At 32.8% G+C, this 922746-nt stretch carries 809 protein-coding genes, 3 tRNA genes and 1 pseudogene (2 of these 813 cut by a window edge); 442 read left to right on the plus strand and 371 right to left on the minus strand.

Annotated features, from left to right (window positions below; translation table 11 throughout):
- The 3 genes from ccoN to ACUUYC_RS05655 form a co-directional block, all read right to left on the minus strand.
- Nucleotides 1-1325 carry the 5' portion of a cytochrome-c oxidase, cbb3-type subunit I gene (gene ccoN / locus ACUUYC_RS05645; RefSeq protein ID WP_474264501.1) on the minus strand. Its footprint begins 874 nt before the window's first position, so the window shows 1325 of its 2199 coding nt (coding positions 1-1325); it begins with the start codon at nt 1323-1325; the stop codon falls past the left edge of the window.
- 8 nt (nt 1326-1333) lie between these two features.
- Nucleotides 1334-1519 carry a cbb3-type cytochrome oxidase assembly protein CcoS gene (ccoS, locus tag ACUUYC_RS05650; protein ID WP_474264502.1) on the minus strand — a complete coding sequence of 62 codons (186 nt, stop codon included), beginning with the start codon at nt 1517-1519 and terminating at the stop codon, nt 1334-1336.
- Nucleotides 1520-1881: 362 nt separating this feature from the next.
- Nucleotides 1882-4257 (minus strand): heavy metal translocating P-type ATPase, encoded by a 2376-nt coding sequence (locus ACUUYC_RS05655; RefSeq protein WP_474264503.1) that lies wholly within the window; start codon nt 4255-4257, stop codon nt 1882-1884.
- 103 nt (nt 4258-4360) lie between these two features.
- Here ACUUYC_RS05655 and ACUUYC_RS05660 point away from each other — a divergent pair, with 103 nt between their 5' ends.
- The 4 genes from ACUUYC_RS05660 to ACUUYC_RS05675 all read left to right on the plus strand — a co-directional run bounded on the left by ACUUYC_RS05660 (nt 4361) and on the right by ACUUYC_RS05675 (nt 6670).
- Nucleotides 4361-5038: a Crp/Fnr family transcriptional regulator gene (locus tag ACUUYC_RS05660; RefSeq protein WP_474264504.1), complete on the plus strand. Its 678-nt coding sequence runs from the start codon at nt 4361-4363 to the stop codon at nt 5036-5038.
- 161 nt (nt 5039-5199) lie between these two features.
- Nucleotides 5200-5451: a hypothetical protein gene (locus ACUUYC_RS05665; protein ID WP_474264505.1), complete on the plus strand. Its 252-nt coding sequence runs from the start codon at nt 5200-5202 to the stop codon at nt 5449-5451.
- Nucleotides 5452-5570: 119 nt separating this feature from the next.
- Complete coding sequence (locus tag ACUUYC_RS05670) at nt 5571-6311, plus strand: hypothetical protein (RefSeq protein ID WP_474264506.1); 741 nt, start codon at nt 5571-5573, stop codon at nt 6309-6311.
- Nucleotides 6312-6451: 140 nt separating this feature from the next.
- Complete coding sequence (locus tag ACUUYC_RS05675; protein WP_474264507.1) at nt 6452-6670, plus strand: hypothetical protein; 219 nt, start codon at nt 6452-6454, stop codon at nt 6668-6670.
- A 65-nt stretch (nt 6671-6735) separates the two neighbouring features.
- Here ACUUYC_RS05675 and ACUUYC_RS05680 read toward each other — a convergent pair whose 3' ends face one another.
- Entirely contained in the window at nt 6736-7068 is a 333-nt protein-coding gene (locus tag ACUUYC_RS05680; RefSeq protein WP_474264508.1) for a single-stranded DNA-binding protein, read from the minus strand.
- Between the two features lie 252 nt (nt 7069-7320).
- Here ACUUYC_RS05680 and ACUUYC_RS05685 point away from each other — a divergent pair, with 252 nt between their 5' ends.
- Genes ACUUYC_RS05685 through ACUUYC_RS05700 form a run of 4 tightly spaced genes read left to right on the plus strand, consistent with a single transcriptional unit; the run spans nt 7321 to nt 9199 of the window.
- Nucleotides 7321-7854, plus strand: a complete 534-nt coding sequence (locus ACUUYC_RS05685) for a GNAT family N-acetyltransferase (protein ID WP_474264509.1) — start codon at nt 7321-7323, stop codon at nt 7852-7854.
- Nucleotides 7855-7856: 2 nt separating this feature from the next.
- On the plus strand, nt 7857-8207 hold the full coding sequence (locus ACUUYC_RS05690) for a hypothetical protein (protein WP_474264510.1): 351 nt from the start codon (nt 7857-7859) through the stop codon (nt 8205-8207).
- A 1-nt stretch (nt 8208) separates the two neighbouring features.
- Complete coding sequence (locus tag ACUUYC_RS05695; protein WP_474264511.1) at nt 8209-8502, plus strand: hypothetical protein; 294 nt, start codon at nt 8209-8211, stop codon at nt 8500-8502.
- Between the two features lie 7 nt (nt 8503-8509).
- A complete protein-coding gene (locus ACUUYC_RS05700) occupies nt 8510-9199 on the plus strand; it encodes a hypothetical protein (RefSeq protein WP_474264512.1) in 690 nt (229 codons plus the stop codon).
- A gap of 1 nt (nt 9200) precedes the next feature.
- On the opposite strand, the gene ACUUYC_RS05705 is transcribed toward ACUUYC_RS05700, so the two are convergent.
- Nucleotides 9201-9671: a CBS domain-containing protein gene (locus ACUUYC_RS05705; RefSeq protein ID WP_474264513.1), complete on the minus strand. Its 471-nt coding sequence runs from the start codon at nt 9669-9671 to the stop codon at nt 9201-9203.
- Nucleotides 9672-9791: 120 nt separating this feature from the next.
- On the opposite strand from ACUUYC_RS05705, the gene ACUUYC_RS05710 reads away from it, so the two are divergent.
- The gene (locus ACUUYC_RS05710; protein ID WP_474264514.1) at nt 9792-12080 is read left to right on the plus strand and encodes a M28 family peptidase; all 2289 of its coding nucleotides are present in this window, start codon (nt 9792-9794) and stop codon (nt 12078-12080) included.
- A gap of 27 nt (nt 12081-12107) precedes the next feature.
- Here the strand turns inward: ACUUYC_RS05710 and ACUUYC_RS05715 are convergent, their stop codons facing one another.
- The 4 genes from ACUUYC_RS05715 to ACUUYC_RS05730 all read right to left on the minus strand — a co-directional run bounded on the left by ACUUYC_RS05715 (nt 12108) and on the right by ACUUYC_RS05730 (nt 16235).
- On the minus strand, nt 12108-12650 hold the full coding sequence (locus ACUUYC_RS05715; RefSeq protein ID WP_474264516.1) for a toxin-antitoxin system YwqK family antitoxin: 543 nt from the start codon (nt 12648-12650) through the stop codon (nt 12108-12110).
- 167 nt (nt 12651-12817) lie between these two features.
- On the minus strand, nt 12818-14884 hold the full coding sequence (locus ACUUYC_RS05720; RefSeq protein WP_474264517.1) for a M13 family metallopeptidase: 2067 nt from the start codon (nt 14882-14884) through the stop codon (nt 12818-12820).
- A 93-nt stretch (nt 14885-14977) separates the two neighbouring features.
- Nucleotides 14978-15499, minus strand: a complete 522-nt coding sequence (locus ACUUYC_RS05725) for a nuclear transport factor 2 family protein (protein ID WP_474264518.1) — start codon at nt 15497-15499, stop codon at nt 14978-14980.
- Nucleotides 15500-15587: 88 nt separating this feature from the next.
- Nucleotides 15588-16235 carry a hypothetical protein gene (locus tag ACUUYC_RS05730; protein WP_474264519.1) on the minus strand — a complete coding sequence of 216 codons (648 nt, stop codon included), beginning with the start codon at nt 16233-16235 and terminating at the stop codon, nt 15588-15590.
- A 201-nt stretch (nt 16236-16436) separates the two neighbouring features.
- On the opposite strand from ACUUYC_RS05730, the gene ACUUYC_RS05735 reads away from it, so the two are divergent.
- Nucleotides 16437-17375, plus strand: a complete 939-nt coding sequence (locus ACUUYC_RS05735; protein ID WP_474264520.1) for an NAD-dependent epimerase/dehydratase family protein — start codon at nt 16437-16439, stop codon at nt 17373-17375.
- A 14-nt stretch (nt 17376-17389) separates the two neighbouring features.
- On the opposite strand, the gene ACUUYC_RS05740 is transcribed toward ACUUYC_RS05735, so the two are convergent.
- Together ACUUYC_RS05740 and ACUUYC_RS05745 are read right to left on the minus strand one after the other, a co-directional pair.
- A complete protein-coding gene (locus tag ACUUYC_RS05740) occupies nt 17390-20143 on the minus strand; it encodes a CHAT domain-containing protein (protein ID WP_474264521.1) in 2754 nt (917 codons plus the stop codon).
- 299 nt (nt 20144-20442) lie between these two features.
- Nucleotides 20443-21768 carry a S8 family peptidase gene (locus ACUUYC_RS05745; protein WP_474264523.1) on the minus strand — a complete coding sequence of 442 codons (1326 nt, stop codon included), beginning with the start codon at nt 21766-21768 and terminating at the stop codon, nt 20443-20445.
- A gap of 451 nt (nt 21769-22219) precedes the next feature.
- Between ACUUYC_RS05745 and ACUUYC_RS05750 the strand changes: the two genes are divergently transcribed.
- From ACUUYC_RS05750 to ACUUYC_RS05790, 9 genes are all read left to right on the plus strand, one after another.
- Nucleotides 22220-22777: an RNA polymerase sigma factor gene (locus ACUUYC_RS05750; RefSeq protein WP_474264525.1), complete on the plus strand. Its 558-nt coding sequence runs from the start codon at nt 22220-22222 to the stop codon at nt 22775-22777.
- Nucleotides 22774-23589, plus strand: a complete 816-nt coding sequence (locus ACUUYC_RS05755) for a tetratricopeptide repeat protein (RefSeq protein ID WP_474264527.1) — start codon at nt 22774-22776, stop codon at nt 23587-23589. The genes ACUUYC_RS05750 and ACUUYC_RS05755 overlap by 4 nt, the downstream gene beginning before the upstream one ends.
- 137 nt (nt 23590-23726) lie before the next feature.
- On the plus strand, nt 23727-24944 hold the full coding sequence (locus tag ACUUYC_RS05760; protein WP_474264529.1) for a lanthionine synthetase C family protein: 1218 nt from the start codon (nt 23727-23729) through the stop codon (nt 24942-24944).
- A 7-nt stretch (nt 24945-24951) separates the two neighbouring features.
- Nucleotides 24952-27207, plus strand: coding sequence for a lantibiotic dehydratase family protein (locus ACUUYC_RS05765; RefSeq protein ID WP_474264531.1), 2256 nt, complete (start codon nt 24952-24954; stop codon nt 27205-27207).
- Nucleotides 27200-28120 carry a thiopeptide-type bacteriocin biosynthesis protein gene (locus ACUUYC_RS05770; protein WP_474264533.1) on the plus strand — a complete coding sequence of 307 codons (921 nt, stop codon included), beginning with the start codon at nt 27200-27202 and terminating at the stop codon, nt 28118-28120. Before ACUUYC_RS05765 ends, ACUUYC_RS05770 begins: the two co-directional genes overlap by 8 nt.
- A gap of 154 nt (nt 28121-28274) precedes the next feature.
- Nucleotides 28275-30002, plus strand: coding sequence for a helix-turn-helix domain-containing protein (locus tag ACUUYC_RS05775; protein ID WP_474264536.1), 1728 nt, complete (start codon nt 28275-28277; stop codon nt 30000-30002).
- Nucleotides 30003-30091: 89 nt separating this feature from the next.
- The gene (locus ACUUYC_RS05780) at nt 30092-30328 is read left to right on the plus strand and encodes a hypothetical protein (protein ID WP_474264538.1); all 237 of its coding nucleotides are present in this window, start codon (nt 30092-30094) and stop codon (nt 30326-30328) included.
- 175 nt (nt 30329-30503) lie between these two features.
- On the plus strand, nt 30504-30776 hold the full coding sequence (locus ACUUYC_RS05785) for a class I lanthipeptide (RefSeq protein WP_474264540.1): 273 nt from the start codon (nt 30504-30506) through the stop codon (nt 30774-30776).
- A gap of 66 nt (nt 30777-30842) precedes the next feature.
- Nucleotides 30843-31088 carry a hypothetical protein gene (locus ACUUYC_RS05790; protein ID WP_474264541.1) on the plus strand — a complete coding sequence of 82 codons (246 nt, stop codon included), beginning with the start codon at nt 30843-30845 and terminating at the stop codon, nt 31086-31088.
- Nucleotides 31089-31181: 93 nt separating this feature from the next.
- Here the strand turns inward: ACUUYC_RS05790 and ACUUYC_RS05795 are convergent, their stop codons facing one another.
- Together ACUUYC_RS05795 and ACUUYC_RS05800 are read right to left on the minus strand one after the other, a co-directional pair.
- The gene (locus ACUUYC_RS05795; protein WP_474264544.1) at nt 31182-32540 is read right to left on the minus strand and encodes an HlyD family secretion protein; all 1359 of its coding nucleotides are present in this window, start codon (nt 32538-32540) and stop codon (nt 31182-31184) included.
- 1 nt (nt 32541) lies between these two features.
- Nucleotides 32542-34749 (minus strand): peptidase domain-containing ABC transporter, encoded by a 2208-nt coding sequence (locus ACUUYC_RS05800; RefSeq protein ID WP_474264545.1) that lies wholly within the window; start codon nt 34747-34749, stop codon nt 32542-32544.
- Between the two features lie 339 nt (nt 34750-35088).
- Here ACUUYC_RS05800 and ACUUYC_RS05805 point away from each other — a divergent pair, with 339 nt between their 5' ends.
- On the plus strand, nt 35089-36375 hold the full coding sequence (locus tag ACUUYC_RS05805) for an AAA family ATPase (protein ID WP_474264546.1): 1287 nt from the start codon (nt 35089-35091) through the stop codon (nt 36373-36375).
- Nucleotides 36376-36613: 238 nt separating this feature from the next.
- On the opposite strand, the gene ACUUYC_RS05810 is transcribed toward ACUUYC_RS05805, so the two are convergent.
- From ACUUYC_RS05810 to ACUUYC_RS05825, 4 genes are all read right to left on the minus strand, one after another.
- The gene (locus ACUUYC_RS05810; protein WP_474264548.1) at nt 36614-39490 is read right to left on the minus strand and encodes an alpha-amylase family glycosyl hydrolase; all 2877 of its coding nucleotides are present in this window, start codon (nt 39488-39490) and stop codon (nt 36614-36616) included.
- Between the two features lie 160 nt (nt 39491-39650).
- Nucleotides 39651-40709 (minus strand): SusE domain-containing protein, encoded by a 1059-nt coding sequence (locus ACUUYC_RS05815; protein WP_474264550.1) that lies wholly within the window; start codon nt 40707-40709, stop codon nt 39651-39653.
- Between the two features lie 100 nt (nt 40710-40809).
- Nucleotides 40810-42390, minus strand: coding sequence for a RagB/SusD family nutrient uptake outer membrane protein (locus ACUUYC_RS05820; protein ID WP_474266354.1), 1581 nt, complete (start codon nt 42388-42390; stop codon nt 40810-40812).
- A 25-nt stretch (nt 42391-42415) separates the two neighbouring features.
- Nucleotides 42416-45334 carry a SusC/RagA family TonB-linked outer membrane protein gene (locus ACUUYC_RS05825; RefSeq protein WP_474264552.1) on the minus strand — a complete coding sequence of 973 codons (2919 nt, stop codon included), beginning with the start codon at nt 45332-45334 and terminating at the stop codon, nt 42416-42418.
- Nucleotides 45335-45647: 313 nt separating this feature from the next.
- Between ACUUYC_RS05825 and ACUUYC_RS05830 the strand changes: the two genes are divergently transcribed.
- From ACUUYC_RS05830 to msrA, 9 genes are all read left to right on the plus strand, one after another.
- A complete protein-coding gene (locus ACUUYC_RS05830) occupies nt 45648-46688 on the plus strand; it encodes a LacI family DNA-binding transcriptional regulator (RefSeq protein WP_474264554.1) in 1041 nt (346 codons plus the stop codon).
- 201 nt (nt 46689-46889) lie between these two features.
- Entirely contained in the window at nt 46890-48464 is a 1575-nt protein-coding gene (locus tag ACUUYC_RS05835) for an MFS transporter (RefSeq protein WP_474264555.1), read from the plus strand.
- 8 nt (nt 48465-48472) lie between these two features.
- Nucleotides 48473-49129, plus strand: a complete 657-nt coding sequence (gene pgmB, locus ACUUYC_RS05840) for a beta-phosphoglucomutase (protein ID WP_474264556.1) — start codon at nt 48473-48475, stop codon at nt 49127-49129.
- Between the two features lie 77 nt (nt 49130-49206).
- Nucleotides 49207-51516: a glycoside hydrolase family 65 protein gene (locus ACUUYC_RS05845; RefSeq protein ID WP_474264557.1), complete on the plus strand. Its 2310-nt coding sequence runs from the start codon at nt 49207-49209 to the stop codon at nt 51514-51516.
- A gap of 406 nt (nt 51517-51922) precedes the next feature.
- Entirely contained in the window at nt 51923-53851 is a 1929-nt protein-coding gene (locus ACUUYC_RS05850; protein ID WP_474264558.1) for a glycoside hydrolase family 13 protein, read from the plus strand.
- Nucleotides 53852-54044: 193 nt separating this feature from the next.
- Nucleotides 54045-56111 carry an alpha/beta hydrolase gene (locus ACUUYC_RS05855; protein WP_474264560.1) on the plus strand — a complete coding sequence of 689 codons (2067 nt, stop codon included), beginning with the start codon at nt 54045-54047 and terminating at the stop codon, nt 56109-56111.
- 3 nt (nt 56112-56114) lie between these two features.
- Nucleotides 56115-58502: a TIM-barrel domain-containing protein gene (locus ACUUYC_RS05860; RefSeq protein ID WP_474264561.1), complete on the plus strand. Its 2388-nt coding sequence runs from the start codon at nt 56115-56117 to the stop codon at nt 58500-58502.
- A 39-nt stretch (nt 58503-58541) separates the two neighbouring features.
- A complete protein-coding gene (locus ACUUYC_RS05865; protein ID WP_474264563.1) occupies nt 58542-59981 on the plus strand; it encodes an alpha-amylase family glycosyl hydrolase in 1440 nt (479 codons plus the stop codon).
- A gap of 692 nt (nt 59982-60673) precedes the next feature.
- Complete coding sequence (msrA, locus tag ACUUYC_RS05870; protein ID WP_474264565.1) at nt 60674-61213, plus strand: peptide-methionine (S)-S-oxide reductase MsrA; 540 nt, start codon at nt 60674-60676, stop codon at nt 61211-61213.
- A gap of 168 nt (nt 61214-61381) precedes the next feature.
- On the opposite strand, the gene ACUUYC_RS05875 is transcribed toward msrA, so the two are convergent.
- The 11 genes from ACUUYC_RS05875 to ACUUYC_RS05925 all read right to left on the minus strand — a co-directional run bounded on the left by ACUUYC_RS05875 (nt 61382) and on the right by ACUUYC_RS05925 (nt 70975).
- On the minus strand, nt 61382-61807 hold the full coding sequence (locus ACUUYC_RS05875) for a thiol-disulfide oxidoreductase DCC family protein (protein ID WP_474264566.1): 426 nt from the start codon (nt 61805-61807) through the stop codon (nt 61382-61384).
- On the minus strand, nt 61797-63338 hold the full coding sequence (locus ACUUYC_RS05880) for a hypothetical protein (protein WP_474264569.1): 1542 nt from the start codon (nt 63336-63338) through the stop codon (nt 61797-61799). Before ACUUYC_RS05880 ends, ACUUYC_RS05875 begins: the two co-directional genes overlap by 11 nt.
- Nucleotides 63339-63351: 13 nt before the next feature.
- Entirely contained in the window at nt 63352-64212 is an 861-nt protein-coding gene (locus ACUUYC_RS05885) for an ABC transporter ATP-binding protein (protein ID WP_474264570.1), read from the minus strand.
- 47 nt (nt 64213-64259) lie between these two features.
- Complete coding sequence (locus tag ACUUYC_RS05890; protein ID WP_474264572.1) at nt 64260-64988, minus strand: GLPGLI family protein; 729 nt, start codon at nt 64986-64988, stop codon at nt 64260-64262.
- 26 nt (nt 64989-65014) lie between these two features.
- A complete protein-coding gene (locus tag ACUUYC_RS05895; protein WP_474264573.1) occupies nt 65015-67633 on the minus strand; it encodes a carboxypeptidase-like regulatory domain-containing protein in 2619 nt (872 codons plus the stop codon).
- Nucleotides 67634-67717: 84 nt separating this feature from the next.
- The gene (locus ACUUYC_RS05900) at nt 67718-68302 is read right to left on the minus strand and encodes an HAAS signaling domain-containing protein (protein ID WP_474264575.1); all 585 of its coding nucleotides are present in this window, start codon (nt 68300-68302) and stop codon (nt 67718-67720) included.
- Between the two features lie 55 nt (nt 68303-68357).
- On the minus strand, nt 68358-68693 hold the full coding sequence (locus ACUUYC_RS05905) for a PadR family transcriptional regulator (protein WP_474264576.1): 336 nt from the start codon (nt 68691-68693) through the stop codon (nt 68358-68360).
- A 52-nt stretch (nt 68694-68745) separates the two neighbouring features.
- Nucleotides 68746-69651: a hypothetical protein gene (locus ACUUYC_RS05910; RefSeq protein ID WP_474264577.1), complete on the minus strand. Its 906-nt coding sequence runs from the start codon at nt 69649-69651 to the stop codon at nt 68746-68748.
- Nucleotides 69648-70232 carry a hypothetical protein gene (locus ACUUYC_RS05915; protein ID WP_474264578.1) on the minus strand — a complete coding sequence of 195 codons (585 nt, stop codon included), beginning with the start codon at nt 70230-70232 and terminating at the stop codon, nt 69648-69650. The genes ACUUYC_RS05910 and ACUUYC_RS05915 overlap by 4 nt, the downstream gene beginning before the upstream one ends.
- A gap of 187 nt (nt 70233-70419) precedes the next feature.
- Nucleotides 70420-70659, minus strand: coding sequence for a hypothetical protein (locus ACUUYC_RS05920; protein ID WP_474264579.1), 240 nt, complete (start codon nt 70657-70659; stop codon nt 70420-70422).
- Nucleotides 70660-70735: 76 nt separating this feature from the next.
- Entirely contained in the window at nt 70736-70975 is a 240-nt protein-coding gene (locus ACUUYC_RS05925) for a hypothetical protein (RefSeq protein ID WP_474264580.1), read from the minus strand.
- Between the two features lie 399 nt (nt 70976-71374).
- Here ACUUYC_RS05925 and ACUUYC_RS05930 point away from each other — a divergent pair, with 399 nt between their 5' ends.
- The 5 genes from ACUUYC_RS05930 (at nt 71375) to ACUUYC_RS05950 (ending at nt 77073) form a co-directional block, all read left to right on the plus strand.
- Nucleotides 71375-73153 (plus strand): helix-turn-helix domain-containing protein, encoded by a 1779-nt coding sequence (locus tag ACUUYC_RS05930; protein ID WP_474264581.1) that lies wholly within the window; start codon nt 71375-71377, stop codon nt 73151-73153.
- Nucleotides 73154-73309: 156 nt separating this feature from the next.
- Nucleotides 73310-73774 (plus strand): hypothetical protein, encoded by a 465-nt coding sequence (locus ACUUYC_RS05935; protein ID WP_474264582.1) that lies wholly within the window; start codon nt 73310-73312, stop codon nt 73772-73774.
- Nucleotides 73775-73777: 3 nt separating this feature from the next.
- Nucleotides 73778-74275: a hypothetical protein gene (locus ACUUYC_RS05940; protein ID WP_474264583.1), complete on the plus strand. Its 498-nt coding sequence runs from the start codon at nt 73778-73780 to the stop codon at nt 74273-74275.
- A 335-nt stretch (nt 74276-74610) separates the two neighbouring features.
- On the plus strand, nt 74611-74796 hold the full coding sequence (locus ACUUYC_RS05945) for a hypothetical protein (protein WP_474264585.1): 186 nt from the start codon (nt 74611-74613) through the stop codon (nt 74794-74796).
- 99 nt (nt 74797-74895) lie between these two features.
- Nucleotides 74896-77073: a prolyl oligopeptidase family serine peptidase gene (locus ACUUYC_RS05950; RefSeq protein WP_474264586.1), complete on the plus strand. Its 2178-nt coding sequence runs from the start codon at nt 74896-74898 to the stop codon at nt 77071-77073.
- A gap of 100 nt (nt 77074-77173) precedes the next feature.
- Here the strand turns inward: ACUUYC_RS05950 and ACUUYC_RS05955 are convergent, their stop codons facing one another.
- Together ACUUYC_RS05955 and ACUUYC_RS05960 are read right to left on the minus strand one after the other, a co-directional pair.
- Complete coding sequence (locus ACUUYC_RS05955) at nt 77174-78583, minus strand: DUF5689 domain-containing protein (protein ID WP_474264587.1); 1410 nt, start codon at nt 78581-78583, stop codon at nt 77174-77176.
- A 59-nt stretch (nt 78584-78642) separates the two neighbouring features.
- Nucleotides 78643-81420, minus strand: coding sequence for a carboxypeptidase-like regulatory domain-containing protein (locus ACUUYC_RS05960; protein ID WP_474264588.1), 2778 nt, complete (start codon nt 81418-81420; stop codon nt 78643-78645).
- 138 nt (nt 81421-81558) lie between these two features.
- Between ACUUYC_RS05960 and ACUUYC_RS05965 the strand changes: the two genes are divergently transcribed.
- Nucleotides 81559-82605 (plus strand): endonuclease/exonuclease/phosphatase family protein, encoded by a 1047-nt coding sequence (locus ACUUYC_RS05965; protein ID WP_474264589.1) that lies wholly within the window; start codon nt 81559-81561, stop codon nt 82603-82605.
- A 442-nt stretch (nt 82606-83047) separates the two neighbouring features.
- Here ACUUYC_RS05965 and ACUUYC_RS05970 read toward each other — a convergent pair whose 3' ends face one another.
- The 6 genes from ACUUYC_RS05970 to ACUUYC_RS05995 all read right to left on the minus strand — a co-directional run bounded on the left by ACUUYC_RS05970 (nt 83048) and on the right by ACUUYC_RS05995 (nt 91167).
- Complete coding sequence (locus tag ACUUYC_RS05970; protein ID WP_474264590.1) at nt 83048-83485, minus strand: hypothetical protein; 438 nt, start codon at nt 83483-83485, stop codon at nt 83048-83050.
- 99 nt (nt 83486-83584) lie between these two features.
- Nucleotides 83585-86323: a TonB-dependent receptor gene (locus ACUUYC_RS05975; RefSeq protein WP_474264591.1), complete on the minus strand. Its 2739-nt coding sequence runs from the start codon at nt 86321-86323 to the stop codon at nt 83585-83587.
- Nucleotides 86324-86479: 156 nt separating this feature from the next.
- Complete coding sequence (pgi, locus tag ACUUYC_RS05980) at nt 86480-88123, minus strand: glucose-6-phosphate isomerase (RefSeq protein WP_474264592.1); 1644 nt, start codon at nt 88121-88123, stop codon at nt 86480-86482.
- Nucleotides 88124-88128: 5 nt separating this feature from the next.
- Nucleotides 88129-89421: a peptidoglycan DD-metalloendopeptidase family protein gene (locus ACUUYC_RS05985; protein WP_474264593.1), complete on the minus strand. Its 1293-nt coding sequence runs from the start codon at nt 89419-89421 to the stop codon at nt 88129-88131.
- Complete coding sequence (locus ACUUYC_RS05990) at nt 89421-90383, minus strand: tryptophan 2,3-dioxygenase family protein (RefSeq protein WP_474264594.1); 963 nt, start codon at nt 90381-90383, stop codon at nt 89421-89423. Before ACUUYC_RS05990 ends, ACUUYC_RS05985 begins: the two co-directional genes overlap by 1 nt.
- A gap of 7 nt (nt 90384-90390) precedes the next feature.
- Nucleotides 90391-91167: a DUF3108 domain-containing protein gene (locus tag ACUUYC_RS05995; protein ID WP_474264595.1), complete on the minus strand. Its 777-nt coding sequence runs from the start codon at nt 91165-91167 to the stop codon at nt 90391-90393.
- A gap of 287 nt (nt 91168-91454) precedes the next feature.
- Here ACUUYC_RS05995 and ACUUYC_RS06000 point away from each other — a divergent pair, with 287 nt between their 5' ends.
- The 6 genes from ACUUYC_RS06000 (at nt 91455) to ACUUYC_RS06025 (ending at nt 96665) form a co-directional block, all read left to right on the plus strand.
- Complete coding sequence (locus ACUUYC_RS06000) at nt 91455-93230, plus strand: tetratricopeptide repeat protein (protein ID WP_474264597.1); 1776 nt, start codon at nt 91455-91457, stop codon at nt 93228-93230.
- 146 nt (nt 93231-93376) lie between these two features.
- Nucleotides 93377-94165, plus strand: a complete 789-nt coding sequence (locus ACUUYC_RS06005) for a T9SS type A sorting domain-containing protein (protein WP_474266356.1) — start codon at nt 93377-93379, stop codon at nt 94163-94165.
- A gap of 75 nt (nt 94166-94240) precedes the next feature.
- The gene (locus ACUUYC_RS06010; protein ID WP_474264598.1) at nt 94241-95083 is read left to right on the plus strand and encodes a T9SS type A sorting domain-containing protein; all 843 of its coding nucleotides are present in this window, start codon (nt 94241-94243) and stop codon (nt 95081-95083) included.
- Nucleotides 95084-95295: 212 nt separating this feature from the next.
- Nucleotides 95296-95910 (plus strand): hypothetical protein, encoded by a 615-nt coding sequence (locus ACUUYC_RS06015; RefSeq protein ID WP_474264599.1) that lies wholly within the window; start codon nt 95296-95298, stop codon nt 95908-95910.
- 173 nt (nt 95911-96083) lie between these two features.
- A complete protein-coding gene (locus ACUUYC_RS06020) occupies nt 96084-96308 on the plus strand; it encodes a hypothetical protein (protein ID WP_474264600.1) in 225 nt (74 codons plus the stop codon).
- Nucleotides 96309-96419: 111 nt separating this feature from the next.
- Nucleotides 96420-96665 carry a hypothetical protein gene (locus ACUUYC_RS06025; protein ID WP_474264601.1) on the plus strand — a complete coding sequence of 82 codons (246 nt, stop codon included), beginning with the start codon at nt 96420-96422 and terminating at the stop codon, nt 96663-96665.
- Nucleotides 96666-97319: 654 nt separating this feature from the next.
- Here the strand turns inward: ACUUYC_RS06025 and ACUUYC_RS06030 are convergent.
- The 5 genes from ACUUYC_RS06030 to uvrC all read right to left on the minus strand — a co-directional run bounded on the left by ACUUYC_RS06030 (nt 97320) and on the right by uvrC (nt 105084).
- The gene (locus ACUUYC_RS06030) at nt 97320-98264 is read right to left on the minus strand and encodes a tryptophan 2,3-dioxygenase family protein (RefSeq protein ID WP_474264602.1); all 945 of its coding nucleotides are present in this window, start codon (nt 98262-98264) and stop codon (nt 97320-97322) included.
- An 80-nt stretch (nt 98265-98344) separates the two neighbouring features.
- A complete protein-coding gene (hppD, locus tag ACUUYC_RS06035) occupies nt 98345-99508 on the minus strand; it encodes a 4-hydroxyphenylpyruvate dioxygenase (RefSeq protein ID WP_474264603.1) in 1164 nt (387 codons plus the stop codon).
- A 110-nt stretch (nt 99509-99618) separates the two neighbouring features.
- A complete protein-coding gene (locus tag ACUUYC_RS06040; RefSeq protein WP_474264605.1) occupies nt 99619-100788 on the minus strand; it encodes a homogentisate 1,2-dioxygenase in 1170 nt (389 codons plus the stop codon).
- 272 nt (nt 100789-101060) lie between these two features.
- A complete protein-coding gene (locus ACUUYC_RS06045) occupies nt 101061-103283 on the minus strand; it encodes a patatin-like phospholipase family protein (protein ID WP_474264606.1) in 2223 nt (740 codons plus the stop codon).
- Nucleotides 103284-103293: 10 nt separating this feature from the next.
- The gene (gene uvrC, locus ACUUYC_RS06050) at nt 103294-105084 is read right to left on the minus strand and encodes an excinuclease ABC subunit UvrC (protein WP_474264608.1); all 1791 of its coding nucleotides are present in this window, start codon (nt 105082-105084) and stop codon (nt 103294-103296) included.
- A 158-nt stretch (nt 105085-105242) separates the two neighbouring features.
- Between uvrC and ACUUYC_RS06055 the strand changes: the two genes are divergently transcribed.
- Nucleotides 105243-105818, plus strand: a complete 576-nt coding sequence (locus ACUUYC_RS06055) for a 5-formyltetrahydrofolate cyclo-ligase (RefSeq protein WP_474264609.1) — start codon at nt 105243-105245, stop codon at nt 105816-105818.
- A gap of 558 nt (nt 105819-106376) precedes the next feature.
- Nucleotides 106377-106562, plus strand: coding sequence for a hypothetical protein (locus tag ACUUYC_RS06060; RefSeq protein ID WP_474264611.1), 186 nt, complete (start codon nt 106377-106379; stop codon nt 106560-106562).
- 8 nt (nt 106563-106570) lie between these two features.
- On the opposite strand, the gene ACUUYC_RS06065 is transcribed toward ACUUYC_RS06060, so the two are convergent.
- From ACUUYC_RS06065 to gdhA, 9 genes are all read right to left on the minus strand, one after another.
- Nucleotides 106571-107197: a lipoprotein signal peptidase gene (locus tag ACUUYC_RS06065; protein ID WP_474264613.1), complete on the minus strand. Its 627-nt coding sequence runs from the start codon at nt 107195-107197 to the stop codon at nt 106571-106573.
- Between the two features lie 59 nt (nt 107198-107256).
- A complete protein-coding gene (locus ACUUYC_RS06070; protein ID WP_474264615.1) occupies nt 107257-107871 on the minus strand; it encodes a hypothetical protein in 615 nt (204 codons plus the stop codon).
- A gap of 355 nt (nt 107872-108226) precedes the next feature.
- Nucleotides 108227-108607: a TraR/DksA family transcriptional regulator gene (locus tag ACUUYC_RS06075; protein ID WP_474264617.1), complete on the minus strand. Its 381-nt coding sequence runs from the start codon at nt 108605-108607 to the stop codon at nt 108227-108229.
- Nucleotides 108608-108613: 6 nt separating this feature from the next.
- Nucleotides 108614-112024, minus strand: coding sequence for an isoleucine--tRNA ligase (ileS, locus tag ACUUYC_RS06080; RefSeq protein WP_474264619.1), 3411 nt, complete (start codon nt 112022-112024; stop codon nt 108614-108616).
- 117 nt (nt 112025-112141) lie between these two features.
- Nucleotides 112142-117079: a DUF8202 domain-containing protein gene (locus tag ACUUYC_RS06085; RefSeq protein ID WP_474264621.1), complete on the minus strand. Its 4938-nt coding sequence runs from the start codon at nt 117077-117079 to the stop codon at nt 112142-112144.
- A 169-nt stretch (nt 117080-117248) separates the two neighbouring features.
- Nucleotides 117249-119669: a TonB-dependent receptor plug domain-containing protein gene (locus ACUUYC_RS06090; RefSeq protein ID WP_474264623.1), complete on the minus strand. Its 2421-nt coding sequence runs from the start codon at nt 119667-119669 to the stop codon at nt 117249-117251.
- Nucleotides 119653-120372: a DNA repair protein RecO gene (gene recO / locus ACUUYC_RS06095; RefSeq protein WP_474264625.1), complete on the minus strand. Its 720-nt coding sequence runs from the start codon at nt 120370-120372 to the stop codon at nt 119653-119655. Before recO ends, ACUUYC_RS06090 begins: the two co-directional genes overlap by 17 nt.
- 5 nt (nt 120373-120377) lie before the next feature.
- Entirely contained in the window at nt 120378-122684 is a 2307-nt protein-coding gene (porZ, locus tag ACUUYC_RS06100) for a type IX secretion system anionic LPS delivery protein PorZ (protein ID WP_474264627.1), read from the minus strand.
- A 193-nt stretch (nt 122685-122877) separates the two neighbouring features.
- Nucleotides 122878-124221, minus strand: coding sequence for an NADP-specific glutamate dehydrogenase (gene gdhA / locus ACUUYC_RS06105; RefSeq protein ID WP_474264629.1), 1344 nt, complete (start codon nt 124219-124221; stop codon nt 122878-122880).
- Between the two features lie 248 nt (nt 124222-124469).
- Here gdhA and ACUUYC_RS06110 point away from each other — a divergent pair, with 248 nt between their 5' ends.
- A complete protein-coding gene (locus tag ACUUYC_RS06110) occupies nt 124470-125258 on the plus strand; it encodes a THC0290_0291 family protein (RefSeq protein WP_474264631.1) in 789 nt (262 codons plus the stop codon).
- A gap of 170 nt (nt 125259-125428) precedes the next feature.
- Here the strand turns inward: ACUUYC_RS06110 and ACUUYC_RS06115 are convergent, their stop codons facing one another.
- Nucleotides 125429-126571, minus strand: a complete 1143-nt coding sequence (locus ACUUYC_RS06115) for a cystathionine gamma-synthase (RefSeq protein WP_474264633.1) — start codon at nt 126569-126571, stop codon at nt 125429-125431.
- A gap of 95 nt (nt 126572-126666) precedes the next feature.
- Between ACUUYC_RS06115 and ACUUYC_RS06120 the strand changes: the two genes are divergently transcribed.
- Nucleotides 126667-128310 carry a M1 family metallopeptidase gene (locus ACUUYC_RS06120; RefSeq protein WP_474264635.1) on the plus strand — a complete coding sequence of 548 codons (1644 nt, stop codon included), beginning with the start codon at nt 126667-126669 and terminating at the stop codon, nt 128308-128310.
- A 336-nt stretch (nt 128311-128646) separates the two neighbouring features.
- On the opposite strand, the gene ACUUYC_RS06125 is transcribed toward ACUUYC_RS06120, so the two are convergent.
- The 6 genes from ACUUYC_RS06125 to ACUUYC_RS06150 all read right to left on the minus strand — a co-directional run bounded on the left by ACUUYC_RS06125 (nt 128647) and on the right by ACUUYC_RS06150 (nt 134227).
- The gene (locus ACUUYC_RS06125; protein WP_474264637.1) at nt 128647-130491 is read right to left on the minus strand and encodes a PLP-dependent aminotransferase family protein; all 1845 of its coding nucleotides are present in this window, start codon (nt 130489-130491) and stop codon (nt 128647-128649) included.
- 141 nt (nt 130492-130632) lie between these two features.
- The gene (locus tag ACUUYC_RS06130; RefSeq protein ID WP_474264639.1) at nt 130633-131163 is read right to left on the minus strand and encodes a DUF5655 domain-containing protein; all 531 of its coding nucleotides are present in this window, start codon (nt 131161-131163) and stop codon (nt 130633-130635) included.
- A gap of 11 nt (nt 131164-131174) precedes the next feature.
- Nucleotides 131175-131585: a DUF1761 domain-containing protein gene (locus tag ACUUYC_RS06135; protein ID WP_474264641.1), complete on the minus strand. Its 411-nt coding sequence runs from the start codon at nt 131583-131585 to the stop codon at nt 131175-131177.
- 64 nt (nt 131586-131649) lie between these two features.
- Nucleotides 131650-132480 (minus strand): DUF6597 domain-containing transcriptional factor, encoded by an 831-nt coding sequence (locus ACUUYC_RS06140; protein WP_474264642.1) that lies wholly within the window; start codon nt 132478-132480, stop codon nt 131650-131652.
- Nucleotides 132481-132525: 45 nt separating this feature from the next.
- Nucleotides 132526-133767: a cation:proton antiporter gene (locus ACUUYC_RS06145; RefSeq protein ID WP_474264644.1), complete on the minus strand. Its 1242-nt coding sequence runs from the start codon at nt 133765-133767 to the stop codon at nt 132526-132528.
- A gap of 4 nt (nt 133768-133771) precedes the next feature.
- On the minus strand, nt 133772-134227 hold the full coding sequence (locus ACUUYC_RS06150; protein ID WP_474264646.1) for a DinB family protein: 456 nt from the start codon (nt 134225-134227) through the stop codon (nt 133772-133774).
- Nucleotides 134228-134332: 105 nt separating this feature from the next.
- Here ACUUYC_RS06150 and ACUUYC_RS06155 point away from each other — a divergent pair, with 105 nt between their 5' ends.
- From ACUUYC_RS06155 to ACUUYC_RS06170, 4 genes are all read left to right on the plus strand, one after another.
- Nucleotides 134333-134683, plus strand: coding sequence for an arsenate reductase family protein (locus ACUUYC_RS06155; RefSeq protein ID WP_474264648.1), 351 nt, complete (start codon nt 134333-134335; stop codon nt 134681-134683).
- 2 nt (nt 134684-134685) lie between these two features.
- Entirely contained in the window at nt 134686-135582 is an 897-nt protein-coding gene (locus ACUUYC_RS06160) for a DMT family transporter (RefSeq protein ID WP_474264650.1), read from the plus strand.
- Entirely contained in the window at nt 135579-136721 is a 1143-nt protein-coding gene (locus ACUUYC_RS06165) for a hypothetical protein (RefSeq protein ID WP_474264653.1), read from the plus strand. The genes ACUUYC_RS06160 and ACUUYC_RS06165 overlap by 4 nt, the downstream gene beginning before the upstream one ends.
- Nucleotides 136722-137168: 447 nt before the next feature.
- Nucleotides 137169-137624 (plus strand): hypothetical protein, encoded by a 456-nt coding sequence (locus tag ACUUYC_RS06170; protein ID WP_474264655.1) that lies wholly within the window; start codon nt 137169-137171, stop codon nt 137622-137624.
- An 84-nt stretch (nt 137625-137708) separates the two neighbouring features.
- Here the strand turns inward: ACUUYC_RS06170 and ACUUYC_RS06175 are convergent, their stop codons facing one another.
- The 16 genes from ACUUYC_RS06175 to gltB form a co-directional block, all read right to left on the minus strand.
- Nucleotides 137709-139286 carry an NADP-dependent glyceraldehyde-3-phosphate dehydrogenase gene (locus tag ACUUYC_RS06175; protein ID WP_474264657.1) on the minus strand — a complete coding sequence of 526 codons (1578 nt, stop codon included), beginning with the start codon at nt 139284-139286 and terminating at the stop codon, nt 137709-137711.
- A gap of 12 nt (nt 139287-139298) precedes the next feature.
- On the minus strand, nt 139299-140564 hold the full coding sequence (gene ilvA / locus ACUUYC_RS06180) for a threonine ammonia-lyase IlvA (RefSeq protein WP_474264659.1): 1266 nt from the start codon (nt 140562-140564) through the stop codon (nt 139299-139301).
- A gap of 193 nt (nt 140565-140757) precedes the next feature.
- The gene (ilvC, locus tag ACUUYC_RS06185) at nt 140758-142260 is read right to left on the minus strand and encodes a ketol-acid reductoisomerase (protein ID WP_474264661.1); all 1503 of its coding nucleotides are present in this window, start codon (nt 142258-142260) and stop codon (nt 140758-140760) included.
- 11 nt (nt 142261-142271) lie between these two features.
- Nucleotides 142272-142802, minus strand: a complete 531-nt coding sequence (gene ilvN, locus ACUUYC_RS06190; RefSeq protein WP_474264663.1) for an acetolactate synthase small subunit — start codon at nt 142800-142802, stop codon at nt 142272-142274.
- Nucleotides 142803-142986: 184 nt separating this feature from the next.
- Nucleotides 142987-144720, minus strand: coding sequence for a biosynthetic-type acetolactate synthase large subunit (gene ilvB, locus ACUUYC_RS06195; protein WP_474264665.1), 1734 nt, complete (start codon nt 144718-144720; stop codon nt 142987-142989).
- A gap of 85 nt (nt 144721-144805) precedes the next feature.
- The gene (ilvD, locus tag ACUUYC_RS06200; protein ID WP_474264667.1) at nt 144806-146485 is read right to left on the minus strand and encodes a dihydroxy-acid dehydratase; all 1680 of its coding nucleotides are present in this window, start codon (nt 146483-146485) and stop codon (nt 144806-144808) included.
- A complete protein-coding gene (locus ACUUYC_RS06205; protein WP_474264669.1) occupies nt 146482-147375 on the minus strand; it encodes a branched-chain amino acid transaminase in 894 nt (297 codons plus the stop codon). The genes ilvD and ACUUYC_RS06205 overlap by 4 nt, the downstream gene beginning before the upstream one ends.
- Before the next feature lie 848 nt (nt 147376-148223).
- Nucleotides 148224-148607, minus strand: coding sequence for a hypothetical protein (locus ACUUYC_RS06210; RefSeq protein ID WP_474264671.1), 384 nt, complete (start codon nt 148605-148607; stop codon nt 148224-148226).
- A 79-nt stretch (nt 148608-148686) separates the two neighbouring features.
- Nucleotides 148687-149367, minus strand: coding sequence for a hypothetical protein (locus ACUUYC_RS06215; protein WP_474264673.1), 681 nt, complete (start codon nt 149365-149367; stop codon nt 148687-148689).
- A 155-nt stretch (nt 149368-149522) separates the two neighbouring features.
- A complete protein-coding gene (locus ACUUYC_RS06220) occupies nt 149523-149888 on the minus strand; it encodes a hypothetical protein (protein ID WP_474264675.1) in 366 nt (121 codons plus the stop codon).
- Between the two features lie 12 nt (nt 149889-149900).
- Entirely contained in the window at nt 149901-150239 is a 339-nt protein-coding gene (locus ACUUYC_RS06225; RefSeq protein ID WP_474264677.1) for a hypothetical protein, read from the minus strand.
- A gap of 204 nt (nt 150240-150443) precedes the next feature.
- Nucleotides 150444-151397, minus strand: coding sequence for a hypothetical protein (locus ACUUYC_RS06230; protein WP_474264679.1), 954 nt, complete (start codon nt 151395-151397; stop codon nt 150444-150446).
- A gap of 70 nt (nt 151398-151467) precedes the next feature.
- Entirely contained in the window at nt 151468-152142 is a 675-nt protein-coding gene (locus ACUUYC_RS06235) for a hypothetical protein (RefSeq protein ID WP_474264681.1), read from the minus strand.
- Nucleotides 152143-152299: 157 nt separating this feature from the next.
- Nucleotides 152300-153247 carry a hypothetical protein gene (locus ACUUYC_RS06240; protein WP_474264683.1) on the minus strand — a complete coding sequence of 316 codons (948 nt, stop codon included), beginning with the start codon at nt 153245-153247 and terminating at the stop codon, nt 152300-152302.
- 232 nt (nt 153248-153479) lie between these two features.
- Nucleotides 153480-154946, minus strand: coding sequence for a glutamate synthase subunit beta (locus ACUUYC_RS06245; RefSeq protein WP_474264685.1), 1467 nt, complete (start codon nt 154944-154946; stop codon nt 153480-153482).
- Between the two features lie 3 nt (nt 154947-154949).
- Complete coding sequence (gltB, locus tag ACUUYC_RS06250) at nt 154950-159452, minus strand: glutamate synthase large subunit (RefSeq protein WP_474264687.1); 4503 nt, start codon at nt 159450-159452, stop codon at nt 154950-154952.
- Between the two features lie 437 nt (nt 159453-159889).
- Between gltB and ACUUYC_RS06255 the strand changes: the two genes are divergently transcribed.
- From ACUUYC_RS06255 to ACUUYC_RS06270, 4 genes are all read left to right on the plus strand, one after another.
- A complete protein-coding gene (locus tag ACUUYC_RS06255) occupies nt 159890-160876 on the plus strand; it encodes an outer membrane beta-barrel protein (RefSeq protein WP_474264689.1) in 987 nt (328 codons plus the stop codon).
- A 27-nt stretch (nt 160877-160903) separates the two neighbouring features.
- Nucleotides 160904-161242, plus strand: a complete 339-nt coding sequence (locus ACUUYC_RS06260; RefSeq protein ID WP_474264691.1) for a P-II family nitrogen regulator — start codon at nt 160904-160906, stop codon at nt 161240-161242.
- A 17-nt stretch (nt 161243-161259) separates the two neighbouring features.
- Nucleotides 161260-162492 carry an ammonium transporter gene (locus ACUUYC_RS06265; RefSeq protein WP_474264693.1) on the plus strand — a complete coding sequence of 411 codons (1233 nt, stop codon included), beginning with the start codon at nt 161260-161262 and terminating at the stop codon, nt 162490-162492.
- Nucleotides 162493-162639: 147 nt separating this feature from the next.
- Complete coding sequence (locus ACUUYC_RS06270; RefSeq protein WP_474264695.1) at nt 162640-163347, plus strand: hypothetical protein; 708 nt, start codon at nt 162640-162642, stop codon at nt 163345-163347.
- 52 nt (nt 163348-163399) lie between these two features.
- Here the strand turns inward: ACUUYC_RS06270 and ACUUYC_RS06275 are convergent, their stop codons facing one another.
- Both ACUUYC_RS06275 and ACUUYC_RS06280 read right to left on the minus strand, forming a co-directional pair.
- Nucleotides 163400-163843, minus strand: a complete 444-nt coding sequence (locus ACUUYC_RS06275; RefSeq protein ID WP_474264697.1) for a DUF1761 domain-containing protein — start codon at nt 163841-163843, stop codon at nt 163400-163402.
- Nucleotides 163844-163907: 64 nt separating this feature from the next.
- A complete protein-coding gene (locus ACUUYC_RS06280; protein ID WP_474264699.1) occupies nt 163908-164384 on the minus strand; it encodes an acyl-CoA thioesterase in 477 nt (158 codons plus the stop codon).
- A 33-nt stretch (nt 164385-164417) separates the two neighbouring features.
- Here ACUUYC_RS06280 and ACUUYC_RS06285 point away from each other — a divergent pair, with 33 nt between their 5' ends.
- Nucleotides 164418-165380: a YheT family hydrolase gene (locus ACUUYC_RS06285; protein ID WP_474264701.1), complete on the plus strand. Its 963-nt coding sequence runs from the start codon at nt 164418-164420 to the stop codon at nt 165378-165380.
- Here the strand turns inward: ACUUYC_RS06285 and ACUUYC_RS06290 are convergent.
- The gene (locus ACUUYC_RS06290) at nt 165367-166044 is read right to left on the minus strand and encodes a PrsW family intramembrane metalloprotease (RefSeq protein WP_474264703.1); all 678 of its coding nucleotides are present in this window, start codon (nt 166042-166044) and stop codon (nt 165367-165369) included. The two genes, ACUUYC_RS06285 and ACUUYC_RS06290, sit on opposite strands and share 14 nt — an antisense overlap.
- Nucleotides 166045-166229: 185 nt before the next feature.
- Here ACUUYC_RS06290 and ACUUYC_RS06295 point away from each other — a divergent pair, with 185 nt between their 5' ends.
- Genes ACUUYC_RS06295 through nadD form a run of 3 tightly spaced genes read left to right on the plus strand, consistent with a single transcriptional unit; the run spans nt 166230 to nt 168258 of the window.
- Entirely contained in the window at nt 166230-167090 is an 861-nt protein-coding gene (locus ACUUYC_RS06295) for a YicC/YloC family endoribonuclease (RefSeq protein ID WP_474264705.1), read from the plus strand.
- Entirely contained in the window at nt 167091-167672 is a 582-nt protein-coding gene (gmk, locus tag ACUUYC_RS06300) for a guanylate kinase (RefSeq protein ID WP_474264707.1), read from the plus strand.
- Between the two features lie 4 nt (nt 167673-167676).
- Nucleotides 167677-168258: a nicotinate (nicotinamide) nucleotide adenylyltransferase gene (gene nadD, locus ACUUYC_RS06305; RefSeq protein ID WP_474264709.1), complete on the plus strand. Its 582-nt coding sequence runs from the start codon at nt 167677-167679 to the stop codon at nt 168256-168258.
- Between the two features lie 10 nt (nt 168259-168268).
- Here nadD and ACUUYC_RS06310 read toward each other — a convergent pair whose 3' ends face one another.
- The 3 genes from ACUUYC_RS06310 to ACUUYC_RS06320 all read right to left on the minus strand — a co-directional run bounded on the left by ACUUYC_RS06310 (nt 168269) and on the right by ACUUYC_RS06320 (nt 170699).
- A complete protein-coding gene (locus tag ACUUYC_RS06310) occupies nt 168269-168655 on the minus strand; it encodes a hypothetical protein (RefSeq protein WP_474264711.1) in 387 nt (128 codons plus the stop codon).
- Between the two features lie 138 nt (nt 168656-168793).
- Nucleotides 168794-169300 carry a peptidoglycan-binding protein LysM gene (lysM, locus tag ACUUYC_RS06315; RefSeq protein WP_474264713.1) on the minus strand — a complete coding sequence of 169 codons (507 nt, stop codon included), beginning with the start codon at nt 169298-169300 and terminating at the stop codon, nt 168794-168796.
- 436 nt (nt 169301-169736) lie between these two features.
- Nucleotides 169737-170699 carry a nicotinic acid mononucleotide adenyltransferase gene (locus ACUUYC_RS06320; RefSeq protein WP_474264715.1) on the minus strand — a complete coding sequence of 321 codons (963 nt, stop codon included), beginning with the start codon at nt 170697-170699 and terminating at the stop codon, nt 169737-169739.
- A gap of 127 nt (nt 170700-170826) precedes the next feature.
- On the opposite strand from ACUUYC_RS06320, the gene ACUUYC_RS06325 reads away from it, so the two are divergent.
- The gene (locus ACUUYC_RS06325) at nt 170827-171828 is read left to right on the plus strand and encodes an NAD(P)H-dependent glycerol-3-phosphate dehydrogenase (protein ID WP_474264717.1); all 1002 of its coding nucleotides are present in this window, start codon (nt 170827-170829) and stop codon (nt 171826-171828) included.
- A gap of 199 nt (nt 171829-172027) precedes the next feature.
- On the opposite strand, the gene ACUUYC_RS06330 is transcribed toward ACUUYC_RS06325, so the two are convergent.
- The 3 genes from ACUUYC_RS06330 to ACUUYC_RS06340 form a co-directional block, all read right to left on the minus strand.
- Nucleotides 172028-172423, minus strand: coding sequence for a hypothetical protein (locus ACUUYC_RS06330; RefSeq protein WP_474264719.1), 396 nt, complete (start codon nt 172421-172423; stop codon nt 172028-172030).
- A 281-nt stretch (nt 172424-172704) separates the two neighbouring features.
- Nucleotides 172705-173724: a phenylalanine--tRNA ligase subunit alpha gene (gene pheS, locus ACUUYC_RS06335; RefSeq protein WP_474264721.1), complete on the minus strand. Its 1020-nt coding sequence runs from the start codon at nt 173722-173724 to the stop codon at nt 172705-172707.
- Nucleotides 173725-174061: 337 nt separating this feature from the next.
- Complete coding sequence (locus ACUUYC_RS06340; protein WP_474264723.1) at nt 174062-174418, minus strand: hypothetical protein; 357 nt, start codon at nt 174416-174418, stop codon at nt 174062-174064.
- Between the two features lie 193 nt (nt 174419-174611).
- Between ACUUYC_RS06340 and ACUUYC_RS06345 the strand changes: the two genes are divergently transcribed.
- Both ACUUYC_RS06345 and ACUUYC_RS06350 read left to right on the plus strand, forming a co-directional pair.
- Nucleotides 174612-175145: a CvpA family protein gene (locus ACUUYC_RS06345; RefSeq protein ID WP_474264726.1), complete on the plus strand. Its 534-nt coding sequence runs from the start codon at nt 174612-174614 to the stop codon at nt 175143-175145.
- Between the two features lie 140 nt (nt 175146-175285).
- Nucleotides 175286-175714 (plus strand): hypothetical protein, encoded by a 429-nt coding sequence (locus ACUUYC_RS06350; RefSeq protein WP_474264727.1) that lies wholly within the window; start codon nt 175286-175288, stop codon nt 175712-175714.
- 61 nt (nt 175715-175775) lie between these two features.
- Here ACUUYC_RS06350 and ACUUYC_RS06355 read toward each other — a convergent pair whose 3' ends face one another.
- The 12 genes from ACUUYC_RS06355 to ACUUYC_RS06410 all read right to left on the minus strand — a co-directional run bounded on the left by ACUUYC_RS06355 (nt 175776) and on the right by ACUUYC_RS06410 (nt 187989).
- Nucleotides 175776-175898: a hypothetical protein gene (locus ACUUYC_RS06355; RefSeq protein WP_474264728.1), complete on the minus strand. Its 123-nt coding sequence runs from the start codon at nt 175896-175898 to the stop codon at nt 175776-175778.
- 69 nt (nt 175899-175967) lie between these two features.
- Nucleotides 175968-177923 (minus strand): SulP family inorganic anion transporter, encoded by a 1956-nt coding sequence (locus ACUUYC_RS06360; RefSeq protein ID WP_474264729.1) that lies wholly within the window; start codon nt 177921-177923, stop codon nt 175968-175970.
- Between the two features lie 76 nt (nt 177924-177999).
- Nucleotides 178000-178323 carry a hypothetical protein gene (locus tag ACUUYC_RS06365; protein WP_474264730.1) on the minus strand — a complete coding sequence of 108 codons (324 nt, stop codon included), beginning with the start codon at nt 178321-178323 and terminating at the stop codon, nt 178000-178002.
- Nucleotides 178324-178332: 9 nt separating this feature from the next.
- Complete coding sequence (locus ACUUYC_RS06370) at nt 178333-179094, minus strand: tetratricopeptide repeat protein (RefSeq protein ID WP_474264731.1); 762 nt, start codon at nt 179092-179094, stop codon at nt 178333-178335.
- Between the two features lie 10 nt (nt 179095-179104).
- Nucleotides 179105-180874 (minus strand): BatD family protein, encoded by a 1770-nt coding sequence (locus ACUUYC_RS06375; RefSeq protein ID WP_474264732.1) that lies wholly within the window; start codon nt 180872-180874, stop codon nt 179105-179107.
- Nucleotides 180875-180918: 44 nt separating this feature from the next.
- Nucleotides 180919-181773: a tetratricopeptide repeat protein gene (locus ACUUYC_RS06380; protein WP_474264734.1), complete on the minus strand. Its 855-nt coding sequence runs from the start codon at nt 181771-181773 to the stop codon at nt 180919-180921.
- Nucleotides 181770-182804 carry a vWA domain-containing protein gene (locus ACUUYC_RS06385; protein ID WP_474264735.1) on the minus strand — a complete coding sequence of 345 codons (1035 nt, stop codon included), beginning with the start codon at nt 182802-182804 and terminating at the stop codon, nt 181770-181772. The genes ACUUYC_RS06380 and ACUUYC_RS06385 overlap by 4 nt, the downstream gene beginning before the upstream one ends.
- 1 nt (nt 182805) lies before the next feature.
- A complete protein-coding gene (locus ACUUYC_RS06390) occupies nt 182806-183318 on the minus strand; it encodes a flavodoxin family protein (protein WP_474264736.1) in 513 nt (170 codons plus the stop codon).
- A gap of 3 nt (nt 183319-183321) precedes the next feature.
- Nucleotides 183322-184329 (minus strand): vWA domain-containing protein, encoded by a 1008-nt coding sequence (locus ACUUYC_RS06395; RefSeq protein ID WP_474266357.1) that lies wholly within the window; start codon nt 184327-184329, stop codon nt 183322-183324.
- A complete protein-coding gene (locus ACUUYC_RS06400; RefSeq protein WP_474264738.1) occupies nt 184329-186002 on the minus strand; it encodes a BTB/POZ domain-containing protein in 1674 nt (557 codons plus the stop codon). The genes ACUUYC_RS06395 and ACUUYC_RS06400 overlap by 1 nt, the downstream gene beginning before the upstream one ends.
- A gap of 10 nt (nt 186003-186012) precedes the next feature.
- A complete protein-coding gene (locus tag ACUUYC_RS06405) occupies nt 186013-186879 on the minus strand; it encodes a DUF58 domain-containing protein (protein ID WP_474264739.1) in 867 nt (288 codons plus the stop codon).
- A gap of 114 nt (nt 186880-186993) precedes the next feature.
- The gene (locus ACUUYC_RS06410; RefSeq protein ID WP_474264740.1) at nt 186994-187989 is read right to left on the minus strand and encodes an AAA family ATPase; all 996 of its coding nucleotides are present in this window, start codon (nt 187987-187989) and stop codon (nt 186994-186996) included.
- A 236-nt stretch (nt 187990-188225) separates the two neighbouring features.
- On the opposite strand from ACUUYC_RS06410, the gene ACUUYC_RS06415 reads away from it, so the two are divergent.
- The gene (locus ACUUYC_RS06415) at nt 188226-190058 is read left to right on the plus strand and encodes a sodium:solute symporter family protein (protein WP_474264741.1); all 1833 of its coding nucleotides are present in this window, start codon (nt 188226-188228) and stop codon (nt 190056-190058) included.
- Nucleotides 190059-190060: 2 nt separating this feature from the next.
- Here the strand turns inward: ACUUYC_RS06415 and ACUUYC_RS06420 are convergent, their stop codons facing one another.
- Nucleotides 190061-190894, minus strand: a complete 834-nt coding sequence (locus ACUUYC_RS06420) for a hypothetical protein (RefSeq protein WP_474264742.1) — start codon at nt 190892-190894, stop codon at nt 190061-190063.
- A gap of 326 nt (nt 190895-191220) precedes the next feature.
- Here ACUUYC_RS06420 and ACUUYC_RS06425 point away from each other — a divergent pair, with 326 nt between their 5' ends.
- The 9 genes from ACUUYC_RS06425 (at nt 191221) to ACUUYC_RS06465 (ending at nt 198847) form a co-directional block, all read left to right on the plus strand.
- Complete coding sequence (locus ACUUYC_RS06425; RefSeq protein ID WP_474264743.1) at nt 191221-192090, plus strand: aldo/keto reductase; 870 nt, start codon at nt 191221-191223, stop codon at nt 192088-192090.
- Nucleotides 192091-192275: 185 nt separating this feature from the next.
- Nucleotides 192276-193031, plus strand: coding sequence for an SDR family NAD(P)-dependent oxidoreductase (locus tag ACUUYC_RS06430; RefSeq protein ID WP_474264744.1), 756 nt, complete (start codon nt 192276-192278; stop codon nt 193029-193031).
- On the plus strand, nt 193031-193660 hold the full coding sequence (locus ACUUYC_RS06435) for an HD domain-containing protein (protein ID WP_474264745.1): 630 nt from the start codon (nt 193031-193033) through the stop codon (nt 193658-193660). Before ACUUYC_RS06430 ends, ACUUYC_RS06435 begins: the two co-directional genes overlap by 1 nt.
- Nucleotides 193657-194793 (plus strand): DUF5929 domain-containing protein, encoded by a 1137-nt coding sequence (locus ACUUYC_RS06440; protein ID WP_474264746.1) that lies wholly within the window; start codon nt 193657-193659, stop codon nt 194791-194793. The genes ACUUYC_RS06435 and ACUUYC_RS06440 overlap by 4 nt, the downstream gene beginning before the upstream one ends.
- Before the next feature lie 83 nt (nt 194794-194876).
- Nucleotides 194877-195743 carry an MBL fold metallo-hydrolase gene (locus ACUUYC_RS06445; protein ID WP_474264747.1) on the plus strand — a complete coding sequence of 289 codons (867 nt, stop codon included), beginning with the start codon at nt 194877-194879 and terminating at the stop codon, nt 195741-195743.
- Between the two features lies 1 nt (nt 195744).
- Nucleotides 195745-196374 (plus strand): DUF4291 domain-containing protein, encoded by a 630-nt coding sequence (locus ACUUYC_RS06450; RefSeq protein WP_474264749.1) that lies wholly within the window; start codon nt 195745-195747, stop codon nt 196372-196374.
- Nucleotides 196371-196922 carry an RNA 2'-phosphotransferase gene (locus ACUUYC_RS06455; protein WP_474264750.1) on the plus strand — a complete coding sequence of 184 codons (552 nt, stop codon included), beginning with the start codon at nt 196371-196373 and terminating at the stop codon, nt 196920-196922. Before ACUUYC_RS06450 ends, ACUUYC_RS06455 begins: the two co-directional genes overlap by 4 nt.
- Before the next feature lie 74 nt (nt 196923-196996).
- A complete protein-coding gene (locus tag ACUUYC_RS06460; protein WP_474264752.1) occupies nt 196997-197731 on the plus strand; it encodes a metallophosphoesterase in 735 nt (244 codons plus the stop codon).
- Between the two features lie 114 nt (nt 197732-197845).
- Entirely contained in the window at nt 197846-198847 is a 1002-nt protein-coding gene (locus ACUUYC_RS06465) for an acyl-ACP desaturase (protein ID WP_474264753.1), read from the plus strand.
- Between the two features lie 323 nt (nt 198848-199170).
- Here ACUUYC_RS06465 and ACUUYC_RS06470 read toward each other — a convergent pair whose 3' ends face one another.
- From ACUUYC_RS06470 to ACUUYC_RS06485, 4 genes are all read right to left on the minus strand, one after another.
- Entirely contained in the window at nt 199171-199413 is a 243-nt protein-coding gene (locus ACUUYC_RS06470) for a hypothetical protein (protein ID WP_474264754.1), read from the minus strand.
- Between the two features lie 178 nt (nt 199414-199591).
- On the minus strand, nt 199592-201145 hold the full coding sequence (gene amaB, locus ACUUYC_RS06475) for an L-piperidine-6-carboxylate dehydrogenase (RefSeq protein WP_474266358.1): 1554 nt from the start codon (nt 201143-201145) through the stop codon (nt 199592-199594).
- An 87-nt stretch (nt 201146-201232) separates the two neighbouring features.
- A complete protein-coding gene (locus tag ACUUYC_RS06480; RefSeq protein WP_474264756.1) occupies nt 201233-201955 on the minus strand; it encodes a hypothetical protein in 723 nt (240 codons plus the stop codon).
- Nucleotides 201945-202487, minus strand: a complete 543-nt coding sequence (locus ACUUYC_RS06485; protein ID WP_474264757.1) for a 3-hydroxyanthranilate 3,4-dioxygenase — start codon at nt 202485-202487, stop codon at nt 201945-201947. The genes ACUUYC_RS06480 and ACUUYC_RS06485 overlap by 11 nt, the downstream gene beginning before the upstream one ends.
- 171 nt (nt 202488-202658) lie before the next feature.
- On the opposite strand from ACUUYC_RS06485, the gene ACUUYC_RS06490 reads away from it, so the two are divergent.
- The 11 genes from ACUUYC_RS06490 to ACUUYC_RS06540 all read left to right on the plus strand — a co-directional run bounded on the left by ACUUYC_RS06490 (nt 202659) and on the right by ACUUYC_RS06540 (nt 216192).
- Complete coding sequence (locus ACUUYC_RS06490) at nt 202659-202904, plus strand: hypothetical protein (RefSeq protein ID WP_474264758.1); 246 nt, start codon at nt 202659-202661, stop codon at nt 202902-202904.
- 20 nt (nt 202905-202924) lie between these two features.
- Nucleotides 202925-203188, plus strand: a complete 264-nt coding sequence (locus ACUUYC_RS06495; protein WP_474264759.1) for a hypothetical protein — start codon at nt 202925-202927, stop codon at nt 203186-203188.
- A 26-nt stretch (nt 203189-203214) separates the two neighbouring features.
- Nucleotides 203215-203487, plus strand: a complete 273-nt coding sequence (locus ACUUYC_RS06500; RefSeq protein WP_474264760.1) for a hypothetical protein — start codon at nt 203215-203217, stop codon at nt 203485-203487.
- 19 nt (nt 203488-203506) lie between these two features.
- Entirely contained in the window at nt 203507-203788 is a 282-nt protein-coding gene (locus ACUUYC_RS06505) for a hypothetical protein (protein WP_474264761.1), read from the plus strand.
- A gap of 136 nt (nt 203789-203924) precedes the next feature.
- Nucleotides 203925-204968 carry an isoaspartyl peptidase/L-asparaginase family protein gene (locus ACUUYC_RS06510; protein WP_474264762.1) on the plus strand — a complete coding sequence of 348 codons (1044 nt, stop codon included), beginning with the start codon at nt 203925-203927 and terminating at the stop codon, nt 204966-204968.
- 165 nt (nt 204969-205133) lie between these two features.
- Nucleotides 205134-210671: an alpha-2-macroglobulin family protein gene (locus ACUUYC_RS06515; protein WP_474264763.1), complete on the plus strand. Its 5538-nt coding sequence runs from the start codon at nt 205134-205136 to the stop codon at nt 210669-210671.
- Nucleotides 210672-210678: 7 nt separating this feature from the next.
- Entirely contained in the window at nt 210679-211296 is a 618-nt protein-coding gene (locus tag ACUUYC_RS06520; RefSeq protein WP_474264764.1) for a hypothetical protein, read from the plus strand.
- Nucleotides 211297-211397: 101 nt separating this feature from the next.
- Nucleotides 211398-211718 (plus strand): antibiotic biosynthesis monooxygenase family protein, encoded by a 321-nt coding sequence (locus ACUUYC_RS06525; RefSeq protein ID WP_474264765.1) that lies wholly within the window; start codon nt 211398-211400, stop codon nt 211716-211718.
- A gap of 19 nt (nt 211719-211737) precedes the next feature.
- The gene (gene pbpC / locus ACUUYC_RS06530; protein ID WP_474264766.1) at nt 211738-214089 is read left to right on the plus strand and encodes a penicillin-binding protein 1C; all 2352 of its coding nucleotides are present in this window, start codon (nt 211738-211740) and stop codon (nt 214087-214089) included.
- Between the two features lie 77 nt (nt 214090-214166).
- A complete protein-coding gene (locus ACUUYC_RS06535; protein ID WP_474264767.1) occupies nt 214167-215873 on the plus strand; it encodes a helix-turn-helix domain-containing protein in 1707 nt (568 codons plus the stop codon).
- Nucleotides 215874-215949: 76 nt separating this feature from the next.
- Nucleotides 215950-216192 (plus strand): hypothetical protein, encoded by a 243-nt coding sequence (locus tag ACUUYC_RS06540; RefSeq protein ID WP_474264768.1) that lies wholly within the window; start codon nt 215950-215952, stop codon nt 216190-216192.
- Nucleotides 216193-216327: 135 nt separating this feature from the next.
- On the opposite strand, the gene ACUUYC_RS06545 is transcribed toward ACUUYC_RS06540, so the two are convergent.
- Nucleotides 216328-216474, minus strand: a complete 147-nt coding sequence (locus ACUUYC_RS06545; RefSeq protein ID WP_474264769.1) for a hypothetical protein — start codon at nt 216472-216474, stop codon at nt 216328-216330.
- A 251-nt stretch (nt 216475-216725) separates the two neighbouring features.
- Between ACUUYC_RS06545 and ACUUYC_RS06550 the strand changes: the two genes are divergently transcribed.
- Both ACUUYC_RS06550 and ACUUYC_RS06555 read left to right on the plus strand, forming a co-directional pair.
- Nucleotides 216726-218432 (plus strand): helix-turn-helix domain-containing protein, encoded by a 1707-nt coding sequence (locus tag ACUUYC_RS06550; RefSeq protein WP_474264770.1) that lies wholly within the window; start codon nt 216726-216728, stop codon nt 218430-218432.
- 80 nt (nt 218433-218512) lie between these two features.
- Nucleotides 218513-218728 carry a hypothetical protein gene (locus ACUUYC_RS06555; RefSeq protein WP_474264772.1) on the plus strand — a complete coding sequence of 72 codons (216 nt, stop codon included), beginning with the start codon at nt 218513-218515 and terminating at the stop codon, nt 218726-218728.
- Between the two features lie 95 nt (nt 218729-218823).
- On the opposite strand, the gene ACUUYC_RS06560 is transcribed toward ACUUYC_RS06555, so the two are convergent.
- The 3 genes from ACUUYC_RS06560 to ACUUYC_RS06570 form a co-directional block, all read right to left on the minus strand.
- Entirely contained in the window at nt 218824-218958 is a 135-nt protein-coding gene (locus tag ACUUYC_RS06560; protein WP_474264773.1) for a hypothetical protein, read from the minus strand.
- A gap of 142 nt (nt 218959-219100) precedes the next feature.
- Nucleotides 219101-219238, minus strand: a complete 138-nt coding sequence (locus ACUUYC_RS06565) for a hypothetical protein (protein ID WP_474264774.1) — start codon at nt 219236-219238, stop codon at nt 219101-219103.
- A gap of 112 nt (nt 219239-219350) precedes the next feature.
- Nucleotides 219351-220607 (minus strand): M20/M25/M40 family metallo-hydrolase, encoded by a 1257-nt coding sequence (locus ACUUYC_RS06570; RefSeq protein WP_474264775.1) that lies wholly within the window; start codon nt 220605-220607, stop codon nt 219351-219353.
- Between the two features lie 44 nt (nt 220608-220651).
- Here ACUUYC_RS06570 and ACUUYC_RS06575 point away from each other — a divergent pair, with 44 nt between their 5' ends.
- Nucleotides 220652-221767, plus strand: coding sequence for a TolB family protein (locus tag ACUUYC_RS06575; protein WP_474264777.1), 1116 nt, complete (start codon nt 220652-220654; stop codon nt 221765-221767).
- A gap of 115 nt (nt 221768-221882) precedes the next feature.
- Complete coding sequence (locus ACUUYC_RS06580) at nt 221883-222050, plus strand: hypothetical protein (RefSeq protein WP_474264778.1); 168 nt, start codon at nt 221883-221885, stop codon at nt 222048-222050.
- A 98-nt stretch (nt 222051-222148) separates the two neighbouring features.
- On the opposite strand, the gene ACUUYC_RS06585 is transcribed toward ACUUYC_RS06580, so the two are convergent.
- From ACUUYC_RS06585 to ACUUYC_RS06620, 8 genes are all read right to left on the minus strand, one after another.
- Complete coding sequence (locus ACUUYC_RS06585) at nt 222149-222697, minus strand: hypothetical protein (RefSeq protein ID WP_474264779.1); 549 nt, start codon at nt 222695-222697, stop codon at nt 222149-222151.
- Nucleotides 222698-222710: 13 nt separating this feature from the next.
- Nucleotides 222711-223307, minus strand: coding sequence for a peptide chain release factor H (gene prfH / locus ACUUYC_RS06590; protein ID WP_474264780.1), 597 nt, complete (start codon nt 223305-223307; stop codon nt 222711-222713).
- A gap of 12 nt (nt 223308-223319) precedes the next feature.
- Nucleotides 223320-223874 carry a tetratricopeptide repeat protein gene (locus ACUUYC_RS06595; protein WP_474264781.1) on the minus strand — a complete coding sequence of 185 codons (555 nt, stop codon included), beginning with the start codon at nt 223872-223874 and terminating at the stop codon, nt 223320-223322.
- A 146-nt stretch (nt 223875-224020) separates the two neighbouring features.
- On the minus strand, nt 224021-225418 hold the full coding sequence (locus ACUUYC_RS06600; RefSeq protein WP_474264783.1) for an RtcB family protein: 1398 nt from the start codon (nt 225416-225418) through the stop codon (nt 224021-224023).
- A 182-nt stretch (nt 225419-225600) separates the two neighbouring features.
- On the minus strand, nt 225601-226908 hold the full coding sequence (locus tag ACUUYC_RS06605) for a PcfJ domain-containing protein (protein ID WP_474264784.1): 1308 nt from the start codon (nt 226906-226908) through the stop codon (nt 225601-225603).
- Nucleotides 226909-227526: 618 nt separating this feature from the next.
- Nucleotides 227527-228405 (minus strand): endonuclease/exonuclease/phosphatase family protein, encoded by an 879-nt coding sequence (locus ACUUYC_RS06610; RefSeq protein ID WP_474264785.1) that lies wholly within the window; start codon nt 228403-228405, stop codon nt 227527-227529.
- 31 nt (nt 228406-228436) lie between these two features.
- Entirely contained in the window at nt 228437-228928 is a 492-nt protein-coding gene (locus ACUUYC_RS06615; protein ID WP_474264786.1) for a YciI family protein, read from the minus strand.
- Nucleotides 228921-229397, minus strand: coding sequence for a CYTH domain-containing protein (locus ACUUYC_RS06620; RefSeq protein ID WP_474264787.1), 477 nt, complete (start codon nt 229395-229397; stop codon nt 228921-228923). The genes ACUUYC_RS06615 and ACUUYC_RS06620 overlap by 8 nt, the downstream gene beginning before the upstream one ends.
- 280 nt (nt 229398-229677) lie before the next feature.
- On the opposite strand from ACUUYC_RS06620, the gene dinB reads away from it, so the two are divergent.
- Nucleotides 229678-230790: a DNA polymerase IV gene (gene dinB, locus ACUUYC_RS06625; RefSeq protein ID WP_474264788.1), complete on the plus strand. Its 1113-nt coding sequence runs from the start codon at nt 229678-229680 to the stop codon at nt 230788-230790.
- A 47-nt stretch (nt 230791-230837) separates the two neighbouring features.
- Here dinB and ACUUYC_RS06630 read toward each other — a convergent pair whose 3' ends face one another.
- The 7 genes from ACUUYC_RS06630 to ACUUYC_RS06660 form a co-directional block, all read right to left on the minus strand.
- Nucleotides 230838-231461, minus strand: a complete 624-nt coding sequence (locus tag ACUUYC_RS06630; protein ID WP_474264789.1) for a low molecular weight phosphatase family protein — start codon at nt 231459-231461, stop codon at nt 230838-230840.
- A gap of 16 nt (nt 231462-231477) precedes the next feature.
- Nucleotides 231478-232134: a hypothetical protein gene (locus tag ACUUYC_RS06635; protein WP_474264791.1), complete on the minus strand. Its 657-nt coding sequence runs from the start codon at nt 232132-232134 to the stop codon at nt 231478-231480.
- A gap of 90 nt (nt 232135-232224) precedes the next feature.
- Entirely contained in the window at nt 232225-233655 is a 1431-nt protein-coding gene (gene pyk / locus ACUUYC_RS06640) for a pyruvate kinase (RefSeq protein WP_474264793.1), read from the minus strand.
- Nucleotides 233655-234140 carry an IPExxxVDY family protein gene (locus ACUUYC_RS06645; protein WP_474264795.1) on the minus strand — a complete coding sequence of 162 codons (486 nt, stop codon included), beginning with the start codon at nt 234138-234140 and terminating at the stop codon, nt 233655-233657. Before ACUUYC_RS06645 ends, pyk begins: the two co-directional genes overlap by 1 nt.
- A 183-nt stretch (nt 234141-234323) precedes the next feature.
- Nucleotides 234324-235058, minus strand: a complete 735-nt coding sequence (rnc, locus tag ACUUYC_RS06650; protein ID WP_474264796.1) for a ribonuclease III — start codon at nt 235056-235058, stop codon at nt 234324-234326.
- Nucleotides 235059-235068: 10 nt separating this feature from the next.
- Nucleotides 235069-236319 (minus strand): beta-ketoacyl-ACP synthase II, encoded by a 1251-nt coding sequence (gene fabF, locus ACUUYC_RS06655; RefSeq protein WP_474264797.1) that lies wholly within the window; start codon nt 236317-236319, stop codon nt 235069-235071.
- 106 nt (nt 236320-236425) lie between these two features.
- Nucleotides 236426-236662, minus strand: coding sequence for an acyl carrier protein (locus tag ACUUYC_RS06660; RefSeq protein WP_474264798.1), 237 nt, complete (start codon nt 236660-236662; stop codon nt 236426-236428).
- 188 nt (nt 236663-236850) lie between these two features.
- Here ACUUYC_RS06660 and purN point away from each other — a divergent pair, with 188 nt between their 5' ends.
- The 5 genes from purN to ACUUYC_RS06685 all read left to right on the plus strand — a co-directional run bounded on the left by purN (nt 236851) and on the right by ACUUYC_RS06685 (nt 241565).
- Nucleotides 236851-237432 carry a phosphoribosylglycinamide formyltransferase gene (gene purN / locus ACUUYC_RS06665; protein WP_474264800.1) on the plus strand — a complete coding sequence of 194 codons (582 nt, stop codon included), beginning with the start codon at nt 236851-236853 and terminating at the stop codon, nt 237430-237432.
- Nucleotides 237432-237908 (plus strand): ribonuclease HI, encoded by a 477-nt coding sequence (rnhA, locus tag ACUUYC_RS06670; RefSeq protein ID WP_474264801.1) that lies wholly within the window; start codon nt 237432-237434, stop codon nt 237906-237908. Before purN ends, rnhA begins: the two co-directional genes overlap by 1 nt.
- 58 nt (nt 237909-237966) lie before the next feature.
- Nucleotides 237967-238557: an START domain-containing protein gene (locus ACUUYC_RS06675; RefSeq protein ID WP_474264802.1), complete on the plus strand. Its 591-nt coding sequence runs from the start codon at nt 237967-237969 to the stop codon at nt 238555-238557.
- Between the two features lie 113 nt (nt 238558-238670).
- Complete coding sequence (locus ACUUYC_RS06680; protein ID WP_474264803.1) at nt 238671-239597, plus strand: PfkB family carbohydrate kinase; 927 nt, start codon at nt 238671-238673, stop codon at nt 239595-239597.
- Between the two features lie 69 nt (nt 239598-239666).
- Entirely contained in the window at nt 239667-241565 is a 1899-nt protein-coding gene (locus tag ACUUYC_RS06685; RefSeq protein ID WP_474266359.1) for a class II glutamine amidotransferase, read from the plus strand.
- Nucleotides 241566-242038: 473 nt separating this feature from the next.
- Here the strand turns inward: ACUUYC_RS06685 and ACUUYC_RS06690 are convergent, their stop codons facing one another.
- Nucleotides 242039-242647 (minus strand): superoxide dismutase, encoded by a 609-nt coding sequence (locus ACUUYC_RS06690; RefSeq protein WP_474264804.1) that lies wholly within the window; start codon nt 242645-242647, stop codon nt 242039-242041.
- A 327-nt stretch (nt 242648-242974) separates the two neighbouring features.
- Between ACUUYC_RS06690 and ACUUYC_RS06695 the strand changes: the two genes are divergently transcribed.
- The 10 genes from ACUUYC_RS06695 to ACUUYC_RS06740 all read left to right on the plus strand — a co-directional run bounded on the left by ACUUYC_RS06695 (nt 242975) and on the right by ACUUYC_RS06740 (nt 256062).
- Nucleotides 242975-244282, plus strand: coding sequence for a T9SS type A sorting domain-containing protein (locus tag ACUUYC_RS06695; RefSeq protein WP_474264806.1), 1308 nt, complete (start codon nt 242975-242977; stop codon nt 244280-244282).
- A 150-nt stretch (nt 244283-244432) separates the two neighbouring features.
- On the plus strand, nt 244433-244744 hold the full coding sequence (locus tag ACUUYC_RS06700; RefSeq protein ID WP_474264807.1) for a hypothetical protein: 312 nt from the start codon (nt 244433-244435) through the stop codon (nt 244742-244744).
- A 209-nt stretch (nt 244745-244953) separates the two neighbouring features.
- On the plus strand, nt 244954-245265 hold the full coding sequence (locus ACUUYC_RS06705; protein ID WP_474264808.1) for a hypothetical protein: 312 nt from the start codon (nt 244954-244956) through the stop codon (nt 245263-245265).
- A gap of 250 nt (nt 245266-245515) precedes the next feature.
- Entirely contained in the window at nt 245516-245818 is a 303-nt protein-coding gene (locus ACUUYC_RS06710; protein ID WP_474264809.1) for a hypothetical protein, read from the plus strand.
- A gap of 251 nt (nt 245819-246069) precedes the next feature.
- A complete protein-coding gene (locus tag ACUUYC_RS06715) occupies nt 246070-246297 on the plus strand; it encodes a class I lanthipeptide (protein WP_474264810.1) in 228 nt (75 codons plus the stop codon).
- Nucleotides 246298-246420: 123 nt separating this feature from the next.
- Nucleotides 246421-249567 carry a UvrD-helicase domain-containing protein gene (locus ACUUYC_RS06720; protein ID WP_474264811.1) on the plus strand — a complete coding sequence of 1049 codons (3147 nt, stop codon included), beginning with the start codon at nt 246421-246423 and terminating at the stop codon, nt 249565-249567.
- A gap of 125 nt (nt 249568-249692) precedes the next feature.
- Nucleotides 249693-250886: a glycine C-acetyltransferase gene (gene kbl / locus ACUUYC_RS06725; protein WP_474264812.1), complete on the plus strand. Its 1194-nt coding sequence runs from the start codon at nt 249693-249695 to the stop codon at nt 250884-250886.
- A gap of 121 nt (nt 250887-251007) precedes the next feature.
- Nucleotides 251008-252375: an OmpA family protein gene (locus ACUUYC_RS06730; RefSeq protein WP_474264814.1), complete on the plus strand. Its 1368-nt coding sequence runs from the start codon at nt 251008-251010 to the stop codon at nt 252373-252375.
- Nucleotides 252376-252442: 67 nt separating this feature from the next.
- Nucleotides 252443-255208 (plus strand): PD-(D/E)XK nuclease family protein, encoded by a 2766-nt coding sequence (locus ACUUYC_RS06735; RefSeq protein ID WP_474264815.1) that lies wholly within the window; start codon nt 252443-252445, stop codon nt 255206-255208.
- Between the two features lie 2 nt (nt 255209-255210).
- Nucleotides 255211-256062 (plus strand): alpha/beta hydrolase family protein, encoded by an 852-nt coding sequence (locus ACUUYC_RS06740; RefSeq protein WP_474264817.1) that lies wholly within the window; start codon nt 255211-255213, stop codon nt 256060-256062.
- Between the two features lie 122 nt (nt 256063-256184).
- On the opposite strand, the gene ACUUYC_RS06745 is transcribed toward ACUUYC_RS06740, so the two are convergent.
- Together ACUUYC_RS06745 and ACUUYC_RS06750 are read right to left on the minus strand one after the other, a co-directional pair.
- Nucleotides 256185-256370, minus strand: a complete 186-nt coding sequence (locus ACUUYC_RS06745) for a hypothetical protein (protein ID WP_474264819.1) — start codon at nt 256368-256370, stop codon at nt 256185-256187.
- 118 nt (nt 256371-256488) lie between these two features.
- Nucleotides 256489-257283, minus strand: coding sequence for a universal stress protein (locus ACUUYC_RS06750; protein WP_474264820.1), 795 nt, complete (start codon nt 257281-257283; stop codon nt 256489-256491).
- Between the two features lie 191 nt (nt 257284-257474).
- Between ACUUYC_RS06750 and ACUUYC_RS06755 the strand changes: the two genes are divergently transcribed.
- From ACUUYC_RS06755 to ACUUYC_RS06780, 6 genes are all read left to right on the plus strand, one after another.
- Nucleotides 257475-258860 carry a glycoside hydrolase family 113 gene (locus tag ACUUYC_RS06755; protein ID WP_474264822.1) on the plus strand — a complete coding sequence of 462 codons (1386 nt, stop codon included), beginning with the start codon at nt 257475-257477 and terminating at the stop codon, nt 258858-258860.
- 28 nt (nt 258861-258888) lie between these two features.
- Nucleotides 258889-259389, plus strand: a complete 501-nt coding sequence (locus ACUUYC_RS06760; protein WP_474264823.1) for a GNAT family N-acetyltransferase — start codon at nt 258889-258891, stop codon at nt 259387-259389.
- Nucleotides 259386-260720: an MATE family efflux transporter gene (locus ACUUYC_RS06765; protein WP_474264824.1), complete on the plus strand. Its 1335-nt coding sequence runs from the start codon at nt 259386-259388 to the stop codon at nt 260718-260720. Before ACUUYC_RS06760 ends, ACUUYC_RS06765 begins: the two co-directional genes overlap by 4 nt.
- Nucleotides 260721-260923: 203 nt before the next feature.
- Entirely contained in the window at nt 260924-261691 is a 768-nt protein-coding gene (locus tag ACUUYC_RS06770; RefSeq protein ID WP_474264825.1) for an enoyl-CoA hydratase/isomerase family protein, read from the plus strand.
- Between the two features lie 399 nt (nt 261692-262090).
- Complete coding sequence (locus ACUUYC_RS06775; protein ID WP_474264826.1) at nt 262091-263269, plus strand: hypothetical protein; 1179 nt, start codon at nt 262091-262093, stop codon at nt 263267-263269.
- A gap of 183 nt (nt 263270-263452) precedes the next feature.
- Nucleotides 263453-263908 carry a 6-pyruvoyl trahydropterin synthase family protein gene (locus ACUUYC_RS06780; RefSeq protein ID WP_474264828.1) on the plus strand — a complete coding sequence of 152 codons (456 nt, stop codon included), beginning with the start codon at nt 263453-263455 and terminating at the stop codon, nt 263906-263908.
- Nucleotides 263909-263984: 76 nt separating this feature from the next.
- On the opposite strand, the gene ACUUYC_RS06785 is transcribed toward ACUUYC_RS06780, so the two are convergent.
- Nucleotides 263985-264173: a hypothetical protein gene (locus ACUUYC_RS06785; RefSeq protein WP_474264829.1), complete on the minus strand. Its 189-nt coding sequence runs from the start codon at nt 264171-264173 to the stop codon at nt 263985-263987.
- 172 nt (nt 264174-264345) lie between these two features.
- On the opposite strand from ACUUYC_RS06785, the gene ACUUYC_RS06790 reads away from it, so the two are divergent.
- Both ACUUYC_RS06790 and ACUUYC_RS06795 read left to right on the plus strand, forming a co-directional pair.
- Nucleotides 264346-265104: a UDP-2,3-diacylglucosamine diphosphatase gene (locus ACUUYC_RS06790; RefSeq protein ID WP_474264830.1), complete on the plus strand. Its 759-nt coding sequence runs from the start codon at nt 264346-264348 to the stop codon at nt 265102-265104.
- 41 nt (nt 265105-265145) lie between these two features.
- The gene (locus ACUUYC_RS06795; protein WP_474264831.1) at nt 265146-265988 is read left to right on the plus strand and encodes an alpha/beta fold hydrolase; all 843 of its coding nucleotides are present in this window, start codon (nt 265146-265148) and stop codon (nt 265986-265988) included.
- On the opposite strand, the gene ACUUYC_RS06800 is transcribed toward ACUUYC_RS06795, so the two are convergent.
- A complete protein-coding gene (locus ACUUYC_RS06800) occupies nt 265985-266338 on the minus strand; it encodes a DUF6686 family protein (RefSeq protein ID WP_474264833.1) in 354 nt (117 codons plus the stop codon). The two genes, ACUUYC_RS06795 and ACUUYC_RS06800, sit on opposite strands and share 4 nt — an antisense overlap.
- A 122-nt stretch (nt 266339-266460) precedes the next feature.
- On the opposite strand from ACUUYC_RS06800, the gene ACUUYC_RS06805 reads away from it, so the two are divergent.
- Complete coding sequence (locus ACUUYC_RS06805) at nt 266461-267783, plus strand: sulfatase-like hydrolase/transferase (protein ID WP_474264834.1); 1323 nt, start codon at nt 266461-266463, stop codon at nt 267781-267783.
- Between the two features lie 289 nt (nt 267784-268072).
- On the opposite strand, the gene ACUUYC_RS06810 is transcribed toward ACUUYC_RS06805, so the two are convergent.
- From ACUUYC_RS06810 to ACUUYC_RS06835, 6 genes are all read right to left on the minus strand, one after another.
- Nucleotides 268073-269347 (minus strand): MFS transporter, encoded by a 1275-nt coding sequence (locus tag ACUUYC_RS06810; protein WP_474264835.1) that lies wholly within the window; start codon nt 269345-269347, stop codon nt 268073-268075.
- Nucleotides 269348-269354: 7 nt separating this feature from the next.
- Nucleotides 269355-270461: an OmpA family protein gene (locus tag ACUUYC_RS06815; protein ID WP_474264837.1), complete on the minus strand. Its 1107-nt coding sequence runs from the start codon at nt 270459-270461 to the stop codon at nt 269355-269357.
- Nucleotides 270462-270547: 86 nt separating this feature from the next.
- A complete protein-coding gene (locus ACUUYC_RS06820; protein WP_474264838.1) occupies nt 270548-272623 on the minus strand; it encodes a glycoside hydrolase family 97 protein in 2076 nt (691 codons plus the stop codon).
- A 338-nt stretch (nt 272624-272961) separates the two neighbouring features.
- Nucleotides 272962-274650 carry a single-stranded-DNA-specific exonuclease RecJ gene (gene recJ, locus ACUUYC_RS06825; protein WP_474264839.1) on the minus strand — a complete coding sequence of 563 codons (1689 nt, stop codon included), beginning with the start codon at nt 274648-274650 and terminating at the stop codon, nt 272962-272964.
- Nucleotides 274651-274908: 258 nt separating this feature from the next.
- Nucleotides 274909-275208 (minus strand): GIY-YIG nuclease family protein, encoded by a 300-nt coding sequence (locus ACUUYC_RS06830; RefSeq protein WP_474264840.1) that lies wholly within the window; start codon nt 275206-275208, stop codon nt 274909-274911.
- A 334-nt stretch (nt 275209-275542) separates the two neighbouring features.
- Nucleotides 275543-275965: an OsmC family protein gene (locus ACUUYC_RS06835; protein ID WP_474264841.1), complete on the minus strand. Its 423-nt coding sequence runs from the start codon at nt 275963-275965 to the stop codon at nt 275543-275545.
- A gap of 66 nt (nt 275966-276031) precedes the next feature.
- On the opposite strand from ACUUYC_RS06835, the gene ACUUYC_RS06840 reads away from it, so the two are divergent.
- The 12 genes from ACUUYC_RS06840 (at nt 276032) to ACUUYC_RS06895 (ending at nt 289091) form a co-directional block, all read left to right on the plus strand.
- Complete coding sequence (locus ACUUYC_RS06840) at nt 276032-276622, plus strand: carboxymuconolactone decarboxylase family protein (protein ID WP_474264842.1); 591 nt, start codon at nt 276032-276034, stop codon at nt 276620-276622.
- Nucleotides 276623-276639: 17 nt separating this feature from the next.
- Nucleotides 276640-277140, plus strand: coding sequence for a hypothetical protein (locus ACUUYC_RS06845; protein WP_474264843.1), 501 nt, complete (start codon nt 276640-276642; stop codon nt 277138-277140).
- Between the two features lie 195 nt (nt 277141-277335).
- The gene (locus ACUUYC_RS06850; protein WP_474264845.1) at nt 277336-277749 is read left to right on the plus strand and encodes a response regulator; all 414 of its coding nucleotides are present in this window, start codon (nt 277336-277338) and stop codon (nt 277747-277749) included.
- Nucleotides 277750-277829: 80 nt separating this feature from the next.
- A complete protein-coding gene (locus ACUUYC_RS06855; RefSeq protein ID WP_474264847.1) occupies nt 277830-278372 on the plus strand; it encodes a heme NO-binding domain-containing protein in 543 nt (180 codons plus the stop codon).
- Entirely contained in the window at nt 278369-279583 is a 1215-nt protein-coding gene (locus ACUUYC_RS06860) for a sensor histidine kinase (protein WP_474264849.1), read from the plus strand. The genes ACUUYC_RS06855 and ACUUYC_RS06860 overlap by 4 nt, the downstream gene beginning before the upstream one ends.
- A gap of 2 nt (nt 279584-279585) precedes the next feature.
- Nucleotides 279586-280725, plus strand: coding sequence for an FIST signal transduction protein (locus tag ACUUYC_RS06865; RefSeq protein ID WP_474264850.1), 1140 nt, complete (start codon nt 279586-279588; stop codon nt 280723-280725).
- Complete coding sequence (locus tag ACUUYC_RS06870; protein ID WP_474264851.1) at nt 280726-281775, plus strand: sensor histidine kinase; 1050 nt, start codon at nt 280726-280728, stop codon at nt 281773-281775. It abuts the gene before it with no gap.
- A gap of 2 nt (nt 281776-281777) precedes the next feature.
- The gene (locus ACUUYC_RS06875; RefSeq protein WP_474264852.1) at nt 281778-282095 is read left to right on the plus strand and encodes an Hpt domain-containing protein; all 318 of its coding nucleotides are present in this window, start codon (nt 281778-281780) and stop codon (nt 282093-282095) included.
- A gap of 4 nt (nt 282096-282099) precedes the next feature.
- The gene (locus ACUUYC_RS06880; RefSeq protein WP_474264854.1) at nt 282100-282807 is read left to right on the plus strand and encodes a LytR/AlgR family response regulator transcription factor; all 708 of its coding nucleotides are present in this window, start codon (nt 282100-282102) and stop codon (nt 282805-282807) included.
- A 319-nt stretch (nt 282808-283126) separates the two neighbouring features.
- Entirely contained in the window at nt 283127-285703 is a 2577-nt protein-coding gene (locus tag ACUUYC_RS06885; protein WP_474264855.1) for a DUF6923 family protein, read from the plus strand.
- A gap of 258 nt (nt 285704-285961) precedes the next feature.
- Nucleotides 285962-288415: a DUF4114 domain-containing protein gene (locus ACUUYC_RS06890; RefSeq protein ID WP_474264856.1), complete on the plus strand. Its 2454-nt coding sequence runs from the start codon at nt 285962-285964 to the stop codon at nt 288413-288415.
- A gap of 163 nt (nt 288416-288578) precedes the next feature.
- Complete coding sequence (locus tag ACUUYC_RS06895) at nt 288579-289091, plus strand: hypothetical protein (protein WP_474264857.1); 513 nt, start codon at nt 288579-288581, stop codon at nt 289089-289091.
- A gap of 25 nt (nt 289092-289116) precedes the next feature.
- Here the strand turns inward: ACUUYC_RS06895 and ACUUYC_RS06900 are convergent, their stop codons facing one another.
- Nucleotides 289117-291186, minus strand: coding sequence for a tetratricopeptide repeat protein (locus tag ACUUYC_RS06900; RefSeq protein WP_474264860.1), 2070 nt, complete (start codon nt 291184-291186; stop codon nt 289117-289119).
- A gap of 142 nt (nt 291187-291328) precedes the next feature.
- Between ACUUYC_RS06900 and ACUUYC_RS06905 the strand changes: the two genes are divergently transcribed.
- The 3 genes from ACUUYC_RS06905 to ACUUYC_RS06915 all read left to right on the plus strand — a co-directional run bounded on the left by ACUUYC_RS06905 (nt 291329) and on the right by ACUUYC_RS06915 (nt 294535).
- Nucleotides 291329-291607: a hypothetical protein gene (locus ACUUYC_RS06905; protein ID WP_474264861.1), complete on the plus strand. Its 279-nt coding sequence runs from the start codon at nt 291329-291331 to the stop codon at nt 291605-291607.
- 73 nt (nt 291608-291680) lie between these two features.
- Nucleotides 291681-292934, plus strand: coding sequence for an oligosaccharide flippase family protein (locus ACUUYC_RS06910; RefSeq protein WP_474264862.1), 1254 nt, complete (start codon nt 291681-291683; stop codon nt 292932-292934).
- A gap of 395 nt (nt 292935-293329) precedes the next feature.
- Nucleotides 293330-294535, plus strand: coding sequence for a glycosyltransferase (locus ACUUYC_RS06915; protein ID WP_474264863.1), 1206 nt, complete (start codon nt 293330-293332; stop codon nt 294533-294535).
- A 331-nt stretch (nt 294536-294866) separates the two neighbouring features.
- On the opposite strand, the gene ACUUYC_RS06920 is transcribed toward ACUUYC_RS06915, so the two are convergent.
- Both ACUUYC_RS06920 and ACUUYC_RS06925 read right to left on the minus strand, forming a co-directional pair.
- Nucleotides 294867-296096: a hypothetical protein gene (locus tag ACUUYC_RS06920; RefSeq protein WP_474264864.1), complete on the minus strand. Its 1230-nt coding sequence runs from the start codon at nt 296094-296096 to the stop codon at nt 294867-294869.
- A 229-nt stretch (nt 296097-296325) separates the two neighbouring features.
- Nucleotides 296326-296508, minus strand: a complete 183-nt coding sequence (locus ACUUYC_RS06925) for a SymE family type I addiction module toxin (RefSeq protein ID WP_474264866.1) — start codon at nt 296506-296508, stop codon at nt 296326-296328.
- Between the two features lie 100 nt (nt 296509-296608).
- Here ACUUYC_RS06925 and ACUUYC_RS06930 point away from each other — a divergent pair, with 100 nt between their 5' ends.
- Entirely contained in the window at nt 296609-296824 is a 216-nt protein-coding gene (locus ACUUYC_RS06930; protein ID WP_474264868.1) for a helix-turn-helix domain-containing protein, read from the plus strand.
- Nucleotides 296825-296838: 14 nt separating this feature from the next.
- On the opposite strand, the gene ACUUYC_RS06935 is transcribed toward ACUUYC_RS06930, so the two are convergent.
- The 4 genes from ACUUYC_RS06935 to ACUUYC_RS06950 all read right to left on the minus strand — a co-directional run bounded on the left by ACUUYC_RS06935 (nt 296839) and on the right by ACUUYC_RS06950 (nt 303441).
- Complete coding sequence (locus ACUUYC_RS06935) at nt 296839-297552, minus strand: hypothetical protein (RefSeq protein WP_474264870.1); 714 nt, start codon at nt 297550-297552, stop codon at nt 296839-296841.
- Between the two features lie 86 nt (nt 297553-297638).
- Nucleotides 297639-299159: a glycoside hydrolase family 2 TIM barrel-domain containing protein gene (locus ACUUYC_RS06940; protein ID WP_474264871.1), complete on the minus strand. Its 1521-nt coding sequence runs from the start codon at nt 299157-299159 to the stop codon at nt 297639-297641.
- A complete protein-coding gene (locus ACUUYC_RS06945) occupies nt 299153-300364 on the minus strand; it encodes an Ig-like domain-containing protein (RefSeq protein ID WP_474264872.1) in 1212 nt (403 codons plus the stop codon). The genes ACUUYC_RS06940 and ACUUYC_RS06945 overlap by 7 nt, the downstream gene beginning before the upstream one ends.
- Nucleotides 300361-303441: a hypothetical protein gene (locus ACUUYC_RS06950; protein WP_474264873.1), complete on the minus strand. Its 3081-nt coding sequence runs from the start codon at nt 303439-303441 to the stop codon at nt 300361-300363. The genes ACUUYC_RS06945 and ACUUYC_RS06950 overlap by 4 nt, the downstream gene beginning before the upstream one ends.
- A 222-nt stretch (nt 303442-303663) precedes the next feature.
- On the opposite strand from ACUUYC_RS06950, the gene ACUUYC_RS06955 reads away from it, so the two are divergent.
- Nucleotides 303664-304848: a response regulator gene (locus ACUUYC_RS06955; protein WP_474264875.1), complete on the plus strand. Its 1185-nt coding sequence runs from the start codon at nt 303664-303666 to the stop codon at nt 304846-304848.
- 61 nt (nt 304849-304909) lie between these two features.
- A complete protein-coding gene (locus ACUUYC_RS06960) occupies nt 304910-305344 on the plus strand; it encodes a glycosyltransferase (protein ID WP_474264876.1) in 435 nt (144 codons plus the stop codon).
- Nucleotides 305345-305852: 508 nt separating this feature from the next.
- On the opposite strand, the gene rsmI is transcribed toward ACUUYC_RS06960, so the two are convergent.
- Entirely contained in the window at nt 305853-306524 is a 672-nt protein-coding gene (gene rsmI, locus ACUUYC_RS06965) for a 16S rRNA (cytidine(1402)-2'-O)-methyltransferase (RefSeq protein ID WP_474264877.1), read from the minus strand.
- A gap of 138 nt (nt 306525-306662) precedes the next feature.
- On the opposite strand from rsmI, the gene ACUUYC_RS06970 reads away from it, so the two are divergent.
- Nucleotides 306663-310736, plus strand: a complete 4074-nt coding sequence (locus ACUUYC_RS06970) for a T9SS type B sorting domain-containing protein (RefSeq protein WP_474264878.1) — start codon at nt 306663-306665, stop codon at nt 310734-310736.
- A 455-nt stretch (nt 310737-311191) separates the two neighbouring features.
- On the opposite strand, the gene ACUUYC_RS06975 is transcribed toward ACUUYC_RS06970, so the two are convergent.
- Nucleotides 311192-311956 (minus strand): hypothetical protein, encoded by a 765-nt coding sequence (locus ACUUYC_RS06975; RefSeq protein ID WP_474264879.1) that lies wholly within the window; start codon nt 311954-311956, stop codon nt 311192-311194.
- 104 nt (nt 311957-312060) lie between these two features.
- Between ACUUYC_RS06975 and ACUUYC_RS06980 the strand changes: the two genes are divergently transcribed.
- The 7 genes from ACUUYC_RS06980 (at nt 312061) to ACUUYC_RS07010 (ending at nt 319611) form a co-directional block, all read left to right on the plus strand.
- Nucleotides 312061-312705 (plus strand): thymidine kinase, encoded by a 645-nt coding sequence (locus ACUUYC_RS06980; RefSeq protein ID WP_474264881.1) that lies wholly within the window; start codon nt 312061-312063, stop codon nt 312703-312705.
- A gap of 8 nt (nt 312706-312713) precedes the next feature.
- The gene (gene alr / locus ACUUYC_RS06985) at nt 312714-313823 is read left to right on the plus strand and encodes an alanine racemase (RefSeq protein ID WP_474264883.1); all 1110 of its coding nucleotides are present in this window, start codon (nt 312714-312716) and stop codon (nt 313821-313823) included.
- Between the two features lie 87 nt (nt 313824-313910).
- Nucleotides 313911-314318: a large conductance mechanosensitive channel protein MscL gene (gene mscL, locus ACUUYC_RS06990; protein WP_474264885.1), complete on the plus strand. Its 408-nt coding sequence runs from the start codon at nt 313911-313913 to the stop codon at nt 314316-314318.
- 165 nt (nt 314319-314483) lie between these two features.
- Nucleotides 314484-315473 (plus strand): aspartate-semialdehyde dehydrogenase, encoded by a 990-nt coding sequence (locus tag ACUUYC_RS06995; RefSeq protein ID WP_474264887.1) that lies wholly within the window; start codon nt 314484-314486, stop codon nt 315471-315473.
- Nucleotides 315474-315647: 174 nt separating this feature from the next.
- Nucleotides 315648-316043 carry a DoxX family membrane protein gene (locus ACUUYC_RS07000; RefSeq protein ID WP_474264890.1) on the plus strand — a complete coding sequence of 132 codons (396 nt, stop codon included), beginning with the start codon at nt 315648-315650 and terminating at the stop codon, nt 316041-316043.
- A gap of 190 nt (nt 316044-316233) precedes the next feature.
- Entirely contained in the window at nt 316234-318393 is a 2160-nt protein-coding gene (locus ACUUYC_RS07005) for a prolyl oligopeptidase family serine peptidase (protein WP_474264892.1), read from the plus strand.
- Nucleotides 318394-318663: 270 nt separating this feature from the next.
- Entirely contained in the window at nt 318664-319611 is a 948-nt protein-coding gene (locus ACUUYC_RS07010) for an ABC transporter ATP-binding protein (RefSeq protein WP_474264894.1), read from the plus strand.
- An 11-nt stretch (nt 319612-319622) separates the two neighbouring features.
- On the opposite strand, the gene ACUUYC_RS07015 is transcribed toward ACUUYC_RS07010, so the two are convergent.
- Nucleotides 319623-321248 (minus strand): pentapeptide repeat-containing protein, encoded by a 1626-nt coding sequence (locus ACUUYC_RS07015; RefSeq protein ID WP_474264896.1) that lies wholly within the window; start codon nt 321246-321248, stop codon nt 319623-319625.
- Nucleotides 321249-321469: 221 nt separating this feature from the next.
- On the opposite strand from ACUUYC_RS07015, the gene ACUUYC_RS07020 reads away from it, so the two are divergent.
- Nucleotides 321470-322591 (plus strand): hypothetical protein, encoded by a 1122-nt coding sequence (locus ACUUYC_RS07020; RefSeq protein ID WP_474264898.1) that lies wholly within the window; start codon nt 321470-321472, stop codon nt 322589-322591.
- Between the two features lie 56 nt (nt 322592-322647).
- A complete protein-coding gene (locus ACUUYC_RS07025) occupies nt 322648-325695 on the plus strand; it encodes an FG-GAP-like repeat-containing protein (RefSeq protein ID WP_474264900.1) in 3048 nt (1015 codons plus the stop codon).
- Between the two features lie 311 nt (nt 325696-326006).
- Here ACUUYC_RS07025 and ACUUYC_RS07030 read toward each other — a convergent pair whose 3' ends face one another.
- Nucleotides 326007-326456, minus strand: a complete 450-nt coding sequence (locus tag ACUUYC_RS07030; RefSeq protein ID WP_474264902.1) for a 3-oxoacyl-ACP synthase — start codon at nt 326454-326456, stop codon at nt 326007-326009.
- Entirely contained in the window at nt 326453-327565 is a 1113-nt protein-coding gene (locus ACUUYC_RS07035; protein WP_474264904.1) for an NAD(P)/FAD-dependent oxidoreductase, read from the minus strand. The genes ACUUYC_RS07030 and ACUUYC_RS07035 overlap by 4 nt, the downstream gene beginning before the upstream one ends.
- A gap of 158 nt (nt 327566-327723) precedes the next feature.
- On the opposite strand from ACUUYC_RS07035, the gene ACUUYC_RS07040 reads away from it, so the two are divergent.
- The 3 genes from ACUUYC_RS07040 (at nt 327724) to ACUUYC_RS07050 (ending at nt 329831) form a co-directional block, all read left to right on the plus strand.
- Nucleotides 327724-328308, plus strand: coding sequence for an XAC2610-related protein (locus ACUUYC_RS07040; RefSeq protein ID WP_474264906.1), 585 nt, complete (start codon nt 327724-327726; stop codon nt 328306-328308).
- A 36-nt stretch (nt 328309-328344) separates the two neighbouring features.
- A complete protein-coding gene (locus tag ACUUYC_RS07045) occupies nt 328345-329187 on the plus strand; it encodes a helix-turn-helix transcriptional regulator (RefSeq protein WP_474264908.1) in 843 nt (280 codons plus the stop codon).
- A gap of 86 nt (nt 329188-329273) precedes the next feature.
- Entirely contained in the window at nt 329274-329831 is a 558-nt protein-coding gene (locus ACUUYC_RS07050; protein ID WP_474264910.1) for a YbhB/YbcL family Raf kinase inhibitor-like protein, read from the plus strand.
- A gap of 101 nt (nt 329832-329932) precedes the next feature.
- On the opposite strand, the gene accC is transcribed toward ACUUYC_RS07050, so the two are convergent.
- From accC to pdxA, 6 genes are all read right to left on the minus strand, one after another.
- Entirely contained in the window at nt 329933-331282 is a 1350-nt protein-coding gene (accC, locus tag ACUUYC_RS07055) for an acetyl-CoA carboxylase biotin carboxylase subunit (RefSeq protein WP_474264913.1), read from the minus strand.
- Between the two features lie 89 nt (nt 331283-331371).
- Nucleotides 331372-331866, minus strand: coding sequence for an acetyl-CoA carboxylase biotin carboxyl carrier protein (gene accB / locus ACUUYC_RS07060; protein WP_474264916.1), 495 nt, complete (start codon nt 331864-331866; stop codon nt 331372-331374).
- Between the two features lie 22 nt (nt 331867-331888).
- Nucleotides 331889-332893, minus strand: a complete 1005-nt coding sequence (locus ACUUYC_RS07065) for a beta-ketoacyl-ACP synthase III (RefSeq protein WP_474264918.1) — start codon at nt 332891-332893, stop codon at nt 331889-331891.
- Between the two features lie 175 nt (nt 332894-333068).
- Nucleotides 333069-333269 (minus strand): 50S ribosomal protein L32, encoded by a 201-nt coding sequence (rpmF, locus tag ACUUYC_RS07070; RefSeq protein WP_474264921.1) that lies wholly within the window; start codon nt 333267-333269, stop codon nt 333069-333071.
- 9 nt (nt 333270-333278) lie between these two features.
- Nucleotides 333279-333818 carry a YceD family protein gene (locus ACUUYC_RS07075; RefSeq protein WP_474264923.1) on the minus strand — a complete coding sequence of 180 codons (540 nt, stop codon included), beginning with the start codon at nt 333816-333818 and terminating at the stop codon, nt 333279-333281.
- Between the two features lie 74 nt (nt 333819-333892).
- Nucleotides 333893-334939: a 4-hydroxythreonine-4-phosphate dehydrogenase PdxA gene (pdxA, locus tag ACUUYC_RS07080; RefSeq protein WP_474264926.1), complete on the minus strand. Its 1047-nt coding sequence runs from the start codon at nt 334937-334939 to the stop codon at nt 333893-333895.
- A gap of 57 nt (nt 334940-334996) precedes the next feature.
- On the opposite strand from pdxA, the gene ACUUYC_RS07085 reads away from it, so the two are divergent.
- Nucleotides 334997-335587: a riboflavin synthase gene (locus tag ACUUYC_RS07085; protein ID WP_474264928.1), complete on the plus strand. Its 591-nt coding sequence runs from the start codon at nt 334997-334999 to the stop codon at nt 335585-335587.
- A 3-nt stretch (nt 335588-335590) separates the two neighbouring features.
- Here ACUUYC_RS07085 and ACUUYC_RS07090 read toward each other — a convergent pair whose 3' ends face one another.
- On the minus strand, nt 335591-335791 hold the full coding sequence (locus tag ACUUYC_RS07090) for a hypothetical protein (protein ID WP_474264930.1): 201 nt from the start codon (nt 335789-335791) through the stop codon (nt 335591-335593).
- A 369-nt stretch (nt 335792-336160) separates the two neighbouring features.
- Here ACUUYC_RS07090 and ACUUYC_RS07095 point away from each other — a divergent pair, with 369 nt between their 5' ends.
- From ACUUYC_RS07095 to ACUUYC_RS07110, 4 genes are all read left to right on the plus strand, one after another.
- Entirely contained in the window at nt 336161-337282 is a 1122-nt protein-coding gene (locus tag ACUUYC_RS07095) for an efflux RND transporter periplasmic adaptor subunit (RefSeq protein WP_474264932.1), read from the plus strand.
- A 3-nt stretch (nt 337283-337285) separates the two neighbouring features.
- The gene (locus tag ACUUYC_RS07100) at nt 337286-340573 is read left to right on the plus strand and encodes an efflux RND transporter permease subunit (protein ID WP_474264934.1); all 3288 of its coding nucleotides are present in this window, start codon (nt 337286-337288) and stop codon (nt 340571-340573) included.
- Nucleotides 340563-341879, plus strand: coding sequence for a TolC family protein (locus ACUUYC_RS07105; RefSeq protein ID WP_474264936.1), 1317 nt, complete (start codon nt 340563-340565; stop codon nt 341877-341879). Before ACUUYC_RS07100 ends, ACUUYC_RS07105 begins: the two co-directional genes overlap by 11 nt.
- A 239-nt stretch (nt 341880-342118) precedes the next feature.
- Complete coding sequence (locus ACUUYC_RS07110) at nt 342119-345040, plus strand: GEVED domain-containing protein (protein ID WP_474264938.1); 2922 nt, start codon at nt 342119-342121, stop codon at nt 345038-345040.
- A 70-nt stretch (nt 345041-345110) separates the two neighbouring features.
- Here ACUUYC_RS07110 and ACUUYC_RS07115 read toward each other — a convergent pair whose 3' ends face one another.
- A complete protein-coding gene (locus tag ACUUYC_RS07115) occupies nt 345111-346085 on the minus strand; it encodes an alpha/beta fold hydrolase (RefSeq protein ID WP_474264940.1) in 975 nt (324 codons plus the stop codon).
- Nucleotides 346086-346293: 208 nt separating this feature from the next.
- Here ACUUYC_RS07115 and ACUUYC_RS07120 point away from each other — a divergent pair, with 208 nt between their 5' ends.
- Both ACUUYC_RS07120 and ACUUYC_RS07125 read left to right on the plus strand, forming a co-directional pair.
- The gene (locus ACUUYC_RS07120) at nt 346294-347406 is read left to right on the plus strand and encodes a sensor histidine kinase (RefSeq protein WP_474264942.1); all 1113 of its coding nucleotides are present in this window, start codon (nt 346294-346296) and stop codon (nt 347404-347406) included.
- Nucleotides 347403-348095, plus strand: a complete 693-nt coding sequence (locus ACUUYC_RS07125) for a LytR/AlgR family response regulator transcription factor (RefSeq protein WP_474264944.1) — start codon at nt 347403-347405, stop codon at nt 348093-348095. The genes ACUUYC_RS07120 and ACUUYC_RS07125 overlap by 4 nt, the downstream gene beginning before the upstream one ends.
- A 1-nt stretch (nt 348096) precedes the next feature.
- Here the strand turns inward: ACUUYC_RS07125 and ACUUYC_RS07130 are convergent, their stop codons facing one another.
- Nucleotides 348097-348975, minus strand: a complete 879-nt coding sequence (locus tag ACUUYC_RS07130; protein WP_474264946.1) for a winged helix-turn-helix domain-containing protein — start codon at nt 348973-348975, stop codon at nt 348097-348099.
- A gap of 106 nt (nt 348976-349081) precedes the next feature.
- Between ACUUYC_RS07130 and ACUUYC_RS07135 the strand changes: the two genes are divergently transcribed.
- The 6 genes from ACUUYC_RS07135 to ACUUYC_RS07160 all read left to right on the plus strand — a co-directional run bounded on the left by ACUUYC_RS07135 (nt 349082) and on the right by ACUUYC_RS07160 (nt 353022).
- The gene (locus ACUUYC_RS07135) at nt 349082-349615 is read left to right on the plus strand and encodes a hypothetical protein (RefSeq protein ID WP_474264948.1); all 534 of its coding nucleotides are present in this window, start codon (nt 349082-349084) and stop codon (nt 349613-349615) included.
- An 18-nt stretch (nt 349616-349633) separates the two neighbouring features.
- A complete protein-coding gene (locus ACUUYC_RS07140; RefSeq protein ID WP_474264950.1) occupies nt 349634-350212 on the plus strand; it encodes a YceI family protein in 579 nt (192 codons plus the stop codon).
- Between the two features lie 9 nt (nt 350213-350221).
- Nucleotides 350222-350806, plus strand: coding sequence for a hypothetical protein (locus tag ACUUYC_RS07145; protein WP_474264952.1), 585 nt, complete (start codon nt 350222-350224; stop codon nt 350804-350806).
- A 153-nt stretch (nt 350807-350959) separates the two neighbouring features.
- Nucleotides 350960-351520, plus strand: a complete 561-nt coding sequence (locus ACUUYC_RS07150; protein ID WP_474264954.1) for a TetR/AcrR family transcriptional regulator — start codon at nt 350960-350962, stop codon at nt 351518-351520.
- A gap of 68 nt (nt 351521-351588) precedes the next feature.
- Nucleotides 351589-351999, plus strand: coding sequence for a nuclear transport factor 2 family protein (locus tag ACUUYC_RS07155; RefSeq protein ID WP_474264955.1), 411 nt, complete (start codon nt 351589-351591; stop codon nt 351997-351999).
- Nucleotides 352000-352035: 36 nt separating this feature from the next.
- Nucleotides 352036-353022, plus strand: coding sequence for an alpha/beta fold hydrolase (locus ACUUYC_RS07160; RefSeq protein ID WP_474264956.1), 987 nt, complete (start codon nt 352036-352038; stop codon nt 353020-353022).
- Between the two features lie 64 nt (nt 353023-353086).
- Here ACUUYC_RS07160 and ACUUYC_RS07165 read toward each other — a convergent pair.
- Both ACUUYC_RS07165 and mce read right to left on the minus strand, forming a co-directional pair.
- Nucleotides 353087-353160: transfer RNA gene (locus ACUUYC_RS07165), tRNA-Ile, on the minus strand.
- A gap of 52 nt (nt 353161-353212) precedes the next feature.
- Nucleotides 353213-353614: a methylmalonyl-CoA epimerase gene (gene mce / locus ACUUYC_RS07170; protein ID WP_474264957.1), complete on the minus strand. Its 402-nt coding sequence runs from the start codon at nt 353612-353614 to the stop codon at nt 353213-353215.
- A 192-nt stretch (nt 353615-353806) separates the two neighbouring features.
- On the opposite strand from mce, the gene rbfA reads away from it, so the two are divergent.
- Together rbfA and ACUUYC_RS07180 are read left to right on the plus strand one after the other, a co-directional pair.
- A complete protein-coding gene (gene rbfA / locus ACUUYC_RS07175) occupies nt 353807-354199 on the plus strand; it encodes a 30S ribosome-binding factor RbfA (RefSeq protein WP_474266360.1) in 393 nt (130 codons plus the stop codon).
- Nucleotides 354200-355411, plus strand: a complete 1212-nt coding sequence (locus ACUUYC_RS07180) for an ABC transporter permease (RefSeq protein WP_474264959.1) — start codon at nt 354200-354202, stop codon at nt 355409-355411.
- A gap of 61 nt (nt 355412-355472) precedes the next feature.
- Here the strand turns inward: ACUUYC_RS07180 and dusB are convergent, their stop codons facing one another.
- Complete coding sequence (gene dusB / locus ACUUYC_RS07185; RefSeq protein ID WP_474264960.1) at nt 355473-356465, minus strand: tRNA dihydrouridine synthase DusB; 993 nt, start codon at nt 356463-356465, stop codon at nt 355473-355475.
- A gap of 60 nt (nt 356466-356525) precedes the next feature.
- Entirely contained in the window at nt 356526-358955 is a 2430-nt protein-coding gene (locus ACUUYC_RS07190) for a TonB-dependent receptor domain-containing protein (protein ID WP_474264961.1), read from the minus strand.
- A 131-nt stretch (nt 358956-359086) separates the two neighbouring features.
- Here ACUUYC_RS07190 and lepA point away from each other — a divergent pair, with 131 nt between their 5' ends.
- Complete coding sequence (gene lepA / locus ACUUYC_RS07195; protein ID WP_474264962.1) at nt 359087-360883, plus strand: translation elongation factor 4; 1797 nt, start codon at nt 359087-359089, stop codon at nt 360881-360883.
- 99 nt (nt 360884-360982) lie between these two features.
- On the opposite strand, the gene ACUUYC_RS07200 is transcribed toward lepA, so the two are convergent.
- The 3 genes from ACUUYC_RS07200 to ACUUYC_RS07210 form a co-directional block, all read right to left on the minus strand.
- Nucleotides 360983-361423, minus strand: coding sequence for a hypothetical protein (locus ACUUYC_RS07200; RefSeq protein WP_474264963.1), 441 nt, complete (start codon nt 361421-361423; stop codon nt 360983-360985).
- Nucleotides 361424-361434: 11 nt separating this feature from the next.
- Nucleotides 361435-363279, minus strand: coding sequence for a cation:proton antiporter (locus ACUUYC_RS07205; protein WP_474264964.1), 1845 nt, complete (start codon nt 363277-363279; stop codon nt 361435-361437).
- Nucleotides 363280-363371: 92 nt separating this feature from the next.
- Nucleotides 363372-365801 (minus strand): helix-turn-helix domain-containing protein, encoded by a 2430-nt coding sequence (locus ACUUYC_RS07210; RefSeq protein ID WP_474264965.1) that lies wholly within the window; start codon nt 365799-365801, stop codon nt 363372-363374.
- Nucleotides 365802-365970: 169 nt separating this feature from the next.
- Here ACUUYC_RS07210 and ACUUYC_RS07215 point away from each other — a divergent pair, with 169 nt between their 5' ends.
- From ACUUYC_RS07215 to ACUUYC_RS07235, 5 genes are all read left to right on the plus strand, one after another.
- On the plus strand, nt 365971-366819 hold the full coding sequence (locus ACUUYC_RS07215) for a universal stress protein (protein ID WP_474264967.1): 849 nt from the start codon (nt 365971-365973) through the stop codon (nt 366817-366819).
- Nucleotides 366816-369119: a SulP family inorganic anion transporter gene (locus tag ACUUYC_RS07220; RefSeq protein ID WP_474264968.1), complete on the plus strand. Its 2304-nt coding sequence runs from the start codon at nt 366816-366818 to the stop codon at nt 369117-369119. Before ACUUYC_RS07215 ends, ACUUYC_RS07220 begins: the two co-directional genes overlap by 4 nt.
- Before the next feature lie 145 nt (nt 369120-369264).
- Nucleotides 369265-370122, plus strand: coding sequence for an MBL fold metallo-hydrolase (locus tag ACUUYC_RS07225; protein ID WP_474264969.1), 858 nt, complete (start codon nt 369265-369267; stop codon nt 370120-370122).
- A gap of 37 nt (nt 370123-370159) precedes the next feature.
- Nucleotides 370160-371782, plus strand: coding sequence for a S8 family peptidase (locus tag ACUUYC_RS07230; RefSeq protein WP_474264970.1), 1623 nt, complete (start codon nt 370160-370162; stop codon nt 371780-371782).
- A gap of 52 nt (nt 371783-371834) precedes the next feature.
- On the plus strand, nt 371835-373670 hold the full coding sequence (locus tag ACUUYC_RS07235; RefSeq protein ID WP_474264971.1) for a M1 family metallopeptidase: 1836 nt from the start codon (nt 371835-371837) through the stop codon (nt 373668-373670).
- 62 nt (nt 373671-373732) lie between these two features.
- Here ACUUYC_RS07235 and ACUUYC_RS07240 read toward each other — a convergent pair whose 3' ends face one another.
- Entirely contained in the window at nt 373733-374536 is an 804-nt protein-coding gene (locus ACUUYC_RS07240) for a S24 family peptidase (protein ID WP_474264972.1), read from the minus strand.
- A gap of 360 nt (nt 374537-374896) precedes the next feature.
- On the opposite strand from ACUUYC_RS07240, the gene ACUUYC_RS07245 reads away from it, so the two are divergent.
- The 6 genes from ACUUYC_RS07245 (at nt 374897) to ACUUYC_RS07270 (ending at nt 379277) form a co-directional block, all read left to right on the plus strand.
- Nucleotides 374897-375052: a hypothetical protein gene (locus tag ACUUYC_RS07245; protein ID WP_474264973.1), complete on the plus strand. Its 156-nt coding sequence runs from the start codon at nt 374897-374899 to the stop codon at nt 375050-375052.
- 195 nt (nt 375053-375247) lie between these two features.
- Complete coding sequence (locus ACUUYC_RS07250) at nt 375248-375922, plus strand: phage tail protein (protein ID WP_474264974.1); 675 nt, start codon at nt 375248-375250, stop codon at nt 375920-375922.
- A gap of 471 nt (nt 375923-376393) precedes the next feature.
- A complete protein-coding gene (locus tag ACUUYC_RS07255) occupies nt 376394-376828 on the plus strand; it encodes a TIGR02594 family protein (RefSeq protein ID WP_474264975.1) in 435 nt (144 codons plus the stop codon).
- The gene (locus ACUUYC_RS07260; RefSeq protein ID WP_474264976.1) at nt 376815-377255 is read left to right on the plus strand and encodes a phage holin family protein; all 441 of its coding nucleotides are present in this window, start codon (nt 376815-376817) and stop codon (nt 377253-377255) included. Before ACUUYC_RS07255 ends, ACUUYC_RS07260 begins: the two co-directional genes overlap by 14 nt.
- Nucleotides 377252-378598 carry a hypothetical protein gene (locus ACUUYC_RS07265; RefSeq protein WP_474264978.1) on the plus strand — a complete coding sequence of 449 codons (1347 nt, stop codon included), beginning with the start codon at nt 377252-377254 and terminating at the stop codon, nt 378596-378598. Before ACUUYC_RS07260 ends, ACUUYC_RS07265 begins: the two co-directional genes overlap by 4 nt.
- A 67-nt stretch (nt 378599-378665) precedes the next feature.
- Entirely contained in the window at nt 378666-379277 is a 612-nt protein-coding gene (locus ACUUYC_RS07270; protein WP_474264979.1) for a hypothetical protein, read from the plus strand.
- 15 nt (nt 379278-379292) lie between these two features.
- Here ACUUYC_RS07270 and ACUUYC_RS07275 read toward each other — a convergent pair whose 3' ends face one another.
- A complete protein-coding gene (locus tag ACUUYC_RS07275; protein WP_474264980.1) occupies nt 379293-379607 on the minus strand; it encodes a hypothetical protein in 315 nt (104 codons plus the stop codon).
- Nucleotides 379608-379680: 73 nt separating this feature from the next.
- On the opposite strand from ACUUYC_RS07275, the gene rnpA reads away from it, so the two are divergent.
- Together rnpA and ACUUYC_RS07285 are read left to right on the plus strand one after the other, a co-directional pair.
- Nucleotides 379681-380073, plus strand: coding sequence for a ribonuclease P protein component (rnpA, locus tag ACUUYC_RS07280; protein ID WP_474264981.1), 393 nt, complete (start codon nt 379681-379683; stop codon nt 380071-380073).
- 42 nt (nt 380074-380115) lie between these two features.
- Nucleotides 380116-381753 (plus strand): S41 family peptidase, encoded by a 1638-nt coding sequence (locus ACUUYC_RS07285; RefSeq protein ID WP_474264982.1) that lies wholly within the window; start codon nt 380116-380118, stop codon nt 381751-381753.
- Here ACUUYC_RS07285 and ACUUYC_RS07290 read toward each other — a convergent pair.
- Entirely contained in the window at nt 381750-382040 is a 291-nt protein-coding gene (locus ACUUYC_RS07290) for a hypothetical protein (RefSeq protein WP_474264983.1), read from the minus strand. The two genes, ACUUYC_RS07285 and ACUUYC_RS07290, sit on opposite strands and share 4 nt — an antisense overlap.
- A gap of 3 nt (nt 382041-382043) precedes the next feature.
- Complete coding sequence (locus ACUUYC_RS07295) at nt 382044-382490, minus strand: GNAT family N-acetyltransferase (RefSeq protein WP_474264984.1); 447 nt, start codon at nt 382488-382490, stop codon at nt 382044-382046.
- Between the two features lie 289 nt (nt 382491-382779).
- Here ACUUYC_RS07295 and ACUUYC_RS07300 point away from each other — a divergent pair, with 289 nt between their 5' ends.
- The 8 genes from ACUUYC_RS07300 (at nt 382780) to ACUUYC_RS07335 (ending at nt 391268) form a co-directional block, all read left to right on the plus strand.
- A complete protein-coding gene (locus ACUUYC_RS07300; protein WP_474264985.1) occupies nt 382780-386163 on the plus strand; it encodes a hypothetical protein in 3384 nt (1127 codons plus the stop codon).
- Between the two features lie 210 nt (nt 386164-386373).
- Nucleotides 386374-388569, plus strand: coding sequence for a hypothetical protein (locus tag ACUUYC_RS07305; RefSeq protein WP_474264987.1), 2196 nt, complete (start codon nt 386374-386376; stop codon nt 388567-388569).
- Nucleotides 388570-388575: 6 nt separating this feature from the next.
- A complete protein-coding gene (locus ACUUYC_RS07310) occupies nt 388576-389388 on the plus strand; it encodes a YwqJ-related putative deaminase (protein ID WP_474264988.1) in 813 nt (270 codons plus the stop codon).
- 2 nt (nt 389389-389390) lie between these two features.
- Nucleotides 389391-389924 carry an SUKH-3 domain-containing protein gene (locus ACUUYC_RS07315; RefSeq protein WP_474264989.1) on the plus strand — a complete coding sequence of 178 codons (534 nt, stop codon included), beginning with the start codon at nt 389391-389393 and terminating at the stop codon, nt 389922-389924.
- A 115-nt stretch (nt 389925-390039) separates the two neighbouring features.
- Entirely contained in the window at nt 390040-390246 is a 207-nt protein-coding gene (locus ACUUYC_RS07320; protein ID WP_474264990.1) for a hypothetical protein, read from the plus strand.
- Nucleotides 390200-390463 (plus strand): hypothetical protein, encoded by a 264-nt coding sequence (locus tag ACUUYC_RS07325; protein ID WP_474264991.1) that lies wholly within the window; start codon nt 390200-390202, stop codon nt 390461-390463. The genes ACUUYC_RS07320 and ACUUYC_RS07325 overlap by 47 nt, the downstream gene beginning before the upstream one ends.
- 3 nt (nt 390464-390466) lie before the next feature.
- Nucleotides 390467-390820, plus strand: coding sequence for a hypothetical protein (locus ACUUYC_RS07330; protein WP_474264992.1), 354 nt, complete (start codon nt 390467-390469; stop codon nt 390818-390820).
- Between the two features lie 19 nt (nt 390821-390839).
- Nucleotides 390840-391268, plus strand: coding sequence for a hypothetical protein (locus ACUUYC_RS07335; protein WP_474264993.1), 429 nt, complete (start codon nt 390840-390842; stop codon nt 391266-391268).
- A gap of 70 nt (nt 391269-391338) precedes the next feature.
- Here the strand turns inward: ACUUYC_RS07335 and rpiB are convergent, their stop codons facing one another.
- The 4 genes from rpiB to ACUUYC_RS07355 all read right to left on the minus strand — a co-directional run bounded on the left by rpiB (nt 391339) and on the right by ACUUYC_RS07355 (nt 394122).
- A complete protein-coding gene (gene rpiB, locus ACUUYC_RS07340; protein ID WP_474264995.1) occupies nt 391339-391773 on the minus strand; it encodes a ribose 5-phosphate isomerase B in 435 nt (144 codons plus the stop codon).
- 751 nt (nt 391774-392524) lie between these two features.
- On the minus strand, nt 392525-392767 hold the full coding sequence (locus ACUUYC_RS07345) for a DUF2007 domain-containing protein (RefSeq protein ID WP_474264996.1): 243 nt from the start codon (nt 392765-392767) through the stop codon (nt 392525-392527).
- A 117-nt stretch (nt 392768-392884) separates the two neighbouring features.
- Nucleotides 392885-393058: a hypothetical protein gene (locus tag ACUUYC_RS07350; protein WP_474264997.1), complete on the minus strand. Its 174-nt coding sequence runs from the start codon at nt 393056-393058 to the stop codon at nt 392885-392887.
- A gap of 137 nt (nt 393059-393195) precedes the next feature.
- On the minus strand, nt 393196-394122 hold the full coding sequence (locus tag ACUUYC_RS07355) for a diacylglycerol/lipid kinase family protein (RefSeq protein ID WP_474264999.1): 927 nt from the start codon (nt 394120-394122) through the stop codon (nt 393196-393198).
- 280 nt (nt 394123-394402) lie between these two features.
- Between ACUUYC_RS07355 and rnr the strand changes: the two genes are divergently transcribed.
- From rnr to ACUUYC_RS07375, 4 genes are all read left to right on the plus strand, one after another.
- Complete coding sequence (gene rnr, locus ACUUYC_RS07360; RefSeq protein WP_474265001.1) at nt 394403-396598, plus strand: ribonuclease R; 2196 nt, start codon at nt 394403-394405, stop codon at nt 396596-396598.
- Nucleotides 396599-397118: 520 nt separating this feature from the next.
- Nucleotides 397119-397433: a YbjQ family protein gene (locus ACUUYC_RS07365; RefSeq protein ID WP_474265002.1), complete on the plus strand. Its 315-nt coding sequence runs from the start codon at nt 397119-397121 to the stop codon at nt 397431-397433.
- 439 nt (nt 397434-397872) lie between these two features.
- On the plus strand, nt 397873-398544 hold the full coding sequence (locus ACUUYC_RS07370; RefSeq protein ID WP_474265003.1) for a head GIN domain-containing protein: 672 nt from the start codon (nt 397873-397875) through the stop codon (nt 398542-398544).
- A 129-nt stretch (nt 398545-398673) separates the two neighbouring features.
- Nucleotides 398674-399345, plus strand: coding sequence for a LysE family translocator (locus ACUUYC_RS07375; protein ID WP_474265004.1), 672 nt, complete (start codon nt 398674-398676; stop codon nt 399343-399345).
- 49 nt (nt 399346-399394) lie between these two features.
- On the opposite strand, the gene ACUUYC_RS07380 is transcribed toward ACUUYC_RS07375, so the two are convergent.
- The 3 genes from ACUUYC_RS07380 to ACUUYC_RS07390 all read right to left on the minus strand — a co-directional run bounded on the left by ACUUYC_RS07380 (nt 399395) and on the right by ACUUYC_RS07390 (nt 400286).
- Nucleotides 399395-399465 (minus strand) — tRNA-Cys (locus tag ACUUYC_RS07380).
- A gap of 131 nt (nt 399466-399596) precedes the next feature.
- Entirely contained in the window at nt 399597-399953 is a 357-nt protein-coding gene (gene folB / locus ACUUYC_RS07385; RefSeq protein WP_474265006.1) for a dihydroneopterin aldolase, read from the minus strand.
- A 123-nt stretch (nt 399954-400076) separates the two neighbouring features.
- Nucleotides 400077-400286 carry a zinc ribbon domain-containing protein gene (locus ACUUYC_RS07390; protein ID WP_474265007.1) on the minus strand — a complete coding sequence of 70 codons (210 nt, stop codon included), beginning with the start codon at nt 400284-400286 and terminating at the stop codon, nt 400077-400079.
- 101 nt (nt 400287-400387) lie between these two features.
- Between ACUUYC_RS07390 and ACUUYC_RS07395 the strand changes: the two genes are divergently transcribed.
- The 6 genes from ACUUYC_RS07395 to ACUUYC_RS07420 all read left to right on the plus strand — a co-directional run bounded on the left by ACUUYC_RS07395 (nt 400388) and on the right by ACUUYC_RS07420 (nt 411562).
- Nucleotides 400388-401491, plus strand: a complete 1104-nt coding sequence (locus tag ACUUYC_RS07395; protein WP_474265008.1) for a helix-turn-helix domain-containing protein — start codon at nt 400388-400390, stop codon at nt 401489-401491.
- A 91-nt stretch (nt 401492-401582) separates the two neighbouring features.
- Nucleotides 401583-402467, plus strand: a complete 885-nt coding sequence (locus ACUUYC_RS07400; RefSeq protein ID WP_474265009.1) for a hypothetical protein — start codon at nt 401583-401585, stop codon at nt 402465-402467.
- Between the two features lie 136 nt (nt 402468-402603).
- On the plus strand, nt 402604-403770 hold the full coding sequence (locus ACUUYC_RS07405) for a S41 family peptidase (RefSeq protein WP_474265010.1): 1167 nt from the start codon (nt 402604-402606) through the stop codon (nt 403768-403770).
- A 163-nt stretch (nt 403771-403933) separates the two neighbouring features.
- Nucleotides 403934-405970 (plus strand): glutamine--tRNA ligase/YqeY domain fusion protein, encoded by a 2037-nt coding sequence (locus ACUUYC_RS07410; protein ID WP_474265011.1) that lies wholly within the window; start codon nt 403934-403936, stop codon nt 405968-405970.
- Between the two features lie 459 nt (nt 405971-406429).
- A complete protein-coding gene (locus tag ACUUYC_RS07415; protein ID WP_474265012.1) occupies nt 406430-407731 on the plus strand; it encodes a tetratricopeptide repeat protein in 1302 nt (433 codons plus the stop codon).
- A gap of 219 nt (nt 407732-407950) precedes the next feature.
- Nucleotides 407951-411562, plus strand: coding sequence for a S8 family serine peptidase (locus ACUUYC_RS07420; protein WP_474265013.1), 3612 nt, complete (start codon nt 407951-407953; stop codon nt 411560-411562).
- Between the two features lie 388 nt (nt 411563-411950).
- On the opposite strand, the gene ACUUYC_RS07425 is transcribed toward ACUUYC_RS07420, so the two are convergent.
- Both ACUUYC_RS07425 and ACUUYC_RS07430 read right to left on the minus strand, forming a co-directional pair.
- Nucleotides 411951-412478, minus strand: a complete 528-nt coding sequence (locus tag ACUUYC_RS07425; RefSeq protein ID WP_474265014.1) for a hypothetical protein — start codon at nt 412476-412478, stop codon at nt 411951-411953.
- Between the two features lie 84 nt (nt 412479-412562).
- On the minus strand, nt 412563-413498 hold the full coding sequence (locus tag ACUUYC_RS07430; RefSeq protein WP_474265015.1) for an SPFH domain-containing protein: 936 nt from the start codon (nt 413496-413498) through the stop codon (nt 412563-412565).
- 96 nt (nt 413499-413594) lie between these two features.
- On the opposite strand from ACUUYC_RS07430, the gene ACUUYC_RS07435 reads away from it, so the two are divergent.
- Nucleotides 413595-414245: an outer membrane beta-barrel protein gene (locus ACUUYC_RS07435; protein ID WP_474265016.1), complete on the plus strand. Its 651-nt coding sequence runs from the start codon at nt 413595-413597 to the stop codon at nt 414243-414245.
- Nucleotides 414246-414286: 41 nt separating this feature from the next.
- Here ACUUYC_RS07435 and ACUUYC_RS07440 read toward each other — a convergent pair whose 3' ends face one another.
- The 4 genes from ACUUYC_RS07440 to ACUUYC_RS07455 form a co-directional block, all read right to left on the minus strand.
- A complete protein-coding gene (locus ACUUYC_RS07440; protein ID WP_474265018.1) occupies nt 414287-414730 on the minus strand; it encodes an OmpA family protein in 444 nt (147 codons plus the stop codon).
- 1 nt (nt 414731) lies between these two features.
- Complete coding sequence (gene gltX / locus ACUUYC_RS07445) at nt 414732-416243, minus strand: glutamate--tRNA ligase (RefSeq protein WP_474265019.1); 1512 nt, start codon at nt 416241-416243, stop codon at nt 414732-414734.
- 242 nt (nt 416244-416485) lie between these two features.
- Nucleotides 416486-418438, minus strand: a complete 1953-nt coding sequence (locus ACUUYC_RS07450) for a T9SS type A sorting domain-containing protein (RefSeq protein WP_474265020.1) — start codon at nt 418436-418438, stop codon at nt 416486-416488.
- Nucleotides 418439-418589: 151 nt separating this feature from the next.
- Nucleotides 418590-419630: an alkane 1-monooxygenase gene (locus ACUUYC_RS07455; RefSeq protein WP_474265021.1), complete on the minus strand. Its 1041-nt coding sequence runs from the start codon at nt 419628-419630 to the stop codon at nt 418590-418592.
- Between the two features lie 223 nt (nt 419631-419853).
- On the opposite strand from ACUUYC_RS07455, the gene ACUUYC_RS07460 reads away from it, so the two are divergent.
- Nucleotides 419854-420594, plus strand: coding sequence for a class I SAM-dependent methyltransferase (locus ACUUYC_RS07460; protein WP_474265022.1), 741 nt, complete (start codon nt 419854-419856; stop codon nt 420592-420594).
- Here ACUUYC_RS07460 and ACUUYC_RS07465 read toward each other — a convergent pair.
- Nucleotides 420591-421418, minus strand: a complete 828-nt coding sequence (locus ACUUYC_RS07465) for a transporter (RefSeq protein WP_474265024.1) — start codon at nt 421416-421418, stop codon at nt 420591-420593. The two genes, ACUUYC_RS07460 and ACUUYC_RS07465, sit on opposite strands and share 4 nt — an antisense overlap.
- Nucleotides 421419-421528: 110 nt before the next feature.
- Here ACUUYC_RS07465 and ACUUYC_RS07470 point away from each other — a divergent pair, with 110 nt between their 5' ends.
- The 7 genes from ACUUYC_RS07470 (at nt 421529) to ACUUYC_RS07500 (ending at nt 430497) form a co-directional block, all read left to right on the plus strand.
- Nucleotides 421529-424954 (plus strand): hypothetical protein, encoded by a 3426-nt coding sequence (locus tag ACUUYC_RS07470; protein WP_474265025.1) that lies wholly within the window; start codon nt 421529-421531, stop codon nt 424952-424954.
- On the plus strand, nt 424947-425369 hold the full coding sequence (gene ybeY / locus ACUUYC_RS07475; RefSeq protein ID WP_474265026.1) for an rRNA maturation RNase YbeY: 423 nt from the start codon (nt 424947-424949) through the stop codon (nt 425367-425369). The genes ACUUYC_RS07470 and ybeY overlap by 8 nt, the downstream gene beginning before the upstream one ends.
- A 60-nt stretch (nt 425370-425429) precedes the next feature.
- Entirely contained in the window at nt 425430-427301 is a 1872-nt protein-coding gene (gene mnmG, locus ACUUYC_RS07480) for a tRNA uridine-5-carboxymethylaminomethyl(34) synthesis enzyme MnmG (RefSeq protein WP_474265027.1), read from the plus strand.
- A 34-nt stretch (nt 427302-427335) separates the two neighbouring features.
- Entirely contained in the window at nt 427336-428163 is an 828-nt protein-coding gene (locus ACUUYC_RS07485; protein ID WP_474265028.1) for a GNAT family N-acetyltransferase, read from the plus strand.
- 42 nt (nt 428164-428205) lie between these two features.
- A complete protein-coding gene (locus tag ACUUYC_RS07490; RefSeq protein ID WP_474265029.1) occupies nt 428206-428769 on the plus strand; it encodes a hypothetical protein in 564 nt (187 codons plus the stop codon).
- A 47-nt stretch (nt 428770-428816) separates the two neighbouring features.
- Nucleotides 428817-429659 carry a class I SAM-dependent methyltransferase gene (locus ACUUYC_RS07495; RefSeq protein ID WP_474265030.1) on the plus strand — a complete coding sequence of 281 codons (843 nt, stop codon included), beginning with the start codon at nt 428817-428819 and terminating at the stop codon, nt 429657-429659.
- Nucleotides 429660-429972: 313 nt separating this feature from the next.
- Nucleotides 429973-430497, plus strand: a complete 525-nt coding sequence (locus ACUUYC_RS07500; RefSeq protein WP_474265031.1) for an OmpH/Skp family outer membrane protein — start codon at nt 429973-429975, stop codon at nt 430495-430497.
- A 232-nt stretch (nt 430498-430729) separates the two neighbouring features.
- Here the strand turns inward: ACUUYC_RS07500 and ACUUYC_RS07505 are convergent, their stop codons facing one another.
- From ACUUYC_RS07505 to ACUUYC_RS07525, 5 genes are all read right to left on the minus strand, one after another.
- Entirely contained in the window at nt 430730-431476 is a 747-nt protein-coding gene (locus ACUUYC_RS07505) for a LytR/AlgR family response regulator transcription factor (protein ID WP_474265033.1), read from the minus strand.
- A 1-nt stretch (nt 431477) separates the two neighbouring features.
- Nucleotides 431478-432290 (minus strand): sensor histidine kinase, encoded by an 813-nt coding sequence (locus tag ACUUYC_RS07510; RefSeq protein WP_474265034.1) that lies wholly within the window; start codon nt 432288-432290, stop codon nt 431478-431480.
- Entirely contained in the window at nt 432269-432886 is a 618-nt protein-coding gene (locus ACUUYC_RS07515; protein WP_474265035.1) for a hypothetical protein, read from the minus strand. The genes ACUUYC_RS07510 and ACUUYC_RS07515 overlap by 22 nt, the downstream gene beginning before the upstream one ends.
- 22 nt (nt 432887-432908) lie before the next feature.
- The gene (locus ACUUYC_RS07520) at nt 432909-433301 is read right to left on the minus strand and encodes a hypothetical protein (protein WP_474265037.1); all 393 of its coding nucleotides are present in this window, start codon (nt 433299-433301) and stop codon (nt 432909-432911) included.
- Between the two features lie 99 nt (nt 433302-433400).
- Complete coding sequence (locus ACUUYC_RS07525) at nt 433401-434024, minus strand: hypothetical protein (protein WP_474265038.1); 624 nt, start codon at nt 434022-434024, stop codon at nt 433401-433403.
- A 317-nt stretch (nt 434025-434341) separates the two neighbouring features.
- Between ACUUYC_RS07525 and ACUUYC_RS07530 the strand changes: the two genes are divergently transcribed.
- A complete protein-coding gene (locus tag ACUUYC_RS07530) occupies nt 434342-436720 on the plus strand; it encodes a TonB-dependent receptor (protein ID WP_474265039.1) in 2379 nt (792 codons plus the stop codon).
- Between the two features lie 4 nt (nt 436721-436724).
- Entirely contained in the window at nt 436725-437573 is an 849-nt protein-coding gene (locus ACUUYC_RS07535) for a DUF4249 domain-containing protein (protein ID WP_474265041.1), read from the plus strand.
- 176 nt (nt 437574-437749) lie between these two features.
- Here the strand turns inward: ACUUYC_RS07535 and ACUUYC_RS07540 are convergent, their stop codons facing one another.
- Nucleotides 437750-438409 (minus strand): hypothetical protein, encoded by a 660-nt coding sequence (locus ACUUYC_RS07540; RefSeq protein WP_474265042.1) that lies wholly within the window; start codon nt 438407-438409, stop codon nt 437750-437752.
- Nucleotides 438410-438420: 11 nt separating this feature from the next.
- Nucleotides 438421-438687, minus strand: a complete 267-nt coding sequence (locus tag ACUUYC_RS07545) for a hypothetical protein (RefSeq protein WP_474265043.1) — start codon at nt 438685-438687, stop codon at nt 438421-438423.
- 416 nt (nt 438688-439103) lie between these two features.
- Here ACUUYC_RS07545 and ACUUYC_RS07550 point away from each other — a divergent pair, with 416 nt between their 5' ends.
- The 8 genes from ACUUYC_RS07550 (at nt 439104) to ACUUYC_RS07585 (ending at nt 447384) form a co-directional block, all read left to right on the plus strand.
- Nucleotides 439104-439640, plus strand: coding sequence for an RNA polymerase sigma factor (locus tag ACUUYC_RS07550; RefSeq protein ID WP_474265044.1), 537 nt, complete (start codon nt 439104-439106; stop codon nt 439638-439640).
- A gap of 2 nt (nt 439641-439642) precedes the next feature.
- A complete protein-coding gene (locus ACUUYC_RS07555; protein WP_474265046.1) occupies nt 439643-440188 on the plus strand; it encodes a hypothetical protein in 546 nt (181 codons plus the stop codon).
- Nucleotides 440169-441254, plus strand: a complete 1086-nt coding sequence (locus ACUUYC_RS07560; protein WP_474265047.1) for a hypothetical protein — start codon at nt 440169-440171, stop codon at nt 441252-441254. The genes ACUUYC_RS07555 and ACUUYC_RS07560 overlap by 20 nt, the downstream gene beginning before the upstream one ends.
- Before the next feature lie 29 nt (nt 441255-441283).
- Nucleotides 441284-441955 (plus strand): hypothetical protein, encoded by a 672-nt coding sequence (locus ACUUYC_RS07565; RefSeq protein ID WP_474265049.1) that lies wholly within the window; start codon nt 441284-441286, stop codon nt 441953-441955.
- A 652-nt stretch (nt 441956-442607) separates the two neighbouring features.
- On the plus strand, nt 442608-443126 hold the full coding sequence (locus ACUUYC_RS07570) for an RNA polymerase sigma factor (RefSeq protein WP_474265050.1): 519 nt from the start codon (nt 442608-442610) through the stop codon (nt 443124-443126).
- Nucleotides 443127-443178: 52 nt separating this feature from the next.
- Complete coding sequence (locus ACUUYC_RS07575) at nt 443179-444087, plus strand: FecR family protein (protein WP_474265051.1); 909 nt, start codon at nt 443179-443181, stop codon at nt 444085-444087.
- A gap of 58 nt (nt 444088-444145) precedes the next feature.
- The gene (locus tag ACUUYC_RS07580; RefSeq protein ID WP_474265052.1) at nt 444146-446746 is read left to right on the plus strand and encodes a carboxypeptidase-like regulatory domain-containing protein; all 2601 of its coding nucleotides are present in this window, start codon (nt 444146-444148) and stop codon (nt 446744-446746) included.
- 86 nt (nt 446747-446832) lie between these two features.
- On the plus strand, nt 446833-447384 hold the full coding sequence (locus ACUUYC_RS07585; protein WP_474265053.1) for a GNAT family N-acetyltransferase: 552 nt from the start codon (nt 446833-446835) through the stop codon (nt 447382-447384).
- Nucleotides 447385-447410: 26 nt separating this feature from the next.
- Here ACUUYC_RS07585 and ACUUYC_RS07590 read toward each other — a convergent pair whose 3' ends face one another.
- Entirely contained in the window at nt 447411-448571 is a 1161-nt protein-coding gene (locus tag ACUUYC_RS07590; RefSeq protein WP_474265054.1) for a DNA polymerase III subunit, read from the minus strand.
- A 52-nt stretch (nt 448572-448623) separates the two neighbouring features.
- Entirely contained in the window at nt 448624-448977 is a 354-nt protein-coding gene (locus ACUUYC_RS07595; RefSeq protein ID WP_474265055.1) for a dihydroorotase, read from the minus strand.
- 421 nt (nt 448978-449398) lie between these two features.
- On the opposite strand from ACUUYC_RS07595, the gene ACUUYC_RS07600 reads away from it, so the two are divergent.
- The 6 genes from ACUUYC_RS07600 to ACUUYC_RS07625 all read left to right on the plus strand — a co-directional run bounded on the left by ACUUYC_RS07600 (nt 449399) and on the right by ACUUYC_RS07625 (nt 457624).
- Entirely contained in the window at nt 449399-449968 is a 570-nt protein-coding gene (locus ACUUYC_RS07600) for a hypothetical protein (protein WP_474265056.1), read from the plus strand.
- 224 nt (nt 449969-450192) lie between these two features.
- A complete protein-coding gene (locus tag ACUUYC_RS07605; protein WP_474265057.1) occupies nt 450193-451260 on the plus strand; it encodes a DUF2652 domain-containing protein in 1068 nt (355 codons plus the stop codon).
- Nucleotides 451261-451267: 7 nt separating this feature from the next.
- Entirely contained in the window at nt 451268-452455 is a 1188-nt protein-coding gene (locus tag ACUUYC_RS07610; protein ID WP_474265058.1) for a phosphoglycerate kinase, read from the plus strand.
- Between the two features lie 152 nt (nt 452456-452607).
- Nucleotides 452608-454263, plus strand: coding sequence for a LysM peptidoglycan-binding domain-containing protein (locus ACUUYC_RS07615; RefSeq protein ID WP_474265059.1), 1656 nt, complete (start codon nt 452608-452610; stop codon nt 454261-454263).
- A 25-nt stretch (nt 454264-454288) separates the two neighbouring features.
- The gene (locus tag ACUUYC_RS07620; protein ID WP_474265061.1) at nt 454289-455275 is read left to right on the plus strand and encodes a DUF4837 family protein; all 987 of its coding nucleotides are present in this window, start codon (nt 454289-454291) and stop codon (nt 455273-455275) included.
- Nucleotides 455276-455497: 222 nt separating this feature from the next.
- Nucleotides 455498-457624 (plus strand): Tex family protein, encoded by a 2127-nt coding sequence (locus ACUUYC_RS07625; protein ID WP_474265062.1) that lies wholly within the window; start codon nt 455498-455500, stop codon nt 457622-457624.
- Nucleotides 457625-457638: 14 nt separating this feature from the next.
- On the opposite strand, the gene ACUUYC_RS07630 is transcribed toward ACUUYC_RS07625, so the two are convergent.
- The 9 genes from ACUUYC_RS07630 to tatA form a co-directional block, all read right to left on the minus strand.
- Nucleotides 457639-458787: an alpha/beta fold hydrolase gene (locus ACUUYC_RS07630; protein ID WP_474265064.1), complete on the minus strand. Its 1149-nt coding sequence runs from the start codon at nt 458785-458787 to the stop codon at nt 457639-457641.
- A gap of 88 nt (nt 458788-458875) precedes the next feature.
- Nucleotides 458876-459634, minus strand: a complete 759-nt coding sequence (locus ACUUYC_RS07635; RefSeq protein ID WP_474265065.1) for a LytTR family DNA-binding domain-containing protein — start codon at nt 459632-459634, stop codon at nt 458876-458878.
- Between the two features lie 254 nt (nt 459635-459888).
- Entirely contained in the window at nt 459889-460743 is an 855-nt protein-coding gene (locus tag ACUUYC_RS07640) for an acyl-CoA thioester hydrolase/BAAT C-terminal domain-containing protein (RefSeq protein WP_474265066.1), read from the minus strand.
- A 66-nt stretch (nt 460744-460809) separates the two neighbouring features.
- Entirely contained in the window at nt 460810-461322 is a 513-nt protein-coding gene (locus tag ACUUYC_RS07645) for a Crp/Fnr family transcriptional regulator (RefSeq protein ID WP_474265067.1), read from the minus strand.
- 56 nt (nt 461323-461378) lie between these two features.
- Nucleotides 461379-462839, minus strand: coding sequence for a TlpA family protein disulfide reductase (locus ACUUYC_RS07650; RefSeq protein ID WP_474265068.1), 1461 nt, complete (start codon nt 462837-462839; stop codon nt 461379-461381).
- A 19-nt stretch (nt 462840-462858) separates the two neighbouring features.
- Nucleotides 462859-463320, minus strand: a complete 462-nt coding sequence (locus ACUUYC_RS07655; RefSeq protein ID WP_474265069.1) for a hypothetical protein — start codon at nt 463318-463320, stop codon at nt 462859-462861.
- A gap of 141 nt (nt 463321-463461) precedes the next feature.
- A complete protein-coding gene (locus tag ACUUYC_RS07660) occupies nt 463462-464211 on the minus strand; it encodes an LVIVD repeat-containing protein (RefSeq protein WP_474265071.1) in 750 nt (249 codons plus the stop codon).
- 4 nt (nt 464212-464215) lie between these two features.
- Nucleotides 464216-464707: a hypothetical protein gene (locus ACUUYC_RS07665; RefSeq protein ID WP_474265072.1), complete on the minus strand. Its 492-nt coding sequence runs from the start codon at nt 464705-464707 to the stop codon at nt 464216-464218.
- Between the two features lie 109 nt (nt 464708-464816).
- A complete protein-coding gene (gene tatA / locus ACUUYC_RS07670) occupies nt 464817-465002 on the minus strand; it encodes a twin-arginine translocase TatA/TatE family subunit (RefSeq protein ID WP_474265073.1) in 186 nt (61 codons plus the stop codon).
- A gap of 127 nt (nt 465003-465129) precedes the next feature.
- On the opposite strand from tatA, the gene ACUUYC_RS07675 reads away from it, so the two are divergent.
- From ACUUYC_RS07675 to purD, 38 genes are all read left to right on the plus strand, one after another.
- Nucleotides 465130-466002, plus strand: coding sequence for a M23 family metallopeptidase (locus ACUUYC_RS07675; RefSeq protein ID WP_474265074.1), 873 nt, complete (start codon nt 465130-465132; stop codon nt 466000-466002).
- A 40-nt stretch (nt 466003-466042) separates the two neighbouring features.
- Complete coding sequence (locus ACUUYC_RS07680; RefSeq protein WP_474265075.1) at nt 466043-467542, plus strand: GH3 auxin-responsive promoter family protein; 1500 nt, start codon at nt 466043-466045, stop codon at nt 467540-467542.
- A 42-nt stretch (nt 467543-467584) separates the two neighbouring features.
- Entirely contained in the window at nt 467585-469282 is a 1698-nt protein-coding gene (locus ACUUYC_RS07685) for a DUF6909 family protein (RefSeq protein ID WP_474265076.1), read from the plus strand.
- A 7-nt stretch (nt 469283-469289) separates the two neighbouring features.
- The gene (locus ACUUYC_RS07690) at nt 469290-470375 is read left to right on the plus strand and encodes a hypothetical protein (RefSeq protein ID WP_474265077.1); all 1086 of its coding nucleotides are present in this window, start codon (nt 469290-469292) and stop codon (nt 470373-470375) included.
- Nucleotides 470368-471387, plus strand: a complete 1020-nt coding sequence (rfbB, locus tag ACUUYC_RS07695; protein WP_474265078.1) for a dTDP-glucose 4,6-dehydratase — start codon at nt 470368-470370, stop codon at nt 471385-471387. Before ACUUYC_RS07690 ends, rfbB begins: the two co-directional genes overlap by 8 nt.
- 10 nt (nt 471388-471397) lie before the next feature.
- Entirely contained in the window at nt 471398-472255 is an 858-nt protein-coding gene (gene rfbA / locus ACUUYC_RS07700; RefSeq protein ID WP_474265079.1) for a glucose-1-phosphate thymidylyltransferase RfbA, read from the plus strand.
- Between the two features lie 9 nt (nt 472256-472264).
- Entirely contained in the window at nt 472265-472798 is a 534-nt protein-coding gene (gene rfbC, locus ACUUYC_RS07705; RefSeq protein ID WP_474265080.1) for a dTDP-4-dehydrorhamnose 3,5-epimerase, read from the plus strand.
- Nucleotides 472795-473640 carry a dTDP-4-dehydrorhamnose reductase gene (rfbD, locus tag ACUUYC_RS07710; protein WP_474265081.1) on the plus strand — a complete coding sequence of 282 codons (846 nt, stop codon included), beginning with the start codon at nt 472795-472797 and terminating at the stop codon, nt 473638-473640. The genes rfbC and rfbD overlap by 4 nt, the downstream gene beginning before the upstream one ends.
- Nucleotides 473641-473927: 287 nt before the next feature.
- The gene (cysQ, locus tag ACUUYC_RS07715) at nt 473928-474746 is read left to right on the plus strand and encodes a 3'(2'),5'-bisphosphate nucleotidase CysQ (protein ID WP_474265082.1); all 819 of its coding nucleotides are present in this window, start codon (nt 473928-473930) and stop codon (nt 474744-474746) included.
- A 105-nt stretch (nt 474747-474851) separates the two neighbouring features.
- Entirely contained in the window at nt 474852-475847 is a 996-nt protein-coding gene (locus ACUUYC_RS07720) for an SDR family oxidoreductase (protein ID WP_474266361.1), read from the plus strand.
- Entirely contained in the window at nt 475837-477096 is a 1260-nt protein-coding gene (locus tag ACUUYC_RS07725; RefSeq protein WP_474265083.1) for a nucleotide sugar dehydrogenase, read from the plus strand. Before ACUUYC_RS07720 ends, ACUUYC_RS07725 begins: the two co-directional genes overlap by 11 nt.
- 32 nt (nt 477097-477128) lie before the next feature.
- The gene (gene wecB / locus ACUUYC_RS07730; RefSeq protein ID WP_474265084.1) at nt 477129-478253 is read left to right on the plus strand and encodes a non-hydrolyzing UDP-N-acetylglucosamine 2-epimerase; all 1125 of its coding nucleotides are present in this window, start codon (nt 477129-477131) and stop codon (nt 478251-478253) included.
- A gap of 6 nt (nt 478254-478259) precedes the next feature.
- On the plus strand, nt 478260-479462 hold the full coding sequence (gene wecC, locus ACUUYC_RS07735) for a UDP-N-acetyl-D-mannosamine dehydrogenase (RefSeq protein WP_474265085.1): 1203 nt from the start codon (nt 478260-478262) through the stop codon (nt 479460-479462).
- Between the two features lie 15 nt (nt 479463-479477).
- Nucleotides 479478-480053 carry a hypothetical protein gene (locus ACUUYC_RS07740; RefSeq protein WP_474265086.1) on the plus strand — a complete coding sequence of 192 codons (576 nt, stop codon included), beginning with the start codon at nt 479478-479480 and terminating at the stop codon, nt 480051-480053.
- 10 nt (nt 480054-480063) lie between these two features.
- A complete protein-coding gene (locus tag ACUUYC_RS07745; protein WP_474265087.1) occupies nt 480064-481248 on the plus strand; it encodes a hypothetical protein in 1185 nt (394 codons plus the stop codon).
- A 344-nt stretch (nt 481249-481592) separates the two neighbouring features.
- A complete protein-coding gene (locus tag ACUUYC_RS07750) occupies nt 481593-482600 on the plus strand; it encodes an O-antigen ligase family protein (RefSeq protein WP_474265088.1) in 1008 nt (335 codons plus the stop codon).
- Nucleotides 482572-483090 (plus strand): acyltransferase, encoded by a 519-nt coding sequence (locus ACUUYC_RS07755; protein ID WP_474265089.1) that lies wholly within the window; start codon nt 482572-482574, stop codon nt 483088-483090. Before ACUUYC_RS07750 ends, ACUUYC_RS07755 begins: the two co-directional genes overlap by 29 nt.
- Nucleotides 483090-484274 carry a polysaccharide biosynthesis protein gene (locus tag ACUUYC_RS07760; RefSeq protein ID WP_474265090.1) on the plus strand — a complete coding sequence of 395 codons (1185 nt, stop codon included), beginning with the start codon at nt 483090-483092 and terminating at the stop codon, nt 484272-484274. The genes ACUUYC_RS07755 and ACUUYC_RS07760 overlap by 1 nt, the downstream gene beginning before the upstream one ends.
- A complete protein-coding gene (locus ACUUYC_RS07765) occupies nt 484271-485635 on the plus strand; it encodes an O-antigen polymerase (RefSeq protein WP_474265091.1) in 1365 nt (454 codons plus the stop codon). Before ACUUYC_RS07760 ends, ACUUYC_RS07765 begins: the two co-directional genes overlap by 4 nt.
- On the plus strand, nt 485632-486714 hold the full coding sequence (locus ACUUYC_RS07770) for a glycosyltransferase family protein (RefSeq protein ID WP_474265092.1): 1083 nt from the start codon (nt 485632-485634) through the stop codon (nt 486712-486714). The genes ACUUYC_RS07765 and ACUUYC_RS07770 overlap by 4 nt, the downstream gene beginning before the upstream one ends.
- The gene (locus ACUUYC_RS07775; protein ID WP_474265093.1) at nt 486701-487705 is read left to right on the plus strand and encodes a polysaccharide biosynthesis protein; all 1005 of its coding nucleotides are present in this window, start codon (nt 486701-486703) and stop codon (nt 487703-487705) included. The genes ACUUYC_RS07770 and ACUUYC_RS07775 overlap by 14 nt, the downstream gene beginning before the upstream one ends.
- An 8-nt stretch (nt 487706-487713) precedes the next feature.
- Complete coding sequence (locus ACUUYC_RS07780) at nt 487714-488151, plus strand: dTDP-4-dehydrorhamnose 3,5-epimerase family protein (protein WP_474265094.1); 438 nt, start codon at nt 487714-487716, stop codon at nt 488149-488151.
- A complete protein-coding gene (locus ACUUYC_RS07785; protein ID WP_474265095.1) occupies nt 488139-489272 on the plus strand; it encodes a polysaccharide biosynthesis C-terminal domain-containing protein in 1134 nt (377 codons plus the stop codon). Before ACUUYC_RS07780 ends, ACUUYC_RS07785 begins: the two co-directional genes overlap by 13 nt.
- Nucleotides 489273-489282: 10 nt before the next feature.
- Nucleotides 489283-490419, plus strand: coding sequence for a non-hydrolyzing UDP-N-acetylglucosamine 2-epimerase (gene wecB, locus ACUUYC_RS07790; RefSeq protein ID WP_064965589.1), 1137 nt, complete (start codon nt 489283-489285; stop codon nt 490417-490419).
- Nucleotides 490409-491596: a glycosyltransferase family 4 protein gene (locus ACUUYC_RS07795; RefSeq protein WP_474265096.1), complete on the plus strand. Its 1188-nt coding sequence runs from the start codon at nt 490409-490411 to the stop codon at nt 491594-491596. The genes wecB (ACUUYC_RS07790) and ACUUYC_RS07795 overlap by 11 nt, the downstream gene beginning before the upstream one ends.
- Entirely contained in the window at nt 491593-492192 is a 600-nt protein-coding gene (locus tag ACUUYC_RS07800) for a GNAT family N-acetyltransferase (protein WP_474265097.1), read from the plus strand. Before ACUUYC_RS07795 ends, ACUUYC_RS07800 begins: the two co-directional genes overlap by 4 nt.
- Nucleotides 492192-493124, plus strand: a complete 933-nt coding sequence (locus ACUUYC_RS07805) for a methionyl-tRNA formyltransferase (RefSeq protein ID WP_474265099.1) — start codon at nt 492192-492194, stop codon at nt 493122-493124. Before ACUUYC_RS07800 ends, ACUUYC_RS07805 begins: the two co-directional genes overlap by 1 nt.
- On the plus strand, nt 493121-493792 hold the full coding sequence (locus ACUUYC_RS07810) for a PIG-L deacetylase family protein (protein WP_474265101.1): 672 nt from the start codon (nt 493121-493123) through the stop codon (nt 493790-493792). Before ACUUYC_RS07805 ends, ACUUYC_RS07810 begins: the two co-directional genes overlap by 4 nt.
- On the plus strand, nt 493776-494423 hold the full coding sequence (locus ACUUYC_RS07815; RefSeq protein ID WP_474265102.1) for a sugar transferase: 648 nt from the start codon (nt 493776-493778) through the stop codon (nt 494421-494423). Before ACUUYC_RS07810 ends, ACUUYC_RS07815 begins: the two co-directional genes overlap by 17 nt.
- Nucleotides 494424-494429: 6 nt before the next feature.
- On the plus strand, nt 494430-495590 hold the full coding sequence (locus tag ACUUYC_RS07820) for a DegT/DnrJ/EryC1/StrS family aminotransferase (protein WP_474265103.1): 1161 nt from the start codon (nt 494430-494432) through the stop codon (nt 495588-495590).
- 129 nt (nt 495591-495719) lie between these two features.
- The gene (locus tag ACUUYC_RS07825; RefSeq protein ID WP_474265104.1) at nt 495720-496298 is read left to right on the plus strand and encodes a sugar transferase; all 579 of its coding nucleotides are present in this window, start codon (nt 495720-495722) and stop codon (nt 496296-496298) included.
- A gap of 2 nt (nt 496299-496300) precedes the next feature.
- Nucleotides 496301-497431: a DegT/DnrJ/EryC1/StrS family aminotransferase gene (locus tag ACUUYC_RS07830; RefSeq protein ID WP_474265105.1), complete on the plus strand. Its 1131-nt coding sequence runs from the start codon at nt 496301-496303 to the stop codon at nt 497429-497431.
- 56 nt (nt 497432-497487) lie between these two features.
- Nucleotides 497488-499524, plus strand: a complete 2037-nt coding sequence (locus tag ACUUYC_RS07835; protein WP_474265106.1) for a polysaccharide biosynthesis protein — start codon at nt 497488-497490, stop codon at nt 499522-499524.
- A 38-nt stretch (nt 499525-499562) separates the two neighbouring features.
- Nucleotides 499563-500873 (plus strand): UDP-glucose dehydrogenase family protein, encoded by a 1311-nt coding sequence (locus ACUUYC_RS07840; protein ID WP_474265107.1) that lies wholly within the window; start codon nt 499563-499565, stop codon nt 500871-500873.
- Nucleotides 500874-500895: 22 nt separating this feature from the next.
- Complete coding sequence (locus tag ACUUYC_RS07845; RefSeq protein ID WP_474265108.1) at nt 500896-501882, plus strand: UDP-glucuronic acid decarboxylase family protein; 987 nt, start codon at nt 500896-500898, stop codon at nt 501880-501882.
- Between the two features lie 3 nt (nt 501883-501885).
- Nucleotides 501886-503292, plus strand: a complete 1407-nt coding sequence (locus tag ACUUYC_RS07850) for an exopolysaccharide biosynthesis polyprenyl glycosylphosphotransferase (RefSeq protein ID WP_474265109.1) — start codon at nt 501886-501888, stop codon at nt 503290-503292.
- A 3-nt stretch (nt 503293-503295) separates the two neighbouring features.
- On the plus strand, nt 503296-504066 hold the full coding sequence (locus tag ACUUYC_RS07855; protein WP_474265111.1) for a glycosyltransferase family 2 protein: 771 nt from the start codon (nt 503296-503298) through the stop codon (nt 504064-504066).
- Nucleotides 504063-505334 carry a phosphoribosylamine--glycine ligase gene (gene purD, locus ACUUYC_RS07860; protein ID WP_474265112.1) on the plus strand — a complete coding sequence of 424 codons (1272 nt, stop codon included), beginning with the start codon at nt 504063-504065 and terminating at the stop codon, nt 505332-505334. The genes ACUUYC_RS07855 and purD overlap by 4 nt, the downstream gene beginning before the upstream one ends.
- Here purD and ACUUYC_RS07865 read toward each other — a convergent pair.
- Complete coding sequence (locus ACUUYC_RS07865) at nt 505329-505556, minus strand: DUF6341 family protein (RefSeq protein WP_474265113.1); 228 nt, start codon at nt 505554-505556, stop codon at nt 505329-505331. The genes purD and ACUUYC_RS07865 overlap by 6 nt on opposite strands.
- Before the next feature lie 46 nt (nt 505557-505602).
- Between ACUUYC_RS07865 and ACUUYC_RS07870 the strand changes: the two genes are divergently transcribed.
- The 4 genes from ACUUYC_RS07870 (at nt 505603) to ACUUYC_RS07885 (ending at nt 514424) form a co-directional block, all read left to right on the plus strand.
- On the plus strand, nt 505603-506526 hold the full coding sequence (locus tag ACUUYC_RS07870) for a DUF6427 family protein (protein ID WP_474265115.1): 924 nt from the start codon (nt 505603-505605) through the stop codon (nt 506524-506526).
- A 242-nt stretch (nt 506527-506768) separates the two neighbouring features.
- A complete protein-coding gene (locus tag ACUUYC_RS07875; protein WP_474265116.1) occupies nt 506769-512579 on the plus strand; it encodes an SdrD B-like domain-containing protein in 5811 nt (1936 codons plus the stop codon).
- 164 nt (nt 512580-512743) lie between these two features.
- Nucleotides 512744-513349, plus strand: a complete 606-nt coding sequence (locus ACUUYC_RS07880; RefSeq protein ID WP_474265118.1) for a DUF4254 domain-containing protein — start codon at nt 512744-512746, stop codon at nt 513347-513349.
- Between the two features lie 31 nt (nt 513350-513380).
- On the plus strand, nt 513381-514424 hold the full coding sequence (locus ACUUYC_RS07885) for a glycosyltransferase family 9 protein (RefSeq protein WP_474266362.1): 1044 nt from the start codon (nt 513381-513383) through the stop codon (nt 514422-514424).
- Nucleotides 514425-514579: 155 nt separating this feature from the next.
- Here the strand turns inward: ACUUYC_RS07885 and ACUUYC_RS07890 are convergent, their stop codons facing one another.
- A complete protein-coding gene (locus tag ACUUYC_RS07890; RefSeq protein WP_474266363.1) occupies nt 514580-515620 on the minus strand; it encodes a 2Fe-2S iron-sulfur cluster-binding protein in 1041 nt (346 codons plus the stop codon).
- Between the two features lie 157 nt (nt 515621-515777).
- On the opposite strand from ACUUYC_RS07890, the gene ACUUYC_RS07895 reads away from it, so the two are divergent.
- From ACUUYC_RS07895 to ACUUYC_RS07985, 19 genes and pseudogenes are all read left to right on the plus strand, one after another.
- Nucleotides 515778-516116, plus strand: coding sequence for a PadR family transcriptional regulator (locus ACUUYC_RS07895; RefSeq protein ID WP_474265120.1), 339 nt, complete (start codon nt 515778-515780; stop codon nt 516114-516116).
- A 172-nt stretch (nt 516117-516288) separates the two neighbouring features.
- Nucleotides 516289-517014, plus strand: a complete 726-nt coding sequence (locus tag ACUUYC_RS07900; RefSeq protein ID WP_474265121.1) for a hypothetical protein — start codon at nt 516289-516291, stop codon at nt 517012-517014.
- 57 nt (nt 517015-517071) lie between these two features.
- Nucleotides 517072-517794, plus strand: a complete 723-nt coding sequence (locus tag ACUUYC_RS07905; protein ID WP_474265122.1) for a hypothetical protein — start codon at nt 517072-517074, stop codon at nt 517792-517794.
- 134 nt (nt 517795-517928) lie between these two features.
- On the plus strand, nt 517929-518624 hold the full coding sequence (locus tag ACUUYC_RS07910) for a hypothetical protein (protein WP_474265123.1): 696 nt from the start codon (nt 517929-517931) through the stop codon (nt 518622-518624).
- 61 nt (nt 518625-518685) lie between these two features.
- Nucleotides 518686-520158 carry a DUF5687 family protein gene (locus tag ACUUYC_RS07915; protein WP_474265125.1) on the plus strand — a complete coding sequence of 491 codons (1473 nt, stop codon included), beginning with the start codon at nt 518686-518688 and terminating at the stop codon, nt 520156-520158.
- A gap of 18 nt (nt 520159-520176) precedes the next feature.
- The gene (locus tag ACUUYC_RS07920; RefSeq protein ID WP_474265127.1) at nt 520177-520890 is read left to right on the plus strand and encodes an ABC transporter ATP-binding protein; all 714 of its coding nucleotides are present in this window, start codon (nt 520177-520179) and stop codon (nt 520888-520890) included.
- 439 nt (nt 520891-521329) lie between these two features.
- Nucleotides 521330-522277: a polysaccharide lyase family 7 protein gene (locus ACUUYC_RS07925; protein ID WP_474265129.1), complete on the plus strand. Its 948-nt coding sequence runs from the start codon at nt 521330-521332 to the stop codon at nt 522275-522277.
- Nucleotides 522278-522287: 10 nt separating this feature from the next.
- The gene (locus tag ACUUYC_RS07930; protein ID WP_474265130.1) at nt 522288-524120 is read left to right on the plus strand and encodes a T9SS type A sorting domain-containing protein; all 1833 of its coding nucleotides are present in this window, start codon (nt 522288-522290) and stop codon (nt 524118-524120) included.
- A gap of 96 nt (nt 524121-524216) precedes the next feature.
- Nucleotides 524217-524636, plus strand: a pseudogene (locus ACUUYC_RS07935) (polysaccharide lyase family 7 protein); the annotation flags it as partial.
- A 645-nt stretch (nt 524637-525281) separates the two neighbouring features.
- Nucleotides 525282-526271: a polysaccharide lyase family 7 protein gene (locus ACUUYC_RS07940; RefSeq protein WP_474266364.1), complete on the plus strand. Its 990-nt coding sequence runs from the start codon at nt 525282-525284 to the stop codon at nt 526269-526271.
- Between the two features lie 96 nt (nt 526272-526367).
- Entirely contained in the window at nt 526368-528584 is a 2217-nt protein-coding gene (locus ACUUYC_RS07945; RefSeq protein ID WP_474265131.1) for an alginate lyase family protein, read from the plus strand.
- Nucleotides 528585-528607: 23 nt separating this feature from the next.
- Nucleotides 528608-528982, plus strand: a complete 375-nt coding sequence (locus ACUUYC_RS07950) for a cupin domain-containing protein (RefSeq protein WP_474265132.1) — start codon at nt 528608-528610, stop codon at nt 528980-528982.
- 411 nt (nt 528983-529393) lie between these two features.
- Nucleotides 529394-532471 carry a SusC/RagA family TonB-linked outer membrane protein gene (locus ACUUYC_RS07955; protein WP_474265133.1) on the plus strand — a complete coding sequence of 1026 codons (3078 nt, stop codon included), beginning with the start codon at nt 529394-529396 and terminating at the stop codon, nt 532469-532471.
- Nucleotides 532472-532500: 29 nt separating this feature from the next.
- On the plus strand, nt 532501-533937 hold the full coding sequence (locus ACUUYC_RS07960) for a RagB/SusD family nutrient uptake outer membrane protein (protein ID WP_474265134.1): 1437 nt from the start codon (nt 532501-532503) through the stop codon (nt 533935-533937).
- A gap of 16 nt (nt 533938-533953) precedes the next feature.
- Complete coding sequence (locus ACUUYC_RS07965) at nt 533954-534958, plus strand: PKD domain-containing protein (RefSeq protein WP_474265135.1); 1005 nt, start codon at nt 533954-533956, stop codon at nt 534956-534958.
- A gap of 7 nt (nt 534959-534965) precedes the next feature.
- A complete protein-coding gene (locus ACUUYC_RS07970; RefSeq protein ID WP_474265136.1) occupies nt 534966-535874 on the plus strand; it encodes a polysaccharide lyase family 7 protein in 909 nt (302 codons plus the stop codon).
- A gap of 164 nt (nt 535875-536038) precedes the next feature.
- Complete coding sequence (locus ACUUYC_RS07975) at nt 536039-536740, plus strand: FadR/GntR family transcriptional regulator (protein ID WP_474265137.1); 702 nt, start codon at nt 536039-536041, stop codon at nt 536738-536740.
- A gap of 205 nt (nt 536741-536945) precedes the next feature.
- Nucleotides 536946-538238: an MFS transporter gene (locus ACUUYC_RS07980; protein WP_474265138.1), complete on the plus strand. Its 1293-nt coding sequence runs from the start codon at nt 536946-536948 to the stop codon at nt 538236-538238.
- Nucleotides 538239-538278: 40 nt separating this feature from the next.
- Nucleotides 538279-539043 carry an SDR family NAD(P)-dependent oxidoreductase gene (locus ACUUYC_RS07985; RefSeq protein ID WP_474265139.1) on the plus strand — a complete coding sequence of 255 codons (765 nt, stop codon included), beginning with the start codon at nt 538279-538281 and terminating at the stop codon, nt 539041-539043.
- 62 nt (nt 539044-539105) lie between these two features.
- Here ACUUYC_RS07985 and ACUUYC_RS07990 read toward each other — a convergent pair whose 3' ends face one another.
- A complete protein-coding gene (locus ACUUYC_RS07990) occupies nt 539106-540128 on the minus strand; it encodes a LacI family DNA-binding transcriptional regulator (protein ID WP_474265140.1) in 1023 nt (340 codons plus the stop codon).
- Between the two features lie 148 nt (nt 540129-540276).
- On the opposite strand from ACUUYC_RS07990, the gene ACUUYC_RS07995 reads away from it, so the two are divergent.
- From ACUUYC_RS07995 to ACUUYC_RS08075, 17 genes are all read left to right on the plus strand, one after another.
- Nucleotides 540277-541317, plus strand: coding sequence for a PfkB family carbohydrate kinase (locus ACUUYC_RS07995; protein ID WP_474265141.1), 1041 nt, complete (start codon nt 540277-540279; stop codon nt 541315-541317).
- A 25-nt stretch (nt 541318-541342) separates the two neighbouring features.
- On the plus strand, nt 541343-542011 hold the full coding sequence (locus tag ACUUYC_RS08000; protein WP_474265142.1) for a bifunctional 4-hydroxy-2-oxoglutarate aldolase/2-dehydro-3-deoxy-phosphogluconate aldolase: 669 nt from the start codon (nt 541343-541345) through the stop codon (nt 542009-542011).
- On the plus strand, nt 542008-542541 hold the full coding sequence (locus tag ACUUYC_RS08005; RefSeq protein ID WP_474265143.1) for a LacI family DNA-binding transcriptional regulator: 534 nt from the start codon (nt 542008-542010) through the stop codon (nt 542539-542541). The genes ACUUYC_RS08000 and ACUUYC_RS08005 overlap by 4 nt, the downstream gene beginning before the upstream one ends.
- Before the next feature lie 352 nt (nt 542542-542893).
- Complete coding sequence (locus tag ACUUYC_RS08010; protein ID WP_474265144.1) at nt 542894-543412, plus strand: hypothetical protein; 519 nt, start codon at nt 542894-542896, stop codon at nt 543410-543412.
- 211 nt (nt 543413-543623) lie between these two features.
- A complete protein-coding gene (gene porW, locus ACUUYC_RS08015) occupies nt 543624-546149 on the plus strand; it encodes a type IX secretion system periplasmic lipoprotein PorW/SprE (RefSeq protein ID WP_474265146.1) in 2526 nt (841 codons plus the stop codon).
- A 44-nt stretch (nt 546150-546193) separates the two neighbouring features.
- Nucleotides 546194-546604, plus strand: a complete 411-nt coding sequence (locus ACUUYC_RS08020; protein WP_474265148.1) for a bactofilin family protein — start codon at nt 546194-546196, stop codon at nt 546602-546604.
- A 22-nt stretch (nt 546605-546626) separates the two neighbouring features.
- Nucleotides 546627-546803 carry an AtpZ/AtpI family protein gene (locus ACUUYC_RS08025; RefSeq protein WP_474265151.1) on the plus strand — a complete coding sequence of 59 codons (177 nt, stop codon included), beginning with the start codon at nt 546627-546629 and terminating at the stop codon, nt 546801-546803.
- Between the two features lie 98 nt (nt 546804-546901).
- On the plus strand, nt 546902-547123 hold the full coding sequence (locus ACUUYC_RS08030; protein WP_474265152.1) for an AtpZ/AtpI family protein: 222 nt from the start codon (nt 546902-546904) through the stop codon (nt 547121-547123).
- The gene (locus ACUUYC_RS08035) at nt 547116-547514 is read left to right on the plus strand and encodes a DUF6168 family protein (RefSeq protein ID WP_474265153.1); all 399 of its coding nucleotides are present in this window, start codon (nt 547116-547118) and stop codon (nt 547512-547514) included. The genes ACUUYC_RS08030 and ACUUYC_RS08035 overlap by 8 nt, the downstream gene beginning before the upstream one ends.
- Nucleotides 547515-547596: 82 nt before the next feature.
- The gene (atpB, locus tag ACUUYC_RS08040) at nt 547597-548721 is read left to right on the plus strand and encodes a F0F1 ATP synthase subunit A (RefSeq protein ID WP_474265154.1); all 1125 of its coding nucleotides are present in this window, start codon (nt 547597-547599) and stop codon (nt 548719-548721) included.
- Nucleotides 548722-548757: 36 nt separating this feature from the next.
- Nucleotides 548758-548946: an ATP synthase F0 subunit C gene (atpE, locus tag ACUUYC_RS08045; RefSeq protein ID WP_013993139.1), complete on the plus strand. Its 189-nt coding sequence runs from the start codon at nt 548758-548760 to the stop codon at nt 548944-548946.
- A 97-nt stretch (nt 548947-549043) separates the two neighbouring features.
- Nucleotides 549044-549544 carry a F0F1 ATP synthase subunit B gene (locus ACUUYC_RS08050; RefSeq protein ID WP_474265156.1) on the plus strand — a complete coding sequence of 167 codons (501 nt, stop codon included), beginning with the start codon at nt 549044-549046 and terminating at the stop codon, nt 549542-549544.
- Between the two features lie 10 nt (nt 549545-549554).
- Nucleotides 549555-550091: an ATP synthase F1 subunit delta gene (atpH, locus tag ACUUYC_RS08055; protein WP_474265157.1), complete on the plus strand. Its 537-nt coding sequence runs from the start codon at nt 549555-549557 to the stop codon at nt 550089-550091.
- 12 nt (nt 550092-550103) lie between these two features.
- Nucleotides 550104-551681, plus strand: a complete 1578-nt coding sequence (gene atpA / locus ACUUYC_RS08060; RefSeq protein WP_474265159.1) for a F0F1 ATP synthase subunit alpha — start codon at nt 550104-550106, stop codon at nt 551679-551681.
- Between the two features lie 115 nt (nt 551682-551796).
- Nucleotides 551797-552657 (plus strand): ATP synthase F1 subunit gamma, encoded by an 861-nt coding sequence (gene atpG / locus ACUUYC_RS08065; RefSeq protein WP_474265160.1) that lies wholly within the window; start codon nt 551797-551799, stop codon nt 552655-552657.
- 367 nt (nt 552658-553024) lie between these two features.
- On the plus strand, nt 553025-554746 hold the full coding sequence (locus tag ACUUYC_RS08070; protein WP_474265162.1) for a helix-turn-helix domain-containing protein: 1722 nt from the start codon (nt 553025-553027) through the stop codon (nt 554744-554746).
- Nucleotides 554747-555149: 403 nt separating this feature from the next.
- On the plus strand, nt 555150-556865 hold the full coding sequence (locus tag ACUUYC_RS08075; protein ID WP_474265163.1) for a helix-turn-helix domain-containing protein: 1716 nt from the start codon (nt 555150-555152) through the stop codon (nt 556863-556865).
- Nucleotides 556866-557217: 352 nt separating this feature from the next.
- Here ACUUYC_RS08075 and ACUUYC_RS08080 read toward each other — a convergent pair whose 3' ends face one another.
- Entirely contained in the window at nt 557218-557541 is a 324-nt protein-coding gene (locus tag ACUUYC_RS08080; protein WP_474265164.1) for a hypothetical protein, read from the minus strand.
- 243 nt (nt 557542-557784) lie between these two features.
- Between ACUUYC_RS08080 and ACUUYC_RS08085 the strand changes: the two genes are divergently transcribed.
- From ACUUYC_RS08085 to ACUUYC_RS08130, 10 genes are all read left to right on the plus strand, one after another.
- Complete coding sequence (locus ACUUYC_RS08085; protein ID WP_474265165.1) at nt 557785-558627, plus strand: alpha/beta fold hydrolase; 843 nt, start codon at nt 557785-557787, stop codon at nt 558625-558627.
- A gap of 328 nt (nt 558628-558955) precedes the next feature.
- A complete protein-coding gene (locus tag ACUUYC_RS08090; RefSeq protein WP_474265166.1) occupies nt 558956-559432 on the plus strand; it encodes an RNA polymerase sigma factor in 477 nt (158 codons plus the stop codon).
- Entirely contained in the window at nt 559432-559992 is a 561-nt protein-coding gene (locus ACUUYC_RS08095; RefSeq protein WP_474265167.1) for a hypothetical protein, read from the plus strand. The genes ACUUYC_RS08090 and ACUUYC_RS08095 overlap by 1 nt, the downstream gene beginning before the upstream one ends.
- A gap of 179 nt (nt 559993-560171) precedes the next feature.
- Nucleotides 560172-560684, plus strand: coding sequence for a hypothetical protein (locus tag ACUUYC_RS08100; protein ID WP_474265168.1), 513 nt, complete (start codon nt 560172-560174; stop codon nt 560682-560684).
- A gap of 202 nt (nt 560685-560886) precedes the next feature.
- Entirely contained in the window at nt 560887-562350 is a 1464-nt protein-coding gene (locus tag ACUUYC_RS08105; protein ID WP_474265169.1) for an MATE family efflux transporter, read from the plus strand.
- 56 nt (nt 562351-562406) lie between these two features.
- Nucleotides 562407-562841, plus strand: coding sequence for a dUTP diphosphatase (gene dut, locus ACUUYC_RS08110; protein ID WP_474265170.1), 435 nt, complete (start codon nt 562407-562409; stop codon nt 562839-562841).
- A 92-nt stretch (nt 562842-562933) separates the two neighbouring features.
- Nucleotides 562934-563953, plus strand: a complete 1020-nt coding sequence (locus ACUUYC_RS08115; protein WP_474265171.1) for a sugar phosphate nucleotidyltransferase — start codon at nt 562934-562936, stop codon at nt 563951-563953.
- A gap of 33 nt (nt 563954-563986) precedes the next feature.
- Nucleotides 563987-564901, plus strand: a complete 915-nt coding sequence (locus ACUUYC_RS08120; protein WP_474265173.1) for a tetratricopeptide repeat protein — start codon at nt 563987-563989, stop codon at nt 564899-564901.
- Between the two features lie 28 nt (nt 564902-564929).
- The gene (lolB1, locus tag ACUUYC_RS08125; RefSeq protein WP_474265175.1) at nt 564930-565700 is read left to right on the plus strand and encodes a lipoprotein insertase outer membrane protein LolB1; all 771 of its coding nucleotides are present in this window, start codon (nt 564930-564932) and stop codon (nt 565698-565700) included.
- A complete protein-coding gene (locus ACUUYC_RS08130) occupies nt 565700-566932 on the plus strand; it encodes a murein hydrolase activator EnvC family protein (protein WP_474265176.1) in 1233 nt (410 codons plus the stop codon). Before lolB1 ends, ACUUYC_RS08130 begins: the two co-directional genes overlap by 1 nt.
- A 123-nt stretch (nt 566933-567055) precedes the next feature.
- On the opposite strand, the gene ACUUYC_RS08135 is transcribed toward ACUUYC_RS08130, so the two are convergent.
- From ACUUYC_RS08135 to ACUUYC_RS08155, 5 genes are read right to left on the minus strand one after another with little or no spacing between them, the layout of a single operon-like run.
- The gene (locus tag ACUUYC_RS08135; RefSeq protein ID WP_474265177.1) at nt 567056-567409 is read right to left on the minus strand and encodes a DUF6686 family protein; all 354 of its coding nucleotides are present in this window, start codon (nt 567407-567409) and stop codon (nt 567056-567058) included.
- A gap of 17 nt (nt 567410-567426) precedes the next feature.
- Nucleotides 567427-569628, minus strand: coding sequence for a PepSY domain-containing protein (locus ACUUYC_RS08140; protein ID WP_474265178.1), 2202 nt, complete (start codon nt 569626-569628; stop codon nt 567427-567429).
- Nucleotides 569629-569641: 13 nt separating this feature from the next.
- A complete protein-coding gene (locus ACUUYC_RS08145; RefSeq protein WP_474265179.1) occupies nt 569642-570136 on the minus strand; it encodes a DUF2271 domain-containing protein in 495 nt (164 codons plus the stop codon).
- A 2-nt stretch (nt 570137-570138) separates the two neighbouring features.
- Nucleotides 570139-571638 carry an ankyrin repeat domain-containing protein gene (locus tag ACUUYC_RS08150; protein ID WP_474265181.1) on the minus strand — a complete coding sequence of 500 codons (1500 nt, stop codon included), beginning with the start codon at nt 571636-571638 and terminating at the stop codon, nt 570139-570141.
- A 3-nt stretch (nt 571639-571641) separates the two neighbouring features.
- Nucleotides 571642-572547 carry a DUF6607 family protein gene (locus ACUUYC_RS08155; RefSeq protein ID WP_474265182.1) on the minus strand — a complete coding sequence of 302 codons (906 nt, stop codon included), beginning with the start codon at nt 572545-572547 and terminating at the stop codon, nt 571642-571644.
- Nucleotides 572548-572650: 103 nt separating this feature from the next.
- Here ACUUYC_RS08155 and ACUUYC_RS08160 point away from each other — a divergent pair, with 103 nt between their 5' ends.
- From ACUUYC_RS08160 to ACUUYC_RS08170, 3 genes are read left to right on the plus strand one after another with little or no spacing between them, the layout of a single operon-like run.
- Entirely contained in the window at nt 572651-574798 is a 2148-nt protein-coding gene (locus ACUUYC_RS08160) for a TonB-dependent receptor plug domain-containing protein (protein WP_474265183.1), read from the plus strand.
- A gap of 3 nt (nt 574799-574801) precedes the next feature.
- Nucleotides 574802-576196: an HmuY family protein gene (locus ACUUYC_RS08165; protein WP_474265184.1), complete on the plus strand. Its 1395-nt coding sequence runs from the start codon at nt 574802-574804 to the stop codon at nt 576194-576196.
- A 35-nt stretch (nt 576197-576231) separates the two neighbouring features.
- Entirely contained in the window at nt 576232-577488 is a 1257-nt protein-coding gene (locus ACUUYC_RS08170) for a T9SS type A sorting domain-containing protein (RefSeq protein WP_474265185.1), read from the plus strand.
- A 73-nt stretch (nt 577489-577561) separates the two neighbouring features.
- On the opposite strand, the gene ACUUYC_RS08175 is transcribed toward ACUUYC_RS08170, so the two are convergent.
- From ACUUYC_RS08175 to ACUUYC_RS08195, 5 genes are all read right to left on the minus strand, one after another.
- Nucleotides 577562-578071: an acyl-CoA thioesterase gene (locus tag ACUUYC_RS08175; protein WP_474266365.1), complete on the minus strand. Its 510-nt coding sequence runs from the start codon at nt 578069-578071 to the stop codon at nt 577562-577564.
- Nucleotides 578072-578169: 98 nt separating this feature from the next.
- Nucleotides 578170-578586 (minus strand): hypothetical protein, encoded by a 417-nt coding sequence (locus tag ACUUYC_RS08180; RefSeq protein ID WP_474266381.1) that lies wholly within the window; start codon nt 578584-578586, stop codon nt 578170-578172.
- Nucleotides 578583-579020 carry a hypothetical protein gene (locus tag ACUUYC_RS08185; protein ID WP_474265186.1) on the minus strand — a complete coding sequence of 146 codons (438 nt, stop codon included), beginning with the start codon at nt 579018-579020 and terminating at the stop codon, nt 578583-578585. Before ACUUYC_RS08185 ends, ACUUYC_RS08180 begins: the two co-directional genes overlap by 4 nt.
- A 2-nt stretch (nt 579021-579022) precedes the next feature.
- A complete protein-coding gene (locus ACUUYC_RS08190) occupies nt 579023-579829 on the minus strand; it encodes an RNA polymerase sigma factor (RefSeq protein ID WP_474265187.1) in 807 nt (268 codons plus the stop codon).
- Nucleotides 579830-579951: 122 nt separating this feature from the next.
- Entirely contained in the window at nt 579952-580899 is a 948-nt protein-coding gene (locus tag ACUUYC_RS08195; RefSeq protein WP_474265188.1) for an HU domain-containing protein, read from the minus strand.
- A gap of 101 nt (nt 580900-581000) precedes the next feature.
- Between ACUUYC_RS08195 and dprA the strand changes: the two genes are divergently transcribed.
- The 4 genes from dprA to ACUUYC_RS08215 all read left to right on the plus strand — a co-directional run bounded on the left by dprA (nt 581001) and on the right by ACUUYC_RS08215 (nt 584316).
- Nucleotides 581001-582107, plus strand: a complete 1107-nt coding sequence (gene dprA / locus ACUUYC_RS08200; protein ID WP_474265189.1) for a DNA-processing protein DprA — start codon at nt 581001-581003, stop codon at nt 582105-582107.
- Nucleotides 582108-582117: 10 nt separating this feature from the next.
- Nucleotides 582118-582654, plus strand: a complete 537-nt coding sequence (locus ACUUYC_RS08205) for a Crp/Fnr family transcriptional regulator (protein ID WP_474265190.1) — start codon at nt 582118-582120, stop codon at nt 582652-582654.
- Nucleotides 582655-582707: 53 nt separating this feature from the next.
- Nucleotides 582708-583277: a DinB family protein gene (locus ACUUYC_RS08210; protein ID WP_474265191.1), complete on the plus strand. Its 570-nt coding sequence runs from the start codon at nt 582708-582710 to the stop codon at nt 583275-583277.
- A 97-nt stretch (nt 583278-583374) separates the two neighbouring features.
- Entirely contained in the window at nt 583375-584316 is a 942-nt protein-coding gene (locus ACUUYC_RS08215; RefSeq protein WP_474265192.1) for a C1 family peptidase, read from the plus strand.
- A gap of 35 nt (nt 584317-584351) precedes the next feature.
- On the opposite strand, the gene ACUUYC_RS08220 is transcribed toward ACUUYC_RS08215, so the two are convergent.
- On the minus strand, nt 584352-585026 hold the full coding sequence (locus tag ACUUYC_RS08220; protein WP_474265193.1) for a LytR/AlgR family response regulator transcription factor: 675 nt from the start codon (nt 585024-585026) through the stop codon (nt 584352-584354).
- Nucleotides 585027-585035: 9 nt separating this feature from the next.
- A complete protein-coding gene (locus tag ACUUYC_RS08225; protein WP_474265194.1) occupies nt 585036-586055 on the minus strand; it encodes a sensor histidine kinase in 1020 nt (339 codons plus the stop codon).
- A gap of 234 nt (nt 586056-586289) precedes the next feature.
- On the opposite strand from ACUUYC_RS08225, the gene ACUUYC_RS08230 reads away from it, so the two are divergent.
- The 4 genes from ACUUYC_RS08230 to ACUUYC_RS08245 all read left to right on the plus strand — a co-directional run bounded on the left by ACUUYC_RS08230 (nt 586290) and on the right by ACUUYC_RS08245 (nt 589388).
- Nucleotides 586290-587009, plus strand: coding sequence for a hypothetical protein (locus ACUUYC_RS08230; RefSeq protein WP_474265195.1), 720 nt, complete (start codon nt 586290-586292; stop codon nt 587007-587009).
- A gap of 5 nt (nt 587010-587014) precedes the next feature.
- A complete protein-coding gene (locus ACUUYC_RS08235) occupies nt 587015-587746 on the plus strand; it encodes a M23 family metallopeptidase (RefSeq protein WP_474265196.1) in 732 nt (243 codons plus the stop codon).
- Between the two features lie 66 nt (nt 587747-587812).
- Nucleotides 587813-588478: a hypothetical protein gene (locus ACUUYC_RS08240; RefSeq protein ID WP_474265197.1), complete on the plus strand. Its 666-nt coding sequence runs from the start codon at nt 587813-587815 to the stop codon at nt 588476-588478.
- Nucleotides 588479-588491: 13 nt separating this feature from the next.
- Nucleotides 588492-589388, plus strand: coding sequence for an alpha/beta hydrolase (locus tag ACUUYC_RS08245; protein WP_474265199.1), 897 nt, complete (start codon nt 588492-588494; stop codon nt 589386-589388).
- Nucleotides 589389-589416: 28 nt separating this feature from the next.
- On the opposite strand, the gene trpS is transcribed toward ACUUYC_RS08245, so the two are convergent.
- Nucleotides 589417-590385 carry a tryptophan--tRNA ligase gene (trpS, locus tag ACUUYC_RS08250; RefSeq protein ID WP_474265200.1) on the minus strand — a complete coding sequence of 323 codons (969 nt, stop codon included), beginning with the start codon at nt 590383-590385 and terminating at the stop codon, nt 589417-589419.
- Nucleotides 590386-590501: 116 nt separating this feature from the next.
- Here trpS and ACUUYC_RS08255 point away from each other — a divergent pair, with 116 nt between their 5' ends.
- Nucleotides 590502-591260, plus strand: a complete 759-nt coding sequence (locus ACUUYC_RS08255; protein WP_474265201.1) for a lysophospholipid acyltransferase family protein — start codon at nt 590502-590504, stop codon at nt 591258-591260.
- 70 nt (nt 591261-591330) lie between these two features.
- On the opposite strand, the gene ACUUYC_RS08260 is transcribed toward ACUUYC_RS08255, so the two are convergent.
- From ACUUYC_RS08260 to recA, 4 genes are all read right to left on the minus strand, one after another.
- A complete protein-coding gene (locus ACUUYC_RS08260) occupies nt 591331-593307 on the minus strand; it encodes a hypothetical protein (RefSeq protein ID WP_474265202.1) in 1977 nt (658 codons plus the stop codon).
- A complete protein-coding gene (locus ACUUYC_RS08265; protein ID WP_474265203.1) occupies nt 593300-593839 on the minus strand; it encodes an RNA polymerase sigma factor in 540 nt (179 codons plus the stop codon). The genes ACUUYC_RS08260 and ACUUYC_RS08265 overlap by 8 nt, the downstream gene beginning before the upstream one ends.
- 30 nt (nt 593840-593869) lie before the next feature.
- Nucleotides 593870-594289: a hypothetical protein gene (locus tag ACUUYC_RS08270; RefSeq protein ID WP_474265204.1), complete on the minus strand. Its 420-nt coding sequence runs from the start codon at nt 594287-594289 to the stop codon at nt 593870-593872.
- Nucleotides 594290-594382: 93 nt separating this feature from the next.
- On the minus strand, nt 594383-595384 hold the full coding sequence (gene recA, locus ACUUYC_RS08275) for a recombinase RecA (protein WP_474265205.1): 1002 nt from the start codon (nt 595382-595384) through the stop codon (nt 594383-594385).
- Nucleotides 595385-596034: 650 nt separating this feature from the next.
- Between recA and trhO the strand changes: the two genes are divergently transcribed.
- The 6 genes from trhO to ACUUYC_RS08305 all read left to right on the plus strand — a co-directional run bounded on the left by trhO (nt 596035) and on the right by ACUUYC_RS08305 (nt 602774).
- Entirely contained in the window at nt 596035-597066 is a 1032-nt protein-coding gene (gene trhO / locus ACUUYC_RS08280; protein ID WP_474265206.1) for an oxygen-dependent tRNA uridine(34) hydroxylase TrhO, read from the plus strand.
- Nucleotides 597067-597168: 102 nt separating this feature from the next.
- Nucleotides 597169-598506, plus strand: coding sequence for a PSP1 domain-containing protein (locus tag ACUUYC_RS08285; protein ID WP_474265207.1), 1338 nt, complete (start codon nt 597169-597171; stop codon nt 598504-598506).
- A complete protein-coding gene (locus tag ACUUYC_RS08290) occupies nt 598490-598981 on the plus strand; it encodes a gliding motility lipoprotein GldH (protein ID WP_474265208.1) in 492 nt (163 codons plus the stop codon). The genes ACUUYC_RS08285 and ACUUYC_RS08290 overlap by 17 nt, the downstream gene beginning before the upstream one ends.
- Before the next feature lie 18 nt (nt 598982-598999).
- Nucleotides 599000-601339 carry a penicillin-binding protein 1A gene (locus tag ACUUYC_RS08295; protein WP_474265209.1) on the plus strand — a complete coding sequence of 780 codons (2340 nt, stop codon included), beginning with the start codon at nt 599000-599002 and terminating at the stop codon, nt 601337-601339.
- A 74-nt stretch (nt 601340-601413) separates the two neighbouring features.
- Nucleotides 601414-602115, plus strand: coding sequence for a CoA transferase subunit A (locus ACUUYC_RS08300; protein ID WP_474265210.1), 702 nt, complete (start codon nt 601414-601416; stop codon nt 602113-602115).
- A 2-nt stretch (nt 602116-602117) separates the two neighbouring features.
- Complete coding sequence (locus ACUUYC_RS08305) at nt 602118-602774, plus strand: CoA transferase subunit B (RefSeq protein ID WP_474265211.1); 657 nt, start codon at nt 602118-602120, stop codon at nt 602772-602774.
- Nucleotides 602775-602894: 120 nt separating this feature from the next.
- Here the strand turns inward: ACUUYC_RS08305 and ACUUYC_RS08310 are convergent, their stop codons facing one another.
- Entirely contained in the window at nt 602895-603137 is a 243-nt protein-coding gene (locus ACUUYC_RS08310) for a hypothetical protein (RefSeq protein WP_474265212.1), read from the minus strand.
- Nucleotides 603138-603621: 484 nt separating this feature from the next.
- Here ACUUYC_RS08310 and ACUUYC_RS08315 point away from each other — a divergent pair, with 484 nt between their 5' ends.
- From ACUUYC_RS08315 to ACUUYC_RS08345, 7 genes are all read left to right on the plus strand, one after another.
- A complete protein-coding gene (locus tag ACUUYC_RS08315) occupies nt 603622-605919 on the plus strand; it encodes a M43 family zinc metalloprotease (RefSeq protein ID WP_474265213.1) in 2298 nt (765 codons plus the stop codon).
- A gap of 246 nt (nt 605920-606165) precedes the next feature.
- A complete protein-coding gene (locus ACUUYC_RS08320) occupies nt 606166-607839 on the plus strand; it encodes a S8 family serine peptidase (RefSeq protein WP_474265214.1) in 1674 nt (557 codons plus the stop codon).
- 3 nt (nt 607840-607842) lie between these two features.
- Complete coding sequence (locus tag ACUUYC_RS08325) at nt 607843-609516, plus strand: S8 family serine peptidase (RefSeq protein WP_474265215.1); 1674 nt, start codon at nt 607843-607845, stop codon at nt 609514-609516.
- Between the two features lies 1 nt (nt 609517).
- The gene (locus ACUUYC_RS08330) at nt 609518-609664 is read left to right on the plus strand and encodes a hypothetical protein (RefSeq protein WP_474265216.1); all 147 of its coding nucleotides are present in this window, start codon (nt 609518-609520) and stop codon (nt 609662-609664) included.
- A 93-nt stretch (nt 609665-609757) separates the two neighbouring features.
- Nucleotides 609758-611416: a S8 family serine peptidase gene (locus ACUUYC_RS08335; protein WP_474265217.1), complete on the plus strand. Its 1659-nt coding sequence runs from the start codon at nt 609758-609760 to the stop codon at nt 611414-611416.
- A 3-nt stretch (nt 611417-611419) separates the two neighbouring features.
- A complete protein-coding gene (locus ACUUYC_RS08340) occupies nt 611420-613093 on the plus strand; it encodes a S8 family serine peptidase (protein WP_474265218.1) in 1674 nt (557 codons plus the stop codon).
- A gap of 130 nt (nt 613094-613223) precedes the next feature.
- Nucleotides 613224-614945, plus strand: coding sequence for a helix-turn-helix domain-containing protein (locus tag ACUUYC_RS08345; protein WP_474265219.1), 1722 nt, complete (start codon nt 613224-613226; stop codon nt 614943-614945).
- 174 nt (nt 614946-615119) lie between these two features.
- Here ACUUYC_RS08345 and ACUUYC_RS08350 read toward each other — a convergent pair whose 3' ends face one another.
- Nucleotides 615120-615293 carry a hypothetical protein gene (locus ACUUYC_RS08350; protein WP_474265220.1) on the minus strand — a complete coding sequence of 58 codons (174 nt, stop codon included), beginning with the start codon at nt 615291-615293 and terminating at the stop codon, nt 615120-615122.
- Between the two features lie 361 nt (nt 615294-615654).
- Between ACUUYC_RS08350 and ACUUYC_RS08355 the strand changes: the two genes are divergently transcribed.
- Nucleotides 615655-619173, plus strand: coding sequence for a reprolysin-like metallopeptidase (locus tag ACUUYC_RS08355; protein ID WP_474265222.1), 3519 nt, complete (start codon nt 615655-615657; stop codon nt 619171-619173).
- A 97-nt stretch (nt 619174-619270) separates the two neighbouring features.
- Here ACUUYC_RS08355 and ACUUYC_RS08360 read toward each other — a convergent pair whose 3' ends face one another.
- The 4 genes from ACUUYC_RS08360 to ACUUYC_RS08375 all read right to left on the minus strand — a co-directional run bounded on the left by ACUUYC_RS08360 (nt 619271) and on the right by ACUUYC_RS08375 (nt 623598).
- Nucleotides 619271-620830, minus strand: a complete 1560-nt coding sequence (locus ACUUYC_RS08360) for a class I SAM-dependent methyltransferase (protein WP_474265223.1) — start codon at nt 620828-620830, stop codon at nt 619271-619273.
- Between the two features lie 113 nt (nt 620831-620943).
- Nucleotides 620944-621156 carry a hypothetical protein gene (locus tag ACUUYC_RS08365; protein ID WP_474265224.1) on the minus strand — a complete coding sequence of 71 codons (213 nt, stop codon included), beginning with the start codon at nt 621154-621156 and terminating at the stop codon, nt 620944-620946.
- Nucleotides 621157-621532: 376 nt separating this feature from the next.
- Entirely contained in the window at nt 621533-621763 is a 231-nt protein-coding gene (locus tag ACUUYC_RS08370; protein WP_474265225.1) for a hypothetical protein, read from the minus strand.
- A gap of 164 nt (nt 621764-621927) precedes the next feature.
- Nucleotides 621928-623598 carry an ABC transporter ATP-binding protein gene (locus tag ACUUYC_RS08375; protein WP_474265226.1) on the minus strand — a complete coding sequence of 557 codons (1671 nt, stop codon included), beginning with the start codon at nt 623596-623598 and terminating at the stop codon, nt 621928-621930.
- 548 nt (nt 623599-624146) lie between these two features.
- On the opposite strand from ACUUYC_RS08375, the gene ACUUYC_RS08380 reads away from it, so the two are divergent.
- The 5 genes from ACUUYC_RS08380 to ACUUYC_RS08400 all read left to right on the plus strand — a co-directional run bounded on the left by ACUUYC_RS08380 (nt 624147) and on the right by ACUUYC_RS08400 (nt 632203).
- The gene (locus ACUUYC_RS08380; protein ID WP_474265227.1) at nt 624147-627983 is read left to right on the plus strand and encodes a S8 family serine peptidase; all 3837 of its coding nucleotides are present in this window, start codon (nt 624147-624149) and stop codon (nt 627981-627983) included.
- Between the two features lie 195 nt (nt 627984-628178).
- Nucleotides 628179-628454, plus strand: a complete 276-nt coding sequence (locus ACUUYC_RS08385) for a hypothetical protein (RefSeq protein WP_474265228.1) — start codon at nt 628179-628181, stop codon at nt 628452-628454.
- A 203-nt stretch (nt 628455-628657) separates the two neighbouring features.
- On the plus strand, nt 628658-629368 hold the full coding sequence (locus ACUUYC_RS08390) for an ABC transporter ATP-binding protein (RefSeq protein WP_474265229.1): 711 nt from the start codon (nt 628658-628660) through the stop codon (nt 629366-629368).
- A 2-nt stretch (nt 629369-629370) separates the two neighbouring features.
- A complete protein-coding gene (locus ACUUYC_RS08395) occupies nt 629371-630777 on the plus strand; it encodes an ABC transporter permease (protein WP_474265230.1) in 1407 nt (468 codons plus the stop codon).
- A 1-nt stretch (nt 630778) separates the two neighbouring features.
- On the plus strand, nt 630779-632203 hold the full coding sequence (locus ACUUYC_RS08400; RefSeq protein ID WP_474265232.1) for a DUF3526 domain-containing protein: 1425 nt from the start codon (nt 630779-630781) through the stop codon (nt 632201-632203).
- Nucleotides 632204-632424: 221 nt separating this feature from the next.
- On the opposite strand, the gene ACUUYC_RS08405 is transcribed toward ACUUYC_RS08400, so the two are convergent.
- From ACUUYC_RS08405 to ACUUYC_RS08425, 5 genes are all read right to left on the minus strand, one after another.
- Entirely contained in the window at nt 632425-633138 is a 714-nt protein-coding gene (locus ACUUYC_RS08405) for a 3'-5' exonuclease (protein WP_474265233.1), read from the minus strand.
- Nucleotides 633139-633186: 48 nt separating this feature from the next.
- On the minus strand, nt 633187-633705 hold the full coding sequence (locus tag ACUUYC_RS08410; RefSeq protein ID WP_474265234.1) for a DUF4442 domain-containing protein: 519 nt from the start codon (nt 633703-633705) through the stop codon (nt 633187-633189).
- A gap of 22 nt (nt 633706-633727) precedes the next feature.
- On the minus strand, nt 633728-634558 hold the full coding sequence (locus ACUUYC_RS08415) for a cyclase family protein (RefSeq protein WP_474265235.1): 831 nt from the start codon (nt 634556-634558) through the stop codon (nt 633728-633730).
- A gap of 91 nt (nt 634559-634649) precedes the next feature.
- The gene (locus ACUUYC_RS08420) at nt 634650-635135 is read right to left on the minus strand and encodes a methylated-DNA--[protein]-cysteine S-methyltransferase (RefSeq protein WP_474265236.1); all 486 of its coding nucleotides are present in this window, start codon (nt 635133-635135) and stop codon (nt 634650-634652) included.
- A gap of 213 nt (nt 635136-635348) precedes the next feature.
- Entirely contained in the window at nt 635349-636428 is a 1080-nt protein-coding gene (locus ACUUYC_RS08425) for a CNNM domain-containing protein (protein ID WP_474265237.1), read from the minus strand.
- Between the two features lie 154 nt (nt 636429-636582).
- On the opposite strand from ACUUYC_RS08425, the gene ACUUYC_RS08430 reads away from it, so the two are divergent.
- The 3 genes from ACUUYC_RS08430 (at nt 636583) to ACUUYC_RS08440 (ending at nt 638388) form a co-directional block, all read left to right on the plus strand.
- Nucleotides 636583-636927 (plus strand): hypothetical protein, encoded by a 345-nt coding sequence (locus ACUUYC_RS08430; protein WP_474265238.1) that lies wholly within the window; start codon nt 636583-636585, stop codon nt 636925-636927.
- A gap of 13 nt (nt 636928-636940) precedes the next feature.
- The gene (locus ACUUYC_RS08435) at nt 636941-638101 is read left to right on the plus strand and encodes a hypothetical protein (protein ID WP_474265239.1); all 1161 of its coding nucleotides are present in this window, start codon (nt 636941-636943) and stop codon (nt 638099-638101) included.
- Nucleotides 638102-638223: 122 nt separating this feature from the next.
- Nucleotides 638224-638388, plus strand: coding sequence for a hypothetical protein (locus tag ACUUYC_RS08440; RefSeq protein ID WP_474265240.1), 165 nt, complete (start codon nt 638224-638226; stop codon nt 638386-638388).
- Between the two features lie 73 nt (nt 638389-638461).
- Here ACUUYC_RS08440 and ACUUYC_RS08445 read toward each other — a convergent pair whose 3' ends face one another.
- The 4 genes from ACUUYC_RS08445 to hemB are packed head-to-tail and all read right to left on the minus strand — an operon-like array spanning nt 638462 to nt 641202.
- Nucleotides 638462-638974 carry a DinB family protein gene (locus tag ACUUYC_RS08445; protein WP_474265241.1) on the minus strand — a complete coding sequence of 171 codons (513 nt, stop codon included), beginning with the start codon at nt 638972-638974 and terminating at the stop codon, nt 638462-638464.
- 5 nt (nt 638975-638979) lie between these two features.
- Nucleotides 638980-639807, minus strand: coding sequence for a hypothetical protein (locus ACUUYC_RS08450; protein WP_474265242.1), 828 nt, complete (start codon nt 639805-639807; stop codon nt 638980-638982).
- A gap of 6 nt (nt 639808-639813) precedes the next feature.
- Nucleotides 639814-640221 (minus strand): c-type cytochrome, encoded by a 408-nt coding sequence (locus ACUUYC_RS08455; RefSeq protein WP_474265243.1) that lies wholly within the window; start codon nt 640219-640221, stop codon nt 639814-639816.
- Between the two features lie 6 nt (nt 640222-640227).
- Complete coding sequence (gene hemB / locus ACUUYC_RS08460) at nt 640228-641202, minus strand: porphobilinogen synthase (RefSeq protein WP_474265244.1); 975 nt, start codon at nt 641200-641202, stop codon at nt 640228-640230.
- 221 nt (nt 641203-641423) lie between these two features.
- Between hemB and ACUUYC_RS08465 the strand changes: the two genes are divergently transcribed.
- The 3 genes from ACUUYC_RS08465 (at nt 641424) to ACUUYC_RS08475 (ending at nt 646022) form a co-directional block, all read left to right on the plus strand.
- Entirely contained in the window at nt 641424-644087 is a 2664-nt protein-coding gene (locus tag ACUUYC_RS08465; protein ID WP_474265245.1) for a DEAD/DEAH box helicase family protein, read from the plus strand.
- Nucleotides 644088-644186: 99 nt separating this feature from the next.
- Entirely contained in the window at nt 644187-645128 is a 942-nt protein-coding gene (locus ACUUYC_RS08470; protein ID WP_474265246.1) for a hypothetical protein, read from the plus strand.
- A 117-nt stretch (nt 645129-645245) separates the two neighbouring features.
- A complete protein-coding gene (locus tag ACUUYC_RS08475; RefSeq protein WP_474265247.1) occupies nt 645246-646022 on the plus strand; it encodes a hypothetical protein in 777 nt (258 codons plus the stop codon).
- A gap of 10 nt (nt 646023-646032) precedes the next feature.
- Here ACUUYC_RS08475 and ACUUYC_RS08480 read toward each other — a convergent pair whose 3' ends face one another.
- The 5 genes from ACUUYC_RS08480 to ACUUYC_RS08500 all read right to left on the minus strand — a co-directional run bounded on the left by ACUUYC_RS08480 (nt 646033) and on the right by ACUUYC_RS08500 (nt 651562).
- Entirely contained in the window at nt 646033-647259 is a 1227-nt protein-coding gene (locus ACUUYC_RS08480) for a tetratricopeptide repeat protein (protein ID WP_474265248.1), read from the minus strand.
- On the minus strand, nt 647259-648551 hold the full coding sequence (locus tag ACUUYC_RS08485; protein WP_474265249.1) for an AAA family ATPase: 1293 nt from the start codon (nt 648549-648551) through the stop codon (nt 647259-647261). Before ACUUYC_RS08485 ends, ACUUYC_RS08480 begins: the two co-directional genes overlap by 1 nt.
- Nucleotides 648552-648613: 62 nt before the next feature.
- Complete coding sequence (locus tag ACUUYC_RS08490; protein WP_474265250.1) at nt 648614-649348, minus strand: LytR/AlgR family response regulator transcription factor; 735 nt, start codon at nt 649346-649348, stop codon at nt 648614-648616.
- Nucleotides 649338-651077, minus strand: coding sequence for a tetratricopeptide repeat-containing sensor histidine kinase (locus tag ACUUYC_RS08495; RefSeq protein ID WP_474265251.1), 1740 nt, complete (start codon nt 651075-651077; stop codon nt 649338-649340). The genes ACUUYC_RS08490 and ACUUYC_RS08495 overlap by 11 nt, the downstream gene beginning before the upstream one ends.
- Nucleotides 651078-651085: 8 nt before the next feature.
- The gene (locus ACUUYC_RS08500; RefSeq protein ID WP_474265252.1) at nt 651086-651562 is read right to left on the minus strand and encodes a hypothetical protein; all 477 of its coding nucleotides are present in this window, start codon (nt 651560-651562) and stop codon (nt 651086-651088) included.
- A 234-nt stretch (nt 651563-651796) separates the two neighbouring features.
- Here ACUUYC_RS08500 and ACUUYC_RS08505 point away from each other — a divergent pair, with 234 nt between their 5' ends.
- Nucleotides 651797-652060, plus strand: coding sequence for a hypothetical protein (locus tag ACUUYC_RS08505; RefSeq protein WP_474265253.1), 264 nt, complete (start codon nt 651797-651799; stop codon nt 652058-652060).
- A 61-nt stretch (nt 652061-652121) separates the two neighbouring features.
- Here the strand turns inward: ACUUYC_RS08505 and ACUUYC_RS08510 are convergent, their stop codons facing one another.
- The 7 genes from ACUUYC_RS08510 to ACUUYC_RS08540 form a co-directional block, all read right to left on the minus strand.
- Nucleotides 652122-652244 (minus strand): hypothetical protein, encoded by a 123-nt coding sequence (locus ACUUYC_RS08510; protein ID WP_474265254.1) that lies wholly within the window; start codon nt 652242-652244, stop codon nt 652122-652124.
- 31 nt (nt 652245-652275) lie between these two features.
- Nucleotides 652276-652707, minus strand: coding sequence for a PaaI family thioesterase (locus ACUUYC_RS08515; RefSeq protein WP_474265255.1), 432 nt, complete (start codon nt 652705-652707; stop codon nt 652276-652278).
- A 47-nt stretch (nt 652708-652754) separates the two neighbouring features.
- Nucleotides 652755-653753, minus strand: coding sequence for a DUF4421 family protein (locus ACUUYC_RS08520; protein ID WP_474265256.1), 999 nt, complete (start codon nt 653751-653753; stop codon nt 652755-652757).
- Between the two features lie 54 nt (nt 653754-653807).
- A complete protein-coding gene (locus ACUUYC_RS08525; RefSeq protein WP_474265257.1) occupies nt 653808-654602 on the minus strand; it encodes a site-2 protease family protein in 795 nt (264 codons plus the stop codon).
- A complete protein-coding gene (hemF, locus tag ACUUYC_RS08530; RefSeq protein ID WP_474265258.1) occupies nt 654593-655495 on the minus strand; it encodes an oxygen-dependent coproporphyrinogen oxidase in 903 nt (300 codons plus the stop codon). Before hemF ends, ACUUYC_RS08525 begins: the two co-directional genes overlap by 10 nt.
- A gap of 73 nt (nt 655496-655568) precedes the next feature.
- Nucleotides 655569-656336: an EI24 domain-containing protein gene (locus ACUUYC_RS08535; protein ID WP_474265259.1), complete on the minus strand. Its 768-nt coding sequence runs from the start codon at nt 656334-656336 to the stop codon at nt 655569-655571.
- A complete protein-coding gene (locus ACUUYC_RS08540; RefSeq protein WP_474265260.1) occupies nt 656333-656857 on the minus strand; it encodes a GNAT family N-acetyltransferase in 525 nt (174 codons plus the stop codon). The genes ACUUYC_RS08535 and ACUUYC_RS08540 overlap by 4 nt, the downstream gene beginning before the upstream one ends.
- A gap of 142 nt (nt 656858-656999) precedes the next feature.
- Here ACUUYC_RS08540 and ACUUYC_RS08545 point away from each other — a divergent pair, with 142 nt between their 5' ends.
- The gene (locus ACUUYC_RS08545; protein WP_474265261.1) at nt 657000-657299 is read left to right on the plus strand and encodes a hypothetical protein; all 300 of its coding nucleotides are present in this window, start codon (nt 657000-657002) and stop codon (nt 657297-657299) included.
- A 61-nt stretch (nt 657300-657360) separates the two neighbouring features.
- On the opposite strand, the gene hemE is transcribed toward ACUUYC_RS08545, so the two are convergent.
- The 4 genes from hemE to hemA form a co-directional block, all read right to left on the minus strand.
- Nucleotides 657361-658386 carry a uroporphyrinogen decarboxylase gene (hemE, locus tag ACUUYC_RS08550; protein WP_474265263.1) on the minus strand — a complete coding sequence of 342 codons (1026 nt, stop codon included), beginning with the start codon at nt 658384-658386 and terminating at the stop codon, nt 657361-657363.
- Between the two features lie 60 nt (nt 658387-658446).
- Nucleotides 658447-658959, minus strand: a complete 513-nt coding sequence (locus tag ACUUYC_RS08555) for an alpha-ketoglutarate-dependent dioxygenase AlkB (protein ID WP_474265266.1) — start codon at nt 658957-658959, stop codon at nt 658447-658449.
- Nucleotides 658960-659161: 202 nt separating this feature from the next.
- Complete coding sequence (hemC, locus tag ACUUYC_RS08560) at nt 659162-660739, minus strand: hydroxymethylbilane synthase (RefSeq protein ID WP_474265267.1); 1578 nt, start codon at nt 660737-660739, stop codon at nt 659162-659164.
- Entirely contained in the window at nt 660736-661995 is a 1260-nt protein-coding gene (gene hemA / locus ACUUYC_RS08565; RefSeq protein ID WP_474265268.1) for a glutamyl-tRNA reductase, read from the minus strand. Before hemA ends, hemC begins: the two co-directional genes overlap by 4 nt.
- A gap of 204 nt (nt 661996-662199) precedes the next feature.
- Between hemA and ACUUYC_RS08570 the strand changes: the two genes are divergently transcribed.
- Nucleotides 662200-663090 (plus strand): helix-turn-helix transcriptional regulator, encoded by an 891-nt coding sequence (locus ACUUYC_RS08570; RefSeq protein ID WP_474265269.1) that lies wholly within the window; start codon nt 662200-662202, stop codon nt 663088-663090.
- Nucleotides 663091-663400: 310 nt separating this feature from the next.
- Nucleotides 663401-664885 carry an aminotransferase class V-fold PLP-dependent enzyme gene (locus tag ACUUYC_RS08575; RefSeq protein ID WP_474265270.1) on the plus strand — a complete coding sequence of 495 codons (1485 nt, stop codon included), beginning with the start codon at nt 663401-663403 and terminating at the stop codon, nt 664883-664885.
- Nucleotides 664886-665128: 243 nt separating this feature from the next.
- On the opposite strand, the gene ACUUYC_RS08580 is transcribed toward ACUUYC_RS08575, so the two are convergent.
- Nucleotides 665129-668581, minus strand: coding sequence for a TraB/GumN family protein (locus ACUUYC_RS08580; RefSeq protein ID WP_474265271.1), 3453 nt, complete (start codon nt 668579-668581; stop codon nt 665129-665131).
- Nucleotides 668582-668863: 282 nt separating this feature from the next.
- Here ACUUYC_RS08580 and hemH point away from each other — a divergent pair, with 282 nt between their 5' ends.
- The 9 genes from hemH to ACUUYC_RS08625 all read left to right on the plus strand — a co-directional run bounded on the left by hemH (nt 668864) and on the right by ACUUYC_RS08625 (nt 680318).
- Nucleotides 668864-669901, plus strand: a complete 1038-nt coding sequence (gene hemH, locus ACUUYC_RS08585; protein WP_474265272.1) for a ferrochelatase — start codon at nt 668864-668866, stop codon at nt 669899-669901.
- On the plus strand, nt 669901-671253 hold the full coding sequence (locus ACUUYC_RS08590) for an MATE family efflux transporter (protein ID WP_474266366.1): 1353 nt from the start codon (nt 669901-669903) through the stop codon (nt 671251-671253). The genes hemH and ACUUYC_RS08590 overlap by 1 nt, the downstream gene beginning before the upstream one ends.
- A 144-nt stretch (nt 671254-671397) precedes the next feature.
- Nucleotides 671398-674505 (plus strand): VPS10 domain-containing protein, encoded by a 3108-nt coding sequence (locus ACUUYC_RS08595; protein WP_474265273.1) that lies wholly within the window; start codon nt 671398-671400, stop codon nt 674503-674505.
- On the plus strand, nt 674506-675051 hold the full coding sequence (locus ACUUYC_RS08600; protein WP_474265274.1) for a CopD family protein: 546 nt from the start codon (nt 674506-674508) through the stop codon (nt 675049-675051).
- Nucleotides 675052-675097: 46 nt separating this feature from the next.
- Nucleotides 675098-676549, plus strand: a complete 1452-nt coding sequence (locus ACUUYC_RS08605) for a sensor histidine kinase (protein ID WP_474265276.1) — start codon at nt 675098-675100, stop codon at nt 676547-676549.
- A gap of 5 nt (nt 676550-676554) precedes the next feature.
- Entirely contained in the window at nt 676555-677337 is a 783-nt protein-coding gene (locus tag ACUUYC_RS08610; RefSeq protein WP_474265277.1) for an enoyl-CoA hydratase/isomerase family protein, read from the plus strand.
- A 161-nt stretch (nt 677338-677498) separates the two neighbouring features.
- On the plus strand, nt 677499-678551 hold the full coding sequence (locus ACUUYC_RS08615) for a T9SS type A sorting domain-containing protein (protein ID WP_474265278.1): 1053 nt from the start codon (nt 677499-677501) through the stop codon (nt 678549-678551).
- Between the two features lie 134 nt (nt 678552-678685).
- Nucleotides 678686-679759 (plus strand): PA0069 family radical SAM protein, encoded by a 1074-nt coding sequence (locus tag ACUUYC_RS08620; protein ID WP_474266367.1) that lies wholly within the window; start codon nt 678686-678688, stop codon nt 679757-679759.
- 127 nt (nt 679760-679886) lie between these two features.
- Nucleotides 679887-680318, plus strand: coding sequence for a hypothetical protein (locus ACUUYC_RS08625; protein ID WP_474265280.1), 432 nt, complete (start codon nt 679887-679889; stop codon nt 680316-680318).
- Nucleotides 680319-680387: 69 nt separating this feature from the next.
- Here the strand turns inward: ACUUYC_RS08625 and ACUUYC_RS08630 are convergent, their stop codons facing one another.
- Nucleotides 680388-680984, minus strand: coding sequence for a hypothetical protein (locus tag ACUUYC_RS08630; protein ID WP_474265281.1), 597 nt, complete (start codon nt 680982-680984; stop codon nt 680388-680390).
- Between the two features lie 204 nt (nt 680985-681188).
- Between ACUUYC_RS08630 and ACUUYC_RS08635 the strand changes: the two genes are divergently transcribed.
- Entirely contained in the window at nt 681189-682058 is an 870-nt protein-coding gene (locus ACUUYC_RS08635; protein ID WP_474265282.1) for an AraC family transcriptional regulator, read from the plus strand.
- 39 nt (nt 682059-682097) lie between these two features.
- Here the strand turns inward: ACUUYC_RS08635 and ACUUYC_RS08640 are convergent, their stop codons facing one another.
- The 4 genes from ACUUYC_RS08640 to ACUUYC_RS08655 form a co-directional block, all read right to left on the minus strand.
- Complete coding sequence (locus ACUUYC_RS08640; protein WP_474265283.1) at nt 682098-682751, minus strand: HD domain-containing protein; 654 nt, start codon at nt 682749-682751, stop codon at nt 682098-682100.
- A gap of 2 nt (nt 682752-682753) precedes the next feature.
- Complete coding sequence (locus tag ACUUYC_RS08645) at nt 682754-683458, minus strand: lysophospholipid acyltransferase family protein (protein ID WP_474265284.1); 705 nt, start codon at nt 683456-683458, stop codon at nt 682754-682756.
- Between the two features lie 126 nt (nt 683459-683584).
- Nucleotides 683585-683995: a BrxA/BrxB family bacilliredoxin gene (locus tag ACUUYC_RS08650; RefSeq protein WP_474265286.1), complete on the minus strand. Its 411-nt coding sequence runs from the start codon at nt 683993-683995 to the stop codon at nt 683585-683587.
- A gap of 188 nt (nt 683996-684183) precedes the next feature.
- A complete protein-coding gene (locus tag ACUUYC_RS08655; RefSeq protein WP_474265287.1) occupies nt 684184-684522 on the minus strand; it encodes a hypothetical protein in 339 nt (112 codons plus the stop codon).
- A 131-nt stretch (nt 684523-684653) separates the two neighbouring features.
- Here ACUUYC_RS08655 and ACUUYC_RS08660 point away from each other — a divergent pair, with 131 nt between their 5' ends.
- The 6 genes from ACUUYC_RS08660 (at nt 684654) to ACUUYC_RS08685 (ending at nt 689355) form a co-directional block, all read left to right on the plus strand.
- The gene (locus tag ACUUYC_RS08660; protein ID WP_474265288.1) at nt 684654-684884 is read left to right on the plus strand and encodes a helix-turn-helix domain-containing protein; all 231 of its coding nucleotides are present in this window, start codon (nt 684654-684656) and stop codon (nt 684882-684884) included.
- Nucleotides 684885-685099: 215 nt separating this feature from the next.
- Nucleotides 685100-685906, plus strand: a complete 807-nt coding sequence (locus ACUUYC_RS08665) for a TerB family tellurite resistance protein (protein ID WP_474265289.1) — start codon at nt 685100-685102, stop codon at nt 685904-685906.
- Nucleotides 685907-685966: 60 nt separating this feature from the next.
- Entirely contained in the window at nt 685967-686548 is a 582-nt protein-coding gene (locus ACUUYC_RS08670; RefSeq protein ID WP_474266369.1) for a HupE/UreJ family protein, read from the plus strand.
- Nucleotides 686549-686686: 138 nt separating this feature from the next.
- The gene (locus ACUUYC_RS08675) at nt 686687-687121 is read left to right on the plus strand and encodes a deoxycytidylate deaminase (RefSeq protein WP_474265290.1); all 435 of its coding nucleotides are present in this window, start codon (nt 686687-686689) and stop codon (nt 687119-687121) included.
- A 12-nt stretch (nt 687122-687133) separates the two neighbouring features.
- Nucleotides 687134-688732: a S41 family peptidase gene (locus tag ACUUYC_RS08680; protein ID WP_474265292.1), complete on the plus strand. Its 1599-nt coding sequence runs from the start codon at nt 687134-687136 to the stop codon at nt 688730-688732.
- Nucleotides 688732-689355, plus strand: coding sequence for a hypothetical protein (locus tag ACUUYC_RS08685; RefSeq protein WP_474265293.1), 624 nt, complete (start codon nt 688732-688734; stop codon nt 689353-689355). Before ACUUYC_RS08680 ends, ACUUYC_RS08685 begins: the two co-directional genes overlap by 1 nt.
- Here the strand turns inward: ACUUYC_RS08685 and ACUUYC_RS08690 are convergent.
- The 3 genes from ACUUYC_RS08690 to ACUUYC_RS08700 all read right to left on the minus strand — a co-directional run bounded on the left by ACUUYC_RS08690 (nt 689352) and on the right by ACUUYC_RS08700 (nt 691135).
- Nucleotides 689352-689963, minus strand: a complete 612-nt coding sequence (locus tag ACUUYC_RS08690) for an FAD-dependent oxidoreductase (RefSeq protein WP_474265295.1) — start codon at nt 689961-689963, stop codon at nt 689352-689354. The two genes, ACUUYC_RS08685 and ACUUYC_RS08690, sit on opposite strands and share 4 nt — an antisense overlap.
- Nucleotides 689964-690268: 305 nt before the next feature.
- Nucleotides 690269-690472 carry a hypothetical protein gene (locus ACUUYC_RS08695; protein ID WP_474265297.1) on the minus strand — a complete coding sequence of 68 codons (204 nt, stop codon included), beginning with the start codon at nt 690470-690472 and terminating at the stop codon, nt 690269-690271.
- Nucleotides 690473-690550: 78 nt separating this feature from the next.
- On the minus strand, nt 690551-691135 hold the full coding sequence (locus ACUUYC_RS08700; RefSeq protein WP_474265299.1) for a MarC family protein: 585 nt from the start codon (nt 691133-691135) through the stop codon (nt 690551-690553).
- 269 nt (nt 691136-691404) lie between these two features.
- Between ACUUYC_RS08700 and ACUUYC_RS08705 the strand changes: the two genes are divergently transcribed.
- The 3 genes from ACUUYC_RS08705 to ACUUYC_RS08715 all read left to right on the plus strand — a co-directional run bounded on the left by ACUUYC_RS08705 (nt 691405) and on the right by ACUUYC_RS08715 (nt 695820).
- Entirely contained in the window at nt 691405-691974 is a 570-nt protein-coding gene (locus ACUUYC_RS08705) for a DUF3109 family protein (protein WP_474265301.1), read from the plus strand.
- 272 nt (nt 691975-692246) lie between these two features.
- Nucleotides 692247-693227: a ribonucleotide-diphosphate reductase subunit beta gene (locus ACUUYC_RS08710; protein ID WP_474265302.1), complete on the plus strand. Its 981-nt coding sequence runs from the start codon at nt 692247-692249 to the stop codon at nt 693225-693227.
- 151 nt (nt 693228-693378) lie between these two features.
- Nucleotides 693379-695820 carry a ribonucleoside-diphosphate reductase subunit alpha gene (locus tag ACUUYC_RS08715; protein WP_474265304.1) on the plus strand — a complete coding sequence of 814 codons (2442 nt, stop codon included), beginning with the start codon at nt 693379-693381 and terminating at the stop codon, nt 695818-695820.
- 314 nt (nt 695821-696134) lie between these two features.
- Here ACUUYC_RS08715 and ACUUYC_RS08720 read toward each other — a convergent pair whose 3' ends face one another.
- The 3 genes from ACUUYC_RS08720 to ACUUYC_RS08730 all read right to left on the minus strand — a co-directional run bounded on the left by ACUUYC_RS08720 (nt 696135) and on the right by ACUUYC_RS08730 (nt 700953).
- A complete protein-coding gene (locus tag ACUUYC_RS08720; protein ID WP_474265306.1) occupies nt 696135-696848 on the minus strand; it encodes a DUF6503 family protein in 714 nt (237 codons plus the stop codon).
- Nucleotides 696849-696990: 142 nt separating this feature from the next.
- Complete coding sequence (locus tag ACUUYC_RS08725) at nt 696991-699672, minus strand: inorganic phosphate transporter (protein WP_474265308.1); 2682 nt, start codon at nt 699670-699672, stop codon at nt 696991-696993.
- A 75-nt stretch (nt 699673-699747) separates the two neighbouring features.
- Nucleotides 699748-700953, minus strand: a complete 1206-nt coding sequence (locus ACUUYC_RS08730) for a porin (RefSeq protein WP_474265310.1) — start codon at nt 700951-700953, stop codon at nt 699748-699750.
- A gap of 402 nt (nt 700954-701355) precedes the next feature.
- Between ACUUYC_RS08730 and ACUUYC_RS08735 the strand changes: the two genes are divergently transcribed.
- From ACUUYC_RS08735 to ACUUYC_RS08745, 3 genes are all read left to right on the plus strand, one after another.
- The gene (locus tag ACUUYC_RS08735) at nt 701356-702699 is read left to right on the plus strand and encodes a deoxyguanosinetriphosphate triphosphohydrolase (RefSeq protein ID WP_474265313.1); all 1344 of its coding nucleotides are present in this window, start codon (nt 701356-701358) and stop codon (nt 702697-702699) included.
- Nucleotides 702700-702734: 35 nt separating this feature from the next.
- Nucleotides 702735-705641, plus strand: coding sequence for a M4 family metallopeptidase (locus ACUUYC_RS08740; protein ID WP_474265314.1), 2907 nt, complete (start codon nt 702735-702737; stop codon nt 705639-705641).
- A 63-nt stretch (nt 705642-705704) separates the two neighbouring features.
- Nucleotides 705705-708518 carry a T9SS type A sorting domain-containing protein gene (locus tag ACUUYC_RS08745; RefSeq protein WP_474265316.1) on the plus strand — a complete coding sequence of 938 codons (2814 nt, stop codon included), beginning with the start codon at nt 705705-705707 and terminating at the stop codon, nt 708516-708518.
- A 283-nt stretch (nt 708519-708801) separates the two neighbouring features.
- Here ACUUYC_RS08745 and ACUUYC_RS08750 read toward each other — a convergent pair whose 3' ends face one another.
- On the minus strand, nt 708802-710574 hold the full coding sequence (locus ACUUYC_RS08750) for a 1-deoxy-D-xylulose-5-phosphate synthase (RefSeq protein ID WP_474265318.1): 1773 nt from the start codon (nt 710572-710574) through the stop codon (nt 708802-708804).
- Between the two features lie 277 nt (nt 710575-710851).
- On the opposite strand from ACUUYC_RS08750, the gene ACUUYC_RS08755 reads away from it, so the two are divergent.
- Nucleotides 710852-711310 (plus strand): nucleoside deaminase, encoded by a 459-nt coding sequence (locus ACUUYC_RS08755; RefSeq protein WP_474265320.1) that lies wholly within the window; start codon nt 710852-710854, stop codon nt 711308-711310.
- A gap of 54 nt (nt 711311-711364) precedes the next feature.
- Here ACUUYC_RS08755 and ACUUYC_RS08760 read toward each other — a convergent pair whose 3' ends face one another.
- The 5 genes from ACUUYC_RS08760 to ACUUYC_RS08780 all read right to left on the minus strand — a co-directional run bounded on the left by ACUUYC_RS08760 (nt 711365) and on the right by ACUUYC_RS08780 (nt 715144).
- Nucleotides 711365-711559, minus strand: a complete 195-nt coding sequence (locus ACUUYC_RS08760; RefSeq protein WP_474265322.1) for a cold-shock protein — start codon at nt 711557-711559, stop codon at nt 711365-711367.
- Between the two features lie 82 nt (nt 711560-711641).
- Nucleotides 711642-711881 carry a hypothetical protein gene (locus tag ACUUYC_RS08765; protein ID WP_474265324.1) on the minus strand — a complete coding sequence of 80 codons (240 nt, stop codon included), beginning with the start codon at nt 711879-711881 and terminating at the stop codon, nt 711642-711644.
- Between the two features lie 24 nt (nt 711882-711905).
- Nucleotides 711906-713684 carry a chloride channel protein gene (locus tag ACUUYC_RS08770; RefSeq protein ID WP_474265326.1) on the minus strand — a complete coding sequence of 593 codons (1779 nt, stop codon included), beginning with the start codon at nt 713682-713684 and terminating at the stop codon, nt 711906-711908.
- A 31-nt stretch (nt 713685-713715) separates the two neighbouring features.
- Complete coding sequence (locus ACUUYC_RS08775; protein ID WP_474265328.1) at nt 713716-714627, minus strand: tetratricopeptide repeat protein; 912 nt, start codon at nt 714625-714627, stop codon at nt 713716-713718.
- Nucleotides 714599-715144, minus strand: a complete 546-nt coding sequence (locus ACUUYC_RS08780) for a hypothetical protein (RefSeq protein ID WP_474265330.1) — start codon at nt 715142-715144, stop codon at nt 714599-714601. The genes ACUUYC_RS08775 and ACUUYC_RS08780 overlap by 29 nt, the downstream gene beginning before the upstream one ends.
- A gap of 166 nt (nt 715145-715310) precedes the next feature.
- On the opposite strand from ACUUYC_RS08780, the gene ACUUYC_RS08785 reads away from it, so the two are divergent.
- Nucleotides 715311-715547, plus strand: a complete 237-nt coding sequence (locus ACUUYC_RS08785; protein ID WP_474265332.1) for a hypothetical protein — start codon at nt 715311-715313, stop codon at nt 715545-715547.
- A gap of 112 nt (nt 715548-715659) precedes the next feature.
- Here the strand turns inward: ACUUYC_RS08785 and aspS are convergent, their stop codons facing one another.
- Complete coding sequence (gene aspS / locus ACUUYC_RS08790) at nt 715660-717414, minus strand: aspartate--tRNA ligase (RefSeq protein ID WP_474265334.1); 1755 nt, start codon at nt 717412-717414, stop codon at nt 715660-715662.
- Between the two features lie 452 nt (nt 717415-717866).
- Here aspS and ACUUYC_RS08795 point away from each other — a divergent pair, with 452 nt between their 5' ends.
- A complete protein-coding gene (locus tag ACUUYC_RS08795) occupies nt 717867-718112 on the plus strand; it encodes a carboxypeptidase-like regulatory domain-containing protein (RefSeq protein ID WP_474265336.1) in 246 nt (81 codons plus the stop codon).
- 136 nt (nt 718113-718248) lie between these two features.
- On the opposite strand, the gene ACUUYC_RS08800 is transcribed toward ACUUYC_RS08795, so the two are convergent.
- Both ACUUYC_RS08800 and ACUUYC_RS08805 read right to left on the minus strand, forming a co-directional pair.
- Nucleotides 718249-719148: a two-component system regulatory protein YycI gene (locus tag ACUUYC_RS08800; RefSeq protein WP_474265337.1), complete on the minus strand. Its 900-nt coding sequence runs from the start codon at nt 719146-719148 to the stop codon at nt 718249-718251.
- A 26-nt stretch (nt 719149-719174) separates the two neighbouring features.
- Nucleotides 719175-719852: a DUF6345 domain-containing protein gene (locus tag ACUUYC_RS08805; RefSeq protein ID WP_474265338.1), complete on the minus strand. Its 678-nt coding sequence runs from the start codon at nt 719850-719852 to the stop codon at nt 719175-719177.
- Nucleotides 719853-720120: 268 nt separating this feature from the next.
- Between ACUUYC_RS08805 and ACUUYC_RS08810 the strand changes: the two genes are divergently transcribed.
- Nucleotides 720121-720477 carry a toxin-antitoxin system YwqK family antitoxin gene (locus ACUUYC_RS08810; protein WP_474265339.1) on the plus strand — a complete coding sequence of 119 codons (357 nt, stop codon included), beginning with the start codon at nt 720121-720123 and terminating at the stop codon, nt 720475-720477.
- A 94-nt stretch (nt 720478-720571) separates the two neighbouring features.
- On the opposite strand, the gene ACUUYC_RS08815 is transcribed toward ACUUYC_RS08810, so the two are convergent.
- The 5 genes from ACUUYC_RS08815 to ACUUYC_RS08835 form a co-directional block, all read right to left on the minus strand.
- Entirely contained in the window at nt 720572-721033 is a 462-nt protein-coding gene (locus tag ACUUYC_RS08815; RefSeq protein ID WP_474265340.1) for a VOC family protein, read from the minus strand.
- A gap of 81 nt (nt 721034-721114) precedes the next feature.
- Nucleotides 721115-724630 (minus strand): efflux RND transporter permease subunit, encoded by a 3516-nt coding sequence (locus tag ACUUYC_RS08820; protein ID WP_474265342.1) that lies wholly within the window; start codon nt 724628-724630, stop codon nt 721115-721117.
- A 10-nt stretch (nt 724631-724640) separates the two neighbouring features.
- Nucleotides 724641-725810, minus strand: a complete 1170-nt coding sequence (locus ACUUYC_RS08825; protein WP_474265344.1) for an efflux RND transporter periplasmic adaptor subunit — start codon at nt 725808-725810, stop codon at nt 724641-724643.
- A 35-nt stretch (nt 725811-725845) separates the two neighbouring features.
- The gene (locus ACUUYC_RS08830; protein WP_474265345.1) at nt 725846-727273 is read right to left on the minus strand and encodes a TolC family protein; all 1428 of its coding nucleotides are present in this window, start codon (nt 727271-727273) and stop codon (nt 725846-725848) included.
- 3 nt (nt 727274-727276) lie between these two features.
- Complete coding sequence (locus tag ACUUYC_RS08835; protein ID WP_474265346.1) at nt 727277-727882, minus strand: TetR/AcrR family transcriptional regulator; 606 nt, start codon at nt 727880-727882, stop codon at nt 727277-727279.
- Nucleotides 727883-728012: 130 nt separating this feature from the next.
- On the opposite strand from ACUUYC_RS08835, the gene ACUUYC_RS08840 reads away from it, so the two are divergent.
- Entirely contained in the window at nt 728013-728987 is a 975-nt protein-coding gene (locus ACUUYC_RS08840; protein ID WP_474265347.1) for a polyprenyl synthetase family protein, read from the plus strand.
- 173 nt (nt 728988-729160) lie between these two features.
- Here ACUUYC_RS08840 and ACUUYC_RS08845 read toward each other — a convergent pair whose 3' ends face one another.
- Nucleotides 729161-731434 (minus strand): TonB-dependent receptor, encoded by a 2274-nt coding sequence (locus ACUUYC_RS08845; RefSeq protein ID WP_474265348.1) that lies wholly within the window; start codon nt 731432-731434, stop codon nt 729161-729163.
- Nucleotides 731435-731542: 108 nt separating this feature from the next.
- Here ACUUYC_RS08845 and ACUUYC_RS08850 point away from each other — a divergent pair, with 108 nt between their 5' ends.
- The 8 genes from ACUUYC_RS08850 (at nt 731543) to ACUUYC_RS08885 (ending at nt 738139) form a co-directional block, all read left to right on the plus strand.
- Entirely contained in the window at nt 731543-732199 is a 657-nt protein-coding gene (locus tag ACUUYC_RS08850; protein ID WP_474266370.1) for a metal-dependent transcriptional regulator, read from the plus strand.
- Nucleotides 732192-733106 (plus strand): metal ABC transporter solute-binding protein, Zn/Mn family, encoded by a 915-nt coding sequence (locus ACUUYC_RS08855; RefSeq protein ID WP_474265349.1) that lies wholly within the window; start codon nt 732192-732194, stop codon nt 733104-733106. The genes ACUUYC_RS08850 and ACUUYC_RS08855 overlap by 8 nt, the downstream gene beginning before the upstream one ends.
- A gap of 225 nt (nt 733107-733331) precedes the next feature.
- Nucleotides 733332-733493, plus strand: a complete 162-nt coding sequence (locus tag ACUUYC_RS08860; RefSeq protein ID WP_474265350.1) for a hypothetical protein — start codon at nt 733332-733334, stop codon at nt 733491-733493.
- A gap of 23 nt (nt 733494-733516) precedes the next feature.
- Nucleotides 733517-734254, plus strand: coding sequence for a metal ABC transporter ATP-binding protein (locus tag ACUUYC_RS08865; protein ID WP_474265351.1), 738 nt, complete (start codon nt 733517-733519; stop codon nt 734252-734254).
- Nucleotides 734255-734263: 9 nt separating this feature from the next.
- The gene (locus ACUUYC_RS08870; protein ID WP_474265352.1) at nt 734264-735025 is read left to right on the plus strand and encodes a hypothetical protein; all 762 of its coding nucleotides are present in this window, start codon (nt 734264-734266) and stop codon (nt 735023-735025) included.
- Nucleotides 735022-736152, plus strand: a complete 1131-nt coding sequence (locus tag ACUUYC_RS08875) for a metal ABC transporter permease (RefSeq protein ID WP_474266371.1) — start codon at nt 735022-735024, stop codon at nt 736150-736152. The genes ACUUYC_RS08870 and ACUUYC_RS08875 overlap by 4 nt, the downstream gene beginning before the upstream one ends.
- The gene (locus ACUUYC_RS08880; protein ID WP_474265353.1) at nt 736145-737536 is read left to right on the plus strand and encodes a metal ABC transporter permease; all 1392 of its coding nucleotides are present in this window, start codon (nt 736145-736147) and stop codon (nt 737534-737536) included. The genes ACUUYC_RS08875 and ACUUYC_RS08880 overlap by 8 nt, the downstream gene beginning before the upstream one ends.
- A gap of 9 nt (nt 737537-737545) precedes the next feature.
- Complete coding sequence (locus ACUUYC_RS08885; protein WP_474265354.1) at nt 737546-738139, plus strand: cysteine peptidase family C39 domain-containing protein; 594 nt, start codon at nt 737546-737548, stop codon at nt 738137-738139.
- 327 nt (nt 738140-738466) lie between these two features.
- On the opposite strand, the gene ACUUYC_RS08890 is transcribed toward ACUUYC_RS08885, so the two are convergent.
- Nucleotides 738467-738724 carry a hypothetical protein gene (locus ACUUYC_RS08890; RefSeq protein ID WP_474265355.1) on the minus strand — a complete coding sequence of 86 codons (258 nt, stop codon included), beginning with the start codon at nt 738722-738724 and terminating at the stop codon, nt 738467-738469.
- Between the two features lie 128 nt (nt 738725-738852).
- Here ACUUYC_RS08890 and ACUUYC_RS08895 point away from each other — a divergent pair, with 128 nt between their 5' ends.
- From ACUUYC_RS08895 to ACUUYC_RS08905, 3 genes are all read left to right on the plus strand, one after another.
- Nucleotides 738853-739509 (plus strand): autotransporter outer membrane beta-barrel domain-containing protein, encoded by a 657-nt coding sequence (locus tag ACUUYC_RS08895; protein WP_474265356.1) that lies wholly within the window; start codon nt 738853-738855, stop codon nt 739507-739509.
- Nucleotides 739510-739659: 150 nt separating this feature from the next.
- Nucleotides 739660-740310: an outer membrane beta-barrel protein gene (locus ACUUYC_RS08900; protein WP_474265357.1), complete on the plus strand. Its 651-nt coding sequence runs from the start codon at nt 739660-739662 to the stop codon at nt 740308-740310.
- Nucleotides 740311-740316: 6 nt separating this feature from the next.
- Complete coding sequence (locus tag ACUUYC_RS08905) at nt 740317-740970, plus strand: outer membrane beta-barrel protein (protein ID WP_474265358.1); 654 nt, start codon at nt 740317-740319, stop codon at nt 740968-740970.
- 15 nt (nt 740971-740985) lie between these two features.
- Here ACUUYC_RS08905 and ACUUYC_RS08910 read toward each other — a convergent pair whose 3' ends face one another.
- The 4 genes from ACUUYC_RS08910 to ACUUYC_RS08925 form a co-directional block, all read right to left on the minus strand.
- A complete protein-coding gene (locus ACUUYC_RS08910) occupies nt 740986-741108 on the minus strand; it encodes a FeoB-associated Cys-rich membrane protein (protein ID WP_474265359.1) in 123 nt (40 codons plus the stop codon).
- An 11-nt stretch (nt 741109-741119) separates the two neighbouring features.
- Nucleotides 741120-743276 carry a ferrous iron transport protein B gene (gene feoB / locus ACUUYC_RS08915; RefSeq protein WP_474265360.1) on the minus strand — a complete coding sequence of 719 codons (2157 nt, stop codon included), beginning with the start codon at nt 743274-743276 and terminating at the stop codon, nt 741120-741122.
- Nucleotides 743277-743287: 11 nt separating this feature from the next.
- Entirely contained in the window at nt 743288-743512 is a 225-nt protein-coding gene (locus ACUUYC_RS08920; RefSeq protein WP_474265361.1) for a FeoA family protein, read from the minus strand.
- Nucleotides 743513-743589: 77 nt separating this feature from the next.
- Complete coding sequence (locus ACUUYC_RS08925; RefSeq protein ID WP_474265362.1) at nt 743590-744258, minus strand: SCO family protein; 669 nt, start codon at nt 744256-744258, stop codon at nt 743590-743592.
- 142 nt (nt 744259-744400) lie between these two features.
- Here ACUUYC_RS08925 and ACUUYC_RS08930 point away from each other — a divergent pair, with 142 nt between their 5' ends.
- The 3 genes from ACUUYC_RS08930 (at nt 744401) to ACUUYC_RS08940 (ending at nt 747776) form a co-directional block, all read left to right on the plus strand.
- On the plus strand, nt 744401-746155 hold the full coding sequence (locus ACUUYC_RS08930) for a M1 family metallopeptidase (protein ID WP_474265363.1): 1755 nt from the start codon (nt 744401-744403) through the stop codon (nt 746153-746155).
- Nucleotides 746156-746277: 122 nt separating this feature from the next.
- Entirely contained in the window at nt 746278-747603 is a 1326-nt protein-coding gene (rseP, locus tag ACUUYC_RS08935) for an RIP metalloprotease RseP (RefSeq protein WP_474265364.1), read from the plus strand.
- A 99-nt stretch (nt 747604-747702) separates the two neighbouring features.
- Nucleotides 747703-747776: transfer RNA gene (locus ACUUYC_RS08940), tRNA-Asn, on the plus strand.
- 81 nt (nt 747777-747857) lie between these two features.
- On the opposite strand, the gene ACUUYC_RS08945 is transcribed toward ACUUYC_RS08940, so the two are convergent.
- A complete protein-coding gene (locus ACUUYC_RS08945; protein WP_474265365.1) occupies nt 747858-748949 on the minus strand; it encodes a sensor histidine kinase in 1092 nt (363 codons plus the stop codon).
- Nucleotides 748950-748956: 7 nt separating this feature from the next.
- Nucleotides 748957-749733: a LytR/AlgR family response regulator transcription factor gene (locus tag ACUUYC_RS08950; RefSeq protein WP_474265366.1), complete on the minus strand. Its 777-nt coding sequence runs from the start codon at nt 749731-749733 to the stop codon at nt 748957-748959.
- Nucleotides 749734-750115: 382 nt separating this feature from the next.
- Between ACUUYC_RS08950 and ACUUYC_RS08955 the strand changes: the two genes are divergently transcribed.
- Nucleotides 750116-750319: a class I lanthipeptide gene (locus ACUUYC_RS08955; RefSeq protein ID WP_474265367.1), complete on the plus strand. Its 204-nt coding sequence runs from the start codon at nt 750116-750118 to the stop codon at nt 750317-750319.
- Between the two features lie 180 nt (nt 750320-750499).
- Here the strand turns inward: ACUUYC_RS08955 and ACUUYC_RS08960 are convergent, their stop codons facing one another.
- From ACUUYC_RS08960 to ACUUYC_RS08985, 6 genes are all read right to left on the minus strand, one after another.
- Nucleotides 750500-751558 carry a M57 family metalloprotease gene (locus tag ACUUYC_RS08960; protein WP_474265368.1) on the minus strand — a complete coding sequence of 353 codons (1059 nt, stop codon included), beginning with the start codon at nt 751556-751558 and terminating at the stop codon, nt 750500-750502.
- 151 nt (nt 751559-751709) lie between these two features.
- The gene (locus ACUUYC_RS08965) at nt 751710-754727 is read right to left on the minus strand and encodes an efflux RND transporter permease subunit (protein ID WP_474265369.1); all 3018 of its coding nucleotides are present in this window, start codon (nt 754725-754727) and stop codon (nt 751710-751712) included.
- Nucleotides 754727-755818, minus strand: coding sequence for an efflux RND transporter periplasmic adaptor subunit (locus ACUUYC_RS08970; protein ID WP_474265370.1), 1092 nt, complete (start codon nt 755816-755818; stop codon nt 754727-754729). Before ACUUYC_RS08970 ends, ACUUYC_RS08965 begins: the two co-directional genes overlap by 1 nt.
- Nucleotides 755811-756278, minus strand: coding sequence for a hypothetical protein (locus ACUUYC_RS08975; protein WP_474265371.1), 468 nt, complete (start codon nt 756276-756278; stop codon nt 755811-755813). Before ACUUYC_RS08975 ends, ACUUYC_RS08970 begins: the two co-directional genes overlap by 8 nt.
- Nucleotides 756275-757420: a hypothetical protein gene (locus tag ACUUYC_RS08980; RefSeq protein WP_474265372.1), complete on the minus strand. Its 1146-nt coding sequence runs from the start codon at nt 757418-757420 to the stop codon at nt 756275-756277. The genes ACUUYC_RS08975 and ACUUYC_RS08980 overlap by 4 nt, the downstream gene beginning before the upstream one ends.
- A gap of 139 nt (nt 757421-757559) precedes the next feature.
- Entirely contained in the window at nt 757560-757820 is a 261-nt protein-coding gene (locus tag ACUUYC_RS08985; protein WP_474265373.1) for a hypothetical protein, read from the minus strand.
- Nucleotides 757821-758087: 267 nt separating this feature from the next.
- Here ACUUYC_RS08985 and ACUUYC_RS08990 point away from each other — a divergent pair, with 267 nt between their 5' ends.
- Both ACUUYC_RS08990 and ACUUYC_RS08995 read left to right on the plus strand, forming a co-directional pair.
- Nucleotides 758088-761198 (plus strand): efflux RND transporter permease subunit, encoded by a 3111-nt coding sequence (locus tag ACUUYC_RS08990; RefSeq protein WP_474265374.1) that lies wholly within the window; start codon nt 758088-758090, stop codon nt 761196-761198.
- Between the two features lie 59 nt (nt 761199-761257).
- A complete protein-coding gene (locus tag ACUUYC_RS08995; RefSeq protein WP_474265375.1) occupies nt 761258-761773 on the plus strand; it encodes a hypothetical protein in 516 nt (171 codons plus the stop codon).
- A 10-nt stretch (nt 761774-761783) separates the two neighbouring features.
- On the opposite strand, the gene lepB is transcribed toward ACUUYC_RS08995, so the two are convergent.
- From lepB to ACUUYC_RS09010, 3 genes are all read right to left on the minus strand, one after another.
- Nucleotides 761784-762767 carry a signal peptidase I gene (lepB, locus tag ACUUYC_RS09000; RefSeq protein ID WP_474265376.1) on the minus strand — a complete coding sequence of 328 codons (984 nt, stop codon included), beginning with the start codon at nt 762765-762767 and terminating at the stop codon, nt 761784-761786.
- A gap of 66 nt (nt 762768-762833) precedes the next feature.
- Nucleotides 762834-763838, minus strand: coding sequence for a PorP/SprF family type IX secretion system membrane protein (locus ACUUYC_RS09005; protein ID WP_474265377.1), 1005 nt, complete (start codon nt 763836-763838; stop codon nt 762834-762836).
- A 7-nt stretch (nt 763839-763845) separates the two neighbouring features.
- Nucleotides 763846-769683, minus strand: coding sequence for a PKD domain-containing protein (locus tag ACUUYC_RS09010; protein ID WP_474265378.1), 5838 nt, complete (start codon nt 769681-769683; stop codon nt 763846-763848).
- Nucleotides 769684-770095: 412 nt separating this feature from the next.
- Between ACUUYC_RS09010 and ACUUYC_RS09015 the strand changes: the two genes are divergently transcribed.
- From ACUUYC_RS09015 to ACUUYC_RS09065, 11 genes are all read left to right on the plus strand, one after another.
- Nucleotides 770096-770518 (plus strand): ABA4-like family protein, encoded by a 423-nt coding sequence (locus ACUUYC_RS09015; protein ID WP_474265379.1) that lies wholly within the window; start codon nt 770096-770098, stop codon nt 770516-770518.
- A gap of 2 nt (nt 770519-770520) precedes the next feature.
- Nucleotides 770521-771324 (plus strand): hypothetical protein, encoded by an 804-nt coding sequence (locus tag ACUUYC_RS09020; protein ID WP_474265380.1) that lies wholly within the window; start codon nt 770521-770523, stop codon nt 771322-771324.
- A 70-nt stretch (nt 771325-771394) separates the two neighbouring features.
- Nucleotides 771395-772456 (plus strand): sensor histidine kinase, encoded by a 1062-nt coding sequence (locus tag ACUUYC_RS09025; RefSeq protein ID WP_474265381.1) that lies wholly within the window; start codon nt 771395-771397, stop codon nt 772454-772456.
- Between the two features lie 2 nt (nt 772457-772458).
- On the plus strand, nt 772459-773229 hold the full coding sequence (locus ACUUYC_RS09030) for a LytR/AlgR family response regulator transcription factor (protein WP_474265382.1): 771 nt from the start codon (nt 772459-772461) through the stop codon (nt 773227-773229).
- A gap of 198 nt (nt 773230-773427) precedes the next feature.
- Nucleotides 773428-774711 (plus strand): glycosyltransferase family protein, encoded by a 1284-nt coding sequence (locus tag ACUUYC_RS09035; protein WP_474265383.1) that lies wholly within the window; start codon nt 773428-773430, stop codon nt 774709-774711.
- Nucleotides 774701-775864: a glycosyltransferase family 2 protein gene (locus ACUUYC_RS09040; protein ID WP_474265384.1), complete on the plus strand. Its 1164-nt coding sequence runs from the start codon at nt 774701-774703 to the stop codon at nt 775862-775864. Before ACUUYC_RS09035 ends, ACUUYC_RS09040 begins: the two co-directional genes overlap by 11 nt.
- 603 nt (nt 775865-776467) lie before the next feature.
- A complete protein-coding gene (locus ACUUYC_RS09045) occupies nt 776468-777601 on the plus strand; it encodes a hypothetical protein (protein WP_474265385.1) in 1134 nt (377 codons plus the stop codon).
- A 107-nt stretch (nt 777602-777708) separates the two neighbouring features.
- Nucleotides 777709-777891, plus strand: a complete 183-nt coding sequence (locus ACUUYC_RS09050; RefSeq protein WP_474265386.1) for a hypothetical protein — start codon at nt 777709-777711, stop codon at nt 777889-777891.
- Between the two features lie 122 nt (nt 777892-778013).
- Nucleotides 778014-779156, plus strand: coding sequence for a hypothetical protein (locus ACUUYC_RS09055; protein ID WP_474265387.1), 1143 nt, complete (start codon nt 778014-778016; stop codon nt 779154-779156).
- A gap of 30 nt (nt 779157-779186) precedes the next feature.
- Nucleotides 779187-779705, plus strand: a complete 519-nt coding sequence (locus ACUUYC_RS09060) for a hypothetical protein (RefSeq protein WP_474265388.1) — start codon at nt 779187-779189, stop codon at nt 779703-779705.
- Nucleotides 779702-780526: a tetratricopeptide repeat protein gene (locus ACUUYC_RS09065; protein WP_474265389.1), complete on the plus strand. Its 825-nt coding sequence runs from the start codon at nt 779702-779704 to the stop codon at nt 780524-780526. The genes ACUUYC_RS09060 and ACUUYC_RS09065 overlap by 4 nt, the downstream gene beginning before the upstream one ends.
- 9 nt (nt 780527-780535) lie before the next feature.
- Here ACUUYC_RS09065 and ACUUYC_RS09070 read toward each other — a convergent pair whose 3' ends face one another.
- Genes ACUUYC_RS09070 through ACUUYC_RS09080 form a run of 3 tightly spaced genes read right to left on the minus strand, consistent with a single transcriptional unit; the run spans nt 780536 to nt 784370 of the window.
- Complete coding sequence (locus ACUUYC_RS09070; RefSeq protein WP_474265391.1) at nt 780536-782899, minus strand: TonB-dependent receptor plug domain-containing protein; 2364 nt, start codon at nt 782897-782899, stop codon at nt 780536-780538.
- Nucleotides 782900-783811, minus strand: a complete 912-nt coding sequence (locus ACUUYC_RS09075) for a FecR family protein (protein ID WP_474265392.1) — start codon at nt 783809-783811, stop codon at nt 782900-782902.
- Nucleotides 783812-783860: 49 nt separating this feature from the next.
- Nucleotides 783861-784370, minus strand: a complete 510-nt coding sequence (locus tag ACUUYC_RS09080; RefSeq protein WP_474265393.1) for an RNA polymerase sigma factor — start codon at nt 784368-784370, stop codon at nt 783861-783863.
- 188 nt (nt 784371-784558) lie between these two features.
- On the opposite strand from ACUUYC_RS09080, the gene ACUUYC_RS09085 reads away from it, so the two are divergent.
- The 4 genes from ACUUYC_RS09085 (at nt 784559) to ACUUYC_RS09100 (ending at nt 787726) form a co-directional block, all read left to right on the plus strand.
- On the plus strand, nt 784559-785467 hold the full coding sequence (locus ACUUYC_RS09085; RefSeq protein WP_474265394.1) for a hypothetical protein: 909 nt from the start codon (nt 784559-784561) through the stop codon (nt 785465-785467).
- A 197-nt stretch (nt 785468-785664) separates the two neighbouring features.
- On the plus strand, nt 785665-786264 hold the full coding sequence (locus tag ACUUYC_RS09090) for a class I SAM-dependent methyltransferase (RefSeq protein WP_474265395.1): 600 nt from the start codon (nt 785665-785667) through the stop codon (nt 786262-786264).
- Nucleotides 786265-786341: 77 nt separating this feature from the next.
- Entirely contained in the window at nt 786342-787148 is an 807-nt protein-coding gene (locus ACUUYC_RS09095; RefSeq protein ID WP_474265396.1) for a DUF6503 family protein, read from the plus strand.
- A gap of 2 nt (nt 787149-787150) precedes the next feature.
- Nucleotides 787151-787726, plus strand: a complete 576-nt coding sequence (locus tag ACUUYC_RS09100; RefSeq protein ID WP_474265397.1) for a DUF2911 domain-containing protein — start codon at nt 787151-787153, stop codon at nt 787724-787726.
- Between the two features lie 79 nt (nt 787727-787805).
- Here the strand turns inward: ACUUYC_RS09100 and ACUUYC_RS09105 are convergent, their stop codons facing one another.
- The 30 genes from ACUUYC_RS09105 to ACUUYC_RS09250 form a co-directional block, all read right to left on the minus strand.
- Nucleotides 787806-788642 (minus strand): DMT family transporter, encoded by an 837-nt coding sequence (locus ACUUYC_RS09105; protein WP_474265398.1) that lies wholly within the window; start codon nt 788640-788642, stop codon nt 787806-787808.
- 34 nt (nt 788643-788676) lie between these two features.
- A complete protein-coding gene (locus ACUUYC_RS09110; protein ID WP_474265399.1) occupies nt 788677-788844 on the minus strand; it encodes a hypothetical protein in 168 nt (55 codons plus the stop codon).
- A gap of 122 nt (nt 788845-788966) precedes the next feature.
- The gene (locus ACUUYC_RS09115) at nt 788967-789401 is read right to left on the minus strand and encodes a hypothetical protein (protein ID WP_474265400.1); all 435 of its coding nucleotides are present in this window, start codon (nt 789399-789401) and stop codon (nt 788967-788969) included.
- Between the two features lie 26 nt (nt 789402-789427).
- Nucleotides 789428-790150, minus strand: coding sequence for an eCIS core domain-containing protein (locus tag ACUUYC_RS09120; RefSeq protein ID WP_474265401.1), 723 nt, complete (start codon nt 790148-790150; stop codon nt 789428-789430).
- 17 nt (nt 790151-790167) lie between these two features.
- Nucleotides 790168-790695, minus strand: a complete 528-nt coding sequence (locus ACUUYC_RS09125) for a hypothetical protein (RefSeq protein WP_474265402.1) — start codon at nt 790693-790695, stop codon at nt 790168-790170.
- A gap of 4 nt (nt 790696-790699) precedes the next feature.
- Nucleotides 790700-792052 (minus strand): ATP-binding protein, encoded by a 1353-nt coding sequence (locus ACUUYC_RS09130; RefSeq protein ID WP_474265403.1) that lies wholly within the window; start codon nt 792050-792052, stop codon nt 790700-790702.
- A complete protein-coding gene (locus tag ACUUYC_RS09135) occupies nt 792042-792965 on the minus strand; it encodes a hypothetical protein (protein WP_474265404.1) in 924 nt (307 codons plus the stop codon). Before ACUUYC_RS09135 ends, ACUUYC_RS09130 begins: the two co-directional genes overlap by 11 nt.
- A 45-nt stretch (nt 792966-793010) precedes the next feature.
- Nucleotides 793011-793847 (minus strand): hypothetical protein, encoded by an 837-nt coding sequence (locus ACUUYC_RS09140; protein WP_474265405.1) that lies wholly within the window; start codon nt 793845-793847, stop codon nt 793011-793013.
- A gap of 5 nt (nt 793848-793852) precedes the next feature.
- Nucleotides 793853-796366 (minus strand): hypothetical protein, encoded by a 2514-nt coding sequence (locus ACUUYC_RS09145; RefSeq protein WP_474265406.1) that lies wholly within the window; start codon nt 796364-796366, stop codon nt 793853-793855.
- A 137-nt stretch (nt 796367-796503) separates the two neighbouring features.
- Nucleotides 796504-801108, minus strand: coding sequence for a contractile injection system tape measure protein (locus tag ACUUYC_RS09150; protein ID WP_474265407.1), 4605 nt, complete (start codon nt 801106-801108; stop codon nt 796504-796506).
- On the minus strand, nt 801101-803905 hold the full coding sequence (locus tag ACUUYC_RS09155) for a hypothetical protein (protein ID WP_474265408.1): 2805 nt from the start codon (nt 803903-803905) through the stop codon (nt 801101-801103). The genes ACUUYC_RS09150 and ACUUYC_RS09155 overlap by 8 nt, the downstream gene beginning before the upstream one ends.
- On the minus strand, nt 803902-808110 hold the full coding sequence (locus ACUUYC_RS09160; protein WP_474265409.1) for a hypothetical protein: 4209 nt from the start codon (nt 808108-808110) through the stop codon (nt 803902-803904). Before ACUUYC_RS09160 ends, ACUUYC_RS09155 begins: the two co-directional genes overlap by 4 nt.
- An 8-nt stretch (nt 808111-808118) precedes the next feature.
- Nucleotides 808119-808541, minus strand: a complete 423-nt coding sequence (locus ACUUYC_RS09165) for a GPW/gp25 family protein (protein WP_474265410.1) — start codon at nt 808539-808541, stop codon at nt 808119-808121.
- Entirely contained in the window at nt 808534-808836 is a 303-nt protein-coding gene (locus ACUUYC_RS09170; protein ID WP_474265411.1) for a PAAR domain-containing protein, read from the minus strand. Before ACUUYC_RS09170 ends, ACUUYC_RS09165 begins: the two co-directional genes overlap by 8 nt.
- Before the next feature lie 262 nt (nt 808837-809098).
- Nucleotides 809099-810898 carry a type VI secretion system tip protein VgrG gene (gene vgrG, locus ACUUYC_RS09175; protein WP_474265412.1) on the minus strand — a complete coding sequence of 600 codons (1800 nt, stop codon included), beginning with the start codon at nt 810896-810898 and terminating at the stop codon, nt 809099-809101.
- Complete coding sequence (locus tag ACUUYC_RS09180; protein WP_474265413.1) at nt 810899-811570, minus strand: CIS tube protein; 672 nt, start codon at nt 811568-811570, stop codon at nt 810899-810901.
- 9 nt (nt 811571-811579) lie between these two features.
- Nucleotides 811580-811750, minus strand: a complete 171-nt coding sequence (locus ACUUYC_RS09185) for a DUF5908 family protein (protein WP_474265414.1) — start codon at nt 811748-811750, stop codon at nt 811580-811582.
- 23 nt (nt 811751-811773) lie between these two features.
- A complete protein-coding gene (locus ACUUYC_RS09190) occupies nt 811774-812220 on the minus strand; it encodes a phage tail protein (RefSeq protein WP_474265415.1) in 447 nt (148 codons plus the stop codon).
- Nucleotides 812213-812674 carry a phage tail protein gene (locus ACUUYC_RS09195; RefSeq protein WP_474265416.1) on the minus strand — a complete coding sequence of 154 codons (462 nt, stop codon included), beginning with the start codon at nt 812672-812674 and terminating at the stop codon, nt 812213-812215. The genes ACUUYC_RS09190 and ACUUYC_RS09195 overlap by 8 nt, the downstream gene beginning before the upstream one ends.
- Nucleotides 812675-812735: 61 nt before the next feature.
- The gene (locus tag ACUUYC_RS09200) at nt 812736-814316 is read right to left on the minus strand and encodes a phage tail sheath family protein (RefSeq protein WP_474265417.1); all 1581 of its coding nucleotides are present in this window, start codon (nt 814314-814316) and stop codon (nt 812736-812738) included.
- 38 nt (nt 814317-814354) lie between these two features.
- Nucleotides 814355-815170, minus strand: coding sequence for a hypothetical protein (locus ACUUYC_RS09205; protein ID WP_474265418.1), 816 nt, complete (start codon nt 815168-815170; stop codon nt 814355-814357).
- Nucleotides 815167-815745, minus strand: a complete 579-nt coding sequence (locus ACUUYC_RS09210) for a Pvc16 family protein (protein ID WP_474265419.1) — start codon at nt 815743-815745, stop codon at nt 815167-815169. The genes ACUUYC_RS09205 and ACUUYC_RS09210 overlap by 4 nt, the downstream gene beginning before the upstream one ends.
- Nucleotides 815746-816128: 383 nt before the next feature.
- Nucleotides 816129-817997, minus strand: a complete 1869-nt coding sequence (locus ACUUYC_RS09215; protein WP_474265420.1) for a zinc-dependent metalloprotease — start codon at nt 817995-817997, stop codon at nt 816129-816131.
- Nucleotides 817998-818001: 4 nt separating this feature from the next.
- Complete coding sequence (locus ACUUYC_RS09220) at nt 818002-818745, minus strand: hypothetical protein (RefSeq protein WP_474265422.1); 744 nt, start codon at nt 818743-818745, stop codon at nt 818002-818004.
- A 263-nt stretch (nt 818746-819008) separates the two neighbouring features.
- The gene (locus tag ACUUYC_RS09225; protein ID WP_474265423.1) at nt 819009-819851 is read right to left on the minus strand and encodes a helix-turn-helix transcriptional regulator; all 843 of its coding nucleotides are present in this window, start codon (nt 819849-819851) and stop codon (nt 819009-819011) included.
- Between the two features lie 202 nt (nt 819852-820053).
- Entirely contained in the window at nt 820054-820485 is a 432-nt protein-coding gene (locus ACUUYC_RS09230) for a hypothetical protein (protein WP_474265424.1), read from the minus strand.
- A gap of 109 nt (nt 820486-820594) precedes the next feature.
- Complete coding sequence (locus ACUUYC_RS09235) at nt 820595-822472, minus strand: OmpA family protein (protein ID WP_474265426.1); 1878 nt, start codon at nt 822470-822472, stop codon at nt 820595-820597.
- 17 nt (nt 822473-822489) lie between these two features.
- Nucleotides 822490-823407, minus strand: a complete 918-nt coding sequence (locus tag ACUUYC_RS09240; protein WP_474265428.1) for a PorP/SprF family type IX secretion system membrane protein — start codon at nt 823405-823407, stop codon at nt 822490-822492.
- 49 nt (nt 823408-823456) lie between these two features.
- On the minus strand, nt 823457-828925 hold the full coding sequence (locus tag ACUUYC_RS09245; RefSeq protein ID WP_474265429.1) for a T9SS type B sorting domain-containing protein: 5469 nt from the start codon (nt 828923-828925) through the stop codon (nt 823457-823459).
- Nucleotides 828926-829016: 91 nt separating this feature from the next.
- Nucleotides 829017-829979 (minus strand): endonuclease/exonuclease/phosphatase family protein, encoded by a 963-nt coding sequence (locus tag ACUUYC_RS09250; RefSeq protein ID WP_474265430.1) that lies wholly within the window; start codon nt 829977-829979, stop codon nt 829017-829019.
- Nucleotides 829980-830063: 84 nt separating this feature from the next.
- Here ACUUYC_RS09250 and hflX point away from each other — a divergent pair, with 84 nt between their 5' ends.
- From hflX to ACUUYC_RS09270, 4 genes are all read left to right on the plus strand, one after another.
- On the plus strand, nt 830064-831275 hold the full coding sequence (gene hflX / locus ACUUYC_RS09255) for a GTPase HflX (RefSeq protein ID WP_474265431.1): 1212 nt from the start codon (nt 830064-830066) through the stop codon (nt 831273-831275).
- A 225-nt stretch (nt 831276-831500) separates the two neighbouring features.
- Nucleotides 831501-831656: a hypothetical protein gene (locus ACUUYC_RS09260; RefSeq protein WP_474265432.1), complete on the plus strand. Its 156-nt coding sequence runs from the start codon at nt 831501-831503 to the stop codon at nt 831654-831656.
- 26 nt (nt 831657-831682) lie between these two features.
- Entirely contained in the window at nt 831683-831853 is a 171-nt protein-coding gene (locus ACUUYC_RS09265) for a hypothetical protein (protein WP_474265433.1), read from the plus strand.
- A 63-nt stretch (nt 831854-831916) separates the two neighbouring features.
- The gene (locus ACUUYC_RS09270; protein ID WP_474265434.1) at nt 831917-832084 is read left to right on the plus strand and encodes a hypothetical protein; all 168 of its coding nucleotides are present in this window, start codon (nt 831917-831919) and stop codon (nt 832082-832084) included.
- A 468-nt stretch (nt 832085-832552) separates the two neighbouring features.
- Here the strand turns inward: ACUUYC_RS09270 and ACUUYC_RS09275 are convergent, their stop codons facing one another.
- From ACUUYC_RS09275 to ACUUYC_RS09310, 8 genes are all read right to left on the minus strand, one after another.
- Nucleotides 832553-832744 carry a hypothetical protein gene (locus ACUUYC_RS09275; RefSeq protein ID WP_474265435.1) on the minus strand — a complete coding sequence of 64 codons (192 nt, stop codon included), beginning with the start codon at nt 832742-832744 and terminating at the stop codon, nt 832553-832555.
- Between the two features lie 194 nt (nt 832745-832938).
- Nucleotides 832939-833145, minus strand: a complete 207-nt coding sequence (locus ACUUYC_RS09280; RefSeq protein ID WP_474265437.1) for a hypothetical protein — start codon at nt 833143-833145, stop codon at nt 832939-832941.
- A gap of 272 nt (nt 833146-833417) precedes the next feature.
- On the minus strand, nt 833418-834011 hold the full coding sequence (locus tag ACUUYC_RS09285) for a hypothetical protein (RefSeq protein ID WP_474265438.1): 594 nt from the start codon (nt 834009-834011) through the stop codon (nt 833418-833420).
- A 14-nt stretch (nt 834012-834025) separates the two neighbouring features.
- Nucleotides 834026-834700: a helix-turn-helix domain-containing protein gene (locus ACUUYC_RS09290; protein WP_474265439.1), complete on the minus strand. Its 675-nt coding sequence runs from the start codon at nt 834698-834700 to the stop codon at nt 834026-834028.
- A 608-nt stretch (nt 834701-835308) separates the two neighbouring features.
- Nucleotides 835309-835497, minus strand: coding sequence for a hypothetical protein (locus ACUUYC_RS09295; protein ID WP_474265440.1), 189 nt, complete (start codon nt 835495-835497; stop codon nt 835309-835311).
- A gap of 2 nt (nt 835498-835499) precedes the next feature.
- Entirely contained in the window at nt 835500-835976 is a 477-nt protein-coding gene (locus tag ACUUYC_RS09300; RefSeq protein WP_474265441.1) for a hypothetical protein, read from the minus strand.
- A 19-nt stretch (nt 835977-835995) separates the two neighbouring features.
- The gene (locus tag ACUUYC_RS09305; protein ID WP_474265442.1) at nt 835996-837429 is read right to left on the minus strand and encodes a hypothetical protein; all 1434 of its coding nucleotides are present in this window, start codon (nt 837427-837429) and stop codon (nt 835996-835998) included.
- Nucleotides 837430-837957: 528 nt separating this feature from the next.
- Nucleotides 837958-838452, minus strand: coding sequence for a hypothetical protein (locus ACUUYC_RS09310; protein WP_474265443.1), 495 nt, complete (start codon nt 838450-838452; stop codon nt 837958-837960).
- 256 nt (nt 838453-838708) lie between these two features.
- Between ACUUYC_RS09310 and ACUUYC_RS09315 the strand changes: the two genes are divergently transcribed.
- From ACUUYC_RS09315 to ACUUYC_RS09335, 5 genes are all read left to right on the plus strand, one after another.
- Nucleotides 838709-840430, plus strand: coding sequence for a helix-turn-helix domain-containing protein (locus ACUUYC_RS09315; RefSeq protein WP_474265444.1), 1722 nt, complete (start codon nt 838709-838711; stop codon nt 840428-840430).
- Nucleotides 840431-840544: 114 nt separating this feature from the next.
- Nucleotides 840545-840706, plus strand: coding sequence for a hypothetical protein (locus ACUUYC_RS09320; RefSeq protein ID WP_474265445.1), 162 nt, complete (start codon nt 840545-840547; stop codon nt 840704-840706).
- A gap of 4 nt (nt 840707-840710) precedes the next feature.
- Nucleotides 840711-842924: a prolyl oligopeptidase family serine peptidase gene (locus ACUUYC_RS09325; RefSeq protein ID WP_474265446.1), complete on the plus strand. Its 2214-nt coding sequence runs from the start codon at nt 840711-840713 to the stop codon at nt 842922-842924.
- 3 nt (nt 842925-842927) lie between these two features.
- The gene (locus ACUUYC_RS09330; RefSeq protein WP_474265447.1) at nt 842928-843440 is read left to right on the plus strand and encodes a hypothetical protein; all 513 of its coding nucleotides are present in this window, start codon (nt 842928-842930) and stop codon (nt 843438-843440) included.
- 38 nt (nt 843441-843478) lie between these two features.
- On the plus strand, nt 843479-845161 hold the full coding sequence (locus ACUUYC_RS09335) for a S8 family serine peptidase (protein ID WP_474265448.1): 1683 nt from the start codon (nt 843479-843481) through the stop codon (nt 845159-845161).
- 88 nt (nt 845162-845249) lie between these two features.
- Here the strand turns inward: ACUUYC_RS09335 and ACUUYC_RS09340 are convergent, their stop codons facing one another.
- From ACUUYC_RS09340 to ACUUYC_RS09350, 3 genes are all read right to left on the minus strand, one after another.
- Complete coding sequence (locus ACUUYC_RS09340; protein WP_474265449.1) at nt 845250-846545, minus strand: hypothetical protein; 1296 nt, start codon at nt 846543-846545, stop codon at nt 845250-845252.
- A gap of 408 nt (nt 846546-846953) precedes the next feature.
- Nucleotides 846954-847670 (minus strand): response regulator transcription factor, encoded by a 717-nt coding sequence (locus ACUUYC_RS09345; RefSeq protein ID WP_474265450.1) that lies wholly within the window; start codon nt 847668-847670, stop codon nt 846954-846956.
- Complete coding sequence (locus ACUUYC_RS09350) at nt 847670-849064, minus strand: sensor histidine kinase (RefSeq protein WP_474265451.1); 1395 nt, start codon at nt 849062-849064, stop codon at nt 847670-847672. The genes ACUUYC_RS09345 and ACUUYC_RS09350 overlap by 1 nt, the downstream gene beginning before the upstream one ends.
- 365 nt (nt 849065-849429) lie before the next feature.
- Between ACUUYC_RS09350 and ACUUYC_RS09355 the strand changes: the two genes are divergently transcribed.
- Entirely contained in the window at nt 849430-851847 is a 2418-nt protein-coding gene (locus tag ACUUYC_RS09355) for a DUF5916 domain-containing protein (protein WP_474265453.1), read from the plus strand.
- 33 nt (nt 851848-851880) lie between these two features.
- Here ACUUYC_RS09355 and ACUUYC_RS09360 read toward each other — a convergent pair whose 3' ends face one another.
- The 11 genes from ACUUYC_RS09360 to ACUUYC_RS09410 form a co-directional block, all read right to left on the minus strand.
- Nucleotides 851881-852084 carry a hypothetical protein gene (locus tag ACUUYC_RS09360; protein WP_474265454.1) on the minus strand — a complete coding sequence of 68 codons (204 nt, stop codon included), beginning with the start codon at nt 852082-852084 and terminating at the stop codon, nt 851881-851883.
- Nucleotides 852085-852160: 76 nt separating this feature from the next.
- Nucleotides 852161-852382 carry a hypothetical protein gene (locus ACUUYC_RS09365; RefSeq protein ID WP_474265455.1) on the minus strand — a complete coding sequence of 74 codons (222 nt, stop codon included), beginning with the start codon at nt 852380-852382 and terminating at the stop codon, nt 852161-852163.
- A 210-nt stretch (nt 852383-852592) separates the two neighbouring features.
- On the minus strand, nt 852593-852946 hold the full coding sequence (locus tag ACUUYC_RS09370) for a hypothetical protein (RefSeq protein ID WP_474265456.1): 354 nt from the start codon (nt 852944-852946) through the stop codon (nt 852593-852595).
- A 156-nt stretch (nt 852947-853102) separates the two neighbouring features.
- Nucleotides 853103-854023: a DUF3078 domain-containing protein gene (locus tag ACUUYC_RS09375; RefSeq protein WP_474265457.1), complete on the minus strand. Its 921-nt coding sequence runs from the start codon at nt 854021-854023 to the stop codon at nt 853103-853105.
- 112 nt (nt 854024-854135) lie between these two features.
- On the minus strand, nt 854136-855059 hold the full coding sequence (locus ACUUYC_RS09380; RefSeq protein ID WP_474265458.1) for a DUF3078 domain-containing protein: 924 nt from the start codon (nt 855057-855059) through the stop codon (nt 854136-854138).
- Between the two features lie 117 nt (nt 855060-855176).
- On the minus strand, nt 855177-855683 hold the full coding sequence (locus ACUUYC_RS09385) for a DUF2480 family protein (protein ID WP_474265459.1): 507 nt from the start codon (nt 855681-855683) through the stop codon (nt 855177-855179).
- Between the two features lie 3 nt (nt 855684-855686).
- A complete protein-coding gene (locus tag ACUUYC_RS09390; RefSeq protein WP_474265460.1) occupies nt 855687-856013 on the minus strand; it encodes an iron-sulfur cluster assembly protein in 327 nt (108 codons plus the stop codon).
- A 5-nt stretch (nt 856014-856018) separates the two neighbouring features.
- Complete coding sequence (locus tag ACUUYC_RS09395) at nt 856019-856441, minus strand: SufE family protein (protein ID WP_474265461.1); 423 nt, start codon at nt 856439-856441, stop codon at nt 856019-856021.
- A gap of 51 nt (nt 856442-856492) precedes the next feature.
- Nucleotides 856493-856948 carry a hypothetical protein gene (locus tag ACUUYC_RS09400; protein WP_474265463.1) on the minus strand — a complete coding sequence of 152 codons (456 nt, stop codon included), beginning with the start codon at nt 856946-856948 and terminating at the stop codon, nt 856493-856495.
- Nucleotides 856949-857040: 92 nt separating this feature from the next.
- A complete protein-coding gene (locus ACUUYC_RS09405; RefSeq protein ID WP_474265465.1) occupies nt 857041-858084 on the minus strand; it encodes a zinc metalloprotease in 1044 nt (347 codons plus the stop codon).
- Nucleotides 858085-858346: 262 nt separating this feature from the next.
- Nucleotides 858347-859558 carry an aminotransferase class V-fold PLP-dependent enzyme gene (locus ACUUYC_RS09410; protein WP_474265466.1) on the minus strand — a complete coding sequence of 404 codons (1212 nt, stop codon included), beginning with the start codon at nt 859556-859558 and terminating at the stop codon, nt 858347-858349.
- 262 nt (nt 859559-859820) lie between these two features.
- Between ACUUYC_RS09410 and ACUUYC_RS09415 the strand changes: the two genes are divergently transcribed.
- Nucleotides 859821-862292, plus strand: a complete 2472-nt coding sequence (locus ACUUYC_RS09415; RefSeq protein ID WP_474265467.1) for an O-antigen ligase family protein — start codon at nt 859821-859823, stop codon at nt 862290-862292.
- A 53-nt stretch (nt 862293-862345) separates the two neighbouring features.
- On the opposite strand, the gene ACUUYC_RS09420 is transcribed toward ACUUYC_RS09415, so the two are convergent.
- Together ACUUYC_RS09420 and ACUUYC_RS09425 are read right to left on the minus strand one after the other, a co-directional pair.
- Nucleotides 862346-862594: a class I lanthipeptide gene (locus ACUUYC_RS09420; RefSeq protein ID WP_474265468.1), complete on the minus strand. Its 249-nt coding sequence runs from the start codon at nt 862592-862594 to the stop codon at nt 862346-862348.
- A gap of 73 nt (nt 862595-862667) precedes the next feature.
- Nucleotides 862668-862931, minus strand: a complete 264-nt coding sequence (locus tag ACUUYC_RS09425) for a class I lanthipeptide (protein WP_474265469.1) — start codon at nt 862929-862931, stop codon at nt 862668-862670.
- Nucleotides 862932-863130: 199 nt separating this feature from the next.
- Between ACUUYC_RS09425 and ACUUYC_RS09430 the strand changes: the two genes are divergently transcribed.
- The 6 genes from ACUUYC_RS09430 to ACUUYC_RS09455 all read left to right on the plus strand — a co-directional run bounded on the left by ACUUYC_RS09430 (nt 863131) and on the right by ACUUYC_RS09455 (nt 867712).
- Nucleotides 863131-864477: a serine hydrolase domain-containing protein gene (locus ACUUYC_RS09430; RefSeq protein ID WP_474265470.1), complete on the plus strand. Its 1347-nt coding sequence runs from the start codon at nt 863131-863133 to the stop codon at nt 864475-864477.
- Between the two features lie 379 nt (nt 864478-864856).
- On the plus strand, nt 864857-865393 hold the full coding sequence (locus tag ACUUYC_RS09435) for a DUF2589 domain-containing protein (protein ID WP_474265471.1): 537 nt from the start codon (nt 864857-864859) through the stop codon (nt 865391-865393).
- Between the two features lie 68 nt (nt 865394-865461).
- Nucleotides 865462-866247: a hypothetical protein gene (locus tag ACUUYC_RS09440; RefSeq protein WP_474265472.1), complete on the plus strand. Its 786-nt coding sequence runs from the start codon at nt 865462-865464 to the stop codon at nt 866245-866247.
- Nucleotides 866248-866422: 175 nt separating this feature from the next.
- Complete coding sequence (locus ACUUYC_RS09445; RefSeq protein ID WP_474265473.1) at nt 866423-866959, plus strand: hypothetical protein; 537 nt, start codon at nt 866423-866425, stop codon at nt 866957-866959.
- A 149-nt stretch (nt 866960-867108) separates the two neighbouring features.
- Nucleotides 867109-867345 carry a hypothetical protein gene (locus ACUUYC_RS09450; protein WP_474265474.1) on the plus strand — a complete coding sequence of 79 codons (237 nt, stop codon included), beginning with the start codon at nt 867109-867111 and terminating at the stop codon, nt 867343-867345.
- 154 nt (nt 867346-867499) lie between these two features.
- A complete protein-coding gene (locus ACUUYC_RS09455) occupies nt 867500-867712 on the plus strand; it encodes a hypothetical protein (RefSeq protein WP_474265475.1) in 213 nt (70 codons plus the stop codon).
- Between the two features lie 74 nt (nt 867713-867786).
- On the opposite strand, the gene sufD is transcribed toward ACUUYC_RS09455, so the two are convergent.
- The 8 genes from sufD to ACUUYC_RS09495 all read right to left on the minus strand — a co-directional run bounded on the left by sufD (nt 867787) and on the right by ACUUYC_RS09495 (nt 874871).
- Nucleotides 867787-869106, minus strand: coding sequence for a Fe-S cluster assembly protein SufD (sufD, locus tag ACUUYC_RS09460; RefSeq protein WP_474265476.1), 1320 nt, complete (start codon nt 869104-869106; stop codon nt 867787-867789).
- 23 nt (nt 869107-869129) lie between these two features.
- On the minus strand, nt 869130-869882 hold the full coding sequence (gene sufC, locus ACUUYC_RS09465) for a Fe-S cluster assembly ATPase SufC (protein ID WP_474265477.1): 753 nt from the start codon (nt 869880-869882) through the stop codon (nt 869130-869132).
- Nucleotides 869883-869911: 29 nt separating this feature from the next.
- Nucleotides 869912-870355, minus strand: coding sequence for a hypothetical protein (locus tag ACUUYC_RS09470; RefSeq protein ID WP_474265478.1), 444 nt, complete (start codon nt 870353-870355; stop codon nt 869912-869914).
- Between the two features lie 26 nt (nt 870356-870381).
- Nucleotides 870382-871830 (minus strand): Fe-S cluster assembly protein SufB, encoded by a 1449-nt coding sequence (gene sufB / locus ACUUYC_RS09475; RefSeq protein ID WP_474265479.1) that lies wholly within the window; start codon nt 871828-871830, stop codon nt 870382-870384.
- Nucleotides 871831-871942: 112 nt separating this feature from the next.
- The gene (locus ACUUYC_RS09480) at nt 871943-872272 is read right to left on the minus strand and encodes a HesB/IscA family protein (RefSeq protein WP_474265480.1); all 330 of its coding nucleotides are present in this window, start codon (nt 872270-872272) and stop codon (nt 871943-871945) included.
- Nucleotides 872273-872520: 248 nt separating this feature from the next.
- Nucleotides 872521-872898, minus strand: a complete 378-nt coding sequence (locus tag ACUUYC_RS09485; RefSeq protein ID WP_474265481.1) for a DUF6678 family protein — start codon at nt 872896-872898, stop codon at nt 872521-872523.
- 7 nt (nt 872899-872905) lie between these two features.
- Nucleotides 872906-873505: a hypothetical protein gene (locus ACUUYC_RS09490; protein WP_474265482.1), complete on the minus strand. Its 600-nt coding sequence runs from the start codon at nt 873503-873505 to the stop codon at nt 872906-872908.
- A gap of 295 nt (nt 873506-873800) precedes the next feature.
- Entirely contained in the window at nt 873801-874871 is a 1071-nt protein-coding gene (locus tag ACUUYC_RS09495) for a cytochrome-c peroxidase (protein ID WP_474266372.1), read from the minus strand.
- A gap of 163 nt (nt 874872-875034) precedes the next feature.
- Between ACUUYC_RS09495 and ACUUYC_RS09500 the strand changes: the two genes are divergently transcribed.
- On the plus strand, nt 875035-875229 hold the full coding sequence (locus tag ACUUYC_RS09500) for a hypothetical protein (RefSeq protein WP_474265483.1): 195 nt from the start codon (nt 875035-875037) through the stop codon (nt 875227-875229).
- A gap of 83 nt (nt 875230-875312) precedes the next feature.
- Here the strand turns inward: ACUUYC_RS09500 and ACUUYC_RS09505 are convergent, their stop codons facing one another.
- The 6 genes from ACUUYC_RS09505 to ACUUYC_RS09530 all read right to left on the minus strand — a co-directional run bounded on the left by ACUUYC_RS09505 (nt 875313) and on the right by ACUUYC_RS09530 (nt 883691).
- Nucleotides 875313-875942: a response regulator transcription factor gene (locus ACUUYC_RS09505; protein WP_474265484.1), complete on the minus strand. Its 630-nt coding sequence runs from the start codon at nt 875940-875942 to the stop codon at nt 875313-875315.
- A 4-nt stretch (nt 875943-875946) separates the two neighbouring features.
- On the minus strand, nt 875947-878733 hold the full coding sequence (locus ACUUYC_RS09510) for a sensor histidine kinase (RefSeq protein ID WP_474265485.1): 2787 nt from the start codon (nt 878731-878733) through the stop codon (nt 875947-875949).
- Nucleotides 878734-878801: 68 nt separating this feature from the next.
- Nucleotides 878802-879560 carry an MbnP family protein gene (locus ACUUYC_RS09515; RefSeq protein ID WP_474265486.1) on the minus strand — a complete coding sequence of 253 codons (759 nt, stop codon included), beginning with the start codon at nt 879558-879560 and terminating at the stop codon, nt 878802-878804.
- A gap of 10 nt (nt 879561-879570) precedes the next feature.
- Entirely contained in the window at nt 879571-880962 is a 1392-nt protein-coding gene (locus ACUUYC_RS09520) for a hypothetical protein (RefSeq protein WP_474265487.1), read from the minus strand.
- Between the two features lie 3 nt (nt 880963-880965).
- On the minus strand, nt 880966-882222 hold the full coding sequence (locus ACUUYC_RS09525; protein WP_474265488.1) for a choice-of-anchor B family protein: 1257 nt from the start codon (nt 882220-882222) through the stop codon (nt 880966-880968).
- A 38-nt stretch (nt 882223-882260) separates the two neighbouring features.
- Entirely contained in the window at nt 882261-883691 is a 1431-nt protein-coding gene (locus ACUUYC_RS09530; protein WP_474265489.1) for a choice-of-anchor B family protein, read from the minus strand.
- 89 nt (nt 883692-883780) lie between these two features.
- Here ACUUYC_RS09530 and thiL point away from each other — a divergent pair, with 89 nt between their 5' ends.
- Complete coding sequence (gene thiL, locus ACUUYC_RS09535) at nt 883781-884833, plus strand: thiamine-phosphate kinase (protein WP_474265490.1); 1053 nt, start codon at nt 883781-883783, stop codon at nt 884831-884833.
- Between the two features lie 33 nt (nt 884834-884866).
- Here thiL and ACUUYC_RS09540 read toward each other — a convergent pair whose 3' ends face one another.
- Complete coding sequence (locus tag ACUUYC_RS09540; protein WP_474265491.1) at nt 884867-885097, minus strand: hypothetical protein; 231 nt, start codon at nt 885095-885097, stop codon at nt 884867-884869.
- Nucleotides 885098-885325: 228 nt separating this feature from the next.
- Nucleotides 885326-886108 carry an alpha/beta fold hydrolase gene (locus ACUUYC_RS09545; protein ID WP_474265492.1) on the minus strand — a complete coding sequence of 261 codons (783 nt, stop codon included), beginning with the start codon at nt 886106-886108 and terminating at the stop codon, nt 885326-885328.
- A gap of 48 nt (nt 886109-886156) precedes the next feature.
- Here ACUUYC_RS09545 and ACUUYC_RS09550 point away from each other — a divergent pair, with 48 nt between their 5' ends.
- From ACUUYC_RS09550 to ACUUYC_RS09580, 7 genes are all read left to right on the plus strand, one after another.
- Nucleotides 886157-886729, plus strand: a complete 573-nt coding sequence (locus ACUUYC_RS09550) for a hypothetical protein (RefSeq protein WP_474265493.1) — start codon at nt 886157-886159, stop codon at nt 886727-886729.
- Nucleotides 886716-888008, plus strand: a complete 1293-nt coding sequence (gene brnQ, locus ACUUYC_RS09555; RefSeq protein ID WP_474265494.1) for a branched-chain amino acid transport system II carrier protein — start codon at nt 886716-886718, stop codon at nt 888006-888008. Before ACUUYC_RS09550 ends, brnQ begins: the two co-directional genes overlap by 14 nt.
- Before the next feature lie 446 nt (nt 888009-888454).
- On the plus strand, nt 888455-889720 hold the full coding sequence (locus ACUUYC_RS09560) for an AbiH family protein (RefSeq protein WP_474265495.1): 1266 nt from the start codon (nt 888455-888457) through the stop codon (nt 889718-889720).
- A 270-nt stretch (nt 889721-889990) separates the two neighbouring features.
- Nucleotides 889991-890836 carry a helix-turn-helix domain-containing protein gene (locus ACUUYC_RS09565; protein WP_474265497.1) on the plus strand — a complete coding sequence of 282 codons (846 nt, stop codon included), beginning with the start codon at nt 889991-889993 and terminating at the stop codon, nt 890834-890836.
- A gap of 574 nt (nt 890837-891410) precedes the next feature.
- Nucleotides 891411-891968 carry a carboxymuconolactone decarboxylase family protein gene (locus tag ACUUYC_RS09570; protein WP_474265498.1) on the plus strand — a complete coding sequence of 186 codons (558 nt, stop codon included), beginning with the start codon at nt 891411-891413 and terminating at the stop codon, nt 891966-891968.
- Between the two features lie 100 nt (nt 891969-892068).
- On the plus strand, nt 892069-892425 hold the full coding sequence (locus ACUUYC_RS09575; RefSeq protein WP_474265499.1) for a hypothetical protein: 357 nt from the start codon (nt 892069-892071) through the stop codon (nt 892423-892425).
- 71 nt (nt 892426-892496) lie between these two features.
- Complete coding sequence (locus tag ACUUYC_RS09580; RefSeq protein WP_474265500.1) at nt 892497-892877, plus strand: plastocyanin/azurin family copper-binding protein; 381 nt, start codon at nt 892497-892499, stop codon at nt 892875-892877.
- An 83-nt stretch (nt 892878-892960) separates the two neighbouring features.
- Here the strand turns inward: ACUUYC_RS09580 and ACUUYC_RS09585 are convergent, their stop codons facing one another.
- From ACUUYC_RS09585 to ACUUYC_RS09615, 7 genes are all read right to left on the minus strand, one after another.
- A complete protein-coding gene (locus ACUUYC_RS09585) occupies nt 892961-894982 on the minus strand; it encodes a M43 family zinc metalloprotease (protein ID WP_474265501.1) in 2022 nt (673 codons plus the stop codon).
- A gap of 93 nt (nt 894983-895075) precedes the next feature.
- The gene (locus ACUUYC_RS09590) at nt 895076-895663 is read right to left on the minus strand and encodes an ATP-binding protein (RefSeq protein WP_474265502.1); all 588 of its coding nucleotides are present in this window, start codon (nt 895661-895663) and stop codon (nt 895076-895078) included.
- Nucleotides 895664-895795: 132 nt separating this feature from the next.
- Entirely contained in the window at nt 895796-897088 is a 1293-nt protein-coding gene (locus ACUUYC_RS09595) for an aminopeptidase P family protein (RefSeq protein ID WP_474265503.1), read from the minus strand.
- An 84-nt stretch (nt 897089-897172) separates the two neighbouring features.
- Nucleotides 897173-897667: a hypothetical protein gene (locus ACUUYC_RS09600; RefSeq protein WP_474265504.1), complete on the minus strand. Its 495-nt coding sequence runs from the start codon at nt 897665-897667 to the stop codon at nt 897173-897175.
- A 13-nt stretch (nt 897668-897680) separates the two neighbouring features.
- Complete coding sequence (locus tag ACUUYC_RS09605) at nt 897681-901139, minus strand: T9SS type A sorting domain-containing protein (protein ID WP_474265505.1); 3459 nt, start codon at nt 901137-901139, stop codon at nt 897681-897683.
- A gap of 222 nt (nt 901140-901361) precedes the next feature.
- Entirely contained in the window at nt 901362-901946 is a 585-nt protein-coding gene (locus ACUUYC_RS09610; RefSeq protein ID WP_474265506.1) for a Crp/Fnr family transcriptional regulator, read from the minus strand.
- Between the two features lie 103 nt (nt 901947-902049).
- Nucleotides 902050-902292: a GlsB/YeaQ/YmgE family stress response membrane protein gene (locus ACUUYC_RS09615; RefSeq protein WP_474265507.1), complete on the minus strand. Its 243-nt coding sequence runs from the start codon at nt 902290-902292 to the stop codon at nt 902050-902052.
- 307 nt (nt 902293-902599) lie between these two features.
- Here ACUUYC_RS09615 and ACUUYC_RS09620 point away from each other — a divergent pair, with 307 nt between their 5' ends.
- The 5 genes from ACUUYC_RS09620 (at nt 902600) to ACUUYC_RS09640 (ending at nt 909384) form a co-directional block, all read left to right on the plus strand.
- Nucleotides 902600-905458, plus strand: coding sequence for a WD40/YVTN/BNR-like repeat-containing protein (locus ACUUYC_RS09620; RefSeq protein ID WP_474265508.1), 2859 nt, complete (start codon nt 902600-902602; stop codon nt 905456-905458).
- Nucleotides 905459-905641: 183 nt separating this feature from the next.
- A complete protein-coding gene (locus tag ACUUYC_RS09625; protein WP_474265509.1) occupies nt 905642-906334 on the plus strand; it encodes an alpha/beta fold hydrolase in 693 nt (230 codons plus the stop codon).
- An 8-nt stretch (nt 906335-906342) separates the two neighbouring features.
- Nucleotides 906343-906876, plus strand: coding sequence for a GNAT family N-acetyltransferase (locus ACUUYC_RS09630; protein WP_474265510.1), 534 nt, complete (start codon nt 906343-906345; stop codon nt 906874-906876).
- A complete protein-coding gene (locus ACUUYC_RS09635; protein ID WP_474265511.1) occupies nt 906873-907706 on the plus strand; it encodes a hypothetical protein in 834 nt (277 codons plus the stop codon). The genes ACUUYC_RS09630 and ACUUYC_RS09635 overlap by 4 nt, the downstream gene beginning before the upstream one ends.
- Before the next feature lie 226 nt (nt 907707-907932).
- Nucleotides 907933-909384, plus strand: coding sequence for a hypothetical protein (locus ACUUYC_RS09640; protein WP_474265512.1), 1452 nt, complete (start codon nt 907933-907935; stop codon nt 909382-909384).
- A gap of 5 nt (nt 909385-909389) precedes the next feature.
- Here ACUUYC_RS09640 and ACUUYC_RS09645 read toward each other — a convergent pair whose 3' ends face one another.
- Both ACUUYC_RS09645 and ACUUYC_RS09650 read right to left on the minus strand, forming a co-directional pair.
- Nucleotides 909390-910103, minus strand: a complete 714-nt coding sequence (locus ACUUYC_RS09645) for a LytR/AlgR family response regulator transcription factor (protein ID WP_474265513.1) — start codon at nt 910101-910103, stop codon at nt 909390-909392.
- The gene (locus ACUUYC_RS09650) at nt 910093-911157 is read right to left on the minus strand and encodes a sensor histidine kinase (RefSeq protein ID WP_474265514.1); all 1065 of its coding nucleotides are present in this window, start codon (nt 911155-911157) and stop codon (nt 910093-910095) included. The genes ACUUYC_RS09645 and ACUUYC_RS09650 overlap by 11 nt, the downstream gene beginning before the upstream one ends.
- A 232-nt stretch (nt 911158-911389) precedes the next feature.
- On the opposite strand from ACUUYC_RS09650, the gene ACUUYC_RS09655 reads away from it, so the two are divergent.
- A complete protein-coding gene (locus tag ACUUYC_RS09655; protein ID WP_474265515.1) occupies nt 911390-913744 on the plus strand; it encodes a TonB-dependent receptor in 2355 nt (784 codons plus the stop codon).
- A 309-nt stretch (nt 913745-914053) separates the two neighbouring features.
- Nucleotides 914054-915136: a toxin-antitoxin system YwqK family antitoxin gene (locus ACUUYC_RS09660; RefSeq protein WP_474265517.1), complete on the plus strand. Its 1083-nt coding sequence runs from the start codon at nt 914054-914056 to the stop codon at nt 915134-915136.
- Nucleotides 915137-915216: 80 nt separating this feature from the next.
- Here ACUUYC_RS09660 and ACUUYC_RS09665 read toward each other — a convergent pair whose 3' ends face one another.
- Complete coding sequence (locus ACUUYC_RS09665; RefSeq protein ID WP_474265518.1) at nt 915217-916656, minus strand: aminotransferase-like domain-containing protein; 1440 nt, start codon at nt 916654-916656, stop codon at nt 915217-915219.
- A gap of 88 nt (nt 916657-916744) precedes the next feature.
- Between ACUUYC_RS09665 and ACUUYC_RS09670 the strand changes: the two genes are divergently transcribed.
- The 8 genes from ACUUYC_RS09670 to ACUUYC_RS09705 all read left to right on the plus strand — a co-directional run.
- Complete coding sequence (locus ACUUYC_RS09670) at nt 916745-917194, plus strand: GNAT family N-acetyltransferase (RefSeq protein ID WP_474265519.1); 450 nt, start codon at nt 916745-916747, stop codon at nt 917192-917194.
- Nucleotides 917187-918596 carry a pyridoxal phosphate-dependent decarboxylase family protein gene (locus tag ACUUYC_RS09675; RefSeq protein WP_474265520.1) on the plus strand — a complete coding sequence of 470 codons (1410 nt, stop codon included), beginning with the start codon at nt 917187-917189 and terminating at the stop codon, nt 918594-918596. The genes ACUUYC_RS09670 and ACUUYC_RS09675 overlap by 8 nt, the downstream gene beginning before the upstream one ends.
- Nucleotides 918597-918677: 81 nt before the next feature.
- On the plus strand, nt 918678-919175 hold the full coding sequence (locus ACUUYC_RS09680) for a nuclear transport factor 2 family protein (RefSeq protein ID WP_474265521.1): 498 nt from the start codon (nt 918678-918680) through the stop codon (nt 919173-919175).
- Between the two features lie 63 nt (nt 919176-919238).
- On the plus strand, nt 919239-919847 hold the full coding sequence (locus ACUUYC_RS09685) for a hypothetical protein (RefSeq protein WP_474265522.1): 609 nt from the start codon (nt 919239-919241) through the stop codon (nt 919845-919847).
- A 60-nt stretch (nt 919848-919907) separates the two neighbouring features.
- Nucleotides 919908-921239 carry a tetratricopeptide repeat protein gene (locus ACUUYC_RS09690; RefSeq protein WP_474265523.1) on the plus strand — a complete coding sequence of 444 codons (1332 nt, stop codon included), beginning with the start codon at nt 919908-919910 and terminating at the stop codon, nt 921237-921239.
- A gap of 18 nt (nt 921240-921257) precedes the next feature.
- Nucleotides 921258-921632 carry a hypothetical protein gene (locus tag ACUUYC_RS09695; protein ID WP_474265524.1) on the plus strand — a complete coding sequence of 125 codons (375 nt, stop codon included), beginning with the start codon at nt 921258-921260 and terminating at the stop codon, nt 921630-921632.
- Nucleotides 921632-922153, plus strand: a complete 522-nt coding sequence (locus ACUUYC_RS09700; protein WP_474265525.1) for a hypothetical protein — start codon at nt 921632-921634, stop codon at nt 922151-922153. The genes ACUUYC_RS09695 and ACUUYC_RS09700 overlap by 1 nt, the downstream gene beginning before the upstream one ends.
- An 8-nt stretch (nt 922154-922161) precedes the next feature.
- A protein-coding gene (locus ACUUYC_RS09705; protein ID WP_474265526.1) for a hypothetical protein crosses the window boundary here: on the plus strand, nt 922162-922746 show its 5' portion. It continues 108 nt past the right edge of the window; 585 of the gene's 693 nt are visible here — the first part of the coding sequence; its start codon is at nt 922162-922164; the stop codon falls past the right edge of the window.

A 922746-nucleotide genomic window follows, 5' to 3' on the forward strand; every position in this document is an offset into this window, starting at 1 on the left:
AATGAACCTCCAATGGCACGCATCCAATACATTGGCATAATCTCAGTTACCGTTTCTAAGAAGTTTCCATATACTAATCGTCCATCTGGTCCAAATTGTTTCCACATAAATGCTTGTGTAAATCCAGCCACATACATTGGCAATGCATACATAATGATTCCCAACGTTCCAATCCAGAAGTGTGCATTTGCCAATCCTTTAGAGAATAGTTTCGTTTTAAATAATCTTGGTACTAACCAATAAATCATACCGAAAGCTAAGAATCCATTCCAAGCCAACGCGCCAACGTGTACGTGTGCAATAATCCAATCCGTAAAATGCGCAATTGCGTTTACATTTTTTAAGGATAATAATGGACCTTCAAAAGTTGCCATACCATACCCTGTAATTGCAACTACCATGAATTTCAATACAGGATCTGTTCGTACTTTATCCCATGCTCCACGAAGTGTTAGTAATCCGTTAATCATTCCTCCCCAAGAAGGCATTAGTAACATTACTGAAAAGGCAACTCCTAAGTTCTGTGCCCATTCTGGCAATGCCGTATATAGTAAGTGATGTGGTCCTGCCCAAATGTATATGAAAATCAACGACCAGAAATGCACAATAGATAACCTGTACGAGTAAATTGGTCGGTTTGCTGCTTTTGGAATGAAGTAATACATCAATCCTAAAAATGGTGTTGTTAAGAAGAATGCTACCGCATTGTGTCCATACCACCATTGTACCAACGCATCTTGAACTCCTGCATATACTGAATAACTTTTCATAGCACTTACAGGTAATTCTAAACTGTTGAATATGTGTAATACTGCAACCGTAACAAAGGTTGCTAAGTAAAACCAAACTGCAACATATAAGTGACGCTGTCTTCTTTTTAAGATTGTCCAAATCATATTCGCTCCAAACGCAACCCAAATAATTGCAATTGCAATATCAAAAGGCCATTCGAGTTCCGCATATTCTTTGGAAGTTGTGTATCCTAGCGGAAGCGTAATTGCGGCTCCAACAATGATTAACTGCCATCCCCAAAAATTGATCTTACTCAATAAGTCACTTGCCATTCGGGCTTTTAGCAATCGTTGCAGCGAGTAGTACACACCTGCAAAAATGGCGTTCCCTACAAAGGCGAAAATTACCGCGTTGGTATGCAATGGACGTAAACGTCCAAAACTTAACCAAGAAATACCTTCTCCTATGGTTGGAAACAGAAATAAGAGTGCTAATAGTAATCCTATTAACATTCCTACAATTCCCCAAACAATGGTGGCGTAGATGAATTTTTTAACGATTTTATTATCGTAATAAAACTGTTGGAGTTCCATAATTATACCTATTTATTAGTGTAGTTAGTTGTTTCTGTTGTTTTCTCTTTTACCAATTCGTCTTCAAATAACATACGAACTGATGGTGTATAACTGTCGTCAAATTGTCCGCTTCGAACCGCTATGATAAAAGCGACGAAGAAGAATATTGCGACGGCAATACTTATGGTTAGTAAAACATATATAACACTCATACCTATTGAAGTTATGGCTCAAAAGTACGTGCGTATCATTTCCTAAAAAATGACATTTATCATGTTTTGGATTTAATTATAAATTCGATTTAGTTTAGGATGATTCTTGATAAGGAGAGTTGATATAACACTTAATTAACTACCTTGTTAAACAACTAATTTTTACAATTTAACTTTCGTTTTCTTTGCTTTCCCAAAGAAAAGAAACAAAAGAAAGGGAATTTTTCCAGAGGTGTTTTTAGCTGAAAAAGCTAAAACCGCATTCATTTTTCTAAATTTTCTCCAAGGCTTCAAAAATTCTTAACGAAAAATGATTGCTACACTTCGGAAAAAGGCAACATCAAGCACGTAAAAAATTTATATTATCTAAGTTTTCTTCCTAAAAAGGATGTGCAAATTGTAGTGAATACAACAATACTTATAGAACTCAACGGCATTAGAATTGCAGCAATTACAGGCGCTAATTGTCCTGTAATGGCAAAATACAATCCAATACTATTGTAGATAAATGACAAAACAAAACTCCATTTAATAATCTTAATCGCAGCTTTGGAAGCATTCACATAAGTATCTAACTGCTTGAATTTGGAAGCATCCAAAATAGCGTCGCATGCAGGAGAAAATACATTTACATTTTCCGACAAGGCAATTCCGACATCACTTTGTGCCAACGCGCCAGCATCATTTAAACCATCGCCGACCATCAATACTTTTGCTCCTTCATTTTGATGGTATTTTATATATTCAAGTTTGTCATCAGGTTTTTGATTAAAGATGAGTTTTGTTTTTGACGGTAATAGCTTTTTTAAGTTTTCGAGTTCACCTTCGTTATCTCCCGAAAGGATTGCCAAATCATAAGTTTTCTTTAAATTATTAAACAGTTTTGATAAGCCTTTTCGATACGAATTGTAAAATGTATATTTTCCTTTATAATTATCATTCGTACTAATGTGAACTGTTGTATTTAATATTCCCGATTCTTCTGTATAACCTACAAACTTTGCTGCACCAACTTTGATGTTTGTATCGTGATAACTCGCTGTCATTCCTTTTCCAAGGTGTTCTTCAAAATGATCTAACGTTACAATATTGTGTTCATCTAAAATGCTATACAACGTTCTACTTAATGGATGATTGGAACCGCGCAACGTGTTTTTCAATAAGGTTGATTCGACTGTAGTCAATTGTTCACCATCGTAACTTGCCGTACTTTTTTGATTGGAAGTTATCGTTCCCGTTTTGTCAAAAATAATTGTATTAACTGCCGCTAATTGTTCTATAACACTTGCGTTTTTTACATAGAATTTCAACTTTCCAAAGATTCGTAATAAGTTTCCAAATGTAAATGGTGCAGCTAATGCAATGGCGCACGGGCATGCAATAATTAACACTGCTGTAAATACATTCATTGCTTTGCTCGGATCGTAAAACAACCAAAAAGCAGTTGCTATAAAAGCTATGGAAAGTACCGTAAGTGTAAAGTGTTTACTTATTGCGTTGGTTAATGTTGTAAATCCTTCTTCTTTATTTTTGTCAAATACCGCATTACTCCACAATTGTGTGAGATAACTTTGCTCTACTGATTTGATAGCTTCCATTTCAATTACACCTGACGTTTGTTTTCCACCTGCAAATATTTTGTCGCCTGATTGCTTTTGAACCGTTTCCGATTCACCTGTGACAAAACTGTAATCAATTTGAGCATTTCCGTTAATCAAAATTCCGTCTACAGGAATGAGTTCTTCATTTCTAATGACTAAACGATCTCCTTTTTTGATATCATAGACTTGTATAGGTGTTTCTATTGTGTTTTCAATCTTCGTAACTGCAATTGGAAAGTATGATTTGTAATCGCGTTCAAACGATAAAAATGTGTATGTTTTTTGTTGGAAGAATTTCCCAAGTAATAAGAAAAAGACCAATCCTGTAAGGCTATCAAAGAATCCTGAACCGAAATCGAACATTATTTCTATAGAACTTCTTATAAATAATACTAAAATACCTAATGCAATTGGTACATCAATGTTGAGTAATTTGGCTCGTAAACCTTTATAAGCAGAGATAAAATAATCTTGTGCAGCATAAAAAACTACAGGAATTGAAAAGGCAAACATGAGCCAACGAAACACAGGTTTGTATTGTTCTATCCAAAATCCATTTACTTGAAAGTATTCTGGAAATGATAAAAACATCACGTTTCCAAAGGCAAATCCTGCAATTCCAAGTTTGTAAATTAAGGTTCGATTGATTTTGTTTTTCCCTGTGGAATAATCTTCTAAACTAATGTATGGTTCATATCCAATTTGACTTAATAACAACACTACTTCTTTGAGTGAAAATGTTGTAACGTTATAAGTGATTCGAACTGTTTTTTTACCAAAATTAACTTGTGAAGCTGTAATTTCTGGCTTGAGTTTGTGTAAATTTTCCAGTATCCAAATACAAGAACTACAATGAATATGTGGAATATACAACGTAACTACTTGTGTAGTATCATCATTGAATTCCAGTAATTTATCAATAATGTTTTGTTCAGATAAGAAATCATATTTTCCTTTTATTTCTGTTGGAATTGCTCCTGGAGACGCTTGTAAATCGTAGTAGCACGACAAGTCGTTTTCAGAAAATAATTCAAATACTGTTTTACAACCATAACAACAGAATGATTTTTCTTCAAGTTGTATGACCTCTTCTAAACACGCATCTCCACAGTGAAAACATGTAGTTTCGTTGTTCATAATTTTGCTCATTTATACCTGTAACAAAGGTTACAAATGAATCCATTTTAAAATATGATATTTGTCATGCTTTAATTATTTAATAATCCTTTATTTAGTGGCTATGAGCAAGTGTGAACAATGTATTATTAGACAGTTTAATTCTTTGAAATCGTTAACCAAAGAAGAATTGATGCGTATTTCTGGTTGTAAAACATCGAAAGTTATAAAAAAAGGACATTTAATTTTTAATGAAGGTGATACGATAAATGGTATTTTTTGTGTGCGTGATGGAATTTGCAAATTGACAAAGTTGAGCGCCAATGGAAAAGATCAGATTGTAAAACTAGTCGTAAAAGGTGATTTGTTAGGACAACGCTCATTGGTTAGTGAGGAATCGACTAATTTGAGTGCGACAGCTTTGAATGATATGCAAGTTTGTTTTATTCCGAAGCACGAAATTATGCGTGATTTATATGAAAATACCAACTTTTCTATGGATGTTTTAAAAACTATGGCAAAAGATTTGAGAGAAGCTGATAATGTAATTGTAAACATGGCGCAAAAATCTGTAAAGCAAAGACTCGCAGAAACCTTATTATACATTTATACTGCTTTTGGAACTACTGACGAAGGTATGTTAACAATTATTCTTTCGCGAGAAGATTATGCAAATATTGTGGGTACAGCGACAGAATCTGCTATTCGAATTTTATCACAGTTTAAAAAAGATGGTTTTATTTCTACCAAAGGAAAACAAATCAAAATTGAAAACATGGATGGTTTGAAGCGTGTTTCTTAATTTCTACCATACTTAGCAAGTATTTCTATTTTACTTTTTTTATAAAAATAAAAAGTTTCTATTTTTTTCGTAACAAAAATTTAAAAATGACTCTTCATGGAAAAGCGTCTATATTCCTAATACGTATTTAAAAATTTAGGAAGTTATTTAAACTATATGTAATGAAAAAAAAGAACCTAAAATCATTAAAGCTTAACAAAAATTCTATTTCAAATTTATCTTCAACAGAAGTAACAGGAAAAGGACCTCTTACTATTAATCAGAATTGTGATAATGTTTCTAGAGATTGTGTTCCTACTGTTATGCATACAAATACAACATGTGGTTTTACTTTCGACTATGTTTGTAATCATTTTACTAAAAATAATGATTGCTTCGGAGTTACGCGAGAAAGATCAATATGCCTTTGTTAAGAAATATTTTAATACAAAGCGAATTTTGGTTCGCTTTGTATTTTGTTGTAGAATATCATGTATCAAACACTTTCCAATCTTTTTCCTACCTTTAATAACAAGAAACTAACACCAACCACATGGAAACTGATGCACAAACCTTAAAAAAGAAACAACTTAAAGAAGCCGTATTATTAATTATTGCTATTTTGATTTTGACTTCTGTCGGACTTTTCTTTTTAAGGAACCATGCTGAAAAAGAAGGGAAGGAACTCATGAAACCTATGGATGAAGTGAGTCGTCTTCATACAGAGGAAGGCATTAAAGACTGCGTTAACATAAGTGAAAACCAAACAAAGAGTTTAGTTAAATTAAATAATGCATTACAAAAGTATAAAGAGCAACACGAAATTACTTTTTTGAAGTTGTATAAATATCATTTTACATCTTCAACCTTGTTTTTAATCTTTTCAATTTTATCAGCATTGGCATTGTTTTTAATTACACAAGAAGGTTGGAAAAACACTTCACATTTTATTAGAACATTATTCCTTTCGTGTACAGCTATGGCTTCTTTCTTTGGATTGTCATTGAGCACTTTTGAACAGAAAATAAGTATAGATCAAAATGCAAATGCTTTTATTGATTATGATAATTTACAAAAAAGATTGCGAAACTTTTGTGCAACATCAATGACTATAGAAGGAGATTCTATCTCTTTTGAAAAAATGCATTCTGCAATTATGAAAGAAACTGAAAATTTGCATGGTTTCTACTTAGAGTTTGATGCTGAAAATATTAATACTGCTACTATTTTTAGTTTAGATCCTAATAAGAAAGAAACGGAAACAGAGAAAAATAATGATGAAAGCAAAGAATAATTCAATAAAAAAACATTCAGAAGCCTAAATTGACATTTCAGCAAATAACATGTTTCTCAAAAAGTAAGTTCCTGTATACTTGTAATAGCGAATGTCGAAAAGCTATTATAGAGTAGACAAAATTTAAAACATAATTCACGATGAAAACATCTTCCTTAAAAGCATTCAAGGAAAAAAGAAATCATGTAATTCCACAAGAGTTATTACATGCTATTTCGGGAGGAACTGAAACTTCTTCAAGTGCTGACGGAGAACCAACAGATCCAATTCCACCAGCGACAACTCATACAGATCCGCCACCACCGCCACCACCAAAAACAACTATTTATAGAATAGACGAAGATTTCGTTTATAGCTGATATAAAAAAAGCGGTTGGTTTTAAGAAGTCAACCGCTTTACAAACCCACATTAGATCTCCCAAATCTATTTCCCCAACATTAATAACTCATTGACTACAACTTCCGTTACATAGCGTTTTTCACCTTCTTTTGTTTCGTAAGAACGATTTGTAAGTTTTCCTTCAATCGCAATTTCTTTTCCCTTGACTAAATATTGTTCGGCAATTTCTGCGACTTTGTTCCAGGCAATTAAGCTATGCCAGAATACGTTTTCAACCTTTTCTCCTTGTGCGTTTTTATATGTTTCATTTGTAGCTATTGAAAATTTTGCCAATTTCTTTCCATCGTCTAAGGTGATGATTTCTGGGTCGTTTCCTAGATTTCCAATTAACTGTACTTTGTTTCTAAGCGTATTCATAATTTCTATTTTTTAATGTTAATAGTATTTTTAGTAATCGAATCGTTTTATTGTTCGACTCTGCAAATATGAACCGACTCATAAGTTTTATTCGGTTGACACTCATTTACTTTCGTTTACAAACATTTGTAAGCGTTTGTAAACGGAAAATTCAACGTTTGTTGTGATTTTTAAACACTTATACATTTCTTTTCATCAAGTCATACTTATTTAATATTTTGTGCTAATAATCAACTGTATTTTTTTAAACTCATGAATATACTTATAGAAACTAATCGACTTATTATTCGCGCTTTAACAGAAGATGATTTGGACGGTATGTTCGCGCTCGATTCTGATCCGGAAGTACATACATATTTAGGCAATAAACCTATTACACAAAAAGAACAAGCACTTGACTATATTAAAGATGTGAATAAGCAATACAAGGAACGTAATATAGGTCGTTGGGCAGTTGAACTTAAAGAAACTGGCGAATTTATTGGTTGGTGTGGTTTGCGTTTTTATACTGATTATACATTTAATAACCTTACAAATTTTCATGATATCGGTTATCGATTACGTCCTGAATTTTGGAGAAAAGGATTTGCTACTGAAGCTTCAAAAGCTTGTTTGGAATACGCTTGGAATGTTTTGAAACTTGATAAAGTATATGGAATTACTGAAAAAGAGAATGAAGGTTCGCACAAAGTATTATTAAAGATTGGTTTAACCTATTTAGAAGATTTCTATTATGAACCTGAAGATATGATGTTACGTTGGTATTCAATTTCTAAACCCAAATAATCATGGAACAAAAATGCTTGGAATGTAGTGATAACTTTAAAGGTAGAATTGACAAAAAATTTTGTAATGATTATTGCAGAAACGCCTATAATAATCGATTGAATAAAGACGGGAAAAATCTAATCAGAAATATTAATAATCGTCTCAGAAAAAATTGGCGCGTCTTAGAGAATTTGAACGTACACAAAAAAACAAAAACGATCAAAGCAAAACTTTTGGAAAAAGGATTTGATTTTAGTTACTTTACTTCTATCTATATCACAAAAGCTGGCGCCACATATTATTATGTGTATGATCAAGGATATTTGTTATTAGAAAATGATTATTATTTATTAGTAAAAAAAGATGCTTAGTATGAAAAAAGGTCGTGGTATTATTGGTATTCTATTGGTTTTAGTATTGGTCGGAATTCGATTGTATAGAAACTATGATAGGGAGGAGCAAAATAAAGAAACCATGGAAGAGAATGCTAAATTTATCATGGAAGCTCAAAAACGACAGCAAGAATCAGCATACAAAGCACAGCAAGAACTAGCTCAAAAACAACGTGATTCTGCTTTTGAAGCACGAAAAAAAGAGCAAGACGAACAAATAAAGCAAATGCGTGAAGCTGTAAAAAAGCTAGAAGCAGAAGAAAAAAAACAATAACTATCATATGGACATTTCAGAATATCTAATTCCTATACTTTTCATCGGTGGTGTTGCCATTCTTATTATTGTTGGTATCTTTTTCAGTGATAAGTACCGCATTTTACGTGAACTAAAAAAAGTGCGCAGAAAACAGATTCATAGCGTACGCGAAAACGAATATGTAAAGATTGTTGGAAAAGCAAAACATGCTGGTGAACCATTAATTGCGCCACTTAGCAAACGAAAGTGTGTGTATTATGATGTGAAAATAGAAGAGAAAAGAGGGAAACATTGGAAAACTATGATTGATGATGTCCTATTTCAAGATTTCTTTATCAGCACTGGAACCGAAAATGCTATTTTAAGTTTGCACGTGCAACACAAAGACACAAAAAGAATTCACTTAGTTACAGATCATTCATTAAATTCTGGAACTTTTAAAAATACAAACCCTGAAGTAGAACAGTATTTAAAACAAAAAGGAAATAAAAGCACTGGTTTTTTAGGCATGAACAAAACACTTCGTTATAAAGAAAGTATTATTGAACTTGATGAAGAAATTGCCGTAATGGGCATTGGAAAATGGAAAACGATTGACACACCAATTGATGGTTATTCTGATTCAAGAGTATTAACTTTAACAGGTTCTAAAGAACAAAAATTACTTGTAACTGATGAGCCAAAAGCTATGAAACGCGTTCAAAGGCGTTTGTAAATTATTTCCAATTTTGTCCTTTCAATTTCATTGCAGCTTTTAAAATATCTTTCTGACTAATTTGCCCAACTAGTTTTCCGTTTTCAACAATTGGAAAACGTCTTCTTTTAGATTGAATAAATTTATTTGCTGCATCAAAAATATCTAAGTTACCATCAATAGTTTCCACATTTTTTGCCATATGTGTTTCTATTGTATTTTGCTCAAAAGGCATGTTATAGTAGCGACTATCCGAAATTTGCTTGATACAATCTCCTTCCGAAATAATTCCGACTAGTTCATTTTTTTCATTTACAACTGGCCCGCCAGAAATTTTATGTTGTATCAATTTTTGAATCACTTCTTCCACAGTTTGTTTTGGTGTAAAAGTGATCAAATTTGTAGTCATATAATCACTCACTTTAAATGCTTCTGCTTTGTTTGTACTATTGGCTTGTACTTTTCGCGCGCCTTGAAAACTTTTGATACCCATAATTTCTAAGATTTAGTCAATACTAAAGTTACTCATTTTTAATTAGTTAACCTAAAACTGTAATTCCTTACGATTTACTGTTTAGTTTTTCTTATTTTTAGAAAACTTAATTAGCCACCAATGAACGCCTTAAAACCACGCTATACATTTTTATCTTTTTTGTTAATTTCTTTAGCTGTATACTATAGTTTTTTATTGACAATGCCGCAGCAAACATCCGAAGGAAAAGTTCCTAAGACTGAATTTTCTACGGTTCGTGCTTTTGCACATGTTAACGAACTTGCCAAAGAGCCACATTATGTAGGCTCAAAAGCACATGCGACGGTTCGGAACTATATTGTAACTGAGCTTACAAAATTAGGGTTACAACCAGAAGTTCAAGAAGGTTTTACGCTAGATAATTGGGGAAATATTTCGAAACCAAAAAATGTACTCGCCAGAATTAAAGGTAAAAACAGCTCAAAAGCACTTTTATTATTGTCACATTACGATAGTGATCCTCATTCAGCTGTTGGAGCAAGTGACGCTGCAAGTGGTGTTGCAACTATCTTAGAAGGAACTAGAGCATTTTTAGCCAAAAATGAACAACCTGAAAACGATATTATTTTATTACTTTCCGATGGAGAAGAATTAGGTTTAAATGGTGCCGAATTATTTGTAAATACACATCCGTGGGCAAAAGATGTAGGTTTGGTTTTAAATTTTGAAGCGCGTGGAAGTGGCGGACCAAGTATTATGTTATTAGAAACAAATGACGGAAATGCTAAACTTATTAAAGCATTTAAAGATGCTGGAACAAAATATCCTGTCGGGAATTCGCTTGCATACAGTATTTATAAGATGCTTCCAAATGATACAGATTTGACGGTTTTTAGAGAAGACGGAAACATTCAAGGGTTCAATTTTGCTTTTATTGACGATCATTACGATTATCACACCGCAAATGATACTGTTGAAAATTTAGATTTTAATACGTTATCACATCAAGGAAGTTATTTAATGCCATTGCTTGATTATTTTTCCAAGCTAGATTTAACACAGATGACAACTTCTGAAGATTTAATTTACTTCAATTCACCTTTCGGATTTCACACCTATCCTTTTTCTTGGATTTTTCCTATGTTGATTCTTATTGTAATCATTTTTATAGGTCTAATTATTTATGGTTTACAGAAAAAAATAGTGTCTTTAAAAGGAATTATGTATGGGTTTATTCCTTTTTCAGCAACACTTGTCATTAGTTGTGTTGCTACAGTTTTGGGTTGGATGTTTATCAGTTGGTTGTATCCGCATTATGCAGAAATTCAACAAGGATTTACGTATAATGGTTATACATATATTTTTATGTTTGCGTTTCTTTCTTTAGGAATTGCTTTTTATTGTTATCATAAATTAGGGAAAGATAATACAGCTGCTAACTTAACAATAGCACCGCTTTTCTTTTGGATTATTATTACGCTACTTGCAGCGTTGTATTTAGATGGCGCAAGTTTTATTAGTATTCCTGTATTGTTGAGTTTGGCTTCTTTAGCATATTTAATTTTCAAAGAAAAGCAACAATCACTTACACTTACGTTGATACTGACACTTTTAGGAATTCCTGCTATATTTATATTAGTTCCTTTTATTAAGTTATTTCCTGTCGGACTGGGCTTAGGTATTATTGCTGTAGTTGCTTTACTCGTTACATTGATTATTGGGTTATTAATGCCAATTTTCGGATTGTACAAACGCAAAAAATGGACTGCATATGTATTCTTTTTGGCTACGTTTATTACATTTTTTGTAGCGCATTCACAATCAGGATTTACAGAAACACAACAGAAACCTAATAGTTTGGTTTATATTTTAGATGCTGATAAAAATGAAGCTACTTGGAATACATATGACTTAAAATTAGACGATTGGACGAAGAATTACATCAAAGATGAAGCAACTGTTTCCAAATCAAAAGATGTAATGGATAGTAAGTACAATGCTGAATTTACATTTACACAAAAAGCACCCGTAAAACAAGTTTCCATGCCAATCGTAGAAACGCTGAAAGATACTATATACAACAATTTAAGACATATCAATATAAAGATCAGTCCGCAACGAAATGTACACAGAATTGAAGTTTTTGGAGTTAAAACACAATTGGCTTCATTAACTATTAATGGACTCACTACTGATGAAAAATATAATACGAGAAGACGTTTAGTGAGTTATTATGTGTCTGATAACGAACCGTTAGAATTATCGTTTACAACTGCTCCAAACGCTAAACCTGAGTTTGTTATTTATGAAGCTTCTTTTGATTTGATGACAAATTCGTTGTTTTCTATTCCTGAGCGATCAAAAGATATGATGCCAAGACCTTTTGTATTGAATGATGCTGTTTTAGTGAAGAAAACAATTCGGTTTTAATGTTGTTATAGAAGATTAGGTATCAGATTATTTTATCCTTTTACCATCTAAATCATAGTATTTTGTTTTTCTATACAGTCCTTTTTTACTGTAAACATCTATTTGTTTAATATTTCCATTTGGATGATATTGTATAACATTTCCAACTGGTTTTCCATTTTTAAATTCTCCTTTAATTCGTAATGTTCCATTAGTATAATAATCTTTTTGAATTCCGTTACATTTCTCATCACAGCAACAATAACCAAAAAAACTAGGATGAGAAACTGGCTCATAACATTTAAATATCTTTTCAGTCACTAATGTATCAATATTAAAACCTTCTTTAACTTTTACAGTTTGAGATATTCCATATTCTATTGCGGAAAGTTGATATTTCCCTAATTCATCTAAATATATAGTTCCTGTAGAATCATTTATATGAAAAACCTTTCCTGATTTTTCTAAATGATAGAAAACCCTATTACTTACTTTACTACTACAAGGATTTTTTAGCATTAACTTATATTGTATTTTCTGTCCAAATACACTTGTTGAAACTAGTAATAGAAAGATACTAATTATCTTCACGAAATAATTTGTTTTGGTAACATTCATTATAATTCTTACTTAAAGTAACTATATAAATATACAAAACCCATGTAAAAGAATTCTAATCATAATTTAAAGCTCTTTTATTAAACAAAAAAAGCCTGAACATACATTCAGGCTTTCGTTTATTTTATGTTGATTTTGGCTTACCAAATTCGAACTCTATTTTCAGGAGCTAAGTACATTTTGTCTCCTTCTTTAATATCAAATGCTTCGTAGAAAGCGTCAATATTTTGTAACGGAATATATGCTCTATATTGTCCTGGCGAGTGTGTATCTGTTTTGATACGCGTACGCAATGCTTCTTCTCTCATTTTTGTTCTCCAAACGGTTGCCCAAGAAAGGAAGAAACGTTGTTCTGCTGTAAATCCATCAATTTTATCTGGTCGTCCATTTTCTTTGATATGACGTTGTAATCCATCATATGCACCTAAAACTCCACCTAAATCTCCAATGTTTTCACCTAATGTAAATTTACCATTGATGTATAAACTATCTAATACTTCAATTGCACTGTATTGTGCAGCTAATGCATCTCCTCTTTTAGTAAATTGCTCTAAATCTGCATCTGACCACCAGTTTTTAAGGTTTCCATCCGCGTCAAAACGCGCTCCAGAATCATCAAAAGCATGCGAAATTTCATGTCCAATTACTGCTCCAATTCCACCATAGTTTACAGCGTCATCAGCTTGATAATTGTAGAAAGGTGGTTGTAAGATAGCCGCTGGGAAAACGATTTCATTGTTTAATGGATTGAAATATGCATTTACCGTTTGTGGCGACATTCCCCATTGCGATTTGTCAACTGGCTCATTGATATCAGCAAAGTTCTTTTTTAAGTTCCAGTTTCCAACAGCAACCATGTTTTGGTAATAAGAGTTTCCTTCTTTTACTGCCATTGTTGAATAGTCTTCCCATTTATCAGGGTATCCAATTTTCACTGTGAATTTATCTAATTTTTCAATTGCTTTTAGTTTTGTATCAGCACTCATCCAATCTAAATTTTGGATACGTCCTTTGTATGCTTCAATTACATTTGCAATCATTTTTTCAGCTTTCGCTTTTGCTTCTGGCGGAAATTTAGCATCTACATATAATTGTCCAATTGCTTCTCCAACTGTTCCGTTTACTGTTGCTAAAGCTCTTTCTTTTGCATCACGTTGCTTTACAGCTCCGTTTAATTCTTTTGCATAAAACTCCCAGTTTGCTGTGTTAATTTCAGTTGTTAACTGACCAGTAGCACTGTTTAATGTAGACCAACGCATTAATGTTTTGATATCTTCAATATCTGTATTTACTAAAACATCTTGTAAAGCTGCGATATATTTTGGATCTGTTACAATAACTGATTCAAACTTTTTTGTTCCTAAGTCTGTAAACATTTTATCCCAATTGATTGCTGGTATCATTTCAGCCAACTCAGCAATTGATTTTGGATTGTTTAAGTTACGCATATCTCTACTTTGAATCTTATCTAACCTTGGTTCAGCTAATTTCGTTTCTAGCGCTAAGATTACTTCTGCATCTTTTTGAGCTTTTGCAGCATCATCACCTAAGAATTGTAACATACGTGAAACGTGTGCTACATATTTTGCTCTAATTTCTTTTGCTTTATCATCTTGCTCTAAGTAGTAATCTCTTTCAGGTAATCCTAATCCACCAGGCGTAATATACGGAGCATTCATGCTACTATCTGATAGGTTTGGAAATACAGATAATCCCAAAAAAGGAGCTGAAACCTCTATTGGCATCGTTGCCAATATTGTTTGCATATCTGTAACATTTTTAATTCCTGCAATGGCATCAAGTGCTGGTTTTAATGGTGCAATTCCTACTTTATCTCTTGCTACTGTATCTAGCATAGTATTGTAGATCATTAATGCTTTCGCTTGATCTGTATCTGATGCATATTTTCCACTTTTTCCTGCTTCATCAAGAATCACTAATACATCATCATCTGTACTTTTACGTAAAACTCCAAATCCTCCCCAAGAAGTTCTGTCTGCAGGAATTTCAGTAGTTTCCATCCATTTCCCATTTACATAGGTATAGAAATCGTCTTTTGGACTTACCGATGTGTCCATATATTCTAAGTTGATTCCGGGAACTTTTGCAACTTCGGCTGTTTTAGTTTCTTTCTTATCTCCTTCACAAGAGAATAGAAAAGCACTTGCGGTGAAACATAGTGCTAACTTTAGGCTATTTGTCTTCATTTTTTTGATTGTATTTATAGTTCTATTCAATTTAGACTAAAAAGTATCTATTATGTTACTACTTTTTAGCACATTAACATTTATTTAAGATATTTAATAGGCTGATTTTAAGATAGAATCGTTCTCTTTTTTGAGTTTTATGACTTCAGGAACATTGTCATTTGGAATTGCAATTGAGAGTACATAGTGTGAAATTTTCCAAGTATCACCTACTTTTTTGAGAACTCCAGAACCTCTACATAATTCCATTTGTGTGTCTAGAAGTTCATCAAACCAAGCAATATCATCATATTCGGAGATAAATACGTTTCGTTCTAACGCTGTAAAACTCCATGCTTTTCCTTTGTCGAAATATGGTTTTGAGAATGTCTTGAATGCTGAGTTTTCCCAGTTTTCGGTAGCATCAGTTCCAATAAAGATAGCATCATCTGTCATTTTTGAAAAATACGCATCAAAGTTAGCATCTGCTGCTGCTTTATGCCAAGCATCTAAAACTTCATTTATAGTTTTCTCACTTTTGGCTTTGCGAAAACTATCAACTTGCTTTCTCGCTTTTTCAGTATTACATGAAACTGTAACGGCGAGAACGATGAGCAATACTAGTAATTTTTTCATCTGTATTTCTTATTTAGGTTAGGTCAGATAGAATTTGCCAATATTATATAACTTTATATTAACTATTTACTATAGCTAATTTTATAGGTTAGTTATCTGGATCTTGTTCTATTTGTTGTTGTAATACTTTTTTAGGTTTTGGTTTTTCACTTATGGTAGATTTAAATACTTCCTTTACTGGTTTTTCAACCTTTGTGGAATCTTTTCCAAGTGAGTTTCCAAGTATTTCTTTAGGATCAATATCTTGTTGTGAAGCTCGTTGTATTTGATAACATATAGCTTTAAAAACACGATTCATCTGAACAATTTCTTTCGCAATAGAATCGTTTGTTACAGCTTCATCTCCCGCATCGTCTTGAAGTTTTAGTGCTTTTGTTCTTAGTACTAAGAAACGGCTACGAATTTGCATTACATCCAAATCATCTGGATATTGCTCTTCTTCAATTTCTTCAATGTTTGTTGCCAATTGTCCTAAATCTTCAACGATAGCATAACGCGAACTCGTATTCACAATCTTCATACTTTCGTTAATGGCATTAAATTCTATCCAATCTTGTACTAATTTCTTTTGTATAGCATTTAGTTCTTGAAGTTTTCCTTTTTTAGGAATCGTCAATTTATTTTTTGCTAAAAACTCTTCTTTGCTTTGTGTAGCTTCTTTTTGCGTTTTTTGCTGTGCATCATTACAGGCAAAAAAGGTACATATAACTAGTATGTATGTGATGATTTTCTTCATTAATTCTTTACGATCTGATCTGTTTACGAACCAAAAACAAATATAGCTAGTTTTTTAAGTTTGAGTATGTTTTTAACAAAGTTTACCAACCTAAGGCATTGTATTTTATGAATTTATCAAAAAAATGCGGATTTAATTTAATTTTTCACATTAACGAGAAATAGATTTATATATATTTGTAATCATATTTTACTGTTTTTGATGAGTACAAAAGTTTTAATTATTGGCGCCTGCGGACAGATAGGTACAGAATTAACAGCTGCGTTACAAACTACCTACGGCGCTGCGAATGTTATTGCTTCGGATATCCGAAAAAGTGATGATAAAGTATTTACGGAAGGTATATTTGAAATACTTGATGCAACAGACAAACTGAGCATTAAAGCCTGTGTTGAAAAGCATCAGATTACAGATGTATATTTGATGGCTGCTTTACTTTCTGCAACAGCTGAAAAAAATCCAGAGTTTGCATGGAATTTGAATATGAATTCTTTGTTGCATGTTCTTAATTTAGCTAAAGATAAGCTTATTAAAAAAGTATTTTGGCCAAGTTCAATTGCTGTTTTTGGTAAAAATTCTCCAAAAAAACAGACACCTCAACATACCATTATGGATCCTTCTACCGTGTATGGAATCAGTAAACTTTCGGGCGAACGTTGGTGTGAATATTATTATACTAATTATGGTGTAGATGTACGAAGTATTCGCTATCCTGGCATTATTAGTTGGAAAACGCAACCTGGCGGTGGAACTACAGATTATGCTATAGAAATTTTTCATGAAGCTATTAAAAACGGTTCTTATACCTGCTTTTTACAAGAGAACACTTCGCTTCCAATGATGTTTATGGATGATGCTGTACGTGCCACAATTGATATTATGAATGCTGAATCGACAGCAGTGAAAGTACGATCATCTTATAATATTGCGGCGACAAGTTTTACTCCAAAACAATTGACTCAAGAAATTCAGGAATTACTGCCTAATTTCACGATTAGTTATGAACCTGATTTTAGGCAAAAAATTGCCGATAGTTGGCCAGAAAGCATTGACGATTCAATTGCAAGAAACGACTGGAATTGGTCTGCAAATTTTGATATTAAAACGATTGTTTCTGAAATGATTACGAATTTGAAGTAACTAATACTTACATTTTACGCTGCTTTCTTTTTTTGACGCCTTTTCCTGATCGAAACTCCTATTAGTATTAGAAATATACTCGCAAAACTATAATATACATAGTTGTGCTTTTGTATGTTTTTTATTGGGCTCACATCGCCTGTAATAGTTAATCCACTCCAGTAATATGGAGATGCTTCACTTGTGTTTTCATTTTGTTGAATGTACGTTATTTTGGCTTTCTGCATTGCTTCCGATTTCGTATCACCATTTATAATATTTTTATAAAATTCTTGTATAATATTGTTGCTCGCTTTTTCATTAATATCCCAGAGTGAGGAAACCACACTTTTTGCGCCAGCGTTGAAAAACCCTCTTGCCAAACTCATTACGCCTTCTCCTTTTTTGAGTTCACCATCTGAAGTTTTACAAGCGCTTAAAACGACTAATTCCGATTGGTTTTTGGTAAAATAGAGCTCATCAAGTGTCATTTTTTCGTCATAAAAAGCCATCCAAGGAATTGTATTGTTAATTCCTCCATGTGTGGATAAATGGACTATTTTATAGTTTCCGTATGCTTCTGTAAAGCGTTTTTTTGTCGCTTTTTCATATTGAAAATGATTTGCGCCAAATATATTTGTCAATCGTTTTAATTCGTCTTCGCTTGTTGCCAATGCGCCAAACTGATCATTTTTGAATTTAGTGGGTGCTATTGCTATAAAATTTTCGGGAATACTTGTGGTGTTTTGCTGTGATTGTGCTGCTGAAGAAAGTGAATAGTTGTAATTGATTTCGGCACTTTTAATTAAATATTCGCCTTTGGAAGTCAATAAAGCTTCAAAGGGTATGTATTGTAATATTCCGTCTGCAATGATTGTGATCCTTTTTTGCTTCAATCGCAGCTCCGAATTGTCAAACGGAATTAATTGTTGATAGAGTTTTTTAGCAATTGTTGTATAGGTGTTTTTATCTTGCTCACTTACAAAAGGTTTGGAAACCGCTTCTTTGTATGCGTTAGCTGTTTTGATGAGTTCTGATGTGATTGGTAATTCTTTTAATTGAATGCTTTTAGCTGCTATAAGTGCAACAAATCCTTTTTCTTTTCCAACAATGTATTGTAATATCAATTCGTCATTTTTGAGTTGTTTTTGAACATCTTTAAGCTTGACAGTATTGATGTTTTTTTTGTAATTGTAATATTTTGGATAGTTCGTTTCTAGAGAATCTATAAAAGCAGTGTATTCTTTTTTGTATTTGAATACATTGTTTTTGAGTGAGTCTACAAGTACATCTTCTTTGTTTGCGTATGACTGAATTTCAGACTCTATTGTTTTTATTTCTTTGATCAGATCTTGTTCACGTTCTAAGATGTTTTCAGGAAGTTTTGACAAGCGTTTTGCCGTTGCATTTGTCATATTTTCCAGCAGTAGCATGGCTTTGTTTTTTTCCATGAAAAAGAATGCCTTTTCAGGTTGTTGTAAACGATAACAAACTTCAACTGCTTTTGGGTAGAATGTTGCGCCTTTTTTTCGCCAAAATAGTTTGGATAAATCTTCTCTACTTTCTACATAAATAATATCAATTAACTGATCGGCAAGTGTGAAGGTTTCTAGTGCATTTTCAAGATATTCGGGCTTTCCTTCTGCTTCATAATAAGCAATCCAACCATTTGCTTTGTCTATTAAGTATCCTAGGAGATAAATTTTATTTGGTATAAGTTTAAAATTTTCTATCGTAGGTAATTCATTATAGTTATTTTCTTTTAATTGTAAAGCTTGATATATTGCTTTTTGATAATATATTAGTGCTTCTTTATGATTATTTTCTTTCTGGAAAATATCTGCTAAATTATTTGAAATTAAAGAGTGATCAGAAGTATTATGTTTTGCAGCTTCTTCAAGCAGTTTTTTAGCTTTTTCTATATTATCCTCTTTTTTATTGAGAACTGCTAAGTTTATGTAACTTTTTGTAATATCGATAGAATCTTGCTCTTCTATTGAACGTTTTAAAACATTTGAATAATTCTTATTTGCATTTAAAAAATCTTTTAAAAAATCATAATAAGATCCTAAATTTAAATCTATTGCATTCTTATTTAAATAACTCATCTTATGTTTTTGTTTCAATACAAACAAATGATCTTTAATGTCAAAGATTTCATCGGATAAGCTTGTGTCATAAAGGCTCACTAAAGTTTCTAGTTTACAAATTAATGTTCTTGCCAAATCTTTGTGCTCATCTAAAGGCTTTAATATAGAAATGGATCTGTCATAATTATCTAAAGCCTTTTGAAAATCTCCCAATTCACTGTAAATATTGCCTATAGTTCTATACAGCTTACCCAGTCTTAAATTTTCTTTAGGATATCGCTTTAAATATATTTTACTAGATTTCAAAGCCTTAAAAAATTGTTCTGTTCTATATAAAAAAAAAGCATTATTATATTTCGCTTTACTGAAAATTCCTCCTTCAAAATCATTTATTTTATATGCGATATCTTCAACTTTTTTTGTGTAAATAATTGCTTTTTTTGAATTTGAAGAATTCCAATAATCTCTAGAAATATCATAATAAATTTCTGCTAGCATTTTTTGGTTCACCATTACATTTGTTTGAAGTAATAAACTATCTATTAAAATTTCTTTTTCAGCCAAGGTAAATTCTTTTGATTCAACTTGTTGATTATAATACGTGTGTAATTTAATGTCTTGTGCTTGAATCAAACTCGCTAATAATAGAAAAAAAATGAGTAGGGAAAACTTATGAATTCTTGTATATAAAGTAGTCATAAAGGCCAGAATATTAGTTTAGTATGTGATAATTATAAATCTATAAAATATTTAGTCGCTTACTTACGTTGTTAATATACAAAACTTTACAATATGAAAAATCAACAAAATATTTCGCAATTAAAACAATTTAAAATTTCTTCTTTATTAATTACTAAAATTAATGGTGGTGATAAAAAAGCTACTGCAAAATTAGATACAGATTTAGAGTAAATTATTAGGAGTAAAAGAGGAGTTTTTACACTCCTCTTTTGAATAGTCTAAATGCAAGATTACCTAAACCTAATTTAAACTATATATTATTGAGGAATATGCTTCGCATATTGTATCTCATCTAAATTTTGATTGTATATACAGTTTGATAATAATGTTGCTTTTAGTGTAGCAGTAGACATATCAACTTGATATAACGAACCTGAATATCCCGAAGTTAATGCTGATGAGAAAGAGGTTCCACTCACATAAATTACTTCATTGTTATAGGTGAACGGAATATTTTCACCTGGAGCTGCAATATCAACTGATAGTTGTCCTCTATTAGAAAAGTCTGCCAATAATGAATTACTATTCCCATTTGGTATGTTAACTACATCTAAAAAAGATGTATTGGAATTATTAGATCCTGAATTTGTATTTCCACCTCGCAATCCTGCAACAGCAATAATATTTTCTGCGTCATATGAGGAAGGGTAATGTGCAACTTGATCTGTATTTATACCACTATTTCCTGCCGAACTTACCACTAAAATAGTATCTTCTACATCGTTAATAAATTTTTGCAATAGTTCACGTTCTTGGTTATACCATCCAAAACTCATATTAATAATTTTCACATCTGGTTTGTTTGCCGCATATTGAAATCCACAAAGTGCATCAAAATAGCTAATATTACCATTACGATTGGCAACTTTTACAGGCAGTATTTGATAGTTTACATTAGCAGCGTCCATTTTAGACATTATTAAACTTGTCACTATTGTACCGTGACGTCCATAATGATCATCATATGGGTTGTTATTGTCATCTACAAAATTCCAACCAAATAATTCAGTCTGCCCATTATTGTAACAAGCATCTTGATCGCTATTGTATAAAAATGGTGTTGTAAACCCTGGGTAATCATACATAATTCCGGTATCTAATACTGCTACTGTAACTCCTTGATTGGTTGCAACACGTTTCACTATTCCATCAGCACTACTCGCTATACCGGCATAATCTATAAAGATGTCTTCTGGTATTCTAATATTTGGATTATATTCTGCTCCTTCAATTTCTTCATCGGATTTTGCAGTTGCTTTTCTTTCTTCTAAACCACCATTATGAGCTTCTTGTTTTCCAACAATCCAAAGCTCTAAGTTAGGGGTTGCACATTCACATTTTTTAAAACCTTCAATATCGTATTCTTGTCTTTTTATTATTTTTTCTGCTTCGGTTGTTCCTTCCGGATATAATATAATAAGTTCATTTCCTTGTTGTCCTGAAGCGTAGTTTCCGCCTCCTTTTTGTACTGTTTCTATGTCTTTTGTTGTTTTTGCTGTTTCATCAGTATGTAGTGTTTCTGTTTGACAACTGTACATAATGATGCATAATAGGGCAATACAGCATGCTAATACTTTTTTCATAATTCTTTTACGTTTAAATTAATACTAAGTGTGTAATAATGGTTTAGGTATGATAAAATTCCAGTCAATCGAAATTGACCGGAATTCTCTTGCATTATTTTACTTTTATTCTATGATAACTTTCTTAGTAATAGTTTCCTATTCCAAGAGATGGTAGTAATTTTATTTTCAATACGGTTATTATATGTGTCATGTAGTTTTATCGAACCAGAACAAGTTACAAAATTGTATTTGGTTGTTTATGACAACTCCGAAGAGCATCAAAAACACAAAACACCTTTCTTCATAATTAAATATGTTTGGTTTGGTTATTCCTACTCTGTTTTGGTTCTAGGTTTTTCGGATTTCACCTAGTAAATAAGTCAACTTATGAGATAGTTCAGCATAAGAAATTTTGTTACCCGATTTATTTCACTAATTTTAGAACAGCATTTTAGTGAACCCTATTTCTATGTTAAATGATACTTATTTTATTGAAGGACTTCGTTCTGGAAACGAGGCAATATTAAAAGAAATTTATAATCAGTTTTTTTCAAAAGTCAAAACCTTTGTGATGCAAAATAAAGGCAATGCCACTGACGCAGAAGATATTTTTCATAATGCGTTGATTCAATTGTTTGTTCGACTCAAAAACAGACAGTTAGTAATTAAATCTTCGTTTGAAGCGTATCTTTTTACTACCTGCAAAAACCTTTGGAGAAGAGAATTAAATAAAAAACGGGTAACAAAAGCAAAGGTTACTGAACTGAAGAATGAAGAAACAGAAAATGCGTATGCATTGCTTGAACAAGAAAAGTGGGAGCTATACATTGAAAAATTTCAATTGCTTTCAGAAAATTGTAGAAAAGTACTAACACTGTTGTTTAATGGTACTCCATATGAAGAAATTGTAAAAACATTTTCATATGCATCAAAAGTAGTTGCCAGACAACGCGTTTTTAAATGCAAAGCAAAATTAACCAAGCTAATTAAGGAAGACACAAAGTTTTCCAAAATAAAGAAATTATGAGTTTTGACGATCAAACTTATGCCCAGATTGCATCCTATTTGAACAATCAAATGGATGACGCAGAAAAAACAACCTTTGAAGCATTGCTTGAAAGCGATGCAGAATTAGCCTCTTTTTTGGAGACTTATAAAACGCTAGAAGGTGTTTATAATGAAGAAAAATGGACTGTAAAAACGACAGCTTCTGTAGAAGAAGTTAAAGAACTTGCACATCAGTTTAGAACGGATGATGTACTTGATTTATCAAAAAAAATACGCGCTATTCAACAAGAAAATCATGTACAAAAGTCCCCTAAAAGAAAAACATATTTCTATTACATTTCATCAGCCGTTGCAGTTGCTGCCATATTCACATTATTTTACTTTTCTTTTATGCAATCGCTTTCACCGAATGAAGCATTTGAGCAGTATCATAATTGGAATACATTACCTTCGTTTCAAGACAAAGGTATTGCTGGTAATACCAAAGATAATTTAGTAAAAGCAGAAACTTTATTTGAAGAAGGAAAATACAAAGAAGCATTAACGCTTTTCTCTTCAACGACCAAAAACATAGACTACAATCCTAACGCAGCCTTGTATATTGGTATCTCACAATTAGAACTTCAACAATATTCTGAAGCGCTAAAAACGTTTGATATTTTAAAAAATAGTAATGCTATTGACAAACACAAAGCGCATTGGTATACGGCACTTATATACTTAAAACAAGGTGATGCCAAAAAAGCAAAAAACACACTTGAAGTTCTAGTTCAAAATCCTACGTATTATAATTACGAAAAGGCGCAAAAATTGCTAAAAAAGTTAAAATAAATCTAAAATCTTCTCCATTTTTATAAATTTCGAGGACTTATTTACGTTTTTGGGGTTTATAGTGCCTCATACACTTGTAATACAGCAAAAAAAGCCTTTAATTTGAAGTAGACCAAAACTCGAATTACTTAAAAATTATGAATAAAGAGCTATTAGAAAAAAAGTTAAAAGAAATTGACCAAATTATCAAATCAAAACATGCTGAAGAAACACAAATAGGAGTGCTTGCTGGACTTTCTGGAGTCTCTTTATTTCAGTTTTATTATTCAAAATACCTTGATATTGACGATCACGCTGATATCGGCGTAGAAATGCTTACTGATTGTATTGACAAAATCAACGAAGGGTACAGTTATCCTACATTCTGTACTGGTATTGCTGGAGCAGGTTGGGTTTTAGATCATTTAGAGCAAGAAGAATTTATGGATGCTGATAATGATGATTTACTTCCAGAATTAGACCAATATATACACACATTCATGGTAACTGATATGAAAAATGGAAATTACGATTTCCTTCATGGTGCCATTGGATATGCTTTTTACTTCTTAAATCGTTACCGAAATACAAAATCGGACGAATTAAAAGATAAATACAAGACTACACTAAATGAATTCATGGATTTATTAGATGAGTTATCTGAAAAAGAAGGTGATGACATGCTAAAGTGGGAATCTGAATTGAGTATAGAAACTAAAGAAAGAGGATATAACTTAAGTTTATCACATGGAATGTCGAGCATTGTAGGAATCTTAACGAAACTACACGTATATGACGATTTCAAAGCGAAATCAGAACCAATGCTAAAAGGAGCAGTTAATTACATAATGTTTCATAAAACAAAAGAAGAAAATCCATTCTCTGTATTTCCAAGTTGGATAACTGGTAAAGAAGAAGACAATACAGGACAAAGCCGATTGGCTTGGTGCTATGGCGACTTAGGTGTAGCAATGCGTTTTTGGTACGCTTCAAAAACTTTAAACGATGCAAAACTTGGTGAAACAGCTTTAGAAGTATTAAAACACTCAGCTGCACGTACTGCACAAGAAGATAGCATGGTAAGAGATGCTGGTTTATGTCACGGTTCTTACGGAAATGCACAGATGTTTTTAAGAATGTATAAAGAAACTGGCGATCAAGTATTTAAAGATGCTTTTGAATTTTGGATTCAAGATGGAATCGACAGAGGAACTCATGAAGATGGATACGCTGGATACAAACAATGGAAAGGTGTTGATAAAAGCTGGGAACCAGAAACTTCTCTATTAGAAGGAATTGCAGGAATTGGACTTTCAATCCTTGATTACCTGGCAGACTACGATACAAATTGGGATGAATGTTTAATGATAAGCTAAAAAACAGATGAGTAAAAATCCATACAAGAATTTTTCAAAATATATACTACGAACACCGCTTTTCTCATTCTCTTCTTATCAAGAATTGACCGCTAATACTGAAATCTCAGAAGAAGACTTCAGAGCAGTTTGTGAAAATCCAGTAGTAAGAGAAGCCCTATTCTTAGCTTCACCATCATTATTCGAAGAAATGAATAGATGGCTTGGAGGTGAAAAAGAAGATCCAAAGAAAGAAGAAAAACTACGTCTTTCTATCTTAAAATATATCTCCAGAATGTCGTCAAGATGTACGCCTTTTGGATTATTTGCAGGATGTTCCGTAGGAGAATTTGGCGAAGAAACAGATATTCAATTAAAAGGTTCTGACAAAAACAAACGTCATACCCGATTGGATATGAACTATTTGGTAGCGCTTTCGCAAGATTTGGTAACGAATAAAAAAATTAGAGAACAACTTTTATTCTTTCCAAACTCAAGTATTTACAAAGCCGGACCACAATTACGTTATATAGAATATAAATACTTCAACAGTAGAAGACATCACCACATTGTTGCTGTTGATGATACAGAATACTTAGCTATTGTACTAGAAAAAGCTTCGCATGGAGCTTCCTTATCTCAACTTGCCGCTTTATTAGTTGATGATGAAATTACAATGGAAGAAGCTACGGAATTCATTGAAGAGTTAGTATCAAGTCAGTTACTAATTAGTGAATTAGAACCTTCGGTTTCTGGACCTGAATTCTTAGATCAAATTTGTTCTGTACTAGAACGCTTACAAGGTGTCGAAGATATATTAAAAGCATTGAAAGAAGCTGATAAAAAGATCAACAAAATTGATCAATCTATCGGAAACAATCCAAGTGTATATTTAGAACTAAGTGAATTTTTACAGCAATTAGATACAGATTTTGAATTAAAATTCATGTTCCAAACGGATATGGTTTTACAAAATGCTAAAAATACACTAAGTCAATCTGTTGTTGATGACATTCAAAAAGGATATGCATTACTAAACAGACTTACCTTTCCACAAAGTACAACGACACTTACGAAGTTTAGAGACGCTTTTCACGAACGATTTGAAGAACGTGAAGTACCTCTTTCTACTGCGTTAGATGTTGAAATTGGAATTGGATATAAGCAAGATCAAGGTGCAGGAGATGTAAATCCGTTAGTAGATAACATAATGATTCCTGGAAGGCAAGCTAAAAATCCAATGATGGAAGTTCGCTGGTCTTCAATCAATGGTTTCATGCAAAAGAAAATGATCGAAGCATTTAAGAATGGTGATTATGTCATTACGCTAGACGAAAAAGATTTTAAAGATTACGATTTAAATTGGGACGATCTTCCAGATACCATGTCGTGCATGATTGAAGTTTTGGACGGTGAAGATGGCGGACACAAAATCAAATTTAGCGGTGGTGGCGGATCTAGTGCAGCAAACTTACTAGGTCGTTTTTGTCATGGAGATCAAGATCTTTTCGATTATACGCAGGAAATGGCAGACATGGAAGCTGAGATGAATAAAGAAAAAATCTTAGCAGAAATTGTGCATTTACCAGAATCGCGTGTTGGAAACATTTTAATGCGTCCTGATTTACGTAAATATGAAATTCCATACTTAGCAAAATCAATCAAAGACGAAGAAGATCAATTACCGATTGATGATTTAATGGTTTCTGTAAAAAATCATAGTAGAGTATTACTACGTTCCAAAAAATACAACAAAGAAGTGGTGCCACATTTAACAAATGCACACAACTACTCAGCAAATTCATTGCCAATTTATCATTTCTTAGCTGATATGCAAACGCAAGGAATTAGAAGTGGAGTTGGTTTCGGATTGGGACCATTTTCAGGTGATTTTGATTTCTTACCACGTGTAGAATTCAACAATCTTATCTTACATGATGCAACTTGGAATTTAAAAAAGAGTCACATTGAACCATTACTGAAAAGTAAAAACGATAATGATAAATTGACTGCCGAAATAAAAACATTGAGAGATAGTCTTAAAATTCCTCAATATGTAATGTTGGCAGATGGAGATAACGAATTGCTTGTAAACTTTGGAAATCTTACTTCTGTACGCATGTTATTGAATACTGTAAGCAAACGAGGTTCATTTAAACTAACCGAATTCCTATTCAGCGAAAGCGGTGTCGTAAAAGAAGGTAAAGAATACTACACGAATCAAGTAGTAGTTTCATTTTATAACGAAAAAAAATTAACTCAAAGCAAGCAGAGCAATGAATAACGAAATACAAAGAAATTTTATTTTAGGAGACAGTTGGCTGTATTACAAAATTTATACAGGACCAAAAACTTCTGATGCTGTGCTAACGGAGATTATAAAGCCAATAGCAGAACAGCTAATTGAACACGGAATTATAGACAAATGGTTTTTCATACGATATGCCGATCCAAAACATCACGTTAGAGTTCGTTTTCACTATACAAAACCAGAACATGTTGGAATGATCATTAACGGATTGTATCCAAAGTTTAAAGAATTTATAGATCAAGATTTAATTTATAAAGTTCAGATTGATACATATCAACGAGAAATAGAACGTTACGGATTGAACACCATGGTGCTTGGAGAAGAAATGTTTTATCATGATAGTAAAATGATTGTGGACTTTGTAGACATGATTGAAGGTGACGAAGGTGAAGAACTACGTTGGTTATTTTCTATCCGAGCAATGGATTCACATTTAACAAGTTATGGTTATAATGATGATGAAAAGCTAGAACTTATGGATCGTTTAAAAACTGGATTCGGAAACGAATTTGGTATGGGAAGACCATTAAAAAAGCAATTGGATGATAAATTCCGTGCAGAACGTAAAAAGATTGAGGAATTTATGGTTTTTACAGCGGAAGAAAATCCTGATTATGAACCAATCTTAGACGTTTTAAGAATAAAAGAAGAAGGTATCAAAGATATTGCTGCTGGTATTTTAAAGCACAAAGAAGACGAAACATTAATGATGCCACTTAACGACCTTATGGGAAGTTATTTGCACATGTTAATGAATCGTTTATTTAAGTCTAAAAACCGAATTCATGAAATGGTTTGTTATGATTTCTTATATCGTTACTACAAATCAATGATTGCGCGTAAAAAGCACATGAATAAAAACAAGAATAAAGATCAGAAAAAATAATATTTCTGACACATAGTACTAAAAAAAGTCTAGCAATATGCTAGACTTTTTTTATGACAAACCATTAATACCCAAGCTTTCGTATTTTACCCTTCTTATTTTTTTTCTACACATAAAACTGTTATACTTGTATAGACTGACCAACATAAACAACATGCAACCTAAAAAATCATTTTTTTCGTCATTCCCCTTTGTATTCAGTATTATTATTTTTTTATGTTCTTTTTCGCTTTATGCACAAACGGATTCTTTACAGGGAAAGTCGTATGATGAATTGGAACAATTATATAAACTAGAGCGTCACAACAACCCTATACTAGCAAAAGTATATGCAGAAACCATATATCAACGATCAAAACAAAAAAAAGATACTAAAAAAATTGCGCAGTCATTATATAAAAAAGCTATACTTTCTTTTAATTTAGGCATGTACGACAGTGCTTTTTATTATACTGATGCTTCCTTAACAATCGGAAAACAACTTTCTAATGATTCTTTAATTTTACAAAATTATTGTTTAAAAGGAAACATTGCATCTATTAGCGGAGATTATAAAGTCGCTATCGATAATTATTTATCAGCTAAAAACGTAGCGGATGAAATGGGTAATTTGAATGATATTTTACAGATTTCGCACAACATTGGTTTTATAAAAAAGCAAACCAAAGATTTAGTTGAAGCTTCAGTAATTTTTAAGGAGAATTTAAATATAATTCGAGAAAATGACTTAAAGGACCTTTCTCGATTAGAAGTCTCAAGTTTTGCATTTTTATCAGATACGTATCTTAGGATGAAAGATTACAATACTGCCGAAACTTATACTGAAGAAGGTCTACAACTAGCAAAGAAAAACGAATACAATGATTTAAGTCTTTATTTGAACACGAATAAAATCATCATACAATTTCAACAACAACAGTATACTAAAAGTATTTCTTCTTCAAAAGCTACCATTGCATCTATTATTAATTTTGGAAATGATCAATCACTTACAACACCTTATCTATATATTGGAAAAAGTTATTTAAAACTCAAACAATACGATAGTGCTATAGTTTATTTTAAAAAGTTTGAGGATATCGTTACTATTAAAAAAGTAAATACTCCAGAAACGGAGGAAGTGTATCAACTTCTTGCTATTTGCTATGCTAATATTGGAGATCAAGAAAACAATATCTACTACTTAAACAAATATGCTGATTTGGATAAGCATAATGATAGTATAAATGTTAGTATAAATAATAATATTCATAAAAAATATGATATTGTTCCGCTGCAAGAAGAAATTGATTCATTAGATACAACAAATCAGAAACAGAAAAAACGCACCTCCTATTTATATGGAATTTTAGGAGTATTGATAATTGCTTTAACAGGATTTTTCATCTGGTTTAAACAGAAACAGAAACAAAACAAAAATCGTTTTCAACAATTATTATTAACTATTGAAAAACTAGAGCAACCCAAAGAAAAAGTTGTTTCAAAAACTATTGTTAAGGAAAGTACCAATCCTGTAACCGATGAAAATGCTATTCAAATTCTAACAGCCTTAGAAATTTTTGAAGAAAAAGAATTGTACTTACGACAAGATTGTACGCTGGGTTATGTTGCCAAAAAAGTAAAAACAAATACGTCTTATTTGTCAAATGTAATTAATACGTATAAAGAAAAATCGTTTAAATCATACCTTTCTGAATTGCGAATCAATTCGGCTTTAATCAAGCTGAAAAATGACGACAAATTACGTTCCTATACCATTAAAGCCATTGCAGAAGAATTTGGCTTCAAACGCTCGGAAACCTTTTCTAGAGCCTTTAAAGCACAAACAGGCATGTATCCATCGTATTACATAAAAAGTCTTCAAAACCAGAAAGATACATAGGTGACGTTTTATAAAACATCACTACTAAGTTGTAATATATCAATATTTTTTTTGCATATTTATAATGTTAACTAAACAATATTTAAATCATGAGAAAGCCTTTAAAACTCAAAAAAATAAAGATCTCCAAAGTAGATAACCTTCATACAATTTTAGCCGGAGCGCTGCCTGCACAAGGTGCACAACAGCACAGAATTACTGACTACGATTTGTGTGGAGATACAAAGTTAGATGGAGATTGTACACCAGGAACAAATGGCAATACAACAACACTTGGAAATGTTACTGGAATTGTTTCAAGAAATATTAGCGACATACAAAATTAAATAGTAAACTAACTTACACATATATAAATTGTTGAAGCCTTCGCACGCACCGTGAGGGCTTTTTTGTTATTTAACATTTGTTTCATATGTTTTTTTTAGTTTGTTCGTTATCTTTATGAACATGTGTTCCCCAAAATACCTAATGATGTATTTTTATTAACTAAAATCTTAGATTATGAAAAAACAGAAATTAGGACTGAACAAACTAAGCTTGACAAAATCAAGAATTGCCGAGTTAAACACACAAAATGCAAAAGGTGGTTGGAACACCGCTTCTACAAATCCATTTTGCATTGCTACAGGTTATTATGATGATGGTTGTAATGTAACTGAAAACTGTAATACAGCTAATCATTGTGGCGGCACTAATAATTGTGGAACAAACAATTGCGGAACGAACAATTGTCCAACACGACTAGAATTTATTTCTTGTTATGAAGATTGTTAAAAAATTATAGTCTTCCCCAAAAGTCTTTCTAATTGTATTTTTTATTAACTAAAAATATTTTAGACCATGAAAAAACAAAAATTAGGATTGAACAAATTAAGCTTAACAAAGTCAAGAATTGCTGAATTAAACAGAAACAATGTAAAAGGTGGTGGCGCATCTACAGCTCCACATTGCATCTTTACTGGTCCATTAACTGGATGCGTAATCTCAGAAAATTGCCCAGGAGGAGGAACTGATACTAACAACTGTGGCACTAATGATCCAACATGTAATACACAAGCAATTTTATCTTGCTTATTCGCTTGTTAAGCAATCTGTAATAAAAGCAAAAGCCTCGAATAATTTTCGAGGCTTTTATCATCATTGCTGATTGTTGTTAAACTAAAACTATATTCATGATTTTTACTTTCTACTAAATACTTCTCGCAATTGATAAAAGATTCGTTGCATTACGGTTAATTCTTCCACTACAATTTCTGCAGTTCCTTCCATTTCTTGTTTAAAATCAATTGGCTTTTCAAAAGAACTCAATAACGATGCTACTTTTAAATACGCAACATACGTAGCTGGTCCACCTTGCTGACTAAGTTGTGGAACACCAGAAATACTGATAATTTCACCTGACAAACTTCCACTTTCTTGATACGGATAACTATCAAGCTTAATAATTACACTCTGTCCAATTTTTACTTTTCCAGAATTTTGAACAGGAAGCGTTACGCGTCCAATAATTCCATCAATATTATCTGGAATTACGGTAAATAAATCTTGTCCAATATTTACATTTTGGTATTTTGACCAAATATCAAAAACGGTTACTTCTCCTTTAATAGGCGATTTTAATACAAATAGTTGTTCCCATTGTAATATTTGGTTTTCTAAATCTTGCTTGGCTTGTTCTAAATTTTGATCTGTAGATAAAAATGAAGTTTTATCACCAATACTCGCTTGTCTCAAATTGCTACGTAATGCCAATAATGAACTTTCTTCACTTTTGATAGACGATTGCAAACCTTCATAATTTCGTTTTGCGCCTGCATATTTATTTTGCTCCTGCTGAAATCGTTGTCGTGTAATTACATCTTTGTTATATAATCGTTCTTGCGATTCAAAATCAATTCTAGCATTCTCTAATTCTGTTTCGTAAATAAATAATTCTGTTCTTCTATTATTTAAACGGTTTTGAGCTGTAATAATTTGAGAACGTAAGTTTATTACTTGACTTTTTTCAGGTGTTTGAATATTGTAATTCAAATACGAGAGATATTCTCTTCTAAATGCATTATAAGCTACTTGTATTTGACCCAACTTCAATTTTGAAGGAAATGTATACTTCAACGAATCAAAGTCGCTTAAATCAGGTATAAAGTCTTCAATTTTATTTTTAATAAATGTTACATCTTTATAATCAGCCGTATTTTCAATCACTGCTAATACTTGATCTACTTCTACCTTTTGACCAGCTTCTACAAAAATACTTGTCAGTTTCCCAGAAGCTTTTGCCGTCAAATGCGCTGGTGGATTTTCCGAAGTAATCGTCACTCGAGCACCAATAATATCATTATAACTTATTAATGACGATCCTACTAAAAACATAATCACAATAAGAAATACTACAGATATTCCCCATTGGATTACCCAATTAGGTGCCTGACCCAATATTTCCTTAACCTGATCTGAGCGTTCATCCAGGTCATTGATTTTTTTGCGTCTTACTTCTTTCTTTTCTTCCTCTTTATTTTCTCCTTTTTTCTTAGCCATATTAGTTTCCTAGCTCTAATTGATTCTTTACTAATGTATAATATGCTCCACGTTTTGCGGTTAACTCTTCATGATTTCCGAGTTCAATGATCTTTCCTTTGTCTAATACAATAATTTGATCTGCATTTTTTACCGTACTCAAACGGTGTGCTACTACAACTACTGTTTTTCCTTTGTAAAATTCTTGAAGGTTTTCCATAATAACCTTCTCGTTATTCGCATCTAAAGCACTTGTTGCTTCATCAAAGAAAATATACTTTGGATCTTTATAAACAGAACGTGCAATTAAAATACGTTGCTTTTGTCCTCCAGAAACATTCACACCACTTGAACCAATTTTTGTGTTATATCCTGATGGCAATTCTTCAATAAATTCTTCAATGTTTGCCACTTTTACAGCATGAATCAGTCGTTGTTTGTCAATAATTCCTTCCGAATCAGACTCTGTAATATTTCTTGCAATCGTATCTCCAAATAGGAAACCATCTTGCATTACTGACCCACAGGATTTACGCCAAACTTTTGTGCTTATATCACCTACTTTATGCGGTCCAACATTCAATGAACCTTCATTAAATTCATAGAATTTCAATAATAGTTTTATTAACGTTGTTTTTCCACTTCCACTCGCTCCAACAATTGCCGTTACTTTTCCTTCTGGAATTTCAACATTTAATTTGTCAAGAATTAACGGTGAGCTTTTTCCTCCATAACGGAAACTAGCATCTTTTAACGTAATTGTTTTATCTGCCGGAAGTTGTTTTATATTCTCCTCAAAACGATCTTCTTCATCATCTTTATTATGAATTTCAGATAAACGCTCTAAACTAATTTTTGCATCTTGTCCAGATTGTATGAACGTAATAAAGTTATTAATTGGTAAGTTTAATTGTCCAATGATATACTGAACCGAAAGCATCATACCTAATGTAAATAACGGATCGTCAATTACAGCGGTTGCCGCAATAAATGTAATTAAGATGTTTTTTAATTCGTTAATGAATCGTCCACCTGTATTTTGTGTTTGTGAAAGTGTCAATCCTTTGATCGATATTTTGAATAATCGAACTTGAATAGCTTCCCATTCCCAACGTCTTCTACGTTCTGAACCGTTTAATTTTATTTCCTGCATTCCAGAAATCAATTGATACAAACTACTTTGATTGTCCGAAGATTGATCAAATCGTTTATAATCTAGTTCGGCTCTCTTTTTCATAAAAAGTAATGTCCAACCAATATACAATGCCGAACCGATAAAGAATACGGTAAATATTTGCATGTTATAATAGGCTAATACAGCTCCGAAAATAATCATGTTAAAAGCAGAAAACAATGTGTTTAATGTTGTTGAAGACAAGAAACTCTGAATTCTGTTATGATCGTAAATACGTTGAATAATATCTCCCGTATTTTTGGAATCGAAAAAGGCAATTGGCAATCGCATCAACTTAATTAAGAAATCGGAAATCAGGTTAATGTTAATCCGACTCGTCATATGGAGTAATATCCAACCTCGAATTAATTCTACGGTAGTTTGCGAAATAAATAACGTTAACTGCGCAATTAATATCAGAAATACAAAGTTTTTATTCTGATAGTTAATACCGTAATCGACGACGGATTGTGTCAAAAACGGAAATATTAATTGCAGCAAACTCCCGACCAGTAATCCTAAAATTAACTGAGCGATATATTTTTTATACGGTTTAAAGTACCAGAATAAGAACTTGAACCCGTATTCTTTCTTTTCTTCTTTTTCTAATTCATAAAACTCAGGTGTTGGTTCTAATAACAACAAATATCCTTCTGCTGTTTCTTGATCCACATTGCTTCCCATCCAACCTTTAATAAAGTCTTCTTTTGAATACTTTACCAAACCGTGTGCAGGATCTGCAACGTATACTGTGTTTCTTCTTATTTTGTAAACAACAACAAAATGACGTTGTCTCCAATGCGCAATACAAGGATAAGGAACTTCGTCAATTAACGTTTTATAATCAACGCTAACCGCCAATGTGTGCAATCCTATTTCTTCAGCAGCTTCAGCAATTCCACCTAAAGAAACTCCTTCTCTAGTAATATTTGCTTTCTTCCTTAGAAAGTCAATTGTATATGCGCGACCAAAATGCTTCGCCACCATGCGCAAACATGTTGGTCCACAATCCATTTGATCTAACTGTCTATAAAAAGGAAATTCTCTTTTTACCATTAACTTTTTTTCTAGTGTAACTTATTCGTTTAAATAACTTTTTTTTAATCTGTCAATCTATTTGAAAAAGTAGCGTTACAATATGTCCTTCTATTCTTGTTTTTCAGTGATTTATATCTTGGTTTAAGAGACTTTATCACCAATTCATCTACTTTATACGATAATTACGAATTATCTTCAAATATTTATGTCATATCTCAAAAAAATGAATGCTTTATGAGAAAAACACGTACAAATATAGATTTTTATTTTACACAACCAAAATAAATTTACCTTTTTACACGAAAATATCGTACAAATTTATATATTTGTCATGTTAAACAATAAATTTTAACCTAAATGCTCGTAAAATTCACAGTAGAAAATTATTTGTCGTTCAAAAATAGATCCACTATTGATTTGACAGCAACTTCTTTGACTGAACTGCGAAATACCAATCTTTTTGATACACCGTTAAAAAACTTAACGCTTTTAAAAAGTATGGTTATTTACGGAGCAAACGCGAATGGAAAAAGTAATTTGTTTAAGGCGATTAATTTTGCTCGAAAGCTTATTTTGAGTTCGTCAAAGGATTCACAAGCAGACGAAGCCATTGAAGTACAACCTTTTTGTTTGTCTACAGAATCTATTGAAGAACCAAGTTTATTTGAACTTGTCTTTATTCATGATGAATCAAAATATAGATATGGTTTTAAAGTAGACGAAGAACAAATACATAGTGAATGGCTGTACATTACTACTAAAAATAAAGAGCAATTACTATTTGAACGCGAGTTTCAAGATATAAAAACTACCAAAAAATTTGATGCTGCAAGTTCTAACTTAACATCTATTACACGTAAAAATGCATTATTTCTTTCTGTGTGTGCTCAATTTAATATTCCAACCGGAATTGGCATTTTAAAAGCCATGAATAATGTGCAATACATTTCTGGAATGCAAGATCGTTTCACTGTGAACTACACAATTGATATGATGGATAATCCTGCAAAGAAAAAATTCATTGATAATTTTATTGCTGGCGCTAATTTAGGTTTTACAGAAACGAAAGTGGAACGTTTTAAACTTACAGAGGAAATTTTGGAAAAAGGAAACGTTCCGAAAGAAATCAGAAAAATGATTTTAGAATCTGATGAGGAAAACGTAGTGGTTAGTACAAAACATACTGTGTACGATGAAAATAATGAAGAAGTAGACAATATTTACTTCAACCTTTTTGCCAATGAATCGTTGGGAACTTGTAAATATGTAGCACTTTCAGGACCAATTATTGATACATTATTACACGGAAAAACACTTATTATTGATGAGTTTGACGCACAGTTGCATCCACATTTAAGCAAGGCAATTATTGAGTTGTTTAATTCAGAGCAAAATAATCCACATGGCGCACAATTAATTTTTGCTTCGCACAATTCGTCATTAATCAATTCCAAACGGAAGCTTTTTAGAAGAGATCAAATTATGATTGCAGAAAAAGACGCTTACGGAATTACGAAGTTGGAATCGTTATATGACAAAAAAGTTCGTAAAGATGCTTCTTTTGAAAAAGATTATTTAGAAGGTAAATACGACGGATTGCCTGATCTACAAATTAACAAAGAACTTCATTTGTTTAAAGCGTAAGTATTCTCAAAAAACACATTTTTCTTACTAACAATAAAATCGTCAACTATGACGTAATTCCTTGTATCCTTATTTCTTTAAATTCATTTTCTTAAACATCAAAAGTCGCTATTTTCATAGCGACTTTTTTAAATATTTCTCTCGTAATTTTTGATTGTAACACTAGCTAGTTACGAACAAGTTTAGTCAAATAATGATAGTATAGCCGATTCTTTATTAGAGAAAAATACTATTCAAATTAATCAATAAGTAATCGTTTTGTTGCAGTTCCTTCGTTAGAAATAATTTTAACAACATATAACGCTCTTGATAATTCATTTACATCAAACGTATGTCCAGCAGTAAATCCACCTTCAAATGCTTTGATTTGCTTTCCTGTGATATCATAAATTAATACTTCTTCTACATTTTTGTTTAATTTAAAACTGTCCGAAGCAGGATTTGGATATAATGAGATTGTATTCGTTGTATTTTGAAATTCATCAGTACTTAACACAGTTTGTTGATTTCCAAAGATTCTAAACTGTCCAGCAGGAATTGCTATTGGATCAGCCGTATTGGTTACATTGATAGTTGTAGCGCCAGTTTCGTCCATTAAATCATACCAAGTTCCGGTGTATGGAAAATCGGGAACAATCGATAAATCTGCCACAGAGAAATTACATATAACCACTACGTTTTTCAATGCTGATGCAGGAATAGTATCATCCCAAATATAAATACGTTGTCTGATATCGTTGATATACGGACTAATTGAATAGTTTCCTTCAAAAACTGGTTCTTCTGTTTTCAACTTAATAATGCGCGCCCAATCATTATATATTTTTGCTCTGTTTGCATCCGCTAACCAGTTGTCTGTCCATTGTGGTTGTGGTTTTGTATCTAATTTACAATCGCCTGGTGTTCCATCACTTGGTAAGTTTACACTTCCATTATTACAAGTAAAGATTGAGTTTTCCATTCCTAATGCGCCAAAGTGCCAAATCATTTTTGGACCAGGAATCGTAAGTGAAGCCGCACCTAATGCAGACATTCTTGATAATGCAGTATTTAAATCTTGTACGTTGTGTGATGATAAAGCAGTATTTCCAAATTGCAAGTTTTTATACATTAATCGTTCTTCATCATGACTTTCCGCATATCCCATTAATCTTGGTCCATTGAAACCTCTACTAGTATGCCCCATTCTTGAAATATCAGCGTTGGAAGCAAATCCCATAGTTAATTGGTTATATTGATCTGTCATTTTTCCCCACATCATTATTCCTTTTCCTTCACCTAATCGGTAATCTGCCCATTCTTTTTCTTCATTGTCTTGACCTAAGTGTTCAAATATTACATAATGATCCGCATCTAAGCTCCAAGAATAGTCAGCATATTGCTTTAAGATTGCAACACGATCATTTCTGTATCCGTTTGTACAACCATCATCTCCAGCGGTACATTCTTGCGTGAATCCTTTTGTTAAATCCCAACGAAAACCATCAATATTGTATTCTTCAATCCAGTGTTTTACAACGCGTTCTGTATAATATTGTGTTCTTGCTTGTTGATGATTGAAATCAGAACCAACACTATAACTATGTGTTGCAACTTCGTTGAAATACGGGTTTTCTGAACTTGGTTCTCCCCAACCGTCATTGTCCGGATCGTTCATCCACATACGTACCATTGGGTTTCTTCCAAATGCATGATTTAATGCTACATCTAAAATTACTGCAATTCCATTTTGATGACATAAGTCTACAAATTCCTTGAACTTCTCTGGAGTTCCGTAATATTTGTCTAATGCTAAGTGGAATGAAGTATTGTATCCCCAACTTTCATTGCCTTCAAATTCCATGATTGGCATTAATTGAATTGCATTTACGTTTAAATTTTTAAAGTAATCAATACGATCTATTAGGTTTTGATAATTTCTATCTGCATCAAAATCGCGAATTAATACTTCGTATACGATTAAATCTTCCTTTTTAGGTTTTGCAAAATTTGTTACTTGCCAAGCATATGGTGTTTGTCCTGTTTGTAATACCGTTACTTCACGTTCTTGTCCTGCAGGATAAGTTGGAAGGTTTGGATAGGTTGTTGCAGGAATAGAAGGATCATCAAAAGGCGATAACACTAATGTTGAGTATGGATCAGCTGTTTTTACTAATGATGGTGAGTTTGCAATTGGTGTTTCATCTATCACCCAATATTGATACGTATAGTTTTGCCCTGATGTTAATCCAGAGATTTCCAACCAAAATTTACCTGTTGTTCCATCTTTTTTCATGGCATATGAAGTATCAGGTTGCCAGTTATTGAAACTTCCTGCTACATATACAAAGTCTTTGTTTGGTGCATCTAACACCAACGTTGCTTTTGACGTGTCTGCATTGTAATTGATACCATCTTCCATTCCTGCTGGCATTGCTTGTGTTGCAGTTCCTGGATTGATGATAACGCTAAAGTTTTTTGTAATTGTTGTTCCACTTAATGTAACATCCAATTCGTAATTTTTATTTGAAGTGATGTTCATATCCGTATATGAATATGAAGAACCACTAGTGGAGTTTATCGTTGCTCCATTTGCTTTTAATACATATGTAGCAGTTCCGCCTGTATTATTTGCAGTAATTGCTAAGTTTGATCCTGAAGCTAATATTGTTGTACTTCCATCATTTGGAGTTACTAATGTTGACTGAAATGCTCCAACATCAAAGAAGAAATCACTACATCCTGTTGCTTTTAATTCTTGGCTTCCTGTTTCGTTTCTGAAAACCATTCCCATTTTAGTAATGGTTGCTGCTTGTGCAGTGGTTAGTCCGTAGTATGTTTCAGGAATTATTTGAATTTGCCATAATCCGCCGCCCATATCAGTCATTTCTCCAACGCCATCATCTTGTCCCCAGTTTCCAACAACATATGTCCAAGGGTTACTATTGGTTCCAGCACCTGAGTGCATGTATACTTTATTTGGGTTGTTGATTCCGTCACAATCTGTTGCTGAACTATTAATATCAACAGTAATTGTAATTGTTTGATTCACCTCAAAAGGTGTTGGTGTTATGGTTACTTGCGCGTAAGCAAAACTTGTAAGTAATAGGAATAGTATGTGTAATTTTTTTTTCATCTGTTTTTGTTTTAGTCAGATGGAACTTGTCATGAATTCACCTTATATGATTATAAGCTTGTCATAACGCATTTCATATCGATTACGTGGTGTACTCTTTGATAGTGTAAGATAAAAAAGGCTGTAATAAGTATTACAGCCTTTTTGAGTGATCATTGAATTAATTAAGTGTCAATGTATATGTGTATTCTCTCGGATTGCTTAAGTCTAATACTATTGTATAGTTTCCAGCTGCTGGTACTGCAATATTATCTCCTCCATTTTCCAATGAACCGTCAGCTCCAGTATCTCCATAGTTCCAATCCCAACCGTCGTTTGCTCTGAATTTAATTTCTTCAGCAGTTAAATCTAAGGTTACTGACCAAGTTCCTGATGCAGCGTCATAGACCATATCAGTATCACTGTCCCAACCTGTTGGTGTTCCTGATCCGATAAGTCCCCAACTATATTGTGCAGCACTATATGTTAAGTCTCCTGTATCTACTTTTAATAAGTAGTATCCTGATGAAGCTTGCACATTTGATTCTCCATCTTCTACTAAAACTCCTGAGAAACTTCCATCATCTCCCCAATCTGTATTTCCCCAAGCAAAGTTTCCTGCGGCATCTGGCGCCACAAATTTGTATTCAGTTTCTAACCAAACATATCCTTCATAGTCAGTAGCTCCAAATTCAGAAGAAGCTAATCTTGGTGCTGTAGCTGGATCCCATCCTTGGTGATCTCCTGGTACTGCAATTTTAGGTAACGAAGTAGTGTATGGTGTAATGTTTAGCGTAATTACATCTGAAATTTGTTGTTGTGCATCTTGTGCTCCAATCGAAGAAATTACACGTACATCTAAGTCTCCTGCTACAAATGGATTTAATCCTGCAGCGATAGATACATCATTTAATTGCTGATTTGTCCAAGAGATAAAACGCTCATTAGTTGATCCACCTGCAATTGGTGTAGCGAAGTCTGTTCCTGCTAAAGCAATCTCTACACTATAATTAATAGCGGTTTGCGCATTGTAATCCGCGTCATTCCATACTAACGTAGTAGCTACGTTTTGTTCGTTTGCTGCACTCAAAACAATTGCTGTTCCTGATGCTGGTGTAACTAATTGTGGTCCGCCTTCTGGACTAGCAATGATTAAATTATCATCATCACTACACGCGTTGAATCCAACAAAGGCAACTACTGCTAAAAAGCCTGCTGATATTTTATTTAAGTTTTTCATTTGTATATACTTTTTTTATAATTCGGTCAAATGGAATTCGCTAATAACCTTATTGGTTAACAACAACTAGTATTGTTGCTCATTTCATTTGTATATTTTTTTAGTAACCTGGGTTTTGAGTTAAGTTAGGGTTTGCGGTAATATCTGTAGATGGAATTGGAAATAAGTCTCTGAATGCTTCCGTTGTTGTTCCTGTTTCTACATTTCCTTTCCACGGCCAAATCCCTTGATCAGAGAATTGTCCGAAACGAATTAAATCTGTTCTTCTGTGTGCTTCCCAGTGTAATTCTTTTGAACGTTCTGCTAATAAGAATTCATCTGTGATATCTGAAAATCCACCAATTGGGTTTGCGTTTGAGCGCTGTCTTACTAAGTTTACATATTGTACTGCTAATCCTTGGTCGCCTGTTCCACTTCTTTTTACAGCTTCAGCATACATTAAGTACGCATCAGCTAATCTGAATACAGGAAAATCCGTATCGATAAAGTCTCCTGAACTATCTGATCCTTGAACGCCAGTGCTTGTTACGTTTTTGAACTTTTCTACTGCATATCCGTCATTAAAATTGAATACATCTGCAATTTCTAATTCTTGACCATCAGTAAAGAAGTTTGCTCTGTTATCTGTAACTAATTCTGAAGCTGAGAATTTGTTTACAAAAGCACTCGTAGTTCTAATTCCGCCCCAACCTCCGTTGATACCGAAAGCCGCTGCACTCATGTTTCCACCAACTGGCGCATGTACTAAGAATGTCATGGCTCCAAATCCTTGTGTGTTTAATCCATCAGAATTAAAAGTGAAAATGAATTCGTTTTGAGCTCCATTCGTATCGTTGTCTGCTAAGAATAATTCATCATAGTTATCATGAAGTACATAACCTGCTCCAATAATATTTTCTAGGTATGGAATTGCTTGTGCACTTTGATCAGTTCCTGTATATACCTCAGCATTTAAGTGAAGTTTTGCTAATAACATCCAAACAGCAGCTTTGTCTGCTCTTCCATATACATTTTGACGTGCACCAATCATTGTTGATTCAATTGAAGTCAATTCAGAAATAATAAAATCAAACACTTCTTGTCTGCTTCCTTGTGTTGGTAAAAATGCTCCAATAGGATCTTGTTCTGTTACAAAAGGAATATCTCCAAACATATCAATGGCATGCCAGTAACTTAATGCTCTTAAGAATCGCACCTCAGCTTTGTAAGCTGCTGGTAAAAATTCTGATTCAGGAACATCTGCTGTTGCTCTTAAGAATTCGTTAGAAATAGAGATTTGAAAATAGATTCTGTTATACATTGCTGTAATAAACTCGTTTGCTGGTGTCCATACTTGCCAGTTAAGGTCATGAATGGTTCCATCATTCCAAGCAATTAACGCTTCATCAGTGGTTAATTGTTGGTGTTTCCAGTATTGTCTTAAGTAGTTTGAGAATCCTTCGTCAATTCCTGTAATATCAGGATTACCTGCTGGACCTTGTTGTCCACTTACTACAAAACCTGCATAGATTCTGGCAAGAAATTGCTCATATGCCGCAGGATCATCGAATACATCTGCTGCTGACTGCTCTACTATTGGCTCTAAATCGAGTTCGCTTTCACAAGAAGTAAATCCTATGCTCGCTATTAGCAATAGCAGTACAATACCTATACGATTTGATTGTTTTTTAATTGTTTTCATCATTGTGTGTATTTGGTATTACTTTTTATAAGTTCAAATTAAGTCCCATCAATATGTTTCTTGATCTTGGATAGAAATTGTTGTCAATTCCACCACTAATTTCAGGATCTAATCCATCGTAATCTGTTATTACAAATAAGTTTTGTCCTGTTGCGTATACTCTCATACGTACATCTTTGAAGATGTTGTCTAAGTTATATCCTATCGTTAAGTTATCTAATTTTAAGAAAGAAGCATCTTGTACGTAGTAATCAGAGAATAATTGTTGATTTTGAAATCCTGTATCTAAGATTGATGCGTTTACATTGTTGATAGAATTCGCTCCAAATAAAGCTGCAACATTTCCTGTGTTAGACGCTACGTTATTGTAAGCATAGTTTCCTATACTAGCTCTCATAGTAAACCCGAAATCAAATTTTCCGTACTGCATGTTTGATGTGAAACCAAGTACAGCATCTGGATTTGGACTCTTGTATCTGTATCTATCATTTGTATCAATAACACCATCAGCGTTAATATCTACATATGCTCCTTCAATCGGCGCTCCTTGTGCATCGTATATTTGTTTGAATACATAAAAAGAGTTTGCTTCATACCCAACAGAGTTAATTTGAATTGTGTTACCAACTCCACCTGCAATTCCTCCTGTTGGAGAACCTGGAGATGTTGGATCGTCTGTTAAGAATAGTTTCGTGATTTTGTTCTCGAAGAAAGAAACATTGAAGTTTGTGTTCCATGAAAATTTATCATTTTCTATAATTGTAGCATTTAAATTTACTTCTAAACCTCTATTTTCTAAGTTACCAACGTTTGTAAATAAAGCGTTTGATAAGTTTGTTCCTGCTGGTACTGGAATAAAGTTGATTAAATCTTCTACTTTACGCTCATATACTTCTACCGAACCTGTTAAGCGATCGTTGAAGAATCCGAAATCCAAACCAATGTTAAAGGTTTTAGAACGTTCCCAACGTAAGTTTTCATCATATTCTTCAGGACGAAGTGTTGTTACAAAACGTGGTGTTCCATCAGAATTGTATCCAAATTGGTACTGTACTTGTCCATCACCTGTTGTATAACGTGGAATGTATCCGTAATCTTGACCAAATTCTTGCTGTCCAGTTTCTCCGTATCCAGCTCTTAATTTTAATTGAGAGAATACTTTTGAACCTTTCATGAAATTTTCATCGATAATATTCCATCCTAATGAAAGTCCGCCAAAAAAGTCTGAACGATCATCTGGATTTAAACGAGATGAGCTATCATTTCTTAAGTTGAACGTTAGTAAGTATTTATCGTCATACGAAAAGTTTACTCTACCAAAGTAAGATTCTAAAGCGTTTTCTGTCTTAAATACATTTCCAGTTACCTGACCAATTCCAGTTGTATTTTGGAATCTGTTTGATCTGTAAAAGTTTTGGAAAGAGTGACCAACTGTTACATCAACTGTACTTTTTATACTTTCAATATCTTTCTTGTAGTTTGCATACAAGTCTAACAATTTACTTCTGTTAAGTGTGCTATATGTTCCTACTAGTCCTTGATCGTTGAAGTTTGAAGCTGCAGTTGCTGGAATATTTAAGTTTCCATCTACTTCAAAATAATCATATCCACCTTTTGCAGTCACTTTAATATCTCTAAAAAATGGTAGTGTATAATCCAATTTTAAACTTCCTGTACTTCTTTTTGTATCTGCTGTATTACTGTTTAGTTCTAATAAACCAACTGGGTTACGAACCGCAATTGTGTTGATAGTACCATCATTGTTTACATTTTCAGTATATCCACCAAAAGGACTTGTTGCGTCAAATACAGATTGCGTTGGATCAAAAGAAACTGCTGCTCCAATTGCGCCAGTATTTCCAAAAGTGTCATCTAATAAAGCACCTAATACATTTGCTTCAATTTTAAGATCATCATTTAATAATCGTTGAATAAACTTCACAGAACCTGTCCAACGTTGTACTTTAGAATTACGTAAAGTTCCTCTTTGATTAACATATCCAATAGAAGCTCTATAATTAGAATTATCAAAACCACCAGAAATTGTTACGTTTGTATCTGATGTTAATGAACCTCTATAAATTTGATCTTGCCAATCAGTACTTGTATCTCCTAATTGCGCAATTTGATTTGCATTTCCATTAGTCGACACTAAATCTCTAAATTGAGTTGATGATAAAACATCTACTTCATTTACGTTGCTTCCAACAGAAGTATAATGATTTACATTAATGTTTATTGGTTGACCCGATTTTCCTGTTTTCGTAGTAATTAAGATAACTCCACCAGTTGCTCTCGATCCGTAGATAGAAGCAGCAGAAGCATCTTTTAATACCGTAAATGATTCAATATCATTTGCATTGATATAATTAAGTCCGCTATTTCCTTGGTCTAACGGAACTCCATCAACTACAATCAATGGACTTGAACTTGCCGATAACGAAGAAACTCCACCTCTAATCTTAATAGCAGAACCAGAACCTGGCGCTCCACTTGGTGGTGTTACTTGTACTCCGGCTGTTTTACCAGAAATTAATTGTTCTGGAGAAACAATCGCTCCACCATTAAAATCATCAGATGTTACTGATTCTACAGCTCCAGTTACATCTTTCTTTACTGCCGAACCATACCCAACTACAATAACCTCATCTAGTTTGGATGCATCTTCTTCAAGTGCAACATTTACGCTAGTTTGTCCTGTATATAGTACTTCCTGACTTTTAAATCCTACATAGGAAAATACGATGGTTTGTCCGTCACTAACATTGACTTGGTATTTACCATCAAAGTCAGTTGTGGTTCCGTTTGTTGTTCCTTTTACGATTACATTCACTCCTAATAATGGAGTTTCAGTACCTTTTTCAGTAACAACACCCGTCACTTTTGTTTGGGCAAACATTCCTAGTGGAATAAAAAAAGCCAAAAACAAAATAAATTTTTGCATTTTCTTCATTTGTTTAGTTTTTTATTTTCAAAATTGTCGAAAAACAATCACGTATTTTAGTAAACATTTCTGAACAAATTGTTCGTCATTTACGTAATCTTTTAAGTTTAAATACTCTATATTTTTACCTCTCGCTGTTAAAACTATGTAAATTTTGAGTAAATAAAAATGCAGGCATAAATTTTAGGGTTACGCAATCGTTTTCGTGTTGACAACTTTTGTAATCATTGAGTTTAATCTAATCAAAACAGCGTATTTTTAACAAAAAAATAGAAAATCACAGCTTTAATTATTGATCTTATAATAAACCATCATGAAACGAAAAGTAACCCTCAAACAAATAGCCAGAGAATTAGACGTTTCTGTATCAACTGTTTCGAAAGCATTAAGAAATAGTAAAGAGATAAGTTTAGACACTAGAAGCAAAGTTCAGGCATTTGCAAAACTATATAATTACCGTCCAAATAATATCGCGTTAAGCCTAAAAAATAAGCGAACAAAAACGATTGGTGTTATTATTCCTGAAATTGTCCACCACTTTTTTTCTAAAGTAATTAGTGGAATTGAAAAAGAAGCGAATAGTAGAGGTTATAATGTTATTATTGGATTGTCGAATGAATCATTTGATAAAGAAGTGATTAATATTGAAATGCTTGCCAATGGAAGTATTGACGGTTTTATACTATCCGTAGCCAAAGAAACGCTGCTTTTACAAGATTATCACCACTTTTCTGAAACCATCAATCAAGGAATGCCTATTGTCATGTTTGATAGAGTTGTAAATGAAATTGCTTGTGATAAGGTAATTGTTGATGATAAAATGGGTTCTAAAAAAGCGGTGGCTAAATTAATAGAAAGTGGTTGTGAAAACATTGCACTCATCACTACAAAAGATTATGTAAATGTTGGAAAACTCCGAACACAAGGCTATTTACAAGCATTAGAAGAACATAAAGTAGAGCCAAAATCTTCGCTTATTATTAAAGTTGAAGAAAACAAGGATAAAGAAATTGAGATTGAAACCTTAGAAAAAGAGATTTCAGCATTGTTAGACAAAGAAAAGTCAATTGATGGTATTTTTGCAGTAAACGAATTATATGCAATTACTGCTATGAAAGTTGCCATAAACAAAGGATATAAAATTCCTGAAGATCTTTCTATCATTGCATTTACTGATGGTGTATTGTCCAAATATGCAATTCCATCATTAAGTACTATAAGTCAACATGCCGTTGAAATGGGCGAAAGATCAGCAACCATGTTAATTGATAAATTAGAAGAAATTGTAGAAGAAGAAAAATACAATACAGAAGTCATCAACACAACATTAATAGAACGTGACACCACACGATAATTAGGTGATTTTCAGCGCTTAAATTATTAAAATTTGAAAGTAAAATTGGTCAGATTCTAAATTTAATCATGGCTATTTCAAAAAAACAACTATATTTACAGCGTAAAAAATCAGAACTTATATTTTTATCTCTCAAATAAAAGTAAGTTTTGATAAGTCATAGCGCTTATCGTACTTAGTACTAACTAATACATTACGATAATGGAAAAGCGTAAGTTAAGTTTCTGGGAAATTTGGAACATGAGTTTCGGTTTCTTAGGAATACAATTTGGGTTTGCCTTGCAAGGTGGATTCATGTCTAGAATATTTCAAACTCTCGGTGCCGCTAAAGATGACATTCCTATGTTATGGATTGCTGCTCCACTGACGGGTTTAATAGTACAACCAATTATTGGATACCTTAGTGATCGAACTTGGCATTCCCGATTAGGAAGAAGAAGACCTTATTTCCTTATTGGAGCTATTCTAAGTTCACTCGCATTATTCTTTGTACCACATTCGCCAACATTATGGATGGCAGCAGGTTTCCTTTGGATTCTTGATGCTTCTATCAATGTTTCTATGGAACCATTTAGAGCATTAGTAGCTGATAAATTACCAGAATCGCAACGATCATATGGTTTTGTTGTACAAACACTAATTATTGGTATTGGAACTTGGGTTGCTAGTAACTTACCTTGGATGATTTCTAAGCTTGGCGTTAGTGATGCTGCTGCTTCCGGAGTTGTTCCTATGTCTGTAAAAGTAGCATTTGCCATCGGAGCTTTTATCTTTATGGTAAGTATTCTATATACTGTTTTTACAACGACAGAATATCCTCCTGAGGATATGGAGGAATTCGAAAGAGAGAAAAAGCAAAAAAGCAGTTTCATTACAAACATTCTAGAAAATATTGGTAGCATGCCTACCACAATGAAACGTTTAGGTATCATTCAATTTTTTAGCTGGTTTGCATTTTTCACCATGTGGAGTATGGCAAATCCTGCTTTGACAGAACATGTATTCAAAAACCCTAATCCGACGGAAGAAATATATGCGAAAGCAGAAAAAAATGATAGTTTCAAAAAGCAAAATACACTTGATTTCTTAGCAATTGCTGCAAAAGATAGTGTATTTGTAAAAAATGCAATCAAAGACACATTAATTGCTAATGCAGCTGCCTCCAAGGAAATCTTAGCAACATATTCATCTTTAAAAAGTGAATCAGAAAAACTGACGTATTTAGAAAGTAAAACAAATTCTTTTCAAGATAAAAAAGTATGGTATTGGGCTAGTAATGATAAATTTCAAAAATCATCCAACTTAGTTGGTTCATACATGGGAACGTATGGATTATCATCTATGGTTTTTGCATTAGTTCTTGTGTTATACACATCGAGACGAAGAATCAATAGAAAATTTGTACACATGGCTTCATTAATTCTTGGTGGAATCGGATTCATAATGATGTATTTTGTTCCTTCTCCAGATTATCTAATCGTAAGTTTCACACTTATAGGTTTTGCTTGGGGAAGTATTCTATCCATGCCATATGCGATGTTGTCAAGCTCTGTAGATCCAAAGAAAATGGGCGTTATCATGGGAATCTTCAATATGTTTATTGTAATTCCTCAAATTATTGCCGCTTTGGGCGGAATTAACTTTATCTCAGGACTTTTTGGTGAAGGCGCTATCAACGCAATGATCCTAGCTGGAGTCAGTTTAATAATCGCTGGATTGTGTAATTTCCTAATTACCAACAAAAACGCTATTAGTTACCAAACAGAAGAATCATAAACATACCAATGAATACAAAAGGATTTATATTTGATTTAGATGGTGTCATTGTTGATACTGCAAAGTATCACTACCTATCGTGGAAACAATTAGCAAACGAGTTAGGTTTTGACATTACGCTAGCACAAAACGAACAGCTCAAAGGAGTAAGTAGAGTACGTTCCCTAGAAATAATTTTAGGTTGGGGAAACAAAACACTCTCTGAAGAACAGTTCATGAAATACATGGCAGAGAAAAACGATAACTACTTATCGCACATTGCACAAATGGACGCCGGAGAAATTCTTCCTGATGTCCCAAAAACACTAAACTATTTACAAAAAACACAGCAAAGAATTGCATTAGGTTCGGCAAGTAAAAATGCTCGTAAAATTCTACAAAAAGTAGGATTATTCGAAAGCTTTGAAGCTATTGTTGACGGAAACGACGTCAGCAAAGCAAAACCTGATCCAGAAGTATTCTTAATTGCTGCACAACAACTAAACAAAATACCAACGGATTGTATTGTATTTGAAGATTCTGTAGCTGGCGTCACTGCCGCAAATACTGCAGGAATGATTTCTATCGGAATAGGTTCCGAAGAAACATTGGGTCATGCAGATTATGTCTTCAAAGATTTTACCAAAATACAAACCAGTTTTATAAACGAATTAATAAATAGATAGCTCGGAATCAGATCGTTTCTAGCTTAATACCTAAAAGCGAAGCGACCTAATTCCTAAAAGCTAATACCAAAAAAATAATGAATCAGAATTATATACAACCAGATAACTGGTCAATCATCGAAGAAGGATTTGATACCGAAAGTGTCAAATCTTCCGAAAGTCTCTTTAGCATCGGAAACGGAGCTATGGGACAACGAGCTAATTTTGAAGAACACTACTCAGGAGCAACGTTTCAAGGAAGTTATATAGCAGGCGTATACTATCCAGACAAAACTAAAGTTGGATGGTGGAAAAACGGCTATCCAGAATATTTTGCCAAAGTACTCAACGCTCCAAATTGGATTGGAATCAACGTAACAATCAACGATGAAATACTAGACTTAAACACGTGCAAAAAAGTAGCAAACTTTCGTCGTGAACTCAACATGAAAGAAGGTTGGTATGAACGTTCATTCACAGCAACTTTACAAAATGACATTCAAATTGAAGTAGCTTCAAAACGATTTCTAAGTTTAGATATTGACGAAGTTGGAGCCATTTCATACAGTATCAAACCATTAAACAACGACACAACTATAAAATATACTCCATACTTGGATGCTGGAATTGAAAATGAAGATACCAACTGGGAAGAAAAATTCTGGGAAACCATTCAAGTAAAAGCAGCAAACAATCAAGCATTTATTGTTGCCAAAACACTAAAAACTGATTTCCATGCATGTACATTCATGCAAACAGAACTCAAACTAGATGGAAAATCATTAGAGGTACCAACGAATGTTTCTGAAAAATCAACAGACATTTCGTTTCACTATTCGCAAGACGTAAAAGCAAATCAAACCTTTACTATACACAAATATGGAGGTTATACAGTTTCTACAAATCATGATAAAAGCGAACTCATTTCTGCCGCTAAAAAAGCGTTGAACCAAGCAACTTCTCTAGGTTTTGATATTTTGTTAGAAAACCAAAAAGAAGCCTGGGCAAAAATCTGGGAAATGGCAGACATTACCATTGAAGGTGATGTAAAAGCACAACAAGGAATTCGTTTCAATATCTTTCAACTCAACCAAACGTATCTTGGAAAAGATTCGCGTCTCAACATTGGTCCAAAAGGATTCACCGGTGAAAAATATGGCGGAAGTACCTATTGGGACACGGAAGCCTATTGCATTCCATTCTACATGACAACGAAAGATCAGCAAGTAGCGCGTAACCTATTACAATATCGTTACAATCACTTAGAAAAAGCAATTGAAAACGCTCAAAAACTTGGGTTTAACAATGGTGCTGCATTATATCCAATGGTAACCATGAATGGTGAAGAATGTCATAACGAGTGGGAAATCACTTTTGAAGAAATTCACCGAAATGGTGCAATTTCGTTTGCCATATATAACTACATTCGATACACAGGCGATTACAGCTACATTCCTGAAATGGGCTTAGAAGTCATGATCGGAATTGCACGTTTTTGGCATCAAAGAGCAACATTCTCAACGGCAAAAGACAAATATGTAATTCTTGGTGTTACTGGTCCAAACGAATACGAAAACAACGTCAATAATAATTGGTACACAAACTACATTGCACAATGGTGTATCAAATTTGCACAAGAACACCTTGCAAAAGTAAAACAAGAATACATCGCTGATTACGATCGTATCATGCAAAAAGCACGCTTATCAGAGCAAGAAATCTCTTCTTGGATGGAAGTTGCAGAAAATATGTACTTTCCATACAGTGAGCAATACGACGTATATTTACAACAAGACGGTTTCCTAGATAAAGACTTGGTTAGCGTTGCCGATTTGGACCAAGCACAACGACCAATTAACCAAAAATGGAGTTGGGACCGCATCTTACGTTCACCATATATCAAGCAAGCAGATACCTTACAAGGTTTCTACTTCTTTGAGGATCATTTCACCAAACAAGAACTCGAAAAACACTTCGATTTCTACGAACCATTCACAGTGCACGAATCGTCACTTTCGCCTTGTGTTCACAGTATTCAAGCTGCGAAACTAGACAAAATGGACATGGCGTATACGTTTTACTTACGAACGTCACGCTTAGATTTGGATGATTATAATAAAGAAGTGGAAGAAGGTTTGCACATCACATCCATGGCAGGAACTTGGATGAGTATTGTTGAAGGTTTTGGCGGCATGCGAATGAAAAACGACACACTTTCGTTTGAACCACGAATTCCATGGCAATGGAAAGGCTATTCATTCAAAGTAAACTACCGAAATCACATTCTCAAAATAAACGTTACACATGAAGGTACTTCATTTGAGCTAGAAAAAGGAGACGATTTAGTGATCTTGGTTGATGGAAAAAAAGTAGCCGTTTCACCAAACGATTTGGTCACTGTAATATAATAAGGAGTTATTCCCTGCTTTCCGCTGTATCTCCCGAGAAAATCGGGAGGATGCCGCTGCAATCAGGACTAGAAATAGTAATGAGTAGTGAGATTTTAGTATTGAAAATCTTTCAAATGTCATTCTTGCAAAGGCAGGAATTCATCAGAATTCAATACTCAAAACGTCACTTCGAATGATTTTCGGTTGAATGTATTGAGTTACAGAATAGATCTCGATACAAAAAATGTGATCACATTTTCCACTCGATCTGACGATAACAGTTTTATAAACAAGCAGAAACGTCACTTCGAGTGAAATTTTGGAAAAATTTAGTATCGAGAAGTACTATGAAATTATAAAGTTCAAACAAACACGTCTCAATTCTCAATACTAACAACTCAATACTAGATAAAAACAAAATCAGATGAAAAAAACAATCTTAGTTATACTACTAGCTTTCTTCTTCTCTTGCAACAACAAAGAAGACAAAACGAATCTTGACACAACTACGAATATTTCATCTTCTGAAGCTATCGAAATCGTCAATGATATCGAACGTATAGAACCTCCACATTGGTGGACAGGTTTTAAAAACACCAAGCTACAATTACTAGTAAAACATCCAAACATCGCGAAAGCAACACCAACAATTTCATCCACAGGAATCAAAATAGAAACTATAAAAAAAGGAGAAAGCTCTAACTATTTATTCATTGATTTAGACATTTCAAAAAACGTAAAAGCTGGAAAATTCAACATTATTTTCGAATTTAAAAATGGCGACAAACTCACACAAACCTACGAACTTAAAAAGCGAATAAAAGCAGCGAAAGACTATGTTGGTTTTGACAGTTCGGACGTTTTATATCTCATCACACCAGATCGATTTGCGAATGCGAAACCTGAAAATGATCGGTTTGAGAACATGAACGAAACAACCATCAATCGTAAAGATGATTATGCGCGTCATGGTGGTGATATCAAAGGAATTACAAATCATTTAAACTATATAGACGATTTAGGGTTTACAGCAATTTGGTCATGTCCGCTACTCACAAACGATATGAAACGCGGTTCATATCACGGTTATGCTATTACAGATTATTATCAAGTTGATCCACGTTTTGGAACATTTGCAGAATACAAAGAATTGGCAGACAAAGCCAACAATCGTGGAATGAAACTCATTATGGATCAAATAGCAAATCATTGCGGTTTGGAACATTGGTGGATGAAAGATTTACCATTTAATGACTGGGTAAACTATCAAAAAGAATTTGAAAACGGTGAGAAAACTACCTACTCAAATCATAGAAGAACGTCTAATCAGGATATGTACGCTTCCAAAAGCGACAAAAAAGGCATGACAAACGGTTGGTTTGTAGAAACCATGCCCGATCTCAATCAGCGCAATCCATACATGGCAAACTATATCATTCAAAATAGTATTTGGTGGATAGAATCTTTGGGATTAAGCGGAATTCGTCAAGATACCTATCCATATCCTGACAAAGAATTTATGAGTAAATGGGCAGGCGCAATCATGACTGAATATCCTAATTTTTCTATTGTTGGTGAAGAATGGAGTTACAATCCTTTACTTATTGGATATTGGCAAAAAGGCGCTAACAATAAAGATGGTTACGAAAGTAACCTTACATCTACGATGGATTTTGCAATGCAACGTAAAACAGTTGAAGCCTTGACAGAAAAAGAATCTTGGGACAAAGGTTTAGTCAAAATATATGAAGGTTTGGCAAACGACTTTCAGTACGCCAACCCGAAAGACATTATGATTTTCCCAGACAATCATGATATGAGTCGCATCTTTACACAACTTAATGGAGATATTACAAATACAAAAATGGCATTAAGTTATCAGTTGATTTTACCAAGAATTCCGCAAATTTATTACGGAACGGAAATTCTAATGAACGACTTTGCAAAACCTGGAGATCACGGGTTAATCAGAACAGATTTTTCAGGTGGTTGGCAAGGTGATACAACAAATGCTTTTACTGGTGAAGGATTGACTACTGAACAAAAGGATATGCAATCGTATCTTAAAAAGATATTAAACTTTCGCAAAACGAGCAAAGCGATTCACGAAGGAGAAACAACCCATTTTGCACCATTTATGGGAACTTATTTCTTATTTAGAACTTTGGGTGATGAAACTGTTGTGCATATCATCAATAAAAATGAGCAACCAATTACAATTGATTTGAAACGATATGCAGAAATGAATTTGACAGGGAAAACATTGAGAAATGTAGTTACAGGCAAGAAATTCATTTGGAATGATGCCATTGAATTAACAGAAAAAGGAAGTATTATTTTGACAACAAAGTAAATAGTATTGAGAATTGAGAGCGTTTCAAAATGTCAATAGTAAAAGTAGAAAACACTTTTAAAACTATAAAAGCTAAATAAACTTGTCTAAATTCTCAATACTAATACCTAAATACTAAAAAAACAAAACGTCACTTCGAGTGATTTTTCAAAGAAAAATAGTATCGAGAAGTACTTTGAAACGAAAACATATTATGAAATATAAAATCACAATTATACTAGTCTCTTTGCTTTTTCTTTCCTGTAAAGGGCAACAAAAAAATGACAATACTGATGGTAAGAAATCGGTAACTATAGTTGTGAACAATTTACCAAACGATCACGATTACACAAAAGACATCTATATTTCTGGTGATTTTGAAGGTTGGTCAGGCGGAAGACCTGAATTAAAACTAGAACTCAACGATAAAATGTACAGTATTACATTGCCTAATCATAGAGAAAAAATACTTTACAAATTCACGCTTGGAACTTGGGAAACTGTCGAACTTGACAAGCAACATCAAAATGTTGAAAATAGAACCTATTCTTTCAAAGAAATTGCCGAAACAATCAATATTTCTATCGGTGCTTGGTCAGATGGAAGCGCAAACAAAACTACTACTACCAAACAACCAAACGTAGAAATATTTGCAGAAGCATTTGAAATTCCACAACTCAATCGTACACGAAATATCCTAGTGTATTTGCCTCCAAACTATGCAAATTCAAGCAAATCATATCCTGTATTGTATATGCATGATGGACAAAATATATTTGACAAAGCAACATCCTATTCAGGTGAATGGGAAGCTGATGAAACTATGAACAGGTTACATCAAATAAATGGTTTAGATGTCATTGTCGTTGCTATTGACAATAGTGAAAAGCGCATGCAAGAATACACACCTTGGAAACATGAAAAATATGGTGAACCTGAAGGAAAACAATATGTAGACTTCATTGCAAAAACGCTAAAACCAGCTATTGATGCAAAGTATAGAACAAAATCAGATGCCAAAAATACAGGAATCATGGGAAGTTCTATGGGCGGACTCATCTCACATTATGCCGTTTTTGAATATCCAAACGTATTTGGAAAAGCAGGTATCTTTTCACCTTCATTTTGGTTTTCGGACAAAATTATTCCGTTTACAAAGAACAATCTGACGAAAGCCAAAAATTCTAAACTCTATTACTTAATGGGCGGGAAAGAAGGCGAAAATATGATGGAAAATTTAGAAAACGTTGTAAGCACGATAAAAACAAACAATTTTCCAAAAGACAATTTTTATGTGCAAATTACGCCAAGTGGAACGCATAGTGAAGCATTTTGGCGAAGCGAATTCAAAAAAGCAATGCTTTGGTTATTCGCCGAACATGTAACGATTAAAACAAATGATAAAAATCCAGTTTCTAAAGAAGTGAAAACTGTAAAATTAGCAAGTGGAAAACTGATGCGTGTTTTAGACTTTCCATCAAATTATATTCGCCCACGAAATGTAGATGTTTGGTTGCCTGAAAACTATTCGGCAGACAAAAAATATAGCGTGTTATACATGCACGATGGACAAATGTTATACGATGCTTCTACCACTTGGAACAAGCAAGAATGGCAAGTTGACGAAGTTGCTTCTAAGTTAATGAAGGAAGGAAAAGTGAAGGATTTTATTGTAGTTTCTCCTTGGAATATTTCTGAAATTCGTTGGCAAGATTATTTTCCTGAAAAAGCATTTGGCTATTTAAATGATGACACAAAAAAGGCACTTTTGACACAAGCAAAAAAGAACAATTTTGAGTTTGTATTTAGCGCTGATAATTATTTAAAATTCCTTACGAAAGAATTGAAACCGTATATTGATAAAACCTATTCCGTTAAAACCGATCGCGAACATACACATGTGGCAGGATCTAGCATGGGCGGATTGATTTCGATGTACGCTATGTGCGAATATCCAGAAATATTTGGTGCTGCGGCTTGTATTTCAACACATTGGGTTGGTATTATGCCAACGGAAGACAATCCGATTCCTGATGCTTTTTTTGCATATATGGGCGAGCATGTTCCATCACCAAAAACACATAAATTCTATTTTGATTATGGAACTGAAACCTTAGATCAATATTATCCGAAATACGCCAAAACTGTAGATTATATCTTTAAACAAAAAGGATATACAGACGAAAATTATAAAAACTTAAAGTTTGAAGGTGCAGATCATTCTGAGAATTCTTGGCAAAAACGATTGCATATTCCCTTTACATTTTTATTAAAAAATTAATAGATGAAATTATTTAAAATACTACTTATATCATGTTTGTGTTGGCAATTTTCGCTGGCGCAGAATGATAATCGAAAGTTTGAAAAAGCTTCTTTCGACGGGAAATCTATATTGATAATTGATGTAAGTGACGGAACATATTTGCTACAAGTATATAACACGGAAATCATAGAAACAACCTTTATTCCAACAGGAGAAAAAGCGAAAAATGATTCACATGCCGTTGTAATGAAATCCAAGTTTCCTACTATTAGTTTTTGGGAAGGAAAACAAGAAGTTTTACTCGAAACTGAGGGAATTTCGGCAACAATTACATTAAATCCATTCCAAATTTTATATAGTTACAAAGGAAAACCGATCATTTCTGAGAAAAACGGCTATCAAAAAGTTGAAGATGGCGAAGCAATTCAGTTCAATCTTACACAAGATGAAACTCTTATGGGCGGCGGCGCGAGAGCTTTGGGAATGAATCGCCGTGGAAATCGCTTGAAACTTTATAATAGAGCACATTACGGATATGAAACGCGTTCGGAATTGATGAACTTTACTTTACCAATTGTGCTGTCTTCTAATAAATACATGATTCATTTTGACAATGCGCCAATTGGTTATTTGGATTTAGATAGTAAAAAAGATAATACACTTACCTACGAAACTATTTCTGGACGTAAAGTGTATCAAGTCATTGCTGGTGATTCTTGGGTTGATATTATTAATAACTATACAGATTTGACAGGCAAACAACCGCTGCCACCACGTTGGGCATTTGGAAACTTTTCAAGTCGATTTGGTTATCACTCACAAGCAGAAACTGAAGCAACTATCAAAGCATTTAAAGATGAAAATATTCCGGTTGATGCTGTCATTTTAGATTTGTATTGGTTTGGAAAAGATATCAAAGGAACGATGGGGAATTTGAAAGTATACAAAGACTCATTTCCTGATGCGAAGCAGATGATCAAAGATTTTAATGATCAAGGTGTGAAAACTGTTTTTATTACAGAACCGTTTGTATTGACAACTTCTAAACGTTGGTATGAAGCTTCAAACTTAGGAATCTTAGCAAAAGATTCTGTGGGAAATCCGTTTAAATTCGATTTCTATTTTGGTAATACTGGTTTGATTGATATTTACAATCCGAAAGGAGAAAAGTGGTTTTGGGGAATTTATAAAGAACTCGCTGAAATGGGCGTTGCAGGCGTTTGGGGCGATTTGGGAGAACCAGAAGTGCATCCAGAAAAACTACTGCATCACACAGGAACTGCAAACGAAAAACATAATATTTACGGACACGATTGGGCACGATTGATTTATGAAGGGTACACTAAAGATTTCCCAAATACACGACCTTTTATTTTGATGCGAGCAGGTTATTCGGGTTCGCAACGTTTTGGATTGATTCCTTGGTCTGGTGACGTGAATAGAACTTGGGGTGGATTGCAATCGCAAACAGAAATTGCTTTACAAATGGGAATGCAAGGTTTGGGTTATATGCACTCTGATTTAGGTGGTTTTGCTGGCGCGAATTTAAACGACAATTTATATATCCGCTGGTTACAATACGGTGTTTTTCAACCAATTTACAGACCACATGCGCAAGAAGAAGTTGCTAGTGAACCTGTATTTAGATCGCCAAGAGCGAAAAAACTAGCCAAACAAGCAATTGAATTACGTTATAAATTATTGCCTTATAATTATACTATTGCCTTTGAAAATAACCAAAAAGGAACGCCATTAATGCGTCCATTATTTTTTGAAGAAACTGACAATAAAGATTTATATACAAACTCAGAAACCTATTTATGGGGAAATGATTTCTTAGTGACTCCAATTGTAAAAGATAGCGTGAATACAAAAGAAATATACTTTCCAAAAGGCACAAATTGGTATAATTTTTATACAGATGAAAAAGTTGCTGGCGGACAAACCAACGTAGTTTCAACGAAAGAAAATTCAATTCCTACGTATGTTCGTAGCGGTGCATTTATTCCGATGGCAAAGCCGATGCAAACGACTGCAAATTACAATCAGAATGCATTTGATGTGCATTATTATCATGATGTAAACATCAGTAAAAGTAAACGAATGCTTTATACTGATAATGGATTACTTTCAAATGCTTATGAAAAAAAGCAGTATGAATTATTAGAATTTGAAAGTGAATTTAAGAAGAGTCGATTAGAGATTGATTTAGAAGCAGAAACTGGTTCTAATTTTTCAACAAGCATAAAAGAAATTACATTCACGATACATAGCATTGATAAAAAACCGCGGAAAGTAAAATTTTGCGGAAAGCGTGTACAATTTGACTGGAATCAACAACAACAGATAGTTACATTCTCCATTATATGGAACACCAAAAAAGAACGAAAAATTAGTATTAAACTATAAATTGAATCAATTTAAACATCATTTATAAACATATATAAAATGAAAAAATTAACTATATTTTTAATCACGATGCTTTTATTTTTCTCGTGTAAAACAGAAAAAAAGGAAGTTGAAAAAGCACCAAAAACGGAAAGAAAGGCAATTGCAGCAGTTTCCGATGACATGATGGAAAATGCTGTTATTTATGAAGCAAATATTCGTCAATATTCAAAAGAAGGTTCTTTTGATGCTTTCACAAAAGATATTCCTCAGTTAAAGAAATTAGGTGTAAAAGTCATTTGGTTAATGCCTGTTTTTCCAATTTCTGAAACCAAACGTAAAGCAACAGGTGGCGATTTTGCAAGTAAAATTAAAGATCCTGAAGAGCGTAAAAAGCATTTAGGAAGTTATTACGCAGTTTCAGATTTTACAAAGATTAACCCTGAGTTTGGAACGATTGAAGATTTTAGAGAATTAGTTAAAGTTGCGCATGACAATGATATATATGTGATTTTGGATTGGGTTCCAAATCATACAGGTTGGGATCATACTTGGTTGAAAACAAATCCGGAATTCTACACAAAAAATGCTAAAGGCGAAATTACAGATCCATTAAACGAAGACGGAATCCCGGTTGGTTGGGCAGATGTTGCTGATTTAAATTATGATAATAAAGAACTTCGCAAAGCAATGGTGAAAGACATGAACTATTGGTTAGAAAAAGAAGGCGTTGATGGTTTCCGTTGTGATGTTGCAGGTTCAGTTCCAACTGATTTTTGGCAAGAAGCTATTCCACAGTTACGTGCTACAAAAGATATTTTTATGCTAGCAGAAGCTTGGGAACCTGAACTATTAAAAGGCAACTTATTTGACATGGCATATGGATGGGATACACATCACCGTATGAATCATATTGCACAAGGAAAAGAAACCGTTGCAGATTGGGACAAACGCATGCAGCAAATTGATTCGTTATATGAAAATGATGATATTTTGATGAATTTTGTGACCAATCATGATGAGAATTCTTGGAATGGAACTATTGAAGAACGCATGGGCAAAGGCGGAGAAGCATTTACCGCATTAATTTATACAGCGCCAGGAATGCCATTGATTTATTCTGGGCAAGAGTATGATATGAAGCATCGTTTGAAGTTTTTTGAAAAAGATGAAATTCCAAAAACGAAAGGAAATATGTGGCTTGTTTTAGAAAAACTTGGAGACTTAAAGAATAAACATATTGCGTTACACGGCGGAAAAAATGCAGCTTCGTACACAAAACTTACCACAAGTAAAGCAGACAACGTTTTAGCATTTAAGCGTGAGAAAGATGGAAAAGCAGTTTATTATATCGGAAACCTTTCCAAAGATGCTGTAATTACTAAAATTGATCTTGCAGGAAGTTTTACAAACTATATGAATTATGACATTGTGATGTTTAGAGAAGGTCAAGATGTAGCGTTACAACCTTGGCAGTATTTGATTTTGATTGGTGAGTAATGTTTATTTGATATGAGTTTTTAAGTATTCAAAAAACAATTCTCGATACATTTTTCATCAAAAATACTCGAATTGACGTTTTCTGAATGTTTGATGCTCTAGTGAAACAAAGTTTCTAAAATAATTTAGCAGATTAAACGACACTTTTGAAGGCGCTTTAGTAAGCTTTTCAAAAGCTAATTTCATTAATCAAAAAGAGCCTCCTTGCGGAAGCTCTTTTTTTTTACCAAAATTGGTTATTATTATTTGGGGTCTTAGGGTAATAAGGGAAATAATTTATAACCAATAAATTACTTTAACCATGAAAAAAAGTTAAGTCCAAATATACTATTCTCAACGATATAAAACCCTATATATTAGACAACAACTATCAATCCTTCGACGAATGAATACTTTTTGTAGATGAATGCCTTATAAATTGACGAAGTTATGTCAAGCCTCTTTGTTTTGTTAGTCTTAGACTACAAAAAACAACATTATTTTGTGACATTTTTGACAGTGTTTTTTGCGTTAATTTGCTTTTTTATGAAAAATAAAACCGAATTTCATACTACTAAACGGTTGTTTATCTAGGGTATATTGCATGAAATAATGCTTGAATAAGGTGTTATGAAAGCATACATGAAGGTATAAAATGATCCATTTTATGAGTATCTTTGTACTGCCTATACTAGGAATAGAATTATACGTTTATGGAAGATAAAAATATACAAATAGCAACAATTGGTGGCGGATGTTTTTGGTGCACAGAGGCCGTTTTTCAAGAAGTGAAAGGTATAGAAACTGTAGTTTCTGGTTATACAGGTGGAACAGCGCCTGGAAGACCAACATATCGTGAAATTTGTTCTGGTCTTACGGGACATGCCGAAGTGATTCAATTGATGTTTGATGCAGATATTGTTTCGTTTGAAGAAATTCTGATTATGTTTATGGCAACACACGATCCTACAACCTTAAATCGTCAAGGAGCTGATGTAGGAACACAATATCGATCTTCTATATTTTATCATACCGAACAACAACGTGCATCAGCAGAAACTGTCCTAAAGCAAATGGCTGATTATTACGATGAGCCTATTGTTACTGAAGTTACGGCGTTGGAAATTTTTTATGAAGCTGAAGCGGAACACCAAGATTATTATAGATCAAATCCACGACAAGGCTATTGTAGTTATGTAATTACACCTAAATTAACGAAGTTGAGAAAGTTGTTTGCTGATAAATTGAAGTGATTGTTTAGTGCTTCTTGTTTAGATTATGCGTAAAAAGTAAATTTTATACTTCTAATTTTCATTTTCTTTGCTTTCCCAAAGAATACTGTTTTAATTAAAGAAATACCTTTTCATTCATTATTTCTTATGACCGCCGCACTGATAAGCATTTAACATTTTAGAATTCCATTACTCCAAAAAGAAAGCTCTTTCCATTGGTGTTAACAATCGACATTGATCTACTTTTCCCATAATTTTATATCTATATTTTGCGATGATGTCATAAAAAATATTACTTATAAATGATGGAATTATAGTAAAATAACTTCCAAATCGATACGAACTTTCTACATGTTTTAGAATATTTAAGAAAGCTTTTGCTTTTTGGTAAACGATTCCTTTTTCTATTAGAATGATGGTATCTAAATTAATTTTGAGTCCAAATTTAGCCATGGTTTGTTGTCCTGTTTCTGATTGAAACGATACAAATCGTAGTCTTTTTGATGGTTTTTGATCTAAGATAAATTGAATCGAAGCATCACAAAATCCACAAACACCATCGTAAATTACAATGTGGTGATCTTCGATTAATTCATCTATTTTTTTAGTAGTCATAACTTAATTTTTTTAAGAAATATGACCCTGAGAATAATCCTATGGTTACTACTGCCATGATTCCGGTGTAACTGAATGATGTATGAACTGCACCAAAGTAATCTGTTACTGAAACCAAGTTGATGTTACTGTAGATGAGGAAGAAAAACACAATTTCAAATAGTTTTTTCGACTTTGTTAGTGTTCCAAAAAATACAGATAGTAAGATGATAAATATCGCGCCAAGTATAATATTTAGTAAAGTATGAAAATCTAATTCTACCATGTATCTAACCAATAATGGCGTTGCAATAAATAATGCAATACATACACCTGCAATGATTCTTGAGATAAATAATCGTTGTACAGGTTGGTACGATGATGCTGTAAAATAGTGTGTTCTAAATGCGATGTCTTTTGTTACTAAATCTGACCATACACCTACTTGTAAAAACCATAGTAATGGCAATATGTAGTGATGCGCAAATGATAGTGGCACAAAGACCATTACTAACATGAGACAGGATGATATTCCCCAAAGCCATTTTGGACTTTTGCGAACTAACATTAGTATTTCGGCACCAATTAATGGTGATAATTGCGATGAAAATTCAGGAATTGAAGTGATGTTTCCTAATTGAAAATTAGCACTTCGATTATTGAGTTTTTCTTCAGGATTTGTGTGTGTTGTTAATTTTTCTTTGATGTTGAATCTATGAAAGAAAAATGAAGCTATATATGCTAATACAAATGCAAATGCTATCCAAAATAAACGACTGTATATGTATGATTGTGTATATGAGATACTTTCTATAGTTACAATTTTATCTATATTTCTACCGCCAGATATAAATCCGATTGTTAATTTTGTTTCTTGTCCAATATGTGTTGCCTGAATTTGATTACTTACTATTGATGTAGGATATTGAATTCCAAAAACATCTCTCATGTTACTTCCTTCTGAAGAAGAGGCAAACAATATAAAAAAGAAGCTTGCTAAAAATATTCCATATTGCAGCAATACTTTTTTAGGCAATATAATTTCAAGTAGTAATGAAATACTAGAAACTACAAATAACGAAGGAATTGTGATGATTGCATACGGAAGTATATAATCTAAAAGTTGAAAATTGTGTCCATTCCCATACAGAAAAAATAATGCAACACTTACCAGAAAGACAACAATTAATATTGAAAATAATATTAAAAAATTGCTTACTAGCTTTGTAAAAATGTAAGTTGCATTTGACACTTGTGTAGTTCCAATAATATGTCCAATTCGGGTTTCAATATCTCTTCGAATGCTTCCATTAATAAGAAAAAAACCAACGAGTGATAGCATTGCACTTGACATGATTGCCGTTACAAAGCCAATCCAAGCACTGTTGTAATCTCCTGTAAATGAACCCAAACGAACGGTTGTGTATGCTGCTTCTGGTGAAGGCACAATGCTAAATGCAATGTATACACTTAATGCTACAGTAATTAGAAACGAATAACTTCGTATGTACTGTAAATAATTTCCTTTGATGATATTTTTGAATTGAAACATGATAGTAATGGTATTAATTTTTAGTTAAATAGATATACGCATCTTCTAAAGTTGCTGTCACATTTTCTGCACCAACATTAGGGTTTTCAGAGATATAACGCACTCTAAAATTATCTTTCGCTCTATATGAACTTACGACTGTGTGATAGTTTTTAAAGTTGTTGATGTTTGATTTGCTCACTGTCGTTTCATACACTTTTCCTTCGGCTAGTTGTATGATGTCTTCTTGCGAATCTTTTACAATTAATTCTCCTTGTTTCATGATGGCAACCTCATCAGCAATTGTTTCAATGTCTGATACAATATGTGATGATAAGATGATGATTCTGTCATTTGCCAAGTCTGAAATTAAATCTCTAAATCGCAAACGTTCTTCAGGATCGAGTCCAACTGTTGGTTCATCAAAAATGATCACTTTTGGATCGTTTAGTAATGCTTGCGCAATTCCGATTCGCTGAATCATTCCTCCTGAATACGTCCCTAGTTGATTGTTTGCTGATTCTATGAGATTTACTTCCATTAATAATTTTTCTATTCTTTCATACAATCCTTTCCCACCAACACCTTTCATTGCTGCCATATACGACAGAAATTCAAAGGCATTTAGGTTAGGATACACGCCAAAATCTTGTGGAAGATATCCTAACATCTTACGAATGTAGTTTGGTGATTTTAGGATATCATTTCCATTAAGAGTAATACTTCCTTTGGTTGGTTTACTGATGGAAGAAATCATTTTGATAAGTGTTGATTTCCCAGCTCCATTTGGGCCTAATAAACCTAAGATTCCAGAAGATACATTGATTGAATAGTCACTCAATCCTAACTTTTTTGAGCCGTACTTTTTTGTTAAATTACTGATAGCTAATTCCATGTTGTTTGTATTAAAGTGAGTATTCTATTTTTTTGATCGACTATTTTTTATTTTCCTTTTAAAATCATTCGTTGAAAGTTTTCCTTTTTAGCAAATACTTCTGCTAATGAAATTGCTTTCTTTGAGCTGATTTTCTTTTTTACTTCTGTTAGTTTCTTTTCAAAAGCTTCTTTACTTTCATAAGCAATTGTTGTTGCGCTTACTGACTCAAAGTAGTTATCAGATTCTAATACCAACCCTGGTAATCCGTAAAACACATATGGACCAGCACTTACAGGAATCTCTGGAGAGAACCAAACATATACTTTTGGATTTCCTTCTAAGTGTGCTTTTTTACACTGATATCCGTTAATTTGTTTTTGCTCATCTGTGATGTTCCATTTTAATTCACTTACTTTTCCTTTGAAATTGATCTTTTTTCCCATAAAGATTTCTTTTCCGTGTAAATTTCCTTCTGCATTTTTATACGTGTAATATGTATATCCTGTAGTTCCTAAGCTTTCTACTTCGCTAATTGAATCTACTACAAATACAGATTCTTTTGTTTTTAAGTTTAAGTAGAAACTACTGTGAATTTTATATGCTTCCATTTTTTCTAAGATTGATGAAAATTCACCAGGATCTTGCACTTGCTTTTTTAACATTCCTATTAGGAAATCAGATACGCATCCTGTTGTATAGTTTACTTTTAAGATATTTTTGTCTTTCGTTTGTGCGTTAACATTCATTGTGATACTTACGAAAAAGATTGCTACTAAAATTTTAATTGTTTTCATGATATTGAGTTTTTATATGGTTTTTGTTATAATTTGAATTTAATTCCGAAAATGATATAATTTAATGATTGGTTATTTACGATAGTATTAGTTATACCGTTGCTTATGATAAATTGAGAATTGTATGCATCGTTCTCAAAGAATGATAATAATTCTCCAATATGTCTGGCTTCAACACTGAAGACCATTTTATTTTTTGTATACGAAAGTCCTAGGTTTAAGTTCTTTCTTGAATAGGTGACATCGTTAATATGGTTGTTGTCATATAAAAATGTAATGTTCCCTTTCCATTGTTTATTTTTTAGTAATACGGCGAAACTATTTCTGTTGTAAACAGCATCGTATGTTGTATTTTGAATTTCATCACTGCTAAAAGATACTTTTGATGACAAGCTAAAGTTTACAAAGTTGTCTGTAATGGTTTCTACACGAAGTTCAGGTGTAATTGTTTTTGTAACAACATCTACTTCTTGTTGTGCAATAACTACTGGGTAATCTACTTGGTTATACGTTGCAGAAATATCTACTTTTGTTGGATACTTTAGCGGAAACATTGTTTTAGAATAAAATGCGCTTAGTCTTATATCTGTTGCTTTCTCTGCGATAAAGAAGTCAAACTCAGAAATTCCATTCTGCTGTGCTACAAAGTTTCTTCTTACCACATCTTTTTGATTTTTGTATGTAGCAGATATTGAGAATATTTCTCCATCAAACAAGTTGTTATAATCATAACTTGCGCTGAAGTTGTTTGCTGTATTAAATCCTAAGGCAAATAGGTTTGTTCCGTTCCAAATACTATTATATGGTTGAATACTGTTGATTCCGAAAACAATGTCATTAAATGTTCTTGTTCTTGAATAACTAACCGCATAACGATTTAATCTGTCTTCATAGTTAACCCAAAGATTTGCAGGAATAAATACTGTTGATTTTTCAATGTTGGTTACTGTTAAGTTATTTGTGAATGAATTTGCTCCGACTGCAACTTCATATTCAAGTCCTTTTACGAGACCTTCACCAGTTATTTCTAAGTTTACTAAGTAATTGTCTTGTGTTCTTTTGATCAACATTGTATTGTTCAAGTTTCTGTCTTTGATCTCTTCATTTTCTTTGTAATATGACGCTGTCAATAACGAGATGAATGATTTTGAAGCTTTATATTTTAAGCCAACACTTCCCATTGCTTGATTTTTATCAAATCTGTAACGTTGTGTTGCATCTGTGAAAATGCTATTGTTTTCTGTAATTGTGTAATCGTTCAATAACTTTGTTCCTTCATGATAGTAAGAAGCTTTCGTTTCTAAAATCAGGTTCTTTTGTAATTTGCTTTTTACTGATAGCAAGTGAAACGAAGAAAAGATGTTATTTCTGTTGTTTGAAAACGTAGTGTTTATTCCGTTTGGAGTTCCATTGTCAAACAATTCATTTTGAATGCTACTATTGTTTTTATTGTTTGTATAGTTTGTATTGATGTTATAGGTAGCAATTGTTTTGTTCGATATTTTATAAGCAATAGACAAAGCTCCTAGAAATGATTGTGTTTTTGCTTGTGATTCATCAAGTGTATTTAATAAGGATATATTGTTTAATGTACTTGTATTTTGAACAACGCTTCCTATTCTATTTGGTGCAATGAAATAAAACAAACCTGATGTTTTTAAACGTTGTGTTTGATTGCGTAATGTTAAATTTGTGCTTGTAAAAAAATCTTTCTGTAAATTTTCATTCGTAGCAAATAATCCGCTTAGTACTTGTCCTTGGTATCTTGAAAAAGGTTGTCCTTTACTAAACAACTTCTTTACTTCATTAGAAGTGATGGTTGTTTTTCCAATATTATTTGTGTTATTGGTTAAGAATGCATTTAAGTTCCTGGAGAATAAAAACCCTTTTGCTTTAAATTCATATTTATCTTGATATCCTGCTTTTAATTCAAGTGAACCGTTTAAAATGTTTTGCGATTCATTTTTTGTATCAATATTTAAAACACTTTCTTCTTTTTCATCAAAATCTAAAGAAAAATCATTGTTATAATTATTGATTACACTAATTCCATCAATAATACTCTTCTCAATACTTTCTAAAGCAATGCTGTTTTGATTTTCAAATGAAGGTTTTTTATTCACTAAGATTTTATCAATGTTTTTTCCTTTGTAAATAATTGTTCCGTCCTCACTTAATCTGAAGTTTGGAATTTTCTTTAAGATATCTTTTAAATTATCATCTTCATATAATTTAAGTTTATCCAAGTCTAATCGAACAGTATCTTTTAGTTGATTACTTGAAATAATAATAACTTCATCTAAAGAAGCCGTATTTTCTTCTAAAACCACATCAATAATGATTGGAGATTTTGTTAAGTCATTTGCTGTAATCGTTCTTTTTTGTTTTAAGTACGATATATGAGTTATTTCTAATACGTAGTTTTCTTTAACATCTCCTTCTAATGTGTATGCTCCAAATTCATTCGTTACAGTATATGTTACAATGCTTTTAGCAGTATCATAGAGCACAACAGCAACACCATCTATTGGCAAGTTTTGCGTATCCGTCACTTTTCCTTGGATACTCTTGGATTGTGCTAGGCACAATCCTGAGAGCATCGTGAGAAATAAGAGGGCAATATTTTTGATTTTTATTGGTAACATTTTTGTTTTACTTTTTATTGTGATTAACAATGTTATGTTCTATACTACTTACATTGCATTACTATGTATATGGGTAAAAAAAAGCTAATCTTCTTTTTTCTTTCGCGTCAATTTTAAGACTAATGTGATGATAATATAAAAGGTCAATGCGCTAAAAAACATTACTGGAATAAACCAGTTTCCTAATACTTCAGTAACCGTTTCTGTTGTTTGAAATCTTCCTAAGGCCATAAATTTTCCATCTTGTAGAAACAATCCTGTATCTTCTGGATGTAGAATTTTAAAAACCATTAAGATTCCAAAACTAAATAGACATATATATAAGAATGCAAAAACTGAGTATACAATTCCACTCTTAATGTTCAGGAATATTGCCTGAAAAATATGCATTGGGTTAAATGTTTGTGTAGCTTGTTTTAATTTTTTCTCTGCTACTAAAGGTTTTAGTACTTCTTCTGGATCTCCTAAACCTTGTGTTATTCTAAGTAGTTTTTCTACTTCTCCATCTTCTGTTCCATTTTGTAAGCCTTCGTATATGTGGCTATTGAATTCCATCAACACATCTTCTTTATCACTTTTAGCCAATACAGAAATTGTTCTACGAATTCTTCTGAAGTAACTATCGTATATTTTTTGTGCTGATTTATCTGTGAATTCAATGTTTTTCATCTGTTTATTTTTTTTGCTTGATGAATTTGAAAATAATGAAAAATTATTATTCGTTTCATTTTAGTAATTTTTGAATTGATGTTTCCAAATTTTGCCAGTATACACGCATTTCTGTTAATGTTGCTTCACCTATTTCAGTGAGCTGATAATATTTTCTTGGAATTCCTGATTCTTGTTCCACCCATTTTGAAGTTACCAATCCTTCTTTCTTTAAACGATTCATTAAAGGATATAAAGTGCCTTCTGCTATTTCTATGGTAGTGAACTTTCGAACTTGTTCCATTAATTCATATCCGTAAAACTCATTGCCTTTTAAGATATTTAATAAAATAAATGCTAAGGTTCCTTTTTTAACCTGTGACTGCCATTTTTGAACAAATTCAGAATTCATGCTTCAAAGATAAACAAAATACATAGCTATACAATGTACTTTGTTAATTATTTTAAACTTTTTGAGTTTTCAATATAAATCTTGACGTTTTTACACTGTTAATCAGTGATTTAAAATCAAAATAATGTCCGAAAGCAATAATATTAAGAATAATCATTATTCCTGCAAAAGTGAATAATCCCATAAGTACTGCAATTGATAAGTGTAAAGAAATAATAAGTAATACAGTTAATTTTCTAACTTTAGGAATAAATACAATTACTGGATGTAATAATTCTACAAGAATTGACACTGACAATATTTTATAAACAATAGGATAATCTACAAGTGGTAAAATTGAATTTATAGCTTCTGGTGCATATGAATTTAATACGAGCCATATTGCGTTTCCATCAAACCAATCTGTTCCTAAAATTTTACCAAATCCAGCAAAGAAGTATACAACACACAAGTGAAATTGTACAAAACGAATGATGAATGAATAGAATACCTTAATTTCTCCTTTTTCAAATAATTTAGAAATACTTATACATACATTAATAAATAAAGCAAATGAAATAAAGTAATCTGCTCCGTATGAAAACATATAACTAGAGTTTACCATCATAAGGTGTATAATCCACACTAAAATACTAAACAAGAGTCTACTGTAGTTTAGTATTACAGCAAATAGTGATACCAAGTACATTGCAAAAACAATTAGTAATGAAAAATCTTGAGAAATTCCTATACTATTTAATGGTTTTGTAAACCATTCTAAAACTGGCTGATACCATGATAAAAAACTATTGTTTATATCTGCTTGTATAAGTCCATTCTGTCCATATATTTCATACATGTCTGGCGCAATAATTAGAAGATTTACAATACAGAAAATCGCAATAATTTTAATAACTGCATCTCTATTTACAAAACCTGTCTGTTGAAATAAAAATTTATCTATAGCTGAATGTATCATGAGTTTGCGGTATTAGGTTCTTTTCTTTCTACTGTGAAACCAAAGAAGATATCTTCTTGTACGTGTTGTTCTTTTACTGTTTCTGATTCTAAATTTTCAAAATGAGATAATTTCAGATATACTTTTATACTTGTGACATCTGGATTGTATGTAAATAGCCATTTAGTTATAGATTTCAAAATACGATCTCTTAGTTCATCGTTTCCTATGAGATACGACTCAAAAAGTGAATCGGCAGTAGTAAATTTTAATTTTGATTCTATCGAGTTGAATGGAATTACTAATTCCTTACCATTATTATCTACAAATTGTAATTCAATAGATGATCTTGATACATTAGGAGAGAAAAAAGAATATCCTCTGTCTGCTCCTACATATGTTGAATATGCTCGGACAAAATTTACTACATTATCTGATGGAGATACTTTTTCAATATTATTTGCTACTTGTTTTCCAAATCCATTTAACCTTTCTACATAATCAGGATGAGAAAAAACTTTATATCCCGAAAAATTTATTACTAGAAGTGTAAATATATGTAGAACCAAAAATGAAAATAATACTATTTTTAAAGCTTTCATATCGTAACATTTATAAGTAAGTTCGTTTTCTTCTGATATACTTTTATTAATTGAATAAAAGTAATGAGTGACATTTTATAGCTCTGAATCAATATTTCTTATAATCCTTACTATAAATAATTGCTTCTATGCTTTTCTTTTTTTCGAAAAAAGGGATTTATTATCCCTTTTTTCAAAAAAAGCATTCTTAGTTGCTTGTTGCTGGTGAAGCTGGAGATGGAGATGCATCGCTGCTTGTTCCGTATACAAAGAAATCTCTTGTTACGATTGCCCAGTCAGCTTTTACTGCTACTTCTTCTAAGTTACCTACTTCAGTAATCTGTAAATCATCTACTGATACTGTTTGTGCATTTGAAGTTGAAATTGCAGATCCTGCAAATAATGCCATTACTGCTAATGCTCCTGTTAATTTTACTAATTTTTTCATAATATTAAAGTTTTAAAAGTTTTGGTTTCCTACTCTATTTAGGCTTTTCGGATTCCGCCTATGGATTAAAAAAATATTAATTGTTTGTTGCTGGTGAAGCTGGAGATGGAGATGCATCGCTGCTTGTTCCGTATACAAAGAAATCTCTTGTTACAATTGCCCAGTCAGCTTTTAATGCTACTTCTTCTAAGTTACCTACTTCAGTAATCTGTAAATCATCTACTGATACTGTTTGTGCATTTGAAGTTGAAATTGCAGATCCTGCGAAAAATGCTACTAATGCTAATGCTCCTGTTAATTTTACTAATTTTTTCATAATATTAAAGTTTTAAAAAGTTTTGATTTCCTACTCTGTTTATGGCTTTTCGGATTCCGCCTTTAATGATTGTTGCAACAAATCAACAGTGCTAAATAATGGCGTAATTTTCAGATTTTCAAATGGTTAGTTTTGGTATTTATAAATTCAAGCATGAGATTTATAAATATCATCTCGTTCATTTTTTTCTGAAGTCTTATGATTACTTGAATGACAGAAAAATGTTATTATTCCTTCAAAATTTGATATATTTATACAGTAATTAAGAGATAAAAGCTTATTTTTATCTTTAAACTATCAAAATTGCATTAATTAACCTACTTTTTAAGACGTATTGTACTGCAATAAAAGCACTTAAGGGTCTGTGTTTTGTCTCTAAAGAAATTTATTTGAAAAAAAGTGAAGATTATTTACCAAAATAAACCACATTTTGCAGGCTTCTTACTGTCTTTTTATAAGAATGCTTCAATTACACAACTAGTATGTCTAGTTATTTTTGGTGTTTTTGGTGTTTCAAATGGTTTTTCTCAGGAAAATGACTTCGATAAATTAAAATCTGACTACATTCCTTTGCCCAAAAATTCGGAACAAAAGCTAGAAGCTGCCAAATTGTTTCTTTCAACTGCAAAAAAAGACAATGATTTACTGAAAATTGTAGAAGGTTATGAACTATTCATCACACATTACAGTCATACTAAAACTGCTATTTCCTATTCGGATAGCATTATTTTACTAACTAAAAACGCAAAACTTGAGGGTTATCCAGCAAAAGGATACCTATTAAAAGGGACACAATTATATTATAATTCAAAGTATCGTGAAGCATTAGATAATTTTGCTATTGCAAATGACTTAGCTATTAACGCTAAGAATATTGCACAACAAATTTCTATCAAACATTATATCGGTTTATTAAAAAATGTAAGTGATGAGAAAAAAGAAGCACTGGCCATTTTTCAAGATAATTTAGATTTTATCACCAAAAACGATTACCAAAAGAAAGATCAACAACAATATTTAAAATCACTTTTCGCGCTAGCAGATTCGTATAATAAAAATAGAATTTTAGATTCTGCAGAAGTAGTACACCAACGTGGAATTACTGCCAGTTTAGATCATCCTGATAAATACTTGTATCCTTGGTTTTTGTTATCACACGGAATTACATCATTCTTTAAAGAAGACTATACAAAAGGAAAAGATAGCTTACTAAAAGCAGCTACTTTTTTCAAAACGAACGAAAAAGCATTGTCAACTACATACCTATATATATATAAGTGTTTAGAAAAACAGCATAAGAATAACGAATCGTTACAGTATTTATATAAGGTTGATTCTATTTATCAGCAACATCCTAAGGTTGTTTTCCAGGCGAGAGAAGCATACGAACTTTTAAATACTGCACATAAAATATCTAAAAATGATGCGGCACGTTTATCTGCCATTGAAAAATTATTAGCCGTTGATGATATTATTTCTACTGATTATCAAAATCTAGGAAAAGAGATTGTGACCAAGTATGAGACGCCTTTACTCATTTCTGAGAAAGAAGCATTATTGAGTAAAAAAGAGGAATTGATTACCAAACTGGAAGATTCTAATTTCTTATCTCAGAAAACAATTTTGGTACTTATTATTCTTTCGGTATTACTTTCTGGAGCCATTTTTTACTTTTTCCGTAGAAATGTGGTCTACAAAAAACGATTTGATACGCTCATGTTAGAATATGAGCAGAAGGAGAAAAACAAAAAAGAAGAAGTCATTAAAAAAGTTCCGACAATATCAAAAGCTGCTGTAGGCATTCCGCAAGAAATTATTGATGCTGTTTTAATAAAGCTTGATAAGTTTGAAAAGAATCATAAGTTTGCTAAGAAAAGTTATACACTTACCAAACTCGCAAAAGAGTTAGATACCAATAGTACTTACCTTTCAAAAATAATTAATATGACAAAAGGTATGAACTTCGCTAATTATATGAATGAAATCAGAATTGATTATGCTATTATACAATTAAAAGAAAATAAATTGTTTAGATCATACACTATTAAAGCTATTGCAATTGATGTTGGATTTAATAATGCACAATCATTTTCGGTTGCTTTTCATAAAAAAACAGGTATTCATCCGTCGTATTTCCTAAAACAACTTGAAAATCAAGGGTTGAAAGAAACAGCATAGTATTTCTATATTTATATAAATACATTTTAAAATTGTGTACTTTAGACTAAACAAAAGGTCATTACACCTTATCCTAAAAAAAACAATCTGAAAACAATAAAACTACTTCTTCTAATTATATTATTTTCCTTGACTGGTTGTAACTCAACAAAAAAGTTGATTTCACAAAGTGAAGTAAAACCTGCTGAGTTTTCTATAAAAAAACTCAATGGAACCTACAAAATAAAAGTTAAAGATTCAGAGAATATTAATCTTTGGGAAATTTTATACAGAAGTGAATCCTTTAAAAAAGAAACTGCTTATATCATAAACACAAAAGTTCGATTGAGTCTACTAAACGACAATCAGATGAAAGTTGAACTATTGGAAAATAACCAAACAATAAAAGAAATAGTCCTAAATGGTAAAATTAGGGACAACTACTTTGAAGTTGATAAAAATAAGTTTCTAATACCTATACCGTTTTTATATTTTTATGATTTTGCAAAAACGCTGATAGGAAATGATGATTTTGGAAACTTATTGGTTGTTCAAAATTATAAACGCAATGCCTGGATTTTATTTTTCGCTGCAAGTCATGGTGGAGTATCTAATTATACATCTGAGAAAATAAAAAAATAGAAAATGTCAAACGGTGCATTAAAATTCTTTTTTGAAGTTGAAAAAGATGAAATCCAACTTGTTGAAAAAAAGATAATTCATAACAAAAACTCTCGGAAAAATAAAATTAAGCTAAGTAGAGAAGCATATCATGAAACACTTCTTAAATGGTGCTTATTTGAATATTTACACCCGAAAACAAACAATCCTCTACATTCAACGTTTTTTCCGCTGCCTTCTTCTGAATCATTAAACAATGGTTTGTCTGGAGATTTAATATGCACATATCTCAATTCAAATGTAGTTTTTGATTTTCATCAACCTAAGAAAAATGATAAACTAAATATTTGGATGGAATACAAACATCCAAAAACAAATAGAGGAAGTAGGCCACATATTGGCAATTTTATTTCATTGATATTTATTAAAGAATGGAAAATGAATAGAAATTTTGATCATATTCATAATTCGTATAAAGAAATAAAACAAGGAAAACTTATGCTGATCGAAAACAAATTATGATAAAACATACGTAACCATATTTTCTTTTTTCACATCTGAACTTTCTAAAATTAGAAAAAGAAAACTATTTCAATTTTAAGTCAAAAAAACACTTAAAATCGACTTTTTACTTCGCATCAAAATCTTCTTTTTTGATCGTTTTTTACAAAAAAACAGCCATTTATCGCTCACAAGCCTCCAAACAACTCGAAAATCAATAGTTAAAAATAATCGATTGATATTCAATTAGTTGCAAGCGAATTTTTAAGATGATATTTATAAATACCACGAAAAGGTGTTAAAATAGGGTAGTTTTTTCATATACATTTACTTCATAATCGCAAAACAAAAATACTATGAAATCTTTTAAAAACTTTACTCAAAAACTAAACTTAAATAGTTCTAAAATAGCAAACCTTACACATACTATATTAGGAGGAGTTGCTTCTCCTGAATCTGGTGCATGTGCACAAGCACAAAGTAGACCAACGAATACGTATTCAATGTTATGTGGAAATGATACTGTAGATACTCAAAAATAAAATACAATTCTTTTTTTTCAATTATAAAATGCTATTTCGGAAACTGTGTAAAATTTCGACTTAGCATTTTATGTTTTAACTATCAAACCCAAAAACTCAATGAAGCTGAAGTTTCTCTTCCTACTTACAATTTGTATATGTTTTATTCAATGTGTTGGCACAAACACACAAAAGCCTTCACTTGCACTTGAAAAGGCAACAACAAACACCTATTTTTCTGAAAAAATTACAGATCCGTATCAGTACATGGAAAATCTTACAGATACTATGGTACTCAACTGGTTATCTGAACAAAATGAGCATACCAATACTACACTTCAAAAAATTTCAGGACGCGCCAAATTGCTTCAAAAAATAGAATCCTATGACAAATTGCGCTCAGAAACGATTTATGATTTAAAAATAACAGCTCCAAATGCTTATTATTACCTAAAAACATCACCTGATCATGTGGCAAACATTTTATGTTTTAGAGCAGGAATAACAGGACAAGAAGTAGAAATTTTCAATTCTAAAAATTACAAATCCAATACAAATCATAAGTATATCATCAACTATTTTCAGTCGAGCTGGAATGGTCAAAAAATGGCCATTAGCTTTACTAAGAATGATGAAGAAATTTCAGAAGTTGCCATATTGGATCTTGAAACACAAAAATTACACGATGAAATTATTGATCATTGTTGGCCATCCGAGTTAGGCGGAATTAATTGGCTTCCAGACGATTTAGGCTTTATATACACACATATTCCTGAGATTGACACCAAATCACCTAATTATATTTTAAATACATCAGCGGTATTGTATCGTTTAGGAACTGATCCAAAAAAGACCAAAACATTATTTTCAAAAGAATCGCATCCACAATTGGGTTTGCAAGCTGCTGATTTTCCTATGATTCATATTTTTAGCAAAGATCAAAAATACATATTTGGTCGTGTTGGCGGTATCGGATTTAAAGATTATTACTATGCTTCTATTGAAGATTTAGAAAAAGAAACTGTGAATTGGATCCCATTTTTTAAGAAAAAACACAAAGTAGAAAAGTTTGTTCCTGTGAATGATGAAGTTTATTTTTTAACAGCGCATTCTGCTGCTAATTTTCGTATTTGCAAAACCAATTTAAAACACATCAATTTTGACAATCCAATAGAAATTGTTTCAGAAGATAGTGTTCAAACACTCAACGATTTTGCAATTACCAATCAAGGATTATTTTATACAAAGACAAAAAATGGTGTACTTTCTAGCTTATATCAAGTAAAAAATGAAGAAACAAAACAGATTTCATTGCCACTAGCTGCTGGAAGTATTCGTATTTCATCTATCAATCCAACATATGCTGATATTTGGATTGAATCTGAAAGCTGGATTACACACAGGAATAGATATCGCTACAATCATGAAATAAGCGCTTTTAAGGAAGAAAACCTAACACCTGTTATCAATTATAAAGAATTAGATGATATCGTTATAGAAGAGATTGAAATCACTTCCCACGATGGCACACAAGTTCCTTTATCGATCATTTATAAAAAAGGTATGCAAAAAGATGGAGAAAATAGGATGTTATTGAATGGATATGGTTCATATAACTGGATTAACGCACCAAAATTGTATCCGTATTTATTGTATTGGCTTGCAGAAGGTGGCGTATATGCAGTTGCACATGTTCGTGGTGGTGGTGAAAAAGGCGCAACCTGGCACAAAGCAGGTTTTAAAGCTACAAAGTCGAATACTTGGAAAGATTTTATTGCATGTACAGAATACTTGATTACTGAAAAGTATACATCTCCTGAGCGATTTGCCGTTTGGGGCGGAAGCGCTGGCGGAATTAATATTGGTAGAGCAGTTACTGAACGACCAGATTTGTATGCAGCTGCTGTGATTAGAGTTGGTTTGCTGAATACAGTACGCTCAGAAATTGCGCCAAATGGTCAAAATAATGTAAAAGAGTTTGGAACCGTTAAAAATGCTGCTGAGTTTAAAGCTTTATTAGAAATGGACGCATACCAACATGTACAAAAAGGAACGGCATATCCTGCAATGTTCCTTACTGCTGGTTTGCGAGATTCTAGAGTTGCCGCTTGGCAACCTGCAAAGTTTGCTGCGCGTGTACAAGCCGCAACTATTAGTGATAATCCTGTATTATTAGCTGTAAACTTTACAGAAGGACATGGTTTTGATCGTACTGGTCAAAGCAAACGCAACGAACTTGCTGATATTATTTCATTTGCTTTGTGGCAAACTGGTCATGAGAAGTATCAGGTGAAATAGAGTTTTGAAACCTCTCAATACTCAATTCTTACATCTTAATACTAACAAAAAAAGAGCGCTATTCCTAGCGCTCTTTTTTTTATGATATATATTTGAAATCTTACATTCCTGTAATTTTCACGTCGTCAATGTGGTATCTTGTTTCAGCTCCACCATCAGCACCTAAGTATTTGAATGCTACATGAACATCTCCATCTAAACAAGAAATGTTAAGGTTTGATCCTACAAAGCTACCAAATCCTCCACCACCAACTGGAATGTTAGCGTCTACTAATGTCCAATCTGTTGTAGTTGGATCACCTGTAAAGTTGTTTGTTACGAATACCTCTAAGATTGTTCCTGTTTCGAAGTTTGCAGAGATCTCAAAAGATAATTCTTCTTGCGTAGTTCCGTCAAGGTTGATTGCTGGTGTTACTAACCAAGCTTCTAATGGGCTTTCTCCTGTTCCGAAAGCAGATATTTTCATGTATCTGTCTCCACTAAATGAACTGTCTTCATAACGCTCAGAACCTCCTGAAACATTTACGTTTGTCCATCCTAAAGCATCTAATTGTGCTTCATTTGTAATAGCTTGGAAGTCTTCTTCAAAAATTGTTGTTGCAGTAGAAACTGGTCCTGTACAATCTAATACATCTGGATCACAACGTACAGTTTCTGTAAAGTTGATATCAGCTAACGTATTGATTACTAAAACATTTGCGTCATCTCCGAAGTCTCTTGTGAAAATTCCTTGAATTGTTCCTTTGTTTTCGTCAACTGTTAACGATTTGAAGTCAGCAAATGTACTTGATTGTAATGAGATGATTCCACCTTCTACACATTCTTCAAGACTTCTGAATCCATCAAAACTATCAGATGCTTCACCTGCGTATGTTAATCCAACATCATTTCTACTAAACTGTACTCCATTTAATTGGATTAGTGTGTTTTCATCAGCTTCAGTTAATTCACCAACTGTTGTTGATTTTGGTGTAATATTTTCAACTTCTGATCCACGAATTACGAAATCTTGTAATTCGAATGATTCGATTTGATCGATATCGTTTCCGTTTGGTTTTCCGATAGCATATACTCCATTTTCTAATCCGATCGCTAAACCGTTCATTTTGATATATACTTTTCTACCGAATCCGTAACTACTAAATAATCCAGATTGGTTGATATCTACACGAAAACCTAATCTAGGATCTGCATCAGAAGTAGATCCGTCAGTTTTGTTTTGAATTACTAATTCTTCAAAGAAGTTTCCAGCTTGATCACTAGATACTACATATCCTTCAATAATGATTTCATCTTCGTCAAGTCTTATTTCAGCAATGTCATCACCACTTGCAACAGCTTGTTGGTATCTTGCTACCATATTACCAAAAGTAGCGTTTGCAGTTAGTCCTGGATCAACAACTGTTGTTCCTGTAGGAATTGCAAATTCATCGTCTTGAACACAAGAAGTAATAACTAATCCCATAATTCCTAAGGTAGCTATTAAACTAAATATTTTATTTGCTTTCATTTGTTCGATTTTATGTTTTTTCTGCGCAACTTAAAGTTACACAATATTTTTTGTTTTTTTTAGAATCTAAAATATAAGTTTACGAAGTAAGTTCTTCCTCTACCTTGCCAGTATCTGTTTCCAAATACTCTTGTTTCTAGTGCAGAATCATCTCTTAATTCTCTGAAGTTAGCATTTCTTCCTTGCTCAAAACCACCAGTTTTGTATTCTTTGTCTAATACGTTACTGATACTTGCGAAGAAACCAACATAGTAATCTCCTAATTTCCATGATTTTCCACCTACAAGGTTTACAAGCATGTAATCATCAAATTGTTCTTGTCTTAATAATTCACGTGCCAATTCAGGATCGTAATCATTAAAAACTTGTCCGTCAAAATCTGTGTAGAAGTTACTACTTCTTTGTAATGGACTTACATCAATGTATGCATTAGAAAAGAAATTTGTTGTTGCTCCAAACCACCAGTAGTCAGGATCTCTATATTCAAATCCTAAAGACATTGCTCTTTGTGGTCCACCAGCAATTTTATAATCTTTTAGTGTTGACTGTCCTAAGTAACGTGTTCCATCTTCGAAATCTTCAGAAGATAAGTATAAGTCAGGATTGTTGTCATATGTAAACTGTCCTAGAGACGCTACACCTTTTAATTTTATAGTAGATGTTGCTTGTACTTCAATTCCAAGTTCTCCACCTAAGTGTTTTTTATCAACACCTTGTAAAATTTCTTGAACAAATGCTTGGTTGTCTCCACCAATACCATCTGCAAAGAAGAAAGAAATTTCATTTGCGTCTTGCATTTTTGTATAGTAACCAGTTAATCTAGCTTTTACAATTGGAGATCTGTAAATATAACTTGCATCAAACGAAGTGATTTTTTCTTCACTGATGTTTGGTACTACGTTATGATTTTCTCTTGAGTTAGAGAATGTATTACGAATTGATGGTGCTTTTGTAATGTATGCTCCATTAAAATCAAATACATGACGACCTGTTAATTTGTATGTCAATCCACCTTTTGCTCCAATACCAGTAAATGTTTGTTTTTCACCTTCTCCAAAAGAGTTATTAGCGAAACCTCCATTTTGATATAATCCTGTACGTTGGTAGCTTGTATTTTCAACACTAGCAGCTACAAAGAAATCAACTTTTCTGTATTTGAATTGTGCTTGTGCAAATCCACCAACTGTATTTGATTGAATTTCGAAGTTGTAACGAAAACGATCTCCTTCTGTTACTAATCTGTTTGGATTTCTAACATCGTTTTGTACACTGTTAGGATTTCCTATTAAATCATCTGCAAAATTATCAACATCTAAATATGCTCTTCCACCAAGTAAATCTGTTACTTCTGCGAAGTTTTCAGATGTTAATGAAGTAAAAGTAGCTCCTGCATTTACAGTAATGTTATCATTGATTGCAGTGTTAAAGATTGTATTTGCCGTCAGTTGTCTGTCGTCAGTTCTATCTTCATATACAATATTGATTGCATTTCCACCAGCAACTAAGTTATTTTGGTTTGCTGCATATAAAGCTGCCCAGTTAAGTTGTCCATTATTTACAAACTCTTGTTGTGCTCCAAATTCTAATGCTGGATTGTCTGGATTGTTTCTAGCGAAGAAACTTGGTAATTTTTGGTAATACGTTGGACTTGGGTTTACACTACTTCCAATTGGAAATCCGCTAGCATCTAAGTCAGTTCCTCCAAAGTCTAAACGACTTCTACCTTGCTCACCAAATTGGTAGGCAACATTTGTATTTAATGTAGTGTTTTCAGCAATATCCCAATAATGGTTTAACATTAATATTGGCTCTATAACTTTACGCACTCTTGAATTACGTTTTTCACCATCTTGGTATCCCCAATAGTCATTGTATTGAACACCTTTAAGGTCAAATACTTCTTGTGTATTTGCAGAAGATTGTCCTCTTCTGTTTGGTGCATAGATTCCTGTAAAGTTTAAGCTATGCTTATCGTTTAATTTCTTTTCAACTGAAACGAATAAAGAATTTGCGTCGTAGAAAGTACCGTCGTTAAAACCTTCATCTCCCCATCTTCTTCCTGCAGAAACTGTATACGCCCATCCACTTTCAAGTAAACCAGAAGAATATGATACCATAAGTCTGTTGGTATAACTTCTGTCTGAAGACGAATACGTTACTCTACCACCTTCTCTGTATTGAGAAGCTCTTGTATTAATGTTTGTTGTTCCTAAGATTCCTCCAAAAGTATAGTCTGAAGCGCTTAGTCCATTTGTAAGTTCTTGATTTCTTACAACATCATTTAATCCTCCCCAGTTACTCCATTGTGGTCTTCCGTTGAACTGTTTGTTCATTTTAATACCATTAATAAGTACTGTTCCATTTTCAGAATCTAATCCTCTTACTCTAAAGAAAGTAGATCCAAATTCGAACGCGGCAGTTCTTAAAAAGATATCTCTTGACGATTGTAGTAGTCCTGAGATGTTGTCTGCTGCTGTAGAATCATCATTTAATTCATCATCAGTTAATGAAATAAGGGTAACATCTTCCTGAATGAATCTTTTTAACAAGATTGTTCCTAAGTCAAGTCCTTGACCATCTATAACGGTTACTGGCATTCTCAAAACTGAGTATCCATCTTTAGTGAATATAATATCCACTTCGCCCGCAGCAACATCTGTTAATTTAAAGACTCCAGATGCATCAGTAACAACTTCTTTGTTGTTGCCTGCAACTGAAACCAAAACATTTTGAACGGCATCATCCGTGTTGGCATCAATTACCTTACCTGTAATTGTGTTTTGTCCATTGACAAGCCAAACTGATAGCAATCCAAATAAAAAAATAAGTTTTTTCATACTGTAATTTGCAATTAATTATTATTTAAGTTTAAAAAATCTTTAATAACGACGGGCAAATGTACATTATTTATAATTAATAACTACTTTTGGTCTATCTTTTGCATAGATTGTTTAAGTTAACATAACATTTATTAAATGAAAATCCTTAAATCCCTAGTTATACTAGCTTTTTTATTGGCATTTACCCATGGTTGGGCACAAAAAAAGAAGCAGTTTAAAGTACAGACAATTGCATTTTATAATGTAGAAAACTTGTTTGATACAATTAATGACCCATTGAAAGACGATGAGAAGAGCCCAATGATGGAAATTCAAAGAGATCGTTCGAAGATTTATGAAGATAAACTTTCAAAACTTGCCAGAGTTATTTCTGATATCGGATATGATGTTGCAAAGACATCACCAGCTATTTTAGGTGTAGCCGAAATTGAAAATAAACAAGTATTGGAAGATTTGGTAAATCATCCTAAGTTGAAAGATTCCGATTATGGAATTATACATTTCGATTCTCCCGATAAACGTGGAATTGACGTAGGCTTGTTATATAAGCAAGGTGTTTTTCAACCACATAGTTTTTCTAAACATCCTTTATTTATATATAATGGTGAAGATAGAGTGTATACCAGAGATCAATTATTGGTTTCAGGAGTTTTAGATGGTGATGAGATACATATTATTGTAAACCACTGGCCATCGCGAAGTGGTGGAGAAGCACGAAGTAGACCAAAACGTGTTAAAGCTGCACAATTAAATAAGCGTATTATTGACTCATTGCAAAATGTTGATAAGCATGCGAAGATTTTTACGATTGGCGATCTAAACGATGATCCTTTTAATACGAGTATGAAAGAAGTATTAAAGACAAAAGATAAGCGTGAAGACGTTAAAGGAAAAGATTTGTTTAACCCAATGGAAGCAATGGCGAAAAGCGGAAACGGAACATTAGCGTATAGAGATGGTTGGAATTTGTTTGACCAAATTGTAATGTCTGCTCCATTATTAAAGAAAGATTTTTCAGAGTATAGATATTATAAAGCAGGAATTTATAATAAAACTTATTTATCAAATAAACGTGGACGCTATAAAGGATATCCTTTTAGAAGTTTTTCTAGCGGAAGCTATACAGGTGGTTATAGTGACCATTTTCCTGTGTATGTACATTTGATTAAAGAGGTGAAGTAATTTAAAAAGACGTTAGATCGCTTTGCTATTAGAGGCTTCTGAATAACAGAACACAGATATAAAAAAATCCTTATCGTAACCGATAAGGATTTTTTTATATGAAGTATTGAAATGTTAGTATTGAGAATTGAGACAAGTGAATAACTCACTTCTCATGTTACTAGTCAACACTATTTTTAGTCCTGATTGTAGTGGCATCCTTTTTTTGCTTTGCTATATGGCAAAAAAAGATATAACGTAAAGCAGGAAGTAACTCAAAAAAGATATTAGATCGCTTCGCTGATAGAAGTTAGATGTGAGACTAGTTTATAGTTTATCTAATACGCGAAGTCTACTTTAAAAAATAGAGTCCTGCTTTTGCAGAAATGACAATAAAAACAACAATCCTTGCCATAATTGACAAGGATTGTTGTTTTTATATATAGTGATATGTTTTATTTTTCTAACCTAACCACTGACTCCAAGGTAATCTTGAAAGGATAAGTAATAATCCTAAACCATAGAAGAATGCAATTTTTCCGAAAGCTCTTTTCGCTGTTTCTTGCTTTTTATGTTTAGACCAACCTATGGTAATGAATACAATAGCTAAGATTCCAACAAAAGGATGTTCTAACGCTAGTAAACGTTCTGCTGAAGTCATTCCGCCCATTCCACGATTGGAAATCATACTCATTCCAAATGGTGATGCGAAATATAGTATTAGACCAATTAATAGTTGTAAATGTGTAAAGATTAGTGCAAATAACGAGATACGTAAATCTTTGGAAGTGAATTTTTTACCAGAAGCAAATCCTATAATTGCGTTGGCTACAGCTACAATTAAGATTAAAAGGACAAAATATGCCCAGTATGAATGCAGCATTTTTACAGTATTATACATAAGTTTATTTTTAGTTGATACACAAAGGTACTTATTTTTATGATACAAAAAAGCCTCGCAATGCGAGGCTTTTATAGTATTTATTTTTGTGACTACTTCTTAGAATGTGTAACGTACACTAAAGTTCCACGTTCTTCCAAATCCGAAGAATGCTTTGTTTCTTGTGTTAATTCCGTCATATGTATCATCTCCTGCGTCAGCAAATATGTTTGTTTGCGATTCAGCTAAATAAGTAGTGTTGAATAAGTTGTTTACGTTTACTCTGAAAAAGATGCTATTGCTCTTTTCTTTTCCAACTAACCACTTGTATGACATACCTCCGTCAAATAAGCTGTATGCTGGTAATTGTAAAGAACCTTGGTGATCTTCCTCATCAAAATCTTCAGCGTTGATGTCTGCATATAAATCATCAGCTCTAAACCAAGCGATATCGAATTTTAAACGCTCTACTGGCTCTAAAATTGCAGCTAAACGCATTGTAGTTTGTGCAGCATTTCCAACTTTTACGTCGTCTAAGAATAATTGATTTTCTCCAATTACTGTTTGGTTCTGATCAAATGCAGGTCCAGAAACATCTCCACCATATTGCCAATCTCCAACAGATAACATTCCTCTTAACGTTAACATGTCTATTGGGCGGTATGAAGCTTCTAATTCAACTCCCATGTGAACTTGTTCTACTCCTTGTAAGTTTGTAGTTCCTTGCTCATCATCAGATGTATCAGTTGGCGTATTGTTTACATCAAATCTACTTGAAATTCTGATAAATCTATCTTTCCAAGAAGTTCTATATAAGTTTACGTTTACGTTTAATTTTTCAGATTTGAATCCATATCCTAATTCAACTCCAAATACTTTTTCGTTTACTAGGTCTTCGTTGATATCGTTTCCAAAGTTTAAGAATACTGAATCAAATAAAGGTTGCTTAGAGTAATACCCAGCATTACCGAATACGTTGTGGTTTTCGTCAATGTTGTAGTTCAATCCACCTTTTACAGTTCCTCCAATGATGTTTTCCCAATCAGAACGTTGTCCGTCAGCTACTGCTACTGAAAAGAAATCTTCTCTACTAAATGCTTGGTTAGATCCTGAGAATTGTACGAAAGCAGAAATTTTATCTTTCTTATATTCTAACTGACCAAAGATTCCTAACCAACGTACATAACCAATGTTATAGTAGTCAATTTTGTCTTCATCATCAATGTCTTTAAATACATTTACGATAGAACCAAAGTCTGAAGAGTATGTGCTTGTTAATACTCTATCAGGATTGTTTACATCATCATTATCTCTGTATGCATCAGCTCCTAATAAGTTATCAAGTCTTCTATAATGGAAACCTTTGTAAGTTCTTGCATCAAATCCAACATCTAACGTTAAGTTTTCGTTGATTCTTGTATTTAAGTTTGCTAATAAACCAAACCAGTTATGAGAGTTTACAGAAGCTCTTCTTGTAAGACCATTATCTCTACTATCATTAATGAATAAACCATTTTCTTGGTCAGTTCTTTGGTATACGTTTCCATCAGAGAACGTTACAGCGTTACCTTTGTTGTATTCTACAATTTTATCCCATTGTACTTCACCATTTTGTTGGTTTCTGAAGATATCACTAGAAGCAAAGTTGAATCCTGGTAATCTTCCGATGTCTCCAGTTCCACCACCACGTCCAAAAGAAGCGTATCCTACTGTTGATAACTTAGTGTCGTCAGAAATGTTCCAATCCCAGTTTAAAGATAATACTGGTTTGTGGTAAAAGTTTCTTCTCCAGTTAAATTCTTCACCATTTAATGTACCATGGTTAAAGTTATATTTGTCACCGTACTGTAAGTACTGTCCAATTGTTGCAGCGTTAAAGAAACTTGTTGTTCTTTGGTTGTGAACTTGTGGCGCACCAGTTGCAGAAAATTGAATGTCGTGTTTTCTGTCTTCGTCAGTCCATCCAAATCCTAAGAAATAGTTGTATCCTTCAAAAGCAGTTCCATTAATGTATCCGTCTCCAGCTGTTCTACTGAATAATCCAGTAAATGCGAATCCGTTTTCCATTCTTCCTGTCGAGTAAGAAGCAATTGTTTTAAGATAGTTATCGTTACCTAACGTAGTTCCAACAAATCCACCTTCATTTCTTTCTGTTGTTTTAGTTACAATGTTTAATGTACCACCAACAGATGAAATTGCTAATTTAGAAGAACCTAAACCTCTTTGTACTTGAATTGCAGAAGCAACTTCAGCCAAACCAGTCCAGTTACTCCAGAAAACAGCTCCGTTTTCCATATCGTTTACTGGAACACCGTTTATTAATACCGCAGTGTTTCTTTGATCAAACCCACGAATGTTAATTCTTGAATCTCCAAATCCACCACCAGATTTTGTAGCATATACAGAAGGTGTAGCGTTTAATAATTCAGGAAGTTCTTGGTTACCTAATCTTTCAACAATTTCTTCAGCTTTGATTGTAGATACTGCTACAGGAGTTTCACGCTCTTTCGCGATATCAACAACCCCAACTATTACTACCTCATCTAATGAATTGTCAGAAACTAATGTAATAGTTCCTATATCCTTTTTTCCTCCAGTTACACTGAATGTAACAGTTTTTGTTCCAAATCCTACATAAGACACTTCAAGTGTACCAGTAGCATTTTTTACATTTAAAGCAAATTTCCCATCAAAGTCGGTTGATGTTCCATTTTTTGTCCCCTTTACAATTACACTTGCACCTGGTAATGGACCTGAATCTCCGTCTACTACTGTACCTGTAATTGTTCCTTGAGAAAAAGCAGTTGATGTTGCAAAGAACATCGCTACTACTAGAAACAAATTGTAAATTGTTTTCATAAGTTTTATTAGTTTATTTAATGCCGCAAAAATCGCATTTATTGTGCATGCATATATTAAGCGAATGTTAAATGTTTTAACATTTTCTCAAATTTACACTTTTAACTTATTTGATTGTTTTGTAGCGAATTAAGATATAAACTAAATTATTAACACTTATTTCCTGCTTTCTTTAAAGAATTTTAAAAGATTTACTGTAGAACTGTCATGTTCCGCAATTTCAGTACTTTTAATGTCCGTTAAAATTTTAGTTGCAAGTTGTTTTCCAAGCTCAACTCCCCATTGATCGTAGCTAAAAATATTCCAAATGACACCTTGTACAAATATTTTGTGTTCGTATAATGCAATTAATGCTCCTAAACTTTCAGGTGTAAGTTTGTCTATTAATATAGTGTTGGTTGGCTTGTTTCCTTCAAATATTTTATAAGGAAGTAGTTTTTCTATTTCAGAAGCTTCCATTCCTTTTGCTGTTAATTCAGCAATGACTTCTTCTTTTGTTTTTCCATTTAGCAATGCTTCTGTTTGTGCAAAGAAGTTTGCCATCAGTTTTTCATGATGATCTTCATTGTTTTTTAATGAATGTACATATCCAATAAAATCTGCAGGAATTAGTTTTGTTCCTTGATGAATTAATTGAAAGAACGCATGTTGTGAATTCGTCCCAGGTTCTCCCCAAATTAATGTTCCCGTTTCATAGTTGACACGATTTCCTTTTCTATCCACACTTTTACCGTTACTTTCCATGATTCCTTGTTGCAAGTATGCAGCAAAACGATGTAAGTATTGTGTATAAGGAATAATCGCTTCGCTTTCCGCACCATGGAAATTGTTATACCATATACTAAGTAAAGCTAATACTACTGGAATATTTTGATCAAACGAAGCTGTTTTGAAATGTTCGTCCATATCGTGCGCACCAGTTAATAGTTTGTCAAAATTGTCATAACCAGTTGCCAAGCTTATGGATAAACCAACGGCACTCCAAAGTGAGAAACGACCACCAACCCAATTCCACATAGGAAATACGTTTTCAGAAGCAATTCCGAATTCGTTTATTTTTTCAAGATTTGTAGAAACCGCTACAAAGTGTTTTGCGACTGCTTCCTCAGCTTCATGCGATAAAAACCATTTGCGAATTGTCATCGCATTGGTTAAGGTTTCTTGTGTTGTAAATGTTTTAGAAACAATGACAAATAATGTTGTTTCTGGGTTTAAGTTTTTGATTACTTCCTGTACATGATCACCATCAACATTAGATACAAAGTGTACATTTAAATGATTTTTGTAATGTAGTAATGCTTCCGTTACCATTGCCGGACCCAAATCCGATCCACCAATTCCAATATTTACAACATCTGTAAAAGCTTTTTCAGTGTGTCCTTTTTTGCTTCCAGAAATGATTGCGTCTGAGAATTGTTTTATTTTTTCTTTTACTTGATATATTTCCGGAATGATATTTTTTCCATCAATATGTACTTCGGCGTTTTCTTTTTCGCGCAAAGCGGTATGCAATACAGCTCTACCTTCTGTTTCATTGATGGTATCACCTTCAAAGTATTTTTGAATGTTTTCTTTTAACTGTAATTCCTCTGCTAATTCCAACAATAAATCCATCGTTTCTTGAGAGATCCTGTTTTTTGAATAGTCTACATAAAAGTCTTTCCATTGAATGGAGAAACGATTAGCTCTGTCTGCGTCTGTTTTGAAATATTCTTTTAACGCAAACGATTTCGTTGCATAGAAATGCTCCTGAAGTCTTTTCCAAACTTCAGTTTCTGTAGGGTTTATGTTTGTTAACATGAGTTTTAGTTTATAGCAGTTATTGGTGCTTGTTCTATGGTTTCTTCCTGTGGAAGCGGCACTTCTTCAATTCCGTCGATTTGAATTTTTAACGGTTTGATGTACTCTAAATACGACGCTTTGAGAGTTGCGTCTATTGGATCAGCGTCTGGTAGTTTTTGTTTGAAAGGATCTACTTGTCTTCCATTTTTCCAGAAACGGTAGCATACATGCGGACCGGATGTATTTCCTGTCATTCCAACCCAACCAATTACGTCTCCTTGTTTTACAAAGTCGCCCACTTTTACTTTACGCTTTTTCATGTGTAAGTATTGTGTGGTATACGTACTGTTGTGTTTTACTTTTACATAGTTTCCGTTTCCACCTCTACGGGCAGATTCAACCACAACTCCATTAGCCGTTGAGATAATTGGTGTTCCTCTTGGTGCAGCAAAATCCGTTCCTTTGTGTGCTCGGATACGGTTTCCGTATAGTTTTATGCGTCTTCTAAGATTGTATCGCGATGTGATGCGTATATTTTTAAAAATCAAAGGTGCTTTTAGGAATGCTCTACGTAAGTTTTTAGCGTTTTCATCATAGTAATCTACAATTTGCTTTACGCTATCAGTTTCAAATTCAAACGCATAGAATGGTTCATCATTGTGTTTGAAATATGCTGCTTTTATTTTTTCAATTCCCACGAAAGTGGTGTCATTTATATACTTTTCAGTAAAAATAAGCTTGTATTGATCGCCTTTTTGTAAACGAAAGAAGTCAATAGTCCATGCATACATATCTGACATGTCACCTACTAATCTTTGACTTAATCCAGCTTCATCGATAGCGCCAGATAATGAACTTGTAATAACGCCCGATGTTTCTTTTTCTACAATTTTTACAGGTTTGCTTTCCGTGTACGCATTGATAGAATCTTTGAATTTGATTACTACATAGTCAATACTATTTGGCTGATAAATAAAACATTCAGGACGATTTAAGGAATCACCTTTTGTACATAATAGTGTGTATGGTTTTCCAGCAGTAATTTTACTGATATCAAATGTATCTTTTGTTTTTTCTACAATATTGAACACCGTACCGTATCCAATGTTATTTTTTTCGAGGATTTTTCCAAAACTGTCTCCACTTCTTACGGTATCTTTTACAACAACAAAGTCATTTAAATGAAACCCAAACTCCATTGGGTCAGGAGCAGGCATTTCTATTTGCACAGTTTCTTTTTCTTCTTCTTTGGTTTCTTTACATGCGTTGAAACCCATTAACAAAACTGTAAGTAGTAAAATTTTCCCTATTCTCATTATTTTCTTTCTGTATTGAAGATATGATCTACCCATTCTTTTCCCCAGTCATTTTTTTCATTTTCGCTCCAAATTTCAGGAAAAAAGATCACTTTCTGAAAACTTGGAGGCAAATATTTTCTCCAATTTGTTCCACCAGTAGCTTCAACCGTCTTTTTTTCGCGTCGTAAATAGCGATATGCTGATCCCATATGCATTAATGGCCAATTGACATTTGCATTCAAATCTAAGCTTTTTAATGCCGAAATTAAATTTTTGTTTTGTTTTATGTCTTCAGGCAACGCTAAATAGCGGTGATATATTGTACTTACTTTGACTTCATTGGCAATTCGCATGAAACGCGGCGTATAACGATACTCAAATTGTTTGAGTGTGAGTGTCTTTTCACCTGTTTTACTATCTGTCGCACCTTTTTTCCAATAAATGTTTTCGTATAAATCGTCTAGAGTGTTTTCTACTGAAAATTGATCACGTACTGTATGATGCACTAAGTTTTCCAGTGGTGTAGAGTAGAGTTCAATCATTCTGTATTGTGCAGATTGAAATCCACTTGCAGGCAACAACGACATTCTATAGTTTAGAAATTGTTCTTTTTCCATACCATTGATCATGATTTCGAAAGAAGATATTAATGCCTTTAGGTAATTGTTGATTCTGTGCACACGTTTTGTAAAGAATTCTGCCGTTTGCCCTTTGTCATCAATGATTTGCTTTTGCTCATGAATGATGAGTTTAAAGTACAATTCTGTGATTTGATGATACATGATGAAGATTTCTTCATCAGGGAAAAACGTACGCGGTATTTGTAAACTGAGTAAAGTGTCTAAATGAATGTAATCCCAATAGGTAAGGTATCTTTGGTGTAATAAACCGTCAAGATAAGAACCTAAGTCTTGCCCAGAATTTGTGTATTTCTTGTCTAATTTTTCAATTCGTTCCGCAATTTCTGGTGGAATTTCCATACTTTTTTTAGTCTACTATTATTTTGAAAGGATGTTTTAACCCTTTGAATGCATCTAAATCTGCTTTTAATGAACCTACTGCCAAGCTCGCTTTGATACGAATTGGAATTTTGTTTTCGTCATTAGAAACCCATAGCGTTAAACTTTCGTTTTCTTTAAAAACACGTCCAGCTTGCACATATGGTCTAAATTTTAGACAAGCAACTTTTCCAAATTTGGTGCGCATTACTTCTTCGCCTAAATATTTTAACTTGAATTTGAAGTTTTCTTTGTCAAAAAACATGTTTAACACGATTTCTTGACCAACTTTTATATCTGAGATATCGTAATTGTTACGCAAGTAATAGAAAGCCGATACCATGTCTTGTACATTTTTTTCTATGCTGTACTCTTTTTGGGTATTGTGCTTCTTATTGTTTACTAATGCTTTTTCCTTTTTGTAGTCAAAGTTTATTTCAATGTCTTTTGTGTGTCCACCTTCGTCAATTTTACGAATAAACTTGTATGGTTTTCCAGTTTCTTTATCAAAATAGCTTTCGTAGTTGTCATTTACTTTGAAAAACCAACTTGCAAATCCTGTAGTTTTTCCTTTTCCAACAACGTGATATACGCTTTTTCCGTTAAGAAATTCGTCTTTGACTTCTAGCGTTGCATAGCTTGCGTTTATAATTCCGTAATGGATTCTAAACTTGAACCATTCGCCAGATTTGAAGGCAGTATCTTTTTGTTGTGCTTGTAATGCAATGCATGACAGCAAGAATAGTATAGTAAGTGTACGTTTCATGTTTAATGTAAAGGTTTGTAAAAATAATAAAATCCTCATTACTTTTTGTTAATTTATTGTTGGAATACAATTACTATTCCAAAAAAAAGCGTCTTGACTTGTTTTGGCTTAAAAATAAACTGAATTTTTGACTATTTTTACGTTAGTATGTAGCCTCTAAATTTTACAGCCTGTATGTATGAGTTATAATTTTTAACTGTAAAAATAATAGTTGACAAATATATCATTCAAGAATATATTGTATATTTCTGATGACTTTACGAGCCGACTTCTTACAAACATATATTATGATTACACATATTCATTGGATACTATCAACCATTAGAGTTCAGGCATTATTTTATATTTTTTTGTGTGCTTTTATATTTCTCCCTACTAAAACAAAGGCACAAGAATCAAGTATCAAACTTGACACGTTAATTACTGAAAAGGTACGAGATTTTATTTCAGAATCTGATTCTATTGATAAGATTGAGGAAATGATTCAAGATACTTTTGATGAAAAAAAGGATACAATTTTGGGGTTAGCCTATTGCAATATTTTTCTCGAAAGAGGAAAAAAACAAGAGGATTATAAAATTCAATATTTTTCCAGTTTTCAAATGGCATATATATATTATTTTATACCTGATTATAATCAAACTATACGATATGGAAATTTATCTGTAAAATTGGCTGCTAAATTACAGGATACACTTCAAGGTATTTCTAGTAATACGTTATTAGGAAATTCCTTGTATGTAATAGGAGATTATGATGAATCATTAAAATCTTATTTGGCAGCAAAGGAATTGTCAAACCTTATGGAAGATTCGCCCTATGAGATTTTATGTTTGACAAATATTGCAAATACACGCTTAAAATTACGTCAGTTTGAAGATGCGCTGAAAAGTTTTAATGCTATTTTAACTATTGTAAAAGAGAAAGATAGTGCTACTTTTCCTCAATATAATGAAACGTACTTAAGCGCAACTTTAGGCAAAGGTCTAACGCTTTCCGAACTAGGTAGAGTTGAAGAGGCTGAACAAACGAACAATAAAGGAATTCAATTTAGCAGAGCTATAAAAGATAAAAAACACGAAGGTTTTTTCAATATTAATTTAGGTCATATTTATTATAGGAAAGGACGTTACCATAAATCACTCGGTTTTTTGAAAGATGGAAAAGATATGTTGCGTGATTTTAGTGATTTGGAGAATAATAAATTCATTGCTGATTTTTTTATCGCGAAAAACTATTTTAAACAAGAAAAATATGAGGAAGCTATTGCGCTCTTAAATACAATTTTTGAACGTATTGGTGATAAAACAAATACCGATAAGACTGTAGAAATGTATCAACTTGCTATTGATATTTCCATAATTCAAAAGAATACAGAAAAGGAAGCATTTTACTTAAGCAAGCAAAAAGAGATTATTAAAGAGAAAAGCGAGAAAAAGTCATTAGCCAAAGATTTATTACATGCAGATGATTTAAAAGACATCACTATTAAAAATGAAAAACTCACAGATGAAAAAGCCAAGGCTCAAGTTGATAAAAGCATCATTTTAACGGTCTCTATTATTTTACTTTCAATTATTTTATTGATTTTTTTATCGTATCACAGAAAAACCAAACAGAAAGAACAAAAATTTCTAGCCATTATTGAAGATATTTCAAAAAATAAAGTTGCTGCAAAAACACAGAAAGTTTCTCAGGTTTCCAATATAAAAGATGAAAAAGCAAAAGCGATTTTAGAACAGCTTCATGAATTGGAAAATACAAATTTTTATCTTTCTCAGGATGTTACTTTGCACACCACAGCAAAATTACTCAATACAAATACAACCTATTTATCAAAAGCATTAAATGCGGTCGAAAAACAATCCTTTAATCAATACTTAAATAAACTCAGAATTGACTATGTTTTGGTAAGATTAAAAGAAGATGCTGTGTTTCGATCATATACAATTCATGCAATTTCTACAGAAATAGGTTATAAAAGTGCCACAACCTTTATTAAAGAGTTTAAAAACAAAACGGGACTGAATCCATCGTACTATGTTAAAAAAATTAAGAATTGATAGGTGTATTTTGTTTAAATTTATAAATCTGAACAGTTACCTTTTGTAGTGAACATTTAAATATTCATACTTTACTGAGTATAAATTAAAACTCTATTGTTATGAAATTAAAAATTTACACACTCACCACATTATGTTTGTTTTTCATGTTAAAAATAAACGCACAGTCTACCTACAGTACTGCGAGCATCAATAACCAAATTGATTTAACGCTCTTGGTCACAGATGGTCCTTCAGGGCAAGAATTCAGCTTACTCGCTGAAAATTATCATGATGTTTTTCATCAAGTTGATTTTATTACTTATAACATCAGTCTGGATTATCAGTCAGAACTGCATACTACAAGTTATTTCAGGCTAAGATGTCAATTTCTAAGGATACCATCTTCTACTGATCCTGTAAGTTTTGCTGATTACCCAATGCTAGGTGCAACAGCTCCTGTTATTATTCCTCCTGTGAAGAAGAAGAAAAGAGAAGCTAGACCTTTAGGAAGTTATCCGTATCTAGCAAAAGTCTCATATCCTATACGTCCAACAAATTATGAGGTTACCATTGAATTATTAATGTATAAATCTTATGAAGATTACATTGCAGCAAGTGATGATTTCATTGTTAAATCAATGAAAGTTATATATATAAATGCAGCGCATAATTTGCCAAGTAACAGAAATGCTTCAATGGTTACATATCCCAACCCAAGTATAGATCATCTCATTATAGAGCACACAAATACTACAAACGGAAATGCCCCTTTAGAAGTAGTTATTTTTAATAATAAAGGAGTTCAAGTGAGCCAGCATACATTGGTTAATTCTAGCACGGAAGCAAATAGCTCCTTATATAATTTAGATACTTCACATTTACAAAACGGAACCTACTACGTTCAACTTTCGTATGAAGGGAAAACGCAGGTCAAAACTATCATAAAAGAATAATTCTTTTTAATCTCTAATAGAAAGCTATCTACATGATTTTTTATATAGATGGCTTTTTTTTAAAACTCAATTGTTATGAATTTAAAAATTTTCACACTTACAACATTGTTCCTATTTTTCATAGGAAACACAAGCGCACAAACTGTTATTCAAACTCCAGCAGATGATATTTCAAATATGACTTTGCTAGTTGAAGACATTTCAAATAGACAAACATTTACCTTAAATACAGAGGCTATTCATCATTTCACACCTGGTAATAACTATGGTTTTAGAGTTCTTCTTGATTTTCGGTCGGAGACTCGTAATGTAACTTATTTCAGATTGCGATACACTTTTGCTGTATTAAATTCGGATGGAACTATTGATCATTCTGAGCCATTTATGGGAGTAACGGCTCCAGTAATTATTCCTCCAGTTAAAAGAAACATAATTAATAATTACAGACCTATAGGATTGTATCCATATTTTATTCATAATACAGTTCCTTTGTTCCCACAAAATTATAGAGTTACCATTACTTTATATCGCTATCAAAATCTCCAAGATTATCTTGATGGAAACGAAAATTATACTGAAGGACCTTCTGTAAAGTATACATTAAAACCATTTAGCGGCTCTACATCTGCTGGAAGAAACGCTAACGTAACAACGTATCCAAATCCTAGCGTGAATCAAGTATTTATTGAATATACTAATATAGCTTCAAGTACTATTTCTTCAAAGCAAAATCCTATACAGGTTAATGTTTTTAATAAACAAGGAATAAAAGTGAAAAGCTATAATGCAATTAATTCTAATGCAAAAAACGGTAATGTTTTGTACACTATAGATACTTCACAACTATCTAAAGGAATGTATTTTTTTGAAATTATAAACGGAAAACACACACAAATCAAAACTGTTATAAAAGAATAATACTAATTTATCTTAAAAGAAAACCATCTACATGTAATGTGTAGGTGGTTTTTTTATACTTCTCACGCTAGATATGCACAAATTTATAAATCTGAAAATACTTCGTTTGTTTTGAGAAATAGTGCTACATAACTTTGAATTGTCTTGATCGAGATAGGTCGCATCCGAAAAACCTGAATAGAGTAGGAATCAATTCAAAAAAATTTAATGTTATGAAGAAACTATTTTTAAAATCGCGCTATTTCGTGCTTGTCTTCTCAATGATTGTAGTATCAGTATATATTACAGGTTGTCAAACAGAAGAAGTTACAGCTGAACCAGAAGATACAATTACAAACAGTAAAAGTATTCAAGGTGGAATTCCCTTTAATCCTGATTTTAGACCGCCAAATATTCCCAATCCACCATCTATTGATGCGCATTGTGTTGTAAGACTTGCGTATTTATCATACTTAGAGCGCTGTCCTGAAAATGCAGGTGTTGTAGGTTACTGGATTAATATTTTGAATACTCAACAATTTGGAGGATTAGCAAAAGGATTCATTACATCGTCTGAAGCAAGCCAGAAATGGAACTCTCGATACCTTAATTTTTTAAGCAGAAATAATATTACGAGTCATCAAATTAACAAGAAAGTGTATATCGCTTACAGAGGTTTATTATTAAGAGAACCTGATGTATCTGGAGGAATATACTGGACAAACATTTTGAATACTAGAGGAATTTTAGCTGTCGCAAATGGTATTGGAAATTCTCCAGAATTTGGAAGACGCAGAAATGGATTTCCAACAGAATGTAGCAATGCAGCAAATCAATGTACTTTTTAAAATTAAGCGTCACCATCAATTAAATCAAAAAAACAGCAACTGAACTATCTAAACATCAATTAGATAACATTTATAATTTTTTTCTCATCAATCAAAATTACGAACAGTTGCTTTTTTACATAGCGGAATCCGAAAAGCTTATAGAGTAGGAATTATTTTAATATTCATTAATCATGAAAAAACAAAAATTTCAAAAATTAGGAATTAGAAAATCAACTATTTCTCAATTAAGACAAAACCAACTTAACGGTGGAGGAACATTTACCTGTCATGGTAATTCGTGTTGTCCAACAGAAGCTGCTACCTGCGCTAATACTTGTGCCAATACATGTCATCCTTTATGTGGAACAATATCTCCAACAGACATCTGTCCAGAATCTAGATATTGTCCAGCTTAATGTTTAGGTAATTTATTTCAATCAAATACATCAAATTACGAACAGTTGCCTTTTTACATAGCGGAATCCGAAAAGCTTATAGAGTAGGAATCATTTTAATATTCATCAATCATGAAAAAACAAAAATTTCAAAAATTGGGAATTAGAAAATCAACTATTTCTCAATTAAGACAAGACCAACTTAACGGTGGAGGAACATTTACGTGTCACGGACACTCTTGTTGCCCTACAGAAGTTGCAACATGTGCAAATACATGTGCGAATACATGTCCTGTTAACTGTGGAGTAACAGTAACATGTACAGGTACTGGGACAGGAACTAGAGATACTAGATTTTGTCCAACAATTCAAATATAATTTCTAACAATTGAATGATGAAAAAGGCTGTCTAATAATATGTTAGACAGCCTTTTGTACGTAGCATTGCTTCAAATAAAAAATTAAGTAAAAAAAAACTCGATCCGTAGATCGAGCTCTTTTTTTATTAACCAACCAAAACTTTATTATGAAAAATTTCTTTTCTTAAAGTCGCAAAAGGAAACCACTCGCTTTTGCACTGCAAATATATGACGAGAATTATATTATGCAAGCATAGTATTTTACTTTAACAGTATTTTTATGCTCACAATGGTAGTTTGTCTATGTTTTTTAGTGAATTCGCAATAAAATGGTTTTTTTACTACACAATACTCAATATTTTCCCATATTTACTTTAAAAGAAGACATAAAAAAAGCCCGATCATAGGATCGAGCTTTTCTTTATTTATTAACCAACCAAAACTTTAAATTATGAAAAATTTCTTTTCTTAAAGTCGCAAAAGGAAACCACTCGCTTTTGCACTGCAAATATATGACGAGATTTATACTATGCAAGCACAGTATTTGACTTTAACAGTATTTTTATATTCACAACTGTATTTCGTCGATGTTTTTTAATGAATATTCAATAAATTTTTCATTTTACTGAGAAATATTCAACATTTTGACAGTTTTTAGTTTTGTGTTTTTTGGTTATTCTATCGTTTTATAGCCTTCCAAATTGGTAATTCCCCAATTTTTCAGCTCTTCTTCACTCCATAATTGAGGAAAAAAGATTCTTTTTTGATATTTAGGATGCATATATTTTTGCCAATCGCTTCCGCCTGTAGCTTCTGCATTTCCTTTTTCAGAGTTTATATATTTTCCAGCCGCATGATAATGATGCATTACCCAACTTATATTTACCGTATGATCATAATGACGCATTGCATTAATTAAACTTTTATTGTTTTGGTAGTCTCTAGGCAATTGCTTGAATTTTGTCCAAAGATTGATTGTATTGTATTCTTTCATCCATCCGATAAGTTCTTTTTTATACTTATCATCAAAGTTGACCATCAATTTACTGCGTTTCCCAGTTTTATGATCATTCCCTGCAACTTGCCAATACATATTGTTATATGCGTGTAAATATGGCGTTTCACGATCAATTGTAGTTCTAAATCTGTAATCTATTAGATTTATTAATTCTGTGGAAGCAATTTCAATTTTACGGTATTGCGCTGACTGAAAACCACTTGCAGGCGTTAATGTGTCACGGAATTTCATGTATTGTTCTACTTCCATTCCGTCGCCCATAATGTCAAATGAGTTGGAAAGCATATCAAAATAACGACTGATACGCATCAAATGCATCACAAATTTATCTGGTTCAATGTTTTCCGTATGTGATATTTGTTGCATTTCCCACAAAATCATCTTAAAAACCAATTCATTGATTTGATGATACATGATGAAAACCATTTCATCTGGTAATTGTGTACGTTGCGTTTGTAATCCTAAGAGTGCATCTAATTGAATGAAATCCCAATATTTCATAGGTTCTGCGTGTAATAACCCTGAAAGATGCACATCAGGATCTTGTCCCATATCCAAATATTTTTTGTCTATGGCAGCTAGTAATTCTTCTCTAGTCATGTTGTATTTTTTTGGAGAGAAATTTATATAAAAACGTACACTTCGACATTGCTCAGTGTACGTTTTTGATAATTTTTATTTTATAATGTTCCGCGCGCTTCTTGTTCTCTTTCAATCGCTTCAAATAGTGCTTTGAAGTTTCCTACTCCGAATGATTGTGCTCCTTTACGCTGAATTACTTCAAAGAACATTGTTGGTCTGTCTACAATTGTTTTTGTAAAGATTTGTAATAGATAACCTTCTTCATCTCTATCAATTAAGATTCCGTGTTTTCTTAATTCATTAATATCTTCATCAATGTCACCAACTCTTTCTAATAAGTCATCATAATACGTTTCAGGAACGTATAAGAACTCTACGCCTCTTTCGCGCATTTGTGAAACCGTTTCAATGATATTATCCGTAGCAACTGCAATGTGTTGTACACCAGCACCATTATAAAAATCTAGGTACTCTTCTATTTGTGATTTCTTTTTTCCTTCTGCTGGTTCGTTGATTGGAAATTTGATTCTACCATTTCCGTTACTCATCACTTTACTCATTAATGCGGTGAATTCTGTAGAAATATCATCATCTGTAAACGAGATAATTTGCGCAAAGCCCATTATTTTCGCATAGAAATCGCACCATTCTTTCATTTTCCCCCAACCTACATTACCTACCATGTGATCGATAAATTTTAGTCCAACTGGCTCAGGATTGTAGTGAGACTCCCATTTTTTATAACCTGGTAAAAAGATTCCGTTGTAGTTTTTACGTTCTACAAAGATGTGAACTGTTTCTCCATATGTATAAATTCCTGAACGTACTACATACCCATTTTCATCTTCTTCTCTAGTTGGTTCCATGTATGGTTTTGCGCCTCTTTTGGTCGTTTCCTCAAATGCTTTAGTAGCATCTTCTACCCAAAGTGCAACAACTTTTACGCCGTCACCATGCAAATCAATGTGCTCGTTAATTTCTCCACCTTTTCCAAGTGGCGTTGTTAAGACTAATCGAATTTTATCTTGCTTTAATACATATGAAACTCTGTCTTTCATTCCTGTTTCTAATCCAGCATAAGCTTCAGATTGAAAACCGAAAGCTGTTTTATAGAAGTGCGCTGATTGTTTTGCATTTCCAACATATAATTCTACATAGTCTGTTCCAAGTAATGGAAGAAAATCTTGTGCGTCTTCAAATAATTTTTTGAGTCCGTATTCTGTATTTTGTAAATCTTTTAAGTTTTTTATTTCTGCTGCCATCTTTTTGTTTTTTTAGTGCATTCGCAATTTGTTTGAGTTTTCTGTGTAAATAATCAATTGTATTTACCACATTGCTCGTATGTGCGTTGCAATTTTAGTTTTGTGTGTCATCAGTGTTCACTATTTTCTAACCAAGATTTGTAATAATCTTCATCCGCAATTTTCATTGCTTCTTCTGTCACTTGCAATGGCTTGAATGTATCTACCATTACAGCTAATTCTTCTGTTTCTGTTTTTCCAATACTTCGTTCTGCAGCTCCTGGGTGCGGTCCGTGTGGAATTCCTGCCGGATGCAACGAAATATGTCCTGCTTCAATGTCGTTTCTACTCATGAAATCTCCATCAACATAGTATAAAACCTCATCACTGTCAATGTTACTGTGATTATATGGTGCTGGAATACTTTCTGGATGATAATCGTATAATCTCGGTACAAACGAACATATTACAAACGCATCCGTTTCAAATGTTTGATGTACTGGTGGTGGTTGGTGAATTCGCCCTGTGATTGGTTCAAAATCATGAATTGAAAACGCATACGGATAGTTGTAACCATCGTATCCAATAACATCAAAAGGATGTGTTGCATAGACCATTTCAAAAATATCGCCTTGTTTTTTTACTTTGATGAGGAAATCACCTTTTTCGTTATAGGTTTCTAATTCTTCTGGTCTTCTAAGATCGCGTTCACAGAATGGTGAGTGTTCTAAGAGTTGACCAAACCAGTTTCTGTAACGTTTTGGCGTGTATATTGGTCGATACGATTCTACAATGAATAATCTGTTATCATCTGTATCGAAGTCTATTTTGTATATGATTCCGCGTGGAACTAATAAGTAATCTCCATATTTGAAATCAAGATTTCCAAGCATTGTGCGGAGTTTCCCTGTTCCTTTGTGAATGAAGATGAGCTCATCAGCATCTGTATTTTTATAGAAATATTCGCGAGTTGATTCTTTCGGCGCAGCCAAAATGATATTGCAATCACTGTTTGTCAACACTATTTTTCTACTGTCTAAGTAATCTTGTTCAGGTGCTACTTGAAATCCGCGTAAGCGATACGATTGAATGTTGTTTGCTTTCGCAATTTTTGGCGCAACGCTGTATTGTTTGCGTATTTCTTTTACTTGTGTTGGTCTGTGTTCGTGATAACTGTTTGTGGACATTCCGTCGAAACCAATAGTTCCAAAAAGTTGTTCGTAGTATAAATCACCGTTTGGTTTTCTAAATATCGTGTGTCTTTTAGGTGGAATATTTCCTAGTTTATGATAAAAAGGCATATTGTTATTTTTTTGTAATCGTAAAAATGATGTGATAAGATATAGAAAAATGTGAAGAATTTAGTTCACATTTAGCAAAAAAACAACGCTCTCTTATTCAGGGTTTCGTTTGATAAGATAGTGTAAGTGTGCTAGTAAGTCGTTCCAAAAAGGCTTCATGTACTCTTTTTAGTTTGAATTTAACGGATCATTTTTTCGTCCGTACACAAATATCGGAATTATTTAGAGATTTCAAAGGTTTCTAGCTCTCGAATTATTTACTATTGAAGTATTTAGAACCAAAATCCAAAACTAAAGAATAGTTGATCTTTTTTGACATCTGGTGTCCAAGAGTATTTTATTTGTACTGGTCCAAAGAAAGTTTCTAAACCATATCCTACACCATATCCATTAAAATCTGGTTTACTAAACCATTCTCCTGAATCAAATATATTGTCACCTACATTTGCGTAGTTAGCCGTAATATTAAAGTGATGTTTTTCAAAAAATTTATAATCTAACGTCACACTACCTTTTACAAAGCTATCTCCTTCAAAACCTAGAAAATCGTATCCTAAGAATGGAATGTAATTGTTGATATAGTTGTTTCCAAAACCTCCTAAAACATAGTCTAATGAAGATACAGATGTATCTCCAATTTTAAATCCTCCTTCAGAAGTAATGTTAACAGATAAATCGCCAACTATTGGTGTTGCATATCCTATTTTAGCTTTTGCTAACGAGAATAAGTCAAAATCATTGGTGAAGTCTGACGAATAGAGATACCAATGAAAATCTCCTGAAAAGAACAATCCATCTGATGGAAAGTATTTGTTATTATACGTATCTAGTTTTAAGAATCCGAATGTACTTAGGAAGTCACTTTTTTCAAATATCGTTTTGTCTTGACCAGATGGACTTATCGTTTCAGAAGTAACTTTTAAACGTTTGTGTTCTGCTCCAATTCCAAATACAAATTCTTCTCGTAAAACCGTTTGTATGTAAAGTTGATTCGTAAAATCGGATACTTCAATGTCAATCCTGTTTAATTCTGGATTTGTAGTATCATCACTTATTAAATCATAATTTACGCCTTTTTCAAACTTATTGAATCGAGATTTTACTCCAATACTCCAATAGTATCCTTTATCAATATAGTACTCAAAATTGTATCGAATGTTGTCACCAATGATAAAATCGAGCGAAGCTACATCATTATTGAAGAGTATGTTTTTCTTAGTTACATTGATTAACCCTGCCGTTTTGTAGACATCGTCATAGTGTGCTGCTAATCGTAAAAAAGTAGTACTTGGCGCTTCACGTAAGTTGAGAATTATATCTTCCGTTCCATCTTCATTTTTCCATGTTTTGTAACGAATTCCCGTAAAGTTTCCAGTGGCTGCTAGGTTACTGATTCCTTCTGTAAATTTTTTGAACGAGATTTTACTTGGTGTTCTGAAACGCAGTTTTCCACGCACATACGATCGTGTGTATTTATCATTTCCACGCAAGTGAACATAGTTAATATTGATAGAATCTTGTATAGAAACTCGTGCTCTTTTTGGCTTTCGCTGTTGTTTTGCGGCAATTTCTTGTAATGCTTTTTGGTTTGCTCTTCCTGCTTCTTCTCCACTTTTAATGAGTTCGCTTCCTTTGTCAAAAGATATGACTGTAAAACCTTCAATGTTTGGACGAATGTAAACATCTGTTTTTTTGCTTTTCGTCTTCATGTCATTAATTGTACGAAAGTTGTTTATTTGAGATAGAATACCTGTCGCAGATTTTAATTTTTCGCGTCCTGCCAAACCAGCTTGCACATCAACACCAATAATGATATCTGGATTTTTTGCTTTAATCTCGTCAATCGGATAGTTATTTGTGACGCCACCATCAATTAGCAATCGATTACCCATTCTGATAGGTTCAAATAGTGATGGAAACGCACCACTTGCCGTAATTGCATCTGGCAAATATCCTTCGTCTAAAATAACTTGTTCTCCTTTTTCAATGTCTGAAGCAATACACAGAAACGGAATTGGCAGCTTATTGAAATCATTGATATCTTTTACATGTAATAATAGTTGTGCTAGCTTGTTGTATACATTTTGTCCTTTGGAAATAGACGACGGAAAAGAAACCTTAAATTTATCAAACGGCAATGTAATCGCATATCGTTCGGCATCTTCTTTTTCGTAGAATGTTTTTACAGATCTCGGTAATTCATCCTGAATTAAAACATCAAAGTTTGTATTTCGGAAGATAGAATCAATTTGATTTCCAGAATATCCTGAAGCATATAACGAGCCTATGATTGCGCCCATACTTGTTCCTCCAATGTAATCAACACGAATTCCTAAACTGTCAATGATTTTAAGCGTTCCAATATGTGCCAAGCCTTTTGCACCACCGCCACTTAAGACCAAACCTACAGTATAGTCTTGCTTCTTTTTTTCAGTCTGTGCTGAAACAAAAGAGATACTTATTAATAATATGCAGATATAGATCCACTTGTTCATTAGTAGCAACTTATTTTTTATGAAAGTTATCGTATATTTTTTTTGCTCTACTATCGCCAATTACTGCAGCAATTTCTTCACGAGAAGCAGCTGCAATTCGTTTGACAGATTTAAATTTCTTTAGTAATTCTAGTATTGTTTTTTCGCCAATTCCAGCAATGGTTTCCAACTCTGAATTTAACGCAGTATTACTTCTTTTATTTCTATGAAACGTAATTCCAAATCGATGCGCTTCATTTCGTAAGTGTTGTATGATTTTGAGTGATTCGCTTTTTTTATCTAAATATAGTGGAATTGAATCACCTGGGTAATAAATTTCTTCTAAACGCTTTGCAATTCCGATGATTGCTATTTTTCCGCGTAAACCTAACGCATCTAAACTTTTTAACGAGGAAGATAGTTGTCCCTTTCCACCATCAATGACAATTAATTGTGGCAAAGGTTGCTTCTCGTCTAATAATCTTTTGTATCTGCGATACACTACTTCTTCCATAGAAGCAAAATCATCTGGACCAACAACCGTTTTTATATTGAAATGTCTGTATTCTTTTTTACTAGGTTTTCCGTTTTTGAAAACCACACAAGCCGCCACTGGATGTGTCCCTTGAATGTTAGAGTTATCAAAACATTCAATATGTCGTGGTTCTGAAGATAAACGTAAATCTTTTTGCATTTGCATCATTATTCGATTTACATGCTTGTCCGGATCCGTTAGTTTGATTTGCTTGAAACGCTCCATTCTGTGATATTTCGCATTTCGCAGCGATAAGTCTAAGATGTGTTTTTTGTCGCCAAGTTTCGGAATCGTGATTTTAAATTTTTCTCCTAATTCCACTTCAAAAGGAACGTACAATTCTTTAGAGTTCGTTTTGAAACGTTGATGAATTTCCGTGATTGCTAATTCTAGTAAGTCTTTGTCTGTTTCGTCTAGTTTCTTTTTAATTTCCATGGTATGCGAACGCACAATAGAACCTAATGAAAGTTGTAAGTAGTTGATGTAACCAAAACTTTCATCAGTTACAATAGAAAACACATCTACATTGCTGATTTTTGGATTTACAATTGTTGATTTCGCTTGATAGTTTTCTAGAATTTCTATTTTTTCTTTGACTTTTTGTGCATCTTCAAATTCCATAGCAATTGCATGCGCTTTCATTTGTTCTTTGAATTGCTGCAATGAATCTTTGAAGTTTCCTTTTAGAATTTCGCGAATCGCCTTGATTTCTTCATCATAACTGTGAATTGTTTGAAAACCTTCACACGGACCTTTGCAGTTTCCTAAGTGATATTCTAAACAAACTTTGTATTTGCCTGCGTTTATTTTTTCTTGTGATAAATCGTAATTACATGTTCGTAACGGATATAATCCTTTAATTAAATCTAATAGAATGCGAACCGTTTTTACACTTGTATATGGACCAAAGTATTCCGAACCATCTTTGATCATTCTACGGGTTTGAAATACTCTTGGAAAACGTTCATTTTTGATACAAATCCACGGATACGATTTGTCATCTTTTAGTAATACATTATATCGTGGCTGGTATTTTTTGATGAGATTATTTTCTAGCAATAATGCATCAGTTTCTGTTGCCACAACAATATGCTTGATGGAAACAATTTTTTTGACCAACACTTTTGTCTTTCCATAATCATGATTTTTATTGAAATAAGAAGACACTCTTTTTTTTAGATTCTTTGCTTTCCCGACATACAGAATTTTTCCGTCTTTATCATAGTATTGATAAACGCCAGGATTGGTTGGAATCGTTTTGAGTTGTAGTTGGAGTTCTTCGGTCATTAGTTAGTAATGAGTACTGAGGTTTTAGTATTGAGATTGTGTTTTACTGTTTATTTGTTCTTTTCAATAGAATGCTGTTAACAAAGTTAATTGCAATTATTCCAAAAACAAAAGTATATACAAGTTACAATCTTTATTTTTGTGTTAAAATTGTTATTATGTCTAAATCTGCCATACGAAAGAAGTATAAAGCATTGCGAAATGCACTAACTCCACAACAGTTAGATGATTTTAGCTTGGCAATTGCCAATCGATTGTTGCAACTTCCTATTTGGGAGAAACGCTATTATCATTTGTTTCTCACAATTGCCGAACATAAAGAGATTGACACCGAATTTATTTTAAATATCCTTGCGGGAAAAGACAAAGATATTATCCTGTCTCAAAGTAATTTTGAAGATAATTCGTTGACACATTTTCTACTTACAGATAACACCGTTATTAAAAAGAATGCTTACAATATTCCTGAACCTATTGATGGTATTGAAGTTCCTTCTAGTAAGATTGATGTGGTTTTTGTGCCTTTACTAGCATATGATACGAAAGGAAATAGAATTGGTTATGGAAAAGGGTTTTACGATCGTTTTTTAGCCGATTGTAAACCCGATGTTATTAAGGTTGGTTTGTCATTTTTCCCTCCTGAAGAAACTTTGTTTGACGTTGATGCAACTGATATTGGTTTGGATTTTTGTGTAACACCTGAAGAGACTTTTACTTTTGACTCAGTTCAATGACATTATTCTGTCATTCCTGCGTAGGCAGGAATCTATTAGGTTAGTTGTTCTTTCTATCCATAATAAAACAGTTCCATAAGAATCTTTTTAGTAACGTTCATTTTTGTCTTAACACAAAAACGAACCAAAAAAGTCAAGACGATCTATAGGAAATTGCTACGCATCATTCGCTCATTCGCTCATGCTTGAAGCTATACTTCGCAGTTCCACTTTTCGGTTATTTTTTCTTCCCATTTTCGTTTTCTTTGCTTTCCCAAAGAAAAGAAACAAAAGAAAAGGAATTTTTCTGGCAGGTATTTTTAGTTTTCTCGTTGGAAAACTAAAACCGAAAAGTTTCTCCTAAATTTTCTCCAAGGCTTCAAAAATTTTTAACGCAAAAACTTTTCTATACTTCAGAAAAAGGAAAGTTAATTGAGAATCATTTAGATATTAATTAAAAAAAGGCATGTTGATCTAACATTTGATCAATGTATAGGACAAATATTAACACTTGACAACTTTTGTGTTTTTAAAAAAAGACCTAACAGTGAAGATAATTTTAATAAAAAAGCAGATTACGTGGCTTTTGAAATTAGTAGTGAAAATGATTATCACCTTCCATTACAATTACTACTAACTTCTATTTTAAGTGCTTATTATCACAAATCAAGAAGTATAATTAGTAGACCTGGGTTTACCAGTTTTCCAACAAAAAAGAAGCACAAAATAAAGCTTGGTCAAATAGATATAAGAAGACTTAGATAATAAAAAACCTAACTCACCTCAATCGCTTTCTCCTTCTTAGGAAATGCTCTTTTGTTAAAAATAAGCAACAATAAAACTCCAATAGTAATTGCAGAGTCTGCAACGTTAAATACAGGGTCAAAGAAGGTAAATTTATCGCCACCAATCCACGGTAACCATTCTGGCCATGTGGTATTGATCATTGGAAAGTAGAACATATCTACTACATGTCCGTGAAATACAGGTGCATATCCGCCAGCTTCAGGTAAATATGTTGCTACACCGCCACCTTGAGGACTTGCACTGAATATGATTCCATAGAATACAGAATCAATAATGTTTCCGAAAGCGCCAGCAAAGATGAGTGCTATTGCAATGATAAGCACACGTGAAGCCTTTTTCTTTACTTCGTTATGTAACCAATAACCAATTGCAGAAATTGCAAATAATCGAAATAAGGTTAGAAATAGTTTTCCATGACTTCCAGGCAGTTCTACGCCCCAAGCCATTCCTCTGTTTTCTACAAAGAGGATTTTAAACCATCCAAAAACGTCTACGTATTCACCTAAGGCAAAGTTTGTTTTGATGTATATTTTACTGATTTGATCGATAAGTAAGACCAAAACAATGATTCCAATAGCTTTTTTTAATGACATGTGTCGTAAATTTCCGTTTGGTTTTGAAAATTCTAATAATTGGCTAAAATAAGAATATTTTACGCTTTATCAACAGAATATGTAATCTTTCCATTGTCAGATTTTAATTCTATTTTTTTTCCTTTTTCGTAGAAGATTGCATGCTGATTTGTATTTGTTTCTAAGGAAGGCATTTTTTGATTTATGTAATGAATGTTTCCCTTTTTGGTTTGAATTTTAGCTTCACTAATAAAATCAGTTAGTGTAAAGTTTCCAGAGATAAGAATTGCCAAGAATCGCTTATAGCTTCCTTTTACATGAACTTGCGTTCCATCACCTTCTAGCTGTACTTTTAGTTTTTCTGGAATGTAGATGTCCATGGTAACTGAAAAGACTTTGTGCGCGCTTAGTTTGTCGTTTGGAATTTCAAAATCTTCTGCTAATTCACACGAGAGTAGTATTTGTTTATGCTTAGTTGAAGTTATGATATTTAAATCTCGATAATATTCACCTTCCATTTTTGTTTCAATCTTGATGACTTTATCGTTTGTACTGATAATATTGAGTTGAAATATTTTGTCCGTATTGATTCGGATTTCATCTATTTCATGGATAGAAACCGTTTGTTGTGTTACTTTTTGGGCAATACAACATGTTGTTATGAATAAAGTTAATATATATAATGTTTTTTGCATCTAAATAATTACACATTAATAAAAGTGAACTTAATAATCAACTATAGTACTTCTAATTTTCATTTTAGTTCATGTAATTTCTACTTTCTTAAATAAGAATTCATGAATCTTCGATTTCTTTGCTCGCACAAAGAAAACAGAAACAAAAGAAAATGCGTTTTTCCAGAGGTGTTTTTAGTTTTTCTATCGAAAACTAAAACCGCATCTATTTTTCTAATTTTTTTCCAAGGCTTCAAAAATTCTTAACGAAAAATACCTACTATACTTTGGAAAAAGAGAAACTAATCGATAAACAATTTAAAAAGGTATAAACTAAAAAAGCGCTCAATGAGCGCTTTTTTATGATGTAATGCGTTTATTTTTGCATGTTTTTTGCTTCAATACTTAGTGTAGCATGTGGAACTAGTTTAAGACGCTCAGGATTGATTAGCTTACCAGTAACTCTGCAAATTCCGTATGTTTTATTCTCAATACGAATGATTGCATTTTTTAGGTCACGAATAAATTTTTCTTGTCGAATAGCCAATTGCATATTCTTTTCCTTTGACATCGTTACAGAACCTTCTTCAAAAGCTTTGAATGTTGGAGAAGTATCTTCTGTACCATTGTTGTGATCGTTCATATATGAACTTTTTAACAATCCTAAATCTTTATTAGCTTGATCTATTTTTTCTTGAATAATTACTTTGAATTCTTCAAGATGATTGTCTGAGTATCTTATTTTAGTTTCTTCCATGATGTGTTACATTTTTTTAATAAATAATATGGTATTTATGTCATCGAAAGCAATTTCTATTCCATTTTCTAATTGATCTACAAATTCTAATTTTTCTGTAAGCGTTTCTACTTTTATATACGCCAAATTAGCTTCTATAGCATTTACTAAATGTTCATCTTTTTGTAGTGATACATGTATTTTATCTGTGACTTCAAACCCTGAATCTTTACGTAAGTTTTGGATTCTGTTTACAAGTTCTCTTGCAATTCCTTCTTTACGTAATTCTTCATTGATTGTTACATCTAACGCTACAGTTATTCCTCCCGAATTGGCAACTAACCAACCTTCGATATCTTGAGAAGTGATTTCCACTTCTGTTATGTCTAATGTACTGTTTTTTCCGTTAATTATTACGGGGATTTTCCCTGTTTTTTCAATTTCGGCTATTTCTTCTTGTCCAAATTGCATGATTACAGCTGCAGCTGCTTTCATATCTTTCCCAAATTTAGGCCCTAAAACTTTAAAGTTTGGCTTTATTTGCTTTACTAATATTCCTGAAGCATCATCTAGTAATTCAATTTCTTTGACGTTTACTTCAGATTTTATTAATTCGGCTACAGCCAAAATTTCCTCTTTTGTTTGCGCATCCAACACAGGAATCATGATTCGTTGTAATGGTTGACGCACTTTTATCTTTTCTTTAGCTCTTAACGATAATACTAAGGAAGATATTGTTTGCGCATTTTCCATTTTACGTTCTAACGATTTGTCAATGAATGCTTCATCGTATGTTGGAAACTTAGCCAAATGTACACTTTCAAAGTTTTCTGTATTTGTTGCTTTCGTTAAGTCTTTGTAAAGTCTGTCCATATAGAAAGGCGCAATTGGCGCTCCTAATTTGGCAACATTTAGCATACATGTATATAATGTTTGGTATGCAGATATTTTATCAAATTCATAATCACCTTTCCAGAATCTTCTTCTGCTTAGTCGAACAAACCAGTTACTTAAGAGTTCTTGTACAAATTCAGAGATTGCTCTGGCAGCACGCGTTGGTTCGTACTCAGCATAGAATTGATCTACATTTTTGATGAGTGTATGCAATTCTGAAAGTATCCAACGATCGATTTCTGGACGTTCTGTTAGTGGAATCTCTTTTTCGCTGTAGCAGAAATTGTCAATGTTTGCGTATAAACAGAAGAACGAATACGTGTTGTACAACGTTCCAAAGAATTTACGGCGAACTTCTGCAATTCCTTCTAAGTCAAATTTTAAATTGTCCCAAGGATTTGCATTTGATATCATATACCAACGTGTTGCATCAGCTCCATATGTGTCTAATGTTGTAAATGGATCGACTGCATTCCCTAGACGTTTAGACATTTTTTGCCCGTTTTTGTCTAGTACTAAACCATTTGATACTACATTTTTATAGGCTACCGAATCAAATACGATGGAACCTATCGCGTGAAGCGTATAGAACCAACCACGTGTTTGATCTACTCCTTCGGCAATGAAGTTTGCAGGATAGCTTTCGTTGTTGTCTATTTTTTCTTTGTTTTCAAACGGATAATGCCATTGTGCATACGGCATTGAACCAGAATCGAACCAAACATCAATTAAGTCACTTTCGCGCTTCATTGGTTGTCCAGAAGGTGAAACTAACGTGATTTTATCAACAATATGTTTGTGTAAGTCTACTTTATCATAGTTTTCCTCAGACATGTTTCCAGCTTCAAACGAAGCATATACATCTTCTGTTTCCACGCCAGCATCAATTGCTTTTTGGATTTCAGATTTTAATTCGGCTAACGAACCAATCATTAATTCTTCTTTTCCGTCTTCCGTACGCCATATTGGTAAAGGAATTCCCCAGAATCGAGAACGAGATAAGTTCCAATCATTTGCACCAGCAATCCAGTTTCCAAAACGTCCTTCTCCCGTTGATTTTGGTTTCCAGTTGATCGTTTGATTTAAGTCGTACATTCTATCTTTTACATCCGTAATTTTTATAAACCATGAGTCTAATGGATAGTATAGTATTGGTTTGTCCGTACGCCAGCAGTTTGGATAACTATGGACATACTTTTCTACTTTGAATGCTTTGTTTTCTGTTTTTAGCTTGATGGCTAATTCGACATCAACTGATTTTTCAGGCGCTTCACCATCTGCATAGTACTCATTTTTGACATATTTACCTCCAAATTCGCCTAATTCTGGTCTAAATTTCCCTTGTAAATCTACTAAAGGTACAGGATTGTCATTTTCATCTAAGACTAATAATGGCGGAACTTCTGGTATTGCTTCTTTGGCTACTAATGCATCATCTTGTCCGAAAGTAGGCGCCGTGTGTACAATTCCTGTTCCGTCTTCCGTAGTTACGAAATCACCCGAGATAACTCTAAATGCATGTTCAGCATTTTCATATGGCAATGCATACTCTAATAGTTGCTCATATTTGATTCCTACTAAGTCTTTTCCTTTGTGCTCGGTAGTTACTAAGTATGGTATTTTTTTATCGTTTTGTTTGTATGAAGTTAATTCTTCTTCTGTTTCTACGTTTTTGAATTTTTTACCTGCAAATTGCTTTCCAACTAAGTTTTTAGCCAATACTACATTGATTGGTTCAAATGTGTATTGATTGAACGTTTTTACAACTACATAGTCAATTTTTGGTCCAACCGTTAATGCTGTGTTAGATGGTAATGTCCAAGGTGTTGTTGTCCATGCTAAGAAATGTACATCTCCTGCTACGCTTTGTAACGCTTCTGGCAATGTTTCTTTGATCGTTTTAAATTGTGCAACAACTGTTGTATCCGTTACATCTTGATACGTTCCAGGTTGGTTTAATTCATGCGAACTTAATCCTGTCCCTGCTTTTGGCGAGTATGGCTGGATTGTGTATCCTTTGTACATTAATTCTTTGGCATAGATTTGCTTTAGCAACCACCAAACGCTTTCCATATACTTGGATTTGTATGTGATGTATGGCGTTTCCATATCAACCCAGTATCCAGTTCTGCGCGTCATGTTGTTCCAGATATCTGTGTAACGCATTACTGCTTTTTTACACGCTTCATTGTATTCTTCAATGGTGATTTTTTTTCCAATATCTTCTTTCGTGATTTGGAGTTCTTTTTCCACACCAAGTTCTATTGGAAGTCCGTGTGTATCCCAACCTGCCTTACGTTTTACTTGATATCCTTTTTGTGTTTTGTAACGACAGAAAATATCTTTAATCGCTCTGGCTAATACGTGATGAATTCCTGGTAATCCGTTTGCTGATGGTGGTCCTTCGAAAAACACGAACGATTCAGCGCCTTCTCGTGAACTTATACTTTTTTCAAAGATGTTGTTTTCTTCCCAATAGTTAAGTATTTCGTCTGCAACTACCGGTAAGTCTAATCCTTTGTATTCTCTAAATTTATTAGCCATTTTTTCTGCTGTATATTGGATTTGCGAAATTAATGAATTTCATTGAATTGTAATGTGTTAAACAAAAAAAGACCACTTGGTTTTCAAGTGGTCTTTTTTTATGAGTTCGTTTCTGTGTTATTGGACGACTAGTTTTTTACTAATTTTTCCTTTTTCAGAATAGATACTTATAATGTATATACCACTTGCTTTGTCTTTAATTGGAATTCGAATTGTATTTGTATTCATTCCTTCTTTTAACGAAAGTATTCGTTGTCCTAGAATTGAATGCATATCAATACCTTCTAACTGAATATCCGTATTGTTTGTAATTACAACTTCCTTCGTTTCAGTATCTGTATACATTGTGATTCCATTTTGAAGAATTTCATCATTGATACTTAATGTATTTTCTGGCTCAAATACTAATGCATAGCGATCATTTGTTTCACCTGCAGGAAGCGTTACACTAAAGTCACTTGCTCTTAAATCGTGCGTTGTTCCTGTCTGTAGATCTTTTATATAAATTTCTAATTCACTGTCTATGTTTTCTAAGTGATCAATATTGATTGTACCAACACCACCATTTAATGATGTGAATCCTAAAGCAACTTCTCTATCATCATGGAATTTATATATCGATTGAATTACATATTTGTCATTTTCTAAGAACCAATACATATCATCACTTGTAACTCCAATTGATTTTCCTTCTTCACCTCTTCCTACTGCATCACTGGCTCTTTTATCAGATGTGATTAGTAATTGTCTGTGAAATCCTGCTGGATTTGTATATCCAAGACGTATTTTTTGTCTATTATCTTTTGCAAGACCGTATTGTTCATAGATTTCATCCAATGTTGTTGGATCATCTTCTGAAGTATCAGTATTTGTAGTTGTATCTCCATTTTCATTTTCTCCATTTTCTGGATTTGTAAATGCTCCTGGATTTGAAGAATCATCTGTACTTCCGGGTCTCATGAACGTTGAGAATTCAAATGTTGCGATATACTCAGGTAAGAATAAACGTTGTGAGTTTTTAAACTCTACCGTTGTTGTCAATCCATTACCTGCATTACTATCTCCTTGTACAAAGAATCCTTGTCCCACAGGAATAAATCGTTTCGGTGTTTTTGTAGCTGATCCTGCTGCACTAACTGTTGGATGTGACATTCCTGGCACTCCACCACCTATTAAAGCATATGTTCCATATCCACCTTGATAACTTAATAAATCATGTGTTCCTCCGCCCCAATGTTCCCAGAAATATATTGTTCCTTCCATATTAGGGTTATCATTTAAAAATTCATTTGCGTCTAAAGCACTTGGATATGGATTTCCTACTAAGTATAAGTTTGTATCTCCTAAAGGACTTACTGAAATATCTCCATTGTTTGGTTTTCCTCTAAATATATAATTTTGCTCGTCTCTTTCATGTGCCGTATCAGATATACCTTTCATTGTATATCCTTCTCCTGGTGATATCATTCCTGTATTCCTAACAAATTGCCAAGCATCGTAATCTTCATCAGCTCCATTAACATATTTGTATATCCATCGTGTACTTAATGTGATTGGTGGGCCAACTGCTCCGTTTTCATCAGCTGTCCATGTGATTGTAGCTGGAGCGGTAGTTACTGTTCCGTCTAAGAATACATCACCTAATGTATAGTCTTGATTATTTGCTGTTGTATTGATATCACTTACTGGAGATGACCAATAGTTATATGTAAACCTGTTAGCGCTTCCTTGTTGATCTCTTTCGAGATAACCTCCACTAGTAACATCTAATATACTTTTGTCTTGTTGTATAAATTGACTTTCTCCATTTAAATCTATATTACCATTTAATCCTGTATACCAATTATTGTATTGCCCAAATCCTGATCCTGCAGTAAATGCAAAAGGTGAAGGATTTGTTATAGTTGGGTTTGCACCCGCAACAGTTAGTGTTCTTCCTGCATCAACAAGTAATCCTTGTGTATAATACGTTGCATTAGCAGATACATTATGACTTATTCTTACAATAGCCCAATTTTCTCTAACTCCTAAACTTAGAACACCTTGTCCTGGAATATCCCATACGCTTGCATGTTCCCAAGTACTATCGTCTTCCCAGTTTCCGTCTGCTGTTGTAATATATGGCATTGGAGCTGTTTGTGGTTCTACTGAAGCTATGTTTTTCATGAATGCATAGTTGTCATTTGTAGTTTGATCTTCCAAACGATTTCCTTTGATATCAGACATGTTGTAGTAAGCTACTAATGATGACCAAGGGACATTTGCAGATGTCGTTAAGTCTTCTATATCTCTAGGAACAACAAGTCCTCGAATGTTAGCACCATTTTGCATCACTTCTTGATGTATCATTTGTCGCATTTGATCTACGGTAAGCGCTACATCAAATATTTTTACTTCATCTATAGATCCTGCGAAAAAGTTTGAGTTTCCTTCTACACCCATTCGGAAAGGATTAGGGTTTGGCGTTAATGGATCAACACTTCCAAGTCCTAAAAATAATCCATCTAAGTAAAAGTTAGCAAATCCTGTTGATGCATCTACAATTACTGCAAAGTGAACCCAATCTGTTGTCGTATCTGAACCAATTAAAGGGAAACCAATAGTTTGTCCTTCTGTAATTGCTAAAAGATCATTGTCTAAGAAAAATTCAAATTGATCCGTTACTCCTAAAATTCTTCTTTCTGCAACTGTAGATGATTGTCCTGGGTTTCTTACCCATGCCATTACAGTATAATCCGTTAAACCATCTGTAGTAGGTGTTTTGTCTTCTACATAATCATCAATACCATCAAATATTAATGCATTTGAACCTGTTACTTGTTGTGGCTCTGCTAATGTAAAGTATTGACCGTCTGCAAGATTTACTCCTGTAAATGTTAATACACCTCCAACATTGGTTCCTGTAAAGTTTTCGTAGTTGCTGAAACTTGCAGCATCGGCAATATAAAGTTCTAAATCGTCAAGGTTTGCAATTCCACTTCCGCTCATGTCAAATTCCAATTGCACTGTACCAACATCTGATACACTTTCGCGAGCTAGCCATATTTTGTTTAATATTCCTAGCGTTCTTACTGGCAATGTTGTTGTTTGTATTGCTTCTGTAAGCCCGTTGTTACCTGCTATTAAGTAACTTTGGTTAGAAGTAAAACTTCCGCTTTCAACTTCCATTGTTAATACATCTGAAGGACTTACATTTACACTACTTGATCTTGTTTGCATTAGTGCAGAGTTATCATCTCGTGCTACACCGAATACATTGTATCCATATCCTGCATTTACACTTCCATCCCATATTATATTACCACTTGAATCTAAATAATCTTCACTTGTACCTGCATATCCATAAGGAGAAGATGTATTTGTGTTACTATCCCAATTTTCATCGTTAGAACCTAATGTAGTTCCGTATTTTATTGCTAAGTATGATTCTATTTTTTGAATTTCAGTCGCTGTTAATGGTCTGTCATACATGATAACCTCAGCAATGTCTCCATTAAATAGATATCCTGAATCTGTATTATAACCAACATTTCCGAAAGTATCTTCGTTTCTACGTGCTCCAATTAAAACATCTACATTATTGCTTCCGTTGTTTACTCCATTGTTTGCAAATGCAGGATCATTTACACCATTTACGTTAGTTGTTAATCGTAAAAGTGGGTCTGCATTATTCGTTACAACTCCTGTAGTTATTTTAGGTTCATTTAATGCGTAAATCGTTCCAAATCGTTCCGAAGTAAGTGTATTATCTGGTCTTCCTAATGTGTAATGCACTACCCTATCCGTTGTCCCAAGCCAAACTTGGTAGTTTCGCATACTGTTAGTTCCTTTACATATTACCGTTCCGGTACTTCCTCCTCCTGATACAATTACCGTAATAATTGTCATTTCTTCAGTAAGTGGATCTATATCTAATGCCGCAGGGTTTCCTAAACTTAAATATTGAGCTCCTGCAAATCTTAGTATTGGATTAAAGTTTAATCCATCAGTAATTAGTTGTGCATCAGTTACTCCTCCAGAAGTTGCCGTAAAAGCATTTGTAGATTGATCTGTCCAAGTATCAACATCAGTTCCTGTTAATGAAGTTCCTGCATCTGCTTTTAGCCATAATTCCATATCAAGAGATACACTTCCAGGACTTACAAAAGGCAAGGCTCCGTTTCCTTCAACATCAAAAGTAAATGATTGCTCAGCTACATCCGGATCGTTATTTGCAATAATTATTTCAGCCGTGGCAGCTCCTACTACTGTAGGTGAAAAAGTTATTTGAAAGGTTGTTGTTTCTCCAGCTGATAATATTAAATCTGCTGGTTGTGATGCAATTGTAAATGCCGCATTACTTCCAACACCAAAACTTACTGCTGGGTTTGATAGTGTTAAATCAGTCGCCGATGTACCTGTATTTTCAATAGTAAATGTTTTGGTAATCATATCAGAACTAATCGTTCCACTACCAAAATCTGTATCATCAGCAACGGAAGTCGTTGTTGAACCATCTGTAATTTCTGTACCATTTCCACTTACAAAAATATCTGGTGGTGTTACTGGTATAATAATATTTACTGTATAATCTTCTACTTCTCCAAAATTAAATGTTCCACAAGGACCACCTGGTAGCGTACCAGCTGTACCAGAATATTCCATACGTACACGCATGCGGGTATTACCAGCTCCTGCTGTTAGTGGAATTGTAAAATTTCCAGAAACTGTGGCAGTTGTACTGGCTCCATCTACAAATACACGTTCACTAGCTTCAAATGTATTGCTTTGATCATAATCAATCCAAACGGCAATTCCTTCATCGTAAATAGTTCCTGTCCAAAATTTTGTAACAGCAATTGAATTTGATACACCAGCTGTTATATCGAAAGGACCTAATCCAGTTAAATCTGTATATCCAACACCTGGTGAAGAAGTATCAAAATTTAATGATGACCCGTTTAATACAACTTCGCTTATGTATTCATCGGCAACACTATCCCCAGAAGAGGTACACTGTGCTTTTACAAATGCGAAGCATAGCATGAAAGCTATTAATAAGTATGATTTTTTCATGTGATAAGTAATTAAGGCGCAATAAATTTACTTTTTTTACCCTAGATTAACTAATATTTGCTTGAATACAATGAGTCAATTTAGACAAAAACACTTAAATAGTCGATAAATGTATCATTATATTACATTAGTAGTTTTATTTAACAATCCTTTTCTTTAGTGTTTTTTTTTAAAAAGAGCAGTTTAAGCCTAAGATTAAATTCCGACCAGGTGCTGTAATACCCGAAGAATATGATCTGTAGCGCTGATCTGTAATGTTTTCTAGCGAAGCTGTTAGATTAATTTTTTTAGTGATTTCTATGCTTGATCTTGCGTTTAGTGTAAGCCATGAAGGCGCATATGGATTTCCGTTTTCATCTGCTGCATATAAGTACGCTTTACTTCGTTCAGAAGGCGCTAAATTTTCAAATGTTATGGAGCCATTGTAGTTGGTAAATACATCAAATTTTAATTTGTCGCTTTTGTATATGAGATGAAAGTTTCCAAATATTGGAGAAACATGTCGTAATGGAACTTTTGTGCCATCTGACTGCTCTTCTTCACCTCTTGGAATGGTTAGATCGGCAGTTAATTTGATGTTTTTTGTCATTTTAGCTTTGATTCCAAACTCAAATCCATATGAAAATACTTTTGAGGCATTTTGAATGGCTTGCACGTTACTCAATTCTCCATTGTAAACAATTTCTGTTTCACCATTTAAATTGAAATCTTTACGAATTAATGCATCATCCAACAATATGTAAAAAGCGGTAAAACTGAAATCAAATTTATCGCCAACACGTTTTTGAATTCCTATTTCGGCATTGTATGCATATTCGGGCATTAGATTAGGATTTGGTACTACTACAGAACCAGGTTCAGAGTCGAATACTTTCCCTATATCATCAATGTTTGGCGCTCTAAATGCAGTTCCTAAATTTCCTGTTATTTGCCAATTATTTGGCACCCAACTAAATCCTATACTTCCTGTAAAAGCGCCTGTATTTGTAGTTCCTTCCGTAAATGGAAATGGAAAAAATGTAGTGTCAAAATCTGTATCAATAAGTATGTGATTGTATCGCAATCCTGATTGAATTGTAAATTTTGGATTTAATTTGTATTCTGCACTCATGTATGCTGCCATTGATTGCCACGTTGCTCCATCAGGATAACGAGATGGTGCAGCTGTAATTTCGCCAGTCTCTATGTTTCTATCATGTCCATCAGAATGTACTTTGTTGTATACATATTCTAATCCATAGAATACTTTTATCTGAGGATTGAACCGTTTTTCAAAGTCTAAATTTGATGAAATTGCATGTACTGTTTCTTCTGTTGTGTTTAGAATTGCATCTTGAAATAAACGATTGTTTCTACTTTCCTGAAATTGTTGGTACGCATTGGTAAACTTCACATTGTCATAGAATGTATTGTTCCCTTTTTTCTGCGTTTGTAAATTCCCCATAAACCATCTTTGTGGTCCGTAAAACCAATCACCATATCGCAATGTTCCATTTCTGTATTGAATGAGTCTATCGTATCGTGGATAGTCTGATGTTTCTGAGTAATGCAATCCAAGATCAAATTCCCAAATATCATCAGGTACTAGTTTTACTTTTTGTGAAACATTTATTTGATCGTATCCTGTAAATCGCTGAACTAAAGGATCTTCATTTGGAATAACTGTATCTTGTCCGTCAATCTGTGTAACCAATTCAGGTCTTAGATAGACATCTTTTCCGTTTCGTCCCATGCGCAAATCATCAAAGTCAGAATAACTGACACTTGTATGAAATCCCCATTTTTTTATTCCTATATTAAAATCTACATGACCTGTTTTTTCTTTGTTTGCAGATGCATATCGCACGCCTGCATTTCCTGAGAAGATTGTTTTTTCATTCCATGATAATTGTGGTGATTTTGTATAGAAATTCATCACACCACCAATAGCATCACTTCCGTAGATTACTGAACCTGGACCCAAAATCACTTCTGTATTACTAACATTGAAAGGATCAATTGCAATTACATTTTGAATGTTTCCGCCTCTAAATATTGCATTGTTCATTCGTACACCATCAACCGAAAGTAATAATCGATTTGTAGAAAACCCTCTAATCATTGGACTTCCACCACCAAGTTGGCTTTTTTGCACATATATTTTACCACTTTTTTCGAGTAAGTCTGCCGCTGTTTGTGGCGCTGTGTATGCAATATCATTGCTGCTGATACTCACAATTTTTTGAGGCACTTCTTCTTTGTCTTGTTCCCACTTAAATACAGAGATGACAATTTTAGATAATTCTTCAGTGTTTTTTGAAAGATATACCTTGTTTTTGTTTTGAAGAATTTGTGCTTTTGTATAGGTAATTGATTCGTAGGTGATATGTTGAAAAATAATTTTTTCATCCATTCCAAAAGGAGATATATCTATTTTCCCTCTAGCATTGGTAATTCCACCTTTAGATTGGTCTGCATTGTATACACTAACATTAGAAACATTTCTATCATTAGCAATATCTTTTACTTGAATTTCTTGACCAAAAAGAGCTGTAGAAAAAATAAAAGAAATTAGAAACGCAATACCTTTTATTTTATTTGAATACTTCATGTAACACTTCCATTGATTTTGGTTGCCTAAATCCTTGCAAATGTAATTTAAAATATTGAATGAATATCGCAAGAATTTCATTTCTTCTGTAAGAAGACAACATTATAGTGTGTTGTGCATCAAATTTTGTGCCCAACAGCTGTTTGAAGCATGTTAAAGTTTCGCCTGTAACGCATTCATTTAGGGTAATTTCATCAAAGAATTGCCCTTCTAGTAAGTCAAAGTAGTTTTTATGAATGTTTTCTGTTTCTGGATAGAAACCAAAGTACTTGGTTAGCTGCACTAAGAATAACAGGTGAAAGTTGGCTATTTCATCATGAATATCTAACCATTGTAGCGCATTTTCTATGAACTTAAATAGCGCATCATTTTTTTCTTCTTCTTGTATCGAATAGTTTAAAATTTCTGATAGAAATAATACAATTGCACTTTTGTAGATGTTGGTATGAATGGAAGTATATGGATAGACTGATTTTACATCTTTAATATATTCTAAACTCCCTTTGTTTTTATGGTTTGCAACAATTTCCAATTGCATTAACGGTTGAAAGTACGCTATTTTTAGTTTCCCTTTTTTTGATTTGAGAATTCCACGAAGCAAGTAACTTTTTATTCCGTCAGAAGCCGTAAAACATTTTACAATAACACCTGCATCACCATATTTTATGGTTGATATTACAATTGCTTTTGTAGTGACTAGCATAACATTTATCGAACAACCATCACTTTGGTTACTTTACTTTCCGTACCATCTTCACTTGCAATTAACACTAAATATACACCTGAAGCAACTTTGTGTCGCCCAAAAGCTTTTAAATCCCACAGTAATGTACCGCCTTCAGCAGTAGCTTCATACACTAAATTCCCTTCAATATCAGTAATTTTCACAACTGCATTGTTGGTCAAACCAGCAATAGATAAGTTTCCATTAAATCCAGGTCGCACAGGGTTTGGAAATACATATACATTTTCTAAAGTTTCTTTTGGCGCTGTCGCTGTTCCCTGAAACGAAACAATTCCTTTTGTAGTTCCCATATATACACGTCCTGATTCTGAATCTATTTCAATATCAGTTACGTTATTGCTAGGTAATGGCGAGTTGTCTTTTGTAAAATGCGCTAATGTTTCTGTAGCATCTGGCGACATGTAGAATACTCCTGATGCCGAAGTTCCAATCCATTTATTGTTAGATCCATCTACCTCAACATCAGTTATTTGTTGCTGAAACAATAATTCTTTTGGCACACCATCTTCTTCTACAATAATGATTTCGTTTGTTTGTGGATTACTATCATTAAAAATATTATCTGCACCAAAATAGACACGAATTCCATTGGCGGTTCCAATCCATAAATTTCCTGTTTTATCTACTGCTAACGCTGTTACAGATGTAGATGGCAAATTACCGGCATCTTCTTCAGCCATTGAAATAAAACGTGAACCTTGACTACGTGTTTCATCAAAAGCTAACACTCCATGTGACTGTGTCGCAATAAATTTTATTCCGTTATCTGTAATTTCTAATTTAGATAACCCTAGTTCATCATTCAGTGCATTTCCAATAATCTCAGAGACAGAAAAAGATTCCCATTGACCACTACTTCTAAATACTTTAACACCATTTTCAATTCTAGACGTTAAAACCCATAAGTCACCATTGTTATCATATTTAGTATCTCCAACTCGAATATCAATGTATGTCGGCACTCCAATATCTAATGATTCTAAACCACTATTTGTTGTGTTTAAAATATTTACAGGTACATTATCTTCAATTTGAAGAATTCCTGAGAAAAATGAACTTATGAATACTTGACTCGTATTGGAAGGATTCACTGTTACATTCACTAAACTTTTAGCATCAAACTCTTCCGTATATGGAATATTTGTCCATGACATATCTTGTAAATGACTCACACCTCTACTGTCTAGTGGATATGGGTTGAAACTTGTATCATAATCTCCATAAACAACCCATAACTCATTTGGTATTGCTTTTAATGCAAATGTGTTGTTTAGTAAAGGACCATCAGGTAATATTTGATTTACAGTCATCGACACTGGAAAATTAGTTTCTAACATTCCCTCCATTTCTGTACCTAAGTATATATTGTTGTTAAGAATTAACGAAGAATTGAATTCAATACCTGGATAATCTTCTAAACTATCCACTTCTAATACTTCTACAAGCTGATTGTCATATACATGAACCTTTGTATCATTTACAACTGTCATATACGAGTCATTCACTTTTAAATCTTCTAATGCTGTTTCGTATTGTGATATTTGTGTTTCTATGGCAAAGTTAGTTCCATTGTATTTGTAGAGTCTTTTATTTAGACTTACCGCATATAAATCTTGTCCAAAAACAGTAATTCCCATCCAATTAGAGCCTATTACTAATTCCCATTGTTCAAAATCAATTAAGTTATCAGCACTAACCATTGCTCTATAAATACCTGAATCTGTTGCCGCATAGATATATTCATCAAGGATTGTGGTTTGCCTTACTTCTATCTGGCTACCATTTGGCCCTATAAAATACGTATCTCCAAATTCTAATGCATTTAAATCGTAAAGTGAGATACCAAAATTTGTAGAAATGTAAAGAATATTATTGTATTCAAGAATATGATTTAATTTCTTTCTATTTGGCGGAATTGTTGGTTTGTTTACAATATCCACCACTTTTCGTACTTGTTTTGTATCTTCAAAATATACTTCAATCAGTCCATTTTCATATCCAAGAATATATTTTTGAGCAACTTCACTAAAGTATGCTGTACTAATTGTTTCTCCTGAGAGTCCATTTATCGTTGATACTTTTCCAATTTCATTGGATTGCAAATCATACGTAAAGAATGCATTTTCAGAAGCTGCATATATTTTTTCGGAACTAAATGATATGTCAATTACATTGTTATATGAATAGTGTCCTTGCCAAGAATTTTCAAAAGATTGTCCATTTACTGAGATGTAACAAAGCAGTAATAACAAATACAAACTTCTTTTCATTATTGTTTATTTTATTGATTCTGGTTGATGAAACATACTTTTTTGCAGGTGATATGTTTCATGTATTTAGAATATTTCACCAAATATATTTAATAATAACGTAAATGAATTGCTTATCATATATTATTGTAACAAAAAAAAGCTTCCTATAGACAGGAAGCTTTTTTATTTTATTAAGTTTTAATGATTGTAATTACACAACTCCTTGTGCAATCATGGCATCAGCTACTTTTACAAAACCTGCAATATTTGCACCTTTTACGTAGTCAATATATCCGTTTTCATCAGTACCGTATTCTTCACACGCTTGGTGAATATCGATCATAATTTGTTTCAATTTAGCATCAACTTCTTCACGTGTCCAGTTATAACGCAATGAATTTTGAGTCATTTCTAAACCTGAAGTTGCTACTCCACCAGCATTTGATGCTTTTCCTGGCGCAAATAATATTTTTGCTTCATGGAATGCTTCAATAGCTTCTGGTGTTGAAGGCATGTTTGCTCCTTCACTTACACAAACACATCCGTTTGCGATAAGTACTTTAGCTTCATCTCCGTTTAATTCGTTTTGCGTAGCACATGGTAATGCAATATCACATTTTACATTCCAAGGTCTTTCACCTTTGTGGAATGTTGCAGAAGGATATTGATTTACATATTCATGAATTCTACCTCTTTTTACATTCTTTAATTCCATAATGAATGCTAATTTATCGGCATCAATTCCGTCAGCATCATGAATGTGTCCAGAAGAATCGGACATTGTTACTACTTTCCCTCCTAATTCAGTTGCTTTCTCTGCTGCATATTGCGCAACATTTCCAGAACCAGAAATTACGACTGTTTTTCCTTTAAAAGAAGTATTTTGTGTTCCTAACATACTTTGTGCAAAGTATACGTTTCCATATCCTGTTGCTTCTGGGCGAATTAATGATCCTCCCCAAGTGATTCCTTTTCCTGTCAATACTCCTGTGAATTCATTTCTCAGTTTCTTGTACATTCCAAACATGTATCCAATTTCACGTCCACCAACTCCGATATCTCCCGCAGGAACATCAGTGTTTGCTCCAATATGTCTGAATAATTCCGACATAAAAGCTTGACAGAAACGCATAATTTCTATATCAGACTTTCCTTTTGGATTAAAATCTGATCCTCCTTTTCCACCACCCATAGGTAATGTTGTTAGACTATTTTTAAATACTTGCTCAAAAGCTAAGAATTTAAGGATACTTAAATTTACACTTGGGTGAAAGCGTAATCCACCTTTATAAGGTCCGATAGCAGAATTCATTTCAATTCTGTATCCACGGTTTACTTGTGTTTCTCCACTATCATCTACCCAAGGAACTCTGAACATTAAAACACGCTCAGGCTCTACCATTCTTTCAAGTATTTTTGTTCCGTTATATTTATCTTTTCCTTCAATATAAGGGATTACAGCTTCGGCAACTTCCTGAACTGCTTGTAGAAATTCAGCTTCATGACCGTTTGTCTGCTTTACCAAGTCTAAAAAGTCTTTTATTTTTGCTTCCATAAACGAAGTTTAATTAACATATTATTATTAATATCATTATTTGACCGTACAAATATACATTTTATTAAAAAATAACACTCTTTTTTTTATAATTTGATAATACGAATACGTTTTCGCATTATATGACGTTATTTACGTAAATACCTTACATCTATTATTAATAAAGAATAGTTAATACACTTTTTATTTTTTTGTTTTAAGGGTTTTTATATATTTGCTGAGAAGCCTCAAAAAATCTTGGTTAGACCATGCTTAAAAAAATCTATCCTGTTTTCCTATTGTTAGTGTTGACTTTTGTCAGCACGGCCAATGCCCAATTCGGATTTTCTCACGAAATAGGGTTTGTTGTAGGACCCAATGCGTTCCAGTCTGATTACGGGGAACGTAGTGATTTTGAGACGAATATAGGTAACGTCGGTCTCGAATTCGGAATTGTACACTACCTTAACTTCTCGTATCGCGCCGAATGTAACTGTTTTACTAGATACACTTATTTTAATGATCATTTTAAAGTTAGGAATGAATTAACGTATACAACTGTAAAACTAGAACACTTTGGAAGGTATGTCGGTGATGACAAAGTTTCTTTAGTTGCTGACCAATTACGAGCAATGCACGGAAGTACACGTGTATTAAATTTAGGAACACAATTGGAATATTTTCCAAGAAGTATTCGTGAATTTGAAAGTGGTGGTTATTTATTAGCTCCATATGTAGCTTTAGGTGTTCAGTATAATTATTTTACACCTTCAGTAGAATCAGACTTAGGACGACTTACTGATCCTGGAGTTTTACCCGTAAAGTATCAAGATGCATTTTTAAATGAATCTGGATCAACTTGGTCTGTTGTTGCAAGTTTTGGAACACGTTATAAATTTACAGAAACATCAGATTTATTATTAGATTTCCGTTGGAGGTATTATTTCTCTAACTGGGTTGATGGATTAAATCCTGATGAAAACTTATATCCTGAGAATAAAGCAAACGATTGGGGATTCATTATTAATGTTGGATACATTTATTATTTGAATTTCTAAACGAAACTATATAAATTAAAAAAAGGCATTCTGTACAGAATGCCTTTTTTTATAGCTACCGTTCTTGAAGTTTTTACTTCTTGTCTTTTTTCTTGATAAAAAAGAAACAAAAAATTAAACTTCTATTTATATACTGAAAAATTTCTCAATACTCACCTCTAAATACTAATTTACTTTTCTAACGCTTGTGCTAAATCCGCAATTAAATCTTCAATATCCTCAATACCAACACTTAATCTAATTAAAGAATCTACAACACCCGTTTTTTCTCTTTCGACTTTCGGAATACTTGCATGCGTCATACTTGCTGGATGTCCGGCTAACGATTCTACACCACCAAGTGATTCTGCCAATGTAAATATCTTTAAATTTTCTACAATTTTAACCGCTTGTTCATACTTATTTCCTTTGGCTACAAACGAAATCATTCCTCCAAAGTCGTCCATTTGTTTTTTTGCAATGTCATGATTTGGATGTGATGAAAAACCTGGCCAATATACTTTTTCGACTTTTGGATGTTGTGCTAAATATTCTGCAACAGCTTTTCCATTTTCACAATGACGCTGCATACGAACATGTAATGTTTTTATTCCTCTTAATGCTAAGAAACTATCCATTGGTCCACAAATGGCGCCACTTGCATTTTGAATAAAATATAGTTTATCTGCAATTTCTTTGTCTTTCACAATCAAAGCGCCCATTACTAAATCACTATGTCCACCAATATATTTAGTTACCGAATGCATTACAATGTCTGCTCCTAAATCTAAAGGTCTTTGCAAATATGGTGTTGCAAACGTATTATCAACTGCTAACATGACATTGTGCTTTTTTGCTACGATGGCTGTTGCTTCAATATCAATAATATTCATCATTGGATTCGTTGGTGTTTCTACCCAAATTAGCTTTGTGTTTTCATTTATATACGATTCAATATTTGATGCATTTTGCATTCCTATAAAGTGAAACTTGATTCCAAATCCTTCAAATATCTTTGTAAATAGTCGGTATGTTCCTCCGTATAAATCACTTGTAGAAATTACTTCATCTCCTGGTTGCAAAAGTTTCATAATTGCGTCAATTGCCGCCAAACCTGATCCAAATGCCAAACCATACGTTCCGTTTTCAATACTTGCCAATCCATTTTCTAACGCAGTACGTGTAGGATTGTGCGTTCGTGAATATTCATAACCTTTATGTCCGCCAGGCGTACTTTGCGCATAGGTTGACGTTTGATATATTGGCGGCATTACAGCTCCATACGCTTTGTCGGGCTTTTGCCCACCATGTATCGTTTTTGTATTAAACTTCATGTATTTTCTTCTTTTAACTGATACAAATTTAACGTTGAATTTATTGAATTCTAGATTATAAATGTACCTTTATGAATACTTAATTTTTAGTCGAAATGATTCATAAAAATAACAATTCTATCATATATCTTCTTAGTTTATTCATACTAATTAGCACACAAGTTTTTGCTCAAAATTTTACAAAGCAAGATACGTTACGTGGATCAATTACACCTGAACGCGCTTGGTGGGATTTGACACATTACCATTTAGATATTGAAGTAAAACCAACAGATGAAACAATTTCGGGAAGTAACACAATTCAATATAAAGTAATTTCTTCCAATAAAAAGACGCTTCAGGTTGATTTACAAAAACCTTTAAAAATAACCAAAGCAGTTCAGAATGGTGCTGAATTAGAAGTTACACATGATGGAAATGCGCACTATATTCATCTCGCGGAAGCGCAACAATTAGGAAAAATATATAGTGTAAAAGTTTTTTACGAAGGGAAACCTAAAGTTGCAAAACGTCCACCTTGGGATGGCGGCATTACGTGGAAGAAAGATGAAAATGGATTGCCTTTTATTGCTTCTTCTTGCCAAGGACTCGGCGCAAGCGTTTGGTGGCCATGTAAAGATCATATGTATGATGAAGTTGATAGCATGAAGATTAGCGTAACCGTTCCGAAGAATTTAATGAATGTATCTAATGGACGCTTAGTTAAGGTTGAAGAACGAGATGATAAAACCAAAACATATCATTGGAATGTACTAAATCCGATTAATAATTATGGTGTAAATATTAATATTGGCGATTATGTTCACTTTGGCGAAAAACACAAAGGTGAAAATGGTGTTTTAGATATGGATTATTATGTATTGCGCGATAATTTAGCGAAAGCAAAAGAACAGTTTAAAGATGCCAAACGTACGCTAGAAGCTTTTGAGCATTGGTTTGGACCGTATCCGTTTTATGAAGATAGTTATAAACTAGTGGAAGCGCCATATTTGGGTATGGAACATCAAAGTTCAGTAACATATGGAAATGGTTATAAAAACGGTTATAGAGGTTTTGATTTGAGTAGGACAGGCTGGGGAATGAAGTTTGACTTTATTATTGTGCACGAATCTGGGCATGAATGGTTTGCGAATAATATTACCAATATTGACATTGCTGACATGTGGATTCATGAGAGTTTCACAGCCTATTCAGAGAATTTGTTTTTAGACTATTTTTATGGAACAGCAGCAAGTGCCGAATATGTAATTGGTACGCGTAGAAGCATTCAAAATGACAAACCTATTATTGGAATTTATAATGTAAATCATGAAGGTTCGGGCGATATGTATTATAAAGGCGCAAATATGCTGCATATGATTCGTCAACTCATCAATGATGATGTGAAATGGCGCAGTATTTTACGTGGATTGAACAAGGATTTTTATCATCAAACGGTAACTACTGAACAGATTGAAAACTACATGAGTGAAAAGTCAGGCATTGATTTGTCTGCTGTATTTGACCAATATTTACGAGCGACAGACATTCCTATTTTATCATATACAATTGAAGGTGATGTTTTAAAATATCGCTGGCGAAATTGCATTGATCATTTTAACATGAAGGTGAAAATAATCATTAATGAAAAAGAAGTATGGTTATTTCCAACAACTTCTTGGAATACAAAAGCAATAGCTAACGAAGCTACTTCTATAGAAATTGACAAGAATTTTTATGTGAAAATTGAACGCAATTAATTTAGATTATTGGACTCCTTAGATTGTTAGATATACTTTGCTTTTGGAATGTTAGTGTTTTTCACAACGCAAATTTAGAACTAACCCAGACATATATCTTCTTTTCGTTTTCTTTGCTTTCCCAAAGAAAAGAAACAAAAGAAAGGGAATTTTTCCAGAGGTATTTCTAGTTTTTTCTGAAAAACTAGAACCACAATAGTTTTCCTAAATTTTTTCCAAGGCTTCAAAAATTTTTAACGGAAAACAATTGTTATACTACGGAAAAACTAAAATGAGCTTTTCAATTCAACATTTATAATAATAATTTAACTCATTTCAACTAATTACATATTAGAATTAAATGTTGCTAACAAAGTCTGCAAATACTTTTTTATGTAGTTCTAAGTCCATGTTTGGAGAAAGTGCTACACGCGCAATATAATCTTTGTCACCTTCTTTCGTCGTTCCTTGTGTTGACGTTGCAGGAATTGTCCAATAACAACCTTTTAGCTGTCCGTAACTCACACAATACTTGCTTTCATTCGGAATTTCGGTAATCATTAAATTAATTAATTTATGATTTAATGCTCTTTTATACGCTTCTCTTTCTTCGTCTGTATTTCCTTTCGTAGGAAGATCTAATGAAAAAACAGAAGGCGTAAATCCTTGTGCTGCTAATTCTTCAGAAACAAAATTGATTTTCGCTGCTGGCAATGTTTCCTTAATGAAGTTTACAAATTTGCGTGTGTTTTGATACGCGTCAATAACTCGTTGCTTCATAGAAGGCAATTGCTTTGCTAATATTTCATATTGAAGCGCTGTTGCTTCATTATCACAAAGTTTTAGATGCATTTCTATTTTTTCCATCAAAGCTGCCGATTTTTCGTTTCCAACACAGTATCCAGCAGTACATAAACCACCACTTGGAAATTTTGATCCGCTTGAAAATGAAATTGCACGAACCGTAGAAAGTATTTCGTTTTCACCTAAGAAATATACATTAGGACAAAATGTTTGATCTAAAATAAAAACGGGATCAATTGCTTTTTTACCATTTTTCGTAGTACGTTCTTTCGTTAACACATTTTTTAATTGTATCAAATCTGGAACCTCAACTCTTGGGTTTGTTGGAATTTCAGCAATAATGTAAGGAACAGCATCTTCTGCTGCAATTTTTTCTAAAACGACATCAATACTTTGAACCATATCATTTCCGCCATCAACTGCTAAATCTACAACCTCAACATTATCAATACATGCAGCAACACGTCTTGATTGGTCATTTGTTCCACCATAACAATTTGGAGGCACAATAAGTTTGATATCTTTTCCTTTATGATTTTCTACAGCATCATGAATGAATCCCATTAAAATAGCATATTGGATAGATAATCCGCTAGAAGCAACTAACCCTTTTGTGTTTGTTCCAGTGATTTGATTGACTAAATCCAACACACGTTTTTTGTTAGTTTCTACAGTACTTTCATCTGTATTTTCAGATGGTTTTCCCGTGAGAATGTGTAACGCTGCAAAACAATTTGCTGGTGTCATTGCAATAGACTCTCTTCTTCTTACATGCTGTATTTCAGAAATATAACTTTCATCTTGATTTTTATTTGCAAGTAAAACACTTCCCAATTGCGAATGCACATTTAAAGAAAAGTCAATCGTTGAAGTATGTGAAAAATTGCAAATATCATCTTGTTGTGAAATGAAGATTGTACTACCATCAAAAGCTGAAACAGCTGAAGCATTTTCAACCTTTTTTAATTCAAATTTATATCCATACACATTCTTTAATGTATCAGCATCAAAGAAATCTGGCAATGAATCTGTATAAATGATTTGTGTATTTTTATTGTCAAATAAGTTTTTTCTTAAGACAGCTAAAATAGGAGTTGTACTCGATGAAAAACTTATTATATTTTCTGGTTTCAGGTTATATAATTTTGCAATTCCCCATTCTAACACGCAAGATAAAGGATGTCCTAATCGAATATAATCAAAAGCAGTCGGTAATTCATTGAGTACTGATGCTTCATAATTATTGTTCGTATATAAAACTTCAAACTGTTCTAAAAATTCAGTTTTAGCCAATTTTTCATTGTAAATATCTAATCTATGCGTTGTTAGATTTAACCAACTCGCTGGTGTATTTTGTAATACATCCTTTATATAGTTTACTACTTTATTGTCTAGCATAATTTCTCCTTTAAAAAGCACGGCAAGATACAGTATTTAGATTTTTTTTTGAATTTTATAAGACGTTTTGTTAGCAGATTCCTAACATATATTACACTGGTTTTTAAACAAGCGGATTCTGTAAGTGCATACTACTTCTATTTATTCTGCCTTTTCATAGGCTTCTTTTATCCACTCAAGGAGTTCGGAGTTTACTTCTTCTATTGAACTTAGCCTGACTCTATGTGTACACATTGCTCCAAATGGTCCAGAATTTTCAAGTCGCTCTGTCAATTCTTTCCCTTTTAGTTTTAGTCCTAAATCAATACGTGTTTTTGTTGCAGGTTTTATTAACACAAATTGTTTTTTTCTAATAAAGCTCACACTACTTTTTTTAGGTGTAACCGTAATATCATTCCCTAAAACACTAATTTTTGAAAGAAGCATGTCATAGATTGGTTTCAACTGTTCTTTTCCTTTGTATTGAGTTGTTAATAGTTCAGCATCATCTATGGAACCTGCATCAGATTCTCTTGCTTTATGCGATACAAAATTTGCAAAACCATACGTAAAGTTGTGCTCAGATTTTAAAAAATCAATGATGGCTTTGTGTTTTTCAATCTTGGATTCTTTTACAATTTTTATCCAATGTTCAAGTGATTTTCCTGTTTTTTCTAGTAGTCCTTTTTCCATTTGTATATATTTTACCAAGCACCTAATATAGCGCCCATTGTTGTTAATGCTATTGTACAATATCCTGCATTTATTAAAAATGCTTTTAATGATCTCATCTCAAATAAGTACAAAATTCCTAACATGGTACTTACCCAACCAATTCCGGCCATAAAACCTGCCATTGTTCCAAATATTAAATCCGCAGTTGCTCCAATAAACAACTCTAACACTAATGCGGCAATAAATGATAAAAGTAAGGAAAGTCCAAAAACTTTGAACATACTTCTTTTTTGTAAAGTTTCTTCTGTAAAACCAAATTCAGTCATCCAACTTTTTCCGAAAATCGGACCATACCAAATTCCACCTATTAAAAATGCTGAAATTGAGCTCACAATTACTGATAACCAATTAATGTTTTGAAATGCTGTTTCTAAATCCATATGTAATTATTTTATGATTAGATTACAATACTACTTCAATATGAATTTTTAGGATAGTAAAAAATTAACCTTCCCGATCTAGAGGAAAGAAATTTGATTCGTCATTATGAAAACCTTGTTGGATAAATTTTTGCGGATTGATTCCTGAAAAGTGTTTAAATTCTTTTATAAAGTGCGATTGGTCAGCATATTCACATTGATACGCAACTTGTGACCATTCTATTTTTTCAGATTTATGAATTTGTTGTAGAATTTCATTAAATCGTAAAATTCTTTGATAATATTTAGGCGTTAAACCAATATATTTTTTGAATTGATCTATTAGATGTTTTTGTGTTTTAGAATAGTTTTCAATAATCTTACTGTAGTTAGAAACAGATGTTGTTTGCAATTTTTCTAAAACATTTAATAATTCTGTAGAAGGAACCTTCTCTTGATCAAATTTATTTGTGAGCCATTTTTCAGCAACTTGAAACTTTTCTATTGATGCTTCTTTTGCTAAAATGTCTGTTCTTAATTCGAGTATTTCATTTCCAAATATTTTTTCTGCAGGAAGTATTTTTTCATTCAATTCGTGAATTGGAAAGTGAAAAAATGGATATCCGCCAAATGGTTTGAACTGAATGACAAACATTTCTGATTTTTTATGTGCAGAAATTGAAATGTGATTTTTATGCATTCCCGAAATCCAAACCTTCGTAAATGTATTGTTTGGTTTTAGTGTACTATTGTCAAAAGTGTTTCGTGTAAAACCATCTAATTCAAAAATTATGAAGATATGACCTGTTGGAACAACTCGCTCAATGGAATGATCAGGAACGAAGTCTTTAAAATGAAATATAGACTCAATATATGTACCTAACGTTCCTTTTAGTTCGTGCGTTTCAAATATCATTGGTTTTCTTTTTTAGCTACAAGCTATGCTTGCCTTTCATATAATTTAATCCTTTTTCAATTTTTTTACCAATTTCCCAACTGTTAACCCTTGAATAAGAATTGAAAATATCACAACAACGTACGTTATTACTAAGAATAAATCACGGTGCATTTCGGCTGTTAATCCTAATGCAAGTGCAATGGAAATTCCTCCACGCAATCCGCCCCAAGTCATAATTAAGTTGGTATTTGGCACAAAATCGAGTTTCTTTTTAAAGAAATTAATTGGCAATAATAACGACATGTATCTGCATAATAATACAATCGGAATTGCTAATAATCCTGCAACTATATATTTCATTTCAAACGCAATCACTAACATTTCCATTCCAATCAACACAAACAAAATAGTGTTTAGCAGAATATCAATCAATTCCCAAAACTTGTCTACATAGGTTTCTGTAACTCTTGACATTGCTGTTCCGCGTACGGTATCGTTTCCTACAATTAATCCGGCAGTAACGACGGCTAATGGTGCAGAAACATGAATTTCATGAGCAATAGCGGTTCCGCCCATAACTGCAGCCAATGTAATAATGACTTCAATATCGTAATCGTCAATTGATTTTAATAATCTGTAGGTGATCCAACCGAGTAAAGCTCCTAAGGCAATTCCTCCAAAAACTTCCAAACCAAATAACTTTACAACATCTAGTACTTCTACATTTCCCGAACCAGAAGATGCAATTTGAAATATCGTCAAGAAAATAACAACACCAACACCATCATTAAATAGTGATTCGCCCACAATTTTGACTTCTAATTTTTTGGGAACACCAGCTTTTTTCAAGATTCCTAAAACGGCTATTGGATCTGTTGGCGAAATCAATGCTCCAAATAACAAACAATAGATAAAGTTTACTTCTAAACCTGTAAGTATTAATACATAATACATCACAATTCCGACCAAAAATGTAGAAACCAAGACACCTAAAGTTGCAAAAACTAATACAGGCCAACGTTGTACTTTGAGCTGTTCAAAATTGGTATGCAATGCACCTGCAAAGAGCAGAAAACTCAGCATAATATCGAGCAATACGGTTCTAAAATCTATTTGTGTAATGATGTATTTTTCAGCATTTAGTAATGTAGCATCAAAATAACTCAATCCAAATACGGCAAGCGTAAATACAATGGTAATCAGCATTAAACCAATTGTATTAGGAAGTTTTAAAAAGCGAACATTGATATATCCAAAAGCTGCCGCTAAAAAAACAAGTATTGTAATAATTAAAAAATAGTCCATAAGTTTAGATTGCTTTTCTGAGTGCTAATATATACCCTAAATGTATACCTTCGTGAAAATTATTGAATTCTGTTGCTTCTTGTAAATTTGTCAAAGTTACTCCTAAACTTACAGTATATTCATTGTAGACTTTAAAAATTCCTGCTGCTATATCTTTTTCTGTTTGAATTAGTAAACTTTCCAGCAAACCACTGAATTCATCAACTTCTGCCTGCGTTACATTTCCTTCCGGTTTTGTTTTGTTTCTATACTTTGACACCATTTCTTCCGAAACATGAATTGGCAAACCTGATAATTTGTAAATTAATAATTGTTGCGTCACAATAATATGTGCAATATTCCAAATGATATTATTGGAAAATCCTTCTGGAATTTTGTTTAAATCATCTAAAGATATTTCTGTTAAAAATCGTTTTAAGATGATTCTATTTTTATATGCAATGCTATTCGTAAAATTCATTTGGTATATTTTGCTTAAAAGTATCAATTTTTAGGCGAAAAGAATTTTCTTTGTATAAGTTTTACGACTAAATGTAGATGAACCTCTTTTTTTAAATTTGAACCTGTGAAGAAAATATATCATTTAAAGACATGTAACACGTGTCAACGAATCATTAAAGACATTCAACCAACTTCTGATTTTGTATTACAAGGAATTAAAGAAGAAGGAATTACCGTGAAACAACTCGAAGAAATGCATGCACTTTCGGGAAGTTATGAAGCGTTGTTTAGCAAACGTGCTCAGTTGTACAAAAAAATGGATTTGAAAAATCAGGAATTAAGCGAAAAAGACTACAAACAATATATTTTAGAACATTATACCTTTTTAAAACGTCCTGTTATTATTGTTGAAGATCAAATTTTCATTGGAAATTCCGCCAAAACCGTAGCTGCTGCTAAAGAAGCGATTTCGTAATCATGTCTAAAAAAACCTTTGCTTTTGTTGCTGCCTTTATGGTTCAAGTGTTTTATGGCATTACATTTACATTTGCTTCTGATGTAATAAAAGGTGGCTACGTAAAACCCTTTGGATTTATATTGTTGCGTGTTGCTGGCGCTGGTGTATTATTTTGGATATTTAGTCTGTTTGCACCAAAAGAAAAGATTGATCGGAAAGATTACTTCACTTTCTTTTTAGCTTCAGTTTTCGGAATTGCAGTCAACATGCTATGCTTTTTCAAAGGATTTGAATATACAACACCAATTCATGCTTCTGTGATTATGGTTGTTGTCCCAATTATTGTATTGATATTATCTGCTATTTTTTTAAAAGAAAAAGTAATTCCCACCAAAATTATTGGAATTGTTTTAGGACTCTCAGGCGCAGTTGTACTTAGCCTTTACGGGAAACCTACTGAAAACTCCGCAAACATTCCTTTGGGGAATTTACTCGTATTTATCAATGCAGTATCCTATAGTATCTACATCATTATTATTAAAAAGTTAACAGCTAAATATCATCCTTTTACATTTATAAAATGGTTGTTTTTGTTTGGAACAATCCTTGTTTTCCCATTTGGCTTCTCTCAATTAGAAGCTGTTGATTGGTCTATTTTTACACCTTATGTCTTTTTTGAAGTTGCATTTGTAATAATTGGTGCCACTTTTGCGACGTATTTATTAAATCCGTTGGCATTGCGCGAATTAAAAGCTTCTACAGTAACAACTTTTTTATACCTTCAACCTGTTATTGCAGGAATTTTTGCAGTTCTTGTAGGTAGTGATTCCCTAGATTTTATTAAAATTGTAGCGGCTACGTTGATTTTCGCAGGAGTATACCTCGTTACATTGAACAAAGCCAAAGTTAAATCATGAGTAAAACAAAGCCTCTTTTTTATAATGGTGTAAACGATATTCCCAAAGAGTATTGGGAACAACTAGACTGTTTATCCAATACATATTATACACCCGAATTTTTACGAGCATACGAAGTTGCAAATGACGATATCGTGTTTCGGTATATTGTAATTGTAAACGACAAAAAAGAAGCTGTTGCTTTTGCATCTACACAAGTAGTGACAATTCCGATAAAAACGATCACGAAAAACATCAAAATTTCAGAACGACTTAAAAAAGGTATCAATAGTTTATTTTGCAATAACATGCCAAAAATCATGTTTTGTGGAAATGTGTTTTTGAGTGGTGAATACGGTACTTTTATCAAAAAAGGTGAAGATACAAACGCCTTGTTTCACGAATTAGTTTCAGCGTTAAAAACGTTGATGAAACAAACAAAGAAGTTGCATGCTGTGTTTGTAAAAGATTTTAAAGAAACGTCACTTCCATTAACCGATCAATTAAAGGATTATCATTATTCACCGATGAAGGTTGAGCCAAATATGATTATCACTCTAAAACCTGAATGGAAATCGTTTGATGATTATAAAAGTGCTCTCAAATCTAAATATCGTGTAAAAGCCAATAAAGCTGATAGTAAGAGTGAAAATCTTATCGCAAAAGAGTTTACCTATAAACAGATTGAGCAATATAAAGGTGAGCTACAAGCCTTGTATGAGAATACTATTGCCAATGCGAATTTCAATGCGCAAATTCTCGATTTGAACACCTATATGGTACTCAAAAAAACGCATGGCGATCAGTTTATTGTAAAAGGTTATTTTTTAGAAGATAAATTGGTTGGATTCTTATCTGCCATGGTAAATCGGAAAAATTTAGACGCGCATTTTATTGGTCTAGACTATTCACTGAATAAAGATTGTGCTATTTATCCCCGTATTTTAAATGATTATGTCCGTTTGGGAATTCAGCATCAAGCAACACGTATCAATTTAGGAAGAACTGCTTCTGAAATTAAGAGCACGCTTGGCGCGAAACCACAGGATTTGACTTGCTACATTCGTCACAAAAGACCTTTCATAAACAGTTTAATGAAACCTTTTATCAAAAATATTAAGATTAAAGATTTTAAAGAGCATAAGCCTTTTAAGAAGTAATTTAGACTTGACTAGATCATTAAATTTCTAGACTGATTTAGATTGTGTCACATTGAGTGCTGTCGAAATGTTAGATCATTTTTATCAAATTGAACTTTATTCAATAAGGTGGAAAATTTTCAAAGTTTCAATTGTCATTTCTGCGAATGCAGGAATCCACTAGGAATAAAAGTAGATTACGCAACAAGTGCGGAATGACAACAAGCAATCATTTAAACTTGTTTAGGTTTCTGATTTTCATTTCGTTCTATTAAAAACTTTTCTTATTCCTAAATATTCACACCTTATGGTGTTTTCTCAAAATTCACTTTATTACTTTATCATCTTTGACCTGAAAGCGAAAACAAGCATATTCGATTTAGTAGCTACAAAATTGTTTTTCTTTATTAAGGCGTCATCCGAAAAGCCACAAAAAATAGAGTAGGAGATAATTTAAATATATATATCATGGCACACGCAACAGCAACACATTCAAACGGGATTTGTACTATAACTCTACCATCAAATTCGTCTAATATGGTTTTAATGCCTAAAACAAGTGGTAACGCTCAATGGATAAATTATTGCTTATGGCAAGATGTTGATAGCACTAAATCTCTTGGTGAGTGGTCTGCTCAGAGAGAAAATATGGACGTCGTTTCTAATCCATATGATTTGATTAATAGCACAACCAAGCATGGAACTATAACTAAAAACACCAACCCTTCGATCACTGGAATTAAAACAACCAGTTTAACTTTTACTCATAAAACAGATTCAGAAGCTTCTGCAAAACCAGATAAATTAAAAGTTAATGTAATACCTGCAGGTGACAACATAACTGTAATTACAATTTTTGCAGAAGATACAGGAGATAATAATTATTTAGATTTTCAGATGATAATAACTATCACAGATAAGTAAAATTATAGTACTACTTGGTAGTTAGATGTAAAGTTTCCTTCGTAAACTATTAATTTGAAGGAAACTTTACATTATAAAAATTCTTTAAAGAATATAATCTGTACTAACGAAGTTTGAAGCTCTAGTTTTTAGTAATTCGTTTAAAATTTCATTGTTATACTCGTTGTCTTTTGAAGCAACAAATGTTCTAATTGAAAATGAACGCAATGCATCATGAACACTTAAAGTTGCTACCGCAGAATCTTTTCGTCCCGTAAACGGATATACATCTGGTCCACGTTGACATGAACTGTTTAAGTTTACACGACAAACCAAGTTTACCAACGTATCAATTAACGGCGCTAAGGTGTTGATATCTTTTCCAAACAAACTCACTTGTTGTCCATAATTTGAAGCTGCCATATCATCCAAAGGTTCCTCAATATCTGAAAACGGAATCACCGGAATTACTGGTCCAAATTGTTCTTCTTCATATACACGCATATTTTTGGTCACAGGATATAAAACTGCTGGGAAAATATAATTATCAGTAGTTTCTCCACCTTTTGCATTTAAGATTTTTGCTCCTTTTTCTGCGGCATCATCAATCAATTCTTGAATATATGCAGGTTTATCTGGCTCAGGCAAAGGCGTTAATTTTGCACCATCTTCCCAAGGATTTCCAAATTGTAACCCATCTACTTTTTCAGAAAAACGCTTGTTAAATTCATCAACAATATCCTCATGAACATACAATACTTTTAGTGCCGTACAACGTTGACCATTAAAAGAAGTTGTTCCAGCAATACATTCGCTAATCGCCAAATCTAAATCGGCATCTTTCAATACAATAGCTGGATTTTTAGCTTCCAAACCTAATACCATTCGCAAACGATTACTTTTTGGATGTACACTTTGTAATGCATTTGCAGATTTACTGTTTCCAATCAAAGCCAACACATCAACGCGTCCATCTTTCATAATTGGTGTAGCAATTGTTCTTCCACGTCCGTAGATAATATTTACAACACCTTTTGGGAAACTATTTTGAAATGCTTCTAGTAATGGTGATAATAGTAAAACACCAAACTTTGCAGGTTTAAAAATTGCCGTATTTCCCATGATTAACGCAGGAATTAACAAAGCAAATGTTTCGTTTAATGGATAATTATAAGGTCCAAGACATAGAATTACTCCAAGCGGTCCACGACGAATGTGCGCATTGACACCTGCATTTTTTTCGAACTTTGCAGAATCTCTGTCCATTTGCGTATAATCTTCAATAGTATCATAGATATAATCTACAGTTCTATCGAATTCTTTTTCAGAATCTGCTAGGTTTTTACCTATTTCCCACATTAACAATTTTACAACTTCAGCACGCTTGGTTTTCATTTGTGTCACAAATTTTTCCATGCAAGCAATTCTGTCAACAACTTTCATTGTTGGCCATAAACCTTGTCCTTTGTTATACGCAGCTACGGCAGAATCCAAAGCTTCTAACGCTTCTGTTTCTCCTAAAGTCGGAATGGTTCCAAGTAATGTTGGTTGATAGTTTTCTGTGGAAGAAATGGTAGAATATACTTCAGATGTTTGTCCTTTCCATTCTTTTAATTTACCATCTACTAAATATGTATTTTGAGTTATTGTCTCTTTAATTTGATACTGTTCGGGAATTTTCATAATGTGTTTAATTTAAACTAAAAATTGAAATAAATCGGGTTTATCATTTAGGTAGTCGCCATAAAAGTTCCTTAATTTCATTTTAGTAATCAATGCTTCTAATTCATCAGCATTTTTTAATTGCAATCCTACGACTGCAGCACCGTTTTCACGATTGGTTTTTTTTGTATATTCAAAATGTGTAATATCGTCTGTTGGACCTAAAATCTCTGCTACAAATTCGCGCAAAGCTCCAGCACGTTGTGGAAATTTGATAATGAAATAATGCTTTAAATTTGCATGTAACAATGCACGTTCTTTGATTTCGGCAGTTCGTGTAATATCATTATTACTTCCACTTACAACACACACTACATTTTTATCTTTAATTTCATCTTTATATTGCGATAATGCACTTATACTTAATGCTCCAGCAGGCTCAACTACAATTGCTTGTCTGTTGTATAAATCTAGAATCGTTTGACAAACACTGCCTTCATCAACCGTAATCATATCGTGTAAATTTTCTTTACAGATTGCAAAATTTAGATCTCCAACGCGCTTTACAGCTGCACCATCAACAAAGTTTTCAATGTTTTTTAAAGTTGTATTTCTCTCTTTTTGAATTGATGTTGACATAGAAGGTGCCCCTTTTGGTTCTACACCAATAATTTTTGTGTTAGGAGATAACATTTTAAAGACAGAAGATAATCCTGCCGATAATCCACCGCCGCCAACAGGTACAAAAACATAGTCTATCAGGTTTTCAAATTGATTTAGAATTTCCAATCCAATGGTAGCTTGTCCTTCAATGACTTTTTCATCATTAAATGGATGAATAAACGTTTTGTTTAAACGTTCTGATTCTTTCATTGCAGCATGATATGCATCATCAAAAGTATCACCAATTAATACAACCTCAACATATTCTTCGCCAAACATTTTCACTTGTTCAATCTTTTGATTTGGCGTTGGAGTCGGCATAAATATTGTGCCTTTTATTTGTAATAATTTACAGGACAAAGCCACACCTTGCGCATGATTTCCAGCACTTGCACAAACGATTTCATTTTCTATTTGTCTGGCTGTCAACGAAGCAATTTTATTGTACGCACCACGAATTTTGTACGAACGTACTTGTTGCAAATCTTCTCGTTTTAAGTATAGATTACAATTCCACTGTTTTGAATAGTAATCATTATAACTCAAAGGCGTTACTGAAGCAATGCCTTTGAGTGTTTTTGCAGCTGTTTTAATTGCTGCTAACGTTGGAGCGTATGTAGTTGTGGTTGTTTGCAAAATGTTTTAATTAAGTTTTCAAAACTATTCTCGATACAATTTTTATCTTCTTGACGTTGTCAATCTTATAAAAACCACTCGAATTGACGTTTGCACTATTATTATTTATCTTTAAATATCAAAGTCTCACTTCGAGTGAAATTCTGGAAGAATTTAGTATCGAGAAGTCCTTTGATACTGATATTTTTTTGATTTATGCCGTGACTGGTTTTTCATTTTTAACAATCGTTTTAATCGTTTTCATTGCCGTCATTGCTGCTCTAAGTCGTTTTCCAACTGCTTCAATTGGATGATTTCTTATCGAATCATTCACAGCAATTAAATCTAGATTGTCAACTCCATTTGAATTCGAAAATGATTTTCCTATCACTTCCGTAGAAACGGTTTTCATAAAATCTACTAGTAACGGTTTGCAAGCATGATCAAATAAGTAACAACCGTATTCTGCTGTATCAGAAATTACTCGATTCATTTCAAATAATTTTTTTCGTGCAATTGTATTTGCAATTAATGGCAATTCGTGCAACGATTCGTAATACGCAGAATCTTCAATGATTCCCGCACTTACCATCGTTTCAAATGCTAACTCAACACCCGATTTTACAAAAGCAACCAATAACACACCATGATCAAAATATTCTTGTTCTGAGATGTGATCTGACGTTAATGCTGTTTTTTCAAAAGCAGTTTCGCCTGTTGCTGCACGCCATTTTAATAAGTTTTTATCATCATTTGCCCAATCTTCCATCATAGTTTTAGAGAAATGTCCTGAAATAATATCGTCCATGTGTTTCTCAAATAATGGTTTCATGATCGTTTTTAATTCTTCAGAAAGTTCAAAAGCTTTCAATTTTGCAGGATTTGACAAACGATCCATCATATTGGTAATTCCACCATGTTTCAAGGCTTCTGTAATTGTTTCCCAACCTAATTGAATGAGTTTAGCAGCATAGTTTGCATCAATTCCGTCAGCGACCATTTTATCAAAAGCCAAAATAGAACCTGTTTGTAACACACCACACAAAATAGTTTGTTCGCCCATTAAATCACTTTTCACTTCCGCAATAAAAGAAGATTCCAAAACACCTGCTTTGTGTCCGCCAGTTGCAACAGCATACGCTTTAGCTTGCGCCCAACCTTTGTTTTCTGGATCATTTTCTGGATGCACTGCAATTAGCGTTGGTACACCAAAACCACGTTTGTATTCTTCACGAACTTCCGTTCCTGGACATTTTGGCGCCACCATAATTACGGTAATATCTTCACGAATTTGTGTACCTTCTTCTACAATATTGAAACCATGCGAATAGCTTAAAGTTGCTCCTTTTTTCATTAAAGGCATTACAGCTTTTACAACGTTTGTATGCTGCTTGTCTGGTGTAAGATTTAATACTAAATCTGCCGTTGGAATTAAGTTATTATAGGTTCCAACTTTGAAACCATGTGACGTTGCATTTAGGTATGAATTGCGTTCTTCATCAATGGCAGCTTGACGCAATGCGTACGAGATATCCAATCCTGAATCGCGCATATTTAATCCTTGATTCAAACCTTGAGCTCCACAACCAACAATTACAATTTTCTTTCCTTTTAATGTGCTTACACCATCTTCAAATTCTGAAGCATTCATAAATCTACATTGTGCTAATTGTGCTAGTTGTTCTCTTAACGATAGTGTATTAAAGTAATTTGACATGATTTCTTTTTTTAGTTGTTGAATGCTTTAAGCATTTTTGATATTTTCATTTCTTCTTTAGAAACTGCAATACGTCCTGAACGTGTAAATTGCATAATTCCAAAGACGTTTAATTCTCGGTGTAGTAGCTCGATTTCTTCCTTTCGTCCTGATTTTTCTATAACGAAGAATTGTTTGTTTACCGTAACAATTCGCGCATTGCTATCTTTGATAATATTTTGAATTTGACGTTCATCAAACAATAAATCCGATTTCATTTTAAAAATGCAAGATTCTTGATAGATGATTTCTTCTTCTGTGTGATAATACGCTTTGATGACTTCAACCTGTTTTTCAATTTGACCAATGATTTTTTTGACTTTTTCTTCGGTCATAATTACCACAATGGTAAATCTAGAAACACCTTCAATTTCTGAAACAGAGATGTTCATGCTTTCAATATTGATGTGTCTTCGTTGGAATATTGCTGAAATTCTATTCAACAATCCGATGTTATTTTCGGTATAAACCGAAACCGTAAATTGCTTGCTTTCTTGTTCCATATTTTTAAAAGATTATAGAATCTAGATACTAGAATATAGACTTGTTTTGAGTACTAAGAATCCTCTTTTTTCAAAACGTCAATTCGAGTGATTTTTTCATATTTTTTTAAATGAAAAAATTGTATCGAGAATAACTTGTATAGTATTCTTTTTCTAGATGCTTTCCTTTTATTTTTAAATTATACTAACTCAATCTTATATCAGAAACCGATGCTCCTGTTGGAATCATTGGAAATACGTTATCTTCTTTTTCTACACAAACTTCCAAGAAATATGCTTCTTTGCTCGCCATCATTTCGGCAACAGCTTCCGCTAATTCTTCTCGTTTGGTTACACGTCGTGCATTTATATAATATCCTTTTGCAATCGCTACAAAATCTGGATTTGTCATCTCGGTAGATGCATATCTTTTGTCAAAAAATAGTTGTTGCCATTGACGTACCATTCCCAGAAAATCATTGTTGAGTACCACAATTTTCACGGCTGCTTTTTGTTGAAATATGGTTCCTAATTCTTGAATTGTCATTTGGTAACCACCATCACCAGAAATTGAAACAACTTCACGTTCTGGCGCTGCCATTTTTGCACCAATTGCAGCTGGCAATCCAAATCCCATTGTTCCTAATCCACCAGAAGTAATGTTACTTTTTGTTTGATTGAATTTTGCATAACGACAAGCAATCATTTGGTGTTGACCAACATCAGAAACAATTGCTGCTTCACCTTTACTTTCTATGTTTATTTGATGTAATACTTCTCCCATTGTCAATCCTTCTTTCGTTGGATGCAAATCATGTTTGATGACTTTTTCATATTCAATAGCATATAAATCTTTGAATTTCTGATGCCATTCTGAATGTGAGTTTTTGTTGATTAATGGTAAAATTGCTTCTAAACTTGCTTTTGCATCACCAAGAACGGCTACATCTGTTTTTACATTTTTATCAATTTCTGCAGGGTCAATTTCAAAGTGAATCACTTTCGCTTGTTTAGCATATGTTGCTAAGTTTCCTGTTACTCGATCGTCAAAACGCATTCCGATAGCAATCAACAGATCGCATTCATTCGTTAATACATTTGGCGCATAGTTTCCGTGCATTCCAACCATTCCAACATTTAACGGATGTTCCGTAGGAATTGCAGAAGCACCTAAAATTGTCCATGCAGAAGGAATTCCTGCTTTTTCAATAAAGGCTTTAAATTCAGCTTCAGCTTCACCTAAAATGATACCTTGTCCCCAAACTACGAATGGTTTTTTGGCAGTATTAATTAGTTCAGCCGCAGCTTTTAAAGAATTTTTATCCGTTTCAGGCACTGCTTTGTAACTACGAACGCCTGTACATTTTTCATATGAAAAATCAAATTCTTCAAATTGCGCATCTTTCGTTATATCAATCAAAACTGGACCTGGACGACCACTTTTAGCAATGTAAAATGCTTTCGCCATGACTTCTGGTATTTCAGAAGCTTTTGTAATTTGATGATTCCATTTGGTTACTGGCGTAGAGATTCCAACAATGTCAGTTTCTTGAAAAGCATCACTTCCCAATAAGTGTGAAGCTACTTGTCCCGTAATACAAACCATTGGTGTAGAATCGATTTGCGCATCTGCTATTCCTGTAACTAAATTCGTTGCGCCTGGACCTGATGTTGCAATAGCAACACCAACTTTCCCAGAGATTCTTGCATATCCTTGTGCTGAATGTGTCGCGCCTTGTTCATGACGTGTCAATACATGATGAATTTGATCTTGATATTTGTATAATTCGTCATATACAGGCATAATTGCACCACCTGGATATCCGTAAAGTATATCTACGCCTTCTGCAAGTAAGCAACGTACAATTGCTTCGCTTCCAGAGATACGCGTTGTTGTTTGAACTGTATTTTGAGTCTTTTGTATGGTTTTTGTTTCCATAATGTTATTGTTTTTTTTGCCGATTCACTTTCTGTATATCGATGTTTGGATTCCTGCCTGCGCAGGAATGACAAAAGAGTTCTAACTAGAACTCGTCAGTAACGCAACCTTTGGATGCGGATGAAACTGTTTTTGCATATTTGTATAATACACCACGTTCAAATTTGAGTTCTGGTGCTTTCCATTGTTTTCTACGTTCTTGTAGTTCTTCTTCAAATACTTCTAATTGAATTGAGTTCGTTTCAGCATCAATTGTAATGATATCTCCATCTTTTACTAAGGCAAGTGTTCCGCCTTCTTGTGCTTCTGGTGTAATGTGTCCGACGACAAAACCATGTGTTCCTCCAGAAAAACGTCCATCTGTGATTAATGCGACATCTTTTCCTAAACCTGCGCCCATAATTGCAGCAGTTGGTTTTAGCATTTCTGGCATTCCTGGACCGCCTTTTGGTCCTTCATAGCGAATGACGACTACATCGCCTTTTTCTACTTTTCCATCACGGATTCCGTCATTTGCTTCGTATTCACCTTCGAATACTTTTGCTTTTCCTGAGAATGTTAGTCCTTCTTTTCCTGTGATTTTTGCCACACTTCCGTCACTTGCTAAGTTTCCGTATAGCATACGTAAGTGTCCAGATATTTTGATTGGGTTTTCAATTGGTTTTATTACATCTTGACCAGCTGTTAGATCGTCAACATCTAATAAGTTTTCAGCAATCGTTTTTCCTGTTACAGTCATACAATCGCCATGAATTAATCCTTTTTTTAGTAGATATTTTAATACTGCAGGAATTCCGCCAACAGCATGTACATCTTCCATTAAGTATTTTCCACTTGGTTTTAAGTCTGCTAGGAATGGAGTTGTGTCACTTATTTCTTGAAAGTCTTTGAGTGTGAAATCGATTTGTGCAGCTCTCGCAATTGCCAAGAAGTGTAGTACCGCATTTGTTGATCCACCAAGAATCGTTACCAAACGAACTGCATTTTCTAATGATTTTCGCGTGATAATGTCTGATGGTTTGATGTCTTTTTCAAGTAAAACACGCATTGCTTCACCAGCTGCAATTGATTCTTGTTGTTTTGCATCACTCAACGCAGGATTTGATGAGTTGAATGGCAGTGTCATTCCCAACGCTTCTATTGCAGAAGCCATTGTGTTTGCAGTGTACATTCCGCCACAAGCGCCAGCTCCAGGACATGCTTTTTCAACAATGTTTTGGTATTCTGTTTCGCCCATGGTTCCAGCAACTTTGCTTCCCCAAGCTTCAAACGCAGAAACCACATCGAGTTTTTTTCCATTGTGACAACCAGAATCAATTGTTCCGCCATACACTAAAATACTTGGGCGATTTAAACGAATCATTGCCATTAATGCACCAGGCATATTTTTGTCACAACCAACAACCGTTATTAACCCATCATAACTCATGGCTTGCACAACCGTTTCCATAGAATCGGCAATGATATCTCGTGAAGGCAACGAGTAACGCATTCCAGGTGTTCCCATGGAGATTCCGTCACTTACACCAATCGTATTGAATATAAGTCCAATAACGTCTTCATTTTTTGTTCCTTGTTTTGCCAGTTTTGCTAAATCATTTAGGTGCATGTTACACGGATTTCCTTCGTAACCTGTACTTGCAATTCCAATGATTGGTTTAAAAAAGTCTTCTTTTGTCAATCCAATAGCATGCAACATAGCTTGTGCTGCAGGTTGTGTAGGATCTTGTGTGACTGTTTTGCTGTATTTATTTAAATTGTTCATCCTGCTTTTGATAAATTTTTTGTGCGTTCACAAAGCACTTCTTGCTTGTATAGTTTCATTAGTTTGTAACCAAGAGATGATTCCCACGAAAGTGGAAATTTATATGCATCTAATGATTGTAAACCAACAACTTCAGCGGCAGTTCCTGTAAAGAATGCGCTGTCTGCTTGTTTTAATTCTTGTAATGTGAATTCTTTTTCTTCTATTGAGAAACCTTCTTCTTTACATATTTCTATAATGGTTGAACGTGTAATTCCTGCCATGATATGTCCGCGTTTTGGCGTGTAGAGTTTTCCATCTTTTTCCATGAATATATTTGCGCCAGAACATTCTGCTACATTTCCATTCATGTCTAATAATAAAGCTTCATCATATCCTGCATTTTTAGCTTCATTTGTTGATAAAATAGAGTTTATGTAATGACCTGTTACTTTTGCTTCTACAAAACATGATTTTGGATTTGGGCGTTCAAAACGAGATGTTTTTACTTTTAGTAATTTATCTCCCATATATTTTCCCCATTCCCAACATTGAATCGTTAGAAACGATTCTTCAGCGGTTTGTAAACTCATGTTCGCTCCAGTTGTCAAAATTGGTCGAATGTAAGCGTCTTGCAAGTTGTTTTTTTCTAATAGCTTGTATGTGATGTCAACGAATTCTTCAATGGAATAGTTACATGGAATTCCCATGACCTCAGCGCCATATTGTAAGCGTTTGTAATGTTCTTCTGCTTTAAAGACTTTTGCTCCAAATTTAGTTTTGTATGCTCTTATGCCTTCAAAAACACCATTACCGTAGTGTAATGCCTGACTGTATAAGTCTCCAGTTGCTTTTTCTGGATGTATGTAAGTACCATTGTGATAGATGATACTTTCGTCTGTGTAATACATGCTCATAATTGTTAATAGTTCGAAATTAATTTATTGTGTTTCTTTTTTGAATTCGTTTTTAGTTATTTCCCTAAAACCAATTGTTAATATTTTATTTTAATTATTTGATTATCAAGTATTTAATTGACACCAAATACAATACTCAACAGCTGTTTTTTTTCATAAAAAAAGCCTGTATCTCGGTTGATACAGGCTTATATTTTTTATATAGCAAATCGTATCAACTCAGGAGGAGTTCATAATTATAATGACGATGACGATAATGCTGTTATTTATTTTGTTCATTGTTTTGTTTTTAAAACGTCATTCTGAACTTGATTCAGAATCACGTAAGCTAATTTTTGATTTTATCTTCTCAAAATACGAACTCATTTTTCATTATTCGAAAGACTATTCTCAATATATTTTTTGTCTATTTCGACTGCGCTCAATGTGACAAAAAACACTCGAATTGACGTTTTTCGAGAATTTCACTAAATAAAAAAGCCTTCCCGATTAAGGAAGGCTTTGTAAATTTTATAGTGAAATTATTTATAGCATTCCTTATCGTTGTGAGCGAATCACAATGACATTGATAGAAATGATATTTATAATTTGTTTGTTCATTTGTTATACCAAAGATTGAAAAAGTTTTTTTGGATTCCTAATTTTTGTTTGAGAAAGATGGTTTTTGTTTGTGTGTATGATTTGTTGCGTGCAAATATAATAAAGCTTGTAAAGCGCTTTTTTTGATAGTTAAAAACAGAATCGCATACGATACTAACTTTAGAAGTGCTTTGGTGAAAAATAATTAGAATTTATTTGTTTTTTACCTCAGTTCTTTGTTGTAAAACAGTTTTATTATTCCGTTATTTTTTCCGATTCATAAATTTAGTCAGCTTTTGTTTTATCAGCTTTGACTCTTCATAACTAACTCTCAATTTATTTAAAGGAAATGAAAATTGTTGATTTTGGTCAGTTACTTCGAGAGTGGATTTAATTCCATTGTAATTCAGAGATTCAATTCCGATAAAAACCCGTTCAATATATACTTTATTCCGCACGATTAGAGTTATTCTTTTTTCAGTCAAAATTAGAGTATCCAATTTTTTTCTTGTTAAAAAAAATATGGCAGAAAGAATAGAAACCCAATTACTTAAAATCGCTTCAAAAAAAGAATGTTCAGATTCCTTTTCCAATAGGATAATTCCAGATTCAGTTTTCAGAATATTGTTGATTTCTTTTTTCGTCATTTTGGGTTTCCACAATTGTTTACAACGGTTTGGCTATGCGCAGTGTCCCGTAGGGCATTGCGTATAGGTTTTGTTGTGCCTAGTTTTTTATTGTTTTAAATTCTTTCTTCTCAATTAGTTTGCCTTTAGAGTTGTACGTTTTTCGTATTCGCTTTTTTCTCTTATAAGTATTAATAAAATATTTAGTCAGATTTCCATTCTCGTCATAATATTCCCATTTTGTCCATCTGTCTAAATTGTCATAGAAGAATTTTATATATGAACCATCTCTTTGAAATTCAGAATTCCAAATAGGTTTTCCGTTTTTAAATTCTCCTTCAAATCTAATTTTTACATTTTTGAAGTAATCTACTTCATAATTCTCGCAAACGTTTTGGCAATTGTAATATTTTGGTTCAGTTTCATTTTTATATTCAAAGTCATCATTTAATTTTTCAGACACATACAATATCCTCGGAATATTTATAGTGTCATTTACAGTAGAAGAGTTTGTAAATACAATTATTTCCTCGAAACTCTTTTCTGTTTTTCCATTGTTAATTGTAACAAACAACTCATACTTTCCACTATTTGGAATCTTAACCTTTAAGTTATCAGAATAATAAGATTCCATTGTTTTTAAGTTCTGTAATTCAAATGAAATACTGTCTTTACTTATGGGCGATTCACATTGATTTTCAAAGTAGTATTCCACTTCTATTTCATTCTGTGAAATCAGTAAGTTTGAATAAAGTAATATGATTATTAATAAGTATTTCATCAAATTAGGCACAACGTTGTTGTGTATGATTAGTTGCGTGTTTAAGCAACTAATTTAGTAAACAAAAACGAACGCGAGAAAATTCCGAAGGAATTTTCCAAATAAGCACTTGCCAAAGCAATTAATTATACATGTTGTTGTGTGTAGTTTTTTTATTAATGAACTCTATCTTGCGCTACTACTTGGAATACATCTTCATATAATATCATTCCAGGTTTTTCAATTTTCAGTATTCTTACGCTAATGTCATTTTGTTCTAAAATTGCTTTTAAATCCCACATCTTATTAATAAATACAGAAGCCGAATCTTTGAACCAAGATATAGCATTAATTGACCAATTTGTCTCTGAATAAGGTGGGCAAGGAAGGTTCTTGTTAAAATATCCGAATATATCATTCACCATATTTTCTTGATAATCTAACAAAAGCCCTTCTTTTCTTAAATATTCTACTTCTGTGAATAATCCTGTTAATTCTCTTGGTGATTGAGAATCTGTACCAACTACAAATCTTAAAAACATTAGTTCTTTATTTTAGTCATATTCAGTTTTATGGAATTCCAATAATTTGTCTGTAAAAAGATTGATTTCTTTTTTCTCTTTTAGCTTAAAATCCGCAAACATAATCAGTCCAAAAACAACAAACACAATCGGCAAAATCCAATTTCCTCTAATCAGTGAAATTATTGAAATCAGAATTCCAAGTCCGAGTAAAACTTTCGCTAAAATATTCATTGGTGACTTAAAGTCAAATTTCAAATCGTAATTCCCTGTGTCATTTGCAATTCCGATTAGTCTGTGATTATTCGGGAAGCGATTCCGCATTAATTCAAACTTTTCAGTTCCGATATATCCATTATAGAATCCGTTCATAATTAACTTATTCAGAATCCTTAAATTTTTATCATTTTTGGTTATCGTTTGTCTCATTCCTCAAATTACACACAACGGTTAGTATATGAAAAGTAGGCGATTTCGAAGTGCAAAACTTTCGGTTAAGCACGATTTTTGAAACAAGACATAAGCCTTGAATTTATTACTATTTCGCCTATTTTTTATATACATTGTTACCACCTGTTATTTTTTTATTTCACATCTATTCTCAATCACATTTAATAGTCTGTCTTGGAAGTCAGATAGTATTATGTCACCCCAAAATTTACCATAAAAATTGATTGTTGAAGTCAGCTGATAGCTTGAAGAAAGCGTTAGTTCTACTTTTCCGCTTTTTAATTCAGTCAGTTCGTATGTTGCGTCAACAAAGTTGAAATAGTTACCATTCAAAACGTGTTGGTCAAATACTTTTTGTCGAACCGTTTCAGGGTCAATTTTTATGTCGAAAGAAACTATCTTGTTCTCTTCATATTTCGTGATTGTCTCGATAAATTTTAAACCACCTTCAAAATTCCCTGTTCTTTGTCCTCCAAGGTCTTTTTTGTCTACAGTTGCACTTATTGGTCGAGGGATACCAATTGAATTGAAAAACCCTGAATTATATTCTTTCGGGTCTATTGTCTGAACTTCAACAATGTTACTCCAAATTGTTTCAGGAGTTGCATCAATGATAACTTCACTTTTCACATTAAAAGTGTCAGAAGGGCTTTTTATGTATTCTTCGATTGGAGCAAATAGAAAAGGTAACAAAACCAAGGTCAGAAGTTTTCCTTTACTTTTTTGTCTGTTAATCTGAAATATCCTATAAATCAATGCTCCAACTGTTCCTAAAATAAAAAATGGTGCTGCAAGAACTAACAAACAAATGAAGTCTTCAATACCAAATAAGAACATTGTCAGAAAGAAAGTCACAATTGTCAGCCAAGGAATAAAAATTATATTTCTGTATGATTTGAGCTTATCATTGTCGGCAAACATTAAGGGAATAATTCCCAAAATGGTCGGAATACTAAACAAGTATGTCACAGAAGCCAAAGTTGCCTTTTGTCCGAATACCAACCTTGTCACAAGTCCGTATGCAATGCCGAGTACAATCCCGATAATTAAAAGTCCATATTTCTGTTTAAGTTTCGTCATTCTCTAATAGGTGGTAACGTTAAATGTAAAATGCGTTTTAATGCATTTTTACATATTGTTATGTGTTTTTTTATTCTGTTATAGAGTTATAGTACTTATTTTCCAATTCTATTACTTTTTCGATATTGTCTCCAAAAATATTTTCAGTTAACATACATTCAAAAGAATCTTCTTTCCAAAGTCCTCCACCAGCTAAGATGAGTTTGTCAATCAAATTTAAAAGGTCATTTTCAGTATTAACTGAGAAAGGAGCACTAGCAAGTACATATCTTTCAGATTCAATATTTTTCACCAATTTTAATAGGTTGTTTTCATATCCTTTAAACACAATCCCTTCATTTTGAATACTTTCTAATAATTGAGCAAATTCATTCCCAATACTATGCCTGATATTAATAAAAACAGTTAAAGGCCAATGATTTTCGTTAAGTTCAAAAATAACTGCTGATACTTTTTTAACTTTCGGGTTTCTACGGGTAACTCTTGAAGCACCAATCACTTCCCAAGATTCTTCAATAGATAAAGATGTATTTAATAATTCTTCTTCTTTTTTAAAATCTAGAAAGTCATTAATATCCTCATAATCGTTTTCAATGACAGGAGTTTTAAAAGGTATTTTCATTAATGGATAACAAAAAATCCCAGAACTTTCTTGATTTATGTTTCTATGATTCGGCTTAAGAGAAAGTCCATCTCTCAAAACCATTTCCTTAGAATCCGCATCTATAAAGTGTATGAATTTCATTTTTCTCGAATTACACATAACGTGATTGTATAAGATTAGTTGCGTGGTTTAAGCACTTAAGTTAGCAAATAAAACACAAATAGAAAGTCCGCGAGGACTTTCGTAAGTAGACTAGAACTAGCAATTAATTTTATACGTTGTTGTGGGTAGTTGTTATTTAATTAAATATTCCTTTTATTTTATTCCAAAATGATTTTTTCGGTTTAATGTTTTGAAAAAAATGTTCATTAAATTGAACATCTTCTCCCATTTCTTCTGTCATTTTTTTAGCTAATGAATTTGGATCAAATGTATCTTTTTGGTTTAAAAAATCTGAAACTATTTTTTTTGATTCATCATTGGTTAATTCCAATTCTGACGTTTTAATTCCAATTTCTTTAAGTAATTTGATATAGCCAAAATTACCAACATTGACAGACCAATTTTTCCATCTTTTTTTTAATTCCGATTTTAATCCTGTAATAGATTGATTAATCCAAAGCGTTCTGTTGTCGTTGTCAATTATAAAAAAACTAAAAAAATCATCACTATTTTCCTTTTTTAATTCCCTTTCTTTCATTGACATTAGTTTGTCAATTATAGAATCTCCAATTAATGAAATACTTTCCTCTTGTCCGCCATTAATATATCTAACAAAATACTTTCCATTTTTAATAAGAATAATTAAACAAGAAAAATACTCATCGTCTTCTGGGAAATCAGTTAAACTTTCTAATGAACCAAATTCTAAATCTATCTTTTGGCTTGAAGTGTATTCTATTTGCATCTGTTGCTCTATATCATACATTTCATTTTCCACAAATTGAATTTCCCAATTTCCCCAAATTTCTCGTAATTGTTTAAGATATTCTTCCCGAACAGAAGTTTCAAATAACATTTCAGTTTCCCAAAAAGTGAGCTTTTTTTGAGGAAAATCAACTAAAACACAGGCTTCAATCCAAGGCTCATCAAGTAGTTTTTCTTCTTTATCGAATTCCTGAATTAGTTTTATGAATTCCTTTTGTCCTAAAGCTAAATCTTGAGCTACATTTATTGCTCTCCAATGAGTGTAATAAATATTAAATTCATTGTCTTTTTTTAGTATGTAATTTGCTCGATTTCCCATTGGTTTTAATTACCCACAACGTGTGTATAATGAACATATGTTCATTATATCGCATATGTTTTTCACAAATCTAACCGATTTTAAATTACTATGAAAGTAAGTAACTACATTAACAAGCGTTAACCAGGTCAAAACTATCATCTAAATACTTTCCAAACAATATAAAATTCTTAACAAAAAAAAGAATCCAACAAGCATAATTTTCACATTAAACTAAAGTTATTTTATAAAATTATACACGTGGCAAATCACTATCATCTTTTAACGGAAGGTTTGATCTCCCCATTAAAAATGTATCTACATGATGTGCCGCTTGGCGACCTTCTGAGATTGCCCAAACAATTAACGATTGTCCTCTACGCATGTCGCCAGCCGTAAAAATTCCTGATTGATTTGTAGCATAGTTTTTCGTTGTTGCTTTGATATTGCTTCTGAAATCCATTTCGAGTTCAAACGCTTCTGCCAAGGTTTTTTCTGCACCTGTAAAACCTAATGCAAGTAATACTAAATCGCATTCCCAATGTTTTTCTGTGTTCGGAATTTCTTTGAGTTGTGGTCGTTCTCCTTTTTTGAAAATCCATTCCACTTCTACCGTCTTTAAACCTGTTAGGTTTCCGTTTTTATCTTTTATGAATTCTTTTGTAGAAACACTAAAAAAGCGTTCTACACCTTCTTGGTGCGAGGAAGTTTCTTTGAGTTTCATAGGCCAATACGGCCATGGTTGATGCGCAGGACGACCAACAGTTGGTTTGCTCAATATTTCAAAGTTTGTGACTGAAGTTGCACCATGACGATTACTAGTTCCGATACAATCTGAACCTGTATCACCACCACCAATAACGATTACTTTTTTGTCTTTCGCCGAAATGATTTGATCAAAATTCACCAAACCATCTACATATTGATTGTTTTGTTTTAAGAAATCCATTGCTTGGTGTACACCTTTCGCATCTGCACTATCAATAGGAATTGTTCTCCTGATAGTTGCGCCTCCACAAAGTAATATGGCGTCAAAGTCTTCTTTTAGTTGACTTGCTTCAACATTTACACCAACATGCGCATTTGTTTTGAAATTGATTCCTTCTTCTTCTAAAACTTGTACACGTCTGTCAATGATTTGTTTTTCCATTTTAAAATCTGGAATTCCATAGCGTAATAAACCACCAACTTTTCCATCACGTTCAAAAACAGTTACAGTATGACCTGCACGATTGAGTTGTTGTGCCGCCGCCAAACCAGCTGGACCAGAACCTATAATTGCAACCGTTTTTTCAATGCGTACTTTTGGTGGTTTTGCAACAATCCATCCTTCCGCGAAAGCGGTTTCTACAATGTTTTTTTCAATGTTTTCAATACTTACTGGATCTTCATTGATTCCTAATACACAAGCTTCTTCGCACGGAGCAGGACATAAACGACCTGTGAATTCTGGAAAGTTATTGGTGGAATGTAAAATTTCTGCCGCTTCTTTCCACTTTCCTTTGTAGACTTTGTCATTAAAATCTGGAATTAAGTTCCCGAGCGGACAACCACTATGGCAGAATGGAATTCCGCAATCCATACAACGCGCACCTTGATCTTGAAGTTTCTCAGTTTCAAGCGCTATTGTAAATTCTTTATAATTTTTGATACGTTCAGCTGGAACTTGATATGCTTCATCTTGACGTTTGTGTTCTAAAAATCCTGTTATCTTTCCCATGTCTTAAGCTGTTTCAAGTTGTTCTTTTTCTAATCGCACTAATGCTTTTCTATATTCTTCTGGCAACACTTTTATAAATTTTGGAAGATACATTCCCCAGTTTTCTAAGATTCGTTTTCCTAATGGACTTGAAGTCGTTTGGTAGTGATTTTCAATTAACTGTTTTAATTCAATTTCATCTTCTTTTAAGGTAATTTCCCCAATATTTAAACCTTCCGAATTACAATTTTTAAAAAATGTATTTTCCATAACTAAAACATAAGCAATTCCACCACTCATACCTGCGCCAAAATTACGTCCAACATCTCCGAGAATTACGGCAACTCCTCCAGTCATGTATTCACATCCGTGATCTCCAATTCCTTCCACAACCGCTTTTGCGCCTGAGTTTCGCACACAGAAACGTTCGCCTGCTTTTCCATTGATATATACTTCTCCAGAAGTTGCTCCATATAAGGTTACATTTCCTGTAATGATGTTATCTTCAGGAATAATCGTTGATGCTTCAGGCACTTTGATAATTAGTTTTGCGCCAGATAATCCTTTCCCTAAATAATCGTTGGTATTTCCATGAACCGTCATGCTGATTCCTTTGGTAGCAAATGCACCAAAACTTTGTCCGGCAGAACCATCAAAGTCTATATTGATTGTATCTTCTGGCAATCCTTCTGCACCATATATTTTGGAGATTTCATTACTTACAATCGCGCCAACAGCTCTGTCAATGTTTGTGATTTTTAGTTTTAAATCTGTTTTTTGCCTTCTGAATAATGCTTGATGTGCTTGCTTGATGATTTTGAAATCTAAATGTGTTTCTAAATTATGATCTTGCTTTTCAGTATTATACAGTTTTACATCATCTGCAACTTCTACTTTGTGTAGAATTGGCGTTAAGTCTATTCCAGCTATTTTGTAATGCTCAATAGCTTTGTTTCTGTTGAGTTTTTGTACTTGCCCAACCATTTCATTGACCGTTTTAAACCCAAGTTTTGCCATGATTTCTCGTAGCTCTTGCGCCACGAAATACATGTAATTCACCACATGTTCTGGTTTCCCTTTGAATTTTTTACGTAATTCTGGGTTTTGAGTTGCAATACCAACTGGACAAGTATTTAAGTGACAAACACGCATCATGATACAACCTGAAGCTACCAATGGAGCCGTTGCAAAACCAAATTCTTCCGCGCCAAGCAAACATGCAATGGCAACATCACGTCCTGTTTTTAATTGTCCATCACATTCTAAGACAATTCGATTACGTAAATCGTTCATGACTAAGGTTTGTTGCGCTTCTGCAATTCCTAATTCCCAAGGCAAGCCTGCATGTTTTTGTGAGGTTAGAGGTGTTGCTCCTGTTCCGCCATCAAAACCAGAAATTAGTACAACATCTGCTTTTGCTTTTGCAACTCCTGCTGCGACTGTTCCTACACCAATTTCAGATACTAGTTTTACATTGATTCGCGCTTCACGATTTGCAGATTTTACATCATATATAAGTTGCGATAAATCTTCAATGGAATAGATATCATGATGTGGCGGCGGCGATATTAATCCAACATATGGTGTTGAATTTCGTGTTTTTGCAATTTGCGGATTTACTTTTGGTCCAGGTAATTGTCCGCCTTCTCCTGGTTTTGCGCCTTGTGCTATTTTTATTTGAATTTCATTTGCACTTGTTAGATAGTTTGAAGTTACACCAAAACGTCCAGAAGCTACTTGTTTGATCGCTGAATTTTTCCAATCTCCTTGTGAGCTTTTATAGAAACGTTCTTGATCTTCTCCACCTTCACCAGAGTTTGATTTTCCTCCAATTCTGTTCATGGCTATTGCCAGATTTTCGTGTGCTTCTTTACTGATAGATCCGTATGACATTGCGCCCGTTTTGAAACGTTTTACAATTTCTGTCCAAGGTTCTACCTCATCTAATGGAATTGGGTCATATTGGTCAAATTCAAATAAACCTCTTATCGTCATTAAACTTTTAGACTGATTGTTTACTAATGCCGAATATTCTTTAAATGTTGATGCTTTGTTTGTTCTGACTGATTCTTGCAGTTTTGCCACCGTTAACGGATTGAACATGTGTTTTTCTTGTCCGCGTCTCCACCTGTATTCACCACCAATTTCAATATCTGCATTGACTTCATTTACTTGAAATGCTTTTTTGTGACGTTTTACAATTTCTTGTTCTATTTCGCGTAAGCCAATTCCTTGAATACGTGTTGGTGTGTTTGGAAAGTATTTTTTGACTGTTGTTGTATTGATTCCGATACATTCAAATAGTTGTGATCCACGATATGAGTTTAAGGTAGAGATTCCTATTTTGTTCATCACCTTCAAAATTCCTTTTCCAACTGCTTTGTTGTAGTTTTTGATAGCCGCTAAGTATTCTAACTCTGTAATATCACCATTTAGCACTTGCTTTTCTACAATTTCATTTACGATATACGGGTTTACAGCACTTGCTCCAAAACCAAATAGCAACGCAAAATGATGTACTTCTCTTGGTTCTGCCGATTCAATAATTAGGCTAATTTTTGAACGTTTTTTTAGTTTATGCAACGAATGATTTACATACGAACATGCTAATAATGCTGGAATTGGCGCATGTTTTTCATCTACATACCTATCTGATAAGATAATAATGTTAGCGCCATTATCAATTGCTTTTGATGCTTTTGACATTAGATTTTCTAACGCAACTTCGAGTTCATTTAAACCTCTATTTACTTCATATAACATAGATATAGATTCTACTTTGAAATTAGGATTCGTATCGTAGTTTCTAATTTTATCTAAATCATGTTTTGAGATTACTGGATTTTGAATTTTTAGCTTTTTACAATGTTCTGCATTGATGTCGAAAAGATTTACATCACTTCCTAAAGTAAGACTGATATCTGTGATTAATTCTTCTCGCACACCATCTAAAGGCGGATTTGTTACTTGTGCAAATAACTGTTTGAAGTAGTTATATATTAATTGAGGTTTTTCCGAAAGAATTGCAATTGGCGTATCACTTCCCATAGATCCGATTGGTTCTTTGGCTAATTGTGCCATTGGGCGAATAATTGTGTTTAAGTCTTCTTGCGTATATCCAAAAACAACTTCACGTTTTTTTAGTTCAATTTCATCATACTTTATTGGTCCTTTTTTGGCTGAAATATCTCGCAGATGCACTAAGTTTTCCGTAAGCCATTTTCTGTATGGATATTTTGAAGCAATTTCTTCTTTGAGTTCTTCGTCATTTACAATTCTACCTTCATTCATATTCACCAAAAACATTTTTCCAGGTTCTAAACGACCGTGAAATTCAACATTTTCAGGCTTGATATCTACAACTCCAGTTTCGGAAGACATTATTACGTTACCATTTTTAGTCACTGTGTAACGCGAAGGACGCAATCCGTTTCTATCTAAAACGGCTCCAATAAAATTACCATCTGTAAATGGAATTGAAGCTGGTCCGTCCCAAGGTTCCATCAAACAAGAGTTGTACTCATAAAATGCTTTTTTAGCATCAGACATGTTTGGATTTTTCTCCCAAGCTTCTGGCACTAACATCATCATTGCTTCTGGTAATGAACGACCTGTCATTAGTAATAATTCCACCACCATATCTAAGGTTGCGGAATCTGATTTCCCTCTTAAGATTGTTGGAATTATTTTCTTTATATCGTCACCAAACAATGGACTTTTCATTATTTCTTCACGCGAAAACATACGTGAAACGTTTCCTCGTAATGTATTTATTTCTCCATTATGACAGATATATCTGAATGGTTGTGCTAAATCCCACGTTGGAAATGTATTCGTTGAAAAACGCTGATGTACTAATGCTAAGCGTGTATCTAAAACTGAATCGAATAAATCGAGGTAGTATTCATTAATATGTTCTGGTTTTAGTAAACCTTTAAAAATGATAATTTTGGTTGATAGACTTGGTACATAAAAGAACTTTGATTCCGATAATTTAGAATCATATATAATATGTTCTGCTATTTTACGAGTCGCAAATAATTTTAGGTTAAAATCTTTATCTGATTGTTTTTTATCTGTTTTCCCTATAAATATTTGTTTTACAAAAGGCTCTGTCACTTTCGCAATTTCACCTAATATTTCACTATTTACTGGCACATCTCTCCAACCTAAAAGTTCAAGTCCTTGATTTTTGATTTCTTTTTCGAAGATATCAATACAAAACTCTCGTTGATTCTGCTTTCTTGGAAGAAATACATTACTGACTGCATATTCGCCAATACTTGGTAATTCAAAATCACAGAACTTTTCAAAAAAGGTATGTGGAATGTCAATTAAAATACCTGCGCCATCACCAGTTACACCATCAGAACTTACGGCACCGCGATGTTCTAGTTTCACTAAAATTTCAAGTGCTTTGTGAATGATATCATTAGATCGTTTTCCTGTTAGACTACATATAAATCCTGCGCCGCAATTATCGTGTTCAAATTCTGGTAAATAGAGTCCTTGTTTCTTTAGCATCATCAAATAATTTGAAGGTTTTTTTACACCTTATTTATGCTCTAATATAGAATCAAGAATCTTATAATAAAAAAAGGTGAAACACTTTTCTCAAATCGATAATTAAAGTCTTTCTAATTGAAAAATTAGCAATTTTAAGTACATATATTGCTAAAAACACAATTAAAATAATTACCTGATTAAATGTCAATTATTACGAAAACGTTTGCGAAAAAATCATTTTTCTAAACATTCATCATTGATTTTCATAAAAAAGTAATAATTCTTCAAAATACTAATTGCTGATTTATTAAAAAAGTTAACTCAAAAACATATACCCCTAAAAAATTAGGGTATAAATTAAAATATTCATAAAAAAATACAATTGAGCCCTATTTTTTACATGGTTAAAGTAAAGTTTACATAGATTTGAAAGCAAACAATCAACAATTTTAAACTTTATGAAACATTTTTTTACACTAACATTACTTTTAACAACTTTCGTTATGAGTTCACAAGAAAGTTCTGATACTCCTAAGAAAAAATTCTCTTTTGAAGGAAGCGTCGATGCGTATTACAGAACAAATTTTACAGCGCCAAATGACGACAATCAAATTGCTCCTTCAACTTCTTTTGCAGATACCGCAGGTTTTTCATTAGGGATGGCTAATATCATTGCCTCTTATGAAAAAGGTAAAGTCGGTGCTGTTGCGGATTTAGTTTTTGGACCAAGAGGTGATGCTGCAAGCGCTACTGTTTTAAATCAGCTATATGCATATTATAATATAAGTGAAAACACAAAACTTACTATTGGTAAATTCAACACCTTTTTAGGCTATGAAGTTATCTCACCTACTGGAAACTTTAATTATAGTACATCTTATCTGTTTTCAAACGGTCCATTTTCACATACAGGACTGAAAGCTGACTTCACACTTTCCGAAGACTTCAGTTTAATGCTAGGTGTATTCAACCAAACAGATGTTACAGAGTTTAATCCTGATGGAAGTTATGCCATAGGATCGCAATTGGGTTACAAAGATCAATTTTTAAACTTACTGTATGATAAAGCCGGTTTAGGTTTTGAAATAGACTATACCGGAGGTTTTGATGCCACAGAAGATTTCTTTGTTGGAATAAATGCTGCGTATGCAGATAATGAAGGCGAAGGATTCTACGGAGTAAATATCTATCCTCAATATGCTACAACTGAATCTTTAACAATTGGTTTACGTGGCGAATATTTTCAAACACAGAGTGATGCTGTAAGCGATGACCCTAGTGTTTTTGCAATCACACTTACAGGAAGTTACGTTGTTGATGAAGACTTAATCATCAAGCCTGAATTTAGACTTGATAGCGGATCTGAAGACATCTTTATTGATACAGATTTAATGGCAACTAAGAGCTTAGGTTCTTTTGTATTGGCCGCTATTTATAAATTTTAACTTAAGTAATAACTAATCATAAATACAATGAAAAAAATTGAAGCTATTATTAGAAAATCTAAATTTTCTAATGTTAAAAAAGCACTGCACGAAGTAGGTGTAAATTTCTTTACCTATTGGGATGTTACTGGTTTAGGAAATGAAAAAGAAGGTCATGTATACAGAGGTGTTTCTTATAGCACTAGCGATATACAAAGACGCTACCTATCCATCGTTGTAAATGACGATTTTGAAGACATTACTATAAAAGTCTTATTAGAATCGGGCTCTACAGGCGAAGTTGGAGACGGTAAAATATTCGTTTCAAACATCGAAGAAGTTTATAGAATACGAACAGGAGAAAAGGGTGGAAACACACTAAAATAAATTACAAAATTAGAATTATGGAATTATTAACTATCAATAATGTATGGATGATGATCTGTACAGCACTTGTTTTCTTTATGCATTTAGGATTTGGATTTTTAGAGATCGGGTTGACAAGACAAAAGAATACAATAAACATTCTGTTTAAAAATATATTTATCATTACGGTTGGATTATTACTTTACTGCTTAGTAGGGTTTAATTTAATGTACCCTGGAGAATTTAATGGAGTTATAGGTTTTGCTGGTTTTGGATTAGATGTTCCACTTACAACCGAAGGCACTTTAGACCTTGCTTATAATACAGGCTATACATATTGGACTGACTTTTTGTTTCAAGGAATGTTTGCAGCCACAGCAGCTACTATTGTTTCTGGTGCGGTTGCTGAGCGAATGAAAATTGGCCCTTTTATGATTTTTACAATTTTATATGTAGGGCTTATTTATCCAATTGCTGGTTCATGGAAATGGGGTGGCGGTTTTTTACAAACTTTAGATACTCCATTTTATGATTTTGCTGGCTCAACCTTAGTACATTCTGTTGGTGGCTGGGCAGCTTTAGTAGCAGTTTGCTTATTAGGAGCTAGAATTGGAAAATTTAAAGAAGGAAAAATACAAGCTATTCCTGGACACAATATTCCATTAGCCACTGCTGGAGTTCTAATTCTTTGGTTAGGTTGGTTTGGATTTAATGGTGGTTCTGTTTTATCAGCTGACCCTGCAGCAACATCTTTAACCTTAACAACAACTTGTTTAGCAGCTGCAGCTGGTGGTGTTGTAGCAGCTTTAGTATCTACTTTGAGGTATAAAAACTTAGATTTAACCATGTTTTTAAATGGTATTTTAGGAGGATTGGTAGGAATCACTGCTGGTGCTGATCAAATGAGTCCAACAGACGCTATTATTATTGGAGCTGTAGCTGGTGCAATTATTGTGTTTGCAGTATCTCTGATTGATCGATTAAAATTAGATGATCCCGTAGGGGCTATTGCTGTACATTTGGTTTGTGGAATATGGGGAACTTTAGCTGTTGGTATTTTTGGAAATCTAGCAGGTGGTGCACAATTTTTAAGCCAATTAATTGGTGTAGCATCGTACGCTGGAATATGTTTAGTTTCCTCCTTTTTAATCATATTTGTTTTGAAGAAAACAGTTGGCATTCGAGTTTCGGAAAAAGAAGAATTAGAAGGTCTTGATGCACACGAACATAGAATGGATGCTTATCCAGATTTTAGATTGAATGAACATTAAGAATCGTTACTCAATTTTTATTATAACGAATACAAAAAAGGCTTTGAAATAATTATTTCAAAGCCTTTTTTCACACTGTAATTCATCAATCATTTCTGAATGGCATTAAATTTGTACTTTTAAACATTATACTATAATAATTATATTATGAAAAAAATTACATACGCCTTCATCTTATTACTTTTTTGTGTTGCATTTGGAAATGCACAAACATGGAAACAATTGCGCGGTGGCGGACAAGGAACAGCTATTTATAATGACAATGGAACTACTTGGGTGATTGGGCTACACAATAGTATTTTTTCATATAATGGTAGTAAATGGCAAGAATACCCTGGACGTGGAAAAGCCATTGATATTGCTGTACATAATGGAACACCTTACATTATTGGGTTGAATAACGGAATTTGGAAAGGAACTGGTTCTGGCTGGGTTCCCATGCCTGGGAATGGACTCGGAAAGAAAATTTATAGTGACAACGGACAGTTATGGATCATAGGCGTTAATAATAATGTCTTTTCATTTGATGGGCGTAATTGGAATTTATATCCAGGTCAAGGAAAAGCAATTGATATTGCTGCACATCGAGGAGTTCCTTATATTATTGCAGAAGATGGAAGTATTTGGCGCGGAAACGGAATGGGCTGGATACAACTTCGCGGAAGAGGAATTGGACAAAAGATAGCTTGCGATCGTGATGGAACCGTTTGGGTTATTGGAGTTAATAATAGTATTTTTCGTCATCGATTCAATCGTTGGATTGAATATGGCGGCGGCGGAAAAGCATTAGATATTGCAGTAGACAGAGGAAAACCTTTTGTGATTGGACTCCGAAATTATATTTGGAAAGGATAAACATAAAAAAGAGGCTTTAAAAGCCTCTTTTTTAGTATATATATAAATTCTTTTACACCCAAGCGTTTACAATTCCCCCCATAATAGCAAAGGTAACAACCCAATAGCCAACATTGATTAGCATGTATTTGAATGATTTCTGTTCAAATAAAGCATTGGTAACCATCGCTGGCATTACAAAAACGAATGCAGCAAGTGCTCCATGCAATGCTCCGTGTCCAAAAGTTAAAAAATTCCCGCTACTATGTAATTCATCTGGTTCTATTCCTCCTGAAACTACCGAAGTCATGTAGATAAAAAATACTGCTATAAAAGCCAATACAACACTTAAACCAAATCGTAATGGCATACTTCCTTGTTTTGCTTTTTCTTCAGTCATGCCAGTTTCTTTCATCCAAGCTTTTCCAAATAAAGGTCCGTACCATAAAAATCCAATAACGAGCGTAGATAGTGCAGCTACAACAAGTGCAATCCAATTGATAGTAATGTTTTCCATAATTTTGATGTTAGTTAATAAAGGTTGTTTTAAAAGTACTTCTTTTTAACTAACAATCAAACAGTTACTCTAAATTTTCAGGCTTTTTACCAAAGCGACGTGTATCTTCTTTAGTAAGTATTTTAAAGGTTTTTGCACGTGGCACATTGCGCAAAGCTTCATTAAACCCTTCTGGCAAGCCAATTAATTGACGTGTTTTTAGATCAATCCATGCGCCCATCATTTCACAGCTTGCAAAGTTTTTTCCGTTTGCATCATAAAAGTTATGAAGGAATTCAAAAAACATTCCGTCTTCACTTAAGCCAGCTACTTCTAGAGAAACTTTTACTGGTTTTCCTGCAAAGGCTTCTTTGAAATAGTACATATGCTCATAAAATACAACTGGTCCAATGTTGTTTTTAGCCAATTCTCTTTGTGTAAAACCGTTTTCAATCAGAAATCCCATGCGTGTGTGACTCATAAAATTTATGTACGCTGAGTTCGCTAAATGACGATTTGCATCTAAATCACTCCAACGGATGTCAAATTCTTTAAAATACATTGTATATTTATTTTTTATTTTATCAAAAGTAACATGCCAATATTAAATACGTATTACGATCCACCACTTATTTTTAAAAATGGTCATATTTCAACTGTGTATTCAGGTTTGTTCCGATCTGGCGCAAAAATTGAGCAAAAAAGAGAACGTATTAGCCTAAGTGATAGTGATTTTATAGATTTAGATTGGAGTTTTACTAAGAAAAAAACCAACAAGCTTATTATTTTACTTCATGGCTTAGAAGGAAATGCACAACGTGCTTATATTACTCGATCCGCGAAGTTGTTTAACGAAAACAACTATGACGCAATTGCAATGAATCTTAGAGGTTGTAGCGGTGAACAAAACCGCTTGTATCGTTCGTATAATGCTGGCGCAACTGAAGATTTACGTGAAGTTGTTACACATGTTTTAACCAATCATTCTAAATACGATCATATTATTATTAAAGGATTTAGCTTAGGCGGAAATCTGTTGTTAAAGTATTTAGGTGAACCTATTCGTGTACCTAAAGAAGTAAAAGCTGGAATTGCGATTTCTGCTCCGTGTTCTTTATACGGTTCATTACAACAAATGAGTCGAATCGAAAATCGTTTATACACAAAGCGATTTGTAAAACATTTACATGGAAAACTCATGGAAAAACACAAAGCATTTCCATCATTATTGCGTGTAGAAGATATTAAGAAAGCTGATACTTTGTTTAAAATTGACAACTTATACTCTTCTAAAGCGCATGGATATAATGACGCAATGGATTATTATACCAAGTGTTCTTCGTTACAGTTTTTAAAGTATATTAAAACACCAACTTTAATTATTAATGCTTTGAATGATTCTTTTTTGTCCAAAGATTGTTTTCCTATTAAGGAAGCTGAAGCAAATGACGATTTGTATTTAGAAATGCCAAAGTATGGCGGACATGTTGGTTTTTTTGAATTTGGTCAAATTTATCACACAGAAGCACAAGCTTTGAGTTTTGCTACTTCGGTTTAAAGTGTGAATTCTGTTGATGAATCCGAATGGCTTTTTGCGATAATAATATTCCAACAGCTAATGATACAAATGCTCCAATAGAAATCCCTGGAATGTAATTGATAAATAGGAAGAAATCATAAATTCCGTGAAAACAGGTTGCCAACGCAAGTCCCATCAAATTTAATTTGATTCTGTTTCGAGAAAATTTAGCTTTTCCCATATAATATCCCATAATGATTCCAAAAGTTGCATGTGCAGGAACTGCCGTAAATGCTCTGTATATAGCAATTTCAATTCCACCTTGAAACGCATATGCTAAGTTTTCTGTGACCGCAAAACCCATGGAAACCATCACAGCGTACATAATACCATCATACGGTTCGTCAAATTCTTTGTGTCGTTGGGCAAAATATCGAACAAATATATATTTGCTAAACTCTTCTACCAATGCAACTACAATAAAAGCTTTGCAAAATTGAATCCAAATAACTTGTTTATCTATACCTGGATAGTACTGAGAAACAAATAGATGAGAAACGGAAGCAATTAAAATACTACCAATAGCGCCCAACAAAAAACAGATAAATAATAGGTGTTTTGGTTCCTTATCATATTTATCACTGTAATAAATATAAATTATAATCAAGAGCGCTGGTGCAATGGATAATAATACTAAAGGCATTAGGTAGTTTTGTCAAAAATAAAAAAACCAAAGATAAAATGAAGGATTTCTATAGGTTTATCATCATAATCCTTTGTAAAAGTTTCGGCAAACGATAAAAAAGAGTTTTTGCAAAAGTCTTGAAAACATATAGAATAGCCACTGAGAAACAGAAGCTTTGTCACTAATTTTATTATTTTTGCCGTATGATAAAGTCTATGACCGGTTTCGGAAAGTCTGTAGAACAACTTCCGTCAAAAAAAATAACAATTGAATTAAAGTCACTTAACAGCAAGAGCTTGGATTTGAATGCTCGAATTCCTTCTTATTATAGAGAAAAAGAGTTGTCAATGCGAAAATTAATTGCGTCTTCTTTGCTAAGAGGAAAGGTTGATTTTTCATTGTATATAGAAGTGACTGCGGAAGAAACAACAACCGTAATTAACAAAGCTGTTGTTTCAGAATACATGAATCAGTTACGTCAATTAGATGAACATGCTAATCCAGTTGAGTTATTAAAAATGGCAGTTAGAATGCCAGATTCTTTAAAAACAGAACGCGATGAGATTGATGAAAGTGAATATCAAGTGATTCTTACCGCATTAAAACATGCTATTAAAGAATTGAATGAATATAGACTTGCAGAAGGAAAAGTGTTAGAAGAAGATTTTCTATTTCGTGTAAAAAATATTTCTAGCTTACTAAATGACGTTATCGGAATTGATGATGAGCGCATGGCTACCGTAAAAGATCGTCTTCGCAAAGCTTTGGATGATTTAAAAGAACAAGTAGACGAAAATCGTTTTGAACAAGAATTGATTTATTACTTAGAGAAATTTGACATTACGGAAGAAAAAGTTCGTTTGGCAAATCACTTAGATTACTTTTCAAAATCATTGAATTCAAAAGATTCTAACGGGAAAAAATTAGGTTTCATTACACAAGAAATTGGTCGTGAAATCAACACAATTGGTTCTAAATCAAACTATGCACCAATGCAACAATTGGTTGTACAGATGAAGGATGAGTTGGAAAAGATTAAAGAACAACTTTTAAATGTTCTATAAATGAAAAGAGGTAAGTTAATTGTATTTGCAGCACCTTCTGGCGCAGGAAAAACCACTATTGTACATCATTTATTAGGCATTCCTAAATTAAATTTAGAATTTTCTATTTCGGCGGCTTCACGCGAAAAACGCGGAAATGAGGTTGAAGGAAAAGACTATTATTTTTTATCTCCTGAAGATTTTAGACAGAAAATTAAAAATAAAGAGTTTTTAGAGTGGGAAGAAGTATATCCCGAAAATTATTACGGAACATTACAGACTGAAGTAGATCGTATTTGTGATGCTGGGAAAAACGTTATTTTTGATATTGATGTAGTTGGTGCTTTGCGTATTAAACGAAAGTTTCCTGAAGAAACCATTACTGTTTTTGTAGAACCACCAAGTATTAATGAATTGATTATACGCTTGAAAGGCAGAAAAACTGAAAGTGAAGAGAAGATAAAAATGCGTGTTTCTAAAGCTGCTGTAGAAATGGCTACCGCACCACAGTTTGACGTTATTGTTATGAATGACGATTTAGAAAAAGCCAAAGCGGAAGCTGAAAAAATCGTTGCGGAGTTTATCGGAATCGAAAAAAAGTAAATAGATGAAAGTAGGCTTGTATTTTGGTACGTTTAACCCTATTCATATTGGACATTTGGCAATTGCCAATCACATGGCAGAATACAGTGATTTAGATGCTATTTGGATGGTTGTAACGCCACATAATCCATTTAAAAAGAAAAGCACCTTACTTGACAATAATCATCGTTATGAAATGGTGAATATTGCTACTGAAGAGTATTCAAAGATTCAACCAAGCAATATTGAGTTTAATCTACCACAACCAAATTATACTGTAAACACTTTAGTACATTTAAAAGAAAAATATCCAATATATGAGTTTTGCCTTATTATGGGCGAAGACAATTTGAAAGGATTACACAAGTGGAAAAACTATGAAGTGATTTTAGAAAATCATGATGTATATGTATATCCAAGAATTTCAGAAGGTGTTGTAGAACATCTATTTACAGATCATCCAAAAATACATAAAGTGAATGCTCCTATTATGGAGATTTCTTCCACGTTTATTAGAAAAGCAATTAAAGAAAAGAAAAATATAAGGCCTTTGTTACCTGAAAATGTTTGGAATTATATTGACGTAATGAACTTTTATAAGAAGTAAAAGAACTCATTTAATATACTTTATCATACAGATGTTGTTCGTCTTTTTCCATATCACCCAAAACTAAAACATTATCGGTATTTTCGTCAATCTCTTTTAATTCATAGTAATCTAAAGTATCTCCGTTTTCATCAGACATTTCCAGAAATAAAGAACGGTTTTCACTATTTTTATCATACGTAGCAGAAATGTGATATTCACATTTTTTATATTCTTTACCTACATAGTAATATTTACAAATACCATTTTTTGAAAATTCTAATTTATAATCAGGGTTTGTTTGTGAAACCCATGTCCCTACAATTTCCTTTTTGGGAGTTGTAAAAGAGGTAATTCCCATCAATATTAAAAGCAGTACGGAAAGCGGTAATATAATTAATGCGCGTTTACTTCTCATGACATTGGCTTGTTTAGACAGCAATATTATGGGATTTTAGGGGTACTAAACAAGGGGACTTTTCCCCTTTTTTGTAGGTTTTTAACTTTAAATAACAAAAAACTCCTCAAATCTGAGGAGTTTTTCTTGCTTTTTTACTTAGTCTAACGCTGGAATTCGTAAAACTTGTCCTGGATATATAAGGTTTGGATCTTTCAACATTGGCTTGTTTGCTTCAAAAATCACTGGATATTTCATTGCATTTCCATAATATTGTTTAGCAATTTTTCCAAGTGTATCACCTTTTGCTACTGTATGAAATTGCGCTTCAGGCTCTTCATGTTCAACATCCATTCTGTCATCAACCATTGCGATACCATGTGTATTTCCAACAACTAAAACTACTTTTTCTTTCGTTGCTTGGTCGTATGCTTTTCCAGTTATAATTGCTGTATCACCTTCTAATGAAACTGCTAAATTTTCTACTTGCAATTCCAAATCACCAATTGTTTCTACAATTGAAGCTTCTGCTGATGCTTTCTCTGCGGCAACTTTTTCTGCATATTCGGCTGCTTTTTCTGCTGCAACTTCGGCAGCTTCTTCTGCAGTTGTTTTTCCACCAAATAATTTAGCGCCAGCATCTTTGATAAATGAAAATAATCCCATAATTCTTTTTGTTTTTTTATTATTAATTGAGGTTCTTTATTGAGTTGTTAAAGTACGAAAAATCAATCAGAACTCAAAAGCACAATTGTTTTTCTACAACTATACGATGTATTGCAAAAAAGTCCTTTAAACGTACTTTTTATGTGTCCTTGAAATGATTTTTCTAAATGGCTTTAATGATTTTAATTTCTAAAAAAAGCTAGTTTGTTTGAGAAGATTCTGTTCTGTATCGAAGTTCGTTTAACTTATAGTTTTGAATACTCCTTTACAGGCTTTTCAAAAGACTTGGTTATGCAACGGAGTTAGTTCAACTTACAGTTTTGTATGCGTCTTTCAGACTTTTCAAAACTGAGTTTCACTAAAAAAGAAACAGTTTTTACACTCGTGTAAAAACTGTTTCTAAACTAAATAACCAACCAAAGTTTTTATGTCTTTATTACTTTTTAAAGTCGTTCTTGTTGAACACTTTATTTTTTATCTTTTTACGTTTTTTTCCTGTTTTACTTTCAGTCCCTTTTTGTTTAGACTCAATTAAACCGCTACCTGTTGATGGACGTAAATATTGTATGTATCCTCTTCCTTCAAACTCGTATGTTGTTCCTGAATCAGGATGAAACAATTGTATTGTTCCGTCATCTATAACGGTCAATTCAAAGTATTCATTGTCTAGGTAATCATAATCTAATGTTAAAACTTTTAAATATGGATCACCATCTACATCATAGATTGTATACACTCCTTCATAATCATATACTAAGTTATCAATTGGTGTATCAGGCAAATCTCTAGATGATAAAAATGTATCATCATTTCCTCCTGATAAGAATGTCATGAAGTTTTCTTCATCAAAAGCATTCAACATTCCAGCTTGACTGGTATATACTTTTTTCCAAGCTGTAAATTCTTGCAAGAAATAATGAATATTATCATAGAATACAAAGTCGTAATCAAAATTTGAACGTTGATATCCTGTTAAGTAATAACTTGTATTCGTAGATGTATCAACCATACGAATTCTATTAGCACCTATTTGATCAACTCGTAACGGATAAAACCCGTCAATATCATGATCAATATCTACATATGTAATATCTGTTCCGTAGATTCCAACATCAATCCCAAAACCATTTCCATTGCTTCCAATTCCTGAAATGTTATTATTTGCATACAGCGTTCCGTTTCTAAATGAAACTGTAAAAGCACGTTGTAAAAAAGGAACTTCACCGTTTCCAGTAGTTTCATTAATATTTACATACCAAAGTTCATATGAACCTAAAAGTTGTGCCAAGCTAATGCCTGGTTCGTCAATGATAGGATCTTCTACCAATACTTCTGTGTAACATGAACTCAATAATGTACTAAATAATGTAATCGATAAGAGTAGTTTTAGCGTCTTCATAAGCCAATCGTTTTAATGTTGATATAAAAGTACTTTCAAAACATATGCCAAAAACGTAAAACCCTGATTTTTAAGTGCGGTAAAAGAGTAATATTTTACGTATTTTTGAATATAGAATATCTGTTTTATGGACAAAGAGTTAAAATATGCTGTTTTTGGCGCAGGAAGTTGGGCCACTGCCATTGTGAAAATGCTGTGTGAGAATTTAAATGAAGTTGGTTGGTACATGCGAAGTGTGTATACCAAAGAGCATTTATTGAAAGAACAACACAATCCTAGTTATTTGAGTTCGGTTGAATTTAATCCAGATAAACTAAAAATTAGCAATGACATTAATGAAATTGCGGATTATGCTGATGTTTTAATTTTTGTAATTCCATCTGCTTTTATTTATGGAGAATTAAAAAAGTTAACAACTGATATTTCAGGTAAAACGTTAGTTTCTGCTGTAAAAGGTATTATTCCAGAATCTGGATTATTGGTTGGAGAACATTTTCATGATGTGTATAAAACTCCGTTTGAAAATATTGCTGTTATTGCCGGACCTTGTCATGCTGAAGAAGTTGCACTCGAACGCTTATCGTATTTAACAATTTCATGTGCTGATGCTGAAAAAGCGCAAAAAATTGCAGATCAATTATCAAGTAGTTACATCAAAACAAAAATTAGCGATGATGTTATTGGAACTGAATATGCAGTAATGTTGAAAAATATTTATGCAATTGCTGCAGGAATTGCGCATGGATTGGGTTATGGAGATAATTTCCAAAGCGTATTGATGAGTAATGCTATTCGCGAAATGAAACGTTTTATTAAGAAGGTTCATAAGATGAAACGTAACATTAATAACTCGGCTTATTTAGGTGATTTACTCGTAACTGGATATTCCGTATTCTCTCGAAATCGTATGTTTGGAAATATGGTTGGAAAAGGATACACTGTAAAGTCTGCACAAATGGAAATGAATATGGTTGCAGAAGGTTATTATGCTACTAATAGTGCTTATTTGCTAAATCAGAAGAACGATAAGAAGACCAATATGCCAATTATTAATGCGGTGTACGCAATTTTATATCAAAATAAAGATCCTAAAAAAGTATTTAAGAAGTTAACGGATAAGTTGGATTAGTTTGTCAATGTGTTAATCTGAAGATGTAGCAATTTGAAAATTCCACTTGCTGTTTCTTGTAAGTTTGCGTGAAGCATAGAGACAATTGTTGAAGCTCTTTTGTAAGATGGATTCCTGCCTTCGCAGGAATGACAAGATATTTAGAACCAAAGCGAAGCGATCCAAAAGATTCCCGCCTACGCGGGAACAAGTCCAAAACCTATTTCACTAAAATTCCTTTTGTGTTCATTAATGGAATGTCGCGAAATGCATTCTTATTGATGGTGTTTTTTCTGAAAAGATACTTTTTATCATACATCTTTCCTCCTTGAAAAAAGGTAACTCTAAACTCGTTGTTCAACACAAAAACATCTTCTTGCAACCACTCAGCTTTTGCGTATGATTTTGCAGGCAACTTGTCTAATTTGTGTCGCATTAATGAAGTTTCTCTTTTTTCATCGTACCCGCGAGCAACAATTAGTATCATTTCCAATTCAAAATCATTTTCATTGATGATATACGCATTCCAATCGTCCGTTTTATAGATTTCGTTGTATTCTTGCACAACTGCAAAGTAAACGCCTTCTATTTTTGGGATTTCAATATCTTTTTTCATATTTAATAATACATTTTATTTTCGTTTTCTTTGCTTTCCCAAAGAAAAGAAACAAAAGAAAGGGAATTTTTCCAGAGGTATTTTTAGTTTTTCTATCGAAAACTAAAATCGCAATTATTTTTCTAAATTTTCTCCAAGGTTTCAAAAATTTTCACGAAAAACAATTACTATACTTCGGAAAAAATCAAGTCAGATGAAAATCTATAATATTTTTAATAAAGTTCTTATTAATTGTATTTAAATAAAAATAACACTTTGTTTTCACTAGAAGTGATCTTGAATTATAACGCAGATTTAAATTGCGATAAGAAACGCACATCGTTTTCACTTAACAAACGAATGTCTGAAATTTGATGTAATAACATCGCAATTCGATCGATTCCGACACCAAATGCAAATCCTGAATATTCCGCTGGATCAATTCCACAGTTTGTCAAAACATTCGGATCAACCATTCCACAACCACCGATTTCTAACCAACCAGTTCCTTTGGTGATTTTATGATCAGTTTCTGTTTCCAATCCCCAATACACATCAATTTCTGCACTTGGTTCTGTAAACGGGAAATATGAAGGACGTAATCTAATTTTAGATTTTCCGAACATTTCTTTTGTAAAATATTGTAGTGTTTGCTTTAAGTCAGCAAAACTTACTTCTTTGTCAATATACAATCCTTCTATTTGATGAAAAAAGCAGTGAGAACGTGCTGAGATCGCCTCATTACGATATACTCTTCCCGGAGAGATTGTACGAATTGGCGGTTGATTGTTTTCCATGTATCGAACTTGTACAGAACTTGTATGTGTTCGTAATAAAATATCTGGATCTGTTTGAATGAAAAATGTATCCTGCATGTCTCGTGCTGGATGATATTCAGGAAGATTTAAGGCTGTAAAATTGTGCCAATCGTCTTCAATTTCTGGTCCTTCTGACACATTAAATCCAATACGCGCAAAGATATCCGTAATTTGATTCTTTACTAATGAAATCGGATGACGCGCACCAATTTCAATCGGTTCAGCCGGACGTGTTAAATCACCATACACACCTTTTTCTTCTGCATTGTTTTCTAATGCTTCTTTTAAGGCATTTACTTTATCTTGTGCAACCGTTTTTAATTTATTAATCGTTTGCCCAAATTCCTTCTTTTGTTCATTCGGAACATTCTTAAACTCAGCAAAAAAATCATTCAACAATCCTTTTTTACCTAAGTATTTAATTCTGAAGTTTTCAATATCTTCTTTGGCTTGCGTCGTATACTTTTCTATCTCCGCAATATGTTCCTTGATCTTATCTATCATGACGATATTCTTGATTTAGCTTGCAAATTTAAACAAAACTAGCACATACTAATAATCATTTAAAATAAACTAATGTAAGTTTTAAATATTTTTTTAATTATTTAGCAAAATGTAACATAAACTACTGGTGTTCAGTTTTTATTATTTTCGTTTTCTTTGCTTTCCCAAAGAAAAGAAACAAAATAAAGGGAATTTTTCCAGAGGTATTTTTAGTTTTTCTACCGAAAACTAAAACCGCAATCATTTTCCTAAATTTTTTCCAAGGTTTCAAAAATTCTTAACGGAAAACAATCGCTATACTGCGGAAAAAAAAGCTACTTATGAGAAATTTTGATGTTTATTGAATATATTCCTTTTCTAAAAAGTAGTTTACAATCGCTTCTTTCATTAAAACTGTTTGTTCACCAGCTTTTAATACAGGCAATTCTTCCTTGAACTTATAATGTGGCCAACCATCATCATCAAAATAATCAAATTCGTAGTATCCGTATGGTTCTAATAAACGACAAATAGCAATATGCATGAGGTTTACTTTTTCGTCTTTTTTAAACGTTTTATGTAGTTGACCAAGTTCTTGAACACCAATTAAATAGATAATTGCGTCCAAATCTAAAACATCACCTTCTGCAAATTGAAGCGTCAATTTTTCCACTACCGAGTTCCATCGTTCCTTTAATTGCTCATCTCTTGCCATAGTTTCCTTCTTTTTCAGCTGCAAAGGTAATTAACGTTAGTAGATATGTTTATATTTCTACTAAAACTTTTAAATGAGTTTGTTTTTGAGTGTTTAGCATTTCAACTTCTCTCCATGTTTCATAAACTTTACAATTCGTACAACAATAAAACACTATAAATAAAAGTTCTATATTTGTTAAAACTCGATATACATGAACTTTATTGACATCATTTTAGGCGGAATGATCGTAGCTGGCCTTGTACGTGGATTTATGAAAGGGCTTTTTGTAGAAGTAGCTTCGTTAGTTGCCTTGATTGCTGGAATTTACGGCGCAATTCACTTTTCGTATTATGCAGGTGACTTTTTAAGCGAGCGTTTTGATTGGGATGAAAAGTATATCAATTTGGCAGCATTTGCCATTACGTTTATCGTGATTTTAGTCCTCATTACCTTAGCAGGAAAGCTTTTGACAAAGATTGCCGATTTTGCTTCGTTAGGAATTTTAAATAAGCTTCTTGGTGGTGCTTTTGGTGGTTTAAAAATGGCCGTCATTGCAGGCGCTGTGTTAGTTTTCTTTGATAAGACAAATAATACAATGGAGTTTGTTTCCAAAGAAAAAATTGATGAATCTATTTTGTATGAACCTGTAAAAGAGATTGGCGGATTTGTATTTGCCTATGTTTTAAAAGAAACGGGAGAACAAGACGAAGATGAACAAGAAACAACACCTACTTCTGAAAATTAATTATTAGTATTATGTGTGAAAAATGTGCAAACCCGAAACTAGAACATCATGAACATGTAGATGTGAAACCTTTTCAAAAGAAATTGAACACTACTTCTTTGAAAGGAAAAATAAAGACTAAAAAGATTGCTTCGAATTAAATGCTTCCTACCACTACTACTTCATCTCCATGTCAACATTGTTCACCTTTTAAAAGACAAGGATTTTCTTCAGAACAAGAATTTATAACCTTTCAAGATACGCTTGACGAGGAATGCAGAAATGGCTCATTTATAAGAATTGTAGAAACCAATACTTCAAATGAAGTTGAATCCTTTTATCAATGTGCTTTTTGTAATGAAGATTGGGAATTATCAACTCCTGACTATTCTTGGCGCGGTTATTTTTTACCTAAAAAAAGGAATGTTTCAAAACATCAAAGTAACGAAAGTAATAGCCGTTTTAAAACGTTTCAAGGAAAAGGAAAAAATGGTTGCGGTTGTTGTTTAGGAATGATTTTTTTAATTGTTCTGTTGATTTTATATGCGCTTTATAACTTTTTTGATTTTTTACTTGATGCAGTATTTTAACAAAAAAAGTGCTAAGTAAAACACCTAGCACCTTTATATAATTATAAATTTTCACTGATTTTTATTCTACAACTTCCGTTTCAGAAGTCATTCCGGCCATACTTCCGCCTTTTATCAATTTTGTTTGACTGATAACTTGAATACGGTTTTCATTTTTGATTTCTTCAATACTACGCTTTTTCATAATTAAAAATTTTTAAAGTTTACACTAAATTCTTATTTCTTTAAATATAAGCATAATAAGCGTATTTTTTTAATGAATCGTATCTTCTACATTAGCTTTAATCCACTGTAAGCAGTCTTCAAAATTATCGAAGCAGTCTTCTAATGGAATTAAATCTGGGATAATATCAATACGCTCCATCATGTATTTTGGTTGTGTCGGAATGTTTACAAACAATACTTTTCGTTCGTCACTTTTCAAATCAACTAAAATATCTTCCAATGCATATAATCCAGATTGATCAATGTATTCCATTCTTCCCATACGAATGATTACTGTACGTGCAGTATCGGGTAATTGTTTGGCCAATGCTTGTATTTCACTTGTAGAACCAAAGAATAATGGTCCTTTAATATGTTTGATAAATACTTCTTCTTTTAAGTTTTCCGGGAAATCAATTTCATCATCCCATGCTTCTTCACGTAAGGTTTTAATATCTGAACCATTAGCGGTAATATCTCCAATCTTCTTCATAAACATCAACGAAGCAATTACCAATCCAATTCCAACTGCATAAATTAAATCCCAGAAAGTAGAAAGTCCAAGAACAATCAACATAATTAATACTTCTGAGCTTAATTTTAAATGGTATCGTCCTATTCCAAATTTGATATCTTTTGGTAAACTTGGAATCGCTTTTAGCCCTTTATAATCCATTACTCCAATACCAACTGTAATTAATATTCCTGCTAATACAGCAGCTGGAATTTGCGAAGCAACTGGTCCTAATGCTAAAAGAATAACCAATAATAAAATACCTGCAATCATTCCTGATAAACGTGTTTTTCCACCAGAATTGATATTTACAACCGTACGAATCGTTGCACCAGCACCTGGAATTCCTCCAAATATTGCGGCAATAGAATTTCCAATTCCTTGTCCAATCAATTCTTTATTCGGTTTATGTTTTGTTTTGGTCATGTTATCCGCCACAACACTCGTCAATAACGAGTCAATCGCTCCTAACAATGCCAACGTTAATGCCGTAAATATGTATGGCGTAATGCTTCCTATACTAAAACTTGTAAATATTTCCATTTTGGGCATCGGAAAATCTCCTGTAATCTGATCAATTGGTTTATAATCTAATCCAAATGCAAATGCAATTCCCGACATAACAATAAGTGCAACCAATGTACTTGGGACAACTTTTGTAATCCGCTTGAAACCATAAATAATAAAGATAGTTCCCAATGCTAAGATAACTTCTAGCAATAGCGACTTTTTCTTTTTCTCGGGAGATCCTTCAGGAACTTTCACAAAGCTATATTCAGAAGAATTTTTTACTTCGTCAAGTAATTTTTCAAAAGCTCTCGGTAATACTTTCAATGCACCAACAACACCTGAAGCATTATTATTAGCTAATGTTTTCGATTCTTTAAGAATATCTGCTTGTGTAATTTCTTTTCCACGACTGATGGTTTCTTCAAAGTTTTCTAATACTAAAATCCCTTCTTCTTGTTCTTCTTTAAGGATATTTTCTAAAATTACCTCTTCTGCTTGTGGTTTAAATTTATTCACATAATCCATATCCTCTTTCGGATAATAACCAATTGCTGGTAAAATTTGCGTGATTAAAATAATGACCCCAATGGCCGTCATAAACCCTGAAACTACCGGATACGGAATGTATTTTATATATTTTCCTAAACCTAAAGCTCCTAATCCAACTTGGAATAGTCCTGCCAATAAGAAAACCGTTAAAATTGCGGGTAATGCTTTGTTTACATCACCTTCATTTGCTGCGATGATTCCTGCAATTACCACCATACTTACAGCCGTCATTGGTGCAGTTGGTCCAGAAATTTGTGTGTTGGTTCCACCAAATAAAGCGGCAAAGAAGCCAATGAAGATAGCACCGTACAGTCCTGCACTTGGTCCTAATCCTGAGGAAACTCCAAAAGCTAATGCTAATGGTAACGCAACTATTCCGGCAGTAATTCCACCAAAAGCATCACCTTTGATATTGGAAAATAAATTTTTCATTCGTTTGGTTGTATTTTGTTGAACAGTATACAGATGTATACCTTAAATGTATTTAAATTTTATTTGCTTGTGAGAATTAACAAGCTATTTTAGGAGGTGGCGTATCATATTCCAAATAAGAAGATATGGAGTATTGACGTACATTTTTATAGCATCTATACCTTTTATCCGTATTTATAAATACCTCTGCCGCTTGCATTTTCAGCACTTTAAGCTGATTTTCAAAATCAATTTCTTCTTCCGTACATTCTTCTGCATCAAATTCTATTTGTTCTGCAAATACGATATTGTTTGTATCTATAGTCGTTTGAATTTTATTATATACAGAAAAAGACATACATGCTAATAAACCCACAAGAAGTGAATATTTAAGAATTGTATGTGTTTTTATTTTATTCAAACCTATTAGTTATAATTCATTTACATCTTCGGCAACAATCCAACCGATTTTACCATCAATAAGGCGTATTTTTTTCCAATCAGCTACTGTTTCAAGCACTTGTACTTTTGTTCCTTCATGCAATGTAAAAACAGCATCGCTACGTAAATTTGGTTCTGCTTTTACTGTCGTTTCTGTTACAAATACTATTGCAGGACGATCTTGTTGTGCTTTTTCATATTGTTGATATGCAATCGCTACTGTTGACAAGATAAAAACTAATGCAATAAAACTGATTAAAAAATAGATTCTTTTTTTCAAACTTTTATATGCAAATTGATATAACAAGAATGATATAACACAAATAAACCCAAGTATTACCGAAATCCAAGCCCATTGATTGTACGAGAATTTTCCTGTAATGTTTCCGATAAATTTTGACAATTGCGTCTTTGGTAATGGTTCAATAGCGTCAATCGTCATATTTCTGGCAAACGCCAAATTATTTAAAATATCGTCATCATTTGGCGAAAGCTGTAACGCTTTTTCAAAGTAGTAAACACTAGGACCTATACTATTTGTTTTATAGTATGAGTTTGCCAAGTTGTAATACACCGAAACCGAATATTCACCTGAATCTATGATTGATTTGTACTGTGTAATAGCTTCTTGATAGTTTCCTTCGTTGTATGCTTTGTTTGCAGAATCAAAAAGTGCCGTATTTTCTTGTCCAAATGCTAGTGTTAAACTAGAAATGAACACGAGAAGTATGTATGTGAGCTTGGTTTTCATTTCTTTCTAGTTACCTTATTTGTTTGTCAATTTGCGAAATTGTTTGCACAGATTTTTCGTAATCTTTATTGATCGTTACGTCTGAAGCTGGTGTATAACGTGCAAATTCACAACTTTCTAATAGCGTTATAAAATCACTTACCGTTTCTTCTTTTACGCTTCGTTTTGTCAATAATTGATTAATTTTTTCTTTGCTAAATTCAGACGTTTCTATGCTAAGTTTTGCACGTAAATAATTATGCAATGCACGTTCAAGCGCTTCATAAAATGCTTCTTTTTGTCCAAGTTGTTTTTTTGCTTCTGACAAGTATCTTTTCGCTAAGCGATTTGCCGTTCGTGTTTTACTTCCTTGAATATCATTATCAAATGCTCTCTTTTTTCTTCGTACAATAAGAATGATAGGAATGAATAAGAAAGGTCCAAACAACAATCCATAGAATAACTTCGATTTAAAGAAATCTGCAGGTTTTCCAGAAACTAAATTCGCGTCTTTTTTTAAGAATCTAAACTGTGCACCATTTGTGGTAATTAGCTGTTTTTGCGTTGCGTTTTGTGTCGTGTTATTTTCAGCTGTAGCTGTATTTACAGGACCTTCAATAACATCAATGACAATTTCGCCAGAATTTAATGTTTTGTATTTTTTTGCTTTTGGATCAAAGTAGGAGAATGATATACTCGGAATTGGATATTTTCCTTTGTATTGTGGCACAACTGTGTAACTATCCGAAATTCTCCCTTGCATTCCACTAATTCTTGTGGAAACTTTTTCTGTAAATTCAGGATCGTATACTTCTAACGAACTTGGTAAGTTTAGTTTTGGTAATTCAAATAGTTTTAAATTTCCTTTTCCTGAAACTTCAACAACTGCTTGAAGTGATTCTGTTGCGTTTAAGGAGCTTTTACTCGTCGTTACATCAAATTCAAAGTTACCAACTGCGCCACCAAAATCTGCTGGCTTCCCGGCTTCTGGCAATGCTTTTACATTTATAGTTCGGCGTGAAGATGAAATTGTTTTATGAACTGTTTCATATTGTCTTCCAAATACACTTCTTCGGCGTGTTCGCACAGAAACTTGTACATCAATAGAAAAAGGCTCTATAATCTGTTTTCCTGTTTTTTGCGGGTATAATACAAAGCGTTTGAGTATTACATAAGAATAAGGTTCACCTTTGTACGTTCCGCTTTCTGCTTTGATTCGTGTTTCAATATTTTGACTCCAAAAGTTATTGAATGTTGGTTTTCCAAGTTCTCTATAATCACTTACATTGATGCCTGGTTTTACATATAATTTATAGGAAACCGTTACAGGTTCGTTTAAATATGGATTCCCATTAGAGATTTCCGTAACTAAATGCAATCCTTCTGAAATTACATAATCAGAGTTGTTTCCATCTTTTGGTTTTGCAACCGCTTTGGTAACTTGAACCGTTACAGGTTGTGTTTTGTAGGTTTGTCCGTCAATTTCAACCTTAGCTTGTTTAATGGTAAATCTCCCTTCCGCAGTTGGCTGCAAAAAGTAGGTATATGTTTTTGAAAACGATCGCTCTCCATTGTTCCATACATGATTCATAGACTGTATGGGACCAGCAGTAATACGAAATCCATTGAATTTTGGTGCCGTAAAATTGTCACCATCTCTGTCCATTTCAAAGTCTACACGTAAACGCTCGTTAACGCCTAATTTCTTTTTGCTCACTTTGGTTTCAAATGTAACCTGAGCCGATAAGAAACTTGCGAATAGCAAGAATGTAAATGTTAATATGTGGGCTTTTATTTTCATGAATAGGAACGAATTTTTCTTCGTTTTTTATATTATTTAAATGATTACCAATCTTTTTCAGCTTTCACTTTTATGGCTTTTCCTTTTTTCTCATTGAGTTTGTCCTGCGTTTTCTTTTCCGCATTATTCATTGCTTGCAGTAAACTCTTTATTTGTTGTGGCGACAATTGATTTGGCTTTGGCTGCTGTTGCTGTTTTTTATCATCTTTCTGATCAGCTTTGTTATCGCCTTCTTTTGGGTCCTTTTTTTCTTTTTCCTTTTCTTTATCGCCTTCGCCGTCTTTGTTTTTGTCGTCTTTTCCGCCTTTATCTTTCTCTTTGTCTCCTTCGTCTTTATTTTTGTCTTTGTTATCTTTTTTATCGTCCTGATCTTTCTTGTTCTCGTCTTCTTTTTTCTGATCCTTTTTGTCCTTGTCCTCTTTGTCTTTATCGTCCTTTGGCGGATTTTTCTCTAACATATCTTTGGCTAATGCCAGATTGTACCGAGTTTCATCGTCTGTAGGATTGTTTCGAAGTGCACTTTTATAAGCCGCAACCGCTTTTTCGTATTCTTTATTTTTCATGAAAATATTTCCCATGTTGTGATACGCGCTATGCTTTTCAGCTTTTGTCAAGGCAACTTCAGAAGCTTGCTTATACCGATTGAATGCTTCCGTATAGCTTTCATTTGTATAATATGCATTTCCTAAGTTGTACTTAGCTGTTGCGTTTTCAGCATCTTTAGAAATTGCTTTTCTATATTCCGCTTCAGCATCAGAAAAACTATTTTCTTTTAATGCTTGATTCGCTTTGTATGTAAATCGATTCGATTCTTGCTTTATTTCCTCAGCTTCTTTGTTTTGTGCAAACGCAATCGAAACTGTAAATAGTAAAATAAATATGTTTTTTATTTTGCTCATGATTCTTTCTCATTAAATAAATTCAACTTTTGTAACCACGCTGTTTTTCTTTCTAATAGAAATACATCTAACAGTAATAAAAAGATTCCCAATCCAAGAAACCATTGAAATTGGTCTTGATATTCAGAAAACTTTTTTGCCTCAAATTCAGTTTTGTCCATTGCATTCAATCTGCTTGTAATGAACTCAACTGTTGCTTCCGTATTAGCTCCGTCGATATATTCGCCGTTTCCTTCCAAAGCAATTTCTTTTAATGTTTTTTCGTTCAGTTTGGTAATCACAACTTCGCCTTGTAAATCGCGTTTGTACGATTCTGTGATGCCTCTTCGTTTTATTGGAATTGTTCCTCCTCTTGTTGTTCCAACACCAATTGTATAGGTTTTGATACCTTCTTTTGTGGCTTCTTCTGCAATTTTTCCTGCGCCGCCAGTATGATCTTCTCCATCTGAAATAATGACCAATACACGATTGGTTTGTTCTACATCATCATAATATGTTTTTGCCAAACGAATGGCATCATCAATTGCTGTTCCTTGCGATGACAACATATCAGTATTTAGATTTGACAAGAACATTTTTGCCGCTGAAAAATCAGTCGTTATTGGTAGCTGTGGCACAGCTCTTCCTGCATATGCAATAATTCCGATACGATCACTTCCGAGTTTGTTGATGATTTCAGAAACGATACGCTTTGACTTGTCTAATCGACTTGGCGAAATGTCTTCAGCTAACATACTTTTTGACACATCTACTGCAAATACAATATCAACTCCTTCACGTTTTACTGTTTCGAGCTTTGTTCCAATTTTCGGATTGACCAATGCAACCGTTAATGAAGCAATTGCCAAACACCAAATTGCCAGTTTTAAAATTGGCTTAAAAATAGACTTTTCTGGACTTAATCTGTCTAACAATTGTTTATCAGCAAATTTACGCTGTGCACTTCGTTTCCAAAGTTGCAAGAGTATAAATACCAATACCGCAATTGGTATGATGATAAGTAAATACAGATATTTTTTTTCTTCTAGCATGTTATTTTTCCATCAATTGATTCGCAAAGTTTGTAATGCTTTGCTGCACTTCTTGCGTTATTTTTTCACTTTCAATCCACGTATGAATGTGTCCTTTATATTCCATTCCAAGATATGTTGCACTTTCTACAAAAGGCATTTCAAAACCTTGTTTTATTTCACTGTCCGATCCGCAACTTATAACGCCCATTCTTTTTTGTCGTAAACGTCTTCCGATTTCTTTTTCTTCAAATAAGAAATCTGATATTCTATCAAAAAATACTTTCATAATCCCACTCATGGTATACCAATATATTGGCGTTGCAAACACAAATGTTTCATAGGTTGCTGTCAACTTTTTGAACAATGCATTGAAATCATCTTCATTTTTCAGATCGTACTCAAAATGATTGATCTTGTATTTTTTTAAATCAATTATATCAAAACCTGTTTTTTGTTGAAGTTCAGAACTTACAGTATATGTATTTCCGTTACTTCTGGCACTTCCTATGATAATGACTCCTTTTGTTTTCATGATTTAGATAAAACTTCTGAATAGTGTTTTTCTTAAAATAATTTCTAACAATAATAAGAGTCCTGCAAACAGTACAAAAATTCTGAATTTTTCGTCATAGTTTGTGTATCTAAATTCTTCTATTTCTGTTTTTTCAAGCTTATTAATTTCGTCATAAATCGCTGCCAATTTTTTACTATTGGTTGCTCTAAAGTATTTTCCACCTGTAGTGGAAGCAATTTCCTTTAATAGCTTTTCATCAATGGTTACTTGCATGTTTCTATACATTAGGCTTCCATCTGGATTAATTCTTATAGGCGTTGATGCCATTCCGTTCGTTCCAATTCCAATAGTATATACTTTTATGCCATATTCTACAGCTAATTCGGAAGCAATTTGCGGTTCTATAAATCCAGCATTGTTCACTCCATCTGTTAATAGAATGATGACTTTACTTTTAGTTTCACTATCTTTTAATCGATTTACTGCTGTAGCCAATCCCATACCTATGGCAGTTCCACCAACCAATTCACCATGCTTATATTTAATTCCTTTGAGCGCGGTTTGAATGATGTTTTTATCTGTTGTAATTGGTGTTTTGGTAAAACTTTCTCCTGCATATATAACCAATCCAATACGATCACTTGGTCGCCCATCAATAAATTCCGCAGCTACTTTTTTTAATGCTGTCAATCGATTTGGCTTTAAATCTTTTGATAACATACTTGCCGAAACATCAATTGCCATGACAATATCAATTCCGTTATTTGTTTTCACACGTGTGGACACTTCCTTTATTTGTGGACGCGCAATTGCAACAATTAATGCAATTACTGCCAATAAACGCAATGCAAATAGTACTGGTTTTAATTTTGGCAAGATACTAGGTGTTGCTTTGAAACCTTGCAAACTTGACATTTTCACAGATGCTAATTGCTTTGGTCGTTTCCAAATGTACCAAGCGATTGCTATAGGCAATGCCAATAACAACCAAAAGAATTGTGGATGTGCAAAACTATAATTTTCTAACATCATTTTTGTTCTTCTATTTGTGTTATTGAGCCTAATATTCTATTCGATATCTTTTTCCCTTCATCATCATCAACTGCATACATCAAACGCAGAATTTGCACGCCAATTCCTTCTTCAAAAATGTATACTTCGTATGCCCTTTTTTGTGAAGTTCCTAATGGATTTTCTACATCATTAAAGTTAGCACTTCCATACATTTTAACACCTTTTACACCACGTGGCGATTCGTATTCGTCATATTTTACCACAATTTCTGTGGTTCCTGCTTGTTCGTATTGTTTTAGAATTTGCTCCGTAATTTGATCCGCTGTAATTTCTATTTTTTCTGTAAATGTCAATGTTTCTAAGTTGATTGCATATGGTGCCAAATAACTTTGATACTGAAACATTTCTGAGTTTACAGGTGATTGAATAGTATCTGATTTTTTAATAGCGCCTGCACGTTTTAATACTTGTGGTGTAGCAATTGTAAAACCTGATGCGCCATATTCACTTGTAATCCATTCGCCATCTATTAAATCATCTATTGAATGACCGATGTATGTATTTTCTTTTACATAGGATAATGTTGCATACCCAATTAATCCACCAAAAGTGATAATCATAGCGACAATTCCGATAACTGCATTTCTAAAACGTCGTTTTTTACGTTGTTCTTCTAGCAATCTACGCTTGTATTCTTCGTCTTTTTTGAGTTCTTCTTCTGATATTTCAGGAACAGCTTCTTTGGTTTCTACAACAATATGTTCCACCAAATTACGATCTGCTTGAATGATAGAATCGTCTGGTTTTGATTTCGCAAATTTTACCAAATCGGCAGTTTGCAATACATTTTTCAGATTTTTAATCGTTTCCTCTTTTAAATCTAAATATCCAGCTTGCTTTTGTGCTTCTATTTTTCGGATGAGTTCTGCAGTTGTACTTTCTAATGCATCAATCCGAACTTCTTCTTCTATATATTGACGTACAATATTTGTCAATTCAGAATAGTAATCTTTGTATTCTGATTTTAATAGTAATGTAGAGTTATCCAATTCATTCAATTGTAATAATGCTCTATCATATGGTGGAATTTCTTTTTTCTTCTTTTTCTTCTTTTTCGCTTTTAGCTGAAATACAAAGTAGTAAAAGTACAGTCCGAATATTGCCAAAAGCACTAGAATTCCTAAAAACCACTTCCACCAATTGCTACTTCCTTTTTCTACAGAAACTATTGATTTTATTTCATACATTTTCTGCTTAAGCGTATCTACTGCAACATCTGCCACAGCAATTCGAATAGAATCTGTAAAGAATGGTTTTTCGTTGATAAGAATTTTTTGCTTTGGAATGAAATATTTACCAGAGTCGAACTGTGTAAGTCCGTATTTTCTTGTCAGATTGTATTTAGCGTCTTTTTTTAGCGTATCAACTTCATAAGCTTCCAATAATTCTAACGGAAGAAATAGATTTGCTTCTTGTGGAAATACCACACTTGCCGTAGAATCTGCTTCTACCAAAATAGAGAGCTTTATTTCTTCTCCAATTTTGATTTGTGTAGAATCTACAACTGCTACGACTTTTTGTGCCTGAGCAGCGAGCGAAAAAAGAATTGCGCACATAAAGAAGTATGTTTTCAATTTTTCAACCGAAAACAATACACTCGTACGTCTTTGTAATTTAGTATTCTTCATTCGTTATTTTTTATCCTCTTCGTTTAAAATATCCTAATAGTTTTTTCACGTAACTTTCATCAACACGTGTATTGATAACACCTGCACCACTTTTTGAAAATAATTCTTTGAAGTTGTTTACTTTTTCTTGATAGAACTTAGCATAGTTTCTACGAACCGTTTTTGATCCCGTATTGACCAACATGTTTTCGCCTGTTTCACTATCTTGCATTTGCACAATTCCTAAGTTTGGAATTTCTTCTTCACGTTTGTCAAAAATTCTAATTCCTGTAAGATCATGTTTCTTTGCCGAAATTTTCAACGTTTGTTCATAATCGTCAGCAATGAAATCTGACAACATAAAAACAATTGCTTTTTTCTTCATGACACTCGATAAGAATCGTAATGCTTGAGAAATATCCGTTTTTGTACTTTTTGGTGTAAACTCTAACAATTCACGAATAATGCGCAATACATGCGATTTTCCTTTTTTAGGTGGAATAAACAATTCAATTCCGTCTGAAAATAAAATCAAACCTACTTTATCATTGTTTTGCATTGCAGAAAAAGCCAAGGTTGCCGAAATTTCCGTAATAGTTGCATTTTTAAATTGTGTATTTGTTCCAAATAACTCCGAACCTGAAACATCAACCATAAGCATCATTGTCAATTCGCGCTCTTCTTCAAAAACTTTAATGTATGGTTCGTTGTAACGCGCGGTTACATTCCAATCAATATTTCGAACATCATCACCAAATTGATACTGACGCACTTCACTAAACGTCATACCTCTTCCTTTGAACGTAGAATGATATTCTCCTCCAAAGATATGATCGCTCAAACGGCGCGTTTTAATTTCTATTTTTCGTACTTTTTTAAGTAACTCTTTTGTATCCATTGTTTCTGTATGCAGTGTTCAGTTTTCAGTGAACAGTTTTCAGTCAGTTTGTCAAATTACCAGATTGTATTCGAGAAACGTCTCAATACTCACTACTAATAACTCATGACTCATTTACGGTACTTCAATTTCGTTTACAATATCATTGATAATTCCTTCAGAAGTAATGTTTTCTGCTTCCGCTTCGTACGTAATTCCAATTCTGTGACGCAATACATCATGAACTACAGCACGTACATCTTCAGGAATTACATAACCTCTTCGTTTAATGAATGCATAACATTTTGCAGCGTTTGCCAAGTTGATACTTCCACGAGGAGAAGCACCAAAACTAATTAAAGGTTTTAAATTTCCTAGTTTGTATTTCTCTGGATAACGTGTTGCAAAAATGATATCTAAAATATATTTTTCAATCTTTTCATCCATGTATACTTCACGTACAGCTGCTTGTGCTTTTAGAATTTGTTCTACTGAAACAACCGGATTTACTTTTTCAAAGCTTCCTTTTAGGTTTGCACGCATAATCAATTGTTCTTCATCCATTTTTGGATAATCGATTACCGTTTTTAACATAAAACGATCCACTTGCGCTTCAGGTAACGGATACGTTCCTTCTTGCTCAACAGGGTTTTGTGTTGCCATTACTAAGAAAGGTTTATCCAAAATAAACGTTTCATCACCAATAGTAACTTGCTTTTCCTGCATGGCTTCTAACAATGCCGATTGTACTTTAGCTGGCGCACGATTAATCTCATCTGCAAGTACAAAATTTGCAAAAATTGGTCCTTTCTTAATAGAGAAATCGTTGTCTTTCATATTATAGATCAACGTTCCTACTACATCTGCAGGAAGCAAATCGGGCGTAAACTGTATTCTACTAAAACTTCCTTGAACAGCTTTACTTAGTGTATTGATGGCTAATGTTTTTGCCAAACCAGGAACACCTTCAAGTAGTATATGTCCTTGTCCTAATAAGCCTATTAACAAGCGCTCTACCATGTGTCTTTGTCCTACAATTACTTTGTTCATTTCTAACATAAGTAAATCGACAAATGCACTTTCTCTTTCTATCTTTTCGTTAATAGCTCTAATATCAATTGTTTCTTCCATTTGGGTACTTTTTTGTGGCGTGAATTTACTAATCACATTTTAACGATGCAAATTGTTAAAATAATTCCTTTATTGCTGTTAATAATTGGTTAAAATATTTAGGATAATTTATATATTGAAGCCTTTAAAACTCAAAACTTAAAATGAAATCCATAGATCTCATTTTTTTGTTGATAACTCAAAAGTGTTCGATTCGCAATTTAAGGAATTGCAGCGCCTCTTTTTAAACTTTTTTTATGGAATTATCAGGATTAGATTATAGCCTCATTATTGGATTCTTTGCTATTGTTTTAGGAATTGGAATTTATGTGTCTAAAACTTCTGGGAAAAATACATCTGAATATTTTTTATCAGGTAGAAATATGCCTTGGTGGATTTTAGGAGTTTCTATGGTTGCAACTACTTTTTCAACAGATACACCAAACTTTGTAACAGATATTGTTCGTAAAGACGGAGTTTCGTCCAATTGGATGTGGTGGGCTTTTTTAATTACAGGTTTATTAACTGTTTTTGTCTATGCAAAACTATGGCGAAAATCGAATGTAGCTACTGATATTGAGTTTTATGAATTGCGCTATGGCGGAAAACCTGCAAAGTTTTTAAGAGGATTTAGAGCAGTATATTTAGGTGTCATTTTTAATGTATTTGCTATGGCTGGAGTTACGCTTGCTGCAATAAAAATTGGTGGAGTTATGCTTGGACTATCACCAATAGAAACAATTGTATATGCAGGAACAATTACCGTGGTTTTTAGCGCTATTGGCGGATTTAAAGGTGTTGTATATACTGATTTTTTACTATTTTTTGTTGCAATGGCTGGTGCTATTGGAGCTGCATATTACTGTGTAACACTTCCAGAAGTTGGCGGAATTGAAAACCTAATCACACATGAAAATGTAGCGGATAAGATTAATATTTTTCCAGATTTTAATAATAAAGAAATTCTAATCACTTTAATTGTAATTCCACTGGCTGTACAATGGTGGAGCTCTTGGTTTCCAGGTGCAGAACCTGGCGGTGGCGGTTATATTGCACAACGAATGTTAGCGGCAAAAGATGAAAATCATGCCATTGGCGCAACGTTTTTCTTTAACATTATGCATTATGCATTGCGTCCTTGGCCGTGGATTTTAGTTGCCTTAGCTTCCTTGGTGGTTTTCCCAGATGTTGCAAGCATTCAACAAGCATTTCCAAACATTCCTGCTGATAAATTAGGACACGATTTAGCCTATTCGGCAATGTTGACAAAGTTACCAAGTGGATTATTAGGTTTAGTACTAGCTTCATTAGTTGCAGCATATATGTCTACAATTTCTACACACTTAAATTGGGGATCATCCTATGTAGTAAACGATTTCTACAAACAAACAATAAACAAAAATGCTTCTGAAAAAGAACTCGTAAATGTTGGGCGAATTTCAACAGTTGTTTTGATGGTTTTTAGTGCTATTTTCGCATTATTCTTACAAAATGCAAGTCAACTTTTTGACATTATTATCATGTTTGGTGCAGGAACTGGATTGATTTTTATCTTACGATGGTTTTGGTGGCGAATTAATGCATGGAGTGAAATTTCGGCAATGATTGCTTCTGGTATCATTTCTTTTCTGTTTAAATTAACTGTCGTTGGAGAAATTCTATTTACACATAAAGATATTAGTGGAAATATAGTTATAGGTGAAATGCCTGCGTATATGCAATTTCCAATGGTTGTATTAATTACCTCTATTATTTGGGTAACCGTAACTTTCTTAACACAACCTGAAACCAAAGAAACCTTGTTCAATTTTTACAAAAAAACACAACCTGGTGGACCTGGATGGAAAAAAACAATTACTGATGCAGAAGAAGCAAATGTAGAAATTGTAACTGATAGACAACCTTGGAATGTTCCTTTTGGAATTTTAGCCATGCTTGTTGCCATGATTTTTATTTATAGCATCATGTTTGCAACAGGTTATTGGATTTACGGTGATTATAATTATGCAATTACATTAACAATTGTGGTGATTACTTCTGGGTTTATTCTCACAAGGCTTTGGAAAAAGATCAGAGCAACGGTTTTTTAAATTTATTTATGAAAGCTTTCTATATATTTATGAAATGGCTCTAATTCAGTAAATTCTTGTAATTTTATGAATTCAGATACATTTATTTCTCTTCTGTTGAATCTTTCTACAGCTGCATTAGTGTCTCCTCCAATAAATATTTGATCATGCTCATTAAAATACTTTCCAGAAAGTGTGATGTATTTTAAGAAAGGAAAGAATTTTTTTGCATATTTAATAATAATTTGCGCCTCTTTCAATCGAATATCTTTACCTAACCATATAGACATGTTGTCTTTAGCGTTAGGATAACTATTATTAATTGATCCAGGAGAACGATATATTTCAAAGCTAATACCTTTTCTTCTCAACAATGAAATATAAGATGGGGCATTTGAAAAATCAGAAACAAAATATTCATAGTAATCATCATTTATCGTAGTATAATCTTCAATGATTTCACTATTTGTTTGAATAGATTTTTTATAATTGAGTATTTGACTATTGAGTTTGGTGATTTTTTCTTCTAATTCAACTATCCTTTGATTTTGAGAATCTTCGTTCGTAACTTTTATTTCAACTGTTTCCTGTTTAGCAATATCATATTTATTAATTTTCAAATAATGGGTTTCATCTTTATAATCTGATGGCGCATAGAGAACTTTATTATTGAAATTTAAAGTAATGAAAAACAATAAGATTAATACTGATGGAAAAAAAATTAAAAAATAAATAAATGTCGCCTGATTTAATTCATTAATAAACGGTAAAACAAGTGTGCCACTAACTTCAGCTATTCCAGCAAATATTGCAATAATAGTTAGAGGGTTTTTAATAAGTCCTACTTTATCGGTCATAGTTATATTTTAACTTATGTATAACAGAAATTTCCGTTATTTCTACTTTAACCAAACCTATTTTTTTAAGAATTTAGTTAGTTTTAAAGCTACAATTTTCTTACACAAGATCAAAATCGTACAAAAGGTTTTTAATTTTAGTAGTTTTTTAGACGCGCTTCATTTTTAGATTGTAAGTTCGTCAAGCTGAACTTGATTCGGAATGACAACGAAATATTCAAAAAAAAACACAATAAAAAATTATTCGTGACGATTTTCTAAAACTCCAAAAATCTAAGAAGTCTAACAAATCTAATTTGTATTTTTACAGTAAATAATAAAAGACTGTGCATACAAATTATTCAAGAATTATTGCTGGCACCATGACTTGGGGAAGTTGGGGAAAACAACTTTCAACTTCGCAAATGGTTGACCTGATGCATCATTGTAAGGATGCAGGAATTACCACGTTTGATCATGCTGATATTTATGGTAGTTATACTACTGAAGCTGATTTTGGCAACGCATTCGCGCAAAGCAACATCAATCGCGAAAGCATCGAAATTATTTCAAAATGTGGGATTCAATTGCAAGCAGAAAGTCGTCAAAATACAATTAATCATTATGAATATTCTGCAGCTTATATTATTTGGTCAGCAGAAACTTCGCTAAAGCAGTTGCAAACAGATTATTTAGATCTTTTATTGTTGCACAGACCTAGTCCGTTAATGCATCCTGACGAAATTGCTAAAGCAATCGATCAATTAAAAATACAAGGGAAAATCAAAGAATTTGGTGTTTCCAACTTTACACCATCGCAGATGACAATGGTGAATACTAAAAATACAATTACGGCAAATCAGATTCAGTTTTCATTGACAGATTTTGATGCAATGCATGATGGAACACTCGATCATATGATTACAAATTCCATCATTCCAATGGCTTGGCAACCTTTAGGAAACGTTTTTCGTGATTCAACTGAGCAAACTTTCAGGATTGACAAAGTTTTGGAGCGTTTGACAGAAAAATATAATGCCCAAAAAGATCAATTGGTCTTAGCTTGGATTTTAAAACATCCAGCAAATGTGCATCCTGTGATTGGTACAACAACGCCCAAACGTATTACAAATGCTGCAAAAGCAACAGAAATTGACTTGTCGTTGGAAGATTGGTTTAGCTTATTAGTGGAAAGTCAAGGACATGAAGTTCCTTAGTTTCATAGTAGTGAGGTTTTAGTATTGAGTATTTAGAATAGATTCAAAATTCGAACTCAAAAAACGTCAATTCGAGTGTTTTTTTGTATTGAAAAATCAAAAAAATGTATCGAGAATAGATTTTTGAGATTTAAAATAGTATTTGTTTAATTAAAAATAGATTCCCACTTTCGTGGGAAATAAATATGACAAAAAAAACAGCTTTTATTACAGGTGCCACAAGTGGAATTGGACGCGAAATTGCACGTGAATTTGCAACACACAACATCCGTTTAATTCTTTGTGGACGAAGACAAGAACGTTTGGACGCATTGAAAGATGAATTAAGTTCATATACCGAAATTCACACCTTAAATTTTGACGTACGTGATAAAGAAAATGTTGCAAAAGCAGTAGATTCTTTACCTGAAAACTTCAAAACGATTGATATTTTGATCAATAATGCAGGAAATGCACACGGTATGGATTCGATTCAAAATGGAAGTTTGGACGATTGGGACGCCATGTTAGATATTAATGTGAAAGGATTGTTATATGTGAGTAAGGCAATTATTCCGGAAATGGTAGCACGAAATGCGGGTCATATTTTAAATATTGGTTCTACAGCAGGAAAAGAAGTGTATCCAAACGGAAATGTGTATTGCGCTAGCAAACATGCTGTTGACGCACTGAATCAAGGAATGCGATTAGATTTGAATGCACATGGAATTCGCGTTGGCGCGATTAATCCTGGATTGGTAGAAACGGAGTTTAGCGATGTTCGTTTTAAAGGTGATGAAGATAGAGCTGAGAAAGTATATCAAGGTTATGAACCGTTGAAACCACAAGATATTGCTGAGATTGCATACTTTATTGTATCGCGACCTGCGCATGTAAATGTTGCTGATTTAATGGTCATGTGTACGGCACAGGCTTCGAATACGATTGTAAAGAAATTATAATGCATAACAGACTTTATACACTTTGGAAAGATCTTACATCTAAATATAATGATGATAATTTATTTTTAGATTATCACTGGGAAGAAGTAAAAGGGTTTTATAATGAAGGTAAACGACATTATCACAACTTAAATCATATCAGTCATATGTTGCATTTTGCAGAGAATGATCAAGCTGATTTAAATGATTATGATATGTTACAATTTGCTATTTGGTACCATGATATTGTATATAAAGCAACCAAAAGTAATAATGAGTTGAAAAGTGCAAAATTTGCCAAAAAACAATTAAAAACTCTCAAAATTGACTCAAAAAGAGTGGAAATCTGCGAAAAATTGATCATTTCTACAAAAAAACATGAAATCCTAAACACTCAAAATCAAGATAATGCCTATCTTTTGGACTGGGATTTGGCTATTTTGGGAACTACTTGGGAAACGTATGAATCATACACCAAAAAAATTCGTAAAGAATATTCCATGTATCCAGATTTTATGTACAAAAGAGGAAGAAAGAAAGTATTGCAGCATTTTCTAGAACGTCCACGAATTTATTACACCAAAAAATACCACGATTTGTGGGAAACAAACGCTAGAGAAAACATCCAAAAAGAACTTACCTTATTATGATTAATAAACGCCTTTTGATTAAAAATTTACTCGCACACAACGACGAGAATAGTTTTTATGATAAAAAGCGAAAATTAAATATTGCCGAAAAAGAAGGAAAAGCAAAGTTTCTGAAACATATTTGCGCACTTTCTAACAGCAACCCAAAAAATAATTCTTTTATCGTAATTGGCGTCGAAGATGAAGACAATAAAATTGTTGGTGTTGATTTTTTTGACGATAGTAAAATTCAAAACTTAGTCAATGCATATTTAGCAAATCCGCCAATTGTACAATATGAAAACATTTACTTTTCACATTTGCCTAAAGGAAAAGTAGTTGGTTTGGTCACCATTCGGTCAAATGATCAAATCACATCACTTAAAAAGAATATTTGGAAATATTATGGTGGTTCTGTTTTTCTGCGAGATGGGAGCATTTCTATGCCAAAAGTATTTGATATTGAGATTAAAGATGTGAATTCAGAAATTGTACAAACCATTGAGAGAAATGCGCAAAACAATATCAAATTAACATTGGATAGCGTAATTAATTTTATTAATAATGAACATGAAAATTTAGACTCACATTACCAAGTATTTAAAGAGCAATTTGTGGTTTGTTGGGCAGGAATTAAACAAAAAAAAAGAGATCAAATTTTTTATTCCAGAGTTGATATTGAAATGATTAACGAACAAGTAAAATTGTTTTATTCTGCGTTAGATGAAGTTGAAATTACCTATACTGAAGACGAATTTACGATTATAGAATATGTTCCGTTAGGATTGCAAAATAAGTACGAATATTATCCTTTAGAGAAAAAGACCATTAAATTTCAACCGAATGGAATGTATACTATAGATAGCAACCTAATTTTTAAAGCACCACAATTTGACAAAAAAACGTTGCATCATATTTATAATAGCAATAATGCAATTCTTGAAAAACTCATCAAAAAAATTCCGATTAACGAAAACGAAGATCACGATTTACGCAACCTTCCAGCAACGTATATGATTTGCTATTTGAATGGTTTTCACGATGCGCGAGAAAAATTAGACATCGCAAAACCATATCTAAAAAGCTATGATAAAGATATTTACGAATTGTACAAAGCCACGATTCGAATTTTACGAAAAATAAAATATAGTTAGGAACCTATTTTAATAATTAAAAAAAGGATTCTATATTTACACAAGAATACACATCTTCTCCAAAGTAATTAGTAGCAAAAAACATGAAACTCACCATACACGGATACTCTACGGCATTATATGCTACGTGGTATTTTATAGAAGAATTAGGAATTTTATTTGATGCAGGCGATGGCGTTTGTGCAAGTTTACTTGGGAAAGCAGGAAAAGTAAAACATGTTTTTGTTTCACATGCTGATAGAGATCATTTAACTGGTTTACTACAGTTTAATCAATTATTTGCAGGTTTAAAACCAACCATTTATTATCCTAAAGATTCAGGTTCATTTCCTTTTTTAAATGATTTTTTCACCAAGTTTGATCCACATAATACAGGTACAAATTGGCAAGCTATAGAAAACAAATCAATAATTTCTACAAAAAACACAATACAAGTAGAAGCGGTTGAAAATGGTCATGTAGTTCAACCCAACTTGTTAAAGAGTTTAAGTTATAAAGTATTTGAAACCAAACGAAAGTTGAAACCTGAGTTTATAAATTTACACAAAGATGAGCTCATTCAAATTAAGAAACTACACGGAGATGACTTTCTAACAAATGAGGTTAAAAGAAATATTCTATCATATTCAGGAGATACACCAATTGAAGATTATGAACGCTATCACAATAGTGAAGTTTTGATACATGAAGCAACATTTTTAACTAAAGAAGAAACGAATACCAAAGCGGGCAAAAATAAACATAGTTCGTTGGATGAAGTCTTTGAAATGGTTGCAAATATTACGGTTGACAAACTTGTTTTAGGACATTTCTCATCACGGTATGATCAGCATGAAATAGATGCAGCAATTAAAAAACACATACAGCATTACAACATAAAGATTCCTGTGTACCGAATTCCTGTTGGAAAAGCTGTTAAAAATATTTTGGCGCAAGAGTCAATCAATTAACATGGAAATACAAAATTATATAACACAACATAATGAATGGCCACAAAACGGTCATCATATTATGGCACAATATGACGATAAAAAAATAATCGTATATCAATCTTATAGACCAGCAATTGGACATTTTGCTGCAAAAAATCAATTTTTTGGCGGACCATTTAGCTTGGAACGCATGACGTGGATTAAACCAAATTTCCTGTGGATGATGTACAGAAATGGTTGGGGAACGAAAGTTGGACAAGAAGTTGTTTTAGCAATTCACTTAAAACGTAAAGCTTTTCAGAAATACTTGGAAAACGCAGTACATTCTTCTTTCAAGCCTGAGTTATACGAATCCCAAGAAACGTGGAAGAAAGCTGTGCAAATTTCAAATGTGCGCTTGCAATGGGATCCAGACCATGATCCTTATGGCGCAAAACTAGATAGACGTGCAATTCAGATTGGAGTCAGAAATGAATTTATCCGTTCTTTCGCAAAAGAAGATATTTTAAAAATAGAAGATATCTCTGCGTTTGTGACAAAACAATATGAATTTGTAAAATCGAATCAACTCGATAAATTAATGATTCCAGCAGAACGTCCTTTTATACCAGAAGGTGAAGAATTGCTGCGAAAATTACAATTAACATGAATAAAAAAAGAAGTAAAAATATAAGTAAATTTCTAAGTTATGTACTTAGACACAATCCTGATGAACTCAAAATTATACTTGATGAAAACGGTTGGACTTCTGTTGAAATTTTACTTAAAAAGATAAACGTTGAATCTTATTCTCTTTCAATGGAAGAGCTTGAATATGTAGTAGATACGAATGAGAAAAAACGTTTTGCTTTTAATGACGATAAAACAATGATTAGAGCCAATCAAGGTCATTCTATCAAAGTAGATTTAGCCTTAAATGAAAAACAACCACCAACCTATTTATATCATGGAACGGTTGAAAAGTTCATGGAATCTATCCAAGCAACTGGTTTACAAAAAGGAAGCAGACATCACGTACACTTGAGTGAAGACAAAGAAACTGCAACTAATGTAGGAAGCAGACGAGGAAAACCTGTAATTCTTATTGTAAAAAGTGGTGAAATGCATACAGAAAACTATACATTTTATCAATCAGAAAACGGCGTTTGGCTTACGGATGAAGTTCCTGTAAAGTTCATTAAATTTCACAAAGAATAAAGTATAATGTTATGTTTTTGTAAACAACATTTATACATAAATTTTTATATTATTTTAGAAGAAATTTTAATTGCATGAGAACATTAGTTATTGGAGATATTCACGGAGGATTTAAAGCATTGTTGCAAGTACTAAAACGTGCTAATGTTACTACTTCTGATACACTTATTTTTATGGGTGATTATGTAGATGGTTGGAGTGAATCTGCTGAACTTGTGGAGTTTTTAATCAACTTAAACACAAAACAAAAATGTGTTTTTATTCGTGGAAATCATGATGTTTGGTGTCATGAATGGTTATTGGATGGACATGTAAACGATGTTTGGTATCGTCATGGAGGAAAAGAAACTATTGAAAGTTACGAGCGTATTTCATTTGATAAGGAACAACATATAGAATTCTACGATAATTTAGAAAATTACATATTGGATGACAAAAATCGATTGTTTTTGCATGCAGGTTTTACATCTATGTTAGGTGTAGAAAAAGAATTTTATCCTAAGAATTTTTATTTTGATAGAACGCTGATAGAAACGGCTGTTTTAGTAGAAGAAATCGGCATTGAAAATATTAAAAGAGCACAATACGGACCGCGCAGATTATCATTATATTCTGAAATTTATGTAGGTCATACACCAACAACTCGATACGGAACTGACAAACCTATGAAAGCTCATAATTTATGGGATATTGATACAGGTGCAGCCTTTACAGGAAAGCTCTCTGTTTTGGATGTAGACACAAAAGAATTTTGGCAAAGTGATCCACTTCCTGAATTATATCCTCATGAAAAAGGGCGCAACAAATAGCACTAATTTTTACTACATTATAAGAAGCCTCTTGAAAGTAAAGGTGTTAATTGTTAAAAATGCGTGGTAAATGTTGATATTTAGTGGTATTTTTGCAAAATCAAACAACCATCAATGTCTACAAAAAATATACGTCTAGAAGTCATGCAAACTATCGAGAAAGAAATCGATAGCTACATGGATAAATACTTAATTCCGCCAGAAAAAATATGGCAACCTACAGATTTTCTACCTAATTCACAAAAGGATACTTTTTTTGATGAAGTACATCAAATTAGAGAAGAAGCCAAAGAAATAGGATACGATTTATGGGTTGTATTGGTCGGTGATACTATTACTGAAGAAGCATTACCAACGTACGAATCGTGGTTAATGGATGTAGAAGGAATAGATCAACATGGGAATAATGGTAGAGATAATGGTTGGGCAAAATGGATTCGCCATTGGACAGGAGAAGAAAATCGTCATGGAGATGTTTTAAATAAATATCTATACTTATCAGGTCGTGTAAATATGCGCGAAATTGAAATTACAACGCAGCATATTATTAATGATGGCTTTGATATTGGAACTGCAAATGATCCATATAGAAACTTTGTATATACAAGTTTTCAAGAGTTAGCCACTAATGTCTCTCACAAAAGAGTTGGACAGTTGGCAAAGAAAACAGGAAATACATTACTTGGAAAAATGTGTAATATTATTGCAGGTGACGAAATGAGACACCATTTGGCATATAGAGAGTTTGTAAAAACAATTTTAGAATACGATCCAAGTGAAATGATGTTGGCTTTTGAAGATATGATGCGTAAGAAGATTGTAATGCCAGCTCAATTTGTAAGAGAATCTGGAGAAGCAGTTGGAACAGCGTTTGAAAATTTCTCAAATGCAGCACAACGTTTAGGTGTTTATACAACACATGATTATATCGACATCATGCGAAAGTTAAATTCATATTGGGAAATTGATAAATTAACTGGGTTAACGGATGCAGCAGAGAAAGCTAGAAATTACGTAATGAAATTACCAGATCGTATGGCGCGTATTGCTGATCGCGTAGTAGTTCCAGAAGACATTACAAAATTCAAATGGGTTGAAGCAAACGGAATGATGTAATTTTTAGATCAGCTTTGCCTGTTAGATGTTAGAACGCTACGCTTTTAGATTGCTTACTCAAACTTAAAATGTTTTGATCGAATAACTAAAACGTCACTTCGAGTAATTTTCTAGAGAAAATTGTATCGAGAAGTATTTTGAAAGCATGAACCTAACGTCAAGCTGAACTTGATTCAGCTTTTCATAACAGTAATCTTTCATTTTTAAATTGAAAAATCATAAAAAAAATCCGCTTCAAACGAAGCGGATTTTTTTAATACTATTTAATCGCTAACTTTCAATTATAAAATACAAAGCTCGCCAAAATTCTTTTTAAATTAGGATTAACTTGGACAATAACAAACAGATAATACTTGTGTTTCTCTCACATCACATTGATCTATACTACCAACACAAAGAAAACGATAATCTATAGTACAATAACAATGTCCAACTGTATCCTTAATTGTAGGTTCACAATTTCTTGAAGGAGTAGTGTCAACATCAGCTCCTGCTATTACAGAATAAGAGAAGTTAGAAATAGAATTTTTGTTAAGCTTTAATGATTTAAAATTCTTTTTTTTCATAATATAAAATTTAAATAAACTCCTAAGTTTTTAAAATACGTATTAGGAATATAGACGCTTTTTTTATGAAGAGTCTTTTTTTATAATTCGTTACGAAAAAACCTTTATTTCATTTAATAAAACAAAAAATCCGCTTCGTTTGAAGCGGATTTTTTATTCTATATAAATTCTATTTCTACTACAAGTCAAACTTAATTCCTTGCGCTAATGGCAATTCTGTTGTGTAGTTGATTGTATTTGTTTGTCTTCGCATGTATACTTTCCAAGCATCAGATCCAGACTCACGTCCACCACCTGTATCTTTTTCTCCACCGAAAGCTCCACCGATTTCTGCTCCTGACGTTCCAATGTTTACGTTTGCAATTCCACAATCAGATCCTTGTACAGATAAGAAATGTTCTGCTTCACGTAAGTTATTTGTCATAATTGCAGAAGATAACCCTTGTGCAACTCCGTTTTGAGCATCTAAAGCGTTTGTTACATCTCCAGAATATTTTAGTAAGTATAATACTGGCGCAAATGTTTCATGCTGAACGATTTCAAATGAATTGTCAGCTTCTGCAATTGCAGGTTTTACATAACATCCACTTTCGTAACCTTCTCCAGATAAAACTCCACCTTCTACAACAATATTTCCACCTTCTTCAACAACTTTAGTTAAAGCTGCTTCATATCCTTTTACAGCATCTTTGTCAATAACTGGTCCAACATGATTGTTTTCATCTAATGGGTTTCCAATACGTAACTGTCCGTAAGCGGCAACTACTGCATCTTTTACTTTATCATAAATTGAATCGTGAATAATTAATCTACGAGTAGAAGTACAACGTTGTCCTGCTGTTCCAACTGCTCCAAAAACTGCTCCAATTACGGTCATTTTTATATCTGCATCAGGTGTAACGATGATTGCATTGTTTCCTCCTAATTCTAATAAAGATTTCCCTAAACGTCCTGCTACTTCTTTCGCTACGATTTTACCCATACGCGTTGATCCTGTTGCAGATACTAATGGAATACGAGTGTCTTTTGAAAGATATTCTCCTACTTTATAATCTCCGTTTACTAAACAGCAAATTCCTTCTGGTAAGTTGTTTTCAGCAAAAACCTCAGCTGCTATATTTTGACAAGCTACACCACACATTGGTGTTTTTTCAGATGGTTTCCAAACACAAACATCTCCACAAATCCAAGCTAAAGCTGTATTCCAAGCCCAAACTGCTACTGGAAAGTTAAATGCAGAAATGATTCCAACAACTCCTAATGGGTGGTATTGTTCGTACATTCTGTGTCCTGGACGCTCAGAGTGCATTGTAAGTCCGTGAAGCTGACGCGATAATCCAACCGCAAAGTCACAGATATCAATCATTTCCTGAACTTCTCCTAAACCTTCTTGGTATGATTTCCCCATTTCATAAGAAACCAATTTTCCTAAAGCTTCTTTTTTCTCTCTCAGTTTTTCTCCAAACTGACGTACAATCTCACCGCGTTGTGGCGCTGGCAATGTTCTCCAAGTTTTAAAAGCTGAAGTAGCAGCTTCCATCACTTTTTCATAATCTTCTTTTGTTGAAGATTTTACTTTTCCGATCAATTTTCCATCTACTGGAGAATATGATTCAATAAGTTCTCCATTAGAGAAATTGTTTGAACCTGTTGATGTTCCTTCGTTGATATCTTTTAAGCCTAGCGCTGCTAAAGCTTCTTTGATTCCAAAATCAGTAGTCACTGCTCCCATGTATTTATAACTTTTTTTAATTCTTTTGTTAAATTTTTGCGAAGATAGCACAATTCTAGCAATCTTCATTCTTCCGTAATTTGTTTATTATCGCAATTCTGTAATGTTGTATTGATAGCTTGCGCGAAGGTACTTTTGATTCCGAATACTATCAATAGTATAACTTTCACGCCTTTTATGAAATTGAAATCCTGTGTAACCTTCGTGTGCTATATTTTTTATTTGACTGTACGTTGCTCCGTGTTTTACCAAGTTTTCTTTCAACAAATATGTTTCAACATCAAAATAATACCACCAAATGGTTTCACTATTCGGATACACCGCTTTTATTTTATAAGCTTCACTTTTATCTTCTAAAAATACTTTTCCTTCTAACGTAAGTTCAACATCGTCTGTTAACAATTTATACGGTTGCCAAAGTACAAAATGTGCCGCTATCATTTCTTTGTGTGCAGTTTTTAACTGTTCAGTATCATCTTGCGGAACGTTATTAATTGTGAGAAGAATTTTCCCTTCTTTTAACTGAATATGTTTTTGAATGCTACCCTGATATGAAAACATTTCCGAAGAAAACTCAGGTTGTACTACCGTTTCAATTTCTTGGAACTTATCACTCTCTATAGTTCCTAAACTATCATATAGTATTGTTATCTTTTCGTAAGATACATGACTTAACTTTTCCCAATTGGCAATACCGCCGTGTGCTTCTTCAAGTGATTTTTCAATTATCATTTCAGCAGTAAGAGTACGTTCGCATGACAATGCAAAAATGCCTAAACTTATATATAAAAGAAAAACCTTAGTCTTCATCTGCAGTAAATCGCTTGTCAACTGGCATTACATGTCCGCAATTATCGCAGGTTAGCAAATCTTGCGAAGCATAAAAATCTTTAAAATGTCCTAAGAAATCTTTTTCAACATCTAATAAAGGAAACTTTACCTCGTGCAATTGATGATTACAGTTGTCACAATACCATTGCAAACCATCCATAAAATTGGTTCCTTTTCGCTTTCGCTCGATAACAAGACCGATAGAATTATCAAATCGAACTGGAGAATGCGGCACATTTGCAGGATGTAAATACATATCACCTGGCCCTAATTTCATGGTTTTCTTCTCACCATCTTCTTGAATATGCACTTCTATATTCCCTTCTAACTGATAAAACAATTCTTCTGTTTCATTGAAATGATAATCTTTTCGAGCATTTGGTCCACCCACAATCATTACAATATAATCACCTGCTTCTTTGTAAAGGTTTTTATTGGCTACAGGTGGTTTTAATAAGTCTCTATTTTCTTCAATCCATTGATTGAGATTAAACGGTTTTTGTATTCCCATTATCCTTTAGAATTTTAGATTTTAAAATTACGGATTTTTTGGTGATCCTTTATCATTTTTATCCAGATACTACAGTAATTTACTGACGTACAAGTGTTAAGTAAGGTAAAACCGTATAGTATTCATTGCATTATTATATATCTTTTTTTATTAATTAAAATACTCAAAATCATGAAAAAAAAGAAACTTAGTAAAAAGCTAGCACTAGGGAAAAAGCAAATTTCTAACCTAAGAAATGTAAAAGGTGGTTTGGCACAATCGCATCATACTTGTTTTTGCGAAACAGAAAATATATTCAACTGTACTTGGATAAGTGAATTACGCACTGCTTGCGAATGCGTTCCTACACAAAATATTAACTGTCCTTCTTGGGGAATTATTTGTCCTATTCCATCGAAAGATGTGTGTGATTCTTAATTTTTAAAATCTGAACTATTATGAAAAAAAAGAAATTAAAAGCATTATCGCTCAAAAAAGCTTCTGTCTCTAAACTTAATGGTGGCGCAGCTGCTCCATCTCCAGGAACTGGACCAATTTTGTTAACCGTTAATATTAGAGATTGTCTATTTACACATGATTTACACCAATGTACTTGGGTAAGTGAATTGTATACAGCATGTAATTGTGAACCAACATGGAATGGATGTGGATCACAATTCAATAGATGTGAAATATCAATTAATATTCCTTGTGAAGCATAAATTTTAACCAAACTAAATATATTATCATGAAAAAAAAGAATTTAAAAAATCTGTCATTAAAGAAATCATCTGTTTCTAAACTTAACGGAGGTGCAGCATCAATTCCTGTTCCAATATCTTTTAATTTTCCATGTGGACCAACACAAGATTTATTTAATTGTACTTGGGTAAGTGAATTGTATACAGCATGTCATTGTGAACCATCTTGGAATGGCGGTTGTGAATCTATTAATATTCCATGTCCAGGGACAATTGACTTAGCTTGTGGAGTAGAATCAATACGTATTTGCGTTGCTTAAATTAATTAAAAAGAAACTTATGAAAAAAAAGAATTTATCTCAAAAATTAAGCATTCAGAAATCTAAAATTGCTTCATTTAATCAATCGAATTCACTAAAAGGTGGAACTGCAAGGTCAAATCCTTGTGACTCTTTTGAATCAATGCAATGTACTGCTGGATGTGGAACAGCAAATTGTCCACCAGCAACAAATGGTTGTAATACGGCAAACTGCCCACCACCTAGTGCGGACTGTCCTTCAGCCAACACTAACTGCTTCTGTGATTCATTCATCACAATGGCAGGAATTACTGGCTGCTAATTTTTGAAAAATTATCAAGTAAAAGCTTCAAAAGTGTATTCTTTTGAAGCTTTTTTTGTTTCTATAATTATTTGAAAAACCACCGTTTTTCCGTTTGAAATTATGTAATTTTAAGGCACTAATCAATTTTTTATCGATGAAAAAATCAGTTCTTGTTTTAATCCTACTTGCCTTTTTACTAAATAGTTGCACAGATACTACTTCTCAAAAAGAAACACCTAAAGCAGATGAACCACCTAAAAATAGTTTTGGCTTGGTCATTCATGGTGGTGCAGGAACTATTTTAAAAAAGAATCTATCTCCTGAACTCGAAGCTCAATTTAAAGAAGCATTAGAAAAGGCTGCTACAAAAGGATATGAAATCCTTAAAAATGGCGGAACAAGTTTAGATGCCGTAGAACAAACCATTCATATTTTAGAAAACTCACCACTTTTTAACGCTGGAAAAGGAGCTGTATTTGCTAATAATGGGAAAAATGAATTAGACGCTTCTATCATGGATGGAAAAACGTTAAACGCTGGAGCAGTTGCAGGTGTAACAAATTTAAAAAATCCAATTTCGGCAGCACGGAAAGTGATGGAAAACTCAGATCATGTATTATTAGCCAGAAAAGGCGCAGAACAATTTGCAGCTTCACAAGGATTGGAAGTCGTAGACACCAATTATTTTTATACAGAAAGAAGATATAAATCGCTTGAAAAAGCAAAAAATCGCGATACAAAAAACAACGCTGCTTCACTTGATCCGTTTATCAAAGATTACAAATATGGAACCGTTGGTTGTGTTGCCTTAGACAAAAACGGAAACTTAGCCGCAGGAACTTCTACAGGCGGAATGACCAATAAGAAATGGAGTCGTATTGGCGATTCACCAATTATTGGCGCAGGTACATATGCTAACAATAAAACCTGTGCTGTTTCAGGAACTGGTCATGGAGAATACTTTATCAGAGCAGCTGTAGCACACGATATTTCTGCATTAATGGAATACAAAGGTTTGTCATTGCAAGAAGCTTCAAAAGAGGTCATTCAAAATAAATTAAAAAACATGGGCGGCGATGGCGGAATTATTGCTATTGATGCCAAAGGAAACTTAGTTGCAGAATTTAATACTGCTGGAATGTACAGAGCAATGGTTGACGAAAACGGAACGGTAACTGTCGGAATTTATAAAGAGTAAAATTACTTTGTACTTATTGAAGTAGACTATAGAATACTTAAATCTCGATTATCGAGTAAAAACACAAATCGTTTATTCTTTTACGAATACTAGTTATATACCAACGAATACTAATTAAGCACTATTCTTATGAAAAAGTCTGTTTATTTTACAAAAAAATTCACCATGCGCAACACTACTATTTTCATTTTTCTGCTAGTATTTATTGGACTATTTTCGTGTAAAAAAGTAGCTCCTGAAACTGATAACATTTTTGAATTTAAAGACTATGTTTATCAAGCTACGGCAGGAACCGTTTCTACAAAAGAACCTATTATTATTGGACTTCAGAAAGAAGTAACCGATTGGCAGGCAAATCAAGAAGTTCCAAGTAACTTAGTTACAATTACGCCAAAAATAAAAGGAAAATTATCGGTTGAAAATAACAAAACATTGCGCTTTACTCCTGAAACTTCATTAAAGCCCGATACAGAATATACAGTACAAGTTCATTTAGACAAAATTTATGATGATGTACCAGCAGCATTCAAAAAATATACGTTCGCTTTTAAAACAATTACGCCTAATTTCCTTATTGTCACTAATGATTTACAATCATATTCTAAAGAATGGCAATATTTAAATGGTGAATTGAAATCTGCTGATGTGATTCCTGAAGAAAAACTCTCAAAATTAGTTTCGGCAACGCAAAACGGAAAAAAACTAGCTGTAAAATGGGGTGAATCTATTTTTAATAATAACGTATACGAATTTACAATTGATAGCATCAACAGACCTATTGACGATTCTGAAATCGTTATTTCATGGACAGGAACGCCAATTATAGCAAAATCTTCAGGAAAAAGAAATTATAAAATCCCAGGACAAAACAATTTTTCTATTGTTGAAATTGATATTTCTCAAAGTCCTGAACAAAAAATTAGCATTAACTTTTCTGATCCTTTATTAAAAAATCAAAATTTTGACGGATTGGTTACCATGCAAAATCAATCAAAACTCACCTATGCCGTTGATGGAAATATTTTGAATGTATATCCTGAAAATAGAGTCACAGGAAATGTGCAACTCGAAATCTTTACAGGAATTAAAAACAAAGAAGGTTTCAAACTGAAAAAAACACATTCAAGACGCGTTTCTTTTGAGCAGCAAAAACCAGAATTGCGCGCTGTTAGTACAGGCGTTATTTTGCCAAATTCACAAAATTTAACGTATAACTTTCAAGCAATCAACCTAAAATCAGTTGATGTACGCGTCATTAAAATATATCAAGACAATGTATTGCAATTTTTACAAAGCAATGAAATTAGCAATGTAGATCGATATAGCATTCGTACTGTTGGACGACGTGTTGCCAAAAAGACAATCAATTTAATTGAAAATGAAAACGATAATAACGGACAATGGAAAACCTACGGAATTGATTTATCTAAATTATTTAAAGCTGAGCCAGGCGCTATTTATCAAATAGAAATAGGTTTCAAACGCTCATATGCATTGTATACTTGTGACAACAATACTACTGAAAACGAAGAAGTTGCAGACAATGATTATTACCAAAATCGAAAAGAGGAAGATGAGAATGAAGAGGAATATTGGGATAATCGCATGTATAATTTCCGAAATTATCGCTATAACTGGAGTGAACGCGAAAATCCATGCACAGATTCATACTATTTAGAAAGACGTTTTTTAACGGCAAATGTATTGGCGTCTGATTTGGGCGTTATTGTAAAAAGAGGAGAAAACAAATCATACTATTTTGCTGTAAGCGATATCATTTCTACAGATCCTATCGGAAATGCAAAAGTTACCTTATACAACTACCAACAACAGGAAATTACTTCAAAACGTACTGATTCAGATGGGCTAACCATTATTGATGCTGATAAAAATGCCTTCTTCGCTACGGTTTCAAAAAACAATCAAGTTACGTATGTAAAACTCAGCGATGGAAATTCACTTTCTATGAGTAAGTTTGATGTTTCTGGAAAAGAAATCAATAAAGGACTCAAAGGATATATCTATGGTGAACGCGGCGTTTGGCGACCTGGCGATTCATTGCATTTAGCATTTGTATTAAATGACACAGGAAATCCGCTTCCAAAAAATCATCCTGTAAAAATGGAAGTTACAGATGCCCAAGGCAAATTGGTCTATAAAAATATCGCTACTCAAGGTGTAAACCAGTTTTATAAATTTACCGTTCCGACAGCTACTGAAGCACCAACTGGAAACTGGAATGCTACCGTGGTAGTTGGTGGCGCTCGATTTACAAAAAATCTAAAAGTAGAAACTGTAAAACCAAATCGCTTAAAAATTAATATTGATTTTGACGATGAAATACTTGCCAATTCACGTCCAATTGAAGGAGAATTAAAAGCAGCTTGGCTACATGGCGCACCTGCTAAAAACCTACGAGCAGAAGTCAATATAAAACTAAGTAGTACTAAAACTTCGTTTAAAAAGTTTCCAAACTACGAATTCAATGATCCAACACGAGAATTCAACACAGAAGAATTCATCATGTTTGAAGGTTCATTAAATGAAGACGGAATTACCAATATTTCCAAAAAAATTAACGTTACCAATAAAGCGCCTGGCATGTTGCGTGCATCGTTCTTAACACGTGTATTTGAAAATGGTGGCGATTATTCTATAGATGCGTTTTCTAAAGACTTTGCTCCTTATATTTCTTTTGTTGGAATGCGCTCACCTGAACCCAAACGATATGGTTCATACTTTACCGATGACGAACAAACGTTTGAAATTGCTACAGTTGATGACAAAGGAAATCCTATCAAACGAAACGGATTGGAAGTAAAAATATATAAAATCAATTGGCGTTGGTGGTGGAGTTCTTCTTATGAAGATCTTTCTTCCTATGTTGGAAGCAATCATCACTCACACTACAAAAGCTTTAAAATCAATTCCGATAGTAACGGGAAAACAACTTTTAAACTAAACATTCCTGATGAAGATCGCGGACGTTATTTAATTCGTGTATACGATCCAAAAAGTGGTCATGCAACTGGGAAAACAATGTATTTCTATAAAGATTGGTGGCGTACAAATAGTAATGGAAATTCAGAAATGGCAAAAATGCTGATCTTTTCAGCAGATAAAGAAACTTATAATGTTGGTGAAACAGCAACGATTACTTTCCCATCAGGAAAAGGCGGAAGAGCGTTGGTAAGTATTGAAAACGGTACAGAAGTATTAAGTACTAAGTGGGTAAAAACTGAAAAAGAGCAAACAACAACCACTATTCCGATTACGTCAGAAATGGCGCCAAATGTGTTTGTGAATATTTCTTTGGTACAAAAGCATGATAACGTAACGAATGATTTACCAATTCGCTTGTACGGAGTTATTCCATTACTTGTAGAAAATCCTGCTACAATTTTAAAACCTAAACTTTCGGTTCCTGAAACCTTACGTCCAGAGCAGTCATTCACTGTAAAAGTGAGTGAAACTGATAAAAAAGCAATGACATATACTTTAGCAATTGTTGATGAAGGCTTACTAGATTTAACACGATTTAAAACACCAAATCCTTGGGAAACATTCTACCAACGTCAAGCACTTGGTGTACGCACTTGGGATATTTATGATGATGTCATTGGTGCATTTAGCGGAAGCATTGATCAGGTATTTGCTATTGGTGGTGGCGATGGCGGAAATGGTGCTAAAAACAAAAAAGCAAACCGTTTTCAACCAGTGGTGAAATACTTAGGACCTTTTAGTCTAAAAGCTGGTGAAACAAAATCGCACAACATAAAAATGCCAAATTACATTGGTGCCGTTCGTACAATGGTTGTTGCTGGAAACCCAAAAACAGAAGCCTATGGAAGTGCCGAACAATCATCACAGGTGAAAAAGCCATTAATGGTATTGGCAACGGCTCCAAGAAAACTAAGTCCTGGCGAAAAAGTAACACTTCCTGTGACCGTTTTTGCAATGGAAAATAAAGTGAAGAATGTTTCACTACAGCTAAAATTACAAAACGGAATCTCTGTCATTGGAAACTCTAAACAATCACTTACATTTGATAGACCTGACGAAAAAATGGTGTATTTTGATTTAGATGTGAGTCAGGCAAAAGGTATTCAAACCATTGAAGTTGTTGCCACAGGAAATGGTGAAAAAGCATCATATAAAGTAGAAATTGATGTGGAAAATCCTAATCCGATTAGCACTAAAATTCATGAACTTACACTCAGCGGAAAAACTACAGAAACACTGAGCTTTGATACGTTTGGAGTTGTTGGAACCAATGCTGCTACGGTAGAATTTTCTACTATTCCGCCAATGGATTTTACGGCGCGAATGCAATATTTAATTCAATATCCACATGGTTGTGTAGAACAAACTACTTCAAGTGTATTTCCTCAATTATACTTAGCTGATATTTTTGATTTGCCAACTTCGAAACAAAAAGAAATTCAAAGTAATATTGAAAACGGAATCAAGCGTTTATCACATTTTCAACGTCCAAATGGTGGCATGAGTTATTGGATTGGAGAAAATACTTCCAATGATTGGGGAACAAGTTATTCTGGTCATTTTATGATTGAGGCTGAAAAGAAAGGATACACGTTACCACTTACGTTTATGAGTCAATGGATTACCTATCAGAAAAAAGCAGCACGTTCATGGCGTGTGAAAGATAATAGTCATTACTACAACTCAGACTTGGCGCAAGCATATAGATTGTATACATTGGCATTAGCGGGCCATCCCGATTTGGCTTCTATGAACCGTTTGCGTGAATCGAAAGGATTATCAAACAATGCAAAATGGCGATTGGCAGCAGCATATGCGTTAGCTTCACAAAAAGAAGCGGCAAAACGTATTATTGCAACTGCTAACATAGGATTTACAGCATCTACAGAAGAATACAGGTTTAACTATGGTTCTACAGATAGAAATAGAGCAATGGCGCTAGAAACGATGTTAATCTTGGATGATACAAGAACCATAAACTTTGCAAAATTTATTGCCAAAGAATTATCATCAAGTCGTTGGATGAGTACGCAAACAACAGCATATTGTTTACTTTCAATAGGTAAAATGGTCACGAAAAATGGTGGGAAAGATATTGATATGTCGTTCAGTTTGAATGGAAAAAACAATCAGAATATTAAAACATCTAAAGCAATTGCACAACGTGGTTTAAAAATTACAAAAGGCGCAAATACAGTACAGATTGAAAACAAACAAGACAACACGCTCTTTGTTCGTGTATTGAGTACTGGAAAATTGCCATTAGGTGAAGAACTTGCTGAAAAACGAAACTTTACAATTCGTGTTGCATACAAGGACAAAAATGGAAATACAATTGATGTATCAAAACTAACACAAGGAACTGATTTTATGGCTTCTGTTACAATTACAAACGATCAATCGAGTAATCTAAGTGATATTGCATTAACCGAAATATTTCCGTCTGGTTGGGAAATCGTGAATACACGTTTTACAGATTATGGAAATGTATCTTCAAGTGAAGTACGACATACAGATATTAGAGATGATCGCGTAAATTTCTACTTTGATTTAGGCAGAAGAAGATCGAAAACATTTAATGTATTACTAAACGCATCCTATTTAGGAAGATACTATTTACCAGGCATTCAAGCGGAAGCAATGTACGACAATGATTATTTTATTAGAACGAAAGGCCAATGGATTGAAGTTGTAAAATAAGAAAATTATGAAAAAAAAAGGATTTACTTTCAAGCTTTCAATGTTTATAGTTATACTTAGTATTATCTCAGTATGCTTTTCCTTTATTTTTTTAAAAGATTCTAAGCTCGAAGAAATAATATCTTTTTCATCAATTTTAATAAGGTTAATATTTACGATTTCAACATTTGTCATTGCTGTTCTTCTGTATGATAGATTTAATTTTCGAAAAAATATTTTCGAGCGAAAATTAGATTTAGTTTTTGATTTATTAATCAAGCTAAAGAAGTTAAGAATTGTAATACATCCAGTAAACAAACAAAAAATTATCTTAGGCAGTATTGATGTGAAAAAAAACATGCTTGATCAACATATTTTAAAAGACATTAACCTTTTTTCTTATGTGGTATTTGATGCTGTAGATTTATACAATAATAAAAGTATACATGAAATAAAGAATATAAAAGACAATCCTTTCTTACCTAAAGAAATTTCGGATTCTTTGAATTTTCTATTCCCAATTCTACTGACCATGGCAGAATCTAATGAAGATTATAAAGATAAATTTGTTCAAATAGATTTTAATAATGAAAGTAAGTTAAAACCTTTTGATATTAAAGATTGGATGTATCCTGATGAAGAATGACATTTAAATCTTTTATAATTAATTTCGAAAATACTTTAAAAATCATTGAAAATTGGTTGGATAATCATTCTAATTTTAAGAATGATTTGAATATATAAAATATGAAAAAGACTTTTACACCATATTACGCGGTAATCTTTACATCTACTCAAACAGAAACTACAGAAGGTTATGCAGAAATGGCGGAACAAATGGAAACCTTAGCCAAACAACAAAAAGGATTCATCGGAATTGACAGCTCTCGAAATGCAATTGGAATTACAGTAAGTTATTGGAAAAGTTTAGAAGCCATAAAACAATGGAAACAACATACTGATCATCTGATTGCGCAACAAAAAGGCATTAAAAATTGGTATTCGTATTACAACGTAAAAATCTGTAAAGTAGAACGTGAATATGATTTTCAAAAACGTTCTTTATAATAATTAACACATACGCTTTTTGCACTTTATCATTTCTAAAATAAAAAATAACAAGTATAAAACGACTATCATTCTAATTCTTTTGATTGCGTACTATTTTTGTTTGCCAAAAACACTATTCAAAGTACCTACCTCAACGGTAATTGAAAGCCGTGAAGGTGTGTTGCTTGGCGCGAAAATTGCCGATGATGGACAATGGCGTTTTCCACAACTTGATTCCGTTCCCGAGAAATTTAAAATCTGCATTGTTCAGTTTGAAGATGAATACTTTTACAATCATCCTGGATTCAATCCAATATCCATCGCGAAAGCATTATGGCAAAATATAGAATCGGGTGAAGTAAAACGTGGTGGAAGTACTCTAACACAACAAGTCATTCGACTCGCTAGAAAAGGACAACGACGTACCTATTTTGAAAAATTAAAAGAACTCGTATTAGCAACACGATTAGAGTTTAGATATTCCAAAGAAGATATTCTAACATTCTATGCTTCGCATGCGCCTTTTGGCGGAAATGTAGTAGGATTAGACGCTGCTTCATGGCGTTATTTTGGTAGAAGACCACAAGAACTTTCTTGGGCAGAAAATGCTACGTTAGCCGTTTTACCAAATGCACCAAGTTTAATATTCCCTGGGAAAAATCAAGCGCGATTAAAAGTAAAACGAAATCGATTACTCAAAAAATTATACGATCAAGAAATTATAGACAAGCTTACCTATGAATTGGCAATTGAAGAACCACTTCCACAGAAACCATATGCGTTGCCACAAACAGCAAAACATTTGCTCAACAAAGTATCCGAAATGCACAAAGGAAAACGTGTACAAACTTCGGTAACGTCGTACATACAACAAGAAACCAATGCTATTGTTGCCAAGCATTACAAAGAACTCAAGCAAAATCAAGTTTACAATGCTTCCGTGTTAATTTTAGATGTAAAAACACGAAAAGTGTTGGCTTATGTTGGAAATACACCAACCGATAATGCGCATCAAAAAGACGTAAATGTCATTCACAAGCCAAGAAGTACCGGAAGCATTATGAAACCGTTTTTATATACCGCAATCTTAGATGCTGGTGATTTGCTACCAAACACTTTAGTGATTGATGTTCCAACGAAAATCGGGAATTACAATCCAAAAAACTTCAATGAATCTTATGATGGTGCAGTTACTGCAAAACGTGCTTTGGCGCGTTCATTAAATGTTCCTGCGGTGCGAATGTTACAACAATTTGGTTTGGATAGATTTCATTATTATCTCAAAGAACTACAATTAAAAGATATATCGTATAATGCCGATCATTATGGACTTTCACTAATACTTGGTGGCGCTGAAAGCAATCTATGGGACTTATGTAAAACTTACGCAGCTTTCTCTTCTACCTTAAATCACTTTGGTGAAAATTCTAGTCAATATTATACCAATGAATTTTGCGAACCTTCATTTTTATTAGATGAAAAAATAGATTTTGGAAAGCTTACGCCAGAAAAAACAATTTTTGATGCAGGTTCTATTTACTTAACGTATGAATCTTTAAAAGAAGTAAATCGACCAGAAGGTGAAGAAAACTGGGAATTTTTTGATTCGAGCAAAGAAATTGCTTGGAAAACAGGAACTAGTTTTGGTTTTAGAGATGCATGGGCAATTGGTTCTACCAAAGATTATATTGTGGGTGTTTGGGTTGGAAATGCAGATGGCGAAGGTCGTCCAGGATTAATTGGAACAACAGCCGCTGCACCAATTTTATTTGATGTATTTAATATGTTACCAAAAAGTGATTGGTTTGATGTTCCTTATGATGAATTGGAAAAAGTTTCTATTTGCTCCAAAAGTGGTTATAGAGCTTCAGAGTTGTGCGAAGGAGCAACACTTCAATTTATACCACGAAGCGGATTAAAAACAAAACCGTGTCCATATCATATTTGGGTTCATGTTGATAAAGACGAGCGTTTTCAAGTTAATTCTTCTTGTCAACCATTAAATGAAATGACGCATAAAAGTTGGTTTGTGTTGCCACCATTGATGGAATATTACTATCAGAATAGAAATCCATTGTATAAAACCTTACCGCCATTTAGAAGTGATTGTACTGCTGAAGGGCAAAAAAGCATGGATTTTATTTATCCAGCGAAAGCTGTAAAAGTATTTTTACCGAAAGATTTTGATGGTGAAAAAAATTCGTTGGTATTACGTTTAGCACATTCAATTCCTGAAACTAAAGTATTTTGGTATTTGAACGAAGCTTTTATTGGAAGCACACAAACCATTCATGAAATGGAAATAATGCCGCAAAAAGGAGTTCATAAAATCACCGTTGTAGATGAATTTGGCAATGAAGCCAAACGAACTGTTGAAATTCAGGAGTAGTTTCTTTCGTATTGGGTATAGAATTTAGTATTTTCATACTTACGTATAATTCCCCCTAAATTAATACCTTATCACGTATGAAATTTTCTTTTTTCATTACATGTTTATTATTCTTTAGTGTTAATTACGCATTAGCACAAACTGATTCTTTGACGACAAAGTCATTTGAAGCGTTGGAGAAACAATATTTATCTACATATACAAATCCTGCAGAAGCAAAAAAGTATGTTGATGCACTTTATATCGTTGCCAATAAAGGAACGGATAAACAACGTATTGCAAAAGCATTGTATCGTAAAGGTTCTATATATTCTAAACTTGGAAACATTGAAGATGCTTTTAGTTTTGCGGAAAATTCAAGCATTATGGCACAGGAGTTAGGTAATAAAACATTAGTGTTTCAAAATTATATTCTAAAGGGAAATATATACTTAACAAAAGGCGATTATACAAAAACTATTGACTTTTATTTAAAAGCAAAATCACTTGCTGAAGAACGTGAGAATTTAAGAGACATCTTAGCAATGTCATATAATATTGGACTTGTCAAAAAACAGATTGGAGATTACAAAGGCGCACTTGAAGAATTTAAGCAAAACCTTCAAAAAACAAAATTATTAGCTACCACAAATCAAGATAGAACAGAAGTGATTAATTGTTTGGGAATATCGGACACGTATTTACGAATGCAACAACCAGATTCTGCTTATATGTATATAAAGCAAGGTTTGAAAAAAACATCGCTGGAAAAATATCCGTCGGTTCATACATATTTGTTATTGAATGAAGTCATTGTATATTTTCAGAAAAAGCAATATCAACAAAGTCTTGAGATGGGAACTTTATTAGATCCTATTATTGAAAAAGCAGGGCAACCAGCAAAAAGTTTAACTTCTTATTTATACCAAGCAAGAAATTATAACGCTATAGAAGCATATGATAAAGCAATTTTTAAATATGAAAAAATAAAAGAGTTAGCTACAAAAGAAGCGCTCTCGTTTCCTGAATTGTCAGATGTATATTTTCAATTAGCAAAACTATATTTACAACAAAAAGATACAAAAAATGCTATACATAATTTTGACTTGCTTGAAACATTCGACCAACAAAAAGATAGTACTAATACAACCATTCATCACACCATAAAAGATTATGATATTGCCAAGTTGAAAGAAGAAATTCTAATCATAAATAATAAAAGCATTGTACAAGGGAAAACAGTACGCTATTTATATCTAGTTTCAAGTATTTTAGTTGCTTGTGCCATTTTCTTTTGGGTATTATATAAGCGTAACAAAAAACGTACTAAAGAACGGTTTAATGAATTGATGATTCGCATAAAAGAATTAGAATCACCAAAGAAAAAACTTAAGACAACTACACACCAAACAGATTTGGCAATTAATGATGATGGTGTTGAACAAATATTGAAAGATTTATCAACCTTTGAAGCAAAACAATACTTCTTGCATGTAGATTGTACACTAGCATATACAGCCAAAAAACTGAAAACAAATACGGCATATTTATCACATGTAATTAATGCCTATAAAGGGAAAAAGTTTACTGCTTATTTGAATGAACTACGAATGAATGCTGCTTTGATTACCTTAAAAAATAACAAGAAGATTAGATTGTATTCTATGAAAGCAATTGCCAATGAGTTTGGTTATAAGCGTAGAGAAACTTTTTCAAAGGTATTTAAAAACACTACAGGAATAGACCCTACTTCATACATTAAAGAACTACAATTAAAGGATAAAAATAGTGGTGATAATTCATAAATTATCTCCACTACTACATTTGTTTCCAGCAAAAAAGTATAATCTTTGATATCTATATTAATAAAACCCAGAAACTATGAAACGTTTTGCATTAAATAAAATTAACATCGCTAAAGTAGCCAATCTACAAATTATTAAAGGTGGCATAGATACTCCTACGAGAACTTCAGTACTTGTTGGAGAATGTCCCAATCCAACTGACGATGGTTGTGTAACTGATGGTTGTCAAACTGGAGGCACAATGCCATGTACTAGTATTTCTATTGATGGTGAACTTACTTCAGATCCAGTAGGAACAAATAATACAAATCCACTTTAAAAATACACTTATAAAAGTATTCCTAAAGAGCTTCAAGACTATATTGAAGCTCTTTTTTTTGCATTGTTTTAGCATCTAAGTTGCTATAAAATCACGATGGAATAATTAAAGAAATCCATCTGAACATTTTATATATTACAAACAGATGCACCAGCTTTGTGTTCCTGCAGTTGATGGCGCAACTCCTCCTCCTTTAATTTCTAATTTACTAAAACTAGAGACTGTAACTTGTTTGAAATTTAACTTGTTAAATTTACTGTGGCTTACTTTTTTACTTTTCATAATTATTAAGGTTTAAGATTAATTATGAAACTAAATAACTACTTATTTATAGCTAAAAAAAGAAAGGTACGTTGCCATTTATAAATTATCACGAGTCGATTTATAAGTGAAATTTTACTCTTTATATTTGAAAAATCGTTTACATTAAAGAATAATTTTCCGCATAACAACTATTCATACTGTATAATTTAGTACTTTAAATCTTCAATACAATTTTCCCCAAGAAATCAATATCTCATTAATATTAACACATGAAGTTATCTTTTTTTATAGCGGGTTTTTTATTGTTTAGTTTTAATTATACGCTAGCGCAAACCGATTCTTTAGCCACCAAATCGTTTAAAGAGTTAGAAGATTTATACATTGAATCTATCTATACTTCACACAAAAAAGCAAAAGTATATGCAGATGCTTTATACATTATTACACAAAAAGGAACGGATAGAAAACGTATTTCTAAAGCTTTGTATCGCAAAGGATACATTAATTTAAAATTAGGAAATACAAAAGAAGCACAAGAATATACCGAAGCATCTTTAAAAATAGCAATTGCAATTAATGATCTTGAATTATTATTGCAAAATTACACGCAAAAAGGAAACATTTTCTTGGTACTTGGAGATTATCCAAAAGCAACTGAAGGGTATTTAAAAGCAAAAGAAATTGCCAAGCAAACAGGTAATTTTAGAGATTTAATTACTCTATCGTATAATATTGGACTTATAAAAAAGCAAATTGAAGATTTCTTTGGTGCATTAGACGATTTTAAAAACAACCTTGTTGAAATTGAAGCATTACAATCTTCCAGTTACGATCGTTTGGAAGCATTAAATTGTTTGGCTTTAGCAGATACTTATTTGCGATTAGAAAATACTGATTTGGCAGATTTATATACAACTAGAGGTTTGCAAAAAGCTTCTCGAGAAAAATATGCTGAACTTCATACTGATTTATCATTAAGCAAGGTTATTATTCTTTTTCAGCAAAAAAAATATCAGCAGAGTATTGATTTAATGCTTTCGCTCAAAAAAACAATGCAAGACATAAATTCTATGCAGAAGTTTTCAGCATCCTATTTGTATTTAGGAAAAAACCATTTGGCACTTCAAAATACAGATAGCGCTATTGTTTATTTTGAAAAATTAAAATCTTTAACCATAACAGAAAAATACTCTTTTACAGATTTAAAAGAAGTGTATTATCATTTGGCGAAATTGTACTTCCTCAAAGAAAATACTCAGAAGGCAAATGAAAACTTTAAGCTATTTGAAGATTTCTCTAAAGAAAATGAGCTTACTAATAAGAAAACATATCATACAATTAAAGATTATGACATTTTAACTTTAAAAAAACAAATTGAAGATTTAAACACACATAGCTTGCAACAAGAAAGAACCGTATTTTATTTATATTTCATTGCTGGTGTTTTACTTATTTTCATTGTTGTTTTTATTCTAATCTACAAACAAAAACAACGCAATAACAAAAAACGTTTTGAAGCTCTTTTAAAGCATATCGAAGCAATTGAAACATCAAAAGCAACTTTAATATCTAGTAAACAAAAAACAGATTTAGCAATTAATGATGAAGGTGTTATAGAAATTTTGGAAGCTTTAGAGAAGTTTGAGAAAAAAGAACAGTTCTTACATGTAGATTGCAATCTGAGTTATACGGCAAAAAAATTAAAAACAAATACCGCATATCTTTCTCATGTTATTAATACTTATAAAGGAAAATCGTTTACAGTATATCTTACGGAGTTAAGAGTTAATGCCGCTCTTATTGGATTAAAGAACAATAAAAAATTACAATTGTATTCAATGGAAGCTATTGCGCATGAATTTGGTTTTAAAAGACGAGAAACCTTTTCAAAAATCTTTAAAAGTGTAACTGGAATGCAGCCATCTAGTTATATAAAACAACTACAAGAAAACCATAAAAAAAGTTGTGACGATTAATAAATCATCACAAATATGGCGTAAAGTTTCCTTAAAAAAGAACAACCTTTGAAACTCTAATCACAAATACATGTATAATTATGAAACTGTTTAACTTAAATAAAACAAGCATCGCAAATCTTAAAACCGCTGCCACAATTTTGGGCGGTGCTGCAGATACAAATAATATAGTTTATACAGACAATCCAAAAGAATGTAAGACAGAATCTTGCTTTTCTATTGATGCTTTTGTGTGTACTAATCCTACTATAGCAGGCGAACCAACTACTAGACCTGTTGATACAGAACCAAAATAATTTTTTATGCCTTAAGGTGATATGAAAAGCTGTCTTTTTCAAGACAGCTTCTGTTTTTTGATTGCATCTTTAACATTAGAAATGTTACCCCTTTTTTAATGACAAAAAACATATGACCAATAATCTTCCCATCCGCCTCCAGTAAGCTCGGCCTGAGTTACTTTTGAAATTTTCACGTTTTTAAGCTCAAGCTTTTTCACTTCTCTTTTCTTTTCTACTTTGTTTTTCATAATTTATAGTTTTAAAATTAATTATGAGACCAAATAAGAGCTTTATAGCGTCGAAAAAAAGGATGTACTGTAACAGTTTATAAATTATCACAAGAAAAAAAGCTATCTCTTTAAAGACAGCTTTTTTGATTTTAAAATGCTTTTAACAAGCTGCAACAATTGTAAATTCCCAAGGAATGTCTTTTCCCCCAAGAAGCATAGCTTGCTCCATATTTGAAATTTTCACTGCCTTAAACTTTAACTTTTTTACTGTTCGTTTTTTGTCTGCTTTGTTTCTCATAATTTATAGTTTTAAAATTAATTATGAGGCTAAATAAGAGCATTATAGCATCGAAAAAAATAATGTGTTGTAACAGTTTATAAATTATCACAGGTTAGTTGTATATAAGAAGTTATTTCTTTTTCTTCTTTTCAAAAAACGTAATCTCAGCTTCAATAACTTCTCCGTTTCTGTCAACTTTTACAGTTGTTTTATTTCCGTTTTCAAACTTTGATAATGCACGCATGTAGGTTTTCATGTCTGTTACTTCATGTTCACCTAACTGAATAACAATATCGCCTTTTTGTAAACCTGCTTTTTGTGCAGGACGATTTTCACTAATGCCGTCAATACGCATGCCTTTTCCATCAAATAAATAATCAGGAATAACGCCTAAAGTCACTTTAAATCGTGGTGTATCATCTGATTCATTTACCGTTTTTGTAAAAGCTATTTTTCCTTGCAGATTTACATCAGATATAATTCTGAATATATAATTAGAAATTTGAAGCATTCCTTCGTAATTCAACTTTTCAAAATCGTCCGAAGGTTTATGGTAATCTACATGCTGTCCTGTAAAGAGATGTAACACAGGAATATCTTGTAAATAAAAAGACGTATGATCTGAAGGTCCAACTCCAGAAGTATTCGTTTTCAAATCAAACGTATGTTCACTATTTGCTTTCTCTATAGTTTTTTGCCAAATTGGAGATGTTCCAACTCCATAGATCGCTAATGCTTTGTTTTTCTTCAAACGACCAACCATATCCATATTGATCATGTAATTCACTTTTGTAATATCAATCGTTGGGTTTTTCACAAAATAGTTAGAACCTAATAAACCCATTTCTTCACCTGAAAAAGCCATAAATAGGTAATTGTTATTCGTATGCACATCTTTCAATTTGTCAGCTAAATGCAACATTACAGCAACTCCGCTTGCATTATCATCTGCTCCATTATGAACCATTGGCTCGCCTCTATGCAATGAACCTTCATTACCCATTCCTAAATGATCGTAATGTGCGCCAATAACAATTGTATTTTCAGCATTATTATCTATAAAACCAAGTACGTTTCTTCCTGTAATAGTTCCGTCTTTTTTGTCGGTTACATATTCGGTATCAGCATGCGGATCTGTTTTTGGTGTAAATGTAAATGCTTGTAGATAACCTTCTGTTCCTTTTGGTGCAATTCCCATAGCTTTAAAACGCTCTCTAATGTACACAGCAGCTGCCATTTCACCTTTTGTGCCTGTAGCTCTTCCTTCAAGTTTATCATCTGCTAAGACTTCTATATCTTGCTTGATACGATTTTCTACAGTACGCTCTGTCTTACAAGAACAGAGCAACACTAAAAAAAGAATTCCAAATAATGGTTTGTTGAACATAAGAAAGTTATTTTTGTGTAAAATTATCAAAATATTACCACTCCATGACACGTATTTTTGTTTTAATCTTACTTTGTACTGTTTTTTCATGTAAAGAAAATCCAAAAGAAAAAACGCCTACAACTTCAACTGAACCAACGGAAAAAGTAAAAACAACTTCAAATAATCCTCTAATTTATCCTGAAGAAAAATATTTCAAAGACATACGCCAAGTTACGTTTGGTGGCGATAATGCAGAAGCATATTGGAGTTTTGATGATACACAATTGATTTTCCAATCAAATAATACAAAATGGAATGTTTCCTGTGATCAAATGTTTTTAATGAATATTGATGAAACATTTAAAGACAATATACCGCCAATGGTAAGTACAGGAAAAGGAAGAACAACTTGTTCCTATTTTTTACCTGATAATAAGCATATTATTTATTCGTCTACACATTTAGTAGATGACAATTGCCCAGAAGTTCCATTGCGCAAAAACGGAAAGTACATTTGGCCTGTATATGATTCATTTGACATTTTTGTGGCAGATTTGGAAGGAAATATTGTAAAACAATTGACCAACGAAAAAGGGTATGATGCAGAACCAACAGTATCTCCAAAAGGTGATAAAATTGTATTTACCTCAACAAGAAGTGGCGATTTAGAACTATATACTATGAATATTGACGGTTCGGATGTAAAACAAATTACAGATGAATTAGGATATGATGGTGGTGCATTTTTCTCGCCCGACGGCACAAAAATTATTTTCCGTTCGTCACGTCCAAGAACCAAAGCAGCAATTAAAGAATATAAAGACTTATTGGCGGAAGGTTTGGTACAACCAACCGAAATGGAATTATACATTTGTAATGCTGACGGAAGCGATTTACGTCAATTAACAGACTTAGGAAACGCCAATTGGAGTCCGTTTTTTCATCCTTCTGGAGAAAAAGTTATCTTCTCATCCAATCATGAAAGCAAACGTGGTTTTCCATTCAATTTATATATGATTAATATTGACGGAACAGGTTTAGAACGCATAACACATAGTGAAACTTTTGATGCTTTTCCTGTATTTTCAAATGATGGAAAAAAGTTAGCATTTTCATCGAACCGAAATAATGGTGGCGGAAGAGACACTAATCTTTTCATTGTGGAATGGCAAGAGTAATTATGTAAATCGTACAGGATTTATAAATCCAGCGAAACACTCTTTTGATTTCTGATACTTTTCCTATTCCTTTGAGTATAAATATTTTTAACCATAACTTTAAAATTATATACTCATGAAGAAAAGTGTGAAAAAAATGCAATTAAAAAAACGTTCAATTTCTGTATTAAACGCGAATGCAGTAAAAGGTGGATTGCCTGGAACATCTACATTGATTTCTGCAATATGTCCAACTAAAATTTATATTGGAGAGGACATTTGTTTTACACAACCACAACGTTAAAAAAACAAAAATAACTATCCGGAAAATAGTGCTTGTGTTATGCTGAGCTTAATTCAACATCTCACAAATAACTAAGTTATTTTCCAGATAGTTTTTTATTAATTTTTTGGAATTGCAACCAATTCTTCTCTATCTACCGGATCAATTCCTTTCGCTAATAACTTTTGAGTAGCTTGAACCGCCCAACATTTATCACTTGAGTGAATATTACCATACAACCCTAATAAAAACTCAGGAACTACTACGTTCCATCCTTTTACCGTTTTATATGGAACTTCAGCTTTTACAAAGAAATCAATCGTAATTCGAATTGGTTTTCCTGTTACACTAAACACCTTTTTTTCATAGCGTCTAAAATTTTCATCGCTTGGCAAATGATCATAACGTGTCCATACTTTTTCAAAATCTCGTTCTAATAATATGAACATTAAATCAGGAACATTTTTTGGCGCTACAAAAATGTCAATGTCTTTATGATCATGCGCATGTTTATACTCTTCATGATTTGTTGGTGACAAAAAATGCCAAGCCCAACCACCAGATAGGATGATAAATTCTTTTATAAATTGTAATTCCTTTAATGAGAGATCAATGCGGTCTTGTGACCACAATTCTCCATATCTTTTTTTGTTGTGTGGTGCTCCCATAATTTCGTTTTTTTTATTGTTTAAATACTTGAATTGGATTTCCAAGTTCCAATTGTCTGTGTTGCATCCACTTTTGTCGTTGTATCGCGTTTTGCTGTTTTTGATTTTGTGCGCTTATCGCGATATCCAACCGTGCAAATGCTAGTTTTTTGTTTAAAAATTGCGAGCGTTCTTCGCTTGCTTGTACCATAATTCCTGTTGGAATATGTGTAATACTTACTGCCGTTTCTACTTTATTTACATGCTGTCCGCCAGCACCAGAACTTCTCATTGTCTTTACTTGAACTTCTTTCGGAGACCAAGAAACTTGTTTAGGTTCTGCGTAAACGCGAACATTTACAAACCAGTTTTTACGCTGATGATGTGCACGATACGGGCTTTTAAAGACAAACTGTATGCTGCCTTGCCAATCATTTTTAAATGCTGTTACATCGCCTGTTACTCGTAACCAAACTGATTTATAGTTTTGGTATTTTGTCGCAACAAGTTCAATAACATTGAATGTAAAATTTGGCAATCGCATTAGTTTTTCTACTAAGTATTTTACGGAGAGGCAACATTCCTCTGGTCCTGAACCAGAGGAAATTTGCACCCAAAATTGATTGTCCATAATTGTTATTTTTTAATCTAACATTGTATTGAATGTTAGATTCTTTCTAATTTTCTTTTCTCTTTTATTTTTCGCTGATTTCTTCATTACTTTTAATTTCTCATTAATACGATCTAATTGATTATCAACAAAATATCTATGTTCACCATTTAAAGCCAAATGTTTTGATCTCTTCAAGCACTTTTTGGCTGCTTTATATTGTTCCTGCTTTTCTAAAAGAATTGCTTTCACATAGTGTAAACGTGCTTTGTCTGTCTGCGGTAATGAAAACCCAACTTCAAGTACGTGTGCAGCTTCTTCGTAATCACAGATATCAATCAATAAGAACGGATAATAGTAATAGGTTTCTACATATTCATGATCAATACATAATGCACGATGGTAATATTCACGGGCACTTTTATAATCGTGTAATTGTTCGTGATAAATTCTTCCCATTAAATTATTGGCTCCTGCATGATCATTCCCACCCAAAACATATTGTAATTTTTCTACACATTGTTCCAAGTCATATGAATAACTATCTAGCGCTTGAATAAATAATATATCGTTTGTATATGTTGCCATTTTTATTTTTTTACTGTTTAAATTTTCTCTTTTTACGTCTTTATTTTAAATACTAGAGAAACCTTGAGAACCTCAGTTTCCCTAGTATTCTTGAGAAGACGCAACTCTACTTGGATTCCTGCTTTCACAGGAATGACAAATAAACTCTATCGATCCATGCGAACAATTTTTGGTGTAAAACTTCCAACAACTTCTACCAATTCGGTTTGGTTTGCCATGACATGATGAATGTTTTTGTATGCCATTGGCGCTTCGTCAATTCCGCCACCAATCAAGGTTACTCCATGATCTTTTAATTGTTTTTTAATATCACTTTGCGTGATGTTTTGCTTTGCCTTTCGTCTCGACAATAAACGTCCTGCTCCATGTGAAGCCGATTGTAACGAATGTACATTTCCTGTTCCGCGAACAATAAATCCTGGCGCTGTCATAGATCCTGGAATAATTCCCAAAACTCCTTTTTGCGCTGGTGTTGCTCCTTTTCGATGCACAATTAACTCTTCTCCATTTACGATTTCTTTCCAAGCAAAATTGTGATGATTCTCCACCATTGCTAACGGTCTTGAACCTAATGCTTTTCCTAAACGCTTGTGAATATCATGATGACACGCCGAAGCGTAATCACCTGCTAAATTCATTGCCAGCCAATATTCTTGTCCATCGTGCGTATTCAAATCGAGCCACGCTAAGTTTTTTGCTTCTCCTGGCAATGGTGTTTGCTGTATTGCTAACTTGGTATAATGTTTTGCAATATTTGCTCCCAAACCACGCGATCCGCTATGTGACAGAATTCCTAAGTATTTCCCGATAGGAACGTTAAATTCGTTTTTTACATCCGAAATAGTTACAATTCCAAATTCTACAAAATGATTTCCACCACCTGATGAACCTAATTGCTGATATGCCTTTTTGAATAATTTTTTCACCGTTGGAATGTCTTTAAATTCCGATCGTTCAAAAATTTCATGATCATTAGTTCTTTTGTGCGTCTCATAACCGCCAAACTTAGTATGTTCATGTAGCATATTTACATATTTATCTTTGTGACCTTCCAAATATGAAACTGGAATATCATAAATAGACAAACACATTCTACAACCAATATCAACACCAACTCCATACGGAATTACCGCATCTTTTGCTGCTAATACACCGCCAATTGGCAACCCATATCCTGCGTGTCCGTCGGGCATTAATGCGCCTGCTTTTGCGATTGGCAATTTCAGTGCTGTGTATAATTGGTGTTTCGCTTCTTCTTGAATTCCGTTTTCACCAAATATGGTAAACGGCGCTCGTTTCGTTTCTAATTGTTTTGCTTCAATATGTACAGGAGTTGTCAATCCTTCAGCAATTTTGCCTAGAATTCCATCTCCTAAATATTTTTCAGGATTTTTTAAAACTGTTTTTAAACGCTGCAACACTTTGTCTTTGCGTTCACGTTTATAATGCCTCAACATTACATCAATTGCAATGCTGATTACTTTTCCCTTTTGCGGGTATCCTATTTCTATGAGGTCTTTCCCTCGTAATTTTAATTTTGCCATAACTTAAATTTTAAAGCCGTATTCTGTATTAGAACTTCGTAATGAAGCTTTGAATTACAATAAATACCTGTGTTTTCTTGATTTCAACATAGCATCGCTATGATTACATTAAAAAACACAACTTAGTGTTGGTATTTGCCGTAATTCAGATATGTAATAGATTTTCTAATACATAATACGGGTTAAAGCCATTTCCCGATTTTCAAATCGTGATGCGCTGCCCAATCTTTCATGATTTTTTTGGCTGCAGCCGAAATTGGCTTGTTAAATCGTGCTTTTGCTTGCACTATTGTTTGTGATCGTAAGTCCACTTCTATGGTTGCTAATGTTTCTTGTCCTTTTAAAAAGCTTGAACTTCGCAACGAGAAAATACTTGTTACTTTTACACGACATGAACGTGCATATGAAGCCACACAATGATTCATTTTTCTCCCTTCTGCAATCAATTCTTTTGATGAACAGAGTTCGAACAAACGATACTTTTTAGTGTCTTTTTCTTGCTTTTTTCTAACAATTAATGAACTGCTTAATGAAGGATTCCAAGTATATAATTCTCTTGTATTTACTTCATAAATTGCTTGCTGCACATGCCATTCGTCTGATTGTCGCGTGAGCGAAGTAATTGTTCTTCCTTTGATAGAATATTCAGCATCATTTCTGATACAATCGCTTAAATAATCGAAGATTTCGCCCATTTTATTGAAGTCAAACATTGTTTGATTCATAAAAAACTGTATCACAGTTTCCCAAAAAGCTTCATATGCAAAGTTGTTTCGACTTAAGCTTGAATGTGCTATTCGCTCAGCAACTAAATTATCTGCACCAAATGATAAAGCTTGCGCTCTACGCAATGCCATTTCAATAGTATAACTTGCTGGCGCTTGTAAAAAATAGTGTGCACCTTTTTTAGTTAAACGAATTGGCATTTTTGAAAGATTTTTAACGCTTAATCCGCATCCTAAATCTATAAACCACAACATGTATTTACGATTATTATCTATCCAAGCTTCGTACATAAATGTTGGAACTTCGTATTCTGCAAAGCAATGTTTCACCAAATCCTTTAGTTGTTTTTCAGGATTATGGCTGTTGCGTTTCCAACTTTTTACATCTCTCACGTACAATAAGTTAAACCAAGCAATGTGAAAAATTGAGTTTAAATACTCTTCACTTCTTAATAATTTTGTGCAGCGTTGTTTAAATAAATGATCGAGTATTTCTTTAAACGCATCACGTCTTCTAGATTGCTTTTTTTTACTTATTGAACTAAATAAATTGTCCAACGTATACGCTAACGTATTGTACTCATAGTGAAGGTGTTTTTTGCCTTCATAAATCGTTTCTACCATTGCTGGGAACAATACTTTTTTTGCTTTACTATGCTCTTTTAAACTTTTTTGTATTGCCGCTTCTTTAGCTTTTGTTTCAAGTTTTTCCTTTAATCTTTTGGATTTCGATTTGTGTTTTCGATGTATTTGTGATGTTTCCATAACTGTCTCTTTTGAATGTTGTTTTCAGTAAAATTTTTCAATACTTGTGTTTGTTGTTGCATTTCTGTTTTTTTTAATGCGTTAAAAAATTCTTTTTTGGTACTGAAAACACACTCCCGAGTTTACAGTCGTTCCATTTGTTTGATTAAATTCATCTTTCTTCTTTTTGTGTCGCTACACGATTTCTAAGTTTTTGTTGTGTTGTTGTTTTATAAACTTGTTTAAAACATAAAAGCCCGATTCTATAGTAGAACCGAGCTTTTATACTGTTGTATATCATTCCTTTATTCCAAAGAATAGTTTGGTTCTAATGCGAACAAAAGCTGAGTGTTATCAACTGTTTCCGCGATATATGTATGTCCTGTTTTGATCATATTTTAAAATGTATGCATAAAAAAACCCGAGCCTTTTATGGACTCGGGTTTGTTTTGTGTGATATCTATGTTATTTAAAGATACAACTGGTAAAACCCAAGTCGTATGTCGGAATATTTCCGGCATCATTTCGATATGTGAATTTTACGTTTTGCACTTTATAGTTTTTTATTAATATTTGTTTGTTTTTTTGTCACGTTTTGATGTTTGCAAATATAGAAGATCATTTTTCAATTTTCCAAATTTATTTTTTCAAAGCATCATTTTTGAGGTACATTTTTAACATAGAATGATCTGATTTCCAAGTAGAGATTTTTTCAACTTTTTGAATTTCTAAATCTGAGGAAACCCATATATGATCTAATGAGAGCAGTGGAATATTCCAAAACCAAGTTTCCCGAAATCCGCTTCCTTTTTTTGTAAAAGCATGCTGATAATTTTTTTTGTAATTTTTAAAAAATAACGACGAATATGGTGCATTAAAGTCACCTAAAATGATTGTTTTGTCATTGGTTTTTATTCTGGAAAGGATATTTTTTAGCATTGGTTTTCTAAAAAATTTCATGTTTGCATACACATCAACTGCGTAAAAATCGATGTCATTTGTGCTAAAATGAACCATTGTTACATGTTCTTTTGTAGCACTCGAATAAATTTTTAGTGGCGTTTTTGAGAAGATTCCAATAGCATGATCATTAAAATAAAAATGATAGTTTGGGAGCGCTTTTTTAGCTTTTTCTAATTTATCAATATCACTTTCAATCAATACTGCTACATCCGGAATGGAACCGTTTTCATGAAATGCTTCTTCAAAATTTTGTATTCTATAGGCATTCCACAATACAATTTCCAGTCCATCAGATACTTTTACTTCTGAAGTAGATACATAGCTGTCTTTTATCCAAATAATTGCTATCACTAGTGTTAGAATTATATAGTACTTTCTGGCGGAAGCCTTTAGTAACAATAGTAAAAACAATAATCCAAGTACAATTAGCGGAAGCGGCGTTGCATAAAACAATAAAGATGAAATATAGAATGTATCTTTAATCGTAAAATGAACTATAATTGCTACAAACAAGAAGGTTTGCAGTAATTTTTTGAGATAGAATTTTAGCTTCATAGTGGATTCTTTCCTGCGTAGGAATGACATGTTAACGTAACGGATATCCTTTTGCTGCCCACCAAGGATGCATTTCAATTTCCAAACGACCTGCTTTTACCATTGGATCAGAGTTCGCCAAACTGTCTGCCATTTCAATCGTTGGTACATTATAAATTGTAACACCTCGAATTTCTCCAAGATCACCAAAAGGTCCTGAAATATCTGCATATCCTAAGTCATACATTTTACCTAAATGGTCTAAATGTAAGCGTTGTAAGCTGTCTGCCGTTTTTTTATTTTGCGTTCGGTTTTTCCCTTTTTTTAAGAATGCCATGAAGTATTCTTGCATTAACACAGTGTCTTTTGTTTTTTGATCTACATAGTCAATGATTTTGAAACCTTTACTCAAAAGTTCTTGTTTTAATGCTGCAGTAGATTTTTTTTCTACTTTGTGTTCTTTTTCTTGTTCGTGTTTTTCTTGTTTATTATTACATGCAAAACAAAAAATTATAATGAAAAATATGAAGATATATTTATTCATGATGCCAGGTTTTATAAGGTTTTTTACTTAGTTGAGAATTATAATATTGTATTTGACCTGTAACTTCCTCAGCAAGCCAAATTGGTTTTTCAAACGTTTCATTTTCATGCTGTAATTCTACTTCAGCAACAATTAATCCTTCATTTTCACCAAAAAATTCATCTACTTCAAAGACATGGTTTCCTTTTGGAATATTGTACCTAATTTTTTCAATGATTCCTTCTTCGCAAAGCACTAATAATTGTTTGGCTTCTGCGCTTGGAATTGCGGTTTCCCATTCAAAACGACTTGTTCCGCTTTCGCTAGATTTTCCTTTGACTGTTAAAAAACCTTCATCTCCTTTTACGCGAACACGTACCGTGCGTTCGGCATGTGTATTGAGAAAACCTTGTGCTATTTCGAAAGAATTTACCGCTTCTTCTTTAAATTGTAAACTGTTAACGAGAAATTTTCGTTCTATTTCTTGCATGAATACTAATAGATTAACGTATTGTTGAATATAACTTCTTTCAGTTTGTTATTTTCGTTTTCTTTGCTTTCCCAAAGAAAAGAAACAAAAGAAAGGGAATTTTTCCAGAGGTGTTTTTAGCTGAAAAAGCTAAAATCACAATTATTTTTCTAAATTTTTTCCAAGGCTTCAAAAATTTTCAACGAAAAATAGTTACTACACTTCGGAAAAAGAACGCTGAACATTTTATTTTTATATTAAACTCGCATTATATTACGCTAAAGATATTATAATTTTGAATATGGACTTCGATTTCCCTTTACGAAAAATTATTCATGTGGATATGGATGCGTTTTACGCGTCTGTAGAACAGTTGGATAATCCCGAATTGAAAGGAAAACCGCTTGCTGTTGGTGGTGGCGGAAAACGTGGTGTTGTAAGTGCGGCAAGTTATGAAGCACGAAAGTTTGGTGTACGAAGTGCCATTAGTGGTTTTTTAGCTCGTAAACGCTGTCCTGATTTAATTTTTGTGAAACCAAGATATGCACGTTATCAAGAAATTTCAAAACAAGTACGTGCCATCTTTTATGAGTTTACGGATTTGGTAGAACCACTGTCACTTGATGAAGCATATTTGGATGTGACTCAGAATAAAAAAGGAAACCCGAGTGCATCCATGATTGCTGAAGAAATTAGAGCTAAGATTTTAAAAGATGTTGGTTTAACAGCTTCCGCTGGAATTTCCATTAATAAGTTTATTGCCAAAGTTGCCAGTGATTATAATAAGCCAAACGGACAAAAAACCGTTCCACCAGAAGAAGTATTAGACTTTTTAGAAGCGTTGGATATTCGTAAGTTTTATGGTGTTGGAAAGGTAACTGCCGAACGCATGTATCAACTTGGGATTTTTACTGGAAAAGATTTAAAAACGAAAGACGTTGAATTCTTAACAGCGCATTTTGGCAAATCGGGAAGCTTCTATTATAATGTTGTGAGAGGAATTCACTTAAGTGAAGTAAAACCGAATAGAATTGCAAAATCGGTTGCAGCCGAACGAACATTTTCAGACAATTTGACAAGTGAAATTTTTATGTTGGAAAAGCTTGAAAATATTGCAAATGAACTTGAAAGGCGTTTAAAAAAGTATACGATTTCAGGAAAAACAATCACACTAAAAATAAAGTATAGCGATTTTACCACGCAAACTCGAAGTAAAACAATTCCCTATTTTATTTCAGATAAAAGCTTGATTTTAGAAACCGTAAAAGATTTATTATATCAAGAGAAATTAAAAAATTCCGTACGTTTATTGGGAATTTCTTTAAGCAATTTAAACACTGATAAAAAAGACAAGAAAAAAGAAAAACCTGAACAGAAAAAGAGTATTTCTGTCCAGTTAAAGTTTGAATTTTAATGTTTTTATTTCCCCTGTCATTCCGTACTTGATGTGGAATCTACTATTTAATTCACAGAAACGTTCGATAATATATACAGCATTTCCGTTCCTATTTGTTTGCATCGTTCATCATATTTTGCTGCTTCTTGCGATGTTCCATCAAATGCTTTTGGATCATTGAAAGGCAGTGGAATTCTAAAATCCGTTCCAGGTACAAACGGACAACCTTCATCTGCTTCCGTACATACCATGATTGCCGCAAATGCTTCTGTAGGATTTGGATTGTCTTCAAATCGTTTTGAAAACGCTTGATACGCTTCTTGGTCTGCTTGCCAATGAATATTATATATTGGATTCTTTGCTTCTGCTTCTTTTTCTACTTTAAAACCAATTCTTTTTACTGCTGCAATAGCATTTGGATGAAAAGCCGTTGCTTCCGTTCCTCCTGAAAATGTTTCCAATTTTGGCAAATCATAATAATCTCCTGCAAGTGCCAACCACAATTGTCCTAAATGACTTCTTCGTGAGTTGTGCGTACAAATCACAATAAGTTTAGGAGTTTGTTTATCAGCATACTTTTTTTGGATGTATCCTGATAGTTTTTCTAATTGTAGTTTTCTGTCTCCTGAAATTGTGTCAAACTGTTGTACTAGTTTTTCAATATTTTGTTGTAATTCTTGAAAAATCATAATTTATTTTTTTCGATTATTCTAAACTTGGCAAGCTGTCTTTTACGTATTCATTATAAAAAGGTAATAACAGTTTATTATCTGCAAATCGTCCGCCTAAATCAGATTTTTTTGGAGTTTTTACTAATAATGTATTCCACTTTCCTTCTACACAAATATAGTATTCCGTAATGCCACTATCATCTTGTATGTATTCTAAACATTCTTCAATTACATCTACAATTATACGGCGAGAAGAAGCTTCAATTCCTTTTAAATCTCTAACTTCTAACAACACTAATAGTTTGTTTTCATTACGACGTGTAAAGTATTTTATGTTATCCATGTTTACTTCTCCGTCCGATTCAACACCTGTATCAACACATTCTTTTATAAGGATTGCATAGGCATCCAAGCGATCTGTGTTGTCTGTAAGAGCTTTTATGTCTTGTTTTAAGTATGTATATCTCAAATCTTTACTACTTTCCTCTTCCATGGAAGAACCTATCCATAATGAAATTCCGAAAAAAAGTAGAATCAACACTAAACAACCGCAACCACATCCTTTTAGATATTTTTTATTTTGCGAAGGTTTTTTACCATCATTTTCTGGTGGTGGCGTTTGTTTTGGCGTTTCTTCCGAATTGCTTTGTCTATTTTCTTTGCCAATTTCTATTAAAAAATCTTCAGCCATGTGTTGTTAACTTTAAGTATTTGTTATAAAAAAAATATGCTTCAAAATTTATTGAAGCATATTGTGTACAATGTATAAAATTTTCAAGTATTATTCAATTAACGAAACACGCAAAGTATTTACCATTCCTTTATCAGTAATTGGCATTGCTGCTAAGTTGATTAGCATATCGTTTTTCTTTACAAATCCTTTTGCTTTTGCAATTCTGTTAACATCTTCAACAGTATCATCTGTACTTACAAATTTGTCATAGAAGAATGCTTTTACGCCCCAAAGTAGGTTTAATTGTGAAAGTATTCTATAGTTTGATGTAAATACTAAGATATGTGAATCTGGTCGCCAAGCTGAAATCTGAAATGCTGTATATCCACTATTTGTTAGTGTACAAATAGCTTTTGCTTTGATTTCGTTTGCCATATGCGAAGCGTGGTAACATACCGATTTTGTGATGTAACGCTTCGTACGAATATGTGGTGGCGAATGCGGAACATTAATTAATGGCGAATCTTCAACACTTTTGATGATTTTCGTCATTTGCTGGATTACTTGTACTGGATATTTTCCAACGGAAGTTTCTCCTGATAACATTACAGCATCAGCTCCATCCATTACAGAATTTGCAACATCATTTACCTCAGCTCTTGTTGGCGTAAGACTTGTAATCATTGTTTCCATCATTTGTGTAGCAATAATTACAGGAATTCTCGCTTTTTTAGCGCGTAACACCAATTGTTTTTGAATTAGTGGTACTTCTTCAGCAGGAACTTCTACTCCTAAATCACCACGAGCAACCATTAAACCATCACAGTATGCAACAATTTTATCTATATTTTCAACAGCTTCAGGTTTTTCAATTTTAGCAATAATTGGAATTTTATGTTCCGAATGCTCATTGATTATTGATTGTAAGTCTATTAAATCCTGACTATGACGAACAAATGAAAGTGCTAACCAATCGACTTCTTGCCCAATAGCAAAAATGGCATCTTTAACATCTTTCTCTGTCAATGCAGGTAATGAAATAGCTGTATTTGGAAGGTTGACACCTTTTTTTGATTTTAAAGGTCCACCTTGAATAACTTTGGTTGTAACTTCTTGTTTTCCATCCGTAGCGACAACTTCAAACATGAGTTTTCCATCATCTAATAAGATGCGTTCACCAGCTTTTACATCTCTTGGAAAGTTTTGATAATTCATGTACACCTTTTTTGATGTTCCTTTGAATTCTTTTCCTGTACAGAATATAATTTCGTCTCCTGGCTCTACAATTACATCTTCTGACATTACTCCAACTCTTAGTTTTGGACCTTGTAAATCAGCTAGTATCGAAGTATTATATCCATATTCTTCGCTTAATTCGCGAATCATTGCAATACGTTCTTTTACGTCATCATAATTGGCATGCGAAAAGTTGATGCGAAATACATCTACTCCTTGCTCAATCATTTTTTTAAGGATTTCCTTAGAACTTGTTGCTGGTCCTAATGTAGCTACTATTTTCGTCTTTTTTCTTTTTGGCATTACTCAAAAATTAAATTGTTTTTAGATTTTAGTTGATTGGGGTTTATGGTATATGCAGTAATTACTTCTGCAATAGCATTTACTTTTGACACGATGAGTTTGGAAGATTTTAAGTAGTTATCACTTTCTATTTTTATGAAATAATCTACTCTTTTTCGTTCGGGAATCAAGTATTTAGAAATTAGTTGTTTTCCATGTTGCTCTGAAAATAACGATCCTGCGCTTGCTACACGCTCAACTTCTTTTTTACTTGTATTTGCGACCAAACTCCATTTGATAAAATTTTCTTCATCATTCCACTCATAAATCGAAAAAGAAGCTTCCATGTAATTGTAATCTAAATCTTCCGATTTTCGCGCTAATTTTAAATTGAGATTTGTATTCAAAAGATAGGCAAGTCGGTAATCTTCTGTTGAGCAATGAATTGCTATCAGGGTATAATTATCTTCTTCAAAATCATCTTCAAAGAGTTTATGAATTGCCATAAATCTTACAATTAGCATTGTAAATATATAATTTAATGACTACATAAATGTTATTTTTTTATAATGTTTCTAAAGAATTCACAACGAAAACGTTATCGTTGGAGGTTTCTTTTTTTGAAATCGTAAAATTTGAATGAAATTATTGTAAAATCTATGAATTAGGAGTAGATTTTACAATACTTTTTAAGTAGATATTTGTGTTTGAAATGCAAAATAAGCTCGTTTTGATGCTTTTTCTTCTGCTTTCTTTTTGGAAGTTGCACGTGCTTTTCCTGCTACTCTATTGTCAATAAATAGCTTTACTGCAAAATGTTTTAATTCGTCATTTCCAGTATCTTCATAAACGTCAAATTTGAAGGTTTTCTTCTCTTTTTGACACCATTCAATGAGTAAACTTTTATAACTAATTACTTTTCCCTCCAAGCGTTCAATATCAACATATGGAGAGATCACGCGATAATGAATAAATCGTTCGCAATATTTATAACCTTTGTCTAAAAATATTGCACCAACTAGTGCTTCAAATAGATTTCCATGAATATTTTCGCCAAAGTTATCTTTTGGAATACGCGATTGTACAAGTTCAATTAATTTTAAATCGCGTCCAAGCTCATTTAAATGCTCACGACTCACAATTTTAGAACGCATTTTGGTTAAATATCCTTCATTTCCAGACGGAACTTCTGTGAATAGATAAGCAGAAATAACACTACTCAACATTGCGTCACCTAAAAATTCTAAGCGTTCATAATTTACAGAATTTCCTTTGGCATCTTTCTGATTCATAGAACGATGAGTAAAGGCTTTCTTGTAAAATTTCTTTCTGCGAGTTTTAAATCCTAAAATATCTTCGAGTTCGGCAAAAAAACTCCCGTCTTCATCGGATCGGGAATTTAATATTTTTCGAACAAAATTCATTGAATTTGAATTAATCTAACTTTTTAAACAACACACAAGCGTTATGTCCTCCAAATCCAAATGTGTTGCTCATAGCAACTTTTACATCTCGTTTTTGAGGTTCGTTTAATGTTAAGTTAAGACTCGAATCTATATTTTCATCTACGGTAGTATGATTTATGGTTGGTGGAACAATTCCATGTTCCATAGCAAGTATAGAAGCAATAGCTTCAATAGCACCTGCTGCACCCAATAAATGTCCTGTCATGGACTTCGTAGAGTTAATATTTATGTTTTTAGCATGAGTTCCAAAAACTTCTGTAATTGCTTTTAGCTCTGCTACATCTCCTAACGGAGTTGATGTTCCGTGTGTATTGATATGATCAACATCTTCTGGCTGCATTCCTGCATTTTCAAGACAGTTTTTCATAACGGCTACAACACCGATTCCATCTGGATGCGGCGCTGTCATGTGGTAAGCATCTGACGACAAACCTCCACCAACAACTTCTGCATATATTTTTGCACCTCTTGCTATTGCATGTTCATATTCTTCAAGAACTATTGCTCCAGCTCCTTCACCAAGTACGAAACCATCTCTGGTTGCATCAAATGGTCGTGAGGCACTTTGTGGATCATCATTGCGAGTTGACATGGCATGCATGGCGTTAAATCCACCCATTCCAGCAATCGTAACTGCGGCTTCACTTCCACCAGTTACAATAACATCACAATGTCCTAATCTAATATTGTTTAAAGCATCAATCATAGCATTTGCTGATGATGCACAGGCAGATACTGTCGTATAATTTGGCCCCATAAATCCATATTTTATAGAAATATTTCCAGGAGCAATATCTGCAATCATTTTGGGAATAAAGAAAGGGTTGAATTTTGGAGTTCCATCACCATTGGCAAAATTGATAACTTCTTCTTGGAAGGTTTCTAAACCACCAATTCCAGCTCCCCAAATAACACCTACTCTTAATTTGTTAATGCTTTCCAAATCTAGTTTTGCATCTGCAATTGCTTCATCGGAAGCGACCATTGCATATTGCGAAAACTTATCCATCTTTCTAGCATTCTTTCTGTGGATAAAATCTGTGACCGTAAAATTCTTTACTTCACAAGCGAATTTTGTTTTAAACTTTTCTGCATCAAAATGTGTCACTGGAGCAGCTCCGCTTTTTCCAGCCATAAGTGCATTCCAATATTCTTCTACTGTATTTCCGATTGGGGTCAATGCTCCCAAACCTGTAACTACAACTCGCTTTAATTCCATCTTTGATAAATTCGTTTAAAAATTAAGAAGAAATCTCTTTAACAAAACATTAGAATGCAAAATTGCATTCTAATGTCTTTTTAAAATATGAAATTTTATTCTTTCCTTACTTTTTTGCTTCTTCAATGTAAGAGATAGCTTGACCTACAGTCGCAATGTTCTCTGCTTGATCGTCTGGAATTTGAATATCGAATTCTTTTTCGAATTCCATAATTAATTCTACCGTGTCTAGTGAGTCTGCTCCTAAGTCGTTAGTGAAGCTTCCTTCAGCTACAACTTCGTTTTCATCTACACCTAATTTGTCTACGATAATCGCTTTTACTCTTGATGCAATGTCTGACATAATCTTATAGTTTTTAAAATTTAATTGTTGGCAAAAATAAAAAACTTTAATTTAAAACAACATTTTGTTTGAAAAATGTGATCTAATTTACTAAAATTTTAGAATAAGTAATTTGCTTTTACCTTCATTTTGTTAATAATTATTCTTTTTTTTGTCGAAACAACAGTCACTTAAATTTCATTCTTTTTATGAAGCGTATTGCAATTTTTGCTTCAGGTTCCGGAACAAATGCTGAAAATATTATTCGATATTTTCAAGAACGAAATAACGCTTCCGTTGTTCAAGTTTTGACTAACAATCAGCATGCCAAAGTTTTAGACCGAGCTAAATCATTGAAAATCAGTGCAATTAGCTTTAACAGAATTGCACTATATCATAGCGATGATGTTCTAAATCTATTACAAAGCGCACATATTGACTTAATTGTCCTTGCTGGCTTTCTATGGAAATTTCCTGAACATATTCTCGCGGCATTCCCAAATAAAGTCGTCAACATTCATCCAGCCTTACTTCCAAAATATGGAGGAAAAGGCATGTACGGATCACATGTGCATGATGCTGTCGTTGCAAATAAAGAAAAAGAAAGTGGCATTACCATACATTTTGTCAATGAAAATTATGATGAAGGCGCTATTATTTTTCAAGCGAAGACTAATTTGACAGAATTAGATACACCAGAAACCGTTGCACAAAAGATTCATAAATTAGAATATAAACACTTTCCTGAAGTTATTGAACAGGTACTAACTTCAAATTTGGATACTAAATAATGGCAGACGTACATATATATACAGACGGTTCTTCCAGAGGAAATCCAGGACCTGGTGGTTATGGAATTGTAATGGAATGGGTTGGAAAGCCGTATCGTAAAGAATTTTCAGAAGGATATCGAAAAACAACCAATAATCGCATGGAATTACTAGCTGTTATTGTTGCATTAGAGAAACTAAAGTTTATGCATACAGAAGCAAAAGTTTTTACGGATTCTAAGTATGTAGTAGACTCTGTAGAGAAAAAATGGGTGTTTGGCTGGGAAAAAAAAGGATTCTCTGGAAAGAAAAACAGTGATCTATGGATGCGCTTCTTAAAAATTTACCGAAGACATATTGTGCGTTTTCAATGGATTAAAGGACATAACAATCATGCTCAGAATGAACGTTGTGATTTTTTAGCCGTAGAAGCTTCAAAAAAAGAGAAATTAAAAATAGATGCTTTCCACGAGAACGAAAGCAGTAAATTACTATAAATAGCTTTTCTGGTATCATATTTGTATTTTCACGCTTATAATTCCCTCAAAATCAAACATGAAAATCTACATTGCTCTTTTTTGCCTTTTCTTTTTTACATCACTTTCTGCTCAGAAAGAATGGAAACTAAAGAAGGATAAAAATGATATTCAGGTTTACACTAAATCTATTGACTCTAGCAAACTAAAGGCATATAAAGCTGAAATGACTGTTGAAAGCTCTTTAGATAAGGTAAAGAATATAATTATTGATGGCGATCAATTACATCTTTGGAACTACAGAGCTATTGATAGTAAACTCCTTGAAAAAACTTCGGAAAGCGAATATCTTATTTGGATGGCACTCGATTTACCTTGGCCACTACGTAATAGAGATTTTGTAAGTTGGTTAAATCTCCAAAGAATTTCAAAAGATGTGATTCGAATTAATCTCACGCCTGCTTCCGACAAGTATGAAATTCAAGAAGATTATTTGCGAATGACTAATTTTGAAGGATATTGGTTATTAGAACAAAAAGGCACTATGGTAAAGATAACACATCAAATGCATGGCGATCCTAGCGGAAACTTACCCAGTTGGTTTGTAAATAGTATGATTGCAAAAGCTCCATATAACAACTTTATCGCTTTGCGCGAACGTGTTCAGTAGTCTTCTATTGTAATGCTTTTACTCAAAAAAAACCTGAAAACATACATCTATCTCATCTAGCTATTTTCTTGGGAAAATTTTATGTAAGTTTGCAAAAATTTTTAATTAGAAAAATGAGCAAATTATTAATTGTTGGGACGGTTGCTTTTGATGCTATTGAAACACCATTTGGAAAAACAGATAAAATCTTAGGTGGCGCAGCTACATATATTGGATTATCTGCTTCAAATTTTAATGTAGATTCTGCTATTGTATCTGTTGTTGGAGAAGATTTTCCACAAGAATACTTAGACATGTTAGCAGCTAGAAATATTGATATTTCAGGAATAGAAATTGTAAAAGGAGGAAAAACATTCTTTTGGAGTGGAAAATATCATAATGATATGAACTCAAGAGATACGTTAGCTACAGAACTAAACGTATTGGCAGATTTCAACCCAGTTGTTCCAGAAAATTATAAAGATGCTGAAATAGTAATGTTAGGAAATTTGCATCCTGGTGTTCAAATGAGCGTAATTAATCAAATGAGCAAAAAACCAAAGCTAATTGTATTGGATACAATGAATTTTTGGATGGATTGTGCTTGGGACGATTTATTAGACGTTATCAAAAAAGTAGACGTAATTACAATTAATGACGAAGAAGCTCGTCAATTATCAAAAGAATACTCCTTAGTAAAAGCTGCACAAAAGATTCATGAAATGGGTCCTAAATATGTAGTTATTAAAAAAGGAGAACATGGCGCATTGATTTTTAATGATGGAAATATTTTCTTTGCACCTGCATTACCTTTAGAAGAAGTATTTGATCCAACAGGAGCTGGAGATACATTTGCAGGAGGTTTTTCTGGATATTTAGCAAAGCACGAAGACATTTCGTTTGAAAGTATGAAAAACGCCATTATATACGGTTCTAACTTAGCTTCCTTTTGTGTCGAAAAATTTGGAACAGAACGAATGGAATCGCTCACAAGTGATGAAATAACAGAACGCCTGAAGCAGTTTAAACAACTGACTCAGTTTGAAATAGAAGTAAACTAAAAAAAAGCGCTCAAAACTGAGCGCTTTTTTTTGTCACAATACATAACAACAACACAACAAACTACAACAATGAGTGACGCTTTGAAACACGAGTGCGGTATTGCACTTTTAAGGCTTTTAAAACCATTAGAATACTATAAAGAAAAATATGGTACTGCATTTTATGGCATTAATAAAATGTACTTACTAATGGAAAAGCAGCACAATAGAGGACAAGATGGTGCTGGTTTAGCAACCATTAAACTCGATATGAATCCGGGAGAACGATATATTAGTAGAGTTCGTTCTAACAAACAACAACCTATACAAGATATTTTTGCGCAAGTAAACGAACGCATCAACAATATTTTGGAAGAAACTCCTAGTTTACAAAATGATGTAGCACGTCAAAAGAAAGAATTGCCATATGTTGGCGAATTGTTTTTAGGACACGTACGTTATGGAACTTTTGGTAAAAATAGTATTGAAAGTGTACATCCGTTTTTAAGACAGAATAACTGGATGCATCGTAATTTAATTGTTGCCGGAAACTTCAACATGACCAATGTTAATGAGCTTTTTGATAACCTCATTAAAATAGGGCAACATCCAAAAGAAAAAACAGACACGGTGACTATCATGGAAAAAATCGGTCACTTTTTAGATGATGCTGTTGCCAAATTATATAAAAAGCTTAAAGCTGAAGGTTACAATAAAGAAGAAGCATCTCCATTAATCGCAGAACGATTAAATTTAGCTAAGATTTTACGTAAATCTGCTAAAAATTGGGATGGTGGTTACGCAATGGCTGGATTATTAGGTCATGGAGATTCTTTTGTATTGAGAGATCCAGCAGGAATTCGTCCAGCGTATTACTATAAAGATGATGAAATTGTTGTTGTTGCGTCTGAACGACCAGTGATTCAAACAGTATTTAATGTAGATTTTGATAATGTACAGGAAATTGATCCTGGAAATGCATTAATTATCAAAAAAGATGGAACGGTTCAAACCAAAGAAATTTTAGAGCCAATAGAGCGCAAAGCATGTTCTTTTGAACGTATTTATTTTTCTCGCGGAAGTGATGCAGAAATTTATCAAGAGCGAAAAACACTAGGAAAGCTATTGCTTCCAAAAGTATTAAAAGCTATTGATGATGATATTAGAAATACTGTATTTTCATTTATTCCAAATACCGCAGAAACGTCCTTTTTTGGGCTTACCGAAGCTGTAGAAGAATATTTAAATGAACGTAAAACCAAAGAAATTTTAGAAGGACAACGCTCATTGTCTGCTGAAAAAGTACGTGAAATCCTTTCTGAAAGACCTAGAGTTGAAAAAATTGCTATTAAAGATGTAAAACTTCGAACATTTATAACGGAAGATAGTAGTCGTGATGATTTAGTAGCACACGTTTATGATGTTACCTATGGAGTTATACAACCTGAAGATAATTTAGTCATTATTGATGATAGTATTGTTCGTGGAACGACGCTCAAGAAAAGTATCATTAAAATGATGGATCGTTTGCATCCAAAGAAAATTGTTGTGGTGTCTTCTGCGCCACAAATACGCTATCCAGACTGTTATGGTATTGATATGGCTCGTATGGAGGATTTAATTGCCTTTAGAGCAGCTTTATCTTTATTAAAAGATCAAAACAATTATGGTTTAGTAGAGGAAATATATAAAAAGTGTAAAGCACAAGAAAATTTAAAAGATATTGATGTGCAAAATTTTGTAAAAGAAATATATGATCCTTTTACAGATGAAGAAATATCAGAAAAAATAAGTGAACTTATCAAGACAGATGTTGTGAATGCTGAAGTCAACGTAATTTTCCAAAAAGTCGCTAATCTCAATAAAGCATGCCCAAATAATTTAGGAGATTGGTACTTTACAGGAAACTATCCAACTAACGGAGGAAATCGTGTTGTAAATCGTGCTTTTATTAACTTTTTTGAAGGAAATAAAGAGCGCGCGTACTAGGCTATAAAAAAAGAGATTTTTAGTGTAAGAAATTTTATCTCATTGATATTGAAATCCTAAAGAAAAGTTAAAATACACACTTAGTCTAAAAAAGAGGTATTTGGTCTGATTTATTAGGTGAGATTTAACTACTCTACTTACATTAGCAATGCCATAGCATAAGTAGGTTAAGTTCATGGTAAGATTTGGGGCAAAAAAAGGTGGTTTATTCCACCTTTTTTTATGCGCAAAAGTGAAATATCTTTCTTAAATCGCTTCGCTTTTTGACCGCTGACGCTCCTAGATATAGACGTTTCCTCTTAATTCATATAGAAAATAAGGCTTCAAACTTTACAAAAACAGCATCAAAAAACATCTTGATTCCTGATTATAAAAGTCTTAACTATTTAAATCAAAGCATTTTTAAATTATATAAACAAAAAAGACGAACATTTCTGTTCGCCTTTTATATATGTATAAGAGTTTATTATTTCTTATTTGCTCTCTGCATAACGTCTTTCAACTTCGTTCCAGTTAATTACATTAAAGAATGCATTAATATAATCAGGACGTCTGTTTTGGTAGTTTAAGTAATATGCGTGTTCCCAAACATCCAATCCTAAAATTGGTGTTCCTCCACAACCAACTCCTGGCATTAATGAATTGTCTTGGTTTGGTGTTGAACAAACTTCTACTTTTCCTCCTTTATGAACACAAAGCCAAGCCCATCCTGAACCAAACTGTGTTGCTGCTGCTTTACTAAAAGCATCTTTAAAAGCATCTACAGATCCGTAAGCTGCTTCAATAGCATCTTTTAATTCTCCAGATAATCTTCCTTTTCCTTCTGGATTCATTACTTCCCAAAAAAGACTATGGTTGTAAAATCCTCCACCATTATTACGAACAGCTCCATTACTCATGTCTAGATTTCCAAGAATATCTTCAATTGACTTTCCTTCTAAATCTGTTCCAGCAACAGCTGCGTTTAATTTTGTAGTATATCCGTTATGATGTTTAGAATGGTGAATCTCCATTGTTCTTGCGTCAATATTTGGTTCTAAAGCATCGTATGCGTATGATAATTTTGGTAATTCAAAAGCCATTATATCTATATTTATTAATTAAACATTCATTTTTAATACTTCAAAAATAATCATCTATCGTCACATAATAAAACGATTAGAACAGATTCTGATAATCTTCATATAAAGTTAATCTATTTAATAACACTATTTTTAAAGTACACTAACGAAGCTACTACAACTTCACTAAATTATTTTTGTCATTATATCTATTGACAAATACTTCCTTTTTTAAAGGCTACTTCTTTTAATAGCTTTAGCATATGATTGTTGAAAATATATTCTCAAAATTAACACAATCACTTCTAAAATAAACAATTGTACTAATCTTTAAAAATTTATTAACTCATGAAAAAACAGCTATTTTCTCTAATACTATTTTTGACAATCAGTTTTGTCGGAAAGGCTATAAACACAAATAATTCGACGCAAGTAAATGAACCCGAATTTGACATTGTAAATTACTCTTGTGCAGGTTCTAATTATGGTATAACCGCTATATCTCATATTGCAGATAATGGACCTCAAGACTACAAATGGTTCTTATTTGAAACGTCTGTGCAAGGCTCTACATCTCTGGATGATGTTATTAGCTCTAGTCAATTTCAAGGAGGAAATTCAAATGCTATATTCTTGGTAAATCCTCATAAATATTATTTTATAAGTCATAGTGTAAAAAAAGAAGCCAATGGAGAGTTTGAAGAAACAAGAATGGTAGTTCCACAATATTTTCAAGGAATAACCACATTTATACTAGAAGATTATTTCGGAATGGAAAGAACTGTATTTTGTGATAAGGATGAAATATTTTTAAACCCTTTTGGATCACAAGGAGAAGGATTTTATAAAATAAGCATTGAAAGACGCTTTATTGGTGTTGGAATTGTTGGTGTTTTCACAGATTATCAAGAGATTGATTGGCTTCCTCCGTATACAACAAAAGTACTTTTAAGCGATGAATTTATAAATGCTCAGTTTCCCAATTATTTTGCACCTAATTATGAATACAGAATTACTTTTTCGCTTACTGATGGAACTTCCTGCGGGAACACATCATTACAAAAAGAATTTAAAGTAATAGGAGATTGCGGCACTTGTGAAGAATTCTCGCCACCAAAAAACTTACAGGTTAATGGCAATGTTCTTTCTTGGGATCCAGTTATTGGAGCTACAAGTTATGTTGTGTTTTCACCATCTCAATCGGAAATTAGTTGCGCATGTAAAGGAATTACAATGCATGCGCCTGTACAAGTATTTACAAATAGCTACACCGTTGTTCCTTCGTTGGTAAATAAATGCTTTTTATGGAAAGTACAAGCCATTTGTAATAAAGGAACATTTGCAACTACATCAGAAGAAACGCTTTGTTATGGAGCACCTGAACTCGAAAAAGAAAAACTCAGTTCAGTTTCTATTTTTCCGAATCCGACTAAAGGAATTATGAATTTCAAAGTAGCTGCTTCAGAAACTACAGAAGTTGAAATTACAATTTATAACTTTTCTGGTCGTAAAATTAAATCATTTACACAATCAATATTTCCTAAAAAACAAAACCGTTTTACTTGGAATGAAACCAACAAATTAGTCAAAGGAATATACTTTGTCCATTTCAAAACAGGTTCGCAAACTATAATTAAAAAGGTGATTATTGACTAATTATTGTTTAATATCCTACATCAGGAAAAATAAATATACTACAAATTGATGCGTTCATCTTTAAAATACTTTTCGCTTCTTCACAAAAGGGTAACAAACTAACCTATTGATACTCTTAATAATACAATGTTTAATCAAAATTTTTAAATTATGAAAAAAAAGAATTTAATTAAGAGATTACAGTTAAAGAAAACACAAGTGTCCAATTTTTCTCAAGACAAAATTGTTGGAGGATCAAGAATACAATGTGGACCTATTGATTTATCAGCGTTAGAAACCTGTTATGCAGGTTGTGGACTTACAGAAAACTGCACACAATTTAGAACGTGTAATAATGCATCATTTTTAAATTGTACCGTTTTTAATTGTGCTTCGGATAACTGTGGAACAAACAACTGTCAGACGAATGGTTGTCCACCTAGTGGATCGAACGAGCCATCTTGTCCAAACTTTAGCTGCTAAAAGCTTTTAGAAAGTCAATCGAAAGATTGGCTTTCATTTTTCAATGACAAAACCTACTTATATTATTGATAATAAGTGCCTTCCTCAAAAAAATACTACAAATAAATTTATACGTTTTCAAAATACTTTTCGTTTCTTTATAAAAAGAGTAGCGAATTAACCTATTGATACTCTTATTAATACAATGTTTAACCAAAAAATTTTAAATCATGAAAAAAAAGAATTTAATCAAAAAATTACAATTGAAAAGAACACAAGTTTCTAACTTCTCTAAAGATGGAGTTGTTGGAGGATTCGGAAGCTTTAGAGCTTTTTGCGGACCAATTGACTTATCTGTAGCTGAGACATGTATAGATGGTTGCGGACTTACAGTAAACTGTACTAATTATACAGATTGTAACAATTACACATTTGCAAACTGCTCAGTAAATTGTCCTACAAATGGTTGTGGAACAAATAACTGCGGAACAAATGACTGCAATCCTTCTGGCGGAATTTCTTGCCCAGGATACGTGTGTTAATCAGTAACATAAGAAATTAAAAAAATCCAGCTTTCTCATAAAGCTGGATTTTTGTTTTTATACGTATTCTATTCTTGCAATAATCTTTTAAAAAATATGTAAACCACTCAACATCAGTGAAAACACACAATATCAAAAACATTAAGAATTTACCTACATATTTAAAATATTTTTCGTTTCTTTATAAAAGTAACAGCTTAACCACCTGATACTCTTAATCATATATTAACAAACCAAAAACTTTTAAATCATGAAAAAAAAGAACTTAATCAAAAAGTTACAACTCAAAAAAACACAAGTATCTAATCTAGAAAAACAGCAGCTACAAGGAGGAGATTGGCTTAGTTATAGAGCTACTTGCGAACCTATTGACATATCATTATTAGAAACATGTTATGCAGGTTGTGGTCTAACAGACACTTGTACGCAATTCAACACCTGTAACAATATTACTTTTCTAAATTGTACAGTATACAATTGTGGAACTGGCGGTGGAGGAACTACTGGAGGTGATCCTTCTGGCGGATTTTCTTGCCCAGGATACGTATGTTAATCCGTAACATAAGAAATTAAAAAAATCCAGCTTTCTCATAAAGCTGGATTTTTGTTTTTATACGTATTCCATTCTTTCAATGATCTTTTAAAAACCCTGTAAACTGTTCAAAGTCAGCAAAAACACATAATATTAAAATATTAAGAATTTACTTATACGTTTTAAAATACTTTTCGTTTCTTTATAAAAAGTAACAGCTTAACCACCTGATACTCTTAATTATATATTAACAAACCAAAATTTTTTAAATCATGAAAAAAAAGAACCTAATCAAAAAGTTACAATTCAAAAAAACACAAGTGTCAAATCTTTCTGAAACCAAAATCATTGGTGGATTAGCTGATACTCCACAACCAATACTAACAGCAAGATGTACAGAATTCAACACATGTCCTTGTATAACAATTGCAACGTGTCTTACTGACGAATGTCATACCGCACGCTGCACAAACTTATGTACAAATTGGTGTACTATATAAAGTAGTCTCTTGAATTTTACACATAAAAATACTCCATTCCAGCTTTGTCATAAAGCTGGGTTTTTGCTTTACACCAACTTCATTTTTTAAACTATCTTTGTAAACACCTATAAACCTCTTTTTGTGTCTACACCTTTTATTATTTACAATGCTTCCGCAGGATCGGGAAAAACGTATACACTCGTAAAAGATTATTTGCGCATCTTACTTTCTTCAGTTCAAAAAGATACGTACAAACAAATTTTAGCTGTTACATTTACAAATAAGGCTGTTGCCGAAATGAAAGCGCGAATCATTGAAAACTTAAATGCATTTGCATTTGATGAAGAAAGTGTAAATGCACCAATGTTTGTTGAATTAACTGAAGATTTAAAATTACATCCAGCGCAATTACAGCAAAAAGCGAAAGAAGTTCTCAAAAGTATTTTGCATAATTATGCCTTCTTTGAAGTAGCTACGATTGATAAATTTACACATAATGTGATCCGAACGTTTGCGTATGATTTAAAACTTCCGTTAAACTTTGAAGTAGAACTCGATACGGATGCATTGCTAAACGAAGCCGTTGATCAATTGATTTCAAAAGCTGGTGAAGACAAACTAATTTCAGAGGTTTTGATAGCATTTGCGCTAGAAAAAGCGGATGATGATAAAAGTTGGGACATTGCATTCGATTTAAATAAAATTGCAAAGCTATTGCTGAATGAAAATGAAAAGCCGCACCTTCATAACCTAAAAGATAAAACACTTGAAGATTTTAGCGAACTAAAAAAACTGCTCAAAACTAAGATCAATACAACAAGTGAAGAATTATCCAACGCAGGAAACGCTGTATTGGAATTAATTCAAAGTGCAGGATTAGAATTTGATGATTTCTTACGTAAAACCTTACCAAATCATTTCAAAAAAATTGCAGACAAAGACTTTGACGAAAAACGATTGTACGGAAATAAACTTGCCGAAAGTTTAGAAAACGGAAACGTTTACAAGAAATCTTTAGACGCTTCCAAAGCTAGCACAATCGATTCCTTACTACCACAACTAAACGAAGTATATCATAGCTGTAAAGCAAACATATATGAATTGAGTTTTTTGAGGAATTTCTACAAAAATGCAACGCCACTTTCGGTGCTTAACGCAATTCAACATGAATTGGAAATTATTAAAGAAGAGCAAAATTTATTACTAATTTCTGAATTCAATACGTTGATTAGTGAAACGATAAAAGACGAACCTGCTCCTTTTATATATGAACGCTTGGGCGAGAAATACAAACACTATTTCATTGATGAATTTCAAGATACGTCAGAAATGCAATGGGAAAATTTGATTCCGTTAATTTCAAACAAGCTTCAAACAGAAACTTCGGATGCAAAAAGCGGTTCGTTAACCATTGTTGGTGACGCAAAACAATCAATTTATCGTTGGCGTGGCGGAAAAGCAGAACAATTTATCGGACTCTGTAAAGATGAAAATCCTTTTCATGTTCCTAAGAAAGCAGAAAATTTACCACGAAACTATCGTAGTTATGACGAAATCATCAACTTTAATAATGGTTTCTTTCAACATATTTCAAAATTCTTTCATCAGGAAAAATATGCTTCAATATATGAAGATGGAAGTACACAATTGACCAATAGTAAAAAAGGTGGTTTTGTATTGTTTGATTTTATAGAAGCCAAAACGGTTGAAGAAGAATTTGAGATTATTCCTGAAAAGATCATTGAAAAAATTCACGATTTAAAAACGAAAAACTTCGAATACAGAGATATTTGTGTGCTTACACGAAGAAAGTCGGAAGGAATTGCCATTGCTGATATTTTATCAACACACCAAATTCCGATCATTTCATCAGAAACATTATTGATTAAACGCTCGCGGGAAGTTCAATTCATCATTGATGTGCTTTGTTTGGCAATTCAACCTAAAAACAATGAAGTCAAACTGCATTTATTAAATTATCTGGCAACAGAAAAACTTGAGATTGAAAAAACACATGAATTTCTAAAGAAACATGTCGCGCTTGACGCGGAAATCCTTTTTTCAGATTTAACTACTTTTAATTTTGACTTTACCTATTTCTTGCAATTATCGTTATACGAAGCTGTAGAATATTGCATTAGAGCTTTTGGTTTAACAGATGAATCAGATGCATATTTGCAATTTTTCTTAGATTTTGTATTGGATTATACACAAAAAAAACAACTTGGTTTCGCAGGCTTTTTGGAACATTGGGAGAAGAAAAAAAACCATTTAAGCATTGTTGCTTCAGGCGCTGAAAATGCGGTTCAAATTATGACAATTCATAAGTCAAAAGGATTGGAATTTCCTGTTGTTTTATTTCCGTTCGCAAACACCGATATTTACAAAGAAATAGAGCCAAAACTCTGGTTTCCGATTGCAAAAGATGATTTTAATGGTTTTGAAGAAGCGTATCTCAACTTTAATAGTACGATTCAAGAATACGGTGAACTTGGCGAACAATTATACCAAAAACGACAATCGCAACTGGAATTGGACAATTTTAACATCTTATACGTAGCATTTACGCGTGCTGTGCAACAATTGCATGTAATTACAAAAAAAGATGTAGATAGAAGCGGAAATGAGCGTTTACAAACGTTTTCAGGCTTATTTATCAATTACTTGAAAGAAAACAATCATTGGAGTGATGAGCTGTTAAGTTACTCATTTGGCGAATCTGAGGAAAATCTAGCGAAAGCGAACAATTCAGAAGAAATTCATACCATTTTACAACAGCAATTTATAAGTACAGCCAAAGAAGATCACAACTTGCATTTAATGACGAAGCAAGGTTTATTGTGGGATACAACGCAGGAACAAGCAATTGAAAAAGGAAACTTAATCCATGATGTATTGGCACAAATAAAATATCCGTCTGATATAGAATTTGTGTTAGACGAATATATTTCTAAAGGAATAATTGATGCGCAACAGCGCGAAAAACTATCGGAAAGTATCCATAAAGTAGTAAATCATCCAGAAATATCAACATACTTTGATCAAGATAATACGGTGTATAACGAAAAAGATATTATTTCAAAATCGGGAAAAATTTTGCGTCCTGATAGAATTGTTGTAAACCCTAACAATGAAGCGTCTATAATTGATTACAAAACAGGAATGCATTCCCCATTTTATACTGAGCAAGTATATGAATATGCTGACACATTGATAGAAATGGATTTTAATGTTACTAATAAAATTTTATTATACATAAATGAAGAAATCATTGTAAAATATATATAATACTGACCATTATTTTGAATTTATTATAAAAATGAAAGGTTAAAAAGGTGTTTTATTGCGATAAATTCAAACGATAAATGGTATAACTCAAAAATCGTAGCTATTTTTACCAAAAAATAAACAACATGTACGGAAGTATACAACAACATTTAGAAAAAGAACTTCAAGAAATTAAAGACGCAGGACTTTATAAAAAAGAACGTGTTATTACTTCAGCTCAAGGCGCTGAAATCACTATAAATACTGGTGAAACAGTTGTCAACTTTTGTGCAAACAACTACTTAGGATTGTCTTCACATCCTGATGTAATTCAGGCAGCAAAAGACACCATGGATACTCATGGGTTTGGAATGTCGTCAGTACGTTTTATTTGCGGAACACAAGACATTCACAAAACCTTAGAACAAAAAATAGCAGACTATTACGGAACAGAAGATACCATTTTATATGCCGCAGCTTTTGATGCAAATGGTGGTGTTTTTGAACCGTTACTCACAAAAGAAGATGCAATTATATCAGATTCATTAAATCATGCTTCTATTATTGATGGTGTACGTTTGTGCAAAGCTGCTAGATATCGTTACCAAAACAACGATATGGCAGATTTAGAAAAGCAATTACAGCAAGCGAATGCAGATGGTGCGCGCTTTAAAATTGTGGTAACAGACGGAGTTTTCTCTATGGATGGTTTGGTTGCTCCTTTGGATGAAATTGTAGTATTAGCTGAAAAATATGACGCTATGATTATGATTGATGAGTGTCATGCTACTGGTTTTATTGGTGAAACTGGTCGTGGAACGCTTGAAGAAAAAAATGTAATGGGCAAAATTGATATCATTACAGGAACACTTGGAAAAGCAATGGGCGGCGCTATGGGTGGATACACAACTGGTAAAAAAGAGATCATTGAAATATTACGTCAACGTTCAAGACCTTATTTATTTTCAAACTCATTAGCACCTGCAATTGTTGGTGCATCTATTAAAGTGTTTGAAATGCTTTCAACAGATACAACTTTACGAGACAAACTAGCTGACAACACTACTTATTTCAAAAAAGGGATCAAAAGTGCTGGTTTTGATATTGTCGATGGTGATTCTGCAATTGTACCAGTAATGCTATACGACGCAAAATTATCACAAGTAATGGCAGATAAATTATTAGAAAAAGGAATATATGTAATTGGGTTCTTTTATCCGGTAGTTCCAAAGGGAAAAGCACGCATAAGAGTCCAGTTATCAGCGGCACACACAAAGGAGCATTTAGACAAGGCAATCACTGCTTTTACAGAAATTGGAAAAGAATTAGAAGTAATTTAAATATTTAAAATCAATTTAAATGTTAACGATTTTAAAAAAATTAATATATTTGTCTTTGTTAATAAGTATTAACAACTTACATTTGTCCTTTAATTAACACTTAAAATTAAATAATTAAAACATGAAACATCTTAGCAGATTTTTAGTTGCTTTGTTGCTTGTAGTAGGATTCAGCAACGTAAAAGCGCAAGACAGTAATAACCCTTGGCAGATCAATGTCGGTATTAATGCTGTAGATTTCTTTCCTACAAACGATATGGAAGCTGCAGGGCTTACAGGGAAATGGTTCGACGAATATTTTAATGTAAATCATTATAATATTTTACCAACTCTTTCTACAGTTAGCGTATCTAAATACGTAGGTGACGGATTCTCAGTAGGAGTTAGAGGGTCAGTTAACAAGATCAAAAAATATGGAGATCAGTCGAGAGATGATTTAACATACTACGGATTCGACGGAAACATTAAGTACAACTTAAACGAACTTTACAACATGGGTAAATTTGATCCTTATGTAGAAGTTGGTGGAGGTTACACTTGGATTGACGATATCGGAGCTGGAACATTAAATGGTGGACTTGGTTTCAACTATTGGTTCAGCGAAAACGTAGCTTTAAATGTACAAACTACATATAAGCATGCTTTTGAAGATTACTTAGCTCCTCACTTCCAACATGTAGTAGGAGTTGCTATCAAGTTTGGTGGAAAAGACACTGACGAAGATGGAATTTTTGACAAAGACGATGCTTGTCCAGACGTAAAAGGTTTACCAGAATTTAATGGTTGTCCTGATACTGACGGTGACGGAATCGAAGATAGTAAAGATGACTGTCCTGATACTGCAGGTTTAGCTGCATTAAACGGATGTCCTGATACTGACGGTGACGGAATCACAGATGGAAAGGATGATTGTCCAAATGTTGCAGGTACTGCAGCAATGAATGGATGTCCTGATACTGATGGTGACGGAATCACTGACGCTAAAGATAACTGTCCTAATGAAGCTGGACCATCTGCAAACAAAGGATGCCCATGGACTGATAAAGACGGTGACGGGGTATTAGACAAGGATGACAGATGTCCAGAAGTTGCTGGTGTTGCTGACAACCAAGGATGTCCTCCAATCGCAAGAATGACTGAAAAAGAAATTACAGTATTAGATAACTTAGCTAGAACTGTATACTTCAACTCAGGAAAAGATTCTTTCAAAGCTGAAACTTATGCTATCTTAGATAGAATTGCTGAATTAATTAAAGGTTTCCCAAAAGAGTCTTTTACTATCGCAGGTCATACTGATAGTGTTGGTTCTGATGCTTTAAACCAAAAATTATCTGAAAAGAGAGCTAACGCAGTTATGTCTTACTTAAAAACTAAAGTAAGCAACTCTTTCACAGCTAAAGGATACGGAGAAACTACTCCAATCGCTTCTAACAAGAACAGAAAAGGTAGAGCTCAAAACAGAAGAGTAGAAATTAAATTAGTAAAATAATTTAAACTCAAAAATAACTTCATAAGAAACGCCTCGAAATATCGAGGCGTTTTTTTATTTTTACAACATGAAGTCATTCCTTTCCCATGTTGTAAACTATATTCTAGAAAATAATACCAGCATTAGTAATCTTACCTTGGTATTACCTAGCAAAAGAGCAGGTGTCTTCTTAAAACACGAACTCTCACAACAAATTCAAAAAACATCTTTTGCTCCTACTATTCTCAGTATTGAAGAATTGGTAGAAGAAATATCAGGATATACTTCCGTTAGCAATACAGAATTACTTTTTGAATTTTACACCGTATACAAAGAATTAACGCCAAAAGATTCGCAAGAATCATTTGATTCTTTCTCAAAATGGGCGCAAATACTATTACAAGATTTCAACGAAATTGATCGATACCTAATTCCTCAAAAGGATATTTTTAATTATTTAGGAGCAATTCAAGAAATTAATCATTGGTCATTAGAGAAAGAACCAACAACATTGGTAAAAAACTATCTGACTTTCTGGAATAAGCTTGAAGAATACTATACTGCATTAACCGAAAAAATTACACAAAAAGGAATTGCTTATCAAGGTTTAGTGTACAGAGAAGCAGTTGATAGTTTAGAATTTTATCTCCAAAAAAACGAAGATAAAAAGCATTACTTTATCGGTTTCAATGCATTGAATACTGCCGAAGAAAAAATCATTCAAGAATTCTTAGAAGTTGGTTTAGCTGAAATTCTGTGGGATACTGATCATATCTTTTTTGAAGATCCTGAACATGATGCAAGCTTGTTTTTACGCCGTCATCGATATGATTGGAATTACTTCAAAGACAATGCATTCTCCTGGATTGCCGATAATTTTTCTAGCGCTAAAAATATTGAAGTCATTGGCGCACCAAAAAATGTAACCCAAGCAAAGCACATTGGCGAAATTCTTCAAAAAATACAACAACAAGACGAAAACTTACAAGATGTTGCAGTAGTTTTAGGTGATGAACAATTACTAATTCCTTGTTTAAACTCATTACCCAAAGAAATAGAAAAACTCAATATTACAATGGGTTTTCCGCTAAAAGATATTCCATTAGCGACTACATTTAACAACTTATACTTATTACAAGAACATCACCGAAATGATGCATTTTACTATAAAAGTGTCATAAACGTATTGTCGGACACCAACTTACGTCCATTATTTCAGCAAAAAGATAAAAACCTTGCTACAGACATTATTCATTACATTCAATCGAATAATATCATTTATGTATCAACGGAAACAATTGTAGAACGCTTTCCAAAAGAGTTACAAGATATCGCTTCTATGTTGTTTGCATATTGGAATAACAAACCAAAAATTGCCATTCAAAACTGTATTACGCTTATTCGAAGACTCAAAACAAGTCTCATTGACGAACGTGAACAACATTTATTGGCATTAGAATATTTATATCGTTTCAACGAAGTATTTAATCAATTGCAATTACTGACCAAGCAACACAATTATATAACGGACATCAAATCGTTATTAACGTTGTATAAAGAAATTATAAGCACAGAAACACTCGATTTTAAAGGTGAACCGCTTCAAGGTTTACAATTAATGGGAATGTTAGAAACACGTGTGCTCGATTTCAAAACGGTTATTCTTTCATCTGTAAACGAAGGAATATTGCCTTCTGGAAAAAGCAATAATTCGTTTATTCCATTCGATCTAAAAAAACAATTCAATCTGCCAACATACAAAGAAAAAGATGCAATTTATACGTATCACTTCTATCGCTTATTACACAGAGCAGAAAATATATATTTGTTATACAACACTGAAGCTGATGGTTTAAATGGTGGTGAAAAAAGTCGTTTCTTAATGCAATTGGAAACCTACACGATGCCGAATCATACAATTTCGCAACATGTAGTGATTCCGAAAGTGCCAAAAATTACACCGCAATTACAAATTGTCAAAAAAGATGCTACGATTCTAAAACGTATCAAAGATATTGCAAACAAAGGGTTTTCACCTTCTGCCTTAACATCCTATATTAGAAATCCGATTGACTTTTATTATCAAAAGATTCTCGGAATTCAAGAATATGAAGCTGTGGAAGAAACGGTTGCTGCAAACACATTAGGAACTGTTGTGCATGATACTTTAGAACTTTTATACAAACCATTTGAAGGAAAAACATTAGTTGTTGAAGACATCAAAGCGATGTTTAAAAGTGTAGATCAATTGGTAACTGATAATTTTAAAAAAACCTATGGTGAAGGAAATATTCATCGTGGAAAAAACCTCATCATTTTCAATGTTGCCAAACGCTATGTAACTAACTTTTTACAACAAGAATTACAATTACTAAAAAAAGGAAAAACGCTACGAATTCTTCAAATTGAGCAAACATTGCAAGCCAAAGTTGAGATTCCTGAACTTGATTTCCCTGTGTATATCGGTGGAAAAGTGGATCGTGTGGATGAACTCGATGGTGTCATGCGAATTATTGACTACAAAACTGGGAAAGTGTCGCAAGGTGATGTAGAAATTGTCGATTGGGATTTGCTTACGCAAGATTATAAGTTCAGCAAAAGCTTTCAAGTATTGGCATATGCATACATGATTTATCAAAAGCAGCCATTTCAACAAGAAACTGAAGCAGGAATTATTTCGTTTAAAAACTTACAAAGCGGGTTTTTAAAATTTGGAACGAAAGACAAACCTGGAAGTCGCACCAAAAAACAAGTTATCACTTCTGATACTTTAGATGATTTCCTGGTAGAACTGAAACGACTTATTCTTGAAATTTGCAACACAACTATTCCATTCACCGAAAAAGAAGTCTAAACATGAGGCAGAAGCTCAAAAACAGCGTTTTAAAGCGTAAAAATGATAAAAACATACTGATTGATTACTTTTTTAAAAAGAACGGTCAGGAGAAACCTATTGTCATCTTTTGTCATGGTTATAAAGGTTTTAAAGATTGGGGCGCATGGGATTTGGTTGCGGAAGCGTTCGCGAAAGCAGATTGTTTCTTTGTAAAATTTAACTTTTCGCATAATGGTGGAACTGTGGAACAACCAATTGATTTTCCAGACTTAGAAGCTTTTGGCGAGAACAATTATACCAAAGAACTAAACGATTTACAATTTGTAATCAATCATTTGACAAACGATTCTTTTGAGTTTTCTGCGGAAGCAAACATAGAAAACATATCATTAATTGGGCATTCTCGCGGCGGCGGAATTGTAAACATTAAGGCAGCAGAAGAAAGCAAGATTACAAAAGTAATTTCGTGGGCTGGCGTTTCTGATTACGCGTCACGCTTTCCACAAGGAGAAGCATTGGAAGATTGGAGAAATTCAGGTGTATATTATGTAATTAATGGTAGAACGAAACAAGAAATGCCACATTTCTATCAGTTTTTAGAAGATTTTCAGGCAAATGCAAATCGTTTAGACATTCATAGCGCAACAAAAAACTTAAAAATCCCGTACTTAATTATTCATGGAACAACAGATCCGGCAGTTCCAGTAGCAGAAGCGAAACTTTTACACACATGGAATTCTAAAAGTAAATTACATGTAATTGAAAATGCTGATCATGTATTTGGCGCGCGTCATCCGTGGAACGAATTGCAATTGCCAAAGCACTTAGAAGAAGTGACACAAACTACAATCAATTTTATTAAAAAAGCATAAAAAAAGCGAACCGAAGTTCGCTTTAGTTTTTTATAAAATAATAATATACTCTACCGTTGTGAGTCCGCCACTAATCTCATTAGCATGCAGAACTTCGTATTGTGTTAAGTTTTCTAACATAATTATCTGTCTTGTTCTTGTGGTTGTCCATTACATGTTTCTGGATGACATGAATATACCATTGCTGTATCACCGCTACAATCGGGATTGTCTGAACCTCTTCTCAATTGTCCTTTTAGAGCTTCAACCTTTAAATTGCTGATTACCTTTTTGTTTAAGTTTAAACTTTTTAAATTCCTTTTTTTCATACTAAAATATTTTGGTTAATACCTAAAAGTACAAAATATTAAATTATTCATGGGCATAAAAAAAAGCCATTCAAACTATTTTGAATGGCTTTTAATTATATCGAATAGAAATCGTTTCCTAATTTGTTCCTTTTAAAACTAACAATGGCAAACGACTTTCAAAGTCTATTTTCTTTATAGTGTTTTGTTCCCAAAGCTTTTTGAAAAATCCACGTTTACGTCTAAACACGCAAATCATATCTGGATTATTTTCATTTAAATGTTCTAAAACTCCTTGAAATAAGGTTGAATTTTCAGAACTCTTATATCCAGAAGTAATAGCAGCTAATTCAGAATAAAACTCTAAATCTTCAGGTAAAAAATCTGGTGTTTTCACTTGTAACAAACGCATTTTTGCTCCAAAAGCTGTTAAAATAGCTTCTAACGGATTTAAAACTCCTTCTCTTGTAATAACTCCTGACTTTATTGCTGTCAATACTTTATTAATTGGCTTAAAAGCATATCCTTCAGGAACTACCAATACAGAAATATCTGTTTGTTTTACAATACTTCCCGATGTATTTCCTAAAAACATTTCTTCTTTAATTGAATTGCTTCTTGGACCAACAATAATTAAATCAATTCCTAATTCCTTATCAATAGAATTAATACTATCAAGTACATTTCCTTTGGCAGAAATAATAGAAACATCTACTTTTTTCAAATCAACACTTCCAATAACTTCCTTTACATTACTTGCCGTTTCACGTCCGACAATCTCATCAACATTTAAAATCGTTCCTGCTTTTGAAAGCACTTTAAAAGCTCTAAACACAAATACTTTTGCATCAATAGCTGCTGCAAAATCAATGGCATATTGCAATGTATTCTTTGCATTTCCAGAATCTCCAATAGGAACCAATATATTTTTCATTGTCTTAAATTTCTGCAAAAATAATCATTTTTTAATTCTAAGATCACTTTTCAGTTTTTTAAACTTCAAAAAATAAATATCTTGTAGACTACAAAACACCGTTTAATAGAAACAAAAAGGAACTGGGAAGATCAATTCCTTTTTTTATAATTTTAAGATTATTTCATTGATTATAAAAATTTAAAAACTGCATGACTAGTAAAATAAAGATAAAAGCATCTATACTAAAGCGTTTTCTCTGGTTTTACAGCATAACTCTATTTGCGATCCTGGCATTGATATTTCTATTAATACTGTACAGAGCCAACTATGATGTAGCCAATACAGTTGCGTTTTTTGGAGACATTTTAGAAAATATAGTAACTAGTCCATTATTCTACATAATAGGGCTAATTCCTTATCTCCTTTTCTTATTGATAAAAAGTATCGTGCACAACTACAAGCAAAATAAAATTAAAGGCTTAGTAAAAGGTGTTTTCTATAAAGTAGTGATTCCTGTTATGGTAATTTTTATCGGAAACAAAGCATTGCAAAGCTATCGATCATCTGAAACCATAAATTATACTTGGGATACGAACATAGAAAACAATCTTACCAAAATAAACAATTACTATACGATTGATAATAAACAGCGAGGCATTCATGTATTCAATATCAGTGGAAATTTAGAAGACATTGAACAACTTAAAACTAACAATTTTGAATGGATCACCATTACGCCATTTATAGGTCAAAACCATTACAACAAACCATCAATAAGGTTAATTTCTGATGATAATTACAATAGAAGGCTAAAACGCTACAAAAAGATAAAAGCAGCATGCGACAAATTTGAGATAAAAATAATGCTAAAACCTCATATTTGGTTATCCAAAATGGAAGACGGCAAATGGCGATCTGACATTGAAATGGAAACGGAACACGACTGGAAGACTTGGTTTGAAAATTATAGTCAGGTTATGTTAAAATATGCAGAACTTGCGGAGGAATTACAACTAGAACAATTTTGTATCGGTACAGAATTAGAAACAACTGTCTATAAAAAGCCCGAACAATGGAACATCTTAATTCAACAAATTAAATCAATTTACACAGGAAAACTAACCTATGCGGCCAATTGGTACAATGAATATGAGGCAGTTCCTTTCTGGGACAAATTAGATTACATAGGAATTCAAGCGTATTTTCCATTAAGCACAACAGACAATCCAACGTTGGAAGAATTAGAAAGCAATTGGAAAAAGCATACAAAAGATATAGCAGCTGTTAGTGAAAAATATAACAAACCTGTTCTCTTTACCGAAATAGGTTATAAATCTATTCAAGGAACTTCAGAAAAACCATGGGAATGGAATAGTGCTAAAAGTATCTATTCAAAAATTTCTAAAAAAGAGCAGTTACTATGTTATCAGTCCTTTTTTAATACCGTGTGGCAAGAACCTTGGTTTCACGGTATTCATATTTGGGAATGGCAAGGTCGTGGCAAATCTGATGGTGCTAATACCAATTTCACTATTGAAGGTAAACCTGCACTAAATCTTATTGCAAAATATTTTAAAATAGGGAACAAACACTAAAAGTGGTTTTAAACTAAATATCTATACTATGATTCGTCTCGCTACTTCAGTAGACATTACTGCACTTCTGGAAATCACCAAAGCGTGTGCAAAACACATGACTAACAACAATATATTCCAATGGAATGAAAACTATCCAAATCGTTCAGCTTTTGAAGCTGATGTTGCTAGAAATGAATTATATGTTTTGCTTGACGCAGCTGAAATTGTAGGTTGTATTGTGGTTTCTAGTCTAATGGATGAAGAATACAAAGTTGTTAAATGGCTTTCGCCAGATGATACAAATCTCTACATTCATCGATTGGCAGTACATCCAAAAAAGCAAGGAAAAGGATACGCGCAATGCTTGATGGACTTTGCAGAAACGTACGCTATAGAAAATAATTATCGCTCCATAAGATTAGATACGTTTAGTAAGAACACAAGAAACCAAAAGTTTTACGAACTTCGTGGCTATAAAAAATTAGGAAGCATATACTTTCCAAAACAAAGTGTATATCCTTTTTACTGTTACGAACGCGTACTTTGAAAACAAAAATAACCAACTCACACATCAACAAACTTGCAATTCCTGCTTTAATTGCCGGAATTGCCGAACCATTATTATCCATCACTGATACAGCTGTTGTTGGAAACGTTCAAGTAAATGCTACAGAAGCCTTAGCCGCTGTCGGAATTGCTGGTGCATTTATATCTATGTTAGTTTGGGTTTTTGGACAAACACGAAGTGCTATTTCTGCCTTAGTATCACAATATTTGGGCGCTAACAAGCTAGATGAAATCAAAACGCTTCCAGCACAAGCTATCGGAATCATTTTAGCAATTAGTTTTGTATTAATCCTAATTACCTATCCGTTTGCAGAACACATTCTCAACTTTTACAATGCAAAAGGCATCATTTTAGACTACAGTAGTTCGTATTATCGAATTCGCATCTTTGGCTTGCCATTTACACTATTAACATTTTCCATATTTGGTGTATTCAGAGGTTTGCAAAACACGTTAATTCCAATGATAATTGCCATTATTGGCGCATCACTAAACGTTATACTCGATTTTGCTTTTGTGTATGGTGTTGGCGATTATATTCCTGCTATGCATGTTGATGGCGCTGCGTATGCAAGTCTAATTTCACAAATATGTATGGCGTTATTAGCGGTTATATATATGTTGAAAAAGACGCAAATTCCGTTAAAAATTCAACTACCAATACACAAAGAATTGCCCAAAATGGCAATCATGATTCTAAATCTAATTATCAGAACAATTGCCTTAAATGTCGCTTTATACTTTGGAACTTCGTTTGCAGCCGCATATGGCCCAAAATATAGCGCTGCGTATACCGTATTATTAAACATTTGGTTCTTTGGAGCGTTCTTTATTGATGGATATTCAAGTGCTGGAAACATCTTATCAGGAAAACTCTATGGTGAAGAAAACTATGAAGAATTGGTAAAACTCAGCGTCCGACTAACCAAATATGCTATCATTCTTGGAATTGCAATGCTCATTGTTGGTGGAATATTATACTATCCAATTGGAAGAATATTTACAAAAGAACAAATTGTATTAGGTGAATTTTATAACACTTTTTGGATAATTCTTGTGATGCAACCGCTATGTGCAGTCACATTTGTATTTGATGGAATATTTAAAGGATTAGGGAAAATGGCAGCGCTCCGAAACGTATTACTCTTTTCCACATTTGGTGTATTTGTTCCTACTATCTTCGTACTAGATTTTCTCGATTTAAAACTCTACGCTGTCTGGATTGCCTTTACACTTTGGATTGCAGCACGTGGAATTCCACTCATATTCGTTTTCCGAAAAGAATTCATTCCGAAGATTAGAAAATCTTAGATTATCAGACTACTTAGATTGTTAGACCAGTTTCTCTTTTACATTCTAAGCGTCAGTTCGAGTGAATTTGCATAGCAAATTTGTATCGAGAACTAATTCAAAACAGTTTAGATTCTTATCTTAGCAGATATAGTATTTAAAAAAAGTCCTGATTCTTGATTCTAAAAACCTTGACTCTTTTTGAAACACGAAATCACAACCTTATGACTACAACAAGATCCAACGGAAGTTTATATACAAGTATTCAAAACAACATTGCAACTGTCGAATTTGGACATCCTGCAAGTAATTCATTTCCTGGCGAACTCTTAGATCGATTAACGAAAGAATTAAATTCTTTAGCAGAAAATGATACTGTAAGCGTAATTATTCTCAAAAGTGAAGGTGATCGTGCATTTTGTGCTGGCGCTTCTTTTGACGAGTTGGTTGCGATTGATAACTTAGAAGATGGAAAAACATTCTTCAGTGGTTTTGCCAATGTCATCAATGCAATGCGAACCTGTGGAAAATTAATTGTTGGTCGTGTACAAGGAAAAGCTGTCGGTGGCGGCGTTGGATTAATTTCTGCTTGTGATTACGCATTAGCAACTGAAGCGGCTTCTGTAAAACTCTCCGAATTAACCATCGGAATTGGTCCTTTTGTAATTGCACCAGCAGTTCAAAACAGAATTGGAAAAGCTGGTTTCTCTGAGTTAAGTCTCGCGCCAAGCGAATGGAAAACAGCGTATTGGGCAAAAGAAAAAGGCTTGTTTGCCAAAGTATTTGAAACCCAACAAGAACTCGACAAAGAACTTGAAATCTTCACAGCAAAACTCGCTTCATACAATTCGGATGCATTAGCTGGAATGAAAAAAATATTGTGGGAAGACACCGAAAACTGGGACACACTTTTAGCCGAACGCGCTGAACTTTCTGGAACGCTTGTTTTATCTGACTTTACAAAAAATGCGTTGGCGAAGTTTAAGAAGTAGATTTCTAGACTTGCTTAGATTATTGGATTTGTTAGGGTATTTTTTTCGTCATGCTGAACTTTTACATTGAGCGCACTCGAAATGCAGTATCTCATTCATTGGACTTCTTAAGTATATCCTTGTCATTCCGCACTTGATGCGGAATCCACGTCATACCGAACCATGTGCTGAACTTGATTCAGTATTGATTCAGCATCTCATCACGCTATTATAATTCCCAAACGTCAGTTCGAGTAATTTTCTGTCATATCGAGCATTATTGAAATAAAAATATATTTTGATAGAAAATACTTAACGAAGTTATCGAGATAGATAGAAAATTGTATCGAGAACTACTCACATAACCAAAAAGTAAGGCATAAAGTTTGATACACTTCTAGTGATCAATTCTATATCCTTATGAAGAAAGTTATTTTAAGTTTTACGGTTTTAATGCTACTTTTTTCATGTTCTAAAAAGGAACAGTATTATGGTACTTGGGCTAAAGATTATCAATATGATGCTACACCAACTTTTATGAAAATATATACTGATAGTATTTCTTTAAGTAATGACGGAAACCTATGGAATACATATCCAGTTACAATTAAAAACAATAGCCTTACTTTTTTAGATTATACATTTAAAACTTCCATTTCAAAAGATTCTTTAGTTTTTCAAAATTTCACTTATAAGAAAGATACTGTAATTCCTTTGCTTGAAATAGAGTTACCCAAATTCAAAAACTATAATTTTTATAAACCAAATCCTGAAGAAGAATTAATTTATATACAATACGGAAAAGTGCCAAATTCAAATAAATACAAACTGCAACTCAATGATAAATACGCTGAATTTGAAGAACTTATTCATTTTTTCTTTAACCATTATAATAGTGAAATATCTCATCACGCATTAAGAAGGTTTGCATTACTATGTGACAAAAGAGCAAAAATGAAAGATATAGAACTTCTATTCCATGAAATGATCAAAATAAACGCATATACTTTTTATATAGTTAATGATATAAAACATAAAATTATTGAAAATGAGATCGAAAGTATCTATTTGTCTCAAAAACAACAAATTACTCCTATTTTTAATATAAAATATGAAACAAAAACAGATAATAATTCCGTAACAGGATATAACTTTTTAAACCATAGTATTCTTGATCATTTAAAAACTGAAAACCAGCAATATCTATTTCTGATCAATAATGAATTTTATATCGGAAAAGAAAAATATAGCTTGGAAGACTTCACAAAAAGAGTTGATTCTATTGTGGCAAAAAAAACGCAATTAGTCATACTTTTCGATTTAGATTCTGATTTCAAGCATTACACAATATTTAATGCTGGTATAAACGATGCATACAGTAAATTATATGATTCTACTGCAATACAAAAATTCAATACAACTTATAAACTACTAAATGACGACGAAAAGCATGTCATAAGAACATTATATCCTCAAAGAAATATTCAAAACATTTCCATTCCTCACTTTTTATCTTTTGAAGAAGATCCTATTGAAGATGTTGAATTTCCATTTAAAAATGTAAAAGAACAGATTCCAACTGAATATTTTGAGCAGTAAGATCATTTCTAAAAGCAAGAAATAAACGACCAATTTGATAATAGAAATTAGATTCCCGTCTCCACGGGAATGAAAATAGATACTGAATCAAGTTCAGCATTATCTCCAATAGTAACTATTTAACAAACTCTTTTTCAACAAATCCAATAATAAACTATCTTTGCGCATTAATTGAAAATGAAAATGAGCAAAATTCGCATTACAAAGCAATTTAATTTTGAAACCGGTCATGCTTTATACGGCTATGACGGGAAATGTAAAAACGTACACGGACATAGTTATAAGCTTTCGGTAACCGTAATTGGAACACCGATTACAGACAATAACAATGTAAAATGGGGAATGGTGATTGACTTTAGCGATCTTAAAAAAATCGTGAAAGAAGAAGTTGTAGATGTATTTGATCATGCCATTGTATTCAACCAAAATACACCTCACAAATCGTTAGCGTTAGTAATGCGTAGTGAAGGACACAATGTAATATTAGCAGATTACCAACCAACAAGTGAAAATATGGTGATTGATTTTGCGGCGAAAATCAAAAGTAGACTTCCAGGAAATATTCAACTGTTTTCTTTACGCTTACAAGAAACCGATTCCTCTTGCGCGGAATGGTTTGCAAGTGATAACGAAGCGTAACGAAGTGCTGATCTTAGTTTAGCACGTATCGATATAATAATAAACAGCGAACCTAGGTTCGCTGTTTTACTATAATTTATAGTTCAGGTCCGCATACTAAAGGATATGTAGGACAAGCCCAAAGGTTTGAATGACACCAATATTCGTGAGTTTGACAAGGAACTCCAAATGTAACATACGGAAGTCCACCTTTTAAATTTGCTGTAGACAAGTCTGAAACTGACTTTTTGTTAAGTTTCAATGATTTTAAATTTCTTTTTTTCATGATATATAGTATTAATTAGAGGAAAAATTATAAAAACAAATCAGAATTCACTTACGGTAAGACCATACTTAACATTTAAACTCTAAAAACAAATTCATTCTTTAATTTCGTTAATTACACTATATATTTTCAATGTGATACGCAGAAATGTTAGAATTCTTATATTTACACCATGAACATTCCCGAAGGAAAAAAAATATACTTCTCTTCTGATAATCACTTAGGCGCTCCAACGGCGGAAGCTAGTTTCCCTAGAGAAAAAAAGTTTGTAGCTTGGTTAAACGAAATTGAACATGATGCAGCCGCTATTTTCCTTCTTGGAGATTTGTTCGATTTCTGGTTTGAATACAAAACCGTTGTTCCAAAAGGTTTTGTGCGAACGCTCGGAAAGTTAGCAGAACTTCGCGATAAAGGCATTCCAATTTATTTCTTTGTGGGGAATCATGATTTATGGATGGATGATTATTTTGAGAAAGAACTCAACATTCCTGTATATCACAAACCGCAAGAATTCACTTTTAATGATACTACTTTTTTCATTGGTCACGGTGACGGATTGGGTCCTGGAGACAAAGGTTATAAACGCATGAAAAAAGTATTTACCAATCCTTTCTTTAAATGGTGTTTTCGTTGGTTGCATCCAGATATTGGTATGCGAATTGCGCAGTATTTATCTGTCAAAAACAAGCTAATTTCTGGCGATGATGATGCTACGTTTTTAGGAGAAGACAACGAATGGTTGGCACAATATGCAAAACGGAAGCTTGAAACTAAACACTACGATTATTTTGTGTTTGGTCATCGTCATTTGCCTTTAGAAATTGACCTCAATGAAAAAAGTAAATATATAAATCTTGGCGATTGGATTCAATACTATACCTATGGTGAATTTGATGGAACCAAAATGACGCTCAAAAAATATGAAAAGTAGGTTCTGTTAGGGTTTTTCGACCAAGTATAAAACCAACTAACATGAATTACGCTAAATTTAGATCACAACAACAGTTTTTTACCTCATCTAATGGCAAGCTAGCTTATATAGATAAAGGAAAAGGAACACCTTTAGTACTTTTACATGGCATTCCAACTTCTTCTTGGTTATATCGAAAAATGATTGATGAATTGGCAACATCATTTCGTGTGATTGCTCCTGATATGTTAGGTTTTGGAAATAGTGATTCACCAAAAGGATACGACATATACAATCCTGATCAGCATGCAAAACGTTTCTTGGAATTGATGAATCATCTAAAAATTGATCATTGGAATCATGTTTTACATGATGCTGGCGGACTTTGGACATGGGAATTGTTTAAAATAGCTCCGAATAGAATTCAGAAACTAGTTGTTTTAAATACAATTCTATTCAAAGAAGGATTTCATCCACCAATGCGCTTCAAAAAAGGTTGGATTACGAAATGTATTATGGCAATGTATGCTAATGGAATTACAACTAATTTGATGTTAAAAGGCTTATTCAATTCAGGTTTAGTGAACAATGAATTAACTAAAAATGAAATAGAAGGTTATAAAAAACCATTGCTTGAAGGAAAAACAAAAGCGATGTATAATTTTTTCTCTAGAACATGTTTTGACTTGCCTGATTACACTGCTGTATTTGAAAACATAACAATTCCTAAGCTTATTATTTGGGGAAAACACGATTCATTCTTAATATTTGATGACATGAAAGAGCGCGTGTACGAACATATAAGTTCAGAAGAAAATGTTCATCTGTTGGACGCAAAGCATTTCATTCAAGAAGAAAAACCAACAGAAATCAATCAACTTATTATTCCTTTTTTAACTGCTTAATTATTACAAACATCTTTCAAATAATTATCTAAATTAATTTGAAACAACGTTCCTTCAAGCAAATCAGCAATAGAAGTTAACTCTTGTTCTGAAACTGCTAAATCTACAGTAGTTGCTGGTGTTTTTAATAGAATAGAACGACATGTTTGCTTAGCTTGGCAATCTTTGCAACAACCTCTTTCAACAGCTTGCTTTACAAACTTGGAAAAGTTTTCTACCTCTTTAATTGTTAAGTAAAAACCTGTATCTCTAAAAATAATTTGAAACTTCGAGTTATTTTTTTCTAAATCTTGTTTCCACTGAAAAGAAATTCCAATATTGTTGTAATAGATTCTATGTATATCGCTCATGATTTTTCAATTTGAGAATTCAAATATACAATTATTTATAATTAGTCTAAATTAAATTAGTTAAATTATATTCGATTTAAACCATTGACAATAATAGAAGTCTTATTGACAAACCCATCTTCATGAATACTCCTAAAATAGTCGCTTTAATCCTTGTTTCATTTTTACTTCTTTCTTGCGGGAATGATGATACTGTTGTTTCAAATACACCTGAAGAAACACCAACGACAACTTCAGATAGTCCAAATATTCTATTAATTATAGCTGACGATATGGGATTAGACGCAACTCCAGGTTATGATACTGGAACGATAAAACCCAACATGCCAAATTTGCAAAACATGCTAAATTCGGGTGTTAAGTTTACAAACTTATGGTCCAATCCAACCTGTACACCAACTCGGTCAAGTATTATAACGGGGAAATACGGTTTCCGCACCAATATGCTAAATGTAGGTGATGTGCTATCAACTTCAGAAACATCATTGCAGCAATATATGACTACAAATAGTCCTGAATATACACATGCCGTAATTGGAAAATGGCATTTATCAACAAATGCATCGCATCCAACAACTATGGGAATTGATTATTATGCTGGTTTATTATCTGGCGGCGTACAATCATATTGGAATTGGAATCTTACAGAAAACCAACAAACAACAAATTCTACGGAATATACAACGACAAAGTTTACAGATTTAGCAATTGACTGGGTTTCAAACCAAACAGATCCTTGGTTTTTATGGTTAGCGTACAATGCACCACATACACCTTTTCATTTGCCGCCGACGGAATTACATTCACAAGGAAGTTTACCAACAGACGATGCAAGTATTGACGCAAATCCTATTCCATATTACATGGCAATGTTAGAAGCAATGGATTCAGAAATTGGTCGTTTATTGAGTTCGATGTCAACAGAAGAAAGAGAAAATACAGTCATCATTTTCATAGGAGATAATGGAACGCCAAATGAAGTTGTACAAGTATATCCTTCAGTACGTGCCAAAGGAAGTGTATATCAAGGTGGCGTAAATGTTCCAATGATTGTTTCTGGTAAAAATGTCGGTCGATTCAGTGCAACTGAAGAAGCTTTGATAAACACAACCGATTTGTTTGCGACCATTGCAGATATTGCTGGCACAGGAGCTTCTGAAATTAATGATAGTCAGAGTTTTAAAGAATTATTATCTACTACAAATACTGATACACGCGAGTATACGTATACTGAAATTAGTAGAGATAATGGATCAGATTATACAATAAGAAACGCCACACATAAGTATATTATATTTTCTGATGGAGATGAAGCTTTCTTTGATTTAAGTATAAATCCTTTTGAAAACCCTAATTTATTAAACGCAAATCAATTACCATTGAGTGCTGCGAATAGTACTATAAAAGATGAATTGACAAATAGATTGAATGAAATACGTCAATAACTAACGTCTGTTCGAAATAAAAATCAAGAGTAGTTTTCTTCTTTTCCGCAGTATAGCAGGAGTTTTTCGTTAAAAATTTTTGAAGCCTTGGAGAAAATTTAGAAAAGCTCATGCGGTTCTAGTTTTTCAATAAAAAGAAAAAGTAGAAATACCTCTGGAAAAGCGCCGTTTCTTTTGTTTCTTTTCTTTGGGCGAACAAAGAAAACGAAAATAAAAAACTGAATTTCAGAATTTTACAAACAACACATTAAGTGTTATCAAATTTTTATTTGAATAGAATTTATACTAACTACGATTCATCTTCTCCTTGATGCGCTTCAACATCTTTCGTTAGATCTAAGTTTCGGAATGTTGGAGAAACCAATCCTGTGGTAATAACGGTAATTAAGGTCATGGTTCCACCAAAAACTACTGCCGTAACTGTTCCCATTAATTTTGCTGTTAAACCACTTTCAAAAGCACCTAATTCATTTGATGAACCTACAAACATAGAATTCACAGAAGCAACACGTCCACGCATTTCATCAGGTGTTTTTAATTGTAGAATCGTTTGACGAATAACCATAGAAACTCCATCGGTAACACCACTAAAGAATAGCGCAACTAGTGAAATCCAATATACTGTAGATAATCCAAAGACAATTATACAAATACCAAATCCGAAAATAGCTGCTAACAATTTGAGTCCAGCATTTTTACTTATTGGAATGTATGCAGTAATAAGCATTGTCAATACAGCTCCAACAGCTGGTGCGGCTCGTAACATTCCAAATCCTTCAGGACCAACTTTTAAGATATCTTGTGCAAATATTGGTAATAACGCAACTGCGCCACCAAATAAAACCGCAATCATATCTAGCGTAAGCGCACCCAAAACTGCTTTTTCATTTCGGACAAAATCAATTCCTTCTCCTAAACTTTTCCAAACATTTTCTCCAATTTTCGGGTTCAATATTGGTTTTTTAGGAATTAAGAAAAGAATCATAAACGATAAAGTCACCAACGCAAAAATGATACATAATGACCAATGAACTCCAATCCAATTAATGGTAAATCCGGCGAAAGCTGGACCTAAAATCGTAGCCGTTTGCCATGTAGAACTACTCCAAGTTGCTGCATTTGGGTATATTTTCTTGGGAACAATCAATGCAATTAATGAAAAGATCGTTGGACCAAAAAATGATCGTAGAAAACCACCAAAAAAGACCAAAGCGTAAATACTATATAGTACAGAGTTTTGCGACCATTCGGCCGTAATTTCAGGTGATGTTAGTAGAAATAATGCAAAACTAATTATCGAGAATAACGCAATACAGGTTGAAAGTAACGTGCGTTTTTCACGTTGATCTACAATATGTCCGGCAAATAATGCCATCGAAACTGCCGGAATTACTTCCATTAATCCAATTAAACCAAGTGACCAAGGATCTTTGGTGATGGAATATACTTCCCATTCAATTACAATAAATTGCATGGACCACGCAAATACTAAAAAGAATCGAACCAATAGAAATATATTGAATTCTTTGAATCGTAAAGCTGCGTACGGATCTTGTTTTTGCATGAAGTGTTTATTGCGAATTCAATTTGAATTCTACGCGTCTATTTTTCTTTCGTTGCGCTTCTGTATCATTTGGAACTATTGGTTTTGAGCTTCCAAATCCAAACCAATTGATTCTTATATCTTTTAATCCTTTTGAGATTAGATAATCTGATACTGCTTTTGCACGTTCCAAAGATAATTCTTTATTTCTTCTTGACGTTCCAATATTGTCAGTATGTCCATAGATTTCAATGGTAATTTTAGGTTGCTTTTCTAAATACGCATACAAATCATCCAATTCTTTTATGGACGTTGCTACTAAGATTGCTTTGTCAAATTCGAAGAGGACATTCTTAAAAGTGTAGATTTCATCTTCTTTTATCAGTTCTTCAACTTCTACAATTTCCTCTTTTTTAATTTCTTCCTGAATGATTTCTTTTTTTAAAGGTGCTACAGATACGTCGTCTATATAGTAATATGCAAATTCATATTCTTTCGCAGGTTGCATCTGTATTTTATTTGTTTTCCAATTCCGATTAAAATTCCCAATAGAAAAATAATTTTCAAATCCTTGCGCTTCGTATGTAAATGTAATTTTAGTCCAACCTAATTTTTCTTGGTAAAAACGATCGCGACTTATTTCAACTTTATGGAACTTTTTATCAGTTGCTTTTTTAGGTCGAATGTTTTTCTCACAATAATTTGCATGGGAACATTTTTTCAACTTTTCTTCTGTGAATAAAATGTCTAAGTCTGTTGTTGCTTTTGTAGATTTTTCAGCTAAACTTACATAAAAAGTAACTGTATATTTTTTACCTTTTTCAAGTGTTTGTGCTAATGTTCCTTGAACGTATTCTCTATAGTTTTTTTCTGTAAATACATAAATTCCTGCATGTGCAATTCCTGTTCTCGACTTTTGATAACCGTTGTAATGATTGTAACTTTTTTTGCCTTTATAATTGAAATAATCTGTAGTTCCCATACTTGGCGTACTCCAATCAGTTGCATTTTTATCAAAATGTCCCATAGAACGTTCGCAATGCGAACAGTCTTCAAAACTTGGATTCAAGACTAAGTTTTGAGCAAAAAAGGTGGTTGTTATAAAAAATATTAGAAGTTGGAAGGTCGTTTTCATTTCAACTAAACGATTTTACGATCAATTTATTACCTAAGATATATACTGAAAACAACCTATTACAAAAACTTAAAATGTTGTAAGATTTACTTCTTTATAAAACTAATTGCAGTTCCGCCACCTGAGGCCAATTGTAAGTTTAACTTTGTTTCCGACGTAACTTCTATTGTTTCAATGTCAATTGCTGTTGGATTGTCATTCCAATGTGCATCTGCTGCATCTTTATAAATTGTTGCAGTATACGTAGTATTTGACGCTAAAAAGTCTAAAGAAACGGCTAATTCACGAGCATTTTCATCTGTAATACTTCCCAAAAACCAGTTTCCAGTCTTGCGTTCTTCACGAGCAATCGTAACGAAATCACCTATTTCTCCATTGAGAACTTTTGTTTGTTTCCAATCAACACCAACATCTCTAATAAATTGCAACGCTGGATTTCCTTCATAATTTTCTATTAAATCTGCCGCCATTTGAATTGGACTGTAAATCACAACATACAAAGCTAATTGTTGTGCAATAGTTGTATTGACTTGATTGTTTTCCTTGTAAGGAGAAAGTTTAATGTTGAATATTCCAGGTGTATAATCTATTGGACCAGCCAACATTCGTGTAAAAGCTACAATTGGCAAATGTTCAGGAGGATTTCCGCCATCGGCTGCCCAAGCATTAAATTCTTGTCCGCGTAAACCTTCTCGCGAAATAATATTTGGATACGTTCTACGTAAACCTGTTGCTTTGATAGGTTCATGCGCATTTACCGCAACTTCATATTTTGCTCCTTTAATTGCCGCATTATTGTAATGATTTACCATCCATTGTCCGTGATGATATTCTCCTTTCGGGATAATTTTCCCAACATATCCTGATTTTACAGAGTGAATATCTAAGTCCTGCATGAGTTTGTAGGCTTTGTCCATTTGCTTGTTGTATGTACCTATTGCAGCAGAAGTTTCATGATGCATAATAATTTCAACGCCTTTTTCTTTCGCATAACGCACTACTTCTTGCAAATCGTAATCGTCATATGGCGTAATAAAATCAAAAACTCCTTCACGATCTTCAAAACCAATCCAATGTTCCCAACCAGTATTCCAGCCTTCTACCAACACACCTTTGATATTGTTTTTTGCAGAAAAATCAATAAATGCTTTTGCGTTTTCGGTTGTTGCACCATGTTTCCCTGCGGCTTTATCCCAAGATGATTTTCCTAAGTGCATTTCCCACCAAATTCCTGTGTATTTCATTGGCGTAAACCATGAAACATCTTCAATTTTTGAAGGTTCATTTAAGTTTACAATCAGTTTTGAATCAATTAATTCGGTTGCTTTTTCTGCAATTTGAATTGTTCGCCAAGGCGTTACAAATGGTGTTGTTCTTTTTACTTTATAATTGGTACGTTCAGAACCAACCAATTCACTTTGAAGCGACAAGTTTTCTGTGTCTACTTTCAATGTCATTCCTGAATAGTCAACCAAAGCAGCTTCATGAATACTAATGTGTAAACCAGCTGCTGTTCGCATAGTAACAGGTGTATTTACTGCATTTTCTGGAATGTATGTTTGTGCTAAACTTCCATGATTTACTTTGCTCAACGCATCAATTTCAGAAACTTTTGACGTTGTATATAAGTGTTCATAAATATCCCAATCACCAGGAATCCACCATGTTTTGTGATCTCCAGTAAGTTGAAATTGTGTGTTTTCATCCGTAATGATGACTTCTGTTAAATGCTCTTGCTCAGGGAATTCATATCGAAAACCAATTCCATCATCATATACTTTAAAGACCAAGTTTAGTTTTCGTTGCAATGCATCTTTTTCTTGAAGTTCTACAGTCAGTTCATTGTACTGATTAAGGACGGTTTCTTGTTCGCCCCAAGGCATATTCCAAGTTTCATCAACCGAATTTGTAGTTGTTTTAAGTATTTTGAAATTTCTATCTAAAGGAGATACATCTTTCAATTCGAAACCTAAACTAGAAGTATCGATTACTGTTTTTGTATTGTAATGTACTTTATAACATACGGTTCCGTCATGCAACAAAAAAACAGCTACATTTAATTTTTCATTTGGTGAAGAAATAGTAACATTTTTCACTTCTTTGGCACAAGAAATAAAGCAGCAAACTCCTAGTAAAAAAAGCACTTTGAAGAAGGTTTTCATGATAAATTCAATTGATTTCTTTTTAAAAGTACTGTTTTAAATAGAAAAAAAATTACGACAACGTTTTCGTGTTAATAAGTTAAGTTTATAATAGACATTTAGTAACGCTCATTTTTGTCTTGACACAAAAACGAGCCAAAAAAGTCAAGACAATCTATAGGAAATTGCTATGCAACATTCGTTCAGACGCTACATGCTTGAAGCTACGCTTCGCAGTTCCACTTTTCACTCATTATTTCTTAAGATTGTCAAATATCACTTTTCGAGCACCTTTGTTCTTCATAAAAAAAGAAATTATATTCAAAAAACATACTAGAGAGAATCTTCAAATTGACAAATCACTTGATGTCTCGCAAGCGCATTTGTAATGTTACATTACCATTCCAAACATTTTCGTCCACAGAATAGACAGCATCAAATCGTTTTTTATCTTGAACCTGTGGAAGTTTGTCTCCTAAGTTGAATCCGATTCCTGAAATTGGTTTCGATCTTCGTTGTACAGCGCTTATTTTTAAATGATCTTTTTCCGCTCCAACACATTTTGCCCAACCTGTATCTTTCAATTCTGTACTCATAAATATTGGACTCATATTTTGTGGTCCAAATGGTGAAAATTGTTTTAGAATGCGATAGAATTTTGGTGTAATTTCTTTGAGTGTGATTTCTTTGTCGATGAGAATTTCTGGTGTGAGCAGATTTTTATCAATTGTATTTTTTACGACTTCCTCAAAAGCATCTTTAAATGCTTGATAATTTTCTTCTTTCAGGGTTAATCCTGCAGCGTATTTATGACCACCAAATTGAATAAGATGTTCTTTGCATTGTTCTATGGCATTATAGACATCAAATCCTTTTACTGAACGTGCAGAAGCTGCTAATTTTTCGCCACTTTTTGTAAATACTAACGTTGGACGATAATAGGTTTCAATCAAGCGAGAAGCTACAATTCCAATCACGCCTTTATGCCAATTTTCATCATACACAACCGTTGTAGAACGTTCTTGTTCCTCTAAATTTTCTATTTGTTTAAATGCTTCTTTAGTTATCTCTTGATCCAATTCACGGCGTTCCATATTGAATGTTTCAATAGAAGCAGCATATTGTGTGGCAATTTCTATATCAGGTTCCGTAAGCAATTCTACAGCATGCAATCCATGACTAATTCTTCCTGCTGCATTAATTCGTGGTGCGATGACAAAAACAACATCTGTGATTGTTAGTATATCTTTTTTAAGTTGATTGATAATTGCTTTAAAACCTGCTCTTGGAGCCGAATTGATGACTTGCATTCCAAAATGCGCAAGTGTTCTATTTTCTCCAGTAACCGGAACAATATCTGCTGCAATTGCTGTAGCAACTAAATCTAGATATGGAAATAAATCTTCAACTGTTTCACCTCTTTTTGAACCCAATGCTTGAATCAGTTTGAAACCAACACCACAACCACACAATTCGTCATATGGATAGTTACAATCGTCTCGTTTTGGGTCTAAAACGGCAACTGCTTTTGGCAATTCGCTTCCTGGTCTGTGATGATCACAAATAACAATATCAATCTTTTTTTCAGAAGCATACGCTACTTTGTCGATGGCTTTTATACCGCAATCGAGTGTTATAATTAATGAAATATCGTTGTCTTCTGCATAATCAATTCCTAAAAAAGAAAGTCCATAACCTTCTTCATAACGATCTGGAATATATGTAGCTATATTTGGGTAAATCGTTTTTAAATACGAAGAAACTAGTGCAACTGAAGTCGTTCCATCTACATCATAATCGCCATATACCATTATATTTTCACCATCGACAATTGCTTTGTCAATTCGCGCGACAGCGACATCCATATCTTTCATTAAAAACGGATCGTGAATCTGTTCTAATGATGGACGAAAGAAGTTTTTTGCAGCTTCATATGTTTCAATATTTCTTTGTAATAAAAGTGTCGCAACAACTTCATCAACTTGCAGCACTTCCATAAGATGCTTGAGTTTATGTGCTTCTGGTTTTGGTTTTAATGTCCAACGCATGTTTATTCTTGTTTAGATTTCTAATGTTCTTTTTCGTTTCAGAGTACTTCTCGATACGATTTTTCCAAAATCACTCGAAGTGACGTTTGGTTTAGTTTCAAAATCTAATTGTATTATTTGGTTACTTATTATTCTACTAATAGTTTGCTTCAAAGCGCTTCTCGATACAATTCGCTTTGGCTAATCACTCAAAGTGACGTTTAGAATTACACGAGCGTCAGATCGAGTGAAAATTCGATAGAATTTTTGTGTCGAGATCTACTTAGTAGTTCTAAATTTCTTTTTTGCTAAATTAGGTAATGCCTCATAATCATTGTTAATTAAAGCTTCCTTTTTTGCACGTGACCATTTTTTAATTTGTTTCTCTTTCTCAATTGCAATATTAATATTCGTGAAAGATGCATAAAAAACTAACGCTAAAGGTCTTCTTAAATATGTATAACAGTTTTTATAAAATCCTCTTTTATGTTGTTCAAGACGTTTTTCAAGATTTGAAGTCACACCTGTGTACAGCGAATTGTCTTTACATTTTAAGATGTATATATATGATAATTTCATTTTCCTTATTTAAATTATCGTTTCCGAGTACTTCTCGATACTATTTTTCTAAGAAAAATCACTCGAAGTGACGTTCAGATTATAAAAGCGTCAGATCAAATTTGACAACTTCATTATTCTTTTATTACTTCAAATTACTCGAAATGACCTTTGGAACTATCTAGGCGTCAGATCGAGTGGAAAACGTGCTAACGTTTTTTGTATCGAGATCTACTCGTTTACTCCAAAGTATGTAATGAGGAAAATTATACTACAGTATTAAAAACCTTTTTCTCGATACAATTTCTTTCAGAAACCACTCGAAATGACGATTTTTAATAGCTAAGCAAGTTTGTTAGCTATTGTGAAAATACGTATTGGTTTCCACTTTTGCAAAACGACGGAACATTTCCATGACACCGCAATATTTCTCCACAGATAAATCAACTGCTTTTTGGATCTTTTTTTCTTCTAATTCTTTACCATAAAAGTGATAATCAACCGTTACTGTATGGTAGTATTTTGGATGTTCGTCTGTGAGTTCGCCAGCGACTTCCATTTTGAAATCATCAACACTTACTTTCATCTTATTCATGATAGAAACTACGTCTAAACCTGAACAACCAGCCAATGATGATAACATCATTGCTTTTGGACCTAATCCTTCATTGTTTCCACCATTTTCTGGCGAAGTATCCATCAATATATTGTGTCCACTTGGATTGTCCGATTCAAACAACATGTTTCCTTTCCATTGTGTCGTAATTTTATGTGCCATATCTGAAGTTTTTTTCGTTTCTTGTTGGTTCAAAAATACAAGTAATAAATTTAAAAATATACAATTATGCCATTAGTAACGCCATTGACTCCTGATCATGATTTGGAAACCAGAGAATTAGCAGAATTTTTTAACGAAACACTTGGGTTTTGTCCAAATTCTGTCTTAACCATGCAACGCAGACCAGCCATTTCAAAAGCATTTATCAACTTGAATAAAGCCGTAATGGCAAATGAAGGTCGTGTAACCTCAGCATTGAAACGAATGATTGCTTGGGTAAGTAGTAATGCAACAGGTTGTCGTTATTGTCAAGCACACGCTATTAGAGCCGCTGAACGTTATGGAGCTGAGCAAGAACAATTAGATAATATTTGGGAATATAAAACACATGCTGCATTTTCAGATGCAGAACGTGCAGCCTTAGACTTTTCGTTAGCTGCTTCTATTATTCCAAATGCAGTAAATGAAGACATTAAAGCAGAATTATACAAACACTGGAACGAAGGTGAAATTGTAGAAATGTTAGGTGTAATTTCATTATTCGGATACTTAAACCGTTGGAACGATAGTATGGGAACTTCTATTGAAGAAGGTGCTGTAGAAAGTGGAGATCAGTACTTAGGAAAACACGGTTGGGAAAAAGGAAAGCACGTTTAGTAATTTAACTACATAGAATGGAAGAACATATATGTTCGTATTGTAAATCGGAAGTTTCTCCCGTAGAAGTTCATTGTGAAAGTTGTGGATTTCCGCTAAGCGGAACTGAAAAAGAGAAAGCAATTTTTATTGGACAACAGACTTTGCGAAAATCAAAAGTAGCTGGTTCAGAGAAAATGGTTGGAAAAACACGAATTATTCTATATGTTGTTGCGGCATTTCTAGCACTTAATGGATTGCTAGCATATTTTATGTTCAATAGTTTTATTGATCTTGTTTTACACTTTATTATTGGCGGAATGTTAGCGGTGTTTAGCTATTTATCTCCTAAAAAACCAATTCTATTTGTATCACTTTCATTATGCGTAATTCTCTCCTATTATCTGTTATTATATATAGCAAATCCATTATTTTTATTTCAAGGAATTATCTGGAAAATTGCTATTATAATGGCATTGTTATACACCTTATATGACGCTATAGAAAGTCATAATCTTAAAAAGAAATACAAGCTTTAAATACACAAAACCCTTATTTTGATAAGGGTTTTGTTTTTTTCAATAGTCTTTATCTACGGAAAAATGTAAAATTAGTAAAATACCTCGTCTACACTTTTTTGCATTTCGTCTACACTTACTCTTCGTTAAACTGCATTCAAGTTTTAATGGTTTTTTATGGAGTAAAATTGCACTATAATTGCTGAAACTAAGAAAATGAAAAAATCGCTAAAAGTATTATTAATCGAAGACAACATGATTGAGATCATGAAAATGAATCGAACAGTTTCATTGTTAAAAACAAAACATGAAATTACAGAAGCAAAAAATGCGGAAGAAGCATTGGCGATCTTAGAAACCAGAACAAATCTTCCTGATATCATTTTGCTCGATTTAAACATGCCAAAGATTAATGGTATTGAATTTTTATCTATCTTAAAGAATGATCCAGAATTACGTCACATTCCCACCATCATTTTAACAACATCTGACAACAGAAAAGACATTTTAGAGTGTTATCGAATTGGAATTTCTGGCTATATTTTAAAACCATTAAAATATGATGATTATGTAGCTAAAATTGAAATTACACTTACGTATTGGTCAATTAATGAATTAAAAAGTGCTTAACCTATTTTTATACTCTCAAGTATACTTGTGATTTTTTTAGAATCCCAAACTACAAAAGAGAACTTAACCTAACTGTGCTTATGAAAGGAATTGTTTTTACAGAATTTTTAGACTTAGTAGAAGATAAGTTTGGATTGGAAATGGTTGATAAAATCATTGACCAATCAGAATTGGAATCTGAAGGCGCATATACTGCAATAGGAACCTATCGATTTTCTGAAATGTTACAACTACTTCAAAACTTGAGTACAAATACGGGAGTTTCTACAGATGATTTACTTTTAGTCTATGCAGAGCACTTTTTTAGTGTTTTAGAAGATAGTTACCCTGGTTTGTTAGCCACATACAAAGATCCTATTGAAATGCTGGCTTCCATTGAAAATCATATTCATGTTGAAGTTCAAAAAATATACCCTGATGCAGAATTACCTACCTTTATTGTTGTAGAAAAGACAGAAAATTCGTTAATTATGATCTATAAATCAAGTAGAGCTATGCATCATTTTGGATTGGGTCTAATGAATAAAACTTTTGAACATTTTAATAGCTCAGCTAAGATTGTGTTGGAAAAGATAAAAGAAGACGGAACTGAAGTGAAGTTCATCATTAATAAAATTGAATGAATCAAGAACAGGTAAACATATTACAGCGTGCGCTTAAAAGGGAGAAAGCCGCAAGAAAAGCTGCAGAAAAAATTCTTGAAGATAAATCTAAAGAGTTATATGTATTATCTGAAGAGCTCAAGGTATCGAATGCCAAACTAGAAGCTTCTGTCAATGAAAAATCATCACAATTAGAAGGCGTTTTTAAAAACATCAATGATGCTTATGTTGTAATCGACATTAAAGGAGATGTTTTAAAAATGAACAATGTTGCCATTGATTTTTTTGGATATGATATTGCAAAAGAAAAGCTAAATATTGTTAAACTCATCTATTTAGAAGATGCTACGTATGCGTTTTCCTCATTTAATACACTATTAAAAGAAGGTTCTTTTTCCAATTACACCGCACGTATTATTACTAAGCAAAAAGAAGTGAAGTGGGTTCAAATAAACGCCACAATTATTTATGATTCGAAACAAAACCCTATTGCTGCTCAAGGTATTGCAAGAGATATTACTGAACTCAAAAATCTTGAAGAACAAAAAGAAAAAATCTTAAAAGAGCTTGAAAAAAGCAATAGTGAATTATATGAATATGCTCATATAGTTTCACACGATTTAAAAACTCCATTACGCAGTATTGACGCATTAGTTTCTTGGATAAAAATGGACAATGAAGGAACTTTAAACGATGTTACTTTGCAAAATCTTACATTAATTGAAGAAACGTTGGAAACAATGGAGAGTCTCATTTCCAACATCTTAGAGTATTCTAGTGCAGGTTCTGAGCCACTCAACTCTAAAGAAGTCGATTTAAACGAAACAATGGACGATTTACATAAATTATTGTTTGTTCCTGAACATATTTCCATTAATATTGTAAAAAAGCTGCCTATTATAAAAGGTGATCCTACCAAGTTTCAGCAATTATTCCAAAATTTAATGAGCAACGCTATTAAATTTAGTAATAAAGAACAAGGAGTTGTAGAAATAGACTTTGTGGAAAAACCTTCTTTCTATCAATTTTCTGTAAAAGATAACGGTATTGGTATTGAAAAAAAGTTTCATGACCGCATTTTCAAAATATTCCAATCGTTGAATAAAAGCAAAGAATCTACAGGAATTGGATTATCTATTGTAAAGAAAATCGTTGATCTGTATGAAGGTACAATTTGGCTGGAAAGCGAACTTGGAAAAGGCACAATATTCTTCTTCACAATAAAAAAATAAGTATGAAAACAGTGCAACTTAAAAGAACTGCGAATTCCGATTGGGAATATCTCAGTAAAAATATTCCGCTTCAAAAACCATTAGTTTTCGTTTTTGGAAATAGATATTTGCTGGAAAGTAAGACTATCCTTGAAGAAGTAAAAGCACTTTTTAATGATGGTGAATTTGTATTTGGATCTACTTCTGGAGATATTACATCACAATATGTAGATGATGAAAGTATTACGATAACCGCAATTGAATTTGAAAGAAGTACGTTTGAAATTAAAACCGCAAATGTATTAGCGAATACTGTCGAAATTGATAGTTATGAAACAGGGAAAAAACTCATTGAGCAATTTTCTTCGGAAGGTTTACAACATGTTTTCATTGTTTCAGAAGGAAGTTTTATCAATGGAAGTCAGTTGACTCTTGGAATGAATTCGGCAACGAAAGACAATGTATTAATTACTGGAGCTTTGTGTGGTGATGCTGCACGATTTGAAAAAACAATTGCTTCGCATAACGAATTGCCAAAAACAGGCGAAATTGTCGCCATTGGTTTATATGGAGAAACTTTAGACATTAGTTTTTCTATAAACGGCGGTTGGACACCTTTTGGTCCTGAACGCATTGTGACAAAATCGAAAGAAAATATATTATACGAATTGGACAATTTGCCTGCGTTGGATTTATACAAAAAATACTTAGGCGATAAATCGAAAGAATTGCCAGGCGCGGCTTTATTGTATCCGTTAAAAGTAAAATCGACTGATGAAAAACATTCTATTGTTCGCACTATTTTAAATATTAATGAAGAAGAAAACTCTATGATTTTGGCTGGTGATATTCTTGAAAATTCACGTGTACAGTTAATGATGACTAATGTGGACAATATCGTAGAAGCTTCTGAACAAGCTGCAATACAAGCATTACAATTACGAAAAAAGGAACCCGAATTAGCAATTTTGGTCAGTTGCATTGGACGAAAATTAGTGTTAGATCAGCGCGTAGAGGAAGAAATTGAAGAAGTCATTGAAATTGTTGGTAAAAACACAACTATTTGCGGACTGTATTCATATGGAGAAATTGCGCCTTTTAGTGGCGAAAAAACCTGCCAATTACACAATCAAACAATGACAATCACGCTAATTAGCGAATAGATGAATCCATTACTAAAAAGACAACTACGAAAATATCTGCCTCAGGAGTTGCAACAAAATCCTGAGTTAGAACGCTTTTTAGATGCCGTAAATCGTTCGTATACTACTTCCGATGAACAGTTTGCCATGTTACAACGCGCAACAGCAATCAGTTCTGAGGAATTGTTTGAAGCAAATGGAAAACTCAAAAAAGAATCAGATTCACAAAAGGAAATTATTGAAAAACTCAAAAGCGTAATTGACACACTAAATTCATATAATCTTACGAATGATGAAAATCAAGAAAACTTAGAGTTAGATTCATTACGATTGGTTGACTTAATTGACAATCAAACTAAAGAAATTTTAAAAATAAACCAACAACGTGATAAACTAGTATCGAATTTAGAACGTCAAAATCAAGAGCTAAACAATTATACACATTTGGTTTCGCACGATTTAAAATCGCCATTACAAAGCATTAATGCGTTAACGACATGGTTAGAGAACGATTATGCAGCACTTTTGGACGAAAATGGAAAGGAAACGATCAATTTGATTCGTACTAATGTTGAAAAAATGGACACCTTAGTAAAAGGAATTTTGAGATATTCTACCATTGGAAGTGTTGAAAAAGAATTTTATCAAGTTGATACAGATCAAGTTGCACAAAAAGTAATTGATTTTATGGAAATTCCAACGCACATTACGGTTTCAATTCCTGAGAAATTGCCAATCGTTACTGGCGATCATTTTCGATTGGAAGAATTGTTTCGAAACCTACTCAGAAACGCTATTAATTTTAATGACAAATCTAAAGGTCAAATTACGATTGGTTATACAGATAGTAATGATTTTTGGGAGTTTTATGTACAAGATAATGGAAAAGGAATTGAAGAAAAATACTTTAAAAAAATATTTGTAGCTTTTCAAAAGTTAGAAAATAATTATAAATCTACAGGTATTGGGCTTTCTATCGTCAAGAAAATTATAGATCTTTATGAAGGTAAGATTTGGATAAAATCTATACCGACAAAAGGATCAACCTTTTATTTTACTTTAAAAAAATAAAAATGGAGCAGCCAAACTTAACCTATATAGAACAATTAGCACGTGGTGATGAAGCTATACACAAGACACTTATTGATGTAATCAAAACTGAATTTCCTGATGAAAAACAGGATTATTATGATAGTTTAGAAAAAAAAGATTACAAAAAAATAGAGGAAAATGTGCACAGAATTAAACACAAAATTAGTATTTTGGGTCTTGAAAAAAGTTATGAATTAGCAAATACGTACGAGCATAATCTTAGGGAGAAAAAGATGGATGGCGTTGAAGATTTTGAGCAAATTTTAACCACAATTACGGCGTATATAAAAACTATTTAAACAGATGAATTGTATTATTATTGATGATGAAAAGCTGGCAAGGACAATTATCAGAACACTATGTGATGAAATTGATTATCTTGATGTTGTAGAAGAATTTCCAAATGCAATGCAAGCTATTAAATACTTAAATGAAAATGAAGTAGACCTTATCTTTTTAGACATTCATATGCCTGATTTTACAGGGTTTGACTTTGTAAAAACGTTGAAAAATCCACCAAGCATTGTATTGACAACTTCGGATCCAAAGTTTGCAATTGAAGCTTTTCAGTACGAATGCATTGTAGATTATCTATTAAAACCTGTTGCTTCAAGTCGTTTTAAAATGGCAATTGATAAAGCCAAAAAACATCAAGCAATGGAAAGTAAAACTTCTGAAACCACAAATGATGATTTGCTTGAAAATGATTTCTACATCAATATTGATCGTCGCTTAATAAAAATTGATATTCCTAGTATTTATTTGGTGGAAGCGAAAGGTGATTACATTCACATTAAAACAGAAGACAAAAACTACACAGTTCATTCTACGTTAAAGAAAATTGAAGAAAAACTGCCTGATACGTTATTCTTAAAAATTCATCGTTCATACATTATCAATCTAAAGAAAATCATTGACATTGAAGACAATAGTGTCTTAATCAAAAAAGACGTAATTCCTGTAAGTCGCTCTAAACGACCTGAATTGATGAAGCGTTTGGATTTGCTCTAAAACTATCATTTTATCATTCCTGCGAGGGCAAGAGTTTATTTTTCACATGTCAATTCTCTCTTCTAACAAAACGTCAAATCGAGTGGTTTTTCGTAATGAAATGAAGAAAAATTGTATCGAGATTAGCTTGACGTATAAAGCTTCTAAAAAATCAAATATTCTGAAAGCAAAGCGCATCCAAAAGTCTAACATTCTGCTTTAGCATAAAAAGGTTAATCTTAAGTAAATTGCATTTCGTCTACACTTAAAATGATCGCGCCGACAATCAGGTTTTTACCATTTCCAACAAGTTAGATTTGTGATATAAATAATTAATATCATGAAGAAACTACTACTAGTTTTAAGCATATGTACCACTATTATTGCTAACGCTCAAAACGATCCATTTAATTGTGTATACGACGCATACTTATTTCAGTATAATGATGTATACTCTATAGATTTAGCATCTGGAAACTCTTATTTAGTTGCCGAAGACGTAACACCAGGAAACATCAATGCAGCAGCATACAATCCTGCAGATGGTTTTATTTGGGGATCGTTAAGTTCGCCTGCAAAAACAATTGTCCGTATTGGACAAGATTTCCAAACAACTTCTTTCTATATAGATGAATTACCATCTTCAAACAGATATGTTGGTGATGTAAGTGCTACTGGAGTATATCACTTAAAAGGTGGTGGAACAACGTACTACAAAATAGACCTAGATCCAAACTCTCCTACATATACACAACATTTAGGAACAGAAACTCTATCTCAAAATATAAACATACACGATTGGGCTTTTAACGCTGTTGATAATATGTTATACACGGTTGAAAAAAGTTCTAATAGATTATATCGAATTGATCCAGTAACAAATAATGTACAATCATTAGGTGTTGTGCCAATCTTAGCTGACTTAAACTACACATACGGAGCTGTATATTTTGATGCTTCAGGGCGTTTTTATGTATCAGCGAATCAAACAGGAACTATTTATGTAATACAAGCTGTTCAAGATTTAAACGGTAGTAATGGAATGGTTTCTAACTTATTTGCATTTGGTCCTTCAAGTGCTAGTAATGACGGAGCACGTTGTCCTACAGCGCCAGTTTTACAAGAAATTTGTGATAATGGAATTGATGATGATGGAGATGGTTTAATTGACTGTCAAGATCCTTCATGTTCAGGTTATGGTGAATGTGATGTAATAGAACCTGAAACTTCAGGAGGAAATGAAGGTGGATTGGAAAGTAATGGAAGATTATCAGATGCGATCAACAAACGTAATTACAATCGTGCTAAAACAAGTTTTACATTCGATAAAAATAATGCACCACGTGTAACAAGATCTCAATTTTACGCAGAAACTAGTGAAAACGGTTTTACATTACCAGATTTTGTTCCGTTAGCTATTATCAACGAAGATCAAGCTATAGAATCAACTCCAACTGATTTGGTTGCTATTACAAACGCTACAGAAATTTATTCAGTTGATTATATAAGAAACAATGCTTCTGTGGCTTCTATCATCGCTTTAAAAACTGAAAATGGAGTATATGAACACACAAAATATATTTGTGATCGTTTGCTTGGCGCTGAATTAATCTCTGTATCAACAATTGACATTAACGGACAACAATTTATAAAATCACTCATCAGAAATACAGATAATACGGTAGAATTTGTATTAAGTCTTTCAGCAAAAGTTGTAAATAACGATGCTAATTTTGCAGTGGAAAGTCACTGGAATCTAGATACGTATGAAAGTGATGTTACATTCTACAACTTTCAAATTTGGTCAAACTCATTAGATGATTTATATCTTTTAGGAGAAGAAGTATTGAACTTATTAAATGTTCAAAAACCAATCTCAGCATATGATTTATCAACGCCACCAACAGTTTTTGTGAGAAAAGGAAAATATGAAAATGGCGCCTTAGATTTACAAATCATAAACACAAACGCAACAAATAATGTAGCTTTTGATGCAGGTTTTAGAACGACAGAAACAAGTGATTTTGAAAATACAACATCATCATTAGATTTAAGCGGAAACTACATTACCAACTTACAAGTACCTACAGGGAATTTATTTGATATCGGATTCAGAATTGGAGACGGAATTGCAACACCAGACGATTTATTTATGTCTGATGGACCTTGGGGAGTTGACGATTCGGAAGCAAGTACAACTGTAGTAGATTATACAGTTTCGGCCAACGACTACTATTTTGATGCGGACACATTTCCAATAGAAAGAAACGTTTCTGTAAATGCAACTACAAGTACATACTTTGCAGCATACAGAGCATTAACACCACGATTCAAGCCAGTTGATGTTTCAGATTATGATACATTCAATTTGACAGCTAGTGGAACTGGAAACTTAGAAATAACATTTGTAAAAGCAAGTATTTCTGATTGGGGAGCACAATACAAAACCAACATTGCATTGACTGGTACAGAGCAGCAATTCAACATTCCGCTTTCTAGCTTTAGCGCTTCAACGGGTCAAGAAATTGAATTAAATGATGTTGTTACCATCGTATTTACAATGGCTTCCGAAAACGGACAAGTAGTAACAAAAACGATGAATTTATCACAAGTATATTTCTCAACGGAAAGCACACTAAGTATCACAAATTTTGAAGAAGAAATACAACAAACGTCGGCCATTCCAAATCCGATGAATACTCAAACAACTATTTACTTTACAACAAAGCAATCCGAGGACGTACAGTTATCTGTTTATGACCAAGTAGGCAAGGTAGTTTATATAGCTAGGGTTAAAACTGAAAACGGTCAGAACAAAATCCCCCTAAACCGAAATAACCTGCGTTCCGGATTGTATTTCTGTAAAATTCAAAGCAAAACACAAACATATAAAACAGTAAAACTCATGATAAAGTAGGTAATTTTTCATAGTAATTTTAATTGGTTAATGATGAAAGGCAAAAGAAGTGATTCTTTTGCCTTTTTGCTTGGAAAACACTCTCTTTAATTTCATTAAAATTACACTAACCACTTGTATTCAATAACTTTAGCAAACATATGAAAAATGATTAATCAGAAGGAAGTTGCATCTCGTCTACAGGTAAACTGATCATACCGACAATTGCACTTTTAGCAATTTTCAGTCCATAGCTTTGTGATATAAACAACAAATATTATGAAGAAACTACTACTACTTTTAAGCATATTTGCAGCGGCAACAATTAACGCGCAAAACTATCAATATTTAGGTGATTATACTTCTAATGGAACACCTCTATACTTAGAAATCCCAGGAGATAATGTTTCTATCGAAACTTTAGAAATGATTAGTAATTCTATTCCAGAAAGTTATCCAGTTCCTGATTATAATCCACATTATATTTCATCTGGTTACGATACTAACTTAGAAATCAATCAAACTGCAGATGTTTGGGTAACTTTTGTTAGTGAAGGAGCTGGTTATAGAAATGTTTTAGGCTTTTACACATATGATATTAATAATCCATCTCCAACTCCACCAAACAATGAAGATATTACAATCATCTTTCCAAATGCTTCTGCTTTAGGAAGCGGTGGCGGATTGCAAGTTGGCGATAAAGTAAAAATAGGAACATTTCCAGCAGGTACAGGAATCGGTTGGGTTTTACTAGCAAATGCATGGAGTTCTAGTGCAAGTACTGTTGGTTATGGTTTATGGAAATTATATTCCAATCCAGATTACAATCCAGAAGCACAAGAAGAATTACGCTATCATAATGTATTACTAAATGATGATGCCAATGAACGTATCATTCTCGGTTTTGAAGATATCCGTCGCGATTATGGTTCTTGTGATAATGATTTTAACGATGCAATTTTTTATGTTACTGCAAACCCATATATAGCACTAAAAACAACCAATTATGCTGATGTAGAAAGTTCATCAAATGTAACTTCGGCATATGATGGAGGTTTAGAAAGTAACGGAAAACTGGCAAATTTAATTGCGCAAAGAAATTTTAAGCGTAAGCAAACTGGTGCTACGCTTAATGAAAGAGAATTTCAAACCGTTTATAACAAACAAACGTATGCAGCAGAAAACCCAGAAGATGGAACAAATTTAGAAACGTATTTACCAGATACAGGAATGTACGGAACAGAAACTGCGTACTTATCAAGTCCAGATGACTTATTAGCAATTACAAATGCTTTGGAAATATTTTCTGTAGATATTTACAAAAGTAATACACGAGTTTCAGCAGTATTAGCAACTGCTACAGAAGGTTTGGTTTATGATCATACTAAAGTGATTTGTGACCGATTGAACAATTCTGCTTTAGAAGATGTACGAACAGTAACTGTTCGAGGTCATCAAATCATAAGTTCTAAACTAAAAAGGGCAACTGGCGAAACAGAATATACGTTAAGCTTTTCGATTAAGTTAGGTGAAACGGCTAATGAATTGTATAGTTTTTGGAACATTGCACAATATCCTGAAGGGAATTATTACAATTTTCAAATATGGGGAAGTTCATTTTCTCAAGTATTTGCTATTAGTAATCATATTATTGATACGCTTACGCTGGAAAAACCTCTGAATAGTCTAACCGTAGACGATGTAGTTCCGCCAGTATTTGTAAGTTCTGGTTACTATTTAAATGGAAATGTGCACTTAAATATTATTAATAGAATCAATGCAACCACAGCTACGTTTAATGCAAGCATAGCCGCTACAGAAGTTTCAGAACGTACTACGATGACACAAAATGTTACATTGACTGGTTCTTGGACGGATAACATAATTATTACAACTGGACAGTTATTTGATGTTGGAGTATCACTAAGTACAAATGCTTCTTCACAACAAGATGCTTTGTATTTGGCTGATGGTCCTTGGGGAATTGATTATCTAGAAGAAAACGTAACTGTAGATGCATTCACTGTTGAAAATAACGATCTTGATTATACTGAAGATACCTATCAAATAGAAAGGCAACCTAGCGTAAGCGGACAAGCAAAAGGAACTATTAATTTATTCAGACATGTACTTCCTGGAGACCAAACTTTAGACGTATCAAATTATGAAGCGCTTCAATTTACTATTCTAAATACACAACCTATTGAGGTTATATTAATGCAAGAAGGATTAACAGATTGGAACAATCGCTTGCGAACTACAATTCCAGCAAATACAACAGAAACGGAATATACACTTTCGTTTAATGATTTTGTTGATAGTAGTGGAAACCCTGGCACAATTCCAGACGTAAAAACCATTGTATTTTCTTTAGAAGGAGATTATCACAGTTATGTTCCATTTAGTACACAAGTAAACAATGTTGCTTTTGGTATGGAAAGTACATTAAGTGTGGAACCCTTCGAAATTACACCAGAAGCTAGCAAGTTATTAGCAGTTCCAAACCCAATGACATCACAAACAAATATTCACTTTACAGCAAAACAATCTGAGGACGTACAATTGCAAGTGTATGATCAAGTCGGAAAGGTAGTATATAAGACAAAGATTACTACTAAAAATGGTTCAAACGTATTTCCCCTAAACCGCCAAAACTGGCGTTCCGGATTGTATTTCTGTAAAATCATAGGTTCCAAACAAACTTATAAAACGATAAAACTCATAGTACAGTAGGTTGTTTCATCTGGTCGTTTTTATTCTATTAATTATGTCAGATATAATTTAATTGGTTAATGGTGAAAGGCAAAAGAAGTGATTCTTTTGCCTTTTTTAGTTTGCACTTATTTGATTACGAAATCGTACATTTAACAACCTAAAAGGTTATAATAATAAATTTATGAGCAAAATTAACTTTCAATTTTTCCCAAGGTCTAAAGGAATGACAAATTCTCTAATTGAAGTGATTGAAATTTTTGAGAAAAACTCATCAAAGTTTACTTCCGAAAATCACACATTTCCAAGTAATGAAGTTCTCGAATTTGTTAGAAAAGATTTAGAATTATCTGATTTTACAGTTGAGAAAGGAAAAAAGGATCAAGATAAAATTAAAGTACCTGTCTTATATGGTTTAAATAATAGCATTGACAAGTTTTTTAATGCTGATGCTGTTTCTAATAATGGAAAAATTGTAATTGAAGTAGAAGCAGGAAGAGCCGTTGTTAATAATCAGTTCCTAAAAGACATTTTCCAGGCTTCAATGATGTATGAAGTTGAATATCTCGTAATTGTTGTTAGAAATAATTATAGAAATAATAAAGATTTTGATAAAATAAGAATCTTTTTAGAAACAATGTACACAAGCAATAGGATTAAACTTCCTCTTAGCGGAATACTTTTAATTGGTTATTAAAATAGCCTATTATAAGTCATGTAAATTACTTCCCAATCCTAGCTTTCCCATCAAAATACCACTTCAACCTAAAACCAACTTCCGTAAACGTAAATCCGGCAGCAGTTGCAGAAGCAATATTACTACGTGTTCCAAAAATATTTACCAAACAACGATCGGAGAATTTATAGCCTAATTTCCCCTGAAAACGATACGTACTCTGACTTTCCTGGTCTTCAATATACTGTAAACCTGTGGCAGCTGTAAGTTCATAAAACCATTCTTTTGGTTTAGTAACATTTTCATCTTTAATCAAGTTTAAGAAAACTTCGCCAGCGTTAAATTTCTCTGGACTGAAATAAATACTAGGAACTTGCTTTTCAAACGTAATGTATTGATAGTTTACGCCTACTTTTAAAGATGGTTTACTCAAAATATTATAATACAAAGATGTAAACAATAAATGTCTGGAGTTGTTATCATTTTGCGAAGTGTAATAGTATTGCGTAAACCAACCAAGATTAAAATTTGTACTCACATTATAATTCGCATAAAAGTTGTTTTGTACAATTTCACGATCTAATAAATCAGCATTGAAACTCTGAATTTCACGGGTATACCCAATATCTAAGGTTTGTAATTTAAATGGTTTTATGTTCAATGAAACATCTGCCAACAACTGTGTAAAATTGTTCGTTTCTGCTTTTGCAGTCGTAAACCCAAAAGTTCCTTTAAAAGTCATATTTGACAACAATTGATATTCCAAGCCTGCCGAAAGCGCATGTGAAGTTGCTTTGTTATTGGTTATGGTATTATTTGTAGTTCTGTAGGTATAGTTTCCGAGTAGTTTCAAACGTGTCGAAAACGGATATTCCACCGTATTTTGTACCAAAAACGCTTTGTTATCACCATTATCAAATGTATACGAGGTTTTTCCTTCGTAGAAAGGCATAAATTTTCTTTTTAACTCATTTATGAAGTTTAGCGCATCTTTCTGATTATTATAAAATGTCAGCGTCTTTTCTGCGGCAGCGATTGCTTCATCATAACGACCTAATGCTTTTAACACATTAGCCTTTCCTAAGTTTCCATCAAACGAAATAGAATCATTTACCAAAATATGATTGTAATCTGTCAAACTCCTTTTAAAATTACTTTTGTACACATTTAAGGTTGCGCGCAATGCTAAAACCCAGTTTTCGCTTGGTTGTGTTGAAATCAACTCATCAATCAAACGTGTAGCTTTTCTATACTTTTTATTCCAAATTAATGCCTGAATGTAACGCTCTTTTGTCTGTCGAATTACACTAGCATCTATATTTTCTCCCAAACTATCATACGCCAATTGACTTGTTTTTAGTGCCAAACTTTCTTTTCCTTTTAAATGTTCAATCAAAGCCCAACCATTTAACACAGTTACTTTATCTGAAACATTTTTTGAACTATCAAGCAATACATTATAAGTTGCTTTCGCTTTATCAAGTTCATCCATAATCAAATACAAATTCGCCAAGTTCAACAATGCGTCTTTATCATTCACAAAAAGAAACAAACATTCATTCAATATATTTTCTGCTTCTGTATACTGCTGCGCTTGCTGCTTTTTATACGCGTATCCTAAATACATGTATTTCTTGGAAGTCAACGCGTTTGGGTTTCCTGGAGAAACTTCCAATGCTTTATTCACATAGTTCAGAGCTTCTTTGTATTCTTGTAAGTTGGACAACGTATTTGCAAAACCTAACAATGCTGGAAAACTTTTAGCGTCTTCTTTCACTAATTTTTGGTAATACGCTTTCGCGAGATTAAACTCGTTGTTCCATAATAAAGATTCGCCATAATTCAACTTCACTTCAAAATCAGTTGGATAGTCTTTTACTAAGCTTGAAAAGATTTTTTTCGCTTCCGCAGAATTGCCATTCAGTCCAACAGCGCGTCCATAACACAAACGTGCAGTTTTATTTGTTGGATATTCTTCCAAAATTGTTTTAAAGAAGGTTTGGGCTTGCGGATACTTTCCGGTTTCTAAATAGGTAAATCCTTCTTTCATATTCTGAGAGAAGCAAAAAACGCTTAGTAATAGGAACGAAAAAAGTGTTATATATTTTGTGTTCATGTTCTTAATTTTAGACAATTGTAAGGTAAGCATAAGCTACCGATCATTCATCGCAACAAAATTGAATCTCACCGACAATGCGCCTAATTTCGTGGTATTTCGAGGATATTTGTGTCAGTATTAATCACAAAAACTCAACAAAATGGCTTTACAAATCACACAACAAAACGGAACTTTTTTAGTAAATGGACAATTAAATTCTTCTACCACAAGATCATTTATCATTCACTTCGAATACATCATTGAACAACACCAAAATGTAGTTATAAATATAGATGGTGTTAACGAAATTGATCACGAAGGTTTAGAAGGAATCAAAACAATAACAGCAATTGCATTACGAAGTCACAAAATGTTTTCTGTCATCGGAAATGGTTGCAAAGATGTATATCAAGATTTCAATTGCTCGCAAGTTGCTTAAATAGTAGTGAGTATTTAGAAATGAGAAGTGAGATATCTTCTAACTACCTTTTTTAAAAAAATTAAATAATAACATGATCGCAATCGCAAAAAAAATAAAAAGTAACCTTACTACAGCACATTTATTTATGCTCAGTGGCATCATAGTAAATGGTGGAAACTATGTCTACAATTTACTATTAGGTCGAATTTTAGGACCCGAAAAATTCGCAGATGCTGCCGTATTGGTTACTTTTTTATTAGTATTATCATTTGTTGCGATGACATTTCAATTGGTTACCGCTAAATTTTCTGTACTATTTGAAGCAACCGTTTTCAAAGCATTTGTTTCCAATATGTACAAGAAATCAGTAGGTACAGGAATTGTTTTAGGTTGTTTGATTATCTTTTTTGCTGGCGAATTACAATTGTTTTTCAAAACCTCATCATCAAGCATGTTTCTTGCCTTCGGAATAGGAATTCCGTTGTATTTCATCATGAGTGTAAACAGAGGAGTTTTTCAAGGAAAACAACAATTAGTATCACTTTCTGTAACCTATCAGGCAGAAATGATAAGCCGATTACTGATCACATTAGCATTGTTATATTTTTTACAAATAGAATCTTCTTTGATCATCTCTATTGGAATTTTAGCTTCTTTTGTATGCGGATTGATTCCATTTAAATTCAAAAATATTTCCTTCAAAACTAAAAACGTATTAAACGCAACACAAAGTAAATTGGTACGCAACTTTTTTATCATTACCGCTTTTTATGAGCTTACACAAATCATTATAAACAACAGTGACATCTTACTCGTAAAACACTATTTTGAATCGTATGACGCAGGATTATATGCTTCTTTGGCATTAATTGGGCGCGTTGTCTATTTCATCGCTTGGATGTTTGTAATGTTATTATTACCAACCGTTGTAAAATTGCAAAAAGAAGGAAAATCTACAGTTCCAATTTTACTAAAATATGTAAGCTATATTGGTGGAATTGCAACTATAATTATTATTGGTTGCGTACTATTTCCAACACAAATTGTAACCTTATTATTTGGTAAAAGTTACCTTGCTATTACACCATTATTATGGAAATATGCTTTGGCGACAGGAATTTTCGCAATCTCAAATATCTTCGCATATTACTATTTATCCTTAGACAAATACATTCCTGTAGTACTTTCTGGAATCTTCGGAATGCTTCAAATTGTATTAGTTGTTTTCTTCCATGAAAGTTTAGCACAAGTAGTACATGTGCAGATCATTGCGATGGTTTTATTATTGATTGTTCAATTGTCTTTTTTCTTCTTTGAGAATAAAAATGGATCGCTTCGCTCTTAGACCACTTTGCTTTTAGACTTGTTCCCGCACAGGCGGGAATCTCTTAGACCGCTGCGCTTTTAGATTTTTTCTCACTCTTATGTGATACTGAATCAAGTTCAGTATGATGGATACTATCTAATTCCTAAATCGTCAGATCGAGAGGAATTTCAGTATGAAATTTTGTGTCATTCCGCACTTGATGCGGAATCCACTTTGAAGCACCATAGATTCCTGTCTTCACAGGAATGGCATCAGAAAAGTCTTGACTCTTGATTCTATATTCTTGAATCATTAAAAAAAGAAATCTAAACCTATTTACCTTTCATCTAAACATACTCGCATTTCGGCACAACTCGTCTATTTTTCAGAGGTTTAAAATGCACATTTGTACTATAACTAAAAAACTAGATCTCATGAAGTTAGCAATCGTAACAGCATATCCACCAAGTAAAGTAACCTTAAACGAATACGCATATCACCTAGTGAAAAGCTTTCGCCAGAAGGAAAATATTACGGAAATCGTTTTGTTGACAGATGCGACACCTGAAGCTAAAGATTTGAACTTTTCAGAAGCTGGTTGTAAAATTACGGTGAAGGAATGCTGGAAGTTTAATAGTTATACAAATCTATTTTCGGTAACCAAAGCAATCAGCCAAACAAAACCAGATGCTGTTTTATTCAACTTGCAGTTTATGAAGTTTGGTGACAAAAAAGTAGCCGCAGCCTTAGGTTTGATGCTTCCGCTAGTTTGCAAAATCAAAGGAATTCCTAACATTGTTTTATTACACAATATCTTGGAAGAAGTTGATTTGAAAAGCGCAGGATTTACCTCAAATAAACTATTACAAAAAACATATAGTTATATTGGAGCAAACTTAACAAGATTGCTTTTAAAAGCAGATACTGTTGCTGTAACCATGCAGAAATATGTAGATGTACTGGAAGCCAAATACTTAGCAGATAACGTAACCATGATTCCACATGGAACGTTTGAAATTGCACAAGAACCATCTTTTGATTTACCAGATGGACCATTAAAAGTAATGGCTTTTGGAAAATTTGGAACCTACAAAAAAGTAGAAGCTATGATTGAAGCTGTGGAAAAAGTTCGCAGAACTTCAGGACTCGATTTAGAAATAGTTATTGCAGGAACCGACAACCCAAATGTACCAGGATATTTGGCAAACGCACAAGAGCAATACAAACACGTTCCGCAATTAACATTTACAGGTTATGTTAAAGAAGAAGACGTTGCAACAATATTCAACGAAAGTGCGGTTGTTGTATTTCCGTATACAGCTACTACTGGAAGTTCTGGGGTTTTACATCAGGCTGGAAGTTACGGAAAAGCGGTTGTTATGCCAGACTTGGGCGATTTAGCTTTGCTAGTAAAAGATGAAGGTTATAGAGGAGAATTTTTTGAACCTACAAGCGTAGATAGCTTGGCAACTGCCATTGAAGCAATTGTAACCAACGATGCATATAGAATTTCCCTTGGTAAAACCAATTACAAAGCCGCTACTGCATTTCCTATGGAACGTATAACTGATATGTATCTGGAACAATTTGAAGCGATTATGGCGGGAAAGCTTTTGGATAATTCCGTTCTTAGATGTTAGACTTTTTGTTATGCTAAATTCTAAATGTTGAATTTTAAATTGTTTCTCACTGTTATGTGATACTGAATCAAGTTCAGTATAACGTAACTAGGTTTTTCTTCTCTTTTTACGCTTTGTCATTCCGCACTTGTTGCGGAATCTACTCTGAAACACCTTGGATTCCTGTCTACGCAGGAATGACATCAGAAAAGTCTTGAGTCTATACTCTTGAATCTTTTTCCAAACCGTCAGATCAAGTGGAATTTCAGTATGAAATTTTGTATCGAGATCTTACTTAGAAACACTTTTGTCATTCCGCATTTATTGCGGAATCTACTTTGTAACAACAAAACTACTTTACTTCTTTCAAAAACTTCACAGATTCTTTTCCGTTAGTAACCACAATTTCATAGTTTCCTTTTTTCAAACCTAACGTACAAACCGAAGATTTTGTTTCAACTTCTGTGATATCAACAGGAACAGCAATTTTAATATCTTCTCCTTTTTTATACGCTAAAACCATCACAGGAAACTCTATTTCAATAGCTTTTAAATCAACGACAACTTTTTGATTTCCATTGGTAAAAAGCCAATTTGGTCTGTTGTCTTCATATATTGTCGTTGGATGAAAAACAGCAATATCTGACCACGTTTCTCTTCGTGTATATGTATACGGTTTCTCTTTTTTATCAAGTAAAACTGAAGGTGTTTTGATCTCGAATGCTTTCAACATTGGATGATTATATTTCAAATTCCCTCTTTCGCTATACATAACTTGATTGATTGTTAGCGGATCAATTCCTGTATATTCTTTAAGTCTTCCTGCCATTGCTTTTTCCCAAGAACGATGTGTTCCTTCCAACGCATGATCAAATCCGCAATGAATTAGAAACTTTGCTTTTGGATCATTTTCAATGACTTTTTGAATGTTTTTTGCTTGCGCGATTTCACGCTGTTTTCCATTTGCATTACTTGTTTGTTCATACGGGAATACTGTAAAACCAAGTTCCAAAGCAGTTCGAATCAAATCGCCAAATTGTGGGTCTTTAATATAATTTCCTGTTTTCTGAATAGGATATTTTCTTTTATTTAAATCTGGATCTAAATAAACTCCATTACCCAAAGCTTCCAATCCTACATATCTGTATCCAACATCATATAAATCTTTTAATAAGGATTTTGTAAAAGCACGATGCATAGAATTGTGATGTGCTTCATTGATAATCACTACTTGATTTTTCGCAGCTTCCGAAACAATAAAATCCTTTGCATTTATCATAGAATAAATCGCTTGTAATGAATCTATCTGTTGTTTTGTATAGTTTCGTTCGCGTCCACGCATTGCCAAATCCCATTGTAACAAAGCGTTTTTATAATCTCCTTTTGTTGCATAGGCTGAAGCTGAAATTTGATGTTTCCAAGCTAACGTATCTTTTTCTAGCTTTTCTTGAATTTGTGAATTGAATTTATACTCTGTGGAAAACTCTATCGTTTCTATGGTTTTTGGAGCTTCCGAACAACTCCAAAACCCTATAAATACAATACATGCTAAACATAATTTGACAAACACTTTTGAATACATTCTAATTTATTTTTTTGATTGCACTCAAATATAACTAAATATTTAGTTTAAACTAACTTCTTAGTTTTAAATATTTTATATCAGACCGCTTCGCTTTTAGATTTTACGTATTTTGTCATTCCGCACTTGATGCGGAATCCATATAGAAGTGCTTTAAATTCTTGAATCTTTCCCAAATCGTCAGATCGAGTGGTTTTTCGAAGAGAAACGAAGAAAAATTGTATCGAGATCACTTTTGTAACGTAATTACTAATTTATTCTGTTGCTGTTCAATGACAACTTTATTTCCCGATTTAAAACCTAATTCTTCCAACCATTTTCCTTCCAATCTAATTTCTGGCACAATCGTAGTCGTATTCCAAGCTCTTAACTGAAACTTGTTGTGTATTTTTAAAATTCTATGCTTCTTCATATTTTTGTCGTATTATTATATGACGAATATAATTAGAATTATTGAGTTGTCAAACTTTTGTATGACAAAATTGTCGTATAATTAGTTGACATTTGTTTTTGTGAATAAAGAAGAACTTAAAAAGAAAATCGGTCAACGTATTGTTGAATTAAGAAGTCAGAAAGGTTGGAATCAGTCTGATTTGGCGCGCGCTTGCAATAAAGACAGACAAGCCATGGAAAAACTAGAAAACGGAAGAGTTAATCCAACATTGTATTCTTTGTTAGAGATTGCCAGGGCTTTGGAGGTTTCTTTGAAGGAATTGGTGGATTTTTAGAGTAATACGATGAACTACTTTCCTGCTAACTTTTTTTGTTTCTGTTCTGCTAACATCTTTGCTTTTTCCATTCTGTTTATCAAATCAAAAGGCTTATGCATCAAAGATGGGTTATCTTTTACTATTTTCAATTGTTCTTGTGTGAGTGTTTGAGCAAATACTATTGGCTGTCCATTAGCTAAAGTAGCTTTTGCAAATAATAAGCTACCTACAAGCGTTGAGAAATTTGGAATATCTTTAGTGGATGATAAAAGGTTTGAAATTGCTTGCGAAATGTTAAGATCCACTTCTGATTGTACTTTGTCAATATGTTTTAATTCTATTCCTCTTTCTATTTTTTCTAATCTATCAACAATCTGTTGCCCCGTTAAAACCTCTCTAGTTTTTATCCAAAATTTTTTTATCCAAGAACCTTTTATGGGATCTTTTTCACGTGAAATTTCAAAATCTAAAAGCTCAATTACTGTTTTCAACTTTTCAAAATATGCTTCTGATAATTTTACATTATCAGTATCCAAATAAATATAACTATATAGTTCATTTCCATTAGCTAAAGCATTATTCAATTGAATAACTTGAACATCTTTTTTATATTTTTTGATCGATGATTTTTTTAATAGTTTACTTCTAATTCTCTTTACCTTTGAATAAAAAAGATTATCAAAGAAGTTGCTAAACTTATATGTAGCAACTTTATATCGTTTTCTTCTGTGTTTTTCTAATCCCATTTTTTATTCTTATTTCTTATATACTCTTGCTGTATCTAATTTAATAAAAAAAACAATAAGAATATTCTTAATTGAATGGATTTCATTTAATTAGGGTTAATCACAAACTCAAAAGCCGCTTTCTTTTTCCCATCCTTATCAATAAACCCAAACTTTTTCTGTGGATTTGTGCGCCACGGACGATTCCCGACAACCAAGCTCGGAATGTCTTCAAAATCATATAATGTCCAGGACATAAATGAAATGTTTTGCGCTTTTAAAACTTGCTGCATTTCTTTGAAATAGGTTGCTTGTTTGGTTTCAGAACCTGCAAATGGTTTCCAAAACCCACCGTAGGAAGATTGTCCAAATTCACCTAAAATGATTTGTTTGTTAGGTATTTTTGCTTTTAAATCTACATATACTTTTTCAAAATTAGCTTTGTCTTCATAGTAATGAAATGATACAAAATCTACTTCGTCTTGTAGCAAATGTGCACTTTCTGTGTTTGACCAACCAATCGTTACTAAATGATTGTCATCTATTGATTTTACTAAGAATATCATATTCTCTAACCAAGCTAGTACGTTTTCTTTTCCACGTGATTCAAAGTCTAAATTTGGTTCGTTTTTAATATCCCAAGCCAAGATTGCATTGTGATTTTTAAACGTGGAAACAATCGTTTCTGCATGTCGCTGCGTCAATGTCCAATCTAATACATCGTAGTTTCCGTAAAAGTCGAAAAGTGTCAATACAACTTTGAGTTTTTTAGTTTCTGCAGCATCTAAAACTTCTTGTAGTTTTTGAAGCTTTTCTTCAAATACATTCGCTTTCCCAAAATCTTCATATTGTACAAATACTCTGATCGTATTTAAACCAGCTTCTTTTATAATATCAAAGTCATTCTTGATAATTTCAATACCAAATTGATCACCAAACATGTCCCAAGGTGTTGCTTGCGGATAGTAATTGACACCTTTTATATTCAAGTTGGAAACTTCTTTTGTTTCCGATGATGTATCAATAGTTTTCACCGTTTCTTTTACCAAATGACGCACACGCCAAAAACCATCTTCCAATAATAAAACAGCTTTGTAATTCGCCATTTCTGTAGTTTCCATCAAAAACTTTCCATCTTTGTACAATTGCTTGTATTCTACTACATTTTCATCTTTCAATACAATGAGTTGTCCATCTTCACTAAAGAATTCTATATTCGGTTGATGCGAAAGTGTCGTTGCATTTACAGTAACTTTCTCTTGTTTATTTTGTGCTATGAACGCAAAAACATTTTTGCGTGCGCTGTCCGTGTAAAAATCATCAATTCCAGTAGTTTGGTTGGTTTTATAGGCTACATTTTTTACATACCAAGCATCTAAGTAATCGTTTTCAATCTTCGCAAGTGTTTGTTCATCTAGTTTTCTGCCTTCGTTTCCATCTTCAGTCCAAACCATTTTTGGTAGATAGACTTCTGCTTTTTTAACTTCCGTATGGAACATTTTACTTCTGTCTGCGCCCGTATTTAGGTAACTAAATGAACTGCTGATTAAGAAAATCAATACCGAAATGATGAACATATATGAAAACACTAAGAATCCACGGATGATATTTTTGTCTGCTTTTACCATAGTTTTTTCCCCTTTACTGTTTTCGTAATTCCTGCTGTTGTAATTTCTAAATCATAGTTTCCATTGCTAAAAATGTTCGGATTCAATTCAAAATTCACAAAGCCATCACGCGATTCTTTTATATATTCCTTAATTGTTTTTCCCTGTTGAGAAACAGTCATTTTGACTTGTAAACCATCTGGGATTAGTTGATTCATAAAACTTTTTAACGGTCCAACTTCTATATTTCTATTATTTTCTGAGAATGCAATCGTGAAATCTTCAATGACTTTTTTGTAGGTAAGCGAAATCGTATTGCTTTCCGAAATTCCTGTTACGGATGCTTTTACATTCCAAGTTTCTTCATGATCTGGATGCAACATTTTTGCCGTTGCAACGCCATCAATAGTCATTCCCGAGGTTTTCAAAATATTTCCGCTTGCGTTTGTAATGTAAAACGTTACATAACTTCCATCACTTACAATATTGTTGTGTTCATCTTTTAAGACTGAAGTTGTAAACGTCGTAATTTGATTTCCATCAGCATATTCATGTGAACGTTTGGCAAAAATCTCAAAATCTGTGGAAATTGCAGGCATAACATGTACTGTATATTCTTTAGAATTCAGTTCCAAACATTCGGTTGCTAGTAACATTCTACCACTTTCTATTGGCGAATAGATGTTTTTATACGCAATTAAATTCTTTGTCAGAATCGTTTCTTGCTGTTCGTTTGCTAAAAATTGACGTTGCAAATTAACTTCCGTATTTTCCTTTACAGGATTGTCCAATGCATCTGTTGGAATTACAACTAACATCGTATAATCGTTTCCGCCTGCCGCAATACTTGGCGGACCAACATAGGTTTCCATTGAAACTGGTTTTGCTTGTGAATTGATTGTAAATGTTCCTGAAAGTGATGTTTTCTGATCTAGCAATTTCCAATTTACTACGCCGATTTTATTACAAAGCTGCGTTGGAATTGTGTATTGCAATTGATTGTTCTCCACTTTTGGACTCACTAAAGTTGTTCCGTAACTATTGGCGCAATACAATTGAATGGAAGCATCTTGCGTTCCCGAGAATTTCAATACAATGGTTTCGCCAGCCGTAAATGCTTGTTCGGAAGTTTCTAATTGAATTCCTTCGTTTGTATTCGCACTGAGTCCATTCGCGCTTGACGCAAATAAGAAAAAGCTATATAGTATATATTTTAAGTTCATCATTTTGGATTTCCGATATACGCGTTCGTTTCAATTTTTACATAACTGTACACCGAATGCGTTATTTTTTGTACTACTTGTTGTTGTTTTCTATTTGATAGTATTTTGGCAGAAATGTCTTCGTTTGGTAAACCATTTACGTAACAGTTTTCCATATCCGAACTGATAATTTTTATACTATCATTTCCTGATATTTTATAACTAAAAGGTTGCTTGCGTTGCTGTCTGATTCCTTTATCTAAGAATAGATGATCAACCCACAAAAGTTGTTTGTTTTCGTCATAGTATGTCACCAATAATTGTGGAACCGTAATTTCTTGCAATCCACTATTGAACAGATTTCCTTTGATTGTTTTTTGATCAATATTCAAATCGCTCAACACTATGTTTTTATATAAATCAGAACCTGAAACATTTCCAGCAGCTTGCAAGTTGAATTTTGTTGGTGTATCTGCTAATTCCACAGGCGTAAATTCATCTGGATTAAAGGTTTCTGGAATGGAATCTTTTGTTTTAGACCATGCAATTCCCTCAAAATTAATACGAAACGAAGTCACTTCTTTTGGCATGAGTTTATGCTTCATATGATATTTTGCATTGTAGGTTGCCAATTCCACATTTGCATCATTGTACAACGTTCCTTTTAACACAACATCGGCTGGCACATTGTCTATATTTTGTACTTCACCTACAATGGCGTAATGCCCATTATGATTGACTAGTTTTGCAGAAATGATTTCTAAAACTGGTTGTTTTAATACATCTTCATGATAAGTTTGCTCCGTAGTAATGCGTCGTCTTCCATGATTGAAATAGGCCGTTTTATTGGTAGAGAATAACTGATCTGGCGGCAAATCGGCTTCTATTGTTTCTGCTTCTAAAAACCATTTCCCGTTGTGTTTTACAATCGTTTTATAGTCTGTTTTTTCAATTTTTTCTAATGGTGTAATCCATTTTGTATTGACTTTCATCGTAGCCAAACTATCGGTTTCTTTTGTGATTTCCGTTTCTATCGCATCTAGTTTTGCATATGAACTCAACAATCCGTCTGTAGATGAAATTTCTAACATGTATTGCGCAATAGTCAAGTTATTTTCTGGATTGATAAAACTGTGTGCTTTTTCAAATTCTTTAAAATCGAGTGCATCATAATAGGCTTTCACTACATTTTCAGGCGAACGTTGTCCATCATTTTTTATGTAGAATTGATACGTTCCAAATCCTAAAATTCCAATTAAAATAATTGCCCAAATATGACTTGTTTTCACAACCTTTATTGAAAACTTACTATAGCTTTTATTGAATTGTAAATATTCTTGCGAATCTGTTCGCTTTCGCTGAATATACCTCAGAAAGATGGGTTGAATGTTTAATACAAATGCCAATATCAATGTGAGAAATGGCACAATTCCCCATAAGAGTTTTTGCCAGGTTGAAATGTCATCTTTTGGCAGAATCGAAGATAAAGGCGGAACATTCAATTTTTCCCAAACCATCACACCGTTTTCTAATTGTGGCAATCGTTGCCAACCACAGAAATAGAGAATTGGATCGTAAAATTTATCGTTTGAGAAGATGTATTTTAGATTGTATTTTTCGGGTGTTGTTAAAAATTGTTGCAATGAACCAATCCCAGCAACTCCTTTGAATTTTGAGTTTTCTAAACGTTCTATTGGTCGCGTTGTCAATTCTGGCAAACGACGCGCCGAATGATAGTTTCCATCAACAGTCATTGCATTTGTTTGTGCAGATAACCAAGCCATTTGATCGCCAAAACCAAGCGTTAAATAACGCCATTGATCATGATCATCTTGATTGAGGAAGTTTACAATAGGTAACATCTTTATTTTTTGTGGTTGTGAAGGTCTGAAATACCCTAAACTCATCGTAAAAACCGTCATGAATACAAACAAAGTTGCCAATCCGCTGCCAATAATTCTATGGTATATTGTACCAAATTTTCCCTGTAATAATCCTTTTAGATCTGTTTCTACAAAACGATATACAAACTCACCAAAAAGCGGCAACGACATAATAGAAGCCCACAATGTGAATCTATCTAAGGTTAAGATATTGAAAGCTGTTTCACCCAATAACATACGTGGAATTGATGTTGTTCCGCCAGTTCCTAATATAAATAGCAACGTGATTGATAAACCAAAAAACAAGTACCGTTTGCTGTAATATCTGTAAAAGATGTATGGTAACAGAAAGAGTAAAATTCCCCAAGGAATTAAAAAGAATACCAATCCTGATGATGTAATTTCTAGAAAGTTATCACGTGAACCATGTGGAATTGGCACTTGCGTAATTGGATTGTTTTTTGAGTTGATCCAATATGGAAGAATACATCCGACAATGGTTACTAATGACAGCATTCCGAAACCAACAATACGTTTGAAAAGCTTCCAGAAGTTTCTCCAGAATATTATAAATGTAATTTCTTTAAAGGAATTTACTTCTTCTCGAGAAGCATCCATAATGACCATTCCTATTAATGGAAATATGAAAAATATCATTCCGAAGATTGGCGTTACATGATGTGATGTTACCGTAACCGCAATTAGCGAAAGCGACGTAAAAAGGTATTTATATTTTCCTGTTTTTAACCATAAATATATTTCTGGCAATGCGTGCATTAATATAGCAATTCCAACAATACTTGGTAATTGTCCAAATATGTGCAAAGTTTCTAAAAACGATGATGAGAAAACTGCTAGAATTGCCGCGTAACCAGCAACTCTTTTATTTCCAGTCATGAGTAATGAGAAACGATATACACCAGTAATAAATAATATTACTGCAATAATGGCAACCGTAAAGAGTCCAAATTTTAATCCGCCAAGAAGTGATAACGCACCAATAGATTGATGCACTAACGGCGGATAACTCATTACAGAGAATCCTGTATACCATTTATAACTCCAAGGTTCAAACCAACTGTTTGCGTAATGATCGGCAAAGAATAAATGGATTAATGCATCATACGTAGTTTCCAACGTAAAAAAGATAGCCGTACCATGAAACACAACTCCGAGAAGTAGTGCCAATAGTAATAGTTTGTTTGTAGTCTCTTTCATGTTTAAACGTAATGCTTTTTCGATATTGTAAATATAAAGCACTGTTTTTTTAATTGGACTGTAGTAAACTTCCTTTCGTCTAAAGAAAATCTCACTTTGGGCATTCTGGCGACTTTTTCAGTTGAATCTGAGCTACTTTTGACCTGTAAGTCATTCGGAAAACAAGACAAATACAAACGAATATTACTCAAATTATAATAATCTAACTAAATATATAACACTATGAAAATTTTAGCTATTGACGACCAGAAATTAGTTTTGATTCCTTTAGAAAGCAGATTGGCTGAATTAGGATATGAAGTGTTAACAGAAACAAACGCGCTGAAAGGAATGGAATTGTACGATACGTTTCAACCCGATTTAGTGATTGTAGATATGAACATGCCAACTGTTTCTGGAATGGAAATCGTAAAACATATTCGAAAAGATAAGAAAGATACAACTCCAGTAATGGTTTTGTCGGGAAATACAGATGATGAAATGATTACAGAAGGTTTCGATTTAGGAATTAACGATTATATGAAAAAACCGCTGAGCTTGAATGAAGTTTGCGCTCGTGTAAAACGATTGATTGGTGTACCTCAACATGCTACTATTACAAATACCAATAATGTAATGATTCAACAACGATGTGTTGGTGTTGTGATTCCTTGTTATAATGAAGCAGAACGTTTATTGAGTACAGAGTTTACCGATTTCGTAGATCGTAATTCAGGATATCGTTTGTGTTTTGTAAATGATGGAAGTAAAGATGCAACCTTAGAAGTTTTACACAATTTGCAGAAAGGTAGAGAGGATTTTATTACTGTGTATGATTGTGAGAAGAATGGCGGAAAAGCAGAAGCAGTTCGTCTGGGAATGTTGCATATGGCACAACAAGAAGACTTAGATTATATCGGGTTTTTAGATGCGGATTTGTCTACTGATTTGTCAGATTTTGATGATTTAGTTTCTACGATTGAAGATTCAGAATTTAAAATTGTAAGTGGTTCTAGAATTAGTAGAATGGGCGCAAATATTACGAAAGAATCTGCGCGTAAAATTATCAGTTTAACAATAAACCTCATCATTAGAAATATTTTATCAATGAACTTTAAAGACACACAATGTGGAGCGAAGATTTTTCATAAAGACATAATTAATCTTGCATTCGATAAGAAGTTTATAACGAAATGGTTGTTTGATGTAGAAATATTTATGCGTATGCGTAGACATTTCGGATTGGACAAAGCGCGTGCTATGATGTGTGAGAAGCCTTTGAAACGTTGGATTCATGCAGATGGTTCTAAATTATCAATGAAAGATTCTATCAAGATTATTGGTCAATTGGGTCAGATTGCTTGGTCGTACAGAAGTAAAAAAAAAGCTTCAGCTAAAGAAGTGAATACAGGTTTTGAGATTGCTTAAATTTCTAAATAATAATAACACGTTTCCCCTATTTCCCCTAAACCTTAAAATAATTTACAAAATGAAGATTGGAATTTTAATAATATTCCGTAATGACGAAATGGCAATTGATATACAGAAGTTTACCGAATTATTGTCTAAGAAAAATAAGTTTCATGTTTGTTTTGTAAATAACGGAAGTACTGACAAAACACTCGAATTATTGAAAGAGATTAAGGAAGAAGTTACGGTTCCGATTTCAATTATTGATGTGAAAAAAAATCGTGGTCAACATGTAGCAATTAAAGCTGGCGTTCGGTATTTGACGAGTGAAAATGAGTTGCCTTATATTTTGTGTTTGAAAGACTATACATCACGCGATTTTGAAATGCTTGAGAAGGTTTTTCATATCATACAACAAGGTAAAGGCATTGTAAAAAGCTTGTTTAAAAAAACCAAGCGTATGATTCATAAGAATGTGTTTTCGTTGCGTGGAATTTTGGATATGGCTTGTTAAGCTTTTTTTAGGTATTTGGTTTTTGGTCGCTTTGCTTTTGGGTGTTGGGTTCTTTAAAACTTCAAACGTCATTCCGAACTTGATTCGGAATCTCACTTGTTTTGCCACGAATTCACGAATGTGTTTTTAACTCACACTTACTAACTTTCTGTATTTTAAGTAGTTATGTTTTTACTTTTTTTATGTCCTATTTTTTTAAAAGCCTAGGTTTTAGTTTTGAATCTATTAAACGAAGAATCATGAATTTCAATCTAAATTTAAAAGGAAAGTATTTATATAAATCAATTAAGTTCGTAGTCAAATACATAGCATTAATTATCATACCTATAATAGTTATATTACTATTCTTAGTGGTTTCTGATTTTGAGAAATTTACATCAATTATCACCTTATTTCAAAAATAAGTATTTGGATTCCTGCCTACGCAGGAATGACAGAATGGTTAAACAATCTAAAAGCGAAACGGTCTTACTTCTAATAGCGTTAGCGATCTAAAAATCTGAGAAATCTACTTTCTTCCTTCAACCACCACAACAATTTCACCTTTTGGTGCTTTGTTTTGATAATGTGCTAACACTTCTTTTGCGGTTCCGCGAATGTTTTCTTCGTAGAGTTTTGTGAGTTCGCGGGAAACTGAAACCTGTCGATCTTCGCCAAAATATTCACAGAAATGTCCCAAGGTTTTGACTAGTTTGTGTGGCGATTCATAGAAAATCATGGTGCGTGTTTCTTCTGCTAAGATTTTAAATCGCGTTTGTCTTCCCTTTTTTACAGGCAAAAATCCTTCAAATACAAACTTATCATTTGGCAATCCACTATTCACTAATGCAGGCACAAAAGCCGTTGCGCCAGGCAAACATTCTACAGGAATATTATTCGCAATACATTCACGTGTAAGCAAAAATCCAGGATCAGAAATTGCAGGTGTTCCGGCATCGCTAATTAATGCAAAGGTTTCACCAGCTTGCATACGTTTTATCAACGTTTCTGTCGTTTTATGCTCATTATGCATATGATGACTTTGCATGTGTGTACTAATTTCAAAATGCTTTAAGAGTTTTCCGCTAGTGCGAGTATCTTCTGCCAAAATTACATCCACAGTCTTTAAAACAGTAACGGCTCTAAAGGTCATATCTTGTAAATTTCCGATTGGAGTAGGAACGATGTACAGTTTCATCAATGCTAAATTTAGAAATTGAAGTTATCATTAAATTTCAATTCAAAAGTAACTATTAAAAAAAGTATAAGTCGTATTTCCCCTATATTTATTGTTATATATACGCAACCTTTTAACATTTTGCGTATCTTTAAAATACATATGAACCGACTTTTTTACCTATTTTTCTTATTGATAACTACAACGTTATGGAGTCAATCTACTGACTTATCTGTAAGTATTGAAGTCGTTGATAATACTGGAAGCACTATTCCGAATGTATCTTTATTTCAAGAATTTAGTTATGTAACTACCATTAGTAATTCAGGAAACTCGGTTACGAACGCTACATTTTCGCAACAATTACATCCAAATGTTATGTTTGTATCTGTAGAAAGTATCAATTCAATAGGTGGCGCAGATTTGGCTACGAATTTAACTTTTGATAATGGAACAGATACTGTTACAGGATTGCTGCCTAATATGCCTACGAGTTCGAGCGTACAGATACGGATTAACTTACGCGCGCCTACAGAATTAGGAGGAATTTCAACAACTGCAGAAGTATTGCCACCTTCAGGAACAACAGATACAATGCCCGATAGTAATATTGCAATTGTATCTATGGATGTAAATGATATTCCAATTGATTTTGCGATTGATTATGAGCAAGTTTCGCCAGCATCTGGTACTGGAATTACAGCTTGGGGCGATCAGGTTACTTTTGAAGTTACAATTACAAATAATAGTACTATTGAATATCCTATTAGTGGATTTAATTTATTACAATCTATACAATCAAGTTCTGTAAATGGAACAGCGCTTGTACAATTGATTTCTGTTTCTTGTATTGGAACGACAAATGGTGCAGCATGTCCAACAGACTTAGGTGTTACTAGTGGAAGTCCAACGGTCATTGTTCCTACACAAATATTGTATAGTTATGAGAATGAAATTGTATTTCCATCACAATCTAGTATCACCTTTAGTGTTACCTATGCATATTTTGAAGGTAATTGTGGAGAAGTTTCAGATTTAATTATTGGAAGAAGCTTTGCTAGTGTAGATTTTCAAAATGATACTGTTGCAAGTATTACTTCTAATTTTGAATTCACAGATTTACTTTTCTCTACGCTTTGTCCTTGTACAGATGTTAGTATTTCTACAATTTTGACAGATCCTTCATCTGGCGTAATTATCTCTGATTATAATCAACTGGTAACTTTTGAAACAACAGTAACAAATAATGGTCCTTTGGATACGTTCATTTTAGCATTTTTTCAAAATATTGGTGTGACTTGGGAAATTATATCTGTAGAATGTATTGGCGCTTTTGGTGGAATCAGTTGTGCAGATGTTACTTATGAAATTGGTGCTTCTGGACAATTTTGGGAAGTACAAAACTTTATGATTCCTTCTGATGCATATTTTATAACAAGAACTGTTGTTCGCTTCATAGAACCCATTTGTCCAACGGATGCTATTATTTCTTCTCCATATAGAAGTACAATTAATATGCTACAACATTTAGATTGTTTTCCAAATGATAACAATCAATTTGGAAGTGTTTTTGCTCCACAATCTATGGGAACTGATGAATGTATTGTTGCTACAGATATTATTCTTACCAAAACACAAGTAGATCCTGCACCTCCATTAGGTAGTTCTGAAGATCAGCCTATTCCTTGGGGCGATATTACATATCATATTACATTAACTAATGAAAACTTGATTTCCGTTCCATTCACAATAACTGATTTGTATGGAATGCCTCCACAAATGCAAACTACAACAATAACTGCCGTTTTGCAATCTGTAAACTGTATTGAAACTACAGGAACTGCCGATTGTATCAATATTACAAATGCTAATATAGGTATGGAGTTTACAGAAGCTGACGACGTTTTTTGGGAAATTACCGCTGATGAAAACTGGGTATTAGCACCCGAAAGTTCTATTACATTCGAAGTTGTCGTGAATTGGACACCAGAATGTTCAAGTGAAGTTACCCAAGTTGTGAATACAGTAATGGCTTCAGTAGTAGATGGCAATATTGACAGAATGGCTTCTGAAGCAAGTTATTTAACACCTTGCGTCGATTTAATTATTCAAACATTTCCTTCAGTACCAACAGTACCAATTAATACTAATTTTGAATGGGTTATTGATATTACCAATAGTGTAGTGAGTTCCACAGCTACCAATCCCACATTTAGTAGTACAATCAATAATGCGTTTACTATTACAGGAACACCAACATGTACTGTAACAAGTGGAAATGCAACCTGCGTAAGTACATTTAATGTAAATGGAAATGTCATTGACGGTATTATACCAATATTAGATCCTGATGCTACCATACAATTACGAATTCCTGTAACTGCACCAAATTATGGAGGATCTTTTAATAATGTAGCTGAAGTACAACCCGATCCTTCAAATAATGGTGAATTTGATCCGAGTACAAATATTTCTATTTCAAGTATTCAAGTTATTTCTCCACAAGTAATAAAAAGCTTTGTACCAGATGAAATCTTAGCTTCACAAACATCATTACTCACGTTTACAGTGACTAATATTCCTGGAAATACAGCACAATCTGGCATTTCGTTTACTGATAATTTACCAGCTGGTGTTGTCTTAGCTGGCGATCCGTATTGGGTAAATAGTAATGGTTGTACAGCTGATTTTGTTGGCTTAACTACTGATGATTTTGTCGGAATTGCCAATTTAGTATTTCCGAATGGCGTTGCCGAATGTACCTTTGCTGTCTTAGTAACTTCTGCTACAAGTGATTTGTATACGAATGAATTTTTAAACTTTTCAAACTTAAACAATATTGATGCTACCAATGTATTTGCAACCTTAAATGTATTACCGCTTCCACCAAGTGCCGATTTAGAAATTTCGTTAGTAGCGGATCAAATAGATTATTGTGAAGGTGATGAAATTACATTCACGTTAACTGTTACAAATAATGGTCCGGATGCTGCCACTTCTGTTTCTATAGAACATTTTTTAAATCCTTTAGGCTTTACCTATAGTTCAGATAATGCAGGCGGAACATATACAAATGCAACAGGAATTTGGGAGCTTTCCAATATGTCCATTTCAGCTACAGCTGGAAATAATACATTTACAGCAGAAATCATTGCCACTATTTTACCTATTGATACATCTTTGACGAATCAATATGAAAATACCACAGAAATTACTTCCACAAGTCTACAAGATTTAGACAGTGATGTTACGACAAGTTTTGATATAGATGATTTAAGTGATGGACTTGCCGATGATGATGAAACAACATTACAAATTACCGTTTTTGACATTCATACTGATGTAAATGTACTTATTGATGCTGCCGAAATTTGTACGGGAAATGCAACAATACTTACCATCAACAATCCAAACGATTTATATACATATAATTGGTACGAATCTTCAAATCCTAGTCAAATTATCCATACAGGAACTTCGTATGAAACACCAGTTCTCACCACAAATACTTCGTATGAAATTGAAGTCATTAACGAAAATAATTGCTCTGGAATAAGTAGAGCAATAGTAACTGTTACTACTGTAACCTGTATCGATCTAAGCATTGAAAAAACAGTTGATACTGAAATGCCATCTATTGGAGAAACGATCGAATTTGCAATTACAATCACCAATACTAGTACAGACGATGCAACAAATATTGTTATTGAAGAGTTGCTTCCAAATGGTTACCAATATGTTTCGCATAGCACAACATTAGGTATATATGATGTTCCGACACAATTATGGACAATTACAACGCTTCCAGCAGGAAATTCGGCAACATTAACTATAACGGTTACCGTTGTTGATGGTGATGATTATATGAATACTGTTCAAATTATCAGTCAAGCTGAAATTGACTTAGATGCGGCAAATAACACAGCACAAGCAATTACATTACCTGATTGTTTAGAAATTCCGAATGGTTTTTCACCAAATAATGACAACGTGAATGATGTTTGGGAAATAGCTTGTTTGGAGAATTTCGCAGACAATGAATTGATCATTTTTAATCGTTGGGGAACAATTATTTACAAGACTCGAAACTATGAAAACGATTGGAATGGAACATCAAATCAAGGAACTGTACTCTTCAAGAAAAACCAGCAATTGCCTGTAGGAACCTATTTTTACATCCTAAAACTACAAGAAAATACCATCGAAAAAACTGGATGGGTTTATTTGAATTATTAGAAAATAGATCGCTAGTACTACTAGAAATTAGATTTTTTGAGAATATTTCGTCATGCTGAACTTGATTCAGCATCTCATCACTTTGAGTATTATTCTTATAAGAATATAGAATCAAGATCGCTTTGCTTTTAGAATATAGACTGCTTCAACTTCATTTAAAATAATAAAGCATGTTCAAAAGTTAAAAGTGGCAATCTTCAGAAATAATGAGTGAAAAGCGGAATTGCGAAGCAGCGCTTCAAGCATGAAGCGCATGAACGAATGTTGCACAGCAATTTCCTATAGATTGTCTTGACTTTTTTGGTTCGTTTTTGTGTCAAGACAAAAATGAACGTTGTTAACAATGCTATTGTTTAATACTAAAGTTTCTGAATCAAGAATTTACAATAGTAGAAAATCACTCCGTTTATATGAATAAGATGCTGAATCAAGTTCAGCATTCGCATAGCTTTCTGCTACGCGAACTTACGCTCAATAATTTCCATAAGGCGAGTTTCGTATTCCTCTTTTCCTTCCCAATTATTATAATCAGGTTTAATCATATTGTAAATAAAGTCTTTGGCTTCCGATTCAGATGCTGTTGTATTCAATTGCGAAATGACTCTGTTGTAATCTTCTTGATTATCACCAAATAAATGTTTCGTAAATGCAATACGATCATTCAATCCTATAGAAATTCCTGTATTCAAACGATCATTTAACGACTTTGGCTTGTCGTCCGTTTTTGGAGCTTCTACAACGACCTCAACTTTTGGAGCAACGGCTTTTGCTACCACTTCCTGAGCTACCTCTTTTGCAACTTCTTCACTTTTTACAAATGTTGGTTGTGGCAATACATCAGCTAGAATGTCTTCCAGCGTTTCTTGTTCTTTTTCTTCTGGCATTTCGGCAACCATATTTTTGATAGTTTCCATTAATGGTTCTATCAAATCATCTTGCTCTGGATCTTCAGCTACCAAATGATGACGAATAATATCATCTTCTTCAGCATTCTTCTCTACCTTCTCATGATTGTATACATTTTCCAATGTTTGGAAAAAAGAAGAATCGGCATAGTCAGGTACTGTATGTTTAAATTGTTCTTCAAAAAACAGCATTACTGACAATTTTTCAAAAACTTCCTTCGCTTCTTTATGTAATGCAACTACATCTTCTTTTCCCTTTAACTTTAGGATTCGATGCGCAATACTTATTAAATCTCCTTCTAATTTTTTCTTCATAACTTTTAAACTAAATGTCGTTGTATAACCTTTGGTTTTTTAGTAAATTTGTTCCACCTTTACAAAAACGAGTATAAATTCGTTTTCGACTTGAAAATTACAAAATGTTTCTCGAAAATACAGTAAATCATAAAGAACAATTTGGTTGGATTGAAGTTATTTGTGGTTCAATGTTCTCTGGAAAAACCGAAGAACTGATCCGCAGACTCAAAAGAGCCCAGTTTGCAAAGCAAAAAGTAGAAATTTTTAAACCTGCTGTTGACATTCGATATGATGATGAAAAAGTAGTATCGCACGATGCGAATGAAATCCGTTCTACACCAGTTCCTGCAGCCGCAAATATTCGCTTACTTGCTGATAATTGTGATGTTGTCGGAATTGATGAAGCGCAGTTTTTTGATGACGGAATTATAGCCGTGTGCAATGATCTTGCTAATAAAGGAATTCGTGTTATTGTTGCCGGACTTGATATGGACTTTAAAGGAAATCCTTTTGGACCTATGCCAGCATTAATGGCAACTGCCGAATATGTCACCAAAGTACATGCTGTATGTACGCGTACGGGAAACTTAGCACAATACAGTTATAGAAAATCCAAAAGTGATGACCTTGTATTACTTGGAGAAACTGACGAATACGAACCACTGAGTCGCGCTGCTTACTACAAAGCAATGCTAAAAGAATCTGTGAAAGAGATTGAAGTTGATGATGCTCATGAAATCATTTCCAATGAACAATCAGACAATTAACTACCATAATGTTACAAATTCAAGAATCTGTCTTAGAGATCAATTTTAAGGCATTAGCCCACAACTACAAGTTTATAAAATCCAACACAAAAGAAGGAACAAAAATTTTAGCCGTCGTCAAAGCATTCGGATACGGAAGCGATGCTGTAGAAGTAGCCAAGTATCTTCAAGATGAGCTTCAAGTAGATTATTTTGCTGTTGCATATATCCGAGAAGGCGCATATTTAAGAGCTGCCGGAATTACCACACCAATTTTAGTATTACATCCGCAAATTGTTAATCTAAAACATGCCATTTCATATAATTTAGAACCGAGTTTATATAATGACCGTATTTTTACCGCTTTCGCGAAAGAAGCTGCAAAACAAGGAAAAAAAGAATATCCCGTTCATATAAAATTCAACACAGGTCTCAACAGACTTGGCTTTTTTGAATCTGATACAGATCATATTATAAAAAAGCTAAAAACACTAAAACAACTAAAGGTAATTTCATTACTTTCTCATATGGCAGCTTCAGAAGATCATAATGAGAACGATTTTACAAAAACTCAAATACAGACTTTCAAAGAAATCTGTGTGACTTTTGAAAAAGAAATGAAGTACAAACCGATGTTACATATGGTAAATACTTCTGGAATTTTTAATTATCCTGAAGCACATTTTGACATGGTTCGGACTGGAATTGGTTTATATGGTTTTGGAAACGATCCAAAATTTGACAAACAATTACAACCAGTTGCTTCCTTAAAATCAATTATTTCACAAATTCATCGTATTGAAAAAGGTGAAAGTGTTGGATATAATCGCGCTTTTGTTGCTGACGATTACACAACCACAGCAACTATTCCTTTAGGACATGCAGACGGAATTAGCAGACAATTTGGTAATGGTGTTGGAAGTGTTGTAATTAATGGAAAACTAGCTCCTATCATAGGAAATGTATGTATGGATATGATTATGATTGATATCACAAACATTCGTTGTAATGAAGGTGATGAAGTCATCATTTTTGGAGAAGGACAAACCGCTGAAGAACTTGCTGCAAAAATAAATACAATATCTTACGAATTACTTACAGCAGTTTCTCAACGAGTAAAACGTGTGTTTCTTCGATAAAAACGAAGTCCTTCATCTAAACAAATGTTAAAGTTCTCTTATTTTTCACTAAATTTAGATTCAATTAATAACTAACAATCAAATATTATGTTGAAAGAATTTAAAGAATTTATCACTGGTGGTAATGTCATCGAGTTTGCTGTTGCAGTAATCATGGCAGGTGCTATTGGCGGTGTTGTAAAAGGATTTGTAAGCAATATTGTAATGCCAGTTGTAGGGTACTTTACAGGCGACACAGACTTTTCTCAAAGAAGAATCGTTTTAACGGAAGCAGTTGTAGATGCAGCAGGAAAGGTAACAACGCCTGAAAATGCTATTATGTGGGGAAGCTGGGTAAACACTATTGTGAACTTATTAATTGTAGGTTTAGTAATGTTTATGATTGTAAAAGCTTACAACAAAACAAAAAAGAAGGAAGAGCCAGCTCCAGAAGCTCCAGCAGGACCAACACAAGAAGAATTATTAGCAGAAATCAGAGACTTATTGAAAAAATAATTTTTTTTAAATATCAATATAAAAAGCCACTCTTTACGGAGTGGCTTTTGTTTTATATATAACTTTTTGTGAAACTTTTGATAATTCCCAATTTTTATACAAACCGCACTATAATTATTCCTAATTTTGCTTAATAGTATTTTAAAAAAAGATAAAAACAAACACATGAAAGTAGCAGTCGTTGGCGCAACAGGAATGGTAGGAACTGTAATGCTTAAAGTATTAGCAGAACAAAAGTTTCCCATTTCAACATTAATTCCAGTAGCATCTGAAAGATCTATCGGAAAAGAAATTACATATCAAGGAAACACATATCCTATTGTAAGTATGCAAGATGCTATTGACGCAAAACCAGCTATTGCTTTATTTTCTGCCGGTGGAAACACTTCTTTAGAATGGGCTCCAAAGTTTGAAGCAGTTGGTACAACAGTCATAGATAATTCTTCTGCATGGCGAATGGATCACACAAAAAAATTAGTCGTTCCAGAAATTAACGCAAATGAATTGGCAGTAACGGATAAAATTATTGCAAATCCGAACTGTTCTACAATTCAAATGGTTGTTGCATTAGCACCATTACACACAAAATATAAAATAAAACGTATTGTAGTTTCAACCTATCAATCAATCTCAGGAACTGGTGTAAAAGCGGTTCGACAGTTAGAAAGCGAATATGCTGGCGAAAAAGCCGAAATGGCATATCCATATCCAATTCATAAAAATGCATTACCACATTGTGATGTCTTTGAAGAAAACGGATATACGAAAGAAGAGATGAAATTAGTACGTGAAACACAGAAAATTTTAAACGATAAAACTATTGCAATTACAGCAACTGCTATTCGTATTCCTGTAGTTGGTGGACATTCAGAAAGTGTAAATATTGAATTCGAGAATGATTTTGATGTAACTGAAGTTCGCAAACTATTGCATGAATCACCAGGGATTATAGTACAAGATAATCCGGATGTAAATGTATATCCAATGCCAATCTATGCTGAAGGAAAAGATGAAGTATTTGTTGGTAGAATTCGTCGCGATGGTTCACAACCAAACACATTAAATATGTGGATTGTTGCAGATAACTTACGCAAAGGAGCAGCTACAAATGCGGTTCAAATTGCACAACATTTAGTAGACAATAACTTAGTCTAACAAAAATTCATATCAAAGGACGCTACGCTAGTCGTAGTGTCTTTTTTTATTCCCAAATTACTACAAATCAACTTCTTATTACAAAGTCGTTATCATTCATGTCATCGAAATAGTTAGCAAACCTTCAATCTTTTTCATACCTTATTGAAGTTAACTAACTTAAAAACCTCGTGTATGAATTCGAATTTTACTAAAATTATCCGTTTTGTATTAGGATTAATTCTCATCGTATTTGGTGCAAATAAGCTCGTCATGATTTTCAACGAAGTTGGTTTTATGCCAATGCCCAATTTACCAGAAAATGCAAGCGACTTTATGACCTCATTAGGTGCTACAGGATACATCTTACCTTTAGTTGGTGCTTTAGAAGTCTATGTTGGAATATTGCTACTATTAAAAAAGTGGGTTCCTTTTGCACTTATCTTATTAGCTCCAATTTCGGTAAACATTTTACTATTTCACTTTTTCCTCGATTTATCAGGTGGAATGATTGGTGCTGTTATTGTAGCCTTACTAAACGGAATATTAATTTACAAACATTGGCCACAATTTAAACCACTATTTTATTGATAAAAAATCTTAGCATTTTGTTAAAACCACTTTCATTTTTCAGAAGTGGTTTTTTTTAGACTAAATTTGAAGTATAACCATCCTAATAGTATCCATATGAAATGAGCAGAATTAATAGTTTTAATACCTATTATGATTATTATATTGCGAATTCCATCTGACAAATAAAAAAACTAAAAAACATTACCAGATGAAACAATTGTTAAAAATTAGTTGTCTCGCAGTACTTTTCTTCTCTTGCGAACAAGAACCTGAAAAAACAGAAATTATAGTGACTTATCCTGACACACAACAAAAAGAAGTTGTAGATACATATTTTGATACAGACGTAAAAGATCCATATCGCTGGCTCGAAGATGATCGTTCTAAAGAAACAGAAAACTGGGTAAAAGGTCAAAATAAAACAACCTATAGTTATTTAGATCAAATTCCATTTCGTGATGCAATCAAAAAACGCTACACACAATTGGTAAATTATGAAAAAATTGGTGCTCCTTTTAAAGAAGGTGAATTCACGTATTTCTATAAAAATGATGGATTGCAAAATCAATATGTTATTTACAGACAAAAAGGTGAAGGCGAACCAGAAGTGTTTTTAGACCCAAACAAATTCTCAGAAGACGGAACTGTTTCTTTGGGAGGTGGATTAAGTTTTTCTAAAGATAAAAAAACAGTTGCCTATCCTATCTCTGAAGGAGGAAGCGATTGGCGAAAAGTAATCATTATGGATGTTGCTTCAAAACAAGTAGTTGGAGATACATTAGTAGACATTAAATTCTCTGGAATTTCTTGGAAAGGAAATGACGGATTCTACTACTCTAGTTATGACAAACCAAAAGGAAGTGAGCTTTCTGCAAAGACAGATCAACACAAATTATACTATCATAAACTAGGAACACCGCAAAAAGATGATGCTATAGTTTACGGTGGAACGGAAGCTGAAAAACATCGTTATGTAAGTGGTGGCGTAACTGAAGATGGTAATTACTTATTTATTTATCCAAGAGTTTCTACTTCTGGAACTAAAATGTTAATGAAAGATTTATCAAAACCAAATAGTGGTATTATAACTATTTTAGATCATACAAATACAGATTCATATGTCATAGAAAATGTTGGTTCTAAATTGTATATCATGACAAATATGAACGCACCAAACCAAAAAATTGTAACGGTTGATGCGTCAAATCCTGCCCCAGAAAACTGGGTAGATTTCATTCCAGAAACAGAAAACGTATTAAGCCCAGGAACAGGTTCTGGTTATTTCTTCACAACATATATGGTAGATGCTGTTTCTAAAGTATTACAATATGATTATGACGGGAATTTGGTTCGCGAAGTAAAACTACCAGGTGTTGGAACTGCTGGCGGATTTGGTGGAGACAAAGAAGATGAAATACTATACTATTCATTCTCAAACTATAAAACACCAGGTACAACATACACATACAATCCAAAAGACGGAACATCTAAAGTGTACAGAAAACCAGGAATTGACTTCAATCCGGACGAATACGAAAGCAATCAGGTATTTTATACTTCAAAGGATGGAACAAAAGTTCCGATGATAATTACACACAAAAAAGGAATCAAAATGAACGGAAAAAATCCAACAATCTTATATGGTTATGGAGGATTCAACATTTCATTACGACCTTCTTTTAGTGTTGCCAATGTTGTTTGGATGGAACAAGGCGGAATTTACGCAGTACCAAACCTTCGTGGTGGTGGAGAATACGGTAAAAAATGGCACAATGCTGGGACAAAAATGCAAAAGCAAAATGTATTTGATGATTTTATCGCTGCGGCGGAATATCTAATCGAAGAAAAATATACATCAAGTGATTTCTTAGCCATTCGTGGTGGATCAAATGGTGGATTGTTAGTTGGTGCAACCATGACACAACGTCCAGACTTGATGAAAGTTGCATTGCCAGCCGTTGGAGTTTTAGACATGTTACGTTACCACACATTTACAGCTGGCGCAGGTTGGGCATATGATTACGGAACTGCGGAAGACAGCAAAGAAATGTTTGATTATTTAAAAGGATATTCACCGGTACACAATGTAAAAGAAGGTGTCGAATATCCTGCTACAATGGTTACTACTGGAGATCATGATGATAGAGTTGTACCAGCACACAGTTTCAAATTTGCTGCTGAGTTACAAGCAAAACAATCAGGAAGCAATCCTACATTAATTCGTATCGAAACAGATGCAGGACACGGAGCAGGAACGCCAATTTCAAAAACGATTGAGCAAATATCTGATATTTATGGCTTTACGTTATACAATATGGGCTTCAAAGAATTGCCAAACAAAGCAATTTTAGAAAAGTTTAAGGACTAATTTCGAATACGTCTAGCAGAATTTTCAAAATGGCAACACGTCATTTCGAGTGAAATTCTGAAAGAATTTAGTATCGAGAAATATATACAAACCGTCAAATTGATTTCCAATTTGACGGTTTTTTAGTGAAACTTGGTTTTGCCATTCCTGCGCAGGCAGGAATCTAAACGTCAAATCGAGTAGTTTTTCGAAATGAAATGAAGAAAAATTGTATCGAGATTACCTTTTTACTCCGTATTTTTGCATTGAACTCGTTTCTAAACAATCAATATGCTTACCGTTCAAAATGTTTCCTTTTCTTATCTTAAAAACACTCCTATTTTAGAAGATATTTCTTTTAAGATTCCGCAAGGAACACATGTATCAATCATTGGCGAAAGTGGTTGTGGAAAAAGTACCTTACTCAAACTTATCTATGGTTTGCATGATTTGAATGCAGGTGAAATCTTCTGGAAAGACGAACAAGTTTTAGGACCAGCATACAATTTAGTGCCTGGTCATGATAGTATGAAATACGTAGCGCAAGATTTTGGCTTAATGCCTTATATTACCGTTGCCGAAAACATTGGAAGCTATTTGTCTAATTTCTATCCTGAAGAAAAGCAACAACGCATTTCGGAATTATTAGCAATGGTTGAAATGTCTGCGTTCGCGAATGTAAAAGCAAAATTATTGAGTGGCGGACAACAGCAACGTGTAGCATTAGCAAAGGCAATTGCACGCGAACCTGAAGTGTTATTGTTGGATGAACCGTTTAGTCAAATTGACAACTTCCGAAAAAACAAGCTTCGTAGAAACCTCTTTGCACATCTCAAAAAGGAAAACATCACTTGTATTGTGGCTACACACGACAAAACAGACGCACTTTCGTTTGCAGATACGACGATTGTATTACAACAAGGAAAAATGATCGCGCAAAGCAATTCTGAAGAAATCTATAAAAATCCACCAAACAAATATGTAGCATCACTTTTTGGTGAAGTCAATGAGTTGCCTGCGAGTTTATTTCCTGAAGTTGAAACTTCACAAAAAACTATATTGGTGTATCCGCATCAATTAAAAGTTTCTGAAAACTCAGCGTTTAAAGTTGTAGTACAACAAAGTTATTTTAAAGGAAATAAGTACCTGATCGTAGCAAAATATGGAGAAACTGAGGTGTTTTTTGAGAGTTTTAAAACATTAGAAAATGGTGCATTAATTAGATTGGAATTGTGGTAATTTTTTGATCGTTATAGATTGTAGTATTTACTGTATTTGAAGGTGTTGTATTTTTTTCGAGTCCCTGAATTTTTACTGTAATTTTCAAAATATACTCTTTTTTTATATGAATCACCCTTTGTTAGGTATAACTCTGTAAATTCATATTTTCGTTTCATTTTTAAAAACTCTGGATCCGTTTCTTTATCTATATCATCATAATCTTCTAATCCTTCTTCATAATCTATCTTATTGATTTCCAAAATATTTTCTCTAGTAATTTCCTCATTTGTATTTGTATAGGTAATTTGTAAACTATCTTTTGTACGCTTGATAAGTTCATCTGTAAATAAAGCATCATAGATTGTTACATCTTCTTGCAAATCAATCCGCACTGTCTTAAAATTAGTAGTAAAGAACGAATCTATTTTTTTCATCGTATAATCCGAAAAATAACTATCATAGAAAAATGGTTCAAAAAATGTTCCTGTTGTAAATTCAACATCTCCATCTATAGTATGATACGATTTTAATGATTCCCACGAAATATACTTTTCAGGGTGTAAATATTCAAAATATGATTTTAATTTTCCATTATTAAGCACAAGCTGAAAATTATCAACATATACGGAATCCGCATCAAAATAGGTTACATATGACTCGTAGAATGACAAATAATATACGAATGATTGTGATAGTTGAAAATTGTATACAAAAGCTAGATCTAACTTTAAAAAACGTGCTGTAAAATTATCAAACGATACATTATAAATAAAAGATTCTGAAAAATCCATATCGTATGTAAAACAATCATCAAAACGTAAACTTTCTATTAAACTTTGTGAAAAATCAGGCGCACCAAAATCACAATTAGAGAATTTCACCTTATCAAAAATAGAGTTTGATAAGTTGATATGCCCAAAAGGAATATCTTCAAAAGTGATATTTTTAAGTTCAGAAAAAGAAAAATCGGCTGACTCAAATATTTTTTCATACGTAGTTCTTCCTAAGTTAGATTGCACTAAATTTATCAGCAACTGACCTCTTTCTGGGCTCATGGTAAAAGAAAGAGAATCTTTTTCTAAATATTTATAAGGTTTTAAACTTCTAGAAAGTGAAACAATACGTCCAATTAATTGATCTGATAAATTTCTATCTTTATTTAATGTATCTTTTAATTCTTCATACATCTGATCCAATACATTACTCGATAAAAAAACCAACGAACTTCTTCGTCCAGCTTCCTGCAAATACGTTTGTTGTTCTAAGCGTATATTTTGGTTAGTAATGAGCTCATTTTGCTTATCAATCTTCTGGTTTTGGTTTCCTAAATAAACCGTCTGAATGATTAAAAATAAAGTTGGAAGTATCGCTATAATTACTGCAAAAATTCCAATACGTGTAATCCGCCAAATAATATGTGCACCTAAGTTGGAAGCTGTATCAGTAGAGACTTTCTTTTCTGTATTAAATTCCGTTAAGGTTTGTTTAATTGCATCTTTTAAACCTTTTCCTAAGAAAACGCCAAATCCTTTACGTAGCGTCCATTTTGCAGCTTTCTTTTGGGACTTTTTAGAACTTTCGATGTTCTCTAACTGTTCTTTGAGTTGCTGATTTTCTTGTTCAAGTTGTTCGTAACTTGCTTTGTTTTCTTCCATGAAATTAATTTTCAATCTCTTAAAGATAGAAAATGAAAAATGTAGTTCAAAATTTATTGATACCTAATAAAATTACTACAAAACAAATCATGTCTTAAAAATATTTCAACCCAAAAGGTAGGATAAAAGCAAATTGAGTTGTCTTATTATAAGAGTAACTCGCTAATTATCAAATACTACATCAATAATTTTGTTATATTAGTGCATTAACTAAACTAAACATGATTAAAAAACTACTAAAAATTGCTAGTATAGCATTGGTTTCTGCTATGCTTTTTTCTTGCGCTGATGATGATAATGATACTCCAGATCCTGTGGATCCTGTAGTGATTGACGACGACTATGTCCCAATTCCAACATCGCCAGTAGTATTAGATATGGACAACTTCCCATTTAATACATTATCAGAATACAACTTCTTTGATGGAGAAATGAAAAATCAAACACCAGTTCTTGGTGTCATTCCATATAAGCCAATTTCGACACTATTTACAGATTACGCAAAAAAGAAACGTTTTGTTTGGATGCCAAGTGATGTACAAGCAACGTATGCTTCTGATAGTGATATAATAGATTTTCCAGTAGGAACATTTCTTATAAAAACATTTTATTATGAAAACGTGCAACCAGAAAATAATGCACGTATTATAGAAACACGTTTGATGTTAAAAAAAGCAGACGATTGGTATTTTGCTGATTACGTTTGGAATGACGATCAAACTGAAGCTACATTTAGCTTAGACGGTTCATTTACTAATGTAGATTTCATGGAAGGTAGTGTGGCAAAAAGCACCAACTATAGAATTCCTTCAGAAGTAGAATGTTTTACTTGTCATAAAAGTCAAACGAATTCAGTTCCTATTGGTGTAAAGCCACAAAACTTAAATAGTTTATATACATATGCAGATGGTTCTGAAAATCAATTGCAAAAACTTATTAATGAAGGGTATTTAGAAGACAACTTACCTGCAACAATTAATACTGTTGTAGACTGGAGTGATGAAACACAACCAATAGACTTACGTGTACGTTCATATATTGATATTAACTGTGCACATTGTCATCAAGAATTATCGCATTGTGATTACAGACCTGTGCGTTTTGCTTTTGACGAATCTGCTATCGATGCAAACTTAGGTATTTGTGTAGATCCAGATACTGAAATTCCAGGAATGGTTAAAATTGTATCGCCTTCCTTAAAAGAACGCTCTGTAATGTATTATAGATTAAATACAGAAGCAGAAGAATTTAGAATGCCTTTACTCGGTAGAAGTATTATCCACGAAGAAGCTGTTGAAATGATTGGACAGTGGATTGATGGATTGACAACCGAATGTGAATAAACAACCATTAACTAAACTAATACTATAAATTAATTTATAGTATAAAAAAACAGCCTATGAAAAAAATTACTTTACTAATCTGTTTGATTGCTTCCTGCTTTTTTGCAGTTGCACAAACAACAGTCGACTGTTCCGCAGGACCTGTAAACACAACCTATTGCTATACTAATAATGACACAACAAGTTTCGTCTTTGTAAGTTCTGATGGTTCAAATTTACAAGTAGCCTTCAATGCTGGTCAAGTAGAAAATACTTGGGATGAATTAATTGTTCTCGATACAGACGGAACCCAATTGTACAATGGCTACGGAAATAACGGAGACTTAACAGGTCTTACTTTTATCTCTAATGGAGATACAATTACGATCTCTATAAATGCTGACAGTGCAATTAATTGTAGTGGTAATGGTTATATACCGTGGGACTTTAACGTAAACTGTGCAACATGCATCAATCCGACAACAACATATGCTATTGTAGATGATTGTGCAACAAGTGGTGGTTTCTTTGTAGATGTTAACGTTTCTGATCTTGGCTCGGCAACTTCACTAACAATTTCAGACAATCAAGGAAGTGCAGCACAACCTTTAGCTGCTGCAGGAACGGTTCAATTTGGACCATTTGCCAATGCTACAGATATTGTTATCAATATTCTAAATGATCAAGATGCAAACTGTTCTGTAAATAGCGGTATATTAACACAAAGTAACTGTCCACCACCAGCACCAGTCGGTGTAACTTGTGGTTCAGGATCTTCAACTTATATCTTTACAGAAGAATTTGTATCTGGTTCAGGTTGGACAGGAACAAGTTTTAGTGGATCTAATGGAAATTGGGATATTACTGGAGGTAATGCGAACTCACTAGGTACAGGTCCTTTAGCTACTTATAGCGGAGGAACACACTTAGAATATGAAGCATCTGGAAATTCAACTGCAACTGCTTCCGCAGTGAGCCCAGCAATAGATTTAACTACAGCAACAGATGGTGCAGAATTATCTTTCTACCTACATGCCTATGGAGAGGATATGGGATCGTTAGATGTAAAAGTAGGGACTTCAGCTTCAGGACCTTTTACAACGGTGCTTACACAAACAGGAGAACTACAAACAAGTGATTCAGAAGCTTGGGTTCCTGTTGGAGTTAATTTGGATGCATACTTAGGACAGGTAATTTACATAGAATTCAGTCATACAGGAACAGGAACAGGTTTTGAAGGAGATATGTCAATCGATTTTGTACGTGTAGAAACATGCGGATCATTCTGTATTGCACCTTCAAGTATCGTAGCTTCTGCAATTACACAAACCTCAGCAACAGTTTCTTGGACACCAAATAATGGAGAAACGAATTGGGAATACGTAGTACAAACTGCAGGAACAGGAATTCCAACTGGTACTGGTACAGCTACGAGTACTGCAAGTATAGATTTAACTACACTAAACGCAGGCGCAAGTTATGAAGTATATGTACGCGCTGTGTGTGGAGTAGACTTCAGTGTTTGGGGTGGACCATTAACATTCGCAACACTAGCTCCACCACCACCAGCTGACTTTACAACATCAACTGTTGCTACTGGCGGAACTCAAAGAGCTGCTGTAGATATGAATGGTGACTTTTTAGACGATGTTGTTTCAATTGGAACAACAAATGTTAATATCTTTTACCAACAAACAACTGGCGGATTAAGCGCTACAGGAACAAATATTACAACAACAAGTGCTGATAATTCTCCTTCATGGAGTTTAGCAGCAGCAGATTTTGATAGAAACGGATTTACCGATTTATTATACGGTGGAGGAAATGGAGTTACCTTTATGAGAGCAAATGCTACTGGAACAGGATTTACAGAAATTTCTGGTGGTGAATATGTATTCTCACAACGTTCAAACTTTGTTGATTTAAATCAAGATGGACACTTAGATGCTTTTGTTTGTCATGATGTTGATCCAAATGTATATTATATGAATGATGGAAGTGGAAACCTAACATTTAACCAAGGTGGCCTTGGAGATATTGCAGGTGGAGGAAACTATGGTTCTATCTGGATTGATTATGATAACGATAGAGATATGGACATGTTCATTGCTAAATGTCGTGGAGGTTCAAGTACAATCAATATTAATGAATTACATGAAAATGATGGAACAGGAAGCTTTACAGAAGTAGCTTCTACAGCTGGTTTAGCAGATCCGTTACAAACTTGGTCTTCTGCTTGGGGAGATTTTGATAATGATGGAGATATGGACGTTTTTGTTGGTGCAAGTTCTACAGCTGACGGAACACACAAGTTAATGCGAAATAATGGAAACAGTACGTTTACGAATGTAACTGCTGCTTCTGGAATATTACCAGCATTAACCAACTTAGGAATTGAAAATGCTACATATGATTTTGATAATGATGGAAACTTAGATATTGCATCTAATGGAAGTATTTTATTTGGAAATGGTGATTTAACTTTCACAGTATATGACAATGTACTTTCTGGAAATAACGGTTCTTTTGGAGATCTGAACAATGATGGATTTATTGATGCTATTTCAGGAACTACATTACATACAAATACAACAAACAGCAACAACTGGATAAAAATTACAACAACTGGAGTTGCAAGTAATATTAACGGAATTGGTGCAAGAGTTGAAGTACACACAGCTTCAGGAATACAAATTCGTGATGTACGTAGTGGAGAAGGTTTCCGTTTTATGAGTACATTAAATACACATTTTGGTATAGGGACTGAAAACGCAATTACAAATATTATTATTTACTGGCCATCTGGAACTGTTGACAATGTACAAAACCCAGCAATTAATACACATCATATAATTACGGAAGGACAAGCATTAAGTGTAGAAGATGAAGCATTAATTGAAAGTATTGTAATTCATCCAAATCCTGTTGGAAAAGTGATGAACATTACCAGTCCAGTAAATTTGGTTGGAAAAATTGCAACAATCTTCAATATTGAAGGAAAACGTATGATGAATTTAAAACTAAAAGAACATTCAATTGACGTTTCAAACTTACGTCAAGGTAACTATATTTTACGTTTAGAATCTGACGGGAAAGTATATACTCAGAAGTTTATCAAACGATAAAAAACAAACAATTTATATATAAAACTCCAATGCTTTTAAAGTGTTGGAGTTTTTTTATTTGAATATTCTACGTCAAGCTGAACTCGATTCAGCTTCTCATAACAGTGAGAAATATATACTTGTGTGATTCTGAGTCAAGCTCAGAATGACGGCAAACAAAAATTGTAAATTTGTGACAACATCTCGATACAATTTTTCTCCATTTCATTCCGAAAAATCACTCGATGTGACGATCATAGTAATAATAACTCAAAACGTCAGTTCGAGTTGAAGTTTTATTTTTGAAAAGAATGAAACTGAAGTATCGAGAACTAAACAATCTTCTCAATCACAAATGATTGTGTTCTAAAAGTAATGGTATCACCAGTTTTTTTACCAAGTAGCAACTTTCCGATTGGTGTATTGGTGGCAATTGCGTAGAATTTCTCATTGTTTGCTTCAATTTCACCAACGCTGACCGAAATAAAATAATTGGCTTGCGAAGTATACACAATACTTCCCAAACAACCTTGTGAAACTGCTGATGTTGCATCAACTTTAAATAGAATTTCTTTTACTTTCTGAACTTCCGCCAATTGATTTCCCAACTTTTCACGTTCCAACTGTAACATGGCTCTACCAGTTTCATGCTTATCGCCTGCCGAACTTTTAGTTTCCGACAACATTGCTTCTTGAATGCCTGAAAATGTATGCTGAATTGTCGCTTGGCGTTCGTTTATATTATCCAAACAAAGCTTGTGTAATGTTTCCTTTAAATTCATAACAATTCTGCTAATTCTTTTCCAACCAAACTACCAATCGCAACGCCCATTCCGCCTAAACGAACACCACAAAACACATTGTTAGAAAGTTGTTTTACAATGGCTTTTTTCTGAGTTCCAACGCCCATAATTCCACTCCAACGATGTTCTATTTCATAAGAAGTCGTTGGTAAAATAGTGGTTTTTAATAACGCATCAAGCTTGTTTTGAATTAACTCAGTTAGCTGAAATTCTGTCGTTTCTTCACCTTCAAAATCAAGGTTTCGTCCACCACCAAATAAAATTCTATTGTCTATATTTCTAAAATAATAATATCCTTTATCTAAATGAAACGTTCCTTTGATATGTAAATTAGGAATTGGTTCTGTAATCAATACTTGCGCACGTGCAGGTTTTACTTTTTCGTCTAGTAACTGCGGCGCAAATCCGTTGGTGGCAATTAATATTTTTTTAGTGTGAAAATTAACATGATTGGTTTCAACATGAACCAAATTTCCATCTTCTTGAAAGTGTTGAACCAAAATGGAGTTCAAAATTTGAATATCGCTTGAAAGTACTTTCTCTAACAAGGCTTTCATCATTTTTCCAGTATCGAGTTGTCCTTCAAACTGATTGAAAATATAATGTTCTTGAATGTTTTGAAAATTGAACGTATTCCCTACTTCACTAAAGACATCATCCTTAAAAATTGGCTTCAACAATTCGTTAATTCTTGTCTTTTGTGTCAAGCACGATTCGTACAGCGCAGTATCTTCTTGTGTAAACAATTCATAACCGCCCAATTGTTGATAATCAATTGTTGCGTCACCTAAAGTTGAGCGAAGCAACTGCAAACCTTCACAACGCCTTTTTACAAGCTTTAGCACTTCTTCTTCAGAATGTGTATGCAAATCGTCTAAAATCTCAGAGAGACTTCCAAAACAGGCAAATCCAGCGTTTTTTGTACTTGCACCATGCGGCAAAATTCCTTTTTCTAATATGATGATTTTTGCTGTTGGATATTGCTTTCGAAGTTGCAACGCACAATTGAGTCCCACAATACCGCTTCCCACAATAGTGAAATCAACATTTGTCAACCACGTTTTATATTCCCAATAGCTTAGATTCATGTAACGTTCTATTAATTTTGCGCTTCAATATAATGAAACGAATACAATTGTTTTACATATATTGAAAAGTATCTGTGTGATTTTGATTTTTACTGAGATTCTTATAATTTTAACAATAAAACAAGATGAATTCATGTTATAGATTCAAAACCCGTACGATGAAAAACATACTATTAATACTTATTCTTATATGCGTACCTAAACTTTATTCTCAAGAAATAATAGTGTTAGAAAAAGATGAATTCGAATTTCACTTGTTAAAAAAGTGCGATAAAAACCAATGTCAAATTAGTGAAATTAAGATCTTTGAAAATAGAATCCTTATTCAGAATATAATTCCTAGCGAGAACAGCTTTTATGCCAATACTAGAAAAGAGCTCATCATTGAAATTGAAGATATGAATTTTGATACTTATATCGATTTTCGAATCCTTCAATCATTTCCAGCCGATTATCCATTTCCTTATTTATTCTGGATATACAATAACAAAACGGGATTATTTGAAAAAAATACAGATTATGAAATGATCATATCACCAAAATTTGATTCCAAAAAAAAGCTTATTACTTCATCTTGGGAAGAATATATTGGTAATATTTATAAAGATACTTATGCAATAAAAAATGGAATTCCAACGCTTATCGAACGATATATTACGAATCGTAAGTCAGATAAAAATAGCATTGAAATTTGGAAAACCATAAATGGAAAACTAACATTGATAAAAAAAAATGAGGACTAAAGAATTAAGTTCTTTTAATTAAAATAATAGAAACGCATGAATATATTTACGTTGCCCGATTATTTAACAGCTGAAACAAACAATCCGATTCAGTTATTTAATTACGAATCAACAACGTCACAATTCAACAATAAAATTGATCTTACCAAAAATACATTTAGCTTTTTACAAGAAGGATTCAAGAAAATTTCCACAAGTCGCGAGCCTATTTCCATTACAAATGATGCGTTTTTAATTATGAAATCTGGTCATTGTTTAATGACGGAAAACTTGTCCGAAGCAAGCAATTTTTATCAAAGTATATTGCTTTTCTTTTCAGATGAAGTATTATTTCAATTCATTGAGAAACATCAAATTTCTAACAAACATGTTGCAGCAACAACTGCAGCAAAAGCCTGCGAATATGATGATTTTATAAAATCGTTTGTAAATAGTTTAAAAGACATTGCAAAGCTTCCGTTACAAGTACAACAACAATTATTACAGGTGAAGTTAGAAGAAATTCTCTTGTACTTAGTTGCAACAAAAGGTGCTGATTTTTTATTATTTTTAATTGCTTCCAAAGACGATCAAACACGAAATTTTATCAATGTAGTGGAAAGTAATACCTTAAATAAGCTCACTTTAAAAGAATTGGCGTTTTTATCAAATATGAGTGTTTCTACATTTAAACGTGAGTTTGAAAAACATTTTCAAGAATCGCCTAGTAAGTGGTTTCAAAATAAACGCTTGGAACATGCGGCTTTTCTGCTACAGCAACATACCAAACGACCTTCAGACATTTTTGAAACCATTGGTTATGAAAATTTATCCAACTTTGTACATGCGTTTAAAACAAAGTTTGGCGTAACACCAAAACAGTTCCAATTACAAGATTGAACTTTTATCACTACTTTTTGAACTTCTTAATCTGCGCAAAAATCGTGGTTTACAATAGCTTTGTATCATAATTAAAACAATAAATTATGAAAAAAATAAACGCTATTTTACTATTGCTTGTATTGATTGCAACAACAGCATTCGGACAAAATACGTTTACCTTATCAAGTACTGATATTGGTGGACAAGCTACAAAATCACAAGAATTTAATGGATTTGGTTGTACAGGAAACAATGAATCACCTCAACTATCATGGGCAAATGCGCCAAAAGACACAAAGAGTTTTGCTATTACCATGTACGATCCTGATGCGCCAACTGGTAGCGGCTGGTGGCATTGGATTGTGTTTGATATTCCATCAACTATAAGTGAATTGGTAACCAATGCTGGAAATATTTCTTTAAAGCTTTCGCCAGAAGGAAGCATTCAAAGTGTTACAGATTATGGAAGTGCAGGTTATGGAGGTCCATGTCCGCCAGAAGGTCACGGATTGCATCAATACATTATTACAGTATACGCTTTACAAACAGATTCGTTAGGATTGACAAAAGATACAAATGCAGCTGTTGTTGGTTATTATTTGTGGAATAATACCTTAGCAAAAGCAAGTATTGTTGCATATTACAAACGTGAGAAGAAGTGATTTATTTGAAAAATAGATTCCTGCCTACGCAGGAATGACATCAACGCATAAAAAAAGCTCCTTAAAATTTAAGGAGCTTTTTTTTATATATAGAATAGTATTTATTCTGTTTCTTCTTGCATTTCGAAATCTTCCATAAATTTCGTTGTATAGTTTCCAGCAACATAATCAGGATGATCCATTAATTGTCTGTGGAAAGGAATTGTTGTTTTAATTCCTTCTATTACGAATTCGTCTAACGCACGTTTCATTTTGTTGATTGCTTCTTCACGTGTTTGTGCAGTTGTAATCAACTTTGCAATCATTGAATCGTAGTTTGGTGGAATTGAATATCCAGCGTATACATGCGTATCTAAACGAACTCCGTGTCCGCCTGGCGCATGTAATGTTGTTATTCTTCCTGGAGAAGGTCTAAAGTTATTAAACGGATCTTCCGCGTTAATTCTACATTCAATAGAGTGTAAGTTTGGCGTATAGTTTTTTCCAGAGATTGGCACACCATTCGCAACTAAGATTTGTTCACGAATTAAATCGAAATCAATTACTTGTTCTGTGATTGGATGTTCTACTTGGATACGCGTATTCATTTCCATGAAGTAGAAGTTTCTGTGCTTATCTACTAAGAATTCTACTGTTCCAGCTCCTTCGTACTTAATGTATTCGGCAGCTTTTACAGCAGCTTCTCCCATACGAGTACGTAATTCATCTGTCATGTATGGAGAAGGTACTTCTTCTGTTAATTTTTGGTGACGACGTTGTACAGAACAATCACGTTCTGACAAGTGACATGCTCTTCCTGAAGAATCTCCAACCACCTGAATTTCGATGTGTCTTGGTTCTTCAATTAGTTTTTCCATATACATGTCATCATTTCCAAAAGCAGCTTTTGATTCTTGTCGAGCAGAATCCCAAGCGTCTTTTAAATCTTCTGGTTTCCATACAGCACGCATTCCTTTTCCACCACCACCAGCAGTTGCTTTAAGCATTACAGGGTATCCTGTTTCTACCGCTAGTTTTTCACATTCTGCAAAGTCCTCAATAATACCTTCACTTCCTGGAACACAAGGAACACCTGCAGCTTTCATTGTAGCTTTTGCAGAAGCTTTGTCTCCCATTCTATCAATCATTTCGGCAGAAGCTCCAATGAATTTGATGTTGTGCTCTTCACAAATTTTCGAGAATTTGGCATTTTCAGATAAGAATCCGTATCCAGGATGAATGGCGTCTGCATTTGTAATTTCTGCAGCAGCAATAATATTTGCCATTTTTAAATACGATTCGCTACTTGGTGCTGGTCCAATACAAACTGCTTCATCAGCAAATCGTACGTGTAAGCTATCAATGTCGGCCGTAGAATATACAGCAACTGTTTTGATACCCATTTCTTTGCAGGTTCTAATAACTCTAAGTGCTATTTCACCTCTATTTGCAACTAATATTTTTTTAAACATCTCTTGAAATTTTAAATTTTGAAATTTAAATCATTCACTTTTGAACAGCTCAGAATTTCTTCGTTGCTTCAAGTGTTATTTAAAATTCCTTATGATGGATCTACCAAGAATAATGGTTGATCAAATTCTACAGGTGAAGAGTCGTCAACTAAGACTTTCACTATTTTTCCTGAAACTTCTGATTCAATTTCATTGAAAAGTTTCATTGCTTCGATCACACATAAAACACTTCCTTCTGATATAGAATCTCCAACTTCAACAAAAACGGGTTTATCAGGAGATGGTTTTCTATAGAAAGTACCAATTATTGGTGACTTAATAGTAATATATTTATCATTATCGTCGGCAGGTGCAGGAGGTGTAGAAGCTTCCGTTGCTGCTGGCGTTTGTTGCGCTACAGGAACAATAGGTGCTGCTTGTTGCGGAATTCCAGCCATAGGAATTTGCTGCACTACAGTCGTTGTTTCGCCTTTAGCTTCTCCGGTTTTAATGGTGATTTTTACATCGTCCATTTCAAGTTTTACTTCACTTGCTCCAGATTTGGCTACGAATTTAATTAAGTTTTGAATTTCTTTTAAATCCATGGATATAGGTTTTTAGTCGTTTCTAGTTTGAGTTTGAGTTATATGCCCATTTCAGGTAGATTGCTCCCCAAGTAAAACCACCACCGAAAGCAGCGAATACAAGGTTATCTCCTTTTTTGAGTTGTTTTTCATAATCATGCAAACATAAAGGAAGCGTTCCAGAGGTTGTATTTCCATAACGCTGAATGTTTACCATTACTTTACTTTCATCTACGCCCATACGCCTTGCTGTGGCATCAATGATACGTTTGTTGGCTTGGTGTGGTACTAACCATTGCACATCTTCATTCGTCAGGTTGTTATCTTCCATGATTTTTGCACTTACATCTGCCATGTTCGATACTGCGAATTTGAAAACTGTTTTTCCGTCTTGAAATACGGTATGTTGATTGTTTTCTACGGTTTCTTTTGATGCTGGTAAGATAGATCCGCCAGCGTCTATTTTTAGTGATTCTCTTCCGATTCCATCACTTCTTAGATATTCGTCTTGCAATCCAAGTCCTTCTTCATTTGGCTCAAATAATACTGCGCCAGCTCCATCTCCAAAGATAATACAAGTTGCTCTATCTGTGTAATCAATAATTGAAGACATTTTATCTGCTCCAATTAGTAATATTTTTTTGTACCGTCCTGATTCAATGTAACTCGCTGCTGTAGACATTCCATATAAGAAACTAGAACAGGCAGCTTGCAAGTCAAAAGCAAATGCATTTGTTGCGCCTATTTTACTTGCTGTATATACTGCTGTAGATGCTACAGGCATATCAGGTGTTGCTGTGGCAACAATTACCAAGTCAATTTCTTTTGGGTCTAGATTTTTCTTTGCGATTAAGTTCTCCGCAGCTTTGATAGCTAAATATGAAGTTCCCGCTCCTTCTTCTTTAAGAATTCGGCGTTCTTTGATACCTGTTCGAGAGGTGATCCACTCATCATTAGTATCAACCATTGTTTCAAGTATCTTGTTGGTTAATACAAATTCAGGAACATATGCTCCTACAGCTGTTATTGCTGCTGTAATTTTGGTCATACCTTAACGTTGGTTTTTTTGTTTTTTAACAAAAATTCATTAAAAACTAAACGAAATTACTAAAATTCTCTGATAATCTTGGCAAAATATATCGTTTTTACATTTTTAACAAAAAATGAACAAATAAAAAACTCCCACAAAAGTGAGAGCTTTTATCACTATAACAATACGTATGTTATGCTAAGTTTTCTTCTACTGTATTATCAATTAATACTTTTCCTCTGTAATATAATTTTCCTTCGTGCCAGTGAGCTCTGTGATATAAGTGTGCTTCACCAGTAGTTGGGCACGTAGCGATTTGAGGAACTGATGCTTTGTAATGTGTTCTTCTCTTATCTCTTCTTGTTTTCGAGATTTTTCTCTTAGGATGTGCCATTTTCTATATTTATTTATTATCCGTTAATAGTTTCTTTAATGTATTCCAACGAGGATCTATTTCCTCTTCAGTTTCTTTTTTTTCTGTACCAGGTTGTAATTCTTCTAACTTTTCTAGTATGTCCGACTGTAATGTACCATCTTCAATACCTGGATGAATTCTTTTTGAAGGCACTGCTAACACAACCATTTCATATATATATTGTGCAACATTGATTTCATACTCTCCATGCGGAACGATCAAAATTTCTTCATTTTCATCATTGTATTCGTTTCCGAATTGCACAATTAAGTCTAAATTATCTTCAACAGGCAGCTCAAAAGGCTCATTCGTTACATCACAATTTACAGTTACAGTTCCTATTGCATTGAATGTTAATTCAAGCATGGTTGCTTTTTTGTGAAATTCTAACGTTGCTTTTAGAGCAGTTTCATTGAATTCATCAAAATCAAAAAGTGTAAAGAACGAATTATCAATTTGATATTCGAACTGGTGCTTTCCTTCTTTTAATCCTATAAAAGGAATGTTAAAGTCCTTTAGTTCCATCATCTTAAACATCAGTTTCGAGCGTGCAAAGATATAAATTTTTTTGTACGAACGTTAAGTTGTTAACATTTTTTTGTTTATATCTTGGCAGGTCGCTTTTTTAGCGGGTTTTTTGCAATTTCCTGATAGATGTTTCTGCTTCTAAAAATCTGGATTCCAGTAAATACCGCCTCTTTAAATGAGTTATGATCAGCTTTGTTTTTTCCTGCAATTTCGTATGCTGTTCCATGATCTGGAGATGTACGCACTCTATTAAGTCCTGCTGTAAAATTGACACCTTGTCCAAATGACAACGTTTTAAACGGAATTAATCCTTGATCGTGATACGCTGCTAAGATTGCATCAAAGTTTTTATAATTACTCGATGCAAAGAAACTATCAGCTGCATACGGTCCAAAAACTAGTTTCCCTTCATTTTTAATTTTTTCTAAGGTTGGTTTTAATACTTCATCATCTTCTACACCAATAACACCATTGTCTCCAACATGCGGATTAATGCCCAAAATTGCAATTTTAGGTTTACTAATTCCGAAGTCTTGTTTTAAGGTATTATATATAATGTCTACTTTTTTCTGAATGAGTTCTGGTGTAATGGCTTCCGAAACATCTTTTACAGCAACATGATCCGTTAATAACCCTACACGCAATGAACCATTTACCATTAACATTAAACTATCGCCTTCTAAGTTTTCTCCTAAATAATCTGTATGTCCTGGAAATTTAAAATCTTCCGACTGCACATTGTGCTTATTTATAGGTGCAGTTACTAACACATCAATTACACCTTCTTTTAAGGCTTTCGTAGCTTCCACAAATGATTTTATGGCAAATTGCCCAACAACTTCCGATGATTTTCCGTATTCAATTGTTACCTGTTCTTTTGAAATGTTTACAATGTTTACTTTACCATGTTGTGCTTTATCTGCGCTTTGAATTCCGTGAAGGTTTGTTTGTATATTGAAATGTTTCTTCTGAAATGATAAAATTTTAGTAGAACCAAATATAATAGGTGTACACAATTCTAGCATCCTGTTATCTTCAAATGTCTTCAAAATCACTTCTGTTCCGATACCATTTAAATCTCCAATCGAAATCCCTACTTTTATTTTTTCCTCTTTCTTCATTTAAGTTTTAAAACTTTTATTTCTTAATTTTACATGCAAATTTAACGAAATAAATACATGTTTACAGGGATTATTGAAGAATTAGGTGTGATTACGCATCTTGAAAAAGAAAAAGAAAACCTTCATATTACAGTTCAAAGCAGTTTAACGCCTGAATTGAAAATTGATCAAAGTGTTGCGCACAATGGTGTTTGCCTTACTGTTGTTGATAGAAATCTTGAAGAAAACACATATGTTGTTACTGCTATTCAGGAAACATTAGAGAAAACAAATTTAAATACTTGGCATGTAAATGATCGTGTAAATTTGGAACGCGCTATGAAACTAGGTGATCGATTGGACGGTCATATTGTGCAAGGTCATGTAGATCAAATTGGTACTTGTATTTCTATTCGAGAAAGTGAAGGAAGTTGGTATTATACCTTTGAATACGATTCTACATTAAATAATATTACTATAGAAAAAGGTTCCATTACAGTAAATGGTACAAGCCTTACTGTCATAAACTCAGATAAGAATTCATTCTCAGTAGCTATTATACCATATACTTATGAACATACAACGTTTCAATTTTTCAACGTTGGTTCATTAGTAAACTTGGAATTTGATGTTATCGGTAAGTATGTAGCAAGACTTCAGGGGCAATAGAAGTTAATTACTTTTCACTTTTTTCCGTATACCATACAATAATCCAGCCGCAAGTACACCTATTAGACCTGCATCAATCGGGAATCCCGGAGGTGCTGGTGGTCCTGGTGCTGGTGGAGGCGTGATTTGGGCGTGTGTTTCTGTTAAAAAAGCTAATGCTATTATAACAAAAAACAACAAGGTCTTTTGATTTATTTGTGCCATAACGGTGTAAAAGTAAAAAATTATAAGTCTCAACAAAAGATTTTACGTCATATCATTCATAAATAATCTATAAAACGACAAAAATAATCGATCAAGCAAGTATTTTCGTCCTTTTTGCGTCTTTTTCTTTATATAAAAATTCAATTTAGAAACTAAAATTAACACTACAAAACAATTTTTAGAGTGCTTACAGTTTATTAACGCTGTTTTTACATAGTAAATTTTATATTCTTAAAATTATATTCAAAAAATGTTCCAATAAATCACTATTTGTATATCTGTTCTAAATTTTATTAAGGTTTTTTTAAGAGTTTTAAAGTAAACTAATGGATAAATTTGCAGTCTAACCATCTAAAATAACCTCATCAAATGCGAAACATTGTACTTTCGGTCATTGGAGTATTACTTATTGTAGGCGCAGTTTTTCTAGCAAAAGAAATAGCCAATAGTAAAAAGAAGACAAGACCTGTTCCTGAAAAAGTAGTAAAAACTGTTTTTACAGATACGGTTCAAAATAAAACAATTCCTATCATTATTCCTGCAAATGGAAGTCTTGTTGCAAAACGTCGTGTAGAAATATTTGCTGAAGTTCAAGGAATTTTCAAATCTGGTAGAAAATTATTCAAGCCAGGACAAACTTTTCGAAAAGGAGAAACGTTAATTCGTATTGATGCTGCCGAATATTACGCTGGAGTACAATCTTCCAAAAGTAATTTATACAATTCTATTGCAGCCATTATGCCCGATTTACGGTTGGATTTCCCAGAAGTATATCAAAAATGGCAAACCTACCTTACAAGTTTCGATCTAAATAAAACAACACCGAAGTTACCCGAAATGACTTCAGAAAAAGAAAAATACTTTATTACAGGTCGAAATATTGTTACTAATTATTACAATGTTAAGAATTTAGAACAACGATTGGCAAAGTATACGATTAGTGCGCCTTTCTCAGGAATTTTAACAGAAGGACTTGTTACAGAAGGCTCATTGGTTAGAAATGGACAAAAATTAGGTGAGTTTATTGATACTTCTATATATGAAATGGAAGTAGCATTGAGTAAAAAGTATGCAAGCTTGTTGAAAATAGGTGAAAAAGTAGCATTGAACAATATTGAAAAAACACAGACATTTTCAGGAGTCGTTTCGCGTATCAACGGAAATATCGATCAAACTACACAAACTATTACAGCTTTTATAGAAGTAAAAGATGATACATTGCGAGAAGGAATGTATTTGGAAGCAAATTTAAATGCTAAAGATGAAACAAATGCAATTGAAATCAATCGAAGTTTAGTCCTTGATAATGATCAAATATTTATTGTTCGTGATAGCATTTTAGATTTAATAGATGCTAAACCTGTATATTTTTCAGATAAAAAAGTTGTCTTAAAGAATATTCCTGACGGAACAGTTATCCTCTCAAAACCTGTTCCTGGTGCCTATGCCGGAATGCTAGTAAAACCTTTCCAATCTAAAAAAGCAAAGTAAGTCATGAGAAAACTAATTGCTTACTTTATAAAGCACAGCGTTGCCGTAAATATCGTTGTGATCATGTTTGGTATTTTTGGTGCTTATGGTGCATACACGTTAAAATCTTCTTTTTTCCCTCTGGCAGATTCTAAAAATGTAAACATTACTATTGTTTATCCAGGAGCTTCACCACAAGAAGTTGAAGAAGGAATTGTGCTAAAAATAGAAGACAATCTAAAAGGATTAAATGGTGTAGAACGCGTAACCTCAACCTCAAGAGAAAATAGCGGAACAATTAATGTCGAAATCGAAAAAGGAAAAGATATCGACTTTATGCTGTTGGAAATAAAAAATGCGGTAGATCGTGTACCTTCTTTCCCTGCTGGTATGGAACCTTTGGTAGTTGCCAAGAGTGAAGCCGTTCGTGAAACCATTTCGTTTGCCATTAGTGGAAGCAATATTCCATTAGCTACCTTAAAACAAATTGGACGACAAGTTGAAAACGATTTACGTGGAATTGACGGGATTTCTCAAATAGAAATTTCTGGATATCCAGATGAAGAAATAGAAATTGCAATTAATGAAACTAACTTATTAGCTTATAATTTGTCATTTGCGGAAGTTTCAGACGCCATTAACCAAGCAAGTTTAATTACTACTGGTGGAACTATTAAAACGAGCTCAGAAGAATATTTAATTCGTGCCAACGCACGTTCGTATTACGCAAATGAGTTGTCAAACTTAGTCGTAAAATCAGATGCATCTGGAAGAATTATTCGATTAAAAGATGTTGCCGAAGTACGCGATCAATTTTCAGAAACACCAAATGCCAACTATTTTGATGGGAATCTTGCGATCAATGTCAGCATCACAAGTACCAATACAGAAGATTTAATTTCTTCTGCAGAAAATGTAAAAGAATACATTACTGATTTCAATCAAAAGTATGATAATGTACAACTAGATGTCGTACGTGACTTATCTATCACTTTAGTACAACGTACCGAATTACTTAGCTGGAATGCTTTTATAGGTATGATATTGGTACTTCTATTTTTATCATTATTCCTAAATACGCGTTTGGCATTTTGGGTAGCCTTTGGTTTGCCTGTTGCCTTTTTAGGAATGTTCATGTTTGCAAGTTATTTCAATATAACAATTAATGTTTTATCTCTTTTCGGGATGATTATTGTGATTGGTATTTTGGTGGATGATGGAATTGTCATTGCCGAAAACATATATCAACAATACGAAAAAGGGAAATCGCCTGAAGAAGCAGCTATTGATGGTGTTATGGAAGTATTACCTGCTATTATTTCGGCTATACTAACAACGATTTTAGCCTTTAGTATCTTCTTGTTTTTAGATGGCAGAATTGGTGATTTCTTCGGAGAAGTTTCTGTTGTAGTAATTCTAACTTTAATTGTATCGCTTGTAGAAGCCTTAATCATATTACCTGCGCATTTAGCGCATTCCAAAGCATTGCAACCACAGAAAGAAGAACCTAAAAAGCTATTGCCTAGATTATTTTCAAAACTACGCTACATCAATACATTTGGTGATTTTATTATGAGTTGGTTGCGCGACAAAGTATACAGTCCTACATTACGATTCGCATTAAGACATAAGTTTTTAATGTTCTCATTTTTTATTGTATTCCTTATTCTGACCAAAGCAAGTTTTGATGCAGGAATCATTAGAGGTGCGTTTTTCCCAAGAATTGCGAGTGACAGAGTGACCATTACACTAAATATGCCTAATGGAACCAATGAAAAAGTAACAGATAGTATTATTTCATTTATAGAAGACAAAGCACAATTAGTGACCAAAGAGCTAAATGATGAATATATAGGAGAAGACTCAGAAAAATATTTGGTTGAAAATATGATTCGTCGTGTAGGTCCAGGATCTTCCACCGCTTCTTTAGTAATTAACCTTTTGCCTGGTGAAGAACGTCCAAATGAAATTGGTTCTAATATGGTTTCAAATCGTATTAAAAAAGCAGTTGGTGATGTTATTGGTATTGAAAGTTTGGTATACGGAAGTGGCGGAAACTTTGGTGGACTTCCAGTATCTATATCTTTATTAGGAAATAATATTTCAGAATTAAAAGCAGTAAAAACAGAGTTAAAGAAAGTATTAGAAGGCAATATCTTACTAAAAGATGTTACTGACACAGATCCGGCAGGAATCAAAGAAATTCGTTTGGAATTGAACGAAAGTGCATACGCATTAGGTTTAAACCTCCGAACTGTGATGTCGCAAGTACGAGCTGCATTTTTTGGCGCACAAGCACAGCGTTTTCAAAGAGGTCAGGATGAAATTCGCATTTGGATTCGTTATGACAAACCTAATCGTTCTTCTATCAACAATTTAGACAATATGCGTATTGTAGCACCAAACGGACAACGTATTCCTTTAAAAGAAATAGCAAGTTATAGCATAGAACGCGGAGATGTAGCCATTAATCACTTGGAAGGTCGTCGTGAAATTCAGGTTTCAGCAGACATTAAAGACACTAAAAAAACAAGTGCCACCGATGTTATGGCAGAACTCAAGGATGAAATTATGCCGGAAATCTTATCACGATATCCAACCGTAACACCATCATATGAAGGACAAAACAGAGAGCGTAATAAATTGATGAATTCGTTGGGTCCAGTAGGAATTACGGTTTTAATTCTCATCTACATTGTCATTGCATTTACATTTAGAAGTTACAGTCAGCCATTATTATTATTATTATTAATTCCGTTGAGTTTACCAGCCGTCGCTTGGGGACATTGGATTCATGATTATTCGGTAAATATTTTATCCATGTTAGGAATTATTGCCCTTATCGGAATTATGGTCAACGACGGACTCGTCTTAATTGGAAAATTCAATAACAACTTACGAGACGGAATGCTATTTGATGAAGCATTATACGAAGCTGGACGCGCACGTTTTAGAGCTATTTTCTTAACATCAATTACCACTGTAGCTGGTTTGGCTCCGTTAATTTTTGAAGAAAGTAGACAAGCAAAATTCTTAATTCCAATGGCAGTTTCTATTGCATACGGAATTGGGTTTGCAACGATATTAACCTTAATTGTGTTACCAATATTCTTATCATTTAGTAATTATATCAAAACAACTGGAAAATGGTTGTGGTTCAATAGAACTATTACCAAAGAAGAAGTAGAACGTGTTGTAAGAGAACAAAGGCATGAAGACGCTCTCTTACAACAAAAGCAAAATGCAATACAAATAGAAGATGAAGAAGTTGAATATATTCTTAATCAACAAAACGAAGCAAATGAACTATAGAAATCACTTTATATATATACTAGTTTTCTTCACAATGTTCGCAAATGCACAACAAATGCTTACGCCAGAAGAAGCAATTCAATTGACCTTATCGCATAACTACGGAATTAAAATTGCCAATAATACAGTTGAAGTTGCCAAAAATAATACAAGTGTATTAAACTCTGGATATTTGCCAACAGTTACTGGAAATGCTGGTGCAACCTATAATTTGGACAATACTGAAGCCGAATTTTCGAACGGAGAAACAACAACTTTAAACGGTGCCGAAAGTTCACGATATAATGCTTCTGTAAACTTAAATTATACATTATTTGATGGTTTAGGTCGATTATATAATTACAAACGATTAAAAGAACAACATCAGCTTTCAGAATTAGAAGCACGCGAAACGATTGAAAATACATTGCTACAACTCTTTTCAGTGTACTATTCAGTAGCACAACTTTCTGAAAACACAAAAGCTATTAAAGAAACTTTTGCTATTTCTAAAGATCGATTGACACGATCAGAATATCAATTTGAATATGGTCAAAACACAAAATTGGAAGTATTAAACGCTCAAGTTGATATTAATAACGATAGTATCAATATTGTAAATACGAATCAGCAACTAAAAAATACAAAACGCGACCTCAACGTAATTTTAGGAAACAAGCTATCAGAAGAATTTAGTGTGAATACAGATATTTCTTTTCTATTGGAAATCACAAAAGAAGATTTGTGGACAAAAACAAAGGCAAATAATGTTTCAGTATTACAGATTGAAAAAAATATCAATATTAGTTCGTTAGATATAAAATCGAATCGATCGCAATACCTACCAACAGTTGGTTTAACAGGAACCTATGGTTGGAATAAAAATAACAATAATGCAGCTTCATTTGTTGCCGTTTCAACCAATACAGGGCTTTCTGGTGGCATTAATTTATCTTGGAACCTATTTGATGGCGGAGGCACAATAACACGTGTAAAAAACGCAAAAATTGCACTTGAAAATCAACAACTTCAAAAAGAACAAGTGTTAATTGATTTGGAACGTAATTTCAATAATGCTTGGGACGATTATCAGAATAAGCTCTTAATTTATCAATTACAAGAAGAAAACATTACTACTGCAACAAATAATTTTGATCGCAGCAAAGAAAAGTTCAAAATAGGACAAGTAAACTCTATTGAATTTCGCCAGGCACAATTGAATTTATTAAATGCCGAACTCAGCCGAAACCAAGCAAAATACAACGCAAAATTAGCAGAATTGACCGTTTTACAATTAAGTGGTGAATTGTTGAATGTAAAATTCTAGCTATTACTTTTTTATTTCGACGACACTCAATACAAGCATTTCTTAGGTTTTTTTGAAACTAGTTGTAAAAACAGTACTTTTATTCAAAAATTGCATAATTCACTAAATTTCAATAGGAATTCACCTTTGTGTACCTAAAAATTTAGGAATTATTTTGACCAATCAATCTCTTAGTTTTTCATGATAATTAAATTTTATCTAAAACAATAGAGACTAACTATTTAACCAATTAAAATTTTATGAAAAAGTTATTTTTAATTCCATTTCTTCTATGTACTTCATTTATTTTTTCGCAAAACAACCCTACCGTAATTATTGAAGGTAATTTTTTAGGGAAAACAATGCCACTTCGAGACTTTGTATTGAGTCCAGAACAAACCTACAAGGTTAACGAAATAAAAATAATTCCTAACAATTTAAGAGCAAATGAAAAATTAAATCCTAATGGACTTCCAATAGATGGTGTTGATCCATTAAGACAACGTTCTAATAATAGCTATTCACCAACGTTTAGTTTAGAAGAGAACTTTGATGGTATTTCAGCAAATGAATCAGGTGGTTCTACACCTCCAGATCCTTCAGGTGCTGCAGGACCAAATCATTATGTAAATGCTGTAAATACTGCGATAAAGATTTTTGACAAATCGGGAAACCTCTTAGCAGGACCAACACCTTTAGGTACATTCTTGGGTTCAGGAAATAACGATGGTGATCCCATTATAATGTACGATCATCTTGCCGATAGATATTTTGTAAGTCAATTTGGGGCAGCGCCAAACTCTTTAGTTTTAGGAGTTTCAGATACGCCCGACCCAACAGGAGCATATAATGTTTATGAGTATATTTTTGACGCTTTACCTGATTATCCACACTATTCAATATGGCCTGATGGATACTATTTAACTGTAAACAAAGGAGGAGCAGAAAATGTATTTGTATTAGAAAGAGATGTGATAATAAATGGTGGTGCAAACCCTCAAATTGTAGGTTTTTCGTTACCAGGAATCGTTAATAACCCAAATACCGTTTTTAGTCCTGAGCCAGCAAACCTTTTAGGAACTAATTTTCCTGCTAATACTCCAGGTTATATTGTATATCTTCAAGATGATGGATGGAACAATTCAATACCAAATGACCATTTAAAAGTATGGGAAATTGATATGGATTGGAACGTTCCTGCAAATTCCGTAATTTCAGCTCCGCTAGATATTCCGTTAAATGCCTTCGATTCTGTATTTGCTCCATTTGGAACAGGTGATGTTGACCAACCAGGAACAAATCAAAAAATTGATATGATTGGTGGTGTAATATCGTATGCTGCAAATTATAGAAGTTTTGGATCTCATAACTCATGGGTTATAACATTTAATGTAGACGTAGATGGTAATGATACTTCTGGTATACGTTGGGTTGAATTAAGAAACAGCGCATCAACTGGTTGGAGTGTGTATCAAGAAGGTACATACGCACCTACAGACGGTAATAGTCGCTTTATGGGTTCTGCTGCAATAGATTTACAAGGAAATATTGGTTTAGGTTTCAATATTGCTAGTGGTACTTTACCTGTTGGTATTGCATACACTGGTCGTTTTAACACAGACCCTTTAGGCCAAATGAGTGTTGCTGAAACTACAATAATTACTGGTGGAGGTGTGCAAACATTTTCTAATAGATTTGGTGATTATTCACACCTTACAATGGATCCCGATGGATTTACTTTTTGGCATACAGCCGAGTACTTTGCGGCAACTAATGTTTGGCAATCGCGAATAGCTTCTTTTAAGTTATCTCCTGGTTTTGATAATGATACAGGTATAGTAGATATTATTAGCCCTGTAAACGGAACTTTATCAAATTCAGAAACTGTAGAAGTTACCATAAGAAACTTTGGTAATTTAAGTCAATCAAATATTCCTGTAGAGCTTAGAGTTGATGGCGCATTGGTAGCTTCAGAAGTATTTACAGGTACAATTAATTCGGGTGATGTTGCAAATTATACTTTTTCACAAGCCATTGATTTATCAAATTATGGTCAAACTTACGCTCTAGAAGCAAAAACTGCACTCACAGCGGACCAATTTGTAGCAAATGATCCATATAGTAAAGACGTTACATACTTACGTGGTAATGATGTTGGAGTTACAAGTATTAGTTCGCCAGCAACCGGAACAAATCTCGGTAACGAAACTGTAACAGTAACTGTTAGAAATTTTGGTTCTAATCCACAAAGTAATATCCCTGTACAATATACTACAGATAGTGGAGCATCTGTTACTGAAACAATAACTGCTACAATTAACCCTGAAGAAGAACTTGAGTACAGCTTTACGCAAACTGTAGATCTATCAAGTATTGATACCTATTTAATTACAGGTACAACATTATTAGGTAGTGATGAAGAACCAAGCAACAATAGCACTAGTATAACCGTTGAAAATACAATTTGCGCACCTTCGCAAGATTGTAGCTTTGGTGATGGCTTGACATTATTTTCTGTTGCTGAAATAAACAATAGTTCTGGATGTGAAGGTTATGGTGATTTTACAAGTCAAATTGCAAGTTTAGATCTTGATACTACGTATCAATTAACTGTTACAACAAATTATGGGAATCAATATTTAACTGTTTGGATAGATTTTAATGATAATAATACTTTTGAAGTAAGTGAAAAAGTAGTTACTGATTATATAATTGGTGCGAATCAAACCAATGGTACTTTCACTGAAACTCTAGATTTAATAATACCTGCCAATGCAACTACAGGTAACCATAGAATGAGAGCAAAAACAAATTGGAATGGTGTTGTTCCTGATGATGCATGTGAAGAAACAACATATGGTGAAACGGAAGATTATACCGCAAGTATTCAAACCTTAGGTGTTCAAGAGTTTTCGTTTATCAATAACTCAGATCTTAAAATTATAGACAAAGGTGAAAACCAATTTGAAGCGATATTAAATACCTCTTATACTGGTGATGTTTATGCTGCAATATATAATATAAGTGGACAACAACTTAAGTTTAAAAATCTATCTAAGTCATCTATCAATTCTTATATTATGAAATTAGATATGTCACAAGCTTCTTCTGGTGTATATACTTTAAAAATAGGAGGAACAGATATAAACTCAAAAATAACTCAAAAATTTATTGTAAGATAGTACTGTTTTAACGTATTGTTTTATACACTAATAAATACAAAACCACCAATAAGATCTTATTGGTGGTTTTTTAATATTTTACAATGTCTAACAGTTGAATTATTTCTGCGCAAATAATATCAGCATTTTCCTTTTTTGTAAAAATAGTAGCATGGTTTCCATCTATAGAGGTTTGTGTGCCGTTCGTAGAAAGATCAGCAATTTCTTTCTGCATTTTTAACCATTCTGAGTCATTTGCTTCATTTGCAGTGAATACTCTAATAGGTAGTGAACCAAAGTCATTTACTGCTGCTGCTCGTTCTAATCCTGAATGATACCATTTCAATTCATTTCTGTAGGCTCTGACGTATTTTCCATCAATAAAAAAATCGCGCGTACGGTTGTTAATTTCATCAGGCAATCCTTCTGCAGCTAATATAGGACCTGTAAGACTTTCATAAAGTGTCAAAATTCCCATATCTCCCAAAACTGCTTGTATATTTAAAACACCTAATACTAATTGAAACTTATTGGAAGATTTTTGGGTTAAATTAATTCTCTCAACTTGTTCAGGATGTGATGCATCTAAAAAAACCATTCCAACAACTTCATCAGGATATAATTCTGTAAACACACGTATATAGGGTCCACCAAACGAATGACCTGCCAAAATATATGGAGGTGATTCTCCAGATTTTTCCAATAATAAGTGTAATTCATTAGCAATCGTTACAGGATCACGAGGCGTATTGCTTAGCTCACTATATCCAATTCCTGCGCGATCATAACGAACTACACGCATGCTATTTTTAAGTCCTTCATTTAACCAATAATAGTAATCACTTGCTGTTCCGGCTCCACCTTCTATAACAAGTGTTGGTTTGTTACTTTTTTCTCCAGCAGCATTTATATGTAATTTAAAACCGCCAATATCAACAAGTTTTCCTTCAGGTTTTTGTGGTTCAACTCCAAATAAACGAAAAGCAAGACCAGCCAAAATGATTAACATCAATACTGATCCTATCGATACACCAATCCATTTTAAAATTTTTAAGAATATTTTCATCGTACTATTTTTTGATTAATTCAGATCAAACGTACATTCATGTAAAAGCATCTTATAATTATTTTGACGAATCAAATAAGAAGCAACACACACATACTTTTAATACACACAAATACCATTGAATAAAAAAATAATAGTGTTTGACTCAAAATATATAGTGTTGGTCAAAAAGATTGTTCATCGCTAAGAGGAATCTTATTTTTGTGCTATGATTCCTTTTCTTCAAAAAAATTATGGTGCTTTTATCAAAGGAGCAATTGTTACTATTGGATTGAGCATTATGCTTAGTAAAGCTAGTTTTATCATTATTAAACCTGCATACGTCTCTACACCTATTTATTTTGCTACACATATCTTTAGTTTCATCTTTTGTTGGTTGGTGCTTTCTTTTTTGATTCTTAAGTTTCCTCCGTATAAAATTGCTATTGTGGTTGGGTTACTTGTTGCAATCATGATTATTGAAAACTTCATAAATATTCCATTTAGCCTTGTTACGATTCCACTATTGATACTATTTTGGTTAGGAGTTGCCTATCTTATTGCGCCTGAATTTTTCAAAAAATATAAAATTGCTATTCTGTCGGCATATGGTATCATTTTATCTTACTTTTTCATCTTTAGAATGCTGCCTAATTATATAGAAGATCACCACCAAAACTTCCTCAACTTTGTAGTAATTCCTATTCCTGTTTTTATAAGTTTATGGATTTACGAACAATGGCGTTGGTTAAAAACACTAAAAACAGATAAAGCAAAAGCGGAATTATCATCACTTAAAAGTCAAATCAATCCGCATTTTTTCTTTAATACGTTGAATAATTTGTATGGTTTGATTATTGAAAAATCTGAAAAAGCTCCAGAAGTCGTTTTAAAACTTTCCGATATGATGCGTTATACGGTTTATGAAGGTAAAAAAGATTTCGTATTCGTAAAAGATGAAATTCGTTATCTTGAAAATTACATTGAATTACATAAAATCCGCTATCAAAAAAATGTAGAAATTACATTTACTCATGATGTGAAAAAAGATTTAAAAGTTGCTCCGTTGTTATTTATTATTTTACTAGAAAACGCTTTTAAGCATGGTGTAGAAAAAATGCGGAAAAATGCTTTTATTCATCTTCAAATGCAATCACACGAAGATCAACTTGTTTTTACAATTAAAAATAATTTTGATGACGTTGAATCAAATCACACACATGGAATTGGTTTGGAAAATTTGAAAAAAAGATTAGACTATTTATACCATGATCGACATGAATTAATTGTGGAGCAAACTGCAACTATCTATACAGTCCATCTAAATCTTGAAATACTATGAATTATTGTATTATTGACGACGAACCTATTGCCCATCGTATCATAGAAGGATATTGCGAAAACCTATCATATCTCCAAAAAACAGGGAACTGTTATGATGCCTTTGAAGCAATGCAACTATTAAAAAACAATAGTGTTGATTTAATTTTTTTGGACATTAATATGCCTAAACTCTCTGGTTTTGAGTTATTAAAAACAATGCAGCAATTTCCAAAAGTAATTGTGACTTCAGCTTATGAAGAGTTTGCTTTGGAAGGATACGAATTAAACATTTCCGATTATTTACTAAAACCTTTTTCGTTTGAACGTTTTTTAAAAGCAATCAATAAAGTTATTGCTCACGAACATGCGACTTTAGCTGTTTCTCCTGAAAAAAAGAATGCTAGTTTTTTCCTTAAAGGCGATAAAAAAATGCATCAAATACAACTTGGCGATATTTTATTTATTGAAGCATCTGGAAACTATACAAAGGTGTTTTTAACGCACGAAATGATCATAAGTCATGAAAAAATCTCCTCTTTGGAAACCTTATTACCTGTTTCTGACTTTTTGAGAGTACACAAGTCTTTCATTGTTGCAACTAGTAAAATAAAGACAATAGAAGGAAATCGGATCACAATTAGAGAGCATTTTGTACCTATTGGGCAAACGTATAAGCATAATTTAAAACAGCTCTTTCGCAAAGAATAATCTATACTTCCAACTTATACCCAACGCCATGTACATTGGTAAGTTTAATAGCGTCGTCTTCTTTAAGTTTTTTGCGAATTTTTGAAATATACGTGTCCAAACTTCTGCCGACAATAACGCCATTGTCTTCCCAAACCTTCTTCGTTAATTCGTCACGAGTGACAATCTGATTTGGGTTTGCAATGAAAATCTTCAGCAATTCACATTCTTTCTTTGATAAGCTAATTTCGGTTGCTTCTTTTATCAATTTATTCTGATCTGGGAAAAATTGAAAACTTCCCAATTGTGCATACTTTTCGTTAATTTCTGGTGTGGTTTCTATTGGTTTTTTTCTAAAAAAGAACAATTCCATCACAATGAAAATCAAAATAATAATACCATATAAAAAGCCTGCTATGTTGGTATATGCTGTTTTAACTTCTGTAAATCGGACTTCAACAGTATAGCAATTTTCAGGCAACGAACGACTTCTACACGGTATAATAGTCGTTTCGTCAAATTCGGTCATTTGATAACTATATCCAACTTCTCCATCTGTACACTGAATTACCTCAACAAGGTATTGCGGAGGAAGTTTTGCCTTTTTAAAACTATCTTCAACAATTGCGACCAACGTACTTGGTTCAAACGTGAGTTGACTTTGAAAGGAAAGCTCATATTTGAGTCTTTTAATTTCTTTGACAGGCAAAATTAAAGAAGTACTGTCTTTTTCGGTTAACAATAACTTGTTTCCAGCATCACGTAATGCAATCTTTACCTTTTCGGAAAACTGCGTTTCTGCCTTATTAGGTTTTGAAAATTGCCAAATCAATAACCCAATCAATATCAATACACTATATAGATAAATACGTTTTTTGCCCATAATTGCTGTAAATAACATACAATTTCGTGACTTTTTACAACTGTTGACACTTCTTTTGCACTTTTTTGACATTTTTTAATACGTGTTCGATCTAGTTTTACTTCAAAATCAAAACATTCAAAAAATGAGCAAGTTTATCACACTCGTTGTAGTTTTTTTAAGCATAAGCTATAACACAAATCATGATCAATTAGACATAAACACAAAACTTCCTTTACAAGAAGAAGCTATAAAAACAGTGGAACCATACAATATTAAATTTCAAATTGAAAAATTAAAGAACACTACATACAACTTAATTATTGAGATGGAATTGGGTGAAGATGCACATTATGTTTCTCCAAACTCTAAAGGTGAGTATTCAGGTATTTTTTCCATGATTATTGAAGAAAATACAAAGCTTAGCGCGAATGGAAAATTTTCAGAAACTCCACTATCGAAAGAAAGTACAGATCCTTGGACTGGCAATCCTGTAAACTTTGTAACAGAAAATACCATACACACACAACAATTTACCATTTCTGATACAAATGATTTTGAAGTTTCTGGTTTGATTCAATTTACGATTGAACCACGTTGCACATTAGAAAAAGTACATTTTACCATTACAAATACATCCGGAAACCTAAAAATTAAACGTACAAACACAAAACAGTAATCATAAAATTAAAAACAGATGAAAAAATATATTTTACTATTCGTATTCACGTTATTTTCAATCGTATTTTCAAATGCACAAGATGAATTATATGAACAAGAGCAACTTCCTATTAACACCTCTAAAAGTGACATAAAATGGTCCTGTGATTATAGTTTTTACTTTAGTGGACATTTTGGTTTTGTAAAGTTTAAAGAAGGTTATTTTACCAAAGCTGATGGTAAAATTTCAGGTGGAACTTTTACGATTGATTTGCATACGCTTGAAGCTACTGATATGAATGTTGATGGTAATAAAGGTTTAACAGATCATTTAAAAGATACTGACTTCTTTGAAGTAAATACTCATCCAACGGCAACCTTAGTCATTACAAGTATACGTTATCATGATACAACGAGTTTTGAAGCAAAAGCCAATTTGACAATTAAAGGAGTTACACAATCTGTAAAGTTTCAGGCAGAACTTGATTTTGACAAAAAAACGATGAAAACAAAGTTCAAAATTGATCGAACACGTTGGGGAATTAATTACAATAGTAAATTGAAAGACAAAGCCATTTCGGATGCTATTGGTTTTGATGTAACATTAAGTTTGTAATTTGTAGACATGAAATATCCGCTACTTTTAATTATATTTTTTTGGGCAATCAATGTATTTGGGCAAAAAAAGCAAGAAACAAATTTATTAACTTCAGATGTTTCTTGGGGAAAAGAAATCATTAAGATGCCATTACACTTTGCGCCTGAAATTCCATATAAAGGCGTGGAAGAATTACGTTTTTCTCCAGATTGGTCAAAACAAAAAAGTGATGGTTATTGGACATATGCATTTGTTTGGGATGTTGATTTAGACAAAAAATTAACAGCAACCGATTTAGAAACTGATTTGCAATACTATTTTGACGGTTTAATGGCTGGTGTGAACAAAGATAAAGGCAAAGTATTGCCAAAAACGATTGCTTTTGTACTTCAAAAAGAAAACAATGCAAATGAATTTGTTGGAAAGCTTCAAATATACAATTCGTTTCACACCAGAGATATTATGACCATATATTGTACCGTGAAACAATACTATTGTGCTAAAAAGCAGAAATCAATGGTCATGTTTCGTTTTTCTCCAAAACCATTAGAACATACTATTTGGAATGAATTGAATGCAATAAAAATTCGTAAAAAACCTTGTGAAGGTTAGATATTACTTAAAACATACAAGCTAAAGCCTTTCGGGAAATTGAAAGGCTTTTATGCATTCATAGAAGGTTTATAACAATCTACAATTTGTTAATTATATGTTAAAAACATACAAACCTGTCTGTTTGTTTGAAAGTGTTTATATATTTGACCCATGAAAAAATTAGGCGTAAAAGAACGCATTATAGAAACTGCTTCAGAATTATTTTATACTGAAGGTTACAATCAAACAGGAATTAATCAAATCATTGCTGAAGCCAATGTTGCAAAAGCAAGCATGTACCAACATTTCAGGTCTAAAGAAGACATTGCTGTAGAATATTTAAAAAGAAAACATATAAATTGGGTTGGAGATTTATTGAGTTATATATCTGAAGAAACGAATACTAAAGATCAACTTTTAAAGAGTTTCGACTATTTAAACGACTGGCTAACAAGTGTAAACTTTAGAGGCTGTGGTTTTCAAAATATAATTACAGATTTACCTAAAGATCAACAAAAAATTAAAGATCAAGTTGTTTTACATAAAAATGAATTACGAAAATGGATTCACGGATTATTAAAAGAATCACCCGAATATAATACAAGAAATACAACTCAATTAGGAGATCAAATTCTCGTATCAATGGAAGGCTCTATTATATTATCACAAATTCAAAAAAATAACTGGCCAATTAAAGCAGCAAAAATAACCTGTGAAGCACTTTTAGCTTAAATAGTACTAACAAAAATATAATTTACTAACATTTAAAAAAACAGACTTGTCTGTATATATTTTACATTATGAAAAAAATAACACCACCTTTTACAAAAGAATCTGCAACAGCAAAAGTACAAGCGGCTGAAGACGCCTGGAATAGTAAAAACCCAGAAAAAGTATCTATGGCTTACTCCTTAGACTCGCAATGGAGAAATAGAGATCTATTCTTTACTGGAAGAAAAGCAATTGCTAAATTTTTATCAGACAAATGGAATAAAGAACTGCATTACAAACTAAAAAAATATTTATGGTCATTTACTGAAAATAGAATCTCTGTTCGATTTGAATATGAATGGCAAGATGCAGTTTCAGGTCAATGGAAAAGAACGCATGGCAACGAACATTGGGAATTTGATGAAGAAGGTTTAATGCAAATCCGAGACATGAGCGCTAATGATATTAACATCAAAGAAACGGAACGAAAGTTTAAATAGTCAATAAAATCAAGAAATTATAATAAACACAAAAACATGAAAACACAAATTTTAAAAACAGTAATAGGTATTGCAGCTATAATTGCACTATCATTAGGATTATTCTCTTTTAATACAACAACAAGAATGAAAAAAGAAATGCCAAAAGAAAAAACAACACAACCTACATTTCATAAAAATGTAAAAGTAAATGGTGTAAACATCTTTTATCGTGAAGCAGGAAATATAAATAAGCCAACCATCTTATTATTACATGGTTATCCAACATCATCACATATGTTTCGTAATTTAATAACAGACTTGTCTGTTCAATATCATGTATTAGCTCCTGATTACCCTGGTTTTGGTAGAAGTGATCAACCAAAAATGAAAGACTTCAAGTATACGTTTGACAATATGTCGAAAGTTGTTGAAGGTTTCTTAAAAGAATTAAAGGTCAAAAAATACAGTATCTATTTAATGGATTATGGTGCACCAATTGGTTTTAGAATTGCAGCAAAATACCCTAATCGAGTAGAATCATTAATTATTCAAAACGGAAACGCTTATGATGAAGGTTTACGCGATTTCTGGATTCCTCTTAAAAAGTTTTGGAACGATTATACACCTGAAAAAGCAAAATCATTAGAAGGGTTCCATTCAATAGATGGTCTAAAATGGCAATATACACATGGTGTACAAGATCCGTCAAAAATTAGTCCTGACAACTGGCAGATAGATTTACAACACCTAACAAGAGAAGAAAATAACGAGATTCAATTAGCGATGTTTTATGATTATAGAACCAATGTTCTGTTGTATCCAGAATGGCAAGCATATTTTAGAAAACATCAACCACCAACGTTAATTGTTTGGGGAAAAAATGACCAAATATTTCCTGCTGAAGGCGCACATCCTTATAAAAGAGATTTAAAAAATGTAGAAATGCATTTATTAGACACTGGACATTTTGCTTTAGAAGAAAAAGGCGATGAAATTGCTAACTATATTTTAAAATTCTTGAAAAAGAACAATATAAAATAGGCTTTATAGATATTTTAAAACAAAAAAGCCTTTCAGGAAACTGAAAGGCTTTCGCTTTAATAGGTGGTCCCACTTGGGCTCGAACCAAGGACCCTCTGATTATGAGTCAGATGCTCTAACCAGCTGAGCTATGGGACCAATGCGGGTGCAATATTACTATTTTTTTTAATTCCGAAAAAATATAACTGCATTAAATTATCTCTTGACACAACTCTATTAGTGTACCATTGGTAGATTTTGGGTGTAAAAAAACCACTAATTTGTTATCAGCACCTTTTTTTGGTGTTTCGTTTAGCACGATAAAACCCTCACTCTTAAGTCGTTCTACTTCTGCATGAATGTCCGTTACATCAAATGCGATATGATGTACACCTTCACCTTTTTTAGCAATAAATTTTGCAATTGGACTATCGTCTCGTGTTGCTTCCAAAAGTTCTATTTTACTTTCGCCCAACTGGAAGAAAGAGGTTTTTACGCCTTCACTAGCTACTTCTTCCATTTTATAATGCTCCTTGTTGAACAATTTGGCAAATAATTGGTTGGATGCTTCAATATCTTTGACGGCAATTCCAATATGTTCTATTTTATTCACGTATTTCTATAATTTAACTATCAACTACCTTTATATAAACGCTAAAGACATGAAAAAGAATGTATAAATACCATTTTCAACACAAGCCTTTGAACGTTTAAATCTCAATTATTGAGCAAAGTTATTGTAATTCAGCAGCAATGTCAACGTTTTATGGTCTTAATATTCTATTTTTGCAGCATTATGAGTGATATCGAAAGTAACAGACAGAAAAAAATAGCAGGTGTTTTACAAAAAGATTTGGTAGACATTTTGCAAGGCGCTGCACGTGGTGGCGGATTAAAAAATATTATTATTTCAGTAACGAAAGTAAATGTTACGGTTGATCTTTCCGTAGCAAAAGTATATCTAAGTATTTTTCCACATAATAAAGGAAAAGAATTATTAGAAGGAATTCAATCAAATGCTCCTTTAATTAAGCATGAATTGGCACAACGTGTAAAGCATCAATTGCGTAAAGTTCCGAGTTTAACGTTTTATGTAGACGATTCTTTAGAATATATTGAAAACATTGAAAAATCTTTAAAAGGAGAAGAAAACCCTATTGAAGACCGTGATTTGTTAGATAAAAGAAAGAAAACATAATTGAAATTTGCTTTCTACATAGCCAAGCGATATTTGCTTTCTAAAAGTTCGCAAAATGCTATTAACATCATCAACATTATTACAAGTGTTGTTGTTGTTATTGGTGCATTGGCTTTGTTTATTGTACTTTCTGGCTTTGCAGGATTAAAAACGTTTAGCTTGTCATTTAGCAATGATTTTGATCCTGATATTAAAATTGAAGCGGCTACCGGAAAGTCCTTTCGCGTAAGCGAGACCCAATTAAAAGCGTTAGAAGAAGTTCCTGGAATCATTTCCTTTTCACAAGTGGTAGAAGAACGTGTTGTACTGAGTTTGAATAGTAAACATCATATTGCAAGCATAAAAGGTATTGATGCTTCTTTCATAAATGTCAACGCAATTGATAGCATTATGTATGTGGGAAATTGGATAAACCCAGAAGTATTTGATGAAGTTGTTGTTGGTGTCGGAACCGCTAACCTTTTAGGTATTGTAGCACAAGATTATAGCAATTTATTAGAAATTATTGTCCCAAAACCTGGTACAAAAAGCATTACCAGTAGTTCTAAAAGTCCGTATGAAAAAATTAAAGTAGTTACTGAAGGTATTTATCGAATTAATGAAGATTTAGATAGTAAATATGTCTTTACAAATTTAGAATTAGCACAAGAATTACTTGATTTAAAAGCAAATCAAATTACACATATAGAGTTTAAATTAAAGCCTGAAGCGGATCAAACTAGTGTAAAAGAACAGATTTCTACTATTTTTGATAATGAGGTTTTAATTAAAAATAGAATTGAGCTAAACGATGCATTATACAAGATGCTAAACACTGAAAATATTGCGATTTACTTAATTTTTACATTGGTGTTAATTCTTGCGTTGTTTAATGTTGTTGGTGCAATTGTTATGATGATTTTAGACAAACGTAACAACATGAAAACCTTGTTTAGCATGGGAACAACTGTTAGAGAAATCAAGCAAGTTTTCTTCTTTCAAGGAATTATTATTACTGTTTTAGGAGGTTTATTAGGGATTACACTTGGCGTGATTGTGATTTTCTGCCAATTACAATTTAAACTATTTTACATAACACCTAGCTTGCCATATCCTGTAGAATTGCGCTTTATGAATTGCGTTACGGTATTCTTGACCATTACAATTTTAGGCGTGCTAGCTTCTTTTATTGCAAGTAACCGTATTAATAGAAACTTTATTGCGAATTCTTAATTCTAATCTACATAAATAATAATGGATTCCTGTCTAAGCAGGAATGACAAAAGAAGTGATTTTACACAAATTGATGATCTCCGAACTTCTCGTATACCTCATCGAATACCTGAAAAACGCCAGCAGAATCGTCTGTAGTAACCATGCGTTGTCTGTACTCTTTAAAATGTGGAATTCCTTTAAAGTAGTTGGTGTAATGTCTGCGTGTTTCAAAAACACCTAAACGTTCACCTTTCCAATCAATAGACATTTGCAAATGACGTCGGGCAGCATCAACACGTTCATCCATTGTTGGTTTTGCCATATGTGTTCCTGTTTCAAAAAAGTGTTTTATTTCTCTAAAAAACCAAGGATATCCAATACTTGCACGACCAATCATTGCGCCATCTAAGCCAAATTCGTCACGCATAAGCATTGCCTTTTCAGGAGAATTTACATCACCATTTCCAAATACTGGAATGTGCATACGTTGGTTGTTTTTCACAGCTGCAATCGGATGCCAATCGGCTTCACCTTTATACATTTGTGCACGCGTACGTCCGTGAATTGCAATAGCTGCACAACCTACATCTTGCAAACGTTCGGCAACTTCTACAATTTTTATAGAATCATGATCCCATCCTAAGCGCGTTTTTACCGTCACAGGCAATTTGGTATGTTCTACCATCGCTTTCGTTAAAGAAACCATTAAATCTATATCTTTTAAAATTCCTGCGCCAGCACCTTTGCTTACAACCTTTTTTACAGGACAACCAAAATTGATGTCAATAATATCTGGATCTGATTTTTCGACAATCTCCACCGATTGTAGCATAGAATCTAAGTTTGCACCAAAAATTTGAATTCCAACAGGACGTTCTTTCTCATAAATATCAAGCTTCATGGTACTTTTTGCAGCATCACGAATCAGTCCTTCAGAAGAAATAAATTCTGTATATACTACATCTGCGCCTTGTTCTTTGCATAATGCTCGGAATGGCGGATCACTTACATCTTCCATAGGTGCTAAAAGCAATGGAAAGTCTGGCAATTCTATGTCTCCTATTTTGACCACAATATGTTATTCTTAAAAGATTTGGCAAAGATACATGAAAATTTATAACGGCATAAAAGACTATTCTTTTAAACGTTCTTGCTCTGCGGAAGATTTCGTTCGCTGATTTGTGCTGAGTTTGGTATTTCCGAAGTTGTAACGAAACCCAAAACGGATAGTTTGCATATCATAATTAGCAAGATACGCACTATTTTGATTTACAAATCGAGTTGTTTTTGTAAACTCTTGTCCATTGAAAATATCACTTAACGTTAATGATAATGTAACTTTCTTATTCCACAAGTTTTTACGAAGTGAAAGGTTTACTAAGTTTCTATCTGATATTTCTGATAAACCTTGAATATTAGATGAAATATATAAAAACGAAAGATTCGCTGTTAAGCTTTGATCTTTTAAAAAGGTAAAATTATTATCAATAGATGTATAATTTGACCATTTTTTTTGTGAAACACTCACATTATCTAACGTAAATGTATCTTCAAGATTAAACATAGAAGTTACCACAGAAATATCCCATGTGTCTAATATAGAAAAGTATGTTACAAAATCTAAACCATAGTTTACGTTATTTTCTACATTAGAAGCAACATATTGTAATACATCATTTTCATTGTCTTGTAGCGTTAATTCATAAATAGCTCCTTTGTCATATGTATAATATGCTTCTATGAAGAATTTATCGCTGATCTCAACACCTACCTTGTAATTATTAGTAATAGATGGTTGTAATCGTGGGTTTCCTGTTACAAATGAAAAGTCTGTAAAATTATATCTAAAAGGGTTCAAATCATCAAAATTTGGCCTTTGAATTCTTCGACTAAAGTCTGCATACACATTAAACTTATCTGACACCTTATGACTTATATAAGCGCTTGGAAATAATTCAAAGTAGTTTTGTGTATTCACTTGATTTGTACTCAATGAGTTTCCTTTGAGTTCAGTTTGTTCACCTCTAAAACCTACTTTCAAACTCCATTTATCCCAACTTTTAGCGTAACTCACATATCCAGCATAGATTGATTCATCATATTGAAATGTGTCTGAATTACTTGTATCCAAGACAGGAATGTTATTTTGAATGTTAAATTGCCATAAATTACTATCAGTTTCTATACTTGCAGCTTTTATTCCTGTTTCAAAAGTAGCCGATTCACTTATTGGTAACTCGTAATCAATTTGTCCACTTATAATATTAGTTTTTTGATTGGCATGTGTTGTAAATGCAGTTGTAAAATCAGGATTAGAAACTATAGTATAATCTGTAAATACATGTTGATCACCGCCTCTATCATAATCCGTGTAATGTACATTTGCAGAAAGCTTTTCACCTTCTTTTTCAAAACGATGTATATAATCTAAATTTAAACCCAAGTTATGTTTATCTTGACTATAATTATTAATTGCAGCTAATGAAAAATCTTCGTTTGTAACAGTTTGGTCATCCACAATGGAATTGGTTAACGTTCTACGTTTCCAATATGGATTGTATAATAAGCTTCCTGAAAAACTCAAAGTATTTTTTGCATCAAACTCATAATCAATATTCAAATTAGCATTATGTCGCTTTTGTCTTGTATTTCTATTGATGTCAGAATTCCAAATTGAAGTTGTTTCATTATTGTCTAAATAGTTAATACTTTCAAAGTTATCTCGATTAATTTTCGTTTGTGTGTAACTATAACCTCCAAAGATGTTGAATTTACCACGCTTGTAAAAATGGTTCATTCCTGCATTGTACCGTGGAAAAACTCCTTGTGTAAAGTTTCCATATATACTTCCATTGTAACCAAGAATAAGGTTTTGTGACATTACAATGTTCAAAATAGTTCCACCTTGTGCATCATATTTTGCTGGCGGATTAGTAATTACCTCAACCGATTTTACATTTTGTGCTGGCGTTCCTTCTAATAATTGATAGATTTCACTTGCTGATAAATGTACTTTTCGATCATTTATATATACCGTTGGTGTACTATTTTTTATAGATAATGTATTGTTAATTACAATAACTCCGGGCGTTCTACGCAACACTTCCCATGTGTTTTCTTCTGTTAATGCAGTTCCTTCTACATTAAATACCAAACGATCTATTTCACGTTTTAGAATAGGTTTCTTTGATGTTATGACAACACCATCTAGTGATTCTAAATCTTTTTGAAGTGCAATAGTTCCTAAATCCGTTTTTGAAGTAACATTAATCTCTTTACTGTATGTTTTAAATCCTAAAAAACTAATGTTTAGTGTGTACTTTCCGGAAGTAACATTGGAAATCAAAAATATACCAGAAGCATCCGAAGAATTTCCCTTTACCACAGTACCATCTTGAAGCAATACTGCATTGGCAAATGCAATTGCAGCTTCTGAATCGGATGCAATTAGCTTACCCGAGACTTGGTAGCTTTCTTGTCCGAATACTGTGAAAAATGTAAAAAACACAAATAAACTTGTGATTTTTAGGTTCATGGCAATGGTTTGGTTAATTGGGCGCAAATATATTCATTTTTATTTAATGTAGAAAAAAAGCTACATATATAATTAAAAAATCTTTGCATATACGCCTAAAACATGTGTATTTACCCTGTAAAAAGCTATATTTGCAAATTATTTAGCTATAGAATTGGATGAAGCACATTAGAAACTTTTGCATTATTGCACATATCGATCACGGAAAGAGCACGTTGGCTGACAGATTGTTAGATTTTACAGGTTCTGTAACTGAACGAGAAAAGCAAGATCAATTACTAGATAGTATGGATTTAGAACGTGAACGTGGAATCACGATTAAATCGCATGCTATTCAAATGGAATATACGTTTGAAGGTCAAGAATATATTTTAAATTTGATTGATACACCTGGACACGTAGATTTCTCTTATGAAGTTTCACGATCTATTGCTGCTTGTGAAGGTGCTTTGCTAATTGTTGATGCCGCGCAAAGTATTCAAGCACAAACGATTTCTAACTTGTATCTAGCTTTAGAGAACGATTTAGAAATTATTCCCGTATTAAATAAGGTAGATTTACCAAGCGCCAATCCTGAAGAAGTAACTGACGATATTGTTGATCTATTAGGTTGCGATGCTGAAGAGGTAATTCACGCAAGTGGAAAAACAGGTTTTGGTGTTGACAATATTTTAGCTGCAGTTATTGATCGTATTCCTCCACCAAAAGGAAATTATGATGAACCTTTACAAGCCTTAATTTTTGACTCTGTTTACAACTCGTTTAGAGGTGTTGAAACGTATTTTAGAGTTATTAATGGTTCTATTAAAAAAGGACAACGCATCAAGTTTGTCGCAACGAATAACGAGTATAATGCGGATGAAGTTGGTACGTTAAAGCTAAATCAAGTAGTTAAGAAAGAAATTAAAACTGGTGATGTAGGCTATTTAATTACGGGTATTAAAGATGCACGTGAAGTAAAAGTTGGTGATACAATTACGGATGCTAAAACGCCAACCACAAATGCTATTGAAGGATTTGAAGATGTAAAACCAATGGTTTTTGCCGGAATTTATCCTGTAGATACAGAAGATTATGAAGAACTTCGTAATTCGATGGAAAAGCTACAATTAAATGATGCTTCTTTAGTATTTACGCCAGAAAGTTCGGCAGCATTAGGTTTCGGTTTCCGTTGTGGATTCTTAGGAATGCTGCACATGGAAATCATTCAAGAACGTTTGGAGCGTGAGTTCAATATGACTGTGATTACAACAGTTCCTAACGTATCATATCATGCATTTTCAAGAAAAGATCCAGACGAAATTATTATTGTAAATAATCCTACTGATTTACCAGATCCATCAAGTTTGGATCGTGTAGAAGAACCATATATTAAAGCAACAATTATTACAAAATCTGACTTTGTTGGAAACGTAATGTCGTTGTGTATTGAAAAACGTGGATTGATCACAAATCAAACTTATTTGACAACAGAACGTGTTGAGTTGTCGTTTGATATGCCTTTAGCAGAAATTGTATTTGATTTTTATGACAGATTGAAAACAGTTTCTAAAGGATATGCTTCGTTTGACTATTCGCCAATTGGAATGCGTACATCGAAATTAGTTCGTGTTGATATTTTATTAAACGCACAATCGGTTGATGCACTTTCAGCCTTAATTCACGCTGATAATGCTTATAACATTGGTAAAAAGATGTGTGAGAAGCTAAAAGAATTGATTCCAAGACAACAGTTTGATATTCCGATTCAAGCAGCGATTGGAGCAAAAATTATTTCGCGTGAAACTATCAAAGCACTTCGTAAAGATGTTACGGCAAAATGTTACGGTGGAGATATTTCGCGTAAGCGTAAACTTCTTGAAAAGCAGAAAAAAGGTAAGAAACGTATGCGCCAAGTTGGTAATGTAGAAATACCTCAACAAGCATTTATGGCAGTGTTAAAACTGAATGATTAAGTGAAAGTTAGATTTTAGTTCTGAGTATTGAAATTTTAGGACTAGACAATTATATATAAAAAGCGATTGTAAGATGATTACAGTCGCTTTTTTAGTTACCTACTTCTTTTCGGTTTTCTTAGGTTTGATATCACTTAGTGGAACAGGTTCCCAAGTAGCTCTTAAAGAATTTCTACACGCTCTAGCTAAATCATAAGTAACATCTTCTAATACTGTAAAATTATCAGAAGCACTACCTTCTAATTTTTTCAGTTCTTCATTATAATTAATCATTGCATCATATACTCCTTGATCTTCAATCATTGCTAACTTACCCCAAAAATATTGACGAAATTCGTTGATTTCATCTACAACTGTGTTTAAATTATTAGAAACATAAATTTTAGAAGCAAGTTCTATCACATGCTCGTAGTTTTCATAACGTTTTTCCCAGAAGACTTTTTTAAATTCATCTTTCCTCGCTTTTGAATACTTATAAATTCCAAACCCAGCTGTAAGTGCTGAAATAATTATTCCGATTAAAATTTCCCAATATTCCATATTAAGTATGCTTAATTCGTTTCTGTTTCTTCTATGTCAAACGGTTTTCCTAAATATACAAGCTTCCAGTTTTCGCCTATTTCATCAATTTCTGTATTGTATGAAGAAATAATTTTAAGCTCAGCATCTTTGTCTTTTATAAATAATGGAATGATGTCTTTATCACTATTGGTAATTTCAATTAAGCTTTTATAATGTGCTTTGTCATTAATTGCAATTTCTTGAATTGATGGATATTTTAGTGTAAGCTCTGTTAATGAACTGTAATCATCTGTATGTGAAAATAAACCTTCTTTTGGATTATTATTATCGTCCAGCATTTCTTCACGTGTTACCAATCGGAACGATCCGTTTTCTCCAAACTCAGCACCAAACTTGTCAATTGCATACTTATTGATAGACGTATTTCCTGTCATTGCCATTAAATATCCAACATCATTCAACTCTATATTATCCGTAAGTGTATTGGAATAAATATCTGTATTAATGGCTTCTAAACCTAGCTCTTTAGCTTTCGCGATGTTATTCTGATTGCTATCAATTAATACCACATGACGTCCATTGGTTTCTAAATAATGACCTAACAAACGTGACATTTTTGAAGCGCCAACAATTAAAATTCCATCAGATTTTTTTAAGAATACATCAACTACTTTGGCAAATAATCGTGCTGTTGTTGCGTTTAATAAAACAGTTCCAAGTACAATCATAAATACCAATGGTGTAATGTACTCTGCGCCTTCAACGCCTTGTTTCATTAGTTTACTTCCAAATAAAGAAGCAATTCCAGCTGCTACAATTCCGCGTGGTCCAACCCAACTTATAAATAGTTTTTCGTTAGTTTTTAATTTTGATTTATGTGTACTTAGAAAAACACCTATAGGTCGTATGATAAATACAACAACTAAGAAAAGTACGACAGTTTTCCAGTTGTATAACAACATCAAATCTTCTATATTAATATTCGCTGCAAGCAGAATAAAAAGTATGGAAATCAACAATACACTGAGTGATTCTTTAAAGTATAAAAGTTCTTTTATGTTTTCTAGTTTTCCGTTTCCAAGCACCATTCCCATTACCACAACTGCCAATAAACCAGATTCATGTGCAAATGTTTCCGAAGCAACAAATACTAATAGTACAACTGATAAAGACACCACATTCAATAAATAATGTGGAACAAATTTTTTGTTAATCGCAAATGCTAATGCATGCGCAAAGGTGAAACCGAATGTAGTTCCGAAAAGAATAATTTTACCAAACTCTATCAACGCAGTTTTTGTAAAACCGCTATCACCTTCTACACTTATAAATTCGAATACCAAAACGGCAACCAACGCACCAATTGGATCAATTAGAATTCCTTCCCATTTTAAAACGGTTGAAATATCTTTCTTTAATGGAATGTTTCGAAGAATCGGCGTAATTACCGTTGGGCCAGTTACAATGATTAATCCTGAAAACAGAAATGACAATTCTAAACTTAGTCCAAAAATAAAATGTGCAGCAATTCCAGCTCCAAAAAATGTAATCGTAGATCCTAATGTGATCAATTTTGTGATGACTGGTCCTACGTTTTTTATTTCGGAACGTTTCAGTGTTAATCCACCTTCAAACAGAATAATACTAATAGCTAATGACACAAAATAGTATAAACTGTCACCAGGGAAAAGTCCTTTTTTACCATTCCAAACTGGTTCAATCCACTTTGCTCCATCTTCTGATAAAAACTCTGCAGCAATTGGACCTACAAGTAAACCGATAAGAATTAATGGTAAAATTGCTGGAATTTTAAATTTCCAAGCTACCCATTGTGCTAATATCCCTAAAATGATAATTCCCGCTAATTCGAGCATGTATGCGTTTTTTTAAATTGAAAAGTAAATTTAATAATTATTATATTAATGTACATTAGATATAATCGTATTGAAGAAACAGTTTAAGAAAATTAGGAACTTATATTTTTTTCCTCACTATGTTTTACCAATATACGAAGTTCATTATATGAAAAGTTAGCACCTGCAATTTCTTTAAGTTCATTTAAACCTTCAAACGTATTGCTTTTGATGACCTCCAGTCCTTTTTTAACTTTGTCTTCAGATAGTATTTCGGTAATATCTAAAACTCCTTCACTAACATAGTGCGCTAAATGTCCCAGAATTGTGGAGGCTGCTAATGCTCTTTTTTCTGCAATTTCTTCAATAGAAAGACCTTCTTTAAAAAAATCTAATGAAATCTCTTTCGTGTTTTTCTTCTCCACTTCAATAACTACTTCTTCCTGTTTTGACGACAAGTTATTTTTAGTAGTGTACTCTTGTATGATTTCTAAAATTTCCTCACCATATTTTTCTACACGTACTTTTCCCATACCATGTATTTTTCGAAGTTGTTTCGCTGTAGTTGGCAATAATTCGCACATTTCATACAATGATTTTTGGGTAAATATTTGAAATGGTGGAATGTCTTCAGAACTAGAAATACTCAATCTAAACAGTCGTAAGTCTTCAAATAATTCTTCGTGTTCTGTAGACGTTGCTATTTTTCGTTTTACAACTTTTACTTCTGAAACTTCTAAGATGGAATTTGCACGTATTTTTAAATAGTTTTCAGTTGAAAAATTACCAGATAAGGCTTCTAAAATCTTGGTTTTTATTGCCAATTTATCTTCTACATCTTTCAATTGCCTTTCAAAGTCTTTTGATACTGCTTGGTTGTCCGTTGCAAATGTTAGTGTGCTTAAAACGGTTGTTATATCTTGTTTTGTATGTTTTTTGAAGTATGCAATTGCTTTTTTGAAACGCTCTTGTATTGTAGCGTCTTGTTCAGGGCTTTCAACAGTTTCAGCTAGCGATTCTAATTGTTTTTTAAACGTATTACAAATCTTCACCAAGGGTATAATTCCATTGTCCTTTAGAGTTTCAAGCGGTTGTAAAATGTTTCCAGTAAGCGTGTTGTTATTATTATGATAAATACTAATCAAGCGTTGTACTGGGTATAAAAACGGGTAATAATCAAATGCTTCCGCCATTAAATTTATCTGAAATGCCTTTTTAGAAGCTTGCAAATCGGCTTCATTAGGTTCATTTTCTTCTAACTCTTTTGTAAATGTATTCACAGTAGCATCACTAATAATACTTGCTGTTTTTATCGGTGTTTTTAATACAATGCCTTCTAAGGTTTTACATCTACTCAACGCTACATATGTTTGTCCATGGGCAAAGGAAGCTTCGGCATCAATAATAGCTTTATCAAACGTTAAACCCTGGCTTTTATGAATGGTAATTGCCCATGCTAATCGTAACGGAATTTGTGTATACGTTCCTTCAATAGTATTAGAAATTTCTTTTGTCTCTTTGTCGAGTGTATATTTTATGTTTTCCCAAGTTTCATACGTTGTTTCAATAATATCATCATCCGAACATTTTACAGTTATGGTATCTTCGTCTAAATGAATTACGGTACCAATTTTACCGTTGTAATAACGCTTTTCAGGTGAGCTATCATTTTTAATAAACATAACTTGTGCTTCTTCTTTGAGCACTAGATTTTCACTATTTGGATATGTTTTTTCACTAAAATTACCCGAAATATTAGCAGCATATTTTTTTGCCTTCCCTTCTAAATTATCTAATTCTTTTTGGTTGATCGCATCTGCACGGTTATTATGCGTTGTCAATGTTATGTAACTAGCTGCTTTTTTAGGATTAAAGTCTGGCTGATACTGTTTATTTAGAATTTCTGCGGAAGCGGAAGAAAGTTTATCGTTGCGAATTTCATTTAGAATAGATATAAATTTTTGATTTTGCTGACGATAAATCTGTTTTAATTCAATGGATAAAACCGCTGCTTCTTGATACGCTATACTACTAAAAAAATAAGCTGTTTGATAGTAGTTTTTCAATAATTGCCATTCATTTGGTCGCACCACTGGCGAAAGCTGCTGTAAATCACCAATTAATAATAATTGTACACCACCAAAAGGCTTCGTTCTATCTTTATACCTACGTAATACCTCATCTATACTATCTAAAACATCAGCACGTACCATACTAATTTCATCAATAATAACAAGATCTAATGATTTTATAATATTGATTTTAGTTTTACTAAACTTGCGTTGAATTGTAGTGCTTTTTGCAGTAGCATTCGGAATAAACGGTTCAAAAGGTAACTGAAAAAATGAATGAATTGTTACTCCTTTTGCATTAATTGCAGCAACACCTGTTGGTGCTACTACTACTAATCGTTTTAATGATTCTTCTTTTATTTTATGTAAAAAAGTAGTCTTACCAGTACCTGCTTTACCAGTTAGAAATAAGTTTCTATTCGTTTTTTCTATAAAATTAAATGCTAAGTCTAGCTCTTTATTAATTTCCATAAAGTATTTGTTGCCTTAAAGGTAAAAGAAATAGATTACTTAGATTTATTTTAAAATATATTTTTATGAGAAGCAACATCTGATAAATTTGGAAAATAAGAGTGAAGTGATAGTTTTGATTTTCAAAAAAAGATTATCTTTCAAATTCTAAATTAGAAAATAGCCTTTTTTGCAACAAAAACCCTTTCACATTATCGGAATTGGAGTCGCGTTCTCTCCAAATTTAAAAGCCAATATTCACGAATCTGCACGCCTATCTTTACTTTTTCAAGCAAAATTAGTATTGATTCATGTTGGTGAAAAATCTGCTCAAAAAGAACAAGATTTACAAGAGATTTTACAACCTTTTGTAGCACAAAACCTTTCGTACGAACTTGTATTTAAAACGGGCGATCCGGTCGATGTTATTTTATCTACAAGTGAAGAAAAAAAGGTAGATCTATTGATTTTAGGAGCTGTACAGCGTGAAAATTTCTTAAAATATTATGTAGGTTCCATCGCAAGAAAAATTACGCGTAAAGCGAAATGTTCTATTTTATTAATGATAAAACCGTCCGTAGAACGTATTCCGTGCGAGCATATTGTTGTAAATGGTTTACAAGATCAAAAAACAAAACAAGCTATTGCATCCGCATTTTATGTAGGTCATCAATTAGGTGCTGAAAAAATTACAATTGTAGAAGAAATTAGACAACAAGAAGTTGCCATCAATGTTGATGATGATAAGTCTATGCGTATGGCAAATATTAAAAAAGAGCGTCTTAAAATGCGCGAAACAAATAGGGTTAAAAAAATTGTAGAAGAAATTCCAGAAGATTATCTCAAAGAAATAGCTATTAAAACACAGCCAATTTTTGGAAAAAGAGGATATTCTATTGGTCATTATGCACAAATGGTACGTGCAGATTTATTAGTGATGAATGCCCCCGGAAAAATAACCTTTTGGGATCGTTTATTTCCACACGATATCGAACATATTTTAACCGAATTACCAACTGATGTACTAATTATACAATGAGTCCAAAGAAAAATACTATAAAAGATTTTTTAAAAACATTACCTAAAAATATATTTTCGGGCTTTGTTGTAAGTCTCATTGCATTGCCTTTGGGACTTGGATTAGCAATGGCTAGTAAAGCTCCGCCAATTGCTGGTATTATTACTGCCGTTATTGGCGGATTGACAGTATCTATTTTAGGAGGAAGTAATGTTACCATTACTGGACCAGGAAATAGTTTGGTTGGCGTTGTAGCCGGAGCTGTATTGTTTTTTGCAACTCAAACTGGCTTAGAAGGTGAACTTGCTAACCAACAAGGATACTTTATTGTATTGGCAGCTATTATTTGCTCAGGAATATTACTATCTATTTTAGGTTTCTTGCGTATGGGAAAATTAGCCAATTTCTTTCCTTCTTCCGCAATTCAAGGAATGTTAGCAGCCATTGGTTTGATAATTTTGGCAAAATCAACACATACCATGTTGGCAAATCAAGATGCACAAGGTATTTCTTTAGCTATTGGAAATTTTACACTATTTGAAGAAGGTAGTATTTTAGGACTTTTATTTGGAATTCCAAAAACAATTATTGGTGCCTTTTCTTATGACAATCCAGGACTCACTTATGCAGCTATTGCTGGTGTTTTGGGTTTAATAATTATGGTATTCTATTCAAAAATTAGGAATAAATATTTGCAATTAATTCCAGCTCCAATGTGGATTGTTATTTTACCAATTTTATTTAGTTATTACTACGAATTGGTGTTACAACAACCCAATCCTATAGCACCTAAATATATGATTTCTAATATTCCTGACTTCAATTCTATTGTGACCAATTTACCAACAGTAGATTTTAGTCATATTGGAAGTTTTTCTTTTTGGTCTATTGTCATTACTCTTACTCTTATTGCCAGTATAGAATCATTACTAAGCATAAAAGCTGTAGACAAACTCGATCCTGAAAAACGAAGATCGAATGTAAATAGAGACTTAAAAGCACTTGGGTTAGCTACCGTAGGAAGTGGATTTTTGGGAGGATTAAATGTAGTTACGGTAATAGCACGTAGTTCTGTAAACGTAAATAATGGTGGAAGTAATCGATCAGCAAACTTCTTTCATGCATTCTTTTTAGTACTATTTATTGCTTTGTTTAGTACACAACTAACACGAATTCCATTGCCTGCATTAATGGCAATACTTGTGTTTACTGGATATAAATTAGCATCACCAAATGTTGTAAAGAAAATATTTTCCATTGGGAAAGAACAATTAATCATCTTCTTTGTAACCTTATTAGTAACATTAAAAGTAGGTTTAATTGAAGGTATCTTACTTGGTGTATTTACTACTTTAATCATTCATTTAATCATCAATAAAAGCTTTTCACTATTCTTTAGAAATCTATTAAAGCCAAATGTTTTAATGTTTAAAGAACAAGAAAATGAAGGGAATTACTATGTGAGTGTAAAACACTTTTGCAGCTTTCTAAACTTTTTTAAACTAAAAAGTAAATTAGATACCATTCCTGAAGATCAAGATGTTATTGTTGATTTTTCAATGTGTGAATTTGTAGATCATACCGTAATGGAAAACCTAAATAACTATCAAGAGCTTTTTGAAAAAAGAGGTGGACATTTTGAAGTAATCGGATTAGATATGCATGGAACAGATTCTGAGCATCCATTTGCATTGCGACGAATATTACCAATTCCTAATTTGTTATCAAACCTTACTAGACGACAAAAAACGATTGAAGAATTAGCCTTAGACTATAACTTAAGCTACGAATCAAACAAAAATAAAAACGTTCATTTTTTAGAAGATTTCTTATTCTTTAGAACAAAGAAAATAAACCATACATACAATCAATTAACAGACAACAGTAATTCTGTTCGTTTGTTCGATTTAGAATTTTCTGAAGGAGAATTCATTGCCAAAGAAGTAGTACGTACCACAATGATGTATGTAGCATTACCAGAAGCAATTCCTGAGTTTACCTTAGATAGAGAAGGATTTTTAGAAAAAGTATATGCTTTTGCAGGATTTGAAGACATTCCAATTGATAATCATACTGATTTTTCAAACCGTTTCTACTTATTAGGTGAAGACAGACTAGCAATTCAATCTTTTTTTAATGATGATTTAGTTCATTTCTTTGAGAGCAACCCATATTATCATGTAGAATCGAACGGAAAAGCCTTGTTGATTTTTAGAAAAGAACGCTTATCGAATATCAAAGAAATTAAAGCTGTTTTTGACTTTGGAAAACGTTTAAAAAACGTACTTCAAGTAAGCAAAGTAGTTATAGATCATCACTAACAAAGTACCATATTAGTAATACAGCTTCCTATGGATTTGTATTAATATTAAAAATATAGCTTCAGTTTTCTTAATAAAACCTTAACAATCATACTTTTTTGTTGCGGTTTTGTTAATTTGCAACACCAACAAATTAAATGGTCTTATGAAGCTTTATCCCATAGCTGCTGGAAATTTCAAATTAGATGGTGGCGCCATGTTTGGCGTAGTTCCAAAATCATTATGGCAACGTACCAATCCTGCAGATGCCAACAACATGATTGACATCGCTGCTCGTTGCTTACTTATTGAAGATGGAAACCGATTAATTTTGGTCGATACAGGAATGGGAAATAAGCAAACTGATAAGTTTTATAGTTATTACCATCTCTGGGGCGATGATTCTATTGAAAAATCATTACAACATCACGGTTTTCATAAAGATGATATTACAGATGTATTTATGACACATTTACATTTTGATCATTGTGGCGGAAGTATTCAATGGAATAAAGACAAAACTGGCTATGAGCCTGCTTTTAAGAATGCAAAATTTTGGAGTAATGAAAATCATTGGCAATGGGCAACTGTTCCAAACAGACGTGAAAAAGCTTCTTTTTTAAAGGAAAATATCATTCCAATGGAAGAAAGTGGTCACCTCAACTTTATTGCACAACCACAAGATGATATCTTACTAAAATCTGCATTAGGTTTTGATGTATTCTTCGCAAATGGTCATACTGAGAAACAAATGATTCCAATGATTCATTATAAAGGAAAAACAATTTGTTTTATGGCAGATTTATTGCCAACAGTTGGTAATTTACCAATTCCTTTTGTTATGGGTTATGATACAAGACCTTTATTAACATTGGATGAAAAAGAAAAGTTTCTAAACATGGCAGCAGATAACAATTATTATTTGTTTTTAGAACACGATGCACATCATGAAATTATTACCGTAAAACATACAGAAAAAGGCGTAAGACTCAACGAAGTATTTACCTGCAAAGATATTTTTTAAACACATTTATACAGAATTAAGAATAATACAAACCCTCATGAAATTACTAAAATCATCTTTTTTTATTGCTTCCGCACTTGTTATTGCTAGTTGTGGAAGTACAGCTCCTATTTTATCAACGCCTATAGCGAATATTGATACAACACCGTTAAAAGAAACGCCGTTATCTAAGATAGAACTACAAACTTGGGGACACAAAGATTTAATCACAGATACTATTCCTGGAATGAGTGTTGACAAAGCGTACGCTGAAATCATCAAAGGGAAAAAAGGAAAAAAAGTAATTGTAGCCGTCTTAGATTCAGGGATCGATATTGATCATGAAGATTTAGATGGTGTTATTTGGACCAATAAAAAAGAAATTGCGAATAACGGGAAAGACGATGATAAAAACGGATATGTTGATGATATTCATGGTTGGAATTTTTTAGGAGATTCTTATAATGAAAACATGGAAAAGACACGTATTGTAAAATTAGGTACAAGTCATCCTGATTATGCTGCTGCGAAAGCAGAAATTGATGCTGAATACAAACAATACAGTGGTATTAAAGCACGTTTAGATCAAACTGCGGCAAGAATTAAAAGTTCAAATGATGCACTAAAAGGATATTTCAAAAAAGATAGTTACACGTTCGATGAAGTAAAGGCTATCAATACAACTGATGAGCAATTACAACAACATATTGGACTTGCAAAACAAATCTTGTCAAGCGGAAGATTCAAAAATTTAGATGAAGTTATAGAGGCAATCAATGGTGACATAGAAAGTGTTACTGATTATTTAAACTACTATCTGAATACAAATTTCAATGGACGAACGCCTGTTGGTGACGATCCAAATGATATTACAGATACAAATTACGGAAACGGAAATGTAAAACCCGTTAAAAAAAGTGAAGCGCACGGAACACACGTTGCTGGAATTATTGCTGCCGAACGTAATAATGGAAAAGGTGTAAATGGTGTTGCAAACAATGTAGCAATTATGTCTGTACGAACTGTTCCTAATGGTGATGAGCGTGACAAAGATGTTGCCTTAGCAATTCGATATGCAGTTGATAATGGTGCGAAAGTTATCAATACTAGTTTTGGTAAATACTTCTCTCTAAACTCTCAATGGGTTCATGATGCAATCATTTATGCAGGAAAAAACAATGTATTAATTGTAAATGCTGCAGGAAATGAAAATATTGATTTAGACAAAAAATCTGTATTTCCAAATGATCAAACAACAACTGGAGCTGAAATTTCAGATACATTCCTAACAGTTGGTGCACTTAAAAATAAATACGGTTCACAAATAGTAGCCAATTATTCTAACTATGGAAAAACAAATGTAGATGTCTTTGCACCAGGATCAGATATTTATTCAACATTCCCAGAAAATGAATATAAGTCTATTGGAGGAACTTCTATGGCTGCGCCAGGTGTTGCAGGAGTAGCAGCATTAATTTTATCACAATATCCTAACCTTACGGCTAGTCAAGTAAAAAAAATAATTATACAATCAGGATTAACAATCAATAGAAATGTTATTGTAAATCAAAAAGAAAGCGCAATGCCTTTTTCTAATGCATCACGTTCAGGTAAAATTGTAAACGCATACAATGCGCTTATTTTAGCTGATAAAGTACAAAGAGGACAAGTAAAATTGTAATCAGAAAAACATAACTTTCTAAAGGAGAGAATTATCAAATAAAAACAACCCGATGAAAATTTTTAGTAAAATTAGTATCCTAGTCCTTTTGGCATTTACGGCTTGTAAATCACAACAATCTGTAAATGACAATAAAAACATGACTTCTTATACTGCATCTTCAACCTATTGGCAACAACAGGTAGATTATGCAATGGATATAGACATGAATGTAAACAACTATCAATATCAAGGAACACAAAAATTAGTATACACAAACAATTCTCCTGATGTATTAGATAAAGTATACTATCATTTATACTTCAATGCATTTCAACCAGGAAGTGAAATGGACGTACGTTCTAGAACCATTTCAGATCCAAGTGCAAAAATTGGTAGCAGAATCAGCAAACTATCTGATTCAGAAGTTGGATACTTAAAAGTGCTTTCGCTTACGCAGAATGGACAAAAAATAGCATACACTACAGAAGGTACTATTTTAGAAGTTACACTCGCAAAACCGATTCAACCAGGCGCATCTGCTACATTTGATATGAATTTTAAAGGACAAGTTCCTGTACAAATTCGTCGTTCAGGTCGTAACAACAAAGAAGGTATTGCATTATCAATGACGCAATGGTATCCAAAAATGGCAGAATATGACTTTGAAGGTTGGCATACACCACCATATATTGGAAGAGAATTTCATGGAGTTTGGGGAGATTTTGATGTAAAAATTACAATTGATAAAAAGTATATTTTAGGCGGAACAGGATACCTGCAAAATCCTAATGAAATAGGATATGGATATGAAACAGGAACCGTAAAGCGTCCAGCAGGAAATACACTTACTTGGCACTTTAATGCACCAAATGTACACGATTTTACATGGGCAGCCGATCCAGATTATATACATGACACTTACAAAGGAGCAAATGACGTAACATTACATTTTTTATATAAAAATGATCCTTCTATCAAAGAAAACTGGAAAAAGTTACAACCAAGAACAGCAGAAATGCTTGTCTATTTCAATAAATATGTTGGACAGTATCCATATAAGCAATACTCTGTAATTCAAGGTGGAGATGGTGGAATGGAATATGCAATGTGTACATTAATCACAGGAAAACGAAAATTTGGAAGTTTAGTTGGTGTTACAGCACACGAATTAGCACACACATGGTTTCAATTCTTACTAGCAACTAACGAATCAAAACATGAATGGATGGACGAAGGGTTTACTTCTTACATTTCAGGTAGATACATGAACGAAAAGATGGGGAAAAATGTTGAAAATCCATACAAAGGTTCATACGGTGCGTATTTCAGATTAGTTAAATCGGGAAGAGAACAACCGCTTACAACACATGCGGATCGTTATGAATACAATAGAGCATATGGTACTTCTGCTTATAGTAAAGGACTGATCTTTTTGTCACAATTAGAATATGTAATTGGAAAAGAAAATTTAGAAAAAGCACTTAGAAAATACTTTGATGATTTTAGTTTCAAACACCCTACTCCAAATGACATTAAAAGAAGTGCTGAGAAAGTTTCAGGAATTCATTTAGATTGGTACTTAACGGACTGGGCACAAACTACCAATACTATTGATTATGGTGTAAAGGAAATTAAGGGTGAAACTGTCATTTTAGAACGAATTGGATTAATGCCAATGCCTATAGATATTACCGTAAATTATACCGATGGTACAAGTGAGAACTTTTACATTCCATTACGTATGATGCGTGGAGAAAAGCCTACAAATGCTACTAAAAAAGATGATTGGGCTTGGGCATATCCGTATTATGCTTTAAAAACAAACAAAAACATTAAAAGTGTAGAAATTGATCCATCACAATTGATGGCAGATATAAATAGAGATAATAACGTTGCAAGAAAATAATATAGTGTAACGCTTCACTTACTACTAAAAAATCCCGCTAAGAAATTAGCGGGATTTTTTTATTAATTCTTTCGTTGCAATGCATTTTCAAGCAATACAATTTTACTTTCCAAATCGTGAAGTCTATCGTAAACATCTACAGGTTCGGGCATTTGTTTGGATGCAAACATCGTTACATACCATATTTCCATAATTTCCTCCGCATTAATTGTATACGTTGGATAATTTCCATCTTTATTATCAGACTTTAAAATTAGCTTTCCCCGTTCTTCTATTCTATTTATAACACGTTTCAGCACAATTCCGTCATTACGACTCACTATTACATACACGCGGCCATCTTTTACGTCGCTTAAATCCTCCACATATTTTCCAAATACTAAATCACCATCAAAAAACGTACGTACCATTGAATTTCCTTGTACTTCAAAACAACGAAAAGTTCCGTTTGTTAAATGTGGCATACTAAAAGAAGGTAAGGTTTCTATATATCCTGCATCTCCATAACCATCCAAATAACCAGCTCTTGCTTTGATAGGAACATACACTACATTTTCTTCTCCATCTTGATTCACAGCTACTACTTGTGGAATTCCAGCATATGTTTGAAAATCTTGTCGATCAGATTTAAATAACTGTGAACTTTTTCCAAATAAATAATCTGGATTGATCTCAAATTCATTGATAATACTTGTCAATAAATCGTATCCCGGTTTTGTTCTTTTTCGTGTCCCATCAGACTGTGGGCGACCATTGGTAATACTATCTATAGTAGTACTAGTCACTCCTATTCGTTTGGAAAATGAATTATTGTTAAGGTGAAAATGATCGATGATCTCTTTTATTTTTTCATGTATTCCTTCCATATATCGCTCACTAAAAGTTAAACATTTTACAAAAAATTCTGTTTTTTGTTTTATTTATTCTGTAATTTGTTATATATTTGTATTGTAATTTGTTGCTAAGATATGAATTTTTATTGAAAATCAAACATTTGTGATTATAAATGTCGATTTTATTCTTCATAAATACAATATAAGTGACAAAATATAGACTGATGGTTACGTATTTGAAATCAATTTTCAGTACGATTTTGAAAATATAAAACATATAGAATACACGATACATTTAACAGCTATGAAATGCGCCACACAGTTAGTTACTAGCTAACTATTAAGATGTTGGCAAATTCCATCTGACAGAATTAATTAAATAAAAAAATACAGATGAAAAGAAGTAAAGAGCTCTTAAGCAAACGAAAACAATTTGTGCAAAAATATGTAGAAGACAATTCTGCAAAACAAATGAAAGTAATTATTAACGAATTAGTAGAACAATTATTCATCTCAGAAAAAACGATATACAATATTTTAAAACAGTAATTAGCTAGTCACTCATACTCCGTTAAAATATATGTATACGCAAAAGCTCCTTTACTTTCATAAAGGAGCTTTTTAATCAGAAAAACATAAAATCTTAAAAAGAAGGGTATTTCTTTATATAGGTAAGTTTATTCTTATTTTTTGTAACTTGAAGTATTAACTTTTAACTATACTATTAACATAATACTATTTATCATGAAACAAACAATTGAAACATTAAAATCCTATTTTGAAACAGGAGACAAACCTACAGAAAGTCAATTTTCAGACTTAATAGACAGTTTAGCAATGCCAATGATTGGCGAAATAAAAACGGTAGGTTTTGCTGCCGTTCCAAGTGGTTGGGCAAAATGCGACGGACAACTATTAAATATTTCCGATTACGGGACTTTATTCAACTTAATAGGTACAACCTATGGCGGCAACGGAACTACAACCTTTGCTTTGCCAAACTTACAAGGAAAAACCACAATTCACAATGATGCAACTTATAGTCTTGGGCAAACAGGCGGAACAGCAGAAAATACACTTTCTGAAAGTCAATTACCAACACATAGTCATGATGTTGGAAGTTTAGCAGCTTCACATACATTAAGCGGAACAATACTTGTAAATGAAGAAGATGCTACTTCTGAAGATCCACAAATTAAAAATTTTGGTCTTGCTGTGGGTCCAGTTACAGATTCTTTCCTCTATAATTCAAGCCCAAACGATAAATTAATGGCAGCTGATAACGTGCAAATCAATGGAAGTGTAACACTTGCTGGAAACACAGCTGCAACTGGAAGTGCAACAGCTGTAAATAACATGCAACCGTATTTGGTTGTAAACACAATTATTGCCCTGGAAGGAATTGATCCTTTGGCTTAATTAAAAATTCATTACATACCATATATTCAAAAAAATCCCTTTGATAATCAAAGGGATTTTTTAATTCCTATACACTCCCAAAAAAGTTTTTCTTCTCAAATAAGTGAATTACAACAACTTCCAACAAAAAACAGAAATACATTATATTTATATTGTAATATGTTTGTTTGTTGTTGTAATATGTTTTATATTTGTAATCGCTTTTCTAATGAACAGTACAACTTTTTTGTACGATTCATATCAAAAATACTGTTGAGAAGAACCACAATACAAAGTGCAAAACCCTATTCTGGTTAAGAAAACTTAAAAAATATAGTTGCATACGTTGGCTACTTTTTCTTCTCAAATTAAATTCCAACATTTTCATGAATATTAATCATGCACTGTATATATACAGTTGCAAAACATTATTGTATAAAATTATTATGCAAGACAGTAGTAACTGTCGTTCAAACTAAAAAAAGTAAAACTATGAGCTTAATTCAAAAAGCATTATCACAATACGGTATTAGGGAAATTGCCGGGAAGGTAGCTAATCCCCAAATCATTAGATACTTTGAGGTGTTAGGTTACGACGGAAACAAACTGCATGATGAAACTGCTTGGTGTAGTGCATTTGTGAATTGGGTAACCAAAACTCAAAATTATCCATACAGTGGAAAATTAAATGCACGAAGTTGGCTAAATATTGGAGAATCAACAGCAATACCAGCACTCGGAGACATTGTCGTTTTATGGCGCGAATCTCCTAGTAGTTGGAAAGGACACGTAGGCTTTTACATTAAACAAACAAAACGCTATGTATATGTTTTAGGTGGAAATCAAAACAATAGTGTTTCTATAAAAGCCTATCCTAAAAATAGAATTTTAGACTACAAAAAACTATATAAAAATGGAGAAATTTAAAATATATGTGTTTTGGTTGTTGACTTTAATATCGCCAATAACCACAATCATGTTCACTATTATTTTCCTAATTATTGTTGATTTTATTACTGGAGCTTATGCTTCTTTTAAAAACAACGTTCCAATTAGTAGTGAACGAATCGGAAATACGATCTCTAAATTTTTCATTTATAATTTGGTCATATTATCAGCCTTTTTATTGGAAAAATATATTGTCAAAGAAATTCCATTCCAGAGAATTATTACAGGGTTTATAGCCATTGCTGAAGTAAAATCTATTCTAGAAAACTTCAATAAAATATATGGCATCAATCCGTTTAAAGCTTTACTTAATTTAATTAAAAAAAAGTCTCTCAAAGATTTAGAAGAAACCATAGATATTCTTGTAAATGAGAAAGAGCAAAATCATAAAATTCAAAAAAAATGAAACAATCATTAGAAATATTAAAATCCTATTTCGAAACGGGAGATAAACCTACACAAGTTGAATATGAAGATGTATTTGACAGTCTTGTTCATAAAGATGATATGAAAACCATTTTGCCAGAAAATACAGTTTTTGTAGATGCGCAAAATGGTGACGATACTACCGCAAAAATAAGCAGTATTAGTAAACCATATAAAACCATTGACGCAGCAGTTGCAGCTTTTCAAATAGCAAAACCACGTGAAGGTGACTTAACTAGTTTAGATCACTCTTTTTTAACGATTCAGTTGCTCACTGGTGACACCTATGAAATAAATACGTTATTACCACAGCGAAATATTCGTTTTGAATCGAAAGAAGCTTGTACAATTGACTTTTCAAACAATACAAATGAATATTTCCATGACAGAGTAGAAAATGTTTATAATAAATATGTGTTTTTGTTACCTAAAGGAAGATTATTAAACAACTCTGAAAATAAATTTCTAGGAGGAACTTTATTTTTTGAAGGAGAATTTGATACCATTGAAACCTATGGTGCTCCGTTTAGTAACTTTGGAAAAGGGTTCATAACTGCCAGTCAAATAAATGTTGTCTACAATCTTCTAAAAGGAAGTGGAATTGCATTTAGTTCACTTGGCGCAAATAGTATAAACAGTTTTAAAGGAAATATTGAAAGTGTTGGAGCTGATTTAATGGTTAATAATGAAGGAAGAGGCGTTAATCATTTTGATTTCGATATAGCAGAAGGAACACATAAAACAATGTTACTAAAAGCTGGGCTTTCGTATGCAGCATACGTTAAGTTTGGTAAGCATAAGCCTACTATTGCAGGTGAAATAATAAAAGTTGCTACAGGAGGAAAAATCTTTGTGAACTTTAAAGATGATGCAGAAGTTTATGGTAACTTCAATGGAACCGAAACTTATTTTACAGGTGGTAATGTGGCGTTGAATGCTTCAGTTGCTAGACTACAAGGTAAATTATTTTTTGAAAATATTTTTGTAACATCTACTGGAGCTTTGTGTTCTTATATAGGTAGCAGCGCTCAATTATATATAAAAAACTCTTATATAGAAGTTCCTGGAGGTTTAGTTGCTATTGAAACAAATACTGGGTTTAATACAGATTCACTTGTATTTCAAGGACACAATACAGTTTATCAAACTGCGACACCAGGTTCAGACTTGGTAACTAAATACGCAACAGCAAACCCTACGAATTTTAGTTCAAAAGTTGAATTACAAAATTCGTTAATTACCAATGGTGTTTTAAATACTACAATTGTCGGAAATACAAATTCAACAGCTACTGTAACTATCGGAAATACCAATACTTACTAAACATATTTATTACTAGTACTAATCTAAGAGCCTTTGATAATCAAAGGCTCTTTTTACCTCAACTCTTATGAACACGAAACATATATCCACAGAACGTATATTACTTGTCGTCATTATTGGCTTACTATGGTATAGTATGCTATTAAAATCTTGCGAAAGCGACGTTGAAATAAATACGCAACCAACTGTTACCATTGTAAAAGATACTATTTGGCAAACTAAAATTGATACGCTACATATTGAAACTACAAAATTTGAATATGTATACATTCCAACTACAAGTTCAAATGAAGAACGTAAAAACTTTAAAAAAGAAATTACACTAGAAGAAAAAGAACAATTCACGAAAGGAAAATTATATAAAGACACGCTTCAAACTGACGATATTGACATTTTTACACACAACTTAGTCGATGGAACATTGATTGACAGTAAGTTTTCATATAAACTTAAAGTCCCTAGAGAAATTACGATTACAAAAACCATTGAACATCCACCAACTTTTAAAAGTGGCCTGTATGTTTTTGGTGAAATTGGTGGAAATAAAAGTCAGTTTGATAATCTCAGTCTTGGATTGCAATATCAAAACAAAGGAAAATGGTTTGCGTCATATCGTATAAATCTCAATCAAATACAAGCAACCACACATAACATAGGTGTTGGTGTTCGGTTATGGTAAAAAACTGTTTTTTTATTACACTCTTATAATTAATAAAATAATAACAGCAATCAATAAAAGCGTTAATAAAAGCTCAGCAATATAGGGTTTATTATGTTTTTTTGAAGTAAGTCTATTCGTTTCTTCAGATTCCAACTCTTTCAACTTTTCATTGATAATTTCAACGACAATAATATCATTCTTATGAAAAAAATACTCTGAAAACTTAGAATCAGGAATTTCGCGCTTCACAAACTTTATATGCTGTTCCTTCAATGCAGAATCAAAGAAATTTTCTGCTTCTTGATTGGTAAATAATTTGAAATATCGTTCTAAATCTGTTTCCTTCATTTGTAGTCCGTGTACAATAAAGATAGTAAATACAATCTTATTTTCTATTTTTACCGAGATTCAATATATTTTCATGAATTATCGTTTTCCAAAAGAAGAAAAATTAAAAAGTAAAAAATGCATTGATCTACTTTTTAGTGAAGGAAATTCCGTTTCAAAATTTCCACTAAAACTCATTTATACAGCTACAGAATTACCTAATGATGTTCCTGTACAAGCTGGAGTTTCTGTCACAAAAAGAAGATTTAAAAAAGCTGTAACACGCAATCGAATTAAAAGATTGATGCGTGAAGCCTATCGTTTGCACAAAAATGACGTTTTTAACACAATATCAACATCCTATGCTTTTATGTTTTTGTATATTGGAAAACAAGAACCGACTTTTGAAGAAATTGAAAAATCAATGATTCGTTTGTTGGAGAAATTCTCAGAGAAGGTTACAGCAAAAAATGTACCTGAAAATTAATGTTATTCCTGCTATCTTTCTAGCTATTAATGATATAAGATAATGAAAAAAATACTCAAAAAAAGAATTATACTTCCTGCATTAGCTATCATATTCCTATTCGGAACTGTAAGTTTTAAAAGTGACTTTTTTGAAATCGCGAAGCAAATTGAAATATTCACAACCATGTTTAAGCAATTAAATATGAATTATGTGGATGAAACCAATCCGGCTGAACTAATGGACGATGCCATTAAGGAAATGCTCAACGATTTAGATCCGTATACAAAGTTTTACAACGAACAAGATGTGGAAGCGGCTAAAATTAGAAATGCTGGAGAATACTCAGGAATCGGTGCTTCTGTTCGAAGAAACAATAAAAAAATTACCATCATTGAACCTTATAAAGATTATCCTGCTGATAAAGCTGGATTAAAAGCTGGTGACGAAATTATTCAGATTGATGATATCGTAATCGCAAACTTTAAAGAAGATACAGGAGAATTGCTAAAAGGTGCTGCAAATAGTACAATAAACATCGTTTACAAACGTCAAGGAAAAGAATATAAAACACAATTAACACGAAGTAAAATTGAAGTAGACGCCGTTCCTTTCTTTAAAATGATTGATGATAAAACTGGATACATTGTACTAGCAAAATTCAATAAAAAAGCAAGCGCACAAACAAAAGACGCTTTAGAAAAATTAAAAGAAGATGGTGCAGAACGTATTGTATTAGATTTACGAGGTAATCCTGGTGGATTGTTACGCGAATCTATTGCTATTGTAAATCTATTTGTACCAAAAGGGGAAGTGATTGTTACTACAAAATCAAAAGTTAAAAAGTACAACAGAACCTATAAAACCAGAAAAAAACCTGTAGATACTGAAATTCCATTGGTTGTTTTAGTAAATGGTAGAAGTGCTTCTGCAAGTGAAATTGTTTCAGGAGCATTACAAGATTTAGACAGAGCTGTTGTTATTGGTGCGCGTAGTTTTGGAAAAGGGTTGGTACAACAACCTAAAAAGTTAACATACGGAACACAATTAAAAGTAACAATTTCAAGATATTATACGCCTTCAGGACGTTGTATTCAAGCATTAGATTATTGGAATAGAGATAAAGATGGAAATGCTGTTAGAACGAATGAAAACGATTATACCGCGTTTAAAACAAAGAAAGGAAGAACAGTTTATGATGGTGGCGGAATCAATCCAGATATTGAAATTGCTTCTCAAAAAACTAGTGATTTTACAAAATCGTTACTCGGAAATTTAGTCATCTTTGATTATGCAACAGAGTTCTACAACAAAAATGCATTTACAGATATGAATGCATTTGCTTTTAATTCTTCTAACTACAATGAATTCAAACAAAATATAGAAAATTCAGGATTGGATTTTTATGAAACCGAAACTGAAAAAACATTGAAAAGAGCTATGAGTACAAAAGAAGCGAAAGACTTTGGACAAGATGTTTCTAAAGAGTATGATGAATTGTTAGCTTCTATAAAACAAAGTAAATTAGATGCACTTGACACGTACAAAGGTGAAATTATGAAAGAGCTTAAAAGTGAAATTTTAAAGCGTTATTTCTACCGAGAAGGTTTATTTCAGTATCAATTAACGAATGATGAAACCATCAAAAAAGCGACTGAAATTTTAGCGAACAAAAGCGAATATGATAACATCTTAAATTAAAGATTTACATTCCAGTTAAAATTTAATGCTTTACATTTTGGACAAGAAATATATTCTTGTGTATCTAATGCTCTATTACAACGATGACACTTTGTTACTTCTTTAGTAAGATGAAGCACTATAAATTTTGCATTACTAAGTGATATATTATGTAACGTTTTTATTTTCTGGATTGCTAACATTGAAGAACTAGTGTTCATTTCTAATAGCTGCTGCTTCTCTTCACAAGAAAAATCAGGGATTTCAAATACCTCATTAGGATTGCATCGTTGACAACTTATTTTCATCTCTTAAATATTTCGAACCATAGCAATATGTGGAATTTCATCTTCCAAATATTCATCACCTACTTGTGAAAAACCATGTGATTCATAAAATTTTTTTAAATACATCTGTGCTGAAATTTTAATGCTTATAGTATTGTAATATTTATGAATAGCCGCAATAGAGGCTTTTATAATTATATGACCATAACCAAAAGCACGTGTATCTTTTGAAACCACTACTCTACCAAAACTTGCTTGATCAAAATATTCACCAGCATCAAACAATCGTGTATACGCAACTATTTTTCCATCTTTAGTACCAATTACATGAAGTGCTTTTTTATCTTTTCCATCCAAATCTTGATATACACAATTTTGTTCTACCACAAACACTTCACTTCGCAATTGTAATATTTCATACAATTCATCAATGGAAAATTCACTAAAAGTTTTTACGCTTACTGTCAACATCTTATAAAAAATATTCAAACATTTTACAAAATACATTGTAATATGTTTTGTTTTATTTGTAATATGTTTTATATTTGCCTTGTTATTTATTCATAAAAGCTATAAAACAATACAAGTATAGCTGAAAAAAATGGATTATTTAATTTCTAAAGGAAATATTCAAACATTTGATTGAATATTGAAAGAAATGACAATAAGTTTTTAATCGTACAGAAAAGAAGTGCTGTTATTAGAAAAGCGGAAACAGTTTATTCAAAATACATCTAAAACGATTAAAAATTTAAAAAAGATGAAACAAAACATCAAAAACACATTGTACCGATTTGTGACAATGCGAGCTCCAGAACTTATTGGAGACGAAGAAAAAGAATTAGGATTTGTTCAGTTTCCTGAAAATGAAACAAGCACGTTTATCAATCCAGCTTCACAAGCAGCGACGCCTGAAGCTAAAAAACAAGCGGTTGATACTGCTGTTGCTGGCTATACAGCTACTTATGCTTCAAAAAGTGCTTTAAAAGCTGTAAATACAGATTTATATGAATTTGCAACATGGTTAACGTCGAACAGAACAAAGTTTACGCTTCAAGAAATTACAGATAAAATTGATGCTTTTTATGCTGCCAACAGTACGATTCCAAGCATGGTACAAATTTGGGATGATTTACATTTCAATATTTTGACTGCTGGTGACTCATACATGAGAGATTTATTATTATCATACTTAGTTGCTGATTTCTTTTTAACAAACCGTGATAAGGTTGAACGTACAGCAGTAGAGTTACAAAAAGTAGCACAAGCTAGAGTAATAATTGATAAAAATTTATTCAATTATGAAGTTGAGCCAACTGCGCCAAGAAAGCCTAAAGTTGCTGAGAAACATTTCAAAAAAGAAATGGATACCGTAATAGCAAAGCAAAACTTAGCTGAGTTAGAAGCAATTGCTAAAGAAGTTTCTAAAGCTAAAAGTTTATATGATACAGACAATACAAAAGCAAAAGCTGCTTATCAAAAAACATATGATCAAGATGTAAAAGCTGCATATGCTGCTGCAACAATTGTAGAACGTGTTGTTACTGATCAAGATTCTGGAGCAACTTCTGTAGTAAAAGAATATACGAATTTAGTAATTCCTGATTATGACTTTGTTGCGACTGATGAATTAGACAAAGCAACTTTAGGTGCTCGACTAAGCGTCCCTGCATTACAAGTTGTAACTGATTTCGAAGGGCAAAACAATGCAACTACATTACAAGAAGTTGAAGATGCTATTGCTGATGAAATTCAATCAAATACTACAGAGATTTTTGAAAACACACATTTTGAACTTCCACAAGTAGTAATTCCTGGTGGAGTTTCTGTACCAATATCTAATGATGCTACCATAATACCTTTCTCATATAATATATGTCCTAGAAAGAAAATTGGATCTTCATTATTTAATGTATTATTAACAATCAACCTTCCAAATTCGTCATATGATGTAGTAGCTGTAACATTTGAAACTGGAAACAATATATTTACTGATTTCACAGAGTTTAACTTAGGCTCGAAAGTTTCTTTGGTATTATGTAATGAAGGAATTGATTTAACACAACCTCAAGAAATTGATATTACAATTGAATTTTCTAATGGAGAAGTCTATGACACAAATATTGCCGGATTCACAAAAAAATGCTACCTAGGAGAATTAGAGCCGAGTACTACTAATCCACCAGCGCAAGCTCCTGTAGCTTTTGGTATTCAACGTTTAGGAATTGCTGATTATCGTAAAGTAGAACAAGAAGTATGTTGCTACGTTCCAGGTGAGGTTTCTCATATTGAAAACATCATGGCACGTGAATACAAATCTAAAGAAACTAAACGTACACGTCGTCAAGAAACTACCGATACTTTTTCTAGCGAAAGCGAACGAGAAAACCTTACAGAAACTACTTCTACAGATCGTTTTGAGATGAATCAAGAGATTGCTTCAATAAGTTCTCAAGATCAATCAACTAATGCAAATGCAGGAGCTAGTTACAGTAAAGGAGGTTATAGTGCTAACGCAGGAGCTAGTTTTTCAAATAATACTTCTTCTGAGGAATCTAATAATCAAGCTATTACTCATGCAAAAGAAGTTACAGAAAGAGCATTAGATAGAGTTGTGCAAAAAATACGTGAAGAACGTGTTACTAAAGTTATTGAAGAATACGAAGAAAACACTTCACATGGATTCGATAATCGTAAAGGAGATAAGCATATTTCTGGTGTATATCGTTGGGTTGATAAAGTATACGAAAATAAGATTCTAAATTATGGAAAACGATTGATGTATGAATTCATGATTCCAGAACCAGCTTCTTTTCATGAATTAGCTATTCAAATCAGTAATGAAGAAGATATTCTTGTTGAACCTTTAGATCCTAGAACTGCTTCTGTTGAAAACATGAAAAATCATAAAGCTGTTACTAGTAATACGTATAAACATTGGGCAGCTGTTTATAATGCTGAGGTTTCAGAGCCACCAGTAGAAAGTATGTATATCGGAAAAGCTTTTTCATATCAAGCAGTAGAAGTAACCAGTAACAATCATGAAAGATTTGGTGAAGATGACGAACTCGATATTCCAGAAGGATACTACACTACAAAAGCAAAAGCATATTGGGCAGATAGTATAGATGGCCCGCCAAATTCTACTAAAATTATTGTTGGAAGTGTAAAAATGAATGCTAAAGGTTATGAATATACTATTCCTAAACACGTGGGTAATGTTCCAGTATCTTTCTCTTCTCACCAACATTTATCTGGAAACTCTACAGTAAGTGTAAAATTAAAAGTGCTTCCAGAAACTATAGAAAGATGGCAAATTGAAACGTTCAATGCTATTATTGAAGCATATGAAGAGCGTTTAGCTGAATACAATGAAAAGTATGCTGCACAAAAAGAAAAGCAAAAAGAAGCAATTGCAATCAACCCAGGTTTCTATAGAGAAATTGAAAAAACGGTGCTACGTAAAAACTGTATTTCATATTTACTTGGTCATGAAAACTTAGGAAAAGATTTAATCAATAACAGACAATCTTTAACAGAAGTTACAGCTAAATATTCAAATCCTGCTTTAGATAGTTATGCAGCACAAGTGAAATTCTTTGAACAAGCTTTTGAATGGGATATTATGAGTTATAATTTCTATCCTTTCTACTGGGCAAGTAAAGAAAAATGGGGAGAATTGTACCAAGTTAAAAATGATGATCCATTATTCAGAGCCTTTTTACAAAGTGGAATGGCACGTGTAATTATTACCGTTCGTCCAGGGTTTGAAGAAATGGTAAACTGGTATATAGCAACTGGACAAATTTGGAATGGTGGACAAGTACCTACACTTAACGATGAAGAATTTGTATCAATTGTAGAAGAATTACGTAATCCTGAAAGTGAAGTAGAGGAAACATGGGAATCACGTGTACCTACTTCATTAACGGTAATTCAAGCTGGTGCTATTGGCTTAGATGTAGAAGGATTGCCATGTAATACAGATTGTGACGACTGGTTACAATTTGACTCTGATGGAAATCCTGTATTAGATACTGACGGAAACCAAGTTTCTACGAATCCAATTTCACAAAATGACGAATTGATTGGTGGTGGTGAAGGAGTTGGAAGCGAAACGGTGAGCCCAATTACGGTACAATAGCCCTTAATTAATCATAGATTTTTTAGTCAATTACTTCGGGAATTTATCTTGAAGTGTGTATCAGATATTCAGATGAATATACCAAGGAAAACCTTTAAGTATTTACATCTCGATTATCGAGTAAAAGTAGTCCCGAACTAGTTTCGGGACAGCTTTACTAGTGCCAAAATTTGACAAAAAATCTCAATAAAAATTTAAAAAAATAAAATCATGTATGTATACGAATACGGATTATCAAATTTTACTGAACACTACAAACCATATGGTCACGTAACTGTGTTTAATGACATCTATGAAGTCCTTAAAAGAAATGATAGTAATAACATTGTTGGCTATGGTTTTTACATTAAAGTTGTTTTAAATGAATACGATGATAATGTAGCAACAGCATTCTCAAGCGGAGAAAGCGGCTATAGAATAATTCGGGCTAGAGTTTTTGAAGAATACTTAAGATATATAGATCCTTATGAAGAAGTTGGGCAAAGAATTGTCAACAATTTTGAGTATGATTATGGTGGTATTGAACCTTTAAGAAGTCAAGATCTCGGAGAAGTCCCAATAGTTTCTTACAAAGGAGAGTACTATGCATTAATTAATGTAAATAGTGGCTTAGAAGAAGTAATTATTACTAATGATAAAAAGGATAGAGCTGAAGGTGATGAAATCATTGAAAATGATGCAGCAACAATTGCACAAAACAAACAAGATGTTGCAAAGAGAAAAAAATTAGAGCCCATTTTTAGAGATTTAGAAGAAGATTTGGTTGAAGCTAATGTTTCTGTTGTAATGATGATTTCAAATGATGGTGCAAAGCTAGAAAGAGCATTTCAAACAGTCACAAATTTACTACCAAATGAAATGGTCATCTTCGTTGAAAATGATGATGGTTTCAATTTCACAGGTTCGGTTTTTAGAGTACGTTCTGGAAGTGCAATTTCTAAAGATTCAAGACTTCCTTTTCGATTAATAGCAAAGCTTTGTAAACTCTACAACATTGATATTTCTAAAAGAAAAATAGTTGAACTTCTAAAAGATCATGTCACAGAAAAAAATGAAGAAACTGGTTATTTTGTGAAAGCTGGATTTGAGCTTTTAAAAATAGCTTCAAATTTTGCACTTGGTGGTATTGCTGCTATTTTTGATACACTTACAGAAGGTATCAATTTCTTTAGAATTGACGATACTAATTCTTGGAAAAGGTATGATAAAGATGGAAACTTAAATCAATCGTACGATCCGCTTCTTCCTGGATACGGACTTATTAAAACATTGCAAAAATTGGTGGACGATGAAAAAGTTTTAAAGAAAAACGAAATACCAAAAAGTCAACGCAAAGATAAAAACGAAGCGCAAAAAGACTTAAAAAAGAGTATTAATAAAGAATCGTTGACATCTCTTGAAGGCGGAATTACCAAATCAGAAGAAGATCTCAGAACAAGTGTTAAAAGTCTAAAAGTTTCTTCGCTTATCAAATATGCTAAAAAGAAGTTGCAAGGAGTTTTTAAGTTTTTGTCTGAAGTAAAAGCTTTAATCAAGAAAGTTGTAAAAATCATTCTAAATGGTTTAGAGAAAATTTTTATTTACTGCAATGCCTTTATTATTGGATTATACAATAGTTTAATTGATGCTGTTACAGGTATATTACAATTAATCAGTATGATTTGTAAAGGTGTCAATGCTTTAGTAGAAGCAGGATCAGAAATTCTTCAAAATCCAGGAACTTATTTCAGTTTATTCTTAGAATTATTTGAAAATGCAATGGAAACAATTTTCAAATTCTTCTCGCCAACAAATGTATTTGCTTTTGTTAGATTCCTGTATGAAATTGTAAAATTCTACATATTTCCAAAGCCTACAAAAGAGAACAAAGAATTTGTAGAAGGAGTGATTGAAAAAGCAAAGAAAAAGTACAATGCTGCCAAAAAGAAAGTCTCCGAAATAGATTTAAATATAAGTATCTCATTTGATGTATTGGGATATGGAATTGGATACTTTGTCGGTTTCATACTTTCTGAAGTAGTACTTGCTATTGCAACAGGAGGCGCAAAAACAGTAGGTACAGCATTACAAATAACAGCGAAAGGATATTTATCTATCATTAAAGGAATTGGTAAACTTCCTAAACTCGTTGGGAAAGGTGTTGTGAAAACGATAAAATTCTCTTTTGATTTCGTGATAAAATTCATGGCATACTTAAGAAATTTCGTAACCAAAATTCCTAAACTTCTAAAAAAACTAGCCAATTGGTTCAATGAAGTATCAACAGTTGCAAAGAATCTTTTAGATGACGCATTTAAAAAACTATTTCCTAATAAAACTACTAGAAAAGCTTTTGAAGATGCAGGTTTAGCTCCTTCAAAAGTAAATGCTGCAGGAGATACCTTAACCTTTTGTCCTATAAAATAATATATAATGAGAAAACTATTAAAAATTCTCATGTATCCATGGGAAAAAAGAAAAAAACGAAGAGAAAAAATAAATATTTTACTAAAAAAATCTAAATTAGAATTAAGGAAACATAAAAATACTTCTATTATATTAGGGTGTTTAAAAATTTTTCAAAATAATAATGGAAAATTTTTTATTAAAGATGAATATGGAAATATTTTACATGATGGATTAACAGAAAGTCAAGCTGCAAAACAAGTAGCAAAATATAGTGATGATGCTAAAGCAGCTGGAAAAACAATTGAAGATCATTTATATGATGTCGCTTACAATACTAAAGGATTAGGTGTAAAAGTCTCATCTGCATCAAAAAACACCTTAAATGATTTAGTAACAACTGTTTGGAATGATTTATTAACACTAAAGAAAAATAAAAGAAAAGGAGCTGTTTCTATTATAGAGCATCCTAATCACGGTACAATTGGAGGTAGTAGTATAAAAGGGTTAAAAAGAGGAGTAATACCTGAACACTTTCATCCTATGTTAAAAGATTGGTTAGAAGTAGTACTTAAAAAAATGGATGATGGAATAATACCTAGAAGTTGGCAACATGGAAAATGTGCTGAAGCAGAAGTTTTATCAGAATTATTATGGAAAATAGACCCAAACAAAAAAATGAATATTAACGAAATAAGAAGAGTTTTAGAAGGAACAATTTCTAAGGCTGCTGATTTAACTACAAATCCTTCTTTAAGAGGATCTTTTAAACCAGCCTGTAAAAGTTGTACTCCTATGTTAAAATATTTTAATATACTACAAGATATAAATCCTATTTAATTATGAAATTTTCAAAAGAATTACAAAAACATATAAAAAACCATGGATGGAAACCTAATAGACAGGACTTTTCAAATAAATTATACATGGAAGAAAACAACTACCCACAATTCATTCAAGATTTCATGTTTGAATATAGTAAATTAAAAATTTCAGATTTTACACCTGAAATTCCTGTGAAATCAGAAGTAACAAACTATATTAACTTCGATATTTCAAAAACTGAAGGTATTAATGGAATTTCTGAGGGTTATGCGGAACAATTAGAAAGAAAATTATATCCTATTGCACATTATACTCCAGAGTCATATGACGTTTCTATAGATGAAAATGGTTATGTATATCTATTAGGAGAATATGCTTATTGTTGTGGAAAAGAATTATATAAAGGTATAGAAAATATCATTAGAATGAGAGTTTTTGATACTTTAGAATTAGACCCTACAAATGATGACGATGAAATATGGTTAGAATACAAAAAAGGTGTTAATACTGTTGTTGATATACAAACATATAAATTCATATATAATTTTTAAACAAAAAACCCAACTCTAAACAAGTTGGGTTTTTCTATATATATAAATCTTGTAGTTACAAACACCTAAAATTTATTACTACATTTAAGTATTCAGAAATTATATAACTACCACAATGAAATTCAATAAAGAAGTACAAAAACAATTTCAAAATGCAGGTTGGTATGAAGGAAGAAGTCTTCAAAAGAAGTATGATAAAATTAAGTATTTCAATGAATTACCTGAATTTTTAAAAGAGTTTTTATATGAATTTAGAGATTTAATGGTACAAATTAATGATCCAAATAAAATCCTATTTAGAAAAACCTTCACTAAAAAATAATGTATTAACTTTTCCTATTGGATTTTACCAAAATTCTCATGATGGCGGAACAGTTGAATGTGATCAATACGGAACAATATATTTGATGGGAGAGTTTCCAATTATAGTTTCTAAAAATTTTAAAAATGGCATTGAAAAAATAATCATGGAAGAGTATTCAGATACTTACGAATGGAATATAATTGATAAAACCTGGGATAAAAAGGAGAATTGTTAAACTATGAAATTAATACACAATAATATAGAAAAATTATATGATGGTTTAGAAGATCCATTATATAAAGACAAAAAAGAATTTACTATAAAAGGATATCACAAAACGTTTAAAATATGGGATATCATAGATAATTATTTTGAAGATTCTAAAAATATATTAGGAGAAGAAAATTTTAATGCAATTATTCAAGAATTACAAATAGAAATTACTCAATATAATGCATATAAATCTAAAGAATCAAACTTAGGATTGTATTATATTTTAGATGACAATCATCTCCTAATATTTTCGCATGGAGAAAAACAACCTGCTAGATATCAACTTTTCTTAGAAGCTATATATTCTTTAGATGAATAAATAAATTTATTATTAAAATATGAAATATTTTGGTTTTATAAAAGAACATGAAAATCAACGCTATGCAAAAAGTATTAGTGAATTAATAAGTTCTGATACACAAGAAAATACACAAAGAAAAGAAGTTTTAGAATATCTTAAAAAAGGAAAATTGTGTGTTCCTTTAATGGGTTTTATTGAAAATGCTAATGATCCCTATTTTGATACAGATAATTACAATGATGATGATTTTATAGGGTATCTTTCTATTTATACAGATGGAAAATGGTTTTGGCCACAATACATTATAACGTACATGGAAAAATATCCAACTATCAATATTGATACTGAATTTTTAAATCATGTATTAGCTAATATCAATAAAGAAATTAAATTGTCGGAAAAAGAAATTTTAAAATTAGAAAGTACATTTATAAAAAAAGCAGGGTTTAATAAAGTAGATGAATAATTTTTAAACCAAAAAAGCCAACTCTAAACAAGTTGGCTTTTTTTATATCTCTTAATCTCACAATTACTAACTAACTACAAGCTATCTTATTTACTCTATTCTGATGTCTTCCACCTTCAAATTCAGTGTTTAAAAACGTATCAACCATTGCAATTGCTTGTGGAATTGACGTAAAACGTGCAGGAATACTCAAAATATTCGCATCATTATGTTGCCTGGCTAACGCTACAATTTCTTTGGTCCAACAAAGAGCTGAACGTACCTTTTGATATTTATTAGCAGTCATAGAAGCTCCATTTCCACTTCCACAGATAATAATTCCAGAAGGAACCTTTCCACTATCCACATCTGAAGCAACTGGATGTACAAAATCTGGATAATCTACACTATCATTTGTATCTGTTCCGTAATTTTGAACAGCATATCCTTTAGCTTCCAAATGGGCTACAATAGCGTTTTTATAATCGGTTCCGGCATGATCATTACCGATAACAATATTTTTCATAAAATAAGTTGTTGTGTTTGTTGAAAACAAAGGTATGAATAGACTTGTGAACAACCGAAAAAAGTCAATGTTAATTTCATTTCACAATAACTTAACAATGAGAATATTATAACTTAACACTAATTGTTGATATCTAGTAGTTAAAAACTAAGAACAAAATTTTGTTCCTTCAAATAATTTTACAATACAAACAAATACCTGAGTTTACCAATTTATTTAGCACTTCTTTTTTGCAAACTTATTAAGAGTCGCTTTCTTGATTGTTAACAAAAATGAACCAACTTTTTATCAAAAAAATACTGTGTATAAAGGTTGTTAATAACTGTTGATAACCTAGCTAATGAATCTTATTTTGAATACATTAACCTTTTCATAAGTTGTTCATGAAATTCGATAAGAAACAATTCCTATGAAAAAGTAAAAAAGTTTTGCTACCTATTCACACGCTATAATAACCATCATTATTTTTTTTAAATTTATAAAAGAAAGAAATATATATATTATTAATGTTTATAACATTTGTGAAAAATTGAAGTTTTTAAAAGAGAAAATTGATTGCTTTTTCATCTTTGTCTGATTGGTTAAAAAGAGTTTTCTATTCTTTAAAATGATGCTTAGAATGAATTTTAGAAAGAAACTTGTATGAAGAAGTATCTATTACCAAAACTTGTTTAAAACGTCAAACGTGACCTTTAAAATGATTTTTAGAAATGATAACTTAGAAGTAATAGAAAACTACAAAAAAAGGTAATTACACAATTCGTAAATGGGATTGTTTATTCTCAAAATCTTCTAAAATTTGTTGTGTAATAAGTACATCGTTTTTATGAACCTTCAAAGAAATGCCACCAATTGCATTTGAATAAAATGGAAAAACGCTCAACATGGTTTCGTTTTCAAACACATAAGTAATTCCTTTCTGATCTAATACAATTCGTAAAACTGCATATTCAAAAGGATACGTAAATGTCGCTACAGTCACAAAATTGATCATATACTAAAAAATAACTTTCTCATGAAAAGAACATGAAGGAAAGGATTTAAAAAATAGAGATAAATTAAAAAAAAAATAAAATCTCGATTATCGAGTAATTACTTAAAAATAAGAAAACTAGTTTAAATAATACGTATCTATAGCTGCGTTTTTTAAAGAATCTTTCTGAATATCTACAGCTCTCGTATCTTGTTCTTTCTTTAGAGAAGAGTTAATATAACTACCAAACGAGAAGATACCGATCAAGAAGATCGCTAAAAATAGTAGAATAACTTTGTACACTCGTTTCATAAAATAGTAGTTAAAAACTAACTGGACTTTCTATATAGACGAAGAAAAAACAGAAATGTTACACTTTTTTTAAGATTTCTTTAACTTTTTTTCAGAAATCCCATTTTTATGAATGCTTGATAGTCAATTAAAAACATTTAATCGTTTAATTCAGGAACCACAAATTGCAACGCTTTTGGTAAAATAATTGCACTAAATCCACCAGTTCCAATCAATTCGCCATCAGCCTGGACAAATACCTCAGTTGCTGAAGTTGTAATTGTAATTTCATTTGTTTTAAAAGTTTCTACCAATGGATGATCTGTAATAGATCCATTAAACAAACCAACAACATTTCGTAATAATTTCCACAAAGAAAAATGCTTAGCAACCGAAACATCAAATAATCCATCGGCAGGATCTACACCTTTTGATAATTGCATGTCACCACCAGAAAATTGACAAATTCCAACAATTGTTAATAACGATTTAGTAGTTAACTTTTTTTCAGAACTTTCAATTACAAACGAAGTTGATTTATAACTTGCCAAACTCAATACAGTAGAAACTAAAAAAGAAGCAGCTCCTAAAAATTTCAATCGTTCATTTCGTTTCACTACATAACCATCAAATCCTAAACCGGCTACATTATTAAAAAATACAGTTGTATTAGAATTTAACAATGAAATTTTTCCAATATCTTGTAAAACAGTATGTTCATCTTTAATAATGGCAACAGCTTTTTTAATATTCTTAGGAATTTTATACGTTTTTACCCAATCATTTCCGGTTCCTAGCGGAATCACTGCAAGTTTCAATTCGTGTTGTGAAACCAATTTTTGTTCCATCAAACCATTTACGATATGATGTAAAGTTCCATCACCACCAATACTCACAAACTTTCGATATCCTTTTTCTAAACCTTCAATAACCAATTGATATTCATGTTGAGGTTTTGTAGTAAACTCAAAATCAAATGGAATATTCAAAGCTTCAAACTCTCTAGAAATTTGCTTCCATTTTCGTTTTCCAGAGAAACTTCCTGAAGTAGGATTCACAATCAAAAACCATTTATCTTTACACATACATAACACGAATTTAATCTGTTGCAAAATACGAATTGTAAAATATTACTATATTTGTACCAGAATTTTTTAATACTTCTCTCCTACTCGTTGTGTTTTTATAAGAAATCGTTAATTTCTAAAACAGCAACATTCCTGACAGAATTAATTTGTATTTTTCGATCAATTCAATAAGTAAAAATTCCAAAAAGCAATTTCGGTACGCTTTTTTCATAATCAAAAAATAATAATAACAAAAAACCGAAAATATACACGAAATCGTGTAAAATAGAATGATATAATGACAAGAAAGAAAAAAAAGAAATCGCACAAGATTCCAAATCTAACAGATGCGATCCTTCAAATATTTAAAAAGTCTTCAAACAAAGTTTATAACTACAAACAAATAGCCGCAAAACTCAACATAAATGATACAAGCGGAAGAAATCAGATCATAAAAACGATTAAAAAGCTGAAAGCAAAGCAAAAAATTGAAGAAGTTGAACGTGGAAAATACAAAGTAGTTGGTTCTACTGAATATTACACAGGAATTGCTGACATTACTGCACGCGGACAAGGATACGTAATATGTGATGAATTTGAAGAAGATATTTTTGTACCAAATAACAAACTAAACAGAGCGTTAAATGGTGATGAAGTAGAAGTATACGTATATAAACGTCGTAAAAATAATAGACCAGAAGGTGAAATTACGAATATTATAAAACGTAAAAAGACAGAATTTGTTGGCGTATTACAAATGCAGAAAAACTTTGCATTCGTGGTAGTTTCCAATCAAAAAATGTACACAGATATCTTTGTTCCAAAGAACAAAATTAACTTTGCTCAAGATGGTGACAAAGTAGTAGTAGAAATAGAAGATTGGCCAGCACGCGCTGATTCTCCATTTGGAATCATTAAACAAGTACTTGGAAAACCAGGTGAACATAATACTGAAATTCATTCCATCTTAGCAGAATACGGATTACCATACGAATTTCCTGCAGAAGTAGAACACTTTGCAAACAAAATTGATACCTCTATTCAAAAAGACGAAATCAAAAAACGTAGAGACATGCGAGACGTGTTAACGTATACCATCGATCCAAAAGATGCCAAAGATTTTGATGATGCATTATCGTTTCAAGTACTCGAAAATGGTAACTATGAAATAGGAATTCACATTGCAGATGTTTCACACTATTTAAAACCAGGGAGTATCTTAGATGATGAAGCATATGAACGTGCAACATCTGTATACTTAGTTGATCGTGTGGTACCAATGTTACCTGAAATTCTCTCAAATGGCGCGTGTTCATTACGTCCAAATGAAGAAAAATATACATTCTCGGCAGTATTTGAAATCAACAAAAAAGCAGAAGTACTAAATGAATGGTTTGGTCGTACAGTAACGTATTCAGACAAACGATTTGCTTATGAAGAAGCACAAGTAATCATTGAAACAAAAGGTGATGAAATTCCTGCAGACATTTCACTAACAGGAAAAGCATACAAAGTTGACAAAGCTATTGTAGAAGCAACATTAAAACTAGATGAACTAGCAAAAATAATGCGTGGAAAACGTATGCGACAAGGAGCAATTTCGTTTGACAAAGTAGAAGTTCGTTTCAACTTAGATGAAAACAGTAATCCTGAAGGTGTATATTTCAAAACGCAAAAAGATGCAAACAAGCTCATTGAAGAATTCATGTTACTAGCTAACAGAAAAGTTGCTGCGTTTATTGGAAAACAAGAACCTGAAAAAACATTTATCTATCGTATTCATGACGAACCAGATTCAGAAAAACTGGGGAATCTGCAAAATATAATTTCTCGATTTGGGTATTCATTAAACCTACAATCAAGAAAAACCACGACAAATTCACTAAATCAATTATTGGAAGATGTCAAAGGAAAAGGTGAACAAAATATGATTGATACGCTTGCAATTCGAAGTATGAGCAAAGCAAAATATACAACAGCAAACATTGGTCATTACGGATTAGCGTTTGATTACTATTCGCACTTTACATCGCCAATTCGTCGTTATCCAGATGTTATGGTACATCGATTATTACAACACTATTTAGATGGTGGAAAATCGGCAAATGCGGAAGAATACGAATCAAAATGTGAACATTCATCAAGTATGGAAGGTTTGGCTGCAAGAGCAGAACGTGATTCTACAAAATACATGCAAATCAAATTTATGCAAGATCATAAAGATGAAGAATTTATAGGTGTTATTTCTGGTGTAACCGAATGGGGAATCTATGTAGAAATCATTGATAACAAATGTGAAGGAATGGTGAGTATTCGCGATATTAAAGACGATTACTACAACTTTGATGAAAAGCAATATGCTATAGTTGGTGAAGTAACCAAAAACATATACCAACTTGGAGATGAGGTTGTTGTAATGGTAAAAGATACAGATTTAGTAAAACGTCACTTAGATTTTAGTCTCATTGGAAAACGTGTTGAAGTAGAAGCTTAATAGTTGGGCGTTTCCTCCAAAAAAAATGGAGGTCAGGCTTTCGGTAGTCGCTTTTTAAAAAATGTAATTACTGCAAAAGCAGCAATCAAATTTCTAAAAAGAGCTCCGACAAAACCTCAATCCTTAACGCAAAAAAATAGTATTGAGAAGTTAGTATTGTGTATTGAGAATATAAAATAAATATCTTTCAATTCTTTAACAACGCTAAGCGTCATTTCGAGTGAATTTGTATTACAAATTTGTATCGAGAAATATTTTAAAATACATAAAGTTCATTTCAATTTCCGAAGTGAACTTTTTTTATGCGTAACATTTATCAAAAAATGATACTAACTATAAGTAATGTCTAAATTCTAATTTTTCTAAGTGCCTTTTCTTTTGTTTCGTTTTCTTTGGGTAAGCAAAGAAAATGAAAAATAGAAATTCAATTTCAGTTATTTAACTATAATATTCATAACAGATACAAAGGTATATTTTATATAAACTTAGATTAAAAACTTTAATAAAAACAACAACTCATATGATCTTCACAACAACCAATAACTTAGAAAACAGAGAAATAACCGAATATTTAGGTTTAGTTACTGGAATGACATACAATGTAAATTACAGTTACAAAGGTGTTTCATTCAAAGACATGTTTAACATGAAAAAATACTATTCACAAATAGAAAGTGCTATAGAAGCAGTAAAAGAAGAAACCTTTCAAAAATTAAGTGACAATGCAGCAAAACTTAATGCAGATGCAGTTGTAGGAATTAATGTTGATATGGAAATAAGTGCTGGAGGCGCTGTTTTAGTTAGTATTACAGGAACAGCTGTAAAATTGAAATAGAAAAAATTACATACTATTATAGCCAGATTTTGAACAAATCTGGCTTTTTTCATATTTATTTTGGTTGTAAACTATTATAATAGTAAGTTCTTTTCCGTAGTGTAGTAAGACTTTCTCGTTAAGAATTTTTGAAGCCTTGGAAAAAATTTAGAGAAAGGTTTACGTTTTTAGCTTTTCAGCTAAAAACACCTCTGGAAAAGTGCCTTTTCTTTTGTTTCGTTTTCTTTGGGCAAGCAAAGAAAATGAAAAATAGAATCTGAATTTTAGTTATATACTACAATATTTTATAGTGTTTAAAAAAGTAAATTATAAAAAAGTATAAATTATACTCATAATTATTTACTGTATTAAAAATATTTAAATAGAAGAAATTTTAATAAAAACTGTAACAAAACGTTTTCTTCATACTCTTTATCAACAAAGACTAAAATTATTTATAATGAAAAATATATTCACATTTATTCTATGCTTTGTAGCACTTTCAGCTTTAGCGCAAAAACCATTAGAAAAACAAGTTGGAGACTTCAATGAAGTAAAAGTTTTTGATCTCATAGAAATCAACCTCATCAAATCTGATGCAAATAAAGTAGTTATTACAGGTGCTGATGTAGATGATGTAGAAATCATTAACAAAAAAGGAAAACTAAAAATACGCATGAAGTTTGATCGTATTTTTGATGGAAATCAAACATTTGTAGAAGTATATTATACAAATATCAGTACAATAGATGCTAATGAAGGTGCAGAAATAGTGTCAAACGAAACCATGACAATTCCGTTTCTAAAGCTAAAAGCGCAAGAAGGTGGAAAAATTAATGTTGGTTTAGATGTTGACAACCTAGAAGTAAAAGCAGTTTCTGGCGGAATCATTGAAACTGGTGGAAAAGTAAAACATCAGGAAGTAGTATTAAATACTGGTGGAGTTTATGAAGGAAAAAAACTCATCACTGAACAAACAAAAGTAAAAGTAAGTGCTGGTGGAGAAGCGTATGTTTCTGCTTCTGTCTTAGCTGATGCTAAAGTAAGAGCTGGTGGATACATAGAAATTCATGGAGATCCAAAAACAATAAAAAAAGACAAACTCTTCGGAGGAAAAATAAAGGTGAAATAATACATATTTCACTTCATCAATCAATCAAGAAAAACGTCCAAGCTACCATTTGGACGTTTTTTATTTTTAACCTAACTATTTCATTAGTAATAGGAAATGAAATCATATTACTTTTAGTACTTTTGTTTTATGTTTGAAGGATTACCATATGCAGTACTTTACGGATTCATACTAGCTTTTGCAGTAGGTCCTGTATTCTTTATTATTATAGAAACAAGTATTACAAAAGGATTCAGAAGTGCATTAACTTTTGATTTAGGCGCTATTTTCGCAGACATTGTCTTCATTGTTTTTGCCTATTATAGTACAAGTAGAATTCTTGAAAAAATAAAGGATGATCCCAATTTAATCATTTTTGGAGGACTTATACTCTGTATTTTTGGAGTCATATCATATATCAAAACATCAAAATCATTTCGACAAATAGTTAAAGAACATTACAATGTTGATCCAAAAAAGAATCTCTTAGGATTATTCATTAAAGGCTTTCTACTAAACTTTATCAACTTTGGTGTCTTAGCAGGTTGGATTGGCGTAATAGTCATGGCAAATGCACTTACAACAACATCACAAGGTGTTATTGTGTTTCTTGCAACTGTTTTGATAAGTATGTTGGTCACAGATATTGCTAAAATGTTATTAGCAAAAAAATTAAAAAGTAAAATGACACCGCGTTTTATCTTCAAAACGAAAAAATGGGTCAGTATTCTGATCATTGTATTTGGATCAGTAATGATTTTACAAGGTGTATTTCCGAAAGGAAAAGACAAAATCAAAGAAAAAATAGAACGTTATCTATAATATAAAAACAAAAAAACCTTCTGATATTCAGAAGGTTTTGTTTTTGTAGAGGCGTCGAGCGGATTCGAACCGCTGTACAAGGTTTTGCAGACCTCTGCCTAGCCACTCGGCCACGACGCCATTACTGATGCAAATTTAACCAAATTTACATTTTATGCAACAAAAATGAAACATTAAATAACCGTAATGTTATATAAGAAAATTTCACACTTTTTTAATTCTATCTATTTCAGAACTATAAGTAAGAAATATTAACGTTGTTGCGACATCTCTATCGTTACCATTTCTACATTTCCACCAATTGGAGGATTTATCTTAGAAACAGCAACCGTTGCTTCCTTAGCAATAGCAATTTCAACAAAAATTCGATCTAAAATACGTTTGGCAACATGTTCTAATAATTCTGAGCGAATTGCCATTTCTTGCTTTACAATTTTATTGACATGAACATAATCAACAGTTTCCTGTAAATTATCACTCTTTGCAGAAGGTTGCAAATCAGCTTCGACAGAAACATCAACCCTATATTCACTTCCTATTTTACTTTCTTCTACCAAACAACCGTGATAAGCATACACTTTGATATTAGTAACACGAATAATTCCCATATAATATATTTAAGAGTGCAAAAATAAGGTATTATTTCAAAAGCTATTTAATAATATAATTAGTATCAAGTCTTAATTCTTGATTCTAAAAGTGAAGCGATCTTAATTTTTTTTATAAAACAATTAACTTGTAAACAAATCAAAAATATTACTAATAGCGCTTGTCTTTGCTTTGTAAAATTCGGTATACGAACAACGTTCACAACTTACAGATGTAAACTTTGCACTTTGTACATCAAAAATTTTAGACCAACGTCCGCCAGTAGCGCGCATCTCTCCTACTATATAAGTTCTATTGTTACATTTTGGGCATGAATAATTACTGTGTTGCATAATGTTTTGTTAAGGTTATACGATATATGTTTATACAGAGTTAGTATAGTATTTACACATATAGTTACAAAGTGTAATTACAATTTATAGTATTTTAGCGTATGCAAATAGACCTTTCATTATTTTCTATTCTGGATATATTAACAGCTTCTACAGCGTTAATGTTGGGATTATTATTCTTTACTATTAAATCTGAAAACAGAAAAGCGAATATATTTTTAGGACTATTTTTATGGAGTATTGCAATTCAATTAATCAATGGAATAGCATTTGATTTTTATGAAGAAGAAAACTTAGATCCTCCTTTTTTTGTTTTAGATCCTATACTATTTATCCTTCTCTTTTTATTTTTCTATCTAAATGCAACCATTAATAAATCAATTAATAAATGGTATTATTTACTGTTTATTCCTGGAGTTATTCTTAATATATGTATTAATGTTGAGGCTTTAGATAATATCTTAGAAAGCTATGATGATTTAATTTTAATTTTCTATTTCTTTGAGATTCTATTGTTAGTATATGTATTTAAAATACTAAAAGATCATAAAAAGAAAATCAGTAATTTTTATTCTGAACTGGAATTTAAATCACTTTCTTGGCTAAAAAGTATTCTCATTGCAATTTTACTATTTCATCTCATTTTAATTGTTGAAGGTATTACAGGTGCAGAAGAAGCGGAAAATGAATTATGGGAAGCTCTTTTTCAAATGTCTTCAATTGCTTTATTGCTCTTCACCGTATATTGGATTGGATATAATGGTTTTTCGCAACCAGAATTATTCAAACAATATCTTTTTCAAAGAGAAAATTTAGAACAGGAAACACCAATAGAAAACGCAAACTCTTCAAACGAAGCTAACGAGAAGTTTGAACATATAAAATCTACAATAGTAAAAGAAAAACTGTATACCAATCCAGAATTAAATCTAAGAACACTTTCTATAGATTTAAATATAAAAGCAAAAGAGCTTTCTAAACTCATAAATCAATGTTCTGATTCTAACTTTTATCACTTTATCAATAATTTTCGTGTAGAAGAATTCAAAACACTACTTCAATCTCCAAAAGCAAAGCAATTATCTATTCTTGGACTTTCACAAGAAGCAGGTTTCTCTTCAAAATCAACATTTTACAGTACCTTCAAAAATGCTGAAGGAATGACTCCAAAACAGTATGAATTATCCCTTAAAAAGTCCGAATAGACGCAGCTGGACTAGTTGGACTGCATAAAGTATAAGGTTGGGCGTTTATTTGTTGTGTCAAAAACACAATTAATTAAATACGTTATAATTTATGAAAAGAGTTTATCCAATTATTTTAGGACTTTTAGCAACAATCACAATAAGTTGTGTTTCTTGTTCTAGTGATGATAATAACATTACCACAACAACACCGACAACTCCATCACCTTCAGGGATAAACCCTGGAACAGATCCAAACTTTACCATTGTAGCAAATACGGATACAGGTTTTACAAACTTTAATAGAAAGATAGTTGTATTTGGAATAGATATTTATGCAGTAGCTGGTGTTGAAGACACTAAATTATTACATGCAGCTAATGTGATGGCGCAATACTTAGATAATGATGAAGATGGTACAGTAGATGATCAAGCTGTAATAGATCAAATGGTAGCTAACAAAGCGTATTTAGTAATGTGGGCTAGTGAGAATGATTTAAACATAGATCCTCCAGCTGGAAGAGTTGGACAAGATCTTGGAAATGGTGAAACCAATCCTTCATTTGTGTCTAATGGCAGAACTGGACAGTTTGATGCCGCTTTAGAAGAAGTTTTACACATTATCAACAATGCAGGTCATTCGTACGTGTATCCAAGTGCATTTGGACAAAACGTAGGTTCTGACTTGGCAAATGCAATGGATATTGCTAGAGGTGGACAATTTATGACCATTCCAAATCCATATCCAACAAATGCTTGGTATACCTATGATGATGCAACCTGTGACTATGCAAGTTGTCAAACTATTGAATATTTATATTGGGCATTAACTTCTATGTTAGGAGCGCAAGAAAATAGACTAAACGAAATAGGTCACGAGTGGAAATTAAATACGAATGCATTAGTACAAAGTGGTGATACGGCAATTTTTACGTTGCTGAGCAATCCTACTTATAAAATGCCTACTGTATTACCAGACGGAACGTATAGACAGTAAATAACAAGTGTTGTAAGCTGTTATTTGAAAGGACAAAAGAAGATTTATTATTTCCATTAAACTTTCATCATGTTTAGAATAACAGCTTAACAACCACAATTAAACTTAGGTCATAACAAAAAACACCTTGTTCATTATGAAAAATATATTAAACATACTATTGTTGGCTATAGTAGTAAATTTTACTGCGTGTAGTAATGATGACAATACGATTTCAACAATAACAGATACAGAAACAACCGAACAACAAAAAGTATTCAAAGAATTTTGGGATATCTATGATAAACACTATCCGTTAATGCATAGAAAAAATATCAATTGGCAAACAGTTTATGATACGTATTATCCACAAATAACAGCAACAACTACAGATACTCAGTTATTTGGAATTTTTCAAACAGTTATGGGAACAATTATAAAAGATGGACACTCAAGTCTTACTTTTAATAATTCTCAAGATGCAGGTTTTGAACCAGAATTCAATGAAAATATTGAAAACATGATACAAAACAATATTGCCAGCAAAGTAAATATAGTAGCTAGTAGTGTTAACAATCCATATATCTCTTATGGAACCTTGGTAAGCAATTCAAACATAGGATATATAAACTCTAAAAACTTTGAACCTGTCAATGAAAGTGATAGTGAATTCAACAACTTTAAAGCTATTGTTGATGAAACGCTAACGGCATTACAAAACAAAGATGGAATTATCATAGACATTAGAACAAATGGTGGCGGACAAGGTCCGTTTGCATACTATTTAGCAGGAAGATTCTTTGCAAATAACACACCAATAGAATTGATCAGACAACGTATCAAAACCACAACAGGAAGTACAACGGCTTCATTAGGAAATTGGGCAACAACCGAATTTGAAGGCTATGCAGATGCTAGAGTTGAAGGCGGATATGTAGCAGGAGTTTTCACAGAAGACAACACAATAACTGCTTCAGGAACGTTTCGGTATACTAATAAAGTAGCCGTTTTAACAGCAAGAGGAACCGCAAGTGCTGCAGAATATTTTACAGGAGCTATGAAAACACAAAATCATGTAAAAACTATTGGCGATATTACGTTTGGAATCTTTGCAGGAAGCGACATATTTACACTAACAAATGGAAGTGGAAAGTGGAGAACCAGAGTATCTACACATGATGTTGAAATTATGTATAACAATACATTTCAATCTTTTGAAGGTATCGGAATTACTCCAGATGAGTCTATAATTCCTTCAGCTGCACAAGTTAGTGCTGGAAATGATGTGCATATAGAAGCAGCAATAAACTATATCGTGAATTAATAAAAAATAAAGCAATCTCATATAGGAATCACTCTGATTATTTACTTATTAATTATGTTTACGAACCTTTCTTGCCAAATAGCAAGAGAGGTTTTTTAGTATATATTCGCTTAATTTCCTTAATTTTGCGGTTTATTTTAAACACTCATTTGAACAAAATATAATGTCTGAAGAAACGAAATCACTCAATTTTATTGAGCATATCATAGAAGAAGACTTGGCAAACGGAATGTCTAAAAACAACCTTCGTTTTCGATTTCCACCTGAACCAAACGGATACTTGCACATTGGACATACCAAAGCTATTGGAATTAGTTTCGGTTTAGGTGAAACATACAATGCGCCTGTAAATCTTCGTTTTGATGATACGAATCCTGCAAAAGAAGAACAAGAATATGTTGACGCTATCAAACGCGATATAAAATGGCTTGGGTATCAATGGGCAAATGAATGTTACTCTTCAGATTACTTTCAAAAATTATACGATTGGACAATTCAACTCATAAAAGATGGTAAAGCCTATGTAGATTCACAATCTTCGGAAGCAATGCGGGAACAAAAAGGTACACCAACGCAAGTTGGAACCAACAGTCCATATCGTAGTCGTAGTATTGAAGAAAACTTGGACCTATTCCAACGTATGAAAAATGGTGAATTTGAAGCCGGAACACATGTGTTGCGTGCTAAAATTGACATGGAAGATCCAAATATGTTAATGCGCGATCCGTTAATGTATCGTATTCTATTTGCACATCATCATCGCACTGGTGACGAATGGTGCATTTACCCAATGTACGATTGGACACATGGAGAAAGTGATTACATCGAACAAATATCACACTCATTATGTTCACTAGAATTTAAACCACATCGTAAACTATACAATTGGTTCAAAGAGAACGTATTTGAATATGGAAAAGATGAATATCCATTACAACCAAAACAACGCGAGTTTGCACGTTTAAACTTGAGTTATACAATTATGAGTAAGCGTAAACTACTCAAATTGGTAGAAGAAAAGTTAGTTTCTGGTTGGGACGATCCGCGTATGCCTACTATTTCTGGCTTACGCCGAAGAGGTTATACGCCAGCAGCCATTAAGAAATTTGTGGATACAGTTGGTGTCGCTAAGCGCGAAAATATAATTGATGTTTCTTTATTAGAATTTTGTATAAGAGAAGATTTAAACAAAACAGCCAATCGTGTGATGGCAGTTTTAAACCCTGTAAAACTGATCATTACCAACTATCCTGAAGGAAAAGTAGAAATGTTGGAAGCAGAAAACAATCCGGAAGATGCAAATGCAGGAAGTCATACAGTACCGTTTTCAAAAGAACTTTACATTGAACGTGAAGACTTTAAAGAAGATGCAGGAAGCAAATACTTTAGACTAACGCTTGGAAAAGAAGTACGTCTAAAAAATGCATACATCATCAAAGGTGAAAATGTGGTAAAAGATGCTGATGGAAACATTACTGAAATTCACTGTACATATGATGTTGACAGTCTTAGTGGAAGCGGAACAGAAGCAAGTGTACGTAAGGTAAAAGGAACACTACATTGGGTTTCTATTGCACATGCAGTACAAGCTGAGGTTCGTATCTATGATCGCTTATTTTCAGATGAAGCGCCTGATAGTCACAAAGACAAAGACTTTATGGAGTTTGTAAATTCAGACTCTTTAAAAACGGTTATTGCACATGTTGAACCTTATTTAAAAGAAGCCAAAATTGAAGATCGTTTTCAGTTTCAACGTCTTGGGTATTTCAATGTAGATAAAGATACAACAAGTGAAAAATTAGTATTCAACAAAACAGTTGGTTTGCGTGATACGTGGGCAAAACAAAAGCCAAAACCGCAACAAAATCAAGGGAAACCGCAACAAAAGCAGCAACATCAAAGACCACCAATTGAAGAAATAAAACAATTAGGTAAAAAATACACGAACCTTCCTGAGGAAAAACGACAAATTGCCAAAGAGAAGATTCAAACTTTAGCGGAAAAAGTTGCCTATGAAGACTTAGAACCTTTATTTGCTACAGCGGCTAAAAAAGCAGGAACACGAATTGCAGCAATGCTAACGCTTGGTGTATTACTCAAAAAAGGTCGTCAACGTGATGGAAAAATTAATGAATTCATTGAAAAAGCATTGGATGATAAAAACGAGTTATTAGTTGCGGAAGCACAACAATTAAAATAACATATAGTATATTAATAAACCAAAGCCGTACGAAAGTATGGCTTTATTTTTGGCAATATTTGAAGAATAACTCTGAATTGTTAAATGCTTGTCAAGTGACGATCTTCAGAAATAATGAGTGAAAAGTGGAATTGCAAAGCGTAGCTTTAAGCATGAAACGCATGAGCGAATGTTGCATAGCAATTTCTTATAGATCGTCTTGACTTTTTTGGTTCAGCCTGTGCTGAACTTGATTCAGTATTTTTGTGTCAAGACAAAAATGAACGTTACTAAAAAATTCTTGTATAATTTAATGACCTAATTATTTTTAAACTAAAGAGATTCTATCATGTTTTTAATACTATGAAAAGATTGTTTAGACATAGGCTTATAGATTAACTCAGCTTAAATCACAAAAGTATGGCTTTATTTTTGCACCAAATCTAAATCGTATATTACCACTCATTAACAAAAAAACAGATGAAAAAATTAGTTTACCACGTTACCATTCTTGCTTTTATATTGTTAGTAAGTAGTTGTTCTTTCTTGGAAGATGACAGCCTCACTCCTATTGAAAAAGAACGATTAGAACTGGAAGAAAGTGTGTATTCATACAAAGTATTATTATGGAAATACATGAAAATGACATATAAAGCTAAGGATATAAATGAAGACACATATCCTGAATTATTGCCTGTAAAAGAAAAGCTTGGTAACATTCAAAATATTACCGACATGTATGATAAAAAAATAAAAAATGATGAATTATCTGCATTAGACTATATAGATATTTACAAAGATTTTACAGAAATAAAAGACTACATAAAAGAAACGGACGAAGACATTTTACCTTCAATATTTAAAGGAGGTACACCCGAAAAAGAACTTACAGAAGAAGAAAAAATGAGGTTAAATCAATCTCTAGAACATTTAGTTCTTTCAGTAGTTTCCATGTTTTCTAGCGATTTAGGAGCAGAAATTGCTTTGTATGAAATTACAAAAGTAAATATTGAAAATGCTCCTGAAAGTGAGGAAAAAGCTGCATTCAGATTATTTAGATCGATGTTATTTCTTCAAAAAGGAATGACATACTTAGCCGAAGAAGATTTAACACAAAACATCAAATACATTGAAAAAACGAGAGATGCTGATTTCTCTGACTACTACTGGTATTTGTATGGAAAAAACCTGTCAAAACAACAATCACAAGATATAAGTTTGGCTATACATTATTTACTACGTGGAATTGATCGGTTAATAATTGGAGGTGAAAAAGAACAAGGCGCTTTGGATGATTTTCAAGCATTTTTGAATATCTCAAACCATTTAGGCGTACAAACAGAATTAACATTAGCAATTGAAACCTACTTACACTTAAAAAAAGAAGACTCTGAAAAAGCAATTGAATCGTTATTAAAACTAAAAGAAAGTACGATGCTTTCTGAGAAAGAAAAGAAATCGATTGATGAAGCTATCGGATACCTAAAAGATAGAAAATCTGATAAAGTATTAAATTCTGTCTACGATAAATACTTTCTAAGTAAAATTGTCATGAAGTATACATGGAATACTGTAAAAGAACTCGATTGGAAACGTTTTATGAAGAAACAAGGTTTTGAAAATGTAGATGCTGCTTTTGACAAAATAAATACTGCACGAGAGTTTGTTGAAAACATAGAAAAATACACTACAGAAGAAGGAATCAATGAAGCTGGAAAGCAACTCAAAGAAGGTAGCGAAGAACTTTGGGATAAAGCAAAAGATTATTGGAATGAAAATTAAGTAAAAAACTGATTGGAAAAATCCGCACGAATTATATAACAAAAGAGTATTTATCAAAAAAATTCTTAACAATTTTTTACAAACTTATTAGTATATTAGCAAGCTAATTACTTTTTTGACAATATTTTAGAGATTTATTTACATTTCTTTAAACATTGTAAACAAGTATAATTAGAATCATACGTTTTTTCAAAACCTATAACTTAATTAAAAATTGTCATGAAAAAAATTACTATTGTAAAGAACTTGCTAGGTTCTTTCATCCCTTTATTAATGGCAGCAATTTTTTTAAATTGTTCCGTAGTAAAGGCCCAAAACACGGTGTATTTCCAAGATGAGGTTATTACAATGCCCAATAACATTACATCATTTGATTGGACTTCAATGCCAGAATCTGCAAAATTTAATAATGGATATTTCGGTTGGATTCGTTTTAATCAAACACCAACACAAGCTATCCAAAATGATTTTTCGGCAAGAAACCTCAAACTAATTGAGTACTATCCAGATAAAACATATTTGTTTTATTTTCCAAAAGATACGGATGTATCGTATTTACAACAATCAGGAGCAATCTCAATAATTCCTGTTTCAAACAACATTAAAAAATCTTCTCAAATCAAGTTTAACAATATTGATAGCCATGCAATGCAAGGAAACAATGTGTTAATCATTTTAGAGCATTACAGCTTTATCAGTAAACAATATGTTGCTACCGAATTACAAAAAGTAGGTTCAGTAACTATTTTAGAAGATTACAAAGGACACAGCATGTTTCAAGTTGCAGTTCCTTATGCTAAAATTGATCAGGTAGCTTCACAACCATATGTAAAATGGTTAGAATTAGTACCAGCGCCATCAATAAAAGAAGACTTTAGAGGAAAAAGTATTCACAGATCTTCAAACCTAGATTCTCAAACACCAACTGGTAGACATTATACTGGAGCAGGAGTTGGAGTAATGGTTCGTGATGATGGAGTAGTTGGACCACATATTGATTTTCAAGGAAGAATTGATAACTCTGCAACTACAAATGTAGGACCAACACACGGAGATGGTGTTGCAGGAATTATGTCTGGAGCTGGAAACTTAGATCCAACAAAAAAAGGAATGGCTGCAGGATCTGATGTATATGTAGTACAATATGTAAGTTCATTCTTAGACCAAGCAACAACAGATTTAATTAATAATGGTTCTGTACAAATTACAAACTCATCTTATGGTGATGGTTGTAATGGTGGATATTCTGCAATTTCTCGTACAGTAGACACACAAACATTAACAACACCTAGCTTACTTCACGTATTTTCAGCAGGAAACTCAGGAACGAGTAACTGTGGATACGGTGCAGGAGCAGGATGGGGAAATGTTACTGGTGGACACAAACAAGGTAAAAATGTAATTGCAACAGCAAACACATTCTTTAACGGATCATTAGCAAGCTCTAGTAGTAGAGGACCAGCAGCGGACGGACGTATTAAGCCAGACATTACTGCACACGGACAAAATCAAGAATCTACAGGAGAAAACAATTCATACCAAACATTCGGTGGTACTTCAGGAGCTGCACCAGGAATTGCAGGTGTTTCTGCTCAATTATACGAAGCATATGCAGGTTTAAATGGTGGAGCATTTCCAGAATCAGCATTAATAAAAGCAACATTACTAAATACAGCAAATGACTACGGAAATGTAGGACCTGATTTTAGTTTTGGTTGGGGAATGGTAAACGGATTGAGAGCAGCAATGCTTATTGAAGACGGACGTTACCTAGATGCAACAGTTGCTCAAGGTGCAAATAACAATCACTCAATTACAGTACCTGCAAACACAACGCAAGTTCGTTTTATGGTTTATTGGAGTGATGCAGCTGCAGCGCCAGGAGCATCTCCTGCGATAGTAAATGACTTAGATTTAGTAGTTACTGATCCAAGTAGTGGAACTCACCAACCATGGGTGTTAAACACAACAGCAAACTCAGCATTACTAAATTTACCTGCTTCAACAGGAATTGATCGTTTAAATAACGTAGAACAAGTATCAATTGATAATCCTGCTGCAGGAACATACAACATCAATATTGCTGGATTTAACGTTCCTGTAGGACCACAAAAATATTATGTAGTATATGAAATCATTTCTGATGGATTAACATTAACATATCCAATTGGAGGCGAAAGATTTGCACCAGCTACGCAAGAAATAATCCACTGGGATGCTATCAATGCAACAAGTTCAACTGTTTTAGAATACTCTGTAAATAACGGAACTAGTTGGACTACAATGGCAACATTGCCACCAGCAACTAGAAACTACACTTGGACAGTACCAGCAAATGTTTCTGGTGAGTGTATTATTAGAGCTACAAACGGAACTTTAACGGATCAAAGTCCAGAAAACTTCTCAATTGCTGAACGTGTAACTGGAGTTACAATTCAATCGGTTTGTCCAACAGAGGCAACAATTACATGGAATGCTGTTGCTGGTGCAACTTCATATGATGTATATGTATTAGGAACAAAATTCATGGAAGTTGTTGGAAACTCAACAACAACATCACATACATTCCCAATTACTGATCCGGCTGATCCAATTTGGTTTGCTGTAAGCGCAAAAGGTGGAAACGGATGGTCTGGTTTACGTACCAACGCAAGAAGCTACTTAGCAGGAACATTATTCAACTGTACATTAAACAAAGATTTATCAGTAGCTACAATTAATAACTTAGCTTCAGATTTCGAAACAATCTGTAATACCAATCCAATTATTGTATCTGTTGATGTTCAAAATGATGGAGCTGACCCACAAACAAACTTTATGATTACCTATCAAGTAGGTTCTGATCCTGTAGTACAGGAAATGTACCCAGGAACGTTAGCTTCTGGAACTTCAAACACATTTAACTTTGCAACACCTGTAACGTTATCTGCAAATGGAGCTAGTACATTAAGAGTTTGGACATCTCTAGCTGGTGATGAGTATATAAATAATGATGAAAAATCATTAGATTTCTTTGCACAAGTAAGTGGAACTTCAGTTGATTTTATGGAATCGTTTGAAGTAAACCCAGTACTACCAGAAGGATGGGTTTTAGACAACCCTGATGGCGCAAGAACTTGGCAATCACGTTCAAATATTATAGGTTCAGATGGAAGTTCAACAACAGCTGCTTTTGTTGATGGTGCAAACTATACAACTAGAGGAGAAGAAGATGCATTTACAACAGAATATTTTGACCTAGACTTTAACGGAACAGCCGAATTAAAGTTCGATTTAGCAAAAGCACAATGGTCAGCTACATATAACGATGGTTTACGTGTAGAAATTTCTATTGACTGTGGAGCTACATTTACACAAATTTACTTCAAAGATGCTTTAGACTTAGCAACTGTACCTTATACAGGTGCTGCTTGGGTTCCAAATAGTGCAACTAACTGGAGAACGGAAATCGTTGATTTAACACCATATGTTGGAAATAACATTCTATTAAAATTCATAAATATCAATGACTACAGTAACAGTACATTTGTAGATAATATTTCTATTGAAAGTACATTATCAGTTGGAGAAAATGCATTAGAGCGCGCAATTTCAATGTATCCGAACCCAGCGAAAAGTAATGTAGACATTCTTATTAATACAACTATTGGAAACACATACGAAATTGAATTACTAAATAGCTTAGGACAATCAATCTCTAAAATTGGAAAAACTAATTTTAATGCAAATGCACAACAAAAATTAGATGTTTCTAAATATGGAACAGGATTATACTTTGTGAAAATCAAAGTAGGTGATCAAGTTGTGACGAAAAAATTAATCGTCAACTAAAAAGTTAACACCAATCCAACCAAACTCTAAAAATCCTGAGAATGTTAAATTCTCGGGATTTTTTTTGTTCAAAAAGTAACGATAGAAAATGTTTATATTTAGGAAGAAAGTAATTGAAAATATTTATTAAAATTGACCTCAAATAAAACAGTTTAAAGCATTAAAAACAAACTTGAAACTTACTTTGTTTATTGTTCTTTAAAAAGCGCTAAAAACTAGGTTAAAATTAGAAATAGCTTCTTTTTCATAAACTTTTGATTACAAAGATTTAAAAACAAAAAAAATCCTGCAAAACATACTTTTTGAATGTATAATTTATATGTAAAAAAACTTCATTTTGTATTTTCTGGCGAAAGCCACACAAATTAAAAAGAGAATCTTATATATACTACTCCTTAATATCCTTCACTTCCATAGTATTCTCTGGAATTTCCAAAGAGGTTTTAAAATCTGGAAAATACGCAATTATGCTTCCAGTAGCTTTCATCTCCTTTGCTTCAACAAAAACCCACTTTTTAGTTGTTTCGTTATAAAAACCAAGCATATAACTTGTAGAGATGATACGTTTATCGTTCATCTTCATTTGATTGTAATTTTCTACATAACAACGATATTCTCCTTGTTCTTTTACAACATCCGAAACTGATTTTGTTTCAACTTTTTCATACACAAAACCATTTGCTTTCATTTGATTAAATGTAGTTTTTAAGTATTCTTCCATTACCTCAGCGCCACCTGCGGCTTCTAAAATATTTGGATGTGTATAGGTAAGTAATGTTTTAAAATCTTCTTCCATTGTAGCTACGGTAGCTGCTTTTGCATCACGCATAGCAGTTGATTTTAATGCTTTCATGTCTTGTGAAAATACTTGCGTTGCACAAAAGACGAGTAGGAGTAAAGTGATTTTTTTAATCATGATGGTGTGTTTTTATTTTTTATGAGTACACATGAAAAAGCCTGAAGTTTTTAAGTTTCAGGCTTTCGTATTGTGATTATTTTTTTAAGAATTTCCTTTTTTAGTGTTTTTAGAATTCTTCATTGCTTCACCAATTTGGTTACTTGCTGTAAAACTAGCAACCATATCATTTAGCATTGTGCTTCCTGCTTGTGGAGAGTTTGGTAACAATATTAAGTTACTGTTAGTTTCACTTCCAATAGCTTGTAAAGTATCATAATGTTGTGTTACTACGATTAAGGCAGAAGCTTCTTGTGAGTTAATTCCAACTCTATTTAAAACATCTACTGATTCTTCTAAACCACGTGCAATTTCACGACGCTGATCAGCAATACCTTGACCTTGTAAACGCTTGCTTTCTGCTTCCGCTTTTGCTTTTTCAACGATTAAAATACGTTGTGCATCTCCTTCATACTGTGCAGCAGTTTTTTCTCTATCGGCAGCATTAATTCTATTCATCGCTTCTTTTACTTGCGCATCAGGATCAATATCTGTTACTAAAGTTTTAATGATATCATAACCATATTCTACCATGGCATCATTTAATTCAGATTTTACTGCAATGGCAATATCATCTTTACGTAAGAATACATCATCCAAAATCATTTTTGGAACCTCTGCACGTACTACATCAAATACGTACGATGTAATTTGATCGTGTGGATAATCTAACTTATAAAAAGCATCTTCAACCTTAAGTTTAATTACTTTATACTGAACAGATACTTTTAAACGAACGAATACATCATCTTTCGTTTTAGTTTCGATAATAACGTCTAATTGTTGAATTTTTAAACTTAATTTTCCTGCAATTCTATCTACTAGTGGAATTTTAAATTGTAATCCAGATTGACGAATGCTATGAAAACGTCCGAAACGTTCTATAATAGCAGCAGTTTGTTGCTTTACAATAAAGAAAGACGATAATAGTACAATGACCGCGAGAACAATCAAGACAATTAGAATGGGATTAAATGGCATAACTTGTATATTTAAAATGTTAGTGTGATTAAAAATAATTTTTTTTTGTGTAAAAATGGATACTTTTGACAACTTTAATCAAAAGCCTACCCAATAATGAACAAAACCTATTTTTTACTATTAGTAGCAATTACCCTACTTTTTGTTACAAAATCTTTTTCACAAAGTCGATATAATGACTATAATCGCTTCGGAATTTCAGCAGGAATTCATCAGTTTAATATTCTTACAGATGATCTCACAACTACGAAATCTACTGGCTTTCATGGTGGTTTGTCTACACGTGGAACCGTTGGAAGACACTTTGATATGGTGTACTTTTTATTTTTGAATAGACATGAAGTAAATGTACTTGGGCGTGAAACACTTTTGTCTACAAACGAAGAAATTCCGTTTAAACTCTTAGCTGCAAAAATAGGCGTATTGGGAAGTTATAAAATCATTGATAAACATTTAAGTCTTGAATTTGGACCAGCATTGCAACTTTCAGACAAGTTTGAAGTAGAGGGAAAGTACAATGATTATATTTTAAACGGTTATGATACATTTACTGCAAATGAAGCTCGCCAAACATCACGTTTAAACTTTATGGGAATTGTTGGAATTTCAGCAGGATTTCAATCATTTAAAATATCACTTCAATACGAATATGGATTTTCCAACGTTTTAAGTAAACTGACAGTTGATAATAAAAAGCTAAAAGGAAATATAGAACAGTTGAGTGTCTTAGGCACTTTCTATTTGTAATTAACACGAAAAAGCGCGCCAATTGGCGCGCTTTTCATGTTTTATTTAGAAGCTTTTTTAAAAGCTACAATTTCAACTCTACGATTGGTTTCTCGTCCTTTTTTTGACTTATTTGAAGCTAAAGGTTTTGTTTCTCCATAACCTTTAGCAATTAAGCGGTTTGGTTTACAACCAGTTTCTATTAAAAGTTCTCGTACTTTTTCAGCTCTTTTTTGTGATAGATCTAAATTCAAATCTTTGTTTCCAACCGAATCTGTATGACCTGAAACCTCAAAAGAAAAATCATCTTCAGTCTTTTTAATAATCTTACTAATCTCAGTAATATGTTTTATATAATCTCCAATCAAGTGACTTGTCCCACTTTTAAAAACTAAATCTTTAGTATAATTCGTAAAAAGGTTTGAATCTTCAAGAAGTGTAGATTTTGTAGTTGTACACGAAATCACAATAAAACATACAATAAGTGTTAACCAAAGTTTTTTCATCTTACAACATATCAATCACTTTCTGAATACGCTTGATAGTTTCCTGTTTTCCAATCATAAACATAATTTGGAATAAATCGGGTCCACTCAATGCGCCAGCTAGGGCAAAACGTAATGGTTGCATTACTTTTCCAAAACCAATTTCATTGCTTGTTATCCAACCTTTGATATTTGTTTGAAGGCTTTCAACGCTATAATCTTCGGTTGATTCGATAATCGCTACCAATTTATTTAAAATATCTCCTGTACCTTCTTTTAACGCCTTTTTCTGCGCTTTTGCATCAAACTCTGTTGGTGCTACAAAGAAGAAGTGACTCAAACTCCATAAATCTTTGGTAAACGAAGCTCTTTCTTTAATCAATTCGACAACCATAGCAACATAATTCACATCAATATCTGCTAATTCGGTTTGACTTTCTTTAAAAGTAATTGCCAAACTTTCGTTAGATTTTAGTTGCATGTATTGTTGGTTGAACCAATCTGCTTTTTTAATATCGAATCGTGCGCCAGCTTTGTTTATTCGTGCCAAGTCAAACTCTTCAACTAATTGCTCCAAACTAAATATTTCTTGTTCTGTTCCAGGATTCCATCCTAAAAAGGCTAAGAAATTGATCAACGCATCAGGGAAATACCCTTCATCTTTAAATCCTAAATAGATTTGATCTTCTTTCTTATCATGCCATTCCGAAGGAAATACAGGGAAACCAAACTTTGCGCCATCACGCTTGCTTAACTTTCCTTTTCCAGTTGGTTTTAAAATTAATGGTAAATGCGCAAATTGTGGCGCTTCCCATTCAAACGATCGGTATAATAAATAATGTAATGCTAACGAAGGCAACCATTCTTCTCCACGAATTACATGCGTAATTTCCATAAGATGATCGTCTACAATATTTGCTAAGTGATAGGTTGGCATTCCATCACTTTTATATAAAACTTTATCATCTAAAATATTGGTGTCAATCTTTACATCTCCGCGAACAATATCTTTTAAATGCAAAGTTTCATCTTGTGGCGATTTGTAACGAATTACATATGGTTCACCAGCAGCTAACTTAGCCGAAACTTCATCCGCTGAAAGTGATAAAGAGTTTGAAAGCTCTAAACGATTGTGCCAATTATAAATAAATGTTTTTTTCTGTGCTTCAAGCTCTTTTCTTTGTGCATCTAAAGATTCAGCAGTATCAAATGCGTAGTATGCATCTCCTTTTTCAATCAATTGATCTGCATATTGTTTGTATAAATGTTTGCGCTCACTTTGTCTGTACGGACCAAACCCACCATCTTTTCCAAAACCTTCATCAAAAGGAATTCCACACCATTCTAACGCTTCAGTAATATATTCTTCTGCACCTTCTACAAATCGATTTTGATCTGTATCTTCAATACGTAATACAAAATCTCCACCATGTTTTTTGGCGAATAAATAATTAAATAAGGCAGTTCTAACGCCTCCAATATGTAATGGTCCTGTTGGACTTGGTGCAAAACGAACACGAACTTTTTTTGTCATGAAATTTAGTATATGGTTATAATGTGCAAATGTAATATTATTTTCCTTTAAAATTGTGTGTGTAAAGAGCAGTTACTTTTTGATTAGAAAAAAAAGAAAATACCAGCCTCAACATATTTTAAATCTCGATTATCGAGTAAAAGTGAAACCCTCAAAATTAAAACTTTGAGGGTTTCGAAAATCAGCAAGTCTGAGAAAAAATGCTACTTTTTACAAGAGTTAATTACAACTCTTGAAATTAATTATTTTTTAATAAATTTTTCTGTATGGCTAATGCCTGAAGCTGTTGTTACAGTTACAAAGTACATGTTTGCGCTTAATTGCGATACATCAATCTTTGAAACCTCGATTGCTTTGCTTTGTATCAATTTTCCTGTAATATCTGTGATTTTATATCCTGTAATAGTTTCGTCAGTTGTAAAATTTAATACATCAGCTGTTGGGTTTGGAAACATTGTAAAGTTAATTAGGTCTGCATCATCTCTTCCTAAAGTTCCATTATTTGTTTCACCCATTACGAATAACGAACGTAAATGATCTTTTACTTCTGGTGTAAATACATTCATTGGTGTTGAATTTCCGTTTTCTGTACTTAGCGTAATTTGGTATGACCAATCTTCATCATAACAACTATCGCAACAGCTTCCAACATATAAACCAATCACATATAATTTGTTGTGTTCAAAGTTATAATTCGGGAATGTTGTCGTTAATCCCCAAGCTGGATTTGTTGAAGTTGGTAATTGATTATTGAATCCTCCAATATTACTTGACCAAGCAAAAGTATCTGGTACCATGTTTACAAAATCTAATGGTTGAGTGAATGGGAAAGAAGATAATTCTAACTCGTATGTAAACCAAACATATTGGTAACCATTGTTTTGCTCAGTACAAACACCATCTACAAGTAGTACATCATCAGATGTGTCAATACTATTTATAGAACCTGTTAATTGTTGTGGGCTTCCTTGGTGTAATACACTAATATTTAAGTTTTGATCAAGTTTAGCTTGAAGCGAAATATCATCAATTGCTAAGTCGTTTCCGTCACCTAAACCATCTTCTTTTAAGTGAATTTTAATATCTAATACATCTTGATCACCTTCAAAACATTCAGAAATTTGTTGCCAATCGCATGGATCGTCACTGTTTGTATCAATTGTAATCCAATCGTATAATTGACCGTTTACTTCCAAACGAATTTCTGGCTTGATATCAAACGTACATTGTGGCATATTTTTGAAGTTTGCACAAAATTTATACGTTTTCTCAAAGTCAATTTGCATAGTTTGTTGCCAAATAACACTAGTTGTTCCTGCTGGTTGTGTAGTTCGTCCATTCACTAATAAAAAGTCTTTATTATCTGCATATTGTTCAGGATCTACACATGCTGAATGATCAGTAATTGCTGCTCCAAAAATACTAGCATCATCAGACACATTATAAGCACCAGGATATAAACTAGCATCTTCTGTATAATCACTTGTAAATCCAGTAACTCCATTTTCGAAGTTTCCGTTCTCTACTAAATTATCACCTTCACAGCAAAATGCACCTTCATTATTTGGTTCGCCTCCTTGAATGTCACAATCTTGAATACAAATGTTGTCATAACCGTATTCTTCAGTTGGACTAGAAGTTAAATCTAAGTAAAAACGAATTCCTGAAATATTGCTAATTAAGCTATTCCAATCATCACATTCAGATCCTGCTGACATTACCCATTCTCCGTTAGCATTAGAAGGTAAATCAATTCCTTCACATGTTTCAATTGGTGCGCATACATGTACCCAACCACCGTTTTCAACGGTTTGTACAGTTGCTACAAAAGTTGCAGAAGCTGTTGGACTTGTTGGTGATCCACTGTAAATAATTAATCTTGGTGATAAAGGTTCTCCAAAGCCACCATCTTCAATTACTTGAAAATCCCAACAAAGGCATTGTCCATTGTATTCGCGCCAATCACCAGCATAGTCTACGTTATTGTAAATGTATGATGAACCTGATGAATCATACGAATGTAAAAAGAAGTCATCAGCATTTCCGCTAGGCCCAAAAGGATCTGCAGTACTTTGTCCGGCTGCAACGCCGTTCCAATTTGAAATATCAGGTGTTCCGTCATTAAAATCTTCGCAGAATTGACCAAAACTTACTCCCCAAACGAAGAGTAAACATAAAGTAAAAATGTTTTTCATAATGTAAAATGTTTAAGTTTCTATTTATTTGTTTCAAGGCAAAGATGCGCCCGTATCAAAAAATAGGGTAGAAGCAAAGCACTAAGATTGTAGAAGTGTTTTGCCTTCAGAAAAGAGTATAGAAAAACCGTAAACGTTACAGGAAAAACACTTAGGAAATCATTTCACTTGGAATGCGTTTATTCATCACTTTAAACCATAAAGGCGGAATTAAAGCTAACACCATTGAGGTAGGATATCCAAAAGGCATTTGTGGACTTTTTTCGTGACAATCCAGTAATTGATATTTTTTAGAAGCTTTGTAATGATGATCGCTGTGACGTGTGAGTTCATATAAAACAATGCGTCCAATCACATGATTTGAATTCCAAGAATGAATTTCACGAACACGTTCATAACGACCAGAAGCTAATTTTTTGCGTAGCAATCCATAATGTTCAATGTAGTTGATCGTTTCTAGTAATAGGAAACTTACAACGGCAGCTGTGAGTATAAAAATGAAGCCAATAGTTCCAAAGAAATACCCAACAATAGCAATATATGAAAATTGCAAAATTGTAAACCAAAACATATTATGCTGAAAAGAGAAAAACGAAATAGTATTACGTTTGCGCAAGTCTTTTTGAATTTTCCAAGCGTTTATATATTGTCTTACTGTTGAGGTAAACCAAAACGAGTATACTAGTTGATTGTATCGTGCAGTTGCAGGATCTTCTTTGGTTGCCGCATGCAAATGATGCCCAAAATTATGTTCTACAAAAAAGTGCATATACAAAGAAGGAAGCAATAATATTTTTGCCATAATTTGTTCCGCTTGCGTTTGTCTGTGACCCAATTCGTGTGCTACATTAATTCCGTTAGCACCTAAGACGATTCCTGTGGAAAAGATGAGTCCAACTAATTCGTAAGTTTCATAAGTCTTGTTAGAAAAACTAAGTAATGTTGCAATCAACAAACCAAAAACAATAGGAATATTTAAGTATAACAACCAATCAAAAATACGATTTGCTGATTTTTGTTCAACTTCTTCAGACGATAAATTTGCAGTACTTTGTGAAAATATCAATTCCATAATTGGAATCATTCCAAAGGCATATATTGGGGTTAAATAAGTATAATATCCACCTAAGTATAACGCTATAAAAGCAACTAAAGGTGTAGAAAAAGCTGCTAAATATTTCAAGTCTCTCATATTTCAATTTCTAGATTCAAAGCGATTAAATTTACTACTTTTTTCGATGATTTTAAATTTAATAGTATAATTAGATTTGGATAAAATCGTATCAATTCCTTTTTGACATTTTCATAGATTCTTTTACTTTTAACCCAGAACTAAACTTTTACTACAAAAAAAAGGTTTATTTGCAGTAAAATAACGAGAGTTGCTTTTAGCATAAATCAACCACAAATCAATAATGACAATCGTAAAGAAAATAATAAACACTCTTTTTAAATCAAAAACCAAAGAGTTACCAGAAGATGTATTCATTCAACGACTAAGAAGTCTTGTAATAGGTGAAGGCATGTTACATAAGGGCAATATTTATTTGATGAATTATGCATTAAAAAATATGCCTACTAATGGAGTCGTTATTGAAATTGGTTCGTATGGAGGATTATCAACGAATCTGATGCTTCATTTGTTAAAGAAAAACGATCGTGATGAAAAATTAATCAATTGCGACCCATGGATGTATGAAGGAAGTGCTGATCGATACGGAACTAAATCCAACACAATTGATGGTCGGGAAGATATCTCACGAGACGACTATTCTACATACATGAAAAGTAATTTTATAAATGGTATACAATTTTTGCAAAAAGACAATTTACCGCATTCTTTTCAATTAACTTCTGATGAATTCTTTATAGAATATGACAAAAAAATAACAGCGAAAGACATTTTTAATCAAAGCATTAAGCTAGGGACTCAGATATCATTTGCATACATTGACGGGAATCATGAATATGAATATGTGAAAAGAGATTTTGAGAATGTAGATAAGCATTTAATGAACTCAGGATTTATTCTATTTGATGATTCAATGGATGATTCACCATTTGGTAGCACGTTGTTTATGAAAGAAATGAAACTGCATAAAAACTATAAACTGATAGCTAAAAACCCAAATTATCTTTTTCAAAAACTAGCTTAAAATTTATGGTATAAGCCAACAGTCAAAGCAGCTTGTTTGGCTACATTATTTCCAGAAAAAGCGCCTCCAAAACTCAATACTCCACCAAATGATTTATTGATTTCTCCAATTGCTTTTAAACCAACAGCGCCATATTCTTGATTGTTTACATACAAAGCAGTTCCTAAATTGCTTATTGGTAAATTGACATCACCATCATTGAAAGAATGTACAATATCTACAAAACCAACCAACCAAATTTTTGAATGAACTTTGGTTCCGATTTCACCACCGATTTTGAAATTGTTGCTATAATTATTTGTTTTCAAATCGATTCCTGTAAAAGCTTGCACATAAAACTTGTCAAAACTACGTCCAATATTTAGGGTTGGAGTAAACGTCCAAGCATCTTGTCCTGTTCTAATTCCGGAAGCAGTTTCAAAACTTCCTGTATTTGCTTCTACATTTAACTGTCCAGAAATGATCCACTTTTTCTTGTAAAATTGATGTTTTACACCAAAAGCGACATTTCCAAAAGCTGATTTAGAATCTTCTGCAATAAAAGCAGTTCCATTTACAGCATCGCCAGTTTTGATAAATTTTACAGGAAGATTTAGCAACAATGTTGTTTTAGCCGTCAAACCATATTCACCATATAATTGCAAGGTATTATCTGTAACTTCTCGATCTGTATTATACTCAGGATCACCAAAAACTTCATCATAATTTGAAATTGTACTAAATGAAAGTTGTGTGTAAAACTTGCCTTTTTCCTGTGTCCAAGGACTTTGCGCAAATAAAACACTTGAACTTAAAATAGCGATAAAAACGAATACTTTTTTCATAATATGGTTCTTTATGAATGCTTAGTAGTATGTTTTTATAAAATCTTACAGAATGTTTAACAACTCTAATACACTATAAATTCACTAAATATGTTATTTTTATCAGTTATATGATGAATGCATACGAGCAAATACAAAAGAAGTTAGGGCAATTTGTAACCAAATATTATACAAATGAGCTCATCAAAGGTGCGATACTATTTTTTAGTATTGGACTCTTATATTTTATCATCACGTTGTTGGTGGAACATTTTTTATGGTTAAATACTGGCGCAAGAACTGCATTATTCTGGATTTTTATCTTGGTAGAAGTAGCGCTTTTCGCAAAACTTATCGTGTTTCCATTAACGAAATTGTTCAAAATTCAAAAAGGAATTAGTTTCAAAGAAGCTTCCAAAATTATTGGCGATCACTTTCCAGAAGTGAGCGATAAGCTATTGAATGTATTGCAATTATCAGAAACTTCTTCTGAATCTGAATTATTACTGGCAAGTATTGAACAAAAATCAAAAGAGTTACAACCAGTTCCGTTTCAAGTAGCCATTAACTTTACTAAAAATTTAAAATATGTCAAATATGCAATTCTGCCTTTAGCGATTGTATTATTTGTTTGGATTTCGGGAAACAGTTCTTTATTTAGCAAGAGTTACGAACGTGTTGTTAATTATAAAACAACATACGAACCACCAGCGCCATTTCAGTTTTTAGTGGTAAATGATTCATTACAAGCTATTGAAAATCAATCGTATAAATTACAAGTGCGAACTTCAGGAGATGTGGTCCCAGAAGAAGTTCAAATTAGGTTAGGAGACGAAACATACTTTCTTCAAAACAAAGGAATTGGAAACTTTGAATACACATTTTCACAGCCAAAAGAAGCAACAACGTTTAGTCTAACAGCAAACGAAGTCACATCAAAATCATATACGCTAAATGTTGTAAAAGTGCCATCATTGGTGAATTTTCAAATGGTTTTAGATTATCCTGCATACACCAAACGTAAAGATGAGGTTTTAAAAAGTACAGGAAACGCAACCATTCCTGAAGGAACCAAAGTGACATGGGAGGCAAAGGCGAAACAAACGAATCAATTAGAATTAATTTCTAATGATAGTACATATGTTTTTAACAAAAAAGCAAACGAATTTAAGCTTGAACGAAGAATATATCAAAAACTTGATTATCAAATAAGTACAAGTAATAATGAACTTAAAAACTATGAAAATTTAGGTTTTAACTTAAGTGTGATACGAGACGAATATCCTAAAATGGACTTGCAATCAAAGCGTGATAGTGTTGATCAACGCACGATGTATTTCTTAGGACAAGTTTCAGATGATTATGGTTTAAAGCGTTTGCAATTAGTATACTATCCAACGGAAAGTACAGAAACAAAAACAAGAGAAAACATTGCAATCTCGAAATCTAACATTGATCAATTTCAATATACATTTCCTGGAAATTTACAATTGACAAAAGGTGTGAATTATGAATTCTATTTTGAATTGACAGATAATGACGGAATTCGTGGAGGAAAGAAAGTAAAAAGTGAAGTGTTCAATTATCGTAAACTAACGGATACAGAATTAGAAACGGAACAATTAGAACAACAACAGGAAACGATTCAAGATTTAGACAAATCATTAGAAAAACTCAAAAAGCAACAAGAAGAACTCAAAAAGATTTCTCAAAATCAAAAGGAGAAAAGTGAATTAAACTTCAATGATCGTAAAAAGCTAAAAAACTTCTTAGAACGTCAAGATCGTAACGATCAAATGATGGAAAAATTCTCTAAGCAATTGGAAAAGAATTTAGAAGAGTTTCAGCCAGAAGATACTAAAAATGATGAAGATAAAGAGTTGCTAAAAGAACGTTTGGAACGTCAACAAAAAGAATTAGAGAAGAACGAAAAGTTGATGGAAGAACTGAAAAAGCTAGCAGAAAAAATTAGCGAAGAAGAACTTCAAGAAAAACTAGAAGAACTTGGAAAGCAACAACAAAATAACAAAAAGAATTTACAGCAAATAGTAGAATTAACGAAACGTTATTATGTAACGAAGAAAGCTGAGAAAATTCAAAAGGAACTATCCGAACTTGCCAAAGAACAAGAAGAGCTATCTAAAAAAGACGGAAAAGAAAACACAAAGGAGAAACAAGAAGAATTAAACCAAAAGTTCAAAGACTTGCAAAAGCAAATGGACGATTTGGATAAAGAAAACGAAGAACTTAGAAAGCCACTAGACTTAGAACGTGAAAAAGAAGAGGAAGAAGACATCAAGCAAGAACAACAAGATGCAACTGACGATTTAGAGAAAAGTGAAGACTCTCCTAGTGAACAACAACAACAGCAACAGCAACAAAGTGCCAAACAAAAGCAGAAAAAAGCAGCGCAAAAAATGCAACGCATGAGCAAAGCAATGCAATCTTCTATGCAAATGAGTGGACAACAAAGCATCCAAGAAGATGCAGAAATGCTGCGCCAAATTTTAGACAATCTGGTTATTTTCTCTTTTGAAGAAGAAACATTAATGGAAGGTTTTGAGGAAATTGATAACACAAATGCTGGATATGCTTCTAAGCTAAAACGACAAAAAGAACTCCGTAAAGTGTTTGAACATGTTGATGATAGTTTATTTGCAATGTCGTTGCGTCAGCCAAAAATCTCGGAAACGATCAACAAAGAAATCACAGACATCTATTTCAATATTGACAAATCACTTGAATTACTTGCCGAAAACAATGTGTACAGAGGTGTATCTGCGCAGCAATATGCATTAACATCTACAAATAAATTGGCAGACTTTTTAAGTGGCGTACTTGATAATCTAAACCAAAGTATGGGACAAGGACAAGGACAAGGTTCATCAGGAGTTGGACAAAGTGGACAAAACCAAGGAAAAGGAAAAGGATTTCAATTGCCAGATCTTATTCAATCTCAAGAAGATTTGAATAAAAAGATGGAAAAAGGTATGAAGCAAGAAGGCCAAGGGAAAGATGGTAAAAACGGCAAAGAAGGCGGCAAAGAAGAAGGAGAAAAAGGCAAAGGTGGCAAAGAAGGAAAACAAGGAGAAAATGGCCAACAAGGTGGCGGATCGGGTAGTGGAGGAGAAAATGAATCTGGAAAACTATACGATATATACAAGCAACAACAACAATTGCGTCAACAATTTGAGCAACAATTAAAAGATAGATACGGAGACAAAATAAAAAATTCTTTGGCTATAGAATTGCTTAGACAAATGGAGCAAGTGGAAACGGAATTACTAGAACGTGGATTCAATGATGAAACGATGAAGAAGATGATAGAACTCAAATATCAACTTCAAAAACTAGACAAAGCTGCCTTTGAACAAAAGCAAGAAAGTAGAAGAGAAGCATCTACAAATCGCAAAGATTTCACAAATACTACAAACGAAAAAATGCCTGATGTTCGACAGTATTTCAATCAAATTGAAATATTAAACAGACAAGTATTACCTTTGCGCAATAATTACAAAAAGAAAGTACAAGCGTATTTCAAAAAGAAAGATGATTAGTTTTAACTATGAAACCCAATTTGAACTTCCAAATGAAGCTCAAATTGAACAATGGATTAGCAACGTTATTGATTCAGAAGACAAGCGTGAAGGAGATATCAATTACATATTTTGTGATGATGATTATCTTCATAAATTAAATGTTGAATTCCTTAATCATGATACGTTAACGGATATTATTAGTTTTGATAATTCGGTAGGAAACGAACTACATGGAGATATATTTATTTCCATAGAAAGAGTTGCTGATAATGCGAAAGATTTTGGTGTTTCCTTTGAAGAAGAACTCAAAAGAGTGATGGTTCATGGCGTATTGCATTACTGTGGATACAAAGATAAAACGGAAGCTGATCAAGATATAATGACGTCAAAAGAAAATGAAAAATTGAAAATGTTCCACGTGGAACAATCATAAAACACTACGCTTTCAACTTTTTAAAATTAAGTTAAGAAAAGAAATTCAATCGTTAAGATTATGTTTAATACGGAATATGATGTAATAGTTGTTGGTGCAGGTCATGCAGGTTCAGAAGCTGCCGCTGCCGCTGCCAATATGGGAAGCAAAACATTGCTTGTTACGATGAACTTACAGAACATTGCACAAATGTCTTGTAATCCTGCTATGGGCGGAATAGCAAAAGGACAAATAGTGCGTGAAATTGATGCACTTGGTGGATATAGTGGAATTGTTACAGACAACTCTGCAATTCAATTTAAAATGCTTAACAAATCAAAAGGTCCTGCAATGTGGTCGCCAAGAGCACAAAGTGATCGTATGCGATTTGCAGAAGAATGGCGTTTAAAATTAGAGCAAACGATGAACCTCGATTTCTATCAAGAAATGGTTCGTGGTTTAATTATAGAAGGCGGAAAAATTAAAGGTGTAAAAACATCTTTGGGATTAGAAATAAGATCGAAAACAGTTGTACTAACCAATGGAACATTCCTAAACGGATTGATTCATATTGGTGACAAAAACTTCGGTGGAGGAAGAGCTGGAGAAAGAGCCGCAACCGGAATTACAGAAGAACTAGTTGCATTAGGTTTTGAATCTGGAAGAATGAAAACAGGAACGCCACCACGAGTTGATGGTCGTTCGTTAGATTATTCTAAAATGATTATTCAACCTGGAGATGAACAACCAGATAAATTCTCATACTTAAAAAGTACAAAACCATTAGAAAATCAGCGTGCTTGTCATATGACATATACGTCTCCACTTGTACATGATTTGCTAAAGGAAGGATTTGATAGATCGCCAATGTTCAACGGAAGAATTCAATCTATTGGACCAAGATATTGCCCTTCCATAGAAGATAAAATAAATCGTTTTGCAGATAAAGATCGTCATCAATTATTTGTAGAGCCAGAAGGTTGGAATACTGTTGAGGTATATGTAAATGGGTTTTCAACTTCTTTGCCAGAAGATGTACAATTTAAAGCATTGCGTTCTGTTGTAGGATTTGAAAATGTAAAGTTCTTCAGACCTGGTTATGCAATCGAATATGATTACTTTCCACCAACACAATTAAAGCATACGCTAGAAACAAAAATTGTGGATGGACTGTTTTTTGCCGGACAAATTAATGGAACAACTGGATATGAAGAAGCAGCTTCTCAAGGATTAATGGCTGGAATAAATGCTGCATTACAAGTGCAGGAAAGAGAAGAATTCATCCTAAAAAGAAACGAAGCTTACATAGGTGTTTTAGTAGATGATCTTATCACAAAAGGAACGGAAGAGCCATACAGAATGTTCACATCTCGTGCAGAATACAGAACGTTATTACGTCAAGATAATGCCGATTTTAGATTAACGCCAGTTGGACATAAACTTGGTTTGGCTAGTGTAGAACGATTAAAAGCGATGGAGCATAAGAAGACTTCTTCAGATGCTTTTATCAAATTCTTTAAAGATACAAGTGTAAAACCTGCTGAAATAAATCCTGTATTGGAAGCTAAAAATTCTGCAAAAGTAAAGCAGCAAGATAAGATGTTTAAGATCTTTGCACGACCAAATATTAGTATGGATGATATGAAACAAGTTGCTTCAGTTTCACAGTTTATTGAAGATAATAAACTAGAAAAAGATGTACTTGAACAGACAGAAGTTCAGATTAAATATGCAGGTTATATTAATAAAGAAAAAAGTAATGCAGACAAATTAAACAACCTAGAGCGAGTTAAAATTCCAGCTGACTTTGAGTATGATGGATTAACAAATTTATCTTTAGAAGCTCGTCAGAAGTTGTCAAAAATTCGTCCTGTAAACTTATCACAAGCATCACGAATTAGTGGAGTTTCTCCAAGTGATATAAGTGTAATGTTAGTCTATTTAAATAGATAAAACTTGTAGTGTTCCACGTGGAACATTTTCAATCATGGAAATAAAATCATTAGAACATACGCCAGTTGAAGAGATCGTAAAGGTCTTGAATCTGGCGTTTTCTGATTACATCGTTCCCATCAATTTTACAATGGATTACGTTAATGAACGTTGGGCAGCTTCAGGTGTAGATTACCGTTTATCCTTTGGCGCTTTTGATAATGATAAACTTGTTGGATTCATTATCCATGCAATCAATTTCTATGGAGAAACGAAAGTTGCTTACAACGCTTCTACTGGCATTATTCCGACACATTGTAGAAAAGGTTTGTTGACGAAGTTATATGAAAAAGCAATTGTAACATTAAAAGAAAACGGAATTCATAAAAGCACGTTGGAATGTATTACTGAAAATGAGCGCGCCATTTTAGCATACCAAAAAGTTGGTTTTAATATAGATCGACAATATCATTTATATAAGTTTGATTGGCAACAAAAAGTAATTCAATCTGCGTTGAAAGTAGAAGTGAACCATGAATTTAATTTTGCTGATTTTAATGAGTTGGAAAACTATTTTCCATCAATAGAAAATCAAGTTCATTGTTTAGAAAAGTATAAAAATAATCTAGTTTCAATTTCAGTTTTTGACGGAAATGAAATCGTAGCATATTTAATTTTTCATAAAATATCAAAAAGAATTCACCGTTTAGGCGTAAAAGAAAATGATTGGAATAGCTTTGGGGAAGTTTTATTTTCTGAATTAGAAACAGGAAGTTATAATATTATAAATGTTGATACACGAAATGAAAATATACATGCGTTTTTTAGAAGCATGAATTTTGACAATTACATAGATCAGTTTGATATGAGTTTTAATTTTTAAAACATGGTTCAATTGTTGTGGTTACTCCACAAAAATTATACTATGAAATATTTTAGAATTGTGATTGTTTTTATTTTGTTAGTATCGTTTACAAATTGTATTCCTATCAAAAATGCACCAGAAATTGATGCTAGTGGATACAAAATTGTAAAAGGAAGGAAATTAAAAAGATCATTAAGTAAATCGAATCATTTTATTTTTTATAATCATTTATATGATAATGATCTGACAGCTTTCATAGAATTTAAATTAGAAGCAGAGGAGAATAGTTTTTTACAAAATCTTCCTGTAAATATAAAGGGAACTAATTTTCTAATGACATTTTATACAGTATCAAGTAATGATGTAAGTATAGATTTAATGTCGCCGTTAATAAATAGAATATTTAATCAAAAACTCAAAACAGACTATGATGAAAATATTCGAACAGAAACAACAGAACATTATTATGTTGCAGTTTATGTAGAAAGTGATATTGAAGCCGATTCACTAAAAGAAGAATCTATTCATAGAACTATTGTAGAAGATTATTTATTTAGTTTGATGAATCAATATCAACGCATAGGTTCGTCGGAAGAATTAAATTTTATCATAGGAAGTAATTAATTGTTCCACGTGGAACAATTAAATGAAAAATAGAAGTATATAAAAATATGAACAACCTAACCATAACAGATCATTCAGTTTCTGGTGAAGAATTTCAACTGGTATTTGATGAAGTTTTAGAAATGTATAAAACCGAACCACAACCAAGTTTGGACAAATTACCTTCGTACTATCAAAGTGAAGATTACATTTCGCATACGGATACGAAAAGAAATTTATTTGAAAAAATATACCATTGGGTTCGTTCATATATGTTGTCTAAAAAAATGGCAATTGTGAGTCAGTATACAAAAAGTGATTCACAATGTGTATTAGATATTGGTTGTGGAACTGGTGACTTTTTAAAAATGGCACAAGAATACAAATGGAATGTTGCCGGAGTAGAACCAGATGCGCAAGCTCGAAAAATTTCAAGTGACAAAACAGGAATTGAAATTCAAGATAATAGTTGGTTAGCACAAATTGACGATCATAGTTTTGATGCTATTACCATGTGGCATGTGTTGGAACATGTTCCTAATTTGGAGGAACAAATTGCAAGCTTAAAAAGAATCATCAAACCAAACGGGACTATTTTTATTGCAGTTCCAAATTTCAAAAGTCATGATGCAAATCATTACAAACAACTTTGGGCAGCATATGATGTTCCAAGACACCTTTGGCATTTCTCACAAAAATCAATAAAAGGACTTTTTCAAAAAGAAAATTTAAAAGTAGTAAAAATCTTACCAATGAAATTTGATGCTTATTATGTAAGTTTACTTTCCGAAAAACACAAAACTGGAAAAATGAATCCGATAAAAGGATTTTACAGAGGATTTGTCTCAAACTTTAAAGCAATCACAACTTCAGAGTATTCTTCACTCATTTACGTCATTAAAAACGACTAAAAACACATTTTCAGCTGTTTTAAGCGTGTTTTATACTGCTATTAGTAAATTGTGTTGTCTCTTTTTAGAAATCGTTTAAAAAACAACAATAAATCGTTCACTTTTAATCGATTTCAGCTATTGTAATAAAAATTAGTATAAATTATTCTTATAATGATGATTTTCCTTAAAAATCAATCAAACTTCACAATTTGTTATGTAAACTTTATTTCTATTTTTGCGACATCGAAAATTTGAAACATACGGATTGATGTCGATGTATCAATTTTCAAAATCATAAAATAAAATAGAAAACAACTTAAAATTCATACACATGAAAAAATTAATCGTTTTAGCAATTGTTGCATTAGGATTTTATTCTTGTCAAGAATCTGCAAAAATTGCTTTTGTTGACAATTCAGAATTGGTAAATGAATACCAAGAGAAAAAAGATTTGGAAGAAAAAATGAAAGTGAAAATTGAAAACTTTCAAAAAAAGAATGATAGTATTGGAAGAGCTTTTCAATTAGAAGTACAAGACGCGCAAATAAAAGCTGCAAAAATGTCAAAAGCAAAACAAGATGCTTTAATGGGACAATTGCAACAAAAGCAAGGAATATTGCAACAACAATATCAAATTTCTGAAAATGCTATAAAGCAAGAAAGTCAGGCATTAAATGATTCTTTATTAAACAAAATTAAAGACTACGTTGCCGAATACGGAAAGACAAATGGGTACGATTACATATTTGGAAAAAACGAATATGTTGGAACTGTTTATTACGGAAAAGAAGAAAGTGATATTACTAAAACGTTGTTAGAAAAGCTAAACGAAAAGTACGCTGCAGAAAAGAAGTAATTCTAAAATATATACAAGACTCAAACTAAAAAAGACTTTCAAGAAATTGAAGGTCTTTTTTTATACCGTAATATCATTCCGCACATGTTGCGGAATCCACTCGCATACATATTCGTGGATTCCTGTCTTTACAGGAATGACACTAATGAACTTGATTCAGTTTCACATAAAAGTAAGAATCGTGATGAGATGCTGAATCAAGTTCAGCATGACGCACTTTCAAATTATCACGTTAATCACTCCGAATCATATTCAAAAACTCGGTGCGTTTATTTCGTGAAACAGGCAACTTATAATTGTCTTTTAATACGACATAACCTTCATTTAAATACTTTAAAATATAATTGATATTGATTAAGTGCGATTTGTGAATCAAGTAAAAATCTTTATGCTTTAATAGCTTAAAAAAGTGACCAATACTATACGAACTCATAATGGGTTTGTCGTTTTGAAAGTGAATTTTTGTATAACCGTCAGTTCCTTGGCAATGAATAATATCTTCAATTTTCACAAACTCTAAACCATCTTGTGATGGAATGACGACTTTCTTTTTTTGAAATGATTGAATGCCTAAATTTTCAATCAACTGCGTGTTTTTCTGCAAAGCTGTTTTGTCAGTAATATTCTGTGTAGCTACGGAAACTGCCTGAATCAAATCTTGACTATCAATCGGTTTTACGATGTAACCAATAGCACAATGTTTAATAGCTTCAATGCCGTACTTATCAAAAGCGGTTACAAAAATAATTTCAAACTTCGGATTTGGAATTTTTTGTAATACTTCAAAGCCATTCATGCCAGGCATCGCAATATCCAAAAACACCAATTGTGGTTTTAAGTTTGTAATTAATTCAATGGCTTCTTCAGGATCTTGTGTTTCTCCAATCACATTTATATTTGGACACAAACGTTGGAGTTTATTTTTTAAAATCGCTAATGATTTATGTTCATCGTCAATAAGAATAGCAGTTACAATCATACTAGTTTGGTAGTTTAAAAATTAGGGTTACAATCGTTCCTTGTTCGTTGCCAATTTCAGAACGATCTTTTATACTATATTCTACATGCCAATTATCAACTTGTTCTAACAGTTTTAGACGTTCATCTAATACTTGAGAAGAATGAGATGCATGTGCTTGAAATGTATTTTTTGATAACTTTTTTGTTTGATTAATTCCGATTCCATCATCTTTAACAACCACTGAAAATGTATCATATGAAAGTTGTGAAAATGTAACAGTTATGTTTCCAGGCGTTTTTTTGTGAAAAATTCCATGATTTACTGCATTTTCTACAATCGGTTGCAATACCATGGATGGAATAGAAGCTTCTCTGTCTACAGTTTCATCACAAATAATTTCATAGGAAAGCTTGTCTTCAAAGCGTAATTTTTCAAGTGATAAATAGTTGGAAATTAAATCTATTTCTTCTTCAATAGTGATCAATTGCTTGCGCGAATAATCAAAGAATTGACGTACTAATTTTGAAAAACGCGTTAAATAATTTTCCGATTGATCAATGTCATTCAACTGAATATAATACTGAATCGCGTTGAGTGAATTATGCACAAAATGTGGATTCATTTGCGATCGTAATGCGTTCAATTCTAGCTCTACCATCTTTCTTTCATACGTATTAATAGACATGGTTTTTTCGGTCAACAATTTATTCTTACGTGTAATAAAAACGTAAAATAAAATCACGACGCCTACGGCAATTAACAACGCTGCACCTGATAGCAAGAAGAAAATTTCTTCTGAAAACACCTTATCTATTTCTTCTTCTTTAGACATAGAAAGCTTTTAAAGATGGAACCGTATAAAACGGCATTCAATATGATGATGACAATGTTGTAAAAATTACCGCCATAATCTAAATAAATATGAAAAATCAATACGGGAAGTAAGCCGATATAGAATAAAAATAACCCAGTAACAATCCAGAATTTTTGCGAACGTGCAAAGGTTGTGATAGAATCTGTATTGAGTAGTTCTACAAAATAACTAATGGTTAAAATTAAGAGACAAAAAGCACCTACAATCATTGGGTTTAGGTACAAATAATCAAATGGCCATTTATCAAAAAGATCATACAAAAAAGTCATCATAAAAACAGCTAATAAAATCGGAACAAACCATTTTCGTTTATGTAAAATTTTATCAAACCACCAAAAATAAAATAGAAAAGAAATGAGTATAAAAATATTATGTAAAATATCATTATAACCTTTGAAAAAAAAATGATAGCATAGTCCCGAAATCTCATGACAAACCACATAGATTAAAAACCATAAAAAGTATCGTTGCGTTGTATTTTTATAAAGATCCCAAAACCAAATTGCTGCAACTAAAGCACCAATTTGAAAAACTAAAAAAAGATTAATTAGCATAAAATTTAGTATAATAGTTAGATTAGTGTTTGTGTTCATTTATATTGATAAGCGGACATGGATCACTTGGAATATGTGGCTTTGGAGGTTTTCTTGAACTTCCATGATTAAAAGGTGCTATTTCATACATGTTTTCATAATCTCCCGCATTGTTTGAATTACTTTTATTTAATGTTGGAGTCAAAAATATAGTTGTGTAAATATTATCTTCTGCGTTGTCAAAACTCTTTAAACTTCCTTTAGGAGATATATCTACATCGAATCCCCTAACATTACATTGATGTTTAATATAATTCTCTTCAAGTGTTTGCGCATCATTAGTGTACAATACATTATCTGGTACTGTGACACGTGCATAAGCATTTAATGTTAAAAGTAAGAATAAAACTGTTATATGTGTAGTATTATGTCTCATAATTATGTTTTTATGTTCCGCCTGCGTACACAAGCGGAATTTTTTTAAATGTTAATTAACTTTTTATTATTTTGGCAGGAAAACGTGTTTTTACTATTGTTAATCATCTATACTTAAGGTTATTGGAGGTTTTCTTGAACTTCCCATATTAAGATAATCTATACCTTTCATGTTTTTTTGAAATTCTGGGTCGTCTGGGTCAATAGGTTGTTGAGAACCAGAATTTAGTAATAAGGTCTTATGAATAGTATCGTTATTAGTATTTCGATATGTAGCAACTAAAAACACAGTTGTCTTTGGTTTTCCCTCTTTTATGTAAGAACCACAGTAAACACGAATTCCAAGATTTTTATATCCCATAGTATCCGCATGTTTTTGCGCCATTGTCAAATAACCAACTAAGTCATTCATCGAAAACCAAGCCTCGCGAGTATCAAGATCAAGATCAATATTAATTTGTCTTTTTTTCTTATCTATACGAAATGGCTCTGGTTTTGCCTTACGCGCAAAAATTGTTTCCTCTCCATAAATAATAGAATCATTTGCAACGGAATTATTAATAAACCTGTATTGATTTTTTATATAATTCATTTCTAATGTATTTCCTTTTTTTGGACTAATTAAGCCTTTCGGTTGTTCTCCATTCCAGCGCAAACAAGAACAAGAGCTTGTTAGCAAAAGCAAGAATAAAATTGTTAAATATGGTGTAATTTTTTTTATCATAATATTTGTTTCTAATTGCCTACTCTTTTATAAAAAGGCTTTTCGGTTTCCGCCTTGCGAGGTTGTATCATTACGTAATTATGAAAACAAAGATGAAGTGCAGACAATCAATTATATAGAGCAATTTTAGGAATGGTTTATTTGATTCGATGATCTGTAAACTTGGTTTTATAATACTTTGTTAAAAAAGATTGAAAAACGATACGCTACGATATGAGAAGTTTATTTTTGCATCTTAAAATATTGTTAAACGTGCAACCTTTCATTTTACCAGTTGTCAATAGCTGTATAATATCAATCAGAAAATCTATCAAACAATGAAAAACAGTGTTATCTGGATTTGTCTTTTAATGAGCACATTTCTCTTTGCGCAAGAAAAATTTAGCGTAAGCGGAACGATAAAAGACAAAAAAAATGGAGAAACCTTATTTGGCGCTACCGTATATCTCAAAGGAACTAGCAATGGAGCAGTTACCAACGAATATGGTTTCTTTTCGTTAACAGCGCCAAAAGGAACGTATACCTTAGTAATTTCGTTTATTGGGTATGAAAATATTTCCAAAGAAATCAATCTTACAGTTGACCAAACGGTAAATTTTGAAATTAAAGAAGCGTCAACGTCTTTAGACACAGTCGTTATTGAAGCGGAAGAATCCGAACGTGTTAGCATTCGAAAACCGCAAATGAGTGTTGCCAAGCTAAACGCTGCAACTATAAAACAAATGCCAGTAGTATTAGGAGAAGTTGATGTTATCAAATCAATTCAAATGTTGCCAGGTGTTACAAATTCAGGAGAAGGAACTGCCGGATTTAATGTTCGTGGTGGAGCTGCAGACCAAAATTTAGTATTGTTAGACGAAGCAATTATTTACAATACGTCACACTTTTTTGGTTTTTTCTCTGTGTTTAATGCTGATGCGATAAAAGATATCAAACTATATAAAGGAGATATTCCTGCAAAATTTGGTGGACGAATTTCTTCCGTATTAGACGTTCGTCAGAAAGACGGAAATAGTAAAAATTTAGAAGTTAACGGTGGTGTTGGTTTAATATCAAGTCGTTTAGCGGTTGAAGGTCCAATGTTTAACAAAAAAGGATCATTTTTAGTAGCCGGAAGAACCTCATATGCGCATTTATTTATGCCATTAATAGAAGAAATAAAAGATGATAAAATTTCGTTTTATGATTTAAACTTAAAAGCAAACTACGAAATCAACGAAAACAACCGTGTGTATCTTTCTGGATATTTTGGAAGAGACATCTTTGATATTTCAAAGTTCATCAAAAACAGGTATGGAAATACAACAGGAAACTTACGTTGGAATCATGTATTTAATGAAAAACTCTTTTCAAACTTATCGTTAATTTATAGCAAATATGATTATCAAATTGTACTTGACTTTATCAAACTGGATTGGGTTGCAGATATTGAAAATTTCAACTTAAAGTATGATTTACGCTATTACGCAAATGACAAATTGAAGCTTGATTTTGGTGTAAGTGGAATTACATATGATTTTAATCCAGGAGAAGTAAAACCTACAGATCCAACTTCATCAATTAACTTCAGAAAATTGGATCAAAAAAGAGCTTTTGAAGCGGCTGCATATATTAGTGCCGAACATGAGTTGACAGATAAACTAACCGCGCAATACGGTTTGCGTTTCAGCACATTTAGTCGTTTAGGCGGACAATCGTTATCAAACTACGCAAACGATTTGCCTGTTGTATATAATGATGAGATTGGAATTTATGAAGAAGGCGAAGAAACTGGAACTACAGATTATAAGAAAAGCGAAAGCATCAAAACATTTGCAAACTTTGAACCAAGACTAGGTTTATCGTATCAACTCAATGACAATTCATCTGTAAAAGCAAGTTACACACGTTCTGTGCAATATGTACACTTACTTTCTAATACGGTTTCAGTAACACCAGTAGATGTTTGGGCGCCAAGTGGACGTTATATTGAACCACAAAAATCCAATCAATATGCAGTTGGTTATTACCGAAATTTCAATGACAAAAAATACTCGTTAGAATTAGAAACGTATTATAAAACGGTAGATAATAGAATCGATTATATTGACGGATCTGACTTGATCGGAACGAACAATATTGAAACTGAAATTCTAAACGGAGAAGCAAGAGCATATGGTTTAGAAATATTATTCAGAAAAAACAAAGGAAAATTCAAAGGTTGGTTTGCGTATACACTTTCAAAATCTGAGCAAAGAGCGCTTGGAGGAAATGCTGGCGGACCTGGAATTAACAAAGGAAATTGGTACAATACACCATACGATAGAACACACGATATTTCGGTTACGGGAAGTTATGACTTTAATGAAAAATGGAAATTTAGTGCAAACTTTGTCTATCAAACTGGTCGTCCTGTAACATATCCAAACGGACAATATGAATACGAAGGATTGTCTATTGCAAGCTTTGATTCACGTAATGCAAACCGTTTGCCAGCGTATCACAGACTAGATTTATCAGCAACATTTACACCAAGTAAAAACAAAAATAGACGTTGGCAAAGCGAATGGGTTTTTGGAGTGTATAACGCTTACGCGAGAAAAAACGCAGCTTCAGTTTCATTTACGCAAGACTTTGATACAGGTGTAAATGAAGCGCGAAGACTTTCCATCTTTGGAAGTTTTATTCCATCAATAACATATAATTTTAAATTTTAAGATCATGACAAAAAATAGAATGCTAGCTGTTCTTTTAGCCGTATTTATCACGTTTATTTCATGTGATGACAAAATAGATGTAGATGTTCCAGAAGCAGCACCACGTTTGGTAATTGAAGCTTCTTTAGATTGGGAAAAAGGAACTACAGGAAACAATCAAACGATTAAGTTAAGTACATCAACACCATACTTTAATACTACACTGAACACAAGTGTTATTGGTGCGTCAGTAAAAGTTACAAATACGGACTCAAATGCAGTTTATAACTTTACAGATCAGAACGATGGAAATTATACGATTAACAATTTTGTGCCAGTTGCAAATGATTCGTACACGTTGGAAGTTATACATAATGGCGAAACCTATACAGCAACAGAAAAATTGATACCTGTATCACCAATTATGAATCCGACACAATCACTAGAAGGCGGATTTGATGATGAAGTATTAGATGTAACGATCTTTTTTCAAGATCCACCAAATGAGGAAAATTATTATATGCTGCGAAACAAAGAAGACACTGATTTATTTGCTGAATTTGAAGCTGAATCGGATGAATTTACTAATGGAAATTTATTAGATGAATTCTTTGAAAAAGACAAAGATGATGAAGATCCAGAAGCAGAATATAATCCAGGTGATACTATAAACATTAAGTTATATGGAATCTCACAACGCTATTACAATTACATAACGTTATTGGTAGAACAGTACGACTCTGGTGGTGATCCATTTGCGGCAACGCCAGCAGAAATTAAAGGAAACTGTGTGAATACTACAAACGAAGAAAACTATGCGTTTGGATATTTTAGAGTAACAGAATTTGATCAAATCGATTATACATTTCAATAAAAATAACATTTTAATTAGTTTATTTTCATAGAAGTAACATTCTATGTAAAAGCGTAATTTTTTTAAAATTGCGCTTTTTTAGTATAAAAAAATAAAGAATTACACAACATAAACAACCTCTAAGTAAATACAATTGCTCAGAGGTTGTTTTTTGTGAAGTTAAATTTTAAAAAGTTTTATGATGGAAACGTTCTTAAAAATATAGCTGGTTTGCCATTAGAAATTACAGTTAAACCATTTCTTGTAATTAATTCGCCATTATCGGTTCTTCCAGTAATCATGATTCGCTTCATTCCTGGAGCAAATTTTCCTACTAGATCACCATTGTCTACTTCAACACCCATAAGATGTGGAGTTCCAATCCTAGTTCCAATAATATATCCTGTTCCGTTTTCTATTAATGTTCGTTGACCAATAGCTGGTGGTGGAAATAATTGACTAACAGTAATATCGTGTAATGGAGCAAGTCTAATATAATCTGATTCATCTACAACGGCAGGTGTAGCTGCTGCATCCGCGTCATTTGAGTGTAATATATTTATAGTACGACCAAATCTTGGCGTATCAGAATTATCTAAACAAAACATCCATACAGTTGTTGTTACTTTATTACTGTCTTCAGTTTCAAAAGTAGCATAGTATCTACCGTGTACATTTAATGGATTAACGCGTTTTCCATCATCGTTTAGGTCTAAATTATAAAAGATGTTTGTGGTTAGAGTTCCTACAGTATAAGTTCCTGTAGCGCCTTCAATTACTAGTTCTTCTAATGGTTCTATTGGGTTAAAATATGCATATACGTTTACATTTCTAACTTTTACTGGTATTCCTTGCATGATTAATAAGTTTAAAGATTTTGAATATGTGTAATATGAGCATCTCCTTTAAGAGGTGCATAAATGCTTACAATAGCCGCGCCATATAATGGCATAACTGTAGCGGCTTGTGTGTTACAGAAAAACTTGTAGTTTACTCCTGCAACGATCTGTGTTGAAACGGCTACTGGTAAATAACGTACACCAACGAGCCCTTTTGTTGCTTGTACAAAAGCTTCTTTGGCTTCTGCTGAAATTTTACATGTGTATGGAGAGTAAGCTCCTGAAGGGATTGACATGGTTAATTTTTATTTAAATTAGTTCCTACTCTTTTAAGGTTTTTCAGAATCCACCTTTGTAATAAAAATACAGAAAGTAGCTACTTTTAATTAATCTATTTTTCTGATTACATTACAAATATCTTACGATAATTGAAGAATTTTCAGCGTATAATTACTTGATTTTTAAAATGGGTAAACTACCTAATTATTTAAAAATCAACATGTAAGATCTTAAAAAAAGTATTTTTTGAAAGTTGTAACAATGTATACTAAAGAAGATTTAGTTATCGTTATGTAAAAACAAACTTGTGTGTTAAAAACGATGCTTTTTACGGTTTAAAAAATATTTTTGTCAAAATATGCAACCTTTGTAAAATTCAGTTGTCTTTAAATGAAGAAGCAAATCATAACCGCATACCATATTTTATAACATAGTGAATAACGCTATACTACTTACACATAAAGAACTTGTAGAAAAAAGCAAGCTGGGCGACAGTAAAATGCAGTACAAACTGTATTCACTATACGTAGATGCTATGTTTAATGTAAGTATTCGGATAGTAAAAATAAAAGAAGATGCGGAAGATGTGGTTCAGGATAGTTTTATAGATGCATTTAAAAACCTTGATTCGTTCAAATACGAAAGCACATTTGGTTCATGGTTAAAGCGAATTGTTATCAATAAAAGTATCAATTATTTAAAAGTAAAGCGAATTCCATTAGTTGCCATTGAAGAGCAAGAATATTGGATTCCTGAAAAAGTAGAAGAAATAAAAACAGAAAACTTAGACGTACATAAAATTAAAAAAGCCATTCAGCAATTGCCAAATGGATATCAAACAATCATCAATTTATACCTCATAGAAGGTTATGACCATAAGGAAATAGGAGACATTTTAGAAATTAGTGTATCCACTTCAAAATCTCAATATCACAGAGCTAAAAAGAAGTTAATCCAATTAATCAATTGATCATGAAAGACGAATTAAAAAACTACATACAATCCCACAGAAATGAATTCGATGATCATTCCATAGACGAAGTTGACAAACTAAAACTATGGGGGAAAATTAGTGAAGAACTGCCTCAAACACCTAAAAAAGTAATTCCATTATGGAAAAAAGCTTCGTTTAGGGTAGCTGCAGCTGTTGTATTACTATTTGGCTGTCTATTTGTATACTTTTCTCAAAATGAAGGAACTGGAGAATATGACATGGTTAGTGAAGAATTCCGTCAAATTGATACACACTACAAATCGTTGGTAGAAAACCAAATTCAATTGGTAAAAAGCAGTACAAACTTATCCAAATCAGCACAAGAAGAATTTTTAAGCTACATAGACGAATTAGATCAAGAATATCTCAACCTAAAAAAAGAACTTAAGCAAGGAGTCAACAATCAAATCATAATAGAAGCAATCATAAACAACTATAGAAAAAAAATACAACTCATGGAAGATCTATTACGAAGATCATATCCAACTCAAAATACAATAGACGATGGCGAGCTCATTCTATAAAAAAATCCTTTTTGGAGTAATATGCTTACTGTCTTATCAACATGTGTTAGGACAGCATAAACTCAACAAAGAAATTCGGGAAACCTATGCTTTTACCGATGAAAATAAACTGTACTTAGAAAATTCGTATGGCAATATTTTCCTTACGGGATGGGATAAAAGCACCGTTGAAATAGTTGTCAATATAGAAGCAGAAGGAAAAAATGAAGAGAAAGCACAAAAACTGCTCGATAGAGTAAAAACAGATATCATTGCAACGAATGATGAGGTAAAAATCATTTCTAAAATTGAAAAAAAAGAAGGCGGATTTTTAGGACGTTACATCAATAAAATTGATCCGTTCAAAAATGAAAAAACGACTATAAATTACACCATATACGTACCTAAAAAATCAATAGTTGAAGCGCACAACAAATATGGTGATATTACAATATCTGATTGGAATGGAACACTAAAAACATCTGTTGAACATGGCGATTTGCGAATTTCGGACGAATTGAAAAATGCAGATCTTACCATAAAATACGGAACATTAGATGTTGTAGAATTGCATGAATCTTCAATTATTTCAAAAGATGCAACTTTAGAAATCCACAATGCACAAAATTTAAAAATTGACTCTGATGGTTCAGAAATGACCTTAAACAATATTCAAAACTTACAACTCAATTCAAACAAAGACAAAATTGATATTGTAAAAATGAACAACATATCTGGAAACTTAAAATACTCAAAAACGGTTTTCAAAACAATAGGAGGAAAAGTAAAACTCGATCTCAATTACGGAGAACTAAGAATTCTAAAACACTTAACACATACACCTAATTTTAATATCAATCAAAAAGAAGCAGAAGTATACATCAATATCTCTGAAACAACATTTAATTTTAAGGCGAAACTGGAACAAGGTGTATTACGTATTCCAAAAACAATGGAAAACATAGAAAGTGAAATCATAGACCGTAAAGACAAAATAAGACGCATTAGCGCTTCATATGGAGAAGAAAACATAGGGACAATAACATGTACAGGTTATAAAGGCGTTATCATCTTAAAAGAACTATAAACACGAAATAAACGAAACAACCATACAAAATGAAAAAGTTAGTAACTGCAGTATTCATACTATTCATTTTCAATACACTCACAGCTCAAACTGATGAAACCAACGATTACTTCGAATTTGACGATCGTAAAAATGTAGTACATGGGTTTTATTTAGGAGTAACACAGGGCTTTGGGAAAATCTCTAAAGAATGGGGTGGATTTACAAACTTGAAAGTCGCTTATGTTGCAAATAGAAAACTCGAAGTAGGTTTTAGCGCAACACTTTTTTACAGTGAGCAACCCAATAATACTATAAAGTTTAGGGGAGATAAAGTTCTTCTTTTCGGAGGATATGCCGGATTACATTTAGAACCAATTTTATTCGGTAATAAATTTGTTAGTGTTTCGTTTCCTGTATTTTTAGGTGGAGGAAGAGCTTTTATATTAGAAAAAAAAGAGAACGGAGATTTTGACGAAACTCCTTTGGAAAATGACACCGAAGATTATGATTCATTTTTCGTTGCCGAACCAGGAATTAATGTACTATATAATATCTCAAGATATTTTCAACTAGAAACTGGCATACGTTATCGTTTTGCCGAATCTTTTAGGCTTCCATATTATGGTAAAGATAATATTAGTGGCTTTTCTGTTGGAATAGGCTTAAAAGTTGGAATCTTCAATTTAGGGAGAAAGAAGAAAATAAAAGATAAATTTTAAATCTCAGTAAAATCTAAAGCGAAAAAAACCTCGATAAATAGATATTACCGAGGGAAGAAAAACTAGTAAATAGGTTTGAGATGTATTTTCTTTTTCCCGAATTCTTTTAAACAACTATTCGGATAGTTGTTATTAATTTTTCATAGCAATCTTTTCCCAACCTTTATATTGTATTTAAAAGTAAAAAAAAAGGGCAACAAAGACTTTAGCCTCGATCTCAATAGCTTTGCTGCCACTTATTTTCAACTAATAAAAAACCGACTTAATTGAACTTCATTAGTTTTAAAATTTTCTATATCTCGTAAGAAATAATAAAATTTTGATTTTAACTTAACTTGCTACTAAAACAGGCTACCTATAAAATACCCTACCATTATTTTAAAAAAAATTAAATAATTTGAAATTTAAATGTTAAAATCATCAAGAATTACTTGCTAACTACCCTTTTTTATTGAGCATGCTGGCGTTTTTCACTTTTTTAAGATTTAATTTATTTTTTTTGAAATTTAAAATATTACTACAATTCATTTTTATATACGCTTAAAATTCAGATGATATTTTTCTGCAATTTTAGTAGTTTAATAACGTTAAAGTTATCTAAAAATAAAATTGCGTAATTTTGAAAAAATTGAAAAACTAATTTTAAGAATTAATGGCTACAGATACAGAGGAAAAATCTGTTTGTGAATCAAAAAACTTTGAAACCATATTCAATACCAATGCCGAAACACTTCGCAATTTTATTTTTTACAAATGCGGAAGTCAACAACAAGCAGAAGATATTGTACAAGAAGCGTTCATAAAACTTTGGAAAAATTGTGCGAAAGTATTTTTTACCAAAGCCAAGTCGTTTTTGTATACGGTAGCTAACAATACATTTTTAAATGAAGTTGCGCATGAAAAAGTAGTTTTAAAATACAAACAGTTAAATACAGGCAAAGTTTCTAATGAAACGCCCGAATTTATCTTAAGAGAAAAAGAATTTCAAGAAAAGCTACAACGCACTATTGCAAAACTACCCGACGGACAAAGAGAAGTTTTTTTACTCAACAGAATTGACAAAAAAACATATAAAGAAATAGCAGAAATTATAGGACTTTCTGTGAAAGCTGTGGAAAAAAGAATGCATAAAGCATTAATAACGCTAAGAAAAGAAATAGGAAATATATAAAAATGGTAGGGTTTTCTCCGAGAAAACTGTTCTATTACCGAATCAAGTAGAAATGATGGAAGATAAATATGACGATACATTTTTAGCAAGATGGCTAAATGGTGATATTTCAGCGGCGGAAAAAACTCGTTTTGAAAGGGCTGAGGAGTATCAAGATTACATTAAAATCATTGAAGGAACTAACCAATTAGAAGCACCTTCATTTGATAAAGAAAGCCTATTGTCAAAAATTCACGATAAAAAAGAAACAAAAACAAGAAGATTAATTCCTTCTTGGATGTATGCAGCTGCCGCAGTTTTAGTATTGGTAGTAGGTTTTGCATATGTATACTCAACAGCTGGAGAAACGTTTGAAACTGGTTACGGAAATCAACTAGTAGTTGCATTACCAGATGGATCTGAAGCAATACTAAACGCAAAATCAAGTATTACATTTGATGAAAACTCTTGGGAAGACAATAGAACACTTTCACTTACTGGAGAAGCATATTTCAAAGTAAAAAAAGGAGAAAAATTTACAGTAACTACAAATTCTGGAACTGTTGAAGTTCTTGGAACGCAATTTAATATCCGAACTGCAAAGAACTTATTTGAAGTAAAATGTACGGAAGGAAAAGTAAAAGTTGCTACTTCAAACGATGAAACTGCAATTTTAACAGTTGGAAAAGCATTTTCTAAATTAGATGGAGAAACATCAAATTGGAGCTTCGATATCAAAGATGAAACATGGAGAGAAGGAGAAAGCAATTTCCGCGTAATCCCTTTAAAACATGTTATTGACGCCATTCAAAATCAATACAATATTACATTCATATACGATAACATAGACACTGCACAACGCTTTACAGGAAGTTTTTCTCATAAAAATTTGAAACTTGCTTTACGTACAGTCTTTGTTCCTATGGAAATTTCATATACTTTTAAGGACGAAAATACAGTTATCCTTAAAAAGGCGAAATAAGCCCAACTTTTTAACAACAAAAAAGCTTTCGCCTATTAGAGATTTACCATAAACGTATATGAGAAGAATTATAAGTGTTGTTTTACTACTCATCACACATACATTGTTTGCTCAAAACAATGTAGATCTCTCGTTTACAAATGAACCACTTCAAGAAGTCTTAACAACCATTGAAAAAGCATACGATATAAAATTTTCATATCGTGCAGAATTGGCAAAAGACAAACGAATTACATTTACGCTAAAAGATGCTACTTTAAATACTGTATTTCAACGATTACAAGAACAAGCATTTATTGTTTTTGAAAAAGTAAATGAGCGGTATTACATTATTCGGAATCAAACACAAAAAGGAAAAATACGAATCTGTGGAGTATTAGTTGATGCCCAAAATCAATTGCCAATTATTGATGCTTCTGTCGTAAACAAAACACAATCCAAAGGAACAGTTTCCAATGCAAAAGGATACTTTGAACTCTTCTTAGCATTTCCGTCAGATACGATTGAAATTAGATATTTAGGCTATAAGCCGAAACAAATTCTTGCGAAAGAATTACAAGGAAAACCTTGTGCAAACGTTCCATTAACTGCGGAAAAATTTAGCCTAAAAGAAGTACTCATTAGTAACTATCTTACTTCTGGAATCGCTAAACAAAAAAATGGTGCGCTAACCATTTCGCCATCAAAGCTTGGAATTTTACCAGGACTTACAGAACCCGATGTATTACAAAGTATTCAATTATTGCCAGGAGTTCAAAGTCCAAATGAAACGGCTTCAGGTTTATTCATTCGTGGTGGAACACCTGATCAAAACCTAATTCTTTGGGACGGAATAAAAATGTATCATTCGGGTCACTTTTTTGGTTTAATATCTGCATTCAATCCATATGTAATAGAAGAAGTTTTTGTCCATAAAAGTGGAACGGAAACACGATATGGTGATCGAATTTCGGGTGTAATTAACATTCAAACTGATACCAAAGTTCCTGAAAAACTTTCGGGTGGATTCGGATTCAACATGACACATGCTGATGCATATTTAAAAGTCCCTATTACTAAAAAGTTTGGCGTTACAATGTCTGTGCGTAGAGCATTTACAGATGCTTGGGAAACATTTACCTATGATAACTTTTCTGAACGTGTATTTCAAAATACCAAAATTACAAAAGGTACTGAAGTCGCAGAAAATATATTCTCTGAAACAACAAACAAGTTCTTTTTTACAGATTATACAGTAAAATTCATTGGAAAACTTTCGGATAAAGACGAAATAAATATCAGTAATTTGATGACGAAAAATGAACTCGATTTTGGTTCTAAAATTGAATTCTTTGAAGAAACATCACGCGATCAATTAAGTATAAAAAATGCTGGTTTAAGTGGATATTGGAAACGACAATGGAATGAAAAATTTTCGCATGAACTGAGTATCTATCATTCAAAATTTGATTTTGATTATTTAGGAAAATTTCAAGGAGATGTAATTCAATTAGTAGAAGAAGATCAAAAACGAAATACCATCAGGGATATTGGATTTTCATACGACACTTCCTGGGAAATCAACGAAAAAAATGGAATCGATTCAGGATATCAATTTTCATCAAATGATGTATCGTATAGCTTTTCAGGGTTTAGTGCCGATGAAGATGGTGTTGATAGATATTTAGTAGCTGAGGAAAGTATCAATAATTCGCATGCATTATACACTTCCTATAAATACAATGATCAAAAAAGTTTAATTATTAATGCCGGATTACGTGCAAACTATTTTAGTACAACAAGAGAACTATTTTTAGAACCGCGTTTACACATTGAAAAAAAGCTTAATAAAAGCTTTAGTGCAACACTTTCAATGGAATTAAAACACCAAGCGGTAAGTCAAATCATAGAATTTAATACAGCAAACTTAGGCTTGGAAAATCAAGTTTGGGCAATAGCCAATGGTGATGAATTTCCAGTATTAAAAAGTCAACAAATATCAACAGGTTTTCTATTCAACAAAAATGGTTGGCGTGTAGATGTTGATGGTTATTACAAAATTATAAAAGGACTAACTTCCTTAAATAGAAGTTTTGGAAGCACAAGTGTTATTGAAACCTACTCAGAAGGAAAAAGTAATGTGTACGGAGTTGATATCTTAGTACAAAAGAAAATTAACAACTATCAAACCTGGATGGGTTATTCATATACAGATAACAACTTTACATTTTCGCAAATAAATAACGGACTTACATTTCCTGGAAACTATGACATTCGCCATTACTTCCGTTGGGCACATGCATACACAATTAACAACTTTAAATTCTCACTAGGTTGGAACTACCGTACAGGAAAGCCATACACGCCTGTAACGTCAGAAACACAAACAAATGGAGACTTATTCGTCTTTATTGGAGAAACGAACAGAGCGCGCATCTCTGACTATCATCGTTTAGATTTTTCGGGTACGTACGCTTTTAATTTTGACAAAAAGAAAAAATGGAAAGGAAAAGTAGGTCTTTCAATACTCAATATCTACAATCGTAAAAACTTACTAGAGCGTTATTACGAAATCAGACCTTTCTTAAACGATGATAATGATATTCAATTCCGCTTACAAACGGTAGATAACTTATCACTTGGCTTAACGCCGAATTTAGTTTTTAGAGTTGACTTTTAGTAAAACTCAATGTTGCTTTTACAGCAGATTATTCTCGCTTTACTACAAACTACATTTAAAAAAATTACCTAATACACAACTGAAAGATGACTGGTATCGAAATACTTACAGAAAGAATAAAACTAAGATTAATTGAAGCATCGGATTTACATTCGATTCACGCATTACATTCTTTGCCAGAAACAGATGAATTTAATGCACTTGGAATTCCAAAAAATAGTGAAGAAACCAAAAGTATCATCGAACCTTGGATTGAAGCACATAAACTACCTGTTATAAAAAATTACACTTTTGCCATTGAAAACAAATCAGATACACAATTCATGGGTTTATTTGGATTAAAACTTGGAAGTGAAAAATACAAACGAGGAGAAGTTTGGTATAAAATACATTCCGATTTTTGGAAAAAAGGCTACGCAACAGAATCTTTAAAAGCGATTATAAATTTTGGATTTGAAACGCTAAAACTACACCGAATTCAAGCTGGATGTGCTGTAGAAAATATTGGCTCCATAAAAGTATTGGAAAAAGCTGGAATGATACGAGAAGGGCGTGGAAGACAAATATTGCCTTTAAAATCAGGTTGGTCAGACAATTTTGAATATGCTATTCTAGAAAGTGATGAACGAATAAAATAGTGTGACTTCACTTAAAGATAAAAAAACTACAACGCCTGATCTTTTCGATGCAACAATCGCGTAAGCTTAATGGATAAATCCGTTAAAACAATCTTAGAATTTCCGTTTCGTTCAATGTGATAAATAGCGTCTTGCAATTCCTTAGAAATATCTAAAATATTATTTCCATGTACAAAAGGAGCAAATTTCTCCAAGAAAAACCCTTTAGTATGCGGTTCAAAAAACACCAAATCGGTTGCGGTATAATTTTGTAACAAGGCTTGTCTAAAAAGATTTAGGCAAAAGCCTAAAAATTTCTTCTGAGTTTCGCGGCCAGTTTTGGCAACTTCTTCACTCCAAGAAATCAAATCACGAACGGCAGTTTTATTTCCCTTTGCTTTAAAAGCAGATCGAACCCAATCTACAAACCAAGTTTCAAATAGCAAATCTTCCGAATCTTGATGTACCAAATCAACGGCTTTGTTATAATTTCCATTGGATTGATGTGCAATTTTTGTCGCTTCAGCTTCCGAAACGTTCAAATTAGCAATCAATGATTCCTTAATAGCTTGTTCGCCTAAAGGAGGAAAATGTAAAATTTGACAACGCGAACGAATTGTATTAATAATTTGTTCTTCGTCTTCAGCAATTAAAATAAAAAGAGTCTTATTTGGCGGTTCTTCAATTAGCTTTAATAACTTATTGGCTGCAGCTGTATTCATACGTTCAGCCATCCAAATAATCATCACTTTATAACCACCTTCATACGATTTCAGCGCAAGCGATTTTACAACATCTAACGCTTCGTCAACACCGATCTGTCCTTGTTTATTATCAATTCCGAGCAACTTGTACCAATCAAACAAATTTCCATATGGTTGCTCTTTGATAAACTGTCGCCATTCTTCCAGAAAATGTTTTGAAACAGGATGACTTTTCACTTTATGATTTCCCGCTACAGGAAACGCAAAATGCAAATCGGGATGTGAAATATTGCTGAATTTCAAATTACAAGCTTCGTTTCCACCCGAATTTTCACCTTCAACATTAGTACACAACACATATTGTGCGTAGGCAACCGCCATTGGAAGTGTGCCACAACCTTCTGGACCTACAAAAAGCTGCGCGTGTGGAATTCGTCCTGCATCAGCACTTAATGTAAGATGTTTTTTAATATGTGTTAATCCTAAAATATCTTGGAAAAGCATGTCGCAAATATAGGAGTATCCAAGAATAAAACGTTCGTTCTAGAAAGATTTCTTAGTTTAATAAAAGTTCTTTTTGACCAATAGCTTCATCAATATTTACAGTAATATATTTATGACTGTTGAAAAAAGCTTGGTTAGATGTTAGTGTAATAGTAGCAATCATGCTTCCATCTTTCTTCTTCTCTACAGAAGTTACAGTAACTTTTGCGCCTTTAATTCTTTTATAACTCGCAATACCACCTTTTTTGATAATCAAATTTGCTTTTGGGAAATTGATATGCTTATAATTATTATTGTAAGCTTCTCCAATAACAAAAATATCACCTGCTTTAACATTGGTATTTTGTGCAAATAAAACACTTGAGAAAAAACTAAAAAGGACAGCTAAAAAAAGATGTTTTTTCATAATAAAAAAATGAAGATTATAGATACTTCAAGATAACAAAAAATTGCGGAATCATAAATTAAACTAGATGATTTTTTCAACTTGATAAAAAAGTATAGTTCTTTTTAATTCTTCTTCTTTTTAGACGCAAGGTGCTTACTATCAAAGTATTTGGTGTTAGTTTAAAATGCCTTAGAAAAGCATGTGACAAACTATAGTTGTAACCTTATAATTTTTCATGAAAACCTTTACGAAGATGTATTCTAAAAAAACACGAGTCAACTTTTGTCGAAAAAGTGTTCTTTTCTGAAGAGTAGAAAGTAGTAAAACCCTATAGATAACTTTGACTTTTGATACGTTTATTGTAGTTTTAACTATAACTGAATTTATAGAAATAAAATTGATTTAATTGTACTAGAAATAGCAAGAATTCTTGCCATATATGTTAACCGTTATAGAAAAAATGAACGCAGAAGAGTTTTACAATCATATCGTTAAACTTCCTGAATCTTATGAAAATCGAGATTTGGAAGAATATCTTTTAGCACTTTTTAAAATAGTTGAAGTAAATAAATCTAAAGACTTAACATATGAATTAGTGGTTAAAATGATTCAAGATGCTTTTAATTCTGAACCTCTAGAATTTAAGAACGAATGGTTAAAATGTGATAATGCGCCCGATGAAAATCGAATAAGTAAAAAATTTACCAATCCTGAAATCAATCAATCAATTGACAAGTCAAACTTCTCGAATTTAAGTCCTTATAATTTTACAATAGAAGTTTTAAAATTTCAAATAGCAGAACTTCATAAAATGAAAGGTAAACAATTAGAAGACAAATACAGGTATTTTGGTATTGAATCAGAAACTGGAAATTATTGGTATAATTTTGACCCTTTTGGGAATTTAGAATGTGGAGCAAGATGCATGGAAAATAATGAAGTAAATTTTAATTCATTAAACTGGTCTATTATTGGAGAGTTACTTGAAAATGGAAGAATATACGAATAACCATTAATGAAAAATAGCTATGGTTAATAGTATACAATTAATAACGATTTTCATTGTAGACAAAAAAAGGAATTATTCGTTATTGTGTTAACTGAATTATTGCAGATGAAGAATTAGATATCTTAGTTCCTAAACTTTTAAAAAGTGATTAACAAGGAATCATCAATAATTACGACAAACTCAATATCTTTACACAAACTCGATAATAAACTACAAAAAACAACATGGCGGACAAAGCGCTTCTTTTCATTCCTGATATTTCTGGATTTACCGAATTTGTACAACATACGGCAATTCAACACAGTCGTCATATCATTTCCGAACTCTTAGAACTATTGATAGATAATAACATTGTGGGTTTGCAATTAGCTGAAATAGAAGGTGATGCGTTGTTTTTTTATAGAATAGGTGATGTAGATATTAATCAAGTTCGCGAGCAAGTCAAAAGAATGTATATAGCGTTTCATACGTATTTAAAACGCTATGAATATGAAAAAATTTGTCAATGTGGCGCATGTTCATCCGTATACAATCTTTCATTAAAATTTGTCATTCACTATGGTGACATAGAATTTATTTCAGTAAAAGATACCAACAAACCATATGGACCTAATGTCATCAAAGTACATCGATTACTTAAAAATGAAGTGCCAATTTCTGAATATGCACTATTTTCAGAAGAAGTAGACAAAGAAGCTGTTTCACAATTAGAAAATCAATTACAAGCGAATTATGATTTTGGTCAGATAACATATGCATATGAACCACTTTCTCACTACAAAGCAGAACTTCCAAAAATTTCGCCAATTCCTGATAATGTGCCAAAACACAATTTGTACAGCGAAGAAGCAAGCATCAATATGCCAATTTTGGAACTCTATGAAATCATTAGCAATTTTGACTATCGTTTGTTGTGGTCAAAAGGTATTGATAAAGTAGAATATGAAAAAAATCGTGTCAATCGTGTTGGAGATAAACACAAATGTTTAATTGATAAAAGTGTACTTAATCCGACAACAGTTACAAAAAAAGCAAACAAAGATCAATTGGTATATGGTGAGTCTACAATGGAAGTTCCTTTCACTAAAAAATTGAATATCTATTATGTGTTAGAATCTGAAAATGAGCAAAAAACACGCCTTCGTATCGAAGTATTTGTCGATTTTAAGCCATTCGGCATCTTACTAAAACGTTTGATGAAAAAAAACTTCAAAAAAGTCATTCCCGAAAATATAAAAGAACTTATATTGCTTGCCGATTCAGGATTTAAAACAACAATAACCGAAAAATAAAATACTTGTGAAAACGCTAAACGATTTTAACTTTAAAGATAAAAAAGCACTCATCCGTGTAGATTTTAACGTACCATTAAACGATCAATTTGAAGTAACAGACGACACTCGTATTCGTGCTGCAAAACCAACAATCATCAAAATACTAGAAGATGGTGGAAGTTGTGTATTAATGTCACACTTAGGAAGACCAAAAGGATTTCAAGAAGAATTTTCATTGCGTCACATTGCAGAAACGGTTTCTCAAGTTATTGGTGTACAAGTAAAATTTGCAGGAAACTGTATCGGTGAAGAAGCTGAAAAAGCAGTTGCAGGCTTAGAAGAAGGAGAAGTATTATTACTAGAAAATTTACGTTTTCACGAAGAAGAAAAAGCAGGTGATGAAGCATTTGCTGCACAACTTGCTAAATTAGGAGATATCTATGTAAATGATGCCTTCGGAACAGCACACAGAGCACATGCATCTACAGCTGTTATTGCACAAAATTTTACAGACAAAAAATGTTTTGGACTATTACTAGCGAAAGAAATAGAAAGTATTTCTAAAGTAATGGAAACTGGCGAAAAACCAGTAACGGCAGTTCTTGGAGGTGCAAAAGTATCTTCAAAAATCACCATTATTGACAACATTTTAGACAAAATAGATCACCTAATAGTTGGTGGAGGAATGACATTTACATTCATCAAAGCACAAGGTGGAAGCATTGGAGACTCTTTAGTTGAAGATGATAAATTAGAACTGGCAAAAGAAATAATGAAGCAAGCTGCGGCTAAAAATGTAACGATTCATTTACCGGTAGACTCTGTAATTGCAGATGCATTTGCCAATGATGCAAACACGAAAGTTGTAGACGTAACTCAAATTCCTGATGGTTGGATGGGATTAGACGCTGGACCAGCTACACAAGCTAAATTTGCTGAGGTTATTGCATTATCAAAAACGATTCTTTGGAATGGACCATTAGGTGTTTTTGAAATGCCAAACTTTGCCAAAGGAACCATTGCTTTAGGACATGCTATTGCGGATGCTACTAAAAATGGAGCTTTCTCACTCGTTGGTGGTGGAGACTCTGTAGCAGCGGTAAAACAATTTGGTTTTGAACCAAAAGTAAGCTACGTAAGTACAGGTGGCGGTGCCATGTTAGAAAGCTTAGAAGGAAAAACATTGCCAGGAATTGCTGCGATTTTAGCGTAAAAATGCAATACAAATATCATATATAAAAAAGTCTAATTCTCGTAGTTAGACTTTTTTAGTATATGAGAATTTCAAAATTCGAAGAAAAAACACGAATTTAGCAGCAATCGCGTTTCTATATATAGAACACATAAAAAAACAACCTACAATAGATGAAATATCTCTTTACCATATTTTTTGTATTCATTGCGTTCATCGGACATGCACAAGAAGATGAAAAAACTCCTGAAAAAGTAAAAGAAACGCCAAAACCAACGTTCAAAATTATCAAAGACACAATCATCTTAGATGGTAAAAAAACGGTGATGATTGATACGATCTATTTTGACACGAAAAACGAAATTAAACGTAATACAAGTGACATTCTTCCTGAAATAGACAGTACAACTGTTATGCTCGATGGAAGAAAAGAATTGACAAAAATTGAGGAGAAATATGAATTGCAGGACAACAAATTTGCTGCTACAATTGATAGTCTTTGGTTGCGTGAATTAGGTGGCGCTGACTTATTTGATACTATTCACAAAGAAATTTCAGAACTTAAATACGATCCTGTTGTATATCAAGAACTACCAACTGATACGCTAAAAGCACGTTTGGAACGACTCAACGCCAAAACACCATTTAACATTGAATACAATCCTTCATTAGAAAGTGTTATTCGTAGATTCTTAAAACGAAGAAAAAAATCAATGGAACGTTTAATGAAAGTAAGTCAATACTACTTTCCAATGTTTGAACAAGAGTTAGACAATTATGACATTCCATTAGAAGTAAAATACTTAGCCATTGTAGAATCTGCTTTAAACCCAAGAGCACGCTCACGTGTTGGAGCAACAGGACTTTGGCAATTTATGTACAGAACAGGAAAAGAATACGATTTAAACGTAAGTTCCTATGTTGATGAACGTAGCGATCCTGAAAAATCGACCAAAGCAGCCTGTCAATACTTAGCAAGATTATACCGAATATTTGGCGATTGGGATTTAGCATTAGCGGCGTATAACTCAGGTCCTGGAAACGTTTCAAAAGCAATTAGACGTTCTGGAGGTTATGAAAATTACTGGAATATTCGTAAAAACCTACCGCGTGAAACAGCAGGATATTTACCAGCTTTCTTAGCAACAATGTACATCTTTGAATATGCAGATGAACACGGTTTTCAAGTAGAAAAAATAGAAGTTCCACACTTTGCTACCGACACAATTCAAGTAAAAGAAATACTCACATTTGATCAAATATCAGAAGTATTAAATGTAAAAGTAGAAGACTTACAATTCTTCAATCCATCATACAAACTAGATGTTATTCCTAATGTAAAAGGAAAAAACTATGCATTGCGTTTGCCTGTAAAAGAAGTTGGAAAATTTGTAAACAATGAAGATGCAATTTACGCCTTAGCGAAAGAAGAATTAGCAAAACGCGAAAAACCATTGCCTCAACTTTTTGAAATGGACAAGCGTACACGTTATCGTGTAAAAAATGGAGACTACTTAGGAAAAATTGCACGCCGTTTTGGTGTGCGAGTTAGTGATTTAAAACGCTGGAATGGACTTCGATCTAACAGGTTACGAATAGGGCAACGCTTAACGGTTTATCCCAAAAAGCCAGGTTTTTCAGGTAAAAAACCAAGCAAGAAGAAAAAAAATACAGGAAATGCAAAAACCTATGTTGTCAGGTCTGGCGACTCTTTGTGGAGCATTGCGCAAAAATTTCCAGGTGTTTCTGTGAAGAATATCAAAAAATGGAATGATATTAGCGGTAATAAACTAAAACCAGGAATGACCTTGCAGGTTTCCAAGAAATAAAAACAACTAATAAAAATAAGATCTCGTGAAAAAATTATATGCAATCATATTTGTTTTGGCAATATTCACTTCTTGTGAAGACAGAAAAAATAGTGAAAGAGCAGAAGAATATTTGCCAGAATCCTACGGAAAAGTAAATTTACTTACTATTGTTGTAGATGACGATTTATGGAACGGAGCAGTTGGTGACAGCATACGAAGTATTTATGCAGCGCCAACCGATGGTTTAGCTATTGAAGAACCAATATTCTCTATAAAACACATCAGTCCACAAGTATTTGACGGAATATTGACAAAATGTAGAAGTGTTGTCTTTGTAAAATCGTCAGACAAAAAACAGTTCAAAATCAAAGAAAACATATACGCAAAACCGCAAAAAATAGTATATGTTACAGGAACTGATGATGAAATTATATCACAACTCAAAGAAAATGCAAGAGAATCAATAACAACCTTAAAACTAAACGAATTACGCTCAAAGCAAAAATTCATTCAAGGTTCACTTACGCGAGATAAAACACTAGATGAAACATTAGGAATTTCTCTAAACATTCCTTCTGCGTATAAAATGGTAAAACAAGAAAACAACTTTGTATGGTTTGAACGCGAAGTTCCAAAAGGAACCATGAATATCATTGCATACACGTTGCCATTTGGAAGTATTCCAAAAGATTCTACAACGATTGATGCCATTATTCAAATGCGCGATTCTATCGGAGAAGCATACGTGCCTGGTAGAGATCCAAAAAGAATGCACATGATTACTGAAAAAGCCTATGCGCCATATTTGTATGATGCAATTGTAGACAACAAACCAGCCTTTGAAACCAAAGGGAGATGGGAAATGAAAAACTTCCATATGGCTGGTCCATTTCTTAACTATATTGTAGAAGACAAACAACACGACAGATTGGTGGTTATAGAAGGATTAGTATTTGCGCCGTCGGAAGAAAAAAGAGACTTCATGTTTGAAATAGAAGCAGTCTTAACATCATTAAAAATCAAAGAATAACAACATACATTAAAATCGATAAAAGCACATGAGTTTATAACTTATGTGCTTTTTTTATGTTTTATAATATCGCTTTCGCTGAAATGTACTCGGAACAAGTTGATGACCTAAAACTGTAAAAAAGAGTAATAATTCAATCCAAAAAATAGTAAATTGCAGCATTCAAAAGCGCGCATCATTTAATCGTTGAATCATTCAATTATTAAATTAAAAAACACCTTCATGACCGAACTTCAATACATTCAATCACAACTTTCATTACCAGAAAAAAGTATCCTTAAAACGATTCAACTACTAAATGAAGATTGTACAATTCCGTTTATTTCTCGCTATCGAAAAGAAATGACGGGAAACTTGGATGAAGTTCAAATTGGTCAGATTGTGAAACTAAAAGCCGCTTATACAGAATTAGAAAAAAGGCGAGAAGCCATTCTAAAATCTATTACAGAACAAGATGCATTAACGCCACAATTACAGGAAAAAATTGCACAAGCGAAAACCTTAATAGCGTTAGAAGATATCTACTTACCGTACAAGAAAAAACGAAAAACAAAAGCGTCTATAGCCAAAGAAAACGGATTAGAATCGTTGGCAAAAATTATCATGAAACAACAACATGAAGATGTTGAATATGCAGCAAACCGTTTTGTAAAAGGAGAAGTTGCTTCTGTAGAAAAAGCAATAGAAGGTGCGCGACATATTATTGCAGAGTGGATTAACGAAAACGAATACGTTAGAAATAGAATAAGACGTCTCTATCAACGAAAAGCAACGATTACAACCAAAGTGGTCAAAGCAAAAAAAGAAGACGAGACAGCGCAGAAATACAAACAATATTTTGATTGGAGCGAATCACTTCACAGAACACCATCGCATCGATTATTAGCGATGTTACGTGCGGAAAATGAAGGTTACATCAAAGTAAAAGTTACTGTTGACAAAGAAGAAGCTTTAGATATCATTGATAAATTGATCATTAAAACAGATATAAAATCATGTACAGATCAAGTATTTATTGCTATTGAAGATGCGTACAAACGTTTGTTGTCGCCTGCAATTGTAAATGAAGTCATGAATGATGTAAAAGGAAAAGCAGACGCAACAGCAATTTCAGTTTTTGCAGATAATTTGAAGCAATTATTACTCGGCGCACCATTAGGTCAAAAACGAGTGTTGGCACTTGATCCAGGTTTCAAATCGGGTTGTAAAGTGGTTTGTTTGGATGAAAAAGGTGATTTATTACACAATGAAAACATCTATCCACATCCGCCACAGCGAAAAATTACCGAAGCAGGAAAAAAAATACGATCATTAGTAAATGCATACAAAATAGAAGCCATTGCTATTGGAAATGGAACGGCTTCACGCGAAACAGAATTTTTTATCAAAAAAATTCAGTTCGATCGCGATTTACAAGTTTTTATCGTCAATGAAGCAGGTGCATCTGTGTATTCTGCTTCAAAAATAGCGCGAGCTGAATTTCCAAATTATGATGTCACAGTTCGTGGTGCGGTTTCTATAGGAAGACGTTTAAAAGATCCATTAGCCGAACTTGTAAAAATTGATCCGAAAGCAATCGGTGTTGGACAATATCAGCACGATGTTGATCAAACCAAACTCAAAGAAGAACTCGATACTGTTGTTATGAGTTGTGTAAATGCGGTTGGTGTAAATGTAAATACGGCAAGTAGCGCATTGCTGAGTTATGTGTCTGGAATTGGCGCAAATTTGGCAGAAAATGTTGTGAAATTTAGAACTGAAAACGGGAAAATTGATTCAAGAAGTAGTTTGAAAAAAGTACCAAGATTAGGTCCAAAAGCTTTTCAGCAAGCAGCAGCGTTTTTACGAATTAGAGATGCAAAACATCCGTTAGATAATTCTACTGTGCATCCTGAAAGTTACCATATTGTTGAAAAAATGGCGAAAGATGCAAAAATTTCTGTCGAAGAGTTAATTGGAAATAAAGAAGTTTTAAGCAATATCAAACTTGAAAGTTATTGTACAGAAATTATAGGGTTGCCGACTTTAAACGATATTGTTAAAGAATTAGAAAAACCTGGCGTTGATCCACGAAAAGCAGCAAAACTCTTTGAATTTGATAAGAATGTAAAGAAGATTTCGGATGTAAAAGTTGGAATGTCTTTACCTGGAATTGTAAACAATATTACCAATTTTGGTTGTTTTGTAGACATCGGAATTAAGGAAAGTGGTTTGGTTCATATTTCAAAATTGGCGAATGAATTTATCAGCGATGTCAATTCGGTTGTCAAACTACACCAACATGTAACGGTTACCGTTGTTGAGGTTGACGAAAGTAGAAAACGAATTCAGTTGTCTATGATTGATTAATGATATTCATTCTTTTATCTATTACTTAATAGTTGTGATAGTTTTTTATGAAACTCCTGTGGTTTATCAATCCAAATATTGTGACCTGCATTTTGAAAAACGTGCATTTTTACTTTATCAGATTGTTTTATATATCTTTTGTATAATCTTAAGTTCCAGTCACCAACTTCATGTGTTCCCAACATGTAATCTATTTTCCCAGAATGATTTTCAATATAAGGCAAATAATTTATGGGAGCTATAAACTTGTTTGTGTCTGTTGTATCCAAAGTACCTTTTTTGAATTGCCTTTCTTTCCAGTAAAACTTTAATCCAAACAAAAAAGAAATATTACTTTCTGGACCAATTAGTTCATTTATTTTAGGATTATAAAAACCTACGCCACCTGTCGTTTCAGACCATTTATTAATATCATAAATTTGAGTTGAAGAAGAGTTTATTTTATAGTTTAGGTATATATATTCAGCAGCTGTTTTGTCAACGGTATGTTTTATTTTTTTTAATTCTTCTTTGATTTCGTTTCTGCTTGTGAAAGCTTCTCTTTCTGCTTGTGAAGTAAATAAATCATGAAAAGCAGCATTAGAATCTGGGAATTTTGGAACAAAGCCAGATATAATTATAATATCACCTATATTATCAGGGAATTTTTTCATGTATTCATAGGCTAAAAGTGCGCCCATAGAATGTGCTACTATTTTTATTTTTTCAACCTTTAAAGCTCTTCTTAATAACTCAAGATCATTCACCATATTTTCTAGCGTTATATATTTTTCAAAATCAAAATCTGGAACAGGCGATCGTAAAGATCCTCTTTGATCAAAGTAAACGAGATGAAATTTATCTTCAAAAGGTTTCATAAAGGTTCGCATATAATCGTGTGTCATACCAAAACCTCCATGAAGTGTTACAATAGTTTCGCCTTCTCCAATTTCTTTTATGTAAATAGGAACATTATCAGGAGTATATAAAAACCATTCAAACTCTTTACCAAAGTAATTTTTTATTTTTCTTTCAGAATTTTCACTTTTAGAAATTTCAGGCAATGCATAGGTAACACTTCTATCTCTAAAGAAGTATAAAACAATGAGCGTACATACAAATAGAGATGAAATAAGGAACAACCATTTTTTAGGTTTGTTAATTTTCTTTATTGAATTAATCATTTGTTTCGTTTTTTACAAACAAACGATACTTAGTAAAGTATACAGTGATTTTTTTATTGAACTAAGGGAATTTTCAATTGAATAAGCACTAATTTGAAGCCTCTAAAAGCCACTCTCTAAAAAGTGCAGATTTTGTGTTTGAAGTATAAAGTGTTGTGCTATTATTTATAATTTTTATGGCCAACCTATCTTTAAAATAAGGTTCAAAAGATTCAACCTTTTCAATATTCACAATTTCAGAACGATTAATTCTAAAGAATTTTACAGGATTCAATTTAGATTCTAACAAGTTTAACGTTGTGATTGTTAATGGCTTTTTTTTGTTAGTATTCGTATAAGCAAAAACAACACCTTCTTCAATTTTAAAGAATAAAATTTGAGAAATAGGAATCAACTCTGTTTTCTTGTTTGATAAGGAAGGAATACGGGTTAAATATTTATTTAAAGCCAAACTCATTTCGGCATTATCAGCGGTTAGTTTTTTATTTTTTATAGCTGTAGTTCTTGTAAAATAAACTATTGTATGGTAGGATAGTATTAGTAATAAAAGAAAGTTTATAAATATTATTTGCTGTTTTAAAAATGTAAAACCTAATGACCATTCATCTCTTAAAAAACCATTTAATAACCAAGAGCTTAAGAAAAATAATAGCAGACTAGTAAAGAAACTCACGAAAAAACTAATGGTAAACATAGATTTTGAAAACCTATGTATAGCTCTATTAATAAAAGTATCAATTTTGTAGACAATGAAGATGACTAAACAGCCTAAAAAACTTAATGAAAAACCAGCATCAGAATAATAATTTATAGCATCAGAATCTTGTGCAAATAATACTGCAATCATAAACGTATAAGCAAAAGAGAGTATCGTTATTAATGCTATAACAATTGAATATCTTTTTATGTGAGTGTTAAGCTTGACTTTATGTGTGAGTTTAGTATAAATAATTGTTTACACGTATGTGAAACAAGAATCTTAGTTTTTATAACTTTAATTACAGTTAAAACTACAATAATCTTATCCTAAGTCAAAGCCTTCATTAGGATTTTTGAATTGCATCTAAATTTCTTGTTTTTATTCTTTCTCAGAAATTACTTTTACTTCTTCACAGGAAATTTGTGTTTCAGAAAATTAAAAACCAATTCAAAATGCTGTAAAGGTTCCGCATGCGAACCTACAATGGCAACATGTTCTGTATAGTATTGAAAATTGTGTTGCTTCAGTCTATTCATCATTTTGTTACACATTGGTGTTGTTGGAGCAATTTCATCTTCGGTTGCAGAAATTAATAAAATAGGCGCTTTTATATTTTCAACCTTAATCAATGCTTTCTTTTCGGCTTCTTTATCTTGTAACATGGCTTCAAATGTGCCGCGTAAATCACGTTTCATTAAAAAAGGAACCGAAGCTTCATTTACAGGAACAAAAGGTAATTCAGTAGTATTAAAAGTCCAAGATGAACTTGTAAAATGATTGGTATTTCCTGGGAAAACGGCATGACTTGGTACAATTCCGACAACACAATCAATATCGTCGTAATAACTTGCAATTAACAATGCTAAATCGCCTCCACGCGAACCGCCAACAATGGCAATTCGTTCAGCATCTACTTTTGTGTGTTGTGTTGCTTTTACAATGGCATTATGTACATCTTCAAGAGCAATTTTTTCTAAAAGTTGAGGTGTATCTTTTGCATTAAAATAGCCAATTGCTAAAAAAGCATAACCTTTTTCAATAAACTGATCTCTGGTTTTTTTCCAATAGTCACTCGTCCAAGCATTTCCACCTTCCGAACCACCAAGTCCAACAATTAAAGGTTGTTTTTTGCCTTTTCCAAGATATAAAATAGCTTCTGTGTTTTTGGTTGGAAGTGTTTCTTGTGCATAAAATATTGTGGTAGAAACTAAGAAAAATAATAAGAATATGCGTTGTATGTTTTTTGATGAAATCATAGTTGTTTACTTTTTATACAAAGTAACTTCATCACAACTTCAAAACTTTTGATCTAGATCAAATAATCATTTTTCGGCACGAATTCTACTTAAGGTTTCCTGTGTAATTCCAATATAAGAAGCTACCATTCCTAAAGGAATACGATGATAAATAGCATGATAAGTTTCAAGAAAATGAGTGTATTTTTCTTTGGCAGAAGCAAAACGCATCGATGTAATTCGTTCCATTAAATGTCCAAAAATTGTTCCCATAGAAAGTCGTGAATAGCGTTCCATTTCTGGAAAATTATCAAACAAATATCCTAAGTCATTTATGTGCAATGAAAAAGCTTCTGTAGTTTCAATTGCGTCAATATAATAGATGTCTTTTTTCCGTTGCATGAAGCTTTTCGGAGAATTTATCCATTCATTTTCACTACAAAAATACTCGCTGATTTCTTTTCCATCTTTTAAAAAATAAGTGCGTAGCATTCCTTTTCTGATAAAATAACTTGTCGTAGAAATTTGATTTGCATCTAATATGAGTTCGCCTTTTTTAAAGGTAATAAGGTGCAGTCGATTCTCTAATTCAGCTTTCAATTCATCAGAAAGTTTGATAAACTGCTCAAAATGTTCAAATATGTTTTCGGTAGTTTCTATAATAATTGTTTTTGAATTAATTCGACTAACGCTTTTGTACTTGGTCTTGGCGCATCTGTATCTATAATTTTACCTGTTTTATCAAACAACAAATATCGTGGAATCGTTTTGATATTATAGTTTTTATAAAGATTGGTTTTTTTCCAGTTTGAAATAATATAATTATGTGTTTCTAACTGAATTTTTTCCACTTTTGAAGCTCTTTCCCAAGCGTTGAAATCTGTATCAATAGAAATTTCAATAACTTGTAATTCATCTTCGTTAAAAGTAGCTTTCAAATTTTTTAATGCAGGCATTTCTTGTCTACAAGGTGAACACCAACTTGCCCAAAAATCGACAAGTACAATTTTACCTTTTTGGTTTGCTAATACTTCTTCAAAAGTAAAAGTTCGATCTTCAATTAAATTACTCAAAAGTCCAACAGTTCTATTTGTTGAATTTAGTTTTTTAGTATTCGTATCTAAGTCTGTCAAAACAGCATTCCATTTTTCTTCTAAGGTCTTATTTGTATTAAACGCATTGAATTTATCAAGATATTTTTTGAATTTACTTTTTTCTAAAAAATAAATACTTTTTAAGTACGAATTAAGCATTACTTCTTTTGAAGCAGTATTCAAAAAAGTTTCTTTTGCGAGAATCAAATCAAATCGTTTTGAATTTTTGACTCTTCTCTCTTTTTTAAAATAGGTATAATCAATATAAGCTCTAATCGCAAAAATATATTCTTGATTATCAAGTAAGTTGGCATCATTCAATTGAATTCCGATATTATCTAAGTCAATAACTTCATTTTTTTGATTTGCTCTTCTGATCTTATTTGCGGCATATTTTAGTTGTGCAAGTTGTTTTTTCTCATGAAAAAAAGTAGTTGTTATTTTGTCAATTTCCATCAAACTATCAAGTAAAAAATGTGCGTTTGCAAGTGATTTTTCTGGATTTACAGAAGAAATTGGGTATTTTTTAGTGGTGTCGAGCACAATTCCGCCTTCGCGAATATTCTTCTTAAACAGTAAGTAATCAAAATTATATTCTGCCCAATTCCTTGTACTGTTTGGAATTTCAAATACTGGAAAACCGACATGTTTTGTGTTCGATATTCGGATGCTATCAATAGCAATCACAACACTATCTCCTTTTTCAAGATTCAATTTGTAATTAAAGGAAACAAAAGGATCGCCGCCTAAAATTCGTATGTTTTTTTCGGTTGGAATTGTAACAGAAGTTCGTTGCTTTTTTTCCCCCAAGTATATCATATCAGGTTTATCCTGAAATTCATCAACAAAAAGGTTTGTGAAAAACTCATCAATAGTATCGTGAACACTGATAACAATTTCATTTTTCTTTTCTATATTAATTTTTTCTGTTGGAACAGGAAGTTTGGTTTGTGGTATTTTTTTTGGCTCACTTTTACATTGACAAAGTAAGATAAAAGCGAAAATCGGTAGTAGTTTTTTCATGAACTAAATCGCACAAAAATTATTCCATAGTTGATCTTTGTACTGTTTCTAACAATTGAATTCCTTTCCGATCAAGCTTTTCTAGGAGTTGTTCTGTCAACTTTTCTTCTCCATCTTCAAAAGTAATGGTTGCTGTTTTGCCATTTAATTTAATATTCTCAATTTTTGAGAGCGGAAGTTTAAACTTTTCACCAATTTCTCTTTTCAAATAATTTCGAGTAGAAATTGCCAACACAACTAATCCAGCAATTAGTGAAAACTTCACTTTTCCAGAATCAATTGGAAAAATAAGTAGAAAAACCACCACAGCAATAATAGTAAAAGGAATAATTTTCATTCGAAATTGCCGAAATGAATTTTGTTGTTGCACACCCTTTTCTTTCAAACCGTTCGTTTCCGACCAATTTCCAGTATTGGTAAAGTAGATATTTTCATCGTCAATATTTACAAAGCCATATTCATACTTAAACCATTCTTTCATATATACGTTTTAGTGATTTTGAACAGTATTCTTAGTGCAACAATCATTTCAAATATAACACATCTATATGGTTAATTTGGATAGAAATAAAAAAGAGAATAGTATACAAAACTAATGGATACGTATAAAATTTAAATATGTTTATAGACTTAATGAACTCAAGAAAGTTTCATTCTGGATATCTTCTGTATCAAGCATATACTGCGTTAAACCTGTTTCACCTATCAATATCAGTAGATCATTTTGAATAATAACATCAAAACTATCTGTGTCAATTGCATGTACTAAATGCATGCTTTCAGGATCAGAAATATCAAATATCTTAACTTGATCATCACACACAAATAGATACTTATCTTGGTAAAATCCCATTCCGATAGGTTCAATCATATTGCGTTGTGAAAGTAATATTGGATTTTCTGCGTCCGTAACATCATAAACTTCCAATACATTCAAATCTTGCCCACACAAATTTCCACCTTTCAAGGTTACAAATGCATGTGTATCATTTGCAATTACAGGATCGCAAGCTGTAAAGTGTTGTACATTTGACAGTAACTGAGGAGTTTCTTGTTGTGTAGCATCATAAATAAACATTCCGTTTCGTGATCCTATGTATAAGTAACTTTTATAGGAAGACAATGTTTCAATATTAAAACCTACATTAATCGTATTCACTAACACAGGATTTTCAGTATTGCTAATATTAAAAACGTTCAAATTTTGAAAATCTACGGTGTACAAATAGTCATCCAATGTTACAAAACGCGCTAAAGATCCTGATTGTCCCGATTCGCTTGCTGCATTTGCTATATCTGAACTGTCTGAATCACAAGAAGTATACATAATTGCAACGCATACCAATAAAATAAAAGTTTTGAGTGTATTCATATCTTTAATTTTGTGTCCAGTTAATAACAATTTCATTTGGAGCTACATTTGGAAAAAAGCCATCTGGGGAAAGGAGTTGTGGAAATATATTTTCGACGCGTTGTGTTTCAATAACTCCATCAAAAGAAGCATTAAATTTAAGAGCTACAAGATCTACTGCTTGGTTTATATAGAAAGAATCATTCTTAAAAATAAGGTCGGTGGCTCCTGGAGATACTAAAAATTTTTCAATAACAGGATTGGAAGGATCTACATTATTAACGATATGAAAACCTTGGTAAGGTTCGTTGATAAACAAATACGATCCTTTAACATAAATTTTTCCTGTTTCAGTAATTGGCTTTGCTTCTTGTAATACTATTGAAGTTTCCAGCTCGGAACGTAGTAATGTTACTTGCTGATATATAGATGTTTCAGGAGGAAGTACATCGTCATCATTATAAAAACATGATGTAAAAAATAGAACAAGTAATACAATCAAATAGTTGGCTTTCATGCTATTGTTTTCACAATAGATGCATAAAATAGTATTTGGTTGCGTCCTTGCATAAAAAAAATCCACACTGTAACAGTGTGGATTTATAATTTTTATATAAAAGAATAAACTATTCTTTGTCTACTTTTTTTGCTTCATCTTCTTTTGTAGCATCTTTAAATTCTTTAATTCCGCTACCTAATCCGCGCATTAATTCTGGAATTTTTCTTCCTCCGAATAAAAGCAATACTACAACAACTATTAAGATAATTGAATATCCGCCTGGAATTGCTAAAAACATATTTAAAGACATCATAATGATTAAATTTAAGCTACAAAGGTAAAAATAAATATATATACCACTACAAAGAAGCATAAAAAAACACTTCCAGACAATATTATTACTAATAATTTCTTTTAAGTTTGTAGTGTACAATTGAGTTATGGCCAAAGATAATCAGAAAAAACAACGACTTAAAAAGAAGCTTTTACACAAGTATCGTCTGGTAATTCTGAACGAAGATACTTTTGAAGAACGCATTTCATTTAAACTGACACGTTTAAATGTCTTTGTGTTGACTGCTTTTTCTATCATTTTACTCATCGTATTAACTACGTTTTTAATTGCTTTTACGTCCTTACGTGAATATATTCCTGGGTATTCGTCAACAGCGTTAAAAACAAAAGCGATAGAACTCAACGAAAAAATAGATTCCTTACAGCAAGTTCGTGTGCGCGATTCTATATATATGGCTTCCATTCGTAATGTCCTTACGGGAGAAATAAAAAGTGAAAACATCAATAAAGATTCGCTATATGAATCATTCAAAATTGATGCGGAAGAAGTTGATTTAACACCGAATAAATTAGATTCATTATTACGTGAAGAAGTTGCCGAAGAAGATAAATACAACTTGTTTGAAACTGCAACCTCTAAAGTAAACTATGTATTATTTCCACCAATAAAAGGGAAAATTACACAAGAATTCAACCCAAAAGAAAAACACTTTGCTATTGACATTGTTGCGCCAAAAGATACACCTGTAAAAGCAACAGCTGACGGAACGGTTATATTTTCAGAATGGACGGTTGCAACAGGATATGTATTAATTATAGAACATCCAAATAACTTAATATCAGTATACAAGCACAATGCATCTGTGACTAAGCGACAAGGCGATTTAGTAACCGCAGGAGAAGTGATTGCAACTGTAGGAAATACAGGAGAATTAACCACAGGTCCGCATTTACATTTTGAATTATGGAGTGAAGGATATTCTGTAAATCCAACATCATATATTGATTTTAAATTATAAAAAATTACATCTGACCGAATTAAAAAATAAAAACTAACAGATGAAATCGTTAAAAGCTTTACTTGCCAAACCTTTTGCCAAACGCATTCAAAAGAAAGTGTCTAAATGGGCTAAAAAGCCTATAAAAACGCAAGAAAAAGTATTTGAAAAACTCATAAAACAAGCAAAGAAAACTCAGTTTGGAAAAGATCACGATTTTGAAAATATTCATTCTCATGAAGATTTTGTAAAACGTGTGCCAATTCGTGATTATGAAGCGTTAAAGCCTTATGTGGAAAGAGTTGTTGCTGGCGAAAAGGACGTTCTCTGGAAAGGAAAACCCGTATACTTTGCCAAAACTTCTGGAACAACTTCTGGCGCAAAATACATTCCAATCACAAAAGAATCGATGCCAACGCATGTGGAAGCTGCTCGAAACGCAATTTTACTATACGTAGCAGAAACAGGAAATACAGACTTTGTCAATGGAAAAATGATCTTTTTACAAGGAAGTCCAATTTTAAAAGAAGAAAATGGTGTAAAACTGGGACGACTCTCAGGAATTGTAGCGCATTACGTGCCAGGATATTTGCAAAAAAACAGAATGCCAAGTTGGGAAACCAATTGTATTGAAGATTGGGAAACGAAAGTTGAAGCAATCGTTGATGAAACGTTGTCTGAAAAAATGGCGATTATTAGTGGAATTCCTTCGTGGGTTCAAATGTATTTTGAGCGAATTGTAGAACGAACAGGTAAAAAAATAGGCGATGTTTTTCCCGATTTTAAATTGTTCATTTTTGGAGGTGTAAATTATGAACCCTATCGAAACAAATTTGAAAACCTAATTGGCAGAAAAGTAGACAGTATTGAATTATATCCAGCAAGTGAAGGGTTTTTTGCGTTTCAAGATCAGCAAGATGATAAAGGCATGTTATTGCAATTAAAATCAGGAATCTTTTATGAGTTCATCGAAGCAAATACCTTTTTTGACGAAAATCCAACCCGAATTACCCTAAAAGATGTGAAACTTGGTGTAAATTATGTCATGATAATCTCTACTAATGCTGGACTTTGGGGCTACAATATTGGTGATACCATAGAATTTACATCAATAAAACCATACAAAGTTATTGTTTCTGGTCGTATCAAGCATTTTATTTCGGCATTTGGAGAACATGTTATTGGGAAAGAAGTAGAACACGCATTAAATGATGCTTTGCAAACTTCTGGCGCAAGCATAAATGAATTTACTGTAGCACCAAAAATAAACCCAGAAATAGGATTGCCGTATCATGAATGGTTTATAGAGTTTGAAGCAGCACCTGAAAATATAGAAGCGTTTGCAGCAACAATGGATGCTTCATTACAAAAGCAAAACAGTTACTATTTTGATCTCATAAAAGGAAAAGTTTTACAACCTTTAAAAATTACGAAAATCCAAAAAGACGGCTTTCAAAATTACATGAAATCAATCGGAAAACTGGGTGGACAAAATAAAATTCCAAGGTTATCGAACGATAGAAAAATAGCAGAAACGCTAACGAATTACAAAAAAGCATAGAAATCCCAAATTAACTTGTATTTTTGTGCGGAAAAACCATATATGAGTAACATTAAAATACACGAAAGAACCAGAGCACAAGAATCATCAGGAGCCATTGAGCGTTTGTACATAACCATGAGACATTTATTTAATCGTGGATTCTACAAACCTATGGGTGTTTCTGGAGAAACGCTGCGCCAGTCTTTATTAGTGTTGCGCCCTGAAATCTATGGCTCTATCGCTGAAGAAAAGGCAGAAATTAACGGTTTATTATACGTAATTGATCGTTTGCCAATTGGTATTGAAGAATGTCGTTTTATCAACTTAACGTCTGATGAAGGATATAAAAATTCACATTTCAAAGCGATCATTCCACCAAAAAGACGAAGAAACTGTTACCGAATTGATGAGGAGCAGATGAACATTGAAATTACGCGTGGACGTTCGGAAATCTATGATATCTTAACGCATTTGACGTTTTTATTTATAGAATCGCACAAAATTTGCAATCGTGTTTTAATTGGTGAAGATGGAGAAACAACACGCGATTGGGAAAAACTAGAAGCTGCGGTTTGTAGAAAGAAAAAGTTAACACTTGCCGAAAGAGAAGTTGCCATTACGCATACAGCAAATATTTTAGGAAGAACATTTGAAGAAATTTTAGATGCACACAAAACATTTTCTACCAAAGAAAATCCTGAACGTTTTCTAAATATTATCTATTGGTTAGGAAAGCTTGCTATTAAAGAACTTACTAAAAGTGAAAAAAGAACCATTACGTTTAGTCCAGTATTGCGCGAACGTTTAGGACATCATATTCACGGAGAAGTTTGGGCAAACAATATCAAAAAAGTATTAAAAGAAAATAATTTATTACACAGACCAATTCATATCATTAGTGCCAATATGCACAGTGTAATGAACTCTATTTTTGCGCCAAAATTATTGCAAAAACAACTCAATGCAACAGACGAGTTTGATATTTTTGAAGCCTTAAGTACTTCAGGAAATGATAAACTTCGAACTAAAGTAGAAAAAGAAGCGTTGAAAAAGGGAATGATTTATATTGAAGATGAATCAGGAACAAATATTAACGTACAAATTTTCGATACTTCTAAAATCGATTTTAGCAAAACATCATACACATGTACTGCCAAAAACGATGAAGAAAAACCTGTTTTATTTGTGATGGATTATGCGTTTGGTGAACAAGCATATGAAACGATTGATGAGTTTTTAAAACCATACTCAAGTAAAGACAAAACAAAAAAAGAATATTTGAATGTCGCTTCGGTTTCCATAATGGGGAAAGCAGGAATTTTAGAAGGAGGAAAAGGAGATATCATGATTCCGTCAGCGCATATATTTGAAGGAACTGCAGATAACTATCCTTTTAAAAACGAATTGCAAAAAGAAGATTTAGAAGGTCATGGACTGGAAGTTTTTGAAGGTTCTATGATATCAGTTTTGGGAACTTCTTTGCAAAACAAAGACATTTTAAAATTCTTCCATGATTCTACATGGAACGTGATTGGTTTAGAAATGGAAGGAGCACATTATCAGAAAGCCATTCAATCGGCTTCAAAAATTAGAAGAAGTATATCGGAAGATGTAAAGGTTAGATACGCATACTACGCTTCAGATAACCCATTAGAAACAGGAAGTACATTAGCTTCAGGCGGATTAGGAACGACTGGAGTAAAACCAACATACTTAATTACAAGAAAAATTTTAGAACAACTATTAAACAACAAATAAAAAGAATATGAGCGAGAATGTTCAAAACAAGCCAGAAGCACCTAAACCAAGTACTGAAATTGATTTAGGGGAATTATTCAGAATGATTGGAAAAGTCTTTAGCAAGCTTTTCAAGTTTTTGAGAAATGTATTTTTATTATTATTTGATCTTATTATTAAAGTGCTAATAATAATGAGAGTTCATGTTTTAAAATTTGCAATAGTAGGTTTTTTAAGTGTAGTAGTTGGATGGTTTATAGATGCACGACAAGAACCGATATACGGTTCAAATATGTATATAGAAGCTAATTATGAGAGTACACGTCAACTGTATTCAAATATTAGATATTATAACGGTCTTTCGAAAGATTCAGACAGTACAAAGCTTGCAGAAATTTTTAACATTACTGAAAATGAAGCTGGAACTTTGATGGGATTCTTTATTGAGCCAGATGTAACTGAAAATGGAATGTTGAATGCATACAATGATTTCATGAAAAAAACAGATACTACTTTTGTTTTAGGTGAAATTGACTTTAGAAAATTTAGAAAAAACACTAGTCCTTTAGATTTTAAAACACACTTAGTATCAGTAATATCTTCTGATAAAGATATTATTCCAGCATTGCAAGTGCCACTTGTAAGCAAAAATATTGAAAACAACTACATCAAAAGACAAAAGGAAGTAAATCTTAAAAACCTTGAACAAACTGAAAAAACACTGAGAGATCAGTTAGTAAAAATTGATACGTTAGGTGAGGTATACAAGCAATTACTTCAAAAAGATCCTAAAGATGAAGCTAAAGCAGGATCAGGAACATATATTCAGTTGGCAGCTAATAATGACAGAAAAACTAAAGAGATTGAACTCTTAAAGATGAATGAAGATATTTCGAGAAAACTCCTTGAAATTAACTATAAAAAAGAATTAAATAATGAAATCATTAACGTATTAAGTGGTTTCTCTCCAGGAGCAGAAATAAAAAGTTTCTACGATAGTTTCTTTTTTAAAATTCCAGTTTTAACACTATCATTATTACTAATGTTTATTCTATTAAGAGAATTAAACAGCTACTTAAATTCATACGAAGAAAACAAACGATTAAATGCCTAAAAACGCAGTACTTATAACAGGAGGAGCAGGTTTTATAGGTTCAAACTATATACCATATTTCTTGGAAGAACACCAAGATACTGTGGTTGTGAACCTAGACAAACTTACCTATGCAGGAGATGTGCAAAACCTTGTAGAAGTACAAAATAATTCAAATTATACGTTTGTAGAAGGCGATATTTGTAATAGAGATTTGATAGAAAAATTGTTTACGAAGTACGATTTTAAAGCAGTCATTCACTTTGCAGCTGAATCACACGTAGACAACTCTATTAAAAACCCTGATGCGTTTATTCAAACAAACATTTTTGGAACATTCAATTTATTAGATGTTGCCAAAAAACATTGGATGAATGGTCCAAACCAGATAAAAGAAGGTTGCGAACAGTGTAGATTTCATCACATTTCAACAGATGAGGTATACGGAACTCTTGGAGAAACAGGTTTATTTACGGAAAGTACTTCATATGCACCAAACAGTCCATACAGTGCTTCAAAAGCATCTTCGGATTTTATTGTGCGCAGTTATTTTCATACGTATGGAATGAACGTTGTAACAACAAACTGTTCTAACAATTACGGACCAAAACAACATGATGAAAAGTTAATTCCGACAATCATTCGAAAAGCAATTTCAGGTGAAAATATTCCAATTTATGGAGACGGAACAAATATCCGCGATTGGTTATATGTATTAGATCATTGCAAAGGGATTAACTTAGTGTGCCAAAAAGGAAACGCAGGTGAAACTTACAATATTGGCGGACTAAACGAACGCAACAATGTGTATATTGCAACTACAATATGTGAATTGTTAGATAAATTACATCCAACAACAAAGTCGTACAAAGAACAAATTACATTTGTTACAGACCGACCTGGACATGATTTCAGATATGCTATTGATGCAAGTAAAATAGAAAATGAACTTGGTTGGAAAGCAGAAGAAAACTTTGAGTCGGGTATTTTGAAAACAATAGAATGGTATTTAGCTAAATACACAACAAAATAAAAAATAACAGATGAAAGGAATAGTATTAGCAGGAGGATCAGGAACACGATTGCATCCACTTACCTTAGCGGTAAGCAAGCAATTAATGCCTGTGTATGACAAACCTATGATATACTATCCTGTTTCTACCTTAATCAGTGCAGGAATTCGTGAAATACTAATCATTTCTACACCGCAAGATTTGCCATTATTCCAAAAATTATTGGGCGATGGGAAAAAAATCGGATGTGAATTTCATTATGAAGTACAAGAATTGCCAAATGGATTGGCTGAAGCATTTATAATTGGTGAAAAATTTATCGGTGACGATAAAGTTGCATTGGTTTTAGGGGACAATATATTTTACGGTTCAGGACTGGCAACCTTGCTACAAGCAAATAACAATCCTGTAGGTGGTATCATTTATGCATATCACGTACACGATCCAGAACGCTATGGCGTTGTTGAATTTGACGAAAATGGCAATGCAATTTCTATTGAAGAAAAACCAGCAGAACCAAAATCAAACTATGCAGTTCCAGGGATCTATTTCTATGACAATGAAGTTGTGGAAATTGCCAAAAATATACAACCTAGTAAACGTGGCGAACTCGAAATTACCGATGTAAATCGTGTATACCTCGAAAAAGGAAAACTAAGCGTTAGTATTCTCGATAGAGGAACAGCTTGGTTAGACACAGGAACATTCAACTCACTAATGCAAGCTTCACAATTTGTGCAAGTCATTGAAGAACGTCAAGGACTAAAAATTGGCGCTATTGAAGAAGCAGCATATAGAATGGGATTCATTACCAAAGAACAATTAGATGAACTTGCAAAACCATTATTAAAAAGTGGTTATGGAAAACATCTTTTAGAAATACAATAAAATTTAGTCTTGAACATTACTCATACACCATTAGCAGGCTGTTTTATCATAGAACCTCAAATATTTGGAGATTCTAGAGGGAGTTTCATGGAAACCTATAACAAACAAAAGTTTCCAGTGGAAACACACTTCGTACAAGACAATCAATCAATCTCTCAAAAAGGAGTATTACGTGGTTTGCACTTTCAAAAAAGAGAACATGCACAAGCAAAATTAGTGCGTGTTATTCGTGGAGAAGTACTAGATGTTGCTGTAGATATTAGACCAAACTCTGAAACATTTGGACAACACTTTTCAATTGTTTTAAACGATGAAAACAACAAACAGCTTTTTGTTCCTCGCGGATTTGCACATGGTTTTGCTGTCTTAAAAGACGATACTATATTTGCGTATAAATGCGATAACTTTTGGAACAAAGAAGCAGAATCAGGGATTATTTATAACGATCCAGATATTGCCATAGATTGGATGCTTTCGGAAGATGAAATTCAACTTTCAGATAAAGACAAAATACTTCCCACTTTGAAATCTATAACACTATGAAAACGGTTTTAGTTACCGGTGCTAATGGTCAATTAGGACAATGTATTCAAAAAATCCACAATCAGTTTACTGATATTTCATTTCATTTCAAATCGTCAAGCGAATTAGACATTACAAATAGCAATGCTATAAATGACTACTTTTCTAAAAATGCGATTGATTACTGTGTAAATTGTGCTGCGTATACGAATGTGGAATTGGCTGAAAGTGAAGAAGAAAAAGCATACTTGGTCAATGCGGAAGCAGCAAAGCAATTGGCAAAAGCTTGTAATGAACAGAATACAACATTGCTACATATCTCTACAGACTATGTATTTGATGGAAAAAAAGAAACGCCATATATAGAAACGGATATTACAAATCCGATAAGTGTGTACGGAGCTTCCAAATTAAAAGGAGAACAATACATTCAAGAAATATTTCAAAACTATTTCATCATTCGTACGTCTTGGCTATATGCCGAATTTGGTAAAAACTTTTACAAAACCATCTTGCGAAAAGCAGCAGAAAAAGCAGATTTAACGATTACAACGGAACAAAAAGGTACGCCAACCAATGCTAACGATTTGGCAGCATTGATATTAGAAATTATCACAACAGACAATACTGACTTCGGAATCTATCACTTCAGTAATGAAGGTGAAGCCACTTGGTATGATTTTACGAAAGAAATTATCAAAAATTTGAACCTATCAGAAGCAGATCGACCTTCACTAAAAAGTAGTAATAGTTACAAAACCAAAGCTGCACGACCTGAAAATAGTGTATTAGACAAAACGAAAGTCCGAAACATTATCAAAACGATTTCATGGCAAGAAAGTCTTCGAAATCTGATGAAATAAGTAAAAATAAAATATAATAAGCGCAATTTGATATGAAAACAAAATGTATCTATTCTTTTTCCGCAGTGTAGTATACATTTTTCGTTAAGAATTTTTGAAGCCTTGGAAAAAATTTAGAAAAGTGGATACGGTTTTGACTTTTTCAGTCAAAAATACCTCTGGAAAAACGCACTTTCTTTTGTTTCTTTTCTTTGTGCGAGCAAAGAAAAAGAAAGTGAAAATAAATCATAGTATGTGAATCAATGAAAGGTTCTTAAATAATAGTTATTTTATTACGTAAGATAAACATGAAAATCACTCCTAACACGATACAATCTCATCTATACAAAGCTATTGAAGCTGCAGTGCATGCAGGTTCAATCATTATGGATATATATGAAAATCAACCTTTTGAAGTAGAAATCAAACCAGACGATTCTCCCGTAACCATTGCTGATCAAAAAGCAAATGATCATATTGAAAAAGCATTAGAAAGCACAGGAATTCCTGTTATTAGTGAAGAAGGCGATCGTACCAACTATGAAATACGCAAACATTGGCAACAATGCTGGTGTGTAGATCCATTAGACGGCACAAAGGAATTTATTAAACGAAATGGCGAATTTACCGTAAACATCGCTTTAATTGATAACGACAAACCAATACTAGGAATCATATACATTCCGGTTACGAAAACACTATACTTTGCAATAACATCAGAAAAAAAAGCATACAAATTAGAGTTAGAAGCGCATCAAATAACTCCTGAAATATTTAAAAGCGCTGTAGAAATCTTTCCAGAAGAAAAAAGTGATGTTATCAAAATAACATCAAGCAGATCGTATACCAATGCACAAGTGCACGACTTAATTGCACGACTAAAAGCACAAAACAAAAAAGTAACGCTTGTAAAAGCAGGAAGCTCCATAAAATTTTGCTTAATAGCAGAAGGAAAAGCTACTTCATATCCACGATACGCACCAACAATGGAATGGGATACAGCTGCAGGTCAGGCTATTTGTAATGCTGTCGGAATAGAAGTATATTCACTAGAAACCGATAAACCACTAAAATACAACAAAGAAAACCTACTAAATCCGTGGTTTATTGTTCGAAAAATAGGATAAAAAAAAAGGGGATAAAACCCTTGTAAAAAAGGGTATTTCCCCTTAAAACTCATTTATTTTCTAGTGTAAAAATTTATGGCTAGTTTTGCACCCAATAATAGCACTATGTACCAAGAAGCATATCATCAAGGAAGCCTAGAAAACCATAGTTTTTTAATTACAGGTGGAGCTGGATTTATCGGATCAAACTTAGTTGAATATTTACTAAAGCACAATGCTAAAAAAGTTCGTGTATTAGACAACTTAGCAACAGGTTTTAAACATAACATTGCTGGATTTGAATCAAATCCAAACTTTGAATTTATTCTTGGTGACATTAGAGATGTAGAAACGTGTAAACAAGCAGTTGACGGAATGGACTTTGTATTGCATCAAGCAGCATTAGGTTCGGTTCCGCGTTCGTTTAACGATCCAATCTCTACGAATGCCGTAAACATTTCTGGTTTTTTAAACATGATGATTGCTTCCAGAGATGCTGGCGTAAAACGTATGGTATATGCAGCTTCTTCAAGTACATATGGTGATAGTAAAGCATTGCCAAAACAAGAAGAAATCATCGGGAACCCATTATCTCCGTATGCAATTACGAAATACGTAAATGAATTATATGCAGAAAATATCTCGAAGCATTTTAATTTTCACACAGTAGGATTACGATATTTCAATGTTTTTGGACCAAAACAAAATGTAAAAGGTGCGTATGCAGCTGTCATTCCACTATTCTTCAATGCAGGAATACATAACACAAAAGTAACAATCAACGGTGATGGAAATCAAACGAGAGATTTTACATTTGTCGAAAATGTAGTACAAGCAAATATGAAATCATTATTTGCCGAAATAAATCAGCATGAAGTCATCAATGTAGCGGTTGGAGATCGTATCAGTGTAAATGATTTATGGAATCATATCAAAAGTATTTCTAACAGTACTGTGGAGCCAAACTATGGTGAAAGCCGTATTGGAGATGTTCGCGATTCACTAGCAGATATATCAAAAGCACAAAAATTAATAGGTTACAAACCAGCATACACTGTACGTGATGGATTATCAATTACGTACGATTTTTTTAAAAAACAAGCTGTCGAAAATGAAAAATAAGGTAATTTCCATAATAGGTTTAGGATATGTTGGATTGCCTTTAGCTGTCGAATTTAGCAAAAAAGGATTCCAAGTCATCGGATTTGATATCAACCAAGCGCGAATTCAAGAATTGCAGCAAGGAAACGATCATACGCTAGAAGTAAGTAACGAAGAATTGCAACAAGCAGCAACATTACAATACACAGATAAGGCGGAAGACATTGCAAAAGCAAATGTGTACATTGTAACTGTTCCAACACCAATAACAGATCATAAATTTCCAGACTTATTTCCACTAGAAGCAGCTTCAAAATTAGTAGGTTCAGTGTTACGTAAGGATGATATTGTAATTTATGAATCTACCGTGTTTCCAGGTTGTACAGAAGAAGTTTGTGTGCCAATTTTGGAAGAAAAAAGCAGTTTAACGTTCAATCAAGATTTCTTTTGTGGCTATTCGCCAGAACGTATAAATCCGGGAGACAAAAAACATAGAGTCAATAACATTGTCAAAGTAACATCGGGTAGTACGCCTGAAATTGCTGAAAAAGTTGACGAATTATACAAAAGTATCATCACGGTAGGAACCTTCAAAGCTTCCTCAATTAAAGTAGCAGAAGCTGCAAAAGTGATTGAAAACTCACAACGAGATATCAACATTGCGTTTGTAAACGAATTGGCGTTAATATTTGGAAAACTAGGAATTGATACACATGAAGTATTACAAGCTGCTGGAACAAAGTGGAATTTTTTACCATTTACGCCAGGATTAGTTGGCGGACATTGCATTGGCGTTGATCCGTATTACCTAACCTACAAAGCAAAAAGCGTAGGATACAATCCGCAAGTCATCCTAGCAGGAAGAAAAATAAACGATAACATGGGCAAATACATTGCAGAACGCGTTGTAAAACTCATGATAAAACAAGAAAAACTAGTCAAAGGTGCAAAAGTGACCATTTTGGGAATCACGTTTAAAGAAAATTGTCCTGACATTAGAAATACACGAGTGATTGATATTGTACATGAACTCACAGAATATGGTATTGAGGTTGAGGTGTTTGACGATAATGTAAATGCTTCGGAAGTAAAAAAAGAATACAACATTGAGTTGGTTTCGTCGATTTCAAAAGACACGTCAGCGATTATCTTGGCAGTTGCTCATAAAAGTTTCAATAAAATTGATGTAACTCCCTTTTTTAAAGATGGATGTATTATTTTTGACGCGAAAAATTTCCTCCCAAAACCAATTGTAACTGAAAGATTATAGTCGTTTTAACGATAAAAAATAGTAAAGCATACATGAAAAAAAATCTAATTGTATTTGGTACACGACCAGAAGCCATTAAAATGGCACCATTGGTAAAGGAATTTTTAAAGCACCAAAACACGTTTGAAACAAGAGTGTGTATCACGGCGCAACATAGAGAAATGCTAGATCAAGTACTTTCATTCTTTGAAATTACACCAGATTACGATTTAGATTTAATGAAGCCAAACCAAAATTTATATGGTTTAACTTCAGATATTATCATGAACTTAAAGCCTGTGTTGGAAGAATTTCAACCAGATTATGTATATGTTCATGGTGATACAACAACAACAATGGCAACAAGTATTGCAGCTTTCTACTCGGGTGCAAAAGTGTGTCATGTTGAAGCAGGATTACGAACGTTTAACAAACGATCACCTTTTCCAGAAGAAATCAATAGATGTGTTACAGGAAGTATTTGTGACTATCACTTTTCTCCAACAGAAACATCAAAACAAAATCTGCTAAACGAAAATGTAGCAGACGAAAATATATTGATTACTGGAAATACGGTAATTGATGCATTGCACTTTAGTGCAAACAAAGTAAAATCAGAAGGATTTGAAGATCAGGAAATTGAAGATTTAAAAGGAGTTTTAGATACTTCAAAACGATTGATATTAGTCACAGGACATCGTAGAGAAAATCATGGGCAAGGATTTATCAATATTTGTAGTGCATTAAAACAAATAGCTGTAAATCATCCTGATACACAAATTATTTATCCAGTTCACTTAAATCCAAACGTACAAAAACCTGTATACGAATTATTAGGAGACATTGACAATGTAAACTTAATAAAACCGTTATCATATCCGGCTTTTGTTTGGTTAATGGACAAATCGAATTTAATTATTACAGATAGTGGTGGTGTTCAAGAAGAAGCTCCGAGTTTAGGAAAGCCAGTTTTGGTAATGAGAGACACCACAGAACGACCAGAAGCAGTAGACGCAGGAACGGTTTTATTAGTAGGAACAGATACTGATAAAATTATTACTGAAGCTACAAAATTACTAACAGACGAATCAGCTTATCACAAAATGAGTAAACTTCATAATCCTTATGGAGATGGAACAGCGTGTGATAAAATTGTAAAATACATGTCAAAATTATAATACATCATGGCAAACAAACCAAGTGTTGTTATGGTAGGTCTAGGATATATTGGACTTCCTACCGCAGCGTTAATCGCTAGTAAAGAAATTAAAGTAACAGGAGTTGATGTTACGCAAAGCGTAGTAGATACGATTAATAAAGGTGAAATTCACATTGTGGAGCCAGACTTAGACGGTTTGGTGCACAAAGTAGTAAAAGATGGATACCTAAAAGCAAGTACGTCTCCTGTAGAAGCAGATGTATACTTAATTGCAGTTCCAACACCTTTTAAAGGTGATTACGAACCAGATATTTCGTATGTAGAAGCAGCAACAAGAGCATTATTACCAACCTTAAAAGAAGGAGCTTTGGTAATAGTAGAGTCTACAAGTCCTGTAGGAACTACTGAAAAAATGCTAGCTGTTATCAATGCAGAACGTCCAGAATTGGATGGAAAAATATTTATGGCATACTGCCCAGAACGTGTATTACCAGGAAACGTAATTTACGAATTGGAGCACAACGATAGAGCTATTGGTGGAATCAACGAAGCTTCTACAGAAAGAGCTGTACAATTCTACAGACACTTTGTAAAAGGTGAATTGCATAAAACCAATTCCAAAACTGCTGAAATGTGTAAATTGGTTGAAAACTCTTCAAGAGACGTTCAAATTGCGTTTGCAAACGAACTTTCTATGATTTGTGATGAAGCAGGAATCAATGTTTGGGAACTTATTAACTTAGCAAACAAACATCCACGTGTAAATATTCTTCAACCTGGAACTGGAGTTGGAGGACATTGTATCGCCGTTGATCCATGGTTTATTGTGTCTGAATTTCCAAAGCAAGCGAAAATCATTCGCGCTGCCAGAGAAATCAATAATTACAAAACGGAGTGGGCAATTGAAAAAACAAAAAGTACAGCCTTACAATTTAAAATAGACAATGGACGTGATGCTAAAATTGCGTGTATGGGATTGGCATTTAAACCAAACATTGATGATTTACGTGAATCACCAGCCTTAATCGTAACAGAAGCCTTAGTTGCTGACGGATTTAATGTTATGGCGGTTGAACCGAATATTAAATCACACAAATCTTTTGATATTCACAGTACAGAAGACGCTTTGACTCAGGCAGATATTATTGTATATTTGGTTGCACACAAAGAATTTACTAGATTAGAAAAAACGAACAATACGCTCGATTTTTGCGGCGTTTTTAAATAAATACAAATTACAATTATGAGAAAACTATTTTTAATTTTAACTGCAATAGCTTTTGTAGCATGCGGAGATGATAAAAAGAAACCAGCAGATACTGACACTTCTAAAGTTGAAGATGTAAAGGAAACTGTTCTTAGTAAGGTTGAACAAATTGCAGCAAAATATAATTTTGAAAAAGTAGACAACTTATTAGAAAATCCTAGCTTGGCAAACTTAACGAGCGAAAGTCATGCGTTTTCGGAAGACATCGTTTTTGAAGAGATAAATATTTTGAAAACAGGAGAAGATGAATATTCACTGATTTTAGTTTTAGATGAAAAAACTACTAATTTTGATGTGTATAACAATTGGCAAATAGCGATCATTGCAACAGCAAAAGATCCATCTAAATTCAAAGATCCTGCAATACGAAAGAAAGGCACCAAGACAAATGGTATAAAAGCTAAAACAGTATTAATGGGGAATGAAATTGTGGCTTCTGGTACATTTAATTTAGCGCCAAAAGAATTTTCAATTATTAGATTTTACCTATATGACGCTAATGGAAATAAAAACACTAATTACTATGTAATAAAAGATGTAACCATCCCATAACTTTGTAAGAATGGTAAAAAAACTATATCAAAATATATATTTATACTTGATTGTTTTACTTCTGGTTGCTGACTTTATTACTAAAATGATAGTTAGGTTAACTCACTCACAGCTAGATTACTATCCTAGTACTGTAGTTAAAGCTTTGTTGATCTGTTTTACGTTCTTTTTTTTTTTAAAACTAGCAAATAAAAAAGCATGGATTTATGTTATAGTGATTTTAGGGATGTTTCTCTTAGGATTATTATTCGACCCAGAAAAAGAATTTAGTCTAAGTTATATTAATGGAAAGTTTTATTACTTTATTAGGCATTTATATTTCTTTTTATTGATACCAATTCTAGCAGAGCTTTCCAAGGAAAAATGGAAGAGTATCATAAAAGTATTGATAATTTTTGGAAAAGTGAATGCCATTTTTATAGTTTTAGGCTGGCTTTTTGACATTAATCTCTTCAAGTCCTATCCGTATACAGACAGGTTTGGTTTTAATGGATTATTACCAATTCAAGGCGCTGGAACTTTTTACTATATTTTTGTAATTTCTATAGTGTATTGTAAAGGCTTTATAGAGTACAAAAACCTAAAGAAAATAAGCCGTTCTAGACTTTTAGATCTTGCAATTTTGGTAGTCGCAGCGCTATTTTTAGGTACTAAAGGAGCATACTTGTTTTTGTTTTTACTTTTTCTAGTTGATGTATACTTTAGACAAGAAAGAAAACGATTAACTTATTTTTCTCTAGGCTCATTAACACTTTTATTTGTTTGTTTTAGTGAAAAAATAGCAATAAACATGCTGAAGTTGATGGACTTGTCCACAAAAATCTATACTGATAATGGACTTATTACCGTACTATTGTCTTATCGTGATTTATTGTTTATTAGTGCGATGGAATATATAGAAGTCAACTGGGGAGTTATCAACTATATGATTGGCGGAACAAATTTTAATATATTAAAGGTTGAAATAGAACTTGTCGATATCTTTTTGTTTTTTGGTGTAGCTGGTATTATTACTTACTTTTTGTTTGTGAAATCTTATTTGTTTTCAAAAAATCAATTGATATTAAATGTTCTATTATTACTTATATTTTTTATTGGTAATTTCTCAGGAAATTTAGTTTCTTCAATATCTAATACTACATTTTTTGCCTTCACATTCTTATACTTAAAAAATAATCTTAGTTTCAATAAATAGTTAAACTTATGGCGGCAGTGAGTGTAAGTAATATACATAATTACATAGAACACAATAAAAGTAAAATATATACTACTTTATTGGTTTTGATTGTCGCTACACTTTTTTTAAAAAAAGAAAACATTAATAGTATATCCATAATTTTACTTGCCGTTTTTTGGATTTTAGATGTAGGGAAAAACATAGGTTCCGTGTTTAAGGACTTAGTGAAACACAAACTTCTTCTATTCAATGTTCTTTTCTTCGTAGCGCTTATATATGGTTTACTAATTTCCGAGAATAAAGCCTATGCAATTAAAATACTTCAAAGAAATTTACCTTTTCTAATCCTTCCGCTAGTTTTTTTGAGATTTAAAAAAGTACATATTAATGTAAATGTCATAAAAATAACCTTGATTGTTTCTGCGTTTATCGCTTCTATATATTGCGAAATAACCAATTTATCAGAATGGCAACGGTTCAATGATTCTGGTCAGTATGATTTTTCAGTATATGACTTCTTTACATATCATTGGTTTACATATACCAATTTAACGAAAGGGTTAGATTTACAGGCTTCCTTTTTTGCTTTATATATACTTACTTCAATAATCTTTATGTTGGAATATGTTCTTTTTTATAAAAAAAAGAAGAAGCTACTGTTTAATCTAAGTTTGTTTTTACTAGTATATTTTATCTTATTTATGTTTCACTTATCTAGTAGAATAGGATTAGTATTACTAATTGCTGTTTTAGGATATTATTTCTTCAAACTACGAATAAAGACAAAATACAAAGCATTTATATTTTTAAGTGCTATGGTGCTTTTTGGGTTTGTACTTTTTAATTCAGCCTTTATAGACAGACTTAAAGAATTAAAGATTACATTACAGGAAAACGTAGTTGATAAAGGCGATAACAAAGTAAATGCTAAGAAGATTAGAGTATATGCTTTGCAAGCGTATGCAAATCAAGAACCAATAGATTTCTTAACAGGTAAAGGAACAGGTGATGCCCAAAAACATTTAGATGCTTTTTATGAAAAGAAAATTGTGAAGAATGTAGAAACAGTTAAATCTGAAGCAAAATGGAAGTTCAAAGGAATGCATTATCACAATCAATTTATCCAAACAAACGTAGAAACAGGTATTCTAGGTTTAGCAGCATTGCTATTCATCTTTTTTGGATCATTAAAAAAAGGAATTAAACACAAAAACAGGGAACACGTATTGTTTATTTTAATTTGTATTTTGTTCTTTGTAGCCGACTCTGTTTTAATGAGGCAAAAAGGAGTTGTATTTTTCGCTTTTTTTAATGTACTATTTATACTAAATTATTATAGAAATGATAAAACTACTATACAAAATATTTAAAGGGACACCTTTATTTTCTTATCCAGTACTACGGAAATTAAGAAATAAAGTATATCAAAAACATTTTAATGCTAAAGGGTTAAAAGTTGCTGAAAGTGTAAACTTAAGACCTTCTCATTTTATTGGTAAAACATATATTTCTTTTGGTGAGTCCGTTATATTAGACAAAGAAGTAATGATAGACTATACTTCTCCTGTTAGGCTAGGTAATTTTGTTACGATATCTGAAGGCGTAAAAATTTTTACACATAATCATAGTGTAGACGACCAAATTGATATACAATACAGTAAAATCATAACGTATGAGTTAGATATTGAAGATTATGCATGGATAGGCGCAAAAGCTATTATTTTGCCAACGGTGAAAAAAATAGGATACGGAGCTGTCATTGCAGCAGGAGCAATAGTAACGAAAGAGGTGAAGCCTTATGAAGTAGTAGGTGGTAACCCAGCAAAGGTGATAAAGACAAGAAATGTAAAGCGTGATTAATGATAAGCAAACTTAAAAGACTAGTATTACCATTTGTTATAAACTTCTTAAGCTTATTTTTATTTTGGTTGGCAGATGTTGCTATAATAGTACAATACGATACTGACACAATTTCACGATGGGCACTTCTAAAATCTCTAATATTTATTTCGGGCTCGTTTATTAGTTTAGGAATTGACCAAGCAATAGTAAGACTGAATTTGAATTACAAGGAAACACTATTGCCTGTTTTGTTTCAAATAGTTCTTTTAACGTGCTTAACATGCGGTATTTTATGGATATTTAATTTTGATGTTTCCTATCCATATGTTTTCCTGATACTATTGTGCTATTCTACAATACTAATATTATTTTCATTTGAAAGGTCAAAACTAAACTATACATTATCTATTTTCATTTTTCATTTTTGGCGAATTCTATTTTACATACTCATTGTAACAGCAACCTATAAACTTATTGAAATTCCGCTAGCAATTGCTTTTATAAGTGCTATTGTTTTTCTAATAGGTCCATTGCGTAAAATAAGTTTCAAAGCGTCGTCTTTTAAAAGCTATAAACCTGCATTAAAGACTGGATTTTACTTTTTTCTGTCTACATGTTCCTTAAATGTTATTTTATTTGTTGATCAGTTATTGATAAATGGGTTAGAAGACACAACAGCATCAGAAATACTATTCTCTCATGTTACGTTTTTCATCGCTCCATTTGCGGCTATTCTAAGCTTTTTAGGATTCTTATTAACTCCATTCTTAAGAGACAATAAAGAAAAAGCACTATTATTTTTAGACAAATACCTCATACACGTAGTTGCCATGGGTATACTGATGGTTTTTTGCTACTATCTGTTTTCAGGTTGGTTATACACAGCTGTCAAAGGGCAAGATCCTATATCTTGGTTAGGAATAGTTTTAACCTTAATTTTATATGCAAGATACCTGTTGTTGATACCAAGTGCTTATTTTGGCGCTTTTGGTGAGAATAAGCTCATTAGAAAGGTATCTATACGATATAATCTGGCTAATATTTTTTATATTTGCGCAGCTTTTGTATTATTATACAAGTTTGGGTTAAGTATTTTAGTGGCTATTTCAAGTGCTTTATTGATAACTTGGACCTTAAGGGCTTTAATAGGATACATATGTTTATTTGAACTAAAAAGAGATACCTTAAGAACTAAAGAATGAAATTCCTTTTCTATATACTTACCTTATTGGAGTTACTCTTCATTATTTACATACTATACAAAACAAAGAGACATAGTAAAGTAAGAGAAGTTCTTTTCGATCCATTTTCACTATTTTCCATTTGCTGGTTAATTTGTTACAATATCATACCATTGATAATGGTTTACGGAAATAATTATACATATACAGAAGAAGGACAGGGATATAGCGACACTAGTGTTTTTTTTAGCAAACTTTTTCTTACTGTATTTTATTTTGCCACTTTCGTATTTTATACTGCATTTAGCAAAACGTTTAAGCTTTCAAAAAAAGCACCTTGGCCTAAATTTCAAAAATTAAATTCTATAGAAAATGTATTACTATTTTTCTACTATATACTTGTTTTACTTGTTTCAATATATCATATAAACTACATATTTAGTATTGGTATTGGGGATTATTTACAAAACAGAATACTACTAAATAAAGGCTTGGGTTTAATTTCTCTTATAATTTACTCTAGTAATATATTAATACTAGTATTATTAATAAACACGTATCTATATAAAAGAAAAACATTAGTAAATATATTCAGAAAAATAACTATTTATTCCTCAGTAATCTTGTTTTCAGGAATTTACCTATTAATAGGAAGTAGATTATCCGTTATCCTTTTGATAATTCAAATAATATTTGCATTTGTTTATTTAAAAGAAAAAGTCTCTAAAAAGTTTTTTTTCAGAGTAGGTCTTTTTATGTTTTTGATGGCATTATCGTTATCATTTTTTGGGTTTATGAGGGTAAGAGTTAAAAATACGCACTTAAACCTATATGAAGAATTCGCAAAAGTATATGCAGAAAAAATTACAGAAAACCTTGTTGTAAATTTTGGTAAGTTTGAAAATATTGTCTGGATGAATGACAATATGGACAAATGGAGTCCGCTGTATGGTAAAACATTTATGGCTGGATTTACAAACTTTGTTCCAAGGAAACTATGGAAAAATAAACCTTTAGGTGGTGGTCCAGCAATGCGAAACTGGATAAAACCCGGAAGTTATGACCTAGATGCTAAAAATGCCAAAAACATTACATCAACAACGACTGGTTATCCTACGGAATGTTACATGAATTTCCATGTTTTTGGATTTATTGGAGGTGCATTTATATTGGCTTGTTTTTTAGCATTGCTCAAAAATATGCTGAACAGAATACATGGTGGCATAATGCAATTTTCAATTTACATTTATTTGTTAATTGCTATTTGCTTCGTTTTTCAATACGGAGAATTTTTAGGAATCTTCACTAGAACACTTTTTGTCGTTTTTCCATTTATGATAATAATGATCCTAGGTAAACTTAAATATGTTATAAAAAAATGACAACGAAACCAGAAATTATTCTTATCATAAGAATAGCTAACATTGATGAGCGTGTAAGGCTCTCTAAAAACATGAACTACTTTGATAGTAGAGGTTATGATGTTGAGCTTTGGAAAAAAAAGGGAAAGCAAAAAAGCAAATACAACGAAAAAGATATATGTAAAACCTACAATTTTAAAGGTATTGAATATATCTTATGGATGGCAGGCTTATTCTTTCGATTACTTTTTAGAAAAAGAAAAAAATTAGTATTTGTTTCGGGTTACGAAAGTGCACTTATGGTATACTTAGTAAGTCTAATTAGAGGTGGAGAGTATATTTATGATAATCCAGACAACTTTTATCAATCAAAACAACTTCCAAAACTTATAAAAAATATTGTTTTTTGGGTAGATTGTAAAATAATAAATAGAGCAAGAGTAACTGTAGTACCAGATCATAGCCGAATCCCAGGATACAATATTGACAATGAGCGATTCTTAGTTATAAAAAACTTCCCAAGCCACGTTGATTATAAAAAAGCGGGAGATTTAGGACTAAAAAGACAGCATAAACTAGTCTTATATACCAATGGTTGGTTAGTGCCAACGAGAGGTTTGAATATGATGTCTGATTTTATATCAAAATTAGAAAAGGGACTAGATTTAGAAATAAAAATTACAGGTAAAAAAGAAGGATTAGGAGAAAATATACTAGGTTCTGACTATGTTAATTATATAGGCGTTGTAGATGCAACAACCTCTTTAGCGCATTATTATTCGTCAGATGTTATATTAACATTTTATGATCCTGCTTTAGAAATAAATAGAAAGGCAAGTCCAAACAAATGGGGAGACGCTTTAGTAACTAAAACGGTACCTATATTAAACAGTGAAATAGAAACAACTGGAAATTACTTTCCAGAAGGTGGATATTTTGCAATAAAATACAACGATTCAGAAGCATTATATAAACTAATAAAGGACTTATATAATGATAAAACTATACTGGAAAATAAACAAAAAGAGTTGAAAGAAAACCCAATTTACTTTTGGGAAGATCAAATGGATAAATTACCACTAAGCAATGCTAAAAAATAAAACATTACTCATAACAGGAGGAACAGGTTCCTTTGGAAATGCTGTATTAAACAGATTTTTAGATACAGATCACTTTAGTGAAATACGTGTATTCTCTAGAGATGAAAAAAAGCAAGAAGACCAACGAAGAAGACTATCACATCCAAAAGTAAAATTTTACATTGGCGATGTTAGAGATCCACAATCGGTAGAAACTGCTGTAAGAGGCGTTGACTACATTTTTCATGCAGCAGCCTTAAAACAAGTACCTTCATGTGAATTTTTTCCTGTAGAAGCAGTAAAAACAAACGTATTGGGTACAGAAAACGTGTTGGAAGCAGCTATTAGAAATAATGTGAAAAATGTTGTAGTATTAAGTACAGATAAAGCTGTATATCCAATCAATGCAATGGGAATTTCCAAAGCAATGATGGAGAAAGTACTAGTAGCAAAATCTAGAAATGCTGGAAGTACGGTAATTTCAGGAACACGTTACGGAAACGTTATGGCATCAAGAGGTTCTGTAATTCCACTATTTGTAGACCAAATCAAAGCAAGCCAAAACTTAACGTTGACTGATCCAAGTATGACACGCTTTATGATGACGTTAGAAGATGCGGTTGATTTAGTATTATTTGCGTTCGAACATGCAAATGCAGGCGATATGTTTGTACAAAAAGCGCCAGCAGCAACGGTAGAAACTTTAGCGAAAGCACTATTGGAAATGTATGAAAGTGACAGTGAAATCAAAGTAATTGGAACACGTCACGGAGAAAAACTATATGAGTCTTTATTGACAAGAGAAGAAAAAATAAAAGCGGAAGATATGGGCGATTACTACCGAATTCCTGCTGATAACAGAGACTTAAACTATGCTAACTATTTCTCTGAAGGAGAAGTAGATATGAGCACAATTGAAGACTATCATTCTCACAATACCGAACGCTTAGATATTGAGGGAATGAAAAAACTATTATTAAAACTCGAATTTATCCGACAAGACGTAAAGTAAGCATTCACATGAGTACATCAGTTCCAAATATTATATCAGGAGGAAACTATAAAGATGAACGCGGACAACTCGAATTCTTCAATGATTTTGATATGTCGCCAATAAAACGTGTATACTTTACTACACACTTTGATACGGAGACTGTTAGAGCTTGGCAAGGACATATTATAGAAAGTCGTTGGTTTATTTGTACAGCAGGAAGCTTTACGGTAAAACTGGTTGAAATTGATGATTGGGAAAATCCTTCCGATGATTTAAAAGTGTACGAATATGAATTATCTGTTGACAAACAAGAAATACTATACATTCCAAACGGTTTTGCAAACGGCTTCAAAGCTTTAGAAGCGAATGCAAAATTTATGATTATGTCAAATTACGGATTTAACGAAATAGAAAACGATCAAATACGATTCGATCAAAATAAATGGACCAAATGGGACAACTAATAAAAGTAGGAATCACTGGGCAAGGTGGTTTTATGGGAACTCACTTATACAACTTTTTAGGTACAAAAACAGAAGAAATAGAACGTGTCAGTTTTCAAAGAAACTACTTTGAAGAGGAAGCTGAACTTCAAAACTTTGTAAAATCGTGTGATGTTATTGTGCATATTGCTGCAATGAATCGCCATGAAGATCAACAAGTAATCTATGATACGAATGTTGGCTTGGTTCAAAAATTAGTGAGTGCTTGTGAAGCAACGAACTCCACACCAAAAATCATATTTTCCTCTTCTACACAAGAAGAAAGAGACAATCTATATGGAAAATCAAAACGTGATGGAAGACAACATTTGGAAAATTGGGCAACCAAAACAGGTGGAAAAATCGCTTCATTGATCATTCCAAACGTATTTGGACCTTTTGGAAAACCATTTTACAACTCGTTCATTGCAACCTTTTCACATCAAATAGTTGCTGGAGAACAACCAACAGTGATTAATGATAGTACAGTAAATTTAATCTACATCAATGAACTTTCAGAAGCGTTTTACAACGAGGTTGTAAAGCAAAATGCTGAAAACATACAATCATATGTAGTGCCACATACATCATCACGTAAAGTGTCTGAAATTTTAGGATTACTAAAAAGTTTTAAAACACAATATGTAGATAATGGACAAGTACCAAAAGTAGATTTAAATTCATTTGAATTAGATTTATTTAATACGTTTACGAGTTTTATCCCAAAAGATTATTTTCCAAGAAAATTTACAAAACATACAGACGATAGAGGTGCATTTGTAGAAATCATGCGTGCAGGTTCGGCAGGACAATCATCATATTCAACAACAGTTCCCGGAATCACACGTGGAAATCATTATCACACACGAAAAGTAGAGCGCTTTGCTGTTATTAGTGGAAAAGCGTCTATTCAGCTTCGTAAAATTGATTCGGACGAAGTCTTTGAATACATCTTAGATGGAGCAGAACCAGCCTACGTTGACATGCCTATTTGGTACACACATAACATTAAAAATATTGGCGACACAGAATTAATAACATTATTTTGGATCAATGAACCATACAATCCAGAAGACGCAGATACCTATTTTGTAAAAGTATAATAACGATACAATGAAGAAACTAAAAGTAGTAACGGTTGTAGGAACACGACCAGAAATTATTAGACTATCGTGCACACTAATTGCATTAGATAAAAGTGACGCTATAGAACATGTTTTGGTTCATACAGGACAAAACTATGACTATGAATTAAACGAAATATTCTTTGAAGATTTAGGCCTTAGAAAACCAGATCATTTCTTAGAAGCTGCAGGAAAAAATGCCACGGAAACTGTTGGAAATATTTTAATTAAAATTGACCCAATCTTAGAACAAGAAAATCCAGATGCGTTTTTAGTATTAGGAGATACAAACTCTTGTTTATGTGCAATTCCAGCCAAAAAACGTAAAATTCCTGTATTCCATATGGAAGCTGGAAACCGTTGTTTTGATCAACGTGTACCAGAAGAAACTAACCGTAAAATTGTAGATCATGTATCTGATATCAATCTTACATACAGTAGCATTGCTCGTGAATACCTATTACGTGAAGGATTATCTCCTGATAGAGTAATCAAAACAGGAAGCCCAATGTATGAAGTACTTCACAAATTTTTACCAAAAATTGAAGCTTCAAACGTATTAGAAAAGCTAGGATTAGAAAAAAACAAATTCTTTGTAGTATCATCACACAGAGAAGAAAACATAAGCAATCCAAAAAACTTTAAAGGATTAATTGATTCATTAAATCAAATTGCAGAAACATACGATTATCCAATCATTGTTTCTACACATCCAAGAACGCGAAACATGTTAAATAGTAAAAACATGGAAACGCACAAAAACATTCAGTTTTTAAAGCCACTTGGTTTCTCAGATTACAATGCATTACAAATGCATTCATTTGCGGTACTATCTGATTCAGGAACAATATCGGAAGAATCGTCTATCTTAAACTTTCATGCACTAAATATACGTGACGCACACGAACGTCCAGAAGCAATGGAAGAAGCTTCGGTAATGATGGTAGGACTCAATCCTGAACGTATAATGCAAGGATTAGCTGCACTAAACGTACAAGAAAGAAGTCCAAAAAGGAATTTCAGAGAAGTATATGACTATTCTATGCCAAATGTTAGTGAGAAAATGGTGCGAATTATACTTTCGTACACAGATTATATAAAAAGAGTTGTTTGGAGTGAAGGATAAAAATATATTAATAGCGAGCTGTGTTTTTCCGCCAGAACCTGTTGTTTCGGCGACCATATCATTTGATTTGGCTAACTATTTAGCTAAAGACAATACGGTTACTGTAATCAGTCCAAAACCAACAAGACCTGAAGGGTACAACTTTGATGATAATCCAGTTGACAAAAACAGGGAATTTAAGCATGTTGTTGTAAACTCATATACGAGTGCAAAATCTAAAATAATACCGCGCTTTTATGAAAGTTATAGCTTAGGGAAACACATTGCAAAATATATAAAGAAAAACAAAGGAAACATAGATGTAGTCTATATCAATTCCTGGCCTTTGGCTTCACAATATTTAATTGTAAAAGCTTGTAAAAAGCTGAACATTGAAACGGTAGTTCATATTCAGGATATTTATCCAGAAACACTTACAAACAAGCTTCCTGTATTAAAATCATTCTTTCATAAACTATTGCTACCATTAGACAAGTATATTTTAAAAAATCCTAGAACGGTAGTCACAATTTCTTCTGGAATGAAAAAGCATCTAGTAGATACAAGAAATTTAGAAGAAAAGAGTATTAAGATTGTATACAATTGGCAAAACACTAAAAAAGTAGCTGCGGCAAGTAAGGAAAACGAATTTTTTACATTTGTCTACCTTGGAAGTTTAAGTCCATCTGCACAAATAGAAAGTATCATAGAAGGTTTTGGAGCATTAAACAATTCTAAGGCTAAACTAATTATTGCAGGATCAGGTTCTGATGATGAAAAATTAAAAAAAATTGCAGCGGATTATCCTGATGCAAATATTGAATTCACACTAGCGCCATCCGATAAAGTAGCTGAAATACAAGCGAAAGCAGATGTTTTAGTATTATCATTGCGAGAAGGAGTTGGTAAAATTGCGCTTCCTTCAAAGCTAGTTTCGTATATGTTTTCAAAAAAACCAATCCTAGCGATTGTAGAAAGTGATTGTGATATTGAAAAAATAATTCTAGATGCCGATTGTGGTTGGGTTGTAAAACAAAATCAGCAAGAGGATATCAAAAATAAAATGGCCGAATTGATAAAAACTGATCAGAAAACTTTACTAGAAAAAGGAGAAAGATCAGAAGTGTATGCTATCCAAAACTTGTCAAGAGAAGTCAATTTAGAAAAATTATCGAAGATTATAACCAATGATTTATGAAGATTAAACAATTAGAGGTTAGCGACGTAAATGAAGTAGTTAAAATTCATCAGAATACATTTAGCGGTTTCTTTCTAACACAATTAGGAACGAAATTCTTAAACGTATACTACGCTTCCTGTATAAAAAATAAAGCTTCTACAATTGCTGTTGGTATATATTCAGAGGAAAATACCTTATTAGGATTTTCAATTGGAAGCACACAATCTAAAGGATATTACAAAAGAATATTAAAAAGCAATTTTTTTAAATTCTGTATGATTGGAATATATCTAGTATTTACAAAACCTATGGCTATAATTAGGTTAATGAAAAATATGGATAAAGTAAAAAAAGAATCTGATGATGGTTTGTATTGCGAGCTTTTATCTATAGGTATTAGTGCTGATCAAAAAGGAAAAGGCTACGGAAAAATTTTGCTTGAAGCATTTGAAAAAGAGGCTTTAAAAAGAGATTTGAGGAAAATTACACTAACTACAGATTACGATAATAATGACGGAGTTATAGCCTTTTATAAAAAATCTGGGTACGAAGTTTTTTATGAATTTACGACGTATCCTAATAGAAAAATGTATAAATTTATCAAAACAGTATAATGAAAATATTTTGTGTTGGCTTCCATATGGAAGGTGTTGAAGCTTTTGATTTTTTGGCAAAAAATTACAATGTTGTTGGTCTAATGACACTAAATACTGATGCAGCAAGTAAAAGAAGTGGTGTATTTAACTTTCAATCATTTTCTGAGGAAGCAAACATTCCGTATTACGAAGTAAAACATATCAACGATGAAAGTTCTGTAGAAATTATAAAAAATCATGCGCCTGATATTTTACTTGTATTAGGTTGGAGTCAACTATTAAATGAAGAAGTATTATCCATTCCAACAATAGGAACCATTGGAGCACATGCTTCGTTGTTGCCAAAAATGAGAGGTAGCGCACCTATAAACTGGGCAATCATCAAAGGAGAAGAAAAAACAGGAAATACCATAATGTGGCTCAACATTGGTGTAGATACAGGAAAAATTATTGATCAATATGAGTTTGACATCAACATATACGATTCTTGTAATACACTATATGAAAATGTTGCCAAGTCGAACAGAATAATGCTGGAAAGATCCTTACCATTAATAGAAAAAGATGGGCAAATTGGAACTATTCAGGAAGAAGGCGACGAAGACATACTGCCAAGAAGAAGACCAAAAGATGGGCTTGTTGATTTTAATAAAAATACATTAGACGTATATAATTTTGTAAGAGCGCTAACACGTCCATATCCAGGAGCATTTTTTCAGTATAATGATCAAAAAGTAATTATATGGAAAGCTTCGTATTCAAAATTATATAATGCTTCCGCTGAAGCAGGAGTTATTGTAGATTATATATATAGTTTTGACGACAATGATTGCGCAGTATTAATTTCAACAAAAGATGGCGCGTTAATTATAAATGAAATCGAAACAGAAACTAAGATTATCAAAGGGAAAGACCTACATGATTTTTTTAAATTAAATGATAAAATATGAGTAAAAAAGTTTTAGTAATAGCCGCGCATCCAGATGATGAATTGCTAGGTTGTGGAGGCGCTGTAGCGTTACATACTAAAAATGGAGATGAAGTTACTTCTATAATTGTTTGTGAAGGTGATTCGTTACGATATGACGACATAAGTTCCAAACATCAAAATCAAATATTTCAAGCAGCTGAAGTTTTAGGTGTAAAAGATGTACGTTCTTTAAAGTTTCCAGATCAAAAACTAGAAACTGTAATTTTAACAGATCTAATTCAGCCGATACTAGACATCATTAGAGAAATAAAACCTCAAATTGTATATTGCCAATATGGAGGCGATGTAAATAGAGATCATAAAATTCTATTTGAAGCAATATTAGTAGCTACAAGACCAACAGAAGAATTCATAGAAACAGTATATGCTTTTGATACGGTTTCATCAACAGAATGGGGATATCCTAGAAACTTTGTTCCTGATACTTGGATCGATATTACTTCAACATTAGGAACGAAGCTAGAAGCAATGTCTAAATACGAAACTGAGCTAAGAGATTATCCGCATCCTAGATCATTAAAAGCACTAGAATACAAAGCCTATGCAGCAGGAAACGAATGCCTAATGGAAGCTGCAGAATGCTTTATGACGATACGAAAAACAATAAGAAATGGAAAGCCTTATTAATAGACTCGTCGCACTCATTGCAATACTTGTATTAAGTCCGATCCTTATTTTTGTAATAATAGGAATTTTAATATCTGATTTTGGTCCCTTAATATACACAGCAAAAAGAGCTGGGAAAGATGGTAAAGTACTCGGTGTATTAAAATTCCGATCGATGAGAGTTTCTAAAAAACAGGAATCTAAAATTACAAGTAAAAATGATTCTAGAATATTTGGTTTTGGAAAATTCATTAGATTAATAAAAGTTGATGAATTACCACAACTTTTTAATATTCTAAAAGGAGAAATGAACATCATAGGACCACGACCTGAAGACCTTTCTATTGTACAAGATCATTATGATGATTTAATGATGGAAAGTCTATCAGTAAACCCTGGTTTAGCAAGTCCTGGCAGTTTATACAACTATACACACATAGAAGATAGCTTAGATGAAAGTGATGCTGAAGAAACATACATCAAAGAAATACTGCCTTTAAAAGTGAAAATTGATGTCGTATATGTGAGAAACAAATCTCTTATGTACGATTTAAAAATCATTATTAAAACATTCATTATTATACTTCAGCGATCATTTGGTAAAAAAGACTTTCCTTTGCCAAAAGAATATCATCTAGCTCAAAAACTTTAATTTAATATGGAAACAATAAAAAAAATCCCTTTTGCTAAAATTCACATAAGCAATAAAGAAAGAGAATTAGTAAAAGAAGTTTTAGATAGTGGTTGGTTAACAACAGCTGGAAAAACATTAGAGTTTGAAAAAAGATTTGCAGAATATGTTGGCGCACCATACGCCTGTGCTGTCAATTCTTGTACAGCAGCATTGCACTTAGGTTTAGAAGCATTAGGTGTAAAAGCTGACGATGAAGTATTTGTTCCTTCAATGACATTTACAGCATCAGCAGAAGTAATAAGATACTTAGGAGCGCATCCAGTATTGGTAGATACAGAATACAGAACTAACTTAATTACTCCTGAAATTTTAACAGCAGCTATTGAAAAACATCCTAAAGTTAAGGTTTTAGTAATTGTTCATTTCTCTGGACAAGCATCAGATATGTCAAAAATAAAAAGCATATGTGACCAACATGGTATCAAAATTATGGAAGATGCTGCACATGCTTTTCCAACAAAATGTGATGGAAAATATATTGGTAGTTTTGGAGATATTACTTGTTTTAGTTTCTATGCCAATAAAACAATTACTACAGGAGAAGGTGGTATGCTTGTAACTTCAAATGAAGAAATATATAAAAGAGTAAAAGTAATGCGCCTTCATGGAATAAACAGAGATGTTTGGGACAGATTTAACTCGGACAAACCTTCATGGGAATACGATGTTGTTGAAGCCGGATACAAATACAACATGCCTGATTTAAGTGCAGCAGTTGGATTAGGACAACTTGATCAAGCAGAACAATTTAGAGCAGAAAGACAAAAAGCTGTGGAGTGGTATTATGAAGAACTCAAAGATATGTCAATGCTCGATTTACCAATTTGTCACGGAAAACATGAAGATCATTCATGGCATTTATTCATTGTAGTTCTTACACAATCTGCAAAAATTTCTAGAAATAAACTCATAGAAAAGTTAGCTGAATTTGGAATAGGAACATCTGTTCATTACAAGCCATTACATCAAATGACCTATTACAAGGAAAAATATAATTTAAATAAGGAAGACTATCCGTTGGCTGAAAAAACTTGGCAAGGAAATGTGTCACTTCCATTATATCCTTTTATGAGTCATGAAGACGTTAAATATGTATGTGATAAAATAAAACTACTATTACAATAATAAAATAGTAGTAGTTTTTTAATGAGTTACGTACTATAATTTAAGTCGAACTCACGTTAAATATAATATTAATGCCTTCAAGACTTGCTTCTGAAGATCATGTAGTGTGACTATAAAATAAAAACGAACGTGACTACAACCGAAAAAAATATAAAACGTGTCTTTGATGTTTTTTTCGCATGCATTGGATTGTTAGTGTTAGGATGGTTTATTTTGTTGACGGCAATTATTTCAAAAATTGTCATAGGTGGAAACGGATTTTTTAAGCAAAAACGTATTGGTCAGTATGGAAAGCTGTTTACGATTTATAAAATTGAAACCATTCATCCAAAAGAAGCAACAAAGCAAAAACCTAATATTTCAAAATTGGGACAATTTATAAGAAATTATAAAATAGACGAATTTCCACAATTTTGGAATGTGTTAGAAGGAGCCATGAGTTTTGTAGGTCCACGACCCGATCTTCCTGGATTTGCTGACAAATTGGAAGGTGAAGCAAAAATTATATTAAGTGTAAAGCCAGGAATTACAGGACCTGCAACTTTATACTTTCGAAATGAAGAAGCTGTATTAAAAGCACAAGAAAACCCAGAAGTCTATAATCGAGAAGTCATCTGGCCACAAAAAGTTGCGCTCAACATACAATATGTCAAAGAATATCGTTTTATCAAGGACATTCAATATCTATTCAAAACATTTTTTTCATAAACATGTCAAAAATAAAACTCTCTACATCACATCTTAGCGGTCATGAACTGCCTTACATTCAAGCTGCACTTGAAAGCAATCAAGTATCTGTATATGGAGACAATTTAACAGGTTTTGAAAACGATCTTGAAAATTACCTTCAAAAAGAAGTAAAAGTTGCCTGTACAATTTCTGGAACTGCGGCAATTCACTTAGCATTAATACTTGCAAATGTGAATCATAATGATGAGGTTTTATGTCAAAACATGACGTATGCAGCTTCCGTAAATCCAGTGATATACCAGAATGCAACTCCTGTATTTGTTGGAAGTGAAAAAGATACATGGAATATGTGTCCTGAAGCTTTAGAAGAAGCAATAAAAGATAGAATTTCCAAAGGGAAAACGCCAAAAGCAATCATCGTTGTACATTCGTACGGAATGCCTGCAAAGATGGACAAAATAGTAGCCTTGGCGAATCAATATAAAATTACATTAATTGAAGATGCTGCAGAAGCTTTAGGTTCAAGTTACAAAGGTCAACTTTGTGGAACATTTGGCGATTATGGAGTGTTATCATTCAATGGAAATAAAATTATCACAACTTCTGGTGGTGGAGGAATTGTTTGTAAAAATGAAGAAACCAAAAACAAAGCAATCTTCCTAGCAACGCAGGCAAGAGACAAAGGACCTCATTACCAACATTCGGAAATAGGATACAACTATCGCATGAGCAATATCATCGCAGGAATTGGTAGAGGACAAATGAAAGTGTTGGAAAAACATGTTGAATTACGTAGAGGTGTAAATCAATTTTACAAAAATGTATTCAAAGATGTTGAAGGAATTACAATATTTGAGGAACCGTCAAATGATCATTATTCAAATCATTGGCTAACGTGTATTACCATTGATGAAAGCAAAGTAGGATTCAATAGTGAAGATTTACGTATTGCTTTGCAGCAACAAAACATAGAATCCAGACCACTTTGGAAACCATTACATTTACAACCTATATTTGCAAAATATACATATTATGGGACAAACTATTGCGAAAAATTATTCAACACAGGATTGTGTTTGCCTTCTGGATCGAATTTAACAACAGAAGAAAAACAAAGAATTGTAGAAGTAATAGCGAGTTTACTAGCATAGAAACAAATAAATTAAGTAATTTGTATATTAAAATTTAAGAATCTGTTTTTGAGAAGATGAAGGTATTGAATTTGATAAGAATAAGAGAAGCTTTAAAACAAGTTTTGAAATCAAGCAAAAAACGTATTGATTTTAAAAATCTTGGGTATTTGCCAAGATGGCTTATTTTATGTTTTGATATGTTTATATGCTGTGTGGCATTGTTGCTCACAAGTGCTATTGTAAACAATATCAACATTAGTGATTTAAATTCGAATGCATCAGAAACATTCTTAGGGCTTGCACCAAGAGCTGGTTTAATATTAATAACCAACTTATTGTTCTTTATCTTTTTTAGAACATATGCAGGACTTATTCGTCACTCAACATTTATAGATGCTATCAAGTTTTTCTTAGCGTCGTTAGCAACACTCATTACGTTATTAGTAGTGAACTATTCGCATTTAATTATAAATGACGATCCATTATTCCTAACGCCAAAGCTATTCATTTACTTTATAATGTCGTTCTCGTTTCTATTACTCTTCAGAGTATTAGTAAAGCAAGTGTTTGAAGCATACTTTGACTATGCAACCAAAGAAGAACGTATCAGTGTCATGATTTATGGAATTGACGCAAATGCAATCGCCATATCAAATGCACTAAAAGTAGAACGTCCTGTACGTTACAAACTCATAGGTTTCATTGACAAAAAAGGAAAAAACCAGAGTAAAGAAATCTTAGGATTACCAATCATTCATTACAAAAGAAAACTCTCAGTAATCTTACGAGCTTACGGAGCAAATGCTATCATACTAGCTGATCAATCAATTACGCAAGAAGAACGTATCAAAATTGTTGATGAATGCTTAGAACACAATCTAAAAGTATTGCGTGCGCCGATTGTTGCGGACATGGAAGACAAGGAAAATGTCAACCTAGCACAGCAAATACAAAATGTTCAAATTGAAGACTTACTCGAAAGAGAACCAATAGTTCTGAACAATAAACTAATTGCAAAAGAACTCTACGACAGACGTATTTTAGTTACTGGTGGTGCTGGATCAATTGGAAGTGAAATTGCACGACAAGTTGCCAACTACAAACCACAAAAACTAATCATTGTCGATCAGGCAGAAACTCCATTGTATCAAATACAAATGGAAATCAGATCAAACTTTCCTGACTTAGACTTTGAAGCTGTCATTGCCGATGTGCGTGACAAAGACAAACTAGATAACATTTTTGAATTATATAAACCACAAGTAGTGTATCATGCGGCAGCATACAAACACGTTCCGTTAATGGAAGACAATCCGTCTCAAGCTATTTTTGTGAATGTAATGGGAACTAAAAATGTTGCAGATACAGCGTTAAAACACCAAGTTGAAAAATTCGTATTAGTCTCAACTGACAAAGCAGTAAATCCTAGTAATGTAATGGGAGCTTCTAAACGAATTGCCGAAATATATGTGCAAACGTTGCAAGAAACATTCAAAAATGATACGCGTTATACTACCAACTATGTAACCACACGTTTTGGAAATGTACTAGGATCAAACGGTTCGGTAGTTCCATTATTCAAAAAGCAAATTGCAGAAGGTGGACCGTTAACCATTACGCATCCTGATATTATTCGTTACTTTATGACGATTCCGGAAGCATGTCAACTGGTTTTAGAAGCTGGTGCAATGGGACATGGAGGAGAAATTTACATCTTTGACATGGGAGAAGCGGTGAAAATCATTGATCTGGCGAAGAAAATTATCAAGCTAGCCGGATTTATTCCAAACAAAGACATTGATATCAAAATCATTGGTCTGCGTCCAGGAGAAAAACTATACGAAGAATTGCTCAACGATAAATCTACAACGTTGCCAACATATAATGAAAAAATTATGATTGCACGTGGTGAAATGTATGATTATAATACGATCAATGAAAATATTGCGGAATTAATAGATTCTGCTTCACTTTTCAATAAAGTTGAGGTCGTAAAGCGAATGAAAGCATTAGTCCCTGAATACAAGAGTATGAATTCTTCCTATGAAGAATTAGACCATAAAGAAAAAGATGTTCCTGTAAAAAAACTAGTAGATAAAAAATCAAGCTAAAAAGGAACGATACTATAAAAAGCATTAAAAATTAATAGATGAAAATAACTGTTGTAGGAACAGGATATGTAGGACTAGTTACTGGAACGTGCCTAGCTGAAACAGGAAATGATGTACTTTGTGTAGATATTGACAAACATAAAGTGGAACGTATGCAAAATGGAGAAGTTCCAATATACGAACCACATTTAGATATACTTTTTGATCGAAATATAAACGCAGGACGTTTAAAATTTACCACTTCGCTCGAAGATGGATTAGCACACGGACAAATTATATTTTTAGCATTACCAACGCCCGAAGACGAAGATGGATCAGCTGATTTATCATACGTAGTAGGAGTTGCGGAAAACATTGGTAAGCTTATGACAGAATATCGTGTCATAGTAGACAAAAGTACCGTACCAGTTGGAACTGCCGAAAAAGTAACTGCTGTCATTGCAGCACATGCTTCTGTAGAATTTGATGTAGTTTCAAACCCAGAATTTTTACGCGAAGGATTTGCCGTAGATGATTTCATGAAACCTGAACGAATTGTAATTGGTTCAAGTTCAGAAAGAGCTACCGCACTTATGCAGCGTTTATACAAACCATTTGTACGTTCGGGGAATCCAATATTAATTATGGATGAAAAGTCCGCAGAATTAACAAAATACGCTTCAAACTCATTCTTAGCGGCAAAAATTACGTTCATGAATGAGATTGCGAATTTCTGTGAAAAAGTAGGCGCAGATGTTGATAAAGTTCGTATTGGTATGGGAACAGATTCTCGTATTGGAAAACGTTTCCTATTTCCAGGAATTGGATACGGAGGTTCATGCTTTCCAAAAGATGTAAAAGCATTGTACAAATCTGGAAAAGACAACAATTACAATTTTCAAATACTAGATGCAGTTATCAATGTAAATGACAAGCAAAAAACTGCGTTAATTCCAAAAGTAGTTTCACACTTAGGGGAAGATTTATCAGGAAAAACAATTGCATTATGGGGATTGGCTTTTAAGCCAGAAACGGACGATATTCGTGAAGCTCCATCTTTGTATATTATAGATGAATTACTTGCTAGAGGCGCAAAAATAAAAGCATTTGATCCAGAAGCAATGGACAATGTAAAAGCGAAACTTGGAGACAAACTAGAATATGCAGATAGCATGTATGGGGCAATTGCAAATACAGATGCGCTGATTATCTGTACAGAATGGAGCATATTTAGAACACCAAATTTCAAGAAATTAAGAGAAAATCTAAACCAACCAATTATATTTGACGGAAGAAACTTGTACGATGTAGCAGATATGGAAAAAGAAGGATTTACGTATTTTTCTATAGGTCGAAAAGAAGTTTTATAATTCCAAAATAACCAATAACACGATGAAACGAATTCTAATTACGGGCGCAGCCGGATTTATAGGTTCACACTTATGTGATCGCTTCATAAATGAAGGATATCACGTTATAGGAATGGACAATCTTATTACGGGCGACATTCGTAACATAGAACACTTATTCCATCTCAAAGAATTTCAGTTTTACCATCACGATGTTACAAAATTTGTACACGTACCCGAAAAACTAGATTATATATTACACTTTGCTTCTCCAGCAAGTCCTATAGATTACTTAAAAATTCCGATTCAAACCTTAAAAGTAGGATCGTTAGGAACACATAATTTATTAGGCTTAGCCAAGGAGAAAAAAGCACGTATTTTAATAGCTTCTACGTCGGAAGTTTATGGAGATCCATTAGTACATCCACAACACGAAGAATATTACGGAAACGTAAACACTATTGGTCCACGCGGAGTTTATGATGAAGCAAAACGTTTTCAGGAATCTATTACAATGGCGTATCATAGATTTCATGGTTTGGAAACTAGAATTGTGCGTATATTTAATACATACGGACCGCGAATGCGATTGAATGACGGACGTGTAATCCCTGCATTTATTGGACAAGCACTTCGTGGAGAAGACTTAACAGTATTTGGAGATGGAAAACAAACGCGCTCATTCTGTTACATTACGGATCAAGTAGAAGGAATTTTTCGATTGTTAATGAGTGATTATGTAGAGCCAATAAACATTGGAAATCCACACGAAATTACCATTGGTGATTTTGCAGAAGAAATCATAAAGTTGACAGGAACTTCGCAAAAAGTAATTTATAAAGAATTACCAGTAGACGATCCATTACAGCGAAAGCCAGACATTCGCAAAGCAAAAGAAATCCTAAATTGGGAGCCAAAAGTAAATCGTACTGAAGGAATGAAAAAAACCTACGATTACTTCAAAGCATTGCCAGAAAAGGAGCTTTTCAAAAAAGAACACAAAGATTTTTCAACCTATACAAGAATGTAACGGATGCATATTAGAGGAAGATATTCGTGGCTATTAAGACCATCTTTTGTGGTATTTGATTTATGTGTCATCAATATCTTTGTGTTTTGGTTTTTCGACTTCAACGATCAAAATCTATACTTTTTCGAGTCGTCTTTTTGGAACAATCAACACTTACTCTTTATTTTATATACGATCATTTTTTGGCCGTTATCAAGCTTCTTTCTAGGGTTTTATAATGTATATCGTTTTACGTCAATTCCACATATTTTATCCTTACTTATAAAACAATTATTAGCATATACTTTAATCATATATGCGTTTATTGGAATCTTTAGAAGTATTGACATTCAGGCTTTTGTAACGTTTAAGTACCTAATGACAAGCTTTGGTATTATAGGGTTGGGTAAAATAATTGGGTATTATGCTTTAAAAAAATTCCGATCTGTTTTACACGGAAACATTCGACGTGTTATCATCATTGGAGGAAGTTCGGGCGCACAAGAATTAAAACGATTATTCAAAAATAACAAAGAATTAGGATACAAGTTATTAGCATTATTTAGCAATAAAAAAGAAGAAGGAATTACAGGAACTATTGAAGATAGTTTCAAATATATTGAAGAAGAAGATGGTATTGACGAAATTTACTGTGCTATTGATGAACTCACTGAAAAAGATGTAAATGACTATGTAAAATATGCGAGTTTAAATAGAATCAACATTAAGTTTATTCCAAATACAAAAAAGCTATTTTCCAAACGACTCAAAACAGATTACTATAATTACTTACCTGTACTTTCCATTCAGGAAGTTGCACTCAATAACAACTTGAACCGAATTATAAAGCGTGCGTTTGATGTTACTTTTTCACTACTCATTATTATCTTCTTTCTATCTTGGTTTATTCCGCTAATCGCGATATTAATAAAGCTAGAATCAAAAGGTCCCGTTTTTTACAGACACATTCGAAACGGAATCAATTACAAAGAATTTACCTGTTACAAATTCCGTTCGTTGACACATAATAGTGAAAAAGGATACGAACACGTAACAGAGCAAGATTCACGTGTAACTAAAATTGGACGTTTTATTCGTAAAACAAGTATTGACGAATTGCCACAGTTTTTCAATGTATTAAAAGGCGATATGTCCGTTGTTGGTCCGCGACCACATATGATTCCATACACAAAAGCATATGCTAAAAAAATTGATAAATACAACTTTGTATTTCGTCATAGTGTAAAACCTGGAATCTCAGGTTTGGCGCAAGTAAAAGGCTATAGAGGTGAAATTAGAAATGATGAAGACATTATCAATCGTGTGAAATATGACATCTTTTACATAGAAAATTGGTCGTTGTTCTTAGACATTAAGATTATCTTTGAAACCATTGGCAACATTCTCAAAGGAGAAAAAAAGGCATACTAAATTATGTATCAACCGTTAGTTTCTATCATTACGCCAACGTACAATGCCGAATTGTTTATTTTGGCAACAATCGAATCTGTTCGTACACAAACCTATACCAATTGGGAAATGGTGATTGTAGATGATGCTTCCAGTGATACCACTGTAGACATTCTTAAAAAATATGCCGCTTTAGATGATAGAATTAAGTTTTCTGTATTAGAAACTAATGCTGGCGCAGCCGTTGCCCGAAATACAGCCATAGAAAAAGCTACTGGAACTTACATAGCATTTTTAGATGCAGACGACTTATGGATGCCAGAAAAGCTGACGAAACAAATCAATTTTATGCTAAAAGAAGACATTCAAGTATGTTTTTCTAGCTATGAATTAATGGATGAATCAGGAAAATCGTTGGGTAAAATGGTGAAAGCATTGCCAAAAGTAGATTTCTCCAAAATGCTCAAAAGTAATTATGTCGGAAACCTTACGGGAATTTACAATGCGGAAACCTTAGGTAAAGTATACATGCCAAACATTCGCAAACGCCAAGATTGGGCTTTGTGGTTAACACTTATTAAAAAAGTTGGACATGCATACAGTATTTCGGAACCGTTAGCAAAATATCGCTTGCGCGAAAATTCAATTTCATCCAATAAACTAAATTTATTAAAATACAATTATACTATTTACAGAAAGGCGCTTAAATTTGGGGCTTTCAAATCGAGCTTATATTTAATTCGATTTTTAATAGAACATTTCTTTATAAAACCACAACAAACAACACAACTATGAACATTCTTGTTTTAGGATCAGGCGGAAGAGAACACACACTCGCTTGGAAATTAGCGCAAAGCCCTTTATTAAAAAACCTTTTCGTTGCGCCAGGAAACGCAGGAACAGCAAACATTGCAACTAATGTAGCGATGAGTGTAAATGATTTTGAAGCCATTGGTACATTTTCAAAGGAAAACAATATTGATATGGTAGTTGTTGGTCCAGAAGATCCATTGGTAAACGGAATTCATGATTATTTCTTAAATGACGATGCTTTAAAAGGAATTCATGTAATTGGTCCACAAAAAGCTGCCGCAGAATTAGAAGGAAGTAAAGAATTTGCCAAAGAATTTATGATGCGTCATAACATTCCAACGGCGGCATATCAAAGTTTTACCAAAGACACTGTAGAAGCTGGTTGTGAATTTTTGACAACATTAAATTCGCCATATGTATTAAAAGCAGATGGTTTGGCAGCTGGAAAAGGTGTACTAATCATAAAAGATTTAAAAGAAGCACAAGATTCGCTTAGAGAAATGTTGGTGGATGCAAAGTTTGGTGATGCAAGTACAAAAGTAGTAATTGAAGAATTCTTAGATGGAATTGAATTAAGTTGCTTTGTATTAACAGACGGGAAAAACTATGTAACGCTTCCAACCGCAAAAGATTACAAGCGTATTGGAGAAGGTGACACAGGGTTAAATACAGGTGGAATGGGCGCAGTATCGCCAGTTCCGTTTGCAGATGCTGAATTTCTAGAAAAAGTTGAAACACGTATCATAAAACCAACTGTTGACGGTTTTCAAAAAGATAACTTACCATACAAAGGATTTGTTTTTATAGGATTGATTAAAGTTGGAAACGATCCATTTGTAATAGAATACAATGTACGATTGGGCGATCCGGAAACGGAAGTTGTAATTCCTAGATTGTCAACTGACCTAGTTGAATTATTCCAAGCAGTAGGAAATCAAAAACTAGATGAGGTTTCGTTAAGTATAAAAGAAGAAGCGGCAACAACTATTATGGTTGTTTCTGGTGGATATCCGGAAGCATATGAAAAAGGAAAAGAAATAACAGGTATAGAAGCGATTGAAGATTCTATTGTATTTCATGCAGGAACAAAATTAACTGATGGAAAAGTTGTAACCAATGGAGGAAGAGTTATAGCAATTACATCACAAGCGAATACTTATGAAGAAGCCATAAAAAAATCTTATCAAAACATAAACAAGTTACATTTTGATAAGATGTATTATAGAAAAGATATCGGCTTTGACTTATAAATAAGAATGTGACGAAATATCTTTGCGTTCTTCGTTATTACTATCGAATTTTCTCAATTGCATAACCCAATAAATCATAGCCGTAGCACCAATTAACATAAAAATCCAGTTAATTCCATTTGCAGCAAACCAGCTTCCTAATTCCGTTGCTCGTAAAGATTCAAATGGAGCTAAAAGTGTGCTTTCACAAAAACTAGCAATTCCTTCAAAAAAATTTTTCATCGATAAATCGTATTATATTTACAGTACAAAAATATAAAAACCTCAAATGATAACAAGCGTTTTTGGGAAATCAAAACCAATAAATTTTATTCTCTGTTCGGGAATTGTGCTAGTTTACTTCGTAATTTACTTATTATCAGGTAATAACGAGTTAAATATGGATATGCTAACATTGCAAGTTCCTGTGTTATTTCTATTACTATTTTCTCTATTTATGGTAGATTTTATTGTAAAGAAGAACGATTTAACACAGCAAAACGATTATGCACTACTAATTGTCACGCTTTTTATAGGTTTTTTTCCAAACATATTTGAACATCTAACTATTGTTTGCATCCACGTTTTAATATTACTTGCATTTAGAAGAATTATAAGTTTGCGATCCTTGCATAGTGTCAAACAAAAATTATTAGACGCTTCTATATACATAACATTAGCATTATTATTCGATTCTTGGGTTGTTTTGTACATGCTCATCATATATATAAGTATCTTATTATATGTTTCTAATGATTATAGAAATTGGTTAGTGCCGTTTGTTGGTGTTTTTAGTATCATTTGTATCTACCTTACCTACAACTATCTTACAGACCAAAATATACTTACAAATCAAATTTTCAACTTTGATGTAAAAATTGAGTATCCTATGGAAAATTACAAGCGAATAGCACTTCATTCGCTGATTACCTTACTTTTTTGTGTTAATCTTGTAATCTTTTTTCTAAAAATTAAAACGTATTCTTCTCAAAAAAGAATTTCTTTTTTACTAACTAATGTGCTGTTTTTTATAGGCATTACATATGTGTTATTCGCTAAAAATAGCACTAATAATACAGAGATATTACTCTTATTTCCATTAGGTATTTCTACAGCAAATGTTCTGGAAAATATAGAAAACAAAAGGGTCGGGAATATTTTGCTCATTTTACTAATGATTGTTAGTTTTGGATTCAGTATTTATTTAAAATAAACACGAAAACCGTAACATCATTACTGTTTTTACCTACATATTTGTAAGAAAAAGACGTCTTATTATGCTTTTTCTCGATTTTAATGACGTTTTATCTAAAAGAAAACCCGTTGTCTGTTTTTTAGAATTTTTCCAAATATTTTTGTGATCGAGTTTTAAGCCAACTCATCCCAAACTTATTATTAATTTTTTCTATTTCATGTGTCTGGTACATATATAAATAGTAACTAAACAGCAAATCAATGAAGACTAAAATTACTCTTTTGGTCCTAACAGCCTTATTAGGACTGACAAATGTTTTCGCGAATTCAATGCCCACAAGCGAAAATGTTGTCGAGAATGAAATCATGACCACTGATGATAATTCAATTATCATCTCAGCAGGGAAAAGGATTTACACACTTGACATGAACACGTACCAAGCTACGTTGTTGGCAACATCACCTTATGTAAACGAAATTAACTCCATCGCTAGTGATGCCACTTCAGGATGGATTTTTTACGTTTCTAACCACATCTCTAGTTACAACTGGACAATTTATGGTTACAATGTGTATACAAATACACACAAAAATTTTGGATCAGTTAGACATTTCTTTACGTCTACAGGTCACGCGTACTCTTCTAGAGGATTAGCATCTGGTGGAGCAACTTTTTACAATGGAAAATTGTATTTCGCAATGGAATATCCTTCATACTGTTATTACGGTAGAGGAGAGAGTTCAGGTAATTCAAACCCAAAAGATGAATTATCAAACAATGTAAGAGCGACAGGAACAGTGTCGAACTCATTGTTTACTAATGGACCAGTTACAAGAAACTCTTCTGCGGAAGCTGATGAAACTGACAACGGTGGTAGAACAGGAACTGGAGAAACTCCTGAAGATTTCCAAATTATAGAAGCTGCTGAAGCTAATGAATTAAACGATCTTGTTAGTGATTATATCCCTGAAGAAGATTTACCAACTGACGAAACTGCAGATGATGATTTACAACAAAGAGGAACATCATCTAGTGCTGAAAGTTATGGATACAGCTACCACAGTAGTACGTACAATAACTATATGTACTTATTAGAGATTTCTTTTTCTGGATTATCTGATTCTTCAGGACAAACTACATCTGTATCTAACGGTACACCTGTATATGACAACTGGTGGTATTCAAGTTTCCTATATAGAGGAGAATTAGGAGATATCGTTGTTGATGACAACGGTCAATTATACGCTGCAACTTCTTACCAAGTACAAGCATACAACTTCAATAGCAACAGATATGACTGGGCTAACAATGAAGATGTATATGCTCAAATGGCAAAAGATAAAAACAGTGCTCTTCAATTATTAAAGAACAAAAGACAATGTAGTACTTATTACTACTATGGATGTCCACACACAACTTGTACAACTAAAAGTTTCGTACAAAGTTATACGGCTCCATCAAGTTTAAGAACTTATAACAATCTTCAAATTGGATCACTAAATGAAATTAGTGGACTAAACAGTAGTGATGTTGGTAGAATTACGGATGCTTCTGATTATATTAGATTAACGCCTCCAGTATCTTATAAAATTAAAGGTTTCGCATTTGATGATAACAACGAGAACGGAAACTTTAACGGAGGACAAGGAGAAACTAAATTAGATGGTATCGCAGTAACATTATATGCTGATAACAATAATGATGGTGCTTTAGATGCTGGTGATACAGTAATCGAATCTTTAAATACTGATTCATCAGGAAATTACGAATTTAACGGTGTAGAAGTAGCAAATACTTTAGTACAAGTAACAGTGCCAACTGATACAGCTACAACTACGTATACATTGACAACTTCAGAAGTTGTTGCTGTATCGGAAACTACAAATGATGTAACTGTTAAGTTTGGAATTAATGAAGCGCAGATCCTTGTAAACTATGATGTTTTCGGAACTGTATATGATGACGATAACGAAAATGCTACTTTGGATAACGGAGAAGCTGGATTAGATAACGTAACATTAACACTTTACGCTGATAATAATGCTGATGGAGTTTTAGATAGTGGTGATTCAGTAATCACAACAACTACATCTGGAACAGACGGATCATACAGCTTTATTCATGTGTGTATTCAAAATACAATTGTAGCTGTAACAGTGCCAACAAGTACTGGAAGCCACACATATACATTAACAACATCTGCAACACAAGCTATTGATTCAATCAATACAAATGTAACAGGGTTAGATTTTGGAATTAATAAAGCGCAAATTATCGATTACAGTATCTCAGGAAATGTATACGATGATAACGACGAAAGTGGAGCACAAGATGCTGGTGAAGACAACTTAGAGTCTGTAACAGTAACATTATATGATGATGCTAATGCAAACGGAGTTGTTGACGCAGGAGATACAGTAATCTCAAGCACTGTATCTGCAGTAGATGGAACATACAACTTTACAAATGTAGCAGTACAAAATACAGTAGTTGCTGTAACAGTACCAACAAACACTGGAGACTTTACATACTTATTAACAACAGCAGGAGAGCGTAACACTAGCTCATTAACTACTGATGTAACAGGAATTAACTTTGGAATCAACGAAGTACAAATTATTGATTTCAACATTTCAGGAACTGTATTTGATGATGATAACGCAAATCAATTATTAGAAACTTCAGAAGGAAGATTAGACAATGTAACAATGATGTTATATGCTGATAATAATACTGATGGAGCTTTAGATGCTGGTGATACAATGATTACTTCTACAGCAACTGGAGTAGATGGAACATATGCGTTCTCAAATGTAACAACTCAGAATACATTAGTAATGGTAGAAGTGCCAACTAATACACCAAACTTTACATATAGCTCAACAACACCAGAATTATTAGCTGCTACATCAACAACAGCTGATATAACAGGATTAGACTTTGGAGTGAATAAAGTTCAAGTTGTTGATTACAGTATCTCAGGAAATGTATACGATGATAATGACGAAAGTGGAGCACAAGATGCTGGTGAAGATAACTTAGAGTCTGTAACAGTAACATTATATGATGATGCAAACGCAAACGGAGTTGTTGACGCAGGAGATACAGTAATCTCAAGCACTGTATCTGCAGTAGATGGAACATACAACTTTACAAATGTAGCAGTACAAAATACAGTAGTTGCTGTAACAGTACCAACAAACACTGGAGACTTTACATACTTGTTAACAACAGCAGGAGAGCAAAACACTAGTTCATTAATTACTGATGTAACAGGAATTAACTTTGGAATCAACGAAGTACAAATTATTGACTTCAACATTTCAGGAACTGTATTTGATGATAACAATGAAAACGGATCAAATGACGCTGGAGATGGTGTTTTAGACGGTATCAACGTTACATTATATGCTGATAACAATGCTGATGGTAACTTAGATGTTGCTGATACAACATTAACATCAACTACAACTGCAGTAGACGGAACATATAGCTTTGCAAACATTACAACGCCAAATGTTCTTGTAGTAGTAACTACACCAGGAAACACTGCAACATTTACATACGTATTAACAACTTCTAATACACAAGCAACTAGTTCAACAACTGTTGATGTATCAGGATTAGATTTTGGAATCAATGAAATTAAAGTTATTAACTATGACATCTCAGGATCTGTATATGATGACAACAACGGAGATGGTATAAAAGATGCTGGAGAAGGATCAATTGGACCTGTAACACTAACATTATACTCAGATAATAACAATGATGCAGTAGTTGATGCAGGTGATACTGTAATTGGAACAACTGTAACAAACTCAATGAGTGGAAACTACAACTTCCTAAATGTAACAGTAGAAAACACAATAGTTTCAGTAACTGTACCTACAGATACTGCAGCATTTACATATGTTCTTACAACTGCTGGATCACAAGATACAACGTCAGTTTTAACTGATTTAACTGGAGTTGATTTTGGAATTGATAGAGCTCAAATAATCAACTACAACATCGCAGGAACTGTATTTGATGATGATAATGCAAACGGAACAATTGATACAGGTGAAAACTTCTTAAGAAGTGTAACACTTACATTATATGCTGATGTTGATAACAACGGAAGAGTTGGAGCAGCTGATACAGTAATTGCTACAACTACATCTGCAAGCGATGGAACTTATGGTTTCTCAGCAGTAACAGAGCGTAATACATTAGTAACAGTAACAGTGCCAACAAATGGTGCATCATTCACATATGTATTAACTACTGCAGATACAGTAGTAACTGATTCTACAATTACAGATATAAATGGAGTTGACTTCGGAATTAACCGTGAAATAACAATCAACTATAACATTAGTGGATTTGTTTGGGATGATGATAATGAAAACGGATCTCCAGATACTACTACTGAAGCATTCTTAGACGCTATAACATTAACATTATATGCTGATAACGATAACAACGGAAGAGTTGGAACTGGTGATACAGTAATCACTACAACAACAACTGCAGCAGATGGAACATATAGTTTTGCAAATGTAACTACAGCTTCTACATTAGTTGAAGTAGGAGTACCTGCTAACACAAGTACTTATGTATACAACTTAACAACAGGAGCAGAATTTGTTACAAGTTCAGTAAATACTGATGTAACTGGTGCTAACTTTGGAATCAATGAGCAAACTGCTACATATTCAATCTCAGGAACTGTATTTGATGATGATAACGAAAATGGAATTATAGATTCTGAAGGTGGTATATCAAATATTCCAATCAGATTATATGATGATTTAAACCAAAATGGAAGAGTTGATAGAGGTGAGCCATTATTAGTGGAAACACTTTCTGATAGAAATGGTAACTACCAATTCTTAGGATTAACGAATGTATTTGTAGTAATACAAGCAGCAGTTCCACCAAGAACAACAACATTCCAGTACACACCAACTACAGCAGTAAGTGTTGGTTTAAACTCAGGAATACCAACAATTGTTAACTTTGGAATTAATAGAGAATTAATAATTCTTTATGATATTAGTGGACTTCTTTGGGATGATGATAATGCTGATCAAGTAAAAGATCCTTCAGAATTAGTATTAGAGAATATTAATGTTACACTTTACAATGATGTAAATGCAGATGGTGTTATTGATTCAACTGATCCTGCTATTGTAACAGTTCCAACAAACGCTACTGGTACATACACATTCACAGGTGTAACTGCACAAAACGTTATTGTTCAACCTACATTACCGTCTAACGGAACATTTACAACACCAGGTTTATTAGCACTTACAAGTGTAAACAATAACATTACAAACGCTAACTTCGGAATTGACGTTATGTCAAGCACATTCCAAGTAACAGGAGTTGTATTTGATGATGATAACAGAAACGGTATTGCTGATCCAGGAGAAGGTTCAGTAAATGGTTTAGCAGTAGAAATCTATGTAGATACTGATGGATCAGGAACATTTGATCCTAACTTAGATGCATTAGTTGCCTTTACGCAAACTTCTAACGGATCATTTAACTTTACAAACCCTAACTATGTTGTAAACAACGTACCAACAGGTCAAGTATTTATTAGAGTTGTGATTCCTGCAGGAAACCCACCACTATTAACATACACAGCAACATACGATCCTGATACAGGAACTGCTAACCCTGATGGAGTGTTCCCAACAATTATGACAGGAAACATTTCAGGAGTTAACTTTGGTATTGACGTAATTGACTTTATTGGAACGCCAAGAGATAATGCTACTGATGATGTATTATTCACTAACGGAGAAAACATTCAAGCAGCAGCAGTAGATGTATCTTCAAGATTAAGATTATATCCAAACCCAACTGTAAGAGAGATTGCTATCAACGCAGAAGAGTTTAGTGGAGATGTTACTGTTGAAATATACAATGATAGAGGATATAAAATGATGACTACAACAGCGACTCCTTTTGGAGGAGAGTTGAAAGTAGATGTACAGAGATTACGACCAGGAATGTACTATGTAAAGTTCGGGTCAAGAAATAAAGTTGCAAGTAAGAAATTTGTAAAAAGATAATTAATTGCAATCCCCAACCTCAAAGAAAAGCCGCTGTAAAGCGGCTTTTTTTGTTTTATTAAAACTTCATTCTTAAAGTGCAGTATGTACCATTAGGTGCATAGCTTTTATTTCCTGTACTAAAATCAAATATTAGCGTATATTTGTATCAAAATACAAGAAATATGTTTAGTGATCTGGCAAATAAAATATTCCAAGAAAGCATTGAAAAGTATCACATCATTGATGATGTAGCACAATCGTTCGAAAATCCATATGCAAAAGATAAAGTAGAACACCTATTGTATAGAAAAAACTGGATTGATACAGTTCAATGGCATTACGAAGACATTATTAGAGATCCAAACATTGATCCTGTTGCTGCCTTAAAATTGAAACGTGATATTGACGCTTCAAACCAAGATAGAACAGATACAGTAGAATACGTGGACAGCTACTTTCTTCAAAAATATAATGATGTAACTGTAAAAGAAAACGCGACAATCAATTCTGAAAGTCCAGCATGGGCACTTGATCGTTTGTCAATTCTTGCCTTAAAAATATATCATATGCAAGAAGAAGCAGATCGTACGGATGCTTCAGATGCGCATAGAGCTAAATGTCAAGACAAATTAAACATCTTGTTAGAACAACGCGTAGATCTTTCTACAGCAATAGATCAATTAATTTCAGACATCGAAAATGGTGACAAATACATGAAAGTGTATAAGCAGATGAAAATGTACAATGACGATGATCTAAATCCAGTACTTTACAACAAAAACAAATAACATACGTCTCAAAGAATCAAAGCATCACATGATGACTTCAACATCTTCGAAACACATTCTAGTCATACGTCTTTCAGCAATGGGAGACGTTGCTATGACTGTACCAGTTATCAAAGCTATGATTCGCACGTATCCAACGATACAAATAACAGTTGTTTCCAGAGCGTTCCTAAAACCTATATTTGAAGATATTCCAAATGTATCTTTTTACACAGCTGATGTAAAAGGAAAGCACAAAGGTGTTTTTGGGTTATACAAACTATACAAAGAATTAAAAGCACTACAAATAGATGTTGTTGCTGATCTTCACAATGTATTGCGATCTAAAATTTTAGGACTCTATTTTAAAATTGGTGGTTTCAAGGTATCTAAAATAGACAAAGGACGCGCAGATAAAAAAGCATTAACGCAAACTAAAGATAAAATCTTCAAGCAACTCAAGACGACACACGAACGTTATGCGGATGTTTTTGAAGAAATAGGATACAACATATCACTCACCAAAGAAGATGTATTACCGCAATTGCCACTTATCAAAAAAATAACTGTTTTTACTGGTGAAGATCAAAAAAAGTGGATTGGAATTGCGCCTTTTGCAGCTTTTGAAGGAAAAACGTATCCTTTTGAGTTGATGGAAAAAGTGATTGCTAACCTAAGCGAAACCAATACCTACAAAATAATTCTTTTTGGCGGACCTGCAGATAAAAAACAACTCGCAACACTCAGTGACAACTACGAAAATGTGATCAACTGTGCTGGATTGTTTACGTTTCAAGAAGAGCTAGTATTAATATCGAACTTAGATGTAATGCTATCTATGGATTCTGGAAATGCACACTTAGCAGCTATGTTTGGTAGAAAAGTAGTCACTATTTGGGGAATAACGCATCCATATGCAGGATTTTATCCATTTGGACAATCGCATGAAAATGCAATATTAGCAGACAGAGAAAAATATCCACTATTGCCAACTTCAATCTACGGAAACAAATATCCTGAAGGTTATGAAAACGTAATGCAAACCATTACACCGAAAGCTATTTTTGATAAAATTGTTGAGGTGATCAATATATAAAATTCAGTAATTATTCAACTAACATGATTATTTAGAGTTTTAAAGCATTTCTCGATACAATTTTCTGTCGAAAATCACTCGAAATGACGTTAGGGTTATTTAATTTCCATCTAAAATCTAAAATCTAAAATCTAAAATCTAAAATCTAAAATCGTCTAAATATCATCAAAATCAACCTTAATCGTTGGAGTTGTTGGATGTGCCTGACAAGCTAAAACCATTCCATCAGCCAATTCGTTGTCGGTTAAAATTTGATTCTTTTCCATAATTGCTTTTCCTTCCGTAACTCTACAAATACAGCTACTACAAATTCCGCCTTGACATGAATATGGTGCATCAATCTTTTGCTTCAATGCGGCATCTAAGATTGTATCGCTAGCTTCCATTTCAAATGTAAAATCTTCATCATCAACCGTAATTGAAATTGTTGATTTTCCTGTAACATCTTCTGCTGCTTCATTGGTTTCTGACGAAGTTGTAAACAATTCAAAGTGAATTGCTTCTTCAGTAATACCATTATTTTTTAAGGTATCAGAAACCGTATTAATCATTGCTTCTGGTCCACAAATATAATGCTGACTAAAATCAATAGCTGCCATTTGATTCTTTACAACATAATTTACGGCAGCAGTATCAATTCGCCCAGTTAAAGCGTCTTCTTCACGTGATTGACTATACACAAACTTCAAATAAAAGTTAGGATACTTTTCTGTCAAAGCAATCAATTCGCCATGAAAAATAGTTTCTTCTACAGACTTATTTCCATACAAAAGTGTTACTGTATTTCCATAATCTAAAGCAGTTTTCAAAATACTCATAATTGGTGTAATTCCACTACCAGCTGCAAAAAGTGCTACAGCTCCTTTATGTAAAGAAGGTGTATAAACAAACTTACCTTCTGGCGGATGTACCTCTAAAAAAGTGCCAGCTTTCAACTCCTGATTTGCATAAGTTGAAAAAGTTCCATTTGTAACTTCTTTAATAGCAACCTTTACGATATTTTCTTTTGGAGTAGAACATAATGAATACGCTCTTCTAACCTCTTTACCATTCAATGTTTTCTTAATGGTGATATATTGTCCTGATTTAAATGAAAACTCAGGTTCTAATGCTGCTGGAATTGTAAACTCTACGCTTACTGCACTTGGTGTTTCTCTATGAATATGACCTATTTCTAGCTGACGGTAATCTGACATTGTGTAATCTTTTTGATAAAAAACTGATCGCATCTTGCGAATTATTCGGCAAAAATAAGCAAACAAATAGGGCTATTATAACGATTTCATCATAAATTATACATAAAAAACTTATGCATAAGAAAATTATGTATATATTTACATAAGAAATAAAGTCATGGGAAACTCAAAACTCTATAAAGGAAGCTTACATACAATCATTTTAAAACTCTTGGAAGAGAATGGAAAAATGTACGGATATGAAATTACACAAAAGGTAAAAGAAATCACAAAAGGTGAACTTAATATTACGGAAGGCGCCTTATATCCTGCATTGCACAAGCTTGAAGCTGAAGATTTATTAGATGTAGAAGTCGCTAAAGTGGACAATCGCTTGCGTAAATATTATAAGCTAACGGAAAAAGGAAGCAAAGAAACGGTGAACAAACTTAAAGAATTGGAAAATTACATCCGAAACATGCAAGTATTGGTAAATCCAAAATGGAGTATTGAATAACTGAAAAAGTAATTAGAGATTAGTATTGAGTATTTAGAAATGATAGAATTAATAATATACAAACGAACGAACAAACAAATCAACAAAGTCAATTATAAATGGTAAATGTTGAATTTTAAATAAAAAAGTACAAATAAATCCAAAACCGAAACAACGGAACACAATAGAAAACATGAAACTTACAAAAGAACAAATACAACATATTGACGAATACTTGCAACGAAGCGGTGTTACCTATTGGGATGTTCGTATGGAGCTTTTGGATCATTTTATTGTAGCTATTGAAGAAAAAATAGAAACAGAAGAGCTTTTTTTTGAAGATGCTTTATTAGAAGTAACGATAGCTTTTGGGAATTCGGTGCAAGAACGTCATTTATTAAATAGAGATAGAACAGAAGTGCTTTTTTCGGGAATATTTGCTAATAACAAAGGTTTCAATGAATTAGAAGCAAAAAAACGCAAGCAAATTAAAAGACAATACCTAAAACAATTTTGGACACAATTAAAGGAAAACTTTACCACACAAAGATTCTATATAGATTATCTGTTTTTTACAATACTCCTATATGTTTCTTTTCAATATTATATAGGTTGGTTGCCCGCAATAGCAATAGTTTGGTTGTGTTTAGAAATAGTGAAAACGCTCTATTTAACTAGTAGATACAAAGCTGCAAAAAACTCTTTACACATAGAAGTGAGTTCGAAAATCTTATCTACGTTCTTAATTATAATTATGCATAGTTATATTTTCATAAGAATGAGAAACGGAGTAAATGTTGAACTAGTTTTTTGGGTAGCAATAACAATGCTGTTCGTATACCCGATAGTAAAAACAAGTTTATTTGTTCACAAAAACATCTATGCGAAATATAAAAAGTACCATGAATTAATTACATGATGAGATAGTAAGAAACTTAAACGTTTTACAAACAAAGAGCACAACACAACAGAGAATATGAAACTAACAAAGGAACAAATACAATACATTGACGACTACTTGCGACAAAGTGGAGTCGTGTATTGGGATGTTCGGTTGGAATTATTAGATCATATTGCAACAGGAATTGAAGAAAAAATCACAAAAGAGACACTCAGTTTTGATGACGCATTACAAGAAGTAACAATTTCTTTTGGAAACGACATCAAACAAGGATATGTACTTAACAAGGACAATACAAAATGGGTTAAGTCTACAAAATATGCAACTGGCGAAGGTTTCAAAAAATTGCAGCGTCAAAAACAACGTCAAATAGGAAGAAAACATTTCAAAGCATACGTAAAACAAGTCATAAGCTTATTTACATCAATACAGTTTTATATAGAATTTATATTGATGATTGCCTCCATCATTGCAGTTTCAAAATACTCAGAAAAATGGGCACTTACAATAGGTTTTATATACGTATTCTATCCATTTGTGAATATTTTATACAAATCGATCAAAGGAGAAATTCCTAAAAAATCATTACACATCAATATGTCTATGACAAGTGTATTTCTTTGGATTAATCTTTTTGGGTTAGTTCCAAATGTATATACAAGTTTCTATGATGAAAAGATGGAGTTTCAAGCATTTGCTTTGATGCTTATTTTATTATTTCCATTCATAAAAGCAAGCTTTATTAGGTATACTAAAGTCTGTAAAGAATTCAAAAAATACCATGATTTAATAGTATAAAAAGAAGTGCAAAACATTTCCCGTTTATACAACTTTAAAACAAACAAACCCAAGTCAATTATAAATGGTAAATGTTGAATTTTAAATAAAAAAGTACAAATAAATCCAAAACCCAAAACCCAATAGCTAAAAAAATGAAATTAACAGCAAATCAAATAGATCAATTATACAAATTCACGCGTGCGCATTACGTAGAACACTACGATTTGCAAACGGAGTTGGTAGATCATTTGGCAAATGGAATTGAGAAGCGTTGGGAAAGTAATCCAGCACTATCTTTTGATGACGCGTTGAATTTAGAATTCAAAGAATTTGGTGTTTTTGGTTTCAATGATATCATTGAAAAACATAGTATAAGCATGTCAAAACGCTATGTGAAAATCATCTTTGGTTTCATGCAAGAATACATAAAACTTCCAAAAATCATAGGAACATTATGTGCAATACTAGCATTATTTTATATCATTCGATATGTTGCAGCTAGCGTGTGGATTTTAGGATTTTTATCTATCATGGGATTATTTTATTTTGTGATGATAACTTCTTGGCATAGCTTGCAGTATAAAAAAAGAAAGAAAAAAACAGGCAAAAGGTGGAAGCTAGAAGAAATGATTTTCAATACAGGAACATTAGGCGTTTTTATATTGAATCTATTTCAACTTATTTACTATTCTGACATTCTAAAAATAGACCATTTTGCTATTCAACTGCTAATTGCTCTTTTAATAGTTTTTACTATATTCCTCACTCATATTTGTGTAAAAGTATTGCCCGAAAAAGCAGAAGAACTATTGCATAAAACGTATCCAGAATACGAACTTTTGAAATAAGGTGTAACAAATCTGAAAAACGGACACTAACTACATATCAACCCAATCCAAAAAACATACAATGGTTAAAAAATTTCTAAGTTTACAGTGGAAAGAATTTGCAAGATCTTCCGCTTTTCAAAAAGGGATCGCCATCAAAATATTGCTAGTATTTGCTGCGTTATACTTTGGAGCAATGGCTTTATTTGCTGGTATTGGACTCTTTTTTATTGCGGAAGAATTGGTCCCTGCTATAGATCCATTAATAACAGTCAACAACTATATCATCTTTTGGTTTCTAGTAGATTTGGCTTTTCGGTACTTCATGCAGCAAGCGCCTGTAATGAATATCAAACCGTTAATGACAATTCCCATTAAGAAAAAAACAATCATTCACTTCTTACTTGGAAAAACAGCGGTTTCATTCTTCAACATACTACCATTATTCATATTTATACCATTCAGTGTGGTATTACTATTCAATGGATATTCAGCAATCAATGTAATTTGTTGGTTTATCGCAGTAGTCGCTATTACACAAGCGCTAAACTTCCTAAACATATTAGTAAACAAAAGCAATACAGTTTTTTACATCACCGCAAGTTTACTAGCCGTTTTTGGCGCATTGGAATATTTGGGAATCTATAAAATAACAGAACCTTTAGGAGCAGTTTTCAACGGATTATACAATCATCCATATCTAGTTATCATTCCAATTGCATTGGCATGCTTTCTTTACTACTTAAACTTCAACTATCTTAACAAGCGTTTCTATTTAGATGGCGCTATATCAAAAGAAGTAAAAGAAGTAGAAACGTCCGATCTTTCATTCTTAGATCGTTTTGGAACACTCTCTACATTCCTTAAAAATGATGTGCGAATGATTTGGAGAAACAAACGTCCACGACAAGTAATATTTATGTCGGCATTATTTCTGTTTTATGGACTTATCTTTTTTACACAAGAAGTATACCGAGAAATGCCAGCAATGTTAGCGTTTGCGTCACTATTCATTACCGCAGGATTTCTATTCTCATTTGGACAAATGGTTCCATCATGGGATAGTGAATATTACAAAATGATGATGAGTCAAAACATTCCATACAGACAATACTTAGAATCAAAATGGTACCTAATGGTCTTAGGAGTTTTAATCTCATTCATACTCAGTACACCATACATTTACTTTGGTTGGGATATATTCGGAATGATTGCCGCCGGTGCATCATTCAATATCGGAATCAATTCGTTTGTAACACTATTTGGTGGTGCACTCAACAGAGTTCCAATCGAACTAAACGCAAAAGCAAAAGCATTTAGCAACACGCAAGGATTCAATCCGACGCAATTACTAATTGCGTTGCCAAAAATGCTATTACCAGTACTATTACTATACATTCCGTATTTACTATTTGATTTAACAACAGGAATCATCTGTTTAGGAGTCAGTGGAATAGTTGGATTAATTTTCAAAAACTTCTTCCTAAACTTCATTGAAAAAACATATCAAAAAGGAAAATACAAAACCATCGCAGCATTTGGCGAAAAAAAATAATCTACTAAAACGACGACAATGATTGCAATAGATAATATCTCAAAAACATACGGAGAATCAACCGTACTCAAAATAGATTCATTAGAAATTCCAAAAGGACAAAGTTTTGGATTGGTTGGAAACAATGGTGCTGGAAAAACGACACTATTCAGTTTACTACTCGATCTTATTCAACCTTCAAGCGGACACATCACTAGCAATGGAGTTAAAGTGCATGAAAGTGAAGCCTGGAAACCGTTTACATCATCATTCATTGATGAAAGTTTCCTAATTGGCTACCTTACCGCAGAAGAATATTTCTACTTCATAGGCGAGCTTAGAGGGCAGAAAAGAGCAGATGTTGATAGCTTATTAGCACAATTTGAAGACTTCTTTCATGGAGAAATTCTAAATCAAAAAAAATACTTGCGAGATCTAAGTAAAGGAAATCAAAAAAAAGCAGGAATTGTCGCTTCATTCATAGGAAATCCAGAAGTAATCATCTTGGATGAACCTTTTGCAAACCTAGATCCAACGACGCAAATTCGATTAAAAGGAATCATCAAAAAATTGGCAGAAGATCAGAAAGTAACGGTATTAGTATCAAGTCACGATTTAATGCACGTAACGGAAGTTTCAGATCGAATCGTAGTACTCAACAAAGGTGAAGTTGTCAAAGACATTCAAAAATCAGAAGCAACCTTAAAAGAACTAGAAGCCTTCTTTGCAGGCGGAAATGAAGAAGAAGAATAACTATTTGGGCATTCCCACAATAAAAAAGCACTAATTAAAACATTGAGATAACTCGAAATGTGAAGTATAGTGCTTTTTTTATGCGGTCAAATTATTCATTGTTACTACCTATCTTTTAATTGCAAATCATTGATATTCAAAAATTAATACTGATTAAATAATTCTTTCACTTGGTAGTTTTGAAAAAGGTATTTCTTTAATCTAATTCTTAAGCTATAAGTTTTAATGTTTTGATAATTAACTATTTATTTTTTGGAGACTTCTGGATGTAATTTCAATAAATCACATTGTACTTTATGAGTCAATAAATTTAGTATGAATCATTTAAATGCAACCATTTTGAAGCTCTCATGACAAAATACATTTTATATATAAAAATTTGCAGCATTCAGAAATATAACTATATTTGGTAAACCAATCTGGTAAACCAATTTTAAAAATGTATTCAAAAAAGTCATTTCATAGTAGTCTTAGTAGAATTGTTTTTTTGCTGTTAAGCATTGTATTCACTGTAGGTTGCTCTAGCGACAATGAGTTGGATAGACCAACTTCAACCTCTACTGAAACTCCTTCAAATGAAGTTCCACCAGATGAAACTCCAACAGTAAATTATGCAGATATCAACTTTTCTAATTGGAAAGTAACACTTCCTGTAGATGAAAATAATAATGGAAAACCTGATGAATATCAACCTGATGAGTTGACAAATTTTGGATACCAAACATTAACTCCAGTACAGCCTTTCATGTACGATGATACAGATGATGAATCGCTTGTTTTTTATACATACCCTGAATCATCTACGACAAACAGTTCATATTCTCGAACTGAATTACGAGAACTCATCAATACATCTAACTCAAGAGAAAACTGGACATTACTCGAAGGAGGAACAATGAAAGGACGTCTAAAAGTGGCATCTGTTTCACAAGACACTAATTCAAGTGATGAATTTCATGACGTAATCATCATGCAAATTCATGGAATCATTTCAGAAGAAGATATGGCTATACATGGCTTTTCATCAAACAATGGACCGCCATTACTTAAAATATATTGGAAAGATGGATATATCTGGTCACACAAAAAATCGTTAGTAGATGAAACTACTTCTGGTGATGCATTATTAACGACTTCAAATACAATTTGGAGCGATATCAAACAAAATCTTGGCTATGTTGGTTATGATGCGTTTGACTTTGAAATAATCGCTTCAGATGCTCGCTTAAGTGTCCAACTCAATAACGAAACACCTTATATATACGAAGATACAAGTCTGGATAAATGGCCTTTTGAAAACTATTTCAAAGCAGGCAATTATTTGATAACAACAGACGCAAATGCATTTTCTTATATAAAATATTACAATCTATATCTAACTCATTAAAACTCATTATATGAAAATAAAATTACTTTTTATAGCAATACTTTTTATAAGTTTTGCAGAAGCGCAAACAACGCTAACTTTAGGTACAGATACGTCTTCTTCGGCAACTAGAGGTCCTTTTCAACGTTCAGACAGTGGCTCAAGCTCAGTATATTCTCGTGCTAGTATACTTTATACTGCAACGGAATTAGCATCTTTAGCACCTTCAGCAACCATATCTCAAATAAACTTTGATTTGGGTTCTTCTAACATTATTACAGCTTCAGGTGATGCTACGATGACAATCTATATGAGAAATTCTAGTGCAACGGAAGTAGTAGCTAATGGTAGTACTTGGACAGACGCAATAAATGGAGCTACTATTGTGGGAACGTATACATTTAATACAACAAATAACTTTCCTGGTGCCGAAGGATTTTTGAGTTTTGTTTTATCAACACCTTTCAATTATACAGGTGACTCTTTAGAAATTGCTGTCGATTGGGATTCTTCTGGTTTAGTGCCAGCAGATGCAGGACAACCAAATGTGTTATTTTCTGGTAATGGCTCATTAAATTGGCATTGGAGTAATACAGCACACCAATCTCTTAATTATAGAGCAGGTTCTTCATCTGCACCAAGTACATTAACGAGTAGAAAAGCACAACGTGTAAACACACAGATTGTGTATTCTGGAGCAACTACAGCAGCAACTTCTGGTCAAGTTATTGGAGAATTCCCTGAAATGGATGGTGGAATGGAAACACAAACAGCAGATAATACAATGTCTAATGCTGGAGGTAGTCAAGCAGGAACAGCGCAAACACAATGGACGGTATCTTCAACAAGTAATTCTGCCGTTAGAGATATGACAGATGATGCTGCATTGGCAAGAACAGGTACTTTTTCAGCAGCATGGGCTGTAACACCTGGAGCTAACAATGTTCGTATGCAATCGCCATCACCAACAAATCCAACAATCCAAGCAAATACAGAATATACGGTTCAATATTTTTACTCAGCTCCAACCGATCCGACGAATGATTTAGATGCAGGTATCTATCTAAATAATACCTCAGGAGGAGTTGCAGGAAATACCACAGACGTTACTGCATTTGCAGCAAACACATACACTAAAACATATAGAACCATAACAACTGGCGCTACTTTTAATGCCTCTAATTGGGCAGTTGCAAGACTTGATGGTGATGATAATAATTATACTGCTACTGTACGAATTGATGATTTTGTAGTCTATGCAGGTGCTTTTGATAACACAGCACCAAGCGACCCAACTGCTGGCACGTATGCTGATAATTCGGGTATAGCTGCTATTGGTTGGACTGCTTCTTCAGGCGGTGTTGACAATGGAGGTTATGTCGTTGTTAAATATACTACAGCGCCAAATGCAGATAACGATCCAAATCAAAATGGTATTTATGAATATGGCAGCACAACAACTAACGGAACAGGAAGCCTTACAGGAACTGTAGTTTACATTGGTACAGATACAAATTTCACAGATACATATGCCGCAGGTAATTATTACAAAATTTACGCAGTTGATAAAGCGTTTAACTATTCGAATGAATTAATAGTTTCTGACGCTACTTTAGGTTTGGATGATGTTAGTTCAGTTTCCGATTTCAAAATATATCCTAATCCAAGTAAAGGCATTTTAAATATCCAAACGAATATTACTGATTCAGTTTCAGTACGTATTTATGATATTTTAGGTAAAGAGGTGTTGACTGCTAATGAAATTAATAATAGTATCGATATTTCTAATCTTAAAAAAGGAATGTATTTAGTTAAAATAGCAACGGATAATAGAAGTGTTACTAAAAAAATAATTAAAGAGTAATTTCTCAATCCTAATAAAAGTTTATTTTATAAAAGACATGCTGATATAAATTATCAAGCATAACTATTACAATTATTACAAAACACATCGTATAACATGAATCTCAAAATATTTAAGCCAGTTTCTGTCTATCTTATATTAATAATAAGCGCTATTTTATTATTTAATAGTTGTGGTGAAAGCAAAAAGCAAAAACCTGCTGACAAAACTGAAAATGTAACAGAAAGTCTTAAAGCAAATGATGTAATTCCATTTTTTCAACATTGGAACTTAATCTTAGGTGATGGTTCTAATGTAGGTAAGGCAACTGATTATGAAAATAAAGACTTCTTTTATGCGGTAAACGATGACAAAAAAGATTGGGTTGTATTCAAATCACCTAATGCAGGAAATACGCATGGTACATCAAACAATACAAGAACTGAACTGGCACAACTAAAAAAATGGTCGCCAATGACAGATGCCACAATGAATGCAACGCTGAAAGTAATGAATGTTTCAAAAACGGGAGACGCTACTGTTGCGGCAACGTACTCAGTTGTAGTTGGTCAAATTCATAGTGCAGATGGACATGAAAACGAGCCACTAAAAATATTCTACAAAAAATTTCCAGGACATACGAAAGGTTCTGTTTTTTGGAATTATGAAATAAATACCGCAGGTGACGACAATTCTGGAAGATGGGATTATTCATACCCAATTTGGGGTTATGACTTTTCTGTGGTTGGAACTGATGCAAATACATATCCGCCAGAGCCAAAAGACGGAATTGCTTTAGGTGAAGAGTTTAGTTATAATGTGGAAATTAAGGAAGGTATGATGCATTTAACATTCACGAGTAAAGGACATGAAACCAAAACATTCACTAAAAACTTAATCGCTTCAGAGTATGCAAATAGTTCAGACATGCCAGCACAAGTAAGGAACTTATTTGTACCAATAGGTCAAGATGGTGTTGAACGTAAAAATGCATATACTGGTGAAGGTCTCTTTTTTAAATTGGGATGTTACAACCAAACGAATGGGAAAGATCCTAAAGTAAACAAAGTATGGTGTTCAGGAGCTGAAACTCATAACGGTGATGTTCAAAAACAATATGCAGATAGTAATTATGCTGAGGTTTGGTTTAAATCAGCAAATATCACTATAAGTGATGACGCAATATCCAATGAAGGATATTTCAAAGCAAATGATGGTTTAAGTGCAAAAATAGTATATCCAAGTGAAGTGATTCCTTTTATGGATAAGTTTAAAATACTAATGGGAGATGGAACGAAAGCGGACAATCTTGTCAATCTCGAACATAAAGATTTTTTCTATACTGTAATCGATGGTACAAGACGTTGGGTAGTTTACAAAACTCCAAATTCTGGTGTCACTTCAAAAAACTCAAGCAACACAAGAACTGAGTTACACGAAAAAAGAGAATGGATTCCTGAAGAAGGAGGAAAGTTAACAGGTACATGTAAAGTAATGCAAGTTTCCACTTCTGGTGATGCTAGAGTTGCGGCGTCTTATGCAACAGTAGTTGGTCAAATTCATAGTGGAGAAGGACATGAAAATGAACCATTTAAATTATTCTACAAAAAATTCCCAGGGCATACAAAAGGATCTGTATTCTGGAACTATGAAATTAATACCGCTGGCGATGATAACTCTGGACGATGGGATTATTCTACTGCTATTTGGGGACACGATATGTCTGTTGTAGGAACAAGTAAAAATGATTTTCCTGCTGAACCTGAGAATGGAATAGAATTAGGTGAAGAATTTAGTTATGAAGTAAATGTATATAAAGGGATCATGTATCTTACTTTTAAAAGTGACGGACATGAAACAAAAACATTTACTAAAAATCTTATTTCATCTGAATATGTCAAAAAATCAGACTTACCAGCACAAGTAAAAAAGCTATTCGTACCAATAGGACAAGATGGTGTTGAACGTGCTACTGCATATAGTGGAGAGTTAAACTATTTTAAACAAGGTGCTTATAACCAAACCAACGGGAAAAGTCCTGAAAAAAATATGGTATGGTGTGCAGGAGCAGAAACCTATGGAGGTGACATCGCTAAACAATATGAAAATGGATGTTATACAGAAGTGTGGTTTAGAGAAGCGACAATAGGTATGGGGACACCTCCAAAATAAATTGAATTATAGCAATCAAGGATCATATTTTGTAACTAACTAATAATGGAATTGAATCATAACACAGTAATAAATCTTCTATTTAGTATATTGTTTATGGGGACTACTGTTTCTTGTGCAAAAGAAACTAAAATTGCTAAAACGTCGCAAATAAGCTCACATCCAAAGTTGATTCTTACCAAACAAGGTGTTTCGGATATTAGAGCACAACTTGGAACAATTCCACTATTTGATAAAACCTTAGCGAAAACGAAAGTGGAAATTGATGCAGAAATTGCTTCTGGAATTCATGTACCAATTCCAAAAGATTATTCTGGTGGATATACACATGCACGTCACAAGCGTAATTTCGTAGTTTTACAAAAAGCTGGTGTTTTATATCAAATCTTAGACGATGAAAAATATGCCAAATATGTAAAAGATATGTTGATGCAATATGAAGTGATGTACAAAACATTACCATTGCATCCAAAAACTCGCTCTTACGCAAGAGGTAAATTATTTTGGCAATGTTTAAACGATTCTAATTGGTTAGTATATGTGAGTCAGGCATACGATTGTATTTATAATTATTTATCGGAAGAAGAACGAAACAAATTAGAAATAAATCTTTTTCGACCATTTGCAGATCATATTTCAATAAACAGTCCTCAGTTTTATAACAGAGTACATAACCATAGCACTTGGGGAAATGCAGCTGTTGGTATGATTGGTTTGGTAATGGATGATGAAGAATTAATACAACGTGCTTTATATGGTATTAAAGGAACTGATTTAGATAAAACATCCAAAGATGATGATGGAGGTTATATAAACAAAAACGGAAAAGCTGGTTTTTTAGCGAATATAGAAGAACCTTTTTCTCCGGACGGATATTATAATGAAGGTCCATATTATCAACGATATGCTATGTATCCTTTTTTAATTTTTGCTGAAGCATTACACAATGTAAGACCAGAAGTAAAGATTTTTGAATACAAAAATGGAGTGCTTTTAAATTCTATAAATGCATTATTAAATTTATCGGATGCAGATGGTGACTTTTTTCCACTAAACGATGGTCAAAAAGGAATGTCTTATTACACAAGCGCCTTAGTAACTGCTGTCGATATATCTTATCACTATGGAAACCAAAATCTAGAATTACTAAGTATAGCAAAAGAACAAGACCGCGTTTTATTAGACGATTCGGGTTTAGCAGTTGCATTAGGTGTTAAAAATGGAAAAGCAATACCATTCACAAAAAAGTCTATAAATTTATCAGATGGTCCGGAAGGAAACGAAGGTGGCGTTGGTATTCTGAGGAGTGAAAACATAGAGCTTGTCTTTAAATATACTGCGCAAGGATCAAGTCATGGTCATTACGATAAGTTATCATATTCATTATACGAAAAAGGAGATGAAATAATTCAAGACTATGGTTTAGCACGCTTTGTAAATATTGAACAAAAAGGTGGTGGAAACTATTTGAAAGAAAACAAAACTTGGGCAAAACAAACTATTGCTCATAATACGGTCACTCAAAATGAAACCTCTCACTTTAACGGAAAATACGAAATAGGAAGTGAGCACCATTCGGAGTTACATTACTTTTCTATAGAAAATGAAAACGTTCAGGTAGTAAGTGCGAAAGAAGATAATGCATATCCTAATACGGAAATGCTTCGAACAATGGCAATAATAAAAGATGCCGATTTCGAAAAACCTTATCTACTAGATATCATGAAGATTGTTTCAAAAACTGCTAATCAATATGATTTCCCCTATTATTTCTTTGGCCAAGTATTAAATACCAATTTTGAATATAAAGTACAAGAAACTTTAAAGCCTTTAGGAAGCAAAAACGGGTACCAACATTTGTATGTAGAAGGTTCTGCAAAAGCAAATAATGATAATTCTAAATTCTCTTGGTTAAACAACCGTAAATTTTATACTCTAACAACAGTGACTAATGATAAGGATGAATTACTATTTACGAGAATTGGAGCAAACGATCCGGAGTTTAATTTACGTAAAGATCCTGCATTATTGTTAAGGAGAGAAAATACAAAAAATACACTTTTTGTTTCAACAATAGAGGCTCATGGTAGTTATAGTCCTATTTCAGAATCTGCTGTAAATTCAAACAGTAGTATAAAAGAATTAAAACTGATGTATGACTCCGATCAATACACAGCAATTGCAATAACAAATATAAATGGTATTACTAAGCTATTTATAACAGCAAATACAAACGCTTCAAAAGAAGCAAAACATGCATTAAAAATTAACAATAAGAATTATACTTGGGTAGGTTCTTATTATTTCAAATAAATAATCATAAAAGAATAAAAAAAATGAATCGATTTAGTGAAAAATACATCATTTCAAAAGATATGGAATGGGAGATGCTAGGTGGTGGAGTATCAAGAAAATTCTTAGGTTACGATAATCAAATCATGATGGTAAGAGTAAAATTTGATAAAGGAGCATTAGGTGCACCACATCAACATTTTCACACGCAAGCTACTTTTTGTGTTTCAGGTAAATTTGAATTTGAAATTGATGGAGAAAAGAAAATTGTAGAAGCAGGAGATGGAGTTTATATTGAACCTAATTTATTACATAGTGCAGTTTGCTTAGAAGAAGGAGAATTAATTGACACATTTAGCCCTGTAAGAGAAGATTTCTTAAGTGGAGGTGAAGTATCTTATTTTGGAGATAAGTCATAAAGAAAAAATCTGCTAATCATTACGAGAAGTAGAAACAGTTTTATTTGATTATAGAGAATCAATATATCACCACATGTATGCATAAAGCAACTTGCACGGAAGAAGGAATACTTATTGACGTCTTCAGTCCTATACGCAAGGACTTTATGAAATAATATAAATTAATTTTTATTTAACAAAAATTTAATATATATTTGGTAAACCAATCTGGTAAACCAGTTTGGTTAGCCACAAAAAAAGGACAGGTGCACGCCTATCCTTTTTAGAATTACTTCTTTGGAGGGAAGTAAAATTATACATAATTACTTATCGTAACATGCAGATCGCTAAAATACAAAAAAAATGAATTTTAACGGCAGAAATATGTCTTTAAGTAATTAGTTCAATACTAACTAATTAAAAAAACTAATTATGAATTTAAAAACTAAGCTAACCTACATTGTAATGCTACTCTTCTGCGTTTCAATGTATGCGCAGGAAGCCTTTACTATCAAAGGAACTGTTGTTGCTAAAGCGGACAATCAACCTGTGCCTGGTGTAAATGTGCTTAATGTAAAAACATCAAAAGGAACAACTACAAATTTTGATGGGAACTACGAAATAAAAGTCACTAAAGGTGACGTGCTTCAGTTTTCGTATGTTGGATTCGTGACACAAACTGTAATTATTGACGCTCAAAAAACACTCAATATTACCTTTATAGAAGATGCTTCACAACTTGATGAAGTAATTGTTATTGGGTATGGTACACAAAAGAAAAGTCACTTAACAGGAGCTATCTCGAAAGTGAAAAATGAAGATCTTGAACAAATTGCTGTTCCACGTGTGGATGAAGCATTAGTTGGTCAGGTTTCTGGTGTAAATATACAAGCTACGGAAGGTGAAGCAGGTTCTGCGCCAACTATCCGTATTCGTGGTACTGGTTCTATTTCTGGTAGTTCTGATCCTGCAATTGTAGTTGATGGATTGGTTGTTGATAGTGATTTCTTAGGTTCATTTGATATGAATGACATTGAATCATTTGAAGTATTAAAAGATGCTGCTTCTGCTTCTATCTACGGATCAAGAGGTGCAAACGGTGTGATCTTAATTACAACGAAACAAGGAAAAGAAGGAAAAACAAGATTCTCATATAATTCATTTATGGGATTCAAGGAAGCAAGACAAAGTGATGACTATTACTTTACTGTTGCTGAAACTGCTGCTGCTGAAATGGCGGCAACAGGAACACTTTCTGATAGAACTCGTTACAAGCAATTAATTGGAACCGATAGAGATTGGCAAGATGTTATTTTTGATGGAGGGACAATTACAAGTCATTCATTCAATATGCGAGGTGGAAACAAAAAGACAAAATTTAGCGCTTCTTTAGGATACATTCACGATGAAGGTGTATTGTTAACTGATGACTACAAAAGATATTCAATGCGAATAAAGTTAGATTCAAAAATAACTGACAAACTAACGCTTGGAGTTAATTTAACACCATCATATACAAACAGAAGACGTTTTGATGGTTCTACACACGATATTTTACGTCAAACACCTTGGTTACCATTATATATTGACGAAAACAATATTCGATTTGTAAACAGATTGAGAGATGGTGGGAAATATGCGAATGTTCAAATTGGAGATTATGCAGTACAACGTATGTTTGATGATTATGATTTAAATACAATGACGCCTGTAGCTTCAGGTGGAACAGATATTAGTAATACTTCTAATACAAACCCTGCCGCAAAAGTATTGGAACGTGATCGTAATGATTACAAATTCAAACTTGCAGGTAGTTTTTATGCTAACTATAAAATTTTGGATGGTTTAGCATTTAGAACTACACTTTCTGGAGATTTTCAAAATACACGAAGAGATCGTTGGCAAGGTGTACAATCGAGCAGAAATGGATCTGCCGCAACAAGCCTTCTTATCTCTACGCAGAATAGAATTCACATGGTAACTGATAATATCTTATCATACAACAAAACATTTGACAAGCACGAAATTAGTGCCATTGTAGGATTCTCTGCTGAAAAATGGGATACGACTTTTGAAAGCACTTCTGGAGGTGGATATGATTCTGACTTAGTACAAACAATAGCAGGAGCCGATCCTACAACAGTAGTAGGAACTTCATATAAATTTCCTGAACGATTATTATCATACTTAGGAAGAGTTAACTATGCATATGATGACAAATACTTAGTATCATTAAGTATACGTCGTGATGGGTATTCTGCATTTGGAGAAAACAACAAATATGGTAACTTCCCAGCAGCTTCTGTTGGTTGGATTGCTTCTAACGAAGATTTCTTAAGCGAAAGCGAAGTTGTTAACAACTTAAAACTAAGAGTAAGTTATGGTGTTACAGGAAATCCATTTTTCAATACAGGAAATGTATTAGTAGACAAATTCCCATACTTATCACTTTTACAATCTTCTACAGCAGTAGTTGACGGAACAATTGCAACAGGATTCAACCCAATTAACTTGGCAAATCCAAACTTAAAATGGGAACGTTCTATTGAAATTAACCCAGGAATTGACTTCGGATTATTTAACAATGTTGTTACAGGTTCTGTTGAATACTATAAAAGAACAAGTGATCAACTATTAATTGACAACCCGGTTTCTGTAACTACAGGATTTGATAGCGGATTAATTAATATTGGAGAAGTTGAAAACTCAGGATTTGAAATTGAATTACGTACACGTAACATTACAAAAGAAAACTTCCGTTGGTCAACAACAATGTTAGCATCTCGTAACAAAAACGAATTGGTTGACTTTGCAGACTCTAACGGACAAATTCAAAATGTAGACAGTAAAAGAGCTGCGGAATGGATTAACTTAGTTGGGAATCCTATTTCATCGTACTACGGTTGGGTTGTAGATCGTGATATTCCTTTAGAATACATAGCAAACCCATATCACCCAATTGGTGGAGAAGCACAAGATGTGTATGTAAAAGATTTAAATGGTGATGGTGTAATTGATGATGATGATAAAACTATCTTAGGAAATCCATATCCAGATTTAGTTTGGAGTATTACAAACGATTTCAAAATTGGAAGCTTTGATGTAAGTTTCATGTTCCAAGGAAGTCACGGAGCAGAAATTAGAAACATGGGAGATCAGTATTTATTCAACCATTTCAACAGTTCACAAGATTTTATTTCTTCAACTCCTGATCAAGAATTTATTAAACAAAAGATTTTTACAAGCGACATCATTCAAGATGCTTCTTATGTAGCATTACGTACGGTAAACATTGGGTATAACTTACCTGATAGTATCTTATCAAAAGTGTTCTTGTCGAAAGCAAGAATATATGCAACTGGTCAAAACTTATTATACTTTACGGCAAGTGATTATACAGGATTCAATCCAGAATCAATTAACACTACATCACCAACAACGTATGGATATCAAAGAGCAGGATCGCCAATAAATAGAACAATAACTGTTGGTTTAAACGTAGAATTTTAATCTAACACATAACTAAAATGAAAAATAATATGAAACAAACAAAAATTGTAGCATTGTTAGTATTGCTAGTTACTGTGTTTTCTTGTGAGAAAGATTTCTTATCGCCAGAATTAGAATCATTAGTAAATGCTGACACCTTCTATACAACAGAAGCGCAACTTGAAAATGGAATAATAAATATGTATGATGGTCTCCAAGGAGTAAACTCAACATCTGCAAATGATTCTCACTCAACACAAGTAGAGTTTTATCTTACTGAAATGCGAAGTGATAATACAAGAACAAAGGCTTCCGAAGGAGAAGCTGCACAATTTGAAAGCTATAACATTTCTGCAAACAATGGAATTGTTGCCGATTATTACAGAAGTTTTTACAACGTAATATTTAGAGCAAATGTAGTATTACAAAACTTAGCGGTTGCATCTGATGCAAACAGAGCACGTTTTGAAGCAGAAGCTAAATTTGTAAGAGCATATGCATACTTTAACCTTGTACGCCTTTATGGAGATATTCCATTAGTAGATCAAGTGATTGATATTACTGATCCAAGTTATAAAGAAATCTCTTTTACAAGAGTAGCCACAGCAAACATTTATGCATTCATTATAGACGATTTACTAACTGCCATTGATGGACTAGACAACACATATAGAACAAGAGCTTCCAAAGCTGCCGCACAAGGATTATTAGCAAAAGTATACCTAACACAAGGTACAAACTACTTAGATGCACAAATTTTATGTGAAGCTGTAATAGGAAGTGGTTTTGGATTAGAAACAAATTTTGAAGATGTCTTCTATAACGAAGGAAACAACGAAGTTATATTTGCTATAGGATACAATGCTGCTGGAGTAGATAGTCAAAACTTTTCATCAGAATGGCTAAATGCTGTCGGAAGAACAAGTGGAGTTAATTATGTAACCAATGATGCTAAAGATGCTTTAGATCTTCTAGGAGGAAATAGAGGTTTGGATGTGTCATATCGTGTAGACATCTCACAACCAACGCAACATCAAGTTAGAAAATACATTCCAAATGGAGAAGTTGATGCACACGCAGGTGACGATTTCATGATCTCTGATCCTACATTAGCAGGTAATGACTGGATTGTATTACGTTATTCGGATGTATTACTAATGCACGTTGAAGCTATTATGGCAGGCGGAACTAGTACGGCTGTTCCAGCTGCATTAAGTTCTTTCCAGTTAGTACGTAATCGTGCAGGACTTACTACGATGGTCACAAACATTTCGAAACAAGAATTATTAGATGAAAGACGTGTAGAATTAGCTTTTGAAAACCATCGTTTATTCGATTTAATCCGTTTCAATGAAGCACAAAATGTACTTTCTGCATTTTCAGCGGCAAATAACTACAACTATAACGCAACTGACTTATTATTGCCAATTCCACAAAGAGAAATCAACTTAAGTAACGGAGTATTAACTCAAAACCCTGGTTACTAATAAAATAAAAAAGACAATGAAAAAACAAATCAAAAAAATAATTGGGTTTACTACAGCAATTGTATTGGCGTTTGCATTCCAGTCTTGTAGTGATTTTGAAAAATTTGAACTGCCAGAAGAAGGATCAATTGCAGATGCAACTCCACCAGAAGCAGCCTTCTCCTTTTCACAAGGAGCTGGAGCAGATGATGAATGGAAAAACTATACGTTTGCAAACCTATCAACAAGTGCTACAACATACATGTGGGATTTTGGAGATGGAAATACATCAACAGAAGTTGACGGAGCAACTACATATCCAGGAGAAGGATCATATACAGTAACTTTAACCGCTTCTGATGCATTAGGTGTAGTAAGCACTGCAATGCAAGTTATTGAAGTTGTTGAGCCAGAAGCACCATTAGTTCCAGATCCAGTATTAATCAATGCTGATTTTGATAAACTACCAAAAAACAATGGGAATTCAAGTGATTGTTCATGTTCAGGATGGGATAATGATGACATTGGAGAACAAGGAGAATCAAGTTCTGGTAATGGAGGTTCTGATAACGTGGTTAAGTTTGACAACAACGAACCAGACCATGTATATCAAGAATTTGCAGTTACACCAAACGCAGATTATACAATAACATTAATTACATCTCATAAAGAAATTGCTAGTATGCCTGGTAGCTATCCTGGTAGTATGCTTGAATTAAGAATTTTAGCAGGTGCTGGTTATGATGCTGGTTACACACCAACTTATTATGCAACTGCTACAGAATTTCCTAGTTCAGGTTATGGTTATACTACAGTAGCGCAAGTAGAAGATGCTGCAAATAACATTATAACTGAGACAATAACGAATCCAGATGATGATAGTTATTTTACACATACATTCATATTTAATGCTGGAGCTAATGATAGTGTTGCACTATTCATAAGAGGTTTAGGAGGAGATAGTAGTGTTGGTAGTTATGGATATAGTAGTGGAGATGAAGAAATACGAGCTGATTCTGTAACAATTACAGCAAATAACTAATACATATATGAATTTTAAAACGCTTTTTATTTTATTCTTTTCTTTTAGTTTAAGTATTGGTTTTGCGCAGTCAAATGACAATACTGAAGCTACTACTGTTACGAAAGAAACAAAAAGGAAGAAGAAGAAAAAAAAGAGGAAAAAGTTTAAATTACCTAAAATTGATTTATCGCATTGGAAAGTGACAACGCCTGCGGGCAATGGAAAAAAACCGCAGGAAGTGTCACCACCAGAAATACTAGACTATGCTACAAATAAAGATTTAATACCATACATGTACAACGATTCTGTACGCGGTGCTTTAGTCTTCTATGCATATCCAAGTAAAGCGACAACTGCAAACACTAAATACTCACGTTCGGAATTAAGAGAACAAATGGAGCCTGGCGAAAATAATGTCAACTGGACATTTAAGCAAGGTGGAAAAATGAAAGGGAAATTGGCAATTGATGAGGTTTCTCGTGATAAAGATGGTAAATATCACAGAGTCATCATCATGCAAATACATGGTCGCTTAACTAACAAACAACGTGACCTTATTGGTCAAAAAGATAACAATGCGCCACCAATGTTAAAAATATATTGGAAAGATGGCAAAATAAGAGTCAAAACAAAAGTCTTAAAAAACTTAAATGCTACAAATGAAGAAATGCTTCACGAAGATGCATGGGGAAATGATAAAGGATTTACATTTAAGCAAAAAGTTGGCTTCAAAAAATTTAGACTCGAAGTTCGAGTCAGTGAAGGAAAAATGACAATCGTTCTAAATAATAACGAATTTAAAACCTATGAAAACATTCATATGAAAAAGTGGGGAATCTTTGAAAACTATTTCAAAGCAGGAAACTACTTTCAATCACGTGATGAAGGATCATATGCAAAAGTGCGTTATTACAGTTTAGAAGTAACACATTAAAAATAAAGTTAATTTGTTTGAATCTGCTTTTCGTTGAATTTTACTGGTCCAAAATGGATCAGTAAGATTCAAGTAAAGTTTTTTTAAGAAGTTAGTATGTATTCTTTATTAATTTTATAAATTTAACATACAAATCTGGTTAACCAATTAGAGGAATTTAAAGTATGAAATTAGACACCGTAACAAAAACAGAAACACTCGATCTTCAAAAAACGATTATCGCTAAAATACGCGATTTAATCAATGTTAAGAATTTAGAGCCTGGCGATAAACTTCCATCAGAGCGTATGCTATCTGAAAAGTTTGAAGTCACACGTAGTAATGTTAGGGAAGCTATTCAAAAACTTGAATTCTATGGATTACTCAAATCAATTCCGCAAAGTGGAACGTTTGTAGCAAACATTGGCGTTACCGCAATGAATGGAATGATTGAAGACATTCTTCGATTGGAAGATCCCGATTTTAAATCATTAGTAGAAACTCGAATTTTATTAGAGCTTAAAACCGCTCGTTTAGCAGCGCTACGAAGAACAGATGAAGATCTTATAAAAATGAAAGCAGCTTTAGATGCCTATACAGAAAAAGTAAACAATGGCGAAGATGCCGTTCAAGAAGATTTACTATTTCATTTAGCCATTGCTAAAGCTTCTGGTAACAGTACCATGAATACATTCATGTTAATCATTACACCAGAAATCATTACAAATTTTGAAAAATATCATTTTTGTGATAAAAGTTTAGCGGAATCAGGAATCATAGAGCATCAAAGTATTTTTAATGCCATAAAAAACCAAAATCCGCAATTAGCAAAAGAAAAAATGAAAGAACATTTTGAAGTATTATACCAATATTGTTATAATATTTAAAAGAAAAATACACACGCAATCTTGAAGATGCACGACTTCAACATTGAGACAACACATACTGGAGGGACGTAATTTTATATGTAGAAACTGTAATTCGCATTTCTTCTCATTACAAATTACACACAATATAACTGAGCAAATTTGCTCAAACAACTAATATACAAATGCTTGATGTACAAGGATTCGTATATCACATACATACAATATGAAAATAAAAGGATTACGCTGGTGGATTATAGGGTTAATCTTTATAGCTACAGTAATAAACTATATCGATAGAACTGCTTTTGCACTACTCTGGCCGCAAATGGGTGAAGACTTGGGCATGGATAAATCTGATTATGCTATCATGCTTAATGTGTTTTTAGCATGTTATGCCATTGGTAAATTTGCATCAGGTAAATTATATGATATCATAGGAACTCGCTTAGGTTTTACCGTTTCAATTATTGTTTGGTCGGTAGCTGCAGCATTTCATGCATTTGCTAGAGGTTTAATATCACTTTCTATTGTTAGAGGTCTTCTAGGTTTAGGAGAAGCTGGTTTATGGCCTGGTGCTGTAAAAAGTAATGGAGAATGGTTTCCCGTAAAACAAAGAGCGTTAGCACAAGGTATTTTTAACTCTGGAGCATCTATAGGAAATGTTATTGCTCCATTTGTAATTGTATTCTTGTATACAAGATTTGGGTGGCAAACTACCTATGTAATCTTAGGAGTCGTTGGAGTACTATGGGTAATTCCTTGGTTGTTTTTAAACAGATCAACTCCAGAAAAGCATCCTTGGGTAACAGAAAAAGAAAGAAATTTAATTCTCTCTAGTAGAATAGATAAAGTAGAAGAAGACACAACAACAGTAAAGGCAAAAAGCTTAAGTATTGGTCAAATACTTAGTCATAAAGAATCTTGGGGCGTATTAGTTTGTCGATTTTTTATAGAGCCAATTTGGTGGTTTTTTGCAGGATGGATGCCAATATATTTAAATGATCAATTTGGATTAAGCATAGAGCAAATAGCAAATACGATGTGGATATCTTATTTAATGGCTGCTGTTGGAAGTATAGTAGGAGGAATGTTTGTGAAAGAACTCATAAAAAAATATTCTGTAGATATATCTCGAAAAGCAACAATAGCATTAGGAGGTCTTTTAGTATTGATAGCATTTGTATGTATAATTATGTTCGTTCAAGAAGACAATTTTATGACATTCATCTATTTAGCCGGACTTGCATTATTTGGATTTCAATTTGCTATTGGAAACATACAAACAATATCAAGCGATTTATTTAGAGGTCCATCTGTAGGTACACTAGCAGGATTAGCAGGAATGATAGCAGCAGTATCTCCAATAATTATGAATTGGTTTATTGGTCAAATCACTGCTGGAGGATCGTACGTACCAGCATTTATTGCCATATGTGTTTCAGTAGCATTGGGAGTTTTAGCAATATTTATTCTAATAAAAAATATTGGTCCAGTTAGAAAAACAATAGAAGCATAAAAAAAGAAATAAAATAAAACATAAAATAATCATAAGCATTATGAGTAAAAATAAAGGAAAAGTTGCAATAATTACTGGAGCTACAGGCGGCATCGGTTTTGAAGTAGCAAAAAGATTAGGTGAAGATGGATATACTGTTGTTTTAAATGGTATAGATGACGCTGCTGGGGCTGAAAAATTAAAACAACTTACAGACGCAGGAATCGACGCTGAATACTATGGATTTGATGTTACAAAAGAAGAAGAAGTAACAGCAAACATCACCAAAATAGGTGAAAAATATGGTAAAATAGATGTGCTAGTTAACAATGCTGGTGGATTAGGTGGAAGATCTCGTTTTGAAGAAATGACAACTGACTTCTATCGTTTTGTAATGGCACTAAACCTTGATTCTGTATTTTTTGCTTCAAGAGCTGCGATACCATTCCTAAAAAAAGGAGAACATCCTTCTATCATTAACTACACATCAAATGCAGGATGGACTGCAGGTGGACCTGGAGCAGGAATCTATGGAACATCAAAAGCAGGTGTGCATGCAATAACAAGAGCGTTAGCCAAAGACTTAGCTGAATATGGTATTAGATCAAATGCAGTATCACCAGGTACGATTGACACGCCTTTTCACGCACAAATTAAATCAACAAAACCAGAAGTTTTTGCTTCTTGGGCCAACAATATTATGTTAGGAAGATTAGGTCAGCCAGAAGATGTAGCAGGCGTTATTTCTTTCTTAGCTAGTAAAGACGCATCATTCATAACAGCTGAAACGATCCAAATTGGTGGTGGACAAGCGTTAGGAATATAAAATATAAATGAAATTTGGTTTTTTTAGCACGCTAAGCGTTATTGTTTTTAAAACAATAACGCTTAGTCTTTTATAGAAGAATCACGTTCAATCAAAGCTGCGTCTAAAATAATTTTATTCAGCGTTTGTGTTACGGTATCCATTTTAACACGCTCCAAAAAAGTTTCGGCGGCCAATCGCCCTATTTGTTCACTATGTTGATTAATGCTTGTAATCGTTGGTGTTACTAACGAAGTAAAAGGTTCGTTCCCAAAACCAACCAAGCAAATATCATCTGGTACATTAATATTCTTTTCTTTCAACAATTGCAACGCACCCAAAGCTGCATAATCTCCAGCTATATAAACAGCATCTGGAGGATTTTCTAATGCTAATAATTCTTGCATTTTCAACTTTCCATCTTCTAATGTTAAGCTGCTCTCAACTAATAAATCATTTTCATGTGGCAAATTATATTTGTGAATGGCATCTATATAACCTCGAATTCTATTATTAAAAATTCGCGTATGCCTAAAACCGCCAATATGAGCTATACGTTTACATCCTTTTGAGATAAGATGTTCAACAATCATAAAACTACTATCGTAATCGTTAATTCCAATATAATCAACATTCAAATCATTCTCTCCTCTATCAAATAATACCAATGGAATTCCTTTAGACTTTATTTTTTCATAGTACGATAAATCTACGGTTTCATTCGCCATAGAAGCAATAATACCATCAACTTGCGTAAAAAGTAAGGTATCTATATTTCTACATTCTTTCTCAAAAGACTCGTTAGATTGTGTAATGATAATATTATAGCCTTCTTTATTCAGTACTTCTTCAATATTTTGAATCACCGATGAAAAAAAGTTACTACTTGTTCTAGGGACAATGACGCCAACTAAATTGCTTTTTCCTTTTCGCAATGCACTTGCTAAATGATTTGGCTGATAGTTTAATTCCTTGGCAACACGTTTAACAGCAGCTTTGGTTTTTGCACTTATTCTAGAATCATCATGAAAGGCTTTTGATACAGCTGCAGGCGAAATATTCAACACATTAGCAATGTCTTTTATCGTAGTTCTTTTTTTTTTCATTAAGTTTTTATATATTTGCTTAAACGTTTAAGCAAAAGTAGCTTTTTTATACTTAAAAATCAAAACAACTCCGTTTTGATTTATTTTTAACGATTTGGTTAAACGTTTAAGCAAAAAAGATATTTTAACAATTTAAGACAATATAAAAATGAGCAAAGTAGTCACTTTTGGAGAAATCATGCTTCGATTAGCTCCTCCCGGATTTTTAAGATTCTCTCAAACAAATAGTTTCGATGTAGTATATGGCGGCGGAGAATCTAACGTAGCTGTTTCATTAGCCAATTACGGAGTTGATGTTGATTTTGTAACACGATTACCAAATAATGATATCGGACAATGTGCCATGATGGAAATGCGAAAACGTGGTGTTGGTGTCAACAAAATTGTTTGGGGTGGAGACCGTTTAGGAATCTATTTCTTAGAAACTGGTGCAGTAAGTAGAGGAAGTAAAGTTGTTTATGACAGAGCACATTCAGCTATAGCTGAAGTAAAATCTGGAATGATTGATTGGGATGCTGTATTTGATGGTGTTGAATGGTTTCATTGGACAGGTATTACACCTGCAATATCACAAGGAGCCGCAGATGTTTGTTTAGAAGCTGTAAAAGCAGCAAGTGCTAAAGGAATCACAATTTCTACAGATCTAAACTACAGAGCCAAACTTTGGAAATATGGCGGTGATCGTGAAGCAATAATGACCGAATTAACGTCGTATTGTGACATTATCTTAGGAAACGAAGAAGATGCAGAAAAGCACTTTGGTATTCATCCAGAAGGGTTAGATGTTCATAAACACGGACACGATGTAAAAGCAGAAGCTTTCTTGTCAGTTTGTAAACAAATGATGGAGAAATTCCCAAGAGCTAAAAAAGTAATTACCACATTAAGAGGTTCTATATCTGCTTCTCACAATACATGGGCAGGCGTTTTATATGATGGTTCAAAAATGTATGAAACTCGTCAATATCAAATTACAGATATCGTAGACAGAGTTGGTGGTGGTGATTCATTTATGGGAGGATTAATCTACGGATTACTAAAATACCCTGAAGATGACCAAAATGCATTAGATTTTGCAGTAGCTGCATCTTGTTTAAAACACACAATCAAAGGAGACGCTAACTTATCAACGATTGCAGAAGTAGAAAAACTAATGGGTGGAGATGCTTCAGGAAGAGTTGCAAGATAAAATTTAAGACAAAATAAATATACCAATGGCACAATATTCAAGACTAGAAGTAGCACAGGTAATGAAAGAAACGGGAATGGTTCCGCTATTTTTCAACAATGATATAGAAGTAAGCAAAAAAGTACTGAAAGCTTGTTATGATGGAGGCGCTCGTCTACTAGAATTTACAGCACGTGGCGATTTTGCTCATGAAGTTTTTGGTGCATTAACAAAATATGCCATCGCTGAATTACCAGGAATGATCATGGGAGTTGGTTCAGTTACAGATGCTGCTGCCGCTTCTTTATATATGTCACTTGGTGCAAATTTTATCGTAACACCAGTATTGCGAGAAGACATCGCAATTGTTTGTAACCGACGCAAAGTATTGTGGTCGCCAGGTTGCGGATCGTTGACAGAAATTGCAAGAGCAGAAGAATTAGGTTGCGAAATTGTAAAACTATTCCCTGGTGGAATTTACGGGCCAAAATTTATCAAAGCAATCAAAGGGCCACAACCTTGGACAAGCGTTATGCCAACTGGTGGTGTTGCTCCAACGAAAGAAAACTTAGAAGGTTGGTTCAATGCTGGCGCAACTTGTGTTGGAATGGGCTCAAAATTGATGAAGAAAAAAGAAAATGGTGACTTCGATTTAGAAAAAATTGAGGCACTTACAAAAGAAGCTATCCAGATTATAAAAGACGTAAAAAAATGAATTTTTCGCAATCAGCAATCACATTAAAACAATTATCGCAATTATCTGGTTTTTCAGTTTCAACGGTTTCAAAAGCGTTGAATAATAAATTTGACATTAGCCTTACCACACGAAAAACCATTCAAAAAATTGCGTCTAAACACAATTATGTGCCCAATAATTATGCGGTTGCTTTGCGTAAAAAACAAACAAAAGCCATTGCGATTATCATTCCACAAATCAATACTACTTTTTATAGTTGTTTTTTATATTACATTGAAAAAGCAGCTTCAAAATTTGGATACCGCATTGTATTATTTCAATCTTTTGAAGAACCAAAACGCGAACGCGAATGCATAAAAAATATCAGTGATGGTAGTGTAGATGGTGCAATCATGTTATCTTCAAATTGTTTAAAAAACTTAACCTCAAACGAAAAAAATCAACTTCCAATTCAATGTGTTCAAATTTCAGAACAATTCCAAGAAGAAGAAGTTAAGAAAAAATCAATTTTAGGCTTTAAAAAACTATTGAGTGATATAAACTCGTAAATTTCCAGCTTTCAAATATGAATACGAGATATTAAAATTATACATAAAACTTGGGCGTTCCCACAATAAAAAAGCACTATATGAAACATTGAGGTAACTCGAAATGTAACGTATAGTGCTTTTTTATGCGGTCAGGCTATCCGTACTCGCTTTCTCGTTTTGTCATTCCTGCGTAGGCAGGAATCCAAACCAAAAAGAGCTCAAACAATGCTCCTATCCTTAACGCGAAAGTAGTTATTACTAAATTCTCACAAACCACTTTGATCTTATATAAGATTACTATAGCTTTAACAATAATAACTATTGTTTTGTATACGTTATCAAACATTTAAAATAAAAATCATTTGAAAAAATGGAAAACGAAATCAAAAATAAAACGCCAATTTATGTTGACTTAGCTCCGAACAGAGATGAAGTATATGCTGGGATTTGCATAAAATCGAATGATGAAGTATTTGTTTTTAATTGCTTCAATGAAGAAACTAAAGAATTTGACGGATTTGCCATCATTAGGAATTATGAAATTAATAGATATCGTGAATGGAATGACGAAGAACTAAGTGAAATAAAAAATAACAATGCTGCCGAATTTATTGACAAATTACCACTCGAAAAAATGAACACTTTTTTCGACTGTTTGTCAGAATTGAAAAACGAAAAGTTAATTGCAATCTTTACCGAAGGTGATAATGATTCATATTTTGTAGGTGTAATTAAAAACCTTTCAGAAACAGAAGTGGAATTAAAACTCATAAATGAAGATGCTGAATGGGTCGAAAATGAAAAAATAAAAATTGATGAAATAACCTATATCGGATTTGACACGAATTACGAAAAAGAATTAATGCTAAAAACCCAAAAAAATAGCTAGATACTAGTATTGAATATTTAAAAACATACTTTTTAGCAAACAAACCAATAAATTAAGGAGCAAAACGACTTAAAGAAACCCAAGCCTTAAAACTCCAAAACCCACATTTTACGCACGTTTTTATTAATTTTTTCAAAAAGAAATGTATTTTTACCCTTCTGTATACTAAATGATTAAGTTTTTAGTTTTACAAATACAAAATTGATTCACCTTGAAGAAAACACTATATATATCGGTAACACTATCAGTATTAGGGATTTTACTCTTTAGCTGTTCTACCAAAAAAGATACATTTATCAACAGAAACTTTCATTCTGTCACTACAAAATACAATGTATTATTCAATGGAAAAGTAGCCTTTGAAGAAGGTCGTGAAGCATTAATGAATGCTTATGTCGATAACTATTGGGAAATTCTTCCTATAGAACGTATGGAAATTTTGGACGATTTAACGCTTCCAGGGCAAGGTGGAAAAAATCCGAACTTCGAAAAAGCAGAAGAAAAAGCAGTAAAAGCGATTCAAAAACATTCCATGGAAATTGGAGGTACGCAGCGCAATCCACAAATGGACGAAGCCTACTTACTATTAGGTGAAGCACGGTATTTTGATCAACGTTTTATTCCAGCATTAGAAGCATTCAACTACATCTTAGGAGAATATCCGGATAGTGATAAAATCAATGAAGCGCGTATTTGGCGCGAAAAAACACACTTACGTTTAGAAAATGATGAATTTGCCATTGCAAACTTGAAGCGAATCTTACGTTTTGAAAAATTAGAAGATCAAGAATATGCAGATGCAAATGCTGTATTAGGTCAGGCGTACATCAATCTAAAACATAAAGATAGCGCTGTACAAGTGATGAAACTTGCCGCAGCAGCTACAAAAAAACGTGAAGAACAAGGACGTTACAACTATATCATTGGACAATTATTTAATGAACTTGGACACAAAGACAGCGCAAATATTGCTTTTGATAAAGTAATTGATCTCAATAGAAAATCGCCAAGAGTGTACATGATTAATGCACACATTGAAAAAGCGAGAAACTTTGAAGTAACTCCTGAAAACAAAGAAGAGTTTTTGGAAATGCTGACAGATTTAGCAGAAGATCGTGAAAACAGACCTTTTTTAGATAGAATATACCGTCAATTAGCAGAATATCATTTAGAAAATGATTCGCTAGTACTTGCAGAAGAATTCTTTAACAAGTCAATTAAAAAAGCAACTAAAGATAGATACTTAAAAGCGTTAGACTACGAAAATGTGGCTGCATTGCGTTTTGATGAAGCCAAGTATAAAGATGCAGGAAAGTATTATGACAGTACACTATTAAACCTAAAAAAGAATACGAAGAAATTTAGACGTATTGAAAAAAAGAGAGCAAACTTAGAAGATGTTATCAAATACGAAGATATAGCATATGTAAATGATAGTATTTTAACCTTAGTGAGTTTGTCAGAAGAAGAACGCACATCGTATTTTCAGAAGCACATAGATATCCTAAAAGCAGAAGAAGCTGCGCAATTGGAAGCTGAAAAGCAAAAAGAAAACTTTGTAGCAAATGAATTTGCCAGCAGTAGAAACAATGTGACAAACAGATCGGGAAGTGATGAATTTTACTTTTACAATCAAACGACAGCTGCGTATGGTAAAAACGAATTCAGAAAAAAATGGGGAGATCGTGAGTTAGAAGATAACTGGCGTTTATCAAACAAGCAAACTGTTGTAAGAGCCAACACGCGCGGAGAAAGTAAAGATGCTGCAAATGGTAAAGGTGAAAATGATATCTTTTCGGTAGCTTTTTACACAGATAAAATTCCTTCAGATGAAAAAGTAATTGATAGCATTGGTAAAGAAAGAAACTTTGCATACTACCAACTAGGATTAATCTACAAGGAAAAATTTAAAGAATATCAATTGGCGGCAGATCGTTTAGAGCAGCTATTAGAAAACAATCCTGAAGAAAAATTAATTCTTCCTTCAAAATACAACTTATACAAAATATACACGCTTTTAGAATCGGACAAAGCAAACGATTACAAAAACGATATTTTAAACAATCATGGACAAAGTCGTTATGCACAGATTTTAAGAAATCCGCAAGATGTTATTGCGTCTGACGAAAACAGTCCTGAAAACCTATATGCTAACACATACAAGAAATTTGCAAATCAAGATTTCAATGGTGCTTTAGCTGATGCTGAAAAATACATTCGACAATTTACAGGTGAAGAAATTGTGCCAAAATTTGAAATGTTAAAAGCAATTACGCTAGCTAGATTAGATGGACTTGTAGCGTACAAAAAGGCGTTAAACTTTGTAGCCTTAAACTATCCAAATGATGATGAAGGAAAGCGTGCGCAAGAAATCCTCAAAAGTTCATTGCCAAAACTAGCAAACAAAGTATTGCTAAATGATGACAAATCAAGGCACTTTAAAATCATCTACAAATTCAACACAGGAGAAAAAGAAGCTATCGAAGCGTTAGATAAAAAGTTAAAAGATGCATTAGAAGAATTCGGATATCGATCTTTATCTGTTACGCAAGATATATACAACAGAAACGAACTATTTATTGTCGTACATGGATTCAATACTAAATTAAGAGCCGTGAGTTTTGAAGACATGTTACGTACAAACCCTAGATATCTTATAGAAAATGATTACATCGTACTATCATCTGAGAACTATCAAATTGTGCAAATTCACAAAAACTTAAATGAAGTAAACTAATCATTAATAACTGACCAAACTAATCCCTCAAACCTAAAAAAATCATGTTTTCAGAATCTAAAAAAAAGCGTGCTTCCAACGAAACGCGTGGACAATCGAACCGAATAGGAAAATCAACACACATAAAAGGTGATGTCGTCTCAGAGGCCGATTTTAGAATAGATGGAAAACTAGAAGGAAGTGTAGAAACTTCTGGTAAAATAGTCATTGGAGCAAGTGGTGTAATTACTGGAAAAGTAGTTTGTGCCAATGCAGATATTGAAGGGAAATTTCATGGAGAACTAATTGTTTCTAATTTGCTAACGCTAAAAAGTACAGCAATCATTGAAGGTGAAGTTACCGTAAGTAAACTTTCTATAGACCCTGGAGCAACTTTTAACGCTACATGTGCTATGAAAACAGGAATCAAAGAACTAAACACAAGTGAAGGAAAAAAAGCCGAAAAGACAGCTTAGTAGTGGTTTAAGACTTATAGTCTTGGCTATAATAATGGGAATTATCTTAATTATATTCAATTGGGCAGGTCAATGGCTTGATGTTGAATATGAAAAAGAGTATTGGGAAATTACACTTACTATTCTTGGACTTATAGTAGCTATAGCTCTTATAGTGTCAAACATTGTAAAATATACTGATGAAGATGGTTTGAAGTAAAAAGAACTAAGTATTAAGAAATAACTCTTTTCTTTAATTTGGTTACTTTCATCAATATTTTTATCCTAATGTATATGTTTGCATATTAATGCACTAATGTGAAAAACAAAAAACCAAGATCAACAGCAAATAAAGCAATGCGACTAAGTGGCGCAGGATTGCAAATGGGACTCACCATTTATGCCTGTAACTATTTAGGAAATTGGCTTGATGTAAAATATGATCAAACATTTTGGGAAACAAGTCTTACACTTTTTGGAATCTTTGCATCCATGTATCTCATCATTAAACAAGTATTAAAAATCACCAATGATGGGTAAACAAATCCTCGTTTACATGCTGGCGTTTGGAATGTTGTTTTTCTTAGGAGATTTCATGCACAATTACTATATCGAAAGTCAAGGAATTACACTTGGGTTTTCATTGCGAAACATGTATGCATTTCACGCATTCTTTTCGTTGCAACTCTGTATCATCTTTACATTGTTGTCAAATAACGAAAAAATAGGTCCGCAGTTGGGATTCATATACTTAGCTTCTTTTGTGCTAAAAATAGTTGCTTTTGGCGCTATTTTTTATAATCCAGTAATTACTGCCGAAAAACTATCAAATATACAGCGAATATCACTGCTAATTCCAATGGTAACTTTCCTAATACTAGAGGTCTACTTTATTATCAAAATCTTGAACAAAACTCATTCTCCTAAATAAAGTTGAAAAAAAGGGTGTATTTCTAATTAATTGTTTAATTTTGCGCAGAATTTACGAAGGGTAATTTTTGAATAAATCAATTATGAAGATAGTACAAAAATCTATCAAGTTTCTTACAGTATTAGCAATAGCACTATGTTCTTTTCATGGTTCTGCTAGTGATACAGACAAAAAACACGACGATCAGAATGATGGTGGTATGATCAATACCAGAGAAGAAGTAGAAGAATACATTCTTCACCATATTCAAGATTCACACGATTTTAACTTATTCTCTTATACAAGCGATGCAGGTGAAAGAAAACATTTTGGTTTTCCATTACCAGTAATTGTTTGGACAAGTGGTGGATTAAAAACGTTTATGTCTTCTGAATTTCATCACAATGATGATGGACATGTTGTTGTGGCAAAAGGAGATGTGAAATTGGCAAAAATTCACGGTAAAATCTACGAAATAGAAGCTGGCGATCATGTAGAATTTGTAGATCATCACGCAACAAATGCACACAAAGTACTAGATTTCTCAATCACTAAAAGTGTAATGGGAGTTTTATTAGTTGGTTTGTTATTACTATGGTGGTTCTCATCATTAGCACGTCAATACAAAAAGAGACAAGTACCAACAGGTTTTGGTAGAGTATTAGAGCCTTTAGTATTATATGTAAGAGACGAAATTGCACGTCCAAACATCGGAGAAAAACATTACAGAAGATTTACTGGATATTTAATGACAGTATTCTTCTTTATCTGGATATTAAATTTATTAGGATTAACACCACTTGGATTTAACGTAACAGGTCAGTTAGCCGTAACAGCTTGTTTGGCAATATTCACGTTAGTAATTTATACAGCAAGTGGAAACAAGCACTATTGGGGACACATCTTATGGATGCCAGGAGTGCCAATACTAATACGTCCAGTATTAGCAATAATCGAATTAGCAGGAGCATTGGTAATTAAGCCATTCTCATTACTAGTACGTTTGTTTGCAAACATATCTGCAGGGCACATTGTAGTAATGAGCTTAATTGCAATTATGTTTACACTAAAACAATCATTAGGAGTTGTTGGCGCAACAGGATTGTCTTTAGTATTATCATTTTTTATAACATTAATAGAAGTGTTAGTTGCCTTCTTACAAGCATATATCTTTACAATGCTATCAGCATTATTCATCGGTATGGCAGTAGAAGAAGCACATCACTAAATAAAGAGTTTGTTTAATTATTAAAATCAATTTATTATGTACAATTTAATTGGAGCAGGATTAATCGTAATTGGAGCAGGAATTGGTCTTGGTCAAATCGGTGGAAAAGCAATGGAAGGAATTGCTCGTCAGCCAGAAGCAACAGGAAAAATCCAAACTGCGATGATTATTATCGCTGCACTTTTAGAAGGTTTAGCATTCGGAGCTTTATTCTTAGGAAAATAAGAACTGAACAAAGACATTAGGTATTCTCCTGTAACGGTTGGTTGCAGGAAATACTTAAAAATTAAACAAAACAAACACAATATAATTACAGATTATAATGGATAAGTTATTAAATGATTTTTCACCAGGATTATTTCTAGTACAAACAGTACTATTATTATTATTAATTTTCTTAATGATAAAATTCGCTTGGAAACCTATTTTAAATTCATTAAATGAAAGAGAAGAAGGTATTCAAGGAGCTTTAGATGCTGCTGAAAATGCAAAGAAAGAAATGCAAAATCTTCAATCTGATAACGAGAAGCTTTTAAAAGAAGCACGTGCAGAAAGAGAAGGAATGCTAAAAGAAGCACGTGAGATCAAAGAAAAATTGATCGCTGATGCAAAAGGTGAAGCACAAGAGCAAGCAAGCAAAATGATTGTTCAAGCACAAGAAAGCATCCGTAGTGAAAAACAAGCGGCATTAGCAGAATTAAAAAACCAAGTAGCTAACATCTCTGTAGAAATTGCAGAAAAAGTTGTACGTGGTGAATTAGCAGATAAAGACAAGCAATTATCTTTAGTAGATAAAATGCTTGGAGACGTTACACTAAACTAATAACAATACTATGGCAGGTTCTAGAGCAGCAATACGCTATGCAAAAGCTATCTTAGCATTGGCACAAGATCAAAAAGCAGGAGAAGCTGTAGCGAAGGATATGGATGGAATCGTGAAAACGGTTACAAATAGCAAAGAATTACGATTAATGCTAAACAGTCCTATCGTAAAAGTTGAAATTAAAAAAGCAGCTTTGCAAGAGATCTTTAAAGGAACTCATGCAATATCTGAAGGATTAATTGACGTTTTAGTAGCGAACAAACGTGTTGATTTATTAGACAATGTAGCAGCACAATATGCTGTCTTATTTGATGAAGCACAAGGAAAACAAGTTGCAGTAGTAACAACAGCAGTTCCTTTGACAGATACGTTAAAAAATAAAGTATTAGCTAAGATCAAAGATCTTACTAGTAATGAAGTAATCATAGAAAACAAAATCGACGAAAGTATCATAGGTGGGTTTATCTTGCGTTTAGGTGATTTGCAATACAATGCAAGCATCGCAAACCAATTAAACAATCTAAAACGATCTTTCTCTCAAAATTAAATACTAAATAGAATGGCAGAAGTTAAAGCTGCTGAGGTATCAGCAATATTAAAAAAACAACTTTCAGGATTTGAAGCTACAGCTTCACTTGACGAAGTTGGAACTGTACTACAAGTAGGTGATGGAATCGCTCGTGTTTACGGATTAGCGAACGCTCAATACGGAGAATTAGTAGAATTTGACGGCGGACTTGAAGGAATTGTATTAAACCTTGAAGAAGATAATGTTGGTGTGGTTTTATTAGGATCTTCACAAAGTATCAGAGAAGGTGGAACAGTAAAACGTACACAACGTATCGCATCTATCCAAGTAGGAGAAGGTATTGTTGGACGTGTTGTAAACACATTAGGAAATCCAATTGATGGAAAAGGTCCTATTGAAGGTACAACATACGAAATGCCTTTAGAGCGTAAAGCACCTGGAGTTATTTATCGTGAACCAGTTACAGAACCATTACAAACAGGAATTAAAGCAATTGATGCAATGATTCCAGTAGGTAGAGGACAACGTGAATTGGTAATTGGAGATAGACAAACTGGAAAAACTGCCGTTTGTATTGATGCAATTCTAAATCAAAAAGAATTTTACGATGCAGGTGAGCCTGTATATTGTATATATGTTGCCGTTGGACAAAAAGCTTCAACAGTAGCACTTATTGCTAAGACTTTAGAAGAAAAAGGAGCTTTAGCATACACAACAATAGTAGCTGCAAATGCATCAGATCCTGCTGCAATGCAAGTATATGCACCATTTACTGGAGCATCTATTGGAGAATACTTTAGAGATACTGGTCGTCCAGCATTAATTGTTTATGATGATTTATCTAAACAAGCCGTTGCATACCGTGAAGTATCTTTATTATTACGTCGTCCACCAGGACGTGAAGCATACCCTGGAGATGTATTCTACCTTCACTCTCGTTTATTAGAGCGTTCTGCAAAAGTGATCAACAATGACGCTATTGCAAAGGAAATGAATGATCTTCCAGATTCATTAAAACCTCTTGTAAAAGGTGGTGGATCGTTAACAGCGTTACCAATCATTGAAACACAAGCAGGAGATGTATCTGCATATATTCCAACAAACGTAATTTCGATTACAGATGGACAGATCTTCTTAGATGGTGATTTATTTAACTCTGGTGTTCGTCCAGCAATTAACGTAGGTATCTCTGTATCTCGTGTTGGAGGAAACGCACAGATTAAATCAATGAAAAAAGTATCTGGTACGTTAAAACTAGATCAAGCACAATATCGTGAATTAGAAGCATTCGCAAAGTTTGGTTCTGACTTAGATGCAGTTACGTTAAACGTAATTAACAAAGGAAAGCGTAACGTGGAAATCTTAAAGCAAGGGCAAAATGAGCCGTTTGCAGTAGAAGACCAAGTTGCAATTATCTATGCTGGATCTAAAAACTTATTAAAAGACGTTCCTGTAAACAAAGTAAAAGAATTTGAAAGAGATTTCATTGAATTCTTAAACGCGAAACACAGAGGTGTTTTAGATACATTAAAAGCAGGGAAACTAACAGACGAAGTTACAGACACATTAACAACTGTTTGTAAAGAAATGTCTGCGAAATATAACTAGTAATTAGTATTGAGTACAAAGTGTCTAAAATTAGATGCTTTGTACTTTCAACATAAAATATAGTATAGCGTATTGGTCTCACGACTAATCACTCAATACTCAATACTAAACACAAATGGCAAACTTAAAAGAAATACGTAATAGAATTAGTTCTGTAAAATCAACAATGCAGATCACGAGTGCTATGAAAATGGTATCGGCGGCAAAGTTGAAAAAAGCACAAGATGCCATCACAGCGATGCGTCCGTATGCAAACAAACTTACAGAATTATTACAAAGTTTAAGTGCAACACTTGATGCAGATAGCGGAAGCAAATTTGCTACGCAGCGTGAAGTAAACAAAGTACTTATAGTAGCTATTACATCTAATAGAGGATTATGTGGAGCATTCAACTCTAACATTATCAAACAATCTAATCGTTTAATCAACGAAACATACGCAGGTAAGCAAGTTGATGTATTATCGATTGGAAAAAAAGGAAACGATATCTTATCTAAAACAAATACGATTATTGAAAATCGTAGTGATATTTTTGATACGTTAACATTTGATAATGTGGCTGAGATTGCTGAAAAGCTAATGGAATTATTTGTAGATGGATCATACGATAAAATCGAGATTGTCTATAACAAATTCAAAAATGCAGCGACACAAATCATCATGACGGAACAATTTTTACCAATTGTACCAATGGAAGCTGATTCAAGTGTTCAATTGGACTATGTTTTTGAGCCATCAAAAGCAGAAATCGTTGAAGAATTGATTCCAAAATCATTAAAAACACAATTGTACAAAGGAATCAGAGATTCTTTCGCAAGTGAGCACGGTGCGCGTATGACTGCGATGCACAAAGCAACGGACAATGCAGGAGAATTAAGAGACTCATTAACATTAACGTACAACAAAGCACGACAAGCTGCCATTACAAACGAAATCCTTGAGATCGTTGGTGGAGCTGAAGCATTGAATAACTAAGCATACACTTCGAGTGCCTCAGTGTACTCACATTATAGAATTAAAAAACCTCATGGAAACATGAGGTTTTTTGCTTTATTACAAAAAGGTTCTCGTTTACTATTGTGTCTGTCTTCAGAAATAATGAACTAGCAAACGGAATTGCGAAGCGCAGCTTCAAGCATGAAGTTTAGCTAGAGAATGATGCGTAGCAATTTCCTATAGACAGACTTGATTTTTTGGTTCGTTTTTTATCAAGAAAAAATGAACGTAATCAATAAGTTTAAATTAGAAACATAATTTTCATCGAAAAAAACACGTTAAAACACAAAGTCATTTCGTACCAAACTACCATTCCATATCTTTGCAAAAACTACTACAAACCTCCATGAACCAAAAATCCCCATATTTCCTCTTTCTTTTCCTCTGTTTTAGTTTGAATACTTTTCTAAACGCGCAACAAGAACAACAAAATGATTCTTTGGCGAAGTATAGTTATGAGAAACTTAGAGCTTTTAGAGCTAAATACAGAAATTCTAATAATGAGTTGGCAAAAGTATATATTGATGAATATTTGAAAAGATCAATTAGTGATAAAGATACGGTGAGAATTTATTATGGCTACTTTTTTTTATCTAAATATTTTGAATTTAAAAGTAACTCTAAAAAAGAATTAAATTGTATTGATAGTGTTATTAAATATAGTTTGAATAAACAAGATAAATTTTTTCCTGCTTTAGCTTATCAAAATAAAGGCATTTGTTTATATGAACTTGGTGGAAATAAAAGAGCTATTGATAATTTCTTTAAAGCTTTACAAGTTCTTAAAACTAACAAAAATACATCTTTAGAAATTGATATTAGAAATGCAATAATTACTGTTAAGGCTAGTTGGATTTCAAGTGATGAAATGTTAGCTTATGAACTTGAAAATTTTAATTTTATTAAATCTCAAAAAGATTATAAAATTAATTTTAGAGAAGATTATTTAATAAGTTTAAATAACTTATCTAAAAGATATGTACGAAATTATAAATATGAAAAAGGACTAGAAATAGCAATAAAAGGAATCAGAGAAACAATAAATACAAATAATACTGTAGAATATTATGAATTTGTCTCTTTAGCAGGAACAGTTCTATATTATCTTAAAAGTTATGAAGGATCTATCGATAGCTTACAAAAAGCATTACCATACAGAAGTGATCACGGAAAAGCAATGAGTAACTATTACCTAGCCAAAAGCTACGACAAACTCAATCAACCCGAGAAAGCACAATTTCACTTCTTAAAAACAGATTCTATTTACCAAGCCACGAAAGATATTTTCCCAGAAATGCGAAATACCTATGAACACATCATAGATTACTACAAAAGTAAAAATGATGCAGAAAATCAAATAAAATATTATGATCGTTTGATAGAAACCGATAAAATCATTGATTCTACCTATACGTATGTTACAAATACTGTTGAAAAGAAATTCGATACACCACAAGCCATTGCAGAGCGTGCACGCTTAGTAGAAGAAGCCAAAGCCAATGAAAGCTCTTGGAAATACAGTTTCGGAATTATCAGTGCTATTTTAGCAATAATTTCAGGAATATTACTCTTTGTATTTCGTCGTCAAAAATATTACAAAAAGCGTTTTGAAAATCTAATGTCAAACAATTCAGATGATGTAAAAAACATTTCGACTGCGCGTGATGTGACAAATGAAAAACAAGCAAAACAAGACATTGGAATTCCTGAAACAATCGTAAAAAGCATTCTAAAAGGCTTATCAACCTTTGAGACTAGCCAAGGTTTTCAAAAGCAAGTTACGCTCACAGAACTAGCTAAAAACCTTGAAACGAATCCAAAATACCTATCTAAAGTTATCAATTGGCATTACAAAAAGAATTTCACGAGTTATATCAATGAATTGCGTGTGGAATATGTAGTTTCCAAACTCAAATCAGATTCAAAATTCAGAAACTATACCATCAAAGCCATTGCAAAAGAAGCAGGTTTTGGAAGTACAGAATCTTTCTCAAAAACTTTCTATAAAGTCACAGGAATTTATCCTTCGTATTTCATCAAACAACTTGATAAATATCAAAATAGTTAGATCTGTCATTCCGCACTTGTTGCGGAATCCGCTTTAGAATAACATGGATTCCTGCCTACGCAGGAATGACAACAAGAATTTCCATTATTAATATTTCTTTTGAAACGTCCTTACGAGGAAGCATGACGAAGTAATCTGTTTGTTTCAAATGCAATTTTGTGTATATTATCAACAGATTGCCACAAGTTTCTTCGAAATTCTCGCAATGACGCTTCAAATTCCAAACGTCAGATCGAGTGATTTTTTTTGGTTCAACTGTCATTCCTGCGCAGGCAGGAATCCACAAAAAATCAAAAATGCTGATACTATTATAATTTTCATCGAAAATATATGTCAAAAGTCGAAGTTACGCCTTACTAAAAACGCCATACTATATCTTTACTGAAATTGCTACATACTTACCATGAATCAAAAACTCCCGTATTTCCTCTTTCTTGTCCTATGTTTTAGTGTAAACACCTTTCTAAACGCACAACAACAACAGCAAAATGATTCTTTGGCTAAGTATAGTTATGAGGAGTTGTATAAACTTATTAATGACACGAAATTTAATAAGGTAGAATTATCAAAAATATACACACAAGAATATTTAAGACGTGCAAAATTGGATAACGACACCATAAAAATTGCAAGAGGATATTTTTATAAATCTTTTTTTGAGGAGGCAGAATTAGCTATAATTTATATTGACAGCACAATAAATATTTCTAAAGATCAAAATCATTTTTTATATCCAGCATTGGGTTATAGTAATAAAGGAGTTTATCTGTATGAAATAGGTAAGTATCAAGAGTCTTTAAATTCTTATTTTAAAGCATTGAAAGCTCTAGGGAAAAACCCAAATGTTAATATTGAATTTGATGTCAGAAATGCGATAATAGCTTTAAATTCAAATTGGAATTCTAATAAAGAAACTCTTAGTTTTTCTAAAGAAAGTTTAGAATTTTTAATTAATAATCGAGAAAGCATTCAAGATTTTAAAATAAAGTATTTATACACTTTAGCTGGTTTATCTAGAGATTATCAAAGAAACGAAAGATATGTAGAAGGGTTAAGAATTGCTGAAAAAGGAGTTTTAGAAAGTATAGCTTATAAAGACACTTTGATGTACTATGAATTTATTTCTGACGGAGGAACTGCACAATATTATCTAAAAAATTATGAAGTAGCAATTGATAGCCTACAAAAAGCATTACCACACGAAGATGACCATGGGAAAGCAATGAGTAACTATTATCTAGGAAAAAGCTACAACAAACTCAATCAACCCGAGAAAGCGCAATTTCACTTCTTAAAAACAGATTCTATTTATCAAGCTACGAAAGATATTTTCCCAGAAATGCGGAATGCGTATGAACACATCATTGATTATTACAAAAGTAAAAATGATGTGGAGAATCAAATCAAATATTATGATCGTTTGATAGAAACTGATAAAATTATTGATTCCACCTATACATATGTTACAGAAACTATTGAAAAAAAATACGAAACTCCACAAGCAATCGCGGATCGTGCAGCGTTATTAGAAAAAATACAGAACGATAAAAACGCTTGGAAATACAGTTTCGGAATCATTAGCGCAATTTTAGTAATAATTTCAGGTATATTATTCTATGTATATCGTCGTCAAAAATATTACAAACAACGTTTTGAAAATTTGATGACGAAAAGCTCAGGTAAGGAAAAAAGCATCTCGACTGCGCTCGATGTGACAGATGAAAAAGACACTTCAGAGAAAAAAGAAATTGGAATCTCAGAAGCGATTGTAAAAAGCATTCTAAAAGGTTTAGCTAAGTTTGAAGCATCAGAAGATTACAGAAAGCAAGTTACGCTCACAGAACTAGCTAAAAACCTTGAAACGAATCCGAAATACCTATCTAAAGTCATCAATTGGCATTACCAAAAGAACTTCACAAGTTATATAAATGAATTACGCGTACAGTATGCTATTTCAAAACTAAAAGAAGAAACAGTATTTAGAAATTATACCATCAAAGCCATTGCAGCGGAAGTCGGTTTCAAAAACGCAGAATCTTTCTCAAAAAGCTTCTACAAAGTCACAGAAATCCATCCTTCGTATTTCATCAAACAACTAAATAAACGGATAGAAAGTTAAGTAGTTCAAAGTTTCGAGTTGGATTCAAAGCAAGTTAAAAACGTCAGGTCGAGTGATTTTTCGGAATATAATGAAGAAAAATTGTATCGAGATCTACTCAGAACTTCAAAGCACTTCTCGATACAATTTTCTATCGAAAATTACTCGAAGTGACGATTTGTATAATTATAACTTACGATCAGAAAACGCTAAAAACATTCGTGGTAAAAAGTTAAGAGTTTTGCATTAGATTTAAAGCAAGCTCAAAACGTCAAAATAGTTAAATATGTCATTCCGTACTTGTTGCGGAATCCACTTTAGAATAATATGGATTCCTGCCTACGCAGGAATGACAGAAAATAAATGAAAGTAATTATTGTTTTGCAACCAACGCAATTAAAATTAAGCCAGGAATAATAATATATCCTAAATACAAATACCAAGGATGTTTTGCATCGTCTGTAACAGCTTCAATTCTGTCTTTTGTGCGTTTCGGAAAGATAGCTAAGTTTGTTTCAAATCGTTTGCATGAAGTACAGGATACATAAATTTCTCTAGTCAATGCAAAAGGTAAAAACTTTAGCATAAAGAATTTCGAATACACTTTTACATTCAACGACTCTTCTGCATTGCATTTATCACAAGCCGTTCTTTTTATATTTTCATCTACAATTAATCGTTTTGCGACTCCGAGCATAAATTATGAATTTTATGGAATTAATAAGGAAGCAAAAATATGTAAAAAATAAGTTATGAGTTAAAAGTGAAGAGTTAAAAAAAATAACAAATTAACAAGCAACAAACAATATTCAACATAAAATAATCTATACTCCAACAGCAAAGCGCTCTAATAAGCGAAGCGATCTAAAAGTTGAAAACTTTTTGTAACATTTCTACACAAACTGTATCTAAAGGGAAAATCAAAACAAAAAACAAACAGATGAATACCTTACAAAAAATCACAATCGCACTATGTATGTTTATTTCCTTTGCAGGAATAGCGCAAGAAAAATCATTCCATGTAGAAATAACAGGAAAAGGAAATCCAGTATTACTATTTCCAGGATTTAGTTGCACTGGAGACGTTTGGGACGAAACCGTAAAAGAACTCTCAAAAAACTATGAATGTCATGTATTTACATTTGCCGGATTTGGAACAGTTTCACCAATTGAATCACCTTGGTTAGAAACAATTAAAAATGATGTCTCAACATATGTAGCTCGAAAAAAATTACAAAAACCTACAATCATCGGGCACAGTATGGGCGGATCGTTGGCATTGTGGCTAGCTTCTGAAAACGAAAATCTTTATAAAAAACTGATCATCGTAGATGCACTTCCTAGTATTGGTGCATTAATGATTCCTAACTTTACACCTGAAAATGTTTCGTATGACAATCCATTCTCAAAGCAACAAATTGCCATGAATGATGAAGCTTTCAAGCAAATGGCAACACAAATGGCAGCAGGAATGACATTCAACAAAGAAAAACAACCTATACTAGTTTCATGGATGCAACAAGCGGACAGAAAAACATATGTGTACGGATATGTAGATTTGTTAAAATTAGATCTCAGAGAAGCCATTCAAAACATAAAAATCCCAGTAACAATTATGGCAGCTGTAAGTATGTATCCAAGAAAGCAAGTGGAAGAACTATATACAAAACAATATAAAAAGTTGGCCAAAAAAGACATCATCTATGTGGACGATTCTGCACACTTTATTATGTTTGACAAACAAGATTGGTTTCTGAAAGAAATTCAAAAGCTTCTAAAATAGTTGAAAAGGTAAAAATGGCGATCTTAAGAAATAGTAAGCGAAAAGTGGAATTGCAAAGGTTGTCATTTAGTTTTTCTTTTCCGAAGTGTAGTAGAAATTTTTCGTTAAGAATTTTTGAAGCCTTGGAAAAAATTTAGAAAAATTACTACGATTCTAGTTTTTAAATACAAAAAACTAGAAACACCTCTGGAAAAGTGCCGTTTCTTTTGTTTCTTTTCTTTGGGCAAACAAAGAAAACGAAAATCAAAAACTAAAAAATTACAATTGATTAAATTAGATATTTATCAAATAATTACATCATAAAAATCAAATTAAAAACAAAAAACCATTGTCACAACAATTCACAAAAATATATCAAGAACACTACAGCAAAGTACATCGACTTTGTCTTGGATATGTAAATGGTGATGAAGCTATAGCGAACGATTTAGCACAAGATGTATTTATAAAAGTGTGGGAGCATTTGGATGAATTTCAGCAAAAATCGAGCATCGGAACGTGGATTTACAGAATTACAGTCAATGTCTGTTTATTATTCATTCGAAAAAACAAAAAGAAGAAAAAAATCAGCTTTACAGAAATAAAAGACGATAACAATATTGAAGCAGAAAATGACGATCAAAACCGTTTGAAACAAATGTATAGCTGTATTCATAAGTTAAAAGAAACGGAACGAATCATCATTTTACTAGTACTAGAAGGTTTACCGCAAAAAGAAATAGCGGAAGTAACGGGACATTCACATCAAAACATTCGTGTACTAGTTCATAGAATAAAAGAAAAACTAACAAAATGTGTATCCTAATGGAATTTAAAGACATACAAAATACATGGCAACAACAAGCAAACTCAGAAGCTGCAACAACGCTTCCTGACTTTGAGCCAGCAAAGCAAAAACTAACTTATCTTCGTAAAAAACAACGACTAACACAACTCATCTTAGGAAGCACAATAGCAATTCTAATCCTATTTTTCTTCTACATATCGGCTTACAAACAAAACGGACCACTTATAGGAATGTCATTGCTTATTGGTGTTGTTTTAGTGCGAGTGTATATTGAAATGCGAAGTCAGCAACAACTCAAAAAAATAAACGTTTTACTATCATTTGTAGAATTCAAAGAACAATTAATAGCGTATTATCAAAAACGAAAAACGCTCGCTTTCAGAATCATTCCGGTATTACTAATCATTTACAACATAGGTTTTATAATTATGTCGTACTATTTTTACCAATATCTATCAAGAGGATTTTTCTATTACATTGTAATATCTTATGTTGTATCTTTTATCGTATTATTTATTTTCATAAGAAAGCAAGTATTAAAAGAACTTGAAATCTTAGAAGACCTTCAGGAAGCTTGAGAATTATTTTTTATGAATAACGAATCAACAAAAGTCAATTATAAATGTAAAATGCTAAATTTTAAATAAAAAAGGATAAATTACCCAAAACCCAAAACCCAAAACCCAAAACCCAAAACCCAAAACCCAAAACCCAAAACCCAAAACCCAAAACCCAAAACCCAGATACAACAAACAGCATGATCAAACACATCAAAAAAATACTTCCAATACTCTTACTAATAGGGTTTACAAACTGTTCTACATCACAAAAAAACATGAAACTAGAAGAAAAAACTCCATTTACAATTGAAGGTGTGTTTATGCAAGAATGGACCTCTGGAAAAGAAAAAGGTGAAAGTGGACTCAGTATACAAATGACACTTAAAAACCTGAATAAAAAAGTCGTAGAAATAAAAGACCTATACTTTCGTGGAATAAAAACGGTTCTCAAAGAAAATTCAACCAATAACAATGGTTTATATATTGCAAACTTTGTAAACGCTCCTCAAAAAAAAATCATACTGCATGAAGATCATAGAAAAGAAGCCGCAAATGAACCGCCAAAATTAGAAAGAATAGCATTTGTATTAGCTGATGATGAACTCGTAATAAGTTATACAGAAAATGGAAAACTCAAGTATTTCAAAATAGAAGGCATCATTAGTAAGTTTCCAATCTATTATCAAACTGCACCCGAAAATAAGCAGTAAACTAACGTATAAAGCAAGGGATTATTAAAATCTCGATTATCGAGTAAAAAATTCCTTTTGGGAAAGCCCTCAGAAATCAATACTTTTGAAGAGTAAACAATCTCGGAGCAAGTCCGTGAGACATACGTGAAAAGTTCACATAAAACAACGGGGAAAACCTCGGAGTATTTAAATCTCGATTATCGAGTAAACAAAACATTCCTTGAGCGTACTAAAAAAGTTCTTCAAAGACACCATTATCTATGGAATTGCGGCAATATTGCCACGTGCCATCAATATAGGTTTAGTAAAACTACACACAGCTGTTTTCGGAACAGCTACGTATGCAGTAAATACAGAATACTATGTATATGCTGCGTATTTAAACGCATTGCTAACCTACGGAATGGAAACGGCGTTTTTTCGATTCTTTAGTAAAGAACAAGAAAAAGGAAAAATCATTTCCACATCGTTTACAACATTACTAGTAACAACGGTATTATTTCTAATTCTTGGATTGAGCTTTGCGCCAGAAATCACACAACTATTTGGTTTTGAAAAAGTAATGTATGTCAAAATCTTAGTTTGGACCGTATTTTTAGATACCATTGTTGTCATTCCGTTTGCGTATTTGCGTGTCACAAACAGACCCATTCGTTTTGCAGGAATCAAAATAGCAAACATTCTATTTCTCACAGTATTAAATATTATTTTCTTGTGGGCAATTCCAAACGGATACCTTTCCGAAGGAATATTGCCAGAATCATTCAACTTTTATAGTAAAGGCGAACCACAAGTTATCTTTATATTTTTAGCGAATGTATTTGCAAGTATATTCACGCTCATCTTACTCATTCCAAACATTCTAAAAATAAAATGGTCGTTTGATGCGGCAATCTTGAAAAAGCTACTCATCTACGGATTACCTATCATGATTGGAAGTTTGGCATATGTAACCAACGAAAATATTGACAAACTCTTTTTAGGAGGTATGATCGGTGATGCCGAAATGGGGAAATACGCAGGTTGTTACAAACTCGGTGTATTCATGACACTTTACATTACGGCGTTCCGTTTAGGAGCAGAACCGTTTTTCTTCAATCATGCGAAAGAAAAAAACGCCAAAAACAACTATGCTACAATTCTCAAGTGGTTTACCATATTGGGTGCAATATTTATGTTAGTTGTAGTTTCATATATTGATCTATTTGCAGACATTCTCATCAGTAAAGAAGAATACTTAGACGCCTTAGCAATTGTACCAATCATTCTATTGGCAAATCTATGTTTAGGAATCTACAACAATCTATCTATTTGGTATAAATTGACAGACAAAACGAGCTACGGAATGTACATTTCCATATTTGGCGCAATCATTACCATTGTGTTCAACTTAATCATGATACAACAAATAGGTTTCATGGCGTCTGCTTGGGCAACACTAATTGCCTACGGAAGCATGATGATTGTTTCATACACGCTAGGTCAAAAGTATTATCCTGTGCCATATAACATCAAAAAAATAGCGATATACGTACTTATCGCAACTGTATTTTCAGCAATAGCTTTCTACGATATGTTTCGAGGAAATTATATCATCACAACTGCGTTAGTTTTAGTATTTTTGGCAATCATATATCTATCAGAACGAAAAGAGCTCAAACAACTATTAAAAAAAGAGAGTTAGATGTTAGGATTGAGAGAAGATAAAGTACAAATTAACCCAAAATCGAATCAACAGAAATGAACATAAAAATAATCAACAAATCGCAACACGCGTTACCGCATTATGAAACGTTGGCTTCCGCCGGAATGGACTTACGAGCAAACCTACCGGAATCAATTACATTGGAACCAATGGACAGAGCGATTATCAAAACAGGATTGTTCATTGAGTTGCCTGTTGGTATAGAAGCACAAGTGCGTCCTAGAAGTGGTTTAGCTGCGAAAAAAGGAATTACAGTACTCAATGCACCAGGAACGATTGATGCAGACTACAGAGGAGAAATTGGCGTGATTCTTGTCAATCTATCTAAAGAGGCATTTACAGTAGAAAACGGCGAACGAATTGCGCAGCTAGTAATTGCAAAACATGAACGTGCCGAATGGCAAGAAGTAACCGAACTTTCAACGACAGACAGAGGCGCTGGCGGATTTGGAAGTACAGGCGTTAAATAAGAAGTTAGATATTAGTATTGAGGCGTTAGACAAATCAACAAATACGCAAACAACAAAAAACAAATTAACAAAAACATAGAAACAACGATATCATGAAAATAATTGTACCAATGGCAGGAAGAGGTTCAAGACTTCGTCCACACTCACTTACAGTACCAAAACCATTAATTCCAGTTGCAGGAAAACCAATTGTACACCGATTAGTTTCTGACATTGCCAAAGTATTAGGCGAACCTATTGAAGAAATAGCTTTTGTATTAGGTGATCCAGCGTTTTTTGGAGATGATGTTGTAGAAAGCTTAACGGAACTTGCAGAAGGTTTAGGCGCAAAAGCAAGTATCTATCGTCAAGATCAACCATTAGGAACAGGTCATGCTATTATGTGTGCAAAAGATTCACTATCAGGTCCAGCAGTAATTGCGTATGCAGATACGTTAATTCGTGCAGATTTCAACTTAGATAAAGATGCAGATGCAGCTATTTGGGTAAAACAAGTAGATAGTCCAGAAGCATACGGTGTTGTAAAATTAAACGACAACAAGGAAATTGTAGAATTAGTAGAAAAGCCAGCCGAATTTGTATCAGATTTAGCAGTTATCGGAATTTATTACTTCAAAGATGTTGCGGTATTAAAAGAAGAATTACAATACGTATTAGACAATAACATAATTCACGGTGGTGAATATCAAATCAATGACGGAATCAAAGGAATGATGGCAAAAGGGCGTCGTTTTGTAACTGGTCAGGTTGATGAATGGATGGACTGTGGAAACAAAAATGTTACCCTAGAAACCAATGGGAAAATGTTAGGGTTTTTACAAGCTGATAATGAAAAACTAGTAGCCGATTCTGCAAAAATTAGCAACTCAGAAATCATTGCACCATGTTACATCGGTGAAAATGTTGTCATTGAAAACTCAACGGTTGGTCCAAATGTTTCAATTGGTGATAATTCACGATTGGAAAGCGTAAGTCTTAAAAATAGCTTAATACAAACCAATACTACAGTAAAAAACGCTAATTTAGAGGAAGCAATGATTGGAAATCATGCAAAATTTGACGGAAGTTTTACAAAAATTAGCATTGGTGACTATTCAACGTTAGAAGCATAACCCTATACACAGCACGTTTAGATGAAAAAATACATGTACATATTTATACTCTCAGGAATGTTATTTACAATTCCTGAGGTTGTACATGCACAAGAAGAAGAAAGTGCAGAAATTTCGTTAGAAGAAAACATTGACGAATTTCAAGAACACTTCTTTGAAGCACTCAAACAACGTGGTATTGAAAACTATGACAGAGCAATTGATGAGTTGCTAAAATGTAAAAAAATTGACGATAACGCAAGTATTGCTTTTGAATTAGGAAAAAATTACTATTCTCAAAAAGATTACGATAATGCGAAAGAATCATTTGAAAGTGCAGTGACTAAAAAACCGCAAAATCAATGGTATCTTCTAGGATTATTCAATACACAACTAAAGCTAAATGAACGTGATGACGCGTTAGCAACGGGAAAAAAAATCATCTATCTCAATCCGAAATTCAGAGAAGATGTTGCAAAAGTTCATATTGGTAAACAGGAATACAAAAAGGCGTTAAAACAATTAGAAAAGCTTCAAAAAGAAGCAGGCTTAACACCAACAGCAGCGCGCATGAAGGAAATGTTGGAAAAAAGAATGGAAAAAAAGAGGCCTTCTAAAAAAGTTGATGATATAATTAGTCAAACGCCAAAACCAAGAGTAAGAGGCGATGGGAAAATTTTAGATCAAATTAAAGATGCCTTGCAAACTAAATCATATCTAGCTGCAAATCGACTTGCAACAAAGGGTTTAAGCGACTTTCCATCGCAACCAAAACTCTATTTATACAATGCAAAGGCATTAAATGCGTTAAAAGAATATAAGAGTGCGATAGAAATGCTCGAAATTGGGTTGGATTATATTATTGATAATGCGCCGCTGGAAAAAGAATTCTATCAAGCATTTGTAGTTGCGTATAAAAAAATAGGCAATTCCAAAAAGGAAAAATACTATCAAAAAAAGATACAATAACGTTTACGCGTATACTAAATTCAAACACTTGAAAAACGGAATTCAAATAAGTATTGCAAGTTTATTATTACTGTTTTTAATTGGATGTAAATCTACTAAGACAGTTACTTCTGCTGGTGAAGTGGCGAACTTGTCTACCAAAAATATCATCAAAAATCATTACAGAAACGAATTGAAATTCAAAACTATTCGTGGAAAAATAAAAGTGAGATTTAACGATGGAAAAAAGGAAGAAAGTTTCACGCTGAGTTTACGCATGAAAAAAGATGAAGCCATTTGGTTAAGTGCTACACTATCATTAGTAAAAGTATACATTACACCAACAAAAGTGAGTTTCTACAACAAACTCGATAATACATACTTTGAAGGTGATTTTACGCTATTAAGTAATTTCTTGGGAACAGAACTTGATTTTCAAAAAGTGCAAAATTTATTAATTGGAAATGCGTTATACGATCTAAAGAAAGAACGATTTGATTCGAAAATAGAAGAAAAAACATATGCGTTAACACCAAAACGTGACTTTGAATTATTCAAACGATTATTCACATTAGATGCATTTCATTTTAAAGTAAAAGAAGAACGTTTAGAGCAATCAGCAGAACAGCGTTTACTGACAATTCAATATCCAGAATATCAAGAAATAACAGGGCAGGTTTTTCCAAAAAATGTTAAAATAAAAGCGGAAGAAGTAAATAAAGAAACTACAATTTTTGTAGAATATAAAAAAGTTACGTTCAACGAAAAAGTGCGTTTCCCGTTTAAAATCCCAAGTGGATATAAAGAAATAAAAATTTAGTGAAGTCCTTATTTAGCATACAAAATTCCAAAAAAATCATTGTACTCTTACTGTTATTGGTAAGTAGTATTGGTTTTGCACAAGACAAAAAGAAAGAGTTGGAAGCAACGCGTTTGCGACTCATGAAAGAAATAAGTTTGATCAATAAATTGATTCGAAAAACGAATTCGAAAACAAAATTTATTGTGGATGATGTACAAAGCATCAATCATAAAATCCGCGTCAAAAGAGACTTGATCAAAGTGATGAATCAGCAAACAAACTTGTTGACAAATCAAATCAATTCAAACATCAAAAAGATTGGGCAATTACGAAGCGATTTAACGAAGCTTAAAAAAGATTATGCAGCAATGATTCGCAAGTCATACAAAAGCAAATCTGAGCAAAGCAGACTTATGTTTTTACTTTCGTCAGAAAGCTTTTTGCAAGCATACAAACGTGTGCAATACATGAAGCAGTATACAGATTATCGTAAGAAGCAAGGTGAAGCTATTGCAGCGCGTACGCAAGAATTACAACAGCTAAACACAACTTACGCTGCACAAAAAAAGGAAAAAGAAGCATTAATTACAGGCAATCGAAAAATTCAAAAAGAACTAGAAGGCGAGAAAAAAATTCAGAGCGAAATGCTAGCTACGTTACGAAAAGACAAAGACAAATATGCTGGTCAAGTCAAAAAGAAACGCCAACAAGCAGATGAAATTGACCGTCAAATAGAAAAACTCATTCGTGATGCCATTGCAAAATCGAACAAAAAAGCAGGTAAAAAAACAACGAATAAAACCTTTGCATTAACGCCAGAAGCCAAAGCAATTGGAAACAGCTTTGCGGCAAACAAAGGAAAACACATTTGGCCAGTTGCAGAAGGAACAAAAACAGAAGGATATGGTAAACATCGTGATTTACTAAACCCGAACGTAACCATTGAAAATAACGGTATTGTATTGGCAACGAATCAAAATGCCAAAGCGCGCGCAGTTTACAAAGGAAAAGTAACACATATATTTGGAGTAAAAGGCGGAAACAAAGGTGTTATGATTTCGCATGGTAGTTATATTACAGCGTATTACAACCTTAAAAATGTAAGCGTAAGTGTTGGTGATAAAGTTAGTACAAAACAAAACATTGGAACTGTTGATACTGATGAAAGTACAGGCAAAACAAAACTTAAATTCTTCGTTTTCAAAAACACAACACGTTTAAATCCAGAAAGTTGGTTGTATAGAATGTAATACGTAAAATGGATTAATTTAGCTGGATTAGAAATAAAATTTAGTGAAACCTAAAAAAAAATTAGACACAAAATAGAATTGCGTTTTTAGTGAGCATACCTAAAATGCTTCTCAAAGAAAAAACTAATTAATAATTAACGTATAATCAATTTGAGAAACATCGAGTAGTGGTTTTTTATGACTTTCTTTATTAAAAAATAACGCTATTAATTCATCAATCTCATGTCGATTAAACATCAGAATTAAATTATTTTGTGTTGTTGGAATCGGAATTTTACGCTTAATTTTTACACAAGCATATTTGTGTTCCCAATACGCAACATCAATCGTTGCTAAGTATTCTCTAAACTCCTTAAATTGTTGTTCTGTAAATTCAAGATAAACGTTTGCAAACTCTAAATGATACATCTTACAGGTTTTGCAAAAAGTTAAAACATTACCATTTACCTGATTAATTGTTGTTAATGAACTACACATACATTTTCTTTTTAAAATTAATAACAATCCATTTTTATTTGTTCCCTATTTTTAAAATCACTCAATGGAAGATTCAATTTTGATCTTGAAATTGTATCCAAAATATCCAACACTTGATTTTGCATAGCAACTCCACCACAAATCATAAGTACGCCTTCATTTTGCAATACATTTGCAATAAAATCAGCTTGCTCAGAAATTAATTCCTGGACATACTTTTTATTTGTTGATTCTTGAGAATATGCAATATGCATGCTTGTCAATTGATTTGTTTCAAAACCTTTATCAATAACATCCTTATAGATTTTTAAAGAAGTTTGTGTACGAGTTCCCCAAAATAAATGTAGTTTCTTTTGTTGCTGATTTTCGTTAATCATTCCTAAAAATGGACCAATTCCTGTTCCGTTTGCAATCATGACAACTTCATTTGCATACCTTGGAAAATGAAAATCACGGTTCTGTTTTACAATTGCTTTCACTTCGGCATTTTTATGTAGTTGACTCAAATAAGAAGAGCAAATTCCAAAATCATGTTTTTTTATACTTAACGTAATAGTATTGTCTACTTTTCCAATTGAATACAAGCGTTCTACAAAATCGTTTTCAGGATAAAATGATAATAAATCACCTGATTGAAACTTTATTTTTTTTCTTGGTTTAAAACGAATCAAAAAAGTATCATCTTCATTCAAATTAGAACGTTCAACCACAGAAAATAGCTGTTGTTTTTTTAGATTGATCTTAGGTTGAGGTTTTTCAATCTCAATTGAAATATTTGTATGTAAACTCCATTGTTTAGACCAATCTTGGAAAGCAGTAAATGATTGATTGTTTATTTTAAACAATGATATTGTAGGAATGAAATTCGGATGTTTTTGTAGCAAAGAATCTACTACGAAAGCATATTTGCAAAAATCAGGATATAGTAACGAACCAAAACCGACTACAGCAAAATTAATGGTGTTTTTAGAAGATGTATTTTTTAATAAATTCTCAAAACTCTTCGCATTATTTGGTGCTTCACCTTCACCGTACGTTGATGTAAATACAATCAAATGTTTGCCGTTTTTATAGGTTGAATATGTATTTAGTGAAGCAATAAATGCAGTATTTCCATTCGCGAGAAGCGCATTATAAAACAGGGTCGCAAAACCATATGTGCTTCCTGTTTCTGAACCTACTAAAATGATAAACTCGGCAATATCTTTATCATGAATATTTTTTGGAATCAACCGTTTCTTTGTGCGTTCTAGCGTCATTTTAAACCCTGAATACATAAAGAAAAGAAGTGCAAAACATGCTAATAATAAAACGAGCGACCATAAAATACTTCCTTGTCCTGTGTGCAATACTAAACTCCATTCGGAAGCAATAGCTACCCAAGGAAGTTGATATGAGCTCAATATTTCTCCTGTATATTGATGAACCTGTACTTCTTGATCTTTTAGTTTTACTAAAAAATAATCTTCTACAGCTTCTGAAAATGGAAATTCAATATTTTTAAGATTTGCTAACGAAATTTCTTGAAAAAATTCAAAATCAGATAATTTTACTTTTTCAGGAATTGTCTCAGAAAACTCAATTGCTTGATGCGAGACCTTATAAGATGGTAACAATGAAAATTTTTCTAAGGATAAATACACGCCTGTAAGCGTAATAATAAGCAACGGGATTAGCATAATTCTTCCCAATTGAATATGGTAATATTGTTGAAAATTTTCGTTGATTACTTTTGAGAAAAAACGTTTAATTCCACCTTGCCTTTTTGCAATTAAGAAGATTCCAGTAATGGCAATAAGAAACAGTAAAAAAGACACAAAACCTACGATAAAACGCCCTGTACTTTTCAAAAACAACGAACGATGAAGGTTTGTAGCAAACTTAAAAATGGGCGCTTTCTCTATAATATTTCCAAGTTTTTTTCCTGTAATTGGATCCATATAAAATGTATCACTTTCACCTTCTTTTGTAATTACGGAAGCAATGACAAAATTATCATTCGTCACATTTATTTCAATAACTTCATCATAGTTGTTTTGTAAAACGGTAATGGTATTTGCTATAGATATTTCTTCTAAATTTTCCACAGCATACGGTTCTAGCTGATTTGAAATAGGTTCAAATGCTAAAATAATTCCCGTAAGGGAAGCGATTACTATAAAAAGGGCAGAAGATATAGCCAACAATAAGTGGCTATATCTCCAGATAGAAATTGTCATTACGTCGTTACATTTATTGTGGAATCATACGGATATAACGAATAAATCCTTTTCCTTCAACTTTACTTTTTACGGTTTCAGAAGTCAATTCAAATTGAACATCATCGGCATAATATTCCTGGTCTTCTACAGCAGTTTCAAAACGGATTTTATAACCTGCATCAATTTTATCATCAGGAATTGCTACAACACTAACTTTTCGTTCGCCGCCGCTAATGGTTTCTCCAGAAATAGCATCAATATTTGAGCGTCTTTTGCCATAAAATTTCCACCATTCGCTAATATCAGAATACCATTCGTCATCGTTTCCTTGTACATACAAAGTTTCTAAATACGCTCCTTTTGTATCGAGTAATGAAATCACTACATATGCTCCTTCGCCTGAATAATTCTTCATTTGAATCATGCATTTGTATTTTGAACTTTTTGTAATCGTGCTAAAACTCATTAATGTAAAAACAGACAGCACACAAACGATAGTTGCAATTATAATTGTTGATTTTTTCATGATTATCTTAAAAAATTGATATTGATTTTTTCTTTTTGTAAAATTTCATTCTCTTGGGCCAAATCAAATACACTTTCGTCAAAGGCTGTTTTTTGTGACTTATCAGCTCCAATAGAAAGTAAATATTTTAAAATTGTAGTATTCTTAGCTTTCATTGCCGCCATATGTAATGGAGAAATCCCTTCTTTATTTTTCTGATTTACGTCAATATCTAATGAATATGCATACTTAACTAGTGAAAGATTATTGCTATCTAATGCTAAATGAAATAATGTATTTCCGTTACGTTGTGGTGTTGAAAAATTGAATCCTTTACTTTTTAAAAGTGCTAGCTTTTGATTAAATTGTTCCTGTTTCTTAGGATTGAAATTCTTCAATAGATAATAACTAAGATTATTATTTTCTTTGTCTAAAACATCAATGCTTGCGCCTTTGTTTAATAAAAACGCTACAACCTCAGGAGAATTACGATGAACAGCATTTGTCAAAGCAGATTTTCCCTCTTTATTTTTATGATTGATATCGTTTACATATTCAGATAAATACGTAACAATTCCTTCGGTATTTCTGTATGAAGCATTTAAAAAAGGTGTATTTCCTTCATCATTAACCTGATTTACATCAACACCTTCGGCAACAAAATATTTAAAAACGGCAACATCTTCCGATTTATACGCTAATGAATGCAATGGAGTTTCTCCAGATTTTGTAGTGATATTTGCATCAATTCCTAGAGAAACCAAATACTTAAAGGTTTTCAATGTATTTACTTTTCTGCGCAAACCACGACTTGCAAAAATGATGGCATTTTCATCTTTTTTGCTCAATGTTTTATAGTTCACTTTTTCTTTAATCAAACGTTTCATCAATGGAATGTTTCCAGCTTTTGCAGCATAATTGAAGATTCCATTTCCATTATTGTCTGTACTTTTTAGTGATATTCCTTTGGAGATAAAATACTCAATAATGGTAAAATCTTTTGCAAATGGTGCCACTAACAGCAATACATTTGCGCCATCATTATTGGTTTCCGTTGTTAAATTTGCGCCATGTTTAAGGCAAAAATCATATAGTTTTGTATTTACTTGACCTGTAACTGCGGCAAAGTTTGCTACAGAATATCCATGACTATCAATAACATTTGTATTCGCACCTTTTTTCACTAAAAACTGCATCATTTCCAGATTATCTCTGTAGGCTGCCCAAAAAATATACGTTCTTCCATCATGTGTCAACTTATTGACATCATTTCCTTTTTTAGAAAGTAAATACTTTATAGTTTGATTGTCTGTTTTTTCAATAAGCGCCATAGAAACAGCGTCAAACATATTGCTGTCTAGTTCGGAAATATCGTTTCCATCTGCTATTTTTTTATCGATATCCAAAATGGTTGGATTTGTTTTCCAATATGCTCTACTTAGAAATTCGTTTGTTTTTTGCGCATGCGCAAATCCTACAGTATAGAAAGCAATGCTTAGAATAATTAATTGTAGTTTTTTCATAACTTATTTCTTTACAAAAGATTCAATAACTGCATTAATTTCCTCTTCTTTTGTCATTTCCTCAGCAAATAAATGCTTGTACAATGCTTTGTTGTCAACTTTCGCTTCTAATGATAAGTTGGTATCTCTTCCGTAAACTTCATTCCACTTTTTACGAACTGTCGCCCATTTTCCTTGATGTTTTTTCCACCAATCGGAAGCGCCTTTACAGCGGCTATCAGCAACTTTTTTATACACATTATATCCTTTTTCACTAGCGATGATTACATCTGTTTTTCCTTCTTCGCGAACTACTTTTAAATTATCTTGATCGTGAACCCAGCCATTATCTGTAATTTCATGTCTATTCCCACGAACGGTTACATTATAATCACTACGTTTTGTGTATTCACGTCTTGGTAATGGAGCATCTGTAGTATTTTCCCAGTAACTTTTTCCATCTACATGAACCCAAGTTCCTGAACCTTCATAACGTGGACTATCATCTACCTGAAATACTTTTTGTGTCCATTGTTTCTTTACATCTGATCTTGATTTGTTCTTATAAGTCCAATTATTATCTCCATTGTACATGTAAAAATCGTTGTTTTCATACAACCAATCTTGTCGCCAATGTTTTACGATATAGGGTTTTGCAGGATTTCCAACTTGCAATAAATGCTGAATAGAAATTTTGTTTTTTTCATCAACTATGAGTTGTGCCCATTCCAAACCTTTGTCTGTTTTTGTTGTTGAAGGTTTGTACAAAGAATCGTTGCTGTATTGGAAAGTTTCAGCAAAATTGAAGGTAACTTCAAAACATCCGCACATTTCTTTAATAGCATTTCTATCTTGTTTTTTTTTGCTTTGTGCCTTTGTATTACTAATAAATACAAGGGTTAAAACGAATAGTACTGTGATTTTTTTCATTTTAATAATTGATTTGTGTTAACAGAAAAATAATTTAAAATTTTATTATACTTATTTAGATTGAATTAAAATAACTTATATATTTGCGACAAATTTAATTGGAATGAGTCTAAATAAAAATAATTTATGCATTATTTTTTCACTTTTTTTAATGAACTCTGTGTTTGGTCAGAAAAAACAAGCAACAGTAAAAGATTCTACGAAAGTTGAAAAATTAGAAACAGTTGTGATTACAGGGCAACACAATCCGCAGTCTGTAAAAAAGTCTGTTTTTGAAGTAAAAGTGATTGGTAGAAAAGAAATTAAGCAACGAGCGGCAAATAACTTGGCCGATTTATTAAATCAATCGTTGAATATTAATATCATTCCGAATGCATCTACAGGAAAATCAGGAGTAAGTCTGTTTGGATTGGATTCACAGTATTTTAAAATATTGGTAGATAATGTTCCCGTAATTAATGAAGAAGGTGTTGGGAATAACACAGATTTAACGCTGATTAATTTGGATGATATTCAACAAATTGAAATTGTTGAAGGCTCTATGGGCGTACAATACGGAGCAAATGCAGTTTCTGGAGTAATCAATATTATTACTAAAAAATCAGCTGCTCAAAAAACCAGGATACGCGCATATATTCAAGAAGAAACAGTTGGTGATGAGTATGAATGGTTTGACAAAGGAAGGCATATTCAATCTGTGAAAATTGGACATAATTTTACTGAAGAATTGTTTGGAAACGTTACGTATACACGAAATGATTTTGGAGGTTTTTGGGATAATCGAGAAGGTGAAGTGTATGATAGAAATGATGGATTGCGTGGGCATGTATGGTTGCCAAAAGAACAGCATAATGCCAAATTACTATTGAACTATAAAAAAGAAAACTTCAATGTTTTCTATAAGTTTGATTACTTCAACGAAAATATTGACCGATTCAATGCTATTGTAAACTTAAATGAAAATCCAGCAACAAGTACAAGTGATCCGCTTGCTTTGGATGAAGTATATACAAATGAACGTATTATTCATCATTTAAACAGTAATGGAAAGCTAGGAAAACAAGTAAATTTCAATGTTTCATTATCATATCAAGAACAAACAAAAGAGTTAGAAACATATACATACCGTATTCGTCATGATGAAAAATTGAATGTCCAAAAAGGAGAATATTTATCAAGATCAGCACTTTTTTCACGTGGAACATTTAGCAATCTGATTCAAACAGAAAAATTTAACCTGCAAGCTGGTTATGAATTTACAAATGAAAAAGGTTCGGGTTCACCGTTAGCCATTACGATTGATCCTGCTGAAAATAATGTTTCACAGCGTTTGAACAATTATGACTTTTTTGCTTCCTCAGAAATTACACTTTCTGATCGTTTCTCCGTACGACCAGGCGCGCGCGTTTCATTTACCAACTTATTTGACAATCAATATGTATTCTCTCTAAGTTCAAAATACATTTTTAAAGACGATTGGGAATTGCGTGGAATCGTTGGTTCATCAAATAGAACGCCAAGTTACGATGAATTGTTTACCTATTTTGTAGATGTAAACCACAATGTACAAGGAAATCCAAGCTTAAATCCTGAACGTGGTTTGTCTGCTTTCTTGCATTTAAAAAAACGCTTTTGGCTCACAAATGAAGCGATACAATTAAAACATAAAATCAGTCTGGCATATTTAGATGTAAAAGACCGTATTGAATTGATTGTTGTAGAACAAAGTCCGTTGGCTTTTCAATATAATAATATTGATTCCTATAAATCGATTGGTGTATTTTTTGAAAACACATTAAAATACAAGAAACTACAGGTACAACTTGGCTTTTCAATTTTAGGAGTTTCTAAAGTGTTGGATAGTAATACAAGTTCAAACGATGATTTTCTATACAATTTTCAAGTAAATAGCAATATAAACTATAGTATTCCAAAATGGAATTCAACGTTTTCTCTGTATTTCAAACATCTTGGAAAGCAATATCAATTTGTTGAAAAAACCAATGCTGCAGGAAATCAAGAATTCGTGCGCGGAACTACAGATGCGTATAGCTGGCTAGAGGCTACGGTAAAGAAATCATTCTTCAAAAATAAAATAGAAACGACGTTCGGTGTTCGAAACCTGTTAGACGTAACCAATGTGAATACAACGGCTGTTGAAGGCGGCGCACACAATGGACCGCCAACAAATTTATTGATAGGATACGGACGATCTTACTTTTTAAAATTAGCATACAACCTAAATCTATAAATCATGAAGACGAAATTGAAACAATTTTTATTGGTAGCATTTACAATTTTTATAAGTGCCTGTAGTGATGATGATAATTTACAAAGCGATCCGTTTGTAGTAGCTTTTGAAAGTCTATCAAAAAACTTACAAGACATTGGAAATCAAGAATCAATTCCATTGGTGTATTCGGAAACAGCACTGCAAAATGGTTCTGTTACGATACAAATAGCACCAACAAATGCAGCATATGGACAAGATTTTACGACGATTCCTGCAGCAGTAAATAACATGATAGAATTGTCAATTGTATCTGGTGAAATTCAGAATGAAATTGTATTCAATAAGCTCAATAATACACTTGATGAAACAACGTTGATCAATTTTATGATTTCATCTGTAAATTACGATAATGCAATTATTCAAGGTAATACAGAATTTATAATTAATGCAGCAGCAGCTTTAGGTGGAAGTATTACGCCTGAACTTGGTGGGCCAAATGAAGGAAATCAAGTATTTGTTGATTTAAGTAGTCAAAGTACAACCTTAGCGCAACGTGATTCATGGGATTTAGGGTTTTACAATGGTTCCGAATTTAGAGTTACGATTAATAGTTCTATTTACATGGCTACAAAACAATTAACAGCAACTGATATTGATGCTGTAACACCAGCTAGTGTAGCCAGTTTGCAACCACAAGTAGCAGTTGGAACTTTTGATCCTGCAAATGCAGCATATGTTGATGCACCAAACGGAAACATTTTGGAAACTGCCATCAATGAAATTTCTACGAATGATGCTGACAATAAAGTGTATTTAGTGAATTTAGGTTATGAGGTTGGAACTGCTACACCAACTACAGGAAGTGTTGCCGTTGCTGGAGATCAAAGAGGTTGGAAGAAAATACGAATCCTTCAAAATGGAGATGACTATGTATTACAATACGCCAATTTAGACGATACTTCGCATCAAGAAATTATCATTTCAAAAAATACAGATTTCAATTTTAGTCATTTTAGTTTCAATACAAATAATCTAGTCAATGTTGAACCTAAAAAAGACAAATGGGATATCAGTTTTACGGTATTGACGAATATTTTGCCTGGTGCAGGAAGTTATGGTTTTTCAGACTTTGTCATACATAATAGAAAAGGAGGAGCAGTTTCCTATGAAGTAGATACAAGTGATGTAACGTATGACGATTTTACCTTATCAAATCTAGCGGAAGCTAATTTTTCTCAAGATCAAACAACCATTGGAAGCAATTGGCGCGATGTATTTTCAGGAACAGCACGTACTGATCGTTTTTACATCATTAAAGATTCAAACGGAAATATATACAAGTTAAAATTCTTGGCATTAACCAATCAAAATGGAGAACGCGGTTATCCAGAATTTGAATATCAATTAGTACAATAAAAACAACAATCATCACACATTAAAATTCAATTACAATGAAAACAAAATTACAATTAGTATGCTTTCTATTCATAAGTTTTATGATGATGCATGCACAAGAAATTACTGTAAATACAAGCATGGGCGCAGGTTATACAAACCAAGTATTTTACAAAGTAAGCACAGAAACAGCGACAACATTTGCTGCAAACTCTTGGGATATTGCTTTTTTAAGAGAAAGTAATTTAAACCAAGCAATTCGCGTAAATGGTGGAATCGGAATTGAAGTTTTTGAAGCTTCAAATACTGCAAGCGATTGGAATACAATTGACATTGCTAACGAAAGTAACTGGACACAATTATACAACAGTGATACTGATTGGAATAATGGCGCTTTTATGAAAGGTTCTAACAATGCGCCACCTTTTGGTTTTGGTTGGGGAAGTTATAATCCAGTAACGCACCACATTACTGGAAGCATCATTTTTGTATTAAAGTATGCAGATGGAACGTATAGAAAATTGATTATTGAAGATTATTTCGGGTCTTATACCTTTAAATATAGTACTTGGACTGGAAGTGCTTGGAATGCAGATCAAACTGCTACAGTAGCCAATTCGGGCAATCCAACGAACAAATACAATTACTATTCGTTCACTACAAATGCAGAAGTTATTGCAGAACCTGCAACAACTGATTGGGATTTTGTATTTACACGTTATTATACCGAAGTAGCGCCAAATACACAGTATTTAGTGACTGGAGTTTTGCACAGTAGTGAAGTTACAGTAGCCCAAAATGAAGAAGTAGGAGGAATGCCAACAAATCCAAGTTTAACATATTCAACAGATATAAATATTATAGGATATGATTGGAAATCCTTTACAGGAACTGGTTTTAGCGTAAATTCTGATCGTGCTTTCTATGTAAAATATGCAGATGATACAGTGTACAGAATATACTTTTCAGCATTTTCAGGAAGTGGATCAGGTGATATTACATTCAATCAAGAAGATGTTACTAGTTCTTTGAGTGTTGCTGAGGTTGCTGATGGTGTTTCTTTCGGAATTTATCCAAATCCTTCATTAGATAAAAAAGTAAATCTTTTATATGATGTAGCGAAATTAAGTGGAAATAAAAACGAAGTTTCTATCTATACAACAGCTGGTCAAAAAGTGTTTGAAACAACATTAAATAACAACGCAGGTTTTTACAATAAAGAAATTGACTTGTCATCACTTGATGCAGGATTGTATGTATTACAATTCAATTCGGGCGACTATAGTGTGACTAAAAAAATAGTTTTGAGATAAGTAAAGTTCTCGAAGGTGTAATTTGAAAGGCAGGCAACCTCTTTATTGTAAAGAGGTTGCTTTTTTATTTCTATTAGCCAAATAATGCTTTCAATTCTGTTGCATCATCTGGTTTCATTTTTCCGGCTAATACCAAACTCAATTGTCGTCTACGTAAAGCGCCTTCAAAACGTTCTTTTTCTAACTTAGTTTCTGGAACTAATTCAGGAATACGAACAGGTCTTCCCGTGTCATCAACGGCAACAAATGTATAAATAGCTTCGTTTGCTTTATCGCGCAATCCAGATTCACGATCTTCAATCCAAACATCAATATAAATCTCCATAGAAGACTTAAAAGCTCTCGAAATATTAGCTTCTACAGTAACTACGCTTCCAACTGGAATAGAACGATTAAACGCCACGTGATTTACTGAAGCGGTTACTACAATTCTTCTCGAATGTCTACGAGCTGCAATACTTGCTGCTCTGTCCATACGTGCTAACAATTCGCCACCAAATAAATTATTTAACGGATTTGTCTCACTTGGCAATACCAAGTCAGTCATAATTGTTGTCGATGATTTCGGATGTTTTGCTTCCATCATTAAATTTTTTGCAAAGTTACATAGATTCGTTTTCTAGGACGTTAAAAAATAGAATTAATTACAGAAACAATGGAAGTTTTACATACGTAAATTGACTAAAAAGAAAATAGCCTATCTGTATCAACATCAACTTTTATAGCACCAGATTTTGGATATAATAACTTGAATCCTTCATCTTCTAGTAAAGATGCTGAAAATTCATAGTTTTTTGATTTAATAACCAATTTGTTCGTACGAATTACACGCCAAAAAGGAACTTTATAATCGACAGTATCAATTGAATAATGTTCTGCAATTTTTTTCAGCGCATTTCCTGTTCGCATGGGACATGTTACATCGGTGTCAAAATCGTTTGCCAAACGTTTAGAGAGTGTATCTATTGTTGCAATAGATCCTTTAGGAACTGTCTTTACAAGTGCTGCAATGGTTTCTCTGGAAGGATGCAACATAGTGCCTTTTCCATAAAACTTCTCCATTTTGGATGGAATAATTACTATTTTAGAAGGAATCATTTTTCGTGTTTTTTATAAAGTTTAGAAGCTATCCAAGCACCTACAATCATTTCTAACCAACTTAATGGTAATGTTATCGAAAGCATATTCCATTCTGCCAATCCCATATTTGCTGTTGCAATCCAAAAAATCACGAAAATGGCTAACCATACTATAGTTCCTGATGCTAAAACGGAACGATTAGAATATCCAAAAACACGCGAGTACAACCAAAAGAAAAAAACAAGAATTGCTGTTAATAGCGTATCCCAAAATCCCCAAATAGCAAAAATAGATAGATCTATATCCGCAATACCTGATTTATGATCAAAAAATGATTGCGTACTAGGAACAACGAATATGAAATAACGGAAAATCTCTGAAATGTGAATCCAGATACTCGTTAATAAAGTGATGGTAATAAAATGTTTAAAGTTGAATTTTTTGAGGGTCATATTTAGGTGAATGTGATGGTTTGTTGTAATTTTTTAAAGATTGCTTTAGGCGCTTCAACCTTAGGGACAGAACGATAAATCTCAATAGACTTTTCTAGTTTATCTAGTCGTCCAATTAGGTCAATACTACGTTGTGAAAAACCTGCAAATCGTAAATCCTTTGAATTGATAATTTTTTGATCAATCAGAAAATCAATCTTTTTCTTGCAACGACAAGGATTTCTAGGATTTGCCAATCCACATTTATTATTTAAAAAGTTGCGAATTTTAGTTCTTGATCGTGATAGTTTCTTTCTGAAATTATCAGAAGTAATCTCCATAATTTCAGAACCTTCCACACTATTAAATTCAAGAATTTCCGACAATATATATACCATTCTATCAACAGGATTCAGGCAAAGTAGTAGACCTTGCGTGCAGCTTACCTTTACTTCTTCCTCTAACAGTGAGAGTTCGCCTTCATTGGAAGCATATTTTACCGTATTGGAATGTCCATTATCAATTAATTTTGCATATTCTTCAAAAGGCATTGCAAACTCTTTGGCTTTTTTATTTTTATAGGTTACTAAATAATTTGTTGCAACTCTATATACCCAGGTAGTAAACTTACTTTTGTAATTGTAGGTACTCAGATGTGTGATGACTTTGATGAGTATTTCTTGTGTAGCATCTTCAGCATCTTGTGGATAAAGCAACATTTTTAAGGATAAGTTGTAGATATAATCCTGAATGTTCAAAGCGATTGCTTCCAACGATTTTCTATCACCAGCATTTGCTTTTTGTACTAAAACTTCTAAAGTATCTTTCATATCTATTTATTTAGACACAGAAAAGATACAAAGTGTGACAACTTAAATAAAAAAACTATTTTGTATAACATAAAAAAGACCGCTATAAAAGCAGTCTTTTTAAATATATATTGTGATTGAATTTATTCAGTAACTAATAACCAAGCTTCTGGTGCTTCAGTTTGTTTAATTTTTAGTAAAGCTTCACTAGCTTCTTCACGCGTTGTAAAACTTGCATACGATACTTGGTGTAAACCATATTTATTTTGACCCAATAATTCAGCTTCAAAACCAGTAGCTTTTAATTGTGCAATTTTTGTATGTGCATTTTCTTCAATACGAAAAGCGCCTGCAACAACATGATAGTTTTTAATTTCTTTTGCTACTTGTAACGTAATAGAAGGCAACTCTACTGGATTGTTTCCAAAAAACGTAGCTTGTTGAATGTAATTATTAATAGATTCTTGTGCTTTTCCTTGTTCTACCAATTGTTGTTGTGATTGATATTGATTGAATCCAAACACACTTGCGCTAAAAATAATAGCAGCTGCGGCAGCATATTTCCATGTAAAACGGAAACCTTTGCGTTCTTCTGCTACAACTAACGGAATTACAGGTGTTTCTTCGACAAGAACTGATGTTGGAATTTCTTCTGCTATCGTTGGAATAACTCGGCTAATTTCAGAAGAAACAAACGAAGATAATCCAAAAGATGAAGTCAAATAATTTAAATGGTATGAAGGTTCAAACTGAATATTTCCTTCAGCACTCAATGATAAATCACCAATGTTTTCAAGCGAAATAACAGCTTCATTGTTGAGTTCTTCTTTCCAAGAAGCGACTTTCTTTTCTACCTTTTTTAATACACTTTCATATTCTTTTCCAGTAACATCAGCAATATGTCTTACGAGCAATCCGTCATTAGATGAAAGTTGCGCATTAAAAGATAACACTTTTGATGGTGGATAAAATGCATTGGTTGTATGATGTACTTGTGCTCCTTTTCGTTGCGTTAAAAACGCTCCAAAACCAGGAATAGTTACACATTCATATCTATATAAAAGGTCGCTTATGTATTTGTCTAATCTCATTAAAACAAAGTTAGGAAAAATATAAAGCGAATGAAATATAGACGAAACTTTTTATTAACATTAAAAATTGCACTAACTTTAGTTTTGAAAATCAAAGTTATATGAATTCTGAGCAGGAATTAGTGTACACATTGGCGCTTCAAAAAACAGCAAATATTGGCGATGTCATTGCAAAAAAACTCATCAAACATTGTGGAAGCGCGGAAGCTGTACTAAAAGAGAAGAAACAAAAATTACTCAAAATAGACGGAATTGGAACACATGTTTTAGCCAATATACATGATGCTAAAAATCTAAAATTGGCTGAAGCCGAATTGCAATTCATTCAAAAAGAAAATATACAAACACATTATTTTACGGATGAAACGTATCCGAAACGTTTGCAACATTGTGCGGATGGACCAATTTTACTATTCCAAAAAGGAAATGCAGATTTGAATGCTTCTAAAATGATTAGTATTGTTGGAACGCGAAAAGCAACAACATATGGAAGTAATTTTTGCGAAAAACTCATTGAAGAATTAGCCGTTTTACAACCGACCATTGTTTCAGGTTTTGCTTACGGAATTGATATTGTTGCGCAACGTGCAGCCGTTAAAAATAATATTCCAACGATTGGTTGTTTGGCACATGGTTTAAATCAGATATATCCAAAAGTACACAAACGATTTATGCCTGCTGTAGAAGAAAATGGTGGTTTTGTAACTGATTTTTGGAGTACTTCCAATCCTGATCGGGAAAATTTCTTAAAACGAAATCGATTAGTAGCCGGAATGACACAAGCAACTATTGTAATTGAATCTGCTGAAAAAGGTGGAAGTTTGGTAACGGCACATATTGCAAATTCATATAACAGAGACGTATTTGCCGTTCCGGGAAGAGTTGGCGATTTGCAAAGTATTGGTTGTAATAATTTGATAAAACAACAACGTGCGCACTTGCTCACATCAGCCGCCGATATTCTATATTTATTAGGTTGGAATTTGGACGAAGTAGTTAAAAAACCAATACAGAAACAATTATTCGTAGAACTCAATACAGAAGAACAATCCGTCTATTCATACTTGCAAAAACAAGGACAAACCATGTTAGATAGTATTGCGTTGGCATGTAAATTACCTATTCATAAAGTAGCGCCAGTTTTATTACAAATGGAAATGAAAGGTGTTGTGAAACCACTACCTGGAAAAATGTTTGAAGCGGTTTAAAAGAAATAATATGAATCCAATTTCAATAGTAGTTGATAAACTAAGCAACAATGATCTCTGGGAGAAAGAAATTACATTAGAACGTAATGAGTATTTAAAAGTTAAGGGAAGTATTGACACCAATATTTATTTAGTTATAAGTGGAAGCTTGCGTATTTTTGTAATTGATGAATATGAAGAACATACCATTCGATTTGGTTATCAAAACAATTTGATAGCTGCTTTAGATTCTTTTTTAAACGGGAAGCCTTCTGAATTTTATATTCAAGCACTTAAGAAAACAGTTGTAAAAGCAATAAGTAAAGAAAGCTATAGAAACTTTATTCAGGCATCTGACGAGAACAGAAGTTTATGGCTTTCTATATTAGAGAGTTTTGTATTGCAACAAATGGAAAGAGAACGTGATATTCTTACATCATCTCCTCTAGAAAGATATAAAAGAGTTTTGGAAAGAAGTCCTCAGTTATTTCAAGAAATTCCTAATAAATATATTGCTTCATATTTACGAATGACTCCTGAAACACTTTCGAGGATTAAAAAATCTTAATCTCAATCAATTTTTTTGGATCAAACGATGCCGAAATTTGTCAAAAAAAAATAATGGTATCTACATCAAAACAATTATTACAAGACTTGTTAGAGCTTACTCGTGAGAATATAAACACAGTTGAAAGCTTCAAAAAGCAACCAATCACATCTTTAAATTGGAAAGAAGAACCTGAAAGTTGGAGTGTTTTAGAATGTATAGAACACTTAAATCGGTATGGTGATTTTTATATTCCAGAAATTACACAGAAAATAGAAAATGCGAAACATGAAAATACAGAAGTATTCAAAAGTAATTGGCTTGGAAAATACTTTAGTAAATCGGTGGCTTATAAAGAGAATGTAAACAAAATGAAAACATTCAAATCAATGAATCCTGTACATTCTAAATTGAACATGCAAACACTTGAAAAATTCATTGTACATCAACATCAAATCATTGACGTATTGAATAAGGCAAAACGTGTGAATCTTGACAAAACTAAAACGGCTATTTCTATTTCAAAACTCATTAAACTAAAACTTGGTGATACTTTTAGAGTATTAATATTTCATAATGAGCGCCACGTAAAACAAGCTGAGAAAGTTTTGCAAATGACAACTGTTTCTGATGTTTTGAAATAATTTAAAACGCTATAGTTATTGATCTTTAGCGTGTTGTATTCGGAAGGTATTAAGTTTTTATGCTATCTTTAAAGTAGAAATAACGAATAGTAAACTTATGAAATCATTTTCTTTTTGCGTGTTACTTTTAAGTGTTCATTGTGTTTTTAGTCAAATACGACTTGAAAATCCTGATAAACTATGGAGTACCATTCATATTAGTGAACAAACTCCTGTAAAAAATCAAGGAAACGGAAATTCGTGTAGTGCATTTGGTGTTGCAGCAGCTTTGGAAACGTTGCCAAATATGCCAAAAGATATTAGCGAAAACTTTTTATACTCTGCACACAAGTATGAGCAACTAAATGCTAAAACAGGCGTTACAAGAGGTAATTTCTTAAAATCGTATATCATGTCTTTGCCAAAATATGGTATTCTTACTGAAGCAGAATTGCCATATCCTAAAATTGCTGCAGGGAAATGGAATGATGCTGATTCTGAAATTCTAAAAGCACTCAAAGAGTCTACTACTGGACCAGTTACTTTTTTGGCTAAATACAAATCACGAGCACGATATATAAACTTAGATTCGTATCAATATTTAGGATTTAAAGAAAGTAAAGATGTAAAATATTTAAAACAATTATTGGACAATGGTGTGAAAGCAATTCCAGTATCGTACGAATTGTATATTCCTGCATGGGAATCATTTTCAGCGGAAAAATACACGACTATTACACCTGATAAAGGATACGGAATTTTGATGAAAGATGGAAGTCTTGCAAAATATTCAGACATCAAAAAACAAATTCCAGATATCAACGACAGAATCAATAATAGATCGGCTACTTTAAATAAAATGGTGACGCCAACGGCAACATATAATCCGTATGGAGGTCATGTAGTTACTATTGTTGGATACGATACAAAAGGCTTTATTATTAAAAATTCGTGGGGAAGTGATTGGCGTTACTTTGGTTATGAACGTCTAAGTTATGATTATCATGAACTTTTTGCGTATGAAGCTTTAATTCTAAAAAAGGTAAGTTATAAAAGATAAGTCAACACAAACATATTGTACTACTATAGTGTAGCTTAAAAATTAGTTAAAACTATCTTTTTTAAACGAACACTTATTGGTATTTCATAATCGCCTATATAAATCGTATTCTCTATAATTGTATCTACTTTATATTTTGAGATTATATATGATTTATGTGTTTGAATAAAATGATCTTGAGGTAATAGGTCTTTAAAATTCTTTAGAGACATTTGTGTAATAATTGTCTTTTCTTGGGTAACCACTTTAATATAGTTTTGCATGGCTTGTGCAAATAAAATATCGTTTACATGTACTTTTTTAAGTTGTTTTTTACTTTTTAAGAATAGAACTTCATTATCACTTTTATAAAGATGATACTTATTGACTTTGTGAACTCCTTTCAAAAAACGTTCAAAAGAAATAGGCTTTACCAAATAATCTAAAACATTGTATTTAAAGCTCTCCAAAGCATATTCTTCGTATGCAGTAGTCATAATAATCGAAGGAGCATTTTTTAGTTTCTTTAACCAATCAATACCTGATACTAAAGGCATATGAATGTCTAAGAAAATTAAATCGATATGATGAGTTTCTAAACACTGATTTGCTTGCAATACATTTTTACATAAAGCAATGACATTTAGAAATGGAACTTCCATACAATAATCTGCAATGCCTTCTCTAGCTATTGGCTCATCATCGATAATTAAGCAGTTGAGTTGTTTCATGTATGGAATTTATAAACTAATAGAAAGGTGTATGATATGATTTTCTTTTTCTTTTTTAATATGTAGTTGGTGTGCATCTGGATATAACAATGATAATCGTTTTTGTACATTATGCAATCCTATACCGCCTATTTCATTTATCTCCGTTAATTCATCATAACTATTTAAAACCTCTAGGTAAAGCTTTTTTCCTATTTCTTCAATCTTAATTTTAATGATATTTGCATTACTGTCTATATGATTACTGCAATGTTTAAAAGCATTCTCAATAAAAGGAATCAATACTAAAGGAGCTATTTTCAATGTAGGATTTTCAGATTTGACCTCATACTGTAATTGAATATCCGAACCTCTACGAGTTTCTTCAATTTTGATATATTTCAATACATAATCTAATTCTTTTTCTAATAAAATGTGCGTATTACTTTCATACAACTGATATCTTAATAAACCAGAAAACTGAAGCAATGTTTCTTTTGCTAAAGCATTATTTTTACCAATTAAGTGGTACACATTATTGATGCCGTTAAATAAGAAATGAGGGTTTAATTGTGCTTTTAAATACTTCAATTCAGACTTGTAATTTTCTTCCAGAAGCCGTTGTTTTAATTTTTCAGATTTCCTAAGTTCTAGTTTAAGCGCATAATAAAAACCTGCAATTACATACACAATATGCACTGCTATGGTACTTGCAAAGCCAAAAAAATAAGGCTTTTGCATTGAATATATAGTATACACTATAGTGTCAAAATAAGACTCAAAAAGTGAAATGATAATGATACTAGCAATGGTTAGGATGTAAAAGTTCTTCTTTTTTTTATGTTGATATATTTTTGGATACAACCAAAAAACTTGTGCGTAAAACAAAACTGCGTTAAAAAATAAACCATAAGAATATGCATACGCAAGACTTCCATCAGAAGTAGAAAAACCTTCCCAATTAAAATCTGAATCAAGAGCAATAAACCAATAATTTACTATCCAAATGAATAGATGTCCTGCAATTAGTGATATTCTCGATGCATTCATGTTAAAAGATTTAACACAAAGTAACGTATAATTTATCTATTTAACATTCGCTTCAACGTTGATCCTCAGATACACAACGCTTGTCAAGTTATTATTTTTTAAGATATCTTTTTCTATTGTTTTGTGATGTAAAGTATAGGGTTTTATCAGTAAGAAAAAAACACATAACGAAAGAAATCGATACACTTTCGCTTAAATAATGAACTTAATTTTAATCAAATCATGATGTATTTTATGAATAACAAATTTCTCTTCTTCATTTCAATTTTTACACTTTCAATTTCAACGGTTTTTGCTCAAACAAAAACGGAACCTACGTCTAAAAAAAATAGTTTAGAATTTACTACAGGATACACGTTTGGAGCTTTAAAAAATTTAGATTTTGCGCCTGTTTCTCAGTACAATTACAATGGATTGAATTACCAATTACGATATACGCGTATCACTAAAAGAGAAAAGATATTTGAAGTGCAATTAGATTATTTGAAATCTGATTTAGCATCAAATGTAATTCCAGAACCTAATCCTCAATATTCAAAAATAGTATTGAATTTTTCGTCTTTGAAAAGAATATATAATAAAAATAAATTCACGATCCATTTAGGATTGCAATCGCAAACAAATGTATCGTCTTTTTATCAATGGAAACAGTACGATGTTCAACAAAAAATTGGAATCGCAGGACGCTTTGCGTTTCAAATAAATAAAAAACAGACACTATCGTCCAAATTAACAATTCCTGTTTTTATGTGGCGAACGTCTACGTTTGAAGAAAATGCGTATTCATTAGGCAGGTACCAAAGTGTTTTGTGGAATACTGCATATACATATGCACTCTCTAAACATTTTGATTTGAAAGCTACGTATAACTTCAATTATGATAGAATTCAAATTTCAAGTGCATACAGAGAACTACAACATCAAATCAATTTAGGAATTAACTATAAATTTTAATCAATATGAAACATATAAAATCATTGACGTATATTTTGTTTTTAGGGCTGAATTTCCTCTCAATATCATGTGCAGACATTTTAATGGGAGATCAAGGTGCGCTAGATGAAGATATTTATGCCAACTATCAAACAATTACAGATTTAGAATTACCTTTTGAAGAAGAATGGTATGTATTTAATGGTGGAAAAACACACAGAGAAGGAGCACATCATTTCACCACACGCGGCGGAGGAGAACGATATGCTATTGATTTTGTAATTGTAGTAGACACGCAATTAGATACAGGTATCTTAAGAAAAATACATGCTGGAGATGGACGCGCAAATGAAGATCACTATTGTTTTGATAAACGTTTAAATGCACCTGGAGATGGCAAAGTAATTGAGATTAAAAATACGATTGAAGATAACCTACCTGGCAACATAAACAGAGATCAACCTGGCGGTAACTATATCATTATAGATCATTTAAATGGTGAAACTTCCATACTAGCACATTTGAAAAAAGGTTCAATTATAGTTGCTGTAGGTGATACTGTTGTCAAAGGTCAAGAAATAGGACGCGCTGGAAATAGCGGAGCTTCTGATGCTCCACATTTACACTATCAATTGGAAGGTACATCGGGCGATTTAGGTGGATTGGGACTTCCTGCGCAATTTCTCAATTATTATAAAGGTGATATTCTAGTAGATCGCGGAGAACCTGTTAGAAATCAAAAAGTTAGAAAAAATTGAAAAGTGTATTTGCAATGTCCTAAGTAACAATCATTGGGTTAGATCGTCTTAGTTATAAAGTTAAAAATGAACACAAAAAGTATACAAAAAATAGGAGGAATTTGTGCAATTTTGGAAGCGTTTATCTATATAACAGCTTTCATAATTTATGGAGGTATATTAGTATATCCAGAAGCAAATGCAGGTGCAATTGAAGAGTTCAATTTTCTATCCAATAATTACACTTTATTAGCAATAGTAAACTTTATCAGTTATGTATTATTTGGAATTTTATTAGCGGTATTAGTAGTAGCAATTCATAATCGTTTAAAAAAATATGCACCCAATTTTTCAAAACTAGCGTTCATCTTTGGAGTTATTTGGGTTGGATTGGTCATTGCCAGTGGTATGATCAGTAATATTGGACTCAACTCTGTAATAGAAATTGGAATAAAGTCTCCAGAAAATGCAATGCAAATATGGTCTAGTATTAGTATTGTTTCTGAAGGACTTGGTGGTGGAAATGAAATTGTAGGTGGTATTTGGGTTTTACTGATTAGTATCATAGCTTTAAACGGAAAATTGTTTTCAAAACCTCTTGCCTTTTTAGGAATACTTGTTGGAATTGCAGGAATAGTAACGGTGTATCCTTTAGAAATTTTCACAGAAATTTTTGGAATCAGTCAAATTATTTGGTTCTTATGGATAGGAATTGTGATGATTCGTACACCAGAAACTAATTATTCTAACTAAAAATAGTACATAAATGAAACAAAGTCTTAGTTATTATATTACGTTATTAGTCATTAAACTGAAAGGTTTAAAAAAGAATTTTAGTCAAGATCCAATAGATTTTAAAAAAATAAGAAAAGAAGATGTTTTAGAGCCAAAAGGCACTTTTTTCAAAAAACATATAATTCGAAGTTTTAAAATTTCTGATTCGTCAATTACTGAAATAGGAAAAGAACGTAATTCCAATAAGCTATTAATATTCATTCATGGAGGCGCGTTTATTTCTGGTCCAGGACAGCATCATTGGGACACCATAAAACAAATTGCAAAGCAAACTAACTACATGATTTGGATGTGCAATTACCCAAAAGCACCAGAACATACAATATCAATCATTTCAGAAAATATAAATTCAATCTATACTAGTGCGCTAAAAGAATATGAACCGAGTCAAATATCCTTACTAGGTGATTCTGTCGGCGGAACATTAATTACGGCACTTACTCAAAGGTTGATTGTCAATAAGAAAGAAGTACCATCTAAAATAATTCTTGTTTGCCCAGTGATGGACGCAACAATGTCTAATACTGCAATAGCCAAAGTGGATTTAATTGATCCAATGTTATCCAAAACAGGAGTGTTGAGCGCTAAAAAAATGTGTGCTGAAAATAATGATTTAAAAAACAGAATGATTTCTCCAATATATGGAAGCTTTAATAAATTTCCTGAAACTATTCTATTCTTGGCGGAAAATGACATTACCTATCCTGATCAAAAACTGGTAATTGAAAAACTAAAAAAAGCCAATGTAAAAACTACCATCATAGAAGGAAAAAGAATGCCGCATATTTGGCCGTTTCTTCCTGTTATGAAAGAAGCAAAAATAGCGCTAAGAAAAATAATAAGATTCTTAAATGATGAAAACGAATAGCTTATGCTATTTTGATAAAAAAAGGAATCTAATACCCTACTTTTTTACGAACTCTTGCCAATACTTCATTTGCTATTTTTGTGGCTTTTTCAGCTCCAATAGCTAATGCAGTATCAATTTCATTTTTGTTTTCTATATAATGATTAAAACGTTCACGTTCGGTTGCAAATCGTTCAGCAATCAATTCAAACAAAGCTTGTTTTGCATGTCCGTAACCGTAGTTTCCACCTGTATAATTTTGACGCATTGTTGCAATTTGATCTTCGTTAGCCAACAGTTTATATAATGCAAATACATTATCCGTATCAGGATCTTTCGGATCTTCCATAGGTGTACTATCCGTTTGGATTCCCATAATTTGCTTGCGCAATTTTTTATCCGTTTGAAAAATATCAATTACGTTATTTTTACTCTTACTCATCTTAGAACCATCCGTTCCAGGAATGAGTTTTGTGTTTTCTTGAACACGTGCTACGGGCAATACAAATGTTTCGCCTAATTTTTCGTGAAAACGAGTTGCTACACTTCGCGTAATTTCTAAATGTTGTTCTTGATCTTTTCCAACGGGAACAATTTCTGCATCATATAATAAAATATCTGCCGCCATTAACATCGGATACGTAAATAATCCTGCATTTACATCTTCCAAACGATCAGCTTTATCTTTAAAACTATGTGCTAACTTTAAACGATTGTACGGAAAAAAACAACTCAAATACCAATTCAATTCTGTTACTTGTGGAACATCACTTTGGCGGTAAAAAACAGTTTTGTTAATGTCTAAACCAAAAGCCAACCAAGTAGCAGCAGTTCTATATGTGTTTTCACGTAGTGTTTCTCCATCTTTTATCTGCGTAAGTGAATGCATATCTGCGATAAAAAGAAAAGATTCATTTTCTACATCTTGCGCCATTTCAATTGCAGGAACAATTGCACCTAAAATATTTCCTAAATGTGGTGTTCCTGTGCTTTGAATTCCTGTAAGTATTCGTGCCATTAGTAATCGTAATTATTGAATTTAAACAAATGTACTTCTTTTGAAACCACCATTGAAAATTTAGTAAAAATAATTTTTAAACAAATTTTGGAAACTTTAATGTATTTTTGGCGCTTATGATTACTTTCATACGAAACATAGGAATACTACTTTGGCGCATTTGGTTTTACCTTTTAGTGTTGGTTCCTATACTTATATTTTTTCCATTATTACTTTTACTTACAGCTAGCGAAAAATTATATCCACAGTTTTTTTGGATTGCCAGAAACTTTTGGGCACGACCTATTTTATTCGGAATGGGCTTTTTTCCTAAGTTTAAAAGAGAGGAAGAAATTGTCAAAGGGAAAAGTTATATGTTGATTGCAAATCATACAAGTATGACAGATATAATGTTGATGCTTGTGACTTCTAAAAATCCATTTGTTTTTGTTGGTAAGAAAGAACTCGTAAAGATTCCAGTTTTTGGATTCTTTTATAAACGTACATGTATTTTGGTTGATAGAGGAAGCGCTAGAAGTCGAAAAGCGGTCTATGACAGCGCACAGAAGCGATTAAGTCAAGGAATGAGTATTTGTATCTTCCCGGAAGGGAAAGTGCCAGAAGAACATATTTTATTGGATGAATTTAAAGATGGAGCATTTCGCTTGGCAATAGAACACCAAATTCCAATAGTTCCGATCACATTTGCTGATAATTTAAAACGATTTTCATATACATTTTTTAGCGGTTCTCCTGGAAAAATGCGTGTTACGATTCATAAATTTTTAGCCACGGCAGGTTTAAAAGTTGAAGATAAAAAGAATATGAGTATAACGGCTAGAAATATAATTTTAGACGAACTCGAAGCATACAAAAATGAAAAACCGCTTTCGTAGAAAAAGCGGTTTTTCTGGCAAACATCACTGCTTTAAAAAGGTATCCGTATATACCTAACCAACTAAAAAACTAAAACCTAAAACTGACACCTGTGTAAACACCTACTGAGTAAGGTTTAAAGTTGCCAGTATTTCCTGAAAACGTGTTGAGCTGATATTTTAGCATTGGTTCTAAGTTGAACTCCAATTGGTCAGAAAGCTTATAGTCAATTCCGACACCAATATTTGTGCTAAAACTCAAATCGTTTATGTTTGTTGCTTCTCCCAACTCTGTTGTCAAGGCTGGAGAATCTAATATGATACTATTTTCTGTTAAGACTAATGTACTTACACCACCAATAACATTTACACCAATTTTCTTATCTATAACAGCATATTTCAATTCAATAGGAACTTCAATATAACTCATGCGTTGATTCAAATTTCCTTCAATTTGCGCCTGACGAATAGAAGATTCTAAAAGTGTCGGTGTAAATTCACCATTAACTGCTACTTGTCTATCTGTAAGACTAAAAGTTGATGCATTTTGTGAATAGGCAATCGTTGTAATATCATTTGAAATACCATTTGCACCTATTCCACCATCTGTTGTTAATGGACCTGTACCTGTATTGATAGAAGGTACAAGTGCAACATCTTTTGTGCTATAACTATAATCAACCTTGTGAATTCCTGTACGTATTGTTAATCTTTTTGAAACATCATACCCAACGTTAATACCAAAGCTTAAGTTTACATCACCAGATTTTGTGTTATCTGCAAAGGTTTCTGAAATAGGAGAACCATTTACAAGACTGTTGTAATAAACAGGCGAAGCATTTGGTGAAATTGTCCATCTTCTTGGATTTGCTTCTGCGACAATAGTAGAATCTTTTTCTAATGCATGTAAATCATTAATAACATCTAAAAGCGATTTCTTAATTTCATCTTTCTTTTCAGTTATTTCGGCAATTGCTTCTTTCGTTGCATCTACTTCTGTAGTTGCATTTGCATCATTTGTCGAATTCTCAGTTTTTGTTCCGTTATTAGTTTCATTCTGAGCAACTGCAGTTGTATGTATAGCTTCCTGTGTTTTGTTTGTTTCGGCTGTAGCCGAACTATTTACACCTTTTTTAATACCATTTGTAACAACGTTCGCGTTTTTGGTGTTTTCAGCAACAGTAGTGCTATAATCTCCGTTTTTTGTATTCGTGCTATTTTGAGTTGTGTTACTATTTGTTTTTGTGCCATTAGCAGCAACAGAAGTATTGTTTTTTGTGGTGTTTTTAGTATTGTCAGCAACCGTAGTAGTATAGTCTGCATTCTTAGTGTTTAGACTATTTTGAGTTGTATTGTTAACCTTTTTAGTTCCGTTAGTAGTAACAGCGTTTTTATTATTTGTTGAATTTGAGCTTTTATTTGCTACTGCATTTTCTTGTGAAATTGTTGTATTTGTTTGAATAGAGTTGGAACCATTTACACCATTTTTAGTGTTCAATGATTGTTGCGAAACCGTATTTGAATTTGTTCCGTTGTCTTGTGTTACAACTGCATTTTGAAGCGCATTTCCTTTTTCTAAATTCTTCTGAACGTCTTTTTCTGAATTATTAGTATTATTGTATTTGCTCTCATTAGCAATACGTTCTTTTTCACTAAACGTTGTATTTTGAGAAGCATTTTTATTTTGCAAACGTTGTTCTTCTGTAGAATTTTCGGTTCCAGTTACCTGTATATCAGAAGCAGTTCCGTTAGTACTATTTGTTGTAGTTGAATTGCTGTTTGTATTTTCGTTAGTTGTTGACGTTGTTTCATTCGTTGGATCTATTACCTCTTCGCCGTTGTCAAAAAATTGACTTCCTACGGCAAATAATAATAATAAAGCTGCGGCAATACCTGCAATTTTATAAAACCAAGGTAAAAATACAATGCCTTCTTTTCTCTTCTGTAACGGTGGCGTTTTTTCATCTAATTGAGATGAAATTTTATCCCACAATGCAGGATCGGGCGTGGCTTCAAAGTCTTTGAATGCCTCCCGAAACAGATTGTCTATATTTTTTTGATCACTCATTTATGGCGATTTTTTTTTTATATGCTTCTACTTTATTCTTTAAAATCATTCGAGCTCTTGCCAAGTTCGATTTTGAGGTTCCGACAGAAATACTCATCAGATCTGCAATTTCTTGATGTGAATAATCATCAAGTACGTACAGGTTAAACACCAATCGATACCGATCAGGTAATTCTTGTACAATACCTAATAGATAATCTATGGAAACATCTTCCTCATATACTGTTACTGGCTTTTCTTCCAGTACATTTTCATTAACAACCTCAAAAACACCTTTACCTCTATATTTTTGAAGTACGGTGTTTACGGTAATTCTCCTAAGCCAACCTTCAAACGAACCTTTAAAGTTATATTGACCTATTTTTTTAAAAATAACCATAAAACTATCTTGCAGATTATCTTCCGCTTCAAGTTTGTTCCGAGAGTATTTCAAGCTTGTAGCAAATAGCTTTTGGGAATATAAGCTGTACAAATGTGCTTGTGCCTCGCGGTCATTATTCTTGCAATTATGTATGAGTTGTTCTAAACTCACTCGGTTTATTGGTTTTAGTAACTAAACTTTTTAATTATTCACAGGGATTTCATATTCTAAATACATGTCATCTCCATTACTGTCTTTTCCTTGCCAAAATTTAAATGTATAAGGATTTGTGTCTAATACGTTAAAATTGAATGTCTGCGTTTGAAAATTATCATCAAGCGTAGTACAGTTTCCATCTGTTGTAAAAAGATTTACTACGGCAACGGTTCGTACATTGCTAGACTCAGCGATATATTCAAAATTACTGAATGTATGACAGTCAGTAGGTCGTTTGTATGTCACTGAAATAGTATGTGTGTCTCCTAGGTTAAATTCTGAAGGGATTACTACATTTTCAATAGGAATAGCTTCAAATTGAAGAGCAACACTATTGTCGTCAACTGAACAAGATGTAAATGCTGTAAAACAAGCAATTAATGCTAAAAATAAAATCTTTCTCATAATCAAAAATATTACTACTTTCCAAGTAGATGCTAAATTCATAAAAAGGTTGCGTATAAAAATAAAAAAAATCCCGGAAAGGGATTTTTTTGTTTAACTATTTGCAATAGCGTCTTTAATTTTTACTTCGAGTTCTTCGAGTAACTCTGGATTATCTTGCAGTAATGTTTTTACTGCATCTCGTCCTTGCCCGAGTTTGGAATCTCCATAACTAAACCAAGATCCACTCTTTTTTATAATTTCATAATTTACTCCGATATCTAAAATTTCTCCAACTTTAGAAATTCCAGCACCATACATAATATCAAATTCAACCATCTTAAATGGCGGAGCAACTTTGTTTTTTACAACTTTTACACGAGTCTTGTTTCCTTTTACATCACCATCCGTACTTTTTATTTGAGTAGAACGTCTAATATCTAAACGAACAGAAGCATAGAATTTTAATGCGTTTCCACCAGTAGTAGTTTCAGGATTTCCGAACATAACACCAATTTTTTCACGCAATTGGTTAATGAAAATCACAGTACATTGTGTTTTACTAATAGAAGCTGTTAACTTACGAAGTGCTTGCGACATTAAACGAGCATGTAATCCCATTTTAGAATCTCCCATTTCTCCTTCAATCTCACTTTTTGGTGTTAAGGCAGCAACCGAGTCAATTACAACAATATCAATAGCGCCAGAGCGAATTAAATTATCTGCAATTTCCAACGCTTGTTCACCATGATCAGGTTGAGAAATGATTAAGTTATCAATATCAACTCCTAAGTTTTCAGCATAAAAACGGTCAAAAGCATGTTCTGCATCAATAAAAGCAGCAATTCCACCTTTCTTTTGTGCTTCTGCCATTGCGTGCAATGTTAAAGTCGTTTTACCAGAAGATTCAGGTCCATAAATTTCAATAACTCTTCCACGTGGATATCCACCAACTCCTAAAGCGATGTCCAAACCAAGTGAACCTGAAGAAATGGTATCTACTTCTTGCACAACGGAATCACCAAGTTTCATTACAGCACCTTTACCATATGTTTTATCTAACTTATCTAACGTAAGTTTTAAGGCTTTTAATTTTGCTTCTTTTTCTGAACTCATTATATCAATTTTCTAGTATTTCTTACTGTGCTAAATTACTATTTCTTTTCGCTGAAAACAATTCGACTCAACCGTTTTTGACGTTTTAAACTATTTTTTTTTGATATCGGACGCAACCTTTTCATAATATGCACATCTACTTTACAAACAATGTCCATGTTTTAATGAGAATTTTAAGCAAAATAATATTTCAAAAACGATATAAAGCTTCAGTAGCTATCTACGGAAACTGCAAGCTTGACGGTGGCTAGCTTCATTGTTAATTCTATTTTTAAAATAGAGAAATTTAATATTAACAATGAATTAGCTAGTAAAAGTGCTTCTATGCAAATAGAGGCACTTTTATTTTTCCCGTAGTTGCAGTAAAAAGTATTTTTCAAAACTCAAAACACACGTTTTAATGTCTGTTTTCTTCTTTTTTTGATCTAAAAACTTTTTAAATTCTCCTATTTTTAACTGCAATTGTTTTCTTCCTTCAAAAAATCAAAACTAAAAGTACAGTATCTATCTCAATATCATCTTATAAAATGTATAAGCGTTTCAATTTTTGTATAAGTGTCGTCTTTTCATATAAATACTAGGCAATTACACTAAAAAACGTATTTTTGCCACGAAAATAATATACTTTAATACTTAAAAATTGATATAGCATGCAACTGTACAATAAATTAAGTGCTAGAGAAAGAGCCGAACTTATCGAAAAAGCTGGTAAGGATCGTATGACAATATCTTTCTACAAGTACGCCAATATTGGAAATCCTGAAATTTTACGAAATCATTTATTTATCAACTGGGACGCCATAGATGTTCTGGGACGAATTTATGTTTCCTACGAAGGTATAAATGCGCAACTTTCGGTTCCTGCCGAAAAATTCAACACTTTTAAAGATCATTTAGATACGATTTCATTTCTAGAAAATGTACGTTTAAATGTTGCGATTGAGCAAGATAATATGTCGTTCTTAAAGCTAAAAGTGAAAGTGAGAGATAAGATAGTTGCAGATGGATTGAATGACGAAAGCTTTAATGTTACTGATAAAGGTACACACGTTGCCGCAGAAAAATTCAATGAACTATTGGATGATGAAAATACAATATTGGTAGACATGCGTAATCATTACGAAAGTGAAATTGGGCATTTTCAAGGAGCAATCACACCAGACGTAGATACATTCCGAGAATCATTACCAATCATTGAAGATGACTTATCAGATCATAAAGAAGACAAAAATCTTGTGATGTATTGTACTGGTGGAATTCGTTGTGAAAAAGCAAGCGCATACTTTAAACACAAAGGTTTCAAAAAGGTATTTCAACTTGAAGGAGGAATCATTAACTATGCACGTCAGGTTGAAGCTCAAAATTTAGAAAACAAATTTATAGGTAAAAACTTTGTATTCGATCATCGAAGAGGCGAACGTATTTCAGATGATGTTATTGCAAACTGTCATCAATGTGGAAATCCATGTGACGAGCACGTAAACTGTGCCAACGAAGCATGTCATTTACTATTTATTCAATGTAAATCGTGTGCCGAAAAAATGGACGTTTGTTGTTCTGACGAGTGTAAAGAAGTACACAACTTACCATTAGAAACACAGAAAGAATTGCGAAAAGGAAAAGTTGTAAGCAACAAAATCTTTAAAAAAGGAAGATCGGAAGTATTGAAGTACAAAAAGTAGATTTTCGATGCTACAGAAATAATCCTATCTTTACATCTTTAGAGAAAATTATGAACCCCATATCTGCATTCCCGAATATTTGCAGATTCTATATATAAAAATATGAGTTGTAACAGTTGTTCAACTGGTAAAGATGGTCAACCCAGAGGCTGCAAGAGCAATGGTACTTGCGGAACTGATAGTTGTAACAAACTAACGGTATTCAATTGGTTATCAAACATGTCGTTGCCGAGCAGTCAAAAACCATTTGACTGTGTAGAAGTACGTTTCAAAAACAGTAGAAAACATTTTTATAGAAATACAGAAAACTTATCACTAAGTATTGGAGATATTGTAGCTACCGAAGCTTCTCCAGGACATGATGTCGGAATAGTAACCCTTACTGGAGAATTGGTAAGAGTTCAAATGAAAAAGAAGAAAGTAGCGCTAGATAGCGAAGATGTTCGAAAAATATACCGAAAAGCTTCTCAAAAAGATATTGATGTTTGGTCGCGTTCAAGAGATAGAGAAGAAGAAATAAAAAAGCGTTCAAGAGAACTAGCCATTGCACTTAGTTTACAAATGAAAATCTCAGATGTAGAATTTCAAGGTGATGCATCCAAAGCAACATTTTATTATACAGCTGAAGATCGTGTTGACTTTAGACAACTAATAAAAGACATGGCAAAAGCATTCAGTATTCGTATTGAAATGCGCCAAATAGGGTTCCGACAAGAAGCAGCTCGCTTAGGCGGAATTGGCTCATGCGGACGCGAATTGTGTTGTTCTACTTGGCTTACAGACTTTAGATCTGTAAATACGGCTGCAGCCAGATATCAGCAACTTTCACTAAATCCGCAAAAACTAGCAGGGCAATGTGGAAAACTAAAATGCTGCCTAAACTTTGAATTAGACGCATATTTAGAAGCATTACAACAATTTCCTAAAAGCGATGTAAAACTTTACACGGAAAAAGGAACGGCAGTTTGCCAAAAAACAGATATCTTTAAAGGACATATTTGGTATGCGTACGAAGGTGAATGGATGAATTGGCACAAACTAACCACCGACCAGGCCAATGAAATCATAGCACTAAACAAGGAAAAGAAAAAAGTAATTAGTTTAGAAGAATACGCTTTAGATTTAATTGAAGAAGATACTAAAACAGACTTTGAAAACGTTGTAGGGCAAGACAGTCTTACGCGATTCGATAAGAAACCCACTCGAAACAGAAAAAGAAGAGGCGCTCAAAACAAGAAAAAGCGCAGGAACAACAACAATGGTGGCAATAAAGCTACTGCTAATGCTGGAGGAAATACTAAAAAAGGCAACAATCAAAACGCTAAGAAAAGTAACAATCCAAATGCAAAAAACAGTAACAATAGCAACAATGCCAACAAGAGTAGTAACAAAAATAATAACAGACGTAAAAAACCTAACAAAAATGCAAAGTCAAAATAAGATCGCATTTTTTATCTGTATTATCAGTGCATTTTTACTAGTTTCCTGTGATAGCAATCGTGTTTTTGACGAATATGCTTCCGTAGGGAAATCTTGGGACAAAGACACCTCTTTAACTTTCAAATTTCAACAGCCAGACAGCACAAGCAATTATAATTTGTTTGTGAATGTGAGAAATACAAACGAATATGAATTTCGAAACCTATTTCTCATTGTCAACATGAACTTTCCAAATGGAAATGTCGTTTCAGATACCTTAGAGTATGAAATGGCAGCACCAAATGGAGAATGGCTTGGCGAAGGATTTATGGCGACCAAAGAAAGTAAACTTTGGTACAAAGAAGACGTACGCTTTCCATACCAAGGAGCATACGAAATTACCATCCAACAAGTCATGAGGAAAATTAATGAACCAAAAGGAATCCAAAGCTTAAAGGGAATCTCAGAGGTTGGCTTTAGAATCGAAAAAAAATAGTACAAACAACGTATTGAAATGGCAAAAAAGCAAGTCAAAAACAAAGAAGAAAAACCTACTTATTTTAAAAAAATAATTAAGTGGTTTTGGATCATTTTCGGAGGTGGAATTGCAACAGTATTCTTATTATTCTTACTAGCTTCATGGGGATTTTTAGGCAATATGCCTTCCTTTGAAATCTTAGAAAATCCGCAAACAAACTTAGCAAGTCAAGTATTATCTTCTGATGGAAAAACATTAGGGAAGTATTACTTGAGAGATAACAGAACACCTGTTGGTTATAAAGAATTACCGAAAGATTTAGTAAATGCATTAGTAGCTACAGAAGATGCACGTTTTTACGATCATTCAGGAATTGATGTACGCGGAACTATTAGAGCAGCTGTGTTTTTAGGAAGTAAAGGAGGAGCAAGTACGATATCACAACAGTTAGCAAAACAATTATTTCACGGAGAGAGAGCAAAAGGACTCTCTAAGTACACTCAAAAAATAAAAGAATGGGTGATTGCTACGCGTTTGGAACGTCAATACACTAAAGAAGAAATCATAGCAATGTATTTTAATATCTATGATTTTAATAATAATGCAGATGGAATTCGCTCGGCGGCGAGAATTTACTTTGGAAAAGAACCTAATGAATTAAAGATAGAAGAATCTGCCATGTTGGTAGGAATGTTCAAAAATTCTTCACTATACAATCCAAGAAGAAACGCTGAAGGTGTAAAAAATAGAAGAGATGTTGTATTAGCACAAATGTATAAATACGATTACATCTCTGAAAAAATCAAAGATTCACTGCAAGATTTACCACTAAAAATAAACTACAATCCAGAATCGCACAATGCAGGTTTAGGAACCTATTTTAGAGAACATCTAAAAAAATTCATGAAAAAATGGGTTCGTGAAAATCCAAAAGATGACGGAACAAAATACAATATCAACTTTGATGGATTAAAAATATACACAACCATTGATTCGCGCATGCAAAAATATGCAGAAGAAGCAATGGAAGAGCATATGAAAAAATTGCAGGCAGAATTCTTTCATCAAAACACAAAAAAACGAAACAAAAACGCACCATTTGCAGCTGATGTAGAGCAAAAATCAATTGATTACGTAATAAGTAGATCAATACGACAATCAGAGCGTTGGCGTGTCATGAAAAATGAAGGTAGAACGGAAAAAGAAATCATTGCTTCATTTGACAAAAAAATACCAATGACACTCTTTACGTGGAAAGGTGAAAAAGATACCATCATGACGCCTCGTGATTCGCTCATCTTTACAAAATATTATTTGCGTTCTAGTTTTATGTCATTAGAACCACAAACAGGACAAGTAAAAGCTTGGGTTGGCGGTATCAACCATAAATATTTTAAATACGATATGGTAAAACAAGGAAAACGCCAAATTGGCTCTACCTTCAAACCATTTGTATATGCTACAGCAATTGATCAATTGCACTTATCTCCATGTGATTCTATGCCAAACGGACCTTTCTGTATTGAAACTGGAAAATATGGTTTATTAGAACCTTGGTGTCCTAGAAATTCTGACAATAAATACGAAGGAATGCGAACGCTGAGAGGTGCATTGGCAAACTCTGTAAACACAGTTACAGCACGTTTAATGGATAGAGTAGGACCAGCAAATGTTCGTGCATTAGCCCAACGATTGGGCGTAGAGTCGGAAATCCCTGAAGCACCATCTATTGCACTTGGAACGCCAGATATTTCACTCTATGAAATGCTAGGTGCATACGGAACATTTGTTAATAAAGGTGTATACGTAAAGCCAGTTGTTGTAAGTAGAATAGAAGACAAAAACGGAACAGTTTTATACGAATTTGTGCCAGAAACAAAAGATGTACTAAGTGAAGAAGTCGCTTATACGGTTGTAAACCTAATGGAAGGTGTAACACAAAGTGGTTCAGGAGCTAGGTTGCGTACAAAAGGTGCTAACAAGTGGAATAAAATGTATGACGAAATTATTACAGGATATCCATACGAATTCAAAAACCCTATAGCTGGAAAAACAGGAACTACGCAAAACAATAGTGATGGTTGGTTTATTGGAATGGTGCCAAATTTAATCTCTGGAGCTTGGGTTGGTGGAGAAGATAGACAAGTACGTTTTTCAAGAACAAAATACGGGCAAGGAGCATCTATGGCATTACCAATTTGGGGATTATTCATGCAAAAATGCTATGCCGATCCTAGTTTAGGAATCTCAAAAGGTAAGTTTCCTAAGCCTGAAGAGTTAACGATCAATGTTGATTGTTCAAAAACAACTAAAAAAGATGATGACGGACAAAAAGATCCTGATGATGATCAAAATATAGACGGAATAGATTTTTAATTAATAATAAATTATTTTTGAAAAAAGGAAACATCTTTTGAAAATTTCGTAATTTTCAGTCAAAATACTGATTGATGATTAACAAAAAAATAAATACTGTACAACAAGCCGCTGAAGGTATCAAAGACGGAATGACTTTGATGCTTGGCGGCTTTGGTTTGTGCGGAATTCCCGAAAATGCCATTGCCGAATTGGTAAAACTTGGCGTAAAAAATTTAACCTGTATATCTAACAATGCAGGTGTAGATGAATTTGGTTTAGGATTGTTATTACAACAACGTCAAATCAAAAAAATGATCTCTTCATATGTAGGTGAAAATGATGAATTTGAACGTCAAATGCTTTCAGGTGAATTAGAAGTAGAGCTCACACCACAAGGAACACTAGCAGAAAAATGTAGAGCAGCACAAGCAGGATTTCCAGCATTTTACACACCAGCAGGTTACGGAACTGAAGTTGCGGAAGGAAAAGAATTTAGAGAGTTTAATGGTAAAATGCACATCTTAGAAAAAGCATACGACGCAGACTTTGCCTTTGTAAAAGCTTGGAAAGGAGATGAAGCAGGAAACTTAATTTTCAAAGGAACTTCCCGAAATTTTAATCCATGTATGTGTGGTGCAGCTACAATTACAGTTGCTGAGGTTGAAGAATTAGTACCAGCAGGCGAGTTAGATCCAAATCAAATACATATTCCAGGAATCTTTGTACAAAGAATCTTCCAAGGTGAGAAATATGAGAAGCGAATAGAACAAAGAACCGTAAGAAAAAGAAGTTAATTATGTTGGATAAGAATGGAATCGCGAAAAGAATCGCAAAAGAAGTAAAAGACGGTTACTATGTAAATTTAGGAATCGGGATACCAACACTAGTTGCCAACTTTGTCAGAGATGATATAGAAGTAGAATTTCAAAGCGAGAATGGTGTACTTGGTATGGGACCTTTTCCATTTGAAGGAGAAGAAGATGCAGATATCATCAATGCAGGAAAACAAACCATCACAACTTTGCCAGGAGCTAGTTTCTTTGATTCAGCATTGAGCTTTGCAATGATTCGAGGAAAACATGTCGATTTAACCATCTTGGGAGCAATGGAAGTATCTGAAAATGGAGATATTGCCAATTGGAAAATTCCAGGAAAAATGGTTAAAGGAATGGGTGGCGCTATGGATTTAGTAGCTTCCGCAGAAAATATAATCGTGGCAATGATGCATACCAATAAGCGTGGAGCATCAAAAATACTTAAAAAATGCTCTTTACCTTTAACAGGAGTTGGTTGTGTGAAAAAAATTGTAACCAACATGGCAGTATTGGAAGTAACCTCAGATGGTTTTAAACTATTAGAAAGAGCACCAGGCGTTACGGTAGATGAAATTAAAAATGCAACCGAAGGAACTTTACTAGTAGAAGGAGAAATTCCAGAAATGGACATCGTGTAGCATTTCAAAAAAATAAAAAATTAAAAACTCCTAAGTATATATATGCTTAGGAGTTTTTTTATGCTGATTTATATTAAAACCCAACTATTATATAAACTATTAATATAAATCAATTGAAATTTAGTTACACATCGTTCCTGCTTGATTAGAAGTGTCTGTAAACGTTTCAATAGGAGTTGTATCATTATTACAGGTTCCATGAGGTATATTTGATTGACATCTTAGACATTCGGATTGTAAATTTGTATCATAAGGAACATCAGGAGTATCTGGACTCATTGGAAGTTTACCTCCAAAAACATTTTGTAAATTAGAAATAGAGCTTTTGTTTAATACTAAACTTTTGAAGTTTTGTTTTTTCATAATAAATAATTTTATGAGTTAATAACGAGACAAATGAACATAGAATTCTATACTTATAAAATGTTTGTAGTCGATGATTATCGAATTATGGTTTGTCTTTATATGAGAATAAAAAAAATAATACATTAATCGTCAATGCTTTAATTATTATTCATGAAATAGTTGTTACCGTCTTTTATTATAAAATATAGATAGAAGTATTTTTAAAATGAAAGAAAGCACTTTACTTTATATAAGCACCATTTCTTTGAATGATTTGTATATTTTTCAAAAGCCTATAAAAACACTAGAATTAATAGGTAATTAGCGAATAATCAGTTAATTACAACTATATGCGTGCATAGTAGTTTTTAAAGATTTTGTGTATTTCATCGAAAAAACAAGTGTTTTATCGCGGAATTCACAAAATTTTAACATATTTGCTACGTTTTTGACAATTCGTCAATAATAAAAATTAATTAATCGACCTAAAAAACTTTTAAGAATGAGAAAAAACTTTACACTACTTTTATTTAGTTTTCTATTTGTAGGGATGATGTTTGCGCAAGAGCGTGAATGTTCTACAATGGAAAACTTAGAGTACAGGAAACAACTCGATCCACAATTGGAAGCGCGTATGCAGCAAATTGAGGATTACACCAGAACTAGAATTCAACAAGGCAATTCGGAAAGTATTAGTGGAAACGTTATTACAATTCCAGTAGTAGTTCATGTATTATACACAAATGGTACTAATAACATTAGTGTAGCGCAAATTCAGTCGCAAATTGATGTTATTAATGAAGATTTTAGAAGAACTAATTCTGATGCAGATAATACATGGTCACAAGCAGCTGATACAGAAATTCAATTTTGTATGGCAACTGTAGATCCAAATGGTAATGCAACAACAGGAATTACTAGAAAATCTGTTACAAGAACAGATTGGGGTACGAATGACGATATGAAGAAATCATCGCAAGGCGGTGTAAATCCTTGGAATACATCAGAATACTTAAACATGTGGATTGTTCCTCAAATGACAAGTGGAGGAAGAACAATTTTAGGATATGCTCAGTTTCCAGGTGGTGCAGCTTCAACAGATGGTGTTGTAATGGCATATAACTACTTTGGTAGAGTTGGAAATGTATCAGCTCCATTTGATGGTGGAAGAACAACAACTCACGAAATAGGGCACTATTTAAACTTACGTCACATTTGGGGAGATGCTAACTGTGGAAACGATTTTGTAAGTGATACACCAACACACCAAACTTCTAACGGAGGATGTCCTACAGGTCAAGTATCTTGTGGATCTACAGATATGGTACAAAACTATATGGATTATACAAATGATTCATGTATGAACCTATTTACACTAGGACAAAAAAATAGAATGAGAGCAGTATTAGATGCTGGTGGAGTTCGTAGAAGCTTAGCGTTATCTGACAAATGTGGTTCTGCACCAACACCAACATGTAACGATGGAATTCAGAATGGAGACGAAACAGGAATTGACTGTGGTGGATCATCATGTGCACCATGTACAACACCTCCAACATGTAACGATGGAATTCAAAATGGAGATGAAACAGGAGTTGACTGTGGTGGATCATCATGTGCACCTTGTTCTTCAGGATGTTCTGATAATGAAGTAACTTTATCTATTACGTTTGATAACTACCCAGAAGAAACATCTTGGTCTTTAGTAACCGATGGTGGATCTACAGTAGCTTCAGGATCTTACTCTACAGCTAATGCAGATGGATCTACAGTAACTGAAACATTATGTTTACCAGACGATTGCTATACATTTACAATCAATGATGCTTATGGTGATGGTATTTGCTGTTCTTTTGGAAGCGGTTCTTATACCTTAACTGGTCCTAATGGACAAATCAAATCAGGAGGAAGCTTCACTAATTCGGAAGCAACAGATTTCTGTTTTGGAAATACGCCACCTGCACCAACATGTACAGATGGAATTCAAAATGGAGATGAAACAGGAATTGACTGTGGTGGATCTACATGTGCACCATGTCAAACTGGAGGAACTACATTATTACATGAAGGATTCTTCGAAACTGGATTAGACGGATGGACTGACGGTGGAAGCGATTGTTTCCGTTACAGTGGTTCTCGTTCTTATGAAGGTACACGTTCAATGCGTTTACGTGATAATTCAGGAACTGCTTCGGCAATGACTTCTGAAACATTTGACTTAAGAGGATTTGATCAAGTAGAATTTAAGTTCTATTTCTATGCAAACTCTATGGAATCAGGAGAAGATTTCTGGGTTAGATATTACAACGGATCATCTTGGAGTACAGTAGCAACATATGCTAGTGGAACAAACTTTAATAATGGTACATTCTACTCAGCAACAGTTACTTTAAATAGTGCTGATGTAAACTTTGCTTCTAACTCTCAATTCAGAGTTCAGTGTGATGCTAGTGCTAATGCAGATCAAGTATACATTGATCAAGTAACTATTAATGGTATCAATGGAGCTAGAGCAATTAATACAAGATCTGGTCTTGAAACCTTACGTACAGGTCCACAAGGATCAGTAAGTGGAGATTTCTTAATGACACCAACAGTAACACGTGGAGACATTACGATCAACTTAGCTAGCTACAACGTTAATTCATCATACAGAGTATTGAATCTATTAGGTCAGACTGTGAAAACAGGAACATTGAAAGATGGAAGACTAAATGTGAGTGAATTAAAATCAGGAGTTTACTTATTAGAAGTAAGTGACGAAGAAGAGAAAATTATACAGAAGTTTGTTAAGCAATAAGCAAGCACTTCAATATAATTATATAAAACTAGAACGCCCAAGTGAAAGCTTGGGCGTTTTTTATTTTTCCAAGATGATAAGAACTACAATCAATTTGTTTTTCTTCTGTAGAGCAAATGACAATGGTATTACAAGTGTGCTCAAATGTTATCTGATCTTCCCTTCTAAAAACACCATTAACATTTGAATTAGAAGAATATTAAATAACGTATTCTTATATTTACTTTTTAAATAAAATAACTTTTCTTGAAATCATTACAATCATTCATTTTATTTTTATGCAGTTGCTTCATCATTGCATGTGCTTTTAAAAAAGCACAGGTTAATGTGACTTCGAAAGCAATAATTTCTAAAAAACAAGCACTTACTGACGAAGAAAAGAAGGACTGGCATTTTAAAGATATCTATGTGGATTCTATTCCTGGTATAAGTACAGAAAAGGCATATCAATTTTTAAATACAAAAAATCACAATTCAATAATTGTTGCTGTAATTGATTCTGAAATAGATATAGATCATGAAGATTTAAAGAATCAAATTTGGACTAATAAAGATGAAATTCCAAATAATAATATTGACGATGATGACAATGGTTATATAGATGATATTCATGGTTGGAACTATGTAGGAACTCAAAAAGGAGATAGTTTACCGTATACTAGCTTTTCTTATGTTAGATTCATAAAAAAATATGCTTCAAAATTTAAAGAAGCTACAATTAATAGTATACCTAAAGAAGAGCTTTTTTTATATAAAGAGTATTTGAATGCAGTAAAAACATATGATAATATTGTTGGGCAAAAAAATAAAGAATTGAATTTTTATAATCGAATTGACAGTACGTACGATGCGAATGATAAAATTATAAATAAGTACTTTTTAGATAGTCAATACAGTTTAAAACAATTGGATTCTCTAAATGGAATTGCAACTGATAAGAATTTGAAAATGGCACTTAAAAAAATGATTTCTTACCTAAAAAATGGTGCTACAAAAAAACGGATTATAAAAGAAAAGGAAGACTTGCTAAACTATGTTGAAAAACTTCTCAATAAAGAAAGAGAAGATAGAATTTTAATTAAAGATGATTCTAATGATATAAATGATAAGGTTTACGGTAATAATAATATACAAGGAACTTATTTTATTAATCACGGAATAAAAGTAACAGGAGTTTTAGCCGCAAGTAGAAATAATAATCTAGGTATAAAAGGTGTTGTAGATAAAATTCAAGTAATGCCCATTAGCATTATAGCTTACGGAGATACTTTTGATAAAGATATTGCATTAGGTATAAGATATGCTGTTGATAATGGTGCTAGAATTATTAACATGAGTTTTAGTAATGATTACTCATCACATAGAGGGTGGGTTCACGATGCTATTAAATATGCAGCTGATAATGATGTATTAATAGTAACTTCAGCGGGGAATGAAAGTATTAATATTGACAAAACACCTAATTACCCTAACGATAGCCATGACTTAAAAGGTGAATTTACTTCAAATTTTATAAAGGTAGGTGCAACTACTCAAAATGTAGATAGTAATTTAGTCAGTGACATTTCAAATTATGGAAAAAGAGAAGTAGATATTTTTGCTCCTGGTGAAAACTTGTTAGTATTGAAAAGAAAAAATACTGTGCTTGCAAATGGTACTTCTTACGCTGCGCCAATAGTATCAGGGGTTGCTGCGTTAATTCGTTCATATTATCCAAACTTAACCGCTTCCGAAGTAAAGCAAATTATAATGGATTCGGGTGTTTCATATGATATTATGGTTAACAAGCCTTCTACAAGCAAAGAAAAAGAATTAGTTCCTTTCAGTTCCTTATCCAAATCAGGTAAAATAGTCAACGCATATAATGCTTTATTAATGGCAGAAGAAGTCTCTAAAAAGAAGAAGAAAAAACGTAACTAAATTTTGAAACACACTAAGCCAATTATCTTATTTTTATTATGTTGCTTAATCATTGCATGTGCTTCTAAAAAAACACAAGCTAGCGTTACTTCAAGTGCAATACTTTCCAAAAAACAAGCACTTACAGACGAAGAGAAGAAAGACTGGTACTTCAAAGATATCTATAAGGATTCTATTCCTGGTATTAGTTTAGATGAAGCATATGATTTCTTAAAAGATAAAAAAGGCGACACTATTATTGTCGCACTTATTGATACAGAATTAGCTATAGATCATAAAGACTTAAAAGATCAAGTGTGGATTAACAAAGATGAAATTCCAAACAATGATATTGACGATGACAATAATGGATATATAGATGATATTCATGGTTGGAATTTTTTACAAACAACTAAAAAAGGTGCTGTTTTATATGCTAATCACTCCTTTATAAGAATCATAAAAAAATATGATTCGCTTTTTGAAGATAAGGAAGAGATGCAAATTTCTGAAAGTCAAAAAAAAGAATTTAAAGAGTATCTCAGAGCTATCAAGACTTATAAAAAAGAAAAAAAGGAAATAGAAAATGATATTGCTACTTACAATAGAATAAAAGATAAGTTCATAAAAGCAGATAAATTACTAACCACCTATTTCCCTAAAAAAGATTATAAAATCTCTCGATTAGATTCTTTATTACAAATCACAACAGATTCCGTACTTAAGGAGCGCATTGGAAATATGAAATATTATTTAAAAAATAACCTGAATGTAAAATGGGCAGATAGAGGTATAAAAAATGAGAATAAAAAACTAAGTACATGGTTGAGTTTTACGTATGATGATCGACAAAACCAAAAAGATAATGTAGATGACTTAAATGATATTTCGTATGGGAATAATAATGTTCAAGGTACGCTGAGAGGAAGTCATGGAACAAAAGTAATGTCAGTTATTGCCGCTACCCGTAATAATGATATAGGGATAAACGGAATAAGTAATTCATTAAAAGTTATGTTCTTGGGTGTAGCTCCACTTGGAAATGAATATGATAAGGATATTGCACTAGCCATACGATATGCGGTAGATAATGGTGCAAAAATTATCAATATGAGTATCGGAAAAGAATTTTCAATGCATCCTGAATGGCTTGAAGAAGCATTCAAGTATGCAGAACGCAATGACGTATTAATAATATCTTCTGCGGGAAACAAAAGTTATGATTTAAATAAAGAGTTTGATTATCCAGATGATTATAATGAAAGAGGAGAGTATGTCAAAAACTTTATCAAAGTGAGCGCAAGTTCTTATAAGGCAGATTCTACTATGGTTTGGTTATCTTCAAATTATAGCACAAAAAATGTAGATATTTTTGCGCCTGGGCATAAAATCTATTGTTTATCAAGGAACAGAATTCGTAATTATTCAGGTACTTCATTAGCTTCTGCTGTAGTATCTGGTATCGCATCTTTAATTCGTTCACATTACCCAAACTTATCAGCTATTGAAGTAAAAGAGATTATTTTAGAATCTGGAATTTCCTTTGACGCAGATGTAGTTCAACCATATCCTTATGGGAAAAAACAACCAGCTAATAAGATTCCCTTTAGTTCTATGTCCAAATCAGGTAAAATAGTGAATGCTTACAATGCATTACTTATGGCTGAAGAAGTTTCTAAGAAGAAGAAACGTAAATAGTATGTATATCATTTGGTCACTTATCAATGCAGTTTTTCTAATATTATTTTTTGCATTGGTATTATCATTATTTACAAAAGAAAAAAAGCTATTTGAAAATAAATATGGAAACCCTATTATAGTTGTATTGGAGTTTATTTGGGATTAAATTTTATATACAAACCAAAAACTTTAAAGGAACACTTGAATTAGAAGAGTATTAAATAACGTATTCTTATCTTTACTACTTAAATAACTTTTCTTGAAATTATTAAAACCACTCATTTTACTTTTAGGTTGTTGCTTCATCATTGCATGCGCTTCTAAAAAAGCACAAGTTAATGTGACTTCGAAAGCAATAATTTTCAAAAAACAAGCACTTACTGACGAAGAAAAGAAGGACTGGCATTTTAAAGATATCTATGCAGATTCTATTCCTGGTATAAGTACAGAAAAGGCATATCAATTTTTAAATACAAAAAATCACAATTCAATAATTGTTGCTGTAATTGATTCTGAAATAGATATAGATCATGAAGATTTAAAGAATCAAATTTGGACTAATAAAGATGAAATTCCAAATAATAATATTGACGATGATAACAATGGATACATAGATGATATTCATGGTTGGAATTTTTTGGCTACTAACAGAAAAGATTCTTTAGCTACTACAACCCATGAAGTAGTAAGAGTTGTTAAAAAATACAAAGAACAATTTACCAAAGCTGATTCTGCAATAATAATTAAACAAAAGTTTACTGAGTACAATGAGTACAATCGAGCAAAAAAAGAACTAAAGTCTAAATTAAGTGAGGCCGAAAGAAATATAGAATATTTTATTGGGTTTAAAAAAAGATATGTAAAACTATCGGATACCTTACGAAAGGTTTTAAATACGGAAAATATTACTTTAGAAAAATTAGATTCATTAGATACTATTTCCAAAGATTCAATATTAAAAAAGAAGATAAAAAGTATGAAATATTGTATTGGAAAAGATATAGATCATGCTTGGCTAGATTACGTGATTTCAATTCATAAAATGGATAAAAATAAAGTGTTTAATATTAATTATCTTGAAGATAGATTAACTACTGATAATCCATTTGATATCAATGACACTTCTTATGGGAATAATAATGTAGAAGGAACTTACAAGCTCGATCATGCAACAGAAGTAGCAAGTCTTATACTTTCTGTATTTGATGATAAAATAAAGCATAATATCAAAATTATGCCAGTTGTAATATCTACTTATGGAAGCGAGTATGATAAAGATATTGCTTTAGGTATAAGATATGCAGTTGATAATGGTGCTAAAGTCATCAATATGAGCATTGGAAAAGCCTTTACTTTAAATGAAGAATGGATTACAGAAGCTATTCAATATGCGGAATCTAAAGATGTATTGATCGTTTCTGCGGCAGGGAATGAAGCTTTAAACCTTGATAATCCTGATATTTATTATTATCCAAACGATATGGATCACAATAAAAATGAAATAACAACTAATTTTATTGTGATTGGCTCTTCAAATCAAACAAGTAACTTAGCTTCAATATATTCTAACTATGGAAAGAAAACGGTTGATATATTTGCACCAGGAGAAGAAATAAAAGTATTAACTAGAGATGAGAGTATTAATGATTCAGGCACATCACTATCTACTGCAATTGTTTCAAATATCGCTGCTGTAATTCGCTCTCGTTACCCAAATCTAACCGCATCAGAAGTAAAAAAAATTATTATGGACTCGGGTGTTTCATATGATATTATGGTTAACAAACCATCTTTAGAAGGAAAAGAAGAAAAAGTCCCTTTCAGTTCCTTATCCAAATCAGGCAAAATAGTAAACGCTTATAATGCTTTATTGATGGCAGAAGAGATTTCTAAAAAGAAGAAGAAAAAACGTAACTAAATTTTGAAACAGACTAAACCAATTATCTTATTTTTATTATGTTGTTTAATCATTGCATGCGCTTCTAAAAAAGCACAAGTTAATACTACTTCAAGCGCAATAATTTTCAAAAAACAAGCACTCACCAAAGAGGAAAAGAAAGACTGGCATTTTAAAGATGTCTATACAGATTCTATTCCTGGTATTAGTTTATACAAAGCATATGATTTCTTAAAAGATAAAAAAAGAGAGAATATTATTGTAGCTGTAATTGATTTAGAAGTAAATATTAGCCATAAGGATTTAAAAAATAGAATTTGGAGAAATACAAATGAAATACCTGAAAATGGGTTAGATGATGATAAGAATAGCTATATAGATGATATTCATGGTTGGAATTTTTTAGGAACAACAAAAAGAGATTCTGTTTTGTATCAGAGTTCTGAATCTATTAGGATCATTAAAAAATATAAACACCATTTTGAAGGTAGAGAGATAAGTGACATTAGTAGTAGTCAAATAGCAGATTTTAGACTTTACGAAAGAGCAACACTTTTTTTCAATAGTAAAGTTTCTGAAGCCGAAGAAAATATAGACTATTTTAAAGGTTTCAAAGAGCGATATTTGAAGTTGATGGACACTATGTATGTATTGTTTGATACTAAAGAATTTACTATTTCAAAATTAGATTCCTTAAAAGAAACTACTAAGGATTCAATTATACATAGTAAAATTTCTTCAACAAAGTATTGTTTAGGGAGAGGCATAAATGAAAAATGGATAAATGGAGTTATAAAGCTACATAGTAATAGGAGATTCAAAATTTATAATTTCAAACATAAAGACAGACTAACTACAGATGATCCTTTTAATATAAAAGAAGTAGGTTATGGTAATAACAATGTAAGAGGAACTAGAAAAATGAGTCACGGTACTAAGATTGCTGGACTTATTGCAGCTTCAAGAAACAATGATTACGGAATAAATGGGATAAATGATGATGCGAGAATTATGCCTGTGGTTGTCTCTACCAACGGAAATGAATATGATAAAGATATTGCTTTAGGGATTCGTTATGCTGTTGATAACGGTGCAAAAGTTATTAATATGAGCATCGGTAAAAATTTCTCTATGAATGAAGAATGGATTATTGAGGCAATTAAATATGCAGAGTTAAATGATGTTCTTTTAATTTCGTCAGCAGGTAATGAATCCGTGAATTTAGATGAAAAAGAAGCTTTTTATTATCCAAATGACATGGATATAAATAAAAATGAAATTTCAAATAACTTTATTGTTGTTGGTTCTTCTAATTACAAGAAAGGTATTGTTTCTGATTATTCAAACTATGGTCAAACAACAGTAGATATATTTGCGCCAGGAGAAAATATAAAAGTAATTACTCGTAAAAGTTATACTACTGATTCAGGTACTTCATTATCATGCGCTGTTGTTTCAGGGATAGCTTCATTTATACGATCTTACTATCCAAATTTATCAGCAAGAGAAGTAAAAGAAATTATATTGAAATCAGGAATTTCAGTAGATTTAATGGTACTAAAACCATATGCTGAAGGCGCAAAACGCGATCTCAAGAAAGTTCCATTCAGTTCCATGTCCAAATCAGGAAAAATAGTAAATGCTTACAATGCTTTATTAATGGCAGAAGAAGTTTCTAAGAAGAGGCGAAAAAAATAAATAATAAGTATATATAATTTGGTTGCTCATCAATACAACTTTTGTTATTATATTTATGACTGATATAAATGTAAGTGGATTTTACTTCAAAAAAAGGCATTATTTTTGATGAGTTTTTAATAAAATGATCATGATTTTTTTCTTAAATTCATTGTATAGAAAAGGTATTATCAGCCTACTTTTTCTTATCTATTTTGGTGTGCTTTACTCCCAAAATGATAACTTATTCAATAAAAGTTTTACCGAATTAGAAGAAGGTTGCAAAAACAACAAAACAGCTAAACCATTAGCTATTCGCTATGCTGAAACGTACCTGCAAAAGGCAAAAAAGACTAATGATACTGTCAAAATTGTTAACGGTTATACTTTCTTAACCGAAATATATATCAGTCCGCTAGTCAGAGAAGGAATTGACTATTGTGACAGTATTATACAACTTACTAAAAACCTAAAGGATAATGACAAGTTTCAAGCAATAGGATTTAGGCAAAAAGGACGGTATTATTACAGATACGGAGAATACAAATTGGCATTAGATAACTACATTATGGCGATGGAGCATTCTAAAGATGATCCGATGAAGTATGAAACTACAAACTTCGATATAGGGCTTATAAAAAATAATATAAATGAACGAGAAGAAGCACGTCCTATTTTTAAACGCTATATTAATTTCCTAGAATCCTATCACGATAATAAACCAATAAAGAAGAACTTAGCCCTTTTTGCATTGGCGGATAATTATAATTACACCAACGAATTAGATTCGGCAGCATTACTTATTGACAAAGGAATTAAAAGTAGTTTAGCAATAAACGATAACCATACCTACAAATATTTTGTAATTAGCTCTGGCATTAACTCCGTATTTAAAGAACAGTACAGTATGGCTAGAGACAGTCTCTTAAAGTCAGATAGCCTACTTGTTGCTAATTATGATCAGACTTCACGCGCAATAGGAAGATTCTATTTAGGAAAGACTTATTTAGTCTTAAACGATCAAAAGAAAGCCCTGTATTATTTAAAAAGCGTAGATTCAATTTTACAAGAAACCAATGATGTAACTCCAGAATTGCTAGAAACATACAATATTCTAATTAATCATTACAAAACCAAAAAAGACTCCGAAAACCACATCTATTACATTACAGCATTGTTGAAGTTTGATAGTATTTTGAATACAAATTATAGATACGTATCAAAAAAAATGATTAAAAACTATGATGTAAAAAACCTGATTACAGAAAAAAATAGAGAAATAGTAAAGCTAAATGAAGAAAAATCAGATTCAAAGAAAATAATACTGATACTGTTTTCCTGTTTAATATTCCTTTCGTTACTCATCTACTATTTCATTCGAAAAAATAACATTCAAAAGAAACGATTTCACAAACTATTAGATGATTATCAAAATAAAAGAGAAATAAAAATTATTAAAATTGAAAAAGAAGAAGTAAAAGAAAATGCTAGAGAGTTACCTATAGAAATAGTGAATAAGATATTGCTGAAACTTAATAAATTTGAATCTTCTAATCAATTTATTAAAAAGAAATACACACTACAAACATTAGCAAAAGAGTTTAATACAAATAGTAAATACCTTTCTAAGGTTATAAATGAATACAAACAAATAAACTTTTCTAGTTACATTAATAACTTGAGAATTGATTTTATTATTAATGAATTGACCATAAATAAAAGGTTTAGAAAATTTACAATTGATGCAATTGCTGAAGAAAGTGGTTTTAAAACGCGAAAATCCTTTTCTGCAGCTTTTTATAAAAAAACAGGTATAAGACCATCATATTTTATAAAGCAGCTTAAAAATGAAACATATAGTTCTTATAGCTAAAATTTTATAGCTTAAAAGTTAATCAGGATAAAGGTTTAGTTAAGGTATACTTACACGTATTATTAAAAACAGCCTTTCTATTTTTACTTTGATGCTTTATTACTAGCAGAAGAAGTTTTTAAGAAAACAAAAGAGCGAACCTAGGTTCGCTCTTTTTTTATATGTAATTAATTCCTAAAGAGAAGTAGGAAAGGTGATGGTTAAATAATCGGTAATACAAGTTGTTTGAAAACAAGTAAGTTGTGAAGTACAATCAGAAGCATGTTTTCCTCCTGAGATATTCTCAGATGAAAAATTTGAAATAGATTTTTTGTTAAGATTTAGTGATGTAAGATTCTTTTTCCTCATAATTAAATTGTTTTAAAAAATTAGCAGATAAAAGTATACGATTGAATTTTTCAAAACAATAAGGAGAAGCGACCATTTATAAATGGATATGTAAATTGTTGAAAAAGCAAGTATTGATTGAAGTAGGAATATTAGTTGTAAAATTGATAAATAACAAAGAGGTTTATTGAATGTTAATTAGTTAAATTCTTAATTTTTTATGTATTTCATCGAAAAAATACGCCTTTAATCGCATTATTAACAAAAAATTAACAAACTTACACGTGCAATAAATACTACATAAATCTGCACCTACATGTCATTTAAATTTTGACATATTAGATTTTTGTAGTAACAAAACAATTAACCAAAATCTTTAATTATGAAAAAAAACCTACTTTGGATTGCTCTTCTGGCAATGCTCAATTTTTCCTTTGCTCAAGAAAGAGGAAACTTCTGGTCAACCTCTAAAAAGGCGCTGACAAACAATGTTATTGAACATAATCGTGCATTGCCTAAAACTAAAGTGTACGATTTAAATCTTGAAGGCTTAAAGAGTTCTTTGGCAAGTGCGCCTGAAAGAAGTATTATAAATGGCAGATCAAATGTTATAGTATCTTTTCCAAATGCAAAAGGAGAAATGGAACGCTTCAGAATTTTTGAAGCACCTGTTTTGCATCCAGATTTAGCGGCTAGATACCCAAATATAAAATCGTATGCCGGACAAGGAATTGATGATCGTGCTGCTGTAATACGTTTTAGCGTATCTCCTTTAGGATTGCAAAGTATGCGATTATCAGGAACAAATGAAGCTGTATTTATTGAGCCAGTCACTAACGATAGAGCAACATATACAGTTTATGAAAGAGCTGATAGATCAGTTTCTTTATCAAATTTTGAATGTCAAGTGATTAGTGATGCTTCTACTAATTTTGAATCTTCTATTGCAGCAAGACCAAATGCTGACGACGGTACATTAAGAACATACAGATTGGCAGTATCTACTACTGGTGAATATACTGCTTTTCATGGCGGTACGAAAGCAGGAGCATTAGCGGCAATCAACACAACAATGACACGTGTAAATGGTGTGTTTGAAAATGATTTTAATGTAACCATGGTATTAATTGCCAATACTGATGATGTTATATATACAAATAGCGGAAGTGACCCATACTCAAATGGTGGATTTAATAGTCAATTACAAAGTACATTAACAAGTACAATAGGAGAAGCTAATTATGATATAGGACATTTATTTGCAAGAGCAGATAACAATGGAAACGCAGGATGTATTGGATGTGTATGTGTAAACGGACAAAAGGGAAGCGGTTGGACTTCTAGAAATGATCCAGTAGGAGATCCTTTTGATATTGACTTTGTTGCACACGAAATGGGGCATCAATTTGGTGCAAATCATACATTTAGTATTAGAAACGAAGGGTCAAATGCACATTTTGAGCCAGGAAGTGGAACAACTATTATGGGATATGCAGGAATTACAGGTGCTACAGATGTACAGTCTAATAGTGACCCATTTTTTCACTGGTTCTCTATTCAGCAAGTAACAAATTATGTAAAAGGTACATCTTGTCAAACAGATACCGCTACAGGAAATGCTGTACCAACAACCAATGCTGGTGCAGACTATACAATTCCTAAAGGAACACCATTTGTACTTACAGGAAACGCAACAGATGCAGATGGAGACAGTCTAACATACTGCTGGGAACAAGCCGATGAAAATAATGCGTCAACAACGTATCCAAGTGTAACAGCAACGACAGGAGTTGCTTTTCGTTCGTATAACCCTAGTGCTTCTCCAAGTAGATATTTCCCTAGACTATCTACTATAAAAACTGGAGGAACTTCATGGCAATGGGAAGCAGTACCGAATGTAGCAAGAACACTAAACTTTAGACTTACTGTAAGAGACAACAGAGCTGGAGGAGCAACAAACAATAGTGATGATATGACAGTTACGGTAAATGGAACAGCGGGACCATTTGTAGTAAACGCTCCAAATAGTGCAGTAACATGGAATGCAGGAACTACGCAAACAGTAACTTGGAATGTAGCTGGAACTACTGGAAATGGAGTGAACGCTGCAAATGTTGATATTCTATTATCTACTGATGGAGGAGACACATACGCTACTACGTTAGCTTCAGGTGTTACAAATGATGGATCACACGATATAGTTGTGCCTAATAATCAAGGAAGTCAAAATAGAATTATGGTAAAAGGATCAAATCATATTTTCTTTGACATCTCTAATGCAAACTTTACGATTGCTGGACAAGTAGCATGTAATGCTACAGTACCAACAGGCGTAACTGCTTCATCAATTACTTCTTCAGGAGCTTCCATAAGTTGGGATGCAGTAGCAGGAGCAAGTTATGATGTACGTTACCGACAAACTGGAACAACTTCTTGGACAACGAATGCAGTAACTGGAACTTCTACAACACTTTCAGGATTAGCAGCAACTACAGCATATGAAGTGCAAGTACGTAGTAAATGTACAAGTGGTAACTCAGCATACTCAGGGTCAACAACATTTACAACAACAAGTGTTCAGTTGAACTACTGTGCTTCACAAGGAAACAATGTAAGTGATGAATATATTGGACGTGTTCAATTAAATACGATAGACAATAGTTCAGGAAGTGGAAATGGATATTCTGACCATACTTCTATCTCAACCAACTTATCAAAATCACAAGCATATACAATTGCAGTGACACCAACTTGGACTGGAACAATTTACAATGAAGGATATTCAGTTTGGATTGACTATAATCAAGATGGTGATTTTACAGATGCAGGAGAGCAAGTTTGGTCTAAAGCTGCGTCAAAAGATACACCAGTAAGCGGATCATTCACAGTTCCTGCTTCAGCAAGTGATGGTGCTACGAGAATGAGAGTATCTATGAAATATAATGCTATTCCAACATCTTGTGAAACATTTACTTATGGAGAAGTGGAAGATTATACAGTAGTTATAGAAGCTGCCGGGCCAGATACGCAAGCACCAAGTGTGCCAACTAGTTTAACTGCTTCTGGAACAACACAAACTTCAACAACATTAAGCTGGACAGCTTCAACGGATAATGTAGGTGTTACAGGATATGAAGTATTTCAAAATGGAACGAGTATCGGAACTACCTCAGGAACTTCGTTAAATGTAAGTGGACTTACAACCGCTACAACTTATGCATTTACAGTACAAGCGCAAGATGCCGCAGGAAACACTTCTGCTTCAAGTGCAGCTTTAAATGTAACAACACTATCAGCAACAACAGGAGTTACACTGACACTAAACTTTGATAATTACCCAGAAGAAACTAGCTGGGAAATACAAAATAGTAGCGGACAAGTAGTAGCTTCAGGCGGAACGTATGGATCGCAAGCTGATGGTTCTACATTAGTAATTAATGAAAACCTACCAGCAGGATGTTATAGCTTAATAGTAAAAGATACATACGGAGACGGAATGTGCTGTTCTTATGGATCAGGTTCTTACTCATTAAATGATGGAGCAACAGTATTAGCTTCAGGAGCATCTTTTGGAAGTACCGATACCAATAATTTCTGTGTTGGTGGAGCAACAAGTAGAGGAGATGCACCTACTAATGTTACAAATGTAAATGATGACCTTGTTGTATTTGATGTAACAATGTATCCAAATCCAGTAAAAGGTGATGACATTAAATTGATTTTAAAAGATAAAGGTGTTCAAAAAGCTACCTATGCAATACGTGACTTATTAGGTAGAAATATAAAGCAAGGAGTTATTGAAAACAAATCAATAAACGTTGCAAACTTACCTAAAGGAGTATATCTTATTGAAATTAGTAACGGTCAAAATACGACCACTAAGAAAATAGTTAGAGAATAAAAACTTATTTTTATAAAAGCTAAAAGCCCTGAGAATTTCTCAGGGCTTTTTTTATGATAGTGCTATTCTTTATATCAAACTTAAAAATAGATGCTTTCTATTGTATCAAATTAATACTTATCGTAGAAATTTCAGCAGTTGGAAAACGATATGAATGTGTCGGATCAATCTTAATTCCTGCGTTGTCAATTGCAGCTAAAAACACATCCAATTCCACAATATACTGATCAGAAAAACCATGTGTAACATCATACGCTGTACAAGGTGTTTTACCTAAGTTTACCGAAACCGTAGTTGGAGAAACTGTGTGCAACTCAATAAATAACAATCCATGATGTTGAATATATGGTTTCCACTTTTTAAAATGTTCTACCAAACTCTGTGCAACATCACTATTGTGCAATTGCTTCCCACGATGCGAAAAAGCACCTGTAGACAATAAGGAACCTGCATACATTCCGTTAGGTGTATTAAATGGACGATTGTGATCTAAAAAGGAACGTACATTTAACAACTCTTCCAATTTTACATTATAAAGTTTTTGCAACTTCTTATCAATCTCAGCCGGATTTCCAATATCGCCCCAAACAACTTCTGCTCTAACATTGGCTTTCTCCAAATTTCGTTTGGTACTCAACAAAGCTTCCTTATTATAATCAGCGCCAACCAAAATAAGTTCATTAGTACTCAAGTCATCTCTGCGTTGGGTTTGATTCCAAATTAAATCAAAAATATGTTCCAACAAAGCGCCATTTCCACAACCAACATCAATAATTCCTTTCGGCTGTTCGGCTAATGGTTTATTAAAAATATCAACCAAAACGGCATCAAATTTATTAAAATACGTTGCATGACTTCCGCCACTTCCCCAAACATTTACACCTCTAAACACATGTTGTTCATTTCCTAAATGATCTTGCTGAAAAAACGGAAGAAAATCACCTTTCAAATATGTTTCCATATGTCGCATAATTGGCGTGTACGAAACGGTTACACCATATGCATAACTCTTTGTAAATAAAAAGTCTCCCTTTTTCGTTAGTGAATTTCCATCATGTAATTTGAGTAGACTAAACAATTTTAAAATAGAAGTATCTTCTAAAAAAGTAGTAACATCAATACTTTCTAAATCGGCATTATAGCCTAAATATACAAGCAAAGGAGCCAACAAAACTCCTTCTAAATGTATAGAAACCTCTTCTTGAAAATACGAATCTGCCCGAACTGTTTTCTTTTCATTCTCTAAATAAGAAGCAAACGTTATCAATTTTTTAATAACAGGTACTGGAAATGTAAAAGGTTTTTTAAGAATGTCATAATAATAACCAAACAAGGTATTAAAATGTACATAATGTGAAATATGTTGTTTAAATGCTGTAAACTTTGGTGTTGTCTCAATACGAACTTCAGACTGCGTTACTGTATAATTCAAAATTCCTTGTGAAGCCAAACTTCGCAATGCCACATTCAAATAACCTGCATGAAATTGTGGAAATTGCTCCAGTAGCTTAGCAACAGAAGTTGAGGTATTTATAGCTAAAAAGTCAAAAACAGTATGACGTTCTAAAATGGCAATAATTGATGTAATGGCAATTCCATCTTGGTGTTTAAATAATAAGGATCGGAATGCACGTTTTTCTTCTTTTGTTAAAGTCATATCTTTTAAAGATACATATTTTTCATACGCATAAAAAAAGAAAAAGTGAGCTTTAACGTACTTTTAGTATATTTCTCAAAAAAGAAAAACAGGAGGAAAAATAATTTACATATCTAAAGCATTGGGCAGTCCGAAAATCTGCTGCAAGCTGGAAAAAATGATTCTGGTGTTCGTTGAGGTTCTGGACATGCAATAAATACAGATGTGAAAATATCTGTCCAGCAATCAGTAGAATATTGAGCTCCACCTTTAATTTCATTTCGCTTCTCTAATGTAGAAATCGTTTTTCTGTTTAAATTCAAATTTTTAATGCGTTGTTTTTTCATGATATTTCTATTTTTTGTTCGATGCAAAGATGAACGAATAGAAAAAAGTTTTATAGAGTGAAAACACTAGTTTAGCTCAGGAAAAAATCGGGAATGGCACCCATTTTTTTAAATCTAGTAGGAAAGAGAAAGCAACAGAAGGAAATTGCAGTTTCCTTCTGCTATAAATTAATTTAAGATTTTAATTGATTTATTCTGGACAAAATACATCATACCAATTATCACTTAAAATGCGCCTAATAATTTGTTTCTATTGTATCCATACTTTGACTGCGCTCAGTACAAGTATTTCAATATAAAATAAAACCGTAACGATGCTATGCTTTGATTTTTTATTTCATCTGGACACATTATAATTCAAATTATTTTAGGCTCATTATAAACAACCGGGAAAATTAGTCATAATAATACATATATGAGGCCATTCTGTGTATTTTAGTTCTATTGGTCCTGCTGGTTCTGGTTCTGGCTCTTGTGGAGCAGGAACTGGGCAAAGCTTTGCAGTTTCTGGCCAATCTGTAAAACCGCCTTTTATCTTAGTTAAACCTCTCAATGTAGAAATACTTCTCTTGTTTAAGTGTAAATTTTTAATGCTCTTTTTTTTCATAATAATGGTTTTAACATTTATACTTATATAGACGTATTATTACGGAAAGAAGTTCCCGTTCACTAAAAAATTAACAAAGCTATAAGTTGTTTAATCTTCTAAAAGTATAGAAGAACCGACTCTCTCATGAATAGGAAAAAGAAATAGAAGAAAATGTATAAGAATTAAATCCCTTTCGGAATGGCATCGATTAAAGTTTGTGTGTACGAAGATTTCGGATTTGCATAGATAGCATCAGCTTCGCCCAATTCTTCAATTTTTCCAGCATTCATCACTAATAACTGATCAGAAATGTATTTGACAACGGCTAAATCATGCGAAATAAAAATATAGGTAAAGCCAAAATTATCTTTCAATTCATTCAGTAAATTTAAAACTTGTGCTTGTACCGAAATATCCAGTGCAGAAACCGATTCGTCACAAATAATCAACTTGGGTTGCAAAGCAATTGTACGCGCAATTCCAATTCGCTGGCGTTGTCCACCCGAAAACTCATGCGGATAACGTCCGTAATACGAAGCGTCCAATCCTACACGATTCAAAAGTTCCAAAACCTTCTCTTTTCGTTCTGCATCATTGGCGTACAAACCATGAACTTTCATTGGTTCTAAAATAGCATTTCCAATAGGAATTCGTGGGTTTAAGGACGCAAACGGATCTTGAAAAATAATTTGAATCTCCTTACGTAAACTTCTAATTTCTTGTTTTGACAACTTGGTAATATCTTCACCTTTATACAATATCTCGCCTTCGGTGGCTTTGTGCAATTGCAAAATGGTGTTTCCTAATGTAGATTTTCCACAACCCGATTCGCCAACCAAACCAAGTGTTTCGCCTTCATACAATGAAAAACTCACGTCGTTTACGGCTTTCACTTCCGTAGATTTTCCAAAAATACCTGCATTGCTAAAAAACGATTTTGATACATTTCGTACTTCTAATAATGGCGCTTTCGCGTAAATAGACTCGTGTTGTTTGGCACGTTCAGTAGTACTTACAACAGTATCAGAAACAGTGCCTGCCAATACATCTTGAATCGTAGGAAGCCTTTTCAATCGTACAGCTAACGAAGGTTTTGATTTTAATAAAGCCTTTGTATACTCATGCGTTGGATTTGAAAATAAATCAACAGTTTTTCCACGTTCAACAATATTTCCTTGATACATTACTACAATCTTATCTGCAATTTCGCTAACCAATGACAAGTCGTGTGAAATAAAAATAATCCCCATTTGAGTTTCTTGCTGTAACTCTTTCAACAACAAAATAATCTCTTTCTGAACCGTTACATCCAATGCAGTTGTAGGTTCATCAGCAATCAAAACTTTAGGTTTACAAGCAATTGCCATCGCAATCATAACACGTTGCTTTTGTCCACCACTCAATTGGTGTGGATACGAATCATACATTTGTTCAACTCTAGGTAACTTTACTTTTTCAAAAAGTAATAATACTGCTGACTTTACAGCTTTCTTTGTACTATACTTATGTTGTAATAATACTTCTTCTACTTGTTTTCCGCATGTCATTGACGGATTTAACGAACTCATCGGTTCTTGAAAAATCATCGAAATTTCATTCCCGCGTATCCGTTGAAAATCTTTATTAGTAAGCGAAATTAAATTTTGATCGTTGTATTTAATCTCTCCAGTAATGGTCACATTCTTTTTAGGGAGTAAGCCTAAAACTGCAAGCGAAGAAACCGATTTTCCACTACCAGATTCTCCAACAATTCCTAAAATTTTATTCGCGGAAAGCGAATATGAAATTCCATGAATTACTTCATTCCCTTTAAAAGAAATACTCAAATTTTTAATATCTAATAATGTACTCATAATTCAAAAATACGCAAACCAAATGAATTTAGTGAAACTCAACTTTGAGAAGCTTATAAAGCGCGCACAAAGTTGTAAGTTGAACTAACTCCGTTGACTAACGGAGTCTTTGTCTACATAATTTTATTTTGTGTTATGAAAGTCATACATACAGATTTATAGCATTTTTTGAGAAGCTTATAAAGCGCATATACGACTGTAAATTAATGGAGTTTTATTTTGAAATGGAGCCAAAAATTTAAATACTCTACTGGTTTTGTAGGATTTTGTCTAAAATGAAAGCTTTCTTTTCATATTCATGATTGTAAATTCTCAAGAATTCTTAAAAAAATATGTAATTCATCGAAAAAAATGATAATTACATAGAATATTAGTCAAAATTTAACACTTTTGCTAAGAATTAGAAAAAATGAAGAACTACTGAGTATACACCTTTTGATGCTTCTTAAATACGATAACTAACAACCATATTCGTATCTCTATTCATCATTACTCTTCCTTTATTTTTACTAAGTGTTTTAAAAATTAACCAAATAACCAATTAAACAATGAAAACCAAGTATCTCTCTATGGGGCTATTAGCCCTTGGGATGTTCTTTTCTCAAACTTCATTTGCACAAACAGCTGCTCAAAAGCAGCAAATTGTAAGTCAATATGATGTGCAAAAACTCGGAACATTACAAAACAAATTTACAGCTGCACAAGTGCAAGAAAAGCAAAAAGCAATTCGACTAGCACAACAAAACGGTTGGGATGTTAGAAAAACTTTAGCAGATGGAACATTAGTAGAATTACAAAAAGTAACGCCTGATGGGACACCTGTATATTACACAACATTTAATGTAGCTGCTGCAAGATCTACAAGAGCAAATCATTTAAACAATGGAGGTTCTTTAGGATTAAACCTTATGGGTCAAAGCATGACAGCACACGTTTGGGATGGTGGTTTAGCAAGAACTTCACATCAAGAATATGATGGAGCAGGAGGAACGAATAGATTTTCTATTGGTGATGGAACAACAGCATTACACTATCACTCTGCTCACGTTACAGGAACCATTATGGCTTCTGGAGTAGATGCTAATGCAAAAGGAATGGCGCCGCATGCAAGTGCTGTAGGATATGACTGGAACAGTGATTTAGCAGAAGCTACTTCAGCAGCATCCAATGGAATGTTAATCTCTAACCATTCATATGGTTTTAGAGGTGATTTAGTTCCTGATCATTATTTTGGAGGATATATAACTGAATCTCGCGATTGGGATGAAATCATGTTTAATGCACCTAGCTTTTTAATGGTAGTTGCAGCTGGAAATGATGGAAATCAAAACGGATATAATGGAAGTCCTCTAGGAGGAAATAGTTCTTATGATAAGTTAACAGGACACTCTACATCAAAAAACAATTTGGTTGTAGCAAATGCACAAGATGCTAATATTGATGGAAGTGGAAACTTAGTTTCAGTATCTATCAACAGTGGTAGTAGTGAAGGTCCTACGGATGATTATCGTATCAAACCAGATATTACTGGAAATGGAACACAAGTATACTCTACGTATGAAAGTAGTAATACTGCATACAACTCTATTACAGGAACATCAATGGCTTCGCCTAATGTAGCTGGATCATTATTATTATTACAACAACATGCTAATAATACAAATGGTTCATTTATGAAAGCTGCAACCTTAAAAGGATTGGCATTACATACAGCCGATGATGCAGGGTCAAATGGACCAGATCCTGTTTTTGGATGGGGATTAATGAATACAAAAGCAGCTGCAGAAGCTATTACAAATAATGGAAGCGAAGCTAAAATTGAAGAATTAACATTGACTTCTGGTCAAACGTATACAATTACTGTTGATTCTGATGGAACAAGTCCATTACTAGCTTCAATTTCTTGGACAGACCGTGCTGGAACAGCAAATACTACGGTAAACTCTTCAACACCAGTTTTAGTAAATGATTTAGATATAAGAGTATCTAAATCTGGAACAACATACAGCCCGTGGAGATTAACAGGAGTTACGACGAATGGATTAGGAGACAATACAGTAGATCCATATGAAAGAGTTGATGTTGCTGGAGCTTCAGGAACATACACAATTACAGTAACTCACAAAGGATCTTTAACAGGAGGAAGTCAAAACTTCTCTTTAGTAGTTACAGGATTAACAGGAACACCTGTAGTTTGTAATGCAACAACTCCAACAGGAGTTGCTACTTCAGGAATCACAACTTCTGGAGCAGATGTAAATTGGAGCGCAGTAACAGCAGCAACATATGACGTACGTTACAGAGCAACAGGAACTTCTTCTTGGACAACAAATGCAGTTGCTACAAACTCTGCAACATTAAGCGGATTAGCAGCTTCTACAGCATATGAAGTACAAGTTCGTAGTAAATGTTCTAGTGGAAACTCATCATACAGTGCTTCAGTTAACTTTACAACAGCTGATGTACCAGCATTTTGTTCAGGAACAGTTACTTCATTCCCTTACAGTGAAGGATTTGAAGCAAATGACGGTTGGGCACAAATTACTGGAGACGATGGTGACTGGGTAAGAACAAGTGGAAGTACACCATCTTCTGGAACAGGACCAAGTTCTGCAGGAGAAGGATCTAACTATTTATTCTTAGAAGCTTCTACAAATAGCAGCCCTGGACAAATTGGGAATAATGCTACGGCTATCTTAGAAAGTGATTGTTTTGACTTAGCTGGAAAATCTTCTGCTTCGTTTAGTTTTAAAAATCACATGTATGGAACTAACGTAGGATCATTAACAGTACAAGGATCAACGGATGGAGTTTCATGGACAAGCTTATGGACAGATTCAGGAAATAAAGGAAATCAATGGAATGATGTTTCTGTAAACTTAAGTTCGTATTTAGGACAAAAAGTAAAATTAAGAATTGTTGGAGTTACTGGAGGCGGATGGTCTAGTGATATTGCTGTTGATGGTTTATCAGTAACGGCAGTAGATGCGTCAGCAGATACAACAGCGCCTGTAATTACATTAACTGGTGCAGCTACAATTACGCTAACAGTTGGAGATTCTTTCACAGATCCAGGAGCAACTGCTACAGATAATATTGATGGAAACTTAACATCAAGTATTGTAGTAACAGGTTCTGTAAATACAGGAGTTGAAGGAACATATACCTTAAACTATAATGTAAGTGATGCAGCAGGAAATGCAGCAACGCAAGTTTCTAGAACTGTAAATGTTGAAGCAGCTAGTACAGGAAACTGTTCTACAACAGTGAGCTCTTTTCCTTATAGTGAAGGATTTGAGTCAAATGATGGTTGGGCACAAGCTACAGGTGATGACGGAAACTGGGTAAGAACAAGTGGAAGTACACCATCTTCTGGAACTGGACCAAGTTCAGCGGCTGAAGGATCAAGCTACTTATTCTTAGAAGCTTCTACAAATAGTAGTCCTGGACAAATTGGTGGAAATGCTACGGCTATTTTAGAAAGTGACTGTTTTGATCTTTCAGGAATGACTTCTGCTACATTTACTTTCCAAAACCACATGTATGGTAATAATGTAGGTTCATTGACGGTTCAAGGATCAACAGATGGAAGTACATGGACAAGCTTATGGACAGATTCAGGAAATAAAGGAAACCAATGGAATGATGTATCAGTTGACTTAAATGCGTATGCAGGACAAACAGTACGATTAAGAATTGTTGGAACTACAGGAAACGGATGGTCTAGTGATATTGCTATAGATGATCTAAATGTTACTGCAAGTGACGGAAGTGGTCCATCATGTTCTAATGTTTCATTATCAATTACTTTTGATAATTACCCTGAAGAAACAAGCTGGGAAATTACAAATAGTGGTGGACAAGTAGTTGCTTCTGGAGGAACATATGCTTCTCAAGCAGACGGATCAACATTAAATATTGATGTTGGATGTTTAGATGATGGATGTTATGACTTTACTATGACAGATAGTTATGGTGATGGAATATGTTGTTCTTTCGGAAATGGATCGTTTACACTTACAAATAACGATACTGGAGCAACATTAGCTTCAGGAGGATCTTTTACTTCAACTGATACTACAAACTTCTGTTTAACAGCTTCTGGAACAACATCTACAAATAACTATGTAACAACAAGTGATGATACGTTTGCATCTACATTAGATGTGAAAATATATCCTAACCCAGTAAAAGGAGGAACGTTACATGTAACGACTACGCAAGATAATGCGAGTTATACAATCATGAATATGGTTGGGCAACAAGTAGCTAAAGGAAATGTTATTTCTGGAAATGTGAATGTTTCAAAATTACAAGCAGGTGTATATATGATTCAAATTAATGCTGGATCACAAACTGTAACGAAGAAATTCATTAAACAATAATAACCACCTATCATAGAATAACTAGTAAATAGAGTACTTAAAAGCCCAAACATGTAATGTGTTTGGGCTTTTTTATTATTCAATAATAAGTAGTGTTTTTTGAAGTACTACGAATCGTTAACACTTTTGTATAGATATTTTACTTAGTTTTGAGTTGTGATTCAAAAATCAAACATACTTAAAATACAGAGTTTCTTGTTGCTCATCGTCTTTGTTCTGATAAAGATAGGTGTTGCACATTCAGTTTCTCATGCTTTTTCAGATGATGATATTGCTGATTGTGAGCACTGTATTTTAGTTATCGATTCAAATAAGACATATTCTTTTGATCACAATACGAACGCTTATGAAAAGACTACATTTCTTGTTGAGTCTGCACATAAGCCAATTATATTATTATATAAAAACCCTATAATTAGAGTTTATCACTCTGATCAATTCTTCAACAAGCCGCCACCATCGCTTGCATAAATTACAGGATAGTATTCTTATAACCAATTTGTTAGGTAAATGTATAGTGTTGTAGCAATTTTCATTGTGAGGGCAACTATATGTATTTGCTACTTTATATCATTTCGGAAATTTCTATCCAAAACACTACTTAACATTAATTAAAAACACTGAATTGCTCCGTAAAGTTGTGCAATACGTGTAATTATTCAATACTAAAATTTATGATACAAATAAATAACCTTACCAAAACGTATGGAGATTTAACTGCTTTAGACTCACTTACCTTAAATGTGAAAAAAGGCGAAATATATTGCCTATTAGGAGCTAATGGAGCAGGAAAAACAACTACGATCAATCTGCTTTTAGGGTTTATAAAACCTAGCTTAGGAAGTGCTTACATAAACGATATTAATGTTGTTGAACAGCCAAAATTAACAAAAAATCATCTAGCATATATTCCCGAAAATTTAATGTTATACCCAAGTTTAACTGCGGTAGAAAATCTTGATTATTTCTCTGGAATAGCCAATAAAAAATTCAATAAAGAAGAGTTAGAGGAATTTCTAATAGAAGCCGGATTACAAACATCAGCATTTCATAAATCAGTTTCTAAATACTCAAAAGGAATGCGACAAAAAGTAGGAATTGCTATTGCTTTAGCTAAAGATGCAAAAGTGTTGCTTTTAGATGAACCAACTTCAGGCTTAGACCCAAAAGCAAGTAATGAATTTGGACAATTGCTACAAAAACTAAGACAAAAAGAAGTGGCTACTTTAATGGCAACACACGATTTGTTTAGGGCTAAAGAAGTAGCAACTACTATTGGAATTATGAAAGACGGACAATTGAAAGAACAATGGGCCGTTGACGAACTTTCACTTAAAGAGTTGGAAGATAGTTATCTTGAAACAATGTCATATAATTCCCTTTAGTTATGATTATACATACATTTAAAAAAGAAGCCAAAGAATTATGGCGAGATGGACGTGTTAGAATAGCTTTTATTATCGTATTATTTTTAACCGCAGTAGCTATATTAATTAGCACAAAACATTATAAAAATGTAAACGAACAATACCTTGAGGCGAATACAACTGAAAGAGGTATTTGGGACAGTCAAGGAGAAAAAAATCCACATTCTGCAGCGCATTATGGCACCTATGCTTTTAAGCCAAAATATCCGTTGTCATTAATAGATCAAGGAGTTGATAAATATACTGGAACTTCTATTTTTTTAGAAGCGCATAAGCGAAATGAAGCACAGTTTATTGCTGCTTCTGATCAAACTGGCTTGGCTCGTTTTGGAGACTTAACACCAGATTTCATCTTGTTATTTATCATTCCTCTACTACTTATTTTAGTTGCTTATAATAGTGTTACAAAAGAAAGAGAAAGAGGTACATTGAGGCTTTTAAAAAGTCAGGGAGCAGTTGGCTGGAAAATAGTTTTTGGAAAATGGCTTGCAATTTTTTCACCTGTATTTATTATTTCATTTATACTATTTCTATTAGCAGGTTTGTTATTATCTAATTTACCTGATTTTGGAGTTTTTAGCTGGTCATCTTTATGTACGCTTTTTGCTACATATATGATTTACTATGCAATTTTTATAAATTTAGTATTGATCATTTCTGCATCTGTAAAAAAATCTGGAATTGCACTCGTATTATCATTAAGTATATGGATTTTAGTGTGTTTAGTTTTACCAAAAGCAGCCAGTAATCTTGCTGAATACAAATATCCATATCCTACAAGACAGGAGTTTAGTGCCAATGTTGCACAAGACAAAAAAGAAGGTCTTGATGGTCATAATCCTTGGAGTAAAGCAGCAAAAGAATTAGAAGAAAAAACCTTACAGGAATATGGCGTAGATAGTTTGAGTCAGTTGCCATTTAATTATGATGGATATCGAATGCAAAAAGGAGAAGAACATGAAGCTGAGATTTATTTTAAGCATTACAATTATCTAAAGGCACAGTATTCAAATCAAAACGGAATCTATCAAAAATTAGCAGCAATTTCTCCATATCTCCCTACACGATTTTTAAGTATGGCAATTGCAAGAACAGATTATAATACGCATTGGGATTTTTCAGATGCAGCCGAAAACTATCGAATTGAAAGTCAAAAGTTCCTTAATGACCATTTTGCAAAAGAATCAAAATATGGAGAATGGGGCTTTAAAGCTGATGCAGAATTTTGGAAAAAATTACCAAAATTTAACTATGAGCCACCTTCTTTATCAGAAACGATTCAAACCAATACAACTAGTATTACAATCATGTTGGTTTGGTTAGTTGGCTCTTTTACCTTGTTGTTTTTCACTACTAAATCTCTCTAAAATGTTAAGATATAATTTTAAATATGAATGGCTGTTTCTAATTCGTAATCGATGGATTCAATTGCTCACCATTCTTTTATTTTTACTTTTTGGATTTGCTGTATACAACGGTATTCAAAAAGTATCAGTACGTCAAGCGAATATAGCAGCTGCCGTTACTGAACTCAAAGTTCAAGAAGCAGAAACGTTAAGTGTCTTAGACTCTATACAAAACGGACAAAAAGTAAGCATATCAAGATGGCGATTGCCTTCAAGACCTGTAGTCATTGGTAATTCCTTGCCAAGAGTTGTAAACATGCCAGCAAAATCAACGGCTTTTATAGCAACTGGTCAATCAGATTTATTTACACACTATGTACAACCAACCGTTACAGGTGATGACCTTTCTATGAGTTATACCGAAATGACTAGCCCTGTACAGTTGCTTTTTGGTAGTTTTGATTTGGCATTTGTGATCATTTATTTATTACCACTATTAATCATTGCTTTTTCTTTTAATGTACTAGCCTCTGAACGCGAAAGTGGGACATTAAAACTTTTGGCTTCCCAGCCTATACGCATCAGAACTTGGGTATTGCAAAAACTAGGATTGCGCTTTTTCTGGCTAATCTTATGTATTACGATCACACTTGTTATTGTCTTTGCAATTTTTTCATTCGATTTTGCAGCAAATTGGACTTCATTAGTAGTATTACTCAGTTATATTATAGTATATGCTTTATTTTGGTTTGTACTAGCGTTTGCTACCAATATTTTGATTCATAGTTCAGCCAAAAACGCCATTGCACTTATCGGTTTTTGGGTAGTATTTGTATTGTTATCACCGTCTATTTTAAATCAGTTGAGCAATACGCTATATCCAATACCTTCTCGTACATTAATGTTGAATCAAATGCGAACGCTTAAGGCTGAAGCTGCAAAAAAACAAGATGAAATTTTAGATAGTTATTTGCGAGACCATCCTGAATATGCAATTAATGATAGTACACAAACACGAAACTTTTATCACAGATACATTGCAACACAAAATTTGGTAAAAGACGAATTAAAACCCGTAGTTGAAAAATTTGAAACACAGCTCAACAATCAACACAAATGGGTATACAGATTCAGTTGGTTGTCGCCTGCGTTAACAATTCAGAACTCTTTAAACAATCTTGCAGGAACCTCTGAGATAGATTACCAACAGTTTCGATATCAGAGTTTAGAGTTTGCAGAAGAATGGCGAAATTTTTTCCTTCCATATATGTTCAACAATCAACAATTCAAGAAAAATGATTATAAAAACCTTCCCACTTTTGAGTATGCGTATACAAGCGGAACAAATTATTATAAGATTTTAGGGTTGCTTGCCATGAGTTTAGTAATTGTTGTGCTAGTATTTATTTTGAAACCTATGAAGCATCAGATAAATATTGTAGAATGATGAGGTGGATTTCTATATTATTATTGCTATTTCTTGTAAACTTTTTAAGAGGACAGGAAGCGAATACTTAACATAACAATTAGTAAAATTACGTTCTTAAAGCAGTTTTAATAAAAGGAATATAACTAGGCTTTTTTTCATATGTATTTATAAATATATTTTGAAAAAGGCCTAGTATTCAATTTACTAATGTTAGTAAACCCTATACATAACACCTGAAATTATACATGCAACACTTCATCATCCATCAATAATTCTTCATTACGAAGTCTGAGTAAAATCTGCGCGACAGCGATCACATCTTTTTCACAATACACAATGATACGATCGATATCATTTTCTTCATAAAAAACATCTCGAACTTGGCTTCCATCAATATCATCTTTTGGTGAAGGAATGCCCAAAATTTTTGTCATCAACTTTAAAGAAGTATAATGCTTGTAATCGCCAAATTTCCACAATTCTAATGTATCTAAATGTGGAATTTCCCATGGTTTCTTTCCAAAAAGATTCAGCTTAAAAGGTAAATTCATTCCATTAATAATCATTCTTCTAGCGATATATGGAAAATCAAATTCTTTCCCGTTATGTGCACATAATACATGATGAGGTCTGTTGAAATGTGTTTCTAAAAGTGTTCGAAACTCTTGTAATAAATGTGTTTCTTCTCCATGAAATGAAGTTGTTCTAAAATTTCGGAGATCACCTTTATTAGCAAAATAACCAACAGAAATACAGATAATTTTACCAAACTCTGCCCAAATTCCAGCTCTATCGTAGAATTCCTCGGCTGTAAAATCATCTTTACGTTGATACGTAGTTTTTTGTTCCCAAAGTGCTTTTTCATCAGCATCTAAATGATCAAAAGATGGATGTTCTGGAACGGTTTCAATATCTAAAAACAAGATGTGTTCTAGATTTATTTTATGTAACATAGTCTTTACTTTAGTACGTTAAAAAGGGTAAAATAGTTGTATATAAAGTTAAGACGAAGCTCTTTTTTTAAGCTTTTCTTTATAGAATTGCTTCTCAGCAATATATAAGATTTTTATGACTTTTGCAAAAACGATGTCTTTCGTGTTTTTTAAATGAGTTGTCTTCTCAATAGTGATTTCCTGTTCATTTTGTACACGTTTTTTAATGGCTTCAATTTCCACATCAGTAAACTTAAAATCACAAAATATATGTTCTTTTGCAGGACGTTTGTAGTGTATCGTTGCCGATTTGTCCCAAACCACATAATCTTCACCTAAAATTTGCATGAGTTGAATCATATAAATCGGATCAGTTGCCGAATACATACTTCCACCAAAAATAGCGCCTACATAATTTTTGTTTTTGTAGCTTAAAGGAATTTTTATTTTTACTTCTTTTAAGTCGTTACTAATATGTACAACACGAGCCGTTGTTCTGCGATACATTGGAGACAAATTGAACCCGTATTTGAATATTGCCGAATTAGACATGAATTTTTTCAAGAAGTTGGCAGCGATTTTGTACATGGTTTATAAATTTTACTTTTAACTATTTTTCAATGATTGCTACAATTCGCAAAGGCGCTCCACTTCCGCCTTTAATTTTCATTGGTAATGCAATAATTTCAAATCCACGGCTAGGTAATTTATCCAAGTTGGTCAAATTTTCAAAAGCAGGAATATCTTTACCTAACAAAATCACATGACTTTTAAAATAGGTAGATTGCCCGTAATCAATACTTGGCGTATCAATCCCGATAGCATTAATATTTCGTTCTTCCACCAACCATGTTGCCGCTTCCGCAGATAATCCAGGGAAATGAAGTTTTTGCACCGCGATTTCACCACGTTCGTCCGTTCCCATATATTTTACTTTGTTAGGATAATATTTTGCAAATCCTGTTTGTAATAAGACAATACTTCCATCAGGGATTTTAGTATTTTCCAGTTTTTCCCAAGCTTTTAGATCTTCAACAGTAATTAAATAATCTGGATCTTGAAGTGCATTTGAAGAAACGTCAATTTTTATAGCTGGTCCTATGAGTTTTTCAAGCGGAATTTCATCCACAGACTGTCCTCTTTCAGCAAAATGAATAGGCGCATCAATATGTGTTCCACCATGTTCTGCTGTGCTAAAGTTATTGGCGGCATAGAAATATCCTTTATCTGTTTGTCCGTTAAACACAGTATCTAAATTGAATTCTTTAGCCGTAACCCAATATACAGTTTCGTCAGAATACGAATGTGATAAATCAATGATTTGTTTCTGTGTAGTTTGTTTTTGTTCGGATGTAGTAGCATCCTGAGGGTTTTTACTTTCTTGTTTGCATGCGCATATGAATAAAAGTAGTAAAAGCACAAGAGTAGTAGGTTTTTTCATAATGATATGTTTTTAAAATTCTGGGCTTTTATTAAATGTAATAATTATATCAATAAAATATAACATTTATTCTGCTACTTTCAGATATATTTTAAAATAACGATTGCTGTTTTACAGGGTTTTCATGATCTAATAACCATTTTTTTCGCCACAATCCGCCTGCATATCCTGTTAATGAACCATCACTTCCAATAACTCTATGACAAGGTGTTACAATCCATAATGGATTTTTCCCGTTTGCTGCGGCAACTGCTCTGATAGCTTTTACATCACCTAATTTTTTAGAAAGCTCTAAATAAGAGTAGGTTTTCCCGAATGGAATTTCGTTTAAAGCATTCCATACTTTTTGTTGAAAAGCTGTTCCTTTTGGAGCAAATGGTAATTGAAATTCGGTTCGGGTTCCTGCAAAATATTCATGTAATTGCTTTGCACAGCTTTGAAGTGATTCTGGTATAAATTCTGACAGAATTTCATCAGAAGCATCATCTATAACAGAAATTTCTGTAATACCGTTTTCATCAGAAACGAGCCTTGTAATTCCAAGTGGTGTTTTTATATGTGCTATATGTGTATTCATCGTAACTAAACGTACAATTCATCGATAAAACGACAGAAAATATAGATGAACTGCATTTTTTTTATAGATTTGTCATGCCCAAATGTTACTGTGAACTTAATTACTTATTTAATTCCTATTTACTAAAAAATTAAGTTTAACACACATATTAGCATTAAGATAGTTGTTAGTAGTTGGTAATTAAAAAGACCAATGACAAAATACCCAGTAGATTTATTCTTCTGGGTTATTTTTTTCAATCAATCCAAGCTTTTTAGCACGCTTTTCCCAGCTCTTACGCGCTAATAGTTGTAAGTCTGCTACATTATCACTTTCGTCCATAATTTCTAACCCTAGAAGCGTTTCAATAACATCTTCTTGACTTACCAAACCACTTACCGAACCATATTCATCAACAACTAAAGCAATATGTTCACGATGTTCAATTAATTTTTCAAACAACTCAGGAATTGGCAAATTGCGTTCCGTAACCAATAATTCACGTTTAATAGATTCTAGTGGTTGCTCACCTTTACCGTGAATGATGGCTTCCATTAATTTATTTTTTAAAACATAGCCAGAAATATCATCTGTTTTTTCTCCATGAATTGGAATTCGTGAAAACTTTAAATCAGGATTTTCATCAAAAAATTCTTGAATCGTTTTTTCAGAACTAGCAATCTTTAACACAGATCGAGGTGTCATCACATCTTTTACCAAAATATCTTTAAAACTTAGAAGATTGCGAATCACTTTACTTTCAGATTCTTGAAATACACCTTTGTCGGTTGCAATTTCTGCCATCGCACTAAAATCTTCACGACTCAGTACACTTTCGCCATGTCCTTTACTTCCTATAATTTTTGTAAACAACTGTAAAATCCACAAAATACCCGAGTACTTTAAGATGAGTACCATAATATCGAGTGTTTTTGTGGTAAATTTTGCCAATTGTTTCCAATATTGAGCACCAATTGTTTTTGGAATAATTTCTGAAGCGACTAAAATTAAAATCGTCATGATAACAGAAATAATAAAAACGCCATAACTATCTTCATCACCATAGAGTTTTTTAGCTTCTGTACCTACCATAATTGCACCAACGGTATGTGCTATAGTGTTTAATGTTAAAATGGCGATTAACGGTTTATCTACATCTTGTTTTAAAGCTTTCAAATTATCTGCATACGCTTTTCCTTCTTTTTTCTGGATGTTTATAAACGTTGGTGTAACGCTCAATAGAACAGCTTCTAAAATGGAACATAAAAACGAAAAGAAAATGGAGATAACTCCGTAAATTATTAATAGTGTCATTGTCTGTGTTTAAAAAAGCTAAAATACTTAAAAAATGGTGATTGTAAGTGTAGAAATAAAAATCCCTAGCAATGGGTATTGAAATAACGATGAAATGCATAGAATTTTACATGACTAGCCAAAAACAATTTAGTTAAACAAAAAACACATAATTATGGAACAATTCGAAATGACTCCAAATTCAGAGGTAAAACTTACGGTTTCTATAAGTTCTGCTGCTATTGTAGGTTCTAATGTAAGTATCAATGATAAGATTATTAAGAAGAGCATTGCTTATAAGTTTACAACCAAACTAGGGAATAGTAATGATTTGAAAGATAAATTCTTGACTTCATTTTCAAATTTTTCTACACATGATGATAATACTGAATCTATTATTAATGCTACAAAAGTCATTTACACAGTAAGAGATTCAGAAAACTCAAAGCAGTATACAGGTAAATTGGTCAAAATAGACGATAACCTTTATACAGTATATCTAATTCTTAAACTTAAATAAATTATTACAAGACATGAAAAAAATAATATACATAATCGTATTTTCTTTGAGTTCAATGCTTGTAGCTCAAGAAATAGATGTTGATAAAGAGAAAGAGAAGACCAATCTTTCCAATCTTCAGTTGAGTAATGTAACAAGTCCAGCATTTTTAATACTTGATGAAACACCAACTTCAGTATATACTCCTGAAAATTTAAAAGCATTCATGATTCACTCGTTGCAAAACTTGGGAGAAAATATTTCGGTTGAAGTAACGCCATACTTTTTTTTCAATAATGAAGGAGAAACATTTTATAAATACAGAGGAATCGAACATGTTTCGGGTAAAAATACTGTTGAAGCAGGCTCAGGAGAAGATTTAAAACAAAATCATTTTTCAGGTTTGGGAAGGAACCTAACAATATCTGGAGCCTTTTTTAATAAAGAGTTCTCTAACGTAGAAGGCAAACATAAAACGTATGCTGTAGGAGTCAGAACAACACTTTTTAGATATTATAATAATGATCGTAAAATGAATCTTTACAATAAGGCAATTGCTAAAGCTAATATATTATCTAATATAGTATATCCAAGAGAAGTTGTTTTGAAAGGAGACGATGCAATAAAAAAATACTACGAAGAATTTAAAGAAAAAAATAAAGATTCATTAAAAGAGGAGTTAGCGTTACTAGAAGAAAACTTATCAAAAACAATACAACCAATGTTCCAGCTTGACGGTGCTATTGGGCATGCATTATTGTTTAAAAATACGGAAATAAATGCTGCTACTTTACAACGGACTAGTGCTTGGCTTACATTGAGAAGTTCATTTTTAATATTTGATAATATTGGAAAAGAAAAGAATAATAATTACTTAAATATTTTTGCAATTGGAAGATATGTAGAAGATGGTTTTTCATTTGCTAATGCAAAAAGGAATACATTATTCTATCGTGATGTTGGTGCAAAAATTGAATTAGAGATTTGGCGATTTGCTGTTGGATATGAATATATAAATAGAAGTGGCTCCGAAAGCAGTTACAAATCTTTAGGAAATCTGAAATTTCTTCTTAACAAGGATATAACACTTACAGGTGGATTTGGAAAAGATTTTATGCCAAACGAAAAAGGAATTACATTTTTCGGCATCAATTGGGGATTAAATTTCGGAAGTGATGAAGTGAAACTAAAATAATAATCAGTAGTGATGTTTTATAAAACACCACCTAGTCCTTTATAAAAGGTCAGCATATACAGTTGTTTTGAAGAATTTTGGAACCTAAGTTTGTTTCATTATTAAATCAAAAACTTTTTAAAATGAAAAAAAAGAAAGTAAGTTTAGACAAGTTGAACTTTAAGAAGTCAACAATTGCTGAAGCAAGCGGAGGAAGACCACCAACGAGACCAGCAGAACCTAGTCCAGAACCAGTACGTTGTATTTCAAGACCACAAGTTTCTTGTATTTTAAATTGGTGGCCATAGGATTTTAAAAGCAAAAGCTGTTTTGAAAATATACGTTTTCAAAACAGCTTTTATATTTAAAGTAATCTTTTAATTACCAACCTCTATATCTCGGAGGTTTTACGTCATTTAGGTTTAAATATACAATGACTTGCCCTCTGTGATGTGTTACGTGATCTTGTAATAAGTTCAGGATTTGTAACTTGGTTTTTGGACCAGCAAAAAATTCTACAACTTCTTTCAATTCTGCCGGAGTTGCTTTTTTTATAATAGCTGCTGTATTATCAAAAGCTTCAGTAATTGCTTTAATCACTGCTGCTTTTGTAGTATATGTTTGTTTTTTTCCTTCTTCTTTTTTGTCCTTGGCAAAATACGTTGTACTCAACCAATCCATATTTCCTTTAATATGTAACAATTGCTCACGAAACGTTTTTTGACGTTCTGTAGGTTTAAAATCATATTTATCTTCGGGCATTGCTTCCGCCATTTCAACCAAGTAGTTCTTAGAGTTTTCCCACTTTTCTAAAAAAGCAGCAATTGGTGTGTCTTGTTGTGCTTTCGCGATTGTACTTATAAAGATAAAAAGTAGTAGTGTATATGTTTTCATAATAATTATTTATAACTAATGATTCGTGTAGTGATATATATCGTTTTACCGTTTTCTGTTTCCGTTTTTTTGATCCAATTTCCATATGTATCATACTCATAGAAATCTTCTTCGGTATATTCGTCTGTTATATATTTTGAGGAAATTAATAAATTATCTTTGTAGTTAAATAGATTTTTACCTTTATCATCTGATATGGAGGTTATTCTATTATTTTTATCATAAACATACGTGATTCCTTCTTGTTCATAAAAACTGTCTTTTGAAGTTTTAATTCCTTCAATGTAATTCCATACATGAAAATAGGTGTTTATTAAGTAAATTTTGTTTTTTTGTCCAAATAATTTGTTCGGGCCATATATGATGTATTCTTGAATAATACCATCTTTTAAGTGATATTCACAAATTCTTTCAAATATGCCTTTGTCATATTCATGTTCTTCAATTCTATTATTAAAATAAAAGTACTTAGTTTCTTCAACAGAATTATAAGAATCTTTCGTAACAGGATAATCCTTAAATATAGTTTTTATACTCTTTATCTTGCCTGAGTCATCATAAGAATTTATATATGTAATCACGTATTGTTTACTAGAATCAATTCCTTTATGATATAGACCTTTATCATACCAAAACTGTTTTTTATTTACATCTCCAGAGGCTATCTCTGTGCGTGTAACCATCACTTTTTTAACTTTGGCAACATGTTTTACGAGGTCATCTCGGTCACTATCGGCATAAATATCGGCATAAATAATGTTAGCAACGCGGACTTCTTGTGCTTTCGCGAATGTACTCGCAAAAATGATTAAAAGAAGTATATGTTTTTTCATAAAAAATTAATTGGTATATGCTAAAATTGATTGAATATCTTCATCAGATAAGTTTGGAAACGGAATACATTTATAGCTGTTTTCTCCAGATGATTTAATTTTACTTGAAGAATCATTTCTAACAAACTTAATAATATCTTCTGTTGCAAAACGCTCGTTAATGTCTCGTAAATATGGTCCTGTAGATTGTTTATTTAATTTATGACAAGCTGCACAATTAGCATTGAATAATTGTTTTCCAGCTTTTGCTTTTTCATGTAATTGTGGAGAGACCAAATGTGTTCCGCAAAAAAGTATTGGTTGTTTCTCAATTTCCAATGCAGCATAGTATTGCTGTTCTTGTGCGTTTATATAAAATAACATAGCTGCTCCAGCAGAAATAATAAATACAAATATGGAAACCGCAACTTTCACCTTTATTTACGATAACAACTTAATTACATCTTTCGCAAAATAACTCGCAATTACATCTGCGCCAGCACGTTTAAATGCCATAATAGATTCTAACACCACCTGATCGTGGTTGAGCCAACCTTTTTCAGCCGCAGCTTTAATCATTGCATATTCACCACTTACTTGGTATACCGCAACCGGAACATCAAATTCGTTTTTTACTTCTCGTACAATGTCTAAATATGCCATTCCAGGCTTTACCATCACAATGTCTGCGCCTTCATCAATGTCCATTTCGGTTTCACGCATGGCTTCATGACGATTTGCAGGATCCATTTGATAGGTTTTTTTATCGCCAAAACCAGGAGCAGAATCTAATGCATCACGAAAAGGTCCGTAAAATGCAGAAGCGTATTTTGCACTATAACTCATAATTCCAACATCTACAAAACCTTCATCTTCCAATGCTTCACGGATGCTTAAAATACGTCCATCCATCATATCACTTGGCGCTACAATATTAGCTCCAGCTTCAGCATGTGAAACGCTCATTTCCGCTAACACTTCCACCGTATCATCATTGACGATGATTCCTTCTTCTACAATTCCATCATGACCAAATGAAGAATATGGATCGAGTGCAACATCTGTCATGATAATCATATCTGGACAAGTGTTTTTTACAGTTTTAATTGCACGTTGCATCAAACCATCAGCATTTAGTGCTTCCGTTCCTTTGTTGTCTTTTAAATTGTCAGGCACTTTTACAAATAGTAAAACCGATCGCAATCCTAAACTCCATAACAATTTTACTTCAGCAACCAACGTATCCAAACTGTGTCGGTAATAATTGGGCATGGAAGCAATTTCTTCCTTAATTCCTTTGCCTTCAACCACAAAAAGTGGTACTAAAAAATCGTTGGCAGTAATTATATTTTCTCTAACTAAACCACGAATAGCGGCATTGGTACGTAAACGTCTATTTCTTCGAAGTGGAAACATAAATTCTTATTTAAAGATAAATCAAGACATCTAAAATATCTTTTCTATTTTAGATGTCACAAAGATAATGAACTCATCTTGACTTTTTGTTTTTAACCGAAAATGAGTCAAAATTTGTTCAGATGAAGTTATTTTTAAAAGACATAGCATCGCTACGTATGAAGAAATAGCTGAAATATGGGCGAATTTTAGCCATTTTTTAGGAAATAGAAAAACTCAAGATGAGTTCAATAAATAATAAACCGAAAGTCATACCAAACACGCCATTTGAATCGTTGCGATTTCAGTTTTCTTGGCGAAATTATCAAGAGAAGTTTCTGGAGCATTTCAATTTACATTTAAATGACAATCATTTGCATGTTGTGGCGCCACCAGGTTCTGGAAAAACCATTCTAGGCTTGGAAATGCTGCGTAGAGTGCAAAAGAAAACAATTGTCTTTGCACCAACATTGACAATTCGGAATCAATGGAAAGATAGGTTAGACACGTTTTTTACAAAAGATGGTTCATTTACGAACTATTCTTTTGATATAAAACAACCCGAAATGTTAACGTTTGTAACGTATCAAGCATTGCATACATTTTATAAGTCGTTTGACACGAAAGAAGCGTTTCTTGCTTTTTTTGAATCCTACGGAATTGAAGCAATTGTATTAGATGAAGCACATCATTTAAAAAATGAATGGTGGAAGTGTTTGTTCGCCTTGAAAGATGATCGAAATTTAACCACAATTGCCTTAACTGCAACGCCACCAATTGACAGTACTGATCAAGAATTATCACGATATTTTGAATTGTGTGGACCTATTGATGAAGAAATTGCGGTGCCCGATTTGGTGAAAGAAGGCGATTTGTGCCCACATCAAGATTTTATACATTTTTCTACACCTGATGATGGGCAAATTCAAGCGATTGTTGATTACAGAGAAAAAGTAGCGGATTTTGTAAAAAGCTTGCAGCTAGATGAAACCTTTGTTTCGTTGCTGAAATCACATCGTTTTTTGAAGGTTACGGATGAAATTTTAGAAGAAATCTATAAAGAACCGAGTTACTTTTCAAGTATATTAATCTTCTTAAAATCAGTTGGAATAGAAATCAATCCGTTTCTACTAGAAGTGTTAGGTTTTGAAGAAAACAAAAAGGTCAGTTTACCAATTTTAGATTATAATTGGATAGAGATTTTATTGCAAAATCTAATATTTACAGATCGTGAGCAATTATTTATACAGGAAGAGTTTCTGGAAAAACTAGAAAATCGATTGCGTAGAGAAGGAATGCTCAATAAAAAACGAGTGCGCATTTTTGGTGATGAAGATTTGTACAAAACCTTAGCAAATAGTCCAAGTAAACTCAGAAGTATAGTTGATATCTTATACAACGAACACAAAAATTTAGATACACAATTACGCGTAGTTATACTAACCGATTATATTCGAAAAGAGTTTTTGACTTATGAAGATATTGCTGATGTAAATTTATTGGGCGTATTGCCCATTTTTCAACATGTACGTACGTCGTTAACAGATATTTCAACTTTAGCTGTGCTTTCTGGAACAATGGTGATTATTCCAAAAAATTGCCTAAAAGTGTTGGCAGAAATCAATCCTGAAAAGGAATATAAATATTCATTGTTAAATTACGATGATAGGTTTATTAATATTAAAATCAGCACACAAGTGAAATCTGATTTGGTAGCAGATATTACCGAATTATTTGAACTTGGACATATTACTATTTTAGTCGGAACGAAATCATTATTGGGTGAAGGTTGGGATTCTCCAGCTATTAATACACTTATTTTGGCATCATTTGTCGGTTCGTATGTTTCGTCTAATCAAATGCGTGGACGCGCAATTCGATCACAACAAGGAAATCCTGAAAAAGTAAGTACCATTTGGCATTTAGCTTGTATTGATCCAACCGTGACTGACGGTGGAAGCGATTTAGCAAAATTAGAACGCCGTTTTCATGCTTTTGTTGGAATTTCAAACACCAAACCTGTTTATATTAGTACAGGAATTGGCAGACTCTCATTGCCACCAGTATTTGATACGGAAGTTGTTGAAAGTTTAAACGAAAGTACATTCGCGCTAGCAAACAATCGAAGAAAGATAAAAAATGCTTGGGAAACTGCTATTCGAAAAGGGAATTCTTTAACGACAGAAATACAGTATTTCAACGAAGATCGTGCTTCAGGAACGCGAAAAAAACAAATATATCATCGCGATTTGGCAAAGTATGTTTCTGCCGAACTTTCCATTGGTGTTGCTGTTGTGATCATGCAAGTGTATTTACAAGAAGCTTTTGCAAGTACGCAAATAGGTTTTTTGTACGGAATTTACTGTTTACTTTCTATGATCGGCATTTTTATTGGATTCAAGATTTTTAGAAAAGTTCGTGTCTATGTACAATCGCGTTTTGTACATAATCATATGATTGATATTGGCGAAACGGTTTTGCAAACGTTGAACGAACTCGGTTATTTCACAACGAATCTTGATGAAATTGATATTCGATCAGAACATTTGCATGGAGGCGATACAGTTTGTAATATTTACGGCGCTACACGTGTAGAAAGCGCGTTGTTTGTAAAAGCCATGCAAGAAGTGTTGAATCCGATAGAAAACCCACGTTATATACTTGAAAAAACAAGCATTTTTGGTTCAAAATCTGATTGGCAAAATTACTTTGCTGTTCCTTCAATTTGTAGCGCTAATAAGAAAGATGCTTCGGTATTTTTGAAATATTGGAATACGTATGTTGGTGATGCAAAATTACACTTTACACGAACCGTTATAGGTAGAAAATTACTCATTAAAGCGCGTTTGTTTCACGTAACCAATGTGTTGAAGAAAACCACTAAGAAAGAGGTTATTTGGAAATGATGGTATTGTTTTTGATGCAAATAATTGTATAAATAATAAAATTTTTCTTAATGATTTTCGTTAAGAAATAACTAGCTTCAACTAAATAAAAACTGAATTATGAAAGGTAAATTTCTAAAACTTAATAAAGCGTGTAGTGAAAAGTGGGAAAACATGAAGCCTAATGAAAAAGGCAGTTTTTGTGATGTTTGCTCAAAAAATGTAGTTGATTTTACACAGTTGAGTCAATTAGAAATCTCAGAAAAAGTCAAAAATTCGAAAGGAAAAATTTGCGCTAGATTAACAAAAAAACAATTAGAAACACCATTAGTTGATTTTGAGATTCAGAAAAAATACAAGTTACCATATTCCAATATTGCCGCAAGTTTACTACTTGCATCAACTTTAGCTGTTAGTCATACAGCACATGCGCAAAATGAAAAAGCTCCAACGGAGTTTGTACAAACAACAAATTTATCTTCAAAATCAAACATCAAGCGAAATCAGTCAAAGCCTAAAACAACTTCATCAGATGGTTTTATCACTTTTAAAGGAAAAGTGAATACAGAAAAAGGAGGAAAGTCTGTTGAAAATGCTAAAATTACTTTTGTAACGGTTCAAAAAATGCTTTCAACATATAGTTTAGCAGACGGATCATTTTCTTTAGAAATTCCAGTTGAATTGATTGACAATGATAATGTAATCAGAGTTTCGTATGAGGAAGCTAAAGTTGAATCTGAAAAAGCAAGTCAACTCATGTATGATAATAAAGATTATGTTTTATCCAAAAAACAAATCAGTTCGGAATATAGTATAGATGCTTATCCGCTAATTTTAGTTCTTGGAGACATTAGTCATGTTTCTAAAGGTCAACCATTAGTAATTCTTGATGGAAAAAAGATTAGTTCTGAAGAGTTGACTAAAGCTCGACAAGGAAAGGTGAAAAATTGCAATTTAGAGACAAAAGACTTCCTTTATTTTGGATCGGAAGCAGCAGTGGCTATTTACGGTAAAGAAGCTAAGGATGGTTTGTTTATTTTTATAGATAAGCCTAAAAAGTAGGCTTTGGAGACACTTTTTTATGTTATAATGGTGTTGAAGAAAACTACTAAGAAAGCTGGGATTATTTTCTTTTAATTATAGAAACGATTAGCTTTGGTTGAAAATGTAAATTAAATTATGGAAGTCTTTCTTTCTTTATCAATCGTGGTTATTGCTTTAGGCTCGTTTATTATTACTTTTATAGCTATTATTAAGATTATAAGTAATGATTTTAATGGATCAAAGGCTCAATGGATTTTAATTTCAATGATTGCTTTTATTGGACCAATACTTTGGTTGATAAAAGGGCGGAAATTAATAATTGAAAAAAAATCACTAGAGTTCCTTAATACTAAAGATAAAGTTTCCTTCAAAAACCACTATTCTGAACTAATTAAAAACTTGCCAATACAAGTGAAGGTCTTGATTTTATCGGCTATAATTCTAATTTTGTTTGGATACTTTGTAAGACTATTTAATATTTATTTTTTCTGGGAAAGTAAATCAATTGGGTTTGGATTGCTATTAATTATGTTAGTTAAACTTCTTTTAGATGATATATATGCACGTAAAGAAAAGAGGTTAAATAGAGTTTTGTGTTATATAGGAATGGTTTTTTTATGCTTTACAATTTTTATGAAAGGAGTTATAGCTATTCTTTTACCAAATAGTAATGCCTATAAAGCTGCTACAGAACTATTAAAAAATAACTCAAATTTAGTTTCTGAAGTAGGAGAAATTCATTCTTTTTCTTTTCTTCCTACTGGAAGTATGGGCTCACAAAAAACTCAATATGGAACTACTGGAGATGCAAACTTGACACTTATTATAAAAGGTAAAAAAAAGTACGTTGAAAAGAATGTTATTTTGAAAAAAGAATCACAGGAAGACTGGACTATTGTTTCTATAAAATAAACTTCTTTTTTTAAGAAATAAAATTAAACAACCATGTGTAAATCACCATCATTCCTAGCACAATTCCGCCAATTAGCATAATATCTGTTGTGAAAAATATTCCGAAAAGCCCAACACAAATCATGGCGATTCCATAGAAAAGTCCAAACATTCGTGCGCGTTTTTTAACTCTTAAAAACGATGCTGGTAATGGTAATAATGCACAGAAAAACGCAAATCCCCATAACATAAACAATTCATTTCCAAGAATAAAATAAACGGCAACAGACGCAATTCCTGCGAAAGCAAGCCCACCAAAAGCATAACCACTATTTTTCTCATTGTCTTCTAATAAGTATTTTCCATACGAATCGAGCAATAAAATAGTGTTTGATAAAGATTCCATAATCCAACCGCCAAGTACAAATAGTAAGTACAAAACAACTAACGGAATAATCAAAAATGTTAAATCAGAAGCGCGTAGTAACGTAATTCCTATGCGATACGCCACATACAAACCAATGATGAAAATCCATTGATTTTTTGACGATTGATTGCCCATCCAAAAGGCATATTTTAAATACCATTTGTAAATAAAATTCTTTGATTTTAAAGCTGTTGACATTCCTTCGCGTGCATATTGCATGTTAGGATTCAGTTGTAAAGCTTGTTTGAAATGATGCAACGCTTTTTGTGTATCACCATTTTCCAATGCAACCCAACCGACGTTTGCATGTGCATAATCGTTTTCAGCGTTGTCAAATAATAAATTTTCAACGGTTTGTTCGGCTTCTTCTTTTCTATTTAACTTGGTTAATAAACGTGCGCGTAAATTTAAACAAGCGGTATTTTTCGGATTGAGTTTTAAACCTTCATTCACAAAGTGCAATGCTTCTTCAAACTTTTTAGTACTCATCAATAATGCACCTTTAAAGCCAAAATAATCAGCTTCATACGGATCGAGTTCTATACTTTGATTGACGAATTGTAGCGCTTCCGCAGATTTGTCTTTTCGAGAAGCAATCTGACCTTTTAAAAAGAATAAATTACCTTCATTTGGCGTTTCGTGCAATAACTCGTCTAATATCGTTTCTGATTTATCATAGGCTTCCATATTGAAAAAACACAGCGCTAAATAATACTTGCTTCCGTAATTGTAGACACTTTCAGTAATTGCTTGCTGTAAGTATGGAATGGCTTCATTAAATCGTCCTAACTCAAACAATTGAACGCCACGTTGATGATTTTTAGACTCCATTATTTTTTAATTTTTAAATAAGCTAAAATGTCATCGTACAATCCACTATCATTAGCATATAACGCGTAGTTTTTGGAAGAAACAAACCATTCTTTGGTACTAGATTTCACATTTTTAATAGCTTTTAGAATATCTTTTGTTGTCAATGGTTTTGGAATTCCATCTTTAAATGAAGCTTCCAGTTTTTTCTCTATTGCCACATCAATTGCTGCTTGAATATCTGCTCCAGAAAATTCTTTAGCAGCTTTTGCCAATGCCATATAATCAATGGTTTCTGTTGGCTTTTCTTTGAGATGAATATTAAAAATAGACGCTTTTGCTTCCACATCGGGCGGCGATACAAATATGATGCGATCAAAACGTCCTGGACGACGAAATGCCGGATCTAAATGCCAAGGAGCATTTGTAGCGCCAAGTACTAGAATTCCATCGTTGTCAGCGTCAATCCCGTCCAATTCTGCTAAAAATTGATTGATTACGGATCTTCCGGAAGTTTTATTCACGTCATTTCTATTCGCGCCAAGCGCATCAATTTCATCAATAAAAACTACACAAGGTTTGTTAGCTCTGGCAACTTCAAAGATTTCATGAAGGTTCTTCTCAGAATTTCCAATCCACATGTCTAAAATATCATTGATTCCAATACTGATAAAGTTTGCATTGATTTCTCCTGCTGTAGCACGAGCAATGTGCGTTTTTCCACATCCTGGTGGACCGTATAATAGAATTCCACCACCAATTTTTTTACCGTATGCTTTGTATAAATCTTGATGTTCTAATGGCTTAATTATTTTAAGATCAATTTCTTTTTTAATATCGTCCATTCCACCAATACTGGCAAAGTTTGTTTTTGGTTTTTTTAGAAATGACAAACCATCTTCATCTACAAAATCGGGTTCACGTGTTGTATTTACTTTTAAAGTAGTATCAAAATCTTCATTTTGGTACGATGGATCAAGCTGTATGAGTTCTTTGTACGTTTCTTGTGCATCGCTATAATTCTCTTGATTGATTTGGCAATAACAGAGCAATTCTAAATGTTTTTGACTGGAATCTACTTTGATAATTTCTTCCAATAATACTTCGGCAGCTGTAATTTTTTGCTGTTTGTAAAAACAACTTGCCAACTCGTATTTTGCTTCTATATGATTGTTATCTAAATCAATAATTTCAATTAATTGTTGTTCCGCTTCTGCAAAACTTCCTTGTTGCACGTATAGCTTTGCAATTTGAAGTTTGAGAGGAATATTGTTGGGAGAAAATTGTAATGCTTCTAATAAACTTTCTAACATTCGGTTTGTTTTTTGTCAAAATGTGCGTCTAAAATCAGTTTTTTGACGCTCGAATTTTAAAATTATTTAAAAATACGATAGTTTTTTAAAAAAGCAGTTTTATATTTTCGACTTAACATTACTTTTTCAGCATTTGTAAGGATAATTAGATTGTCATCGGGATATACCATTTTTATTTTATCCGTATTGACAATTAAGTTTCTATGCACTCTAATAAATTGTGCTTCAGAAAATTCTTTTATTAATTGTGTCAATGAGATGTGTACTAAAAAAGATTCTTCATCAGTATTTAGATTGCAATATTGTCCTTCTACAGAAATAGAGATAATATCTTTTACGTTAATTTTTACTAAGGCTTTATTCTTTTTGATGAAAATAGCATCGTTATGATGAATAGGAATTTTTTGAGAAAATGCACCTTCTTGCGCTACTGTTTTTTCAATGGCTAACTCAATCGCAAATAACAATTCTAGTGGATTGAATGGTTTGATGAGGTAATTATGCGGATTTGTAATTTTCGCTTCTTCAAAAATAGTAGATTCAATAGAACTTGTAATAAAAATAAAAGGTTTGTCGTGTCCAATTTCGTTTGCAAACTCAATACCTTCTGGTTTCCCTTTGATGAAAATATCGAGCAAAGCAATGTCAAAATCAACCGAATTGATAAGCTCGAGTCCTTCTTTAAGGTTTGAAGCAACGCCAACAACTTCTATATTTTGCTGTGAAAGTGTTTCTTTTAGTAATACTGTATCTTCTTCACGATCTTCAAAGATTAACACTTTTACTTCATTTGCCATGTTGTAATGTTTTTGTTTGTAAAGTAATAGAAACCGTTGTTCCTTTATTTTTTGTGCTTGAAATTGTAAAGTTTCCGCCGTTTTTTTCAATTAACTCCTGACTCAATTGCAACCCTAAACCTGTACTTATGTTTCCTTTAGTGTCTGCTGTCGAAACACTTTTTTTCTGCGCAAAATTTGTAGTATCAAAACCAACGCCTTCATCTATAATTTGCAAGTTACAAGTGTTATTATTTTCAGTAGCTTTTATAGTAATATTTCCTGCTGTAAAGGAGAATTTTATAGCATTATCTAATACATTTCGTAATACGATTTTGAGCGAATTCGCGTCAGCATACACAAAAAATGCATCATCAATACTTGTGGTAAGGACTAATTTATTTTCCTCAATAATTGGTAAATAATCATAGGTTACTTGTGCTATAATAGACGCTAATTGTAACTTATTTTGATGAAAAAGTAACTTGTTTTGATGTTGCATTGTCCAGTGCAAGGTATTGTCAATCAACAATGCAGTATTCTTAGCCAAATTGTAACCTTCTGAAATTGAAGAGTGTTGTTTTTTAGGAATTTTATTTTTTTCCGTTTGATGTAATATGTTGTGTAATTTTGCTTTTAGCGTATGAATCGGTGTTTTAAGATCGTGCGTTAAAATAGAGAAGAGTTTGTTTTTTGTTGTATTCAGCTCTTTAATGATCGTATTCTGTTTGCGCATTCGTATATAGAAATAACTCAAGAATAAAAGTAAAACTAGCGCCAAAATTGCAATAATACTATAGAAGAATTTTTCCTGTTGTTCGGTTTTTAATTTTTCGTCATTGGCAATCTTAGCGATCTTTTTATCATTTTGTGCAGTTTCCCATATTTGATCTCTATTCCAAATGCTGTCTTTAATTTTTTCATACTCTTTTCGATAGTTCAATGCTTTGGAAAAATCTTTTCGGTTTTCTTCTACAACCGCAAGATTTAATAAGGCATTTTGCAATACTTCTAAATTATTGGCACGTTTGGCATATGTCAAACCTTTTTCAAAAAACGGAATTGCTAAATCGTCTTTGTATTGCTGATAGTACAAATTTGCAATGTCTAGACTTGATCGCGCTAAGCCAAGTGTATCATTATATTTTTGATTCAAACGATAACTTTCAAGTAAGTTTTCTTGCGCTTTATCATATTTCTCCATGTGTAAATAACATAAGCCAAGATTATGAAGGTTTATACGACTTCCTAAAGCATTATCATCATTTGTAGTTTTCCATTTTTCTAAAACTTCTATCGCTTTTGAAAACGCTCTTTTTTCTTTATAAATTACTCCTAGTAACGCATATTGATTGTTTAAAGATGGACTTTGATAGCGCGTTCCAATTTCAATGGCTTTTTCAAAACTTATAAAAGCTTCATCTAATAGCTTCTTCTTTAATAAAATCCGCCCTTTAATCGTATGTAAAATGTAAAGTTGTTTGTTGTTTTTTATATGATTTCGTGATAATAATTGTGTAATATAGATATACGCAGTGTCTATTTTTTCGTTTGAAAAAAGATAATGTGCTTGATGAAAATCGTCTTTGTAAGATTTGTCAAAATATGTAGAATCTTTACTGCATATTGCGCAACTTTCTAGAATTTCGTGTTTAAAACTAGCCGTATATTCTTTTTCTTGAGCAATAATTAAGTTTGCAAAAAGAAAACAAAACCAATAGATCGATAAATTTTTTAGATGTACTTTCATCTTACAGTTTATGATTCATCAGAAGGCGGAATTCCTGATGTTGTAACTGTTCCACGAGATAATTTTGTGCCGATATCACCATTTTCATCAGGCGCAGTGTCATATTGAAAAATGACATTGATGGCTTTGTCATCTCCATTTTTCTCATCAAGAAGACTATATTCAAAATCAATTGCCCAAAGATTCAAGGCTGAAGCTTCTGTAGGAGGAATATTTTCTTTCCATTGTACCGTTATCGTTCGTGTTTCAATAGTATCAAGATGTGTTTTTACGGATTGTCTAGCTTCTGGAGGACTAATAAAAATTTCCTCTATTTCGTTTGGAATGATAGCTAAGATTCGAATAAAATATAGATTTTTTTCATCACTTTTATAAAATTCTACAAGCGGATTTTGTGGTCTTACTCCGATGTTTCGAAGCATATATGACGAAAGATTTTCTGTGTCGTATTTGTATGCTACATAATCATTTTTTCCAGTATTCATTTTCATATGGTTTGATAAAGTTAGTATTACAATTTAACCAAAAAATGAATTGTTTTTTACTTTTTAAACAGAAAATACTACTTGTAAGCAATTAGAAACCTCTTGTAATACAGAAATAACCTCTTGTATAAGTTTTCCCAAAAAACGACTATTTGCAATCCATCTTTGTATCAACAAACGGCGGAATGCGAAAAGCCAAAATAGAGTAGCACTTCAAATTCAATTCAATTAATTATGGCAAGTATTAGCGTAGAAAACAAATCAGATGTAAAAGTTTTATTTTCAGTTTTTAAAAAAGGTGATGCAGCAATTCCTTTCTCAACACAATGGATAAATCCTAATGGAAGTGCTTCTATGGAAATAGGAAACTTTAAAGAGGTTGGTGTTGCTGCACAAACACAAGAAGGTGGAAGATGGGTTTCAGATCCTAGAGTAGGACAAACGTTTACTGCAAATCAAAAATGCGTGTTAACAATAACAAAAGCACTTGGTAAGTAAAATGTCTTTATCAAATCGTCAATATTTTATGGTATTGTAAAGTATTGACGATTTTTTAAAATTAGGCAGGTGGAGCTCCAGAAGTTGTTACCGTTCCTCTAGATAGTTTTTTACCACCCTTAATAATTTCAGGGTTTTTTACAACAGCATTTGTAAATGCATCTATTTGTTTTTGCTTTATCATAATATTATAATTTTATTAAAGCTACAAAAATTTATTTATACCCAATATCTTCCGTTAGCGGAATTCTACTTTTGGCAAAATTTCCTGTTCCAAAGGCAATTTCTCGCCCTTTTTCATCCACCAAACTACTTTCGGCAACGAATAGACTTCTCGATTTGAATTTTAGTTTTCCTGTCGCTGTGATTTTCCCAGAACTTACAGGTCGTGTAATGTTGATATTGAACGAAGTTGTTAAGACAAATGCATCTTTTACAATAGAGTTTACAGCAAAAAAAGCCGCATCATCCAACAGTTTGAAATATACCGAGCCATGAATCGCGCCAAGCGCATGAAAATACTTGGGATCAATCGTTAATTTAATTTCGGCGACTTCATCTTCAATCTTTATTTCGGTCGTTTCATAGAGTTGTGTATTCATATTTGATGTCAAATACATGCGCTCTAATTTTCGGTAATGTTCCATGAGATAAATTTAATGAATTTTACAGTGATATAAACAAAAAATACAGTTTACAATCCTGTAGTTCTTTCAATCCAATCGAATGTTTTCTTGATAACTTTTGGAGCATCAAACCGATAACCAACAAAGAATTCAAAGAAGTTATTCGTTTGTAAAAGGTTTTCTTCTGATTTATCGAAATTGGAAAGGTTTTTTAGGTTATAACGCGCACCGCCATAAAACGAATCTGAGTTGTAACCTAGAATTGCAGCAGAATCATACGTGTAATACAGAAAACTATTATTCTCAGTTGTACTAGTGTCTTGAACCAAATCTACATCGGTTTCTTTTGCAAAATTGATTCCAATTCCTGGTGAAGCTTCTAGAGATAGAAACCAGTTTTTCTTATATACAAATGTATAGAAATAGGAAGGTTTGAGCGTTATATTGAATTCATTCGACTTAATTTCGGTAAAATCTCCTGTATCTTTTAATTTTATGTTGATATAATTATAATCTAAAGAAGGAATAAAGCTTCCTACGGATTTTTGTTGCCAATGAATGTATCCACTGATTGCAGGATACGAAAAATTATCATTGAATTTATAGGCAGTATTTCCAGCATAAGTTGTAGTTCGTAATCCTGAAAGTTGTATGTATGGATCAACACCTTCGCGCCAATCTTCTATAAAATCCTCTGTGTTTTGAACATAAAATCCTTTGATACGTTCGTAACTCACACGTTGCAACCATTTGTTGAAGTAAAATTGAAACCCAATTCCGCTAAGTTCGGTTTCTCCTTTTAAGTTCTCATCATCATTTCCAGGTAAAAACTGTGGGTTAAATCCGAGTGTAATCCCAAAAAAGCGATAATCAAAAGTAAACGATGTTCTGTAACTGCTATTTTGAGTTAGAATTAATGAAGATTCTGCATCTTTTACTTTATATGATTTAACATCACTGCTAAAGTTTGTACGGATGCTAATTTTTCTCTTTAGCGCATCGAAGTACTCGTTTTTTATAACAATAGTATCTTTTGTTTCTGTAGTGCTATAAGTTTGTGCCTTCATACTGAATAACACAAATAAACATATGCATGTTGAAAAAAAAGATCTCATAACTCGTTAAATATACTTATTCTTCGGCAAGTATTTAATCAACAACATCAAAACAAACGAAATAATATATATAGTTACTACAAACTTAAATAGTGTTAGTAAACCATCTGTAAAACTATATAATGAAAAGTAAAGCACTACTATTTTGTAACAGATATATAAGTAGAACACTAACAAAGCGATGCTAGAAATAACGTAAAAGGCTTTTATTTTTTCCGAAATAGTATTGCTAAGTAATGTAGCAATACTTGTAAAAGCAGTGAATAGTGTCATTAAGCACAAAACGATAGGAAATACATTATACGTAGCTGCAATTGTATTCCAGTTGTTTTCTGTTTGTACATTATCAATAGCGCCAATTAGATATTGATATATATTGTAGATGACATTGTTTAGGACATTAAAACCATCATTTAACGAGCCATTTGAATCAATAAAAATAGCACTAATTGTAAATGGAATCAATAATAATATTGGTGCGCCAGCTGTGCAAATAAAACGAATTATAGGTGATTTTGAAGACAACATATAGTCTTCAGTTTTTATAGGTTCACTGTCTAAATTTTCATCAAACATTCCTGAGATTTTCACAAAACCACCAGTTGGAATCCAACCTAAATTGTATTCTGTATGATTTCGTTTGAAACGTATAAAATATTTATTTGCAAATGTGAAGAGTATTCCAAAAGTTTCGACACGTACACCAAAAATACTTGCCAATACACAATGGAATATGTTAAACAAAAACATGACAATTGTTATCGCAATTCCGAAATATACAGCAGTTGTAATTAGATCCATTCTTTTGGATGTTTCAGGACCTCAATCAACTTTGCTTCTTCGCTTCCTGCTTCCGGATGATGATTGTATTTCCATTGCACAGTTGGTGGCAAACTCATTAAAATACTTTCAATACGTCCGTTGGTTTTGAGTCCAAATAATGTTCCTCTATCGTGAACCAAATTGAATTCTACATAGCGACCACGACGTACTTCTTGCCAATCTTTATGGGCTTGTGTGTATTCCATGTGTTTGCGACGTTCTACAATTGGAACATAACTTTCTAAAAAGCTATTTCCAACTTCGGTTACAAAATCAAAACGATCTTGCATGGAAAATTCGTCTGTCTTTTTAAGGTAATCAAAGAACAATCCGCCAACACCTCGAGCTTCGTTTCTATGTGCATTCCAGAAATACTTGTCGCAGGTTTCTTTGTGTTTTGGATAAAATTCTGGATGATGTTTATCACACGCAGTTTTGCAAGTCGTATGAAAGTGTGTGGCATCTTCTTCAAACAAATAGTATGGTGTTAAATCTTGTCCGCCGCCAAACCATTGTGTTACTATATTTCCTTCCTTATCATACATTTCAAAATAACGCCAATTAGCATGAACTGTTGGAATGAATGGGTTTTTTGGATGTAATACTAAGCTCAATCCGCATGCAAAAAAATCACCTTCTTCAACCTTAAAGTTTTTACGCAACGCTTCTGGCAATTCACCATGAACCGCCGAAATATTTACGCCACCTTTTTCAAAAATTGCTCCATTTTCAATGACACGCGTTCGTCCGCCGCCGCCTTCTGGACGTTTCCAGAGATCTTCTTGAAATGTAGCTTTTCCATCAAGTTGTTCAATTTTTGATGTAATGGTGTCTTGTAATTGATGAATATAGTTGAGAAAAAGGTCTTTCATGAATTTTTTCGTTTGAGAAATACAAAGATAGGATGATTTACTGTGTTTGCATAATTTGAAAAGCGTTTAAAAGTTATAGTGATAATTGGTTTTCAGCAAACTTTTCAGGATGCAATGCTTTGATAGTTTCTGTGGTTGAAGCCACAACCGATAATGGCAATACAATCAAAATTCCAACAACAGGAATTAATAGAATGCTCATAAAAACGATGCCGTTTCCTATAGCAACTCCTTTGTTTCTTTTAACAAACGCTACACTATCTCTAAATGAAAAATACCGTTCTAAGGTATAATCCATGTTTCCAAAACCTGCGTAATACGATTGTACTAAGAAGATTAAAATTAAGAAGATGAAACCTATTAATGGAATAAAACTAAAGATGAATAGTGGAATAATCCAGAGTATTTCTACAATTAAATTACGAAGATTAATTCGAATTCCTCTTGCCAATGCTGAGGTTTGTGCTTTGAATCCTGTTCCTTTGTTTGAAACTTTTCCGATGAGATGAAGTTCTATTTTTTCAGAAATCGGACTCATAAACGGTGCAACGATTGCCATAAGTGCATGCTTAAAAACTACAATTCCCAATGCAAGTACAATAAGTCCGCCAATAAAATAACTAATACTTGTTACCGTTTCTTTTCCCCAAGCAAATCCCCAAATACCAGCAATATAACTTCCTAAGTTGTCCGAAAGCCCGTATGCTGTAACGAGTATAACGATTCCGAGTATAAAACTGATTCCTATTGGAACGACAAAGTAACGCCACAAATTGAGTTTATTCAGTATTGAAAATGCTGAAAAGTAGGCTTGAATTCCGTTAAATATATCTTTTATCATAATAATCGTTCAAAATGTAAAACGTCCATGTTATTTCCGTAAAAATCTGTATGTCCATTTTTGACACGTTTTGTCAATACAAAGTTATACTTTTCTGCGATACGAAGGCTTCCGGGATTGTCTTTCCCAATTCTAAGAATCGCTTTTTGAAGCTTTAATTCTTTTTTACAATAGGCGATAAGTTGTGAAATTCCATCCGAAGTAATTCCTTTCCCTTCGTAACTTTCACCAATAAAATAGGCAAGTTCACACTCTTTTGTTGTCCAATCAATCTTTTTAATGATTAATAAACCAATTGGTAATTCAGTAGCTGTATTTACAATTTTAAACGTGTAGTTTTTCTTTGCAGCAACTTCTCGCATTTTTTTATTGATATAATTTTCTGTAGCAATAACCGAACAGTTTTCTCTGGCTGTAATTGGAAAGTATTGATGCAATCGTTTTGCATTTGCTTGAATTAACTCAAAAAGTAAATTCGTATCTTTTTGTTCTAAAAGTGCTATGGAAAATAGTGTTTGCATGAAAATTTTGAATTCAAAACCTTTTGAGTTTTTATTTTCTTTTACTAAGTTAAGGTAAAATGCTAATTGTTTATAGAGAACAGGTAACTCTTTAAATACCAGGGGGAATAAAAATTACTGACTAACCTTATTTTTATTAATAATGGAAAAAGATAAAACAATATTGAATTTTTTAGACCGAATCAAAAATTTGATAGATCAAAATAATATAGAAATTATAGATCATTGGAAAGATGATTTGTGTGCAATTGGAATTAAAAAAAGAGAAAAACTCTTGTATGTCTCTACATATAATTATCTTGAAGATGAAATTGTAAGGTATGATTTTGATCTAGAATTGATTGATAGTTCAGGTGAAACTAAAATTCATGTTTTGAAAAGAGGAAAGAAAATAGAAGAAAAAGAGCTGATACTAGAATTAAAAGCCTTTTTTGAAATATAATAGTCAAAAAAAGAGTCGCTGTTTCAAAATACAGCGACTCTTTTAACTTTATTATATAAAATTACGCTTTATACTCTTTTACAGCATCGATAAATGCTTTTGCATTGTCTAATGGAATGTCTGGCAAAATTCCGTGACCTAGATTTACAATGTATTTGTCTTTTCCGAATTCGTCAATCATTTGATGTACCATTTTTTTGATTTCCGCTGGTGGCGAATATAAACGTGTTGGATCAAAGTTTCCTTGAAGTGTGATGTTTCCACCTGTTAAATAACGTGCATTTCGTGCAGAACATGTCCAATCGATTCCTAAAGCAGAAGCATTTGAATTTGCCATTTCTCCTAATGCAAACCAACAACCTTTTCCAAAGGCAATTACTGGTGCATCATCTTTTAAAGCTTCAATAATTTGATTGATATATTGCCAAGAAAATTCTTGATAATCCGTTGGTGATAACATTCCGCCCCAAGAATCAAATACTTGAACCGCGTTTACACCAGCTTTTACTTTTTCTTTTAAATATGCAATGGTTGTGTCTGTAATTTTTTGCAATAATTGATGCGCTGCAACAGGATTTGTAAAGCAGAATTTCTTTGCTTTGTCAAAGTTTTTACTTCCTTGACCTTGTACACAGTAGCAAAGAATTGTCCACGGAGAACCTGCAAAACCAATTAATGGAATTTCATCATTTAGTAATTCTTTTGTTGCTTTGATGGCTTTGTATACGTAGTCTAACTCAACAGTTACATCAGGAACAATTACATTGTCAACGTCTTTTTGAGTGCGCACCGGATTTGGCAAATATGGACCAAAATCTGGCTTCATTTGCACTTCAATATTCATAGCTTGCGGAATTACTAAAATGTCGCAAAATAAAATTGCAGCGTCCATTCCGTAACGACGAATTGGTTGTACTGTAATTTCACTTGCCAATTCTGGAGTTCGACAACGTGTAAAGAAGTCATACTTCTTTTTTATTTCCATGAATTCTGGTAAATATCTTCCTGCTTGACGCATCATCCAAACTGGTGGACGTTCTACCACTTCTCCTTTTAAAGCTCTTAAAAATAAATCGTTCTTTATCATAATTAAGTATTGAGGTGCTAGTATTGAGAATTGAGAAAACTCAATGCTAACATTTACTATTCATTTCATTTTACGAAATGTCAAGCTCATTCTTCCATTTTCAGTATCTGATTTTGGAATTGCGTGTTGCCATTCGTCTTGTACTTCGTTTGTCATATAAATAAAAGAACCTGATTGTAAATCGAAGTCTTTTAGTATATTTTTATCTTTTATATTTCGAAATCGTAATGTGCGCGTTTCTCCAATAGAAACAATTCCAACGCCTGTATTTTCTGTTAATATATCTGTTTGATCAGAATGAAATCCCATGCTCGATTTTCCATCTAAATAATAATTAATCAAACAATTATTTGGGGCAAAATTTAGCGTTTTTTCAATTAAATCAATAATTTCTTGTACTTCTTTTATAAATGGTTGATACGGATAGCTAATTTGAGAATAGTTATATGCTTCTCCATAACTTGCTGTTTTTCGAGCAGACATACGCTCATCCCAAGAAACATTGTTTTTTAAAAATTCAAACAATACTTCAGGATTTTTTATAAAATCCGCTATGTATGTTATTCCGTTCATTTTTTTAGTATTGAGATGTTAGTATTAAAAATTGAGAAATTTAATTCCTCAATACTAATTCCTCACTTTTAATTTTCTATTTTAAAGTACTTCTCGATACTAAATTTCTGCGAAATTTCACTCGAAGTGACATTGAGATGATTTAATTTTTATCTAACATCTAACATCTAACATCTAACATCTAACATCTAACATCTAACATCTAAACATAATGCTCATTCACCAATTCAATCACACTTTCTACCGTTGGCACTTTTGCAATGCGAACATCTTCGAAATGTTGTTTTGCTTCCTTTGCCGTGGTTTCGCCAATGCAAAACGCAATCCCTTTTGCTTTATTTGCTGATACATAACTTTGTACTGTTGATGGACTATAAAACAGAATACCTTCAACACTTTCTTGAAGTTTTTCAGCATCTAACATCGTTTTATAGGCGTGTACTTCTGTGACTTCTATATGATTTTCTTCTAGAATTGTCGGCAACGCATCTAAGCGAATATCGCTACAAAAATACGTTACATTTGTTCCACTAATATATTCTACTAAATGCTCTGCAAGCAGTTTAGAGTTGCGCGCTGATTTTACAACTGGACCAATTTTTTGCTCAATGAGTTTTTTGGTACGTCGTCCAACACAGTAAATATTTTTAAATTGTAATTCGTCAGCCGAAAAATTTTGTACTAATGCTTCTACAGCATTTTTACTTGTAATGACTACATTTTTTATTGGATTTCTAACAACTTGTGGCTTGATTCTATTCAAGCTTATTTTGATGAAATCACTACTTTCTACCGTTACTTTTTCATTGAATAATTGGCGTTGTGCTTCCGTCAGTAATTTTGTAGAATATACATTGGTTTGATTTCCAGAAACTTTAATTTCTTCCATTAAACGTTTTCCGCCACGTTCTATGATGAAATTTGAACAGTATTCAGCCAATTCGTGATGTTCTCCAAGTTTGTCATAACGACTTACCGAAATTTTCTTTGTTCCGTCCGTACTTAGTAAAACACCTTCTAAGGTGACAACTTCTTCTTTTATATAGGCAATAGCTCCAATTGGAGCAGTACAGCCGCCTTCTAGTAAGTTTAGAAATTTACGTTCAATTGTTGTACAAATTTCAGTTTCCTCATGATTAATTTCAGCGCAAATTGCTCTAACTTCCTCATCTTCTTCTAGCGCAGTAATCATAATTGCACCTTGTCCAGGTGCAGGAACCATCCATTCTAAGTTTACAGAATCTTCGGGTCTTAGACCAATTCTACCCAATCCAGCGGCAGCGAAAATAGCACCATTCCAATGTTCGGTATCTTCAAGTTTTTGTAAACGCGTGTTTACATTTCCACGTAAATCTTCAATTGAATGTGTTGGATAACGATTTAACCATTGTGCTTTTCGGCGTAAGCTTCCAGTTGCAATAACAGCCTCACGTTCTGATAAGAATTCTTCGTTCTTTTTGAAAACCAGCGTATCACGTACATTTCCACGTTTTAAAACCGCGGCTTGTATAATGCCTTTTGGTAATACTGTTGGAACATCTTTTAACGAATGCACAGCAATATCAATGTCGTTATTGAGCATTGCAATATCAAGTGTTCGTGTAAAGATTCCTGTAATTCCGAGTTCGTACAGTGGTTTGTCTAAAACTAAATCTCCAGTAGCTTTTACGGGCACTAAAATGGTTTTGTGACCAAGATGTTCTAGTTGATCTTGTACTACTTTAGCTTGCCACAATGCGAGTTCACTATCTCTAGTCCCGATTCTGATGAGTTTACTCATATTGAGTTATTTTCCAATTGAAATACTTTTTGTATTAATGCTACACTTTCTTCTGAAGTTGTGTTTTCATCTTTGAGATGATTGGCGAATTGTGTAGTTATTTTTTGAATGATTCTATTTGTGATGATTTCTGCTTGAGATTCATCGAAATCATTTATTTTTTTACGCTGAAAGTTGATTTCCGCATTTTTCATTGCTGTTAGCTTTTGCTTCAACGCTTTGATAGTTGGTGCAAATTTTCGTGTTTCTAACCACGCAATGAATTCTGATTTTACTTCGTCAATGATTGCTTCCGCTTTTGGAATGTGTGTTTTTCTTTTTTCTAATGTTTCATCGGTAATTTGCGATAAAGCATCTAAATGAACAAGTGTAACGTTGTCTAACTCATTTACATTTCGTGAAACGTTTTCAGGAATTGATAAGTCTAACACAAGCAATTCTTTGTTCGTATGAATGTCTTCTTTAGAAACCGTTGGAAGTTGTGCGCCAGTTGCTACAATTAATACATCTGTTTTTTGAATTTCAGAAGTAAGATTTTCATAATCTTTCACAGTTAAGTTGAACTTTCCAGCAATTCTTTCAGCCTTGTCTTTTGTTCTATTGATTAATGTGATATGATTATTTTTTGTGTGCTTCACCAAGTTTTCACAAGTATTTCTTCCAATTTTTCCTGTTCCGAATAGTAGAATGTTTTTCTCAGAGATATTTTCTACGTTCTTCAGAATGTATTGAACAGAAGCAAAAGCAACTGAAGTCGCTCCTGAAGAGATTGCCGTTTCCGTTTTGATACGTTTGCTAGCTGTAATTACTGCATTTACCATACGTTCCATAAAACCATTGATCAATCCAGCTCCTTGCGAAGCTTTGAATCCTTTTTTCAATTGTGATATGATTTCAAAATCTCCTAAGATTTGACTGTCTAATCCTGTACCAACTTTAAACAAGTGCGAAATGGCATCTTTATTTTTATGAATGTAGGCAACATCTTGAAATTCTTCAGCAGTTCCGTTTGAGTAGTCACAAAGTAATTTAATGAATTGACAAGGATGTTGTGCAAAACCGTAGATTTCTGTTCGGTTACATGTAGATATGATAAGTGCACCATCTCCAATGTTATCAACCTTTATAGTTTCTAAGATAGAAGCTTGAGCAGTATCTGGTAAACTAAATTTCCCACGAATGTGTGCTTCCGCTTTTTGGTAGCTAAGTCCTACACAGTAGAAAGAATTATGTTTTGATATGTTGTATTGCTTCATGAAATTTCTAAATTCGTTAACAAAAGTATCATTAGCGGTCAAATAAAAATAACGCTCAAGGGACTTTTTATATCGCTATAAGTTTTTTAGATGCGTTTCTTTTTAAAAACTTGCGAAATGTTGTAATTTTACTGCAAAATAAGCCTTTTTAGGTCACTTAACATAGAATGATTCTAAATAAAGTAAAAACACGTATTTCTACTTATGGAAGAAAAAAATATCGCTCAAGGTACTTTACAAGAGACTCAAATTGAAGATGGATTTTATATTTTGAAGCTTCAAAATGATAGTGATGATACTCAGCAACTTATCCGAGAAATTGACAGTAGTTTTATACAATTTCACTTTAGTGTAAAAGGTGAGTGTAAGTTCAATTTTAATAATGGACGTTATTCTTTTGACGTATTAGACGAACATGCATTGTTGCTATATAATCCACAAACGGACTTACCTATTAATGTAGATGTAAAGCCAAAAACATGGTTGATTTCTGTGTTAATTCCGATTAAGAAGTTTCATTCATTATTTTCAACAGAAGCTAATTATATTCACTTTTTGGATGCTGATAAGAAGGATAAAAAGTATTACGATAATAAAAAGATAACGCCTATGATGGCTGTTGTATTGAATCAAATGATCAATTATAACATGCACGAATCGATTAAAAAGTTATACTTAAAAGGAAAAGCATACGAATTGTTGAGTTTGTATTTTAACAGAAGTGAAGATGCCGATATTGAACAATGTCCGTTTTTGGTAGATGAAGATAATGTATTGAAAATTCGAAAAGCAAAAGATATTGTGATTGCAAATATGGCCGAACCACCAGGATTGCAAGAATTGGCAAATCAGGTTGGTTTAAATATCAAGAAATTGAAAGAAGGTTTTAAACAAATTTATGGCGACTCCGTATTTAGTTTTTTGTTTGATTATAAAATGGAATACGCACGCAAGCTCTTAGAATCGGGAAGTTATAACGTAAACGAAGTTGGATTGAAAGTAGGTTATAGTACTGCAAGTCATTTTATTTCTGCTTTTAAAAAGAAATACGGCACAACACCTAAGAAGTATATTCAGGCAAGTGTGAACGCTTAAATTTTTCTAACAACTTGGTTTATCATTCCTGCGAAGACAGGAATCCTTTACAAATGATTTCTTATCGTTATGTGAAGCTGAATCAAGTTCAGATTGACGCTATAAAGTATAATTATCTCTTCACATACTAATCCTATTTTACAGAATACTTACGCATAAATGCGGTACTATTTACGTACTATCCGCAATGGCAACTTCCGTAGTTATGGTCTGTTTTGATGACTAATTTCAGTCCAAATTTGTGTTTCAATTACAAGGTGATATCTGAAAAACCTTAAACGAGTAAGAAACACAATTAAACAGTAAAATCATGGAAACTAGTGCAATTCAAAACCAAATGCTTGAGCTTATAGAAAAGCTTGAACAAAAATCATTAATCACCAATGAACAATATAGTTTACTAAAGCAAGACTTTAAACAAACTTTTGACTTTGATGCACCTGTTGATTGGTTAGATGTCCGAAAATTATTTTTCAATACAGGTGTTGATCCTGAGTTTGAAGTTGAACCAATGAATTCAGCAAATTTGTGTCCTACGTTTGTTCCTGTATTGAATAAAATTAATTCGCTACGTTTTCAATTCAATGCAGACATTTCTATGCAATCAAGACAAGAGCGATATAAACTAATTTTAGAAGCTATCCGAGAAGTAATTGCGCAACATGTTGGTGCTGTGTCTGAGTCAGATGTTAAAAATATTGCTTTGGTGCGTAATACTAGTGAGGCAAATAATCAACTTTCTAAAGGATTTAAATTATGGGAAGGCAATACTGTGCTGCTATGGGACGAAAATCATCCTACAAATAATAATGTTTGGAGATTGAGATCTACGGAAACGAAAAAAGTTGAAATGTTTTCACTCAAAACGGTCAATTTTACGAATTGGACAGATGAGCGAATTCTAACAGCAATCTGCAATATCATTATAGAAAAAATCAAAAATACTGCTGGAAAAACCGTCATGTTAAGTTTTTCAGAAGTGTCTAATATTTCGGGTATTTGTATGCCTTCAAAAGAAATTGTGGAAAGAGTACGTGCAATATATCCTGACATTCATATTCATGTTGATGGCGCGGTAAGTTGGGGCGGTTTGGAAATAAATCTAATAGAGAAAAACGGAAGAAAAGGTGTAGACTGTGACAGTTTTGCTTCAAGTTCACATAAATGGCTAATGGGACCGTTTGAAACAGGTCTTTTTTATATGAAACCTGAGCGCGCTAAAAATTTCGATATTAGTATTCATGCATATGATGGTAAAATTGGTTTTGAAGATACTTTGCCTGAAGATACATCACGATTTGAATTGCTTGGACAAAGAGATGAAGCCAATATTTATGCCTTGGGACAAACAATTTCAGAACACGATAAGATAAACGGGATTGATCCGAAGCGTATTGAAACAAGAGTTAAATCTCTTCAAGACGATTTAAGAAGAAAATTAAATTTCATGGCTAGAAGTTTAGGAGTAGAAATTGTATATGTTACGCCTACTTCCAAAAAATTCTCTAATGGTGTGACAGTGTTTAAAATTGTTTCGTCAAGAACAACAATTAATCATCAAGATTTATATAATTATTTATATGGTAAGAAAGGTGAAAAAAGTCGTTTCGCCGTAGGTTTTATTCCTGAAATAAAAACTGGGAATACGCGTCCTGAAGGACTTAGAATTTGTCCTCATATTATGAATTTGCCAAACCAAATTTCTGCGGTTGTAGCTAAGATAGCGAAGTTTATTCGTGAAGAAAATAATATTACTACAGAAGTATTAGATGCATTAACAGTACAAGAAAACTAGCCTTAAACTAAAAACATTTATAAGCATTTCGTAAACTCAACTGATGTAGTTTGCGGAATGTTTATTTTGGATCAACTGAGCAAAGTTGAAATACAATTTTCTATCGAAAATCACTCGAAAAGTCGTTTGGTTGTTTAATTTCCATCTAACATCTAACATCTAACATCTAACATCTAACATCTAACATCTAACATCTAACATCTAACATCTAACATCTAACATCTAACATCTAACATCTAACATCTAATATCTAGTTCGTCCACTAATGCGTTTTCTGTTTTTATATTTTACGAGTTCAATAGCTTTATCGTAGATTTCATCTTCAATTTCGTCTCCGTAAATTTTTGTGCCATCATATTTTTTTGAGTAGAAATAGGCTGTTGTGTTAAGTTTTTCTTCGTCTAAGAAAGCGATATAGTACAGTTTTGTACTGCTTGTATATGTACTTTTCTTTGTGATTTTGAAAAAGTAAATAGTAATGTTTCCATCTTCATTTTCAACCTGTTTTTTGGTCACAAATTCAATTTCATCTTTTTCCTCATTAAAACTAATTTCATTGATCAATCGAGTTTCCGCATAGCGTTGTTGAGTTTTTAACGAATCGGGTACGACTGCTAATAAATCCTTTTTTGCTAATTTGTATAGAGTTGCAGAAAGCGCTTTTTTATCTTCAATTGTCTTTTCTTTTAATGCTGGTGAAATTGATTCTTGGTTTTCAGCTAACAGCGCAAAATAGGTTGATAACGCACTTTTAGCATCACTTTTGACCAATTTATTAAAGAAATCTTTGATGTTTTTGTCTTTTCTAAATGGAAATAAAAGCTTTACATATCGGTTTAAAGCATAATTACTGTTACTATTATAAGATGATTTCCCTATGTTTCTTTTGATTTCTATTTTAGCATCATTTAGTAATTGATTCTTATATTTTTTATAAGTTTTTGGTTTGATAAGACTACTATCAACCAATTGCGTTAACAATGAATATACAGGTGTTTTATATTCTTGAATGCTTGAATAATTGAGCAATTCTGGGAATAAAACTCTTTTTAAAGCCAAACTGTTTTTTCCAGTTTTAAACAATCTGCTTGTTCCTCTAGAATCGAGTGGAAAATCTTTTTCAAGTAATGAAAGTACTAGTTCATACGAATCTTCTTCTTTTTGTAATAACAACGATTTTAAGATGGCTGTTTGTGTTTTTGGCTTGTCATATGCTGTAACATACAAATCTTTAAAAAACGGATGAATTCGATCGTTTTCGAGCTTTCCAAGTGATCGTATTAAGTAATTCTTAATATTTTCTCTGTCTTCCGGGAAATCGTGTTCTTTTAAAATAGAAATAATGGTATTTGCATGTTTGTCTGTAAACTTAATTTTTGCGTACGATTTTAATATAATACTATCATTGTTTTTAATTCCGTCAAAGAAAATTTTTGTTTTATCTGTGAAAATATCTTTTCCAAGCAATGTGTCCAACGGTTGAAATGTTTCATAGAAATTATTGACAAACTCAGAAGGTTCAGCAATTGAATCTTCTAGCGTAAGCAAACCATACATAACACCTTTCTTTAAAATGTTTTTCATGTAAAAACGCTTGGCGCTAGCCGTATCTTTTAAACGATATGTACTGTAATAAGAGTTGTCTTTTTCCCATATCTTTTTGTCTTCAATAACCAAATCGTGTTTGTAGCCTTTTTCAAATGAACTCCAAACACTATCAATATTGTGATACATTTGTAAATCGTGATATTTTATACGCTTTACGAATACTTTTTCGTTACTTTTTGATGTATATACAATATATTTTTTGTCTTCATCATACGCTTTCTTTTTTGACTTATAACGTCCGTAAGCTGCGCTAGTTTCAGGTTGTTTAGCACTGGTTAATACAGAGAAATGTAACGATGTATCAATAACTGTTTTGAACTTTTCGTACTTAGGTTTTTCTAGCTTAAACGAATTGAAATACGCAGTAGCTTTTTCTTTCTTTTTTCCGATATAACCGAGCAAATAATAGCTTTCGTCTTTTACAATAGTTTTAAGGTGAATATGATCTTGTTTTAAGGTATCAATCAATGCGGAAGATTCATAACTTTGATAGCCAAAATCAACAAATTTCCCTGTTTCTTTGGTTAAATCGAAAGTAGTATAAAAGTTATCATGAATATATTTTGCTTCAAATTTATCTTCTTCAATATAAGTTAAGTCGTTGTTCATTACTTCTTTAAAGAAATAATATTGATTGTCTACTTCAGCTTGCAACAACTTGTTTCCATAGTTTTTAGTATTGTCGGAAATGTAATTCGCAGGAAATAAAAAGCTGTATTTATTATACTCAGAAGCATACGTTTTTAGCTCGCTAGAAGGCACACGAAACGAAATAGAATCAAAAATTTCTTTTTCGTATTCTAGTACAAAATCTTTCTTTCCAGCAAACTTGATAATAATGACTTCCAGAGGCGTTTTGTAAATATGATACTTTTGGTAATCGCCTTTTTTAGTTTTGTTTACAATGCTAAATCCTGGAAACGGACTAGTCAATGCCTTTTTTGAAATAATATCACCTGGAATATCTTCATATAATAACGGATCAATTTCGTCAAGCGTAATTTTTTCCTCATTCGGAAAATGATCATATGTATTCAATCGTGTAATTGTCAAATACGCACCATTTGTCATATCGGGCGCTAAATAAAACTTTTGCTCTTTATAGACAAACTCACGAAGTTCGTCAAAGGTTTTTACCGTAATAAATCCATCTGGTGTGCTATATGAATTTAAATAGGGTTTTACGTGTAAATCTTCTAATTTGGCTTTCGCTTTTAATGCAAAATCTGTTTGTTTAGACGTTAATGGTTTTACGGTATAACCTCTGTCTTCCAACATTTGCAACATGCCTTTTTCTCCTGCCAAATGCGCTGCGCCAACTCCTGCAAATACGGTTTTGTGTTGCATTAATGAATCCATTACAATTACCATATTCTCATTGCGCTTGAACAACATGTGTTCTCTGTAAAATTCAGTATTTACAGCAGCTCCGATAGAATCTAACAAGTCAATATTTCGATCTCTATACACATCTTCTTGTAATGTATATTTATTTTTTTTCTTAAACTTTTTTTGGAGCCATTCCGCTGGTTTTTTCTTCAAACGATTAAACGCAGCACGCGATGTTAAATAACGTGATTCGGCAATATCTTCCAAACTAATAATAGGCTTATTGTTCTTTTTTCCAGCTTGATAAATAAACATATCTAAATACGTTTCTTCTTCAAAATCATCTGCGCCAGCTTGTTTTCTGTATAAATATCCATTGATAATTCTGTTGTCAAACCGAATAATACGACGTACAATTTCTTTCTTTGAAAACTGTGGATTAAAATTGCTCGTATAAAAATTTCGTTCATTATAATTTCGTCGCGTAGTAGTTACCATTCGCTCATAATTATGCGCTAGCCAAGTAGTTGGGTCAGACTCTAAAGCGATAGTTTCACTCTCTTGTAATGCTTTAAAAAAGACATCATCCAAGCGAAATGCTACTTTTTTACTTACGTGCATTGTTCCATACAAATAGGAAGGTTTTTCCATGCCGTTTCCGGAAACCTCCCAAAGGAGACTTTGTTTGGATTCTTGTGAAAAAAGGACTGCTGTAAAAATCAGGGATAAAATAGATATATAAACTCTCATAAAAATCATGTGCAATATTAAAACCAATACATGCGATTGGTAATTTGGTAACAATGTACTAAAGATAACAAATCTTTCCTGTTAACAGAATCATAATGCGTGAAAATAGCTTTTGAATGAGTATATAAAGATTTCCTATGATAGCCTATTCATTTATTGAATATAGTGTCGTATTTTTGAGCGTTGAAACAAAAGAAACAGATGAAACGAGCATGTTCAAAATTTTATCACTTAAGTGAATGATTAATAGCGAACAGCATGTGACAAATAAAAAACAATAAATACAAACACATGAAAGGTGTATTATTAATTAATTTAGGATCTCCCGATAGTCCAAACCCTAAAGATGTAAAAAGATATTTAGGCGAATTTTTAATGGACGGACGTGTTATTGATGTTCCTTATTTACTTCGCGCATTTTTAGTAAAAGGAATTATATTAAATACGCGACCAAAAAAATCTGCAAAAGCATACCAGAAAATTTGGTGGGAAGAAGGTTCTCCGTTAATTGTTATTTCTGAACGTTTTCATAAAAAAGTACAAGACCGTGCCAAAATTCCTGTAGCATTAGGAATGCGTTACGGTTCTATGAGTATTCAAAAAGGATTAAAAGAATTACACGATCAAGGTGTTGACGATGTATTAGTGGTGCCATTATATCCGCATTATGCAATGTCTTCTACAGAAACAGTCATTGAAAAAACAAAAGAACAACAACAAAAGCATTTTCCAAAAATGAACTTAACGGTTGTTCCATCATTTTACAATCACCCAGATTACATTCGTGTAATGTCTGACAACATAAAATCGCACATAGAAGGTGTTGATTATGATCATATCTTGTTTTCATATCACGGAATTCCTGAACGTCACATTCGCAAAAGTGATCCAACAAAATCACACTGTAAAATAGATGGAAGTTGTTGTGAAACAGCATCCAAAGCACATGCAACGTGCTACAGACATCAATGTTTTGAAACCACAAAAGAAATTGCAAAATACTTAGACTTGCCAGAAGGAAAATATAGCAACTCATTCCAATCACGTTTAGGTGGCGATCCTTGGTTAAAACCCTATACAGATTTTGAATTTGAACGTTTTCCGAAAGAAGGGAAAAAGAACCTAGTTGTTATTACGCCTGCATTTGTTGCAGATTGTTTAGAAACTTTGGAAGAAATCGCAATGGAAGGTGAAGAAGAATTCAAAGAAGCTGGTGGAGAAGAATACAAACACATTCCATGCTTAAATGACAGTGACGCTTGGGTAAAAGTAATGACACGTTGGATTAATGAATGGAGCGTAGCTTCAAAAGAGGAAGTAACAGCCTAATGGCAAACAAAGCTTCTGCCGAACTCGGTAACGCGCCTATTGGTAAACTACTAATCTCGCAAGCACTTCCTGCATCCATAGGAATTCTTGTAATGTCACTAAACATGGTAGTTGATACCATTTTTGTGGGACAATGGATTGGTCCAATGGCAATTGCCGCAATAACGGTAGTAGTTCCGCTTACCTTTTTAATTGCATCAATAGGAATGGCAATTGGAGTTGGTGGTGCGTCTATCATTTCCAGAGCATTAGGAGCAGATGATCATGACAAAGCACAACGCACGTTTGGAAATCAAATAGTATTGTCTTTAGGGTTGTCAGTTTTCTTTGTCATTGTCGGTCTTATCTTTAAAGAAGAAGCGTTGGCGCTTTTTGGCGCGAATGGTAAAATTCTCGGTCCAGCCGAAATATACTATACAATCATCATGTATTGCATTCCGTTTTTGGCACTTTGCATGACGGGAAACCCAGTTGTACGTGCGGAAGGAAAACCAAAATTTGCAATGGTTGCCTTGATTCTTCCAGCGATTGGGAATATTCTCTTTGATTATATATTTATCAATGTATTGGATATGGGAATGGCTGGTGCAGCTTGGGCAACGTCTATATCATACTTTATCTGTTTTGTGTTTATCTATTGGTTTTTCTTTTCAAAACATAGTGAACTCAAAATACGCTTGAAATGTTTCAAACTAGAGCAACCTATAGTTCGTGAAATCACAGAACTTGGTGGTGTTACGTTGGCACGACAAGGAATGGTAAGTATCTTATCGATTATTTTAAATCATACATTATTTGCTTATGGAGGCGAAGCATCTGTGACCATTTACGGAATCATAAGTCGAATGTTAATGTTTGCATTATTTCCAGTCATGGGAATCTCACAAGGATTTTTACCAATTGCAGGATTCAATTATGGAGCAGAAAAATTTGAACGTGTTCGAGAAAGTATCAATATTTCTATTAAATACGGAACAGGATTAGCGTTGGCAATCTTTGCTATCATTATGTTTTTTCCAGAACAAATTACTGCTGTTTTTACGAATGATGAGGTTGTAATTAGAGACGCCCCAAATGCTTTGCGTTGGGTTTTCTTGGTAACACCATTAATTGCGGTACAAATGATCGGTTCTGGGTATTTTCAAGCAATTGGAAAAGCAATTCCAGCATTACTGCTAACACTCACAAAACAAGGATTTTTCTTAATTCCGTTAATTCTAATCTTACCAAAATACTATGGAATTTTTGGAGTTTGGATATCATTTCCTATTGCCGATTTACTGTCAACCATTCTCACAGGTTGGTATCTCAATAAAGAAATTCGGCGTACGCTAAAAACAGTAAAACAATAAGAATTTGTTTCTATTTTTCTTTTTGTGTGATAATTAACAACATGAAACTCAATAGTTGTTAAAAACGGAACTAATTCATATTAGTTAACAAAAACTAAGTAATAATTCTTTATTTTTAATACCAGAAACCAAACCAACCTAAAAATGCGATTTTTAACCTTACTAGCCGTAGTACTACTTACGGTAGGAACTTCCTTTGAAACACAAGCACAAAACACGAATGAAGATTATTATAAAAATGTAGAATACCGATTGGTCGGACCATTTCGTGGTGGACGAAGCGCCGCAGTTACTGGTGTTCCAAACAAACCAAATCTTTTCTATTTTGGCGCTACTGGTGGTGGCGTTTGGAAAACAACCAATGGTGGACGAAACTGGGAAAATATCTCTGACGGATATTTTGGCGGAAGTGTAGGCTCTATAACGGTTTCCAACAGTGATCCAAATGTAATGTATGTCGGTGGTGGAGAAAAAACGGTTCGTGGAAATGTATCTTCTGGTTATGGCGTATGGAAAAGTGTTGATGCAGGAAAAACATGGATAGCTTCAGGTTTAAAAAATTCAAGACACATTCCAAGAATGGCAGTGCATCCTACAAACCCAGATATTGTATATGCTGGAGTCATGGGAAATCTCTATAAATCAACACAAGAAAGAGGCGTATATAAAAGTACAGACGGAGGAAAAACATGGCGAAAAACACTATTTGCTAACGCAGATGCTGGTGTAGTTGATTTACGCATCGATCCCACAAATCCACGAATTTTATATGCTTCTACATGGAAAATCCGCAGAACACCATACAGTTTAAGTTCAGGTGGCGACGGTTCGGCATTATGGAAAAGTACAGATAGTGGCGAAACGTGGACAGAAATCTCAAAACACAAAGGATTTCCAACAGGAACATTAGGAATTATTGGAGTTACAGTTTCTCCATTAAACAATCAACGTGTTTGGGCAATTGTAGAGAACAAAGAAAAAGGTGGTTTGTACCGAAGTGAAGATGGCGGAGAAACATGGAAGCAAGTAAATAGCGAACGTAAATTACGCCAACGCGCTTGGTATTACACACGTTTATATGCAGATACGGAAAATGTAGATGTAGTCTATGTATTAAATGTACGTTATCACAAAAGTACGGATGGAGGAAAAACATTTAGCACATACAATGCTCCACATGGAGATCATCACGATTTATGGATTGCTCCAGAAAACCCAAAACGTATGATCATTGGTGATGATGGTGGCGCGCAAGTTACGTATGATGGTGGCGAAACGTGGAGTACATATCACAATCAACCAACATCACAATTTTATAGAGTTACAACGGATAATAGCTTTCCATACAGAATCTATGTAGCACAACAAGATAATTCAACCATACGAATTCCGCACAGAACTGACGGACGTTCTATTTCGGATGAAGATTGGGAACGTACTGCTGGTGGCGAATCGGCTCATATTGCTGTCGATCCAAAAGATAACGATATTGTATATGGCGGAAGTTATGATGGTTTTCTAACAAGAAAAAATCACAAAACAGGAACGGTACGAGCTATTAATGTATGGCCAGACAATCCAATGGGACATGGTGCAGAAGGTATGAAATATCGTTTTCAGTGGAATTTCCCAATTATATTCTCAAAACACAATCCGAATAGATTATATACATTTTCAAATCGTGTACATGTGACGGAAAATGAAGGACAATCGTGGGATATTATCAGTCCAGATTTAACACGAAACGATCCTGAAAAACTAAAATCTTCTGGTGGGCCAATTACACAAGATAATACGTCTGTAGAATATTACTGTACGATATTTGCTGCGCAAGAATCGCCAGTAAAAGAAGGTGTTTTATGGGTTGGAAGTGATGATGGATTAATTCACATCACACAAGATGGTGGAAAAACTTGGAACAACGTTACGCCAAAAGGAATGCCTGAATGGATGATGATTAACAGTATTGAACCAAGTGCTTTTGATGCTGGAACCTGTTATGTAGCTGGAACGAAGTACAAAACAGGTGATTTTGCTCCGTATTTATACAAAACAACAGATTACGGAAAATCGTGGACGAAAATCACGAATGGAATCAACTCAGAACATTTTACAAGAGTATTGCGTGAAGATCCAAAACGTAAAGGATTATTATACGCTGGAACAGAAACAGGAATGTACATTTCGTTCAATGATGGAAAAAATTGGCAATCGTTTCAGTTGAATCTTCCAATCGTTCCAATTACTGATTTAACGATTAAAGACAATAATTTAATTGTAGCAACGCAAGGTAGAAGTTTATGGATGATTGATGATTTAACGGTAATTCATCAACAATACAATATCTCAAAAAATACAAACATTCTGTACACTCCAAAAGATACGTATAGAATGCGTGGTGGTTCACGAAAAGGAAGCAAAACGGAAGGTACAAATCATCCAAATGGTGTGATGACGTATTTCTATCTAAATGATTATGAATCAACAGATGAGGTTACATTAACGTACATGGAAGCAAATGGTGATGTCATTAAAAAGTTTAGCACAAAAAATAAAAAGAAAGACAAGTTAGAAGTTAAAGAAGGCGCAAATCAATTTGTGTGGAATATGACGTATAAAGGAACTGAAAAGCTAAAAGGAATGATTCTTTGGTGGGCAAGTCTCAATGGCCCAAAAGCGGTTCCAGGAACGTATAAAGTAAAATTATCGGTTACAAAAGGAGATTCAGATGCAGTTGAAATTACAAAACCATTTACAATTTTAGCAGATCCAAGAGCAGAAAGCACTTTGGTTGATATGCAAAAGCAGTTTGATTTTATCAAGGATGTAAACGCAACGATGGACAATGCACACAAATCGATCAAAAAAATTCGTAAGATTAACGCAAAATTGACTTCTTTTGCAACGCAATATAAAGATGATGAAAACGTGAAAGATTTGGTGGAAAAAGCCAAAGAATTAAAGAAAAAATTCACATCAATTGAAGAAGCGTTGTATCAAACTAAAAACCGAAGCGGACAAGATCCATTAAATTTCCCAATTCGTCTCACAAACAAATTAGGACACTTAAACTCTTTGGTTAGTATGGGCGATTTTGCACCAACAGAACAAGATATTGCTGTTAAGAACGAACTATCGCAACAAATTAATAAAGAATTAACTACATTTAATAACTTGGTTGATACTGAAATTAAGGCGTTTAACGATGCGTTTAATGCGAAAAAACTAAATTATCTATTTATAGAAGACTAAATGGAATACGACTATATAAAATCATTACACCTCATATTTGTAGTGACATGGTTTGCCGGATTATTTTACATTCCGCGGCTTTTTGTATATCAAATAGAAGCCTTTCACAAACCTTCTCCTGAAAAGGAAATTTTAGGGAAACAGCTAAAACTAATGGCAAAACGTTTATGGTATATCATTACATGGCCATCAGCCGTTTTAGCAACTATTTTTGCAATTTGGTTGCTAATTTTAAGACCAGTTTGGTTAGAGTTTGGTTGGATGCATGTAAAACTCGGATTTGTATTTTTACTATTTCTATATCAATTCAAAACACATCAAATGTTTAAGCAATTGCAACGAGATGAAGTAAATTATACTTCAAACTTTATGCGATTATGGAATGAAGGCGCTACATTTATCCTCTTTGCAGTTGTATTTTTAGTTATCTTAAAAAGCGCTATCAATTGGATTTTTGGTGTTATTGGAATTGTTGTATTAGGAATGTTACTAATGTTAGGATTTAAACTATACAAACGCATCCGCGAGAAAAACCCTGATGCTTAACTTGGCTTGATTATTGTGCGAAAGCAAGGAAGATAAACCCACATTCATGAAATTAGCAAGACTTTCATTACGTTCCAGAATATTTGCCTACTTGATTATTTTGATGCTTGTATCATCTATTTTAATTGCTTTAGTTACGTTAATTCAATATCGTGAACAAACAAAAGATTACCACAGAGCAAGGTTAGAACGTAAAGAAGAGCAAGTACGTAAAAATGTGAAGTATGTCATTAAAGAAACAACCTATGTTGTAAATGAAGAAAAATTACATCTCATTTTTAAAGATGCAATCTATAGAATAGCCGATATTCATAGTGTAGATTTCAACCTATATGATTTAAGCGGAACACTTATTAATACATCCGATACGTCTATTGGACAAGAAGAAGCACAAGAATGTTTATCTGTTGAAATTTTAAATAATATAAATGTACTTGCCGATAAACGTTATGTAGAAGATATTGATACGGAAAAAGGTCAATATAAATCTTCATATACAATTATTACAGATTCAAAAGCAAAACCATTAGGAATCTTAAACCTTCAGTATGAGCGTGATGATTCTTTCAGTACTAATGAACTGATAGAATTCTTTAGACGTTTAGGATATGCATACATTATAATGCTGTTAGTTGCCATTGTTTTTGCATATTTCATTTCAAGATATATAACACGTTCTTTAAAAAAGATTGGTGAAAAACTTGATCAAACCCGATTTAATAAACGGAATGAAAAAATTATTGTAGAAAATGCAGGAGAAGAAATCTACAACTTAATTGCCGCTTATAACGGTATGATTGATGAATTGGAAGAAAGTGCTGTAAAACTTGCCATGAGTGAACGTGAACAAGCTTGGCGCGAAATGGCAAAACAAGTAGCACACGAAATTAAAAATCCACTAACGCCAATGCGTTTAAGTGTGCAAAGTTTTCAACGAAAATTTGATCCGAATGATCCGAATATTTATCAAAAAGTAGACGAATACACAAAAACACTCATTCAACAGGTGGATACCATGAGTAGTATTGCCTCAGCATTTTCAAACTTTGCGAAAATGCCTGCGCAACAAAATGAAATGCTAAATGTGGTAGAAATAACACGTTTGGCAATGGATATCTTTAATGAAGATTACATTCATGTACACTTTGAACAAGAAGAAATTATCATAAAATTTGATCGTACACAACTCATTCGTGTGATTACGAATTTGGTTAAAAATGCCATTCAAGCAATTTCAAATGATCGTACACCATCAATTGATGTTCGTATATTTGAACAAAATGATAATGCAATGATTACGGTTGAAGACAATGGTATTGGAATTACTAAAGAAAATACTCCGAAGATATTTGAACCAAAATTCACCACAAAAACAAGCGGAATGGGACTTGGTTTAGGAATGGTGAAAAATATTGTGGAAACTTATGATGGAAGTATTACTTTTACATCAGAAGAAAATAAAGGAACAACATTTACTGTGAGAATTCCAAAAAACTAATCATCATGAACTACGAAAATATACTTGTACAACAAGAAAATGGAATCGCAACCATTACTATCAACCGTCCAAAAAAGCTAAACGCGTTAAACCGTGATACAATTCAAGAATTGCACGATGCTTTTGAAGCGTTAGATGCAACTGCTGAAGCAAAAGTAATTGTGCTAACAGGAAGTGGAGAAAAAGCATTTGTAGCTGGTGCAGATATTAGTGAATTTGCACACTTTTCAGTAGATGAAGGTGGAAAACTAGCTGCAAAAGGACAAGAATTACTTTTTGATTTTGTTCAAAATTTAGGAACGCCCGTAATTGCTGCCGTAAACGGATTTGCGCTTGGTGGCGGATTGGAATTGGCAATGGCTTCACACTTCAGAATTGCAAGTGATACTGCAAAAATGGGCTTACCAGAAGTTTCACTTGGAGTAATTCCAGGATATGGTGGAACACAACGTTTACCTCAATTAGTTGGTAAAGGAAAAGCCATGGAAATGATTATGACAGCAGGAATGATTGGTGCAGAAGAAGCACATCAATGCGGATTGGTAAATCATGTAACAACACAAGAAGAATTACTACCGTTAGCTTACAAACTCGCAAGTAAAATAATGCGAAACTCTTTAGTAGCAATTAGTGGAGCAATCAAAGCTGTAAATGCTAATTATTCAGATGGTGTAAACGGTTATGAAGCAGAAATTACTGAATTTGGAAACTGTTTTGGAACGGAAGATTTCAAAGAAGGAACAACAGCTTTCTTAGAAAAACGAAAAGCAGCATTTCCTGGGAAGTAATATTAAAAAATGACTTTTAATACCCGTATATACTCGTGATTTATAAACGATCAGTAGTGTTTTTTTGTTTTTCAAGCAATAATATGTTCCTTTGGTAATATATAAATGTCTGATTTTTATGATTTTCAGATACTTATTCTTTACTTACCAAAACAAATGCCATGAAAAAAATACTACTTACCAACATATTTTGTTTATTTCTATTTTATGTAAATGCACAATGTACTGTTGATCCATTTATTCAACAGAATTATGAAATTGATGCAAAAATCCTTGCTTTGCGAGAAATAAGAAGTGATGTAAATGACATTGATTACAATAATCCGTTTGTCCCTGAAGCAAGAGTAACTCCATATTTGGAACAGTTATCAGCTATTTACAATAATCCTCAAAACACTCCTGAAATAGACTCATTGTTTAATGAATTTCAGTTTAGAGTAAATCCGGTTTATAGTTATGCACAATATACAGAATACAAAAGCCTAGCTTTTTCGATAAATACGGCTACTTCTTGGGTACAAACATTTAAAGATACGGGTGTATCTGGAATTGCAGATTTAGACAACTTAATGAGTCAGTATCAACTAACCATAAGTAATTTTATAGATTTTAATAGCTCAGGAACTACAGCATTTATTTTGACTACAAGTTTCGATTTTTTAAATATTAGAGCTATTGTAAGTGATTTTGAAACTATTGCTGGCGTTAACTATGCAGAACCATATAATACGTACACCAATCCATTAGGTATTAATTACTCAGGTGTTCCTTATAATATTCTTATACCTATGCTTCCTGTTGGTACACAAAGTTATTCTGTAGCTGTTTGTGATATTAGAGTAAATGGAAATGGTATTTATGAATTTTGGCTTTATGGTGGTGATTGTTTTGCTGGTTGCCAAGCTTCTGAAGCTCGTTATATAACAATTTCTAGCGATTGTAGTACTGTGAATTTTTCACTAACACTATCGACTGAAGATGTTGAGTTGACGAATGTTGCTATATATCCGAATCCAACTTCCGATTTCTTGCAAGTTCAAGGAATTACATCTATTAAAGATGTAGAAATTTATTCTATTCAAGGAAAAAAAATAAGCATTCCTTTAGACAGTCCTACACGAATCAATGTACGTTCTTTACAAAGTGGAATTTACTTTTTGAAAGTGATGGACGATCAAAATCGTTCTGCCATTCGAAAATTTATTAAACAATAAATTATACGACATAAAATGAAAATCCTGCTTTTTATAAGCGGGATTTTTGTATTCCTGTAGTTGCACCTTAAAAAAGTCAATAATTGTTCAATTCACTTTCGTGAGAATTACTTTTGAAGAAAGAAATCACAAATTTGAATCATTCATCAAAAATAAAAGGAAGAGGCGCACAAAAAAACGTACACAATCGTTTTTTGCAAGATGCACATGAAACACGCGCTGATTTTTTAGAATACTGCCGAAAAGAAGGTGAAGATGCAGATAAAAACAAAACAACCTACATAAAAACATTCCCAAAAACGATTATAAACAAAGTCAAAAGCCCGGATGTAGGAATGGAGTATTCCTTAAATCCATATCAAGGTTGCGAACATGGTTGTATCTATTGTTATGCGCGTGTAACACATGAATATTGGGGATTTAGCGCAGGATTAGATTTTGAACGGAAAATATTAATCAAACGGAATGCAGCCGAACTTCTAGAAGAAAAAATAAAAAAGAAAAGTTGGAAAGCCTGTCCAATTATACTTTCAGGAAATACAGATTGTTATCAACCTGCGGAAAAAGAATTTGAAATTACAAGAAGTCTACTAAAAGTGTTTTTGAAATACAAACATCCAGTCGGAATCATTACTAAAAACGCATTAATTCTGCGTGATTTAGACATTTTAAAAGCATTAGCTGAAGATAACTTAGTAAGTGTAAACATTTCTATAACATCGTTGTCAGAAGAAACACGACGTGTGTTAGAACCGCGAACTGCTACAATAAAAAAACGTTTGGAAACAGTGAAAACACTTTCTGAAAACGGAATTCCGGTAAATGTAATGCTGGCGCCAATTATTCCATCAATAAACAGTCATGAAATACTGCCAATGGCAAAAAAAGTGTCAGAACTAGGTGCAAGTTCTATTGCGTTTACAATTGTAAGATTGAATGGCGCTATTGGCGAAATTTTCTCTGATTGGATTCATAAAACCATGCCCGACAAAGCCGAAAAAGTATTGCATCAAATTGAAAGTTGTCATGGAGGAACATTGAGCGATAGTCGTTATGGAAATCGAATGCGTGGTGAAGGAAAAATTGCAGAACAAATTAGAAACTTAATCAAGTTGGCGCGCTTGAAATATTTCAAAGACAAAAAGATGCCTAGGCTCAACAGAGCGCTTCATGAAAAATACAAAAATGGGCAATATTCACTGTTTTAATTACGCTTACGAAAAATGTACTACGCTTATTAACTATTTCAGATTTCACATGAATGAATACGATACATTTAAGTTGAATTGATCAAAAATGATGATTCAAAATATGTGTAATTAGAAATTAATACCAATGAAAAAAATATTTTTATGCATCATTACTTTAACAATTTTTGCCTGTACATGTGATGATGAAAATGTGCCAATACCAACTGAAAACGCCATACGTTTTAACCTCAATGGAGTCGATTATTCTTTGACTGAGTATACTGTAACGTTAGATTCAATAGATCCGAATCAACGAAGAATAGAAGCATTGTTTGACAACGATATGAAAACGCTTTTATTTTTTGTTTTAGTAGAAGAAACCAATCAAATAGGTGAATTTATTTTAATTGAAAATGACACACAGTATAGTTCTGATGTCAATTTTGGAGATAGAGAAACATCTATCACAACACATACAGATTCAAAAATGGAAGGAACTTTTAGAGTCACGACAGATGCTAATTTTGATAAGTCTGTATTTGTATTTACCAATGGAGTTATCAATATTAAGTACTAATATATCATAAAAAAAGCATAACAATCAGGAACGATTTGCTATGCTTTTACTTAGAAAGTTGGTTGATTTCTAAAATTTAAATTTTTCTGTAAATTCTCTTCCTTGTGTTGTAAATACAATTGTGTATTTCCCTTTTTTCTTTTTTGAAAGTTCATAGATTCGAGAGATAACCTTTGTGTTTTCAATGTCTTCAGAAAATAATAAATTAGCAGAATCTCCAAATATTTCTCTGTAATAGATTTCAACTTTCATAGGTTGTGTTTCTAGCGAAAGCCTTGAAACATATAGTTTATCATCTGCAACTCGTATGGTTGGTTTGTAGATGATTGTTTCCTTTTCTTTTTCAAATTTCACCTTATTTGCAATTACTGTAAAAGGAATATTTACAATTTTCACATCTTTATCTAATTCAAAATAGTAGTTTCCATCTGGTAAATTTGTTAAATCAAATCCTTTAGAATAACTACCATTTTGTGCAATTAATTCTCTGTAAAGGACTAAAAAATTAGTGTCCTTAATAATTAATTGATGTCCTTTTTTAACATTAGTTAATGTTAATACAGTACTACCTTTCTTCATGTTTAAAGAATAGTCACTGTTTGCGTAACTCGTTATACTAATGATCATCACTAGTATACATACAATGTTTTTAATGCTTTTTTTCATGACTTTTATTTTAAATAGTTCACATAGCAAAACTAAGCTTGATTTTGGTATTGGAAAACAGCTATTTTGACTAATTTGTGTATTATTTTAACCGTTAAATAATTGTAAACTTTTTTTTAAGTTAAAATAGTATATAATATGGGTAAGAAAACATACTTTTTTAAATCATATAAAAAGTAAATTTGTCATAAGTGATCTGAATTTATGAACAATAAACCTACATACGAAAAAATAACGCCCGAATTTGGGAATTCCATTTTGGTAGCACAGAATACAAAGAAGCGGAAGCGTGGACTGGCATTTTGGCATTTTCATCCAGAAGTAGAATTAGTCTATGTAAATAAAGGAAAAGGAAAATGTCATATAGGAAATCATTTATCTTACTTTAACAATAGTCAATTAATATTGATTGGATCAAATTTGCCGCATAATGGTTTTGCAGATCGATTGACATCTAAAGGAAAAGAAACATTAATTCAATTTAAAACTGATTTTTTAGGGAAAGAGTTTTACAATGTTTCTGAAATGCAAGATATTTCATTATTGTTAGAAAAGGCAAAAAGAGGAATTCGTTTTAAGCCAGAAACAAAGCGTATTGTAGGTCCAAAAATTGAAAAACTAGCTAAATGTAATGGCTTTAAAAGAATCATCAAATTATTGGAAATTCTTAATGTATTGGCTTTAGCTGAAGATTATGAATTGCTAAATGTTGACGGATTTGCTTTTGAAACACAACCACAAGACAGCGTAAAAATTGATACTATATTTAAGTATATTAATAATAATTTTCAAAGACATATATCACTAGATGAAATTGCAGAAGAAGTTAATATGACGGTTCCGGCTTTTTGTCGATATTTTAAAAAAGTAACAGGAAAGACATTTACAAAATTAGTGAATGAATATAGAGTAATACACGCTACAAAATTGCTCTTGGAAAGTCAAAGTAGTATTACAGATATTTGTTATGAAAGTGGATTCAATAATTTTTCACATTTCAATAAACTTTTCAAAGAAATTACTGGAAAAAGTGCTTCAAAATATAGAAGTGAAATGAAATTGATGATTCAGTAAAGGAGCTATTTTTAAATAAGAATAATCCTTTTTAAGAATCTAGAATTCCCCATTCCATTCACCATAAAATTGTTCTAAAAACTGTTCCATATACGCATGGCGTTTTGCTGCAATTCGTTTTCCAGTTTCTGTATTCATTTTATCTTTTAATAACAATAATTTTTCGTAGAAATGATTAATTGTTGGCGCTGTAGATTTTTTATATTCGGCTTTGGTCATGTTGAGGTTCACAGGAATTGCAGGATCGTATAATTTACGATCTTTAAATCCACCATAATTAAAACAACGTGCAATTCCAATGGCGCCAATTGCGTCCAAACGATCTGCATCTTGAATGACATCTAATTCAGGTGATTTGAATTTTTGATCAAAGTTGCCACCTTTAAAAGAAATATTAGAAATAATATTTTCTACATGAAGAATTACAGTTGGTGAAACCTGTACACTTTCTAAAAACTCGCGTGCTACTTTTGGTCCAATGGTTTCATCTCCATTGTGAAATTTTGCATCAGCAATATCATGTAACAACGCGCCCAAACTCACAATAAATGTATCTACATTTTCATTTTTTGCTATCAACAATGCATTTTTATACACACGTTCTATATGAAACCAATCGTGTCCGCCTTCCGCGTCAAGCAACGTTTCTTTTACGAAAGAAATTGTTTTCTCTATAATTTGGGTTTCTAGCATATTTAGTCTACAATGATATGATCTGTAATTACTTTTTCAATATGTTCAAGTAATTCTGCGCGTTTATTTCGTGGATAATCACTTAGTTGAATTGGCTCATGTGCATCTAATGTAATTTTTGAACCCAATCCATATGGAAATTTTCCATATTTGGTTGTTTTCCATGAATTATTGATGGTTACAGGAACAATTTGAGCATTCGGAATATATTTAAACAATACGTCTAATCCTTTTGTTTTAAACGGTCTTGGCACGCCATTTTTACTACGTGTTCCTTCAGGGAAAATAACAGCTGATTGTGTATTTTCATGAATTCGTTTTGCAAAATTGATGATTTCTGTAATCGCTTGTTTCGGATCATTTCTATCAATCAAAGCTGCACCACCATGACGTAAATTGAAAGATATACTTGGAATTCCTTTTCCGAGTTCTTTCTTGCTAATAAATTTTGGAAAATGCTTTTTAAACAACCAAATCATTGGAGAAATGTCATTCATACTTTGATGATTGGACACAATAATTAATGGTTGATCGGTATTTATTTTATGTTTATTTCTTAAAACATAACGTGTTCCTAAAATATTTTGGCAACGCATTAAGCTAAATTGCAGCATATTTACGCTCCAATTGTGCCATTTTTGCCCGCCTAATTTTAAACAAATCCATTGTATTCCGTGAAAAATCACTAATGATAACCCAAAAAACAATAGGTAAATGCTGGATATTATATACGATAAAAACTTCACTACTTTGCTACTTTATGATGTGGTAAAAGTATAAAACAAAACCACGCAAAAACGTGGTTTCATCTTATTTTTTTCGGTAAGAATATATTAGCAATTTTCGTTGTAAGCATCTTTTAGGTTCTCAGCAATCATTTCAGCTGGTCTACCTTCAATATGATGACGCTCTAACATATGTACTAATTGTCCATCTTTAAACAATGCCATGCTTGGAGAAGAAGGAGGAAAAGGAATCATATAACTTCTCGCTTTATCTGTAGCTTCTCTGTCAACTCCTGCAAAAACAGTGACTAAGTTGTCTGGTTTTTTATCATTATCTAAAGACATTCTTGCTCCAGGTCTTGCATTGGCTGCTGCACAACCACAAACAGAATTTACAACTACTAATGTTGTTCCTTCTTTCGCAATAGCAGTATCAACCGCTTCAACCGTATGTAATTCTTCAAAACCAACAACAGTTAAATCTGCTCTCATCGGTTTTACCAATTCTGGTGGATACATAATCTTTTAAATTAATTTATTAATAATGCTGCAAAGATACGGATTATATCTTTTTGAATGTTCGCTTACAATGCGGATTTTGTTAAAGAAAATTTAAAATAGGCAGTTGATAAATATACTACTATTGTGATTAGGAGGTTTTTAGTAGCAATTTGTTAGTTTAATGGATTAAACTTGTTTTCAACTACCTATTTCTTTTTTAAAAAACGTTTCAATAACACGGTTATAAAAATTAAGAACAAACCATTAATAATTCCCAAAAACAAAATTTTCACAAATATTCCAAAGACACTAGAACTTAATATTCCAAAATTTGAAGCATTAGTACTAATAAGTATGTCTGAAAAGAAAATGCTTAAGATTGTTATAGAAAATAGATCTAGAATAAAAAGAACGACTGTAATGCTGATGAATATTGACTCTTTTTTAAAATATTTTTGCCTTTTAACTTCATTTTCTATTGCTACACTTTTTTTTAATTCTTCTTTTTTTTCTTCTATGATTGCCTTTTGTTTCTTTTTACTCATGCTTTTTTAAGTCTAGTAATACGTGTTAAGTAAAAAATTACGTCATACATGACGTAAAAGTAGAAAATATAAGTTGAATACGTCACATATGACGTAAATTATTGCGCTCTGAATTGAGAATTTTAACCTTTATGAGCGCATTAGAAAAAGAGGAGATGCTAAAAAGAATTGGTAAACGAATAAAAGACCTAAGAGTAGCAGCTGGATATAAAAGTCATGAACAATTCGCATTTGACAATAATATTCAGCCTAAACAAATGTGGCGTTTGGAATCTGGTTATGATTTTAAAGTTTCAAGTTTAATACGTATTACTAATATTCACAGCATCACATTAGAAGAATTTTTTAAAGATGTTGAATAGCTATTTAATCTTTTAATTTGTAACCTTCCTGACGGAAAATTTAATAAGAACCTAGACACCTACCTTTAAGATTGAAATTGATAAGAAACTGTCAATGCATACTGTGTACCATAGTTTTGACATTGAAAATACTATAATTTCGTCTTCACTTAATATTTTGATATTTTTTTCTTGGGAAAATGTATCTTTGGTAAAAACAAACAGAAACGAAACATATGAGTGGATTTGCAAGCTGGATTGGAGGCGCATTAGGTTGGACACTTGGAGGACCTATTGGTGCTGCTATTGGATTTGCTCTTGGAGCTGCAGTAGACAAAGCAACTTCAAAAGGATTATTACTAGAGCCGCCAAAACAAAAACGAGGAAGTCGTCAAACACGTCAAGATCCTGTATATGAAAAACGCAGACGAAGAAAACCTTCTCAAAAACGTGAACAAACAAAGCCAGGAGATTTTGAAGTAAGTTTATTAGTGCTTTCTGCTATTGTGATGAAAGCCGATGGCGAAGTTTCAGAATCTGAATTGAGTTATGTACGTAGTTATTTTGTGAAAATGTACGGAAAAGAACGTGCAAATCAAGCGTTTCAATTATTCAATGGTATATTAAGGAAGAAAGATATCTCTACACGTCAAATCTGTCAACAGATTCAATTGTACATGGATCATTCATCACGTTTGCAATTATTACACTTTTTATTTGGTGTAACAAAAGCAGATGGTCATGTAAGTGAAGAAGAAGTAGAGCTCATTGAAAAAATTGCAGGATATCTTTATATCAATAATCGTGATTTTGAATCGATCAAAGCCATGTTTTATAATGCAACAGACAGTGCGTATAAAATCTTAGAAATTGACAAATCAGTTTCGGATAATGAAGTGAAAAAAGCATACCGTAAAATGGTGAAAAAATATCATCCAGATAAAGTACAGCATTTAGGTGAAGAACACGTAAAAGGTGCAAAAGAGAAGTTTCAACAAGTTCAAAAAGCCTACGAACAATTGCAAAAAGAACGACGTTTTTAAAATATAAAAATATAGTGTAAGTTAGATACATAAACCCCAACCTAAAAACTTAACCTTATGATGAATGATTTTTTAATCTATTTCAAATTAGGACTCAATCATGTGCTAGATTTAAACGGATACGATCATGTTTTATTTCTAGTAGTCCTTACAGTTGCTTATACGTTTAAAGAATGGAAACGTGTCTTTTGGCTCGTAACCGTTTTTACGATTGGACATACAATTTCATTACTTTTATCAACGTATGGCGTTATTTCAGTCAAAGCTAATTTAGCCGAATTGTTAGTGTATATCACCATTCTGGCGACAGCCTTATTTAACATATTTACAGCCGGAAAAAGTAGCGACAAAACAAAGTTAGTATTGTTGTTAGTGGCAGCTTTATTTTTTGGATTGATTCATGGATTGGCATTTTCAAACTATTTTAAAGTGATAACTTCGGGCGTAAGCGGAAAATTAGTGCCAATGTTAGAATTCGCATTAGGTGTAGAAGCAGCACAAATCATAGTTGTACTAGTTGTTTTAGTCCTTTCATTTGTATTTCAAACGGTTTTCCGATTCTCAAAAAGAGATTGGGTCATGGTGGTTTCGGCAATTGTATTAGGAATAGCTATTCATATCATTGATGTGAATTTTTTGTAAACATAGCATATAGAATTTTGGTAAAAAATTAACAACAAAGCTGTTGTGATTCAACCATAAACCTAATATCTTCGTAAGAAGACAAAAAGCAACTGTAATTAGTTGCTTTTTTTAGCTGTAAAAACTTTAAATTTGGTCATGCCAAAACAAAAACAAGCAAAATATGATCATGCCTATTTACGCATGGCAACCGAATGGGGAAAACTCTCGTACTGCGAACGTAAACAAGTCGGCGCGATTATTGTAAAAGATAGAATGATCATCTCTGATGGTTACAACGGAACACCATCAGGATTTGAAAACTTCTGTGAAGATGAGGAAGGATACACCAAATGGTATGTGTTGCATGCAGAAGCAAACGCCATTTTAAAAGTAGCAGCATCCACACAATCGTGTGTTGGTGCAACGCTATACATTACCATGTCACCATGCAAAGAATGTAGCAAACTCATTCATCAATCAGGAATAAAAAGAGTTGTCTATGTAGCTGCATACAAAGATGATTCAGGGATACAATTTTTACAAAAAGCAGGCGTTGAAGTAGAACACATTCCTATCGTAGACGCTTCCTAAAAATATAAACTTTTGAATAAAACAACACAATACTTACTTCCTGTTATTATTGCCGCAGCGGTTGCTGTAGGAGTAGTTATTGGTGGAAAACTAAACTTTAGTGCTTCACCTGAAAAACTGTTTTCTTCAAACACAAGTAAAGACAAACTCAACAAACTTATTGATTATATCGATTACGAATATGTAGATGATATTGATGTGGATAGTATTGTAGATGCTACAGTGAAAAACATCATGGAAAATTTAGATCCACATTCTATATACATTCCTTCGGAAGAAGAAAAACGCGTTGCCGAAAATATGCAAGGTGATTTTGTAGGTGTCGGAATTCGGTTTGATATGGTAAATGATACACTTACGGTAGTGCGAACGTTAGAAGGCGGACCAAGTGTTGCAGCAGGAATTCAAGCAGGTGATCGTATTTTGATGGCTGACAAAGACACATTATACGGTAAAAGATTGCGAAATACGGATGTGATCTCAAAACTAAAAGGAACTGAAAATACAGCGGTAAAACTAAAAATATACCGTAAAAAGACAGATGAAGAAATTATCATTCGCCTGAAAAGAGCAAAAGTTCCTATTAAAAGTGTGATTGCAAATTACATGCTTACAGATGATTTGGGTTACATAAAAATCAATCGTTTTGCGGAAACTACATACGCTGAATTTAAAGTTGCTTTAAAAGAATTACAGCAAAAAGGAGCAAAAAATCTTACCTTAGATTTACGAGATAATCCTGGTGGAATTTTAGATGTTACACAACAAATAGCAGATGAGTTTCTAAAAGATGGAAAACTAATTCTATTCACAAAAGATAAAAAAGGAGAAATTGAAAACTATTATGCAACTGATGCTGGCGAATTTGAAGATGCAGAAATATATGTATTGATCAATGAAAAATCAGCTTCCGCGAGTGAAATTATTGCTGGTGCATTACAAGACAATGATAAAGGTGTTATTGTGGGAAGACGCTCGTTTGGAAAAGGACTCGTACAACGTCCAATGCCGCTTGGCGATGGATCTGTAGTTCGATTAACGATTTCACGTTATTATACACCAACAGGACGATCAATTCAACGTTCCTATAAAAAAGGAAATGATGACTATTTTGATGAATATTATAAACGATTTAAAACGGGAGAATTACAATCGTTGGATAGTATCAAAGTAGCAGATTCATTAAAGTTTGAAACGCCAAAAGGTAAAATAGTATATGGCGGTGGCGGAATCATCCCGGATGTATTTGTGCCTTTAAACAGAACACCTGAAGAATTATCTTTAGAAAGAGGATTGCGTTCAAAAATTATTGGAGAGATTGATGATTTTGTATTTGAAAAAATTGATAAAAACAGAAAAATATATAGCAATATGTCTATTTCAGAATTCATGAATGATTTTGAAGTTACTGAAAAGATACTAAAAGAATATACAGATTATTTAAGTAGTAAACGTGGGCAACGAATGTATATTGAAAAGTACGCAGTACAGATAAAAAGACATATCAAAGCTACCTTTATAGAGCAATTATTTGGTGGAAACGGATATCAAGAACAACTCAATAAAGGAGATGCAATGTTGAAGAAAATTATTGAATTACACACAAATTAATGTCTTCAACGCTAGAATACATTATATCATATGGATCTCTAGAAGCCGGTTTACTTTTTTTTACTACTTCATCCATTTTTCTTTTTAATGGTTTAGGAATTAAGCAAGCAAAAACAATTAGTATCATCTCAATAATACTATGTACTATTATTTCATTTCAATTTTACCCATTTCAAATATCGCATACTCCAACAAATTCACTTATCCCTATTAGTATAGTCATTATTTTTCTTGATTATCTCAAGAAATTAATATCAAAGTTGGTATTAAAAATTGTATTTATATTAAATGTGATTTACTTAGTTTTAGGAGTAGGATTATTGGCAACAAGCAACAATACTTGGGGAAATACTAGCGGAATACTGGGAATGTTTATAGTGCCAAATACACTTCTTATAATACTTTACCTATCATTCTGTATCAAAAATCAAAGATTACTATATAGCAGTATTTTTTGCGCAGGTATTTTGAGTTTCCTGCTGATAGCCTTCACAACAAATGGTTTTCAATATGGAATGTATGATGGAGATTTTGTAAAAATAAACCGATTTATAAGCATCTTAATTAGTTTCTTCTTAGTCGGGAATGGAATCTTACAATATTTAAAACGGAAAAAACACTAAATCTTATCATGAACCTTGGTATGATTTCCATCATTCCAAAGTGTTAAAATATCCGTAGCAACTTGCGCGCCGCTTCCAGCTGCAATAGCAAACTGACTACGCCAACCAGCAATAGTTCCGCATGCATACAAGCCTTCTTTTACCAAATGATCCGTGTTTTTCAAATACGCTCTATCTTTCTTAGCTGCTGCTCTTGGATGTGGTTCCAAAAATTCCTCTAAGCCATCAATTGTAAATGGTTTTGAATAGTTTAATGCAATCACAACCAGTTTGCTGTTATATGTGTCTTTATTGGTAATAACTTGAAAATTTCCAGCTTCACCTTTAATTTCACATACTTTTTCGTTCGCAATTTGCTGTACGTGCGGATATACTTTTGTAAGATGTAATTTTCCTTCTTCTAAAATTGCAGCACCAGTTTTTCCTTCGGGCAAACCGAGTACATTATTAAACAGTGCATTTTGTAAATGAGAAGATTTCTGGTGTAGTACAATGCCAACTTTCTTGCCTGCAGCAAATGGTTTATCCTTTGCAGAACCTAGTACAAGCGCACATTGCATTCCTGAAACGCCACCACCAATTATAAGTGTATCAAATTTGTTATTCATAATTTCAAAATTACAAATCAAATTTTAAGAAAATTGCAATAGCATCAGTTTTTATTTTTTCTGAATTATTGAATGTTTGTTAAGATGGCGATCTTCAGAAATAGTGAGCGAAAAGTGGAATTGCAAAGCGTAGCTTTAAGCATGAAGCGTATGAGTGAATGTTGCGCAGCAATTTCCTATAGATCGTCTTGACTTTTTTGGCTCGTTTTTGTGTCAAGACAAAAATGAGTGTTGCAAAATGATTCTTATATAGTTTTCTATTCTAATAAGAAGTGCTATTCTCCTAATTTGCTGAAAAATTGTTGTTAATCTCTGTCATTAACTTTATCCTGAATCTTCTTAGAAATCATAAAAATCAATAAAATAAGTATCGCACACAAAGAGGCAACGATACTAATCAAAGCTACTAAACTATCGCCTTCTAATAAATTAGCAAAATCAAGTTTTGTTGCATTATAAATACAAAGTAGTGTAGCGATAGCAATAAATATATAGGTGAATATTTTCATTTCGTATAAATTAAATAAGTTATGTTGTGCGCATAGTCGTTAATTGCTATGCGCAACAACATTTTTCTCATTGCAAAATTACGCAAATATTTTTTGAACTCCAGTTGTAAATATTTTTACAGCAATTGCTAATAAAATTACCCCGAATACTTTTCTTAAAATAAGAATACCATTTTGTCCTAACCAACGCTCTATTCTAGCGGAAGCTTTCAATACAATATACATAATAATCATATTGACTAAAATAGCAACTACAATATTCAGCGCATTAAACTCTGCACGTAGTGATAAAATAGATGTTAAACTTCCAGGACCAGCAACCAATGGAAAGGCAATAGGAAATACGGAAGCATCACTCATAGCGTTTTCTCCATCTTCTTTAAACAACGTAATTCCTAAAATCATTTCTAAGGCTAGAAAAAATAGTACAAACGAACCTGCAATGGCAAACTGACTTACAGTAATTCCAATTAAGTTTAACATGCTTTGTCCAATAAACAAAAACACGGTCAAAATAACACCTGCAATAATGGTTGCTTTACCAGATTGAATACGACCAGTTTTCTGGCGTAAATCTATGATAATAGGGATGTTACCTATAATATCAATAACAGCAAAAAGTACCATACTTGCTGTTAAAATGTGTTTAAAATTTAACTCCATTTCGATACATTTTTAAATTCGCCGCAAATGTACGCTATTCGACTAATTATTAAACACAAAACATATGTTTTTTAGTTTAAATTAATGTCAATTTTAGATTAGCTTTTAAAACTAATAATTTTTATATAATAGTATGGTTTAAATACTTTACTATTCTAAAAAGTCGGAGAAATTGAAGATTCATGATACGTATTTATAATTATATATACTACGCAATAATACTGACAAGTTGTTAAAAATATAAACAGAGAAAAAAGTATATTTGCAGCATGTTTCAAATAGGAAAAACCATTATTTCAGAAGATATCATCGAAAAGGATTTTGTGTGTAATCTTAGTGCTTGTAAAGGAATTTGTTGTGTAAAAGGAGATGCCGGAGCGCCTTTAGAAAAAGATGAAATCAAAATACTTGATGACATCTACGATACGGTAAAGCCATTTTTACGAAAAGAAGGAATTGAAGCCATTGAAAAACAAGGAACCTATATAGTAAGACCAAATGGCGATTTGGAAACTCCTTTAGTAAATGATGCCGAATGCGCATATGTTACTTTTGATGACAAGCAAACCGCGATGTGCGGAATTGAACAAGCATACAATAAAGGTTTGGTAGATTGGAAAAAACCAATCTCTTGTCATTTATATCCTGTCCGAATTGAAGCATATAGTGATTTTGCAGCCGTAAACTATCACAAATGGCAAATATGCGACGATGCATGTACTTTAGGAAAAGAATTACAAGTACCAGTCTTCAAATTTGTAAAAGATGCACTTGTTCGAAAATTTGGAGAAGATTGGTATTCCGAATTAGAGAAGACTGCACAAAAGTTAGGTCGCTAAATTGTTAAAATTTCTTTTTCTCATTTTTTTTTCAAATCTCTTGTTTTATAGCTGCTAACAAAGAATCAATTCTTGTAAACACCTGATTATCAATAAAAAATGCCATTTTTGAAATATGTTAAAAAGTAAGAAATATCTGTAGTGTTGTTAAAAACTCGCAAACTTTGTGAATAAGTTACACTTTCATTTTAGCATACATTTTTCCATCTTTGTTATTCCCAAATCAAACAATAGTCTTTTACCCAATTTTACATTAAAAACTCGATAATTTTATGTCATCAGCAATAGAACCCATCTTACAAGAAAACAAAGACAGATTTGTGATTTTTCCAATAAAACATGCAGATATTTGGGAATGGTACAAAAAATCTGAAGCTAGTTTTTGGACGGCGGAAGAAATAGACCTTCACCAAGATTTAACAGATTGGAAAACTAAATTGAATGATGACGAGCGTTATTTTATAAAACATATTCTAGCATTTTTTGCTGCATCTGATGGAATTGTAAATGAAAACTTAGCGGAAAACTTCGTAAATGAAGTACAATATTCGGAAGCTAAATTTTTCTACGGATTCCAAATCATGATGGAAAACATACATTCTGAAACCTATTCATTACTTATTGATACCTATGTCAAAGATGAAAAGGAAAAAGATATGTTGTTTAAAGCAATTGATAACTTCCCAGCAATCAAAAAGAAAGCAGATTGGGCTTTACAATGGATTGAATCACCAAGTTTTGCAGAACGTTTAATTGCGTTTGCTGCAGTAGAAGGTATTTTCTTTTCAGGAGCTTTCTGTTCTATATATTGGTTAAAGAAAAGAGGAATTATGCCAGGATTAACATTTTCAAACGAGTTAATTTCTCGTGACGAAGGTGTTCATTGTGATTTTGCAGTGCATTTGCACAATAATCACTTAGTAAATAAAGTTCCTAAAGAACGTATCCGTGGAATTATTGTGGATGCATTGAACATTGAGCGTGAATTTATCACAGAATCATTGCCAGCAAGTCTTATTGGAATGAACGCTAAATTAATGACACAATACTTAGAGTTTGTTACCGACAGACTTTTACAAGAATTGGGTTGTGAAAAAGAGTATAATGTATCAAATCCATTCGATTTTATGGATATGATCTCCCTTCAAGGTAAAACAAATTTCTTCGAAAAAAGAGTATCTGAATATCAAAAAGCAGGTGTCCTTAATAAAGAAGAAGAGTCAGACAAATTTAGCTTTGACGCAGATTTCTAGTTAAAAATTCCTAAATTTTGATTGCTTATAATCAAAATTTTAAAAAACATAATAAAATACCCAAGATGCCAATTTTTTCGCCGGAAAATTGGTAAAATAACTAACCCCTTTTCTGAACTAGAGTCAGAAGAACTAAAAAATAGACGAGCATATGTTTGTAGTAAAAAGAGATGGAAGAAAAGAGCTAATAATGTTTGACAAGATCACTTCACGAGTGAGAAAGTTATGTTATGGTTTAAACGATTTGGTAGATCCTGTAAAAGTTGCCATGCGTGTAATTGAAGGATTATACGATGGAGTTACAACTTCAGAATTAGATAACTTGGCAGCAGAAATTGCGGCCACAATGACTACAACGCACCCAGATTATGCTCGATTGGCTGCCCGTATTTCTGTATCTAACTTACACAAAAACACCAAAAAATCGTTTTCTGAAGTAATGGTCGATTTATATGAATATGTAAATCCTAGAACTGGTAAAAAAGCACCATTATTATCTGATGAAGTGTATAATGTAATTATGGAGAATGCAGATCGTTTAGATTCTACAATTATCTATAACCGTGATTTTGGATACGATTACTTCGGGTTTAAAACATTAGAGCGTTCATACTTATTAAAATTGAATGGAAAAATAGCAGAACGTCCACAACATATGTTGATGCGTGTTTCTGTTGGAATTCACTTAAACGATTTAGATGCAGCGCTTGAAACATACGAGTTAATGTCTAAAAAGTTCTTTACACATGCAACTCCAACACTTTTCAACTCTGGAACTCCAAAACCACAAATGTCATCATGTTTCCTATTGGCAATGAAAGATGATAGTATTGATGGAATATACGATACTTTAAAACAAACGGCGAAAATTTCTCAATCAGCAGGCGGAATCGGGTTGTCTATTCACAATGTTCGTGCAACTGGTTCATATATTGCAGGAACAAACGGAACAAGTAACGGAATTGTGCCAATGTTACAGGTGTATAATGACACAGCGCGTTATGTAGATCAAGGTGGAGGAAAACGTAAAGGATCATTTGCAATTTATATAGAACCTTGGCATGCAGATATTTTTGATTTTCTTGATTTAAAGAAAAATCATGGTAAAGAAGAAATGCGAGCACGTGATTTATTCTATGCGATGTGGATTCCAGATTTATTCATGAAAAGAGTACAAGAAGATGCTACTTGGACATTAATGTGTCCAAATGAATGTCCAAACTTATTCGATGTTCATAGTGAAGAATTTGAAGAATTATACTTAAAGTTCGAAGCAGCAGGAAAAGGAAGAAAAACAATCAAGGCGCGTGAATTGTGGGAGAAAATCCTAGAATCTCAAATTGAGACAGGAACGCCATATATGTTATATAAAGATGCAGCGAACCGCAAATCGAACCAAAAGAATTTAGGTACGATTCGTTCTTCAAACTTATGTACAGAAATTATGGAGTATACATCTCCTGATGAAGTAGCAGTTTGTAACTTGGCTTCGATTGCATTGCCAATGTTTGTAAAAGGAAAAGAGTTTGATCATGATGAATTATTCAGAGTTACAAAACGTGTAACAAAGAATTTAAATACTGTAATTGATAGAAATTATTATCCTGTAAAAGAAGCAGAAAACTCTAACTTCCGTCACCGTCCAATTGGATTAGGTGTACAAGGTTTGGCAGATACATTCATTAAGTTAAGAATGCCATTTACATCTGATGAAGCAAAGAAATTGAATCAAGAGATCTTTGAAACATTGTATTTCGCAGCAGTAACGGCTTCTATGGAATTGGCTAAAGTTGAAGGTCCATACCAAACGTATGAAGGTTCGCCAATATCACAAGGTGAATTCCAATATAACTTATGGGGAATTAAAGATGAAGAATTAAGTGGTCGTTGGGACTGGGCAGAATTGCGTAAGGAAGTTGCTAAAAATGGAGTGCGTAACTCATTATTAGTAGCGCCAATGCCAACAGCTTCTACATCACAAATTCTTGGAAACAACGAATGTTTTGAACCATATACATCAAACATTTATACACGTAGAGTTCTTTCAGGAGAGTTTATTGTCGTAAACAAGCATTTACTAGAAGATTTAGTAAACTTAAACTTATGGACGGAAGATTTAAAGCAAGAATTGATGCGTGCTAATGGATCTATCCAACACATTGAAGAAATTCCACAAGACATTAAAGAATTGTATAAAACAGTTTGGGAATTGAGTATGAAAGATATCATTGACATGTCTCGTCACAGAGGATATTTCATTGATCAATCACAATCATTAAACTTGTTTATGGAAGGTGCAACAATGGCAAAATTAACGTCTATGCACTTCTACGCTTGGAAATCTGGATTGAAAACTGGAATGTATTACTTACGAACAAAATCGGCAGTAGATGCAATTAAATTTACAGTAAGTAAAGCAGCAAAGCAAGAACCAGTAGCTGTTGAAGCTGCAACGGCAGTAGGAGCAGAAACTGTAGGAGCAAAGCAAAAACCTGTAGCGGTTGAACCTTTAACGCCACAAGAATTAAAAGAAATGATAGCAAGAGCTAAAGAAGGTGAGGAAGATGACGATTGCTTAATGTGTGGTTCTTAAATTATAAATAAAAAACCGACAAAAGGAAAAGGGAGCGTTAAACAACGTTCCCTTTTTTTATGTGTTTTTTGGAAGATAAAAAAGAGTCAAGAATATAGAATCAAGACTGTTTTGTGCAAGATTTTATATTTCTACTTTTAAATTAATAAGTTTACTTGTTTACGTCATTCCGAACTTGATTCGGAATCTCATAACTTAGCTCATTTAGATGCGATGCTGAATCAAGTTCAGCATGACGTAACAAAGAGACCAGTAATCTAAAAGCGTCAGCGGTCTAACAGTGAAGCGATCTAATATCTAACAGCGTGAGCGATCTATTTATCAAGAATATCTGTTCCTAAATATCCGTTGTCTTTATTGTAATACCAAGCACGTTTTCTAGGTATTTTAATATCGTTAATCACGGCTTCTTCTGTTAGTAAAATATATTCTCCATCATTTTTAGATTCATCTTTGAAAAACTGATATACTTCCATAGCATATGTTTTTGGGTCAAAGTAAAAATACCAAGTATCTTTTCCAACCTTTTCTGTATACGTTGCTTTTAGTACCAAATATTCTTTCCCTTTAAATGTTTTCTTCACGACTTTTGAATCAATTATCGTTCCTTCATCTTTCAATTTCATTGGCAAACCATACAAGTACGTGTAATAATTCTTATATAAATCAGCACGCTCGCAGCTTAATTTATTCTCCTTTATGATTTCATCAGAAATATCTGTTTTGCCATTATACGTAATAGAACAGTTGTCTTTTTCTACAGTATACTCTGTTGTTTTATCAGCACGTGTAGCTTTTACATAAAAATACTCTTTAGGTAAGTTTATTTTGATGATGCTTACGCGATCAGGGTTTTTAGGCGTTTCCATTGTTACATTCAATGTACCATTAAAAGTTGCCCAATTTCCGTTAGGATCGTGGTATTTAATTGCTTTTTCAAGTAATTGTTGTCCTGTAAGTTCTTGACTTGTTGCAGTCGTTACATATATAAAACAGCATAGAAGGCAAAAGAAAAATGATTTGTTCATGGTATAATGTGCTAAAATTTGTGAGGTCTAAGATAGCAGTTTTTAATCATTTCAAAATATGAAATTCAAGAATGAAACTTTCTAAAAACAAAAAACACAACCAGTATGGTTGTGTTTTTTAATACATATATAGTGTTTAGCACTATTTTTTCTCACTTGAAGTTTCGTCCGTATCAGGTTTTGTTTCAGATGTATCTGAAGCAGGTTTTTCAACTTTCGGGGCTTTAGCTTCTTTTGTTTTTGCGTCAGGTGTAGCTGAGGCAGGTTTTTCAGCTTTTGGTGCTTTTGCCTCTTTTGTTTTTGCGTCAGGTGTAGCTGAGGTAGTTTTTTCAGCTTTTGGAGCTTTAACCTCTTTCGTTTTTGCTTCTGATGCTTCTTGTGTTGTATTACCTTCTTCAATAGTAATTGTTGCAGGTTTTACAGATGCATCATGGGCATTGTGATACTCTTCTAAAAGATTCATAGTTGCATTTAATAAATCTTTTGTTTCTAATAATAAACTAAAGTATAACGTTGTGTTCTTTGGACTTGATTCCTCAGTTCTCGTACGAGCAACTTGTACTTGAATTTTCTGAGAAACTAAATCGAAGACTTGTTTTTTATTATTTAAAATATCACCAATTTTTTCAAACGATCTAGAATCGAAAGCGGTTTTAGTGTCGTTAAATAAATTTTCTAACGCCTCATCAACTTGTTTTAATTCTTTAATTTGATTGAACTTTAACTTCTTGTGATTATTATTTACATGCTTATGACTTACTTTAGAAATATACTCTAATGATTGTGTCATGTCTTGTAAGTATCCTAATATATTAATATAGAAATCACTTGCACCTAAACTTGATTCGTCAAGATTTTTAATGAAATAAAATATATTATCACGCAATTCATCTATTTCATCTGAAAGCTTTACAATATTCTTTTTATTCTTCTTGAGCATTGCTAAATCTTGTTTAGCTAATCCATTAATTGCATTCGTGTAGATTCTATTACCACGTTTTACAACATTTGCAATATTATCTGCACTTTCATGTATAACACCCTGTACAGAACTACTTTCTGCTTTCTGTAAGTGATCTTCGGCTTTCGCTTCTTTCGATTTTTTATTATAAACAATAGTGCTTCTTACTAGTAACCCAATAGCGATAACTAGTAATATAGGAAACATTATTTCTAAATTTAAGTTTAGTAAGAATGCTACTAATCCAGCTGCGGTAAATGCACTTAATGCGGTAAAGAACCAACCACCAATTACATTTAATACACCGGCAACTCTATATACTGCGCTTTCTGCGCCCCAAGCTCTATCGGCCAACGATGTACCCATGGCAACCATAAACGTTACATACGTAGTAGATAGAGGAAGTTTTAAAGAAGTAGCTAAAGAAATTAGTACAGCAGCAACCATTAGGTTTACAGCAGCTCTTACCATATCGAAAGCTGGTAATTCTTCTGTTTTATCTCTTGATAAAGTAACTACAGGAGTTTCAAATTGCTTTTCAATTTTTGTTTGCCAAGATTCAGGTAAAATATATGAAGCCATTTGAGACATTGCAACGGCTACTCTTACAAATCCACGAGATAAGAAATTTGGTTGAAAACGTTCTTTCGTTGCTCCTTGACTAGATAAATCTATCGATGTTTTTACTACAGCTTTTGCTTTAGTAGAGAACCATAAGGTAACCACCATGATTAATCCAGCAATTACTAGAAGGAATGTAGGAGTGGTTACTTTTTTACCAATACTATCCATAGGAAACTCGGTTGCAGATAAACCTTGTGTGTTAACCAATGGATCCATAAAATCTGTATATGCTTGATATGCTCCAGTCGATGGTCCAATGAAATTTACTAAGTCGTTTCCAGCAAAAGCCAATGCCAGTGCAAATGTACCTACGATTATGATAAGTTTGTAAATGTTCATTTTAAAGAAATGCATTAATGCATATGCTAATAATGACCAAAATACTAAACTGATACCGACAATAGGAAGTACATATATTTCAAGAAAACCTCTTAAGGTTAAAGAAGCGGTATCTCCTTTTATCTTTAAAAGATCTTTTGTTTTATCTAGAAAAACATCTAATTTTTCATAGGAAGTTCCAAGGTATTCATTTCCCCATTCAAGAAGATTGTTAGCTGGCACATTATTTATAGTATCAACAATTGCCTTTGCATAGGCTGTTCCTTTAATACCTTTCATAAAAATGAAATAGGTAATAGCTGTTAAGGCAATACCACCAAAAAGTGCACCAACCCATTTTGCTTTTTTCTCAAAATTATAAGATAATATAAGTCTAGAAACCCATTGTACAACGGCACCTATGGAAAAGGCGACAAAGACCGAGAGAATAATTCCAAATATGATCCATGTTGCGGTTTCTGTATTTATATACTTTGTTAAGTTTGTGAAGCTTTCACCGTCTGTAGCACCAATTTTTATTAATGCCATCGCTACTGAAGCACCTAATAATTCAAATACAATAGAAACTGTTGTTGATGTAGGTAATCCAATAGAATTAAAGAAATCGAGCAGCAGGATATCTGTAATCATTACTGCCATAAAAATAATCATGATTTCTTGAAACATAAATTCGCCGGGGTTGAAAATACCTTTCCGAGCGACCTCCATCAATCCACTTGAAAAAATAGCTCCAACTGCAACACCAATACTTGCTACAATCATAAGCGTCCTAAAAGAAATGGCTTTAGAACCAATAGCAGAATTTAAAAAATTTACCGCATCATTACTTACTCCTACAACTAAATCGGCGATAGCCAAAATAGCAAGAGCAATAATCATATATAAATAAATATTTTCCATAAAGTGGGTTTAAAAAATAATATGCAAATATCAATAGTGTTATTAAAGCAAATGTTATCTTAAGGTTATATCTTTCTAGAAATGAACATCAAATTGCAATCTATATAGTAATTTATCATTTCCTTCATTTACAGATAAATAGCTAATATCTGACTGTATTTTTAACTTATGTCCAACTATATATTTAGAAACTCCAAGTGTAAATTGCTTTTCAAGTCCTTTTCCAGTAATATTTTTATTAAAATCGATACCAGTGTAGCGTCCGGTCACTTCATAATTATTAGTGAATAAATAACCAGCTTGCAGATTAAGCGCATTCCCTATTTCTACAACATCACCTGTTAAACTGCCATCAGAATTTTTGGCAATAGGATCATTAGCATCTCTACTAGCATACTCTCCCAAAAATGTAAACCCTTTATATTTTAATATGGCGTCAATAAAAAAAGTGTTAATATTAGTTTGGTGAAAACCAGTATCTGTTTTCATGTACACTCCTAAATTGCTTCTGCTTTTTACCGCGTCATTATTAAAGTCATACGTAGCACCAATAGCTACTTTTACATTTTGCTCTCTTAAAAAATCAACGCTCGAATAATCTCCATTTTGTTGAAATGCTCCAAAGGGTAATAATTCGATTCTACCTGTATATTGATGACCACCAAGGTTTCCAGTAGTTACATTTCTTCCTTCTCCTTGAGAAATTGCAAACATTTCACGAACAATAAAATTATTTGAAAGCTTAAAATGATGTCGCAATTGTAGTCCAACATCTCTATCAATATTGAAATTGACATTTAAAAGAGAACGATCAACTAATGATAAATCTCCTGAAGAAATAACGCGTTCTCTATTCCCTGGCAATTTAGCCTGCCCAACCCAAAGCCAAAAATTCTCATGAAAATTCCATTTTACTACAGCATCAAAAATATACCTCGGTGTATTATTGGTAAATTCTGATGCGCCAGAGATATCTCTGTTAGATAATCCTAACTCAATTTTATATTGAAGTTTAGGAGAAAAGGCAAATCCTTTAAATTTTAAACGTGCTCTACGAACTAAAAAGTTGGATTCAGAATTCACAAGACTTCCATTTTGATCTTCCCATTGAGAAATAGCCAAAAATTGCATTCTAGCACTAAAATTCATGCTAAAAGTGCTGTCTTTTTTTTGGATATTTAAAATACCATTTCCAAATTTTGGAATACTGATTTCTTGTGCTGTAGATTTGAGTGCAATAGTAGAAAAAATAAGAATTAAGAGGATTTTTGTTTTGATCATTCAAGAGTTTTTAAAAAGTCACCATTTTAGAATAAAAACAGCTAAGGTTTAATTTTAACACTATGATGACTTAGCTTATTCTATCGGTAAAGAAATTGAATTCGATAGTTAAGTTAATATTAATTACCGAAAATTGGTCGTAATAATTTTATATAATTACATTATTGTTTTAAATCATCTTGCAGACTTAAAAAAATATCGAAAAAGTCATTGTCTTTATATCGTATAATTTTCGTTGTCTCTATCGCAGATAAAAATGTCTCTTATTAAGTTAAGATTATCCTGAATTATAAAAATATCATGTTTTTTACTTAAAAATTAGGAATATAGTACTCCAAAAACGGCTGTTATGGGATATCAATTATATATGTAGTATATTGCAAGGAAAAATGCTATTTAATAATGAACTGGGAACAATTACTCTCGTTAAAGCGTTACGGGGATACTCATAAGCGACTTCGAAAAGAACAAGATGAAACCAGATTGGGCTTTGAAGTAGATTATGATCGTATTATATTCTCTTCCGCTTTTCGCAGTTTACAAGACAAAACGCAAGTTGTTCCGTTATCCAAAACCGATTTCGTTCACACACGACTAACGCATAGTTTAGAAGTGTCCGTTGTGGGTAGAAGTTTAGGAAGAAGTGTTGGAAAGAAACTACTAGAAAAGTATCCACATCTAAAAGAAGTACACGGATTTCAGTTTAATGATTTTGGTGCTATTACTGCTGCTGCAGCTTTAGCACATGATATTGGAAATCCACCTTTTGGACATTCAGGAGAGAAAGCAATTGGAGAATATTTTAAGATTGGAAGCGGAAAACAATTTCAATCAGAATTGACACCAAAAGAATATCAAGATTTGTGTGATTTTGAAGGAAACGCAAACGGATTTAAAATTTTAACCGAAAACCGTAAAGGAGTCGACGGAAGTTTACGTTTAAGTTATGCAACACTTGGAGCGTTTATGAAGTATCCGAAGCAATCGTTGCCAAAAAAGCCAACAAAACACATCTCAGATAAAAAGTACGGTATTTTTCAATCTGAAAAAGAAGCATTTACGGATGTAGCCAATGAGCTAGGTTTAAAAACGTATGGAGAAGGCGATGATACTCGTTATGCACGTCATCCATTGACATTTTTAGTTGAAGCTGCCGATGATATCTGTTACACAATCATTGATTTTGAAGATGGAATCAATCTTGGACTCATTCAAGAAGAATATGCATTAGAATATTTAATCAACTTAGTTAGAGACAATATTCAGACGGAAAAGTATAACTCATTACAATATCGTGAAGATCGTTTGAGTTATCTAAGAGCACTATCTATCAATACATTAATAAATGATGCAGCACGTATCTTTTTAGAAAATGAAGAAGCTATATGTAAAGGAGACTTTTCAGTAGGACTCATGGAAAAGAGTAAGTACAAAGCTCAAATTGACGACATCATTAAAATTAGTGTTGAGAAGATATATCAAAGTAATGAAGTTATAGAAAAAGAAATTACAGGTTATCACGTATTGCAGCACTTGCTTGATACATTTATCACAGCAACAACTAATTACCACAAAGATTCCCTATCAAACTATGATAAATTAATTTTGAAAGTTTTACCTGAAACTGTAGACTACTCTACAGATCATTTATACAAAAGGCTGATGAATATCACCAACTTTATATCTAGGTTATCAGATAGTAAAGCGGTATTTTTGTTTAATAAACTCACAGCCAAAACATTATAAAATTATTAATTAAGCCATTAACCCAATTATTATCTATGTATTCAAATTACATTAAAACTGGAATTATGCTTTTTTGCGCGATGTTTATTTTACAAGCAAACGCACAAGATCAAGCAGTATCAGTGAACAAGCGAATGCAGTTCACTAAGGATGTTTCTCCAGCGAAAGCGCAGAGCGAATTTTTGAGAAACTTCAAATTAGACGAAAATAATACATTCCAATCTAAAACTGTAAATCAAGATAGAATAGGAATGAAGCATGAAAAAATGCAACAATACTATAACGGTATCAAAGTAGAATTCGGTACGCTAATTATTCACTCCAAAAATAATGTTGTAAAAAGTATTAATGGAGAAGTATATAACGGAATCGGTATCAACCTTTCTCCTTCATTATCTGCTCAAGAAGCTTTTAACAAGGCAACTGCACATATTGGAGCACAAGAGTATTTGTGGTCAAATCCTGCGGAAGCAGCAGCAATGAATTACTCAAAACCAGCAGGAGAATTAGTATTACTTCCTGAAATGGATACGTATTCAGGATTATTAAATCTTGCATACAAGTTTGATATTTATGCAACACAACCTGTAAGTAGAGGAGTTGTATATGTAGATGCAGTTAATGGAAACATTTTATTCTATAACAAAATCTTAAAGCATCACAACAATGAAGGTCGTGAAATGCTTAACAATCCTGCTAACTTAGTAAAAGTTAAGAAAGAAGAAACAGCAATGTTTGTACTTGGATCAGCAAATACACGTTACAGCGGATTACGCGATATTGAAACACGTTTAGAAGCAACAAATGTATATACACTAAATGATGACTCTAGAAGTGTATTTACAAGAGATGCACAAAATATACCTTTTGGTGGTGGATATGTTGCCAACTTTGCTGAATTTACAGATACAGACAATATTTGGTCACTTCCAGGTTTAGACAACGCAGCATTAGACGCACATTGGGGCGCAATGCAATCCTATGATTATTGGTCAACTGTTCATGGACGAATTGGAATTGATGGAAACGGATTTCCAATGCGAAGTTATGTTCATGTAAATAATCCACAAGGTGGAGGAATTTGGGCAAATGCAGCTTGGAATGGAGCTGTAATGTCATATGGAGACGGAAATGGAGGAAGTGTTCAGCCATTAACATGTATAGATATTTGTGCACACGAAATTGGACATGGAATTGATCAATTTACTGGAAACTTAGTATATGCAAGAGAATCTGGTGCATTAGATGAAGGATATGCAGATATTTGGGGAGCTTCAATTGAGTTCTTTGCAAAAGGAAATGGAAACGATTTAAACCCTAATGTTGAAACATGGCGAATTGGAGAAGAAATTGTATCAAATGGAATTGGAATTAGAAGTATGAGCAATCCAAATCAATTTGGAGATCCTGATACTTATTTAGGTGCAAACTGGAGAGCAACTACAGTAGCAGGTTGTCCAACACCAAATAATACAAATGACCAATGTGGTGTACACAGTAATAGTGGAGTATTAAATCACTGGTACTATCTATTAGTAGTAGGAGGATCAGGAACAAATGATGTATTTGACGCCTTCAATGTTACTGGGATTGGAATACAAAAAGCACAAGAAATAGCATATATAATTCAAAGAGATTACTTAACGCCAAACAGTACATTTTTAGATACTAGAAATGCAGGAGTAGAAGTTGCGCTAAATCTTTACGGAGCAAACAGCCCAGAAGCTATTGCAACACAAGATGCTTTTTATGCAGTAAATGTTGGACTTCAATATGTTCCATTAGCTACGGATGCTAGATTAGTTTCTGTTACTGAGCAAGAAATTAACTGTGGATTAAATACATTTAGTCCAAATGTTAGAGTTGAAAACTCAGGAACAGTAAATGCAATAACAACTGTTGATGTTAGTTATACAATTGACGGAGGAGCAGCAACTACGTTTACATATAATGGAAACATTGCAGTTGGAGCAACACAAGATATTCCTGTTCCAGCAATTACAATGACAAGAGGACTACATGCAGTTAGTTTTACTATTACGACACCAAATGATGGAAGCGCAACAAATAATACAAATGGTTTTGCCATTCGTGTAAACGAAATTGGAACACCACAAGTAGTAAATGACTTTGAAACTGTTGCTGATGAACTAAACACATATGCAGATGGAATTCCACAACTTTGGAGTAGAGGAACATACAATCAAGCAGGAAGTGTATTTGCAACAACAGTACTAGAAGGAGATGTATATGCAACAAACCTTAATGGAAACCATTTCCAAAGTACAAGAAGTTACCTATTGACAGAATGTTATGACTTAAGTCAAATTACAAATCCACAAATTGTATTTGATATGGCATTTGATATGGAAGAAAACTTTGATTTTGTTTTTATGGAGTATTCTACTGATGGTGGAGCTAATTGGAATACTTTAGGAGCTGCAAGTGATCCAAATTGGTATAATAGTGATAGAACAGCTGCTTCATCTGGAAACTCAGATTGTTTCAGTTGTCCAGGAGCACAATGGACAGGTACCGATGCAGTAATGAAAGAATACAGCTATAACTTAGGAGCTATAAGTAGTGAAACAAGTGTTGTATTCAGATTTGCGATGGTTGCAGATCAAAATACAAATCAAGCTGGTCCTATAGTAGACAACTTAGTTGTAAACTCAAGTCTAAGTGTTGATGATTTTGCAAACAATAACAGTTTTTCTGTATATCCAAACCCATCAAAAGGAAGCTTTAACATTCAAGCTAAGAAAAACTTAGGAGATGTTTCAGTAAACATATTTGACATCAACGGAAGAAGTATTTATACAAAAAATGTAGCGTTAACTGGAACGGTTAATTTCGATTTAGATAACTTACAGTCAGGATTATACATTCTAAGAGTTGAAGGAGAAGACTTTGTAGAATCTAGAAAGATTATCATAGAATAATACAGTAAGTAAACTTACGTAACACACACAAATATCCTTCTCTTGAAAAATCGATCTATACATATGGACAGAAGAAAAAAGAGGAGGATATTTTATTTACTATTACTTTTAGCCATCATTGGCTACATCTACAGTAGTAAAGGTAAAAAAGAAGACACGGAAAAAGTTCCTGAAAAAAGCATTCAAGAAACACATGTATATCATTTAGAGAACAGCCCGTTTTCGGTATCCAAAAACCAATCACGGCAAGATAGAAAACTACAAGGGTTGCCGCCAAACGCATACTTTGAGCAACAATGGGAACTCACCATGAATCCAAGATTAGGAAGGCCAACTCCTGAAGTGTTAGTGCGTTTACAACAACAATTAACTTTACAAAACCTACAAGAACGTTCTCCTGGAGACGCATTCGACAATGCTTGGGAAGAAAGAGGTCCAAATAATATTGGAGGACGCACACGAGCAATTCTATTTGATCCAAACGATACTAACAACGCAAATCCAGCAGATGATTACACACGTGTCTTTGCAGGAAGTGTTTCGGGTGGATTATGGGTAAATGATGATATCACAGATGTAAACTCGTCTTGGCAATTAGTCACAGGTTTGCCAGATAATATTTCAGTTTCGGTAATCATTGTAGATCCTAATGCTTCCAATACTTTATATCTAGGCTCAGGCGAATCATACACAACAGGTGATGCTGTGGGAAACGGAATTTACAAATCTGTAGATGGCGGAACTACATGGCAACAACTACTTGGCGGAAACTTCGGAACATCATCAGTTGATGGTGCTTCTTACTATGTTGATGGTCTATTTTACATCAATGACTTAGTAGCTCGTAACAACAATGGAACAACCGAATTATACGCTTCAATAGCAAGTGCCGTATATAGAGATGCAGGCTCACCATTCAATGTATTAGGATACAATCAACGTGGATTATACAAATCTGATGATGGCGGAACCAATTGGTCACGTTTTCCAATTCAATATGGAAGTGGATTATACCGAAATCCAAGCGATATCGAAATTGATCTAAATAATGACATTTGGTTAACAACTACAGGTGATTTCTTCAATAACTCAGGTGGACAAATATATACATCATCTGATGGAATTACATTTCAACAAAAATATACTATTGGAGGAGCTAAACGGACAGAAATAGAACCTTCATCAACAACTCCAGGAACTTTCTGGATTTTGGCAGAAATCAATCAACAAGCTGATGTATTCGTTACAACTGATAACTTTACTACGGTAACTACAATTACAGAACCCAATGATGCTGATACTGGAATTCCTGCAACAGATTTTACTCGAAATCAGGCATTCTATGACTTAGTTATCGAAGCAGATGCTAGTGATAATCTATACGTAGGCGGAATCGATTTATTCAAATACAATACAACAAACAACAATTGGGATCAAATCTCAAAGTGGAAAAATGACAGTGGTTTAGAAAACATTACGGCTTCGTCTGTACATGCAGATCAACATGCAATCGTTTTTCGACCAAACAACAATAATCAAGCAGTCATTGGAAATGATGGCGGTATCTATTTTAGTGCTAACTTTTCAACGTCTGTAAATAATGCTACAGCAATCCAAACCAGAAACAAAAACTACAACGTAACACAGTTTTATTATGGCGCTATTGCGCAAAATGATATCATAGATGGTGATGATATTGTTGGTGGAACACAAGACAATGGAAGTCTATCTGCAATTGATGCTGCAATAGGAATTAACAACTTTTCTTCCATAATTTCAGGTGATGGCGCGTATATAGAAATTGATGAAGATGATGGATATGCTATCATTTCGTTTCCATTTCTAAATCATGCGTATGTTCCATATCCTTCATTTAATATAAATGTTGGATATTTCATTGCGTTTGAGTCAAATACGGCTAGTTATCGGGAAGGTGAATTCATCAATACGGCAGAATTAGACAAAACGCTCAATATTTTATACACGAATGCATCAACGTCTAATGGCGTCTATCAAATTGGACAACATGCTAATGTAACTGGTGGAAACGGTAACGTAACAACCTTTGAAATAACGGATCCGTTACTTGATAACGTAACAACAGCTTTAAAAATTTCGGCAGACGGACAAACATTATTTGCAGGGTTAAAAAATGGTAAATTACTCAAAATTGACAATCCACATACGGAAACACCAACGTTTACAGACATAAGCGATGTTAATTTTGCAGGAAGTATTTCTGATATTGAATTTGGTTTAAATGAAAACGAACTCTTAGTAACGTTTCATAATTATGGTGTAAGTAATGTTTGGTTTTCTGAAAATAAAGGTACTTCATGGAAAAACAAAGAAGGAAATTTACCAGATTTACCAGTAAAATGTATCTTAATGAATCCGTTGCTCACTGCCGGATCAGAAGTAATCATTGGAACTGGTTTAGGTGTTTGGCGTTCGCAAGATTTTGATACAAATTCACCAACTTGGATACGATCAGACAATGGAATGCGCGGAGTTTCTGTCTTAGATTTAGATGAAAGAACTTCGGATCATACAGTATTAGCAACAACATACGGGCGCGGTTTATTTACAGGAAACTTCTTATCAGGAACACTAAATACTGTGGAAATTCAGCCAGAAAATACATTTAAAATCTATCCGACTATTTCTGATGGACATATGACGCTTAGCGCGAATGAAAACGGAAAAGGAAGTATTTTTGTGTATACATTATCAGGACAAAATGTGTACAATAAAACAGTAAGCTTGACTAAAAATACACCAACTAACTTGAATCTATCTGGTTTATCTTCAGGTGTGTATATCTTTAAAATTCAACAAAACAGTAACGTTAGAACTCAAAAAATTGTAATTCAGTAATTGATCAATCTAACGATGTGAAAATTGGACGATTTATTTTTTTATTAATGCGTTAATTTGAAATAAAAATCTAGTACTTCAATTATATCTCAAAAAGGTTTCGCCTGTCCGAAGAAATAATGAATGAACAATCGGAATTGCGACGCGCAGCGTAACGCATGTAGATTAGTGAGTGAATGTTGCGCAGCAATTTCCTGCGGAAGGATTGATTTTTTGTTTCTTTTTTATCAAGAAAAAAGATAGTGATCAAAACTTTAAATACTGAATCAAGCCTAGCTTGATATTAATTATTCAATAAAGAAATCAACAATTCTTTGATTGCATTCTTAGAAATTCCACATTCATCATGCAATTCTTCCACAGTTCCATGTTCAATAAAACGATCAGGAATTCCAAGTGTATGTAGTGTATTTGTATACTTATATTGTGAAGCAAACTCAATAATAGCACTTCCAAAGCCACCTTTAATTGCGCCATCTTCAAGCGTTACAATTGTGTCAAATTTTTCAAACACTTTATGTAATAACGTTTCATCCAAAGGTTTTACAAACTGCATATCAAACAAGGCAATTCGTTTAGACAAATCAAACTCTTTGACAGCTTCTATAGCTGCCGATCCAATATGTCCAATACTTAACACGGCAATATGTGTTCCTTCTTTAATATAGCGTCCTTTTCCAATTTCGATTTTCTCAAAAGGTTGTTTCCAATCTTGTAACATTCCGCGACCTCTTGGATACCGAATTGCTATTGGATGTTCCAATCCAAGTTGTGCTGTGTACATTATATTTCGTAATGCAACTTCATGCAAAGGCGCAAAAATGATGAGGTTTGGAATGCAACGTAAATAAGCTATATCGAATACACCATGATGTGTAGCTCCATCTTGTCCAACCAATCCAGCTCTATCTAAACAAAAAATTACTGGTAAATTCTGCAAAGCAACATCATGTATTACCTGATCGTATGCGCGTTGCAAAAACGTAGAATATACATTGCAAAACGGAATTAACCCTTCTGTCGCCATTCCTGCAGCAAGTGTAACAGCATGTTGTTCAGCAATTCCAACATCAAACGCACGTTCGGGAATTGCTTCCATCATATATTTTAATGAACTTCCTGTTGGCATTGCTGGCGTAATTCCAACAATCTTCTCGTTTTCATTAGCAAGTTCAACAATTGTATGACCAAAAACATCTTGAAACTTTGGTGGTAAATGTGCGGTATTTTTAGGTGTCAGTTCTCCTGTAACTTTATCAAACTTTCCTGGCGCATGGTATGTAACTTGATTTTCTTCTGCTTGCTGCAATCCTTTTCCTTTTGTGGTAATAACATGCAAAAACTTTGGACCTTTTATGGTTTTTAATCGCTCCAATTCGGCAACAACCGCAAAAATATCATGTCCATCAATTGGTCCAGAATATTCAAAATTTAACGCTTCAAAAATATTATCTTGCTTCTGAGTTCCTTTCTTCACATTCGTTAAATACATTTTCAATGCGCCAACACTCGGATCAATTCCGATAGCGTTATCATTCAGAATCACCAAAATATTAGTATCAGTCACACCAGCATGATTCATGGCTTCAAACGCCATTCCACTAGCAATAGAAGCGTCGCCAACAATAGCAATATGCTGTTTGGTAAAATCTTGCTGTAATTTGGAAGCAATTGCCATTCCTAAAGCTGCAGAAATCGCCGTAGACGAATGTCCAACGCCAAAAGTATCATACTCACTTTCATCACGTTTAGGAAATCCAGAAATTCCGTTTCGTTGTCTATTAGTGTGAAAAACGTCTTTACGTTCCGTCAAAATTTTATGCCCATATGCTTGATGTCCAACGTCCCAAACAAGTAAATCATTTGGAGTGTCAAACACATAATGTAACGCAATGGTCAACTCTACAACACCTAAACTTGCGCCTAAATGCCCTTCTTTCGTAGCTACAATATCAATAATAAATTCACGCAATTCTTGTGCAACTTGTGGCAAATCTTCTTTTGAAAGTTTACGTAAGTCAATAGGAGAATGAATATGTGAAAGTATATTTTTCATGGGTGAATTAAGAAATGTAAAATTACAATTTTAAATAATGATCTGTTTATACTAGTCATACTTTTTGTTATAGTTTATCATAGTTTGTAACTTGTTTAAAACATTTAATAATAATTTAGTATGAAAAAAATATCAAACCGTAAACAATTGCTTTTAGTAGTAATGTTAACTTTTTCAGTATCTGCATTTGCTAATTTTGGAGGACATATATGTAAATGGTGGCATTTTTGGCATTAAAATATATATCATAAATCGTAGCTTTGCCTAAAATTCCACAATGAAACTAGAGGATATTTACGACGACAATTATTTCATGAAAAAAGCACTGCAAGAAGCAGAAATGGCGTTTGAAAAAGGCGAAGTCCCTGTAGGAGCTGTGATTGTTATTGATAACAGAGTTATTGCGCGCGGACATAACTTAACAGAAACCTTAACGGATGTTACAGCACATGCAGAAATGCAAGCCATTACAGCGGCGGCAAACTTTTTAGGTGGAAAATATTTAAAAAGATGCACGTTGTATGTAACGCTCGAACCTTGCCAAATGTGCGCAGGCGCATTGTATTGGAGTCAAATTTCAAACATTGTCTATGGTGCACGTGATGAAGATCGAGGTTGCATAAAATTAGACACTAAATTACATCCAAAAACGGTGATGAAAGGCGGAATTATGGCTGAAGAAGCTTCAAACTTATTAAAACAATTTTTTAGTCAAAAACGAAATTTAAATTCATAAAAAAACGCGCAATGTATCATTGCGCGTGAAATTGTGAAAGTGGTTAGTAAATTACTATTCAATAATTTGTACCTGTGCGGCAACCATTCCTTTTCGTCCTTCTTCTTCCTCAAAAGAAACGTTATCGCCTTCGTTTAAAACTAAGCCGTTCAAGTTAGAAATGTGGACAAAAATGTCTTTTCCTGTGTCATCGTTGGTAATGAATCCAAAACCTTTAGATTCATTGAAAAATTTAACTGTACCAGTCATTTGTGATAAAAAATAAAATTAATAAGTAACTAAGTTAGCACTTTTAATGCATAACCAATACAAATGTTAAATGTTTTTTGCGTTATTCTTTTCGAGCGAAGTCATTCATTTCCTTCAACTTATCGTTTGAAAGTATAAAATCTTCCTTCTTTTTATCTTTATATCTGTAGTAAATAAATAGTGGCATCCAAACAAAAGAAAAGGTTAAAATACAAAGTCCAATTACTTTTTGCTCAAAATTTTCTTCCTGAAATTCGTAGTAATTTGCAAATATTCCAACACCTAATAAAATGATGAGTAGTATGATAAGAATGTATTTCATTTGTTTATTTTTTAGTTGAAAAGACTATCGTGTAAAAGTAATCAACTTTCTCCTATACGCGGTTAACATTTTTGATTTTGAAACGAATCCGTAATATTTTCCTTCTTTTAAAACAGGCAAATTCCAAGCGCTGCTATCTTGAAACTTTTTCATCACCGATTTCATATTATCTTCTTCATAAATAATATAATCGGGCGCTGCATGCATAAAATCGTTCACCGAAAGTGAATCGTACAAAGAAGTGTCAAACATAAACTCACGAATATCATCCAACACAATAATTCCAACTAAAAATTCATCTTCATCAACAACAGGAAATAAGTTTCGTTTTGATTTTGCTACTGCTTTATGCAATAGTTCTCCCAAGGTCATTTCTGGTTGAATTTTACTGAAATTTTGCTCAATAACAGTATCTAATGCCATTAATGTCAATACTGTTTCATCTTTATTATGTGTCAATAATTCGCCTGTTGAAGCCAGTTCGCGTGTGTAAATAGTATAGTTTAATAGATTTTTTGTGATGAGAAACGAAATAGCACAAGTTAACATTAAAGGGACAAACAAATCGTAGCCACCAGTAATTTCAGCAATCAAGAAAATTGCCGTTAATGGTGCATGCAAAACTCCTGCAATTAATCCTGCCATTCCGACCAATGTAAAGTTAGCTTCAGATACATTAAACCCAAACTGATTGATCACTTTTGCTACAATATTTCCCAATGCACTTCCCATCACCATTGTTGGAATAAAAATTCCTCCCGATCCACCAGCTGCAAATGTTGTAGTCATGGCAATGGCTTTAAAAATGGTCATTCCGATCAAAAGTACAATGACAATCCAGATATTTTCTGTGTAATTGTCTAAAGGTGTTTTCCCGAGCGCTTCTATATGATTTCCATCGAGTAAATTAGTGATGAATCCAAAACCTTCTCCATACAATGGTGGAATAAAATAGAGCATTACACCAATGGCCAATCCACCAATAATAAGTTTGGATACTTTATTTTTAAATCGGTCAAAAAATTGCGTGATTGCAAAATGCATTTTGGTAAAATAGATAGACGCAAACGCCGTACCAACACCAAGTGCAATGTAGAAAGGAATATCACTGAGTTGAAATTGTTCTGAAAGTGTAAAGTTGAATAAGTTTTCATTTCCAAGAAAAAAATACGAAGTCACAACTGCCGAGACAGACGCTAATAATAAAGGTATTAAAGACGTTAAAGTCAAATCTAAACTAAAGACTTCAATCGCAAAAATGATAGCTGCAATTGGCGATTTAAATATAGAAGAAATCGCGCCAGCGGCTGCACAACCAATTAGTAACATTCGTGTTTTACTATTGATGTGAAAAAGTTTGCTAATATTGGAGCTTATTGCCGAACCCGAAGCAACTGCAGGACCTAACAATCCGACAGAACCACCAAAACCAACCGTTAGTGGCGCTGTAATGAGTGGCACATACATTTTATAGTTTGCAATAATTCCAGTGCGTTTGGATAACGCATACAAAATGGACGAAATAGCATGTTCGGTTTTTTTCTTGAAGACAAATTTTAATACTAAATAGACCAAAAAGAGTCCAACAAGTGGCAAAATAAAATACAGTTGATTTTTAGAAAAAATGATTCCATTCTCTAACAATGCCTGAATCCAGAAAGTGATGTTTTTAATTGTAACGGCAACCAATCCGGAGCCTAAACCAACTAATACACTTAATATAAAGACAAAATTTTTGTTGGAAATATGTTTGTATCTCCAAATTAAGAAACGTCTAAATAATGATTTTTTCTGCGTTGGCATTTGTTAGTTTGTATCTTTTAAAAGTACAAATCTAATGCATCGATTCCAATTTCGTTTTCAGATTTTCATAATCTTCTATATATAATTGTCGCATCGTTTCTACATATGGACGCTGATCGTAATATCCATTATAAAAATCATCGATGGCTTCGGTAATCATAGAAAGTGCTTCTTGCTTTTTCTTTTGAAATTTTTCTTTGGGAATCATTGTGTGAGTTAAATCGCCATAACGTGATCCTTTCATTGTAATTTCTTGTTGAAGCAATTGGAGTTCATCTAACAATAGTAAAACTTTGTAATACTTGGCATTTGAAAATTCTGCATTGTATTTTAGTAATAAATTGAAATTTTTTAAAGCTTTCGCAGGATTTCCAGCTTCATAATGAGCAATTCCCAGGTATAAAAATGCTTCATGCTCTACCCAATCTTCGCCAGTTTCTTCGGTTTCTTTTTTAATATGTTTGTCAAAATACGCAATAGATTTTTCGTAATCTTTCAAACCTAAATAGGCAATTCCTCTCCAATAATCGACACTGTGACCTTGTGGAGCATCTATAAACTTTGGCGTCAACGAGTCAGAAGCATCAAAATCTGCAATGGCTTTTTTATAATCTCGGTAAAACCATAAATATAAATAACCGCGCCAAGGATATCGATGTTCAGGATTCATGACAAGCGCTTTGTTATATTGCGGCAACCATTTGTGCGGCATTCCACGTTTTAAGTGTGCAACCGACAATTCGTAAACGGCTTGCTCATATGTTGGATCAATTTCTACAGCTTCCGCAATTCCGTTTTGAAAAGGAATTGAACCTTGCGTAAATTGAATCGCTTCTTTATAACGTTTTTCTGCACGTTGTCTTTTACTTTTTGCATCATCTTCACACGAAAACAGCAAACATAGACAACAAAAACTAAGGGATAATTTCAGTAACTTTTCCATTTTCTATTCGATATGATACGTACATGTAATAATTTCTTGGTGCTTCGTAATATTCAATAATTTCCCAGTTTTCAGGATTTGATGTAATCTTGAAAAGTGAATCCACCATTGTTTTGTTTAAAGAGGTTTCTTCTAAATCTAAATTCATTTGAATGATTTCAAACCAACCTGCATTTCCTTCACAATTTACTAAGAAACGAAAATTTAGATAGCCTGAATCTGTAAACGTATTTTCATTAAAAGAAGCTTCAATATGATCGCGAAAACGCTTCTTTGTACCTTTATACGCTTTTAAACCAGCGCTGCTGTAGGTATTGTAAATTCTATTTTCATCGCAAAGTTCATATTCTGTGTTGAGCAATGCTTTTTCTTGATCTATATAGCCAATATAGGTTTTGTAAGGTTTATTTTCGGTATTAAAAGCTTCTGTGTAGTTGTAGTATGAATATCCTAGAAACCCAGCAACGCATAACAATGCTATTCCTAAAATGATGGCAACTATTTTAATGATTCTCATTTAGTTATTTTATAGTATAAATCTAATGAAAAAAATAAATCCTAACGTATATATTATATGTACAACTTACATAGTGGTATCAACTTCTATTCGTATTGTATGAACTACAGCGTATATGATTACAATTTACTACCTTGTTTTATCATTAATTTTAAAATCGTGTATTATGAAAAAAGGAAATCTTAGATCACTCTCACTTAATAAAAGTGTTATTTCAAAATTTGAAAATATGCCAACAATTATTGCTGGTAGACGTCCTGAAATAGGTATGAGTCTTCTCGATGATCCAGTGCCTCCAACTTGTGGTTGTACCTTGGATTTACCTGGTCATTGTGCGCCTCCACCAACAAGTCCCGTTACGTGTGCTACGACATGTTCTCCAGAATCGTGTTATGCATGTTAATAACGATAAATTTTAATTCGTAGTTTACTTTATATTTAGTATTACTGTAAAAACAAAAATCTCTTAGAATTTTAATTCTAAGAGATTTGTATAAAGTATATATTGATAATTTTTATGCTTGTAAATCAAGTTTGATACTTAATTCTTTTAATTGTGCGTCATCAATTGTTGCAGGCGCATCAATCATAACATCACGGCCAGAGTTGTTTTTCGGGAATGCAATGAAATCACGAATGGTTTCTTGTCCACCTAAAATAGCTACTAATCTATCCAATCCAAAAGCCAATCCTCCATGTGGTGGCGCTCCGTATTGGAAAGCGTCCATTAGGAAACCAAATTGTGCTTTAGCTTCTTCTTCGGTAAATCCTAAATGCTTAAACATTATTGCTTGCATTTCTTTATCGTGAATACGAATAGATCCACCACCAATTTCATTTCCGTTTAAGACTAAATCGTATGCGTTTGCTTTTACATCACCTGGGTTTGTGTCTAATAACTCTAATTGACCAGGTTTTGGAGATGTAAATGGATGGTGCATTGCATGGTAATGTCCAGTTTCCTCATCCAATTCTAATAATGGGAAGTCCATTACCCAAAGTGGAGCAAATTCTTCAGGATTACGCAATCCTAAACGTTCTGCTAATTCCATACGTAAAGCACTTAGTTGTGCACGTACTTTGTTGGTGTTTCCAGATAATACACAGATTAAATCACCTGGGTTGGCGCCAGTTGCTTCTGCCCATTTTGCTAAATCTTCTTGATCGTAGAATTTATCTACAGATGATTTAAACGTTCCATCTTCATTACATTTTACGTATACCATTCCTAACGCGCCAACTTGTGGACGTCTTACCCAATCAATCAGTTTGTCGATTTGTTTACGTGTGTAACTTGCTGCTCCAGGAACTGCAATTCCGACTACTAATTCTGCCGAATTGAATACATTGAATTCTTTATGTTGTGCAACTTCATTTAACTCACCGAATTCCATTCCAAAACGAATGTCTGGTTTGTCATTTCCGTAGGTTTTCATTGCGTGATCATACGTTATTCTTGGGAATTTTTCAATGTCAATTCCTTTGATTTCACTTAGTAAGTGACGTGTTAATCCTTCAAATACATTTAAAATATCTTCTTGCTCTACAAACGCCATTTCGCAGTCAATTTGCGTAAATTCTGGTTGTCTGTCAGCTCTTAAATCTTCATCACGGAAACATTTTACTATCTGAAAATATTTATCCATTCCACCAACCATCAAGAGTTGCTTGAAGGTTTGTGGCGATTGTGGTAATGCGTAAAATTGTCCTTCGTTCATACGTGAAGGCACTACAAAATCACGTGCGCCTTCTGGCGTAGACTTTATTAAATAAGGTGTTTCAACTTCTATAAATTCTTGCTCTGACAAGTATTTGCGAACTTCCATCGTTACTTTGTGACGGAATATTAAGCTATTTTTTACAGGATTTCGACGAATATCAAGGTAACGATATTTCATTCGGATATCTTCTCCACCATCTGTATCATCTTCAATCGTGAAAGGTGGCAATAAGGAAGCGTTTAATAATGTCAATTCGGTAACAAGAATTTCAATGTCACCTGTTGCCATTTTTGCGTTTTTTGCTTCACGCTCAATCACTGTTCCTTTTACTTGAACTACAAACTCTCTTCCAAGTGTTTTTGCTTTTTCAAAAACGGCTGTTGGTGTACGTTCTTCATCAAAGATTAATTGTGTGATTCCGTAACGATCACGAAGATCGATCCAAATCATAAACCCTTTATCTCTAGATTTTTGTACCCAACCTGAAAGGGTAACTTCTTGTGTAATGTGTGATGCTCTTAGTTCACCACAACTATGTGATCTGTACATGTATATGCGATTTTAAAAGCGCAAATTTAATGGTTTTTGGTGGATGAATGGTGTAGGAATTGAAATATTTTGGGAGTTCTTTTTATGAAATAAATAGAATAGGAGACAAGAATATAAAATTGAAACTGAAAGAAGTTTCGCTTAAAAAGAAAAACGCTTCACTATAATTAGCAAAGCGTTCTCAAAACTGCTATTAATTAAAAACGGTTTCTAAGACTTGATTCGTTTGACCTTCTTGTGTGCCGAGTTCATCAATCCATATGATCTTTGCATGTGTATACGGTTTTAAAAGCGAAGATTTAATGGTTTTTGGTAGATCACTAAGACAACTAAATATTTTTAGAATACGTAAGTAGCCCTTTGTTTAGTTTTGTCGTTTTTCCTATAAAAAAGCATCAATGTGTAAAAAAAATATTAGTTTCAGCATATAAAAATATTAATCAATCAATATCATGGCACAAAATACTATTACAGGAAATGTAACAAATGGAGCAAATGGACAACCATTTGTTGGCGCTAATGTCACTGTTAAAGGAACGTCACAAAGTACTTATGCTGGCTTACACGGTAACTTTACGATTGAAGTAGCCGAACTACCAGTAGATTTATTATTTTCTTTTTCTGGATATCAAACAGTAGAACTTAATGTGGATACTGTTGCTCAACCTGCAAATGTAACTTTGAACCCTCTGGGTTAGGTTTAGATTAAATTGTATTAGTACAAAACCAAGAATCGTTTTAGAATTATGAGTACGAATTGATAGGTTTGACTTTCAATCTATTTATATATTTAAGAAAGAAGACACTTCTACTATAGAAGCGTTTTCTTTTTTATTAATTAAATACAGTTTCCAAAGGTTGATTTATTTGACCTTTTTGCTTTGCCATTGCTTGACTTTCCTTGGCTGCAATTACATATAAGTTAAAATCATAGTTTTCTAATTCAGGTGTAGATACATTTCCTTGTACTTTATATACTGGAATTAAAAATCGTTGCAAATCTGAAGGACTTGCTGCATAGTATCCTAAGCTTACATCTGTAATTTCCCCTGAGCTTTTTCCTTGTTTTCTTATGATTGCAAATCGTTTGTTGTCAAACACTTGTTGTACTGCGTCTTCGGGTGAAATTACTTCCGCTTTTCCATCTTGTTTCGGTGTTCTGTTGAAATGTACAAATTGAATTAATTGATCATTGTTTATGAATGATATTTGTGTTTTTGCACCCGAACCAAATATAGGTAACCCTTCTAATTCGTGTGTAAAGTTTACATTGACACTTGTTGGAAATTTTTCTGGATTTTTGTCTTTTGGTGATTCACTGATTGAAGCAAAAGAGTTTGTGACGGAGTGTATTTTCATCGTGCTTTCGTCAATTTTTAATTGCTCTAAAAGCTTTTTGGCACTGCGAATTGCATCTTTTTCAGAAGGTAAATTCCTAGATAATTCTTTGTTTTCGCTGTATGCGTTTTTGCGATCTGTCCACCAAAATGAGTCACTTCCAGTATATATTTCTAACGCTTCTCTTTCGTTTCTAATGATGAGTTGATCTCCTAAATCTCTCAGTTCGCCTTCCGTTTTGAAGTTTTCACGTAAAAGTTCTGTGCGTTTTGCGATGTACTCTGCATATTCTTTGTTTTTAGCCGAAGCTGTATCAAAGTGAAATGTTTTATACATTGGTACTTGACCAATATGTTTTGGTAGTTCTGTATTAAATTTGAATAATGAATCTTTCATTTTTTACTTTTTTTGATGATTGAATGTTAACAGTTTCCGTTTGCGTATGCTAAAGAAGTTGGGTTATCAGGATCGATACTTATAAACCCTTTTCCATGCCAATGATCGTTTAACGTGTTGATGCTTCCTTCCATTGCACGCAAATACGCCCACTTTGTTTCTGTTGGCTCTGTTTCGATACAGGCTTTGATCCAAGCTTCACGAACAGTCCAAGAATCATTTAATCGTTTTGCAAATTTTTCACCACGGTCTCTTCGGTCATAACATATAGTTGCAAATCCTAATATGAAGTGTAATCCTTTAAAAACTCCCCATCCCCAACGGTCAAAAACATCATCAAATTCTAGAGCTTGGCAACCGTCAAAAACAATCCATTCCAAGTCTTTATCTCCAAGTGTCATTTCTGTATTTCGAGCTTTTCCGTCATCAAAGTCATTTCTTCCAAAAAGCAAATAACTTCTTGATCCGTGACCTGAGAAGAAAGCAATGTCTACATTATCAGCATAGGTTGTGTCGGTTCCGTCAGAAGGACTTCCTTTTCCTGATTGTTCAAAATCTCGATCCCATGCTAGGTTGTTTCCATAATCAAATTGTTTGACACCTTGTAGTTTGTTGTAAAAACCTCTGGCATTATCATCATTATTGCTAAGGTCAGAAGCATTTCCGTTGTATTCATTGACCCATTCAATTCCAATTGATCCCATAAAAGTAGTTTTAGTTTTTAATCTAGTTTTTTCAAAACTAGCTTGTTTTGATTAGGAATAATGCCATGTATATCCTAAATAGGAACAGGTGTTTTCACCCTTTTTCTTGTAAGGAGATGATTTTACTTAATACTTAAGTTGCATGTAATTAGGTTTTTACGTTCGCAATGTTAATTTAATGTTACGCAAATGTTGCTTAAAAGTAAAAAAAACGTTAAGTTTGTAACATAATTATTAATAAGCCTCAAATTATTTAAAATATATAGATATGAAAAAGTTACTTTTAATAGCAGTTTTCCTAGTATCAGGAGTTACTGCATTCGCACAAACAAACAAACCTATATTAGAGAAAAAAGGAGATGTAATTGAAGCTACTTATTTTCATGATAATGGAACAATAGCTCAGACAGGTACTTTTACATTAAAAGGAAAGTTACAAGGAGAATGGAAATCATATGATGTCAATGGAAAGAAAATTGCTGTTGGGAATTATGAAAATGGACAGAAAGTAGGAAAGTGGTTCTTTTGGAACACAAATCGTTTAAGCGAAGTAGATTATTCTAATAGTAAAATTGTTGGTGTTAATACTTGGAAAAATTCAAATCCGGTTGTGAGCAACAAATAGAAAAATAACGATCATTAAAAATCCCGAAATCTCATGTAGATTTCGGGATTTTTTGTTTTATGAAATTTAGATTTACAAAAGAGTCTAAGGCACTTTATTCATTTTTTATTTTTAGCCATTTTTCATAAGTGACTACTCGTTTTTCTTTGTCAGATTTAGTTTTTCCAGGTAAAATTCCGATGAATTCAAGTTCATGTCCATCTGGATCATTGAAATATATTGAAATAGCTGGTGTCCAAACAAAAACCATGGGACCTTTATTTCCATCATTTAAAAAGTTCCAGTATTTAATATTTCGAGCTTTGAGATAATTCACGGATTCGTTTAGAATCCAATCAGGATCGCATTGAAACGCAAAATGTCTAATATCAATTTCGTTTTTAGGTTTTTCCCATAAACCTAACATAAATTGTTTGTCTTCTCCAATCCAGAAAAAAGCAGTTCTACGTTCATTGTTGAAGCGACATTGTTTTAATTCAAGCGTATTTTTATAAAAATCAATGGAGCGTTCAAGATTTTCAACAAATAAATGAGTTTCATACAGTCCTTTTATCATCAGCTTTTAGATTTTGTATAGATTCAAAGCTAAACAAAAAACTCCGCTTTTTAGCGGAGTCTTTGTTTTTATATATTTCTGTTATACCGTTTCTAATGGTAAATCAATCTCATTGATATCTTCGTCGTCTTTTATAATACTTTCAAATTCGATTGGTCGTTTGCTTTTGAACAACCAGAACTTGAATTTGGTGATTAAGAAGAATAGTATTGGAACGATAATCAACGTAAGGAATGTTGCAATGATTAATCCGTAGATTACTGTCCATGCTAATGGTCCCCAGAATATTACGTTGTCTCCACCAATATATATTTTTGGATCAAATTCACTGAATAGTGAAAAGAAGTCAATGTTGAATCCGATGGCTAATGGAATTAATCCTAATACCGTTGTAATTGCTGTTAGTAATACAGGGCGCAAACGTGCTTTTCCACTTCGTACGACTGCTTCATATACATGATTTATTGGTAAGTATCTATCTTCAGGAATTTTGAGTTCTTCCTTTTTACGATCAATCAGTAGCTGATTATAATCAAGTAAAACTACACCATTGTTTACCACAATTCCCGCCAAGGAGATAATTCCCATCATTGTCATCATAATTACGAATGGCGCACCAGTAATTAATATTCCACCAAAAACACCGATCAAACTTAAGAAAATCGCAATCATAATGATTGTTGGTTTTGAGATAGAACTAAATTGGAAGATTAAGATTAACATAATTAATCCAAGTCCGGCAAAAAATGCACTTCCTAAGAAAGCTTGTTGCTTGTTTTGTTCTTCAATTTGTCCTGTATAATCAATTTTGATACCAGTTGGTTTAAACTCAGTCATTTCTGCTTGAATCTGCGCTACAATCGCTCCAGCATCTGTAAATCCTGGTGACATACCAGAATACACTGTTACAACACGTTTTTTCTGTTTGTGTTTGATAGCACTAAAACCAGAAGTATTATTTTGCTTTACAACCGCAGAAACAGGAATTTCTTTTAACTGTCCCATTTGATTTCTGAAAATCATTTTTTGGTTAAATAACGAGCTTAGATTGTATCGGTTGTCATTATTGAAACGTACATAGATGTCATAATCTTCTCCATTTTCTTTGTACACAGCAGCTTTTACACCAAATAAAGAGTTTCGTAATTGTTGTCCAACTTGTCCAGCAGAAACACCTAATTCTCCCGCTTTTTCTCTGTCAACAACGACTTGCATTGCAGGTTTCCCTTTGTTGACGTCAATTTTTAATTCTTCAATACCTGGAATGTTTTTAGTATTGATTAAATCACGCATTCTTTCAGCTTCTGCAATCAACTGTGTATAATCGTCACCTTCTAATTCAATGTTGATTGGATAACCTGCTGGCGGACCAACAGCATCTTTTTCAACAGAAATTGCAACCCCAGGATAAATTCCTTTTAAGGACTCTGTTACTTTTTGACGCAATACTTCACTGTCTTCTCCTTTTCGGAATTTGTATTCACGCATAGAAGCAGTAATTTTTGCTTTGTGTGGCATTTCCGCAGCCGAACCACCATCTGTTTGTGGGTTTCCAGCTCCTTCACCAACTTGTGATACCGCAGATTCTACTAAGAAGTTATTGTCAGCATCCATGTATTCATCGCCGTTTAAGACTTCGTATACACGCGCTTCAATTTCTTTGGTAATAATATTTGTTTTTTCAATCGCCGTTCCTTGTGGATATTCGATGTAAACAATAATCTGATTTGGTTTATTGTCTGGAAAGAATTCTATTTTGGTACGTTTACTTCCTATTGATGCGCCAAAAAGTCCAAATGCTAAGAATAATAAAACAAATGTTCCTATTGTAATTACATACGGTCTCCAACTTCCTAAAGCGAATCGTAAAAATCGTTCGTATGATCTTTCTAACGCAGCTAACATTTTAGTTTGAAAGAAACGTGCCATTGGTTTTAGTACATATTTATACACCCAAAACATGATAGCAACGAATATGAATAATGTTCCTAAACCGCTAGATCCGCCGCCAATTACATAGGATAAAATTCCTAATACCAATAATACTACCGTAATAATTAATAGTTGTCTCATTTTTAATTCACGCTCGCCAACTTCCATGAATTGAGAAACCATTAACGAGTTGATAAAGATTGCCACAAATAGGGAAGAACCTAGTACAACTGAAAGTGTGATTGGGAAATAAATCATGAATTGTCCCATAGTTCCTGGCCACATTCCTAAAGGAACAAAGGCAGCTACTGTTGTTAAGGTAGAAATGATAATTGGAAATGCAATTTCTCCAATCCCTTTTTTCGCAGCTTCTATGCGTGACATTCCTTCTTCTTCCATTAAGCGATAAACGTTTTCAACCACCACAATTCCGTTATCTACCAACATTCCAAGTCCCATAATTAAGGCAAATAGAATCATTGTATTCATTGTATAACCTAGCATGTCTAGGATGAAAAACGACATAAACATCGACATTGGAATTGCCAATCCGACAAATAGTGCGTTTCTAAATCCTAAGAAAAACATAAGTACGAATACTACCAAGACGATTCCGAAAATAATATTATTTACCAAGTCATTTACTTGATTGATGGTTTTTTCAGATTGATCATTGGTGATAGAAACTTCAAGATCTTGGTGTGAACTTTTAAATTTAACAATAACCTCACTAATTTTCTCAGCAGCGGCAACCATGTTTTTACCCGATCGTTTTTTTACATCAAGCATTACGACACTTTTACCAAATTTTCGTGCATAGGTTGTTTTGTCTTCTTCTCTGAAGCGTACTTCGGCAACATCTCTAAGGTATACAGGTCCATCTAACGATTTTACAACGAAGTTTTCAAGTTCTTTAGGGTCATCAATTTCACCAATAATTCTAATGGTACGTCGCTGTCCAGAAGAAATCATGTTTCCTGCAGAGATAGTTGAGTTTCCATTAGCAATTGCACTTCTGATATCTTCAAAGTTTACTTGTGCAGCCATCATTTTATAGACATCAACCGCAACTTCTACTTCTTTTTCTTGTGCACCACGAATATCAACTTGTTTTATTTCTTCGAAATCTTCAATATCATCTTCTAGTATTTCGGCAAATTCTTTTAATTTGTCTACAGGATAATCTCCAGAAACGTTGATGTTAAGAATAGGTGTTTCTTCTGAAATGTTTAGGTTGAAGATAGTTGGTTCTACCTTGGCACCATTAAATGTTGGCCAATCTTCACCACCTTTTTCGGCATCAACTTCATCTTTTACTTTAAACTTTGCCGATTCAACACTGATTTTCTCATCAAATTCAACAACAATAATTCCGTAATCTTCCTGTGAAGTAGAGGTTACTTTTATAACACCGCTTACGTTTTTGAGTCGATCTTCTAATGGATCTACAATTAATTTTTCAATATCTTCCGCAGTGTTTCCAGGATATACGGTACTTACGTAGATTTTAGTTTCTATAATTTCTGGGAAGTTTTCTCGAGGCATACTGAAGTATGCTGAGACTCCCAAGACGAGAATTAAGCCCATTACGATGTAGATAATAGTTTTATTATCAATCGCCCAAGAGGATAAAATGAACTCTTTATTTGTTTTTTTGTTAGCCATTTGGTAGAGGTTAATTTTTAGTTATGATCTTAATTTCTTGATCATCTTTTACACTTCGAGCGCCTTCTTTAATAACTGCATCACCATCGTTTAATCCACTTGTAATTTCAATAAAATCACCTTGTGTTTTTCCTGTTTTAATAATGACACGTGTTGCTTTAGCATTTTTATCATTGATATCGCTCGCAATGAACACATATTGTTCTCCTTCTGCATTTTCTGAAATAACACTTTGTGGAATTAAGATTGCTTTTGGGTTCGTATAATCATTGATTTTTAACTTTGCAGTTAAGTTTGGCTTAATGTTTCCTTCTTTGTTAGAAACGCCAATTTCAATTTTATACGTACGATTATTTGGATCAATAAAATCTCCAGCCTGACGAATTTTCTCCTTCGTTGTTGTTCCTAATACAGGGAAAAATACTTCTACATCTGCACCTTTTACAACGCTTGTTAGATACTTTTCAGGAATCACAGCTTCAATGTACATATCACGTAAGTTCACAATACGAATAATTTGCGATTGTCCAGCACCAACGACAGAACCTTGCTCCGTAATTACATCATCAATTACACCAGAAAAAGGTGCTCTAATTGCTGTTTTAGAAATTTGAACGTTTAATTGATCAACTGCTTTTTGTTGTGCCTCGTATGAAGATTTTGTTTGTAAGTACTGAATTTCAGAACCTATTTTTTGATCCCACAATCTTTTTTGACGATCGTAAGTTGTCTTAGCTAAATCTGCCTGAATTTGCAATTGTGCTAATTGTTGACTCAATCCGTTATCATCAACTCTAGCTAAAATTTGTCCCTTTGCAACACGTTGTCCTTCTTTTACAAATACTTGTTTCAAAATTCCAGACATCTCAGGAGTAATCACAATATTTTTCTTAGTATCTACATTTCCTTGCAATTCTAAATAGTGATTAAAAATGGTGTCTTTAGCAATAATTGTTGTTACTAAAGGATATTTTTTTGTTGGATTAATTTCTTCCATTGCATCTGAAAGCTGTTGAATTTTTACATCAAGTGCTGCCTTTTCAGCCTTCAATGCATCTCTTTTTTCTTCTAATTTCTTAACGTCCTTTGTAGCAATAAGTGCATCTACATCTTTATTTCCGCCACCACATGAAGCTAAAAGAAGCAAAATTGGAATGAGTAGTATATTTATTTTTTTCATTACGGTTGATTTATTATTTCTTTAAGTTTATGAACTTAATTTGTTTGATTTAAAATTGTTTCTAATTCAGCTTTCTTGTTGATAACATCGAGCATGGCTTGTAAATATTCTTGTTGTGCAGAATATAATTGTGTTTGTGCTTGACGCAAATCGAAACTTGATGCAACGCCTTCAAAGAATTTCACTTGATTCTTTTTCTCAATGCGTTCAGAAAGTCTCAAGTTTTTCTTAGCTGTTTCGTATTCTTCAATTGATAATTGATAATCACTTTTTGCAGAAGCTACTTGTAGTTTTAGTTGTTGTTCGGTTTCTGTTAAGTCATCTTTTGCTTTGTCTAAATTGATTTTAGCACGTTGTGTTGCAGCTCTTCGTTGCAATGAACTAAAGATTGGTATATTTAAGCTTACACCAAAAGCGGCAGAACCAAACCATTGTTGTTGTTTCTGGAAAAACTCAAAAGAGTTTCCGTTTCCATTATAACCAGCAGTTACAAATCCTGAAAGAGACGGCAATGCTTTGCTTTTTTCCAACTTTAATAACAATTCTTTAGAACGTGTATCATTCGATGCAATTCTATAATCAACAGTATTGGTAACATCGTCGTCAACAGTTAATATTGATGGTATAATGTTTTCCAATGTTAATGCCTGAAGTGTATCTGTAAGTTTAGTATCATTATTTAAATCAATACCTAACGTAATGTTTAGCATTTTGTATGATAAATCACGTAAGCGTTTTACATTACGTAAATTACTTTCAATACTTGCTAATGTAATTTCAAGTTGTTCTACATCTTCTTCTTCCGTTAATCCGTTTTCGTAGATTTTTTTCGTTTCATTCAAGTTTTTCTCAAGTGTCACCTTATTTCGTTCTAAAATAGCAACGCTTTCTTCAGAAAGTAACACATTTCCATATGCATTAATAACTGCCTTACGAATTTCTAAATCAGTTTTCTCTTTAGCGTTTTCCGAAATTTCTAAAAACACCTTTGCTGATTGCAATCCTACTAAATACGAACCGTCAAAAATCAACTGGTTTAATGTAATGTTTGCATTTACAGTTTGTTTTGCTCCAAATACTACAGGAATAAAATCATCTGCATTAGGCGCACTAGGAATATTGTCAACAACTGGTAAACTACTTAAGTCGTAAAAGTCATTTAATTGTCTAATTTGATTGTATGGGTCAAAAGCACTTGCAGGAAGCAATGAAACTTGCTGTTTTATATTATTTTGATAATTAACAGCTCCGTTAATTTGCGGAAGTCCTGTTGCAGTGGTTTCCCATTTTTGCTTTTTTGCAGCCTCAATATCGCGTTCTGCATTTTTAGCATTTCTATTGTTTTCAAGTGCAAAAGCAATGGCTTCATCTAAAGAGAAACTCTTAGGCACTTCTTGATTTTCTTGAGAAAATCCTAAGCTTAGAAAACATAAACTAAAGATAAGTATTAGCTTGTTTCGCATGTTTTATGATTGATTTGTTGTTATAAATTTATGTAATGTTTCGAGTCCTTTTGGAGTACAAATTCCACGAATGTGATATTCTAAAAAATATTCCATTAGCGTATTCATTGAAAATTCTTTTAGTGGAAATAGCTCGTTATCTTTAATTCCAATAACACCATTAAAATAAATTCTGGAGATAAATTCAATGTTGATTGTATCTCTATAAACTCCTGAATTTACACCACGTGTTAAGTTATCTTTTACGCAATCTTGCATGACATCGTATTGCTTCTTTTTTAAAGTCGCATAGATTTTTGGATAGTATTTTTGTAATTGATACTGCGGTGACGATTTTTCATCTTTTAAATGCTCCATCACAAATCGTTTTATTTCATACAATTCTTCAATGGAATTCTTCTCAGCGGCACAAATCAAGTCTATACCTTCACTAATTAGACAAAATAATGAAGCAGTTACCTCATTTACCAAGTCTGTTTTATTGCTAAAATGCGTATAGATAGTCTTTTTAGAGATACCCATTTCATTGGCAATATCGTCCATAGTTACACTCTTAAACCCTAAGTTTAAGAATAACTCTGTTGCTGTTATTTTAATTTTTTCTTTCATAAGTAGGGTGCAAATGTAATACGGAAACTTTGAAAACCAAAAAAGTTTCCTAAGTTTTTACAATTATTTAACAATTGATTTTTGTTTGCATAAAATGTAAATATGGTATTTTAGCTGAAATTTTTATTGCATGACACATATTGCCAACTATCGAGAAAATTTCTTGGACTATTTAGAAGAAAAGATAGTATTGACAGAACCGAAGAATTTGTACGAACCTATTCTGTATATTCTTCAATTAGGAGGAAAACGATTACGACCAGTATTGACGTTGATGACAGCTGAAATTTTTGGAACTTCACATGAAAAAGCATTAGATGCAGCACTTGCAGTTGAGGTTTTTCATAACTTTTCACTAGTGCATGATGATATTATGGACGATGCGCCTTTGCGAAGAGGAAAGGAAACTGTTCATGAAAAATGGGATTTAAATACAGGAATTTTATCAGGTGATGCAATGCTAATTTTAGCATACCAGCTTTTTGAAAATTATGAAAATGATATCTTTAGAAAACTAGCGCAACTATTTAGTAAAACTGCTATTGAAGTGTGTGAAGGGCAACAATATGATATTGATTTCGAAACGCGAAACGATGTTACAATTCCTGAGTATTTAAAAATGATTGAATACAAAACAGCCGTTTTGGTTGGTGCAGCCATGAAAATGGGCGCAATTGTAGCAGAAGCAAGTGAAAAAGATGCAGTAGCTATTTACGACTTTGGTCGAAATTTAGGACTAGCATTCCAATTGCAAGACGATTATTTAGATGCATATGGCGATCCAGAAACATTTGGAAAGCAAGTTGGTGGCGATATCATTGAAAATAAAAAAACATATTTATACTTAAAAGCATACGAAAATAGCTCGCAAGAAAATCAAGAAAGTTTACAACATTTGTTCTCTATTCAACCAGAAGATACTACGGAAAAAGTGCAAGCTGTCATGGAGATTTTTAACGAAAGTAAAGCGCCTGAAGCTATTAAAGGAGCCATTAAAGCGTATACTGTAAAAGCATTTGAAGTATTGGAAACGTTGAATATTAAAGCTGAACAAAAGCAATTACTTAAAGTCTTTGGAGAACAGTTAATGAATAGAACTGTCTAAAATAGAATTGAGTATTGAGATGTTCGTAATGAGTAACTTCAGTATGCAAAGCTGTTCTCGATACATTTTTTCAAAAATACTCGAACTGACGTTTCTAGTTTAAATACTACAAAAGTCTAGTATCTAAAAGCGTCAGCGGTCTAGTATCTAGTAGCGAAGCGGTCTTTTACAAATTACAAATCTGTTCCAAATTTCAATCCAATAAATACCGTTCTTGGTTGTGAAGGTCCATAAATATAATTTGGATCTCTATCAACAGTTTGGTCAAAATCATCTTGATACGAATTAAAGATGTTTTTAATTCCACCATTAATTTCAAATTGATAGTTATCTGTAATCGTAAATGTTCTGCTTGTATTAAACCCAATTTCAAACAAATTTGGCGTTTCTTCCAATACCGTATCTGGAATAAAACCAGCAACATGCGGAACGTACATTCTTCCTGTATACACACCATTTAAATTAAAATCCCATTTATCATTTGGCGTATAATTGATCATCATATTACCATACACATTTGGTGTACGTGTAATTTTATTGGTAACAATTCCTTCTTCTGGCTCATAAGAATTTTCAAAATAACTATTCTGGAATGTTCCGCCAAGCTGAAATAAAAGCTTTGGATTTGGACTAAAACGTGCTTCCAAATTGAAACCATTTACAATAGCATTATCTCCATTTATTTTTTCCTTAATCTCCAAACCGCCAACATCACCACGTGCTTCATACACAAACGGATCATTAATAGTTGTGTAAAAACCTTCAAATGTTAACACCAATTGATGATCTTCATGTTGATGCGAATATTCTAACGAACCAATAAAACTATGCGATAACTCTTCCTTTAAATCTTCTGCCAAACGTACACGACGTACTTCTCCAGTAATAATTTCTGAATGTACATCTTCCGAATAAAATTGTGGCGCTCTAAACCCTTGTGAATATCCAGTTCTAAAACTGATGGTTTCTGTAATATTATATAAAACACTAACTCTAGGATTTACAATAAAAAGCGTTTCATCATTCAAATTCGATTCAAAAAATTCTCCACGTGCGCCTGCCAAAATCTTTAAATTATCTAAAATTTTCCAGTCCAATTGTGTATAAATTCCAAGTGTATTTGTGTTTTGTGTAATTTGATTTATGAGTGGATTTTCACGACGTTCAGTAATTCGATTAAATAGATGTTCTACACCAGAAGTTAAATCCATACTTCCTTTAATGAAATTTTCAAACTTGGCTGTATGTTGCACGCCCGAAAGCACGATAAAATCTTTCGTAACACCAAAACCATTTGGATCTTGATTGGTGCCATAATAATTGTCAGATCGTGTATTTTGAATGTTTCCGTACGCCGAGAATTTTTGTAAATAATCTTCTGAAAAATAATCAAACGTAATTCCTCCACCAGTTACATTACTCGTAATTTCTTCAGCAATATTGGCAAAGATGGGCGATTTGTCAATGAAATCTCCACCACGTCTATATTCATGCGAATTGTTAAACTCTAAAGTCAATTTTCGTTGGAAATCGAATTTATAAAACGACTTAAAGCCGAAATTTAAATTACGTAATTTGGTCATTTCGGTAAAACCGTCATCATTATTATCATACCCTTCACGATCACGATGCATTCCGAAAAACGTAATTCCTTTATTCAAATCTTCTGAAACAAATGTGGAATTAAAAGTGGTCACAACATCCGTGCTTTGTCCGTCAATCAAACCAATTTTAGTCGAAACTTGAAACTGGTTTTCTATCGGATCTTTCGTGATAATATTGATGGTTCCAGCAATCGCATTCGATCCAAAAATAGCAGATCCGCCACCACGAGTTACTTCAATTTGTTTAATCATATTGGTCGGAATTTGTTCCAAACCATAAATTCCATTCAATGAACCAAAAACGGGACGACTATTGACTAGAATCTGAGAATACGCACCATCTAAACCATTAATTCGAATCTGAGAAAAACCACAATTTTGGCAATTCACCTCTGTACGCAATCCAGGTTGAAAACTCAAACCTTCAAACAAAGTAGCAGCTTGTACGTTTTTTAACGATTCTGAACTGGTAACTGTTACTAAAACGGGCGCTTCACGTCTATTTAACTCAGTTTTTGTTGCAGAAACTACTACTTGATCTAATCCTAGTAAATCTTCTTTTAGAGAAAAATTTAGTGTCAAATCAGTATCACCAACAGTAATATCTTTTTGAATAGTTTTAAAACCGAGTGCTTGTACTATTAACGTATAATTTCCTTGCTTAATTTTTAATGAATAAGTTCCTTTTCTATCAGTAATAGTTCCTTTACTGCCATCTTTAATATATATGTTTACGGATGCTTCAGGATGATTTCCGTGAGATACAATTCCTTTTATTTCAGTAGTTTGAGAGAAGACTGCTGAGTAAATTAAAAGAAAAACAAAACATATTTTCGTGCTCATGCAATTATATTTTTGTCAAATGTACAATTAATTTTTAGTCTTGTCTAAAAAAATAGATTAGATATAAGTAAAAAATTGTATATTTGTACTGTTAACTAATGAATTATGATGACATTCTCAGAAGAAAACTATTTAAAAGCAATCTATCATATTAGTGATACCTGCGAAGGCGGCATTAGTACAAATGCGATTGCCGAAAAAATGAATACAAAAGCCTCTTCTGTAACAGATATGATTAAAAAACTATCTGAAAAAGGGCTAGTGCATTACAAACGATACAAAGGATCTGAATTAACAGAAGAAGGAAAATTAATAGCTGCAAGTATTATTCGTAAACACAGACTTTGGGAAGTGTTTCTGTTAGAAAAACTAAACTTTACTTGGGATGAAGTGCATGATGTAGCAGAACAATTAGAACATATAAAATCTGAAAAACTCATCAATCAATTGGACGAATTCTTAGGATTTCCAAAACGTGATCCGCACGGAGATCCAATTCCTGATAAAGACGGAAACATATCAGATAATGCAGATGTATTGCTAGTAACGTTAGCCGAAAATGACAAAGGAATTATTGTTGGAGTAAAAGATTCATCATCATCATTCTTAAAATACTTAGATAAGCAAGGAATTGCATTAGGCAAAAAAATAAAAGTGATTGACAAAGAACCATTTGACAATTCTATGAAAATTCGCATCAAAAAAGAAGAATTCATGATTTCGCAACAAATAGCGAACAATATCTATATTAAAAAAAATGAATAAATACATACTAATACTAATTACTGTATTTACAATTGTCAGTTGTAAAACAGAAGTGAAAAAGCAAGCTGGAAAGTTTCAAATTGTAACAACAACGACCATGATTACGGATATGGTTGCTGCTATTGGTGGCGATAACGTTGAAGTACAAGGTTTAATGGGAAGTGGCGTTGATCCACACTTATACAAAGCAAGTGAAGGCGATGTAAGTAAATTATTTAATGCAGATGTTATTATTTATAGCGGATTGCATTTAGAAGGGAAACTAGAAGACATTTTTGAGAAAATGCGAAAGCAGCAAAAGAAAACGATTGCTGTTTCAGATGCTGTTGACAAAAGTGGTTTAATTGGTTCTGAATATTTTGCATCGAGCTACGATCCGCACATCTGGTTTCACATTGGATATTGGAAACAAGCAACACAATTTGTGGTGGATGAACTCAAAAAACTAGATCCGAAAAATGCAGAAAGCTTTGAAGCTAATGGACAAGCATACATTGCAAAATTAGAAGCATTATCGAAAGAAGTCGGTTCGGTAATTGAAACATTGCCCGTAGAAAAGCGAATTTTAGTCACAGCACACGATGCATTTAACTATTTTGGAAAATTGCATAACTTTGAAGTTGTTGGTTTACAAGGTCTTTCAACGGCTACAGAAGCTGGCGTACAAGATGTGCAGAAACTAGCAAACTTTATCATTGAGAAAAATATCAAAGCAATATTTGTAGAAAGTTCGGTGCCAAAACGTACCATTGAAGCCTTGCAAGCTGCTGTAAAATCCAAAGATCATGAAGTTGCTATTGGTGGAACATTATATTCTGACGCTCTTGGCGATGCCGGAACTGTAGAAGGAACATATATTGGAATGTACAAATACAATGTGCAAACCATTGTGAATGCGTTGAAGTAAAATTTGGACGTGTCCACAATAATTCACTTTAAAAGTGAAAAATTGCGGTCGGGCTATTAGCAGTCGCTTTTTATTCGTCATGCTGAACTTGATTCAGCATCTCATAAAAGAGCTCCAACAATGCCGCTATCCCTCACGCGAAAAACAGATTATTTAAATTAAAAATATTTTAGGTATTGAGTTTGTTTTTTCCGAAGTATAGTAAGTGTTTTTTGTTAAAAATTTTTGAAGCCTTGGAAAAAATTTAGAAAAATAATTGCGGTTTTAGTTTTTGAGAGAAAAACTAAAAATACCTCTGGAAAAATTCCCTTTCTTTTGTTTCTTTTCTTTGGGAAAGCAAAGAAAACGAAAAATGAAAACGAAAAAAAGTTGAATGAAGCACTTTAATAATTAAATTTCTTAAACAAAAAATGGAAACAAAATATGCCATAACAGTTGATGACCTTACGGTTGCATACAATTACAAACCTGTACTTTGGGATATTGATTTGGCAATTCCTGAAAGTGTATTAATGTGTATTGTAGGTCCAAATGGAGCAGGAAAATCTACATTAATCAAATCAATTTTAGGAATCATAAAACCGATTGCAGGAAGCGTTTCTATCTTTGGAAAACCCTACGAAAAACAACGACGATTAGTAGCGTATGTACCACAAAAGGGAAGTGTTGATTGGGATTTTCCAACAACTGCTTTGGATGTTGTTATGATGGGAACGTATGGAAGCCTCGGTTGGATAAAACGTCCTGGACAAAAAGAAAAGAAAGCATCTTTAGAAGCTTTAGAAAAAGTAGGAATGTTGCCTTTTAAAAATCGTCAAATTAGTCAACTTTCTGGTGGACAGCAACAACGAATTTTCTTGGCAAGAGCTTTGGTGCAAAATGCTTCGATCTATTTTATGGACGAACCGTTTCAAGGAGTTGATGCAACTACAGAAAAAGCAATTATCAATATTTTAAAGGAACTTAGAAAAGCTGGGAAAACAGTTGTGGTGGTGCATCACGATTTACAAACTGTTCCTGAATATTTTGATTGGGTAACTTTTTTAAACGTAAAAAAAATTGCCACAGGTCCTGTAAAAGACATTTTCAATGATGATAATTTGACAAAGACGTACGGAATCAATTACAAAGTAAGTGTTCAAGAATAAACGCAACTTATGAAAACAAAAACAATATTCACGCTATTACTAATAAGCTTTTATTCTCTTTCAGGTTTTGCACAAACTGACATGAAAGCGGAAGAAGCAAAAGTACTTGAAGCGTTGACAAAACTGCGTTCTGACAATCCAACTCCTGATAGAGAAGGAGCAGCCATTCAATTTGAAAAAATACTAAAAACAGTACTTTCTAATGAAGAAAGTTGGAATTACAAGTTTCCAGAATTGCGCAAATACATTTCTGTGAAAACTTCTAAAGACAAAAAAATCAGAACCTTTAGCTGGGACAGTCTCTTGGGTGGAAGTTGGCATGCTTTGAGAAGTTTGATCCAATTTAAATCAAATACTGAACTACATGTTGTTTCCTTTCAAGATGAAAAGCCAGTTGATGATGAAGAGGAAGGAAATGATATGTTTGCTGATGCTGTGATTTTAGGAATCTATCCGTTTGAAAAAGGCTACTTATTTGAAGGATTTGGAACCTATGGAAGTGGACATCATCATAAAATTCTAGCGTATTTTGAATTGGTAAAAGAAAAATTAGTCAAAAAATCAATTTTTGAAGACGATGAACTTATCTATGTTTTTAAAATTGCGAGACGTTATAAGTTCGATTTAGAAGTAGATATCGAAAAGAAAATCGTCACACATAGCGAGTTTGTAATGAATGATGATGGATTTTTTCAACCTACTGGAAAAAAAGTATTCTTAACTTTTAATGGGAAGAAGTTTGTAAAACAAATTAAAGATAAGAAACCATAGACATCCAAGAATACATATCGCTTGTTTTTGAAGATTACACCTTACGAACCATTACGCTTGGAACAGCGATTTTGGGAGCTATCTGTGGAATGTTAGGAAGTTTTGCTGTATTGCGAAAGCAAAGTTTACTCGGAGATGCTATTTCGCATGCGGCGTTGCCAGGTATTGCAATTGCTTTCCTAATTATGGGCGCAAAAGACACGTATATTTTATTAATTGGCGCTTTAATTAGTGGATTAATTGGAACGTTTTGGATTCGTGGAATTACGAAAAAAACACACTTAAAATCAGATACAGCATTAGGTTTAACGCTTTCCTTATTTTTCGGTTTCGGAATGTTATTACTAACATTCATTCAAAAACAACCAAACGCCAATCAAGCAGGATTGGATAAATACTTGTTTGGACAAGCAGCAACATTACTTGAAAAAGATGTTTGGCTCATGGCAATTGTAGCAGGAATTTGTTTAGTCATTCTACTCGTGTTTTGGAAAGAATTTAAAATCTTACTATTTGATGCAGATTATACCAAAACTCTCGGGTTCAATACACGTTTTATAGACATACTAATCACAACTTTTATTGTAATTACCATTGTGTTAGGCTTGCAAACTGTTGGTGTTGTTTTGATGAGTGCGATGTTGTTGGCGCCAGCAGCAGCAGCACGACAGTGGACGAATAGTTTAGGCGTTATGGTAACGTTAGCAGCAATTTTTGGAGCTTTTTCAGGAGTTGTCGGAACAGGAATTAGCGCAAGTCAAAGTAACTTGCCAACAGGTCCAGTAATTGTGTTAGTTGCGGCAAGTTTTGTATTGATTTCGTTTATATTCTCTCCAAGCAGAGGTCTATTATTTCGTCAAATTCGTTTTATGAAGAATAGAAATAATATCAAAATGCAGAAAACATTAGCATTTATGTATGGAATTGCAAAAACACACGAAAATATAGCGCATCCGCATTCGGTAAAAATATTAAATGGTTTTCAAGGATTTTCAAAACGATCATTGCAAGAGTTGGTCGATTTAAATTATGTGCAAATTAGCGGACAACAATGGTCAATGACGCAAGAAGGTTATGAAACTGCTGAGAACTTATACGATCAACAAATAAAAGATACACATGAATAGCGCGCAAATTACCATACAAGTTATTGTGGCGCTAGTTGCGGTTGCATGTGCCATTCCAGGAACATTTTTGGTGTTGCGAAAAATGTCGCTAATCAGTGATGCTATTAGTCATTCCATCTTATTAGGAATCGTAATTGGGTTTTTTATTGTGGAAGATACATCTTCACCTTTATTGATTGTTTTGGCGGCTTTGGCAGGAATTGTCACTGTTTTTTTAGTTGAATTTATTCAAAAAACAGGCTTGGTAAAAGAAGATACAGCTATCGGATTGGTGTTTCCTGCATTGTTTAGTATTGGAGTTATTTTGATTGCTAAAAACGCAAACGATGTGCATTTAGATATTGATTCGGTAATGGTTGGTGATTTAAGCTTAGCACCTTTCGATCCGTTATTGATCAATTGTACAGAAGGAATTGCAGATTCATGCATCAACCTTGGACCGAAAGCGATTTGGGTTATTGGTAGCATTTTGATAATCACATTAATTCTATTATTTGCATTTTTCAAAGAATTAAAAGTAAGTACGTTTGATGCTGGTTTGGCGTCAGCGCTAGGTTTTTCGCCAATTATTATGCATTACGGACTCATGACGGTTTCTTCGGTTACCATTGTTGGTGCGTTTGATGCTGTTGGACCAATATTAGTTGTTGCATTGATGATAGCGCCAGCGGCAACCGCGTATTTATTTACCAAAGATTTAAAGAAAATGTTAGTGCTTGCGTGCTTTTTTGGCGTCTTTTCAGCAATTTCAGGATATTGGTTAGCACACATATTAGATGCTTCCATTTCAGGATCGATGACAACGGTTTTAGCTATTCTATTCTTGCTAGTATATGAACCAATTATCACTTCTATTGTGGTAGGTTTAGCTACAGTAACTGGTGTAATTTTTAATCAATATTATGAAGCATTACTATTGAATGAAGATGGTTTTGCACAATTCGCGCTAAGCGATAAAATAAAAACTGTTTTTGAGCAATTTGTCTTTTTAGATTATGTTTCCATTGTTGGAATCGGACTCGTCTTTGCGGCGTTACTAATTTATATTTTACCAAAAAGAGGTGTCATTTACGGGTATTATAAAGTACGACAACAGAAAACAGAAATTATGTTGTTGGTGTTTTTATTACACATCCGAAATCATGCAGAAGAAAGTGAACGTCATGTAAAACATTTGAATGAGCATATCAATTGGCAGCAAATACGATCAAAATCTATTCTAGAATTGGCGTTAAAAAATAATATGATTACTATTGAAAAAGACATCACTTCTTTGACTAAAAAAGGAGAAGAATTTACCGAGAAAGCCATCGATTATATCATCACAAATAAAGATACTGAAATAGAGGAAATGAAAGATGATTTCTTCCTATTTAGAGGATAACCAATTTATATGAAAAGTATAAAGCTACTTTGTTTAGTATTAATTTTAAGTTCTTGTAATTTTAATTACAAAGCAAAAGAAAAACCGTTTCCAATTGTTTTACAAACGAATCCTGTAGAGTGCGGACCAATTTGCTTGCAAATGGTGAGTAGTTATTACGGAGTTGAGTATGATATTGAGACTCTAAATAACCTTTCAAATTTACGAACAGGAGGCACATCAATTGGAGATATTTCAAATACAGCAAGTATAATTGGTTTATATAACTTAGCTGTGAAAATTGACTATCAAACATTATTGGATGAAGTTCCATATCCTGCAATGTTGCATTGGAATGGGAATCATTTTGTATTGGTGCATAAGATGGATAAAGACAGTATTTGGATTGCTAATCCTGCAACTGGTATGGAAACGTATGCAAAAGAAGAGTTTTTACCACATTGGATTGCACAAGATTCGGTAAATACACTTCAAGAAGGATATGCACTACTATTTGAAACTACGGATAAATTTTACAAGGCAACTACAAAAATAAAAGCACGCTTACAAAGTAACATAAAAGCAAAAAAACAAGATTCTATTTTGCTATCTAATTCTTTGTAAGAAATGAAAGGATATTTCTTCTTGTTTAGAGGATAATTAGCACATTTTTTTGCTCTCTGTAAGAATACGGCTAACATTTGTTAGTTAGTTGTTTTTCAGTAAGTTAACATAATTTTAAGTTTTTTAATTTACCATTCATCTATAGAAATACTACGTTTATCGACCAACTTCGCTAGTTAATCTAATTATATCCTAAATAATAGATAATCAAACTACTTTAGTATTGAGTAATTTTAAAAAAGTCTTTATTGATTTGTTCAACATATAAATCAATTATCTGACATAAAAAAAGAGAGTGCGGCTTAACACTCTCTTTTTTTACGTCTTTTATTTTCCTTTCTGCATTGAGTATTTTATCCAAAACGATAACATAATTAGGATTGCTATTTGTAATATGATATAGATAATTCCAATATCAAATACAACTCTTTCCACAATAACAAAAACCAAGATTCCTAATAAATAGAATGCTCCGCCTTTGATATCAGACTTAAATTGAGTTGGATTTTGCCTAAAATCAAAATAATATGCAATTCCAATAAATAGAATTGAAGCATAAAAAAGAGGTTCTAATAGTGTTATCATACCTACAATTTAAGATACTTTTAGGTATATCACCAAAAATTAAATAAAAAGTTGTTAAAGTTCTAATCGTGTTTTACAAGCGGTATGTTCTTTGTTGCGTTGCAAAGCTTAACATTAAAACTAATACAATGAAAAAAATTACACTTTTTTTATGCATGCTTTCAGTTGCATTTATCAATGCACAAGATGCGAATCAAAATGACACTAGTTCGGACAAACTTACTTTTACGAAAGGAGCACAATTTGTCAATGCAAATTTGTCATTAAACATTACCAATTCTGACTTCAAATCGGAAACGCAAACACGAGATGCTGAAAACTTCGGATTTAGTATTAATTCATCATATGCGTACGCTATTAATGATAATTTATTTTTGGGACTAGGATTGGGATATTCTAATAATACGAGTAAAAGTGAATCTAATAATGTCTCAAGTGAAGAAATAAAAACGAATTCGTATCAAGTATTTCCATTTGTACGTTATTACAAAGGAATAGGGAAGAAGCTAGCATTCTTTATACAAGGAGAAGCACGATACTCACATTTTGAAACTGACGTAAATGTATTAAATGGTTCAGATACTAATAATTTCTTTTTTGGTATACGACCAGGATTGACATTAATGCTCAATAAAAACTTAGCGTTAGAAACCTCTATTGGTGCATTAGGCTACAGAACTGGAAAATCTGAAAATGAATCAAATAATTCTGAAGGTAGTTTTAATACTTTTGAACTCTCTTTAAATTCATCAAATCTATTTTTTGGATTGAGTTACTACTTGTAAGAAAATTAGAATGGATTAATGAAAGCCGTAACTGTCTTTATTAAAAGGCTTTTGCGGCTTTTATTATAAAACATTTTTTTTAGAATAAATACGATGCTAGCTCATTTTTTTTTGATAATTTAATTGTTGAATTAACATTAAAACTATCATATGAAAAAAATTACACTCTTTTTATGCATGCTTATTATCGGGTTTGCAAACGCACAAGATGCTGATCAAGATTCCAGTTCGAATAAACTAACTTTCGAAAAAGGAACAAATTTAATTAATGGCGGACTTTTTTTTAATTCCACAAAAATAGAAACAACTTCTACATTAGAACAAGAAGATACTCGTTTCGGAATTGGAATCAATGCTTCTTATGCATATGCTATTAATGACAATTTATTTTTAGGTTTAGGTCTAGGATATACACGAAACAAACGTGAAAATGATGTTCCAGGTTCTCCAGTTCAAGAAACTATCTCAAATACGTTTCGTGTGTTTCCATACATACGTTACTACAAAGGAATTGGAAAGCGCTTATCACTTTTTGTGCAAGGAGAAGCACAATTTTCTACTGGTAAAACGGAAAATAACGGAGAAGATTTTATTGAAACGGATAGCTTTTTTGTAGGAGTTAGGCCAGGATTTACTTTTATGGTTAGTAAATGTTTAGCATTAGAAACAACTATTGGAGCATTAGGATATACAAGTAACAGCTTAGAAAACTTTCAAAGTAATGTAGAAAGCGATTCAGGTAGTTTTGATTTTTCATTCAATACATCAAACTTGATTTTTGGACTAACGTATTATTTCTAAAAAATTATGAAAAAAATTATACTTTTCTGCTGTATGTTTGCTATTGGGTTTTTACATGCACAAGACAGCGATAAAGATTCCAGTTCAGACAAATTAACATTTGAAAAAGGCACAAGCCTTATAAACGTAGGATTCTTTATAAATGATAGAAATACAGAGAATGAACTTCAATCTCAAACACAAGAAGACAGTCGTTTTGGAATCGGAATCAATTCCACTTACGGATACGCAATTAGCGATGATTTATTCTTAGGACTTGGCTTTGGATATTCGAGCAACAAACGTGAAGTAGATGTTACTGGAAATCCAACACAGGAATTTAAAAATATTACTTTCCGCATATTTCCTTATGTACGTTATTACAAAGGAATTGGAAAAAATTTGGCATTTTTTGTACAAGGAGAAACAGAGTATTCGCGTAATACACTCGAATTTGATGGAGTAGATACTGTAGAAACAGATGGTTTTTCTGTTGGAGTTAGACCAGGACTTACGTATATGATAAGCAAATGTTTAGCATTAGAAACGACTATTGGTGCATTAGGATACACAAGTTCTAGTTCAAAAAATTTACAAAATAATGAGGATAGTGATTTGAGAGGATTTAACTTTTCGCTCAACTCTTCCGACTTAATTTTTGGACTGAGTTATTACTTTTAAAAAGAATTAAATACATTAATGACAACCGCAATCGTCTTTTCCACAAGCTTTTGCGGTTTTCTTTTTCCAGAAGAATTTTTTAATGATAAAACCAACTGCAATGAAAAACGTAATACCGACTAATATTTCTTGAATCATCTTTCCTTGTTTTACTTTAAAAATTGATATGCTATAAATCCAGCTATATAAGCAATGGCCGTCATTCCGAATAATTGAATCATTGGCCATTTCCAACCATTTGTTTCCCGCTTTACAATGGCAAGTGTACTCATACATTGCATCGCAAATGCGTAGAACAATAACAACGATATTCCTGAAGCAAAGGTAAATACTTTTTTGCCTGAATCTGCATGTACTTCCGATTGCATTTTTGCTTTTATAGTATTTCCGTCTTCATCATCGCCTTCACTACCAACACTATAAATAGTTGCTAAGGTTCCAATAAATACTTCTCGCGCTGCAAACGAACTCACTAAGGCAATTCCTATTTTCCAGTCGTAACCCAATGGTTTTATCGCTGGTTCAATTGCTTTTCCAATAGTTCCTAATGCAGAGTTTTCTAGTTTTAAAGCGGCAACTTCATCCTCAATAACGGCTTGTTTAAATTCAGGAGTTTTTTCAGCTATAGCTGAATTAATATCTTGTGCCGTCAATCTTTTATTTTCGTTTGTAGCTTCTTCTTTCAAACTTTCTTCAAAACGCAAAATTTTATTCTGAAGCGAAACTTCTTGAATCTCATTAAATCCATTTTCTTCAATAGAAGTTGCAATAATTTCATCTGCATTCTTAAACGAATCATTGACACCAACAGAAGCCAAAACCCACAAAATAATTGAAATTGCTAAAATGATTTTTCCAGCTTCAAATACAAATGTTTTTGTTTTTTCTATAACGGTTAACGCTACATTTTTAAACAACGGAACTTTATATTTTGGCATTTCTACCACGAAATACGACTTGCTTTTAATCTTTAGTGTCTTATGTAAAATATAAGCGGAAAGTAATGCAATTGCAAAACCTATAATATACAATGCCATTAATGTAATTCCTTGCCAATTGAAAATCCAAAAAACGCGCTCACTCGGAATCACCAATGCAATTAAAATAGCATACACAGGCAAACGTGCAGAACATGTGATAAAAGGAGTCACTAAAATAGTAATCAATCGTTCTTTCCAACTTTCAATATTTCTAGTTGCCATTATTGCTGGAATAGAACAAGCAGCTCCCGAAATTAACGGAACAACACTTTTTCCGCTCAAGCCAAAACGACGCATTATTTTGTCCATCAAAAAGACAACACGACTCATATAACCGCTTTCTTCCAAAATGGCAATAAAGAGAAATAAGAACGCAATTTGTGGAATAAAAATGACGATTCCGCCCAAACCTGTAATAATTCCATCGGCTAATAAATTGGTAAACATTCCTTCAGGTAAGGTTTCTTTTGTCCAATCTGCCAACGAGCCAAACGTACTGTCGATAAAGTCCATCGGAATAGAACTCCATTCAAAAATAACTTGGAATATCAACAATAATAACACGCCAAAAATTACATATCCGAATATTTTATGTGTAAAAATTCGATCTAACTTTGTTTGTAAATCAGAAGCTTTTTCTTTGTCAATTGTATATGATTTCTTTAATATGTTATTAATAAATTGGTAACGAATTATCGTTTCGTGATGCTGTGCTTTTTTAAGTGCTGCTTCGGATAACGAAGTGAGTAATTCAGGATTTTTGATTGTATTCTGCTTAAATCTTTCGGCAGGAATACACGCTTCTTTTGAAACCGATTTATATTCTAAGATTGCTTCTTTTAGATCTGAAATTCCTGTTTGCAATTTAGAACTGATCACTACAATTTTTGTATTTAAATCAGCTTCTAGTTGCGGAATATCAAGAGTAATTCCTTTCAATTTCATTCTGTCAGCCATATTAATGACCAAAATTGCAGGAATATTTAGGTCTTTTACTTGAGTGTAAATGAGTAAGTTGCGTTTCAGCTCTTCTACATCTGTCACTACAATTGCAACATCAGGATAGAATTCGTTTTCAGGATTGTTTAAAATATCAATGGCAATCTTTTCATCTGCGGAAGAAGCATTTAAGCTATACGTTCCGGGTAAATCTAAAATGGTTGCTTTTTGTGTTTTGGAGAGCTTACACGTTCCAGTTTTCTTATCAACCGTAATACCTGGATAGTTTCCAACTTTTTGATTCAACCCTGTTAAATGATTGAATAATGATGTTTTACCTGTATTTGGATTTCCTATTAATGCTACTTGTATCATTGAATCACTCATGCGTAATAGGATTATATATTTTCTATTAGAATTTGTTCGGCAGTATCTTTTCGCACAGCGATATTACTTCCATTAATCGTTAAAAATAAAGGACCGTTAAAAAGTGTAGTTTGTACCAAAGTAACTTCGTTTCCAGGAAGGCAACCCATTTCTATGAGTTTTAGCGGAATTGTATCAACAGGAAAATCAAGAATTATTGCTTTTTCTCCCTTTTTTAAATGTGCAACGGTACGCATTCTTTATTTAGATTAAATTTAAAGAAGCAAAAATAAGTTAAAAAGTTAAGTTAGAAAACTTCCATGTGGAAAAACACTTATTTGTATGACTTTTTTAAGATTTCAATGTCTTCAAGAAGCTTTTCAATATCTTCTTCCTTCGTTCCATCATAAAAACCTCGAATACGACGTTCTTTATCAATTAGCATAAAATTCTCAGTATGCACCATTCCATAATCATCATCACCTTCTGATTTTACAGCTAAATATGATTTACGTGCTAAGTCATAAATCTGTTTTTTATCACCTGTAACTAAATTCCATTTTTTATCATTTACGCCTTTTTCAATTGCATAGCGTTTTAATTGTGCTACCGTATCAATTTCTGGAGTTACCGAATGTGATAATAGCATAATATCATCATCATTTAGAATTTCTTTTTGAATATCTGCCATGTTTTTTGTCATAATTGGGCAAATTGTAGCGCAGGTAGTAAAGAAAAAGTCTGCAACATAGATTTTGCCGCTATATGCTTGTTGTGTAACGGTTTCGCCATTCTGATTCGTCAAAGAAAAATCATTTATTTTATGATATTTACTTACATGCTGTATGGAATTGTCAACTAACTCGACATTTACATTAGCAGGTTGATATATTGGAAGAACTTCTTTTCGTTGAAGTGTTATGTAGAAAAGTGTGATGATAATAGCTGATAAACAAAGCATTACAATCGCAAAAAGTCTGTATTTGCTAAAAAATGATAACATAAAATTCCGTTTAACGTATAAATTTACAGTTCGTCGAATAGTTTTGGGGTATTCATCGAAAAAACCCTCTGCAAATTTACGATTTTTATTTTTGATTGGGAAAAATTCCTATATTGTCTGTCCCAAATCTAACTTATTACCTATGAAGAATACCATTTTAGCCATTGGTTTCTTATGTACTCTTATCGCCAACGCGCAATCAGGTCAAGAACTGATTGATGTCGTAAAAGGAGAACATACTAAGGCAGTACAATTACAGCAGTTTGAAGCAAACGAAAACACAGCTTCTTACGATTTACTATATCACAAGCTTCAATTCGAAGTAGATCCAGCAAAACATTATATTAAAGGAGAAGTTACTACTGAGTTCCGTGCATTGGAAAATACAGATCAAATAGTTTTTGACTTATCTGACAACTTAGAAGTGTCTTCAGTAACTACAACAGAAGAAGCGTTGGCTTTCACACAAGAAAACAACGAACTTACTATTACATTCGCCAATGGACTTTGTGAAAACGCTACAGAAAAAGTAACGATTATTTACGAAGGAACACCAATTAAAAATAATAACGGTAACGGATTCGTTACAACTTCACACAATAACACACCATCTTTATATACACTTTCTGAACCTTATGGATCAAGAGAATGGTGGCCATGTAAACAAGATTTAAAAGATAAAATTGATCAAATAGATGTGATCATTACTGCGCCAAAAGCATACAAAGCAGTTTCAAATGGAATGGTTATTTCTGAGGAAACTAATGGCGATTTTGTAACAACACACTGGCAACACAATTATCCTATTCCTTCTTATCTAATAGGAATGGCAGTAACGAATTACGAAGTATTTTCACAAACAATTGAAAACAATGGTGAAAGTTTTGATATCGTAAACTATGTATATCCAGAATCAAGAGAGAAAGCAGAAGAATACACGAAAGTGACGGTTGACATCATGAATTTGTTTCAAGATTTATTTGGAGACTATCCTTTTAAAGATGAAAAATACGGTCATGCCGAATTTGCGTATGGTGGCGGAATGGAACATTCTACAATTTCTTTTATGGGGAATTTTAGTAGATCGTTAATTGCACACGAATTAGCTCACCAATGGTTCGGAAACAAAGTAACTTGTGATTCATGGAATGACATTTGGCTAAATGAAGGTTTCGCTACGTATTTATCTGGTTTAGTTGAAAACCACTTAGATGGAGAAGAAGACTTTATCAACTGGAAACGTAGTAAAATTGCTGACATTACAACGTCTAGAAACGGTTCTGTATATGTTAAAGATGAAAAGTTAGATAATGTTGGACGTATCTTTAGTTCACGTTTAAGCTACAACAAAGGAGCAATGGTAATTCATATGTTGCGTAAAAAATTAGGTGATGCTAAATTTTTCAAAGGAATCAGAAATTATTTGAACGATGAAGAATTAGCATATGGATATGCAAATACAGATCAATTAAAAGCACATTTAGAAAATACAAGCGGAGAAAACCTAACAGAATTTTTCAACGATTGGATTTACGGAGAAGGATATCCTTCATATGATGTAGCTTGGTATCAGTCTGAAATGAGTGATTTAAGCATTAAAGTAAATCAAGAACAATCGAACAGAAAAGTAGATTACTTCGAAATGAATGTACCTTTCTTAGTTGTAGGAACACAAGGAGAAGAAAAATTAATCACTTTAGACAATACATTTAACGGTCAAGAATTTACATTAACTGTTGGTTTTGAAATTGCAGATATCATTTTTGATCCTGGATTTGATTTGGTTTCAAGAAATAATACCATTGGGATTGATATTGAGGCTGTTGCTGATTTAGAAATTAAGCCAACTTTAGAAGATACTACACAAAAAACGACGGCTGTTTCACTTGGAAAATAAGTTACTATTATTCAAGATTTCCATTTAATTGTTTTAAAAAAAACATATAGGTAGGTTTGAGCCTTTTTTAAGTTGTCATAAAAGCTTACTTTTGTGCGTTCTATAAACATTTTTATACCTAAATGGGAGTATTTATTCAGATTACATCGTTTATCCTAATCATATCAATTTTAGTGATTCTTCACGAATTGGGGCATTTTATACCAGCAAAGCTTTTTAAAACAAAAGTTGAGAAGTTCTACTTATTTTTTGATCCTTGGTTTTCATTAGTAAAAAAGAAAGTAGGAGATACGGTATACGGTATTGGATGGCTTCCACTAGGTGGATATGTTAAGATTGCTGGAATGATTGATGAAAGCATGGATAAGGAACAAATGGAAAAACCACCTGAACCATGGGAATTCCGTTCTAAACCAGCTTGGCAACGTTTAATCATTATGTTAGGTGGAGTTATTGTAAACTTCTTACTCGCATGGTTTATATACATAGCTTTATTTACGTACTATGGAGAAAACTACATTCCTGTAAATAAAATAGAACACGGATTATACTTTGATAGTGTTAGTGAGCAAATTGGGTTACAAACAGGAGATAACATCATTGCAATTGATGGAAAACCTGTAGAAAAACTTGATAAGTACTTAAACATGGACTTATTACTTGGTGATGATGTTACTGTAATGAGAAGTGGAAAAGAAGTAACAGTAGCATTAAGTGACGAAGGTAAAAAAGCGGCATTAGAACGCAGAGGACGACAAATAATTATTCCGCGATACAATTCATTAATTATTGGAAAAGTTATTGACAGCACTAACGCAAAGGAAGCAGGAATCTTAAAAGGAGATGAAATCATAACTGCTAACAATGTGAAACTAGAGTTTTGGGATGAATTCACAGAAGAAATAGGTAAAAGTAAAGGAAGTACCATTGCTCTAAAGATAAAAAGACAAAACGAAGTTATAGATATTACAGCAAAAGTATCTGATAGTTTAGGATTAGGTGTACAACCAGATCTTACGTTAGCAGAACAAAAACTATCCATAACAAAGGAATATGGCTTCTTTGAAGCAGTTCCAAGAGGATTTGAAGAAACAATCAATGTATTGGTGCGTCAGGTAAAACAATTCAAACTAATCTTCAATCCAGTAATAAAAGGATACAAAAAGGTAAAAGGACCAATTGGAATTGTAGAAATTATGCCAACAACGTGGAATTGGCAATTCTTTTGGGGATTCATGGCAATGTTTTCTGTATGGTTAGCCTTTTTAAATATATTACCAATTCCTGCATTAGATGGTGGACATGTAATGTTTTTACTATATGAAATTATTGTAGGGAAAGCTCCATCTCAAAAAGTGATGGAAATAGGTCAGATTGTTGGCTTTGTGATCATTATGAGTTTAATGGTGGTGATCTTTGGAAACGATATTTGGAATTTAATTAAATAAGGCTACAAGTAGTGTAAAAAAGTTTTTAAAATTTTTAAAAAAAATATTTGTTCGAAAAAAAAAATAGCATATATTTGCAACCGCAAAAAGCAATAACACTCCTCTTTAGCTCAGTTGGTTAGAGCATCTGACTGTTAATCAGAGGGTCCAAAGTTCGAGTCTTTGAAGAGGAGCAAAGCTTTTAAAAGCCATCAGAAATGATGGCTTTTTTTATGGCTATACTTTTCATAAAACCGCCAACTTTCCAAGTTATTTCAGCTGTTTTTTTGAAATCGTAATATTTTTATGCTAACAATAACCCACACACCCGAATTTACAATTTCAAAACTATAATCGTTTTGATATAGTGCATCCAAGCGATTTATAATATTACTGATTCCAGTTCCTTTGCTGGCTAATTCGTCCAATGTACCTGATATGGGCGTACCATTGTTTTTAATTTCAAAAAGTAAATGTTCACCTTTTTCAATAATAGAAATTTTAATTTGTAACGCGTTTGTGTTTCTAGTAAACCCGTGTTTGATAGCATTTTCTACTATAGGCTGAATCATCATAAGTGGAACTGGCGTATTTTCAATATTTGAAACAATATCCGTAGTGATAGTCAAATGGTCAGAATAACGAATTAAAATAATGTCTATATACTTTTGTAGAATGTATAATTCCTGCTCTAAAGTGTTAAAATGATCTTCTTTGAGTATAATGACTTCTCTTAAAAGGTCGCTTAGATCGTTCAATGTGTTTTGTGCTTGCTTTGTATTCGTTTCTATTAGTGAAGAAATACTATTCAAAGTATTGAATAAAAAATGTGGTTGTAATTGAGATTTTAATACACGCATTCGAGTATGCGTCAATTGCTCGGAAAGTATCGCTCTTTGTAGTTCCGCTGTTTTTAATTTATTACTATAATAGTATGCGTAAATGATTCCGGTTATCCCGAAATACATCATGAAAGTTCTAGATAAATATGCAATTACCATATTAAAAGAAGTATAATGTTGGAATGTTGGATAATCTATTTTTCCTAATAATAATAAGACGCCCGAATGAGTCAGTGAAAATATCCAACCAATACAGAGAGATACAATTAGGTGAAATAGAATAATATATATAGAACGAATATTTTTTAGAAAAAACATTCTAGTAATCATTGATACAATTGACATAAAAAAGCAAATGACTATCCAATCCACCAAGAAGTGTTTTATGAAACCGTCTAACCAATCATACGTTTCTTCGCTTTGGATTTCAAAATATGATATTTGGAAAAATGTAACTGTAACCATTACGAGGCAAAAAAGAGCGAGAAACTTTACCAACTTTACATCTAGGTATTTTTTTATCATGTTCATCCTATATTCCTATTTTATGTAAAAACTCCTTTTTATATGTTTTACTAATTCGAAATATTTTATGATCCTTCATTTTTATATCCAATTCCCCAAAATTTGAATGAATCAGCTCATTGATGTAAGCAATATTAATGATCGTAGATCGATGTATTCTTGCAAACATACTAGGATCTAGTTTCTGAATTAACTTCGTAAGCGATATTCTCAATACGTATTTTTTATGTTCCGTATGAATTTCTGCATAGTAGCTAGAAGCAGTAATACATATAATGTCTGAAACGGTTACAAAATGCACTTTGTTTCCAGTTCGTATGGGTAAATTGTGGCAGAACTCTTTTTGTACAGATTGTTCTGGAGTTTTGATCATTGTCAGCAATTGGTCTAGCCGTTTATTGAATGCTTTCTGACTTTCCTGGGCATGCGTATCTATAATATGATCGATAGTTTTATAAAATCGTTCGTCTTTAAAAGGTTTTAACAAGTAATCAAAAGCCAAATAATCGAAAGCTTTCAGCGCAAATTCGTCATAAGCTGTTACAAAAACAATCAATGTCTTTTTAGGAAGTGTTAGTTTTTCCAACACTTCAAAACCTGTCATATCTTTCATTTGAATATCGAGAAAAATCAAATCGGGCGTATATTCTTTAATCTTAGAAATAGCTTCGCTTCCTGTTCTACATTCATCTAGGATATGAATTTGAGTACAATCTGTCAACAGATTCCTAATTCGTAGTCGTGCTAACGGTTCGTCATCTATGATAAGAGTAGTGATTTCCATAAAGAATTGTTGTTTGCAAGAAGAAAATACATAATTATTTTTCTCTCACATAAATTCGAATCAATATTAACATCAATAAACGGTATTTTAAGGCATCAATATGATACGTTTACATCAAACAGCAGTTGTTTTACTTCATTAAAGATCTCTATTCTAGCTATTTATTGACAAATAGTATGTTAAGATTTTTAACATCTTTAGGTAAGAATAATATTATATCAAAAAGAATGTATTTCAAATCCTTTTTAATCCACTTCGCTTCCTGTTAACATATTGATATTAAGTAGGTTTATACATTTGATTATATCAAGATTGCAATCAAAGTTGGAAATCCTGACCGACGAAGAACATTCAGGAAAAACTAATTTTAAATTTTTAAACAATGAAAAAACAGTTCATAAAAAAATCGTTAGTAATTAAAAAATCAAAAATTGCGAAGTTAAACGAGAGAGAAGTTACAAATGCAAAAGGTGGATTCACCACATTTGGTACGCCTACAACACTAGGTTCAATGATTATGATTTGTCCACCAACATTTGATCCAATAGGATGTACTAGTTTAGCTTGTCCACCTCCAATGGTATAATGATTGTCAGATTATACACAAGAAACTAACCAAGTAGTTTCTTTATACAGACTTCCTCCGATAGTTTTTGGAGGAAGTTTTATTTTATACACAACTTGGGCATATCTTATTCAAAACTAAAAAAGCTATTCCCATATAGAAATAGCTTTTTGTGTAAAATGTGAAACTGCTTTTTAAACCCTACCAGTTGTAATTAGCTTCTGTCATTTTACTTTCATTACCATTAGCGTCAATAGCTGTTACTCGAATTTTGTAACCATTACGATATTTACGCTTCAATTCTCTTCCATAACTATTTGAAGTAGTATTTCTGTAATGATACCAACCTGTCTTTCCGCTTTCTTTTATATTATTATAAATACGATAACTTACAGCTCCTGAAACTGCCGTCCAAGTAACGTCTAATTCTTCATCTCCATCATGATATGCATTTACATTTGTTGGTGCATTTATTTGTAAAGGATATAATGTATTAACAGCTGTTCTATCTCCTGATGAAAGCCCGCTGCTCAATGTACAAGCTGTTCCGCCATTCATTACAGAATTTGGATCATTTGTTGGCGTTCCGCTAATATGAGTTCCAAAGCTAGTATTACTATGAGCAAATGTTAAACAATGTCCAAACTCGTGTATCATATTAAACTTTCTTAAGTTATTGCTTACACTACATGCATTAAAACTTAAGTTGATACGAATTCTATAGCCAGGTTGTCCATTAGAAGTAGGAAATTCAGCAGCAGCAATTGTATTGTTTGGTAAAGGATTTACAGCGTCATTCATTACTTGAATTTCTGGATTAAATAAGAAACCTCCTTGGTATGGCCAATAATAGTCAGTTTCATATAAGAAGATTGAACTTCCAGAATTTGCATTCCATTCGTCCATAGCATCTCTGGTTGCTGTTTTCCAGTTTGATGGTAAAGAAGGATCAATACGAACACCAATAGTTTTATCAGAAACTAAATACGTTGTTCTGCGTTGCTTCGGATCTGTTCCTATGCCTTCAACTGGCTTTGGTCTGCCTTCTTTTGAAAATGTAATATCGTTTCCAACAAGATAATACGTTCCCATGTCAACAATATCTTTTTCAGAAAAGCCTAAGCTTTTAATTTCTTCAAGAACATCTATAAAGAGTTCTTCACTTGTCTGATTTTCTTCTATTATTTCTGTTGTATCTGTACTACAACTAAAAAAAGAAAAGGGTAAAACTACCGCAATTAAATAAATGATTTTTTTCATGATATAAAGTTTTTAATTGTCTAAACTTATTCAAAACTTGATCGATGCATTTATGGGAAAAAAGTAGTTGTATTACGGTTACGATAAGATAACGTTTACATGAAAAAAAGGTAATAAAATAATGATGATATGGTTACTTTAACACGATTTATCAGCTTTTTTTGAATTGCTGATGTAAAGACGAATAGACCAAAGGAATAAAATATAAGCTGATAAATGTTCCTATAAGCATTCCGCCAATAACAGCTAATGCCAATGGTTTTTGCAAGGTAGCTCCTAAGCCACTCATAAATAAAAAAGGTAACAATGCTAGAATAGTAGTTAGCGATGTCATTAAAATAGGCTTTATACGCAATCTTCCGCCTTTTTTGATTGCATCTTCAGTAGATAAACCTTGTTTTTGCAATAAATTAATAGTGTGAATTTTTAAAATACTATCATTAATAATTACACCGCACATCACAATAATTCCAATAACGGCCATAATATTGATCGATTCGCCAAATAACCAAAGTAGGAGCAAAGCGCCGCCAATATCAATTGGAATTTCAAGTAGAATAATGAATGGTTGCCATAACGATTCAAACTGTGCAACCATAATGAAATACAACAATAATACAGCAACTAAGATGACGATAAGTAATTCGTTTTTTAATTCCTGAATGGAAAGCCAACTTCCCGAAAATCGAACATTCACATCAGGATGTTTTTTAAATATCGTTTGAATGTTTTTTATAGCTGTTTCTGCTTGTGTTTCATTCTGTATAGGAAAACCAATGTATTCACCGTTTCTGTTAGCTTTAATCGTTTTATATTGTTGAATTCGTTGTAATTTGATTAAATTTTTGATTGGAATATTAGCGCCATTTTCATTTCGTACAAACAATCGATTAATTACATTCTCTACATTGGCAATCTTATAATTTAATTTGATTGGAATAAACTTTTTTGCCGTTTTTAAATCATCAATAAAATTTTGACTAAATGCAGTTTTGAGCTCATCAACAAGGCTATTGTAATTTACGTTATAGAGCGCTAAACTTTCATGAAGAATTTGAATGGAAACTGTTTGCTGTAAAGGGATTTCAGCAATTGTTTGCTGGTGTAATAGATTTTTAATTTGATAAATATTTTCTTCATTCGGAACTTCCGATGTTCTTTTTGAAAATACTTCCGCAACTAACATATTGTTTTGCGTATTGAAAATATATTCAAAAATAGTTTTAGGTCTATCAAAACTATAATTTACACCTTTGTATGTATTCAATAATTTTTGTTGGAGCAATTTTTTTATATGATTAATTTCTTTTGTAGAAGTTGCCTTTATATAAATTGAAGCTTCAGAAATACTTTTTATGCTTTCCTGTTGTAGTAAAAATTGTTGTTCTCCAATTTGTGAAAAAGTTGTTGTTACTTCAGGAATATCCTCTAAAATAGTTTGAATCCTACGTTGATTTTCATGTACATTAATTTGTGTACTCCAGTCAATAGTTAAAATAGTTTCATTCTCTGTAATTTCAGGCAATTGTTCATATTTCATTACATTAAATAATACAATTGCAATACAAATACTTACAATAGAAATGCTGTACACAATCCACTTTTTCGTAAAGAAAAATCGATATCCTTTTTCATACCAAGTTTCAACATTTTGTGTTTTAAGGTTCATACGAAACTGTGTGCCGAAATGTATTTTTCTACTTCTTAATTGTTTATATATTGGCGGAATTAAAAAGATAGAAACTAGCAAAGAAGCTCCTAATCCGATAGAAACTGCCAATGCTTGATCAAAGAATAAACTGCCCGTAATTCCACTTAAAAAAAGCAAAGGTAAAAACACCGAACAGGTCGTTAACACTGAACTAATGAGCGGTGAAATTATCTCGTTTGTTCCTGCTACGCAGGCTTCAAGTATAGTATGATTGGCTTCAAGTTTTTGCGTAATATTATCAATAACTATAATAGAATTATCGATCATCATACCAACGCCAAGAATCAATCCAGAAAGTGAAATAATATTGATAGAACGCCCAAAAAGATACAGCAAAAGCACACTTATAAGCAAAGAAGTAGGAATGCTGATGGCGATAATTAATGGTGATTTTACATCTTTCAAGAAGAAAAACATAATTAAAATTGCCAAAATACTACCAATCCACAAGCTTGATTTTAAGTTGTCAATGGACAATTGCAAAAGCTTAGTTTGATCTTGATTTGTAGCAAATTCTATCGTAGGATAATCGTTTTCAAACGCTTGAATTAATGTTTCTAATGACGTTTTGAGTTCGTACATTCTAGCGTCAGCTTGCTTTATAATTGCCAATACAATCGCACGTTTTCCATTATAATATGTTAATCCACGTTCTTGCCGCGATGTTATAGCTACACTCGCCAAATCTTTTAACTGAAAAATTTTACCATGAATGTTGAGGTAAATTGTTTCAATGTCTTCTTGTGTTTGTAATGGATTGGTGAAAGTGAAATTGTATTGATAAGTACCATTTTGAATGGTTAAATTCCCAAGTTCAAAATTATTGCTTTTAATAGCATTAATGAGAATTTTATTGGTAATTCCTAAACTAGTTAATTTTTGTTGATGTGGTGTAATAATAATTTCAGGAAGTGCTTGTCCACTTACATCAGCTAACGCAATATCAGGGAGCTGTTCAATACGTTTTTTGATAACTGTTTCTGTGAATTCGCTTAACGCGAGAAACTGCTCATCGGAGTAATTTTCTGCTAAGGAAATGGTAATATTTACAATTGGAATATCAGTTGCAGAAGCTTTTAAAACTCTTGGTCGCTCCATATCACGTGGCAATTGATTGAGCGCGGCATCTACTTTTTCATTGGTTTCTATAAACGCATAATCTGTATTGGTGCCATAGGCAAACCTAAGTTTTAAGGTAGCAATTCCGTCTCTTGATTGAGTTTGAATATCAGTCAAATTTGCGACTTGCAACAATTGATTTCGTAATGGTCGGACAATGTTGGTTTCTAAAATACGTGCAGTATTATTAGGGTAGGAAAGTTGCACCGTAACTTCAGGAATATCAATATCTGGTAATAATGAAGTTGGAATGCGTTGTGAAGCGACAATCCCTAGAAGCAACACAGCAAATGTTACCATAAAAACAGCAATTGGTTTTTGGATTAAAAACCGAACCATTAGTGTAAATTTTCTTCTTTTTGCGATCGGAACGTAGGCGAAATTTTAGCGTCATGTGATAAGTTCATGTTTCCAGAAACAATAATAGTATCACCATATTTCAATCCTTTTTGTAATGCATAACTTTTACTATTTTCATCTAAAATTTCAATATAATTCCACTTTGCTTTGCCATTTTCTGTAGTAAAAACTACTTCTTTATCTTCTCTAAATACAACTGCTTCTCGGGGAATAACTAAGACGTTTTTTAATGGTTTATGTAGAAGCACTTTTACATGCATTCCGTCAAACAACGAAGCATCTGATTTTAGAATGTTCCCTTTTACTTTTACGAGACCATTTTCATCAACTAACGGGTTTATTTCGGTAACGATTCCTTCATATTGCATTTTAGTATCGATAAAAGATGTAACCGTAATCTTCTGATTGATTTCCAAAAATGGAAGCTCGTTTTCTAATACTAGAAAAGCAACTTCGAGTTTTTTTCTATTGATAATTGTACAAAATATATCACCAGAAGTTACAAAGTCACCTGTTTTACTTTCCAAATTGGCAACAATGCCACTAAATGGAGCTTGTAATAGTGTTTGATTGTAGCGTATTTGAGCATTTTCAAGTGCGTTTTGGGCTTCTGTATAACCGCTTCTCAAATACATATATTTTAGCTTTACAGGATCAATTTTTGTATTGTCAACTCCTGCAAAACCATAGTTTATTTTTTCTTCAATAAAATTGCGTTTTGCTTTTTCTAAGTCAATTTGTGCCTTTTCAAGAAGGTTTTTTAAAACTTCATTGTCTAAGGTTGCTAATAGAGTTCCTTTGCTAACAAATGTGCCATTTTTAATAAGAACATTGGCAATACGTTCGCTAATTTTAAATCGAAGTTCACTTTTTTGCAAGGCCTCTACAATGCCGTTAGACATAATTTGCTTTTGAAAAACTGCGCTGTCAATTTTTACAGTTTCTACTGTTAATTGTTGTGCAACTCGTGCTATTTCTTGTCCTTTTTCTTCAAGCGAAGTTGTTTCGTTTTTATCACTACACGATAAAAAGGTTAAAAACAGTACGATATGTAAAAACGTTTTATTCATGATGCTCTTCTAGATATTTTTTTGCTTTATCAACTTCCAAATCTGTAATTTCTTCGTAGTATTTACAGTTTTCTTTATCAATATGAATCAACAAAGGTTTTCCGAAATTTGTTTCGTAAGCACTAATACTTCTATCAATATCTTCTAAATAATTATGTTTGGTTTTTAATGCAATTGCTTCCGAAGTATATTGTTCTATTTCAGAAACTCCTATAAAAATGATAGTTAAAGAGTCACTTTTAGAGATAGAGGCTAACATTTCTAGGTTTGATTCCACACAAGGTTTGCATCCACTCATGGGCATCAAATAATAAATTGTGGATGTAACTGAAGCAATTGTAATGTTGTGTTCTTCTTTCATGTAAAATGAAAAACCTTCGTAGAATTCACATTTTGGTTCCTTTGGTGCACATCCTGAAAGAGAAATACAGAAACATAGCAGCAGTACATATTTCATCATAGTTTTTCAATTAGGAGTTTGGTTGTATAAATCAATTGGTCTTCATATTTCCAGTATTCTTGATTTGGAGCAATGAGATAACCATCAGGTAACGGAATCGATTTGTACACGCCAAGTGAACCGTTTTCAAATAAGGTTTCACCAACGATATTAAATTCTGAATCCATCAAAATTATAGAAGCAGTTCTTTTGCTTCCATTATTGAGTTTTCCATTGTTCATTTTTAATGGCTGCTCATGATAAGCGATGCGAGAATACAATCCGGTTGATTTATGATAATTAATATTATCGTAAAAAGGCATTGTTATTCTATAATTCCACCTTTTCTGTCTTACTTTATACGTTTCGATTTTCATAGGCTCTGGATTTTCCGAAATGTATTGACTTGGTATTTTTTTGCGAAAACGAAATTCACCCGAAAGTGTAAATACTTCCAAAATATTATCATACGGATATGAAACAAGAATATTATTGTTTATTACTGTTACATTTGGTTCTAACACATCATCGGGATAATTGTAGCCCTTTGGTACATAAGCACTTTTTGCAGTTGGAATGATGAATTTCGTAACCTTTTCTGATGTTAAATTTAAAACACCAATTCGATTACTTTTTTTGTATTCCCAAGGTCGTACCAAATATGCATAATGTAAAATAGGAAAATATACATTTTGTCCATCTTCATGAAGTTTTATATATGAAGGTAGCGTTAGTATTTGACTATCTTCCGGTAGTAAAGTACTTTCTGAAATAGAATATTTATTGAGGACTTCTCCTTTAGCGTCAATTAAAAGGAAAGATGTTTCCGAATCAGTAACCAAAATACTGTCTTTATTTATCACATGAATAGACGATAATTCAGAGGTAATATAAAAACTAGGAATTTCAATTTTTCCAGCAAATTGTTTTACTTTTAAGTCTACTTTGATGATTTCATTTTTCTGTAATCCGTATAAGATGTTTTCATCAATATCTTTTTTAAAAAAAGAAATATCTATCGTTTCTGGCAAACGAATATCTAAGGAATCTTTACTAATAATAGTATGTGTATAGTTTTCTGTTGAATTATTAGTTTCTTTTTTACAAGAATAGGATAGTATACAAATGAAAAGTATGAGTAAGCTATAGGAATACTTTTTCATAAAATAAATAGTGTCAAAAATGTTAGTATAGTATTGGAATACTTTTAGATTATATGTTAATTCATAACATAGATAAACAGCTAAAACACTTGTAATGCTTTAGCTGTTATAGATAATTTTTCATATAATTAATACGCTATTAATTGCCAACTGGCACGGCTGGACCTGCTGGAGCTAGTTTTCTTCTGTCTCCAACATGACATTCATCTGTACTGTGCGCAAAACATCTTTCGTATTTAGCAGTTGCATCACCATTGTAAACTGCAATCCATTTTCCTAACTCAGGATATGCGTCTACTGGTGTAGCATCTTGTGCTTCTGCGTTTTCAACTTGAAATAACATCGCTCCTGCAAACAGGAAAGTTGCCGCTAAAGCAACTGTAAAAATTCTTTTTTTCATAATTGTTAGTTTTTAAAATAATTTATTTGGTTATACCTACAATTTAATGTTAATATTTCGCAAATAATAGCTAAATCACCTTCTTATAAGTAAGGTTTTTCTATAAAATTTGAGTCTATATAATTGATAATCAATTAATAATGTGTGTTTGTTGGCTTGAGATAGCTTTGTAGTCTTAGGATGTCAATAAATTCTATATCTTGTAGTAAAAGTATTTGCTGTGTAGTTTTTTGATATAAAATTTGCTTGCATAGCAGTATATAAAAGATGAAAATTCCTTCCTTTAAAATACAAGTTATATTTCTGATCCTAACTTTTGTTGGTCTGTTTTTGTTGCCAAAAATAGCGCTTCAACTGTATCCATCTTCCAAGCTTCCATCGATTACAGTTAGTTATTTTTTAACCAACGCTACTCCGTATACATTAGAACGCGATGTTTCGTCAGTTTTAGAAGCTGGTTTTGCTAGGTTGGAAGGTGTAGAAGATATAATATCTAAAAGTGCTACAAACTACGGATTCATCACTTTAAATTTTGACAAGCATACCGATATTGATGTTGCCCGATTTGAAACAGCAACCATAATACGGCAATTGTACAAAAAGTTGCCACAACAAACTTCATATCCAACTATTCGAGTTAATACACCAAACGATGAACAGCAACGTGCTTTTGTAAGCTATAGTATCAACGCGTCACAAAGTACACAGGTGATTCATGAAGTAGTAAATTCACAATTGATTCCTACTATTGGAGCGATTAAAAATGTAGATCGAGTTCAATTATATGGAGCAACACCTTTGGAATATCGGATTACTTATGATAATGAGTTGCTTCAAGTACTGAAACTTTCTAAACAAGATTTGATTACAGCAATTCGGCAATTCTTTTCAAAAGAATCATTAGGAAGTGTATACTATCAAGAATCATTTGGGTCACTTATAATTAAGCCAAATGAAACGGTTGTAGATTGGCATATTCCTATTAGAAAAGTAAATGAAAAGATTATCTATTTGGATGAAGTAGCACGTATTCAATCAACTGCTCAAGAACGAAGAAATTATTACCGTGTCAATGGAAAAGACGCTATTACACTTGCCATATACGCTACAAAAAATGCAAATACCTTATCACTTGCAGAAGAAGTACAAACGAAGCTAAAAACACTGGAAAAACAATTGCCTGCTGATTATGAAATTCTAAAAACATACGACAGCACCAACTATTTACGAAAAGAACTTAGTAAAGTATACGAACGAACTTTGTACACAGTACTTATTTTGCTGGTTTTTATTTTGATAGTGAGTAGAAGTTTCAAATATTTGTTTGTGACATTACTTTCTATCGTGGCCAATATTAGCCTGGCATTTATACTATATTTTGCGTTTGGAATAGAATTGCAGTTGTATTCACTAGCTGGAATCACAATTTCGTTAGGACTCATCATTGACAATAGTATTGTGATGATCAATCATATTCGTTATCAGCATCATAAAAGTGTTTTTTTGCCTATTGTGGCTTCTACGTTAACAACAATTGGCGCTTTGTCAGTTATCTATTTTTTAGAAGATCAATACAAAACAAATTTGATTGATTTCGCATATGTAATCATTATCAATTTAGGTGTTTCTTTACTGATTGCCTTATTTTTAATTCCTGCATTGTTGGAAAAAATTAGACTATCTACAAAAGGTGAAAAACAACAAAAAACACTTTTATATAATAGCTTTTACGTGTTTTATCATAAAATGATTTTGGTTTTAATCCGGTTTAAAAAAACAGTCATTGTTATTATTATTTTACTTTTTGGGATTCCTTTTTTTATGTTACCACAACAGTTGGAAAGTAATGATACTTGGTATGAAAAAGCATATAATTCTTCCATTGGAAACGATTGGTATAAAGAAAATATGCGCCCGTATGTTGATCGTTATTTAGGCGGATCATTCCGATTGTTTTCTCAATATGTTTTTGATACTTCTTTTTATGAAGAAAATGAAGAAACGAAACTGTACATATCGGCAGCAATGGAAAAAGGTGCAACAGTACATCAAATGAATGAAGTGTTTTTAATGCTCGAGAATGAGTTGCAATCATATGCTGAATTGCAACAATTTACAAGCTATGTATATAATGCTGACAATGCGCAAATAGAAATTACATTTAAAGATGTTTATAAAGAAACTGACTTTCCGTTTATTTTGAAATCTCGAATCATTGCAAAGACAAAAAATTTCGGTGGAATTTCATGGAATATTTACGGTGTTGGTAATGGATTTAGAGCTGGAAATAGTAATACAGAACTCATAGATTTTTCCTTAAAAGGAAAAGGGTATAACTATGATATGTTGAATAGTTGGGCAGATACGCTTAAAATGATACTTGAAAAAAACACGCGAATTAAACATGTAGAAGTGCGTGAAAACAGTCGCAGAAATAAAAAACCATCGTATGAATATCGTTTTGTACTCAATAAAGAACAATTGGCACAAGCCAATGTAACACCTTTGCAAGTACTCTCAGGTCTTGAAGAGCTAACACTTTCCAAACGTCAAGATATGTATGTACATGTTGATGGAAAATACATGCCAATTCGATTTGTGTCTAAAACATCTAAAAGTGCGCAACGTTGGCATATAGAAAACACAATAGTTAATGCAGAAAATGTTCCAATACTGCTTAAAAATAGTGCAACAATTCATAAACAACGAGAAACAGAAAATATTTATAAAGAAAATCAAGAATATGTTCGGTTGGTTGAATTTCAATATGTTGGTGCTTCAAAATTTGGGTCACAATTAGTGTACGACAAACTAAGGGAAATTCAGAAAAAATTACCACTTGGTTATACATTTGATTTTTCTGATGAATCTTGGTATAACAACAAAAAAGACACAACCAATTATTTTTATTTGTTACTATTAATTATGGGGATTATTTACCTCATTTGTGCAGTATTATTTGAAAGTTTAACACAACCATTTATCATTTTAAGCATCATTCCAGTATCATTTATTGGTGTGTTTTTGACGTTCTATCTTTTTGACTTTAATTTTGATCAAGGAGGAATGGCAAGTTTTATACTTCTAAGTGGAATTACCGTAAATGCTTCTATTTTTATCGTAAATGGATTCAATGTCTTGAAAAAACAATTTCCAAACCGTGATCGTATCCGTTTATATATGGAAGCTTTTCAACAAAAAATAATTCCGATACTCTTTACTATAATATCTACTTTATTAGGGTTTATTCCGTTTGTAAAAGATGGGCAAAACGAGGTATTTTGGTTTGCATTAGGTATTGGAACTATTGGTGGCTTACTGTTTTCATTGCTTGGAATTCTATTGTATTTACCTGTTTTTACTTTGAAGAAAAGATGATTTATAAAGTTTATCATAATTAGTGGTACATATTTTGTTGAAAAAAATAAATGATCGAAATGAAAAAAATATTATTTATAAGCTTATTACTAATTCCATTTTTGACCTATAGTCAATCAAATCCATTTGATAAGTTGAAATATGATAAAGTCGTTGCATATGAATATCAAGGAAACGCAGGTTTATCAATTGAAAGATGTCTTGCCGAAGAAAAAGAGAAGATTCATAAAAAGAAAACACTTACTAAAAAACAAATTGATCAACTAGAAGTTATACTAACTTCTAAAGAAAGTTACGGAAATGTAACAATGGCTTGTTTTGATCCTCATTTAGGAATTGTTTATTATTTAAAAGGAAAAATTGTAGCAACAATTAGTGTGTGTTTATCATGTAATTCTTTGAGTTCTTCAGAAGATATTCCAGCAACAGAGTTAAAAATGATTAAAGTTTCAGATGATTATTCATATCCAGCAAATGGGTTTAGTAAAATAACACGTAAAAGATTATATAATTATATCAAGAACTTAGGGTTTACTAAATATTTAAAACCATTAAGATCGCATTTGGATGACTAAAACATTGCTTTTACAAAAGCACCAATGTCATTTTCCCTTGAATATAATTTTCTGGAATAAATCCGTATATGCGAGAATCTATAGAGTTATGACGATTATCGCCTAATGCAAAATAATAATTTTGTTTAAACGTATACGTTGATACATTTTGACTAGAAAGTACATGTCCTTCATTTTCAAAATCACGAATACAATGTTCGTACAACGCAATGTTTTCTTCCGTTAACGGAATTGTCATGCCTTTTTTAGGAATGATGATTGCACCATAATTATCAATAGTCCATTGATCTTTTTTAGAAGCTGGAAATATGGTTGCTGACTTGAAAATTTCACCATAAATAACTTTTTGTAATACAGCTTTTTGAGTCGCCGAAATTGTGTCAATCTCTTTATTAGAGTACATTTGAAAAAGCCCTTTATCATCAACATAACGATAACAAAAAAGTGAGAGTTCAGGTAATTTTTTAGCATTGATGCTAACTACAGAATTTTTAATTTTTAATGTATCGCCAGGCATTCCAATCAATCGTTTAATCAATAAAGTATTCTTCTTTTTTTCAACCGATTTGAACACAACGATATCATTTCTTTCTAAATTTTTAAATGCCTTTAATTTTCTGTATCTATTGTGTTTTACAGGAACATATGATGGATTTAAAAGTGGACCAATAACTGGAACATCTGCAAAATGTGCGGGAACTTTTGCACCGTATGTTAGTTTGTTGACCAAAACATAATTACCTGGAAACAAGGTTTTTTCCATAGAACTAGATGGAACATAATAAACATCAAAAATAAACGTACGTACAAATGTGATTAGAAATATAAATACAATGATGTTATATATGTATTTTATGATTTGATAAAATTCTAGAGGCATCTTCTTTTTTACAAAATTGCCTAAAATTGTCAACGAAACAGCATCCAATACAATAAGCAATAATAAAGAAGTCAATACAAGCGATGACCACACTAGAAATAGTAGAATGAACATACATCCTATGCAAAAAAATAGTAGTTTGTATGTTCTTTTTTTGAAACTCATAAAAAATGAATCATATTATTTTTGATAATCAGGACAGCCGTAACAGCGTTTCGCTTCCGAATCAAATTGATAGGTTAATGAAAGTTCATATACACCGCCAGTTCTTCCAATTTTAGACGTATTAAAATCATACGAAACCCCAAAACGAAAGTTGGTGTATTGCAAACCTGTAAACGCGTTGATAGAGGTTAGTAAATGACTATTTCCACTATTTTTAGAAGGGTTCGTCACTAAAGTCGCGCCTAAAAAGAAACGTCCGACTGACAGTGAAGTTCCCAAATCAAATCGATTAAAACGACCTTGATGCATATAATTTCCTGTAAGCATTAAGCGTGTTTCAAACGGTAAAAAACGGATATCGATAAAATCGGTTACTAAAAATTCATATCCAGCACTGATGGAAAAGAACGTTTCTAATGGAACATTTCCGCCAAGTGTCAATGAAATATTTGGTCTATTTAAATGTTTTGCCGAAACGCCAATCCAAGCTTGTTCAGTATTAAATAGTAATCCCGCAGAAATATCCCAAAAACCAATAGCACCATCATTTAATGATAACAAATCAATGGACGATGCACTAATTACGTTGGTTTGAATATTAATCTGATCTTCCAATAATAATCCTTGAAAGCCAAGATTTTTCCAGCCGCGTCCAACTTCTATTCCTGGCCTAAAATACCAATCGTCACTTAGTTGTACTTGGTAGGCATAATTTACATTAAACTGAGAAAAAACATATCCACTTTGGCTTTCACGTTGATTAAGAAAGCTAATTCCAACACCACTATTTGCTTCAGGAAACCATGTACTAGCAAATGCATAGTTTGTATCAATTCGTAAACCTAGTGCAGGCCATTGTGTTCTATGAATAATTCCAATGTGTGTTGTTTCTAAAAATCCTGCAAATCCAGGGTTTAAAGTTTGTGGCACTAAAAAGTATTGTGAAAATATAGGATCTTGTGCTTGCATTCTAGGAATGAAGCATAAACCAATAATAAAGAGGCATATTTTTAATTTCATAGTGCGATTATAGTATTAACGTAAGTGGTCCGTTTTCGCGAACGATAGATCCAAAAAATGTTTTTGCTGTAAATGTGTAGTAGTAGTTTCCGTTTTCTACAAGTTCACCTTTAACTTTTCCGTCCCAACCTTGCACATCATCGCCAGTTTCGGAATAAATTAAACTTCCCCAAGTATCATAAATATCTAACTGCATATTGTCTAATCCTATAAAAACAGGTCGGAAAAAATCGTTCAATCCATCGTCATTTGGTGTAAATGCTGTTGGCATAATAAGTTTGTAACCTTTCTCAATCAATAATGTAATTACTCTTTCATATACACAATCTCCCGGAAACGTTACAGTTTGAATCACTGTATACGAACCTGGCGAAGCATATGTGTGTAAAGGGTTTTCTTCGTTGGAAAAGTTTCCATCACCAAAATTCCATGAAACATTTGTAAAGTCGCCAGTAGTTGTATTGGTAAACTGAATTGGATCTAGTTGTGAATAAATACCGAACGTATCAAATGCAGTTGAAGACAGATTGAAATCTGGATTGCTCAACTCAGGAATATCAACTTCAAATGTATAATTGCTTACACAACCAAGTGCGTCCGTAGCTTCTAAAATAACCAAGCCATTTTGCATAGTTGTCATCATTTCATCATTAGCTCCCGTAACTATTCCATTAGACCAATTTAAATCATAAGGAGGAACACCACCAGAAACTTGTGCCGTAAAAGTCTGATTCACTGTAAAACTATTACAATTGGCAATGGTTTCTGTTTCTACTGCTATTTCAATTGGTGATGGACGTACTACAGTATATGTATCAATTATTTCACAACCATTATCATCTGTAACGGTTACTACATAATCACCAGGTGGAATATTATCTAAATCTTCGGTAGTTGCTCCATTTGACCAATTGATCATAAAAGGCGCAGTTCCACCAGTAATTAATAGGTTGATGGCTCCAGAATTTGGATCATCGCAATCCAATGCATTGGTAATATTAGATGAAAGCGAAAGTGCCGCAGGTTCTAAAATAATAAACGTTTCTGTGATGGTACAAGGAACAGCATCTACAATATTGATTGTATACGTTCCAGGACCTAAATTGTTTCGTTCTACACCAGCATTTGGATCGTCTGTCCAAGCAAAATCAATAGGATCTTGACCACCTTGAAAATTTAGCATAATACTACCATCATTCGCACCAAAACAAGAAATCTGTGTAACAACAGGGTTAATTGTAAAAATTGGTGGCGCCGGAATCGTTACAGTTACAGAAGCAGTACAATTATTAGAATCTGTTACGGTAATTGTATAATCACCAGCAGATAAATTTGTCTGACTCATTCCTTCCCCAAAATTGCTCCATTCAATTGTATAGGTTCCAGATCCGCCTGTAATATTTGTAATTGTAATAGAGGCATCATTATCGCCAAAACATAAAATATCCGTATTCGTTGTTGTGATTACAATTTCATCTGGCTGCGTTAGGATCACGCTTAATGTATCATCACAACCATTTGCATCTGTAACCGTTACGTTATATGTTCCTCCAGCTAATCCTGTTAAGTTTTGTGTTGTACTTGTAAAACCATTTGGACCTGTCCAAGCATACGTATATTCAAAAACACCTGGAGAAGTTTCGGTTGGTGTTCCACCTATTGTATTAATCTCAATAGTTCCAGAAGCATCTCCAAAACATTCTAAATTCATTTGATTTACTAAAGAAACTGATAATTCATTTGGTTCTGTAATGGTAAATGATTGTACAATTGGACCACAATTATTCGCATCAGAAACTGTTAATTCATACGTTGCAGCAGTTAAGTTTGATATATCTTCATTGGTAGAAAAGGGTGCACCATTTCGTGTCCAATTATAGGTGTAATTAGGTGTTCCACCACTAACGGAAATGGTTATTTCTCCATCATTTTCACCAAAACAACTAATTGGATTTTCAGTATCAACAGTTAAAATAAGTTCTGTTGGTGCTGTAATCGTATAGGTTTCAGAAAATGGACAACCGCCTTCATCTTGAACCATTAATGTATAATCGCCAGGCACAAGGTTTGAAATAGAAGTTGCATTAGACGTAAATCCTGCAGGTCCAGTCCAAGAAATAATATATGGTGCTCCAGTATTAAAAGGAACGCCGCCAGTAATGTTAGTTGTAATTTCTCCATCATCATCACCAAAACAGTCAATATTTGTAATGGTTACGTTTGCCGAAATAGCAGGATTTACCGTTACTACGACCGTAAATGGAGTTCCATCACAAGTTCCTGCGGTTGGTGTTACTGTATAGGTTACAATTGCAGGTAAAGTAGTTGTGTTTGTTAATGTTTGACTGATATTAGTTTGTGGAGTTGTTTCAGCAATTGCACCTGTAATACTTCCTGCTGGTGATATAGATGGAGCTGTCCAAGTATACATTGTATTCAATGGAACAATGTCACCGCTAGAAGTGTCAGGCGCAATTGTAAAACTATTTCCACTACAAATGGTTTCCGTAAAATTGCTAATATTTGGTGTTTCATTCACAATAATCTCAGCAGTATTTGACGTGATTTCGGTACAACCGCCAGAAGAAAATGTAATGATGCAATAGTAATAATTAGTTCCTATGGTAGAAACATTAGGAGTATATGAATTTGTTGTTTGCCCAGCAATTGCAGTTCCAGAAGTTGTATCATCAACCGTATTGGAATACCATTGATAGGTTGGCGTTCCAACACCATTTGTAAAACTAACCATAAGTGTGTTTACGGTATCGCCCAAACATATTTCTTGTGATTGTGGCTGCGAATTAATTAAAGGAGCAGGATTTACGTTTACTTCTGAAGTAGTACTTACTGCAGCACAACTATCACTTGCTGCTTGTGAAACTACACAGTAATAATATAACGTTCCTACTGTAGTTGTTGGCGGTGTAAATATAGCATTTGTAGCACCTGCAATTGCTGTTCCACCAGTATTGTTATTTACTGTATTACTAAACCATTGATATGAGAATGTTCCCAAACCACCAGAAGCTTGTACTTCTAAATTTTGAGGAATACTATTTTGACATAATGTTTGTGTTGCAATCGGTTGCACATCAATTACAGGAGTTGCTACAATTTCAATTTCTGCTACATCACTTACAACATTTGTACAACCGCTTCCTGCAAAGGATAATTCTACATAATAATAAAAATTTCCAGTTGCTGTAAATATTGGTGGTGTATAATTAGCAGTAGTTGCACCAGCAATTGCCGTTCCGCCTGTGTTACTATTTGTGGTATTGCTAAACCATTGATACGAAACGGTTCCAGTTCCATCTGTAAAACTAACCGTTAATGGAGCTGTAATCGTACTTCCTACACACAAACTTTGCATTAGTGTTGGTTGTGACGTTATGGTTGCGTTTGCAGTAACTATTACACTTGCAATTTGAGAATTGATTGTAGAACAACCACCTGTAGCAAACATTATTTCACAATAATAAAAAATCTCTCCAACAGTATCAGTTGGTGGAATATAGTTTGCGTTAGTTTCTCCGGCAATTGGTGTTCCGCCTATAATACTATTAGTTGTATTGCTATACCATTGATATTGTGGAGAAGCTCCCGAAGTTGCTACACTTAGTGTATTTGGCATTCCATTTTGACAAACCGTACTCGATTGTGGTTGTGTGTTAATTTCTGGAGCAGGATTTACCGTAATTGTAAAATTTACAGGCGTTCCATCACAATTTCCAATAGAAGGCGTTACGGTATATGTTACTGTTCCAGCAGTTGTAGCGGAAGTTGTAATAACTTGTGCGGGAATTGTAGCTGTGTTTCCAACAGATGTAAATCCACTAATTCCACCTGTTGCAGTAGCAGTCCAATTAAAAGTAGTTCCGGCAACGGATGACATTAAATTAATCGCATTTGTTGAGGTTCCTGAGCAAATTTCTTGTGTTAGATTTGTATTTGTAATTACGGGAACATCTTCAATAGTAAATGTTTCTGAAATTACACTTGAAACTCCACAATCATTGGTGACTTGAAGCGTAAATGTATATGTTCCTGGCGTTCCATAATCAATAGTTCCTGGTGATTGCATATTTGAAGTCGCTGGTGTAGCTCCAGGAAATTGCCAATCATATATTACTGAGCTAGCATTATCTGTACATGTTTCTATGGTTGCCGATGGTGTAATGGATGTTGTATTACATATTATACCAATGGGATCAATAGTAGCCGTTGGTGGCTGTTTTATAATTACTTGCTGTGAGTTTGTCGTTGTTCCACAAGAATTTGTGCCAGCTAGTTGAATTGTATAGGTTCCAGGTGTTACAAAATTAAATGAAGGATTTGTAGAAGTAGCATCGGTTCCGTTGGTAAAACTCCAAACCTCTGGTGTTGTTCCGCAGAAATCATCAGCATATGTCACTTGCCATTGATATTCTGGTGGTTCACAACTTGTAGATTCATCTGTAGTATTTGTTATTGAAATATCCAACGGAGTACAACCATTATTTGTGCTCAACGTAAACTGTGGATTTACAGGTGCTTCAATACAAATTGTTTGCGAGACTGTGTCTACTGCACACGTATTTCCAACCATTTGTGTAATTGTGTAATTTCCTGGCTGTGTAAAATTAACACATAAATTTTCAGAGCCAGAAACCCAAAGATTAGGATTGGGAGACCCAAAATCATTTCCTAAAGTTCCACTGCTTATAGTATATGTATTTGGTGTTATTTGCCAGGTAATGCTTGGGTTTGTATCACAATCATTATTGCTGCCATTAGTGGCATTTCCCATAGATAAATCTTCAAAACATACTTCTGTATTTGTACAAGAAGGTTCTGTAGGAAATGAAAAATCTGCTACTGGATCTGATGAAATTAGAATTGGTGCCACAGTTGCAGTAGATGTTGCACATAAATTGGAAGCGGATATGGTGGCAGAAAAAGAATTCATAAATCCACCACTATTCGTTCCGCAAGAAGTTATATTAAATTGATGCGTTATAGAGGATGGAGGCGGATGTGTTATAGTTGGTAAGGTAGTCCCATCACTAAAAACTATCGTGTAGGTTGTGGATGGCGGGTTATTTTCAAAACCTGTAATTTGAAACGTAAGTGAACCGCCTGCACAAATTGTTGTATTTCCGGGTGTATCAAACCCAATTCCAGGTGTAGAACCTAAAAATACGGTATATTCTTGTACCGTTGTACAACCATTATTTCCCACAATTGTATACGTAAGCGTATAAGTTCCTTGATTATAGTCATGTGTTAACAAATTCCAAGTAGTACCTGTAAATGGAGTACTTCCATCGCCCCAATCAATCGTATAATTAGTATTTAAGGTTGAAGCTGTTGAAGAAGCATTGGTAAACGTAAACGTAGCTGTGGGATCACCATTACAGATGCTAAATAAAAATTGTCCAGGTTCTGTTCCATCACCATTTATTGTTGGATCAGGACCTTCAGTAATATTAATCGAAACTGTTTGTCCAGTAACCATAGTACTTGTTCCAGTTTGATCTTGAACAGCTGTTAAAACGTATGTAATAGTTCCTGAAAAATTGGTATTTACATCTAAAGTTACACTATTGTCATTTCCGGCAGTACTAATGGTTGCAGGAACTCCGTTTCTTGTATACGTAAATGTATATGGAGCTGTTCCGGCTGAACCTGTAAACGTAATTACTGGAGAATCGTTGTATTGACAAACGTTTGTAATGTCTACACTAATGGTTGCGTTGGGCATCACTGCCGAATGCATGTTTTCAGAAACAAGTGACGAAGCATTATTTTGCTGTAACAAAAAGCAAAGAAAGAGTAATGCGAACAAGTATTTTTTGACCATAGATACACTATCTAATGTTGAACAATGTGTTTTATCAAATTATAAAACGTTAAAATTTTAACATATTAAAAGTACTTAATATCTTTTTATTGACGTAAGAAATGAGTTAAAAAAATAGGTAATAACTATTTTTAATATCAAAGTAAATTCTTTGAATTAGAATCTCCTTATGGATTTCCGTACTCCTTAAACTTTTATTATTTCTTAACATCTCTGTTTACTTTACGAAGTTAGCGCTTGATTCTACTTGGGGCAACAGTCATAAATGATGATTTTTTAGTAGTGGATTCTTAGGAGTATACAATTCAATCTTCTTTTACGACAATTCAACAGAAAGCAATATTATTTCCTCTGCAACTATTGCACTTTTGAACCATCAATCAAACTAACGAACTTTAAAAATCAATACATTATGACACCATCAGAAGTTTTTTCAATAGTCGGTAAACTTGCCATATCTATGTGGGTTTTAATGGTATTTCTACCAAAATGGAATGTCACGCGCTTCTTTATCGATTATAAAATTATTCCAATCATTTTATCAATTGTATACGTGATTTATATTATCCAAGCGATACAAATTGGAGGTATGATGGACTTTGGAAGTCTCAAATCTGTCATGGAATTATTTACTGAACAAAATGCTGTGCTAGCTGGTTGGGTTCACTATCTCGCTTTTGATTTGTTGATAGGAATGTGGATTCTCAACCAAAATCAAACTGTAAAAATTCACCATTTATTAATTATCCCATGCCTGTTTGCAACCTTTATGTTTGGACCTATAGGTTTTCTGCTTTTTACAATTATGAGAGCTATTAAACTTAAAAAAGCATAATTATGAGTTTCTTGAAAAATAGTATTCGTATCGTAAAAAAAGCAAGTCCAATATTGTTTACCATTGTCTTAATTCTTCTTGCTGGAGCAATTGTTTGTACTGGCGGATTATTGATAGATGAGAGAACACTTACAAACGTAAATGTTTGGGTAAAACCTTTAAAATTTTGTGTTTCAGGAGCTATTTACGTATTTACTGTTGGTTTTTTAATGACCAAATATCCGTATTCAACACGAAAGAAAAACATTTTAAATAATATCGTTTCGTGGACATTTTTATTAGAAATTGGAATTATTTTTTATCAAGCTTCACGTGGCGTTCAATCGCATTACAATCAAGAAACGTTGTTTGATGGATTGTTATTTGCTGCAATGGGAATTCTAATTGGAATCAGCGTATTGTTAATGATTTTGTTCGCTTTTGATACTGCTCGATTAAAAATGAAAGTAGTAAAACCAGTTCAAGTTGCCATATTTATGGGGTGGATTGTTGTTATTGTTGGAAGTTGGGTTGGTGGACAAATGATTAATCAATTGGGACACAATGTAGGAATTGCAGATGGAGGCGAAGGTTTGCCATTCGTAAATTGGAGTACAGTGGCTGGTGATTTACGGATTGCACATTTCTTCGGATTGCATGGTATTCAAATAATTCCGTTATTCGCATTGATACTATCTAGAAAATGGAAAACAGCTACTAAAAATCAAGTTATTGCAACTATTATCTTTGGGTTGTTATATGCCACTTGGATTACATATATGTATTATCAAGCTCAACAAGGAATACCATTAATTAGCATACATTAGATAAAAAAATAACAAATCAATTAGTGAGTTTATTAACGAATAGAAACTAAGAGAATTAAATTTAAACACAATGCTACTCAATAAAGAAAGACGTATAAAGTATATAGGATTCAATGATATTTGGTTTGTTGTAATTGCGATCATTGTACTCAGTTTTGTAACATACTATTTATTTAACAACTCACTTGTACAGTATACATTTTGGGAAGCAGTAATCAATTGGAGTATTTCATTATTCTTCTCTATTTTTCATTGGTTTGTAATGCGATTCAACTTTATTTTCTTGCGAAAGAAATTTCCAAATGTTGAAAATGTTGGCAAGCGCGCATTGTTTTTATTTCTTGCAATAATTGTTTCAGTTACATTAATAGATTTTATTGGAGGTACTTTTTTAGCGTATATGTTTAATGATAATTATTATTTCTCAGAACGTTACCGCGTATTATTGCCAATCATTATTATTAGTATTATGGTGATGGCGATTTATGAAGCAATTTACTTCTATCTTCAACTTAAAAAATCTATCAGAGAAGAAGAACAAGCTAAAAGAGTGATCATTTTAGCACAATTAGATGTGTTGCGAAATCAGGCACAACCACATTTTTTCTTCAATAGTTTAAATACGTTGCGTGATATTATTGATCAAAATTCAAAAGATGATGCGAAACAATTTGTAGATAAATTATCAGATGTATATCGATTCATTTTAGATGCTGGCGATGCAAATGTAATTCCCTTGCGGGATGAACTAAAGTTTGCACGTGCGTACATTCACATTCAATCAGAACGTTTTGGTGACAACTTAAAAATGAATTGGCAGCTACCCGAAACCGAATTAGATCATATGATAGTTCCGATGAGTTTGCAATTATTACTTGAAAATGCCATCAAACATAATGTAATCTCTCGATCAAAACCATTGACAATAAACGTTGAGATAAAAGAAGGTTATTTAGTTGTGAGCAATAAAATTCAGCCAAAATCAACACAATTGCCATCCACAAAACTAGGATTAATCAACATTGAAAAAAGGCACGCATTAATCTCAAGCAAATCTCCAAAAATTGGAAATCATACAAACGAATTTATTGTTTCACTACCATTACTAACATCTTCGGATTTAAAAGCATAACTATGAACGTATTAATTATTGAAGATGAATTTCGTGCAGTAAATCAATTGCAAAACACGCTTAAAAAATGTGCTTTTAAATATACTTTATTAGAAATAATTGATACGGTTGAAGATGCCGTTGATTGGTTTCAAAACAACCAAATGCCCGATTTGATATTTATGGACATTCAGCTCGCAGATGGTTTGAGCTTTGAAATCTTTCAAACTGTTGAGGTAGAAGCACCAATTATTTTTACCACAGCGTTTGATGAATATGCAATACAAGCATTTAAAGTAAATAGTGTCGATTATTTACTAAAACCAATTAAAGAAGAAGATTTGCAAAATGCATTGCAAAAATTCACCAAATCAAGCAAACCTGAAACTATTGAAGCTTCCGTTTTAAAACAATTATTGACAAGTATTCAAACGCAAACTGAAATCAAAAATGCTAAAAAACGTAATGGTTTATTGGTGAAAGAAGGAACTGGCTTTGTGCAAATTAAAATTACGGATGTATTGTATGTCTATTCTGAAGACAGCATTACCTTTGGTGTAACTGGTGGCAAACGTTACATTATTGATGAAACTATTGATCAATTATTCAATTCATTTGATCAGGATCAATTTTACAAAATCAATCGTGGGCAAATAGTAGCAAAAAGCGCGATTCAAAAAATAAATCCATACTTCAATCATCGTGTAAAACTTTCCGTTTCCCATGAACGCGATCAGGAATTCATTGTTAGCAGGCAAAAAACGAGCGACTTTAAAGCTTGGTTGAATCAGTAAACGAAACATTTCAATTATTGCGATGCCAAAAAAACTCAAATTGAGTTTGTAAAATAGCGTAATTAATTCTTTTCAAATGCTACATCAAGGGCACTTGAGGCGTATTCGAAATAGCCAAGTGACAAGCGAAGTTTAAAATTCAGAAGTTGGTCATCAAAAAACTCAAAATATATACATACTTTTACAAAAAAGTAAACGGTGAAACTTAGTAAAAAACAGCGTAATATTTTCATGGGAATTCTATTCCTAATTACTTTTGTGATGGTACTTCGCAAACCAACTGACTACTTCCCAGATTCTACAGGATATCTAAATATGATGATCAATCGTACGCCTGGATATCCAATCTTTTTAAAACTCATTCAATCCATTTTTGGGAGTAATTTTGATGTTGCTTTACGTTTCATACAAACGGCAATTGGTTGTTTTTCAGTATACTTTTTCATTCGAAAAATACAAAGTGTAAACTTGTTGAATAATTTTTACAGCTGTTGTTTTTCAGTAGCATTGTTATTTCCTTTTCTTTTAGATTTCCGCATTGGAAACAATGTATTATCAGAGGCAATTTCATACTCTTTATATCTCATTATAATAGGATATTTCATTGTCTTTTTCGTTACAAAAAATAAAAAAGAACTCTATTACGCATTACCAATATTAGGTGTATTACTAATTACACGTTATCAATTTGTATACTTAATTCCTGTAGCTTTTTTGATGATTTTCTGGATCAATTTCAAAGAAAAACAATGGAAAAATTATAGGTTAGTAATGTTGTTGTTCCTGTGTTTGCCATTTATAACTTCACTTGTAGATAGAACCTATCATAAAATAGTTCACAATCATTTTGTAAGTACTCCGTGGACGGGAATGAATATTATTACGGCTCCATTTTATGTGTCAGATGCTGAAGATGAAGCTATATTTGAAGATGAACAACACAAAGAATTCTTTCAAAACACCTATAAAGATTTAGTTAGAAAAAAACTAAACATCCATCATTTAGAAAGAAAAATTAATCAAAATAAAACGGAAGTGTATGTGCAAGAATTTGCTAGGATTGCCATGGGACCAATTTTCAAAAATGGAAATGCAGTTTTAGATCAATCGCTTTCTGAAGATGAAAAATACATTGCGTTAGAAAAGATGACAACAAGTATGTCGAAACCTTTAATTTTAGATAATTTCAAGGAATGGACTAAACTTTACATTGGGAACTTAGTTTATTATGGTTTTGGTGGCATCAAACAAATACTAATATATCTATTTATTCTACTGTGTAGTTTCATAGGTGTCTTAAAGTACAACACAAAAACGTATAAAATTCTACTATTAATAACAATACTTCTCATTAGTAATTTAGCATTAGTAGCTATTGGAATGCACGCAATTACACGATTTACATTTTATAATGATTGGGTTCTCTTTTTAACCATTTTTATTTTATTAAATTCGCTTAACAAAAAATTATATGAGTCCTGAATTATCAATCGTGATGCCATGTCTTAATGAAGCGGAAACATTAGGAATCTGTATAAAAAAAGCGCAATCTTTCTTTGAAAAACACAAAGTTAATGGAGAAGTTGTGGTTGCCGATAATGGAAGTACAGATGGTTCGCAAGCAATTGCCAAAAAACTAAATGCCAGAGTTGTTCCAGTACTAGAAAAAGGATATGGAAGTGCATTGCGTGGCGGCATCAATGCGGCTTTGGGAACATATGTAATTATGGGCGATGCAGACGATAGTTACGATTTTGAAGCATTGGAGCCATTTCTTGAAAAACTACGCGAAGGAAACGATTTAGTAATGGGAAATCGTTTTAAAGGTGGCGTTAAAAAAGGAGCGATGCCTTTTCTACATAAATACTTAGGGAATCCAGTATTGTCGTTTATTGGGCGACTTTTTTTCAATATAAAAATTGGTGATTTTCATTGTGGTTTACGCGGCTTTTCTAAAGAAGCGTTTGCTAAAATGAACTTGAACACCACTGGAATGGAATTTGCTTCCGAAATGATTGTAAAATCAAAATTAAATGGACTTTCTATTGCGGAAGTTCCAACGATATTGCATCCAGATGGACGTACACGTCCGCCACATTTAAATACATGGCGCGATGGTTGGCGACATTTACGTTTCCTATTATTATACAGTCCAAGATGGTTATTTTTATATCCAGCATTCCTTATGATTATTGTTGGAATGGTATTATCAACAATCTTAATTATTCAGCCAATTACCTTTGCAGGAATCGTCTTTGATGTACATACATTATTATACACGGCAAGTTCGGTTGTGGTAGGTTTTCAATTCTTAGCTTTCTATGCATTGACGAAAATCTTTGCGGTAGAAAATGGATTATTGCCCAAAAGTGATCGTTATGATAATTTGTTCAAATACTTCAATTTAGAAAAAGGACTTATTGCAGGATTTCTAATTCTTATATTAGGAGTTTACTTAAGTGTTGATGGATTATTAGCTTGGAAAGCAACAAGTTTCAGTGATTTAAAACCTACGGAAACCTTACGAACGATAGTTCCAGCTGTTTTTACTGTAATGTTAGGATTGCAAATAGTACTCTTTAGTTTCTTCTTTAGTATTTTGGGTTTAAAGCGAAATATTAAGTCTAAAGTATAGCCTTTTCATGTAGTATTTTTTTAATATGAATTAAAATGTATTTATGAAAGGACCATTCAATATTCATAAAAAAAATCAAAAGGTTTATCTATCAACAGGAATATATAAAATAGTATGATTAAAATTCGATTACTAAAACCCTAAACGAATTCTGAAATTATAGTTTTGAAAAATAAAAGTAAAAAAAGTGTTTTACCTGTAAGGAAACATAATTTTTTACGACATATTTATTCCCTTTTTTCACTTCACTAGAATTTAGTTTGTAAGATTATAGTATAATTACTACTTATTTAATAGTATTTTCACTATTAAATAGCGAGATGGTTCTTTATTTTTTCGCGCTTATTTCATAAAAAAATCACAAAATTTCAAAAGTTATTTCTTACAAATGTAATTATTTAAAATATTCAAAAAAAGACGCTTTTTGCATGAAAATCAATACTTTTTGATTGTTTTTTGTTCTTTTCACTCAATATTTGAAATCGATTATTTTTTTAAAAAATTAACTAATACTTCAAATATTGGCATTATTGCTAAAATAAATGTAGGATTTTCTTGTTATTGTTAGTAATATAGTATGAACAAAAACTAATACTAATTCGTATGGCGGAGTTGCTAGAAAAAGATTCGATAATTTCAGATATCAATGAAAAGATTAACACGGTAAAGATTTTACTTTATAAAGAAGCTCCACATATTTTAGAAAAAATAGACTTTGATGCTGATGAAACTTTCTGTAGTCCATTACTATTTTCATTCTTTCGACATAAAGTAATTAAAACATTTACGGACGAAGAAGAAAAAGCATTACTAGAAGAATTTATGCAAGGGTATTATGTTGAAAAACAAACGCCAAAATTAAATCATCTATACAATGATGAAGGAATTGCGTATGTGCCAACAATAGGATATTTCAAAAAAGGAGAAGACAAACCTTTTGCACCAACAGTTAAAGTAAAAGATTCTTCGGTGAAAATTTTAAGATGCCCAACGCCATTCTTAAAAGTAATCTTGGAAACTCCAGTAGAAGATCAATTATGGGATGAAAAATTATATACAGATCGTATTGATCAACTCAACAATGCAATGGATTTAATTCGTAAGCATGTACCAGATCAATATAAACTCATCGATCAATGTTGTGAATATATTTATCTGTTCAAAACTGATCCAAACAATTCAAATTCGTTTGCAAGTGGAAATGCACTTGGCTTAGCCTTTTTTAATGTGTATCAAGAAGGTTATAACGAAATATTTTTTATAGATGATATAGCACATCAAACAGGGCATGTTATTATGAATAATTTGATGTTTAAAAAAGAAACATTTTACAAAATAGATGCTTCACAATCTGTAGAAGAAATTTTAGGAAGTCCAGATCATAGAACAGTGAATATTTTAATTCATGCACTATATACATACTATACAACATTCTACTGTTTAGATGAATGTATTGATGGAAATGCTTTTGAAGGAAATCACTACAAAGAAGCATTGGCAAGAATTGCATTTTACCAACGAAAATGCAATATCGATTTACAGATATTAGACATAGTAATAAAGCATTATGATGGAATGGAAAACATGTTGACCCAAAAAGGATTAGATGTTGTCAATTCTATCAGAAATAAATTTCACGGAATCAATAAAAAATGGGGAAGTATAATTGATACGTATGACTTCTCTAATCAAGAATACAACTTTAATTTCAAGCTATTTTTAGACTTGAATTCTTAACATATATAAATCAAGCTATTGATTTGAAAAACATTTGTGCGCACAAATAGGCGAAAACTGAAAAGCCTTAATAGAGTAAGTAAAACAACCTTTAAATTATTTTAATTATGAGTAAATTATCATTCGCAGAGTTAGCAAAAAAAGCAGATTCAATAGTATCTGAAGATTTATTAAACACTATCGCAGGTGGTATCGCTAGACCATTCAATGAGTGCCATACAGATAACTGTCACTTACATTCAGCAACAGCTTCACCAGCTAGTCCATTAGATACTAGAAGTAGTAACTAAAATATTTTAGTTAACTAATAAATAAACAATGTTAAGCAGAGATTTACAACATACTTAGGGATGTACAATCTCTGCTTATCTCTTTTACAAAATTATTGTTCTTAATGCGTAAAAAATAAGATATGCTCAACACATTAATTCCAAAAAAACAGAATGAACTTGCTGATGTTATTAGAATATTAATCTATAAAGAAGATGCTTCTATTTTGACAAAATTGAATTTAGAAGATGATCAAATTTTTATAGAACCATTATTAATGGCATATTTTAATAGAGCGCAAACGGGAAAGGTTTTTCCTGATGGAATGTTGCTTGAGTTAATGCAAGGATATCTTACCGAAAAAAAACAACTCAATGTAGACACTGTTTGCAATAGTGAAGGAATTGGATACATACCAACAATTGGTTACGTCAAAAAAGGAGAAACAACACCATTTGAAAATTTACACTTTATTCCAGATACAACAATTGAAGTAGTAAAATATAGAGTACCATTACTAAGAAACATTTTAGGGATTGTTTCTATGAATGATCCTATAAAGGATGAAGAATTGATCATGAATGAAGCTTTATTTAATCAAAATATAGCATCATTAACAAATGCTGTAACACAATTAAAAAACAGCATTCCTGAATATTTTTCGTTGATTCAAATGTGTTTAAAAAAATGTGTGCTTTATCAATTAAAAGATAGATTTAGCAGGTCATTTGCTTCTATAAATGCCAATGGATGTGCATTTCTTACCATTTCTGGTGGAAAAGAAAAAGAAGATGAAATATATTTTATAAATGAATTGGGCAATCTTACCGGAAAAATAATGCACACGTCGTTATTTCACAATCAACAAGAAATGTTCAAAGTTGATCATCGTACTCGAACGTCTGAAATTATAGAAGGTGAAGAAGATCGTAGAAATATATACACACTTTTTAATAACTTATTTATGAATGTATCTGCAATGATATGTTTAGAAAGTTGTGTAAAATCTACCACATTTACGGATGTGCAACAACGCGATGCAAAAGCTAGATTGGCGTTATATCTAAAAAAGTATGAAGTAGATATCAAAAAAATGGAAGCGATGATAACACATTTTGGTGGATTAGAATCTGTATTTGCTGAAGATGGAGTGAAAATTTATAACTTCATGACAACGAATGCAAAAACCATTAAAAACACATACTCAGAAGTATTATCAGAATTCGATTTTACAGGTTTTTTCTATCGAATGGAATATTCAGACTTTTTGATGAGAAATTCGTAAATTCTGCTCAAAAGACCCAATTATAAATACATGAAAAAAATACAAACCTACATATACTTTGCAACACTATTATTGCTCACTATCAGTTGTAATACACAAAAAGAAAGCGAAAAAGAAGTAACACCTACTTACATGGAACATATAGGTGATACACCATTTGATGCAAAGTTAGATGATGTAAATTTCAAGTTTTGCGATACCACAAATGTATTGCATCATCGAGGGCGAATATCATATACAGGTGGCACGCCAGCAATGGAAAAAGAATTGATAGAAATCTATAAAAAGCAATCTGAATTTGAATCTTTTACAGGGTATTTCTTTGTTCGTTTCGCAGTTAATTGTGAAAATAAATCTGGTCGATTTCGTTGGCAAATTGTAGATGAAAATTTTAAGGAAACGACATGCTCATCTGCTTTAGAAAAAGAAGTTATTGCTAAAGTAAAAAGTTTAGAATATTGGAATCATCCTATATACAAAGGCGAAAGTCATGATGGATATACGTTCCTGATTATAAAAGTTAAAAACGGAAACATAGTACCATCATGAAAAAAATAACATTTATCATATTCTTATGTTTTTCGGCTTTTGTATACAGTCAAGGAAATTGTTTACTATATCCAGAAGGTAGCAATGAGCGCAAAGCTTGTGAACTTGCCTATAAAGGAAAAGAATTAAAACAAGGAAGCAAAGCGTCGCAATTAATGTTTGATTCTATTATAAAACTAAATCCAAATTATGCTTGGGCATATATGGAAAAATCGGTTCCGTACTTTAAAAGAGGATTTATACTAGAAGGTTTACAATTGCTCGACAAAGCTGTTGAGTTAGAACCCAGATTTCATTTAACGTATCGTGCATATTGGCATTTTCAAAATAGAAATTACAAACGATGTATTGAAGACTTAGAACGCTATTACAAATTGCCAAATGCTTTTATTTATGAGCTGAGTCCTGGCGGTGATAAAGACATGCGAATTTTGCTTGGTATGGCATATGCAAAACTTGGAAAGCTTGAAAAAGGAATTGAAACGCTTGAAAACTGTCTTAAAAGTTACAAACGAGAAGATGATTTTGGGTTAACAGACTATCACGTATTAGGAATGCTATATGTGAAAAATAAGCAATATGAAAAAGCATTAAAAGCTTTTGAAAACCAGCTAAAAATCACAGAAGATTTTCCAGATACATACTATTATATTGGATTAGCAAACAAAGCACTTAACAAACCTGAAGAAGCTAAAATTCAGTTTGAAAAAGCAAAAGAAAAATTCGTAGATAGTTATCACATTCGTAACGGATACTTATGCTATAAAGTTTACTATTTGGACGTTATCAAAGAAATTGAAGCGCTTTCGGGTAAATCGTAATTTTAGATACTAAAACTCCAATCGAACCATAAAATTTGGCGTTCTTCCTAATGAAATCTTATCAATAGTACGCAATTGAAATTCGGCATTCTGTGTATTCAGAATTACGCGGTAGTTTCTATTTAAAATATTTTTTTGATTGTAGATATTCAACAACGAAAAGCCTAAAGTAGCTTTGATGTCTTTCTTTTGTAAAGGTTTAAATTCATACGTTGCCGAAAAATCCAAACGATGATACGGATTCAAGCGTTCGCCATTGAGTTCACCATATTCAATCGTAATAGTATCAGCAGTATCGCCTTCCAAACCATTGGCAAGTGTATACGGACGCGAAGTTCGGTAACGCCAACCAAGCGACAACTCTAAATTGTCAAATTTTGCAGATTGAATCAACGTTACATAATGACGAATATCAAAATTTCCTGAGAATGCTTCTGTATTGTTTAAATTATCAAATTCAAATTCATTTTGGGTTAGAGCATAACTCACTAAACTTGAAAAATTATGATACCGTTTTTTAACCAATACATCCAATCCAGTAATCGTACTTTTTCCAATAGAAAGTGAACGTGTATCTATGTCAAAACCTCTAGTAAGTGATGTTAAATTGTTGATTTTTTTAAAATATGCTTCAACATCAATATTCCAATTATTTTTTTGAAAATTACCGCCAAGACTCACCTGTTCACTTCGCAATACTGGAATATCTTTGTCGTTTGCCGAAACCCAAACCTGATTTTCTAAACCAAAATTCTGTGTTTCAAACTCTATAATCTGACTAATAAATTGATGTTGTCGTTCTGCTGAAAACGATATATTAAATTGTTTAGTAAACTTCTTAGAAATATAAATTCTTGGTTCAAAAAAGAATTCATTTATGGTTGTAGCATAGTTTCCACGAATTCCTGTTTGAATACTCCAATTATTAAATTTGAAACGATGTTCGCCAAAAATTGCATGTATGGTATTCTTAGAGTTTTCAGAAGTAATTAAAAAATCGGGATCAAAAATCACATCAGATTGCTTTCCAATTGTATAATCTAATTCATTGACAGATAGTTCGTAACCGCCAGTAAAACGATGTTTTTTATTTAAGGTATAATTTGCTTGAAAATGTGCGCCTATGTCAGACACAGCGTTTTTCTTTACGGTTTCATAATCAAACAAGTTAGAAAGCAATTCTTGTCCTTTATACTCAAAATCGTAATGGGAAGCTGTTACATTTACTTCTGTGCTCAGTTTTTTACTCCAATCATTTTCCCACGAAATACCAATTCCACTATTATTAATAAATAAATCGTCTTTTGTTCGTTGATTAATTTCATCAAACTTTGATTCAAAATCGAGTTCGTTTTTAGAAAAAATAGAACTTACCGTAAGCGCGCTATTTTCGTTGAGTTTGGCAATTACTTTTGCTGTGAAATCTATAAAATAAAATGTATTATTCGTTTGAGAAAGTACATCATTAAAAGTTCCGTTCGTATCTGTAATCTTCGTGTTTTGAAAAATTTGCTCTGAAAACTCATCAAAAGTAACTGTTTCAAAAAGGTCCGAATAGGAACGTCGTAAAGATGTAATTACTGCAACATTATCGTTGATTGGTAATTTTACAAAAGCATCAGCATAAATCATATTTGCGCCCAATCCAATTGTCGTTTTTGCTGGAATTTTAGAAGATGATTCAATATCAATTACACCTGATAAATGATTCCCATAACGTGCAGAAGCAGCATTTTTATAAATTTTTACATTCTCAATTAAGTACGGATTAAAGGAAGAAATCATCCCAAAAAAATGATCGTATTGATACATTTTAATATTGTCCCAAAGAATCAAATTCTGATCAGGCGTTCCACCTCTAATATTTAATCCTGTCGAGGTTTCATCGGGACTTTGTATGCCAGGAATTAATTGAATACTCTGTAAAACATCAGGTTCAACAAAACCAGGAAAAGTTTGAAAATCTTTTGGAATTGCTTCAATAGCGCCATCTATATTTTTGGTAAATCCAGTAGTTAGGTAGTTGGAAATAATAACTTTGTCTAAATCGATTGGCTCTTTTTTAACGATCTTATTTTTGGAACGTGACTTCTTTAAAATATAGGTTTTTGCCGAAAGTTTTTTAAAATACAAACTTGTTTGCTGTGTAATTAACTCAAAAATTTTAGAAAGCTCAACAGTTGTATTTGGGATAAAAACTGTTTTTCCTTTAACAATTTTAGAATTATAAGAAATACTAATATTGAACTTTTTTTCAATATCAGAAAGTACAGTTTCAAGCGGAGAATTTTCAGTAGAACTTGTTTTGTGTTCTTGTGAATGCACTACATGCAAGCATAAAAGAAAAATATATACCAAATATGCTTTTTTCATCTACTTTTTCGAGAGCGTAACGGTGTTATCTTTTTGTGTGTAATCAATATTCATGGCTTCAAAAACTGTTTGTAATGCCAATTTGAGATTCGTATTTGAAAAACGCCCAGTAAATTGTTCATCTTCATACATTTCTGAGTTTTCTATGGTAATTTGATAATGATTTTCTAAAGCATCAATAACTTGTAAAAAAGGCGTATTTGAAAATGTATGCGTTCCAGAAATCCAGAATGTTGTAGCAGGATCAAAACTCGAATCAGTTACAGTGTCTTCATAAGTTTGAACTGCTTTTCCTTTTGTCAAAATACGTTCTACTTTTTGATCATTTGTCACTTTCACTTTCCCAGAATAGCAATGAACTTCAAAGAAATCTTCGTTGGTGTCAACGTTAAATTCGGTTCCTAAAACTTCTATAGTTCCTTCATTTGTAATCACTTTAAACGATGAACCTTTCGTTACTTTAAAATAAGCTTCTCCATCTAAATGAAGTATTCGTTCATTTTCAAAATTGGATTTATCGTAATCTAGCGTTGATTTTGAATTTAATGTTACTTCTGAACCGTCAGGAAGTGTAACTGCGAACTGTTGTCCAAAATCTGTTGTAATTAATTTTGTTGAATTATTCAGGAAAAAGTACAATCCAAAAAGCAGTACCAATGAAGCTGCAACTCCAGAATACACATAGCGTAGATTAAGTTTTCGGACTTTGGGCTGTGGGGCAATTTTTTGTTTAATTTTTGACAAAACAGCATTTTCATCATACGCAGGATCTCGTAGTTTCTCCGTTGCGTTGATAATCTTTGTATAGGCTTTGAAATCTTCAGTTTGCTCAAAAGCGAACTTTTCTTCAGGAGTTAAGTCTCCACTAAGCCATTTTGCGATATCCGTTTCGTTATTTTCTTCAGTATTCATGACGTCTCACTTATATTATAGACAACTAACTTTTTATTTACCCTACCTTTTAGATATTATCAATTTCTACACGTAATTTTTTTAATGCATTCCGCATTCGCTTTTCAACTGCTTTTTGTGAAATATCTAAAAAAACGGCAATCTCAGCATATGTTTTCTTATCAATTCTATTCAATAAAAAAACTTCACGTTGTTTTTCTGATAAATTGGCAATTGCATTCTCTAATTTTTGCATGAACTCTTTCTCTTCCAATACAAATTCTGGATCTTCAATAGTAACTTCAGAAGTTGGAATTTTTTCATGCTCTAATACTACTTTCTGATGTTTTACAACATTTAAAAAAGCATTATTGGCAACTCTTTTTAAAAAGAATAATGCATTTGCAAACGGAACTTTTTTACAATTATTCCAGAGCTTTATATAAGCTTCCTGAACCAAGTCTTCAGCTAAGTTTGCATCACCACATTTATAAAAAATATAGTTACGCAAGGTTCTTGAATGAAGCTTAAAGAGCGCATCAAAATTTTTGGACTCACAAATTGACTTTTCGGGTTTCAATATGTTGAAGTTTATTAGATAAATTCGTTGATTTCAAATGTATGTAAAAATTTATTAACATTTAACTTGTTGTAAAACAGTTTTTTGTGATGTTTTTGAAAAAAATATTTTCACAAAGGTAGGGTAGAAATTTATATAGTTGTCTATAATTTGAAACCACGAAAAAACGAAATCAAAATTAAATACCTATGAAAAATTTATTAAGATTCTCATTCATTCTTATAGCAACTTTTTGCTTATTTTCCTGTAGTAATGATAATACAGATGTAATACCAGAAGAGGAAAGTACAGAAATGAATGTTGCATTAAAAACAAGCTTAACAGCATATGCTAGAAATGCTGCTTCTACAAATCAGGCAGAAGATGTTTTTGAAAATAACGAAGATAGTAACGGAGATTGTTTTACAATAGATTTCCCATACACATTAACAGATGGGCAAACACAAACTGTAATCAATAATGAAGACGAATTAGATGCATATATGCAAAGTGTAGGAGGAAACCCATCAGGTGGTGGAAACGAACCACCAATTATTGACTTTGTTTTTCCTGTAACAGTTACTTTGGCAGATGGTATTACTGTGACCGTAGCTGACCACATGGGATTCATTGCTTTAATTGAAGATTGTATTGGAGATGTAGTTGTTGGAGACGAATGTTTTACATTCAATTTCCCGATAACTGTAGAAACAATTGATGGAAATACAGTTGTAGTAAATGACGAATTAGAGTTATATTCAGTTCCTGATGCAGTTGGTTTTGTATTCCCTATATCAGTAACAACAGCAAGCGGAGTTGTAACAATTAATGATAATGCAGGTTTTGATGCTTTATACAATGATTGTTATGATATTGATCCTTGTGACGATTGTGGATCAAACTGTTTTGAAATTGTTTTCCCAATTACTTTGGTTGACGATAGTGGAAACGTTACTACAGTAAATGATGATGATGAATTTTTTACATACCTAGATGGTTTAGGGAATGATACATTCTTTACAATTACATATCCAATGAACATTGAATATGCAGATGGTACACAAGCAACTATTAATAGTGACGATGAACTTGATGCGGCATTTGACGCATGTAATTAATATAAAGATTGGTTTAGTTTAGTTAATACGAGAAAACGTCAATATAATAGACAATTTTTAATTACTCACGAAAACCCTTGTTTCAATTTTGAAGCAAGGGTTTTTACTATTTCTAAGATTGAAATATTTCTGCTAAAAATAATAAGTGCTTGCCATAAGTGAAATTCTTTTCGGAACTTTACATTTAAAATTGGTTTATGAATTCGGACGCTACAAAAGAATATTGGTCACAACGTTACAAAGAAGAACGCACAGGTTGGGATATTGGTTCACCATCTACACCAATAAAAGAATATATTGATCAATTGTCTGATAAGAATCTAAGAATTTTAATTCCAGGTGCAGGAAATGCATATGAAGCTGAATATCTAATTAAACAAGGCTTTACGAATGTATATATCTTAGATATTTCTGAATTTCCTTTGCAGGAATTCAAACAACGAAATCCTGAATTTCCTTCTGAAAACTTACTGTGTGATGACTTTTTTACACACAACAAAACCTATGATTTAATTTTAGAACAAACATTTTTCTGTTCATTTCCACCATTGCCTGAAACTCGAAAAAAATATGCAAAACACATGTCGGAATTGCTTAACGCGAATGGTAAATTGGTTGGTTTATGGTTTAATTTTCCATTAACAGATGATATAGAAAAACGTCCATTTGGTGGAGATAAACAAGAATATCTAAGCTATTTTGAACCGTATTTTACCGTAAAAACATTTGAAAAAGCATACAATTCTATTCAACCACGAGCTGGAAGCGAATTATTTGGAATTTTTATGAAAAGTTAAATTCTGTTAAAGTTAGAAAGGACTTGTAATTAATACGACAAATAGTAGAATTAAATTTGAAGACCTAAACCATTTTAATGAAACCTACACAATTATTTTTAGCTTTTATATTGATTATCAGTTTGCTATCATGTGAGTCTAAAGAAAAATCTACTTCTGATACAACAACAGTTGTTGCAGAAACTACTCAAAAAACAACTCCAAAAACTGTAGACAAAGCAACGCAAGTTTTGCAGGAAACTATGAAAGCACATGGTGGAGAATTATATGATCAAGCGAATTATGAATTTGTATTTCGTGATAAAAAATATCGCTTCAAGAATGATGGAAATGCATATGTGTATGAAGTTGAAAGTACAAAAGATGGCAAAACTACACGTGACATTTTAGACAATGGAAAATTTTCAAGAACTATCAATACTAAACCTGTTGAACTTTCCGAAAAGAAAATAGCAGGCGCTACAGGATCTGTAAATTCTGTAATCTATTTTGCAACACTTCCACACAAATTAAATGATGCAGCCGTAAACAAATCTTTTGTTGAAGAAACGACCATTAAAGGTAAAAAGTATGATGTTTTGAAAGTGACGTTTAACCAAGAAGGTGGCGGTGAAGACTTTGATGATGAATACCATTATTGGATCAATCAAGCGACAAAAAAGATCGATTATTTAGCGTATAACTATCAAGTGAATGGTGGTGGCGTTCGTTTTAGAAGCGCATACAATACAAGAGTAGTTGACGGAATTACATTTCAAGATTATATAAATTACAAAGCACCAGTTGGCACAGCATTGAAAGATTTGCCTGCTTTGTATGAAAAAGACGAATTAAAAGAACTATCAAAAATAGAAACCCAGAAAATAATTAATTTAAAAAACTAGACATGAAAAAAATCATTATGATGCTTGCGTTTTTCGCAGCAGTAAGTACAGTAAATGCACAAGATTTCCCCAAAGTAGATAAAAGCCCAACAGATATTGCACATTATCCAACAAATGCAGCCAAAAGAGCTTTCGCAAAATCGGATGCTCAAAAAGCAGCATTGGCACCAAAAATTAGAGTTATATATGCACGTCCTTTCAAAAAAGGAAGAGAAGTCTTTGGAAGCTTATTAAAATTTGGAAAAGCTTGGAGAGTTGGCGCTAACGAATCTACGGAAGTCTTATTTATGACAGATGTTATGGTAGGTGATGCGAAAGTAAAAGCTGGTCGTTACTCAGTAATTATTATCCCAAATAAAGATTCTTGGACTTTAAAAATAAATTCTGAAAATGACGGTTGGGGAAATTACTCATATGACGCTTCAAAAGATGTTGCAAGTATTACAGTTCCAACTCAAGAAAGCAAAAAAGAATTAGAGCAATTATCAGTTGTTTTATATGAAAAAAGTAAAAATGTAGTACACTTAAAAATTGGATGGGACAAAACAGTTGCCGAATTTCCAATTACTTTAAAGTAATTATATAGTTTAAATTTTCGAATGAATTAAAAAGCACTTGCATGAATTTGTGAGTGCTTTTTTATGTTTGATAAAGAAGTTATTTTGAAGTTTTCGTATAGGTATTCAACGTCAAACCAATGACAATTAAAATAATTCCTAATAGGCTCCAAAGTGTGTATGATTCGTTGAACCAACTCAGTCCGATCAACATGGTAAAAATGACTTCTATATATTTTAAAGGTGCAGCTTTGTTGGTTTCGGCAAGTTGCAATGCTTTTGTCATATATAATTGTCCTACGTATCCAAAAATCCCCAAACTAAGTAACAACGCCCATTCCCAACCAATTGGTGTTTTCCAATAGGGAATGCATAAAATTCCACCAACCAATACGGCAACCATCATAAAATAATTAACTACAACTACAGGATGATCACGCGAACCAATTTTTCGAATCATAATAAAAACCAATCCGCTAAAAAATGCTGAAATAACCGCAAGTAACAAACCTGTTGTGCCAATTTGTGTGTCAAACCCTTTTAAGACTAAGACGCCACAAAACGCAATGAGGAAAAATAACCACTGAATGTTTTTAATTTTTTCTTTAAGAATGAATACTGCAAAAATAGCGGCAAAAATAGGAGAGATGTAGCGTAATGAAACCGCTGATCCCATTGGTAAATATTTCAATGACATAAAAAATAGTGACATAGATGTCACGCCAAAAATTCCACGTAAAATCAGTAATGTTCTTTTATTTCCATAGATGGAAATTTTATGTCTTAGTAAAAAAGGAATTGTAAAAACCAAAGTTCCAATTGATCTAAAAAATACAATTTGATATGCATTAAAATCACCTAAATACTTCACAATTGCATTCAAAAAAGCAAACGCTAATGCGCTAATAACCATGAATTGAATTGCCTTTTTGAGCATGACTTTTTTCTTTAAGAATAGATGCAAAAGTATGCTAAATCAATGTATAAAAAGTGATCGTTTTTTTAAAATCTGCTGTAAAATGTAATACAATTTGAGTTTTGGTGTTTTTTTCTTCATAATAAAATGAGGTATCTCCATTTTTTTGTCTACAGTTTACATATTCCATCACTTCATTTGTTCCTTTAATCGGAACTGACATTTCTGTTAAGTCGAATACTTTTCCAGCGGAATCTCTTCCTGTTTTAAAAAATCACTTTCATGGTCCGATATACTTGTTGCTTGCATTATGATAGGCTTTAGTAGTTAGTTATATTTTTATTATTAAACAGCTATTCCACCACCAGCTCCTCCGGCTCCTCCTGGTGGTCCACCACCATTTCTACGTCTTTCGTCATCTTCTCTTTTTTGTTGTAATCGCAATATTTCTTCTTTTCTTTTTGCTGCACGTTTTCCATCTTTTTTAGCTCTTTTTTTAGCATGCTGTTTGCTTTTTACATTTCCATGCCCAGGATCTTTACGTGCCATTCCGCTACCTGAAGCTTTTTTTGGGTGCTTTTTTTTACCTAATTGTGCTACTTCTTGAAGTTGTGTCGTATCTGCACTATTAGAGTCTTCATGCGATTTTTCTATTAATTGTGCAGCTTTTGAAGTAGCTCGATTGTCTTGTAAACTAAAACCTTTATTTTCAGCACTTTTTTTCTGAACTGTAGCAGCAGTTTTTGTTTGTACTTTATTTTTTTGAAGTTGTGTTTGCATCTTTGTATTTTTAAACGTTGTTGTAGTTATTTCTTTTTAGCGGCTTTAGCCGCTGCTTCTGCTTCTCTTTTTTCCTGTAAACGTATTCGTTCTTGTTTCCTTTTAGCTTCTCGTTTTCCATCTTTTTTTGCTAGTTCATCAGCATGTTGTTTACTTTGTGGATTTCCATGACCAGGATCTCTACGTGCCATTCCTGTACCAGAAGCCGTTTTTCCGTTTCTTCCCAGTTGAGCTACTTCTTGTAGCTGTGTAGTTTCGTTAGAAACTACTTTCCGTTGCAACGCTTTTGCGCCCATAACATCAGCTTCTTTTTCCAAACCTACATTGTCATTAATAGCAACACCATTTTTTTTAATCGTTGGTCTTACACGTCCTTGTTTTTGTTGTACAACATGCCACGCTTCATGTGGTAAATGCTTTTCTTGTCCTGAAGCCACATGGATATTTGTGCCTTGCGCATATGCATGCGCGTTCAATTGTGCGGGTTTGGGTGAATTGTAATGTACTTTTACATCATCTAATGTATGCCCAGAAATACTTTCCATACCTGATTTTAAATTATCCGGTAAACCTGTGTTATTTTTCTTTTTTTGAATAGTTTTTTTACGTTGTAGTTGATTTATCTGTTTCTGTTGTATAACAGATGATTTACGATTGTCTTTTAAAGCAATTACCTCACTTTTTTGATCCGCAAGAGTGTTTGCAACACTTTTTTGTTGTACGATCTTTTTTGCTTTTTTTTGATACATAACGGGTAAGATATTCGTTAGTTTTTTCTTTTAACAGCTACAAAAACAGGACTTTTTCCACCAGAATAGTCTAAGGCAGAACAATAGTTGTAATCTTGAATGTAATCCTTTAATCGAGCTAATCGTGGATCGTAATAGGGAATTTCTACTTCTCTTCCCATGATAAGATTTTTGATATAGTAATCTTCAAATTTATATTTAATGAAGAGATGTTCATATGAACCAGTTTTCAAAAAGGGTACATTTTGTTGTTGGTAAAATTTATATTGTTCACTGTGATATTTTTTAATTTCAAGAGCAACTTGGAGGTAAAATTTCTCCAATGCTTTTTCAATATGCAAATGCGTGCTATACCCTATTAAGAATAAACATCTATTCATTAGCAAATATCCTATTATAAAAAAATCGTTATTTATAACACAATGATTTAGCGCATTGCTCACAATCGTATTTCGTGCTATTTCAGGAATGTCTACACTCCAAGCATTCATAACAAATATGTTAGCAAATTCTCCTGTATCTACTTGTGACTCTAGTTTCATCATATAATTACAATAATGATATAGTTTTGTTCATTTTTTTAAATTCTCTTCGAATTCCTTCTAACAGTTCTTGTTGAGTTACAACTGTATCATTTCTTTGAATTGCCGCTAATGCACAGTAACGAAGTACATTAATAATCGATCCACCAGCTAGTTCATACATTTCTGCAACTTTTTGTAAATCTATTTTAGTACATAATACACACGTATTAGAAAATGCTTTTCGCCAAAGTATTAAGCGTTCTTTTGCTGACGGAATTTGGAAACTAATGGTAGATTGAAACCTTCTTGAAAACGCTTCATCCATGTTTGCTTTTAGGTTTGAAGCCAGAATAATAAATCCTGGAAAGTCCTCTATACGTTGTAATAAATAGGATGTTTGCTGATTGGCATGTCTGTCATTAGATGAATTTGCTTGTGTACGTTTTCCAAATAATGCATCTGCTTCATCAAAAAATAGAATCCAGTTTTGATGTGCAGCACTGTCAAATATGCGTGATAGGTTTTTTTCGGTTTCACCTATGTATTTGGATACAATCATGGAAAGATCTACACGATACACATCCATTTCTAAATTTTTACCTAATAACGAAACTGTTAAGGTTTTTCCAGTGCCTGGCGGACCATAAAATAAGGCTCTGTAACCAGGTTTTAAACGTTTGGAAAGTCCCCAATCTTTCATGAGAGTATCTTTGTGCGTTAACCAAGTTTGCAATTCCGAAATTTGATCCATCACAGAAGGATTCAAAACGACATCTTCCCAATCTAAATTGGTTGTTATCTTTTGAGCCGGAAACGTAACACTATGCTGCAAATCTTTTTTTTCTCCTGTTAGGAAATAATGCAACCATCTTTCATTTATAGTTAGAATTCCATTGAGTTTTGGCAAATAACTTTCGGTGGTTTCTACATCTAATACTTGCTCTTTTTGAAAAATATGATCATTATTGAAAAGTGAAAGAACATCCACATGCCATTCAGGATTGAGCGCAGCAATTAAAAATAATAGTGTTTGTCCTGTAGGCAAAAAACCACTATGACCTTTGTCAATAATACCGCCAAATTCTGTAAATCCACGATTATATATTTTGTTTTGACCAAAGAAAATATCTAATACTTCTGGGCGAACATGTGGCGTTATTGCCAGTGCGAGTGCCAATCGTTCTTGAGTGGTTAAATTCCAATCGCGTATACAGTTTGTGTAAGGTGTATTTAATTCGTCAATGTCTGGAATTGGCAGTGTTGTCCAATGTGCATCAACACCTTCATGTTGTAAATAATTACCAATTACTTGATTGATTACGTTTTGTAACCAATCAATTTCTTGATGAAGAAAAATGATGTTTTCATTAGTTTCCATAGCTAATAAATAGTTTTTCAACATCATCTAAACTCGCATCAGACCATGAAAAATATTGTAATGCTGTGTTTGGATTGAGTTGATTAGCTTGTAACATATCTAATACACTTGCTTCCGAATTTTTCATTACTGGAGCTGAAAATAAAGTTTCAGAATGATCAAAATTATATTGATAAAAGTTAGCTGCCCAAGGTGTAAACTGTGTGCGTTCATAAATTAACTGACTGATAAAAACTTCTAGCTTTTCAGGTTGTACTACCAGTTTTTTTGCTTTGAAAAAGGAAGGTTTTCTTTTGTCTTCTCTATGATAAAACTCAATATTTTTAGATTGTATGGTTTTTGAATTGACATCACCAAAAATATCAACTAAGCCAAAATTTTCAGATTCGGTTGCGATTTCTAAGTCTGCTTTTTTAGAACCAGAAATAGCAAGTGTCCAATGTTCGGTAGTAGCCGTTTCAGTAACAATGTATACTTCTCGGAATGAATAGAACGTTTGTGTCATTTTGATAATAAGTTCTTGCTTAAAATCGCTCCAATTGGCAAACTTTACAGATTCGGGAGTATTACTTTTAAAAAAGAAACTTCCAAATCCATTAAATTTGAGTAGTTGTCTGCAAAATTCAAAATTTCCTTCAATTGGATTATGTCCGCTATCTCTACTTGAATACGATTTTGAAACACCATCACTAAAGTCCCAATTTGCGGCATTTAGTTTTATGCCATTTTCAAAAACAACATCTTCTACATTGACGATGTTGTTTTTGAATATATTCCCTAAAACAATCATTTCTCCATTTTTTATCTGAAAAAAATCACCTGGATATACTAATTGATTTATAGGTTTTGTTGGTATAAATCCATTAGTTTTGGTATAAAAATTTCTATAGAATTTTTTAAATACATTATCCATAATTGTTTTGTTTTAAGTTAATTAGATGACATAAGATACATAAATTTATGACGCTAGTGCTGCGGCATTTGCTGCGGCAAGTCCAGCTTGTAATGAGCTTAGATTCACTTCTGCTACATTTAATTCTCTTTTTGCGCTATTGAGTTGTTTTATAGTATCATCACTAGCTGCTAGTGCTTGGTCATACATGTTTTTATTTATCACATATGCTTTGTTTAGCAACCCAGTTATGCTAGTAGCTTGCGATAATTGAAGATCACTTGTAACTTCTTCATGTGTATCTTCTCCTGTAGCAGAATCATATAGTTTTTCAGCTTGTAATAATTCTAATGTTATAGCAGCTTCGGAATCTTTGGTAGTTGCTTGTGAAGCAAATACAGATTCTAATGCAACTAGCGTTAATGCAACGGCATTGTTTGCATCAGTTCCTGCAGTAGCAACCATTGTAACTAATTCATCCGAAATTAATGGATTTGACGCTTTTTTTCGAACGACTAAGTTTCCTAATTTATTGATGATTTCGGCTGAGAAGATCAATTTTCCAATAAGGTCACTGATTTCAGTTGCTACCGTTTTAATTTTTGATTCGGCTAAAACGGTTTCTGTAAAAGTAACATTAGAATTGTTTACTAATGATAACAAGTTTTCTAATACTTCATTTAACAAATCTTTATTGCTTAGCGCTTTTGCTTTGTTTGTTTCAGCTATTGTTAAATCTCCTAATAACTTATTTGATTTTGTTGTTAACGAAGTTACAATAGCTTCAAGTTGTTCTACTGTACCTTGCGCATTTAGTACTTGTTGTGTTAAGTCATCAAGTTCTTGTTTTTTACGCTCAGTAACTCCATATTTGGTGTATTTCATTGTCATAGTATCGCTCATGATCGTTAGTTTTTATAGTTAATAAAGTAGTTTGTGTTGGTTGCTTGATACGTAAAGTTCGCCGTTTGTTGGAAATCAGACAACGCATTTGAAAATTGTTTGTTTTCTTCCACAGAATCATTATCTGTAATAGATAATACTGCTGGTATGTACGTGTTTTTGTGAATTAATCTGTTTCCAAAATTGTCTGTAGTTTCTGGCTGAATGGTCATTTCTTTTTCATAACAGATGTATCTATTAGCAATGTAGTTATACCCTTCTATAAGTGTATTAATATCTGCTAAGAATGCTTGAAGTTGTTCAAGATTTTCAAAACTTCTTACCAATGCAATCATAAAATCAGAAATTAATTTTTTCAAATCAGCTACTAATTTTTTGACATCTTCGTTGATGATTTCTAAATCATCAAGTATTTTTATAATACCGTTATGAAATTCCACAACATCTTCAATGATTTTCTCAAAATCATCTCCATTTTCAATAGCTGCTATTAATTGAATATAATTACCTCTTAGCGCTTCCATATGAACAGCTAAGACATCAAAATCAATTTCTAAATTTTCAACATCATTTAGTAAAGTCACAATATCCGTTGTAATTGTTTTCAAGAAAGAGTCTTTTGTATCGTCTGCTACTGTATAACTTCCTGCCGGAACTTGCTCAGCAGTTAACACATCAAAATAGAAACCTGGTTTTACGTGAGTTTTATTCTTTTCAAGATCACTAATAGCTTGTGACCTTTTAGCTTCAAGAGCTTTTAGTTTTGTATTGGAAACAGTAAGTTGTTGATTGTTCTTTTCTTCTTTTTCTTCTAAAGAAAGAATGCTCGCGTTAAGTTTTGTTTCTTCTTCTTTCAACTCAACTAACATTTCTGGAGTAGTCGACTTTTTCTTTTGTTGTGCTTTATTAGCTTTGAGCGCAGCTTTATCAGTTTTAATTTGCGAATCAATTCCTGTTTTTTCTGATTGAAGCGTCGTTATATCTGTTTTTAAGTCTGCAATTTTTGGATCGTACTTGTCTGCAATTTTTTCTAAACCTTCAGCTTCTGTTTCAATTGATGCAAGTCCCTCAACAGTTAACAGTTTGTTTATTAGGTTTTTATTATGTGGAAGAAACATACATCTGTATGCTACAGCATAATTAATATTTTCCCAAACTTTGAAGTTTAAAACTTGTGGAATTGGCTCTGGCTTAGTTTCAGAACTTGAATCTACTTCAGTTGTCATCGGTATGCCAATAATTGTCCCAACAGGTGTTACAAGTATAGAATCAGTTGCAGCACTATTTAATTGATTAGTAAGTATGAAATTTGCAGAAGCAGCAGACAAGTAATTGTCAAACGTATTTATAATTTTCTTGTAGTTGATTCTTAATTCTGCATAGATGAATATAACATATTCAGCACCTAAACTCATCTTATCATTATCTGTATCTTTCAATTCAGAAGTAAATATCTGTCTGGTTATTTCTCTGCTAGAATTTATTGGATCAAATTCATTTTGTGGAATTTTAATAAATTGATTTTCATCATCTTTAGCAACCAATCCTTCTGCTTCAGATATTGAAAACGTATCTTGCTTGCTGTTTTTTGCCAACATGATATAGTAGTTTTCTACAGGATTGTATTGTTTTTTATCTTTAGTTCCTCCTGTATCACCTAGAATTTTCTCTGTAATTAAATCTTTAAAAGGCGCATCATATTTAGTGAATTTTACTTCGTAGTTGGTTTCGTCACCTATTGCTTTCTCTTCTTCTTCATCTTCCGTAAGTACTGTTAAACCAAGGTTGAGTCGTTTATTTGTTAATGTATATGCTGTCTCTGATGCGTGATATAAAGCATTTACATCTTCTAGGTTTCCTTCAGTTTTCTTTTCCTCTGTATTTGCAGCGGTTAAATTTGCTGTCTCTGTAGATAATTCAGTTGTCGTACCATCAAGTTGAGCAGATACAACACCAAGTAAATCTTTTATAGAAGTATCAGCTACGGTTGCTTTGTCAGCCAAAGTTGTTGCCGATATTTGAGCAACATATGAGGAAGCTTCCATACTATCTTGTGAAGTTTTTTCACTTAAGAAAGCAGTTGTGTCCATCAATTCCTTTGCCTGTTTTGCCTGGCGGTAAATGTCCGTACCAAAATCTGCGGCATTTACAATACTGAAAATACTTCCAGTATCACTTGCTAACTTTACAATAGCATTTGTAGCAATTTGGACATTTGCAGCAGCAACGGACGTATTGGTTACAGATTTTCCAACATACGTTTTTACGTTTGTAGCAGAAGTCAGCACATTTGTAGACAAGTCACTATCTCCAACAACTTCATTATTTACTTTTTGTTGAAATAAATACTTGCTATTTGTCATCTCTAATTTTTCAGCTGCCGTAATTCGGGCACCTTGCGCATAATACATCGAAAAGGTGGACGCATCCACTTGCGATTTTAGCTTTTGTAACTCTAATTCTTGTGCGTTCAATGACGAAACGACACTCGAATGTAGATTTTCATTGTAAGAATTCATAAATTTTATTTTTTTGGTTTATTAATAAATTATCACCTTGTTACAGGTTGTTTTGTGTACTCAATATTTGTGTTTCTGGCAGTTTAACTGCTATCAATTTTAGTTGGTGTTTTGTGTTTTTTCATGTCTTTTGGGTTTTAATATGGCCAAGTCACGTGCAATGGTTTTTCCATCCACGGTAATTTTATAATAGAAAATGAAAATGGTGATTTCATTAGTAAAATATCATATGCTCTTTTTTCAACGATCAATTCCCAACGATCTTCTGTTTCTCTTAAAATTCCTTCTCGTACCAACCAATTTCCACGAAATCCGTTGATAGATGTTTCTCCAATAGAACTCCAATAGCCAATGGCAGCTTTTATCAAACCATCAATTAATTGTTTTTGATCTTCTGTCATTTCTATGCTTCCTTTCACTGGCGTATCTGGCGAAAGCCCAGATAATATCTTATTTAAGACTAATAAAGATTCTTCCGTTTCTGTCAATCCAGTAACGATGTATTGAAAATAATGGACTGCATTGAGTTGATCTTCTGGAGTTTTAAATTCATTATCAGCAATAATTCCCAAGCGATCTAATAGCATTAAAAAGTAATTGTTGAGTAATACTAATCCAGCATTTGGAATAGCAATTCCTTGATCGGGAAGCGACGTCTTTTTTATAGGCATAACTGTTGGTTTTATTTTTTTAGTTTGAATAGTTTCTGAAACTTGCATTGCTTTTTTTTGCTGTGGAAATTGACTCGTAAATGCAAGTTGTAACGTACTTGGTAAACTTGTTTTTATGGTTTGAATCGCGTTGATAAAATCGTGTTGCTTTACATTTTGTTTTCCACATATTTCCCACAAAAGTTCATTCCAAATATGTGCGTTTGAAAGCAATTCCCAGTTAGACGTTTGCCAAGCTTTCCATACTTTTTTACTTAGGATATCTTGTAATGCTTTGGTTGAAATTCCAGTTACAGAAATCATCGCCATGCTTTCGTATAATTTTTGAAGATCTACCAGTCTTTTTTGTTGTAATGGATATAGTTTTACCAATACATGTACAAATGTTGAAAAACGAATCGTTTGCGAAATTTTAGCCAATTGCACCGCTGAAACTTTAGTACTTCTAATCGTTTTTAAAACCAATAATGGTTGTTCTATTATCAATGTTTCCAAAACAGTTTCGTAGGTGTATGCTTTGGTGTGTTGAAACCAAGCAGGAATTGAAAATTGTGTTACTAAATACGAACTCAAGGCTTCAATTTTTCCTTCTGAGATACAGTTTTCAATAGCTTTTGAAAGCAGAATGTTAACTTCTGTTGCAGCAATTGCTTCAAAAAAGGCATGATACGCAATTAGTGTATTTTTTAGTATAGTTGGAATTAAAATTCTATGTTGTTGTATATGTTTTACAATCGTTAATAAATCTAAACCAGAGACATTAGAAAGCTCTTCAAAAGTTTTATGAACAAACGTTTTGAGCTGTTTTTCTGTTGCCGATTTTGATTGAATTACCTGAATTGTTTCCTTCCAGAAAAAAGTTTTCAAACTTGCAATCACTTGCGTATTTCCAAACTGTTTTGCCAATACAAATAATACCTGAATTGATTGATACAACTCATTATAACTTCTTGAAGTATCTTTAGAAATCAATGAAATAAATTCCTGAAAACTGAGTATATTTTGCAATTGTGAAACCTGCTGTTTTGTTTGAACAGTTTCTTGAATAATCGTTCTTAAACGTTTTGGTGAAGTTTCCAAACCAAGCAAAAATACTTCCGAAAATGTATAGGTTTTTTTGCCAAGACTATATGTTGAATCTCCGCTAACTAACATTTTTTCAATAATTTCAAAAAGTGTAGTTGCTGTAATCTTAATCGGAATTTCTATAGTTTCAAAATGATTTTCTACACTAGAAATAGACTTCTTTTCTTGCTTTTTAACTGACGTAATTTTTTGTGTTATTGTTGTTTCAAACAGTGCAGAAAATTGCTGTTCGTTTCCTTTATGAATTTTATAAAGTGTTATAGATTCCCAAAAGCAAATATCTAAGATTTCTTCAATTTGTGTTGTTGTCAACGTTGTTTCAGTAGCTGCAAATTGCTTTAAGAATTTAGCACGTAGCTTTTTGCGTAGTTGAATTCCGTTTGACAATAAATACTGTATAAATGTCTTTGTATGTTTTTGATATGATGAATGTTGTATTTTTTTAGCGCGAACAATTTCACGGAGTAATGTTGCAACTTTTTCTTGCTGATTTACTTTTTCTATTGCTTTTAAAATAGTTGTCAAACTTGTTTTTGAAGCCTTTTGTTCAGATGTGTTGTCAGCAGCTATAATAGCCGTTTTTTGAAATTGTACTCTTGAAAATATTTGCAGTATAGTAGTTTTAAATAATGTAGAAAACTTTTGACTGTTTCCTTTATGAGAAGCATACAATACAAGTGTTTGCCAAAAAACAGCTTCCAATATGACTTGTATTTCTGTTGTTGTTTTGTTGGAAGTTTGCTTTGTGATTTTTTCTAAAAATGTTGAAATTAAATCATTGCGTACTTGTATTCCATTGGAAAGTAAATACGTAATGAATATCTCCGTGTGTTTTTGATATGTTGGTTGTTGTATTTTTTTAGATCGAACAATTTCACGTAACAATGTTGCAGCTTTTTCTTGTTGATTTGCCTCTTGTGTTGTTTCTAAAAGTAGCGCTAACGGTGTTTTTGCTATAAATGCCTTGTATTGTTGTTGAATGTTTGCTAATTCTTGTACTGAAAATCCTAGCGTTTTTATGTGTGGATGTTTCCAAATCAACTGCATAGTTTCTTCAAAATCGGAACGTTGACCAACTGTTTTTTCTTGTTGAATATAACACAGAAGTTTTGAGAAAAAGCTCGCTATATTTTTTGGTTGTGCTGACCAAAGTATGCTAAAACTTGCATCAGTTATTACATGTTGTATGGCACGTAACGTAGTTGTATGTTTTGGATTTCTAGATCGTATTTCATTTAAAATGCTTTGTACTTTTTCTAAAACAGTAGCTGTTTTTGGATGTACTTCTTTTAAAAATGGTAGCGTTCCGTATGAAGCAATAAGTACTGCAATATGCGTTGATACAATCGTGTCTTTTGATAATGTGATAACTGCGTTCCAAAATTTCTTAGGTGAAACTGCAATCCATTGGAGCATTTTCTTTTCAAGTATTTCTATTTCACTTGCAGTATGTTTTCCTTTGGTAATTGCTTCGATGTAGTTTTTTACAACAATATCTATTTTTTCAGAAGTGACTACTTTTGCAGCTGTAATTTCTTGTTTAAATAAACTTTTCAACTCATTGAATAATGGAATAAACGCCGTTTTCTTAGTTGTTTTGGTAATTGAATTTCCTAAGAAATGATCTATAATAGTAACCTTTGATTGTTGTTGTCTCTTGGCAATTTTTTCAATGACAAATGCTAAAAAAGCATGCTTTGAAACTGAACTATTTTGATGTTGTACACAAAATTCAATGCCTAATGCATACAAGGTTATTGGTTTTACTTTTGTAACAATATTGGAATCTAAACTTGTTAAAAACTCAATTTGTGTTAGAATATTTTTTGATTCAGATGGTGATAAAGTCACAAATAAGTTTTCAACAGCAGCGGGAATTAAATCCTTAAGAATCGTTTCCCAATGTTGTGATCTCTGTTCAACTTTAAGTATGATTTTTTGAAAACGCTTTGCATCTAATTTTGATAAGTTAATCACCAATTCATTGAATTCATTTTTCTGCACTGAGTTCGTTCTCGCGGAAGCGGAATTGAAATAAACACCAATTTTATTCCAGAAATTTTCTTGCTGCTTTTCTGTTTTAACAGCTTTAATTGATGTTTGATATAATTCTTCAGATAATAATTTTAATATTACGATAAAGTCATTATTTATGGAAGAATGTCCTTTGTGTCTTTGAATAGCAGTTTCAATGAGTTCAACTAGAATTTCATATGAAATGTTGAAATGATTTGCAATTTGAACAATGGTACTTCGTACAAAAGCAATTTTATTAAATATAGTTCCTCTATCAACAAACAAATAATTCAAAACCCACAACCATAAATTTTTCTTGAAGCTTTGTGTACTTGTTTTTAAGACATTTTCTTTCTCTTGTATTTTGACAAATTCTTCAGAAAAGCTAATAATTTGTTGATGATTATTTGGCTCTAGTCCTGTAATTACTTTTTTGATAATGGTTTCATTAAACTGCCATACAATTCGCTTTCTAACTTCAAGTTGTATACCAATTTTTTGAATCAATTGAATGATTTCTAGTCGATTGTGTGTGAGTTGAGAGTTCATTATGTGACTTGCCGAACCGTAACTTTCGTGGTAATTCCAAGGTAATATTCCTTCTAAAAGAAACGTTTTTAACACCTGCAATTGTGCATTGTCTGAGTTGATAATTTCCAATGTTTGGTCGCCACTTTTCGGATACATTATCAACGAATACAATGCTTCATACAACGCGTTTTTTAAACGAATTGGAAGTTCGCGCTCCATATTTTCATAGGTAATTGCGCCTAGATCAATTGCTAGTTTTTTAATTTTTAAGGTTTGACCTTCTGGACAAATACGATCAAAAACGCTGTCAATAATACGTTGCATTTTATATGTACTCCATTTACTGATGTACGTTTGCAGCGTAGTTGCCATGTTTTTGGAATCAAATGAAGTATTCCATTCGCAACGCGTGACGATATGTGTTGCAGCACTATTCATTTGTATTGTATTTGTTATAAAGTGTTTCTACATATTTTAAAAGCTTTCCAGTCGCTTTGGAAGATTTTGCGGTGTCAAAACCTTCTGCTGTTCCATCATATAATAATGCATTATGCCAATCAGAAAATAACGGAATTAAGACGTATAATTCTTTAGTTGTAATATGCATTGAAAATGCCGAAATGTGTATTGGCAACTGACTATCCATGAAGTAGGAGAGACGTTGTTTATATTCAGCATTATTTATAGTTGCGATGTAATCAGGAAAAAATAACAACATCGTTTCCTCAAACATTGGATGCGCTAATGTTGTTTTAAATTCCGTGTCCCAAGAAACTTGAACTGCCCAGGAATACTCTGTATCGCCAATTAGCGTATAATTCAAGTCTTCTTTAAGTTCTGTTGTTGCCCAAGTTGTGTCAGATTTATTTTCTAATAGTGATTTAATTTCGGCTGTTTTTTTACTTTTTGTCTCTTCAGAGTTAAGTAATGTGGTTAAGGAAACAAAATCGAAATAATTTATAATCGATGTATTACGATAACATTTAATTAATTCTGATGGTACAGGTTGATATTTTATATAAAATTCAAAGTTTGCCGATTGCAATAAAACGTTCGTTTCAATAGAAATCAATCCTTTTTGTGCTGTAATTAACCACAGCGCCATACTTTTTTGTAAACTTTCTACTTCTGTGAGATAGAGGCTTTTTAAGTAAAATCCTTTGTCATAGAAATAATCAAAACCATTGTAAACTTTTAAATAATCTACATAGTGTTGACGAAGCGCCAATAGCAATCCTAATTTGAGTGTAATTGTTGTATACTGAATACAATCTTGATTGGTAACTTTTTCTATAGCATCCAAACGATTACTATTAAAAATAGCTTCTTGTTCGTTGGATTGTACTAAGATATCTTGTAAAATTCTTAATTCTTTTGTTAGCTTTTCAGGCTCTTTATTTTGGATTAAATCTCTAATAACTTCTGACGTAATTTTTGTGAGATCGCTCGAAATAATTACGCCACCAATTACATTATATGCTTTGATTTTGTTGTATGATAAAATGCCTAAGTTTTGCAGGTATAAGCTTTTAATAATCACACGGTCTTTCAATACATTTCCTGAATATATAGTTCCATAAATAATAGTATCAATAATCATAGGTGATTCACCATGGCGTGCTAACAAATGATTCAATAGGTCGTTTCTACGATCCAGATTTATCGTATCATCTTCTGTTGCTAACAACAATCCGTACATGTATGAATTGTATGGGTCTTCCTGATATGAATTCCAGTTTTTCTTCGTTAGCGTATCTTCTGTTTCGGATATAAAACCAAATTTAAAAATCGAATTGTCGCGTAAAAGCGGCTGAACATTTGGTACACTTTTATATAAAGATTGATAAAAATACGTTGGCGAAAACACTTCAAAAGGCACTGGATATTTTTGATTTTCTTTTTCTTCTTGTGATTTTGTAGCGTAATAATTTTCTAGATCAGCAGGATTTCCTGTGTTCGTATTTTTGAATGAGAATAACTTGTTAATATTCGCCAATTGTGCAAATTGATTGCTCAACATTTGATCAAATAAATTTAAGTATCCTTTTAACTGTCGCGATTGTGCTATTTGGTACGTTGGTGTATTATCATTTACTGCATTCAAACCTACTTTATAGGCTTCCGGAAATGTATTTTGAATGGCATAATAATTCGTAATATCTCTATATTTTCCTTGCGGTAATGCAGGTTCTATAGCTACAGCCGCAACCGTATTTATCTTAGAAGAAAGCTGTTGCATGTTGCCAAATTCTGCTACCAAAGAAGCATTAATATCTAAATTATGTAGCTTTCCATCCGAATGAATTTGTAGTGTATTTGTACTCACTAACGAAGTTGGAATATCAAATACTAAGATTTCGTCTTCATTGCATGTTGCGGGAGCTTCTTTTTTATCGTTATAATAAAACGCTACTTTGCTAATCGCTGAAACACCTTCTATATTTTGAATCAACTTTGTGATTTCAAATGGCTGAATACTATCTTTTTTTTGTTGAATACTTTCTGTTGGAATCCAGCCGTTATTTAAAATTGGTCCGTTAAAAATATCATTGCTGCTTTCGCCTTCCGCTTCCAATGCATCATAACCTGTTTGTGTTACATCTGGAAAAACGTATTGTGTAATTGCTTGAATGATTTCGGGTAAAACATCATCATAATGATAACCAGATGCTAATTCTAAATTTCCAGTAATTGTATATTTTTTCTCAAGAAGAATTTTAGGTTTCAAAAACAATTCACCAACATTTCTAGCACTATTAAGTACATAAAAAGCATCTGAAATCACCAAATCGGGCGTAGTTGTATCACTATATTTTGTGTCTAATAAAAGATAAGTTTGATACGCATTTTCTATGATTGGTATTGTAATCGTAATTGGCTGAATGATTACATTTTTTATTTCAATAATTCGATCAATAATAAACTTTGTATAATCATCAATCGTAACTGGCGAAGTCGTTAAAATGTTTTTTGGTGTATAAAATTGATTTTCCATTTGAAGATCGCCATTCTTCAACGTTAAAATATCTTTCATTGGAAAATTTGCACAATAGCCAAGTTCCGTAAACGCATAACACAATTGCTCCAAAATAGTCACACCAGGATCGCTCGGATTCAAGTTTGTCCAAGCCGTACCACTATGCTGTTGGATGTAGGCAAGCCCTGCTGCTTTCAAAGCTTGAAAATCAAGCTCCAAAGGAAGTTGCGTGTCTACAATGTGGCTTTTTTGTGTCATACTATAGGAAAATGATAGTTTATATTACTGTCTTCTGTTAAATTGTTTAATGATGGAACAATGAGCGTTTCGCTTGTTGGATTATATTCATGTATCGGTTTGTCTTTGTAGGTAATAGTCCCTGTAGTAAAATCTTTACTACCAATTTGGATAAAAATACCTTTCACTGTAATTACAGCATCAAAACTGTTGATGAAGGAAGCTATTTGTGCCGTGTTTACACCTTTGTCAATCGTTATTTGTGCTTGTGCACTTGTAATCCAGGGTGATAGAAATATGTTAATTCCGTCATTTATTTCTTTGCGTACCGTTGTAATTTCATAATCAGTATCTATAGTCACATCCGCGATGATTTTTACATATGCTAACTCGAAATTTGATACGCCAATTTGTGTAAAAGCGGAAACCTTTGTTTGGATATAGTCTTGAATTTCTAATTCTGTACAGTTACTCACTAACGGTTCAAAAGCATGTGCAACTGTAGCATCTGAGACACGTTTTACGAGATATGTCATCACCTTTTTCTGCGAGCTATCGTAGTTTGTTTTAGAAAAATATACTTCCGAAAACTGTATGCGAATTGTAGTAAAATAATCTTCAGCAGTAATCAATCGGTCTTTTGTTTTTAATCGATTGCTTACGCGCGAATTCATATGTTGTGTTGTTTCTGCGGCTTTTCCACCAAACGAAGGAAATGGTTGTACTGTTTTAGAAATTTCGGCAACGGCATCTACAGGACTTGAAATAATATCTGCTTTTAATTCAGGTGTATTTTGAGAAAAATCATCAGCATTTACAATTCGTTTTAGTGTAATTCCATTGGCTTTTAAAAAGCTTGCTTTTGCGTATCCATCTGTGTTTTCCTGCGTGCCAATTGCAATCCAAAAGTTGGTTCTTGGCATATTTTCATGATCATTGGTAATATCTTCAGGAATATTTAATGTTATAATTCCTGAACATGTAAAATCGTTTGTACCATCAGCTATAACCGTTAAGGTTTGCCAACCTGTTGTACTTAAATATGAAAACTCTACTGCGTTTTCTGTAAACGGTTTTTCAGTATATGTGGTGGCAAGTTCAAAATAGAAACTGATTTCTGCTGGCGCTACTACATTTTCTAATTCTAAAAATAATTGTCCTGTTGATGAAAAATCAGGTACTAACGGCAATCCATCTATTAAGGTTGCCATTCCTGTTTTATCTTTTATAAGCGGATTTCCAATGGTTGTATTTGCTAAACTTATTCCATTTGTAGTATCATATACTTTACAGTTTTGAAATGGTGTGTAATAAAAACATTCCAATGGATATGTATTATTTTCAATAATTTTAAAATCACAACTTGCACTTGCCGAATACATGCCAGAAATAACACTTGTTATAGGTGTAAAAGGTTTATTTGGCGGATTTACTAAAGGAGTAACTGCTTTGTTGGCAATAATATTACCATTGTACAATGCAATGGCTCCGACAACTTTTGCATACAAATCAGCACCAAATCCGTCATTTGGTTTTATCAATTGCATTTTCAAAAACCCTGTATCAGGATTATCTGTAAGTTGCAATAGTTTTTGTTGTAGTGTCGGATCAATTTGTTCATCATCAATTGTCAATCCTGAAAAACTAAACGTTCTGCTTGGAGGAATAGGCGTATTTGCATCTCCGAAAGTGAAATAAAGATTTGCAGGATTGGAAGAACAAACAGGATATTTTGTGTTGTTTTTATCTTCTTCTTCATGTGTGAAAAATTGCCACAATCCGTTTTGTAACCATGAAAAATTCACACTAAAAGATGCATTCGAATATTGAAAAGTTTTTGGAATAATTACGGGTACATCTTCTTTTTTTAATAAGCTTCCAAAAGCACTACCAATTTTACCAAATAGTGATTTGCTTTTTGAAGCTTCTGTTGTTGGTAACGTAGTTTTTGCATTTTCTACTTTTGTAATAATTGTATTTTTTGCGTCATCAATTTTTGAAAGTGCTTCACCTTTTGCATCTGCTATTTTTGTTGGATCAAAAGTTCCGCTTTCAATTTTTTCTAGCAAATCAGTAATAACAGTTTCTAGATCTTTTAGGAGTGCTTCTCCAATTTTGATAATATCATCTAAAATAGCACTGTCTTCATGAATGATGTCTTTTATAGCATCAATCTTTACTTCAATAAGTTTTTTTATAGTTGCGATTTCAGTCTTAATTAAACCTTTAATTACAGCTTTATCTTTGTTAATGAGACTTTCAAAAAATGCTTTTTGTGCTGTTATAATATTTTTAAATGCTGTCGTTGTAATTTTTAAAATTTCCTTTACAACATCTTCTATCTTTTTTAATGTAGTAGGAGTTGTAGCATATTTGCCTTGTAAATAATCGTTGTATTCTTTGTAATATGTGCCAAAATCAAAACCAGCCGGAAACGTATTCCATGTATTCGTAAAGGTTATTTTATGGAAAGGTTTACTAAATATTTCATTGCTGCCAATCATGAAATTTTGATTCAGATTAGGTGCTACACCAAATGGTTGAAATGGTTTTGTGGAATCCATTGCGCCAAAATCATTAAACAACTGAAAGTTCTTAAAACCATCAACCGTCACATTAATATCTAGTGTTTCTATAATGATTTGATTTTCAATGCCTGCATAGTCTGAAAACACCATTTTACAAAGCGGCCAATCACTTGTGTAGCCATCAGGATTTTTGGTAAATGCAACGATAGCTGGATCTGTTTCATATAATGTAATTGTTGTGGTTGCAGGATTATTTTCGCTAGCAAACTTTATTTGATCTTGTGGAATTGGAAACCAAGCTTTTGCTGTACTGAAATAAAATGCTATCGAACTTTCTGTAATATCAATTGTTGATGCGCTCGAAAACGTAAAGTTTAATTTAATGGTTCTTGTGTTCGCTTCCGCGAGATAAAACATAGGCGAAGCAAATGCAATTGCCATATCTTTTTGCGAACCAAGTGGCTTTGTTTGCGAGCCAAATATATTCCACGATTGTACAACGCCTGATTCGTTCTTTGTAACTGCATTTACTGGTGCTAATTGTTGCAAATATAATTGTACATCTGTTCCTTTGGTAAGTGTGTATGCATTGACAATTTTAGCAGGATTTAAGGAAGTCGCTTGTGTAGTTTCAAACAGTATTGGATTTTTATTTGCGTCGGTTCCTGCGGCAAATGTAATGCCTTTCCCAAGCCTGAATGTATCTTTTATACTTGTCAATTCGCAGCTAGCAAATACACTATCCGCTACAACCGAATTTGGTGTTTGTTTTAGAATTGTAGTATAGTAAAAGTCTAAATGCTTTGTAGCTAATCCGTTGAATTGATTTTGATAAACTTCAAGCAGTTTTGTAAATGTTCTGAGTAAAATAGTATCCGGAAATTGCCCAGGTACTTTTTTAATAGTTATTAACTCTGTATCAGCATACGAAATACAATTGTTGTAAAAGGAAAATAGTTGTTTGCCTGTATATTTTAATGCCGTAAAAACATCTTTTTGTGTAAGTGTTGAAATATCAAAGCATTGTGTTTTTGGATCGTCTTCACAAGGAACAGTCGGCAATTTTAAAACTGTCCAATATGGAGAGTTTCCTTTGCTTTCTTTCCAGATTTTTTCATCATAATCTTCAAAATCGTATGTATCTACAGGCGCAATATTTTGAATGATTGTTTGCGATACTAATTGTTGACGAAATGCTAATAAAGACCAAAGCAATAAACTGTAGGTTTCTTTTACATTATTGATCACATATGTTTTAAGATTGTACACATTGGTATAAGCATTCATGTAATATGTCCAACGTTCAATAGTCTGAAAAATAACCGTTAATTGATCAAATAGTTGGTTGAAAGCATTTGAAATAAAGTAGCTTAATTCGTTTTGAGTAGTTGATGAATTACTTGTACTAATTTTGAGTAACCAAGCTTGAAGTCGCATACTTGTATTCATAAATAAAGAATACGCTTTCTGAAAATTTGTTTTCGCAATGGAAGCAACTAAAAAGACAGGATCTTTAAGTAAAAAAGGTGACCAATTTCCGTTAATGGTATTATCTTGATCATAAAAATTGAATAAAGCCGCAAAATCAACCAACATGCGCAATTGATCCGTTTCTGATCGTGCATCAATCAGATTGGATTTTGGAACTAACGCTTTTTCAAGCGATAGCATTGCGTTATTTTGGTCAATTTGACTCATCAATATTCTTATAAATTAGTTCCTTCTTTTATGTAAAAAGGATACACATAATTGTGTCTTGTATTTGTTTGATTGTACATGTAGTCAATCGTAATTTCTACCAATCCAACTTCCAAGTCTGCGAATACTACATCAACTTCTAAAACCCTAATTCTAGGCTCATTATCTAATAATGACGTTTTTACAGCTTCACGTATTTCACCTTGTAATGTTGGACGCATTTCTTTGAAGAAAAATGTTTGTAAACCCGAACCAAATTGTTGTTCAAATGGACGTTCTCCAAAAGTTGTTTGCATGATCAAATTGATCATTTCATTAATGTTCTCTTCGTATTTTGTAAGCAATAATTGATTGTTACCTGCTAAAAACGTAACAGGAAACGACCAACCTGAGCCTAAAAACTCTTTTTGTATGATCGTTTGTTTATCCACCGATCATCACTGTAAAATCCCCTAATACTATTGATCCTCCATGCGCTGTTGAATCGCCTATACGTGCGGCTGGCATTCCGCCAATCATTACCGTTGCCGAACCTTTTACTATAGAGTCTGGCGGACCCACACATACTAGCATATCACCAACACGTGCAGCTGGAAGTTTCCCAATCAGCACAGTTGGTTCTCCAGGACCGATAATTGGTCCACCTACATGTGGAATTGGCGCTGGAACTGCGGGCGTTTGCATTGGGCATTCGTGAAAATCGGTTAATCTTGCTGCTGGTGGCATAGTTTTCGTTTTTTTAGTTTTAGTATTGAGAAAACATATAGTGCTTACTTTACTATTTGTCATTCCTGCGTAGGCAGGAATCTATCTTTTATTATTTTTCGTTTCAAAGTATTTCTCGATACAATTTTCTATCGAAAATCACTCGAAATGACGTTCAGTTTTTAATTTCCATCTAACATCTAACATCTAACATCTAACATCTAACATCTAACATCTAACATCTAACATCTAACATCTAACATCTAACATCTAACATCTAACATCAGTTAATCATCACCATAGCGCCTTTTATGGTGGTTTGCGTTCCTCCTTGTAGAGAAGCTGTCATACTTCCTTCTGCAGAGTATTGCATTTGCGCAGTTTCTTTAATATTCAGTCCTTTGATTTGTACATCGCCACCAGAAGACTCAATAGAAACTCCTTGATCACCTTTGAGTGTTAGGTTTTGCGTTGCCTGAACCGTAATATTTTTGGCGCTTTTAATGGTAATTCCACTATCAGACATTACAATGCTATTATCATTCTGGTCTTGGATAGTAATGCTCTTGTCTTTATCACTAAAAATTGCGGTATTCTTATTTGGAGTTGTGAGTGTGTACACAATGTTTTCATCATCAAACTGCATGTTAATTCCTGATTTGGAAACAATTGCTTTGATCGAATTTTTTTCATTCGGATCTAAACCATCAAAAGGTTTATTGTTAGATGAACTATACATACTTCCCAAAATGATCGGATACCGTGGATCTTCGTTTAGGAAACCAACAACAACCTCATCACCGACTTCAGGCATAAAAAATGCACCTGCGCCTGCGGTGGAATAAAAGTTGGTTAATCGTGCCCATAATCCTTCTCCATTCGGATCAAATAATGGAATATCAACTAATACTCTATATTGATTATCTGGATCTTCATACATCTTTTTTACAGTTGCATTGAATAACCCTTGCGCTCCTGGTAATAGTCCTGAAGCTGGCGGTGCCATGACATCAGGTTCTTCTGTAAACCAAACAGGAGATAAGCCAACTTCAACTTCTGTTGTCCAATTTCCATGAGAAATGATATGGTGCACACCAGAAATGATATGATCGCCATTGAAACGATCGCCCAAACCTGCGAGTGTAATGTATTTTGCTGGATCAACTAAGTTGCTTCCTTGAAATTTTACTTCTCCCTGAATTTTTGAATATGCACTTTTTATTAAAGCAGCTTTTGACCAATTGGTTAAGTCGCTGCTTTGAATTGGTGCCGTACTCTGCAATTCATAGTCTGATAAACCAACAACTTCTGATAGTTTTTTAGAAGATAAATTCCCTGGACCAGCATAACTACTTGTCGCTTCTCCTGAAGCTGTTTTTTGTTGTGTGTAATCCCAAGAAGTTGCTTTTGCAGATCCTAATTGTGTTACAGCATCTAGCGCAGCATTAAACTCTAATAAATTATCTCCGTACGCAATTTCTAATACAGAACTTGTATCAGCATCAGGCTTTATCACAGATACTTTTCCATTGAGTGCTGTAACAATCATTCCGTTTGTTTCGGCTCTGGCCAATAGAAAATCCCAGTCAGTTGTATAGTATTGTACTTGTTCTGGCCATTCCGTAGTCGTTGCAGTTACATCTGCGCTCAATCCAGAATAGTTTCCAATGATAGTACTCATGATGTCGCTATCTTTCTTTTTGGAATATGTCAAACTTTTTCGTCCTACAATCATTTTTACAGCTTCATCACGGCATTCTACAATTAATACAGAACCTTCATTTCCATGAATGCGAATGTTTTGCTTCGTCACAATTCCTGAAAAGATGACTTCATTTTTAGAGTCATAACCAGCTTCAATGGTGATTTTAGTTCCTGGTACAAACGTACTTGATGAACTTGCTTTAAAGGTTTCATCTGCAGGATTTCCGTCAATAACAATAATTTTTGCCATCGAAATTCTATTTATACCTTTTTCAATATCTATAGATTGTACGTCCATAGCATCAGGAATAGCACTTCCGGCAGATTTTATTGTGAAGGTTACTAAACCTCCACTAGTAATTGTTGTTGATGCACTCATTTATGTTGGTTTTATGATTGGTGGAAATAGTAATGTTTGTCCACCTTTTAATTGTCTGAATTTGTTTAAATCATTGTATTGTGCAACTTGCACGTAATAGTATGGTGAATTCCATACTTTGTTTGATAGTTGTGGTAAGCTTTCTCCTTGAATTACTTCTACCATATGTGAAATATCGGGCGAACTTTCGTTGTCTTCTTTTTGCCGCTTGTTAGCAGAAATATATTTCCCAAAGCTTAACGAAATTTTTGCTCGTAATGGACTTCCATCAGGTTTGAATAGTGTATATGTCGTATCAAATGATTTTAATACACTGTAAAATACAAGGTCGCTTCCCCATTGAATTTTCACAAAATTTGGTCTATGTATATCGCCGTTATAGGTATAAACAATGTCTTCTAACGTTTGAATTTCTTTTGATAAATCAGTTCGTTTGTTGTCTACAACACCTGTACAATCAATTACAATATCAAAACTGAGATTGTCACTTGGTGTACTTTTATATTTTTGAGACGTAGAACTTGTATCTATCGGTTGTTGTTCATTGTATTCAATTGTTCGACTCCATTTTATAGATTCTGGATTAATCATTAAACTATATGGGTCACCAGACACAGCTTGCGAAAAGTTTTCGTCTTTGTAACCTGTTATTTTCATATATTCTAATGCCATAATCGTATGTTATCGTTTATACTTTTCTTTTTTGTGACTTTCAGAAATCATTCGTTTACATGTTTCTAGCAGTTCATCTTTTAATCGTGATAAATCGTGTCGTTGATGACTCGCTGAAGTGCTTTGAAGTGCAGATTTGATTTCTGTTTTGATCACTAATTCTCTAATTTCTATCGGCATATTTTTTAAATTATATATACATGTTAGCTACTTGAATTAAGATTAAAATAGTTGTATGCTAGTTCAATGGTTTCGATGAGTATTTCACTTTCTTGTGATTTTAAATCAGAGACTGCATATTTAACAGGATATGCATTGTAAAATGTCCATTTTATCAACACTTTCCCTTCGTTATCAAGTAAGTCAACCGACACATCTTTGGTTTGAATTACTGTTGCCAAACCATCATCAAGTGTATTAGCACACCACGAAATTAATTTTGATCCTGTTGGAACAATAGCTCTTTTGAGGACTAAGTTTTGACTTGAACTTACATTGGGCAATCTATATTTGAATCTATTTTCACCGCCACTTGTAATTTCTTCTATACCAAGTTCTTTACTGATTCCAGATACTTCTTTAAAAGCTGCATCTTCACCTTCAAACGAAAGTGAAAAATAGAATCCAACAGGATAATCAGTACTAGGCATTTGTGATAATTAGTTGTTCATGAGCTATTTCTAAGGTATCAACCGCCACTTCATTTCCATCAGATTTTAAATCAGTACTTGTAATTTTTGTTGGCCACGCATTGTTTAGCTGCCACTGCATAGTTACTTTTCCTGATTCATCTAATAGTTTTATAAGCACTGTTCTACGCTTTATTGTGTTCATTGAAATTTCTGCATGCCAATCCCAAAAGGTATTGTCATTTACAAATACACCGCGTTTCATTGTTATGTTTCCATATTTTACTATACCGGGCATTTTTTCGGTAGAGAATAATGGGCTATTACTTTTACGATATTCAATGATTTGGTTTTCTACGTCCATTCCGGACACTTCTTGAAATGCAACACCTTTGAGCTCAGTTCCTAAGTCTACTTCAAATCTGAACTTTGGCATGGGCCATGTTGCGCCTTCTTTACTTCCATCATCTGCCATAATTATATGTTTTTAATGTGTTAATTTTTTTTGTTTAAATGTGTATACTTCATGTTAATGATTAACTAGAAGTCGCTTGTTGTTGTTGGAATGTAAGTACAATAAATTCTGCTGGACGAACTACAGCAACTTTGATTGTTACGTTCATAAATCCGTTTAAGATATCGTCTGAAGTCATTGTAGCTCCAAGACCACATTCAACAGAAAAAGCACTAGCAGCCGTAGCTCCTTGTAATCCTCCTTGTTTCCAAATACCTGTTAGGAAACTTCCTATCATGGCTTTTACACCTTCCCATGTGTTTTTGTCATTTGGTGCAAATACGTAGGCTTGCGCCGCTAGTTTACACGATTGTTCTAGGAAGTTCATGGTTCTTCTTACAGATAGATATTTCCAGTCTAAACTGTTTCCATCAAGCGTTCTTGCTCCCCAAATTAAGATTCCAAGTCCATTGAAAAAACGAATTGCATTGATTGATTTCCCTGAAACTGCATCTATATTTAAGTCACCTTGTTGTGATTCTGATAGTTTTATTGGAAGTGAAGCCGCACCAACCATTGAGGTATTTGCAGGCGCTTGCCAAGGTCCAACTTCATTGTCAGTAACTGTAATTACACCAGCCATTCCACCACTTGGAGGAAGCATGTTAGCATCACTTAATACATGATTAATGATTGTGCTATACGTTTTACTAGCTGCAATTAATGAGTTGTTATATTGACTTACCGTTAACGGTGTTCCTGGTGGATTTTCTATGTTTGATATAATGGTGTCAACAGATGCGTTTGGTGCAGAAGCAGGACTTAATAATGGTTGTAATTGTTTTACATCACCCGCAAATAAGTTGGTATAATCAATATCAGAAGTTTGCATAATGGTTGTTCCCACAAATGGATAGTACGCTGTTCCGTAGTTGAGTCCATTTGCTCCTGTATTGTCTCGGAATGTTGTAATATCATTCATCCACATAATTGGATCTGGATTTCTTCCTCCAATGATGTCTAATATGGCAACCGAAGTTTGTATTTCTTCTGCTTGTAATAACATAGAAGCCATAAGTGTTCCGTTGTTTTCAACAGAAAGTAGTGTTCCTTCTGGACAGATATACATCGTTGGTTCTTGCTCGTTTTTCAATAAGGCAAGTCCGTTTGTAAGATCATTTAACTGCACATTTGGATTTACAATTTGGTCACCTGGCGTCATTCCTGCGCCTGATTGTGGTCCGTATGTTCCAACAGAAACAATGTACGCGTCTCCACCGCCATTTTCATAGAATAAGCGAATGCTGTTGTACAAATAGTATACTGTGTTTGGATCTGGTACAATGGAGTAGAACGTGCCTTCAATGAGCATGTAGTCTCCTTTTTCTGGTTGACTTTTTTCAGCTACTAAGTAGTACTGTGGACTGTATTGTTTTGCAGGATCTGCTGGTGGTGCAGGATCTGGATAACAAAAGATTGCCTGAAAATCACTAAACGAAGTAATTTTAGTAGGTACATTAGTATACGATTTCCCTTCGTACATGGCTTGTGGAGTGTATCCAATGAAAGCGGGAACAGCTGTAGCCACTGGCACAACTGAGTTTCCAAACCCGTTGATTTCATTGATATAAACCCCTGGAGATTTAATGGTTGATAAATTCATAAAACATAGTTATTAATTTGTATTAATTTTTATGGTTGTTATATATAGATGTACATTAATGATGCAATGACATCGTTTTCTACTATTTGTAAGTTAGCCGCATCTGGTATTGGTAACCCTTTGAATACGGTTTCTTGTCTACTTCCTGAAATAACTGTTTTTGTATTGATTAAATCGAAATTGTATTCAGGTACATTTTTTAGAGGTAATTGATATTCTTCCGAAGAAAATAACAATGCTTTTTGTCCATTTTGAAGCATAGTTTCTCCTTTGTTTACAAATTGAATGTCAGCAGTATTGCTTTCTATTTTTAATTCATCAAAGTTTTGATTTGAACTATTGATAATGTTATAATGCCATTGTGTTTTGCGCGCATGCAACTGAATTTGGAATGCAGTATTTGAATTTTGATTGTGCGCATCTATAATGTCTTTAAACAGTATTTTTATTTGTACAGGATTTTGAACATCACTTTGGGGACTAAATTTTTTGGACAATTCTATTGAATTTCCTGTAGTTATGTTGTTCGTGTTTTCATAAGAAAGTACACCGATTTCCGTCATAGGAATTTCAGCAGTATACTTATAAAAATTTTGATCTGTAACGATTCCTGTCAATTCAAAAGTATCTATTTCGGTTACTTGTTGAATGTAGTTTAGATAGTCTTCAATTGATTGATTGGTATTTGTGTACAATTCAAAACCACTTGTGTGCAACCGTAATACGAATCCATATTTGTCAATTATTTTTTGTGTATTCACCATTGCTTTATACTGAAGACTTTCACAGTTACCTGATGCAAAATAGGTATGTGAGATTGAAACACTGAATAATGAAGTATAGGATGTCGTCATGATTTTATATCCGTATTAGTGTTTATAGTATCAATACCTGATTCAAATCCTTCTACTTGATCAGAGCTAATCGTAATCATTCGTATTTTATATATGATGGATGGTTGGTATTTCGCGCCAAGCGCAGTCCAAAGATTTTGCATTTGCATATATCCATCACCTTTTTGGAATTCAAATTCTAGTTTTCCTATTTCGGCAGGAATTGTTGCGTATTTTGTTGCATCAATTAGTTCGTTATTTTGAAAGAACTGTATGGTAGCGTCCAAAAATTTTAATGCTTCACTGTAATCATCAAAATTTGGTGTAATTAACATGAAGAGATTGTAGCGATTTGAAACAGGTTTTTTTGCATAGTTTCCGTCTGAAACAGGTTGCATTCTATTGTAAAATTGCTTCGTTGTTTCTTCTTCTACATGTATTAAAGAGAGGACGATTTTGTTTTTGTTTTTTTCAGGAATTTTTCCGTCTTGCTCAATAATTCGGTTAATAATCACAACATCTTCATCTAGTCCAAATTTGTTTTTGACAGATTGGTTGAGTGTTTTTGCGGTAAATTGAAATGCTTTTTCAATCATAATAAGTGGTTGGTTAGAAAATCGAGCATGCTAAAATTAATACTATCACTTCGTAAATGAATAGAATCGCCGTATACCATTTATGCACATTTTACGATTATACGCATGTTACCGTATACAAAACGTAGACAAATGTTTTATACGCACTATATGCCATTCATATACTTGTGAATGTGCTTCGATTTTTTGGTTAATATTTTTTTAGTTTGTGTTTAATGAAGACAGCAATACTTCACACAGAGTAGTAAGATACGAAAATAGGGTAGGATGTGGTTGAACAATATTATGTGTCTTAAATTTTAAGTTATATCAAAGAAAAAGGAGTAACATTTATATGATGTTACTCCTAATTTAATTGATAAAAATATGTTATGACTTGCTGTTTACTTTTTCATAATTGTTTTAGTGAAAGTATTTTTTGAGGTGATAACTTTTACAAAATATAAACCTGCCTCATATTTAGAAATATCTACTTTTTTAGCATTGCTTTTCTCTATGCTTTCAGTGTAAATTTTATTTCCATTGATATTATAAACTTCTACTACATATGATTTAGAAATTATATTTTGAATTTTTATTTCGAATATTCCATTTGATGGATTTGGATAGATCGTAAGTTTTTCTTTTGATCTACTAACTTCAATTGTTTGTACTTGTGTAGTAGGTGTACTTTGTCGTTTTACAAATTCACCAGTACAATCCTCAATATAGGCTCTAAACACAGCACCATCTAGCGCATCAAAATCTTCTTTTATTAGCACTTCTTTTCCTGCATGGTATACAGCTTCAGCACCATTAGATACAGTATTTGTGAGTGTGATTTTATTTTCAGCTTCTTGATGGTCTACAGCTCCGTTATTAACATTTGTGTCAATTGTTAGATTTTCCACACAACCATCTGTATCGCATTCACTAAGACATGTTGCGTCAGCAATTACAGCCCTTATTAAGTCTCCTGGTTGATCTCCAAAACCTAAATTGAAGTTTACAGTACCTGTTCCGCTTGTATCACAATAACTCATAATGGTTCCTCCATCTGCTGGGATTGTTTCATTTTCATCACAACTATTTCCGCTACAACCATCAATGGCTGTATTATCGCCATTCCAAACACATTGATGTGTATGTGCAGAACCTAAGTTATGTCCCATTTCATGCGTCGCAACTTTTACTTGTCTTGAATAGGTTGGAAATACTTGAAAGTTTGGAACCATTCTTGAAAACGCATGTGGTGATGGATTGCTAGTTGTAGACGAACATAAACCATTTAAGCCATTTGCTATTCCGAAAGCATCTAATGGAGGCGGCTCTTCTACTTCATTTGTCAACATATGCGCTATATCTCCATCAAAACTAGGTCTAGCTGCTACAAAGTCACTTAATCCAGCTGAAAGCCAAGGACTGTAGCCTTCGTCTTCTTCCCATATAAATATTTCTGAAATAACAAGTGTAATTTCTTCTAATTGATAAATGGCGGCTATTTGATTAAATAATCCTGTTACAAACTCTTCCACATCATTAGTGTCTTGATTGAAGTGATTGTAGAGACCGAAATCAGTTTCAAAATAGACACGTACACAATCGCCTTCACTTCGTGTGGTAACTCTGTCTCCAATAGTTCTGTAAATTTCTTTAAGCTTATCGCTTTTTATTTCAGCATCAGTAGCACAGTTTAGTTCAGCAGGATTTCTTATATCTTCATCATTATACACAATATGCACGTCATCGTTAGGTAACCTTCCAATATTAATGTTTCCTCTGTTTCCAAGAGATATAATCCCCATAAAGTGTTTTTCAAAGATACTGACAGCTACAATACTGTTTTCTTTTTGTCCTCTTATGACACCTCTAAAATGTCGTTGTTTTGATTTTCCAATAGATTCATTTCCAGCACTAGTTTTTACTCGATAATTATAAAAACTATCAGTGACTTCAATAAGGTCTACAGTTACTGTATTGTTTTCATTTGGAATCAATACACGCATTGTAAAATGCTTAGCGGCTCGATTATTTATAAGCTTTTCAGCTATTTTTTCATTAAATGTTAAAAAGTTCGCGGCATTTAGTTCCTTCGAAATTTTATCATTTCTGTAATTCGTGTTCAAAGTGAAAATATTGCTGATATCAACAAAATTTTGCCCTTGACTTCTTGCATTATCAATTTGAGTTGATATGCTCGTATTTGATTGGGCAGCAACTACAATAGAAAATAAGACTATCAGCCCAAAAAAGAAATGTTTTTTTGGTTTCATAGTTTTATTTTTTTGGATTATTAGTTGCTTCAACTCGGTTTAATAGTTTTTCACAAAGTGTTTCAAGTTTTTCTATTCTTTTATTTTGATCTATGATGTAGAGTGTGAGTTCTTCAATTTTCTCTTGTTGTATTTTTGTCATTTCTCCAACATTAATTCCTTCTGTTTCTACAATTTTAGCCGAAGGAACGTTTGGAAGGTGTCCGTTAGTTTTAATGAAATCTTCAACCTCTACAAGTGGAGTTAATGTGTAACCTTCGTCAAATACATAATCTGCCCAACCTGTACGTACTCTAATTTCTTCAGCTAAAAGACCACGTTCTACAAAGAGGCTATAACTACTAACATCTGCTCCGCCAACATTGTTAGGAACATTTGTGTATCCGCCACTACCAATAGCTAGTTTTCCGTGTATTTCAACAATTCTTTGTCCGCCACCGCCATAACCAGGCCATATTAATAAGCGATCATTTCCATAGTTATCAGTTATGATATGTCTTCTACCTTGTGGACCATTCCAAGTGATTTGATTTGACCATCCTGATCCTGCTTCAGTATATAAATCCAATCCTTTTCCTCCAATGGTACCGTTGACATCAAGTTCTAACCATGAGTATTTGGGTGTTGTTCTGTCAATAATTACATTGTCAGTTGTATGCAAATTGCTTCCTGAGTTTGTCCATTGTGCAAATGATACAAGAGGAATAAAAAATAATATTAAAATTTTAATTGTGGTTAACTTTTTCATTTCTTGGTTATTTAGAAAGATTGTTCTTACTCTTTTTTGGCTTTTCAGAATACGCCATATGATGAATCGATTCATATAAAAGTGTGATTAGCAAGGTTTTGTTACCTTGTTTTAAGAATAATTTTCTAAAGAATATTTTTTGAAAAGAGTTTTTGATAAATGTTTAGCAAGGAAAAAGCTTTTTTTTGATTTAATGACCTAAATGTATCTGACACATATTTATGTAGCTAAATTATTTAGTGCCTGTTTATTTTGCTGGATTTTTAGCTTGCAAGCGACTGAATATAGATTCTTAGGTCTTGATCTTTGTGTAAAACCATTTTCTTTTTCAACCGATATTTGTGCGTGCGCACACTTTCTTGATTAATTCCAAGAATAAAACGAATGTCTTCATTAGACATGTTCATTTTGAGATAGCAACAGTATTTTAAATCTTTTGCCGTAAGAGATGGAAATTGAGTCGTTAATTGTTTTAAAAAGGTAGGATTTATATTTTCGAAGTATATTTTAAAATCATCCCAATGTTTTTGACTGCTACGTGTTAGTTTGATTGTATTTACAATAGACATCAACTTTGTTTTGGTAACATCATCAACATTTACATATAGTTGTTTGATGCGTTCTTTTATCTTATCAAGCATTTGTCTTTTTTGATCAAGTTCTAATGTATAACGTGTTAAGTCATTGTTTTGCTTGCTAAATTTATAGGAAGTGTTTTTTTGTGCTTGTTTCCGATTCACAAGCTTTAGAATTCCTTTTATATTGTTTGCAAGATTGTTGTGTTTTATTCCATATTCATACGAATAGGTAAATATAATATTGTTCTCTTTTGATTGTAATTTTCGATGTTGATTGTATTGTCGAAGACATACCAAAGGTATTGAAACATCTGGCATATACGATTGCATAGAATTTAGTACAGCTTGATTGTTTCTAAAACTTAGAATAATTAATATAGGTTGTAAAGATTTTGAAATTTGAATGATATCTGACACACGAGTAGCCGTAATAAAACTGTATTCATCGACTTCTTGCAAGCTTTTTATAATAGCTGCCAAAGACGAAGAAGTATCGCTCCCAATAAGTATATTTTTATGTGTAGTCATCACTTAATATAATTACATCAATACTTTTGTTTGTTGTTGTGGGGAATCTTGTGCTATTATATATTTCCAAATTTACTTTAAAATAAGATGAGATTTTACGGTAGAAATACTTGGTTTTGACGTTTAAGTGTTAATTTTTTTGGATATATAGACTTTTTTATTCAGCATATAAAAACTGTTTTTTTACGAGGGTCTATACCTTTTAGTTTAATTCAATCACTTTTATATTCTTTGTATCAATTTTACGATTTGCATCACACACGGTATTAAATTTTTTAAAGTACAATGTCTCCATATTTTCTTTAGTAAGAGGCTTAATTTTATAGTGAACACTTTTCAAATAGTGTATAAAATCGGAAGGCATTTTTAGGTTAAAGTTTTCAATATAATGTTCCAAATCACTACTCCAAATCCAATAACCATCTGTTGATAATGATTCGTAATGTGGAATTTTTTTGTTTGAAATGATACAATTTGTTAAATCTAACAAAACAGAAAAAGTTTCATTATTAGACATATAATTAGATAATTCTTGATGATCACAAGAGTTTAGCTCATGATTGTTTAGGATATAACTATCTTTTATATGATAAACAATATATGGACTAGTTCTTAAATCTAATAGAAATCTCATTTTTAAGTTACGTTAAATACATGTGTAATGTAATCAATGTATAGGTATAAAAAAAGCCTGTAACTTTAACAGTACAGGCTTTTTTTATAGTTAGTTAAGTTTGTTATACTTAATCTTTACTTACAATAATAAAGTCAGAACGACGATTTTGTTGGTGTTCTTCATCTGTACATTTTGTACAGTCAATTAATGGAGAAGATTCTCCTTTTCCTTCACTACTTAAGCGTGTAGCATCAATTCCTTTAGAAATGATATACTGAACAGTAGATTTTGCTCTTCTTTCAGATAGTTTTTGATTGTAAGAAGCAGGACCTCTAACATCAGTGTGTGTCTCCACTTTAATCACCATATTAGGATACTTAGTCATTACGTTTACAACTTTATCTAGTTCAAAAGCAGCATCTTGTCTGATGTTATGTTTGTCAAAATCAAAATAGATAGGATTTATGACAATCACATCTTCAATGATTTCTTCAATTGGAGCTAATGCAATATCAACTCTTCGTTCAGGATTGCTTCCGCTGTTTACATCAACTTGTTCAGGAACGTATCCTTGAATTGTTGCTGCTAATTGAGAAGCTTTGTCACACTCTACTTTGAATGTTACTTTTCCTTCTGAATCTGTCATTTTTGATCCAACACTATTTCCTTGATTGTCTGCTAGCACAACTTTTGCTCCGCTTAATACAGTTCCAGTTTCTTTGTCAGTTACAACAATTACGTAGTCAACATCACAAATTGGATTGATAAGTGTAGTTTCATAAATATCATCATCCCCTTTTCCACCTTCACGGTTTGAAGCGACAAAACCTTTTTTAGCTTTTTCATCAAATGTAAATGAAAAATCATCAGCGTTACTGTTAAGTGGAGTTCCTAAATTACGAACTACACCATAAGAATTTCCGTTGATTCTTGAAGCAAATACATCCAATCCTCCGATACCTAAGTGTCCGTCAGATGAGAAGTAAAGTGTATTGTTACTACTTACATATGGAAAAAATTCTCTTCCTTCTGTGTTGATATCATCTCCTAAATTTTCTGGTTCTCCAAAAGATCCATCATCATTAATAGCAACTTTATAAAGATCCGATTGTCCAAGTCCGCCTGGCATATCAGATGCAAAGTATAATGTTTTACCATCAGCACTTACAGATGGATGTCCAACAGAATACTCATCATTGTTAAATGGAAGTGGCGTTACATTAGACCATTCACCATTTGACATTGTAGCTTTGTATAAGTTTAATGTTCCGATACCTTCTTCACTTTTCTTAAACTTACCTTCAAAGTAGTTTTCACGTGTAAAGTACATCGTTTTCTTATCAGGAGAGAAACTTAAAGTTCCTTCATGAAATTTTGTGTTGATGTCTTTTGATAAAGCTTCTGCGCTAGATAAGTTTCCGTCTCCATCATATGAAGCCATATAAATATCTAAGAAAGGTTGATCATTCCAGCCATACTTTTTTCCTCCATCACGTGTAGATGTAAAGTATACAACTCCACCAGAAGCAACAGCTCCAAAGTCAGAGTTATTGGTGTTGATTGCAGAATTTTTAACTTCAAACTTTGTTACTTTCGCAAGAATTTGAGGTATATAGTCTGGATTTTTATTGAACGCAATGGCTCTTTTGTCTCTTGGTTTTGCTGCTGCAAATTTAGACATGTATTCATTGTGTTGTTTATACTTTCCATTAGCTTTAAGCATTTGTGAATACTTGTAATACACATCTGGACTTTTGCTTCCTTCGCTTATAGCTTGATTATACCAGCGTTCTGCATCTTTTGTTTTAAATAAATTATAGTAACAATTTGCAAGTTGCTCATATACATAAGCGTCAGCATCGTCAATAGCGATTTCAAGATATTTCTCTGCCGCTTTTACGTATTCAAGTCTGTTATAGAGCTTGTCAGCTTTTCTGGTTCTGTCGTTCTGCGCAAAAACATTTGATGTCGCTAGAACGAGAATTAATATTAGTATTTTTTTCATTGTTTTGGCGTATTAGGTTAGAAATATCTAGGCGAACGAGAAATTTTTCTTGGGAAGTATAAATCAAATAATAAGAATACTTCGTGAGAAGCACTAGCTACAGAAGAAATTTCTGAAGTTACTGCATCATAGGCATATCCTATGCGTAATCTCGGGTTAATCGCAAAGTTGACCATTCCACTAAAAGAATCATCTAAACGGTAAGAAGCTCCAATTTCAAATTTTTCATAAAATAAAACATTTGCATTAAGGTCAAACGATGTTGGCGCATCAAATGCAGATTTTAGTAAGAATGAAGGTTTAATTTTGGTATTTGGACTTACTTGGAATACATAACCTCCGGTAAGGAAGTAATGCGATATTTCAGAACCATAAGATCTACCATTTACGTCTAAGTGCTTTCCTTTTAAAAAGTTTGGCACCGACAGTGCGAGATAATAATTGTCTGTGTAGTAAAAAAGACCAGCTCCTAAGTTAAATGTTGTTTCATTTACATTGCTTGAAAAGGCTTCATCACCTTGATCAATTAGCGTTGGATTTACTTCAGATAACAATCCGATGTCATGGAAGGTTAATCCTCCTTTTAATCCGAAAGCTAATTTGTGAGCACCTCCTAATTTTAATGTATATGCAAAGTCAACATAGGTATTGGTTTCCTTTACTGGACCTATTTGGTCAGAGATTAATGATAATCCTAGACCAACGTTTTTACCGACAGGCGAATGCCCAAAGAACGTAAGTGTTCTTGGGGCACCGTCAAATCCGGTCCATTGATTTCTGTATAGTGCACCTAAAGATATTCCTTCTTTAGAACCTGCGTATGCAGGATTTATTACTGCCATATTATACATATACTGAGTATACTGTGGATCTTGTTGTGCAAAAGACGGCAGTGTAAAAAGTAATATAAATAGCGCGATATATATGTTCTTCATGATATGATATTATTTATAATATAGAATGTTAGTTTTTACGTAAATGGATTTATTTGTTTAAATATATCCATCCGTTTTTAGACTGCCCATTTTCAAGTTTTAATACATAGAAATATGTTCCTACAGGTAAATTATCATTGTCATTTGTTTGACCATACCATTCATCTACATAATTTCTTTTCTTATATAAAGAACGACCATGTGAATTAAAGATTTCTACCTCTTGGACTCTAAATGCAGCCAAGTTCCAGTTATCGTTTAATCCATCACCATTTGGTGAAATTCCTCTAGGGAAAGAACACATTGAATTTACTACACTAAAGGATTTCATAGTTACACATCCTTCAGCATTTGTAATTAAAACGGTATACTCTCCATCATCTGTTGCAATAAATTGCGAATCAGTGTTATTTGTTGAGGTTCCTCCAGACCATTCGTATGTTACTGTATTAGGATCATAAGAACCATTTACTGGCGATACCGTAATAGTATAATCTTCATTAATACATTCTCCTTCTATGTCAATATCACTCGGATCAATTTGCGGTAATGCTATAACATTAAATGAACCAGTTGTGAAACATCCAAGTGCATCATTATTTTCTATTCTAACATATACTATTTCTGAATCAGCCGTTGTATTGATATACATTGTAGGATCTGCAAGTATATTTACTCCTGCTTGCGCATCTGCTTGTGTTTCATAGTAAGTAACGATCACATTTGTTTGTGTTCCTATTACGTTTGCATCTTGCAATGTTAAATCGAACTCAGCAAATCCATCAAAGTCATCATCACAAACTTCTAAGTCTATTACTGATGCAACAATTGGATTAGGAATTACAGTTAAGTCGAAAGTTCCAGTTTGATAACAATTTGTTGTATTGTTTTCGATACGAACGTATATGGTTTGCATATTTGCAGTTGTGTTTGCATATGCTGTAGTGTTTGTAATAGCACTTGTACCTGCATCCGCGTCTGCTTGCGTTTCATAATAAGTTACACTCATGCCAGTTTGTGTTCCAATAACACCAGCATCTTGTATTGATAAATTGAATTGACTAAATCCATTAGTACCTTCGTCACAAGCTTCTAAATCTGTTGTTGCAGTAACTATTGGTTTAGGAAGTACAACTAAGTCAAAACTACCAGTAGAGAAACATCCAGTTAAGTCTTCTTCCAAACGAACATATATTGTTTGTAAGTTAGCTGTTGTATTTGTGTATGCAGCTGGCGTAGCAATTTCATTCATTTCGTTATCCGCGTCCGCTAGTGTTTCATAATAAGAAACAGTTACATCTACTGTTGGTCCAATAATAACACCATCTTGTGTTGATAAATTGAATTCTACGAATCCATCAGTATCATCATCACAAACTTCTAAGTTTGCTATAGGTCCAAGAAGATCTTTAGGAAGTACTACTAAGTCAAAATTACCAGTAATGTAACATCCAGTTGTATCGTCTTCTACACGAACATATATTGTTTGTAAGTTAGCTGTTGTGTTTGTATATGCTGTAGCTGGTGTAATCATACCTGTACCAGCTTCCGCATCAGCAAGTGTTTCATAATAGGTAGCCGAAACATTCGGTTGTACACCTATTACAAACGGATCTTCTAGTGTAAGATCAAACTCAGCAAATCCATCAATATTATCATCACAAACTTCTAGTGTTTGTGTCGCTATAATTTCAGGGTTTTGTTGAACTGTTACTTCAACATCATCGGTTAACACAACCAAACTACCATCCGCTAGTGCGTAGGTAATAGATGCTGTATATGTTGTATCTTCTGTAGGCGAAACCGTAATATCAGTATTGTTACTAATAACGTTTCCATCTTCATCAAGCCACTCAAATGTATAGTTAGGATTACCGTCTGGTACAAATCTCCATAATTCTTGTTGGGTAGCTGCCCATACTCCTGTATTTCTTCCAGGAGGAGCATATCCTACTGTTCCCATATCATTTTGAATTCCTAAAGTAGCCAATCCGTCATTCCATGTAGCACAAACAGGCTTTTCTAAAATTATAACATCAATAACATTAGAAGATTCATATAAAATAATCTGCTGTGTTGTCATAAGGTCATTACACTGAAAGTGTGGAACTTCAAAGAAAGTTATTTTAAATTGACGTGCTGGTGCTGTTCCAACAGTTGTGTATTCTATATAGTGATCACCTGCTACTCCTGGATCAATATCATGATAAGCACCATGAATTGCATTCAAAGGAAGGTTTGGTGAAGGTATCAAGTCTGCTGCGTTTATATTCCATTCATTGAACGTTCCTGCATCACCTGTTTGAAATGAAAGTAATCCATTTGCACCAATTATTACATCGGTATAGCTATTTCCAAAGTAGTCGAAATTAAAACCTAAGTTAATTACAGATGACCATCTATCATCTAATGTAATAGAAGTTGGTACACCTGTTAAGTTTTCTGGTGGACATTGTAAATCACTAATTGTGTATGTACTTGTGTTAGATGTAATTGCACTTGTCATAAATGTAGCAGACAAATCAGTTGAAGTATCATCACACAATTGTACTTGATCATATCCTGCATTAATAATTCCACAGGCTTGATCTGGACAAAATGCTTGTGTTTGAGGAGTACTTGTCAATACACAGTTTGAATCATCAGTATCAGCAACTGTAAATATTACTTCAGTAGCATTTGGAAATGGTCCAAATGTATAAACTCCAGCAGTAGTTATTACTTGTGGCGCACTTCCAAAATCATCACTAATTGTAACAGATAGTGCGTCTCCTGTATCTAAAATTTCTACATCTACTAAAAATTGATCACCCATTGAACAATCTTCTACAATTGTATACGTAGCAGTAGGCCCGAAGCATGTTAAACATCTTACAGTCCAATCCCACGCGACTCCTGTTCCAGAAGCACAACTTGTAAATCCGTCACTGATGACTTCCATATATAAATTTCCTAATCCAGAAGTAACGGTTAAACCAGAAAGGTCACCACCATTATTTCCAGTAAATAATACAGGGAATGTATTGTCTGAACCGTCATATATAACGATTATATCATCATCATCTAAAATTGTTCCTGCATTGAAAACTAATTCCATAGGGAAACCATTGTCAGATGTAAATAAGAATGTATTATCATCATTATTTGTGTAACAGTGGTTTACATTTACAGGTCCATCTGCACATACAATATTGAATACTTGATTTGGATCTGGTCGTGTAGTGAAACTTTCTTCTACACATCCTGAAGCTAGTCCATTACCATTATATCCAAGAATTGTAACATAGTATGTAGTATCATATACTAAATCTCCTAATGAATATGTGGTAACATTACCTACATCATCTCCATTTACAATATCAGTTCCACCAGGTGTTGTTCCTACTAATAAAATATACCCAGCTGGTGCACCAATTGCACTTCCCCAAGTAATATTACCGCCAACAATATCAACGGCAGCATCTCCATTTAATGGACTTATTAAAGAGACACATGATGGTGGTGCTGTTGGATCAATACATCCTACTGTGAAATCCCAAGGAGTAAATCCTGAACCTTGACAGTTGACTGAACCATCAGAGGTAACTGAGATAGTTATTGAGTCTCCAGTAGATTCAAAACTTAAACCTGCTAAATCACCGCCATTATCATCATTAAAAAGTACAGTTCCATTTGAATCTGTAACAACTAATGTGTCAAAGTTTACTTCAACTTGCCCAGCATTAAATATAACCGCCAGCGTTAAAGCAGGGTCAGATGCATAAAAGGTAAATGAAGTTGTATCATTATTTGTGTAACAGTATGTAGTACTAGTAGGAGTTCCGGCACAATCTACTTCAAAAGCAGTTGTAAAGTTTATTGGACCTGTCCAAATACTTGTTTCTCCAGGACCACAAACTGCTCTAATATATACTTCATAATCTGTTGAAGGTGTTAAACCTGTAGCAGTTACTGGGTTTGTTGTAGTGGATGTTCCTGCTCCAGTTGGAGTTCCTGTTCCTGCTGGTTGTATAGCATATTCCCACTCTGTCTCACCACTATTGACAATCCAATTCAAGTCAACATCAGTATTCGTAACGTTTGAAGCAGCTAAATTACTTGGTGCTATACAGAAAGAACCACATGCCTCTACACGAATAAAGTCAACAGATAAATCTCCTTCAAATCCTGTTCCAGCACCTCCATAACTAAATTCAATATATACGGTTTGTCCCAAGTATGCATCCAAGTTAATTCCAATAGGAATCCAAGGATCTGTATCTGCAGTTTGTAAGTCACCACTCCAAGCATATAAATTTGTAAAAGGACCTGTTGGTGTATTTCCAATATTTACATTTAACGTTCCTATGTCTGCACCAAATGCATGTAAGTAGAATGATAATTCTGCACCATCTACAGCAGTTGTTAAATCAATTGGTGGACTAATTGCAGAAGCAATATTAGTAGAATTTCCTGATGCTTCATATTCTAAATGCATTCCTCCACTAAAAGAACCAAAAGGACCAGTATCAAATGAGTTTCCATTTCCTGCAGTAATATCCCAGTTTCCATTATTTCCATCAAAACTATTTCCTGTCCAACCTAACGGTGGATCATCATCAAAATCTTCTGTAAATATAAAAGAAGAAGTTCCAGTAGTACAAGTAACACCTACTGGTGCTGGAGGAGGAGCGTTTAAGGTTAAAAAGTTAATTGGACCAATCCAATTACTAAAACCATCTACTGCACCACAATCAGCTCTTACATATACTTCATAATTTGTGCTTGGATTTAATCCAGTAGCAGCATAAGGAGCATTTGTAGTAACAGGAGTTCCTGCAGCAGCTGGAACACCAGTTCCTGCATTTTGAATTACAATTTCCCAAGCAGTTTCTCCATTGTTTGCATCCCAACTAATATCAACACTAGAATCAGTGACATTTGCAGATGTTAAGTTTGAAATATCTAAACAAGTAGGAGGTGCTGCAGAAGTTATTGTTGGTGAGTCAAAACAGAATCCCCATTGCCAACCACCAGCATCGTCAAACGATAAGCGGTATTGGAACCCTGATTGTTGTGTGGCAGTAAATCCAGATATGTCAAGCGGATTGCTCGTAAAAGAGTCTCTGGTTCCACCACAAAAAGTGTTATTTGGTTGGTCTGCCGAAGCAACAAATTGTTGCCAAACTACCCAAGCGGCAGCATCTGCATCCCAATATTCTAAGTTTAATGTACCATTTAAATCATTGTAAGTGTAGTCAACATTTACAATCATCCATGTTTCACTTGCAGCAAATGCTGCAGAAATATCAATAGTAGGTGATTCAGTAGCGATATCATCTGCACTACCGTTACCTGCTAAGTCGTCGTTAAATGCGAAGTTAGCTGTCAACGTTGGATCAGCTTCAAATGCAGCTGCATTATATACACCAACAACAGACCAGTTTGTATTTGGCCAGTTTGCGGGTTGATTTAATACTTGTGCATATGAAAACGTGTAAAATAACGTTGCCAAGCATAGCAATGTAATTTTTTTCATAAAAAAGTTGGTTAATAGTTAGTAGCCCTAAAAGTAGTAAAAAAAAGCAAACTTAACTTTACTTTAACACTTAAGTTATAAAAAATGAAGCTTATAGGTTAAATTTCAATTTTACGTATACAGGGAAGTGATCACTATAACCGCCTAAATATTTTCTACCTGCATAAGTTCTAAAAGGAGTTCCTTCATATCTTCCTTTCCAATTAGTTAAGAAATGGTCGTCAAAAACATCTGCAGAAGCGAAACTATGAGTTCCTTTTTTATAGTTGAAGAAGTTTGTTGAAAAAATAATCTGATCAAAGAGATTCCATTCGCCTCTATAGTTAAGACTACCTTTATATATAGTCAATAGTTTTTCCATCGGATTGTACAAATCTGCACTCATTAAATGTTCTTTGATACTTGCATCTGTTGGATTGTCATTAAAATCGCCCATTACTATAATATGAGGGTCAAATTCAGTATCCTGAATACTTTCTATTTTTTCTCGGACAACTTGTGCTGCTTTAATACGTTTGTGAGCAGTTTCACTTGAACCATCTCTTCGTGATGACCAATGGTTTACAAATATGTGTATATCTTCACCATGCATTATACCTTTTACATATAATGTATCTCTAGTATAATCGCGTACTCCTTCATCATCATATAGTAAGACAGGTATCGATTCTGAATGAGTTACTTCAAAATGATCTTTCTGGTATAATAATCCTACATCAATACCTCTTTCGTCAGGTGAATCATAATGTACAAAGTCGTAATCGAACTTTTGTAGTCTTTCCGAATCAACTAAGTCAGAAAGTACTTTTTTGTTTTCTACCTCAGCCACACCAACAAGTACAGGCGCGTTTTCAGTTTCATCATAGCCCAAGCTAGAAATAGCTGAACTTAATTTATAGAGTTTTTTTTCATAACGTTTAGGAGTCCAATTGCGATCCGATTCTGGCAAAAAGTCATTATCCAATACATTTTTATCATCAACAGTATCAAATAGGTTTTCAAGATTGTAAAATGCAATTGTGTGATACGAATGATTCGTTGTTTTATTCTCCATATTATATGTAAAAATCTATTTATAAGATATAAATGTACTAAAATCAAAAAAGGAATTGTGTAACTTTGTTTTTTAATTTGATTTATGATAGAAAAGAAAACCATTAAATACGAACGCGCCGTATTGGTAGGAGTTATTACAAAAACACAAGATGAAACCAAATCTCAAGAATATTTGGACGAACTTGAATTTTTGACATATACTGCTGGTGGCGAAGTCGTAAAGCGATTTACACAAAAGATGGAAGTTCCCAACCCAAAAACATTTATTGGGACAGGAAAAATGGAAGAAGTAGAACAATTTGTAATTGCAAATGATATTGGCTCGGTTATTTTCGATGATGAATTATCACCAGGACAACAACGAAATATTGAACGTTTGTTGAAATGTAAGATTATTGATAGAACAGGGTTAATTCTAGACATTTTTGCACAACGCGCACAAACTAGTTATGCACGAACGCAGGTAGAATTGGCACAATACCAATACTTATTACCACGATTAACAGGATTATGGACACACTTGGAACGTCAACGAGGTGGAATTGGAATGCGTGGACCTGGAGAAACGGAAATTGAAACGGATAGACGTATTGTTCGAGATAAAATTGTTTTATTGAAAAATAAAATGAAAACGATTGACAAGCAAATGGCTGTCCAACGTGGAAATAGAGGTGCATTAATCCGTGTAGCTTTGGTAGGATATACCAATGTTGGAAAATCTACATTAATGAATGTCATTAGTAAAAGTGCCGTATTTGCCGAAAATAAATTATTCGCTACGTTAGATACAACGGTTCGTAAAGTGGTGATTGGAAATCTTCCATTTCTATTAAGTGACACCGTAGGATTTATTCGAAAATTACCAACACAATTGGTCGATTCATTCAAAAGCACGTTAGATGAAGTACGTGAAGCAGATTTACTATTACATATAGTTGATATTTCACATCCTAATTTTGAAGATCATATTGAATCCGTGAATCAAATTTTAGGTGAAATTAAAAGTGCTGATAAACCAGTTGTAATGGTTTTTAATAAGATTGATGCCTATACACACGAAACTATTGATACTGACGATTTGATTACCGAAAAAACCAAAGCGCATTATACGTTGGACGACTGGAAACGTACTTGGATGAGTGCTATGGGTGAAAATGCATTGTTTATTTCTGCTATTAATAAAGAAAACATAGATGAGTTTAAACGTAAAGTATATAATGTAGTACGTGAAATACACATTACACGTTTTCCATATAATAATTTCTTGTATCCAGATTATGAAGAATTAGGGTAACTACTTTAATATCATTGTAAAAAAATAGCGGATCGTATATACGATCCGCTATTTTTTTTTAAATTTATAACAGAATCAGATTATTCAGATTCAAAAAACCTTCCCCTTTATTTTTTTAAAACTGTTGCACTATAATGCGTTTTTATTACAAAAACAGCATTGTGGTTTTAATACGTGGTATCCGAAAAACGCAAGAGTAGGAGCAACAACCAAAAACTTAGTAGTATGAAAAAAAGTTTGCAAAAATTGACCTTAAACAAAAGTGCCATTTCAAATTTATCTCAAAAAATTAAAGGAGGACTTCGAAAAGATGTTACCATTCCAACAAATGATCCGACAGCAAACACGGGATGTTTTGATTGCCCACCTAACACATTTTAATAATTAAATAACCAAAAACTAATAACATGAAAAAAAACTTCAAAAAATTAACGCTAAACAAAAAGCAAGTATCTGATTTATCTGCAAGAATTAAAGGTGGACGTAGAAAACCTATAGACACAGTTGATACATATACAACAGGTCCAACGGGACCAACGGCACAAACATGGTGCTATATCTGTCCACCTGAACTATAATGTAACCAATACGTGGTATCCGAAAAACGCAAGAGTAGGAAATAATTAAGAAAACTTAGTAGTATGAAAAAAAGTCTAAAAAAGTTAGCATTAAACAAAAAAGCAGTATCAAACTTAACGGTAAAAGTTATTGGAGGTAGAGGTGGTAATACAGGAGGACCACTTACGTGTACAGATCCAACATTGAGAACATTATGTTTCCATTGTCCACCAAAACAGCAGGAACGCTAATTATAAAATATATAAGACGTAAAACCCTCAATTTATACAATTGAGGGTTTTTTATGATAAGCGAACTGAAGTTCACATATTTTAATTACTAGTCTATTGGTCATGACATTTTCTACGATTGGTGCCACAACACCTAGAAGCATTAGTCTCAGTACATTGTGTAGGGACAACACTAACAGTAGGCAAAACTCCCCCAATAATTGAAAGTGTTAAGCTTGAAATAGATTTTTTGTTAAGCTTAAGTGATTTAAAATTCTGTTTTTTCATGATAATTATATTTTAAAGTTTACATAAAAATAGCTAATTACCTTACAAATAAGGAGAAAAGTACATCGACATTTATGAATCATAAGCATAAAACGAATTACTTATGATAAGACCGTAATTAGTAATCAGACAATAGAATTACGAATAAAAAAAGCGAACCGAAGTTCGCTAATTAAATATCTGATATATACATTGTTTACCTTAATAGCTATCACAATGAACATTACAAGATAGTCCTCCAGAGTAATCTGATGGTTCTTGTTCCTCTTCTTCTTCCTCACGACAACCTGTGTAGTAGTAAGATGCGGAAAGAGCTCCTCCTTTTATTTTGTTACTAAAATTAGAAATAGATTTTTTGTTAAGATTTAATGAATTGAGATTCTTTTTTTTCATAATAAATGATTTTAAAAAATTAATAATAATCAAATAAAAGAATATCCTATTGGGAATAAAAAGAATGTAATAGACGGTTTATGAACCGTCAACAAGAGCGTGTAACTATGAAAAAAAAAGCACAAAAAAAGCGAACCGAAGTTCGCTTTGCGTAAATTAAACCTTTATCCTTATATAATTAATAGCTCCACAAATTAACATCCTATTACAGTTTGTGGGCATATATAATAAGAAGGAATACAAATTGTTTGAATTGTACCACATGTCTCGTAGCACGATTTATAATACTTATTGGTAAATAAACATGTAGCTCCTGTAACTCCACCTTTAGATGCTTCTATTTTTAAACTAGAGATTGTTTTTCTGTTTAGAATTAAACTTTTAAGATTCTTCTTTTTCATAATAAATGATTTTAAAATTAATAATGAAATGAAGGTAAGTCTATGAAAAAATTAAAACAAGAATCATTACATGTGGTTCATAAATCAGAGGTTATTAAAACGATGGCTATATTGCAACAATTGGACTGTTGCCGAATGTATTTATAAGTATTCCGAATATAGCTGTCAAAACGTTCACTTTCTTTATTAATAGCTAAGTCTGTTGAAGTTTAAGGTAGCAAAGCGACTTCTTTGCTTTATGATTTTTGAAGATTGAAATGGCTTACGTTTTCTTAACGGTGCATAAACTGCATCACTTTACCATTAATTTTAGATGCTCCGTCAACTATAGTGACACTACTAATTTTTTCGGCATAATAAATACCTTTTTCCTTTTCAATAATGTCCAATTGTAAAATTACTTTTTTCTGTTCCTTGTGTAAATCTCTATACGTAAAATGTTTTATTTTTTCATAAGCTTTTTCGCTTAAAGAAACCATAATCCTTTTTTCTCCTTCTATGTATACATATATCTGAGGAGCCGTTAAAATTTTGTGTTTTTCTAGGTTGACTACATATTTATATAACTCTATGCTACCTTTATATTTTTCAGGATTTGCGAGGAAGCTATCCAATTCCTTTACTAAACTTTGATATTGTTCTTCGGTAGCTCCATGAAAATTTGTCAAGGAAACAGACATAAAAGTAAGAACTCCTGTTGTTTCAGAATACTTTGGCTTTACAGCACAAGAAAAAAATAATGTAATACAGATTAATGTAACTATATGCTTCATATTATCACTTAAAAAAATCAATTTAATAAATAAATAGCAAAGCGGTACAGCCAACCAAACTTTTACCGCTTTACTATTATGAACAGCACCCAACCCAAATTATATTTTTAATCACTAATTATTTCATTTTGCTGTTTCAAAAAACTAGACACCGTTTCTCCTGTTCTTTTTTGAAACGCTTTTGAGAAAGCGTTGGCAGTTGTAAACCCAGCTTCTTCTGCCATGGCTTTCACCGTATATTTTCGGTAGCTAGAATTACTTTTTAGTTTATCAATGCTATATTGAATGCGTAAATCATTGATGTAATTCCGAAACGAGGTTACTTTATGTGTATTGACTACTTTAGATAAATACCGAGTATTGGTTTTTATTTTTTTAGCAAATTCATGCAGTGTAATTTTAGAAACTAAGAATCCTCTTTCTTTTTCAAATTGTTGTAACTCATATAAAATTGTTGTTACAATCGTAGGATCAATATCTAACTGCTGATCATCTTTTTTAGAATTTTGTTGAACAATACGCTGTTGACTTTCTAGTAGTTTCATGATTTTTTGCAGTCGTGTATCGCCTCTTTTATTTAAAAAACATACTAACCCAAATAATAATATTAATAGAACTATAATTGCTGCGAGTACATAGGTACGTATTTCAAAAGCTTGTTGTTTTTCAAGCAACTCTTGTATCAACTGTTGCTGTGCTTCTTGAGTTTCTAGTGTAATTGCATATCCAAAATTGGGTATACAACAGCAAACAAGCAATAGGATTATATATGTAAATTTCATAGTGTGTTTAATTAAAATATTTAATAACAGTTAGGGGTAGCATTTGTTATTTTTAACTCATAACTCATAACTCATAACTCATAACTCATAACTCATAACTCATTAAGTTCCTTTTCAATTTCTTGATCTACTTCATTTTTCAACTTGGGTTTCTCTTTTAGTTTCAACAGCATTTTTACAAACACAATTGTAGCTATACTAATGAGTATGATTTCTATAATAATAATGCACGCTAAAAACGTTTTATTGGTATTCATTTTATGTATTTCATTAATGTTAACGGCTATCAACAGCAATGAATGAGGTCTTGAAAAAAGCCATGCCTATAGCAGGCTATGCTATTTAAGCACGGCTTTTAGGGTAATTATGAAAAAAGTGAAAACTGCTTAGTTCTTTTTTTTAAAGATTTTTAAATAAATAGCATATGAAATAGTTATGATTAAGATCACTATTTGTAACCAAAAATAATTATCCTCTTTGTCAAGAAATTGAATGATAAATATTAAAATTAATGGTACATATGGAAATATTTTATTCATATTTTACATCTTTTGTACAAGCAATGAGAATTTAGTTTTAAAAAATCTAAAAACGCACAATTAAACTTATTACTCATTTTGCAACTTCTTCAACTTCTCTCTATTCAATTGTGTTTGTGAATCCATTAGCTTAAATAGTTTTAATACGAGTTTAATGCCAAACACAATAAATGTAATGAGTAGCGCTACAATAAGTATTTGATAACCCATTAAAAAAATTCCGAATGCTCCAAAAGAATCATTTATAGTTGTTTCCATGGTTATTGTTTCTTTTTAGTAGAATCTTTAACTTTTTGCTTCATTCCCAAAAGACTATCTAGTTGTTTGTCTAAACCGCCACCAGTAATGAATTTTTTTAAATCTGTCATGTTGTCCATATTTAAACCGTCAGCTCCTTTAGCTCTATTCAATTCAAATGGCTTTTTAAGATTAGGAAAATTATAATCTAAGCCTAGCATCACTAATAATTGCTTTTTTGTATAATTATTTACAAAAAAAGAATCCATGCGCCTTTCAATGAGATCAATTTTTATATCCTTTTTTAAAGATTTAGAAATTGCAAAAAGAATAGAGTCTTCATTTTTAATAGTTGAATATTCTTTATTAGAAAGATTGAATCTATCTTTTACTAATTCCCTACTTTGTTTTTTCTCTGACATACTTGTAAAGGGCTTATATGAATTACATGCTAGTAAAAGCAAAAAGCAAAGAAATATAAAATATTGTTTTGTTCTCATTTGATTATTAATTTATTGATTAATCTTCTTTAAAATACCAAATACTGTATTGAGTTTTCATTTCGCCAGTTGTAAGGTCATAACTAATAACAATGTTTATGGCTTTGTCTACTGTAACTAATTCACCAAAACATCGAATTCCTATTTCCATACTTCCCTCAACTTCAATTCTCAAGCTATTTGTATCTGTATCAATTGTTATCTCTGGAGAAGATTCAACATTTGTAATAGACTCTGTATCAAGCTGCGTCCATTTGTAAAAAGTAGTATTCCCAATTAAAATTGTTCTTATACCGAGTATATTAGAAGCATTCATAGGTATATTTGGTTCAGGGCTTGATATCTTAACCGATGCTCTTATTGAAGCTTGCGGAAAAGAACTAAATTCCATAGTATGGTAGTCCCTTCTTGTATTATCTTGAGGGCTTAATTCAGAACTTTCAAAAGTAAAGTTATTAGTAGTTAAACTATCGAAATATTCTTCCACCTCTTCTGATGAATTAAAATTAGGTGCATTTTCTAATTCTCGATCATTACTATATTCCCAATTCCCTGCTCCTAAGACTTCATCTATTCGATTTGATAATTCCTGTATTTCCTGTTTTGTCAACGGCGTAGTTACAATTTCATCATCATTATTATCATTTGGATTGTTTGGAGATGTAGTAGTTCCGCCATTGGTAGTATTATTTGAAGGATCACTTGATGCGTTTGGATTGCTAGTAGTCGTTGTAGTTGTGCCACTACTTCCTGTAGTAGTAGGCGGACACCAAATACTAACTACATTATATACTTCACATTCTGTTTCGCCAGAATCAGGATCTATAATGTGCTGACATTGGCTATTTTGCCCATATACATGAGTCCCTCCATCTGGTGTTATATGGTATGTTGTTACACTAATTGTACATGGAAGCGAATTATTTTCAGCTAATAAGTCTGAAAAATCACCCTCAATAGGTGTTACTATAGTTTCGTGAGAAGTACTCACATGTCCTGTAGTTAATAGTTCTTGTAGTTGTACTGGACTATACTGATATTTCATAATAACAACACTGAGTTCTTGTGTGTCATTGTTTACCGATAATACTAAGTTTTCCAATTCAGTACTTACTTCATTGTCACGACTAATAGCAAAGGTGTACGAATAGCCGCTACCATCACTTTTTTCTACATATTTGGCAACACTCGTATCTACTGTAAAGTCGTTATTGTCATTTTCAAAACTTGCGTTGTTTCTGTTTTGTGTTAGTCCTCTTAGTTTTCCACTAATGATACTGTTGCTTTCAATTTCGCTAGTATATACCAAACGTGAAGAGAAAGGTGCTTGTTTAGTTTCGTTTAAGACTTCGTCTTGAACGTCTAAAGCAGTATCCTTTTCACAGTTTACAAATAGCGTTGTTGTAAGAAATAGCAACATAAGTTTAAAGGTAATTAATTTAATTGTTTTCATTGATATTGGTTTTTTTAAATACGCCTACTCATTCGTTTTTCGGCATCCACGACTGTTTTTTTTAATAGTAGTTAGTATTGAGACATGAGTATTGAGATCGTTTTTTAAGTCTCATTACTCAATACTAATGCCTCACTACTACCGAAGGAAAAGCATCCTTATAAAAACATTTGCCGCGATGTGTATTTTGAACGCTACTTAACTTTTTCTTTTTCTTGAAAATCAAGATGAGTTCATAAAAAATACCTATCTTTGATGTGCAGATCGTAGGCAAATGTTTATTTGTTTACTTAGAACTCTCACCACTGGTGGGAGTTTTTTTATGTTTTTACCCCATGTTGGTATGGGTGTATCCCTTGCCAAGAGGTTTTTATGTAGTACTAAAGTATTTGTAAGTATTAAAGTGACGTTTATTTTTATTATTTTAATGATTATAAACCCTTTTTTACGGCTTTTAAGCGTCATTTTAATAGTTGTAATTATTATTTTAATACTTCTTTTTATTAAAATAGTACTTCCATGTATTACTTAACTACTTGGAGTGGTTGTTTCATCGGGTGTATTAGTTCTTGAAGTCCTTTTAAAGAGTATTTTCATGTCTTCATATACGGTTTTGGCTCCTGCTTCGTTTTCACCTGCCAAGTACCGCATCGTTCTGTAGAAGCTTAGCGTATTAGTATAGTTGTCATGATCTAAAAGAGTTTTGGTATCTAGTAATTGTTGTGTTAAGTTTTCAAGGAGTTGTACGCGCCCTTCTATTTGCTTGCGTGCTGTATAATCTTTATCAAACTCTACTTTATCTATAAAATTAGGAATCCAATTTGGATGTTGTTCCATATGATTTTTGGCTTTATCAACAATTAGTTTATTTTGATTGGCTATACGTCCATATTGTCGGCGTTGGTCAGGTGTAATGTTTACAGTTTTTCCTGCAAGTATTTGTTGAATGCCATCTAAGTGTACATCTAAATTGGTGAGTTCTTCGGGAGTAAACTCAATACTGATTAAATTTTCTAATGCCATGTTTTTTTGTTTTAAGGATTATACTTTACTTTATAAATCTGAGTTATGGTAAGAAGTAGTTTTATTTATTAAGATTTCGCTTGTTAAAATTAAAACTGTTATTTTAGCTATCAGATTTTTTTGATGGTGTAAATGTATACTGAGTAGGTTATTATTTGCAAAACATATAAGTTTAGATTCAAGAATTTAAACCTAAAATCAAGAATATGGAGTGTTTTTTAATAATACACTACTAATAAATTAAAAAAAATATTTAATGTTAAGAGAAGTAACCTTTAAATATCTATTCAATTTAATTACATTTTTCACTTTCTTTTTTTCTTATTCCCAAGAAAGGAGTTTTGTTATTCCTGATTCACTTAAAAATAAATCATTTAGTGAAATCCGAACTAGTTTTATTAAAAATTCCAAGAATAAAAAATTAGCAATATTATATGCAAAATCTCTTTTAAAAAAAGGGAAAGCTGAAAACAATACTATCTATACAGCTGAAGGATATAGATTGATGTTTGTAGTAGAAAAAAATCATGAAAAGCGATTGAAATATATTGATAGTGCTATTGTAATGAGTAAAGACTCTAAACATTTTTATTACCCTGCAATTTTATTTATGAATAAAGGAGTTGCCTTAAGCGAAAAAGGGGAGCATGAGGTAGCTTTAGAAAACTACCTTGAAGCGATTCATTATTCTAAAATAGTAAAAAATGAAGATTATATTTATTATAACCTTCATAACATAGGTTTATTGAAGAGAAAATTAGGAGAATATTCTGAAGCTATTAATATTTTTAATCAATGTATGAAATTTGAAGAGTTAAAAGAAAATAAAACTTCTGCCGATTCAATTAGTTATGTTGTAACTGGAATAGAGCTTTCAAAAACATTTACTTTAAATAATCAAATTGACTCTTCAGAATATTATATAAAAAAAGTCACTCCTTTTTTGATTAATAAAAATGATGGAAATTTTTATGCACTCTACTTTACCAAAGGTCTAAATGAATATTTCAAAAAAAATTATCAATCATCCATAGATATATTGAACAAATGTGCTGATTATGCTTCTAAAAATAAAATTGCATTGTATTCTGATGAAGAATTTTATCCTGAAGTTTATTATTATTTAGCAGAAAACTATAGTAAACTTAAGGATAAAGATAAACCTATACTTTTTGCTAAGAAAATAGATTCTTGTTATGAGTTGCATAAAGTCCCAAGCAGGGAAATTAGAAAGGCTTATGAAATTTTAATGAAATACTACAAAGAGAAGAAAGATTATAAAAAGCAATTATTATATATAGAGAAGTTATTATCTGTGGATAGCTTATTATTATATGATTATAAGGCATTGAATAAATCTATGAATAAGGAGTTTGATACTCCAAACCTTATTAACGAAAAAGAAGAGGTTATTTTTAGTCTTCGTAAAACGAATAAGCGATCAAATAATGGTTTATTAATTCTTACTCTCCTTTTAATTTTTGTAGGATTAATAGCATGGTTTTATTATCAAAGAAAACAAACTTTCAAACAGCGATTTGAAGAATTAGTGAGTATAAGAGAACCTGTTGTCATTAATGATGATAAAAAAACAGGAAAAAAATCTGTTAATATTAACGAAACTGTTCTAAATCAAATTTTGAGTACTTTAGAAGAATTTGAGAGAGATAAGAAGTTTACAGCAAGAAAAATAACGTTGGCATCATTGGCAAAAGATTTTGAAACAAATCCTAGATATCTTTCTCTTGTTGTAAATGAATATAAAAACAAAAGTTTTTCTAATTATATGACAGACTTAAGAATCAATTATGCAATTGATAAGTTAAAAACAGATAAAGTTTTTAGAAAATATGCTATAAAGGCAATTGCTTTTGATGTAGGTTTTAATAATACTCAATCTTTTTCAAACGCTTTTTATAAAAAAACCGGAATTTATCCTTCATATTTCATAAAAAAACTAGATGAGTCAAGGTGTTGAAAAATAGGTGCTTAAGGGTTTAAATTCTTGAATTTAAAGGTATACTTAGTTTTGTTGTTAAATTTGAATCATTATTGTTCTAAATTTGTCACAAACATTTAAATATTATAAAAAATGAAAAAACAGAAAAAACTAAATTTAGGTAAATTGCAAATTGCAAAATTGCAAAAATTAAACAATGTAATTGGGGGAACAGATGGCGTACCGACAAAAAAAAGTAGGGATGCTGGTCCAATGTGTATGCCAGATTTAACTGTAGAAGGGGTAAATTGTTAGAAGTATGGTTAGAAAATTAATATATCTTTTCCTTAGCATACTTTTTGTAACTTCTTGTTCCAAAGAAAAACAAGTATATCGTTCTAAGCCTATAAAAGGAATAAATGTTGTAGATATTCATCATGGTATGGAATTAAATGATCCATACAGAAATTTGGAAAATTTAAAAGATACTACTGTTTTAAATTGGATGAATGAACAAAATTTATATGCAGAAAATATAATTGAACATTTAATAGGAAGAAATCGTTTAATCCAAATTCAAAAAGAGATTGATGAAAGTGAAGTTCATAGTGTAAGACAAATTAGGGCAATATACTCTGGGAAATATTTTTATTTAAAAAAGTTCGCTAAGGAAAACGTATTTAATTTATACTATAGAGATAGTCTTCTTGGAAAAGAAAAAGAGATTTTTAATGTAAGCAAAGACATAAAAGATCATTCTAAAAAAGACTATTTAATAAATTATATAAAACCTAATTGGGAAGGTACTAAAGTTGCTATAAGCCTTTCTGAAAAAGGAAATGAAATCTCTGAAATAATTATTCTTGATACCAAAACAGGCCTTGTTTTACCTAATGTATATTCAAACGCTGCTCCCGCTAGTGTGGGAGGCATTTACTGGCTTTCTGATGATTCAGGATTTATCTGTTCTTATTTACCATATACAGATCCAAATGATAGTAATTTTTGGTTAGAAACTAAATCTTTTCTCTATAAAATTGATAACAATACAGGAGTAGATATTTTATCCAAAAATAATAACTCAGAATTGAATATTAAGATTGAAGATTTTCCCATTGTATACAATTATTCCAAAGATGATGGTTATTTATTTGGAGAGATTTCAGGTTCTTCAGATTATCAGAATATGTATTATATGCCTGAGTCCGAAATTAATTCAAGTAAGCCTAAATGGAAATTGTTATATACAGAATATGAGAAAATATCAAAATTTGTAGTTGTTAATAAAGATATAGTTTATTTAACTTCAAAAAATGCTTCCAATTATAAAATTTGTAAAACCTCTATACTTTCTCCTAATTTTGAAAACCCTGAAGTAATTGTAGACGAAAAAAAAGACGCTGTTATTTCTAATTTTCAAATAACCAAAGATGGATTATTTTATATATTGGTAAAAAATGGTATTGAAGCAAAACTATTTAATGTTAAAAATAACATTACTCAAAAAATTAATTTGCCAGCTCCAGCTAGTAAATTATTTATAGGAAATCAAGGTGTTAATTATTCCGATTTATGGGTAACATCAAGAGGGTGGGTAAATCCATCGATTACATACAAATATGATATTAATAAAAATGAATTCTCTAAACTTAATCTCAACCCTTCTATTTTACCTGAAGGTTTTGAGGATTTGACAATTGAAGAAATTGAAATACCTTCTCATGATGGGGTTATGATTCCCATATCTCTTATTTACAAGGAAGGAATTCAAAAGGATAAAAGTAATCCAACTTTATTCTATGGATATGGTTCATATGGTTCTTCAGTATCTCCATTTTTCTCAACAAGTTTTTTATTATGGGCTAAAGAAGGAGGTATTATAGTAATTCCGCATGTTAGAGGAGGAGGAGAAAAAGGAGATACATGGCACAAAGCAGGAATGAAAACTACAAAACCTAATACATGGAAAGATTTAATAGCTGTAACTGAGTATATGATAGAAAAAAAATATACGACCTCAGAGAAAACAGCGGTTTGGGGAACAAGTGCAGGAGGTATTATGGCGGGGAGAGCTATGACGGAACGTCCTGATTTATTTAAAGTAGTTATTGGACTAGCTCCAGCAATGAACATGGTACGTTCTGAAGTACAACCAAATGGGTTAAACAGTATAAAAGAATTTGGCACTGTAAAAGACTCTACAGAGTTTAGAGCTTTATTAGAAATGGATTCGTATCATAATATAAAAAAGGGAAAAAAATATCCAGCAGTATTAATAATGGCAGGTTTAAAAGATAGTAGAGTAGTAGCATGGGATCCAGCAAAGTTTGTAGCAAAACTTCTGGATGCTAGTAATTCGAAATTACCGATTCTATTTTTAGTAGATACTGATTCTGGACATGGAGGAATAAATACTACTCAAAATAAAATTCATGTAGATTATGCAAATATTTTTTCTTTTGCCTTCTGGCAAACAGGTCATCCCGATTTTAAATTAGATACGGAAGCTGCTTTTGGCAATAAAAAAGAATAACACATGTACATCTTTTGGTCACTTCTCAATGCAGCTTTTGTAATATTATTTTTTGCATTGGTTTTAAGCCTGTTTACAAAAGGCAAAAAGTTATTCAATAACAAATATGGAAACCCAATTATTGTTATTCTTGTAATAGGCATTTTGGGTATGTTTAATGCTAAAGAAAAAGACTTTAATAGCACATATACATTTGCCTATGACGAAGCAATCAAAACAAATAATGGTAGATCGGAAGTTATTAGAATAGAAGAAAATTTAGCATCAACACTACTTGCTATTATTAATTTCAAAGAAGACAATAATGGGAAGTTTACCCCTATTTCAGTACAAACTACATACAATGGATTTATCGGAGGTCATGAATGGGAATTATTGGATGTAATTATAAATTCAAATGATGATGATAGTTTTTCATATGATTTTAGTGGTTTAACACATTGGAGTTTTTTAGGTTTTGAATTATACACACAACAAAAAGATTTTCAAGGAACACTTACCTTAGAAGAATATTAAATAACGTATTCTTATATTTACTATTTAAATAACTTTTCTTGAAATCATTACAATCAATCATTCTACTTTTATGCTGTTGCTTCATCATTGCATGTGCTTCTAAAAAAACACAGGTTAATGCTACTTCAAGTGCAATATTTTCCAAAAAACAAGCACTCACCAAAGAAGACAAGAAAGACTGGCATTTTAAGGATATCTATACAGATTCTATCCCTGGTATTAGTTTAGATAAAGCATATGAAGAACTTCTAAAAGATAAAAAAGGCGATACTATAATCGTTGCTATTATTGATACTGAATTAGATATAGACAATGAAGACTTGAAAAATCAGATTTGGGTAAACAAAGGCGAAATTCCAGATAATAATATTGATGATGACAATAATGGTTATGTGGATGATATACATGGTTGGAATTATGTAGGAAGTAACAAAGAAGAAAGAGGAAGAGCTAGATATTATAATTATTTTGAATATGTACGTATTATAAAAAAGTATGACTCTATATTTAAAAATATTAACTCATCAAAGAATGTTTCTGAGCAAAAAAAAAGAGAGTTTCAAGTATATCAAAATGCATATTTAGCATATAACACTAAACTAAATAAGGTTCGAAGCGACTTAAATAGTTTTGAAATAGCTAAAAAACGTTTCATTGCGGGAGTAGAAATACTTGAGCAATATATACCAGATATTGAAGAACCATATAATATAGAAAGATTAGATTCTTTAAAACTGACTTTAAAAAATAAAGAAGAGGCTGAAAAATTACAGCAGCTTATAGTATATAAAAAATATAAGCACTCTTTAAATACCATGAGTAATCAAATAAGATTCTATAAAGAAACAATTGATTATCAGCTTAATTTTGATTTCAATGAACGTTATTTAACTAATGACAATACGGATGACCTAAGTGATATTCCTTATGGGAATAATAATATTCAAGGTTTCCAACAGTTTAGTCATTCCACTAAAATATCCTCGATAATTGCAGCTACAAGAAATGATACCTTAGTAGAAGGGGTCAATGATAAAGCTAAGATAATGCCTTTAAGTATTTCTGTTTCAGGAAATGAACATGATAAGGATATTGCATTGGCAATCCGTTATGCTGTAGATAATGGAGCAAGGGTCATTAATATGAGTATTGGAAAGGATTTTTCATTACGTCCGCATTGGGTATATGATGCGATCAAATATGCCGCAGATCATAATGTATTAATAGTTACTTCTGCAGGAAATGATAGTTATGATTTAGACAAAATTGAAAATTATCCAAATGATGCTAGAATAGATGGTATTGAATTTGTAAAAAACTTCATTAAAGTTGGAAATACTTCATATAGTTTAGGTGTGAAGTTAGTGAAAGGATCTTCTAATTATGGAAAACAAGAAGTTGATATATTTGCACCTGGCACAAAAATTTCGTGCTTGAATAGGTGGCGAATGACTACCGATACAGGAACTTCATTATCATCCGCAGTTGTAAGTGGTGTGGCAAGTTTATTATTTTCGTATTATCCAAATTTGACTGTGTCCGAAGTAAAACAAATCATTATGAAATCGGGTATTTCGTATGACATTATGGTTAATAAGCCATCCACAAGTAAAGAAAAAGAACTCGTCCCATTCAGCTCACTTTCCAAATCAGGAAAAATAGTGAATGCCTACAATGCTTTACTAATGGCAGAAGAAGTTTCAAAAAAGAAGAAAAAGTAAAATAACCAGAAACAAATAACATGTAAAACACAAAAGCCTTTATCAACTCTGGTAAAGGCTTTTGTGTTTTATGTATGTCAATACAGCATTAATCTTCCTCAATCCACGTACCAACAATTCCGTTTTTTCCTAAGCTATAACCCAATCGGTAACTCCCAGCTTTTTTCATTTCAATAAACTTTCCTGGTGCAGGAATAATTCCGTTATCACGAAGAATAGTATTATATGTTGCCACTTTATTACTTGATAATACTTTTCCGTTTTGTGTAATTGAGTTTCCATCAATTAGTAATTTAACAGCTTCGTCCGTAGAAGTAATAAATCCTTTATTGTGTAAATCCTGAAATACTTTTTTGATTTTTGCATTCAAGCCAATCACTACAATATGGTTTTCTTTTTTATAAAATGAAAAATCTGAACTTGATTGAATTCCCGCATCCAAAAACAATTTTCTATACGATTCATTTTGGCGTTCCGACAATTGTTTTCCATTTACATACAATTTATCTCTTTCGGAAGTCAACGTAATTTCATTGTCCGAATCAATAAGTCCGTCTGCTTTTAGCTTTTTTATTAATTTCGTTTGTGCAGCTGGCCAAATCCAATTCAATGATTTTCCAGCATTAGCTGTATACATTGTTTTAGAATCGCTCAACAAACGTTTAATGTGTGTGCCAACACCACCTTTGTGACGCGCTTCCTTTTCAATACGTTTTGCTTCCATATCCAAACGTTTTGCTTCTCTTTCAATACGTTTAGCATCAAGCTTTGCACGTGCTGTTTCGCGTTTTACTTCTCTTTCTACTCGCTTTGCTATGCGTTCCTTTTCAAGCTCTACACGTTTTGCTTGGCGTTCCAAACGTTTTGCTTCATATTGCATACGATTTGCTTCATGGCGCATACGATCCGCTTCACGTTGCATACGTTCTTTTTCAACATTAGCATTATTTCCAGAAATAATAATCTTAGCATCTTCTCCTAATGCCGTAAATTTTTCAGTTAATTCTTCAGAAGCAATCGTTAAATCAAGCCAGATTCTCAAACTTTTTTCTGTTAACTTAATCTCATACACTTTTTCATCATTGCTCCATTTTGAATATCCTCTGCCAATATCCATGTTTTTTCCACCTAGCTCATTTTGAATAAGTGCCTTTAGTTTTTCATATCTATTTTTAGGAAAACGAGCGCGTAGCTTATAATCATCTTCCGTATAACTTATGGAAATAGAAGTATTGTCTGTCTGTGTAGAACTTCTTGTCGTTGTACGTGAACTTGAACTTGAATTTGATGTTGATGGCGTCGATGGCGGCGTTGGTGGCTCTTGTGCGTTGCTAAATGTGCATGCAAATACGATATATATAATTGTTATAAAATAAGTTTTCATTTGTTCGTTTTTTAATGTTTTTCAATTGTCAAATGTGTTCGCATCGTAAAGGTTTCAATTAGTTTGTTGCTTTTGCGATTGATGCTCGGTTCATTTGTCCGTTTTTTTAATGATTTTTAATTGTCAAATGTGTTCGCATCGTAAAGGTTTCAATTAGTTTGAAGCTTTTGCGATTGATGCTCGGTTCATTTGTTCTTTGTTTAATGATTTTTAACTGTCAAATGTGTTCGCATCATAAAGGTTTCAATTAGTTTGTTGCTTTTGCGATTGATGCTCGGTTCATTTGTTCGTTTTTTAATGTTTTTCAATTGTCAAATGTGTTCGCATCCTAAAGGTTTCAATTAGTTTGAAGCTTTTGAGATTGATGCTCGGTTCATTTGTTCTTTGTTTAATGATTTTTGATGTCTATTATTTATTGATGATCTTAAAAGTCAATCCAACACCGCGTGTACTTTCAATAGCGATTGTTGCATCTTTCTTAAAATACTTCCGAAGTCGGCTAATGAATACATCCATGCTTCGTCCTGAAAAGAAATCATCACTTCCCCAAACATTTTCGAGAACGTCTTCTCGTTTTATCATTTGGTTTTTATTGTCATAGAAATACTGAATTAGTTGCGCTTCTTTTTCAGTAATTCGTTGGGTTTCTCCATTGAGTTTCAATTGATAGTTTACAGTGTCAAAAACATACTTCCCGATCGAATATTCTTGTTCGTTTTTTGATGAAATGTTCGTTTTTTGAGTTCGTTTCAATATGTTTTGTAAGCGTAATACTAAAATATCTGCTTCAAATGGTTTGACGATATAATCGTCGGCTCCGAGTTTTAATCCTCGTATTTTATCTTCTTTCATCTTCTTGGCTGTCAAGAAAATAAATGGAATTTCAGGGTTAAATTGAATCACTTTTTCAGCTAATGAAAAACCATCCAATTTTGGCATCATTACATCAAACACACAAATATCAAATGCATTTGCTTCTTGATGTTCGGTTGCCGTAAAAAATGCCAAGGCTTCTTTACCATCTTTTGCCCAAATCACTTCAAAATTGTGAATGGCTAAGTATTGTTTTAAAATACTTCCGAAATCGTAATCGTCTTCTGCGAGTAAAACTTTGGTTTTTTGCATTAGTTAATTGGTATAGTTATTATAAAAGTGGTTCCTTTTGTGAGTTCGCTTTGAACTGTAATTTTTCCTTGATGTGCATGTACAATTTGATGTGTGTAATACAATCCCAAACCTAGTCCTTTTACATCGTGCACATTTCCGTGACTGACTCTGTAAAACTTGTCAAAAATTTGTGCCTGATCTTTCTCAGAAATCCCTGAACCGTTATCTTGAATCTCAATCACGTATTTGTTGTTTTTCAAACTTGTTTTTAGATGAATTTCTGTTTCATCGTTTCCATACTTCACGGCATTCTCCAAAATATTTAATAAAGCAGTTGTAAAATGAAATGTATCAATGCGTAAAACAACTTCTTCTTCACATACATCATTGATTAACTTTAAAGATTTTTGCTGTGTTGATAGCTTAAAATCGTCTACTAAATTTTTAAAATAAATAGTATCAACAATTGCATCTTTAGACAATACAATATCTTCCGAACTCATACTATTGGTTAATACCTGATCGATGAGTTTTTGTAATCGCGTATTCTGCCTATCAACAATATGTAACGTATTTTCAAATGCTTCTGGTGTATTCTGAATTCCCTTATTTTTCAAGCTTTTTGAAGCTACGCTCAAAGTAGCAAGCGGCGTTTTGAGTTCGTGTGTAATATTATTGATGAAATCAGTTTTGATCTCCGTAATTTTCTTCTGATTAATTAAGTTTTTAATTGAGTAATAGAGCAATCCAACTACAAAAAGAAATAGTAATACTGAGAAAATAAGTAAGGTTGCCATACGACGAAATACAATACTTTTCCAATCCGTAATTAAAATAACATCTTTGGTTTTAATCTCTAAATCAATAGTATTTACAAAGACGCTGTCATTTACTTTCTCTATAAATTCAAACTCTGCAAACGTACGCGCACTTTTAATAGTTTGTGAGTTTTCATCTTCAAACACTTCACCTAAAATGATCAGATTTCGCTGTTCAGGAAGCGGAAAAATAGTGTCAGCTTTTTTCCCGTCAAAAGTTACAATACTTGTTATTTTACGTTGATAACGAATTTTATAACCTAAATCAATACTGTCCAATTCTTTATTATAGCGTTCCATATACTGTGGATTTACGCTATCACCTTTAATTTTTACTTTATGAATTACCTGAGCTTTTGAAATACGCTTATTTTTATAATCGCTCAAACTTTCTTTCAATTCATCACCTATAACATCTGTTAAAGAATCTAACTCTAAATGATTGTCAATATCAGAAATAGCTTCATCCGTTTCCTGAATGAATAACTTCTTTTCTAATTGATACGCATTCTCTATTAAATATCCTTGAATACCCGATAAAGCAATCAATGTTGCAATAGAAGCAATAATTAATATGGTGATTTTATTTTTCATTCAGTTGGTGATGGTTTTACTCGATAATCGAGATTTAAATGCTCCGAGGCTTACCTCTACTTATTATTGTGAACCTCTTGACATATACCTCGCTAATTTGTTTTGAGATAGTTGACTGTTTGTTTTGTCAGATTCAACAATTCAAAAGTAGTAATAACGCAAGTGTTAGCCATAAAAAAGCGAATCGTTAACCGATCATTAACCTTAAAATAGCTTGTAGTTGCAGTGTTTATAGGTGTTTTGAGTGTGTGTTAATGAATTACAACTTTTGTTGTTAACGGACATTAACTACGCGTTAACTCGTGCTTAACCTGTTTATCCACGTGACTTCTTCACATTTGCAGTATCAAAAAAAAACAATCATCATGCAACCATTCATCAATCAAAAACAACTTTTACTTAGCTGCTTATTTCTTTGCTTTAGCTTAAAAAATTATGCGCAGAAAACCATAAAAGCACATAAAATAACTACCGAAATTTCCATTGATGGAATTGCCGACGAAGCCGACTGGAAACAGCATGCAATCACAGGAGATTTTATACAAACACGACCTGATAATGGAAAAACTTCCGTTAGAAACACTAAAGTTTCTGTGTTATATGATGATAGTTATTTGTACGTATTGGGAATTATGTATGTGGAAAACAAAGATGAAATTAACAGTCAATTATCTGCACGAGATGATACTGGAAACGCGGATGTTTTTGCCATACAAATTGATCCGTTTGGCGAAACGCGTGAAGGTTATGACTTTACAGTAACTGCTGCGAATGTACAATCGGATATAAAACTGAGTCAAAATAATAGTTATGCAAACTTTAATGTGGTTTGGGAAAGTGCTGTAAAATTGTACGATGATAAATGGATTGCCGAGTTGAAAATTCCGTTTAATAGTATTCGTTTTCCAAAAGAAATGATGGATAATTTCAAAATTAACTTTCAACGAATTGCTTCAAAACTAAATGAAGAATCGTATTGGAGTCCCATAAAACCTGAAGTTGACGGTTATTTAAATCAATTTGGAACATTGGAAGGTTTGCCAAAAATTACGCCACCGTTAAACTTATCATTCTATCCATTTGTGTCGGTTGTCAATGAAAAAAGCCCAAATGGAGAAAGTAAAACGACTTTAAATGGCGGTTTGGACGTAAAGTATGTGCATGACAATTCGTATACACTAGATGTTTCGTTAATTCCAGATTTTAGTCAGGCATTATCAGATAATCAAATATTTAATTTATCGCCTTTTGAAGTTCGTTTCAATGAAAACAGACAGTTTTTTATTGAAGGAACGGAGATTTTTGACAAAGGTGGTTATTTATATACACGCAGAATTGGCGGTGTTCCAATTAATAAGAATCGTATCTCTCTAAATGAAGATGAAGAAATTATAGAAAACCCAATTGCGGCTAATATCTTGAACTTGGTAAAGATTACGGGGAAATCATCTAAAGGGTTTTCTGTTGGATTTTTAAACGGAATTACAGCCAAAAGTGAAGCAAAAATTAGAAATACCTCGACAAACGAATTTAGAAACGAACAGACCAATCCGTTTACGAATTATAATGCCTTAGTGTTAGATCAAACTTTAAAAAATAATTCTTCAATTACGTTTTTAAATAATTCTGTTTGGCGAAGTGGAAACGATTATGATAGTAATTTATCAGCTATTTTATTTCGTGGATATACCAAAGAACGCACCTATTCATTGTATGTGAAGAAAGCAGTTTCACAGAAATATTTTTCAGATCAAAAAGATGAATTCGGACACCAATATTATGCGTATTTGTCTAAAGTAAGCGGAAATTGGACAGGCGGTGTTTCGGCAAATTTATATGATGAAAAGTTTGATAATAATGACTTCGGATTTTTAACGCGTAACAATCAGTTTAGTGTGCGTGGAAATTTAAATTACAGAAACAACAATCCTAAAAAATGGTTCAATCAGTATTCCATTGGAATTGATCATTCGCAACGTTATTATTACAGTTTGTTTGAAAAAGAATTCGCGTATTATAAACTACAAGGTGATGCAACTTTTAAGAATAACAGTGTGCTTTTTGGCTCATTTGCATATATAGAAAAGCGTCAAGATTTTTTTGAACCACGTACAAAAGATCGAAATTTTAACAAGCCAGCTCAGTTAGAATATTTTGCAGAGTATCAAACAAATCGCAATAAGAACTTATCGTTCGCTGGTTATGCGGTGTATGTAAAGACATTGAATTCTGAAATTTTTTCAGATGAATACATTGGCGGTTATGGAATTCGAGCACAACTGGGACAACATATTTCTTTATACTTCAGTCAAGATGTGACCAACATTCCAAGCAACGCCGGATTTGTAACTCGTGAAAATGATGAGTTGATTTTTGGAAAACGAAGCATCCAAGAATTAACAAACACTTTTGAAGCAAATTATGCTGTGTATTCAAAATTAAGCATGAATGTACGCGTACGTCATTACTGGATTCAAGTTGATTATGATGATCAATTTACGTTGAACAATCAAGGGAATTTAGATCGAAATAATTATACAATCAATCCAGATGACTTTGATGATAATTTCAATTCTTTTACTGTTGATTATACTGCGCGTTGGCAATTTGCGCCAGCAAGTGAACTCAGCTTTAACTACAAACTAGGCGCAAATTTATTCAACAATCAAATCAATTCAGGTTACGGAACTAATTTGAAAAATACCTTACAGCAAGATAATAGCAATACACTTTCCTTGAAAATGACGTATTTCCTTGATTTTAATAAAATTCGCAAGTTGTAGATATAAAAAAGCGAGCCTAAACCCGCTTAAATATTATACGCATATCCGATTCATGCTCCAACAGCCTCGTGTTGCACATGAATTAGTTGGTGGCGGTGGTGGTGGATCAATAACATCATCATCATCACCTATAACATCTCCGGCTTCATCTCCTGTTCCTCCTTTTATTTTTGATGATTTAAAATTAGAAATAGTATGCTTTTTAAGAAATAGACTTTTCATTGCTTGTTTTTTCATGATAAATAATTTTGAAATTGATATTAAATTAAATGTATCTAGCTAGATAGTAGAAAAAGATATGATGCATAAGATATTACCATATCCAACACAACGTATTAAGAGCTTGGTTGGTAAATCTACCAGGATCTTCGTATGCAATGTCATTCGTTTGTTCGTCATACGTTTCACAAGTAGCATAAATTGTTTCATCATGTCTAACAGTATCTCCTTCTTCTCCACTTCCAGCTTTGATTTTAGAGAGATTAGAAATTATAGACTTATTAAGAGATAAATATTTTAAAGATTTTTTTTTCATAATAAATGATTTTAAGAATTAGTAATGAAACAAATAACTTAAAGAGATCATAGATAAAAAAACAATAGAATCGATAATTGTCGTATTGTCGGAAGTTGTAAGCTTAGACAAAATTTAGTACTCAAAGCGTCACATCGAGTGATTTTTAGTAATGAAATGAAGAAAAATTGTATCGAGATGTTGCTGTGAATTCACGAATGATTTTCAATTCTATTCTTTATGAAACAATTGCGGCTTCCTAATATATGCAGCAAATGTCGTTGCCATAACAATAAGCATGGTTACTTCGTAAGGCTTTCCTTTATACATATGAATACATACAATAAGTGTCATGTATAAGGCTAAAAGAGTAGTGCCAATAAGGATAGTTTTGTTATATAAAAATAGAATCGATGCAATTAATAAAAATAGTCCAGTGCTAAATAATATAGTACTATTTGTAATAGCTTTTCCTGTCTGATTAGGATGTAGTATTTTGTCTAATGCATTTGGAATAAAAAACAATAGTAGTATTATAGAAGGTAGCCATGTCAATAATGTTGAAAGTACTTTTTTTGATCTCATAATTTTGAATTAGTTAAGTTTTTTCAAATCTATGGTATGTCTGTGTGTTCTTTCGCTATAAATGAGGAAGCGTTTGTTGTTATTTATCAGGCGTTGATTTTTGAAGAGGATTCGTATTTTAATTTTTAAATTCTCGAATTTATGAATCAGCGATTGTTAGAAAGCATAATTTACACCTAAGCCAAGAACTTCACGTGTTTGCAACCCATTGAAAGCGTTATCATCATAAATAGTTTGAAAATTTACCGTTGTAGAAAAATATTCGTTGATTGTCATGACAATATTTACATTGTAGTCGATGTCTACATTTTCAGGTTTTTCTAAATAGTTTGCGTATACATTTAAGATATTTTCCATGACAATGTTATCCAGTAAAGTCAATTTGTAATAACCAGAAGCGTACATGCCAAGTTCATAGCGTAAACTTTCGCCTTCAAGAACACCAAAATATTCTTCGTTTGGTAGTGTAAGATCACTATCAACAATCGTCACTTTAGAAGTTCCTGGCGCAATATTAAATTTACAATCATCACTTTTTTTCCATAAAACCCCAGGACCAAAAGAAGCATATGCAGGAGAAAAAGAATTGGTGTTTTCCATGCGAATTTCTTTTCCATTTTCGTCGGTGTCATAACGATAGCCTTTGGTGATTTGTGTGCGAAGGTTAAAAAAACCAGAGTAAAACCAGTTGTTCTTTCCTTTTTTACCAATAACAGAGTTTACTTCAAAACGGTCGTCAGTTTTCTTTACGAATTCACTATTTTTTGTTTGTGTTAAACCATATGCAACAACAACTCTATTATCCCAATCCCAGTTTTCTCGATGATAATTTAAATTGTAATTGAGCCCTAATGTTCCAGAAATACTATTTTCGCCACCAGCTGCCCAATTTGAGAAGGCAGCCTGATTAAAAAGGAATGATACTTTTCCTTTAGAATTCCAACCCATTTGAATGGTATCTGTTTGAGCTTTTGGAAGATTTTTTATAGCAGCTTTTATTGCTGCCATTTCATGTGTTTCCTGTGCAAATAGGAATGTGCTTAGAAATAATACGAAGATGGTTAGTGTATTTTTCATATACGTTAGTTCTTAATTTTAAAAAATGAATTGCATCAAGAACTGTACCAATATAAACATAAAAAGCGCTCCAATTAGGAACGCTTTTCTTATATGTTAAAAAGACAGTTTTTTATAAGTTGTAACTTAAACCAAATGTCCAGTATGATTGTAATTTGTTATCTACATTATCAAATGTAGTTGTTGTATTTCCTTGTGCAAGATTGAAGTTTACTGCTTCTTGCTTGTTTTGTCTTAAACCAAAATCGAAACCAACACCAATCATTTTCCACAATGTGTAGCTAAATGAGTTTGTCCATGTCCAATTTGAGTAATCACTACTCTTGTAGCTTTGGAACATAGATAAGTTTGTTTTGAAGTTAATAGCTCCGAAACTTCTTGTATAGTCTGCTACAATTTTTGCACCTAAAGAAGATTCAAAAACAGTATCATTATCACTAAATACAAAGTTGTAGTTTAATGGGTGAATTACCACAATTAAGTTTGTAATTGGCGTCCAAGTAGCACCAACACCTACATCTAAATATCCAGGATCGTTGAAGTTGCTTAAGATTGTTGTTCTGTATTCTGCTAATCCAGAGATTGCAAATTTTTCAGTGATTTTACGTCCGTATAAAGAACTAATGTTGAATACATCAGTAGACTCTCTAAACTTCTTATCATCTGTTGGATCGTCTTTATCATCAAACTTTACCCAAGCTAAGTTTACATTAGCACTGTTATTCCAGAAAAACTTTTCTTGATTTAAGTTGGCAAAAGCATTTACAGTAAATCCTATATTCCCAGATGAAACGTTTGGTGTTCCTTGTGAATACCAATCGTTGAATTGAGAAAGACTTCCTCCAATAGTTCCAAATGCTCCTTTTTTCCATCCTGGAAGTGCATCAATTTGTGCTTGTATAGCATTAGCTTCTCCTTGTAAAGCATCAGCTGCAGCTTGTTTTTCTGCCTTTTGAGCTTTTAATTCTTCTTTGGTTTGTGCATTCATCGAAGTAAATGCTAAACATAATCCGATTGCAAATATGATTTTCTTCATGTTTATTTATTTTAGGTTTTGCGACGGCAAATATACTCCTTGCGTGTTGTTTCACAAAAATATCATAAAATAATTAAACTTATGATAACCAGTGAATTAAAAAATAAATTGAAAGAATTATCTTTTTTTGTAGAGTGGAACAGAAGAACAAGCTTCTCCATACATAACACTTTTGGCAATGTTGTGTAATTTTGCTGTCATCATCGCGTACGCATTGTCTGGTATAGGTTTGTTTGCACAACCTTTTATGATCACAGGTTTATCTTTGTATGCAGAAACATCTAAATTGGTAATGATTTCTTGATAAATTGCCGTTTCCAACTGATCAAGTGTGCCAATTATTGCCTTTTCGACAAAAGGTGTCAAATGTACGCTTAGTAACATATATGCCCATGCAGGAATAATGGCGTCTGTAGAACAAATTAATGAAATGTATTGTCCTTGATGCTGCGACCAATCGTATTCAGCAACATGTTTACGGAATTCTTTTTCGCGTAAAATTAAACCTTCCGTCAACCAATCAGAAATATCAAAAAGGACACGTTTTCCATCAGGATAATAATCCTCTAGATCAATTGTAACTAATTTGCTTTGCGCAACTCTATTGATAATTTCTTCTGCCATGTTTTATAGTAAGCCTAATTCTAGTTTTGCTTCTTCACTCATTAAATCTTTCGTCCATTCCGGATCAAAAGTAATCTCAACGATAGCGTTGTTTACTTCTTTTAATGATTTTACTTTCTCTTCTATCTCTAAAGGTAACGTTTCTGCTACTGGACAGTTTGGAGACGTAAGTGTCATTAATATTTTTACATCGGAGTTTTCGTTTACAAAAACATCATAAATTAACCCTAATTCGTAGATGTCTACTGGAATCTCAGGATCGTAAATTGTTTTTAATACACGAACTATTTTTTCGCCCATGGCATTTGCATCTATGGTAACTTCAGACATTTTTTCTAGTTTAATTGTGTTTGATATGCTACTGCATATAACTTTAATTTTTTAATCATGCTGACCAATCCGTTGGCTCTAGTTGGAGACAAATGTTCTTTCAGCCCTATTTCGTCAATGAAGTCTGTATTTGCTTCAATAATTGCAGAAGGATGTTGGTTTGAAAATACTCTGATGAGGATAGCAATGATTCCTTTGGTAATAATAGCGTCACTATCAGCTGTAAATACAATCGTATCATTAACCATATCACCATGAACCCATACTTTACTTTGACAACCTTTGATGAGGTTTTCATCTTTTTTGAGGCTTTCGTCAATAAGTGGAAGTGATTTTCCAAGGTCAATCATGTACTCGTAGCGTTGCATCCAGTCATCAAACATGGCAAACTCGTCTACTATTTCTTCTTGTATCTCTTGTATCGTCATTTTGTCTTCGTTTACACGATTCTCTATTTAGACGCAAAAATACAACAACTATTACTGATTTTCAACTGCTTTTGCCATTGCTTGTATTTTTGTTACCAAAGCTTTCAGTTGTTTTGGAGGATTTCCATGATCAAAAGAATTAGAAGAAACTTCGACTTCTTTATATTTTATCTTTAACACAGCATGTGCAGCGCCATCATACAAGCGTTTAGAAGAAGGTGCTTCAAGGGTTTTTATCTTTTCACCGTCAATTTTGCTTAGTAGTGATAAAATTTCTTCCCAATCTTCAGTATTGCAATCGGATGTTTTATATTGTTGCTTGTTTCTATCTTTAGTAGTCTTTACAGAAGCTTTGGAAACTTGTATTTCTTCATAAAAACCTCTCGATAATGCTTCATATGTAATTACAATATCATCTTCAGCGTTTTTTACTGTTGTTTCTGAATTATTATCATTACAACCTTCAGCAAATAAAAACATAGAGAATAAACAAAATAGAAATTTCATGAGATACATTTTTTAATTGATAACATAATGATACAAAAAAAAGACGCCAATATTGGCGTCTTTTATATTAAATTTAGCACTTTAACTATAGCTTAGTTTACTAAGTTTTCTCTAGCTCCACCTGAAACTAATACACCGCGCATTCTGCTTTTTTGTCCTGCACTAAACATGTTCATACATGCATCATCTGTATAATCCATATAGTTCATTGTCATGTCTGTTGAACGACAGTGAGTTGTTGGGAAAGATGGGCATCCGTAGTTTGGTCTGTCTGATGAAGGTGTGTCAGAAACAAAATCATCTCTGTTACATCTTCCGTCTCCCCAAATGTGACGTAAGTTTAAGTAATGACCAACTTCGTGAGTAGTTGTTCTACCTCCGTCAAATGGAGCTGCTACATAACCAGTTGTTCCAAAATATTGTGGAGACATTACAACACCATCAGTAGATGAGTTTCCTCCAGGAAATTGTGCATATCCTAAGATTCCTCCTCCAATATTACATACCCACATGTTTAAGTGAGTTGAAGGTGTTACTGGTGGATACGATCCTTTTACAGCATCATTCGTTCCCCAAGAAGTTCTAGAGTTAGAATGTCTAAAAACTCCAGCTAAAGTAAATTGAATTTCAGTATCAGCTGCTACAGGAGCAAATAATGATGGTGTTTGATTTGCATCACCGTTAGCTCTTCTGAAATCGTCATTTAAAACTGTCATTTGAGAGTTAATTTGGGCATCACTGATGTTTTCATTACTGTTGCTATATACTACATGTATATATACAGGAATGGATACTACACCCATGTTGTCTGTTGGTGGTTCTGGATCGCCGCCGCCGCCGTTGTTATTTCCGTTTCCATTACCATTTCCAGGCTTTTTAGCTAATATGTCTTGTCTGTACTTTTTCTCTAAATCATACATTCTTTGGTATAATTTAGGATCTTTTTCTAGTTGCTGATTTAGTTTTTGCATACTAAAACATCCGCCTGCTGCTTTCTCTTCATTATCAGTGTACAAGTAAAAGTCACTCATATCTACTGCTTCCTGTGGTATTTCGTTTGCATCCGCAGTCTGGTCGTCACTACATGATACTGTAATTGCTGCTAGAGCAATCATGCTTAGAAAAATTTTTTTCATAATTTTCTTTAATTAAGTTTTTGTGTTAAAATCGATCAAATGTATGATTTTTTGTTAATCATATAACAAATCAGTTAATTTATTAGATAAATAACAATTTTAATGCAACTTTGTTGCAAACACAACAATTCTGAGTTTTAAGCTACAAGTGGGAAATGGTGTGGTTGTCGATGAAATACACTACTATTTTAAATGTATTCCAAAAAAAAAGAATCGACCAATGGGTCGATTCTGTAGTTGAATGGTATTTTTTGAACTTTTATTAGGAAAGCATCATTTTTGCTTTTTTGATCGCTTCAATAAATGTATCAATTTCTTCTTTCGTATTATAGAATGAAAACGAAGCACGAACCGTTCCTGGAATTTTATAAAAATCCATGATTGGTTGCGCACAATGATGTCCTGTACGAACTGCAATTCCTAGTTTGTCTATAATGGTTCCGATGTCATACGGATGAATGTTTTCAATATTAAACGAAATTACGGCTACTTTATCTTCAATTCCGTAAATAGTTATATCGCCAATAGCTAGTAATTTCTCCGTAGCATATTCCAATAATTCATGTTCGTAAGCTGCAATGGCTTCAAAACCAATAGCATTCATGTAGTCTAGCGCAGCTCCAAAAGCAATAACACCGCAAATATTTGGTGTTCCTGCTTCAAATTTATGTGGCAAACCAGCATAGGTTGTTTTTTCAAAGGTAACCTGATCAATCATTTCACCGCCACCTTTGTATGGAGGCAATTTTTGTAACCATTCTTCTTTTCCGTATAGTAATCCAACACCAGTTGGACCACAAATTTTATGTGCAGAAGCTACATAGAAATCTACGTCTAACGCTTGTACATCTGCTTTTATATGTGGAGAAGCTTGTGCGCCATCAATTAATACGGCTGCAGCTACTTCATGTGCTTTTTCTATGATAAATTCGATCGGATTAATACTTCCCAAAGCATTGGAAACATGATTACAGAAGACCAGCTTTGTGTTTTCATTTAATAATGAAACATAGGCTTCCATGTCTAGCTTTCCATCTTCAAACATTGGAATCACTTTAAGGATAGCGCCAGTTTGTTCGCACAACATTTGCCAAGGAACAATGTTTGAATGGTGCTCTAAAGCAGACACAATGATTTCATCACCTTTTTGTAAAAGCGAAGCAAATCCGTTTGCAACTAAGTTGATACTGTCTGTTGTTCCAGAAGTTAATATCATTTCATGCGGTTTAGCTGCATTGAAATGTTTCTGAATTTTTATACGTGCTTCTTCATATGCATCTGTCGCTTCTTGACTAAGCGTGTGTACTCCACGATGAATGTTTGCATTGTAGTTTGAATAATAGTCTGCAATACAGTCAATTACGTGTTGTGGCGTTTGCGAAGTTGCCGCATTATCGAAGTATATTAAGGGTTTTCCATTTACTTCTCGTTGAAGAATTGGAAAGTCTTTTCGTATTTTTTGAATGTCTAACATAGTCTGAATTCTATCTGTACAAAGATACTAACTATTCATAGAATGCGTTGTCACTTTTTAGATGAAATCAGTTGTAATTGTAACATTCATTAACATATATTTTTGCTTTTAAACGAGATTTCAAGTTTCTTTGAAAAAACAAGACATATTATTTCAAGTTTTTCGCGTATTTTGTTTTCGTAGGTCATTTCCATACAGAATTAATTGATAATGCGTGACTTATAATTTTGAGATTAGAGCCATTTCTTTTAAAACGATATCAATGCAAAAAAATAAGAATAACCAAAAAAGTACAGTTTCTGAAAACTCGACATTTACGATTTCTAAAATTTTATTTCTGCTGTATCTTTTCATTGGTTTTATACCTAGTATGGGAGCTATGGATTATGATGCTCCAGAGTGGTTATATGTATCCTTATTAAATGTAGTAGCTTTATTTTTTATAGCGAAAAATAGCACCTTTTTTAATGCTTTCTCATTTCATAAAAACTTCAAAACCTTTTTACTTCTATTTCTAGGTTTTTTTACTATTGGATGTTTATCAATCTTTAATGCAGTCAACGTTAGCGAAAGTCTAGTGCATCTATCACGCTTGGTGAATATTATTGTAGCACTGTATTGTTTGTATCTTATTATTAGACAAAACCCTAGCTATTTTTTTAATTTTACTTGCAAGGCAGTTACGATCATTCTTGCTTATTTTGCTGGGAAAGCAATTTTATTTTTTATAGGAAATTATAGCAGTCCGCGAACACACGGGTTTTTAAAATTATTTCCACATAATTATGGAAACATGAATATATATGCAGCTTATCTTGCTATTCAGTTTCCTTTTGTTGTTTATGGCTTCATTTATTTTAAAAAAGTTTGGAAATATATTTCAGGTGTTGTCGTACTTATGGTGTTATTAGCATTGCTTTTTGCTTCAGTTAGAACTGCTTTATTGTCTACATCAATTATACTTTTCCTTTTTATTACCTATCTCATATATGGAGTTATAAAGCATAAATTACCTTTTAAACGAGAAATTGCAATTTTGATATTATCACCTATTCTTTCTGGCTTTTTAGTGTTGAATGTGAATAGATTGGACAAGAGTTCTAGAAATTCTATAAATGAACTTTTAGTATCGCGTGAAGCAGACTTTTTTAAAGGAAGAGATGCTGTTACATATGGTGTAGATAATATTAAAGACTTAGTGCCCAAAGATGTAAAAGTAGAAATTAAAAAAAAGCAGTTGGGTTCTGAAAGATTTACACTGTGGAATTTAGCATACATCCGATTTAAAGAAAATCCTATTCTTGGTGTTGGTTATGGAAATTATAAAGCAGTTGGAAAAAAAGAACATTATGTTGATTTCTCGCATCGAGAAGGACTTTTTGCGAATCCAAGGCGAGCTCATAATGACTTTGTAGAGAAATTGGCAGAAACAGGTATTTTTGGATTCATACTATACGTGTCATTGTTTGTATTTCTTTTTATTTTATTTATAAAAATGTTTCTTCGCGAAAAGCAGTATGAAAAACAATTTATATTGGTTATAATTCTAGGATCTGCTATTGTGTATACATTAGATGCGTTGTTAAACTTTCCTTTAGAGCGTCCGCCAATACAGCTGTATTTTTTGCTAGTTGCAATATTTATATTATTGTTTTCGCAAAAAGAAACTTCTGTATTAGAGAAGACAAGCAAAACAAAACTACACCTTCTGCTTCTTGGAGGTGTATTCTTAATTAGTTTTGCAAGCATAGCTTCCAATTACTTAGTTTTTAAGTCGTATCAATTGCAACTAACAATGCGAGAAGATTTAACTGGAAAAACATTATTTACAGACCAAAAATTAAAAAACTCATATGCGAGTATAAAGAAAAGATGGACTAATTATCCACAATTGAGTTATATTGGAACAGTAAAAAATGTTTATTTGGCCAATTATGCTGTTAAAGCAAAAAAGTATGAAGACGCACTAGAAATTTTGTACACTTCTGAAAACTATAATAAAGATGCTTTTTTAGTAAAAGCTTTCAAGTCTGAAATTTATCTTAACATCTACGATAATATTGATAGCGTTAAATATTATTCAGAGAGTGTCTTTGGCGACTATCCAGGATTTAGAGCAAATTATGACATTCTTAGAAAAATATATCTAAAAGAAAAAGATACCGTTAACTTAATGCGAGTAATGAATCGGTATTCTAAATACAGTCCGAGAGATGTAGAAGCCTGGAAACAAAAAGCCAATACTATTTATAATGTAACAAAAGATAGCAAGCGAATGTTAGCAGTGATAGATACTGCATTGGTGTATAATGCGTACAGTCATACATTACTTCTTGCTAAAAGAGAAGTGTTAGATAAATTAAAATTCAAATCATATTTAAGTAGTGAAGAGATAAAAGCGAAACATCAAGCTGCATTCAACTTTTTCAGAACTCAAAAGTATGAAGATGCACGTGTGGTTTTTCAAGAAATTCTAAAGACAAACCCTAAAGATTATTTATCTGTTCAAAACATTGGAATTATTGATTTAGTTCAGAAAAATTACAAAAAAGCAATTAAAAACTTAAGTGTAGTTATTGCTGCAAAAACCTTTAGTGACGGAAAAGCTGAATATAGTAGAGGTTATTGCTATGAGCAATTAGGACAAATGGATAAAGCAAAAGCAGACTACAAGGTGAGTCGTGCTAAAAAATATCCGCAAGCGATGTCACTTCCTGAAACAAAATATAAATAAAAAAAGAAGTCGCTTTTTACAGCGACTTCATATAATTTAAACACTTTTTATAATTAAAAAGTTGTTGGGCATCCGCCAGCTAATGATGGGCACGCACCAAATGTTGGGCAATTTCCTAATGTTGGACAGTTAAAAAGTGTTGGACAATTAAATTTTGTCGGACAAAATCGTGTTGGACAAAAAATTGTAACTGGACATAGTGCGGTAAGAATAGTTCCTCCACTAACTTGGTCACTTTCTAAATTTGAAATCATGTTTTTATTTAATGATAACTTTTTTAAACTTTTCTTCTTTTTTTTCATGGTTGTAATGTGTTAATAAGTTAAGAAAAAGCTACTTTTTACAGTAGCTCCTCAATAATATTGCTAATTGTAATTAAATGCAAAAACGATCACTTGGACATCCTGCTAAAGAACAATCTGTTGTTAAAATAGGACAGTTGTCAATCGTTAGAATTGGACAATTGTTGATTGTTATAATAGGACACGCAGGCGTCAAAATAGGACAATTGAACACTGTTACAACTGGACAAATCCAAACTGTAAATCCTGTACCACCACTAATTTGACCGTTTTCTAATTTTGAAATCACATTCTTATTTAATGACAATTTCTTTAAGCTTTTCTTCTTTTTTTTCATGGTTTTTGTTTTAAAGGTTTATAATTTTTCACCGTTACGTAACAGTTTTATAAAGGTCAGTAGTTTTAATTTGTTGGTGAGCAGGTATATAGATAAAATAGTTGAGTGTTTTTCCTATTTCTTGCAAAGGGAAAACACTACTATATGTGTCATTACTAAATTTCATTTTAATATATTTGAGTATTGAAATCGATTTGATATGAAAAAAGCATTAAAAATAACTGTAATACTAGTTGTTCTCATTTTAGGAATTGTAGTAGCATTTAATTATTCTCGTTTGAATATTATTTCTGGATATTCTGCAAAAAGTATGAATTCATCTGTATTTGTAGCAGGAAGAAGTGTCGAATTTACCGATGCTACAGATAATAGCTTTGGACCTATTAATATTGCGGATGATGTTGTAGATACAAGTAAAAAAATGGCTTCTGCTTCTGTTTACGGATTCATGACGCGCAAAGCTGTCTACAGAAAAGGTTTGGGAAGTGTTTTAATCAACGATGATTACGATCTTTCGCAAGAAACACCAATACCACATAGAAGTTCTATAACACGCATGACGTCATATCCATATGGCGGCATGAAGCAAAAAGATACTATATTTTCTAATGTAAATTACGATCAAATTAATACTGCGGTTACAGAAGCTTTTACAAAAGTGGATGGAGAAGATATCAAAAAAACGCGCGCTGTTTTAGTTATATATAAAGATCAAATACTAGCTGAACAATATGCTGAAGGTTTTGATAAAGATTCTAAAATATTGGGTTGGTCTATGACAAAAAGCTTGATAAGTACCATGTATGGAGTTTTACAATATCAAGGAAAACTGAGTGTTTGGGACAAGGCTCCGATAGAAGCTTGGCAAGATGATGAACGAAAAGAAATTACGATTCACAATCTATTGCAAATGAATAGCGGTTTGGATTGGGAAGAAGATTATAGTAAAATATCTGATGTGACAAAAATGCTGTTTCTTGAAAAAGATATGACCAAATCGCAAGTTGACAAACCCTTAGTTGGAAAGCCAAATGAAACCTGGTATTACTCTTCAGGAACTTCAAACTTGCTATCTGGAATCTTGCGAAAGCAATTTAAAAGACATCAAGATTATTTAAACTTTCCTTATGATGAGTTTATTGATAAAATAGGAATGCATTCTATGCTAATAGAAGCAGACATGGAAGGAAACTACGTAGGTTCTTCTTATGGTTGGGCAACACCGCGCGATTGGGCAAAATTTGGATTGTTATACTTACACAAAGGAAACTGGAACGGAACACAATTATTTGATACTTCTTGGGTTGATTATGTAACAAAACCGACACCAACATCTGATGGACGTTATGGAGCTCATTTTTGGCTAAATGCTGGAGGTTTTCATCCCGATGTACCAAAAGATATGTATTCGGCAAACGGCTATCAAGGACAACGTGTATATATTATTCCTTCTAAAAATTTAGTTGTTGTTCGTTTTGGATTGGCTGGCAGCAGCGGTACAGATTTCAATAAATTCTTAAGTGAAATAACGACGGCTATTAAATAACTTCATTAAACTTACTGCAACTACAACATATGTTTTGTTTTTAGAAACATATGTATGTCCTTTTTATGTAATTTGCGATACTTTTTAAACTGAATCTGTAAAATTCTTCATAAATACAGATTTCCAATTCTTTATTTTCTTTAAAATCAAGCATTTTACAACATATTACAAATTTTATGTAATATTGTTTGAATAATTATTGTAATATGTTTGTGTTATTGCAACATATGTTTTATATTTGCATTGTAATTCTTTCGAAAGAGTATAATTTTAAGCTTAAAATGATGTGAGAATTGTTGCGCGATAATTTTCACAGCCTAAGGAGAAAGCCGAAAAGCCTTTAAAAAAGAGTAGGTTAAAAATTTTAATTATTACAATTATGCCAGTTAATCCAAATGAAATAGCTAACATCAACTTTAGTGCGATGTTAGGTAGACCATTAACAGCAGTTATTGATGCGCAAGCAGCAGCAGCTTTATCTACTGTAGATTTTATCAACGAAGTAGGTTTAAATGATGATGGAACCGTTAAAAATGTTTCTTTTCAATATTTAAAAGATGTTGATGGAGCCACTTCTTTAGTAACCTTAACAACGCCGTTACTAACAATTGTCCCAATTCCTTTTTTACGTGTTGCAGACACGACTATTGATTTTAATGCAAAAATTTCTAGTGTAACGCAGTACGAAACATCAACTGCACACAAATTGAGCTTAAGTGCTGATTTGAAATTGCGTTGGGGATTTGGAAGATTGAACTTCAAAGGTAGTTACTCGTACCAAAAGAAATCTCGTTACTCTGATGAATCAACTCGTACTTATAGTATGAATGTTAGAATTCATGCAGTACAAGACGAAATTCCAGCAGGAATGAGTAGAGTATTAGACATGCTTGAGCAATCTATCACTGAAGCTTAGATTTATTTCACTAAACTATTTAAGGAAACCTCTTCGGAGGTTTCCTTAACCTAAAAACAAACAAAGTCATGATTACATTAAAAGATTATATAGGAAAGATTTACAAGGAAATAACAAATGCAAAAGTACAGTCGGATATTGAAACGTTGGCAATTGCAGATGAGTATGTAAACAATCCTATGTTAAAGCATTTTTCTGTTCCAAATATTCGTATCAAAAACGTTGAACTAAATATTCCAGTTGCTGTTGATAGTACGCAAGCAACTTCAAGAGATTATACAGAAAGAGAAATTAAAGAGGTATACGAACAAGCATTTGAAAAAGTGTATTTAAGTTTTTATCCTTTTAAAACAACTTTTGTAGAAAGTGTAAAGCCACAATTAGCAGTAAAAACAGAAACATTAGTTACAGATGCTGCGAGTGAGTTAGTTGCTGCAAAAGAAGTAAATCAGGTAGCTACGCCAACAGCTGAATCAAGTACTACTATAAAAACTACAGATGATACACAAGCTGTTAGAACAACTTCTTTATCAGAATCAACACAAAATAATTACACAGTAACCGTAAACACAGCAGCTACTAAATTTGCTGAAGCATCATATGTTTTTGTGAGTTCAGAAATTGCACGAGAAGAATTCTTTGCGAAAATTGTTCCTGAGATTGAAAGCAATTTACAGCAAAGACCTTATGAAATAGAAGCACTTCCAGTGATTGTGGAAACACAGCGATTAAAAGAAATTAATGATCCAGCAAGTATGATTAACATCAAAGTAAATATTATGGATGATGCGATGGAATGGACAACTGATGTTGATGCAGATGGAAATGCTACACAAGTATTGAATTACGAATAAAATCGATTCGTATAATTTTAAACCAAAGAAACCATGAAATGAGTCATAATAATTTGTTGATAATACCTCATGTGATTATTGACGAAATCATAGATTCACGCATTCATTCATATAAAAATATCAGTTAGATGCGTAATTCCATCTGACAGAATTAATAAAATAAAAAAATAAACAGATGAAAACAAGTATTATAGAAAAAGACACTTTTTTTGAAACTTCAATTTTGAAAGTTGGGTTAATTTCTGAATTGCTTCGCTCCAAATCTTCCCGCTTTTTTGCAGAGATTGAGCGTTGGCTTTCAGAAAATGAAGAAGTGTTGAAACAGTTTGGGTTTGCCGAATCGAGTCGAATAAGCATTTTAAGAAATCAACTATTTGTGTCACAACAAAAAGATGTTCCACAAAAAAGAAAACAGCAATTCATGGTTTCTGCAGAATGTTTAGAAGTAGCACATGGTGTATTGACAACGTTGCACGAGCCTATAAAAACCAAACTTAGCCAAGCCAGAGAAACTATTCAACAAGTATTGGTTTTAGTACAAGATAAACCAGATTATAAAAAAAGAGATAGAGATAGCTTCAATAAATATATTAAAATTGTTTGGGCAAAACTGAAAGCAGATCCTCAATTTAGTTCAGTTGCTTTACAATTACAAACATTACTTCCAGAGGTTGATATATTTAGAATTATTGCGGAAGAAGTAACACTATAAGTAGTCGCGATAAAAAAGTCCCAAAGCATTTGCTTCGGGATTTTTGCTTTTTATACCTTTATATGTATACATTAATGGTGTTTTCCCTCTTTCATAAAGACATTTTTTTTTAAACCTTATAGATACTATAAACCATAAAATTATGTATCATGAAAAAAAAGGAATTGAAATCACTGAAACTTAACAAAACGTCTATCTCAGAATTAAAAGGAGGAAGAAATGTTTTTATAACTGGAACTATTATTGTTACTAGAAATTCATGTATTTATACGTGCCACGGTTCGTGTAATTCATGTAATACTTGTAACGAAACGTGCTATGCAACTTGCAATGGTTGCCAAACGTTCAACACAACTATTTTAATTAATCCTACGTTTTCACACTAAGAATTAATATTGAGAGTGTAAAAAATCCTAAAGCATTTGCTTCGGGATTTTTGCTTTTTACGCATTTATACGTATTGCCAATTAGTGTTTCCACTCTTTCAGTAAAGTTGATTTTTTGAAACCTTGCAACTATCAATTTTAAAACAATTTTATTATGAAAAAAAGAGGATTAAAATCACTCAAGCTTAACAAAACATCAATCTCAGAATTAAAAGGTGGAAATGATGTTTTTATCACTGGAACTATAATTCTTACTAGGAATTCGTGTGCGTTTTCATGCACTGGATCATGTAATTCTTGTAATTCGTGTGATGGATGTCTAACATTTGACACATCAATTTTAATTAATCCTACATTCTCAATTTAGGAATTAATGTTTTGTAAATTAAAAAATCCCGAAGCTAATGCTTCGGGATTTTGTCTTTTTATAAAAAGTATATGTTATAAATCGAATCCTAAATTAACACCCAATTTTTGAGCGATCAACTTATTAATTCGTGTTTTAATAGCGTTTATTTTTACACTTTCCAATACATTGTTTGCAAAAGCATACGTTAATAAAGCTTTGGCTTCTTTTGTTGGAATTCCGCGCGAGCGCATATAAAATAAAGCATCTTTGTCTAACTGACCAATAGTACAACCGTGTGAACATTTTACATCATCTGCAAAAATTTCAAGTTGAGGTTTGGTGTTAATTGTTGCTTTGTCATCTACTAAAATATTATTATTCGCTTGGAAGGCATTTGTTTTTTGAGCTTCTTTCTCAACAACAACTTTCCCATTAAAAACTCCTGTAGATCTGTCTGCAAAAATACCTTTATAGTCTTGGTGACTTTCACAATTTGGTTCAATATGATGTACCAAAGTGTTATGATCAACATGTTGTTTATCGCCAATAATGGTGATTCCTTTCATAGTAGAATCAATATGTTCTCCTTTTTGTAAGAATTGCAGATTGTTTCGAATCAATTTTCCGCCAAATGAAAAAGTATGCACAGATGCATGACTACTTTGCTTTTGTGAAATGTAGGTATTATCAATTAACGAAGCTTGTTGGTTATCATTCTGAATCTTATAATAATCAACAATTGCACGTTTGTTTGCGAAAATTTCGGTTACCGAATTTGTCAATACTACATTTGACGTTAAGCTTTGATGACGCTCAATAATTTGTACATGCGAATTTTCATCTACCACAATTAAATTACGTGGTTGTAATAATAATGAAGCTTCATTTCCTGTTGAAAAATGCACAATTTGAATTGGCTTTTCTACAACTTTATTTTTTGGAATATGAATGTATGCACCTTCAGAAGCAAACGCTGTATTTAAAGACGTTAAACTATGATCTGACTTTGCAGCTTTGTTATAATATGAATCAATAATGATTTTATACTTTGGTTTGTTCAATGCAGAACTCATTAAACAAACATCAATACCATCATGTGTCGTTTCTGAAAGGAATGAACTATATTTTCCATCAATAAATACAATTTTATATGTATCAATATCGTGAATGAAAAACTTCTTTACGTCCTTAAATTCTATCGCAGTTTCTTGTTGTGGAGAAATACAATAATCGTGTTTCAATAAAGCATTTAGTGAAGTATACTTCCAATCTTCATCTCTTTTTGAAGGAAATCCTTTTTGTTCAAACGCTTTAATCGCTGAATTTCTAATTTCGTTCAAGTTTTTAGACTGATCATTTACACGATCTTCAAACACCATAAAGGATGACAATAATTTATCTTTTAATTCCATGTGTATCGTTTTGTGATCGCTCCTTAAATAGTTGCTTCTTGCTTAATCCAATCGTATCCTTTTTCCTCTAATTCTAAGGCTAATTCTTTAGTTCCCGATTTTACAATTTTTCCATTGTGTAATACGTGAACAAAATCTGGAACAATATGATCTAACAAACGTTGGTAATGCGTAATTACAATTACCGCATTGTCTTCACTACGTAATTTATTTACACCATTGGCAACAATACGTAATGCATCAATATCCAAACCTGAATCAGTTTCATCTAAGATGGCTAATTTTGGTTCTAACATTGCCATTTGAAAAATTTCGTTACGTTTCTTTTCTCCACCAGAAAATCCTTCATTCAACGAACGTGATAAAAATTTACGATCAATTTCTAATAATTCTGCTTTCTCGCGAATTTTCTTCAACATTTCTTTCGCTGGCATTTCTTCCAATCCTTGTGCTTTGCGTGTTTCGTTGATAGCAGTTTTAACGAAGTTTGTTACTGAAACCCCAGGAATTTCTACTGGATACTGAAATGATAAAAATACACCTTCATGTGCACGCTCTTCGGCAGAAAGTTCTTCAATATTTTCTCCATTTAAAAAGATTTCTCCATCGGTAACATCATATTCTTCTTTTCCTGCAATTACAGAAGATAATGTACTTTTTCCAGAACCATTTGGTCCCATAATCGCATGAACTTCTCCAGCTTTCACTTCTAAATTAATTCCGTTTAGAATTGCTTTATCTTCAACACTTGCGTGTAAATTTTTTATGTGTAACATTACTGTGTATTATATTTTTTTAAATCGAATTATTGATCGCTTTTGATGATAATAGTACCATCTTGATTTTCACTTGGCTTTTGTACTGAAAGAATTTCTTTAACTTCAATAACTTCTTTCCAAGCATCTTTTACAGGATTTGGTTTTTTGATACCTCTAATGATAACAGGAACCATATCGTGTTCATTTGTTTTATATTTTTTGCACTGTTCATTTAGTGCCAACATTTGATCGTCTATTACGACTCCGTACATATCACTTCCAGCTATTTGAAGTACTGCTGCTTTTTCAGTTCCTAAATATAAAAACATACCTGAAAACGTTTCAAACTGGTTTCCAACTGTTGCAGTTTCAGTATATCCTTTTCCTTCAGTTTCTGATGTTTCGCTTTCATTCGATTTAGATGAAGCATCATTTTTACAACTAACAATTGTCAATATGCATAATGCGAATATGAAATAGATTTTTTTCATGCTTGCTAAGGGTTTATTATAATTGATTATCCTACAGAACCTTCTAACGAAATTTCTAGTAATTTTTGTGCTTCTACAGCAAATTCCATCGGTAACTTATTCAATACATCTTTACTGAAACCATTTACAATTAAGGCAATTGCTTTTTCAGTGTCGATTCCACGTTGGTTACAGTAAAAGATTTGGTCTTCTCCAATTTTACTAGTAGTTGCTTCGTGTTCTATTTGAGCTGTTTTGTTTTTTGCTTCGATGTATGGAAATGTGTGCGCACCACATTGATTTCCCATTAAGAGTGAATCACATTGTGAAAAGTTACGTGCATTTTCAGCTCTTGGCGCAATTTGAACCAAACCTCTATAACTGTTTTGTGATTTTCCAGCAGAAATTCCTTTTGAGATAATAGTACTCTTGGTATTTTTTCCAAGGTGAATCATCTTTGTTCCAGTATCTGCTTGTTGGTAATTATTGGTTACGGCAATTGAATAGAATTCACCAACCGAATTATTTCCTTTTAAGATACAACTAGGATATTTCCATGTAACGGCCGAACCTGTTTCTACTTGTGTCCAAGAGATTTTTGCATTGTTTTCACATAATCCTCTTTTTGTTACAAAGTTAAAAACACCACCTTTTCCTTCTGCATTTCCAGGATACCAGTTTTGAACTGTAGAGTATTTTATTTCTGCATCATCCATTGCAATTAATTCTACAACTGCGGCATGCAATTGGTTTTCATCACGTGATGGTGCCGTACAACCTTCTAGGTAACTTACATAACTTCCTTCATCTGCAATTAGAAGTGTACGTTCAAACTGACCAGTTCCTGCTTGATTGATTCTAAAATATGTTGATAATTCCATCGGGCAACGAACGCCTTTTGGAATATAACAGAAAGAACCATCAGTAAATACTGCTGAGTTTAATGCTGCGTAAAAGTTGTCTTTGGTAGGAACGATAGTTCCCATATATTTTTTAACCAATTCAGGATGATCTTGAATGGCTTCTGAAATAGGGCAGAAGATGATGCCTTTTTCAGCTAGTGTTTTTTTGAAGGTAGTGGCAACTGAGACCGAATCTACTACGATATCAATAGCGACACCTTGTAATTTTTTTTGCTCGTCAATTGAAATTCCAAGCTTCTTGTACATTTCTAATAACTCAGGATCTACATCATCCAGTGTTTTATTTGGATCTGCTTTTTTGGGAGCTGAATAGTAAGATATTGCTTGAAAATCTGGTTTTTCATAGTTTACATTTGCCCATTCTGGTTCTTCCATTTCTGACCAAACTCTAAACGCTTCTAAACGCCAATCGGTCATCCATTGTGGCTCGTCTTTCTTTTTAGAAATTGCTCTTACAATATCTTCATTAAGTCCAACGGGAAATGTATCACTTTCAATGTCTGTATAAAATCCGTACTCGTATTCTTTAGTTTCGAGTTCTTTTTGTAATTCTTCTTCAGTATACTTACTCATTCTTTCGATATGATTAAAAGATTAAATAATTTGAAAATTCAATATATGTAATCTCACTTTTTGTATTTTTTTTAAAGTCTAGGGTTACTTTTAAAGTCAATGTACGTTATAACTACAATGAAAATGATTCTCCGCAACCACAAGTTCTTTGTGCATTTGGGTTGTTAAAAACAAATCCACTTCCGTTTAATCCTCCAGAATATTCTAATGTAGTTCCAACGAGATATAAAAAACTCTTTTTATCTACAATAATTTTGACACCATTATCTTCAAATATTTTGTCTTCTTCTGCTTTACTTTTGTCAAACGTAAGATCATACGATAGTCCGGAACATCCACCACTTTTAACGCCTACACGAATGTAATCGCTGGTAGCATCAAATCCATCATCTGTCATAAGCTCAACTACTTTTTTACGGGCTGTTTCTGAAACTGTTATCATTCTTTTTAATTTACGTTTATTCTGTATCTGCAAAGATACGCTATTTGCCGCTTTTTTTTTAAAAACCTAACATTTATATAATAAATCGTACAATAGAATTTGTTGATGGTGTTATTTTAGATCATTATTCAAGAAAAATAACCTGCCAGAAATTACCATTTTTGGGTTGTTTTTTTTAAGTAACTAGGTTGTAATAAGTTGCTTAGTAATGAAATAAAAAAATGCAGTAGTATTGCTATTTTTTTAATTTACTTCATTCGTTTATATCCATAAATGGTAAAAATCCCATGATCATATTCGTACGGAATATTGTGCTTATTGAGTCCTTTTTGTACAAATTCAGTATAATCCATTTGTTTAAGATCAGCTAATCGAACTCCTTTTTCAGTTGTAAATGGTTGAATTTGTAGCCACTCTATCAATTCAAATCCGTCTCTTTCGACTTCATTCCACCAAACAGGCGAAAAACTATTATTATTTTCTTCGTCAAAGATTAATTTGATATTCACTAAAGGATCATACGTTTCATCGGATGTAATTTCAATAACCAACTTTTTCCATTTCGTAGTATTCATATAAGATGCAAGTTGATTGTCAAAAATGTAGTTGCGTGTTCTTTTTTCCATTTGAATGTTAAGCAATATATATTATACTTATTACAAGTAATATCATTATAACTAGCATTGACATAATTCCACATCCTTTGTTTTGATGGGTTTTAGAAGTATTCTTTTCAAGCTTAATATTCTTAATTGGTGTATAATTGTTTGGATTAAAATCTTCTTTTTTAAATCCATTTGAATTTTCAATTGTAAATTTCCCCGTATAGTGAAATTTTATTTTTTTACCTTGATCGGAATATCCTAACGTATAATCTTCGGTCATTTCTGATGTAAGGATAATTCTTGTTTTAAAAGAATCATTTTCAAGTTTTCCACCAAAACTATTGTGTTTCGTATTGGCGCTTATTTTGTCACTTGCGCTAAACCATCCTTTGTAATTATCATTTTGAAATTCTTTATTGATAGATAAAGAAGTGAAAAAGAATACGAACAGCTCATTATCCAAGTTGTTTGAAAAGGAAACTACAATTTCATTTTTATCTTTGTGTTTTCCCAGCTCAATATCAACGCCATCGTGCGAAATATATTCATCTTCGAAGTATTCAAAAATCATTTTTTCAACCAATTCTGGTTTTGCTGTTTCAATTAGGATGTAATCTTTTTTATTCATTTAATTAAATTCTAGTGTTCTAAATCGCGCAAAGGATAACAGTGAAAATCCCGGAATGAAATGAGGAATCAAATCTAACTAATATATTAGAAAATCTATTACATTTTTGAACTACTTCAAATACGAACGCTTTACTGTATTTTTCAATTTAACCATAGCTACTGCTATGCTGAAATTAAGAAAACACTCGTATTTTTTATATTTCAAACCTTCATTACAAAACTCTAATGTATTTGTTAGATATAGGTGAATAGCCTGACGCCATTTTTCTTGGCGATGCGCCCAAATAAGTTGATTAAAATTCTGAGAATCGCTGATCAAAAATAAAATCAGTGTCGGTGAAGGTTTTTAGGAAATCTATAATACGTGCTTTTTCTTCATTTGTCATCGGAATTCCTAAAGTTCCATCAGGTTGACGTAACGAATTATCTAGGTTGTCATATTCGTTAATTCCACTTCTGTAATGCTCTAAAACCTGATCTAAGTTTTGAAAACGTCCATCGTGCATGTATGGGAATGTAACTTCAATATTACGTAAATTTGGCACTTTAAATTTGTAGTTATCTTCGGGAAGTCCTGTAACACGAGCGCGCCCAATATCATCATATTGCATATCAATTGCCAAACCATTATTTCGATAGGATTGATCTGTAAATAATTCGCCAGCATGACACGAAGCACATTTTTGATTGAATAATGCCATTCCTTGCGTTTCGTTTTCCGTTAAGGTTACGTTTCCTTCGTTGCGGCGAAATTTATCATATTTACTGTTGGAAGTGACCATCATTATCATAAACTGTGACAGTGCTTTTAAGATGTTTTCTGAATCAATTTGACCATTTTCAAATGCTTCGCGGAATAATCGTGGATACTCAGGATGTGCTTCTAGTTTCGCGATTACGTTGGTAAATGTTTCGTTCATTTCCACTTCATTGGTAATCGGAATAATAGGTTGTAAATCTAAATGAATGGCAGCGCCGTCCCAAGTAAATTCGTTTTGGAACGCTAAATTGTGCAATGGTTGTGCATTTCTGCTTCCCAAAGCGCCATCTACTCCATGACTTATAATGTGTGTGTGATGTGTAAAAGCGAATTCTTGAATGTGACAAAAACCACAAGCAACTACGCCATCAGAAGCCAAACGACCTTCATAGAATAAGCGTCTTCCCAGTTCAAAACCTGTTTCCGTTGGTGGATTACTTTCTACATCATACGTTAAAGGTGGAAAATTGGAAGGTACAGTAAAATCAAGACGTACGTCACTAAACGTACCACTTGCTGCAGTTGGAATCTCTTCATAAGGTTCGTTTTTGCAGGAAGCAAGTACACATAGTAGTAATATGTATACGTATATATTGAATTTCATAGCTTCCGCTAAGATATCAAATGTGTGAGAATGATACAAGAAACTTAACTTTTTAGATGATTTTGATACATTTTGAGCTTTTTTTTGAAAGAATCATCCATTTTGTATGATTTGACGTGCTATTGTTTGAAGTAGTTTTGGATTGAATCAAAATAAACACATTATGAAAAAACAAAATTTTAAAACAGGATTGAATTTGAAGAAACAATTGGTTTCTAATTTAACAACAGACCAAATTTTAGGTGGAGTTGCAGGAAGTACGATTGGTGGACCAACTTGTAGAGAATCACGATTTAGTGTATGTCCAACAGAGAGAACACAAACACGTTGTGCAAACTGTAACTCTTTTGCATGTTAATGCTATAATTTTTTGGTTTTTACACCACACAAACTCGCAGTTATAATAGGTAAGTTTTAGATTTACTATTCGCTGTGAGTTTTTTATATCATCTTCTTTTCATTAGCCAATCGGATAGCTTCTGCTTTGGAGTTTACATGTAGTTTTTGGTAAATGTTTCGGATGTGTGTACGAACTGTTGTTTTGGAAACAAATAATTCTACAGCAATGGTACTATACGTTTTTCCTTTGGCAAGCAATGTTAAGACTTCTTTTTCGCGTTTGGATAACGTATTATCTTCATGATTGAGTTGAAACGATTCCACAACCATTTTAGCAATTTTATTACTCATTGGCGCGCCACCTTTTTCTAAATCGTCTAAGGCTTTTTTGAGTTCGGGCAATCCTAAGCTTTTAGTTAAATACCCACAAGCACCAGCTTTTAAAGCCTCAAAAACCATATTACTGTCTTCAAAAACCGTTACAATAATGAGTTCTGTTTTTGGAAATAATTGCTTGATAATTTTAGTGCCTTCAATACCGTTTTTTCCTGGCAATCCAATGTCCATCAATACAATATCTGGATGATTTCCAGATTTGAAATCTGTAAGTGCAGTTTCAAAACAACCATAGGTTCCAAGTATAAAATAATTGGGAAGTTGTAGCAGATATGCTGCTAAGTTTTCTCTGAAAATTACATTGTCTTCAATAATAGAAAGATATTTCTTTTTCATAAAATTATTCGTTTTGATTGGTTAATTCTTCCTTTAAGTCAAGCGTAAAAATGTAAAAAACACCATTCTCTTTTTTGATTTTCATGTCTGCTTTGATCATTTCCATGCGTTTTTTAATGTTATTAAGTCCATTTCCTTGTGATGAGGTAATTTTGTCAAAACCAACACCGTTATCCTGAATTTGAATGGTAAATGAATGATCTTCTAAATATGCTTTTAAGGTAACTGTATTTGCGTGTGAATGTTTAATGATGTTTGCTAATATTTCTTTGTAAGCCAAAATGATGTTCCTACTTTTTACATATGAAATATCAATAGGAATGATATCAATTTCTAAGTATAAAAAGTCTATTTCGTCAAAGAGATAGAAGAAGTTTTCTCCGTAATCTCTTAGATATTTGCACAAACTTTCAATATTGTTGTTTTTTGGATTTAACGACCAAACAAAGTCTTTTGCAGTATGATATATTTCTTTTGAAAGTTCTGAGATTTTGTCAATTTTGGGCGATTTTACTTTTTCATTGTGTTTTAAGTTGTTTGATAAACCGATAACGGAAGCAATTTTATTTCCGATTTCATCATGGAAGTCACGTGCAATTTCTTCACGCAAGTTTTCAACTTTGTGCTCTAACAGAATACGTTTGTTAATTTCGTTAGATAAGATTTCATTTCTGCGCTTAATCACGCGTAAGCGAAACCATAAAAAACCAAGTAATAGCATAGTGATTATTCCGAAAATAAAAATTTTGATGACTGTAATTTGATACCATTTAGGAAAAATATCAAACTTAACTGTTACTGGAACTGACCATTCACTATTCATTCGTTTTGCTCTAAAAGAAACCATATAACTTCCAGGTTTTAGGTTGCTCATCTCTATTTGTTGAAGGTCAGTTTTTTTCCATTCGGAGTTATTTACTTTATATTCAAATAATACAGCTTCTGTAAAATTTTTAGTATTACTTTTAAAAAAAATGGAAGCGCGATCGTTTTGAATGATCTTCTTGTGAATTTCAATTTTTGGTGGAATTGTTACATCTAATAAAGCAGGGTTTAACTCCATGATTCCGTTCCCAGTAATCATCCAAATAATTCCTTTTGTGTCTTCATAGAAAGAATAAATATTATTGGAGTTGGTACCATTTTTTGTGTTGAAATGATATGTGAAATCATCTGTTATCAACCAAAACCCTTTATTAGTTCCAAAATAAATTCGATTGTTTTTGTCAACAAAGGTTGCGTTGATGTGAATGTCATCTTTTGTGAAAAGTAACGGAGAAACCTTTTTGCCATTATAAGTGTAGGCTTCGTATGGTGTAGAAATAATTAATTGATTTTTATGCTGAGTAATTTTTCGGATAACACGTTGTTTGAAGTTTTTTTCTAGTATTGAATCATAAGCGTATTCCCAGAAATCGACATCATTTTTTTTAAATTTTCTGACACCAATTTGCGTTCCAATATAGACTTCTTCATTAAAATAGATACCTGAATTTATTTTTTTATCTTTTTTATTATACTCTATGCAAAAGATGTTTTCACACTTATTATTGTGATAACGACTGAACATATATTTAGAATAGAATAAGGTGTCTTTTTCAACAGCGTAAATAAAATTGTCTACTCTACTGTCGTTTATCACTTTTAAATTTTCATCAAATAGATTCGCATGTGATGAAAAGTATCGTTCGCCTTTAAATTCAAAAATAGTATTGAGCCGAAAAGGATTTTTTTGTTGAATGAAAGTATCTTTTTCTTGAAGCGTATATGAAATGTTTTCTGTTGCAAAAACCATGTTTCCATTTGAATTTTCGTAACTAAATTTAGGTGTTGGAATTTGATAATCGGACTTGTCATACGATTTAATAATTGAAGGAAATATTTTGTAAAAACCGTCACCATACGTAGCTATATAAATAGTTTCTTTGTCTACAAATGTCTCACTGATTCCATTCTTTATGGTTAGAATTGCTTCCGATTTAATGATTTTTGAATAGGTTTTATCAAAAGTGAGTAAGTACAGACTATTATGTTCTGCACGATGATTTAACTGTATTAGGATTTGTTGTTTTTTATAAGCTGTAATGCGTTTAATTTTATTTGGTTTTTCAAAATGATGTTTGATTATTTGTGTTGGATTAAGTTTTGGCGCCCAAACCAAATTTCCTTGCAAATCTCCATAAAAAATAAAGCCATCAATACTATTAATAGCTTCTATAGTCGTATCTAATTGATGAGGAAATTCTTGTTCTTTTTTTCCATCCCAATTGTATTCAGAAATTGTTTTTTGTTTGCTTATATATATGGAAGTATCGTCAATAGCAAGCCGTCTTTCTTTCTTAGTGTAATCTAATTCTATGAGTGTGTCAATTTGATATCTTTCATTAAACGCTAGTAAAATATGTCGTTGATAAGTGTTGTATATGAGGTTTTTACTTTTACTTTTAAGAATTCGATTGATGCGTCCTGGATATATAATCTGAAGCTCATTTTTCTCTTTCGAGATGAAGCCATCTAACCACGACCCAATGTGTAATACGCTATCTTTTGTGTTTAATAAAGAAACTGGATATCGAATTTTTCTTTTAAAGTGTATTTTAAAATTTTGTCCATCAAAAGTGACTAATCCACCATCTGTTGCTACATAGATTTCATCTTGAAATTTTTCAATAGCAAAAGTGTAATTGTTTGGCAAACCATCTTCTACGTTAAAATGTTGTTTTGTCCAATATTGTGCATTTAGGACAAAACAATTTGCTAAAAGAAAGCTGTATACAATGATTTTTTTCACGTAAGGAAACGTTAGTTTCCTTAAAAATAATGATTAAGTATTATATGTAGTACTACATAATGTAGTATTTATTGTGCCTGAAAAGCACTTTCCATATTTTTAGCAATTTTTGGGGCATTTACCGGATCAACTTGAATGTCGCTTGCGTCTTCTAATTTTATCTGATTGGTAGCATCAATGATACTTGAAACAAAAACATCCACGTTTACGTTGGCTGTGTTTCCAGTAGCAACCGTAATTGCATTTCCTAGTGGAAGTGTTACAAATTTGTAGTTATCAAGATTTGTTCCGTGACTTCCCACGTGAATTACAAAAGGGCTTTCTGTACCGCCTTGTGGAGTAAATGTTCCTTCAAATTTGATGAATTTATAACCTGCTGCCCAATTCCATAACATTCCGGCTTGTTCTGCCTGCGGAATAAAGTTCATTACGCCACCATCTAGCGGATATTTGGATTGATCAACACCAACACCAAAGGCAATTTGTGTATAGTTTCCAACAGGAATTCCAGTTAAGCTTAGTACTAAACTACTAGGATCTTCTTCATTAATAACGAAGTAAGAATCTGCTTTTGGATATTCAAACGTTGTTCCGTTGTCTTGAATTAATGTAATGTTTGAGATGATATATTTTAATTCCTTCGTTAAAACAGTTTCATTGTTTTGGTTTACAAATGTGGAATTGTTCAGGCTTAAATCTTGATTTGCTGAAATTCGATTGTCAAACGTAAGTTCAATAGCAGATGTTTGATTTGTATTGTTATCGTCATTACACGATGATATAGCTATTGATAATATAAGTAAGAATGAATATGCAATTTTTTTCATCTTAATGTCTTTATTTTATTTTTAGAATTAACGCATCTTTGATGCCTTTGTTTGTGTTGATATCAATGTCAGAACTTTGAGTACTTCCAACAACAACTAATTTTTTATCGGTTGTTTCTACGATTCCGAAAGCAAAATCGAGTTGTGAACCACCAAAGTTTTTCTCCCAAGTTAGGTTTCCACTGTCACTAATTTTAATGACCCAAAAATCATTTTGACCATAGTTAGTAGTTACATCTGTATTGTTACTTTTAGAGCTTCCTACAATGGCAAATCCACCATCTTGAATTGGAGTAACAGCGCGTGCAGATTCAAAATCTGTTCCGCCATATGTGCGTTCCCAAAGTAGTGAACCATCTGTATCACTAATTTTGATCGCCCAAAAATCAGAGGAGCCTTTTAAATTCGCAATGTTACCATCTGAACTTCTAGTATCGCCAACAACTAGGTAGTTTCCGTCGGTTGTTTTAGCAATATCATATCCAATTTCAATTCCAGAACCACCATATGATTTTTGCCAAATGAGATCACCTGAATTAGTAATTTTTACAACCCAAAAATCATAACTTCCTTGACTGCTTGTAATGTCAAAGTCATCACTTTCAGAAGAACCAGCCAAGATGAAATTATTATCATTAGTTTCAAGTGTACTGTAAGATCTGTCGTTGTTTGTTCCGCCAAAATAACGGCTCCAAACAATGGTTCCGCTTGCATCTAACTTGTGACACCAAAATTCGCCAACACCATGTTCAGGGTTTGGAAAGTTTCCTGTAGTTGTACCTGGTCTTCCAACATTTCCTTGTCCGCCAGAAGCTGTAATGTCTAAAAATCCAGTGGTAAAATAGCCGCCATCACTTGTTTGAATAATATCAAATGCTTGATCGCTTCCAGAGAAACCTAAACTTTGTTCCCATTGAATACTTCCACTAGCATCTAACTTTACAATCCATTGATCATAAAATCCGTTGTTTACATTCACATCTTCATCGCTGCTTCGACTGTAACCTGTGATAATAAATCCGCCATCTGAAGTTGCTTTTATGGCTTCACCACGATCATCGGCGCTTCCGCCATAGGTTTTTGACCAAATAATGTTTCCGTCGGCATCCAACCGAGTTACCCAATAATCATTTTGTTCAGAAGTATGATCTGTAACGTCGCCATCGATACTTTTGGTAAAACCCACAATGGCATAACCGCCATCGGAAGTTATAGCAATATCTTGCGCTGTGTCTTCTTCCGTTCCACCAATTGTTTTTAGCCAATCTATTTCGCCTAAAAACCCAGTAGGATTTGGTGTTTCTTCTGGAGTTGAAGTGTCATCCGAAGAACAACTCGATACGACAATTACCGCGAAAGCTAAAAAGAATAATTGACGAAAATATGTATTGTATTTTTTCATGTATTAGTCTGTACTTTTTCGAATGATAAATAATCCTGAATTGATATCACTTAAAACAATATTTCCACTTTCAAAGTATGGATATACATTCCAAAGGCCACTAAAAGTAGCATTGTCATGTAATGGATATGTGTCAAAATAGCCAATTTCTTGAATCTGATTTCCGCTAATATTTGAAATGTCTAGCATGCGAACACCAGCTGTGTAATTTGCTAAGAAATAGGTGTCTCCTTTGGTGTAACCGTTGTGATCAATGGCTGGTGTAGGACCTGTATATGTCATTGAAACTGACGGATTGTCTAAATCTGATAAGTCAAATACGATACTTCTAGAGTTGAATCCCGAATTAATTTCATCTAATTCATCGCCAAGTATAAAGTAACGTTGATCTTCCGTAAACCAACCTTGATGTGTGTAGCCAATATTTGAATAACCAACAACTGATAGTTGAATAGGATTGTTTTTATCTGTTAGATCTATGATGACTACTTCGTTTGTATTGCTTCCTATTAAAATTTCTTTTCCAACATGTTCTGTATCTGGACCATTGTACGTGACTACTTGTGCATCGTGCGAATATGCGTCATCACTATAACCGCCAGCCGCAACAGGATTTATCGGATTTTGAATGTTTATAAAATGTGGGCCGCCAGCAAAGGAAGAAGATGAATCGTTTAGTGTCATTGCGCCAACAGCATAGGCAAATCCTGTGTCTTCATTGATGACAATATTATGTGCACTTCCAAAACCAGTATATAAGGCGTCTGCGGTAAATATTTCAGGAGGATTGGTAACGTTTCGCAAGCGTGTTAAATCGAATACTTGCATTCCATGACCTGGTGCTTCACTTACAATGAATGCGTGATTTTGATATACTTTAATGTCTCTCCAATTACTTGCAACAGTTGCCGTTGGAAGTAATCCTAAGTAAATAGGGTTTATCGGGTCTGTAATGTCTACAAATGATGAGTTTGCATCTGTTGTTATGAGTGCATATTCTTTTCCTGTTGTTGGGTCTGTCCAACCCCAAGAATCAGCGCCTCTAATTCCACCAAGCGTAAACAAGTTTACTCTGCTTAGTAAATCGTATCCTTCACAAGGAAATTGACCAGCAAAACCATTTTCACAAAGTGTAATTCCTGGGAAAATTTCTTCATTAGAAAGTGGTGGACTTACGCTGGTAAATGGATCATCTGGAGAACACGCTCCAAAAGCTAGTATAATGACAATTGTGATTATATGTAGTTTGAAATTTTTCACACGTTTTGGTTTTAATGTTTTGTTAAATCGATCTCTCTTTATTTTACAATTAATTTTTGAGAAGTCGCATCGTTTATTTTTATTACATACATACCAGTTGGTAACTTTTTGACAGGTAATTGAAACTGAGTTTCGTTAATGTTGGTATGTTCAAGTACTTTTTTTCCTATGATATTGAAAATTTCTACTTTTTCAATAGACATACTTTCCCCAGCTTTAATTAAAGTGTAATTTGAAGCAGGATTAGGATACATCATAAAATCAAAAGCTTGTGTTTGATCTGTATTTAGCGGAGAACTACTTTCTCTAATAATAAAAAGTCCTCGGTCTGTATCACTTATAATAATATTTCCACTAGCAAAGTAAGGATATGCAGTCCAAGCACCGAAAAATGTAGTATCATTAGAATCAGGATGCGTATCAAAAAAACCAGTTTCTGTAATATTAGCTGGATTTGAAATATCTAAAACACGAACTCCAGCAGTATAGTTTGCCTGATATAATTTATCTCCTTTAATGTAATAATTATGATCAATAGCATTAGTACTTCCACTAAATGTAGTTAAAAAACTTGGATTATCTAAATTGGCAAAATCAAAAACCAAGCCTCTGGTAAGAAAACCAGAATTAATTTCATCGGTTTCATCTCCTAAATAGAAATAGCGATGATCTTCGGTAAGCCAGCCTTGATGTGTGTAGCCAACATCTGCATAATCAATTCGTGAAAGTCTAATTACAGAAGATTTATTAGAAACATCTAAAATTACAATTTCATTTTCGTTACTGGCAATCATAATTTCTTTTCCGACATGCTGCGTATCTGGACCGTTATATATTATTATTTGTGCATCATGTGTATATCCGTCTGTAGCATATCCACCAGCACTGACTGGATTTGATGGATTTGAGAGGTTTACAAAATGTGGCCCGCCGCTAAAAGTGTCACAACCAAGTAAATATGCAAAGCCTGTATCTTCATTAATAGCAATATTATGGCAACTTCCTACATCTGTAAATACTGTATCTGGCGTAAATATTTCTGGTGGATTGGTTACATTTCGCAATCGAGTCAAATCAAAAACTTGCATTCCATGATTTCCAACATTGTCAGCCACAATATATGCGTAGTTATTATATACTTTAATATCTCTCCAAAAGTTTACACCTGCATTGGTGGGTATATTTCCTAAATAAATAGGATTTATAGGATCAGTTACATCTACAAAACAGGTTTTGTCTTCAAATGTAATAAGAGCGTATTCTTTATTAGTTGTAGTATCTGTCCAGCCCCAAATATCACTTCCATCTTCATTACTAAACGTAGACTTTGGTAAATTGGATAGTAAATCATAACCATTACAAGGAAAAGAGCCAGCAAATCCTCCTGTACATGGAACAATTTGGGCAATAGAAGGGGAAATAGAAATAAGAGCAAGAACAAAGAGTAGGTTTCGTGCAATAAGTGTCATTTTTTTGGCTAATTTTGCGTTTTCAAATAGTCGAGGCTTAAAAACAGTGCCTAAAATACAATTTTTAACTTAATAACTGATACTGCAACATGTTAAAAGACAAAGGAGAACAACGAACGTCATTAGCGAGTTTAGGAGAGTTTGGATTGATTGATCACTTAACTGCAAACTTAAAAATAACGCAGAATTCTACAATAAAAGGTATTGGAGATGATGCGGCAGTTTTAGATTTTAAATCGAAAAAAGTAGTAGTTTCTACAGATTTATTGGTAGAAGGCGTACACTTTGATTTGAGTTATATGCCGTTGAAGCATTTAGGTTACAAAGCTGTTATTGTAAATTTATCTGATATTTATGCAATGAATGCTACGGCTACACAAATTACTGTTTCAATTGCAGTTTCTAATCGCTTTCCGTTAGAAGCATTGGAAGAATTATACAAAGGAATTCAAACGGCTGCCGAAATTTATAATGTTGATGTTGTTGGTGGTGATACGACTTCTTCTACAACAGGATTGTTAATTAGCGTAACCGCGATTGGTGAAATTGAGGAAGAAAAATTAACTTACAGAAACGGTGCTAAACCAAATGATTTACTAGTTGTTACAGGAGATATTGGTGGTGCATTTTTAGGTTTGAAAGTATTACAGCGTGAAAAATCAGTGTTTGAAGTAAATCCAAATAATCAACCTGATTTAGATATGTACACATACATTATTGAACGTCAGTTAAAACCTGAAGCACGAAAAGACATTTCAAAATTATTACACGATTTAGAAGTACAACCAACGTCGATGATTGATATTAGCGATGGTTTATCTTCTGAAGTAATGCACTTATGCAAACAGTCAGAAGTTGGTTGTAATGTATTTGAAGACAAGATTCCGTTAGATCCACAAGTGATTTCTACGGCGGAAGAATTCAATATTGATAGTACAATGGTTGCATTAAGTGGAGGAGAAGACTATGAATTACTATTTACAGTAAAACAAGAAGACTTCCCGAAAATTAAAGCAAATCCAAATTTTTCTATTATTGGTCACATGACAGAAGCGCGTGAAGGAATTCATTTAATTACAAGAGCAAACACAAAAATTCCATTAAAAGCACAAGGCTGGAATGCAATGGACGAGCAAGAGTAAAAAATTATAAATTCATACTTAAAGCACTAACAACTAAAACGCATGCTTTTTCTTCTTATGAAAAGAAGTCAACGTTCTATTAATATCTTTCAGTTGAGGTGTTAACGATGTAAGCTTTCCTTTGTCATCATTAGTAGCTTCACAATTACACAACATACATTGATATTCGTTAACATGTGAAGTGATTTTCTTGGTAACTCGGTAACGATGACCGAAAACGCTGCAGTATAATTTTCCGAGCGAAAATGTAGTTTTGATACTCATGTTTTTATCCATGGTTAAATAAGTAGGTTAAAAGTAGTTTTCTTTGGGCACTTCTAATATACATAATTGCTACGGTTTATCCGATGAAAAGCTTTATTTTTTAGACGAAATGCACTTTATCGAAAGATGAATGGGTAAAATAAAAATTTATTCTTTCTTTTTTAAACCTAAATTCTTAATTAATAAAAATGTAATTTCCTACTTATAAATTTTGAAACATTTGAAATTTTAGTTTTTTAAGAATAAACTAAATGCATACATGAGCTCTTCTTTGTTTTCAATATGACTCATATGACCGTCAGGAAAAATATCGACAATAACTTCCGAATTTTTTGTTTGATCAATCAATTCATCATACGATAAAATAGGGTCATGCTTTCCAATAATCATCATTTTTTTATACGGAGAAAAGTGTAATAATACTTCACGATCTTCTCTAATTTTCATGCCTTCCAAAGCAGCAACAATTCCTTGTAATGAAATCGTTAATGCTTCTTTTTTGACATTTTTGATCGTTTCTGCAAAGATTTTACGATTTTTTGGACGAAAAAGGTTCGAAATTGCAATTCTAATAAATTGCTTGTGATTATACTTTACGGCATTAATTGCTCTATCACGATTTGTTTTTCGTTCCGAACTATCTGCGCGCGCTGTGGAATTTATTAAGCATAAAGCTTTTACATAATCTGGGTACATTTCGGCGAAAGCCAAGGCAACATAACCGCCCATAGAATGTCCGGCAATATGAATTTTACGGATGCGTAAGGTTGTCAAAATAGCAAAAACTGTTTCAGCCATTTCTTCCATTGTATGAATATAGCCAATACAACCCGTTTTTCCATGTCCTAATAAGTCTATGGTAATGACTCTGTGCGTTTTAGAAAATGCTGCTACATACGCATTCCACATCGTACTTGTTTCTAAAAAACCGTGTAAAAGTACCAATGTATTTCCTTCGCCCGAAACCGTATAGGCGATTTCTATATTTTTATAGGTCACAAACTGTTGCATGTCGCAAAAATATGTATCTTTCGTTAGCTATAAAACTTGAAACTAAAAATGTTTACATCGCCTTTTAAAAAATTATCAAATGCTTCTGAAAAGAAGTTGTTAATTCTAGCAATTGCGGCATTTTTATTAGCAGCAACATGTATGTTTCAGTTTGATTTATTACTACAAAATGAATTCGCTCCTTTAGGAATTATTTCGTTTGAACTGGCAAAAACACTCGATTGTATTACACAAATACTAGCTTCTTGGCAAGCAACAGAAGGCGCAATGCTTTCTGCAGAATGGAGTTTATGGTTCGATTATGTTTTTATCATTGCGTATGTTTTAGTACTAAGTTTGATACTACATCGTGTGACGAGAATTGTTTGGAAACAACCTGAAAGCCAACGATACCGCTTGGGAATTGTTCTGATACGAACAACTTTTTTCGCAGGATTCTTAGACATGGTGGAAAACTTTGCGTTGCTTCAATTATTCTATGGCGATTTACAACAATATTGGGCTACGCTGGCTTTTGCATCGGCAACTGTAAAATTTTGCTTCACAGGAATTGCACTATTATTTGTAATCTATAGTCTGATCGCGTATTTCATCAAAAAATATACACATGTCAAAAAATAAAGAACTCTTTGTCACTGCTTTTGCATTATTCTCCATGTTTTTTGGAGCAGGAAACTTGCTATTACCACCATTATTAGGATATCAATCAACAGATCAATGGTTTTGGGTGACACTCGGATTTATGATCACAGCAGTTGTAATTCCAATATTTGGAATATTAGCGCATGCGCGATTGCAAGGTTCGATGTACGATTTTGGAAAAAAAGTATCACCATTATTTAGTAGTGTGTTTTGCATTATTATTTATATCATTTCAGTAACAATTCCGTCACCGCGAACGGCTTCTGCAACACATGAAATCTCAATATTTCCCAACTTTGGCACAAGTGCTTTACTGACAAGTACAGTTTATTTTGCGTTGGTATTTGTATTTGTGTTAAATCGTTCCAAGATTCTGAACTTTATTGGAAAGTTTTTAACGCCGTTAATTGTATTAATCCTATTAGCGATTATCGGAATTGGTTTAGGTATGCCACATGAAGCTGTAACTCCATCATTATTAGAAAAGCCACCTTTGGTCATCGGATTAAAAGAAGGATATCAAACATTTGATGCTATTGGCGCGATTGTAATTGGTGGTGTGATTATTATTTCGTTGAATTTAAAAGGACACGATTCGTTTGAAGAAAAGAAAAAACTCATTGCCAAATCGGGTTGGATTGCTGGTTTTGGATTGTTTGTTATCTATGCCGGATTAATTATATTAGGTTCCTATTTTAGTAGTGAAGTTGCCATTGAAGAAAGCATGAGTAGCGACATGAAACGTGCAACGTTATTGCGTGGAATCAGTTTGGCAACCTTAGGAAACATCGGAACGGCATTTTTAAGTGTGTTAGTTGCATTAGCTTGTTTTACGACTGCTGTTGGAATTACTGCAGGAACTGCCGATTACTTCAAAGGATTATTTAAAGACTCAAAAGAAGCATATATCATCACTGCTGTTATTGCCTGTTTGATAGGGATTTTGGTTGGACAACTAGATTTTCATTACATCATTATTGTGGCAATTCCTGTGTTGAAATTTATCTATCCAATAGGAATTGTGTTGATTTTCTTAAATGTAATTTCTCAAAAGCTCGCAACACCGTTGGCATTTAGAGCTGTTGTGTTGGTGACGTTTATCTTTGGAGTTTTAGATATGTTTGCGCATTTCTTACCAACCAATGTATTCTTAAAAACACTTCGTGAAGTCATTCCACTAGGAACCATAGATTTTGCTTGGGTTTTACCATCTTTACTAACGTTTATTTTGGTAGTTGCTTTTCAGAGAAGTAAATAATTTAAATTAGATCGTTCTATTTCTTCATTTTCTTTGCTTTCCCAAAGAAAAGAAAGGGAATTTTTAGTTCATACATTTTTATTCCATATTTTGGTATTCATGAATGCACAGCATTTCCAGAGGTATTTTTAGTTTTTCTTTCGAAAACTAATTCCTATACTTCGGAAAAAGATACTCCACATGAAAATTTTTAGTTTTTATTGCAGCTAACATATATTAAATATAAAATTCTTACAAAATTTACTTAATTTACAAGAGGTTTTTATAAAAACGGAACCGTCTGTGTTCAGAAATAAAGAGCTAGCAAGCGAAATTGCGAAGCGTAGCTTCAAGCATGCAGCTTAGCTAGTGAATGCTACGTAGTAATTTTCTATACTCAGACTTGATTTTTTGGTTCGTTTTTTATCAAGAAAAAATGAACGTTACTAAAATTTAGTTTAATACACATGAACAAACTCATTATTGCAGGAAACGGATTTGATTTAGCACACGGATTGCCAACTTCGTACAATCACTTTATGGATGCTTTTTGGCGAGATTTGAAGAGAGATCAGAATGATGAATTGGTTAAAGAGTTAGTTTACATACATCCAGGTTATAATGACTTTTTAAGTTTTCCTGATGGAGAAGCTATTTCTAATTATCATGATTTTAAAAATACTATGAATTTATATAATAATATATTCTATGATCATAATCTTAGTTCTTATTCAATTACTATTGAGGGAAGCAAAACTCAAATATTTAGGTTTGAAAATGATTTTTTTAGAAAATTAAATGAAATACAATCAATTCAAAACTGGGTTGATGCTGAGAATGAATATTATCAAGCACTTAAAAAGATCTGTAAAGATCAAGAATTAGAAGCTCTTGAAAAAAGAGAACAAGTTTTAAAACTTCACAAAGAATTTGAAGTGGTAAAACTATTACTTGAAAGATATTTACAAAAAAATGTAGTTAAAGCTTATAATTTTGAATTTGAAAACGAAGCCGTTTTTCAATTAAGAGATATGATCAGACCTTTTACTTTTCCCTACAGTGAGTATTCTAAAGGATTAGAACAACAATTTTCGATGGAAAACGATCGTAAATATATAAGTGATTTTTATCAAGATTCAAAACAACGAGAAGCATACAACAAAAGAGGAAAAGACAGAAAAGGACATGTTAATAGGTTGCCAGACTTGTATCATTGTTTAGTTGTGAATTTTAATTATACGCAAACATTCTTTAATCATGTTGTTTCTTTAAGAGGAAAACATCCGCGTTTGAATGTAAATCATATTCACGGAGAACTTATACATGAAGATATCGTCTTCGGTTTCGGAGATGAAATGGACGAAGATTATAAGTTAATTGAAGATATGGACGATAACGAATACTTAAAGTATTTTAAATCGTTTCAATATGTGCAAAATTCTAATTATAGAGATGTTTTGCGCTATGTTAATTCCGAAAAATTTCAAGTCATTATCATGGGACACTCTTGTGGTTTATCAGATAGAACCTTGCTAAATACTATTTTTGAACATGACAATTGTCGTTCTATTAAAGTGTTTTATCATCAAAAAGATGATGGAACTGATAATTATACGGAAATCATTCAAAATATTTCTAGGCATTTTAATGATAAGAAATTGATGCGAACCAAAATCGTGGAGAAAACGTTGTGCGAACCAATGCCGCAGATTCAATTGCCGAAAAAAACGTAGTATTGTCATTCCGCACTTTCAAAATTCGTCAGTTCGAGTGCTTCGACTGAAAGGAGAAGTGTATCGAGAATAGAATTTTGAGTTTCTAATTAGTTCTCGATATAATTTTTCTAAGAAAAATCACTCGAACTGACGTTTAGAGTTGTAATTAAAAAAGTATAAAAGTGCTAGCGTTCTAAAAGCATAGCGAGTCTAAATTTTTACGTAAACAAACACTACTTTTTACGACCAAAGAAAAAGTTTTATATTACACCAAAGAAACAAGCATTCATGGCAGTTCAAGATATTACAAGGTATACCTATCAAGATACATTTTCACTCAGCGTCGTGCAGTTTGAAAAAGCTTGTGTTGTCAATAAGCCTGAACAAGTAGATTCATACACGATTTACTGGATTAAAGAAGGAAAAGGAACATACCATATCGATTTTGAAGCATATACGTTTGATGGAAATATTATCTTTTTTTTGTCGCCAGGACAAGTCTTTTCGGTAAGTTCAGAAAAAATTAAAGAAGCATACAAACTCTCATTCAAGCGTGATTTTTATTGTATTCAAACACATGATAAAGAAATTTCGTGTAATGGTGTGTTGTTTAATAATGTATATGATACGCCTTTTGTGATCCCAAAAGCAAAAGATATACAACGGTTAAGTTTCTTGCTGGAAGATTTAATTGAAGAATTCAACAATGAAAATTCCGGTCAGTATGATATGTTACAAACCTATTTGAAACAATTCATTATTCATTCGGTTCGCGTGAAGAAGGAAGATTTTATTGTGAAAGAAGAAACAGAAACGAAACTCTACAAAGATTTTAGTGTGTTGGTGGAACAAAACTTCAAGAAAATGCATTCGGTTTCTGCCTATGCAGATCGTTTAGGAATTTCGCCAAAATCCATTTCTAAACATTTTCAAAAACTTGGAACTACTACGCCAAGTGATTTTATAAAGAATAGAATCATCCTAGAAGCCAAACGACAATTGTTGTATTCGGAACAATCGGTGAAAGAAATTGCTTTTGAACTAGGTTTTAACGATCCGGCTTATTTTACACGTTTCTTTACCAAAGCAATTCAGAAATCTCCACTTTCTTTTAAATCAGAATATAAAAAATAGACTTACTTAGACTTCTTGGATTTTTAGTCACGCTTCACTTTTAGATTTCTTAGTTATTAGCATCTAATTTCTTTAAGCTTTCAATATGTGTGATTCTGAGCTTGACTCAGAATCACACAAAAAACTTAGACACTGTTGTGTAAATCTAAGTAGTTCTCGATACATTTTTTCTTCACTTCATTTCAAAAAAACACTCGAACTGACGTTAGAAATCAATCTAAAAAGTCTAAAAATCTAGCAATCTACCTACCCAAAACCCATTTGTCCAATTCTTAGGAACTTTTGTCCATTTTCTGGCATGTCTTTCTGCCGCATCTTTGTACTGTTCAAAAAATATAACGCATCTCAATTATATATGATGCGATTCAAAAGAATTTTTTTTGATATGAATTAAAACCAAAAGAATTATGAAAAATACACAAAATACTACTTGCCCAAATTGCTGGGGATATCAAGAATACGATGCACAATATCCAGAGAGAGAAATCTGCGAATGCAAAAACTAAATTATAAAAATTAAAAATAAATAGATTCCTGCCTTCGCAGGAATGACAAACAAACAAAAAACAAAATTATGAGCACACGAATTGAAACATTAAACCCAGAAACAACTACAGGAAAATCAAAAGAATTGTTTGACGCAGTTCAGAAGAAGTTAGGATTTATTCCAAACCTTATTAAAGTATTTGGAAATTCTCCTGCAACGTTACAAACGTATTTAAGTTTAGGTGAATTAACTGCAAGTGGAAACTTTAGTAACAAATTTAGAGAGCAATTAGCTTTAGCGATCGCAGAAGAAAACACATGTAATTATTGCTTGTCTGCACACACTGCAATTGGAAAAATGAACGGATTGACAGAAGCACAAACAGAAGCAAGTCGTCAAGGATTAGCTAGTGATGCAAAAATACAAGTTGGTTTACAATTTGCACAAAGCGTAACAAAAAATAGAGGACAAGTTTCTGGAGAAGAATTAGCAGCAGCAAAAGCAGCAGGATATAATGACGGAGATATCTTAGAAATTGTATTGAATGTAGTTTCAAACACATTGACAAACTATGTAAATCACATTGCTGAAACAGAAGTAGATTTCCCATCAGTTGAAGCTGGAAAGTTTGCAGTAACACAGTAATTATCAAAACAATGGATTCCCTGAGTCTCTAATGATAAAGTCAGGATGAGATTCAGGAATTCACTTTAAAATAATCAATAACAATAAAAATTAACCAATTATGGAAAATCAGATAAAGAATAATTTAAAACACGTTCATGAACTTTTAGGAAAAGGAGCTTTTATCGAGGCAATGGAAACATATTTACATGATGATGTAGAGTTAAGAGAAGCAAATGGAGCAGCAAAAAAAGGAAAGAAGTTTAATGTAGATTTTGAACACGATTTCATCAACAATCAGTTAGAAGAGTTTGTACGATATGATGTAAAAAATCTTGCTGTAGAAGGAAATCATTCTTTCTATACTGCCGAAATGGAATTGAAAATGAAAGATGGAAGTACTATGCTTTCTGAGCAAGCAGTTGCAACAGAATGGAAAGATGGAAAAATCTTTAGAGAACGTTATTATCACGCATAAAATAAGCATTCATAAAAATTTGAATAGAATTCAATAATCACACAAAAATAAATTTTAAAAGAAAAATTACAATGAAAAAATTAATCGCAATTTTAGTATTATTCGTAGGATTTTCAATGACTACGCAAGCGCAAAATAAAATGATGAAGAAAAACGTGAAAACGGTTTCTTTACAACAAACAAAAGGAGAATTTACACAAAAATCAATTACACTTTCAGAAGGAACATACGTTTTTGAAATTTCAAATACTGGTGTTGGACATGATGTTGGATTTGTATTAGCACCAAAAGGAAAAACAGATGCTGCAAACCATATTAAAAACGCATATGTGACGGAAGTTGTAAAGAATGATACAAAAGGACATTCAAAAGAAGTAACGCTTACAAAAGGTACATATGTATACTTTTGTCCCTTAAACCCAACACCTCAATACACTTTAGTAGTAGAATAACTACTTTAGTTTTTTTCATGATTGATAGTAAAAAAGCACGCTAATAAGCGTGCTTTTTTTATATAAAAGATATGGTAAGTGTATTATAATTTGATCAACTTCTTTGTAGCAGTTTCTCCTTTGTCTGAACGAATGTTTACGAAATAAACACCGCTAGCTAAATCGTTAATTGCAATAGTATTACGAATTTGATTTTTTAGTGAAACCGTTTTTATCGCTTTTCCATTGATATCCACTATTGAGATATTTTCTAGCATAACACCATTTGTTGTTGAAATGGTTACTTCATTCTGAGCTGGATTTGGATACATAGAAATTAGAGTATTCAAGTCAGGAAATTCTACTGTTGACAAAACAGTATTTTCATAGATTTTTACATTTCTGTAGAAAGAAGTTCCATTATTGTAGCTTCCGCCACCAGGATAGTTATTCCCAGATGTCCACGCTTCAGTAAAGTTATCATTATCTGCCGAGAAGAATAAATACTGCGCATTTCCAGTATATAATTGTCCAATTGGAATTGAATAATGTTTGTATGTATACTTATCAGCGTCTGTATATGTATTAAAATCGTTGTTGTAAATAGCCGAACTAGTAACGTTTTGTGTTCCAAATATTTTATAACCTAACAAAGCATCAAGTGCTAAATCGTCGTCAATTCCGATATAATGAATTTCTCCTTCTATGGTACTCATAAAATCAAATTCAATAACTGTATTTGATGTAAAATTATAATTGATTTCAATAGCTTTCCATGCGTTTACAGATAAATGTAATGTTGCTCCATTATCATACACAGCAGAAACACCATTATCTTGTGCAACATCATATGTCAAGATTGTTTCTGTGCTAAAGTCAATAATTGGAAGCAATGTATCACAGGCATCATTTTGATTAGGATTAGCGTCTAAATTCACATCTGGATATCCATTACAAAGATCTGCACTATCACAAACGCCATCACCATCACTATCATTATTTATATCATTTGGACAATCGTCACAAGCATCAGGAATAGAATCTCCATCAGAGTCAATTCCTGTAGTACAACCATACATAGTAGTTAATACATTATTTACGGACCATAAGTTGTTTCTATCAGCAACACTAGAATTTAACGCGGCTTCCATACGCACTTTTTGTCCTTGTGTAAACATTGCATATGTGGCGCCTGTATAGTCCATCATATTTGTCAAATTATCTACACTTCCACAATTTGTTACAGCTCCTTGGCCAGGGTAATCATCTAGATCTCTAATTATATTTCCTTTCGTATTTGGTGTATCAGTTACATCATCATCTTCATTACAATATATATCATTACCATTTCCACCAGCATTTGCCCAAATATGATATACATTCAACCAATGTCCAACTTCATGAGATAAGTTGTGATACCAAGTTTGCCACATTTCATCATGTTCTCCAAATGCCCAAGCAGACATCACATGTCCGTCTAAATAAGCAAGAGTTGAACCATCTACATTAGGCGGAAAGGTTGCAAAACCTGAAGTTCCACTTCCATCAATTGCTTGACGAACAACGTAAATGTTAAAATAATTTTCACGTGGCCAATGATAAATTTGGCGCATATTAGTATTGTTTCCTCGTACTGTGTAAAAAGCATCTTGTTGTCTGTCAATTCCATTCGTAGGATTTCCTTGCGGATCAAATTTTGCCAATACAAATCGTAATTTTTTTGTGTCAAATGCTCCACGAGCAGCAAGAAAACTAGGGTCAATATTAGTGTCAAAAGCGGAAGTTCCAGCAAAGAAAATATTTAAAGATTCTACGGCTCTTTCTACGGCAGCATCTGAAATGTTTTCGACACCATTGTCATGAATAATATGTACAACTACTGGAATAATATAATCGGTTCCAATAGTTAATCCGTCAACACCTGAGAAATCTTCTCCTGTTGATGGACTTGCTTGAAAGTTTTCAGTAAAGCGTTCTAAATCTTGAAATGCTTGATTATTTTCAGGTCGCAATTCAGGATGCGTTGCATATAGTTGTTGCTGTACAATGTCTTGTCCACATTGCTGTTGTGCATGTGATAAAATAATACAAGAAAAGAAGAATAGAAATAGTAAAGTTTTTTTCATAGCGTGGTCATATGTTAATACATACAAATGTAATTTTTTTATAGGAGTTAATAGTTAACAGTCGCATAATCTTTTAGTTAACTATTTTTTTAATTAACGAATGTGCAATTGAATATCAAGCTCCTTTAGCTTTTTATTTACTTCATCAATTTTTTGCTGTAATGTTTTGGGATTGATTGCCAAGCCTGGAAATATTGTAGTGTCAGGTTTTACGGTAATTTTTGTATAATTTTTCTTTTCGTCGCTTCCGCAGATAGTTCTCGTTTGCGTAACACCTTCTTTAAATAAAAACGCTCCTTTTTGTCCGTTTGAATACGTGAGTAATTTGCACCATTCGGAAGTTGCGTTGATTCGTATCAGGCCGATCAATTCGCCAAAACCAGCTTCCTGAGCGCTTTTCTTCCAAAGTGGAACAGATTTGGAAATTTTCACCAAAGTAGCTTCTGCTTGTGTAATATCTTCCAAATAATCTTGATACACTTCAAAAGACATTCCTACATTAAATTCAACAGAAAACTCGTCAGTATACAAGTTCACAGTAATCACTGTGCTTTTTTGGTCAATGGCATATTGAATAATTTCTAATGGAAGTGAATCGAGTGTTTTTTCCTCAAAGAGCGTTTTAAAATACAATTTCGGACGCATACGCATGTGCTCGGATGGTTCTATGTGACGAATCATAAATGTTTGTGAATTGATGAAGACTAAATATACTTAAAAACTCATAATTAACAATTGATTAATTATGAGTTTTTAAGTATATATGAGCATGAAAAACAGCTTCTTTGTATAGCTGTAAAAGAGATCTGAAAATTATGAATTCATCAAATCTTCAATTTCGTTTGCTTCAATAGGAATGTTGCGCATTAAGTTAAATGGTTCGCCAGTTTCTTGAATTACTACATCATCTTCCAAACGAATTCCAAAACCTTCAGCTGGAATATAAATTCCTGGTTCTACAGTAAATACCATATTTGCTTGCATTGGTTCCGTCAATATTCCGTAATCATGTGTATCTAATCCCATGTGGTGCGAAGTTCCGTGCATGAAATATTTTTTATATGCTGGCCAATCTGGATTTTCGTTTTGTACATCTGCTTTATCTAGCAAGCCAAGACCTAACAATTCAGAAGTCATTAATTTTCCAACTTCTACATGATAATCTGCCCAAATAGTTCCAGGAACAAGCATTTTAGTAGCATCATTTTTTACACGATTTACTGCATTATATACTGCTTTTTGACGCTCAGTAAAACGACCAGAAACTGGAATTGTTCGTGTCATATCACTTGCATAATTTGCGTATTCTGCACCAACGTCCATTAAAATTAAATCACCAGCTTTACATTGCTGATTGTTTTCAATATAGTGTAAAACATTTGCGTTATTTCCAGCTGCTACAATTGGCGTGTATGCAAATTTCTTAGAACGATTTCTTAAAAATTCATGCATGAATTCAGCTTCAATTTCATATTCCCAAACTCCAGGTTCTACAAAGCCTAAAATTCTACGGAAACCTTTGTTTGTAATATCACATGCTTTTTGTAAAAGATCCAATTCTATTGGATCTTTTACAGAGCGTAAACGTTGTAAAATAGGATTGCTTTTTGCAACACTATGTGCAGGATATTTGGCTGTTAACCATTTTGTGAAACGATCTTCTCGTGTTTCTGTTTCTACGTTTGCACGATAATGCTCGTTTGTGTTGATATACACTGTATCACATTGCGTCATGATTTCAAACATGATTTTCTCCATGTCTTGTAACCAATACACCGTTTTAATTCCGGCAGTTGCCAACGCAGCTTCTTTCGTTAATTTTTCACCTTCCCAAACCGCAATATGTTCATTGGTTTCTTTTAAGAATAAAATCTCACGATGTTTTTCTTTTGGACAATCTGGAAACAATACTAAAATACTTTCTTCCTGATCTACGCCGCTTAAATAAAAGATATCTCTATGTTGCTCAAACGGCATGGTGCTATCTGCGCTAATTGGGTAAATATCATTTGAATTAAACACAGCCAAACTACTCGGTTTCATCTGCGCCATAAAATTCTTTCTATTCTTAATAAACAAGTTGCGATCTATCGGATGGTATTTCATTTCAGTAATTTTAATTGATTTCCTTCAAAAATAATCAAACAAAAAAAGAATTAAGTAGCCAAATGGCGGAATTTTTTTGAAGTACTACTTTTTTAATTTCACCAAGGTTAAAGTAAAGATGTCTGCATTTAACTGTATTGGTGTGTCTTTTGAATGATTGTTCCATTGAGTGACGTCAGTTGATGTAGAAATAACCCGATAGGTTTCTAGTAAGGTTTCATCTTTAAAAAAAGATAATTGTTGTGCTTTAGGATTCAGGCTCCAGTTTATTTGATTAGAAAAATTAAAGCCACAAAATCCAGTGTCAATTTCATTAATATCTATATCGGTTTTACTGAAATCTAGATTGGTAATAATGTTCGTTTTGTGATAATTCATCTTCACAAATGATGACATATACTTATACGATTTGGGTATAAGAGTTGTTATTTTTGAAATGGTAAGCGTATCTGACTTAAATAGATAGTTACCTTTAGTATTTACAAACCATTCTGATTCTTGAAAGTCACCTTTAGAAATATTCTGAGCAAACATTCCTAAGCTAACAATTAAAAAAATAAGTAAGATGTATGTTTTCATACCTATAAGCTATTTAATACACAATCAATTTTCCTTTTTTGATTTTATCATTTGATCGGATGTTGTATAAATACACACCAGCACTTAAGTCCCATTGTTGTGTTGAAATTGCTTTGTTTGTCTGTGTAAAAATAGTTCCGATTAATTTTCCTTGAATGTTATACAGCGAGAATTTAAGATCTTCATTTTTGGTGCTTTTTACAAAAACGGCCTCATTACTCTTTACAGGATTTGGATAAAATGTAATTGCATCCGAAGTAACTTCGCCAACGCTTAATACACTTCCTAAATTGATGTTGTCAACATACAAAGCTTGTCCATAAGCATTCACATTTCTAAACTTTACTTGTACATTTTCATTACCAATATAAGCTGTAAGATCAATAGATTCTTCTCGCCATTGTGACGCCGTTGGTACAAACTGATTTGTTGTATTTGGTGCAGTAGCTAGCACGCTTCCAACCTTATTGTATACATTTGTCCATGTCATACCACAATCTGTAGAAATCTCAACTTCCAGGGCATCTGCATATGCAGCAGAATATAAAGCGTACGCAACATCAAACGTAAGTGTAGCATCAGCAGCATCAGTATTTAACATATTTAGAGGCGCAATAATATCACAATGTAAACCTACTTGCGAAGTCACAAAATTATTTACAAACATAGAATTTGTACTTAGTCCAAAACCTCCAACAGTATTTTCATACGCCCAAGAAAGATTCCCGTTGGCTTCTTGTCTCCAACCATCTGGCATAAAAGCCACTTCAAAATCTTCTTCCAAGTTTGTATTTGTCAAGCCTTCCACTGTTATGGTCATAGAATCACTTGACGAAATTCCTGCATCATTGGTTACTGTTAACGTGACTACATGATCTCCTGTTGTTGTAAAAGTTACTTGAGGATTTCTGATAGAAGAAGTTGCAATGTCTGCATTTTCAAAAGTCCAAGCCCAAGTTGCATTCGTATGATTCAACATAGAATAATCGTCAAAAGAAAAGATATCTCCAGCACAAGTAGCGGTTAATTTATCGACCATAATTTTAGCAACAGGTCGTGAAGGTGTTTCAAATAAACTACTTTCCCAAATACCTTTTCCATAACTCGCTAAACGTATTTTTCCATCTCTATAAAATGGTCGTAAATCATTTGCACCAATTGTTGTTGGTAAGTTTACATTATCTAAAGTCCAAGAAGACATCGTGTTGTTTTTATAATATACAGACATGCTTGTGGCAACATAAACGCCGCCATCTGTTCCTCCGATAGTTGTTAATACTTGAATGTTTTGTCCGTTTAATTCACTTGAAGTTTCATTCGTCCAAGTTGCGCCGCTATCTATACTTTTAAATGTTTTATTACCATTATTTCCACGCGGATATGCTAACCAAATTGTTTGATCGTTCTCAGGGTCTAAACTAATTAATGCTAAATTTCCATTGCCACTAGGCAATGTAATTGTGCTTGTTGTCGCCCAATCATCCGTAGTTTTTACAAGAAATGAATTTCCAGAACTTGGTCGCACCACAATAAACATTGTATCTGTATTGGTACGAGAAATTTCAATACCTAATACGGTACTATTTGTAGCTGCTGTATATATTGCATTATAACTTGCGCCTGCATCTAAACTTTTAAACAATTGATTGCTATTTCCAAGATACACATGATTGTAACAGCTTGGATGAAACTCCATTTCAGACGATTGTGCAAACCAAGGTTCTTCGGTAGGTGCTAATCCCATAGAAGCATTCATAACTGCTCCAGTTAAGGTGTTTGGAATGAATCGACTTCCAATATTGGTTGAATATATTTGTTCTGTTCCAGGATTTACATAACCTGAAGCTGGTTCGCCACCACCTAAATCTAAAAACTTCCCAAAAGGGAAACCTTCTGAATACACATCTACACCATTATGAAATGTTCCGCCAACTAATAAATCACGATTCCAACCAGAGCCAAATCCCCAAAAATCAGTTCCGTGTACGCCGTTCATTTTAAATTCTGGTTGTGAGGCAAATAAATCAGTTGACTTAAAAATTCCGCCATCTGTAGTTGCCCAATATTCGTTTCCGTAAGCTCTAAAATCCTGCATGTCTACGTGCATTGGTTCATAACTTCCGCAACCATAATTGAAAACACAAGTAAACGTTTGTCCACCATCATTTGATCGCCACATACCAATTCCGCCAACCAAAATTTGATCTGCATTGGAGTTGGAAGCCATTGTTGCACAATTGTAAAACCCTTGATTGAAACCATCCGTAGAAGTATCAGAATTTAATAAATTTGGATGTGCTGCTGTATATGGCGCGCCATCATATCCCATAGGATTTGTCCAAGAAATACCAGCATCATCACTTCTGTAAACTCCAATAAAGCCATTATCACCAGCTTTAGAATCGCCAATTAAAAAAGCATATACTCTGTTTGCATTAGCATCACTTACGGCTAATCGTGCGCCAACAACACTTCTATTTGGATCAGTAGAAGTATACCAACCTGTACTTTGTACGAGCCAAACAATTCCACCATCGGTAGATCTTAAAAACTGATGTGTATTATTAGTGTTATTTTGTCTTACAGCATATAAAGTATTTGGGTTTCCTGGTTGTGGTTTTAAATCAAAACATTCATTTACGACAACTCTTGTCCAAGTGGTTCCACCATTTGTAGTTCTATGAATTCCTGCTTTTCCTGCAAGTAAAACAATTTCTGGATTGTTTGTATTAATATATATTTCTGCAGGATTTTCTAGATAACCCGTTAATGGAATGTTACTGTCAAAAACGACTGACCAAGAAGTTCCGCCATTTGTAGTTTTAAATAATTCACTTCCCGAACCTGCGTATACAATATCAGGATTTGTAGGATGTACTGCAATTGCACTTACGCCACCATTGGCTATTACTGCTTGTGGTGCTAATGTAGTTACTAAGGTTTTTGATGCATTTGTCCAAGTATCGCCGCCATTAATAGTTTTGTACACTTCTCCAGATTCTGTCCCGCAATACAACGTATTTGGTACTGCTAAACATTTGCTAATACTATAAACATTTGTTTGTGCTCCGCTTAACACTGTTCCGCCTTCTTTATAACTTTCATACGGTCCAATAGGCGACCAATTGCCCATTTCTGAAGTATTTGGAGAGTTTTTTAATGCTCTAGCAGCATCTCGTAATTGATCTTTTTTAGTTTGATCATAGAAACCTTCATTGTTTAAAAAAGGATTGATAGCTCTACGCCATCTTTTATAATATTGTGTGTGAAACGATTTTACGTATGGATGCGTTTTATAATAACTAGCATACAAATTGTCAACTGTATTTGCGTTTGGGTTTTCGCTGTACATCAATTTTGCCCATTCAGGTGCATCTTTGTACAATTGATTTGAAATATTGGATTTTGGAGATTGTTGTCCATATCCAATGATTGCCAATAGCAATACGAATAGTAATACTAATTTTTTCATAGCGCAGGTTTTGTCTAATAATACAATAAGATCGAGGCAAAAGTTGTTAGCTTATCTGTATAATTTTAATAAGCTCGATTGTAAAAATATGGAATTAAGATAGTTTTAACAGCAAGATATTCAATTTATTATTGAAAAATAGAATGATTAATTGATGAAGTGATGTTTCGATTTGAAGAGTTAAAAATACTTTTCATATACCTTAATAACGAGTATGAACTATCAAATAATATTCTTTCGAATACGACTCATATGTCGTGATGAAATTCCTAAAAAGGACGCTAAATAATGTAGTGGAACTTCTTTTAATAATTTTGGTTCGTTAGCAAGTAATTTTTGGTAACGTTCTTCAGGTGTTAAGGTCAATAAATCGATTCGATAATCGTCAATTCTGTAGATTTGATTTTCAATTAAATTGTAATAAAATTTATAAAACGCTTGATTGTTTTTGAGTAAATATTGAAAGTTTTTTTGATCAATTACAAACAAATCACAATCACTAATCGCTTTCATGTTTTTGCGTGATGGAATTTGATGTATAAAACTTTTTAATGCCGCTGTAGCGGAATTTTTCAATGCCAGATACGTTGTTTTCTCTTCACCTTCCACCAAAATATTATGTTGTAAAATACCGCTTTCAATAAAGCAGAAATAGTTGCAAATTTTGCCTTCTTCTACAAAAAGTGTATTCTTTTTTAAATGTAAATAGTTGAATTTTTCCAATATCACAGGAATCTGATCATTCAAAGAAGTGTCTTGAATAAAAGTTTTTAAATACAATTCAAAATTTGCAGTAGACGCATTCATCAATCAATATTTATGTTTCTCGAAAATAAAATAAAAAAATGATAAGCATAAAAAAGATGCTTCTTTTGAGCATCTTTTTATAATTTTTTAAGGAATATTAAAACTATTTTTTAAAAAAACTAGCTATTAATAAAAGAATAACTGCTCCTATAGCACCAGTAGCTATATCACTTAAAATTCCAGTGCCAATAGAAATTCCTAAAGCGCCCAGCGCCCAGTTACCTACCATACCACCAATAATACCTAATATAATATTAACTATTATTCCAAAGCCACCACTTTTCATTAGATATCCACCTAACCAACCTGCAATAGCTCCAATTAATAATGCATAAAGTATTCCCATAATTTCTAAAGTATATTGTTATTATACTGAAATATACTAAAAATAATACAGTTTTTGTAAAAAAGGAAATTGGTAAACATATTGTAAAAAGAGAAATTGTCTCTGTTAGAATTAGACATCGAAGTTTCTAAAAATCTTTCTGATCTTATATTTTGACTGGAAAAAAAACATAAAATTATCCGTAGTTTCTTCTAGTTTTCTTTTTTAGAATTATTTCATGAATTTTTCAAGTATTGTTAAAAAATCAAACAAAATTTTGCCAAGTTTGCAACATTGCCTACTTTGAAAGTCTAAACCAAACCCAACCATGAAACCTAAAATAATAGTATCTATATTATCTGTTTTTTTCTTGCAATTTAGTATTGCGCAAAGCAATCCAACTTCTGCAGAAAAAGTACAAGAAGCTTTAAATCAAAAAGCAGCACTTACACAAAATTCTACCGTAAAAAATATTGAATTTACCAATATTGGACCTACAATAATGAGTGGTCGTGTGGTCGATTTAGATGTAAATCCAAACAATACAACCGAATTTTACGTTGCGTACGCTTCTGGAGGATTGTGGTACACAAAAAACAATGGAACAACGTTTGAGCCAGTTTTAGACAGTTCGCCAACACAAAATATCGGTGACATTGCTGTGGATTGGAATTCAAAAACAATTTGGGTAGGAACAGGAGAAAATAATTCTTCACGTTCATCATATGCCGGAATTGGACTTCTAAAAAGCACAGATAACGGAAAGAACTGGAAAAACATGGGATTGTTAGATTCGCATCATATCAGTCGAATCTTAATCAATCCAAACAATAGTAATGAACTTATTGTTGGAGTTTTAGGACATTTATATTCACCAAATGCAGAACGCGGAGTTTTTAGAACTACAGATGGTGGAAAAACATGGAGCAAAACATTATTTATAAATAACGATACAGGAATTGTAGATGTTGCAGTTTCGCCAAACAACTTCAACGTACAATACGCATCTTCGTGGGAACGTGATCGTAAAGCGTGGGATTTTGTTGGAAATGGAATCAATTCAGCAATCTACAAAAGTACAGACGCAGGTCAAACTTGGAAAAAAGTAAGTGAAAAAGCCGGATTTCCAGAAGGTGATGGCGTTGGACGAATTGGATTGGCAGTTTACGATGATGAAACTGTATATGCATTTCACGATAGTCAATTTAGACGAGAAGCAAAAAAGAAAAAGAAAAGCGATTCCAAAGCATTGACAAAAGATGACTTCAAAACGATGTCTTCGGAAACGTTTTTAAACTTAACAGATAAAGAATTAAATACATACTTAAAAATAAACGGTTTCCAGGAAAAATACAGAGCTGAAAATGTAAAACAATTAGTGAGAAGTAACACAATCAAACCAGTTGATTTAGCGAAATATTTAGAAAATGCAAACTCATTATTATTTGATACGCCTGTAATTGGAGCACAAGTTTTTAAAACAACTGATGGTGGAAAATCATGGAATAAAACACACGATGATTACTTAGATGATTTAGTATATTCTTATGGTTATTATTTCGGAATGATTCGCGTAAGCCCAAAAAATGAAAATCAAATCTACATTGCAGGAGTTCCAATTTTACGTTCGGGAGATGGTGGAAAAACATTCAAATCGATCAATGGCCAAAATGTACATGCAGATCATCATGCACTTTGGGTAAATCCAAACAATCCAAATCATTTAATAAATGGAAATGATGGAGGTGTAAATATTTCATATGATAATGGAGACAATTGGATTAAATGCAATACACCAGCTGTTGGACAATTCTACGCAATTTATGCTGACGAACAAACACCATACAAAGTATATGGTGGATTGCAAGATAATGGCGTTTGGGTTGGTTCAAATGATTACAAAGCTTCCGTAAAATGGCATGAAGAAGGACAATATCCGTATGAACGAATTATGGGTGGAGACGGAATGCAAGTTGCTGTTGATAATCGCAATCCGAATATTGTATACACAGGATATCAATTTGGAAATTATTTTAGAATTGATCGTGGTGAAAATGGTGGTCAAACATACATTCAACCAAAACATGAATTAGGAGAATCACCATATAGATTTAACTGGCAAACGCCAATTCACTTGTCAGTTCACAATCAAGATATTTTATATTTTGGTGGAAATAAATTACATAGATCGCTGAACAAAGGAGACGATTGGGAAACTATTTCGAACGATTTAACGCAAGGAGGAAAGAAAGGAAATGTTGCCTACGGAACGTTGACAAGTATTTCTGAATCACCTTTCCAATTTGGATTACTCTATGTTGGAAGTGATGACGGATTGATTCATGTGACGAAAAATGGCGGTGGCGATTGGCAAAAAGTATCAAATAACTTACCGAAAGATTTATGGGTTTCGCGTGTCATTGCTTCAGCACACAAAAAAGAACGTGTATATGCAACCTTAAACGGTTATCGTTGGGATGATTTTGCAAGTTATGTGTATATGTCTGATGATTATGGACAAACGTGGAAAAACATTGGAAATGGAATTCCAGCTTCACCAGTAAATGTAATCAGAGAAGATCCTGAAAACGAAAATATACTCTATGTTGGAACAGATAATGGTGCGTATGTTTCTTTAAATAGTGGGAATTTGTGGCAACCTTTCCATAAAGGATTACCAAATGTTGCAGTGCATGATATTGTAGTGCAAAAACAAGCAAAAGACTTACTTATTGGAACGCATGGACGTTCAATTTATAGAGCAAATATTGCAGTATTACAAGAAGCTGATGAAACAATCAAAGCAAAAGAAATACATGTATTTACAGCAAAAAGTGTACGTCATCGTTCATTTTGGGGATCAACTTGGAGCAAATGGTTAGAAGCAAATGTACCTAATGAGCAAATTGCATATCACGCTAAAAGATCTGGAACATTTACTGTAAAGATAATTACAGATAACAATGTTGTATTGAATCAGTATGAAATAACTGCTGATGCAGGATTTAACACATGGAATTACGATTTGAGCGTTACAGAAAATGGACGTAAAAAGTACTTGAAAAAGGCAGAAAATATAATGATTCCTAAAAAGAAAAACGGTGCGTATTATTTACCAAAAGGAACGTATACAATTGAAATTTTAGGGAATGGAAGTAAAGATTCAACGAAGTTGGTGATTGAATAACTTATTTGCGTCATCTTGAACTTGATTCAAGATCACAACAAGAAGCTAAGATTTTTAATTGTAAGTATAAAATAACTCAGATGAGATGCTGAATCAAGTTCAGCATGACGAATAATTAAATATAAACGTACACTAAACGGAGTTGAAGTGTACGTTTTTTTATAAAATAATAGATGGATTTTTATGCAAAGAAAACCAACACTCTATTTCCTCTCAGGAACCATGTGTACACCACAATTGTGGGAATTTGTTTGTGTCGAATTAACACAATTTGATTGTGTTTTTATAGATACAACTTCGGCAACTTCTTTTGATGAAATAGATACTTTGTTAGATGAAATTTTACCAGAAAACGCATTGGTAGTAGCTTTTTCGATGGGCGCGTATGCAGCAATGCATTTTGCAATTTCAAATCCAAATCGGATTCATAAAATGATTGTCATTGCAGCTTCTGCAACTAGTTTGGACGCACAAGAATTACAACTCCGAAAAAGCACAATTGACTTTCTAGAAAAACACAATTATAAAGGAATTTCTACAACTAGAGCATTACAATTTTTACATCCAAAAAGTCATGAAAATAATAAGTTGATTCAAGTCATAAAAGACATGGATTCAGATTTGGGGAAAGAAGTTCTAATTGGCCAACTCAAAGCGACTTCACAACGTGTAGATTTAACCAACGAGTTAAAAGACATTCAAGCAAAAATTCACGTGATTGCTTCTAAGGAAGATGCATTGGTCAATATTGATCATGTGAAAAACACACAACAACATTTCTCAAAAGCAACGATTACGGTGTTGAAAAATTGCGGACACATGATTCCCTTAGAAATGCCTGATTTGGTAAGAGAAATAATCCTTCGAACTTTTTAAACGAAAAAATGAAAAAAGATATAATCATTTCAAAAGCGAAATTATCACAACTAGACGAACATCATAAAATTTGTATACAAACGTTTTATGAAACTTATGCTGATATGAATACTTCTGAGAATATGGAAAACTATGTTACGGATCATTTCAATAAGGAGAAATTGGAGCGTGAGTTACATGATTCGGATACAGAATGTTATTTTGCACTATTAATGGGGCAGATTGTTGGATATATAAAAATTAATTTTGGGCAATCGCAAACAGAATTAAAAAAACCTAATACTGTGGAAATTGAACGTATTTATGTATTAAATGAATTTCAAGGAAATCGAATTGGGAAATTGTTATACACAAAGTCTTTTGAAGTCGCAACAGCAAGAAATGCAACAGATTTATGGCTTGGTGTTTGGGAAAAAAACCATAAAGCTATTGGGTTTTATGAGAAAATAGGCTTTGTAGCATTTGATAAACATATTTTTATGTTAGGCGATGACAAACAAACAGATATTATGATGAAACAAGAATTAATTAAAAAATTATGATAACAATCAAGTTGAAACCATCATTTCATAATTTTTCATCAATTACATTAAATGAAAATGATATTGAGTATGAAATTCTTCCGAAGCTTCAAAACTTAAATGGACTTGATACAAAAGAAAAATTGACAACTGCTGAATATCTTGAATTAAAAAAACTAAAATCTTTCAATCTTAATGCTGAAAAACAGCGCCATAAAGAGAAAAAACAAGTACAAACTGATATACAATACTTAAAAGTTGAAATAGAAAAATTAATCAATCAAATTATTGAAAAACCAGAAGTCGACGAAAGAATAATACTTGATGGAATAGGAGTTGAGTGCGTTATAGGTGAATTGCCTTCTGGATTCAAGATAATAAAATTTCATTCTCCTGAGGTGCATACAAAAGCGTTTAAAATTATAAAAAACTTGTTTTTAATTTTAAATCATTGTTTTAAACAAGGACTTATTCTAAATCATATTGAATCAACTCAAGGTTATTTTGGAATTGGGGAACAATGGAAAATTACAAATGAAAGTCCGCTAACGCTTAGAATATTTGGAAGTTTAAGTATTTACGAAAAAGAAGCACTAAGTGAATTTTTTAATACGCTAAAACCAAATCAATTTTTGATATTAGATATACGTAATTTAGATGGAATGGGATTTATACTTCATGAATGCTTTAAAAATTTGATTCATGAAATGAAAGCCGTTCTCTGGTTAGTTCGAGATAAAGAAAACAAGTTTTTGAATAGACACTTTGATGAAATGGGAGTATTAAAAAAATATGTGTTTACAGAAAAAGAAGTCATTATTAAAAAAATAAAAGAATTAAATTCTATGTAAATATTAGAGACATAAAATAGACACAACAACAGTTCCAAAATCGAAGATTATCATATTAAAAAATTGCGGACATATGATTCCGATAGAGATGCCTGATTTTGTAAAGAACACTATTCTTCAATTCTTTACAAACTAGCATAGTCACTCATTCAAAAAGGCAGTTCACGTATTCTAACTTTTACAATAAAGCAAGCAATCGTATTTTAGGTTCCTAAAATACGCTATAATGAAATTTCTTTGCTCGTTCTTCTTTCTAATATTCATCACTTTTGCACATGCGCAACCTGGCGATATTATAGCAATGCAAAAAGCGCAACTTCAAAAGATTCAGACTGCATTGCAAAATGATCCAAATAATATGTCGCTTGTTTGGGAACGTTTAGAACTCACATTTAAGCCACATTTTGATTTATATAAAAAAGGAGCAACTTTTGAAGGATTTCAACAGAGAGGTTTTGAATATCCGTATTATATATTGGAAGATTTAAATTATTTGATTGCGAATAATGCTTCCATTAAGATTCAAAACAAGGAAACAGTTTCCTTAGCAGATTATTATTTTAAAAGAGGACAATTTTATTACGTAACAGGATATCCTGAATATGCTTTAGAAGATTATTTACTTGCGTTGCAACACAATCCTGCATTTCCATTAAAGAAAAAAATATGTTTGTCAATTGCTGCCTATTATTACACTTCAGATACTCATTATTCGCTAGAAAAATATGAAAAAGCATTAGCGTACATAGATTTAGTAACACCAAAAGAAGATATCAATAAACCGTACCTGCATTACAGTTCTATACAAAGTGATCCTTTTCAACGGGAAAAAATACTGCTGCTAAAAGCAAGTCAGAAAACAGAACGCTTCGTTGAGTACTTGCAATGTATTGCAAAAAAACATATCAATTTTTATAAGATAGAATCTGAAAAATCGACTGCATATCAAAAAAGTCATTCATATACAATTCGATATTCATTGCAATTAGGGTTTCATAAACTCTACGAAATAGCACAACATTTTTATGAAACGGGCAATTACAAAATAGCAAAAGGACTTATTGAAAAAGTCATTTCTTTTTTGCCAAGAAATAAAGACGGACATTACTATGAAAGTTATGCGTATGGAAACTATTTTTTATTCCTTTCAAAAATTTACAGAACAGATCCTTTTCAAAACATTCCATTAGAAATAGATAATTTGCTTGAAGGTTTGGGCGATTTAACACAAGGATTACCTTCACAAGCTAGCAAAGAATACAAACGATTAGAAGAGTTAGTACAACTGTATCCGAACGAGCCTAAGTTGCATCTGGCGAAAGCCATATATTTAATAAAATACAGTCGCAGTAATAGGTATAATGTATTAAAAGAAAATCCACTTGATTATTTACAACAATGCGAAACGGTAGGCTTGAAAGATTATCGTATTGGGTATGCAAAAGCTATGTTGTTATATCAAGAAAAAAAGTATGCAGTAGCTTTGGAGGAAATTAATAAAGCACAACTTTTATGTACAGGATATGTAAATGTATATGCCTTGAAACTGCGTCTTTTGCGAAATATAGAAAGTAGTACTGAAGTTGAAATGACAACAGAAAAATCCTTGTTAGAAGCATCTAGAAAGCAAGAAAAAGTAAACACAACTGCGCTTCTTGAAATGATAAATGTTTTATAAAAAGTTTATGAATCTTGTTTTAAAATCGCCAATACGTATTCCTTGTAACTTGCGCCAATAGGAACTTCTGCGTCATTCAATTCAATGTCATGTGGTGTAAACGCAGTTACTTTTTTACTATTAATCATATAGGATCTGTGCACACGTAAAAAAGCATGTTTGGCAAGTTGTTCTTCCAAATCGCTAATTTTTTGCTTGGAAACAATACATTTTGAAGTTGTATGAATCTTTACATAATCTTTTAAACTTTCAATATACACAATATCGCCAACAGCAACTTTATGATACTTTGTTCCCGATTTAACCTGAATCAACGTTTCTGTTGCTGCTGTTTGAGGAATTGAAGCCGAAATTTGTACGGGCTTAAGGTCTCTAAAATAACGTTCTACAGCTCTGAAAAAACGGTCAAACGTAATTGGTTTCAATAAATAATCAGCCACATCTAAATCGTAACTTTCCAATGCATATTCTCGGTATGCAGTTGTGAAAATTGTTTTTGGAGGATTTCGCAATGATTTCAAAAAATCAATTCCTGTCATTGTAGGCATTTTAATGTCTAAAAACAATAAATCAATTTGTTGCGTATTTAATATTTCTAATGCTTTCATTGCATTATTACATGTTGCCACAACTTCAAAAGAAGCGATCTTTGAAATATGGTTTTCCAGCAATTTAATTGCGAGTGGTTCGTCGTCTACAAGTAAGCATCTAACCTTCATTTAATACTGTATTTAAAGTGATTGTTACTTGAAAAGAACTTTCTTTTTGGTCAATATCAATAGTGTGTGTATTTGGATAAATTAACGCTAATTGTTTGTGAATATTCTCCAAACCAATCGTGCTTTTTGAAATTTCATTTTTTTGAAGTGTCGTTGTATTAAATACCGTAAATGATAGTTTGTCTTCTTTTTGACTGAGATCAATCGTGATTTTTGGGCTTCCAGAATCTTCTCCTGCGCCATGTTTAAAAGCATTTTCTACAATAGATAATAAAATTAATGGCGCTACTTTAGTTTGTGGGGAAACATTATGTGTAAACGATACTTCCAAACGTTCGTCATAACGTAGTTTTTCTAATGCGATATAGTTTTCTAACAATGAAATTTCTCCAGCTAATGGCACATATTTTTGATCACAACGATACAAAACATAATCTAGAATTTCAGATAATTTCCCAATCGATTCTGAAGTCTTTGGCGAATTTATAACTGATAAAGAGTAAATGTTATTTAAGGTGTTGAACAAAAAATGTGGATTCAGTTGCGCTTTCAGCATCTTCAATTCTATAGCGATCTTCTCTTTGTTTATCGATTGTTCTTTGATACGTTCTAAAGAAAGTTTGATCAAAATAAAAAGAAAAGCACTAGAATAAATATTGAAAAAGTAACCTCGTATTAGTTTTTTCCAATCGGTTACTATTTCTAAAACTGGTTCTTGATGAAATGGTGCATGCCTAAATAAAGGTTCCGCTCCGTGTACCATTAAAATTCGAGAAAATGCACAAAGAACATAGGCACTAACTAAGAAATATAGAATAAATAAAATATACTTTTTAGTGAATAAAAACTTTGGAATAAGCCAATATGCTAAAAAGTAAGAAATCATGATTTTTGGTATCAAATGCGCAGCTTTGGCAATTGCAATAACCCATAAATAATCATGTGATTCTTGAGTGAAAATCAAAAATAAATACAAGGACAACCAAAAAACTAGGTGTTTTAGGAAACGGCGATCTTTTATATAGTTGAGAATATTTTTTACAATTTGCATCATAACATATCAAATCTAATAATATTCATAAAAATACGCATTACACATCTTTAAAAAACTCAGATAGATGAAGAGACTGAAAAAACACCTGAACACTATCAAAAAGTAGACGAAACGTTTAGTGCTGCAAAAAGTTAGTGTTTGACGACTTTATAGGAGTGTTTGACTACTAAAAAATATGACGTCTGTTTATGCAACATATTTGTGGCATCAATCATCATTAAAAAAGACGAACATGAAAAAAATAGTCATTCTATTTGTGTACTTAGCGTTTGTAATTGCGCATGCACAACAAAATACCGAATACAAAATTACAGGAAAAGTATTAGATAAAACAACACAGCAACCATTAGAATATGCTACGGTAACAATTCTAGATACGAAAACAAATAAAGTACTAGAAGGTGGAATTACCAACGGAAAAGGAAATTTCTCTTTGGAAATAGCAAAAGGAGTTTATACTATTAAAATTGAATTCATTTCTTTTAAATCACACATACTAAAGGAAATTTCTATTGCGAAAGATATGAATTTAGGAACGATAAATTTAGACGAAGATTTAGAAGCATTAGGAGAAGTTGAAATCGTCGCTGAAAAATCAACAGTAGAATTGAAGTTAGACAAGAAAGTGTTTAACGTTGGTAAAGATTTAATCTCGCAAGGCGGAACAGTCAATGATATATTAGATAATGTACCTTCGGTAAGTGTTGATGCAGGTGGCGGAATTAGCTTACGCGGGAATGGAAATGTTCGCATCTTAATCAACGGAAAACCTTCTGCGTTGGTTGCAAACAATGGATTGGATCAAATTCCTGCGGAAAACATTTCAAAAGTTGAGGTCATTACAAATCCTTCTGCACGTTATGAAGCGCAAGGAACAGCGGGAATCATTAATATCATTTTAAAGAAGAATAAAAAAGGCGGTTTTAGCGGTTCAGTTCAAGTTAGTGTTGGAAATCCAAGAGACTATAGAGCCAATGTAAATCTGGCGTATAAAACTGATAAAATCAATTTGTTTACGAATGTAGGATATCGAAATTCTAATTTCTTCGGAGAAGAAAAAAGACGTCAAACGGTTACGAACAATGGAATTGAAAATAGTTTATTGCAAAACAACGATCAAGATAGGAATGACGATGCTCAAAATATCTTTTTTGGTGGAGATTATTATATAAATGATAAAAATACACTAACAGCTAGTTTTTATCATACATTCTTAAAAAACACCGATGAAACACGTTTGAGTTACTCGTATTTAGACGCAACAGGAGCTATTGACAGTACGATTTCTCGAATAGAAAATTATAAAGAGCCGCAAAATTTCAATCGTTTGGAAATGAATTATGTAAAAACGTTTGACAAAAAAGGACAGAAGTTGGAAATGGATGTACAATATGATTTTTGGAATGATGATGAACAAGAACGTATTCGTCAGCAACGCACAATTCCTGCAACAACAGATTTTACAACGATTCGAAGTGACGATGTAGAAAGTAGTAAAGACTTCTTATTTCAAGCAAACTTTTTGTCACCTTTGACAGAATCATCACGATTGGAAACTGGTTTTAGAGGCGAAATTAGAAGAATTACAAGTGATTACATGGTGCATATTGATGAGCAATTAGTACCAAACTTAGACAATGAACTAGATTACAATGAACGAATTTATGGTGTATATGCACAATATGGCGACAAAATTGGGAAGTTTAGTTACTTATTAGGATTGCGTGTTGAACATTCGGACATTGGAATTGATGATCAAAAACAATTATTTAATGATTCTAAAAAGTATACGAATCTATTTCCAACGGCACATTTCACGTATGAACTTGCCGACAGAACTGATATGCAACTGAGTTATAGTAGAAGAATTAATAGACCTGCGTTTTGGCAATTGAATCCTTTTGGAGGATTAACAGATTTTAGAAATCTATTTGCGGGAAATCCAGATTTGAATCCGATGTACACGAATTCGTTTGAAGTAGCATTTTTGAAACGTTGGGGAAAATTTTCGATCAATCCATCATTGTATTACCAACATACAACCGATTTTTTCAACTTTGTAACCACACAACAAACGGATGGAAATTTTATTACAATTCCTGTAAACTTAGACACAGAAGATCGATTAGGTTTTGAATTGTCTACAACGTACAACCCGTTTAAATGGTTGCGATTGTCAGGAGAGTTTAATTTCTATCAATACGATCAAAAAGGAGAATACTTAGGTAGAAACTTTGATACAAAAGATGAAACTTGGTTTACGAGAATCAACTCTAGAATGCGCTTTAACAAAGGACTTTCTGTGCAAGCAAGTTTTAATTACAGAGGAAGAAATCAAAATGGACAAACGCTTCAAAAAGCACAATATCATTCAGATTTTGCAATCAGTAAAGATATATTTAATGACAAAGGCGCACTTACTTTAAATATTAGAAATGTATTTGATTCGCGAATTCAAGATAGAGTTGTGACAGGAGAAAACTTCCGTTTAGAATCAGAATCAATACGTGTTGGAAGAAGAATTAGCCTAACATTTGTATACAGATTCAATCGTAAAAAAGGACAACGCGATCGATTGCCAGATTAATGTGAGTTAAATATTTCGACTAAACCTTCCTGTTATTCTTCTTTTATGGAGTTATAACAGGAAGTTTTTAAATATAGATAATACTGTTTCTCAATTGGAAAATCGCATTATAGTAATAACGTTAAGTTTAATTTAGCTATATATAAAAATGTGCTACAACAACGTATAAATTAATTACTAGTGCAAGTCTACTTACAAAAATCCTCGCGAATTTTCTATTTGGTTTCTATTTGCTAAATTAGTTGCTGAAACACGCAACTAACCATACACAAACACGTTGTGTATAATTAACCAAACCAATCTGCTAAATTGAAAATAAAACACTTATTACTACTACTTATAATCTTTTGTTCTTGTGAAGATGATGTTTCTGATGAAAAATATAGAAATGAAAACTATGTGTTCTACAAAGAAGATGGAAAAGTAGGTAAATGGCAAAAAATTAGTAAAACATCAAATTTCAAGTATAAAAAAGGGTATTTGACTTATTTCTATAGTAATGGTAATAAGTTTGGTAAGTTAGAAATAATTGACTCTTTCCCAAATAGGATAGAACAATTTTATGATAAGTATGAAAAGCATGTAAAAACTATTTGGAGAGAAGAAGATTCAATAGTTAAAATTCATCTAGAAAATGGTTACTTCAAACATAGTTATTCTAGTAAAGGAATCATCATTATGGAAGGTCTAGTAGAAAATAATTTAGAGCAAGGTATCTGGAAAAAATATAGAAATGAAGATGGTGCTTTGAGGCAGATAATTGAAATGAAAGATGGGTTAGAGCATGGAAAAAGAGAAGATTATTGGGCAAATGGAAAACTAAAAAGTGTATCATTTTGGAATATGGGTAAACAAATTGGAGAAGGGACAATCTATTTTGAAAATGGGAATGTAAAAACAATAAACTTCGTGAAAAAAGGAAAACTTCACGGCGTTTGCAAAGTGTATTATTCTAACGGTAACTTGAAATCATCTGACAAATATTGGTACGGAGAAAAATGTGATACAAGCAAAATATTTTATAAAAACGGAAATATTAAAAAACTGCAAACTGTCAATTTAGATACTGTAAGTCAGGTAACTACCGGTCGAGAGTTTCGTTACTTTCCGAATGGAAAATTACAAGCAGAAATTGATTTTAGGGATTTTAAGGCAAATGGAGATTTAATAATTTATAACGAGAATGGCGTTATTATAGAAAAATCAAAAAAAGTAAACAACAAACATCAAGGAGCATTTATAACTTTTTATGATTCAGGAATAAAACAACTCGAAGGAAATGCGAATAAAGGATTTTATGATGGAAAGTTGAAATATTATGACAAAAACGGCAACTTGACAAAAACAGTTAATTATGATAATGGAACAGCTTTAGATTCTATAATGAATTAAAAAAACTTCTGAAAATCAAAGATTCTTGAGTTCCAAAATTGAATTGCTTTCAAACTTTATTTGGATAAAACTCATTTTATTTACTTTTCATGAAGTAGCAGTTTGGCCAATGTGCCTAATAATTGGATTGCTTTTTCTATAGCTTCATCAAGAGGTTTCGAAAAACTCAAGCGAATGTAATTTTTATGAGAATCGTTCATCGAGAAAATCTGTCCAGGAGCAATAATCAAATTTTGTTTCTTGGCAGCTTCAAACAATGTGATACTATCAAAATCTTCTGGAAAAGCAATCCATATAATATAACCGCCTTTTGGTGGAACAAAATAAATATCTTCTGGAAAATATTGATAGATAAGTTTGCAATACGCAAGCATATTACTATGTAAAACATGTCGTAACTTTTTTAAATGATACGGATATCTTCCTTTGGAGAAAAAAGCAACCAAAGCTTGTTGTGACAACGTACTAGAACCTAAAGAATGAATCCTTTTTAACTTTGTAACGGTTTCTGTAAACTTTCCAGGAATCGTATAACCTACACGATAACCAGGCGCTAATGTTTTTGAAAAAGAAGAACAATACATAACTAACTCTTCAGTATCAAACTGCTTGCAAGTACTTGGACTATTTTTTCCAAAATATAATTCGCCATACACATCATCTTCAATCAAAGGAACTTGATGTTTTGTAATCAATTTTACGAGCTTTTTTTTCTGATCGGTAGTTAAACTCATTCCTGTTGGATTGTTGAAATTTGTGGTAAGTAAGCATGCCTTAACAGGGAATTTTTCTAAAGAACGTTTCAAAAAATTCAGATCCAAACCAGTGATTGTATCTATTGGAATTGGAATTACCTTTAAACCTAAATTCTTTATTATTTGATGAATTCCATAATACGTTAAGCTATCTGAAATAACAATATCTCCTTTTTGTGTCACTGCTTGCAAACACAATGTCAACGCTTCTGTGCATCCAGAAGTAATCACAACATCTTTTGCAGAAAATGCTTTTCCAAGTTTTGTTTGTTGTCCAGCAATCAACTGTCGCAATGAAACATTTCCTGTAGGATGATCATAATTTAAAATATCAGCACCTAAAGTTGTCAATGCAGATTTTGTAGCCTTTTGTAGGCTAGCTGTTGGCAATAATGAAAGATCGGGTCTTGCAGTAGACAAACGTGTATAACCTTCCGCACTTAATAAATCTACCATGTGTGAAATCATCGCATCTGTGGTCAATTCATGTATTGCAGGAGTTGTATTTAAAACGTCGACAGTACGTAAAGGTTGATATTTTTTTGGTTGATAAATTACGTAGTAACCCGATTTTGGCCTGGCTTCTATCAAACCTTTAGACTCTAGTGCATAATACGCTTGAAAAATTGTAGAAGCACTTACATTATGTTGTTTGCAAAACATACGTATAGACGGAAGTTTAGCTCCTAACTGCAAAACACCATTTAGGATTTCTTCTTCTAAATGCGTTGCAATGTCTTCATATAAAAAATGAGTTGCTTTCATAAAATCTGATATGGTACAAAGTTAAAAAACTGAATCTGTTTTCTAATGCTAATCTCTTTTAAATTTACAATGACAAAAAGTAGTAAAAATGGAGTACGAAATATTTAAAAAAGGAACGTATACAATCACTACGAATACTGATGATTTAGATATAAAAATGATTCATCAATACTTAAGTAAAGAATCATATTGGTCTAAAGGAATTCCGTTAGAAACAGTAGCGAAATCCATAAAAAATTCTTTGAATTTCGGAGTGTATACAGAAACACAACAAATAGGTTTTGCGCGTGTCATTACAGACAAAACAACGATGGCATATTTGTGTGATGTGTTTATTATTGAAGAATTTCAGAAAAAAGGATTGTCGTCTTGGTTGATGGAAATCATCATGAAATATTCGGAATTACAAGGGTTGAAACGTTGGATCTTATTAACAAGTTCCGCAGATTGGTTATATGAAAAACATGGGTTTTCTACACTAGAAAAACCAGAAGTATATATGGAAAAGTGGAACAAAATAAATTATAAAAATGTATAAAAAATTAGCATCAGATAAAGCAAACATGGAATTATTGTTAGATAGTGTAAAACAAATAGCAATGCAACACTTTCAACAGGTAGAAACCATGTCTACATCTGTAAAACATCAAGAAATAAGAGATTACAATTTACCAGAAGACGGAGTAGGCGCCGAAGCAGTTCTGGAACAATTTAAAACAGACTACCAACACATAATGTGCGGATCGTCCGGACCAAGATATTGGGGATATGTAACTGGTGGTGCAACGCCTGCTTCCGTATTAGGAGATTGGTTGGCAACAACCTATGACCAAAACACAAAAAGTATTAAAGGCCATGGTGATATCTCTGCCATAATGGAAAGAGAAACGATACACTTATTATTAGACTTTTTCAACTTGCCGAAAAACTTTTTTGGCGGATTTGTCACTGGCGCTACGATGTCTAACTTCACTTGTTTAGGAGTCGCAAGACAATGGATTGGGAAAAATCAAGGATATGATATTGCTTTAGATGGATTGCAAAAACCAATACAAATAGCGACAGGATTGCCACATTCTTCAGTGATAAAATCGTTGTCAATGTTAGGAATGGGAAGTAAAAATATTACTAAAATTCCTTTATTAGATGCTAGAGAAGCGATAAATATAGAGAAGTTAGAAGCATTTTTGAAGCAAAACTCTGAAGAAGATGTGATTGTAATTTCAAGTGCAGGAACAGTAAACAGTGTAGATTTTGACGATTTAAAAGCAATATCAGAATTAAAAGAGAAATATAACTTTTGGTGGCATATTGATGCCGCTTTTGGAGGAATGTTGGCATGTGTAGAAGATAAAAAACAGTTGCTTTCTGGTTGGGAAAACGCAGATAGTATCACGGTAGATTGTCATAAATGGTTCAATGTTCCGTATGATAGTGCCGTATTTTTTATTCAAGAAAAACACCAAAAAAGACAAATAGAAACCTTTCAAAATTCCAACGCGCCTTACTTAGGGAATCCAATGAAAAACTTTTCCTACCTGAACTTCTTGCCTGAAAACTCTAGAAGATTCAGAGCATTGCCAGTTTGGTTTTCATTACTAGCGTATGGAAAAAAAGGATATAGAGAAATTGTAACCAGAAATTTAGAAATAGCACAGCAATTTACAACGTATCTTGAAGAAAGTGAACTATTTCAATTAGTTGCGCCAACACGTGCCAATGTAGTCTGTTTTAAAGTCGTTGGGTTTTCCACAGAAATGCAACAACAATTCTTAAACACGTTAAATGAAAACGGTAAAGTATTCATAACACCTTCAATCTATAGAGAGAAATCATGTTTTAGAGCCGCATTTGTAAATTGGCAAACTACTGAGAAAGACATTACTATTGCAATAGCGGCATTAGAAGAAACGTATCAAACCATAAAAAAAGAGAATTAAGTTTTTATTGATTGAAAAGTGTAACAAAACACCTTAAAAAAGGTCTACTAAATATCATCATCAATCAAAAAAAACAATATCATGAAATCAAAATTATTAGTAGTTCTCTTTTTGGGAATCTTTGCAACGTCGTGTTTATCTATCAGAACAAAATCGAATAAAACTGTTGTTGAAAAAACAGCGTATATTCCTGTTGATCAAGAATTATATACCACTATTGTGGAATTGGACAAGCGTTTTTTTGACGCGTACAACACTTGCGATTTTAAAACACAAGCCGAATTAATCTCAGAAGATTTGGAATTTTTCCATGACAAAGGCGGATTGGCTACGTCGAAACCTCAAATTATAGAAGCGAGTAAAAATAATATTTGCGGAAAAGTAACGCGAACCTTAATTGAAGGAACAATAGAAGTATACCCAATTCCAGGATATGGCGCAGTTGAAATGGGAGAACATAAATTTTTCAACAATCAAGAACCTGATGCAAAACAAATTCCAAGCAAATTTGTTACTGTCTGGAAAAACGATAATGGAAACTGGCAAATGACACGTATTATCAGTACACACAAAAACTAGAAAGTACAAATGCGGAATTTCTATAAAGCGAATAAAAAAATTCAATGGCTAGTCGGAATACTAATGATACTTATTTTATTAATAGTTATTGTAGGATGGCTTGCTGTTGAAAATCCTTTTCTCAGACTCTCTTTAATTTTTATTATAATTCCGCTATATGTGTTTTTAACAACTCCGATGATGACACTCACCAAAAAATATAATTATGTGTCGCCAATGTTACTATATCTTAAAAAGAAGGATGAAGTATTAGAGTTGCATAGCGGAACTTCTTTTGACTATTTATTTCTGATAAAAAATATGCAATCAGGAACCCATTGGAGAAACAAAATGCTGGAATACTATATAGATGGTTTATATACTATTGTAGAAAAAATCAAAAATGGTGAGATAACAAAAGATGCAACAATAAGAGGTACATCGCACTTTATGGGAAATTCAATTATCAAAAATATAGGATTTACAATCGTCGATCCTGAACCTGTTGACAAGATGATTTTCTTTTTGGATTATCTCGATTTAATTTGGATGAATTCCTTATCAAGAGGGCAACTACATTTTCCTAAATTTAGTAGTCTTAAAAAAGCAGAAATTTTAGCGGAACAACTATTAAATTCGGAAAGCAAATTAAACAACTATCGAGAATTTCTTAAAAATAAAGCTGGTCACTAAATACATTTTGAAAAAGCATAAGATTAGCTTAGTTTTAACAACGATAACTAATTGTGAAAAATGCGAAAATCAATAGTATTCTTAATGTTCAATTTTATAGTATTTAATAGCTATGCGCAAATAAATACTGAAAATAACACAGTACTCATAAAAAAAGCACAAGCTGAATTAACACCTGATTTTGAATATTTCTTTTCAGATTGTTTGGTAAATAAAGATTGTGATGATTGTGTAAATGAACTCGTTGCAAAAGCAAAAAACAAATATCAAACCTATTTAATTGGTGGAGCATTGTATTCAGTTGATCCAAAAACTTCGTATAAATTGCATAAAGAAGCGTTTGAGAAGAAATCAAATGAACTAAATTTCAATTTAGAATATGCCATTGAAAGTCATAGAGTAGGAGATTACGAAACTGCCATCAAGCATTATGAAATATACAAACAAGCAAACGCGGAAGATTATAGAATTGATGTTTGGTTAAGCGAATGCTATCTAAATTTAGACAACTACCCAAAAGCAATTGAACATTGGAAGGCGGCAAATCACCCAAAAAACCATACAGGAATTGACAAAGCTATTTATATCATTCATGGACAAACGGATCAACTAAAAAAACGTTCTGATTTAGTCAAAAAAATCAAATCTAAAGATTCAAAGAGTGCATACGAATTGATATTCTTAGATATGAATTGGGAATTGGATTGGTGGAATAGCAACATCCAAGAATATTTTCTGGAAAAAGATATGGCGACCATCAAAAATATTTTTGGCGCTAAGAGTAAAGAATACATGCAAATAGCGGCGTATGAAAAAGTTAAGCGTTTATATAAAGAATCAGACGCTAAAGATACGATTACTACAACATTGCTAGATTCAAAATTAATTCTAAACAATAATGAAATACCTGTAAATGGAAAAATAGCTTCTGACATGCTGCGAATTTCATTTCTCAGTAAACTATTAGACGAAAAGAAGTTCTTTGAAAAAAGAGGAAGCGAACTCATTGTGTTAGCTGACAAATATAAAGATATAGAACTGCTAAATATCTATGCGTATTTAGAAGCAGTTGCAACAGATCGTGTTTCTGCCGAAACGGACAAAAAAGGATGGAATGAATACAAAAGTGAGAAATTTGCAGTAAGTTATTTCATGGGATTAGCAGATAAAAATAGGTATGACAATCCAGATTTAGCAAAAGCATTACTAGACTTTCCAAATTCGGCCAAAATTCATTGGGTAAAACTCAATTGCGCAAAAATTGAAGGAAAAGATATCAAGTCAGATTTAATAGCAGTCATGAAAAAAGAATTTAAAACCTTAGGAAATCACCAATTCAAATATTCGTATGCACTAAAAAGCTATTTTTCAATACTTGAAAATGAGCTATAAATTAACAACTATAAACGTATGATGAAGAACATATTTCTCCTAGGTATTTTAATACTTATGTTAAATTCCTGTATAGAATCAGAACAAGAAAAGTCTCAATATATATACAAAAACGGAGAAAGTAGTGTTGAATTAAAGATACCTAATGGTAAAGATTACTTGGTCTATAATACGCCTACAAAAATTAATTTTGAATGGAAGAATATAGATGCTAGAACAGGTTCTATTTTTGGTGCTGGAATAAAAATGTTGGGAGCAAAAGACGGCATTACAGAAACAGAAATTACTGTACCTTTCAGTTATGTGAAAAAATATTCACTAAACATACAATTAAGATTTGAAATCAGAGGGAAAAAAGTAAAAACAGAATTTAATATACCCGTAAAAAAATAATGAGTTTTTTTGAAGGATATACAGCCAAATATGTTCACAATACAATTGTGTTACAAGCTGATTCTTCAGATATCTGGAATGAAATCGCAAATGTAAAAGTGGATAGTTTCAAATTTCCTTGGCTCTTCTCTTTAGCTGGAATACCAAAACCATTGTCTGCTGAGGTTATTAAAAAAGGAGTTGGCGGATACAGAGTGGCTAGCTTTTCAAACAATGCAAAGTTTCATCAGGAAATACTAGAATGGGAACTTCATAAAAAATATCGTTTCAAATTCAATCCTACGAACAATTTTAAAGTTGGTCATTTTATGAATTTATCAAATGGACCATTTCAAATTCAAACTGGCGGATACGAATTACACGAACATCCAAACGGAATAGAGTTAGTACTATCGAGTAACTATAAACTACATGGCGTTTTGGGAGTACTAATGCATCTTCCGTTTCGATTGATCGTGTATTTTTTTCAGAGATATCTATTAAAAGGTATTATGATGAACTTAAAATCCAATAAAAACTAAGAATACATATGAAACACTTCTTTTGTATACTAACTGCTTTACTAAGCTTACAAGCGATTTCTCAAACGAATACGGAGGAAGATTGTAAAGAAAAAACAGCGGAAGCTATTACTGATTTTAATAATGAAAAATTAATGGCATATTACGATTATATCAATGAAAAAATAGATTTAGATAAGGAATTTGAGTTTTTTTATCAAACATATATGTATGCTACATATTCCATTTACATGGAAAATAACTCAGAAGGTTATCATATGTGTTTTACGAAAAAAATGGCTGACTTAATTCGTTTAAAATACGGAGCAGATGTTTATAACAAAGCTAGAAGAAAAGCTTGGGATATTTATAAAAATTCAACCAGACAAGAAATGTCAAAAGTATTGGACTTATCTAAATATTATCCTCAAACAGAAAGTCCAGCCAAATTTATTGGAAATGATTACATTATTCAAAACTTTCTGCAAAAACACTTTACATACAAAGGAAAAGAAGCTGCCGGGCATGATTTTGAATTTCGAATTGTGACGTTATATATTGATAGAAATGGACTCATCACAAACATTGAAAGTGACACAGATACATTGAAAGAT

The sequence above is a fragment of the Kordia sp. E genome, from assembly GCF_056033805.1.

Bases quoted from the DNA above. Each gene is read 5' to 3' on its own strand.
- ACUUYC_RS09095 (WP_474265396.1), top strand. From the start codon at position 786,342: ATGAAACCTACACAATTATTTTTAGCTTTTATATTGATTATCAGTTTG.
- ACUUYC_RS08995 (WP_474265375.1), top strand. From the start codon at position 761,258: ATGAAAAAAATATTATTTATAAGCTTATTACTAATTCCATTTTTGACC.
- ACUUYC_RS07260 (WP_474264976.1), top strand. From the start codon at position 376,815: ATGGAGAAATTTAAAATATATGTGTTTTGGTTGTTGACTTTAATATCG.
- ACUUYC_RS07395 (WP_474265008.1), top strand. From the start codon at position 400,388: ATGCAAATAGACCTTTCATTATTTTCTATTCTGGATATATTAACAGCT.
- ACUUYC_RS06635 (WP_474264791.1), bottom strand. From the start codon at position 232,134: ATGGCTGAAGATTTTTTAATAGAAATTGGCAAAGAAAATAGACAAAGC.
- ACUUYC_RS07690 (WP_474265077.1), top strand. From the start codon at position 469,290: ATGAGCGAGAATGTTCAAAACAAGCCAGAAGCACCTAAACCAAGTACT.
- ACUUYC_RS06455 (WP_474264750.1), top strand. From the start codon at position 196,371: ATGAATAAAAAAAGAAGTAAAAATATAAGTAAATTTCTAAGTTATGTA.
- ACUUYC_RS07725 (WP_474265083.1), top strand. From the start codon at position 475,837: ATGAAAAATAAGGTAATTTCCATAATAGGTTTAGGATATGTTGGATTG.
- ACUUYC_RS06900 (WP_474264860.1), bottom strand. From the start codon at position 291,186: ATGAACACAAAATATATAACACTTTTTTCGTTCCTATTACTAAGCGTT.
- ACUUYC_RS08895 (WP_474265356.1), top strand. From the start codon at position 738,853: ATGAAAAAAATTACACTTTTTTTATGCATGCTTTCAGTTGCATTTATC.
- ACUUYC_RS09405 (WP_474265465.1), bottom strand. From the start codon at position 858,084: ATGAAAAAAATTTTTCTAAGCATGATTGCTCTAGCAGCAATTACAGTA.
- ACUUYC_RS08740 (WP_474265314.1), top strand. From the start codon at position 702,735: ATGTATTCAAATTACATTAAAACTGGAATTATGCTTTTTTGCGCGATG.
- ACUUYC_RS09145 (WP_474265406.1), bottom strand. From the start codon at position 796,366: ATGAATTCTTACAATGAAAATCTACATTCGAGTGTCGTTTCGTCATTG.
- ACUUYC_RS07270 (WP_474264979.1), top strand. From the start codon at position 378,666: ATGAACACGAAACATATATCCACAGAACGTATATTACTTGTCGTCATT.
- ACUUYC_RS07020 (WP_474264898.1), top strand. From the start codon at position 321,470: ATGATTAAAAAACTACTAAAAATTGCTAGTATAGCATTGGTTTCTGCT.
- ACUUYC_RS08115 (WP_474265171.1), top strand. From the start codon at position 562,934: ATGAAAATAATTGTACCAATGGCAGGAAGAGGTTCAAGACTTCGTCCA.
- ACUUYC_RS07100 (WP_474264934.1), top strand. From the start codon at position 337,286: ATGAGAAAACTAATTGCTTACTTTATAAAGCACAGCGTTGCCGTAAAT.
- ACUUYC_RS08595 (WP_474265273.1), top strand. From the start codon at position 671,398: ATGCGATTTTTAACCTTACTAGCCGTAGTACTACTTACGGTAGGAACT.
- ACUUYC_RS07205 (WP_474264964.1), bottom strand. From the start codon at position 363,279: ATGCTCGAATTAGCGGGAATTATCATTTTAGGGATATTAGCACAATGG.
- ACUUYC_RS05890 (WP_474264572.1), bottom strand. From the start codon at position 64,988: ATGAAAACAATTAAAATTTTAGTAGCAATCTTTTTCGTAAGTATCACA.
- ACUUYC_RS07355 (WP_474264999.1), bottom strand. From the start codon at position 394,122: ATGTGTAAAGATAAATGGTTTTTGATTGTGAATCCTACTTCAGGAAGT.
- atpH (WP_474265157.1), top strand. From the start codon at position 549,555: ATGGCAGGTTCTAGAGCAGCAATACGCTATGCAAAAGCTATCTTAGCA.
- ACUUYC_RS05690 (WP_474264510.1), top strand. From the start codon at position 7,857: ATGGAACAAAAATGCTTGGAATGTAGTGATAACTTTAAAGGTAGAATT.
- ACUUYC_RS07960 (WP_474265134.1), top strand. From the start codon at position 532,501: ATGAAACAAACAAAAATTGTAGCATTGTTAGTATTGCTAGTTACTGTG.
- ACUUYC_RS08070 (WP_474265162.1), top strand. From the start codon at position 553,025: ATGAACCAAAAATCCCCATATTTCCTCTTTCTTTTCCTCTGTTTTAGT.
- ACUUYC_RS05860 (WP_474264561.1), top strand. From the start codon at position 56,115: ATGAAATTATTTAAAATACTACTTATATCATGTTTGTGTTGGCAATTT.
- ACUUYC_RS08955 (WP_474265367.1), top strand. From the start codon at position 750,116: ATGAAAAAACAGTTCATAAAAAAATCGTTAGTAATTAAAAAATCAAAA.
- ACUUYC_RS06395 (WP_474266357.1), bottom strand. From the start codon at position 184,329: ATGTTAGAAAATTATAGTTTTGCACATCCACAATTCTTTTGGTTGTTA.
- ACUUYC_RS07850 (WP_474265109.1), top strand. From the start codon at position 501,886: ATGCATATTAGAGGAAGATATTCGTGGCTATTAAGACCATCTTTTGTG.
- ACUUYC_RS06775 (WP_474264826.1), top strand. From the start codon at position 262,091: ATGAAGAAAGTTATTTTAAGTTTTACGGTTTTAATGCTACTTTTTTCA.
- ACUUYC_RS09170 (WP_474265411.1), bottom strand. From the start codon at position 808,836: ATGCCACCAGCAGCAAGATTAACCGATTTTCACGAATGCCCAATGCAA.
- ACUUYC_RS08830 (WP_474265345.1), bottom strand. From the start codon at position 727,273: ATGCGAAACAAGCTAATACTTATCTTTAGTTTATGTTTTCTAAGCTTA.
- ACUUYC_RS06285 (WP_474264701.1), top strand. From the start codon at position 164,418: ATGCCAATATTAAATACGTATTACGATCCACCACTTATTTTTAAAAAT.
- ACUUYC_RS08525 (WP_474265257.1), bottom strand. From the start codon at position 654,602: ATGGATCTAATTACAACTGCTGTATATTTCGGAATTGCGATAACAATT.
- ACUUYC_RS06790 (WP_474264830.1), top strand. From the start codon at position 264,346: ATGAACATTCCCGAAGGAAAAAAAATATACTTCTCTTCTGATAATCAC.
- ACUUYC_RS05775 (WP_474264536.1), top strand. From the start codon at position 28,275: ATGCAACCTAAAAAATCATTTTTTTCGTCATTCCCCTTTGTATTCAGT.
- ACUUYC_RS06045 (WP_474264606.1), bottom strand. From the start codon at position 103,283: ATGAACAAGTGGATCTATATCTGCATATTATTAATAAGTATCTCTTTT.
- hemE (WP_474265263.1), bottom strand. From the start codon at position 658,386: ATGATAAAGAACGATTTATTTTTAAGAGCTTTAAAAGGAGAAGTGGTA.
- ACUUYC_RS08970 (WP_474265370.1), bottom strand. From the start codon at position 755,818: ATGAATAAAACGTTTTTACATATCGTACTGTTTTTAACCTTTTTATCG.
- ACUUYC_RS06785 (WP_474264829.1), bottom strand. From the start codon at position 264,173: ATGAAAAAAAGAAATTTAAAATCATTGAAACTTAACAAAAAGTCAGTT.
- ACUUYC_RS09570 (WP_474265498.1), top strand. From the start codon at position 891,411: ATGAGCACACGAATTGAAACATTAAACCCAGAAACAACTACAGGAAAA.
- sufB (WP_474265479.1), bottom strand. From the start codon at position 871,830: ATGAGTAAGTATACTGAAGAAGAATTACAAAAAGAACTCGAAACTAAA.
- ACUUYC_RS06145 (WP_474264644.1), bottom strand. From the start codon at position 133,767: ATGGACTATTTTTTAATTATTACAATACTTGTTTTTTTAGCGGCAGCT.
- ACUUYC_RS08440 (WP_474265240.1), top strand. From the start codon at position 638,224: ATGAAAAAAAAGAAAGTAAGTTTAGACAAGTTGAACTTTAAGAAGTCA.
- ACUUYC_RS06120 (WP_474264635.1), top strand. From the start codon at position 126,667: ATGATTCATAAAAATAACAATTCTATCATATATCTTCTTAGTTTATTC.
- ACUUYC_RS09325 (WP_474265446.1), top strand. From the start codon at position 840,711: ATGGTTAGAAAATTAATATATCTTTTCCTTAGCATACTTTTTGTAACT.
- ACUUYC_RS07075 (WP_474264923.1), bottom strand. From the start codon at position 333,818: ATGATGGAACTAAAGGACTTTAACATTCCTTTTATAGGATTAAAAGAA.
- ACUUYC_RS06295 (WP_474264705.1), top strand. From the start codon at position 166,230: ATGATAAAGTCTATGACCGGTTTCGGAAAGTCTGTAGAACAACTTCCG.
- ACUUYC_RS07050 (WP_474264910.1), top strand. From the start codon at position 329,274: ATGAAAAAAATAAACGCTATTTTACTATTGCTTGTATTGATTGCAACA.
- ACUUYC_RS07980 (WP_474265138.1), top strand. From the start codon at position 536,946: ATGAAAATAAAAGGATTACGCTGGTGGATTATAGGGTTAATCTTTATA.
- ACUUYC_RS07465 (WP_474265024.1), bottom strand. From the start codon at position 421,418: ATGAAAAAAGTATTCGTTTTTATCGCTATTTTAAGTTCAAGTGTTTTA.
- ACUUYC_RS07755 (WP_474265089.1), top strand. From the start codon at position 482,572: ATGATAAAACTACTATACAAAATATTTAAAGGGACACCTTTATTTTCT.
- ACUUYC_RS08165 (WP_474265184.1), top strand. From the start codon at position 574,802: ATGAAGACGAAATTGAAACAATTTTTATTGGTAGCATTTACAATTTTT.
- ACUUYC_RS08470 (WP_474265246.1), top strand. From the start codon at position 644,187: ATGAAAGGTAAATTTCTAAAACTTAATAAAGCGTGTAGTGAAAAGTGG.
- ACUUYC_RS06405 (WP_474264739.1), bottom strand. From the start codon at position 186,879: ATGGATACAAAAGAGTTACTTAAAAAAGTACGAAAAATAGAAATTAAA.
- ACUUYC_RS08905 (WP_474265358.1), top strand. From the start codon at position 740,317: ATGAAAAAAATTATACTTTTCTGCTGTATGTTTGCTATTGGGTTTTTA.
- ACUUYC_RS08665 (WP_474265289.1), top strand. From the start codon at position 685,100: ATGAGTGGATTTGCAAGCTGGATTGGAGGCGCATTAGGTTGGACACTT.
- ACUUYC_RS07630 (WP_474265064.1), bottom strand. From the start codon at position 458,787: ATGATTAATTCAATAAAGAAAATTAACAAACCTAAAAAATGGTTGTTC.
- ACUUYC_RS05945 (WP_474264585.1), top strand. From the start codon at position 74,611: ATGAAATCTTTTAAAAACTTTACTCAAAAACTAAACTTAAATAGTTCT.
- ACUUYC_RS06235 (WP_474264681.1), bottom strand. From the start codon at position 152,142: ATGAAATTCATACACTTTATAGATGCGGATTCTAAGGAAATGGTTTTG.
- ACUUYC_RS07900 (WP_474265121.1), top strand. From the start codon at position 516,289: ATGAAACTTACAAAAGAACAAATACAACATATTGACGAATACTTGCAA.
- ACUUYC_RS05990 (WP_474264594.1), bottom strand. From the start codon at position 90,383: ATGGAAATTCCACCAGAAATTGCGGAACGAATTGAAAAATTAGACAAG.
- ACUUYC_RS08975 (WP_474265371.1), bottom strand. From the start codon at position 756,278: ATGATGAAATATGTACTGCTGCTATGTTTCTGTATTTCTCTTTCAGGA.
- atpB (WP_474265154.1), top strand. From the start codon at position 547,597: ATGAAGATAGTACAAAAATCTATCAAGTTTCTTACAGTATTAGCAATA.
- kbl (WP_474264812.1), top strand. From the start codon at position 249,693: ATGTACGGAAGTATACAACAACATTTAGAAAAAGAACTTCAAGAAATT.
- ACUUYC_RS08650 (WP_474265286.1), bottom strand. From the start codon at position 683,995: ATGTATCCACCAGAATTGGTAAAACCGATGAGAGCAGATTTAACTGTT.
- ACUUYC_RS09355 (WP_474265453.1), top strand. From the start codon at position 849,430: ATGCAACCATTCATCAATCAAAAACAACTTTTACTTAGCTGCTTATTT.
- ACUUYC_RS07560 (WP_474265047.1), top strand. From the start codon at position 440,169: ATGGCGAGCTCATTCTATAAAAAAATCCTTTTTGGAGTAATATGCTTA.
- ACUUYC_RS09125 (WP_474265402.1), bottom strand. From the start codon at position 790,695: ATGATGAAACTAGAGTCACAAGTAGATACAGGAGAATTTGCTAACATA.
- ACUUYC_RS06480 (WP_474264756.1), bottom strand. From the start codon at position 201,955: ATGAAGACTAAGGTTTTTCTTTTATATATAAGTTTAGGCATTTTTGCA.
- ACUUYC_RS09100 (WP_474265397.1), top strand. From the start codon at position 787,151: ATGAAAAAAATCATTATGATGCTTGCGTTTTTCGCAGCAGTAAGTACA.
- ACUUYC_RS06065 (WP_474264613.1), bottom strand. From the start codon at position 107,197: ATGTCATTAAAAAAAGCTATTGGAATCATTGTTTTGGTCTTACTTATC.
- ACUUYC_RS09455 (WP_474265475.1), top strand. From the start codon at position 867,500: ATGAAAAAAAGAGGATTAAAATCACTCAAGCTTAACAAAACATCAATC.
- ACUUYC_RS07840 (WP_474265107.1), top strand. From the start codon at position 499,563: ATGAAAATAACTGTTGTAGGAACAGGATATGTAGGACTAGTTACTGGA.
- ACUUYC_RS08920 (WP_474265361.1), bottom strand. From the start codon at position 743,512: ATGCGTACCGTTGCACATTTAAAAAAGGGAGAAAAAGCAATAATTCTT.
- ACUUYC_RS06910 (WP_474264862.1), top strand. From the start codon at position 291,681: ATGATCGCAATCGCAAAAAAAATAAAAAGTAACCTTACTACAGCACAT.
- ACUUYC_RS06275 (WP_474264697.1), bottom strand. From the start codon at position 163,843: ATGGAAAACATTACTATCAATTGGATTGCACTTGTTGTAGCTGCACTA.
- ACUUYC_RS07335 (WP_474264993.1), top strand. From the start codon at position 390,840: ATGAAATATTTTGGTTTTATAAAAGAACATGAAAATCAACGCTATGCA.
- ACUUYC_RS07305 (WP_474264987.1), top strand. From the start codon at position 386,374: ATGTATGTATACGAATACGGATTATCAAATTTTACTGAACACTACAAA.
- ACUUYC_RS08350 (WP_474265220.1), bottom strand. From the start codon at position 615,293: ATGAGGAAAAAGAATCTTACATCACTAAATCTTAACAAAAAATCTATT.
- ACUUYC_RS07005 (WP_474264892.1), top strand. From the start codon at position 316,234: ATGAAACAATTGTTAAAAATTAGTTGTCTCGCAGTACTTTTCTTCTCT.
- ACUUYC_RS07515 (WP_474265035.1), bottom strand. From the start codon at position 432,886: ATGCTAATTAATCTTTTTTTAGTTTTTCAAATTGGTGCTTTAGTTGCA.
- ACUUYC_RS05825 (WP_474264552.1), bottom strand. From the start codon at position 45,334: ATGCAAAAATTTATTTTGTTTTTGGCTTTTTTTATTCCACTAGGAATG.
- ACUUYC_RS06055 (WP_474264609.1), top strand. From the start codon at position 105,243: ATGTCTAAATCTGCCATACGAAAGAAGTATAAAGCATTGCGAAATGCA.
- gmk (WP_474264707.1), top strand. From the start codon at position 167,091: ATGAAAAGAGGTAAGTTAATTGTATTTGCAGCACCTTCTGGCGCAGGA.
- rnc (WP_474264796.1), bottom strand. From the start codon at position 235,058: ATGAATTTTGTTCGAAAAATATTAAATTCCCGATCCGATGAAGACGGG.
- ACUUYC_RS07155 (WP_474264955.1), top strand. From the start codon at position 351,589: ATGAAAAAAATAACACCACCTTTTACAAAAGAATCTGCAACAGCAAAA.
- ACUUYC_RS08140 (WP_474265178.1), bottom strand. From the start codon at position 569,628: ATGACAATTTCTATCTGGAGATATAGCCACTTATTGTTGGCTATATCT.
- ACUUYC_RS06575 (WP_474264777.1), top strand. From the start codon at position 220,652: ATGACACGTATTTTTGTTTTAATCTTACTTTGTACTGTTTTTTCATGT.
- ACUUYC_RS05830 (WP_474264554.1), top strand. From the start codon at position 45,648: ATGAAACGAAAAGTAACCCTCAAACAAATAGCCAGAGAATTAGACGTT.
- ACUUYC_RS09590 (WP_474265502.1), bottom strand. From the start codon at position 895,663: ATGATTCGTCACATAGAACCATCCGAGCACATGCGTATGCGTCCGAAA.
- ACUUYC_RS06885 (WP_474264855.1), top strand. From the start codon at position 283,127: ATGAAGAAACTACTACTAGTTTTAAGCATATGTACCACTATTATTGCT.
- ACUUYC_RS06020 (WP_474264600.1), top strand. From the start codon at position 96,084: ATGAAAAAACAAAAATTTCAAAAATTAGGAATTAGAAAATCAACTATT.
- ACUUYC_RS09380 (WP_474265458.1), bottom strand. From the start codon at position 855,059: ATGAAGAAAATCATATTTGCAATCGGATTATGTTTAGCATTTACTTCG.
- ACUUYC_RS09400 (WP_474265463.1), bottom strand. From the start codon at position 856,948: ATGAAATTTCTATTTTGTTTATTCTCTATGTTTTTATTTGCTGAAGGT.
- ACUUYC_RS07135 (WP_474264948.1), top strand. From the start codon at position 349,082: ATGAGCAAGTTTATCACACTCGTTGTAGTTTTTTTAAGCATAAGCTAT.
- ACUUYC_RS09370 (WP_474265456.1), bottom strand. From the start codon at position 852,946: ATGAGATCAAAAAAAGTACTTTCAACATTATTGACATGGCTACCTTCT.
- ACUUYC_RS07930 (WP_474265130.1), top strand. From the start codon at position 522,288: ATGAAAATAAAATTACTTTTTATAGCAATACTTTTTATAAGTTTTGCA.
- ACUUYC_RS05850 (WP_474264558.1), top strand. From the start codon at position 51,923: ATGAAAAAAACAATCTTAGTTATACTACTAGCTTTCTTCTTCTCTTGC.
- ACUUYC_RS08660 (WP_474265288.1), top strand. From the start codon at position 684,654: ATGAGCGCATTAGAAAAAGAGGAGATGCTAAAAAGAATTGGTAAACGA.
- ACUUYC_RS06470 (WP_474264754.1), bottom strand. From the start codon at position 199,413: ATGAAAAAAAAGAATTTTAAATCATTAAAGCTTAACAAAAATTCTATT.
- ACUUYC_RS08775 (WP_474265328.1), bottom strand. From the start codon at position 714,627: ATGGAAAAGTTACTGAAATTATCCCTTAGTTTTTGTTGTCTATGTTTG.
- ACUUYC_RS08900 (WP_474265357.1), top strand. From the start codon at position 739,660: ATGAAAAAAATTACACTCTTTTTATGCATGCTTATTATCGGGTTTGCA.
- ACUUYC_RS09695 (WP_474265524.1), top strand. From the start codon at position 921,258: ATGATGAAGAACATATTTCTCCTAGGTATTTTAATACTTATGTTAAAT.
- ACUUYC_RS09700 (WP_474265525.1), top strand. From the start codon at position 921,632: ATGAGTTTTTTTGAAGGATATACAGCCAAATATGTTCACAATACAATT.
- msrA (WP_474264565.1), top strand. From the start codon at position 60,674: ATGGAAGATAAAAATATACAAATAGCAACAATTGGTGGCGGATGTTTT.
- ACUUYC_RS06735 (WP_474264815.1), top strand. From the start codon at position 252,443: ATGAAGTCATTCCTTTCCCATGTTGTAAACTATATTCTAGAAAATAAT.
- ACUUYC_RS09215 (WP_474265420.1), bottom strand. From the start codon at position 817,997: ATGAAACCAAAAAAACATTTCTTTTTTGGGCTGATAGTCTTATTTTCT.
- ACUUYC_RS09045 (WP_474265385.1), top strand. From the start codon at position 776,468: ATGGCGGAGTTGCTAGAAAAAGATTCGATAATTTCAGATATCAATGAA.
- ACUUYC_RS06515 (WP_474264763.1), top strand. From the start codon at position 205,134: ATGCGCAACACTACTATTTTCATTTTTCTGCTAGTATTTATTGGACTA.
- ACUUYC_RS06090 (WP_474264623.1), bottom strand. From the start codon at position 119,669: ATGAAGTATTCAAATAAAATAAAAGGTATTGCGTTTCTAATTTCTTTT.
- ACUUYC_RS07530 (WP_474265039.1), top strand. From the start codon at position 434,342: ATGAAAAACAGTGTTATCTGGATTTGTCTTTTAATGAGCACATTTCTC.
- ACUUYC_RS08085 (WP_474265165.1), top strand. From the start codon at position 557,785: ATGAATACCTTACAAAAAATCACAATCGCACTATGTATGTTTATTTCC.
- ACUUYC_RS08630 (WP_474265281.1), bottom strand. From the start codon at position 680,984: ATGAAAAAAAGCATTAAAAACATTGTATGTATACTAGTGATGATCATT.
- ACUUYC_RS05660 (WP_474264504.1), top strand. From the start codon at position 4,361: ATGAGCAAGTGTGAACAATGTATTATTAGACAGTTTAATTCTTTGAAA.
- ACUUYC_RS09260 (WP_474265432.1), top strand. From the start codon at position 831,501: ATGAAAAAAAGTTTGCAAAAATTGACCTTAAACAAAAGTGCCATTTCA.
- ACUUYC_RS06580 (WP_474264778.1), top strand. From the start codon at position 221,883: ATGAAGAAAAGTGTGAAAAAAATGCAATTAAAAAAACGTTCAATTTCT.
- ACUUYC_RS08205 (WP_474265190.1), top strand. From the start codon at position 582,118: ATGAATCCAATTTCAATAGTAGTTGATAAACTAAGCAACAATGATCTC.
- feoB (WP_474265360.1), bottom strand. From the start codon at position 743,276: ATGAGTGATTCAATGATACAAGTAGCATTAATAGGAAATCCAAATACA.
- ACUUYC_RS06430 (WP_474264744.1), top strand. From the start codon at position 192,276: ATGACAAAAAAAACAGCTTTTATTACAGGTGCCACAAGTGGAATTGGA.
- ACUUYC_RS06320 (WP_474264715.1), bottom strand. From the start codon at position 170,699: ATGAAGACGCTAAAACTACTCTTATCGATTACATTATTTAGTACATTA.
- ACUUYC_RS06110 (WP_474264631.1), top strand. From the start codon at position 124,470: ATGCTTAAAAAAATCTATCCTGTTTTCCTATTGTTAGTGTTGACTTTT.
- ACUUYC_RS08505 (WP_474265253.1), top strand. From the start codon at position 651,797: ATGGCAAGTATTAGCGTAGAAAACAAATCAGATGTAAAAGTTTTATTT.
- ACUUYC_RS05925 (WP_474264580.1), bottom strand. From the start codon at position 70,975: ATGAAAAAATTAGTAAAATTAACAGGAGCATTAGCATTAGTAGCATTT.
- ACUUYC_RS07615 (WP_474265059.1), top strand. From the start codon at position 452,608: ATGAAATATCTCTTTACCATATTTTTTGTATTCATTGCGTTCATCGGA.
- ACUUYC_RS06940 (WP_474264871.1), bottom strand. From the start codon at position 299,159: ATGGTAAAAGCAGACAAAAATATCATCCGTGGATTCTTAGTGTTTTCA.
- ACUUYC_RS07405 (WP_474265010.1), top strand. From the start codon at position 402,604: ATGAAAAATATATTAAACATACTATTGTTGGCTATAGTAGTAAATTTT.
- ACUUYC_RS08185 (WP_474265186.1), bottom strand. From the start codon at position 579,020: ATGACCCTCAAAAAATTCAACTTTAAACATTTTATTACCATCACTTTA.
- ACUUYC_RS09365 (WP_474265455.1), bottom strand. From the start codon at position 852,382: ATGAAAAAAAAATCTTTAAAATATTTATCTCTTAATAAGTCTATAATT.
- ACUUYC_RS05770 (WP_474264533.1), top strand. From the start codon at position 27,200: ATGAATAACGAAATACAAAGAAATTTTATTTTAGGAGACAGTTGGCTG.
- ACUUYC_RS06565 (WP_474264774.1), bottom strand. From the start codon at position 219,238: ATGAGAAACAAAGCAGACAAAAAACGAACAGTAAAAAAGTTAAAGTTT.
- ACUUYC_RS09300 (WP_474265441.1), bottom strand. From the start codon at position 835,976: ATGAGAACAAAACAATATTTTATATTTCTTTGCTTTTTGCTTTTACTA.
- ACUUYC_RS07970 (WP_474265136.1), top strand. From the start codon at position 534,966: ATGAATTTTAAAACGCTTTTTATTTTATTCTTTTCTTTTAGTTTAAGT.
- ACUUYC_RS05700 (WP_474264512.1), top strand. From the start codon at position 8,510: ATGGACATTTCAGAATATCTAATTCCTATACTTTTCATCGGTGGTGTT.
- ACUUYC_RS08990 (WP_474265374.1), top strand. From the start codon at position 758,088: ATGAAAATTCCTTCCTTTAAAATACAAGTTATATTTCTGATCCTAACT.
- ACUUYC_RS07200 (WP_474264963.1), bottom strand. From the start codon at position 361,423: ATGGAATATTGGGAAATTTTAATCGGAATAATTATTTCAGCACTTACA.
- ACUUYC_RS07290 (WP_474264983.1), bottom strand. From the start codon at position 382,040: ATGAAAATAAGTTGTCAACGATGCAATCCTAATGAGGTATTTGAAATC.
- ACUUYC_RS08475 (WP_474265247.1), top strand. From the start codon at position 645,246: ATGGAAGTCTTTCTTTCTTTATCAATCGTGGTTATTGCTTTAGGCTCG.
- ACUUYC_RS06525 (WP_474264765.1), top strand. From the start codon at position 211,398: ATGAAAAAGACTTTTACACCATATTACGCGGTAATCTTTACATCTACT.
- ACUUYC_RS07815 (WP_474265102.1), top strand. From the start codon at position 493,776: ATGGAAAGCCTTATTAATAGACTCGTCGCACTCATTGCAATACTTGTA.
- ACUUYC_RS06555 (WP_474264772.1), top strand. From the start codon at position 218,513: ATGAAACTGTTTAACTTAAATAAAACAAGCATCGCAAATCTTAAAACC.
- ACUUYC_RS07760 (WP_474265090.1), top strand. From the start codon at position 483,090: ATGATAAGCAAACTTAAAAGACTAGTATTACCATTTGTTATAAACTTC.
- ACUUYC_RS07045 (WP_474264908.1), top strand. From the start codon at position 328,345: ATGAATATATTTACGTTGCCCGATTATTTAACAGCTGAAACAAACAAT.
- ACUUYC_RS09030 (WP_474265382.1), top strand. From the start codon at position 772,459: ATGAACGTATTAATTATTGAAGATGAATTTCGTGCAGTAAATCAATTG.
- ACUUYC_RS06915 (WP_474264863.1), top strand. From the start codon at position 293,330: ATGAAGTTAGCAATCGTAACAGCATATCCACCAAGTAAAGTAACCTTA.
- ACUUYC_RS08745 (WP_474265316.1), top strand. From the start codon at position 705,705: ATGGACAGAAGAAAAAAGAGGAGGATATTTTATTTACTATTACTTTTA.
- ACUUYC_RS05820 (WP_474266354.1), bottom strand. From the start codon at position 42,390: ATGAAAACAATTAAAAAACAATCAAATCGTATAGGTATTGTACTGCTA.
- ACUUYC_RS09655 (WP_474265515.1), top strand. From the start codon at position 911,390: ATGAAAAAAATAGTCATTCTATTTGTGTACTTAGCGTTTGTAATTGCG.
- ACUUYC_RS06850 (WP_474264845.1), top strand. From the start codon at position 277,336: ATGAAAAAATCGCTAAAAGTATTATTAATCGAAGACAACATGATTGAG.
- ACUUYC_RS06875 (WP_474264852.1), top strand. From the start codon at position 281,778: ATGGAGCAGCCAAACTTAACCTATATAGAACAATTAGCACGTGGTGAT.
- ACUUYC_RS07775 (WP_474265093.1), top strand. From the start codon at position 486,701: ATGCTAAAAAATAAAACATTACTCATAACAGGAGGAACAGGTTCCTTT.
- ACUUYC_RS08960 (WP_474265368.1), bottom strand. From the start codon at position 751,558: ATGAAAAAAATCATTTATTTAATTGCGGTAGTTTTACCCTTTTCTTTT.
- ACUUYC_RS06820 (WP_474264838.1), bottom strand. From the start codon at position 272,623: ATGAAAACCTTCTTCAAAGTGCTTTTTTTACTAGGAGTTTGCTGCTTT.
- ACUUYC_RS08710 (WP_474265302.1), top strand. From the start codon at position 692,247: ATGTCATCAGCAATAGAACCCATCTTACAAGAAAACAAAGACAGATTT.
- ACUUYC_RS09650 (WP_474265514.1), bottom strand. From the start codon at position 911,157: ATGATGCAAATTGTAAAAAATATTCTCAACTATATAAAAGATCGCCGT.
- lepA (WP_474264962.1), top strand. From the start codon at position 359,087: ATGAAGCACATTAGAAACTTTTGCATTATTGCACATATCGATCACGGA.
- ACUUYC_RS08910 (WP_474265359.1), bottom strand. From the start codon at position 741,108: ATGATTCAAGAAATATTAGTCGGTATTACGTTTTTCATTGCAGTTGGT.
- ACUUYC_RS07370 (WP_474265003.1), top strand. From the start codon at position 397,873: ATGAAAAATATATTCACATTTATTCTATGCTTTGTAGCACTTTCAGCT.
- ACUUYC_RS09065 (WP_474265389.1), top strand. From the start codon at position 779,702: ATGAAAAAAATAACATTTATCATATTCTTATGTTTTTCGGCTTTTGTA.
- ACUUYC_RS09265 (WP_474265433.1), top strand. From the start codon at position 831,683: ATGAAAAAAAACTTCAAAAAATTAACGCTAAACAAAAAGCAAGTATCT.
- nadD (WP_474264709.1), top strand. From the start codon at position 167,677: ATGAAAGTAGGCTTGTATTTTGGTACGTTTAACCCTATTCATATTGGA.
- ACUUYC_RS09220 (WP_474265422.1), bottom strand. From the start codon at position 818,745: ATGAAAAAGTTAACCACAATTAAAATTTTAATATTATTTTTTATTCCT.
- ACUUYC_RS06610 (WP_474264785.1), bottom strand. From the start codon at position 228,405: ATGAAGCTAAAATTCTATCTCAAAAAATTACTGCAAACCTTCTTGTTT.
- recO (WP_474264625.1), bottom strand. From the start codon at position 120,372: ATGCTAGTCACTACAAAAGCAATTGTAATATCAACCATAAAATATGGT.
- ACUUYC_RS09600 (WP_474265504.1), bottom strand. From the start codon at position 897,667: ATGAAAACATACATCTTACTTATTTTTTTAATTGTTAGCTTAGGAATG.
- ACUUYC_RS06570 (WP_474264775.1), bottom strand. From the start codon at position 220,607: ATGTTCAACAAACCATTATTTGGAATTCTTTTTTTAGTGTTGCTCTGT.
- ACUUYC_RS09635 (WP_474265511.1), top strand. From the start codon at position 906,873: ATGATAACAATCAAGTTGAAACCATCATTTCATAATTTTTCATCAATT.
- ACUUYC_RS08135 (WP_474265177.1), bottom strand. From the start codon at position 567,409: ATGTGTAGTTCATTAACAACAATTAATCAGGTAAATGGTAATGTTTTA.
- ACUUYC_RS09105 (WP_474265398.1), bottom strand. From the start codon at position 788,642: ATGCTCAAAAAGGCAATTCAATTCATGGTTATTAGCGCATTAGCGTTT.
- ACUUYC_RS08195 (WP_474265188.1), bottom strand. From the start codon at position 580,899: ATGAGATTAGACAAATACATAAGCGACCTTTTATATAGATATGAATGT.
- ACUUYC_RS07925 (WP_474265129.1), top strand. From the start codon at position 521,330: ATGTATTCAAAAAAGTCATTTCATAGTAGTCTTAGTAGAATTGTTTTT.
- ACUUYC_RS08450 (WP_474265242.1), bottom strand. From the start codon at position 639,807: ATGAAAAAACATATACTTCTTTTAATCATTTTTGCGAGTACATTCGCG.
- ACUUYC_RS06445 (WP_474264747.1), top strand. From the start codon at position 194,877: ATGAAACTCACCATACACGGATACTCTACGGCATTATATGCTACGTGG.
- ACUUYC_RS08405 (WP_474265233.1), bottom strand. From the start codon at position 633,138: ATGTTACATAAAATAAATCTAGAACACATCTTGTTTTTAGATATTGAA.
- ACUUYC_RS06560 (WP_474264773.1), bottom strand. From the start codon at position 218,958: ATGAAAAACAAAGTAGAAAAGAAAAGAGAAGTGAAAAAGCTTGAGCTT.
- ACUUYC_RS06695 (WP_474264806.1), top strand. From the start codon at position 242,975: ATGAAAAAACAGCTATTTTCTCTAATACTATTTTTGACAATCAGTTTT.
- ACUUYC_RS07820 (WP_474265103.1), top strand. From the start codon at position 494,430: ATGGAAACAATAAAAAAAATCCCTTTTGCTAAAATTCACATAAGCAAT.
- ACUUYC_RS06870 (WP_474264851.1), top strand. From the start codon at position 280,726: ATGAATCCATTACTAAAAAGACAACTACGAAAATATCTGCCTCAGGAG.
- ACUUYC_RS09085 (WP_474265394.1), top strand. From the start codon at position 784,559: ATGAAAAATTTATTAAGATTCTCATTCATTCTTATAGCAACTTTTTGC.
- ACUUYC_RS06750 (WP_474264820.1), bottom strand. From the start codon at position 257,283: ATGAAAAATATATTGGTTCCTATTGGAGATTCTGGAAATGCAAAGAAT.
- folB (WP_474265006.1), bottom strand. From the start codon at position 399,953: ATGGGAATTATTCGTGTTACTAATATCAAAGTGTATGCTTATCACGGT.
- ACUUYC_RS09440 (WP_474265472.1), top strand. From the start codon at position 865,462: ATGATTACATTAAAAGATTATATAGGAAAGATTTACAAGGAAATAACA.
- ACUUYC_RS06845 (WP_474264843.1), top strand. From the start codon at position 276,640: ATGGAAGAACATATATGTTCGTATTGTAAATCGGAAGTTTCTCCCGTA.
- atpA (WP_474265159.1), top strand. From the start codon at position 550,104: ATGGCAGAAGTTAAAGCTGCTGAGGTATCAGCAATATTAAAAAAACAA.
- ACUUYC_RS08180 (WP_474266381.1), bottom strand. From the start codon at position 578,586: ATGATTCCTTCTAAAATAGTAATTATTCCATCCAAAATGGAGAAGTTT.
- ACUUYC_RS06070 (WP_474264615.1), bottom strand. From the start codon at position 107,871: ATGCAAAAAACATTATATATATTAACTTTATTCATAACAACATGTTGT.
- ACUUYC_RS08150 (WP_474265181.1), bottom strand. From the start codon at position 571,638: ATGAAAAAACTACAATTAATTATTCTAAGCATTGCTTTCTATACTGTA.
- ACUUYC_RS08535 (WP_474265259.1), bottom strand. From the start codon at position 656,336: ATGATAAAAGATATATTTAACGGAATTCAAGCCTACTTTTCAGCATTT.
- rpmF (WP_474264921.1), bottom strand. From the start codon at position 333,269: ATGGCACATCCTAAGAGAAAAATCTCGAAAACAAGAAGAGATAAGAGA.
- pheS (WP_474264721.1), bottom strand. From the start codon at position 173,724: ATGATAGATAAGATCAAGGAACATATTGCGGAGATAGAAAAGTATACG.
- ACUUYC_RS06605 (WP_474264784.1), bottom strand. From the start codon at position 226,908: ATGGAAACATCACAAATACATCGAAAACACAAATCGAAATCCAAAAGA.
- ACUUYC_RS05695 (WP_474264511.1), top strand. From the start codon at position 8,209: ATGAAAAAAGGTCGTGGTATTATTGGTATTCTATTGGTTTTAGTATTG.
- porZ (WP_474264627.1), bottom strand. From the start codon at position 122,684: ATGAAAAGAAGTTTGTATTTGTTATTACTGCTTTGTTACATCTCAGTA.
- ACUUYC_RS09530 (WP_474265489.1), bottom strand. From the start codon at position 883,691: ATGACACTTATTGCACGAAACCTACTCTTTGTTCTTGCTCTTATTTCT.
- ACUUYC_RS07110 (WP_474264938.1), top strand. From the start codon at position 342,119: ATGAAAAAGTTATTTTTAATTCCATTTCTTCTATGTACTTCATTTATT.
- ACUUYC_RS09240 (WP_474265428.1), bottom strand. From the start codon at position 823,407: ATGAAGAACATATATATCGCGCTATTTATATTACTTTTTACACTGCCG.
- ACUUYC_RS09595 (WP_474265503.1), bottom strand. From the start codon at position 897,088: ATGAAATACCATCCGATAGATCGCAACTTGTTTATTAAGAATAGAAAG.
- ACUUYC_RS08415 (WP_474265235.1), bottom strand. From the start codon at position 634,558: ATGAAAAAACCTACTACTCTTGTGCTTTTACTACTTTTATTCATATGC.
- ACUUYC_RS09605 (WP_474265505.1), bottom strand. From the start codon at position 901,139: ATGAAAAAATTAGTATTACTATTCGTATTGCTATTGGCAATCATTGGA.
- ACUUYC_RS07650 (WP_474265068.1), bottom strand. From the start codon at position 462,839: ATGAAAAAACTACTACCGATTTTCGCTTTTATCTTACTTTGTCAATGT.
- ACUUYC_RS06980 (WP_474264881.1), top strand. From the start codon at position 312,061: ATGTTTCTCGAAAATACAGTAAATCATAAAGAACAATTTGGTTGGATT.
- ACUUYC_RS07025 (WP_474264900.1), top strand. From the start codon at position 322,648: ATGAAAAAAATTACTTTACTAATCTGTTTGATTGCTTCCTGCTTTTTT.
- ACUUYC_RS06865 (WP_474264850.1), top strand. From the start codon at position 279,586: ATGAAAACAGTGCAACTTAAAAGAACTGCGAATTCCGATTGGGAATAT.
- ACUUYC_RS09415 (WP_474265467.1), top strand. From the start codon at position 859,821: ATGCAAAAAAATAAGAATAACCAAAAAAGTACAGTTTCTGAAAACTCG.
- ACUUYC_RS09610 (WP_474265506.1), bottom strand. From the start codon at position 901,946: ATGAATGCGTCTACTGCAAATTTTGAATTGTATTTAAAAACTTTTATT.
- ACUUYC_RS07510 (WP_474265034.1), bottom strand. From the start codon at position 432,290: ATGTCTAAAGAAGAAGAAATAGATAAGGTGTTTTCAGAAGAAATTTTC.
- ACUUYC_RS06385 (WP_474264735.1), bottom strand. From the start codon at position 182,804: ATGCTAGAAGAAAAAAAATATCTGTATTTACTTATCATCATACCAATT.
- ACUUYC_RS08410 (WP_474265234.1), bottom strand. From the start codon at position 633,705: ATGTACAAAATCGCTGCCAACTTCTTGAAAAAATTCATGTCTAATTCG.
- ACUUYC_RS08795 (WP_474265336.1), top strand. From the start codon at position 717,867: ATGGCACAAAATACTATTACAGGAAATGTAACAAATGGAGCAAATGGA.
- ACUUYC_RS07595 (WP_474265055.1), bottom strand. From the start codon at position 448,977: ATGAAAAAACATCTTTTTTTAGCTGTCCTTTTTAGTTTTTTCTCAAGT.
- ACUUYC_RS08600 (WP_474265274.1), top strand. From the start codon at position 674,506: ATGGAATACGACTATATAAAATCATTACACCTCATATTTGTAGTGACA.
- rfbA (WP_474265079.1), top strand. From the start codon at position 471,398: ATGAAAGGAATAGTATTAGCAGGAGGATCAGGAACACGATTGCATCCA.
- hppD (WP_474264603.1), bottom strand. From the start codon at position 99,508: ATGGCAGCAGAAATAAAAAACTTAAAAGATTTACAAAATACAGAATAC.
- ACUUYC_RS06505 (WP_474264761.1), top strand. From the start codon at position 203,507: ATGAAAAAAAAGAATTTATCTCAAAAATTAAGCATTCAGAAATCTAAA.
- ACUUYC_RS08120 (WP_474265173.1), top strand. From the start codon at position 563,987: ATGTACATATTTATACTCTCAGGAATGTTATTTACAATTCCTGAGGTT.
- ACUUYC_RS08820 (WP_474265342.1), bottom strand. From the start codon at position 724,630: ATGGCTAACAAAAAAACAAATAAAGAGTTCATTTTATCCTCTTGGGCG.
- ACUUYC_RS09690 (WP_474265523.1), top strand. From the start codon at position 919,908: ATGCGAAAATCAATAGTATTCTTAATGTTCAATTTTATAGTATTTAAT.
- ACUUYC_RS07330 (WP_474264992.1), top strand. From the start codon at position 390,467: ATGAAATTAATACACAATAATATAGAAAAATTATATGATGGTTTAGAA.
- ACUUYC_RS07875 (WP_474265116.1), top strand. From the start codon at position 506,769: ATGAAGACTAAAATTACTCTTTTGGTCCTAACAGCCTTATTAGGACTG.
- dinB (WP_474264788.1), top strand. From the start codon at position 229,678: ATGGACTTCGATTTCCCTTTACGAAAAATTATTCATGTGGATATGGAT.
- ACUUYC_RS08700 (WP_474265299.1), bottom strand. From the start codon at position 691,135: ATGGAGTTAAATTTTAAACACATTTTAACAGCAAGTATGGTACTTTTT.
- ACUUYC_RS08605 (WP_474265276.1), top strand. From the start codon at position 675,098: ATGAAATTAGCAAGACTTTCATTACGTTCCAGAATATTTGCCTACTTG.
- ACUUYC_RS08465 (WP_474265245.1), top strand. From the start codon at position 641,424: ATGAGTTCAATAAATAATAAACCGAAAGTCATACCAAACACGCCATTT.
- ACUUYC_RS07675 (WP_474265074.1), top strand. From the start codon at position 465,130: ATGGCCAAAGATAATCAGAAAAAACAACGACTTAAAAAGAAGCTTTTA.
- ACUUYC_RS08750 (WP_474265318.1), bottom strand. From the start codon at position 710,574: ATGAAAAATATACTTTCACATATTCATTCTCCTATTGACTTACGTAAA.
- ACUUYC_RS09110 (WP_474265399.1), bottom strand. From the start codon at position 788,844: ATGTCAGTTCCGATTAAAGGAACAAATGAAGTGATGGAATATGTAAAC.
- ACUUYC_RS08780 (WP_474265330.1), bottom strand. From the start codon at position 715,144: ATGAGAATCATTAAAATAGTTGCCATCATTTTAGGAATAGCATTGTTA.
- ACUUYC_RS06920 (WP_474264864.1), bottom strand. From the start codon at position 296,096: ATGTATTCAAAAGTGTTTGTCAAATTATGTTTAGCATGTATTGTATTT.
- ACUUYC_RS07985 (WP_474265139.1), top strand. From the start codon at position 538,279: ATGAGTAAAAATAAAGGAAAAGTTGCAATAATTACTGGAGCTACAGGC.
- ACUUYC_RS09250 (WP_474265430.1), bottom strand. From the start codon at position 829,979: ATGGAGAATAAAACAACGAATCATTCGTATCACACAATTGCATTTTAC.
- ACUUYC_RS06905 (WP_474264861.1), top strand. From the start codon at position 291,329: ATGGCTTTACAAATCACACAACAAAACGGAACTTTTTTAGTAAATGGA.
- pdxA (WP_474264926.1), bottom strand. From the start codon at position 334,939: ATGAAGAAAGAGGAAAAAATAAAAGTAGGGATTTCGATTGGAGATTTA.
- ACUUYC_RS07905 (WP_474265122.1), top strand. From the start codon at position 517,072: ATGAAACTAACAAAGGAACAAATACAATACATTGACGACTACTTGCGA.
- ACUUYC_RS09090 (WP_474265395.1), top strand. From the start codon at position 785,665: ATGAATTCGGACGCTACAAAAGAATATTGGTCACAACGTTACAAAGAA.
- ACUUYC_RS08300 (WP_474265210.1), top strand. From the start codon at position 601,414: ATGATTAACAAAAAAATAAATACTGTACAACAAGCCGCTGAAGGTATC.
- ACUUYC_RS07575 (WP_474265051.1), top strand. From the start codon at position 443,179: ATGATGGAAGATAAATATGACGATACATTTTTAGCAAGATGGCTAAAT.
- ACUUYC_RS07230 (WP_474264970.1), top strand. From the start codon at position 370,160: ATGAAATTACTAAAATCATCTTTTTTTATTGCTTCCGCACTTGTTATT.
- ACUUYC_RS09505 (WP_474265484.1), bottom strand. From the start codon at position 875,942: ATGAAAAAGAAATATCTTTCTATTATTGAAGACAATGTAATTTTCAGA.
- lysM (WP_474264713.1), bottom strand. From the start codon at position 169,300: ATGGGATTATTTTCATTTATCAAAGATGCTGGCGCTAAATTATTTGGT.
- ACUUYC_RS07410 (WP_474265011.1), top strand. From the start codon at position 403,934: ATGTCTGAAGAAACGAAATCACTCAATTTTATTGAGCATATCATAGAA.
- ACUUYC_RS07570 (WP_474265050.1), top strand. From the start codon at position 442,608: ATGGCTACAGATACAGAGGAAAAATCTGTTTGTGAATCAAAAAACTTT.
- ACUUYC_RS07520 (WP_474265037.1), bottom strand. From the start codon at position 433,301: ATGAGACATAATACTACACATATAACAGTTTTATTCTTACTTTTAACA.
- ACUUYC_RS06615 (WP_474264786.1), bottom strand. From the start codon at position 228,928: ATGAATAAATATATCTTCATATTTTTCATTATAATTTTTTGTTTTGCA.
- ACUUYC_RS09620 (WP_474265508.1), top strand. From the start codon at position 902,600: ATGAAACCTAAAATAATAGTATCTATATTATCTGTTTTTTTCTTGCAA.
- ACUUYC_RS08220 (WP_474265193.1), bottom strand. From the start codon at position 585,026: ATGAAACAACTCAACTGCTTAATTATCGATGATGAGCCAATAGCTAGA.
- ACUUYC_RS07525 (WP_474265038.1), bottom strand. From the start codon at position 434,024: ATGATAAAAAAAATTACACCATATTTAACAATTTTATTCTTGCTTTTG.
- ACUUYC_RS07430 (WP_474265015.1), bottom strand. From the start codon at position 413,498: ATGCCATTTAATCCCATTCTAATTGTCTTGATTGTTCTCGCGGTCATT.
- ACUUYC_RS07285 (WP_474264982.1), top strand. From the start codon at position 380,116: ATGAAAAAAATACTCAAAAAAAGAATTATACTTCCTGCATTAGCTATC.
- wecC (WP_474265085.1), top strand. From the start codon at position 478,260: ATGGCAAACAAACCAAGTGTTGTTATGGTAGGTCTAGGATATATTGGA.
- ACUUYC_RS09235 (WP_474265426.1), bottom strand. From the start codon at position 822,472: ATGAAAAAAATACTAATATTAATTCTCGTTCTAGCGACATCAAATGTT.
- ACUUYC_RS06410 (WP_474264740.1), bottom strand. From the start codon at position 187,989: ATGGAAGAAACAATTGATATTAGAGCTATTAACGAAAAGATAGAAAGA.
- ACUUYC_RS07740 (WP_474265086.1), top strand. From the start codon at position 479,478: ATGAGAAAACTATTTTTAATTTTAACTGCAATAGCTTTTGTAGCATGC.
- ACUUYC_RS06255 (WP_474264689.1), top strand. From the start codon at position 159,890: ATGAAACATTTTTTTACACTAACATTACTTTTAACAACTTTCGTTATG.
- ACUUYC_RS06115 (WP_474264633.1), bottom strand. From the start codon at position 126,571: ATGAAGTTTAATACAAAAACGATACATGGTGGGCAAAAGCCCGACAAA.
- ACUUYC_RS08655 (WP_474265287.1), bottom strand. From the start codon at position 684,522: ATGAGTAAAAAGAAACAAAAGGCAATCATAGAAGAAAAAAAAGAAGAA.
- ACUUYC_RS05785 (WP_474264540.1), top strand. From the start codon at position 30,504: ATGAAAAAACAGAAATTAGGACTGAACAAACTAAGCTTGACAAAATCA.
- ACUUYC_RS08640 (WP_474265283.1), bottom strand. From the start codon at position 682,751: ATGCTAGAAACCCAAATTATAGAGAAAACAATTTCTTTCGTAAAAGAA.
- ACUUYC_RS08400 (WP_474265232.1), top strand. From the start codon at position 630,779: ATGTTAAGATATAATTTTAAATATGAATGGCTGTTTCTAATTCGTAAT.
- rpiB (WP_474264995.1), bottom strand. From the start codon at position 391,773: ATGAAAAATATTGTTATCGGTAATGATCATGCCGGAACCGATTATAAA.
- ACUUYC_RS09075 (WP_474265392.1), bottom strand. From the start codon at position 783,811: ATGAATACTGAAGAAAATAACGAAACGGATATCGCAAAATGGCTTAGT.
- ACUUYC_RS05800 (WP_474264545.1), bottom strand. From the start codon at position 34,749: ATGGTAAAAAGAGAATTTCCTTTTTATAGACAGTTAGATCAAATGGAT.
- ACUUYC_RS07835 (WP_474265106.1), top strand. From the start codon at position 497,488: ATGAAGGTATTGAATTTGATAAGAATAAGAGAAGCTTTAAAACAAGTT.
- ACUUYC_RS09425 (WP_474265469.1), bottom strand. From the start codon at position 862,931: ATGAAAAAAAAGAAGAAAAGCTTAAAGAAATTGTCATTAAATAAGAAT.
- ACUUYC_RS06260 (WP_474264691.1), top strand. From the start codon at position 160,904: ATGAAAAAAATTGAAGCTATTATTAGAAAATCTAAATTTTCTAATGTT.
- ACUUYC_RS08945 (WP_474265365.1), bottom strand. From the start codon at position 748,949: ATGATAAAAAAATACCTAGATGTAAAGTTGGTAAAGTTTCTCGCTCTT.
- ACUUYC_RS06225 (WP_474264677.1), bottom strand. From the start codon at position 150,239: ATGAACGGATTCTATAATGGATATATCGGAACTGAAAAGTTTGAATTA.
- ACUUYC_RS07685 (WP_474265076.1), top strand. From the start codon at position 467,585: ATGAGTAACATTAAAATACACGAAAGAACCAGAGCACAAGAATCATCA.
- ACUUYC_RS06390 (WP_474264736.1), bottom strand. From the start codon at position 183,318: ATGAAAACAAAAGGAGTCATTATCATAGGAAGTGCCAGAAGTAACGGA.
- mscL (WP_474264885.1), top strand. From the start codon at position 313,911: ATGTTGAAAGAATTTAAAGAATTTATCACTGGTGGTAATGTCATCGAG.
- ACUUYC_RS06715 (WP_474264810.1), top strand. From the start codon at position 246,070: ATGAAAAAAAAGAACCTAATCAAAAAGTTACAATTCAAAAAAACACAA.
- ACUUYC_RS08355 (WP_474265222.1), top strand. From the start codon at position 615,655: ATGAAAAAAAACCTACTTTGGATTGCTCTTCTGGCAATGCTCAATTTT.
- purN (WP_474264800.1), top strand. From the start codon at position 236,851: ATGAAGCGTATTGCAATTTTTGCTTCAGGTTCCGGAACAAATGCTGAA.
- ACUUYC_RS09295 (WP_474265440.1), bottom strand. From the start codon at position 835,497: ATGGAAACAACTATAAATGATTCTTTTGGAGCATTCGGAATTTTTTTA.
- ACUUYC_RS07585 (WP_474265053.1), top strand. From the start codon at position 446,833: ATGACTGGTATCGAAATACTTACAGAAAGAATAAAACTAAGATTAATT.
- ACUUYC_RS06000 (WP_474264597.1), top strand. From the start codon at position 91,455: ATGATTACACATATTCATTGGATACTATCAACCATTAGAGTTCAGGCA.
- ACUUYC_RS06005 (WP_474266356.1), top strand. From the start codon at position 93,377: ATGTTAAAAATAAACGCACAGTCTACCTACAGTACTGCGAGCATCAAT.
- ACUUYC_RS05780 (WP_474264538.1), top strand. From the start codon at position 30,092: ATGAGAAAGCCTTTAAAACTCAAAAAAATAAAGATCTCCAAAGTAGAT.
- ACUUYC_RS08695 (WP_474265297.1), bottom strand. From the start codon at position 690,472: ATGAAAATATTCACCTATATATTTATTGCTATCGCTACACTACTTTGT.
- ACUUYC_RS07275 (WP_474264980.1), bottom strand. From the start codon at position 379,607: ATGAAGGAAACAGATTTAGAACGATATTTCAAATTATTTACCAATCAA.
- ACUUYC_RS07015 (WP_474264896.1), bottom strand. From the start codon at position 321,248: ATGGAAGAAAACAAAGCAAGTTACGAACAACTTGAACAAGAAAATCAG.
- ACUUYC_RS09580 (WP_474265500.1), top strand. From the start codon at position 892,497: ATGAAAAAATTAATCGCAATTTTAGTATTATTCGTAGGATTTTCAATG.
- ACUUYC_RS07035 (WP_474264904.1), bottom strand. From the start codon at position 327,565: ATGAATCTAAGCTATTGGGAATATAAAACGTGGTTGACAAATGTTGAT.
- ACUUYC_RS09055 (WP_474265387.1), top strand. From the start codon at position 778,014: ATGCTCAACACATTAATTCCAAAAAAACAGAATGAACTTGCTGATGTT.
- ACUUYC_RS06680 (WP_474264803.1), top strand. From the start codon at position 238,671: ATGAGCAAATTATTAATTGTTGGGACGGTTGCTTTTGATGCTATTGAA.
- ACUUYC_RS09210 (WP_474265419.1), bottom strand. From the start codon at position 815,745: ATGATTGAAAAAGCATTTCAATTTACCGCAAAAACACTCAACCAATCT.
- ACUUYC_RS06800 (WP_474264833.1), bottom strand. From the start codon at position 266,338: ATGAGCGATATACATAGAATCTATTACAACAATATTGGAATTTCTTTT.
- ACUUYC_RS06585 (WP_474264779.1), bottom strand. From the start codon at position 222,697: ATGGGAGCACCACACAACAAAAAAAGATATGGAGAATTGTGGTCACAA.
- ACUUYC_RS05855 (WP_474264560.1), top strand. From the start codon at position 54,045: ATGAAATATAAAATCACAATTATACTAGTCTCTTTGCTTTTTCTTTCC.
- ACUUYC_RS06960 (WP_474264876.1), top strand. From the start codon at position 304,910: ATGAAGATTGGAATTTTAATAATATTCCGTAATGACGAAATGGCAATT.
- ACUUYC_RS05970 (WP_474264590.1), bottom strand. From the start codon at position 83,485: ATGTATAATACTGTAAAAATGCTGCATTCATACTGGGCATATTTTGTC.
- ACUUYC_RS06440 (WP_474264746.1), top strand. From the start codon at position 193,657: ATGATTAATAAACGCCTTTTGATTAAAAATTTACTCGCACACAACGAC.
- ACUUYC_RS08345 (WP_474265219.1), top strand. From the start codon at position 613,224: ATGATTTTTTTCTTAAATTCATTGTATAGAAAAGGTATTATCAGCCTA.
- ACUUYC_RS09155 (WP_474265408.1), bottom strand. From the start codon at position 803,905: ATGACACAAAAAAGCCACATTGTAGACACGCAACTTCCTTTGGAGCTT.
- ACUUYC_RS06760 (WP_474264823.1), top strand. From the start codon at position 258,889: ATGATTCGTCTCGCTACTTCAGTAGACATTACTGCACTTCTGGAAATC.
- accC (WP_474264913.1), bottom strand. From the start codon at position 331,282: ATGTTTAAAAAAATATTAGTTGCAAATAGAGGTGAAATAGCACTTAGA.
- ACUUYC_RS08245 (WP_474265199.1), top strand. From the start codon at position 588,492: ATGAAACAAAGTCTTAGTTATTATATTACGTTATTAGTCATTAAACTG.
- ACUUYC_RS09540 (WP_474265491.1), bottom strand. From the start codon at position 885,097: ATGAGTATCAAAACTACATTTTCGCTCGGAAAATTATACTGCAGCGTT.
- ACUUYC_RS09360 (WP_474265454.1), bottom strand. From the start codon at position 852,084: ATGAAAAAACAAGCAATGAAAAGTCTATTTCTTAAAAAGCATACTATT.
- ACUUYC_RS06360 (WP_474264729.1), bottom strand. From the start codon at position 177,923: ATGAAAAATTTATTTTCCAATATCAAAGGTGATGCTTTTGGTGGAATT.
- ACUUYC_RS08675 (WP_474265290.1), top strand. From the start codon at position 686,687: ATGCCAAAACAAAAACAAGCAAAATATGATCATGCCTATTTACGCATG.
- ACUUYC_RS08670 (WP_474266369.1), top strand. From the start codon at position 685,967: ATGAATGATTTTTTAATCTATTTCAAATTAGGACTCAATCATGTGCTA.
- ACUUYC_RS09500 (WP_474265483.1), top strand. From the start codon at position 875,035: ATGAAAAAACAAAATTTTAAAACAGGATTGAATTTGAAGAAACAATTG.
- ACUUYC_RS05975 (WP_474264591.1), bottom strand. From the start codon at position 86,323: ATGAAAACAATTTACAATTTGTTTCTAGTAGTAGCGATGTTCTTTGCA.
- ACUUYC_RS09040 (WP_474265384.1), top strand. From the start codon at position 774,701: ATGAGTCCTGAATTATCAATCGTGATGCCATGTCTTAATGAAGCGGAA.
- wecB (WP_474265084.1), top strand. From the start codon at position 477,129: ATGAAAAAAAATCTAATTGTATTTGGTACACGACCAGAAGCCATTAAA.
- ACUUYC_RS06815 (WP_474264837.1), bottom strand. From the start codon at position 270,461: ATGAAAACGACCTTCCAACTTCTAATATTTTTTATAACAACCACCTTT.
- ACUUYC_RS06170 (WP_474264655.1), top strand. From the start codon at position 137,169: ATGGCACACGCAACAGCAACACATTCAAACGGGATTTGTACTATAACT.
- ACUUYC_RS08315 (WP_474265213.1), top strand. From the start codon at position 603,622: ATGAGAAAAAACTTTACACTACTTTTATTTAGTTTTCTATTTGTAGGG.
- amaB (WP_474266358.1), bottom strand. From the start codon at position 201,145: ATGGGAGCAGTGACTACTGATTTTGGAATCAAAGAAGCTTTAGCAGCG.
- ACUUYC_RS07965 (WP_474265135.1), top strand. From the start codon at position 533,954: ATGAAAAAACAAATCAAAAAAATAATTGGGTTTACTACAGCAATTGTA.
- ACUUYC_RS08730 (WP_474265310.1), bottom strand. From the start codon at position 700,953: ATGATCAAAACAAAAATCCTCTTAATTCTTATTTTTTCTACTATTGCA.
- ACUUYC_RS07250 (WP_474264974.1), top strand. From the start codon at position 375,248: ATGAAACAAACAATTGAAACATTAAAATCCTATTTTGAAACAGGAGAC.
- pgmB (WP_474264556.1), top strand. From the start codon at position 48,473: ATGAATACAAAAGGATTTATATTTGATTTAGATGGTGTCATTGTTGAT.
- ACUUYC_RS09050 (WP_474265386.1), top strand. From the start codon at position 777,709: ATGAGTAAATTATCATTCGCAGAGTTAGCAAAAAAAGCAGATTCAATA.
- ACUUYC_RS07210 (WP_474264965.1), bottom strand. From the start codon at position 365,801: ATGGAAATTAATAAAGAGCTAGACTTAGCATTTAATTTTATAGAAAAA.
- ACUUYC_RS05675 (WP_474264507.1), top strand. From the start codon at position 6,452: ATGAAAACATCTTCCTTAAAAGCATTCAAGGAAAAAAGAAATCATGTA.
- ACUUYC_RS05845 (WP_474264557.1), top strand. From the start codon at position 49,207: ATGAATCAGAATTATATACAACCAGATAACTGGTCAATCATCGAAGAA.
- hemB (WP_474265244.1), bottom strand. From the start codon at position 641,202: ATGTTTCCACTTCGAAGAAATAGACGTTTACGTACCAATGCCGCTATT.
- ACUUYC_RS08590 (WP_474266366.1), top strand. From the start codon at position 669,901: ATGGCAAACAAAGCTTCTGCCGAACTCGGTAACGCGCCTATTGGTAAA.
- ACUUYC_RS09565 (WP_474265497.1), top strand. From the start codon at position 889,991: ATGGCAGTTCAAGATATTACAAGGTATACCTATCAAGATACATTTTCA.
- ACUUYC_RS06175 (WP_474264657.1), bottom strand. From the start codon at position 139,286: ATGAAAATTCCCGAACAGTATCAAATTAAAGAGACAATAACTCAAAAT.
- ACUUYC_RS07415 (WP_474265012.1), top strand. From the start codon at position 406,430: ATGAAAAAATTAGTTTACCACGTTACCATTCTTGCTTTTATATTGTTA.
- ACUUYC_RS09645 (WP_474265513.1), bottom strand. From the start codon at position 910,103: ATGAAGGTTAGATGCTTACTTGTAGACGACGAACCACTCGCAATTAAA.
- ACUUYC_RS07010 (WP_474264894.1), top strand. From the start codon at position 318,664: ATGCTTACCGTTCAAAATGTTTCCTTTTCTTATCTTAAAAACACTCCT.
- ACUUYC_RS09350 (WP_474265451.1), bottom strand. From the start codon at position 849,064: ATGAAAAATAAAATCACCATATTAATTATTGCTTCTATTGCAACATTG.
- ACUUYC_RS08010 (WP_474265144.1), top strand. From the start codon at position 542,894: ATGGAAAACGAAATCAAAAATAAAACGCCAATTTATGTTGACTTAGCT.
- pyk (WP_474264793.1), bottom strand. From the start codon at position 233,655: ATGCCAAAAAGAAAAAAGACGAAAATAGTAGCTACATTAGGACCAGCA.
- ACUUYC_RS06040 (WP_474264605.1), bottom strand. From the start codon at position 100,788: ATGCCTTTTTATCATAAACTAGGAAATATTCCACCTAAAAGACACACG.
- ACUUYC_RS08035 (WP_474265153.1), top strand. From the start codon at position 547,116: ATGGGTAAACAAATCCTCGTTTACATGCTGGCGTTTGGAATGTTGTTT.
- ACUUYC_RS08825 (WP_474265344.1), bottom strand. From the start codon at position 725,810: ATGAAAAAAATAAATATACTACTCATTCCAATTTTGCTTCTTTTAGCT.
- ACUUYC_RS06520 (WP_474264764.1), top strand. From the start codon at position 210,679: ATGAAAAAAAAAGGATTTACTTTCAAGCTTTCAATGTTTATAGTTATA.
- ACUUYC_RS09270 (WP_474265434.1), top strand. From the start codon at position 831,917: ATGAAAAAAAGTCTAAAAAAGTTAGCATTAAACAAAAAAGCAGTATCA.
- alr (WP_474264883.1), top strand. From the start codon at position 312,714: ATGTTACAAATTCAAGAATCTGTCTTAGAGATCAATTTTAAGGCATTA.
- ACUUYC_RS07910 (WP_474265123.1), top strand. From the start codon at position 517,929: ATGAAATTAACAGCAAATCAAATAGATCAATTATACAAATTCACGCGT.
- ACUUYC_RS08575 (WP_474265270.1), top strand. From the start codon at position 663,401: ATGGAAACTAGTGCAATTCAAAACCAAATGCTTGAGCTTATAGAAAAG.
- ACUUYC_RS07500 (WP_474265031.1), top strand. From the start codon at position 429,973: ATGAAAAAATTAATCGTTTTAGCAATTGTTGCATTAGGATTTTATTCT.
- ACUUYC_RS08095 (WP_474265167.1), top strand. From the start codon at position 559,432: ATGGAATTTAAAGACATACAAAATACATGGCAACAACAAGCAAACTCA.
- ACUUYC_RS09200 (WP_474265417.1), bottom strand. From the start codon at position 814,316: ATGAATTTATCAACCATTAAATCTCCAGGGGTTTATATCAATGAAATC.
- uvrC (WP_474264608.1), bottom strand. From the start codon at position 105,084: ATGACCGAAGAACTCCAACTACAACTCAAAACGATTCCAACCAATCCT.
- ACUUYC_RS08805 (WP_474265338.1), bottom strand. From the start codon at position 719,852: ATGGGATCAATTGGAATTGAATGGGTCAATGAATACAACGGAAATGCT.
- recA (WP_474265205.1), bottom strand. From the start codon at position 595,384: ATGAGTTCAGAAAAAGAAGCAAAATTAAAAGCCTTAAAACTTACGTTA.
- ACUUYC_RS08570 (WP_474265269.1), top strand. From the start codon at position 662,200: ATGGAAGAAAAAAATATCGCTCAAGGTACTTTACAAGAGACTCAAATT.
- ACUUYC_RS06660 (WP_474264798.1), bottom strand. From the start codon at position 236,662: ATGTCAGACATTGCATCAAGAGTAAAAGCGATTATCGTAGACAAATTA.
- ACUUYC_RS07420 (WP_474265013.1), top strand. From the start codon at position 407,951: ATGAAAAAAATTACTATTGTAAAGAACTTGCTAGGTTCTTTCATCCCT.
- ACUUYC_RS05760 (WP_474264529.1), top strand. From the start codon at position 23,727: ATGAATAAAGAGCTATTAGAAAAAAAGTTAAAAGAAATTGACCAAATT.
- ACUUYC_RS09575 (WP_474265499.1), top strand. From the start codon at position 892,069: ATGGAAAATCAGATAAAGAATAATTTAAAACACGTTCATGAACTTTTA.
- ACUUYC_RS06140 (WP_474264642.1), bottom strand. From the start codon at position 132,480: ATGATATTTGAAACGCACGAACTAAAAGGAACGTTAGGTACATATATT.
- hemA (WP_474265268.1), bottom strand. From the start codon at position 661,995: ATGAAGCAATACAACATATCAAAACATAATTCTTTCTACTGTGTAGGA.
- ACUUYC_RS09630 (WP_474265510.1), top strand. From the start codon at position 906,343: ATGAAAAAAGATATAATCATTTCAAAAGCGAAATTATCACAACTAGAC.
- ACUUYC_RS09680 (WP_474265521.1), top strand. From the start codon at position 918,678: ATGAAATCAAAATTATTAGTAGTTCTCTTTTTGGGAATCTTTGCAACG.
- ACUUYC_RS08360 (WP_474265223.1), bottom strand. From the start codon at position 620,830: ATGACTTTAACAAAAGAAGAAAAACGTGCATTCCGATCCTTATTATTT.
- ACUUYC_RS06290 (WP_474264703.1), bottom strand. From the start codon at position 166,044: ATGCCTTTAGTATTATTATCCATTGCACCAGCGCTCTTGATTATAATT.
- mnmG (WP_474265027.1), top strand. From the start codon at position 425,430: ATGTTTAATACGGAATATGATGTAATAGTTGTTGGTGCAGGTCATGCA.
- ACUUYC_RS07390 (WP_474265007.1), bottom strand. From the start codon at position 400,286: ATGCAACACAGTAATTATTCATGCCCAAAATGTAACAATAGAACTTAT.
- ACUUYC_RS08215 (WP_474265192.1), top strand. From the start codon at position 583,375: ATGAAATCATTTTCTTTTTGCGTGTTACTTTTAAGTGTTCATTGTGTT.
- ACUUYC_RS06245 (WP_474264685.1), bottom strand. From the start codon at position 154,946: ATGGGAAAGATAACAGGATTTTTAGAACACAAACGTCAAGATGAAGCA.
- ACUUYC_RS06550 (WP_474264770.1), top strand. From the start codon at position 216,726: ATGAAGTTATCTTTTTTTATAGCGGGTTTTTTATTGTTTAGTTTTAAT.
- ACUUYC_RS09135 (WP_474265404.1), bottom strand. From the start codon at position 792,965: ATGGATAATGTATTTAAAAAATTCTATAGAAATTTTTATACCAAAACT.
- ACUUYC_RS06240 (WP_474264683.1), bottom strand. From the start codon at position 153,247: ATGGGAAATCGAGCAAATTACATACTAAAAAAAGACAATGAATTTAAT.
- ACUUYC_RS07220 (WP_474264968.1), top strand. From the start codon at position 366,816: ATGAGTCCAAAGAAAAATACTATAAAAGATTTTTTAAAAACATTACCT.
- ACUUYC_RS09520 (WP_474265487.1), bottom strand. From the start codon at position 880,962: ATGAAAAAATACAATACATATTTTCGTCAATTATTCTTTTTAGCTTTC.
- rfbD (WP_474265081.1), top strand. From the start codon at position 472,795: ATGAAAACGGTTTTAGTTACCGGTGCTAATGGTCAATTAGGACAATGT.
- ACUUYC_RS07845 (WP_474265108.1), top strand. From the start codon at position 500,896: ATGAAACGAATTCTAATTACGGGCGCAGCCGGATTTATAGGTTCACAC.
- ACUUYC_RS06125 (WP_474264637.1), bottom strand. From the start codon at position 130,491: ATGCTAGACAATAAAGTAGTAAACTATATAAAGGATGTATTACAAAAT.
- ACUUYC_RS07665 (WP_474265072.1), bottom strand. From the start codon at position 464,707: ATGAAAGCCAACTATTTGATTGTATTACTTGTTCTATTTTTTACATCA.
- ACUUYC_RS07240 (WP_474264972.1), bottom strand. From the start codon at position 374,536: ATGGAAGGAATACATGAAAAAATAAAAGAGATCATCGATCATTTTCAC.
- ACUUYC_RS09550 (WP_474265493.1), top strand. From the start codon at position 886,157: ATGTTTACATCGCCTTTTAAAAAATTATCAAATGCTTCTGAAAAGAAG.
- ACUUYC_RS07805 (WP_474265099.1), top strand. From the start codon at position 492,192: ATGAAAATATTTTGTGTTGGCTTCCATATGGAAGGTGTTGAAGCTTTT.
- ACUUYC_RS06710 (WP_474264809.1), top strand. From the start codon at position 245,516: ATGAAAAAAAAGAACTTAATCAAAAAGTTACAACTCAAAAAAACACAA.
- ACUUYC_RS07300 (WP_474264985.1), top strand. From the start codon at position 382,780: ATGAAACAAAACATCAAAAACACATTGTACCGATTTGTGACAATGCGA.
- trpS (WP_474265200.1), bottom strand. From the start codon at position 590,385: ATGGCACGAATACTTACAGGAATTCAAAGCACAGGAACACCACATTTA.
- ACUUYC_RS08815 (WP_474265340.1), bottom strand. From the start codon at position 721,033: ATGATAAAAGGACTGTATGAAACTCATTTATTTGTTGAAAATCTTGAA.
- ACUUYC_RS08965 (WP_474265369.1), bottom strand. From the start codon at position 754,727: ATGGTTCGGTTTTTAATCCAAAAACCAATTGCTGTTTTTATGGTAACA.
- ACUUYC_RS08310 (WP_474265212.1), bottom strand. From the start codon at position 603,137: ATGAAAAAACAAAACTTCAAAAGTTTAGTATTAAACAAAAGCTCTATT.
- gltX (WP_474265019.1), bottom strand. From the start codon at position 416,243: ATGACAAAAAAAGTTCGTGTTCGTTTTGCACCAAGTCCAACAGGACCA.
- ACUUYC_RS08235 (WP_474265196.1), top strand. From the start codon at position 587,015: ATGAAACATATAAAATCATTGACGTATATTTTGTTTTTAGGGCTGAAT.
- ACUUYC_RS07320 (WP_474264990.1), top strand. From the start codon at position 390,040: ATGAAATTCAATAAAGAAGTACAAAAACAATTTCAAAATGCAGGTTGG.
- ACUUYC_RS09615 (WP_474265507.1), bottom strand. From the start codon at position 902,292: ATGGGAATACTTTATGCATTATTAATTGGAGCTATTGCAGGTTGGTTA.
- ACUUYC_RS09385 (WP_474265459.1), bottom strand. From the start codon at position 855,683: ATGGCAGAAGAAATTATCAATAGAGTTGCGCAAAGCAAATTAGTTACA.
- ACUUYC_RS08785 (WP_474265332.1), top strand. From the start codon at position 715,311: ATGAAAAAAGGAAATCTTAGATCACTCTCACTTAATAAAAGTGTTATT.
- ACUUYC_RS09025 (WP_474265381.1), top strand. From the start codon at position 771,395: ATGCTACTCAATAAAGAAAGACGTATAAAGTATATAGGATTCAATGAT.
- ACUUYC_RS08715 (WP_474265304.1), top strand. From the start codon at position 693,379: ATGTTTGTAGTAAAAAGAGATGGAAGAAAAGAGCTAATAATGTTTGAC.
- ACUUYC_RS09515 (WP_474265486.1), bottom strand. From the start codon at position 879,560: ATGAAAAAAATTGCATATTCATTCTTACTTATATTATCAATAGCTATA.
- ACUUYC_RS07350 (WP_474264997.1), bottom strand. From the start codon at position 393,058: ATGAAACGAGTGTACAAAGTTATTCTACTATTTTTAGCGATCTTCTTG.
- ACUUYC_RS08580 (WP_474265271.1), bottom strand. From the start codon at position 668,581: ATGATTTTTATGAGAGTTTATATATCTATTTTATCCCTGATTTTTACA.
- ACUUYC_RS07065 (WP_474264918.1), bottom strand. From the start codon at position 332,893: ATGACCAAAATTACAGCAGCAATAACAGCTGTAGGAGCATATGTTCCT.
- ACUUYC_RS09115 (WP_474265400.1), bottom strand. From the start codon at position 789,401: ATGCAAACACAACTTCAAAAAAATAAAGTACAAACAAAAACTGCTGCT.
- ACUUYC_RS09670 (WP_474265519.1), top strand. From the start codon at position 916,745: ATGGAGTACGAAATATTTAAAAAAGGAACGTATACAATCACTACGAAT.
- ACUUYC_RS06545 (WP_474264769.1), bottom strand. From the start codon at position 216,474: ATGAAAAGTAAAAAAGTAAGCCACAGTAAATTTAACAAGTTAAATTTC.
- sufC (WP_474265477.1), bottom strand. From the start codon at position 869,882: ATGTTACACATAAAAAATTTACACGCAAGTGTTGAAGATAAAGCAATT.
- ACUUYC_RS09490 (WP_474265482.1), bottom strand. From the start codon at position 873,505: ATGAATAAAAAAGATTACATCCTAATTGAAACAGCAAAACCAGAATTG.
- ACUUYC_RS07460 (WP_474265022.1), top strand. From the start codon at position 419,854: ATGACAATCGTAAAGAAAATAATAAACACTCTTTTTAAATCAAAAACC.
- tatA (WP_474265073.1), bottom strand. From the start codon at position 465,002: ATGATGTCTTTAAATATGTTTTTAGCAATTCCAGGCGGATATTCAATT.
- cysQ (WP_474265082.1), top strand. From the start codon at position 473,928: ATGAAAATCACTCCTAACACGATACAATCTCATCTATACAAAGCTATT.
- ACUUYC_RS05740 (WP_474264521.1), bottom strand. From the start codon at position 20,143: ATGACTACTTTATATACAAGAATTCATAAGTTTTCCCTACTCATTTTT.
- ACUUYC_RS05730 (WP_474264519.1), bottom strand. From the start codon at position 16,235: ATGAAGAAAATCATCACATACATACTAGTTATATGTACCTTTTTTGCC.
- ACUUYC_RS07130 (WP_474264946.1), bottom strand. From the start codon at position 348,975: ATGTTATTTACAGCAATTATGGGCAAAAAACGTATTTATCTATATAGT.
- ACUUYC_RS06150 (WP_474264646.1), bottom strand. From the start codon at position 134,227: ATGAATTTTACGAATAGCATTGCATATAAAAATAGAATCATCTTAAAA.
- ACUUYC_RS06310 (WP_474264711.1), bottom strand. From the start codon at position 168,655: ATGAGAAGTAAACGCGCATTAATTATATTACCGCTTTCCGTACTGCTT.
- ACUUYC_RS07640 (WP_474265066.1), bottom strand. From the start codon at position 460,743: ATGATTTCATCAAAAAACATACAACGCATATTCTTATTATTTTTCTTA.
- ACUUYC_RS09685 (WP_474265522.1), top strand. From the start codon at position 919,239: ATGATACTTATTTTATTAATAGTTATTGTAGGATGGCTTGCTGTTGAA.
- ACUUYC_RS06215 (WP_474264673.1), bottom strand. From the start codon at position 149,367: ATGAAATACTTATTAATAATCATATTACTTTATTCAAACTTACTGATT.
- ACUUYC_RS07600 (WP_474265056.1), top strand. From the start codon at position 449,399: ATGTTAACCGTTATAGAAAAAATGAACGCAGAAGAGTTTTACAATCAT.
- ACUUYC_RS09640 (WP_474265512.1), top strand. From the start codon at position 907,933: ATGAAATTTCTTTGCTCGTTCTTCTTTCTAATATTCATCACTTTTGCA.
- ACUUYC_RS06435 (WP_474264745.1), top strand. From the start codon at position 193,031: ATGCATAACAGACTTTATACACTTTGGAAAGATCTTACATCTAAATAT.
- ACUUYC_RS06450 (WP_474264749.1), top strand. From the start codon at position 195,745: ATGGAAATACAAAATTATATAACACAACATAATGAATGGCCACAAAAC.
- ACUUYC_RS09020 (WP_474265380.1), top strand. From the start codon at position 770,521: ATGAGTTTCTTGAAAAATAGTATTCGTATCGTAAAAAAAGCAAGTCCA.
- ACUUYC_RS07400 (WP_474265009.1), top strand. From the start codon at position 401,583: ATGAAAAGAGTTTATCCAATTATTTTAGGACTTTTAGCAACAATCACA.
- rfbB (WP_474265078.1), top strand. From the start codon at position 470,368: ATGCCTAAAAACGCAGTACTTATAACAGGAGGAGCAGGTTTTATAGGT.
- ACUUYC_RS07555 (WP_474265046.1), top strand. From the start codon at position 439,643: ATGAAAGACGAATTAAAAAACTACATACAATCCCACAGAAATGAATTC.
- ACUUYC_RS08285 (WP_474265207.1), top strand. From the start codon at position 597,169: ATGAGTTGTAACAGTTGTTCAACTGGTAAAGATGGTCAACCCAGAGGC.
- ACUUYC_RS09340 (WP_474265449.1), bottom strand. From the start codon at position 846,545: ATGAAAACTTATTTTATAACAATTATATATATCGTATTTGCATGCACA.
- ACUUYC_RS08720 (WP_474265306.1), bottom strand. From the start codon at position 696,848: ATGAACAAATCATTTTTCTTTTGCCTTCTATGCTGTTTTATATATGTA.
- ACUUYC_RS06795 (WP_474264831.1), top strand. From the start codon at position 265,146: ATGAATTACGCTAAATTTAGATCACAACAACAGTTTTTTACCTCATCT.
- ACUUYC_RS08840 (WP_474265347.1), top strand. From the start codon at position 728,013: ATGACACATATTGCCAACTATCGAGAAAATTTCTTGGACTATTTAGAA.
- ACUUYC_RS08170 (WP_474265185.1), top strand. From the start codon at position 576,232: ATGAAAACAAAATTACAATTAGTATGCTTTCTATTCATAAGTTTTATG.
- ACUUYC_RS06015 (WP_474264599.1), top strand. From the start codon at position 95,296: ATGAAGAAACTATTTTTAAAATCGCGCTATTTCGTGCTTGTCTTCTCA.
- ACUUYC_RS09305 (WP_474265442.1), bottom strand. From the start codon at position 837,429: ATGAAAACAATTAAATTAATTACCTTTAAACTTATGTTGCTATTTCTT.
- ACUUYC_RS06270 (WP_474264695.1), top strand. From the start codon at position 162,640: ATGAAAAAAATTACATACGCCTTCATCTTATTACTTTTTTGTGTTGCA.
- ACUUYC_RS09245 (WP_474265429.1), bottom strand. From the start codon at position 828,925: ATGAAAAAAATTACATTGCTATGCTTGGCAACGTTATTTTACACGTTT.
- ACUUYC_RS08435 (WP_474265239.1), top strand. From the start codon at position 636,941: ATGAAAAAAATAATATACATAATCGTATTTTCTTTGAGTTCAATGCTT.
- ACUUYC_RS06130 (WP_474264639.1), bottom strand. From the start codon at position 131,163: ATGGAAAAAGGACTACTAGAAAAAACAGGAAAATCACTTGAACATTGG.
- ACUUYC_RS06210 (WP_474264671.1), bottom strand. From the start codon at position 148,607: ATGACGAAAAAAGAAATCAACAATATTCTGAAAACTGAATCTGGAATT.
- ACUUYC_RS08020 (WP_474265148.1), top strand. From the start codon at position 546,194: ATGTTTTCAGAATCTAAAAAAAAGCGTGCTTCCAACGAAACGCGTGGA.
- purD (WP_474265112.1), top strand. From the start codon at position 504,063: ATGAACATTCTTGTTTTAGGATCAGGCGGAAGAGAACACACACTCGCT.
- ACUUYC_RS08890 (WP_474265355.1), bottom strand. From the start codon at position 738,724: ATGATAACACTATTAGAACCTCTTTTTTATGCTTCAATTCTATTTATT.
- ACUUYC_RS08885 (WP_474265354.1), top strand. From the start codon at position 737,546: ATGAAAAGTATAAAGCTACTTTGTTTAGTATTAATTTTAAGTTCTTGT.
- atpE (WP_013993139.1), top strand. From the start codon at position 548,758: ATGTACAATTTAATTGGAGCAGGATTAATCGTAATTGGAGCAGGAATT.
- ACUUYC_RS09435 (WP_474265471.1), top strand. From the start codon at position 864,857: ATGCCAGTTAATCCAAATGAAATAGCTAACATCAACTTTAGTGCGATG.
- ACUUYC_RS07765 (WP_474265091.1), top strand. From the start codon at position 484,271: ATGAAATTCCTTTTCTATATACTTACCTTATTGGAGTTACTCTTCATT.
- ACUUYC_RS05875 (WP_474264566.1), bottom strand. From the start codon at position 61,807: ATGACTACTAAAAAAATAGATGAATTAATCGAAGATCACCACATTGTA.
- ACUUYC_RS05965 (WP_474264589.1), top strand. From the start codon at position 81,559: ATGAAAATCCTTAAATCCCTAGTTATACTAGCTTTTTTATTGGCATTT.
- ACUUYC_RS07770 (WP_474265092.1), top strand. From the start codon at position 485,632: ATGACAACGAAACCAGAAATTATTCTTATCATAAGAATAGCTAACATT.
- ACUUYC_RS08225 (WP_474265194.1), bottom strand. From the start codon at position 586,055: ATGAATGCATCGAGAATATCACTAATTGCAGGACATCTATTCATTTGG.
- ACUUYC_RS07865 (WP_474265113.1), bottom strand. From the start codon at position 505,556: ATGAAAAATTTTTTTGAAGGAATTGCTAGTTTTTGTGAAAGCACACTT.
- ACUUYC_RS06770 (WP_474264825.1), top strand. From the start codon at position 260,924: ATGACTACAACAAGATCCAACGGAAGTTTATATACAAGTATTCAAAAC.
- ACUUYC_RS06085 (WP_474264621.1), bottom strand. From the start codon at position 117,079: ATGAAAAAATCATACTTATTAATAGCTTTCATGCTATGCTTCGCATTT.
- ACUUYC_RS07000 (WP_474264890.1), top strand. From the start codon at position 315,648: ATGAATTCGAATTTTACTAAAATTATCCGTTTTGTATTAGGATTAATT.
- ACUUYC_RS07720 (WP_474266361.1), top strand. From the start codon at position 474,852: ATGTACCAAGAAGCATATCATCAAGGAAGCCTAGAAAACCATAGTTTT.
- ACUUYC_RS07540 (WP_474265042.1), bottom strand. From the start codon at position 438,409: ATGCAAGGAATACCAGTAAAAGTTAGAAATGTAAACGTATATGCATAT.
- trhO (WP_474265206.1), top strand. From the start codon at position 596,035: ATGCAACTGTACAATAAATTAAGTGCTAGAGAAAGAGCCGAACTTATC.
- ACUUYC_RS08685 (WP_474265293.1), top strand. From the start codon at position 688,732: ATGTCTTCAACGCTAGAATACATTATATCATATGGATCTCTAGAAGCC.
- ACUUYC_RS08420 (WP_474265236.1), bottom strand. From the start codon at position 635,135: ATGAATACACATATAGCACATATAAAAACACCACTTGGAATTACAAGG.
- ACUUYC_RS07950 (WP_474265132.1), top strand. From the start codon at position 528,608: ATGAATCGATTTAGTGAAAAATACATCATTTCAAAAGATATGGAATGG.
- ACUUYC_RS05745 (WP_474264523.1), bottom strand. From the start codon at position 21,768: ATGAAAAAAGTATTAGCATGCTGTATTGCCCTATTATGCATCATTATG.
- ACUUYC_RS05995 (WP_474264595.1), bottom strand. From the start codon at position 91,167: ATGAAACGTACACTTACTATACTATTCTTGCTGTCATGCATTGCATTA.
- ACUUYC_RS09625 (WP_474265509.1), top strand. From the start codon at position 905,642: ATGCAAAGAAAACCAACACTCTATTTCCTCTCAGGAACCATGTGTACA.
- ACUUYC_RS07435 (WP_474265016.1), top strand. From the start codon at position 413,595: ATGAACAAAACCTATTTTTTACTATTAGTAGCAATTACCCTACTTTTT.
- ACUUYC_RS07995 (WP_474265141.1), top strand. From the start codon at position 540,277: ATGAGCAAAGTAGTCACTTTTGGAGAAATCATGCTTCGATTAGCTCCT.
- ACUUYC_RS05985 (WP_474264593.1), bottom strand. From the start codon at position 89,421: ATGAGAATAGGGAAAATTTTACTACTTACAGTTTTGTTAATGGGTTTC.
- ACUUYC_RS09010 (WP_474265378.1), bottom strand. From the start codon at position 769,683: ATGGTCAAAAAATACTTGTTCGCATTACTCTTTCTTTGCTTTTTGTTA.
- ACUUYC_RS07830 (WP_474265105.1), top strand. From the start codon at position 496,301: ATGTCAAAAATAAAACTCTCTACATCACATCTTAGCGGTCATGAACTG.
- ACUUYC_RS07955 (WP_474265133.1), top strand. From the start codon at position 529,394: ATGAATTTAAAAACTAAGCTAACCTACATTGTAATGCTACTCTTCTGC.
- ACUUYC_RS06805 (WP_474264834.1), top strand. From the start codon at position 266,461: ATGAATACTCCTAAAATAGTCGCTTTAATCCTTGTTTCATTTTTACTT.
- ACUUYC_RS08490 (WP_474265250.1), bottom strand. From the start codon at position 649,348: ATGGCAAATGAAGTAAAAGTGTTAATCTTTGAAGATCGTGAAGAAGAT.
- ACUUYC_RS09420 (WP_474265468.1), bottom strand. From the start codon at position 862,594: ATGAAAAAAAAGAAGAAAAGTTTAAAAAAGTTATCATTAAATAAAAAC.
- ACUUYC_RS06420 (WP_474264742.1), bottom strand. From the start codon at position 190,894: ATGACCGATAAAGTAGGACTTATTAAAAACCCTCTAACTATTATTGCA.
- ACUUYC_RS07455 (WP_474265021.1), bottom strand. From the start codon at position 419,630: ATGAGAGACTTGAAATATTTAGCAGCTTTTTCTACACCTTTAGTTGCT.
- ACUUYC_RS08855 (WP_474265349.1), top strand. From the start codon at position 732,192: ATGAATAAATACATACTAATACTAATTACTGTATTTACAATTGTCAGT.
- ACUUYC_RS06075 (WP_474264617.1), bottom strand. From the start codon at position 108,607: ATGGAAGAAACTAAAATAAGATACTCAGACAATCATCTTGAAGAATTC.
- ACUUYC_RS08430 (WP_474265238.1), top strand. From the start codon at position 636,583: ATGGAACAATTCGAAATGACTCCAAATTCAGAGGTAAAACTTACGGTT.
- ACUUYC_RS07315 (WP_474264989.1), top strand. From the start codon at position 389,391: ATGAAATTTTCAAAAGAATTACAAAAACATATAAAAAACCATGGATGG.
- ACUUYC_RS06595 (WP_474264781.1), bottom strand. From the start codon at position 223,874: ATGGCAACATATACAAACGATATATTATTTATTCAAGCGCTAGATAGT.
- ACUUYC_RS07450 (WP_474265020.1), bottom strand. From the start codon at position 418,438: ATGAAAAACATTTTTACTTTATGTTTACTCTTCGTTTGGGGAGTAAGT.
- ACUUYC_RS06620 (WP_474264787.1), bottom strand. From the start codon at position 229,397: ATGCAAGAAATAGAACGAAAATTTCTCGTTAACAGTTTACAATTTAAA.
- ACUUYC_RS07565 (WP_474265049.1), top strand. From the start codon at position 441,284: ATGAAAAAGTTAGTAACTGCAGTATTCATACTATTCATTTTCAATACA.
- rnpA (WP_474264981.1), top strand. From the start codon at position 379,681: ATGAATTATCGTTTTCCAAAAGAAGAAAAATTAAAAAGTAAAAAATGC.
- ACUUYC_RS08545 (WP_474265261.1), top strand. From the start codon at position 657,000: ATGGAAAAAGATAAAACAATATTGAATTTTTTAGACCGAATCAAAAAT.
- ACUUYC_RS07295 (WP_474264984.1), bottom strand. From the start codon at position 382,490: ATGTTGACAGTAAGCGTAAAAACTTTTAGTGAATTTTCCATTGATGAA.
- ACUUYC_RS06265 (WP_474264693.1), top strand. From the start codon at position 161,260: ATGGAATTATTAACTATCAATAATGTATGGATGATGATCTGTACAGCA.
- ACUUYC_RS08230 (WP_474265195.1), top strand. From the start codon at position 586,290: ATGAATAACAAATTTCTCTTCTTCATTTCAATTTTTACACTTTCAATT.
- ACUUYC_RS05910 (WP_474264577.1), bottom strand. From the start codon at position 69,651: ATGATACATTCAGCTATAGATAAATTTTTATTTCAACAGACAGGTTTT.
- ACUUYC_RS09445 (WP_474265473.1), top strand. From the start codon at position 866,423: ATGAAAACAAGTATTATAGAAAAAGACACTTTTTTTGAAACTTCAATT.
- ACUUYC_RS08850 (WP_474266370.1), top strand. From the start codon at position 731,543: ATGACATTCTCAGAAGAAAACTATTTAAAAGCAATCTATCATATTAGT.
- ACUUYC_RS05670 (WP_474264506.1), top strand. From the start codon at position 5,571: ATGGAAACTGATGCACAAACCTTAAAAAAGAAACAACTTAAAGAAGCC.
- ACUUYC_RS05755 (WP_474264527.1), top strand. From the start codon at position 22,774: ATGAGTTTTGACGATCAAACTTATGCCCAGATTGCATCCTATTTGAAC.
- ACUUYC_RS06400 (WP_474264738.1), bottom strand. From the start codon at position 186,002: ATGAAGAATACTAAATTACAAAGACGTACGAGTGTATTGTTTTCGGTT.
- ACUUYC_RS05885 (WP_474264570.1), bottom strand. From the start codon at position 64,212: ATGGAATTAGCTATCAGTAATTTAACAAAAAAGTACGGCTCAAAAAAG.
- ACUUYC_RS09005 (WP_474265377.1), bottom strand. From the start codon at position 763,838: ATGAAATTAAAAATATGCCTCTTTATTATTGGTTTATGCTTCATTCCT.
- ACUUYC_RS05920 (WP_474264579.1), bottom strand. From the start codon at position 70,659: ATGAAAAAATTAGTAAAATTAACAGGAGCATTAGCAGTAATGGCATTA.
- ACUUYC_RS07365 (WP_474265002.1), top strand. From the start codon at position 397,119: ATGATCTTCACAACAACCAATAACTTAGAAAACAGAGAAATAACCGAA.
- ACUUYC_RS09225 (WP_474265423.1), bottom strand. From the start codon at position 819,851: ATGACTACACATAAAAATATACTTATTGGGAGCGATACTTCTTCGTCT.
- ACUUYC_RS08705 (WP_474265301.1), top strand. From the start codon at position 691,405: ATGTTTCAAATAGGAAAAACCATTATTTCAGAAGATATCATCGAAAAG.
- ACUUYC_RS06460 (WP_474264752.1), top strand. From the start codon at position 196,997: ATGAGAACATTAGTTATTGGAGATATTCACGGAGGATTTAAAGCATTG.
- ACUUYC_RS06630 (WP_474264789.1), bottom strand. From the start codon at position 231,461: ATGATTTTTCAAGAATTACAACAAAATATTGAAAAACTAGTACAACAG.
- ACUUYC_RS09190 (WP_474265415.1), bottom strand. From the start codon at position 812,220: ATGCCTAGTACTGATTATCCTGTTGGATTCTATTTTTCACTTTCGTTT.
- ACUUYC_RS06380 (WP_474264734.1), bottom strand. From the start codon at position 181,773: ATGAGCAAAATAAAAAACATATTTATTTTACTATTTACAGTTTCGATT.
- ACUUYC_RS08000 (WP_474265142.1), top strand. From the start codon at position 541,343: ATGGCACAATATTCAAGACTAGAAGTAGCACAGGTAATGAAAGAAACG.
- ACUUYC_RS05765 (WP_474264531.1), top strand. From the start codon at position 24,952: ATGAGTAAAAATCCATACAAGAATTTTTCAAAATATATACTACGAACA.
- ACUUYC_RS09060 (WP_474265388.1), top strand. From the start codon at position 779,187: ATGAAAAAAATACAAACCTACATATACTTTGCAACACTATTATTGCTC.
- ACUUYC_RS06350 (WP_474264727.1), top strand. From the start codon at position 175,286: ATGCTTCCTACCACTACTACTTCATCTCCATGTCAACATTGTTCACCT.
- ACUUYC_RS08925 (WP_474265362.1), bottom strand. From the start codon at position 744,258: ATGTTATCATTTTTTAGCAAATACAGACTTTTTGCGATTGTAATGCTT.
- ACUUYC_RS06935 (WP_474264870.1), bottom strand. From the start codon at position 297,552: ATGGGATTAGAAAAACACAGAAGAAAACGATATAAAGTTGCTACATAT.
- ACUUYC_RS08190 (WP_474265187.1), bottom strand. From the start codon at position 579,829: ATGAAAGATACTTTAGAAGTTTTAGTACAAAAAGCAAATGCTGGTGAT.
- ACUUYC_RS08845 (WP_474265348.1), bottom strand. From the start codon at position 731,434: ATGAGCACGAAAATATGTTTTGTTTTTCTTTTAATTTACTCAGCAGTC.
- ACUUYC_RS09195 (WP_474265416.1), bottom strand. From the start codon at position 812,674: ATGGCAGATGATGGAAGTAAAGAAGGCGCAACATGGCCCATGCCAAAG.
- ACUUYC_RS07660 (WP_474265071.1), bottom strand. From the start codon at position 464,211: ATGAATACACTCAAAACTTTTATTTTATTGGTATGCGTTGCAATTATG.
- ACUUYC_RS07605 (WP_474265057.1), top strand. From the start codon at position 450,193: ATGGCGGACAAAGCGCTTCTTTTCATTCCTGATATTTCTGGATTTACC.
- ACUUYC_RS05655 (WP_474264503.1), bottom strand. From the start codon at position 4,257: ATGAACAACGAAACTACATGTTTTCACTGTGGAGATGCGTGTTTAGAA.
- ACUUYC_RS06220 (WP_474264675.1), bottom strand. From the start codon at position 149,888: ATGTTTTTAAGATTTGTAGTTGGTACAGATTCTCAATCACCAAGAGAA.
- ACUUYC_RS09585 (WP_474265501.1), bottom strand. From the start codon at position 894,982: ATGAAAAAAACTTTACTATTTCTATTCTTCTTTTCTTGTATTATTTTA.
- ACUUYC_RS05880 (WP_474264569.1), bottom strand. From the start codon at position 63,338: ATGTTTCAATTCAAAAATATCATCAAAGGAAATTATTTACAGTACATA.
- ACUUYC_RS07590 (WP_474265054.1), bottom strand. From the start codon at position 448,571: ATGCTTTTCCAAGATATTTTAGGATTAACACATATTAAAAAACATCTT.
- sufD (WP_474265476.1), bottom strand. From the start codon at position 869,106: ATGGAATTAAAAGATAAATTATTGTCATCCTTTATGGTGTTTGAAGAT.
- ACUUYC_RS08690 (WP_474265295.1), bottom strand. From the start codon at position 689,963: ATGAATAACAAATTTGATACACTTATAATTGGTGGTGGCGTTTCAGGA.
- ACUUYC_RS06840 (WP_474264842.1), top strand. From the start codon at position 276,032: ATGCCATTAGTAACGCCATTGACTCCTGATCATGATTTGGAAACCAGA.
- ACUUYC_RS07580 (WP_474265052.1), top strand. From the start codon at position 444,146: ATGAGAAGAATTATAAGTGTTGTTTTACTACTCATCACACATACATTG.
- ACUUYC_RS06855 (WP_474264847.1), top strand. From the start codon at position 277,830: ATGAAAGGAATTGTTTTTACAGAATTTTTAGACTTAGTAGAAGATAAG.
- ACUUYC_RS06925 (WP_474264866.1), bottom strand. From the start codon at position 296,508: ATGAAGAAGCATAGAATTTTAAAAATACACAACAAGTTTCAGTTAAGA.
- ACUUYC_RS07545 (WP_474265043.1), bottom strand. From the start codon at position 438,687: ATGTCAATCCCTTCAGGAGCTTACTCTCCATACACATGTAAAATTTCA.
- ACUUYC_RS06810 (WP_474264835.1), bottom strand. From the start codon at position 269,347: ATGCAAAAACAAGATCCGTACGCAGCTTTACGATTCAAAGAATTCAAT.
- ACUUYC_RS06415 (WP_474264741.1), top strand. From the start codon at position 188,226: ATGGAATTATCAGGATTAGATTATAGCCTCATTATTGGATTCTTTGCT.
- ACUUYC_RS09560 (WP_474265495.1), top strand. From the start codon at position 888,455: ATGAACAAACTCATTATTGCAGGAAACGGATTTGATTTAGCACACGGA.
- ACUUYC_RS08725 (WP_474265308.1), bottom strand. From the start codon at position 699,672: ATGGAAAATATTTATTTATATATGATTATTGCTCTTGCTATTTTGGCT.
- ACUUYC_RS05795 (WP_474264544.1), bottom strand. From the start codon at position 32,540: ATGGCTAAGAAAAAAGGAGAAAATAAAGAGGAAGAAAAGAAAGAAGTA.
- ACUUYC_RS06745 (WP_474264819.1), bottom strand. From the start codon at position 256,370: ATGAAAAAAAGGAATTTAAAAAGTTTAAACTTAAACAAAAAGGTAATC.
- ACUUYC_RS08395 (WP_474265230.1), top strand. From the start codon at position 629,371: ATGATTATACATACATTTAAAAAAGAAGCCAAAGAATTATGGCGAGAT.
- ACUUYC_RS06010 (WP_474264598.1), top strand. From the start codon at position 94,241: ATGAATTTAAAAATTTTCACACTTACAACATTGTTCCTATTTTTCATA.
- ACUUYC_RS07800 (WP_474265097.1), top strand. From the start codon at position 491,593: ATGAAGATTAAACAATTAGAGGTTAGCGACGTAAATGAAGTAGTTAAA.
- ACUUYC_RS07655 (WP_474265069.1), bottom strand. From the start codon at position 463,320: ATGAAAGAATGGTTTAAGTATGAATATGGCTTTGTAAATATTGACGAT.
- ACUUYC_RS05915 (WP_474264578.1), bottom strand. From the start codon at position 70,232: ATGAAAGCTTTAAAAATAGTATTATTTTCATTTTTGGTTCTACATATA.
- ACUUYC_RS07245 (WP_474264973.1), top strand. From the start codon at position 374,897: ATGAAAAGAAGTAAAGAGCTCTTAAGCAAACGAAAACAATTTGTGCAA.
- ACUUYC_RS06730 (WP_474264814.1), top strand. From the start codon at position 251,008: ATGAAACATCTTAGCAGATTTTTAGTTGCTTTGTTGCTTGTAGTAGGA.
- ACUUYC_RS08100 (WP_474265168.1), top strand. From the start codon at position 560,172: ATGATCAAACACATCAAAAAAATACTTCCAATACTCTTACTAATAGGG.
- ACUUYC_RS05900 (WP_474264575.1), bottom strand. From the start codon at position 68,302: ATGAAAAACATTGAATTCACAGATAAATCAGCACAAAAAATATACGAT.
- aspS (WP_474265334.1), bottom strand. From the start codon at position 717,414: ATGTACAGATCACATAGTTGTGGTGAACTAAGAGCATCACACATTACA.
- fabF (WP_474264797.1), bottom strand. From the start codon at position 236,319: ATGGAATTAAAGCGAGTTGTAGTTACAGGTTTGGGAGCATTGACCCCA.
- ACUUYC_RS09320 (WP_474265445.1), top strand. From the start codon at position 840,545: ATGAAAAAACAGAAAAAACTAAATTTAGGTAAATTGCAAATTGCAAAA.
- ACUUYC_RS05790 (WP_474264541.1), top strand. From the start codon at position 30,843: ATGAAAAAACAAAAATTAGGATTGAACAAATTAAGCTTAACAAAGTCA.
- pgi (WP_474264592.1), bottom strand. From the start codon at position 88,123: ATGTTAACAAACATAAACCCTACAGAAACTGAAGTTTGGAAAAGACTT.
- ACUUYC_RS05735 (WP_474264520.1), top strand. From the start codon at position 16,437: ATGAGTACAAAAGTTTTAATTATTGGCGCCTGCGGACAGATAGGTACA.
- ACUUYC_RS06540 (WP_474264768.1), top strand. From the start codon at position 215,950: ATGAAACGTTTTGCATTAAATAAAATTAACATCGCTAAAGTAGCCAAT.
- ACUUYC_RS07485 (WP_474265028.1), top strand. From the start codon at position 427,336: ATGGAAATAAAATCATTAGAACATACGCCAGTTGAAGAGATCGTAAAG.
- ACUUYC_RS06970 (WP_474264878.1), top strand. From the start codon at position 306,663: ATGAACCGACTTTTTTACCTATTTTTCTTATTGATAACTACAACGTTA.
- wecB (WP_064965589.1), top strand. From the start codon at position 489,283: ATGAAGAAACTAAAAGTAGTAACGGTTGTAGGAACACGACCAGAAATT.
- ACUUYC_RS07855 (WP_474265111.1), top strand. From the start codon at position 503,296: ATGTATCAACCGTTAGTTTCTATCATTACGCCAACGTACAATGCCGAA.
- vgrG (WP_474265412.1), bottom strand. From the start codon at position 810,898: ATGAGTGCATCAACAACAATTACTAGTGGAGGTTTAGTAACCTTCACA.
- ACUUYC_RS09275 (WP_474265435.1), bottom strand. From the start codon at position 832,744: ATGAAAAAAAAGAATCTCAATTCATTAAATCTTAACAAAAAATCTATT.
- ACUUYC_RS07225 (WP_474264969.1), top strand. From the start codon at position 369,265: ATGAAGCTTTATCCCATAGCTGCTGGAAATTTCAAATTAGATGGTGGC.
- ACUUYC_RS06205 (WP_474264669.1), bottom strand. From the start codon at position 147,375: ATGTATTACACAGACGAAAGTATCATCTATCACAATGGTACTTACATA.
- ACUUYC_RS07680 (WP_474265075.1), top strand. From the start codon at position 466,043: ATGAAATCGTTAAAAGCTTTACTTGCCAAACCTTTTGCCAAACGCATT.
- ACUUYC_RS08930 (WP_474265363.1), top strand. From the start codon at position 744,401: ATGAAGAATACCATTTTAGCCATTGGTTTCTTATGTACTCTTATCGCC.
- ileS (WP_474264619.1), bottom strand. From the start codon at position 112,024: ATGGCTAATAAATTTAGAGAATACAAAGGATTAGACTTACCGGTAGTT.
- ACUUYC_RS08365 (WP_474265224.1), bottom strand. From the start codon at position 621,156: ATGAAAAAACAACGCATTAAAAATTTGAATTTAAACAGAAAAACGATT.
- ACUUYC_RS06995 (WP_474264887.1), top strand. From the start codon at position 314,484: ATGAAAGTAGCAGTCGTTGGCGCAACAGGAATGGTAGGAACTGTAATG.
- ACUUYC_RS07160 (WP_474264956.1), top strand. From the start codon at position 352,036: ATGAAAACACAAATTTTAAAAACAGTAATAGGTATTGCAGCTATAATT.
- ACUUYC_RS06325 (WP_474264717.1), top strand. From the start codon at position 170,827: ATGGACAAAGAGTTAAAATATGCTGTTTTTGGCGCAGGAAGTTGGGCC.
- ACUUYC_RS08380 (WP_474265227.1), top strand. From the start codon at position 624,147: ATGAAAACCAAGTATCTCTCTATGGGGCTATTAGCCCTTGGGATGTTC.
- ACUUYC_RS08980 (WP_474265372.1), bottom strand. From the start codon at position 757,420: ATGAAAAAGTATTCCTATAGCTTACTCATACTTTTCATTTGTATACTA.
- ACUUYC_RS09290 (WP_474265439.1), bottom strand. From the start codon at position 834,700: ATGAAATTTACATATATAATCCTATTGCTTGTTTGCTGTTGTATACCC.
- ACUUYC_RS08610 (WP_474265277.1), top strand. From the start codon at position 676,555: ATGAACTACGAAAATATACTTGTACAACAAGAAAATGGAATCGCAACC.
- ACUUYC_RS09345 (WP_474265450.1), bottom strand. From the start codon at position 847,670: ATGCAAAAAACCAAAGTTTTACTCGCAGAAGACGATTACGATTTCGGA.
- ACUUYC_RS07325 (WP_474264991.1), top strand. From the start codon at position 390,200: ATGATCCAAATAAAATCCTATTTAGAAAAACCTTCACTAAAAAATAAT.
- ACUUYC_RS09430 (WP_474265470.1), top strand. From the start codon at position 863,131: ATGAAAAAAGCATTAAAAATAACTGTAATACTAGTTGTTCTCATTTTA.
- ACUUYC_RS06600 (WP_474264783.1), bottom strand. From the start codon at position 225,418: ATGGCAAAATTAAAATTACGAGGGAAAGACCTCATAGAAATAGGATAC.
- ACUUYC_RS07745 (WP_474265087.1), top strand. From the start codon at position 480,064: ATGGTAAAAAAACTATATCAAAATATATATTTATACTTGATTGTTTTA.
- ACUUYC_RS08485 (WP_474265249.1), bottom strand. From the start codon at position 648,551: ATGTTAGAAAGTTTATTAGAAGCATTACAATTTTCTCCCAACAATATT.
- ACUUYC_RS07470 (WP_474265025.1), top strand. From the start codon at position 421,529: ATGATGAATGCATACGAGCAAATACAAAAGAAGTTAGGGCAATTTGTA.
- ACUUYC_RS07085 (WP_474264928.1), top strand. From the start codon at position 334,997: ATGTTTACAGGGATTATTGAAGAATTAGGTGTGATTACGCATCTTGAA.
- ACUUYC_RS07785 (WP_474265095.1), top strand. From the start codon at position 488,139: ATGGGACAACTAATAAAAGTAGGAATCACTGGGCAAGGTGGTTTTATG.
- ACUUYC_RS09315 (WP_474265444.1), top strand. From the start codon at position 838,709: ATGTTAAGAGAAGTAACCTTTAAATATCTATTCAATTTAATTACATTT.
- ACUUYC_RS08495 (WP_474265251.1), bottom strand. From the start codon at position 651,077: ATGAAAGTACATCTAAAAAATTTATCGATCTATTGGTTTTGTTTTCTT.
- ACUUYC_RS06135 (WP_474264641.1), bottom strand. From the start codon at position 131,585: ATGGATTTAGAAACAGCATTTCAAAACATTAATTGGTTATCAGTAATT.
- ACUUYC_RS08210 (WP_474265191.1), top strand. From the start codon at position 582,708: ATGGTATCTACATCAAAACAATTATTACAAGACTTGTTAGAGCTTACT.
- hemC (WP_474265267.1), bottom strand. From the start codon at position 660,739: ATGAGTAAACTCATCAGAATCGGGACTAGAGATAGTGAACTCGCATTG.
- ACUUYC_RS06950 (WP_474264873.1), bottom strand. From the start codon at position 303,441: ATGAAAGAGACTACAAACAAACTATTACTATTGGCACTACTTCTCGGA.
- accB (WP_474264916.1), bottom strand. From the start codon at position 331,866: ATGGATTTAAAAGAAATTCAAAACTTAATTAAATTCGTAGCCAAATCT.
- ACUUYC_RS05950 (WP_474264586.1), top strand. From the start codon at position 74,896: ATGAAGCTGAAGTTTCTCTTCCTACTTACAATTTGTATATGTTTTATT.
- ACUUYC_RS06165 (WP_474264653.1), top strand. From the start codon at position 135,579: ATGAGTAAAACAAAGCCTCTTTTTTATAATGGTGTAAACGATATTCCC.
- ACUUYC_RS08175 (WP_474266365.1), bottom strand. From the start codon at position 578,071: ATGGAAGCAAAACATCCGAAATCATCGACAACAATTATGACTGACTTG.
- ACUUYC_RS05720 (WP_474264517.1), bottom strand. From the start codon at position 14,884: ATGAAGACAAATAGCCTAAAGTTAGCACTATGTTTCACCGCAAGTGCT.
- ACUUYC_RS06345 (WP_474264726.1), top strand. From the start codon at position 174,612: ATGAACTTTATTGACATCATTTTAGGCGGAATGATCGTAGCTGGCCTT.
- ACUUYC_RS08145 (WP_474265179.1), bottom strand. From the start codon at position 570,136: ATGAAAAAATCAACAATTATAATTGCAACTATCGTTTGTGTGCTGTCT.
- gdhA (WP_474264629.1), bottom strand. From the start codon at position 124,221: ATGGAAGCAAAAATAAAAGACTTTTTAGACTTGGTAAAGCAGACAAAC.
- ACUUYC_RS06025 (WP_474264601.1), top strand. From the start codon at position 96,420: ATGAAAAAACAAAAATTTCAAAAATTGGGAATTAGAAAATCAACTATT.
- ACUUYC_RS06465 (WP_474264753.1), top strand. From the start codon at position 197,846: ATGTCTACAAAAAATATACGTCTAGAAGTCATGCAAACTATCGAGAAA.
- ACUUYC_RS06490 (WP_474264758.1), top strand. From the start codon at position 202,659: ATGAAAAAAAAGAAACTTAGTAAAAAGCTAGCACTAGGGAAAAAGCAA.
- ACUUYC_RS09395 (WP_474265461.1), bottom strand. From the start codon at position 856,441: ATGACGATACAAGAGATACAAGAAGAAATAGTAGACGAGTTTGCCATG.
- ACUUYC_RS06495 (WP_474264759.1), top strand. From the start codon at position 202,925: ATGAAAAAAAAGAAATTAAAAGCATTATCGCTCAAAAAAGCTTCTGTC.
- ybeY (WP_474265026.1), top strand. From the start codon at position 424,947: ATGATTAGTTTTAACTATGAAACCCAATTTGAACTTCCAAATGAAGCT.
- ACUUYC_RS07120 (WP_474264942.1), top strand. From the start codon at position 346,294: ATGATTCCTTTTCTTCAAAAAAATTATGGTGCTTTTATCAAAGGAGCA.
- ACUUYC_RS06685 (WP_474266359.1), top strand. From the start codon at position 239,667: ATGAGTGACGCTTTGAAACACGAGTGCGGTATTGCACTTTTAAGGCTT.
- ACUUYC_RS09450 (WP_474265474.1), top strand. From the start codon at position 867,109: ATGAAAAAAAAGGAATTGAAATCACTGAAACTTAACAAAACGTCTATC.
- ACUUYC_RS08625 (WP_474265280.1), top strand. From the start codon at position 679,887: ATGAAAAAAATATTTTTATGCATCATTACTTTAACAATTTTTGCCTGT.
- brnQ (WP_474265494.1), top strand. From the start codon at position 886,716: ATGTCAAAAAATAAAGAACTCTTTGTCACTGCTTTTGCATTATTCTCC.
- ACUUYC_RS08615 (WP_474265278.1), top strand. From the start codon at position 677,499: ATGAAAAAAATACTACTTACCAACATATTTTGTTTATTTCTATTTTAT.
- ACUUYC_RS08835 (WP_474265346.1), bottom strand. From the start codon at position 727,882: ATGAAAGAAAAAATTAAAATAACAGCAACAGAGTTATTCTTAAACTTA.
- ACUUYC_RS07140 (WP_474264950.1), top strand. From the start codon at position 349,634: ATGAAAAAATATATTTTACTATTCGTATTCACGTTATTTTCAATCGTA.
- ACUUYC_RS09665 (WP_474265518.1), bottom strand. From the start codon at position 916,656: ATGAAAGCAACTCATTTTTTATATGAAGACATTGCAACGCATTTAGAA.
- ACUUYC_RS09390 (WP_474265460.1), bottom strand. From the start codon at position 856,013: ATGTCTGAAGTTACCATAGATGCAAATGCCATGGGCGAAAAAATAGTT.
- ACUUYC_RS06280 (WP_474264699.1), bottom strand. From the start codon at position 164,384: ATGTATTTTAAAGAATTTGACATCCGTTGGAGTGATTTAGATGCAAAT.
- ACUUYC_RS06780 (WP_474264828.1), top strand. From the start codon at position 263,453: ATGAGCAAAATTCGCATTACAAAGCAATTTAATTTTGAAACCGGTCAT.
- ilvN (WP_474264663.1), bottom strand. From the start codon at position 142,802: ATGGAACAAGAAAGCAAGCAATTTACGGTTTCGGTTTATACCGAAAAT.
- ACUUYC_RS09280 (WP_474265437.1), bottom strand. From the start codon at position 833,145: ATGAAAAAGAAGAATCTTAAAAGTTTAATTCTAAACAGAAAAACAATC.
- ACUUYC_RS05960 (WP_474264588.1), bottom strand. From the start codon at position 81,420: ATGAAAAAACTTATTTTTTTATTTGGATTGCTATCAGTTTGGCTTGTC.
- ACUUYC_RS08770 (WP_474265326.1), bottom strand. From the start codon at position 713,684: ATGCCAACGCAGAAAAAATCATTATTTAGACGTTTCTTAATTTGGAGA.
- thiL (WP_474265490.1), top strand. From the start codon at position 883,781: ATGTTAAAAGACAAAGGAGAACAACGAACGTCATTAGCGAGTTTAGGA.
- ACUUYC_RS09180 (WP_474265413.1), bottom strand. From the start codon at position 811,570: ATGGCATTAGAATATATGAAAATAACAGGTTACAAAGACGAAAACTTT.
- ACUUYC_RS05955 (WP_474264587.1), bottom strand. From the start codon at position 78,583: ATGAAAGCAAATAAAATATTTAGTTTAATAGCTACCTTAGGAATTATG.
- ACUUYC_RS09545 (WP_474265492.1), bottom strand. From the start codon at position 886,108: ATGCAACAGTTTGTGACCTATAAAAATATAGAAATCGCCTATACGGTT.
- ACUUYC_RS09230 (WP_474265424.1), bottom strand. From the start codon at position 820,485: ATGAGATTTCTATTAGATTTAAGAACTAGTCCATATATTGTTTATCAT.
- ACUUYC_RS07945 (WP_474265131.1), top strand. From the start codon at position 526,368: ATGGGGACTACTGTTTCTTGTGCAAAAGAAACTAAAATTGCTAAAACG.
- ACUUYC_RS07115 (WP_474264940.1), bottom strand. From the start codon at position 346,085: ATGAAAATATTCTTAAAAATTTTAAAATGGATTGGTGTATCGATAGGA.
- ACUUYC_RS08540 (WP_474265260.1), bottom strand. From the start codon at position 656,857: ATGCAAACACTATTTTCCATAGCACTTTTAGAACAAAAAGATACGAAT.
- ACUUYC_RS06700 (WP_474264807.1), top strand. From the start codon at position 244,433: ATGAAAAAAAAGAATTTAATTAAGAGATTACAGTTAAAGAAAACACAA.
- rnr (WP_474265001.1), top strand. From the start codon at position 394,403: ATGACAAGAAAGAAAAAAAAGAAATCGCACAAGATTCCAAATCTAACA.
- ACUUYC_RS05805 (WP_474264546.1), top strand. From the start codon at position 35,089: ATGCTCGTAAAATTCACAGTAGAAAATTATTTGTCGTTCAAAAATAGA.
- ACUUYC_RS06975 (WP_474264879.1), bottom strand. From the start codon at position 311,956: ATGAAGAAAAAATTAGAAGGAGATTTAATAAGTATTGCGCATCGAATC.
- ACUUYC_RS06230 (WP_474264679.1), bottom strand. From the start codon at position 151,397: ATGACGAAACTTAAACAGAAATATGGACTTTTAATTATCGGGATTGTA.
- ACUUYC_RS08260 (WP_474265202.1), bottom strand. From the start codon at position 593,307: ATGAGTGATCAAAAAAATATAGACAATCTGTTTCGGGAGGCATTCAAA.
- hemH (WP_474265272.1), top strand. From the start codon at position 668,864: ATGAAAGGTGTATTATTAATTAATTTAGGATCTCCCGATAGTCCAAAC.
- ACUUYC_RS08985 (WP_474265373.1), bottom strand. From the start codon at position 757,820: ATGAAAAAAAGAATTTTTACAGTTGCTTTAGCGGCAACTTTCCTGTTT.
- ACUUYC_RS08270 (WP_474265204.1), bottom strand. From the start codon at position 594,289: ATGAGAAAGATTTTATTTTTAGCATTAATTGCTTGTTTTACAGCATTT.
- ACUUYC_RS07090 (WP_474264930.1), bottom strand. From the start codon at position 335,791: ATGGCACAAATAAATCAAAAGACCTTGTTGTTTTTTGTTATAATAGCA.
- ACUUYC_RS07920 (WP_474265127.1), top strand. From the start codon at position 520,177: ATGATTGCAATAGATAATATCTCAAAAACATACGGAGAATCAACCGTA.
- ACUUYC_RS08160 (WP_474265183.1), top strand. From the start codon at position 572,651: ATGAGTCTAAATAAAAATAATTTATGCATTATTTTTTCACTTTTTTTA.
- ACUUYC_RS08445 (WP_474265241.1), bottom strand. From the start codon at position 638,974: ATGAAAACATATACACTACTACTTTTTATCTTTATAAGTACAATCGCG.
- ACUUYC_RS08050 (WP_474265156.1), top strand. From the start codon at position 549,044: ATGGATAAGTTATTAAATGATTTTTCACCAGGATTATTTCTAGTACAA.
- ACUUYC_RS07425 (WP_474265014.1), bottom strand. From the start codon at position 412,478: ATGATTAAAAAAATCACTTTACTCCTACTCGTCTTTTGTGCAACGCAA.
- ACUUYC_RS06030 (WP_474264602.1), bottom strand. From the start codon at position 98,264: ATGACTAGAGAAGAATTACTAGCTGCCATAGACAAAAAATATTTGGAT.
- rnhA (WP_474264801.1), top strand. From the start codon at position 237,432: ATGGCAGACGTACATATATATACAGACGGTTCTTCCAGAGGAAATCCA.
- dut (WP_474265170.1), top strand. From the start codon at position 562,407: ATGAACATAAAAATAATCAACAAATCGCAACACGCGTTACCGCATTAT.
- ACUUYC_RS07975 (WP_474265137.1), top strand. From the start codon at position 536,039: ATGAAATTAGACACCGTAACAAAAACAGAAACACTCGATCTTCAAAAA.
- ACUUYC_RS08755 (WP_474265320.1), top strand. From the start codon at position 710,852: ATGAAACTAGAGGATATTTACGACGACAATTATTTCATGAAAAAAGCA.
- ACUUYC_RS08370 (WP_474265225.1), bottom strand. From the start codon at position 621,763: ATGAAAAAAAAGAGCATTAAAAATTTACACTTAAACAAGAGAAGTATT.
- ACUUYC_RS06945 (WP_474264872.1), bottom strand. From the start codon at position 300,364: ATGATGAACTTAAAATATATACTATATAGCTTTTTCTTATTTGCGTCA.
- ACUUYC_RS07125 (WP_474264944.1), top strand. From the start codon at position 347,403: ATGAATTATTGTATTATTGACGACGAACCTATTGCCCATCGTATCATA.
- ACUUYC_RS07235 (WP_474264971.1), top strand. From the start codon at position 371,835: ATGAAAATTTTTAGTAAAATTAGTATCCTAGTCCTTTTGGCATTTACG.
- ACUUYC_RS06690 (WP_474264804.1), bottom strand. From the start codon at position 242,647: ATGGCTTTTGAATTACCAAAATTATCATACGCATACGATGCTTTAGAA.
- ACUUYC_RS08255 (WP_474265201.1), top strand. From the start codon at position 590,502: ATGATTACTTTCATACGAAACATAGGAATACTACTTTGGCGCATTTGG.
- ACUUYC_RS08330 (WP_474265216.1), top strand. From the start codon at position 609,518: ATGTATATCATTTGGTCACTTATCAATGCAGTTTTTCTAATATTATTT.
- recJ (WP_474264839.1), bottom strand. From the start codon at position 274,650: ATGCGTTGGACATTAAAACCAAAACCAGAAGCACATAAACTCAAGCAT.
- ACUUYC_RS06485 (WP_474264757.1), bottom strand. From the start codon at position 202,487: ATGGGAATACAAAAACCGTTTAATCTCAATCAATGGATTGAAGAAAAT.
- ACUUYC_RS07495 (WP_474265030.1), top strand. From the start codon at position 428,817: ATGAACAACCTAACCATAACAGATCATTCAGTTTCTGGTGAAGAATTT.
- dprA (WP_474265189.1), top strand. From the start codon at position 581,001: ATGAATTCTGAGCAGGAATTAGTGTACACATTGGCGCTTCAAAAAACA.
- ACUUYC_RS08425 (WP_474265237.1), bottom strand. From the start codon at position 636,428: ATGACACTATTAATAATTTACGGAGTTATCTCCATTTTCTTTTCGTTT.
- ACUUYC_RS07895 (WP_474265120.1), top strand. From the start codon at position 515,778: ATGGGAAACTCAAAACTCTATAAAGGAAGCTTACATACAATCATTTTA.
- ilvD (WP_474264667.1), bottom strand. From the start codon at position 146,485: ATGAACAATTTAAATAAATACAGCAAAACAGTCACACAAGATCCTACA.
- ACUUYC_RS07265 (WP_474264978.1), top strand. From the start codon at position 377,252: ATGAAACAATCATTAGAAATATTAAAATCCTATTTCGAAACGGGAGAT.
- ACUUYC_RS07440 (WP_474265018.1), bottom strand. From the start codon at position 414,730: ATGAAAAAACTTTGGTTAACACTTATTGTATGTTTTATTGTGATTTCG.
- ACUUYC_RS09375 (WP_474265457.1), bottom strand. From the start codon at position 854,023: ATGAAAAATACACTAACCATCTTCGTATTATTTCTAAGCACATTCCTA.
- ACUUYC_RS09140 (WP_474265405.1), bottom strand. From the start codon at position 793,847: ATGAGCGATACTATGACAATGAAATACACCAAATATGGAGTTACTGAG.
- ACUUYC_RS07880 (WP_474265118.1), top strand. From the start codon at position 512,744: ATGTTTAGTGATCTGGCAAATAAAATATTCCAAGAAAGCATTGAAAAG.
- ACUUYC_RS08155 (WP_474265182.1), bottom strand. From the start codon at position 572,547: ATGAAAAAAATCACAGTACTATTCGTTTTAACCCTTGTATTTATTAGT.
- ACUUYC_RS08520 (WP_474265256.1), bottom strand. From the start codon at position 653,753: ATGAAGGCACAAACTTATAGCACTACAGAAACAAAAGATACTATTGTT.
- ACUUYC_RS06955 (WP_474264875.1), top strand. From the start codon at position 303,664: ATGAAAATTTTAGCTATTGACGACCAGAAATTAGTTTTGATTCCTTTA.
- ACUUYC_RS07870 (WP_474265115.1), top strand. From the start codon at position 505,603: ATGATAACAAGCGTTTTTGGGAAATCAAAACCAATAAATTTTATTCTC.
- hflX (WP_474265431.1), top strand. From the start codon at position 830,064: ATGATAGAAAAGAAAACCATTAAATACGAACGCGCCGTATTGGTAGGA.
- ACUUYC_RS05865 (WP_474264563.1), top strand. From the start codon at position 58,542: ATGAAAAAATTAACTATATTTTTAATCACGATGCTTTTATTTTTCTCG.
- atpG (WP_474265160.1), top strand. From the start codon at position 551,797: ATGGCAAACTTAAAAGAAATACGTAATAGAATTAGTTCTGTAAAATCA.
- lepB (WP_474265376.1), bottom strand. From the start codon at position 762,767: ATGTTCATTCTACTATTTCTAGTGTGGTCATCGCTTGTATTGACTTCT.
- ACUUYC_RS05810 (WP_474264548.1), bottom strand. From the start codon at position 39,490: ATGAAAAAAAAATTACACATACTATTCCTATTACTTACAAGTTTTGCT.
- ilvC (WP_474264661.1), bottom strand. From the start codon at position 142,260: ATGTCAAATTACTTTAATACACTATCGTTAAGAGAACAACTAGCACAA.
- ilvB (WP_474264665.1), bottom strand. From the start codon at position 144,720: ATGGAAACAAAAACCATACAAAAGACTCAAAATACAGTTCAAACAACA.
- ccoS (WP_474264502.1), bottom strand. From the start codon at position 1,519: ATGAGTGTTATATATGTTTTACTAACCATAAGTATTGCCGTCGCAATA.
- ACUUYC_RS05685 (WP_474264509.1), top strand. From the start codon at position 7,321: ATGAATATACTTATAGAAACTAATCGACTTATTATTCGCGCTTTAACA.
- ACUUYC_RS07490 (WP_474265029.1), top strand. From the start codon at position 428,206: ATGAAATATTTTAGAATTGTGATTGTTTTTATTTTGTTAGTATCGTTT.
- ACUUYC_RS07105 (WP_474264936.1), top strand. From the start codon at position 340,563: ATGAACTATAGAAATCACTTTATATATATACTAGTTTTCTTCACAATG.
- ACUUYC_RS08880 (WP_474265353.1), top strand. From the start codon at position 736,145: ATGAATAGCGCGCAAATTACCATACAAGTTATTGTGGCGCTAGTTGCG.
- ACUUYC_RS09495 (WP_474266372.1), bottom strand. From the start codon at position 874,871: ATGAAATTCAATATATACGTATACATATTACTACTATGTGTACTTGCT.
- ACUUYC_RS07885 (WP_474266362.1), top strand. From the start codon at position 513,381: ATGACTTCAACATCTTCGAAACACATTCTAGTCATACGTCTTTCAGCA.
- ACUUYC_RS05815 (WP_474264550.1), bottom strand. From the start codon at position 40,709: ATGAAAAACTTAAATAAAATATCAGCAGGCTTTTTAGCAGTAGTTGCC.
- ACUUYC_RS07310 (WP_474264988.1), top strand. From the start codon at position 388,576: ATGAGAAAACTATTAAAAATTCTCATGTATCCATGGGAAAAAAGAAAA.
- ACUUYC_RS09470 (WP_474265478.1), bottom strand. From the start codon at position 870,355: ATGAAAAAAATCTATTTCATATTCGCATTATGCATATTGACAATTGTT.
- ACUUYC_RS08735 (WP_474265313.1), top strand. From the start codon at position 701,356: ATGAACTGGGAACAATTACTCTCGTTAAAGCGTTACGGGGATACTCAT.
- ACUUYC_RS08075 (WP_474265163.1), top strand. From the start codon at position 555,150: ATGAATCAAAAACTCCCGTATTTCCTCTTTCTTGTCCTATGTTTTAGT.
- ACUUYC_RS06890 (WP_474264856.1), top strand. From the start codon at position 285,962: ATGAAGAAACTACTACTACTTTTAAGCATATTTGCAGCGGCAACAATT.
- ACUUYC_RS09150 (WP_474265407.1), bottom strand. From the start codon at position 801,108: ATGAATAGTGCTGCAACACATATCGTCACGCGTTGCGAATGGAATACT.
- ACUUYC_RS08005 (WP_474265143.1), top strand. From the start codon at position 542,008: ATGAATTTTTCGCAATCAGCAATCACATTAAAACAATTATCGCAATTA.
- ACUUYC_RS08765 (WP_474265324.1), bottom strand. From the start codon at position 711,881: ATGAAATACATTCTTATCATACTACTCATCATTTTATTAGGTGTTGGA.
- ACUUYC_RS08800 (WP_474265337.1), bottom strand. From the start codon at position 719,148: ATGAAAGATTCATTATTCAAATTTAATACAGAACTACCAAAACATATT.
- ACUUYC_RS06755 (WP_474264822.1), top strand. From the start codon at position 257,475: ATGACTAGTAAAATAAAGATAAAAGCATCTATACTAAAGCGTTTTCTC.
- ACUUYC_RS07095 (WP_474264932.1), top strand. From the start codon at position 336,161: ATGCGAAACATTGTACTTTCGGTCATTGGAGTATTACTTATTGTAGGC.
- ACUUYC_RS07030 (WP_474264902.1), bottom strand. From the start codon at position 326,456: ATGAATTTAAAGGAAACATTACACAAGCTTTGTTTGGATAATATAAAC.
- ACUUYC_RS06705 (WP_474264808.1), top strand. From the start codon at position 244,954: ATGAAAAAAAAGAATTTAATCAAAAAATTACAATTGAAAAGAACACAA.
- ACUUYC_RS09410 (WP_474265466.1), bottom strand. From the start codon at position 859,558: ATGTTAGACATTCAAAAAATACGAAAAGACTTTCCAATTCTTCAACGA.
- ACUUYC_RS06880 (WP_474264854.1), top strand. From the start codon at position 282,100: ATGAATTGTATTATTATTGATGATGAAAAGCTGGCAAGGACAATTATC.
- ACUUYC_RS09205 (WP_474265418.1), bottom strand. From the start codon at position 815,170: ATGACGACATCCTATACTTCATTATTCAGTGTTTCAATCTCACATACC.
- ACUUYC_RS06645 (WP_474264795.1), bottom strand. From the start codon at position 234,140: ATGGCAATTCATAAACTCTTTGAAGATGATTTTGAAGAAGATAATTAT.
- prfH (WP_474264780.1), bottom strand. From the start codon at position 223,307: ATGGACAATCAATTTTGGGTGCAAATTTCCTCTGGTTCAGGACCAGAG.
- ACUUYC_RS06355 (WP_474264728.1), bottom strand. From the start codon at position 175,898: ATGAAAAAGCGTAGTATTGAAGAAATCAAAAATGAAAACCGTATTCAA.
- ACUUYC_RS07780 (WP_474265094.1), top strand. From the start codon at position 487,714: ATGAGTACATCAGTTCCAAATATTATATCAGGAGGAAACTATAAAGAT.
- ACUUYC_RS05895 (WP_474264573.1), bottom strand. From the start codon at position 67,633: ATGTTACCAATAAAAATCAAAAATATTGCCCTCTTATTTCTCACGATG.
- ACUUYC_RS09015 (WP_474265379.1), top strand. From the start codon at position 770,096: ATGACACCATCAGAAGTTTTTTCAATAGTCGGTAAACTTGCCATATCT.
- ACUUYC_RS07145 (WP_474264952.1), top strand. From the start codon at position 350,222: ATGAAATATCCGCTACTTTTAATTATATTTTTTTGGGCAATCAATGTA.
- ACUUYC_RS08500 (WP_474265252.1), bottom strand. From the start codon at position 651,562: ATGAATACTGGAAAAAATGATTATGTAGCATACAAATACGACACAGAA.
- ACUUYC_RS07635 (WP_474265065.1), bottom strand. From the start codon at position 459,634: ATGATTGCAGTATTATTTGCACAAGATTCTGATGCTATAAATTATTAT.
- ACUUYC_RS05835 (WP_474264555.1), top strand. From the start codon at position 46,890: ATGGAAAAGCGTAAGTTAAGTTTCTGGGAAATTTGGAACATGAGTTTC.
- ACUUYC_RS07890 (WP_474266363.1), bottom strand. From the start codon at position 515,620: ATGTCAGATTACCGTCAGCTAGAAATAGGTCATATTCATAGAGAAACA.
- ACUUYC_RS07150 (WP_474264954.1), top strand. From the start codon at position 350,960: ATGAAAAAATTAGGCGTAAAAGAACGCATTATAGAAACTGCTTCAGAA.
- ACUUYC_RS07535 (WP_474265041.1), top strand. From the start codon at position 436,725: ATGACAAAAAATAGAATGCTAGCTGTTCTTTTAGCCGTATTTATCACG.
- ACUUYC_RS08950 (WP_474265366.1), bottom strand. From the start codon at position 749,733: ATGGAAATCACTACTCTTATCATAGATGACGAACCGTTAGCACGACTA.
- rseP (WP_474265364.1), top strand. From the start codon at position 746,278: ATGGGAGTATTTATTCAGATTACATCGTTTATCCTAATCATATCAATT.
- ACUUYC_RS05750 (WP_474264525.1), top strand. From the start codon at position 22,220: ATGTTAAATGATACTTATTTTATTGAAGGACTTCGTTCTGGAAACGAG.
- ACUUYC_RS09070 (WP_474265391.1), bottom strand. From the start codon at position 782,899: ATGAAAAAAGCATATTTGGTATATATTTTTCTTTTATGCTTGCATGTA.
- ACUUYC_RS08305 (WP_474265211.1), top strand. From the start codon at position 602,118: ATGTTGGATAAGAATGGAATCGCGAAAAGAATCGCAAAAGAAGTAAAA.
- ACUUYC_RS07375 (WP_474265004.1), top strand. From the start codon at position 398,674: ATGTTTGAAGGATTACCATATGCAGTACTTTACGGATTCATACTAGCT.
- ACUUYC_RS08515 (WP_474265255.1), bottom strand. From the start codon at position 652,707: ATGGAACATTACCGAAAATTAGAGCGCATGTATTTGACATCAAATATG.
- ACUUYC_RS08865 (WP_474265351.1), top strand. From the start codon at position 733,517: ATGGAAACAAAATATGCCATAACAGTTGATGACCTTACGGTTGCATAC.
- ACUUYC_RS06835 (WP_474264841.1), bottom strand. From the start codon at position 275,965: ATGGCACATAAAATTACGACACAATGGAAAGGAAACATGTTGTTTGAA.
- ACUUYC_RS08295 (WP_474265209.1), top strand. From the start codon at position 599,000: ATGGCAAAAAAGCAAGTCAAAAACAAAGAAGAAAAACCTACTTATTTT.
- ACUUYC_RS08290 (WP_474265208.1), top strand. From the start codon at position 598,490: ATGCAAAGTCAAAATAAGATCGCATTTTTTATCTGTATTATCAGTGCA.
- ACUUYC_RS08240 (WP_474265197.1), top strand. From the start codon at position 587,813: ATGAACACAAAAAGTATACAAAAAATAGGAGGAATTTGTGCAATTTTG.
- ACUUYC_RS06860 (WP_474264849.1), top strand. From the start codon at position 278,369: ATGAATCAAGAACAGGTAAACATATTACAGCGTGCGCTTAAAAGGGAG.
- ACUUYC_RS08480 (WP_474265248.1), bottom strand. From the start codon at position 647,259: ATGGAGTCTAAAAATCATCAACGTGGCGTTCAATTGTTTGAGTTAGGA.
- ACUUYC_RS09185 (WP_474265414.1), bottom strand. From the start codon at position 811,750: ATGCCGATAGAAATTAGAGAATTAGTGATCAAAACAGAAATCAAATCT.
- ACUUYC_RS08390 (WP_474265229.1), top strand. From the start codon at position 628,658: ATGATACAAATAAATAACCTTACCAAAACGTATGGAGATTTAACTGCT.
- ACUUYC_RS06375 (WP_474264732.1), bottom strand. From the start codon at position 180,874: ATGAAAATAAAAGCCCACATATTAACATTTACATTCTTGCTATTCGCA.
- ACUUYC_RS07915 (WP_474265125.1), top strand. From the start codon at position 518,686: ATGGTTAAAAAATTTCTAAGTTTACAGTGGAAAGAATTTGCAAGATCT.
- ACUUYC_RS07990 (WP_474265140.1), bottom strand. From the start codon at position 540,128: ATGAAAAAAAAAAGAACTACGATAAAAGACATTGCTAATGTGTTGAAT.
- ACUUYC_RS06340 (WP_474264723.1), bottom strand. From the start codon at position 174,418: ATGGCAAGAGATGAGCAATTAAAGGAACGATGGAACTCGGTAGTGGAA.
- ACUUYC_RS09485 (WP_474265481.1), bottom strand. From the start codon at position 872,898: ATGGAAAAAAGAACACGCAACTACATTTTTGACAATCAACTTGCATCT.
- ACUUYC_RS07255 (WP_474264975.1), top strand. From the start codon at position 376,394: ATGAGCTTAATTCAAAAAGCATTATCACAATACGGTATTAGGGAAATT.
- ACUUYC_RS05940 (WP_474264583.1), top strand. From the start codon at position 73,778: ATGTCAAACGGTGCATTAAAATTCTTTTTTGAAGTTGAAAAAGATGAA.
- ACUUYC_RS06740 (WP_474264817.1), top strand. From the start codon at position 255,211: ATGAGGCAGAAGCTCAAAAACAGCGTTTTAAAGCGTAAAAATGATAAA.
- ACUUYC_RS05680 (WP_474264508.1), bottom strand. From the start codon at position 7,068: ATGAATACGCTTAGAAACAAAGTACAGTTAATTGGAAATCTAGGAAAC.
- ACUUYC_RS06370 (WP_474264731.1), bottom strand. From the start codon at position 179,094: ATGAAAACCAAGCTCACATACATACTTCTCGTGTTCATTTCTAGTTTA.
- ACUUYC_RS08510 (WP_474265254.1), bottom strand. From the start codon at position 652,244: ATGATAAAGCAAAAACAAATAGATGCATTTACAAATGCTGTTGTAAAA.
- ACUUYC_RS06330 (WP_474264719.1), bottom strand. From the start codon at position 172,423: ATGAAAAAAGATATTGAAATCCCAAAAATAGAAGGCGTTTACTTTGCA.
- ACUUYC_RS07040 (WP_474264906.1), top strand. From the start codon at position 327,724: ATGAAAAACATACTATTAATACTTATTCTTATATGCGTACCTAAACTT.
- ACUUYC_RS05905 (WP_474264576.1), bottom strand. From the start codon at position 68,693: ATGAATTCTGAATTTGTTCAAAAATGGCAGTCACAGGTTAAAAAAGGA.
- ACUUYC_RS06500 (WP_474264760.1), top strand. From the start codon at position 203,215: ATGAAAAAAAAGAATTTAAAAAATCTGTCATTAAAGAAATCATCTGTT.
- ACUUYC_RS09130 (WP_474265403.1), bottom strand. From the start codon at position 792,052: ATGGAAACTAATGAAAACATCATTTTTCTTCATCAAGAAATTGATTGG.
- ACUUYC_RS09310 (WP_474265443.1), bottom strand. From the start codon at position 838,452: ATGGCATTAGAAAATTTAATCAGTATTGAGTTTACTCCCGAAGAACTC.
- ACUUYC_RS09160 (WP_474265409.1), bottom strand. From the start codon at position 808,110: ATGAGTCAAATTGACCAAAATAACGCAATGCTATCGCTTGAAAAAGCG.
- ACUUYC_RS08080 (WP_474265164.1), bottom strand. From the start codon at position 557,541: ATGCTCGGAGTCGCAAAACGATTAATTGTAGATGAAAATATAAAAAGA.
- ACUUYC_RS06895 (WP_474264857.1), top strand. From the start codon at position 288,579: ATGAGCAAAATTAACTTTCAATTTTTCCCAAGGTCTAAAGGAATGACA.
- ACUUYC_RS06675 (WP_474264802.1), top strand. From the start codon at position 237,967: ATGAAAATCTACATTGCTCTTTTTTGCCTTTTCTTTTTTACATCACTT.
- hemF (WP_474265258.1), bottom strand. From the start codon at position 655,495: ATGAAAGACCTTTTTCTCAACTATATTCATCAATTACAAGACACCATT.
- ACUUYC_RS09675 (WP_474265520.1), top strand. From the start codon at position 917,187: ATGTATAAAAAATTAGCATCAGATAAAGCAAACATGGAATTATTGTTA.
- ACUUYC_RS06510 (WP_474264762.1), top strand. From the start codon at position 203,925: ATGAAAAAATCAGTTCTTGTTTTAATCCTACTTGCCTTTTTACTAAAT.
- ACUUYC_RS06535 (WP_474264767.1), top strand. From the start codon at position 214,167: ATGAAATTTTCTTTTTTCATTACATGTTTATTATTCTTTAGTGTTAAT.
- ACUUYC_RS08870 (WP_474265352.1), top strand. From the start codon at position 734,264: ATGAAAACAAAAACAATATTCACGCTATTACTAATAAGCTTTTATTCT.
- ACUUYC_RS08810 (WP_474265339.1), top strand. From the start codon at position 720,121: ATGAAAAAGTTACTTTTAATAGCAGTTTTCCTAGTATCAGGAGTTACT.
- ACUUYC_RS05725 (WP_474264518.1), bottom strand. From the start codon at position 15,499: ATGAAAAAATTACTAGTATTGCTCATCGTTCTCGCCGTTACAGTTTCA.
- ACUUYC_RS05710 (WP_474264514.1), top strand. From the start codon at position 9,792: ATGAACGCCTTAAAACCACGCTATACATTTTTATCTTTTTTGTTAATT.
- ACUUYC_RS09480 (WP_474265480.1), bottom strand. From the start codon at position 872,272: ATGATAACAGTTTCAGAAACAGCCCGTAAAAAAGTAGTTGAGCTTATG.
- ACUUYC_RS08635 (WP_474265282.1), top strand. From the start codon at position 681,189: ATGAACAATAAACCTACATACGAAAAAATAACGCCCGAATTTGGGAAT.
- ACUUYC_RS08760 (WP_474265322.1), bottom strand. From the start codon at position 711,559: ATGACTGGTACAGTTAAATTTTTCAATGAATCTAAAGGTTTTGGATTC.
- ACUUYC_RS08375 (WP_474265226.1), bottom strand. From the start codon at position 623,598: ATGAGTACATTATTAGATATTAAAAATTTGAGTATTTCTTTTAAAGGG.
- ACUUYC_RS07505 (WP_474265033.1), bottom strand. From the start codon at position 431,476: ATGATTGTAACTGCTATTCTTATTGACGATGAACATAAATCATTAGCG.
- ACUUYC_RS09120 (WP_474265401.1), bottom strand. From the start codon at position 790,150: ATGTATCAAAAAAAAGCAAAAAAGATCGTACAACAAAAAAGTGTTGCA.
- ACUUYC_RS07345 (WP_474264996.1), bottom strand. From the start codon at position 392,767: ATGATCAATTTTGTGACTGTAGCGACATTTACGTATCCTTTTGAATAT.
- ACUUYC_RS06160 (WP_474264650.1), top strand. From the start codon at position 134,686: ATGTCTAAAAAAACCTTTGCTTTTGTTGCTGCCTTTATGGTTCAAGTG.
- ACUUYC_RS09330 (WP_474265447.1), top strand. From the start codon at position 842,928: ATGTACATCTTTTGGTCACTTCTCAATGCAGCTTTTGTAATATTATTT.
- ACUUYC_RS06830 (WP_474264840.1), bottom strand. From the start codon at position 275,208: ATGAAATTATCATATATATACATCTTAAAATGTAAAGACAATTCGCTG.
- ACUUYC_RS05705 (WP_474264513.1), bottom strand. From the start codon at position 9,671: ATGGGTATCAAAAGTTTTCAAGGCGCGCGAAAAGTACAAGCCAATAGT.
- ACUUYC_RS08555 (WP_474265266.1), bottom strand. From the start codon at position 658,959: ATGAACGGAATAACATACATAGCGGATTTTATAAAAAATCCTGAAGTA.
- ACUUYC_RS07810 (WP_474265101.1), top strand. From the start codon at position 493,121: ATGAGTAAAAAAGTTTTAGTAATAGCCGCGCATCCAGATGATGAATTG.
- gltB (WP_474264687.1), bottom strand. From the start codon at position 159,452: ATGATGCTAAAGAAACAAGGACTCTATTTACCAGAATTTGAACACGAT.
- ACUUYC_RS05665 (WP_474264505.1), top strand. From the start codon at position 5,200: ATGAAAAAAAAGAACCTAAAATCATTAAAGCTTAACAAAAATTCTATT.
- ACUUYC_RS07625 (WP_474265062.1), top strand. From the start codon at position 455,498: ATGACCGAACTTCAATACATTCAATCACAACTTTCATTACCAGAAAAA.